The 906,207-nt window shown below is 72.4% G+C and carries 863 protein-coding genes, 1 tRNA gene, 15 pseudogenes and 6 riboswitches (2 of these 885 cut by a window edge); of the genes and pseudogenes, 500 read left to right on the plus strand and 379 right to left on the minus strand.

The window, feature by feature from the left end:
- Positions 1-209 carry the 3' portion of a pyridoxal kinase PdxY gene (gene pdxY / locus ACQP03_RS14060; RefSeq protein ID WP_357121206.1) on the plus strand. 643 nt of this gene lie to the left of the window's left edge, so the window shows 209 of its 852 coding nt (coding positions 644-852); its start codon lies beyond the left edge, outside the window; the stop codon is at positions 207-209.
- Positions 210-232: 23 nt separating this feature from the next.
- On the opposite strand, the gene ACQP03_RS14065 is transcribed toward pdxY, so the two are convergent.
- Together ACQP03_RS14065 and ACQP03_RS14070 are read right to left on the minus strand one after the other, a co-directional pair.
- Positions 233-1,159 (minus strand): acetamidase/formamidase family protein, encoded by a 927-nt coding sequence (locus ACQP03_RS14065; RefSeq protein WP_357121209.1) that lies wholly within the window; start codon positions 1,157-1,159, stop codon positions 233-235.
- Between the two features lie 94 nt (positions 1,160-1,253).
- Positions 1,254-2,321 carry a hypothetical protein gene (locus tag ACQP03_RS14070; protein ID WP_433460961.1) on the minus strand — a complete coding sequence of 356 codons (1,068 nt, stop codon included), beginning with the start codon at positions 2,319-2,321 and terminating at the stop codon, positions 1,254-1,256.
- 355 nt (positions 2,322-2,676) lie between these two features.
- Here ACQP03_RS14070 and ACQP03_RS14075 point away from each other — a divergent pair, with 355 nt between their 5' ends.
- Positions 2,677-3,420: a cellulose binding domain-containing protein gene (locus tag ACQP03_RS14075; RefSeq protein ID WP_357392724.1), complete on the plus strand. Its 744-nt coding sequence runs from the start codon at positions 2,677-2,679 to the stop codon at positions 3,418-3,420.
- A 32-nt stretch (positions 3,421-3,452) separates the two neighbouring features.
- Here ACQP03_RS14075 and ACQP03_RS14080 read toward each other — a convergent pair whose 3' ends face one another.
- The 8 genes from ACQP03_RS14080 to ACQP03_RS14115 all read right to left on the minus strand — a co-directional run bounded on the left by ACQP03_RS14080 (position 3,453) and on the right by ACQP03_RS14115 (position 12,276).
- Positions 3,453-4,250, minus strand: a complete 798-nt coding sequence (locus ACQP03_RS14080; protein WP_357121219.1) for an SAM-dependent methyltransferase — start codon at positions 4,248-4,250, stop codon at positions 3,453-3,455.
- Between the two features lie 108 nt (positions 4,251-4,358).
- Positions 4,359-4,739 carry a YccF domain-containing protein gene (locus tag ACQP03_RS14085; RefSeq protein WP_355050086.1) on the minus strand — a complete coding sequence of 127 codons (381 nt, stop codon included), beginning with the start codon at positions 4,737-4,739 and terminating at the stop codon, positions 4,359-4,361.
- Between the two features lie 68 nt (positions 4,740-4,807).
- Positions 4,808-5,509, minus strand: coding sequence for a cellulose binding domain-containing protein (locus ACQP03_RS14090; RefSeq protein ID WP_433460962.1), 702 nt, complete (start codon positions 5,507-5,509; stop codon positions 4,808-4,810).
- Between the two features lie 104 nt (positions 5,510-5,613).
- The gene (locus tag ACQP03_RS14095; RefSeq protein WP_433461162.1) at positions 5,614-5,997 is read right to left on the minus strand and encodes a DUF742 domain-containing protein; all 384 of its coding nucleotides are present in this window, start codon (positions 5,995-5,997) and stop codon (positions 5,614-5,616) included.
- Complete coding sequence (locus ACQP03_RS14100) at positions 5,972-6,421, minus strand: roadblock/LC7 domain-containing protein (RefSeq protein ID WP_357121231.1); 450 nt, start codon at positions 6,419-6,421, stop codon at positions 5,972-5,974. Before ACQP03_RS14100 ends, ACQP03_RS14095 begins: the two co-directional genes overlap by 26 nt.
- Entirely contained in the window at positions 6,418-8,403 is a 1,986-nt protein-coding gene (locus ACQP03_RS14105) for a nitrate- and nitrite sensing domain-containing protein (RefSeq protein ID WP_433460963.1), read from the minus strand. Before ACQP03_RS14105 ends, ACQP03_RS14100 begins: the two co-directional genes overlap by 4 nt.
- A 25-nt stretch (positions 8,404-8,428) precedes the next feature.
- Positions 8,429-10,999 carry a LuxR C-terminal-related transcriptional regulator gene (locus tag ACQP03_RS14110; protein ID WP_433460964.1) on the minus strand — a complete coding sequence of 857 codons (2,571 nt, stop codon included), beginning with the start codon at positions 10,997-10,999 and terminating at the stop codon, positions 8,429-8,431.
- A gap of 5 nt (positions 11,000-11,004) precedes the next feature.
- Positions 11,005-12,276 carry an Hsp70 family protein gene (locus ACQP03_RS14115; protein WP_357392728.1) on the minus strand — a complete coding sequence of 424 codons (1,272 nt, stop codon included), beginning with the start codon at positions 12,274-12,276 and terminating at the stop codon, positions 11,005-11,007.
- Between the two features lie 296 nt (positions 12,277-12,572).
- Between ACQP03_RS14115 and ACQP03_RS14120 the strand changes: the two genes are divergently transcribed.
- The 4 genes from ACQP03_RS14120 to ACQP03_RS14135 all read left to right on the plus strand — a co-directional run bounded on the left by ACQP03_RS14120 (position 12,573) and on the right by ACQP03_RS14135 (position 22,799).
- Positions 12,573-13,460 carry an IniB N-terminal domain-containing protein gene (locus ACQP03_RS14120; RefSeq protein WP_357121244.1) on the plus strand — a complete coding sequence of 296 codons (888 nt, stop codon included), beginning with the start codon at positions 12,573-12,575 and terminating at the stop codon, positions 13,458-13,460.
- A gap of 115 nt (positions 13,461-13,575) precedes the next feature.
- Positions 13,576-15,423 carry a dynamin family protein gene (locus tag ACQP03_RS14125; protein WP_433461163.1) on the plus strand — a complete coding sequence of 616 codons (1,848 nt, stop codon included), beginning with the start codon at positions 13,576-13,578 and terminating at the stop codon, positions 15,421-15,423.
- A complete protein-coding gene (locus ACQP03_RS14130) occupies positions 15,420-16,880 on the plus strand; it encodes a GTP-binding protein (protein ID WP_357121248.1) in 1,461 nt (486 codons plus the stop codon). Before ACQP03_RS14125 ends, ACQP03_RS14130 begins: the two co-directional genes overlap by 4 nt.
- Before the next feature lie 294 nt (positions 16,881-17,174).
- Complete coding sequence (locus ACQP03_RS14135) at positions 17,175-22,799, plus strand: GH92 family glycosyl hydrolase (RefSeq protein WP_433460965.1); 5,625 nt, start codon at positions 17,175-17,177, stop codon at positions 22,797-22,799.
- 268 nt (positions 22,800-23,067) lie between these two features.
- On the opposite strand, the gene ACQP03_RS14140 is transcribed toward ACQP03_RS14135, so the two are convergent.
- The 3 genes from ACQP03_RS14140 to ACQP03_RS14150 are packed head-to-tail and all read right to left on the minus strand — an operon-like array spanning position 23,068 to position 24,655.
- Positions 23,068-23,664, minus strand: a complete 597-nt coding sequence (locus tag ACQP03_RS14140) for a histidine phosphatase family protein (RefSeq protein WP_357121254.1) — start codon at positions 23,662-23,664, stop codon at positions 23,068-23,070.
- Positions 23,661-24,461 (minus strand): CbtA family protein, encoded by an 801-nt coding sequence (locus ACQP03_RS14145; RefSeq protein ID WP_433460966.1) that lies wholly within the window; start codon positions 24,459-24,461, stop codon positions 23,661-23,663. Before ACQP03_RS14145 ends, ACQP03_RS14140 begins: the two co-directional genes overlap by 4 nt.
- Complete coding sequence (locus tag ACQP03_RS14150; RefSeq protein ID WP_357172121.1) at positions 24,452-24,655, minus strand: CbtB domain-containing protein; 204 nt, start codon at positions 24,653-24,655, stop codon at positions 24,452-24,454. The genes ACQP03_RS14145 and ACQP03_RS14150 overlap by 10 nt, the downstream gene beginning before the upstream one ends.
- A 35-nt stretch (positions 24,656-24,690) precedes the next feature.
- Positions 24,691-24,830: riboswitch (cobalamin riboswitch) on the minus strand.
- A 143-nt stretch (positions 24,831-24,973) separates the two neighbouring features.
- A riboswitch (cobalamin riboswitch) is annotated at positions 24,974-25,187 on the plus strand.
- A gap of 194 nt (positions 25,188-25,381) precedes the next feature.
- Between ACQP03_RS14150 and ACQP03_RS14155 the strand changes: the two genes are divergently transcribed.
- Both ACQP03_RS14155 and ACQP03_RS14160 read left to right on the plus strand, forming a co-directional pair.
- Positions 25,382-27,709, plus strand: coding sequence for a ribonucleoside-diphosphate reductase subunit alpha (locus ACQP03_RS14155; protein WP_433461164.1), 2,328 nt, complete (start codon positions 25,382-25,384; stop codon positions 27,707-27,709).
- Between the two features lie 50 nt (positions 27,710-27,759).
- Positions 27,760-28,755: a ribonucleotide-diphosphate reductase subunit beta gene (locus ACQP03_RS14160; RefSeq protein ID WP_357122163.1), complete on the plus strand. Its 996-nt coding sequence runs from the start codon at positions 27,760-27,762 to the stop codon at positions 28,753-28,755.
- Between the two features lie 152 nt (positions 28,756-28,907).
- Here ACQP03_RS14160 and ACQP03_RS14165 read toward each other — a convergent pair whose 3' ends face one another.
- Both ACQP03_RS14165 and ACQP03_RS14170 read right to left on the minus strand, forming a co-directional pair.
- Positions 28,908-30,716, minus strand: coding sequence for a family 43 glycosylhydrolase (locus ACQP03_RS14165; protein ID WP_357172122.1), 1,809 nt, complete (start codon positions 30,714-30,716; stop codon positions 28,908-28,910).
- A 407-nt stretch (positions 30,717-31,123) separates the two neighbouring features.
- The gene (locus ACQP03_RS14170) at positions 31,124-31,894 is read right to left on the minus strand and encodes a FadR/GntR family transcriptional regulator (RefSeq protein WP_357121266.1); all 771 of its coding nucleotides are present in this window, start codon (positions 31,892-31,894) and stop codon (positions 31,124-31,126) included.
- Positions 31,895-32,045: 151 nt separating this feature from the next.
- Here ACQP03_RS14170 and ACQP03_RS14175 point away from each other — a divergent pair, with 151 nt between their 5' ends.
- The 8 genes from ACQP03_RS14175 (at position 32,046) to ACQP03_RS14210 (ending at position 40,130) form a co-directional block, all read left to right on the plus strand.
- Positions 32,046-33,314, plus strand: a complete 1,269-nt coding sequence (locus ACQP03_RS14175) for an ABC transporter substrate-binding protein (RefSeq protein ID WP_357121269.1) — start codon at positions 32,046-32,048, stop codon at positions 33,312-33,314.
- A gap of 4 nt (positions 33,315-33,318) precedes the next feature.
- The gene (locus ACQP03_RS14180) at positions 33,319-34,299 is read left to right on the plus strand and encodes a carbohydrate ABC transporter permease (protein WP_357121272.1); all 981 of its coding nucleotides are present in this window, start codon (positions 33,319-33,321) and stop codon (positions 34,297-34,299) included.
- Positions 34,299-35,126 (plus strand): carbohydrate ABC transporter permease, encoded by an 828-nt coding sequence (locus ACQP03_RS14185; RefSeq protein ID WP_355050068.1) that lies wholly within the window; start codon positions 34,299-34,301, stop codon positions 35,124-35,126. The genes ACQP03_RS14180 and ACQP03_RS14185 overlap by 1 nt, the downstream gene beginning before the upstream one ends.
- A gap of 1 nt (position 35,127) precedes the next feature.
- Positions 35,128-36,363: a mandelate racemase/muconate lactonizing enzyme family protein gene (locus ACQP03_RS14190; RefSeq protein ID WP_357121278.1), complete on the plus strand. Its 1,236-nt coding sequence runs from the start codon at positions 35,128-35,130 to the stop codon at positions 36,361-36,363.
- 137 nt (positions 36,364-36,500) lie between these two features.
- A complete protein-coding gene (locus tag ACQP03_RS14195) occupies positions 36,501-37,529 on the plus strand; it encodes a zinc-dependent alcohol dehydrogenase (RefSeq protein WP_433460967.1) in 1,029 nt (342 codons plus the stop codon).
- Positions 37,526-38,287 (plus strand): SDR family NAD(P)-dependent oxidoreductase, encoded by a 762-nt coding sequence (locus tag ACQP03_RS14200; RefSeq protein WP_357392732.1) that lies wholly within the window; start codon positions 37,526-37,528, stop codon positions 38,285-38,287. The genes ACQP03_RS14195 and ACQP03_RS14200 overlap by 4 nt, the downstream gene beginning before the upstream one ends.
- Positions 38,284-39,162 carry an amidohydrolase family protein gene (locus ACQP03_RS14205; protein WP_357121287.1) on the plus strand — a complete coding sequence of 293 codons (879 nt, stop codon included), beginning with the start codon at positions 38,284-38,286 and terminating at the stop codon, positions 39,160-39,162. The genes ACQP03_RS14200 and ACQP03_RS14205 overlap by 4 nt, the downstream gene beginning before the upstream one ends.
- The gene (locus ACQP03_RS14210) at positions 39,159-40,130 is read left to right on the plus strand and encodes an aldo/keto reductase (RefSeq protein ID WP_357172124.1); all 972 of its coding nucleotides are present in this window, start codon (positions 39,159-39,161) and stop codon (positions 40,128-40,130) included. Before ACQP03_RS14205 ends, ACQP03_RS14210 begins: the two co-directional genes overlap by 4 nt.
- 84 nt (positions 40,131-40,214) lie before the next feature.
- On the opposite strand, the gene ACQP03_RS14215 is transcribed toward ACQP03_RS14210, so the two are convergent.
- Positions 40,215-43,775 carry a ThuA domain-containing protein gene (locus tag ACQP03_RS14215; protein WP_357121293.1) on the minus strand — a complete coding sequence of 1,187 codons (3,561 nt, stop codon included), beginning with the start codon at positions 43,773-43,775 and terminating at the stop codon, positions 40,215-40,217.
- Between the two features lie 524 nt (positions 43,776-44,299).
- Here ACQP03_RS14215 and ACQP03_RS14220 point away from each other — a divergent pair.
- The 7 genes from ACQP03_RS14220 (at position 44,300) to ACQP03_RS14250 (ending at position 54,243) form a co-directional block, all read left to right on the plus strand.
- Entirely contained in the window at positions 44,300-45,817 is a 1,518-nt protein-coding gene (locus ACQP03_RS14220; protein WP_357172125.1) for a sugar ABC transporter ATP-binding protein, read from the plus strand.
- Positions 45,814-46,788 carry an ABC transporter permease gene (locus ACQP03_RS14225; protein WP_357121299.1) on the plus strand — a complete coding sequence of 325 codons (975 nt, stop codon included), beginning with the start codon at positions 45,814-45,816 and terminating at the stop codon, positions 46,786-46,788. The genes ACQP03_RS14220 and ACQP03_RS14225 overlap by 4 nt, the downstream gene beginning before the upstream one ends.
- Before the next feature lie 2 nt (positions 46,789-46,790).
- Positions 46,791-47,768, plus strand: coding sequence for an ABC transporter permease (locus ACQP03_RS14230; RefSeq protein ID WP_357392734.1), 978 nt, complete (start codon positions 46,791-46,793; stop codon positions 47,766-47,768).
- A 10-nt stretch (positions 47,769-47,778) separates the two neighbouring features.
- Positions 47,779-48,969 (plus strand): substrate-binding domain-containing protein, encoded by a 1,191-nt coding sequence (locus tag ACQP03_RS14235; protein WP_357121305.1) that lies wholly within the window; start codon positions 47,779-47,781, stop codon positions 48,967-48,969.
- A gap of 6 nt (positions 48,970-48,975) precedes the next feature.
- Positions 48,976-49,827: a sugar phosphate isomerase/epimerase family protein gene (locus tag ACQP03_RS14240; RefSeq protein ID WP_357392735.1), complete on the plus strand. Its 852-nt coding sequence runs from the start codon at positions 48,976-48,978 to the stop codon at positions 49,825-49,827.
- 74 nt (positions 49,828-49,901) lie between these two features.
- The gene (locus tag ACQP03_RS14245) at positions 49,902-52,298 is read left to right on the plus strand and encodes an RICIN domain-containing protein (RefSeq protein ID WP_357172128.1); all 2,397 of its coding nucleotides are present in this window, start codon (positions 49,902-49,904) and stop codon (positions 52,296-52,298) included.
- A gap of 268 nt (positions 52,299-52,566) precedes the next feature.
- Entirely contained in the window at positions 52,567-54,243 is a 1,677-nt protein-coding gene (locus ACQP03_RS14250) for a glycoside hydrolase family 27 protein (protein ID WP_357172129.1), read from the plus strand.
- Between the two features lie 135 nt (positions 54,244-54,378).
- Here the strand turns inward: ACQP03_RS14250 and ACQP03_RS14255 are convergent, their stop codons facing one another.
- The gene (locus ACQP03_RS14255; protein ID WP_357121317.1) at positions 54,379-55,404 is read right to left on the minus strand and encodes a LacI family DNA-binding transcriptional regulator; all 1,026 of its coding nucleotides are present in this window, start codon (positions 55,402-55,404) and stop codon (positions 54,379-54,381) included.
- Between the two features lie 361 nt (positions 55,405-55,765).
- Here ACQP03_RS14255 and ACQP03_RS14260 point away from each other — a divergent pair, with 361 nt between their 5' ends.
- The 4 genes from ACQP03_RS14260 to ACQP03_RS14275 are packed head-to-tail and all read left to right on the plus strand — an operon-like array spanning position 55,766 to position 60,068.
- Positions 55,766-57,121, plus strand: a complete 1,356-nt coding sequence (locus ACQP03_RS14260; protein ID WP_433460968.1) for an ABC transporter substrate-binding protein — start codon at positions 55,766-55,768, stop codon at positions 57,119-57,121.
- A complete protein-coding gene (locus tag ACQP03_RS14265; protein ID WP_357121324.1) occupies positions 57,118-58,089 on the plus strand; it encodes a carbohydrate ABC transporter permease in 972 nt (323 codons plus the stop codon). The genes ACQP03_RS14260 and ACQP03_RS14265 overlap by 4 nt, the downstream gene beginning before the upstream one ends.
- Complete coding sequence (locus ACQP03_RS14270; protein WP_355050051.1) at positions 58,086-58,910, plus strand: carbohydrate ABC transporter permease; 825 nt, start codon at positions 58,086-58,088, stop codon at positions 58,908-58,910. Before ACQP03_RS14265 ends, ACQP03_RS14270 begins: the two co-directional genes overlap by 4 nt.
- Before the next feature lie 3 nt (positions 58,911-58,913).
- Positions 58,914-60,068 (plus strand): serine hydrolase domain-containing protein, encoded by a 1,155-nt coding sequence (locus ACQP03_RS14275; RefSeq protein ID WP_363659779.1) that lies wholly within the window; start codon positions 58,914-58,916, stop codon positions 60,066-60,068.
- 100 nt (positions 60,069-60,168) lie between these two features.
- On the opposite strand, the gene ACQP03_RS14280 is transcribed toward ACQP03_RS14275, so the two are convergent.
- Positions 60,169-61,581 (minus strand): endo-1,4-beta-xylanase, encoded by a 1,413-nt coding sequence (locus ACQP03_RS14280; RefSeq protein WP_357392737.1) that lies wholly within the window; start codon positions 61,579-61,581, stop codon positions 60,169-60,171.
- Between the two features lie 668 nt (positions 61,582-62,249).
- Here ACQP03_RS14280 and ACQP03_RS14285 point away from each other — a divergent pair.
- The 3 genes from ACQP03_RS14285 to ACQP03_RS14295 are packed head-to-tail and all read left to right on the plus strand — an operon-like array spanning position 62,250 to position 65,162.
- The gene (locus ACQP03_RS14285) at positions 62,250-63,257 is read left to right on the plus strand and encodes an ABC transporter permease (RefSeq protein ID WP_357121332.1); all 1,008 of its coding nucleotides are present in this window, start codon (positions 62,250-62,252) and stop codon (positions 63,255-63,257) included.
- A 40-nt stretch (positions 63,258-63,297) separates the two neighbouring features.
- A complete protein-coding gene (locus tag ACQP03_RS14290) occupies positions 63,298-64,350 on the plus strand; it encodes an ABC transporter substrate-binding protein (protein WP_357172134.1) in 1,053 nt (350 codons plus the stop codon).
- A complete protein-coding gene (locus ACQP03_RS14295) occupies positions 64,350-65,162 on the plus strand; it encodes an ATP-binding cassette domain-containing protein (protein WP_357172135.1) in 813 nt (270 codons plus the stop codon). Before ACQP03_RS14290 ends, ACQP03_RS14295 begins: the two co-directional genes overlap by 1 nt.
- A gap of 93 nt (positions 65,163-65,255) precedes the next feature.
- On the opposite strand, the gene ACQP03_RS14300 is transcribed toward ACQP03_RS14295, so the two are convergent.
- Both ACQP03_RS14300 and ACQP03_RS14305 read right to left on the minus strand, forming a co-directional pair.
- Complete coding sequence (locus tag ACQP03_RS14300) at positions 65,256-65,951, minus strand: FadR/GntR family transcriptional regulator (RefSeq protein ID WP_357172136.1); 696 nt, start codon at positions 65,949-65,951, stop codon at positions 65,256-65,258.
- A gap of 8 nt (positions 65,952-65,959) precedes the next feature.
- Complete coding sequence (locus ACQP03_RS14305; protein ID WP_357172137.1) at positions 65,960-67,354, minus strand: enolase C-terminal domain-like protein; 1,395 nt, start codon at positions 67,352-67,354, stop codon at positions 65,960-65,962.
- Between the two features lie 408 nt (positions 67,355-67,762).
- On the opposite strand from ACQP03_RS14305, the gene ACQP03_RS14310 reads away from it, so the two are divergent.
- Complete coding sequence (locus ACQP03_RS14310; RefSeq protein WP_357392738.1) at positions 67,763-68,257, plus strand: GNAT family N-acetyltransferase; 495 nt, start codon at positions 67,763-67,765, stop codon at positions 68,255-68,257.
- A gap of 70 nt (positions 68,258-68,327) precedes the next feature.
- On the opposite strand, the gene ACQP03_RS14315 is transcribed toward ACQP03_RS14310, so the two are convergent.
- The 3 genes from ACQP03_RS14315 to ACQP03_RS14325 form a co-directional block, all read right to left on the minus strand.
- A complete protein-coding gene (locus ACQP03_RS14315) occupies positions 68,328-68,681 on the minus strand; it encodes a TraR/DksA family transcriptional regulator (RefSeq protein WP_357121349.1) in 354 nt (117 codons plus the stop codon).
- 37 nt (positions 68,682-68,718) lie between these two features.
- On the minus strand, positions 68,719-69,666 hold the full coding sequence (locus ACQP03_RS14320) for an ion transporter (RefSeq protein WP_357392739.1): 948 nt from the start codon (positions 69,664-69,666) through the stop codon (positions 68,719-68,721).
- A gap of 496 nt (positions 69,667-70,162) precedes the next feature.
- On the minus strand, positions 70,163-71,422 hold the full coding sequence (locus ACQP03_RS14325) for an ice-binding family protein (protein ID WP_433460969.1): 1,260 nt from the start codon (positions 71,420-71,422) through the stop codon (positions 70,163-70,165).
- A gap of 313 nt (positions 71,423-71,735) precedes the next feature.
- On the opposite strand from ACQP03_RS14325, the gene ACQP03_RS14330 reads away from it, so the two are divergent.
- Positions 71,736-72,428: a TetR/AcrR family transcriptional regulator gene (locus ACQP03_RS14330; RefSeq protein ID WP_357392741.1), complete on the plus strand. Its 693-nt coding sequence runs from the start codon at positions 71,736-71,738 to the stop codon at positions 72,426-72,428.
- A gap of 61 nt (positions 72,429-72,489) precedes the next feature.
- Here ACQP03_RS14330 and ACQP03_RS14335 read toward each other — a convergent pair whose 3' ends face one another.
- Positions 72,490-73,347: an SDR family oxidoreductase gene (locus ACQP03_RS14335; RefSeq protein ID WP_357392742.1), complete on the minus strand. Its 858-nt coding sequence runs from the start codon at positions 73,345-73,347 to the stop codon at positions 72,490-72,492.
- A gap of 87 nt (positions 73,348-73,434) precedes the next feature.
- On the opposite strand from ACQP03_RS14335, the gene ACQP03_RS14340 reads away from it, so the two are divergent.
- Positions 73,435-73,830, plus strand: coding sequence for a winged helix-turn-helix transcriptional regulator (locus tag ACQP03_RS14340; protein ID WP_357121365.1), 396 nt, complete (start codon positions 73,435-73,437; stop codon positions 73,828-73,830).
- Positions 73,831-73,860: 30 nt separating this feature from the next.
- Here ACQP03_RS14340 and ACQP03_RS14345 read toward each other — a convergent pair whose 3' ends face one another.
- Both ACQP03_RS14345 and ACQP03_RS14350 read right to left on the minus strand, forming a co-directional pair.
- Entirely contained in the window at positions 73,861-74,514 is a 654-nt protein-coding gene (locus ACQP03_RS14345) for a DUF6624 domain-containing protein (protein WP_357392743.1), read from the minus strand.
- A 56-nt stretch (positions 74,515-74,570) separates the two neighbouring features.
- Positions 74,571-75,533 (minus strand): AraC family transcriptional regulator, encoded by a 963-nt coding sequence (locus ACQP03_RS14350; RefSeq protein WP_357392744.1) that lies wholly within the window; start codon positions 75,531-75,533, stop codon positions 74,571-74,573.
- A 367-nt stretch (positions 75,534-75,900) separates the two neighbouring features.
- Here ACQP03_RS14350 and ACQP03_RS14355 point away from each other — a divergent pair, with 367 nt between their 5' ends.
- From ACQP03_RS14355 to ACQP03_RS14365, 3 genes are all read left to right on the plus strand, one after another.
- On the plus strand, positions 75,901-76,563 hold the full coding sequence (locus ACQP03_RS14355) for a hypothetical protein (protein ID WP_357121374.1): 663 nt from the start codon (positions 75,901-75,903) through the stop codon (positions 76,561-76,563).
- Between the two features lie 84 nt (positions 76,564-76,647).
- On the plus strand, positions 76,648-78,600 hold the full coding sequence (locus ACQP03_RS14360) for a Xaa-Pro dipeptidyl-peptidase (protein ID WP_357392745.1): 1,953 nt from the start codon (positions 76,648-76,650) through the stop codon (positions 78,598-78,600).
- Between the two features lie 171 nt (positions 78,601-78,771).
- Complete coding sequence (locus tag ACQP03_RS14365) at positions 78,772-80,280, plus strand: phosphoesterase (protein ID WP_357392746.1); 1,509 nt, start codon at positions 78,772-78,774, stop codon at positions 80,278-80,280.
- Between the two features lie 73 nt (positions 80,281-80,353).
- Here the strand turns inward: ACQP03_RS14365 and ACQP03_RS14370 are convergent, their stop codons facing one another.
- Positions 80,354-80,878: a MarR family winged helix-turn-helix transcriptional regulator gene (locus ACQP03_RS14370; protein WP_357121382.1), complete on the minus strand. Its 525-nt coding sequence runs from the start codon at positions 80,876-80,878 to the stop codon at positions 80,354-80,356.
- A gap of 113 nt (positions 80,879-80,991) precedes the next feature.
- Here ACQP03_RS14370 and ACQP03_RS14375 point away from each other — a divergent pair, with 113 nt between their 5' ends.
- Genes ACQP03_RS14375 through ACQP03_RS14390 form a run of 4 tightly spaced genes read left to right on the plus strand, consistent with a single transcriptional unit; the run spans position 80,992 to position 84,473 of the window.
- Positions 80,992-81,978 carry an LLM class flavin-dependent oxidoreductase gene (locus ACQP03_RS14375; protein ID WP_433460970.1) on the plus strand — a complete coding sequence of 329 codons (987 nt, stop codon included), beginning with the start codon at positions 80,992-80,994 and terminating at the stop codon, positions 81,976-81,978.
- The gene (locus tag ACQP03_RS14380; RefSeq protein ID WP_433460971.1) at positions 81,975-82,583 is read left to right on the plus strand and encodes a hemerythrin domain-containing protein; all 609 of its coding nucleotides are present in this window, start codon (positions 81,975-81,977) and stop codon (positions 82,581-82,583) included. Before ACQP03_RS14375 ends, ACQP03_RS14380 begins: the two co-directional genes overlap by 4 nt.
- Before the next feature lie 40 nt (positions 82,584-82,623).
- Positions 82,624-83,220 (plus strand): ArsR/SmtB family transcription factor, encoded by a 597-nt coding sequence (locus ACQP03_RS14385; protein WP_433460972.1) that lies wholly within the window; start codon positions 82,624-82,626, stop codon positions 83,218-83,220.
- A complete protein-coding gene (locus ACQP03_RS14390) occupies positions 83,217-84,473 on the plus strand; it encodes an MFS transporter (RefSeq protein ID WP_433460973.1) in 1,257 nt (418 codons plus the stop codon). The genes ACQP03_RS14385 and ACQP03_RS14390 overlap by 4 nt, the downstream gene beginning before the upstream one ends.
- Positions 84,474-84,666: 193 nt before the next feature.
- On the opposite strand, the gene ACQP03_RS14395 is transcribed toward ACQP03_RS14390, so the two are convergent.
- From ACQP03_RS14395 to ACQP03_RS14405, 3 genes are all read right to left on the minus strand, one after another.
- Entirely contained in the window at positions 84,667-85,362 is a 696-nt protein-coding gene (locus ACQP03_RS14395) for an alpha/beta fold hydrolase (RefSeq protein WP_363661229.1), read from the minus strand.
- A gap of 39 nt (positions 85,363-85,401) precedes the next feature.
- Positions 85,402-85,782: a VOC family protein gene (locus tag ACQP03_RS14400; RefSeq protein ID WP_357121397.1), complete on the minus strand. Its 381-nt coding sequence runs from the start codon at positions 85,780-85,782 to the stop codon at positions 85,402-85,404.
- 94 nt (positions 85,783-85,876) lie between these two features.
- A complete protein-coding gene (locus ACQP03_RS14405; protein ID WP_433460974.1) occupies positions 85,877-86,914 on the minus strand; it encodes an SMP-30/gluconolactonase/LRE family protein in 1,038 nt (345 codons plus the stop codon).
- A 237-nt stretch (positions 86,915-87,151) separates the two neighbouring features.
- Between ACQP03_RS14405 and ACQP03_RS14410 the strand changes: the two genes are divergently transcribed.
- On the plus strand, positions 87,152-88,954 hold the full coding sequence (locus ACQP03_RS14410) for an acyl-CoA dehydrogenase (protein WP_433460975.1): 1,803 nt from the start codon (positions 87,152-87,154) through the stop codon (positions 88,952-88,954).
- 3 nt (positions 88,955-88,957) lie between these two features.
- On the opposite strand, the gene ACQP03_RS14415 is transcribed toward ACQP03_RS14410, so the two are convergent.
- Both ACQP03_RS14415 and ACQP03_RS14420 read right to left on the minus strand, forming a co-directional pair.
- On the minus strand, positions 88,958-89,134 hold the full coding sequence (locus tag ACQP03_RS14415; RefSeq protein ID WP_357121405.1) for a hypothetical protein: 177 nt from the start codon (positions 89,132-89,134) through the stop codon (positions 88,958-88,960).
- Positions 89,135-89,368: 234 nt separating this feature from the next.
- Positions 89,369-90,082 (minus strand): spermidine synthase, encoded by a 714-nt coding sequence (locus ACQP03_RS14420; protein WP_357172151.1) that lies wholly within the window; start codon positions 90,080-90,082, stop codon positions 89,369-89,371.
- A 126-nt stretch (positions 90,083-90,208) separates the two neighbouring features.
- Between ACQP03_RS14420 and eccB the strand changes: the two genes are divergently transcribed.
- Complete coding sequence (gene eccB, locus ACQP03_RS14425) at positions 90,209-91,579, plus strand: type VII secretion protein EccB (protein ID WP_357392755.1); 1,371 nt, start codon at positions 90,209-90,211, stop codon at positions 91,577-91,579.
- A 45-nt stretch (positions 91,580-91,624) separates the two neighbouring features.
- On the opposite strand, the gene ACQP03_RS14430 is transcribed toward eccB, so the two are convergent.
- From ACQP03_RS14430 to ACQP03_RS14445, 4 genes are all read right to left on the minus strand, one after another.
- A complete protein-coding gene (locus ACQP03_RS14430) occupies positions 91,625-92,230 on the minus strand; it encodes a class I SAM-dependent methyltransferase (RefSeq protein ID WP_357392756.1) in 606 nt (201 codons plus the stop codon).
- Positions 92,231-92,291: 61 nt separating this feature from the next.
- Positions 92,292-93,158: a carbohydrate ABC transporter permease gene (locus tag ACQP03_RS14435; RefSeq protein ID WP_357121417.1), complete on the minus strand. Its 867-nt coding sequence runs from the start codon at positions 93,156-93,158 to the stop codon at positions 92,292-92,294.
- Positions 93,158-94,108 (minus strand): carbohydrate ABC transporter permease, encoded by a 951-nt coding sequence (locus ACQP03_RS14440; protein ID WP_357172154.1) that lies wholly within the window; start codon positions 94,106-94,108, stop codon positions 93,158-93,160. Before ACQP03_RS14440 ends, ACQP03_RS14435 begins: the two co-directional genes overlap by 1 nt.
- The gene (locus ACQP03_RS14445; protein ID WP_357172155.1) at positions 94,105-95,499 is read right to left on the minus strand and encodes an ABC transporter substrate-binding protein; all 1,395 of its coding nucleotides are present in this window, start codon (positions 95,497-95,499) and stop codon (positions 94,105-94,107) included. The genes ACQP03_RS14440 and ACQP03_RS14445 overlap by 4 nt, the downstream gene beginning before the upstream one ends.
- Positions 95,500-95,615: 116 nt before the next feature.
- Here ACQP03_RS14445 and ACQP03_RS14450 point away from each other — a divergent pair, with 116 nt between their 5' ends.
- From ACQP03_RS14450 to ACQP03_RS14470, 5 genes are read left to right on the plus strand one after another with little or no spacing between them, the layout of a single operon-like run.
- Positions 95,616-96,653 carry a zinc-dependent alcohol dehydrogenase gene (locus ACQP03_RS14450; protein ID WP_433460976.1) on the plus strand — a complete coding sequence of 346 codons (1,038 nt, stop codon included), beginning with the start codon at positions 95,616-95,618 and terminating at the stop codon, positions 96,651-96,653.
- Positions 96,654-97,475 (plus strand): sugar phosphate isomerase/epimerase family protein, encoded by an 822-nt coding sequence (locus tag ACQP03_RS14455; protein WP_357172157.1) that lies wholly within the window; start codon positions 96,654-96,656, stop codon positions 97,473-97,475.
- Positions 97,472-98,812 (plus strand): MGH1-like glycoside hydrolase domain-containing protein, encoded by a 1,341-nt coding sequence (locus ACQP03_RS14460; RefSeq protein ID WP_433460977.1) that lies wholly within the window; start codon positions 97,472-97,474, stop codon positions 98,810-98,812. Before ACQP03_RS14455 ends, ACQP03_RS14460 begins: the two co-directional genes overlap by 4 nt.
- A 57-nt stretch (positions 98,813-98,869) precedes the next feature.
- Positions 98,870-99,268 (plus strand): NUDIX hydrolase, encoded by a 399-nt coding sequence (locus ACQP03_RS14465; protein WP_357172262.1) that lies wholly within the window; start codon positions 98,870-98,872, stop codon positions 99,266-99,268.
- A 60-nt stretch (positions 99,269-99,328) separates the two neighbouring features.
- The gene (locus ACQP03_RS14470) at positions 99,329-99,832 is read left to right on the plus strand and encodes a DUF2267 domain-containing protein (RefSeq protein ID WP_357172159.1); all 504 of its coding nucleotides are present in this window, start codon (positions 99,329-99,331) and stop codon (positions 99,830-99,832) included.
- 22 nt (positions 99,833-99,854) lie between these two features.
- On the opposite strand, the gene ACQP03_RS14475 is transcribed toward ACQP03_RS14470, so the two are convergent.
- Positions 99,855-101,168, minus strand: coding sequence for a hypothetical protein (locus ACQP03_RS14475; RefSeq protein WP_357172160.1), 1,314 nt, complete (start codon positions 101,166-101,168; stop codon positions 99,855-99,857).
- Between the two features lie 49 nt (positions 101,169-101,217).
- Positions 101,218-101,733: an NUDIX hydrolase gene (locus ACQP03_RS14480; protein ID WP_357172161.1), complete on the minus strand. Its 516-nt coding sequence runs from the start codon at positions 101,731-101,733 to the stop codon at positions 101,218-101,220.
- A gap of 64 nt (positions 101,734-101,797) precedes the next feature.
- Here ACQP03_RS14480 and ACQP03_RS14485 point away from each other — a divergent pair, with 64 nt between their 5' ends.
- Complete coding sequence (locus ACQP03_RS14485; protein WP_433460978.1) at positions 101,798-102,289, plus strand: type II toxin-antitoxin system PemK/MazF family toxin; 492 nt, start codon at positions 101,798-101,800, stop codon at positions 102,287-102,289.
- A gap of 27 nt (positions 102,290-102,316) precedes the next feature.
- On the opposite strand, the gene ACQP03_RS14490 is transcribed toward ACQP03_RS14485, so the two are convergent.
- Complete coding sequence (locus tag ACQP03_RS14490) at positions 102,317-102,967, minus strand: flavodoxin family protein (RefSeq protein WP_433460979.1); 651 nt, start codon at positions 102,965-102,967, stop codon at positions 102,317-102,319.
- A gap of 152 nt (positions 102,968-103,119) precedes the next feature.
- On the opposite strand from ACQP03_RS14490, the gene ACQP03_RS14495 reads away from it, so the two are divergent.
- From ACQP03_RS14495 to rox, 4 genes are all read left to right on the plus strand, one after another.
- Complete coding sequence (locus ACQP03_RS14495; RefSeq protein WP_355050007.1) at positions 103,120-103,464, plus strand: ArsR/SmtB family transcription factor; 345 nt, start codon at positions 103,120-103,122, stop codon at positions 103,462-103,464.
- Positions 103,448-103,921 (plus strand): SRPBCC family protein, encoded by a 474-nt coding sequence (locus tag ACQP03_RS14500; protein WP_357121449.1) that lies wholly within the window; start codon positions 103,448-103,450, stop codon positions 103,919-103,921. The genes ACQP03_RS14495 and ACQP03_RS14500 overlap by 17 nt, the downstream gene beginning before the upstream one ends.
- 148 nt (positions 103,922-104,069) lie before the next feature.
- Positions 104,070-105,008, plus strand: coding sequence for a phosphotransferase enzyme family protein (locus ACQP03_RS14505; RefSeq protein ID WP_357121452.1), 939 nt, complete (start codon positions 104,070-104,072; stop codon positions 105,006-105,008).
- A 143-nt stretch (positions 105,009-105,151) separates the two neighbouring features.
- Positions 105,152-106,579 carry a rifampin monooxygenase gene (rox, locus tag ACQP03_RS14510; RefSeq protein ID WP_357121455.1) on the plus strand — a complete coding sequence of 476 codons (1,428 nt, stop codon included), beginning with the start codon at positions 105,152-105,154 and terminating at the stop codon, positions 106,577-106,579.
- Between the two features lie 4 nt (positions 106,580-106,583).
- Here rox and ACQP03_RS14515 read toward each other — a convergent pair whose 3' ends face one another.
- A complete protein-coding gene (locus ACQP03_RS14515; RefSeq protein WP_357122169.1) occupies positions 106,584-107,231 on the minus strand; it encodes a GGDEF domain-containing protein in 648 nt (215 codons plus the stop codon).
- Between the two features lie 269 nt (positions 107,232-107,500).
- Between ACQP03_RS14515 and ACQP03_RS14520 the strand changes: the two genes are divergently transcribed.
- From ACQP03_RS14520 to ACQP03_RS14555, 8 genes are all read left to right on the plus strand, one after another.
- Positions 107,501-107,740, plus strand: coding sequence for a DUF397 domain-containing protein (locus tag ACQP03_RS14520; RefSeq protein ID WP_355050003.1), 240 nt, complete (start codon positions 107,501-107,503; stop codon positions 107,738-107,740).
- Between the two features lie 138 nt (positions 107,741-107,878).
- Positions 107,879-108,766, plus strand: a complete 888-nt coding sequence (locus ACQP03_RS14525) for a helix-turn-helix domain-containing protein (RefSeq protein ID WP_357121459.1) — start codon at positions 107,879-107,881, stop codon at positions 108,764-108,766.
- A gap of 105 nt (positions 108,767-108,871) precedes the next feature.
- The gene (locus ACQP03_RS14530) at positions 108,872-109,936 is read left to right on the plus strand and encodes a LacI family DNA-binding transcriptional regulator (protein ID WP_363661237.1); all 1,065 of its coding nucleotides are present in this window, start codon (positions 108,872-108,874) and stop codon (positions 109,934-109,936) included.
- A gap of 2 nt (positions 109,937-109,938) precedes the next feature.
- On the plus strand, positions 109,939-110,133 hold the full coding sequence (locus ACQP03_RS14535; RefSeq protein ID WP_357121465.1) for a hypothetical protein: 195 nt from the start codon (positions 109,939-109,941) through the stop codon (positions 110,131-110,133).
- A gap of 93 nt (positions 110,134-110,226) precedes the next feature.
- Positions 110,227-111,108, plus strand: coding sequence for a serine/threonine-protein kinase (locus ACQP03_RS14540; RefSeq protein ID WP_433460981.1), 882 nt, complete (start codon positions 110,227-110,229; stop codon positions 111,106-111,108).
- A gap of 68 nt (positions 111,109-111,176) precedes the next feature.
- Positions 111,177-111,680, plus strand: a complete 504-nt coding sequence (locus ACQP03_RS14545; RefSeq protein ID WP_433460982.1) for a hypothetical protein — start codon at positions 111,177-111,179, stop codon at positions 111,678-111,680.
- Positions 111,681-111,694: 14 nt separating this feature from the next.
- A complete protein-coding gene (locus ACQP03_RS14550) occupies positions 111,695-112,570 on the plus strand; it encodes an alpha/beta fold hydrolase (protein WP_357121471.1) in 876 nt (291 codons plus the stop codon).
- A gap of 58 nt (positions 112,571-112,628) precedes the next feature.
- Positions 112,629-113,273, plus strand: coding sequence for a histidine phosphatase family protein (locus tag ACQP03_RS14555; RefSeq protein WP_357121474.1), 645 nt, complete (start codon positions 112,629-112,631; stop codon positions 113,271-113,273).
- A gap of 26 nt (positions 113,274-113,299) precedes the next feature.
- Here ACQP03_RS14555 and ACQP03_RS14560 read toward each other — a convergent pair whose 3' ends face one another.
- The 3 genes from ACQP03_RS14560 to ACQP03_RS14570 are packed head-to-tail and all read right to left on the minus strand — an operon-like array spanning position 113,300 to position 115,014.
- Positions 113,300-113,797: a DinB family protein gene (locus tag ACQP03_RS14560; RefSeq protein ID WP_357121477.1), complete on the minus strand. Its 498-nt coding sequence runs from the start codon at positions 113,795-113,797 to the stop codon at positions 113,300-113,302.
- Positions 113,798-113,845: 48 nt separating this feature from the next.
- Positions 113,846-114,289, minus strand: a complete 444-nt coding sequence (locus ACQP03_RS14565) for a VOC family protein (protein WP_357121480.1) — start codon at positions 114,287-114,289, stop codon at positions 113,846-113,848.
- A gap of 44 nt (positions 114,290-114,333) precedes the next feature.
- Positions 114,334-115,014 (minus strand): carbon-nitrogen hydrolase family protein, encoded by a 681-nt coding sequence (locus ACQP03_RS14570; RefSeq protein ID WP_433461166.1) that lies wholly within the window; start codon positions 115,012-115,014, stop codon positions 114,334-114,336.
- Positions 115,015-115,099: 85 nt separating this feature from the next.
- Between ACQP03_RS14570 and ACQP03_RS14575 the strand changes: the two genes are divergently transcribed.
- The 3 genes from ACQP03_RS14575 to ACQP03_RS14585 all read left to right on the plus strand — a co-directional run bounded on the left by ACQP03_RS14575 (position 115,100) and on the right by ACQP03_RS14585 (position 118,031).
- Positions 115,100-115,891 carry a DedA family protein gene (locus tag ACQP03_RS14575; protein WP_433460983.1) on the plus strand — a complete coding sequence of 264 codons (792 nt, stop codon included), beginning with the start codon at positions 115,100-115,102 and terminating at the stop codon, positions 115,889-115,891.
- 807 nt (positions 115,892-116,698) lie between these two features.
- Positions 116,699-117,283 carry a hypothetical protein gene (locus ACQP03_RS14580; RefSeq protein WP_396832740.1) on the plus strand — a complete coding sequence of 195 codons (585 nt, stop codon included), beginning with the start codon at positions 116,699-116,701 and terminating at the stop codon, positions 117,281-117,283.
- 328 nt (positions 117,284-117,611) lie between these two features.
- The gene (locus ACQP03_RS14585; protein WP_433460984.1) at positions 117,612-118,031 is read left to right on the plus strand and encodes a protein-tyrosine phosphatase family protein; all 420 of its coding nucleotides are present in this window, start codon (positions 117,612-117,614) and stop codon (positions 118,029-118,031) included.
- A 240-nt stretch (positions 118,032-118,271) separates the two neighbouring features.
- Here ACQP03_RS14585 and ACQP03_RS14590 read toward each other — a convergent pair whose 3' ends face one another.
- Positions 118,272-120,557 carry an ATP-binding cassette domain-containing protein gene (locus tag ACQP03_RS14590; protein WP_433460985.1) on the minus strand — a complete coding sequence of 762 codons (2,286 nt, stop codon included), beginning with the start codon at positions 120,555-120,557 and terminating at the stop codon, positions 118,272-118,274.
- A gap of 173 nt (positions 120,558-120,730) precedes the next feature.
- On the opposite strand from ACQP03_RS14590, the gene ACQP03_RS14595 reads away from it, so the two are divergent.
- The 3 genes from ACQP03_RS14595 to ACQP03_RS14605 all read left to right on the plus strand — a co-directional run bounded on the left by ACQP03_RS14595 (position 120,731) and on the right by ACQP03_RS14605 (position 123,675).
- The gene (locus ACQP03_RS14595) at positions 120,731-121,492 is read left to right on the plus strand and encodes a MerR family transcriptional regulator (RefSeq protein ID WP_357122175.1); all 762 of its coding nucleotides are present in this window, start codon (positions 120,731-120,733) and stop codon (positions 121,490-121,492) included.
- Between the two features lie 10 nt (positions 121,493-121,502).
- On the plus strand, positions 121,503-122,735 hold the full coding sequence (locus ACQP03_RS14600; RefSeq protein WP_363661292.1) for a D-alanyl-D-alanine carboxypeptidase family protein: 1,233 nt from the start codon (positions 121,503-121,505) through the stop codon (positions 122,733-122,735).
- A 91-nt stretch (positions 122,736-122,826) separates the two neighbouring features.
- The gene (locus ACQP03_RS14605; RefSeq protein ID WP_363661291.1) at positions 122,827-123,675 is read left to right on the plus strand and encodes a peptidylprolyl isomerase; all 849 of its coding nucleotides are present in this window, start codon (positions 122,827-122,829) and stop codon (positions 123,673-123,675) included.
- 126 nt (positions 123,676-123,801) lie between these two features.
- On the opposite strand, the gene ACQP03_RS14610 is transcribed toward ACQP03_RS14605, so the two are convergent.
- Entirely contained in the window at positions 123,802-124,824 is a 1,023-nt protein-coding gene (locus ACQP03_RS14610) for a LacI family DNA-binding transcriptional regulator (RefSeq protein WP_363661290.1), read from the minus strand.
- A gap of 213 nt (positions 124,825-125,037) precedes the next feature.
- On the opposite strand from ACQP03_RS14610, the gene ACQP03_RS14615 reads away from it, so the two are divergent.
- Together ACQP03_RS14615 and ACQP03_RS14620 are read left to right on the plus strand one after the other, a co-directional pair.
- Positions 125,038-126,057: an acetylxylan esterase gene (locus tag ACQP03_RS14615; protein WP_363661293.1), complete on the plus strand. Its 1,020-nt coding sequence runs from the start codon at positions 125,038-125,040 to the stop codon at positions 126,055-126,057.
- 78 nt (positions 126,058-126,135) lie between these two features.
- Complete coding sequence (locus tag ACQP03_RS14620) at positions 126,136-127,008, plus strand: M15 family metallopeptidase (RefSeq protein ID WP_363661289.1); 873 nt, start codon at positions 126,136-126,138, stop codon at positions 127,006-127,008.
- A gap of 10 nt (positions 127,009-127,018) precedes the next feature.
- Here ACQP03_RS14620 and ACQP03_RS14625 read toward each other — a convergent pair whose 3' ends face one another.
- Positions 127,019-128,206 carry a spore photoproduct lyase family protein gene (locus ACQP03_RS14625; protein WP_433460986.1) on the minus strand — a complete coding sequence of 396 codons (1,188 nt, stop codon included), beginning with the start codon at positions 128,204-128,206 and terminating at the stop codon, positions 127,019-127,021.
- A gap of 201 nt (positions 128,207-128,407) precedes the next feature.
- Between ACQP03_RS14625 and ACQP03_RS14630 the strand changes: the two genes are divergently transcribed.
- From ACQP03_RS14630 to ACQP03_RS14640, 3 genes are all read left to right on the plus strand, one after another.
- On the plus strand, positions 128,408-129,688 hold the full coding sequence (locus ACQP03_RS14630; protein WP_363661288.1) for an RICIN domain-containing protein: 1,281 nt from the start codon (positions 128,408-128,410) through the stop codon (positions 129,686-129,688).
- Between the two features lie 176 nt (positions 129,689-129,864).
- Positions 129,865-130,029, plus strand: coding sequence for a hypothetical protein (locus ACQP03_RS14635; protein ID WP_396832738.1), 165 nt, complete (start codon positions 129,865-129,867; stop codon positions 130,027-130,029).
- A 733-nt stretch (positions 130,030-130,762) separates the two neighbouring features.
- Positions 130,763-131,962, plus strand: coding sequence for an RtcB family protein (locus ACQP03_RS14640; protein ID WP_433460987.1), 1,200 nt, complete (start codon positions 130,763-130,765; stop codon positions 131,960-131,962).
- A 44-nt stretch (positions 131,963-132,006) separates the two neighbouring features.
- On the opposite strand, the gene ACQP03_RS14645 is transcribed toward ACQP03_RS14640, so the two are convergent.
- The 6 genes from ACQP03_RS14645 to ACQP03_RS14670 all read right to left on the minus strand — a co-directional run bounded on the left by ACQP03_RS14645 (position 132,007) and on the right by ACQP03_RS14670 (position 138,197).
- Positions 132,007-132,798 (minus strand): maleylpyruvate isomerase family mycothiol-dependent enzyme, encoded by a 792-nt coding sequence (locus tag ACQP03_RS14645; protein WP_357392778.1) that lies wholly within the window; start codon positions 132,796-132,798, stop codon positions 132,007-132,009.
- 128 nt (positions 132,799-132,926) lie between these two features.
- On the minus strand, positions 132,927-134,420 hold the full coding sequence (locus ACQP03_RS14650) for a DHA2 family efflux MFS transporter permease subunit (RefSeq protein ID WP_357121518.1): 1,494 nt from the start codon (positions 134,418-134,420) through the stop codon (positions 132,927-132,929).
- A 33-nt stretch (positions 134,421-134,453) separates the two neighbouring features.
- Positions 134,454-135,089, minus strand: coding sequence for a TetR/AcrR family transcriptional regulator (locus ACQP03_RS14655; protein ID WP_433460988.1), 636 nt, complete (start codon positions 135,087-135,089; stop codon positions 134,454-134,456).
- 105 nt (positions 135,090-135,194) lie between these two features.
- Complete coding sequence (locus ACQP03_RS14660) at positions 135,195-135,857, minus strand: Gmad2 immunoglobulin-like domain-containing protein (protein WP_433460989.1); 663 nt, start codon at positions 135,855-135,857, stop codon at positions 135,195-135,197.
- Positions 135,854-137,503, minus strand: coding sequence for a sensor histidine kinase (locus ACQP03_RS14665; protein WP_433460990.1), 1,650 nt, complete (start codon positions 137,501-137,503; stop codon positions 135,854-135,856). The genes ACQP03_RS14660 and ACQP03_RS14665 overlap by 4 nt, the downstream gene beginning before the upstream one ends.
- 13 nt (positions 137,504-137,516) lie before the next feature.
- Positions 137,517-138,197, minus strand: coding sequence for a response regulator transcription factor (locus tag ACQP03_RS14670; RefSeq protein WP_357121530.1), 681 nt, complete (start codon positions 138,195-138,197; stop codon positions 137,517-137,519).
- 159 nt (positions 138,198-138,356) lie between these two features.
- Between ACQP03_RS14670 and ACQP03_RS14675 the strand changes: the two genes are divergently transcribed.
- On the plus strand, positions 138,357-138,689 hold the full coding sequence (locus ACQP03_RS14675; RefSeq protein ID WP_357392783.1) for an L-rhamnose mutarotase: 333 nt from the start codon (positions 138,357-138,359) through the stop codon (positions 138,687-138,689).
- 65 nt (positions 138,690-138,754) lie between these two features.
- Here the strand turns inward: ACQP03_RS14675 and ACQP03_RS14680 are convergent, their stop codons facing one another.
- Both ACQP03_RS14680 and ACQP03_RS14685 read right to left on the minus strand, forming a co-directional pair.
- Entirely contained in the window at positions 138,755-139,672 is a 918-nt protein-coding gene (locus tag ACQP03_RS14680; RefSeq protein WP_433460991.1) for an NADP-dependent oxidoreductase, read from the minus strand.
- A 12-nt stretch (positions 139,673-139,684) separates the two neighbouring features.
- On the minus strand, positions 139,685-140,323 hold the full coding sequence (locus tag ACQP03_RS14685) for an HD domain-containing protein (RefSeq protein WP_357121539.1): 639 nt from the start codon (positions 140,321-140,323) through the stop codon (positions 139,685-139,687).
- 256 nt (positions 140,324-140,579) lie between these two features.
- Between ACQP03_RS14685 and ACQP03_RS14690 the strand changes: the two genes are divergently transcribed.
- Positions 140,580-141,575 carry a GlxA family transcriptional regulator gene (locus tag ACQP03_RS14690; RefSeq protein ID WP_433460992.1) on the plus strand — a complete coding sequence of 332 codons (996 nt, stop codon included), beginning with the start codon at positions 140,580-140,582 and terminating at the stop codon, positions 141,573-141,575.
- Positions 141,576-141,623: 48 nt separating this feature from the next.
- On the opposite strand, the gene ACQP03_RS14695 is transcribed toward ACQP03_RS14690, so the two are convergent.
- Positions 141,624-142,217, minus strand: coding sequence for an AMIN-like domain-containing (lipo)protein (locus tag ACQP03_RS14695; RefSeq protein ID WP_363661286.1), 594 nt, complete (start codon positions 142,215-142,217; stop codon positions 141,624-141,626).
- Positions 142,218-142,473: 256 nt separating this feature from the next.
- Between ACQP03_RS14695 and ACQP03_RS14700 the strand changes: the two genes are divergently transcribed.
- On the plus strand, positions 142,474-143,127 hold the full coding sequence (locus ACQP03_RS14700) for a hypothetical protein (protein ID WP_433460993.1): 654 nt from the start codon (positions 142,474-142,476) through the stop codon (positions 143,125-143,127).
- Between the two features lie 9 nt (positions 143,128-143,136).
- Here ACQP03_RS14700 and ACQP03_RS14705 read toward each other — a convergent pair whose 3' ends face one another.
- Positions 143,137-143,964, minus strand: a complete 828-nt coding sequence (locus ACQP03_RS14705) for a DUF3152 domain-containing protein (RefSeq protein ID WP_433460994.1) — start codon at positions 143,962-143,964, stop codon at positions 143,137-143,139.
- Positions 143,965-144,104: 140 nt separating this feature from the next.
- Between ACQP03_RS14705 and ACQP03_RS14710 the strand changes: the two genes are divergently transcribed.
- Both ACQP03_RS14710 and ACQP03_RS14715 read left to right on the plus strand, forming a co-directional pair.
- Positions 144,105-144,605, plus strand: a complete 501-nt coding sequence (locus tag ACQP03_RS14710; RefSeq protein ID WP_357121554.1) for a SigE family RNA polymerase sigma factor — start codon at positions 144,105-144,107, stop codon at positions 144,603-144,605.
- The gene (locus ACQP03_RS14715) at positions 144,602-145,363 is read left to right on the plus strand and encodes a hypothetical protein (RefSeq protein WP_363661283.1); all 762 of its coding nucleotides are present in this window, start codon (positions 144,602-144,604) and stop codon (positions 145,361-145,363) included. Before ACQP03_RS14710 ends, ACQP03_RS14715 begins: the two co-directional genes overlap by 4 nt.
- Before the next feature lie 469 nt (positions 145,364-145,832).
- Here the strand turns inward: ACQP03_RS14715 and ACQP03_RS14720 are convergent, their stop codons facing one another.
- Complete coding sequence (locus ACQP03_RS14720; protein ID WP_433460995.1) at positions 145,833-148,676, minus strand: ATP-binding protein; 2,844 nt, start codon at positions 148,674-148,676, stop codon at positions 145,833-145,835.
- Between the two features lie 1,360 nt (positions 148,677-150,036).
- On the opposite strand from ACQP03_RS14720, the pseudogene ACQP03_RS14725 reads away from it, so the two are divergent.
- Together ACQP03_RS14725 and ACQP03_RS14730 are read left to right on the plus strand one after the other, a co-directional pair.
- A pseudogene (locus ACQP03_RS14725) lies at positions 150,037-150,468 on the plus strand (aminopeptidase); the annotation flags it as partial.
- A gap of 130 nt (positions 150,469-150,598) precedes the next feature.
- Positions 150,599-151,105, plus strand: a complete 507-nt coding sequence (locus ACQP03_RS14730) for a hypothetical protein (protein WP_357121566.1) — start codon at positions 150,599-150,601, stop codon at positions 151,103-151,105.
- Positions 151,106-151,211: 106 nt separating this feature from the next.
- On the opposite strand, the gene ACQP03_RS14735 is transcribed toward ACQP03_RS14730, so the two are convergent.
- A complete protein-coding gene (locus ACQP03_RS14735; RefSeq protein WP_357121569.1) occupies positions 151,212-151,910 on the minus strand; it encodes an SDR family oxidoreductase in 699 nt (232 codons plus the stop codon).
- Between the two features lie 191 nt (positions 151,911-152,101).
- Here ACQP03_RS14735 and htpG point away from each other — a divergent pair, with 191 nt between their 5' ends.
- Positions 152,102-154,018 (plus strand): molecular chaperone HtpG, encoded by a 1,917-nt coding sequence (gene htpG / locus ACQP03_RS14740; RefSeq protein ID WP_433460997.1) that lies wholly within the window; start codon positions 152,102-152,104, stop codon positions 154,016-154,018.
- 130 nt (positions 154,019-154,148) lie between these two features.
- Here htpG and ACQP03_RS14745 read toward each other — a convergent pair whose 3' ends face one another.
- Together ACQP03_RS14745 and ACQP03_RS14750 are read right to left on the minus strand one after the other, a co-directional pair.
- Positions 154,149-154,802 (minus strand): response regulator transcription factor, encoded by a 654-nt coding sequence (locus ACQP03_RS14745; RefSeq protein ID WP_357121575.1) that lies wholly within the window; start codon positions 154,800-154,802, stop codon positions 154,149-154,151.
- On the minus strand, positions 154,802-155,950 hold the full coding sequence (locus ACQP03_RS14750; protein ID WP_357121578.1) for a sensor histidine kinase: 1,149 nt from the start codon (positions 155,948-155,950) through the stop codon (positions 154,802-154,804). The genes ACQP03_RS14745 and ACQP03_RS14750 overlap by 1 nt, the downstream gene beginning before the upstream one ends.
- A gap of 109 nt (positions 155,951-156,059) precedes the next feature.
- Here ACQP03_RS14750 and ACQP03_RS14755 point away from each other — a divergent pair, with 109 nt between their 5' ends.
- A complete protein-coding gene (locus tag ACQP03_RS14755) occupies positions 156,060-157,499 on the plus strand; it encodes a nitrilase-related carbon-nitrogen hydrolase (protein WP_433460999.1) in 1,440 nt (479 codons plus the stop codon).
- Here the strand turns inward: ACQP03_RS14755 and ACQP03_RS14760 are convergent.
- Positions 157,469-160,285: an AfsR/SARP family transcriptional regulator gene (locus ACQP03_RS14760; RefSeq protein WP_433461000.1), complete on the minus strand. Its 2,817-nt coding sequence runs from the start codon at positions 160,283-160,285 to the stop codon at positions 157,469-157,471. The genes ACQP03_RS14755 and ACQP03_RS14760 overlap by 31 nt on opposite strands.
- Positions 160,286-160,470: 185 nt before the next feature.
- Here ACQP03_RS14760 and ACQP03_RS14765 point away from each other — a divergent pair, with 185 nt between their 5' ends.
- Positions 160,471-160,872, plus strand: coding sequence for a peptidase inhibitor family I36 protein (locus ACQP03_RS14765; protein ID WP_357121587.1), 402 nt, complete (start codon positions 160,471-160,473; stop codon positions 160,870-160,872).
- A gap of 108 nt (positions 160,873-160,980) precedes the next feature.
- Here ACQP03_RS14765 and ACQP03_RS14770 read toward each other — a convergent pair whose 3' ends face one another.
- Positions 160,981-161,469, minus strand: coding sequence for a peptidoglycan-binding domain-containing protein (locus ACQP03_RS14770; protein WP_357121590.1), 489 nt, complete (start codon positions 161,467-161,469; stop codon positions 160,981-160,983).
- 270 nt (positions 161,470-161,739) lie between these two features.
- A riboswitch (cyclic di-AMP (ydaO/yuaA leader) is annotated at positions 161,740-161,908 on the plus strand.
- On the opposite strand from ACQP03_RS14770, the gene ACQP03_RS14775 reads away from it, so the two are divergent.
- Positions 161,908-162,600 carry a transglycosylase family protein gene (locus ACQP03_RS14775; protein WP_357121593.1) on the plus strand — a complete coding sequence of 231 codons (693 nt, stop codon included), beginning with the start codon at positions 161,908-161,910 and terminating at the stop codon, positions 162,598-162,600. (Overlaps the previous riboswitch by 1 nt.)
- Before the next feature lie 75 nt (positions 162,601-162,675).
- On the opposite strand, the gene ACQP03_RS14780 is transcribed toward ACQP03_RS14775, so the two are convergent.
- The 6 genes from ACQP03_RS14780 to ACQP03_RS14805 form a co-directional block, all read right to left on the minus strand.
- Positions 162,676-163,032, minus strand: a complete 357-nt coding sequence (locus ACQP03_RS14780) for a hypothetical protein (protein WP_357121596.1) — start codon at positions 163,030-163,032, stop codon at positions 162,676-162,678.
- A gap of 103 nt (positions 163,033-163,135) precedes the next feature.
- Positions 163,136-164,323, minus strand: a complete 1,188-nt coding sequence (dinB, locus tag ACQP03_RS14785; protein ID WP_433461001.1) for a DNA polymerase IV — start codon at positions 164,321-164,323, stop codon at positions 163,136-163,138.
- 57 nt (positions 164,324-164,380) lie between these two features.
- Complete coding sequence (locus ACQP03_RS14790) at positions 164,381-164,818, minus strand: VOC family protein (protein ID WP_357172190.1); 438 nt, start codon at positions 164,816-164,818, stop codon at positions 164,381-164,383.
- Between the two features lie 90 nt (positions 164,819-164,908).
- Entirely contained in the window at positions 164,909-165,658 is a 750-nt protein-coding gene (locus ACQP03_RS14795) for a GNAT family N-acetyltransferase (protein ID WP_433461002.1), read from the minus strand.
- A gap of 567 nt (positions 165,659-166,225) precedes the next feature.
- Positions 166,226-167,800 carry an FMN-binding glutamate synthase family protein gene (locus tag ACQP03_RS14800; RefSeq protein WP_357121606.1) on the minus strand — a complete coding sequence of 525 codons (1,575 nt, stop codon included), beginning with the start codon at positions 167,798-167,800 and terminating at the stop codon, positions 166,226-166,228.
- Positions 167,801-168,032: 232 nt separating this feature from the next.
- On the minus strand, positions 168,033-169,163 hold the full coding sequence (locus ACQP03_RS14805; protein WP_357172193.1) for a peptidoglycan recognition protein family protein: 1,131 nt from the start codon (positions 169,161-169,163) through the stop codon (positions 168,033-168,035).
- Positions 169,164-169,336: 173 nt separating this feature from the next.
- Between ACQP03_RS14805 and ACQP03_RS14810 the strand changes: the two are divergent.
- A pseudogene (locus ACQP03_RS14810) lies at positions 169,337-169,982 on the plus strand (mechanosensitive ion channel family protein); the annotation flags it as partial.
- Between the two features lie 847 nt (positions 169,983-170,829).
- Positions 170,830-172,221: an MFS transporter gene (locus tag ACQP03_RS14815; protein ID WP_433461003.1), complete on the plus strand. Its 1,392-nt coding sequence runs from the start codon at positions 170,830-170,832 to the stop codon at positions 172,219-172,221.
- Between the two features lie 56 nt (positions 172,222-172,277).
- On the opposite strand, the gene ACQP03_RS14820 is transcribed toward ACQP03_RS14815, so the two are convergent.
- Complete coding sequence (locus ACQP03_RS14820; RefSeq protein WP_357121615.1) at positions 172,278-172,697, minus strand: YchJ family protein; 420 nt, start codon at positions 172,695-172,697, stop codon at positions 172,278-172,280.
- Between the two features lie 97 nt (positions 172,698-172,794).
- Between ACQP03_RS14820 and ACQP03_RS14825 the strand changes: the two genes are divergently transcribed.
- Positions 172,795-173,508, plus strand: coding sequence for an MBL fold metallo-hydrolase (locus ACQP03_RS14825; RefSeq protein WP_357121618.1), 714 nt, complete (start codon positions 172,795-172,797; stop codon positions 173,506-173,508).
- Positions 173,509-173,597: 89 nt separating this feature from the next.
- On the opposite strand, the gene ACQP03_RS14830 is transcribed toward ACQP03_RS14825, so the two are convergent.
- From ACQP03_RS14830 to ACQP03_RS14845, 4 genes are all read right to left on the minus strand, one after another.
- Positions 173,598-174,704, minus strand: coding sequence for a magnesium and cobalt transport protein CorA (locus ACQP03_RS14830; RefSeq protein ID WP_363660717.1), 1,107 nt, complete (start codon positions 174,702-174,704; stop codon positions 173,598-173,600).
- Between the two features lie 105 nt (positions 174,705-174,809).
- Entirely contained in the window at positions 174,810-175,421 is a 612-nt protein-coding gene (locus tag ACQP03_RS14835) for a class F sortase (RefSeq protein WP_357392691.1), read from the minus strand.
- Between the two features lie 88 nt (positions 175,422-175,509).
- Positions 175,510-176,004: a hypothetical protein gene (locus tag ACQP03_RS14840; protein WP_357172197.1), complete on the minus strand. Its 495-nt coding sequence runs from the start codon at positions 176,002-176,004 to the stop codon at positions 175,510-175,512.
- A 334-nt stretch (positions 176,005-176,338) separates the two neighbouring features.
- Positions 176,339-177,166, minus strand: a complete 828-nt coding sequence (locus tag ACQP03_RS14845) for an ArsR/SmtB family transcription factor (protein WP_357121630.1) — start codon at positions 177,164-177,166, stop codon at positions 176,339-176,341.
- Positions 177,167-177,283: 117 nt separating this feature from the next.
- Between ACQP03_RS14845 and ACQP03_RS14850 the strand changes: the two genes are divergently transcribed.
- Positions 177,284-178,537, plus strand: a complete 1,254-nt coding sequence (locus tag ACQP03_RS14850; RefSeq protein WP_433461004.1) for a lycopene cyclase family protein — start codon at positions 177,284-177,286, stop codon at positions 178,535-178,537.
- Between the two features lie 10 nt (positions 178,538-178,547).
- Here ACQP03_RS14850 and ACQP03_RS14855 read toward each other — a convergent pair whose 3' ends face one another.
- Positions 178,548-179,657 (minus strand): serine hydrolase domain-containing protein, encoded by a 1,110-nt coding sequence (locus ACQP03_RS14855; protein WP_433461005.1) that lies wholly within the window; start codon positions 179,655-179,657, stop codon positions 178,548-178,550.
- A 56-nt stretch (positions 179,658-179,713) separates the two neighbouring features.
- Entirely contained in the window at positions 179,714-180,442 is a 729-nt protein-coding gene (locus ACQP03_RS14860) for a tyrosine-protein phosphatase (RefSeq protein WP_363660719.1), read from the minus strand.
- A gap of 83 nt (positions 180,443-180,525) precedes the next feature.
- Between ACQP03_RS14860 and rnhA the strand changes: the two genes are divergently transcribed.
- The gene (rnhA, locus tag ACQP03_RS14865) at positions 180,526-180,999 is read left to right on the plus strand and encodes a ribonuclease HI (RefSeq protein WP_357172202.1); all 474 of its coding nucleotides are present in this window, start codon (positions 180,526-180,528) and stop codon (positions 180,997-180,999) included.
- Here the strand turns inward: rnhA and ACQP03_RS14870 are convergent.
- The 3 genes from ACQP03_RS14870 to ACQP03_RS14880 form a co-directional block, all read right to left on the minus strand.
- Positions 180,996-181,238, minus strand: a complete 243-nt coding sequence (locus ACQP03_RS14870; protein ID WP_357121644.1) for a preprotein translocase YidC — start codon at positions 181,236-181,238, stop codon at positions 180,996-180,998. The genes rnhA and ACQP03_RS14870 overlap by 4 nt on opposite strands.
- 164 nt (positions 181,239-181,402) lie before the next feature.
- Complete coding sequence (locus ACQP03_RS14875; RefSeq protein ID WP_357121647.1) at positions 181,403-182,266, minus strand: pentapeptide repeat-containing protein; 864 nt, start codon at positions 182,264-182,266, stop codon at positions 181,403-181,405.
- A gap of 76 nt (positions 182,267-182,342) precedes the next feature.
- Complete coding sequence (locus ACQP03_RS14880; RefSeq protein ID WP_363660720.1) at positions 182,343-183,434, minus strand: hypothetical protein; 1,092 nt, start codon at positions 183,432-183,434, stop codon at positions 182,343-182,345.
- Positions 183,435-183,597: 163 nt separating this feature from the next.
- Here ACQP03_RS14880 and ACQP03_RS14885 point away from each other — a divergent pair, with 163 nt between their 5' ends.
- Entirely contained in the window at positions 183,598-184,206 is a 609-nt protein-coding gene (locus ACQP03_RS14885; protein ID WP_363660721.1) for a hypothetical protein, read from the plus strand.
- A 54-nt stretch (positions 184,207-184,260) separates the two neighbouring features.
- Positions 184,261-184,863 carry an MBL fold metallo-hydrolase gene (locus tag ACQP03_RS14890; protein ID WP_363660722.1) on the plus strand — a complete coding sequence of 201 codons (603 nt, stop codon included), beginning with the start codon at positions 184,261-184,263 and terminating at the stop codon, positions 184,861-184,863.
- Positions 184,864-184,892: 29 nt separating this feature from the next.
- Here ACQP03_RS14890 and ACQP03_RS14895 read toward each other — a convergent pair whose 3' ends face one another.
- Positions 184,893-185,708 (minus strand): helix-turn-helix transcriptional regulator, encoded by an 816-nt coding sequence (locus ACQP03_RS14895; RefSeq protein ID WP_363660723.1) that lies wholly within the window; start codon positions 185,706-185,708, stop codon positions 184,893-184,895.
- 70 nt (positions 185,709-185,778) lie between these two features.
- Here ACQP03_RS14895 and ACQP03_RS14900 point away from each other — a divergent pair, with 70 nt between their 5' ends.
- Together ACQP03_RS14900 and ACQP03_RS14905 are read left to right on the plus strand one after the other, a co-directional pair.
- On the plus strand, positions 185,779-186,495 hold the full coding sequence (locus ACQP03_RS14900) for an SDR family oxidoreductase (RefSeq protein WP_363660724.1): 717 nt from the start codon (positions 185,779-185,781) through the stop codon (positions 186,493-186,495).
- A gap of 245 nt (positions 186,496-186,740) precedes the next feature.
- The gene (locus ACQP03_RS14905) at positions 186,741-187,772 is read left to right on the plus strand and encodes an extracellular catalytic domain type 2 short-chain-length polyhydroxyalkanoate depolymerase (protein WP_363660725.1); all 1,032 of its coding nucleotides are present in this window, start codon (positions 186,741-186,743) and stop codon (positions 187,770-187,772) included.
- An 11-nt stretch (positions 187,773-187,783) separates the two neighbouring features.
- On the opposite strand, the gene ACQP03_RS14910 is transcribed toward ACQP03_RS14905, so the two are convergent.
- From ACQP03_RS14910 to ACQP03_RS14945, 8 genes are all read right to left on the minus strand, one after another.
- Positions 187,784-189,214 carry a DUF6297 family protein gene (locus ACQP03_RS14910; RefSeq protein ID WP_357392700.1) on the minus strand — a complete coding sequence of 477 codons (1,431 nt, stop codon included), beginning with the start codon at positions 189,212-189,214 and terminating at the stop codon, positions 187,784-187,786.
- Positions 189,211-189,834, minus strand: coding sequence for an ABC transporter ATP-binding protein (locus ACQP03_RS14915; RefSeq protein ID WP_355049939.1), 624 nt, complete (start codon positions 189,832-189,834; stop codon positions 189,211-189,213). The genes ACQP03_RS14910 and ACQP03_RS14915 overlap by 4 nt, the downstream gene beginning before the upstream one ends.
- A gap of 72 nt (positions 189,835-189,906) precedes the next feature.
- Positions 189,907-191,253 carry a hypothetical protein gene (locus tag ACQP03_RS14920; protein WP_433461006.1) on the minus strand — a complete coding sequence of 449 codons (1,347 nt, stop codon included), beginning with the start codon at positions 191,251-191,253 and terminating at the stop codon, positions 189,907-189,909.
- Positions 191,250-192,305, minus strand: coding sequence for a hypothetical protein (locus tag ACQP03_RS14925; RefSeq protein WP_433461007.1), 1,056 nt, complete (start codon positions 192,303-192,305; stop codon positions 191,250-191,252). The genes ACQP03_RS14920 and ACQP03_RS14925 overlap by 4 nt, the downstream gene beginning before the upstream one ends.
- Positions 192,302-194,068, minus strand: a complete 1,767-nt coding sequence (locus ACQP03_RS14930) for an ABC transporter permease subunit (RefSeq protein WP_357121674.1) — start codon at positions 194,066-194,068, stop codon at positions 192,302-192,304. The genes ACQP03_RS14925 and ACQP03_RS14930 overlap by 4 nt, the downstream gene beginning before the upstream one ends.
- Positions 194,065-195,339, minus strand: coding sequence for an extracellular solute-binding protein (locus tag ACQP03_RS14935; RefSeq protein WP_357121677.1), 1,275 nt, complete (start codon positions 195,337-195,339; stop codon positions 194,065-194,067). The genes ACQP03_RS14930 and ACQP03_RS14935 overlap by 4 nt, the downstream gene beginning before the upstream one ends.
- A complete protein-coding gene (locus ACQP03_RS14940; protein WP_357172209.1) occupies positions 195,336-195,968 on the minus strand; it encodes an ATP-binding cassette domain-containing protein in 633 nt (210 codons plus the stop codon). Before ACQP03_RS14940 ends, ACQP03_RS14935 begins: the two co-directional genes overlap by 4 nt.
- A 90-nt stretch (positions 195,969-196,058) precedes the next feature.
- The gene (locus tag ACQP03_RS14945) at positions 196,059-197,036 is read right to left on the minus strand and encodes a helix-turn-helix transcriptional regulator (RefSeq protein WP_357121683.1); all 978 of its coding nucleotides are present in this window, start codon (positions 197,034-197,036) and stop codon (positions 196,059-196,061) included.
- Positions 197,037-197,080: 44 nt separating this feature from the next.
- Between ACQP03_RS14945 and ACQP03_RS14950 the strand changes: the two genes are divergently transcribed.
- From ACQP03_RS14950 to ACQP03_RS14970, 5 genes are read left to right on the plus strand one after another with little or no spacing between them, the layout of a single operon-like run.
- Positions 197,081-197,560 (plus strand): hypothetical protein, encoded by a 480-nt coding sequence (locus ACQP03_RS14950; protein WP_433461008.1) that lies wholly within the window; start codon positions 197,081-197,083, stop codon positions 197,558-197,560.
- Entirely contained in the window at positions 197,560-198,021 is a 462-nt protein-coding gene (locus ACQP03_RS14955; protein ID WP_357121689.1) for a hypothetical protein, read from the plus strand. Before ACQP03_RS14950 ends, ACQP03_RS14955 begins: the two co-directional genes overlap by 1 nt.
- A gap of 10 nt (positions 198,022-198,031) precedes the next feature.
- Positions 198,032-198,559, plus strand: coding sequence for a PH domain-containing protein (locus tag ACQP03_RS14960; RefSeq protein WP_357121692.1), 528 nt, complete (start codon positions 198,032-198,034; stop codon positions 198,557-198,559).
- A 58-nt stretch (positions 198,560-198,617) separates the two neighbouring features.
- Entirely contained in the window at positions 198,618-200,108 is a 1,491-nt protein-coding gene (locus tag ACQP03_RS14965) for a flavin-containing monooxygenase (RefSeq protein ID WP_357121695.1), read from the plus strand.
- Positions 200,095-200,967 carry an SDR family NAD(P)-dependent oxidoreductase gene (locus tag ACQP03_RS14970; protein ID WP_396832717.1) on the plus strand — a complete coding sequence of 291 codons (873 nt, stop codon included), beginning with the start codon at positions 200,095-200,097 and terminating at the stop codon, positions 200,965-200,967. The genes ACQP03_RS14965 and ACQP03_RS14970 overlap by 14 nt, the downstream gene beginning before the upstream one ends.
- On the opposite strand, the gene ACQP03_RS14975 is transcribed toward ACQP03_RS14970, so the two are convergent.
- The 3 genes from ACQP03_RS14975 to ACQP03_RS14985 form a co-directional block, all read right to left on the minus strand.
- Entirely contained in the window at positions 200,968-202,437 is a 1,470-nt protein-coding gene (locus tag ACQP03_RS14975; RefSeq protein ID WP_357121701.1) for a cryptochrome/photolyase family protein, read from the minus strand. It abuts the gene before it with no gap.
- Between the two features lie 75 nt (positions 202,438-202,512).
- Positions 202,513-203,688, minus strand: coding sequence for a low temperature requirement protein A (locus ACQP03_RS14980; RefSeq protein ID WP_433461009.1), 1,176 nt, complete (start codon positions 203,686-203,688; stop codon positions 202,513-202,515).
- A gap of 70 nt (positions 203,689-203,758) precedes the next feature.
- Positions 203,759-204,178 (minus strand): hypothetical protein, encoded by a 420-nt coding sequence (locus ACQP03_RS14985; protein WP_357121707.1) that lies wholly within the window; start codon positions 204,176-204,178, stop codon positions 203,759-203,761.
- A gap of 182 nt (positions 204,179-204,360) precedes the next feature.
- On the opposite strand from ACQP03_RS14985, the gene ACQP03_RS14990 reads away from it, so the two are divergent.
- Positions 204,361-205,446, plus strand: a complete 1,086-nt coding sequence (locus tag ACQP03_RS14990; RefSeq protein ID WP_357121710.1) for an S-(hydroxymethyl)mycothiol dehydrogenase — start codon at positions 204,361-204,363, stop codon at positions 205,444-205,446.
- The gene (locus ACQP03_RS14995) at positions 205,446-206,075 is read left to right on the plus strand and encodes an MBL fold metallo-hydrolase (RefSeq protein ID WP_357121713.1); all 630 of its coding nucleotides are present in this window, start codon (positions 205,446-205,448) and stop codon (positions 206,073-206,075) included. Before ACQP03_RS14990 ends, ACQP03_RS14995 begins: the two co-directional genes overlap by 1 nt.
- A 21-nt stretch (positions 206,076-206,096) precedes the next feature.
- On the opposite strand, the gene tsaA is transcribed toward ACQP03_RS14995, so the two are convergent.
- On the minus strand, positions 206,097-206,510 hold the full coding sequence (gene tsaA / locus ACQP03_RS15000; protein ID WP_357121716.1) for a tRNA (N6-threonylcarbamoyladenosine(37)-N6)-methyltransferase TrmO: 414 nt from the start codon (positions 206,508-206,510) through the stop codon (positions 206,097-206,099).
- 54 nt (positions 206,511-206,564) lie between these two features.
- Here tsaA and ACQP03_RS15005 point away from each other — a divergent pair, with 54 nt between their 5' ends.
- The 3 genes from ACQP03_RS15005 to ACQP03_RS15015 all read left to right on the plus strand — a co-directional run bounded on the left by ACQP03_RS15005 (position 206,565) and on the right by ACQP03_RS15015 (position 209,062).
- Positions 206,565-207,008 (plus strand): VOC family protein, encoded by a 444-nt coding sequence (locus tag ACQP03_RS15005; RefSeq protein WP_433461010.1) that lies wholly within the window; start codon positions 206,565-206,567, stop codon positions 207,006-207,008.
- A complete protein-coding gene (locus ACQP03_RS15010) occupies positions 207,005-208,117 on the plus strand; it encodes a DUF3626 domain-containing protein (RefSeq protein ID WP_433461011.1) in 1,113 nt (370 codons plus the stop codon). The genes ACQP03_RS15005 and ACQP03_RS15010 overlap by 4 nt, the downstream gene beginning before the upstream one ends.
- 231 nt (positions 208,118-208,348) lie before the next feature.
- Positions 208,349-209,062, plus strand: a complete 714-nt coding sequence (locus tag ACQP03_RS15015) for a hypothetical protein (protein WP_357121725.1) — start codon at positions 208,349-208,351, stop codon at positions 209,060-209,062.
- Between the two features lie 59 nt (positions 209,063-209,121).
- Here the strand turns inward: ACQP03_RS15015 and ACQP03_RS15020 are convergent, their stop codons facing one another.
- Positions 209,122-210,504 (minus strand): alpha/beta hydrolase family protein, encoded by a 1,383-nt coding sequence (locus tag ACQP03_RS15020; RefSeq protein WP_357121728.1) that lies wholly within the window; start codon positions 210,502-210,504, stop codon positions 209,122-209,124.
- A gap of 105 nt (positions 210,505-210,609) precedes the next feature.
- Between ACQP03_RS15020 and ACQP03_RS15025 the strand changes: the two genes are divergently transcribed.
- The 4 genes from ACQP03_RS15025 to ACQP03_RS15040 all read left to right on the plus strand — a co-directional run bounded on the left by ACQP03_RS15025 (position 210,610) and on the right by ACQP03_RS15040 (position 214,662).
- Positions 210,610-211,032, plus strand: a complete 423-nt coding sequence (locus ACQP03_RS15025) for a MazG-like family protein (RefSeq protein ID WP_433461012.1) — start codon at positions 210,610-210,612, stop codon at positions 211,030-211,032.
- A 529-nt stretch (positions 211,033-211,561) separates the two neighbouring features.
- Positions 211,562-212,128 (plus strand): hypothetical protein, encoded by a 567-nt coding sequence (locus tag ACQP03_RS15030; protein WP_433461013.1) that lies wholly within the window; start codon positions 211,562-211,564, stop codon positions 212,126-212,128.
- A 712-nt stretch (positions 212,129-212,840) separates the two neighbouring features.
- Entirely contained in the window at positions 212,841-213,554 is a 714-nt protein-coding gene (locus ACQP03_RS15035) for a hypothetical protein (RefSeq protein ID WP_396833333.1), read from the plus strand.
- Positions 213,555-213,690: 136 nt separating this feature from the next.
- Complete coding sequence (locus ACQP03_RS15040) at positions 213,691-214,662, plus strand: pirin family protein (RefSeq protein ID WP_433461014.1); 972 nt, start codon at positions 213,691-213,693, stop codon at positions 214,660-214,662.
- A gap of 280 nt (positions 214,663-214,942) precedes the next feature.
- Here ACQP03_RS15040 and ACQP03_RS15045 read toward each other — a convergent pair whose 3' ends face one another.
- Both ACQP03_RS15045 and ACQP03_RS15050 read right to left on the minus strand, forming a co-directional pair.
- Complete coding sequence (locus ACQP03_RS15045) at positions 214,943-215,611, minus strand: DUF1345 domain-containing protein (protein ID WP_357121742.1); 669 nt, start codon at positions 215,609-215,611, stop codon at positions 214,943-214,945.
- Positions 215,612-215,653: 42 nt separating this feature from the next.
- The gene (locus tag ACQP03_RS15050; protein ID WP_357399052.1) at positions 215,654-215,926 is read right to left on the minus strand and encodes a DUF2795 domain-containing protein; all 273 of its coding nucleotides are present in this window, start codon (positions 215,924-215,926) and stop codon (positions 215,654-215,656) included.
- Between the two features lie 159 nt (positions 215,927-216,085).
- Between ACQP03_RS15050 and ACQP03_RS15055 the strand changes: the two genes are divergently transcribed.
- The 7 genes from ACQP03_RS15055 (at position 216,086) to ACQP03_RS15085 (ending at position 221,403) form a co-directional block, all read left to right on the plus strand.
- Positions 216,086-216,496, plus strand: coding sequence for a DUF2267 domain-containing protein (locus tag ACQP03_RS15055; RefSeq protein WP_357121748.1), 411 nt, complete (start codon positions 216,086-216,088; stop codon positions 216,494-216,496).
- Positions 216,497-216,717: 221 nt separating this feature from the next.
- A complete protein-coding gene (locus ACQP03_RS15060) occupies positions 216,718-217,740 on the plus strand; it encodes a TerC/Alx family metal homeostasis membrane protein (protein WP_357121751.1) in 1,023 nt (340 codons plus the stop codon).
- A gap of 76 nt (positions 217,741-217,816) precedes the next feature.
- Positions 217,817-218,416, plus strand: a complete 600-nt coding sequence (locus tag ACQP03_RS15065) for a sulfite oxidase-like oxidoreductase (protein WP_357121754.1) — start codon at positions 217,817-217,819, stop codon at positions 218,414-218,416.
- A 7-nt stretch (positions 218,417-218,423) separates the two neighbouring features.
- Positions 218,424-219,188 (plus strand): ferredoxin reductase, encoded by a 765-nt coding sequence (locus ACQP03_RS15070; RefSeq protein ID WP_357122184.1) that lies wholly within the window; start codon positions 218,424-218,426, stop codon positions 219,186-219,188.
- Between the two features lie 39 nt (positions 219,189-219,227).
- Positions 219,228-219,521: a DUF6510 family protein gene (locus tag ACQP03_RS15075; RefSeq protein WP_355052334.1), complete on the plus strand. Its 294-nt coding sequence runs from the start codon at positions 219,228-219,230 to the stop codon at positions 219,519-219,521.
- 165 nt (positions 219,522-219,686) lie between these two features.
- The gene (locus ACQP03_RS15080) at positions 219,687-220,862 is read left to right on the plus strand and encodes an alginate lyase family protein (RefSeq protein ID WP_433461015.1); all 1,176 of its coding nucleotides are present in this window, start codon (positions 219,687-219,689) and stop codon (positions 220,860-220,862) included.
- 133 nt (positions 220,863-220,995) lie between these two features.
- Entirely contained in the window at positions 220,996-221,403 is a 408-nt protein-coding gene (locus ACQP03_RS15085; protein WP_357121761.1) for a hypothetical protein, read from the plus strand.
- On the opposite strand, the gene ACQP03_RS15090 is transcribed toward ACQP03_RS15085, so the two are convergent.
- On the minus strand, positions 221,387-221,680 hold the full coding sequence (locus ACQP03_RS15090; RefSeq protein WP_357121764.1) for a hypothetical protein: 294 nt from the start codon (positions 221,678-221,680) through the stop codon (positions 221,387-221,389). The genes ACQP03_RS15085 and ACQP03_RS15090 overlap by 17 nt on opposite strands.
- Before the next feature lie 222 nt (positions 221,681-221,902).
- Between ACQP03_RS15090 and ACQP03_RS15095 the strand changes: the two genes are divergently transcribed.
- Together ACQP03_RS15095 and ACQP03_RS15100 are read left to right on the plus strand one after the other, a co-directional pair.
- Positions 221,903-222,688, plus strand: a complete 786-nt coding sequence (locus tag ACQP03_RS15095; RefSeq protein WP_357399061.1) for a helix-turn-helix domain-containing protein — start codon at positions 221,903-221,905, stop codon at positions 222,686-222,688.
- Positions 222,679-222,867 carry a DUF397 domain-containing protein gene (locus tag ACQP03_RS15100; protein ID WP_357399064.1) on the plus strand — a complete coding sequence of 63 codons (189 nt, stop codon included), beginning with the start codon at positions 222,679-222,681 and terminating at the stop codon, positions 222,865-222,867. Before ACQP03_RS15095 ends, ACQP03_RS15100 begins: the two co-directional genes overlap by 10 nt.
- Here ACQP03_RS15100 and ACQP03_RS15105 read toward each other — a convergent pair.
- Positions 222,854-223,144, minus strand: a complete 291-nt coding sequence (locus tag ACQP03_RS15105; protein WP_357121773.1) for a hypothetical protein — start codon at positions 223,142-223,144, stop codon at positions 222,854-222,856. The two genes, ACQP03_RS15100 and ACQP03_RS15105, sit on opposite strands and share 14 nt — an antisense overlap.
- 154 nt (positions 223,145-223,298) lie before the next feature.
- Between ACQP03_RS15105 and ACQP03_RS15110 the strand changes: the two genes are divergently transcribed.
- The 3 genes from ACQP03_RS15110 (at position 223,299) to ACQP03_RS15120 (ending at position 226,069) form a co-directional block, all read left to right on the plus strand.
- Positions 223,299-224,015 carry a VOC family protein gene (locus ACQP03_RS15110; protein ID WP_433461016.1) on the plus strand — a complete coding sequence of 239 codons (717 nt, stop codon included), beginning with the start codon at positions 223,299-223,301 and terminating at the stop codon, positions 224,013-224,015.
- A 43-nt stretch (positions 224,016-224,058) separates the two neighbouring features.
- Positions 224,059-224,583 (plus strand): GNAT family N-acetyltransferase, encoded by a 525-nt coding sequence (locus tag ACQP03_RS15115; RefSeq protein WP_357121779.1) that lies wholly within the window; start codon positions 224,059-224,061, stop codon positions 224,581-224,583.
- A gap of 184 nt (positions 224,584-224,767) precedes the next feature.
- Positions 224,768-226,069: an NAD(P)/FAD-dependent oxidoreductase gene (locus tag ACQP03_RS15120; RefSeq protein WP_357121782.1), complete on the plus strand. Its 1,302-nt coding sequence runs from the start codon at positions 224,768-224,770 to the stop codon at positions 226,067-226,069.
- Here the strand turns inward: ACQP03_RS15120 and ACQP03_RS15125 are convergent.
- From ACQP03_RS15125 to ACQP03_RS15135, 3 genes are all read right to left on the minus strand, one after another.
- Positions 226,040-227,113 (minus strand): AI-2E family transporter, encoded by a 1,074-nt coding sequence (locus ACQP03_RS15125; protein WP_357395638.1) that lies wholly within the window; start codon positions 227,111-227,113, stop codon positions 226,040-226,042. The genes ACQP03_RS15120 and ACQP03_RS15125 overlap by 30 nt on opposite strands.
- A gap of 61 nt (positions 227,114-227,174) precedes the next feature.
- Entirely contained in the window at positions 227,175-227,957 is a 783-nt protein-coding gene (locus ACQP03_RS15130; protein ID WP_357121788.1) for a spermidine synthase, read from the minus strand.
- An 82-nt stretch (positions 227,958-228,039) separates the two neighbouring features.
- Positions 228,040-229,014: a DUF2267 domain-containing protein gene (locus ACQP03_RS15135; protein WP_433461018.1), complete on the minus strand. Its 975-nt coding sequence runs from the start codon at positions 229,012-229,014 to the stop codon at positions 228,040-228,042.
- A gap of 200 nt (positions 229,015-229,214) precedes the next feature.
- On the opposite strand from ACQP03_RS15135, the gene ACQP03_RS15140 reads away from it, so the two are divergent.
- The gene (locus ACQP03_RS15140) at positions 229,215-229,529 is read left to right on the plus strand and encodes a hypothetical protein (RefSeq protein WP_355052350.1); all 315 of its coding nucleotides are present in this window, start codon (positions 229,215-229,217) and stop codon (positions 229,527-229,529) included.
- A 77-nt stretch (positions 229,530-229,606) separates the two neighbouring features.
- Here the strand turns inward: ACQP03_RS15140 and ACQP03_RS15145 are convergent, their stop codons facing one another.
- On the minus strand, positions 229,607-229,936 hold the full coding sequence (locus ACQP03_RS15145) for an STAS domain-containing protein (RefSeq protein WP_357121794.1): 330 nt from the start codon (positions 229,934-229,936) through the stop codon (positions 229,607-229,609).
- 58 nt (positions 229,937-229,994) lie between these two features.
- On the minus strand, positions 229,995-230,393 hold the full coding sequence (locus ACQP03_RS15150) for an STAS domain-containing protein (RefSeq protein WP_357121797.1): 399 nt from the start codon (positions 230,391-230,393) through the stop codon (positions 229,995-229,997).
- A gap of 185 nt (positions 230,394-230,578) precedes the next feature.
- Here ACQP03_RS15150 and ACQP03_RS15155 point away from each other — a divergent pair, with 185 nt between their 5' ends.
- The 5 genes from ACQP03_RS15155 (at position 230,579) to ACQP03_RS15175 (ending at position 234,930) form a co-directional block, all read left to right on the plus strand.
- A complete protein-coding gene (locus ACQP03_RS15155) occupies positions 230,579-232,342 on the plus strand; it encodes a SpoIIE family protein phosphatase (protein ID WP_433461019.1) in 1,764 nt (587 codons plus the stop codon).
- Positions 232,339-233,385 carry a cobalamin B12-binding domain-containing protein gene (locus ACQP03_RS15160; protein WP_433461020.1) on the plus strand — a complete coding sequence of 349 codons (1,047 nt, stop codon included), beginning with the start codon at positions 232,339-232,341 and terminating at the stop codon, positions 233,383-233,385. Before ACQP03_RS15155 ends, ACQP03_RS15160 begins: the two co-directional genes overlap by 4 nt.
- 110 nt (positions 233,386-233,495) lie before the next feature.
- Positions 233,496-233,843: an STAS domain-containing protein gene (locus tag ACQP03_RS15165; RefSeq protein WP_433461021.1), complete on the plus strand. Its 348-nt coding sequence runs from the start codon at positions 233,496-233,498 to the stop codon at positions 233,841-233,843.
- Between the two features lie 72 nt (positions 233,844-233,915).
- Positions 233,916-234,359 (plus strand): response regulator, encoded by a 444-nt coding sequence (locus ACQP03_RS15170; protein ID WP_357121809.1) that lies wholly within the window; start codon positions 233,916-233,918, stop codon positions 234,357-234,359.
- 109 nt (positions 234,360-234,468) lie between these two features.
- Positions 234,469-234,930, plus strand: a complete 462-nt coding sequence (locus tag ACQP03_RS15175) for an ATPase (RefSeq protein ID WP_357121812.1) — start codon at positions 234,469-234,471, stop codon at positions 234,928-234,930.
- A 7-nt stretch (positions 234,931-234,937) separates the two neighbouring features.
- Here ACQP03_RS15175 and ACQP03_RS15180 read toward each other — a convergent pair whose 3' ends face one another.
- The 3 genes from ACQP03_RS15180 to ACQP03_RS15190 all read right to left on the minus strand — a co-directional run bounded on the left by ACQP03_RS15180 (position 234,938) and on the right by ACQP03_RS15190 (position 237,617).
- Positions 234,938-235,789: a hypothetical protein gene (locus ACQP03_RS15180; protein WP_433461023.1), complete on the minus strand. Its 852-nt coding sequence runs from the start codon at positions 235,787-235,789 to the stop codon at positions 234,938-234,940.
- A 408-nt stretch (positions 235,790-236,197) separates the two neighbouring features.
- On the minus strand, positions 236,198-236,623 hold the full coding sequence (locus tag ACQP03_RS15185; RefSeq protein ID WP_357121818.1) for an OsmC family protein: 426 nt from the start codon (positions 236,621-236,623) through the stop codon (positions 236,198-236,200).
- 61 nt (positions 236,624-236,684) lie between these two features.
- Positions 236,685-237,617, minus strand: coding sequence for a serine/threonine-protein kinase (locus ACQP03_RS15190; protein ID WP_433461024.1), 933 nt, complete (start codon positions 237,615-237,617; stop codon positions 236,685-236,687).
- Between the two features lie 193 nt (positions 237,618-237,810).
- Between ACQP03_RS15190 and ACQP03_RS15195 the strand changes: the two genes are divergently transcribed.
- The 5 genes from ACQP03_RS15195 (at position 237,811) to ACQP03_RS15215 (ending at position 243,868) form a co-directional block, all read left to right on the plus strand.
- Positions 237,811-238,041, plus strand: coding sequence for a hypothetical protein (locus ACQP03_RS15195; RefSeq protein WP_357121824.1), 231 nt, complete (start codon positions 237,811-237,813; stop codon positions 238,039-238,041).
- 101 nt (positions 238,042-238,142) lie between these two features.
- Positions 238,143-238,889 carry a response regulator transcription factor gene (locus ACQP03_RS15200; RefSeq protein WP_357172268.1) on the plus strand — a complete coding sequence of 249 codons (747 nt, stop codon included), beginning with the start codon at positions 238,143-238,145 and terminating at the stop codon, positions 238,887-238,889.
- A complete protein-coding gene (locus ACQP03_RS15205; protein WP_357172241.1) occupies positions 238,867-240,378 on the plus strand; it encodes a sensor histidine kinase in 1,512 nt (503 codons plus the stop codon). Before ACQP03_RS15200 ends, ACQP03_RS15205 begins: the two co-directional genes overlap by 23 nt.
- A 44-nt stretch (positions 240,379-240,422) precedes the next feature.
- Positions 240,423-242,642 carry an ArnT family glycosyltransferase gene (locus tag ACQP03_RS15210; RefSeq protein ID WP_433461025.1) on the plus strand — a complete coding sequence of 740 codons (2,220 nt, stop codon included), beginning with the start codon at positions 240,423-240,425 and terminating at the stop codon, positions 242,640-242,642.
- Between the two features lie 5 nt (positions 242,643-242,647).
- Positions 242,648-243,868 carry a glycosyltransferase gene (locus tag ACQP03_RS15215; protein WP_433461167.1) on the plus strand — a complete coding sequence of 407 codons (1,221 nt, stop codon included), beginning with the start codon at positions 242,648-242,650 and terminating at the stop codon, positions 243,866-243,868.
- Between the two features lie 5 nt (positions 243,869-243,873).
- Here the strand turns inward: ACQP03_RS15215 and ACQP03_RS15220 are convergent, their stop codons facing one another.
- Entirely contained in the window at positions 243,874-244,722 is an 849-nt protein-coding gene (locus tag ACQP03_RS15220) for an arginase family protein (protein WP_433461168.1), read from the minus strand.
- A 190-nt stretch (positions 244,723-244,912) separates the two neighbouring features.
- On the opposite strand from ACQP03_RS15220, the gene ACQP03_RS15225 reads away from it, so the two are divergent.
- The 4 genes from ACQP03_RS15225 (at position 244,913) to ACQP03_RS15240 (ending at position 250,021) form a co-directional block, all read left to right on the plus strand.
- Positions 244,913-245,062 (plus strand): hypothetical protein, encoded by a 150-nt coding sequence (locus ACQP03_RS15225; protein ID WP_167517342.1) that lies wholly within the window; start codon positions 244,913-244,915, stop codon positions 245,060-245,062.
- A gap of 14 nt (positions 245,063-245,076) precedes the next feature.
- A complete protein-coding gene (locus tag ACQP03_RS15230; protein WP_433461026.1) occupies positions 245,077-246,501 on the plus strand; it encodes a methyltransferase in 1,425 nt (474 codons plus the stop codon).
- The gene (locus ACQP03_RS15235; protein ID WP_433461027.1) at positions 246,494-248,524 is read left to right on the plus strand and encodes a sulfatase-like hydrolase/transferase; all 2,031 of its coding nucleotides are present in this window, start codon (positions 246,494-246,496) and stop codon (positions 248,522-248,524) included. The genes ACQP03_RS15230 and ACQP03_RS15235 overlap by 8 nt, the downstream gene beginning before the upstream one ends.
- A 213-nt stretch (positions 248,525-248,737) precedes the next feature.
- The gene (locus ACQP03_RS15240) at positions 248,738-250,021 is read left to right on the plus strand and encodes a citrate synthase (RefSeq protein ID WP_357121840.1); all 1,284 of its coding nucleotides are present in this window, start codon (positions 248,738-248,740) and stop codon (positions 250,019-250,021) included.
- A 540-nt stretch (positions 250,022-250,561) separates the two neighbouring features.
- On the opposite strand, the gene ACQP03_RS15245 is transcribed toward ACQP03_RS15240, so the two are convergent.
- Together ACQP03_RS15245 and ACQP03_RS15250 are read right to left on the minus strand one after the other, a co-directional pair.
- A complete protein-coding gene (locus tag ACQP03_RS15245; protein WP_433120837.1) occupies positions 250,562-251,206 on the minus strand; it encodes a maleylpyruvate isomerase N-terminal domain-containing protein in 645 nt (214 codons plus the stop codon).
- 151 nt (positions 251,207-251,357) lie between these two features.
- Entirely contained in the window at positions 251,358-252,803 is a 1,446-nt protein-coding gene (locus tag ACQP03_RS15250; protein WP_433461028.1) for a glycosyltransferase family 4 protein, read from the minus strand.
- A gap of 312 nt (positions 252,804-253,115) precedes the next feature.
- On the opposite strand from ACQP03_RS15250, the gene glgX reads away from it, so the two are divergent.
- Genes glgX through treZ form a run of 3 tightly spaced genes read left to right on the plus strand, consistent with a single transcriptional unit; the run spans position 253,116 to position 259,262 of the window.
- The gene (glgX, locus tag ACQP03_RS15255; RefSeq protein WP_433461029.1) at positions 253,116-255,233 is read left to right on the plus strand and encodes a glycogen debranching protein GlgX; all 2,118 of its coding nucleotides are present in this window, start codon (positions 253,116-253,118) and stop codon (positions 255,231-255,233) included.
- 1 nt (position 255,234) lies between these two features.
- Complete coding sequence (gene treY, locus ACQP03_RS15260; protein WP_433461031.1) at positions 255,235-257,541, plus strand: malto-oligosyltrehalose synthase; 2,307 nt, start codon at positions 255,235-255,237, stop codon at positions 257,539-257,541.
- The gene (gene treZ, locus ACQP03_RS15265; RefSeq protein WP_433461033.1) at positions 257,538-259,262 is read left to right on the plus strand and encodes a malto-oligosyltrehalose trehalohydrolase; all 1,725 of its coding nucleotides are present in this window, start codon (positions 257,538-257,540) and stop codon (positions 259,260-259,262) included. Before treY ends, treZ begins: the two co-directional genes overlap by 4 nt.
- A 53-nt stretch (positions 259,263-259,315) precedes the next feature.
- Here treZ and ACQP03_RS15270 read toward each other — a convergent pair whose 3' ends face one another.
- Both ACQP03_RS15270 and ACQP03_RS15275 read right to left on the minus strand, forming a co-directional pair.
- Positions 259,316-259,846 (minus strand): hypothetical protein, encoded by a 531-nt coding sequence (locus tag ACQP03_RS15270; protein ID WP_357395577.1) that lies wholly within the window; start codon positions 259,844-259,846, stop codon positions 259,316-259,318.
- Positions 259,839-260,492 carry a DUF5343 domain-containing protein gene (locus ACQP03_RS15275; RefSeq protein WP_357395574.1) on the minus strand — a complete coding sequence of 218 codons (654 nt, stop codon included), beginning with the start codon at positions 260,490-260,492 and terminating at the stop codon, positions 259,839-259,841. Before ACQP03_RS15275 ends, ACQP03_RS15270 begins: the two co-directional genes overlap by 8 nt.
- A 332-nt stretch (positions 260,493-260,824) precedes the next feature.
- On the opposite strand from ACQP03_RS15275, the gene ACQP03_RS15280 reads away from it, so the two are divergent.
- Positions 260,825-262,015: a helix-turn-helix domain-containing protein gene (locus tag ACQP03_RS15280; protein ID WP_357395641.1), complete on the plus strand. Its 1,191-nt coding sequence runs from the start codon at positions 260,825-260,827 to the stop codon at positions 262,013-262,015.
- Positions 262,016-262,090: 75 nt separating this feature from the next.
- Here ACQP03_RS15280 and ACQP03_RS15285 read toward each other — a convergent pair whose 3' ends face one another.
- The gene (locus ACQP03_RS15285) at positions 262,091-262,579 is read right to left on the minus strand and encodes an NUDIX hydrolase (RefSeq protein ID WP_357395571.1); all 489 of its coding nucleotides are present in this window, start codon (positions 262,577-262,579) and stop codon (positions 262,091-262,093) included.
- Between the two features lie 165 nt (positions 262,580-262,744).
- Here ACQP03_RS15285 and ACQP03_RS15290 point away from each other — a divergent pair, with 165 nt between their 5' ends.
- Both ACQP03_RS15290 and cutA read left to right on the plus strand, forming a co-directional pair.
- On the plus strand, positions 262,745-263,536 hold the full coding sequence (locus tag ACQP03_RS15290; RefSeq protein WP_357395567.1) for a helix-turn-helix domain-containing protein: 792 nt from the start codon (positions 262,745-262,747) through the stop codon (positions 263,534-263,536).
- Positions 263,533-263,862, plus strand: coding sequence for a divalent-cation tolerance protein CutA (gene cutA / locus ACQP03_RS15295; RefSeq protein WP_357395564.1), 330 nt, complete (start codon positions 263,533-263,535; stop codon positions 263,860-263,862). The genes ACQP03_RS15290 and cutA overlap by 4 nt, the downstream gene beginning before the upstream one ends.
- Here the strand turns inward: cutA and ACQP03_RS15300 are convergent.
- The gene (locus ACQP03_RS15300) at positions 263,783-265,033 is read right to left on the minus strand and encodes a helix-turn-helix domain-containing protein (protein ID WP_357395561.1); all 1,251 of its coding nucleotides are present in this window, start codon (positions 265,031-265,033) and stop codon (positions 263,783-263,785) included. The genes cutA and ACQP03_RS15300 overlap by 80 nt on opposite strands.
- A 154-nt stretch (positions 265,034-265,187) precedes the next feature.
- On the minus strand, positions 265,188-265,622 hold the full coding sequence (locus ACQP03_RS15305) for a hypothetical protein (protein ID WP_357395558.1): 435 nt from the start codon (positions 265,620-265,622) through the stop codon (positions 265,188-265,190).
- On the opposite strand from ACQP03_RS15305, the gene ACQP03_RS15310 reads away from it, so the two are divergent.
- From ACQP03_RS15310 to ACQP03_RS15325, 4 genes are all read left to right on the plus strand, one after another.
- Complete coding sequence (locus tag ACQP03_RS15310; RefSeq protein WP_357395555.1) at positions 265,621-265,782, plus strand: hypothetical protein; 162 nt, start codon at positions 265,621-265,623, stop codon at positions 265,780-265,782. The two genes, ACQP03_RS15305 and ACQP03_RS15310, sit on opposite strands and share 2 nt — an antisense overlap.
- Entirely contained in the window at positions 265,769-266,512 is a 744-nt protein-coding gene (locus ACQP03_RS15315; protein ID WP_433461035.1) for a helix-turn-helix domain-containing protein, read from the plus strand. The genes ACQP03_RS15310 and ACQP03_RS15315 overlap by 14 nt, the downstream gene beginning before the upstream one ends.
- The gene (locus tag ACQP03_RS15320) at positions 266,437-266,916 is read left to right on the plus strand and encodes a hypothetical protein (RefSeq protein WP_433461037.1); all 480 of its coding nucleotides are present in this window, start codon (positions 266,437-266,439) and stop codon (positions 266,914-266,916) included. The genes ACQP03_RS15315 and ACQP03_RS15320 overlap by 76 nt, the downstream gene beginning before the upstream one ends.
- Positions 266,917-267,143: 227 nt before the next feature.
- Positions 267,144-267,611 (plus strand): DUF3592 domain-containing protein, encoded by a 468-nt coding sequence (locus tag ACQP03_RS15325; RefSeq protein ID WP_357395551.1) that lies wholly within the window; start codon positions 267,144-267,146, stop codon positions 267,609-267,611.
- Positions 267,612-267,654: 43 nt separating this feature from the next.
- Here ACQP03_RS15325 and ACQP03_RS15330 read toward each other — a convergent pair whose 3' ends face one another.
- The 4 genes from ACQP03_RS15330 to ACQP03_RS15345 form a co-directional block, all read right to left on the minus strand.
- Positions 267,655-269,733 carry an ATP-binding protein gene (locus tag ACQP03_RS15330; RefSeq protein WP_357395547.1) on the minus strand — a complete coding sequence of 693 codons (2,079 nt, stop codon included), beginning with the start codon at positions 269,731-269,733 and terminating at the stop codon, positions 267,655-267,657.
- The gene (locus ACQP03_RS15335) at positions 269,730-270,287 is read right to left on the minus strand and encodes a DUF6879 family protein (protein WP_357121883.1); all 558 of its coding nucleotides are present in this window, start codon (positions 270,285-270,287) and stop codon (positions 269,730-269,732) included. Before ACQP03_RS15335 ends, ACQP03_RS15330 begins: the two co-directional genes overlap by 4 nt.
- 7 nt (positions 270,288-270,294) lie before the next feature.
- On the minus strand, positions 270,295-270,516 hold the full coding sequence (locus ACQP03_RS15340; protein ID WP_357121886.1) for a hypothetical protein: 222 nt from the start codon (positions 270,514-270,516) through the stop codon (positions 270,295-270,297).
- A 177-nt stretch (positions 270,517-270,693) separates the two neighbouring features.
- On the minus strand, positions 270,694-271,344 hold the full coding sequence (locus tag ACQP03_RS15345; protein WP_357395544.1) for a winged helix-turn-helix transcriptional regulator: 651 nt from the start codon (positions 271,342-271,344) through the stop codon (positions 270,694-270,696).
- Positions 271,345-271,419: 75 nt separating this feature from the next.
- Here ACQP03_RS15345 and ACQP03_RS15350 point away from each other — a divergent pair, with 75 nt between their 5' ends.
- The 3 genes from ACQP03_RS15350 (at position 271,420) to ACQP03_RS15360 (ending at position 273,840) form a co-directional block, all read left to right on the plus strand.
- On the plus strand, positions 271,420-271,938 hold the full coding sequence (locus tag ACQP03_RS15350) for a pyridoxamine 5'-phosphate oxidase family protein (protein ID WP_357395541.1): 519 nt from the start codon (positions 271,420-271,422) through the stop codon (positions 271,936-271,938).
- 27 nt (positions 271,939-271,965) lie between these two features.
- The gene (locus tag ACQP03_RS15355; protein WP_357395538.1) at positions 271,966-272,550 is read left to right on the plus strand and encodes a dihydrofolate reductase family protein; all 585 of its coding nucleotides are present in this window, start codon (positions 271,966-271,968) and stop codon (positions 272,548-272,550) included.
- A 177-nt stretch (positions 272,551-272,727) separates the two neighbouring features.
- Positions 272,728-273,840 carry a tetratricopeptide repeat protein gene (locus tag ACQP03_RS15360; protein WP_357395535.1) on the plus strand — a complete coding sequence of 371 codons (1,113 nt, stop codon included), beginning with the start codon at positions 272,728-272,730 and terminating at the stop codon, positions 273,838-273,840.
- A 13-nt stretch (positions 273,841-273,853) separates the two neighbouring features.
- Here the strand turns inward: ACQP03_RS15360 and ACQP03_RS15365 are convergent, their stop codons facing one another.
- Positions 273,854-276,652, minus strand: coding sequence for a CHAT domain-containing protein (locus ACQP03_RS15365; RefSeq protein WP_357395532.1), 2,799 nt, complete (start codon positions 276,650-276,652; stop codon positions 273,854-273,856).
- 73 nt (positions 276,653-276,725) lie between these two features.
- Here ACQP03_RS15365 and ACQP03_RS15370 point away from each other — a divergent pair, with 73 nt between their 5' ends.
- Both ACQP03_RS15370 and ACQP03_RS15375 read left to right on the plus strand, forming a co-directional pair.
- On the plus strand, positions 276,726-277,127 hold the full coding sequence (locus ACQP03_RS15370; RefSeq protein WP_357121904.1) for a hypothetical protein: 402 nt from the start codon (positions 276,726-276,728) through the stop codon (positions 277,125-277,127).
- Complete coding sequence (locus ACQP03_RS15375; RefSeq protein WP_357175585.1) at positions 277,124-278,026, plus strand: hypothetical protein; 903 nt, start codon at positions 277,124-277,126, stop codon at positions 278,024-278,026. Before ACQP03_RS15370 ends, ACQP03_RS15375 begins: the two co-directional genes overlap by 4 nt.
- Before the next feature lie 41 nt (positions 278,027-278,067).
- Here ACQP03_RS15375 and ACQP03_RS15380 read toward each other — a convergent pair whose 3' ends face one another.
- The gene (locus tag ACQP03_RS15380) at positions 278,068-279,114 is read right to left on the minus strand and encodes an aldo/keto reductase (RefSeq protein WP_357175582.1); all 1,047 of its coding nucleotides are present in this window, start codon (positions 279,112-279,114) and stop codon (positions 278,068-278,070) included.
- A gap of 72 nt (positions 279,115-279,186) precedes the next feature.
- On the opposite strand from ACQP03_RS15380, the gene ACQP03_RS15385 reads away from it, so the two are divergent.
- Together ACQP03_RS15385 and ACQP03_RS15390 are read left to right on the plus strand one after the other, a co-directional pair.
- Positions 279,187-279,723, plus strand: a complete 537-nt coding sequence (locus tag ACQP03_RS15385; RefSeq protein ID WP_357175579.1) for a TetR/AcrR family transcriptional regulator — start codon at positions 279,187-279,189, stop codon at positions 279,721-279,723.
- Between the two features lie 135 nt (positions 279,724-279,858).
- The gene (locus tag ACQP03_RS15390) at positions 279,859-280,224 is read left to right on the plus strand and encodes a VOC family protein (protein ID WP_357121916.1); all 366 of its coding nucleotides are present in this window, start codon (positions 279,859-279,861) and stop codon (positions 280,222-280,224) included.
- A 27-nt stretch (positions 280,225-280,251) separates the two neighbouring features.
- Here the strand turns inward: ACQP03_RS15390 and ACQP03_RS15395 are convergent, their stop codons facing one another.
- Positions 280,252-280,905: a hypothetical protein gene (locus ACQP03_RS15395; protein WP_357121919.1), complete on the minus strand. Its 654-nt coding sequence runs from the start codon at positions 280,903-280,905 to the stop codon at positions 280,252-280,254.
- Positions 280,906-281,016: 111 nt separating this feature from the next.
- Between ACQP03_RS15395 and ACQP03_RS15400 the strand changes: the two genes are divergently transcribed.
- Entirely contained in the window at positions 281,017-281,364 is a 348-nt protein-coding gene (locus ACQP03_RS15400) for a GlsB/YeaQ/YmgE family stress response membrane protein (RefSeq protein WP_357121922.1), read from the plus strand.
- A 374-nt stretch (positions 281,365-281,738) separates the two neighbouring features.
- On the opposite strand, the gene ACQP03_RS15405 is transcribed toward ACQP03_RS15400, so the two are convergent.
- The 4 genes from ACQP03_RS15405 to ACQP03_RS15420 all read right to left on the minus strand — a co-directional run bounded on the left by ACQP03_RS15405 (position 281,739) and on the right by ACQP03_RS15420 (position 283,561).
- Positions 281,739-282,161 (minus strand): SHOCT-like domain-containing protein, encoded by a 423-nt coding sequence (locus ACQP03_RS15405; RefSeq protein ID WP_357121925.1) that lies wholly within the window; start codon positions 282,159-282,161, stop codon positions 281,739-281,741.
- Between the two features lie 11 nt (positions 282,162-282,172).
- Entirely contained in the window at positions 282,173-282,418 is a 246-nt protein-coding gene (locus tag ACQP03_RS15410) for a hypothetical protein (protein WP_357395523.1), read from the minus strand.
- An 11-nt stretch (positions 282,419-282,429) separates the two neighbouring features.
- Positions 282,430-282,807, minus strand: coding sequence for a DUF2089 domain-containing protein (locus tag ACQP03_RS15415; RefSeq protein WP_357175568.1), 378 nt, complete (start codon positions 282,805-282,807; stop codon positions 282,430-282,432).
- A gap of 115 nt (positions 282,808-282,922) precedes the next feature.
- Positions 282,923-283,561 carry a TetR/AcrR family transcriptional regulator gene (locus tag ACQP03_RS15420; protein WP_357175565.1) on the minus strand — a complete coding sequence of 213 codons (639 nt, stop codon included), beginning with the start codon at positions 283,559-283,561 and terminating at the stop codon, positions 282,923-282,925.
- 61 nt (positions 283,562-283,622) lie between these two features.
- Here ACQP03_RS15420 and ACQP03_RS15425 point away from each other — a divergent pair, with 61 nt between their 5' ends.
- Positions 283,623-284,291 (plus strand): class I SAM-dependent methyltransferase, encoded by a 669-nt coding sequence (locus ACQP03_RS15425; RefSeq protein WP_357175562.1) that lies wholly within the window; start codon positions 283,623-283,625, stop codon positions 284,289-284,291.
- Here ACQP03_RS15425 and ACQP03_RS15430 read toward each other — a convergent pair.
- From ACQP03_RS15430 to ACQP03_RS15440, 3 genes are all read right to left on the minus strand, one after another.
- A complete protein-coding gene (locus ACQP03_RS15430) occupies positions 284,269-285,102 on the minus strand; it encodes an alpha/beta hydrolase (protein ID WP_357175559.1) in 834 nt (277 codons plus the stop codon). The two genes, ACQP03_RS15425 and ACQP03_RS15430, sit on opposite strands and share 23 nt — an antisense overlap.
- Positions 285,103-285,129: 27 nt before the next feature.
- Positions 285,130-286,014 (minus strand): S41 family peptidase, encoded by an 885-nt coding sequence (locus tag ACQP03_RS15435; protein ID WP_357395511.1) that lies wholly within the window; start codon positions 286,012-286,014, stop codon positions 285,130-285,132.
- A gap of 84 nt (positions 286,015-286,098) precedes the next feature.
- A complete protein-coding gene (locus tag ACQP03_RS15440) occupies positions 286,099-286,764 on the minus strand; it encodes a TetR/AcrR family transcriptional regulator (RefSeq protein ID WP_357395509.1) in 666 nt (221 codons plus the stop codon).
- Positions 286,765-286,864: 100 nt separating this feature from the next.
- Here ACQP03_RS15440 and ACQP03_RS15445 point away from each other — a divergent pair, with 100 nt between their 5' ends.
- Positions 286,865-287,779, plus strand: a complete 915-nt coding sequence (locus ACQP03_RS15445; RefSeq protein ID WP_357175553.1) for an SDR family NAD(P)-dependent oxidoreductase — start codon at positions 286,865-286,867, stop codon at positions 287,777-287,779.
- Between the two features lie 39 nt (positions 287,780-287,818).
- On the opposite strand, the gene ACQP03_RS15450 is transcribed toward ACQP03_RS15445, so the two are convergent.
- Entirely contained in the window at positions 287,819-288,499 is a 681-nt protein-coding gene (locus tag ACQP03_RS15450; RefSeq protein WP_357395505.1) for a DUF4396 domain-containing protein, read from the minus strand.
- A gap of 310 nt (positions 288,500-288,809) precedes the next feature.
- On the opposite strand from ACQP03_RS15450, the gene ACQP03_RS15455 reads away from it, so the two are divergent.
- Positions 288,810-289,322, plus strand: a complete 513-nt coding sequence (locus tag ACQP03_RS15455) for a hypothetical protein (protein ID WP_357121956.1) — start codon at positions 288,810-288,812, stop codon at positions 289,320-289,322.
- Between the two features lie 32 nt (positions 289,323-289,354).
- Here the strand turns inward: ACQP03_RS15455 and ACQP03_RS15460 are convergent, their stop codons facing one another.
- Both ACQP03_RS15460 and ACQP03_RS15465 read right to left on the minus strand, forming a co-directional pair.
- The gene (locus tag ACQP03_RS15460; RefSeq protein WP_357121960.1) at positions 289,355-290,449 is read right to left on the minus strand and encodes a winged helix DNA-binding domain-containing protein; all 1,095 of its coding nucleotides are present in this window, start codon (positions 290,447-290,449) and stop codon (positions 289,355-289,357) included.
- Between the two features lie 23 nt (positions 290,450-290,472).
- Positions 290,473-291,039, minus strand: a complete 567-nt coding sequence (locus ACQP03_RS15465; RefSeq protein WP_357121963.1) for a hypothetical protein — start codon at positions 291,037-291,039, stop codon at positions 290,473-290,475.
- 161 nt (positions 291,040-291,200) lie between these two features.
- Between ACQP03_RS15465 and ACQP03_RS15470 the strand changes: the two genes are divergently transcribed.
- Entirely contained in the window at positions 291,201-291,644 is a 444-nt protein-coding gene (locus tag ACQP03_RS15470) for a DUF5990 family protein (protein WP_357121966.1), read from the plus strand.
- 43 nt (positions 291,645-291,687) lie between these two features.
- On the opposite strand, the gene ACQP03_RS15475 is transcribed toward ACQP03_RS15470, so the two are convergent.
- The 3 genes from ACQP03_RS15475 to ACQP03_RS15485 form a co-directional block, all read right to left on the minus strand.
- Positions 291,688-292,407, minus strand: coding sequence for a carbonic anhydrase (locus ACQP03_RS15475; RefSeq protein ID WP_357121969.1), 720 nt, complete (start codon positions 292,405-292,407; stop codon positions 291,688-291,690).
- Positions 292,408-292,538: 131 nt separating this feature from the next.
- Entirely contained in the window at positions 292,539-293,357 is an 819-nt protein-coding gene (locus ACQP03_RS15480) for an alpha/beta hydrolase (protein WP_357121972.1), read from the minus strand.
- A gap of 27 nt (positions 293,358-293,384) precedes the next feature.
- On the minus strand, positions 293,385-294,086 hold the full coding sequence (locus ACQP03_RS15485; protein WP_357121975.1) for a DUF4097 family beta strand repeat-containing protein: 702 nt from the start codon (positions 294,084-294,086) through the stop codon (positions 293,385-293,387).
- Between the two features lie 196 nt (positions 294,087-294,282).
- Between ACQP03_RS15485 and ACQP03_RS15490 the strand changes: the two genes are divergently transcribed.
- The gene (locus tag ACQP03_RS15490; protein ID WP_357121978.1) at positions 294,283-294,999 is read left to right on the plus strand and encodes a helix-turn-helix domain-containing protein; all 717 of its coding nucleotides are present in this window, start codon (positions 294,283-294,285) and stop codon (positions 294,997-294,999) included.
- Here the strand turns inward: ACQP03_RS15490 and ACQP03_RS15495 are convergent.
- Together ACQP03_RS15495 and ACQP03_RS15500 are read right to left on the minus strand one after the other, a co-directional pair.
- Positions 294,996-297,038: an amylo-alpha-1,6-glucosidase gene (locus tag ACQP03_RS15495; RefSeq protein ID WP_357397805.1), complete on the minus strand. Its 2,043-nt coding sequence runs from the start codon at positions 297,036-297,038 to the stop codon at positions 294,996-294,998. The genes ACQP03_RS15490 and ACQP03_RS15495 overlap by 4 nt on opposite strands.
- Positions 297,039-297,043: 5 nt before the next feature.
- A complete protein-coding gene (locus ACQP03_RS15500) occupies positions 297,044-297,418 on the minus strand; it encodes an SCP2 sterol-binding domain-containing protein (RefSeq protein ID WP_357121981.1) in 375 nt (124 codons plus the stop codon).
- A gap of 117 nt (positions 297,419-297,535) precedes the next feature.
- Between ACQP03_RS15500 and ACQP03_RS15505 the strand changes: the two genes are divergently transcribed.
- Entirely contained in the window at positions 297,536-298,036 is a 501-nt protein-coding gene (locus ACQP03_RS15505; protein WP_357397799.1) for a DUF6584 family protein, read from the plus strand.
- Here ACQP03_RS15505 and ACQP03_RS15510 read toward each other — a convergent pair.
- Together ACQP03_RS15510 and ACQP03_RS15515 are read right to left on the minus strand one after the other, a co-directional pair.
- On the minus strand, positions 298,033-299,049 hold the full coding sequence (locus tag ACQP03_RS15510; RefSeq protein WP_433461041.1) for a carboxypeptidase regulatory-like domain-containing protein: 1,017 nt from the start codon (positions 299,047-299,049) through the stop codon (positions 298,033-298,035). The genes ACQP03_RS15505 and ACQP03_RS15510 overlap by 4 nt on opposite strands.
- A 112-nt stretch (positions 299,050-299,161) precedes the next feature.
- Entirely contained in the window at positions 299,162-299,674 is a 513-nt protein-coding gene (locus ACQP03_RS15515; RefSeq protein WP_357397794.1) for a hypothetical protein, read from the minus strand.
- A 238-nt stretch (positions 299,675-299,912) separates the two neighbouring features.
- On the opposite strand from ACQP03_RS15515, the gene ACQP03_RS15520 reads away from it, so the two are divergent.
- From ACQP03_RS15520 to ACQP03_RS15530, 3 genes are all read left to right on the plus strand, one after another.
- Positions 299,913-300,863 (plus strand): SRPBCC family protein, encoded by a 951-nt coding sequence (locus tag ACQP03_RS15520; RefSeq protein WP_357175523.1) that lies wholly within the window; start codon positions 299,913-299,915, stop codon positions 300,861-300,863.
- 23 nt (positions 300,864-300,886) lie between these two features.
- On the plus strand, positions 300,887-302,059 hold the full coding sequence (locus tag ACQP03_RS15525; protein WP_357175520.1) for a zinc-dependent alcohol dehydrogenase: 1,173 nt from the start codon (positions 300,887-300,889) through the stop codon (positions 302,057-302,059).
- A gap of 189 nt (positions 302,060-302,248) precedes the next feature.
- Complete coding sequence (locus ACQP03_RS15530) at positions 302,249-302,635, plus strand: DUF2267 domain-containing protein (protein ID WP_357397791.1); 387 nt, start codon at positions 302,249-302,251, stop codon at positions 302,633-302,635.
- A 128-nt stretch (positions 302,636-302,763) separates the two neighbouring features.
- Here the strand turns inward: ACQP03_RS15530 and ACQP03_RS15535 are convergent, their stop codons facing one another.
- Positions 302,764-304,242 (minus strand): glutamate--cysteine ligase, encoded by a 1,479-nt coding sequence (locus ACQP03_RS15535; protein ID WP_357122002.1) that lies wholly within the window; start codon positions 304,240-304,242, stop codon positions 302,764-302,766.
- A 163-nt stretch (positions 304,243-304,405) separates the two neighbouring features.
- On the opposite strand from ACQP03_RS15535, the gene ACQP03_RS15540 reads away from it, so the two are divergent.
- Positions 304,406-304,744: a DUF3817 domain-containing protein gene (locus ACQP03_RS15540; protein WP_357397789.1), complete on the plus strand. Its 339-nt coding sequence runs from the start codon at positions 304,406-304,408 to the stop codon at positions 304,742-304,744.
- Between the two features lie 18 nt (positions 304,745-304,762).
- Here ACQP03_RS15540 and ACQP03_RS15545 read toward each other — a convergent pair whose 3' ends face one another.
- Entirely contained in the window at positions 304,763-305,311 is a 549-nt protein-coding gene (locus ACQP03_RS15545; protein WP_357397802.1) for a hypothetical protein, read from the minus strand.
- A 142-nt stretch (positions 305,312-305,453) separates the two neighbouring features.
- Here ACQP03_RS15545 and ACQP03_RS15550 point away from each other — a divergent pair, with 142 nt between their 5' ends.
- From ACQP03_RS15550 to ACQP03_RS15560, 3 genes are read left to right on the plus strand one after another with little or no spacing between them, the layout of a single operon-like run.
- Entirely contained in the window at positions 305,454-306,578 is a 1,125-nt protein-coding gene (locus tag ACQP03_RS15550; protein ID WP_357175514.1) for a Vms1/Ankzf1 family peptidyl-tRNA hydrolase, read from the plus strand.
- On the plus strand, positions 306,571-308,325 hold the full coding sequence (locus ACQP03_RS15555; RefSeq protein ID WP_357175511.1) for a thiamine pyrophosphate-binding protein: 1,755 nt from the start codon (positions 306,571-306,573) through the stop codon (positions 308,323-308,325). The genes ACQP03_RS15550 and ACQP03_RS15555 overlap by 8 nt, the downstream gene beginning before the upstream one ends.
- 49 nt (positions 308,326-308,374) lie before the next feature.
- Positions 308,375-309,481 (plus strand): iron-containing redox enzyme family protein, encoded by a 1,107-nt coding sequence (locus tag ACQP03_RS15560; protein ID WP_357397785.1) that lies wholly within the window; start codon positions 308,375-308,377, stop codon positions 309,479-309,481.
- Positions 309,482-309,486: 5 nt separating this feature from the next.
- Here the strand turns inward: ACQP03_RS15560 and ACQP03_RS15565 are convergent, their stop codons facing one another.
- The gene (locus ACQP03_RS15565; protein ID WP_357122017.1) at positions 309,487-309,717 is read right to left on the minus strand and encodes a CDGSH iron-sulfur domain-containing protein; all 231 of its coding nucleotides are present in this window, start codon (positions 309,715-309,717) and stop codon (positions 309,487-309,489) included.
- Between the two features lie 176 nt (positions 309,718-309,893).
- On the opposite strand from ACQP03_RS15565, the gene ACQP03_RS15570 reads away from it, so the two are divergent.
- Both ACQP03_RS15570 and ACQP03_RS15575 read left to right on the plus strand, forming a co-directional pair.
- Positions 309,894-311,306: a hypothetical protein gene (locus ACQP03_RS15570; protein ID WP_357397783.1), complete on the plus strand. Its 1,413-nt coding sequence runs from the start codon at positions 309,894-309,896 to the stop codon at positions 311,304-311,306.
- 222 nt (positions 311,307-311,528) lie between these two features.
- Positions 311,529-312,671, plus strand: a complete 1,143-nt coding sequence (locus ACQP03_RS15575; RefSeq protein ID WP_355052419.1) for a SigB/SigF/SigG family RNA polymerase sigma factor — start codon at positions 311,529-311,531, stop codon at positions 312,669-312,671.
- Positions 312,672-312,734: 63 nt separating this feature from the next.
- Here ACQP03_RS15575 and ctaD read toward each other — a convergent pair whose 3' ends face one another.
- From ctaD to ACQP03_RS15600, 5 genes are all read right to left on the minus strand, one after another.
- Positions 312,735-314,729, minus strand: coding sequence for an aa3-type cytochrome oxidase subunit I (gene ctaD, locus ACQP03_RS15580; protein WP_357397780.1), 1,995 nt, complete (start codon positions 314,727-314,729; stop codon positions 312,735-312,737).
- 124 nt (positions 314,730-314,853) lie between these two features.
- The gene (locus ACQP03_RS15585) at positions 314,854-315,582 is read right to left on the minus strand and encodes an STAS domain-containing protein (RefSeq protein WP_357397777.1); all 729 of its coding nucleotides are present in this window, start codon (positions 315,580-315,582) and stop codon (positions 314,854-314,856) included.
- Positions 315,583-315,675: 93 nt separating this feature from the next.
- Positions 315,676-316,137: a DUF4383 domain-containing protein gene (locus ACQP03_RS15590; RefSeq protein ID WP_396833310.1), complete on the minus strand. Its 462-nt coding sequence runs from the start codon at positions 316,135-316,137 to the stop codon at positions 315,676-315,678.
- An 84-nt stretch (positions 316,138-316,221) separates the two neighbouring features.
- Positions 316,222-317,379, minus strand: a complete 1,158-nt coding sequence (locus ACQP03_RS15595; protein ID WP_357397774.1) for a glycosyltransferase — start codon at positions 317,377-317,379, stop codon at positions 316,222-316,224.
- A 49-nt stretch (positions 317,380-317,428) separates the two neighbouring features.
- Positions 317,429-318,412, minus strand: a complete 984-nt coding sequence (locus ACQP03_RS15600; RefSeq protein WP_357122207.1) for a glucosyl-3-phosphoglycerate synthase — start codon at positions 318,410-318,412, stop codon at positions 317,429-317,431.
- Between the two features lie 221 nt (positions 318,413-318,633).
- Here ACQP03_RS15600 and ACQP03_RS15605 point away from each other — a divergent pair, with 221 nt between their 5' ends.
- From ACQP03_RS15605 to ACQP03_RS15635, 7 genes are all read left to right on the plus strand, one after another.
- Entirely contained in the window at positions 318,634-319,644 is a 1,011-nt protein-coding gene (locus ACQP03_RS15605) for a Gfo/Idh/MocA family protein (protein ID WP_357397772.1), read from the plus strand.
- Positions 319,637-320,725 (plus strand): zinc-binding dehydrogenase, encoded by a 1,089-nt coding sequence (locus ACQP03_RS15610; protein WP_357397770.1) that lies wholly within the window; start codon positions 319,637-319,639, stop codon positions 320,723-320,725. Before ACQP03_RS15605 ends, ACQP03_RS15610 begins: the two co-directional genes overlap by 8 nt.
- Positions 320,726-320,766: 41 nt before the next feature.
- Complete coding sequence (locus ACQP03_RS15615; protein WP_357397768.1) at positions 320,767-322,533, plus strand: ABC transporter ATP-binding protein; 1,767 nt, start codon at positions 320,767-320,769, stop codon at positions 322,531-322,533.
- Between the two features lie 77 nt (positions 322,534-322,610).
- Positions 322,611-324,902 carry an accessory Sec system translocase SecA2 gene (gene secA2 / locus ACQP03_RS15620; protein WP_357175493.1) on the plus strand — a complete coding sequence of 764 codons (2,292 nt, stop codon included), beginning with the start codon at positions 322,611-322,613 and terminating at the stop codon, positions 324,900-324,902.
- A gap of 178 nt (positions 324,903-325,080) precedes the next feature.
- Positions 325,081-325,821 (plus strand): GAF and ANTAR domain-containing protein, encoded by a 741-nt coding sequence (locus tag ACQP03_RS15625; RefSeq protein WP_357122043.1) that lies wholly within the window; start codon positions 325,081-325,083, stop codon positions 325,819-325,821.
- 128 nt (positions 325,822-325,949) lie between these two features.
- Positions 325,950-326,441, plus strand: a complete 492-nt coding sequence (locus tag ACQP03_RS15630) for a DUF2231 domain-containing protein (protein ID WP_357122045.1) — start codon at positions 325,950-325,952, stop codon at positions 326,439-326,441.
- A 148-nt stretch (positions 326,442-326,589) separates the two neighbouring features.
- Complete coding sequence (locus ACQP03_RS15635) at positions 326,590-327,348, plus strand: methyltransferase domain-containing protein (protein WP_357397762.1); 759 nt, start codon at positions 326,590-326,592, stop codon at positions 327,346-327,348.
- Between the two features lie 487 nt (positions 327,349-327,835).
- Here ACQP03_RS15635 and ACQP03_RS15640 read toward each other — a convergent pair whose 3' ends face one another.
- Complete coding sequence (locus tag ACQP03_RS15640; RefSeq protein WP_357122051.1) at positions 327,836-328,786, minus strand: DUF3500 domain-containing protein; 951 nt, start codon at positions 328,784-328,786, stop codon at positions 327,836-327,838.
- Between the two features lie 15 nt (positions 328,787-328,801).
- Entirely contained in the window at positions 328,802-329,194 is a 393-nt protein-coding gene (locus ACQP03_RS15645; RefSeq protein ID WP_357122053.1) for an ankyrin repeat domain-containing protein, read from the minus strand.
- A 146-nt stretch (positions 329,195-329,340) separates the two neighbouring features.
- Here ACQP03_RS15645 and ACQP03_RS15650 point away from each other — a divergent pair, with 146 nt between their 5' ends.
- The 10 genes from ACQP03_RS15650 to ACQP03_RS15695 all read left to right on the plus strand — a co-directional run bounded on the left by ACQP03_RS15650 (position 329,341) and on the right by ACQP03_RS15695 (position 335,332).
- Positions 329,341-329,718 carry a signal peptidase I gene (locus tag ACQP03_RS15650; protein WP_357122056.1) on the plus strand — a complete coding sequence of 126 codons (378 nt, stop codon included), beginning with the start codon at positions 329,341-329,343 and terminating at the stop codon, positions 329,716-329,718.
- Between the two features lie 114 nt (positions 329,719-329,832).
- Entirely contained in the window at positions 329,833-330,288 is a 456-nt protein-coding gene (locus tag ACQP03_RS15655; protein WP_357122059.1) for a cysteine dioxygenase, read from the plus strand.
- Between the two features lie 37 nt (positions 330,289-330,325).
- Entirely contained in the window at positions 330,326-330,814 is a 489-nt protein-coding gene (locus ACQP03_RS15660) for a rhodanese-like domain-containing protein (protein WP_357122062.1), read from the plus strand.
- Between the two features lie 46 nt (positions 330,815-330,860).
- Positions 330,861-331,430, plus strand: coding sequence for a winged helix-turn-helix domain-containing protein (locus ACQP03_RS15665; RefSeq protein WP_433461045.1), 570 nt, complete (start codon positions 330,861-330,863; stop codon positions 331,428-331,430).
- Between the two features lie 258 nt (positions 331,431-331,688).
- A complete protein-coding gene (locus ACQP03_RS15670) occupies positions 331,689-332,294 on the plus strand; it encodes a winged helix-turn-helix domain-containing protein (RefSeq protein WP_357122068.1) in 606 nt (201 codons plus the stop codon).
- 44 nt (positions 332,295-332,338) lie between these two features.
- The gene (locus tag ACQP03_RS15675) at positions 332,339-332,986 is read left to right on the plus strand and encodes a uridine kinase (protein WP_357122071.1); all 648 of its coding nucleotides are present in this window, start codon (positions 332,339-332,341) and stop codon (positions 332,984-332,986) included.
- Positions 332,987-333,137: 151 nt separating this feature from the next.
- Entirely contained in the window at positions 333,138-333,536 is a 399-nt protein-coding gene (locus tag ACQP03_RS15680; protein WP_355052436.1) for a TraR/DksA family transcriptional regulator, read from the plus strand.
- A gap of 48 nt (positions 333,537-333,584) precedes the next feature.
- On the plus strand, positions 333,585-334,454 hold the full coding sequence (locus ACQP03_RS15685) for a DUF72 domain-containing protein (protein ID WP_357122074.1): 870 nt from the start codon (positions 333,585-333,587) through the stop codon (positions 334,452-334,454).
- Between the two features lie 271 nt (positions 334,455-334,725).
- A complete protein-coding gene (locus tag ACQP03_RS15690; RefSeq protein WP_357175474.1) occupies positions 334,726-334,911 on the plus strand; it encodes a hypothetical protein in 186 nt (61 codons plus the stop codon).
- Complete coding sequence (locus ACQP03_RS15695; RefSeq protein WP_357122080.1) at positions 334,904-335,332, plus strand: DUF2267 domain-containing protein; 429 nt, start codon at positions 334,904-334,906, stop codon at positions 335,330-335,332. The genes ACQP03_RS15690 and ACQP03_RS15695 overlap by 8 nt, the downstream gene beginning before the upstream one ends.
- A 7-nt stretch (positions 335,333-335,339) precedes the next feature.
- Here ACQP03_RS15695 and ACQP03_RS15700 read toward each other — a convergent pair whose 3' ends face one another.
- Positions 335,340-336,113, minus strand: a complete 774-nt coding sequence (locus ACQP03_RS15700) for a DUF72 domain-containing protein (RefSeq protein WP_357175471.1) — start codon at positions 336,111-336,113, stop codon at positions 335,340-335,342.
- Between the two features lie 157 nt (positions 336,114-336,270).
- On the opposite strand from ACQP03_RS15700, the gene ACQP03_RS15705 reads away from it, so the two are divergent.
- Complete coding sequence (locus tag ACQP03_RS15705; protein WP_334629546.1) at positions 336,271-336,576, plus strand: hypothetical protein; 306 nt, start codon at positions 336,271-336,273, stop codon at positions 336,574-336,576.
- A 9-nt stretch (positions 336,577-336,585) separates the two neighbouring features.
- Positions 336,586-337,887 carry a cupin domain-containing protein gene (locus tag ACQP03_RS15710; RefSeq protein WP_357122087.1) on the plus strand — a complete coding sequence of 434 codons (1,302 nt, stop codon included), beginning with the start codon at positions 336,586-336,588 and terminating at the stop codon, positions 337,885-337,887.
- Positions 337,888-337,982: 95 nt separating this feature from the next.
- Here ACQP03_RS15710 and ACQP03_RS15715 read toward each other — a convergent pair whose 3' ends face one another.
- The 5 genes and pseudogenes from ACQP03_RS15715 to ACQP03_RS15735 form a co-directional block, all read right to left on the minus strand.
- On the minus strand, positions 337,983-338,645 hold the full coding sequence (locus ACQP03_RS15715; RefSeq protein ID WP_357398203.1) for a hypothetical protein: 663 nt from the start codon (positions 338,643-338,645) through the stop codon (positions 337,983-337,985).
- Positions 338,642-341,316, minus strand: a pseudogene (locus tag ACQP03_RS15720) (FtsK/SpoIIIE domain-containing protein). The gene ACQP03_RS15715 and the pseudogene ACQP03_RS15720 overlap by 4 nt, the downstream one beginning before the upstream one ends.
- A complete protein-coding gene (locus tag ACQP03_RS15725; protein WP_357398208.1) occupies positions 341,309-342,385 on the minus strand; it encodes a hypothetical protein in 1,077 nt (358 codons plus the stop codon). Before ACQP03_RS15725 ends, ACQP03_RS15720 begins: the two are co-directional and overlap by 8 nt.
- Before the next feature lie 6 nt (positions 342,386-342,391).
- The gene (locus tag ACQP03_RS15730) at positions 342,392-342,652 is read right to left on the minus strand and encodes a hypothetical protein (protein ID WP_007076395.1); all 261 of its coding nucleotides are present in this window, start codon (positions 342,650-342,652) and stop codon (positions 342,392-342,394) included.
- A gap of 152 nt (positions 342,653-342,804) precedes the next feature.
- Positions 342,805-343,185, minus strand: a complete 381-nt coding sequence (locus ACQP03_RS15735) for a hypothetical protein (RefSeq protein WP_357122099.1) — start codon at positions 343,183-343,185, stop codon at positions 342,805-342,807.
- A gap of 138 nt (positions 343,186-343,323) precedes the next feature.
- On the opposite strand from ACQP03_RS15735, the gene ACQP03_RS15740 reads away from it, so the two are divergent.
- Genes ACQP03_RS15740 through ACQP03_RS15750 form a run of 3 tightly spaced genes read left to right on the plus strand, consistent with a single transcriptional unit; the run spans position 343,324 to position 346,402 of the window.
- Positions 343,324-345,882, plus strand: coding sequence for an ATP-dependent Clp protease ATP-binding subunit (locus tag ACQP03_RS15740; RefSeq protein WP_357398211.1), 2,559 nt, complete (start codon positions 343,324-343,326; stop codon positions 345,880-345,882).
- Positions 345,879-346,052 carry a hypothetical protein gene (locus ACQP03_RS15745; protein ID WP_357122105.1) on the plus strand — a complete coding sequence of 58 codons (174 nt, stop codon included), beginning with the start codon at positions 345,879-345,881 and terminating at the stop codon, positions 346,050-346,052. The genes ACQP03_RS15740 and ACQP03_RS15745 overlap by 4 nt, the downstream gene beginning before the upstream one ends.
- Entirely contained in the window at positions 346,052-346,402 is a 351-nt protein-coding gene (locus ACQP03_RS15750; protein ID WP_234582023.1) for a DUF3140 domain-containing protein, read from the plus strand. The genes ACQP03_RS15745 and ACQP03_RS15750 overlap by 1 nt, the downstream gene beginning before the upstream one ends.
- A 55-nt stretch (positions 346,403-346,457) precedes the next feature.
- Here the strand turns inward: ACQP03_RS15750 and ACQP03_RS15755 are convergent, their stop codons facing one another.
- Positions 346,458-346,703 (minus strand): hypothetical protein, encoded by a 246-nt coding sequence (locus tag ACQP03_RS15755; RefSeq protein WP_266241928.1) that lies wholly within the window; start codon positions 346,701-346,703, stop codon positions 346,458-346,460.
- A 61-nt stretch (positions 346,704-346,764) separates the two neighbouring features.
- Complete coding sequence (locus ACQP03_RS15760) at positions 346,765-347,481, minus strand: TetR/AcrR family transcriptional regulator (RefSeq protein WP_357122109.1); 717 nt, start codon at positions 347,479-347,481, stop codon at positions 346,765-346,767.
- A 24-nt stretch (positions 347,482-347,505) separates the two neighbouring features.
- Here ACQP03_RS15760 and ACQP03_RS15765 point away from each other — a divergent pair, with 24 nt between their 5' ends.
- Entirely contained in the window at positions 347,506-348,633 is a 1,128-nt protein-coding gene (locus ACQP03_RS15765) for an FAD-dependent oxidoreductase (protein WP_357398214.1), read from the plus strand.
- A gap of 4 nt (positions 348,634-348,637) precedes the next feature.
- On the opposite strand, the gene ACQP03_RS15770 is transcribed toward ACQP03_RS15765, so the two are convergent.
- Positions 348,638-349,609, minus strand: coding sequence for a LysR family transcriptional regulator (locus ACQP03_RS15770; RefSeq protein WP_357122115.1), 972 nt, complete (start codon positions 349,607-349,609; stop codon positions 348,638-348,640).
- Positions 349,610-349,698: 89 nt separating this feature from the next.
- The gene (locus ACQP03_RS15775; protein ID WP_357122118.1) at positions 349,699-350,307 is read right to left on the minus strand and encodes a hemerythrin domain-containing protein; all 609 of its coding nucleotides are present in this window, start codon (positions 350,305-350,307) and stop codon (positions 349,699-349,701) included.
- A gap of 173 nt (positions 350,308-350,480) precedes the next feature.
- Here ACQP03_RS15775 and ACQP03_RS15780 point away from each other — a divergent pair, with 173 nt between their 5' ends.
- Together ACQP03_RS15780 and ACQP03_RS15785 are read left to right on the plus strand one after the other, a co-directional pair.
- Positions 350,481-351,809, plus strand: coding sequence for a M20/M25/M40 family metallo-hydrolase (locus ACQP03_RS15780; RefSeq protein ID WP_357175455.1), 1,329 nt, complete (start codon positions 350,481-350,483; stop codon positions 351,807-351,809).
- 42 nt (positions 351,810-351,851) lie between these two features.
- Positions 351,852-352,514: a hypothetical protein gene (locus tag ACQP03_RS15785; protein WP_357122124.1), complete on the plus strand. Its 663-nt coding sequence runs from the start codon at positions 351,852-351,854 to the stop codon at positions 352,512-352,514.
- A gap of 84 nt (positions 352,515-352,598) precedes the next feature.
- Here ACQP03_RS15785 and ACQP03_RS15790 read toward each other — a convergent pair whose 3' ends face one another.
- The gene (locus tag ACQP03_RS15790) at positions 352,599-352,790 is read right to left on the minus strand and encodes a DUF5703 family protein (RefSeq protein ID WP_039906151.1); all 192 of its coding nucleotides are present in this window, start codon (positions 352,788-352,790) and stop codon (positions 352,599-352,601) included.
- A gap of 100 nt (positions 352,791-352,890) precedes the next feature.
- Positions 352,891-353,862: an aldo/keto reductase gene (locus ACQP03_RS15795; RefSeq protein WP_357122127.1), complete on the minus strand. Its 972-nt coding sequence runs from the start codon at positions 353,860-353,862 to the stop codon at positions 352,891-352,893.
- Between the two features lie 187 nt (positions 353,863-354,049).
- Here ACQP03_RS15795 and ACQP03_RS15800 point away from each other — a divergent pair, with 187 nt between their 5' ends.
- Together ACQP03_RS15800 and ACQP03_RS15805 are read left to right on the plus strand one after the other, a co-directional pair.
- Positions 354,050-355,102, plus strand: a complete 1,053-nt coding sequence (locus ACQP03_RS15800) for an LLM class F420-dependent oxidoreductase (protein WP_355052458.1) — start codon at positions 354,050-354,052, stop codon at positions 355,100-355,102.
- Positions 355,099-355,935 carry an undecaprenyl-diphosphate phosphatase gene (locus ACQP03_RS15805; RefSeq protein WP_357122133.1) on the plus strand — a complete coding sequence of 279 codons (837 nt, stop codon included), beginning with the start codon at positions 355,099-355,101 and terminating at the stop codon, positions 355,933-355,935. The genes ACQP03_RS15800 and ACQP03_RS15805 overlap by 4 nt, the downstream gene beginning before the upstream one ends.
- A gap of 64 nt (positions 355,936-355,999) precedes the next feature.
- Here the strand turns inward: ACQP03_RS15805 and ACQP03_RS15810 are convergent, their stop codons facing one another.
- Positions 356,000-356,560: a hypothetical protein gene (locus ACQP03_RS15810; RefSeq protein ID WP_363660356.1), complete on the minus strand. Its 561-nt coding sequence runs from the start codon at positions 356,558-356,560 to the stop codon at positions 356,000-356,002.
- Between the two features lie 635 nt (positions 356,561-357,195).
- Here ACQP03_RS15810 and ACQP03_RS15815 point away from each other — a divergent pair.
- From ACQP03_RS15815 to mshC, 4 genes are all read left to right on the plus strand, one after another.
- Positions 357,196-357,900, plus strand: a complete 705-nt coding sequence (locus ACQP03_RS15815) for an MSMEG_4193 family putative phosphomutase (protein ID WP_357398361.1) — start codon at positions 357,196-357,198, stop codon at positions 357,898-357,900.
- A gap of 112 nt (positions 357,901-358,012) precedes the next feature.
- On the plus strand, positions 358,013-358,591 hold the full coding sequence (locus ACQP03_RS15820) for a DUF3090 domain-containing protein (protein WP_355052975.1): 579 nt from the start codon (positions 358,013-358,015) through the stop codon (positions 358,589-358,591).
- The gene (locus ACQP03_RS15825; RefSeq protein ID WP_357119371.1) at positions 358,588-359,406 is read left to right on the plus strand and encodes an SCO1664 family protein; all 819 of its coding nucleotides are present in this window, start codon (positions 358,588-358,590) and stop codon (positions 359,404-359,406) included. Before ACQP03_RS15820 ends, ACQP03_RS15825 begins: the two co-directional genes overlap by 4 nt.
- A gap of 67 nt (positions 359,407-359,473) precedes the next feature.
- A complete protein-coding gene (gene mshC, locus ACQP03_RS15830) occupies positions 359,474-360,712 on the plus strand; it encodes a cysteine--1-D-myo-inosityl 2-amino-2-deoxy-alpha-D-glucopyranoside ligase (protein ID WP_357119368.1) in 1,239 nt (412 codons plus the stop codon).
- Positions 360,713-360,829: 117 nt separating this feature from the next.
- Here the strand turns inward: mshC and ACQP03_RS15835 are convergent, their stop codons facing one another.
- The 3 genes from ACQP03_RS15835 to ACQP03_RS15845 form a co-directional block, all read right to left on the minus strand.
- Positions 360,830-361,855, minus strand: a complete 1,026-nt coding sequence (locus tag ACQP03_RS15835) for an alpha/beta hydrolase family protein (RefSeq protein WP_433461054.1) — start codon at positions 361,853-361,855, stop codon at positions 360,830-360,832.
- Between the two features lie 473 nt (positions 361,856-362,328).
- Entirely contained in the window at positions 362,329-363,120 is a 792-nt protein-coding gene (locus ACQP03_RS15840; RefSeq protein WP_357119362.1) for a GntR family transcriptional regulator, read from the minus strand.
- Positions 363,121-363,281: 161 nt separating this feature from the next.
- Positions 363,282-364,151: a PAC2 family protein gene (locus ACQP03_RS15845; RefSeq protein WP_269678735.1), complete on the minus strand. Its 870-nt coding sequence runs from the start codon at positions 364,149-364,151 to the stop codon at positions 363,282-363,284.
- Between the two features lie 262 nt (positions 364,152-364,413).
- On the opposite strand from ACQP03_RS15845, the gene metH reads away from it, so the two are divergent.
- The 5 genes from metH to ACQP03_RS15870 all read left to right on the plus strand — a co-directional run bounded on the left by metH (position 364,414) and on the right by ACQP03_RS15870 (position 371,985).
- On the plus strand, positions 364,414-367,929 hold the full coding sequence (gene metH / locus ACQP03_RS15850) for a methionine synthase (RefSeq protein ID WP_433461055.1): 3,516 nt from the start codon (positions 364,414-364,416) through the stop codon (positions 367,927-367,929).
- 63 nt (positions 367,930-367,992) lie between these two features.
- A complete protein-coding gene (locus ACQP03_RS15855) occupies positions 367,993-368,421 on the plus strand; it encodes a hypothetical protein (protein ID WP_357119356.1) in 429 nt (142 codons plus the stop codon).
- A 127-nt stretch (positions 368,422-368,548) separates the two neighbouring features.
- On the plus strand, positions 368,549-368,959 hold the full coding sequence (locus ACQP03_RS15860; RefSeq protein ID WP_357119353.1) for a hypothetical protein: 411 nt from the start codon (positions 368,549-368,551) through the stop codon (positions 368,957-368,959).
- Entirely contained in the window at positions 368,956-371,451 is a 2,496-nt protein-coding gene (gene fxsT, locus ACQP03_RS15865) for an FxSxx-COOH system tetratricopeptide repeat protein (RefSeq protein WP_433461056.1), read from the plus strand. Before ACQP03_RS15860 ends, fxsT (ACQP03_RS15865) begins: the two co-directional genes overlap by 4 nt.
- A 72-nt stretch (positions 371,452-371,523) precedes the next feature.
- The gene (locus tag ACQP03_RS15870; protein ID WP_357398374.1) at positions 371,524-371,985 is read left to right on the plus strand and encodes a hypothetical protein; all 462 of its coding nucleotides are present in this window, start codon (positions 371,524-371,526) and stop codon (positions 371,983-371,985) included.
- A 16-nt stretch (positions 371,986-372,001) separates the two neighbouring features.
- Here the strand turns inward: ACQP03_RS15870 and ACQP03_RS15875 are convergent, their stop codons facing one another.
- From ACQP03_RS15875 to ACQP03_RS15885, 3 genes are all read right to left on the minus strand, one after another.
- The gene (locus ACQP03_RS15875) at positions 372,002-372,538 is read right to left on the minus strand and encodes a GNAT family N-acetyltransferase (protein ID WP_357170235.1); all 537 of its coding nucleotides are present in this window, start codon (positions 372,536-372,538) and stop codon (positions 372,002-372,004) included.
- Between the two features lie 403 nt (positions 372,539-372,941).
- A complete protein-coding gene (locus ACQP03_RS15880) occupies positions 372,942-373,550 on the minus strand; it encodes a peptidoglycan-binding domain-containing protein (protein WP_357119341.1) in 609 nt (202 codons plus the stop codon).
- A 47-nt stretch (positions 373,551-373,597) separates the two neighbouring features.
- Positions 373,598-374,317, minus strand: a complete 720-nt coding sequence (locus ACQP03_RS15885) for an SDR family oxidoreductase (RefSeq protein WP_357170241.1) — start codon at positions 374,315-374,317, stop codon at positions 373,598-373,600.
- Between the two features lie 126 nt (positions 374,318-374,443).
- Here ACQP03_RS15885 and ACQP03_RS15890 point away from each other — a divergent pair, with 126 nt between their 5' ends.
- Positions 374,444-375,331, plus strand: coding sequence for a LysR family transcriptional regulator (locus ACQP03_RS15890; RefSeq protein WP_357119335.1), 888 nt, complete (start codon positions 374,444-374,446; stop codon positions 375,329-375,331).
- A 13-nt stretch (positions 375,332-375,344) separates the two neighbouring features.
- A complete protein-coding gene (locus ACQP03_RS15895) occupies positions 375,345-375,785 on the plus strand; it encodes a VOC family protein (protein WP_357170244.1) in 441 nt (146 codons plus the stop codon).
- Between the two features lie 82 nt (positions 375,786-375,867).
- Here the strand turns inward: ACQP03_RS15895 and ACQP03_RS15900 are convergent, their stop codons facing one another.
- Positions 375,868-379,215: a GH92 family glycosyl hydrolase gene (locus ACQP03_RS15900; RefSeq protein ID WP_357398377.1), complete on the minus strand. Its 3,348-nt coding sequence runs from the start codon at positions 379,213-379,215 to the stop codon at positions 375,868-375,870.
- A 226-nt stretch (positions 379,216-379,441) separates the two neighbouring features.
- Between ACQP03_RS15900 and ACQP03_RS15905 the strand changes: the two genes are divergently transcribed.
- Complete coding sequence (locus ACQP03_RS15905) at positions 379,442-379,882, plus strand: GNAT family N-acetyltransferase (protein WP_357398382.1); 441 nt, start codon at positions 379,442-379,444, stop codon at positions 379,880-379,882.
- Here the strand turns inward: ACQP03_RS15905 and ACQP03_RS15910 are convergent.
- The gene (locus ACQP03_RS15910) at positions 379,879-380,787 is read right to left on the minus strand and encodes an NAD-dependent epimerase/dehydratase family protein (protein ID WP_357398384.1); all 909 of its coding nucleotides are present in this window, start codon (positions 380,785-380,787) and stop codon (positions 379,879-379,881) included. The genes ACQP03_RS15905 and ACQP03_RS15910 overlap by 4 nt on opposite strands.
- A gap of 104 nt (positions 380,788-380,891) precedes the next feature.
- On the opposite strand from ACQP03_RS15910, the gene ACQP03_RS15915 reads away from it, so the two are divergent.
- Complete coding sequence (locus ACQP03_RS15915; protein WP_357398386.1) at positions 380,892-381,320, plus strand: VOC family protein; 429 nt, start codon at positions 380,892-380,894, stop codon at positions 381,318-381,320.
- Positions 381,321-381,389: 69 nt separating this feature from the next.
- On the plus strand, positions 381,390-381,974 hold the full coding sequence (locus ACQP03_RS15920) for a hypothetical protein (protein WP_357398388.1): 585 nt from the start codon (positions 381,390-381,392) through the stop codon (positions 381,972-381,974).
- 255 nt (positions 381,975-382,229) lie between these two features.
- Here ACQP03_RS15920 and ACQP03_RS15925 read toward each other — a convergent pair whose 3' ends face one another.
- The 3 genes from ACQP03_RS15925 to ACQP03_RS15935 all read right to left on the minus strand — a co-directional run bounded on the left by ACQP03_RS15925 (position 382,230) and on the right by ACQP03_RS15935 (position 387,506).
- Positions 382,230-385,061 (minus strand): PQQ-dependent sugar dehydrogenase, encoded by a 2,832-nt coding sequence (locus ACQP03_RS15925; RefSeq protein WP_357398168.1) that lies wholly within the window; start codon positions 385,059-385,061, stop codon positions 382,230-382,232.
- A gap of 87 nt (positions 385,062-385,148) precedes the next feature.
- On the minus strand, positions 385,149-386,417 hold the full coding sequence (locus ACQP03_RS15930) for a ThuA domain-containing protein (protein ID WP_433461058.1): 1,269 nt from the start codon (positions 386,415-386,417) through the stop codon (positions 385,149-385,151).
- Between the two features lie 345 nt (positions 386,418-386,762).
- Positions 386,763-387,506, minus strand: a complete 744-nt coding sequence (locus ACQP03_RS15935; protein ID WP_357119311.1) for an SAM-dependent methyltransferase — start codon at positions 387,504-387,506, stop codon at positions 386,763-386,765.
- 104 nt (positions 387,507-387,610) lie between these two features.
- Here ACQP03_RS15935 and mug point away from each other — a divergent pair, with 104 nt between their 5' ends.
- Positions 387,611-388,204 carry a G/U mismatch-specific DNA glycosylase gene (mug, locus tag ACQP03_RS15940; RefSeq protein ID WP_357119308.1) on the plus strand — a complete coding sequence of 198 codons (594 nt, stop codon included), beginning with the start codon at positions 387,611-387,613 and terminating at the stop codon, positions 388,202-388,204.
- Here the strand turns inward: mug and ACQP03_RS15945 are convergent.
- A complete protein-coding gene (locus tag ACQP03_RS15945; protein WP_357119305.1) occupies positions 388,177-388,677 on the minus strand; it encodes an SRPBCC family protein in 501 nt (166 codons plus the stop codon). The two genes, mug and ACQP03_RS15945, sit on opposite strands and share 28 nt — an antisense overlap.
- Positions 388,674-389,036: an ArsR/SmtB family transcription factor gene (locus ACQP03_RS15950; RefSeq protein ID WP_357119302.1), complete on the minus strand. Its 363-nt coding sequence runs from the start codon at positions 389,034-389,036 to the stop codon at positions 388,674-388,676. The genes ACQP03_RS15945 and ACQP03_RS15950 overlap by 4 nt, the downstream gene beginning before the upstream one ends.
- A gap of 89 nt (positions 389,037-389,125) precedes the next feature.
- Here ACQP03_RS15950 and ACQP03_RS15955 point away from each other — a divergent pair, with 89 nt between their 5' ends.
- A complete protein-coding gene (locus ACQP03_RS15955; RefSeq protein ID WP_355053005.1) occupies positions 389,126-390,226 on the plus strand; it encodes a calcium:proton antiporter in 1,101 nt (366 codons plus the stop codon).
- Between the two features lie 71 nt (positions 390,227-390,297).
- On the opposite strand, the gene ACQP03_RS15960 is transcribed toward ACQP03_RS15955, so the two are convergent.
- The 3 genes from ACQP03_RS15960 to ACQP03_RS15970 form a co-directional block, all read right to left on the minus strand.
- A complete protein-coding gene (locus ACQP03_RS15960; protein ID WP_357398159.1) occupies positions 390,298-391,551 on the minus strand; it encodes an RNA polymerase sigma factor in 1,254 nt (417 codons plus the stop codon).
- A gap of 4 nt (positions 391,552-391,555) precedes the next feature.
- Positions 391,556-391,948, minus strand: a complete 393-nt coding sequence (locus ACQP03_RS15965; protein WP_357119296.1) for a YciI family protein — start codon at positions 391,946-391,948, stop codon at positions 391,556-391,558.
- 201 nt (positions 391,949-392,149) lie between these two features.
- Complete coding sequence (locus tag ACQP03_RS15970; RefSeq protein ID WP_357398156.1) at positions 392,150-392,515, minus strand: hypothetical protein; 366 nt, start codon at positions 392,513-392,515, stop codon at positions 392,150-392,152.
- A 318-nt stretch (positions 392,516-392,833) separates the two neighbouring features.
- Here ACQP03_RS15970 and ACQP03_RS15975 point away from each other — a divergent pair, with 318 nt between their 5' ends.
- Together ACQP03_RS15975 and ACQP03_RS15980 are read left to right on the plus strand one after the other, a co-directional pair.
- On the plus strand, positions 392,834-393,577 hold the full coding sequence (locus ACQP03_RS15975) for a neutral zinc metallopeptidase (RefSeq protein WP_357119291.1): 744 nt from the start codon (positions 392,834-392,836) through the stop codon (positions 393,575-393,577).
- Between the two features lie 122 nt (positions 393,578-393,699).
- Positions 393,700-394,350, plus strand: coding sequence for an HAD family hydrolase (locus tag ACQP03_RS15980; protein ID WP_357398176.1), 651 nt, complete (start codon positions 393,700-393,702; stop codon positions 394,348-394,350).
- A 70-nt stretch (positions 394,351-394,420) separates the two neighbouring features.
- On the opposite strand, the gene ACQP03_RS15985 is transcribed toward ACQP03_RS15980, so the two are convergent.
- From ACQP03_RS15985 to ACQP03_RS16000, 4 genes are all read right to left on the minus strand, one after another.
- Positions 394,421-396,976, minus strand: a complete 2,556-nt coding sequence (locus ACQP03_RS15985) for an ABC transporter permease (RefSeq protein ID WP_357119289.1) — start codon at positions 396,974-396,976, stop codon at positions 394,421-394,423.
- Entirely contained in the window at positions 396,976-397,743 is a 768-nt protein-coding gene (locus ACQP03_RS15990; protein ID WP_357119286.1) for an ABC transporter ATP-binding protein, read from the minus strand. The genes ACQP03_RS15985 and ACQP03_RS15990 overlap by 1 nt, the downstream gene beginning before the upstream one ends.
- A 330-nt stretch (positions 397,744-398,073) precedes the next feature.
- Positions 398,074-398,760 carry a response regulator transcription factor gene (locus ACQP03_RS15995; protein WP_355053013.1) on the minus strand — a complete coding sequence of 229 codons (687 nt, stop codon included), beginning with the start codon at positions 398,758-398,760 and terminating at the stop codon, positions 398,074-398,076.
- Between the two features lie 250 nt (positions 398,761-399,010).
- Positions 399,011-399,925, minus strand: a complete 915-nt coding sequence (locus tag ACQP03_RS16000) for a RecB family exonuclease (protein ID WP_357398150.1) — start codon at positions 399,923-399,925, stop codon at positions 399,011-399,013.
- A gap of 173 nt (positions 399,926-400,098) precedes the next feature.
- Here ACQP03_RS16000 and ACQP03_RS16005 point away from each other — a divergent pair, with 173 nt between their 5' ends.
- Genes ACQP03_RS16005 through ACQP03_RS16015 form a run of 3 tightly spaced genes read left to right on the plus strand, consistent with a single transcriptional unit; the run spans position 400,099 to position 402,756 of the window.
- Entirely contained in the window at positions 400,099-401,157 is a 1,059-nt protein-coding gene (locus ACQP03_RS16005) for a M50 family metallopeptidase (RefSeq protein WP_357398172.1), read from the plus strand.
- On the plus strand, positions 401,154-402,155 hold the full coding sequence (locus ACQP03_RS16010) for a tRNA (adenine-N1)-methyltransferase (protein WP_396805152.1): 1,002 nt from the start codon (positions 401,154-401,156) through the stop codon (positions 402,153-402,155). The genes ACQP03_RS16005 and ACQP03_RS16010 overlap by 4 nt, the downstream gene beginning before the upstream one ends.
- A gap of 28 nt (positions 402,156-402,183) precedes the next feature.
- Positions 402,184-402,756, plus strand: a complete 573-nt coding sequence (locus ACQP03_RS16015; protein WP_007459901.1) for a hypothetical protein — start codon at positions 402,184-402,186, stop codon at positions 402,754-402,756.
- 47 nt (positions 402,757-402,803) lie between these two features.
- Here the strand turns inward: ACQP03_RS16015 and ACQP03_RS16020 are convergent, their stop codons facing one another.
- Complete coding sequence (locus ACQP03_RS16020; RefSeq protein WP_357119276.1) at positions 402,804-403,097, minus strand: ferredoxin; 294 nt, start codon at positions 403,095-403,097, stop codon at positions 402,804-402,806.
- A 179-nt stretch (positions 403,098-403,276) separates the two neighbouring features.
- Between ACQP03_RS16020 and arc the strand changes: the two genes are divergently transcribed.
- From arc to prcA, 7 genes are all read left to right on the plus strand, one after another.
- Positions 403,277-405,061, plus strand: a complete 1,785-nt coding sequence (gene arc, locus ACQP03_RS16025; RefSeq protein WP_357170269.1) for a proteasome ATPase — start codon at positions 403,277-403,279, stop codon at positions 405,059-405,061.
- A gap of 130 nt (positions 405,062-405,191) precedes the next feature.
- Entirely contained in the window at positions 405,192-407,159 is a 1,968-nt protein-coding gene (locus ACQP03_RS16030; protein ID WP_357170272.1) for a hypothetical protein, read from the plus strand.
- A gap of 125 nt (positions 407,160-407,284) precedes the next feature.
- Positions 407,285-408,802: a depupylase/deamidase Dop gene (gene dop / locus ACQP03_RS16035; protein ID WP_357170275.1), complete on the plus strand. Its 1,518-nt coding sequence runs from the start codon at positions 407,285-407,287 to the stop codon at positions 408,800-408,802.
- Between the two features lie 105 nt (positions 408,803-408,907).
- Positions 408,908-409,123: a ubiquitin-like protein Pup gene (locus tag ACQP03_RS16040; RefSeq protein WP_088948111.1), complete on the plus strand. Its 216-nt coding sequence runs from the start codon at positions 408,908-408,910 to the stop codon at positions 409,121-409,123.
- 181 nt (positions 409,124-409,304) lie between these two features.
- Entirely contained in the window at positions 409,305-409,826 is a 522-nt protein-coding gene (locus tag ACQP03_RS16045) for an endonuclease VII domain-containing protein (RefSeq protein ID WP_357119264.1), read from the plus strand.
- The gene (gene prcB, locus ACQP03_RS16050) at positions 409,745-410,584 is read left to right on the plus strand and encodes a proteasome subunit beta (protein WP_357119261.1); all 840 of its coding nucleotides are present in this window, start codon (positions 409,745-409,747) and stop codon (positions 410,582-410,584) included. Before ACQP03_RS16045 ends, prcB begins: the two co-directional genes overlap by 82 nt.
- 60 nt (positions 410,585-410,644) lie before the next feature.
- On the plus strand, positions 410,645-411,475 hold the full coding sequence (gene prcA / locus ACQP03_RS16055; protein WP_355053023.1) for a proteasome subunit alpha: 831 nt from the start codon (positions 410,645-410,647) through the stop codon (positions 411,473-411,475).
- Between the two features lie 185 nt (positions 411,476-411,660).
- Here the strand turns inward: prcA and ACQP03_RS16060 are convergent, their stop codons facing one another.
- From ACQP03_RS16060 to rfbB, 5 genes are read right to left on the minus strand one after another with little or no spacing between them, the layout of a single operon-like run.
- A complete protein-coding gene (locus ACQP03_RS16060; RefSeq protein WP_357170278.1) occupies positions 411,661-412,965 on the minus strand; it encodes a lipopolysaccharide biosynthesis protein in 1,305 nt (434 codons plus the stop codon).
- Complete coding sequence (locus ACQP03_RS16065; protein WP_357119253.1) at positions 412,962-413,663, minus strand: glycosyltransferase family 2 protein; 702 nt, start codon at positions 413,661-413,663, stop codon at positions 412,962-412,964. The genes ACQP03_RS16060 and ACQP03_RS16065 overlap by 4 nt, the downstream gene beginning before the upstream one ends.
- Complete coding sequence (locus tag ACQP03_RS16070) at positions 413,656-414,027, minus strand: DUF2304 domain-containing protein (protein ID WP_007459918.1); 372 nt, start codon at positions 414,025-414,027, stop codon at positions 413,656-413,658. Before ACQP03_RS16070 ends, ACQP03_RS16065 begins: the two co-directional genes overlap by 8 nt.
- Entirely contained in the window at positions 414,024-414,911 is an 888-nt protein-coding gene (rfbD, locus tag ACQP03_RS16075) for a dTDP-4-dehydrorhamnose reductase (RefSeq protein ID WP_357119249.1), read from the minus strand. The genes ACQP03_RS16070 and rfbD overlap by 4 nt, the downstream gene beginning before the upstream one ends.
- Positions 414,908-415,909, minus strand: a complete 1,002-nt coding sequence (gene rfbB / locus ACQP03_RS16080; RefSeq protein WP_357119247.1) for a dTDP-glucose 4,6-dehydratase — start codon at positions 415,907-415,909, stop codon at positions 414,908-414,910. The genes rfbD and rfbB overlap by 4 nt, the downstream gene beginning before the upstream one ends.
- Positions 415,910-415,996: 87 nt before the next feature.
- Between rfbB and rfbA the strand changes: the two genes are divergently transcribed.
- The 5 genes from rfbA to ACQP03_RS16105 all read left to right on the plus strand — a co-directional run bounded on the left by rfbA (position 415,997) and on the right by ACQP03_RS16105 (position 420,554).
- Positions 415,997-416,875, plus strand: a complete 879-nt coding sequence (gene rfbA, locus ACQP03_RS16085) for a glucose-1-phosphate thymidylyltransferase RfbA (protein WP_357119244.1) — start codon at positions 415,997-415,999, stop codon at positions 416,873-416,875.
- Positions 416,872-417,495, plus strand: coding sequence for a dTDP-4-dehydrorhamnose 3,5-epimerase (gene rfbC / locus ACQP03_RS16090; protein WP_357170281.1), 624 nt, complete (start codon positions 416,872-416,874; stop codon positions 417,493-417,495). Before rfbA ends, rfbC begins: the two co-directional genes overlap by 4 nt.
- A gap of 68 nt (positions 417,496-417,563) precedes the next feature.
- Positions 417,564-418,922: a Pup--protein ligase gene (pafA, locus tag ACQP03_RS16095; RefSeq protein WP_234581936.1), complete on the plus strand. Its 1,359-nt coding sequence runs from the start codon at positions 417,564-417,566 to the stop codon at positions 418,920-418,922.
- A gap of 67 nt (positions 418,923-418,989) precedes the next feature.
- On the plus strand, positions 418,990-419,184 hold the full coding sequence (locus tag ACQP03_RS16100) for a hypothetical protein (protein WP_357119237.1): 195 nt from the start codon (positions 418,990-418,992) through the stop codon (positions 419,182-419,184).
- Positions 419,185-419,414: 230 nt separating this feature from the next.
- Positions 419,415-420,554: an oxalate decarboxylase family bicupin gene (locus tag ACQP03_RS16105; RefSeq protein WP_357119234.1), complete on the plus strand. Its 1,140-nt coding sequence runs from the start codon at positions 419,415-419,417 to the stop codon at positions 420,552-420,554.
- 116 nt (positions 420,555-420,670) lie between these two features.
- On the opposite strand, the gene ACQP03_RS16110 is transcribed toward ACQP03_RS16105, so the two are convergent.
- Both ACQP03_RS16110 and ACQP03_RS16115 read right to left on the minus strand, forming a co-directional pair.
- Complete coding sequence (locus ACQP03_RS16110; RefSeq protein ID WP_357170284.1) at positions 420,671-421,756, minus strand: DUF3866 family protein; 1,086 nt, start codon at positions 421,754-421,756, stop codon at positions 420,671-420,673.
- A gap of 60 nt (positions 421,757-421,816) precedes the next feature.
- The gene (locus ACQP03_RS16115) at positions 421,817-422,818 is read right to left on the minus strand and encodes a cation diffusion facilitator family transporter (RefSeq protein WP_357119228.1); all 1,002 of its coding nucleotides are present in this window, start codon (positions 422,816-422,818) and stop codon (positions 421,817-421,819) included.
- Positions 422,819-422,937: 119 nt separating this feature from the next.
- Here ACQP03_RS16115 and ACQP03_RS16120 point away from each other — a divergent pair, with 119 nt between their 5' ends.
- The 6 genes from ACQP03_RS16120 to ACQP03_RS16145 all read left to right on the plus strand — a co-directional run bounded on the left by ACQP03_RS16120 (position 422,938) and on the right by ACQP03_RS16145 (position 427,793).
- Complete coding sequence (locus ACQP03_RS16120) at positions 422,938-423,936, plus strand: helix-turn-helix transcriptional regulator (protein WP_357119225.1); 999 nt, start codon at positions 422,938-422,940, stop codon at positions 423,934-423,936.
- Positions 423,933-424,997, plus strand: a complete 1,065-nt coding sequence (locus tag ACQP03_RS16125; protein ID WP_357119222.1) for a helix-turn-helix transcriptional regulator — start codon at positions 423,933-423,935, stop codon at positions 424,995-424,997. The genes ACQP03_RS16120 and ACQP03_RS16125 overlap by 4 nt, the downstream gene beginning before the upstream one ends.
- Positions 424,998-425,007: 10 nt before the next feature.
- Positions 425,008-425,253, plus strand: a complete 246-nt coding sequence (locus tag ACQP03_RS16130; protein WP_357119219.1) for a hypothetical protein — start codon at positions 425,008-425,010, stop codon at positions 425,251-425,253.
- A 158-nt stretch (positions 425,254-425,411) separates the two neighbouring features.
- A complete protein-coding gene (gene tatA / locus ACQP03_RS16135) occupies positions 425,412-425,726 on the plus strand; it encodes a Sec-independent protein translocase subunit TatA (protein ID WP_355233542.1) in 315 nt (104 codons plus the stop codon).
- An 18-nt stretch (positions 425,727-425,744) separates the two neighbouring features.
- Positions 425,745-426,695 carry a twin-arginine translocase subunit TatC gene (gene tatC, locus ACQP03_RS16140; RefSeq protein WP_357394191.1) on the plus strand — a complete coding sequence of 317 codons (951 nt, stop codon included), beginning with the start codon at positions 425,745-425,747 and terminating at the stop codon, positions 426,693-426,695.
- 144 nt (positions 426,696-426,839) lie between these two features.
- Positions 426,840-427,793 (plus strand): diacylglycerol kinase, encoded by a 954-nt coding sequence (locus ACQP03_RS16145; RefSeq protein ID WP_396833160.1) that lies wholly within the window; start codon positions 426,840-426,842, stop codon positions 427,791-427,793.
- Here the strand turns inward: ACQP03_RS16145 and ACQP03_RS16150 are convergent.
- Positions 427,756-428,667, minus strand: coding sequence for an EamA family transporter (locus tag ACQP03_RS16150; protein WP_433461061.1), 912 nt, complete (start codon positions 428,665-428,667; stop codon positions 427,756-427,758). The genes ACQP03_RS16145 and ACQP03_RS16150 overlap by 38 nt on opposite strands.
- Before the next feature lie 65 nt (positions 428,668-428,732).
- Complete coding sequence (locus ACQP03_RS16155; RefSeq protein ID WP_357119210.1) at positions 428,733-429,494, minus strand: HAD family hydrolase; 762 nt, start codon at positions 429,492-429,494, stop codon at positions 428,733-428,735.
- Positions 429,495-429,580: 86 nt separating this feature from the next.
- On the opposite strand from ACQP03_RS16155, the gene ACQP03_RS16160 reads away from it, so the two are divergent.
- From ACQP03_RS16160 to ACQP03_RS16200, 9 genes are all read left to right on the plus strand, one after another.
- Entirely contained in the window at positions 429,581-432,382 is a 2,802-nt protein-coding gene (locus tag ACQP03_RS16160; RefSeq protein ID WP_357394192.1) for a DEAD/DEAH box helicase, read from the plus strand.
- A 165-nt stretch (positions 432,383-432,547) separates the two neighbouring features.
- On the plus strand, positions 432,548-433,432 hold the full coding sequence (locus ACQP03_RS16165; RefSeq protein WP_357170299.1) for an MHYT domain-containing protein: 885 nt from the start codon (positions 432,548-432,550) through the stop codon (positions 433,430-433,432).
- A gap of 266 nt (positions 433,433-433,698) precedes the next feature.
- Entirely contained in the window at positions 433,699-434,550 is an 852-nt protein-coding gene (locus tag ACQP03_RS16170; RefSeq protein ID WP_357394194.1) for a fumarylacetoacetate hydrolase family protein, read from the plus strand.
- Complete coding sequence (locus ACQP03_RS16175; protein WP_357119198.1) at positions 434,547-435,296, plus strand: SDR family NAD(P)-dependent oxidoreductase; 750 nt, start codon at positions 434,547-434,549, stop codon at positions 435,294-435,296. Before ACQP03_RS16170 ends, ACQP03_RS16175 begins: the two co-directional genes overlap by 4 nt.
- Before the next feature lie 19 nt (positions 435,297-435,315).
- Complete coding sequence (locus ACQP03_RS16180; protein WP_357394196.1) at positions 435,316-436,071, plus strand: (Fe-S)-binding protein; 756 nt, start codon at positions 435,316-435,318, stop codon at positions 436,069-436,071.
- A gap of 20 nt (positions 436,072-436,091) precedes the next feature.
- Positions 436,092-437,513, plus strand: coding sequence for a LutB/LldF family L-lactate oxidation iron-sulfur protein (locus tag ACQP03_RS16185; protein WP_363661248.1), 1,422 nt, complete (start codon positions 436,092-436,094; stop codon positions 437,511-437,513).
- Positions 437,495-438,109 (plus strand): LutC/YkgG family protein, encoded by a 615-nt coding sequence (locus ACQP03_RS16190; RefSeq protein ID WP_357119192.1) that lies wholly within the window; start codon positions 437,495-437,497, stop codon positions 438,107-438,109. The genes ACQP03_RS16185 and ACQP03_RS16190 overlap by 19 nt, the downstream gene beginning before the upstream one ends.
- Positions 438,110-438,192: 83 nt before the next feature.
- Positions 438,193-438,768, plus strand: coding sequence for a TetR/AcrR family transcriptional regulator (locus tag ACQP03_RS16195; RefSeq protein ID WP_357119189.1), 576 nt, complete (start codon positions 438,193-438,195; stop codon positions 438,766-438,768).
- Positions 438,769-438,817: 49 nt separating this feature from the next.
- Positions 438,818-439,801 carry a zinc-dependent alcohol dehydrogenase family protein gene (locus tag ACQP03_RS16200; protein WP_357394198.1) on the plus strand — a complete coding sequence of 328 codons (984 nt, stop codon included), beginning with the start codon at positions 438,818-438,820 and terminating at the stop codon, positions 439,799-439,801.
- Between the two features lie 14 nt (positions 439,802-439,815).
- On the opposite strand, the gene ACQP03_RS16205 is transcribed toward ACQP03_RS16200, so the two are convergent.
- Genes ACQP03_RS16205 through ACQP03_RS16215 form a run of 3 tightly spaced genes read right to left on the minus strand, consistent with a single transcriptional unit; the run spans position 439,816 to position 442,872 of the window.
- Complete coding sequence (locus ACQP03_RS16205) at positions 439,816-440,049, minus strand: winged helix-turn-helix domain-containing protein (RefSeq protein ID WP_357394200.1); 234 nt, start codon at positions 440,047-440,049, stop codon at positions 439,816-439,818.
- Positions 440,049-442,478 carry a DUF4132 domain-containing protein gene (locus tag ACQP03_RS16210; RefSeq protein WP_357394202.1) on the minus strand — a complete coding sequence of 810 codons (2,430 nt, stop codon included), beginning with the start codon at positions 442,476-442,478 and terminating at the stop codon, positions 440,049-440,051. The genes ACQP03_RS16205 and ACQP03_RS16210 overlap by 1 nt, the downstream gene beginning before the upstream one ends.
- A gap of 1 nt (position 442,479) precedes the next feature.
- Positions 442,480-442,872: a hypothetical protein gene (locus tag ACQP03_RS16215; protein ID WP_357119177.1), complete on the minus strand. Its 393-nt coding sequence runs from the start codon at positions 442,870-442,872 to the stop codon at positions 442,480-442,482.
- 123 nt (positions 442,873-442,995) lie between these two features.
- On the opposite strand from ACQP03_RS16215, the gene ACQP03_RS16220 reads away from it, so the two are divergent.
- On the plus strand, positions 442,996-444,786 hold the full coding sequence (locus ACQP03_RS16220) for an HSP90 family protein (protein ID WP_357394204.1): 1,791 nt from the start codon (positions 442,996-442,998) through the stop codon (positions 444,784-444,786).
- A complete protein-coding gene (locus ACQP03_RS16225; protein WP_357394206.1) occupies positions 444,783-446,846 on the plus strand; it encodes a hypothetical protein in 2,064 nt (687 codons plus the stop codon). Before ACQP03_RS16220 ends, ACQP03_RS16225 begins: the two co-directional genes overlap by 4 nt.
- Here ACQP03_RS16225 and ACQP03_RS16230 read toward each other — a convergent pair.
- Positions 446,807-447,736, minus strand: a complete 930-nt coding sequence (locus tag ACQP03_RS16230) for an endonuclease/exonuclease/phosphatase family protein (RefSeq protein ID WP_357394208.1) — start codon at positions 447,734-447,736, stop codon at positions 446,807-446,809. The two genes, ACQP03_RS16225 and ACQP03_RS16230, sit on opposite strands and share 40 nt — an antisense overlap.
- 83 nt (positions 447,737-447,819) lie before the next feature.
- On the opposite strand from ACQP03_RS16230, the gene ACQP03_RS16235 reads away from it, so the two are divergent.
- Complete coding sequence (locus ACQP03_RS16235; RefSeq protein ID WP_357119165.1) at positions 447,820-448,149, plus strand: NIPSNAP family protein; 330 nt, start codon at positions 447,820-447,822, stop codon at positions 448,147-448,149.
- A gap of 45 nt (positions 448,150-448,194) precedes the next feature.
- Here the strand turns inward: ACQP03_RS16235 and ACQP03_RS16240 are convergent, their stop codons facing one another.
- The 3 genes from ACQP03_RS16240 to ACQP03_RS16250 all read right to left on the minus strand — a co-directional run bounded on the left by ACQP03_RS16240 (position 448,195) and on the right by ACQP03_RS16250 (position 455,786).
- The gene (locus tag ACQP03_RS16240) at positions 448,195-449,388 is read right to left on the minus strand and encodes an endo-1,4-beta-xylanase (RefSeq protein WP_357394210.1); all 1,194 of its coding nucleotides are present in this window, start codon (positions 449,386-449,388) and stop codon (positions 448,195-448,197) included.
- Between the two features lie 301 nt (positions 449,389-449,689).
- Positions 449,690-455,152: a carboxyl transferase domain-containing protein gene (locus tag ACQP03_RS16245; protein WP_433461062.1), complete on the minus strand. Its 5,463-nt coding sequence runs from the start codon at positions 455,150-455,152 to the stop codon at positions 449,690-449,692.
- Positions 455,153-455,579: 427 nt separating this feature from the next.
- Positions 455,580-455,786, minus strand: a complete 207-nt coding sequence (locus ACQP03_RS16250) for a hypothetical protein (RefSeq protein ID WP_355052696.1) — start codon at positions 455,784-455,786, stop codon at positions 455,580-455,582.
- Positions 455,787-456,016: 230 nt separating this feature from the next.
- Here ACQP03_RS16250 and ACQP03_RS16255 point away from each other — a divergent pair, with 230 nt between their 5' ends.
- Positions 456,017-456,844: a hypothetical protein gene (locus ACQP03_RS16255; protein ID WP_357170337.1), complete on the plus strand. Its 828-nt coding sequence runs from the start codon at positions 456,017-456,019 to the stop codon at positions 456,842-456,844.
- Positions 456,845-456,867: 23 nt separating this feature from the next.
- Here the strand turns inward: ACQP03_RS16255 and ACQP03_RS16260 are convergent, their stop codons facing one another.
- The 5 genes from ACQP03_RS16260 to ACQP03_RS16280 all read right to left on the minus strand — a co-directional run bounded on the left by ACQP03_RS16260 (position 456,868) and on the right by ACQP03_RS16280 (position 462,202).
- Positions 456,868-458,073: a low temperature requirement protein A gene (locus tag ACQP03_RS16260; protein WP_357119151.1), complete on the minus strand. Its 1,206-nt coding sequence runs from the start codon at positions 458,071-458,073 to the stop codon at positions 456,868-456,870.
- A 210-nt stretch (positions 458,074-458,283) separates the two neighbouring features.
- Positions 458,284-459,351 carry a hypothetical protein gene (locus tag ACQP03_RS16265; protein WP_357394212.1) on the minus strand — a complete coding sequence of 356 codons (1,068 nt, stop codon included), beginning with the start codon at positions 459,349-459,351 and terminating at the stop codon, positions 458,284-458,286.
- 249 nt (positions 459,352-459,600) lie between these two features.
- Positions 459,601-460,950 carry an FAD-dependent oxidoreductase gene (locus ACQP03_RS16270; protein WP_357119145.1) on the minus strand — a complete coding sequence of 450 codons (1,350 nt, stop codon included), beginning with the start codon at positions 460,948-460,950 and terminating at the stop codon, positions 459,601-459,603.
- Position 460,951: 1 nt separating this feature from the next.
- Positions 460,952-461,299: a TcmI family type II polyketide cyclase gene (locus tag ACQP03_RS16275; RefSeq protein ID WP_357119142.1), complete on the minus strand. Its 348-nt coding sequence runs from the start codon at positions 461,297-461,299 to the stop codon at positions 460,952-460,954.
- 93 nt (positions 461,300-461,392) lie between these two features.
- Positions 461,393-462,202 (minus strand): AfsR/SARP family transcriptional regulator, encoded by an 810-nt coding sequence (locus tag ACQP03_RS16280; RefSeq protein ID WP_357394214.1) that lies wholly within the window; start codon positions 462,200-462,202, stop codon positions 461,393-461,395.
- Between the two features lie 436 nt (positions 462,203-462,638).
- Here ACQP03_RS16280 and ACQP03_RS16285 point away from each other — a divergent pair, with 436 nt between their 5' ends.
- The 28 genes and pseudogenes from ACQP03_RS16285 to ACQP03_RS16420 all read left to right on the plus strand — a co-directional run bounded on the left by ACQP03_RS16285 (position 462,639) and on the right by ACQP03_RS16420 (position 487,220).
- On the plus strand, positions 462,639-462,968 hold the full coding sequence (locus ACQP03_RS16285; protein WP_357119136.1) for a TcmI family type II polyketide cyclase: 330 nt from the start codon (positions 462,639-462,641) through the stop codon (positions 462,966-462,968).
- On the plus strand, positions 462,965-464,722 hold the full coding sequence (locus ACQP03_RS16290; protein WP_357394216.1) for an acetyl-CoA carboxylase carboxyltransferase subunit alpha: 1,758 nt from the start codon (positions 462,965-462,967) through the stop codon (positions 464,720-464,722). The genes ACQP03_RS16285 and ACQP03_RS16290 overlap by 4 nt, the downstream gene beginning before the upstream one ends.
- Positions 464,719-465,303: an acetyl-CoA carboxylase biotin carboxyl carrier protein gene (gene accB, locus ACQP03_RS16295; RefSeq protein ID WP_357394218.1), complete on the plus strand. Its 585-nt coding sequence runs from the start codon at positions 464,719-464,721 to the stop codon at positions 465,301-465,303. Before ACQP03_RS16290 ends, accB begins: the two co-directional genes overlap by 4 nt.
- Before the next feature lie 14 nt (positions 465,304-465,317).
- A pseudogene (locus ACQP03_RS16300) lies at positions 465,318-466,747 on the plus strand (acetyl-CoA carboxylase biotin carboxylase subunit).
- Positions 466,744-467,448: pseudogene (locus ACQP03_RS16305) on the plus strand (SRPBCC family protein); the annotation flags it as partial. The pseudogenes ACQP03_RS16300 and ACQP03_RS16305, both read left to right, overlap by 4 nt.
- A 139-nt stretch (positions 467,449-467,587) precedes the next feature.
- The gene (locus ACQP03_RS16310; RefSeq protein WP_357119121.1) at positions 467,588-468,004 is read left to right on the plus strand and encodes a cupin domain-containing protein; all 417 of its coding nucleotides are present in this window, start codon (positions 467,588-467,590) and stop codon (positions 468,002-468,004) included.
- Between the two features lie 42 nt (positions 468,005-468,046).
- Complete coding sequence (locus ACQP03_RS16315; RefSeq protein ID WP_357119118.1) at positions 468,047-469,315, plus strand: beta-ketoacyl-[acyl-carrier-protein] synthase family protein; 1,269 nt, start codon at positions 468,047-468,049, stop codon at positions 469,313-469,315.
- Positions 469,312-470,562 (plus strand): beta-ketoacyl synthase N-terminal-like domain-containing protein, encoded by a 1,251-nt coding sequence (locus tag ACQP03_RS16320; RefSeq protein WP_357119115.1) that lies wholly within the window; start codon positions 469,312-469,314, stop codon positions 470,560-470,562. Before ACQP03_RS16315 ends, ACQP03_RS16320 begins: the two co-directional genes overlap by 4 nt.
- Positions 470,559-470,900, plus strand: a complete 342-nt coding sequence (locus ACQP03_RS16325) for an antibiotic biosynthesis monooxygenase family protein (RefSeq protein ID WP_357119113.1) — start codon at positions 470,559-470,561, stop codon at positions 470,898-470,900. The genes ACQP03_RS16320 and ACQP03_RS16325 overlap by 4 nt, the downstream gene beginning before the upstream one ends.
- Before the next feature lie 121 nt (positions 470,901-471,021).
- Positions 471,022-471,849: a M55 family metallopeptidase gene (locus tag ACQP03_RS16330; protein WP_357170362.1), complete on the plus strand. Its 828-nt coding sequence runs from the start codon at positions 471,022-471,024 to the stop codon at positions 471,847-471,849.
- Between the two features lie 115 nt (positions 471,850-471,964).
- Positions 471,965-472,228, plus strand: coding sequence for a hypothetical protein (locus ACQP03_RS16335; RefSeq protein WP_357119107.1), 264 nt, complete (start codon positions 471,965-471,967; stop codon positions 472,226-472,228).
- A gap of 2 nt (positions 472,229-472,230) precedes the next feature.
- Positions 472,231-472,491: a hypothetical protein gene (locus tag ACQP03_RS16340; RefSeq protein ID WP_357119104.1), complete on the plus strand. Its 261-nt coding sequence runs from the start codon at positions 472,231-472,233 to the stop codon at positions 472,489-472,491.
- Entirely contained in the window at positions 472,488-473,144 is a 657-nt protein-coding gene (locus tag ACQP03_RS16345; protein ID WP_357119101.1) for a hypothetical protein, read from the plus strand. The genes ACQP03_RS16340 and ACQP03_RS16345 overlap by 4 nt, the downstream gene beginning before the upstream one ends.
- Positions 473,117-473,569: a hypothetical protein gene (locus tag ACQP03_RS16350; protein WP_357119098.1), complete on the plus strand. Its 453-nt coding sequence runs from the start codon at positions 473,117-473,119 to the stop codon at positions 473,567-473,569. Before ACQP03_RS16345 ends, ACQP03_RS16350 begins: the two co-directional genes overlap by 28 nt.
- Before the next feature lie 139 nt (positions 473,570-473,708).
- On the plus strand, positions 473,709-474,089 hold the full coding sequence (locus ACQP03_RS16355; RefSeq protein WP_357119095.1) for a hypothetical protein: 381 nt from the start codon (positions 473,709-473,711) through the stop codon (positions 474,087-474,089).
- Between the two features lie 262 nt (positions 474,090-474,351).
- Positions 474,352-475,746: a class I adenylate-forming enzyme family protein gene (locus ACQP03_RS16360; RefSeq protein WP_433461064.1), complete on the plus strand. Its 1,395-nt coding sequence runs from the start codon at positions 474,352-474,354 to the stop codon at positions 475,744-475,746.
- A 182-nt stretch (positions 475,747-475,928) separates the two neighbouring features.
- Entirely contained in the window at positions 475,929-476,195 is a 267-nt protein-coding gene (locus tag ACQP03_RS16365; protein ID WP_357119090.1) for an acyl carrier protein, read from the plus strand.
- Positions 476,195-476,440 (plus strand): acyl carrier protein, encoded by a 246-nt coding sequence (locus ACQP03_RS16370; RefSeq protein ID WP_357119087.1) that lies wholly within the window; start codon positions 476,195-476,197, stop codon positions 476,438-476,440. The genes ACQP03_RS16365 and ACQP03_RS16370 overlap by 1 nt, the downstream gene beginning before the upstream one ends.
- Positions 476,433-477,530 carry a beta-ketoacyl synthase N-terminal-like domain-containing protein gene (locus ACQP03_RS16375; RefSeq protein ID WP_357394224.1) on the plus strand — a complete coding sequence of 366 codons (1,098 nt, stop codon included), beginning with the start codon at positions 476,433-476,435 and terminating at the stop codon, positions 477,528-477,530. The genes ACQP03_RS16370 and ACQP03_RS16375 overlap by 8 nt, the downstream gene beginning before the upstream one ends.
- A gap of 92 nt (positions 477,531-477,622) precedes the next feature.
- Positions 477,623-478,123 (plus strand): beta-ketoacyl synthase chain length factor, encoded by a 501-nt coding sequence (locus ACQP03_RS16380; protein WP_396833133.1) that lies wholly within the window; start codon positions 477,623-477,625, stop codon positions 478,121-478,123.
- Positions 478,120-479,736, plus strand: a complete 1,617-nt coding sequence (locus ACQP03_RS16385) for a class I adenylate-forming enzyme family protein (protein ID WP_357170377.1) — start codon at positions 478,120-478,122, stop codon at positions 479,734-479,736. The genes ACQP03_RS16380 and ACQP03_RS16385 overlap by 4 nt, the downstream gene beginning before the upstream one ends.
- Before the next feature lie 102 nt (positions 479,737-479,838).
- Positions 479,839-481,076 (plus strand): annotated as a pseudogene (locus ACQP03_RS16390) (beta-ketoacyl-[acyl-carrier-protein] synthase family protein).
- Positions 481,077-481,148: 72 nt separating this feature from the next.
- Positions 481,149-482,225, plus strand: coding sequence for a 4-hydroxyphenylpyruvate dioxygenase (gene hppD / locus ACQP03_RS16395; protein WP_357170383.1), 1,077 nt, complete (start codon positions 481,149-481,151; stop codon positions 482,223-482,225).
- Positions 482,222-483,133: a phytanoyl-CoA dioxygenase family protein gene (locus ACQP03_RS16400; RefSeq protein ID WP_357170386.1), complete on the plus strand. Its 912-nt coding sequence runs from the start codon at positions 482,222-482,224 to the stop codon at positions 483,131-483,133. The genes hppD and ACQP03_RS16400 overlap by 4 nt, the downstream gene beginning before the upstream one ends.
- 2 nt (positions 483,134-483,135) lie before the next feature.
- On the plus strand, positions 483,136-483,927 hold the full coding sequence (locus ACQP03_RS16405; RefSeq protein WP_357170389.1) for a DUF3050 domain-containing protein: 792 nt from the start codon (positions 483,136-483,138) through the stop codon (positions 483,925-483,927).
- Complete coding sequence (locus ACQP03_RS16410) at positions 483,924-484,895, plus strand: thiamine pyrophosphate-dependent dehydrogenase E1 component subunit alpha (RefSeq protein ID WP_357170391.1); 972 nt, start codon at positions 483,924-483,926, stop codon at positions 484,893-484,895. Before ACQP03_RS16405 ends, ACQP03_RS16410 begins: the two co-directional genes overlap by 4 nt.
- Before the next feature lies 1 nt (position 484,896).
- Entirely contained in the window at positions 484,897-485,865 is a 969-nt protein-coding gene (locus ACQP03_RS16415; protein WP_357170394.1) for an alpha-ketoacid dehydrogenase subunit beta, read from the plus strand.
- Positions 485,862-487,220, plus strand: a complete 1,359-nt coding sequence (locus tag ACQP03_RS16420) for a hypothetical protein (RefSeq protein WP_433461065.1) — start codon at positions 485,862-485,864, stop codon at positions 487,218-487,220. Before ACQP03_RS16415 ends, ACQP03_RS16420 begins: the two co-directional genes overlap by 4 nt.
- 71 nt (positions 487,221-487,291) lie before the next feature.
- On the opposite strand, the gene ACQP03_RS16425 is transcribed toward ACQP03_RS16420, so the two are convergent.
- Complete coding sequence (locus ACQP03_RS16425) at positions 487,292-487,984, minus strand: SGNH/GDSL hydrolase family protein (RefSeq protein WP_357394236.1); 693 nt, start codon at positions 487,982-487,984, stop codon at positions 487,292-487,294.
- 9 nt (positions 487,985-487,993) lie between these two features.
- Positions 487,994-488,932 (minus strand): exo-alpha-sialidase, encoded by a 939-nt coding sequence (locus ACQP03_RS16430; protein ID WP_433461066.1) that lies wholly within the window; start codon positions 488,930-488,932, stop codon positions 487,994-487,996.
- 219 nt (positions 488,933-489,151) lie between these two features.
- Between ACQP03_RS16430 and ACQP03_RS16435 the strand changes: the two genes are divergently transcribed.
- Positions 489,152-489,718, plus strand: coding sequence for a hypothetical protein (locus ACQP03_RS16435; protein WP_357170403.1), 567 nt, complete (start codon positions 489,152-489,154; stop codon positions 489,716-489,718).
- A 3-nt stretch (positions 489,719-489,721) separates the two neighbouring features.
- On the opposite strand, the gene ACQP03_RS16440 is transcribed toward ACQP03_RS16435, so the two are convergent.
- Genes ACQP03_RS16440 through ACQP03_RS16450 form a run of 3 tightly spaced genes read right to left on the minus strand, consistent with a single transcriptional unit; the run spans position 489,722 to position 493,435 of the window.
- Entirely contained in the window at positions 489,722-490,615 is an 894-nt protein-coding gene (locus ACQP03_RS16440; RefSeq protein WP_433461067.1) for an aminoglycoside phosphotransferase family protein, read from the minus strand.
- 49 nt (positions 490,616-490,664) lie between these two features.
- Positions 490,665-491,879: an MFS transporter gene (locus tag ACQP03_RS16445; protein ID WP_357119042.1), complete on the minus strand. Its 1,215-nt coding sequence runs from the start codon at positions 491,877-491,879 to the stop codon at positions 490,665-490,667.
- Positions 491,876-493,435: an AMP-binding protein gene (locus tag ACQP03_RS16450; protein WP_433461069.1), complete on the minus strand. Its 1,560-nt coding sequence runs from the start codon at positions 493,433-493,435 to the stop codon at positions 491,876-491,878. The genes ACQP03_RS16445 and ACQP03_RS16450 overlap by 4 nt, the downstream gene beginning before the upstream one ends.
- Positions 493,436-493,721: 286 nt before the next feature.
- Between ACQP03_RS16450 and ACQP03_RS16455 the strand changes: the two genes are divergently transcribed.
- The 6 genes and pseudogenes from ACQP03_RS16455 (at position 493,722) to ACQP03_RS16480 (ending at position 499,973) form a co-directional block, all read left to right on the plus strand.
- On the plus strand, positions 493,722-495,026 hold the full coding sequence (locus tag ACQP03_RS16455) for an SGNH/GDSL hydrolase family protein (RefSeq protein WP_433461070.1): 1,305 nt from the start codon (positions 493,722-493,724) through the stop codon (positions 495,024-495,026).
- Between the two features lie 66 nt (positions 495,027-495,092).
- Positions 495,093-496,304, plus strand: a complete 1,212-nt coding sequence (locus ACQP03_RS16460; protein ID WP_357170415.1) for a cytochrome P450 — start codon at positions 495,093-495,095, stop codon at positions 496,302-496,304.
- Between the two features lie 9 nt (positions 496,305-496,313).
- The gene (locus ACQP03_RS16465) at positions 496,314-497,300 is read left to right on the plus strand and encodes an alpha/beta hydrolase (protein ID WP_357394251.1); all 987 of its coding nucleotides are present in this window, start codon (positions 496,314-496,316) and stop codon (positions 497,298-497,300) included.
- Positions 497,293-498,392, plus strand: a pseudogene (locus ACQP03_RS16470) (alpha-hydroxy acid oxidase). Before ACQP03_RS16465 ends, ACQP03_RS16470 begins: the two are co-directional and overlap by 8 nt.
- A 4-nt stretch (positions 498,393-498,396) precedes the next feature.
- Positions 498,397-499,713 (plus strand): PLP-dependent aminotransferase family protein, encoded by a 1,317-nt coding sequence (locus ACQP03_RS16475; RefSeq protein WP_357119024.1) that lies wholly within the window; start codon positions 498,397-498,399, stop codon positions 499,711-499,713.
- The gene (locus ACQP03_RS16480) at positions 499,713-499,973 is read left to right on the plus strand and encodes a hypothetical protein (RefSeq protein ID WP_007460594.1); all 261 of its coding nucleotides are present in this window, start codon (positions 499,713-499,715) and stop codon (positions 499,971-499,973) included. Before ACQP03_RS16475 ends, ACQP03_RS16480 begins: the two co-directional genes overlap by 1 nt.
- Positions 499,974-500,161: 188 nt before the next feature.
- Here the strand turns inward: ACQP03_RS16480 and ACQP03_RS16485 are convergent, their stop codons facing one another.
- Complete coding sequence (locus ACQP03_RS16485; protein WP_357119020.1) at positions 500,162-501,598, minus strand: glycine hydroxymethyltransferase; 1,437 nt, start codon at positions 501,596-501,598, stop codon at positions 500,162-500,164.
- A gap of 18 nt (positions 501,599-501,616) precedes the next feature.
- Positions 501,617-501,706, minus strand: a riboswitch (ZMP/ZTP riboswitch).
- 70 nt (positions 501,707-501,776) lie between these two features.
- Here ACQP03_RS16485 and ACQP03_RS16490 point away from each other — a divergent pair.
- Positions 501,777-501,908 (plus strand): hypothetical protein, encoded by a 132-nt coding sequence (locus tag ACQP03_RS16490; protein WP_357399114.1) that lies wholly within the window; start codon positions 501,777-501,779, stop codon positions 501,906-501,908.
- Positions 501,909-501,968: 60 nt separating this feature from the next.
- Here ACQP03_RS16490 and ACQP03_RS16495 read toward each other — a convergent pair whose 3' ends face one another.
- From ACQP03_RS16495 to ACQP03_RS16510, 4 genes are all read right to left on the minus strand, one after another.
- Positions 501,969-502,469 (minus strand): hemerythrin domain-containing protein, encoded by a 501-nt coding sequence (locus ACQP03_RS16495; RefSeq protein WP_357119014.1) that lies wholly within the window; start codon positions 502,467-502,469, stop codon positions 501,969-501,971.
- A 93-nt stretch (positions 502,470-502,562) separates the two neighbouring features.
- Entirely contained in the window at positions 502,563-503,432 is an 870-nt protein-coding gene (locus ACQP03_RS16500) for an NAD(P)H-hydrate dehydratase (RefSeq protein WP_363661553.1), read from the minus strand.
- Positions 503,416-504,147 carry a histidine phosphatase family protein gene (locus ACQP03_RS16505; protein ID WP_357170431.1) on the minus strand — a complete coding sequence of 244 codons (732 nt, stop codon included), beginning with the start codon at positions 504,145-504,147 and terminating at the stop codon, positions 503,416-503,418. Before ACQP03_RS16505 ends, ACQP03_RS16500 begins: the two co-directional genes overlap by 17 nt.
- A 61-nt stretch (positions 504,148-504,208) precedes the next feature.
- Positions 504,209-505,768, minus strand: a complete 1,560-nt coding sequence (locus ACQP03_RS16510) for a glycosyltransferase family 39 protein (RefSeq protein WP_357170434.1) — start codon at positions 505,766-505,768, stop codon at positions 504,209-504,211.
- Positions 505,769-505,977: 209 nt separating this feature from the next.
- Here ACQP03_RS16510 and ACQP03_RS16515 point away from each other — a divergent pair, with 209 nt between their 5' ends.
- The 3 genes from ACQP03_RS16515 to ACQP03_RS16525 all read left to right on the plus strand — a co-directional run bounded on the left by ACQP03_RS16515 (position 505,978) and on the right by ACQP03_RS16525 (position 508,570).
- Complete coding sequence (locus ACQP03_RS16515; RefSeq protein WP_357119005.1) at positions 505,978-506,868, plus strand: glycosyltransferase family 2 protein; 891 nt, start codon at positions 505,978-505,980, stop codon at positions 506,866-506,868.
- 22 nt (positions 506,869-506,890) lie between these two features.
- Complete coding sequence (locus ACQP03_RS16520) at positions 506,891-507,037, plus strand: NAD-dependent epimerase/dehydratase family protein (protein WP_357119002.1); 147 nt, start codon at positions 506,891-506,893, stop codon at positions 507,035-507,037.
- A gap of 561 nt (positions 507,038-507,598) precedes the next feature.
- Positions 507,599-508,570 carry a DNA polymerase domain-containing protein gene (locus ACQP03_RS16525; RefSeq protein ID WP_357170440.1) on the plus strand — a complete coding sequence of 324 codons (972 nt, stop codon included), beginning with the start codon at positions 507,599-507,601 and terminating at the stop codon, positions 508,568-508,570.
- A gap of 53 nt (positions 508,571-508,623) precedes the next feature.
- On the opposite strand, the gene ACQP03_RS16530 is transcribed toward ACQP03_RS16525, so the two are convergent.
- The gene (locus ACQP03_RS16530; protein ID WP_433461169.1) at positions 508,624-509,106 is read right to left on the minus strand and encodes an Lrp/AsnC family transcriptional regulator; all 483 of its coding nucleotides are present in this window, start codon (positions 509,104-509,106) and stop codon (positions 508,624-508,626) included.
- 130 nt (positions 509,107-509,236) lie between these two features.
- On the opposite strand from ACQP03_RS16530, the gene pdhA reads away from it, so the two are divergent.
- The 4 genes from pdhA to ACQP03_RS16550 all read left to right on the plus strand — a co-directional run bounded on the left by pdhA (position 509,237) and on the right by ACQP03_RS16550 (position 514,758).
- Positions 509,237-510,403, plus strand: a complete 1,167-nt coding sequence (gene pdhA / locus ACQP03_RS16535) for a pyruvate dehydrogenase (acetyl-transferring) E1 component subunit alpha (protein ID WP_433461072.1) — start codon at positions 509,237-509,239, stop codon at positions 510,401-510,403.
- A complete protein-coding gene (locus ACQP03_RS16540) occupies positions 510,400-511,404 on the plus strand; it encodes an alpha-ketoacid dehydrogenase subunit beta (RefSeq protein ID WP_433461170.1) in 1,005 nt (334 codons plus the stop codon). The genes pdhA and ACQP03_RS16540 overlap by 4 nt, the downstream gene beginning before the upstream one ends.
- Positions 511,401-512,942 (plus strand): dihydrolipoamide acetyltransferase family protein, encoded by a 1,542-nt coding sequence (locus ACQP03_RS16545; protein WP_357118997.1) that lies wholly within the window; start codon positions 511,401-511,403, stop codon positions 512,940-512,942. The genes ACQP03_RS16540 and ACQP03_RS16545 overlap by 4 nt, the downstream gene beginning before the upstream one ends.
- A gap of 136 nt (positions 512,943-513,078) precedes the next feature.
- Positions 513,079-514,758: a right-handed parallel beta-helix repeat-containing protein gene (locus ACQP03_RS16550; protein WP_357119465.1), complete on the plus strand. Its 1,680-nt coding sequence runs from the start codon at positions 513,079-513,081 to the stop codon at positions 514,756-514,758.
- A gap of 115 nt (positions 514,759-514,873) precedes the next feature.
- Here ACQP03_RS16550 and ACQP03_RS16555 read toward each other — a convergent pair whose 3' ends face one another.
- Together ACQP03_RS16555 and ACQP03_RS16560 are read right to left on the minus strand one after the other, a co-directional pair.
- Positions 514,874-516,973 carry a PQQ-dependent sugar dehydrogenase gene (locus ACQP03_RS16555; protein ID WP_433461073.1) on the minus strand — a complete coding sequence of 700 codons (2,100 nt, stop codon included), beginning with the start codon at positions 516,971-516,973 and terminating at the stop codon, positions 514,874-514,876.
- Between the two features lie 20 nt (positions 516,974-516,993).
- Complete coding sequence (locus ACQP03_RS16560) at positions 516,994-517,968, minus strand: sugar phosphate isomerase/epimerase family protein (RefSeq protein WP_357170445.1); 975 nt, start codon at positions 517,966-517,968, stop codon at positions 516,994-516,996.
- Between the two features lie 868 nt (positions 517,969-518,836).
- On the opposite strand from ACQP03_RS16560, the gene ACQP03_RS16565 reads away from it, so the two are divergent.
- Entirely contained in the window at positions 518,837-520,105 is a 1,269-nt protein-coding gene (locus ACQP03_RS16565) for a L,D-transpeptidase (RefSeq protein ID WP_357118988.1), read from the plus strand.
- A 121-nt stretch (positions 520,106-520,226) separates the two neighbouring features.
- Here ACQP03_RS16565 and ACQP03_RS16570 read toward each other — a convergent pair whose 3' ends face one another.
- Positions 520,227-521,243, minus strand: a complete 1,017-nt coding sequence (locus ACQP03_RS16570) for an SMP-30/gluconolactonase/LRE family protein (protein ID WP_433461074.1) — start codon at positions 521,241-521,243, stop codon at positions 520,227-520,229.
- A 190-nt stretch (positions 521,244-521,433) separates the two neighbouring features.
- Between ACQP03_RS16570 and ACQP03_RS16575 the strand changes: the two genes are divergently transcribed.
- A complete protein-coding gene (locus ACQP03_RS16575) occupies positions 521,434-521,856 on the plus strand; it encodes an STAS domain-containing protein (protein ID WP_357399162.1) in 423 nt (140 codons plus the stop codon).
- A gap of 228 nt (positions 521,857-522,084) precedes the next feature.
- Here ACQP03_RS16575 and ACQP03_RS16580 read toward each other — a convergent pair whose 3' ends face one another.
- The 4 genes from ACQP03_RS16580 to ACQP03_RS16595 all read right to left on the minus strand — a co-directional run bounded on the left by ACQP03_RS16580 (position 522,085) and on the right by ACQP03_RS16595 (position 525,031).
- Positions 522,085-522,477: an FKBP-type peptidyl-prolyl cis-trans isomerase gene (locus ACQP03_RS16580; RefSeq protein ID WP_357118979.1), complete on the minus strand. Its 393-nt coding sequence runs from the start codon at positions 522,475-522,477 to the stop codon at positions 522,085-522,087.
- Between the two features lie 187 nt (positions 522,478-522,664).
- Positions 522,665-523,213, minus strand: coding sequence for a hypothetical protein (locus ACQP03_RS16585; RefSeq protein WP_357118976.1), 549 nt, complete (start codon positions 523,211-523,213; stop codon positions 522,665-522,667).
- 196 nt (positions 523,214-523,409) lie between these two features.
- Positions 523,410-523,964, minus strand: coding sequence for a hypothetical protein (locus tag ACQP03_RS16590; RefSeq protein ID WP_357170453.1), 555 nt, complete (start codon positions 523,962-523,964; stop codon positions 523,410-523,412).
- Complete coding sequence (locus ACQP03_RS16595) at positions 523,961-525,031, minus strand: Asp23/Gls24 family envelope stress response protein (RefSeq protein ID WP_357399165.1); 1,071 nt, start codon at positions 525,029-525,031, stop codon at positions 523,961-523,963. Before ACQP03_RS16595 ends, ACQP03_RS16590 begins: the two co-directional genes overlap by 4 nt.
- Positions 525,032-525,348: 317 nt before the next feature.
- Between ACQP03_RS16595 and ACQP03_RS16600 the strand changes: the two genes are divergently transcribed.
- From ACQP03_RS16600 to ACQP03_RS16610, 3 genes are all read left to right on the plus strand, one after another.
- On the plus strand, positions 525,349-526,965 hold the full coding sequence (locus ACQP03_RS16600) for an Ig-like domain-containing protein (protein WP_357399168.1): 1,617 nt from the start codon (positions 525,349-525,351) through the stop codon (positions 526,963-526,965).
- 89 nt (positions 526,966-527,054) lie between these two features.
- On the plus strand, positions 527,055-527,921 hold the full coding sequence (locus tag ACQP03_RS16605; protein ID WP_357118964.1) for a hypothetical protein: 867 nt from the start codon (positions 527,055-527,057) through the stop codon (positions 527,919-527,921).
- Between the two features lie 291 nt (positions 527,922-528,212).
- Entirely contained in the window at positions 528,213-529,499 is a 1,287-nt protein-coding gene (locus ACQP03_RS16610) for a hypothetical protein (RefSeq protein ID WP_357399170.1), read from the plus strand.
- Positions 529,500-529,609: 110 nt separating this feature from the next.
- Here the strand turns inward: ACQP03_RS16610 and ACQP03_RS16615 are convergent, their stop codons facing one another.
- Together ACQP03_RS16615 and ACQP03_RS16620 are read right to left on the minus strand one after the other, a co-directional pair.
- The gene (locus ACQP03_RS16615; RefSeq protein ID WP_357118958.1) at positions 529,610-529,957 is read right to left on the minus strand and encodes a histone-like nucleoid-structuring protein Lsr2; all 348 of its coding nucleotides are present in this window, start codon (positions 529,955-529,957) and stop codon (positions 529,610-529,612) included.
- A gap of 155 nt (positions 529,958-530,112) precedes the next feature.
- Positions 530,113-530,721 carry a response regulator transcription factor gene (locus ACQP03_RS16620; protein WP_357118955.1) on the minus strand — a complete coding sequence of 203 codons (609 nt, stop codon included), beginning with the start codon at positions 530,719-530,721 and terminating at the stop codon, positions 530,113-530,115.
- 98 nt (positions 530,722-530,819) lie between these two features.
- On the opposite strand from ACQP03_RS16620, the gene ACQP03_RS16625 reads away from it, so the two are divergent.
- From ACQP03_RS16625 to ACQP03_RS16645, 5 genes are all read left to right on the plus strand, one after another.
- Positions 530,820-531,545: a sensor histidine kinase gene (locus ACQP03_RS16625; protein ID WP_357170466.1), complete on the plus strand. Its 726-nt coding sequence runs from the start codon at positions 530,820-530,822 to the stop codon at positions 531,543-531,545.
- Positions 531,546-531,630: 85 nt separating this feature from the next.
- Positions 531,631-532,500 carry a manganese catalase family protein gene (locus ACQP03_RS16630; RefSeq protein WP_357170470.1) on the plus strand — a complete coding sequence of 290 codons (870 nt, stop codon included), beginning with the start codon at positions 531,631-531,633 and terminating at the stop codon, positions 532,498-532,500.
- 82 nt (positions 532,501-532,582) lie between these two features.
- Positions 532,583-532,864 (plus strand): hypothetical protein, encoded by a 282-nt coding sequence (locus ACQP03_RS16635; protein WP_357397522.1) that lies wholly within the window; start codon positions 532,583-532,585, stop codon positions 532,862-532,864.
- A 37-nt stretch (positions 532,865-532,901) separates the two neighbouring features.
- On the plus strand, positions 532,902-535,232 hold the full coding sequence (lon, locus tag ACQP03_RS16640) for an endopeptidase La (RefSeq protein ID WP_357170476.1): 2,331 nt from the start codon (positions 532,902-532,904) through the stop codon (positions 535,230-535,232).
- Positions 535,233-535,363: 131 nt separating this feature from the next.
- Positions 535,364-535,768 carry a DoxX family protein gene (locus tag ACQP03_RS16645; RefSeq protein WP_357118941.1) on the plus strand — a complete coding sequence of 135 codons (405 nt, stop codon included), beginning with the start codon at positions 535,364-535,366 and terminating at the stop codon, positions 535,766-535,768.
- Positions 535,769-535,815: 47 nt separating this feature from the next.
- On the opposite strand, the gene ACQP03_RS16650 is transcribed toward ACQP03_RS16645, so the two are convergent.
- Together ACQP03_RS16650 and ACQP03_RS16655 are read right to left on the minus strand one after the other, a co-directional pair.
- Positions 535,816-537,534, minus strand: a complete 1,719-nt coding sequence (locus ACQP03_RS16650) for a DEAD/DEAH box helicase (RefSeq protein ID WP_357118938.1) — start codon at positions 537,532-537,534, stop codon at positions 535,816-535,818.
- A gap of 72 nt (positions 537,535-537,606) precedes the next feature.
- Positions 537,607-538,506: a hypothetical protein gene (locus ACQP03_RS16655; protein ID WP_433461075.1), complete on the minus strand. Its 900-nt coding sequence runs from the start codon at positions 538,504-538,506 to the stop codon at positions 537,607-537,609.
- A gap of 131 nt (positions 538,507-538,637) precedes the next feature.
- Between ACQP03_RS16655 and ACQP03_RS16660 the strand changes: the two genes are divergently transcribed.
- The 5 genes and pseudogenes from ACQP03_RS16660 to ACQP03_RS16680 all read left to right on the plus strand — a co-directional run bounded on the left by ACQP03_RS16660 (position 538,638) and on the right by ACQP03_RS16680 (position 541,917).
- Complete coding sequence (locus tag ACQP03_RS16660; RefSeq protein WP_357118932.1) at positions 538,638-539,792, plus strand: sensor histidine kinase; 1,155 nt, start codon at positions 538,638-538,640, stop codon at positions 539,790-539,792.
- Positions 539,789-540,394 carry a response regulator transcription factor gene (locus ACQP03_RS16665; protein ID WP_357118929.1) on the plus strand — a complete coding sequence of 202 codons (606 nt, stop codon included), beginning with the start codon at positions 539,789-539,791 and terminating at the stop codon, positions 540,392-540,394. Before ACQP03_RS16660 ends, ACQP03_RS16665 begins: the two co-directional genes overlap by 4 nt.
- Before the next feature lie 239 nt (positions 540,395-540,633).
- Positions 540,634-540,813, plus strand: a pseudogene (locus tag ACQP03_RS16670) (DUF397 domain-containing protein); the annotation flags it as partial.
- 206 nt (positions 540,814-541,019) lie between these two features.
- Positions 541,020-541,136, plus strand: coding sequence for a twin-arginine translocase TatA/TatE family subunit (locus tag ACQP03_RS16675; RefSeq protein WP_357118926.1), 117 nt, complete (start codon positions 541,020-541,022; stop codon positions 541,134-541,136).
- Positions 541,137-541,392: 256 nt separating this feature from the next.
- Positions 541,393-541,917, plus strand: coding sequence for a 2'-5' RNA ligase family protein (locus ACQP03_RS16680; RefSeq protein WP_433461076.1), 525 nt, complete (start codon positions 541,393-541,395; stop codon positions 541,915-541,917).
- A 27-nt stretch (positions 541,918-541,944) separates the two neighbouring features.
- On the opposite strand, the gene ACQP03_RS16685 is transcribed toward ACQP03_RS16680, so the two are convergent.
- Positions 541,945-542,214, minus strand: coding sequence for a S8 family serine peptidase (locus ACQP03_RS16685; protein ID WP_396833122.1), 270 nt, complete (start codon positions 542,212-542,214; stop codon positions 541,945-541,947).
- A 45-nt stretch (positions 542,215-542,259) separates the two neighbouring features.
- Between ACQP03_RS16685 and ACQP03_RS16690 the strand changes: the two genes are divergently transcribed.
- From ACQP03_RS16690 to ACQP03_RS16710, 5 genes are all read left to right on the plus strand, one after another.
- A complete protein-coding gene (locus tag ACQP03_RS16690; protein WP_433461077.1) occupies positions 542,260-543,303 on the plus strand; it encodes an anti-sigma-D factor RsdA in 1,044 nt (347 codons plus the stop codon).
- Positions 543,304-543,458: 155 nt separating this feature from the next.
- Positions 543,459-544,418 carry a DUF5715 family protein gene (locus ACQP03_RS16695; protein ID WP_357118917.1) on the plus strand — a complete coding sequence of 320 codons (960 nt, stop codon included), beginning with the start codon at positions 543,459-543,461 and terminating at the stop codon, positions 544,416-544,418.
- A 4-nt stretch (positions 544,419-544,422) separates the two neighbouring features.
- Entirely contained in the window at positions 544,423-546,024 is a 1,602-nt protein-coding gene (locus ACQP03_RS16700) for an asparagine synthetase B family protein (RefSeq protein ID WP_433461078.1), read from the plus strand.
- Positions 546,025-546,078: 54 nt separating this feature from the next.
- A complete protein-coding gene (locus tag ACQP03_RS16705) occupies positions 546,079-546,906 on the plus strand; it encodes a MerR family transcriptional regulator (protein ID WP_357118911.1) in 828 nt (275 codons plus the stop codon).
- 89 nt (positions 546,907-546,995) lie between these two features.
- Positions 546,996-547,472, plus strand: coding sequence for a DUF1203 domain-containing protein (locus tag ACQP03_RS16710; RefSeq protein ID WP_357118908.1), 477 nt, complete (start codon positions 546,996-546,998; stop codon positions 547,470-547,472).
- Positions 547,473-547,478: 6 nt separating this feature from the next.
- On the opposite strand, the gene ACQP03_RS16715 is transcribed toward ACQP03_RS16710, so the two are convergent.
- Both ACQP03_RS16715 and ACQP03_RS16720 read right to left on the minus strand, forming a co-directional pair.
- On the minus strand, positions 547,479-548,705 hold the full coding sequence (locus ACQP03_RS16715) for an SLC13 family permease (protein ID WP_357118905.1): 1,227 nt from the start codon (positions 548,703-548,705) through the stop codon (positions 547,479-547,481).
- A gap of 125 nt (positions 548,706-548,830) precedes the next feature.
- Positions 548,831-550,279, minus strand: coding sequence for an LVIVD repeat-containing protein (locus ACQP03_RS16720; RefSeq protein ID WP_357118902.1), 1,449 nt, complete (start codon positions 550,277-550,279; stop codon positions 548,831-548,833).
- Between the two features lie 140 nt (positions 550,280-550,419).
- Between ACQP03_RS16720 and ACQP03_RS16725 the strand changes: the two genes are divergently transcribed.
- The 4 genes from ACQP03_RS16725 (at position 550,420) to ACQP03_RS16740 (ending at position 555,642) form a co-directional block, all read left to right on the plus strand.
- Positions 550,420-551,118 carry a DUF305 domain-containing protein gene (locus ACQP03_RS16725; protein ID WP_357170500.1) on the plus strand — a complete coding sequence of 233 codons (699 nt, stop codon included), beginning with the start codon at positions 550,420-550,422 and terminating at the stop codon, positions 551,116-551,118.
- 22 nt (positions 551,119-551,140) lie between these two features.
- A complete protein-coding gene (locus tag ACQP03_RS16730; protein ID WP_433461079.1) occupies positions 551,141-552,346 on the plus strand; it encodes a sensor histidine kinase in 1,206 nt (401 codons plus the stop codon).
- A complete protein-coding gene (locus ACQP03_RS16735; RefSeq protein WP_357397441.1) occupies positions 552,343-553,008 on the plus strand; it encodes a response regulator transcription factor in 666 nt (221 codons plus the stop codon). Before ACQP03_RS16730 ends, ACQP03_RS16735 begins: the two co-directional genes overlap by 4 nt.
- A gap of 147 nt (positions 553,009-553,155) precedes the next feature.
- Positions 553,156-555,642 (plus strand): ABC transporter permease, encoded by a 2,487-nt coding sequence (locus ACQP03_RS16740; protein WP_433461080.1) that lies wholly within the window; start codon positions 553,156-553,158, stop codon positions 555,640-555,642.
- A 99-nt stretch (positions 555,643-555,741) separates the two neighbouring features.
- On the opposite strand, the gene ACQP03_RS16745 is transcribed toward ACQP03_RS16740, so the two are convergent.
- Both ACQP03_RS16745 and ACQP03_RS16750 read right to left on the minus strand, forming a co-directional pair.
- Positions 555,742-557,004, minus strand: coding sequence for a nucleotide sugar dehydrogenase (locus ACQP03_RS16745; RefSeq protein WP_357118887.1), 1,263 nt, complete (start codon positions 557,002-557,004; stop codon positions 555,742-555,744).
- Between the two features lie 101 nt (positions 557,005-557,105).
- On the minus strand, positions 557,106-558,476 hold the full coding sequence (locus ACQP03_RS16750; protein ID WP_357118884.1) for a serine/threonine-protein kinase: 1,371 nt from the start codon (positions 558,474-558,476) through the stop codon (positions 557,106-557,108).
- A gap of 514 nt (positions 558,477-558,990) precedes the next feature.
- On the opposite strand from ACQP03_RS16750, the gene ACQP03_RS16755 reads away from it, so the two are divergent.
- From ACQP03_RS16755 to ACQP03_RS16800, 10 genes are all read left to right on the plus strand, one after another.
- On the plus strand, positions 558,991-560,145 hold the full coding sequence (locus ACQP03_RS16755) for a sigma-70 family RNA polymerase sigma factor (protein WP_433461081.1): 1,155 nt from the start codon (positions 558,991-558,993) through the stop codon (positions 560,143-560,145).
- Entirely contained in the window at positions 560,142-560,525 is a 384-nt protein-coding gene (locus ACQP03_RS16760) for a hypothetical protein (RefSeq protein ID WP_433461082.1), read from the plus strand. Before ACQP03_RS16755 ends, ACQP03_RS16760 begins: the two co-directional genes overlap by 4 nt.
- A gap of 179 nt (positions 560,526-560,704) precedes the next feature.
- Complete coding sequence (gene egtA, locus ACQP03_RS16765; protein ID WP_357397427.1) at positions 560,705-561,940, plus strand: ergothioneine biosynthesis glutamate--cysteine ligase EgtA; 1,236 nt, start codon at positions 560,705-560,707, stop codon at positions 561,938-561,940.
- 97 nt (positions 561,941-562,037) lie between these two features.
- On the plus strand, positions 562,038-563,375 hold the full coding sequence (gene egtB, locus ACQP03_RS16770; RefSeq protein ID WP_363661345.1) for an ergothioneine biosynthesis protein EgtB: 1,338 nt from the start codon (positions 562,038-562,040) through the stop codon (positions 563,373-563,375).
- A 28-nt stretch (positions 563,376-563,403) separates the two neighbouring features.
- Positions 563,404-564,150 carry an ergothioneine biosynthesis protein EgtC gene (egtC, locus tag ACQP03_RS16775; RefSeq protein WP_357118869.1) on the plus strand — a complete coding sequence of 249 codons (747 nt, stop codon included), beginning with the start codon at positions 563,404-563,406 and terminating at the stop codon, positions 564,148-564,150.
- A 55-nt stretch (positions 564,151-564,205) separates the two neighbouring features.
- The gene (egtD, locus tag ACQP03_RS16780) at positions 564,206-565,171 is read left to right on the plus strand and encodes an L-histidine N(alpha)-methyltransferase (RefSeq protein WP_357118866.1); all 966 of its coding nucleotides are present in this window, start codon (positions 564,206-564,208) and stop codon (positions 565,169-565,171) included.
- A 216-nt stretch (positions 565,172-565,387) separates the two neighbouring features.
- Complete coding sequence (locus ACQP03_RS16785) at positions 565,388-565,975, plus strand: TMEM165/GDT1 family protein (protein ID WP_357118863.1); 588 nt, start codon at positions 565,388-565,390, stop codon at positions 565,973-565,975.
- Between the two features lie 39 nt (positions 565,976-566,014).
- Positions 566,015-566,377, plus strand: coding sequence for a DUF1622 domain-containing protein (locus ACQP03_RS16790; protein ID WP_357118860.1), 363 nt, complete (start codon positions 566,015-566,017; stop codon positions 566,375-566,377).
- The gene (locus tag ACQP03_RS16795) at positions 566,374-566,697 is read left to right on the plus strand and encodes a hypothetical protein (protein ID WP_357118857.1); all 324 of its coding nucleotides are present in this window, start codon (positions 566,374-566,376) and stop codon (positions 566,695-566,697) included. The genes ACQP03_RS16790 and ACQP03_RS16795 overlap by 4 nt, the downstream gene beginning before the upstream one ends.
- Before the next feature lie 4 nt (positions 566,698-566,701).
- Positions 566,702-566,899 carry a hypothetical protein gene (locus ACQP03_RS16800; protein ID WP_357118854.1) on the plus strand — a complete coding sequence of 66 codons (198 nt, stop codon included), beginning with the start codon at positions 566,702-566,704 and terminating at the stop codon, positions 566,897-566,899.
- Positions 566,900-566,925: 26 nt separating this feature from the next.
- Here the strand turns inward: ACQP03_RS16800 and nhaA are convergent, their stop codons facing one another.
- The gene (gene nhaA / locus ACQP03_RS16805; protein ID WP_357118851.1) at positions 566,926-568,275 is read right to left on the minus strand and encodes a Na+/H+ antiporter NhaA; all 1,350 of its coding nucleotides are present in this window, start codon (positions 568,273-568,275) and stop codon (positions 566,926-566,928) included.
- Between the two features lie 349 nt (positions 568,276-568,624).
- On the opposite strand from nhaA, the gene ACQP03_RS16810 reads away from it, so the two are divergent.
- A complete protein-coding gene (locus tag ACQP03_RS16810) occupies positions 568,625-570,085 on the plus strand; it encodes a polysaccharide biosynthesis tyrosine autokinase (protein WP_357118848.1) in 1,461 nt (486 codons plus the stop codon).
- Here the strand turns inward: ACQP03_RS16810 and ACQP03_RS16815 are convergent.
- The gene (locus tag ACQP03_RS16815) at positions 570,066-570,620 is read right to left on the minus strand and encodes a low molecular weight phosphatase family protein (protein ID WP_357118845.1); all 555 of its coding nucleotides are present in this window, start codon (positions 570,618-570,620) and stop codon (positions 570,066-570,068) included. The genes ACQP03_RS16810 and ACQP03_RS16815 overlap by 20 nt on opposite strands.
- 165 nt (positions 570,621-570,785) lie before the next feature.
- Here ACQP03_RS16815 and ACQP03_RS16820 point away from each other — a divergent pair, with 165 nt between their 5' ends.
- The 3 genes from ACQP03_RS16820 to ACQP03_RS16830 all read left to right on the plus strand — a co-directional run bounded on the left by ACQP03_RS16820 (position 570,786) and on the right by ACQP03_RS16830 (position 574,549).
- Complete coding sequence (locus tag ACQP03_RS16820; RefSeq protein ID WP_357118842.1) at positions 570,786-572,033, plus strand: glycosyltransferase family 4 protein; 1,248 nt, start codon at positions 570,786-570,788, stop codon at positions 572,031-572,033.
- 97 nt (positions 572,034-572,130) lie between these two features.
- A complete protein-coding gene (locus ACQP03_RS16825; protein WP_357118839.1) occupies positions 572,131-573,915 on the plus strand; it encodes a DUF4012 domain-containing protein in 1,785 nt (594 codons plus the stop codon).
- 13 nt (positions 573,916-573,928) lie between these two features.
- On the plus strand, positions 573,929-574,549 hold the full coding sequence (locus tag ACQP03_RS16830) for a hypothetical protein (protein WP_357118836.1): 621 nt from the start codon (positions 573,929-573,931) through the stop codon (positions 574,547-574,549).
- 76 nt (positions 574,550-574,625) lie between these two features.
- On the opposite strand, the gene ACQP03_RS16835 is transcribed toward ACQP03_RS16830, so the two are convergent.
- A complete protein-coding gene (locus ACQP03_RS16835) occupies positions 574,626-574,874 on the minus strand; it encodes a hypothetical protein (protein WP_433461084.1) in 249 nt (82 codons plus the stop codon).
- A 400-nt stretch (positions 574,875-575,274) separates the two neighbouring features.
- Between ACQP03_RS16835 and ACQP03_RS16840 the strand changes: the two genes are divergently transcribed.
- On the plus strand, positions 575,275-575,835 hold the full coding sequence (locus ACQP03_RS16840; RefSeq protein WP_433461086.1) for a hypothetical protein: 561 nt from the start codon (positions 575,275-575,277) through the stop codon (positions 575,833-575,835).
- Positions 575,836-575,897: 62 nt separating this feature from the next.
- Here ACQP03_RS16840 and ACQP03_RS16845 read toward each other — a convergent pair whose 3' ends face one another.
- Both ACQP03_RS16845 and ACQP03_RS16850 read right to left on the minus strand, forming a co-directional pair.
- Positions 575,898-577,361, minus strand: a complete 1,464-nt coding sequence (locus ACQP03_RS16845) for an MFS transporter (RefSeq protein WP_357170211.1) — start codon at positions 577,359-577,361, stop codon at positions 575,898-575,900.
- 42 nt (positions 577,362-577,403) lie between these two features.
- Positions 577,404-577,640 (minus strand): hypothetical protein, encoded by a 237-nt coding sequence (locus tag ACQP03_RS16850; RefSeq protein ID WP_355249091.1) that lies wholly within the window; start codon positions 577,638-577,640, stop codon positions 577,404-577,406.
- 118 nt (positions 577,641-577,758) lie between these two features.
- On the opposite strand from ACQP03_RS16850, the gene ACQP03_RS16855 reads away from it, so the two are divergent.
- The gene (locus ACQP03_RS16855) at positions 577,759-578,916 is read left to right on the plus strand and encodes a geranylgeranyl reductase family protein (protein ID WP_433461087.1); all 1,158 of its coding nucleotides are present in this window, start codon (positions 577,759-577,761) and stop codon (positions 578,914-578,916) included.
- Positions 578,917-579,163: 247 nt separating this feature from the next.
- Positions 579,164-579,337, plus strand: coding sequence for a hypothetical protein (locus ACQP03_RS16860; RefSeq protein ID WP_355053659.1), 174 nt, complete (start codon positions 579,164-579,166; stop codon positions 579,335-579,337).
- A 55-nt stretch (positions 579,338-579,392) separates the two neighbouring features.
- Here ACQP03_RS16860 and ACQP03_RS16865 read toward each other — a convergent pair whose 3' ends face one another.
- The 3 genes from ACQP03_RS16865 to ACQP03_RS16875 all read right to left on the minus strand — a co-directional run bounded on the left by ACQP03_RS16865 (position 579,393) and on the right by ACQP03_RS16875 (position 582,303).
- Positions 579,393-581,183 carry a bifunctional metallophosphatase/5'-nucleotidase gene (locus ACQP03_RS16865; protein ID WP_433461088.1) on the minus strand — a complete coding sequence of 597 codons (1,791 nt, stop codon included), beginning with the start codon at positions 581,181-581,183 and terminating at the stop codon, positions 579,393-579,395.
- 122 nt (positions 581,184-581,305) lie between these two features.
- On the minus strand, positions 581,306-581,965 hold the full coding sequence (locus tag ACQP03_RS16870; RefSeq protein ID WP_357118819.1) for a nucleotidyl transferase AbiEii/AbiGii toxin family protein: 660 nt from the start codon (positions 581,963-581,965) through the stop codon (positions 581,306-581,308).
- Positions 581,962-582,303 (minus strand): hypothetical protein, encoded by a 342-nt coding sequence (locus ACQP03_RS16875; RefSeq protein ID WP_357118817.1) that lies wholly within the window; start codon positions 582,301-582,303, stop codon positions 581,962-581,964. The genes ACQP03_RS16870 and ACQP03_RS16875 overlap by 4 nt, the downstream gene beginning before the upstream one ends.
- 134 nt (positions 582,304-582,437) lie before the next feature.
- Here ACQP03_RS16875 and ACQP03_RS16880 point away from each other — a divergent pair, with 134 nt between their 5' ends.
- The 12 genes from ACQP03_RS16880 (at position 582,438) to ACQP03_RS16935 (ending at position 595,323) form a co-directional block, all read left to right on the plus strand.
- Positions 582,438-583,430, plus strand: a complete 993-nt coding sequence (locus ACQP03_RS16880) for an RNA polymerase subunit sigma-70 (protein ID WP_357119463.1) — start codon at positions 582,438-582,440, stop codon at positions 583,428-583,430.
- Positions 583,427-583,873 (plus strand): DUF6069 family protein, encoded by a 447-nt coding sequence (locus ACQP03_RS16885; protein WP_357399200.1) that lies wholly within the window; start codon positions 583,427-583,429, stop codon positions 583,871-583,873. Before ACQP03_RS16880 ends, ACQP03_RS16885 begins: the two co-directional genes overlap by 4 nt.
- A 64-nt stretch (positions 583,874-583,937) precedes the next feature.
- Positions 583,938-587,210, plus strand: coding sequence for a formate dehydrogenase (gene fdh / locus ACQP03_RS16890; protein ID WP_396833398.1), 3,273 nt, complete (start codon positions 583,938-583,940; stop codon positions 587,208-587,210).
- Complete coding sequence (locus tag ACQP03_RS16895) at positions 587,203-588,285, plus strand: 4Fe-4S dicluster domain-containing protein (protein ID WP_433461171.1); 1,083 nt, start codon at positions 587,203-587,205, stop codon at positions 588,283-588,285. The genes fdh and ACQP03_RS16895 overlap by 8 nt, the downstream gene beginning before the upstream one ends.
- A gap of 230 nt (positions 588,286-588,515) precedes the next feature.
- A complete protein-coding gene (gene nrfD, locus ACQP03_RS16900; protein WP_433461172.1) occupies positions 588,516-589,472 on the plus strand; it encodes an NrfD/PsrC family molybdoenzyme membrane anchor subunit in 957 nt (318 codons plus the stop codon).
- Positions 589,473-589,506: 34 nt separating this feature from the next.
- Positions 589,507-589,602 (plus strand) — tRNA-Sec (locus ACQP03_RS16905).
- A gap of 20 nt (positions 589,603-589,622) precedes the next feature.
- A complete protein-coding gene (gene selA, locus ACQP03_RS16910) occupies positions 589,623-590,927 on the plus strand; it encodes an L-seryl-tRNA(Sec) selenium transferase (protein ID WP_433461089.1) in 1,305 nt (434 codons plus the stop codon).
- 2 nt (positions 590,928-590,929) lie between these two features.
- Entirely contained in the window at positions 590,930-592,684 is a 1,755-nt protein-coding gene (gene selB, locus ACQP03_RS16915; RefSeq protein WP_357170190.1) for a selenocysteine-specific translation elongation factor, read from the plus strand.
- Between the two features lie 59 nt (positions 592,685-592,743).
- Positions 592,744-593,487 (plus strand): hypothetical protein, encoded by a 744-nt coding sequence (locus tag ACQP03_RS16920; RefSeq protein ID WP_357170187.1) that lies wholly within the window; start codon positions 592,744-592,746, stop codon positions 593,485-593,487.
- A 39-nt stretch (positions 593,488-593,526) separates the two neighbouring features.
- Positions 593,527-593,724: a hypothetical protein gene (locus tag ACQP03_RS16925; protein ID WP_145781709.1), complete on the plus strand. Its 198-nt coding sequence runs from the start codon at positions 593,527-593,529 to the stop codon at positions 593,722-593,724.
- Positions 593,725-593,787: 63 nt separating this feature from the next.
- Entirely contained in the window at positions 593,788-595,065 is a 1,278-nt protein-coding gene (locus tag ACQP03_RS16930; protein WP_357394931.1) for a hemolysin family protein, read from the plus strand.
- 72 nt (positions 595,066-595,137) lie between these two features.
- A complete protein-coding gene (locus ACQP03_RS16935; RefSeq protein ID WP_355244916.1) occupies positions 595,138-595,323 on the plus strand; it encodes a hypothetical protein in 186 nt (61 codons plus the stop codon).
- A gap of 5 nt (positions 595,324-595,328) precedes the next feature.
- Here ACQP03_RS16935 and ACQP03_RS16940 read toward each other — a convergent pair whose 3' ends face one another.
- Positions 595,329-595,979, minus strand: a complete 651-nt coding sequence (locus ACQP03_RS16940) for a hypothetical protein (RefSeq protein ID WP_357118794.1) — start codon at positions 595,977-595,979, stop codon at positions 595,329-595,331.
- A 133-nt stretch (positions 595,980-596,112) separates the two neighbouring features.
- On the opposite strand from ACQP03_RS16940, the gene ACQP03_RS16945 reads away from it, so the two are divergent.
- Complete coding sequence (locus ACQP03_RS16945; protein WP_363660364.1) at positions 596,113-596,319, plus strand: hypothetical protein; 207 nt, start codon at positions 596,113-596,115, stop codon at positions 596,317-596,319.
- Here the strand turns inward: ACQP03_RS16945 and ACQP03_RS16950 are convergent.
- The 3 genes from ACQP03_RS16950 to ACQP03_RS16960 form a co-directional block, all read right to left on the minus strand.
- Positions 596,316-596,792 carry a hypothetical protein gene (locus ACQP03_RS16950; RefSeq protein ID WP_357118790.1) on the minus strand — a complete coding sequence of 159 codons (477 nt, stop codon included), beginning with the start codon at positions 596,790-596,792 and terminating at the stop codon, positions 596,316-596,318. The two genes, ACQP03_RS16945 and ACQP03_RS16950, sit on opposite strands and share 4 nt — an antisense overlap.
- A complete protein-coding gene (locus ACQP03_RS16955) occupies positions 596,789-597,001 on the minus strand; it encodes a phosphatidylethanolamine-binding protein (RefSeq protein ID WP_088948250.1) in 213 nt (70 codons plus the stop codon). The genes ACQP03_RS16950 and ACQP03_RS16955 overlap by 4 nt, the downstream gene beginning before the upstream one ends.
- Before the next feature lie 72 nt (positions 597,002-597,073).
- Positions 597,074-597,955 carry a universal stress protein gene (locus ACQP03_RS16960; protein ID WP_357118786.1) on the minus strand — a complete coding sequence of 294 codons (882 nt, stop codon included), beginning with the start codon at positions 597,953-597,955 and terminating at the stop codon, positions 597,074-597,076.
- Positions 597,956-598,067: 112 nt separating this feature from the next.
- Here ACQP03_RS16960 and ACQP03_RS16965 point away from each other — a divergent pair, with 112 nt between their 5' ends.
- The 15 genes and pseudogenes from ACQP03_RS16965 to ACQP03_RS17035 all read left to right on the plus strand — a co-directional run bounded on the left by ACQP03_RS16965 (position 598,068) and on the right by ACQP03_RS17035 (position 609,682).
- On the plus strand, positions 598,068-598,814 hold the full coding sequence (locus tag ACQP03_RS16965; RefSeq protein WP_357118783.1) for an SAM-dependent methyltransferase: 747 nt from the start codon (positions 598,068-598,070) through the stop codon (positions 598,812-598,814).
- A 74-nt stretch (positions 598,815-598,888) separates the two neighbouring features.
- A complete protein-coding gene (locus ACQP03_RS16970; protein ID WP_357118780.1) occupies positions 598,889-600,067 on the plus strand; it encodes a PP2C family protein-serine/threonine phosphatase in 1,179 nt (392 codons plus the stop codon).
- 56 nt (positions 600,068-600,123) lie between these two features.
- A complete protein-coding gene (locus ACQP03_RS16975) occupies positions 600,124-600,591 on the plus strand; it encodes a MarR family winged helix-turn-helix transcriptional regulator (protein ID WP_357119458.1) in 468 nt (155 codons plus the stop codon).
- 281 nt (positions 600,592-600,872) lie between these two features.
- The gene (locus ACQP03_RS16980; RefSeq protein ID WP_357118777.1) at positions 600,873-601,505 is read left to right on the plus strand and encodes a CDP-alcohol phosphatidyltransferase family protein; all 633 of its coding nucleotides are present in this window, start codon (positions 600,873-600,875) and stop codon (positions 601,503-601,505) included.
- A complete protein-coding gene (locus ACQP03_RS16985) occupies positions 601,502-602,440 on the plus strand; it encodes a DUF881 domain-containing protein (protein WP_357118774.1) in 939 nt (312 codons plus the stop codon). Before ACQP03_RS16980 ends, ACQP03_RS16985 begins: the two co-directional genes overlap by 4 nt.
- Positions 602,437-602,769, plus strand: a complete 333-nt coding sequence (locus ACQP03_RS16990) for a small basic family protein (RefSeq protein WP_355051040.1) — start codon at positions 602,437-602,439, stop codon at positions 602,767-602,769. The genes ACQP03_RS16985 and ACQP03_RS16990 overlap by 4 nt, the downstream gene beginning before the upstream one ends.
- 11 nt (positions 602,770-602,780) lie before the next feature.
- Positions 602,781-603,777 (plus strand): annotated as a pseudogene (locus ACQP03_RS16995) (DUF881 domain-containing protein).
- 58 nt (positions 603,778-603,835) lie between these two features.
- Positions 603,836-604,216, plus strand: a complete 381-nt coding sequence (gene gcvH / locus ACQP03_RS17000) for a glycine cleavage system protein GcvH (protein ID WP_357119455.1) — start codon at positions 603,836-603,838, stop codon at positions 604,214-604,216.
- 217 nt (positions 604,217-604,433) lie between these two features.
- A complete protein-coding gene (gene odhI / locus ACQP03_RS17005) occupies positions 604,434-604,886 on the plus strand; it encodes an oxoglutarate dehydrogenase inhibitor Odhl (protein ID WP_007071101.1) in 453 nt (150 codons plus the stop codon).
- A gap of 50 nt (positions 604,887-604,936) precedes the next feature.
- Positions 604,937-605,638 (plus strand): transcriptional regulator FtsR, encoded by a 702-nt coding sequence (gene ftsR, locus ACQP03_RS17010; protein WP_357119452.1) that lies wholly within the window; start codon positions 604,937-604,939, stop codon positions 605,636-605,638.
- A gap of 181 nt (positions 605,639-605,819) precedes the next feature.
- Entirely contained in the window at positions 605,820-606,284 is a 465-nt protein-coding gene (locus ACQP03_RS17015) for a bifunctional nuclease family protein (RefSeq protein WP_007460347.1), read from the plus strand.
- Between the two features lie 192 nt (positions 606,285-606,476).
- A complete protein-coding gene (locus ACQP03_RS17020; protein WP_355051042.1) occupies positions 606,477-607,058 on the plus strand; it encodes a MerR family transcriptional regulator in 582 nt (193 codons plus the stop codon).
- 364 nt (positions 607,059-607,422) lie between these two features.
- The gene (locus ACQP03_RS17025; protein WP_357170177.1) at positions 607,423-607,821 is read left to right on the plus strand and encodes a group I truncated hemoglobin; all 399 of its coding nucleotides are present in this window, start codon (positions 607,423-607,425) and stop codon (positions 607,819-607,821) included.
- A gap of 2 nt (positions 607,822-607,823) precedes the next feature.
- On the plus strand, positions 607,824-608,990 hold the full coding sequence (locus ACQP03_RS17030; protein WP_357118762.1) for a globin domain-containing protein: 1,167 nt from the start codon (positions 607,824-607,826) through the stop codon (positions 608,988-608,990).
- Complete coding sequence (locus ACQP03_RS17035; protein ID WP_357118759.1) at positions 608,987-609,682, plus strand: DivIVA domain-containing protein; 696 nt, start codon at positions 608,987-608,989, stop codon at positions 609,680-609,682. Before ACQP03_RS17030 ends, ACQP03_RS17035 begins: the two co-directional genes overlap by 4 nt.
- A gap of 51 nt (positions 609,683-609,733) precedes the next feature.
- On the opposite strand, the gene ACQP03_RS17040 is transcribed toward ACQP03_RS17035, so the two are convergent.
- Positions 609,734-610,390: an NAD(P)-binding oxidoreductase gene (locus ACQP03_RS17040; protein ID WP_433461090.1), complete on the minus strand. Its 657-nt coding sequence runs from the start codon at positions 610,388-610,390 to the stop codon at positions 609,734-609,736.
- Positions 610,391-610,492: 102 nt separating this feature from the next.
- Between ACQP03_RS17040 and ACQP03_RS17045 the strand changes: the two genes are divergently transcribed.
- The 3 genes from ACQP03_RS17045 (at position 610,493) to gcvP (ending at position 615,494) form a co-directional block, all read left to right on the plus strand.
- Positions 610,493-611,548 carry a MerR family transcriptional regulator gene (locus ACQP03_RS17045; protein WP_357170171.1) on the plus strand — a complete coding sequence of 352 codons (1,056 nt, stop codon included), beginning with the start codon at positions 610,493-610,495 and terminating at the stop codon, positions 611,546-611,548.
- A 44-nt stretch (positions 611,549-611,592) separates the two neighbouring features.
- Positions 611,593-612,438: an NAD-dependent protein deacetylase gene (locus tag ACQP03_RS17050; protein WP_433461091.1), complete on the plus strand. Its 846-nt coding sequence runs from the start codon at positions 611,593-611,595 to the stop codon at positions 612,436-612,438.
- Between the two features lie 63 nt (positions 612,439-612,501).
- Positions 612,502-612,598: riboswitch (glycine riboswitch) on the plus strand.
- Positions 612,599-612,671: 73 nt separating this feature from the next.
- A complete protein-coding gene (gcvP, locus tag ACQP03_RS17055; protein ID WP_433461092.1) occupies positions 612,672-615,494 on the plus strand; it encodes an aminomethyl-transferring glycine dehydrogenase in 2,823 nt (940 codons plus the stop codon).
- A 91-nt stretch (positions 615,495-615,585) separates the two neighbouring features.
- Here the strand turns inward: gcvP and ACQP03_RS17060 are convergent, their stop codons facing one another.
- Complete coding sequence (locus tag ACQP03_RS17060) at positions 615,586-615,786, minus strand: DUF5999 family protein (protein ID WP_234586185.1); 201 nt, start codon at positions 615,784-615,786, stop codon at positions 615,586-615,588.
- A gap of 96 nt (positions 615,787-615,882) precedes the next feature.
- Here ACQP03_RS17060 and ACQP03_RS17065 point away from each other — a divergent pair, with 96 nt between their 5' ends.
- Both ACQP03_RS17065 and def read left to right on the plus strand, forming a co-directional pair.
- A complete protein-coding gene (locus ACQP03_RS17065; RefSeq protein WP_357170163.1) occupies positions 615,883-617,097 on the plus strand; it encodes a chorismate-binding protein in 1,215 nt (404 codons plus the stop codon).
- A gap of 31 nt (positions 617,098-617,128) precedes the next feature.
- Positions 617,129-617,638 carry a peptide deformylase gene (gene def, locus ACQP03_RS17070; RefSeq protein ID WP_357118740.1) on the plus strand — a complete coding sequence of 170 codons (510 nt, stop codon included), beginning with the start codon at positions 617,129-617,131 and terminating at the stop codon, positions 617,636-617,638.
- A 10-nt stretch (positions 617,639-617,648) separates the two neighbouring features.
- On the opposite strand, the gene ACQP03_RS17075 is transcribed toward def, so the two are convergent.
- Positions 617,649-618,368: an anion permease gene (locus ACQP03_RS17075; RefSeq protein ID WP_433461174.1), complete on the minus strand. Its 720-nt coding sequence runs from the start codon at positions 618,366-618,368 to the stop codon at positions 617,649-617,651.
- A gap of 237 nt (positions 618,369-618,605) precedes the next feature.
- Here ACQP03_RS17075 and ACQP03_RS17080 point away from each other — a divergent pair, with 237 nt between their 5' ends.
- The gene (locus tag ACQP03_RS17080) at positions 618,606-619,385 is read left to right on the plus strand and encodes an endonuclease/exonuclease/phosphatase family protein (RefSeq protein WP_357118734.1); all 780 of its coding nucleotides are present in this window, start codon (positions 618,606-618,608) and stop codon (positions 619,383-619,385) included.
- A gap of 8 nt (positions 619,386-619,393) precedes the next feature.
- Here ACQP03_RS17080 and ACQP03_RS17085 read toward each other — a convergent pair whose 3' ends face one another.
- On the minus strand, positions 619,394-620,404 hold the full coding sequence (locus ACQP03_RS17085) for a tyrosine-type recombinase/integrase (RefSeq protein ID WP_396833192.1): 1,011 nt from the start codon (positions 620,402-620,404) through the stop codon (positions 619,394-619,396).
- Between the two features lie 540 nt (positions 620,405-620,944).
- Here ACQP03_RS17085 and ACQP03_RS17090 point away from each other — a divergent pair.
- A complete protein-coding gene (locus tag ACQP03_RS17090) occupies positions 620,945-621,784 on the plus strand; it encodes a hypothetical protein (RefSeq protein ID WP_363660368.1) in 840 nt (279 codons plus the stop codon).
- 83 nt (positions 621,785-621,867) lie between these two features.
- Here ACQP03_RS17090 and ACQP03_RS17095 read toward each other — a convergent pair whose 3' ends face one another.
- Positions 621,868-622,458 carry a DinB family protein gene (locus ACQP03_RS17095; RefSeq protein ID WP_357118725.1) on the minus strand — a complete coding sequence of 197 codons (591 nt, stop codon included), beginning with the start codon at positions 622,456-622,458 and terminating at the stop codon, positions 621,868-621,870.
- A 5-nt stretch (positions 622,459-622,463) separates the two neighbouring features.
- On the minus strand, positions 622,464-623,267 hold the full coding sequence (locus ACQP03_RS17100) for an alpha/beta fold hydrolase (RefSeq protein WP_433461094.1): 804 nt from the start codon (positions 623,265-623,267) through the stop codon (positions 622,464-622,466).
- Between the two features lie 156 nt (positions 623,268-623,423).
- On the opposite strand from ACQP03_RS17100, the gene zwf reads away from it, so the two are divergent.
- From zwf to ACQP03_RS17115, 3 genes are all read left to right on the plus strand, one after another.
- Positions 623,424-624,803: a glucose-6-phosphate dehydrogenase gene (gene zwf / locus ACQP03_RS17105; RefSeq protein ID WP_433461095.1), complete on the plus strand. Its 1,380-nt coding sequence runs from the start codon at positions 623,424-623,426 to the stop codon at positions 624,801-624,803.
- A gap of 128 nt (positions 624,804-624,931) precedes the next feature.
- Positions 624,932-626,341 (plus strand): OFA family MFS transporter, encoded by a 1,410-nt coding sequence (locus ACQP03_RS17110; RefSeq protein WP_357118716.1) that lies wholly within the window; start codon positions 624,932-624,934, stop codon positions 626,339-626,341.
- On the plus strand, positions 626,338-626,463 hold the full coding sequence (locus ACQP03_RS17115) for an MFS transporter small subunit (RefSeq protein WP_357118713.1): 126 nt from the start codon (positions 626,338-626,340) through the stop codon (positions 626,461-626,463). Before ACQP03_RS17110 ends, ACQP03_RS17115 begins: the two co-directional genes overlap by 4 nt.
- 36 nt (positions 626,464-626,499) lie before the next feature.
- Here ACQP03_RS17115 and ACQP03_RS17120 read toward each other — a convergent pair whose 3' ends face one another.
- Positions 626,500-627,228, minus strand: a complete 729-nt coding sequence (locus tag ACQP03_RS17120) for an SDR family oxidoreductase (protein WP_357170141.1) — start codon at positions 627,226-627,228, stop codon at positions 626,500-626,502.
- A 171-nt stretch (positions 627,229-627,399) separates the two neighbouring features.
- Here ACQP03_RS17120 and ACQP03_RS17125 point away from each other — a divergent pair, with 171 nt between their 5' ends.
- Both ACQP03_RS17125 and ACQP03_RS17130 read left to right on the plus strand, forming a co-directional pair.
- Complete coding sequence (locus ACQP03_RS17125) at positions 627,400-627,861, plus strand: peroxiredoxin (protein WP_357170138.1); 462 nt, start codon at positions 627,400-627,402, stop codon at positions 627,859-627,861.
- Positions 627,862-628,011: 150 nt separating this feature from the next.
- Positions 628,012-628,695: a hypothetical protein gene (locus ACQP03_RS17130; protein ID WP_357170135.1), complete on the plus strand. Its 684-nt coding sequence runs from the start codon at positions 628,012-628,014 to the stop codon at positions 628,693-628,695.
- A 36-nt stretch (positions 628,696-628,731) separates the two neighbouring features.
- Here ACQP03_RS17130 and ACQP03_RS17135 read toward each other — a convergent pair whose 3' ends face one another.
- Positions 628,732-629,184 (minus strand): MarR family winged helix-turn-helix transcriptional regulator, encoded by a 453-nt coding sequence (locus ACQP03_RS17135; RefSeq protein WP_357118702.1) that lies wholly within the window; start codon positions 629,182-629,184, stop codon positions 628,732-628,734.
- Between the two features lie 96 nt (positions 629,185-629,280).
- Between ACQP03_RS17135 and ACQP03_RS17140 the strand changes: the two genes are divergently transcribed.
- Entirely contained in the window at positions 629,281-629,712 is a 432-nt protein-coding gene (locus tag ACQP03_RS17140; RefSeq protein WP_357118699.1) for a MarR family winged helix-turn-helix transcriptional regulator, read from the plus strand.
- A 49-nt stretch (positions 629,713-629,761) separates the two neighbouring features.
- On the opposite strand, the gene ACQP03_RS17145 is transcribed toward ACQP03_RS17140, so the two are convergent.
- From ACQP03_RS17145 to ACQP03_RS17160, 4 genes are all read right to left on the minus strand, one after another.
- Positions 629,762-630,955 carry a hypothetical protein gene (locus tag ACQP03_RS17145; protein WP_433461096.1) on the minus strand — a complete coding sequence of 398 codons (1,194 nt, stop codon included), beginning with the start codon at positions 630,953-630,955 and terminating at the stop codon, positions 629,762-629,764.
- A gap of 50 nt (positions 630,956-631,005) precedes the next feature.
- A complete protein-coding gene (locus ACQP03_RS17150; RefSeq protein ID WP_433461097.1) occupies positions 631,006-632,184 on the minus strand; it encodes a GNAT family N-acetyltransferase in 1,179 nt (392 codons plus the stop codon).
- A gap of 166 nt (positions 632,185-632,350) precedes the next feature.
- A complete protein-coding gene (cydB, locus tag ACQP03_RS17155) occupies positions 632,351-633,349 on the minus strand; it encodes a cytochrome d ubiquinol oxidase subunit II (protein ID WP_357118690.1) in 999 nt (332 codons plus the stop codon).
- Between the two features lie 14 nt (positions 633,350-633,363).
- Positions 633,364-634,776, minus strand: coding sequence for a cytochrome ubiquinol oxidase subunit I (locus ACQP03_RS17160; RefSeq protein WP_355051069.1), 1,413 nt, complete (start codon positions 634,774-634,776; stop codon positions 633,364-633,366).
- A 164-nt stretch (positions 634,777-634,940) separates the two neighbouring features.
- Here ACQP03_RS17160 and ACQP03_RS17165 point away from each other — a divergent pair, with 164 nt between their 5' ends.
- From ACQP03_RS17165 to ACQP03_RS17185, 5 genes are all read left to right on the plus strand, one after another.
- On the plus strand, positions 634,941-635,705 hold the full coding sequence (locus tag ACQP03_RS17165; protein WP_433461098.1) for a lysophospholipid acyltransferase family protein: 765 nt from the start codon (positions 634,941-634,943) through the stop codon (positions 635,703-635,705).
- 269 nt (positions 635,706-635,974) lie between these two features.
- The gene (locus ACQP03_RS17170; protein WP_357394972.1) at positions 635,975-636,532 is read left to right on the plus strand and encodes a hypothetical protein; all 558 of its coding nucleotides are present in this window, start codon (positions 635,975-635,977) and stop codon (positions 636,530-636,532) included.
- 110 nt (positions 636,533-636,642) lie between these two features.
- On the plus strand, positions 636,643-637,410 hold the full coding sequence (locus ACQP03_RS17175) for a glycerophosphodiester phosphodiesterase (protein ID WP_357118681.1): 768 nt from the start codon (positions 636,643-636,645) through the stop codon (positions 637,408-637,410).
- A 21-nt stretch (positions 637,411-637,431) separates the two neighbouring features.
- A complete protein-coding gene (locus tag ACQP03_RS17180) occupies positions 637,432-638,823 on the plus strand; it encodes an MFS transporter (protein WP_433461099.1) in 1,392 nt (463 codons plus the stop codon).
- A gap of 56 nt (positions 638,824-638,879) precedes the next feature.
- Positions 638,880-639,596, plus strand: coding sequence for a thymidine kinase (locus ACQP03_RS17185; protein ID WP_396833181.1), 717 nt, complete (start codon positions 638,880-638,882; stop codon positions 639,594-639,596).
- 61 nt (positions 639,597-639,657) lie between these two features.
- On the opposite strand, the gene ACQP03_RS17190 is transcribed toward ACQP03_RS17185, so the two are convergent.
- The gene (locus ACQP03_RS17190; RefSeq protein ID WP_357118675.1) at positions 639,658-640,506 is read right to left on the minus strand and encodes a hypothetical protein; all 849 of its coding nucleotides are present in this window, start codon (positions 640,504-640,506) and stop codon (positions 639,658-639,660) included.
- A 198-nt stretch (positions 640,507-640,704) separates the two neighbouring features.
- Here ACQP03_RS17190 and ACQP03_RS17195 point away from each other — a divergent pair, with 198 nt between their 5' ends.
- Positions 640,705-641,241 carry a calcium-binding protein gene (locus ACQP03_RS17195; RefSeq protein ID WP_357170104.1) on the plus strand — a complete coding sequence of 179 codons (537 nt, stop codon included), beginning with the start codon at positions 640,705-640,707 and terminating at the stop codon, positions 641,239-641,241.
- Here the strand turns inward: ACQP03_RS17195 and ACQP03_RS17200 are convergent.
- The 3 genes from ACQP03_RS17200 to ACQP03_RS17210 all read right to left on the minus strand — a co-directional run bounded on the left by ACQP03_RS17200 (position 641,229) and on the right by ACQP03_RS17210 (position 644,747).
- Entirely contained in the window at positions 641,229-643,364 is a 2,136-nt protein-coding gene (locus ACQP03_RS17200) for an AfsR/SARP family transcriptional regulator (protein WP_433461176.1), read from the minus strand. The two genes, ACQP03_RS17195 and ACQP03_RS17200, sit on opposite strands and share 13 nt — an antisense overlap.
- A gap of 20 nt (positions 643,365-643,384) precedes the next feature.
- Positions 643,385-644,332 (minus strand): hypothetical protein, encoded by a 948-nt coding sequence (locus ACQP03_RS17205; RefSeq protein WP_433461100.1) that lies wholly within the window; start codon positions 644,330-644,332, stop codon positions 643,385-643,387.
- Between the two features lie 127 nt (positions 644,333-644,459).
- Positions 644,460-644,747 carry a hypothetical protein gene (locus tag ACQP03_RS17210; RefSeq protein WP_433461248.1) on the minus strand — a complete coding sequence of 96 codons (288 nt, stop codon included), beginning with the start codon at positions 644,745-644,747 and terminating at the stop codon, positions 644,460-644,462.
- Between the two features lie 3 nt (positions 644,748-644,750).
- On the opposite strand from ACQP03_RS17210, the pseudogene ACQP03_RS17215 reads away from it, so the two are divergent.
- Positions 644,751-644,870, plus strand: a pseudogene (locus ACQP03_RS17215) (thymidine kinase); the annotation flags it as partial.
- Here the strand turns inward: ACQP03_RS17215 and ACQP03_RS17220 are convergent.
- The 3 genes from ACQP03_RS17220 to ACQP03_RS17230 are packed head-to-tail and all read right to left on the minus strand — an operon-like array spanning position 644,837 to position 647,668.
- Positions 644,837-646,033 (minus strand): low temperature requirement protein A, encoded by a 1,197-nt coding sequence (locus tag ACQP03_RS17220; RefSeq protein ID WP_433461101.1) that lies wholly within the window; start codon positions 646,031-646,033, stop codon positions 644,837-644,839. The pseudogene ACQP03_RS17215 and the gene ACQP03_RS17220 overlap by 34 nt on opposite strands.
- Positions 646,030-647,223, minus strand: coding sequence for a low temperature requirement protein A (locus tag ACQP03_RS17225; protein ID WP_433461102.1), 1,194 nt, complete (start codon positions 647,221-647,223; stop codon positions 646,030-646,032). The genes ACQP03_RS17220 and ACQP03_RS17225 overlap by 4 nt, the downstream gene beginning before the upstream one ends.
- Positions 647,210-647,668: an Rv0361 family membrane protein gene (locus ACQP03_RS17230; protein ID WP_433461103.1), complete on the minus strand. Its 459-nt coding sequence runs from the start codon at positions 647,666-647,668 to the stop codon at positions 647,210-647,212. The genes ACQP03_RS17225 and ACQP03_RS17230 overlap by 14 nt, the downstream gene beginning before the upstream one ends.
- A 125-nt stretch (positions 647,669-647,793) precedes the next feature.
- Between ACQP03_RS17230 and ACQP03_RS17235 the strand changes: the two are divergent.
- From ACQP03_RS17235 to ACQP03_RS17245, 3 genes and pseudogenes are all read left to right on the plus strand, one after another.
- Positions 647,794-648,588, plus strand: a pseudogene (locus ACQP03_RS17235) (acyl-CoA dehydrogenase family protein); the annotation flags it as partial.
- 242 nt (positions 648,589-648,830) lie between these two features.
- Positions 648,831-649,496 (plus strand): acyl-CoA dehydrogenase family protein, encoded by a 666-nt coding sequence (locus ACQP03_RS17240; protein WP_433461177.1) that lies wholly within the window; start codon positions 648,831-648,833, stop codon positions 649,494-649,496.
- A 94-nt stretch (positions 649,497-649,590) separates the two neighbouring features.
- Positions 649,591-649,959 (plus strand): VOC family protein, encoded by a 369-nt coding sequence (locus ACQP03_RS17245; protein ID WP_357118657.1) that lies wholly within the window; start codon positions 649,591-649,593, stop codon positions 649,957-649,959.
- Between the two features lie 76 nt (positions 649,960-650,035).
- On the opposite strand, the gene ACQP03_RS17250 is transcribed toward ACQP03_RS17245, so the two are convergent.
- Both ACQP03_RS17250 and ACQP03_RS17255 read right to left on the minus strand, forming a co-directional pair.
- On the minus strand, positions 650,036-650,881 hold the full coding sequence (locus ACQP03_RS17250) for an LLM class flavin-dependent oxidoreductase (RefSeq protein WP_357170089.1): 846 nt from the start codon (positions 650,879-650,881) through the stop codon (positions 650,036-650,038).
- Between the two features lie 29 nt (positions 650,882-650,910).
- Complete coding sequence (locus ACQP03_RS17255; RefSeq protein ID WP_357118651.1) at positions 650,911-651,909, minus strand: tyrosine-type recombinase/integrase; 999 nt, start codon at positions 651,907-651,909, stop codon at positions 650,911-650,913.
- Positions 651,910-652,005: 96 nt separating this feature from the next.
- Here ACQP03_RS17255 and ACQP03_RS17260 point away from each other — a divergent pair, with 96 nt between their 5' ends.
- Positions 652,006-653,106 (plus strand): helix-turn-helix transcriptional regulator, encoded by a 1,101-nt coding sequence (locus tag ACQP03_RS17260; protein WP_433461105.1) that lies wholly within the window; start codon positions 652,006-652,008, stop codon positions 653,104-653,106.
- On the opposite strand, the gene ACQP03_RS17265 is transcribed toward ACQP03_RS17260, so the two are convergent.
- The 5 genes from ACQP03_RS17265 to ACQP03_RS17285 form a co-directional block, all read right to left on the minus strand.
- Positions 653,096-653,521 (minus strand): Hsp20/alpha crystallin family protein, encoded by a 426-nt coding sequence (locus tag ACQP03_RS17265; RefSeq protein WP_357118645.1) that lies wholly within the window; start codon positions 653,519-653,521, stop codon positions 653,096-653,098. The two genes, ACQP03_RS17260 and ACQP03_RS17265, sit on opposite strands and share 11 nt — an antisense overlap.
- A gap of 67 nt (positions 653,522-653,588) precedes the next feature.
- Positions 653,589-654,104 carry a GNAT family N-acetyltransferase gene (locus ACQP03_RS17270; RefSeq protein WP_357170086.1) on the minus strand — a complete coding sequence of 172 codons (516 nt, stop codon included), beginning with the start codon at positions 654,102-654,104 and terminating at the stop codon, positions 653,589-653,591.
- A 10-nt stretch (positions 654,105-654,114) separates the two neighbouring features.
- Positions 654,115-654,657 carry a DUF2087 domain-containing protein gene (locus ACQP03_RS17275; protein ID WP_357118639.1) on the minus strand — a complete coding sequence of 181 codons (543 nt, stop codon included), beginning with the start codon at positions 654,655-654,657 and terminating at the stop codon, positions 654,115-654,117.
- Between the two features lie 660 nt (positions 654,658-655,317).
- Positions 655,318-655,953 carry a GNAT family N-acetyltransferase gene (locus tag ACQP03_RS17280; protein WP_433461107.1) on the minus strand — a complete coding sequence of 212 codons (636 nt, stop codon included), beginning with the start codon at positions 655,951-655,953 and terminating at the stop codon, positions 655,318-655,320.
- A 24-nt stretch (positions 655,954-655,977) separates the two neighbouring features.
- The gene (locus tag ACQP03_RS17285) at positions 655,978-656,484 is read right to left on the minus strand and encodes a DinB family protein (RefSeq protein WP_357118633.1); all 507 of its coding nucleotides are present in this window, start codon (positions 656,482-656,484) and stop codon (positions 655,978-655,980) included.
- Positions 656,485-656,656: 172 nt separating this feature from the next.
- Here ACQP03_RS17285 and ACQP03_RS17290 point away from each other — a divergent pair, with 172 nt between their 5' ends.
- Positions 656,657-658,204 (plus strand): ArnT family glycosyltransferase, encoded by a 1,548-nt coding sequence (locus tag ACQP03_RS17290; protein WP_433461108.1) that lies wholly within the window; start codon positions 656,657-656,659, stop codon positions 658,202-658,204.
- 23 nt (positions 658,205-658,227) lie between these two features.
- Here ACQP03_RS17290 and ACQP03_RS17295 read toward each other — a convergent pair whose 3' ends face one another.
- Complete coding sequence (locus ACQP03_RS17295; RefSeq protein WP_357395003.1) at positions 658,228-658,713, minus strand: RrF2 family transcriptional regulator; 486 nt, start codon at positions 658,711-658,713, stop codon at positions 658,228-658,230.
- A gap of 129 nt (positions 658,714-658,842) precedes the next feature.
- On the opposite strand from ACQP03_RS17295, the gene ACQP03_RS17300 reads away from it, so the two are divergent.
- From ACQP03_RS17300 to ACQP03_RS17335, 8 genes are all read left to right on the plus strand, one after another.
- Positions 658,843-659,577 carry an SDR family oxidoreductase gene (locus ACQP03_RS17300; protein ID WP_357118624.1) on the plus strand — a complete coding sequence of 245 codons (735 nt, stop codon included), beginning with the start codon at positions 658,843-658,845 and terminating at the stop codon, positions 659,575-659,577.
- 61 nt (positions 659,578-659,638) lie between these two features.
- Complete coding sequence (locus ACQP03_RS17305) at positions 659,639-660,214, plus strand: nucleotidyltransferase family protein (protein ID WP_357395006.1); 576 nt, start codon at positions 659,639-659,641, stop codon at positions 660,212-660,214.
- Between the two features lie 9 nt (positions 660,215-660,223).
- On the plus strand, positions 660,224-660,685 hold the full coding sequence (locus ACQP03_RS17310; protein ID WP_357395009.1) for an HNH endonuclease: 462 nt from the start codon (positions 660,224-660,226) through the stop codon (positions 660,683-660,685).
- A 318-nt stretch (positions 660,686-661,003) separates the two neighbouring features.
- Positions 661,004-663,772, plus strand: a complete 2,769-nt coding sequence (locus ACQP03_RS17315; protein WP_357394331.1) for an AfsR/SARP family transcriptional regulator — start codon at positions 661,004-661,006, stop codon at positions 663,770-663,772.
- Positions 663,773-663,886: 114 nt separating this feature from the next.
- Positions 663,887-664,567: a CHAP domain-containing protein gene (locus tag ACQP03_RS17320; RefSeq protein ID WP_357118612.1), complete on the plus strand. Its 681-nt coding sequence runs from the start codon at positions 663,887-663,889 to the stop codon at positions 664,565-664,567.
- Positions 664,568-664,707: 140 nt separating this feature from the next.
- The gene (locus ACQP03_RS17325; protein WP_357118609.1) at positions 664,708-665,202 is read left to right on the plus strand and encodes a SigE family RNA polymerase sigma factor; all 495 of its coding nucleotides are present in this window, start codon (positions 664,708-664,710) and stop codon (positions 665,200-665,202) included.
- The gene (locus tag ACQP03_RS17330) at positions 665,199-665,894 is read left to right on the plus strand and encodes a hypothetical protein (RefSeq protein WP_357118606.1); all 696 of its coding nucleotides are present in this window, start codon (positions 665,199-665,201) and stop codon (positions 665,892-665,894) included. The genes ACQP03_RS17325 and ACQP03_RS17330 overlap by 4 nt, the downstream gene beginning before the upstream one ends.
- Before the next feature lie 241 nt (positions 665,895-666,135).
- Positions 666,136-666,657, plus strand: coding sequence for a DUF4396 domain-containing protein (locus ACQP03_RS17335; protein ID WP_357421720.1), 522 nt, complete (start codon positions 666,136-666,138; stop codon positions 666,655-666,657).
- Between the two features lie 392 nt (positions 666,658-667,049).
- Here ACQP03_RS17335 and ACQP03_RS17340 read toward each other — a convergent pair whose 3' ends face one another.
- Complete coding sequence (locus ACQP03_RS17340) at positions 667,050-667,265, minus strand: winged helix-turn-helix transcriptional regulator (protein WP_357118600.1); 216 nt, start codon at positions 667,263-667,265, stop codon at positions 667,050-667,052.
- An 18-nt stretch (positions 667,266-667,283) separates the two neighbouring features.
- On the opposite strand from ACQP03_RS17340, the gene ACQP03_RS17345 reads away from it, so the two are divergent.
- The 3 genes from ACQP03_RS17345 to ACQP03_RS17355 are packed head-to-tail and all read left to right on the plus strand — an operon-like array spanning position 667,284 to position 669,019.
- Positions 667,284-667,682: an NAD(P)H-binding protein gene (locus ACQP03_RS17345; protein ID WP_433461178.1), complete on the plus strand. Its 399-nt coding sequence runs from the start codon at positions 667,284-667,286 to the stop codon at positions 667,680-667,682.
- Complete coding sequence (locus ACQP03_RS17350) at positions 667,589-668,302, plus strand: AraC family transcriptional regulator (protein WP_433461110.1); 714 nt, start codon at positions 667,589-667,591, stop codon at positions 668,300-668,302. The genes ACQP03_RS17345 and ACQP03_RS17350 overlap by 94 nt, the downstream gene beginning before the upstream one ends.
- A 57-nt stretch (positions 668,303-668,359) precedes the next feature.
- The gene (locus tag ACQP03_RS17355) at positions 668,360-669,019 is read left to right on the plus strand and encodes a dihydrofolate reductase family protein (RefSeq protein ID WP_357118596.1); all 660 of its coding nucleotides are present in this window, start codon (positions 668,360-668,362) and stop codon (positions 669,017-669,019) included.
- 47 nt (positions 669,020-669,066) lie between these two features.
- Here the strand turns inward: ACQP03_RS17355 and ACQP03_RS17360 are convergent, their stop codons facing one another.
- The 6 genes from ACQP03_RS17360 to ACQP03_RS17385 form a co-directional block, all read right to left on the minus strand.
- Positions 669,067-672,255: a tetratricopeptide repeat protein gene (locus tag ACQP03_RS17360; RefSeq protein ID WP_433461111.1), complete on the minus strand. Its 3,189-nt coding sequence runs from the start codon at positions 672,253-672,255 to the stop codon at positions 669,067-669,069.
- Between the two features lie 19 nt (positions 672,256-672,274).
- Positions 672,275-672,712, minus strand: a complete 438-nt coding sequence (locus tag ACQP03_RS17365; protein ID WP_357118590.1) for a hypothetical protein — start codon at positions 672,710-672,712, stop codon at positions 672,275-672,277.
- 205 nt (positions 672,713-672,917) lie between these two features.
- Entirely contained in the window at positions 672,918-673,514 is a 597-nt protein-coding gene (locus ACQP03_RS17370; protein WP_357118587.1) for a maleylpyruvate isomerase family mycothiol-dependent enzyme, read from the minus strand.
- Positions 673,511-673,951, minus strand: a complete 441-nt coding sequence (locus tag ACQP03_RS17375; protein WP_357118584.1) for an SRPBCC family protein — start codon at positions 673,949-673,951, stop codon at positions 673,511-673,513. The genes ACQP03_RS17370 and ACQP03_RS17375 overlap by 4 nt, the downstream gene beginning before the upstream one ends.
- Before the next feature lie 5 nt (positions 673,952-673,956).
- Positions 673,957-674,295: an ArsR/SmtB family transcription factor gene (locus tag ACQP03_RS17380; protein WP_357118580.1), complete on the minus strand. Its 339-nt coding sequence runs from the start codon at positions 674,293-674,295 to the stop codon at positions 673,957-673,959.
- A gap of 66 nt (positions 674,296-674,361) precedes the next feature.
- Positions 674,362-675,780 carry an FAD-dependent monooxygenase gene (locus ACQP03_RS17385; RefSeq protein WP_433461179.1) on the minus strand — a complete coding sequence of 473 codons (1,419 nt, stop codon included), beginning with the start codon at positions 675,778-675,780 and terminating at the stop codon, positions 674,362-674,364.
- A gap of 465 nt (positions 675,781-676,245) precedes the next feature.
- Between ACQP03_RS17385 and ACQP03_RS17390 the strand changes: the two genes are divergently transcribed.
- Positions 676,246-676,725 (plus strand): hypothetical protein, encoded by a 480-nt coding sequence (locus tag ACQP03_RS17390; protein ID WP_357118577.1) that lies wholly within the window; start codon positions 676,246-676,248, stop codon positions 676,723-676,725.
- An 11-nt stretch (positions 676,726-676,736) separates the two neighbouring features.
- Here the strand turns inward: ACQP03_RS17390 and ACQP03_RS17395 are convergent, their stop codons facing one another.
- Positions 676,737-677,723, minus strand: a complete 987-nt coding sequence (locus ACQP03_RS17395; protein WP_433461112.1) for a helix-turn-helix domain-containing protein — start codon at positions 677,721-677,723, stop codon at positions 676,737-676,739.
- Positions 677,724-677,787: 64 nt separating this feature from the next.
- Between ACQP03_RS17395 and ACQP03_RS17400 the strand changes: the two genes are divergently transcribed.
- On the plus strand, positions 677,788-678,354 hold the full coding sequence (locus tag ACQP03_RS17400; RefSeq protein ID WP_357170059.1) for a maleylpyruvate isomerase N-terminal domain-containing protein: 567 nt from the start codon (positions 677,788-677,790) through the stop codon (positions 678,352-678,354).
- A 213-nt stretch (positions 678,355-678,567) separates the two neighbouring features.
- Here the strand turns inward: ACQP03_RS17400 and ACQP03_RS17405 are convergent, their stop codons facing one another.
- Positions 678,568-679,851, minus strand: coding sequence for an MFS transporter (locus ACQP03_RS17405; RefSeq protein WP_357170056.1), 1,284 nt, complete (start codon positions 679,849-679,851; stop codon positions 678,568-678,570).
- A 113-nt stretch (positions 679,852-679,964) separates the two neighbouring features.
- A complete protein-coding gene (locus tag ACQP03_RS17410; RefSeq protein WP_433457545.1) occupies positions 679,965-680,450 on the minus strand; it encodes a DUF1992 domain-containing protein in 486 nt (161 codons plus the stop codon).
- A gap of 186 nt (positions 680,451-680,636) precedes the next feature.
- Here ACQP03_RS17410 and ACQP03_RS17415 point away from each other — a divergent pair, with 186 nt between their 5' ends.
- Positions 680,637-681,287: a LysE family translocator gene (locus ACQP03_RS17415; protein ID WP_357119435.1), complete on the plus strand. Its 651-nt coding sequence runs from the start codon at positions 680,637-680,639 to the stop codon at positions 681,285-681,287.
- An 8-nt stretch (positions 681,288-681,295) separates the two neighbouring features.
- On the opposite strand, the gene ACQP03_RS17420 is transcribed toward ACQP03_RS17415, so the two are convergent.
- From ACQP03_RS17420 to ACQP03_RS17430, 3 genes are read right to left on the minus strand one after another with little or no spacing between them, the layout of a single operon-like run.
- Entirely contained in the window at positions 681,296-682,114 is an 819-nt protein-coding gene (locus ACQP03_RS17420; RefSeq protein WP_357118561.1) for an SDR family NAD(P)-dependent oxidoreductase, read from the minus strand.
- Positions 682,111-683,412, minus strand: coding sequence for a flavin-containing monooxygenase (locus tag ACQP03_RS17425; RefSeq protein ID WP_433457548.1), 1,302 nt, complete (start codon positions 683,410-683,412; stop codon positions 682,111-682,113). Before ACQP03_RS17425 ends, ACQP03_RS17420 begins: the two co-directional genes overlap by 4 nt.
- A 58-nt stretch (positions 683,413-683,470) precedes the next feature.
- Positions 683,471-684,115, minus strand: coding sequence for a TetR/AcrR family transcriptional regulator (locus tag ACQP03_RS17430; protein ID WP_357118555.1), 645 nt, complete (start codon positions 684,113-684,115; stop codon positions 683,471-683,473).
- A gap of 57 nt (positions 684,116-684,172) precedes the next feature.
- Between ACQP03_RS17430 and ACQP03_RS17435 the strand changes: the two genes are divergently transcribed.
- The 3 genes from ACQP03_RS17435 to ACQP03_RS17445 all read left to right on the plus strand — a co-directional run bounded on the left by ACQP03_RS17435 (position 684,173) and on the right by ACQP03_RS17445 (position 687,305).
- Entirely contained in the window at positions 684,173-685,525 is a 1,353-nt protein-coding gene (locus ACQP03_RS17435) for an MFS transporter (protein ID WP_357170047.1), read from the plus strand.
- A 32-nt stretch (positions 685,526-685,557) separates the two neighbouring features.
- A complete protein-coding gene (locus ACQP03_RS17440; RefSeq protein WP_357394335.1) occupies positions 685,558-686,745 on the plus strand; it encodes a hypothetical protein in 1,188 nt (395 codons plus the stop codon).
- 218 nt (positions 686,746-686,963) lie between these two features.
- The gene (locus tag ACQP03_RS17445; protein ID WP_046564157.1) at positions 686,964-687,305 is read left to right on the plus strand and encodes an RNA polymerase-binding protein RbpA; all 342 of its coding nucleotides are present in this window, start codon (positions 686,964-686,966) and stop codon (positions 687,303-687,305) included.
- 65 nt (positions 687,306-687,370) lie between these two features.
- On the opposite strand, the gene ACQP03_RS17450 is transcribed toward ACQP03_RS17445, so the two are convergent.
- From ACQP03_RS17450 to ACQP03_RS17490, 9 genes are all read right to left on the minus strand, one after another.
- Positions 687,371-687,895, minus strand: coding sequence for an FxsA family protein (locus tag ACQP03_RS17450; RefSeq protein ID WP_357118548.1), 525 nt, complete (start codon positions 687,893-687,895; stop codon positions 687,371-687,373).
- A 62-nt stretch (positions 687,896-687,957) separates the two neighbouring features.
- Positions 687,958-688,767, minus strand: coding sequence for a polyprenol monophosphomannose synthase (locus ACQP03_RS17455; protein ID WP_357118545.1), 810 nt, complete (start codon positions 688,765-688,767; stop codon positions 687,958-687,960).
- A 34-nt stretch (positions 688,768-688,801) separates the two neighbouring features.
- On the minus strand, positions 688,802-690,421 hold the full coding sequence (gene lnt, locus ACQP03_RS17460) for an apolipoprotein N-acyltransferase (RefSeq protein WP_363660374.1): 1,620 nt from the start codon (positions 690,419-690,421) through the stop codon (positions 688,802-688,804).
- Positions 690,422-690,979: 558 nt separating this feature from the next.
- On the minus strand, positions 690,980-692,311 hold the full coding sequence (locus ACQP03_RS17465) for a glutamate mutase L (protein WP_357394298.1): 1,332 nt from the start codon (positions 692,309-692,311) through the stop codon (positions 690,980-690,982).
- Positions 692,308-692,703: a hotdog domain-containing protein gene (locus ACQP03_RS17470; protein ID WP_357118535.1), complete on the minus strand. Its 396-nt coding sequence runs from the start codon at positions 692,701-692,703 to the stop codon at positions 692,308-692,310. The genes ACQP03_RS17465 and ACQP03_RS17470 overlap by 4 nt, the downstream gene beginning before the upstream one ends.
- Positions 692,700-693,401, minus strand: coding sequence for an OAM dimerization domain-containing protein (locus ACQP03_RS17475; RefSeq protein ID WP_433461180.1), 702 nt, complete (start codon positions 693,399-693,401; stop codon positions 692,700-692,702). Before ACQP03_RS17475 ends, ACQP03_RS17470 begins: the two co-directional genes overlap by 4 nt.
- 40 nt (positions 693,402-693,441) lie before the next feature.
- The gene (locus ACQP03_RS17480) at positions 693,442-695,004 is read right to left on the minus strand and encodes a lysine 5,6-aminomutase subunit alpha (protein ID WP_357118528.1); all 1,563 of its coding nucleotides are present in this window, start codon (positions 695,002-695,004) and stop codon (positions 693,442-693,444) included.
- Between the two features lie 22 nt (positions 695,005-695,026).
- A complete protein-coding gene (locus ACQP03_RS17485) occupies positions 695,027-696,592 on the minus strand; it encodes an amidohydrolase (RefSeq protein WP_357394296.1) in 1,566 nt (521 codons plus the stop codon).
- A 4-nt stretch (positions 696,593-696,596) separates the two neighbouring features.
- Positions 696,597-697,646 (minus strand): zinc-binding alcohol dehydrogenase, encoded by a 1,050-nt coding sequence (locus ACQP03_RS17490; RefSeq protein WP_357119429.1) that lies wholly within the window; start codon positions 697,644-697,646, stop codon positions 696,597-696,599.
- 153 nt (positions 697,647-697,799) lie between these two features.
- On the opposite strand from ACQP03_RS17490, the gene ACQP03_RS17495 reads away from it, so the two are divergent.
- Complete coding sequence (locus ACQP03_RS17495) at positions 697,800-699,191, plus strand: KamA family radical SAM protein (protein WP_357170036.1); 1,392 nt, start codon at positions 697,800-697,802, stop codon at positions 699,189-699,191.
- 25 nt (positions 699,192-699,216) lie between these two features.
- Here the strand turns inward: ACQP03_RS17495 and ACQP03_RS17500 are convergent, their stop codons facing one another.
- From ACQP03_RS17500 to ACQP03_RS17510, 3 genes are all read right to left on the minus strand, one after another.
- A complete protein-coding gene (locus tag ACQP03_RS17500) occupies positions 699,217-699,897 on the minus strand; it encodes a polysaccharide deacetylase family protein (RefSeq protein ID WP_357394294.1) in 681 nt (226 codons plus the stop codon).
- Positions 699,898-700,384: 487 nt separating this feature from the next.
- Positions 700,385-700,726 carry a YnfA family protein gene (locus tag ACQP03_RS17505; protein ID WP_357118516.1) on the minus strand — a complete coding sequence of 114 codons (342 nt, stop codon included), beginning with the start codon at positions 700,724-700,726 and terminating at the stop codon, positions 700,385-700,387.
- A 74-nt stretch (positions 700,727-700,800) separates the two neighbouring features.
- Positions 700,801-700,995, minus strand: a complete 195-nt coding sequence (locus tag ACQP03_RS17510; protein ID WP_357118513.1) for a CsbD family protein — start codon at positions 700,993-700,995, stop codon at positions 700,801-700,803.
- Between the two features lie 156 nt (positions 700,996-701,151).
- Here ACQP03_RS17510 and ACQP03_RS17515 point away from each other — a divergent pair, with 156 nt between their 5' ends.
- The gene (locus tag ACQP03_RS17515; protein WP_357118510.1) at positions 701,152-701,763 is read left to right on the plus strand and encodes a histidine phosphatase family protein; all 612 of its coding nucleotides are present in this window, start codon (positions 701,152-701,154) and stop codon (positions 701,761-701,763) included.
- Here ACQP03_RS17515 and ACQP03_RS17520 read toward each other — a convergent pair.
- The 3 genes from ACQP03_RS17520 to ACQP03_RS17530 form a co-directional block, all read right to left on the minus strand.
- Positions 701,693-702,199, minus strand: a complete 507-nt coding sequence (locus tag ACQP03_RS17520; protein ID WP_355051132.1) for an Lrp/AsnC family transcriptional regulator — start codon at positions 702,197-702,199, stop codon at positions 701,693-701,695. The two genes, ACQP03_RS17515 and ACQP03_RS17520, sit on opposite strands and share 71 nt — an antisense overlap.
- A 68-nt stretch (positions 702,200-702,267) precedes the next feature.
- Positions 702,268-703,410, minus strand: coding sequence for an acyl-CoA dehydrogenase family protein (locus ACQP03_RS17525; protein ID WP_357394291.1), 1,143 nt, complete (start codon positions 703,408-703,410; stop codon positions 702,268-702,270).
- On the minus strand, positions 703,407-704,516 hold the full coding sequence (locus tag ACQP03_RS17530) for a M24 family metallopeptidase (protein WP_357394289.1): 1,110 nt from the start codon (positions 704,514-704,516) through the stop codon (positions 703,407-703,409). Before ACQP03_RS17530 ends, ACQP03_RS17525 begins: the two co-directional genes overlap by 4 nt.
- Before the next feature lie 203 nt (positions 704,517-704,719).
- On the opposite strand from ACQP03_RS17530, the gene ACQP03_RS17535 reads away from it, so the two are divergent.
- Positions 704,720-706,090: a glycosyl hydrolase family 18 protein gene (locus ACQP03_RS17535; protein ID WP_357394287.1), complete on the plus strand. Its 1,371-nt coding sequence runs from the start codon at positions 704,720-704,722 to the stop codon at positions 706,088-706,090.
- Between the two features lie 39 nt (positions 706,091-706,129).
- Here ACQP03_RS17535 and ACQP03_RS17540 read toward each other — a convergent pair whose 3' ends face one another.
- Positions 706,130-707,017, minus strand: a complete 888-nt coding sequence (locus ACQP03_RS17540) for a winged helix-turn-helix transcriptional regulator (protein ID WP_357118497.1) — start codon at positions 707,015-707,017, stop codon at positions 706,130-706,132.
- A 98-nt stretch (positions 707,018-707,115) separates the two neighbouring features.
- On the opposite strand from ACQP03_RS17540, the gene ACQP03_RS17545 reads away from it, so the two are divergent.
- Positions 707,116-708,378, plus strand: a complete 1,263-nt coding sequence (locus tag ACQP03_RS17545) for an MFS transporter (protein ID WP_357394333.1) — start codon at positions 707,116-707,118, stop codon at positions 708,376-708,378.
- Here the strand turns inward: ACQP03_RS17545 and ACQP03_RS17550 are convergent.
- Positions 708,362-709,456 (minus strand): DUF4037 domain-containing protein, encoded by a 1,095-nt coding sequence (locus ACQP03_RS17550; protein ID WP_433457557.1) that lies wholly within the window; start codon positions 709,454-709,456, stop codon positions 708,362-708,364. The genes ACQP03_RS17545 and ACQP03_RS17550 overlap by 17 nt on opposite strands.
- 121 nt (positions 709,457-709,577) lie before the next feature.
- Between ACQP03_RS17550 and ACQP03_RS17555 the strand changes: the two genes are divergently transcribed.
- The 4 genes from ACQP03_RS17555 (at position 709,578) to ACQP03_RS17570 (ending at position 712,581) form a co-directional block, all read left to right on the plus strand.
- Positions 709,578-709,793 carry a hypothetical protein gene (locus ACQP03_RS17555; RefSeq protein WP_357170024.1) on the plus strand — a complete coding sequence of 72 codons (216 nt, stop codon included), beginning with the start codon at positions 709,578-709,580 and terminating at the stop codon, positions 709,791-709,793.
- Between the two features lie 59 nt (positions 709,794-709,852).
- Complete coding sequence (locus ACQP03_RS17560; RefSeq protein WP_357170021.1) at positions 709,853-710,782, plus strand: 5'-3' exonuclease; 930 nt, start codon at positions 709,853-709,855, stop codon at positions 710,780-710,782.
- A gap of 84 nt (positions 710,783-710,866) precedes the next feature.
- Positions 710,867-711,601 carry a DUF1963 domain-containing protein gene (locus ACQP03_RS17565; protein WP_357394285.1) on the plus strand — a complete coding sequence of 245 codons (735 nt, stop codon included), beginning with the start codon at positions 710,867-710,869 and terminating at the stop codon, positions 711,599-711,601.
- A 119-nt stretch (positions 711,602-711,720) separates the two neighbouring features.
- Positions 711,721-712,581, plus strand: coding sequence for a class I SAM-dependent methyltransferase (locus tag ACQP03_RS17570; protein WP_357118481.1), 861 nt, complete (start codon positions 711,721-711,723; stop codon positions 712,579-712,581).
- A gap of 118 nt (positions 712,582-712,699) precedes the next feature.
- On the opposite strand, the gene ACQP03_RS17575 is transcribed toward ACQP03_RS17570, so the two are convergent.
- Entirely contained in the window at positions 712,700-713,416 is a 717-nt protein-coding gene (locus ACQP03_RS17575; RefSeq protein ID WP_357118478.1) for an isocitrate lyase/PEP mutase family protein, read from the minus strand.
- A gap of 191 nt (positions 713,417-713,607) precedes the next feature.
- On the opposite strand from ACQP03_RS17575, the gene ACQP03_RS17580 reads away from it, so the two are divergent.
- Genes ACQP03_RS17580 through ACQP03_RS17590 form a run of 3 tightly spaced genes read left to right on the plus strand, consistent with a single transcriptional unit; the run spans position 713,608 to position 714,858 of the window.
- Positions 713,608-714,066: an SRPBCC domain-containing protein gene (locus tag ACQP03_RS17580; RefSeq protein WP_357394283.1), complete on the plus strand. Its 459-nt coding sequence runs from the start codon at positions 713,608-713,610 to the stop codon at positions 714,064-714,066.
- On the plus strand, positions 714,063-714,413 hold the full coding sequence (locus ACQP03_RS17585) for an ArsR/SmtB family transcription factor (RefSeq protein ID WP_357118472.1): 351 nt from the start codon (positions 714,063-714,065) through the stop codon (positions 714,411-714,413). The genes ACQP03_RS17580 and ACQP03_RS17585 overlap by 4 nt, the downstream gene beginning before the upstream one ends.
- 1 nt (position 714,414) lies before the next feature.
- Entirely contained in the window at positions 714,415-714,858 is a 444-nt protein-coding gene (locus ACQP03_RS17590; protein WP_357118469.1) for an SRPBCC family protein, read from the plus strand.
- Positions 714,859-714,866: 8 nt separating this feature from the next.
- On the opposite strand, the gene ACQP03_RS17595 is transcribed toward ACQP03_RS17590, so the two are convergent.
- The 3 genes from ACQP03_RS17595 to ACQP03_RS17605 all read right to left on the minus strand — a co-directional run bounded on the left by ACQP03_RS17595 (position 714,867) and on the right by ACQP03_RS17605 (position 716,875).
- Entirely contained in the window at positions 714,867-715,157 is a 291-nt protein-coding gene (locus tag ACQP03_RS17595) for a GNAT family N-acetyltransferase (protein ID WP_357118466.1), read from the minus strand.
- A gap of 95 nt (positions 715,158-715,252) precedes the next feature.
- Complete coding sequence (locus ACQP03_RS17600) at positions 715,253-715,522, minus strand: GlsB/YeaQ/YmgE family stress response membrane protein (protein WP_357394280.1); 270 nt, start codon at positions 715,520-715,522, stop codon at positions 715,253-715,255.
- Between the two features lie 180 nt (positions 715,523-715,702).
- The gene (locus ACQP03_RS17605) at positions 715,703-716,875 is read right to left on the minus strand and encodes a lactonase family protein (RefSeq protein ID WP_363660376.1); all 1,173 of its coding nucleotides are present in this window, start codon (positions 716,873-716,875) and stop codon (positions 715,703-715,705) included.
- A 236-nt stretch (positions 716,876-717,111) separates the two neighbouring features.
- Here ACQP03_RS17605 and ACQP03_RS17610 point away from each other — a divergent pair, with 236 nt between their 5' ends.
- From ACQP03_RS17610 to ACQP03_RS17670, 13 genes are all read left to right on the plus strand, one after another.
- A complete protein-coding gene (locus tag ACQP03_RS17610; RefSeq protein ID WP_357118457.1) occupies positions 717,112-717,831 on the plus strand; it encodes a DUF1223 domain-containing protein in 720 nt (239 codons plus the stop codon).
- Between the two features lie 63 nt (positions 717,832-717,894).
- Entirely contained in the window at positions 717,895-718,269 is a 375-nt protein-coding gene (locus tag ACQP03_RS17615; protein ID WP_357170004.1) for an MmcQ/YjbR family DNA-binding protein, read from the plus strand.
- 172 nt (positions 718,270-718,441) lie between these two features.
- A complete protein-coding gene (locus ACQP03_RS17620) occupies positions 718,442-721,354 on the plus strand; it encodes a glycosyl hydrolase (protein WP_357170001.1) in 2,913 nt (970 codons plus the stop codon).
- 338 nt (positions 721,355-721,692) lie between these two features.
- The gene (locus ACQP03_RS17625; RefSeq protein WP_433457564.1) at positions 721,693-722,985 is read left to right on the plus strand and encodes a cytochrome P450; all 1,293 of its coding nucleotides are present in this window, start codon (positions 721,693-721,695) and stop codon (positions 722,983-722,985) included.
- 240 nt (positions 722,986-723,225) lie between these two features.
- Positions 723,226-723,705, plus strand: a complete 480-nt coding sequence (locus ACQP03_RS17630; RefSeq protein WP_357118443.1) for a helix-turn-helix transcriptional regulator — start codon at positions 723,226-723,228, stop codon at positions 723,703-723,705.
- A 179-nt stretch (positions 723,706-723,884) separates the two neighbouring features.
- Positions 723,885-726,341: a sensor histidine kinase gene (locus tag ACQP03_RS17635; RefSeq protein ID WP_357118440.1), complete on the plus strand. Its 2,457-nt coding sequence runs from the start codon at positions 723,885-723,887 to the stop codon at positions 726,339-726,341.
- A 16-nt stretch (positions 726,342-726,357) separates the two neighbouring features.
- Complete coding sequence (locus ACQP03_RS17640) at positions 726,358-726,762, plus strand: roadblock/LC7 domain-containing protein (protein ID WP_355051152.1); 405 nt, start codon at positions 726,358-726,360, stop codon at positions 726,760-726,762.
- A 39-nt stretch (positions 726,763-726,801) separates the two neighbouring features.
- Positions 726,802-727,995: an ABC transporter substrate-binding protein gene (locus ACQP03_RS17645; RefSeq protein WP_357394273.1), complete on the plus strand. Its 1,194-nt coding sequence runs from the start codon at positions 726,802-726,804 to the stop codon at positions 727,993-727,995.
- Positions 727,992-728,888, plus strand: a complete 897-nt coding sequence (locus ACQP03_RS17650) for a branched-chain amino acid ABC transporter permease (protein ID WP_357394271.1) — start codon at positions 727,992-727,994, stop codon at positions 728,886-728,888. The genes ACQP03_RS17645 and ACQP03_RS17650 overlap by 4 nt, the downstream gene beginning before the upstream one ends.
- Positions 728,885-729,895: a branched-chain amino acid ABC transporter permease gene (locus ACQP03_RS17655; protein ID WP_357394268.1), complete on the plus strand. Its 1,011-nt coding sequence runs from the start codon at positions 728,885-728,887 to the stop codon at positions 729,893-729,895. Before ACQP03_RS17650 ends, ACQP03_RS17655 begins: the two co-directional genes overlap by 4 nt.
- Positions 729,892-730,635 carry an ABC transporter ATP-binding protein gene (locus ACQP03_RS17660; RefSeq protein WP_357394266.1) on the plus strand — a complete coding sequence of 248 codons (744 nt, stop codon included), beginning with the start codon at positions 729,892-729,894 and terminating at the stop codon, positions 730,633-730,635. The genes ACQP03_RS17655 and ACQP03_RS17660 overlap by 4 nt, the downstream gene beginning before the upstream one ends.
- Positions 730,635-731,405: an ABC transporter ATP-binding protein gene (locus ACQP03_RS17665; protein WP_357394264.1), complete on the plus strand. Its 771-nt coding sequence runs from the start codon at positions 730,635-730,637 to the stop codon at positions 731,403-731,405. The genes ACQP03_RS17660 and ACQP03_RS17665 overlap by 1 nt, the downstream gene beginning before the upstream one ends.
- A 64-nt stretch (positions 731,406-731,469) precedes the next feature.
- Positions 731,470-732,288: a methyltransferase gene (locus ACQP03_RS17670; protein ID WP_357394262.1), complete on the plus strand. Its 819-nt coding sequence runs from the start codon at positions 731,470-731,472 to the stop codon at positions 732,286-732,288.
- A 128-nt stretch (positions 732,289-732,416) separates the two neighbouring features.
- Here the strand turns inward: ACQP03_RS17670 and ACQP03_RS17675 are convergent, their stop codons facing one another.
- Entirely contained in the window at positions 732,417-732,782 is a 366-nt protein-coding gene (locus ACQP03_RS17675; RefSeq protein ID WP_357118417.1) for a hypothetical protein, read from the minus strand.
- A 542-nt stretch (positions 732,783-733,324) separates the two neighbouring features.
- Between ACQP03_RS17675 and ACQP03_RS17680 the strand changes: the two genes are divergently transcribed.
- Entirely contained in the window at positions 733,325-734,284 is a 960-nt protein-coding gene (locus tag ACQP03_RS17680; protein WP_357118414.1) for a TIGR03557 family F420-dependent LLM class oxidoreductase, read from the plus strand.
- 83 nt (positions 734,285-734,367) lie between these two features.
- Here the strand turns inward: ACQP03_RS17680 and ACQP03_RS17685 are convergent.
- The 5 genes and pseudogenes from ACQP03_RS17685 to ACQP03_RS17705 form a co-directional block, all read right to left on the minus strand.
- Positions 734,368-735,881: pseudogene (locus ACQP03_RS17685) on the minus strand (hypothetical protein).
- A 170-nt stretch (positions 735,882-736,051) separates the two neighbouring features.
- On the minus strand, positions 736,052-738,148 hold the full coding sequence (locus tag ACQP03_RS17690; RefSeq protein ID WP_357118408.1) for an amino acid transporter: 2,097 nt from the start codon (positions 738,146-738,148) through the stop codon (positions 736,052-736,054).
- A gap of 87 nt (positions 738,149-738,235) precedes the next feature.
- Complete coding sequence (locus tag ACQP03_RS17695; protein WP_357118405.1) at positions 738,236-738,637, minus strand: hypothetical protein; 402 nt, start codon at positions 738,635-738,637, stop codon at positions 738,236-738,238.
- A gap of 372 nt (positions 738,638-739,009) precedes the next feature.
- Positions 739,010-739,780, minus strand: coding sequence for a DUF5995 family protein (locus ACQP03_RS17700; RefSeq protein ID WP_355051163.1), 771 nt, complete (start codon positions 739,778-739,780; stop codon positions 739,010-739,012).
- Between the two features lie 136 nt (positions 739,781-739,916).
- Positions 739,917-742,808: a helix-turn-helix transcriptional regulator gene (locus ACQP03_RS17705; RefSeq protein ID WP_357118401.1), complete on the minus strand. Its 2,892-nt coding sequence runs from the start codon at positions 742,806-742,808 to the stop codon at positions 739,917-739,919.
- A 193-nt stretch (positions 742,809-743,001) separates the two neighbouring features.
- On the opposite strand from ACQP03_RS17705, the gene ACQP03_RS17710 reads away from it, so the two are divergent.
- The 3 genes from ACQP03_RS17710 to ACQP03_RS17720 all read left to right on the plus strand — a co-directional run bounded on the left by ACQP03_RS17710 (position 743,002) and on the right by ACQP03_RS17720 (position 749,183).
- The gene (locus tag ACQP03_RS17710; protein ID WP_357118398.1) at positions 743,002-745,059 is read left to right on the plus strand and encodes an AAA family ATPase; all 2,058 of its coding nucleotides are present in this window, start codon (positions 743,002-743,004) and stop codon (positions 745,057-745,059) included.
- 81 nt (positions 745,060-745,140) lie between these two features.
- On the plus strand, positions 745,141-748,410 hold the full coding sequence (locus ACQP03_RS17715) for a BTAD domain-containing putative transcriptional regulator (RefSeq protein WP_363660380.1): 3,270 nt from the start codon (positions 745,141-745,143) through the stop codon (positions 748,408-748,410).
- 80 nt (positions 748,411-748,490) lie between these two features.
- On the plus strand, positions 748,491-749,183 hold the full coding sequence (locus ACQP03_RS17720; RefSeq protein WP_357118392.1) for a hemerythrin domain-containing protein: 693 nt from the start codon (positions 748,491-748,493) through the stop codon (positions 749,181-749,183).
- Between the two features lie 249 nt (positions 749,184-749,432).
- On the opposite strand, the gene ACQP03_RS17725 is transcribed toward ACQP03_RS17720, so the two are convergent.
- From ACQP03_RS17725 to ACQP03_RS17740, 4 genes are all read right to left on the minus strand, one after another.
- Positions 749,433-749,999 (minus strand): dienelactone hydrolase family protein, encoded by a 567-nt coding sequence (locus tag ACQP03_RS17725; protein ID WP_357118389.1) that lies wholly within the window; start codon positions 749,997-749,999, stop codon positions 749,433-749,435.
- 55 nt (positions 750,000-750,054) lie between these two features.
- Positions 750,055-751,164, minus strand: coding sequence for a nucleotide disphospho-sugar-binding domain-containing protein (locus ACQP03_RS17730; RefSeq protein WP_357169966.1), 1,110 nt, complete (start codon positions 751,162-751,164; stop codon positions 750,055-750,057).
- Between the two features lie 55 nt (positions 751,165-751,219).
- Positions 751,220-752,527 carry a phenylacetate--CoA ligase PaaK gene (paaK, locus tag ACQP03_RS17735; protein ID WP_357118383.1) on the minus strand — a complete coding sequence of 436 codons (1,308 nt, stop codon included), beginning with the start codon at positions 752,525-752,527 and terminating at the stop codon, positions 751,220-751,222.
- A 67-nt stretch (positions 752,528-752,594) separates the two neighbouring features.
- Positions 752,595-753,044 carry a MarR family winged helix-turn-helix transcriptional regulator gene (locus ACQP03_RS17740; RefSeq protein ID WP_357118380.1) on the minus strand — a complete coding sequence of 150 codons (450 nt, stop codon included), beginning with the start codon at positions 753,042-753,044 and terminating at the stop codon, positions 752,595-752,597.
- Between the two features lie 137 nt (positions 753,045-753,181).
- Between ACQP03_RS17740 and ACQP03_RS17745 the strand changes: the two genes are divergently transcribed.
- The 7 genes from ACQP03_RS17745 to ACQP03_RS17775 all read left to right on the plus strand — a co-directional run bounded on the left by ACQP03_RS17745 (position 753,182) and on the right by ACQP03_RS17775 (position 759,714).
- A complete protein-coding gene (locus ACQP03_RS17745) occupies positions 753,182-754,405 on the plus strand; it encodes an MFS transporter (RefSeq protein ID WP_357169963.1) in 1,224 nt (407 codons plus the stop codon).
- A gap of 140 nt (positions 754,406-754,545) precedes the next feature.
- Positions 754,546-755,304, plus strand: coding sequence for a class I SAM-dependent methyltransferase (locus ACQP03_RS17750; protein WP_357118373.1), 759 nt, complete (start codon positions 754,546-754,548; stop codon positions 755,302-755,304).
- A gap of 75 nt (positions 755,305-755,379) precedes the next feature.
- Complete coding sequence (locus tag ACQP03_RS17755) at positions 755,380-755,856, plus strand: fluoride efflux transporter FluC (protein ID WP_357169959.1); 477 nt, start codon at positions 755,380-755,382, stop codon at positions 755,854-755,856.
- Positions 755,853-756,215, plus strand: coding sequence for a fluoride efflux transporter CrcB (crcB, locus tag ACQP03_RS17760; RefSeq protein ID WP_357169956.1), 363 nt, complete (start codon positions 755,853-755,855; stop codon positions 756,213-756,215). The genes ACQP03_RS17755 and crcB overlap by 4 nt, the downstream gene beginning before the upstream one ends.
- 147 nt (positions 756,216-756,362) lie before the next feature.
- Positions 756,363-756,887 carry a PadR family transcriptional regulator gene (locus tag ACQP03_RS17765; RefSeq protein WP_357118364.1) on the plus strand — a complete coding sequence of 175 codons (525 nt, stop codon included), beginning with the start codon at positions 756,363-756,365 and terminating at the stop codon, positions 756,885-756,887.
- The gene (locus ACQP03_RS17770) at positions 756,884-757,564 is read left to right on the plus strand and encodes an ABC transporter ATP-binding protein (RefSeq protein ID WP_357169953.1); all 681 of its coding nucleotides are present in this window, start codon (positions 756,884-756,886) and stop codon (positions 757,562-757,564) included. Before ACQP03_RS17765 ends, ACQP03_RS17770 begins: the two co-directional genes overlap by 4 nt.
- A complete protein-coding gene (locus ACQP03_RS17775) occupies positions 757,561-759,714 on the plus strand; it encodes an FtsX-like permease family protein (RefSeq protein ID WP_357169950.1) in 2,154 nt (717 codons plus the stop codon). The genes ACQP03_RS17770 and ACQP03_RS17775 overlap by 4 nt, the downstream gene beginning before the upstream one ends.
- Positions 759,715-759,723: 9 nt before the next feature.
- Here the strand turns inward: ACQP03_RS17775 and ACQP03_RS17780 are convergent.
- From ACQP03_RS17780 to ACQP03_RS17845, 14 genes and pseudogenes are all read right to left on the minus strand, one after another.
- Positions 759,724-760,641 (minus strand): annotated as a pseudogene (locus ACQP03_RS17780) (sirohydrochlorin chelatase); the annotation flags it as partial.
- Positions 760,638-761,234, minus strand: a complete 597-nt coding sequence (locus ACQP03_RS17785; RefSeq protein ID WP_357118355.1) for a precorrin-8X methylmutase — start codon at positions 761,232-761,234, stop codon at positions 760,638-760,640. The gene ACQP03_RS17785 and the pseudogene ACQP03_RS17780, both read right to left, overlap by 4 nt.
- Complete coding sequence (locus ACQP03_RS17790; protein WP_433457577.1) at positions 761,231-761,422, minus strand: DUF362 domain-containing protein; 192 nt, start codon at positions 761,420-761,422, stop codon at positions 761,231-761,233. Before ACQP03_RS17790 ends, ACQP03_RS17785 begins: the two co-directional genes overlap by 4 nt.
- Positions 761,410-762,603: pseudogene (cobJ, locus tag ACQP03_RS17795) on the minus strand (precorrin-3B C(17)-methyltransferase); the annotation flags it as partial. The gene ACQP03_RS17790 and the pseudogene cobJ, both read right to left, overlap by 13 nt.
- A 123-nt stretch (positions 762,604-762,726) precedes the next feature.
- Positions 762,727-763,269 (minus strand): annotated as a pseudogene (locus tag ACQP03_RS17800) (precorrin-3B C(17)-methyltransferase); the annotation flags it as partial.
- Entirely contained in the window at positions 763,266-764,708 is a 1,443-nt protein-coding gene (gene cbiE, locus ACQP03_RS17805; RefSeq protein WP_433457579.1) for a precorrin-6y C5,15-methyltransferase (decarboxylating) subunit CbiE, read from the minus strand. The gene cbiE and the pseudogene ACQP03_RS17800, both read right to left, overlap by 4 nt.
- On the minus strand, positions 764,705-765,856 hold the full coding sequence (locus ACQP03_RS17810) for a cobalt-precorrin-5B (C(1))-methyltransferase (RefSeq protein WP_433457581.1): 1,152 nt from the start codon (positions 765,854-765,856) through the stop codon (positions 764,705-764,707). Before ACQP03_RS17810 ends, cbiE begins: the two co-directional genes overlap by 4 nt.
- Entirely contained in the window at positions 765,853-766,677 is an 825-nt protein-coding gene (cobM, locus tag ACQP03_RS17815) for a precorrin-4 C(11)-methyltransferase (protein ID WP_433457583.1), read from the minus strand. Before cobM ends, ACQP03_RS17810 begins: the two co-directional genes overlap by 4 nt.
- Positions 766,674-767,447: a precorrin-2 C(20)-methyltransferase gene (gene cobI / locus ACQP03_RS17820; protein ID WP_433457585.1), complete on the minus strand. Its 774-nt coding sequence runs from the start codon at positions 767,445-767,447 to the stop codon at positions 766,674-766,676. Before cobI ends, cobM begins: the two co-directional genes overlap by 4 nt.
- Positions 767,444-768,802 (minus strand): cobyrinate a,c-diamide synthase, encoded by a 1,359-nt coding sequence (locus ACQP03_RS17825; protein WP_433461181.1) that lies wholly within the window; start codon positions 768,800-768,802, stop codon positions 767,444-767,446. The genes cobI and ACQP03_RS17825 overlap by 4 nt, the downstream gene beginning before the upstream one ends.
- Positions 768,802-769,413, minus strand: coding sequence for a cob(I)yrinic acid a,c-diamide adenosyltransferase (gene cobO / locus ACQP03_RS17830; RefSeq protein WP_357118340.1), 612 nt, complete (start codon positions 769,411-769,413; stop codon positions 768,802-768,804). The genes ACQP03_RS17825 and cobO overlap by 1 nt, the downstream gene beginning before the upstream one ends.
- 172 nt (positions 769,414-769,585) lie before the next feature.
- The gene (locus ACQP03_RS17835; protein ID WP_433457587.1) at positions 769,586-771,838 is read right to left on the minus strand and encodes a VWA domain-containing protein; all 2,253 of its coding nucleotides are present in this window, start codon (positions 771,836-771,838) and stop codon (positions 769,586-769,588) included.
- Positions 771,835-775,503, minus strand: coding sequence for a cobaltochelatase subunit CobN (gene cobN, locus ACQP03_RS17840; RefSeq protein ID WP_433457589.1), 3,669 nt, complete (start codon positions 775,501-775,503; stop codon positions 771,835-771,837). The genes ACQP03_RS17835 and cobN overlap by 4 nt, the downstream gene beginning before the upstream one ends.
- Before the next feature lie 294 nt (positions 775,504-775,797).
- Positions 775,798-775,974: riboswitch (cobalamin riboswitch) on the minus strand.
- Positions 775,975-776,250: 276 nt separating this feature from the next.
- Positions 776,251-776,586: a hypothetical protein gene (locus tag ACQP03_RS17845; RefSeq protein ID WP_357118321.1), complete on the minus strand. Its 336-nt coding sequence runs from the start codon at positions 776,584-776,586 to the stop codon at positions 776,251-776,253.
- Positions 776,587-776,711: 125 nt separating this feature from the next.
- Between ACQP03_RS17845 and ACQP03_RS17850 the strand changes: the two genes are divergently transcribed.
- The 5 genes from ACQP03_RS17850 (at position 776,712) to ACQP03_RS17870 (ending at position 781,543) form a co-directional block, all read left to right on the plus strand.
- Entirely contained in the window at positions 776,712-777,287 is a 576-nt protein-coding gene (locus tag ACQP03_RS17850; protein WP_357169911.1) for an RNA polymerase sigma factor, read from the plus strand.
- Positions 777,280-778,014, plus strand: a complete 735-nt coding sequence (locus tag ACQP03_RS17855; protein ID WP_433457591.1) for a hypothetical protein — start codon at positions 777,280-777,282, stop codon at positions 778,012-778,014. Before ACQP03_RS17850 ends, ACQP03_RS17855 begins: the two co-directional genes overlap by 8 nt.
- Positions 778,015-778,077: 63 nt before the next feature.
- On the plus strand, positions 778,078-778,584 hold the full coding sequence (locus tag ACQP03_RS17860; protein ID WP_357118311.1) for a hypothetical protein: 507 nt from the start codon (positions 778,078-778,080) through the stop codon (positions 778,582-778,584).
- A 126-nt stretch (positions 778,585-778,710) separates the two neighbouring features.
- Entirely contained in the window at positions 778,711-780,870 is a 2,160-nt protein-coding gene (helR, locus tag ACQP03_RS17865) for an RNA polymerase recycling motor ATPase HelR (protein WP_433461182.1), read from the plus strand.
- A gap of 10 nt (positions 780,871-780,880) precedes the next feature.
- Positions 780,881-781,543, plus strand: a complete 663-nt coding sequence (locus ACQP03_RS17870) for a hypothetical protein (protein WP_357118308.1) — start codon at positions 780,881-780,883, stop codon at positions 781,541-781,543.
- A gap of 84 nt (positions 781,544-781,627) precedes the next feature.
- Here ACQP03_RS17870 and ACQP03_RS17875 read toward each other — a convergent pair whose 3' ends face one another.
- Positions 781,628-782,524 carry an aldo/keto reductase gene (locus ACQP03_RS17875; protein ID WP_433457594.1) on the minus strand — a complete coding sequence of 299 codons (897 nt, stop codon included), beginning with the start codon at positions 782,522-782,524 and terminating at the stop codon, positions 781,628-781,630.
- A gap of 73 nt (positions 782,525-782,597) precedes the next feature.
- On the minus strand, positions 782,598-783,866 hold the full coding sequence (locus tag ACQP03_RS17880) for an MFS transporter (RefSeq protein ID WP_357118302.1): 1,269 nt from the start codon (positions 783,864-783,866) through the stop codon (positions 782,598-782,600).
- Positions 783,867-784,029: 163 nt separating this feature from the next.
- Between ACQP03_RS17880 and ACQP03_RS17885 the strand changes: the two genes are divergently transcribed.
- Entirely contained in the window at positions 784,030-785,019 is a 990-nt protein-coding gene (locus ACQP03_RS17885) for a LacI family DNA-binding transcriptional regulator (protein ID WP_357169892.1), read from the plus strand.
- Between the two features lie 76 nt (positions 785,020-785,095).
- Complete coding sequence (locus ACQP03_RS17890; RefSeq protein WP_433457597.1) at positions 785,096-785,797, plus strand: alpha/beta hydrolase; 702 nt, start codon at positions 785,096-785,098, stop codon at positions 785,795-785,797.
- Positions 785,798-785,810: 13 nt separating this feature from the next.
- Here ACQP03_RS17890 and ACQP03_RS17895 read toward each other — a convergent pair whose 3' ends face one another.
- Both ACQP03_RS17895 and ACQP03_RS17900 read right to left on the minus strand, forming a co-directional pair.
- A complete protein-coding gene (locus ACQP03_RS17895; RefSeq protein ID WP_433457599.1) occupies positions 785,811-786,920 on the minus strand; it encodes an FUSC family protein in 1,110 nt (369 codons plus the stop codon).
- Between the two features lie 159 nt (positions 786,921-787,079).
- Positions 787,080-787,709: a TetR/AcrR family transcriptional regulator gene (locus ACQP03_RS17900; RefSeq protein ID WP_357118290.1), complete on the minus strand. Its 630-nt coding sequence runs from the start codon at positions 787,707-787,709 to the stop codon at positions 787,080-787,082.
- A 67-nt stretch (positions 787,710-787,776) separates the two neighbouring features.
- On the opposite strand from ACQP03_RS17900, the gene ACQP03_RS17905 reads away from it, so the two are divergent.
- The 17 genes from ACQP03_RS17905 (at position 787,777) to ACQP03_RS17985 (ending at position 803,394) form a co-directional block, all read left to right on the plus strand.
- Entirely contained in the window at positions 787,777-788,940 is a 1,164-nt protein-coding gene (locus ACQP03_RS17905) for an FAD-dependent oxidoreductase (protein WP_433457602.1), read from the plus strand.
- Positions 788,941-789,098: 158 nt separating this feature from the next.
- Positions 789,099-789,905, plus strand: a complete 807-nt coding sequence (locus ACQP03_RS17910) for an LppM family (lipo)protein (protein ID WP_357169881.1) — start codon at positions 789,099-789,101, stop codon at positions 789,903-789,905.
- A gap of 148 nt (positions 789,906-790,053) precedes the next feature.
- Positions 790,054-790,389, plus strand: coding sequence for a hypothetical protein (locus tag ACQP03_RS17915; protein WP_357118280.1), 336 nt, complete (start codon positions 790,054-790,056; stop codon positions 790,387-790,389).
- Positions 790,390-790,402: 13 nt separating this feature from the next.
- Positions 790,403-791,011 (plus strand): glycine zipper family protein, encoded by a 609-nt coding sequence (locus ACQP03_RS17920; protein WP_357118277.1) that lies wholly within the window; start codon positions 790,403-790,405, stop codon positions 791,009-791,011.
- On the plus strand, positions 791,008-791,568 hold the full coding sequence (locus ACQP03_RS17925; RefSeq protein WP_433457605.1) for a hypothetical protein: 561 nt from the start codon (positions 791,008-791,010) through the stop codon (positions 791,566-791,568). The genes ACQP03_RS17920 and ACQP03_RS17925 overlap by 4 nt, the downstream gene beginning before the upstream one ends.
- A complete protein-coding gene (locus ACQP03_RS17930; RefSeq protein ID WP_433457607.1) occupies positions 791,505-791,705 on the plus strand; it encodes a hypothetical protein in 201 nt (66 codons plus the stop codon). The genes ACQP03_RS17925 and ACQP03_RS17930 overlap by 64 nt, the downstream gene beginning before the upstream one ends.
- A 24-nt stretch (positions 791,706-791,729) precedes the next feature.
- A complete protein-coding gene (locus ACQP03_RS17935) occupies positions 791,730-792,959 on the plus strand; it encodes a phage tail sheath family protein (RefSeq protein WP_357118271.1) in 1,230 nt (409 codons plus the stop codon).
- A gap of 1 nt (position 792,960) precedes the next feature.
- Positions 792,961-793,443 carry a phage tail protein gene (locus tag ACQP03_RS17940; protein WP_355051208.1) on the plus strand — a complete coding sequence of 161 codons (483 nt, stop codon included), beginning with the start codon at positions 792,961-792,963 and terminating at the stop codon, positions 793,441-793,443.
- Positions 793,418-794,737, plus strand: coding sequence for a hypothetical protein (locus ACQP03_RS17945; protein ID WP_433457610.1), 1,320 nt, complete (start codon positions 793,418-793,420; stop codon positions 794,735-794,737). Before ACQP03_RS17940 ends, ACQP03_RS17945 begins: the two co-directional genes overlap by 26 nt.
- Positions 794,737-797,232, plus strand: coding sequence for a contractile injection system protein, VgrG/Pvc8 family (locus tag ACQP03_RS17950; protein ID WP_433457612.1), 2,496 nt, complete (start codon positions 794,737-794,739; stop codon positions 797,230-797,232). The genes ACQP03_RS17945 and ACQP03_RS17950 overlap by 1 nt, the downstream gene beginning before the upstream one ends.
- Positions 797,232-797,570 (plus strand): hypothetical protein, encoded by a 339-nt coding sequence (locus tag ACQP03_RS17955; protein ID WP_357118257.1) that lies wholly within the window; start codon positions 797,232-797,234, stop codon positions 797,568-797,570. Before ACQP03_RS17950 ends, ACQP03_RS17955 begins: the two co-directional genes overlap by 1 nt.
- Positions 797,567-797,998, plus strand: a complete 432-nt coding sequence (locus ACQP03_RS17960) for a GPW/gp25 family protein (protein ID WP_355051213.1) — start codon at positions 797,567-797,569, stop codon at positions 797,996-797,998. Before ACQP03_RS17955 ends, ACQP03_RS17960 begins: the two co-directional genes overlap by 4 nt.
- Positions 797,995-800,646 (plus strand): putative baseplate assembly protein, encoded by a 2,652-nt coding sequence (locus tag ACQP03_RS17965; protein WP_433457615.1) that lies wholly within the window; start codon positions 797,995-797,997, stop codon positions 800,644-800,646. The genes ACQP03_RS17960 and ACQP03_RS17965 overlap by 4 nt, the downstream gene beginning before the upstream one ends.
- Positions 800,627-801,172: a phage tail protein gene (locus ACQP03_RS17970; protein WP_357118251.1), complete on the plus strand. Its 546-nt coding sequence runs from the start codon at positions 800,627-800,629 to the stop codon at positions 801,170-801,172. The genes ACQP03_RS17965 and ACQP03_RS17970 overlap by 20 nt, the downstream gene beginning before the upstream one ends.
- Before the next feature lie 9 nt (positions 801,173-801,181).
- A complete protein-coding gene (locus ACQP03_RS17975) occupies positions 801,182-802,114 on the plus strand; it encodes a hypothetical protein (protein WP_357118248.1) in 933 nt (310 codons plus the stop codon).
- Positions 802,111-802,569, plus strand: coding sequence for a hypothetical protein (locus ACQP03_RS17980; protein ID WP_357118244.1), 459 nt, complete (start codon positions 802,111-802,113; stop codon positions 802,567-802,569). Before ACQP03_RS17975 ends, ACQP03_RS17980 begins: the two co-directional genes overlap by 4 nt.
- Positions 802,570-802,623: 54 nt before the next feature.
- Positions 802,624-803,394, plus strand: coding sequence for a hypothetical protein (locus ACQP03_RS17985; RefSeq protein WP_363660292.1), 771 nt, complete (start codon positions 802,624-802,626; stop codon positions 803,392-803,394).
- 42 nt (positions 803,395-803,436) lie between these two features.
- Here ACQP03_RS17985 and ACQP03_RS17990 read toward each other — a convergent pair whose 3' ends face one another.
- The 6 genes from ACQP03_RS17990 to ACQP03_RS18015 form a co-directional block, all read right to left on the minus strand.
- Positions 803,437-804,318 (minus strand): PmoA family protein, encoded by an 882-nt coding sequence (locus ACQP03_RS17990; protein ID WP_363660293.1) that lies wholly within the window; start codon positions 804,316-804,318, stop codon positions 803,437-803,439.
- Positions 804,315-804,998, minus strand: a complete 684-nt coding sequence (locus ACQP03_RS17995) for a hypothetical protein (RefSeq protein WP_363660294.1) — start codon at positions 804,996-804,998, stop codon at positions 804,315-804,317. The genes ACQP03_RS17990 and ACQP03_RS17995 overlap by 4 nt, the downstream gene beginning before the upstream one ends.
- Entirely contained in the window at positions 804,982-805,863 is an 882-nt protein-coding gene (locus tag ACQP03_RS18000) for a carbohydrate ABC transporter permease (protein WP_357118232.1), read from the minus strand. The genes ACQP03_RS17995 and ACQP03_RS18000 overlap by 17 nt, the downstream gene beginning before the upstream one ends.
- A complete protein-coding gene (locus ACQP03_RS18005) occupies positions 805,863-806,846 on the minus strand; it encodes a carbohydrate ABC transporter permease (RefSeq protein ID WP_357118229.1) in 984 nt (327 codons plus the stop codon). The genes ACQP03_RS18000 and ACQP03_RS18005 overlap by 1 nt, the downstream gene beginning before the upstream one ends.
- Positions 806,847-806,878: 32 nt before the next feature.
- The gene (locus ACQP03_RS18010) at positions 806,879-808,222 is read right to left on the minus strand and encodes an ABC transporter substrate-binding protein (protein WP_357169852.1); all 1,344 of its coding nucleotides are present in this window, start codon (positions 808,220-808,222) and stop codon (positions 806,879-806,881) included.
- A 91-nt stretch (positions 808,223-808,313) separates the two neighbouring features.
- The gene (locus ACQP03_RS18015; protein ID WP_357118223.1) at positions 808,314-809,372 is read right to left on the minus strand and encodes a LacI family DNA-binding transcriptional regulator; all 1,059 of its coding nucleotides are present in this window, start codon (positions 809,370-809,372) and stop codon (positions 808,314-808,316) included.
- Positions 809,373-809,612: 240 nt separating this feature from the next.
- Here ACQP03_RS18015 and ACQP03_RS18020 point away from each other — a divergent pair, with 240 nt between their 5' ends.
- The 8 genes from ACQP03_RS18020 (at position 809,613) to ACQP03_RS18055 (ending at position 820,272) form a co-directional block, all read left to right on the plus strand.
- A complete protein-coding gene (locus ACQP03_RS18020; protein WP_357169849.1) occupies positions 809,613-810,941 on the plus strand; it encodes a Gfo/Idh/MocA family protein in 1,329 nt (442 codons plus the stop codon).
- 20 nt (positions 810,942-810,961) lie between these two features.
- Positions 810,962-812,395 carry a glucuronate isomerase gene (gene uxaC, locus ACQP03_RS18025; protein ID WP_357169846.1) on the plus strand — a complete coding sequence of 478 codons (1,434 nt, stop codon included), beginning with the start codon at positions 810,962-810,964 and terminating at the stop codon, positions 812,393-812,395.
- Positions 812,392-813,696, plus strand: a complete 1,305-nt coding sequence (locus ACQP03_RS18030; RefSeq protein WP_363660295.1) for an enolase C-terminal domain-like protein — start codon at positions 812,392-812,394, stop codon at positions 813,694-813,696. Before uxaC ends, ACQP03_RS18030 begins: the two co-directional genes overlap by 4 nt.
- Positions 813,687-815,180 carry a mannitol dehydrogenase family protein gene (locus ACQP03_RS18035; RefSeq protein WP_357169840.1) on the plus strand — a complete coding sequence of 498 codons (1,494 nt, stop codon included), beginning with the start codon at positions 813,687-813,689 and terminating at the stop codon, positions 815,178-815,180. Before ACQP03_RS18030 ends, ACQP03_RS18035 begins: the two co-directional genes overlap by 10 nt.
- Positions 815,181-815,241: 61 nt before the next feature.
- Entirely contained in the window at positions 815,242-816,420 is a 1,179-nt protein-coding gene (locus tag ACQP03_RS18040; protein WP_363660296.1) for a Gfo/Idh/MocA family protein, read from the plus strand.
- 55 nt (positions 816,421-816,475) lie between these two features.
- Positions 816,476-817,825, plus strand: coding sequence for a pectate lyase family protein (locus tag ACQP03_RS18045; protein ID WP_363660297.1), 1,350 nt, complete (start codon positions 816,476-816,478; stop codon positions 817,823-817,825).
- 81 nt (positions 817,826-817,906) lie between these two features.
- Entirely contained in the window at positions 817,907-818,635 is a 729-nt protein-coding gene (locus ACQP03_RS18050; protein WP_357169831.1) for an HD domain-containing protein, read from the plus strand.
- A 149-nt stretch (positions 818,636-818,784) separates the two neighbouring features.
- The gene (locus ACQP03_RS18055) at positions 818,785-820,272 is read left to right on the plus strand and encodes an FAD-binding protein (RefSeq protein ID WP_357169828.1); all 1,488 of its coding nucleotides are present in this window, start codon (positions 818,785-818,787) and stop codon (positions 820,270-820,272) included.
- Positions 820,273-820,578: 306 nt separating this feature from the next.
- Here ACQP03_RS18055 and ACQP03_RS18060 read toward each other — a convergent pair whose 3' ends face one another.
- The 17 genes from ACQP03_RS18060 to ACQP03_RS18140 form a co-directional block, all read right to left on the minus strand.
- Complete coding sequence (locus ACQP03_RS18060; RefSeq protein WP_357169825.1) at positions 820,579-821,349, minus strand: AfsR/SARP family transcriptional regulator; 771 nt, start codon at positions 821,347-821,349, stop codon at positions 820,579-820,581.
- A 137-nt stretch (positions 821,350-821,486) separates the two neighbouring features.
- The gene (locus tag ACQP03_RS18065; RefSeq protein WP_363660298.1) at positions 821,487-822,614 is read right to left on the minus strand and encodes a hypothetical protein; all 1,128 of its coding nucleotides are present in this window, start codon (positions 822,612-822,614) and stop codon (positions 821,487-821,489) included.
- Positions 822,615-822,627: 13 nt separating this feature from the next.
- Entirely contained in the window at positions 822,628-824,973 is a 2,346-nt protein-coding gene (locus tag ACQP03_RS18070; RefSeq protein WP_363660299.1) for a hypothetical protein, read from the minus strand.
- An 11-nt stretch (positions 824,974-824,984) separates the two neighbouring features.
- Positions 824,985-826,421, minus strand: a complete 1,437-nt coding sequence (locus ACQP03_RS18075; protein WP_357118189.1) for a baseplate J/gp47 family protein — start codon at positions 826,419-826,421, stop codon at positions 824,985-824,987.
- A complete protein-coding gene (locus ACQP03_RS18080) occupies positions 826,414-826,917 on the minus strand; it encodes a hypothetical protein (RefSeq protein WP_355051237.1) in 504 nt (167 codons plus the stop codon). Before ACQP03_RS18080 ends, ACQP03_RS18075 begins: the two co-directional genes overlap by 8 nt.
- Position 826,918: 1 nt before the next feature.
- Positions 826,919-827,242: a hypothetical protein gene (locus tag ACQP03_RS18085; RefSeq protein WP_357118185.1), complete on the minus strand. Its 324-nt coding sequence runs from the start codon at positions 827,240-827,242 to the stop codon at positions 826,919-826,921.
- Between the two features lie 10 nt (positions 827,243-827,252).
- Positions 827,253-829,280, minus strand: coding sequence for a hypothetical protein (locus tag ACQP03_RS18090; RefSeq protein WP_357118182.1), 2,028 nt, complete (start codon positions 829,278-829,280; stop codon positions 827,253-827,255).
- Positions 829,277-829,924, minus strand: coding sequence for a hypothetical protein (locus ACQP03_RS18095; protein ID WP_357118179.1), 648 nt, complete (start codon positions 829,922-829,924; stop codon positions 829,277-829,279). Before ACQP03_RS18095 ends, ACQP03_RS18090 begins: the two co-directional genes overlap by 4 nt.
- Entirely contained in the window at positions 829,924-830,424 is a 501-nt protein-coding gene (locus tag ACQP03_RS18100) for a hypothetical protein (protein WP_053659787.1), read from the minus strand. Before ACQP03_RS18100 ends, ACQP03_RS18095 begins: the two co-directional genes overlap by 1 nt.
- Positions 830,425-830,426: 2 nt before the next feature.
- Complete coding sequence (locus ACQP03_RS18105) at positions 830,427-831,902, minus strand: hypothetical protein (protein ID WP_357118176.1); 1,476 nt, start codon at positions 831,900-831,902, stop codon at positions 830,427-830,429.
- Entirely contained in the window at positions 831,899-835,120 is a 3,222-nt protein-coding gene (locus ACQP03_RS18110) for a hypothetical protein (RefSeq protein WP_433457626.1), read from the minus strand. The genes ACQP03_RS18105 and ACQP03_RS18110 overlap by 4 nt, the downstream gene beginning before the upstream one ends.
- Positions 835,121-835,122: 2 nt before the next feature.
- The gene (locus ACQP03_RS18115; RefSeq protein ID WP_355051243.1) at positions 835,123-835,377 is read right to left on the minus strand and encodes a hypothetical protein; all 255 of its coding nucleotides are present in this window, start codon (positions 835,375-835,377) and stop codon (positions 835,123-835,125) included.
- A gap of 28 nt (positions 835,378-835,405) precedes the next feature.
- A complete protein-coding gene (locus tag ACQP03_RS18120) occupies positions 835,406-835,834 on the minus strand; it encodes a hypothetical protein (protein WP_355051244.1) in 429 nt (142 codons plus the stop codon).
- Positions 835,835-835,850: 16 nt separating this feature from the next.
- Positions 835,851-837,020 carry a hypothetical protein gene (locus tag ACQP03_RS18125; RefSeq protein ID WP_357118171.1) on the minus strand — a complete coding sequence of 390 codons (1,170 nt, stop codon included), beginning with the start codon at positions 837,018-837,020 and terminating at the stop codon, positions 835,851-835,853.
- A gap of 35 nt (positions 837,021-837,055) precedes the next feature.
- The gene (locus tag ACQP03_RS18130; RefSeq protein WP_357118168.1) at positions 837,056-838,021 is read right to left on the minus strand and encodes a hypothetical protein; all 966 of its coding nucleotides are present in this window, start codon (positions 838,019-838,021) and stop codon (positions 837,056-837,058) included.
- Positions 838,022-838,148: 127 nt separating this feature from the next.
- Complete coding sequence (locus ACQP03_RS18135; protein ID WP_357118165.1) at positions 838,149-838,451, minus strand: barstar family protein; 303 nt, start codon at positions 838,449-838,451, stop codon at positions 838,149-838,151.
- Between the two features lie 36 nt (positions 838,452-838,487).
- A complete protein-coding gene (locus ACQP03_RS18140; protein ID WP_357397406.1) occupies positions 838,488-838,925 on the minus strand; it encodes a ribonuclease domain-containing protein in 438 nt (145 codons plus the stop codon).
- A 242-nt stretch (positions 838,926-839,167) separates the two neighbouring features.
- Here ACQP03_RS18140 and ACQP03_RS18145 point away from each other — a divergent pair, with 242 nt between their 5' ends.
- From ACQP03_RS18145 to ACQP03_RS18155, 3 genes are all read left to right on the plus strand, one after another.
- Positions 839,168-839,935 carry a hypothetical protein gene (locus ACQP03_RS18145; protein WP_357118159.1) on the plus strand — a complete coding sequence of 256 codons (768 nt, stop codon included), beginning with the start codon at positions 839,168-839,170 and terminating at the stop codon, positions 839,933-839,935.
- Positions 839,936-839,996: 61 nt separating this feature from the next.
- On the plus strand, positions 839,997-840,500 hold the full coding sequence (locus ACQP03_RS18150) for a hypothetical protein (protein ID WP_357118156.1): 504 nt from the start codon (positions 839,997-839,999) through the stop codon (positions 840,498-840,500).
- A gap of 15 nt (positions 840,501-840,515) precedes the next feature.
- Positions 840,516-840,983, plus strand: a complete 468-nt coding sequence (locus tag ACQP03_RS18155) for a hypothetical protein (protein WP_357118153.1) — start codon at positions 840,516-840,518, stop codon at positions 840,981-840,983.
- 75 nt (positions 840,984-841,058) lie between these two features.
- On the opposite strand, the gene ACQP03_RS18160 is transcribed toward ACQP03_RS18155, so the two are convergent.
- The 3 genes from ACQP03_RS18160 to ACQP03_RS18170 all read right to left on the minus strand — a co-directional run bounded on the left by ACQP03_RS18160 (position 841,059) and on the right by ACQP03_RS18170 (position 842,912).
- Positions 841,059-842,006 carry a DUF559 domain-containing protein gene (locus tag ACQP03_RS18160; protein ID WP_357118150.1) on the minus strand — a complete coding sequence of 316 codons (948 nt, stop codon included), beginning with the start codon at positions 842,004-842,006 and terminating at the stop codon, positions 841,059-841,061.
- A gap of 117 nt (positions 842,007-842,123) precedes the next feature.
- Positions 842,124-842,672, minus strand: a complete 549-nt coding sequence (locus ACQP03_RS18165) for a hypothetical protein (RefSeq protein ID WP_433457630.1) — start codon at positions 842,670-842,672, stop codon at positions 842,124-842,126.
- Positions 842,673-842,912: a winged helix-turn-helix domain-containing protein gene (locus ACQP03_RS18170; protein WP_433457632.1), complete on the minus strand. Its 240-nt coding sequence runs from the start codon at positions 842,910-842,912 to the stop codon at positions 842,673-842,675.
- A 191-nt stretch (positions 842,913-843,103) separates the two neighbouring features.
- Here ACQP03_RS18170 and ACQP03_RS18175 point away from each other — a divergent pair, with 191 nt between their 5' ends.
- Together ACQP03_RS18175 and ACQP03_RS18180 are read left to right on the plus strand one after the other, a co-directional pair.
- Positions 843,104-843,397: a DivIVA domain-containing protein gene (locus tag ACQP03_RS18175; protein ID WP_433457634.1), complete on the plus strand. Its 294-nt coding sequence runs from the start codon at positions 843,104-843,106 to the stop codon at positions 843,395-843,397.
- On the plus strand, positions 843,394-843,675 hold the full coding sequence (locus tag ACQP03_RS18180) for a hypothetical protein (RefSeq protein WP_396833017.1): 282 nt from the start codon (positions 843,394-843,396) through the stop codon (positions 843,673-843,675). The genes ACQP03_RS18175 and ACQP03_RS18180 overlap by 4 nt, the downstream gene beginning before the upstream one ends.
- Here the strand turns inward: ACQP03_RS18180 and ACQP03_RS18185 are convergent.
- Both ACQP03_RS18185 and ACQP03_RS18190 read right to left on the minus strand, forming a co-directional pair.
- Entirely contained in the window at positions 843,660-844,592 is a 933-nt protein-coding gene (locus ACQP03_RS18185; protein WP_396833016.1) for an HNH endonuclease, read from the minus strand. The two genes, ACQP03_RS18180 and ACQP03_RS18185, sit on opposite strands and share 16 nt — an antisense overlap.
- Before the next feature lie 261 nt (positions 844,593-844,853).
- A complete protein-coding gene (locus ACQP03_RS18190) occupies positions 844,854-845,249 on the minus strand; it encodes a hypothetical protein (protein ID WP_433457637.1) in 396 nt (131 codons plus the stop codon).
- Positions 845,250-845,424: 175 nt separating this feature from the next.
- Here ACQP03_RS18190 and ACQP03_RS18195 point away from each other — a divergent pair, with 175 nt between their 5' ends.
- Positions 845,425-845,835: a hypothetical protein gene (locus ACQP03_RS18195; protein WP_396833014.1), complete on the plus strand. Its 411-nt coding sequence runs from the start codon at positions 845,425-845,427 to the stop codon at positions 845,833-845,835.
- A gap of 128 nt (positions 845,836-845,963) precedes the next feature.
- Here ACQP03_RS18195 and ACQP03_RS18200 read toward each other — a convergent pair whose 3' ends face one another.
- Positions 845,964-847,742: an ABC transporter ATP-binding protein gene (locus tag ACQP03_RS18200; RefSeq protein ID WP_357119411.1), complete on the minus strand. Its 1,779-nt coding sequence runs from the start codon at positions 847,740-847,742 to the stop codon at positions 845,964-845,966.
- Positions 847,743-847,835: 93 nt separating this feature from the next.
- On the opposite strand from ACQP03_RS18200, the gene ACQP03_RS18205 reads away from it, so the two are divergent.
- Positions 847,836-848,264, plus strand: a complete 429-nt coding sequence (locus ACQP03_RS18205; RefSeq protein WP_396833013.1) for a MarR family winged helix-turn-helix transcriptional regulator — start codon at positions 847,836-847,838, stop codon at positions 848,262-848,264.
- A gap of 163 nt (positions 848,265-848,427) precedes the next feature.
- Positions 848,428-850,212: an N-acetylglutaminylglutamine amidotransferase gene (locus tag ACQP03_RS18210; RefSeq protein WP_357398436.1), complete on the plus strand. Its 1,785-nt coding sequence runs from the start codon at positions 848,428-848,430 to the stop codon at positions 850,210-850,212.
- A gap of 46 nt (positions 850,213-850,258) precedes the next feature.
- On the opposite strand, the gene ACQP03_RS18215 is transcribed toward ACQP03_RS18210, so the two are convergent.
- The 3 genes from ACQP03_RS18215 to ACQP03_RS18225 all read right to left on the minus strand — a co-directional run bounded on the left by ACQP03_RS18215 (position 850,259) and on the right by ACQP03_RS18225 (position 853,048).
- Entirely contained in the window at positions 850,259-851,392 is a 1,134-nt protein-coding gene (locus tag ACQP03_RS18215; RefSeq protein WP_357169786.1) for a carboxylate-amine ligase, read from the minus strand.
- A gap of 91 nt (positions 851,393-851,483) precedes the next feature.
- Entirely contained in the window at positions 851,484-852,692 is a 1,209-nt protein-coding gene (locus ACQP03_RS18220; protein WP_357398438.1) for an RNA polymerase sigma factor, read from the minus strand.
- 2 nt (positions 852,693-852,694) lie between these two features.
- Positions 852,695-853,048 carry a YciI family protein gene (locus ACQP03_RS18225; protein WP_357118117.1) on the minus strand — a complete coding sequence of 118 codons (354 nt, stop codon included), beginning with the start codon at positions 853,046-853,048 and terminating at the stop codon, positions 852,695-852,697.
- Positions 853,049-853,314: 266 nt separating this feature from the next.
- Here ACQP03_RS18225 and fxsA point away from each other — a divergent pair, with 266 nt between their 5' ends.
- The 3 genes from fxsA to ACQP03_RS18240 are packed head-to-tail and all read left to right on the plus strand — an operon-like array spanning position 853,315 to position 856,414.
- Positions 853,315-853,506, plus strand: a complete 192-nt coding sequence (fxsA, locus tag ACQP03_RS18230) for an FxSxx-COOH cyclophane-containing RiPP peptide (RefSeq protein WP_357118114.1) — start codon at positions 853,315-853,317, stop codon at positions 853,504-853,506.
- Positions 853,507-853,508: 2 nt separating this feature from the next.
- Complete coding sequence (locus ACQP03_RS18235) at positions 853,509-854,720, plus strand: FxsB family cyclophane-forming radical SAM/SPASM peptide maturase (RefSeq protein WP_357118111.1); 1,212 nt, start codon at positions 853,509-853,511, stop codon at positions 854,718-854,720.
- Positions 854,717-856,414: an aKG-HExxH-type peptide beta-hydroxylase gene (locus ACQP03_RS18240; RefSeq protein ID WP_357398443.1), complete on the plus strand. Its 1,698-nt coding sequence runs from the start codon at positions 854,717-854,719 to the stop codon at positions 856,412-856,414. The genes ACQP03_RS18235 and ACQP03_RS18240 overlap by 4 nt, the downstream gene beginning before the upstream one ends.
- Positions 856,415-856,437: 23 nt before the next feature.
- Here the strand turns inward: ACQP03_RS18240 and fxsT (ACQP03_RS18245) are convergent, their stop codons facing one another.
- The 4 genes from fxsT (ACQP03_RS18245) to ACQP03_RS18260 all read right to left on the minus strand — a co-directional run bounded on the left by fxsT (ACQP03_RS18245) (position 856,438) and on the right by ACQP03_RS18260 (position 866,028).
- Positions 856,438-860,349 (minus strand): FxSxx-COOH system tetratricopeptide repeat protein, encoded by a 3,912-nt coding sequence (fxsT, locus tag ACQP03_RS18245; protein WP_357169777.1) that lies wholly within the window; start codon positions 860,347-860,349, stop codon positions 856,438-856,440.
- Between the two features lie 12 nt (positions 860,350-860,361).
- Positions 860,362-861,603 (minus strand): TIR-like protein FxsC, encoded by a 1,242-nt coding sequence (locus tag ACQP03_RS18250; protein ID WP_357169774.1) that lies wholly within the window; start codon positions 861,601-861,603, stop codon positions 860,362-860,364.
- A gap of 257 nt (positions 861,604-861,860) precedes the next feature.
- Positions 861,861-864,500, minus strand: a complete 2,640-nt coding sequence (locus ACQP03_RS18255) for a discoidin domain-containing protein (RefSeq protein ID WP_357398447.1) — start codon at positions 864,498-864,500, stop codon at positions 861,861-861,863.
- 325 nt (positions 864,501-864,825) lie between these two features.
- Positions 864,826-866,028, minus strand: coding sequence for an ROK family transcriptional regulator (locus tag ACQP03_RS18260; protein WP_357118096.1), 1,203 nt, complete (start codon positions 866,026-866,028; stop codon positions 864,826-864,828).
- A gap of 237 nt (positions 866,029-866,265) precedes the next feature.
- On the opposite strand from ACQP03_RS18260, the gene ACQP03_RS18265 reads away from it, so the two are divergent.
- The 10 genes from ACQP03_RS18265 (at position 866,266) to ACQP03_RS18310 (ending at position 876,186) form a co-directional block, all read left to right on the plus strand.
- Entirely contained in the window at positions 866,266-867,564 is a 1,299-nt protein-coding gene (locus ACQP03_RS18265) for an ABC transporter substrate-binding protein (protein WP_357118093.1), read from the plus strand.
- A gap of 70 nt (positions 867,565-867,634) precedes the next feature.
- Positions 867,635-868,627, plus strand: a complete 993-nt coding sequence (locus ACQP03_RS18270) for a carbohydrate ABC transporter permease (RefSeq protein ID WP_363660311.1) — start codon at positions 867,635-867,637, stop codon at positions 868,625-868,627.
- A complete protein-coding gene (locus tag ACQP03_RS18275; protein ID WP_357118087.1) occupies positions 868,620-869,459 on the plus strand; it encodes a carbohydrate ABC transporter permease in 840 nt (279 codons plus the stop codon). Before ACQP03_RS18270 ends, ACQP03_RS18275 begins: the two co-directional genes overlap by 8 nt.
- 29 nt (positions 869,460-869,488) lie before the next feature.
- Positions 869,489-870,853 carry a GH1 family beta-glucosidase gene (locus ACQP03_RS18280; RefSeq protein WP_357118084.1) on the plus strand — a complete coding sequence of 455 codons (1,365 nt, stop codon included), beginning with the start codon at positions 869,489-869,491 and terminating at the stop codon, positions 870,851-870,853.
- Positions 870,854-871,051: 198 nt separating this feature from the next.
- The gene (locus tag ACQP03_RS18285; protein ID WP_357119408.1) at positions 871,052-871,549 is read left to right on the plus strand and encodes a 2Fe-2S iron-sulfur cluster-binding protein; all 498 of its coding nucleotides are present in this window, start codon (positions 871,052-871,054) and stop codon (positions 871,547-871,549) included.
- Positions 871,546-872,529, plus strand: coding sequence for an FAD binding domain-containing protein (locus ACQP03_RS18290; RefSeq protein ID WP_357118080.1), 984 nt, complete (start codon positions 871,546-871,548; stop codon positions 872,527-872,529). The genes ACQP03_RS18285 and ACQP03_RS18290 overlap by 4 nt, the downstream gene beginning before the upstream one ends.
- The gene (locus tag ACQP03_RS18295; RefSeq protein ID WP_363660312.1) at positions 872,526-874,616 is read left to right on the plus strand and encodes a xanthine dehydrogenase family protein molybdopterin-binding subunit; all 2,091 of its coding nucleotides are present in this window, start codon (positions 872,526-872,528) and stop codon (positions 874,614-874,616) included. The genes ACQP03_RS18290 and ACQP03_RS18295 overlap by 4 nt, the downstream gene beginning before the upstream one ends.
- 28 nt (positions 874,617-874,644) lie before the next feature.
- Positions 874,645-875,010 carry an ArsR/SmtB family transcription factor gene (locus ACQP03_RS18300; protein ID WP_357118074.1) on the plus strand — a complete coding sequence of 122 codons (366 nt, stop codon included), beginning with the start codon at positions 874,645-874,647 and terminating at the stop codon, positions 875,008-875,010.
- A complete protein-coding gene (locus ACQP03_RS18305; protein WP_357118071.1) occupies positions 875,010-875,648 on the plus strand; it encodes an SRPBCC family protein in 639 nt (212 codons plus the stop codon). The genes ACQP03_RS18300 and ACQP03_RS18305 overlap by 1 nt, the downstream gene beginning before the upstream one ends.
- 28 nt (positions 875,649-875,676) lie before the next feature.
- Entirely contained in the window at positions 875,677-876,186 is a 510-nt protein-coding gene (locus ACQP03_RS18310; protein ID WP_357118068.1) for an NUDIX domain-containing protein, read from the plus strand.
- Between the two features lie 339 nt (positions 876,187-876,525).
- Here ACQP03_RS18310 and ACQP03_RS18315 read toward each other — a convergent pair whose 3' ends face one another.
- From ACQP03_RS18315 to ACQP03_RS18325, 3 genes are all read right to left on the minus strand, one after another.
- Positions 876,526-878,469, minus strand: coding sequence for an ABC transporter ATP-binding protein (locus ACQP03_RS18315; RefSeq protein WP_363660345.1), 1,944 nt, complete (start codon positions 878,467-878,469; stop codon positions 876,526-876,528).
- Between the two features lie 93 nt (positions 878,470-878,562).
- Complete coding sequence (locus ACQP03_RS18320) at positions 878,563-880,002, minus strand: ATP-binding protein (RefSeq protein ID WP_357118065.1); 1,440 nt, start codon at positions 880,000-880,002, stop codon at positions 878,563-878,565.
- A complete protein-coding gene (locus ACQP03_RS18325) occupies positions 879,999-881,657 on the minus strand; it encodes an FAD-dependent oxidoreductase (RefSeq protein WP_357169760.1) in 1,659 nt (552 codons plus the stop codon). The genes ACQP03_RS18320 and ACQP03_RS18325 overlap by 4 nt, the downstream gene beginning before the upstream one ends.
- 146 nt (positions 881,658-881,803) lie before the next feature.
- Here ACQP03_RS18325 and ACQP03_RS18330 point away from each other — a divergent pair, with 146 nt between their 5' ends.
- Together ACQP03_RS18330 and smpB are read left to right on the plus strand one after the other, a co-directional pair.
- The gene (locus ACQP03_RS18330) at positions 881,804-884,056 is read left to right on the plus strand and encodes a hypothetical protein (protein ID WP_357169757.1); all 2,253 of its coding nucleotides are present in this window, start codon (positions 881,804-881,806) and stop codon (positions 884,054-884,056) included.
- Between the two features lie 25 nt (positions 884,057-884,081).
- On the plus strand, positions 884,082-884,576 hold the full coding sequence (smpB, locus tag ACQP03_RS18335) for an SsrA-binding protein SmpB (protein WP_357118056.1): 495 nt from the start codon (positions 884,082-884,084) through the stop codon (positions 884,574-884,576).
- Position 884,577: 1 nt separating this feature from the next.
- Here smpB and ACQP03_RS18340 read toward each other — a convergent pair whose 3' ends face one another.
- The gene (locus ACQP03_RS18340; RefSeq protein ID WP_357118053.1) at positions 884,578-885,444 is read right to left on the minus strand and encodes an aldo/keto reductase family oxidoreductase; all 867 of its coding nucleotides are present in this window, start codon (positions 885,442-885,444) and stop codon (positions 884,578-884,580) included.
- Between the two features lie 142 nt (positions 885,445-885,586).
- Between ACQP03_RS18340 and ACQP03_RS18345 the strand changes: the two genes are divergently transcribed.
- The 5 genes from ACQP03_RS18345 (at position 885,587) to ACQP03_RS18365 (ending at position 889,310) form a co-directional block, all read left to right on the plus strand.
- Entirely contained in the window at positions 885,587-886,030 is a 444-nt protein-coding gene (locus tag ACQP03_RS18345; protein WP_357118050.1) for a winged helix-turn-helix transcriptional regulator, read from the plus strand.
- Between the two features lie 97 nt (positions 886,031-886,127).
- Complete coding sequence (locus ACQP03_RS18350) at positions 886,128-886,553, plus strand: TOBE domain-containing protein (RefSeq protein ID WP_433457649.1); 426 nt, start codon at positions 886,128-886,130, stop codon at positions 886,551-886,553.
- Positions 886,550-887,344, plus strand: coding sequence for a molybdate ABC transporter substrate-binding protein (gene modA / locus ACQP03_RS18355; protein ID WP_433457651.1), 795 nt, complete (start codon positions 886,550-886,552; stop codon positions 887,342-887,344). Before ACQP03_RS18350 ends, modA begins: the two co-directional genes overlap by 4 nt.
- Complete coding sequence (gene modB, locus ACQP03_RS18360; RefSeq protein WP_433457653.1) at positions 887,341-888,156, plus strand: molybdate ABC transporter permease subunit; 816 nt, start codon at positions 887,341-887,343, stop codon at positions 888,154-888,156. Before modA ends, modB begins: the two co-directional genes overlap by 4 nt.
- 86 nt (positions 888,157-888,242) lie before the next feature.
- Entirely contained in the window at positions 888,243-889,310 is a 1,068-nt protein-coding gene (locus tag ACQP03_RS18365) for an ABC transporter ATP-binding protein (protein ID WP_433461183.1), read from the plus strand.
- Between the two features lie 212 nt (positions 889,311-889,522).
- Here the strand turns inward: ACQP03_RS18365 and ACQP03_RS18370 are convergent, their stop codons facing one another.
- Genes ACQP03_RS18370 through ACQP03_RS18385 form a run of 4 tightly spaced genes read right to left on the minus strand, consistent with a single transcriptional unit; the run spans position 889,523 to position 892,456 of the window.
- Positions 889,523-889,936: a type II toxin-antitoxin system prevent-host-death family antitoxin gene (locus ACQP03_RS18370; RefSeq protein ID WP_357169751.1), complete on the minus strand. Its 414-nt coding sequence runs from the start codon at positions 889,934-889,936 to the stop codon at positions 889,523-889,525.
- 42 nt (positions 889,937-889,978) lie between these two features.
- Positions 889,979-890,548, minus strand: a complete 570-nt coding sequence (locus tag ACQP03_RS18375) for a GNAT family N-acetyltransferase (protein WP_433457655.1) — start codon at positions 890,546-890,548, stop codon at positions 889,979-889,981.
- A gap of 57 nt (positions 890,549-890,605) precedes the next feature.
- Entirely contained in the window at positions 890,606-891,046 is a 441-nt protein-coding gene (locus ACQP03_RS18380; protein WP_357169745.1) for a hypothetical protein, read from the minus strand.
- Between the two features lie 33 nt (positions 891,047-891,079).
- Positions 891,080-892,456, minus strand: a complete 1,377-nt coding sequence (locus ACQP03_RS18385; protein WP_433457657.1) for a hypothetical protein — start codon at positions 892,454-892,456, stop codon at positions 891,080-891,082.
- Between ACQP03_RS18385 and ACQP03_RS18390 the strand changes: the two genes are divergently transcribed.
- Complete coding sequence (locus ACQP03_RS18390; protein WP_433457659.1) at positions 892,455-894,014, plus strand: NAD(P)/FAD-dependent oxidoreductase; 1,560 nt, start codon at positions 892,455-892,457, stop codon at positions 894,012-894,014. The two genes, ACQP03_RS18385 and ACQP03_RS18390, sit on opposite strands and share 2 nt — an antisense overlap.
- 31 nt (positions 894,015-894,045) lie before the next feature.
- Here the strand turns inward: ACQP03_RS18390 and ACQP03_RS18395 are convergent, their stop codons facing one another.
- On the minus strand, positions 894,046-894,471 hold the full coding sequence (locus ACQP03_RS18395; RefSeq protein ID WP_357169736.1) for a hypothetical protein: 426 nt from the start codon (positions 894,469-894,471) through the stop codon (positions 894,046-894,048).
- Between the two features lie 147 nt (positions 894,472-894,618).
- Positions 894,619-895,539 carry an RNA polymerase subunit sigma-70 gene (locus tag ACQP03_RS18400; protein WP_357118019.1) on the minus strand — a complete coding sequence of 307 codons (921 nt, stop codon included), beginning with the start codon at positions 895,537-895,539 and terminating at the stop codon, positions 894,619-894,621.
- A 136-nt stretch (positions 895,540-895,675) separates the two neighbouring features.
- Here ACQP03_RS18400 and ACQP03_RS18405 point away from each other — a divergent pair, with 136 nt between their 5' ends.
- A complete protein-coding gene (locus ACQP03_RS18405) occupies positions 895,676-896,392 on the plus strand; it encodes a DUF899 family protein (protein WP_357118016.1) in 717 nt (238 codons plus the stop codon).
- A 188-nt stretch (positions 896,393-896,580) separates the two neighbouring features.
- Here ACQP03_RS18405 and ACQP03_RS18410 read toward each other — a convergent pair whose 3' ends face one another.
- The 4 genes from ACQP03_RS18410 to ACQP03_RS18425 all read right to left on the minus strand — a co-directional run bounded on the left by ACQP03_RS18410 (position 896,581) and on the right by ACQP03_RS18425 (position 901,753).
- Positions 896,581-897,837: a cellulose binding domain-containing protein gene (locus tag ACQP03_RS18410; RefSeq protein ID WP_363660320.1), complete on the minus strand. Its 1,257-nt coding sequence runs from the start codon at positions 897,835-897,837 to the stop codon at positions 896,581-896,583.
- 35 nt (positions 897,838-897,872) lie between these two features.
- The gene (locus tag ACQP03_RS18415) at positions 897,873-899,339 is read right to left on the minus strand and encodes a cellulose binding domain-containing protein (RefSeq protein WP_363660321.1); all 1,467 of its coding nucleotides are present in this window, start codon (positions 899,337-899,339) and stop codon (positions 897,873-897,875) included.
- Entirely contained in the window at positions 899,336-900,391 is a 1,056-nt protein-coding gene (locus ACQP03_RS18420) for a pectinesterase family protein (RefSeq protein ID WP_363660322.1), read from the minus strand. The genes ACQP03_RS18415 and ACQP03_RS18420 overlap by 4 nt, the downstream gene beginning before the upstream one ends.
- 114 nt (positions 900,392-900,505) lie before the next feature.
- Positions 900,506-901,753 carry an MFS transporter gene (locus tag ACQP03_RS18425; RefSeq protein ID WP_357394621.1) on the minus strand — a complete coding sequence of 416 codons (1,248 nt, stop codon included), beginning with the start codon at positions 901,751-901,753 and terminating at the stop codon, positions 900,506-900,508.
- A 118-nt stretch (positions 901,754-901,871) separates the two neighbouring features.
- On the opposite strand from ACQP03_RS18425, the gene ACQP03_RS18430 reads away from it, so the two are divergent.
- From ACQP03_RS18430 to ACQP03_RS18450, 5 genes are all read left to right on the plus strand, one after another.
- A complete protein-coding gene (locus ACQP03_RS18430) occupies positions 901,872-902,810 on the plus strand; it encodes a LysR family transcriptional regulator (protein ID WP_357394618.1) in 939 nt (312 codons plus the stop codon).
- A 250-nt stretch (positions 902,811-903,060) separates the two neighbouring features.
- Positions 903,061-903,447 (plus strand): YciI family protein, encoded by a 387-nt coding sequence (locus ACQP03_RS18435; RefSeq protein ID WP_357394615.1) that lies wholly within the window; start codon positions 903,061-903,063, stop codon positions 903,445-903,447.
- Complete coding sequence (locus ACQP03_RS18440; RefSeq protein WP_433457664.1) at positions 903,447-904,673, plus strand: RNA polymerase sigma factor; 1,227 nt, start codon at positions 903,447-903,449, stop codon at positions 904,671-904,673. The genes ACQP03_RS18435 and ACQP03_RS18440 overlap by 1 nt, the downstream gene beginning before the upstream one ends.
- Positions 904,674-904,724: 51 nt before the next feature.
- Positions 904,725-905,666, plus strand: coding sequence for a PaaX family transcriptional regulator (locus ACQP03_RS18445; protein ID WP_357394612.1), 942 nt, complete (start codon positions 904,725-904,727; stop codon positions 905,664-905,666).
- 199 nt (positions 905,667-905,865) lie between these two features.
- Positions 905,866-906,207, plus strand: the 5' end (the start) of a protein-coding gene (locus tag ACQP03_RS18450) for a cellulose binding domain-containing protein (protein WP_357117986.1). It continues 921 nt past the right edge of the window; the window shows 342 of its 1,263 coding nt (coding positions 1-342); it begins with the start codon at positions 905,866-905,868; the stop codon falls past the right edge of the window.

Consider the following 906,207-nt stretch of genomic DNA (forward strand, 5'->3'; position numbering starts at 1 on the left):
ACGGCGGCGGCGACGTCACGGCGGCGCTGTACCTGGCGCACCTGTCGACCACCGGCTCACCGGCCACCGCGCTGGAGCGGACCGTCTCCTCGGTCTTCGCCGTCCTCGAAGCGACCCTCGCGGCGGGCACCCGGGAGATCCAACTGATCGCCGCGCAGGACGCGATCGCCGAGCCGCCGGCCCGGTTCACGGCCCGCCGGTTGCGCTGACCACGACCCGGACCGGCGTCAGCTCAGCGCAGCGCGTCGTCGCGCAGCACGGCGTGCGCGCCGACGGTCTGGTTGACGATCTGGGTCACCCGTACGTCGACGAGGACGCTGGCCAGCGCCACCGCGTCCGGCCGGCTGAGACCGTGCAGCCGTTGCAGCAGGGTCATCATCGCCTCCAGGGCACGGAGCGTCGCCTCGTCGAGGGTCGCTCCCACGCCCAGCGTCAGCCAGGCGTCGGCGGTACGGGCCACCGGGCCGGTGACCGGGAAGTCGTCGCGGACGTCGAAGGTCAGCGTCACCTCGTCCATCGGGCACTCGATCGCCGTGCCGCCCACCTCGCCGTCGCCCTGGGCGGCGTGCCCGTCCCCGACCGAGAACAACGCTCCGTCGACCGTGATCGGCAGCAACAGCGTGGTCCCGGCGGTCAGGTCCTTGCAGTCCAGGTTGCCGCCGCACTCGCGAGGTGGGGTGGTGGAGTGCCGTCCCGGCTCCGCCGGCGGCATGCCGAGCACCCCCATGAAGGGACGCAACGCCACCGTGTGGCCGTGCTGGTTGCGGCCGGTCATCGTCGCCGGGTCCAGCTCCCAGGCGTGTACCACCTGTGTCGACTCGACGTCGTAGCGCTCGTTGAAGGCGCTCGGCCACCCGCCCGCCACCGTCGTACCCCAGGTGCCCGGGACGATCGCGTCGATGCGTACCGCGAGGGTCTGGCCGGCGCGAGCGCCGCGGACCGCGACCGGTCCGACGAGCGCGTGCCCGTCCTCGGGCCGGCGTTGCGGGACCCGGGGGCGGTCCCGGTTCGCGCCGCCGGGGTACGGGCCGGCCGACCACCAGCAGTCCAGGGTGCGGTAGGTGACGGTGTCGCCGGAGTCGATGGTGAGCACCGGCGCGAGGTCGGGGGAGAAGTGGCCGTGCAGGGTCTTGTCGTCCGGTGCGAGGGTGTGTCGCATCTGCGCAGGCTACGTGTCGATCCGGCGTGGCGCGACCGCCGGTGGGCGTGGGTGCGCGGCCGAACGGGTCGGCCGCGCACCTGCGCGGATCGGGTCAGTCGACGGTCGGCGGTGCCGTGCGGGCCGCCTCAGCCAGTGCCTTGGCGGCAGTGGCGTACGGGTTGTAGCTGTAGCTGCGCGCCAACCCGGCCGGGACGGTGAAGTAATCGGCGGACAGCTTCGCCGGGTCACTCGCCAACTCGCCACGGGCGGGTACGTCGTTGCCGTCGTCCCAGCCCCAGGGGGCGTTCGCGGAGTTCGACGAGCAGCTCCAGGTGCCGACGCCGCAGTCGCCGGAGGTGTCGCCGGCGAAGGTGCCCAGGCTGGCGAAGAGATTCGCGTTCGTCCGCTGCGCCCACAGGCCGCCGGCGGCGAAGATGTCGATGAGCTGGTAACGGACGTCCCGGTCGTCGCCGTTCTCCGGCGTCTCGGCCACCGTGGACGGGTAGTAGACCAGGCCGTCGCCGTTGATGGCGTACTGCGGGTACGCCTTCAGTCCGTGGCCCTGCGCCTCCTGGGCGGTGACCGGGTGGGTGAAGGAGTCGTGCGGCGAGGACTGGAACTGCAGGGTGCCGTCGACGCTCTCCCGGCCGCTGGTCCAGCTGCTGCCGGCCGGGGTGTACGAGTAGAAGTCGCTGTGCGCGACGGTGACCGCCCCGCGCAGGACGCCGTACGTGGAGCCGTCCCGCTCGATCGCGAAGAGGACGCCCTCGCCGTCGTTCTCGTGCTCGGTCTCGAAGAACGGGTGGTCGGTCCAGTCCCGGGGGTGGAAGAACAGGTACGTGATGTACCAGTGCGTGCTCGTCTCCACGACGGAGTAGTACACGTGCGCGGCGAGCGACGTGCCGGACGCCCCGGTGCGGTCCCAGTTGTTGCGCCCGTTCAGGTCGCCGTCGAAGTCCACGGCGGTGACGTAGTCACTCCGGCCGCCCAGGGCGTGGGTGCCGGTGGCGTCGACGTCCTGGTAGTGGATGGGCGCCCAGCGCAGGGCCAGGTCGGCCCGGCTGGGAGCGGCGGCTGCGGGTGACGGCGTCGTGAGGGGGGCCAGCGTCAGCGCCGCCACGGTGGCCGCCGCCGTCAGTGCCCTCGTCACCCGCCGGTTCGTGTTGTTCCTGTCGCGCATGGTGTGTGCTCCCGCGTCGAAGTGACATACCGCTATGGATGATCGTCGATCCGGGGGCCCGGCGCGTGTCCTCGCGGCGACGGGCAGGCGGCGGGCGTCCGACGGGCTCGCGACACCCCGCTTGTATCGACAACCGTCGAATGCGATGCTGTGGTTCGGCCGCGCTCGGGAGCCGGCGTGGTCGATCTCTGCTCCGGAGTCGGGGACGCGCGAGGTGGCCCCACCACCCGCGCGCGGGCAGTCCCCGTCAGCGGCCGCATGCCGATCGCCGTCGGGCGGCCGCCGCGCAGGTCCGGACCCGTACGGTCGGCTGCCCATCCGTGGCCGCGACGGCGACGGCTTCTCGGAGGTACGGATGCGTCGCATCTTCCTGGCTCTCACGACCATCGCCCTGACCACCGCCACGACCGGCTGGGCCGCGACCACCGGCGTCGCCCAGGCGGCGCCGACACCCACGGCGTCGGTCACGGCGGCGCCGACGCCCACCCCGGTCTGCCCACCGGCACTGCCCATCGGTGGTCGGGTGTCCGCGGCCACCACCACCAGCCTGACCGTCGTCTACTTCATCGCGCTCAGCCCGCCGTGCGGCTACCGGCCGCCGATCACCGTCGGACTCTTCGCCAGCCGCGACGACGCCTACGCGTGGCGGAACCCGGTGGCCGAGTTGGTCTCCGCCGAGCGCGACGGCACCGTCACCTTCGACCGGCTGACCCCCGACACCGAGTACTGGTTCGGGTTCCGCGACTCCGAGGGCCGGTGGGAGCCCTACTACGGGGGGAGCGGCCGGACCGCCGCGCTGACGTCCTGCCGGGCGACCGCCACCATCGACTCGCGCTGGGGCACCGGATTCGTCGCCACCGTGACGGTCCGCAACGTCGGCACGCAGCCGTTGGACCAGTGGCGCGTCTCCTGGCGCTGGGCCGGCGACGAGCGGATCCAGGCGGTGTGGGGCGGTGTCGTCGACCCGGCCGGCGCTGATGTGGTGGTGCGCAACGCACCGTACAACGGAACGCTGGCGCCGGACGGGTCGACGACGTTCGGTCTGCTCGCGACCGCCAGCGCGCCGCCGGCCGGGCTGACGCTGACCTGCGCGCGCTGATCCGGGCGACGTACCGGGGGGTCGGCGTCGCGTCAGGGCTTGCGGGCCACCGCGCCGTAGGCGTCGATCCCCCGGGCGTCGGCCTCGTCCGGACGCCACAGCGGGATCGGCACGAGACCGGGCTCCACCAGCGTCAACCCGGCGAAGCAGCCGGCGAGATCCGCCGGGCTGCGCAGGATGTACGGGACACCGCCGTTCTCGGCCAGCCGCTGCGCCCCGGAGACCACCTGCGGGCTGGTGTTGGTGCCGTCCCAGAGCACCAGGTGGCTGCCGGACGCCGTCGCGTCCATCGTCCGCCCGACGATCGAGCGCACCACCTCCAGGTCCGGCTCGTACCCCAGCACGCCCATGAACATGACGGCGATCGGCTGGTCGAAGTCGAGCGTCCGCGCCGCCTCGGCGAGGATGGCCTCCGGGTCGTGGTAGTCGGCCGGCACGTACGTCGTGACACCCTGGACGGTCGTGCTGGCCAGCAGCGCGCGGGCGTGCACGAGGACCATCGGGTCGTTGTCGACGTAGACGACCCGCGCGTCCGGCGTGATGCCCTGGGCGACCGCGTGGGTGTTCTGCATGGTCGGCAGGCCGGTGCCGATGTCCAGGAACTGCCGGATGCCGGCCTCGGCGGCCAGGTACCGGACCGCCCGGACCAGGAAGCGGCGGGACTGCTGCGCCATCAGGACGATCTCCGGGTAGACCTCGGCGACCGCGTCACCGGCCGCCCGGTCGGACTGGAAGTTGTCCTTGCCGCCCATCCAGTAGTTCCAGATCCGTGCCGCGTGCGGCACGTCGGGCTGAAGCGTCGCGGTGAGTTCGGCGTCCGGGCCGGCCATGCCAGGCTCCTATCGAGGGGTCCGTCGGGGTGAACCGGATTGTCCACTATCGACGGCGTCGGCCCCGACCGGGTCGCCCGCCTCGGAAACGGGCGACCCGTCGACGTGTCACGGCGCTTCGACAACCTCCCGGCCCAGCGGCCAGAAGGCGGCCGGGACGAGCTTGAAGTTGGCGATGCCGAAGGGGATCCCGATGATCGTCACGCAGAGCGCGATGCCGGCGAGGATGTGGGACAGGGCCAGCCACCAACCGGCCAGCACCACCCAGAGCACGTTCGCCAGCCCGGAGCCGACGCCCGCGCCCGGTTTGGGCACCAGCGTGCGGCCGAAGGGCCACAGCGAGTAGACGGCGAGGCGCAGCGCGGCGACGCCGAACGGAATGGTGACGACCAGCAGGAAGCAGATCAGCGCGGCGAAGCCGTAGCCGATCGCCAGCACGAGGCCACCGCCGAAGATGAGCCACAGGACGTTCAGGACGAAGCGAATCACCCCTTCAGCATGAGCGATGCTCGCCACCGCGTCCGGGCCGCCGTCGGGACCGACTCGGCGGCCGGGGCTCAGCTCGACAGGCCGCCGCAGGCGACCCCGTCGATCGTGCACGCCGTCGGCGTCGCGCCGACCACCGCGCCGTTGACCCGGAAGGTCACCCGCGTCGAGGCGCCGCCCGGCACCTGCCCCACGCTGCCGTCCGGCACGAACGTCCACACCGCGCCGTCCTGGGTGGCCCGCGCGCCCTCGACCGCGCTGACCCGCAGCGACTCCCGGGGCAGCGTGATGGTCAGCGTCCACCGCGTCGCCGGCACCGGCCCCGGATTGCTGATCGTCACGGTCGCGCCGTAGCTGAGCAGCGCGTTGTCCTCGACGACGAAGTCGGCGGCGAGGGCGGCCGGGGTCGGGGAGGCCGACGAGGGGGTCACGGCCGGCGCGCTGGACGGCGGCTCGACGGGTGGCGGCGCGGCGCTGGCCGAGGGCGACCCCACGGTGGTCGGGCTGGTGGCGGCCGGCTGTGCCTGCCCCCGGGGCGTACCGGGGGCAGGCGTGCCCAACTGGTCCACCGACGGGGGCGCGTCCAGGGTCACCGGCGCGAGCCGCTCCGGGGTACGCACCACACTGACGATCGAGACCACCGTCGCCACCACCACCCCGAGCGCCGCGAATACGGCGACCCAGGTGGCCCGCGACACGTCGGCCCGGCCGGTGACCACCCGCCGTACGGCTGCGGCAGCGGCCACGATCCGGTCCAGCAGAATGATCGCCACAGTACGCCGTGGCTGCGGCGGTGTTGCCGGCACTGCCTGTCTCCCCTTCACTTCGTCGCCGGACGCCCGCCCGCGACCGCTCGGTCGCGGTGGCACCCGAGCGGTCACAGGGCGCGCAGCCCGACGAGTATCGACTCGAGCAGCTCCTGCGACGGCAGCTCCGACAGCGACGGCGGTTCGTGCGTCTCAACCAACCCCGCCCCCAGCAGGTCACCGAGGAGGACCCGAACGGTGCCGAGGGGCAGATCCAGCTCGGCGCTGACCTCAGCCACCGACACTGGATGGTGACACAGCTCGACGATCCGCGCCTGTTCGGGGAAGAGCGACGTGGGCGACGTCGCCGACCGCCGCGCGACGACCAGCGAGATCAGGTCGAACCGGCCGCGCTCGGACGTCGTACGCCCACCGGTCATCGTGTACGGACGGGCGACCGGGCCGGCGTCGTCGTCGTACCACGCCTCGTCAGCTGAGCCGGCGCTGGGCACCAGAATCTCCGCTCCTCGCCGCGGCGGCGGTCTCCAGGCGGATCGGCAGGTGCCGTTCGGCCTGCCCGACGAAGAGCGCGACCTCGTACGCCATGTCGCCCACCTCGACCTCGTCGCCGGAGATCCGCACGGTCAGGATGGTCCCGTTCGAGATGGTGGCGACGAAGAGGAACGCCCGCGACATCTGCACCACGATCTGGCGCAGCCCGCCCGCGTCACACGTCCGGGTGGCGGCCAGTCCCAGCGCCAACAGGCCGGCAACGATCCCGGAGATCTCTTCGGCCAGCTTCGCCTGCACCTGCCGGGAACCGCCGAGCGGGAGCCCGTCCGGGGAGAGCACCACGGCGAACTCCGCACCGCGTACCCGGTCCACCAGGCGGTCCAGCGCGCCGGTCAGGCTGTCCTCGGTGACCACTGCGTGCGTCATCGATGTCTCCTCGTTGTTCTCGTGATCGGCAGCTCGACGGTCTCGGGGCCGGCGTTGCCGGGGCCGGGCACGGGCGCCCCGGATTGGCGGATCCGCATCGGCAGCCCGTCGGCGCTGCCCGTCGGCCTCGCGTCCGGCACCTCGACCGCTCCGGGCAGCGGCCGGTACGCGGGCCCCGGCGACGTCGCGTCCGGGCCGCCGGTCACGGTGACCAGCTCGGCCGGCAGGTGCACGATGGCAGCCGTCCCGCCGCGTCGGCTGGGCCGCAGGACGACCCGGGCACCGCACCGGGCGGCCAGCAGGGCGACCGCGTACAACCCTCCGGCGTCGCTCGGCGGGTCGTTCGGCGGGCTGGCGAGCAGACGGTTCGCCTCGTCGAGCGCGGCGGCGTCGAGGCCGGGACCGTCGTCGACCACCACGATCGCGCAGCCGTGTGGCCGGTGCTCGCCGGTGACCCGGACCGTGGTGTCGGTCGTCGAGAAGGTCAGAGCGTTCTCGATCAGCTCGGCCAGCAGGTGCACGACGTCCGTGACGGCGGGCCCGGCGAGCGACCACGGCCAGTGCGGCGCCACCAGGACCCGGTGGTACTCCGGCACCTCGGCGACCGCGCCGCGCGTCACGTCGAGCAGGGGGACCGGGCGTCGCCAGCGGCGCGCGGGCCGCGCCCCGGCGAGGGTGATCACCTTTTCCACGTTGCGGCGGATACGGGTGGTGAGATGGTCGAGCTGGAACAGCTCGTCGGCCTCCGCGGCGTCCTGCTCCCGCCGCTGCATCGCGTCGAGCAGGTCGAGCTGGTCGCGCAGCAGAACCTGGTTGCGCCGGGTGATCCCCAGCAACAGGTCGGCCGCGTGACGTTCCCGCGCCGGCCCGCCACCCTGCTGATCGCCGCCGTTCTCGGCAACGGGCGGCACGGGAGGCAGCCGGTCGACGGGTGCGGTCGGCGGTTCCGACCGAGGCTCGTCGGCGCCCGGCGGCGTCTCGTGCTCGGGCCCGCGGCGTACGGCCCTGGCCCAGCCCAACAGCACCGCGATTACGGCGATCAGCCCGAGACCCACCACCACGCCGGTCCGCCCCACGATCACCGCGGCGCCGGGTGTGGCCCGTTCGACGCTCGCGCGGGCGGTCGTCGTCACCAGCTCGTGCAGCGCGCCGAGGGCGGCGTCCGCCGCCGCGCGCCACTTCTGCGCGCTGACCCCACGCAGCGCGTCGACCCGGTCCGTGCGCAGCAGCGTGTCCTCCACGGCGAGCAGGCCCGCGAACTCGGGTCCCGCCACGAGTCGCTGGTACGCGCCCTGGCCGTCGCCCGGCAGGCCGGCCGTCGCCTCGGCCCGGGCGTACCGCTGGACGGCCACCAGCTCGACCAGCCGGCGGCGCTCCTCGACGCCCAGTCGACCGCTCAGGACGGCCGCCGTGACCAGGGTGTCCTCCCGGGCCAGCAGCTCACGGGCACGGGCCAGCGCGATCACCGCGCGGGTGTCGACCGCCAGCCTGCTCTCGTGCGCGCCCCACTCCGGTCCGTACACGTCGAAGGCGGCATCGACGAGCTGGTCGTACCCGTCGACCGCGCCCGCCTGGTCGAGCTGCCCGTCGTCCACCCGGGACCGGATCGCCCCCAGCCCGTTCAGCCTCCGGACCAGGGTCTCGGCCCGGTCGCGGACCGCCCCCGCGCTGAGCAGGCGCAGGTCGTGTCCGTCTCCGAACGCCCGGACCTGCGCCGCTGCCACGTCGGTCGCCGCCCGCGCCCCGGCCAGCGTGGCCCCTGCGGGCGCGGCGTCGGCCAGCGTCTCGGCGGTCGCCCGGCGCTCGGTCTGCAGGCTCAGGACCAGCCGGTCGATGGGCTGGCCCAGGGTGTCGGCCAGGGCCCGCACCCGCAGCAGGTCGAGGGCGTCCTGGCCGGTCAGACAGGCTGCGTACGACCACAACGCGAGCAGCACCGCCGCCGTCGCGACGAGCCGGACCCCAGGTCGTCGTGCGCGCGTCACGTGGCGCTCCGCCGGGTGCGCCGGCTCATCGGGCCGACCGCTGCGGCCACGGCTGCCCGGCGGCGTCGCTGGCCCGGTCGGCGACCATGGTCCGCAGCAACGCCAGCAGCTCCGCCCGATTGGCGCAGTGCAGCCGGTTGCGCATGCGCGCCACGTGGTGCTCCACGGTCTTGGCCGAGATGAAGAGCCGGTCACCGATCTCCCGGTAGGTCAGCCCGGCGAGCACCAGCTCGGCCACCTCGTACTCGCGGTCGCTCAGCCCCTGCTGGGTGGGGCCGGCCGCGGTGGCGGCCGGCGTGGCGGTCGCGCCGTCGCTCGGGCGCTGCCCACCGGTCGCGCCGGCCGGCCGACCCTGGAGCACCCGGGCGCACTCGAGCAGGGTGGTCATCGCCCGTCGGTCCGCGGTGCGGATCGCGGCCTGACCGGCGAGGCGGGCGCCGTCCCAACACAGTCCGGTGTCGTGCAGGCCCCGGGCGGCGGCCTCGACCCGTACCGGGTCGACCACACCCCGTAGCACCTCGACCCAGCTCTCGGCGGCCGCGGCGACCACACCGGCGTAGCGGCTGTGCTCGGCGGCGGCGAGCAGGGCGGCGACGTGGTCGTCGGCGGCCGTCGGCTCGCCGGTCAGGATGGCGGCGTGCAGGCCGCTCCAGTGCAGCGGGACGCTCCACAGCGTCGGTGTGTCGAGTCGGTCGAGCAGGGTGGCGCCCTCCCGCAGGTAGGGCGCCAACCGGGCCACGTCACCGAGCCGCGCGCCCGCGATGGCCAGTTCGCCCAGCGGCAGCAGCGTGAACAGGTCGACCCCGTGGCGGACCACCGCCTCCAGCGCCTGGCCCCACCCCCGCTTGAGCGCGCCGAGGTCGCTGGTGCGCCGGGCGATGCCCATCCGCAGCGCGGCGGCGAAGAGCAGGTCGCGGGATTCCAACGGGCGTTCGTCGGCGGTGACCGTGGCGAGGCGCTCGGCGGCCGCGAGCGTCTGACCTCGAACCATCAGGATCCAGGCCTGCAACAGCCGATGCCGGCGGGCCATCAGCGGGCCGCCGACACCGCCGGCCTCCGCGCGGTGCAGGACCCGCTCGGCGATGTCCAGCTCGCCACAGTGCACGGCGGTCAGCGCGGCCAGCGCCGCCGGACTGTCCGGCAGGAGGGCCGCCCGACCGTCCGGTTCCAGCAGGGCGGCGGACTGCACGAGCGCGGAGAGCGCCGCGCTCGGCGTGCCGGTGACGCCCTCGCGTACTCCGTCGGCCATCAGCCGGGCGGCGCTGGCGTGCAGGGTGGGCGGTGCGCCGGCGGGCTCGTCCACGCGCGGCCCGTCGGCGGTCAGGTCGCCGATGGCGAACCCGCCCACGGCGGCGAACGCCACCGACGAGGCGGTGCCCGACCACCGGTACAGCTCGACGCTGCGGCCGGCGTGGCCCCGGTGCGCCAGCGCGGTCGCCGCCACCGCGGCCGCCTCGGCGCGGACCGCCGGGTCGGCGGTGGTCAGCAACCGGTCCGCCAGGCGCAGCGCGTCGTCGAGGTCACCGGCGAGCGCGGCCGCGAGAGCCTGGCGGGCGCCGGTCGGGTGCCCGGCCGCGGTGGCGGCGGCGAACAGCTCGGCGGCGAAGGCCGGCTGGTCGGCAAGCGCCTCCTGGGCCGCCGCGGCGAGCGTCGGGGCCGGACAGTCGCCGAGGACGCCCACCGCGAGCAGCGAGCGGACCAGCGGTAGCACCGGACCACCCCGGGCGAGCTGCAACTCGGTGAGGCGACGCCAGACGGCGCTGCGCTCGGTGGCCGGGCTGAGCGTGGTGACGGCCCGGCGGACCAGCGGGGTGAGCCGGCCGTCCGCGCCGATCAGCCCGGCCGCCCGGGTCGTGGCGATCAGCTCGTCCACCGCCTCCGGCTCCTGATCCAGGAGCGGGCCGAGCATGGCCACCGGCAGCGGTACGCCGGCCGCGACCGCGAGCAACAGTCGTCGTACGGGGGCGGGCTGGATCTCCAGCTCCGGCGCGAACTCGAGGACGACGGGTCGGGGTGGCTCGGTCGGGACGGTGGTCAGGCTCGGTGCCGCGCGCAGGCCGCGGGTGAGCCGCTCGACGTCGCGGGGGACGCCACCGGTCTGCGCGTGTACGAAGTCGACAAGCTCGGCGCGCTGGGTCAACTCGGGGACGGCGGCGACGCAGGCCCCGGTCTGCTCCCGGGTGAACGGCCCGAGCAGCACGGCCTGCCCGTCGCGGCGCAGCGTGTCGACCAGCTCGGTGAGGGCTGCCGACCGGGGCCAGGGGCGGTGGGCGACGACCAGCCGGTGCCGGCGGGTGGCGACCAGGCGCAGCAGCACGCCGATCCGTTCGTCGTCGAGCAGGTGCGCGTCGTCGACCAGGATCAGGTCGTCCGGGTCGACGGGCTCGCCGGGCCCGGGAACACCCGTGCGCACGGTGACGCCGGCCCGTTGCTGGATGTTCGTCAGCTCGGCGAGCAGGGCGGTCTTGCCGTGCCCGGCGGGGCCGGCCAGGCCGACGGTGAGCGGCGCGACCGGATCGTCGGCGACCCGGTCCAACAGGGCCCTGGACGCCCGGCCCAGCACCAGTCGGGAGTCGACGAGGTTATTCATGATCATTGTGGTCATCCTTCGCGTCCCCGGCTGAGCGTCAGTGCCAGGCGGGACGCCTTCGGCAGGTCGAGGGGCAGGATCCGGACCGGCGGTCGGGGTGGCGGTTCGCCCGGATCGGTGGCGTGGTCCCGGGGTCGCCGCAGGGCCGGGAGGCTCGCCCGGCCCTCACCCGGGACCGGCGCCGGATCGCGGACCGGGGCCGGGGGTCGAGGGCGCGGCCGGGGTGACACCACCTGGCAGGCGGCGCTCGCCGCTCCGGTGGCGGCGGTGAGCTGCGCGTCCGGCTCGACCTCGACCGGCACACCGAGCGCCGTGCTGATCAGCTCGGTGACCAGCGGGATGCGGGTCGAGCCGCCGGCCAACAGGACGCCGTCGAGCTGTGTCGGCGTCAGGCCGGCGCCCTGCACGGTGCGCAGCAGGAGGTCCACGGTGGCCTGCACGGTGGGGCGGATCATCGCCTCGAACTGCGCGCGGGTCACCGGTATGCGTGCCGGACCGGTCGGCAGGCTCAACACCACGTCGGCGGCCGGCTCGACGGTCAGCGCCCGCTTGACCCGGTCGCACTCGGCCGGCAGGCCGCGCAGGGCGGCGTGGTGGTCCCGCCGCCCGATGGCGGCCAGCTCCCGGGACAGCACGGTACGGACGTGGCTGGCCAGCAGCTCGTCGAAGTCGGCCCCGCCGATCGGGTCGAGACCCTGGGGCGTGCCGAAGCTCTCGTAGGTGCCGCGCGGGGTGCGCCGGACCAGGGCCGCCTCGAAGCTGGCGCCGCCCAACGCGTAAACGGCCGCCGTGGTGCCCGCGAAGCCACGCGCCGCGTGACTCTCCGCGACCGTGACCGTACGGGGGAGCAGCGTCACCGTGCGCAGCCCGAGGTCGACGAGCGCGCGGCGCAGCAGCTCCCGGCGGTACGGCCGCCAGCCGGCCGGGTGACTGAGCACCACCGCCTCGGCCGGGCCGCCTTCCGCGGCGTGCGCCTGCTCCACCACCCAGGCCGCCAACTCCGCCGTGAGGGTCTGCGGCGCGCACGCCTCGCCACCGAGCAGCAGGGGCACGTCGTCACCGATCCGGCGGACGAAATCCCTGCTGGTGCGACTGCCGTCGTCGGTCGCGGGCCCGCCGATGTGCAGCGCGCCGTCCTCGGCCAGGTGCAGCACCGACGGTACGAGCGGCGAGCCGGCGTTCAGCGGGACAGCCTCCGGACGCGTCCAGGTCCGGCCGTCGCGCCGAGCGACGGCGGCGGCGGTGTTGGTGCTTCCGATGTCTATCCCCAGGACGTACGGCATCCGTCTCTTCTCTTTCCGCGAGTGGCCGGCTGATGGCGATGGCGTCGGCGCTGTCCGGCGACCCACCCCCGGCGAAACCCGCGGGCCCCTACGTTCGTACCAGAGATCACTGCGTGGTCGGCACCCTAATCTGACCGGGACGGTTTCCCCCAGTCCCCCTAACGGGGGAGCCGGCGAACGCCCTAACGCGGCTTGATCGATTGCGGGCGCAGCCCCGATGTCCGGGGCCGCCCCCCGCCATAGCGTTCCTCTCGACGAACGACGGTCGCCGATGCCAATCCGAGGAGAACCGGCACATGGACTCGCAACAGACCCTCCACGACTTCGTGCTCGACCTGCTGACCAACCCCGACGCGCGGTCGGCGTTCGACCTCGACCCGGAGGGCGCGCTGCACGCCGCGGGGCTCAGCGACATCACCGCCGCCGACGTGCAGGACGTGGTGCCGCTGGTGGTCGACTACGCGCCGGGGCAGGGCCTCGCGCCGCTGGCCCCGGTGGTCGGGCAGCTCGGCTTCGACCCGCTGGTGACCGACGCCACCGACGTGGTCGGTCAGTTGCAGAGCGTGGCGCAGCAGATCAGCGTCACCAGCTCGCCGTCTGGTGTGGACGTCAAGGCCGGTGTGCTCGGCGCCATCGCGGTCGACCCGTCGACCGTCGCCGCCGGGGTGAGCGTGCTGCCGGGTGTCGGCCTGGGTGTCGGGCCGAGCGGCCTCGACACCGACCTGACCGGGGTGTCCGACGTGGCGCACACGCTCGACGCGGACGTGGTGCAGCCCGTCGACGGGATCGTCGACCCGGTGCTCGGCGGCGCGACCGGCACGGTCGGCGACCCGACCGGCGTGCTCGGCGTCACCGACCCGGTGCTCGGCGGCGACGTGACCGGTGGCGTCCTCTCCGGCGTGCACGGTCAGGTCGACGGCATCGTCGGCTCCCTCGGTGTCCACGACACCCTGGGTGGCCTGGGCCTCGGCGAGGGCGCCGTCGGCGGCGTGGTGCCGCCGGTGGACGTTCCGTCCGTGGTGGGCGGTGTCACGCACCACGTGGACAGTCTCCTTCCCGGGGTCACCGGCACGGTCGGCGACGTGACGGGTGGGCTCACCGACGGTGTGACCGGCGACTCGCACGACGGGGGGCCCGCCTCGTCGGACCACGGGTTGCTGGGCATCACCGGCGGTCTGCTCTGACGGGATTTTCCGTCGGAAGCGGGGGGTCGGGTCGCGTCGAGCGGCCCGGCCCTTCCCGGTTTCCTCTCCGACACCTCTTGCTAATTGAGCCGAAATCCGCACACTTGGTGCGGTGATGGCGGGGATCTGGCTGGATGTACTGGACGAGATCGCCCGGACGTGTACGACACACGGTCGCGGCGATCTGCTGCAGACGGTCCGGCAGAAGCGTGCCCAACTGCTCGATCCGACGTTGCGGGTCCTGGTCGTCGGCGAGCCGAACCAGGGCAAGAGTCAGCTCATCAACGCGATCATCAACGCGCCGGCCTGCCCGGTCGGGGACGGTCGCACCACGGTCCTGCCGACCGTGGTGCAGCACGCCGAATCCGCCTGCGCCACGATGGTCCAGGCGTCGGCCGGACGACCCGCGGGAGGGCCGGCGGCGACGCTCGCCGAGCGGACCTCCCTGGCGCTCGACCAGGTCGCGGCCGGCGTGTCCGGCGCGGTCGGGCGTCGGCCGGGGGGCGGTCCGGCGTACGTCGAGGTCGGCCTGCCCCGGGCGCTGCTCGCCGCCGGACTCGTGCTGGTGGACACTCCGGGTACCGACGAGGTCACCGCGCTCGGCGCGGCCGTGGAGGTGGCCGCCTCGACCCGCGCGGACGCCGTGCTGCTGGTCTCCGACTCCACGAGGGAGCTCTCGGTGGCCGAGCTGAACATGCTGCTGCACGTCATGCGCTCGCAACCGAACGTGGTCGTGGTTCAGAGCAAGACCGACCTGGTGGCGGACTGGCGGACGGTCGCCGAGCGCAACCGGCAACACCTCGCCGATGCCGGCGTCGCGGCGCCGCTGATCCCGGTGTCGGCGACGCTGCGGCTGCGCGCGGCGGCGGCCGACGACCGTGGTCTCAACGCCGAGTCCGGCTTTCCGGCGCTGATCGCCCGCCTGCAACGGGACCTGGCCGGCAAGGCCGACCACCTGGCGCGGGCGTCGGTGCAGGCGGTGGCCCGTACGGTGGTGGAGCAACTGGCCGCGCCGCTGCGCGCCGAGTTGGCGACGCAGGAGGCGGCGGAGCAGTCCGGGCCGATCTCGCGGCTGCACGCGGCCCAGCGGGAGGTCGACGAGCTGCGGCGCTGCTCGACCCGCTGGCAGAACACCCTCAACGACGAGATGGCCGACCTGCTCTCCGACATCGAGTACGACCTGCGGGACCGGACGCGCCAGATCCTGCGGGCGGTCGACGAGGCGTTCGATGAGGCCGACCCGCTCGTCGCCTGGGACACCTTCGACGAGTGGCTGTCACGCAGCCTGGTCGAGGCCGCGGAGGCCAACCACGAGTGGCTGGTCCAGCGCTGCGACTGGATCGCCCGCCGGGTGGCCGCCCACTTCAACCGGTACGGCTACGACGTGCTGCCGCCCTGGTCGATGACGATGCCGGAGGATCTCGGCGACCGGCTGCCGGACCTGGAACGGCCGCGGATCGACCGGTTCACGACGGGTCAGAAGCTGTTCACCGGCATGAAGGGCTCGTACGGCGGCATGCTGATGTTCGGCCTCGCGACCACCCTGGCCGGGATGCCGATGATCAACCCGGTCTCGGTCGGCATCGGCGCCCTCTTCGGCGGCAAGAGCATCCGCGACGAGAGCAAGCAGATGTTGCGCCGCCGGCAGGCGACCGTGAAGACGGCCATCCAGCGGCATGTCGACGAGTTCTTCGTCCGGATGGTCCGGGACTGCCGGGACGCCGCCCGGCAGGTGCAACGGATGCTGCGCGACCACTTCACGGGTCTGACCGAGGAGTTGCAGGAGGCCATCGTGCAGTCGTTCCGCAGCGCGAAGCAGGAGGCCGACACCGACGTCGCCCTGCGCGAGCAGCGGCAGCGGGAGATCCGGTCGAAGATGACCCGCCTCGCCGCGCTCTACGAGCAGTCCCAGCACCTGACCGCCGCCCGGTCGACCCCGGTGCTGTTGGAGCCCGGGGCATGACTGTCGGGGTGCGGTTGGACGAGGCGGCCTGGGGGCTGCTGCACCAGGCGCTGGAGGTCTACCAGCACGACGCGCGGGCGGTCGGGCGGTTGCGGCACCAGATCGCGCGGTTGGAGCAGCCGCTGCGGATCGCGGTCGCCGGGCCGTGGCGTGCGGGCAAGTCGACGGTGCTCAACGCGCTGATGGGGGAGGAGGTCGCGCCGGTCGAGGGCGCCGACGGCGCGTTCACCTGGTACGAGGACGGCGCGTCGCCGGGCGCCACCGCCTACCCGGTGGGGCAGCCTCCGCAGGAGCTGACGGTGGTCAAGTCGGCGACCGGCATGCGGGTGGATCTCGGCTGGCGTGCCGGGGAGGTACGCGACATCGTGGTGCGGTGGCCGACGCGGGCGCTGCGGCAGGTGACGCTCGTCGACACCCCGGCGCTCAGCACGGTCGACGAGCAGGGGCACGCGCCGGTGCTGGACCGGGTGCTGGCCGACGCGGACGCGGTGTTGTTCCTGACCCGGGACGGCCGCGACAGCGATCTGCGGGTGTTGGAGTCCGGTCGGGACAGTGCCGTCGGGCAGGCCGCCCCGGTCAACGTGATCATGGTGTTGTCCCGGGCGGACGAGGTCGGCGGTGGCCGGATCGACGGGCTGCTCACCGCCCGACAGTTGGCCCGTCGGCACCACCGCGATCCCCGGGTGGGCGCGTTGGCCGTCAACGTGGTGGCGTGCAGTGGAGCTGTCGGCCTCGCGGGTCGGCTGCTCAGCGAGTCCGAATTCGCCGCGCTGGCGACGCTGGCCGGGGTGCCCCGCGCCGGGTTGGAGCCCCACCTGCTCTCCGCCGATCGCTTCGTCCGTGGCGACCTTCCGGTGCGCCTCGATCCCGAGGTGCGCGCGGGCCTGCTGGACCGGTTCGGCCTCTTCGGTATCCGGCTGGCCACGACGTTGGTCCGCGGTGGGTTCGACACCCGGGTGGCGATGTCGGCCGAGCTGATCCGGCGCAGCGGCCTCACCGAGCTGCGCGAGTCGATGACCCGTTGTTTCGTCGATCGGCGCGACGCGCTCAAGGCGCGCTCGGCGCTGGCCGCGGTGGAGTCCCTGGTGCGGGCCGAGCCGGTCCGGGGCAGCGACGAGTTGGTCGGCGCGATCGAGCAGATCCTGGCGGGCGCGCACGAGTTCCGTGAGTTGCGCCTGCTGGTGGCGTTGCGCAACGCCCGTCTCGGTTTCGACGCCGAGTTGGCCGCCGAGGCGCGGCGGCTGGTCGGCGGCGAGGGCGTCTCCCTGGCCGCCCGGCTCGGTGTCGAGCACGAGGCGACCACCCAACGGCTCTGGGAGACCGCCGCCGACGCCCAGTGGCGGTGGCGGGACCGGGCGGAGGATCCGCTGCTCCCACTGACCCAGCGGCGCGGTGCCGAGGTGGTCGTGCGTAGCTGCGAGGGAATGCTGGCCGAGCTGGCGGCGGGCGGTCGCTGAGCGGCCGCGAGTCCACCTGCGCCTCGCCAAGGCCGAGTAAGGAAGGGCACCTTCCTAACGCCTCGTGTATAGGAAGGTGCCCTTCCTTACGAACTGGAAGCGCTGGGCGCGTTTCGCGGCGATCAACCCATTGACAGGCCGTTGGTTGCCCGGAAACATCTGGCCAACATCCACCGGATCTGCCCTCGCTTGTCAGGCACGCCCGATGACAACGATGTCAGAGCCGGTCCACCCTCCACTGCCACCCAGACGCTCGACGTACTCGACCGGATCGAGTCGAAAGGTCCCGCCCCCATGCCGTATCTCCCCCGTACGCGCGCCGTCTCCCTGCGGATAGCCGTGGCGACAACCGCCGTCCTGCTGCCCCTGGGGATGGTCGTCGCCGCGCCGCTGGCCAGCGCCGCGCCGAGCGCCCCGCCACCGGGCGCCTTCCGTTCCTCGTTCGAATCGGCCGACCCGCAGCCCGCCCCGAGCACCGTCGAGGTCGACCGCTCCGGTCGGCCCGTGCAGGGCAACCTCAGCGGGTCGAGCGACGCGAACCTGCCCGGCAGCCTGCTCGGCCAGGTCGAGGCCGTCACCGCGAGCGCCCAGAACCCGCCGAACGAGATCGCGGCGAACCTCGCCGACGGGAAGCCGTCGACCAAGTGGCTGGCGTTCGAATCGACCGCGTGGGTGACGTACCAGCTGGCCAAGCCGGCGGTCGTCAAGCGGTACGCGCTGACCTCGGCGGACGACGAGCCGGGCCGCGACCCCCGCGACTTCACCCTCCAGGGGTCCACCGACGGCAGCGCCTGGGTCGACCTGGACCGCCAGACGAAGCAGGGTTTCGCCAAGCGGTTCGCCACCAACAGGTACGGCGTCACCAACACGACGGCCTACGGCTGGTACCGGCTGGTGGTCTCCGCGAACTCCGGCGGAACTCTCACCCAGCTCGCCAGCTGGGACATCAGCGACGGCTCGGACGTCCGACCGCCGGCCACGCCCATGGTCACCGAGATCGGCCCCGGCCCGGCCGGCGGTTACACGACGAAGCCGGGCGTCGGCTTCACCGGGCTGGCCGCGCTGCGCTACTACGGTGGCGCCCAGACCGGTGGCCGCTCGTACGCGACGAACAAGCTGTTCGACGTCGACATCCCGGTCGGGCCGAACACCCGCCTGTCGTACCGGATCTTCCCCGAGTTCACCGGCCAGGACGCCCGCTACCCGTCCACCTACGCCTCGGTCGACCTGCACTTCACCGACGGCAGCTACCTCAGTGGACGCTCCGCCGTCGACCAGCACGGCAACCCGCTGACCCCGGCCGGGCAGGGCGCCTCGAAGGTGCTCTTCGCCGACCAGTGGAACGCTGTCAGCGCCGACGTCGGCGCCGTCGCGCGCGGCAAGACGATCGACCGCGTCCTGCTGGCGTACGACGACCCGCAGGCCACCGAGGAGACCCTCTTCCAGGGGTGGCTCGACGACGTCGAACTGACTCCGAACCCGGCGACGATCGACGGCTCCCGGCTGACGAACTACGTCGACACCCGCCGCGGCACCAACTCCACGGGCGGGTTCTCGCGCGGCAACAACCTGCCGATCACCGCCGTACCCAACGGGTTCAACTTCTTCACCCCGGTGACCGACGCGACCTCGGACTCCTGGGAGTACGACTACCACCGCGCCAACAACGCCGCCAACCTGCCCACCTTGCAGGGCCTCGCGATCTCCCACGAGCCCAGCCCCTGGTTGGGCGACCGCAACCAGATGTCGGTGATGCCGGTGGCCGGCGACGGCCCCCTCACCGGAGCACCCGCCAGCCGGGCGCTGGCCTTCCGGCACGAGGACGAGACGGCACGGCCGGACCTCTACCGGGTCGCGCTACAGAACGGCCTGGTCGCCGAGATGACGCCGACCGACCACGCCGGCATCATGCGGTTCACCTTCGGGCCGGGACCGTCGACCGGAAGTCTCGTCTTCGCCAAGGGCACCTTCACCCTCGGTACCGACAGCACGTTCACCGGCTGGGTCGACAACGGAAGCGGCCTCTCGGCCGGACGTAGCCGGATGTTCGTGTCCGGTGAGTTCGACCGCGCGCCGGCAGCCGTCACGGCGACGTCCGCGACCTTCGACGTCTCGGCGAACCGTCAGGTGACGATGCGGATCGCGACCTCGTTCCTCTCCGTCGAGCAGGCCCGTCGCAACCTCGACCTGGAGGTGACCGGCCGGACCTTCGACGCGATCCGCGACGCCGCCACCGCCGCCTGGAAGGACCGCCTCGGCCGGGTCGAGCTGCGGGGCGCGACCGAGACGCAGCTCGTCACCATGTACTCGAACCTGTACCGGCTGAACCTCTACCCGAACTCGCAGTCGGAGAACACCGGCACCGCCGCCGCCCCCCACTGGCAGTACGCCAGCCCGGTGTCCGCGCCGACCGGCACGTCGACCGCCACCCGGACCGGCGCGAAGATCGTCGACGGGCAGATCTACGTCAACAACGGGTTCTGGGACACCTACCGCACGGTGTGGCCCGCGTACTCGCTGCTCTACCCGGACGTCGCCGCGAAGATCTCGGACGGGTTCGTCCAGCACTACCGCGACGGCGGCTGGATCGCCCGCTGGTCGTCGCCCGGCTACGCCGACCTGATGACCGGCACCAGCGCGAACGTGGCCTTGGCGCAGGCGTACCTCACCGGGGTCAAGCTGCCCGACCCGCTCGCGGCGTACGACGCGGCCGTGAAGGACGCGACCGTCGCGTCCGGACGCGGCGCGGTCGGCCGCAAGGGCATCGAGACGTCGCTGTTCCTCGGCTACACGCCGACCAGCACCGGCGAGTCGGTGTCGTGGGCGTTGGAGGGGTACATCAACGACTACGGCATCGGCAACATGGCCGCCGCGCTCGCCAAGGACCCGGCCACGCCGAAGTCGCGGCGCGACCAACTCAAGGAGGAGTCCCGGTACTTCCTGGAGCGGGCCCGCAACTACGTCCACCTCTTCGACGCCAAGACGAAGCTCTTCCAGGGCCGCGACGCGGCCGGCACGTTCCTCGCCGGTGACCCGCTGGACTGGGGTGGCGTCTACACCGAGACCAACGGCTGGAACTTCGCGTTCACCGCACAGCAGGACCCCCAGGGCCTGATCAACCTGTACGGCGGGCAGAAGGCGCTGCGGGACAAGCTCGACACCTTCTTCGCGACGCCCGAGAACGCCGACCACCCCGGCGGCTACGGCGGCGTCATCCACGAGATGATCGAGGCCCGCGCGGTGCGGATGGGACAGCTCGGCATGAGCAACCAGCCGTCGCACCACATCCCGTACCTGTACGACGTCGCCGGCGCTCCGGCGAAGACCCAGGCGGCCGTGCGCGAGATCCTGCGGCGTCTCTACGTGGGCAGCGAGATCGGTCAGGGCTACCTGGGCGACGAGGACAACGGCGAGATGTCGGCCTGGTACGTCCTCAGCTCGCTGGGCATCTACCCGTTGCAGGCCGGGTCGACCCACTGGGCGATCGGCTCGCCGCAGTTCACCCGGATGACCGTCCACCGCCCGACCGGCGACATCGTGGTCAACGCCGCGAACAACAACAACCGCAACGTGTACGTGCAGAGCGTGAAGGTCAACGGCAAGAAGCAGCGCGACGTCTCCGTCGAGGTGTCCGCGCTCGCCAGGGGCGGAACCATCGACTTCCAGATGGGACCGAACCCGTCGTCGTGGGGCACCGGTCGCGACGCCACACCCCCGTCGCTGACCAGGGGCGACGCCGTACCGCAGCCGTTGCAGGACGTCACCGGGCCGGGCCTCGGCACCGCCACCGTCAGCGGCGGTCCGGACGCGTCGACGCTGTTCGACGACTCGTCCACCACCCAGCTGACGACGTCGTCGGGCACGCCGCAGATCGGCTGGACGAGCCGTGGCGGACGGCAGAAGCCGACCTACTACACCATCACCTCCGGCGCGACCGTGGGCGACCCGGCGGACTGGCGGTTGCAGGGCTCCACCGACGGCCTGACCTGGAGCACGCTGGACGCGCGGGCGGGCGAGGTGTTCCGCTGGCGCAACCAGACCCGGCCGTTCCGGATCGACAAGCCCGGACGGTACTCCCAGTTCCGCCTCGTCGTGACGAAGACGGTCGGCGTGGCCCAGCCGACCCTCGCCGAGATCGAGCTGCTCGCCGGGGGTGACCTCGACCTGGGCGGCGGTGACATCACGGTGACCGCCACCGATGGCGTGCACGCCCGCTCCGGCGCGCCCGCCACGGTGGCCCTGGCCACGGTCACCGGTGGCGTCGCCGACGACTACCGGGCCACGATCGACTGGGGTGACGGGTCACCGGCCACCGAGGGCACCCTGACGCTGAGTTCCCGGGAGGTCTACCGCGTCAGCGGCGAGCACACCTACGCCACGCCGGGCTACCACCAGGCGAGCGTCACGGTGACCGACGGCGTCGGTCAGGGCTCGGTGACGGTCGGCGTCGACGTCGCGTACGCGGCGAACTCCGGCCTCACCGCGGCGTTCGACAGCGTGTGTGTCGGCGACGAGGGCACCCTCGCGGCGGACTGCGACGCGAAGTCGTGGGCGTACTCGCGGGCGGCCCTCGCGGCGGCCGGCGTGACCCAGGGGCAGCGGCACCAGGTGCCGGGCACCGCGCTGGGCTTCACCCTGCCGCAGGTCCCGGCCGGGCAGCCGGACAACGCCACCGGCAACGGCGCGACGATCGCGCTGCGCCTGCCGGCCGACGCCAAGAGCATCTCGTTCATCGGTGCCGGTACGCAGGGCAACCAGGCAACGACCGGCACGGCGACGTTCAGCGACGGCAGCACCGCGAGCATTCCGATCCAGTTCAGTGACTGGACGCTGGGCGGCAACGCCAACGGGACGCCGTCCTACGGCAACATCGTCGTCGCGAAGTCCGCGTACCGGCTCAGTGGCACGAGCCGCGACGGCGCCCAGCCGTTCCTGTTCGCCACCACGCCGTACCAGATCCCGGCGGGTAGGACGCTGGTCTCGGTGACCCTGCCGACGCAGACCGGCGACCCGCGCTCGGCGGGCCGGATCCACGTGTTCGCCGTCGCCGACGACGGCACGCCGGCCGCCGCGCTGGTGACCGCCGCCCCGGGCGACCAGAGCGTCGACGCCGGGCAGGTCCTCACGGCGAACCTCGGATCGGTGACCGGCGGTCTTCCCGACCCGACCGGCTACCACGCCCGCGTCCAGTGGGGTGACGGCACGGTTCCGGACGACGCCACGATCGGTGCGGACGGCGCGCTGAGCGGCCGGCACACCTACGCCCGTGCGGGCGCCTACACGGTGCGCGTCACCGCGTGGGACACGGTGTCCAGCAGCACCGCGAGCTTCACCGTGACCGTCCGGCGGGCCGGGGCGGCCACCACCCTCGCGGTGTCCGGCACGCAGTCGGTCGCCGCTGGGGACGCGGTCACGGTCGTCGGCAGCGGGTTCGCCGCCGGCGAGCGGGTGACGGTGGGCCTCGCGGCCGGCACGACCCGCGAGGTGACGGTCTCGGCGTCCGCGACGGGCACGGTCCGCGCGACCGTCGCGACCTCCGGGGACACGCCACCGGGGCGGTACGCCGTCCGCGCCACCGGCGCGTCCTCCGGTACGCCGGCGACGGCAACCGTGCAGTTGACCGTGGGCTCGACGGACCCGGCCTACCAGCCGCGCCTGTCGTTGCCCACGCCGTCCGCGCCGCGCGGCACGTCGATCACGGTCGACGGCTCCGGCTTCGCGCCGAACGAGGAGATCACGGTCAGCCTCGGCGACGGCCGTCGGGTCGGCACGGTACGCGCGAACGGTGACGGCATCGTCGCCGGCGGGACCGTCGGCGTCCCGGACGCGACGGAGCCCGGGGTCACCAGCGTGACGCTGTCCGGGTCCCGCTCGAAGGCGACGGTGTCCCGACCGTTCACGGTCACCGTCACGAAGTAAGCCGGAAGCACATCAGTCGGGCGGGCCGTTCCTCACGGCCCGCCCGACCTGCGTTCCAGGCCCGCCGGGCGTGTATTCCAGGCCCGCCGGGCCCTGTGTTCCAGGCCCGCCGGGCGTGCGTTCCAGGCCTGCCCGACACCCGTCCGGGCCGCCCGATCTCAGCTCTGAGCCGCCCGATCTCGGCTCCGAGGCGCGGGTCGCGCGACTGCCCGCCGACCTCGCTGCCCCGGATCTGGGGCAGCTCGACAGGAGCCGTGGTAGACCCTCGTCACCCGTTCGCCGGTGCCGGTGCCGCGTCCAGGCGGAACTGCCAGCTCGGGCCGTGGCCGGTGAGTCGGACGATCGCCAGCGGCGCGACGTCGAACTGCCGGTACGTGGCCAGCGGCAGATCCAGGGCGTGCACGAGCGCGACCCGGATCACCAGCGGGTGCGTGACGGCGGTGACCCGTCGGCCGACGTCGCGCTGCGCGTCCAGCCACCGACCGACGCGCTGGCGTACCGCGAGGATCGACTCACCGCCGTGCGGCGCGGCGTCCGGCGTGGACAGCCATTCGCGCAGCGCGTCCGGCCGCGTCGCGGCGATCTCCGCGAGGGACCGGCCCGACCAGTCGCCGTAGTCACAGTCGGCCAGGGCCGCCTCGACGGTGGGCGCGAGCCCGAGAACCTCGGCGGTCTCGACGGCCGCCGCCGCGGGGCTGGACAGGCATGCCACCGCGTCGCCTGCGCGACGGCCCGCAGCGGCGGGGGACAGGGCGAGGGCGGCACGCCGGCCGCCCTCGTCCAGGCTGTCGTTCCCGCCGAACCGGGCCTGCCGCAGGGCGGCGGTGTGACCGTGGGCGACCAGCCGCAGGCTGGTGGCGCTCACCCGGCCAGTCGTGCGTCGGCGACCGCGCGCTGGCGGTGCATCAGGGCGGCGAAGAGCAGGCCTATCCCGGTCCACAGCACCATCTGGGTGCCGAGCGAGGCGAGGCGGAAGCTCCACAGCAGCGTCGCGGGGAAGTCGCCGGGGACCTCCTGGAACGACGGCAGCGCCACATAGGACACGACGGTGACCAGCAGGAAACCGCCGACCGCCGCGCTGGCCCGCAGCCACACGGGCGCGCGCTCACCCACCGACCGGTAGCCGAGCGAACCGGACCAGACCGCGACCAGGCCGAGTACCACCATCAGCAGGTAGGTGACCGTGCGCTGGTTGATGGTGGACGGGTCGCCGACGGCCGGCGGATTCGGCGGGTACTTGAGGAACGGCACGATCACCGTGCCGAGCAGCGCACCGCCGGCCAGCAACAGCCCGGACCGCCCGTCGTCGGCGGTCCGCCGACGACGGGCCAGCAGGACGTACGCGCTGGCCAACAGGCCGCCCATGGCGGCGCCGAACAGGCCGGTGGCCAGGAACAGGCCGCCGCGTTGGCCGTTGCGGCCGATCAGGGCCTCCTCGCCGTGCTGGTGCCCTTCGGCGGCCTCCTCGGCGTGCTGGTGCCCGTCGGCGGCGGCCTCCGCGTGCGTGGCCGCCTCCTCGATGGCGATGGCCGCCTCGACGTGTGGTTCGCCGACGACGTAGGCGAACGTCCCGGCGATCAGGCCGGCCACCAGGCCGGCGAGCAGCCCGCGCAGCAGGACCGTGACGAACGTGGGTGCGGTGCCGGTGTCGCTCAGTGGCACGGGACACCGAGCAGGTGCCGGCCGTCGTGCATCAGCTCGTGCAGGTACATCCCGCTGCGCGAGACCGCCCCCTGATCGAAGGCGACGAGGTAGGCCAGCAGGGCGAGCACGGCGACGGTGGCCAGGACCGTCCACAGGAGACGGGTCGGGACAGCGGGGTGCGACAGCGGCTGGCTGGACGTGGAGCTGGACATGCGTGAACGAACCTCCTCGGGGATGACGCGTCCCCATCGCAAGGCTGCGGACGACCGAGCGTCCTGGCTCGCGCCCCCCGGGCTGGGGGCCGCTCACAGTGGCGCGACCGCGCCGGATTCTCACCGGCTTCCCTCGCGTCGCCGCAGATAGTGGGTCGACCGTATCGGTGCCGGTTCGCCTCGGTCAAGCCGATGGCGACGGTCGGGGCGGCACCGCCTCGTCGGCCGGCTCCGAGCCGATCGACGAGGGTCGTCATCGGCGACCGCGACACGCCGAACCCGACATGTGGGGTGTGACAAACGTGCTCGCCCCTATATATGGTGTCGACCGCAGCTGGTTCGTCCACTCCTGGTGAGTGGTCGAGGCAAGAGGGAACCCGGTGCAAGTCCGGGACTGTCCCGCAGCGGTGAGTGGGAACGACCGCCGTCATCAGCACTGGGCCAACGGCCTGGGAAGCGACGGCCAGTAGGTGACCGGGCAGGCCCGGTCGCGCCCGCGAGTCCGAAGACCTGCCAGCGCGCCGCGTACCCGACCCTCGGGTGCGCGGCGGTCCGAGGCCGCGCGGAACGGCTGACGCCACCTCGCCCACGCCCGCGCTGGCCTGGCGTCGACGGCGTCCGTCTCCCCGCGTCCGAGGGCCCTTGAGGTCTCGAACTCCCGAGGAGTGAGTGGTGACAGTCACCCAGGTGGTCCCGGTCAGCGGCGAGGCCGCGCGGCGGACCCCGATGCAGGTGCGCAAGCGCGACGGCGGCACCGAGGCCGTGGACGTGAACAAGATCGTCCGGGCGGTCGAGCGGTGGGCCGACGACCTGACCGAGGTCGACCCGATGCGGGTGGCCACCCGCACGATCAGCGGCCTCTACGACGGCGCGACCACCGCCGAGCTGGACCGGCTGTCCATCCAGACGGCGGCCGAGATGATCGGTACGGAGCCGCAGTACTCGCGCCTGGCCGCGCGGCTGTTGGCCGGCTACGTCGACAAGGAGGTGCGGCGCCAGGGCATCACCTCGTTCAGCGCGGCGATCCGGGCCGGCCACGCCGAGGGTCTGATCGGTGACGAGACCGCCGCGTTCGTCGCCGCGCACGCGGAGACGTTCGACGACGCTGTCGACCCCGACGGCGACCGCCGCTTCGAGTACTTCGGCCTGCGCACCGTCTACGACCGGTACCTGCTGCGTCACCCCACCACCCGGCTGGTGCTGGAGACGCCGCAGTACTGGCTGCTGCGGGTGGCCTGCGGCCTGTCCCGTACGCCGGACGAGGCGGTCGACTTCTACCGGCTGATGTCCAGCCTCGCCTATCTGCCCAGCTCGCCGACTCTGTTCAACTCCGGCACCCGACACACCCAGATGTCCTCGTGCTATCTCGTGGACTCGCCGCGCGACGAGTTGGACTCGATCTACGCGCGCTACGCCCAGGTCGCGAACCTGTCCAAGTTCGCCGGTGGCATCGGCATCGCGTTCTCCCGGGTCCGGTCCCGTGGCGCGCTGATCCGGGGCACGAACGGGCAGTCCAACGGCATCGTGCCGTGGCTGCGCACACTGGACGCGAGCGTCGCGGCGGTCAACCAGGGCGGGCGGCGCAAGGGCGCGGCCTGCGTCTACCTGGAGCCGTGGCACCCGGACATCGAGGAGTTCCTCCAGCTCCGGGACAACACGGGCGAGGACGCCCGGCGTACGCACAACCTCAACCTGGCCAACTGGGTCCCGGACGAGTTCATGCGCCGGGTCGAGGCCGACGAGATGTGGTCGCTGTTCGACCCCGACGAGGTGCCCGAACTGCCCGATCTGTGGGGCGAGCGGTTCGACGCCGCGTACCGGGCCGCCGAGGCGGAGGGCCGCTACGTGCGGCAGCTGCCGGCCCGCGAACTGTACGGGAAGATGATGCGGACCCTGGCCCAGACCGGCAACGGCTGGATGACCTTCAAGGACGCGGCCAACCGGCTGTGCAACCAGACGGCCGAGCCGGGCAACGTGGTGCACCTCTCCAACCTCTGCACCGAGATCATCGAGGTGTCCAGCGACGACGAGACCGCAGTCTGCAACCTCGGCTCGGTGAACGTCGCCGCCCACCTGACCGATGAGGGCATCGACTGGGAACGGCTGCGCGCCACGGTGCGTACGGCGGTGACGTTCCTCGACCGGGTCATCGACATCAACTACTACCCGACCCCGCAGGCGGCGGCGAGCAACCCCCGTTGGCGGCCGGTCGGGCTCGGGCTGATGGGGCTGCAGGACGTGTTCTTCGCGCTGCGGCTGCCGTTTGACGCACCGGCCGCGCGGGAGCTGTCCACCCGGATCAGCGAGGAGCTGTACCTGACCGCGCTGGAGACCTCCGCCGACCTGGCCCGCGACTTCGGCGCCCACCCGGCGTTCGCGCAGACCCGGGCCGCGCGGGGGCGCCTGCAACCGGACCTGTGGGGTGTCGAGGGTACGCAGGCCGCACGCTGGACCGCGCTGCGTCAGCGGGTGCGGGAGTACGGGCTGCGCAACTCGCTGCTGGTGGCGGTCGCGCCCACCGCGACGATCGCCTCGATCGCCGGCTGCTACGAGTGCGTCGAGCCGCAGGTGTCCAACCTGTTCAAGCGCGAGACGCTGTCGGGGGAGTTCCTCCAGGTCAACACGGCTCTCGTACGCGAGTTGAAGGCCCGCGGTCTGTGGACCGAGCAGATCCGGTCGGCGATCAAGCGGGCCGAGGGCTCGGTGCAGTCCGTCATGGAGCTGCCGGCCGACGTGCGGGAGCTGTTCCGTACCGCGTGGGAGCTGCCGCAGCGGGCGCTGATCGACCTGGCCGCCGCCCGCGCGCCCTTCATCGACCAGTCCCAGTCGCTGAACCTGTTCCTGGCCTCGCCCACCATCGGCAAGCTCTCCTCGATGTACCTGTACGCCTGGAAGACCGGTCTGAAGACCACCTACTACCTGCGGTCCCGGCCGGCCACCCGGATCCAGCAGGCCACCGTCAGCGCGGTGCCGCCCGTCCTCCCCGTCGCGGTCGACGCCGAGGCGCTGGCCTGCTCGCTGGAGAACCCCGAGTCGTGCGAGGCGTGCCAGTGACCGTCGCCGACACCACCACGGACAGCACCACCGACGCGAGGACCACGCACATGCTGCTCGACCCCGGGATGGACCTGACTCTCCGTCCGATGCGCTACCCGCACTTCTTTGACCGGTTCCGGGACGCCATCCGCAACACGTGGACGGTCGAGGAGGTCGACCTGCACGCCGACCTCGCCGACCTGGACCGTCTGTCGCCGGCCGAGCGGCACCTGGTCAGCCGCCTCGTCGCGTTCTTCGCCACCGGCGACACGATCGTCGCCAACAACCTCGTGCTCAACCTGTACCAGCACGTCAACAGCCCCGAAGGTCGGCTCTACCTGTCGCGGCAGCTGTTCGAGGAGGCCGTGCACGTCCAGTTCTACCTGAACCTGCTCGACACGTACGTGCCCGACGAGACCGAGCGGTTCGCAGCCTTCGCCGCCATCGAGAACATCCCGTCGATCCGTCGCAAGGCCGAGTTCTGCTTCCGCTGGATCGACTCCCTGCACGACCTGCGGGAGCTGCGTACCCGCGAGGACCGGCGGACCTTCCTGCTCAACCTGATCTGTTTCGCCGCGTGCATCGAGGGGTTGTTCTTCTACGGCGCGTTCGCGTACGTCTACTTCCTGCGCTCCCGTGGCCTGCTGCACGGGCTGGCGTCGGGGACCAACTGGGTGTTCCGCGACGAGTCCATGCACATGGCGTTCGCGTTCGACGTCGTCGACACCGTACGCGCCGAGGAGCCCGATCTGTTCGACGACGACCTGGCCGACCAGGTCCGCCGGATGCTCACCGAGGCGGTCGAGTGCGAGGTCCAGTTCGCCGAGGACCTGGTGGGCCAGGGGGTGCCCGGCCTCACCCTGGCGGACATGCGCCAGTACCTGCAGCACGTCGCCGACCGCCGGCTCGCCCAGCTCGGGATCGCGCCGCACTACGGGTCGGCCAACCCGTTCGCCTTCATGGAGTTGCAGGACGTGCAGGAGCTGTCCAACTTCTTCGAGCGGCGGGTGTCGGCGTACCAGGTCGGGGTGACCGGCACGGTCGCCTTCGACGACGACTTCTAGAACCCCCACCCCACCCCCGGCCCCGCCCCGTCGATCATGAAGTTGTTGCTCCCTATCGGCGTGTCGGGGGCATTGACTTCATGATCAACGTCGGCGGCGGACGGGTGTGGGGATGGGGTGGGGGTGTTTTTGGGGGTGGGAACCCGGGGGAGTTAGGCGGGGGTGCAGGTGGGGGTGGTGGTCGGAGGGCTGGTTGAGGTGGTGGAGCTGAGGTAGCCGGCGGTGGTCGAGGTTCCGGGCGCGAGCTGGCCGTTGTAGGCGGCGTTCGCGACGGTCACCTGGCTACCCGACTGGGTGAGGGTGCCGTTCCAGACCTGGGAGACCGTCTGCCCGCTGGCGAGCGTCCAGGTGACCCGCCAGCCGTTGAGCGCCGACGATCCGGAGTTGGTGACTGTCAGCCGTCCCTCGAACCCGCCCTGCCAGGTGTTCACCACGGCGTTGGTGACCGCGCAGGACGTCCCGGCCGGGCTCGTCGGCGTGGGAGTGGTCGTGGGCGTCGGGATGGGCGTGGGCGTCGGGTCCGCGGTCGGACTCGGCGTCGGGGTGGGCGTCGGAGTGGGCGTGGTGCCGTTGGCCTGGAACTGCCACCAGTTGAGGTTGAACAGGGTGCCGCTGCCGCCCGTGAACCGCAGGTACAGGTCCTGGGTGCCGGTGGCGCCGGAGACCGGGCAGGAGACGGTCTGCCACGTCTGCCACGCACCGGTGCCGGGTACCGCGCAGCTGCCCACCCGGGTGCCGGTGGGGCTACCGAGGCGCAGTTCGATGGTGCCGCCGGACGTCGCCGAGGCGACCCGCGCGGAGAAGGACGTCGCGCCCGTACCGAAGCCGACGCCCTTGACCTTGATGTAGTCCCCGTTCTCGATCCACCCGACGTTCATCCCGCCCTCGCTGGCCGGCTCGGTCTCGATGCCGGAACCCCAGGCGATGGTCTCGGCCTCCTGCCGCACGTACGGGTTCAGCGTGCCGATCTGCGGCGCGCCCGTCGTGGTCATGTTGATCGTCGGGATGGTGCCGTTGGTGTTGTACGTGAACTTCTCCACGGCCACCGAACGGGTGTAACCGCCACCGCCCGGCAGCGCCCCGTTGTGGTAGAAGAAGTACGAGCCGCCGTTGAAGTCGATGACTCCCGGGTGGTTGGTGAAGCTCGCGCCCTGGCGGGGCATGACCGTGCCGCGATAGGTCCACGGGCCGGTCGGGCCGGTGGCGGTCGAATATCCGATGAACTCGGAGCAGCACTCCGCCGCGAACACGTTGTAGTAGGTGCCGTTGCGCTTGTAGACCCAGGGGCCCTCCTCGTAGAGGGTGGGCCGGCTCGCGTTGCCGCTGCGGGCGCCGAACCCGGCGGTGGTGAGCGGGATCTTGGTGGCGCTGCCGCTGTAGGAGATCATGTCGGCGTTCAGCCGGACGTACCACAGGTTCGGGTTGCCCCAGTACAGGTACGCCTGACCGTCGTCGTCGATGAAGACCGTGGGGTCGATCTCACCGTTGCCCACCAGGGGGCGGCCGATGGCGTCCCGGAACGGCCCGGTGGGGCTGTCGGCGACCGCGACGCCGATGGCCATCGAGTTGGTCGCTCGGGCGGTGACCGGCACGTACCAGTAGAACTTGCCGTTGCGGGCGACGACCTGGCCGGCCCACGCGTTGGCGCTCGCCCAGCTGAAGGTGGCGAGGCTCAGTGGCGAGCCGTGGTCGGTCCAGTTGACCATGTCGGCGGACGACCACACCCGCCAGTCCTTCATGGTGAAGTACGAGGAGCCGTCCTCGTCGTGGCCGGTGTAGAGGTAGACGCGTCCGTTGTGGACCAGGGGCGCCGGGTCGGCGGTGTAGATGTGCTGGACGATGGGGTTGTCCGCGCGGGCGGCCGTGGCCGGCATCAGCGTCGAGACGAGTAGCAGGCTCGTGAGCCAGGCGAGACCGCGCCGGAGCCGGGTCGTGGTCCGTGGTGGCGGTGTGGGGTGCATCGGTACCTCCAGGGTGGGTCACGACGGGCGGGCGGCCCGCCGCGTGCGCTGGCGGCGTGTCGCGGGTGTCGTCGCGGGTCGCTCGGGTGGGGCGGCGGCGGTGCCGCGAGCACGGCAGGAGGGGATCGGGTGTCCACCCTGGCTCCCGCGTGCGGCGGCCCGCCGTACGTCGACGGCGGTGGTCAACGCCCCTGAGGGGAGGCCCGGTCACCCACCAGCGGGCGTTGGTCATGCACTACTCCATCGACCTCGGTGGATCGAGTGGAGCGGTGAAGCGTGCCCTTCGCCTCTGCGGCCCGAGGGTAGTCTGTTATCGCTAACATTCTCAAGCGATGGATGGACCTGGATTTCGCTCCGGCCTCACGGACGGGGCGGCGTGGGGCTCGCACCAGGGGTCGGTGGAGCGGTCAGCGCTGCAACCGGGTGGGGCTCCCCGGTCCGCTGCGGCGCACCAGCCACGCCTCCGTGATGTGCGTGAACATCGCCTGCGCGGCGCCGTCCGGGTCGTGGGCGGCGATGCGCTCGTAGATGCGCCGGTGCCCCTGGTTCGACGCCACGCACATGGCCCGCTCGGGCTGACCCATGTACCGGGCGGTGTTGACGACCTGACTCTCCAGGGACCGGACGACACCCCGGGCGATGCGGTTTCCGGACGCCTGCATGACCGTGTCGTGGAAGGCGCGGTCGTGCTCCTGGTAGGTGACGTGGTCGTCGACCAGCTCGTCCATGCGGTCCACCAGGGCGCGTAGCCGGTCGATCGCCGCCTCGTCGGCGAGGCGGGCCGCCACGTTGGCCATGTCGGACTCCAGCACCCGGCGGGTGACCACCAGGTCGTCCAGGATCGCCAGGGTGTCGTCCTCGGCGATGGTCGCCGCGAGGACGAGTTCGTCGAGCATGTCCCACGACGAGGGTGGGGTGACGAGCGTTCCGCTGCCCTGGCGGACCTGCACGAGCCCCTTCTCCTGCAGGATCTTCACCGCTTCCCGGATGACGGTGCGGCTCACCGAGAAGGTCTCGCAGAGCACCGGCTCGGGGGGCAGTGGCGTGCCCGAGGGGTGTGCTCCCTGGACGATGCGGGTCACCAACTCGGCCGTGATCGCCTGGGCCAGATTCGTCGGGCGACGCGTCCAGTTCGGTGTCGCCGTGCCGTTGACGGCCGACTGGTTCGATGTCGTCACGTTCACCTCCGCGTGGCCGCGGGAGCGGGCCCACAAGTCCGCCCCAGTGTACGGGCAACCGTTGACGTCAGACGTCATACGAGTTACGTTCTCGTCAATCTTGCATCGACGGCCGGCGTCTCGGCCACTCCCCATATGAAGGTGAGCAACGATGAAGCAACGAGCAGTGTGGTCCGCGGTCCTCGTTGCAGGGCTGGCCCTGACAGGCTGTGGAAGCGCGACAGGTTCGGGTTCATCGTCCGAAGGCTCGGACAAGAAGCTGGTCGTCTGGGACTGGAAGTCCGGCGAGGCCAGCTCCGCCCAGTACGTGGAGAAGGCCAAGGCCGACTTCGCCAAGAAGCACAAGGACGTCAAGGTCGAGTTCGTCGCCCAGCCGTTCGAGGAGTACTACACGCTGTTGGGCGCGGCCCTCCAGTCGGGCAAGGGGCCGGACGTCATCCTGTTCAACGGTGGCGGCCAGATCCGCGACCGGGTGGCCTCGCTCCAGCCGCTCGACGAGTACGTCGGCGAGGACCGGCAGCGGCTGGCCGGCTGGGAGGCGTTCGCGAAGGACGGCAAGACGTACGCCTCTCCGGTGACGCTGCAGGGCCACCCGATCTACTACAACAAGACGCTCTACGAGAAGGCCGGTCTCGACCCGGCGAAGCCCGCCACGACCTGGCAGGAGTTCGTCGCCAACTGCGGTGTCATCACCAAGCAGACCGGCGCCAAGTGCTTCTCCGTCGGCAACAAGGAGGGCTACGGCATCCAGTTCTTCCTGTCGGCCATGGCATCGGGCGTGCTGACCCCGCAGGAATACGACAACTGGATCGCCGGCAAGCGCGACTGGAAGTCGCCGAACGTCAAGCGGCTCTTCGAGCTGTGGAAGGAGACCGGCACCGCCAAGCTGAACAACGACGGCGCGAACTCCACCGCCCTGTTCAACGACGCGTTCGCCGTGTTCCAGTCCGGCAAGGCCGCCCACATGATCGGCCTCATGTCCGACATCGGGCACTGGAAGGACTTCAACGAGTTCATCACGCCGGAGAAGCTGGGCGTGATGATGGCCCCGACGGTGACCAGCGGCGTGACCCCCAGCCTGCCGTACGACGGCGGCATCGGGTACGCGGTCGCCAAGTGGACCAAGGACCCGAAGGTGGCCGCCGACCTGGTGCGCTCGCTGAGCTCCACCGAGGCGCTGAAGGCGTTCTACGCCAACGCCGGCGCGATCACCGCGGACACGACGATCGACGTGTCGGCGAGTGGGCCGGCCGTCACCACGATCGTCTCCGCGCTCAAGACCGGCAAGCCGGCGGTGCACGTGGCGCTCTCCTCGAAGTCGCTCGACCTGATGGGCCGCCTCTCGCAGCAGTTGCTCAGCGGCTCGATCAGCGTGGACGAGGTCGTGAAGCAGATGGCCGCCTCGGACACGGCGGGCTGATCTCGTGACGATCGGCAAGTCGCTCCCGTCGGTCCGCTCGGCTTCGGCCGGGCGGGCCGGCGGGGTCCCGCCCTCCGCACCGCCGCCTCGCGACCGCGCCGTCTCGCGGCGCGCCGCCGGCGGCCGACGCGCCGAGCAACTGGCGCCCTTCGTGCTGGTCGCCCCGGCCGTCCTGATCCTCGTGCTGCTGCGGCTGTACCCGCTCGCGCTCGGTGTCAACTTCTCCTTCACCGGCGACGGCGACCGCGACGGGGCGATGGTCGGCTTCGACAACTACGTCCACCTGCTCCAGGATCCGCTGTTCCAGCAGGCGCTGCGCAACGTGGGACTGCTGGTCCTGCTCCTGCCGGTGGCGGTGGCCATTCCGGGTCTACTCGCCACGTTCATCTACCTGCGCGTGCCGGGGCACCGGTTCTACCGCAGCGTCTACTTCTTCCCGGCCGTGCTGTCCCCGGTCATCGTCGGCGCGATCTTCAATCTGCTGCTCTCGTTTGACGGTCCTGTCAACGTTGTCCTGTCCACGGTGGGCATCGGGCCGGTGGACTGGCTCGGTGATCCGGACGTCGCCATGTTCGCGGTCGTCGGTGTGCACGTGTGGGCGACCTTCGGAATGGCCCTGGTCGTCTTCCTCGCGGGCTTCGCGACCCTGGACGCGGCCCTGCTGGACGCCGCCCGGGTGGACGGCGCGTCCCTGGCCCAGGTGATCTGGCACGTGATCATTCCCAGCCTGACCCGCACCATCCAGTTCGTCTTCGTGACCACGATGATCGGGATGCTGACGTCCATGTTCGGCCTGCTCTACGTCATGACCAGTGGCGGTCCGGAGGGCTCGACCTACCTGCCGGAGTACTACATCTGGATCCAGCAGGGTCGGATGAACCGACCGGCCCTCGCGTCGGCCGCGTCCACCGTTCTGTTCGTCATCATGCTCGTCGTCGGGCTGCTCCAGCTCAAGCTGCTCCGACGCGCGGGGAGGGAGGACTGATGTCCCGCGTCCGACTGGGCAGATGGTTGCTCGTGATCCCGATGGGGCTCCTCGCGGTCGCGACGATCTACCCCCTCCTGTTCACGGCGAACGTCGCCATGAAGACCCGCCGGGAGTACATCCTCGACCGCTTCGGTCTGGCGGACTCCCTGCACTTCGAGAACATCACCAAGGCGTGGACCAGCGTCGGCATGGGCCGGTACACCGCCAACTCGATCCTCGTGGTGGGTTGCGCGGTGTTCCTGCTGCTGCTGTTCGGGTCGATGGCCGGCTTCGCGCTGAGCCAACTGCGCTTCCGGGGCTCGACGGCGCTGTTCATCGGCTGCCTCGCGGCGCTCTTCATCCCCTTCCAGGTGATCATGGTGCCGCTGGCCCGGGTGATGGCCGACAGCGGCCTGGTCGACACGTACCCGGGACTGATCCTGGCGTACGTCGCGCAGTTCCTGCCCTTCACGGTCTTCCTGATGACCAGCTACTACCGCACCATCCCGGCGGAGATCGTCGACGCGGCCCGGATCGACGGCAACACCGTGTACGGCGTCTACCGGCGGATCATGCTGCCGCTGGGCGCTCCGGCGCTGCTGTCCGTGGGCATCCTCAACACGCTGTTCTGCTGGAACGACGTGCTCATCTCGCTGCTGCTGATGCCGTCGGCCGACCACCGGACCCTCATGGTCGGGGTGACCTCGCTGCGGGGGCAGTACTCCGAGGACATTCCCACCTTCGCCTCCGGGGTGCTCATCGCCGCGATCCCGGTCCTGGCGGTCTACCTGTTCCTTCAGCGCCAGATCGCCGACGGCGTCGCCGCTGGTTCCACGAAAGGCTGACATGCGCATCACCGGGTATCGAACCCTGACGACGGTCCAGGAGTGGGGCCGACCCGTCGGCGACGCCAACGGCGTGTTCCCCGACGGCGTGACGACACTGCCGATCACCATCGTCGAGACCGACGAGGGGATCGACGGCATCGGCCTCGGGCCGCACGTGGAGATCGACAAGATCTTCCCGGCCATCGAAGGGGAAGATCCCCGCGCGGTGTCCACCCTGTACGACCGGATGCTGCGGCAGACGTTCAAGGCCGGGCACGCCGGCCTGGTGTTCGGGACGATCGGCGCGCTGGACACCGCCCTGTGGGATATCAAGGCGAAGATCGCCGGTGAGCCGCTCTGGCGCCTGCTCGGCGGGCGGGACCGGCGGGTTCCCGCGTACGCCTCCGGTCTCGACATCGGGCTGACCGACGACGAACTGGTCGCGGAGTACGAGGTCTATGCCGGGTACGGCCTGCGGGCCGCCAAGCTCAAGGGCGGTCTCGACATCGAGCGGGACCGGCACCGGCTCGGCCTGGTCCGGGAGGTGCTGACCGAGGCCGGTCACGGCCGACGGCCGGGCCTGATGCTCGACGTCAACGAGGCGTGGTCGCGCAAGCAGGCCGTGCGCCACGTGGCCGAGTTGGAACGTACCCTCGATCTGATCTGGATCGAGGAGCCGGTCCGCCGCTGGGACGCCGAGGGCCTGGCCGCCGTGGGGCGGGGCGTACGGGCCTCGATCGCCACCGGTGAGAACCTCACCGGGCTGGAGCAGTACCGGCCGCTGATCGCGGCGGGCGCGGTCGACATCGTGCAGACGGCCGCGGTCTGGGGGGTCACCCACTTCCTGCGGGTGGCGGCGCTGGCGCACGCCAACGACCTACCGGTCAGCCCCATCGGCAACATCCCCGTCGGTCTCCTGCACGCCGCGACCTCGGTGCCCAACCACCTGGTCAGCGAGTTGCAGGATCTCCGACCACCGACGGGTATCGGCCTCGACCTGCACGTCGAGGACGGCGCGTTCGTCCTGGGTGAGACACCCGGCCTCGGGGTACGGGTGGACGAGGCGGCGATCGCGGCCGCCGGACACCGTCCGGGGACTCCGACCGCCGACAGCCCGAACGTCCGTCCGGAGCGAGCCGGCAAGCGGCTGCTCGCCGTGGCCGAGCACCCGGTCGCCGCCGTGCCGGCCGGGGTCGAGGCCCTGCTCGTCGACGCGGTCACGTCCCCGAACGACGTGGCGCCGCTGCGGCACTGAGCCGGCACGGACCGTATCCGCACTGGACCGCAATTGGTCGGATGATTACCGTGTCCGTGGCGCCGACACCGCGGACGCGGCTCCGGCCGCCCTGTCACCCGCACCGTACGTACCAACCACGTCGAGACGGAGCAGCAGTGAAGGCAGTTGTCTACAAGGGAGCACGGGACCTCGGGATCGAGGACCGCGCACCGGAACCGCCGGGCCCCGGCCAGGTACGGATCGCGGTGGCGTACACCGGGATCTGCGGTACGGACCTGCACATCTTCCACGGCGACATGGACGCCCGGGTCGGCGCGTCGGCGGTCCTGGGACACGAGATGTCGGGGCGCGTCGCCGCGGTCGGCGACGGCGTGGCCGATCTGCGGGTCGGGCAGCCCGTCACCGTGATGCCCACGCGCGCCTGCGGGCAGTGCCCGGCGTGCCGTCGTGGCCACTCGCACATCTGTCACGCGATGGACTTCCTCGGCATCGACTCGCCCGGCGCGATGCAGTCGTCCTGGACGGTGCCGGCCGACCTGGTGCTGCCGCTCCCCGACGACCTGCCGTTGGACCGCGCGGCGCTCGTCGAGCCCGTCGCCGTGGCGGTGCACGACGTCGGCCGGGCACAGGTGGCGTCCGGCGAGCACGTGGTCGTCGTCGGCGGGGGCCCGGTGGGCGTCCTCATCGCCGCCGTCGCCCGTGAGCGGGGGGCCCAGGTCCTGCTCGTCGAACCGGACGGTTTCCGGCGCGGAGTCGCGTCGGGCATCGGCATCGAGGCCGTCGACCCGGGGCCGACCGACGTGGTGGCGCTGGTCAACGAACGGACCGGCGGCGCGGGCGCGGACGTCGCGTTCGAGGTGTCCGGTTCGGCCGCCGGCGTCGGCACGGCGGTGGACGTGCTGACCACCCGGGGCCGGCTGGTGATGGTGGCGATCCACCCGCAGCCACGTCCGGTGAACCTGCACCGCTTCTTCTGGCGGGAACTGGAGTTGCTGGGCGCGCGGCTGTACCGGCGCGAGGATGTCGTCGAGGCGATCCGGCTGGTGGCGGCGGGCGTCATCCCGGCCCAGGAGCTGATCTCCCGGGTGCTCCCGGTGGCCGGCGTCACGGACGCGTTCACGGCCCTGGAGTCCGGCGGAGGTGTCATGAAGGTGCTGCTCGACTGGCGGGAGGAGGAGCGATGAGCGTCCTGTTCGACCTGACCGGACGGACCGCCCTGGTAACCGGGGCCCGGCGGGGGATCGGCCTGGCGATGGCCGAGGCCCTGGCGTTGGCCGGCGCGGACATCATCGGGGTGTCGGCGCAGTTGGAGCCGGAGGGCAGTGAGGTCCAACGGCGCGTCGAGGCCGCCGGTCGCCGGTTCACCGCCATCCGGACCGACCTGGGCGACCGGGCCGCGGTGTACCGGCTGGCCGAGGAGGCCGAGGCGGTCGCGCCGGTGGACATCCTGGTGAACAACGGCGGCACGATCGCCCGGGCGCCGGCCGTGGAGCACCCCGACGAGATGTGGGACCGGGTAATGCAGGTCAACCTGTCCAGCCAGTTCGTGCTGACCCGGGAGATCGGCCGGCGGATGGTCGACCGGGGCCACGGCAAGGTCATCTTCACCGCCTCGCTGCTGAGCTTCCAGGGCGGCATCAACGTCGCGAGCTACACGGCGGCCAAGTCCGGCCTCGCCGGGCTGACCAAGGCGCTGTCCAACGAGTGGGCCGGACACGGCGTCAACGTCAACGCGATAGCGCCCGGGTACATCGCCACCGACAACACCCAGGCGCTGCGCGACGACCCGGTACGCAACGACGCCATCCTGGGTCGGATCCCGGCCGGCCGGTGGGGACGCGCCGACGACCTGGCCGGCGCCACCGTGTTCCTGGCCGCCAGCGCGTCGGACTACGTGCACGGCACCGTCCTGCCCGTCGACGGCGGATGGTTGGGCCGATGACCGGGCCCACGCCGACCGGGCGTCCCGGCATCATCGACGCGCACCACCACCTCTGGGTCCGCGCCCGGCACCCGCAACCGTGGATCGACCCGGACACGATGGCGGCCATCGACAACGACTTCACCCCGGCGGATCTCGCTCCGGCGGCGCGGGCCGCCGGGGTCACCGAGACCGTCGTCGTGCAGTCCATCGCCTCCGTGGCGGAGACGGAACACCTGTTGGGCATCGCGGCCGACGATCCCCTCATCGGCGGCGTCGTCGGCTGGGTCAACCTCGCCGCCGACGACATCGACGAGCGCCTCGACCGCCTGCGCGCCGCCCGCGGCGGGGAGCGGCTGGTCGCCATCCGCCACCTGGTCCAGTCCGAGCCCGACCCGGCGTACCTCGACCGGCGCGACGTTCGGCGGGGCATCGCGGCCGTCGGGGCCGCCGGTCTCGCCTACGACCTGCTGGTCCGCGACCATCAACTGCCGGCGGCCACGCGGCTCGTCCGGGACCTGCCCGAGGTGTCGTTCGTCCTGGACCACCTCGCCAAGCCGTCGCTCGGCAGGGGAGACCTGGGCGACTGGCCCGCCAACCTGCGGGCGCTCGCCGCCGAGCCGAATGTCACCGCGAAGCTCTCCGGCCTGGTGACCGAGGTGGACGGCTCGTCCTGGTCCGCTGCCGACCTGCGCCCCGCCATCGACCACGCGCTCGACGCGTTCGGACCGCACCGGCTCATGTTCGGCTCCGACTGGCCGGTGTGCCTGCTCGCCAGCTCCTACACCCGGTGGGTCGGCGTCCTCGCCGATCTGCTGGAACCGCTCGCCGACGCGGAGCAGGCGTCGATCTGGCGGGAGACCGCCGCCCGCGCGTACGGGCTGGGGGAGCCGTGACGGGCCGGGAGCTGCCCCGGCGACCGGGGGTACGCCTCACCACGCTGGGCTTCGGCGCGGCGCAGGGCGGCAACCTGTACCGGGGGACGTCGGACGAGGAGTTCGCGGCGGCCGTCGACACCGCCTGGGACGCCGGCATCCGGTACTTCGACACCGCGCCGCACTACGGTCTCGGCCTGTCCGAGCGGCGGTTGGGGGCGGCGCTGCGGTCTCGGCCCCGCGACGAGTACGTGGTGTCGACGAAGGTCGGGCGGCTGCTCGTACCCTCGCCCGAGGGCGCGCGGGACCGCGACCCCGAGGGGTTCGACGTGCCGGCCGACCACCGGCGGGTCTGGGACTTCAGCCGCGACGGCGTCCTGCGGTCGTTGGAGGCCAGCCTGGACCGCACCGGCCTGGACCGCGTGGACGTCGTCTACCTGCACGACCCGGACGAGCACTGGGAGCAGGCGGCGACCGAGGCGGTACCGGCCCTGGTCGAGCTGCGTGACCAGGGGGTCGTCGGCGCGATCGGCGCCGGCATGAACCAGTCGGCGATGCTGGCCCGCTTCGTCCAGGAGACCGACATCGACGTGGTGATGTGCGCCGGCCGCTACACCCTGCTCGAACAGGGCGCGGCCGACGACCTGCTGCCGGCCGCGCAGGCCGCGGGGGTGGGCGTGGTGATCGCCGGGGTCTACAACTCCGGGCTGCTGGCCCGTGACCAGCCGCCGGCCGACGCGACCTACAACTACCAGCAGGCGCCGCCCGAGGTGATCGAACGGGCCCGCCGGATCGCGGCGGTCTGCCAGGAGCACGGCGTCACGCTGCCCCAGGCGGCGCTGGCGTTCGTCCGCCGGCACCCGGTGGTGGTCTCGACGGTGGTCGGCCTGCGGGACGAGGCCCAGGTGACCGAGACCCTGCGCCGCTTCGACGCGGACGTCCCGGAGCGGCTGTGGGTGGCGCTGCGCGACGCCGGACTGCTCCGCTGACGGCGCGGCGCTGAAAAGCCGGAGCGCCGGCCACCCGTCGTCAGGAGCGGGTGGCCGGCGCTTCGTTCGCGCCAGGTCCGGTGATCAGACCTGGGTGAACCGCCACTGCTGGTTGGCGGCGCTGTGACAGCCCCACTGCAGCAGGCGGGCCCCGTCAGCGGTCGAGGCGCCGTTGACGTCCAGGCAGAGCCCGCTCAGCGCGCTCTTGACCGTGTAGACCCCGGTGGTGCCGGTCGCCGTCACGGTGAACTTCTGTTGGTTGGAGTTGTTGCAGGTGGTGTGTTGCAGGAAGGCGCCCTGTGCGGTCGAGCCGCCGACGACGTCGAGGCACTTACCGCTGTGCACCGCCTTGAGGTAGACGGCGCCGCCGCCGGCGTCCACCGCCTGCCACTTCTGGTTGTTGCCCCCGGTGGCCGCCCACTGCACGACCTGGGCGCCGTCGGCGGTGGAGACCCCGCTGACGTCCATCAGCTTGCCGCTGTGCTGGGCCGTGAGGGTCCAGGTCTTCCCGGCCACGCCACCGGTACCCGGGTCGCTGCCGCCGGGCACCCCCACGCCGTTGCCGCCGAAGGTGAAGGCGTCGAGGTCGAACCAGTTGGACGAGCTGCCCTTGAACACCATGTAGAGGGTGTGCGTCCCGGACAGGGCCGCGACGCTCGTCGCCGCCGTGGACTGGTAGTTGTCCCAGCCGCCGGTGCTGGGCACCGACGTGGTGGCCAGCAGGGTGCCGGTCGGCGAGTCGGCCCGCAGCTCGATGCTTCCGCCGCCGCTGGGCGAGGAGAGCCGGTAGCTGACGGTGCTGATGTTCGACAGGCTCATCGGGTTGAACGCTACCCAGTCGTTGTTGGAGATGTCACCGACGCGCTTACCGCTCTCCGCGGCGCTCTGGTCGACGACCCGGATGCCCGACTGGCTGCTGAAGTACTCGGCCTGCTTGTGCTTCGGCTGCAGGATCGCCTGCGCGTAGCCGGTCAGCGGCGAGCCGCCACCCGAGCCGCCGTTGTCGGTGTAGCGGGCGTTGAGCACGTAGTACAGGTTCGCGCCCTCGGGGTGCCCACCGAGCAGGTCGGTGGAGATGGTCCCCGAACACCCCGGGTACTCGGTGGTCTCGTGGGCGTGGTCGTCGTGGCCGAGGGCCGGGTTGACGAACACCTTGGTGCAGTCGATGGCCGCGCCGCCGGGGTCGGAGACACTGACCGTGTACGAGACCTTGTCGCCGAAGTTCAGCATGCCGCCGTTGGGCGGCACGTTGATGGTGACCACCGGGGCGGTGTTGCCGACGGTGATCTGCACGTTGGCGAAGCCGGTCTTGCCGGTGTTGTCGGTGACCTTCAGCTGTGCGGTGTAGTCGCCGTTGGTCGTGTAGGTGTGTGTCGGGTTGGCTGCCGTGGACGTACCACCGTCACCGAAGGTCCACTGGTAGCTGAGGGTGTTGCCAGGGTCCGGGTCGTTTGTGCCGGCGCTGCTGAACTGGACGGTCAGCGGGGCGCTGCCGCTGGTCGGCGTGCCGACGGCCTTCGCGATCGGTGACCGGCCGCCCTGGATGTAGTCGATCCGGTAGAGCCCGGAGTCGTTGTTGCCGCCGCCGAAGTTCGAGCCCCACTCCAGCAGGTACAGCGAACCGTCGGGGCCGAACTCCATGTCCATGGGCTTGTTGAAGTTGCCGCCGGGCAGGAACGGGTTGGTCCGGGTGACCGCCGTCGAGGAGTCGAAGTGGACCTCCTTGACGTAGTTGCGGGCCCACTCGTAGAAGAAGTGCACGCCGTCGTAGTACGGCGGGAACTTCGTCGCCGACGGGTTGTTCGCGTTGTACCGGTACACCGGGCCGCCCATCGGGGCCGACCCGCCGGAGCCCAGCTCGGGGAAGGTCGTCGAGGCCGGGTAGCCGTACCAGATGTTCGGCGAGACGACCGGCTTGAGGTTGACCAGGCCGGTGTTGTTGGGCGAGTTGTTGACCGGCGCGCTGCAGTTGAACTTCGCCCCGACCACACCGGTGTCCGGGTTGAACGGCGCGTACGGCTGGTTGTTGCCGTGGCAGAACGGCCAGCCGTAGTTGCCGGCCGTCTTGATCACGTTCAGCTCGACGAGACCCTCCGGGCCGCGGTTGGTCGTCGGCGGGTTGCGGTCCGGCCCGTAGTCGGCCAGGTAGACCCAGCCGGTGACCGGGTCGATCGAGAAGCGGAACGGGTTGCGGAAGCCCATGGCGTACACCTCGGGCTTGGTCTGCGCCGTGCCCTGGGGGTAGAGGTTGCCCGTCGGGATGGTGTACCCGCCGCTGGCCGACGGCTTGATGCGCAGCAGCTTGCCCCGCAGGTCGTTGGTGTTACCGGCGGACCGGGCGGCGTCCAGGTTGGACTTGCCCGAGCGCCAGTCCAGCGGGGCGTACCCCTGCCAGTTGGGGTCGAGGTTGGGCGGCGTGTCGTCGCCGGTGCCGATGTAGAGGTTGCCGTCCGGGCCGAAGTCGATGTAGCCGCCGGTGTGTCCGGGCTCCGCGAAGGTCCGGTCCCGGTACGCGGGGATGTCGATGATCCGGGCCTCGGTGGACAGGTTGAGCGTGTCACCGGAGAGCGTGTAGCGGGACACCCGGTTGACGTCGGTCGAGCTGCTCGCGGGTGAGTGGTACAGGTAGACGTATCCGTTGCTGGCGAACGCGGGGTCTATCGCGACGCCGGTGAGGCCGTCCTCACCGCCGGTGTAGACGCTCAGTGTGGCGGCGGTGACGGTGCTGTTCGTGCTCGGCTTGAAGATCTTGACCTGGCCACCCCGCTGGACGTACAGGACGCGACCGTCCGGCAGCACGGACAGCGCCATCGGGTCCGCGGTGTTGTCGTCGAGCGTGCGCTTCTCGAAGTTGCCCCAGACGGTGCCGCCGCAGTCGCCGGGCAGGTTGCCGGCGGCCCACTTGATGCCGCCCAGGACGTGGTTGCGGAAGTAGGTCTCGCTGTAGGAGTCGATGGCGTGGCCCATCGCGGTGGCCCACACCCGTCCGCCACCGGTGTTGCGGCACCACGAGATCGGGTGGTCCGGGCCCATCGCCCGCGAGCCCGGGTTGTACGTGCGCTCGTCGGCGGTCACCAGGACGTGCACGTTGCCGCGCGGGTTGGAGTCGAAGTTGTACCACTCCTCGCTGCGGCTCCAGCGGTCCGGCAGGCCGACCGTCGAGGGGTGCTGCTTGTCGGCGACGATGGCGGTGCCGGCGAGGACTCCGGGGGAGTGCTCGGGCATGTGGGCGCCGCCGTTCATCATCTGGTCCCACCACGGGTACTCAGACTCGATGCCCATGTCGGTGGCGTTGTGCACGCCCACGATGCCCTTGCCACTGGCGAGGTAGCCCTCGATGGCTTGGCGCTGGGAGGCCGAGGTCCAGACCATGCCGGAGGTCTGGAGCATGATGACGACGTCGAAGGTGGCGAGGTTGGCGGCCGTGAAGACGCTCGCGTCCTCGGTCGCCACCACCTCGAAGTTGTTCGCGGCGGCCTGCTGCTGGATCATCGAGATCCCGGCCGGGATCGAGTCGTGCCGGTAGCCGGCGGTCTTGGTGAACAACAGGGCGCGGAACGCCGGGGCGGCCGACGCTGGCGGGGCCAGGCCGAGGGCCACCAACAGGCCGACGATCAATCCAATGATCATTGTGGGGCGACGCATGCCGTCTCCTAGGTTTGGGCGGGCAACTGGCGATTGCGAGCACGGGCCGACAGCGCGTCAGGTCGTGCCTGGGCGCGCGAGAGCCACGGGTGTGCTGGTCGCGGTCGTCGTGCCGTACGCCGAGACGGCAGTCAGCCCCGCTGGATGTCACACAGCGTGATGTGGGCTGTGATCTCGTCCATGGTCTGCGAGGTCAGGATGAATCATCCATTGAGGACTGTCAATATAACGTCGAGCGTCTGATGTTACCCCCGGGTAGGGGTGGTCGGGCCTGACCGGTCCATGCCCGCACTCGTGCCGATCGAGTGCTGGGCCTGGCTGTCGCCGCAGATCGAGGATTGCGGACCCGCATCCAAACATCTATCTTCATACGTGTGATGTTTCCTCGATGTCAAGGAAATGTTTGCACCATAAAAACGCAAGTTCTTCAGCAAGCTGCGAAAGTGCGTCACTCAGCGCGTCGAACGGCCTACCGGCGGCTGTGCTGACCTCGTCGATGACTACTATCTGTAAGGGCTATCGGGATGTCAGATCCACCACCGGCACCGCTGCTGGCCCTGCGGGGCATCGGCAAGTCGTTCCTCGGTGTACGCGTCCTCGAGGGCGTCGACCTCGACGTCGCGCCGGGCGAGGTGCACGCCGTCGTCGGTGAGAACGGCGCCGGCAAGTCGACGCTCATGAAGATCGTCTCGGGCGGGTACGCCCCGGACGAGGGCACCGTCGAGTTCGCCGGCCAACCGCGCGCGTTCCACGGCCCCCGTGATGCCCAGCGCGCCGGCGTCGGCATCATCCACCAGGAATTCAACCTGCTGCCCGAGCGCACCGTCGCGGAGAACGTCTACCTGGGCCACGAACCGGTCCGGCGTGGATTGGTCGACCGCCGCGCGATGCTCGACCGCACCCGCGACCTGCTCACCTCGATCGGCGAGACCGCCCTGCCGGCCGACGCCCGGGTCGGGCGGCTCGGCGTCGCCCAGCAGCAGGTCGTCGAGATCGCCAAGGCGCTCGCCCTGGACGCGCGACTGCTCATCATGGACGAGCCGACCGCGGCCCTCGCGGACCAGGAGGTCGAACTGCTCTACGGGCTGGTACGCCGCCTCCAGGAGCGCGGGATCGGTCTGCTGTACGTGTCGCACCGGCTCACCGAGGTCTTCGACCTGTCCAGCCGGATCACCGTGCTCAAGGACGGTCGCCGGGTGACCACGGTGGACACCGCGAGCACGACCGCCGACGAGCTGGTCCGGCACATGGTCGGCCGCGAGCTGTCCAGCTACTACCCCGAGCGGGCCGGTCCCGACGACCGTGGGCCGGTCCGGCTCACCGTCCGCGACGGGGGTAACCGCAAGCTGCGGGGAGTGGACCTCGAGCTGCGCGCCGGCGAGGTGCTCGGCGTCGGCGGCCTACAGGGCTCCGGACGATCCGCGCTCGCTCGGGCGCTCTTCGGCGTGGCGCCGTTCACGACCGGCGCCGTCGAATTGGACGGCGAACCGGTGCGGCTGCGCTCGCCGCGCGCCGCCATGCGGGCCGGCATCGCGTACGTCACCGAGGACCGCAAGGGCGAGGGCATCGTGGCACGGCAATCGGTGCTCGACAACGCGCTGCTGGCCAGCCGGGCCGCCTTCGCGACACGGTCCGGTCGCGCCGCCCGCACGGCACGGGTACGCGAGCTGCTCGCCGCCGTGGAGGTCCGCTCGGCCGGCGACGACCAGGAGATCCGCTTCCTCTCCGGCGGCAACCAGCAGAAGGTGGTGCTGGCCCGCTGGCTGGCGCTGAGCCCGCGCATCCTGATCTTCGACGAGCCGACCCGGGGCATCGACGTGGGGGCGAAGTCCGCCATCCACGACCTCGTCCGCCGCCTCGCCAGCGACGGCGCGGCGGTGCTGATGATCTCGTCGGAGCTGCCGGAGCTGCTCGGTATGAGCGACCGGATCGTCGTCCTGCGCGACGGTCGGATCGCGGGCGAGCTGCCCGCCGGCGCGACCGAGGAGGACGTCGTCGCCCTGGCCGTCGGCACCACCACCGTCCGGGAGGCTGTCTCATGACCGCCCTGTCGCTGCGTCCCGCCCGCCGTGCCGTGCCGGGCGTGTACGTGGCCCTTGCCCTCACCCTCGTGGTCGGCTGGCTGATCGTCATGCTCGACGGTGGTCAGCTCTTCAACCAGTCGACGACGGTGAGCCTGCTGCACGTCGCCGCCGGCCTCGGGCTCGTCGCCGTCGGGCAGACCCTGGTCATCCTCGGTGGGTCGCTCGACCTCTCCGTGGCGTTCGTGATCAGCCTCAGCACCCTGGTGGCGGCCGAGGCGATGAACGGCAGCGACGGCGCCCTGCTGCCGGCGATCGGGCTGGCGCTCGCGGTCAGCGCCGGCGTCGGACTGCTCAACGGGCTGCTCGTCACCAAGCTGCGGATCAACGCGTTCATCGCGACCCTCGGCGTCGGACTGCTGCTCAAGGGCTACCTCGACAACGGCTACGACGGCCCGGCCGGCGAGAGCGCGCCCGCTCTCGTCCGGACGCTCGGCTACCAGCGGGTCGGCCCGGTGCCGGTGTCCTTCCTGCTGCTGCTCGCGGTGACCGCGGCGGCCTGGTTCGTCCTCTCGCGTACCCGGTTCGGCCACCACCTGGTGGCCGTCGGGGGTGATCCGGAGGTCGCCCGGCTCTCCGGCGTCCGCAACGACCGGGTCCTCGTCACGGCCCACGTGCTGTGTTCCCTCTGTGCCGGGCTGGCCGGCGTCTACCTGGCCAGCCGGCTCGGCTCCGGCGCCCCGCGGGTGGGCACCGAGGGGCTCTACGACCTGGAGTCCATCGCCGCGGTGGTCCTCGGTGGCACCGCCCTCGCGGGCGGGCGCGGGGGCGTCCTCGGCACGATCGGCGGCGTGCTGCTGCTCGCCAGCATCGACGCGGTCTTCAACCAGCTCGAGGTCGACGCGTTCTTCAAGCAGGTGATCCGTGGCGTGATCATCATCGCCGCGGTCGCCGTCTACGCCCGACGGGCCATGCGAAAGGCGGGGTCCTGACCATGCGGGTCGCCGAGCGCCGTCCGCTCACCCTCCGGATCCGCCCCGACGGGATCGCGCCGATCGCCGCGCTCCTGGCGGTGCTGCTGATCATCATCGCGTTCGTGCAACCCGACTTCCTCGCCCCCGGGTCGCTGATGTCGTTCCTGGGTCGCTCCGCGCCGATCATCCTGCTCGCCGCCGGTCAGTACTTCGTGATCGTCAGCGGGGAGTTCGACCTCTCGGTGGGCTCCCTGGTCACGGCGCAGGTCGTCGTGGCTGCCCGCCTCATCGACAGCGACCCGTCGCGCACCTGGCCGGTGGTCGCGTTGCTGCTCGTCGGTGGCGCGTTCGTCGGGCTGGTCAACGGTCTGGTCACCACGGTGCTGCGGGTGCCCTCCTTCATCACCACCCTGGGCATGTTCCTGATCCTCGTCGGCGCCGTCTACCTGTGGTCCGACGGCGCACCGAAGGGCGGCCTCTCCGAGGAGTTCCGTCGGTTCGGTCGACGGGCCATCGAGGACGTGCCGCTGCTCGGCCGGATCCCGTACGCGCTGCTCGTGCTGGTGGTCGTCGCCGCGATCGCCGTGGTGCTGACCCGCTCGGACTTCGGCCGCACGCTCGTCGCCGTCGGGGACAATCCGCGCACCGCCGAGTTGAGCGGCGTACGCGTCGGTCTCACCAAGACGATCGCGTTCGTGCTGAGCGGTGTCGCGGCGGCGGTCGCGGCGATCCTGCTCGGCGGGTACAGCGGTGTGTCGTTCCAGGCCGGAGTCGGCCTGGAGTTCGCCGCGATCACCGCCGTCGTGCTCGGCGGGGTCGCCCTCGGCGGCGGTCGCGGCTCGGTCGTCGGGGCGATGCTCGGCGCACTGACCCTCGAGACGCTCTTCGCGCTGATGAACTTCACCGGCGTCTCCGGTGCCCTCAGATCGACCGTCCAAGGCTTGATCATCCTGCTCGCCGTGGCGGTCTCGGCTTCGCGTTCCTCCTCCTCAAGATAAAGGTGATTCGATGAGACGATCCATGACCGCCCTGGCTGCGGCCGGTGTGCTGACGCTGGCCGCCGCCGGATGCGCCACCGACGAGCCGACCGCGTCCCCGTCCGGCAGCGCGTCCGCCGCCGCGGGGTCCGGCACCGGGGAGCAGTCCAAGTTCTTCGTGCAGGCCGACTACGACAACGAGCTGGCCCTGCTCGACGCCGCCCCGACGGGCCCGGCGGACAAGCCGTGGGAGCAGGTGCTCAACCCGAAGATGGTGGACACCGCCAAGTTCAAGAAGGCCGGTCCGCACAAGATCTGCTTCTCGAACGCGGCGCTGAACAACCCGTGGCGGCAGGTCGGCTTCAAGACCATGCAGGCCGAGGTCGAGGCGCAGAAGTCCCGCATCAGCGAGTTCGTGCACGTCGACGCCGAGGGCAAGGACCAGAAGCAGATCGCCGACATCAACGATCTGCTCGGCAAGAGCTGCGACGCGCTCATCGTGTCGCCGAACACCACCGCCACACTCACCCCGGCCGTCGAGGCCGCCTGCAAGGCCGGCCTGCCGGTGGTCGTCTTCGACCGGGGCGTCAACACGACCTGCCCGGTGACGTTCATCAACCCGGTGGGTGGCTACGGCTTCGGCCACGTCGGCGCGGAGTTCGTCAGCCAGAAGATGAAGCCCGGCGGCAAGCTGCTGGCGCTGCGCATCCTGCCCGGGGTCGACGTGTTGGAGACCCGCTGGTCGGCCGCGAAGATCGCGCTGGACAAGGCGAAGGTCGACGTCGTGGGCGTGGAGTTCACCGACGGCGACCCCGCCAAGACCAAGAAGATCGTGAACGACTACATCCAGCGGTACGGCACGATCGACGGGGTCTGGATGGACGCCGGAGCGGTCGCCGTGGCGGCGGTCGAGGCGTTCCAGGACGCCGGCAAGCCCGTACCGCCGATTAACGGCGAGGACCAGCTCGACTTCCTGAAGCTCTGGAAGGACAAGCAGCTCACCGCCATCGCGCCGACCTACCCGACGTACCAGTGGCGGACGCCGATCGTCGCCGCGCTGGACATCCTCGACGGCAAGCAGGTGTCCAGCCCGTGGAAGCTGCCGCAGCCCACGATCACCCAGGACAACCTGGACCAGTACCTCGACGCGAGCATGCCGCCGCTGCACTACGCGATGTGCGGCTGCCGTGACCTGCCCGGCTACCCCCAGCGCTGGAAGTAGGTTGCGGTGTACGCCATTGGCGTCAACCCCTGGGTGTGGGCCTCGCCGGTCGACGACGAGGCCCTCGCCCGGTTGATCCCGCGGATCGCCTCGTTCGGGTTCGACGCGGTCGAACTGCCGATCGAGCAGCCCGGCGACTGGGATCCCGTCCGCACGCGGGACCTGCTGGCCGAGCACGGCCTCGCCGCGGCCGGGGTCTGCGCGGTCACCCCGCCCGGGCGGGACCTGGTGGACGCCCCGCCGGCCGTCGTCGAGTCGACCGTCGCGTACCTCATGGGGTGTGTGGCGAGCGCGGCGGCGGTCGGCGCGCCCTGCGTCGGCGGTCCGGTGTACGCGGCCGTCGGGCGTACCTGGCGGATGTCGGCGGCGGCCCGCGCGGCCTGCTACGCCGACTTCCGGCGGGCGCTCGCGCCGGTCGCCGACCGGGCCGGCGAGTGTGGCGTGAGCATCGGTGTCGAGGCGCTGAACCGCTACGAGACGAGCGTGCTCAACACCGTTGAGCAGACGATCGAGGCGATCGACGGCCTGCCGTCGAGCGTCGGCATCATGATCGATACGTACCACATGAACATCGAGGAGGCAGACCCCTACGCGGCCCTCGCGCTGGCCGGTCCGCACATCAAGCACGTCCAGGTCAGCGGCACCGATCGGGGCGCTCCCGGCGCGGACCACTTCGACTGGCCGCGCTTCTTCTCCGTCCTGCGGGGCACCGGCTACCGGGGCGCGGTCTGCATCGAGTCGTTCACGTCCGACAACGCCACCATCGCCACCGCGGCGTCGATCTGGCGGCCCCTGGCCCCCACCCAGGACCGCCTCGCGGTCGACGGCCTGCACCACCTCCGCAAGGTCGTCGCCTGACCGGGCGTCGGCACGCCCATGTTGTTAGCGCTAACCCCACCACCCCACCTCTACCCCCCCCAGGAGACCGTCCAGTGTCCGTCTCATCCATCGCCGTGGCGCGCCGGCTCCTCGCCGGCGCCGCCACGGCGGCACTGACCGCAATGGTCGCCGTCACCGCCGCGGCCACACCGGCCGCCGCGGCGACCACCACCCTCTACGCGTCCCCGTCGGGCGGCGGGAGCACCTGCTCCGCCAGCCAGCCGTGCTCGCTGGCCGGCGCGCAGGCCGCCGTCCGGACGCTCAACAGCTCCATGTCCGGCGACATCGTCGTGGAACTGGCCGACGGCGTGTACCGGCTCACCTCGCCGCTGCGGCTGACCGCCGCCGACTCCGGCACCAACGGCTACCAGGTGATCTGGCGGGCGGCCGCCTCGGCCCACCCGACGATCAGCGGCGCGCGGGCGGTCACCGGCTGGTCGCTTGTCGACTCCGCGAAGAACATCTGGCGAGCCAGCGTCCCCACCGGGCTGGACAGCCGCCAGCTCTACGTCAACGGCGCCATCGCCACCCGGGCGCGTACCGCCGTCAACCGCGCCGACTTCACCTTCACCACGACCGGCATGCGGTTCAGCAACAGCGCGTTGAGCTACCTGAACAACGTCGGTAACCAGAGCCGGGTCGAGGTGGAGAGCGTCGGCTCGTTCACCGACCGGTACTCGCCCGTGCAGAGCATCAGCGGGAACTTCCTGACGATGCAGCAGCCGGCCTGGAACAACAACACGTTCGGCTTCGACACCCTGTCCCGTCCGCACCGGGCCGGCCCGTTCTACCTGGCCAACGCGTACGAGTTCCTCGACTCGGCGGGGGAGTGGTATCTCAACCCGGGCAGCGGGCAGCTCAACTACATCCCGCTCGCCGGGCAGAACATGAACAGCGTCAGCGTGGAGCTGCCGCAGCTCCAGTCGCTGGTCAACGTGGGCGGCACGTACGACGCGCCCGCGCACCACATCTCGTTCAGCGGCGTCACCTTCACCGGTACGAGCTGGCTCGGCCCGAGCAGCAGCAACGGCTTCGCCGACCAGCAGACCGGCGCGCACATCGTCGGCACCTGGGCCCGCCCGTCCGACGCGTTGACCTCCTGCCAGGAGGGCTGCCCGCTGTTCGAGGCCACCCGGCCGAGCTGGGCCCAGATGCCCGCCGCCGTGCAGGTGTCGGCCGCCAACACCATCTCCTTCAGCGACTCCCAGTTCGTCAACCTGGGTCAGACGGCCATCGGCATCGGCAACGACGCCAACGCCCACGCGAGCGGTGTCGGCCTGGGTACCAGCAACATCACGGTCACCCGTTCCGAGATCGCCCGCAACTCGGCCGGCGGCATCGTGGTCGGCGGCGTGCGCGCCGACGCCCACCACCCCGGCGACCAGCGGATGGTCAACCGGAACGTCACCATCAGCAACAACCGGGTGCACGACCTGGGCGTGGAGTACCGGGGCGTGGTGTCGATCCTGACCACCTACGTCAGCACCTCGTTGGTCTCGCAGAACGAGGTCTACAACATGCCGTACACCGGGCTGTCCGTCGGCTACGGCTGGGGCGCCAACGACGCCGGTGGCAGCCAGCACTACGCCAACCGGGGCCTCTACAACTACCAGCCGCGCTACTCCACGGCCACGACCGCGTCGAACAACCAGGTCATCGGCAACTACGTGCACGACGTGATGCAGCAGATGACCGACGGCGGGTGCATCTACACGCTCTCGGCGAACCCGGGCGGGACCATCAACCAGAACTACTGCCTGCGAACCAACGGCTGGTTCGGGCTCTACTTCGACGAGGGCTCGCGCTACTACACCGCCCGCAACAACGTGTTCTCCTCCACCGGCACCTGGGCCACCGCGAACTACTACTACGCGGAGAACATGGGCAACTTCACCGTCACCAACAACTGGTCGACCAACGGCAGCACCAACGTGACGAACGGCGACCGGGGCAACGTGGTCAACAGCAACGTCACGGTCTCCAACGGAAACTGGCCGTCGGGCGCGCAGTCCGTGATCGCGGCGGCCGGCGTCCAGGGCGGCGGCAGCACCAACCCGCAGAGTGGGCAGATCGTGGGCGTCCAGTCGGGTCGCTGCGCCGAGATCGGCGGATCCGTCACCACCAACGGCACGCAGGCCCAGCTCTGGGACTGCATTAGCGGAGCCACCAACCAGCGGTGGACGGTGACCGCAAGCCGGCAGCTCATGGTGTACGGCAACAAGTGCCTGGACGCCTCCGGTGCCGGCACCGCCAACGGCACCAAGGTGGTGATCTGGGACTGCAACGGCCAGGCCAACCAGCAGTGGAACGTCAACGCCAACGGCACGATCACCGGCGTGCAGTCGGGCCTCTGCCTGGACGCGAACGGCGCCGCAACGGCGAACGGCACGAAGCTCATCCTCTGGTCGTGCAACGGCGGCACCAACCAGCAGTGGCAGTTGCGTAGCTGAGGCGGGCTCGCCCCGACCGGCCGTACCCCCGGCCGTCTGCGGCGGGAATGGGCCCCGTCGGTCATCCGTGACCGACGGGGCCTGCGCCTGCCCTGGTGGGTCCGCTCGCCGATACGTCGAGACATGGAAGTAGTTGAATTCGACGAAACGGCTCCGTAATATGACCGGCGTCTGCTGTTAACGCTAACAGTGGTCGCGCACACGACGGTGCCCGCCTCATCCGGGTTGCCGTCCCCCGTGGATGGCACTACCGAAAGGACGCTCCCGAATGAAGCGAATCCGAGCCCGTCACTGGGGGCGGGCAGCGGCGGCCGGGCTCCTCGTGGCCGCCGCCCTCGTGGGCCTGCGGGCACCCGGGGCCCAGGCGCTGGAGAACGGCGTCGCCCGGACACCCCCGATGGGGTGGAACAGCTGGAACTCCTTCGGTTGCAACATCAACGAAGGGTTGATCCGGCAGACCGCCGACGCGATGGTCAGCAACGGAATGCGCGATCTGGGCTACCAGTACGTCGTGGTCGACGACTGCTGGTTCAACCCGAACCGCGACAGCTCCGGCAACCTCCAGGGCGACCCGACCCGCTTCCCGAGCGGGATGAAGGCGCTCGGCGACTACCTGCACGCCCGGGGGCTGAAGTTCGGCCTCTACCAGGTGCCCGTCGACAAGACCTGCGCGCAGTACTTCAACAGCTACCCCGGCGCGACCGGCAGCCAGGGCCACGAGGCGCAGGACGCCCGGCAGTTCGCCGCCTGGGGCGTCGACTTCCTCAAGTACGACTGGTGCTCCCCGAACGGCAGCATCAACGACCAGGTCACCACGTTCGCCAAGATGCGCGACGCGCTGGCCGCGACCGGCCGGCCGATCGTCTACAGCATCAACTCCAACAGCATCCACGCCAAGACCGGCCCGCAGCGCAACTGGGGCGACGTGGCGAACATGTGGCGCACCACCGAGGACATCACCAACGCGTGGGACACCGGGCAGACCAACGGCTACCCGATGGGCATCCAGAACATCATCAACGTGACCGTCCCGCTGGCCTCGTACGCGCGCCCGGGTGGATTCAACGACCCGGACATGATGGAGGTCGGCCGGGGCGGCATGAACGACACCGAGATGCGCAGCCACTTCGCGATGTGGGCGATGATGGCGTCGCCGCTGATCGCCGGCAACGACGTCCGCAACATGAACGCCGCGACGCAGACGATCCTCAAGAACGCGAACCTGATCGGCATCAACCAGGACGCCCTGGGCTTGCAGGCCGGCCAGGTGTCGTTCGACGGCACCCGTCGCGTGCTGGCCAAGCGGCTGGCCAACGGTGACGTCGCGGTCGCGCTGTTCAACCAGAGCGGTTCGACGACGACGATCTCCACGACGGCCGCCGCCGTCGGCAAGTCCGGCAGCTCCTTCACCCTGGTGGACGCCTGGAGCAACACCACCAGCACGAGCACCGGCTCCATCTCCGCCAGCGTTCCGGCGCACGGCACGGTGGTGTACCGGGTCAGTGGCGGCGACACCAGCACCCCGCCGCCGACCACCCCGCCGCCGACCACCACGCCGCCGCCGACCACCTCCTTCGCGCTGTCGAGCGTTGCCTCCGGCCGCTGCCTGGACGTCCCGCAGAGCAACACCACGAACGGCACCCAGCCGGTGATCTGGGACTGCAACGGGGCCGCCAACCAGCGGTGGACGGCCAACGGGCAGACCCTCCAGGCGCTCGGCAAGTGTCTGGACGCGCCCACCAACGCCAGCGCCGGCAGCAAGGTCCAGATCTGGGACTGCAACGGCGGCGCCAACCAGCGGTGGACGTTCAACTCGAACGGCACGATCAGCGGAGCGTCGTCGGGCCTCTGTCTCGACGTCAACAACAACGCGACGGCCAACGGCACCACGGTGCTCCTGTGGACCTGCACCGGGGCCTCCAACCAACGCTGGACCCGGCGCTAGCCACACCGCGCTGACAGCTCGACAGGTCCGGACCGGGGCGGCACGGCCCCGGCCCGGACCTGTCGTCGTCCGGCCCCGTCGCGCCGGGCGCGGGCGTGTGCCGGTACGGGCCCGCCCGCGGCGGGGGTGCCCGGATCAGGAGGCGGGAGGCGCGAGGGACCGGCGTCGGCGCAGCGGCATCGCGACGAGCGACCGCTCGGCGGCCCCGCCGTCCAGGAGCAGTTCGACCGCGCGCCTCCCCATCTGCTCGTGCGGTAGCGCGGTGGTCGCGAGGCTGGGACGTAGCCAGGCGGCGATCGGATCGTCGTCGAACGAGATCACCGAGATGTCGTCCGGGACGGTCAGGCCCGCCTCGCCGAGTGCCTGGTAGGCGCCGAACGCCAGCCGGTCGTTCATGCAGATGATGGCGCTTGGTCGTTGGGTTCGGTTCAGCAGGGCGCGCGTGGCGGCGTAACCGTGCTCGGGCAGCCACTCGGTGCAGAAGGACTCCGCCAGGAGGGTGACGCCCGCGTCGCTCAGCGCCTGCTGGATGCCGTGCAGGCGGGCCCGAGCGGCGAGGGAGATCTCCTGGTCGCCCTCCTTGATCCGGTTGCGGCCGATGAGCGCGATGGCGTCGCGGTGACCGTACTCCAGCAGGGCGGTGGCGACCGCGCGACCGGCCCGGTCGTCGTCGGGAAGCACGCAGGGCAGATTGTCCGAGCTGGTGGCGTTGAGCAGCACCACCGGGCCGCCGAGGATGGCGGGGGGCACCGTGAGTCGCCGGGTGGCCATCGCCGCGTAGATCACCCCGTCGACCTGCCGGTCGAGCATGGCCTCGATGGCGTACTGCTCGAAGGTGGCATCGCCCTGCGTCTCGGTGATGAGCAGCACGTGGTCGCGTTCCCGGGCCGCGTCGAGCGCGCCGCGGATGAGGCCGCCGGCGAAGCGGGTGGTGGCGACGATGTCGGAGACGAACGCGATGGTCGCCGTCTTGCGGGTACGCAGGCTGCGTGCCGCCAGGTTGGGCCGGTAGCCCAGCTCCTCGGCGGCGGCGAACACGCGCTGGTGTGCCTCGGCCGAGAGCCGGGTGCCCTCCCTGCCGTTCAGCACCATCGACGCGGCGGTCTTGGACAGCCCGGCCCGCCGTGCGACGTCGGCCAGGGTTGCTCTGTTGCGGCCCATCTGTCCTCCGAATCAGGCGCGGCGCCACGGGCTCCCGCTCCCGCCCATCATGATGCGTCGGCGCACGGAGCCCGGCCCCGGTCGGGTCGGGCGTGGTGTGAACCCGATGTTTCCGGACCGTTGCCAGGTTGTCCTTGACAGCCTCCGGTGTCACGCGCATGCTCTGCTAAATCAGTTTAGCGGCCACTTTTGGCGCGTCGGTAGACGCCGTCGGTCGCTTGCTGAGTCGGTACGCGAGCGCGGCGGCGCGAGATGGTCACGGCGTACGTGTCGTGGCCGCTCGCCCGTCGCGAAGGTCCCGGTGGAGCCGTCGCGCGGCCGTGGGTCGTGGGACGCGCGGAGGAAACATAGGAGTCATGACATGGCACAAACGCTGACGACATTCCCGCGACGCGGCGCGCTGGTCCTCGGACCGCTGCTGGTGCTGGGGCTCGCCGCCACGGCGTGCAGCGCGCCCGGAGCCGACCGGTCGTCGACCGCCGGGCCCGACGCCGCCGTCAAGACGGACCTGGGCACCGGGCCGGTCACCCTCCAGATGTACGCGGAGACCGGCTTCCCGCTGGCCAAGGCGCTGGCCGACGAGTTCTCCAAGCAGCACCCGAACGTCACTTTCAATATCCGCGAGGACCAGTTCACGGTCATCGTGGAGAACGCCCCCCGCGTGATGGCCTCGGACAACGCGCCCGACATCATCCGGCTTCCCACGATGGTCGACCTCGTGAAGGACGACCTGCTCAAGAACCTCGACCCGTACGTCACCGCGTACGGCTGGGACAAGTTCCCCGCCTCGCAGCTCGTGCAGTTGCGCGTCGGCGACGAGACGCGGGGCGTGGGATCGCTCTACGGCATGGGGCTCGGCTACAGCGTCACCGGAGTCTTCTACAACAAGAAGCTGGCCGCCCAGGTCGGCATGACCCAGCCGCCGGCCACGGTCGCGGAGTTCGAGCAGGTGCTGGCGAAGGCGAAGATCAGCGGGGTCCAGCCGATCATGCAGTTCAACAAGAACACCGCGGGCATCAACTTCCCGCACCAAGCGCTGCAGAACCAGTTCGGCGACCCGGCGCAGGTCGCCGACTGGATCTTCCAGAAGCCGGGAGCCACCTTCGACACGCCGGCCGCGCTGAAGGCCACCCAGACCATCCAGAAGTGGGCGCAGGCCGGCTACTTCACCAAGGACGCCAACGCCCTGGACTACGCGGGCATGGTCGGGCAGTTCCAGAAGGGGAACGGTCTGTTCATGTTCAACGGCGACTGGGAGTCGGCGAACCTCGACAAGACGATGGCCGGCAACGTGGGCTTCTTCCTGTTCCCCGGCGAGGCGGCCGGCGCCAAGCACGTGGCGATGTCCGCCCCCAACACCTTCGGGGTCTCCGCCAAGGCCAAGAACCCGGACGCCGCCGCGTTCTTCCTCAACTGGGTCCACACCGACGCCAAGGCGCGGGAGATCGCCGTGACGGTCGGCGGGTCCAGCCCGGGTGGCCCGAGCGACCTTCCGGTGCCGGCCGCCGCCCCGAACACCGTGCTGGCCGAGACCCTCAAGGCGGCGCAGCAGCTCGGGGCCGAGAACGGCGCGGTCGACTTCACCGCGAACGCGACCGGCGGCATCTTCGCCGCCGCGATCACGCCCGAGATGCAGAAGCTGGTCGCCGGCCAGCAGACGCCCGAGGGGTACGTCAAGGCGGTCCAGGCCGAGTACGAGAAGGAACTGTCCCGATGACGTCTGCCCTCGGCAGCGCACCACCAGGGCGGGACGGCCGGGCGTCGTCCGTGGGTCGTCCCGCCCGTCCCGCGTCCGCGCGGGCCCACCGACGCCGGTGGGCACGCGCGGCCGGGACCGGCTGGTTGTTCGTCCTGCCCGCCTTCGTGATGTACGCGGTCTTCGTCCTGCGGCCCCTCGCCCTGACCGTCCAGTACTCGCTCTACGACTGGAACGGGATCGGGGTCGCCCGCTGGGCGGGCCTGGACAACTACGTCACGGTCTTCACCGACAGCGACCTACTGAAGATCATCTCCAACGCGATCATCCTGATCGTCTTCTTCAGCCTCATCCCGGTCGCGCTCGGGTTGCTGGTGGCGAGCGTGGTCCGCCGGATCACCACCGGCGCGTTCGGCACCGTGGTCCGGACGATCCTGTTCCTGCCCCAGGTCATTCCCCTGGTGGCGGCCGGCATCGCGTGGAGTTGGCTGCTCTCGACCAACGGTCTGGTCAACCAGGTGCTGCGCGCCGTCGGGCTCGGTGGCGTGGCCCGCGCCTGGCTGGGCGACTTCGACACGGCGCTGCCCGCCGTCGGGGTGATCGGGGCGTGGGTCCTGCTCGGCCTCTGCACGATCCTGCTGGTGACCGGCATGAGCAAGATCGATCCGGCGCTCTACGAGGCCGCCCGGCTGGACGGCGCGGGGCCGGTCCGCGAGTTCCTCGCGGTCACCCTGCCCAGCCTGCGTCAGGAGATCGGGGTCTGCCTCACCGTCACGATCATCGCCGCGTTGGCCAGCTTCGACATCGTCTACATCTCCACCAGCGGCGGACCGGGACTGCAGACCACCGTCCCCGGTCTGGAGATCTACCGGCTGGCCTTCTCGCAGCGTCAGGTGGGGTTGGCCTCGGCGCTCGCGGTCGTACTGATGCTTCTGGTGCTGGCCTTCGTGCTGCCGATCCAGCGACTGACCCGGGGGGAGAAGCCGTGAACCTGAGCCGACGTGAGCAGCTGACCGGTCGGGTCTTCCTGATCGCCCTGATCCTGGTGACCCTGCTGCCGTTCGTCAGCATGCTCTCGGCCGCCCTGCAACCGCGCGGCACCGTGCCCGACGGTCTGGCCTGGCCGTCCGACCCGCAGTGGGGCAACTTCGCCGACGCGTTCACCGCCGCCAACATGGGCGCACTGCTGCGCTCCAGCCTGCTCATCGTGGCGGGCGTCGTACCGGTGTCCGTGCTCATCGCCACCATGGCCGGTTTCGGGCTGGGTCAGTTGCGGGTGCCCGGCGGCCGGCTCGTCTTCGGTCTGCTGCTGCTCGGCCTCACGCTGCCCTTCGAGGCCGTCGTCACCCCGCTCTACTACCAGATGCAGGACCTCGGTCTGCTCAACACCCGGTGGGCCATCATCCTGCCGCTGATCGGCCTCTACATGCCGTTCGCGGTGTTCTGGATGCGCGCCCACTTCACCAACGTGCCGGTCGAGCTGTCCGAGGCCGCCCGGGTGGACGGCAGCAGCACCTGGCAGCTGTTCTGGCGGGTCCAGGTGCCGCTGGCCCGCCCCGCCATCGCGTCGCTGACGATCCTGATGTTCCTCTGGACGTGGAACCAGTTCCTGCTCGCGATCGTGCTGGTCGACGACGCCACCAAACGCACGATGGCCGGAGCGCTCGGCGCGTTCCAGGGCCAGTGGGGCACCGACCTGGTGCTGCTGTGCGCTGGCTCGCTGCTGATCCTCACACCTACCCTCATCGTGTTCCTGATCTTCCAGCGACAGTTCATCAAGGCCCTGATCCAGGGCTCACTGAAGGGATAGGCAGTGGCCACGCAGCCGCAGATCCACGGCGACGTCGACGAGCGCTACGGGCGCGTCGCCGACGCGTTCCGCGACAACTTCACCCTCCGCGGTGAGGTCGGCGCCGCGGTCACCCTCTACGTGCGGGGTCGCAAGGTCGTCGACCTGTACGGCGGTCTGGCCGACACCCGCACCGGACGCCCCTGGACGGCGCACACGCCGGTCGTCGTCTTCTCCTGCACCAAGGGGGTCCTGGCGATCTGCGCGTACCTGCTCGCCCAGCAGGGGCGCCTCGACCTCGACGCGCCCGTGACGCGCTACTGGCCGGAGTTCGGCCAGCACGGCAAGGCCGACATCCCCGTACGGTGGCTGCTCACCCACCAGTCCGGCCTGCCGGCGCTGGACCGGCCGCTGACCCTCGACGAGGTGCTCGCGTGGGATCCGGTCATCACGGCGATCGAGGCGCAGACCCCGCTGTGGGAGCCGGGTACGGCGCACAGCTACCACTCGATGACCTACGGGTGGCTCGTCGGCGAGGTCATCCACCGCGTCAGCGGTCAGCTCCCCGGCGCGTACTTCCGCGACACCGTCGCCGGCCCGCTGGGACTGCGTACCTGGCTCGGGCTGCCCGCTGCCGAGCGCGACGGCGTCGCCTGGAATCTGGCCCCACCACCGGACGCCGATCCCTTCGTCGACCCGGTCGCCGAACGGGGGATCACCATGGGCGGCGCGTTCGCCTTCCCCGCCGACGCCGACGGTCTGGTCAGCTTCAACGACCCGGACATCCAGGCGGCCGGCATTCCGGGCGCGGGAGCGGTGAGCACCGCGGGCGGCCTCGCGCGCCTCTACGCGGCCTGCGTGTCCGACGTGGGCGATGGACCCCTGCTCACCCGGGCCTCGGTCGACGACGCGGTCGTCGTCCGCTCACGGGGCCAGCAACGGCACGGCCCGCCCGACACCGGCCAGCGCTGGGGCACCGGTTTCCTGCTGCACTCCGAGCCGGCCCGGCCGCTGCTGGGGGAGCACAGCTTCGGCCACGACGGGGCCGGCGGCAACCTCGCCTTCGCCGACGCGTACCACGAGGTGGGGTTCGGCTACGTGGTCAACCAGATGTACGGCGCGGGCGACGAGCGCGCCAACCGGCTCACCGCCGCGGTCCGCTCCTGCCTCGACGCCTGACGCGGGGTAGGCGCACCCCCATGACGGCGAGCACCCCCGGGGCGCGCGGTGGTCCGCGCGGCCCCGGGGGCGCTCAGGGGGTGAGCTGAGAGGGGACGGGTCAGCTCGCGGTGCAGGTAGGAGTCGCGGACGGACCGGCGCCGGTGCCCTGGAAACCGAACTCCGTGCTGCCGCCCGCACCGATCTGGCCGTTGTAGTCGACGTTGCGGAAGTCCACCGCACCCGAGGAGCCGCTGGCCTGCGCGCTCCACGTGTTGGTGATGGCGGCGCCCGAGGGCAGCGTGATCCGGACCGACCAACCCCGTACGGCCGTCGAGCCGGCGTTGACCTTGACCGTGGCGACGAAGCCACCGTTCCAGGAGTTCAGCGACACCGAGGCGGTGCAGCCGCTACCGGTGGGCGGAGGAGTGGTCGGCGGCGGCGTCGTGGGCGGGGGAGTGGTCGGCGGAGGGGTGGTGGGCGGCGGCGTGGTCGGGGTGCCGGTGCCCGCGTTGAGGGCGTTGAGGACGGAGGTGTACGCCGCCTTCTTGTTGCCCGACCGGTCGAACAGCAGCGGGTTGTCGTTACTGCGCCACGAGTCGCTGTCCCGTACGCCCCACACCGTGATGCCGGTGCAGCGGGCGATGGCCATGCAGGCCCGGGTCACCTGGGCGTAGGCGTTGGCCTGGTTGGAGCCCTGGGCGATGTCCAGCTCGGTGATCTGGACGTCGACGCCGAGGTCGGCGAAGCGCTGCAGGTTGGCCTGGTAGTCACCCGGCACCGAGGTGCCCAGGTGGGACTGGAAGCCGACGCAGTCGATCGGCACGCCGCGGGACTTGAAGTCGCGGACCATGTTGTAGATGCCGGTGGACTTCGCGTTGATGCCGTCGGTGTTGTAGTCGTTGTAGCAGAGCTTGGCGCCCGGGTCGGCGGCGCGGGCGGCCCGGAACGCCACCTCGATCCAGTCGTTGCCGGTGCGCTGCAGGTTCGAGTCGCGTCGACCGCCGCTGCCGCCGTCGGCGAACGCCTCGTTCACCACGTCCCACGCGTAGATCTTGCCCCGGTAGTGGGTGGCGACCTGGGTGACGTGGTTGATGGCGGCGTTGCGCAGCGCGGTGCCGGACATGCCCTGCGCCCAACCCGGCTGCTGCTGGTACCACAGCAGCGTGTGGCCGCGGACGATCATGCCGTGCGACTGGGCGTGGGCGACGATCTGGTCCCCGCCGCTGTAGTTGAACCGGCCCTGCTGCGGCTCGGTGGCGTCCCACTTCATCTCGTTCTCGGGAGTGAGCTGGTTGAACTCCCGGTTCACGATGCCAGCGAACTGGCTGTCGGACAGCTTGAAGGCCGGTACCGCGGCGCCGTAGTAGCGGCCCTTCTCGGCCGCCGAGGCGCCCAGCGTGGTGCCGGCGTTGGCGGCCGAGGTCACCGCCACCGTCGCGGCGACCGCCGCGAGGGTGGCCGCGAGCGGCACCAGCACCCGACGGCCCCGGAGGAGGGGTCGCGGTGTGCGTTCGTCGGGGATCTTGTCCATGGTCCTGCCTTTCGACAAATGATGGCGGCGGAGTCGAGGTCGGGCGGCCCGATCGGCGAAGGGCTGCCGGGGGTCGTGCGGGGCGAGATTCGGCGGTGCCCGGGATGGTCCGACGGGTCGACAACGGTGCTGCCTGCGGGGTAAACGTCACAATGGACTGCCGCGTGCGCGGACGCGGGAATGACGTACGCCGGACAGGTGTGGCTCGGACAGCTCACCGGCCGTCGACCGGGTCGTGGGACCCGATGCCCTTCGAGGTGCCGGTGGTTCCGAACGGGAGGGACGTGCCCTCGACTCCTTGGCGGAACATAGCATGTTATCGATAACATGCTCAAGGCGACCGGTGGCCGTGCGGCAGACCCCTCCGTTGACGACGTCGGTCGCCGTCCCGGACCGGACACGGTTAGCGGGTCTTTTGGTCGGACGTATCGTGCCCGAGGTGCGAATAACGATGCCACAACATGCCGGTAAGACCTTGGCAACACGAGTGTGACCATGGCAAGGTAACGCCTGATCATTGCAAACATCTGATCTATCGTGCGGGCGCTACGGGGCGTGGCCCGTGCGTGACTTCCTGGGGAGGTCCGGTTGCGAGCGAGAGCGTCAATCACCGGCGGCGGCGCGTGCCGAGCCGGGCGAGACACAGTGGACGACGGCCGGGCCCGGCGATGAGCGCCGTCGAGGCGACCGACCAGGCCCACGGCGGCGCGCTCAACGACTGGTTGCGCGAGCGGATCTCCCACGCGCTGTCCGAGTTCACCGCCGCGACCGCGCTCGTCGTCCTGTTCGTCGCGCTGAGCTTCGCCAGTCCCTACTTCCTGACGGCCGACAACCTGTTCAACATCGGCGCGCAGACCGCGGTGATCGCCATCATCGCCGCCGCGCAGACGATGGTCATCATCACCAAGGGAATCGACCTGTCGGTCGGTTCGGTCGCCGCGCTCGCCGGCGTGGCCGGCGCGATGGTCGTACGGGACCTGGGCTTTCCGCTCCTCGCGGCCACGGCGGTCGCGATCGGTGTCGGCGCTCTGGCGGGACTGCTGAACGGGTTGCTGGTCACCGTCGCCCGGATACCCCCGTTCATCGCGACGCTGGGAACGATGTCGGTCGGCCGAGGACTGGTCTTCATCATCACCGGCGCGGTCGGCGTCTACGGGCTGCCCAAGTCGTTCCAGCTGCTCGGCAACGGCGAGATCATCGGCATTCCGTTCGCGGTCGTGATCACCGCCCTGGTCGCCGTCGGGGTCGCCTTCCTGCTCTCGCAGACCCGCTTCGGGCAGTACACCTACGCGATGGGCTCCAACCTGGAGGCCGCCCGCCGCTCGGGCATCGCGGTGGGGCGCTACCTGACCTACGTGTACGTCCTGGCGGGTGTCCTGGTCGGCCTCGGCGGCATGATCGCCGCCTCCCGGGTCAACTCCGGGCAGCCGAACTACGGCATCTCGCTGGAACTCGACGTCATCGCCGCGGCGGTCATCGGCGGCGCCAGCCTATTCGGCGGGCAGGGCCGGATCGTCGGGACCATCATCGGCGCCTTCCTCATCGCCCTGGTCCGCAACGGCGCCGTCCTGCTCGACATCAGCATCCACTACCAGCAGGTGATCGTCGGCCTGATCATCTGGGCTGCCGTCTACTTCGACCAGTACCGCCGTCGGCGGCTGGAGTCACGGGGCTGATCTGCCGTTCCCGCAGCTCACCAGAGGAAGGACGCACACCATGGCACACACCACCATCCGCCGACGTCCCCGGGGTCACCTCCTGCGCGCGCAGGCCGTCCTCGCCGCCGCCGTGGCGGCGGCGCTGCTCAGCGCCTGCGGCGGAGTCGAGGTCCGCGACGGAGGCGACGGCGCGACCAAGGACGCCTCCGGGCCGCTGAAGCTCGCCGTCGTGCCCAAGGCCGTCGGGGCCGACTACTGGAACACGGTGAAGGCGGGCGCCGAGTGCGCCGCGCAGCGCGCCGGCAACGTCACCGTCCAGTGGGACGGGGTGACCACCGAGACCGACGTCGAGGGTCAGGTCAACCTGATCCAGAACTTCGTCACCAAGAAGGTCGACGGGATCGTCTACGCGGCCACCGACTCCCGCGCGCTGGCACCCGCCACCGACCAGGCGATCGGCGCGAACATCCCGGTCGCGATGATCGACTCGGGCACCAGCCCGCAGCCGTCGAGCGTGCCGCTCTTCGCCACCGACAACAAGGCCTCGGCCGTCGAGGCGGCCAAGCTGCTCGCCACCGAGCTGGGCTCCGGCAACCACGACGTGGCGCTGGTGGAGTTCCAGCCCGGCTCGCAGACCAACACCGAGCGGGTCGACGGCTTCAAGGAGGGCCTCAAGCAGTTCCCCAACCTCAAGCTGGTCGGCCAGCAGCCCAGCCGCAGCGACGTCAACGAGGCGCGGCGGGTCACCGAGAACATCCTCACCGCGAACCCCAACCTCGCCGGCATCTTCGCCGCCAACGAGCCGAGCGTGCTCGGCGCGGCGCAGGCCATCCAGGCGGCGGGCAAGTCCGGCAAGGTGGTCATCATCGGTTGGGACGCTGCCCCGGACGAGATCGCCGGACTGCGCAACGGCCAGATCTCGGCGCTGGTCGTGCAGAATCCCTTCAAGATGGGCTACTTCGGCGTCGACAAGATGGTCAAGCACCTCCGGGACAAGGCGCCGCTGGCGTCGGCGGACACCGGCGTCACCTTCGTCACCAAGAAGAACATCGACTCGCCGGAGATCAAGGCGGTGCTCGAGCCCAGCTGCGCCAACCCCCCGGTGCAGTGATGGCGACGACCTCCGCGCCGACGACCGACAACGACCAGCGGCGGTCTCCCGAGGAGCCGCCGGTGCTCGAAGCCCGGGGGATCGTCAAGCGGTTCGGCCACGTCGAGGCGCTGCGCGGCGCCGACTTCACGGTCCACCGGGGCGAGGTCGTCGCCCTCATCGGTGACAACGGCGCCGGCAAGAGCACGCTGGTCAAGACGCTCTCCGGCGTGCACGCGCCGGACGAGGGCGAGATCCGGGTCGGTGGCCGCCCGGTCCACTTCTCGACTCCGGTGGACGCCCGGCGCGCGGGGGTGGAGACCGTCTACCAGGATCTCGCGGTCGCCGACGACCTCAGCGTCGCCGCCAACCTCTACCTCGGGCGGGAGATCCTGCGGTCCGGGCCGCTCGGTCGGCTGGGGCTGCTCGACAAGCGCGCCATGCGCCACGGCGCAGCCGTGGCGCTCGACGAGTTGGGCGTACGGATCCCACGGGTCACCACGCCGATCGCGATGCTGTCCGGCGGGCAGCGGCAGTGCGTCGCGGTGGCACGGGCGATCATCTGGGCGACGAACGTGGTCATCCTCGACGAGCCCACCGCGGCGCTGGGCGTCGTGCAGACCGAGCGGGTGCTCGACGTGGTGCGGCGGGCTCGTGCGGCGGGCATGTCGGTGGTGCTGGTGAGCCACAACATGCCGCAGGTTCTGGAGATCGCCGACCGGGTGGAGGTGCTGCGTCTCGGCCGGCGGGCGGCTCGGCTGCGTGCCGACGAGGTCAGCACCGACGATCTGGTCGCGGCGATGACCGGAAGCAAGGGCTCGGAGCGGGACTAGGGCGGGGGGTCGCCCGCCCGTGAGCGCGCGCGGTGCACCGGGAACGGTGCCACCGACGAGCGGCACGGGCGGGCGATCAATCGACGGCGGCGGTCAGCCCTCGTCGGGCAACCCCTGGAGCGACTCCTCCACACCGATCAGGTGGTTGGCCATCCGGGTGCGGGCCCGCTCCGGGTCGCGCGCCCGGAGGGCCTTCAGGATCGCCACGTGCTCGTCGTGGGTACGCCGGTCCGCGCCCTCCTCGTGCAGGCTCCGCCAGAGCCGCCCGCGCAGGGTGCGCCCGGCGAACGCCTCGATCAGGCCGATGAGCACCGGGTTGTCGGCCTGTGCGGCGATGATCCGGTGGAACGCGATGTCGATTTCCATGATGCGCTCGTGGTCCTGCGGTGACCGGCCGGCGATCCGGGCCGCCTCGTCGAGCAGTTCGGCGGCCTGCGCCAGGGCCTCGTCGGTGATCCTGGTCGCGGCCAACCGGGCGGCCTCGCATTCGAGCAGGCGGCGGACGGTGTGGATGTGCCGTCCGTCGCCCTGCCCCTGGAAGTCGACCACGAAGCCCATCGGGGCCAGCAGTTGCGGCGCGTCGAGGTTCGTGACGTACGTGCCGTCACCCTGGCGGATGTTGACGATGCCGAGGATCGACAGCGCGGACATCCCCTCGCGCAGGGAGCCCCGCGAGACGCCGAGGGATTCGGCGAGGTCCTTCTCGATGGGCAGCCGGTCCCCGGGCTTGAACGTCCCTTCCAGGATCATCCGCTTGATGCCGTTCACGACCTCGTCGGTGCGGGACATGACACCTCCTAGCGGCCGGCGGGGGTGGCGGCTCCACCCGCGATGACGTACGGCTCCGGAGATGACACGGTAGCCGCCTCGGTCGAGGCCCAGTAGCGGCCGTCCGGGAACCGGTACCGTTCGATCGACTCGGGGTGCATACGGGTGGAGTAGCCGGGCGCGTGGGGCAGGACGTATCCGCTGCCCCAACCGGTGTCCCGGATGACGCACGGATCGGTGAAGTGCTCGTGCAGGTGGTCGACGAACTCGGTGACGCGGCCGGTGAGATCCCCCGACACCGCGACGTAGTCGAGCACCGACACGTGTTGGACCATCTCGCAGAGCCCGACGCCGCCCGCGTGCGGGCACACCGGGACGCCGAACTTCGCGGCGAGCAGCAGCACCGCGACAATCTCGTTGACGCTGGCCAGCCGGCCGGTGTCCAACTGGCAGAAGTCGATGGCCTCGGCCTGGAAGAGCTGCTTGAACATCACCCGGTTGTGGCAGTGCTCGCCGGTGGCGACGCCGACGGGAGCGACGGCGCGGCGCACGGCCGCGTGGCCCAGGATGTCGTCCGGGCTGGTCGGCTCCTCAATCCACAGTGGGGTGAAACGGGCCAGCGCCCTGACCCACTCGATGGCCTGGTCGACGTCCCACACCTGGTTGGCGTCGAGCATCAGGTTGCGGTCCGGGCCGAGGATCTCCCGGGCGATGGTGCACCGGCGGATGTCGTCGTCGAGGTCGGCGCCCACCTTGAGCTTGACGTAACCGTAGCCGGAGTCGACGGCCTCCTGGCATAGCCGGCGCAGCTTGTCGTCGCCGTACCCGAGCCAGCCCGCCGAGGTGGTGTAGGCCGGGTAGCCGGTGCGGGCCAGCTCGGCGAGGCGGTCGGCCTTCGTGCTCTGCTGTGCCCGCAGGATGGCCAGCGCCTCGTCCCGGGTCAGCGCGTCGGACAGGTAACGCAGGTCCGCGATGTCGACGAGTTGTTCGGGGGACATGTCGGTGAGCAGCCGCCACAGCGGCTTGTCGGCCAGTCGCGCGACCAGATCCCAGGCCGCGTTCAGCACGGCCGCCAGGGACAGGTGGACGACGCCCTTCTCCGGGCCGAGCCAGCGCAGCTGGGTATCGGAGGTGAGCAGGCGGTAGACCGCGCCCATGTCGGCGGCCATCGTGGCGACGTCCAGGCCGACCAGGCGGTGGGCCTGGTGGGCCGCCGCCGCCACGACGATGTCGTTGCCCCGACCGATGGTGAAGGTGAGGCCGTGACCCGCCAGCGGTACGCCGGCGCTGTCGACGCCGTCGGTGTGCAGGATGACGTAGGCCGCCGAGTAGTCGCCGTCCTTGTTCATGGCGTCGGACCCGTCAGCGGTCAGCGAGGTGGGAAAGCGGACGTCCTCGACGGTGACGCCAGTGATCTGCGGCATGCGCTCCTCGCCCGGCTCGGCTAAAGATCAGATGATCATTCGGAGTATACGGAGGGCGGTTTGGATGCGTCAACGACGCCGTGGGGCCTATACGCATAGACATCCAACGTTTCCTCGCGCTCTCCGCGACGGACCGCGCCGGTTGCTCGCGGCGGCTCACGCCGTTGCGGTCCGGTTGCGGTAAGGGAACCTGCGAGTTGCGGGGAAGGTTCGACGTTCACAATCGCGGCCGGTTGAACCGACGCGGCGAGCTGCCACCATCGAATCGATACATCACATCTTTCGACGAGCGGACGCCGGGACGTGCGGGACGCCGGTGAGCGCGGCGGAAGGCCGGTGTCCCCGCACGGTACAACTGTCTGACACACCAGACCCGCGACATCATGGAGAGAAGATCGGAGCCCACCCGTGGCCGAGACGACCCTGCGACCGATGAGCCCCGGCGACGCGGACCGCGTCCTGGCGATCTACCAACTCGGCCTCGACGGCGGCGACGCCAGCTTCGAGGTCACCGCACCGACCTGGGCGGCGTTCGACGCCAGCCGGATCGCCGCGCACCGGTTCGTGGCGGTCGCCGACGGCCTCGTCCTCGGCTGGGTCGCCGTCACGCGGACGTCGAGCCGTCCGGTCTACGCCGGCGTCGTCGAGCACTCCGTCTACGTCGACCCGGCGGCTCAGGGGCGCGGGGTCGGCCGGCTGTTGCTCGACGCGCTGATCACCTCGACCGAGGGCGCCGGCATCTGGACGATCCAGTCCGGCATCTTCCCCGAGAACACCGCCAGCCTGGCCCTGCACCGCCGGGCCGGCTTCCGGGTCATCGGCGTACGCGAACGGATCGGCCGCCACCGCGACCGCTGGCGTGACGTCGTGCTGCTGGAACGCCGCAGTCCCACCGTCGTCTGACCGGAACCCGTCCGTGCGCGGACACCCCCGCGGCGTCCGCCGGGCACCGGGTCCGCGGGCGTCGCCACCGTCACCGTCGGCTGGCGCAGGCGACGCAGGTACGCGCCGACGGGCGAGCCGCGAGCCGTTCGGCGGGGATCGGGCGGGAGCACCGTTCGCAGACGCCGTAGGTGCCCGCCGCGACGCGGCTCAGCGCCTCGTCCAGTTCGGCGACGCGTCGACGGGCCGCGGCCAGCACGGCGCTCAGTTGTGCCCGCTCGAACGCGATCGTGCTGCCCTCGGGGTCGTGTTCGTCGTCGGCGTTCGAGGACCGGGACGCCTCGAACAGGCTCCGCAGGTCGCCCTCGAGCGCGGCGATCTCGGCGGTGGTCTCGTCGCGTCGACGGTGCAGATCCGCACGAATCGCGCTGGGGTCGGTGTCCATGACGGTTCCACGCTACGCGCGGGGAACGATCGCGGGGTCAGCGTTCGGAGCGCACCTGGACGCGATGCGGCCGGCCGTGCCCGTCCTCCCGGTCGATCCGCAACTCCCGCTCCAACTCGCCGATGACCGCGCGCAGGTCGTCCAGCCGCTGGGTGAGCGCGATGCGGTCCACCTCGTCGGGGATGCCGTCACCGTCCTCGTCGTAGCCGGGGGCCAACCGCTCGGTCATCTCCAGACGACGGGCCTCCTCCATGGAGTTCACGATGACCGCGATGAGGATGTTGAGCAGCAGGTTGACGGTGATCACCACGTAGCTGACGTAGTAGAGCAGCGTCCACGGCGAGATGGCCAGCCCCTGCTCGATGAGGTCCGGCAGCGTCTCCAGCGACAGCAGCACGAACAGCGTCAGCAACGACCTGCCGATGTCCCCGTACTCGTCGGGATACCGGTCGCCGAAGATCAGCCAGCCGGCCATCCCGTACACGTAGAGCGTCACCACGGCCAGCGCGAGGAATCCGGTGACGCCGGGCAGACTGCGCCACAGCGCGGAGACGATGGTCCGCAGGCCCGGCGAGAACCGCACCAGCCGGACCATCCGGGCGACCCGCACCACGCGCAACAGCGCCGCGTCGCCGTGCAGGCCCGGAACGAAGATGGCGGCGATCACGAGGAAGTCGAAGACGTTCCAACCGTGCCGGAAGAAGTCCTGTGGACGCCGGCCGTACGCGGCCAACCGGACGCCGATCTCGATGGTGAAGACGGCGCGGAAGAACAGCTCCAGCCCGTGCAGCGCGCCGCTCGCGGGGAACAGCCCCTCGTACGTCTCCACACCGAGGACGATCCCGTTGGCGAGGATGACGACGACGATGCCGATCTCAAAGGGACGCGACCGGGCGAGCCGCGCGCAGGCGTCGGCGACCGTGGGCCGGCGACGGTCGGGGCGTGACCGATCACCTCGCTGCGCGGGAGCGGGCGCACCGCTCACCAGGCGGCCGATCTGTCGGAGCGTGCCAGGGTCACCGCCAGGACCCACCCTTGGTCGTGGTGGCGGCGCGGAAGCATGGCGACCACCCTAGGCCGCGTTTTCAAAGGTCCACAACCATTGGCGTAGCGCGGTGATAGTGACGGTGGCCTGGAACGACTGACAGCTGGGCTTACCGGAGCCCAGGTGACGGTCCTGGACGTTCTCGATCTCGCACCGAAGGTACGTTCTCGTACCGACCGAGTGGACGTTGGACTTCGCGACGCCGCAGGGCAGGGCCGGCAGCCCGCAGTTCGCCCAGACCGACCTGGCGCGCTGCGACGGCGACCGCCACAGGTTCTGCGCTACCTCCCGCACGAGCGCGAGGACGCCCTCATGCGCGAGCTGGGGCTCACCGGCTGACGGTCCATGGCGAACACGTCGTCGGCCCGCCCCTGGTGGGGAGCGGGCCGACAACGGGAGGTGGCCCGGCCGGGATCACACCGGCCGGGCCCACCGATCAGGACTCCAGGCGGCGACGCCGGGCGAGGAAGAACGCGACCGCGCCCAGGACGACCATCACACCTCCGACGCCGGTCATGGCCGGGACTGCACCGCCGCCGGTGACCGGCAGGATGGGTTGCTCGCCGCCCCCACCAGGTCTGCCGGGGCTGCCGGGTGCGCCAGGACTGCCGGGTGCGCCAGGACTGCCGGGTGCGCCGGGGCTACCCGGTGCGCCGGGGCTCCCCGGTGCTCCAGGGCTGCCGGGTGCTCCAGGGCTGCCGGGTGCGCCAGGGCTGCCCGGTGCTCCAGGGCTGCCGGGTGCTCCGGGGCTGCCCGGTGCTCCGGGGCTGCCGGGGGCGCCGGACGGGCCGGGGGCGCCGGACGGGCCGGGTGCGCCGGACGGGCCGGGTGCGCCGGGGCTGCCGGGTGCGCCAGGACTGCCGGGTGCACCAGGGCTACCCGGTGCTCCGGGGCTGCCGGGCGGGCCGGACGGGCCGGTGGGCCCGGGTGGGCCGGTCGGTCCAGGCGGGCCCGTCGGCCCGGCGCAGATCGGTGCGCTGATGACGTTGGTGTCGAGGGTGACGGCGGCGGTGCGCGCCAGCGCGCGGCCCTGGAGGGTCGCGCCGGTGGCCATCGTGATCGCGGCCTGAGCCATGATGGTGCCCACGAAGGTGGTGCCGGTGCCGATCGTCGCCGAGCTGCCGATCTTCCAGAACACGTTGCAGGCCGACGCCCCGTTGGTCAGGACGACGCTGCTGTTCGACGCCGTCGTCAGCGAGGAGTCGACCTGGAAGATGAACACGGCCGACGGGTCGCTCTGGCCGTTGAGCGTCAACGTTCCGGTCAGTTGGGCGGCCCCGATCCGGTAGACCCCTTCGTTGAGTGTGTTGCCACCCAGCTCCGCCGGGAGGTTGGTGAACGGGGTCCGGCCGGCGGCGTCGTTGAAGGCGGTGGTCAGGTCGCTCTGAGCCTGGAGCGCGACCGCGTCGCCGAGGTGCACCTCCCCGCCGATGGTGGCCGTTCCGAAGCCGGACGCGGTGTTTCCGGGGAACCGCCCGAGGCTCTGGGCCAGGAAGCTGGGGCCGGTGTTGGTGGGCTCCGCCCCGGCGAGGACGGAGAAGTCGGCCGCCGTCCCCAGGTTGACCGGTGCTTCCTGCGCGTTTGCTGCGGTCGAGCTGAAGAGCAGCAGGCTGGCTGCCACCGTGGCGGCTGCGCCAGTCGCGAGCGACGGCAGGACCACCCGCCGCCGTAGCCAATTCTTGGGTTTAGCTGTCACAGAACACCCTCCGTGGGTACTACTCGCAGGAGACGTCCAACGAGTGGCGTCCTGCGTGATACGGCCTGAATGACGCCGATGAAGCGCGCTGACCACCACATCACGACAAATGGTCCAATGAGGGATAATTGGGACAATAACCCAAGCCGATCTGTCCGATCGGACTGACATTCGCATTCGTATTCCTCGGTTCTGGGAGTAGCGGTAGCGGTCGGGTCCCGGCCCGAGAAACCCCCGCGTAAGGAGTGGCCCGCCGCGCGACCCCGCGCGGTGCCTGCCGGGCGGACCCCGTCAGCGGCTCTAGAGTGGGTCGGTGACCGACGCAGCCAGGAGGTCCGGAGACCGCGAGGCCGGTCGGCAGCCGATCTGGGCCAGACCCGAACGGGGAACCCGTGGCCCCGCGCCGACGCACAGCCGGGAGGCGATCGTCGCGGCGGCGATCACCCTGGCCGACACCGAAGGGCTCGCCGCGGTGTCGATGCGGGCCGTCGCCGCGGCGCTGGGCACCGGCGCCGGATCGCTCTACCGCTACCTGTCGTCCCGTGACGACCTGCTCGACCTGATGACCGACCGTGTCGTGGGGGAGCTGCGGCCGTACCCGCCGGAGCAGGCCGACTGGCGGGACGAGATGCTGCTGGTTGCCCGCCGGCAGTTGGGCTTGTTCCGCGCCCACCCGTGGCTGGTGGACGTGATCCAACGGCCGTCGGGCGTCGGTCCCGAGAGTCTGGCCTGGTTCGACAACTGCATCCGGATCCTGGAACCCGTGCGCTGCGCCGTCAGCGCCAAGTTCGAGGCGATCGCCGTGCTGACCGGCGTGGTGAGCTTGTTCGCCCGCAGCGAGGCCGCCGCCGGGTCACCCGGCTTCGCGGGCATCGACCTCGGGGCGTACCCACATCTCGTCGCGGCCCTCGGCCGGGTCGGGCCGCCGACGCCCCCGACGGACCTCTTCGAGCGGACGCTGCGCAGCCTGCTGACCGGCCTGCTGACGCCGGCGTCCGCCGATTGAACGGGCGGGCGACGGAGGGCGTGCCCTCGTCGCCCGCCAGCACAACGAACCCGGGCCCGAGTCAGGCGCGCGCGGCGCGGATGGCGTTGCGGAGCCCGGTCGTGGGTCGACCGATCAACCGGCTGAGGTCGTCGCTGTCGGTGGCCAGCTCGCCGATGGCGATCGAGTGGTCGAGGGCGGCCACGAACCCGGCGGTGCCGGCGTCGAGCCCGACGTTCCGCAGCGCGGAGGCCAGCTCGGCGGTCGACATGTCCCGGTGCACGACAGTCGTGCCGGTGAGCTCGGTGACGGCGTCGGCCAGCTCGTCGAAGGTGAACGCGGTGCCGCCCAACTCGTAGACCGTGTTGCCGCCCTCGTTCCGGGTCAGCGCCGCCGCGGCGGCGGCCGCGTAGTCGGTCCGGGGAGCGGCCGAGACCTTGCTGCCGCCGGTGGCGCCGAGGATGGTGCCACTCGCCAGGTACTGCGGGAGCTGATCGGTGTAGTTCTCGGTGTACCAGCCGTTGCGCAGCACCGTGTACGACAGGCCCGACGCGGCCAGCACCTCCTCGGTGGCCTTGTGCTCGGGAGCGAGCGGGTTCGTGGTCGTGTCGGCCTTCAGGATGCTGGTGTAGACCAGGCGCTGGACCCCGGCGAGCCGGGCGGCGTCGATGACCGCGGTGTGCTGGGGCACCCGCTGCCCCGGGGTGTCCCCGGAGATGAGCAGCAGGCGGCGTACGCCGGCCACGGCGCCGGGCAGCGTCGAGGGGTCGTCGTAGTCGGCCTGCCGGATCTCGACGCCGCGGGCGGCCAGGTCGGCGGCCTTCTGCGGGCTGCGGACGACGGCGGCGATCTCGGCGGCGGGCACACCGGCGTCGAGCAGGTGCTCGATCACCAGCCGGCCGAGGCGGCCGGTGGCGCCGGTGACGGCATAGGTGGGCATGGGGACCTCCGATAAGCGGTTACTTCTAGTAAGCACTTACGAATCTACAGCACAAGTCGTTGAGTAAGCCTCGGGTAGGCTGGTGACGTGACCGACGTGCCGGCCCACGACCCGGCGGGGCCTACCCAGGAATTCGTCAGCGATGTTTTCGCGCGGAGCTGCACCTCCCGTGCCGCCTTCGAGGACGTCACGTCGAAGTGGGCCTCGCTCGCCCTGCTCGCGCTCGGCGAGGGCAGCTACCGGTTCAACGCCCTGCGGCGGCGCATCGAAGGGGTCAGCGAGCGGATGCTCTCCCAGACCCTGCAGACGCTGGAGCGCGACGGAATGCTCACCCGCGAGGTGCTCACCGCGATCCCGCCGCGCGTCGAGTACACGCTCACCCCGCTCGGTGTCCGGGTCGCCGAGCAGCTCCGTGGCCTCGCCGACCTGCTGGAAGCCTCGGTGCCCGAGGTGCGGGCCGCCCGTGAGCGGGAGCGGCCCTGAGGGGCCGTCACGCGCTGGACGGGCACCCGCCTAGTTGGTGTCCTGGGCGCAGATCGTGGTCATCTCGGCGAGGTAGCTCGCGAGGGTGGGCAGGCCAGCCTCGGCGCGGCGGCGTTCGACGCCCGGCTCGTCCCTGATCGGGGTCGCCGGGACGGGACCGTCCGGCCCGCAGCGGATCTGTGTCCCGTACACCTGGGGCTCGCCCTTGGCCACGGCGACGCGGTCCTCGAGGTAGGCGAGGTTGCCCGGCGACGCCTGGCGGGCGGCGACGGCCGCGCGCAGCAGGTCCAGCGCCTCCTGTTGGAAGGCGGGGTCCAGGTCGGAGTGCTGGACGATGGCCCAGGCGGCGTTGCCCCCGTCCTCGCCCACGAGAGCGAAGGTCGGCCAGCCGTGGGTACGGATGATCTCTTTCAGCCGGAGGGTGCGCGCCTGGTCGGACTCGGTCTGCGGGGTGCCCGCACGGTCGGCCTGGTCGCGCTCCAGCATCGCGATCAACTCGTCGTGCAGCGCCTTGTCGAAGGCGGCGGGGGAGACGGAGGTTGCCGGGGACGGGGACGGGGACGGGGACGGGGACGGGGGCGGGGGGTCGCCCGTAGGGCCGTCGGTGGTCCCGGGCGAGGTGCCGCAGCCGGTGAGGAGCAGCAGGCACACAAGCGGCCGGGCGAACCTCGACGGAAGCCTCACAGCATCGATTTTCGTCGCCACCAGGACGTGTTCACAAGGTCCGCGCCGGGGCGACCTCAGGCGTGCAGCGTCTCGCGGGGCGGCACCCCGTAGCTGGCGTGGTACCAGGCGGTGAACCTGCTGTGGCTGGCGAACCCCCAACGGCTGGCGATGGCCGACACGGTCTCCCGTCGAGGGTCGGCCCGGACCAGGTCGTGGTGCGCCCGGTCGAGCCGGACCCGGCGCAGGTACGCCATCGGTGTGGTGCCGAGGTGGCGACGGAAGGCGAGCTGCACCGCGCGCAGGGAGACCGCGGCGGCGTTGGCGATGTCGGCGGCGCCGATGTCCCGGTCGGCGTTCTCCTCCATGAAGGCGATGGCGCGACGCAGGGTCGCGGTACTGGCGTCGTGGCGGTCCCGGGCGGTCTCGTCGGTGAACGCCGTGTTGGGAAAGATCGCGAGCGCCGCCGCGGCGAGCATGCGGGCGGCGCTGCCGATCACCAGCGGCTGGGCGCTGGCGGTCGGGCTGTTCAGGACGACGTCGTTCACGTACCTGGTGGTCCGTCGCCACTGCCGGGTGAGGGTCGCGTCGACGGGGCCGAGGTCGGTGAAACGGATCGGGCCGGGCCGCCGAGCCGGCGTGGCGGTCGCCACCTGTCTCAGTACCCCGAGGTCCAGTACGCAGAGTTCCACCTCGCCGGGTTCCCACCGCAGGCTGAACGGCTCGCCCGGCCGGTTGGTCAGGAACACGTCGCCGGGGCCGAAGCGGTGGGTCTCTCCCTGAGAGGTACGGCTGATCAGGGCGCTGCGGGTACGGCAGACGATCAGCCCGTCGATGTCGCCCACCTCGATGTCGAGATGGGCGCTCTGGCCGGTCGTGGCAAGGGCGAACGGCCCGGCGTCGACGCGCTGGTGGACGAGGTGGTAGCCGGTCTCGCCCGCGTGGATACGCAGGTCCGCGGTGTACGTGCTGGCCAGGAAGCGGTGGATGGCCGCCGGGTCGTGACTCTCGAATGCTCGGGCCTGCACTGGTGACGTCATCCGCTGTCTCCGTCCGAGAGGAGACCGCCGGTCGGATCGGGGCCGGCGGTGGGGTCGGGACGTGGCTGGGCGCACGTGCCGGTGATCGCGGCGCGTAGCCGACCGGGTTCGGCGGTGGTGGTGGCGTCATTCCCAGCAAATCACATATCCATTGATGGGAATTCCACCATACGGCAACCGGCCGTGCACGTCCGTCGATCCGCCGTTTTGCCGAGCCGACTTCGCTTTCCGGCTATCGCACGCGGCGATCCTGCGCCCGCTGTCCTAGTCGCCTCCGGTGCGGCAGCGAAATCTTGTTCATGATCCCCCGGGCGTCCCGACGTCCGGGCCACAGCCGGAGATCCGGCCGACAGGCGGGGGTGAGTCGTTGGACGGTACCGATCCGGACCGCGTCGTACGGTTGGCGGTGGCCGAGGCGCTGGCGCGGGTGGCGGACGAGGACAGCCTGGGACTGGGCGAGGGCGACGCGCTGATGAGCCTCGGCGTCGCGCTGCGGGAGGTGCTGCGCCGCGCGCTCGACGACCGCGTCCCGCTGACCACGCCCGAGTTCGTCGACCTGTGCCGTGACCTACGGCTCAACCGCGACTCGTTCGACCTGCTCGGGCACTACCTGCTCACGGCGTTGCTGGCCCACCACGTCGGGCCGGACGCCCTGGTACGCGTCGGGGCGCTCCTCGGCACCGTCCGGCGCTACCTGCCCGCCGCCCGGCCACCCGGGCGACGCAACGAAGGGCCCGAGCGCCGGCGACGCGACGTCCGCGCGGACAACAGCGTCGTGGGCCGCTATCGCCGTGCCAAGCTCCCTGAGCACCTGCCCAACCCGCCGAGCTGGACGTGTACCGGCTGCGGCCGCGAGTGGCCCTGCGCGACCAAGCAGAGCCAACTGCTCGCCGAGTTCGGCGGGGCGCGCGCCTCCCTCGCCGTCTACCTCGGCTCGTGCCTCGTCGCCGCCGCCCAGGACCTGCCGACGCTGCCCCTGCCCAACGCGCGACACCGTTTCCTGGGCTGGCTGCCCCGCGCCCGGATCTGAGGACGGCGCGGCGCCGTGGCCACTGGGCAAAGAGGCATCGATACGATGGAATGTCCTGGACGCGCCGCACCCGGGAGGACACCGATGCCGACCGCCCGAACCCGCGCACGAAGCGCCGCCGCCCTGGCCGGCCTACTGGTCGCGGCGCTCGCCGCCGCGCCCGCCACCGCCGACCCGACCGACCGGCACCGTCCGGCCCCACCCCACGTCGTCGGCACCGGTACGGTCCCGGCCTACTCCTATGCCAGGGCGATCCGGGAGAGCGTCTGGGTCGAGACCCGCGCCGACAGCGACGGCGACGGCGTCCGCGACCGGGTCGCGGTGGACATCGTCCGGCCCCGGGAGGCCGCCGCCGCAGGCATCCGGGTACCGGTCATCATGGAGGCGTCGCCCTACTACCTCTGCTGCGGCCGGGGCAACGAGGGCGAGTTCAAGGCGTACGACGCGTCCGGCGTCATCGCCTCGGTGCCCCTGTTCTACGACAACTACTTCGTCCCGCGCGGCTACGCCTTCCTCGCCGTGGACCTCGCCGGCACCGCCCGCTCGACCGGGTGCGAGGACGTCGGAGGCCCGGTCGAGGTGGGCAGCGCCAGGGCGGTGGTGGACTGGCTCAACGGCCGGGCCCGCGCGTACACCGCCGACGGACGACCGGTCGACGCCGGCTGGAGCACCGGCCGGGTCGGCATGATCGGCAAGTCGTGGGACGGCTCCGTCGCCAACGGGGTCGCCGCCACGGGCGTGCCGGGCCTGGCCACCATCGTGCCGGTCTCGGCCATCTCAAGCTGGTACGACTACATGCGATACCAGGGGACGCTGGTGTCGACCGACTATCCCGGCTGGCTGCACTCGGACGTCAGCAGCCGCCCCGAGTCCGCCTGCGCGACAGTGCTCGCCCGGCTGCGGGCGGACAGCGCTGAGCAGACCGGCGACTACAACGGGTTCTGGGCGCAGCGCGACTACCGGCCGTCGGCCGACCGGGTGCGGGCCAGTGTCTTCGTGGCACACGGTCTCAACGACCTGAACGTCACCACGAACCAGTTCGCCCGCTGGTGGCAGGAGTTGGCCGAGCGGGGCGTACCCCGCAAGCTGTGGCTCTCCCAGGCCGGCCACCAGGATCCGTTCGACGTGCGACGCGCCGAGTGGGTGGCGACCCTGCACCGCTGGTTCGACTACTGGTTGCAGGGGTTGCCGAACGGGGTGATGGACGAACCGCGGGTCGACCTGGAGACCGCCCCCGGCAGGTGGACGACGCAGCGCGACTGGCCCGCGCCCGGCACCCGGGAGATGCGGGTTCACCTCGGCGTCGGGGACGGCGTCACCGGTACCCTCGGCGGCCGCGCCGCGCGGCCGGGCCAGGAGCGGGAGTACGTCGACGAGGCGCTGACCGAGGACGCGGTGGTCGCCGAGCCGAACAGCGCGACCGCCGGCCGGCTGGTGTTCCTCTCCGCTCCGCTGGACACTGCGCTGCGGATCTCCGGCAGCGCGTCGGTGCGACTGCGCGTCCGGGTGGATCGGCCGACCACGCAGCTGGGCGCCCGCCTGGTCGACTACGGCACCGCCGAGCGGAGCTGGTTCGGGGCGGTGCGGACGTTGGACACCGAGTCCTGCTGGGGTGCGTCCACCCAGGCCGACGACGCCTGCTACCACGACACCGAGGAGATCACCGAGGTCTCCGACCACGCGGTGCTGGCCCGGGGCTGGCTCGACGCCGCGCACCATCGTTCGCTGCGGTTCACCACGCCGCTGCGGGCGGACCGGTGGTACACGGTCACCGTGCCGCTGAACGCGTACGACGCGGTGGTGCCGGCCGGGCACGTCCTCGGCCTGGTGCTCGGTCAGAGCGACCCGGAGTTCACGATGGCCGAGGACCGGGACGCGACCGTCCGGGTCGACCTCGGGCGCAGCGAACTGGTCCTGCCGGTCGCCGGTCGGACCGGGTTGCCGGCCGTCGACGTCGCGCCGACGGTGGTCACCGCGCCCGCCGCGCCGTCGACGGCCGAATCGGCACGCGTGGAGCGGGGGCGCCAACGCCCCTGATCCTGTCGCCCCGCTGTCGTTTCGTCACCCAGCGCCCGCGCCGCCGTGCCCTTCAACGGGCTCGGCCAGGGAGTTCACCGGGTAACCGTCCGGCGTACGGCGGGCGTTCACCGACCTCTTCGAGGCTCCTTGATCGAAAGAGCATTCGCTTGATCGAGGAGAGGCTCTCACGTGAGAGACAAGCAAGCCGAAGAGGTCGAGCGCGCGCAGTTGTCGCGGCGCAAGCTGGTCAAGTACGCCGGTGTCGGCGCGACGCTGGCCGCCGCGAGTCCCCTGGTGGGCGGCGGCGCGGCGTGGGCCGACGAGGAGCGCCGGCCCGGCGATGACGAGGGCGACCGGGGCGGCGTCAAGAACCGGTCGTGGCGCGCGGGTGACCACCACGTCCACTCCGAGTACAGCGGCGAGTTCGACACCACCCGGAGCCCGATCGTCTTCCACAAGGGCGCGGACGCGGTCTACCCGATCGTCACCAACGCCATCATGGCCAAGAACTTCGGCCTGACCTGGGCGATGTGCACCGACCACGGTGGACCGACGCACTCGAAGGTCAACATCGAGCAGGCGTACCCCGACCTGCTGCGCTCGCGCAAGCTCGTCCCCGAGGTGCTCCAGTTCTGGGGCATGGAGTTCGACGCGCCCTCGCTGGACCACCACACGCTGATGATCCCGCGCCACGACGACGAGGCGAAGCAGCTCTTCGAGCTGGAGAGCCGCTTCGCCAAGTACGACGCGTTCCCCACCGACCCGGCCCGCGACACCGAGGCCAAGATGGTGGAGTTCCTCAAGGTCGCCCGGGGCATGCCGCACAAGCCGCTGGTGATCGCCCACCACGCCTCCCGTTCGGCGACCGGCCTCGGCGTCTACGGCCAGGACACCCCGCGCGAGTTCCGTAACGGCAACAACGCCGCGCCCGACGTGTACATCGGCTTCGAGGGCGCGCCCGGTCACCAGGCCGCTCCGCTCAACGGCGGCAAGCGCGGCGGGTACGGCAACCACCCCACCTACGGCGGCTTCGACCAGATGACCGCACGGGTCGGTGGCCTCTGGGACTCGCTCCTCGGCGAGGGTCGGCGCTGGTGGATCACCGCGACGTCCGACTCGCACGTGCACTGGACGCGCGGCGGCTCGGACTTCTGGCCGGGGGAGTACAGCAAGACCTACGTGTACGCGCGCCAGGACTACGGCGACATCATGGACGGCCTGCGCAACGGCCGGATCTGGGTGACCACCGGCGACCTGATCCGCAGCCTCGACGTGACCGCCACGTCGCAGGGCAAGACGGCTGAGGTCGGCGAGACCATCACGGTCAACCGTCGCAGCCGCACCGACGTCGAGATCGAGATCCGGTTCCGCCCGCAGGACGGGGTGAACGGCAACGGCGACCGGCCGGAGGTCCGCCGCGTCGACCTGATCGTCGGGCAGATCACCGGACCGAGCGCCAACCTGGACGCCGACACCAACCCCACCACCAAGGTGGTGGCCCGGTTCGGCCCGCGCGACTGGCGTCGGCAGGGTCACGACTACGTCATCCGGCACACCCTGCGCAACGTCGAGGCCGACACGTACGCCCGGGTGCGCGGCACCAGCACCGACGAGGCCGAGCCCCTCGCGGACGGTCTCGAGAGCCCATGGGACGACCTGTGGTTCTACTCCAACCCGGTGTTCGTGCACGTCCGCTGATCCCGCCCCACCCTCCCTGTTGATCAAGAGGTTCGCGTCACCGCAGGCCGGAATCCTGACGCGAACCTCTTGATCAACGCCGTTCTGCGGGTGGGGCGGGGTGGATTTCGGTTACCGCTTCGCAGAGGTTGCGCAGGGGGTCGGTGGCCTGGGTGGAGCAGGCCACTCTTTGCAGCAGGGTGCGCAGGGTCGTCGACTCGGTCGGCGTGAGCGACCCCAACAGGTGCGCCTCCACCCGTCGTAGCGCCTCGCGCCGCTGCTCCCAGGCCGCCCGCCCGGCGTCGGTGACGTCCACCAGTCGGCTGCGCCGGTCGGACGGGTCGGCCCGCCGGGCCACGAAGCCGGGGCGTTCGAGGTCGTCGATCAGGTACGTCAGCACCGTGCGGTCGATCCCCAACTCCTCGGCGATCGCGCCCTGATTGCGACCCGGGCCGGTGACCGAGGCGGTGAGCACCTGATAGCCGCGCGGGCCGCCGGGAAAATCGGTCAGCGCGTGCTCGGCCGCCCGAACGTAGCCACGGAAGACGATCCCCAGCATCCAGCCCAGATCGTCGTCGAGCGGATCGGGCCGGTCCGGCCGGTCGGTGGCACCCGTCATACCCCGACGATAGCCGAAGTCACAGACCATGTTGGCAACAGATGTTCTGTCTGACATAAGGTTGGCGTCGCGACGCATCGCGCGACGCGGCGCGTACGACAGGAGGCTCGCACATGAGCGACTACGGCCACGACCTGGTCTTCGGCTCGTTCACCACGCCCGGCAACGACGACCCGGACCGCACCGTCGGGCTCGCCGTCCTGGCCGAGCAGGTCGGGCTGGATCTGGTCACCTTCCAGGACCACCCGTACCAGCCACGGTTCCTGGACACCTGGACGCTGCTGAGCTTCATCGCCGCCCGGACCGACCGGGTGCACCTGTCCGCGAACGTCACCAACCTGCCGCTGCGCCCACCCGCCGTGCTCGCCCGCAGCGTCGCCAGCCTCGACCTGCTCACCGGAGGTCGGGTCGCGTTGGGCCTCGGCGCGGGCGCCTTCTGGGATGCCATCGAGGCCATGGGCGGGCGGCGGCTGACCCCCGGGCAGGGCGTCCGGGCGTTGGAGGAGGGCATCGACGTCCTCCGGCAGACGTGGGACGCGCAGGCACGCGGCGGTGTGCGGGTCGACGGCGAGTTCCACCGGGTCATCGGCGCGAAGCGCGGTCCGGCCCCCGCCCACGCGGTGCCGATCTGGCTCGGGGCGTACAAGCCACGCATGCTCGCGCTCACCGGTCGTCGGGCCGACGGCTGGCTGCCCTCGCTCGGCTACCTCGAACCCGGTGACCTGGCCCGGGGCAACGCCGTCATCGACGACGCGGCGCACGAGGCCGGCCGTTCACCTGCCGACGTCCGCCGGCTGCTCAACATCTCCGGCACCTTCTCCACGGTGGGCCGTGGCCCGTTGCACGGACCCGTCGAGCAGTGGGTGCGGGAGCTGACCGAGTTGGCGCTGGGGGACGGGATCGGCACGTTCATCCTGGCCAGCGACGACCCCGACGACCTGCGCCGGTTCGCCGGTGAGGTGGCGCCCGCCGTGCGTGAACTGGTGGCGACCGAGCGCGACCGGGACGCCGCGTCGGTGCGTACCCCCGCCGAGGTCCTTGCGGACACGCAGCCGGCGGCGGTCGTCGCGCCCCCGCGCCGCGGGCCCGGGCGCGGGTGAGCGCCGGCGCCTTCGCGGTGGTGCCGACACCCGATGACGGCCGCCGGCTCAGCGACCGGCAGGTCTGGGACGAGGCGGCCCGCCCCACCGGGCCGACGCCCGATCCCACCCGCACCTACACCGCGCACGAGCAGGCCACCGGCCAGCACCTGGTGCAGGTGCACGACGGACTGCGCGCCGAGTTGGCGCAGATCCACGACCTGATCGAGCAGGTGGCGGCCGGCGAGATCGACGCCGGCGCGGCGCGGTCGCAGATCAACACGATGACCATGCGGCAGAACCGGTGGACGTTGGGGGCGTACTGCGAGTCCTACTGCCGCATCGTCACCACCCACCACACCATCGAGGACCAGGCGCTCTTTCCGCGCCTGCGGCAGGCCGACCCACGGCTGCGCCCGGTCGTCGACCGGCTGGAGCAGGAGCACCACGTCATCCACGAGGTGTTGGAGGGCGTCGACAAGGCGCTGGTGGCGTACGTCGGCGCGCCGGACGGGCTGGCCGAGCTGCGCGCCGCGGTGAACCTGCTGACCGACGCCCTGCTGTCGCACCTGAGCTACGAGGAGCGGGAACTGGTCGAGCCGCTCGCTCGCCTGGGGGTGAGCTGACCGGGTTGCCCGGAGGGACTTGAGAGACTACTTTCGAAACATGTCTCTCAAGAATCCGTACGGGGATTTCGAGATCACCGAGCCGCAGGCCCTGCGGGCGTTGGCACACCCCGTCCGCCTGGCCATCCTCGACCGGCTCCAGCGACACGGCCCGTCCACCGCCACCGGGCTGTCGCCGCACGTCGGGGCCACGCCGTCGGTGGTGAGCTGGCACCTGCGTCACCTCGCGACGTTCGGCCTGGTCGCCGACGCCGACGGAAGCACCAGCAAGCGGGAGCGCTGGTGGCAGGCGACCGCGCGAGGGTTCCGCTTCAGCCTGCCGGACGACGCCGAGGGGCAGGCCGCGGCGCGGCAGCTCCGCGGCGAGATGTTCGCGCGGATCGCGGAGACGCCGCAGCAGTGGCTGCTGCACGACGAGCCCCGCCTGGAGGCCGAGTGGCGCGGGCTCGCCGGGGTGTCCGACACCCGCTTCGTCGCCACGGCGGACGAACTGCGGCACCTCGAAGAGGCGATCGAGGAGCTGATCGCCCCGTACGTGCGGCGCAAGGACGACGACACGAAGCCGGCCGACGCGCAGGTCGTCCGGATGCTGCGCTACCTGCTGCCCGAGGCCGCCGACGACGAGTCCGCGTCATGACCGTCGTCGACGCCCCGGCCGCGCCGGTTCGGCACCGCGACCGGCGCTTCCGTACCTTCTGGATCGGTCAGACGATCACGGCGTTCGGCGACCGGATCAGCGAGCTGGCCCTGCCCCTGATCGCCGTTGCCCTGCTCGCCGCGACGCCCGTGCAGGTCAGTGTCCTCACCGCGCTGATCTGGCTACCCAACCTGCTGGGCCTGTTCCTCGGCGCGTGGGTCGACCAGCGCACCCACAAACGCCGCCTCCTGATCATCGCGGACCTGGTCCGCGCCGTCGTGCTGCTCAGCCTCCCGGTGGCGTACCTGTTCGGCGCGGTCACCCTGACCCAGCTCTACCTGGTGGCGCTGCTCACCGGCGCCGCAGCGGTGCTGTTCGCCCTGGGGCAGCAGGCGTTCTTCGTCGCCCTGGTGCCACGCTCGGCGTACGTGGAGGCCAACAGCAAACTCAGCGTGAGCCGGTCCCTGTCGTTCATCGTCGGCCCGGCCGTCGGCGGAGGACTCGTCCAGGCGCTCAGCGCGCCGGTGGCGATCCTCGTCGACGCGGTGTCCTTCCTCGCGTCCGCGCTGCTGCTGCGTCGTATCCCGGTCACCGAACCCCCGCCACCGCCACGGCAGACGTCCACCCTCGGCATGGTCCGCGAGGGGATGGCGCTGGTACTGCGCCACCCGGTGCTGCGCGCCGCGCTCGGCTGCACCAGCACCGTCAACTTCTTCACCTTCATCGCGTCGGCGCTGCTGGTGCTCTACGCCAACCGGGAACTCGGCCTGTCGGCCGGCGCGATCGGCGTCGCGTTCGGCGTCGGAGCGCTCGGTGGCCTGGCCGGCGCGGCCCTGGCACCCCGCATCTCGCGCGCCATCGGGCTCGGTCGTACGGCGATGATCGGCGCGGTGGTGTTCCCCGCCCCGCTGGCGCTGACGGCGCTGATCAACGGCCCGACCTGGGCGAAGGTGGCCATGCTGGCGGCCATCGAGTTGGTGTCCAGCGTCGGTGTGATGCTGATGGACGTCAACCTCAATGCCCTGCTCGCCGCCGTCACCCCGGACGACGCGCGGGGTCGTCGAGCGGGCGCGTACAGCGCCGTCAACTACGGCATCCGGCCGCTCGGCGCGCTGGTCGGCGGCGCGCTCGGCACCACCCTCGGACTGCGGCCGACCCTGGTCGTCGCCGGAGTGGGCGGTGTGCTCGCCGTGCTGTGGCTGCTCGCGTCCCCGGTACGCCACATCAGGACCCTCGACACCGTCACGCCGTGACCGTCCCGACTGGCCGTCGCCCGGCTTGTGCCGCTCCCGACTGGCCGTCGCCCGGCTTGTGCCGCTCCTGACTGGAGGCAACTGCCTCCCGAGGCGTGATGCCTGTGAGTCATCTTGATGACTCACAGGCATCACGCTCATGGCACCGATGCCCCCGAGCCGACCTTGACGGCGTGCCGGCACCGGCCGCCGGTCAGCTCGCCTCCGCCGCGAGCAGCGCGGCCAACTCGGCGGGCTGGGAGAACATCGGCCAGTGGCCGGTGGCCATCGTGAGGAGCCGCCAGCGCTCGCTGGCGAGCAGCGCCGCCACCGTGTCGTTGGGCTCGGGCCCGTCGAGCAGGCACTTGACGTACGTCGCCGGCAGGTCGCCCAGGGAACCGCTCAGCACGGCCGGCTCGGTCAGCGTGCGCCCCGGATGCGGGGTGGCGCCCTTGACCAGCCGCGCGATCTGCTCTTCGGTGAGACCCTGACCGTCGAACTCGGCTGGGGCGAGCGGCGGCCAGTCGCCGCCGTTGGCGGCGAGCACCGACTCGAACGCCGCCTGCCCCTGCCACCAGCCGGATGCGAACGACCCGCCGTCGACCGGCACCTCCGAGTCGAGGAAGACCACCCGGGTCAACCGGTCACCGATCCGCTCGGCGGCCTGCCCCACCGGGATGCCCGAGTAGCTGTGCCCGACGAGCACCACGTCGCGCAGGTCGCGGCGTTCGATCTCGTCGACAATGTCCCGCACGTGGGTCTGCTGGCCGGCCGGCACTCCCTGCCTCTCGGCGAGACCGGAGAGGGTCAGGGCAAAGGTCTGGTGGCCGGCGGCCCGCAGGGGCGGCGTCACCTCGTCCCACGCCCAGGACCCCAGCCACGCTCCTGCCACCAACACCAGATCAGCCATGGCCGGAACCCTACTGCGGCCCTGCGACAGGTGCGCGCGTCACGACCAGGTCCGGGCCTGGGCGTCGAACACCTCGGGTGGACTCTCGACCGGCAGGACGCAGAGCAGGTGCCCTCCGGGCGCCCGCAGGATGCGGCACTCCATCCACCGCGTCACCTCAGTGGCGCCCAGGCCGACCAGCCGGGCGGTCTCGGCCGCCACGTCGTCGGTCTCGATGTCGAGGTGGTAGCGCGGCGCGTCGTCGACGGCCTGGACGGCGGTGACCAGGCCCGGCACCGCCTCGTGCAGCCCCACGAACTGCGGCTCCTCCGGGTGGGACCGGGTGCCGACGCCCAGGGCCGCCGACCAGAACTCCGCCGCCCGCGCGGCCTCCGCCTCGGGCGCGTCGATGAGCAACGCGTACACACGGCTTCGATGCATGCGAGGCAGGATATCGACGATTCCTACCCTGTGCTGGTCGCGCCGAGGTGAGCGGCGATCTGGGCCGGCAGCGGGTAGGGAGGGAATACCGCCGTCAGGCGTGGTCCGTCGGTGGCGGGCCGGCGTCGACCGGCATCCGGTAGATCCGGATGGGGTAGGCGACGGCCGGATGCCCGCCGTTGAACCCGGCCGTCAGGTGCAGTTGGGCCGCCGGCAGCCAGAGCTGCCCGTCGGTGTCGAGCCACATCGCGTCCACCCAGTTCAGGCGTGGGTCCGCGACGAGCGTACGCACGCTGCGGTCCGGCCCCACCGCGAGGATGCGGCGGCTCTCGACATCGCTGACGTAGATGGTGCCGCGCGCGTCGATGGCCGTGCCGCCGGTGCTCGGGGTGTCCGACCAGGGCTCGACCCGCCGGGCCAACTCCTCATCCGACAGCGTCGGGTCGTCCAGCCACCGGGTGCCGATCCGGGACATCCCACCCGAGGCCGGCTGGTAGTACAGCCACCGACCGTCCGGCGACACCTCCAGTTGGTCGGCGTGCAGGCACACCTCGGCCCCGCTGGGATCCCGCAGCGCCCGGCCGTCGGCGACCACCGGCCTGCCCACCGTGCTCGGGTGCCTGTCCAACACCCGTCGGCACGCGCCCGAGTCGAGATCCACGACGACGAGGCCGGGCGCGCCGGCATCGGTGACGTACGCGGTGCCGTCGTGGAACCGGACGTCGTCGACGTAGCTGTGCGGACGCACCGCGCCGTCGAGGTGGTAGACCCGGTCCACCCGGTCGCCGTCCACGTCGACCACGATCAACCGCGCCCCGCCGGGCACCTGGTCGCCGCCGAGCTGGGGCGACCCGGAGTCGACGATCCACAGTCGACCGTCCGGGCCGGCGCGCAATCCATTGACGTGCACGAACGTCCCGTCCGGCGGTTGGTCCCGCGCATTCCAGGCGGCGTCCGGGTACGGGTTGCGACGGCCGTCCGGCAGCGCCTCGACCACCTGCACACCCGGCCCGTCCGCCGACGGGTAGCTCAGGAAGACGCGCCCCCGCAGCGTGGTCACGCCCGTGCAGACCCGGTCCTCGACGAGTACCGGTGTCAACCGAGGATCCTCCTCGGTGGGAAGCATGGACATCGGCCCGCTCCTCACCCGACGGGCGACACCGCCGTACCCGTCGATGGTCCGCCACCGTTGGCGCGGTATCCCCGTGCCGGCCCCGGCGAAACACCGACCCCGCCACCGGGTCGGGTACGCCAGCCACACCGCCCCGGGCCGCCGGTGGTGCGCTCCCGACTGATCGGTCAGGATGGGACCGGGCGACGCCGGGCCGCCGCCCCGAGCCGACACACCCCAGCCCCGCCGAGGAGTTCCGTGCCGTCCACCCTGCTCTCCCGCCGTGACCTGGACTTCCTGCTGCACGACTGGTTGCGGGTGGCGCACCTCGTCGAGCGTCCCCGCTACGCCGAGCACTCCCGGGAGACCTTCGACGACGCCCTCGACCTCGCCGAGCGGGTGGCAACCGACCAGTTCGCCCCGCACAACCGGGCCGCCGACCTCGCCGAGCCCACGATCGACGGGAACCGCGTGCGGACGATCCCGCAGATCGAGGCGGCACTGCGCAGCTTTGCCGAGACGGGCCTGCTCACCGCCGCGATGGACGACTCCGTCGGTGGTCTGCAACTGCCGCACGCCGTCGCCGCGGCCTGCTTCGCCTGGTTCCAGGCGGCCAACGTGGCCACCTCCGCGTATCCGCTGCTGACCCTGGGCAACGCCAACCTGCTGCTGGCTCACGGCAGCGCCGAGCAGGTCGACACCTACGTCCGGCCGATGCTCGAGGGCCGGTTCTTCGGCACCATGTGCCTGTCCGAGCCGCACGCCGGCAGCTCACTGGCCGACATCGTCACCCGGGCCGAGCCACAGCCCGACGGGACGTACCGCCTGTTCGGCACCAAGATGTGGATCTCCGGCGGTGACCACGAGCTGGCCGAGAACATCGTCCACCTGGTGCTGGCGCGGATACCCGGCGGCCCGCCCGGGGTGAAGGGCATCTCGCTGTTCGTCGTACCCAAGGTGCTGGTCGGCCCGAACGGCTCGCTGGGGGAGCGCAACGACGTGGCGCTGGTCGGGCTCAACCACAAGATGGGGTTTCGGGGCACCACCAACGCGCTGCTCAGCTTCGGCGACGGCGGGCACACCCCGGGCGGCCAGCCCGGCGCGGTGGGCCACCTGGTCGGCGCGCCCCACCAGGGACTGGCCCAGATGTTCCACATGATGAACGAGGCCCGGATCGGCGTCGGGGCCGGCGCCACCGCGCTGGGCTACACCGGCTACCTCAAGAGCCTGGCGTACGCCCGGGAACGGCCGCAGGGCCGACCGGTCGGCGCGAAGGACCCGGCCACGCCGCAGGTGCCGATCATCGACCACCCCGACGTACGCCGGATGCTGCTGGCCCAGAAGAGCTACGTGGAGGGGGCGCTGGCCCTGGTGCTCTACTGCGCCCGGCTGCTCGACGAGGAGAAGACCGCGCCGACCGACGCGGACCGCGAGCGGGCGCACCTGCTGTTGGACGTGCTCACCCCGATCGCCAAGAGCTGGCCGTCGCAGTGGTGCCTGGCGGCGAACGACCTGGCCATCCAGGTCCTCGGCGGCGCCGGCTACACGCGCGACCATGACGTGGAGCAGCACTACCGCGACAACCGGCTCAACCCGATCCACGAGGGCACCCACGGAATCCAGGCGCTGGACCTGCTGGGGCGCAAGATGACCATGCACGGCGGCGCGGGCCTGGTCCTGCTGACCGAGACGATGGGGGACACCGTCGCGCGGGCGCGGGTGGCCGGCGGCGAGGCCGCCGAACTGGCCGAGCGGCTGGACACGGCGGTGCGACGGATCACCACCGTCACCCGGCGGCTCTGGGCCGGCGGCGACCCGGTGCTTGCCCTGGCCAACGCCAGCGCGTACCTCGAGGCGGTCGGGCACGTGGTGATCGCCTGGATCTGGCTCGAACAGGTGCTGGCGCTGCCGCCCACCGGAAGCGCCGATTCCTTCCACGCCGGGAAGCGGCAGGCCGCCCGCTACTTCTTCAGTGTCGAACTGCCCCGCACGGGACCCCAGTTCGACCTGCTGGACAGCCTCGACCGCACCGCGCTCGACATGCGCGCGGACTGGTTCTGACCGTCAGCGTCGACGGCCCTGGTGGTGCATGGCCTGCCGACCCTTGACCACACCCAGGACGATCACGATCACCAGCGCGATCAGACCGATGATGATCAGCCAGCGGACGGCCTCGAGAATCAGCCCGAGCAGAATCAGCACGCCAGCCACCACGCCGACGACCCAGAGCAGGGCACGCATCGCGACCTCCCGTAACTCGGTCGCGGCGCGAGATGCGGCGACCCCGGGCCCCACATTCCCGCCCCCGCGAAACCCAAACACCCCCCGGACGCCCACCCCTGCGCGATCTTGCACTTTCTGTCCCGGCAAAAAGGACTTCGGCCCGCATATCACCAACAGAATCTGCAAGATCGGCGAGGGGTTGAGGGCGAGGGCGAGGGCGGGGGCGGGGGCGAGGGCGAGGGCGAGGGCGCGTCAGCGCCGGGCGACGTAGACGGTGTTGGCGGACTGGCCACCGGTCAGCGGGTTGGCGAACGGCACGACGTGCGCCCGTACGGTCGTGAACACCTTCCCGAGCGCCGCGGTGAACGCGTCGTCCGGTGGGTCGTCCGACCAGAGCGCGAAGACACCCTCCGGACGGAGCAGCGCGGCGAGCCGACGGAGGCCGTCCGGGGTGTAGAACGGCGCGTGGCTCGGGTGCAGGACGTTGCGCGGCGAGTGGTCGACGTCGAGGAGGACCGCGTCGAAGCGCCGCCCGGGGGCCTCGGCGTCGAACCCCTCGTCGCCGGCCACGGCGGCGAAGAAGTCGGCCCGGACGAAGCGGGTCCGAGGGTCCTCGGCCAGCCCGGCCGCGAAGGGCAGCAGCCCTCGTCGGTGCCAGTCGATGACGTCCTCGATGGCCTCCACCACCAGCAGCGCCCGTACCCGTGGGTCGGCCAGCGCGGTGCACGCCGTATAGCCCAGTCCGAGGCCGCCGACCACCACGTCGAGCGTGTCGCCGGCCAGTTCGGCGAGGCCGAGGCGGGCCAGCTCGATCTCGGCGACGGGGAAGAGGCTGGACATCAGGTACTCGTCGTCGAGCTTGACCTCGTACACCTCGACCTGGAGCGCCGGGTCGCGACGCCGCCGCAGGCTGATCGCGCCGATCGGTGTCTCCCGCCAGGCCAGTTCCTCGAAACGCGCGCCCACGGTGCCCTCTCGCCGCCGGATTCGTCCCCGAATGGTACCGACCGGGTTCCGCCCCGCCACGCAGGGTCCACGGGACATCGACGCAGCGCATATCCTGTGCCCGGTCGAACCAGCGGAAGGGACCCGATGCCGTCGCGGCAGGATCAGCTGCACTCCTACCAGTTCAGCGTCCAGCGGGCGGTCGCCGCGCTGGTGATGCGGGAGACCGACCCGGCCCAGTCGCCGTTCCGACGGCTGGCGGGCGCGGGCCTGGCCAGCGTCCTCGTCGCGGTGATCGGGCTCGGGGGCGCGGCGCTGTACGGCCTGTTCGCCGGTGGTGGCAAGGGCTGGCGGGACCCGGGCGCGGTGATCGTGGAGAAGGAGTCCGGCGCCCGGTTCGTGTACCGCGAGCAGAAGCTGCACCCGGTGCTCAACTACGCCTCGGCGTTGCTGATCGTCGGCGCGGACCGGTCGAAGACGGTACTGGTCTCCCGGCGGTCGATCGACGGCGTGCCGCGCGGCCTGCCACTGGGCATCGCCGACGCGCCGGACTCGTTGCCCGCGCCCGGTCGCCTCGCGAAGTCGCCCTGGACGGTCTGCTCGACGACGGCCGGCGCGGACTCCCGTTCGGCCCTGCTCATCGGCGTCGACCCCGACGGCGGCCGGCCCCTCGGCGACGAGGCGCTGCTGCTCCGCCATCCGGATGGCGACCTGCACCTCGTGTGGCACCAGCGTCGCTACCTGATCCGCGATCCCAACCGGGTGCTGGCCGCGCTGGCGACCACCCGGACACGGGCGGTGCCCGTCGCGCCAGCACTGCTCAACGCCCTCCCCGCCGGGGTCGACCTGGCCCCGCCGCCGCTGCCCGGCGAGGGCCAACCCTCCGCCCGGGTGCCGGGCGCCACCATCGGGCAGGTCTACCTGGTCCGCAACTCCGGCGGCGGCCGGCAGTACGCGGTGGCGCTCGACGACGGGCTGGCCGGGATCACCGAGTTGCAGGCCGGGCTGCTGTTGGCCCGTACCGGGCAGGGGGAGTCGGAGCCGATGACGTTGGGTCGGTTCGCGGCGCTGCCCACGATGCCCGACCTCGCCCCGAGCGGCCCGACCGCTCCGCCGCCCGCCCCGCCCCGGCTCGCCGCCACCGACGAGGCGGCGATCTGCACCCGCGTCGGCGACGACGACGCGGGCGAGGTGCGCTGGGGCGTACACCTGCCGGACCTGGCGGCCGTTCCGCGGACCGCGCCGTCCGGCGGCGCGGCGCTGGCCGACCACGTGGTGGTGCAGCCCGGCGGCGGCGCGGTGGTCGAGGCCGCCGCGGCGCCCGGCGCGTCCGGTGGGGCGGTGTCGGTGGTCACCGATCTGGGCCGGCGGTACGTGCTGGCCGACCGGGAGGTGCTGCCGATGCTCGGGTACCGCGACGTGCGACCGGTGCGGCTGCCCGCCGGCCTGGTCAGTCTCGTGCCGGCGGGCGCGACCCTCGATCCGGCCGCGGCGCGGGCCGTCGCCGCCCCGTCCTGACGCCGCTCGGGCCGTTCGCCGCCCCGTCCCGACGTCGCCCCGGCGTCAGGTTGCCGGCCGGCGCAGCACGCTGACCGCGAAGGGCGCGTCGTCCCGCCACGGGCGCAGGTCCCAGGTGGCGAAGCGGTGTTCGAGGCGCAGCCCGGCGGCGACCGCGTCGGCGTCGAACGCGGTCAGCGGGTAACCGCGTTCGGTGCCGAAGCCCACCGCCAGGACGCCGTCCGGGCGCAGGTGCCCGGCGAGGCGGCGCAGCACCTCCGGCTCGGTGCCGACGGCGACGAACGCGAGCACGTTGCCGGCGAGCACGGCGGCGTCGAACGGCTCGCCCTCTCCCATCGCCGGCAGGTCCAGGTCGGCCAGGTCGGCGACGAGCCAGCGCGGACCGGGATGATCGGCGCGGGCGGCCTCCACCAGGACGGGGTCGGCGTCCACCCCGACGACGGTGTGCCCGCGCTCGGCCAGGGCCGCGCCGACCCGACCGGTGCCACTGCCGGCGTCGAGGATCCGTGACCCGGGCTCGACCAGGGTGTCCACCAGTCGGGCCTCGCCGGCCAGGTCGGCGCCCTCGGCGGCGAGTTTGCGGAACCGGTCGACGTACCACTGCGAGTGCTCCGGACCGGTGTCGGTCGCCCAGCGGGTCGGGTTGGCCATACGGCCCACGGTAACCGGGTCGGCCGGGGCCGGGCTGGCGGGTGCGCCGATCGGTGGCGGCTCAGCCCTTCTCCGCGCCGCTGGTCAGGCCCTCGGTCAGCAGCCGTTCACTGGCGAAGAAGAGGATCACGATGGGCAGGGTGAGGACTACCGACCCGGCCATCAGCACCGTCTTGGGCACCTCCACGCCGTCGGAGAGCAGCGACAGGCCGAGCGACACCGTCCAGCGGTCGGGTTTGTCGACCAGGAACAGCAGGGCGAACAGGAACTCGTTCCAGGCGATCATGAAGTCGTAGAGCGCGACCGCCATGATCGACGGCATCGCGAGGGGCAGGCTGACCCGGCGGATGATGCCGAGCCGGCCGGCGCCGTCGATGGCCGCGGACTCCTCCAGGCTGACCGGGATGGTCTCGAAGTAGTTCTTCAGCATGTAGACCGATACCGGCAGGGTCTGCGAGACGTAGACCAGCACCAGCCCGAACAGCGAACCGCGCAGCCCGGCGAGGCTGAACACCACGAACAGCGGGATCGCGATGACGATCGAGGGGAACAGGTAGACCGCCAGGAACAGGAAGTCGACCTGCCGCCGACCGAAGAACCGCAGCCGGGCCACCGCGTACGCGCCGGGGATCGCGACGAGCAGCGTGAGGACGGTCGCCGCGACCGCCACCAGGGCGCTGTTGCGGATGAAGGTGAGGAATCCCTGGCCGCCGTCGTCGGTGGCCTTGAGGACCTCGGCGTACGTGGCCACGGTCAGCTCGCCGAAGCCGACGACCAGCGCGCCCGGGTCGAGCAGCAGCCGCTCGATGGGGCGTACCGAGAGCACCAGCATGTAGTAGAAGGGGAAGACGGTGACCACCAGGAACGCGGCGATCACCAGGCGGCGCAGCCAGCGCAGGCTCACCGTCTCGACCATGTCCCGGTCCATCAGCCGACCCTCCGTCCGAAGAAGCGCAGATAGATCAGCACGAACACGATGAGCACCACGGCCAGCACGACCGCCTGCGCGGCGGCGGCCCCGACGTCGGTACGGGCGGTGAGGAACTCGTAGACCCGGACGCTGACCACCTCCGTGCCGGCAGCCCCGCCGGTGAGCAGGTAGACGTCGTCGAACTTGTTGAACGTCATGATGAAGCGCAGCACGCCGAGCAGGGCGATCACCGGCAGGAGCTGCGGCAGCAGGATGTGCCGGAACCGCTGGGTGGGGGTGGCCCCGTCGACGCGGGCGGCCTCCTCCAGTTCGCCGGGCACCGCCTGGAGTCGGGCCAGCAGGAACAGGAACGCGAACGGGAAGTACCGCCATGCCTCGAACGTGATGACCGTGGCCAGCGCGGTCGACTCCTGGGTGAGGAACGGCACCGGCGCGTCCCAGCCCAACAGGCGCTGCCCCCAGTGGTTCACGATGCCGAGCTGCGGGTCGAGCATCACCTGCCAGACGAAGGTCACCGCGACCACGGGCGCCACGTACGGCAGCAGCATGGAGGCCCGTACCAGGGTGCGACCGCGGAACGGCCGGCGGACGACGAGCGCGGCGATCAGGCCGAGCACGATCGACCCGACGGTGCCGCCGACGCTGTAGAGCAGCGTGACCCACAGCGTGTCGGCGAAGCCGGGGGTGTGTAGCACCCGGTCGATGTTGTCCAGGGTCAGCTCGCCGAACAGGCCGGTCTTGCGCAGGGTGGCGAGCCGTACCCGTTGGAAGGCGAGCACCACGGTCCAGACGATCGGGATGCCGATCACGACGATGGTGACGAGCAGGGTCGGCGCGACCAACGCCAGCCCGGCGCGGGACTCTCGGCGGCGCAGCGTCAGCGGTCGACGACGCGCCCGCTCCGGCCGCTCTTCGGTGGGGGAGCGGCCGGGCGCGGTGGTGGTCAATTGACGCCCGCCTTGATCGCCTCGACGTCCTTCTTGGCCCGACCGGCGGCGGCCGCCGCGTCGGACTTGCCGGCGGTGAGGTCAGCCAGCACCTTGGGCACCGGAAGTTCACCGAGCATCGCGCCGACCAGCTTTCCCTGGCCCTGGCTGAGCCCCCAGCGCCCGAACGTGTCCGGGCTGCGGCGAAGGGTGGCGAGCACGTCGTCGCCGTACACGTCGGTGAGGGGCTTCTTGGTGTCCACGCCGGCCGGGCTGGTGGTCCAGGCGGTCAGGAACGCCTCCGGATCGGCCGGGGTTCCCTTGCGCACCGGGAAGCGGCCCTCGGGGGACATGCCGAACCAGCGCGGGTAACCGTCGCCGAGCATGAACTCCACGAAGGACTTGGCCGGGTCGGTCACCGCGCCGTCCAGCACCGCCCACGAGCTGATCTCGCCGTACTGGGCGGGTTCGGTGCCGTTCGGACCCTTGATCGCGGTGACGAACCCGCTGTTCTTGGCGAGGAACGCCGGGTCGCCCTGGCACTGGGGGCAGGTCGGCTTGGCGTCGTTCCGTAGCCCGGCCAGCTCGTCGAGGATGAACGGCGACCAGATCACCATGGCCGCCTTGCCGGCGAAGTAGGTGGCCCGGGTGGTGTCCACGTCCTGCGCGCCCTTGACGGAGCTGGTGCGGATGAGGTCGCCGTAGAAGCGGAACGCCTCGACGCACTGCGGGGAGTCGAGGGTGACGGCGCCGGAGTCGTCGGTGAGCTGGCAACCGTTGGCCAGGGCCAGGTGCTCGAAGGTCTGTTGGGTGAACACGTCGCTCGCCGAGGTGGCGGCGGTGATGCCGGCGACCCCGCCGGTGTTCAGCTTCGTCGCGGCGGCGGCGATCCGTTCGTACGTGTCGGGGGCGGGCAGGCCGGCGGCGTCGAACAGGTCCTTGCGGTAGACGAGCAGTTGCCCCCACCCGTCGCTGGGCACGGAGAGCTGCTTGCCGTCGTCCGAGGTCAGCTCCAACGCCCGGGGGGAGAACGTCTGCCGGCCCAGCGCGTCGACGACCTCCGCGTTCGCCGAGGCGTGCAGCAGCTCGTTGCCCGCGAGCGTACGGATGCCGGCCAGCGAGACCGAGCCGACCACGTCGGGCAGCTCGCCGGCGGCGGCGTTTGCGGCGATCAGCGAGGGGAACTGGTCCTCGTTGACGGTGACGAGGTCGACCTGGATTCCGGTCTTGGCGGTGAAGTCGGCGATTATCGCCTTGGTGGCGGTGACGCGGTCGGCGACGTCCTCCAGGCTCCACACGGTGATCTTCTTGCTGTTGCTGTCGGATCCGTCGTCTCCGCAGGCCAGCAGGGTGGACGTGGCCAGTGCCAGGATCAGGGTGGTGGCGAGTATCCGCCTCGGAGGTGCTGACATCGGTGGCACTCCTCTCGAAGGGTACAAGAGGGATCCAACACCTTCGATTGATCAATAGCAAGACATATGGCTATTTTTTGGCTATCCTGGAGCCCAGTGCTACCGGGATGTGACACATGGGCAACTGGGTGGTCTCCCTCGCCGGGCCTCGACAGATCAGTCTCGAGCCCTGCCCGCCAGATTCGCTCGGTCCCGGCCAGGTCCGGGTCCGCACCTGCTACTCGGGCATCTCCGCCGGCACCGAGCTGACCCTCTACCGGGGCAGCAATCCCCGGCTCCGCAAGGACTGGGACGACACCGCCCGCATGTTCGTCCCCCGTCAGGCCCCCGTGCCGTACCCGTTGGTCGGCTTCGGTTACGAGGAGGTCGGCGAGGTCGTCGAGGTGGCCGCAGAGGTCGCCGACCGGCATCCGGGCCAGCTCGTGTGGGGCATCTGGGGGCACCGCGCCGAGGCCGTGCTCCCCGCCGACGCGGTCCGACCCCTGCCCGTCGGGCTGGACCCGCTCGCCGCGGTCTTCGCCCGGCCCGGCGCCATCGCGCTGACCGCCGTGCTCGCCGGCGACCTGCACCTGGGCGACTGGGTCGGCGTCTTCGGGCAGGGCGTCTTCGGGCTGCTCGCCACCCGCCTCGCGGCGCTGTCCGGCGCCCGGGTGGTGGCTGTCGACCAGGTGCCCGTCCGGCTGGCCCACGCCACCCACTACGGCGCACGGACCACCGTGGACGCCGAGGTCCGGTCCGCCGCCACCGTGCTGCGCGAGGCCACCGGCGGCCGGGGCGCGGACGTCTGCCTGGAGCTGTCCGGGGCGTACCCGGCGCTGCACGAGGCGATCCGCTCCACCGCGCACGCCGGCCGGGTCGTGGCCGCCGGCTTCTACCAGGGCCAGGCCGACGGGCTCGGCCTCGGCGAGGAGTTCCACCACAACCGCATCCAGCTGGTGGCCGCTCAGGTCTCCGGGCCCACCCCCGCGCCGGGCATGGCCGGCCGGTGGACCGGTGACCGGGTGGCACAGACCTTCATGGAGCTGGTGGCCGACCGCAGCGTCGACCCGCTGCCGCTGGTCAGCCACATCGTCGACGCCAGCGCGGTCGCCGACGCCCTCGCGCTGCTCGACCGCGGCGCCGGTGACGTCCTCCAAGTGGTGTTGAGGTTCTAGATGACCACCATCGCGCTCGCCTGCCAGGAACAACTCCTGCCGGGCACCAACCTGATCCAGAAGTACGCCCTCGCCACCGCGCTCGGCTACCAGGGCATCGAGCTGCGCGGTCGCGGTGACCTCGCGTTCGCCCGCCGCCTGCCCGAACTGCGCCGGGCCCGCGCCGCCGGCGTGGTGATGCCCACCGTCTGCGTCGAGATGACCCACTTCATCGGCGACTTCGACCCCGACCGGTCCGCCGACGCGGTCCGCAACCTGCGCTCCCAGCTCTCGGTCATCGCCGAGCTGGGCGGCATCGGGGTGATGACCCCCGCCGCCTGGGGGATGTTCTCCCGGCGGCTGCCGCCCTTCGAACCGCCACGCCCGCCGGCCGGCGACCGGCAGGTGCTCCTGGACGCCCTCGGCGAGCTGGGCGAACACGCTCGGGCCGAGGGGGTCACCCTGTTCCTCGAACCCCTCAACCGGTACGAGGACCACATGGTCAACCGGCTCGACGAGGCGGTCGCCCTGTGCGCCGCCCTCGGGCTGCCCTCGGTCCGGGTGGTCGCCGACACCTTCCACATGAACATTGAGGAGGACGACGTGCACCGGGCGCTGCGGGCCGCCGCCCCGTACCTCGGGCACGTGCAGGTCAGCGACTCCAACCGGTACCAGCCGGGCGCCGGGCACCTCGACTGGACCGGGCTCGTACGGACCCTGCTGGAGCTGGACTACCGGGGCTGGCTGTCCCTCGAGTGCCGGCTCCGCGGCGACCCCGTCCGCGCCCTCGGCGAGGCCGTCACGGTGCTGCGGCACGCGCTGCCCCGCCGGGCCGCCGCATGACCGCCGACGCCGTACCGGCCCGCATCGGTGGTACGGCCGAGCCGGCCGGGCTGAGCCGGCTGGCCGTCGCCACCCTCGACGCGAACTGGGAGCACGACCACACGGTGCCGTCGCGCACGCTCTACCCGCACCAGTGGAGCTGGGACTCGGCGTTCATCGCGATCGGGCTGGCCCACGTCCGGCTCGGGCGGGCCTGGCGGGAGCTGGCGAGTCTGTTCCGGGCGCAGTGGGCCGACGGACGGGTACCGCACATCGTGTTCAATCCGGCGCTGCGGGTCGGCGCGTACTTCCCCGGCCCGGACCTGTGGCGCTCGGCCGACGTGCCGGGCGCACCGGGGGTCGACACCTCCGGCCTGGTCCAGCCGCCGGTGCACGCGCTCGCCGCGCTGCTGGCCTATCGGCGGGTGCCCGACCAGAGTGGACTGGCCGCGCTGCGCCGGCTCTACCCGGCGCTGGTCGCCCAGCAGCGCTATCTGGCCGAGCGGCGGGATGTGGCCGGCGACGGGCTGGTGTGCGTCGTACACCCGTGGGAGTCCGGTCTGGACAACAGCCCCGCCTGGGACGAGCCGATGGCCGCGGTCCACGCCGAGGCGGCCGTGATGCGCGCGTACCGTCGCCACGACACCGCGCACGCCGACGCCGCGCACCGCCCCACGGACCTGGACTACGCGCGCTACCTGGCGATCGTCGCGGCCTACCGCGGCCACGGCTACGCCGACCGTCACCTGGCCGACGACCATCCGTTCCTGGTGGAGTGCCCGCTGTTCAACGCCGCGTTCGGCTCCGCCGAGCACGCGCTGGCCGACATCGCCAGGCTGACCGGCTTCGACCCGGGCCCGCACCGGCTCCGCGCGGACCGCGTCACCGAGGCGTTGGTACGACGGCTGTACGACCCGGTCACCGGCACGTTCCAGCCCCGCGACCTGCGCGCCGGACGGCTCATCGGCGCGCGTACCGTGCTCGGGCTCGCGCCGTTGCTGCTGCCCAACCTGCCTGCCCGGCAGGTCGACGCGCTCGTCGTCGAGGCGACGTCGGCGCGCTTCGGGGTGGCCGAACGAATGGATCGGCCGCTGCCCAGCTACGACCGCACCGCGCCCGACTTCGAGCCGCTGCGCTACTGGCGGGGGCCGAGCTGGCTGAACATCGGCTGGCTGGTGCGGCGCGGGCTGACCGTCCACGGTCACCCGGAGCTGGCCGCCGGCCTTCGCCGTTCGATGATCGATCTGGTGGCCGGCGCGGGCTGCCACGAGTACTTCCATCCCGACACGGGGGCCGGGCTGGGCTCACCGGCGTTCGGTTGGACCGCCGCGCTCCTGCTCGACCTGCTCGCCGCGTGAATGTTCCCGCCGGCGTCAGGTGGTAGCGTGCGCGCTCCCAGCGAGGCGGGAGGCGGCGTGCGCGAGATCGACAAGGTGGCGTGGATCCTGATCGAGGACGGGCGGGTGCTGAGCACCCGGTCGCAGGGCAAGGACGTGTGGTACCTGCCCGGCGGCAAGCGCGAGCCCGGGGAGAGCGATCTGGAGACCCTGCGCCGGGAGATCGGTGAGGAGTTGAGCGTCGAGGTGGACGTGCGCGGGGCGACGCACCTGGGCACGTTCACCGCGCAGGCGCACGGGCACGCGGCCGGCGTCGCGGTGCGGATGACCTGCTACCAGGCCGGATACCGGGGACGGTTGCGGCCGGCCAGCGAAATCGCCGAGATGGCCTGGCTCGGGTACGCCGACCGGCACCGCACCTCCCCGGTCGACCAGCTCATCTTCGACCACCTGGTGGCGGCCGACCTGCTGCGATGAGGGTCGCCGGCCCGCATCCGGCGCTGTTTGCCCCCGTCGGGCGCGGGTAACCGCCCCGGCGTGACCGACAGCGCGGGCGGCGACGGGTTTGGGCACTTCATCGACGCGGTGTCCCGGCGTTCCGGCCTACCGACCGGGCAGGCTGCCGCTCTCGCCCGCGCGGTGCTCACCACGATGGCGGAACGCGTCACCGGTGCCTCGCCCGACCCCGCCGGGCACCTCCCCGACCAGGTCGACGGCTACCTGTACGACTTCGCCCCGGACGCCCACCCGACCGACCCGGTCCCGGCCGTGACGACCGACGGTGACGGGCTCGACGCCGGGGTGGGTCTCGTCGTCGGCGGACCGGCCACGCCGCCGCCCATGGACGCCGGTCCGGTGGACTTCCTACGCCGGGTGAGCCAGCGTGCCGGAGTGGACGCGGCCACGGCACGGCTGGGCACGGGCGCCGTCTTCGCGACCCTGCGCGAGGCGGTGACCGTACGGGAGTTCCACGAGATGGTGGCCCGACTGCCCCGCGACGGGAGCGAGCCCGATCCCGCCTGGCCGACGAGCGATTGGTGATATCCGGTGCGGATCGACGGCGTCAGCTCTCGGCGTCGGGCAGCTCCTCGGGCTCGGTGACCCAGGCGGAGAAGACCGGCACCCCGTGCCACGGGCCGGTGGTCCCGTCGGCCCTGCTGTCGGTGGCGACGGCCACCACGGCGTACGGGTGGCCGAAGCGCAGCTCGGCAGTACGGGCGACTCCCTCCGGGGGCAGGCTGACCGTGCCGAACATCCCGGTCACCGCCGCCGCCTCGAACCCGTACCGGCCGTACCGGGCCATCGCCACCTGACCCGCCTCGAAGCCCTGGACCGGTTGGCCGAGTGCCCGAGCCAGTGTGCCGGCCGCGGCCTCGAAGCCCAGCGTCGCGGCCATGAGATCGTGCTCGCTCCGCGCCGACCAGCAGGGGAGTACCGCCTGATGCCGCTCCTCGCGGCCGTCGCGCGCGCGGGTCCGGACCCGCTCCTCGCGCAGCGTCCACAGCGGGGTCTCGCCGAGCGGCAGGTCGAACAGTGACCGCCGACCCGTCGGTTGCGCGCCGTCGGCCGCGCCAACGCTGAGTCGGTACGCGGCGGCGAGCACATCGCCCGCCGGCACGTGCGGCGCGGCGGCCACCGAGAGGACCACCAGCCCCGCGCCGTCGGTTGCCTGGGCGCGGGCGGCGTGCACGATCACGTCGCCGGCCCGCTCGGTCGTGACGATGGCCCCCTGGTGCCCGTGGCTCGGGCTGCGCAACGCCTGACGGAGGTCGCCCGCCCAGGCGCTACCGGGACCCAGCGCGCGGGCGTCGGTGACGTCGAACGGCTCGGCCCACGAGATCCGGGTGGCGAGCGCGCTGGCCAGGGCGAACACCACGTCCGGGCGGACCTTCAGGGGGAACGTCTCGATCAGGCCGTCGGTGTGCTCGCGCGCCCAGGCGTCCAGGCCGGCCTGGTCGGGGAGCGGGCCGACCTCGGTCGTCGCGGGGAGCGTGGCCCGCCATCCGGCCGGCTCGTCGACTCCTCGAACCGCTCGCAGCCACAACGCCGTGGCGGACGCGACCAGCGGGTGCGGCGCGTCCAGCAGCGTGCGGGCCACGTCGGCCGCGCTGGCCAGATCGGTGCCCAGAGCCGCCGCCAGCCGCTCGCCCGTCGCGTACCGGGCCGCCGCGTCTGACCCGGCTACCGCTTCTGGCCCGCTCGCCGCGTCCGCGTCGGCCGTGTGCAGGCCGGTCGCCTGGGCGGCTTCGGTCGTCGCGGCGCTGACGGCGAGCAGCAGCCAGGCGCCGAGCGGGGAGGCGACGTGGTGCCGATCGCCGATGGCGGCGTGCAGCCGTTCGGCGTACGCGGACAGCGGGCCGTGCAGGTCGGTCGTCATGCCTCCACTCTGCCCGGCGCGACCCGGTCCGGCATCCGCACCGGCCCGGTCACGACCACAGCTCGAACGGCTCGTCGATCCGCTCACCGGCAAGGAGGGGCGTGATCAGCCGAGGGAGCTGACCGGGATAGAAGCGTTCGGCGCTGGTCACCACGTCGGCAAGTGGCCACCAGCGGAAGCCGAAGTAGTCCTCCCGCTCGTAGTCGAGTCGGTCCGTCTCGTCCACGTCCGGGCCGGGACCGGTCAGTCGTACGGCGACGATCACCTCGTCCTGGACGTGGCGCAACTGGCGGTGCAGGAAGCTGGCCCGCCGTCGCCAGGTCGGCGCGCCCACCTGGTCGGCGGTGACGACGATGCCAGTCTCCTCGCGCAGTTCCCGCACCGCGGTCTCGCGGTACGTCTCGCCCGGGTCCATGCCGCCGCCGGGCAGCTCCCACCAGGTGCCGAGCCGAGGGTGGTCCGGGTCGCGGGTGTGGAACAGCAACACCCGGTCGGAGTCGTCGATGACGACCACGCGCACCGCGCGCCGTTCGAGGATCGGCAGGTCGTCGGGTAGGTGGTCCATCGGCTCAGTCTGCCGCAGCGCTCCGGCTCCGGGGGACCGCGCGGGGGCCGGTAGGCTGCCCGCCGTGGCTGGTCTGTTGAGGAACGTGGCGCAACGCATCTCCCGGGTGGGCGCGGCAATTCCGTCGCCCCGGCGTACCGGGCCGTCACCGGCGCGGGTGGCCCGCCCCGGGCAGGTGAACGCGTTGCAGCGGCGTGAGCTGAGCTACGCGCCGGAGGTCGACGGCCAGGCCGACCCGGGTGAGATCGTCTGGACGTGGGTGCCGTACGAGGACGACCCCCGCCAGGGCAAGGACCGCCCGGTGCTGGTGGTGGGGCGGCACAGCCGGACGCTGTTCGGGCTGATGCTGTCCAGTCAGAGCGAGCGGGACGGGCAGCGGCACTGGTTCGCGCTCGGCCCCGGCGAGTGGGACCGGGACAAGCGGCCGAGCTGGGTCCGGCTGGACCGGGTGCTCACCATGCGCGAGGACAGCATCCGCCGCGAGGGCGCCGTGCTGGATCGGCCCCGGTTCGACCGGGTCGGGCAGGCGCTGCGCGCCGGCTACGGCTGGCGCTGACCGTACCCTCGGCGGCCGGACGGACCGTCAGGCCGGCTCGCGGCTCGGACCGACCGCGGCGCCCTGCGCGTCCGGCGGCGGGTACGGCTGTTCGGCGAGCAACCGGGCCAGGTGGGCGCTGTTGAGCGCCAGGGCCCTGGTGGTGCGGCCGGTGGTGTCGGTCTTGGGGCCGGCGTCGCGGTAGTCCACCTTGTGCAGGGCCTCACCGACCCAGTAGGTCGCTCCGGCGGCGGCGACGGTGAAGCCCACCTCGTTGAGCGCTCCCTGGACCTCGGCGATGGTGTGGTGCGCGCCGTCCTCGTTGCCCACGACCGCGACGCCGGCCACCTTGCCGTAGGTGAGCAGTCGTCCCTCGTGGTCGGTCTCGGACAGCTCGGCGTCGAGGCGTTCGAGGACCATCTTGGTGACGCTCGCGGGTTGGCCGAGCCAGATGGGCGTGGCGATGATGAGGATCTGGGCGTCGAGCAGCTTGGCGCGGATGGCGGGCCAACCGTCGCCGTTGCCCTCGTCGGTCGACACCCCGAAGCGCACGTCGTGGTCGACCACCCGGACGATCTCGCCGTCCACGCCCTGCCGGGCCAGTTCGGCCAGCACCTCCCGGCCCAGTTGCTCTGAGCTGGAGGGGGCCGGCGACGGCTTGAGGGTGCAGTTGAGTACCAGGGCGCGGACGCTCACCACGAGGGGTTCCTCTCGTCGGTCGTATCGGGCTGTTCTCCCCGTACCCGTGTGTCGGGTCGAATCACGGTCCTGGTCCGGTGAAACCGTTGACAGTCGGCGGTCGAGCTGTAGATTCAACCTGTCGGTTAATTAGCTAGGTGGTTGAAAGCGACATGACAGCGGACCCGGTCAGCGCCGTGTTCGGCGCGCTCGCCGACCCGACCCGCCGCGCCATCCTGGCCCGGCTCGCCACCGGTGAGGCGACGGTCAACGAACTGGCCGCGCCGTTCCCGATCAGCGTCCAGGCCATCTCCAAGCACCTGGGGGTGCTGGAGCGCGCCGGGCTGATCGTGCGGACCCGCGACGCCCAGTGGCGGCGGTGCCGCCTCGATCCGACGCCGCTGCGCACCGTCGCCGAGTGGGTGGACCAGTACCGCCGGCTCTGGGCCGAACGCTACGACGCCCTCGACGACTATCTACACGACCTGAAGGAGACCAGCCATGACCGAGACCCGTGACCTGACGGTCGACGTGTCCTCCGAGCGGGACATCACGATGGTCCGTTCGTTCGACGCCCCGCGAGACCTCGTCTTCGCCGCGCACACCCAGGCCGAGCACCTCAAGCGATGGTGGTGCCGGGGCAATCCGGCGGACGTCGAGATCGACTTCCGCGAGGGTGGCCGCTATCGCATCGTCGAGCACGCTCCGGACGGCAACGACTACGCCTTCCGGGGTGAGTTCCGGCAGATCACCGCGCCGGAGCGGATCGTGCAGACCTTCGAGTTCGAGGGCATGCCCGGCCAGGTGGCGGTGGAGACGCTTGTCTTCACCGAGCTGAACGGCGGCACGCTGCTGACCAGCACCACTCGCTTCGACACCGCCGCCCAGCGAGACGGCATGGTCGAGGCCGGCATGGCGCAGGGCACCGCCGAGTCGTACGCGGCCCTAGACCGGCACCTGTCCACCCTGCGTTGACGGACCGGACCACGTTGATCAAGAGGTTCGCGTCAGAATACGAGCCGATCGTGACGCGAACCTCTTGATCAACAAGGGTGGGGTGTGGGGTGTGGGTGTGGGGGTTGTGGAGTGGGTTGAGGAGGCGTTTGGGCTTCGGTTGTCCGTTGTGGACGAAATCCCGCACGGGGCTGATGTGCGGGCTCGGCTGTGGCGGGGTGGGACGGGCGACGGTGGGCGGTATGCCGTCAAGGTCAGCGGTGGCGGTACGCCGGCCGGCCTGATCGTGGCCGCGCACCTGGCCGAGCGGGGCGTGCCCGGGGTCGCGGCGCCGGTCCGCACCCGTGCCGGGCGGCTGTACGCCGAGCGTGACGGGGTACGCCTCTCCGTGGTCCCGTGGGTGTCCGACCTGCGGGCGCTGGACGGCCCGATGAGCGAGGCGCACTGGCGTGCGTACGGGGAACTGCTGGCCGCCGTGCACGCGGTCCCGGTGACCGGCGAACTGGAACGGCTGCTACCGGGCGGCGGTGACGCGTACCCCTCGATTGTGGCCGCGACCAGGGACGTGGCCGGACGGCTCCGTGACCAGGTCGACTCGGGCGATCCGCTGGTCGCCGACCTGGCGGCACGCTGGGCGGCGAACGCCGACCGGGTGTCCACCCTGCTCGCCGGGGTCGAGCGACTCGCCGCCCACCGGTCGGGGTCGGCGGTGGTCTGCCACGGCGATCCCCATCTGGGCAACCTGCTGCTCGGCCCGGACGGCCAGGTCTGGTTGATCGACTGGGACGACGCCGTGCTCGCCCCGCGCGAGTGTGACCTGATGTTCGTCGTGGGCGGGGTGCTCGCCTTCGCGCCGATCACCCCCGGGCAGGAGAGGGCCGTGCTCGCCGGGTACGGCGCGGTCGACATCGACGCGGCGCGGCTGGCCTGGTTCCTCGCGGTACGCGCGCTCGACGACCTCAGCGACTGGACCCGCCAGGCGTTGGACCCCACCGGCGGCCCCGACGATCGCGCGACGGCCGCCCGGATCGTCCGTGGGCTCGTGTCGCCGGTCGGCCTGGTCACCCTCGCCGACACCGCGCTGCGTGACCTCGACGAACGGCGCTGAGCGGCCCGGAAACGCGAAACGGCAGGGGGATCCGGCTCCCTGCCACCTCTAACGTATATCGCACCCGGGGTCTTGCGGCAAGACCCCCGTCGTGCCGCAGAATCGTCACCCGAAGCCCAAACCTGGGAAAATCGGGGGGAATCGTGATCGATGTCATCATTGCCGGCGGCGGACCGACCGGTCTGATGCTCGCCGGTGAGTTGCGACTGCACGACGTACGCGTTGTCGTGCTGGAAAGGGATGCCGAGCCGACCCGCTTCGTCCGTTCCCTCGGCCTGCACGCGCGCAGCATCGAGATCATGGACCAGCGCGGACTGCTGGAGCGCTTCCTCGCCCTGGGTACGCGGCATCCGCTCGGGGGCTACTTCGCGGCGATCCCCAAGCCGCCGCCGGGCGGCCTCGACAGTGCCCACGCGTACGTCCTCGGCATCCCGCAGACCACCACGGACCGCCTGCTGGCGGAGCACGCCGTGGAGGTCGGCGTCGAGGTCCGGCGCGGCAGCGAGGTGGTCGGGTTGCGCCAGGACGACGACGGGGTGACGGTGGAGCTGGCCGACGGGACGCGGTTGCGGTCGCGCTTCGTGGTCGGCTGCGACGGCGGCCGGAGCACGGTCCGTCGGCTGCTCGGCGTCGACTTCCCCGGTGAACCCAGCCGGGTCGACTCGCTGCTGGGCGAGATGGAGGTGGGGGTATCCCCGCAGACGGTGGCGGACGTGGTCGCCGAGGTGCGCAGGACCCACCTCCGCTTCGGTCTCGGGCCACTCGGAGACGGCGTGTACCGGGTCCTCGTGCCCGCCGAGGGGGTGGCCGAGGACCGCGATGTCCCGCCGACCATCGAGGAGTTCCAACAGCAACTGCGGGCGTACGCGGGCACCGACTTCGGCGTGCACTCGCCGCGCTGGCTGTCCCGCTTCGGTGACGCGACCCGGTTGGCCGAGCGTTACCGGGTCGGCCGGGTGCTGCTGGCCGGCGACGCCGCGCACATCCACCCACCGACCGGCGGGCAGGGCCTCAACCTCGGCATCCAGGACGCGGTCAACCTCGGTTGGAAACTGGCCGCCGAGGTCGCCGGCTGGGCGCCCGACGGGCTGCTGGACAGCTACCACGCCGAGCGGCACCCGGTGGCCGCCGACGTCCTCGTCAACACCCGTGCGCAGATGTTCCTGCTGTCACCGGATCCGGGGCCGCAGGCGGTACGCCACCTGTTGGCGGAGCTGATGGACTTCGAGGACGTGAACCGGTACCTGATCGAGAAGGTCACCGCGATCGGGGTCCGCTACGACTTCGGCGCGGGTCACGAGCTGCTGGGGCGGCACCTGCGGGACGTCCGGCTGACCCGTGGACGTCTCTACGAACTGATGCGCGCCGGCCGCGGGCTGCTGCTCGACGCGACCGGTCGCCTCTCGGCCGCCGGTTGGGCGGACCGGGTCGACCACGTCGTCGACGTCGGTGACGGGTTCGACGTACCCGGTGTGCTGCTGCGTCCGGACGGCCACGTGGCGTGGGTCGGTGACGATCAGACCGACCTGGTGGGTCAGCTGCGCCGGTGGTTCGGCGCGAGCGCCACCTGAGCCGCTACTCCACGAAGCGGGCGCTGTCGACGAGCTGTCGCGGCGCCCGCGGGCCGGAGAGGCTCTTCGCCTGGTACATGGCCGCGTCGGCGCGGCTGAGCGCGTCGGTGAGCTGGGCCGGACAGGTCACCGGGGCGAGCCCCACCGACGCGGTGACCCGGACACTGCACCCGGTCAGCCGGATCGGCGCGGCGACGGTCTCGCTGAGGCGTCGGGTGGCGTGCTCGATCCAGCGTCGGTCGACGGTCGGGCTGGCGAGCAGCCCCGCGAACTCGTCGCCGCCGAGGCGGGCGACGAGGTTGTCGCCCGCGAACCCGGCCAGTCGTTCCGCGACGCTGATCAGCACCTGGTCGCCGGCGGCGTGCCCGTACCGGTCGTTGATCTGCTTGAAGTCGTCGAGGTCGAGCACGATGGCGATCAGCGGCTCACCGTCGGCGTTGGTGAGCAGGGCGGCCGCGAGACGGTAGAAGGCGCGGCGGTTGGGCAGCCCGGTGAGCGGGTCGTGGCTGGCGGCGTGGCGTTCGGCGGCCAGCTCGGCCTGGAGGTGTTCGATCTCGGCCTCGGCGCGTACGGCGCGGCGACGCAGTTGCCAGGAGGAGAGCAGGGCACCCGCCGCACAGACGCCGGAGGCAACGCTCATCGGATCCGGCAGGAGACCTCCCATCGCCGCGACCGCCTCCCGCCTCCGGTCTGCGCGGCGCGCCTGCCGCGTCGGTGTCAGTTTTCCCTGGTCATCACCCCGCTCGGGGTAACGCAAAGTGAACGGATAAGCACCGATCACGTGCGTTATCATGCTCGCCATCCGGTGCAGATGCAATAGCAGATGCACGTGCATACGGTCCGACCCCGATACCGCACCCTCGCCGCGTCACCGCTCCTCCCACGGGCACCGGCGGGCTCGTGAGCAGAAAGACGCCTCTCATGCAGCAGCCACCCAATGGCGTTCCGATCCCTCAGTTGCCCCATCTGACCTGGCAGAAGAGTCGCCGTAGCAACCCGAGCGGCAACTGCGTCGAACTCGCCGAACTGCCGGGAGGGGCCGGCATCGCCGTCCGCAACTCGCGTCATCCGGAAGGTCCGGCGCTGATCTACACAGTGGACGAGATCGCCGCCTTCGTGCTCGGCGCCCGCGACGGGGACTTCGACCATCTGATCAACTGAAGGGCCGCGCCGGGCGGTCCCAGCGATGGGACTGAATCGCCGGTCCGGAGGAGTTCACCTCACTGTCGGTCCATGGCATGCTTACACGTCGGTCGGGCTCGGTGCCCGGCCACGTGGTCGGTATCCGGAGGTCCGCACGTGACGATGGTTCCCGCCGAGGGCGGCCCGACAACCGGGCCAACCGTGCTGCGCATGCTGCTCGGCGCCCAGCTTCGTCGGCTGCGGGAGTCCAGCGGGGTGACCCGGGAGGGCGCCGGGTGGGAGATCCGCTCCTCTGAGTCGAAGATCAGCCGGATGGAGCTGGGCCGGGTCGGCTTCAAGGAACGGGACGTCTCCGACCTGCTCACCCTCTACGGCGTCAGCGACGAGGGGGAGCGCGACGCGCTGCTCAAGCTCGCGCGGGACGCCAACAGTCCCGGTTGGTGGCACCGTTACGGCGACGTGCTGCCCAGTTGGTTCCAGTCCTACCTGGGCCTGGAGGCGGCGGCGGCGCTGATCCGCAGCTACGAGGTGCAGTTCGTCCCCGGCCTGTTGCAGACCCGGGAGTACGCCCGGGCGGTCGTGCTGCTCGGGCACGGCGGCGCCGGCGTCGCCGAGATCGACCGCCGGGTGGATCTGCGGATGCAGCGTCAGCAACTGCTGCTCCGGGACAAGCCGCCGCTGCTCTGGGCCGTGGTGGACGAGGCGGCGCTGCGCCGGCCGATCGGCGGTCCAGAGGTGATGCGGGGCCAGCTCACCGCGCTCATCGAGGCGACCAAGTCGCCCACCGTCCGACTTCAGGTCATCCCCTTCGCCGCAGGTGGTCACGCGGCGGCCGGTGGCGCCTTCACCATCCTGCGCTTCGGTGACCAGGAGCTGCCCGACATCGTCTACATCGAACAGTTGACCAGCGCCCTCTACCTGGACAAGCGCGACGACCTCGACTACTACGCCGTGGCCATGGAGCGGCTCTGCGTCGAGGCGGAGCCGCCGGAGCGTACGCCGGAGATCCTGGGCCGGCTGCTGGAGGAGACCTACCCGCGGTGACGGTGCCCTGAGGGGCGCGCGCGGGTTCATTCGCATTGACCGTTGCCGACGTGGCGGGCTAGTCTCTGTATCGATCCAGTCTGAATCGATACAGAGGGGCGTCGAGTGAAGCCGACACTGCAAGCCGTGGCGGACGCCGTCGGTGTCTCCCGCAGCACCGTGTCCAATGCCTACAGTCGCCCCGACCAGCTCTCGTCGGCCCTGCGCGAGCGCATCCTCGCCGCCGCGCGCCAGCTCGGCTACCCGGGACCCAACCCGACCGCCCGCTCCCTGCGCCGTGGCTTCGTCGGCTCGATCGGGGTGCTGTTCACGTCGCAGCTGTCGTACGCCTTCACCGACCCCTTCGCCGTCCGCTTCCTCGCCGGCGTGGGCGTCGCGGCCGAGCGACACGGCACCAGCATGCTGCTCGTGCCCCTGCCGCAGGCGCAGGCCGACGCCCGGCGGGCCGTGGAGAATGCCGCCGTCGACGGCTTCTGCGTGTACTGCGTGGCCGACGAGGAGTGGGCGCTGGACGTCATCCGGGCGCGCGGCCTGCCGTACGTCAGCACGGCCGTACGCGACGACGCCGCCGCCGACGAGCGGTTCGTCGGCATCGACGAGCGGGCCGCCGCGCGCGGCGTCGCCGCGCACGTGGCCGGTCTCGGCCACCGGCGGGTCGCCCTGCTCGTGGACTCCGTCCTGCCCGACGCGCCCGCCGGTCCGGTGACCCTGGCCGGGTTCGAGCACGCCCGGCACCCGACGACCCGTGGCCGGCTCGCCGGCTTCGCCGACGCGTTCGCCGAGGTCGGCGTCGCCTGGTCGGAGCTGATACTGCTCAACGCCCCCGGCAACAGCGGCCACGCCGCGTCGGCCGCCGTCGCCGGGCTGTTCGACCGGCCCGAGCCGCCCACCGCCGTGCTGGCCGGCGCCGACGTGCTCGCCCTCGGCGTGCTCGACGCGCTGGCCCGGCGACCGGGCGGCACCCACCCGCCGGTCTCGGTGACCGGGTTCGACGACGTCCCCGAGGCGGCGGCGGCCGGCCTCACCACCGTCCGGCAGCCGGCGCAGGAGAAGGGCCGGATCGCCGCCGAACTGCTGCTCGACCCACCCACAGACGCTGCCGCGGGTCACGTGCTGCTACCCACCGAACTCGTCGTCCGGGCCTCCACCGGACCTCACGTCAGGAGTTGACCATGGAATTCCCGACCGGATACGTCACCGCCCTGGACGCGATGAACCGCCACGTCACCTCGGCCCGACCGGACGCCCCGGTCGTCGTCGAGCGCGTCCGTCGGCCGCTGCTCGCCCCGACCCGGCAGTTGACCGCCGTCGCCCTGCGCCGGCTCGCCGACCGGATCCAGCCCCGGCCGGTGCCCCGCTGCTCCTGATCACCGCCCATTCCGGCACTCCGGGGACGAACGGTGCCGGTCCGGACACGTAGGGTGGTCGATCGCGCACTCGCCGGGCAGACTGGTCTGGCCATGTCACCCTTCACCCCCACCCTCCGCCTCCACGACCGCTACGTGCTGCACGAGCGGATCGGTCTCGGCGGCATGTCCGAGGTGTGGCGGGCCGACGACGACGTGCTCGGCCGGCCGGTGGCGATCAAGGTACTCGCCGGCCAGCTCGCCGCCGACCCGCACCTGCGGGCCACCATCCGGCGCGAGGCCCGCGCGGCCGCCCGGCTGACCCACCCGCACGTCACCCAGGTGTACGACTACGCCGAGGCGACCCTGGCCAGCGGCGTCGTCGTCCCGTACCTGGTGATGGAGTTGGTCGAGGGCCACAACCTCGCCGACCGGCTGCGCTCCGGCCCGCTGCCCTGGCCGGAGGCGGTCCGGGTGGCCGGGCACATCGCCGCCGCGCTGGCCGCCGCGCACCGCATCGGGGTGGTACACCGCGACGTGAAGCCGGCCAACGTCATGCTCACCGACACCGGGGCCAAGGTGCTCGACTTTGGCATCGCCGCGCTCGGTGGGCTCGACAGCCAGTCCGGCGAGCCGGTGATGGGCACACCCGCGTACTTCGCCCCGGAGCGCCTCGCCGCCGGTCCGCCCGACCCGGCCAGCGACGTGTACGCCCTCGGCGCGGTGCTCTACCGCATGCTCACCGGCGCGGCGCCGCTGCCCGTACAGAGCTGGGAGGACGCCATCGAGGTGCACCAGCGGGGCACACCGGTGCCTCCGCTGCGAGTGCCCGGCCTACCCGCCGACATCGCCGAGCTGACCCTCGCCTGCCTCGCCGCCGACCCGGCCCGGCGGCCCAGCGCCGCACAGCTCGCCCGACGGTTCGGCGCCGGCCAGCCGGTCGAGCCCCCACCGAGCTGCTCCGGATCGTCCCGGCCGCCCACCCGCCGACCCTGATCGACCGCTCGGCCGCCCGGCCAGCGCCGGTCGTGTCCGCGCCGGTCCGACGCCGTCCGCGCCGGCCCGTGGCGCTCGCCGTCGCGGCCGGCCTCGCCGTGCTGGTCGGCCTCGGCGCGCTGCTCACCCAGGGCATCGGCGCACCCGACACGTCCGGCCCCGGGCCGGTGGCCGGCCCGTCGTCGCCCTCCACCACGGCGCCCCCGCCCCGGACGCAGTCGCCGAAGCCGGCGACGTCGGCCTCCCCGTCGCCCCGCCCCAGCAGCGCCGTGCCGTCGTCCGTCGGGCAGGGGTTGCCGGTCAGCTTCCGGCAGGTCAGCGACGAGTTCGACCAGGTGCTCGCCGCGGCGGTGGCCCGTGGCGACGTCGACCGCAGAACCGCCGAGGACCTGCGCGACGACCTCGCCGACGTGAACCGACGGACCCGGGACCGCGAGCGGCGCATCGCCGACCTGCGGGACACCATCGCCGAACTGGTGGACCGTGACCGGTTGCCCCGGCAGACCGCCGTCCAGCTCGACGCGCTGCTGGCCCAGACCCGTGAGCTACCCGCCGATCGCGCCAACGACTAAGTAGTCTCACCGGCATGACGACGACGCAGACGCACCGCCTCGCCGTACCCGGCGCTGACCTGGTCTACGACGTCCGAGGTCCACTGCCTCCGACCGGCGGGCGTCGCGCGTTGCTTCTCATCGGCCAGCCGATGACGGCGGAGGGCTTCGGCGCGCTCGCCCCGCACCTGACGGACCGGACCGTCATCACGTACGACCCGCGCGGTCTCGGTCGCAGCACCCGTAGCGACGGCCGGTCCGACCAGACGCCACAGCAGCAGTCGGCCGATCTGCACCTGCTCATCGAGACCCTCGCCGCCGGTCCGGTGGACGTGTTCGCCAGTAGCGGTGGCGCGGTGACCGCGCTCGAACTCGTCGCGACCCACCCCGACGACGTCGTCACGCTGGTGGCGCACGAGCCGCCGATCAACGCGGTGCTCCCGGACGCCGCCGCAGCCGAGCGCGCTCGGAACGCCTTCTACGAGGCGTACCAGGCCAACGGATTCGGCGCCGGCATGGCCGCCTTCATCGCGATGACGTCGTGGCAGGGCGAGTTCACCGACGCCTACTTCGCCCAGCCCGCCCCCGACCCCGCGATGGTCGGCCTGCCGACCGAGGACGACGGCAGCCGCGACGATCCGCTGCTGTCCAACAGCTCATGGGCGATCACCGACTACCGCCCCGACGCGGCCGTCCTCACCGCCGCGTCGAGCCGCATCGTGATCGCGGTCGGCGCGGAGTCGTCGGGCACCTACACCGCGCGTACGGCCCTCGGCACGGCGGCGCTCCTCGGCCAGGAGGCCGTGGTGTTCCCGAGTCACCACGGCGGCTTCCTCGGCGACGAGCACGGATACGCGGGCAAGCCGGCGGAGTTCGCCGCGCGGCTGCGCGAGGTCCTGGACGCCGACTGACGCCATCGTCCGTCCGGACGGCTGATCTATCCGCGGACGTCGCTGGCATGATGGGCCGATGCGAACACGGCTGATCTTCGTGCGTCACGGTGAGTCGGTCCATCAGGTCGACGGGATCGTGGGCGGCCCGCACGGGTGCCGGGGGCTGACGTCGCTCGGCTACGACCAGGCCGACCGGCTGGCCAAGCGACTCGTGGACGACTACGCCGTCGAGGGGCCGGTGGCGGTGTACTCGTCGGTGCTGCGCCGCGCCGTCGAGACCGCGCAGCCCATCGCCGCGGCGTTCGGCGTCCGGCCGTTGGCCGACTGCGGCCTCTGCACCTGGCACACCCCGCCGTACGCCGACGGGCTGCCGGTCGCCCGCTTCCGGACCGAGCACGCGGTGCCCGGTGGGGGAGTTTTCCGCCCGTTCGAGGACGGCAACGAGAGCTGGGCGGAGTTGGTCGTCCGCGTCAGCCGCGCCGTCATGGAGATCGCGCACCGGCACCGGGGCGGCACCGTGGTCCTGGTCGGCCACAGCGAGACCGTGGAGGGCGCCTTCCACGCGCTCGCCGCGCAGCCGATCTTCCGGGCGTTCGACCTGGAGGTGCCCCCGGCGTCGATCAGCGAGTGGGTCACCGACCACGACACCGGCGGCTGGCCGCCCGCCCGCTGGACCCTGCGGCGCTTCGGGGACACCGTCCCGGGTCGGCTGGCGCTCTGACGCGTCCACATCGGACGGTCGGCGCGTCAGTCGCGCAGGATCTGCTCGCGCAGGATCTCCGCGTGCCCGCAGTGCTGCGCCAACTCGCGCAGGACGTGCAGGTACATCCAGCGCAGTGGCAGCGGGCCGCGCCGGTTGCCGTGCAGCACGTCGTCCAGACCCAGCGAGGCCGTCGCGCGGCGCGACGCCTCGCACGCTTCGCGGTGGGCCTGCTGGATGCTGGCGATGGTGTCGCCGTCGTCGAGGATGAACGACTCGTCCGGCGTCGCCGGGATGCCGATCTCGGCACGCGACCGGCATGTGATCGCCTCGTCGAACCAGACCTTCTCCACGAAGGCCGCGTGCTTCACCAGACCCAGCAGTGTCGTCCGCGACGGCACCAGCGAGCGTCGTGCCTGCTCCTCGGTCAGCCCGTCCAGGGCCTCGTTGAGCGCGCGGCGATGCTCGTCGATGAACGCCTCGATCTGCGTCTGGGCTGGCTGGTCGACGACGTCGTCGGCGAAGGTGGGCGGGAAAACGGTCATGGACCGAAGCATGTCAAGGGCGTCGCCCGGGATCAACCACGGCACGGCTCACCCGCCGAACGAGACGAGCGCGCCGCGTTCGTCGAAGACCGCCGTACCCGCCCAGGCGATCTCCCACCGGTTGCCCTCCGGGTCGGCGATGTAGGCCGAGCGGCCACCCCACGAACGGTCGGTCGGCGCTGCCACGACCGACGCCCCCACCGCGACAGCCGCCTCGAAGGCCGCGTCGACCCCCGCGCGGTCGTCGACGTTGCAGGCCAGCGTCACGCCGGACCAGCCACCGGCCGGATCGGCGACACCCGGTGCCGCCTCGGCCGCCAGCTCGGGCAGCGGGTAGAGGGCGAGCAGAACGCCTCCGAGCAGGAACGCCGACCAGCCGTCGTCGCTGGCGGGCAGCTCCGGCCAGCCCAGGGACCGGTAGAAGGATCGCAGCCGGCCCAGGTCGCAGGCGCCCAGGGTGATCACGGACAGTCGAGGGGGAATCGCGCTCATCGCCCGATCCTGCCGCACCGGTACGACAGGAAACGCCGGTGTGCTCAGTGGATTGAGGTCGCGGCCCACTCGCCCGGTGTCGTGCCCACCCGCGCGGCCTCGTCACCGTGCGGTGTCCAGATGGCCGAGCGGCCGGCCGCCTCGCGGTAACCGCCGCCGGTCGACCCGGCGAAGCTCGCCATCGCCACCCAGACCCGGTGCGTCGTGACGATCCGCTGCGCCCGCACGTCCGGCACGGCGGCGTCCCGGGCCGACTCCAGCACGCCCGCCGCGTACACGTCGATCCCCAGGGCCGCCGTCGCCTGCGCGTGCCCGGCGACACCGGTGTCCTTGCAGACCGCCAGCCCGATCCGCCATCCGTCCACGTCGAGCACGCCCGGTGCGTCGCCCGGCCGGAACCGCCGCGCCTCCACGCCGCCCAGCCACATCTTCCGGTACGCCACCGTCACCCCGTCACCGGTCACCGCCAGCACTCCGATGTGGTCTCCGGGCACCGGCGCGCCGGCCAACGCCACCGTGCCAACCTCGGCGCACGCGTCGACAAGTGGCGTCAACCGCCGGTCGTCCATCGGCACGACCGGCCCCTGCAACTCGTACTCCGTCAGGGACAGCTCCGGGAAGATCACCACCCGGGCGCGCGCCGCGCGGACCGCGTCGGCGTGCGCCCGCGCGTTCTCCGCGACGTCCAGGGGTACGCACGGCGGCTGCGCCACCGCGAGCCGCAACGGAGCGCGAGCCGGCCCGTCCGTGGCTGCCCGCGAGGTCTCCGCCTCACGGTTGGCTCTCAGGATCGCTTCGTAACGTGTGGGCATGCTTCGAACGTCGCACGCCGTCCTCGCCACCGGAACCCCCGCCGCCGCGGCCGAACCGCCGCAGGGCGGAATCGTCGGGTACGTCAGCGATCTGGTGGAACGGCTCGGCGGGCCGGGGGCCGGTCTGGCGGTGGCGCTGGAGAACCTGTTTCCGCCGATCCCCAGCGAGGTCATCCTGCCGCTGGCCGGCTTCGTGGCCGCACAGGGTCGGATCAGCCTGGTCGGCGCGATCTTCTGGACCACGCTGGGTTCGGTGCTGGGCGCGCTGGCGCTCTATCTGATCGGCGCGTCCCTGGGCCGCGACCGGATGCGTGCCATCGTGGCCCGACTGCCCCTGGTGAAGCTCAGCGACGTCGACCGGACCGAGGCGTGGTTCCTGCGGCACGGCGTGAAGGCGGTGTTCTTCGGCCGGATGATCCCGATCTTCCGGAGCCTGATCTCCATTCCGGCCGGGGTGGAGCGGATGCCGGTGCGGACCTTCCTGCTCTACACGACGCTGGGCAGCCTGATCTGGAACACCACCTTCGTGCTCGCCGGCTATCTGCTCGGTGACAACTGGCACCTCGTCGAGGGCTACGTCGGCACCCTCCAGAACGTCGTGATCGTCGTCTGCGTCGCGGCCGTCGCCTGGTTCGTCGGCTCGCGGGTGCTCAAGGCCCGCCGCGCCGCCCGAAACCCCGAATCGGACGCGGCTCTGTCTCGCCGTGGTGCGCCCCCGGCGGGAACGCCGGATCCCGACGGTCGGGGCACCCTCTACCGGGGCGCCTCCTGGGCCTCGGACGAGCGCTAGCCCATCGCCGCCCGCACGATGTGTGCGGTGCGGTGCGGTGCGGTGCGGTGCGGTCCGGTGCGGTCCGGTCCGGTGCGGTCCGGTCCGGTGCGGTCCGGTCCGGTGCGGTCCGGTGCGGTGCGGTGCGGACCCGGCAGCTTTCCGATTCCAGGGGGCGGCGACCACTCCTGCGGCGTTGATGCCGGTGAGTCATCTTGATGACTCACCGGCATCACAGCCCACAACCGCCATGCCCCGCCGCAGCCGCCCCGACGGACAGCGGAACAGCGGAAGGGGACGCCAGGTGGACAGGGTGGCGGCGGACCGGCCCATGGCCACGCTCACCTGCGGCTGCCGGTGGGCGTCGCCGTGGGCGGCCCGACGGCGAGCGCCGGGTGGTGCGCCTTGGGCGTGATGTCCGATTCCGGGTGGCGATGGGGTGTGACCGGGTGCATCCCGGGGCCGGAATCGTGGCCGACCCGGGGTCGTTACACACCCTGACGATCGCAGGACCACGGCCACCCCGCCCGGGGAATGGTCGGCCGGACCGGGTCGTTGCAGACCCCCGAACGACCGCAGGACGGCCCCGGGTCCGCTTCCGGATCCACGGCTGAGGGCCCGGGAATGACCCCGGACCGGCGGTCGTTACACACGGTCCCGGCGCCCACGAGCGACTTCCCTCGCCCGTCGGACGCCGCCCCGGCACCGCTCCGCTTGGTGCCGCACCCGAGACCCCCCGTTTGTGCAGCGCCGGACGAGGTGCGCACATCCGCGTCGCCGTTCCCTGTGGTGAGGCGGGTGTTTCCTACCCCCGAAGGAGCTACCCCCATGAACACGATCTTCCGTAAGAGCATGCTGTCCGTTGCCGGTCTCGCGTTCGCCGGTGGTGTCTTCGCCGGCCCGATCGCCCATGTCGCCGCCCCGAGCACCGACCCCCGGCCGGTCGCCGTGGTGCAGGCCGACAAGCCCGACGCGAGCAAGCTGATCCCGCACGGCACCCAGGGCGCGCAGTCGCACATCGACCTGAACGACGAGCAGACCGGCAACGCCAAGGCCATCATCGCGGCCACCAAGAAGGCGGGTCTGCCCGAGCGGGCTGCGGTCATCTCGATCGCGACGAGCCTGCAGGAGTCGAAGCTGGAGAACCTGGGTCACCTCGGCGACATGAACGACCATGACTCGCTGGGTCTGTTCCAGCAGCGCCCGTCGAGCGGTTGGGGCACGCCGGAGCAGATCACCGACCCGGAGTACTCGACGACGGCGTTCCTCAAGGGCCTGCGTCAGGTTGACGGCTGGCAGGACATGCCGCTGACCGAGGCCGCGCAGACCGTGCAGGTGTCGGCGTTCCCGGACGCGTACGCGCAGTGGGAGCAGCAGGCCGCCGACCTGGTCGGCCAGTACTGGAACAGCTGACGCACGACCGCATCGATGGCCGGCGCCCCCGGGGTGCCGGCCATCGGCATCCCCACCGCCGGCCCGACTAGTCGCCCGAACGACCTCGCTGGAGGGGGAACATCGGGCGGCGTCGGCTGGTTGTAGACCAGTGTCGGTGTGACTCAGTGTCCCCGGGCCTCACCTACATAGCCTTCGCGGAATACCGTTCGGCTGGAGCCGCGTCGCGCCACTCGCCGAGAGGCGACCTGCACACCGACACCGGCGCCGCCCCCGACCACGGTCGGGGGCGGCGCTTTCGTGTCCACCGGGCACGATGACCGGCCCGCGCTCGCGGCACAATGTGCCGATGGATGCCGCGCAGACCTGGTCCGAGCAGCCCGGGTTGCTCGTATTGCCCAGCGGGGCGGTGGTGCGGGGACGCCGCATCGCCGCGACCGCCCCGCCGGCCGACTTCGCGCTGCTGCTGGCGCCTGGACCGGAACCGGTCTGGCCATCCCGGCGGATCAGGTGGCCCGACTTCTGGGTGCCGCTCGATCGGGAGGACGCACTCGACGCGTTGCGCGAGGCGCTGCGGAGGGCCCGCGACGGCGAGCGCGTCGAGGTGGCCTGCCGGGGCGGGATCGGCCGCACCGGCACGGCGCTGGCCGCGCTGGCGATCCTCGACGACCTGCCGGCCGAGCGGGCGGTGTCCTGGGTCCGGGCGGGCTACCACCCGAAGGCGGTCGAGACACCCCGGCAGCGGCGGTGGCTGCGCCGAGTCGCCTGACCACCGACAGCGCCGGCCACCCGACAGTGCCGGCCACCCGACAGCGCCGGCCACCCGACAGCGCCGGCCACCCGACAGCGCCGGCCACCCGACAGCGCCGGCCACCCGACAGCACCGGCCACCGACAGCGCCGGCCGCGCACCGGCCGCCGCTGGCCCGCTCACATCGCCGCCTGGTGCGCCCGGACCGCCCTCCGTGCGGCGTCAGGTCAGGTCGCCCGGCCCGGGTACCGCCGACCCGTCACCGCATCGTGGGCTTGTGGACGTACTCGCGCAGGTGGGTGGCGGTGAGAGTGTCGCCGTGGGCGACCAGGTCGGCCGGCGTGCCGGTGAAGACGATGCGACCGCCGTCGTGCCCGGCGCCCGGCCCGAGGTCGATGAGCCAGTCCGCGTGGGCCATCACGGCTTGGTGGTGCTCGATGACGATGACCGTGTTGCCCGCGTCGACCATGCGGTCCAACAGGGCCAACAGTTGGTCCACGTCGGCCAGGTGCAGGCCGGTGGTGGGCTCGTCGAGGACGTACGTGCTGGTCTTCTCCGCCAGGTGGATGGCGAGCTTGAGTCGTTGCCGCTCCCCGCCGGACAGGGTGGTCAGCGGCTGACCGAGGCTGAGGTAGCCCAACCCGACGTCGACCAGCCGGTCGAGGATCAGGTGGGCCGGCCCGCTGGGGAAGAACCCGTGTGCCTCGGTGACCGACATGGCCAGCACCTCGCTGATGTTCTTGCCGCGCAGTGTGTACGTGAGCACCTCGTCGGTGAACCGCCGCCCCGCGCAGCGCTCGCAGACGCTTGCCACGCCGGCCATCATCGCCAGGTCGGTGTAGATCAGCCCGATGCCCTTGCAGGCCGGGCAGGCGCCCTCGGAGTTCGCGCTGAACAACGCGGCCTTGACGCCGTTGGCCTTGGCGAAGGCGGTACGGATCGGGTCGAGCAGCCCGCTGTAGGTGGCCGGGTTGCTGCGTCGTGACCCGCGAATCGGGGACTGGTCGACGATCACCACACCGGACCGGCCGCGCAGCGAGCCGTGGATCAGCGAACTCTTGCCCGAGCCAGCCACGCCAGTGACCACGGTGAGGACGCCGAGCGGGATGTCCACATCCACGTCGCGCAGGTTGTGCAGGTCGGCGCGGCGGATCCCGAGCTGGCCGGTCGGTCGGCGTACCTCGTCGCGCAGGGTCACGCGGTGGTCCAGGTGCCGGCCGGTGAGCGTGTCTGCGCGGCGCAGGCCGGGGACGTCGCCGGTGAAGCAGATCTGCCCGCCGGCCGTGCCCGCGCCGGGTCCCAGGTCGACGACGTGGTCGGCGATGGCGATGGTCTCCGGCTTGTGCTCCACCACCAGCACGGTGTTGCCCTTGTCGCGCAGCCGCAGCAGCAGGTCGTTCATCCGGGCGATGTCGTGCGGGTGCAGGCCGACGGTGGGTTCGTCGAAGACGTACGTGACGTCGGAGAGGCTGGAGCCGAGGTGTCGGACCATCTTCACCCGCTGCGCCTCGCCGCCGGAGAGGGTCGCGGACTCCCGGTCCAGGCTGAGGTAGCCCAACCCGATCTCGGCCAGTGAGTCGAGCAGGTCACGCAGGTTGCCGATCAGCGGGGCGACCCCCGGGTCGTTGATGGTCCGGACGAACGCGGCCAGGTCGCTGATCTGCATGGCGGAGCACTCGGCGATGGTGCGGCCGGCGATCCGTGACGACAGGGCTGCGGCGTTGAGCCGGGTGCCGGCGCAGGACGGGCAGGTGGTGAAGGTGACCGCACGGTCGACGAAGGCGCGGATGTGCGGCTGCATCGACTCGCGGTCCTTGGCCAGGAGGAGCCGCTTGACCTTGACCGCGAGCCCTTCGTACGTCCAGTTGTTGCTGCCTACCTTGATCTTCGTGGCTGGCTTGTGCAGGAAGTCCTCCCACTGCTGCGGGGTGAAGTCCTGGAGTTTGGCGTCGGGGTCGAACAGGCCGGAGCCGACGATGGTCTGCCAGTACCAGGAGCCGACGGCGAAGTTGGGCGCGGTGATCGCGCCGTCGTTGAGCGAGCGTTCGACGTCGACCAGCTCGTTGACGTCGAGGTCGGAGACCCGGCCGAGTCCTTCACAGGTGAGGCACATGCCCTCGGGCAGGTTGAAGCTGAACGCGCCCGCGCCACCGACTGACGGCTCGCCGAGCCGGCTGAAGAGGATCCGCAGCATGGCGTACGCGTCGGTGGCGGTGCCGACGGTGGAGCGGGAGTTGACGCCCATCCGTTCCTGGTCGACGACGATGGCGGCGCTGAGGTTGCGCAGCGAGTCGACGTCCGGCCGGTTGAGGTTCGGCATGAACGACTGGAGGAACGCGCTGTAGGTCTCGTTGATCATGCGCTGGGACTCGGCGGCAATGGTGCCGAAGACCAGCGACGACTTACCTGACCCGGAGACACCGGTGAAGACGGTCAACCGGCGCTTGGGGATGTCGACCGAGACGCTCGCGAGATTGTTCTCCCGCGCTCCGCGTACCTCGATCATGTCGTGGCTGTCGGCGGCGGACCTTGCTGGCTGCGACATGCGAACCCTTCACGAAGTGATGGCAGAACGACCCCGCCCTGCACGGGACGCATTAAATTGTCTCATTAATCCTCACATAGAGGGTTTGACGAACAATCGAGCGTGCGGCTGTTACTTAAGGACGGGAAAGTCTCAAATCACATGACAAGCGGTACGGTTGCCCGGTGGAGGCCATGCCGAAGGATCGCCTGCGAGCCGTGGACCTCGCCGCCACCGTCGGGATCTCGGTGCAGCAGGTGCGCAATTACGTCGAGGAGGGCGTCCTGCCGCCGGTGCGGCGAACCGCGAGCGGCTACCGGATCTTCACGACCGCGCACGCCCGCGCGCTGACCGTGGCCCGCCGGCTGGCCGAGGGGCACGGCTGGGGCCGTACCCGGGAGATCATGGCGGCGGTACACCGGGGCGACGTGCCGGCGGCCCTGGCGGCGCTCGACGGCGGCCATGCCGAACTGGACCGCGAACGCGCCGACATCCGCCGCGTGCTCGGTGCCTTCGAAACCGTGCTGGCCAACCCGCCGGCGACCCGGCCGGCCCAGCGCCGTGGTGTCCGCATCGGCGAGGTGGCGGCGCTGGTCGGCGTGCGGACCTCGCAACTGCGCCTGTGGGAGGCGCGCGACCTGGTGCGGCCGGGCCGCGCGCCCGGCACCAACTACCGGGTGTACGACGAGACCGAGCTGCGCGCCGCGCAGGTCGTCGCGCTCCTGCGTCGGGGCGCGTACCCGTTCGAGATCATCGAGGCGGTGCTGGGCGAGCTGCGCACCACCGGCAGCGCGCAGCGGGTACGCGCCGAGCTGGCCCGTCGTGAGCAGGACCTGCACGCCCGCAGCCTGCGGCGGTTGCGGGGCAGTGCCGCGTTGCACGACTACCTGGTGGAGCGGTCCGCCGCCGGATGGTCGAGCGGCCAACCGCTCCCGCCGAGCGATCTTGTTGGCTAGGGTCGGGCACATGAGAGCTGCTGCGCTGCTGGCGGTCACGGCGGCTGCCGTCCTGCCCGCTTCCGCGCCGGCTGTCGGCACGGCGGCGGCGGCCACGCGTACCGCTGCCGCCCCGCCGGCCGTGCGGTGTCCGCGGGCGTCGGCCCCGACGGTGTCCCGGCCGCCGCGCCCGTCGCCCCCGCCCACCGTGCCCGAGGCTCGGGTGGTCGGCGGCGTCGGACTGGCGACCAGCGGCCTGGTCGTGCCGGCCGGCGTGGACGCGCCACCGGCGATCACTGCCACGTCGTGGCTGGTCGCGGACCTCGACTCCGGCCAGGTGCTCGGCGGCTGCGGCCCGCACGAGTACGGCACCCCGGCCAGCGTCCAGAAGCTGTTGCTGACGGCCACGATGATGCCCCGACTCGACCCCGCCCAGACGGTGACCGTCACCGCGGCGGACATGAACATCGAGCCCGGCTCGTCCGCCGTCGGCCTGGTCGAGGGTGGCCGCTACACGATCGAGACGATCTGGCTGGGACTGCTGCTGAACTCCGGCAACGAGGCGGCGAACGCGCTGGCACGTCTCGGCGGTGGCCCGGACGGCGCGGCCGGGGGAGTGCGCGCCATGAACGAGCAGGCGCACCACCTCGGCGCGCTCCAGACACATGCCGTCACCCCGTCCGGGCTGGACGGCAAGGGCCAGTTCACCAGCGCGTACGACCTGGCGCTGATCGCCCGGTCCTGCTTCGCGCAGCCGACGTTCCGCCGGTACGCGCTCACCGACCTGGCGACGATCCCCGCGCAGCCGGCACAGCGGACGAAGGGGTTCCAGATCCAGAACGAGAACCAGCTCATCTACCGGTACCCGGGCGCGTTGGGCGGCAAGACGGGCTTCACCGACCTGGCGCGGCACACGTACGTCGGAGCGGCGCAACGCAACGGTCGCCGGCTGGTGGTGACGTTGCTGGGTGCCGAGCCGACGCCGAAGCGGGGCTGGGAGCAGGGCGCGGCCCTGTTGGACTGGGGTTTCTCGCTGCCCCGCGACGTCGGCGTCGGTCGCCTGGTCGAGCCGGGAGAGCTGACCGCCACGCCGTCGGCGACCCCGTCCGTGCTGGCCGCGCCCGGTCCGCCCCGCCCGGCGGCGGCCAGCGGTCCGGCGCACACCGGTTCCGGCTGGCTCTGGTCGGTTTCCGCGATCAGTGGCGCGGGAGTGCTGGTGCTGCTGGGCGGGCTGCTGTGGCACCGCCGCCGCCGGCTGCCCTGAGGGGTCGGCAACCGGCCGCAGCGATCGACAACCGGCTCCGGCATCCATAGACTCCGGTCTTTCTGGCAGCGCGAGTCCCAGGAGGATCCCTGTGTCGAGTGAACGCGAAACGCCCTCCGGCGCGGCGGCACCCCGCCCGTCGGTGCGTGCGCTGACCCGCCTCGCGGGCGTGACGGCGATCGCCGCGGCGCTGGTCGTCGGCGCTTCGGCCAGCGCGGTGGCCGCGCCGGGGGCGACCGTCGACGCGTCCGGCGTCGCCACCGTGGCACACGCCCCGGCGCCGCCCGCCGATGACCGCCCGCCGCGCACCACGCACGGCCCGTGCGCGTACACCGAGACGCCCGACGAGCCGGCCGCCCGACCCGTGCCGCTGCCACCCGACCCGCGCCGCACCCCGGACCGGGGCACCGTCCGCGTGACGCTCTCCACCAACCAGGGGCCGATCGGGTTGACCCTGGACCGGGCTGCCGCGCCGTGCACGGTGCAGAGCTTCCTGCACCTGGTCGGCAAGCGGTTCTACGACCGCACCCCGTGTCACCGGCTCACCGCGTACCCCACGCTCAGCGTGTTGCAGTGCGGCGACCCGTCCGGCACCGGCGAGGGCGGACCGGGCTACCGGTACCGCGACGAGCTGCCCACCGACCTGCCGCCCGCGCCCACCGACCCGACCGGCGTACGGCGGCTCTACGCGCGGGGCGTGCTCGCGATGGCCAACGCCGGTCCGGACACCAACGGCAGCCAGTTCTTCCTGGTGTACGCCGACTCGGCGCTGCGGCCCAACTACACGATCTTCGGGACGGTCGACGCGGCCGGGCTGGACACGCTGGACCGGGTCGCCGCCGGCGGCGTCGCGCCGACGGCCGAGGATCCCGCGCCGGTCGACGGCGCGCCCGCCCTGCCGGTGACCATCTGTCGGGCCGTACGCGCACACCACCACTGATCCGCTGGGCGCGGTGGGCGGCGAGGGCCGCTCACCGCGCCACCGGTTGCCGGAACTTCCGGGAGCCCGACCGGTAGCGGTGGAACCAGGTATCCGACCCGGTTCAGGCCGTTGGAACGACGTGGGTCACCCGGTCGACGGCGCGGTGGCGCTGTCCCGGACGACCAGTTCGGTGGCGAGCTCCACCCGGGGGGAGTCGATGCCCTCACCCTGGGCCAGCCGCAGCACCGTCCGCGCCGCGAGGCGGCCCATCTCCACCAGGGGCTGCCGGACGGTGGTCAGCGGCGGGGACGCCCAGCGGGCCTCCGGCAGGTCGTCGAATCCCACCACGCTGACGTCGTCGGGGACCCGCAGCCCTCGGCGGCGGATGGCCTCGTAGACGCCGAACGCCATCTGGTCGCTGGCCGCGAAGATGCCGGTCGGCGGATCGGCCAGGTCGAGCAGCGCCGTGCCGCCCGCGAAGCCGGAGGCGTGGTAGAAGTCGCCCGGGTAGATCAGCGCGTCGTCCACCGGCACTCCGGCGGCCTCCAGCCCGGCCCGGTAGCCGTCGAGGCGGGCCCGGCTGCACAGCAGATGTGTCGGTCCGGCCACGAATCCGATCCGGCGGTGGCCGACCGCCAGCAGGTGCTCGGTCGCGGCGAGCCCGCCCGCCCAGTTGGTCGCGCCGATGGTCGGCACGTCCATGGCCGGCACGCCGGCCGGGTCGACGACCACCACCGGCACGTTGAGGCGGCGCAGCTGTGCGTGCAGCGGCGGGCTCAGGTGCGACGTCACGAAGATGACCCCGTCGGTGGCCCGGGTGCGCAGGTTCTGCAACCACTGCCGGGCCGCGGTGGGCTGCCGGTGGATCGCGGAGACGACGGTGCCGACACCCGCGCCGTGCCCGACGTCCTCGACGCCCCGGATGATCTCCACGGCCCAGGGGCTGTCCAGGTCGTTGAAGACCAGGTCGACGAGGCCGGCGCGGCGGACGCTGCGGCTGCTGCGGCGCCGGTAGCCGTGGTGGCGCAACAGCTCCTCGACGCGTTCCCGGGTGTCGGGGGCCACATCGGACCGGCCGTTGAGCACCCGTGACACGGTCGGCACCGAGACGCCGGCCTCCCGTGCGATCGCGGTGATGGTCACCCTGCGTCCGTCGTCCGCGTCCACCCGTGTCTCCTTCACCGCTCCGGGAGGGGCCACCGCCCGCGTCGCCCGTCCCGTGTCCCGGAACGGCACGCCCGCTCCTCGGGTCATCTTGCCTCACCGAGGGGGTTGACGACACGCCAGGTCGGTCATAGCGTTCGGCAGAGTTGCGGAAATGTTCCGGTAATTTGTCGGATGCGTCTCGGCGTACCGTCCCACGTGACAGACAAGGACGCCATGTACACGGACCTGCCCGAGGAGCAGCTACGCGAGTACCGCGGCGTGGTGCGCGAGCCCGCCGACTTCGACGACTTCTGGGCGCGCACGCTCGCCCAGGCGCGCGACGCGGCGTGGCCGGTCCGGCTCGAACCCGTGGTGACCGGTCTGACCGCCATCGACGTGTACGACGTGACGTTCCCCGGCTTCGCCGGACAGCCCGTACGGGCCTGGCTCCGGGTTCCCCACGGCACCGGCACCGCCCTGCCGACCGTCGTGCAGTACGTGGGCTACGGCGGCGGGCGCGGGCACCCGCTGGAGAACCTGCTCTGGGCGACCGCCGGGTTCACCCATCTACAGATGGACACCCGGGGGCAGGGCTCCGGCTGGAGCCGGGGCGACACGACGGACCTGGGCGCGACCGGCGCGCAGGCGCCCGGCGTGGCGACGCGGGGCATCGCCGACCCACGCACGTACTACTACCGACGGTTGATCACCGACGCGGTACGGGCCGTGGACGCCGCCCGTACCCTGCCCATGGTCGACCCGACCCGACTGGCGGTGCTCGGGCACAGCCAGGGCGGGGCCATGGCGCTCGCGGCCGGCGCGTTGGCCCCCGGTGTGCGGGCGGTGGTGGCCCTCGTGCCGTTCCTGTGCGACATTCCCCGCGCCGTGGTGGTCACCGACGCCCACCCGTACCGGGAGATCCGTGACTACCTGGCGATCCACCGCGACGCCGAGGAGCGGACGCTGACGACCCTGTCGTACGTCGACGGCGTCAACTTCGCGCGGCGCTGCCGCCGGCCCACCCGCTACTCGGTGGCGTTGATGGACGACATCGTGCCGCCCTCGGGTGTCTACGCCGCCCACAACTCCCACGCGGGACCGACAGAGCTGTCGGTGTGGCGCTACAACGGCCACGAGGCCGGGGGTATCGACGACGACGAGGCGGCCCTGCGCTTCCTCGCCGCGCAGTTGGCCGAGACGCCCGAGGCGACGAGGGTCGGCGTCCACCCGGTTCCGCTGACGTCCGGCGACTGAGCGGGCCCGCTGGACCGGGCGCGGGACGCCCCGACCGATCCGCCGCGCGCCACCGACCGCCTTTGGTAAACAGGACCTGTGCGCAGGTCAGGACGGTTGGGTGGCGTCGCCGTACTCGCGCTCGCCGCGGCGCTCGGCGGCTGCTCCTCGCCGCCGCGCCCCACGCCGACGGTCGCCACCCCGGTCTCGGCGAGCCCTCGACCGACGCCTGACGGCCCTACCGCCCGCCCGAGCGCGACCCCGCCGGGCGCGGGCGAGTTGCCGAATTTTGTGGTGCTGACCGACGTCGACCCGCGCATCCACGCCGACATCCGGTACGCCACGGCGCACAACTTCGTGGGCCGGCCGATCACCGGCTACCGCGAACCGCTGTGCCTGCTCACCCGGCCGGCGGCCGAGGCGCTGCGTCGGGTCCAGGACGCCGCGCTCGCCGGGGGCCACAGCCTCAAGGTGTACGACTGCTACCGCCCGCAGCCGGCGGTGGACGACTTCGTCGCCTGGTCGAAGCGTCCCGGCGAGCAGCAGACCAAGGCCGAGTTCTACCCGGACCTGGCGAAGGACAGGCTCTTCGCCGACGGCTACATCGGTGCGCCGACCGCGCACAGCCGGGGCAGCACGATGGACCTCACCCTCGTCGACGAGCCCGCCGCCAGCCAACCTCCGTACCGGCCCGGCCAGTCGCTGGTGGCCTGCACCGCGCCCCGGGCGCAGCGCTTCGCGGACAACACCATCGACATGGGTACGGGCTTCGACTGCTTCGACGCCCGAGCGCACACCGACGACCCCCGGATCACCGGGACCGCCCGGGACAACCGGCGGTTGCTGCGACGGCTGATGACCGACGCCGGTTTCGTGAACTACGACCGGGAGTGGTGGCACTACCGCCTGCGCGACGAGCCGTACCCGGACACGTTCTTCGCCGCGCCGGTCGCCCGTTCGTCGGTCGGCTGAGACCCGGCGCTCAGGTCCAGTAGAGGACGCGGCAGGCGGGTATCCGCGCGGTCAGCTCGTCGGTGAACCACCGTCGCAGCTCGGCCATCGTGTCCCGGGGGTAGACGTACTTCACCGCGCCGAACCTGCCGTGTTTGCGGCTGCGCGCCGCTACGTCCATCTCCAGCCGGGTACGCGGGTACCAGCCGAGCAGCACCTCCCGGCTGCCGGGCGTGAACCGGTGGGTGATCAGCTCGGCGGTCAGGTCCAGCTCCGGTACCCCGTCGACCGCCGCGCGGACCTGGTCCAGCAGGTCGCCGTACGCCTCGCGCCAGTCGGGCAGCGCGATGATGGGCGCGATGGTCAGCCCGACGGGATAACCGTCGAGCGCGAGCCGGCGCAGGGCGGCGAGCCGGTCCGGCACCCGGGCGGTGCCGCCCTCGAACCGCTGGCTGACCGGGGCGCAGTTGACGCTGAACCGGACCCGGGTGCGGCCGTGGTGGGGCAGGCCGACGAAGCTGTCCACGTCGGCGTACTTGGTGGTCCAGCGCAACTGCACGGGGGCGTCCCAGTCGGCGAAGTGCCGCACCGCCCGTTGCCAACTGCCGGTCAGGTGCTCCAGCGCCAGGGGGTCGGTGTAGCAGGACGCCTCGAACGTGGTGCCCTCGTCGGCGCGACGCGCGTCGCGGCTGGTCACCGTGCCACGCCCGGCGTACGGAGTCAGTCCGGCGAGGATGTCGTCGAGGTCCGCGTACACCCGGGTCACCGGCGGGCCGGAGAGCGAGCCGGCCAGGTAGCAGTACTGGCAGTGCGCGGGGCAGCCCTCGGCGAGGTCGACGCGCCAGTCGGCGCTGGGCGCGATGGGTTGCAGGTCGCGCCGGGACGGCGGGCTCACCACGATCGCCATGGTCGCCTTGGCCCGCGCGTAGGTCTCGCGGTCGGTCTGCCCGCGTACTCCGCTGAGTCGGTTGGATCGGAGCCGTTCCACCTCGATGCCGAGCGCCTGCACCCGGTCGACGATCCGCTGTCCGTGCGGGTGGTCCAGGGCGGCGGGGGTGGCCACCACCCGGCCCGGCGTCCACCGGCGCGCGGGTCGCGCCTCCGGGGCGAGGGCGGCCAGGTCGCGGATCGGCACCCGCTCGCCGCTGGCGTCGTGCGTCGCGGCGGGCACGTCCACAGCCAGCGGCCTGTCGACGTCGACGGCATCCGAGCTGGTCATCGGGCCGGAGTACCCGCTACCGCAGGAATCCCACCCGATCGACGCGGCTGGCGATTGACGCCGCACGTCGGAAAAGCATAACCTTTCGTCTATCTGTAAACCTTGTGAACAGATTTACGACGACGCGGCGGCGCGCGTCCCCACCGAAGGGACGATCAGGTGATCGCAGAACTTTCCTCCCGTACCAGAAGGATCCTGTCGGTGTTCGTCGCGCTCGTCGTCGCCGTGACCGCCAGCGTCGGTCTCGGCGTCGCGCGCAGCGCGCAGGCCGCGCCGACGTTCAAGGTCCTGGCCTTCTACAACGGCACCTGGGACGACGCGCACATCGACTTCATCAAGGACGCGCGCGCCTGGTTCCCGCAGGCCGCCGCGCAGTACGGCTTCTCCTGGGAGGCCACCAACAACTGGAGCCTGCTGAACACGTCCAACCTGGCCCAGTACAAGGTCGTCATGTTCCTGGACGACGCGCCGCCCGCCGCCCAGCGCCCCGCCTTCCAGCAGTACATGCAGAACGGCGGGGCGTGGATGGGCTTCCACGTCAGCGCGTGGACCGACAACCCGTCGAGCTGGAGCTGGTACTACAACACGTTCCTCGGCTCCGGCTCGTTCCGGACCAACACCTGGCTGCCCACCCGGGTCACCATGCGCGTCGACAACCGCACCCACGCGGCCACCCGGAACCTGCCGGCGACGTTCTCGTCGTCGTTCAGCGAGTGGTACTCGTGGAGCAACGACCTGCGGCAGAACTCGAACATCGACATCCTGGCCTCGGTCGACCCGTCGAGCTTCCCGGTCGGGACCGACCCCAACCAGTCCTGGTACAGCGGCTACTACCCGCTGGTCTGGAGCAACCGGCAGTACAAGATGATCTACGCCAACTTCGGGCACAACAGGATGGACTACGGCACCAAGACCGGCCTGTCGTCCACCTTCGACAGCGCCCAGCAGAACAAGCTGCTGATCGACGGGCTGCACTGGCTCGCCGGCGTCGGCACGTCGCCGACCCCGACCCCGACGCCCACCCCGACCGGCAGCGCCGGCCCGATCTCCCCGACCGCCTGGCACACCGTCGTCAACCGGGGCAGCGGCAAGTGCGTGGACGCGCGGGCCGCCGGCACCGCGAACGGCACCGCGATCCAGCAGTACGCCTGCAACAACAGCACCGCCCAGCAGTACCAGTTCGTCCCGACCAGCGACGGCTACCTGCGGGTCAACAACCGCAACAACAGCGCGCAGGTGCTCGACGTGACCGACCGGTCGACCGCCGACTCGGCCCCCATCCAGCTCTGGTCCTACAGCGGCGGCGTCAACCAGCAGTGGCGCGCGGAGTCCGAGGGTGGCGGCTACTACCGCCTGGTCAACCGCAGCAGCGGCAAGTGCCTGGACGTGCCGGGCGCATCCACGGCGGACAGCGTCCAGCTCATCCAGTACACGTGCAACGGCACCGCGGCGCAGTCGTTCCGGCTGGTGTCCGCGTCGTAGGTCGGCCATAGCCTCGCGGCCATGGCGATTCCCGACAGTTCTTCGGCTCCGTCACCGCCACCCTCACCGGCGGTGCCGGAGCCGAAGACGACTGGTACCGCCGCAGGGGCGCGAGCGAGCACGAGGACGCCTCCATCGACCGGGCGGAGGCCCGCCTCACCGGGTGCCTGGACGCGTTGCCCGGTCGGGTCTTCGCCATCCGCCTGTTCCGGGTCGAGGTCGACGGGCACGCGTTCGGGCTGGTCGACTGGTCCGAGGAGTACGACGGCGACGACCACGCCGAGTTCCTCCCCGACGAGCTGGGGTTCGACCCGCCGTGGGACGGCTGCTACGACACCTGAACGGGCCTAGCGACGAGGGCCGGCCCGGTGGGCCGCTCGCTGTGTCGTGCCCCTGTCGAGCTGCCCCATAAATGGGGCGCGCTCCGCGCAGCCGGGCGCGCTCCGCGCAGCCGGGCGCGCTCCGCGCAGCCGGGCGCGGCGTCGCCGTGGCGGGCGCCCATCTGCTCGCCGGCCGCCGGCCGCCGGCCGCCGGCCGCCGGTCGCCGGTCCGGGTGGCGGGCACCGGTCCGCTTGGCAGACGGTGGTCCGCTTGGCAGACGGTGGTTTGGGTGGCGGGGCCGGTCGCTCGGTGCCGCCCCACATCTGGGGCAGCTCGACAGGACCTGCGGGTGACAGGCCCGCCAGGCCCGCCAGGCCCGCCGGTGCCGCGCCGACGGAGATATCCATTGCGGACGTGCCGCCATCCTCCTACTGTCACCGGTGCAAGGTCGAGAGCAACCACGAGAGCAACCACGAGGGGGGTACGCCGTGTCGCGACGCGTCCGCACCGACGCCGCTCGGCGTCTGCTTCCTGCCGGCGGTTATCTCCTCACCACAGCCACGACCACTGCCTGCAACCCCTTGCGGGGCACCGGGCCGGGGTGGCGCGACTGACGCCGACGCGTAGCGCGTCCGCCGGCCGCCCATCCCCACCGGGATCGGGCGGCCTTCTCGTATCCCCGTACCGCCGCCGGACCACAGCCGCCCGGCGCATGATCGATATCGGTCACCCGCACGACAGAAGGAGACCATCATGGGATTCACCCCGCTCGCCGGGACCCGGGCGCCGGTCCGGGTCTGGACCGACCCGTACGCCATCGAGCCGCAGGCCGCGAAGCAGCTGCGCAACATCGGCGCGCTGCCCTGGGTGCAGGGTGTCGCCGTGATGCCGGACGTGCACTTCGGCAAGGGCGCGACGGTCGGTTCGGTGATCGCCATGCGACAGGCCGTCTCGCCGGCTGCGGTCGGCGTCGACATCGGCTGCGGCATGTCGGCGGTGCGCACCTCGCTGACCGCCGCCGACCTGCCGGACGACCTGGGCGGCCTGCGGTCCGCGATCGAGGCCACCATCCCGGTCGGCTTCGCGCAGCGGCCCGAGGCGGTCAACCCGCGTCGGGTCCGCGGGCTGGAGCAGGCCGGCTGGGACGACTTCTGGGGTCGCTTCGCCGGTCTGGACCCTCGGGTGGCGCAGCTCGAGACGCGGGCGCAGCGGCAGATCGGGACGCTCGGCGGCGGTAACCACTTCATCGAGGTCTGCCTGGAGCAGGGCGGCGACGACGAGGGCCGGGTCTGGCTGATGCTGCACTCCGGGTCGCGCAACATCGGCAAGGAGCTGGCCGAGCGGCACATCGGGGTGGCCCGGAAGCTGCCGCACAACGCCGACCTGCCCGACCGGGACCTCGCCGTGTTCCTTGCCGGCACGCCGGAGATGGAGGCGTACCGGCGGGACCTGTGGTGGGCGCAGGAGTACGCCCGGCGCAACCGGGCCGTCATGCTGGCGCTGCTCTGCAATGTGGTGCGCGAGCAGTTCCCGCAGGTCGGCTACGACGAGCCCATCTCGTGCCACCACAACTACGTCTCCGAGGAGAGCTACGACGGCGTCGACGTGCTGGTCACCCGCAAGGGCGCGATCCGGGCCGGCCGGGGTGACCTGGGCATCATTCCCGGGTCGATGGGGACCGGGTCGTACATCGTGCGGGGCCGGGGTAACCCGGACGCGTACTGCTCCGCGTCGCACGGTGCCGGGCGGCGGATGTCGCGGGCGCAGGCGAAGCGGACGTTCAGCACCGCCGACCTGGCCGCGCAGACCGCGGGCGTGGAGTGCCGCAAGGACGCCGGGGTGGTCGACGAGATCCCCGGCGCGTACAAGGACATCACCGAGGTGATGGCCCAGCAGCACGACCTGGTGGAGGTGGTCGCGCACCTCAAGCAGGTCGTCTGCGTGAAGGGCTGACGAGGGTACGCGCGGGCCGGGAGCACCGGCCCGCGCGGACCTTTTCAGAAGCCGACGAAGACCCGGCGCAGGTCGTCCAGGGTCACCGGCCCGCTCACCCGCACGCCATCCGGGGTGTAACGCTGCCCGAGCCGGCCGACCACCAGCCGCAGCCACGCCTCGGCCGGCAGGGACAGCTCACCGTCGGGCTGCTCCGGCGCGTCGGTGAGCGTGATCTGCTCGCCCAGCCGCAGCCCGAACGTCCGTTCCGGGTCCCGCAGCCGTACCAGCAGGGTCGCCTCCCGGCCGGCCAGCTCCTTGGGCCGGCTGGTCCAGCTCAGCATGCCGCCGATCTGATCGAGGAGCAGCGGCACCGCCTCCGGCGTCACCGCCGCGAACGAATTGAACGCCACCTCGGCGTCCCACTGGTGCAGGGCGAACTCGCTGAGCCGGAACCGGGCGGCGGTGGCGACGTCGACCGGGTCGGGCAGGAAGCCGAGGTTGATCCGCAGCGTCTCGCGGGTCTCGGCGTCCAGCGCCTCGTACGCCTCGACCAGACGCTCGTTGGACGCCAGGAAACCGGCGGCGTGCTCCTCGGGGGACATGGCGTCCCAGCGCTGCCACACGCCGCGGTTGAAGTCGCCGTCCGGGGCGGGCGTGCCCTCGATGGAGGCGTTCAGCCCCGCGAGGCCGATCTCGGCGCCGCTGCCCAGGTGGCTGAGCACCTGGGAGACCTGCCATTCGCTGGCCCCGGAGGGCTGGCGCAGGTCGTCGTCCTTGAGGTCGCGCACGAGCGCGGCAAGCTCCTCGTGGCCCGCCCGTAGTGCGTGGATGATCTGGTCGGCAGCCGTGGACATGTGTCTCCTCAACGGATCTTCGACGATGGTCGGGACGCTACCGGACGATTCGCCCCGGTCGGACGCACCCGGTGTGCGCCGCCCGGCCCGTACCCCATCGGGCGCGGGCCGGGCGGCGTCGTTCGGGCTCAGCCCATGTGCACGGCGTTGCCGGCCGGGATGTCCTCCTTGCGCACCTTCACCAGCACCAGCGTGACCAGCCCGGCGAGCACGATCAGGACCGCGCCCCAGGCGAACGCGACGCGGTACCCGTGCACCAGCGCCTCCACCTGCGTCGCCGGGTTCGGCGCCCGGCCGACCAGGTACGCGGTGACCGCGCTGGTGTAGAAGGTGTTCAGCAGCGCGGTGCCGAGTGAGCCACCGACCTGCTGGGTGGCGTTGAGCGTCGCGCTGGCCGCGCCGGCGTCGTGCTCCGGCACCCCGACCAGCGCGAGGCTGGACAGCGGGACGAAGGTGAAGCCGAGCCCCAGACCCAGGACGACCTGGGCGGGCAGCAGGTGGGTGAGGAACGACGTGTCGACGTCGATCTGGGTCAGCACCAGCATGCCCGCGGCGGCGAGCACCGCACCGGCGACCATCAGCGGCTTGGCGCCCAGTCGCGGCATGAGCTGGCTGGCGCCGCCCGCGGCGATCAGCACACCGGCGGTGACCGGCAGCGACGCGAGGCCGGCCTCCAGGGGCTTGTACTGCAGGACCACCTGGAAGTAGAAGGTCAGGAAGAGGAACGCCCCGAACAGGCCCGCGCCGATCAGCGTCGAGGTGAGGTACGCCCCGCCCCGATTGCGGTCCAGGATGATCCGCAGCGGCAGCAGCGGGTGGTTGGTGCGCAGCTCGATCACCACGAAGGCGGCCAGCAGCACCACACCGGCGGCGATGAAGCCGAGCGTGGCGGTCGCGTCCCAACCGTCCTCGGCCGCCTTGGTGAAGCCGTAGACGAGGGAGACCAGACCGGCGGTGACGACGACCGCGCCGGGCACGTCGTAGCGGGTGTTGCCGTGCGCCCGGCTCTCCGGCACGAGCGGGAGGGCGAAGGCGATCGCGATGGCGGCGACCGGGATGTTGACCAGCAGGCACCAGCGCCAGTCGGCGTACTCGGTCAGCACCCCGCCGAGCAGCAGCCCGACCGCGGAGCCGCCACCGGCGATCGCGCCGTACACGGCGAACGCCTTGGCGCGCTCGGTGGCCTCGGTGAACAGCACTGTGAGCAGCGCCAGGGCGGCCGGCGCGAGCAGCGCGCCGAACGCGCCCTGCAACGCGCGGGCGGCGAAGAGCATCCCACCGGTGGTGGCGAGGCCGCCCAGCGCGGAGGCCAGCGCGAAGCCGGTCATGCCGACCAGGAAGGTGCGCTTACGCCCCCAGTAGTCGGCGATCCGGCCACCGAGCAGGAGCAGACCGCCGAAGGCCAGCGTGTAGGCGGTGATCACCCACTGCCGGTTCGCGTCGGTGATACCCAGGTCGGCCTGGGCCTGGGGGAGCGCGATGTTCACGATGGTGGCGTCGAGGACGACCATCAGCTGCGAGACCGCGATGACCCCCAGGGCGATCCAGCGCCGCGGGTGCGGGGCGCCTGTCGACGTCCCGGCGCCGGGGGCGCCGGGGGCGGTCGAGGTGGTTCCGGGCATGGTGAAGCCTTCCGTGGTGCGGATGTTGATGGATCAGGCCTGGGACGGGCGGTCGTGCCGGTAGGTCAGGACCGGGATCAGCACCTGGTCGACGACCTGGGTGAGGAACGCGTCGTCGGCGGGCAGACCGTGCGCGACCAGTCGGGACATGAGGAGCGCGGGCGCAAGATCGTGGAACAGGTCCCGTTCGCCGGCCTCCGGGGGGATCTCCCCACGGGCGGCGGCGCGGACGAGGACGGCGGTGCTGGCCACCCGACCGGCGGGCAGCACCTGGTGGCGTACCAGACGCTCCAGCTCCGGACTCGTCCGCATGGCGAAGGTCAGCGCCTGCATCAGGTCGCAGTCGGCGACACAGATGGCGGCGGTGGCGCGGAGCAGCTCGAGCAGGTCACCCCGCAGCGAGCCGGTGTCGGGTGGGTTGAGCACGCCGACCTGGCGGTCGCTCAGGGCGGCGACGACCAGCTCGGCCTTGCCGTCCCACCGTCGGTAGATGGTGGCCTTGCTCACGTGGGCGCGGGCGGCCACGGCGTCGATGGTCATCCGGTCGAAGCCGACCTCGCGCAGCAGGTCGATCACCACGCTGAACAGGTCGGTGCTCGTGCACCGGGCCGACCGGGCGGCCGGCACGCCGACGCCCGCGCTCACCTGCTGACCCTCCAGCACTGGCACCCCCCGTGAAACGATGTCGTACTGACCCTAGTTCGCTCGGAGCCCTTCCTGCAGGCTTTTATGAGGTGCGTCGCATCGGGCGAGCGAAACGGTCACGTTTCGCGCTCAGCTGTCGGGCGGCGCGAGGAGCACCGGCACGGCCACGGCGTTGATCCGGGTGCCGTCCCGGGCCGACACCTCGTACACCTCGATCGTGCCGTGCTGCTCCCTGTTCGTACGCCAGTTCACCACCACCCGGTAGTCGCCCCGGCAGCCACTGCCGCAGCTCGCCGTGCCGAAGGCGGCGGCCACCTGGCGGCCGGCGTCGTCCAGCACCCGGACGCTCACCGTGGCCTCGAACACGTCCGCCGTGCCGCTGACGGTGAGCGGGGCGGTGACCCGCTCGCCGACGCTCGGCCCGGTGACCACGATCGGCGCGAGCAGGCCCGGATAGTCGGCCCGACCGACCGGTGCGCCCCCGGGAAAGCGGACCCGCCGGACGGTGGGGAACTGGGTGAGCGTCCACACCACCTGCGCCTCGCGCAGCCGCCGACGGTCCGCCGGGTCGTCGGCGGACGGGACGGGGCCGAGTGTCGCCACCCCGTCGACGATCCGGGTGACCTCGACGCCGGCCGGCAGCAGGGTCACCATCCCCGTGGCGGCCTCGGCCGGAGTCGGCCCGGCGGACAGCTCACTCAGGGCGAGCCGGGACGTCGCGACGGTGGCCGGTCGGGTGCGCCGGGTGGGCACGAGCCGCCCGGAGCGGACGTACCACAGCTCGATCGTCACCGGGTCCGGCCGGCGGGTCCCGGTGACCGCCGGCGTCGACGGACGCGGCGGGGTGCCGGTGGTCGGCGGCGCCGAAGCGGCCGGCGCGGTCGTGGCGGGCGCGACGGTCGGTGGGAAGGTGGTGGGCGGCGGCCCCGGCGGCGCCGTGCCCAGGACGCCGGAGCGGGGGTGCCGCACCCGCTCAGGACGAGCGCGGCGACCAGCGCCAATCCTGCCGCGCGGGACCCGTCACGGCCGCTCATCCCGCACCCCTCCCGCGCGGCACCGTCGGGATCCCGCGCGGGCAGTTCCAGGCGGAACCGCGTGCCGACGCCCGGCGCGCTGCGCACACTCAGCACCCCGCCCAGCACCGCCGCGTGTTCCCGGGCGATCGCCAGACCGAGGCCGCTGCCCGGGGCCGAGCGCGCGGCGTCGACCTTGTGGAACCGGTCGAACACCAACGGCAGGTGCGCGACCGGGATGCCGGGCCCCTGGTCGGCCACCTCGAACACGACGCCTCGGCCCGCCGCGCGCACGCTCGCGGAGATCTCACCGCCGCCATGCTCGACCGCGTTGGCGACCAGGTTGGCCAGGACCCGCTCCAGGTGGCGAGGGTCGGTGCGCAGCGCCACGGGATCGCCGGTGACCAGCACCCGGTCCGACCAGCCGCGCGCCGCGACGATCGCGCGAAACAGCGCCAGCGCGTCCACCGGCTCGACGCTCGGGCGGTCCCGCCCGGCGTCCAGCCGCGAGATCTCCATCAGGTCCTCGATCAGGCGGCGCAGCCGGACCACGTCCCCGACCAGCAGCCGCGCGGCCGGCCGGGCGTCGTCCGGCAGCCGGTCCAGCTGCTCGCGCAGCAGCGAGGCCGCCGCCACCAGGGCGGTCACCGGGGTACGCAGCTCGTGCGCGACGTCGGCGGTGAACCGCCGCTCCCGGGCCTGCGCGGCGGACAGGGCGGCGATCTTCGCCTCCAGCGCCTCGGCCATCTCGTTGAACGACGCCGCCCACGCGCTGAACTCGTCCCGACCGCGTACCGGCAGACGGGTGGCGAGCAGCCCCTCGGTGAGCGCCCGGGCGGCGCGGCTGGCCCGGCCCACCGGCTCCAGGGTGCGGCGGGCCAGGAGGTTGCCCACCGCGGCGGCGACCAGGACGACGACCATCCAGCCGGCCAGCAGCGCGGCGTACACCTGGTTCAGGTCGGCCGCGACGTCGTCCTCCACCGTGATCACGTACAGCTCAGCGGTCGAACCGGGGACACGCCCACCCACCACCAGCAGACGGGGGCGCTGCGCCGACGTCGACCGCTGGTACGCGAGCTGCCCGTCCGCGACCGACGCCCGCAGGCGCGTGCCCAGGGCAGGGGCGTACCCGGGATGGGAGGGACGAATGACGCCGTCGACGAGGACCACATGCCGACCGCTGCCCTCGAAGCTGGTGAGCAGCTCGGCGTCGCGCTGTTCGGTCAACGGCGGGAACTGTCCGGCGAGCACGAGCTGGTAACGGGCGTCGGCGGCGGCCTGACGCAGCGACGCGTCCCACCAGGACTGCCGCAGCAGCAGCCCGGTCCCGCCGGCGAGCAGTCCGGCGGACACTCCGGCGACCAGCACGAACGCGATCGTCAGTCGGCGCCGCAGCCGGCCGGGCGGCACCGGGCGTACGGCCATCGCCGACCTCCCGTCAACCGGCGGACAGTTTGTAGCCCGCGCCGCGTACCGTGCGGATGCGCCGCGGGTGCGCCGGATCGTCCTCGACCTTCGCGCGCAGCCTCTGCACCGCCACGTCGACGAGCCGTGAGTCGCCCAGGAAGCGGTGGTTCCAGACCAGGTCCAGCAACAGTTCCCGGGTGAAGACCTGGCCGGGACGTCGGGCCAGCTCCAGCAGGAGCCGGAACTCGGTCGCGGTCAGCTCCACCTCCCGGCCGTCGCGGCGTACCACGAATGCGCCCGGGTCGATCTCCAGGTCGCCCACGGCGATGGTGCGCGACGGCGTCGGCGCGCTCACCCGCCGCAGCACCGAGCGGACCCGGGCCACCAGCTCCGGCAGGTCGAAGGGCTTGCGCAGGTAGTCGTCCGCGCCGCACTCCAGACCGACCACCACGTCGAGCGTGTCGGTGCGCGCGGTCAGCATGAGGATCGGCACCTGGCTCGTCCGCCGGATCTCCCGGCACACCTCCAGACCGTCCAGTTCGGGCAGCATGACGTCGAGCACGATCAGGTCGACCGGGTGCGCTCGCCAGGTCACGAGCGCCTGTCGTCCGTCGGTGGCGGTGTCGACCCGGAAGCCGGCGCGGCGCAGACCGAGGGCGGTGACCTCCCGAATGGAGACGTCGTCCTCGACCACCAGTACGCGGCCCTCCATCAGTCGAGGGTAGACCCGTGACCACTGTGCGTAACCCTGGCGGAACGGTCGTCATCGGCGGCCGGTCGGGTCCTCATCCCGGCGTCGTCACCGCTACGGTCAGGTGCCTCCGGGCATCCCCCTCACACGAAAGGGCACGACGTGCAACGTCATGGCTGCGTGATCCGACTCCGCCCCGAGCAGCGGGAGACCTACCTGCGGTTACACGCCGCCGTCTGGCCGAGCGTCGAGCAGACGCTGCGCGAGGCGAACTTCCGCAACTACACGATCTTCCTCCACGACGACCTGCTCTTCGGTTACTACGAGTACGTCGGCGACGACTACGAGGCCGACCTGCGGCTGATCGCCGCGGACCCGCAGACGCAGGAGTGGTGGAAGCTGACCGACCCGTGCCAGGAGTCGCTGGCCGAGCCCGGCTCGGGGGACTGGTGGGCCCCGATGCGCGAGGTCTGGCACCTGGCCGACGAGGCCCCGCAGGGCTCCGCAGGCTAGCCGTCTCACGGTCGGCGCCGGCCGGCTCCCGCCTCGACCTCGGCGGGCGCCGGCCCGGATCCCGGTCAGTCCGCGATCTTGATGATTGTCTTCCCCGCTGTGCGCTGGCGTCGGGCGAACGCCGAGGCCGTCTCGTCGAGCGGCCGTACCGCGCCCACGATGGGCCTGAGCCGTCCGGTGCGGACGCGTTCGGCGAGGTCGACCAGCCGGGCACGGTCCGGTTCGACGACGAAGAAGACGGCTCGCCCGTCCCTGGGCTGGACCTCGGGCGGCGCGGCGATGGTCACGACGGTGCCGCCGGGGCGGACCAGCTCGGTCGACCGTCGCAGGATGTCGCCACCGATGACGTCGAGCACCACGTCCACCTCGCCGACCTGTCGCAGGTCGTCGGCGTCCAGGTCGACGAACGCCTGCGCGCCGAGAGAGAGCACGACGGTCCGGTCGGCGGCGCGACCGGTGCCGATCACGCGGGCGCCCACCTCCCGCCCGAGTTGGACGGCGATCGAGCCGACACCTCCGGCGGCGCCGTGCACGAGGACGGTCTGGCCGGCCGTGAGGTGGGCGTGGTCGAACAGCCCCTGCCAGGCGGTCAGTCCGGAGATCGGTAGCGCCGCAGCCACCGGGTGGTCGACGTCGGCCGCCAGCGGGGCGAGGTTCCGCGCCTCCACCGCCGTGTACTCGGCGAGGGATCCGTCGCGGGCCCAGTCGGTCAGGCCGAACACCCGCTGACCCACGGTGAGGCCGGTGGTGCCGTAGCCGAGGTCGGCCACGACACCCGAGAGCTCGTGCCCGGGGATGGTGGGCGTCCGGTCACGCCCCGCGCGGTCGGTCCACGTCGTCGGCCAGTCGAGCTCGCCGGGTGTGAAGCCGGCGGCGTGGACGCGCACGATGACGTCGTTCTCCGCGGCGTGGGGGTACGGCATGTCGGTCAGGGTGAGTCCCTGCACCCCGGCGTCACGGTCGCGTACGGTGATGGCTTTCATGCTCGTTGCCTTTCAGCTCGGCCAGGGTGCGCCGACGATGCGCTCGACCGTCGTCACACGCCGGAAGCCGGGAACGAAGTGTTCGAGATAATCGGAGTTGACGGTGCCGATCGTGGTTTCGGGTCGATTCTTCAGCCCGTCGACCGTGGTGCGCAGGAATTCGTTCTTGAAATCCCCGCGCGGATGGACGGCGAGGATTTCCGCCAACTGGTCGGTGTCCAGCCCGTCCAGGCCCAGGCCGAGAACGTCGGTCAGCACACCGAGGTAGGTGGTCGCGATCTCGGGACCCAACCGGTCGGGAATACCCGGCGTGGTGTGCAGGGCGATCGCCGTCCAGACGGTCTCGGCGGCGGTCGTGGGGAACCCCCGGTCCAACAGGAACCGGCGCGCATGGTCGGCGCCGTCGACCTCGAAGCGCTGCTGGAGGTCCGAGAACGGCGTCCCGAGCCCGGCGTCGTGGAACATGGCCGCCAGGTAGAGCAGCTCCGGGTCCGGTTCGACACCCAGCCGTCGGGCGTGGATCAGGCCGAAGAGGAAAACCCGACGTGAGTGGTGGTAGATGAGCGGCCCGGTCGTCTCCTGAATGTGCCGGGTCGCCTCGGCGACCGCCGTTGACCGCGGAATCTCGAATCCCGCGATGACCTCTGCCATTTACCTTTCACCTTCCCGACGAGGTGAGCCGAGTGCTGATGACCCCATGGTGCCCACCGGTCGTCGTGGCCCGCCGCCCTCGTCGAGCCAGGAACCCCTCATATCTGGACAGCGGCTGGTCGCCGAGACCTCGTTCGTTTCCGCTGGCGGCGTGCTACCAATGCATCGTGTCCACGCCGCCCGTCCGCCACCCCGGTAACCGTCGACACCCACCGCGCCGGGTGCGGCAAGGCGCGACGGCGCAGGGCCGGAGACCGTGAACGGCCGCCCGCATCGCGTCGCGATCTTCGTGTACGACGGGGTGACGCTGCTGGACGTCGCGGGTCCGGCCGAGGTGTTCAAGGAGGCGAACCGGTTCGGCGCCGCCTACCGGATCGTTCTGCTCTCGCCGACCGGTGCGGACGTCACGTCGAGCCTCGGCGTTCGGATGGCGGTCGACGGCGCGGTCTCCGCCGCGACGCCGGGCATCGACACGCTGCTGGTGGCCGGCTCCGACCGGTATCCCCGCGCCCGCGTCCCCGTCGACCTGGCGGACGCGGCCCGCCTGCCGGCCGCCGCGGCCGGACGGGTCGCGTCGATCTGCACCGGAGCGTTCGTCCTCGCCGCCGCCGGCCTCCTCGACGGTAAGCGCGCCACCACGCACTGGCAGGTCGCGCACGAGCTGGCCGCCTGGTGTCCCACCTGCCGCGTCGAACCCGACGCGATCTACGTGCGCGACGGCGCGACCTACACCTCGGCGGGCGTGACCGCCGGCATCGACCTGGCGCTCGCTCTCGTCGAGGAGGACCACGGGCCCGACCTGGCGCGCGACGTGGCCCGCGCTCTGGTGGTGTACATGCAGCGTGCCGGCGGTCAGTCCCAGTTCTCCGCGCCGTTGCAGGGGCCCGCGCCCCGGTCGCCGGCCCTGCGCAGGATCGCCGACGTGGTGACGGCGAACCCCCGCGCCGACCATTCGCTCACCGAACTCGCGAAACACCTCAACGTGAGCACTCGGCAGCTCACCCGGCTGTTCCATGACGAGTTGTCCACGACACCGGCCCGCTACGTCGAGAACATTCGATTCGACCTGGCGCGGGCGCTGCTGGACCAGAACCACACCGCGACGCAGGCCGCGACGCTCGCCGGGTTCCCCAGCTACGAGAGCATGCGGCGGGTCTTCGCCCGGAAGCTGTCGATCAGCCCCGCCGCGTACCAACGGCGGTTCCGTACGACCCGCCGCGTCGAGCCGGACGAAGGTCCGTCACCGCCCTGAGGCACGGCCGCCCGGGTCCGACCGTGCCGGGCCGGTGTACGGCGGCGGTCACCACTGGTGGGCGACGTCGAGCACGATCCGGCTGTGGGCGCCCGGACCGGCCAGCACGACGGCGCGGAACGGCAGCCGGGCCCGTACGCCGACGGCGAAGGTGGTGTAGCCCTCGAAGCTGCCGCCGAACACCACGTCGCGCAGCGTCGGGTAGCGCAGCAGGTTCGTGACGTGCGTGCCGACCGGGTACGGCACCGTGCCTAGGTGGTCGGCGTCGTACGCCGGGGCCCGCAGCGAAACCCGCAGCAGCGCGCCTCCGGCGGTGTACGGCGACAGCGCGAGCCCCTCGCCCTCGGTCCAGGTCTCGCCGTAGCCGATCGTGTACCCGTCGACCGGGCCGGCGAACTCGAACACCACCCGGTCGTAGCAGTCGTGCCGGCCCGTCCGGACGTCGACCAGGGGAGCGTCGCTCAGCGCGCCGGCCGACTTCTCCCCGCTGCCCCAGGTGATCCCGCAGTACGCCGCCTCGGTGGCGGCGCGTGCCGAGCCGGTGCCCGTCGCGCTGCTGGTGCCGGCCGCGCTGCTGCCCGCCGTGGCGAGCACTCCGGCGAGGACGACCGCCGTCGCGGTCAACGCGCTCCTGATCCTCATCGTGGTTCTCCGTTCGGTGTCCCGGGGTCACGTCGCGGCGGCTCTGCCGGTGGCCCTCAGTCGTCACCGTCGTCCCGCCCCGACACGGGCACCTCGCCGTCGGGTAACCGCCGCGTAACAGCCGACGCCCCGACCGCAATCGACGTCAGCCGCGTCGCGTTGCGTCCTGACGTGGCTCGGCGTGGCGTGGCGTGGCACCCCACGGCATCCCACCTTGCGATACGGTGCCTCGCATCGGCACATCGGAGGTGGATGGATGCCTGCCGTCGTCGTCCTCGCGTTGACCCTCGCCCTCGCGCCCGCGCCCACGCCGTCGGTCTCCGCCACACCCGGTCCGCTCGGCGAACTGGTCGGCGGTGTCGGCCGGATCGTCGGCGACCTGCTGGGCCGCGGCGGTACGCCCACACCGATCCCGACGCCGAGCGCCACCCGCGGCCCGACCTCCGGGCCGAGCCGACCACCGGCGACCGCGCCGTCCGGCCCGTCGACGCCCGGCGCGACCCCCGGGCCCGTCGAGTCGTCGGCCGGTGCGCGGGCGACGGTTCCGCCCGATCGCCCCGACAAGCGGGCGGGCGCCGCCGGACGCGACCCGGTCGTGCCCGTGCGGGGCGGTGACACCCCGGCGCCGATCGTCGCGCCGGCCATCGCCGACCCCGTCCGCGATGGCTGGCCGCCCGTGTCCTATCTGCTGGTGGCGGCGGTCCTGGTCGGGCTGGCGCTGCTGCTGCTGCGCCGCCGTGGCAGTGCCGGTCCCTCGGCCGTTCCGGCACCGACTCCCGACCCGACGCCACCTCCCGATCCCGACCCCGGGCCGGACAACGTCCGCCGCCTGCCGACCAGCCTCAACGCCATCTATGAGCTGGGTCGGCTGGACGAGCGACTTGAGCAGGAGCGCCGCCGCCGACCCTGAGCGGCGGTTTCAGTGCTTCGGGTACGCGCCCTCGCGCCGGGGGATCGCGTCGTCGTACGCCCCGGACGGGCCGTGGTAGCGGGTCGTGCCGTTCGGGTACGGCCACGCGTTGGCACGGCAACCGTGCAGGCCCAACGTCTGCTGCTGCATCACCGGCGCCGGCCGGCCCGATCCCGGGCAGCGTTCGTGGCCGAACCCGAGCCGGTGCCCCACCTCGTGGTTGACCATGTACTGCCGGTAGGTGGTCAGGCTCGCGCCGTAGTCCGGCACGCTCGACACCCAGCGCGCCACGTTCAGCACCACCTTGTCGCCGCTGCGGCAGGACGTGTAGCCGTCCGGCACGTCCTGGCAGAGAGTGTCGCGGGTGCCGGGGGTCGCCAGGTAGATGGTGAAGTCCGCCGGATCGCCGGCACCCACCCGCCGCAGCCGCCAGTCCCCGCCCGCCGTCCATCCGCGCGGGTCGTTCAACGTCGCGGTGATCGCGGTGGCGATGTCACCCGCCGCGAGACCATGGATGTCGCGTTCCACGGCGACCCGGTAGCGCAGCAGAGTGCCGCTCTCCGCGCCGCCACGCGTCGTCTCGGCGGCGGCCATCGTCCAGCGGTTCCCGCCGGTGGCGGGATAGCTGACCGGGTGGTTGGGCGTGCTACGGGTGCCGAGGACGCCGACGCCGGTTGGCCGGTGCGACGCCGCCGCGTGGTCATCGGGTCGCGGTCCGGTACCGGGGTCTCCGGCGGGCTGCCCGGCCGCTGGCCCTGTGCATCCGGTGAGCAGCGCCACCGCCAGCAGTGACGCCGCCGAGGCCAGATGCCACCGGCGGGTACCCTTCGTCGACATGTCTCTCCCCTCGCGCGTCGCCTGAAGGCGCGCACACAGGAGAAGACGGGTCATGGCGACAAAAAGTTGAAGTGATCCGGATCTCAACCTTCCGGCGGCCGCACCCGTCTGAGGTGATGTGGCACGGGGGAGGGTTCGCGGTGGCGCGGGGTGACGCGGAGTTCGTCGAGTTCGCGCGGGCGGCGTCCGCGCGGCTGGTGCACGCCGCGTTCCTGATGACCGGCGATCACCACCAGGCCGAGGACGCCGCACAGACCGCGCTGGTCCGCACGTACGCGTCGTGGTCGCGGATCCACGACGACGACGCCTACGGGTACGCGCGTCGCACGTTGGTCAATCACCTGGTGGACCGGTGGCGACGGCCGATGCGGGAGTACCCGACCGACGAGGTGCCGGAGCAGCGACGCGGTGACGTGGCCGACGACGTGGCGACCCGGCGCTGGTTGGTCGCCATCCTCGGCGTGCTGAGCCCTCGGGAACGGGCCATCGTCGTGCTGCGGTACTACTTCGACCTGCCGGAGGCGCAGGTGGCCCGAGAACTCGCCGTGTCCGTGGGCACCGTCAAGAGCACCAGCTCACGGGCCCTGGAGAAGTTGCGCACCGCCGCACCGCGCACCACCGACGAGGGGGCGCGCCGATGAGCGAGCTGGATCGGCTCCGGGACGCCATGCGGGCGACCGAACGCCCCGACGCCGTGATCGACCTGGCCCGGGTGATGCGTGACGGGCGACGGTTGCGGACCCGTCGGCGGGTCACCGGGGCGGCTGCGGCGACGCTCGCGGCCGGGCTGGTCGCCGTGACCGCGGTGACGGTCGACCCGAGCGGTTCGCGCGATCCCGCGCCGGCCGGGCCCGCGTCTCCGGTCGCCGTGGCCTCGCCCCCGGCCGGTGTCACGCCGACGGCGGCGGCGATGTCAGACGAGTCGACGCCACCGCCCACGCAGGCTCGTGGCGTGCCGCATCCGAAGCCCCTGGGCCAGGTGATCGACACCGGAATAGGGCACGGCACCGACCGGCGGGTCTACTTCTTCGTGGCGGTGACGGTCCCGGGGGCGCCCAGGGTGACCATCGGTTTGGCCGCCGGTCGTCGTGCCGTGGACGGCACGGTGAGCACGGACATCCTGGTCAACGACGTCGAGGGCGCCGACCGCAGCCTGGGGTTCCACCAGATCGGGTACGACGAGAGCGCGTCGACCCCGGCGGTGCCCACCTTCGGCTACTTCGTCGGTCCGGCGGCGCGGATCATCGGCACGGTCGACGGTCGGCAGGTCGACGCCACGCTGGCGCGATGGAGTCTCGACAAGCAGGTCGTGATCTTCTGGTTCGATCCGGCCACCCTCGCGCCGGGGGAGCGGTTGGACGGCATCGTCGCCCGCGACGGCGCGGGCCACCGACTCTGATCCCTGGGACAGCGCTGGCCCGTGGTGGGTAGCTCCTGCTCGATCACGGTCTTCGGGCGGCAGCTGTGCGGTGCGCCTTGACGACGGCGATGGCCCAACTCAGCCATGTCGCAACCAGCGTCCCAGCACTGGGCGCATCCGCTTCTGACGCGGTGCGGGCTGGACCCAGGGCTCAGCTGCTCAAACACGCTCTGAATGTGGCTCGGGTCGGTGTCCCTAAACCCGGCAAGTCCCGGACCCCAGTCCGAACGCCACCACAACTCCCGCCCCCACCCCGTCGATCATGGAGTCGTGGTGGGGACGAAGGGTGTGAGCGAATGCATAACGCCCACCATAAGTCCATGATCGACGCGGGCGTGGGGGTGGCGTAGGGGCGGGCGCGGGCGCGGGGGCGGGGTGGGAATCGGTACCTTGTTTTGGCCTAGTTCAGGGCCTTTGGCTAGTCCTCAGCCGAGCTGGTCGCCGTGGCTCAGGTCAGCCGGCGTTCGATGGTCACGGTTGTTCCCTCGCCGGTGGAGACCAGCCGTACGTCGCCGTAGGCGTTCATCAGTAGCGCGCCACGCCCCCGGTCCATGGCCGGTCGACGGTCCCGCCAGGTGCCGAAGTCGCGTACCGAGATCCGGACCAGCGCGTCACCCACCTGGAGCCGGACCCGCACCTCGGGGCGGCTGGGTCGTTGCGCGTGTTCGACGGCGTTGTTCATCGCCTCGGAGGCGGCGAGCAGCAGATCCTCCGCCACCTCCCCGTCGACGTCGAGGTCGTCCAACGCCAGCCGGACGTCCCGTCGCATGGCCGCCGCGGAGGTGGGCACCGACGGGTACGTCCACTGCTCGTCCAGCCGGTCGCCGAGCCCGTCCTCGTCGGGCCTGGCGATCGCCGACGCGCGGGTCGGGTCGCCGACGCGGTCCACGGGTGACGCGCCCCCTGCCGGTGCGGCCTCGACCGGTGCGGGCTGGTCACCGGGGGGTCCGGTCCGGGCCCTGGTCTCCGTGGCCGTGCCGACGGGTTGCGTCGATGTCGGGGTGCTGACGGCTGTCGGTGCGGGGCTGTCGTGGTCGGACGCGCCGCTGCGCGCGCGGCGGATGGCGGTCCGGATCCGGGCGATCAGCTCGGCGGCGGCGAACGGCTTCACCAGGTAGTCGTCGGCGCCCAGGCTCAGACCTGCCACGCTGGCCTCCTCGCCCGCTCGCGCGGAGAGCACGAGCACCGGCAGCGACCGGGTCGCGGGGTCCGCGCGCAACCGGCGGACCAGGTCGAAGCCGTCCAGCACGGGCATCATCACGTCGGTGAGCACCAGGTCCGGTGGGTCCCGGTGGATCGCGTCGAGGGCCTGCCGGCCGTCGGTGACCGACCGCACCCGCCAGCCTTGCGCGGCGAGCAGCCGACTCAGGTACGCGCGCATGTCGCTGTTGTCGTCGGCGAGCAGGATCCGTGCGCCGGCCAGCTCGTCGGCGGCCGGACCGGGCGCCGTGGCGGGCTCGGCGACGTCTCCGGCCGGGTCGGTCAGCCAGCCCGTCGCCTCCTGGACGGCGGCGCGTGCCGCGTCGCCCCGCCCTTCGGGGGACGGACCGGTCGCCGCCGCGCGCCGTGCCGCCGACCAGGGCAGGGCCACGGTGAAGGTGGTGCCGACGCCCACCTGACTGGTCACCCGCACCTCGCCGCCCTCCAGCCGGGCCAGCTCGTTGACCAGGGCCAGGCCGATTCCGGTGCCCTCGTGGCTGCGCGACCGCGCGCCCTGCACCCGGTGGAAGCGTTCGAAGAGCTTCGGCAGCTCCGCCTCGGCGATCCCGATGCCGGTGTCGGCGACGGTCAGGCGTACCTCGTCGTGGTCGGCGTCCACGGCGACGCGGATGCCACCGATGAACGTGTACTTCAGGGCGTTGGACAGCAGGTTGGTGACGACGCGTTCCCAGTTGACCGGGTCGACGGTGACCGGGTGGGGCAGCGGCGGGCAGTCGACGTCCAGGGTCAGCCCGGCCCGCTCGACGGCGGCGCGGAAGACGCTGGCCAGTTCGGCGGTGAGCGCCGGCAGGTCTACCTCGTGGGCGTCGCTGCAAGCCCGGCCGGCCTCCAGGCTGGAGAAGGTGAGCAGGCTGTTGACCAGTGTCAACAGGCGGGTCGCGCTGCGCCAGGCGGTCTCGACCCGCTCCCGCTGCGGTGGCGTCAGGGGCGCGGCGGTGTCGGCGAGGGCGTCGGCCAACGGCCCGAGCATGAGGGTCAACGGGGTACGGAACTCGTGGCTGACGTTGGTGAAGAAGGTGGTCTTCACCCGGTCCAGCTCGGCCAGCGTCTCGGCCCGACGTCGCTCCCGCTCGTACTCCTGGGCGTTGCGCACCGCCGTCGAGACCTGCTGCGTCAACAGTTGGTAGAACGAGCGGTACGCCTCGTCCAGCGAGCGGTTGGGGCTGACGCCGACCAGCAGGACGCCGAGCGGCTGGTCGTCGGCACCCGCCGGCAGCGGCAGCGCGAGCGCGGCGCGGGCCGGATCGCCCCACGGACCGGCGGGCAGCGACAGCCGCTCGTCGAGGCCGGTCACGTCGGTGGGCCGCCCCGCCGCCGCGTCCGGTAGCCCCCAGGCGCGGGCCGTCGGGCCCGGGTCGGCCAGGTCGACGACGGTCGGCAGCGATCCGGTGGTGGTCGCGTCGCGCGGGCCGCCGCCCGCGTGGGCGATCCGCCGCAGGGTTCCACCGTCGCGCAGGTAGATCGCGGCGAACGGTACGTCCAGTGGGTGGCCGCCGATCGCGTCGATCAGCCGCGCGCAGGTCGCGTCCACGTCGACGGTGCGCCCGTCGCCGCGCAGGGACAGGTCGCGCAGCAGCCGCAGTCGCCGTTCGCCGACGACCTGTTCGGTGACCTCGCTGCACACCGTCAGCACACCCACGGTGCGGCCGTCGTCGTCGCGGGCCGGGGCGTGCGAGACGCTGAAGTAGGCCTCCTCGCGGTAGCCGGCGCGCTCCAGCAGAAGCTGGAGGGCGGGTACCCAACTGGCCACCCCGGTCGCCATGGCCTGCTCGATCAGGGGGGCGAGGACGTCCCAGCCCTCGGCCAGGGTCACCCGCACGTCGTCGCCCAGCGCGCCGGGGTGCTTGTCGCCGATCAACGCCGAGTACGCGTCGTTGTAGAGCTGCGAGAGGCGGTCGCCCCAGAGCAGCAGCATCGGGTAGCGGGAGGAGAGCACCATCCGTACGGCGGAGCGCAGGCTCTGCGGCCAGTCGGAAACCGCGCCGAGCGGTGTGTCGGCCCAGTCCAGCTCCGCCATCAGCTGTCCGGTGGCCCCGCCGTCGTCGAACAGGTCGCTGCGGGGTCGTGTCACGCTCGACCCGGCCTCATCGCTAGCCCCCCGTTCCGGGCCCGACGACCCCTGCTGGCGTTACCTACCCATCCTGGCACCTCTACTCACCTGTGCCGACGCCGGTACCCACCGTCTAACGGGCGGGGGTTCGGGACGAACGTCCGATGTCACAGACATAGATATCTGTAAGTGTCTCGGTTATCTCTCCGACCCCGAGGAGCCCCCATGAGAGGTAGAACGCTGAGCGCGGGAATCGCGCGTTGGAAACAAGGATTGATGATTGGGAGATATGAGCACAAACACATCAAACGTCTTTCATGATGAGTCATGGTTGAAGATGTTTGCAGTTGAAACATGTTTGATATTTGGAGAATTTACAAACTGCTTTCTGAGAAAGTAATTAACTAACTAATTCATCACAGAGACTCAGGGTAACTGAGAAGGTTTGTTAGCAATGAGTTCCTGGGAATGAATGCTGGATATGGGAAATGAAGATATGAGGACGTTATGATAGTAAACGTCCGAAATACAAATCAAATGAAGAATTCCACGTTGATAATGAAAGGCTTCAACACTGAGAGGACACACAAACATCAGATACAGGTTCTGAGACGAGAATGACACACTACTTTTATACGAAGAAATTCCCATGAGAATGAAGGATTCAGTAGAACTCCATCTGTGAGTGAGAGGTCTGTTCAACACTGAGTTGAGAATGAATGAAACACATTGCCATTGCTTCAGACTCTGTCTAGATGTGAAGATATGAAGACAGGCCTGAGAAGGGGTTTCCAAATTATATGAACATCAGATACTACTACTACAGAATGCTAGGAAAGGATTGATCATATACAAACTGGAGAGAATTGAGGGCATTGATATTCGTACACGGGAGAAGGATTGAATTCGAAGTAGACAGAAACAAGCGATTTGTGTTGTGTTGTGTTTATGTATTCAACTAACAGTGTTGAACCCGTTTTGGTTTGGTTTGAGACACAGTTTGAAAGATTGTGAAAAGGGAATTGGAAGTGGACTTGTTGTGTTGACAGAAAGCGCAGAAAAGGCATTATAAAAGGGTAACTAATTAGACGGATTTTTGTCATAATAGCTTTGACGCTGTAGAAAAGGAAATATAACTAGAAAACAAGTAGCCAGTATCGTGATTCGCCCTGGCTCTGAAAGGGATATTTGCCTTCATGTTCAAAGTCACAGTGGTGAGGGGCACACATTGAATGTTTGAAACTTTGTGGTTCTGCCATATGAGTGATGCAGCACTGAGAATGTGGTTTGTATGTCACATTTATTGTCACGGAACAGCCATCACTGGACACTCATAGCTGATGACACACTGGCACTGAAGTCAGCAGTGGGGCAGGAATGGAACGGTGGCTTCGAGAGCGGCAGTACGCCGTGGACCGCCTCCTCCGGCGTGATCACCAGTTCCAGCGGCCAGGCGGCCCGGACCGGGTCGTACAAGGCGTGGCTCGACGGGTACGGCAGCACCCACACCGACACCCTGTCCCAGTCGGTGACCGTGCCGGCCGGTTGCGCCAGCTACACGCTGTCGTTCTGGCTGCACATCGACACCGCCGAGACGACCGGTTCCACGGCGTACGACAAGCTCACCGTGCAGGTGGGCTCGACCACCCTGGCGACGTACTCGAACCTGAACGCCGCCTCGGGCTACACCCAGCGCACGTTCAACGTGGCCGGGTTCGCCGGGCAGACGGTGACCCTGAAGTTCACCGGCACCGAGGACTCGTCGCTGCAGACCAGCTTCGTGATCGACGACGTGACGCTGCAGGCCAGCTAGGGCGCGTCGGGTGGGGGCGTGTGTCGCGCTCCCACCCGACATCTGGTCACGTCCGTCTATCTCTGGTAGAAATCCTCCAAGGCCGGCCCCTGATTCGCAGAATTCCGCCCCTCACGCGAACGGGAGTGCCATGTCACCCACTCGATCCACCCTGCGCCGCCGCGTGCTCACGCTGTTCGTGGCCACCCTGGCGGCGGTCTGCGCCACGTTCGGCCTGGCCGCTCCGGCCTTCGCCATCAGCCATTCCAGCGCCACCTCGCAGCTACGCGCCGCCGGCATCTCCTGGACCTCCAGCGGCAACTGCAGCGACCGCAACGTGTCCACCTGCACCTCGTTCGACGGGGTCCGGCAGGCCACCATCGACGGCATCATCACCTTCAAGCGGGCCAGCGGCTGCGCGGTCACCATCACCGCGGGAACCGAGGTCGGGCACGCCGGGGGCACGTACAGCCACTGGAACGGCTACAAGCTCGACATCGCGCTGAGCACGTGCATCCAGAACTACATCTCCGCGAACTACGCCTATGTCGGCTACATCTCCGGCTTCGGGTACCAGTACCGGGCGCCGTCGGGCAACCTCTACACCAAGGAGGGGAGCCACTGGGACATCCTCTTCTACACCTGCGGTGGCTGCTGACCGCGAGTGTGACGGCGTACGCGGCGGGAGCTGACCGCGTACCCGATCAAGGGCCGCCGCCGGTGCATGCCGGCGGCGGCCCGTCGCGTTCCCGGTGGGGGGGCGGTCAGGGGAGCTGCGGGTAGAGTGCGGCGACGCCGCCCGCGAGCCCGGCCTGCACCTGCCGGCTGACGTCGTCGGTGACGATCTCGTACGCGTCGGCCTCGATGCCGTCGACGCCGATCCGGGCGATCTCCGCCGGGTCGGACTTGGGGCCGTCGATCGTCGCGGCCATGTCGGTGTCCATGTAGCCGACGTGCAGGCCGGCGACCCGCACGCCCCGCTCGGCGAGCTGGAGGCGTAGCGCGTTGGTCATCGCCCACTCGGCCGACTTCGCCGCGCCGTACGCCGCGTGCAGGGGGAAATTCACCCAGGACAGCACGGACAGGACGTTGAGGATGGTTCCGCCACCGTTGCCGGCGATGACCGGCGCGAAGGACCGGATCATCGACAGGTTGCCGAGGTAGTGCGTCTCCAGCTCCAGGCGGATCAGGTCGAGGTCACCCTCAAGCAGGTCCGCCCGGCTGTCGATGCCGGCGTTGTTGACCAGCAGGTTCACGTCGCCGGCCAGCTTCGCCGCGGCGGCCACCGAGGCGGGGTCGGTGATGTCCAGCCGGACCGGCGTCACGCCGGGCAGGTCGACGCTGTCCGGGTTGCGCGCGCCGGCGTAGACCGTTGCTCCGCGGGCGACGAGCTCGGCGGCCAGGTGCCGGCCGAAGCCCCGGTTGGCGCCGGTGACGAGGGCGGTGCTTCCAGCGATCTTCATGGAGTGCTCCAGGGTTCGTGGCGGCTTGTCGACAGGAACGCTATCGGGCTGACTTCTGTCAGGCAAAGTCAGGTAGGTCGCGCGACGGGCGGACGAGAATCGGGAATACGACCCGGAGGCGCACACACCCGCGCCGGTGACGGCTCGTATCCTTTGCGCGAACCTCCGTACGAGCCGAGAAGGGAGACGGTGTGAGCAACCAGGCCGAGACGTTGGAGTTCCAGGCCGAGGCGCGTCAGCTCCTGCAGCTGGTCGTCCACTCGATCTACTCGAACAAGGACGTCTTCCTGCGGGAACTCATCTCGAACGCGTCCGACGCACTGGACAAGCTGCGGCTGGCGACGCTCGTCGACAAGGACCTCGTCGCCGACACCGACGACCTGCACGTCGCCATCGAGGTCGACCGGGACGCGCGCACGCTGACCGTGCGGGACAACGGCATCGGGATGACCCGTGACGAGGTGGTCCGGCTGATCGGCACGATCGCCAAGTCCGGCACCGCCGAGCTGCTGCGCCAGCTCCGCGAATCCGCCGACGCCCGCGCCTCGCAGGAACTGATCGGGCAGTTCGGCGTCGGCTTCTACGCCGCGTTCATGGTCGCCGACCGGGTCACCCTGCTGACCCGCAAGGCCGGCGAGACCGGCGGCACCCGCTGGGAGTCCACCGGCGAGGGCACCTACTCGATCGAGTCCGTCGACGAGGCGCCGGCGGGCACCGCGGTGACCCTGCACCTCAAGCCCGCCGACACCGAGGACAACCTGCACGACTACACCGCCGAGTGGACGATCCGCGAGATCGTCAAGCGCTACTCCGACTTCATCGCGTGGCCGATCCGCATGAGCGTCGAGCGCTCGGGCGCCGAGGGCGAGCCGCCCACCAGCGAGGTGCAGACCCTCAACTCGATGAAGGCGCTGTGGGCGCGTCCCCGCGACGAGGTCGACGCCGCCGAGTACAACGAGTTCTACAAGCACGTCAGCCACGACTGGGCCGACCCGCTCGAGGTCGTGCACATGAAGGGCGAGGGCACCTTCGAGTACGAGGCGCTGCTGTTCCTGCCCAGCCACGCCCCGCTGGACATGTTCTCCCCGCAGGGCCGCCGCGGCGTGCAGCTCTACGTCAAGCGCGTGTTCATCATGGACGACTGCGAGGCGCTGGTCCCCACCTACCTGCGCTTCGTCAAGGGTGTCGTCGACGCCCACGACCTGTCGCTGAACATCTCCCGCGAGATCCTCCAACAGGACCGGCAGATCCAGATCGTCCGCCGCCGCCTGGTCAAGAAGGTCCTCGCCACCGTCAAGGACCTCAAGGCCAACCACGCCGAGCGCTACCGCACCTTCTGGACCGAGTTCGGCGCGGTGGTCAAGGAAGGGCTGATCGACGACGCCGACAACCGCGACACCCTGCTGGAGATCCTGTCGGTCGCGTCCACCCACGACGCGGCGGAGCCCACCGACCTGGCCGGCTACGTGTCGCGGATGAAGGACGGCCAGACCGACATCTGGTACGCCACCGGCGACTCCCGGACCACCATCGAGAACTCCCCGCACCTGGAGGCGTTCCGCGCCAAGGGCCACGAGGTGCTGCTGCTCACCGACCCGGTCGACGAGGTGTGGGTCGAGCGCGTCGGCGAGTACGACGGCCGGCCGTTGCGCTCGATCGCCAAGGGCCAGGTCGACCTGGACACCGACGAGGAGAAGCAGCAGGCCGAGGCCGAGCGTGAGCAGCAGCGGCAGGAGTTCGCCGCGCTGGTCGACTGGCTGGGCACGACCCTGGCCGACAGCGTCCGGGAGGTCCGCCTGTCCTCGCGGCTGACCACCTCACCGGCCTGTGTGGTCGGTGACGCGCACGACCTCACGCCGACGCTGGAGAAGATGTACCGGGCGATGGGGCACGAGGTCCCCTCGACCAAGCGGATCCTGGAGATCAATCCGGGTCACCCGCTGGTCGCCGGGCTGCGCAAGGCCCACGAGCAGGGCGATTCCGGCCCGGCCCTGACCGAGACCGCCGAGCTGCTGTACGGCCTGGCGGTCCTCGCCGAGGGCGGCGAGCTGGCCGACCCGGCCCGGTTCACCCGTACCCTCGCCGACCGGCTGGCGCGCACCCTGTAAGCCTCCTCGCGAACTGTCTCGCCTCGTCGATCATGGAGTTGTGGTGGGTGACAAAGCGCTCATCACGGTGCCTGACAGGCACCATGACTCCATGATCGACGAGGTCGGCAGACCGTGACGTCGCCACCGGTCAGCGACCGGGGATCACCAGGCCGGATTCGTAGGCGATCATGACTGCCTGGGCGCGGTCGCGCAGACTCAGTTTGGCGAGCAGGTTGCCGACGTGAGTTTTCACCGTGTGCTCGCTCAGGTGGTGGTGGGCGGCGATCTCGGCGTTCGACAGACCGGCCGCGATCAGGCGCAGGACGTCCGTCTCGCGGGCGGTCAGGGCGGTCACCGCGGCGGCGAGCGCCGGGTCCGGGTGGCCGCGTCGGTGTAGTTCGCCGATCACCCGGGCGGTGACGCCGGGAGCGAGCAGCGCATCGCCGGCGGCGACCACCCGCACCGCGTTGACCAGGTCGGCTCGTGGGGCGTCCTTGAGCAGGAAGCCGCTGGCACCGGCACGCAGGGCCGCGTACAGGTAGTCGTCGGTGTCGAACATGGTCAGGGCGAGGACCCGGCTCGGGGTGAGTGAGCAGACGTGCCGGGTCGCGGCGACACCGTCGAGAACGGGCATCCGCATGTCCATCAGGACGACGTCGGGACGGTGGTCGAGGGTGGCCCGCACGGCGGCGGCGCCGTCGGGGGCCTCGGCGACCACCTCGATGTCCGGCTCCGCGCAGAGGATCGTGGCGAATCCGGCCCGGAACAGGTCCTGATCGTCGGCGAGCACCACACGCAGCATCAGACGGCCACGGGTGCGCAGAGCGGCAAGGTGGCGGTGACGGTGAAGCCGTGGCTTTCGGAGGCCGGGCCGGTGCGCAGGGTCCCGCCGCAGGTCCGGGCGCGCTCGCGCATGCCGACGATTCCGTATCCGGGCACCCCGACGCCGACAGCCCGGTTGCCGCGACCGTCATCGGTGATCGACACGGTCAGGGCGTCCGCGCTGTAGCTCAGCAGGATGCGGACCGATCGGGCCTCGGCGTGCCGGACCACATTGGTCAGGGACTCCTGCACGATCCGGTAGGCGGCGACCCCGACGTGCGCGGGCGGTTCGACCGGTGGACCGAGGGTGACCTCGGACTGAGATCCGGCGACGGATCCGCACGGCGGGGGTGAGATGGTGAGGACGGCGTCGAGTCCGGTGGCGCGGACGCGTTCGACGAGGACGGGCAGGTGGGCCAGGCCCGGCTGGTCGAGGGACTCATCGGCGGGTTCGTGCAGGCTGCCGACCGCGCGGCGGAGCTGGACGACCGCGTCCCTGCCGGTGGCCGCGATCGTGGCGAACGCCGCGTCGGCGCGGTCCGGGTGGGGGCGCACCAGAAGAGGTCCCGCCTCCGCTTGCACGATCATGACGCCGACCGCGTGGGTGAGGATGTCGTGCAGGTCCCGGGCGATGCGCGCGCGTTCGCGCAGCACGGCCGCCGCACGTTCACCGGCGACGCGACGATCGCGTTCGGCGTGGGCCATGGCCTGGGTACGGCGGGCGCGGGCGCTCGTGCCCAGGGCGTACGCGAAGCTGTAGGCGACCACCAGGTACCGCAGCACCTCCACGTCCGGGTGTGGATAGAGCAGCGAGACCAGCAGGCCGCCGGCGGTGACCAGGATGCCGAGCAGGCGGATCGGCAGGGCGGCCCGCGCCGCGAACGTGTAGAGGCAGACGAGCGGACCGACCGGCAGCAGCGGGGGTGCGCCGAGCGAGGCGGAGACGGTCGTGGCGAGGCCCACGACGACGGCGACCTGGACCAGCGCGCGGTCACGCCACAGCACCGGGACCGAGGACGCGACCGCGAGCGGCAGCACCCACCAGGCACGGGGACCGCCGGCCAGGGCGGGTAGCACGGTCGCGGCCACGGCGGCCACGGTGACGGCGAGATTGACGTACCGCTTCACGCCGGCAGTATGGTCTCGCCGGGCGCTGCCGCGCCTCCCTCCACAGGACCAGATCACCTCCAGTTCGTACGGCGATCCGCCCCGGCCGCTCCCGCCGCACGATCGACGCATGACGACGATCATCGCCGCGCTCCTCAGTGGACTGCTCTGGCTCGGTGGTTCCGGGCTGCACCCGGTTGCCGCGCTGACCTGGCTCGCCCCGATCCCGCTGATCCTCGCCTCGGTGCGGGTACGCCCGAGGACCGCGCTCGGTGCGACGGTTCTCGCCTGGTCGATCGGCCAACTCGGCATTGTCGGGTACTACCTCGGCACGCTGCGACTACCGGTCCCCGTGGTCGGCGGCGTGTTCGTGCTCGGTCTCGGCCTGGCGGCCGGCACGGTCCTGCTCGCCCGGACGCTCCTGCGGCACGGGCGAACCGGGACCGCCGTTCTCACCGTGCCGTCACTGTGGGTGCTGGGCGAGTACGCCGCGTCCCGCCTGTTGCCGCACGGCGCGTGGTGGAGCCTCGCCTACACGCAGGCGGACGTCCGCCCGGTCATCCAGCTGACCGCGCTCACCGGCGTGTGGGGCGTCACCTACCTGTTGCTCGCCGTCCCGATCGCCCTCGCCGCCCTGCTCGCGGGCCTGCGACCCACCCGCACCGCCCGGCTCGACGGCCCACGCCCGGCCCTCACCTGCCTGCTCGCCCTCCTGCTCGGCGTCGGCGGATGGTCGGCCTGGTCACTGAGCCGCTCCCCGGAGCCGGCCGAGCCGCTGACCGTGGGCCTCGTCGCGCTGCGACAGTCCGAGGACGGGCTCCCGATCGACGAACCGTCCGGGCGGGACCTGCTCACCCGGTACGTTCCGCGGGTCTCGGACCTGGCCGCGCGCGGGGCGCGGATCGTCGTGCTGCCGGAGAAGGTGTTCGCCGTGACAGACGCCACCCTGCCCCTGCTCGTCGAGGCGCTCCAGCAGACCGCGGCCCGGGTCGTCGTCGGCGTGGTGCTGCGGCGGGCCGGGACCGCGAGCAACGTGGCGCTGGTGCTGGACCCGAGCGGAACGATCAGGACGTACGAGAAGCGACATCTGATCCCGGGCCTGGAGGACTGGCTGACGCCGGGCGACGACGAGGTGATCGTGGACGGGCGGTTCGGCGTGGCGATCTGCAAGGACCTTGACTATCCCGGTCTGGTCCGGCGGTATCGGGCGCAGGGCGTCTCGGTGCTGCTCGTCCCCGGCCTGGATTTCACCTCCGACGGCTGGCTGCACAGCCGGATGGCCCTCGTCCGTGGGGTGGAGAACGGGATCACCGTGGTCCGCGCCGCCGCGTTCGGCCGGCTGACCGTCACTGACCCGGGCGGCAGGGTCGTGGGCGAGGCGACCGCCGGTGACGCGGAGCTGCTGGTCACGGCCGCTCCGACGCGAGGGTCAGGCACTGTCTATTCGCGTACGGGAGACTGGTTTCCGATCGTGTCCCTGGTCTTGTTCGTGATCTCCGTGGGAGCGGCGGTGGGCCGGCCCAACAGCGGGCCCCGCCGTCACGACCCGTCGGCCGCCGTGAGCCGTTGACGGATCCGCTGCGCGTCCGGGTGGCCCAGCTCGTCGAGGATGCCCAGCGCCGCCCGCCAGCTCCGCGCCGCTTCCGCCGGGTCGCCGGCGTCGACCAACGCCTCCGCCAGGTGCGTCAGCGTGTCCGCCTCGTAGTACCGGTCCCGGAACTCCCGGTACAGCGCCAGCGCGTGCCGGTAGGCGACCACCGCCTCCGCTGGTCGTCCGGCGCGGTGCTGCGCGTAGCCGAGGGTGTCCCACGTGGGCGCCTGGCCCTGCCGGTCGTCGAACTCGCGCAGCAGCTCCAGCGCCTGCTGGCACGCCTCAACGGCGGCGTCGTGCTCGCCGAGCTGGGCCCGGTACCAGCCGACCGCGTTGAGGGCCATCGCCTGCCCGTAGCGATGGCCCGCCTCGCGGTACAGCGCCAACGCCGCCTCGGCATGCCGGACCACCTCGGCTCGCCGGCCCTCCCGGTCGGCCACCTCGGCGAGATCGAGGTAGGTGTGCGCCTGGTTGGCGGGGTCGCCCAGCTCGCGGAACAGCTCCAGCGCCCGCCGGAGCTGACCGGGCGCCTCGTCGAGCCGGCCCAGCCGGGCCTGCGCCCGCGCCAGGCTGCGGTGCGCGTACGCCTGCCCGACCGCCGCGCCGCCGCGCCGCGCCGCCGCCAGCGCCGTCCGCTGCACCGCCAACTGGTCGTGCCAGCCGCCCTGGCGGTCCAGGAAACTGGTCAGGCTCCACGCCAGCTGCCAGGCGTGCCGGTCGGCGCCGCTGGCGGCGCACCGTTCCACGAGCGCGATCAGCACGTCGCGCTCGCGCGTGAACCACGCCACCGCCTCGTCGTGGTCGCCGAACTTCTCCGGCCGCACGCCGGCGACGGCCGGGGCGAGGGTGATCGGATCCCAGTGCGGATGCAGCAGCACGGCCGCGGCGTGCGCGCTGTGCAGGTAGTGGTCGAAGAGTCGGCCGCGCGCCTCGGCCCGGTCGCCGGCCGGGTCGTGCTCGGCGGACAGTTCGGCCGCGAACGCCCGCAGCAGGTCGTGCATGGCGTACCGGTCCGGGGCACGTTCCAGCATCAGGTGCGCATCCGCCAGCTCGGCGAACGCCGCCTGGACGGCCCGCCGGCCGGCACCGACGAGACTGACCCCGGCCGCCGTACTCACCGTCACGTCCGTGCTGCCGCCGACCAGCCGGAACAGCCGCGCGGTCGGCACCGACAGCAGCCGGTACGACCAGGACAGCGCCGCCCGCACGCTGCTGTCGTGGTCGCCCGTGTCGAGCCCGTCCAGCCGGCCGCCGGCCCGGAGCTGCGCGCCCAACTCGGCCAGCGGCAGGTGGGGCCGGACCACCGCCCGCGCCGCCACCACGACCAGGGCCAGCGGTAGCCGGTCACAGAGTCGGACCAGATCGTCGACCGCGGCCCGCTCCGCCTCCGCCCGCGCCCCGATCCGCGCGTACAGCAGGGCCTGCGCGTCGTCGGCGCTGAGCAGATCCAGCACGACCGCCTCGGCGCCCTCGGTGGCCACCAGACCGGTGAGCCGATCCCGGCTGGTCACCAGCACCAGGCAGCCGGCCGCGCCCGGCAGCAGCGGCCGTACCTGCGCGGCGTCCCGGGCGTTGTCGAGCAGCACCAGCACCCGCCGACCGGCGAGCAGGCTGCGGTACAACGCGGTCTGCGCCTGCTCGTCCGCCGGCACCTCGCGCGGCGGCACCCCGAGCGCGGCCAGGAAGCCCCGGACCACCTGCTCCGCGCTTCGGACGACGCCGCTGTGGCTGTAGCCCTCCAGATTGGCGTAGAGCTGCCCGTCCGGGAACTGCCCGGCGACCCGGTGCGCCCAGTGCACGGCGAGGGCCGTCTTGCCGACCCCGCCCGCTCCGGAGAGCACGGCCAGCGGGACGGCCCCGGGTCGCTCCTCGGCGGACGCCCGCAGCGCGTCCAGACGGTCCAGCTCCGAACGCCGCCCGGCGAAGCCCCGGACATCCGACGGCAACTGCGCGGGGACCGGGCGGTCCGGCCGCGACGGGGCGACGATGACCGCGGCGGCCGGCACGGGGGACACCTCCGGGGTCGGCGAGGTGACCTCGCCGCGCAGGATGGCCTGGTGTAGCTGGCGAAGCTCGATGCCCGGGTCCACACCGAGCGCGTCGGCGAGCCGGTCCCGCAGTCGGGCGTAGTACGTCAGTGCCTGCGCCCCGCGACCAGCCGCGGCCAACGCGTGCAGCAGCACGGCGGCGACCGGTTCGTCGAGCGGGTGCTCGTCGGCGAGCCGGGTCAGCGGATCGATCACCGCATCCGGCTCGCCCCGTCGCAACACTCCACGGGCCCACTGCACGACGGTGTCGGTGTGCCGGCGGTGCCAGTCCTGCCGGACCCGGGCCGCCCACTCGCCCGGCAGCCCCGCCAGCGGCTCGCCACGCCACAGCTCAAGCGCCCTGCGCAGCAGTTCCACCCGTTCGGGGTCCCCGTCGGGCAGCCCGTCGGCACGCTGCCGCAGCGCGTCGAAGTGCGGGCCGTCCACTGTCTCCGGTGGCAGGTCCAGCAGGTAACCACCCGACCGTCGCGCCAACACGTCCGGCGCGCCCGCGTCGGCCAGCACCCGGCGGAGCCGGGCGAGGTAGACGTGCAGGTTGTGGCGAACCCGGGGCGGCGACGCGTCACCCCAGACCCGGTCCACCAGAGCGTCCAGGTTCACCGGTCGGCCCACGTCGACCGCCAGTGCGGCCAGGACGGCGCGCTGGCGGGCCGCTCCGGCATCGACCGGACGGCCGTCCGCCCAGACCTCGACCGGCCCGAGGACCCGAATCTCCATGAACCGCCGCTCGCTGCACCGCCGGTCGCCCCACCGGCACCCCCGGGACAGCCGGATTGAGGTTCCGGCAGGAATTCGTCGACCTTCCGCGCAGATCATCGTTGCTACAAGGACATCGATCAACGTGATGTCAGCAACTCGACTCGCGGCCGGTTCCGGTCGTGACGACACCGGAGGTCACCATCGTGCGAAGTGCTCTGCGAAGGCTCACGTCCGCGCTGCTCGGTACGATCGCCGTGGGCGCCACGCTCGGCGTCGCCCCGAGCCCGGCCCAGGCCAACTACGCCTGCCCGTCGGGTCTGCTCTGCCTGTACGCCGGGGCCAACTTCAGCGGCGACATCTTCCTGCTCGACGGTCCGTACAACGGATGCAACGACGTCCCGCTGCCCTCGTACTTCCGCAACCGGGCCCAATCGATCATCAACAACCGGCCGTCCGGCACCGTCTCCACCTTCTGGGACAACGCCAACGCCACCGGCCTGCTCGGCTACCAGCACGCCTATGGCTACCGGGCGAACCTGGCGTACGACTCGGCCGCGATCGGGGGGAACTGGAATCAGCGGATCGAGGCGGTCCGGGTCTGCTGATCCATGAGCGTCGCCGCGCAGGGGGGAGCCGGCGACGCCGCACCGGGGGAGGGGCCGCCACGGCGCCGGCCGGAGTCCGCGAGGGCTCCGGCCGGCGCTGTACGGCGGTCAGCCCGGGTAGTAGCAGACGTTGGGAATGACCGGGCCGCCGTTGACCCCGAAGATCGCGAAGCCCATGTAGGCACGTGTCTGCGGGCCGTACTCGCCGTCCTCGGCGATGTTCGCGTACACGATGTCCTCATTGATCTTGTGCTGGGCGTACCGGACGGCGTCCCGGGTCTTCGGACCGTAGTTCCCGTCCAGGCTGAGCGACCGCGCGTAGCAGTTGTTCAGCGCCTCCTGGAGCACCAGCACCGCGGAGCCCGAGTGGCCGTAGGTGAGGTAGCAGCTTTTGTTTCCGGTCTGCCAGCCGACGGTGGGCACGTGCATGTCCGCGCCGCCCGGGTAGCCGCCGACCCGGTAGAAGGTCAGGCTGGTGCACGGGCTGGACGCCTGTGCGGCGGTCGGCGCGGACAGCGTCAGGCCAGCGCCGGCCAGTAGGGCTACGAGGACGGCTGCGGCGCGGCGACGGCCGTTGCGACTCTGCTGGAGCGGCATGATCTCCTCCTGGGGTGTCGTTTCCGGGACGGACCCGGTGTGCTCCAGAGCATCGCTACCGCCCGTCTACGGTTTCCTGTCCGAACGTCAATTCACCGGGACGGCAGGCCCTGATCGGAAACGGTCCATGATGGCCGCTGCACAGGTGGACGTCCTCCGCAACCGCTGGCCGCAGCGCCCCGCGTGAGCCGGTGAACAACTTCACAAGCGGTGGGCGACCGTCACCCACCGTGCCTACCGTCGGTCGGGTCCACCACCGTGGACGCCGCGACCGGCAACGCCAAATCCTGCCCCCGGTCGTCGGAAACAGAACCCGGGCAGGAGCGGGGGACCCAACGTTCCTCGGTGCATGTCACCTCGGGGTGAAGCCGCCAGCGCGCGGCCGGGCTCCTCGGCCCGAACCCGACAGCTCACCTCGCCGGCGTGGAGGAATGATCCATGACGTCTGCGTACACCCCCCGTCATCGACGGGTCACCACCCGCCGCGTCGCCGTCGGTACCCTGGCGGTCGGCGCGGTCACCGGCGCCGTCGCCCTCTTCGGCCCGGCGGCCCCGGCCCAGGCCGGTGTCAACTGGGACGCGATCGCCCAGTGCGAGTCCGGCGGCAACTGGAAGATCAATACCGGGAACGGCTACTACGGCGGGCTGCAGTTCTCCCAGGGCACCTGGGCCGGCTACGGCGGCACGAAGTACGCCGCCCGCGCCGATCTGGCCAGCCGTGGCGAGCAGATCGCGATCGCCGAGAAGGTGCTCGACGGGCAGGGCATCGGCGCGTGGCCGACCTGCGGCCGCAAGGGCGGCTCGTCGGGCGGTACCTCGACGAAGTCCACCGCGAAGTCCCCGACGAAGTCCACCGCGAAGTCCCCGACGAAGTCGACCTCCAAGTCGTCGACGTCCACCTCCGGCAAGGAGCGGCCGGCACGCGGCGACCAGCCGGCTACCCGTGGTCACGAGCGGACCGCCCCGGCGGCCGGCGGCGACACGTACGTGGTCGCGCCGGGGGACACCCTGTCGGAGATCGCCGAGCGGCACCCCCGCAGCGGCGGCTGGCAGGCCCTGTACGAGCGCAACCGTCAGCTGATCGGCGCGGACCCGGGCCTGATCTTCCCGGGGCAGCGGCTCGCTCTCTGACGTACGTACCGACGAACGCTCGGCCGGGTCACCGGCCGAGCGTTCGTTCGTCTGGCGCTGTCCTCGCGGGACGGGTCACGCCGCCGAGGCGGCCGACCTCGCCTCGCGGCGGGCCATCACGTCGCCGTTCCAGCCCCAGCGCTGCGCCGGCGCGGCGGCCTCGGCCGTCCAGCCGGTGCCGCCCCCGCCACCGTCGATGGCCGTCTCGACCGAGTCGGGGGTGCTGCGGGCCAGTCGCAACGACTGCTCGGCGGTCGTACGCGCCGCACACGGCCAGGACTGGCCGGCGCACTGGAGGTTGCGGCAGCGACCCTCGTCGTCGGCCTCGTGGGCCTCGAGCACGTCGACCGCGAGCTGCCAGAGCAGCGGGTCGGTCACGTCGCCCGGGCGTTCGGCACGACGGCTCGGTCGGTTGCTGGTCTCGTCGGACATGGGCCCCCCTCGTCAGGCTTTCCCCTCAAGACTTCACCTGTGTGCGGCCGGCTAAACCGCCGACCTGCTGTGATGTGTCTCCGGTCGCAGCAACCGGGGCGCTCTAGTCCGGCAATAGCGGCATCTCGACACCGGGAGCGCGGCCGAGCAGCGCCGCCCGGGTGAGCGCCGTCGAGCCGAAGCGGTCGCGGACCGCGTCCACGGCGGCGTCCAGGTCGGCCCCGGTGTTGGCTTGGAACGGCAGCTCCGGCTGCACCGGGTTGTCGTCCAGGTTGCCGACCGAGACGCCGAGCAGGGTGACCCCGCGCCGGTCGATCTCCGGTAGGGCGGCCCGCAGCAGTGTCCGGGCGGCGGCGAGCAGTGGGGTGGTGTCGGCGGTCGCCTTGGGCACGGTGTGCGAGCGGGTGGCGCGGGTGTAGTCGCCGAAGCGGAGTCGCAACACCATGGTGCGTCCGGACCGTCCGGCCGCCCGCATCCGTCGGGTGACCCGGTCGACCAGACCGGCGAGGATGGCGTCCAGTTCCTCCGGCGCAGGTGGGGTACGCCCCAACGCGTGCTGCGCGCCCATCGAGCCCCGCCGCCGGCCCATCTGCACCGCCCGGGGGTCGCGGTTGTGGGCGAGAGCGTGCAGGTGCCGGCCGGCGCCGGCCCCGAGCAGGGACACCAGCGCGGCCTCGCCGAGCCGGGCCACGTCCGCGACGGTACGGATCCGGCGTTCCCGCAGCTTCGCGGCGGTGACCGGACCGACGCCCCAGAGCCGTTCCACCGGCAGTGGATGCAGGAACGCAGTCTCGGCGTCGGGGGCGACAACCAGCAGCCCGTCCGGCTTCGCCACTGCGCTGGCCACCTTCGCCAGGAACTTCGTCCGGGCCACACCCACCGTGATCGGCAGGCCGACCCGGTCGCGGACCTCCCGGCGCAGCCGCTGGGCGATGTCGGCCGGTGTGCCGACCAGCCGGCGCAGCCCGCCCACGTCGAGGAACGCCTCGTCGATGGAGAGCCCTTCGACCAGCGGCGTGGTCTGTCGGAAAATCTCGAACACCGTCCGGCTGGCCTGCGTGTACGCCGACATCCGGGGCGGCACCACGATCGCGTCCGGGCAGAGCCGTCGTGCCTGCTGACCCCCCATCGCGCTGCGCACACCCCGCGCCTTCGCCTCGTAGCTGGCGGCCAGCACCACGCCGCCGCCGACGATCACCGGCCGTCCGCGCAGGCGCGGGTCGTCACGCTGCTCGACCGACGCGTAGAAGGCGTCCAGGTCGGCGTGCAGGATGTGGGCGTCGTGCGACACGTACACATGTTCGCATGACGGCCGGTCGTCGCGGCAATGAGCTGGGAGAACGCCCGCTCAGTCGAGGCAGAACTCGTTGCCCTCCGGGTCTGCCATGACGATGTGACCGGCGCCGAGCGGGGGAGCGGGCTCGTGTCGGGCGAGCCGTGTGGCACCCCGAGCGGTGAGCCGGTCGGCCTCCGCCTCCAGGGCCGCCATCCGGTCGTCACCCGTCAGCCCCGGCGCGGCCCGCACATCGAGGTGGACGCGATTCTTGGCCTGCTTGCCCTCCGGCACCCGCTGGAAGAACAGCCGTGGCCCCGCCCCCGTGGGGTCGACCACCGCCGACGCGTCGTTGCGTCGCTCCGGCGGCACGCCCATCGCGTCCAACGCGGCCTCCCACGAGTCGAAGCCCCCGGGCGGGCCCTGCAACTCGTAGCCGAGGGTGTCGGCCCAGAACGCCGACAGGGCGGCAGGATCGGCAGCGTCGAACGTTATCTGCACTTCACGGGCCATAGCAGCATCCTCGTTCCCGGTCTGGTCGGTCATGTCGCCATCCTCTCGCGACGGACCGACAGGATCGTTGCGACAGCGGGTGCGGTCCGGTCACAGGTCGTCGAAGGGGCGGGCGTAGCGGAATTCGCCCCGGATCGATCCGTGCCAGGCGGTCAGCGGTCGGGCCATGAAGTACTGCGGGCCCCACGGCTGCGGCGGGGTGACGCCCAGCTCGACGGCCGGCCGGAACCCGAAACGCGGGTAATACTCGGGGTGCCCGAGGAGCACCACGAGCGCCTCGTCTCGGGCGTCGGCGGCGCCCAGGACCGCGTGCATCAGGGCGCTGCCGACCCCGCGTCGCTGCCAGCCGGGCAGCACGCCGAGCGGCCCGAGACCCAACGCCACCGGCGCACCGGCCACGCGGGCCCGCGTGGCCACCACGTGACCCACCACCAGGCCGTCCCCATCGACCGCCACCAGGGAGTACGCGGGCAGCCACCCGTCGTCGACGCGCAACGCGTCCACGAGCGTCGCCTCGACCGGCAGGCGACCGTCGCCACCGCCGTCGGTGCTCCTGGTGGCGGTGTCCGTGCTCGGCCCGTGGCCCGGATCGTGGCCCGGATCGTGGTCCGGCCCGTGGCCCGGATCGTGGTCCGGCCCGTGGCCCGGCCCGTGGTCCGGCCCGTGGCCCGGCCCGTGGTCCGGCCCGTGGCCCGGATCGTGGTCCGGCCGGTGGCCCGGATCGTGCTGCGGCCCGTGCTCCGGATTGTCGGCAGGGCCGTGGTCGGCGGCGGCGAAGGCCGCGGCGTGCACGGCCCGGATGGCGTCGATATCGGCGGGGGTCTCACGTCGGATCAGCACCGCGCCACCATAGGTCGGCCGGGAACACGACTCCACGAGTTATTCGCGCGGCGCCGGATGACGCCGAAGGAGACTCTGGCGGACCCGCTTCTTGGGTGGTGTCGGATGGCACCGCAGCGGCCTCGGGGCGGAAGCACCACAAGAAGCGTGATGCCTGTGAGTCATCAAGATGACTCACAGGCATCACGCTCTTCGGGCGGCGGGCCGGTGGGGCGCGGGCCGGTGGGGCGGTAGGCCCGGCGGCGGTTGGCGGCGGGCGGCGGCCCGGTGGCCCGGCGGGCCGGTTGGGGCGGTAGGCAGGTTGGCGGCGGGCCGGCGGGCCGGTATGCGGCGGGCCGGTGGGGCGGTAGGCCCGTTGGTGGTTGGTGGTTGGTGGTTGGCGGCGGGCGGCGGCGCGGTGGCGCGGTGGGCGGCGGGCCGGCGGCGCGGTAAGCGGCGGGCCGGTGGGCCGTAGGCAGATTGGCGGTGGGCCCCGTGGGCGGCGGGCGGCGGGCGGTGGGCCCCGTGGGCGGCGGGCGGCGGGCGGTGGGCCCCGTGGGCGGCGGGTCGGTGGGTCGGTGGGCGGGATCAGCCGACGGCGGTGGGTGACGGCGGGGCGCTGCCGCCCTGGGGCGCCTCCGGGATCATCAGCCGGATGATCTCTTTCTGGTCGGCAGCGGAGGGCAGGCCCCAGTGCGGGCGGTACCCGTACACCTCGTGCAGTGGGGTGGAGCCGGTGCGGCCGTCCAGGATCTCCACGGCGTCCGTGCCGATCAGGCCGGGGTGTTCCACGCCGCAGGCCTCGGCGACCTTGGTCAGGTCCCGGCGCAACGTCGCCAGGTAGTTGGCCGCCCGGACGGATTTGAGCGTCGGGTCGAGGCCCCGGGCCAGCCACGCGTTCTGTGTCGCCACCCCGGTGGGGCAGGTGTCGGTGTGGCACTTCTGCGCCTGGATGCAGCCGATCGACAGCATCGCCTCGCGGCCCACGTTGACCATGTCGCAGCCGAGTGCGAACGCCACCACGGCGTTGTCCGGCAGGCCGAGCTTGCCGCTGCCGATGAACACCACCCGCTCGTGTAGGTCGTGTTCCGCGAAGACCTTGTAGACCCGGGAGAAGCCCTGTTGGAACGGGAGCGACACCGAATCGGTGAAGATCAGCGGCGCGGCGCCGGTGCCGCCCTCGCCGCCGTCGACCGTCACGAAGTCGACGCCCCGGCCCGTGTCGCGCATCAGGCCGGCCAGCTCCTGCCAGAAGCTCAGGTCGCCGACCGCCGACTTGATGCCCACCGGCAGGCCCGTCTCGGCGGCCAGCAGCTCCACCCAGTCCAGCAGGCTGTCGCAGTCGGAGAACTCGGCGTGCCGCGACGGGCTCACGCAGTCCCGCCCGGCCGGGATGCCCCGGGTCGCGGCGATCTCGGCGGACACCTTCGCTCCGGGGAGCAGGCCGCCGAGGCTCGGCTTCGCCCCCTGGCTCAGCTTGATCTCCAAGGCGCGCACGGGAGCACCGGCGACGAGGTCCTTGAGCCGGTCCAGACTGAACCGGCCGTGTTCATCGCGGCAGCCGAAGTACGCCGTACCGAGCTGGAAGACCAGCTCACCGCCGTTGCGGTGGTACGGCGACAGGCCACCCTCGCCGGTGTTCTGCAGACATCCGGCGAGGGCGGCGCCCTTGTTCAACGCGGTGATGGCGTTGCCGGAGAGCGAGCCGAAGCTCATTCCGGAGATGTTGACCACCGACCCCGGCCGGAAGGCGCGCGCTCGACCCCGGGCCGCGCCGAGCACCTTCGCGCACGGCAGTCGGACGTCGTGCCCGGCCGTCGGCGACGACGGTGGCACGGCCCGGCCGAACGTGCGGTGCTTGATGATCGGGTACCCGGGCGTGAACTCGATGTTGTTGTCCGTACCGAAGCCGAAGTAGTTGTTCTCCTGCTTGGCGGACGCGTACACCCACCTGCGCTGGTCCCGGGTGAACGGCCGTTCCTCGTCGTTGCCCGCCACGATGTACTGCCGAAGCTCCGGCCCGATCGCCTCCAGCAGGTACCGGGCGCGGCCCAGCACCGGGAAGTTGCGCAGCAGCGCGTGGTCGCGCTGGATCAGATCCCTCGCGGCGAGCGCCGCGACGGCGGCGGCGACCGCGGGTACGGCTCGACGGGCCCAAGTCATGCCCAGCACTCTTTCCGCCCGCACCGTCGGCCAAACCGACCGGTTGCGCCGACGCGCTGGTCAGGACCCGGGCTGGGAGATGTTGACCAGCCAGCCAGCCAGCCAGCCAGCCAGCCAGCCAGCCGATGCGGCATCGTCGCAGGCCGACGGAGGGCCGACAACGAGGCGCGCGGCTTCGCGCTGGTGACGGGCCCGGTGCGGTGCGGGTTCGACCCGCACCGCACCCGGTGGCTCAGCGGTGCCGGAACGACTCGCGGACGGACCCGCCGACGATGGTGCACCACGTGCTGGTGCTGAGCTTGCCGTTGCGGGGCAGGCCGTGCAGCGCCTGAAGGTCCTGCACCGCCTTGCGGGTGGCATGGTCGTAGGCCCCGGTGACGGTGACCGCGTACCCCTTCTTGGCCAGGATCTCCTGCACCGCGGTGACCGGCGCTCCGCTCGCGTGCTGGTCCAACTCGGGCGCCAGCGTCTCCCAGGTCGCCGTGGTCAGCGTGGCGTCCACGTCCACCGGGATGCCGTTGCGGGCCTGCCAGTCCTGCACGGCGGCCACGGTCGCGGCGTCGAACGTGCCGCTGACCGTCACGGCATAGCCCCGGAAGGCCAGCAGGTGCTGCACCACCCGGACCGACGGCGAGTTGACGAACCGCCACAGGTCGGGCCAGCGACGGGCCGGCACGTCACCGAGCGAGGTGCCGAGGGCGGCGTGCACGCGCCGCCGCAGCTCCGGGAACTGACGGTAGAAGGCCGCGCCCGGGCAATCGGTCGTGCGGAAGTCCCAGTGGCCGAAGATGTCGTACGCGTGCAGCCCGTACTGCCGGCTGATCGCGACGCAGAGCTTGACCAGCGAGTCGGTGAGCGCCTCCGGTGGCGTCTCGGTGACGTAGGTGCCCTCGTTCTCGATGCCGATGGCCCGGCCGTTCTCACCCGGGCAGTGCGCCGCGATCATCTGGCGGTCGCCGGCTTCGAGGCGTTCCAGGCTGCCCCGGCGGCCCTCCAGTACGTAGCCGCCCCGGCTCACCGTGAAGTGCTGACCGGAGTCCGACCAGCCGTTGCCGTCCATGTGCAGGTCCTGGCAGTCGTGGGCCAGCTTGACCGCCTGCTCGCGGGAGTAGTCGGTGACGTTCGGGAACGCCATGTGATGCACGATGATCTTGTTGGTGGCGATGGCGCTGACCGACAGCGGGTCCGCCGGTGGGCGGGCGCCCCACTCGTCGCAGCCGATGATCCAGTCCAGGTCCGTGCCGGGGGCGGCCTGCGCCGCGCCCGAGAAGGCGAGTTCACTTCCGACGACGGCGACCGCGGCCGCGCCGAGACCGGCGCGCAGCAGTGTCCGGCGGTCCACTTCGGAATGCTCGACGTGCATGACAGCTCCTCCTGCGGCCGACGGCGGGGGGATGAAAAGTAGCTCCAGTGGCCGCACGCAACACGGAGAATATTGCCAGACCCGCCGGCGCGCCAGGGGTCGGCGGCGTTTCCCTGCGCGCTGGTGGGGGTAGGTGGGGCGGACTATCCCCGCTGCCCCTAAGGAATGACCAGATGAGTGACAACGTCAGCGACGCGGTGGGCGACGCCCTCCGCTCGGTGATGCTCTTCCTGCCCAAGGCCGTCGCCTTCGTGGCGATCCTGGTGGCCGGATGGCTGATCGCCAAGGCCGTGTTGAAGATCGTGGAGAAGATCCTCGAGCGGGTCGGCTTCGACCGCGCCGTCGAGCGCGGCGGGATCCGTCGGGCGCTCAACCGATCCCGGTACGACGCCAGCGACATCGTCGCGAAGCTCGTGTACTACGCGGTGCTGCTGCTCACCCTCCAGCTGGCCTTCGGCATCTGGGGCCCCAACCCGATCTCCGACCTCATCACCGCCGTGGTCGCGTGGTTGCCCCGCGCCTTCGTCGCGATCGTCATCGTCGTGGTCGCCGCCGCCATCGCCAACGCCGTCAAGGACATCATCGGCGGCGCGCTCGGCGGGCTGTCGTACGGCCGGGCTCTGGCGGGCATCGCCTCGGTGTTCATCCTCGGCCTGGGCGTCATCGCCGCGTTGAACCAGATCGGCGTGGCCACCGCGGTCACCACCCCGGTGCTGATCGCCGTGCTGGCCACCGTCGGCGGCATCCTCGTGGTCGGAGTCGGTGGTGGCCTCATCCGTCCGATGCAGAGCCGCTGGGAGTCGTGGCTGACCCGCGCCGAGCAGGAGTCGCAGCTGATCGCCACGCACACCCGCGCCTACCGTGCCTCCCGCGCCGAGGCCGAAGCCGAAGCCGCCCGCGCCGAGGCTGCTCGTGTCGAGGAGGCTCGCGCGGCAGAGGCTCGCGCGGCAGAGGCCCGTGCCGAAGCCGCTCGTGCCGAGGCCGAAGCGGACCGCTCGACCGCCGCCCGCGCCGACGCGGACCGCACGTCGGCCGTCGGCCGCCCCTTCGAGGCGGACCGCACGTCGGGGACCACCCGCCCGTCGGATGCCGACGTCACGCAGGTGACGACCCGACCCGCCGACCCCGACACCACGCAGATCGTGACCCGCCCGTCGGACGCGGACGCCACGCAGATCGTGACCCGGCCGTCCGACGCGGACGCCACGCAGGTGACCCCTCGTCAGTCCGATCCCGAGGTCACGCAGGTGGTCACCCGGCCGTCGGACGCGGACGCCACGCAGGTGCGGCCGTCGACCGACGACACGACGCAGGTGGTGGGCCCCGGCCGGGACGCCGACACGACCCAGGTGATCAGCGGCGGTGCGGTCCCCGGGCAGCGCACCGGCGACGACAGCGAGACCACGACGGTCATCCCGCCCGTGGATCCCGACCGGCGCTGAGCCGGGTCGGGCCGAGCGGCGGGCCAGCGGGGCGGAATCCACCGGGATTCCGCCCCGCTCCCGTCTCGCCCGGCCCGTCGGAAAGCCTGGCCGGCGTCGGCGCGGCCGGTCTACCATCGCCGACATGACCTGGCGACATTGATCCCGCCCCGTAGGCCACACCCGTGGGCCACCGCGGACACCGCACGTCCGGTGTCCGCGTCCACTCCCACGGGAAGGCCCCCATGAACCATCTCGCCGCGCGCGTGCCCGACCCGGCGGTGCGCCGCCTCTCGGCGACCCTCTACGGGTACGCGTTCCTCAGCGACCTCGTCCTGCTCTACCCGCTGTACGTGGTGCTCTTCGCCGACACCGGCCTGTCGGTGGGGCAGATCTCGTCGCTGTTCGTCATCTGGTCGGGCGCCGGAATCCTCTTCGAGGTGCCGTCCGGCGCGTGGGCCGACGTGGTCTCCCGCCGGCTGCTGCTGTGCCTCGCCCCGCTGGTGACCACCGCCGGCTACGCGCTTTGGGTGCTGCTCCCGTCGTACCCGGCCTTCGCGGTCGGTTTCCTGCTCTGGGGCGCCGGCGGCGCGTTGGTCTCCGGCGCGCTGGAGGCACTGGTCTGGACCGAGTTGGCCCGCCTCGACGCGAGCGACCGGTACGCCCGCGTGCTCGGCCGCGCGCGCACCGCGGGCGTCCTGGGCGTGGTGGTCACGGGGGTGCTCGCCGGCCCGGTGTTCGCCGCCGGTGGGTACCCGGCGGTCGGCGCGGGCAGCGTGCTCGCCTGCCTGCTCGCCGCGACCGTCGCCACCCGGTTCCCCGAGCACCGCCCGCCGCCGGACGCGCCACCGCCGCCGGACGCGCCACCGCCGCCTGTCGCGCCACCCTCCGTCGCCCTGCCACCGCCCATCGCCCCGCCACCGCCCGTCGCCCCGCCACCGCTCGTCACCCCGGACGACGACGCGCCGCCGGTCGTGGCGTCCGGTCCGGACGACCACGACGACGAGCTGACCTGGACCGAGACGCTGCGGGCCGGTGTGCGGCAGGTCCGTACGCGGCCACCCGTGCGGGCCGCCGTGCTGCTGGTCGCCGTGGTGGCCGCCGACTGGGGAGCGCTGGACGAGTACACGCCGCTGCTGGCCCTGGACACCGGCGCTGACGCGCGGGCGGTGCCGCTGCTGCTCCTGTTGCTGTGGGCCGGCGTGACCGTGGGCGGGCTGCTCGCCCCGGTGGGCGAACGGCTCGGCCGTCGGGGCTACGCCGCGCTGCTGGGGCTCGTCGCGCTGGCACTGGCCGGGGGCGCACTCGTCCGGCATCCGGCCGGTTTCGTGCTGCTCGCGGTGGCGTTCGCGGCCGCGCAACTGGCGACTGTCCTGGCCGACGCGCGACTACAGGCCCGGATCACCGGTGGCAGCCGCGCCACCGTCACCTCACTGGCCGGGATGCTCACCGACGTGCTGATCATCGGGACGTACGCCGGGTACGGGCTGGTCGCCACGGCGGCCGGCAACGCGGTCGCGTTCGCGGTGGCCGCCGGGGCGTACCTCGTGGTGGCGCTGGTGGTGCGGGGTCGCCGACGCCGCCCCGCGGCCGTGCGTGACGACGTCGCCGCGGCCGGTGCGCGCGGCCCGGGGTGAGGTCGTGGCCCGGCGGCGGTCCCGCCGTCCGACGTCGTCGTAGGTCGGCGGGGCCGTCAGGACAGTTCGCCGTCGAGGTAGACCCAGCGACCGTCCGCGCGGACGAAGCGGCTGCGTTCGGTCAGCGTGCCCGGCCGACCGGCCTCGCGGTAGTGGGCGTGGAACGTGACCGTGCCGGTGGCGTCGAGCAGACCACCGCGCTCGGTCTCGACGATCTCCAGCCGGGTCCACCGCTGTGCCGGGTCCAGTTCCAGCCGTTCCGGCCGGGTGTCGGAGTGCCAACTGCGCAGCAGGTAGCCGGTGTCGTTCCGCGCGAACGCGCTGAACCGGGAGCGCATCAGCGCCTCGGCGGTCGACGCCTCGGCGGTGCCGCCGTGCACGGGGGCGCAGCAGTCGGCGTACGCCCCGCCGGACCCGCACGGGCAGCGCCCGCCGGTCGTCGCGTCCGCCCGCCGGCCTCGTCCCGCTCTGCCCACCGGCCCATCCTGCCGTACCCGCCGGCCGGCCGTGAGAACCGGTCGCCCACGCGTCGACGGACAGTGATGGTCGACGATCGCCCCTAGAATCCCCAACATGACGCGTTCCCCGGCGGTGTCGCTCGCTCCGAACGTCTGGCGCATCCCCACCGTGGGGCGCTCGGCCGTCAACTCGTACGCCTTCGTCGACGACGACGGCAGCGTGACGCTCGTCGACTGCGGGCTGGCCAAGGCCCCGGCCCGGATCGTGCGCGGGCTGGCCGCGATGGGCAAGACGCCGGCGGACGTCACCCGCATCGTGCTCACCCACGCGCACCCCGACCACGCGGGCGGGGCGGCCGAGATGTCCCGCCGTACCGGCGCGCCGATCGCCGCGCACGCCGCCGACGTCCCGTACGCCGAGGGCGGCCACAACCCACCGGTGGACCCGGCGGTGACCGGCGGCCGGTTCTTCACCCGGATGGCCGGCGGCCGGTTTCCGGCTGTCCAGGTGGCGCAGCCGCTCGCCGACGGCGACGTGCTCGACGTCGGCGGTGGCCTGCGGGTGGTGCACACCCCCGGGCACTCGCCCGGTCACGTGTCACTGCTGCACGAGCCGACCCGACTGCTGATCACCGGGGACGCGCTGTTCAACGTGCTCGGCGTCCGCTGGGCCCCGAAGCTGTTGTGCAGCGACTACCGGATGACGCGGCAGACCGCCCACGTCTTCGGGGAGTTGGAGTACGACATCGCGGCGTTCACCCACGGCCCGGAGCTGACCGACCGGCCCCGGGAACGGATCCGCGCCTTCCTCGCCCGCCGCCGATCCTGACCCCTCGCCGATCTTGCACTTGCTGTCCCCGCATTGCCGGCAAAGGGTGTATGTCGGCGACCGGAAGTGCAAGATCGCGGGGGAGGGGGTCAGAGCCAGCCCGAGCGGCGGAACAGGCGGTACAGGGCGAGCGCGGCCACCGCCATCAGGGCCAGCGCGCCCGCGTAACCGTAGCGCCAGGCCAGCTCGGGCATGTGATCGAAGTTCATGCCGTAGACGCCGGCGATGCCGGTCTGCGTGGCGGCGATCGCGGCCCACGCGGCGATCTTTCGCATGTCGTTGTTCTGCTCGACGGCGAGCTGCGCCAGGCGGGACTGCACGATCGAGGTGAGCAGATCGTCGTACGCGGCCACCCGGTCCACGGCCCGAGCCAGCCGGCCGTCGACGTCCACGAACCAGCGGTGCAGGGCGCGCGGCGGTCCGTCGCCGGTCGGGTCGAGCAGTGTCCGCAGGGGCGTCTGGAGCGGAAGCACCGCCCGCTTGAACTCCACGACCTCCCGCTTGAGCTGGTAGATGTGCTGAATGTCGGCCGACCGTTCGCGGGCGAAGACCGCCTCCTCGACGCGTTCCAGATCGCGCTCCACGTGCCCGGCCACCTCCAGGTACGTGTCGACCATGCGGGCGCAGACCGCGTACGCCACCGCCCAGGGACCGGCGGCCAGCAGCGCCGGCCGGCGTTCGATGTCGGCGCGGACGTCGCGCAGCGCCCCGGCCGCGCCGTGCCGCACGGTCACGGCGAAGCGGTCACCGAGCAGCACCATCACGTCACCGGTGTCGATCACCTCGGACGTGTCGGTCAGCTCGGCGTGCTCCACGTACCCGGCGGTCCGCAGCACCAGCAGGGTGACCGGCCCGTGCCGCTGCACCGTGGGCCGGTGCCCGTCGGCGAGCGCCTGCTCGACGGTCAGCTCGTCCAACCCGAAGGTGCGCCCCACCGCGGCGAGCACCGCCGGCCCCGGCTCGTGCAGTCCGAGCCACACGAACGCGTCGCGGGTGCGCCGGGCGCTCGCGTACGCGTCGTCGTAGTGCGGTCGGCCCGGCTCGCGGCGACCCTTGACGTACACGGCGCAGTCGACCACGGCGTCCGGATTGGACCGCCGGGGGGCGGGAGTCTCGCCTCCGGGACGGCCGAGCAGTCGACGGGCCAGGGCGCGTACGCCCCGACCGGCCCGGTCCCGTACCGCTCGCTGATCCACGACGCGCCCCCTCCCCGCGCACCGTCGCGGCCACGGCGCTCGCAGGGCATGGTGCCACCGGACTCTGCCCAGCGGCGTCCGGCCCCCGACAGTGGGGCGCTTACCTCAGGCGGTACGGGTGGCGAAGACGACGATGTTGTCCACGTAGTTGCCGGTCGCGTCGTCGAACCGGCCGCCGCAGGTGATCAGGCGCAGTCCGGCGACGTCCGCCGGGCCGTAGACCAGGCCGCTGGGGAAGCGGTCCTTCGGGTACGCGTGGACGCCGTCCACGGTGAACGTGGCGACCCGCGCGTCGGCCCGGGTGACCTGGATCTCCTGGCCGGCGCGCAGGCGTCCGAGGTCGAAGAAGACCGCCGGGCCGGCGGGGGAGTCGACGTGTCCCACCAGGACGGCGTTGCCGGTCTCGCCGGGGCTCACTCCGTACCGGTACCAGCCGGCGAGGGTCGGCCGGTCCAGGGGCGGTACCTCCAGCACCCCGGCGGAGTCAGCACCGACGGCGACGATCTCGGCGCGTACGTCGATGGCGGGGATCCGCACCCGGACGGGCGCTGCGTGGGGGAGGGGGGCCAGGTCCGGCGCGGGACGGGTGCGGGTCGGCGCGTCAGCCGACGGCCCGGGTGGCCGCTCCGGGTCAGCGGTGAGGCCAACCGTGATCAGCCCCAGCCCGCTGACGCCGAGGAGGGCGACCACGGCCGGCAGGCTTCGCCGCCACCACACGTGCGCACCTCCGTAAGGGCTCGTCGGGGTGCCCGCGCCGGTCGTACCGGCACGGGCACCCGACCTCTTGGGATGGAGCGGTCGCCGGTCAGGCGACGGTCGACACCGGGCGGCGTCGGCGTACCAGCAGCACCGCGCCCGCGGCGGCCGTGCCGAGCAGGGTGCCTCCGGCGGCGAGCGCGCCCGCGTCGCGTCCGTCCCGGTTGTCGCCGCCCGAGCCGGCCGGGGCGCCGCCGATCGGGGTGACGGCGAAGGTGGCGCTGCCCGCCGAGCTGCCGTCGCCGCAGGTCGCGGCCACCGTGTACGTGCCGAGGGTGAACCCGGCGGTGAACAGTTCGGCGCTGAGCCCGCCGCCCGCGGCGGCCGTGGTGGATCGGACGTTCTCGTCGCGGTTGGGTCCGGTGACCCGGAAGATGACGTCACCCGACTTCGGGTTGCAGGTCGTCGCGGTGAGCACGACGGTTCCTCCGACCGGGGTGGTGGCCGGTGACACGACGGTGTCGGCCAGTGCGGCGCCCGGCAGCAGGAGCGTGCCGAGACCCACGCCGAGCGCCGCCGAGCAGAGTGCTGTTGAGACCTTCATACGCGTCTTCCCTCACTTTTCGTCCGCTGACTGCGTGGGACGTCGTTCGGGTGGCCAACTCCGTGACTAGCACCGGTGTGCCCAACACTAGGTGGGTTGGGACCCCGATCAGGTGAAAATGAGAAACCTTCGTTGCCGTCACGTGTCCACCCGAAGGCGGGGGAGAGCAGCCCTTGGGCCTGCACGGACCGACCGGCGTCGGTGCTCCGGTCGATGTCCGCTGCGGTCGGGCTGTCACCCCTGGGCCGATGGCGAGGTATCGGCTCCGGCGGCGCCAATGCTCCTCATCGCGCGCGCGTGGATCGGCGAGGGCGGGGCCTGGATCAGCGAGGCGTCAGCCGGCCTGGGTCGGCGCGGCGATCGGCTCGCCGGTCTCAACGAGGGTCTTCAGGCTGGCCAGCAACTCCGGCCAGCCGCCGCTGCCGTCAAGTTGGCCGCTGATGGCCCGGTGCATCTCGCTGTCCGGGGAGAAGCCGTCGTGGCGGACGATCAACCGGACGGCCGACTCCCCGTGCGGCTCGATCTCGAAGGTGACCGTCGATCGGCGCTCGCCCAGTCGGACGGCCAACTCCTCGGGGGACCAGCCGAAGTGCTCGGCGTGTTCCGGCTGGAAGCCGTGCCAACTGTAGGAGAGGCGTCGGTAGGGCTCGGCGACCAACACGCGCTGGCCGAGATCCCGGGGTTCGACGTCGGGCGCGTCCTGCCAGAGCACGGGCGCGCCGACCGTCCAGTCGGACACCAGCGCGACTCCGCCCCAGTAACGGCGGGTGAACGCCGGTTCGGTGAGCGCGGCCCAGAGACGTTGCGGCGTGGTGGCGACATACGTGGTGTAGACGAACGTAGGGCTCTCCATGGGCTGTTGCTCCAATGCTGTGGTCAGGTCGGCGAGCGCGGCGGCACGCTCCCGGTCGTAGCGGCTGAGCCAGCGGTCCGCGATCGCGTTTATCGGAGCGGCGTTGAGGTAATGGACCTTCTCGCGGCCGCGTCGTTCGGTCGCTACGAGGTCGGCCGCCTCCAGCACCGACAGGTGTTTGCTGACGGCCTGACGGGTCATGGACAGCCCTTCGCAGAGCTCCCGCAGGGTCTGGCCGTTGCGGTCGTTGAGCCGGTCCAGCAGTCGACGCCGGCTGGGGTCGGCCAAGGCCCGGAACGCGTCGTCCACGACTCTCCCTCGACAGGGAACCGAACAGTTACCTGTGCACCATAGGTAACCAAATGGTTGCGTGTCAACGCGATGGCGGCGCGTGGTCGAATCGCACCGTGTGGCAGCGTGGGGCGGGTGACCGATTTCGCACGGCTCGACGTCGACCTCGCGCTGCTCGGCGGCGGGGGCGCCGCCTCGCTGCTGCTCGCCGCGCTGGACCGGCACGGCGTCCGGGGCCCGCGGATCGCCGTCGTCGACCCGGTCCGTCGGCGCGGTCAGGACCGCACCTGGGCGTTCTGGGGCCACCCCGACATCGACCTCGACCCGCTGCTCAGCGCGAGCTGGCACCAGGTCGAGGTGGTCACGCCCGCGCGGCGTCGCGTCCTGGACCTGACCCCCCTGCGGTACGCCATGCTGCGCTCCGGCCCGGTCTACGACCGGGCTGCCGAGGCCGAGCGCCGGCTGGACGTGACGCGGATCGCGGCACCCGCCGACGTGGTCCGCGACGACGGGACCGGGGTGGTCGTGCGCACCGGCGACGGGCGGGAGATCCGGGCCGGCTGGGCACTCGACTCCCGCCCCCGGCCACCGGCCCGCGCCGGGCGGACGACCTGGTTGCAGCACTTCCGTGGCTGGTGGCTGGAGGCCGACCGGCCGGTGTTCGACCCGCGGCGGGCGGTGCTCATGGACTTCCGCACCCCGCAGCCCGCCCGGGGTGTCTCCTTCGGCTACGTGCTCCCGGTGAGCGACCGGTACGCCCTCGTCGAGTACACCGAGTTCTCGTCCGACCTGCTCACCGACGCCGGCTATGACACGGCGCTGGCCGGCTACCGCGACCTGCTCGGGCTCGACCCGGACGGGCTGCGGGTCCGCGAGGTCGAGAACGGGGTGATCCCGATGACCGACGCGCCGTTCCCGGCCCGGCCCTCCCCGCGCGTCGTACGTCTCGGCACGGCCGGTGGCGCGACCCGGCCCTCCACCGGCTTCACCTTCTCCGCCATGTACCGCCAGGCCGACCAGGTGGCCCGCGCGCTCGCCGCCGGCCGGCCGCCGGTGCCGGCCCCCGCCTATCCGGCCCGGCACCGCTGGATGGACGCGGTGGCGCTGCGCGCGCTGGATTCCGGTGGCGTGGGCGGGCCCGACTTCTTCGACCGGCTCTTCGACCGCAATCCGGCCGAGCGGGTCCTGCGCTTCCTGGACGGCGTCACCACCCCGGCCGAGGAGATCGCGATCATGAACTCGACCCGGCTCCTGCCGATGATCGCCGCCACGGCCGGCGACGCCGCGCAACGCCTCCGCGACCGCCTGCGGCCCGCCCGTCCGGCTCCGGCCATCCCGGCGGCCGTGGTGGGCGGTCCGCAGCGACCCGTCCCCGACGCGGAGAACTGACCCGACCCGGTCAGCGTCGGGCCGACACCGCGTCGCGGATCAGCACCCGCAGGTCCTCCATCGGGTCACCGTCGCCGGCCGCCAGCAAGGTCTTCGTCGCCGCGACCGTCAACCCCAGCTCCGGGTAGGCGTACGCGAGGCTGCCGCCGCTGCCGGCCGCGCCGAACGAGCCGTCGTCGTCCACCGCGTACCCGAGGCCCCAGGTCGTCTCCTGCCCGAACACCCACTCCGGGCCGGGCGGCCCGTCTGGCGTCGTCACGGCCCGGAGCCGGGTCGGCGAGATCAGCCGGACGCCGTCCACCTCACCGATCAGGGCGGCGAGCATCCGCGCTGCGGCGCGGGCGGTCATGGTGCCGGTCGCCGGCACCTCGGCGGTGAGGACGTCGGCCCGGCCGCCGACCTGCGCGCCTGGGCGGACGCCGGGCGGGGCGACCCGGTCGAAGTTCGGCAGGTTGGCGCTCGCGAAGTCGAACAGCGCCGACAGGTTGCGGTCCTCGACCCGGGCCAGCCGGTCCAGGTCGGCGGCCGGTACCGCGAGGTACAGCTCGTCCGCGACGCCGAGCGGCCCGGCCACGTCCTCGGCGAGCACCGCCGAGACGCGCCGGCCCGTCACCCGGCGCACCACCTCACCGACCAGCCAGCCGAACGTCCACGCGTGGTACGCCTTCACCGCGCCCGGCGCGGCGATCGGTTCGGCGTCGGCCACGATCGCGCACATCCGGTCCCAGTCGGTGAAGTCCTCCGGCGTCACGTCCACCGGCAGGGCGGGCACACCCGCGGTGTGGGTGAGCGCGTGCCGCAGGGTGACCCCGTCCTTGCCGTGCCGGCCGAACTCCGGCCACACGTCGACGATCCGCAGGTCGTAGTCCAGCTCGCCACGCTCGACCAGCACGTGCACCACGGTGGCGGTGAGGGCCTTGCCGGTCGACACGCTCCAGATCGGGGTGTCGGCGGCGAGTGCCCGGCCGGTGGCCCGGTCGGCGGGCCCGGCGTGCACCTCGAGGATCGGCTCGCCGTCGAGGTAAGCGGCGACCTGCACCCCGGACTCCCGCCCGGCGGCAATCAGCTCGTCGATCGTGCTTAATACGTCGGCTCGCAGGCCGTCCCAGTTTCCGTCCACGACGGTCGACTCTGACAGACCGGGCCACGGTCGGCGCGCGATTTTCGGCGACCGTCCTACCCGGTGAGGAGGCGGTCACGCAGCCGGGCGGTCAACGCCTCGTCCACGCCGAGCCGGTCGGTGGCGTAACCGACAACCGATCCGTACGCGTCGGTCAGATCGGCCAGGAAGTGCCGGATGATGGCCTCGGGCGCGCGACCGTACCCGGGCCAGAGCAGCTCACGGTCGGGGTTCAGCGCCTTCCAGTCGGCGATGAGGCGCGCGGTGGCCAGCTCGGTGAGCGCGAAGTCGGCGGCGGTCTGCTCCTCGTCGACGCCGAGCAGGGCGAGCAGCAGCGCGGCCAGCAGGCCGGTGCGGTCCTTGCCGGACGCGCAGTGGAAGACCAGCGGTGCCTCGGCGGCGGCGATCACCTCCAACGCCTGGCGCAGCTCGGCGGCCCCGTCCTCGGCGACCTCGGCGTACCGGTCGGCGAGGTGGCGCCACGGATCCACCGTCGGGTCGATCGTGGCCTGGTTGTAGGGGCGGTGCTCCACGCTGAGGTTGTGCCAGGCCAACCCGTCAACCTGCGGCGCGCGACCCCGTGCGGCGATTTCCGACGGATATCGCAGGTCGATCACCGTGCCGACGCCGAGGGCGTGGAAACGGTCCAGGTCGGCGCCCGCCAGCTTGCCCAGCGAGTCCGAGCGGTAGAGCAGCCGCCAGCGGACCGTACGCCCGTCGTCGGTGCGGTAACCGCCGAGATCGCGGAAGTTGTGCAGACGGTCGAACGCCACGTGCCGCTCCATCCGGCCGACCCTAGTGCCTTCGATGTCGCCGCGCCGGCCCCCGAACGGCCGGCGCACGGTCGCCGCCCGGTAGGTTGCCTGCCATGGTGGACGTGGCGGCCGGCAGGGGCGTGCAGATCTGGACCGACGGGGCGTGCAGTGGCAACCCCGGGCCGGGCGGCTGGGGGGCGCTGCTGCGCTACGGCGACCACGAGCGCGAGCTGTGCGGCGGCGAGGCCACGCCGACGACCAACAACCGGATGGAGCTGATGGCGGCCATCCAGGCGTTGGAGAGCCTGAACCGGCCGGTCACCGTCGAGTTGCACACCGACAGCACGTACGTGCGCAACGGCATCACGAGCTGGCTGGCGTCGTGGAAGCGCAACGGCTGGCGGACCGCCGCGAAGCAGCCGGTGAAGAACGCCGACCTGTGGCAGCGGTTGGAGGCGGCCTGCGAGCGCCACGAGGTCACCTGGCTGTGGGTCAAGGGGCACAACGGCCACCCGGAGAACGAGCGCGCGGACGGTCTGGCCAACAAGGGCATGACCGAGGCGCGCGCCGCGCTGGCGAGCCGCTAGCCCCGGCGGGTCGCGTCGGGGTGTCCCGGCATGCTCGACCCGCCGCCGCTGCTGCCGGACGAGCCCCCGGCAACACCCGAATTGTCGCCCTCGGTCACGATGTCCGGCCGCTCGTCGGTGTCGGCCGGCGCGGGGACCTCGGTGTCCGTCTCGACCTGCACCAACGGCACCTGGCCGGCCTCGTCCTCGCTGTGCTGCGGGTCGCCCGGCAGCTCACCGTCGCGTTTTCGGTAGCCCACGCCGTGCCTCCCGTCGGTGCCGGTCCGCGTCGGCGGTGGCTACCCGGCGGGTCACCCACGAAACCTCGTCCGCCGGCCGCTGCCGGCTCGGCGGCCGGGGTTGTCGGCGACGGGGTGTCCGGCCGGCGCGGGATCAGCCGGCGGACGCGGACCTCGTACCGTCGTCAGCGTCGCCGCCCACGGCGGCTCGCAGCCGGGGCGCGCACCGGTGTGAGCGCGAGCGCCGTCCAGTGCGGCGGCCGGGTCAGCGTCGCCGGCAGGGCCGTGCGCGCGTCACCACGCGCGGCGTCGAGCTGCGCCTGGTGCAGGAACAGCGTCGTCCGCAGGTCCGCGCCGCGCAGGTCGGCCCCGCGCAGGTCCGCACCCGTGACATCGGCCAGCGTGAGGTCCACGCCGCGCAGGTCGGCGCCGATCAGCAGCGCGCCGCGCAGATTGGCCCGGCGCAGGTCCGTCCGACGCAGGTCCACGCCGAAGAGGTGGGCGCCCCGACGGTCGATGCCCCCGGGAGCGCGCGCCGCGTCGCTGGCCCGCGACAGCAGCGGGTTGACCCGGGCCCGGTGCGCGTCGACGTCCACCGCGCGCAGGCGAGTCGGATCGCCCTCGGTGAGCCCGGTGATCTCGACGCGGGCGCGGTCCAGCTCGGCGCGCAACCCGGCCGAGGGGCCCAGCGACAGCGCCTCGGTGAGATACCAGAGCAGTTCGTGCAGCGGACGCAGCACCCGGAACGCCTCGGCCATCGCCGGCAGGGTCTCCGGAGCGTCCCGCCAGTCCCGCCCACCGAAGGTGACCTGCGCGACCTGCTGCCCCGCGCCGAAGCAGTCGAAGACGGTGCAGCCCGCGAATCCGCGCTCCCGCAGCTCCGGGTGGATGCCGCAGCGGTGGTCCGGGCGCAGGTTCGGGCAGGCCCGCCCGGCCGGCTTGTCGATGGCGAAGTCGGCCGACGCGGCGAAGGCCGGCACCACGCAGCACAACCCGAAGCAGCGCGCGCAGTCGGCCCGCAGCGGCGTCGGCCCGGGGCTGGGCGGCACGGGCACACTCCTCCTGGTCGGTGGCACGCGGGCGGTCACCAGTGTCCCGCCCGGCACCCGACGAGTCGAAGCCGGGTCACCCTCCGTGCGTGTCGCCGGCCGCCGCGGCACGAGGAACGGGGGTACGCGGACCCTGCGGCGGCGGCACCAGTCGGCGAACTGCCCGCTGCCCGTCGCCGTGCCCGTACTTCTGGTCGAAGTGCCGGGCCACGACGGCGGCCGGCGTCCGGTCGCCGTCGGCCGGCTCAGCCAGCGCGAACACCGCTGGCATCGCTCCCGGGCGGGGCGGCAGGACGGCGCGCACGGTCAGCGGGCCGGTCACCCGGAACGCCCGGCAGTCGACGTAGTGCTGCCCCTCCACCGTCACGTAGGGCACGCGCACTTCGACGACGTCGGAGTCCTCGTGGCGCAGAGTCACGGTCACCGACCAGTACTGGTCCAGGTTCGAGGTCTCCCGCTGGTGCTCCCACAGCTCCTCGAAGCGGGAGTGCACGAATCCGCCCCACGGGCTGTCCATGTCGACCTCGAGCTGGGGCACGTTGAACGACAGCTTCCCGATCGGGAAGAACGAGATCAGCGCCCGACTGTCCCACTGGTAGAGCTGGATCGACGGGGACGCGTCGTAGAGCCGTACCTGTAACCGGTGTCGCACCGCCGGATCGAGGCCGTCGGAGAACGCGGCGAGGTGCCGCAGGTTGGTACGGATCTGGCGCGGCACGTCCACCCGTTGCCGCTCCAACTCCTCGGAGCGTTGCTGCGCGGCCGTGCAGTCGGGATCGAGCAGGAGCAGTTGGACGTGGGCGCCGTTGCTGAGCGCCGCGCGTACGGCGTCGAAGGTCTCCTCGCGGTGCCGCTGCTCCAGCAGGATCGTCCAGGTGTCGAGGATGCGGACCCGGCGCGCCGAGCGGCGCAGGCGCGTCACGAACGCCGCCTGGTCGAAGCTCAGGTGCTCCTGCACCCGGGCTTTGCGGGCCTCTTCGAACAGCGGATCGAAGATGACGTACGAGATGGCCGCGAGCACGACGCTGGACCCGAGGTTGAGCAGCAGGTCGCTGAGGAAGCCGGCACTGCGCCAGGCGGCCACCAGCATCACCAGCGCGACACCGAGCAACGGCCCACCGACCACGAAGGCGCGTCGCTGGCGGCCCCGCCCCGCCCACTTGGGCATCCGGTCCCCTTCCGTCGTGGCCCATGCCCGCCGAGATGCGGAGGATACGTGCCGGCTTTGCCGCTCGCTGTCCCGTTCGCGACCGGCGGTTTCGTCGGTCGGGCCCGCTGTGCCACTCGTAGGGTGACGGTATCGGAGTCGGGCGAGCGCGGAAGGTGACGGTGTGGACGACGCGGAACGCGAGAAGGCGCTGTTGAGCGTCCTCAACACCGAGCACTACGCCCTGCAGACGTCCCGCGCCGGCACGATCGACGAGGCCACCGGGCGTGCCACCATCTTCCTGTCCGTGCTGTCGGCGGCCCTGATCGGCCTCGGTTTCGCCGCCGGCAACGACCAGGTGGTGCGGCCCTATCTGGGCGCGGTGCTGCCGACCCTGGTGATCATCGGCGGGCTGACGTTCCTGCGGTTGGTGGAGACCACCGTGGAGAACTCGCTGGACATGAAGCGCATCCAGCGCATCCGCGCCTACTACCACCACCGTCTCGCCAGTGAGCACGACTTCTTCGCCGACGCCGTGGCGTCCGACGACAGCGCGGATACGGCGCGGATGCTGGTGGGCACCCGGCCCGGACGCTGGGAGTTCCTGCTCACCACGGCCGCGCTCGTGGGCGCGGTCAACGCGGCACTGGTCGGGTCGGGCGTGGCCCTGGCGCTCGGCATGGTCGGGGGCTGGCACTGGCTGATGGTCGTCGCCGGGGTGGCGGTCGCGCTCGCGGCGTTCGGAGCGCAGTTCCTCTACATCGTCCGCATGTCACCGGGGCGACGGCGGTGACGGTGCTGCCGTCGACGGTCAACTCCGGGGCGAGGGCGCGGGTACCGTCGTCGGATGCGGATCACCCGATTCACGCACTCCTGCGTCCGCGTCGAGCAGGACGGCGCGGTGCTGGTGATCGACCCGGGCACCTGGAGCGAGCCGCGCGCGCTGGTCGGCGCGGACGCCGTCCTGGTCACTCACGAGCACACCGACCACGTGGACGTGCTGCGGCTGGCCGGGCTCGGCGTGCCGGTGTACGCCCCCGAGGGGGCCCGGCTGCCCGACCTCGCCCCGCTGCCGGTCACCCGGGTACGTCCGGGGCAACGCTTCACCGCCGCCGGCATCCCGGTGAGCGCCCACGGCGGCCGGCACACCGTGATCCACGAGGGTCAGCCCGACTGTCCCAACCTCGGCTATCTGGTCGGTGACGGGCTCTACCACCCGGGCGACTCGGTGCACGTGCCGGACGAGCCGGTGCACACCCTGCTCGTGCCCGCCCAGGGGTCGTGGCTCCGCCTCGACGAGGCGATCCGCTTCGCCCGCGCGGTGGGCGCCGAGGCCGCGTACCCCATCCACGACGCGCAGCTCAACGATCGTGGCCTGGCAAGTGTGGCCGGCTGGTTCGCCGAGACCATCCCCGGCTACCGCCACCTCGCCCCGGGCGACACCGCCTGAGCGACGCGGCCGTCCGCGCGTCCGTCGTTTCAGATCGCCTGTGTGGCCAGCCCGCGCAGGGCCCGCGCAGCAGGTGATCCGGGGTCGGCCGTCATCAGGACGACTTCCTGGTCATCCTCGGGCACGAGCAGGACGTCGCAGTTCAACCGCAGCGCACCGGCCGCTGGATGGTCCAGGGTCTTGGTGCGATGCCCGGGAGCGTGGACCGGACGCGCCGCCCAGATCTGCCGGAACTCCGCACTGCCGGCGTGCAGTTCGGCCAGCAGCGCGGCCAGCTGCGCGTCACGCGGGTAGCGGTCCGCGGCGCGGCGCAGCCGTGCCACCACGATGTGCCCGAACTCCTCGGCGCTGGAGCTCTCGTACATCCGCCCCTGGCCCAGGAAACGGCGTCGGGCCAGGTTCGTCGTCCCGCCTCCAGGGTCGGCGCCGAGCAGTGCTCGGGCCAGCGGATTCCAGGTGACAATGTCGTACGCCGCGTCCGTGACGATGGCAGCGGTCTCCGGCAGCCGCTCCAGCATCCGGGCCACGTGCGGGCGCACCCGCCGCACGGCGCTGACGCCAGGTGGCGCGCTCGAACCGGCCAGGCGGAACAGGTGGCTGCGCTCGGCCGGCGTGAGCCGCAGCGCGCGGGCCAGCGCGTCCAGGATCCGGGCCGACGGCCGCGGCCCCCGCGCCTGCTCCAGCCGCGTGTAGTAGTCGACCGACATGTGGGCGAGCTCCGCCACCTCTTCGCGGCGCAGACCCGGTGTGCGGCGGTCGGTGCCCGTCACCGCCAGGCCGATATCGCCCGGACGCAGGGCCGCCCGGCGGTCCCGCAGGTAGTGCGCCAGCTCCTGCCTCGCCATGTCGCCTCCTGAACTGCCTGGTACCGGCTGTCCCTGACAGAGCACCCCCCGACCAGGGAAGACTCGCGTCATGGATGAACGCACAGCTCTGGTCACCGGTGCCAACAAGGGCATCGGCAAGGATATCGCCCGACTGCTCGCGGCCGAGGGTCTCACCGTGTACGTGGGCTCCCGTGACCCCGGGCGCGGGCAGCGGGCCGTCGAGGAGATCGGAGCCGGAGCCCGTCTGCTGATCCTGGACGTGACGGATCCCGACGCCGTCGCCGAGGCCGCGGCTCAGATCGACAGCTTGGACGTGCTGGTCAACAACGCCGGCATCTCGCCGTCCCTCGATCCGCCGACCGGCGCCGGCATCGAGGAGTACCGGCACACCTACGAGACCAACGTGTTCGGGGTGGTGACAGTGACCAATGCCTTCCTGCCCGCCCTGCGCCGGTCCCCGAGTCCGCGCATCGTCAACATCTCCAGCGGCACCGCGTCGCTGACCTGGAGCACCACCCCCAACCCCCAGTTCACCCCGGGAAGCGGGGCCGCCGCCGCCTACCGGTCGTCCAAGGCCGCTCTCAATGCCCTCACCGTCCTGTACGCCCAGACGCTGGCGGAGGACGGCTTCAAGGTCAACGCGCTCGCCCCCGGCCTGCGGGCCACCGATCTCAACCCCCGGGCCGCCGCTGCCGGCGGTGACCCGGCCGAGGCCGCGCAGGGTGCCCTCCGCCTGGCCCTGCTGCCGGACGACGGCCCCACCGGTGGCTTCTTCTCCTGGGACGGAACGCCCGTGCCCTGGTGAGTCATTGGCGCCGCCGCCCGCTCGCCGACGCCGTCCGCGCGGGGGTCCTGATGCCCCATTTCCGGGGCAGCTCGACAGGGCCCGGATGGAACCTCGGCAGGCGCGTCGCCACGACCCTCGTGGGTGGGCCGCGCACACACCGGCATCGACAAGCGTGTCGGTCGGGCTCATGTCGGGTGTGGTCCACGTCACGGTAGCTTCGGCGCGCGTCGACGCCCCCGCCGGCGCTGCCGAGGAGAGCGTCCATGACCACACCGCGCAGAGCCGCCACCGCCCTGACCGCCGTCCTGCTGCTGATCCTGACCGTCGCGGCCCCCGCCCAGGCCGCCACCCCCGCCACCACGCCACCGGTGTCCGGGGCGCTGGGCAGCTACAACATCTCCGGGGTGTACGTGGCCGGGGTGTCCTCCGGTGGCTACCTGGCCACCCAGCTGCACGTCGCCTACTCGTCCCGGATCCGGGGCGCGGCCGTCTTCGCCGCCGGGCCCTACTACTGCTCCCAGAACACCGTCGCCCAGGCGCTCTACGGCTGCGGTGACAACATCTACCCGACGAACGTGTCGGCGCTGGAGACGTACACCCGCACCTGGGCGTCGTACGGCTGGGTCGACCCGGTCGGCAACCTCTCCGGTGACCCGGTGTACGTGTTCCACGGCAACAACGACACCGCCGTCAAGAAGTCCGTCACCGACGACCTGGTCCGCTACTACCAGCGCTTCGGCGCCAGCGTGCAGTACGACAGCGGCTCGGCCGCCGGTCACGCGTGGGTAACCCCGTACGGCACGCTGGGATGTACGGCGACCGCGTCGCCCTACCTGAACGACTGCGGCACCGACCCGCAGAACGCCCTGCTGCGCAAACTGCTCGGCGGAGTCAACGCGCGCAACACGGGAGCGCTGGGCGGCACGCTCGTGCGCTTCGACCAGAACACGTTCGCCGTCAACGGCTGGGCCAACGGGTTGAGCATGGACGCCAACGGCTACGCGTACGTCCCGTCGGCGTGCGCGGTCGGCCAGTCGTGCCGGCTGCTGGTCGCGCTGCACGGCTGTGTGCAGGGGGCCGGGTCGGTGGGTACGGCGTTCGTCGACCGGGCCAACCTCAACCAGTACGCGGACACCAACAACCTGGTCGTGCTCTATCCGCAGGCCGGCACGGCGCTGAGCAACCCCAACGGCTGCTGGGACTGGTGGGGCTACCTGGGCGCGACCAACTTCCCGATCAAGGGCGGCGCCCAGCTCGAAACGATCATGAACATGGTCCGCCGTCTGGACGGCTGACGGCGACGGCCTCAGCCCAGGAACAGCTGGAGCAGGACGACCACGGCGAGCAGCGCCGGCCCCCGGGAACCCTGCCGCAGCAGGTCGACCGGGACCATTCCGAACGGCGTGTTGACCGTCGCGCCGCCGTAGTCGATCGGCGGGCGGGTGCCGGCCCGGAAGGCGGCGGCCACCACCCCGAGCACCAGCGTCGGCGCGAGCCAGGTCGGGCCGGCGTCGACGCTGGGCAGGCTCGGCAGGGTCAGCAGCCACCACAGGCCCGCGCCGATCGCCGGCACCACCACGTGGACGCCGCGCAGGAGAGCGTCGCTGCCGCCGAGCGCCCGGCGCAGCCCGGCCGACCGGCTGACCGCGCGCAGCCCGCCGGTGAGCCGGTTGACGGCGAGATAGGCGAACACCACCTGCGCGGCCCCGGCCAGGCCGGGCAGGGCGAGCGCGGCGGCGTACTGGACACCGACGAGACCCGCCCAGATCAGCAGCGCGCTGGGGTGCCGGCGCAGTCGTCGGACGTCCGCCTGGAGCAACGCCCACCAGCCCGGACCGGGCAGGAACCGGCTGCTGCGGACCCGGCCGACCCGCCGCCAACGACGGCTCTCCACCAGGCCGGTCAGCAGGCTCGGGTCGAGCAGGATCGTGGCCGTGGCGGCGGCGTTGGCGAACTGCGCGCCGGTGGTCAGGGTGGCCCGGTCGACGACGGGCAGCGCGCGTACCGCCAACACCGTGGCGACGACCGCGAGCGGCACGGCGACGGCGACCAGCGCGATGGTCGGCGTCGACGACGGCCGGGGCAGTCCCTCGCCGAGGCGGCCGGTGAGCACCACGACGGCGGTGATGACCGCCGCGGCCACCATCGGGACCGCGCCGGCCAGGGCCGGCCACCGCCGTCCCGTCCGGCTGCTCTGGGCGACGACGCTGAACGCCAGCGTGGCGGCGCCCCATCCCGCGCCGGCGGCGGCCGCCCAGCCCAGGGTCGCCGGGTCGCTGACACCGCCGAGCGCCGCTACGGCCACCCCGAGCGCGGCCGTGCCCACCGCCGCGCCCGCCACCAGGACCGCGAGGCGCGGCGCCAGCCAGGCCCGCCGATCGATCGGCGCGCTGGTCACCCAGCTCTGGGTGGCCGGGGTGACCAGCAGCGGGCCGAACGCGCGCAGGCCGCGCCAGACGAGCCCGGCGCCGGCGAGCAGCGCGGCGAGGGCCAGCCACCACCGCACCCCCGGCTCGGCCTGGCCCACCGTGGGGGAGTCCAGCATGTTGCGACTGGCGCTGATCGCGAACCAGCCGTACATGCCCACGAACAGCACCATGACGTAGGCGTCGCCCAGCACATCGCCGAGCGAGTGCTCGTGGTGGCGGCGGCGGGCGCGGCGCAGGTGCGTACGGACCTGTCGGGCCGTGGGCAGCCCGGCGGGCGCTTCGGCGATCGTGGTCGGCGCGGCCGTCACCGGCCGATCTCGATCCGCTCGTCCACGACCGCGTCGATCAACTCCGGGTCGTGCGAGGCCATCAGCACGGTGGTGCCGGCGTCGCGTTCGCGCCGCAGCCGGTCGGCGAGCCACTGCCGTCCGGCGACGTCGAGGCGCTGTTCCGGCTCGTCGAGGATGAGCACCCGACGCGGCCGGACGAAGCAGGACGCCAGCGCGAGCCGGCGGCGCTGCCCGCTGGACAGGGTGACCGGGAGTTGATCACGGGCCGGTTCCAGGCCCAGCTCGGTGAGCACCTCCTCGACCGGCTCGGCGTTGCCCCCGTGGGCGTACGCGACCAGCTCCAAGTGCTCGACCACGGACAGGTCGGGGAAGAAGTCGATGTCGTCCAGGGCGGCGGCCACCAGCGAGCGCACCTGCGGGTCGGTCTCGTCGGCCCGGTACCCGTGCACCCGCACCTCGCCCGCGTCCGGCCGGTCGGCGCCCACCACGCAGCGCAGCAGAGTGGTCTTGCCGCTGCCGTTGGGGCCCAGCACCACCGCGATCCGGCCCGGCGGCAGCGTGAAGGTCACATCGTCGAGCACGACCAGGTTGCCGAAGTTGCGGCTGAGTCCCCGCACCGAGAGAGCGTCCACGGTCACACACTCTCCCAGACCGACGCCACCGACCACGACGAGCGATCGACATCACGCCGACCCGGGGGGACACACCGCTCAGGGGGTGGCCGGTGGCGCTTCGACGTCGGGTACCAGGCGTTCGTCGGCGGCGGCCAGCGCCCGGTCGTCGCCGACCTCCTCGGCCACCGTCGCCGCGTCCGCCCACCGCCGCCGCGCGTCGGCCCGGTCGCCCAGCGCCGCGGCGGCGTCGCCCAGGTAGAGCAGGGTACGCGCCAGCCCCGCCGTGGGCCGGACGTCCTCGCGCAGCCGTCGGCTCTCGGCCAGCAGCTCGTACGCCGCCCGCGCCTGCCCCGGCGCGCTGGTCAGCAGCGTCGCGCCCGCGTTGAGCAGCGCCGCGGCGCGGCTGGTCGGGTCGTTGACCGACTCGTACTCGCGCAGCGCGGCCCGCCAGGCCTGCGCCGCGTCCAGGTGCTCGCCGAGGCTGGCGTGCACCAGCACCAGGTTGGTCAGCGCGGCGGCGTAACCGCGCGCGTCACCCACCGACCGGAACGTGTTCGCCGCCCGCACCAGATGGTGGTGTGCGGCGTCCAGCTCACCCCGGGCCAGCTGCGCCGCGCCGAGGCCCAGCTGGGTGAGGGCGTGCCCGGCCCGGTCCGCGGACGAGCGGTGCCGGCGGGACAGCTCCAGGTGCTCCACCGCGTCGTCGAGTTGCCCCAGGTCGAGCAGGGCCAGGCCGAGGTTCATCCGCGCCTGGGCGGTGCCCCGCCGGCCGCGTTCGGCCACCGCGAGCGTGAGCGCCGCCGCCGCCCCCTGCGGGTCGTGCCGACGTCGGCGCAGCACGCCCAGCTCGTTGTGCGCCCAGCCGGCGATCTCCGGTCGGTCGTCGGCCGTCGGGGTGGCCAGGACCGTGCGGCACACCTGCTCCCACTCGTCGAGCCGTTCGACGTGGGCGAGCCACCCGCACAGCGCCACGGCCAACCGGAACCACCACCGGCGTACCCGTCGGGGCAGCGTCTCGGCCGCCCCGGCGGGCACCCGGACGACCGCGAGCAGCAACTCCTGGTGCAGGTCGAACCAGCCGTACGGGTCGTCGTCCAGCGGCAGCGACCACTCCCGGTCCGGCGGGGAGCCCAGCACGGTCAGGTTGGCGGCGTGCCGCTCCGCCCGCCGGGCCAGATGCCGGGTGAGCCGGGCCTGCGCGGCGACCCGGGAACGGGCCGGGTCGGCGTCGCGCAGGTGCAGGCGGGCGTTCGCGGCGAGCAGCGGACGGACCTCGTACCGGTCGCCGGGGGCGCCGACCACGAACGCGGCGGCGGCCAACTGGTCCAGCAGCCCGGTGATCCGCTCGGGGTGCCGGCGGGCCAGCGCGGCGATGGTCGGCCGGTCCACCGGGGCCGGCGCCAGCGACATCAGGCGGTAGAGCCGGCGGGCCTCGCGGGTCAATGCCCGGTAGGCGGTGTCCTGTTCGGTGACGAGCTGGGCCGCCGGCGAGACGGCGACCCGCTGGTGCGGCGGGTGCGCACCGCCCGGCGCAGCGCGTCCAGGACGTCGACGTGCCGCCAGCCGTGCTGGGCCGTGCGGTAGCCGAGCGCGCGGACGGTGCGCGGCTGCCGGCCGCACAGGTCGACGATCTCGCGCACGGCCGGATCGGTACGCGGGTCGGCGCGGCGGACCCGGGCGGCCGGGGCGGCGCCGCCAGCGGCGGCGAACAGTTCGACCGCCTCGTCCGGGCCGGGCTCGGCGATCCAGTGCTCCACCACCCCGTTCAACCCGCTGAGCGCGGGACCGCCGGCCAGCAGCAGCCGGCAGGTGCGCGCGGTCGGCGGTAGCAGCGCGCGGACCTGCTCGGGCCGGTCGACGTTGTCCAGGACCAGCAGGATTTTGCGACCGTCGATCTTGCGGCGGATCGCGGCGGCCGCGGCCGCGAGGGCGTCCGGCCGACCGGACACCGGCGGCGCGCTGCCCAGGACCCCCGCCAACGCGGTGAGCACCTGCCGGGGAGACCGGCGTCGACCGCCCCGGCGCAGGTCGAAGTGGTACTGCCCGTCCGGGAAGTCCGCCCGGCACAGGTTCGCCGCCTCGATGGCGCAGGCCGACGTGCCCACCGCCCGCCGGCCCAGCACCGCCACGGCGTGCTCGCGCGCGAGCAGGTCCAGCACCGCCCGCACGTGCTCGTCGCGGCCGGTGAACCCCGCCGTGTACGGCAGGGTCGGCACATCCTCGACCGGCGTGCTGACCACATCGGTGGGCTCCGGACCGGTCTCCCGCCCGGCCCGGCGCTGATGCGCGTACACCGCGAAGCCGATCGCGCCGACGAGGCCGATCACGATGCTCGCCGGGCCGAGCAGCTCGGCGGCCGGGCCGAGCGCGCTGCTCACCAGCTCGGAGAGCAGGTTGATGCCCACGTTGCCGAGCACGCCGCCGAGCAGCGAGACGACGGCGGCGAGCAGCGGCCACCTCGGCCCTCGACCGGGCGCGCCGGTGGGGCGGGTCACCGTACGCCCCCGGAGACCAGGCCGGCGACGAGTTGCCGCCGGGCGAGCACCATGAGCGCCACCGGCAGCACCGAGGCGAGCACCGAACCGGCTGCCAGGACCCCGCTGTTGGACACGAAGCCGCGGCTCTGCCCGGCCAGGAACAACCCGAGCGGAGTGGCCTCCGGGCTGCTGAACAGCAGGCCCACCGCCAGGTCGTTCCAGACCTGGACGAACTCCAGCACGGACACGGCGACCACGGCGGGCAGGTTGTGCCGGGCCAGTCGACGAAGCGTGCCCCACCACCGCCGGCCGCCGAGGCGAGCGCCGCGCACCTGGTCGGCCGGTAGGTCAGCGAACGCGTTGCGCAGCACCAGCACCGCGAACGGCACCCCCAGCGCCACGTGCACCAGCGCCAACCCGCGTGCGGTGCCGGAGGAGAGCACCAGGCCGAGCACCTCGTTGACCGGCCCGGCGATCACCTGCACCGGGACGACGGTGGCGGCCATCAGCAGCAGGCCGGTCGCCTGCGCGGCCGGCCCGGTCAGCCACGCCAGCGGGTACGCGGCCAGCAGCCCGACGACGAGAACCGTCGCGGTGACGACGGTGGCCAGCAGCAGGGTGAAGCCGAGCGCCCGCCACAGCTCGTCGCCGCCGAGCAGGGCCTCGTAGGAGCCCGCGCCGGGCGGGGCCGACCACCAGCCCTGCGCGGCGGCGTCGACCTGCCCGTGCGCGGAGGTCGCCAGCAGCACCACCAGTGGAAAGAGCCAGGCCACCGCGGCGGCGGCGGCGAGCACCCGGAACAGCCGGCGCGGCGGCCGCGTCGGCGCCGCGTCGGGCGTCGCCTCGACCCGCGGCGGCGGCCACGCCTGGCGGACGAAGAACGCCGCCACCAGCATTCCGGCGGCCACCGCCGCCAGCCAGACGACGCCGAGCGCGGCGCCCTGCCCGGTGGTGGTGCCGCCCGAGGTCTGCCAGACCCGCAGGGCGAGCACCGCCGCGTCGTCGCGGACGGACCCGGGCGTCATCACCAGGATCAGGTCGAAGGTGCGGCTCGTGCCGAGCGCCACCAGGGCGAAAACCACCGCGACGGTACGCAACAACAGCGGCCGCCACTGCGCGTCCCACAGGACGTGTCGCCGGCCGCCACCGTAGGCGCGTACCGCGTCGGCCAGGCTCGGCGGTACGCGGTCCAGCGCGGCCCGGAAGACCAGCACGGCCAGCCCCACCCACGCCCAGACGAACGCCGACATCAACGCCACCGTCACCAGGCCCGGCCCGAGCAGTTGCGGGGCGTCCTCGGTGGAGCGGCCGGTCACCCGCGCGGCGAGCAGGGTCACCAGGCCACGGGTCGGGTCGGGGTCGTACATGAGCCGGAAGGTCACGCCGGTGACGACCAGCGGCAACGCCACCGGCACCAGCAGGATCAGCCGGACCAGGCCACCCTCCTGGGAGCGGCGCGACACGACGGCGAACAGGTAGCCCAACGCCGTCACCACGGCCGGCACCAGCACCGCCCACAGCACCGTACGGCCGACCACCGCGCCGGTGTGCGGCGCGGCGAGGGCGGCCCGGAAGTGCTCCGCGCCGACCCAGCGACCGTCGGTGGTAACGCTGGCGTGCAGCGTGCGCAGCACCGGCCACAGCACCAGCGCCCCGAGCAGCAGCGCGGCCGGCAGCAGCAGCGCGGAGGTCGCACCGGCCGCCGGGTAGGCCCGGCCCCGGCGCGGCGGGCCGACGTCGTCGAGCACCGCCAGCTCGCCGAGCACCCGGGTCTCGCTCACCGGTCACCGCCCGCCTCGCGGGCCGCCGCGGCGAGCTGCCCGGTGGCGTCGTCGATCGCGCGGCGGGCCGGCACGCCGCCGGTGACGTCGGCGAAGAAGTCCTGCATGATGCGCCAGATGCCGACGCCGTCGGAGCCGGTGAACGCCCCCGGCAACTGGTCGGAGAGGTCGAAGTGCAGGGTGTCCGGACCGCGCATCTCGCGGGCCAGTTGCCGGCGGACCGGGTCGGCGTACTCGGTCAGCGCGATGGTGGTGTTCGGCGACAGGTAGCCGCCGGCCCGCAGCCAGGGACCGAACGAGTCGGCCCGGGTCAACCACTCGACCAGCTCCAGTCCGCCCCGGTCGTGGTCGAAGGCCACCGCGACGTCGCCGCCGACGATCAGCGCGCCGCTGCCCGCCCCGGCGCTGGGGAAGCGGAAGGTGACCGGCTCCTCGGCGCCGCTGCGGAACCGGCCCACCACCTCGGCGGTGAAGTCGGCCTCGAAGACCATCACCGCCCGCCGTGAGCGCACCACCTGGATCACCGACTCCTCGTACTGGGTGAGCAGGGCACGTTTGCCGCCGCCGGGGAACGCGCCGTCGATGCTCCACAGCTCGGCGAGCCGGTCCAGGGTGTCGCGCACCGCCCGGCCCTGCCAGTCACCCTCGGACGCGGCGAGGGCGTCGTAGGCGGTGGGCGCGAGGTCGGCCAGCACGTTCTCGAACCAGTCGGTGAGGACCCAGCCGTCCGCCGCGCCGATGGCCAGGGGCGCCGGACCGCCGTCGCGGGCGAGCGCGCCGAGGCGGCGGGTCAGCGAGACCAGTGCGTCCCAGCTCGTCGGCGGCTCGGGCAGCATCGAGGGCAGATGCCACACCAGGGACTTGTGCGCGGCCTTGACCCACAGGCCGTAGCGCTGCCCCTTGGCTATCAGCAGGTCGCCGAGGCCGATCGGCACCGCGTACTCGGTCGACGGTCGCACCGGGCGCAGCCAGCCCCGCGCGGCGTACTCGGTGACCAGGCCGGGACGCGACAGGATCGCCACGTCCGGCGAGGTGCCCGCGAGGTGCCGGGCGCGCAGGAACGCGTCGATGTCGTTGCCGGCGCTGACCACCCGCACCGGAGCGGGGTACGCGGCCACGACCTCGCGGAAGCGGTCCAGCTCGCCGCCGCTCCAGACCACCGCCACCTGTATCGAGCGGGTGCCGCCGCCGCACCCGGCCGCCGTGGCCGCCGCGCCGACGGCGGCGGCGCGCAGCAGGGTACGGCGGCTGAGGCCACCGGCCGACGTCACCGGGGGACCTCGTCGGGCTCGGTGACCAGGTGGTGCCGCGTCGGGATGTCGGCCAGGGTGGACGGATCGGCGGTGCAGACGAGCGTGGCGACCCCCGGCGTCTCCGACGGGGCGAGGCGGGGCAGCAGGTCGCCGAGGCGGCTGCCGCCGGCGGGGTCGACGGGCAGGTCGACGACGAGCACCTCGGGTAGGCAGACGGCGGCGCGGGCCAGCGCGACCCGGAACCGCTGCGCGTCGGAGAGCACGTGCGGGAGCAGGTCGAGCGTCGGCGCCAATTCCAGCCGCTCCACCACCGTCGCCGTCCAGTCGTCCGCCATCTCGTGCACCCGTTCGCGTTTGCGTTGGCCGTACTCGATGTTGCGCCGCACGGTGAGCTGCGGCAGCAGCGCGCCGCCCGCCGGCACGTAGCCGATCTGCCGGCGTGGTGGCGGCAGGGACGTGACGTCCCGCGCGCCCACCATGATCCGACCGGTGACCGGGGCGGCCAGGCCGGCCAGCACCCGGGCCACGGCCGTGCCGACCCGGGGCGGCGCGACCAGCGCGGCCGTCTCGCCGGCCGCGACGTCGAGGGTGACCGGCCCGGTGCCGGGGACGGCGACCAGCGCGCGTAGTCGTAGCGTTGCCCTCACCTCCGGTGACCGCTGGCGACCGTCCCAGGGTGGCACACGTGGCCGACAGTCGATGTCCCGCCGATCTTCCATTGTGGAAGGCGACGGCACCTACCGGGGGCCGTAGAGGGCTGCCAGGCCGGCGGCCGTGGCGGCCAGGAGCTCGCGCAGCGCGACCGGGGTCAGCACCTCCACGTCGGCGCCGAGGCGCAGCAGATCGCCGTGGGCGTGGGTCAACGACTCGATCGGCAGCACGGCGGTCACCCAGCCCTGGGCGTCGGCGGGACCGGCACTGGCGTCCACGGCGGCCACCACCGGATCACTGCCGATCTCCCGCAGCCGCTGCCGGCCGGCGGGGGACAGGCGTACGGTGGCCTCGTCCTGGTGCAGTCGGGCGCGGAACCGCACCACGTGCTCGCGCCACCAGGCCGGCAGGTCGAAGTCGGCCGGCCGGTCGAACTCCTCGTCGAGCGAGGTCAGCGCGAGGATCTGGTTGACCCGGTAGGTCGCCGGCTCGGACCGGCCCGGTTGCGTGGCCACCACGTACCATCGGCCGCCCTTGAGCACCAGGCCGTACGGCTCCAGCACCCGGGTCACCTCCCCCCGCCAACTGCGGTACCGCACCCGCACGCGCTGCTGCCGCCAGACGGCCTCGGCGGTGCGGGCCAGCTCGGGGGAGGCGTCGCCGTCCGCGTACCAACCGGGTGTATCCAGGTGGAAGCGTTGCTGGAGCTGGGTGGCCCGGTCGCGCAACGGCGTGGGCAGCGCCTCGTTCAGCTTGAGTCGCAGCGCCGCCACCACGTCGCCGTAGCCCAACTCGTCGGCGGGGCCGGGCAGCCCGGCGAGGAAGAGCCGCTCGGCCTCCTCGGCGGTCAGGCCGGTCAGCCGGGTCCGCCAGCCGTCGACGAGCTGGTAACCGCCGGCGTGCCCGGCCTCGGCGTAGAGCGGGATGCCGGCGGCGTGCAGCGACTCCACGTCGCGGTAGATGGTGCGTGGGGAGACGGACAGCCGCTCGGCGAGTTGCGCGGCGGTCAGCCGGCCGTGCGACTGGAGCAGCAGCAGGACGGAAATGAGTCGACTGGCCCGCACTTCACTGACACTAGCTGTCAGCGAAGTGGTCCTACCGTCCCGGCATGGCATTCGACGACAAGGATCTACGAACGCTGGAGCCGATCGTGGTGGGCGGTTGGCAGCTCAAGCGTTACCACATCGACCAGCCGGGGCAGCCGATCGAACCGGCGGTGGAGAAGGCCGCCTACGACGTCCTGCCAGCGCTGCTGGCCCGCGCGGTGCGCGACGGCACGCCGGCCGCCGGGTGGGTGGTGCTGCACCGGGGCGCGGACACCGGCGCCTACCTGTTGGCGTACACCTGGGTGTGGGACAACGCGTTGCAGGCGCACATCGCGGTGGCCGGTCAGCCGGTGCTGGACTGCCCGGACGACGACCCGACCCACTTCGTCGAGCTGGGTCGGCGCGAGGTCGGCTGCGTCTGGGAGTTGGCGGTGCTGGAGCACGAGCGGGCCGCCTGGGTCCGGCACCTGCTGGCCCCGGAGAGCCCCGACCTGGCCGGTTATCTGGGCGACTCGCGGGCGGAAGGGCCGGTGGGCCACTGATGGGCGACTTCGACTTCTACGTGGGCACCTGGAACGTGGTCAACCGGCGGCTCCGCGAACGGCTCACCGGCTGCGACGAGTGGGACGAGTTCCCCGGCGTGTCGGTGGCGCGCAGCTTCTTCGGCGGGGGCGGCAACTTCGACGAGATAACCTTCCCGACCAGGGGTTTCTCCGGTGCCACGATCAGGATCTTCGACCCGGCGAGCGAGCAGTGGTCGATCTACTGGATGAACAGCGGTCGCGGCGAGTTGGAGCAGCCGCCGATGGTCGGTCGTTTCGTCGACGGGGTGGGCCGCTTCTACGCCGACGACCAGCACGAGGGGCGTCCGGTCCGGTGCCGGTTCATCTGGTCCGGGATCACCGCGACGAGGGCCCGCTGGGAGCAGGCGTTCTCGGTCGACGGCGAACGAACCTGGGAGACGAACTGGATCATGGAATCGACGCGAGCGTCCATGGACTAGCCTGCGGGCCGTGCGCAGATGGCGGCGGATGGATCCGTGGGGCCTCACCCAGGCGGTCACCGGGCTCATGGTGGTGGTCGGATCGGTGGTGGGCCTGGCGATGCTGGCGGGCGTCGGGTCGGCGCTGCTGCGCGGAGACCTCGACCCGCGCGACGATGTCGGCGTGTTCACCGTGTTCCCCTTCCTCGGGTTGTGGTTGACGGGCGTCACCCGCATGTACCTGACCGGGATCTACGTCAACGACGAGGGCGTACGGCTGCGGCACATCTCGCGCACCCGGACGTTCCCATGGTCGGAGGTGACCGGGTTCGAGGCGCGTCCCGCGCTGTTCCTCGGCGGGCCCACCGTGCGCCTCGCGTGCTGGGTGCGGACGACCGGCGGCGCGTTCGAGTCGTCGGTGCAGCGGCGGTCCCGCAAGGGCGGGTGGCGCAAGAACAGCGGACCGGTCCTCGCTCCGGACGACTTCGAGGGGATGCTCGCTCGGCTCGACGCCGAGCGGGCGTCCCGCCGCTCCGGCCCGCAGGCGGTCCGACGCTAGTTAACGGTCGTTCGGTCGCGGTGTTAGGGTCCGACCACCGCCCCGGATGGAGGAAACGATGCCCTCCGACCACGTTGACGTGCTCATCGTCGGCGCCGGCCTGTCCGGCGTCGGCGCGGCCTGCCACCTGCGCCGCGACTGCCCCGACAAGACGTACGCGGTGCTGGAGGCGCGCGACGCGGTCGGCGGCACCTGGGACCTGTTCCGCTACCCGGGCGTCCGGTCCGACTCGGACATGTTCACCCTCGGCTACGCGTTCCGGCCATGGACCGACGCGCGGTCGATCGCCGACGGCGCGAGCATCCTCGAGTACGTGCGCGAAACGGCCCGGGAGTACGACGTGCAGCGGCACATCCGCTTCTCCCACCGGGTGACGCGCGCCGAGTGGGACAGCGACGCCGCCCGCTGGACGGTGTACGCCGAGCGCACCGACACCACCGAGACCGTGGTGCTGACCTGCTCGTTCCTGTTCGCCTGCACCGGCTACTACCGGTACGACGAGGGCTACACGCCCGCCCTGCCGGGCGTCGACGCGTACGCCGGGCGGTTGGTGCACCCGCAGCACTGGCCGGACGACCTCGACCACGCCGGCAAGCGGGTGGTGGTGATCGGCAGCGGCGCGACCGCCGTGACGTTGGTGCCGGCCCTGGCGCGGCGGGCCGCCCACGTGACGATGCTGCAACGCTCACCGTCGTACCTCATCGCCCTGGCCGCACGCGACCGGCTGGCCGACGCCCTGCGGCGTCGGCTGCCGGCGGGCGTCGCGTATCCGGTGGTGCGGTGGAAGAACGTGCTGCTGTCCACGGCCACGTTCCAGCTCAGCCGGCGCGCGCCGGGGCTGGTGAGACGGCTGCTGCGGCGGGCCGCGACGCGCCTGCTGCCGGTCGGGTACGACGTCGACCGGCACTTCTCGCCCCGGTACGACCCGTGGGACCAGCGCCTCTGCGTGGTGCCCGACGGCGACCTCTTCACCGCCGTGGCGGAGGGTCGGGCGTCGGTGGTGACCGACACCATCGACACGTTCACCGCCGACGGCCTCCGATTGGCCTCGGGCGACGAGGTGAGCGCCGACATCGTGGTCACCGCGACCGGGCTCAACCTGCTCGCCCTCGGTGGCCTGACGCTGCGCGTCGACGGTGTCGACGTCGACCTGGCCGACACCGTCGCCTACAAGGGCATGATGCTCTCCGGGGTGCCGAACTTCGCGCTGACCATCGGTTACACCAACGCGTCGTGGACCCTCAAGGCCGACCTGGTCGCCGGCTACGTCTGCCGGCTGCTGCGCCACCTGGACCGGACCGGCCAACACGTCGTGACCCCGCTGCCGCCGCCCGGCGATGAGCGGGCGCCGCTGATCGACCTGCGCTCCTCGTACGTGCTGCGCGGTGTCGCGGCCCTGCCCCGGCAGGGCGCGCGGACGCCGTGGCGGCTGCACCAGAACTACGTCCGCGACGTGCTGCTGATGCGGCACGGCCGGCTCGCCGACGAGGGTGTGCGGTTCTCCCGCCGCGCCCGCCAGGGAAGGAGCACCGATCGTGCGGAGGTTTGAGTTCGCCGGCGCGACGGCAGTGGTGACCGGCGCGGCCAGCGGCATCGGCGCGGCGCTGGCGCACGGCCTGGCCCGTCGCGGCTGTGACCTGGTGCTCCTGGACCGGGACGCCGAGCGGCTGGACGGCGTCGTCGCCGCCATCGGCGTCGCGCACCCGGACCGGCGGGTGCACACCTACCGGGTGGACCTCGCCGACCCGGCGGCCACCGCGCGGGTGGCGGCCGAGATCGGCCAGCGTCATCCGCGGATCCGGCTGCTGGTCAACAACGCCGGCGTCGGCCTCGGCGGTCGGTTCGACCAGGTCACGTTCGACGAGTTCAGCTGGGTCATCGAGATCAACTTCCGGGCGGTGGCGCAGGTGACGCACGCGCTGCTGCCCGCGCTCAAGGCCGAACCGGGGGCGCACCTGGTCAACATCTCCAGCCTGTTCGGGCTGATCGCGCCGGCCGGGCAGGTCGCGTACGCGGCGAGCAAGTTCGCCGTCCGGGGCCTGACCGAGGCGCTGCGGCACGAGCTGGTCGACGACGGCATCGGCGTGACGTCGGTGCACCCGGGCGGGATCCGGACCCGGATCACCGAGAACGCCCGCGTCGGCAGCGGCGTGCCGGCCCAGGAGTACGCCGCCGGTCGGGCGCAGTTCGAGAAGCTGCTCACCATCGCCCCTGAGCGGGCCGCCGAGGTGATCCTGCGGGGCGTCGAGCGACGGCGGGGCCGGGTGCTCATCGGCTGGTCGGCGAAGGTGCCCGACCTGTTGGCCCGGATCATGCCGGCGTCGTACCACCGGGTGCTGATGGTCGGCCTGAACCGGGGCGTGGCGCGGCCCGCGCCGGTCCCGCCGCCGGTCGCCGACCCCACCTGATCAGGGCGGGCTGCCGCCGCGCTTCTCCTCCTGGGCCAGCACCGCCTCCCGGTGCTCGGGCTCGTCGCGGCGGGCCAGCTCGGCGGCGAGTCGCGGGTCGGCCACCAACCGCTCCCGGTTGCGGTGCAGGAAGCTCTCGAAACCCCCGGTGTACGGGCAGGCCAACTCGCCGAGCGCCCGCTCCGGCGCGTACCGGCAGCCGGCGCAGTAGTCGCTGATCTCGTCGATGTCGGTGCCGTCCACCGCGTACGGGCGGGTGTCCACCCTGGCCAGGTCGGCGTACTGGCTCATGCCGATCACGGTCGCGTTCATCACCCAGTCGGTGCCGTCGACGAAGCAGCGCTGGAACCAGTCCGCCACCTCGGCGGGACGCCAGCCGCGCTGCAACGCGTAGTTGCCCAGCACCAGCAGCCGGGGGCTCTGGTGCGTCCAGGCCCGGTCCCGGACGGCGGCGAGCACGTCGGCCAGACAGCGCGCCTCCACCGCGTCGGCGTCCAGGTCGGCGAACCACTGCGGCATCGGCTCGGTCGCGGCCAGCCAGTTCGCGCCCCGGAACCGCGGCTCGTGGTACCAGTACAACTGCCAGAGGAACTCCCGCCAACCGAGCAGCCCGCGGATGAACGGCTCCACCGCCGTACGGGGGGCGGCGCCGGACCGCCACGCCTGCTCGGCGGCGCGCACGGCCGGCTCGGGGTGCAGCAGCCCCAGGTTGAACGACGAGGAGAGCGTCGAGTGCGCGAACAGCGGGTCGTCGGCGCTCATCACGTCGGCGTAGCGGCCGAACCCGGGCAGCCGGTACGCGAGGAAGTGCGCCAACCGGGCCTGCGCCTCGTCGTGCGTGGCCGGGTACCGCCGGGGGCCGTCCCGACCGACGAACCGGACCCCGTCGGCCGCCCACCCGTCGAGGTCGCGGCGGACCTGCGCGTCGATGTCGTCCTCGACGATGGGCGGTGGTGGCGGCGGGGTGGCGGGCACGGCGGCGGCCTCACCGCGCGGGCGGCGCGGCGTCGGGGCCGAGGCGGCGATCCGGGACGGCCCGCTGAGCACCTCGTGCCGGCGACGGGCCTGCCGGTAGTAGTCGGCCATCCGCAGCGGGCCGCGCCGGGTGCGGTCCGCCCAGGCCGCGAAGTCGGACTGGCTGGTGATGAAACCGCGCGGCGGCAGCACGGTCAGGCCGGGCACCGAACGGGCGAACGCCAGCGCGGCCCGGGAGTGCGGGTGGCACACCTCCACCGGCTCGGTGACCTGCGTCAGTGCCTCGCGGAACGTGTCGGTGCGCAGCAGCAGCGCCCGGTCGCCCAGCTCGGCGGCGCGGTGGCGCAGGGCGGAGAGGATCAGGTGCGCCTTCTGCCGGTGCATCGGGCGGCGGCGGAACAGCTCCCGGATCTCCACCAGGAGGACCGGTTGATCGGGGTCGTCGAGGAAATGTGGCCCGAGTTGGTCGGCCAGCAACCATCGGCGGCGTAACATCCCGCAATTCTGCCCATTTTCGGGCCGTCCCGCGCGCCGGCAGGCCGGATGATCGATGTCTGATCCAGATCGATGTCAGGCCGTACGGCTCGTGACGGCCCCGGCATCACGTTCGCGCAGCACCACCGTCAGGGCCACGAGGGCGACCAGCAGCAGCGCGAGCCCCGGCACCGGGGCCGGTCCGAGCGGCACGAGCAGCGCCACCGCGGCGACGACCGGATAGGCGACCACCACCGCGCCGTGCTGTTGGCGGCGGACGTGCAGCACCCAGACGGTGAGCAGGAAGACGGCCAACGGTACGGCCACCGCGTACGCGGCGGTCGTTCCGGACACGTGCGCGAGGTGCCGCTCGTGGTCCACCACCACGGGCAGGCCGGCGCCGACGGCGGCGATCGCGGCGAAGACGAGGTAGTGGCCGTAGCCCCAGACCAGGGAGTACGGCAGCCGGTCCGGCGTCTCGACCGGGCGGTCGAAGTAGAGCCACCAGAGCGCGTACACGATGACCGCGCCGGCCGCCGCGAGCGCCCAGAGACCGTGGTCGCCCGCGTCCAGCCCGGTCTGGATCGCCAGGGAGATCGCCAGCACCGCCTCGCCGAGCACGATCAGCGTGAACAGTCCATACCGCTCGCCGATGTGCCCGGGGTGCCACGGGGTCATGCCCGGCCGCTCGGCCACCGCCGGAACGAGCAGGTCGGCGAGCGCCAGCAGCAGGAACGTGACGATGCCCCAGTCGTCCGGCAGCGCCAGCCGCAGCAGCCAGCCGAGCTGCACGATGGTCACGCCGATCGCGTACCTGCGCGCCGCGGCCCGGTGCGTCGGATCTCCGGCGGCGGCCCGGCTCCACTGCACGACGGCGGCCAGCCGCATGACCACGTACCCGTAGGTGATGACGGTGAAGTCGCCCTCGGCGAACGCGCGCGGCACCCCGGCCGCCAGGATCAACGCCCCGGTGATCTGCACCAGCGTGGTGATCCGGTAGACGTCGTCGTCGGTGTCGTACGCCGAGGCGAACCAGGTGAAGTTCATCCACGACCACCAGATCGCGAAGAACACCATCAGGTAGCTGCGCAGCGCGTGGTCGAGGTGCCCTTCGGCGACGTCGTGGTGCAGGGCGGACGCCGCCTGCGCCACGGCCACCACGAAACACAGGTCGAAGAAGAGTTCCAGTGGAGTGGCCGCGCGGTGCGGCTCGTCCCGGCGGCGGGGCCGCATGGGCCGGTAGAACGGCCGCACCGAACGACTGTGGGTCACCGCAGCTCCTCAGGCCGACCGTCGGGGTCGGGCACACGATAACGGGTGCCGGCGGCGCGGTTACGCCTGATCAGCCGCGCCGACGGCGGTGGGTCAGCCCCTCCAGCACGAGCGTCAGGCCGGCGCCGACCAGCCACACGTCCTTGGCCAGCCCGGCACCCTGCTGCGTCGGTCGGATGCTGCCCTGCCGGCGCATCCCCGGCGTCTTCAGGTAGAGCTGCACGAGACCCGCGCCGAACGCGGTCAGGCCGAGCCCCACCAGGGGCGTCGGCACGAACGGCGCGAGCAGCGCCGCCCCGAGAGCGATCTCCGAGTACGACAGCAGCTTGGCGAACCGGGGTGGGTCCAGTTGGCCGAGCTGCGGCATTGCCGCCACCGCCATCCCGTGCATGGCCTGCGCGGCCTCGCCCTCCAGATTGCGCTTGCCGAGACCCGAGTCGAGGAAGTACGCGCCGATGCTGGCCCGCAGCGGCAGGTGCGCGATTTTCATGATCACTCCCGGTGGCCGTGGTCCGAATCGTGGCCCGCGTACCCCGCGTGACCCGCGATAACCCGCCCCCTGGCCGACTGGGCCGGCCGTGGTGATCGCGGTAGGTTCGCCCGGGGCCCACCGCCGAGCCCGCTTCACCGCCCGGCCCCGGGTCCCGCCACCGACCACCACCAGGAGGCGCAGTGAGCCAGGAAGTCCGGGGAGTCATCTCCCGCAGCAAGGGCGCACCGGTCGAGGTCACCACCATCGTGGTGCCCGACCCCGGCCCCGGTGAGGCGATCGTCCGGGTCCAGTCCTGCGGCGTCTGCCACACCGACCTGCACTACCGCGAGGGCGGCATCAACGACGACTACCCGTTCCTGCTCGGCCACGAGGCGGCCGGCATCGTCGAACAGGTGGGGGAGGGCGTCACCGACGTGGCCCCGGGCGACTTCGTGGTGCTCAACTGGCGGGCGGTCTGCGGCGACTGCCGGGCCTGCCGTCGCGGCCGACCCTGGTACTGCTTCAACACGCACAACGCGAAGCAGCGGATGACCCTCACCGACGGCACGGAACTCACCCCGGCGCTGGGCATCGGCGCGTTCGCCGAGAAGACGCTGGTGCACGCCGGGCAGTGCACGAAGGTGGACCCGGCGGCGCGGCCGGCCGCGGTGGGCCTGCTCGGCTGCGGTGTGATGGCCGGCCTCGGCGCGGCCCTGAACACCGGCAACGTGACCCGCGGCGACTCGGTCGCGGTGATCGGCTGCGGTGGCGTCGGGGACGCGGCGGTGGCCGGCGCGGCCCTCGCCGGCGCCACGACGATCGTGGCCGTGGACACCGACAGTCGCAAGCTGGACTGGGCGAGGAAGTTCGGCGCCACGCACACCGTGAACGCCTCCGACACCGATCCGGTCGAGGCGATCCGCGCCGCCACCGGCGGTTTCGGCGCGGACGTGGTCATCGACGCGGTGGGCCGACCGGAGACCTGGAAGCAGGCGTTCTACGCCCGGGACCTCGCCGGCACCGTCGTGCTGGTCGGCGTACCGACCCCGCAGATGCGGATCGAGCTGCCACTGCTGGACGTCTTCGGGCGCGGCGGCGCGCTCAAGTCCAGCTGGTACGGCGACTGCCTGCCCAGCCGGGACTTCCCGATGCTCACCGAGCTGTACCGGCAGGGCCGCCTCGACCTGGACGCCTTCGTCACCGAGGAGATCGCCCTCGACCAGGTCGAGAACGCGTTCGAGCGGATGCACCACGGCGACGTGCTGCGTTCGGTGGTGGTGTTCTGATGACCGTCCGGGTCGACCACGCGGTCACCGCCGGCACGTTCTCGCTCGACGGGCAGACCTTCGAGGTGGATAACAACGTGTGGGTGATCGGCGACGACGACGAGTGCGTCGTCCTCGACGCGCCGCACGACGTGGCCGCGATCCTCGCGCTGGTGGGCGAGCGCCGGGTGCGGGCCATCCTCGCCACCCACGCGCACGACGACCACGTACGGGTCGCCCCCGAACTGGCCGAGGCCACCGGCGCGCCGATCCTGCTGCACGCCGACGACCGGGTGCTCTGGGACCTGGTCCACCCCCACCTGCCGCCGCACGGCGAACTGCACGACGGGCAGATCGTCAAGGTGGCCGGCACCGCCCTGGAGGTGCTGCACACCCCGGGGCACAGTCCCGGCGCGTGCAGCTTCCACGCCCCGGGCCTGAGCGCGGTGTTCACCGGCGACACCCTGTTCCAGGGCGGACCGGGCGCGACGGGGCGGTCGTACAGCGACTTCGACACCATCGTCGAGTCGATCCGTACCCGGCTGTTGACCCTGCCACCGGACACGGTCGTGCACACCGGCCACGGCGACGACACCACCATCGGCGCCGAGGCCCCGCACCTGCCGGAGTGGCTGGCCCGGGGGCACTGACCCGAGCGGCCGGCGGACGCCTCAGCGTTCGTCGGCCGCGCCCAGCACCGGTTTCACGTCCAGCACCGGGGTGCCGTCGAGGGCTTCCAGGTCGGCGACCTCGACGCGCAGCCCGTCCACCGCCAGCACCCGGACCCGGTGCAGCCCGATCGGGTTGGGCCGGTGCGGTGAGCGGGTGCTGAACACGCCGGTCACCGGGCGGGTCTCGTCACCACGCGGACGCACCGCCAGGACGTCGCGCCGGGCCCGGTCCAACCAGGTCAGCACCAGCAGCTCCGCGCCGACGTCCAGGTCGCGCAGGGCGGGCTCGACCTGCGGCTCGAACACCAGCCAGGCCGGTGGCGAGCCCTCGTCGCCCTGCCGCGGCGCGGTCGCCGCGTCGGTCAGCGGCGAGGCGACCCGGCCGACCGGACGCAGCAGGTACGCGTCGACCATCCTCGCTCCCTTCGGGACAGTGTCAGCGTCAGCGTAGGCGTTACGATCCGCCGCATGGCCGCCGAGCACCCCGTACCCGTCGTCCGTCAGCTGCGCCTCGTCGTGGAGGCGGCCGACCACGAGGCCGCCGTGGCGTTCTTCCGGGACGCGCTCGGCCTGCCCGTGGAGGCCGAGTTCACCAGCGACGGGGACGCGCGGGTGGTGATCCTGGACGCCGGCCGGGCCACGTTGGAGATCGCCAACCCGGCGCAGAAGCGCCTGATCGACGAGGTCGAGGTGGGCCGTCAGGTCGCCCCGCGCCTCCGGGTGGCCTTCGAGGTGGACGACGCCGCCGCGACCACGGCCCGGCTGGTCGCCGCCGGTGCGAGCGAGGTCGCGCCGCCGACGCTGACGCCGTGGCGCTCGCTCAACGCGCGCCTCGACGCCCCCGCCGACCTGCACATCACCGTCTTCCAGGAGCTGGACACGCAGCCGGACACGGAGCCGGACACGCCGTGACGGCGACGTCCGAGCGGGACGTGCCGCACGCCGGGGCCCTGACGCCGGCGCAGGCGTCCGCCCTCGCGTACGTGCGGTCGTCGGCGGTGACCGAGCGTCCTGCGGCGCTCGCCACGATCGCCCGCCACCTCGCCGCCGCCGCTGTCGACGAGCCGGCTCAGCGGTTGCTCGCCGCCGTCGAGCGCGGCCGGATCACCGTCAACTTCCACCCGGATCGGTTGTGCGCCGACGGGCGTGCCGTCGCGACCGCGCTGGCAGACGACGGGGTGTACCGCAGTCAGTTCGTCACGGGGATCTCCGCCGGTGGCCTCACCGCGTACCCCGGTGGCGACCGGGACCGTTGGGAGCGGCGGATGTTCGGCGGCGCGTACCAACAGACCGGGGTGACCCCGGCGGACCGCCCGATCTACGGTGGGTTGAACCTGCTCGACCACGCCGACGGCGCCTGCCCCCGCTTCGGCTCCTGCCATCTGCGGCTGCGTCCGGCGGTGCTGGCGCGGGCGACCTTCTGCCTCGGCGACAGCTACCTCGGCCCCGGTGTGGTGGGGACGGCGGACGCCTTCGAGGCGGTCCTCGCCGGGCTCCTGGCCGAGGTGGCCCGTACCGGCGTGTGCCTCGGCCGCGCCGAGACGGACGTCGCCGCCCTGGCGCGGACGCTGCTCGACGGCCCGCGCACGCCGGGAACCGTCGGTCGGGCGCTCGACGACTACGTGGAGGCCCAGGTCCACGGCGCTCTCGACCTCGCGTCCGACGTCGAGGAGCTGGTTGCGGACCCGTCCTTCGTCGGCACCGCCACCGGCGAGCAGTTGGAATCTCTCGCGCGTCGGTACGGTTTCCCGCTGCGCTGGCACCCCGGCTTCGTGCTGCCCGTCGGCGAGGTCGACGCCGAGTTCCGGGGTCCCGCCATCCCGGTGCTCGCGGCCCGCCTGCACCGGGAGTTCGGCCAACCGGACGCGCCGGTGGACGCGGCGCTGATCGGCCGGGGCGCCGTGTCGCTGGTGACCGAGCCCCAGCGGTGGGCCGACCGGGGTCCGTTCGCGGACAACCTTCAGCACCTCAAACAGCTCTGGCACGTGCTCGTCCGGTTCGGCGTGGCCCATCCGGGCTGACCCGTCTGCGTCGATAGTCCGGATCCGCCCACCCGTCACCCGGGTCCGGCCGGCCATCCGAATTCCCGGGAGTGACTGGGTCCCCAGCTCGGGGTGACTCCGGCATTTCCGGAATGACCGACTCGTCAACCCGGTTGTGTCCCCCGTACCGCCGGAGCCCAAACCCCTTTCCGCGGTCAATCCCGAGGGGCGTTCACCCCGGAGCGCTCCGCACGATCGAAAGGAACCATCGTGAAGCCCGACTTCACTCGATGGCTCCCCGCCATCGCCAAGGACTCGTACCGCAAGACCGCGCTCGGCGTGGTGGGTGTGGCCGCCCTCGGTGGTCTGGCGCTCGCGCCGACCGCGACCGCCGCCCCGGTCACCTCCGGGCCGCACCAGGGCGCCGTCGCCGCCATCGACCTCGCCACCGGCAAGGCCGCCACCGGCGCTGCGCACCAGGAGCAGCCCGTCGAATCCGGCCTGACCACCGGCTCCGCCACCGGCAAGCCGCCGACCGGCAAGCCGAGCCGCGACGAGCTGATCCCGCACGGCATCGAAGGCGCGCAGTCGCGCATCCCGCTCGACAAGGCGCAGCTCGACAACGCCCGGTCGATCGTCGACGCGGCCAAGAAGACCGGCGTCGGCGACCGTGGCGCGGTGATCGGCGTCGCCACCTCGTTGCAGGAGTCGAAGCTCTACAACCTCGGCCACCTCGGCGCGTCCAACGACCACGACTCGCAGGGCCTGTTCCAGCAGCGTCCGTCGTCCGGTTGGGGTTCGCCCGAGCAGATCACCGACCCGGAGTACGCCGCCACGGCGTTCTTCGACGCGCTCAAGAACGTGGGCGGTTGGCAGGACCTGCCGCTAACCACCGCCGCGCAGACCGTGCAGGTCTCCGCGTTCCCGTACGCGTACGCGCAGTGGGAGGAGCAGGCGGCGGACCTCGTCCAGCAGCTCTGGTGACAGCATCCTGAACACACCGGCCGGCTCCCGTCACGGGGGCCGGCCGGTCTCGTCTTTCGTCAGCAGGGGGCGTAGAGGCGGCGGGTGCCATCCCCGGCGGCGTACACCGCCCGGTCGCTGAACCGGCAGCCGTAGTCGGGTCGGGCCACCACCGCCGGATCGGTCACGGTGTCGCCGGCCGGGCGCTTGCCGGTGCGTACCCAGGACACCAGGTCGTCCCAGGCGGCCCCGGCCTCGGCCGGGCTGAACTCGCAGTGCTGCGCGGCCCGGATGGCCCGCTGCACCACCAGCCGGCTACGACCGTGCCGTGCCACGTCGGTGGCGTACGCCTGCTCCATGCTGAACGGTACGAACAGGTCACCGAGGTCGTGCAGGCTGACCACCGGCGCGCTGGGACGGCCGGCGATGCGCGGCACCTCCGTCAGCGTCGGCAGCAGCCGCTGCCGGACGTTCTCCGGCGCGACCCGCCGCACGGTCGAGTTCAGGTCGACCGGACTGTTCGGGCGGTAGCGGGTGAGCAGGTTCGTGGCGAGTTGTCCGGGCCGCTGGGCGGGGGAGTCGCCGCCCTCGGTCACCATGATCGAGAAGAGGAAGTCCTTCCACACCGCGAACGCGGCGTCAGCGCCGGGACGCGGCCCGCCCGAACGGTCCACCGTCACGGCCCGCAACTGCTTGCCCCGCTCGGTGGTCGTGTCCGGGCCGGTCGGCGTGAGCCCCGCGAGGCCCAGCGTCGCCTGGATGCGCGGCACCGCGTTGTTCAGGTAGTCGGTCGGCGTGGGGTAGGCCGGCACTCCGGCGAGCGCCTGCGCGACCAGGTTGTAGTCCAGGTAGAAGTCGAGCAGCCTCTGGTCGCCGAGCACCCCGCACATGGGCAGGGCGCCGTCGTAGTAGCCGGGATACTGCTCCAGCGAGCGACCGATGACGTACCCGCCCATGGACACCCCGGCGAGATACGTGCGGTGCGGCCGACGCACCGTCCGGGCGAAGTGGTCCGCGATATCCTTCGTGCCCAGCACCCCGGAGCGGATGTCGAAGCCGTTGCGGTCGTACGACGACGACGCCCACGCGTACCCCTGGGACAGCAACCGTTGGCGCAGCTCGAAGCCCGGCGGCTCCGGCGAGAGAACCGTGCCCTGACCCCGGTAGCCGTGCGCCCACAGCACCAGGTCGCCGTTCCACCGGGCGGGAACCTCGATGATGTACGCGGCGTGCCGGTGCACGCCCTGACGTACCGTCGTCGGTTTACCCGCCACCGTCAGCGGCGTCAGCGGCGGGTTCTGGAAGGTGTAGCCGGGCAGCGGCTGGTCGCCGTCGGAGCCGCGGTCCGCTGCGACGCCTGCTGCGGCGGCGGTGGGTGCGGGGCCGATCAGCCCGACGGCCAGGGTCAGTGTCGCGGTGGCGGCGACCAGGCGGCGCAGGGTGCGAACGGGTACGGACAGCATCGATGCTCCCCATCGGACGGATGTCGCCTGCGGGGGCGACCAGGCGGGACGGTTGCCTACCGGCCGGTAGCGTCCTGAACCTAGGACCGCCTTCGACCGGAGTCAATGGCTACGCTGACCGACCGGTCAGGCCCCGAGGGAGCCCGGTGGCGCTGGGCCTCGACGGCGTGGGTGCCGATCGTCGGCCGGTCCGGTCCGATGCGGTTGACTGTCGTCGTGGACGACTCGATCTGGGCGGCGGCCCGGGCTGCGCGGGGCTGGCTGGACACCGCGAACGGCACCGGGGAGACGGAACTGACCTGCCGAATCCTCAAGCTGACCGAGGAGGCGGGCGAGGCGTCCGCCGCCTGGATCGGCCTGCTCGGGCAGAATCCGCGCAAGGGTGTCACCCACACGCGCGAGGACGTGGCAGCCGAACTGGCCGACGTGGTGTTCACCGCGTTGGTGGCGATCGAGAGCCTGGGACTCGACGCGCGAACCGTTCTGGACTCGTGTGCGAACAAGGTCCGATCTCGCCTGGGCGAGTGAGGCAGCCCGCCGCCGGCCCCCCGGCGGTCGTGCGGTGTCGTGATCGACACGAGTTCGCCGATATCGGGGCATCGACCGGTCCGGGATGCCCCGAGTTCGCCGATCCGGAGTCGATCACCCAGGCCGACCGCCGTGCGTGGGTGGTGTGTCCGGTTGTGGGGCCGCTGTGGTGACCGGCTGCACCCGTGGGCCGGAATCCTGGCGGGCTGGGGGTCGTTACACCCTCCGACGATCGCAGGACCACGGCCGAGCCCCCCGCCCCCGGGGGAGCCAAGCCCCCGGGAATGACCCCGGACCGCAGGTCGTTACACCCGGTCCCGGCACGACGAGCCCCGCTCACGCGGATCGTCAGCCCTCCGGGAATGGCCCCGCCCCCCGGGTCGTTACACCCGGACCGGCCGCCACGAGCCCCCGCTCGCAGGCCGCCCCCCAGTCTTTGAGCGCCCGGACGAGGTGCTGACACCCCCGTCACCGATCCCCCGCAGTGGTGACGGGTGGGTGTTTCCTACCCCCGAAGGAGCAACCCCTGATGAACACGATCTTCCGCAAGAGCATGCTGTCCATCGCTGGTCTCGCGTTCGCCGGTGGCGTCTTCGCCGGCCCCATCGCCGCCCACGCCGCCACCCCGGCCGTGGACGCCAAGCCCGCCGCCGCAGCGGTGCAGACCACCGCACCCAAGCCGCAGGGCGACCAGTCCCACATCGACCTGAACGGCGAGCAGACCGGCAACGCCAAGGCCATCATCGCGGCCACCAAGAAGGCGGGTCTGCCCGAGCGGGCTGCGGTCATCTCGATCGCGACGAGCCTGCAGGAGTCGAAGCTGGAGAACCTGGGTCACCTCGGCGACGCCAACGACCACGACTCGCTGGGTCTGTTCCAGCAGCGCCCGTCGAGCGGTTGGGGCACCCCGGAGCAGATCACCGACCCGGAGTACTCGACGACGGCGTTCCTCAAGGGCCTGCGTCAGGTTGACGGCTGGCAGGACATGCCGCTGACCGACGCCGCGCAGACCGTGCAGGTGTCGGCGTACCCGGACGCGTACGCGCAGTGGGAGCAGCAGGCCACCGACCTGGTCGCCCACAACTGGAACAGCTAAGACACACAGATGGCCGGCACCCGACAACGGGTGCCGGCCATCACCGCATTTCCAGACCTCGGCGGCGTCGGGGTGGGCCTACCGTCGGTGGCGTGATGCCTGTGGGTCATCAAGATGACGCACAGGCATCACGCTTGTTGGGGCGGCGTGGGGTGGGGCCGGGGTGGGCCGACTGCCGGTGGCGTGATGCCCGCGGGTCATCACGATGGCGGACGCAGTCGACGCCGTCGGTGGCCAGCGGGCTGCGGATCCCGCGTGGCGACGTAGCGCAGTGGCGTTGTCAGCGCGCGGTGATCCGATCGACGATCGCGTCCGTACCCTCCGGCGGGGACCGGCGGAGGGACAGGGCATGGCCGTGGTGGGTGACGGCAGCGAGCATCAGGCGGCACGCCGAACAGGTCGGCAATGCGCGCAGACGATGGCGGCGGCTCGGACGGCTGCGGCGCACCTGCCGGCCGACGACCCGGCGACGAGCCAACCGGGGTCCGAGCCGGCCAGCCGGGACCGGGAGACCAGCACAGCGGGACCGCCGCCCGAGACAGAGCCTCGCCCGGCGTCCGATGCAGGCTCACCTGCGGGCCGGGACGTTGCGCCGCGTTCGAGGCAGGACACGGAGGTAGGGCCACCGGAGGCGGAGGTCGCGTCGGGACGCTGGTCCGTCGGTGCCCGCCTGCTGCTGACCGCCGCTGCCGTCGTGCTTGTGCTCGGCGTCATGGCCGTCGCGGTGATCGTGAGTGACCCCTACCGCCTCGGTCAGACCTACAGTGACACGGGTCCGCAGGACACGAGGCAGGACGCCGCGGCGGCATCCGACCAGACGATGACCGCGTCGTTGGCGGGCCGGCAGAAGGCCACCTTCGTGCTCGTCGACGGGTTGACGTCGTTCGACCTGCGGGTGACGGACCTGGGTGACGACCTCTACCGGATCAGCAGCCCGTCCGGCACGGGTGTGGCTGCCCGGCCGGTGCTCGATGGGGAGACGGTCCGGCTCGGCGTGGTGGCCGCCGGCGCGTCCGATGGACGGGCCGTACGGGTGTTGCTCAGCGAGCGGGTCGCCTGGCGTCTGCGCCTGGAGGGTGGGGTCAGTGAGCAGGTGCTGGATCTGACGCGGGCGCGTCTGCGGGGAGTGGACCTTGTCGGCGGCTCCGCTCGTACCGATCTCATCCTGCCGCCCGTGGATCGCGGCGTCATGACGGTGCGGTTGACCGGCGGGACCAGCCGGCTCTCCGTCCGGGTGCCGGGCACGCCGCCGGTGCGGGTGCGCGCGGGCTCGGGCGCCGGCTCGGTGGTGGTCCGCGACCAGCGGTGGAACGGGGTCGCCGCCGGGGATCTGGTGAGCACGCCGGGATGGGACCGCTCGTCCAACCGGATCTTTCTGGACCTGGTCGCGGGCGTCAACGCGGTGACGGTGGCCGAGGCCCGGTGACGGCGGGCCGGCTTCAGCGGCCGGGGTGACGCCGGGTGGATCGAGCGCGGGTCCGAGCGCCCGCGCGGTTGAGTTGGGGGTCACCCCGAACCGGAAGCGCCGCTGTCGGTGGAGCGCGCGAGCGTACAGTCGGGCGGTGGAGCGTACCGAATCGATGCTGGCGCAGACCCGACCGCCCGGCGTGGCCGACGTCGATCCCGGCAGCGTGCTGCTGCCCGGCCACGACGTGCCGCTCGGTCGGTACACGACGGTGCGGCGTCTGCTGCCGCAGCGGCCCCGACGGATGGTCGGCGCGTGGTGCTTCGTGGACCATTTCGGCCCGGATGATGTGGCGCAGCGACCGGGCATGGAGGTTCCGCCGCACCCGCACACTGGGCTGCAGACGGTGACGTGGCTGCTCGACGGCGAGATCATCCACCGGGACAGCCTGGGCAACGTCCAGGCGATCCGACCCGGCCAGTTGAACGTGATGACCTCCGGGCACGGCATCGCCCACTCGGAGCGGTCGCCGGCCACGCACCCGCCGGTGATGCACGGTGTGCAGCTCTGGGTGGCGCTGCCGGACCCGACGCGGGCCGGCGCGGCCGACTTCGCCCACCACGCCGACCTGCCGCGCTGGCGCGACGGTGAGGTCGACGCGACGCTGCTGGTGGGCGAGTTCGCCGGGCAGCGGTCGCCGGCGGTGGTGCACACCCCGCTGGTGGGCGTGCAGCTCGAGCTGGGCGGGTCCGCGCCGACGACGCTCCCGTTGCGACCCGACTTCGAGTACGCCGTGTTGGCGATGTCCGGCGCGGCCGAGGCCGCCGGGGTGGGCTTCGAGCCGGGGGCGCTGCTCTATCTGGGTACGGGTCGGCGTGAGCTGACCGTGCGCGGCGGGGCGGGGGCGCGGCTGTTGCTGCTGGGCGGTACGCCGTTCGAGGAGCCGCTGGTCATGTGGTGGAACTTCGTGGGCCGTTCGCACGAGGAGATCGCCGAGGCTCGGGACGACTGGATGGCGGGGCGGCGTTTCGGGGTGGTGGCCGACGACGCGGCGTCGCCGCTGCCCGCGCCCGCGCTGCCCACCACCCGGCTCAAGGCCCGCGACCGTACCGGCGGCCTGCACGGCTGACCCGACCCGCTCTGCGGAACGGCCGACCGAGGGCTGACGTGCGTTGGCCCACAGTTCGGCAAAAACTGACCGTACGGAGGATGTTCTGTCGTATGGTTGTACCCGGCAGTGCTGACCGCTCGGTTCGGGCGGGCATCCACCGCCTGGTGGCCGCGACCGGTTCGGACGTGGTCCACCGCCTGGGCAGGTTTGCGTGGCGCCCCCGGTCGCGGTTCGTGGCCAAGGGGCGCCCGCCTGTCCCGGCGAGGCTCCCGCCCGTGACGCAGCCGGGCCTCAGCTCTCAATGCGCCAGCCCCGCCAGCAGGTTCACCGTGACGGCGATGACGAACGCGCCGAACAGGTACGACACCATCGAGTGCCGCAGCACCGTCCGGCGCATCTCGTTGCTGGTCAGGTTGGTGTCGGAGACCTGGAACGTCGCCCCGACGGTGAACGCCACGTAGGCGAAGTCCGAGTACCGGGGCGGTTCACTCTGGTTGAAGTTCACCCCGCCGTCCGGGCCCGTGTAGTAGATCCGCGCGTAGCGGGCGGCGAAGACGGTGTGCACGACCAGCCAGGACAGCACCACGCTGAGGACCCCGAGCGCGCCGTACAGGTCGCGGCGTACTCCGGGTGGCGCGGCGTGCGCGCTGGCCAGGACCAGCCCGACGGCCAGCAGGCTGGCGAGGCAGGCGATCAGCAGGACCACGTCCCGGGTGGCCCGGTTGGGGTCCTCGTGCACGGCGAGTTGCGCGGTGCGCGGCGCGTCCATCGGCCAGAGCTTGCGCCAGACCAGCGTCAGCCAGCTCAGCGCGGCGGCGTCCCAGCCGGCCAGCGGGGACAGCGCGGGCGACAGCGCCAGGGCGAAGACGCCGCCCACGAGGACGCCGACGGCCGCCACGATGGCGAGCTGCGTCGCCGCGGGGGTGTGCCCGTCCGGCGGGCGCGACAGCGGACCGGTGCCGGTCATCGGCGACGCCGGCTCGCCACGACGGACGACCCCACCGCGTGGTCAGATGCCGCGCAGGTGCTGCGACACCCGGTTGTGCTTCTTGTCCCGGGCCTGCGTGGCGCGTTGCGCCGGGCCGACCTCGGGGGCCGCCTCGATGCCGGCCGAGCGGGCCACCTCGGTGCCGTTGGCGTAGTCGACCGGCGGCAGGGCGCGCAGCGCCTTGAGCACGTCCGGCGGGGCGCCTTCACGTTCGGCCTCGCGGACCACGTCGTCCTTCTCGGCCGGGTAGTCCAGGCTCGACAGGTACTGCAGGACGTCCGCGTAGCTCGCCATGTCTGGGGCTCCCTCGGGGCATGGATTGGTCGCGTCCGGCGGCGGTTACCCGTCCGCCGTCGGGTCACGCCCGGCTCGGTCCGGGAAATCCGGCGTCGTTTCCACCGGGGCGCGGCGGGTACCCGCAGGCGCCGCAGACACAGTTCGAGGGAGTACGCGATGAACTACGACACCTTCGTCGACCAGGTTTCCCAACGCACCCGTACGTCGTCGGAGCAGGCCGTCGAGCTGACCCGGGCGGTGCTGGAGACGTTCGCCGAGCGGCTGACCGGTGGCGAGGTGCTGGACCTGGCTGCCCAGTTGCCGCAGCCGCTGCAACTGGTGCTCAAGCCGAGCCCGAGCACCGAGCAGGCGGACCGCTTCGGGGCGGCCGAGTTCGTGGCGCGCGTGGCGTTGCGGGCGCGGGTCGAGGAGCCGGCGGCGCGGGACGCCGTCCGGGCGGTGTTCACCACGCTGCGCGAGGCGATCACGGGCGGCGAGTTCGACGACGTGGCGACGCAGTTGCCGCGCGACTACCGGGACCTCGTCGAGCAGGCGATGGCCCCCGGCGCGACGCTGCGCCGCGCCTGACGGCGGGCGGAGAAGCGGGCGCACACAGCGGTTGGCCAGGGCAACCATCGACGTCCGGCTTGGCGTGTCGATCCGGCCTGGCCTAACCTGGTCGTGGCGAGGGGAGTACTTCCCACGAACCATTCCGGTCAGTACGGCACGCCCGGCGTGCCTCGGGTGGTTGCCCATCAGGTGATGGGTGAAGGAGACCTCGAACATGACACGGTGTTCGAGGAGACCCCATGACCGAATTGTCCCCCTTGGCGGCGGCGAGTGACCTGACGTCGATCGGTACGCCCACCCTCTGGGCGGTGACGATCGCCGGCGTACTGCTCCTGCTGGTGCTGGACTTCCTGGTGACGCGCAAGCCGCACGAGGTGTCCATGCGCGAGGCGATCGGCTGGTCGGCCTTCTACATCGCCCTGCCGCTGGCCTTCGGCGGCTGGCTCTGGGCCCGCTACGGCTCCCAGCAGGGCGTCGAATACCTGACCGGTTACCTCGTCGAGAAGTCGCTCTCGGTCGACAACCTCTTCGTCTTCATGCTGCTGCTGGCCGCGTTCGCGGTGCCGGCCGTGCTGGCCCAGCGGGTGCTGCTCTACGGCATCGCGGGCGCCCTGGTGCTGCGGGCGGTCTTCATCGCCCTCGGCGCGGCGGCGCTGCAGACCCTCGACTTCGCGTTCCTGCTCTTCGCGATCATCCTCATCGCCACCGCGGTGAAGCTCCTGCGCGACGCCCTCTCCGGGCACGAGCAGGAGGTCGACATCAACACGATGCGTTCGGTCAAGCTGCTGCGCAAGGTCATGCCGGTGGTCGACGACTACCACGGCACCCGGATGACCGTCCGGGAGGGCGCCCGGCGGGCGCTCACCCCGTTCGCCCTGGTGGTGGTCGCGGTGCTGGCCACCGACATCGTCTTCGCCGTCGACTCGGTGCCGGCGGTCTACGGGATCACCGAGGACCCGTACCTGGTCTTCGCCACCAACGCCTTCGCCCTGCTCGGCCTGCGGGCGCTCTACTTCGTCCTGCACGCGGCGCTGAGCCGGCTGGTGCACCTCAGCTACGGTCTGGCGATCATCCTGGCGTTCATCGGGCTCAAGCTGGGTCTGCACTGGGCGCACGGCATCTGGGAAAGCGTGCCGCAGATCCCCACCCTGGCCTCGCTCGGCGTGATCATCGGCGTGCTCGTGGTGGTCACCCTGACCAGCCTGCGCGCCACCCGGGGCGGCACGCCCGCCGAGCGCGAGGTCGTGACCGAACGGCACTGACCGCGCCGCGCCGGGCCCACGAGGGGGTACGCGGGAAAGCTCCCGCCCCGGCCGGCCCGGGTGGTACGACTGTGCAATGGGAATCGTGTCACCGGGCTTCCAGGGTCGGCCCCGATCACAGGAGCCGGCCCTGCCGCCCGGTCAGTACCTGACCGAGGATTTCCCGGTGCTCTCGGCCGGCCCGACACCCCGGGTCTCCCTGGACACCTGGGAGTTCGTCATCGCCGCCGAGAACGGCACCGAGTACCGGTGGTCGTGGCAGGAGTTGATGGCGCTTCCGCAGGAGACGCCGACCGTCGACATCCACTGCGTCACCCACTGGTCGAAGCTCGGCACCTCCTGGACGGGCGTCTCCCTGGACACCCTGCTCGACGGTGTGGACACTGGCGCGCACTTCGCGCTCGCGCACTCCTACGGCGGCTACACCACCAACCTGCCCCTGGACGACCTGCGCGGCGGCCGGGCGTGGGTGGCGCACACCTTCGACGGCGCGCCGCTGCCGGCCGAGCACGGCGGGCCGGCCCGGCTGCTCGTGCCGCACCTGTACTTCTGGAAGTCCGCCAAGTGGGTGCGCGGCATCCGGCTCAAGACGATGGACGAGCCGGGTTTCTGGGAGACCGCCGGGTACCACGACTACGGCGACCCGTGGCGCGAGCAGCGGTACCAGGGTGACTGAGCGGGCCGTGGCGACGGGCACCCCGGCCCGCGCGCCGATCAAGTGGCAGGTGGCCCGGCTGGTGGAGCGCCGGGTGGAGACGGCGTCCGCGCAGACGCTGGTCCTGGAGGTGCCCGACTGGCCGGGGCACCTGCCCGGCCAGCACGTCGACGTGCGCCTGACCGCCCCGGACGGCTACCAGGCCGCCCGGTCGTACTCGATCGCCGGGCCGGTCGTGGACGGGCCCGGCGGCCCGCGCATCGAGGTGACCGTCCAGCGGGTCCACGACGGCGAGGTGTCTCCGTACCTCATCGATGTCTTCGCCGCCGGCGACCCGGTGGAGATCCGCGGACCGCTCGGTGGCTGGTTCATCTGGCGTCCGGAGCAGACCGATCCGGTGCAGCTCGTGGCCGGCGGCTCCGGGGTCGTCCCGCTGATGGCGATGATCCGGGCCCGGCGGGAGGTCGGCAGCAAGGTGCCGTTCCGGCTGATCTACTCGGTCCGCACGCCGCAGGACGTGATCTACGCGGACGAGCTGCGCCGTCGGGGCCGCGACGACTTCGGCCTGGACGTGGCGTACGTCTACACGCGCGAGGCCCCCGACGGGTGGCGCGGCGAGCCGCACCGGGTCGGCCTGGCCGACGTCAACACCCACGGTTGGCCGCCGGATCTGCAACCGCTCACCTACGTCTGCGGTCCGACCGGGTTCGTGGAGGCCGTGGCCGACCTGCTGGTGGGGCTGGGCCATCAGTCGCGGCGGATCAGGACCGAACGCTTCGGCCCCACCGGCTGAGAGCGCGCCCGCCGCTCACCGTCTTGTCGAGGAGATCCGATGACCAACATGTCCTACCTGGACGGCAACATGCTCGACGGTCCGCTGCGCGAGCTGTTCGCCGTCGACCTGAGCACCGCGATGGGCCGCTGCGAGAACTGCGGGATGACCGGCTCGATGGCCAGCCTGCACGTCTACTCGCACGCCCCGGGTCTGGTCGGCCGCTGCCCGTCCTGCGAGTCGGTGATGGTGCGGCTGGTGCGCGGGCCGGACCGGGCCTGGCTGGACATGCGCGGCGTCACCTACCTCCAGGTGCCGATGCCGATGGAGCAGACGCTGCCCGAGCCGCTCTGACGGGGCGGCTCAGCGGGGGTGAGCGCGGGAAAGTGGATAAATACTTGATTTTTCATAGTCTTGAATTTATCGATGCCTTCTTGCCCGGTTTCCCGGTATGCGGTCGGATGTCCGGCAACTGTTAAGACAGTTGTCTATTCATCCACCCGTACTGAGGAGAGCCCCATGCGCTGTCGACGCGTACTCCTGGCGGTGGTCATCGCGCTCGCCGCCGGCGCGGTGACCACCACCGCACCCCCGAGCGCCCAGGCTGCCCCGGCCACCTTCACCCATCCCGGTGTGCTGGTCAGCCGGCCGCAGCTCGACTTCGTCAAGGCGAAGGTGCAGGCCGGCGAGCAGCCGTGGCGCAACGCCTACAACCAGATGATGGGCAGCCGGTACGCCTCGCTGTCCCGGGTCCCCGCACCGCGCGCGACCGTCGAGTGCGGTCAGACCTCCAACCCGAACTACGGCTGCACCGACGAGCGTGAGGACGCCATCGCCGCGTACACCGACGCGCTGGCCTGGTACATCACCGGCAACTCGGCGTACGCGCAGAAGTCGATCGCCCTGATGGACGCCTGGTCGGCAACCATCCAGCGGCACACCAACGCCAACGCCCCGTTGCAGACCGGCTGGGCCGGCTCGGTCTGGCCGCGCGCCGCCGAGATCATCCGATACACCTACGGCAACTGGCCCAACCAGGCGCGGTTCGCGATCATGCTGCGCACCGTCTACCTGCCCGTGGTCATCGCCGGTGACTCCCGCACCAGCAACTGGGACCTGACCCTCGCCGAGGCGGCGATCGGCATCTCGATCTTCCTGGAGGACCGCACGTCGTACGACCGCGCGCTCACCCGGTTCCGGGCCGCCGCCGCCGCGTCCATCTACATCGCCGCGGACGGGGTCCGACCCCTGTACCCGCCGGCCACCAGCGTCGACACCCCCGCCGAACTCGTGTCCCGCTGGCACGGCCAGGCCACCTACACCGACGGTCACGCGCAGGAGACCTGCCGCGACTGGGTCCACACCGGTTACAGCATCTCCGCCATCTCGCACGTCGCCGAGACCACCCGCATCCAGGGCGGCGACCTCTACCCGGAGCTCCAGGACCGGCTGCGCCACGCGCTCGGCTTCCACACCAAGTTCGAGAACGGCACCGCCGTGCCGTCGAGCGTGTGCGGCGGCTCGGTCGTCCTCGGCCTCGGCCCGATCACCGAGGTCGGCTTCAACGCGCTGCACAACCGGATGGGTATCGGCATGGCCAACACCCAGAGTTACACCGAGCGTAAGCGTCCCCAGGGCACGAACAACCTCTTCGTGGCCTGGGAGACCCTGACCCACGCCAACAACCCGGCGTAGCCGGCGGTTCAGCCCTTGATCGACTCCGTTTCGCTGAACTGGGGGTGTCGAAGTGCCCCGGACACCCCTATATCAGCGAAACGGAGTCGATCAGGGTGCCTCTCGTGTCGGGGCCACGCGGCAGACTGGCCGGGTGGGCACCGATCGTTGGCGCGGCGTTCCGGCGCGGGTCCGGCTGGTCGTGGCGGGGGCTGTGCTGGTCTTCGCGTACGGTGGCGTCGTGCACGTACTCCAGCTGCTCGTCCCCGGTCTCCGGCCGCAACTCGCGCTGCCCGGCTGGCTCGCGGTCTACTTCGCGTCCCTGACCCTGTGGGATCCGTTGGCGGCGCTGCTGCTGGCGGCCCGCCGTCCGGCGGGGCTCGCGCTGGGCTGCGCCGTGCTGGCGACGGACGCCGCCGCCAACGGGTACGCCAACTACGTGCTCGACCCGGCCGGTGGCGTCACCCCGGGCCGGATCGGGCAGGCCGTCATCACCGTTCTCGCCCTCGCGCTCGTCGCGCTCACCCCGTGGCTGGCCCGCTGGTTCAGTCCGGCGCGATGAGCGGACGGCGGTACGGGGTCCAGCCGACGAACCGCGCGAACAGGGCCTGCGGCGCGGGCGCGTCGTCGGGATTGAGCCGGTAGAGGTCCCGGATCGCGTCGTGCAATTGCCCGCACAGGTAGATCGACAGGCCGATCAGGTCGTGTTCGTGTTCGGCCTTGAGCACCAGCCGGGCGGTCGGACAGGGCCACGGGCCACCGCATGCGCGGCAGCACCACATCGGACGCAGCGGCGTGTGCGGCGGTGTGCCGGTCGGCACGGGCGGTGAGGTCACCATGGAACACGCTCCTTCACAGGTGGGGGAGGGGCCGCCGCGGTACGGGGGTTCGCGGCGGCCCCTCGTTCGGTTCCGCCCGTCAGTGGGCCGGGCCGGGCGGTTCCGCTACGTGACAGTCTGCTGACCGGGCCGCTACTGTCGGAAGGCGCGCGAGCCCCACCAGCGCCGATGTACGTGTCAGACGCCCCCGGTGTGCAGAGGTGTGCAGTGGATCGTTTGCCCATGCTGGAGCTGTTCGCCGGCGAGCTGCGCCGGCTGCGGACGGTCGCCGGTCTGTCCCAGGAAGCGCTGAGCGAACGGATCAACTACTCGGCGTCGCTCGTCGCGGCCGTCGAGCAGTGTCGGCGTCCGCCCCGGCTGGAGTTCACCGAGCGCAGCGACCGCGTGCTGGACGCCGACGGCCTGCTGCTGCGCATCCGCGAGACGATGATCCGCGAGTCGGTGATGCCGTGGTTCCGCGAGTGGGTGACGATCGAGCAGGAGGCGACCGCGCTGCGCTCGTTCCAGCCGTTGGTGCTGCCGGGGCTGCTGCAAACCGAGGGCTATGCGCGGGCGCTTTATGCCGGCGCGAGTCAGCTGGCCGATCATCAGCTGGACCAGCCTGTCGCTGCCCGGCTCCAGCGGCAGGAGATCCTGACCCGTGAGCAGCCACCACTCTTCGTCGCGGTGCTCGACTACACGGTGCTGGAACGGCCCGTGGGCGGACCGGCCGTGATGCGCGAGCAGCTACAGCACCTTCTTGACATTGGTCGGCGGCCACGGGTGCACCTGCACCTAGTGCCGCGCGAGGTGGGCGCGTATCCCGGGCTGAACGGCGCCTTCGTGATCGCCACCCCGGCTGACGGGGACGACGTGGCCTACCTGGACAATCCTCTACAGGGGACGGTGATCGAGCGCCCCGCCGACGTACTATCGCTGCGACAGTCGTGGGAATCGGTACGGGCCGAGGCGTTGTCGCACCGGCAGACCCTCGACGTGATCACGGAGGCGGCAGCGGCATGGACCTGACCGGCGCGATCTGGCACAAGAGCACCCGCAGCAGCGGCAATCAGGGCGACTGTGTCGAGGTCGCGGCCAACCTGCCGGGCGTGGTGGGTATCCGCGACAGCAAGGACCCGAGCGGCCCGGCGCTGGTCGTCACCCCGGCGGCCTGGCGGGCCTTCGTCACGTTCGTCACGCGCCACTGAGCGGATCGGCGAGCGCCGACCGGATCAGCCTCTCGACCAGCCGTGGCGTGACCGGCTCCAGGGCAAACACCTCGGCCACCCGCTCGGGATCCGTGGTGATGATCGGTCCATAGTTGAGCCACGGGTCGTCGAAGGCAACCCGCTCCTCCAGCCGGACGTCCTGGCCGCCGTCGACGTTCCACACCCGGACCACGACGTGGCGCGGATCGGCCTGGCTGACCGTCCATTGATAGTCGACGTCGTCGACGCGGATTGTCCGCTTCCGGGTCCTGGCCACGGTGCGAGGTTAGGCGGCGGGCGGGCGCGGCGGTAGCGGGATTCGCGCCGGACGAGGGGCTTGGTCGAATACTCGGATGCGGACCGGCGTGCCCATCCGTACGCTTCCGCTCCACGGCGGGCCGCGCCCATTCGGATCGGAGATGAGCAGACCGATGACCTCTCACCTGTTCGCGATCAGCTTCGACGCGCTCGAACCTCTGCCGCTGGCGCGGTTCTGGTCCGGCATCCTCGGCTGGGAGATCGTCGACGATCCGCGCGAGGGTGTGGGGCTCGTGCCCACCGACGACACCGGGTTCCGACTCCGCTTCGCACCGACCGAGCAGCCGAAGGTCGTCCAGAACCTCATGCACTTCGACCTGACGAGCACCTCGCAGCACGATCAGGCTCTGACGGTCTCCAGGGCGATCGAGCTGGGTGGACGGCACCTCGACATCGGCCAGGGCCCGGACGCCGACCACGTGGTGCTGGCCGACCCGGAGGGCAACGAGTTCGACGTCATCCCGCCGGGCAACAACTTCCTCGCCGGCTGCGGGTTCGTCGGCGCGCTGGCCTGCGACGGCACGCCGGAGGTCGGGTATTTCTGGGCCGAGGCGCTCGGTTGGCCGCTGGTCTGGGACCAGGACCAGGAGACCGCCATCCAGTCCCCGCGCGGCGGCACGAAGATCACCTGGGGTGGGCCGCCCTACATGTCGCGTGCGGGCGAGGGTCGGGTGCGCCTCGACCTCGCGCCAGCCGCCGACGGTGACCAGCAGGCGGAGGTGGACCGTCTGCTCGCCCTCGGCGCGAGCCGGATCGGCACCGATCAGGCCGGTCGGGTCGTGTTGGCTGATCCCGACGGCAACGAGTTCTCCGTGCTGACCCCCCGCTAGCCGGTTGGACAACTGTCCCGCCGGTGGGTCAGAGTGGTCCGTCGTGAGATACCTGCGCAGCGGTGGTCCCGCCGCGATCCGGCGACCCCGGCCGACCGACGTCGACGAGTTCGTGGCGGCCGTGCGGCGGAGTCGGGACCTGCACCACCCGTGGCTGGCCGCGCCGGAAACGCCCGAGGAGTACGACCGTTACCTCGCCCGGATCCGCCGCCGGGACAGCGCCGGCTACCTGATCTGCGACCGGGCCAGCGGAGCGATCGCCGGCTACGTGAACATCAGCGGCATCGTGCTCGGCGCGCTGCGCGGCGGGTACCTGGGCTACGCGGCGTTCGAGCCGTACAGCGGCACCGGGCACGCCTCGGCGGGCATCGCCCTGGTCATCGACCACGCGTTCACCAGCGTCGGGCTGCACCGCCTGGAGGCGAACATCCAGCCCGGCAACGAGCCGTCCCGGCGGGTCGCCCGCAAGCTCGGCTTCCGCCTGGAGGGCTTCTCCCCCGACTACCTCTTCATCGACGGCGCCTGGCGCGACCACGAACGCTGGGCCATAACCGCCCCACCCCCCTAACCCCCACCCCCCACCCCCACCCCACCCGCGTGATCAAGAGGTTTGCGTCACGACACGCCGAGGCGCATGACGCAAACCTCTTGATCGACAAGGCCGGTCGGCGGGGACCGGGCGAACTCCGGTGGAGGTGGACCTGCCGCCGGGACTGACGTTTGTCCTGGGCTGCGACGGGAAACGGCCGGCAATGACGAAACCTCGTGTGGTGATCGTGGGGGCCGGGTTCGCCGGTTACCACGCGGCGAAGACGTTGAGCCGGATCGCCCGGGACCGGGCCGAGATCGTGGTGCTGAACTCCACCGACTACTTCCTGTACCTGCCGCTGCTGCCCGAGGTGGCCGCCGGGGTGGTCGAGCCGTCGCGCATCGCCGTGCCGCTGACCGGAACCCTCAAGGGTGTACGGGTGGTGATCGGCGAGGCGGACCACGTCGACCTGCAGAACCGCTGGGTCGGCTTCACCCAGCCCGAGGGGGAGAAGAACCGCCTGGCGTACGACCGGCTGGTCCTGGCCGTGGGCAGCGTCAACAAGCTGCTGCCGATCCCGGGCGTCACCGAGTACGCGCACGGCTTCCGCGGCCTGCCCGAGGCCGTCTACCTGCACGACCACATCGTCCGCCAGGTGGAGTTGGCCGAGCAGGCCGAGGACCCGGCCGAGCAGCGGGCCCGCTCCACCTTCGTGGTGGTCGGCGCGGGGTACACCGGCACCGAGGTCGCCGCGCACGGCCAACTGTTCACCGACGCCCTGCACGCGCAGCGACCCCGGCTCACCGTCCGGCCCCGCTGGATGCTGCTCGACGTCGCCCCCCGCGTGCTGCCGGAGCTGGACAAGAGAATGTCCGACACGTCGCACAAGGTGCTGAACAAGCGCGGCGTGGACGTGCGGATGGGCACCTCGGTGGCCGAGGCGACCTGCGACGGGGTCAAGCTCACCGACGGCGAGTACGTCCCCACCTGCACGCTGGTGTGGTGCGTGGGCGTACGCCCCGACCCGTTCGTCAACGAGTTGGGCCTGCGCACCGAGCGGGGCCGACTGGTCACCGACGAGTACCTCAACGTCCCCGGCTATCCGGAGGTCTTCGCCTGCGGTGACGCGGCCGCCGTGCCCGACCTGGTCAACCCGGGGCAGATCTGCGGCATGACGGCGCAGCACGCGGAGCGGCAGGGCAAGCGGGTGGCGCACAACATCGCCGCGTCGTACGGGTTCGGCACGCGCCGGCCGTACAAGCACCACGACCTGGGCTGGGTGGTCGACCTGGGTGGCAAGGACGCCGCCGCGAACCCGCTGCACGTCAACCTGGCCGGGCTGCCCGCCAAGGCGGTCACCCGGGCGTACCACCTGATGGCGATGCCGGGTAACCGCACCCGCGTGGGTGCCGACTGGGTGCTCGACGCCGCGCTCACCCGCTCGGCGGTGCAGTTGGGGCTGGTCCCGGCGAACGCGGTGCCGCTGGAGAGCACCTCACCCGAGGTCGCGACGCGGGGTCGGTGAGCGGGGCGGGTTTGCCCGTCGCGGGCCGTACTCGCGCAGCAGGATCTGGACGATGCCGGCGGCGGGGATGGCCAGCAGCGCGCCGAGCAACCCGGCCAACTCCGCCGCGAGCAGCAGGCTCAGCAGCACGGTCAGCGGGTTGAGCCGGACCGCGCGGGCGAGGATGAGGGGCTGCAGCAGGTGGTTCTCCACCTGCTGGTAGACGACGAAGAAGACGAGCACGACGACGCCGGCGGTGGGGGAGTGCAGGAACCCCGCCCCGGCGGCGAGCACCGCGCCGATCGTCGCGCCCACCAGCGGTATCAGGTCGGCCACCGCGACGAGCAGCGCGATCACCCCGGCGAACGGCACCCCCGTGAGGCTCAACACCAGGAACGTCAGCCCGCCACAGATCACGCTGATCAGCAGGTTGCCGGTGAGGTAGCCGGTGACCGTCCGGGACACCTCCCGGCCGACGCGGCGCAACCGCTCGCCCTGGCCGTCCCCGGCCACCGCGAGCACGCCGCGGGTGATCCGCGGCGATTCCAACACCATGAGGTACGCCAGCACGACGACCGTGACCAGCCCCGCGACCCCCTCCGCCACGCCACGCAGCACCCCGACGGCGGGTTGCCGCAGCCGGGCCCCGGCATTCCGCAGCTCGTCCGCGTGCGCGCTGGCGTAGCGCCGTACCCCGGTGCGTTCCAGGAACTCGCCCAGCGGACCGCGCCCGGCGCGCGCGTCGCGCAGCAGCTCGGGCCCCCGCTCGGCGAACCGGCCCACCTCGTCCAGCAGCGGCACCAGGATCACCGTGGCCAGGACCGCCAGCACGACGAACGCGGCGAGGAAGACGAGCAGCGTGGCCAGCGCCCGGCGGCGGACGAACCGGCGTTGCAGCCGGTCCACGGCCGGTTTGAGCGCGACCGCGAAGAAGGCGGCCACCACCGCCCAGACGAGCACCCGACGGGTCGCGTACACGAAGGCGAGCGCGAGCGCGGTGGCCAGCACCAGCCCGATCACGACCAGGGTCCGGCGGGCGGTGGCCCGATCTTCGGCGTTGCTCACCCGCCGGGCCTTCCCCGCGCAGACCGTGGAAAACCCGGCATCCCGGCCGGTTCGCCCTACCTCAGACGTCGGTGTCGAGAAGCGGGTGCGCGCCGGCCACGAAGGTGTCGAGGGCGGCGGCGTGCAGCAGCCCACCCACGATCGGGTCGCGCAGCGCGGCCACGGCGAGCCGACCGACCGGCAGCCCGCCGGGGCGGTGCGTCGCGGCGAGCACCAGGTTGCCGTAGCGCCGACCCCGCAGCATCCGGCGGTCGCCGAAGACGCAGACGTCCCCGAAGACCGCCCGCAGCGTCGCCACCTGCACCCGGGTGCCGACCAGCGGTGGCAGGTCCGTCACGTTGACCAGGTAGAGCCCGCCGGGCCGCAGGACACGGGCCACCTCGGCGGCGAACTCCACGGTGCGGACGTGTCCGGGCATCCGGGCAGCCTGGTAGATGTCGGCGATCACCAGGTCGTACCCGTCCGCCCCGGCTGCGGTGACCGCCTCCCGCGCGTCGCCGACCGCCACCCGCACCTCGGGTGGCAGCGGCGGCAACTCCCGCGCCACCAGGTCGACCACCGCCCGGTCCCGTTCCACGACCCGCTGCGCCGAGCCCGGCCGGGTGGCGGCCAGCCAGCGGGGCAGCGTCAACGCGCCGCCGCCGAGGTGCAACACGTCCAGGGGTACGCCCGCGGGGGCCGCCAGCTCCACGGCCGACGCGATCCGGCGGACGTACTCGAAGTGCAGGTGCCGGGGATCCTCGACATCCACGTACGACTGCTCGACGCCGGCGGAGAGCAGCGTCCGTCCGGTCCTGCGGACCGGATCGGCGACCAACTCCAGACGGTCGGCGGCGCGGTTCATGACGGCACGCTAACCGAGCGGCCGACGGGCCGGCGGCGCGGGAGCACCCGCGTCCGCCGGCCCGCGTACGCCGTGGCGGTGGTCAGCCGCCGGCCATCCCGGCGCCGACCTCGTCGATCGCGTCGTCGATCGCGTGGGCCAGGTCCACGTCCAGCGCGCTCACCCCGTCCGCCTGGTTGGTGCGGACGGTCAGCACGGCGGCTGTGTCGCCGGGCCGCCCGATGCTCGGGCCGCGGCCGGTCTCCTGGCGTAGCCGGTCGAGTCGGGCGAGCACCCGGTCGAGGTTGTCCGGTGGCAGCGCGACCACCCGGTACAGGGCGGTGGTGTCGCCGGCCCAGTACGGCAGGTCGTCCAGCGCCGCCTGGACCTGCTCCTCGTCCAGGGTGGGCGTGGTGGTGGAGGCCCCCACGATGCCGCCGCCGGCCGCTGGCGGGTTCAGCAGCTCCCGCAGGCCGTCGGGGACGTGCAGGGACTCGATCAGGTCGCCGTCCTGCTCGGCGAGCGCGGCGATCGTCGCCTCCGCCTGGTAGCGGGCCTGCTCCGGCGTACGCCCGCTGATCCGGCCCACCTCGGCCAGGAAGCCGGGCAGATCGCGGTGCCGCTCGATGCCGTCCACGGGCACCACGTCGTGCAGCGAGTTCGGCACGGCGGCGAGCAGTCGTTGCCGCTCGGCCGTGTCGAGCGCGAAGGCCAGCACCAGCACGGTCGCCTCGGCGCCCACCTTCGCCGTCGGGAAGTCGACCCCGGACCGGCGTCGGACATCCTCGACCAGATCCCGGTATCCCAAACTTGTCACACCGGCCGCGCCACCGGGCGGCGGCTGCGGTCGCGGATTGTCCGGGGTACCCCTCGACGGCGGGGCCGGTCCACCACGCGTGGTGTCCGTCTTGTGCCGTCCGGCCGGCGGCGGGCCGGCCCGTCTGCTCTGGTCCAGGCTGGTGAGCTGTTTGGAGGCGCTCAGGCTCGCGCCGTACTCGCTGGGCTGGCCGCCCTGTTCGCGGGCCTGCCGGGCCAGCGCCCGGCGGCGCTGGTTGTCGCCCTCCATCTGCTTGCGCATCGTGACGCCCCTTCCGCTGGGGATCGATCCTGCGACGGTCGCGTTCCCGTCGTCCCGGGAGCCGAAACGGACGCTGCCGGCCGAGTACGGCTGAGCGTCGGCCGGGCTTCATCCGCCCGGGGTGAGGGGCGCTCACCCGTGCGGCCCGCAGGATCGGGGCAGGAGGCAGTTCTTCCGAGGTACGCGGAAGGAAGGTCGTCATGAAACGGATCGTCGAGATCGTTCCCGCTCGACCCGGCTGGTACGCCCGCTGGCAGCTCACGCCCGACGCCACCCGGTGCTACCCGGTGAGCCTGTGGGCGCTGCTGGAGGAGGCCGACGGAACCGGCCGGGAAGTGGTCGGAATGGACTGCATCGGCCAGTGGCCGGGTGCGGACGACAACGAGGCGGGTGGGGAGTTTGTCCGCTACCTGTACCAGACGCCCGACTCGGGGGAACCCGACGACATCGAACCTCCGTCGACCGTCGAACTGCGCGACGGCGGGCCCCGACTCCAGCCGATGACCGCGCCCTAGGCATTTCTCCGGCCCCCGGCCCCAGGTCCCAGGGTCGGGGGCCCCCTCGCGCGTGGGGTGGTCGTTCGGTGCGGCCGTCAGCCGGTGGCGCGCAGCTCGTCGTCGCCCTGCACGGCCAGCAGCTCGGTGAGGCCGGTGCGATCCAGCAACTGCTGGATCTGCGGGCTGACCCCGGTGAGCCGGATCGCGCCGACGCTCCGACGCGCGATCAGCAGGGCGCTGAGCCCGGACGAGTCGCAGAGGCCGACGCCGCTCAGGTCGATCGTCACCTGCGGCTCGCCGTGCAGGCCGGCCGCGGCGGCCACCAGCTCCGGCGCGGTGTCGTAGTCGAGCTCGCCGGTCAGCCGTAGCCGGACGTGACCGGCGTCGGGCCGGCTCACCTCGATGGTCAACAGCTGGTGGGGCATTGCACCATGTTCCCAGTCCGCACGCGGAACGCAAACCCGGGGGCTGCGCGTCGCCGGATCACGCCGTGGCGGCGGACGCCTCGGCGTCGGGCCCGCCCTCCGGACGAGCGGTGGGCACCGGCCGACCGAGGAGCGTCGCCACCCCGGTGATGTCCAGGATCGTCGCCAGGAAGCGCGGGACCGAGCGCAGCCGCAGCCCGGCGCCGACCGCCTGGCCCTCCCGCCAGGCGTGCACGATCACGGCGAGACCGGTGCTGTCGATGAAGGTCAGATCGGCGAAGTCCAACACGATCGCGCGTGGCGCGTCGGCGAGGATCCGGTCGATCTCGGCGTGCAGAGGGGCCGAGGTCGCGTACGCCAGCTCGCCGCCGACGCGGATCAGGGGCACGTCGGGGTCGGACCGGTCGACGGCGACGCTCAGTGGCTTCGCGTCGGCCCTACGCCCTTCCGACAGCACGATCAGGCCCCTTCCCCCGGGCCGGCACTCCGACCGGCGCGAGGGGATCGTAACAACCGTCGAGCGGGGCCGCTCGCTACCGGAACCGGGGCCCGACCTGCTGTCGGATGCCGGTCACGGCGCACCGGCGTAGGGTGGGTGGACAGTGCACGTTCGGGTGGACGACAAGGAGTGAGGCTCAGCTGGTGACTGCTTCCGACGTCAGGGACTGGGACCCGGGCGACGGACGGATCTCCACGCCGAGTACCACACGGGCCCCGGCGTGGTCCGCCGACGCACCGTCCTGGCCCGCGCCCGCGCTGCCGCCGTCGGCCCCCGACCGTGACCAGGCCACTCCGGACTGGTCCGAGGTCGTCGAACACTTCCGCGAGGGCCTGGTGGTCTGCGACGCCGACGGTGTCGTCCGGCACGTGAGCCCGGTGGCCGAGCGGCTGTTGCCCGAGGTGGTACCCGGTGAACCGCTGGCCGCGTCCGGCGTGCCGGGGTTGGGCGAGGGCGTGCCCGGGAACTTCACCCACCACGACCGTCGGCTCACCGCCCGCCGGATGCCGCTGTCCGCCGGCCGCTGCTGCTGGTACGTCGAGGACGTCACCGAGAGCGTCAGCCGCGCCGACGCGTTGCTCGCCGAGCGGGCCCGGTCGGCCTTCCTGGCCGTGGTGGGCGACAAGCTGGGCAACCCGCTGCACCCCGACCGGGCCGCCGCCGCGGTCGTCCGACTCGCCGTGCCGACCCTGGCCGAGGTGGCGGTGCTGGTGCTCGCGCCCCGCGCGGGGCGGGTCCGCTGGTGGCGGGCCACCCGGGTCGACGACGAGGCCCCGATGGTCGACGGCGGCGTCCTGACCGGCGTCACCCTCCCCGCGGCCATCGCCGACGGGCTGACCGGTGTCGAGCCGCACACGGTCGACTGGCTGGTGGAGCAGGCGGTCGACGCCGGCTGGCTGCCCGGCCTCACAGGCGTCGACAGCACCGCCCGGGTCGTCCCGCTGCCCGGCCGCGACACCCCCGTCGGGGTGCTGTTGGTCGCCCGGCGCTCCAGCCGCTGGTACGACGAGGACGACGTCGAGTTGATCCGGGCGTTCGCGGCCCGGGCCGGCGCGGCGTTGACCACTGCCCAGCTCTACCGCGACCAGGCGGAGGTCGCCGACACCCTGCAGGCCAGCCTGCTGCCGGTCGAGCCGACCGAGACCGCCGGCGTGCAGTGGGGCACCGCGTACCGTCCGGCGCAGGCGGGACTGCGCATCGGCGGCGACTTCTACGGCTCGCACCGGCTCGCCGACGGCGGTTCCGTCTTCTTCCTCGGCGACGTCTCCGGCAAGGGCGTCGAGGCGGCCGTGTTCACCGGTCAGCTCCGCCAGTGCCTGCAGGCGCTGCACCGGGTGGAGTCCCACCCGGGCCGGCTGCTGCGGCTGCTCAACGACGCCCTGTTCGAGACGACCCAGGCCAACGGCCAGGGCCGCTTCGCCACCATCGTGCTGGGCGTGGCCCGTCCGCAGCGCGACGGAGGCGTCACCCTCACGATGGCCGGGGGCGGGCACCTGCCGCCGCTGGTGCTGCGCGGCTCGGGCGAGGTTGAGGTGGTGCCGCTGCGCGGCATGCTGATCGGGGTGGTGCCCGACCCGCGCGTCGGCGAGGTGACCGTACGCCTGGCGCCGGGCGAGACCTGCCTGCTCTACAGCGACGGTGTCACCGAGGCCCGTGGGGGTCGTCGCGGCGACGAGCAGTTCGGCGCGGAGCGGCTGGTGACGGCCGTGACGGATTGCCAGCGCATGCCGGCGCCGGCCCTGGCCGAGCGCGTCGAGCAGGTCACCTGTGACTGGCTGGGGCACGGCGACCACGACGACATCGCCGTCCTGGCGCTGCGCGCGGTCAGCCCCGGTCGTGGCGCGCGGCACCTGCACGCCGTTCCCCCGCCGACGACCGCCGACGAGCAGAGGATGAGCCCCGCGTGACCGCCCCCGCCGCGACAACGGAACCGACCGACGCCTACCCCGGCTATCTGGCCTGCCTCGCCGACGCCGACGAGTACGCCGCGATCGACGTGGCGATCGGCCTGCTGGAGGCGGGCGTGCCGCCGGAGCGGGTGCTGCTCGACCTGGTCGCGCCGGCACAGGCCGAGGTGGGTGAGCGGTGGGCCCGCAACGAGTGGAGCGTGGCGCAGGAGCACGCGGCCACCCACATCAGCGAGCGGGTGGTGGCCGCCGTGGCGGCGCACGCCAAACCGCGTGCGACCGGCGGTCATGTCGTGGTGGCCTGCATGGACGGCGAGTGGCACGCCCTGCCGCCCCGGCTGGTGGCCGAGGTGCTGCGGCTCCGCGGTTGGCAGGTGACCTTCCTGGGCGCCAGCGTGCCGGCGGCGCACCTCGTGTCGTACCTGCACCGGCACGACGCGCAGGCGGTCGCGCTGGCCTGCGCGCTGCCGATGCGGCTGCCGCACGCCCATCGGATGATCGAGGCGTGCCGGCGTTCGGACGTGCCGGTCGTGGTCGGCGGGCGGGGCTTCGGCGCGGACGGCCGGTGGGCGGCCCGGCTCGGCGCGGCCTGGGCGCCGAACGCGCCGGCGGCGGCCGGGTTGATCGCTGACGAGCGGGCGCTACGGCGGGTGCCGGCGGCGCGACTCGCGCACCTGGCCGACGACGAGTACGCGAGTCTGGTCCGCCGCCGTGGCGATCTGATCGACAGCGCGCTGACCGATCTGCGGGCGAAGGCGCCGGCGACGCGCGAGTACACGGCCACCCAGCTCGACTCGACGGTGAGCGACCTGGGTCACATCCTGGACTCGCTGGCCGCCGCGTTGTACGTCGACGACGCCTCGCTGTTCACCGAATTCGTCGACTGGCTCGCGGAGATCCTGACGAGCCGGCGGGTGCCGGCCAGCGCCGTCGAACTCACCCTGGAGCACTTCGCCGCCGAGCTGCGGGACTACCCCCGGGCAGCGCACGCGCTGGCCCTGGGGCGTGCCGGGCTGGCCGCCGCGTCCCGTTCCGCCGGCTGACCCGGGTCGGCCAGACGATCACCACGCGCTGCGGAGCGTCGTACCCCCCTGCGTATACTTGCCGCACTGCAAACGTCCCACCCGCCGGTGGAGCGAGCGAGGGGGAGACGGTGACGTTCAGTGTCAGCGACGCCGAGCGCGAGGGCGGTGTCGCCTGCCTGCGGCTCGCCGGTGAGCTGGACCTGAGCACCGCCGAAGAGCTGGCCGCCGCCATCGACCGGCTCACCGCCGCCGGTGAGCGCCGGGTGCTGCTCGACCTCACCGACCTGACCTTCTGCGACTCCACCGGGATGGCGGTGTTCGTCCGGGGCGACAACCAGGCCGCGGCCGACGGGGGCTGGCTGAGGATCACCGGCGCCGCCGGTCGGGTCGAGCGCGTGTTGCGGATCACCGGTCTGGCCGACGTGCTCCGCTACGTTCCCGACACGGCTGACCCGGCGTCCCACAGCGCCCTCTGATGGGCTAGATTTCCCCGCCAGCATGGTGACCGTCCGGTTTCCATTCTCCGCCGACACCCGAGGCAGGTAGTGATGGGCGACAGCCCGCAGCCGGTACGCATCCTGGTGGTCGACGACGATCCCGGCGACGTGCTGATGATCGAGGAGGCGTTGGCCGACTCCGACGTCGAGAAGATCATCGACGTGGTGAGCGACGGCGAGGAGGCGATGGAGTTCCTCCGGGCCGAGGGTCGCCACTCCGGGGCCCGCCGGCCGGACGTGATCCTGCTCGACCTCAACATGCCGCGGATGGACGGGCGTCAGGTGCTCGGGGCGGTCAAGCAGGACGAGGATCTGCGGACCATTCCGATCGTGGTGCTGACCACCTCGAACGCGGACACCGACATCGTCGGCAGCTACACGTTGCAGGCCAACGCGTACGTCACCAAGCCGATCGACCTGGACGACTTCAACGACGTGGTGCGCCGCATCGACGAGTTCTTCGGCCGCGTGGTCGTGCTGCCCAAGCGCCCCTGATCCGCCCGTCCCGCGCATGCTGAACAATTTTCCCGAACCGCCTCGGTGGATGTCGTCGCGCCCGAGGATCCAGGTGGGGAAGTAACAGCGGCTGCCTGGGGGCGACAGTATGAGGTTCTCCGTCGTGAAGACCGGCTACGACCAGCGACAGGTGGATTCCTGCCTGGATGAGCTGGGGATCAGGTTGTCCCGGCTCGCGGCGCGGGCGGAGGGCGCGGCCGGGGCGACCCGGGAGTGGGACGAGATCCGCCAGGAGGCGACCTGGCTCAGCGGGCTGCTCCAGCGACTGGACCTGGGCGACGCCGCCGCCACCCGCCGGGCCGGCGACGCGGTGCGTCAGGAGGCGGACGAGATCCTGGCGCAGGCCCGCCGCGCGCTGGACGAGGCCCGCGAGGAGGCCCGTCGGGTCCGGGAGCAGGCGTACGCGGATGCCGTGCAGGCCCGGCGTGACTTCGAAGAGGCGCTGCACGCGCGCCGCCGTCGCGAGGCCCTGGCGGACGAGATCCTCGTCGGCGTGACGGTCGAGCCGGTGCCGGCCGACACGCCCACGGCGGCGGCCGGCACCCGCTGAGACGGCCTCAGGCGAGCAGCGCGGCCGCCACGGTGGTGGCCCGGTCCTCGTGCGGGGCGTACGCGTCGGGGTACGCCGAGACCTGCACCGCCTGGGCGGCGGCGGTGAGGCTCATGTCCTGCCAGCCGGGGATCTCGGCGAGGGCGGTGTAGAAGGCCCGGGCGGCGTACGACGGGCGCATCAGCTCGGCGACCGTGCCCCACCCGCTGCTGGGCCGCTGCTGGAACAGCCCGACCGAGTCGTGGTCGGAGCCGCTGCCCTGGTGCGGGTACTCGCTCGACTCCGGTAGCACGTCGCTGGCCAGGTTGTAGAGGTTGCTCTCCTGCATCGCGGTGGCGAGCGCCACGACCAGGGCGCGACGCGGCATCTTCAGCCCCACGCCGACGTCCACGATGATCTTCGCGTTGTCCATCTGCTGCTGGTCGAGCCCGGCGACCGGGCGCGGCCGGCGGGGCTTGACCGGCTTCTTCGGCGCCTTGCGGGTGACGGTGGGCGTCGGGGTCGGCGCGGCCGTCGGGGTGGGCAGGACCCGGGCCGGGGCGAGGTCGCGGTCCAGCGACCGGGAGGCGCGCTCGTCGGCGATGGCGGCACGGTCGGCCAGCGCGTCGGCGATCGGCCGGACGGGCTGCGGGGCTTCCTGCCCGTCGCGGGCGGCGGCGAACGCGCCCAGGCCGAGACAGCAGGTGACGCCGGTGGCCAGGGCGACCCGGACCGGGGTGGAGCCGAGCAGGGCGCGGCGCGGCGGCGGTTCGGGGGCCCGGTGACGGCCGATCGTCCGTTCGGTTGATGCGGCGTCCCTCGTGCGGGTGGTCGAGGGCGCGTCGGTCAGCTTCTGGGCGGTGGGGTCGTCGGGATGCACCCGCCGAGGCTAGATAGTCGGTCGCCCGCTGCCATCGGCCCCAAGAGTGGCATGCGCCACAATTTGCCCGAATCGTGGGCGTGGCAACGGGCGAAAGCCGGTTATGTCGGCACAACCTCGCCGATCAGACGAGACGGGTATTTCCGATTCGCCAGGTGAAGGTGGTCATCGCGTCCCACCGAGAGGTGATGTTCTGCGGGGCTCCGGTCATCCCCCTGTCGGGTGATGCGGGGGTCCACCGAACGCCTGACCACGATGCGTGTCGGTGGCGGATGGGTCATCGCGGTCCGGCGGTAGCACTCCGATGAGCGTGATGACTCTCAGGCATCAAGATGCCCCAGAGTCATCAGGCTCATCAGGGAGAGTGCCACCCGCCGCTGATGCCGTCCGGCCGACAAGAGCCCGCTCTCAGTGCCGACCGTTCTCGGCCGGGGTGACGGTCAACCGGTGCCGCGTGTTGTCGCTGCTGGAGAAGGGCCAGAGCCGATCGGCGTACTCGACCAGGTCGGCCAACTGCGCCCGGCTCAGACCGGCCGACGAGATCGAGGCGTGCACGTCGGCCCGGTACCGGCCGTCGTCGTCGCGCCCCAGCTTCGCCTCGGCGCGCACCTGGACCGTGTGCGCCTCGTCGGTGATCTCCCCGGCCGCCTCCACGGCGGCGTGGTGCAGGCAGGAGGCGAAGGCCGCCGCCAACAACTGCTCCGGTCTCAGGCCGGTGCAGTGCGCCGCCAGCGGCGACGCGAGCGGCGTGGAGAGCCCGCCGTCATCGGTTCGGACGTGGCCACCCTCGGCGGTGGCGGTGGCCTCATGCAGCCAGGAACTCGGACTCGGCATCGCGTTCCTCCCGTCGCTCACCCGCCCGGCTACCCGGCCGAGGGCGGGCGAAACGCTCAGCTCAGCTCCCGTCGACGACCGACAGCGCCTCGGTGGGCTGCGCCGCCGCCCGCTCGGTCCACGGCGACGGCGACGGCGACAGCGACCGCTGCGTGGGGATCGCCATCGGCACGTACACCCGGGCGTCCACGACCTCGGCCAGCAGCAGCGCCGCGACCAGGCTGGTCGGACGCCCGGCGGGATCGTCGTCCAGGCAGCAGCGGCACAACTCGGACACCTCGGGCGGGAGCCCGTCCACCTCCGGCAGCGGCTCGGGCGGCCGGGACCGGCGCGCGGCCAGCAGCTCGGCCGGGGTCTGGGCCCGGTACGGGAGACGACCGCTGAGGCAGTAGTAGAGCAGCACGCCGAGGGCGTACATGTCGGCGGCCGGCGTCGCGGGGGCGCCGTCGAGCTGTTCCGGCGCCAGGTACGCCGGGGTGCCGAGCAGTATGCCGTCGGGCATCGGGTCGGCCGTGCCGGTCGGGGTGGCGATGCCGAAGTCGAGGACCTTCACCCCCGCCGGGGTGAGCATGACGTTGGCCGGCTTGACGTCGCGGTGCACGATGCCGCTCGCGTGCGCGGCGGACAGCGCGGCGGCGACCTCCGCGCAGACCCGCACGGAGATGCGCCAGTCCAGCGGGCCCGCCCGCAGGTGCGCCGCGAGGGTCTCGCCCTCGGCCAGCTCCATGACGATGTAGGGGACCCGGCGGCCGGGAAGCGTCGAGGAGGTGCCGAAGTCGTGCACGCTCGCGACGTTCGGGTGCACCAACCGGGCCGCCGAGCGGGCCTCCGTGCGGATCCGGTCCACCGTGTCGTGGTGGCCGTCCGGGCCGGGCGCGATCAGCTTCACGGCGACCGGTCGGTCCAGCACCCGATCGTGGGCCCGCCACACCTCGGACATCCCGCCGACGCCGATGCGCTGTTCGAGCTGGTACCGCCCGTCCAGCGTCCGCATCGACAACTCCTCATCCTCGTCCCGCCCGGCGGCGGGGCCTGGGAATCGCGGTACCCGGGGGCCGAGCTGGGCAAACCGCGTCGGCCGCCGATCACGCCGTACCTCGGCCGGGGTCACCGCCGGGTGCGGTAGCTTGCGACCCAGGGCCGTACGCACCGAGCGTGCCGGCATCGTCACGCAAGGGAGCGCCGCGATGGGCGAGGTCACCGTACGCTTCGTCGGCGGTCCCGCGGACGGGCTGGTCCGCGCGGTACCGGCCGAGCCGGACGGCGCCCCTCCGCAGCGGTGGATCATGCGGCATCCGGGCGGCACCGGCCCGACACAGCCCGGCCCCGACCACCTCTACGAGCGCGACCAGCCCGACGGCCACGGCGGGTGGAGCATGCGCTTCGTCCGGACCGACGCGTACGGGGTGTCCGAGTGACCACGGTCGGAGGCTGAGCGGTGGCTCGGCGGCCCGGCCGCACAGCTGGCACACAGGCGGCGCAGAGGCGCGACACAGCGGAGGTGTCCACGATGGGGGGCATGGTCATCCAGGGGCAGACCGTGCCGGGCCGGATCGAGTTGCGCCGCCCGGACGGTGAACCGGTCCGCGTGCTGGTGGTGGACGACGAGGCGACGCTGACCGATCTGCTCTCGATGGCGCTGCGCTACGAGGGTTGGCAGGTGCGCAGCGCCGGCAACGGCATGGCGGCGTTGAGCGCCGCCCGGCAGTTCCAGCCGGACGCCGTCGTCCTCGACGTCATGCTGCCCGACCTCGACGGCTTCCAGGTGCTGCGTCGGCTGCGCGAGCACGCCCCGACCGTGCCGGTGCTCTTTCTGACCGCCCGGGACGCCGTCGAGGAGCGCATCGCCGGGCTGACCGTGGGCGGCGACGACTACGTGACCAAGCCGTTCAGCCTGGAGGAGGTGATCGCCCGGCTCCGCGCGCTGCTGCGCCGCTCGGGCTTCGCGGTCGCCGCCCACGAGGAGGCGCTGCTGACCGTCGGCGACCTCAGCCTCGACGAGGACAGTCACGAGGTCCGCCGCGCCGGCCAGCTCGTCACGCTGACCGCGACCGAGTTCGAGCTGCTGCGCTACCTGATGCGCAACCCGCGCCGGGTGCTCAGCAAGGCGCAGATCCTCGACCGGGTGTGGAACTACGACTTCGGCGGCCAGGCCAACGTGGTGGAGCTGTACATCTCGTACCTGCGCAAGAAGATCGACGCGGGGCGACCGCCGATGATCCACACGCTGCGCGGCGCGGGCTATGTCCTCAAACCCGCTGACTAGGGCACTCGTCCGGCTGCGGCGCTGGTGGGCTGGCCGGTCGCTGCGGACCCGGCTGGTGCTCGCCCTGGTCGCGCTGCTCGCCCTGGTCAGCGTCGCCATCGGCGGGCTCACCACGCTGGCCCTGCGGCACGTGCTGGTCGCCCAGGTCGACACCCAGTTGACGATGGGGGACCGGCCGCGCGACCTGCCGCCGTGGTTCCGCCCCGGTGGCGACCCCGGGCGGCCCGCTGTGCGGCCGGGCGTTGCCGCACCGTCCCCGCCGGAGCCTCCGCGCGGCTTCCCGCCGGGCTCGCTCGCCGTACGCCGGGCCGACGGCGTCACCACGGCGACGCGGAGCACCGCGAGCGGCAGCCTCGCCGACGTTCCCGCCGCCGACGCCGCACGGCTGGTCGCGCTGCCCACCGACGGCCGGCCCCGCACCATCACCCTCGACGAGGGGGACGTCCGGGCGGTGGCCCGGCAACTGCCCAACGGGGTCGTGGTCGCCGTGGGCATTCCGCTCAGCGGTGTGCGGGACACCGTCTGGGCGCTGGTCGCCGCGCAGGCCGGGGTCGTCGGCCTCGGACTGCTCCTGGCCGGTGGCGCGGGCGCGCTGATCGTGCGGGCCACGCTGCGACCGCTGAACCGGGTGGCCGCGACCGCCGCCCGGGTCACCGAGCTGCCGCTGGACCGGGGCGAGGTGGCGCTCGCCGTCCGGGTGCCGGCCGCCGACACCGATCCGCGTACCGAGGTCGGCCAGGTCGGCGCGGCGTTGAACCGGATGCTGGGCCACGTCGCCGACGCGTTGGCCGCGCGGCAGGCCAGCGAGACCCGGGTACGCCAGTTCGTCGCCGACGCCAGCCACGAGCTGCGCACCCCGCTCGCGGCGATCCGTGGGTACGCCGAGGTGGCCCGGCGGGGCCGCGACGAGGTCCCCGCCGACGTGGCGCACGCCCTGCGCCGCGTCGAGTCCGAGAGCGCCCGGATGACCAGCCTCGTCGACGACCTGCTGCTGCTGGCCCGGCTCGACGCCGGCCGGCCGCTCGCGGCGGACCCGGTCGACCTGTCCGCCCTCGTGGTCGACGCGGTCAGCGACGCGCACGTCGCCGGCCCCGAGCACCACTGGCGGCTCGACCTGCCCGAGGTCGTCATCCGCGTGCCCGGCGACGCCGCCCGCCTGCACCAGGTGGTGGCGAACCTGCTGGCCAACGCCCGCGTGCACACCCCGCCCGGCACGACGGTCACCACCACCCTCGCCGTCGAGGCGGACGCCGCCGTCCTCACCGTCGCCGACGACGGGCCGGGGGTACCGGCCCAGCTGCGACCGGAGATGTTCGAGCGGTTCGCCCGGGGTGACAGTTCCCGGTCCCGGGCGCACGGCAGCACCGGGCTCGGCCTGGCGATCGTGGCGGCCGTCGTCGACGCGCACCACGGCACGGTCGGCGTCGACAGCCGTCCGGGCCGGACGGTGTTCGCCGTCCGCCTGCCGGATCCCACAGCTGACGCATAGGCGGCGCACGGGGTCCCGCCAGTTCGGCCGCCAAGGCTGGCGGCATGGACCGAACAGACACCCTGTCGACGACGCCCGGCGACCCGGTCGGGCCGCCCCACCCGAGCACGCGCCCCGAGGAACACCCGCCTCCGGCGGGCCGTGCGGCGACCTGGACCCGGCCCGCTCTGCTGGCCCTGCTCCTGGGCACCGGCCTGCTCTACCTCTGGGGCCTGGGTGCCTCCGGCTGGGCCAACTCGTTCTACGCGGCCGCCGCGCAGGCCGGCTCGGTGAGCGGCAAGGCGTTCTTCTACGGCTCGTCCGACGCGGCCAACTCGATCACGGTGGACAAGACGCCCGCCTCGCTCTGGCTGATGGCCCTGTCGGTGCGGATCTTCGGGTTGAACAGCTGGGCGATGCTCGTCCCGCAGGCGCTGTGCGGGGTCGCCTCCGTCGGCGTGCTCTACGCGAGCGTGAAGCGCTGGTACGGGCCGGTTGCCGGCCTGATCGCCGGAGCGGTCCTCGCCGTCACCCCGGTGGCGACGCTCATGTTCCGTTTCAACAACCCCGACGCCCTGCTCGTGCTCCTGCTGCTCGGCGGCGCGTACGCCACCGTGCGCGCGTTGGAGACGGCCAGTACCCGGTGGATCGTGCTGGCCGGCGCGCTGGTCGGGTTCGGCTTCCTGACCAAGATGCTCCAGGCTTTCCTGCTGGTGCCGGTCTTCGCCGGCGTCTACCTGCTGGCCGCCCCGACCGGGCTGTGGCGGCGGGTGCGGCAACTCCTGCTCGCCGGCCTCGCGGTGGTGGTGTCCGCCGGCTGGTGGGTGGCCGTCGTCGAACTCGTCCCGGCCAGCGCGCGTCCGTACGTCGGCGGGTCGCAGGGCAACAGCATCCTGGAGCTGACCCTCGGCTACAACGGTCTCGGCCGGATCACCGGCGACGAGGTGGGCAGCGTCGGCGGCGGCGCCGGACGGATGGGCGGTGGGGGTGGACCGTTCTCGGGGCGGACGGGCCTGCTGCGGATGTTCGACGGCGAGGTCGGCGGTCAGATCTCCTGGCTGCTGCCGGCCGCGTTGATCCTGCTGGTCGCGGGCCTGCTGGTGGCCGGTCGGGCCGCGCGTACCGACCGCACCCGGGCCGGTCTGCTGCTGTGGGGTGGCTGGCTGCTGGTTACCGGACTGATCTTCAGCTTCATGTCCGGGATCTTCCACGCCTACTACACCGTGGCGCTCGCGCCGGCCGTCGGCGCGCTGGTCGGCATCGGCGTCACCCTGCTCTGGCGGCAGCGCCGACCGCGGCCCACCCCGGCCGCCGACGCGGACGAGGAACCGGTGCTGGTGTCCCGGTGGCAGCGGTGGCGTCCGCTGGCCGCCACGGCGACCCTCGCCGCCACCCTCGCGGTCACCGTCTGGTGGGCGTGGGTGCTGCTCGGGCGCAGCCCCGACTGGTACCCGTGGCTGCGTGCCGTCGTGCTGGTCGCCGGCCTGCTCGGCGCGGCCCTTCTCCTGTTGACCGTTCGACTGCCCCGGTGGCTGGGGGCCGTGGCGCTGGGCGTCGGCGCGGCGGCGGCCCTCGCGGGACCGGCGGCGTACGCGGCACAGACCGCCGCGACCCCGCACACCGGCTCGATCCCGAGCGCCGGCCCCGCGGTGGCGGGCGGATTCGGCCGCGGTGGCTTCCCCGGCGGACGACCGCCGGGCGGCATGGCGTTCCCCGGCCGCGGGCAGTTCCCCGGCGACGGCCGCAACGGCGCTCAGCCGCCCGGCGGAGACGGCCGCAACGGCAACCAGAACGGCGGACGGTCCCCGGGCTTCCCGGGTGGCGGGCAGGCGCCGGGCTTCCCCGGCAGCTTCCGCGGCGGCGGTCAACTTCCCGGCTTCCCCGGTGGTGGCCGGGAGGCCGGCGGCGGCATGGGAGGTCTCCTCGACGCCCGCGAGCCCAGCGCCGCGATGCGCGAGTTGCTCGAGCGGGACAGCGACGACTACACCTGGGTGGCGGCCACCATCGGTTCCAACAACGCCTCCGGTTATCAGTTGGCCACCGGCGACCCGGTGATGCCGATCGGCGGGTTCAACGGCAGCGACCCGTCACCGACCCTCGCCCAGTTCCAGCGCTACGTCGCCGACCACAAGATCCACTACTTCATGGGCGGTGGTGGCTTCCGTGCCAACGGAGGCAGCTCGGCCTCGCAGGAGATCTCCACCTGGGTCGAGGAGACCTTTACGGCGCAGACCGTGGACGGGGTCACCGTCTACGACCTGAGCACCGGCGCGGACGCGTCGTGACCGCGATCAGCGGCCCGCGTCCCGCCGTCCGGACCCGGTCCACCACCACCGGGGCGGTGCTGGACGTGGTGATCCCCGTCTACAACGAGGAGACCGACCTCGGGCCGTGCGTACGCCGGCTGCACGCCCACCTCACCGAGCACTTCCCGTACCCGTTCCAGATCACCGTGGCCGACAACGCCAGCGTGGACGGCACCCTGACGGTCGCCGAGGGCCTCCGCGCCGAGCTGCCGGGCGTCGAGGTCCTGCACCTGGACGCCAAGGGCCGGGGGCGCGCGCTGTCCGTCGCGTGGTCGGCCTCGTCCGCGCCGGTGCTGGCGTACATGGACGTGGACCTGTCCACCGATCTGGCGGCGCTGCTGCCGCTGGTCGCGCCGCTCATCTCCGGCCACTCCGACCTGGCGATCGGCACCCGGCTGGCGCGTACGTCCCGGGTGGTGCGCGGCGCCAAACGGGAGGTCATCTCCCGGGCCTACAACCTGCTGCTGCGCGGCGCGCTGTTCGCGCGGTTCTCCGACGCGCAATGCGGGTTCAAGGCGATCCGCGCGGACGTGGCCGAAGAGCTGCTGCCGCTCGTGCGGGACACCGGGTGGTTCTTCGACACCGAGCTGCTGGTGCTGGCGCAACGGGCCGGGCTGCGCATCCACGAGGTGCCGGTGGACTGGGTCGACGACCCGGACAGTCGGGTCGACATCGTCGCCACCGCCCTGGCCGACCTGCGGGGGATGGGTCGACTCGGGCGGTCCCTGGTGACCGGCGCGCTGCCCGTGGCCGAGCTACGTGCCCAGCTCGGTCGGGCACCGCTGGCCGCGCCACCGGCGCAGGTGCCGGTCGGGCTGCCCAGGCAGCTGGTCCGGTTCGCCGCCGTCGGGGTGGCCAGCACGCTGGCGTACCTGCTGCTGTTCGTGGCCACCCGGGGCGCGCTCGGCGCGCAGCCGGCGAACCTGCTGGCGCTGTTTCTGACGGCGGTGGCGAACACGGCCGCGAACCGACGGCTGACGTTCGGGATCACCGGTAGCCGCAATGCCGGTCGGCACCACGCGCAGGGGCTGCTGGCGTTCGGCCTCGGCCTGGCGTTGACCAGTGGCGCGCTGGCGGCGCTGCACGCGGTTGTCGCCGTACCCGCCCGGTCGGTGGAACTGGCCGTGCTGGTGGTCGCGAACCTGGTCGCCACCGTGCTGCGCTTCGTGCTGCTGCGCCTGGGCATGCACCACCGCCGCAGCTAGGCCGGTCAGCCGGTCAGCATCTGTGCGAGGACCTCGACCACGCGCCGGGTGTGCCGCCCGTCGGGGTCCTCGTCGGGGTTCAGGTCGGTCACGCTCATCCCGAGCAGCCGGTCGGCGCGGGCCAGCGGCGTGACCAGTGCGACGAGGTCCGCCCACCGTGGCCCGTCCGGCTCCGGGTAAGTCACCGCCGGCAGGTCGCGCGGGTCCACCACGTCCAGGTCGAGGTGCAGCCAGGCCGGCCCGTCGCCGTCGGCGGCCAGGCCCGCGCCGACCGCACCGGCGCCGAGGCGCAGCAGGTCGACGGCGGGCACCTGGTGGATCGCCGGGTCGATCCGGGCCGCCTCGAGGCGACTGTCCTCGTCGGTGGGCGGTCGGTGGCCGAGCAGGTGCACCCGGGCGGGGTCGAGCAGCGCGTCGTCGACGCCGATCGCGGCGGCCGGGCCGTGCCCGGTGACCACCGACAGGTCCATGTCGGCGGCCTCGCCGGTCGGCGACGTCGCGCCGTCGAGGAAGTCGGGATGCGCGTCGACGAACCACAGCTCGGTCGTGCGGGGCAGCGCGCGGCAGATGCCGGGCAGGATCGCGCAGTCGCCGCCGAGCACCAGCGGTCGGTGACCGTCCGCGATCAGCCCGCCGATCCGTGCGCTGATCGCGGCGCCGGCCCGGACCAGGCCGGCGGCGTCGATCACCCCGCTCGTCGGCTCCCGGTTCGGGTCCCGTAACCGGGCCTCGTCGATCTGCCCGTCGTCGTCGGCGGCCAGGGCGTCCAGCAGGCCGGCCCGACGCAGGGCGGCCGGTGCCCGTTCCTCGCCGCGCCGTGCGCCGGAGGAGTCCAGTGGCGCGTCCACGACCATCCAGCGCACGCTTCGCAGCCTACCGACGCAAGCCGCTTCCTGTGGCCGGGCTGGGAGTCCTCGGATGTGGGCGCGGTGGCGCGGACGAGCAGCGTACGGTGATGGACAAGTCCGGCTTACTGGGTCAAAAGCCTCATTGCTGTCGCCCCGGGACGCCGGTGTCGAGACGGGCGAGGGGAAGGAGCGGTCGGTGATCCATCTGGCCTACCTGGACGCGGGATCGGGCAGCCTGATCGTGCAGGCCGTCGTCGGCGGGGTGGCCGGCGTCGCGGTCGCCGCCAAGCTCTACTGGCGGCGGCTGGTCGACCGGTTCCGCCGGCAGCCCACCGACCAGCGGTAACGGTCGCGGCGACCATGACGAGCACACCCACCGGGGTACGCCCCGAGCCCGCCTCCTTCCGCGACCCCGCCAACCGGGTCTTCCACGTCGGCGACGAGGTGCTGCGCGGGCTCGACGCCCAGGCCGCCGCGCACTGGCGCACCCTCGCGGCCAGCCCGTTCTTTCCCACGCTCGTCTCGGCGGGCAAGGTCTGCGCCACCGAGGACGCCCCGGCCACGCTGGCGCCCGCGGGCACCGAATGGGCGGCGGTGCTGCGCCACGAACGCATCCCGTTCGTCTCGCACCCGTACGAGTGGTCCTTCGCCATGCTGCGCGACGCCGCGCTGCTGCACCTGGAGATCCTGCGTACCGCCCTCGCCGAGGGGTTCACCACCAAGGACGGCTCCGCCTACAACCTCCAGTGGCGCGGCGCGAAACCCGTCTTCATCGACATCGGCTCCTTCACGCCGGTCCGCGACGGCGAACCGTGGGCCGGCTACCGCCAGTTCTGCCAGACCCTGCTCTACCCGCTGCTGCTCACCGCGCACCTGGGCGTGGACTTCCAACCCTGGCTACGCGCCCAGGTCGACGGCATCGAGGCCGAGCAGTTGCGTCCCCTCTTCGGCGGAACCCGTCGGCTGCGCCCCGGCGTCCTGACCCACCTGCACCTGCACGGCGCGATGCAGCAACGCAACGCCGCCGCCAGCACCACCGACGTCAAGGCCCAGCTCCGGGCCGCCGGCTATACGCGCCAGTTGCAGGCGGCCACCGTACGCGGCATCGAGAAGCTGGTCCGCCGCCTGGAACACCGCCCCTCCGGCAGCCACTGGTCGGACTACCAGCGCACCTGCGGCTACTCGGCCCGCGACCGGGTCGCCAAGGAGCAGTTCGTGGTCGCCGCCGTGGCCGCCGCCGGCCGTCCCCGCCTGGTCCTCGACCTCGGTGCCAACGACGGCCGGTACTCCCGACTGGCCGCCGGGCACGCCGACTACGTGGTCGCCGTCGAGCAGGACCCGGCGGTGGTCGACGAGCTGTACCGGGCGCTGCGCTCCGAGGGGCAGCAACGGATCCTGCCGCTGGTGGTCGACCTGGCCGACCCGTCCCCGGGCGGCGGCTGGCGCGGCGTCGAGCGCGCCGGCTTCGCCCAGCGGGCGTCGGCGGACGTGGTGCTCGCCCTGGCCCTCGCGCACCACCTGGCGATCGGCCGCAACGTGCCGCTGCCGGAGGTCGTCGACTGGCTGGCCGGGCTGACCGCGCCCGGCGGGGCCGTGGTGGTGGAGTTCGTCCACCCGGACGACCCGATGGCCGCCCGGCTGCTGGCCAACAAACCCGACGGCCTCTTCCCCGACTACCGGCGGGACACCTTCGAACGGCTCCTCGCCGCCCGGGGCCGGATCACCGACCGGCTGGAACTGCCCTCGGGCACCCGCACGCTCTACCGGACGGTGATGGGTGGCTGACCCGCCCGTCGAGACCCCACCCGAACGCGGGCGGTGGGAGCGGGGGTGGCGCGGGGAGCTGGGCCGGGTGCTGGAGATCGTCGCGCTGGTCGGGCTGGTCGTCACCCAGCCGCTGCTGGACGTGCTCGGCCGCAGTCCCGACTTCTTCCTGTTCCACCGCGCCGACACCGGCCAGATCCTGCTGCTGGTCGCGCTGGTGGCGCTCGTACCCACCCTGCCCGTGGCGGCGCTGGGCGCGCTCAGTCGACTGGCCGGCCGGACCGCCCGCGCGCTCACCCATACGCTGCTCGTCGGCCTGCTGGTCGCCGCCCTCGCCGTGCAGGTGGGCCGGCACGTGACGACGCTTCGGGGCGTACCCCTGCTGGCTCTTGCCGGTCTGGCCGGTGTGGCCGGCGCGGCGGCGCACCGGCGGTGGCGGGCCCCGGGCCGTGCGCTGCGACTGGCCGCCGCCGGGCCGCTGGCGTTCGTGGCGCTGTTCCTGTTCGTGTCGCCCACCTCGGCGGTCGTGCTGCCGCGGGGCGACGGCGGCGCGGTCGGCACCGCGCAGGGCGGGGCCGTGCACCCGCCGGTGGTCATGCTGATCCTCGACGAGCTGCCGCTGGTCAGCCTGCTCGGCGGCGACGGCCGGATCGACGCGGCCCGGTTCCCGCACTTCGCCGAACTGGCCGGGGCGTCGACCTGGTACCGCAACGCCACCGGGGTCAGCGGCTGGACGCCCAACGCGCTGCCGGCGATGCTCACCGGTCGCTACCCGGCGCGGTCGGTCGCGCCGCACTACTCGCAGTACCCGGACAACCTCTTCACCGCCTTCGGCGGCCTGTACGACATCCAGGCCGAGGAGAGCATCACCCGGCTCTGCCCGCCCAGCCGCTGCGAACAGCCGGTCGCCCCCGAACAGGGCCTCGGCGTGCTGGTGAAGGAGACCGGCAAGCTGCTCGGCCGGATCGCCGGGCCGACGGAGAGCGCGGTCGACCCGGAGGACTCGTACCGGGAGCGGACGCGGGCCGAGGCCGGCCTGGACGCCGCCGAGCCGGTACCGGCCGACCCCAAGTTCCGCTGGGACAGCCTCGACGACAATCAGCCCGCCCGGTTCACCAGCTTCCTCGCCGGCCTGAAGCCGCGGCCCCGGCCCACCCTGCACTTCCTGCACCTGCTGATGCCGCACTCCCCGTGGGCGTACCTGCCGTCCGGCGCGCGCTACGACGCACCCGAGGATCTGCCCAACGACGGCGCCGGCTGGATCGACCTGGCCCGTCAGCGCCACCTCGCCCAACTCGGCTACACCGACCGGCTGATCGGCGAGACGCTGCGCACGCTGCGTGCCAGCGGCCTCTACGACCAGGCCCTCGTCGTCGTCACCGCCGACCACGGGGTGAGCTTCCGGCCGGGCGCGCAGGGCCGGGGGATGGACGCCATCAGGGCCGCCGCCGGCGAGGTCGCCTGGGTGCCGATGTTCGTCAAGGAACCACGGCAGCAGACCGGCCGGGTGGACGATCGCAACTGGGAACACGTCGACCTGCTGCCCACCGTCGCCGACGAGGCCGGCATCCGCCTGCCCTGGCGGGTCGACGGCCGCTCCGCCCGCCAGAGCCCGCGCGCCGACGCCACGAAACACTTCTACGACACCCCCGGGGAGGCGGTCACCTTCCCCGGCGGGGTGCCCACCCCACCGCCGCTGCCGACACCGCACCGGCTGGTCGGCACCGAGGTACGCGCCGGCCCCAGCGGCGGCAGCGCCCGCGTCGCCGACCTGGCCGCGTTCCGGGCCACCGATCCGGACACCGGCACCCTCCCGGCGCTCGTCTGGGGTGACGTGCCGGACGCCATCCCGGACGGCACGCTGCTGGCCGTCGCCGTCAACGGCAGGATCGGCGCGGTCGTCCCGGTGGTGCCGACCGACCCGGGCGGGCGTCGGTTCGCCGCGCTGCTCACCGACGACCGGCTGTTCCACGCCGGCACCAACCAGCTCGACGTCTACCAGGTCACGGCCACGGGTACGCTGCGCCGCCTGGCGCTGTCCTGAAAACCGGCTGTCCGGCGGACTGCCGCGGACAGGTCGTTTGCGGCTTTCGTGGGCTTCCCGCCTGCCGGGATTGCGGGTTTCCCGGCCTGCTGGTCGGGAATCGGGTGACGCATACCTCACCGCCGAACCACGGCGGGCAGTGTCCCCCGAGCCGCAATTACGGTAGAAGCGAAGGCAATTCAACGTAGATCTGCCGGCGAAGCGAGGAACCACATGACGGAAGTCAAGCTCGACCACCCCGGCGGGCAGCTGTCGATGCCGGTGCATTCCGCGGTCGAGGGCCCCGCTGGCATCGGGGTGAGCAAGCTGTTGAAGGAAACCGGGATGACGACGTACGACCCCGGTTTCGTCAACACCGCGGCTGCCTCATCCGCGATCACCTACATCGACGGCGACGCGGGGATCCTGCGTTACCGGGGGTACCCGATCGAGCAGCTGGCCGAGAAGTCCTCCTTCCTGGAGGTCTCGTACCTGCTCATCTACGGTGAGCTGCCCACCGAGCAGCAGCTGACCGAGTTCACCGAGTGGATCCGGCGGCACTCGCTGCTGCACGAGGAGATGCGTCGGTTCTTCGACGGCTTCCCCCGGGACGCCCACCCGATGGCGGTGCTGTCGTCCGCCGTGAGCGCGCTGTCGACCTTCTACCAGGACAGCCTGGATCCGTTCGACTCCGAGCACGTGGAGATCTCCACGGTCCGGCTCATGGCGAAGGTCCCCACCATCGCCTCGTACGCGTACAAGAAGTCCATCGGGCAGCCGCTGCTGTACCCGGACAACTCCCTCGGGTACGTGGACAACCTGCTGCGCATGACGTTCGGCGTGCCGGCGGAGCCGTACGAGGTCGACCCGGTGATGTCGAAGGTGCTGGACATGCTCTTCGTCCTGCACGCCGACCACGAGCAGAACTGCTCCACGTCGACCGTCCGGCTGGTCGGCTCCAGCAACGCCAACCTGTTCGCCTCGGTGTCGGCGGGCGTGAACGCGCTGTTCGGCCCGCTGCACGGCGGCGCGAACCAGGCGGTGCTGGAGATGCTCCAGCAGATCCACGCCGGTGACGGCGACGTCCGGTCCTTCGTCCGCAAGGTCAAGGACAAGCAGGACGGCGTCAAGCTGATGGGCTTCGGCCACCGGGTCTACAAGAACTACGACCCGCGGGCGGCGATCGTCAAGAAGGCCGCGCAGGACGTGCTGGGCCGGATGGCCAAGCCGGACCCGCTGCTGGACATCGCCATGGAGCTGGAGGAGATCGCCCTCGCCGACGACTTCTTCGTCTCCCGGCGGCTCTACCCGAACGTGGACTTCTACACCGGCCTGATCTACAAGGCCATGGGCTTCCCCACCAAGATGTTCACGGTGCTCTTCGCGCTCGGCCGGCTTCCCGGCTGGATCGCCCAGTGGCGCGAGATGATCAGCGACCCGGAGACCAAGATCGGCCGTCCGCGGCAGGTCTACGTCGGCGCCGCCGAGCGGGACTACGTCCCGTTCAACGAGCGCTGACCTCCGCTCCTGGCACGACCGCAGGCCGTCGACCCGATTAGGGGTCGGCGGCCTGCGTCGTTCCCAGGGTCCTGCCATGCGGTGGTCCGTGACGCTTCTGCGCGGTTGCCCGCGGTCGTCCCGGCGGTACCCCGGGTCTGTTGTTCGCCTCCTGTCGAGCTGCCCCGGATATGGGGCGCGGAGTGGTGGGTTCACCCCCCCCGATCCCGGTCGTGCCGGCGGGCCGGTTCGCGGGCGTCGGCCCGGCGGACGGCGCACCGCTGCCCGGACCCGGCCGCACCGCCCCTTGTTGAGCGACCTCGACGGTCGGTCGCGCCACGTGTCGATCAAGGCGGCGTCCAGGTCCGTGGACCTGCCGGTCACAGTCACCCGGGGCTTCGGGCTCGCGGCAGGCAGCCGCCCGCAGCGGGGCAGGCAGCCGCCCGCAGCGGGGCAGGGCAGCCGCCCGCAGCGGGGCAGGGCAGCCGCCCCATTTCTGGGGCAGCTCGACAGGGGACGCACCAGAGACCTGGGGGCGAGACCGGAGGTGTGCGGCCGGGCTCAGAAGGCGGCGATGTCGCGGGCTCGTTCGCTGCGGCTGAGCGCGCCGATCAGCGCGGACTGACCGTGCCGGCGGACGGCCAGCCGGACCAGCAGGTCGCGTACGGGGTCGAAGACCTCCGGCGGGAAGACCGGCGTGGGCACGCCGACGCTGACCGCCAGGTCGTCCGAGTGCACGACGATCTCCAACTGGCGGGTGAGCAGGAAGTCGGCGCGGCGCAGGGACCAGCCCTGCCACGGGATCGGCACCACGTCGACGGCGGCGCCCCGGGTCAGCAGGTCACCGACCTGCGCGAGGGCCTCGGTGGAGCGGGCGTGCAGGTCGTCCGGTCCACGGACCGCGTCAGCCTCGTCCGGGCCCTCGGCGACCGCGTCCTGGTCCGGCGTGCCCTCAGTGACCCAGGAGGCCCGTTCGTAGTGGTCGTCGGCCGAGTCGAGCGTGGGCAGCTCGGCGGGGGTCGGCAGCAATTCCGCCGCACGGATCGCCTGCCGTCCGAGGTGGCACGCCAGACCACCCACGGACAGGTGCGGCAGGGCGCTCGGGCGCGACCACCGCGCGGCGACCTCGGGGTGCCGGATCAGGTCCAGCGCGATCGAAGCGGCGACCGGGAAGGCCGAATCCAGGGAGTCGACAGGATGAGACATCCGCACAGTCTGGCAGCCCCGGCTGCCCGCCGCCGAGCGGCGACGCCCGACCGCCGCCCGGCGATCGACTCGCCTTGCCGGAAGTCGGGGTGTCCCAGGACGTCGGACACCCCGACTTCATGAAACCCGGGTCGATCACCCGATCGGGGTCTCAGCGGAGGCCGGCGGCGGCCAGCAGGTTGCCGTCGGGCAGCGCCGGAAGCGCCCGGCCCTGCGACATGCGCTGTTCGGCGCGCTCGGTCGTGAACGCGGCGTCGTTGGCGATGGCGGCGCCGTAGCTGGCGGCGGTGCGCTGGGCGATGGCCGTCCAGCCATACTGCTCGGTGACCATCCGACGGGCTCGGCGGGCCATGGCGCGCGCCCGTTCGCGGTCGGACAGCAGCGCGTCGACGGCATCGGCGAGGCTGTCCGGGTCGTGCGGGCGGAACGTCATGCCGGTCGCTCCCGACTCGACGATCTCGGCGAGACCACCGGTGGCGGCGACGGCCAGGGGCGCACCGGCGGCGGCCCCTTCGAGGGCGACCATGCCGAACGGCTCGTAGATGCTCGGCACGGCGAAGCAGTCGGACGCGGCCATCAGCGCCGGCAGGTCGGTGCCGCCGAGGAAGCCGGGCATGCTGACCATGCCGCCGAGGCCACGGCGGTGCACCTCGGCCTCCAGCTCGGCGCGGTACGGGCCGTCGCCGGCGATCACGGCGCGCAGCCCGGGGTGCCGCTCGCGCAGCCGGGGGAGGGCGGCGACCAGGTGCTGGACGCCCTTCTCGTACACGAGGCGGCCGGCGAAGGTGACCAGCGGGCCGTCGCCGGCAAACCGGGCGCGGGCCGCCGCCACGTCGCGTGCCGGCACCTTCCAGCGGTACGACTCGACGCCGTTGGCGACCACGTCGACCCGGCTGGCCGGTACGCCGAACAGGGCGTTGACCTCGTCGCGCATGTAGCCGGAGCAGACGATCACCCGGTTGGACTCGCTGCTGAGCCACTGCTCGACGCCGTGGATGGTGCGGTTCATCTCCTCCGGCAGCCAGCCCTGGTGCCGCCCGGCCTCGGTGGCGTGGATCGTGCTGACCAGCGGGATGTCCAGGTGGTCGCGCAACGTCATCGCGGTGTGCGCGACGAGCCAGTCGTGGGCGTGGATGACGTCGTAGGCGCCGGCCTGGGTGGCGCGCAGCGCCGTGCGGGTGAGGGTGTGGTTGAACGCCATGGTCCACGCCAGCAGCGAGCCGGTGGCCAGGGGGAACGTCACCGGGTCTTCGGGGGCGCGCAAGATGCGCACGCCGTCGGCGTACTCCTCCAGGGGCGCGCCCTCGGTGTGGCGGGTGACGACGGTGACCTCGTGCCCGGCGGCGGCCAGGGCCACGGACAGGGCGTGGACGTGGCGGCCGAGGCCGCCGACGAGCACCGGCGGGTACTCCCACGACAGCATGAGGATGCGACGGGTCTGCGGCGGTACACCGGGCCCGCGCTGCGCCGGCACGGCGGAGCCGGGCTGCGCGGACGGACCGGGCGAGGTCGAAGGCTGGGGCCGGGAGGTCACGGTGGGTCGGTGGGTCCGGTCCTTGGTGGCAGCGAGCTGCTCATCGACCCGCAGGGTCGTCACATCTGTCTCCGTCCAGGCATGGAGGGGCGCGCCGGCGTCAGTGGCGGCGGAGAGGGTGGAAAAAGGGTGGCCGAGGGCCGACGGGCGCACGCGGGTGCGTGTCCCCCGACAAGCAAAGGCCATCGGACGCCGGTTCGCATCTCGAAATCGGCCATGGTGACGGAAGACACCTGAGGGTGTAGCGCGCATCAGACAGGTGGATTCCGGTCACCGCCTGAAAGGATGGATTGGCGCGCCCGGGGCGGGGGCACTACCCGCTTGCGCGCGGGCCGCTGAGCCGGCGCGCACATCACCATGGCTTGAGGGAGCGACATGCAGGTCTGGCCGGGCGAGCGGTATCCCCTGGGCGCCACCTACGACGGGATGGGCACCAACTTCGCCATCTTCTCCGAGGTGGCCGAGCGGATCGAGCTGTGCCTGTTCGACGAGTGGGACACCGGCGCGGAGCGTCGCGTGGAGTTGCGGGAGGTCGACGCGTACGTCTGGCACGCGTACCTGCCGGGCATCGAGCCGGGGCAGCGCTACGGCTACCGGGTGTACGGGCCGTACGACCCGGCGAACGGGCTGCGCTGCAACCCGCACAAGCTGCTGCTCGACCCGTACGCCAAGGCCATCGACGGTGACGTCACGTGGGACCCGGCGGTGTACGACTACGAGCTGGGCGACCCGGAGACGATGAACGAGACCGACTCGGCGCCGTTCATGCCCAAGTCGGTGGTGGTGAACCCGTACTTCGACTGGGGCAACGACAAGCCGCCGCGCACCCCGTACCACCACTCGGTGATCTACGAGGCGCACGTGCGCGGGCTGACGATGCGGCACCCGGACATCCCGGAGGAGCTGCGCGGCACGTACGCGGGGATCGCCTCCCCGCCGATGATCGAGTATCTGACCCGGCTCGGGGTGACGGCGATCGAGCTGATGCCGGTGCACCAGTTCGTGCACGACCACCGGCTGCACGACCTGGGTCTGCGCAACTACTGGGGTTACAACACGATCGGCTTCTTCGCCCCGCACCACGGCTACTCGGCGCTCGGCCGTCTGGGACAGCAGGTGCAGGAGTTCCGGGGCATGGTCAAGGCGCTGCACGCGGCGGGCATCGAGGTCATCCTCGACGTGGTCTACAACCACACCGCCGAGGGCAACCACCTCGGGCCGACGTTGAGCTTCAAGGGCGTGGACGCGCCGAGCTACTACCGGCTCAGCGAGGAGGACCGCCGCTACTTCGTCGACTACACGGGCACCGGCAACAGCCTGAACGTGCGCAGCCCGCACTCCCTGCAACTGATCATGGATTCGTTGCGGTACTGGGTGACCGAGATGCACGTCGACGGGTTCCGCTTCGACCTGGCGGCCACCCTGGCCCGCGAGTTCTACGAGGTGGACCGGTTGTCCACGTTCTTCGAGGTGGTGCAGCAGGACCCGGTGGTCAGCCAGGTGAAGTTGATCGCCGAGCCGTGGGACGTCGGCCCGGGCGGCTACCAGGTGGGCAACTTCCCGCCGCTGTGGACGGAGTGGAACGGCAAGTACCGGGACACCGTGCGGGACTTCTGGCGCGGTGAGCCGGCGACCCTGGCCGAGTTCGCGTCGCGGATCTCCGGCTCGGCCGACCTCTACCAGGACGACGGCCGCCGCCCGTTCCACAGCATCAACTTCGTGACCGTGCACGACGGGTTCACCCTCACCGACCTGGTGTCGTACAACGACAAGCACAACGAGGCCAACGGCGAGGAGAACCGGGACGGCGAGAGCCACAACCGGTCGTGGAACTGCGGCGTGGAGGGCGACACCGACGACGAGGCGGTGCTCGCGCTGCGGGCCAAGCAGCGACGCAACTTCCTGGCCACGATCCTGCTGTCGCAGGGTGTGCCGATGATCGGGCACGGCGACGAGTTGGGCCGCACCCAGCACGGCAACAACAACGTGTACTGCCAGGACAGCGAGCTGGCCTGGGTCGACTGGGACAACGCCGACGAGCAGTTGCTGGACTTCGTCCGGACGCTCACCGACTTCCGCAAACGCCACCAGGTGTTCCGCCGCCGCCGGTTCTTCACCGGCCTGCCGGTGGGCGGGCGTGGCACCGACGAGCCGCTGCCGGACCTGGCCTGGCACACCCCGGACGGGCGGGAGATGACCGGCGACGACTGGGGCAACGACTTCGGCCGCTCGGTGGCGCTGTTCGTCAACGGCGAGGGCATCCGCGAGCGCGGCCAGTACGGCCAGCGGCACCACGACGCCTCGTTCCTGTTGTGCTTCAACGCCCACGACGCGCCGCTGGACTTCACGATGCCCGGCAGCGAGTACGGGCAGAAGTGGGAACGGGTCATCAGCACCGCCGAACCGGAGCCGGGCGACGCCACGGTGATCAGCGCGGGCGGCACCATCCGGGTGCCGGACCGGTCCCTCGTCGTGTTGGAGAGGATGATCTGACATGCCGGCCACCCCTCCCAAGGCCACCTACCGCGTCCAGGTCCGCCCCGGTTTCGACCTGGACGCCACCGCCGCGATCGTCGACTACCTGGACGACCTCGGCGTCAGTCACCTCTACACCGCCCCGCTGCTGGCCGCCACGCCCGGCTCGCAGCACGGCTACGACGTCGTCGACCACCGGAGCGTCAACCCGGAGTTGGGCGGGGAGGCCGCCCGGCAGCGGCTGGTGCGCGCCCTGCGCGAGCGGCAGCTCGGCCTGGTCGTCGACATCGTGCCGAACCACGCCGGGGTCGCCGTGCTGCCGGCCAACCCGGCCTGGTGGGACGTGCTGCGTCGGGGGCGCGACTCGTCGTACGCCGACTGGTTCGACATCGACTGGGACCGGGGCCGGCTGCTGCTGCCGGTCCTGGCCGACGACGCGGCCGCCCTGGACGACCTCAAGGTCGTCGACGGCGAGCTGCGCTATCACGAGCACCGCTTCCCGATCGCCGACGGCACCGGCGACGGCAGCGCCCGCGAGGTGCACGACCGGCAGCGCTACGAGCTGGTCTCCTGGCGACGCGGGGACGCCGAGCTGACGTACCGCCGGTTCTTCGCCATCGCGGGCCTCGCGGGCCTGCGGGTGGAGGACCCGGCGGTGTTCGCGGCCGTGCACGAGCTGATCCTGCGCTGGGTCGCCGACGGCGAGGTCGACGGCATCCGCGTCGACCACCCGGACGGCCTGCGCGACCCGGCCGGCTACCTCGCGCGGCTGCGCGGGGCCGCGCCGGACGCCTGGCTCGTGGTGGAGAAGATCCTGGAGTACGGCGAGGAGCTGCCGGACTGGCCGGTGGACGGCACCACCGGGTACGACGCTCTCGCCGCCGTGAACGGGCTCTTCGTCGACACCGACGCCGAGGGCGATTTCACCGTGCTGGACACCCGGCTGACCGGGCAGCGCACCTCGTGGGAGGACCTGACCCACTCGACCAAGCTGGCCGCCGCCACGACGCTGCTGGGTGCCGAGCTGACCCGGCTGGCCGCGCTCGCGCCCGAGGTGCCGACCGAGCAGGCCCGCGCGGCGCTCGCCGAGCTGGCCGCGGTGTTCCCGGTCTACCGGGGCTACCCGCCGCAGGGCGCCCGGCACCTCGCCGCCGCCCGCTCCGAGGCGGGCCGTCGCCGCCCCGACCTGACCGGCGCGCTGGACGGGATCACCCGCCGGCTGCGCGACCCCGACGACGAGCTGGGCATGCGCTTCCCACAGCTCACCGGCGCGGTGATGGCCAAGGGCGTCGAGGACACCGCCTTCTACCGGTGGACCCGCTTCGTGGCGCTTAACGAGGTCGGCGGCAGCCCCGCCCACTTCGGGGTGCCGCCGGCGGAGTTCCACCGCTACGCCGCCGCGCAGCAGGTCCGCTGGCCCGCCAGCATGACCACCCTCTCCACCCACGACACCAAGCGCGGCGAGGACGTGCGCGCCCGCCTCGCCGTACTCAGCGAGCTGCCGGGCCGCTGGGCGGAGCAGGTCAAGACCTGGATGGAGTACGCGCCGCTGCCCGACCCGGCGTTCGCCCACCTGCTCTGGCAGACGGCTGTCGGCGCGTGGCCGATCGAGCGGGAGCGGCTGCACGCGTACGCCGAGAAGGCCGCCCGGGAGGCCGCGGCCTCGACCAGTTGGGCGGACCCCGACGCGGGCTTCGAGCAGGCCATGCACGCGGTCATCGACCGCATGTACGACGACCCGGCGCTGCACGACGAGCTGACCGAACTCGCCGCCGCGATCGCCCCGGCCGGCTGGTGCAACTCCCTCGGGCAGAAGCTGATCCAACTCACCATGCCCGGCGTCCCGGACACCTACCAGGGCACCGAGCTGTGGGACAACTCCCTGGTCGACCCGGACAATCGGCGGCCGGTCGACTTCGACGTACGCCGGGAGATGCTGGCACGGCTCGACGGTGGCTGGCGTCCCCCGGTCGACACCGACGGAGCGGCGAAGCTGCTCGTCGTGTCGCGGACGCTGCGCCTGCGGCGGGCGCACCCGGAGCTGTTCACCACCTACCGGCCGGTGCCGGCGCACGGCCCGGTCGGCCGGCACGTGGTGGCGTTCGACCGGGGTGGCGTGATCGCCGTGGCGACCCGCCTGCCGCTCGGCCTGGCACGGGCCGGTGGCTGGTGTGACACAGCCCTGTCGCTTCCTGTTCACGAGGTGAAGGACCTGTTCACCGGCCGGGTCTACAGTGGCGGGGAGGTCCCGTTGGACAATCTCCTCGCGGACTACCCCGTTGCTCTGCTGGCTCCTCCCACCGCTGCCGAGGAGGCCTCGTCATGACCACATTCTCCGTCTGGGCGCCGGACGCCAGCCGGGTGCGCCTACGCCTGGCCGGCGACACCGACCACGACATGCGCGCCGCCGCCGACGGCTGGTGGACCGTCGAGGTGCCGGACGCCGGCCTCGACTACTCCTTTCTGCTGAACGACGACGAGACCGCGCTGCCCGACCCCCGCTCGCCGTGGCAGCCTGCGGGTGTGCACGGGCCGAGCCGCCGCTACGACCATCTTGCGTTCCAGTGGAGTGATTCCTCCTGGACAGGTCGCCAGCTGCCCGGCAGCGTCCTCTACGAGCTGCACATCGGCACCTTCACCCCCGAGGGCACCTTCGACGCGGCCATCGACCGCCTCGACCACCTGGTCGACCTCGGCGTCGACATGGTCGAACTGCTCCCGGTGAACGCCTTCAACGGCGAACACAACTGGGGGTACGACGGTGTCTGCTGGTACGCCCCGCACGAGCCCTACGGCGGCCCGGACGGCCTGAAACGGTTCGTCGACGCCGCCCACTCTCGCGGTTTGGGGGTGATCCTCGACGTCGTCTACAACCATTTCGGGCCCTCCGGGGCCTACGCGCCGAGGTTCGGCCCCTACCTGGCCGAGCAGAGCAACAGTTGGGGCCGCTCGATCAACCTGGACGGCCCACACTCGGACGAGGTACGCCGCTACATCATCGACAGCGTGCTCATGTGGCTGCGCGACTACCACGTCGACGGCCTGCGCCTCGACGCCGTGCACGCGCTCCCGGACACCCGGGCGATCCCGTTGCTCGAAGAGCTGGCCGTCGAGGTCGAGTCGTTGTCGACGCACCTGGGCCGACCCCTGTCGCTGATCGCGGAGTCCGACCTGAACGACCCCCGGCTCATTACGCCCCGCGAGGCGGGCGGGTTCGGGCTGCACGCCCAGTGGAACGACGACGCCCACCACGCGCTGCACACCCTGCTGACGGGGGAGCGGCAGGGCTACTACGGCGACTTCGGTTCCCTGGAGACCCTGTCGGATGTGCTGACCGGCGGGTTCTTCCACGCGGGCACCTGGTCCAGCTTCCGCAACCGGCACCACGGGCGGCCTCTCGACTCCCGCGTCCCTGGCCATCGGCTGGTGGCCTACTTGCAGAACCACGACCAGATCGGCAACCGGGCCACCGGGGATCGGATCTCGGCTTCGCTGTCGTCCGCGCTCGTGCGGGTCGGGGCGATGCTGCTGCTGACGGCGCCGTTCACGCCCATGCTGTTCATGGGGGAGGAGTGGGCGGCTTCCACGCCGTGGCAGTTCTTCACGTCGCATCCTGAGCCGGAGTTGGCTTCTGCGGTGCGGACCGGGCGGCGGCGGGAGTTCGCGTCACACGGGTGGCCGGAGGGGGACGTGCCCGATCCGCAGGACCCGGAGACGTTCGTCCGGTCCCGGTTGGACTGGGCCGAGCTGGACAAGCCCGAGCATGCTTCGATGTTGGCGTTCTACCAGCGGTTGATCGCGTTGCGGCGGTCGGTGGCTGACCTGTCTGATCCTCGGATGCACGCGGTGTCGGTGCAGCATGGCGACCAGTTTTTGCTGATGCGGCGGGGGGACACGTTGGTCGTGGCGAACTTTGCTGGGCGGGGGCAGGGAGTGTCGCTGCCTGGTGTGGCTCGGCGGGTGCTGCTGGCTACGGGCGAGGGTGTCACGGTGATGCGGGACCGGATCGAGCTACCTGCGGAGACAGCGGCGATCGTGGCGTTGTGACGTTGATGGCAAGTCGCAGATTGCGTCATTTATGAGGCTGAAGCGCCAGTTATCTAATGTGGCCCGAGGGCGGCGATCCGTTTCATGATCTCGTCGAGATACCCGAGGGTGTCATTTATGCCCGGCTCGTAGTCTTCGGGGTGTGCACACTCGTTGCGCTTGGCTAGTAGCCCTTGCAGGGCTTTCATCATTGCATTTGTAATCAACCCCTGCTTTTTCAGTACCTCGAACAGGGTATGGTCTTTTTGCCCACGCAAATCGGCGGCCTGTTGGATATTCCAGCTTTGATAGTTGGTCTGAATGGAGGTAAGCCGCGTCACGTCTGTCGCTATCCATTCATGAACGAAGTCCATCAACGCAGCGAACGACGTAACGTGTGCAGAGCGGTAAAGCCCGTGTTCGGCACACTGAAGTGCCTCCCGAAGCAGCTTGTCTTGCTTAATATTGAGTTCGGTCAACTTCTCGTAAGATTCGGTCAGAGTCATCACACGATGCGTCGACGATTCGTGCTTTGCCAGAAGCTTGCTCAACTCGGCCTGCGCGTCGGCCGCCCAGTCTGCGACCTCGCGCGGCGTTCTAGGCACCGCCGTCCATTAGGCCCTTGAGGTGCTTCGCCATTGCCGCGAAGAAGGCGTCGTAGACCGCGCTGTCGCTTGTGGCGTCAACCGATAGCGCAATGTTTACGTTTATGACAACAGCGCCTGCTGAGTTGCCGCCGTTCCGCCGACGACGCTGGACGTTCGTGTTGCCCGATTCTTGCCCCGGCTCTCCGATGGCGTCGCTGTCTTCTTCGGTCTCGCGGGCAGGATCAAAATCCGCAAACCTGCAAAGCACCTTGAATGTCCGGACGACTAGCGCCGCCTTCTCGTCATCCAAGTTTGAGTTGCTTTTGACGAACGTCACTAGATCTGCGTCCGCGTGAGTGCCGGCGTCTGAGTAGATGTCGAATAAAGGTCTATACGCTTGCGAAATTGCATTGCCGACCAATGTCCGCCCGGCAGGCCCACCACGGAGGCCCTTCTTGTAGACCTCGGTTGGTTGGCCTGAAGAGTCAAGCAAGCCGGCATACTTGAGGATGCTGGGAAAGCTGCGCGCATGCGATGAGCCGAAACCAATTGATTTGGGGTAGTCCGTCGTGATCTTGCTCGGCGAGCCGACCGATTGAAGCTTCTTTATAAACTCTTCGAGCTTGCCTGGGCTATGACTGAATACAAATTGGATCGAAGTCATGTGCGCACGATACGCGCTACGGTCTCGGACCTTAATAAGACAGTCGCCTGGGCGACACAAGTACTTTCATGTGCTCGAGTTGGCCGAGGTCGACTATCCACTCATCAGCAGCTTCGGAAGCTGTTCAGGTACCCCAACTCAGCCTTCCGTCCGGTCATCTATCTCTTCAGGTGATCGACACGGCACCGCAAGGTTAGGTGTGACTGCGCGGGGCGGCGGATCTCGAAAACTCGACGTCATCTTCTGGCCGCTCTGGAGGTGTACCTTCCAACTTGCGGGGATAGCAAGCATGGCGTCTGTCCCGGCTTCTCGACCTGAGAGTGGGCGACGGCATGGTGAATAGGGCGGAAAGCATCGGCGCTAGGATTCGGTACTGGCGGATGCGCCGTGGCGGGATGGCCCAAGCCGTCCTTGCCGGGCTGGCTGGCGTCACCCAGTCGTACGTGTCGCAGGTCGAGTCGGGTCGCAAGACCATTGACCGTCGCTCCACTCTGGTTGCTCTTGCCGCCGCGCTCCAGGTCACGGTGGCTGACCTGCTCGGTCAGGGCACCGAGTCCGGCGACCCCGCCCGCGAGAGTGCCGCCGAGTGTGTGCCTGCGATCTGGTCGGCCCTGATAGAGATCGAGGACGGCGAGCGCCGCCCGTCGTCCTACACCGCAGAACGTCTGACCGCCGAGATCGCCCGAGCCGAACAGCTCCGCAACTCGTGCAACTACCCGGCCATGGCCCGCCTGCTTCCCAAGCTTCTGCTCGAAGCCGCCGCAGTAGGCGGCACCGTGCTCGTCCAGGTCGCCTACCAGGCCGCCACCTGCCTGCGGAACCTCGGCTACCGGCACCTGGCCCTCGACGCCGCCCGCCTCGCCGGAACAGTCGCGGAGGAAACCGAAGATCCGGCATGGATCGCGGCCTCCCGCTTCGCCTACGCCCAGAGCCTGCCGATCGAATCCGCATCGGTTGCAGCACGCGCGGCCGACCGTTCGTTGACCGAGCTACAAGCCGACGCCGCCGACGAGCGGGTGCGTCAGATGCTCGGACAGCTCCACCTCTCGGCCGCGTTGACGTCGACGGTAAGCGGCCGTCTGGACGCGGCTCGCGATCATCTTGTCGAGGCGGCCCGTGAGGCGGCAACGCTCGGCGACCCGGCCGACGGAGCTGGCTTCAACGGCTGCGGGTTCGGTCCAACCAACGTCGGGCTCTGGGAGATGTCCATCGCCGCCGAGCAGGGCGAGTCCGGCCGGGTCATCGAGTTGTCCCGGACGGTCCGACCGCAGGTGCTCGCGGCATCCATCCGCCAGCAGTCGTACTGGCTCGACCTGGGACGCGCGCTCGCGGACGGGGGTCGGCGGGACGCCGAAGCGCTCGCGGCGTTCGTGCAGGCCGAGCGGGCAGCGCCCATCCCATTTGCGATCAACCCGCTCGCCCGCGACGCCGTGGTGACTCTGGCCCAGCGCGCCCGGCGCCGCGCTGTCCCCGACGACCTGCGCCTGCTCGCCGGCCGTATCGGCGTCAAGCTGGCCGCATGAGTGCAGGTATTTGCGCCCGAGGGCGGGCATCTCAGGCCACGGGCTGACGTATTGCACCCGCGTCAAGGCACGCCTTCACCCGAGGTCAACCGCTGATCCGCCAGCGAGATAGACCGGAGCGTGCTGGTCACGGGCACGGATCGCGATAGGAATCCGCGAGGCGACGTTGCCGGGAAGTCGCTGCACGGCCTCCTCGGCGAAAAAGAACGCGGCATCTTCCAGCTCCTGCCCGTGCAGGTTGCAGCCGTCGAGAGTGGCCATGGTCCCGCAGTCGAAGGTGAAGCTGACGAGTGCGCGCGGTCGTGGCGCTGCCGACGGTGCCCAGTCGACAACGAGCAGGTCACCCACTGCCATCGTCACCCCCAGCTCTTCCCGGATCTCGCGGGCGCAGGCTTCATGTGGGTACTCACCGTCGTCCACGTACCCGCCCGGGAAGGCCCAGTGGTCGCGGTAGGTGGGCTTGACGAGTAGCACTCTGCCAACGGGGTCGGTGATGAAGGCGGCTGCGGCGGCGTGGAAGGCGGCGAGGTTGGCATACCAGGTGGCAGGGTCCGTCCAGGTCACGTCAGTGACGCTAGTCGGAGTTCGCGGAGCGCCGGGCGACCCGAGCGAACCGAAGCGATGGCACTCAGCGTCACCGATGCAGCGCTCTCCGGGTGTACCGTCCAACTTTGCAGGGCCAGCGGTTCCGCACCGCAATCCAGTCCTCTGTCCGGAGGTGCCGCAGACATGGCGAAGAAGCCGGACACCATCGGCGCCAGGATTCGGTACTGGCGGCTGCGTCGAGGTGGCATGACCCAGGCCGTCCTTGCCGGGCTTGCTGGCGTCACCCAGTCGTACGTATCGCAGGTCGAGTCGGGTCGGAAGACCGTCGACCGCCGCTCCACTCTGGTTGCTCTCGCCGCCGCACTCCAGGTCACGGTGGCCGACCTGCTCGGCCAGGGCACCGAGCCCGGATACCCCGCCCGCGAGGCCGCCGCCGAGTGCGTGCCGGCGATCTGCTCGGCCCTGATCGAGATCGAGGACGGCGAGCGCCGCCAGCCGACCTACACAACGGAACGCCTGGCAGCCGAGATCGCCCGAGCCGATCAGCTCCGCAACTCGTGCAACTACCCGGCCATGGCCCGCATGCTCCCGGGCCTGCTGGCCCCAGGTACCCAAGATGGCATCGATCCAGGCCTCGTGAACCCCGTTGTGGTGATAGCAGCTCGCGAAGTAGACAGCGAATGCGATGTCGCCCTCGTAGATGTTGGCCCAGGTCCGGTCCGCCGCGTGTCGCAGCAGTGGCACACGAACTCGCGTATCTGGCGACTGCTCTCATCGATCACGAGATTCACGGCGCGAACAGTAATGGCGACGAGCGTCCCAGACGATCCCTCGGGCGGTGGCTCTCAGCGTATCGGCCGGCAGGGCTTGTCCGCAGCCGGGCTGTCTCCGAACAGCCCACACAGACAATGCTTCTGTTTGTCATTACTGGATGGTCTGAGTCGTGTCGCGATGCCGCTAAGGTTTAACGGATGAGCGACTACCTCCAAGTGTCAACGGCCACCGAGACACGCGAGGTCGGCGTCCGGCTCGCGACGGGGGCAGTCGCCGCCCGGCTCGCCGCGAGCGGACAGGTGATCGGTCCCGTCACCAGCGTGTTCTGGCACCACGGCGCACAGGGCTCGGGCGAGGAGTGGCAGGTGCTGCTCTACACCACAGCAGAGCGATATCCGCAGTTGGAGCGATTCGTCCTGGACGAGCATCCGTGGACCAACCCGCAGGTCAGTGCGGTTCCGATCGTGCAGGGTTCGACGGAGTACCTGGCGTGGTTGAGTCGTTCCGTCGAGGGCGCGGAGGCATAGCCGCAACGAGGGCCCGAAGATCGGCGACGCACGGCAGCCCTGCGTGCGGCTCCACGCGACGTAGGAATGCGTCAATTCGCTGCTGTGGCCGGACGGAACCGACGCCGGAGGCAAGGCGGACGGCGCTTGCCGCAGCCTGGCACGCCTGCTCGACCTCGTTCGCGTCCAGGTAGGCGTCAGCAAGCCAGGACAGGTAGAGCGCCTTGTCGCGGGCCTGCGTGTCACAGAAGGTCGCCAAGGCGCGCTCCAACACCGGAATTGCGCGAAGCGGCCGGTGGAGCACGGTCTGGCAGCGGCCGGTCATGATCGCGCCTTCTGTGTCGTCCACCCAGTACACCCAGTCCGGCTCGGGCCGGTCGTCGCGCTCGGCAAGAAGGGTCGTACCGGTTCCGAGATGCCGGTCGGCGGCCGGCGCATCGCCAGCGACAGCGGATGCCCAGGCAGCCCGCAGGTGCAGCAACGTCCGCACCCGTGGTGTCGCCGTGGTGCCGGCGGTCTCGCAGGCCGCGCTGGCCACGTCCGCACCCCGACGCCCGGTGGCGAGTTGCTGGTACGCAAGGAATGCCATCGCGTTTGCCATCAGCGCGTTGTCGTCGGCCTCCCGTGCGGCGGCAAGGCTGATCCGGAAATTGCCATCCGCGTCGGGATGGTCACCCGCGTCGAACGCCGCCCAACCGGCCAACTGCGCTTGCTCGGCGAGGACCGCCAGCAGTCGCCGACCCGTGCGCTCTGCGTACACGCCGTTTTGGATCAGTCGCGTTGTCGTCTCCACCTCGGCCGCGTACATCTGACGGGTGTCAGCGCCACCGAGATAGTTGTCGAGCCGGCGTAATCTCGCCGTTCGCTCGGCCAACTGCCCAGGCGTGCCACTCCCGACATGTCGACCGTGGGCGAGCAGGGTTTGTGGGAGTGCGGCAGTAACGCCGGCGGCGGCGACGAAAACACGACGGCGGATGCCCTGACGCGTTGCGGCCAGTGCGGACAGCTCACCACCGGCGTGAAGAGCGTCGTCGACGTGTCGGGCGACATGAGCGGTGGGTGGCTTCGCGCCGGTCTCCAGCTCGTGCAGGTAGGACTTGCCGTAGTAGGTCTGCTTCGCAAGCTCACGCAGTGACAGACCACGCTGGCCGCGAAGCTGGCGCATGCGCTCCGAGAACGACACTTCAGTCATCGCGATCACCCCAGGTCGGCTGGTGGCAGCTCTCCAACCCCTGCGGGTCAAGGATTGCCATCCGTCACGCTAACGCTGCCGACTGTCGCCGTCACGTCTGAACTATCGGCATTGTCGTCCGCGGACGGGCGGAAGCACCCGTATACCTGAGTCGTTACTTGGCGTCGTATTGATCGGACGTGAGCGCGTAGTCGACCGAAGCGGGCGGCTTGGCTTCTGAGCTGCCGACAGTCGCGCGAACGATCGCGCGCTGGAACTGCTGACGGCTGGCGTCGCGGGCGTCAGTGAGGAAGCCAGCGGCGCGGAGTGGCACGGCCGCAACCTGATGCACCTCGCCGTCGCGCAGGCGCAGGCCGGGGACGTGGCGGCGGCGCGCGAAACCCTCGCGGCAGCAGACGCCATCGCCCTTGCCGCAGCCTACCGAGAACTCGCCCGTGAAGTGGCCGAGACGGGTCACCACCTTCGCCTGTCCGCTACGCCGTAACGGACGCGTTTCGCCTGGTACGGCACTGAATGCCGCATCGACGATGACGGTGGGTGACGGCGTTGGATAGCTGATGCCGTACCCACTGGTCAGGGAGGTGGGCATGCCAGGCGACGAACCGACGAGCAAGGGTGAACAGGCTGAAGCTGCCGAGCGGGAGGCGGCCAAGCAGCGCATTCTCGCGCAGGCCGAGGCGGAGCGCGTACCCGTGGAGGACACGACCCGCGCGGTCCCGGACCGGCGGTGGCGGCGTGACAGGGGATGACGTCCCGATCGGGCGACGGGTGGCGAGCTGGCGGGTACGGCGGCAGATGACCCAGCAGGTGTTGGCCGACCGGCTGCGCAGGTCGAAGAGCTGGGTCGACAAGATCGAGCGGGGTGTCCGCCCCCTGGACCGGTACTCGGTCATTCAGGAGGTGGCCCACGTCCTGCGCGTCGAACCGGAGGCGCTGCTCGGCCAGCCGCCCAGCACTCCGGCGGGCACGCCGGACGGGGTGGACGACATCCGGGCCGCGCTCGCCCGCTACGACACCCCGGAAGCCACCCAGCAGACGCCGGAAGAGGCAAGAGGGCAGGTCGGGCACGCCTGGTTGACCTATCAGCATGCGCACTACGGGGAGTTGCTGCGGGTGCTGCCGGGTCTGCTCGACGCCGCCCAGGGCGCGCGGTCGGCGGAGCTGCTGGTGTCGGCGTACCGGATCACCTCGTCGCTGCTGGTCAAACTCGGCGAGGCCGATCTTGCCTGGTTGGCCGCCGACCGGGCGATGGGCGTCGCCGGTGACGACCCGGTCCTCGCGGCGACGGCGGCCGTGTCGGTCGGGCAGGCGCTGCGCGCGTCGCGCCGTGACCGCCTGGCCCTGGCCGCGACGCTCGCCGCCGCGAACCACGTCCGGCCGCGGCGGTCGGCGGGGAGTGGGCCGTGGGCGGGACGCTGCTGCTCCAGGCCGCCCTCGCCGCCGCCGGCTGCGGCGAGCACCGGCACGCCGCCGCGCTGACCGACCGGGCCGCGGGCGTCGCCGCAAACCTTCGGGGGTACGACGATCAGCATCGCACCAGCTTCGGCCCGGTCGCCGTCGAGCTGGTACGGGTGCTGCTGGCGAACGCGCGGGACAACTCGGTGGAGGCGCTACGACGGCACTCGATCGTGGTGCGGCGGGAGGGCTGGCGGTGGTTGCCGGCCGAGTATCGGGGCGCTTACCTGCTCGACGCGGCGCGGGTGTACGTGCACGCCGGGGACCTGCGCGGGGCGGCGCGCGCTCTGGTCGACGCGGACAGTGTCGCGCCGGCCGAGGTTCGGGGGCGGCCTCTGGCGCGTACCCTCATCGCCGATTGTGCGCGGGCGCGGCCGGCGCCGGCCGGCGTGGCGCGACTGGCGACGCTGGTCGGCCTCACCCGCTGAACGCCCCACCGAGCTGTTCGGACTGGTCGGCGGGTTTGTCGCACCAGGGCGGGCCTCTATGTACTCCGATGAGGTTGATGACTCAGCGGTATTTTGATGCCTCAGAGTCATCAGCCTCAATCGGGAGTTGCCTCGGGCGCTGCGCCACGCCGGCGATCAGCCAGCCGGTGGACTGGGGATCGTGCCCACCCCGCAACCCCTTGCGTGGCGCGGATAGCCTCTCGGCCATGGCTGAGTACCGCAATCCCACTGGTGTCTCGGCGCTGCGGGCCGCACTGACGGCAATCATGTGCGGAATCCTGGTGACCGGTCTCGGCGTCACCATCGTTTGGGATCATCGAGGGTGGCCGGGGGAGGTCTACACCAGCGCCACGGTGATCAGCTCATCTGAGACGCCACCACGCGCGAGTCGCCATGGGACGTACTACGAATTTCAGTACGCCGTCCCCGATGGACGGCAGGTGCTCCGCTGGGAGTTGGTCACCCGCAGCGGTTCCCCCAACCGCGACGGTGACTCCGTCACGGTCCTCTACTCGCCGGATGCCCCGGAGCGGGGCCGGCTGTGGGTGTCCCGAGACGGGGCGGAGTATCTGGTCGCGCTCGGCGGGATAGCGCTCGTGTTCGTCGGGCTCTGGGGCGTCACCCATGAGCTTCGCAACCGGCGTCGGCGACGGCATGCGGCAGCCCCCGCGTAGTTGACGCGACGCCTGCCGGCGCTACGACGGCACTCGAGCGTGGTTAGGTGCTCTGGTCGCTGCCGATCTGCGCGAGAGAGCTGCGAACGACACCAGCATGGGGATCTGCCAGGGGATCGAGGATCTGTAGTGCCTGCTGCCAACAGCGTTGCGCGTCTTCGTGCTGGCCTGCGGCGTGATGGGTGTCGCCAAGCGCTGCCAGCGTGAGTCCTTCGCAGCGTCGGTCGTCGAACCTGCGGAACAGATCCAGGGCGTGCGTGTGCCGTTCCAGGGCCTCGTCGAGTCGGCCGAGCTGCTGATACGCCAGGCCGAGGGGGTAGGAGGCCCATGCGACGCTCCAGTCATCGTTGATGCTGCCGAGGATGGCGACTGCTTCCTGGTAATGGGCGATGGCCGTGTCGAAGTGTCCTCGTGCGCGGTGCCCGTTGCCGAGGCTGAGCAACGACATGCCCTCACCTCGGGTGACGTCGTGGCGGCGGAAGACCTCTCGCGCTTGCCGGTAGAGTTCCATGGCTTCGTCGGTCTGCCCAAGCTCCTCGTGGATAAGGCCCAGGCCGCGAAGGCAAAATCCTTCCACCCAGTGGTCGCCGACCTCACGGCTCGCGGCGACGCCTTGGTGATAGCAGTCGAGCGCGGTGGCGCGCTCCCCTGTGCGCCAGTAGGCGTCGCCGAGGCAGCGGAGGTTGGCGGCTTCGCCGAGACGCGATCCGGCCGAGCGTGCCGCACGCAGGCCGATGAGGTGGATATCGCGCCAGTCGGCCCAGTACGACCTCAGTTCGAAGAAACCGTCGCTGACCACCGGCAGTTGCCAGGCGATGTCGAGTTCTCCCAGATCGTCGGCCTGCCGGACGGTGTCCAGAAGGTTCAGCCGCTCACGTTCGAACCATGCCATCGCCTCGGCCACCGTGCGTGGAGCGGCGAGGGCGACGCCTGGTTCGGCTGGGGCCAAGTCCACGGCATGCGAGTACGGCAGAATGACCTTGCGGCCCTCTTCGGCCATCAAGAGATACCAGGAGTAGACACGGCGGCGTGATTGGCGCTGCTGCTCGGGCGTCTCCTCGGCCTGTGCTCGTTCGAGCGCGTAGGCGCGGAGAAGATCGTGGAACAGGTATCGGTCGCGGGCGGGGTTCTGCACCAGGTGCGCTGCCGTGAGCTGGTCGAGCAGACTGCGGGCTCGGGGCAGACTCACGCCAGCGAGGGCCGCCGCTGCCGCCGCCGAGATGTCGGAGCCGGCGTGAAGGCCGAGTAGTCGAAAGAACCGTGCCGTGTCGGTGGGCAGCGTCTGGTAGGACCACGAGAACACCGCCCGTACGTCGGAAAGCTCGTCATCGTCGACCGCGAGGGCGTCAAGTTGATGCTCGGCCAGGGCGAGATTTGCCACGAACTCCGCGAGGGTGACATGGGGAGAGTTGGCGATGCGCTCCCCGATGATCCGCAGAGCGAGGGGGAGGTAGGCGCAGCGGCGAGCAAGTTCAGCGGCGGCCTGCGGCTCCGCGCCGACGCGGTCCCCGCCGATGCTGTCGCTGAGCAGCGCGATTGCCTCGTCAGAAGACAGAACGTCCAAAGTCATCCGTGACGCTCCTTCCCGTGCCACGAGGCCGGAAAGTCGGCTGCGGCTGGTGACGATCGCCATGCAGGTCGGTGTGGCCGGGAGTAGCGGCCGGACTTGACCGACGGTGGACACATTGTCCACCACGATCAGGACGCGCTTGCCGCTCAGGACGGACCTGAACAGGGCAGCACGTCCGTCAGTGTCCGTGGGGATTTGCTCCGCCGGTACGTGCAGAGCGCGGAGCAACGTGTCCAATGCCTGGCCGACATCGAGGGCTGGACCAGGGCCGTAGCCGCGCATGTCGACGTAGAGATCGCCGTCGGTGAACCAGCTGCGTGCTCGGTGAGCCCAATGGACGGCCAGCGCTGTCTTGCCAACGCCGGGGGCGCCCGCGATGGCAGCCACGATCATCGGGAGGCCCGCAACCGAGTGGTTTTCATCGCTCGGCAATGCCGCGTCCAGGCGGGTGAGGGTCTGCTCGCGGTTGACGAAGCCGGTCGCGTTGCGGGGAAGTTGACGCGGCGGCTGGAGGCCCGCACGCTGCCACCCCGTCGGCGAGCGATCAGTCATGGGACCTTGATCTGTCGCTGGTCTGTGACCTTCCTATAGGGGACCGATGCCGCGACGGCCGCATCACGCCACAGATTGGCCTGCACGATCTGATCTGCCTCGCTGACCAACTCGCCGGAGACGAAGCGCCCCTCCTCGTCGTAGTACATGGCCACCAGCCGCGTTGAGTCGAACAACCAGTAGTCGTAGTGCGGTAACGCGGCCGGCCAGTCGTCGTCGGAGACCACGATGAGGCGGACGTCCTCGCCTGCCTCGACGGTGTGCTCGTAGGCCCAGCCGCACTCGAACCGCACGTAATCCGACAGCGGCTCGGTGATGACATGGACCCGGTGCATGCGCTTGCCCGCCGACACCGCCGCCCGCACGGTGTCGCACCAAGCCGCGATCCCCGGAAACTCGCCGCGGGTCTCACCCGCCAGGAACCGCGCGAACTCGTCCTGCTCGTACGACACGTCGTATTGCTGAAGCGTCTCCAGCCGGTAGGCCGTGTATCGGAAGTCGCGGAACAGCTGGTTGAACTCGTCGTCATCGAGGGACGTGAACGACCGGGTCAACGCTCGATCACCGCTGCTCGGACTGGCGGTAGCGCTCAATGGCACCGAGCAGAACCTGGGCGGGAATCCGCACCGCGCCTTCACCAGGAAGAACGTTCTCCAGCTGGCCGACGGTGTCCTCGTCGATGAGGTTCCCCTGAACGACAAGCTCCCCGCTCTCTCCGAGGTAGACGGTAGGGCACCCGTTCCCACCCGAGCCGGGATCCTTGTAGAGCTTGGTCAGCTTCATGGTGACCTCCATCAGAGAAGCGGACGGCTGACAAGTGCTGTCGGTCAGGAGAGTAGTGCGCAGCGTAGTTGCCCAACAAGCCGATACCGTGCGTCTGGCCCGTTGATGCGTACTCTCATCGCCGATGTCGCCCGGCGCCGGCCGGCGTGGCGCGACTGGCGATGCTTGTCGGCCTCATCACGTGAACGGGGTCAGCAGAAGGTCGGTGAGGCGCCGCTGGGCGTCCTCGTCGCCGGTGAGGCGCAACGCGCCCGACTCCACTGCCGCCGAGAGGGTGATCTCAAAGCCGCAGACGGCCCGGAGGGTGTCGATGTCGGTGGTGAGCGTCGCGTCGGGGTCGGGCGCCGTGCCGCGACGGATCTGCACCGCGTCCTCGGCGACCTCGGCGAGGATCGTGTCGGCGTCGATGTGGAACGCGTAGGTGCCGGCGAGTTCCGGGGCTCGCGCCGGATCGAAGGACGCCTTGACGCTGAGTAGCAGGGAGTCGACGCCCAGAGCGCCCTCGGGCATCTGCGGTGACTGGCTTCCCCAGCGCCCGAACTGCAGGAGGATGGGCTCCAGGGCGCGGCCCCACTCGGTGAGTTCGTAGAGGTGGACCCGCGTCGGCGGCCCGAGGTCCCGCCGTTGCACGACGCCCTGCTCGGTCAGTTGGCGCAGCCGCTGGCTCAGCACGTTGGGGCTCACGCCGGGCAGGCCGCCGAGCAGGTCGTTGAAACGCCGGGGGCCGAGCAGGAGGTCGCGGACCACCAGCAGCGCCCACCGCTCCCCGATGACGTCCAGTCCACGCGCGACACCGCACGGATCCCCATAGCTACGCACGCCGCTCATGACCGTCAGCCTACCTCGATCCTAATTTAGGAGTTGCACTTGTTCTGTAGGAGTTGACCCTCTACGTTGACTCTCATGAGCCTGCCCAACGCCGAGGCGGCAAACCTGCCGCAAGGTGATCTGAAGCTGCTGGACACCGCCCTGGCGCAACGCCTGCTCGGCGCGCCCGTGGCACGCCTCGCCTACACCAGCCGGGACCTGACGCCCCGGCTGATCCCGGTGAACTTTCTCTGGACCGGTGACGAGCTGGTCGTCGGCGCGTTCGCCGGCACCTACAAGATCCGTGACCTGCGCGCCAGGCCGGACGTGGCCGTCTGTATCGACACGGCGGACGGGCTTCCGGAGGTGCTCATGCTGCGCGGGCAGGTCACCCTGACGGAGGTCGACGGCGTCCTACCCGAGTACGCCACCATCCAGCGCGCCGGGATGGGCGACGAGGCGGGTGCCGCCTACCTGGAGGCGATCGACAAGCCGGGCCTGCGGATGGTCCGGATCGGCCTGCGCCCCACCTGGGTCGGACTCGTCGATTTCCAGCAGCGGTTCCCGAGCCGGACACCCGAACCCGTCCGAGCCGCGCTCAGCGGCGGTCACTGAGCCCGAACCAGCACAGAGGACGAGGGTATGCGCAAGATAGTCGTGTCGATGTGGACCACGCTGGACGGGTTCGTCGCCGGTCCGGACGACGAGATGGACTGGCTGCTGTTCGGCGAGCAACTTCAGCGGTACGAGCGGAGCCTGGTGGACAACGCCGGCAGCCTGCTGCTGGGCCGGGTCACCCACGCCGACTTCGCCAGCTACTGGCCGCTGGCCGCCCAGAACCCCGACGAACCGGACGAGGTCCGAGGATATGCCCAGCGCGTCGACGCGCTGGAGAAGATCGTCGTCTCCGCCTCCGGCAACACCGCGACCTGGCACAACACCCGGAGACTGGCCCGTATCGACCCCGACGAGATCGCCGAGCTCAAGCGCGGGTCCGGCGGGGACATCGTGGTCTACGGCAGCCTCAGCGTGATCCGGTCCCTTGCCGATCTCCGGCTGATCGACGAGATCCATCTCCTCGTGCACCCCGTCTTCCTCCGCCAGGGCAAGGCGCTGTTCGACAGCGGTCAGCCGCCCGTACGACTGGAGCTGGTGTCCGCCGAACCCTTCGCCTCCGGGGTCGTCCTGATGACGTACCGACCGGCGGGTGCCGTCGCCACTTCTTGATCGCCCCGGTTGCGACGGGCGGCAGGTCGCGGGATCACCGATGTTGCGGTATCCCCGACCGTGCATGCCGCAACATCGGGGAAGTCGCGCGAATCTTGGGGTCGGCGAGGTGCCCGCGCACGTGGTCTCCTGTATGGACGGGCCGTGAGGCTGTCGACACCGCCGGAGGTGCGCGCAGTGGGCAGATGGTTCAACCGCAGCCGTAAGCGTGACGACGAGCCACCGCGTGGACCGGAGCCGACCGGCCCGGTCATCGAGATCACCGTCAGCGGCGGCGGTCGTCCACCGGCGACGCAGACCATCGGTGGTCCGACGGCCTTCGGGTTGCAGTACCACGCCTTCCACGAGCAGTACGGCGGGGCCGACCCGCGGACGTTGGACGCGGGACACCGCTACGCGCAGGAGTTGATGCGTACCAGGGACGTCGACAACGCCGTGACCGTGTACCAGGAGGTCGTCGGGTTGCGCAGCTCGGCGCAGGGGGCGGAGCATCCCGACACCCTGCGCACCAAGCACAGCCTGGCCTTCGCGTTGTGGCAGCGCGGTTCGCACGCCGAGGCGGAACTGGTGCAACGGGACGTCTACGAGGCACGCCGCCGGGTGCTGGGCGACGACGACGCCGAGACGTTGCGCAGCGGCAACAACCTCGGCTGGTTGCTGATCGAGTTGCGTCGGATGGACGAGGCCGAGCCGCTGCTGCGGCGGGTCGCCGACGGTATGGCGCGGACGCTGGGCCGGGACGACGCGGACACCCTGGCCTGCCAGATGAAACTGGCCGGCCTTCAACACCTGCGGGGCGACAGCCAGCCCGCCGAGCGGGCCCTGCGGGACGTGGTCCGACGGATGACCAGGACGTTGGGGCCCACCAGCCCGGTGACGCTGCAGGCGCGCAGCAACCTGCTTGTCGTCCTGCTCGACTCCGGCCGGGCGGCCGAGGCGGTCGACCCGGCCCAGGCGCTCGCCGACGACGCGGGGCGCGCGCTCAACAACACCGACGGTGTCTCGCTGCACGCCCGGCACTCCCTCGCCAGGGCGCTCGCCGGGGCGGGGCGGCCGGCTGAGGCGATCCGGTTGCTGGCCGACACGCTGCCGGACAGTGAGCGGGGCCGGGGCGTCGATCATCCCGGAACCCTGGAGATGCGGATGCTCTTCGCCCAACTGCTCATCGAGGCGGGTGACCGGCGGGCCGGCAGCGCGGCGCGGGCCGCGCTGGCCGGGTGCGAACGCGTACACGGCCCGACCCATCCCGACACGGAAAGGGCCCGCGCGCTGGTCCGGCGTACCCGCTGATCCCGCCGGAGGGTCAGCCGCCGGTGTGGATGTGCGCCGCCCACAGCGTCGGCGCGAGCGGATAGCGGTCCCGCAGCCCGCGTACGGCCGAGTGCAGCGCGTATGCGGCCGATGAGGTCGCGTCGCCGTGCGCGTAGAAGGCGGTGGTCAGGGCGAGGGAGATCGCGTCGTCGACCTCCCACAGGGTGCCGATGACGTGCCGGAACCCGGCGAGTTGGAAGGCGCCGGTGATGTGCAGCGCCTCGTCGACAAGGGTCGGCGGGGCCTGGGCGGTCGCGCAGGCCGACAGGAAGGCGAACTCCGCCTCCAGGTCGAGCCGGGACACGTCGGCCACGGTGAGCGGGCTGTCCTGGTGGTCGTGCACGAGCAGCCGGCCCTGCGCCGGGTCGTGCGGATCGGCCACGGCGTGGCACGCGAAGTGCGCGTACGCGGAGTCGGCCAGCCGGTCCAGGATCTCCTCCCGGGTGGCCCGCGCGTCCATCCCGAGCCACGCCCCGGGTAGCGCCCGCGCCGCCGACGCGGCCTCGCGTTCGGCGCTGGGCAGCGCGCCCAGACCGCCGGGGGTGGCGCGCATCGCCACGACGCAGGACCGGGCGTCGCGGCGGGACTGCCGCTGCGCGGTGCGTCGCCGGGCGAGCGCGGTCACCGTCGGGGTGTAGGAAGAGACCACCCGGTCGAGGGCGGACCGGCCGGCTTCGGCCTGCGCGGCGTGCAGGGGAAAGAACGCCAGCGGGCCGACCGGGCACCACCAGACGCGCGGCAGCTCGCCGACCGCCCCGGGCGCGCCGATCGCGTCCAGCACCGGCTCGACCAGGGCAGACCACAACCAATTGAGTACGCCGCCGAGCACCGACTGGGCGCGCAGACGGCTCCGCGCGTCCACCGACGGATCGGACGCCGTGGTGGTGGCCTGCTGGAGCAGCCGCAACTGCGTCACCGCGTCGCTCAGCGACAGATCCGGCAGCGGCAGCACCGTTACGCGGTGCTCCCGCAGGATGAGCGCGTCGCACCGCAACTCGCTCGCGATCGGCACGATCACGGTCCCGTCGACCTGGTCGAGCAGTTGCCGTGCGGTGGGCGGGCGCAGGAAGTCACCCAGGCCGGGCAGCTCCCGGATCGTCGTCAGCAGCACGTTCCACTCGGTCTCCCGGTCCCGACCGAAGGTGGTGGGCCGGGACGATTCGGGAGCCGGCGCTTCGAAGTCGCGGCGCATCCGCTGGAAGTCGGCCGCCAGACGCCCGTCGGCGCGTTGGAGCGCCGCCCACTCGCCGTCCGCGGTCAACCGTTGGTGCAGCAGCAGACCCCGCCCACGCTCCAACAGCTCCAAGGCCCGCTCCGGCTGCCCCGCGCCGATCGCGCAGGAGGCGGCGGTCGCCGCCAGCCCGGCCGTCGAACCGAGGTCGGCGTACTGGTCGTGCCGGGTACGCCCGCGCGACGCCAGCCGGGGCAGCAACGTGATGGCCTCGTCGAAGGCGTCCGCCGCCTCCCGCCACCGATCCAGCGCGGTCAGCGTGTAGGCCGCCTTGTCGAAGGCCTGAATCCGGACCGGCACGGCGCCGGACTCGATGCGGCCGGCGGCGAGCGCCCGCTCCGCGGCCTCGGTCAGCAGGGCGGGTTCGCCGGTACGCAGGTACGTCGCCCGCAACGCCTGGGCGATGGACAAGCCGGTCTCGACCCGCTGCGGATCGCGCGCGGGCAGGGCGTCCAGCGCCTCGCGCAGCAGGGCGAGCGACTCCTCCAGGTAGGCGGGCTCCCCGGTGGCGTCGTAGAGCAACCGCAGGCTGTAGCCCAACTGGTCCAGGTACGACGCGTGGTTGGCCTCGCCGCGTACGGACAGCGCGAGCGCTCGGCGCAGCAGGCCGATCGCCACTTCCAGGGCGGAGACGTCGCCCGTCAACTGGTGCGTCTTCATGCCGACGGTGGAGAGGCTGGCGAGCGCCGTCCGATGGTGCGGATGCCGCTCTCCGACGGTGTTCACCACGGCGGCGAACTCCTCCCAGGCCTGGCCCAGCAACTCGGCGCGGCCGGTGCGGTCGACCAGGGTGAGCAATGTCTGCCCCAGCAGGAAACGCGGATCGTTGCCCTGCGGGGTGTGCTCCCGCAGCACCGCGACGGCCCGTTCGACGTCGGCGGTGTGGGTGGTCCCGGACGCCCGGGCCAGCAGGCACCGGGCGCGCAGCACGACGATCTGGTCCTGGTGGGGCCCGACGGCGTCCACCGAGGACAGCAGCTCCAACGCCTCGTCGACGTAGTCCTCCACCCCGGTGAGCTGGTAGGCGCGCACCAGCGCCTCCGCGTGGATGCCCCGCAACGCGGGCAGGTGCTCCGCGCTGATCCAGTTCTCGGCCATGTTGGCGATGGAAGTGAGCCGGTAGAGCGTGTCGACCGAGCCGTCGAAGTCGTGCCGGACCCGATAGACCTGGCACTTCTTGAGCATCAGCACCGCGCTGTTGCCGAGGTCGGCCGAGGCGTCCTCGGCGAACTGCAGATACTGCTCGGCGATGTCCAGGAGTTGCGGCGCACTCTCGATCCGGGCCCTGGCCAGCAGCACATCGGTGTACGTGGTCAGCGCGCGGACACCGTGCGTCGTACCCAACTCCTCGGCCAGGAAGGAGTCGGCCATCGTGCGGATCGCGGCCTCCAGCACGACGGTGGCCTCGATCAGGCCCTCCCGTGCGCGGTCCGCCTCGTACCGGTCGAGCAGCGCGGCCCCCAGCTCCACCTGGGCCTCGGTCCAACGCCGTTCGCCGCGCCGCTGCCCGGCCGCCACCCGACGCCAGTGGTCGACGGTGTCCCTCGCGTAGCGACTCACCGGCACACCTTCCCCTCGCGGTCGCTCCCCAGCCTGCCAGCCGGACGCCACATCGACAGGGGATAATCAGCCGATGAGTCAATCGGTTCCGGACAGGCGACTCGACGACGACCGGGCGACCCGGCTGGCCCGGATCTGCGCGGACATCGCGCAGGTGGGCGACCTGCTCGGCCCGGAGCCGACCCGCGCGCTGACGCGGCTGCGTGACCGCTCGCTGTCCGACCAGGGCGTGGACGCGGTGCTGGCCGAGGTGACCGAGTTGATGCGCCTCGCCGGGCTGGTCGGTGGCGACACGACCGTCCGGGGAGACCGCTACCTGCCGCTGGCCGGCATCCGCGGCCGCCGCCCGGAGGTGGTCCAGGTGTGCCCCGCCGACCTGTGCGACCGGGTCGAGATACCTCGGCCGGACGGCGGCCCGCCACCGCGCTGCGCCGTGTGGGACTGCCCGCTGCCGGCGTTCCGGATGGACCGGTGAACGCGCTCATCGCCTCGCTCGGCGGCAAGCTGGCGGAGCGGTGGCTCGCCGCACTGGCGCTGCCCGGTGTGGTGTTCGTGGCGATGGCCGCCGTGGCGCTGCGGCTCGGCCACGCCCACTGGTGGGACCTGGCGCTGCTGCGGCGGGAGGTGGACCGGCTCGCCCTCGGGTCACCCACGCGCAGCACCGGATCCGCGCTGCTGATCGTGCTCGGTGTCGTGCTGGGCGGTGTCGTCGCCGCGATGGCCGCCCAGAGTCTGGAACGCCTGGTCGTGGCCCTGTGGACGCAGGACTGGGGTCGGGTCGGCGATGCCGTGACCCGCCGGCGGCGACGCCGGTGGAACGCCGCCATGGACCGGTACGAGAACGCCCTGCGGGACAAGGCACGCCGGTTGCGGTCGCCCGCCGACGCCGCCGGACCGCTGCCGGACACCCAGGCGCTCGCCCGCGCCTGCGACCGGATCGCGTTGACCGAGCCGGACCGGCCGACCTGGATCGGTGACCGGATGCAGGCCACGGCGGTACGGGTGCGGGCCGGCTACGGCCTGGACCTGGCCGCCGCGTGGCCCCGGCTGTGGTTGCTGCTGCCCGAGGAGACCCGGGGGCCGCTCGCCCTCGCGCAGGCCGACTTCGCCGCCGCCGCCCGACGGGTGGGCTGGGGGCTGCTGTACCTGGCGCTCGGCCTGCTGTGGTGGCCCGCGGCGGTCGTCGGCCTCGGTCTGTGCGTGGTGGGCTGGCGACGGGGCCGGGGTGCGGTGTCCGTGCTGGCCGACCTGGTGGAGGCGGTGGTCGACCTGCACGTACGCACCCTCGGCGCCGCGCTGGGCCACCCCACCGACGGCGCCTTCGGCACGGCCGACGGCGAGGCGGTGACCCTCCTGCTGCGCAAGGACCGGTGAATTCCGGGTCACGTGCAGTTCGCCGCGACGAACTTCCGGCATCAGATGGCGGGAACGACAGGACGGTCGAGCAGGGTGCGGTCGCCGTCGACGCCCTGATCCAGCGCGGCCGCGACATCCTCGTGCGGGGCGCCGGGCCGGATGGCGCTGACGTCGTCCAGACGCCGGTAGTGCTGGTCGCTGAGGTCGAGGTCGAGAGACTTCAGGTATTCCTCCAACTGGGTCGGGGTGCGCGGGCCGACGATCGGGATCATGGCCGTGGAGGCCAGTGCCGCCCGGCGACGCAGCCAGGCCAGGGAGACCTGGGCCGCGCTCACACCGAGTTCCTCGGCGATCGCGAGTACGGCGTCGACGACAGCGGTGCGCTGCGCCGTGCCCTCGACCGCGTCGCCCCGGGCGGTCAGCCGGCCCGGTGCGCCCTGCCGGTACTTGCCGGTCAGCAGGCCGCCGGCCAGCGGGGAGTAGAGGATCGCGCCCAGGCCGTGGGCCTGCGCCATCGGCAGCAGCTCCCGGTCGGCGGATCGCTCGGCCAGGCTGTATTCGGTCTGTATGCCGACCAGGGGTGCCAGGCCGCGCAGGTCGGTGTGGACCGCGGCACCGGCGACCCGCCAGGCGGGGAAGTTGGACAGCGCGCCGTGCAGGATCTTGCCGGAGCGGATCAGGTCGTCGAACCCGGCCAGGATCTCCTCGATCGGCGTGACACCGTCGGGGAAGTGCGGCATGAAGATGTCGACGTAGTCGGTGTTCAGACGGCGCAGACTCGCGTCGAGAGACCGAACCATGATCTTGCGACTGTTGCCGGTCGTGCCGGGGCGCGGCGGGGCCTGCCTGCTCCCGCTGTACTTGGTGATGATCACGAAGTCGTCCCGTTGACGCCCGAGCAGCCCGCCCAGCACGGTCTCGGCCTCCCCGTCCCGGTAGAGGTTGGAGGTGTCGAACGTGGTGCCGCCGGCCTCGACGAAGGCCCCGAAGATCTGTCGCGAGGCCTCCGGGCCGGCGCCGGCGTCCGAGGTGCTGAAGTTCGCCGTCCCGAGCGCGTACTGCGACACGCGCAGTCCGGTAAGACGGCCGAAGGTCTGGTAGCGCATGGCGGGCTCCTGAGTTGCGGTGCGAGGAGGTACGCTCTCGACAGTAGCAAGAAAAACGAGGGGTCACTCTTTATGCCCAGGGTCAGTCAAGCCCATCTCGACTCTCGCCGCCAGCAGATCGTGGACGCCGCCCGCGCCCGGTTCGCCAGCCACGGCTTCGCCCACACGTCGATGGCCGACATTGTCGCCGAGTCCGGGCTCTCGAACGGAGCCATCTACCGGTACTTCACGAGCAAGGACGAGATCGTCGTCGCGGTCTGCGAACAGGGGACCGACGCGCTGCCGAGGGCGCTCACCGCCGAGGCGGTGGGGGGTTTCCTCGAGTACGTGCGTACCCAGGCCCGGGACACCCACCACGCCCGGCTGGTTGCCCAGATCTACGCCGAGGCGGCGGTGTCGCCGCTGCTGGCGGCCGTTGTGCAACGACAGCTCTCGGCCATGCGGGCCGCGATCGCCGAGCTGGTGCCGGACCGCCAGCGCCCACGGGCGGGACAAATCGCCGAAGCCTTCGTGGCCCTCTGCGTCAGCTATAGCCTGCAACTGGCGGTCCGCGGCGACGTGGACCCCGCGCCCTATGCCGCGGCGTTGATGGCGATCATCAACGACTAGGCGGGCCCGATCGCTGCCGGCCCGCGAGCGTTCGTCCCGGCGTCGGGCGGCGGCCCGATGAGATGGCCGAGTAAAAAGAGTGAACCGTCATTTTGGGTGCTAGAGTCGATCAGCGTCCCGCCCTCTGGAGGAGCCATGCCGGTAGCTCACATCGCCGCGATCAACCTGGACTGCCCCGACCCGGCCGACCTGGCCCGCTTCTGGGCCGCCATGCTCGACGGTGAGGTCGCGGTCCAGACACCGGACTTCTGTGCGGTCAAGGCGGGGCCGCTGCTGCTCGGCGCCGTTCGCGTCGACGGCTACCAGCCACCGACCTGGCCCTCGGGTGAGCGGTCGCAGCAGATCCACTTCGACCTGGCCGCCGATGACCCCGACAGCCTCGACGACGCTGAGGCGCGCGCGATCGAACTCGGCGCGGTCAAGGAAGAGCAGCAGTTCGCGCCGGACCGTTATCGCGTCCTGCGTGACCCGGCCGGCCATCCCTTCTGCCTACGCCGCTGACCTGCCGATGCTGGTCGGGCTGACTGTTCACGACCAGCGGGCACACTCGGCGACCAGGCGTGGGTCGGTGCGTACCCAGACCTCGCCCCCGGCGGCCTCGGCCGGGGTATCGACCCGTTCGAGGCCGAGGAATTCGATCAGCGGCAGCAGAGCAGCCCGCTCGGCGCGGTCGTCGTCGATGTCGTGCCCGTCGAAGAAGACGTAGTACCTGTCGCTGGGGTCGACGTAGCCCGAGTCCGCCCAGATCCGGGCGACCTCTGCGAGCGCCGCCGCCTCCGTCGTGATCGTGGCGGCGCGCGCGGCCCCGCGGTCCTCCGGTGCCGCGTCGAGGTCGGCGAGGTCGGCGAACCACTGGCCGAAGTGGTCGAGGCCGCGATAGCCGTTCTCGAAGAACAGCATCGCGCTCGGGAGGTAACGGTTGGCCCGATCGATCCGCAGGTGTGCCGACCGGGGCGGGTCCGCCTCCTCGATCCGGGAGATCACTCCCAGGTGGGGCATGAGCACCAAAGTCTGCCGCGCTGGCTCGTCCCTGATCGTGTACGTGGCGGACTCGCGGCCCCGGAAGAACGCGGAGAACGCCACGTAGGCCTCCTGCGGGTCGCTCACCGAGACCTGGTGCGTGGTGCCGTCACCGGCGGTGAAGACGAACTGCTTCGGTCCGGGGCGGTAGGGGCGGGCCATGTACGTCCTTCGCAAAGGGGTGAAAGGCCCGTCAGCGTATCGGGGGTCGGGTTTCCGCGAACGTGAGATCCGGGCATGTATTCCGACACTGCTGGAAGGGGAGAGACAGCAATGTTGGTAACCGGTTATCTCGGCGCGGTGCTCATCGGCGCACTCGTCGGCCTGCTCGGCCGGCTCATCCTGCCGGGGCGGCAGCGGATCGGCATCTTCGCCACGTTCGTTCTCGGCGTCGGCTCGGCGGTGCTGGGCACCGTGGTCGCCCGGGCCCTGCACGTCGACGACGACGCCGGCGTGAAGGTGTGGGTGCTGCGCTGGGACTGGATCGTGCTCGCGATCCAGGTCGGCCTCGCGATCGTCGCCGTGGCGCTGGCGAACATGCTGACCTTCACCCGGCTTGCCGGCGGCGGCGAAACCCCTCGTCGGCGGCCCCGGCGCAGCAAGGCCAAGCGCGAGTCGTGATCGCGATCCTTCCGCCGGGCGGGCTGACCAGGTCGGCGAGTCCCCGCTCGCGGATCAGCGTGCCTCCGCCACGCTGATCCGCTCCCAAGATCCGCACAACATCAGGGATGTTGCTGTCTCCCGGGTGGCGGAGGCAGCAGTAACAGGGAAGTTGCGCGGATCTTGGCGTGCGAGTGGGCGGATCGGCAAGCGGACGGGCGGGCGCGCAGCGGCGGGATGCGGCGAAGGGACCACTCGCCCGAGTGGTCCCTTCGCTGGTCGTGGAGGAGTGGCTAGACTTCAGGTTGGCACTTCACCTGCGCTCCGCTGCGGCGGGCGCAGCCTCGGGAGGGTGTTGCAGCACCCTCTCGAGGGGCCGTCCCGTCGGACGGCGGCTATTCGCAGAAGACCCGCACGGTGGCATCGGGGGAGTCCACCTCCACGGTCACGTCGTCGAGGTGTTCGACGAGCGCCTCCAACTGCTCGGGCTTGAGCTGCGTCAGGTCGATCGGCACACCCGAGTCGCTGAGCGAGGCGTTGGCCTTGACCAGGGCCTGCGGCGGCACCAGCGCCGCCAGCCGCACGCCGGCCCGCAGCAGTTGCAGCGGCACCCGCACGTTGACCCGCGACGGCTCGCCGTTGTCGGTGGCATCCACCACCACCCGCAGGTACTTCACCTTCCCCTTGGGCCGGGCGTCGGCACCCGCCACCGCCGGTGCCTGGTCCCGTTCGAGGGCGGCGATGAGCTGCTCCGCCTCCTCGGCAGTGATCTTGCCGGCGGCAAGCATGTCGAGGATGTCCTTGCGTTGTTCGGTCATCGGAACCTCTCCTATCGAATGGCCACGAGCACGGCCGAGTGGCCCTGCTCGATGTCGAAGCGGGCGCCGGGCAGCGCGGAGACCACGCGCCATCCGGCGCCGAGCGCCCGCACCACGCGGATGCGGAACACGAGGCAGGCCACGATCGCCGCGAGGACGACCAGGACCAGAACCGGCAGGAGTACGAGCACCACGGGGAGCACCGGAACCCAGAAACGGACGGGTCGGCGGGCGGGGCGATTGACCCTGACGGTCACCAGTTGGGGCATCATGAGCGGCCGTCCAGCTCGGCCAACGCCTGCTGCGCCGTGATCTCACCGCGGCGCAACCGGTCGATGATGTCGGCCCGGGACGGCGCGGGATCGGTCTCGACGAAGTCGAGCATCTGCGTGATCCGGTTGAGCCGTGACTTGATCGTCGGATAGCTCACCCCGAAGATGCGTTCCATCTCCTTGATCGACCCGTGGCAGCGCACGAACGCCGTGACGAAGACCTGATCCTCGACGTTGAGCTGGGCCAGTTGCGGTAGCTCGAACGCGCCCTCGATCGCGACGCCGTTGCTCGCCAGGCGCACGCGCTCGACGACGAACGGCTGGCCTCGCGTCAGGCTGGTCAGTTCCTGCCAGTCCATCGCCTGCTCTGTCATACTTAAAGTTGTAGCTTAAGAATCCTGAACTTCCAAGAGCCAAACCTTAATTTTCTTGAGTACGAGTGAACACCGGCCGGTCTGGCTACGACCACCGCGCGCGCTCGGCGGCGGATCAGTCGGGGTCGGCGCAGAGTTGGGTGGTCAGGGCGGTGCGGGCCCACTCTTCCCACGCCTCCGGTGACCACTCGCGGTCGCGGACGAAGATCAGGTAGAGCTGCGGGCTGAGCAGGCCGAACAGCAGGTCAGCCGCCATGTCGACGGAGAGGCCGGGGCGGGCGTCGGGCTTGCCCATGAGGGCTTCGGCCGCTGCGTACTGCACCGTGTAACGCGGGTCGGGGTCATCCGTCCACTGTGCGGCGATCTCCGGGTCGGTGGCTGCGGCAGCCGCGATGAGCGGCATGATCGGGGCGACCCGGCCCAGGATCTCGCCGGTGCCGTGCACGTGTGCGCGTAACTGCCCGGCTGCGGTGGGCTCGGCGCACGCGGCGCGAAACCACTCCCGGTCCATGGTGGCGACCGGCTCGGTGTCCCCGGCGATGGACGTGTCGACGACGTCCTTGAACAGGGTGCGCTTGTTACGGAAGACGAAGTAGACCGTCTGGACGGCCACCCCCGCACGATCCGCCACCTCCTGCAGGCTCGTCGCCCCGTACCCCTGCGCGACGAACAGCTCGCGAGCCGCGTCGATGACCTTCTGGCGGGTGCGGTGCGAGCGCTCGGCTCGCTTGTCCGGCCTCTTGACCGTGTTCATGATGCGAGCCTATCTTCAGAGTATGTCACTAGAGTCTAACTCTAAATTCTTGGAGGAGACGATGACGCAGCCCAACGCCGCCCAGGGGTCGGCCCCCGCCCCGGCCTCCCCGCAGCGGGACCAGGAGGAGGAAGCGGTTCGCCGCGCACTGGAGAGCTACTACCGCGCCGGCACGCCGCCATGGGACACCGGCGTGACACCGCCCGAGTTGGTCGACCTGGTGGAGGGGCGCAACGCGCTGCCGCCCGGTAGGGCCCTCGAACTCGGCTGCGGCACGGGGACCAACGCCGTCTACCTCGCGCGGCACGACTGGGAGGTGGCCGCCGTGGATCTGATCGACAGCGCCGTCGACCTGGCCAGGGAGAAGGTCGCGGCGGCGGGAGTGGCGGTACGGGTGCGGCACGGAGACGCCACCCGCCTCGACGAGCTGGACGTGCCGGGCCCCTTCGACCTGTTCTTCGACCTGAGCTGCTACTGCGGAATTCCACTGCATCGCCGCGACGCCTACGCTGCCGGGCTCACCCACCGCGCCGCTCCCGGGGCACTGTTGCTGATGTTCGGGTACGGCCCCGAGCCACTCGACAATCCGACCACCGAGATCGCGTCGTGGGCGGCCGGCGTCACCGCGGACGAAGTCCGCGCCAGGTTCCCCGGCTGGGCACTTGTCGACGTCACGCCGGGCACCAACGCGGTGCCGACCTTCTGGTTCACACTGCGCCGCGACGCCTAGCGACCTCCGATCCCGCGGAGCCGCCGTGCGCGGTGTTCCTCCTTCCCGGGCGGCCGAGGAGGAACAGCGCCGTGGCGTCGATGACGTCGTCGAAGTGCCCGCCGTCGCCGGGGTAGTGGAATCCGTGCTCGGCGTCCTCGTACTCGAGGAGGGCGCACTCGTTGCCGGCGCGCGCCATCGCGTCGCGGAAGCGCCGCGCGCAGTCGATCGGTTCGACCTCGTCGCGGGTGCCGTGGTGGATCTGCGTCGGCGGATTGCCCGGCCGGACCCGCTCGATCAGCGAATACTCAATCAACCTGCCCGCGTCGAGGCCAACCTGCCGTTCCAGGCGGCGCTGCGCGTCGGGCGTGCGGACGCCCAGGTTGAGTCCTGCCGGGTTGAGGGCCACCACGGCCGCGACGCCGGGCTCCGGTGCCGCGCGGGACGGCGTCAGGGCCGCCAGCATCGCCAGGTGCGCGCCGGCCGAGCTGCCACCCGAGGCCAGCTGCGACGCAGCGAGCCCGCGCGACGCCGCCAGTCGGCCGAACTGCGCGACCGCGCGCCGCACGTCGGCGAGGCAGTCGTCGATGCTGGTCGCGCCGAGACCGAGCAGCCGGTACCCGGCCGACACCGCGAGGATTCCCCGCGACGCCAGCGCCCGGCAGTGCGGCGCGAGCCCGTGGGGTGATCCGCCGCGCAGGGCGCCGCCGTGGAACAGGACGACGCCAGCGCGCGGCGGTGTGCCGTCACCCGGCTCGAAGACCAACAGGGGCAGCTCACTGCCGTCGGTGGCCCGGTACGAGGTCGAGGACGTCAGACAGGTCCCCGGCATGACGGCATCCGGTCTCGGCCGCATGCCCTAGGCGTCCGCGATGGCCTTGAGCGCCGTGTCGAGCGCCTGGTCGGCCGGCACGGGTACGTCGGGGACCACTCCGACGCCCTCCCAGTTGGTCCCGGTGACGCTGTTGATGGTCCGGGCGGTCGGAACGGTCACCAGGATATGTTCGGTGACCGCGTGGCGGGCCGTCGGATGGGCGCCGCCCCGTGTCGTCTCACCGACGACGACGGCTCGACCGTGCGCCTGGAGGGTGTACGCGACGTCCTCGCCCCCGGAGAACGTCGTCGCGCTGGTGAGCACGAAGACCGGGCGGTCCAGGTAGCGCGGCGCGGGAAGGTGCGCGGCGGTCCAGAACTGGCGGGTGGCGCCGGTGGAACGCTCGTAGAAGTCGTTGAGGTGCATCTGGTCGTCGCGGAAGAAGTAGCTGCACCACATCGCGGCTCCCTCCGGCGCTCCGCCGGAGCACGCGCGCAGGTCCAGGATGAGCGCCGAGCTGAGGGCGACCAGTTGCATGGCCGCGCCGATCACGCTGGCCCCCTCGTCGGCGTACGCGATGCGCCGCACGTCGATGAGCCCGACCTTGCCGTCCACCTGCTCGACCCGGCGGACGCCCTGGTTCTCCGTCCGGAGCAGCGCGAGGAACGCCGCCTTGCCCCCGTCCTCGTCCGCTGGATCCAGCGACTGTGGCTGGTCCGACCACAGCAGCCGCAGATGCCTGTCCGGGCACGCCTGCTGAAGGTGGGCGGTCACCGTCTCGCAGAGCGCTGGCCCGTCCAGGTCGTCGTACTCGCCCGCCGCGAGACGACGCCGGATCGTGGCGTCGATGTCCGCGACCTTCGCCGGAAAGACGTACCCGGCCTCGATCCGATCCAGGGCCCGTCCGATGATCTCTTCGTTTGACAGCACGGCGGGCCACGATAGACCGGACGAAGCCCCAGGGCCACCGAATATCGCGAGGCTCAGCCCCGGAACGGCCCGGGTGGGTCGGAGTCAGGCGCGCGGCAGGACGCCCATGAGCTGCGTGATGATCGCGATGCGCAGGGCTGTCTGCGGGTCGATGTGGTAGACCGCGAGCGTCGGCTCGGACTCGTAGACGGCGAGCAGGCTCGGCGGTGGCGTGCTGTAGGCGGAGAACGCGCCGGCCACGATGAGGACCTGAAGGCAGAACAGGTCGGCGCGGTCGCCGACTTCGGGCAGGTGCCGGCGGATGAGGCCGGCCATCGCCGCGAGGTTGACCAGCGAGGCCCGCTTGTGCCGGCGGGCCGCCTCGACCGAGACGTTGTGTTCGAGCACTCCGCCCTGCGCGCCGAAGAGATCACAGAGCACCGTCTCGGCGGCCAGCGACCGGCTGAGCACGTCGGCCACCTGCTCGGCCCGCTCCGACGCGGATCGGTCCGGCTCGACGCCCCGGGTCAACTCCTGCTCCAGCTCGGCCAGCCAGGTCGTCGTCCGGTCGTCGAGGAGGTCGAGCAGCACCGCCTCGCGGGACTCGAAATAGCGCAGCACCGCCGTCTTGGCCAGGCCGACCCGCCGGCTCAGCTCGTTGAGGGTCACGTCGGCCACCGGCATCTCGTCGAGCATCGCCGAGGTCGTCTCCAGGATTGCCTGGCGACGGGCCGCGCGCTGCTCCTCGCTGCGCGCCCGCTGGAACGTCATGCGTCAACCCTAACTTAGGTACCGCCGGTATCTTGACAGCGTACCGGCGGTACATTAGCGTTTCGAGCATAACTTACCGGCGGTACCTTAGGAGCCTGAGATGAAGTGGACCGAGCAGCAGATTCCGCGCCAGGACGGCCGGGTGGCCGTGGTCACCGGCGCCAACACCGGCCTGGGCTTCGAGACCGCCCGGCTCCTCGCCGAACGCGGGGCTTCGGTCGTGCTGGCCGTACGCGACACCGAGAAGGGCAAGCGCGCCGCCGCCCGGATGAGTGGCGACGTCTCCGTACAGGAACTGGATCTGACCTCGCTGGAGTCGGTGCGCGCCGCCGCGGCCGGACTGCACGCCACCCACCCGCGGATCGACCTGCTGATCAACAACGCCGGCGTCATGTACACGCCGAAGCAGACCACGCGCGACGGCTTCGAGATGCAGTTCGGCACCAACCACCTGGGTCACTTCGCGTTCACCGGCCTGCTGCTCGACCTGCTGCTGCCGGTGCCCGGCTCCCGGGTGGTCACGGTCAGCAGCGTCGGCCACCGGATCCGCGCCGCGATCCACTTCGACGACCTGCAGTGGGAGCGGTCGTACGGCCGCGTCGCCGCCTACGGCCAGTCGAAGCTCGCCAACCTGATGTTCACCTACGAGTTGCAGCGCCGGCTCGCCCCGCACGGCACCACCGTCGCGGTGGCCGCGCACCCCGGCGTCTCCGACACCGAACTGGTCCGCAACTCCCCGGCGCTCGTCCGCGCGCCGATCACCCTGCTCGCCCCGGTGGTCACCCAGCCCGCTGCGGCAGGCGCGCTGCCCACCCTGCGTGCCGCCACCGACCCGTCCGTCCTCGGCGGGCAGTACTACGGCCCCGACGGCCTGGGCGAGACGCGCGGGCACCCGAAGCTGGTCACGTCCAGCCCCGAGTCCTACGACCTGACCGTGCAGCAGCGCCTCTGGGCCGTCTCGGAGGACCTCACCGGCGTGCGGTTCCCGGTCGGCCAGACGGCCGCCGAGGTGTGACCGTGCCGCACCAGCCCCGCTACCCGTGCTCCGACGACGTCAGCGTGCCGCGACGCTCAATCGTCGGCCGATCTGCCAGGAGGCGGCAGGCCAGGCCGTGACGAAGCCGGCGATCATCCCGATCTGGCCGGCGAACCAGAACGTGGGGCTGTCGAGCCGCAGGGGTGGCTCCGGAAAGACCATGTGGTGCGCCAGCGTCAGCCACACGAACAACGCCACCTCGAACGCGGTGATGGTCACCAGTTCCACCTTCACGACGGTCGCCAGCGCGCGCCAGACCTCCGCGAGGCTGCAACGGGGGCTCTCGAAGAGCCGGAAGAGGACGGCGATCGTCACCGCCATCAGATAGTCGCCCGCGTAGCCGATCCACAGCGGGCTCCGGGGGAGATCGAATCCGTACAGGGCGACCTCGGCGACGACGAAGCCGAGGGCGCAGTGCGCGCCACAACGGGACACCTGGGTCACGATGGTGCCCCGGTGGGGCCGTCGAGACCGATCCTTGCGCGGCGACGGCGCGAGCGCCTCGGGTCTACCCCAGGTCCAGTAGAGGCGGACGGCCACCGGGCCGATGTACAGGACGGTGACCAGCCAGACGATCTCCATGACCCTGACCGGCTGACGGTGCCCGTAGAGGTACGTGTCGACGAGGACGATCACGAAGCTGACGACACCGACCGCGAGTGAGATCCAGGAGAGCGTCGAGAGCCAGGTCGGCTGCATCCTCGCCCCCTTTTCCATCCGGCGCCTCGGCGCTCGGCGCGGCCGAACGTGCAGGGGGGTCAACTGATGCCGACGGCAGCTCACAGTCTCCCAGCTCGCACCCGTCCGCATCAGTGGATCGGGGCGTTCGTCGTGCGGGCCGCGCCCCCCGGGCACGGGGGACCCCGCTCCCTCTGCGCGGGGATCCGCCGGGCACGCCGACAGCGCAGCGTGGGACCGGAGGAAACCACCGCATCGATACGGAGTGACGACCGTGAACCAGAGCGCTGAAGCATCGAAGCCGCCGCCGTGGGCACGCCGAGCAGGTCACGTGGCGTGGATCGCGCCCGTTCTGGGCTTCATCCCACTGCACGTTCCCTGGATCCTCGGCATCCCGCTGTTCGCATACGCCGAACCGTTCGAGGAGTGGTACCACGGTCGCGGGCCCGGCGTCGGGGACCACCCGGTCGACGGGTTCCTGGGCCTGCCGGCCGGCGCGTTCTACCTGGGCCTGCTGTGCGTCCTCGCCGGGCTCGGGGGAGTGCTGGCGCTCGGCCTGATCAGCGACTGGGGGCGTACGTTTCCCCGGTGGGTGCCGTGGCTTCGCGGCCACCGCGTGCCGCCGTGGGTGCCGCTCACGCCGACGGTGCTGGGATCCGCCCTGATGATCGGCTATGCGGCGACCCTGCCCTGGCAGTTCGCCGCCGACCTCTCCGAATCCAGCGCGCAGGACATCTTCACCCCGACGGGTGTCCTCATCGGCCTTCCGCTGCTCCTGGCCTGGGCGATCGCGTTGCCGTTGGCCGGGTGGTCCTACTACCGGCGTACCCGGGCGCCGCGCTGACGGTGCCGCCGAGTGCCGTCCGGCTCGGGTTGTCAGTCGGCGAAGTCGACGTCGGTGAGCGTGGCGCAGCGGTGCGTGGCGAGGCGTTCGGCCTGCGCGGTGATGGCGTCGCGCGTGCCGGCGGACAGTCTGCGCCAGGGTTGGACCGCGACCGTGAACGTCTTGCCGGACTTGCGGGGACGCCAGGTGCCGACGATCTCGCCGTCGACCAGCACCGCGCCGGGGCGACCCAGCACCGGCCACAACTCCTTCGCGTGGGCGGCGTCGGGCGCGAGTGTCGCCCGGTCCTTGGCCTGCAGGAACAGGTCGAACGGGCCGAGTAGGCGGGTCGCGCTCACCTCGGCCGACGTCAGCGCCTCCTCGTCGGCGGCCAGCAGCGAGCGCGTCTCGCCGTCGACCGTCACGTCGACCACGTCGTCGGGCCAGCGTGCCTTCACGTCCTTGACCGGCGCGTCGAGATAGTCGGCGACCTGCTTCGGAGTGGCGGGGCCGAGCAGCCGGAGGTACGCGCGGACGAGGTCGAACCGGTCGCCCGGGGCGGACACCCGGCGGAAGCCGGTGATGCGCCGCAGGACCGGAGGTGAGGTGTCGAGCTGCAACTCGAGACCGGCCCGCGCGGCGGCGAGCCGGAACGGCATCTCGTACAGGTGGGTGGCGTCGCACGGCCGGCAGAACCGCAGGTACGGCTCGGGCAGCATGGTGGCCAGGCGGCCGGAGACGTCGCCCTTGACCGTTGGCGCGGTGACGATCGTCCGCATGCCGGCGGCCACCTCGTCGAGGGCGGCGAGGTTGCCGATGCCGGCGGCCTTCAACGGCTTCGAGGCGTCGTAGATGCGCTTGCCCGCGTCAGCGTCGGAGAACGGCTCGACCGCGGCCACCACCTGCCCGACGTCGGCCCGGCGGTAGAGGTGCGGAGCGCCCCGTACGGTCCACAGCAGGACCACGTCGGCGTCGGACAGCGCGGTCACGTCGACGCCACGGACGGCGAGAGCCCAGCGGGCGCCGTCCGGTCCGGTGTTCTGCACGCCGATGTCCAGGACGGCGGTGTCGGCCAGCGAGCCGCCCTCATCCCGGTCCAGCTGCTGCGCGCGGACGCGGAACGTCATCACCTGCCGCCGATCGACCATGAACGCACCCTAGCCGCGAGCGGTCAGTCAGCGGTGAGCGGCACAGCCGGCCCGCCTTGGCGCACGCAGATGGACATGTCCGCGTAGTGCGTGGTGAGGAGGGTTGCGTCGTGCCGTGGGTTCCCCACCTCCACGGTCAGGCACCGGTCGATCGAGCCCTCACCATTCCAGAACAGGGAATGGATCGTGACGCCACGGCGCCGCCAGTCGTCGATGTCCGCCTGGACTCGTTCGAACCAACCGTCCAGCGTCCGCCCGGAGTATGCGGAGTCGACGAAGCGCACGCTCACCCCGCGCACCAGCGGGCGTATCTTGGCGTCGAAGTCGGCGGTGGGAACGCGGTGGACCAGTAGCACCCGTCCGGGTAGGTCGAGGCTGACCGAGGTGTAGGCGTGTGGCCAGTTCCGGGCGGCGTAGTCCTCCACGGTGTCGGCGGCGGCCATCAACTCGTCCTGGCCCGCCCAGTAGGACTGCGCCGGTGCGGGCGTACCGGTGGCCGGCGGCGACTCTGGCGTCGTCGATGCGGCGGCGCAGGCAGCGGGAAGGGCGAGCAATGGTACGGACAGCAGCGCGGCCAGGCGTCGACGCATGATCAGAACTCCTCACCGACGGCAGATCACTATTACGGACACTACGGACTTACCGAGCGATCGTCGGTGATTCGCACGCCCACACGGGGTCGGCTGGTGATGAGGGCCTCGCCGAGCGTCGACCATCGGGCGGTCGACGCCGAGAAACTAGAGTTGGTGGGGTGCGGATCCGGATCGAGGGCAGTGACCTGCCGGGCCGGCGCGCGGGCGCGGAGGCCGACGCGCTGCGGCTCGGCAACGTGCACGTCGGCATCCAGCGCAAGAGCGAGGTGGTCGATCGCGTACGGGTCGACGCGGCACGGGCGGTCTGGAACGTAGCGGTGTCCAGCCGGGAGATCGACGGGGTGCTGGACGTCGGCGGGCCGTTCGTGCATGGACGACCCGGAGGGCGTTTTCTCTACCTGAGCTGGGGCACGGTGATCGATGACGGGTTCGCGATGTTCCGGCGGGCGAAGCTGATGTTCACCGACATCCCGACCGACCTGCTGCGCGCCGCGCACGAGAGCGGGGGGTTGCTGGTGAGCAGACTGGGGCTGACGGACGCGGCCGGCGGGCCGGTATGCGCCCGGGTCCACCCGCCCGCCATCGGCTGGACGCTGGAATAGCCCCGGCCGCCCGTACCGGACGGACGACCGGGAAGACAAGCCGTCAGGCGACCAGGGAGACCCGTCCGTTGTCCAGGTCGTAGCGGGCGCCCACGACCCGCAGCGCGCCCTGACGCACCTTCTCGGCGATGATCGGGCTGCGCGCCGACAGTGCCCGAACCTGGGCGGCGATGTTGGCGCGGACGGCGTTCTCCACCGGGTCGCCGGGCTGGTCCAGCACCGGCTCGACCACCGGGCGGAGGCTGTCGACGATGGCGCCGATGTGTCCGGGAGCGGTGCCGCCGGTGTGGATGGCGTCGATGGTGGCCGTGATCGCGCCGCAGCGTTCGTGCCCGAGGACGACGATCAGCAGGCTGCCGAACTCCTCCACGGCGAACTCGACGCTGCCCAGCAGCAGGTCGTCGACGATGTTGCCGGCCACCCGGTTGTCGAACAGGTCACCGAGCCCCTGGTCGAACAGCACCTCGGGCGCGACCCGGGAGTCGGCGCAGCCGACCGTGACAGCGAACGGGTGCTGGCCGGCGGCGAGGCGGTGCAGGTCGTCGAGGCCCTGGTGCGGGTGCCGACCGTGACCGCTGGTGAAGCGGTGGTTGCCGGCGAGCAGCCGACGCAGCGCCTCGGCCGGCGTGGCAACGGTGTCGTCGGCCGGCGGCGCGGCGGCGGCGCTCGCCGCGGACGGACCGGCGACGGCCGCGCCGAGCGCGACGGCCGTCGCGCCGCCGGCGGCCAGCAGGGAACGGCGAGACAGCGGGGTACGAGGCACAGTGATCTCCCGAGGGTGAGGCGGTTGCCTTCTTCCTACCAGGCGATCATCCACAGTGGTGCGCCGGTTCCCCGCCGCCGCCCCGGCCACCCGGTCGCGCGCGGCGGCCGGGGGGACCGGGGTTCGGTGTATCAGCGGTGCTCGCTGTCGAGGGCGGCGACCTCGCGTACGGCCTGGGCGACGGCCGCGAAGTCCTTCTTGAGGATCGCGCCGTGGTTGCTGGCGACCTTCGCGTGGACTCGGATGTTCGGGTTGCGCGTGGTCACCGCGTCGAGGCTGGCGCGGATGCGTTCCTGCTCGTCACCCTTGCTGCCGAGGGACGTTCCCGAGGCGACCACGTACCGCACCGGGACGGTGATGCCGTCCAGCACCGGACCCAGTTCGCGTTCCCGGGAGAGCCGGCCCAGCTCGATGTTGCTCTCCGCCTGCTGGGCGGCGCTCATGCGCGGGGTCAGGCCGGTCGGCCGCAGCAGCGGCGTGAACCAGCCCAGGCGCCGGAACAGCTTGCGGATCCGCAGCTCCATGGCGTCGTCGAGCCAGTCGTGCGGGAACGCGCCGTCGACCAGTACCGCGCCGATCGTGCGGTCCGGGTTGCGGTGGGCCCAGTGGGCGCCGACGACGGCCCCGTACGACCAGCCGACGAGCACCGCCCGCTGGACGCCTCGGGCGGCGAGAACGGCGTCGACGTCCCGGACGGCCGCCTCGAAGGAGTAGTCCGCCGAGCGTCCCGACTTTCTGCCGCGGGCCCGCTCGTCGTAGGTGATGTGCCGCCATCGGGTACCCAGGTCGGTGATGACGTTGCGCCAGTACCCCTGGGTGGCGAACTGGCCGTTGAGGAAGACCACGGGGACGCCCGCGCCGCCGGTGTCGGTGACGGCCAGGGCGGTGTCGTCGACCGGCACCATGCCGGTCCACGGCGAACTGGTCGAGGAGGGGGTGTTCGTCGTCATTGTCGTACTCCTTGAGGGGGTTGGGGTTCAGAGGCTGCGGGCGGTGATGTCGCCGTGCGAGGTGGTGGCGTGGATGTCGAGGTCGGCGCTGCCGTGGTTGACCAGGTCGTTGCTGATGCGCCCGTGGCCGGTGCCGGCGTCCAGGGCGGCCGAGACGCCGCTGGCGGCGGCGACCGAGATGTCGCCGGACTGGGTACGCAGCACGAGCCGACCTCGCGTTGCCTGCGCGACCCGGATGTCGCCCCGCGTGGTGCTGATCTCGGCGGGGCCGTTGAGCTGACCGACCTCGACGGTGCCGTCGACGGCGGTGAGGCGCATGCTCGCCGCCTCGTCGACCTTGATGTGGCGGTACGCGCCGTCCACGGTGACGTCACCGAGGCGTCCGACGCCGCGCAGCTCGGCGCTGGCGGCCCTGATCTCGACGCGGGAGTCGGCGGGCAGTTGGACGGTGACCTCCACCGAGCCGGCGGGGCCCAGGAGCTGGTTGTCGGGGGACGCGGTCGTGACCCGCAGGACGCCGTCGGCGTACGCGATGGTGGTCTGCTCGGCGGCCCGGGTGTCGCGGCTGCGGCCGGCGTCGGCGGGCCGGACCTCGACGGTGGTGTCGGTGCGGTCGGCGGCGATGAGTTGGACGCGCCCGGCCGGGATGTCCAGGACGGCGGCGATGGGGGCGGGGGTGGCGAAGCTCTGCACGGCGTTCTCCGATGCTCTCTCCGGTGTTTCTGACATTGGAAACGCTACGTTGCTTTCTAGTTAGTGGCAACAGCCTTGTTGCGTAGATGAGCAGTAAAAGCAGCTCAGAGCGTTATAAACGTTGCAACCGATCTGCCGCTAAAGCAACGGCCGGCGTTACCGCCATTGCAATCGACTGGCGGTGAACGCTATGGTGGCAATGCCGTTGAGGACGACCACCGAGGAGATCACCGTGCCGGGAGGCAGACTCACCCAGCAGGACCGTCAGCAGATCGCGTCCGGGCTGGCCGACAGCCTCCCGTACGCCGAGATCGCCCGACGCCTCGACCGTCCGACCTCGACGATCACCCGCGAGGTGCTGCGCAACGGCGGCCCGAACGCCTACCGGGCCGAGCTGGCCCACCGCGCCACCGAACGCCGCGCCCGCCGCCGCGTGCCGTCCGCCACCCGGACCGCCGAGGCGATCCCGCAGCCGCACGGCCGCGACGCCGAGGCCGTCGCCGAGTACGAGGAGGTGTTCACCACCGTCCTCATGGCCACGGGCCTGAACAAGATGGGGGCCCGGGTACTGACCTGCCTGTTCACCACCGACACGGGCAGCCTCACCGCGGCGGAGCTGGCCCAGCGTCTGCACGTCAGCCCGGCGTCCATCTCCAAGGCCATCAGCTTCCTGGAGAGTCAGAGTCTCGTACGCCGCGAGCGCGACGAGCGCCGCCGCGACCGCTACGTCATCGACACCGAACTCTTCTACCAGGCGACGATGGCCAGCGCCCGCGCCAACGACCAACTCATCGCGACAGCACGTGAGGGCGTCGCCGTCCTCGGCCCCGGCACCCCGGCCGCCGCCCGCCTGGAGAACATCGCCCGCTTCCTCGACTTCATCAGCGAGAGCATCACCCGCGCCGCCGAACAGGCCCGTGCCGTCCTGCACACGCGGGCGGTGAACTAGTTCCGGTCGGGGCGGTGCCGGGCGTACGCGTCGACGAGCCCCCAGCGTCCGGGAATGTCCAGCAGCGCGATCCGGTCGAAGGCGGACGGCAGCGCGGGATTGACGGCCAGGTGTTCCTCGTGCGGGTCGAGGCCGAGCAGGGTGCGCAGCAGCAGCATCGGCGCTCCGCTGGACCACGCCTGCGGGCTGCCGGCGGTGGGATACCGGACCGGGTACCGGGTGGTGCTGCGGTCGAAGCCTCCGAACGCCTCGGGCAGCCGCCCCTGGAAGTAGGTCGCGGCCGACAGGATGCCCTCGGCGATGCGGCCCGCCTCGCTGAGGAAGCCGTAACGGCGCAGGCCCCACGCGATGAACGAGTTGTCGAACGGCCAGACGGTGCCGTTGTGGTAGCCGAGCGGGTTGTAACGGCTCTGCCCGGAGGCGAAGGTCCGCACGCCCCAGCCGGAGAAGAGCGCCGGACCCATCAGGTGCTCGACGACCCGCACGGCCCGGTCGGGCGCCACGATGCCGCTCCACAGCAGGTGGCCGATGTTCGAGGAGAGGCTGTCCACGGGAGTGCCGTCGCGGTCGAGCGCGAGGGCGTAATAGCCACGGTCCTCGAGCCAGAAGTCCCGGTTGAAGCGCTCGTACAACGCCGCCGCCTCGCGTTCCAGCCGCTCGGCGTAGTCGTGGTCGCCCCAGAACGTACGCGCGAGCCGCGCGCCACGGAGCTTGGCGTCGTAGGCGTACCCCTGGACCTCACACGTCGCCCTCGGGAACCCCGGCAGCCGGCCGTCGGCGTAGGAGATGCTGTCCCAGGAGTCCTTCCAACACTGGTTGTCCAGGCCGGTGGCCCGGTTGCGCCGCTGGTACCAGACGTAGCCGGTCGACGTCAGGTCCGCGTACGCGTCGATCCAGTCCAGGGCCGCGCGAGCCTCCTGCTCCAACTCCATCACCAAGCCGGTGTCGCCGCTCCACCGCTCGTACTCGTCGAGCAGCACCACGAACAGGGGCGACGCGTCGACGGTGCCGTAGTAGGGGGAGTGCGGCTGCTCCTCGAACGCGGCCGACTCCCCGTAGCGCAGCTCGTGCAGGATCCGGCCGGGATCCTCCTCCAGCACGTCGTCGGTCCGGGCGCCCTGGAGCGAGGCGAGGATCCGCAGTGTCGGCGGGGTCAGCGACGGCGTGACGGGCAGCGTTTGTAGGCAGGTCAGCAGGCTGTCGCGGCCGAACAGGGTCATGAACCAGGGGAGCCCGGCCGCGGGTACGGCAGCTCCACTGAGTGACAGCGGCGCGAACCGCAGCGCCGCGAGGTCCACCAGACTGCGGTGGTAGACCTGTTGGAGGGTGGCGCTCTCGGTGTCCAGCGTCGGCGCCTGCGCCACCCACTCGCGCACGCTGTCCGGCAGTGTCGACTCGTCCGGGCGTAGCGCGCGCAGGGCGGCGCGCAGGTCGACGCCGTCCGGTCGCAGCGCCCGCATGACCACCCGCAACCGGGTGTCCCACTGCTCCCCGGGCCGCAGCCGTACCGCGTACCGCAGGCCGCGCGCGTCGATGGTGGCCGACTCGCTCGTCGACACGACGACCTCACGCCGGTACGTCCCGCGTCGATAACCGACCCGCAACTCGTTCGGCTCGACGTCGGTGTAGTAGCTGCCCGCCTTGTCCTGGATATCGAACTTGATCTCGAAGATGTCGGCGAAGTCGGCCTCGACCTCCAGTCGCACGTCGAGGTCCACCACTCCCTGGCCGTAGTTGAAGATCGTCAGCGTCTCGGTGAGGTCCGGGCCGATGCGTCGCCGCCGGATCGCGGACACGTCCGCCTCCACGTAGTCGACGGCCCCGCCCGGCACCACGAAGAACGTGACCTCGTAGTACTGGCTGTCGTCCACCGACAGGGCGGCCAACCGCTCGCCGTTCACAGTGAGCACCCAGCGGGACAGATAGCGCGTGTCGTTGGCGAACAGCCCCACCGGCGTTGCGGGCGACGACTCCACGTCTCCGCTGGCGTCCGACACGATGAAGGTGTTGCCGTCGATGCACGACACCGTGCCCGGGATGTCCCTCACGGCGCGCTGGTCGCCGTCGGCTGGTCGGCTCCCGCGCCACCCTCGGCCGCGCGGGGAAACAGTCGCCCGATGCGCAACGCCAGGGCGAGGTCGCCGTCGACCAGGATCTCGCCGCGCTCGATCGCCGCCAGCCCGTTCACCTCGCCGCGCGCCATCGACTCCGCCACCTGTGCCGGCACCCTGATGACGGTGTCGGCCGGGTCCCCGCTCTGCGACACCTCTAGCTTGCCGTGGTCGATGACCAGGAGCCACTGCTCCAGGTCGTCCCCGTCGGCGATGTCGAAGCGCACACTTCCGCACACCTTGCTGAACCGCGGATCCCGGCACGCGGCGGCCAGCCGCTCGAAGAAGTCGCTGGTCGCCGTCGTCATCCCACCTCCCGGCCCGACAAAGAGCGGACGACGGCTACCCGCTGCGGCCCGTTGCTAACGCCCGACCGACGGAAATGAGCTGTCGGCGTGGCAGGCGCACCGCTCAGAATGTCCGCCGTGGCGAAGGAACAGGTGCTGGCGAGGGTGACGGCGGATCTGGAGCGCGGGCACGTGCACCCCGCGATGCAACGCCTGGCGAGCCTGACCGCCGCGTACCCCGACGACCTGGAGGTGCGGGCGCGGCGTGCCGCGCTCTACCGGCAGGTGGGCAACGTGGCCGAGGCGGGGCGATGGGGCTTCCTCGGCGAGGACGCCGACGCGCGGGAGGTCGCCGCGTTCGAGCAGGCCTACGGGAACGCCTGGCGGCGTCTGCGGGCGTTGCGGGTGACCGCCGACCCCAGCGCCAGACTCGGGCCGGTGGCGGGCCCGCGCTTCGCGCGACTGCTGGAGCAGGCCGGCCGGTACGGGCCCGTCACCTGGACCGATGAGGGGCCACGTCCCGAGGAGCCCAGTTCGTGGCGGGACGGACTGGGCTGCCTCGGGGCGGTCGCGATCGGCGTGCTCCTGGTGGCGCTGTGCGTCGTCGGCCTGGTCACCGTGCTCCGGTGGGTTTTCTAGTCGAGGTCGAAGTCGACCACGACCGGCGCGTGCCGGACCCGCAGCGGGGTCGCGGCGTCGAAGCCGGCCGCGTCGCGGTGCCACACCGGCGGGGCGTACGCGCAGTCGCAGCGCAGCTTCACCCGCTGCCCGGGGAGCAGGCGCAGGGCGTACCCGCTCCCCACGTCCGCCACGCCGGCAAGGTCTCCGGTGCTGGCGTCGAAGGCAAGCACCTGGGCGTAGGTGAGCAACTCGTCGACGCGTACCGCCCCGCTGACCGGGGTGCCGGCGGGCAGCGCCTGGTCCAGGGTCGTCGTCCGCGCGGCGCGGACCCGGACCTTTCGCGCCTGCGCCCGGCTGCCCACCCCGCCGGACCAGACGGTGGCGTACCCACCCGCGGCGAACTGCACCGGCCACTCGTACGGCCCGAGGCCCGTGATCGTGTAGCGGCCGTTCTCATCGGTTGTGGGCCCGTGGTCGTCGTACTTGGGGTCCGGCACGTACGGCACCACCATCACCAGCGCTCGCGGGACCGGGGCGTCGGTCGCCGCGTCGGTCACCACCCCGACGACCGTGCCGGGCGGATCGAGCCGGATGTCGGGCGCGTTGGTCACCGTGCCGGCCCGGACCCGGATGACGGACGCGCGCTCGCGCTCACCGGTGCCGCCGTGCCGGCCGACCCACTGCCAGCCGTGCCGGGTCGTGTCGTAGGGCCGCACGAGCAACCGGTAGTCCCCGGGTGCGACGTCACCGGTCACCAGGCTGCCCTGCTCGTCGGCGCAGCCGCCGTACCGGCCGAGCTGGTCCTCCCCGAGGGTGACCGCCGTCAGCGCCGCGGCGTCGATGGGCACGAGCGCGGCGCAGGCGCAGGGCACCGGCGCGCCGGTGGCCGCGTCCCGCACGACGGCGCGAACGCCGCCGGGCGCGGGCGACACCTGCCGGGGGGTACGCGCGCCAGCGGGCGCGGCGGCCTCCACGACGAGCAGCGCGATGGCGATGGTGGTGGTCAGCTTGCGCAGGAGGGTGGGGCTCACGGGCGTGCTCCTCGCGGCGACGGAACGGGGGTGCGCCGACGGTAACGGAGCGTTGCTGATCCAAATCGGTCAATGTCGTGATGCTGACTGAAGGTGACGTGCTGCCGGTTGATCAGCGTTGTGTTCCGGACACACCGCCAGGTCTGGCGTGGGCGGCGAGCCATGTGGGCGGCAGGGTGAGGGTGTGGAACCACTCGCGCGGCACCTGATCGAAGTACGGTCCCTTGAGGACCGGCTTTCCCCCGCCGAACCGGTCGGCCGCCGCGGCGGCCCGCCGGGCGCTGAAGCGCCAACCGCCCGTTGCCCGGGAAGTGATGATCCTGCCGCCACGGGCGATACCGACGTTACGGTTCGGATTTGGCCGGGTGCTGGTCTTCCAGATGCGGCCCGTGAAGTGGACGATGAAGTCGATTTGGGACCACGGTTCGCGCGTCGCGGGCCGGCCGTACTCGTCCGGGCCCAGGTAGACGCCCTGTTCGTCAACGGCGAAGAGCAACTCCTGCCGGACCGCGCGGCCGACGCGGCCCCGCATCAGGGCGAGCATGGTCGCCTCGAACCCCAGCCCAATGATGACGAACATGTAGCGCTCGGACAGGTCCTGTAGGCCGATCACCACGGCGGTCATCGGCAGAGCGCTGTACAGCGCCAGCGTGAGCCCGGTCAGGATGCGGCTCTGCCGAACCTCGTATGCCCCATCCATTTTCATGACTACAAGATAGCGGTGATCATCAACAAGGTCTGATCGGCGTTCTCCCTCAATTCGGGCGCGTAGGGAGGATCCAGCGCATAGCGTCACGGTGGCGGCTCACGGCCGCCCGCGTCGGTGGCCGCCGGCGCTCGCGCCGACCGAAGGGGACCGGCTCATGGACCGGGTCGACAACATGCTCCTGCCGGAGCTGGACGGCCCGGTGCCGACCGCGGCGACGCGGGCGCTGGGTCTGCTGAGCCTGGCCCTGGGCGTGGGCGCGCTGGCCGCGCCCCGGACCCTGGCCCGCCTGACCGGCGTCGACGACTCACCCGCCGCGCGGGCCGTGATCCCCGCCGTCGGAACGCGGGAGGTGATCCACGCGGTCGGTCTGCTCACCGGCCGCCGCCCGGCCGGTTGGGCGTGGACCCGGGTCGTTGGTGACGCCCTGGACCTGACGCTGCTGGGCCGGGCCATGGTCGACCGGCGGGGGGAGCGTCGCCGCCGCCTGGCCCTGACCACGGCCGCGATCGCCGGCATCACCGCCCTGGACGTCGCCACCGCGATCGCCGCCGGTCGTGCCCGCCGGGCCCGGGAGCGGATGATCCGGATGGAGATCGCGGTGACGGTCAACCGGTCACCCGCCGAGGCGTACCGGTTCTGGCGTGACGTGGAGAACCTGCCCCGGTTCATGGCGCACCTGGAGTCGGTACGCGCCGACGACCTGCGCCTCTCGCACTGGGTCGCCCGTGGACCGGCCGGTCGCCGCGTCGAATGGGACGCCGAGATCATCGACGATCAGCCGAACAGGTCGATCACCTGGCGGTCGCTGCCCGGCAGTCGGGTGGCGAACGCCGGTCGGGTCGCGTTCGTACCCGCCCCGGGCGACCGCGGCACCGAGGTCCGGGTGCAACTGCGCTACGCGCCACCGGCGGGCGCGCTCGGCCGGGCCGTGGCGAAGCTCTTCGGCGAGGAGCCCGAGCAGCAGGTCCGTGACGACCTGCGCCGATTCAAGCAGGTACTGGAGGCCGGCGAGGTGGTCCGCTCCGAGGGCAGCCCGAACGGCATCTCCGTACGCCAGCAGGCGATGCAGCGACCCGCGCAGCCGCTGCCGCCGACCCGGCGCTGACCGTTTCTCGAAGGGGCGAAGCAATGAAGGCCACCGCCTGGATGGGCGCCGACACCGTCAGGGTGATCGACGTACCCGAGCCGACGATCATGAACGCCCGGGACGCCATCGTGCGGGTCAGCACCACCGCGATCTGCGGCTCCGACCTGCACCTCTACCACGGCTACATCCCCGCGATGCGCAAGGGCGACATCCTCGGCCACGAGTTCATGGGGGAGGTGGTGGAGGTCGGGCCGCAGGTCCGCAATCTCAAGCCCGGCGACCGGGTGGTGGTGCCGTTCCCGATCGCCTGCGGGCACTGCTCCTCCTGCCAGCGTGGCCTCTACTCGGTGTGCGAGAACTCCAACCCCAACGCCGGCATCGCCGAGAAGGTCATGGGCCACTCACCGGCCGGCATCTTTGGCTACTCCCACCTGCTGGGCGGGTACGCGGGCGGCCAGGCCGAGTACGCGCGGGTGCCGTTCGCCGACGTCGGCCCGCTCAAGGTGCCCGACGAGATCCCGGACGACCAGGCCGTCCTGCTCGCCGACGTCTTTCCGACCGGCTACCTGGGCGCCGAGATGTGCGACATCAAACCCGGGCAGGTCATCGCGATCTGGGGCGCGGGGCCGGTGGGGCTACTCGCCGCGGCCAGCGCCCGGCTGCTCGGCGCGGAGCGGGTGATCGTCATCGACCGGTTCCCCTACCGGCTGCGTCTCGCCGCCGAGCACGCCGACGCCGAGACGATCAACTACGAGGACGTCGACGTGCTGGACACCCTCAACGAGATGACCGCCGGTCGGGGCCCCGACGCGTGCATCGACGCGGTCGGTCTGGAGGGCCACCACGCCAACTCCGCGATGTACGCGTACGACCGGGCCAAGCAGGCCACCCGGACCGAGACGGAACGGCCGTTCGCCCTGCGGGAGGCGATCCTGGCCTGCCGATCCGGGGGAGTGGTGTCGGTCATCGGCGCGTACGGCGGCTTCGTCGACAAGTTCCCGATGGGCGCGTTCATGAACCGGTCACTCATCATGCGGACCGGTCAGTGTCATGTGCAGCGCTACACCCGCCCCCTGCTGGAGCGCATCCAACGCGGCGAGATCGACCCGAGCTTCATCGTCAGCCACCGCATGCCGCTGCGCGACGCCCCCAAGGGCTACAAGATCTTCCAGAAGAAGCAGGACGACTGCACCAAGGTGCTCCTCAAGGTCTGACCGCCCCAGCTCCCGCGATCTTGCACTTTCTGCGGCGACACAAGGGGCATACCACCCCATGTTGACGACCGAAACCGCAAGATCGGCGCGAGGGGGGTGGCGCGTTTGTGGTCCGTGGGCTCGGGAACGCCGTCCGTTCGTCCGTTAGCCGGCCTGCGCGCCGGTCCAGGAGGCGAAAGGGAGCGGGTCATGGAGTACGAGCAGATGATCGCGACCGTACGACAGCGCGGAGGGCTCGGGGAGAACGAGGCCGTGCGCTCGGTGCAGGCCGTCCTGTCGGTGCTCGGCGAACGGCTCGCCGGACAGGAGGCCGACAACCTGGCGGCACAGTTGCCCGATCGGCTGAACGATTCTGTCACCCGAAACCCCCAGGGACGCCGGTGGGACGTCGACGAGTTCCTGAAGAAGGTCGGCGACCGTGAGCAGGTGTCGAACGGGGACCAGGTGCGTCAACACGCCCAGGTGGTGCTGAACACCGTCGCCGAGGCGCTCGACGACGACGACCGGCACGACCTGCTGGCGCAGTTGCCCGGCGGCATCACCGACCTCTTCGGTGTCCCCACCCCACGTGGCTGAGCGCGGTCACGCTCTCAGCGGGCGCGGACCCCGGCCGCCACGGTCAGGGTCCCCGCCGCCGTGGTCATCGACGTGCGACGTCCGAGCCGATGGGCCGACGGTCGACGGCCGGCGAGAACGGGCGATCGTCAGGGAATCGGCCACTCGTGCACCGGCCGGTTGCTGTGCATCAGCTCCACGTAGTGCCGCACCACCTCGCGCAGCGCCTCCGGCCGGTCCAGGTGATCGGTGGACTCCAACCGGTGCAGCGTCGCCACCTGCCAGGTCGCGCCGTTGCGGTTGGTCAGGCAGCGTTGCTCGATGACGCCCAGCAGACGGTCCCGCTCGGTCGGGTCGAGGCCCCACCGGTCCAGCCCGTGGTGCGCCATCGGTAGCAGCCGGCGCAGCACCAGCTCGGTGACCGGCAGGTAGCCGAGGCCGGGCCAGAAGACCTGCGCGTCGATGCCGTGCCGGGCGCAACTGGTGAAGTTCTCCTCGGCGGCGCTGAACGACATCTGTGACCACAGTGGCCGGTCCGACTCGGCGAGGGCGCGGACCAGTCCGAAGTAGAAGGCCCCGTTGGCGATGGTGTCCAGCACGGTCGGCCCGGCCGGCAGCACCCGGTTCTCCACGCGCAGGTGCGGCCGGCCGCGCGACACGTCGTACACCGGACGGTTCCAGCGGTAGATCGTGCCGTTGTGCAGCCGCAGCTCGGCGAGGTTCGGCACCTCGCCGGCCGCCAGGGTCTGCGCCGGGTCCTGCGGGTCGCACACCGGCAGCAGCGCCGGGAAGTAGCGGACGTTCTCCTCGAACAGGTCGAAGACGCTGGTGATCCAGCGTTCGCCGAACCAGACTCTGGGGCGTACCCCCTGGGCTTTGATCTCTTCCGGCCGGGTGTCGGTGGCCTGCTGAAACAGCGGGATGCGGGTCTCGCGCCACAGCTCCCGACCGAACAGCAGCGGCGCGTTCGCCCCGAGCGCCACCTGGATGCCGGCGACCACCTGGGCGGCGTTCCAGTAGTCGGCGAACTGCGCCGGGCTGACCTGGAGGTGGAACTGGGTGCTGGTGCAGGCCGCCTCCGGGGTGATCGTGTCGGCGGTGACCGCCAGGCGCTCCACCCCGGAGATGGCGATCGGCAGGTCCTCGCCGCGCGCCGCGAAGATCTGCTCGTTGAGCAGCTTGTAGCGCGGGTTGGCCGACAGCGTCTCGGCGGTGAGGTGCTCGGGACGCAACGTCGGCAGGATGCCGATCATGACCATGTGCGCGCCGATCGTGCGGGCCTTCTCCTCGGCGGCGTTGAGGCTGGCGCGCACGTGCTCCTCGAAGTCGAGGGTGCCGGTGCCGGTCAAGCGGCGCGGTGGCACATTGATCTCGATGTTGAACTGGCCCAGCTCCGTCTGGAAGCTCGGATCCTCGATGGCCGCCAACACGTCGGCGTTGCGCATGGCCGGATTCGACGCCTCGTCCACGAGGTTCAGCTCGATCTCCAACCCCGTCATCGGCCGGTCGATGTCGAACCGCGACTCCCGCAGCATCTCGGCGAAGACATCCAGACAGTTCCGCACCTTTTCGCGGTAGCGGGCCCGATCCTCCCGACTGAAGGTCCGTACGCCGACATCCTCGCCCATGGTCACCGCCCTGTCACCGCTGGTTCCCCCTAACCTCGCACGTGGCCGTACGAGCGGGGAAGACCCGAGGGTTCTTTCCTACCCAGTGGCGGGCCCCGTGACCCCTGTCGCACGCTCTGTGGTCGGCGAGAGCGCGAACGGCCGGCACCGCTAGCATTGCCGGATGCGCGAGAAGGTGACCCGGCTGTTCGTCGCGGCGGCGATCGCCGAGGCCTGCTCCTGGCTGGCCCTGCTGGTGGGGATGGCCGTCAAGTACGGTCCGCCGGACAATGAGCTGGGCGTCAAGATCTTCGGGCCGATCCACGGCGGCCTGTTCATCGCGTACGGGTTGCTGGTGCTCGCGGTGGCGCGGCTGCGCCGCTGGAGCCTGCCGGTGACCGTCGTGGCGCTGGCGTGCGCCGTGCCGCCGTTCGCCACGCTGATCTTCGAACGCTGGGCACATCGCCGGGGCATGCTCGGCGGCGACCGGCAGCCGGTCCGCGAGCCCGCCCCGGTCGGCTGACCGGCCCCGGCCGAGCGCTCAGGTCAGCGCGGAACAGGCCGCGACGCCGGCCAACAGCAGAGCGCCGATCGTCGCCTGCAACAGCAGCGGTGGTCCCAGGTGTGACCAGAGGGTCGCGGTACGCGGGGTGAGCAACTGCCCGGTGGTCAGGTTGACGATCCGCTCGATCCGCGGCGGCAGCTCCGGATCGCGCTGCGGGCGCAGGGTGAGCTGCACCTGATCGGCCGGGTGCAGGGCGCTCTGCGGCAGGTGTCCGTGCAGCTCGACCTCGCAGAGCTGACCGGCGGTGTTCCGCAGGCGGACCGGGGTGACCAGGTACTCCGGGCCCTGCTTCAGCTCCTTCCAGCGTCGGCGGGCGCCACCGCCGCCGAACGAGAACAGCGCGCGCAGCAGCAGGGCCGGCAGCCGGGCGAACGCGGCCGCGGCGAGCACCGCGACCAGCACCGGTTGGCCGACGCGTATTTCGCGGGTGTAGCCGTCCAACAGGCGGACCAGCCGTCCCGTGACGATCCGCTCCGTCGGGTGCACGATCCGCCGGGTATCGAGTCCGCTGTCCATGTCCACCACCGAGAGTCCGCTTGTGTTCACTGATCGTATCGATGTCCCCGGTTGAACGACGTGAATGAAACCTGGTCACGGGCTCACGCCCGCGAGGTGACATCCCGGGCGACGGGGGTAAGCGGGCGGTCGAGCTGGAAAGGGGTCGAGCATGCAGCTGTCCTTCCTGCGCCCGCTCTACGACCGACCCGGGCCGTGGTGCTCGGTGTACCTGGACGCCTCCGCCGACACCGAGGACGCCCACCCGGCGCTGGACCTACGCTGGCGCGCCCTGGAACGCCGCCTGGCCGAACAGGGGGCGGACGAGGCGAGCGTCGCCGCGCTGGACCGGGTGATCCGGGGTCACGACCCGATGGTCGGGGACTACGGCCTGGCGGTCTTCGCCAGCCACGGTCAGGTGGTGCTCTCCGAGTACCTGTCCGCGCCGCCGCTGCGCGACCTGGCGAGTTACGGGCCGTTGCCGCACGTCATGCCGCTGCTCGCCCAGCGCGGCGAACAGGTGGCGTGGGTCCGGGTGGTGGCCGACCGTACCGGGGGCGACGCCGTCGCGGTCAGCGCGGGCGGCGTACCCCGACGGGCGCACGTCGCCGGCCGGGAGAGCTTCCCGCTGCGTCGGGTCCAGCCCGGCGGCTGGTCGCAGTCGCGCTACCAGCGGGCCGCCATGGAGGCGTGGCACCAGAACGCCGGCGACGTCACCGCCGCGACCGTGGAGCTGGCCGACCGCGTCGGCGCGGACGTCGTGGTGGTGGCCGGTGACGTCCGGGCCACCGGGATGATCGCCGCGCAGATGCCGCCGCGCTGGCAGGACCTGGTCGTCCGCACCGACGCGGGCTCCCGGGCCGGCGGCGCCGACCAGAGCATGCTGGACGACCTCACGGTGCAGACCATCGCCGAGGTCGCCGACCAGCGGATCACCGCCGCGCTGGACAAGTTCGGCGTGCAGGAGGACGTCGGCGCGGGACTCGACGCGGTCGTGTCGGCCCTGCAACGCAACCAGGTCGACACGATGCTCATCGTCGACGACCCGTCGGCCAACGGCGAGCTGTGGATCGGCCCCGAGCCGACCGAGATCGCCGTCGACCCGGCCCAGTTGAGCGCGATGTCGGTCGGCGACCCGCAGCGGGTCCGCGCCGACGCGGCGCTGGTCCGGGCGCTGGTGGGCACCGACGCGGCGTTGACGGTGCTCGGCGCGGACGAGGCGCCGCAGCTCACCGACGGCGTCGGCGCGGTCCTGCGGTACGTCGACGAAGGCACCCCGGGACGCGGCAATGGCTGAGCGCCGGGTCGCGGACCTGGTGGTCGAGCGGATGCGGGCCTGGCGGGTGCCGCGCGCCTTCGGCTACCCCGGAGCGGCGATCGCCCCGCTGGTCGAGGCGCTGGAGGACGCCGGGGGCGACCCGGCGTTCGTTCCGGCCCGGCACGAGGAGACCGCCTCGTTCATGGCCACCGGGCACGCCAAGTTCACCGGTGGCATCGGGGTCTGCCTGGCCACCCAGGGACCGAGCGCGGTGCAACTGCTCAACGGCCTGTACGACGCCAAGCTCGACAGCAAGCCGGTCGTGGCGATCGTCGGTGAGGACGTCACCGGGCCGCTGGGCGGCGCGCACCAGCAGATCGGGTTGAGCCGGCTCTTCGGCGACGTGTGCAACCAGTTCGTCCGGTACGGCCGCAGCCCGGCGTCCGTACCCGCGCTGCTGGACCAGGCGTTCCGCACCGCGGCGGCGACGCGGAGCCCGACGTGCGTGGTGCTGCCCCGGTACCTGCAGGAGGCCCTGGTGCCGGACCTGGGGACGCACGCGGCGGGCGTGATCACGGCGACCCCCGGTGAGCCGCTGGCCCGGGTGCTGCCGCACGAGGTGGACCTCGACGCCGCCGCGCAGGTGCTCGGCAACGGCCAGCGCACCGCGATCCTGGTGGGCCAGGGTGCCCGGGGCGCCGCCGCCGAGATCGTCGAGCTGGCCGACCGCCTCGGCGCCGGGGTGGCGACGTCCCTGCTGGGCAAGCCGATCCTGGACGAGCGCCTGCCCTTTCACGCCGGGGTGCTCGGGGAGGTCGGCACGCCGGCTGCGGCCGAGCTGATGGGTGGCTGTGACACGCTGCTGCTGGTCGGTACGAACGACCCGTGGACCGACTACTTCCCGATGCCCGACCAGGCCCGCACGGTGCAGATCGACATCGACGGCACCCGCATCGGCAGCCGCTACCCGGCCGACGTCCCGCTGGTCGGTGACGCCACCGAGACGCTGCGGGCACTGCTGGAGCGGGTGCCCGCCCGGCCGCACCAACAGTGGCGCGCGACGGTGGAGAGCACCGTCGACCGCTGGCGCGCGACCGCCGCCGACCGGGCCGCCGCGCCGGCCGAACCGATCAACCCGCAGCTCGTCCTGCAGGAGCTGTCCACCCGGGTGCCGCACGCCGGGTCGGTGGCGGTCGATGTCGGCTCGGTCCTCTACTGGTACGCCCGGCACCTCGTCCTGCCGCCCGGGGTGAACGCGCAACTCTGCGGCACCCTCGGTTCGATGGGCTGCGCCCTGCCGTACGCGGTGGCCGCCAAGCTCGCGGCCCCGGATGCGCCGGTGGTCGCGCTGCTCGGCGACGGGGCCATGCAACTCAACGGCCTCGCCGAGCTGATCACGGTGTCGCATCACTGGCAGGACTGGGCCGACCCACGGTTGGTGGTGCTCGTGCTCAACAACCGCGACCACAACGGCATGGGCGGTGGACGGGAATCGTCCGGGGACCCGATGGGCCGCCGTCCCGACGTGCCGTACGCGGGCTGGGCCCGGCTGCTCGGGCTGCACGGCGTCCGGGTGGACCGTCCGGAGCTGGTCGGCGCGGCCTGGGACGAGGCGCTCGCCGCGGACCGGCCCTGCGTCCTGGAGGCCGTGGTCGACGCGACGGTCTCGTTGGCGCCCCCGGAACCGGCCTTCGCCGACCTGCGTGGGCTGTACGCCGAGGGCGAACCGGCCCGGCGCGTCCGCGAGCAGGTGGAGCAGGCCGTGGCCGTCGAGGATCTCGTTTAGGCGCACGCCACCAGGGCATCAGTAGCGGCCCGACGACCCTGGAGGTCCCATGCCGGAGCCCGCCGACCGCCGCTACGGTCCCGCGCCCCTGCCGCAGCCGCGCGGCCCGCTGTCGGCGGCGGTGACCGACGCGCTGCGACGCGCGCCGTACGACCTGCCGGCGGACCTCGGCGTCGACCTCGACCCGGCGGACCCGCTGACCGACGAGGATCTGCAGCTGACCCTGTTCCTCTGCTACGAGCTGCACTACCGGGGCTGGCAGGGCGTCGACGAGGGTTGGGAGTGGCAGCCCACCCTGCTGGCGCTGCGGGCCCGCGCCGAGCGCCCCTTCGAGGCGGCGCTGCGCCGGCTGGCCGACGTGCCGGCGGTGCCGGCGGACGGCGTCGCGGCCGGGCTGGCCGAGCTGGTCGCGGCCGACGACGGGCCGTCGCTGGCCGCCGCGCTCCAACGGCGTGCCGACCTCACCCAGTTCCGCGAGTTCGTCGCCCACCGCTCGGTCTACCACCTGCGCGAGGCGGACCCGCACAGCTGGGCGCTGCCGCGCCTCGGCGGCCCCGCCAAGGCCGCCCTCGTGGAGATCCAGACCGACGAGTACGGCAACGGGCGGTTGGACCGGATGCACGCCGAGCTGTTCCGGCGCACCCTGGAACGGCTGGGCCTGGACACCGGCTACGGGACCCACCTGGACGTGGTGCCCGCCGTGACCCTGGCGACCAACAACCTGATGTCCCTGTTCGGGCTGCACCGACGGCTGCGCGGGGCGCTGCTCGGGCACCTGGCGGCCTTCGAGATGACCTCGTCCCTGCCGAACCGCCGCTACGGCAACGGACTGCGCCGCCTCGGCCTGGACGAGGTGGCGACCCGCTTCTACGACGAGCACGTGGAGGCGGACGCGGTGCACGAGCAGATCGCCGCGCACGACCTGTGCGGCGGCCTGGTCCGGACCGAGCCGGCGCTCGCTCCGGACGTGCTCTTCGGCGCGGCGGCGGCGCTCGCGGTGGACCGGCTCTTCGCGGCGCACCTGCTGGACAGTTGGGCGGCCGGCCGCAGCTCGCTGCGGTCACCCGCCCCGCCGACCCCGCCGCCGACCGTCCCGCTCGTCGGCGTGGGTCCGGTGTCCGTGACGACCCCGCCGACGCCGATCGCGCTGGTCTGATCCGCTCAGCCCTCGCGGGTGGTGCCCGCCCGGAAGCTGATCGCCTTGTGGGTGCCGTCGCAGAACGGCTTGAGCGCCGACCTGCCGCAGCGGCACAGCGCCACCGTGCCCCGCCGGGCGTCGATCCGTTCGCCGTCCGGGGTCACCAGCGCGAAGTCGCCGCGGACGAGCAGTGGACCGTCCTCGTACGGGGTGATCGTGGCGGCGGCGGGCTCGCTGGTGTCGTCGGTGCGCATGGGCCCCGATGTGCCCGCCCCAGCCCCGGTGAAACCTGCGCGGCCGATCGTCGGTGATGACCGGCGCAACCCGCTGACCAGCGGATTGTGACCGCCGGGTGGGTGATGCCCCGTTTGAACCCCATCGGGACGGGAAGCCGGGCCGCGTGGTGAGCGAACGAGGCAAGGTGGGGCCGGTGCACAAGGTGCACAAGGGGCTCACGGCCGATGGCGCCGGCCTGGCCGGCGACCGGGTCGTGGCCCAGGGCAGCGCTGCCCGGGTGCTGGTCGCCGCCACCGCCCGGGCGCTGCGGGGCGCGGACTGCGCCGACCTCGGGCACACCGGGCCGATCTCGCGGTTTCCGACGGCGCCCGAGCCGGTTCGCCGGGCCGCGGCGACCCGAGCCGCCGGGCGGGTCGCCCTCACCGTCGACCAGATCGGTGAGGTGGACGCGGCCCGGGTGGCCCGCTGGTTCGTCGACCAGTACCCGCGCCGCAGCTATCCGGGGGTGCTCATCGGGTCGCCGCACGGCGCGGCCGCCCACCTGGCGGTCGCTCTCGGCGTGCCGTGGCTGCCCGCCGGCTTCGAGATGACCGTGCACTGGAGCGACGGGGCCGTGGACCGTCCCCGGGAGGCGCTGGCGCACGGGGGCGCGCTCGCCGAGCGGCTGGTCGGCGGCAACCCCGACGTGCACCTGCGCCAGGTGCACTGCCCGGCCAGCCGGGGAACCCTCACCGGCGTCACCGTGTCGCTGGCCGCCCGCTGGCGGTCGCTGCCGGCCGCGTACGCGCAGTTCCTGACCGACCGGCTCAGCGCCGACGCCCCGGTGCTGCTGGTGCGGGACGCGCGCACGTGGCCGGTGCTGGAACGTGGGCCCGGGCACAGCTTCCAGGTCGGCTGCCCGGCGAGCGGACTGGACCCGGTGGACTTCCACCCCGACAGCCACGCCCTGCGGCAGGTCCTGCGGGCGGTGGGCGGCGACGCCGCCCGGTGGGCGCCGCCGGAGGTGTCGGTGCCGTCAGGCGACGCCGAGTACGGCATGGACCCCGGATTCGAGCTCTCCGCGCGGGACTTCGCGGACCGTCACGGTCGCCCGCTGCATCGGGTGCTGGTGCCCCGGCCGGGAGCGTTGAGCGCGGCTGTGGCCGACCTCTACCGGCGCTGGTTGCGGGCCGCCGGGAAGACCGGTGACCGGTTGGTGGTGGAATGCGGTCGGCTGCTCGATCCGTGGCAGGTGGTGCGGGCGGGGCTGGTGCCGTACTGGTGCGAGAACGCCACCCGCCGCAGCGTGGACGAGGCCGAGTGGTGGCTGGCCGGCAGCGAGGAGTTCAGCTCGGTGGACGTCCTGCCCGAGCCGCCCGGTATGCGCTCGCCCGCCCTGGCCGGGCTCCCGCAGTGGTTGGCGGTGGCGGGCTTCGGCCGACGACGCCGGGCGCTGGACCGGACCTCCGCGCGGGGCTATCCGGTGACGTCCGTGCCGACGCGCCGGGCCACCGAGGTCATGCGCGCCCAGCCGTACGACCTGCCCGTCCCGCCCCCGCTGGGGGTCGCAGAGGCCCTGTCGGTGCTTCGTGACACCGGCGGCCACCAGGGGCTGCTCGTCTCCTGAAGGGGAGGACGCCGAAACTTCCTCGCGAACCCGGGGTCCCGTGATTGAGTACCTACGGAGCGGGAACATCGCTGGCTGCGACGACCTGATCGCGCTGCGTAGAGATGTTGTCGCCCGCTGGCATCCCAGTCACTGACCCACTTTCCGGCCCGGTGCGTGGCTCGACCACGCGCACGACCGGTTTCCCGATCCGGGCGGGGGACCTTCCTGAGGGAGGCGCGGATGTTCGGACAGACGAGCACGACCACGACCACACCACCACCCACCGAGCGTGGTCTGGAGGACCTCGACGCGGCGGCGCTGGCGTACGCGGCCCGGATCGAAGGGCTGCCGCCGGAGCGGCGACAGGAGGCGCGCGACGACCTGGTCCGCTTCGCGCTGCCGTTCGCCGGCCGGCTGGCCCGCCGTTACCGGGGGCGGGGCGAACCGCTTGAGGACCTGGAGCAGGTGGCCCGCCTGGGGCTGGTCAACGCCGTCGACAGGTACGACCCGGAGCGGGGTTCGTTCACGGCGTACGCGGCGATCACCATCGTGGGCGAGATCAAGCGCCACTTCCGGGACCGCACCTGGGGCGTGCACGTGCCCCGGCGGCTGCGTGATCTGATCCTCGAGGTGGGGCAGGCCACCGCCGCGCTGACCAGCGAGTTGTCCCGCGCGCCGTCGGTGGCCGAACTGTCGGCCCGACTGGAGACGCCGGAGGAGGAGATTCTCGCGGCGTTGGAGTCGGCGGCCGGCTACAGCCCGGCGTCGCTGAACGCGCCGGTCGGCGGGGAGAGCTCCGCGGAGTTCGGCGACCTGGTCGGCGAGTCGGACAACGCCCTCGAATCGGTCGACGACCGGGTGACGGTGAGCGGCCTGCTGCACCGGCTGCCCTGGCGTGAGCGCCGCATCCTCGCCATGCGCTTTTACGGCAACCAGACCCAGGCGGAGATCGCCGCCCGGTTCGGCATCTCGCAGATGCACGTGTCCCGCCTGCTGTCGCGGGCGCTGACCTGGCTGCGGCAGGCCATGCTCGCCGACGCCCCACCGCCCTGGCAGAACGGCGCCGCCGAACCGGATCCGGGCAAGACCCGCATCTCGGTACGGCAGAACGGTGACCGGGTGGTCGTCGAGGTCGGCGGCGAGGTCGACCGCGACGGCGCGGACCAGCTACGCCGCGCGATGTTGGAGGCCGTCACCGGCCAGCCGAGTGAGGTCGTCGTCGACCTGGTCGGGGCGGGCGGGTTCGACGCCGGCGGGATCGCCGCGCTGGTGGCCGGTCGGGAGGCAGCCGAGCGTACCGGCGTGCCGTTGCGGCTGACCCGGGTACAGCCGGCGGTGCGCCGCTCGCTCACCGCCGCCGGGCTCCCGCCCGCTCGGGACTGATCCGCCGAGACAGCAGGGGCCCGACACCGAAGGAGGTGTCGGGCCCCTTGGCGCGTACGACTCTCAGCGGTCCTCGGTCTCACCGCCGTCGCTGTGCGGGTGCCGCCAGCGTTCGTGCGGCTTCGGCGCGTCCTGCGCGTCCTTCGGCGCGTCGCTCTGCTCGAAGCTGGGCCGGCGTACGCCCTCGGGCTCGGGTACGTCCACCGGGCGGGCGCCGGACTCGGGCGCCGGGTGGTAGCGGGCCGCCTCCATGGCGCCGTGCGCGCCCTCGGGCGCGGGTGACTCCGGCGCGTGGTGCTCGAGGTGTATCTCGTCGCCGAACTGCTGGGGTGGCTTCGTGGTGCGCTGCGGCAGGTCCCGGCCCAGGTCGGCGACGAGTGGGCCGTACTTCAGGTCGAACGCCGGCCGCTCGGAGCGGATGCGGGGCATCTTGTCGAAGTTGCGCAGCGGCGGCGGGCAGGTGGTCGCCCACTCCAGCGAGTTGCCGAAGCCCCACGGGTCGTCCACTGTGACCATCGCGCCGTACCGCCAGGACTTCCAGGCGTTGTAGATGAAGAAGAGCGTGGACAGGCCGAGGATGAACGCGAAGATGCTGGAGATGGTGTTCAGCGTGGTGAAGCCGTCGCTGGGCAGGTAGTCGGCGTACCGGCGGGGCATGCCCTCGGCGCCCAGCCAGTGGTGCACCAGGAAGGTGCCGTGGAACCCGATGAACATCGTCCAGAAGTGCGCCTTGCCGAGCCGCTCGTCGAGCAGCCGTCCGGTCATCTTCGGCCACCAGAAGTAGTAGCCGCCGAAGAGCGCGAAGACCACCGTGCCGAACACGACGTAGTGGAAGTGCGCCACCACGAAGTAGCTGTCGTGGGTGTGCCAGTCGACCGGCGGGCTGGCCAGCAGCACCCCGGTGAGGCCGCCGAGAAGGAAGGTCACCAGGAAGCCGATGGCGAACAGCATCGGCGTCTCGAAGGTGAGCTGCCCCTTCCACATGGTGCCGATCCAGTTGAAGAACTTCACTCCGGTGGGCACCGCGATCAGGTAGCTCAGGATGCTGAAGAACGGCAGCAGCACCTGCCCGGTGGCGAACATGTGGTGCGCCCACACGGTCATCGAGAGCACGGTGATGGCGATGGTGGCCAGCACGATCCCGGTGTAGCCGAACAGCGGTTTGCGGGAGAACACCGGGATGATCTCGGTGATGATGCCGAAGAACGGCAGGGCGATGATGTACACCTCGGGATGGCCGAAGAACCAGAACAGGTGCTGCCAGAGCATCGGGCCGCCGGTGGCCGCGTCGTACACGTGGGCGTTGAGCAACCGGTCGGCCGAGAGCGCCAGCAGCGCGGCGGCCAGCAGCGGGAAGACGAGGATCACCAGCACGCTGGTGAACAGCATGTTCCAGGTGAAGATCGGCATCCGGAACATGGTCATCCCGGGCGCGCGCAACGTGAGGATGGTGGTGATCAGGTTGACCGCGCCGAGAATGGTGCCCAGGCCGGAGACCACCAGGCCGAGCACCCACATGTTCGCGCCCACGCCGGGACTGTTCTCGACGCTGCTCAGCGGGCTGTAGGCGGTCCAGCCGAAGTCCGCCGAGCCGCCCGGCGTGACGAACCCGGCGACCACCATGAGACCGCCGAACAGGTACAGCCAGTACGCCAGGGCGTTGAGCCGGGGGAATGACACGTCCGGCGCGCCGATCTGGATCGGCACGATGAAGTTGGCGAATCCGAAGGCGGCGGGCGTGGCGAACAGCAGCAGCATCACCGCGCCGTGCGAGGTGAAGAGCTGGTTGTACTGCTCGGAGGAGAGGAACTGCAGGCCCGGCCGGGCCAGCTCGCCGCGCATCACCATCGCCTGCAGGCCCGCCACCAGGAAGAACCCGAAGGAGGTCAGCAGGTACAGCACGCCGATCTGCTTGTGGTCGGTGGTGGCGAGGAACTTGATCAGGGAGTTGCCGGGGACCGGCGTCCGCAGCGCCCCGGGAAAACCCCCGAAGCGGGCCGGTGCCAGGATCGCCGGTCCCCGATCGCGAACGGGTTCCGTGGTTACCCGCTTGGGCATGGCTGCTCACCCCGTCGTGACGGCAGAAAGGACGGGCGTGCCTACCCGACCCTTGCACCATGTAACCAGGCTTAAGCGGTGAATTCGGTCAGATCGCTGGTACCGGTCGAAGTGCCCCGCGGCCTCACGCCGCCGGCAGCATCGCCCAGACGGCCTTGCCCTGACCCGCCGGCACGCTGCCCCACCGCTGCGCCAGCTCGCGGACCAGCAGCAGCCCGCGGCCACCCTCGGCCCGCAGGTCCAGGCCGGCGGGTTGGGCCGCCGTCGGGCTGCCGTCCACCACGGCCAGGTGCAGGTACGGCCGCCGCAGCGTCACGGTCACCTGCATGGGGGTGCCCACGTGCCGGACGACGTTGCCGACCAGCTCGGTGAGCACCAGAGCCGCCGGACCCGCCGCGTCGGGCAGGTTCCACCGGGCGCACGCGTCGCCGACCAGCTCCCGGGCCCGCCGGCACGCCTCCGCCACCGGCTCCAACCGGGCGCGGATCCGCAGCGCTCCCTGCTCGCCGGCCACCCTCGTCGCCTCCGCGCAGTTCAGCGAGACCGGAACCACCCGGCACGTCGTCGACTCGGCCAGCCAACGGGCGGCGGCTGGCGGCGGGGCGCAGAGCACCACCGGCACTGCCGGCCACTCCTCGGCACGCCGGGCCGTCGCCGCGAAGACCGACAGCGCCAGCCGGTCCCGCACGTTCACTCGGGCGAGGTCGACCACCAGCGCCTCCGGCTGGGCCGCCAACGCGCCGTCCAGCGCCTGGTGCACCGACCGCATCGTGCCCAGGTCCAGGGCGCCGGTGAGCCGGACGACCGCCACCGGTGCCGTGTCGCGCACCTCGCAGGTTATCCGGCTGGCCATCGGGGCGTCCTCGATTCGCTGGTGGGTCGGGATCTGCCCACTACCCGAGGTTCCGCGCCAGCAAACCGGACCGACCGGCCAGGGCGACGCGGCTCACGGTCGCCGGGGCCGCGCGGTCAGCAGACCCAGCGCGATCAGACCGAGGCCCAGGCCGAGGTGCAGCCAACCGTCGGCGGCGTTGACCGGCAGGACGTTCGCGCCGGTGTCGTGGTCCACCGCCAGTCCGTAGAGCCAGAGCACCAGGTAGACCGCGCCGCCGCCGACCAGGAAGGTCCGCGCGCCGCCGACCGTCCGCGCCAGCGCCAGGCCGACGACCCCGAACAGCAGGTGTACGAGGTTGTGCAGCACCGACACCTGGAAGGCGCCGAACAGGAACGCGCCCGAGGTGTGCCCCGCGAAGCGCAGGTTCTGCGTACCGCTGGTGATCCCCGGGACGAAGCCGAGCACACCGACCAGCAGGAACACGACGGACGCGGTGCTGGCCGCGCGGCGGACCGGCGGCTTGCCGTCCGCCGGGTTGGCCCGCGCCCGGGAGTGCGCCATCGGTCCGACCATCACCGGCTCCCTCGCTGCGCGGCAGGCGTACGGGTGCGCCTACCCGTCGCCGCCGGGGGCAAACGCGCCGGCGGCGACGGCGGCTCAGACCGGTTGCAGGCGGGACGCGGTCGCCAGCTCGCGGACCCGCTGGTACAGCTCGACGTAGCGCTGGGCCATTACCGCGGGCGTGAAACGCTCTGCCGCGACCCGGCGGCACTCGTACGGGTCGAGCAGGTCCGCGGCCAGCACCAGATCGGCCAGCTCGTCCTCCTCGCCGGTGAGCAGGCCGGTGCGTCCGTGCTCGATCAACTCGGGCAGGCAGCCCCGGGCGGTGGCCACCACCGGCGTACCCAGGGCCAGCGACTCGACCACGGCCGTGCCTCCCGGCTCCTCCCAGCGCAGCGGGAACAGCGAGGCGCGGGCGCTGGCCAGCAGGTCGTCGCGCTCCTGCCCGGCCACGGTGCCGACCCAGCGGACCAGGTCGCCGTCGACGTGCGGCGCCACCTCGTCGAGGAAGAACCGTACGTCCGGGTTCTGCCGGGCCTCGTCGCCCGCCGCTGCCAGGTCGGCCGGGCGGTGGTACGGCCCCACGGGACCGGCCAGCACCAGCGGTACGCCGATCCGCCGCGCGAGCCGCGCGCCCACGTCCTGCCCCTTGCCCGGGTTGATCCGACCGAGGATGAGCAGGTGGTCGCCCTTGGGCGGACCGGGCCGACGGTCGGCGTCCACGGCCAGCGGGGTGGACAGGTGCACGTGACCCACCGAGTGCTCCCGCAGCGCCAGTGGCGCCCGCGCCAACTGCGACGCCGAGACGCCGTTGACCCGGACCCGGTCGCCGCCGTCGAGAGCGCCGTAGAGCGCGGGGTGCTTGGCCAGGTCCCAGTGCAGGGTGTGCAGCACCGGCGGCCCGGACGGTCCCATCGCGGTGAGCGTGGCCAGCCCGACCGCCTCCACGTGGTCGTGCACCAGGTCGATGTCGTCACGGGAGTGCAGCTCGCGGACCACCCCGGCCAGGTGCGCCTGCGCGATGCCACAGACCTGGTTGTAGGGCCGTTGCAGCGCGCCGAACTGCCCGTCGGAAAAGACCGACACCTTCTCGTCCACCGGCAGAGCGCTGGACTCCACCGAGGCGAGCACCACGCGCACGCCGAGCCGCCGCAGCTCGGGCACCAGGGTCGCGATCACGTTCTCGATGCCCCCGTACCCGGGTGGGGGCACCGACAGCCACGGGCCGGCGTTCATCAGCACGGTGAGGCTCATCGACGGTCCTTTCGTACCCGGGCGGTGGCCGGCCGACGAACCGGGGCGCTCACGCGGCCGCCACCCGTCGGCGGGGGAGCCGGTGGCGCAGCTCGGCCAGCGGCGGACGCTCCTCGATGGACACGTCGCTGACCACGACCTCCCGGTCCAGGTTGGGCAGGGTGTCGGAGCCGCCCCGGCGGAACTGGGTCAGCAGCGCCTCCGGCATCAGGCCGGGGGTCGCCCAACCGCGTCGTTGCAGCCGGGACCACGCGGTCAGCATGATCTGCGCGGACATCCGGCCCAGCGCCGCCGTGTCCTGGTGACGGTGCTTGCGTTCGCCCAGGTCGACCTGCGCCAGCGCGTCCAGACCGACCAGGTCCAGCAGGTCGATCATCATGGCGGTCTCCACGCCGTACCCGGAGACGAACGGCACCCGGGCCAGCACGTCGCGGCGTCCGGCGTACTCACCGGCGAGCGGCTGCACGAAGCCGGCCAGTTCGGGCCAGAAGAGGTTGAGCAGCGGTCGGGCCATCAGTTCGGTCACCCGCCCGCCGCCGTCCTGTTCCACCGTGGCGGATCCGACGAGCGGGCGGTGGTAGAAGCCCTTCACGAAGTCCACCGACGGGTCGGTGAGCAGCGGCCCGAGCAGGCCGGTGACGAAGTGCGGGCGAAACTCCCGCAGGTCGGCGTCGATGAACGCCACCACGTCGCCCCCGGCGGCGGCCAGCCCCGCCCAGAGCGCGTCGCCCTTGCCGGTGAGCCGGGGCAGGCCGCGGGTCATCGCGTCCTGGCTGACCACCTCCGCGCCGGCGGCCCGGGCCACCTGGGCGGTGCGGTCGGTCGACCGTGAATCCACCACGATCAGCTCGTCGACGAGCGCGACCCGGTCCATCAGATGCTCCCGGATGGTCGACACGATCGCGCCGACGGTCGCCTCCTCGTTGCGTGCCGGCAGCACCACGCTGACCCGGCTCTCGCCCTTGGCCCGAAGCAACCGGCGTGCCGGCCAGTCCGCCGCCGACGTGGTCCGGTACGTGGCCCACGCCTCCACCACCGGTGACACGGTCGTATCCCGCACGGGCACCCCCTCTTTTCGTGCGTGGAACAAGCAGGGCTCTAGTTCCCACTTGCCGCCTCGCGCTAACCGTTCCCAGGGCAACAGCTTGATCACGACGTGGCATCGGCGCGTTCCCGGGGGATGAACGTTTGATTGCGCGCATGCCAGGGGACTGCTCCCGACGGAGCCGAAACGTTCTCGGAAGAGGTTGTCGAATGGTCAGCTGTCGGGTGGGCCTGGTCGGTGCCGGGGGAGTGGCGCAGCGTCATGCGCGGGTGCTGTCCGGATTCGACGACGTCGAGATCGTCGGGGTCACCGACGTGGTTCCGGAGGCGGCGGCCGCGCTGGCCGCGCGGCACGATTCGCGGACCTTCACCGACGTGGCCGAGTTGCTGGCCGCCGGCCCCGACGCGGTGTACGTCTGCGTGCCGCCCTTCGCGCACGGCCCGGCCGAGGAGGCGGTGATCGACGCCGGGGTGCCGATGTTCGTGGAGAAGCCCGTCGCCGTCGACCTGGGCACCGCCGAACGCATCGCCGACCTCGTCGCCCGGCGTGGACTGCGCACCGCCGTCGGGCACCACTGGCGTTACCTGAGCGTGCTCGACACGGCCCGTGAGCTGCTCGCCGACCGTCCGGTTCGGATGGTCAGCGGCGCCTGGCTGGACAAGGTGCCGCCGGTCGCCTGGTGGTCGCGGCGCGACCGGTCCGGCGGCCCGGTCGTCGAGCAGGCCGCCCACGTGCTGGACCTGATCCGGGTGTTGGCCGGCGAGGTGACCGAGGTCACCGCGTACGGCGACGGCACGCCACCGCCCGTCGACGGCGCCGACATCGACTCGGTGACCACCGCCACGCTGCGCTTCGCCAGCGGCGCGGTCGGCACGCTCAGCGCCGCCTGCGTGCTCGGCTGGAAGCACCGCGCCGGCCTGGAGATCCTCGCCGACGGGTTGGCCCTGTCGCTGGGCGAGGACGGCCTGCTGATCCGTGACGCCGACGGCGAACGGCACGTCCCGGCCGATCCGGAGGCCGCCCGGGTGGCGGTGGACCGCGCGTTCGTCGACGCCGTCCGCGGTGTCGGCGACGACGTGCGGGTCCCGTACGCCGAGGCGTTGAAGACCCAGCGGCTGGCCCTCGCGGTGGCCGACTCGGCCCGCGGTGGCCGGACGATCCGACTCACCACGCCCGCCGATTCGGGCGCCCTGAGCACCGGGGTGACCGTCGATGCGTGATCGGGTCGTCGCCGTCACCGCCCCCGGTCGGGTGGAGATCGTCGAGCAGGAGGCCGCGCCGCTGCGGCCCGGCACGTTCCGCGTCGAGACGCTGTTCAGCGGCGTCTCCGCCGGCACCGAGCTGAGCTACGTCAAGGGCACGAACCCCTACCTGAACGTCACCTGGAACGCCGACCTCGGGCTCTTCCAACCCGGCGCGGCCAGCACCCCGTACCCGGTGACCCGGCTGGGTTACATGCAGGTGGGCCGGGTGGTGGAGAGCGCGACCCCGGCGGTGGCGATGGGCGCGGTCGGCGCGATGACCTACGGGCACCGCACGGGCTGGCTGGCCGACCCGGTCACCGAACGGTTCGTGCCGCTGCCCGACGACCTGGACCCGCTGCTCGGCGTCTACGTCGCGCACATGGGCCCGATCTGCGCGAACGGTCTGCTGCACGCCGCCGCCGACCTGCACGGCGCGGACGTCCGCTCGCTCGGCGACGGGGTACGCGGCCGGCGGGTCGCGGTGGTCGGCGCCGGAGTGGTGGGCCTGCTGACCGCCCTGCTGGCCCGCCGGCACGGCGCCGCGTCGGTGGTGGTGCTCGACCCGACCCCGCGGCGTCGTCGGGTCGCCGACGCGCTCGGCCTGGAATCGCTCGACCCGGAGGCGGACGACCCCGCCGTGGCGCTGAAGACCCGGTGGGCCCACGTCGCCGGCGACCGGGGCGCCGACGTGGTGTTCCAGTGCCGGGGACAGGCGTGGGCGTTGCACCTCGCGCTGCGGCTCCTGCGCCCGCAGGGCACCGTGATCGACCTGGCCTTCTACCAGGGCGGCGCGGACGCGGTCCGGCTCGGCGAGGAGTTCCACCACAACGGCCTGGCCCTGCGCTGCGCGCAGATCGGACGGGTACCGCGCGGGCTCGCGCCGACCTGGGACCGGGAACGGCTCTCCGCCGAGACCGTCGACCTGCTGCGGACGTACGGCGATGTCATCCGCAAGCACCTGGTCTCGGCGGTGGTCCCGTTCGACGAGGCGCCCACCCTGCTCACCGACCTGGCCGAGCGCCGCCGCCAGGAGCTACAGGTGGTCCTGGCCGGCTGAGGAGCCGTCGCGGGGTGAGCGGGCCGGCTACCGTTCGCCCCATGAGCACCTCGACGGACACGCCGGTCGACAGCCGTCCGGTCGGTCTACGCGCCCTGCTGCCGTACCTGCGCGAGCATCGGGGCACCCTCGTCGTGGTGGGCGTGCTGTCGCTGGCCGGTTCGGCGGCGGCACTGGCCCAACCGCTGCTCACCCGGTCGGTTCTGGACCGGATCGGCCGCGAGCACCCGGTCTGGTGGCTGGTGGCGGTGCTGGTGGGGCTCGTGGTGCTCGGCGCGGCGATCGGCGGCCTGCGCGACTACCTGCTGCAACGTACCGCCGAAGGGCTGGTGCTGGGCACCCGGCGACGGCTGGCGGCCCACCTGCTGCGGCTGCCCATCGCCGAGTACGACCAGCGGCGCACCGGCGACCTGCTCTCCCGGGTGGGCTCGGACACCACCCTGCTGCGGGCGGTGGTCACCTCCGGGCTGTTCGAGACCGTCACCGGGGCGGTGATGGTGGTCGGGGCGGGCACCGCGATGGTGCTGCTCGACCCGCTGCTGTTCGGCGTCACCCTGCTCGGGGTGGGCCTCGGGCTGGGCTTCGCGGCGACCTTCGCCCGGCGGGTCCGGGCGTTGGCCCGCGCAGCCCAGGAGCGGGTCGGCGAGATGACCTCGGCGGTGGAGCGGGCGATCTCGGCGGCCCGGACCATCCGGGCCAGCCGGGCCGAGGCGCGGGAGGCGGACACCGTCGCGGTCAGCGCCCGTGAGGCGTACGGGGCGGGGTTGCGGGTGGCCCGGGTGCAGGCGCTGATCGGCCCGATCGGCTCGGTCACCGTGCAGGGGGCGTTCCTGCTCGTGCTCGGCATCGGCGGGGCGCGGGTCGCCGCCGGGGCGATCTCCGTCGGCGATCTGGTCGCCTTCGTCATGTACCTGTTCCTCCTGGCGCTGCCGCTGGGTCAGGTGCTGCGCGCGTACACCCAGTTGCAGTCCGGTCTGGGCGCGTTGCAGCGGATCGAGGAGATCCTGGACGTGCCGGCGGAGGGTGCGGCGGACCGACCGACGGCCGGGCCCGCGACGACGACCCCGCGCCGGGCCGCACCCATGATCGAGTTCGACCGGGTCGGGTTCGGCTACCCGGGCGGCGCGTCGGTGCTGCACGGCGTCAGCTTCGCGGTGCCGACCGGCACCCGTACCGCCCTGGTCGGCCCGTCGGGGGCCGGCAAGTCGACGCTGCTGGCCCTGGTCGAGCGCTTCTACGAGGTGAGCGCCGGCGCGGTCCGGGTCGACGGCGTGGACGTGCGGGATCTGCCCCGCGACGCGCTGCGGGCCCGGCTCGGCTACGTGGAGCAGGAGGCGCCGGTGCTCGCCGGCACGCTGCGCGAGAACCTGCTGATCACCGCCCCTGACGCGACGGACGACCGGTTGCGCGAGGTCCTGGACGAGGTCAACCTCACCCACCTGGCCCAGCGCACCCCGCAGGGCCTCGACGTGCAGGTGGGGGAGGGCGGGGTGCTGCTCTCCGGGGGTGAGCGGCAGCGGCTGGCCATCGGTAGGGCCCTGCTGGCCGCCCCGCCCGTGCTGCTGCTCGACGAGCCGACCAGCAACCTCGACGCGCGCAACGAGGCCGCGCTACGCCGCGCCATCGACGCGGTGGCCGTGCGCCGTACGCTGCTGATCGTGGCGCACCGGCTCGCCACCGTGGTGGACGCCGACCAGATCGTCGTCCTCGACGGCGGCCGGGTGGTGGCCGTGGGCACCCATGCCGAACTGACCGCCACCGACCCGCTCTACCGGGAGTTGGCCACCCACCAACTGCTGGTCGCCTGACCGCGCCCCGGCGGGACCAAACTTGCCGGGCGGCCGGGCCGCCCGTGTCGGGCCAGAATCGCGTACCGTTGCCGCTCATGGGTGTGTCGCAACGGTTCAAGAGCAAGTTCCGGCGTTTCCTCCAGCGCCCGGGATCAACCGTGGATCTTGCTCCGCTGGAAAAGCTGCTGCCGGCGATCGAGGCGCGCGAGGACGACCTCGCGGCGCTTGACGACGCCGAGCTGACCGAGGCCGCCGGTGCCGCCACCGGCTACGAGGAGATCTGCGCCGTCGGCCGCGAGGCCGCCCGCCGGGGCCTCGACCAGCGGCCGTACGACGTGCAGCTGCTCGGCGCGATGGCGCTGCTCTCCGGCAAGGTCGCCGAGATGGCCACCGGTGAGGGCAAGACGCTGACCGCCACCATCGCCGCGTACGGGCACGTCCGGCTCGGCAACGGTCCGGTGCACGTGCTCACCGTCAACGACTACCTGGCCCGCCGGGACGCCCAGTGGATGGAGCCCGTCTACACGCTGCTCGGCCTGACCGTCGGCTGGGTCAACGAGGCGTCCACGCCCCAGGAGCGGCGCGACGCGTACTCCTGCGACGTCACCTACATCTCGGTCAGCGAGGCGGGCTTCGACTACCTGCGCGACCAGCTCGTCACCGACGTGGAAGACCGCGTGCAGCCGGTACTGACCACGGCGATCATCGACGAGGCCGACTCGATCATGATCGACGAGGCCCGGGTGCCGATGGTGCTCGCCGGCGCGGTGCCGGGCGAGCAGGACCCGGTACACGCCGCCGCCGCGCTGGTGCGCGGCCTGCGCAAGGGTCGGCACTACACGATCGCCGAGGACGGGCGCAGCGTGGCGTTCACCTCTGCCGGCCTGGCCGCCGTCGAGGCCAAGCTCGGCATCGACCTGTACGACGAGGAGCACGTCGAGCAGCTCTCCGCGGTCCACGTGGCGCTGCACGCCCAGACCCTGCTGCACCGTGACGTGGACTACATCGTCCGGGACGGCTCGGTCGAGCTGATCGACGAGATGCGCGGCCGGGTGGCCCAGCGCCGCCGCTGGCCCGACGGGCTCCAGGCGGCGGTCGAGGCCAAGGAAGGGCTGGACGCCACCGCCGAGGGCGAGGTGCTCGGCACCATCGCGGTGCAGGCGTTCATCGCGCTCTACCCGAAGGTGTGCGGCATGACCGCCACCGCGGTGCTGGTCGGCGACCAGTTGCGGGAGTTCTTCAACCTCGAGGTCGCGGTGATCCCGCCGAACACGCCGTGCGTCCGCGAGGACGAGCAGGACCGGATCTACGCCACCCGCGCCGAGAAGGACGAGGCGCTGATCGACGAGATCCGCCGCTGCCACGACGCCGGGCGGCCGGTGCTCGTCGGCACCCTGGACGTCAAGGAGTCCGAGGCGCTGGCCGCCGGGCTCAACGCGGCCGGGGTGTCCTGCGTGGTGCTGAACGCCAAGAACGACGACGAGGAAGCGGCGATCATCGCCGAGGCCGGCGCGTACGGCGCGGTGACGGTCTCCACCCAGATGGCCGGCCGGGGCGTCGACATCCGCCTCGGCGGCAGCGACCAGGCCGACCGGGACCGGGTGGCCGAGCTGGGTGGCCTCTACGTGATCGGCAGCGGTCGGCACGACAGCCGCCGCGTCGACGACCAGCTGCGGGGCCGCGCCGGCCGGCAGGGCGACCCGGGCGGCTCGGTCTTCTTCGTCAGCCTGGAGGACGACCTGGTCGTCCGGCACGCCGCCGACGCGGTGCCCCCGTCGCCGCGGATGAACGCGGACGGCCTGGTCACCGACGAGCAGGTCGACTACGCGGTCGAGCACGCCCAGCGGGTCGCCGAGGGCGTCAACCACGAGATCCACCGCAACACCTGGCGCTACAGCGTGGTGATCGAGCAGCAGCGCATCGCCCTGGCCGCCCGCCGCGAGCGCCTGCTGACCAGCGACGTGGCCGCCCTGATGCTGCTGGACAAGGAGCCCGAGAAGGCCGGCGAGATGGACGAGGACCTGCTCGCCCGGGCGGGCCGCTCGATCGCGCTCTTCCACCTGGACCGGCTCTGGGCCGAGCACCTCGCCGAGCTGTCCGAGGTCCGCGAGGGCGTACACCTGCGGGCGCTGGGGCGGCTCGACCCGCTGGACGAGTTCCACCGGGCCGCGGTGCCGGCGTTCAACAACCTCGTCCCGGAGATCGAGGCGCGCACCATCGCCACGTTCAACGAGACCGAATTCGATGAGGATTGGGAGCCCGAGGACGGCACCCTGGTCCGGCCGACCGCCACCTGGACGTACCTGGTGCACGACAACCCGTTCGGCTCCGAGCTCGACCGGCTGATCGCCTCGATCGGGCGCCGGCTCAGCAGCGCGTCGCGCTGACCTGGCTCGCGGGGTCTCTGCCGTACCTCCGGGTAGGGCAGAGACCCCTGCGTGCGCCGTTTCGATCCCGGTTTGCGAGGGTAGTAGGGCGGGTCGGTCAAGGCGGAAGAGAGCAGACGATGGCACACGTGACGACGTCAGCGGGATGGGCGCGGGGGCGTACGAGGGCAGTGCGACGGTGAACCTGGACACGCGGGAACCGGTGGTCGAACGACTCGGTGTGCTGGAGACAGCCGCGCTGTTGCGGGAGCTGACCGCCGGCCTGATCGGCCTGACCGATTTCGATGAGGCGCTGCTGGCGCTGGTCCGGGTCACCCGGGACGCGGTGGCCGGGGTGCGCTGGTGTGGGTTCACCGCGCTGCGCGCCGGCGAGCCGGCCAGCCTCGCCGCCTCCGACGATCGGATGGCCGGCCTCGACGATCTGCGCCACGGGCCCGACACGCCGGCCATGACCGCGATCCGACGCCGCGAGATGATCCTCGCGGTCGACCTGGCCGGTGAGCCACGGTGGCCGGCCTGGACGCCGCGCGCCCGTGACCTCGGCGTCCGGGGGGTGATCTCCGCGCCGGTGGACATCGACGACCAGGTGATCGGGGCGATCAACCTGTACGCCGCCGCGCCTGACGTGCTCACCCCACAGCACCAACTCACCGCGATGCTGCTCGCCGAACACGCCGGCCTGCTGCTGGCCGCCGTCCGGGACCGGGGCCGCCAGCAGGCGCTCGCGGGTGAGCGGGACGCCTCGCTCCTGCACGAGGGTGTCGTCGGCCAGGCGATCGGGGTGATCATGACGCAGCGGGGGTGCCCGGCTGCCGAGGCCCTGGACGTGCTGCGTACCGCCGCCTCGTCGCTGAACATACCGCTGCGCGAGGTCGCCGAACGACTCGTGCGGACGGTCTCCCGCCCCCGCGAGAGCTGACCGTCGACCGGCACGGGTGGATGCCCGTTCTCCCGGTCGGCGGCGAGTCGGGCGGCGTCGTTTCACCTCTCGGGCGCTCGGGTAGCACCCTGGTACTGGTGGACTGCGCCTGACCCTGGGGAGGACCGATGCAGAGCCGGCTGCGGGTGCAGGGGCACCCCATCCAACCGATGTTGGTGACGTTCCCGCTCGGGCTCTTCGTCAGCGCCACGGTCTTCGACCTTACCGACGTCGCCGGCGGGCCGGTCTTCCTCGGCGAGGTCGGCTACTGGACCGGCGTCGCCGCCCTCTTCGCCGCCGCCATGACGGCCATCGCGGGCATGGTCGACCTGTGGGACGTGCCGGTCGACGGCACCCGCCGTACCGCCATCGCCTTCAACCTGGTGAACGCCGCCATGGCGGGGCTGTTCCTGATCACCAGCCTGGTCCGCGCCCACTCGCCGGATCGTGGTGCGACGGCCGCGATCCTGTTCACCGAGCTGGTGGCGCTGGCGGCCGGCGGGGTCGGCGTGTACCTGGGCGCGCGGCTGATGCGCCAGTTCGACGGGGGCCGCGTCGAGACCGGCAGCCTGGACACCCTCGCCGGTGGCACGGTCGAGGTCGTCCGCCCCCGCCCCTGACCGACTCGGTCTTTGCGTGATCGACTCGGTTTCCGGAAAGACGGGGCGTCGGCGGCTCGGTGACAGGACGGCTTCCAGGAACGCGAGTCGATCAAGCGCCGGGTATATGGATTGCCGCTCGGGTGGCGTGCCGGCGAGGCTGATCGCCGTGACTGACGCGCATACCGCCGAGGACCTGATCGCGGAGGCCGCCGCCGCGCCCGTCGACGGGTGGGGTTTCGACTGGCTGGCCGGCCGAGCCACCGAAGAGCGTCCACCGTGGGGATACGCCCGGCTGGTCGGCCACCGGATGGCTCGTGCCCACGCGGCGCTGGACGTGGACACCGGCGGGGGCGAGGTGCTTGCCGAGATCCCGTACCCGCCCACGGTGCTGGTAGCCACCGAGGCGTGGCCACCGAACGTCCTGGTGGCACGACGGAACCTGCGCCCGCTCGGCGCGACGGTGGTGGCGGTCGCGCCGGACTCGGCGCTGCCCTTTGGCGACGACTCGTTCGACCTGGTGGTGAGCCGGCACCCGGTACGCACCGACTGGGCGGACACGGCCCGGGTGCTGCGCCCCGGCGGGACGTACCTGTCGCAGCAGATCGGGCCGGGCACGATGCGGGAGCTGAGCGAGGCGATCCTCGGCCCGCTGCCACCACCGGACGGCCGGCACCCCGAGGAGGCGGTCGCTTCCGCTGAGGCGGCGGGACTGCGCGTGGTCGACCTGCGCCGGGCCACACTGCGCGCGGCGTTCCACGACATCGGCGCGGTGGTCTGGTTCCTGCGCAAGGTGGTCTGGACCGTGCCGGGCTTCAATGTGGACCGCCACCGCGCGCCCCTGCTAGCCCTGCACCGCCGCATCGCCGAGCAGGGCCCCTTCGTAGCCCACGCCCAACGCTTCCTCATCGAAGCAACCCACCCCTAACCCCACCCCCCACCCCCCCCCGCGCCCCCCGGCTGCCCCCGCGCCCCGACCCCCGAGCCCTGCCCGACTCCGCGCGCCCCGGCCGCCCCCGCGCGCCCCGGCACCGCCCCCGCGCCCCCGACCTCCGCGCCTCGCCCGCCCCCGCGTGCCCCCGCCCGACCCCGCGCCCGACCCCGCGCCGATCTTGCACTTGCTGTGGACGTTTTGCCCCATTGACGCCTTTAGTCGCCACAGAAATCGCAAGATCGACGAGAAAGGGGGCGGGGGCGGGGATAGGCGCGGGTGCGAGTGCGGGCTGCGGCATCGCCTGGGACGGCGCCTCTCCGCGGCCTGCCGATCATGGAGTTGTGGTGGGCGTTATGCACCCGCTCGCACCCTTCGTTCCCACCACAACTCCATGATCGCCGGGGGCGGGGCGGGGCGGGGCGGGGCGGGGCGGGGCGGGGCGGGGCGGACGGGGCGGGGCGGACGGGGCGGGGCGGGCGGGTTAGTGGGGGTGGGAGGTGTGGTGGGCGGCCAGGATGTCGGCGCCGAAGTCGCTGGCGGGGCGGCGGAGCACGGTGTGCGCGTGGTTGCCGTCGTCGCTGGTGTTGTCGTACTCGATCAGCAGGTCGTCGCCCTGCACCCGGTAGTAGTGCCGCTGATCCGGCCGGGTCGGCCCGGCCCAGGCGAAGTGCAGCGGGCCGCCGGCGAGGCGGGTCGCCTCGCGTACGGCCAGTTCGGTCGGTAGCCGGTCCAGGTAGAGCGCGACGATCTGGTCGAGCAGCGCCCGGCCGGTGGGGCCGAGTCGGTCGGCCGGTACGCCGAGGGGTTCGAGCGGGCCGTCGACCCGGGCGCGGGTGGCGCTGATGATGTCCGTCGGGGCCTCGTCGGCGATGATCGCGGCAGCCCGTCCGGCGGGGCCCAGCGCGTCCAGCAGGGCGCGGCCCAGATCCTCCTCCACGCCGAGCGGTCGGGAGACGGGGCGCCCGGCGTACCGCACCGCGGCCGGGTTGGCGCCGAAGAAGACCGGCGCGGGGGAGACCTGGTCGTCCACGACGGTCATGGTCACCGACAGGTGGTGCCCTTCGAGCCGCCACGCCCAGCGGTCGTCGCGCGCCGGGTCGCCGAAGACGGCGATCCAGTAGTCGCCGCTGTGCCGCCCGCGACGCCACCCCTCGGCCCGGTCCAGGACCTCCTCCAGCGCGATGATCGCCATGGCCTGGGCGTACGCCGATGGGCTGAGCGCGGTGGCCAGCAGTCGGTGCGCGGCCTTGCGCCCGGCGATGTCCAGCGCGGCGAGGCAGACGCCGGGGCGCGGGCGCGGGCGGTACTCCAGCCACCGCCGGGCCGGCTCGTCGTCGAAGGGGTACACGGCGTCGGCGCGGGTCGCGGGGTCGAGCGCGGTCAGCAGGGCGCTGCCGGCGGCACGCATCTGTTCGGGCAGGGGATCTTCCACCGCCCCTGTATACCGTCAGTCGGCCCGCAGCAGCCGCACCATCTCCGGCAGGTCGAAGAACTGCGCGGTCTCGAGCGCCGAGGGATTGCCGTACGCCGGGTCGGCTCCGGCGGCGAGGAGCGCGCGGACCGCGTCGGCGGCGCTGCGAAAGACCGCGGCGGCGAGGGCGCTCTGACCCCGGTCGTTGGTGCGGGTGTGGTCCGCGCCGCGAGCCAGCAGCGCGGCCACCGTGTCGGGGTGGGAGTGGTAGGCGGCCAGGATCAGCAGGGTGTCGCCCTTGTCGTTGGTCAGGTTGACCGGCAGCCCGGCGTCGACCTGGGCGGCCAGTTCCTCGGTGGCACCCGCGCGGGCCAGGTCGAACATCCGGTGCGCGAACGCCAGGGTCGCGGCGTCGAGGTCGTCGGTCACCGGTCCAGGTTAGGGCCGTTTCAGCAGAACCGCCCGGCCTGCGGCGGGTCCGGGCGGCGATCCGGCAAGGCGCGGCCGCCCTGGTGAAACGGCCCTGGCCGCCGGAGCCCTGATAGGTTGCTCGGCCGGCACGTGGGGGAGGTCCGATGGGTGAGACGGTCTACGTGGGTAACGCGGGCGTCGACGGGGTCGGCGACGGCGGCTGGCTGCTCGGGCACTTCGCGCCGCCGGGCGAGATCCGGCACAGCACCGACGTCGAGGTGAAGTGGGGTGTGCACCCGCCTGGGGAGACCCGCTCGCGGTGGGCGACCAATGAGCGCCGCACGACCCTGCTGGTGCTCGTCAACGGGTGCTTCCGGGTGGAGTTGCCGGACCGGACGGTCCGGTTGGCCGCCCCCGGCGACTACGTGGTGTGGGGGCGGGGAGTGGACCACTCCTGGTACGCGGAGCGGGCTTCGGTGGTGCTGACCGTCCGGTGGCCGTCGCTGCCCGGCTACCGGGTGGAGCCGCCGGTCCTGCGCTGATCAGGCCGGCCACCGCACGGGTCATCTCGACATGTGGAATTACCTACTAAACCTATAGGCTTTGCCGTCTAGAGTACGGGGGCACCCCACGCACCGACCCGCGAGGAACCACCGATGACCCACGATCGTCCGGCCGCCGACCTGCTCGCCGTCGCCGCCCGCTGGGCCGACCCGGCCGGCTGGCCGGTGACGCTGCGCTTCGACCCCGGCGAACGCTGGTACGCCCGACTCGCCACCGCCGACGACCACGAGGTGTGGGCGCTGAGCTGGCTGCCCGGCCAGGGCACCGACCTGCACGACCACGGCGGCTCCGCCGGCGCGTTCCGGGTGGTGGCCGGCGCCCTCACCGAGGAGGCGGTGAGCCGGGGACGGCTGCTGCCCCGCGTGCTGCCCGCCGGCGCCGGCCGTCGTTTCGGCGCCCACCACGTCCACCGGGTCACCAACCGCGGCGCGGACCCGGCGGTCAGCGTGCACGTCTACCGGCCGGCGTTGCGCCGGATGACCCGCTACGACCTCCTGGACGGTCGGCTGCGCGCCGCCGAGGTCGCCGAGGCCGGCCGGTCGTGGTGAATCGACCCGACCCTCTCGTTCCCGGAAGGATTCGATAATGCAGCTCACCGCCGAGCAGTGTCCGGCGCCCGTGCCCCCGCCGGGCTCCCGTGGCATCGACGAGATCCTGGCGGCCGCGCGTGCCCGGCTCGACCGGCTGGACCCGGAGCGGGCGCACCTGGCGTACCGGGCCGGGGCCCTGCTGGTCGACATCCGGCCGGCGGCCCAACGCGCCGCGCACGGCGTCGTGCCCGGCGCGCTCGCCATCGAGCGCAACGTGCTGGAGTGGCGCTTCGACCCGCGCTGCCCGGCCCGGCTGCCCGAAGCCGTCGACTACGACGTGCCGGTGGTGATCCTCTGCCAGGAGGGCTACACCTCGTCACTGGCCGCCGCCGCGTTGCAGGACATCGGCCTGCGCCGGGCCACCGACGTCGACGGCGGGTTCGCCGCCTGGCGCATCGCCGGCCTACCGGCGCTCGGCCCGACCCCCCTGCACCGCGCAACCCCCCTCGCGTCCCCGGTCACCGCCGGCTGGGCGCGCCGCTGACCCCCACGCCGCACCGGGCGTGGCGGGCGTACCGCCATCAGGAGGCATGATGTCCGTCGTCGCGATCCCCACCCGTCCCTACTCGCCGGGTCACCCGGGACGGGCCGTCGGCCGCCCGCGCACCGGACCCACCCTCACCATCACCCTCGACCTGGCCCCCGGGCCGATGAGCCCCCGGCTGGCCCGGCTGGTGCAGTTGCTCGGCGAGCTGGCCGAGGCCGGCGAGGGTCGGCTGGGCCCCGCCGACGACGTACCGCAGACGCCGCGACCGCTCGCGCGCCCCACCGTCGTCGAGGCGTCCGCGGTGGCCGACACCGCCGACGTCCGCATCCTGGCCGGCTCGCGGACCGTCCGGCACGGCGACCGGGTGGTCGCCCTCACCCGCATCGAGTACGACCTGCTGCTCTTTCTCGCCGAGCGCCCGCACCGGGTCTTCACCCGCCTGCAGTTGCTCTCGAACGTCTGGGGATACGAGCACGCGGTGGCCCGGACCGTGGACGTGCACGTCCGGCGGCTGCGCGCCAAGCTCGACGGCGCGGAGGTGGTCACCACCGTCTACGGGGTGGGTTACCGCCTCGGCGACGAGGCGCGGATCAGCGTGGACCACACCCGCTGAGCGGGCCGGCTGGCCGGCCGGGGCGCGGCGGTATCCGCATGGTGAACAGGACGGGGACCCCCGTAACGGGGTATCCGGGTGGCTCTGCTGTAATCATCTGGCTTCGTACGCAGAGCGAGCGTCTGGCTCCGATGCGTTCGTCAATTGTCACATTCATGCAACGCAGCCGCCTCTTGACCCTCGCCCGGACGCCGGGAAGCATCGATGAAGCGGCGTCCCGGGCCGTGGGGAGATACCCGGACCAGCCCAAGGAGGACCATGTCGGTCAGCCCCGCCTCGTCGCGCGCCGGATGGCATACGTCCCAACCCGCGGTGCCCGGTCGACCTCCCGGCGGTCAACGCCGCCCGGCGAACACCGCCGCGCCCGTGCTCACCGTGACGCTGTCCATCCCGCTGACCTGCGAGGAGTCGCTGACGCCGCCGGCCCTGCGGTTGCTCGAAGCCGCGCGTGAGCTGCTCGAACGTGGCGAGGGCGTGGTCACCAGCTCCGCTCCGGCCGAGCGCCGCGCCGACGGTGTGCCGGCCAACCGGTCACCCGTGCGGGCCCTCACCCCGACGATTCCCGCCCTGCACATCCTCGCGTCGTCCCGGTCGGTGCTGCGCGACGACGAGCCGCTGCCCCTGACCCGGTTGGAGTTCGACCTGCTGCTGCACCTCGTCGCACACCCCCGCCGCGTCTTCACCCGGCTGCAACTGCTCAACGCCGTGTGGGGCTACGAGCACGCCGGGGTTCGCACCGTCGACGTGCACGTGCGCCGGCTGCGCGGCAAGGTCGGCGTCGACGTGCCCCTGGTCACCACGGTCTACGGCGTGGGTTACCGGTTGGCCGACGACGCGCGGGTCACCGTCGACCGCACCGGCTGACCGCCACCACCGCTCGCCGCTCCCGGGCGGGGCAGGATGGACCGGTGCGCATCCGTCCCATCTCGCCCGACCTGCTCGTCGCCGAACTGACCGGCCGCCTCGCCGACGCCTCGGCCACCGTCGAGCCCGCCCGGCTGCGCGTCGCCGTCGACGGCGCTCCCGCCGCCGGCCCGGACGAGCTGGCCGCCGCGCTGGTCGACCCGCTGCGAGCCCGGGGTCGTCCGGTCCTGCACGTACGCGCCGACGACTTCCTCCGCCCCGCGTCGCTGCGCTTCGAACTCGGCCGCACCAACCCGGACGCCTACTACGAGGGCTGGCTCGACGAGGCCGGCCTGCGCCGTGAGGTGCTCGACCCGGCCGGCCCCGGCGGCGACGGGCGGGTGCTGCCGTCGCTGTGGGACCCGGTCGCCGACCGGGCCAGCCGCGCCGCGTACGTCGACCTGCCGCCGGGCGGCGTGGTCCTGGTCAGCGGCGCGCTCCTGCTCGGCGGAGCGCTGCCGTTCGACGTGACCGTCCACCTTCAGGTGTCCACGGCGGCCCTGCGCCGCCGCACCGATCCGGCCCGGGGGTGGACCCTGCCGGCCTTCGACCGTTACGCCGACGAGGTGGTTCCCGCCAGCTTCGCCGACGTGGTCGTACGCGCCGACGACCCCCGCCATCCCGCGCTCGTCGAGGCGCCCGGCGAGGGCTGAAATTGGCTCGTTTGCGGGCCGTGTCCGGCGGGTACTCGCCCGGCTCACAGAGCGTGGGTGATCGCCCGCGTACCGCATGCGACCGCTACCCGGGGCGCCACGCCGCCGGACCCGGTTCACCGGAACCACAGGCCAGGAAAGGCAGGCAGCGATGCTCGTCCACGACACGGTCGACACCGGCCGCTCCCAGACGGAGATCGACCAGATCAGGCAGTCCCTGCAGGCGCGCTACGACGACCTGACGGCGGAGTACGACCAGGCCGTCCTGCAGAGTCAGGTGCTGCGTCTGGTGGAGGTCGGCGACACCGCCGGCGACGACCAGGCCGACAGCGGCACCAAGACGGCCGAGCGGGACACCGCCCAGTCCCTCCTGCGGACGATCCTCGACCGGCGCGCCCAGTACGAGCACGCGCTGGGCCGCCTCGCCGAGGGCACGTACGGCTGGTGCGAGGGCTGCAAGGCGGCGATCCCGGTCGAGCGGCTGGAGATCTTCCCGGCCGCCACCACCTGTGTCACCTGCAAGCAGACCCGCGAACGGCGGGCGGCCTGAGCGACGGCAGCGGTTGCCGGTCGGTCCGCGACGCGATGGACTCCATCCATGGGTGACATTCTGGTGGGCACCGCGTCCTGGACCGACCGCACGCTGCTCGACTCGGGCTGGTATCCCCAGACGGCGGACAACCCCGAGAAACGCCTCGCGTACTACGCCCGGCAGTTCCCGCTGGTCGAAGTGGACGCGACCTACTACTCGCCGCCGGCCGAGTCGACCGCGCGGCTCTGGGTCGACCGCACGCCGGCCGGGTTCACGTTCAACATCAAGGCGTTCAGCCTGCTCACCGGCCATCCCACAAAGGTCAGCGCGCTCTACAAGGACCTGCGGCCGGAGACCGAGAAGAAGAACGTCTACCCCGACGACCTGCCCGCGCAGGCGTACGAGGAGGTGTGGACACGCTTTTTGTCGGCGCTGGACCCCCTCGTCGAGGCGGGCAAGCTGGGCGCGTTGCTGTTCCAGTTCCCGCCCTGGTTCACGATCAAGCGGGCCAACAAGCAGTACCTGCTGGAGGTGGCGAAGCGCTGCGCCCCGCTGCTACCGGTCTACGAGTTTCGGCACGCCTCCTGGTTCGACGGCGACAACGCCGACGAGACGTTGTCGTTCCTGCGCGAGCACGACCTGTCGTACGTCTGCGTGGACATGCCGCAGGGTCACCGCTCGTCGGTGCCCCCGGTGCTGGCCGCCACCGGTGACCTGGCCGTGATGCGCTTTCACGGCCACAGCGACAAGTGGACCAGCAAGGACATCCACGAGAAGTTCGGCTACCACTACTCCAAGCGGGAGCTCAAGGACTGGGCGCCGAAGCTGCGCGAGCTGGCCGACTCCGCCGGCCAGACGCACGTCCTCATGAACAACTGCTACCGCGACTACGCGCAGACCAACGCGACGACACTCATTGGCTTACTGAACAGGTAAAACCTTCGCGCTGGCCCAATGCGCCGCCTGGGGAGTCGGCGAGGCGGACGCCCCGATCGGTGGGCAGCACTTTCGGGGATGTTGCTGCCTCACGACGGCCTGAAGCAGCAACATCCCCGAAGTTGTGCTGATCATGGACGAGCGCGGTGCAGGGCTTGAACCCCCGCGTCTCACCCGATCCGGGTGGGGTGGGCTCACCCGCTCGCCGGGCAGGGTGGGCACGGTGGTGACGGCCGCCCGACGGCCGGAGACGACACGGAGGTGACGGGGGATGACGGTTCGACTGGTGACGGATCGACGGCGTGGTGCCGTCCTGCACGTGGTCGGCACGGCGGACAACGCCCGACGTGCCACCCAGGGCAGCCCGGTACGCGCCCGGCGCGGTCCCGTGGGGCCGCCGCGACGTACCGACGAGCGACGCTGGGAGGCCACGGAACGGGGGTCGACCGATGCCTGACGCGATGATCTCCGCGTTCGAGAGTTCGCTGGACAAGACCAACCTGATCCTCAAGGACATCGAGGACGCCTACGGGTGGCCGAAGGAGCGGCGCAACCAGTCGTACGCGGCGCTGCGCACGGTGCTGCACCTGCTGCGGGACCGGTTGGCGGTCGGCGAGAGCGTCGAGTTCGCCCAGCAGTTGCCCGTGCTGGTCCGGGGGATCTACTTCGACGGTTGGAACCCGTCCGACGTGCCGATCAAGCTCAACCGCGACGACTTCCTCTACGAGGTCCGCCAGGGCTTCCCGTACGACGCCGAGGGCGGCGCGGAGCGGGTGACGCAGGTGGTGCTCGACACCCTGCGTCGGCACGTCACCCAGGGCGAGTGGCAGGACGTGAAGGACACCATGCCCAAGGACCTCGCCATGATGCTGCCCTGAGACCGGCCTATCGAGCGGCGCTGTCCGGCGGGGACGGCACCCGGGACACCGGGTGGCCGGCCCCGCGGGCCAGCGCCGCGAACGCGACGGCGTCGGTGACCGCCGCGCCGCCGGGGTCGTTGTTGAAATAGACGTACGCCGGCTCGTCCGCGTCGAACTCGTCGGTGAGCCGGCGGACCCACGAGCCGAGCGCCGTCCGCCCGTAGTGCGGCCACGGTCGGGCCCGCCCCTCGTGCAGCCGCAGGTACCCGAAGTCGGTGGTCCGCCAGCGCGGGGCCACCGGTCGACCGAGACGATCCGCCCAGACCAGCGCCGCCTGCCGCCGTTCCAGGACCGCCCGGGTGGCGTCGGTCCACCACGACGGGTGCCGGGGCTCCACCGCCACCCGCACGTCCCGCGGGAACAGCCGCAGCGTCGCGTCGAGCGCGTCGACGTCCGCCCGCAGGTTCGGTGGCAGTTGCAGCAGCACCGGGCCGAGTCGGTCGCCGAGGGCGGTGGCCCGGCCGAGGAACCGCGCCACCGGCTCGGCCGGCTCCCGCAGACGTTTGATGTGGGTGAGGTAGCGGCTCATCTTCACCGCCACGCAGAAGTCCGCCGGGGTCCGTTCCCGCCACGCCGCGAACGTCTCGCGTTCGGGCAGCCGGTAGAACGCGTTGTTGACCTCGACGGTGGCGAAGCCCGACGCGAAGTGCTCCAACCAGAGGCGCTGCGGCATCCCCTGCGGGTAGTAGCGGCCCCGCCAGTCCCGGTACTGCCAGCCCGACGTGCCCACCAGGATCACCGCCTCATCCTGGCACTCTCCGCCGCCGCCCGCGAACCGACCGTGTCGTCCCGGTTCGGCGTCTACGGTGTGGGTTAGAGAAGATCGCGCGTGGGGTACCACCCGCAGCACGACGGACCCCGGCGTACGGCGGGGCGGCACACCCGAGGGAGTACCGATGGCACTCAACGACGATGACATGCAGACCACGGGCGGCGGCGGCCTGGAGGGTCCGGCCGATGGCGGTGCGACCCCGGGTCACCAGGACGGTGGCGCGGACGGTGGCGCGGAGGGTCCGGCCGACGGTGGCGCGACTCCGGGTCACCAGGACGGTGGCGCCGATGGTGGCGCGGAGGGTCCGGCCGACGGTGGCGCGACTCCGGGTCACCAGGACGGTGGCGCCGACGGTGGCGCGGAGGGTCCGGCCGACGGTGGCGCGACTCCGGGTCACCAGGACGGTGGCGCCGACGGCAGCGCCCGGTAGCGGCACGCCATGACGTACCTCGACCCGCCGGGCGGCCACGGCCGCCCGGCGGTTCCGTCCGTGGCCCCCGACGGCGTACCCGCCGCGGCGAGCGCCGTCGCCGCGCTGGCGCGTTGCGTCTCGGTCGAGCCCGCCAAGTTCGCCGCCGCGCACTGGGGCCACACCCCGCTGCTGTCCCGCGCCGCCGAGCTGCCCGACCCGTCCGGGTTCACCGACCTGTTCAGCCCGGACGACGCCGACGAGCTGCTCAGCCGGCGCGGTCTGCGTACCCCTTTCCTGCGCGTCGCCAAGGACGGACAGCTCGTGCCGGCGGCCCGCTGGACCGGCGGCGGCGGGGCCGGCGCCGAGATCGGCGACCAGGTGCTCGACGAGCGGATCCTCGAGCAGTACGCCGGGGGTGCCACCCTGGTGTTGCAGGGCCTGCACCGGATCTGGCCGCCACTGGTGGACTTCGCCCGCGACCTGGGCCTCGCGCTGCGTCAGCCGTTGCAGGTCAACGCCTACCTCACCCCGGCGGGTAGCCAGGGCTTCGCCACCCACTACGACACCCACGACGTGTTCGTACTGCAGGTGGACGGCCGCAAGCACTGGCGGATCCACCCGCCGGTGCTGCCCGACCCGCTGGAGAAGCAGCCGTGGGGCGGCCGCGCCGACGAGGTCGGCGCCACCGCTCAGGGTCCCGCCGCGCTGGATGTGGTGCTCGCGCCCGGCGACGCCCTCTACCTGCCGCGCGGGTGGCTGCACAGCGCCCAGGCGCAGGAGGCCAGCTCGCTGCACCTGACCGTGGGCATCCGCGCGTTGACCCGCTACGCGCTCGTCGAGGAACTGCTCGCGCTGGCCGCCGAGGACCAGCGGCTACGGGCCAGCCTGCCGTTCGGCACCGACGTCGCCGACCCGGACGCCATCGAGCCGGAGCTGACCGAAACGGTGGAGGCGCTGCGCGACTGGCTGCTGCGGGCCGACCCGGGCGCGGTCGCCGCGCGGCTGCGCCAGCGCGCCTGGCCGGCGGCCCGCCCAGCGCCGATCCGTCCACTCGCCCAGGCCGGCGCGCTGGCCGCGCTGGACGCCGACTCCCGGCTCACCCTGCGACCCGGCCTGCGCTGGCAGCTCCTGCCGCACGGGGACGGCCAGGTGGCGCTACGGCTGTTCGACCGCACGATCACGCTGCCCGCCGACTGCGAGCCAGCCACCCGCGCCCTGCTGAGCGGGGCCGCGACCCGGGTCGGTGACCTACCCGGCCTCCCGGACGACGCCGACCGGGTCACCCTGGCCCGCCGCCTCCTGCGCGAGGCCGTCCTGGTGCCGGCCTGACCCTCTCCCCGCGGTTGATCAAGAGGTTCGCGTCACGACACGCCGGATTGATGACGCGAACCTCTTGATCAACCGGAGAAGAAGGGGGCGGGCGGTCAGCGGCCTAGGGTCAGGAGCAGCACCGTTGTTACCAGGCCGGCGCCGAGTACCACCATGATTGGTTGGGGGCCGAGCATCGCGTGCCGGCGATCGGCCAGCGCCCGCGCCGGCACGAGCCCCATCAGTGGCCCGAACAGCGTCACCACCAGCGCCAGCACCGGCATGCCGACCGCCAGGTCGCCGCCGTACCCGACGCCGAGCGCCCGCGCGGCGACGCCCAGCGCGTACCCGAGCACCGCGCCGCCCACCCCGCACAGCGCCAGCAACGGGTTGACCGAACCCGGCAGCTCGCCCGGCTGCCCGGCCCGGTTCAGCAGGTCACGAACCCGGCCGAGGAGCAACGCCGGGTCGGCCGGGGCGCCGCCGTTGGCCGGCACGGGCGGTCCGCCGATGCGACGGGCGCCCAGCCGGGCACGGGCCTGCTGCCACAGGTGCGCCACCTCGGCGTCCACCCGTTCCTGCTCCTCCCGGGCGTCGACCAGCTCCTGCTCGGCACGCCGCACCTCGGCGACGGCCTCGTCGACCGCGCGTTCGGCCGCCGCGCACTGCCGCTCGTACCAGGTGTGCGCCTCGGCGCGCTGCTCGCGCACGCGAGCGGTCAGCTCGGCGAGCCGTCGTAGCTGCGCCGTGTACGTCTCACTCGCCACCGGCTCGTTCATCGCGACGGTCCATAGGGGATGATCACGTGGCCGGTGCGGTGCACGGCCCGGTCGAAGAAGAGCCCACGCCACGGGCGGGGATACCAGTCCGGGCCGCCGGTGCCCGGATAGAGCGACGCGCCCAGCTCACCGCCGTGCGCGTCCAACGCCACCCAGGCCCCGATCTGGTCGGTGCGGGCGGCGGGACCACCCAGGTCGGCGCGCATCCGCGCCACGCCCCGCCACCAGGCCAGCACGTGGGTACGCCGCTCCGGCCCGTCGTGCAGGATCCGGCGCAACTGCTCCAGGCCCGTGCGCCGGCCCGTCCGCGCCGCGAGGGCGCCGGCCGCCGCGTCGACCGCGAACAGCAGCAGGTAGTGCGGGCTGCCCGCGCCGGACAACCCGTCGGCCGTCTCGGTCATCAACTCGCCGACGGTCTCCTCGTCGTACCAGGCGGCGTCGTCGGCCAGGTCGTCGTAGAGCGTGCGGGCGATGCCGTCGGCGTCCGGGTCGAGGCAGGCGATGGAGAAGCGGGCGGTGCCCGGCGGGTGCTGGCGGGCCAGTGACCGGGCCGCCGCGTCCAGCACCGCGCACGCCTCGTCCACCCGCGTGCCGAGCACCGCCAGGTTGCGTCCGGGCGCGCGGGGCAGCCGCAGCGCCGCCGAACGCGCCTGCACGTCGATGATCTCGCCGAGCAGGGCCACCGGGTTGCGCGGGGAGCGGCCGTCCGCCGGGGCTTCGAGGGCCCGGAAGTCGGGGGCCTCGGTGAGCCGGGGGATCGCGTCACCGTCGAAGAGCCGGGCCGGGGCCGCGTCCGGCGTGCGCATCCGCCACAGGCGGTGCTGCAGGCCGCTCCACGTCTCCCAGTCGCTGGCAGCCGGGATCCGGGCGACCTCGTTGCCCTCGACCATGCCCGACTCGGCGTTGACCACCGCGTGCCAGCGTGGCAGCGACTGCGCCGCGTCGTTTCGTTCGGCGAGGATCCGCAACGCCTTGGGCAGCGCGATCCGCAGGGCGAACTGCGCCACCAGCGCGGGACGCCCCCACAGCGCCTCGATGCCCCGGACGTCCTGGGAGGCGAGCACCAGGTGGATGCCCTGCGACCGGCCGCGGCGGGCCAGGTCCTCCAGCAGGTCGGCCGCCTCCCGGGCCACCACGTCACGGCCGGCCAGCAGCATCTGGAACTCGTCGACCACCGCGACGATCCGCGGCCAGTGCCCGGTCGGGTCCACCGCGCGCAACTCGGCGAGCTTGGTGACCTCGTGTTTCTTGGCCGCGTCGGCCCGCCGCCGCAGCTCCTCGGCGAGGAAACGCAGCAGCGCCAGCCCGAACTCCCGGTCGGTGTTGACGTTGATCCCGACCAGGCGCATGTGCGGCAGCCAGCTCGGGTCACGCCGGCCCTGCGCGAACCGGGCGAAGGACACGCCCTCCTTGAAGTCCAGCAGATAGAACTCCAGCTCGGCGGGGGAGTAGCGGGCCGCCAGCGCGCCGATCCACGCGAAGATCAGGTTCGTCTTGCCGGTGCCGGACGGCCCTCCGATGAGGGCGTGCGGCGGATAGTCGGCGAGCGTCAGGCGGACCGGTCGACCCTGCGGTCCCTCGCCGATCGGCACGGTCAGGCCGTCCGCCGAGTTCTCCCGCCACATCAGCTCCGGCGGCGGCAACAGGTCGCCGAACGGCGTCGGCGGTGGGCCGGCGTTGACTTGGGCGGCGACCTCGCGGCAGGTCTCGGTGACCAGCGTCGCCGGCGGCGGCGGGTCCAGCCGGACCGACAGGCCCGACGGGCCGCCGATCCGGGCGCCCGACGCGTCCGCCACCACCCGGGTCACCGTCGGGTCGTCGGGCAGTGACCCGCCACGGACCACCAGGTGCACCCCGCAGGCCGCGCCGGCACGGACCACCCGGTCGAGCTGCCCGCGCTCGTGCCGGTTCAACTCGTCGCCGCCGAGCAGCACCGCGACCCGCCACGGCTCGGGGCGGCGGCCGGTCGCCGAGGCCAGTTCCCGCAGGGACCCGTACTCGCCGGCCAGCACCGTCTCGTTGATCCGCCGGATCTGCTCGACCAGGTCGTCCAGGAGCGGGCCCAGTCCGCCGGGGCCGACGAAGGTGAGCAGCCCCGCCGTGCCCAGCGGCGCGAACCCGGCCAGGCCCCCGCCGAGGTGCTCCGGGTCGTACCCGATCAGTCGTACCCCACCGGGGTCGGCGCGACCGACGGCCCGCAGCAGCAGCGCGGACACCACGGCGTCGCAGCCGGCGCGGTCGTCGCCCGACAGGTGGACGTGCCCGGCGTCGAGCAGCGGCACCAGCGCGGGTACCGGCTCGACGTCGTCGAGCCGGACCGTACCGACCCGCAGCGCGCCGGGTGGCTCGGCCCGGCGCAGGGGCGTGGGGGTCCAGCCCGGCCAGTCCGCGCCGGCGCAGCCGGGCGCCTCCTGGCGGGCGGCGTCGGCGGCGTGGCGGGCCAGCTCCGCGATGCGGGTGGCGTGCCGGGCGTCGATCTCGGCGAGGCGGCGGTCGCGTTGACCGCCCACCCGCTCGGGTACGGCGGCGGCGGCCCGGCGGACCCGGGCGAGCCGCTCGCGCCCGGCGCTCAGGTCGGCCTGCGCGGCCGACAGCCGGGTACGGGTGGCGCCCAGCGCCTCGGCGAGGAGTCCCGGACCCGGGTGGCGAGCTGCCCGCGCCGGTCAGCCATCGGAGCCCCGGCGAGCCGGCGCGTCCCGCCACGGGCTGCCCGTGCGCGGCGGTACGACCCCACCCGACGCCTGCCCACCCGCCGCGCCGGAAGGCCGACCGCCGGCGCGCGGGACGTTCGGGCGTGGGCTCGCGCCGCTGTCGGGTCGACCGCCGGAGCGTGGGGTGCCGGCGCGCTTGTCGTCGCGGCGTGGAGTCGGGCCCGCGTCCGGCTCGGCGGCGGCCTGCGGCGCTCCCGTGGGCAGGTCCCGGCCCAGCCGGGCGAGCAGCAGCCCGGCCGTCACCCCGGCGGCCACGGCCGAGTCGGCGGCGTGCGGCGGCTCCCCGGACGAGCGGGGCGGCGGCATCCGGCAGACCCGGGTCAGCAGCGTCTCCAGCACCGGCGGTGGCAGCCCGGGCAGCAGGTCCCGTACCCGGCCGTCCAGCTCCCCGCGCAGCCGGCCGAGGTCGCTGGCGCGGGGCGGATGCCCCAGCAGCTCACCGGCCAGCTCGCGCAGCAACGGAGGCGCGAGCGCCGCCATGCCGAGGCCCACGTCGGCCGACGCGCGGCGCAGCTCTGTCCGCAGTCGGTCACGGTCACCGGCGCGTACGCCGCCCACGACCCGGCGCAGCAGCTCCTGTGAGTCGCGTAGTCGCTCGTCGGGCTCGTCCGCGTCGGTCTCGTGCCCGCCGGTCAGCTCCGCCACCCGGACGGACCACCAGCGACGCATCCGTACCTGCTCGGGCCGCTCCGGCGCCACGGTGGTGGGCCCGTCCGACGGCGCCTCGTCGTGGCGCTGGTCGCGCTGCTGCGGCCGGGGCGGCGGGGCGCCGTCGGCGGCCAGCCCGATCGCGACCAGGTACGCCGAAAGCTGCTCCTGCGCCACCCGAAGCGCGTAGTTCGCGCTCTCGGCGTGCTCGGTGGCGGCGGACAGCTCGGGCACGCCCATGGGGTTGGCCGACTCCTGGCGGACCCAGCGCAGCCGCTCGGCGGCCAGGCCGAACTTCTCCAGGGCCTGACCGAGCAGACCCACCGGGAACTCCTCGCTGGCCGCGCGGACCTGGCCGCCGATGTCCTCGATGATGGACACGCCGGCCTACAGGGTGGAGACGTAGAGCTGGGCCTGCTCCACCGCGACCAGTGTCGCGGCGAGACACTCCTCCAGCTCCTGGCTGGCCTGTGTCAGCGAGGCCTGGGCCGCCTCCACCGTCTCGTGCCCGCTGCCCTCCAGCGCGCCGGCCAGGGTTTGTTGCGCCTCGGCCAGCTTCTCACCCGCCGCCTGGACGGCTGTCTGCCCGTCACCGATCTGTTGGAGGGCGACATCGATGGCAGCCTTCAGCTCGGCGACGCTCGCCACGGCGGAACCTCCTGGGGGCGGGGAGATCTCCATTAGAGCCTATCGCCGTCCCCGGGAGAACATCCGCCCTGGCGGTGTTGATGCCCGCCTGACCGTTAACCCCCGTGAAGTGCCGGGAGTCCGTTCTGTGGGAGTCCCAGTGCGAGAACCTTTCAGTTTTCGCGGAGCCAGCGGGGGCCGTACACCTCCGCGCCCAGGGCGGTGACCCGCTCGCGTAGCTCCCGGTCGGCGGTGACCACCAGCCGGCGGCGCTGCGGGGCCGCCCGCACCAGCTCGACCACCGTGTCGTCACCCGAGCCGGGGGCGGAGACCACGCGCACCTCGTCGATGCCGGGCACGTCCCGCGCCGCGCCCTCGACCACGAGCACCACGTCGACCGGTGCCGTCAACCGGGCGGGCAGCCCCTCGGCGGCCACCGGCGCGAGGGCGTCCCGCAGCCGGGCGGCAGCCCCGGCCCGGTCCCGCCACCACCCGTTGGGGCGGGAGCCCACCACGTTGGCACCGTCCACGATCAGCAGCGGGTTCTCCGTCATGCCGCCAGCCTGCCACCACCCGACCGAACCGGCCGGACGCCACTCCACGGCGAGGTGCGCCACCGCCTGCGGCGTTTGTCGCGCCGGGTGCCGGGTAGCCCCTGCCGACCGTGCCGCGCCCGACTGCGGAGGAGAGACATGATGGGACCCGGTGATCTCGGCTCCGACCCGTGGGACGAATTCCTGGCCCGGTACTTCGGCCGGGGTGAGGGAGGACGCCGACCGCCGCACCGGGTCGACATCACCCGACTGATGACCGCCGACGCGCGGGAGATGCTGGCCGACGCGGCCCGTCGCGCCGCCCAGCGGCAGAGCAGCGACCTGGACACCGACCACCTGCTCTGGGCGGCGCTGCAACGCGAACCGCTGCGCGACCTGGTCCGCCGGGCCGGCGCCGACCCGGACACCCTGCTCAACGCGCTCGGCGGCAAGGGCGACGGCGCGCCGCGCGGCGAGGTGCCACCGAACCTGTCGCTGACCCCGGCGGCCAAGCGGGCGCTGCTCGACGCCCACCAGCTGTCCCGGGCGATGGGCGCGAACTACATCGGCCCCGAGCACATCCTGATGGCCCTGCCGCTCAACCCCGAGTCGCCCGCCGGCCGGATGCTGGCCGCCGGACGGATCCAACCCGAGTCGTTGCAGGCCGCCAACGCCGAACGCGGCCCGATGAACGGCCCGAAGCCGGACCGGGGTACGCCCACCCTCGACCAGTACGGCCAGGACCTCACCGACCTGGCCCGCAACGACCAGATCGACCCGGTGATCGGCCGGGCCGACGAGATCGAGCAGGCCGTGGAGATCCTGTCCCGGCGGACCAAGAACAACCCGGTGCTGATCGGCGAGGCAGGTGTCGGCAAGACCGCCATCGTCGAGGGGTTGGCGGAGCGGATCTGCGACGGGGACGTCCCGCAGACCCTGCTCGGCAAGCGGGTCGTGCAACTCGACCTCGCCGGCCTGGTCGCCGGCACCCGCTACCGGGGTGACTTCGAGGAACGCCTCAAGAAGGTCATCGACGAGATCCGGGCGCACCGGGACGAGCTGATCATCTTCCTGGACGAGATCCACACCCTGGTCGGCGCGGGTGGCGCCGGCAGTGAGGGCGGGATGGACGCGTCCAACATGCTCAAGCCCGCCCTGGCGCGGGGTGAGCTGCGGGTGATCGGCGCGACCACGCTGGACGAGTACCGCAAGAGCATCGAGAAGGACGCCGCGCTGGCCCGGCGTTTCCAGCCCGTGTTGGTGCCCGAGCCGAGCATCGACGACACCATCGCGATCCTGCGCGGGCTGCGGGACCGGTACGAGGCGCACCACCAGGTGCGCTTCACCGACGAGGCGCTGGTCACCGCCGCCGAGTTGTCCGACCGGTACGTCACCGACCGGTTCCTGCCGGACAAGGCCATCGACCTCATCGACCAGGCCGGCGCGCGCGTGCGGCTGCGCACCCGTACCCCGGCGTCCGACGTACGGGAGCTGGAGCAGGAGCTCGACGACGTACGCCGCGACAAGGAGCAGGCCGTCACCGACGAGCAGTACGAGCGCGCCTCGGCGCTGCGCGACCGGATCGCCGAGCTGGAGGCGGAGATCCGGCGCGCCAACGGCGAGGACGGCCCGTCGTCCTCGCAGGTGCCCGAGGTGGGTCCACAGGAGATCGCCGAGGTCGTCTCCCGGGCCACCGGCATCCCGGTCAGCCAGCTCACCGAGGAGGAACGGGACCGGCTGCTGCGCCTGGAGGGTCACCTGCACGAGAAGGTGGTCGGCCAGGACGACGCGGTCACCGCGGTGGCCGAGGCGGTCCGCCGCTCCCGGGCCGGGCTGGCCGACCCGGAGCGTCCGATGGGCAGTTTCCTGTTCCTCGGCCCCACCGGCGTCGGCAAGACCGAGCTGGCCCGAGCCCTGGCCGAGGCGCTGTTCGGCGAGGCGGACCGCATGGTCCGGGTGGACATGAGCGAGTTCCAGGAGCGGCACACGGTGAGCCGGCTGGTCGGCGCCCCACCCGGGTACGTCGGCTACGAGGAGGCCGGCCAGCTCACCGAGGCGGTACGGCGCCGCCCGTACGCGGTGGTGCTGCTCGACGAGATCGAGAAGGCGCACCCGGACGTGTTCAACATCCTGCTCCAGGTGCTCGACGACGGGCGGCTCACCGACAGCCAGGGCCGTACGGTGAACTTCAAGAACACCGTCCTGATCATGACGAGCAACCTCGGCTCCGAGCTGATCACCGGCACCCAGCGTGCCGTCGGCTTCGGCACCGGCGCGCCCGGCAGCGATCAGGAGAACGACGAGCTGCGCGAGCGGCTGATGCGCCGCCTGCAGGAGAACTTCCGCCCGGAGTTCCTCAACCGCATCGACGAGATCATCATCTTCCGCCGGCTCGAGGCCGAGCAGTTGCGCGACATCACCGCGCTGCTACTGGAGGACACCCGCCGCCGGATGCACGCCCAGGACATCCAGGTGGAGGTCACCACCGCCGGGGTGGACTGGCTCGCCGAGCACGGCTACCAGCCGGAGTTCGGCGCCCGTCCGCTGCGCCGGGTGATCCAGCGCGAGGTGGACAACCACCTGTCCCGGATGCTGCTGGAATCGGCGATCTCACCCGGCCAGAAGGTCGTCGTGGACGCCCGCGACGGGCAACTCACCTTCGACGTGACCGCGGGCGAGCGGGGCTACACCGCCGCCACGACAACACACCCACGATGAGCGGGCCGGCGGGACGCGAGGACCACGACGAGCCGCACGAGGACGCGGACGAGCACCCCGACCCGATCCTGGCGCCCCCGACCGCCAATCCACGCCGAACGCGGGTACCAGCCGAGGGCCTGCACCCCAAGACCGACCAGGACGACCCGGAGACGCGAGAGGAGACGTGATGGTACGCGACACGCGGCTCGACCCCGAGGTGGAAGTGCTCTGGGAGGACTTCCACGCCGAGGTCAACGTCCCGTCGGAGCAGCTGCGCACCTGGCTGTTGACCAGGGGATCGGGCGAGGAGTCGTTCAGCCCGAACCCGGACCTGGATCTGCCCCAGCCGGGGCGGGAGATCCTCAAGGTGCTCAACAAGCGCAAGGTCGACCTCACGCCGGAGGACATCGAGGTGATGCGCGAGGCGGTGGAGCGGATCCGCGAGCTGATGGACGCCAAGCCCCGGCGCGGCAACGCCGACGACGAGTGGCGGCACTCGCTGCTCGACCTCGGGCACGATCCGCTCGTGGAACGCTGAGCGCGGCCGTACGTGACGGCGCCGACCCGGTTCGGGTCGGCGCCGTCGTCGTGCCCTACTGGCCCTGGTCGGGCTCCAGGCTGCCGATGGTCAGCCCCGCCGCGTCGGCGGCGGCGTCGCGCTCGCCCCGGGTCTGGTCCTCGCGGGTGAGCAGGTTGGCGTACTCGGTGACGTCGGCCGGGTCGGGCACCTCCGGGAGCCGGCGCAGGAACGCCTCCACCTGACGGGTGGCGGCGGTGTGCGCGGCGGCGGCCTGGCGGAGCAGTTCGCGGTCGTCGGCGGGCGGGTAGAGATCGGTCATGTCCGCCAGATACCCGGACAGCGGCGGTTCGCACCGGCGGTGGCCCTCGTCTCGCCTCGCCTCACCGGCCGGCGATGCCGTCCAGGAGGGTGGTCAGGTTGTGGTCGAAGGTCTCCTCGGCGTCGAGGTGCGCGCCGTCGACGACGAGCCGGGCGATCGTGGGATAGCGGCCCGTGTCGAGCATGCGCGTCAGGTAGGGGCCGAGGCTGGCCTGCCAGGCGCTCAACTCGGTGCCGGTGGACCGGGCGGTACGTCGCTCGGTGACCTCCCGCCGCAGCGCTCCGATGATGAAGGCGTTGAGGGCGCCCAGGGCGCGCTGGAGGTCGTCGACGTCGCGTACGGCGGGGGCCTGGCTGAGCGCCGCGGCGGTCGACTCGCCCACGGTGAGCGCGTGCGGCCCGAGCTGCGGTCGTCCGCCGAGCAGGTCGGAGAACCACTCGTGGTCGAGGGCGGCGGCGCGGGTCCGTCGCACGATGGCCAGCACCGTGGCACGCCACCCGGGGTGCGGGCCACCCTCGGCGATCTCGGCGTAGACGGCGTCGACCATCAGGTCGAGCAGCTCTGACCGGTTGGTCACGTAGTCGTAGAGGCGCATCGGACCGACGCCGAGTTCCTTGGCGATCCGGCGGACCGACAGGCCGTCGAGGCCGTGCGCGTCGGCGAGCCGGATCGCCGTCTCGGCGATCTTCGCGCGGCTCAGCGGCACCGGCGTCGCCCGCGGGCGGGGCTCGGGCCGTTCCCACACCGGCACCACTTCGCTACCGTACGGTGTATCCACGCAATACAGTGTACGGTAAGGAGCATGGCGATGCGACTGGCGATCGTGGGCGGCGGCCTGGGCGGGCTGACGTTGGCACGGATCCTGCACCTGCACGGCATTGAGGCGGTGGTCCACGAACGCGAGGCGGACCGGGCCGCGCGCTCGCAGGGCGGGATGCTCGACCTGCACCCGGAGTCCGGGCAGCGCGCCCTCGCCGAGGCGGGCCTCGGCGAGGTGTTCCGGTCGTCGGCGCGGCCCGAGGGCGAGGAGCACCGCATCCTCGACCCCGCCGGGCGTACGCTCGTGCACCACACACCGCGCCCCGGCTCATTCGACGGACGCCCGGAGATCGACCGCACCGTCCTGCGTCAGCTTCTGCTGGACGCGCTCCCGTCCGACGCGGTCACCTGGGGTCATCGCCTCGTCGGGGCGACGCCGCGACCCGCCGGCGGTTTCCTGCTGACCTTCGACAGCGGTCGTCGCGTCGAGTGCGACATTCTCGTCGGCGCGGACGGCGCGCGCTCGGTCGTCCGACCGCTGCTGATCGACGCGCCACTGACGTACGTCTCCACCCACGTGGATCTCACCATCGGCGACGCCGACCGTCGCCACCCGGAGCTCGCCGAGATGGTCGGCCCCGGCAACCTGTGGTGCGTCGGCGTCAACCAGATCCTCGCCGCCCAGCGCCTCGGCGACGGCAGCATCCGGGTCGGGATCTCGCTCCGTGCCGAGGGCCGTGACCTGGACGCCTACCGCAGCAAGGATGCGCTACGGGCCCTCTTCGACGGCTGGGACGCGCGCCTGGTCGCCCTCATCGACGCCGGCGACGACGCGCCGACGCCGCGCCGGGTCGAGGCGATGCCGGTCGGCGCGCGCTGGGCCCACCAGCCGGGAGTCACCCTGCTCGGTGACGCCGCGCACCTCATGCCCCCGGTCGGCGAGGGCGCCAACCAGGCCATGCTGGACGCGGCCGAACTCGCCCACGAACTCGTCGCCCACCCCGGCGACCCGGACGCGGCGATCCGGGCGTACGAGGAGGCGATGTTCGCCAGGGTCCAGCCGATCGCCGAGATGTGCGCACGGGTCCAGGCCATGATGCTGTCCCCGACGGCGGCCGACGACCTCGTCCGCTTCTTCACGCGGCGTCCCGCCGAGCCCGTCGGGCAGTAGGCCCTCACGCCGCGCTGGGCTGTCGGACGCCGAAGGCCGGGTTGCGTACCAGCCAGTCCAGGTAGGTGGGGTGCGACGCCAGCGAGTCGGTGTACGCCGCCTTCGCCGTGGCCAGCAGCAGCTCCGCGTCGCGGGCGGCGGGCGACTCCGGATGCCACCCCAGCAGCAGTCGCCAGCGCAGCGGGACACCGGCCAACCGCCGGGTGACCAGACCGGCCACCGGCCGGAACGTCGCCTGGCACAGGGCCACCGCGACGCCCGCGTCCACCAGGTCGACGCAGCCGCGGATGTCGGTCTCGTACACCTTGCGCGGGGTGAAGCCGGCGCGCGCGCAGGCGGCGGCGAAACAGTCGCCGAAGCAGCCGTCGCCGGGCGCGGCCACCCACTGCTCGTGGCGCAGGTCGGCCAGGCGCACCTCGTCCCGGTCGGCGAGCGGGTGGCTCGCCGGCAGCAGGACCAGCACCGGGTCGACGGCCACCTCCCGCCATCGCAACCCGAACTCGGCCGACGGGGTGGCGTCGCCGCAGACGCCGGTGAGGGCGAAGTCCAACCGTCCGCCGGCCACCAACTGCGCCAGCTCGTCCACCGACCACGAGGCGTACGTGGTGATCTGGGCCGGCGGCTCCTCGGCGGCGAGGCGGTGCACCAGCCGGCCCAGGATCGGGCTGTTCACGCCGCCGAGCCGGTAGCAGCGTGACACCTCGGCGGCACCGGCCAGCCGCGCCGCCTCGTCCTGTAGGCCCTTCATGGCCGGCAGCAGCACCCGGGCCCGGGCGAGCACCAGCTCACCGAGCGCGGTGGGGCGGGCGCCGCGCCGGTCCCGGTCGAACAGCGGCCCGCCCAGCGTCCGTTCGATCCGCTGGAGCTGGGCGGTCAGCGCCGGCTGGGCGAGCCCGAGGGTCGACGCCGCCTTGGTCACACTCCCTGTCTCCGCGATCGCGCAGACCACCCGCAGGTGTCGCAGCTCCAGGTTCATACGGTGACGGTAGGACCACGTCGCAGCCGGCGGAAGGGGCCAAGTGGATCGGTGACATTGAATGCATTCTTTGGTGCGGCCCGCGCGTTTCAGTCGCGCGGCGGCTCCGGCAGGTCCTTCAGGTACGTCGGCCGCCGAGTCACCGCGTCGCGGAGCTTGTCCACCACGCCCACCGCCGGCTCGACGATGCGGTTCCACGGCGGCGTGGCCGGAGTGCCCGGGTGCGGCCGGGTCGGAGCGGCCTCCTCGGCGATCTCCAACCGGTTGCCCAGCCGGATCAGCTCCTCCGACGTCGCCACCGCGCGCAGCTCGGTGACGAGCGTGCCCACCCCGTCGACGTGGCGGCGGACCCGCTCGGCGACCTCGGTCACGGTCTCGTCGTTCAGCCCCTTGAGGGCGGCCAGCAACGCCGCGTCACCGTCGATCTCCGCGTCCACCCGGGCGGCCTCGGCCGGCAGCGCCGCCCGCACCGCTGGCAGCAGGTACTGCTCCTCGGCGGAGATGTGCCGCGACAGCGCGGCGGTGAGCACCGCGAGGGCCTCGTTCGGCGTGGCGTCCGGGCCGCTGAGCTGGTCCACCAGGGTCAGCAACTGCCGGTGCTCGCGGTCCACGATGTCGGCGACGCTACGGCCGCCGGGCCGGTAACCCTCGTCGGGGGCGGGCGTGGGCGGCAACGGGGGCAGGGGAACGGCGGACATGATGCCCTCCTCGACTGGCGGGCGGAAGCTCCGGCAGGGGTTGTGCGGTCGTGGGCGGCGGTACCCGAACGCGGCCGCCGCGAAACCGCCGCCCGATTCGTCGACCTGGATGCCCGGCCGCCTCCCCTCGGTGCGCCGGCCCGCCGGTAACTCGGGGCTGGTATGAAGGGGCGATGACGAGCGACGCCGCCTCCGCCCGACCGGACCCCACCGCGGAGGTCGTGGACCTCTGCCGCGACCTGCTGCGCATCGACACCACGAACACCGGTGACAACGACACCAGCGTCGGCGAACGCCGCGCGGCCGAGTACGTGGCGGAGAAGCTCGCCGAGGTGGGCATCGAATCGGTCCTGCACGAGTCCGCGCCAGGCCGGGCGAACGTGGTGGCCCGCATCCCCGGCGCCGACCCGAGCCGGGAGGCCCTGCTGGTGCACGGCCACCTGGACGTGGTGCCCGCCGACGCCGACGAGTGGTCGGTGCACCCGTTCTCCGGCGAGCAGCGCGACGGCTACCTGTGGGGTCGCGGCGCCATCGACATGAAGGACTTCGACGCGATGGTGCTCGCCGTGGTGCGGCACTGGCAGCGCACCGGCGTCCGGCCCCCGCGCGACATCGTCCTCGCGTACACCGCCGACGAGGAGGCGGGCAGCGACTACGGCGCGCGCTTCCTGGTCGAGAACCACCGCGACCTCTTCGACGGCTGCACCGAGGCGATCGGCGAGGTCGGCGGGTTCTCCTACTCGGTCAACGACAGCCAGCGCCTCTACCTCATCGAGACCGCCGAGAAGGGCATCGACTGGCTGCGGCTGCACGCCAAGGGTCGACCCGGGCACGGGTCGATGGTGCACGACGACAACGCGGTCACCGCCCTCGCCGAGGCGGTGGCCCGCATCGGCGGGCACCGCTTCCCGGTGGTGGTGACCGACACCGTACGGGCGTTCCTGACCGAGGTCTCCGACCTGCTCGGCATCGAGCTGGACCCGGAGGACCCGGAGGTCGCCATCGCCAAGCTCGGCCCGATCGCCAACATCATCGGCGCGACGATCCGCAACACCGCCAACCCGACCCGGTTGAGCGCCGGCTACAAGGACAACGTCATCCCGGGCCGCGCCACCGCCACCATCGACTGCCGCAGCCTCCCCGGCCAGTCCGAGCTGCTCGAGCGGCAGTTGCGCGAGCTGGTCGGCCCGGACATCGACATCGAGTACATCCAGCGGCAGCCCGCGTTGGAGACCACCTTCGACGGCGACCTCGTCGAGGCGATGTCGGCGGCGCTGCGCGCCGAGGACCCGGGGGCGCGGCCGGTGCCGTACATGCTCTCCGGCGGCACCGACGCGAAGGCGTTCTCGACGCTCGGCATCCGCTGCTTCGGGTTCGCGCCGCTGCGGCTGCCCGCCGACCTGAACTTCTCCGCGTTGTTCCACGGCATCGACGAGCGCGTTCCGGTCGACGGACTACAGTTCGGCGTGCGGGTTCTCGACCGGTTCCTCCGCACCTGCTAGCAGTGTCCGCGTTACCTCCCCATCGTGAAGGGACTGCCCCACATGACCGACCAGCACGGTGAGCTGGACGCCGCACTCGAGCGGGTGATCGAAGCGGCCCGCCACCACCTGGCCGCCGTACGCGCCGCGCAGGGCCGCGTCGACGACGACGACGTCTGGCAGGCGTACGTGGCGTTGAACAACGCCTCCTTCGCCTACGACGAGCAGCTCCTCGACGCCTTCGGTGAGGTCACGCCGTGGGACGTTGACTCGATCGACCCGGACGAGGCCGACGAGCGCTTCGGCGGCGACGGTGTCGAGGCCAGCGACCCGCACCCCCGCGTGATCTCGGTGCGCCAACGCCGCGACTACCGGGTGCCGAGCATCTCCGCGCTGCTGCGGGCGGCCGAGGCGGCCCGCCGCGAGGGCACCCCCGAGGACGACGAGCCGGCGCCGGTGGAGGGCGTCGGTGAGGCGGTGCTGGAGCTGCTGCAGAGCGGCGACGGCTCGCTCGGCGCACTCGACGTCCCGGAGCTGGAACCGCTCGACGGGGTGGTGATGGTCAGCGAGGTGGGCACCCCGGTCGACCTGGAGTCGTTCGACGACGACGACGCGGTCGGCCCGTTCCAGCCGGCCGCCGACGACCGGCTCGTCGGTCGTCTCGACGAGCACCCGTTCCTGGAACTCGACGACGACGACCACGACCACGCCGGGCACCAGCACTAGTTTGTGGCGGGCCGTACGACGCCCGGGGCCCGACCGTACGCGGTTCGGGTCCCGGGCGTTTCGTCGCGGTGCCCCGGCCCGGTGTCAGTACGACAGGCCCGGCTGCGGCTGGTTGACCCGCCGACGGCGCAACATGACCTGCCGCGTGCCGTCCCGGAACAGCCGTACCCGGGCCAGCTCCCATCCGGAGAACTCCGCCTGGATCGCCAACTGCGCCGCTGCGGTCAACCGGTCGACGTTCGGCGGCAGCCGCAGCGGCGCGTACTCGTAGTCCATGCCACCCATGCTGCCCAGCCCGGCGGCAGTCCGCCACCCCCTGGAGGGTGACCGACGCCGCTGCGGTGCCTGGTTCGTGCCGTCCTCGGGCCGTCTCGGGTCACCCGTCGCGTTCGGGGTAGCCGACCGGCACCCCGGAGACGTCCTCCAACGCGGTGGTGATCTCCTCGGGCAGCGTGATGCGCTCGACCTGCAACGCGCCGAGCAGTTGCCCGACCGTCCGGGCGCCCAGGATCGGCGCGGTCACCCCGGGCCGGTCCCGGATCCAGGCCAGCGCCACCTCCAGCGGCGAGACCCCCAGCCCGCCGGCCGCGGTCGCCACCGCCTCCACGATGCTGGAGCAGCGCGGCTCCAGGTAGGTGGAGACGAACCGCTCGAAGTGCGGGGAGGCGGCCCGGGAGTCCGCCGGACGCCCATGCCGGTACTTGCCGGTGAGTACCCCCCGACCCAGCGGCGACCAGGGCAGCACGCCGAGGCCCAGCGCGTCAGCGGCCGGCAGGACCTCCCGTTCCACCCCCCGCTCCAGCAGCGAGTACTCCACCTGGGTGGCGACCACCGGCGCCCGGCCCGGCCAGGCCGTCTGCCAGGCGGCGGCCCGCGCGGTCTGCCAGCCGGAGAAGTTCGACACCCCCACGTAACGGACCTTTCCGCTGGCCACCGCGTGGTCCAGCGCCGCGAGCGTCTCCTCCAGGGGGGTGTCCGGGTCGTATCCGTGCACCTGGAACAGGTCGACGTGGTCGGTGCCGAGCCGACGCAGCGACGCCTCCAGGGTGCGCAGCAGGTGACCCCGGGAGCCGTCGCGCCGCCGGGCGCTGCCCGGACGCAACCCCGCCTTCGTGGCGATCAGCAGCTCTTCGCGCGGGACGAGGGTGCCCAGCAGCGACCCGATCACCGACTCGGCGTCGCCGTCGCCGTACACGTCGGCGGTGTCGATCAGGTTGCCGCCCGCGTCCAGGAAACTCTTGAGCTGGGCGGCCGCATCGTCGGCGTCGGTGTCCCGGCCCCAGGTCATGGTGCCGAGCGCGAGCCGCGAAACCGCCAGCCCGCTTCGGCCGAGCGGTCGCTGTTGCATGGGTGAACCTTATTTCGAACCCGCCGCCACGGATATCCTCGCTCCCGTCATCTCTGCCGGTTCTGCCGGTTCCGCCTCCGGAAGGCACCGCGACGGACGGGGGATCATTGGCGGTGAGCCGGTGATCGGGTCCGTTTTCGGCATTGCGTAACCTGATGCGACCTGTGCCACGGATGGGGGAGGACCAGTGCGACTCGGGCTCAGCCTCGGATACCAGACAGCGTGGAGTACGCCGGCCGACCACCTGGCGCTGGCCCAGGAGGCGGACCGCCTCGGCTACTCGGTGGTGTGGGCGGCGGAGGCGTACGGCTCCGACTCGCCCAGCATGCTCGCCTGGATGGCCGGCCAGACGCAACGGATCGACGTGGGCTCGGCGGTGATGCAGATCCCCGCCCGTACACCGGCCGCCACCGCGATGACGGCCGCCACCATCGACGCCCTGTCCGGCGGCCGGTTCCGGCTCGGCCTCGGCGTCTCCGGCCCGCAGGTCTCCGAGGGCTGGCACGGGGTGCGGTTCGCCAAGCCCCTGGGCCGTACCCGCGAGTTCGTCGACATCGTCAAGCTGGCCATCGCCCGCAAGGAGGTGGCGTACGACGGTGAGCACTACACGCTGCCGCTGCCCGACGGCCCCGGCAAGGCGCTGCGGCTGAGCTTCCACCCGCCCCGCGAGCACATCCCGATCTACCTGGCCGCGGTCGGTCCGAAGAACCTGGAGCTGGCCGGCGAGATCGCCGACGGCTGGCTCGCCGTGTTCTACGCCCCGGAGTTCGCCGACGAGCACCTCGCCGCCGTCTCCGCCGGCCGGGCCAAGGCCGGCAAGGAACTGGCCGGTTTCGACGTGGTGCCGTCCGTGCCGGTCGTCGTCGGCGACGACGTCGCCTCCTGCGCCGAGCTGGTCCGCTGGTACGCCGCGCTCTACGTCGGCGGGATGGGCAGCCGGCAGCAGAACTTCTACAACCAGCTCGCCACCCGGATGGGTTACGGCGACGCCGCCCGCGAGGTCCAGGACCTCTACCTGGCCAAGCGCCAGCGCGACGCCGCCGCCGCCGTACCCATGGAGTTCATCGACCGTACGTCGCTGCTCGGCCCGAAGGAGCGCATCGCCGAGAGGATGCGCGAGTACGCCGCCTCCGGTGTCACCACGCTGTCGGTGACCCTGTTCGTGGCCGACCGGGACAGCGGTGTGCAGACCCTGCGGACCGTCGCCGAGGCTCTCGAGCTCTCGGGAGTCGGCGAGTGACCTGGGTTGAGGCCATCGTCCTGGGCATCGTCCAGGGGCTGACCGAGTTCCTGCCGGTCAGCTCGTCGGGGCATCTGCGGATCACCTCGGCGATCTTCTTCGACCGCGACGCGGGCGCGTCGTTCACCGCGGTCACCCAGCTCGGCACCGAGGCTGCCGTGCTGATCTACTTCGCGAAGGACATCTGGCGGATCACCCGTACCTGGCTGGTCGGGCTCAGGGACAAATCCGTGCGTTCGAGCCTCGACTACCGGATGGGCTGGTACGTGATCGTCGGCTCGATCCCCATCGGGCTGTTCGGGTTCCTCTTCAAGGACCAGATCAAGACGGCCGGGCGCAACCTCTGGGTGGTGTCGACCACGCTGATCGTGTTCGCGTTCGTGCTGGCCTTCGCCGAGTACTGGGGTCGGCAGACGCGCACGCTGGAGAACTTCCGGATGAAGGACGGCGTCGTGATGGGCTTCGCCCAGGCGATGGCGCTGGTCCCCGGCGTGTCCCGCTCCGGGGGGACGCTCACCGCCGGCCTGCTGCTCAACCTGACCCGGGAGGCGGCGGCGCGCTACTCGTTCCTGCTGGCCATCCCGGCGGTGGTGATGTCCGGGGTGTTCAGCCTTGGGGACGTTTTCGAACCGTCCGCCCCGGGAACGTCCGTGCCCACGGTGGCCCAGACGATCGTGGCCACCCTCATCGCCTTCGGCATCGGGTACGCGGCGATCGCCTGGCTGCTGCGCTACGTCGCCCACCACACCCTGTACGTCTTCGTCCTGTACCGGGTCGCGCTGGGCACCCTGGTCCTCGCTCTCCTGCTCACCGGCACGATCAGCGCCACCTGACCGCACGCACCGAAGAACCGGCGATGGCCGGCACCCGTTGTCGGGTGCCGGCCATCTGTGTGTGTTAGCTGTTCCAGTTGTGGGCGACCAGGTCGGTGGCCTGCTGCTCCCACTGCGCGTAGGCGTCGGGGTAGGCGGAGACCTGTACGGTCTGCGCGGCGTCGGTCAGCGGCATGTCCTGCCAGCCGTCAACCTGACGCAGGCCCTTGAGGAACGCCGTCGTCGAGTACTCCGGGTCGGTGATCTGCTCCGGCGTGCCCCAACCGCTCGACGGGCGCTGCTGGAACAGGCCGAGGGAGTCGTGGTCGTTCATGTCGCCGAGGTGACCCAGGTTCTCCAGCTTGGACTCCTGCAGGCTGGTGGCGATGGAGATGACCGCGGCCCGTTCGGGCAGGCCGGCCTTCTTGGTGGCGGCGATGATGGCCTTGGCGTTGGCGGTCTGCTCGCCGTTGAGGTCGATGTGGGACTGGTCGCCCTGCGGCTTGGGTGCGGTGGTCTGCACCGCGGCGGCGGCGGGCTTGGCGTCGACCGGGTTGGCGTGGGCGGCGATGGGGCCGGCGAAGACGCCACCGGCGAACGCGAGACCAGCGATGGACAGCATGCTCTTGCGGAAGATCGTGTTCATGGGGGTTGCTCCTTCGGGGGTAGGAAACACCCACCTGTCACCGTTCGGGGGATCGGTGACGGGGGTGTCAGCACCTCGTCCGGGCGCTCAAAGTCTGGGGGGCGGCCTGCGAGCGGGGGGCTCGTGGCGGCCGGTCCGGGTGTAACGACCCGGGGGCGGGGTCATTCCCGGAGGGCTGACGATCCGCGGTGAGCGGGGCTCGTCGTGCCGGGACCGGGTGTGACGACCTGCGGTCCGGGGTCATTCCCGGGGGCTGACGATCCGAGGGGATCGGGGCTCGCTCGTGCCGGGACCGGGTGTAACGACCCGCGGTCCGGGGCCATTCCCGGGGGCTTGGCTCCCCCGGGGCGGGGGGCTCGGCCGTGGTCCTGCGATCGTCGGAGGGTGTAACGACCCCCGGCCCGCCACGATTCCGGCCCACGGGTGCAGCGGGTCACCACAGTGGCCCCACAACCGGACACACCGCCCGCGTGCGGCGATACGACCGGGTGATCGACTCCGGATCGGCGAACTCGGGGCATCCCGGACCGGTCGATGCCCCCATATCGGCGAACTCGTGTCGATCACGGCGATCGGGGCGGCGTGGCCGGAGCCCGTGGCACTCGGGAGGTACCGGGGAGGCCTAGGGTGATCGTGTGGCGACCCTTCTGCTTCTGCGACACGGCCGTACCACCGCGAACGCCGACGGCGGCCTGGCCGGCCGACAGCCGGTCGAGCTGGACGACACCGGGCGCGCCCAGGCCACCGCGGTCGGCGAACGGTTGCGGGCAGTGCCGTTGGCGGCGGTCGTCACCAGTCCGCTGATTCGCTGCCGGCAGACCCTGGAACTGGCGTTGCCCCAGGCCACTCCGGTTGTCGAGGAGGGCCTGATCGAGTGCGACTACGGCAGCTGGGAGGGGCAGCCGCTGAAGAAGCTCGCCAAGGAGCCGCTCTGGCCGGTGGTTCAGCAGCACCCCAGCGCGGCGGTCTTCCCGCAGGGCGAGGCGATGGCGGCGATGGCGGCCCGCGCGGTGGCCGCCGTCCGCGACTGGGACGCCCGGGTGAACGCCGAGCACGGGCCCGAGGCAATCTGGCTGGCGTGCAGCCACGGCGATGTGATCAAGGCCATCGTGGCGGATGCTCTCGGCGTACACCTGGATGCCTTTCAGCGGATCGTGGCCGACCCGGCGTCGGTGACCGCGATCCGCTTCACGCCGCTGCGGCCCTTCCTGGTTCGGCTCAACGACGCCGGCGGTGACCTCGCCGCGCTGGTCCCGCCGCCGCGCAAGCGGCGTCGGCGGACCACGCGGGCGGCCGACTCGGACGCCGCCGTCGGCGGCGGAGCGGGCGCGGCCAGGTGAGAAACACCGCCACGCCCGGGTGTAGCACCCGATACACCGGGCGCGTTGCCCCTGCGGCGATTCGGGTCGGTGGGGTGCGCGATGCCATGGTGGGCCGGATAGGGTCGTGGGTATGACCCACCAGGTGCACGCCTTCGAACCGCCGGAGCGGTTCGTCGCCGGGACCGTCGGGCCGCCGGGGGAGCGCACGTTCTTCCTGCAGGCCCGCGGCGGCGGCAGGCTGGTCAGCGTCGCGCTGGAAAAGGTCCAGGTGTCCCTGCTGGCCGAGAAGCTGGAGGAGCTGCTGACCGAGGCGCAGCGCCGCTTCGGGGTGGAGTTGCCCGAGCTGGCGCCGGTGACCGGCGACAACGAGCCGTTGGACACCCCGGTCGACGAGGAGTTCCGGGTCGGGACGCTCGGGCTGGCCTTCGACGTCGACACCGCGACCGTGGTGATCGAGGCGATCGCCGCCGGCGAGGTCGAGCCCGAGGTCGAGCTGGGCGACGAGGACGACGAAGAGGACGACGAGGACGAGGAGCCGGACGAGGACCTGGACCGGCTGCGCGTGCGGCTCACACCGCAGGCCACCCGCCAGTTCATCGAGCGGGCCCGGCGTGTGGTCAACGCGGGCCGGCCGCCGTGCCCGCTGTGCGGCCAGCCGTTGGACCCCGCCGGGCACCTGTGCCCGCGGCACAACGGTTACCACCGGTGACCTTGTCCGGCCTCCAACCTCTGCGCGACGGTGACGCCGCGCTGCGGCTGCTCCGCGACGGCACCCTCGACCTGGAGGGTCGGCTGGTCGACGCGTCGAACACCACCCTGCGGGGCATCCTGACCCTCGACGGCGTCACGGCCCGCTGCGTCTACAAGCCGGTACGCGGCGAGCGCCCGCTGTGGGACTTCCCGGACGGCACCCTCGCCGGCCGGGAGGTGTCGGCGTACCTGGTGTCCCACGCCACCGGCTGGGCCCTGGTGCCGCCGACCGTGCTGCGGGACGGTCCGTTCGGCCCCGGTTCCTGCCAACTCTGGATCGACGAGCCGGAGGACGCGGAGCCGTTGGTCGGGTTCGTGCCGGCCGAGGAGGTGCCGCCGCGCTGGTTTCCGATCGCGGCGGCCCGGGACGACGACGGTGCCGCGTACGCCCTCGCGCACGCCGACGATCCACGCCTGGCCCGCCTCGCCGTACTCGACGCGGTCATCAACAACGCGGACCGCAAGGGCGGGCACGTGCTCGTCGGCGCCGACGACCGCATCTACGGCGTGGATCACGGGGTGAGTTTCCACGTCGAGGACAAGCTCCGTACGGTGCTCTGGGGTTGGGCCGGCAAGCAGGTTCCGCCGGACGCCATGGAGATGCTCGACGGGCTCGCCGCGCAGGTCGCCGGGCCGCTCGGCGAGGAGCTGGCCGACCACCTGACGATCAGCGAGATCGCCGAGTTGGCCGCCCGCGTCGAGAAGTTGCGCGAGACCGGCCGCTTCCCGCAGCCGCCGGAGGACTGGCCGGCGATACCCTGGCCACCCATGTGACCCCGCTGTCATCTTGATCACCCGCTGGGCGTCCCGGTGTCGCCTGAGGGCTGGTTAGGCTGAGGCCATGGAGTCTTGGGCGGGACACGAGGTGCCACGGCTGCCGGGTCGGGGCGAGCCGTTGGCGTTGTACGACTCGGCGCGGCAGGGTGTCCACCCGAGCGACCCGGCCGACGCGGCGAGCATGTACGTCTGCGGCATCACCCCGTACGACGCCACCCACCTCGGTCACGCCGCCACCATGATCACGTTCGATCTGGTGCAGCGGATGTGGCGCGACGCCGGCCGTCCCGTGCGGTACGTGCAGAACGTCACCGACATCGACGACCCCCTGCTGGAGCGGGCCGCCCGCGACGGCGAGGACTGGGTGGTCCTGGCGATGCGGGAGACGGCCCTGTTCCGCGAGGACATGGAGGCGCTGCGGATCATCCCGCCGGAGCGTTACGTGGGCGCGGTCGAGTCGATCCCGGACATCGCCGACAAGGTCGAGGTGCTGGTCAAGGACGGTGCCGCGTACCGGCTCGACGACGGCACCGGCGACGTCTACTTCGACATCTCCGCCACCGGCCGGTTCGGCTACGAGTCGAACCTGACCCGTGAACAGATGCTGGAGATCTTCCCCGAACGCGGCGGCGACCCCGACCGGGCCGGCAAGCGCGATCCCCTCGACCCGCTGCTGTGGCGGGGGGCGCGCGAGGGTGAGCCGTCCTGGCCGGGCGGGGAGCTGGGCCCGGGCCGGCCCGGCTGGCACATCGAGTGCGCGGTCATCGCGCTGAACCTGCTCGGCGACCGCATCGACGTGCAGGGCGGCGGCAACGACCTGCTCTTCCCGCATCACGAGGCGTCCGCCGCGCACGCCGAACGGCTCACCGGCCAGGCCCCGTTCGCCGAGCACTACGTGCACGCCGGCATGATCGGCCTGGACGGCGAGAAGATGTCCAAGTCCCGCGGCAACCTGGTCTTCGTGTCCCGGCTGCGCGCCGACAAGGTCGACCCGATGGCGATCCGGCTTGCGTTGATCTCCGGCCACTACCGCAGCGACCGCACCTGGACCGACGACCTGCTCACGGCCGCGCAGGAGCGGCTGGACCGCTGGCGGCGGGCCGCCGCCGCGCCCGCCGGGCCGTCCGGGGCCGAGCTGCTGTCCGGGGTACGCGCCAGACTGGCCGACGACCTCGACACCCCCGGCGCTCTGGCCGTCGCCGACCGCTGGGCCGACGCGACCCTGGCGGGCGCCACGGATGACCCGGAAGCCCCGGCCCTCTTCGCGAAAACCGTAGACGCCCTCCTCGGCATCCGCCTCTAACAGTTCGGCCGTTCCCCATCGGGGCTGCCCGTCCTTGATCGACTCGGGTTCCTTGAAACCGCGCTGTCCGGATGCCTGGGATGCCCCGACTTCCAGGAAGCCGAGTCGATCAGACGGTCACGGAAGGTACGCCACCTCGGGGAACGACCGGCTCGGCCCGTTCAGTAGGTGGCCGCTCCGGTGCCGCAGGTGCCTGTCGAAGAACGCCAGCGGGTACGCCTGCCCGATGCGGACCGCGCGGGCAGGGTCGAGCGTGCCGACCCAGGTGGCGAGTTCCTCGTCGCTCATGCCGATGAGCTTTGCCAGTTGCGGCACGAGCCACTGGTTGTCGCCGTAGGACGAGTGGATGGCGCCGGCGGCCTGGACGTCGAGTCGCCATCCGCGTAGGTGCGTGAAGAACTCGGCGACGGCGGGCATCGCGGCCCGGGTGTTCTCCGCGGTCATGAGCATGAACGGCCGGTACAGGTCGGTGGTGGGCAGCGGCTGGGACAGCATCGGGGCGTCCAGGCTCAGCCCCGCCCGGACCCGTCGGTCGGTGCCCAGGGTCAGGGCTGTCGCGGTGCCGCCCTTCGACCAGCCGAACATGCCGATCCGACTCAGGTCGAGGGTGGCGCCCAGCCCGCTCGGTAGTGGCGCGTGGTCGACGTCGGGGTTCCCCCCGGCAGCGAGGTCGGCGATCTGGTCGAGGACGAACCGGACGTCCCGCGTGTAGGTCCACGGAGTGGAATCGAAGTCGTCCTCCGGGATGGTGACTCGGCCGTCGGGGAATTCGCTGAACCCGTCGTACGTGTGGTCCACGGTGACCACCACGTACCCGTGGCTGGCGAGCTCCTGCACCACGATCGTGGTGTCCGAACGGTGGCTGCCGGCGCCATGCGAATACAGCACAACCGGCAACCGCCGGCCCGGGTGCCGCACCGGGGCACCCTCGTGCCCGGCCGTCAACGGTGCCAGCGCGGCGTCGGAGTCGAACCCGGCGGAGGCCAGCAGCACGCGCATCGAGGTGGGGGTCATCCACGGGTAGCGCGGGTAGCGCCTCTCGTCTCGGGCGGGATACCAGACGCTGACCATCAGTTCCCGGTACCGCCCCGGCCCGGCCAGTGGTTCCGGCTGCGACCGGTCGACCAGGTGCAGCGGTACCACCCCCACGCGGTACGGCCCGGTCGGCCTGGGGAGGCGGAGTCGGACCGGGCCTGAACCGGCGGTTGCCGCCGAGGCGCGGCCGGCAATGCCCATCGATGCGCCGGCCCCGACCGCCAGTGCGGCTCCGACAAGGCCACGGCGTGTGATCCCCCGTGCAACAACAGATTTGACGGTTGGCATTGACCCTCCCCTGGGTTGTGAGCCGCCGGAACCAATCCCCGGCCAGCTATATACTCGCAGTATAGATACCGAGTGTATAGATGTATAGGGCGGTGCGTTCGACAGGAAACTCACCGGGAGCGCTCCGGCACCCCGCGATTTCGCAGCTCCCGTCCCGGTGGTGGGTGTCCCGAGCGGGGCAGGGCAGGATCGGGCCGGTCGAGGTGGTCAGGGCCGGACGGAGGCGAGGGAGGCGGTCGGGCCGGGGCGCGGAACGAACGGGCTAAGGCGGGCAGGCCAGGCCGGAGTGCCGGCTAGCCCAGGACCAGGCCGGGGTCCGGGTCGGGCGCTGCGCTGGGGCCGGGGATCTGGTACTCCTCGGTGAGGGTGGTCATCGGGCCGGGCCAGGTGGCCTGGGCGACCTCGATGGGCTTGCGGTGACTGTCGTACGCGATGTGCAGCAGGTGCAGCACCGGTGTGTCGGGCCGGATCTGGAGGGTCTCGGCCTCCTCGCGGCTGGGCTGGCGGGCGCTGATCGTGTCGGTGGCCGACACGTACCGGCGGCCGGTGGCCTCCTCGGCCTCCTGGTAGAGCGGCCGGCCGAACGCCTCGGCCCGCTCCAGCGACGTGCCGTCGGTGTCGCGGGGGAGGAACCAGGAGGCGCCGACCTCGACGGGGGAGTCGTCGGTGCGTACGAGGTGGCGACGGCAGAGCAGGTTGGTGCCGTCGGAGACGCCGAACGCGTCGGCGACCTCGGCGGGCGCGGGAGAGAGGCCGACGGAGACGAGCTGTTGGCGGTATCGGGCGGCCAGGTCGGTGTGGTAGCCGCGGAACCCGCCGTACCGGCCCCGGGAGAGGCGGTTCAGTCGACGCCGGGTGCCCCGGACGTACGTGCCCGAGCCGGGTTTGGTGATCAGGATGCCCTCGACCCGTAGCTGGTCGACGGCGCGTTGCACGGTCTGCTTGGCGACGCCGAACATCTCGGCGATGGCCGGGATGGACGGCAGCCGCTCGCCGGGGCCCCAGTCGCCGCGGCGGACCTGGGCCTTGAGCTGTGCGGCGATCTGCCGGTGGGGGAACTCGGCGGCGCCGGGATTGATCTGCACATCCGCCTCCTTGATCACATCTAGGTTCCTAGGATGCCTTAGAGGGTGTGACGGCGCTACCCCGGACACGCGGAAACGGGCCCTGAAAACGGAAACGGACCCCCGAGCGCGGAGACGGGCCCCCGGACCAGAGGAGGTCCGAGGGCCCGCGACGGACAGTGCTACCAGGAGCCGGCGGTGGGGCCGGCCGAACCGCCTCGACGCCGCAGGTACTTCTCGAACTCCTGGGCGATCTCGTCACCGGTCAACGGGGTGATGCCCTCGTCGCCGACGCGTTCCTCCAGCTCGCGGACGTACTCGCCCAGCTCGGCGTCCTGCTCGGCGGCGCTGCGTACCCGCTGCTCCCACTCGGCGGACTCCTCGGCCAGGTCGGCCATCGGCACCGGCAGGTCGACGACCTCCTCGACCCGGTGCAGCAGGGCGAGGGTGGCCTTGGGGCAGGGCGGGTTGTTGGCGTAGTGCGGCACGTGCACCCAGAACGACACGGCGTCGACCTCGGCGCGGGCGCACGCGTCGTGCAGTACGCCGACGATGCCGGTCGGCCCGTCGTACCGGGTGGGGGTGAGCTGGTAGCGCTCCGCGGCCTGGGCGTCGGAGGCGCTGCCGCTGATCGGCAACGGCCGGGTGTACGGCACGTCGGCCAGCAACGCGCCGAGCAGCACCACCCGCTCCACCTCCAGGCTGTGGCAGATCTCCAGCACCTGCTCGCAGAACGTCCGCCAGCGCATGCTCGGCTCGATGCCCCGGATCAGCACCACGTCGCGGTCGGTGCCTTCGGGGCTGGCCACCATGAACCGGGTTGTCGGCCACTCCACCCGGCGGGTCTCCCCGTCGGCCATGGTGATGGTGGGCCGGCTGACCTGGAAGTCGTAGAAGTCCTCCGGGTCCAGCTCGGTGATCTGCCGGGCGTTCCAGACCTGTTCCAGGTGCTCGACGGCCGCGGTGGAGGCGTCGGCGGCGTCGTTCCAGCCCTCGAACGCGGCGATGGCCACGGGGGACCGCAGGACCGGCAGTCCGTCGAACTCGGTCACGCCGTCACCTCACCCTGCTCGTGGCGGCCGGCACCGGGACCGCGCCCGGTTGTCGGACCGTGGTGCACGATGGCGTCCCTGTTCTCCTTCACGTCCGTCAGCCTACGTGCCGGGCAGGGATGCGGCCCGTCGGCCGCGCCGGTCCACCCACTGCGCCACCGGGCATACGGCGGCGAACCGGACAGGGTGATCCGCCCGACACAATATGGGATCGGGCGTGGACGGGGCTCGGGTTCGCGTGGGGCCGCACTAACCTGAACGGGTGCGGACTTCGTTGCTGGATGTGCTGGCCGATCGGATCCTCATCGCCGACGGGGCGATGGGCACGATGCTGCAGGCCGCCGACCTCACTCTCGACGACTTCGACGGCCTCGAGGGATGCAACGAGATCCTCAACGTCACCCGCCCCGACGTGGTGCGGGGGGTGCACGACGCGTACCTGGCCGCCGGCGCGGACTGCGTGGAGACCAACACGTTCGGCGCCAACCTGGCAAACCTCGGCGAGTACGACATCCCGCAGCGCATCCGCGAGCTGTCCGAGGCGGGCGCGCGGATCGCCCGGGAGGCCGCCGACGCGGCCAGCACGCCGGAGCGGCCCCGCTTCGTGCTCGGCTCGATCGGCCCAGGCACCAAGCTGCCCACCCTCGGTCACGCCGGCTACGCGACCCTGCGCGACGCGTACCAGGAGAACGCTGCCGGCCTGATCGCCGGCGGCGCGGACGCGCTGATCATCGAGACCTGCCAGGACCTGTTGCAGGTCAAGGCGGCGATCGTCGGGTCGAAGCGGGCGATGGCCGAGCTGGGCCAGCGGGTACCGATCATCTGCCACGTGGCGGTGGAGACCACCGGCACGATGCTGGTGGGCAGCGAGATCGGCGCGGCCCTGGCGGCGATCGAGCCGCTCGGGGTGGACCTGATCGGGTTGAACTGCTCGACCGGCCCGGCCGAGATGAGCGAGCACCTGCGCTACCTGTCGCAGCACTCCCGGATCCCGCTGTCGGTGATGCCGAACGCCGGCCTGCCGGTGTTGACGGCCGACGGCGCGTACTTCCCGCTGACTCCCGTGGAGCTGGCCGAGGCCCTGGAACGGTTCATCTCCGAGTACGGCGTGGGGCTCGTCGGCGGCTGCTGCGGCACCACCCCGGAGCACATCCGGGTGCTGGCCGAGCGGCTGCACGGCGTCACCGCGTCGCCGCGCGAGCCGCGACACGAGCCGGGTGTGTCGTCGATCTACCACCCGGTGCCGTTCGCCCAGGACGCCTCGGTGCTGATGGTCGGAGAGCGGACCAACGCCAACGGCTCCAAGGCGTTCCGGGAGGCCATGCTCGCCGCCGACTGGCGGGCCTGCGTCGAGATCGCCCGTAGCCAGGCCCGCGACGGCTCGCACCTGCTCGACCTGTGCGTCGACTACGTCGGCCGCGACGGCACGCGGGACATGCGCGAGCTGGCCGGCCGGTTCGCCACCGCGTCGACGCTGCCGATCATGCTGGACTCCACCGAGCCGGCCGTCGTCGAGGCCGGGCTGGAGATGCTCGGTGGCCGCTGCGTGGTCAACTCGGTGAACTTCGAGGACGGCGACGGCCCCGACTCCCGGTACGCGCGGGTCATGCCCATCGTGCGCGAGCACGGCGCGTCGGTGGTGGCGCTGCTCATCGACGAGGAGGGGCAGGCGCGCACGAAGGAGTGGAAGGTCCGGGTCGCCGCGCGGCTGATCGACGACCTGACCGGCCGGTGGGGGATGGACCGCTCCGACATCCTGATCGACGCGCTGACGTTCCCGATCGCCACCGGGCAGGAGGAGACCCGCCGCGACGGCCTTGAGACGATCGAGGCGATCCGGGAGATCGCCCAGCGGTACCCGGGGGTCAACTTCACCCTGGGCATCTCGAACATCTCCTTCGGCCTCAACCCGGCCGCCCGGCAGGTGCTCAACTCGGTGTTCCTGCACGAGTGCGTGCAGGCCGGTCTGAGCTCGGCGATCGTGCACGCCAGCAAGATCCTGCCGATGACGAAGATCCCCGACGAGCAGCGCGAGGTCGCGCTCGACCTGGTCTACGACCGGCGGCGCGACGGGTACGACCCGGTGCAGCGTTTCCTGGAGCTGTTCGAGGGCGTCGACGTGACCAGCGCGCGGGCCACCCGCGCGCAGGAGTTGGCGGCGCTGCCGCTGGACGAGCGGCTCAAGCGGCGCATCATCGACGGCGAGCGCAACGGCCTGGAGGCCGACCTGGACGAGGCGATGGCCGGCGGCCGGTCCCCGTTGTCGATCATCAACGACATCCTGCTGGACGGCATGAAGGTCGTCGGCGAGCTGTTCGGCTCCGGGCAGATGCAGCTGCCGTTCGTGCTCCAGTCCGCCGAGGTGATGAAGACCGCCGTGGCGTACCTGGAACCGCACATGGAGGCCACCGAGGACGGCGGCAAGGGCCGCATCGTGCTGGCCACCGTGCGCGGCGACGTGCACGACATCGGCAAGAACCTGGTCGACATCATCCTGTCCAACAACGGCTACGAGGTCGTCAACATCGGCATCAAGCAGCCGATCAGCGCGATCCTCGACGCCGCCGAGCAGCACCGCGCCGACGCGATCGGCATGTCCGGGCTGCTGGTCAAGAGCACGGTCATCATGAAGGAGAACCTGGCCGAGATGGCCACCCGCGGTGTTGCCGAGCGCTGGCCTGTCCTGCTGGGTGGGGCGGCGCTGACCCGGTCGTACGTCGAGGACGACCTGCGCTCGACGTACCCCGGGCAGGTGCACTACGCGCGCGACGCGTTCGAGGGTCTGTCCCTGATGGACCGGGTGATGACCGCCAAGCGCGGCGGCGCCCCGGTCGTCGACCCGGAGCGCGAGGCGGCGCTGGCCGCCCGCCGGGCCCGCCGCGAGCGGCAGCGCACGCTGGTCACCGACTCGCTGCCGGAGCTGCACGACTCCTCGGTCCGCTCCGACGTGGCCGTCGACGTGGAGGTACCCACCCCGCCGTTCTTCGGCACGCGCGTCGTCAAGGGCGTTCCGATGGCCGACTACGCGGCGTTGCTCGACGAGCGGGCCACGTTCCGTGGGCAGTGGGGGCTCAACGGCGCCCGCGGCGGCAACGGGCCTTCCTACGACGAACTGGTCGAGACCGAGGGTCGGCCGCGTCTGCGGTACTGGCTGGACCGGCTGATCGCCGACCAGGTCCTGGAGGCAGCCGTGGTGTACGGCTACTTCCCGGCGTACTCCGAAGGAAATGACCTGGTGGTGCTCGACGAGAACGGGCACGCGGAGCGCGCCCGGTTCTCGTTCCCCCGCCAGCGGCAGGAGCGACGGCTCTGCCTCGCGGACTTCTTCCGGCCCAAGGGCGACCAGCTCGATGTGGTCGCGCTGCAACTGGTCACGGTCGGGCAACCCGTCAGCGAGTACGCGGCGAAGCTGTTCGCCCGCAACGAGTACCGCGACTACCTGGAGGTGCACGGGCTGTCCGTGCAGCTCACCGAGGCGCTCGCCGAGTACTGGCACCGGCGCGTGCGCGCCGAGCTGACCCTGCCCGACGGGCGTCCGCTGGGCCACGACGACCCGCAGGACCTGGCCGGCATTCTGCGCAACGACTATCGGGGCTGCCGGTACGCGTTCGGCTACCCGGCCTGCCCCGATCTGGAGGACCGGGCGAAGATCGTGGACCTGTTGGGCGCGGAGCGGATCGGCGTCGAGTTGTCGGAGGAGTTCCAGCTCATGCCGGAGCAGGCCACCGACGCCATCGTGGTCCACCACCCGGAGGCGAGCTACTTCAACGCCAAGTAGCGCCCCCGGCCTTGGCGGCATCGACGGTCCAGTCCGCCCGGCGGTCGTAGGAGGATGGGGGCCATGTCTGAAGCCTTCGTCGCCGAGCCGCCGTGCGCGGTGTGTGAGCGTCCGGCGACCCGCGTGGAACTTGTCGCACCGGATGGACAGCCGGTTGAATGGCAGCGCTGGTCATCGGCGCAGCGCGACGCCTACGCCGCCGCGCGGGAGCGCCACACCGGCCAGCGGTGGTGGCTGCTGTATTCCGGGGTTGCGGCGGGTAACGGGCTTGGACGACCGGCGGACCCGGCAGAGGCGCAGCGCATCGTCGACGCCTTCACCCCGCCGTACCGGTACGCCGCCGTCACGACGGCCGGCTTCTACGACGACGCCGGATTGTGCGCGCGGTGCGACGTCCCGTACTGCTCCCACCACTGGAACGTGTCCAGCACCGGCTACGGACGATGCCCCCAGGGGCACGGCAAGAGCCTCGACCCGCACTGGTCACCCTAGTGAGCCCTGATGCGCCGGAGGTAGCTCCTGCGGTGACTCGCGGTGGTTGAGGCCGCGCCCTTACGGTGCGTGCATCGGTGTGGTACTGATCGAGGTCGCTGGTTGCTGGCTCGGAGGGCGAGGGCTGATGGATCCGGATGTGATTTCGCTGGCTGGTGCGGTGGTGCCGTACGTGGCGGCGGCGGCCGGAGCGTACGGAGCGGGTGTGGTGGCGCGGGTGCAGGAGGTGGCAGCGGACGCGACGGTCGGTCTGGGTGGACGGCTGCTGCGCCGGTTGCTGGGACGGGAGGAGTCAGCCCCGTTGGTGGAGGCAGCGGTACTCGATGTGGCCGAAGATCCGGATGACGAGGATCGATTGGCGGCGTTGCGGTGGCAGATCCGCAAGGCGGTTGCTGCCGATGCGCGGTTGGCCGCCGAGTTGTCGCAGCTGCTGGCGTCGGCGGGGGTGACGATCACGGCGTCGGGTGAGCGGTCTGTCGCCGGCCAGACGATCAGCGGGGTGGTGATCACCGGGGACGGTGGCCAGGTGACTCGATGAGCGACCGGGATGCCCCCGGCCCGGGGGAGCCTGGTGAGGTGAGCGCCGAGGGCCGTCGGTCGATCGCGGCGGGGGAGATCAGCGGGCTCGCCATCACGGGGGACGACGCGAAGGTCGACGCGCGGCGCATCGAGCTGCACCGGGCGTCGACGGCGCCCGACACTGGGAAGCGGTTGCACAACCTGCCCAAGCCGTCGACGCGGCTGTTCGTGGGCCGGCAGGACGAGTTGACCGCATTGGAGGCGGTGATGTCCGCCGGTAGCGGGGTGATCTGCCAGGCGGTGCATGGCCTGGGTGGGGTGGGCAAGACCGAGTTGGCGTTGCAGTACGCCCACCAGCGGCGTGATCGGTACCCGGTGCGGTGGTGGGTGACCGCTGACAGCCCGGCGGCGATCGAGAATGGCTTGGCGGCGTTGACGGCCCGGATGAACCCGGAACTGATGCTGACGGCGACCGTCGCGGAGGCCGCGAGATGGGCCGTCGGTTGGTTGCAGAACCAGTCGGGCTGGTTGCTCGTGCTGGACAACGTGGAGCAGCGCTCACATGTCGAGCCGTTGTTGGCGCAGCTCGACACCGGGCACCTGTTGATCACCACGCGGCGCAACGTGAACTGGGAGGCGCTTGTCGACGGGTGTCTACGCCTGGACATGCTGGATCGCGAGTCCGCGGTGCGGCTGTTGCTGGAGCCGGGGGAGCAGCGGGATGTGTTGGCGGCGGCGGTGTTGGCCGACGAGTTGGGGTACCTGCCATTGGCGTTGCAGCAGGCGGCGGGCTACCTGAGGCAGACGCGCCTGCCGGTGTCGGTATACCTGGATCGGCTACGGGCGCAGCCGTCCGAGGTGTTGAACACCATCGCCGAGGGGGACCAGGCGGAGCGCGCGGTGGCCCAGGTGTGGCTCCTCACCCTCGACCAGCTACGCGAAGTCCGGCCGGCAGCGATCGACCTGCTGCGGATACTGTCGTGCTACGCGCCCGACGACGTCCCACGATCGATCTTGGCTGGTTATGCCGAGCAGGCCGGTGCTGTCGACCAGGCGTTGGCGGCGTTGGCGTCGTACAACCTGGTCACACTCACGCAGACGACCGTCAGCATGCACCGACTCGTGCAGACGGTGGTCCGCAGCCAGGCGCAGACGCAGGTTGACCACCACGACGAGCCCACCAATCCTGACGAGTCGTTGTGGCAGCAAGTCCTCGACCGCGCATTGGCTCTGCTCGACCGAGCCCGCCCACCAGGCAACCCCGCACAAGACGTCGACATCTGGCCGCAGTGGAGGGCATTTGTTCCACACGTCGACGCGCTCGATCACCACATGCCCGAGGACAGCGTCAATTTGACCCTCGCGTACCTGCTGGGCCAGGTCGCGTTCTATCACTACACGCAGGCGAGGTACGGCCAGGCTCTACAGGCTGAGGAGCGGGTGCTGAGGATCAGTGAGGCGGCGTTGCCGGCGGGGCATCCGGACATCGCGCTGAGGCTGGACAATCTCGCGTCCACGTTGGTGGCTCTGGGACGGGCGGGCGAGTCGCTGCCGTTGCGACTGCGCGCGTTGGAGATCAGTGAGGCGGCGTTGCGGGCGGGCCACCCCACAGTCGCGCTCCGACTCGACAACCTGGCGTACACGTTGGGGGCTCTGGGGCGGGCGGGGGAGGCGTTGCCGTTGCAGCGGCGGGCGTTGGAGATCAGTGAGGCGGCGTTGCCGGCGGGGCATCCGGACATCGCGCTCAGGTTGGACAACTTGGCGGGCACCTTGCGGGCGCTGGGGCAGGTGGAGGAGGCGCTGTCGCTGCGGCGGCGGGCGTTGGAGATCAGTGAGGCGGCGTTGCCGGCGGGGCACCCCATCATTGCCACCAGATTGGACAACCTGGCGTACACGTTGGGGGCTCTGGGGCGGGCCGGGGAGGCGTTGCCGTTGCAGCGGCGGGCGTTGGAGATCAGTGAGGCGGCGTTGCCGGCAGGGCACCCGGACATCGCCCTCCGACTGAACAACCTGGCGGGAACCTTGGGGGATCTGGGCCAAGCGGAGGAGGCGTTGCCGTTGCAGCAGCGGGCGTTGGAGATCAGTGAGGCGGCCTTGCCGGCCGAACACCCCGACATAGCGACCCGGTTGAACAACCTGGCGGGCACGTTGGTGGATCTGGGGCAGGCGGAGGAGGCGCTGCCGCTGCGGTGCCGGGCGTTGGAAATTAGTGAGGCGGCGTTGCCGGCGGGGCATCCCACGATCGCGGTCCGATTGGACACCTTGGCGTACACGTTGGGGACTCTGGGGCGGGCGGGGGAGGCGTTGCCGTTGCAGCGGCGGGCGTTGGAGATCAGTGAGGCGGCGTTGCCGGCGGGGCATCCCACGATCGCGCTCCGGTTGCACAACCTGGCGTACACGTTGAGTGCTCTGGGGCTGGTGGAGGAGGCGCTGCCGTTGCAGCGGCGAGCGGCCGAGATCAACGTGGAGATTCAGCGTAGGAGATCCAGTGCGGACGACGTCGCTGGATGACGGTCACGTCGCACTCTGATCGAGTATTGCCGCCGTCGAGGGACTGCGCTCGGTGCCGCTAGAGTTCGCGCCGTGAATCTCGTGATCGATGAGAGCAGCCGCCAGGTACGCGAGTTCGTGTGCCAGTGCTGCGACACGCAGGCGGACCGGACCTGGGCCAACATCTACGAGGGCGACACTGCCTTCGCTGTCTACTTCGCGAGCTGCTATCACCACAACGGGGTTCACGAGGCCTGGATCGATGCCATCTTAGGGACGTGGGGCCAGGATCGCGTCGACGACCACATCACGTTCGGCTGCCGGGTCGGTCCCGTGGTCGGTTCCCCGGCCCCTGCCGCGACGCTCGTGAACGGTGGCGAGGTGGGCGGTGACAGTCCGGTCTTCGGACGCAAGCTCAGCCGGGAAGAGGGGCTGAGTCATCCGAGGATCGCTGAGTTCTGGCAGGTCGTTGACGTGATCCTGGAACGGGACGACCTCGTGCGTCGCCACGTGTACGGGCCGGTCGCGCCGGACGGTGCGCGGCCCGGGCAGTAGCCCGCGACGTCGACGGTCAGGGGTTCTCGTTGACCGACGGGTCGGCGTCAGCCGAGGCGCCGTCGGCGAGCTGGGCGACCATGGTGTCGGCGTCGTCGAGCGACTCGACCGTGTGGAAGCCTTCGCTCGCGTAGAGCTTCGCGGCGAAGTTGGCCCGCTCCACGCTCAACGACACCGCCCGTAGGCCGCGCTCGGCTCCGACGGACAGCACCGCGCGTACGAGCGCCCGGCCCACGCCGCGATTGCGCCAGGAGTCCACCACCCCGAGGGTCAGCTCGGGCACGTCGTCACTGACGTACCCGTAGCCCGGGTCGCCGGCGGTCAGGTGTCGGCACCAGGCCGCGCCGATCGGCCGATCAGCCGGATCCACGGCGACGACCCCGAAGTCTCCCGGGCGCATCCAGCCGGCGACGTAGTGGGCCAGCTCGGGCTTCGTCAGGATCTCCTCGCGTGACCAGTTGCGCTCGGGCAGCCAGTTGACGGCCTGCACGAGCATGTCGACCAGGAAACCGTCGTCTGCCGGCGTGGCGGTACGGATGTTGAACGTCGTCACCGCCGCAGCTTCCCATACGGGATCGAGGCGAGAGGCCGGGGCAGCGCCCGGTGGGCGCAGCGTCCACTGTCACGGGCGTGATCGTGCGTACGCGTTGGATAGGGTCACGCCCCGGCCGGCGACCTGCCGTCTGCCCGAGGGGCGCAACCCCGTTGACGGGTTGCGGTCCGTGGGTGGTTGCGCGGGCCATCCCGCCTGCCATCGACCCGGGCAAGCCGAGCAGACCACCGCCCGACCCGCCAGCGTCCGAACGTGCGTCAAAGCCATCCTGACGTGGCGGACCGGGCGGAGGCCTGCTCCCCGGAAAGGCGGGTCGACGGCATACGGGATGACGACAGCTACCGTAGCGCGCTGCTCTCAACCAACGGATTGTCCAGGAAAGAGAACCTGGAACAAGTGCCGGTTAACAGCCAGCCGTTGACGAATAGGAGGCTGGCCGCCAAGCTCCGTTGAGATATAGGTGATAGGTGCTGTCGATGCGACGGAACCACGCCCCACCGTTAATGCCGCGATCATAGTCGATATACGTGTCGGTTGTGCCCAACTTGAGAAAGTCGTCAGCTCGCCCCATGGTTTGAGGGCCGGCGGCGCCATCTATCGGTAGATGATAACGCGACTGGAAGGCTTCGGTTGCCGACTTTGTCATAGGTCCGAAGGCGCAGTCGACAGAGCCCGAATAGAGCCCCTCTCCCTTGAGGACCTGCTGCCAGAGGCCCGTGGCCAGACTGTATGAGTGAGAGGTGGTGCTGAGTATTCCCTCGTCCCCCCAGTCGTCATTGATCGAGTCAATCCCCTTGATGTAACCTTGTGAAACAGATGCGTTGGCGGGCGATACGAAGGCAGTCATGCCGCCAGTCAGAGCAACAATCGTGGCCGCAGCGCTTGCGAACGATCTCAACTTCATGCGAGTTGCCTCCGTTGGTGTTGGGCATTCCCGGTGAATGCTGGATTGGGGTAAATGCTTTCCTGCTCCGACATGCGCGGAATAATCAAGCACGTCAGTGGGGGTCATCGGGTGCCTGTCCTGGCATGGCGAGAGGGAGGCGAAGCGCGCCGTTCTCAGGCGAGCAGGGTGCCGCCGTCCACGGTGACCAGCGTGCCGGTGGCGTACGTCGACCGCAGGAGGTAGACGAACGCTTCGGCGACCTCCTCGGGCTCGCCCACGCGGCCGAGCGGCAGTGACGCGCTGAGGTGGGCGTACATCTGCTCTCGGGTGTCGTCGGGCAGTGTGTCCCACAGCGGTGAGCGGATGACGCCGGCCGAGACGGCGTTGACCCGGATCGGCGCCAGTTCGACGGCGAGCGAGCGGACCAGCGCGTCGATCGCTCCGGTGATGCCGGCGACCACCGACCAGCCCGCCTTCGGCCGGTGATTGGCGGTGCCGGTGGTGAGGGTGACCGACCCGCCGGGCCGCAGGTGCGGGAGCGCCGCGTGGACCGCCGTCAGCGAACCGAAGTAGCGCAGGTTGAAGGCGGTACGGGCGGCGGCGAGGTCGAGGGCGTCGACGGACATCAGCGCGAGCGGTTCGCCGGCGGTGTAAACGAGGTGGTCGAACGGGCCGAGCCCCTGGAACAGGCGCGTCACGTCGGCCGGGTCGGCGAGGTCGGCGACGTACCCCTGGGTGCCGGCCGGCAGGGCGGCGAGGGCGCGGTCCACGCTGTGCCGGTTGCGCGAGGCGACCACGACCTGGGCGCCCTCCTGGGCGGCCCGGGCGGCGGTCGCGAGCCCGATTCCCGAGGTGCCGCCCAGGACGACGACGCGCTGGTCGGTGAGGGTCATGATGGTCCTTCCGGATCGTTCGGCTGACGCTCACTACGGTGCGTCGGCACTGATGCTCACGTCCAAGACCTCTTTGAGCTGCTGTGATGCCCGACGGGTATCGTGAGTGCTGGACGGGAGGGTCGGATGGACGTCGATCTGCGTAAGCTCCGCTACTTTGTGGCCGTCGCCGAGGAGCTGCACTTCGGCCGGGCGGCCGCGCGGCTGCACATCGCCCAGCCGGTCCTGTCGCGGCAGATCCGGGCGTTCGAGCGCGAACTCCGCGCCGAGCTTTTCGTTCGGGATCGCCGCTCCACCGTGCTGACCGAGGCCGGTCGTCAACTGTTGGCCGACGCCGGTCCGCTTCTGGCCTCGGCCGAGGCCCTGGGTCGGCGGGTGCAGCGGGCGGCGCACGGCCGGCCGACGTTCACCATCGCGTTCATGCCGGGCATCATCGTCACGGCCGAGGCCCGTGCCATCGCTCAGCTGCACCCCGAACTGGCTGTCGGTGTCGTCCGCACCTCCCGGGACGACCAGGCCGAGGTGCTCCGCGAGGGGCGCGCCGACGTCGGCTACGTGCGGCTTCCGGTCGACCAGCGGGGCCTGCGCCTCCGCCCGCTGTTCACCGAACCCCGCGTCGTGGTCCTGCCCGGCGAACATCATCTGGCCGGCAAGGAGTCGGTCGACCTCGCCGAGTTGGCCCAGGAGCGCCTGCTTCAGGACCCGGACGCGGTGCCGGAGTGGCGGGACCTGCCGAATCGTCCGACGGACCCGGAGCCCCGCCCCCGGCCGGTGCTGACCTCCGTCGAGGAAAAGCTGGAGCACGTCGCCGCAGGGGCCGGGGTGGTGATCCTGCCGCTGTCGATCGCGAGGTTCTATACCAGGCCGGACGTCGTCCACGTGCCCGTCGGCGACCTCGCTGACAACCAGGTGTGCCTGGCCTGGGCCGAGAACAACCGGTCACCGCTGGTGCGGGAGTTCGTCGACATCGCCGCGCGGCAGGCCGGCGACGTCGGTCCCGGCGACCACACGTAGAGGAGGAACCAGCATGGCGATCCGGCGGATGGACAACGTCCTCATCGTGGTCGAGGACCTCGACGCGGTCATCGCGTTCTTCGTCGAACTCGGCTTGGAGGTGGAGGGCCGGGGACCGGTCGAGGGGCGCTGGGTGGAGCGTGTCATCGGCATCGACGACGTGCGGCAGGAGGTCGCGATGCTGCGTACCCCGGACGGTCACGGCAAGGTCGAGCTGGCGATGTTCCACGCGCCGAAGGCCGTTCGGCACGAGCCGGAGGACGCGCCGACGAACACCCTCGGCATTCGCCGGATCATGTTCGCCGTGGACGACGTCGAGGACACGATCGCCCGGCTGCGCCGCCACGGGGCGGAACTGGTCGGGGAGGTGCAGCGGTACGAGGACATCTTCCTGCTCTGCTACGTCCGCGGCCCCGAGGGCATCGTCGTCGGGTTGGCCGAGGAGCTGCGCTGAGCGCCACCGCCCGGCGTGCAGCCGGCGCGTACCAATGAGGGCCTGCTCCGCCGAGTGGCGGAGCAGGCCCTCGTGTCTCGCGTCAGTCCGTCGCCACCCCGAAGAGGTGGATGACGCCGCCCTCGGCGGTGGTGGGCAGCGTCAGGCTCGCGAGCCGCTTGCCCGGCTGCAGGTCGATCGGGGTCGTCGCGAAGACGTACGTCGCCACCGGCTCGACCCCCGAGCCCATCTTGTCGCGGTACGTGGTGTGCACCGCCGTCACGTTGCCGAACGACGGCTGGTCGGACCCGCCGCCCAGCGTCCAGTCGCTGAAGCCGACCGTCGCCTGCTGCGTCGTGCCGTCGGTGTACGTCAGCGTCAGCGTGCCGCTGGTGGCACCGAACGCGGCGCTGCCCAGCAGGCTCAGCTTCGTGTCACCCTCCGCCGCCTGCACGCTGAGCACCTGACCGCCGCCGCCGACCAGGATGTTGTCCGGGTCGCCTGGGGCCACGTTCGGCCAGGTGAAGTCGAACCCGTTGGCCGACACGGTGGATCCCGGCTTCACCCCGGCGGCTTCGAGCGCCGTGGCGGAGTAGCTCCAGCCGCCGGTGTCGAAGTTGGCCTGCGGATTGGTGTCGTCGGCCGAGATGCCGTTGTTGTTGAGGTTCCACAGCACGCTGTCCCGCACGGCGACCGTCACGGGGATGGTGACGGTGGGCAGTGCCGTACCGGAGGTGGTGGTGGCGGTCACCGTCACGGCGTAGGCGCCGGGCTTGAGGTCGGCCGGCGCGGAGACGGTGAGCTCCCTGCTGCCCAACCCGTCGCCGGCCAGTCTGAACTCGCCCTGCCTGGGCGTGACGGTCAGGCCGGCGGGCGCGCTGACCTTCCAGCGCGCGGTGGTGGCAGCCTCGGTCAATGCCTGGATCTTGTACGTCGTCGCCGAGGTGCTGCCCGGCTCCACCTTCAGCGTCTGCGGGCTCGCGCCCGTCAGGTACGGCCGCCGGCCGTCGCCGTACGAGGGCGGGGCGTCGGCGGGGGAGCTGCCCCACTTGGTGTTCGGCTTGTCGCCGAGTACGAAGGAGACGGTGCCGCCCTTGTTGACGAGGGTGTCGGGGACCCAGCTCCGGGTCGACGTCCTACCGTTGACCTTGACCGACTGGATGTACGTGTTCTGGGCCGACGCGGCCGGGGCGTCGACGGTGATCCGGCGGCCGGGTCCGGCGTCGATCACCGCGCGCCGAAAGAGCGGCGCGGTGAGCACCAGGTCGGCCCGGCTCGGGTTCTGCGGGTACATGCCCAGCGCGGAGAAGACGTACCACGACGACATGGTGCCGGCGTCGTCGTTGCCCGGGATGCCGCCGGGGGTGTTGCCCCACAGCTGGTCCATCACCGCGCGGACCGTCTGCTGGGTCTTGTCGGCGGCGCCGAAGTAGTTGTAGAGGTAGGGCGCGTTCATGTCCGGTTCGTTCGTGGGGTCGTACCGGGTGAGGTCGCGGGCCGAGAAGTCGAAGGCGCCGTCCGGCGTACGGAAGAAGGCGTCGAGGCGCTGCTCGGCCACCTTGTTGCCGCCCATGGCGCGGGCCAGGCCGGCGACGTCGGAGTAGACCATCCAGGTGTAGCGGGCACTGCTGCCCTCGACGAACCCGCTCTCGGTCGCGGGCTGGAAGTCGCGCTCCGCCCAGGTGCCGTCGGCCTTGCGGGAGCGCGGGTAGCCGCCCTGCGCGGTGGCGGTCAGGTCGAAGACGTTGCTCCAGGTGCCCGACCGCTTACGGAAAATCCGCTCGTTCGCCTGGTCGCCGACCTGCCCGGCGAGCTCGGCGAGCGCGGAGTCGGCGACCGCGTCCTCCATCGTCTCGGCCGCGCCGCCCCAGCAGGAGCAGCCGTCAGCGGGGACGTAGCCCAACTCCAGGTACTTGTCGAGGGCGGGACGCTGACCGACGCACGCCACGTTGCAACCGGCGCTGTCGGAGTCGTTGGCGTTCGGCACCGTCGCCGCGGTGATCAGCGACCGGAGAGCGCCCTTGACGTCGAAGTCCCGGCCGCCGAAGGCGTGGATGCCGGCGATCGCCGGGGCCGACGGGTCGCCGGACATGACGCTCGTCTTGCCGTGCTGGAGCAGCCAGCGGTCCCACTCGCCGCCCCGCTGGGTGGCGTAGTTGAACAACGACTGCGCATAGTCGCTGCCCGCCTTCGGGTTGACCAGCGTCATCAGCTGCACCTGGGCGCGGTACTGGTCCCAGCCGGAGAAGGTGCCGTACTGCGCGTCCTGGCCCTTGGTGAGCCGGTGCGGCGTGCCGTCGGCGCCGAGGTAGCGGCCGTCGACGTCACTGGTCAGGGTGGGTTCGAGCATGGAGTGGTACAGCGCCGTGTAGAAGGTGCTGAGCTGGTCGTTGGTGCCGCCGCCGACCTTGATCTTGCTCAGCTCGCGCTGCCAGGCCGCCGTGGCCTCCGACCGGACCGCGTCGAAGCTCTTCTGCCGTGGGTTCTCCGCCCGCAGGTTGGCCTCGGCGTTGTCCAGGCTGACGTACGAGATGGCGACCTTCACGCCGACGGTCGTGGTGCCCTGGGCGAAGGTGACGTACGCGCCGGACCCCTTGCCCGGCACGGGGTTGCCCGCGTCGAGGCCGGTGCCGCCGGTCGCCGTCGTGGCGTCCGGCGTCCGGGTGCCGTCCTGCCACGTGCCGACCTTGGCGAAGGGCTGGTCGAAGTGGGCGGTGAAGTTCAGCGTGTACAGGGACTTGCGGTTGTTCTCGCTGTGCGGGCCGCAGAAGTTGCCGGCGGTGACCGAGCCGGTGACGGTCCGGGCCGCGGCGTCCACCCGTACGGTGGCGTCGGTGCTGCCGGTCTCCGAGTTGGAGGTGCGGAACAGCATGCTGGCGGGCTGGTCGGCCGGGAAGCCGAACCGGCCCGAGCCGGTGCGCGGGGTGGTGGTCAGCTCCGCCGACGCGCCACTGTCGAGGCCCACCCGGTAGTAGCCGGCCCGCGCGGTCTCGTTCTGGTGGGAGAAGCTGCTCGCGTACGTCGCGTCGGAGGTGTCGACGGACGGCGAGGAGTTGACGTCGCCCACGACCGGCATGATCGGGATGTCGCCCGCGCCGCCGTTGCAGCCGACCCCGTTGAGGTGGGTGAGGCTGAAGCCGCGGATCCGGGTCGCGCCGTACTCGTAGCCACCGGGCGCGGGGGTCGAGGTCTGCTTGCCGGCGCTGGTCTGCGGGCTCCAGGCCAGCATCCCGAAGGGGCGGACCGCTCCGGGGTAGGTGTTGCCGAGGTTCGTGGAACCGATCAGCGGGTTGACGTACCCGGCGGGGTCGGTGACCAGGCGGACAGGCGCGGCGGCCGCGGCGGGTGTGCCCGCGGAGACCGCCGCCAGCGCCGCCACGGCCACGGCGGTGGCGGCGGCGAGGGTTCGGCGTTTGGCGGTGTACGCCAGGCGCGCCGATGTGTCTGACACAGTGTTGGCCCTTCGGTTGGCACCGTCTGCACGAAGCTCGGCGGCGGCGACCCGTCACGCGTTCGCACTCCACATCGGAGCCACGCACGGGTTTGACAACGTTGTCTAATCGGCGATGATGCTTCCCCTCCCACCCAGGGCTGTCAAGATCCTGATCGCGATCGGTCACGCGGGGGACGTGCCCGCGCGGACAGCGCTCGCCCATCGTCGCCGCTACGCTGCCGGCATGTTCCGTGCGGCCCGGCCCGACGACTTCGCGCAGATCATCCGCCTCTACCGACAGCTGAACCCGGACGATCCGGTGTTGGACGACGGCACCGACCTGGCGGCCTTCGCGCAGATCCTCCGCTCACCAGGCCTGCGGCTGTTCGTCCTGGAACTGGACGGGATCGTCGTCGCCACCACGTACCTCAACGTGATCCCCAACCTCAGCCGGTCGGCGTCGCCGTACGCGGTGATCGAGAACGTCGTCGTCGAGGAATCGCGGCGAGGTACCGGTCTGGGTCGGCAGATCATGGCCGGCACGCTCCAGGCCGCCTGGGACGCGGGCTGCTACAAGGCGATGCTGATGACCGGCTCGCGGAACCCGGCCACCCACGCCTTCTACCGTGCCTGCGGGTTCTCGGCCGACGTCAAGACGGCGTACCTCGCGCGTCCACCCGGCTAACCGGGGAAGGTCTCGCGCAGCGCGGCGTCCAGCGAACGGCCGGTCGTCGGCTCGATGAACAGCTCGGCGAGCAGAAGGTCGGCGAGGAAGGTCGGGTTGATCCCGGACTCCTTGCGACCGAGCGCCTGCGCCGCGCCGCCCAGCCGCAGCGCCGTCCGCGCCGCGCCGGCCGGCAGCCGGCCGACCCGGCGGCGTCGGCCGACCGCCTCGGCGATGCGCCCGAGCATGTCGTGCCAGGTGAGGTTCTCGTCGGCGACCGGGATGTCCGCGCCGCTGGCGCTCTCGAGGGCGTCGGCCGCGACCTCGGCCACGCTGCGCGCCGAGGCCGCGGCGCTTCCGCCGGTCGGCGCCAGCAAAGGGGTACGAGAGCGCGCCCACCGGTCCAGCGGCCCGGCCCAGTTCGGCAGCCGGTCACCAGCCCGACCGAAGACGAAGGGCAGCTCGAGTACGGCGACCGGCAGGCCCACGCCGGCGGCGGCACGCCCCTCGCGGGCCTGCTCCAGCCGGCAGCGGATGTACGTGTGCCGCTCACCGAGCCGCCACTGCGGATGGAGCCGGTCGAAGTACGTGTAGTACGAGCCCATCACCACCCCACGGGTGAGGCCCTCGTCGCGGGCGGCGGTGAACAGGCGTACCACCGGATCGACGTTCTCCCGCCGGAACTGCGGGTAGATCGGCTTCGGCAACGGCCGCTGCTCGTCGGTCCGGGTGGCGTACACGACGCCGTCGTGACCGGCGAGCAACGACCGCAGCTCGTCGATCGAGGCGGACCCCACATCGAGCAGGTGGTCGACCCCCGGCTGGGCGGAACGCGCCACCGAGGTCGTGTCGTGACCGCGCTCGCGCAGCACCTCCACGACGTGCGCGCCGATCAAGCCACTGCCACCCACCACGAGAATTCGCACGCTGAATCGTCCACTGTCCAGCGGGGTGTGTGTCAAGTACGGTGCCGCCTGCGGATGCGACGGCAGCGTGGCCCGGCCAGAATGGCGTCCGGAGGTGATCGAGGATGGTCGACCAGGAGGGCGTTCCCCGGCTGACGTCGGTGGTGCTCGACGGCACCGACGCGCGGGAGTTGGCGGAGTTCTACCGGCAGCTCATGGGCTTCGTCTACCGGCCCGGCGACGAGCCACCGGCGGACGGCCGACCCGACGAGCGCGGGCGTGACTGGTTGGTGTTGCGGTCCCCGGATGGTGGCCCGCAGATCGCGGTCCAGCAGGTCGACAGCCTGCCCGAGACGACGTGGCCGAAGAACGATGTGCCACAACAGCTACACCTGGACCTGACCGTGGATTCCGTCGACGAACTGCTGGTCCAACACGAGCGCGTGCTGCGCCTCGGCGGCCGGCTGCGCTACGACCGGATCGAGGACCCCGAAGAGCCGTTGCGCGTGTACGCCGACCCGGCCGGCCACCCGTTCTGCATCATGGTGGGATAGAGGCGTCCGTATCCGTGCGTGACCGACGCGTGACCGTGGCGGGCGCGATCGTTAAGAACGGGGTCGAGGATGCCGGAACCGCGCGCCTTCTGGCTGGACGAGCAGTTCGACCGCGAGCACGGCGTCGACGGCCACGGCCGGTACGAGGCCGAGGTGCTCCGCCGGATCGGTGACTTCGCCGAGACCTGGGGGGACTTCGCGCCGGTCGCGTTCGCCGCGACGGCCTGGCGGGTGGCCAGCGAGCTGTCGCCCGGCTTCGTCCGGTGGCACCGGCGGATCATCTCGGCGACCTGCCAACGCAGCCCGTGGGACGGCAGCATGGTCTGCGCGGTCACCGTGGCCTCCCGCTGGCCCGCGGAGCTGACCTGGAGCAAGCAGTGGCAACGCGACCGTGGGTGGGAGAACTGGCCGCAGTTGTTCGGCCAGTTCACCACGCCCACCGAGCAGGACCGGACGCGCCGCCCGTACCTGCGGGCGCTGCTCCAGGTGGAGGCCCCGCTGCCGCTCGACGGCCTGCCGCCGACACCCGACGGTCCCCACGACAATGTGCCCGCCGCGGCGCGGCGGGCGGTCGTGGTGCTGGCCAGGGAACTCAACGATCTGCTGGCGCCGGTGATCGGGCAACTCGACAGCGGAGTCCCCGCCGACTCGTGACGGCGGGGACCCCTAGGGCCTGCTTCATGAGAACTGGTCGGCCTGCGGCGGGCCCGGACGACGACCGGCAGCGTTGCGGTTTCGTCCGGATACCGGTGTTGTATCCGGACGAAACCGCGCCTTGCCGGATCGCCGCCCGGACTCCGCCTCGGCTCGACCGCCCTTATGAAACAGGCCCTAGTCGACGCGGCGCGTCGGCAGTCGATGGTGCGGTGGGCCCGGCCCGGTCACCGAACGGGCCGGGCCCACCACGTGTCAGCCGGTGGTCAGGTAGAACTTCTCCCAGGCCCCGGCGGTCGTGCGGTTGGCGATCAGAGACCCGGCCCCGGAGTTCTCCGCGCACACGAACTGGTTGTTGATCGTGGCACGCAGACTGACCGTCCCGTCCGAGTTGTTGACGATCTGGAAGGTCTGCGCCGCCCCGATCGACGTGCCGGTGGCGACCAACGGTGCGGTAGTGCTCGTGGCCGAGACGTAGAGCCCGTTGGAGCGCGACTTCAGGGCGATGTTGCCGTTGCCGGCGTCCACCCGGTCGAACTGCTCGGTGCTGCCGACGCTGGCCTTGTTGGCGATCAACGCGGTGGTGCCGACCGCCGACACGTACTGGTTGTTGATCTGCGCCCGTAGCGTGGTCACCGGCGTGCTGCCACCGGTGCCGGTGGTGAAGGTGAACGCGTCCACGTCGAACAGGTAGCCCGACCCGCCCTTGAACACCAGGTACAGGGTGGTCGACGCGCTGGGCGGGTTGCTGATCGTGCCGGACACCTCGGTGAAGGTCTCCCAGTTGCCGGTCACCGGCACCGTGACGGTGCCCAGCAGGGTGCCGGTTGCCGACCCGGTCCGCACCTCGATCGTGCCGCCGGCCCCGGCCGACGACGCCCGCACGGTGATGCGGTTCGCGCCGGTCAGGTTGTACGGCGTGTACGAGATCCAGTCGTTGTTCTCGATGAACCCGGCCGTGCGGCCACCCTCGGCGCTGGTGTGGTCGGTGGCCTGGACGCCCGACTGGCCGCCGAAGTGCTCACCCTGGCGGTGCTTCGGTTGCAGCGTCCGGATGCTGTGCGTGGTCAGCCCGCCGTTGTCGGTGTAGGCGGCGTCGAAGACCCCGTAGATGTTCGCCGCGGAGTCGTGCTCGCCGTCGGTCGGGACGGTGATCGAGCCGCTGCACCCGTTCTTCGAGGTGATCTGGTGGGCGTGACTGTCGTGGCCCAGCGCGTACGTCAGGCTCACCTTGGAACAGTCGATGGTGCCGTCCTGCGGGTCGCTCACGCTGATCTGGTACGAGATGGTGTCACCGAAGTTGAACAGCTGCCCGTCGGCGGGCGAGGTGAGCGTCACCGTCGGCGCGGTGTTGCCCACGGTGACGACCAGGCTCGCCGTACCGGTCAGCCCGGTCGGGTCGGTGACCTTCAACGTGGGGGAGTACGTGCCGTTGGTGGTGTACGTCTTGGTGGGGTTCGCCGCCGTCGACGTGGTGCCGTCCCCGAACGTCCACAGGTAGCTCAGCGCCCCACCCTCGGGGTCGGAGCTGCCCGCCGAGGAGAAGTTCACCGTCAACGGGTTGGCCCCGGAGGTCGGGTTCGCCGAGGCGACCGCGATGGGGTTGCGGTTGCCGCCGCCGATGTACTCGATCCGGAACAGCGCCTGGTTGTTCGAGCCGGTGCCGTAGTCCAGCACGTACAGCGCGCCGTCCGGGCCGAAGGCCATGTCCATGACCTGCGTGCCGGACCACGGGAAGCTGGAGATCTCTCCCCGCGAGCCGTCGGCGTTGATGGCGATGGGCTTGATCCAGCGGCGACCGTACTCACCGGCGAAGAACAGGCCGTTCAGCGACTGCGGGAACTTGACGCTGGAGTTGAGCGAGGCGTCGTACCGGTACACCGGTCCGGCCATCGGCGACTCGGAGCCACTGCCGAACTCCGACGGTGAGCCGGAGTCGCCGGCGTACTTGATCCAGGCCGGCTTCGCCGCGGGCAGGGTCTGCAGGCCGGTGTTGCGGAACGAGTTGTTGGTCGGCCCACCCGTGCAGTTGTACTTCGACTGCGACGGCCCGGACGGGAAGGTGTATTCGTTGTATGTTTCGTTGCTGGTGTTGCTGCCGGTGCAGTACGGCCAGCCGTAGTTGCCCGGCGCCGTGATCCGGTTGAACTCGACCTGACCCTGCGGGCCCCGGCTGGAGTTGGTGCTTCCCGCGTCCGGGCCGTAGTCGCCGACGTAGACGACGCCGGTCGCCTTGTCCACGCTCATCCGGAACGGGTTGCGCATACCCATCGCGTAGATCTCGGGACGGGTGTTGGCCGTGCCGGGCGCGAACAGGTTGCCCGACGGGATGGTGTACGTCCCGTCCGCCTGCGGCGTGATCCGCAGCACCTTGCCCCGCAGGTCGTTCGTGTTGCCGGCGGAGCGCTGGGCGTCGAACTGCGGGTTGCGGTTGGTCCGCTCGTCCAGCGGCGCGTAGCCCGACGACTCGAACGGGTTGGTGTCGTCACCGGTGGTCAGGTACAGGTTGCCGGCGGCGTCGAAGTCCAGGTCACCGCCGACGTGGCAGCACTGCCCACGGTCGTTGGCGACCTGGAGCACGATCTTCTCGCTGCTCAGGTTGAGCGTGTCGTCGCTGTTGAGGGTGAACCGGGACAGCCGCAGGTGCCCCTTCCACCGGTCCCAGTCGGACTGCGAGCCGGTGGTGGGCGCGTCCCCGGACGGGGTGCTCAGCGTGGGCGAGTAGTACAGGTAGATCCACCGGTTGGTGGCGAAGCCGGGGTCGACGGCGACGCCCTGCAACCCCTCCTCGTCGTGGGTGTAGACCGACAGGGTGCCGGAGGTCTTGGTGTTGCCGGCCACGTCGGTCACCCGCAGGACGCCGTTGCGGGCGGTGTGCAGCACCGAGCGGTTGGGCAGGACGGCCAGCGACATGGCCTCGCCCAGCTCGGCGGAGCCGGTGGCGAGTTTGATCTGTTGGTAGTCACTGGCGGGAATCACCACCGCCTGCGCGGCGGGGGAGTTGGCGGCCACGGCCAGGGTCACACTCGCGACGGTGGTGACCGCCGCGACGAGTGCCCGGGACCAGCGCCGGGATTTCGAAAGCATGATCGTCCTTCCTCGACGACCAGGGCCGGGGCGTGCTGGGGCGCACCACGACCAGGTGTGGGTGGCGGGGTGTGGGTCGTGGTGCGGTCAGTTGGTGGTGACGAGGTCGAACTTCTCCCACTGACCGATGGAGGTCCGGTTGGCGATCAGCGGGGAGGAGCCTCCGTTGTCGGCGGCCACGTACCGGCTGTTCACCGTGGCCCGCAGGCTCACCGTGCCGTCGGAGTTGCGGATCAGCTGGAACGTCTCCCACGCGCCGGCGGTGGCCCGGTTGGCGATCAGCGCGGAGGCCCCGGCGTTCTCCGCCGCGACGAACTGCCCGTTGCTCTTGGCCTTCAGCGCGACGTTGCCGTTGGCGAGGTTGACCAGTTCGAACCGCTCACTGGTGCCGACGGACGTCTTGTTGGCGATCAGCGGGGTGCTGGCGTTGGCCGCGCTGACGTACTGGTTGTTGGCGCGGGCCCGCAGGGTCGAACCGGCGACGGCGGGCGGCGGGGTGGTCGGCGGAGCCGTCGTGGGCGGCGCGGTGGTCGGCGGCGGGGTGGTCGGCGGGGCCGTGGTCGGCGGCGGGGTGGTCGGGTTCGTCCCCGGCGAGCAGTTGGCGCTCACCGAACCAGCGGCGACCTGCAGGCCACCGAGCAGCATCCGGGTGAAGTTCGGGTCGGTGTACGACGCCTCGGTGTGCCCGAGACCCGTGTACCAGGCCCGTCCGCCGCCGTACGCCTTGCACCAGGTGATCGGGTGGTCGCCGTTCATGTTGCCGCCGCTGTAGGACGACTCGTCGAGGCTGGCGAGGATCCGTGCGGTGGACCGGGGGTTGGTGCGGTAGTTGTACCACTCGTCGGAGCGGACCCAGGTGGCGCCGAGGTGCGCGGTCGAGGGGTTGCTCCGGTCCTCGATCTTCACGGTCGCGGTCTGGATCGCCGGGTGCGAGTCGAACCACGCCCCGACCAACTGCCCGTACCACGGCCAGCTGTACTCGGTGTCCGCGGCCGCGTGCACGCCGACGTATCCGCCGCCAGCGGCGATGTACTGCTCGAAGGCGGTCTGCTGGCTGGAGTTGAGCACATCGCCGGTCGTCGACATGAAGACCACCGCCTGGTACTGGGCCAGGTTGGAGGTGGTGAACTGGTTGGCGTCCTCGGTGGCGGTCACGCTGAAGCCGTTGGCAGCGCCGAGCTGCTGGATGGCCGCGATGCCGTTGGGGATGGCCGAGTGCCGGAAGCCGGCGGTCTTGCTGAACACCAGGACCTTGGTCAGTGGTGCCGCCGAGGCGGTGGTCGGCAGCGCGACCAGACCGGCCATCATCACGGCCAGGCCGGTGACGAGGGCCAACAGGCGGGGACGGGAACGCATGGTGATGCTCCTTAGCTGAGCGTCGACCCCGCACGGCGCGCGTGGGCGCGTCAGGGGCCATGGTGGCGGTGATGCGGAAGCCGGGCCGCCGATGCTCGGCTGAGGTGATGTGGAGCGGTGGTGATGTGGAGCGGTGGTGATGGTGCCGTGTTGCGGTACACGAGCCAGCCGACGACTCCAACCGGCCAGTGTGGACGGACGGATAGTATCGACTGGTGTCGTTGAGGCAGTAAACCTCCGATGTCTGCGCCCGTCAACCCCACGTGCTGCGGCCTGGGACGCGCGCACGAGCCCGGCATTCGCCGGAGGCGACGTACGCCAGGGCGGTGACCTTGGGCAGAGGTGTCAGCGACCGAGGACCAGGTACGCGAGGCCGAGTACGCCGCGGTAGCCGCCCACGTACTCGCGCAGCCGGTCGTCGAGCTCGGTGCGGACCTGGGCCGCGCGGGGGTCCTCGGGATAGGTCAACAGCCACTCCTGTCGGCCCGCGAGCCAGCTGGACTCGAAGTCGTCCCACTCCCGCTGGTCGGCGGTACTCAGATGCAGCAGCCGCCAGCCTCGCTCACGGGCGGCCTCGACGAGGCCCGCGAGGTCGGTGACGTCCGCACCGAAGATCTCCGCGACCTCCGCGCTGGGATCACGCTGCCAGTACCCCTCGCCGAGCAGCAGCCGCCCACCGGGGCGGACCACGGTGGCGAGGGCGTCGAGGGCCGCTCCGGTGCCCCCGAAGGCGTGCGCCGAGCCGACGCACAGAACCCGGTCGGCCGGCTCCTGCCAGGCGGCGGCCTCGCCCTCCACGAAGGCGACGTGCCGGTTCAGCGATCTCTCGGTGGCGAGCCTGCGGCCCCGGGCGAGGACCGCCTCGTCGGTGTCGACGCCCACGCCCCTCGTCGCGACCGGAGCGGCCACACCGCCGGCGGCGACAGCGCGCAGCAGCAGTTCGCCCCACCCACAGCCCAGGTCCAGCACACGCGCGCCGGGGCGGACGTCGAGGCGGCGCAGCAGCAGGGCCGCGTGCTCCTCCGACAGGGGCGTGTTCCAGCGCATCCGCGCGTAACGGCTGGCGGTCAGGTGGTCGGTGGATTGCATCGGCTCAGGGTGTCAAAGCATGACCATCGGCGCGCACCGGGTCCGTGCGTCGCCGTCGTCGGCAAGCGGGGACGGGCGTCGGCGCGTACGGCAGGATCGGTGTCATGGACGCGGACGTGTCACCGCCGTGGCGGCCGCCGACCCGCCACGAGGTCGCGGCGGCGGCCGGTCGCGGCCTGGTGGATGTCATCGGCCCTGGCCTGCGGGTGCTGTTCTGTGGGTTCAACCCGGGGCTCTACTCGGCGGCGGTGGGGGAGCACTTCGCCCGGCGGGGCAGCCGCTTCTGGCCGGCCCTGCACGGCGCGGGCTTCACCGACCGGGAACTGCGCCCGTGGGAGCGCGCCGAACTGCTCCGGCAGGGGCTGGGCCTCACCAGCCTCAGCAACCGGGCCACGGCCCGGGCCGACGAGCTGACCGCCGCCGAGCTGGTCGCCGGGGTGACCGGGCTGGCGGTCAAGGTCGAGCGGCACCGGCCGCGGTGGGTGGCGGTGCTCGGCGTGACCGCGTACCGGATCGCGTTCGTCCGGCCGAAGGCCGCGCTGGGCCCGCAGCCGGATCGGATGGGCCCGGCCCGGGTCTGGGTGCTGCCCAACCCCAGCGGCCTGAACGCCCACTTCCCGCTGCCGGCGCTGACGGCCGAGTTCGCCCGACTGCGGCGGGAGGTCGACCCTCAGACCCCGTCGGCCAGCGCCTCGTAGTAGGACCGCATCGCCGGGTGGTACTCGTCGAACTCCGGTCGGGGCGTGCCGTCCCGCGAGGCGACCAGCATGTCGAGGTAGTACTCCCAGCCGGCGCCCACCTCGGCGACGCCGTCGAGGCTGCGCAGGTGCTGGGTGAAGCGCAGCTCGGTCGTGCCGTCGGTCTCGGTCAGCGCGAATCCCAGCAGCCAGTCGCCGTGATCGTCGACCATCGACACGGCCAGGCGACGAGGCGGTTCGCACTCCTCGACGCGTACGTCGCACCAGGGCTGCTGCTCCTCGTACGCCATCTGGACGCGGATGGTGTTGCCGGGCCGGGCGTCGCCCTCCCACGGGCCGAACCAGCGGGCGGTGCGCTCCGGGTCCGTCAGGCTCGCCCACACGTCCGCCGCCGGGGCGCGGAAGGTGCGGGTGAGGACGAGGTCGTGGCCGGTGGCGGTGCGGAACAGGCGGCCAGCGGGGGTCCGGGTCATGCGGTGTGCTCCGTTCGATGGGCGGCCGGGCCGCGGGTGCGGCGTTCCCGGCGGGTCCGATAGACCTCGGTCTCGAGGGCGTCGAGGCGCTGCTCCCACTCCTCCGGCGCGGCGAGCCCGCCGAGCCAGTCGACGAGCGGGGCAAGCGGGGCGGGATCGAGGCGGTAGATCCTGGTGCGGCCGACCAGCTCGTCGCGGACCAGCCCGCTCTCGCGGAGCACCCGCAGATGGCGGCTGACCGCCGGGCGGCTGATGGCGAACCGTTGGGCGATCTCGCCAGCGGTCAGCGGCGCGTCACGCAGCATGCTCAGGATGCGCCGCCGTACCGGGTCCGCGATCGCCGCGGCCACCTCGTCCACGCCGAGAAGCGTAACCTATGGGTTACGGATCACGCGACGAGGCGCATCGATGGTGGGCACATGATCACGTGACCTGGCACTCTTGACGCATGCCAGCCCAGCTTCGATCCCGCCTGCTTGATTGGACCGTCGCCGTACCCGTGCTCGCGGTGCTGGTGTTGCTCGTGACGTGGGGGCGAGATCTCCCCGGCCCGGTCGTCGTGGTGGTCGCCGCGCTACTGGGCGGCGCGGTGCTCGCGGCCGTGCACCACGCCGAGGTGGTGGCACACCGGGTGGGGGAGCCGTACGGCTCGCTGGTGCTCGCCGTCGCGGTCACCGTCATCGAGGTGGCCCTCATCGTCACCCTGATGATCAGCGGCCCGGAGAAGACCCAGTCGCTCGCCCGCGACACCGTCTTCGCCGCCGTCATGATCACGTGTAACGGCATCCTGGGCCTGTCCCTGCTGCTCGGGGCGCTGCGCCGGCGGGTGGCCGTGTTCAACCCCGAGGGCACCGGCGGCGCCCTGGCGACGGTGATCACCCTGGCCACGCTGAGCCTGGTCATCCCGACCTTCACCACCGCCCGGCCCGGCCCGGAGTTCAGCCCGGCCCAGCTCACCTTCGCCGCCGTCGCCTCGCTCGCGCTGTACGGGCTGTTCGTGCTGGTGCAGACCGGCCGGCACCGCGACTACTTCCTGCCGGTCGACACCGAGGGTCGGGTCATCGACGCGGAGGAGCACGCCAAGCCGCCCACCACCCGCGCGGCGCTGGTCAGCCTCGCCCTGCTGCTGGTCGCGCTGGTCGCGGTGGTCGGCGACGCCAAGACCGTCTCACCGACCATCGAGGCCGGCGTGGCGGCCGCCAACCTGCCGCACGCGTTCGTCGGTGTGATCATCGCCCTGCTGGTGCTGCTGCCGGAGACCCTCGCCGCCGCCCGCGCCGCCCGCCGCGACCGCGTACAGATCAGTCTCAACCTCGCCCTCGGCTCCGCGATGGCCAGCATCGGTCTGACCATTCCGGTCATCGCCATCGCCTCGATCTGGCTGGACGGCCCGCTGCTGCTCGGCCTCGGCGGCACCCAGCTCGCGCTGCTGGCCCTCACCGCGGTGACGGCGGTGCTGACCGTCGTACCGGGGCGGGCCAACGTGTTGCAGGGCGGCGTCCACCTCGTGTTGCTGGCCGCGTTCGTCTTCCTCGCCGCCAGCCCCTGACGCCACCGTCCGCCCGGCCCGCCTCGGCTGTGGGCGTTCGGCTGGGGTCGACGCCCGGCCGGGTCGCTACCTCAGCCGGCGGGCGGCGGGTCGTCGCCCAGCCGGTCCGCGCGGGCGTTGAGGTAGCGCTGCTGCGCCAGGTTCGTCGAGCGTGCGGCCGCCTTCCGGTACGCCTCGCGCGCCGCGGCCCGCTCACCGGTCAGTTCCCACAGGTGGGCGCGGGCGGCCGGCAGCCGCGGATCGTCGGCCAACCGGGCGTCGCCGTCCAGGTGGGCGAGCAGCGCCAGGCCGGCCCGAGCCCCCCGGCTCATCGCCATCGCGACGGCGTGGTTGAGCGACACCACCGGGTTGTCGGACAGGCCCAGCAGCACCTCGTAGAGGGCGGTGATCTGTGCCCAGTCGGTGGCCGCCGCGCTCGGCGCCTCGTCGTGCACGGCCGCGATGGCCGCCTGGAGCTGGTACGGCCCGACGGGCCCGCGCGGCAGCGCCTCGGCGACCAACGCGACGCCCTCGGCGATCTGGTCGGCCCGCCACCGGGCGCGGTCCTGTTCGGCCATCGGCACCAACTCGCCGTGTGGACCGATCCGCGCCGGCGCGCGGGCGTCGGTGAGCAGCATCAACGCGAGTAGTCCCGTGACCTCGGGGTCGTCGGGCAGCAGCCTTCGCACCAACCGCGTCAGTCGGATCGCCTCGGCGGTCAGGTCGGCGCGCAGCAGCCCCGGCCCGGCGGTACGCGCGTACCCCTCGGTGAACACCAGGTAGAGCACGTGCAGTACCGCGGCGACCCGATCGGCGCGCTCCGTTGCCGTCGGTGGGGCGAACCGGAGGCCGCTGTCGCGGATCCGCTGCTTTCCCCGGCTGATCCGCCGGGTCATGGTCGCCTCCGGCACCAGGAACGCGCGGGCCACCTCCGCGGTGCTCAACCCGCCGACCGCGCGCAGCGTCAGCGCGATCTGCGACGCCGGGGTGAGCGCCGGATGGCAGCACAGGAACACCAGGATGAGCGTGTCGTCGGCGTCCTGGAGCCGGTCGGCGGCCGGCGCGAGCCACTGCTCCGGCAGCATCCACCGGGCCGCCCTCTCCTCCCGCCGCGCCCGCGCCTGGTCGCGCCGGAGCAGGTCGGTGAGCCGCCGGGACGCGACGGTGATCAACCACGCCCGGGGACTGTCCGGTACGCCGTCGCGCGGCCAGGTGTCCGCCGCCGCGATCAACGACTCCTGCACCGCGTCCTCGGCCGTGTCGAAGTGCCCGAAGCGCCGGACGAGCGCGCCGAGGACCTGCGGCGCCAACTCGCGCAGCAGGTCCTCGGCGAGTGTCTCGGGCACGTGCTCAGCCGGCCAGGTCCTCGACGCCCTCGAGCACCGGCCGCACGTCCACGTACGCCCCCGGGGTGTCCGGGTCGACCAGGCCGGCGGCGATCTCGGTGGCCCGGTCGAAGCTGACGCACTCCACGACCGTGTAACCCGCCAGGACCTCCTGCGTCTCTGCGTACGGGCCGTCGGTGACCACGGGCGTCCCGCCCTGCGCCCGTACGCGACGGGCGTGCACGGGCTCGCTCAGGCCCCGCGCGTCGACGAGTTCCCCGGATTCGGCGAGCGCCTGGTGGAACGTCTCCATGTGCTGGTGCATGGCCGCCACCTGCTCAGCCGACATGGCCGGCCGGTCGGAGGGCCGGCCCGACAACGCGTCGTAGTCCCGCTGCGACCCGTAAAGCATGATCATGTATTTCATGGTGGCCTTCCTGTTCCCGGTGCCGCCCCGGCACCGCTCACCAGAAACGTCGAACCCAACCCCACCCCCCCGGACATCCCCGCCCCTCCCGCCCGCCCCCGCTTTCGCCCCGTTGATCATGAAGTTATTGCCATCGATGTCGGCGTGTCGGCGCGATAACTTCATGATCAACGGCAGTAGGCGGGTGGGGGGTTATTGGCCGTAGGAGAGGCGGAGGTGGTTGTTGATCAGGTAGTTGAGGCGGTGGCGGAGGTAGCCGAGGGTGCTCTCGCTGGGCAGGTCCGGGTCGGGGGTGGTCAGGGTCCAGCGCACCGCGCAGTCACCGCCGGGACGCCCGGGTGAGATGTCGAAACGGATCTCGTCCAGTGGCCGGTGCGGCCACAGCGACGACCACACCAGCAGCACCGGCGCGTACCCCGCCACCACCCGTGGCGGCACCTCGTCGTCGCGCAACTCCAGCCAGGGCCGACTGCCGGCCTCGTACGGGTCCCGCAGCGACCGCCACACGACATGCGCCGGGGCCGGTTGGCTTCGTCGACGGCTGCCGAGCACGTGCACGTCGCCCTCCCGACCGGACGGCCACCTCCGCCCCGGCCCATTCTGGCCCCCCGACCCCGACCCCCACCAGGTGAACCGTCCCCACCCACCCCCACCCGATGGGCCCGGTGATCAAGAGGTTCGCGTCACGACACGCCGCACGGGCTGACGCAAACTTCTTGATCACCGGGGGGAGGGGCGGGGGTCCGGGGGAGGGGGAAGGGGTTCTGTGCGGGGCGTGAACCGTCCGGGGTGGTTGTGCGTGAATCCGGTGACGGGCGTGGTGGTCGTACCGTCGGGGTATGGCGTGGTGCGGGCGCCGAGGTCTGGGGAGGCACAGTGGGGGCATGGTCGGGACGCGTCGCGCGGGGACCTCTCGTGGGCCTGGTGGTCGTCGCGCTGGTGTCGCTCGCCTGCGCGGGAGGTGGCCTGGCCGAGCCGGAGGGTGAACGTCCAGGGGCGAACCCGCCGGCCGCCTCGCCGGAGCCGAACACCACCCGCGCCGACAGCACCACCACCGTGGCCGAGTTCAAACAGGACGTCGCCGACGCGCAGGCGATCGCGGAGCGCTACTGGGCGGCCCAGTTCAAGGCGTCCGGGCAGCGCTTCACGCCGATCCGGCGGGTCACCCCGTACCAGCGGGCCGGTGAGGTCTCCTGCGGCGGTCAGCCACTGCCGCGCAACAACGCGGTCTACTGCTCGCAGGGCGACTTCATCGCGTACGACGTGGCCTGGTCGGTGGCGGCGTTCCGCGAGGTCGGTGACGCGTTCGTGTTCTACCTGCTCGGTCACGAGTACGCCCACGGCATCCAGGTGCGCCTGGGCATCAACTACAGCTTCACCATCCAGCAGGAGTTGCAGGCCGACTGCATGGCCGGGGCGTACCTCGGCGACTCGGTGCGCGCCGGCGACCTGAAACTCGCCAAGGGCGACCTGGACGAGTTTCGCGAGGGCGTGGCGGCGGTCGGCGACGACCCGGACCAGCCGTGGTTCGCCGAGGGCGCGCACGGCACCGCCGAACAGCGTACCGACAGGTTCTTCCGTGGCTACGAACGCTCGCTGAAGGAGTGCGACCTGAGCTGAGCGGGGTTGCCCCGGTCACCCTCGGAGCCGTGGCCGCCACCGGCGGCGGACCCGGCTGGCAGGATCGCCGGTGTCGGTCACGACCCCTGGAGGATCCGCTGAGCAGCCAACACCCCGCCGCCGTGCTCTTCGACATGGACGGCACGCTGGTCGACAGCGAGAAGCTGTGGGACGTCGCGTTGCAGGAGCTGGCCCGCGAGTACGGCGGGGAGCTGTCCGCCGATGCCCGCCGGTCGATCATCGGCACGGCCATGGCCGAGTCGATGCGCATCCTGCACGACGACCTGGGCCAACCCGAGCGCGATCCGGAGATCAGCGCGGCGTGGATCAACGCCCGGATCCTGGAGCTGTTCCGTACCGGTCTGCCCTGGCGGCCGGGCGCGTTCGAGCTGCTGCACGCGGTCCGCGCGGCGGGAGTCCCCACCGCCCTGGTCACCTCCAGCCCCCGGGCGCTGGTCGAGGTCGCCCTGGACACCCTCGGGCGGGACACCTTCGACGTGGTGGTCGCGGGTGACGAGGTGGTCGCGGCCAAGCCGCACCCCGAGCCGTACCTGACCGCCGCCCGGCTGTTGGGCGCGCCGATCGAGCGGTGCGTGGCGATCGAGGACTCACCGACCGGGGTGGCCAGCGCGCTCGCCTCCGGGGCGGCCGTGCTGGCCGTACCCGCCGAGGTGGCGTTGCCCCCCATCCCCGCCGTACACCAGGTGCGAAGCCTGGTCGGCGTGGACCTGGCGGCGCTGGCGGCGCTGCTGAACGACCGCGCCGCGGCCTGAAGGAAAGCCGCGGCCGGAAAGAACGAGGGGGCCCCGCGGTGCGGGACCCCCCTCGTTGTCGTACCTGGCGTCAGTCGTGGGCGATCGCGCCCAGGACGTTGATCCGGGCCGCCCGCACGGCGGGGAGCACCGCGGCCACCACCCCGATGATCGCGGCGAGACCGAGGAAGACGACCATCTGCCCCCAGGGGAGGTTCAGGTCGGTGATGCCCTCGTCCTTGAGCGCCTCGACCACCGCGGCGCCGAGGCCGGTGCCGACCGCCACGCCCAGCAGCGCACCGAACACGGAGATCACCACCGCCTCCACGGTGATCATGCCCATCGTCTGGCCGCGCCGCAGGCCGATCGCCCGCAGCAGACCCAGCTCCCGGGTCCGTTCCAGCACCGACAGCGCCAGGGTGTTGATGATGCCGAGCCCGGCGATGATGATGGCCAGCGCCAACAGGATCTTGATCATCGTGAGCAGCCCGTCGAGCGAACTCGTCTGCTGCTTGATGAACGCGTCCCGGTCGGCCACCGACACCTCGGGGCTATCCGCGAGCAGCGTCTCCACCCGCGGTTGCACGTCAGCCACCCGGGCCCCCGGCGCGAGCTGGATGAAGCCCTGGATGGGCTGCGGGATCGCGAAGTCCTTCGCCGCCGTCGCCGGCAACGTCACCGGGTTGGTCAGCTGCGACGACTCGTAGATGCCGCTGATCGTGTACGTGCGGGCCTCGCCCCGGGTCAGCTGCACGCTGACGGTCGAGCCGACCGACCATCCCCGGGACTTGGCGGTGTCGGAGCTGGCGAGCATCTGCGTCGGCGAGAGCCGGTCGATGTCACCCGCGGCGGCCTTCGCGCCGAAGATCTGCCGCAGTGACGCGATGTCGCTGCTCGCCGCCACCCACGTGCTCTCGCCGTCGATGCGCCCCATGTCGCCGTACTCGCCGTCGACCATCCGCACGCCGGGCAGCGCCTTCGCCTGGTCCAGCACGCTCGGGTCGAAGCTCGGCGGACGCGGGCCGCCCTGCTGACCGGCGATCACCAGCTCGGCCTTGATGGTGTCCTGGGCGAGCGCGCTGATGCTGCTCTTGGCCGAGTCCAGGATCACCGTGATGCCGGTGACCAGCGCGATGCCGACCATCAGCGCGGCGGCCGTGATGGCCGTGCGGCGCGGGTTGCGCCCGGAGTTGAGCCGGCCCAGCTTGCCCGGCACCGACCAGGAGAAGATCGCGCCGAGCAGGTTCACCACCGGCCGGCTGATCAGTGGAGTCAGCAGCGCCACACCGATGAAGGCGAACAGCACGCCGCCGAGGATGGTGGCGAGCGTCTGGCCGCCCGCGTTGCCGCTGAGCCCCAGGAACAGCAGCACCGCGCCGATGCCGGTGACCACCGACCCGGCCACGGTGATCTTGGTCAACGACCGGTCCGGCGTGGCCACGTCCTGCATGGCGGCGATCGGCGGGATCCGGGAGGCCCGCAGCGCCGGCAGCAGCGCCGCCACCACGGTGATCACCAGGCCGACGCCGAACGACCCGATCACGGCCGCCGCCGGCACGCCGATCCCGGCCAGGGTCAGCCCACCGGCCAGCTTGCCGAACAGGAACGCCAGCAGCGCGCCCACCCCGATGCCGGCGGCGAGACCGAGCACCGACGCGAGCAGACCGACCGCGATGGCCTCCAGCACCACCGAGCCGATGATCTGGCGGCTGCTCGCCCCGATGGCGCGCATCAGCGCCAACTCCCGGGTGCGCTGCGCCACGATGATCGAGAAGGTGTTGAGGATCAGGAACGTGGCGACCAGCAGCGCCACCGCGGCGAAGCCCAGCAGGATCTTGTTGAAGAACGACAGGCCCTCCTTCAGGCTCGCCGCGGCGTCCTCGGCCAGTTGCTCGCCGGTCTTCACGTCGAAGTCCGCACCAAGGGTGCGGGCCATGTCGTCGCGCAGCGCCTCGTCGGAGACCCCGCCGGCGGTGCGGACGGTGACGCTGCTGAAGGTGTCCGGCTCGCCCAGCATCAGCCGCTGCGCCACCGGGGTGGTGAAGAAGACTTCGTTGACGCCGCCGATCGAGTCCCGGTCACCGCTGTAACCGGCGATGCCGACGAGGGTGAAGTCCCGCTTCTTCGACTCGAACGCGGTCAGCACGCCGACCTTCTCGCCGACGCGCACCTTCGCGGTCGTGGCCAGCGACTTGTTGATCACGATCTCGTCGTCGGCCTGCGGAGCGCGGCCCTCGCGCAGTTGCAGCAGGTCGCTCTCGCCGACCCAGTTCTCACCGAGCTGCGGCGGACCGAACGACGTGACGACCTTGCCGTTGCTGCCGATCACCCGTGCGCCGTCGGCGTTGACGACACCGGTCGCGGAGGCCACCCCCGGCACCTGCTTGACCCGGTCGACCACGGCGGCCGGCAGCGGAGCGGAGGTCTGCTCGCCCTCCAACTCGCTGACCTCGATCTTCGGCTTCGCCGCGACGTTCACGTCGATCTCGGAGAAGCCGTCGGCGAACACCGAGTCGAAGGAGCGACCCAGCGTGTCGGTCAGCACGAACGCGCCCGAGACGAACATGACCCCGAGCACCACCGCCAGCGCGGACAGGATCAGCCGGACCTTGCGGGCCAGCAGACTCTTGAGTGTCGCCCGGAACATCAGTTGCCCACCTCGGCCGGCGTGTCCAGCTTCTTCATGGTGTCCAGCACGGTGTCGGCGGTCGGCTCGATCAGTTCCGACACGATCTGACCGTCGGCCAGGAAGACCACCCGGTCGGCGTACGCGGCGGCGGTCGGGTCGTGGGTGACCATCACGATGGTCTGACCGTGCTCGCGCACCGAGTCGCGCAGGAAGCCGAGCACCTCCGCGCCGGAGCGCGAGTCCAGGTTGCCGGTCGGCTCGTCCGCGAAGATCACCTCGGGGCGGGCGACCAGCGCCCGCGCGCACGCCACCCGCTGCTGCTGACCGCCGGAGAGCTGCGCCGGCCGGTGGTCCAGCCGGTCCTGCAGGCCCACCGTCTTGATCACCGTGTCGTACCAGGCCTGGTCGGGCTTGCGCCCGGCGATCGACATCGGCAGCAGGATGTTCTCCTTGGCGGTGAGCGTCGGCAGCAGGTTGAACTGCTGGAAGATGAAGCCCACCTTCTCCCGGCGCAGCTTCGTCAGCCCCGAGTCGCCCAGCCCGGTGACCGTCGTCTCACCGATCGACACCGTCCCCCGGGTGACCGAGTCCAGACCGGCGAGGCAGTGCATCAGCGTGGACTTGCCGGAACCCGACGGCCCCATGATCGCGGTAAAGCGGCCACGTTCGAACTCCGCGCTTACCCCCCGCAGCGCGATGACCTGGGCCTCGCCGCTGCCGTACACCTTCCACACGTCGTTCGCCCGGGCCGCGGCCTGCGCCTGCCGGCCTACCGTCGCGGTCACGTCATCTACCTCTTCCGTCTGTCCGAATCCCACGCCGCCCCCCGATGGTCCGGCGCGACCGTTCAATCATCGGCGCTGCGAGCGCCCGTCCCGTCCGCCCCTGGGGGGACGCGCAGCGGATTTCCCGCTGCGGGTGCACCCCCATGCCGCATCAGGGTTGCCCCTGACCCGACGGCCGATCGACCGGTTTTGCACACTTCCCCCGCACGTCACAGGAGGGTCAACCGCGCGACGCCGCCTCCGGTCACGGTAGGTGACGACGGCAAGCCGGGCCGTCCCTCCCCGGGGGGATCTTCGGGTACGCCGGGTGAGGTAGTCGCCGCGTGGCGACTACGCCCGTGGGCGGACCAGACCCGACTCGTACGCCAGCACGACGGCCTGCACGCGGTCGCGCAGCCGCAGCTTGGTCAGCAGGTGCCCGACGTGGGTCTTGACGGTGGTCTCGCTGACCGACAACACCGCCGCGATCTCGGCGTTGGACAGCCCTCGGGCCACCTGCACCAGTACCTCACGTTCCCGGTCGGTGAGCGCGTTGAGGGCCGCCGACGGCGTCGCCGCCGGGTCGGGCAACAGGTCGGCGAAGCGGTCGAGCAGTCGCCGCAGGATCCGCGGCGCGACCACCGCGTCCCCGCCGGCCACCGTGCGGATCGCCGCGATCAGCTCCTCGGCGGGTACGTCCTTGGCCAGGAATCCGCTCGCGCCCGCGCGCAGCGCCCCCACCACGTACTCGTCGAGGTCGAACGTCGTCAGCACCAGCACCCGCACCGGCAGGCGGGAGTCGACGATGGCCCGGGTCGCCGCCACCCCGTCCATCCGGGGCATCCGGATGTCCATCAGCACGACGTCGGGCAGGAGCCGTCGGGACAGCTCCACGGCCTCCACGCCGTCACCGGCCTCCGCCACGACGTCCAGGTCGCCCTCGGCGCCCAGCACCATCCGGAAGCCCGTGCGCAGCAGCGGCTGGTCGTCGGCGAGCAGGATCCGTACCGGCCGCGCCGGGGCCACCCGATCGCTCATCTCGTCTCCCGTCCCCGCTCCACCGGCCTGTGCGTCGCGGACCACGGTAGAGGTCGGCCGGGCGCCCTGTCCCGACCCGGACCGCACCGCTCCGGTCGGGCGGTGCCGGGGCTGGGCCCTCCTGACGCCGTCGATCTTGCACTTTCTGTGGGGATAAACGGTGCGAATCCGATGAAGTCGCCATCCGAAAGTGCAAGATCGGCGGGGCGGGGCGGGGCGGGGCGGGGCGGGGTGCGGGTGGGCGGTGGGGTTACTCGTCGGCGCCGGGGGGTGTGGGGGTGGTGCGGGCGTCGCGGAGGGGGTCGGCGGTTGTCGCCGTTACGGGGAACGGGGGTGGGGTGCCGCCGAACGTGGGGCACAGCGCCTGGTGACTGCACCAGTCGCACAGCTTGCTCGGCCGGGGTCGGAAGTCCTGCCGGGCGGTGGCCTGCTCGATCGCCCGCCATAGCGCCACCACGGTGCGCTCGAAGCGGAGCAGCTCGTCGGCGTCGGGCGTGTAGTCCAACACCTCGGCGTCGCGCAGGTAGAGCAGGCGCAGCACCCGGGGCACCACCCCACGGGTGCGCCACAGCACCAGCGCGTAGAACTTCAGTTGGAACAGCGCCCGCGCCTCGAACGCCTCCCGGGGCGCGCCGCCGGTCTTGTAGTCGACCACCCGCAGCGCGCCGTCCGGGGCCACGTCGAGCCGGTCGAGGTAGCCCCGGATCAGCAGCTCCTCGTCGACGACCGCCGAGATCAGGCTCTCGCGCTCGGCCGGTTCCAGGCGGGTCGGATCCTCCACCGCGAAGTAGCCCTCGAGCAGCCCCGCCGCGGAGCGCAGGAACTGCACCGGACCGGCCGGCTCGGCATCGTCGAAGATCGCGGCCAGCTCCGGCTGCTCGGTGACCAGTCGGTCCCACTGGGGGGCCACCAGGTCACCGGCCGCGGCCGGTGTGCGGCTCGACGCGGGCAGGTCGAACAGCCGCTCCAGCACCGCGTGCACCAGCGTGCCCCGGGCCTGCTCAAGGGTCGTCCGCTCGGGCAACCGGTCGATGCTGCGGAACCGGTAGAGCAGCGGACAGGTCTTGAAATCCGCCGCCCGCGACGGCGACAGCGAGGCCCGCACCGTCGGCGGCGTCTGCGCCGGGGGAGAGGACTGGGGGGTGGTGACCGGTTCCGCCGTCATGTGCGCAAAGGTTAGGGCACCGGTGTGACACCGCCCGCCGCCCGCCCCGCAGGTGACCGGTCCGTAGCATCGGTGCGATGGAGCAGACCTCCCGGCCGCCGCGCCGGTCCGACCGGCGACCCGGTCTGAGCGTGGGCCGGGTGTTCGGGGTGCCCCTGCACCTCAACGCGTCGATGCTCCTGCTCGCCGTGCTGGTCGCCGTGCTCTACGCCGAGTTCGCCCGCCGACAACTGGACCTGTCGCAGATCAGCGGCTACCTCATCGGCTTCGGATTCGTGGTCTCCCTGCTCGGCTCGGTGCTGCTGCACGAGCTGGGCCACGCGCTCACCGCCCGCCGCTACGGCATCGGTGTGCGGGGAATCACCCTCGAACTGCTCGGCGGGTACACCGAGATGGAGCGGGACGCCCCGACGCCCCGGATCGACCTGTTGGTCTCGCTGGCCGGCCCGGCGGTCTCCGCGGTGCTCGGCGCCCTCGCGGTCGCCGCCACCCTCGCCCTGCCGGCGGGCACCGTCGGCCACCAGCTCGCCTTCCAGCTCGCGCTGAGCAACGTCATCGTCGCGGTGTTCAACATCCTGCCCGGGCTGCCGCTGGACGGCGGCCGGGCGCTACGCGCCGCCGTGTGGGGTCTCACCCGCGACCGGCACCGTGGCACCGAGGTCGCCGGCTGGGCCGGCCGGGTCGTCGCCGTCGGCACCGCCGCGCTGGTCGGGTTACTGACCGCCACCGACCACCTGGCCCCGGTGGCGCTGCCGCTGATGCTGCTGGTCGCCGTCACCCTCTGGCGCGGCGCCGGGCAGTCGATCCGCGCCGCGCGGGTCAGTCGTCGGTTCCCGCTGATCGACCTGGCCCAACTGGCGCGGCCGATCTGGCCGGTGACCACCGGCACGCCGCTGGCCGAGGCCCAGCGCCGCCGCGCCGAGGGCGGGCAGCCCGCCGCCGCGCTGCTGGTCACCGACTCCACCGGCCGCCCGGTGGCGTTGGTCGACCCGGCCGCCGCCGCGGCCGTACCCGTCGAGCGCCGCGCCTGGCTGGCGGTGGACTCCGTCGCCCGGCCGCTCACCGCGCTCCCCACCCTGACGCTGGGACTCGACGGCGAACGGGTGATGGAGGCCGTGCAGACCCACCCGGGCGCGCAGTACGTGGTGACGTCAGGCGAAGATGTCGTCGGCATTCTGCACATCGGGGACCTGGCACAGCTCCTCGAACCCAACCGGAAGATGACACCGTGACCGCAACTCCCTCCACCGTCGCAGCCGACGACGCCCCCCGGACGCTGACACCCGTGCACCGAGGCCCGTTCCGGCCCGGCGACCGGGTGCAGCTGACCGACCCCAAGGGGCGGATGCACACCGTCACGCTGGAGCACGGCAAGGAGTTCCACACCCACCGCGGCATCCTGGCGCACGACGCGCTGATCGGGCTGCCCGACGGCAGTGTGGTGACCACCTCCGGCGGCGGCACCGCGTTCCTGGCGCTGCGTCCGCTGCTGTCTGACTACGTGCTCTCGATGCCGCGCGGCGCCCAGGTGATCTACCCGAAGGACTCGGCGCAGATCGTCGCGATGGGCGACATCTTCCCCGGCGCCAAGGTCCTCGAGGCCGGCGCCGGCTCCGGCGCGCTGAGTTGCTCCCTGCTGCGCGCCGTCGGCACCGAGGGCGAGCTGCACTCGTTCGAGGTACGCGACGACTTCGCCCAGATCGCCAAGCGCAACGTCGAGGCGTTCTTCAACGGGCCGCACCCGTCGTGGCACCTGCACGTCGGCGACGTCGCGCAGTGCCAGGAGACCGGCTTCGACCGGATCATCCTGGACATGCTCACCCCCTGGGAGACCCTCGACATGGTCGAGCGGGCGTTGGTGCCCGGCGGCGTGTTCATCGGTTACGTGGCCACCACCCCGCAGCTCTCCGAGCTGGTCGAGGCGCTGCGTGAGCGCGGCGGCTGGACCGAGCCGCGCGCCTGGGAGTCGCTGGTGCGCGACTGGCACGCCGAGGGCCTCGCCGTCCGCCCCGACCACCGGATGATCGCGCACACGGCGTTCCTGGTCTCGGCGCGCAAGCTCGCCCCGGGCGTCACCGCGCCGCCGCGTCGCCGCAAACCCAGCAAGGGCACCGAGGCGTACGTGCAGCGCCGCGAGGACCTGCGCGCGGCCGAGGCGGCCCGTCAGGCCGCCGCCGCCCAGGCCGCCGACGCGCAGCCCGACGCGACGGGGGAGATGGACAGGCCGTGACCATCGGTGAGCGGGGGGAGGCGGCCCGATGAGCCGACCGGGTTACGGCGGCGGCGACCTGCCCGCCGTGTTTCCGGACTGGTCGCCCTACCAGGACCTGGAGTCGGCGGCGCGCGCCTATCTGCGGGACCCGGACGTCGCGCTGGAAGCGCTCGGCGGGGTGCTGCGCGGCGCCTCGGTGCTCGGCTTCACCCTGGAACGCTTCGTCAACGAGGTCAACGGGGTGTGGCAGGAGGTCGTCGTCTGCGACGGCAGCCGGCTGATCCTCTGGCACGGCGAGGACGTGCCGCCGGGGGAGGGGCCGCCCGGTTCGATGACGTCGTCGCTGCGGGTGGTGCCCGTCTCCACGGTCACCGAGGTGGGCTGCCGGCGGCGACTGAACCGCTCCGACAGCGGCGAGATCCGGGTCGACAGCATCGACGTCTACCTGCTGCTCACCTCGCTGGACGAGGCGCCGCCGAGCGAGGAGATGGCCGGTACGCCCCGGCACGACGCGCTGCGGTTCGGCAAGACCCTCGACGACGGTGGGGCCGGGCAGATCGCCCGGCTGGAGGAGTTCGCACGGCTGGTCGCCTCGGTGGTCGGCCGCCCGATGCTCTGAGGCGTACCCCGTTGGGGCCGGCGTCGCGCGGACCGCGCGGCGTCGGTTCAGTCGTCCTCGGCGTCCGGGCCGGCGACCTCGACGCCGTCGCCGCGCACCACGTGGATGCAGTCGCCCGGGCACTCCTTCGCGGAGTCGATCACTTCGAGTCGCAGGTGCTCGGGCACGTCGACCCGGCTGCCCGGGGCCAACCTCAGCTCACCGTCGGCGCCCTTGACGTACGCCAGGCCGTCGATGTCGAACTCGAACACCTCTGGCGCGTACTGCACGCAGAGCCCATCGCCCGTGCAGAGATCCTGGTCCACCCAGACCTGCAACTGGTCGGTCGCGACCTCGGCCACCGGTGCACCCCCCATGTTCTCCCGTACCAGCCTCCGACGGTACCCGAACGCCGTTAACGACCCCGCAGACCACCCCTTGGCGATCAAGGTTCAGTGACGAGGGTGTTGCGTGGGACCGAATCGGGCTCATAGCGGCTAGTGTTAGCTCAGAACGTTCAAGCCCCCCGGGGAGGTGGGACGTGGCAGCACGCAGCGACGACGCGGACTCGCGCGCCGCACGGTGGGAGAAGGAAGCCCACGATCTCTCCACGCAGGTCGCGTTCCTTCAGGAGGAACTCGCCCTGGTGCGGCGCAAGTTGACCGAAAGCCCCCGACACGTCCGGCAGCTCGAAGAGCGGCTGGCGGCCACCCAGGCACAGTTGGCGCGGCTGACCGAGAACAACGACCGGCTGGTGAGCACCCTCAAGGAAGCTCGCACGCAGATCGTCACGCTCAAGGAGGAGATCGACCGGCTCGCACAGCCGCCAAGTGGCTACGGAGTCTTCCTGGCCAAGCACGACGACGGCACCGTGGACGTGTTCACCGGCGGCCGCAAACTGCGGGTCGCCGTCTCGCCCTCGCTGGACGTGGCCGAGCTGCGGCGCGGCCAGGAGGTCCTGCTCAACGACGCGCTCAACATCGTCGACGCGTTCGGGTACGAGCGGGTCGGCGAGGTGGTGATGCTCAAGGAGATCCTGGAGGGGCCGAACGGCGGTCCGGGCGACCGGGCGCTGGTGGTCTCCCACTCCGACGAGGAGCGCATCGTGCACCTCGCCGAGACGCTCATCGGCTCGGCGATCCGGGCCGGCGACTCGCTCATGATCGAGCCCCGCTCGGCGTACGCGTACGAGCGGATTCCGAAGAGCGAGGTCGAGGAGCTGGTCCTGGAGGAGGTGCCGGACGTCGACTACTCCGACATCGGTGGCCTCCAGTCCCAGATCGAGCAGATCCGCGACGCGGTGGAGCTGCCGTTCCTGCACGCGGACCTGTTCCGTGAGCACCAGCTCCGCCCGCCCAAGGGCATCCTGCTCTATGGACCGCCCGGCTGCGGCAAGACGCTGATCGCCAAGGCGGTGGCCAACTCCCTGGCCAAGAAGATCGCCGAGCGGCAGGGCAAGGAGAAGCACACCAGCTTCTTCCTGAACATCAAGGGCCCGGAGCTGCTCAACAAGTACGTCGGCGAGACCGAGCGGCACATCCGGCTGATCTTCCAGCGGGCTCGGGAGAAGGCCGGTGAGGGCACGCCGGTGATCGTGTTCTTCGACGAGATGGACTCGATCTTCCGGACCCGTGGCTCCGGCGTCTCGTCCGACGTGGAGAACACCATCGTCCCGCAGCTGCTCAGCGAGATCGACGGCGTGGAGGGGCTGGAGAACGTCATCGTCATCGGCGCCTCCAACCGGGAAGACATGATCGACCCGGCGATCCTGCGCCCGGGCCGGCTCGACGTGAAGATCAAGATCGAGCGGCCGGACGCCGAGGCGGCCAAGGACATCTTCTCCAAGTACATCCTCTCCGGGCTGCCACTGCACCCGGACGACCTCGCCGAACACGGCACCGACGCGCAGGCCACGGTGGCCGCGATGATCGACGCCGTCGTTCTGCGGATGTACTCGGAGACCGAGGAGAACCGCTTCCTCGAGGTCACCTACGCCAACGGTGACAAGGAAGTCCTCTACTTCAAGGACTTCAACTCCGGCGCGATGATCCAGAACATCGTCGACCGGAGCAAGAAGATGGCCATCAAGGAATTCCTCACCTCCGGTCGCAAGGGCCTACGCCTGCAGCACCTCCTCGACGCCTGCGTCGACGAGTTCCGCGAGAACGAGGACCTGCCCAACACCACCAACCCCGACGACTGGGCCCGCATCTCCGGCAAGAAGGGCGAACGGATCGTCTACATCCGTACGCTCGTCTCCGGCGGCAAGGGCACCGAGGCCGGCCGGTCCATCGAGACCGCCAGCAACACCGGCCAGTACCTGTAGGCAGGCGCTGACACCAGCGGGGCCCGGGACGCGACGCGCCCCGGGCCCCGCTCGTCACACCGGCCCACGCCCGCCCACCCGAACCGGTACGCTGTGGCGCTTCCAACCCTGCGAAACGTCGAGGATCCGCGTGCCGTCCGAACTCACCGTCACCGACCCGCCGGCACGCCCTGCGGTCGACCAGCGGACCCCGCCCCCCGCCCGCCCGTACCGCGCGCTGCTCGTCGCGCTGGCGGTCGCCTGGCTGGTACCCGCGGTGGCGTACCCCCTGCACCTGGCCTGGCTGCTGCCCCCGCTGGTGCTGCTGGCCACGGCCAGCCTGCTCCGCGGCGGCCGCACCCTGCTCGACCGGCTCGTGCTCGCCATGCTGCTGCTCGTCGGCGTCACCACCGCCGCCGGGCTGCTCTTCACCCTCTGGCCCTGGGGGCTGCACCCCGTCGCGGTCAGCGGTACCGCGCTCACCGTCCTCGCCCTCATCGCCGCGGCGACCGGCCGACGCCCCACCCTGCCCCGGCCCGGCTGGACCGACCTGCTGCCCGTCGTCGCCACCGTCGCCATCGTCGGCTATTTCGCGTCGCCCTGGCTGCGGGCCGGCCGCCTCGCCGGCCGTCTCAGCCTGCTCGCCCTCGGCGAGGACAACTTCCGCCACGTCGCCCTCGTCGACGCCATCGGACGGCTCGGCGGGTACGTCTTCCTCGACCCCGCCGCCGCCCGCGAGGACATCGTCTCCCTGCTCGTCCGCTACCCGCAGGGCTGGCACCTCAACGCCGCCGTGCTCGACGCGCACCTGCGCTCCGCCACCGGCACCCCGAGCGGCGCGAGCAGCCTCAGCCACTACGGGTGGTGGTGTCTCGCCACCTTCGGCCTGCTCGCGCTCACCCTCTTCTGGGCCGCCCAACGGCTTCCCGGCCCCCTGCACCCGCTGCACCGGGTCGTCCTGACCGTCGTCGTGGGCGCCCTCGTCCTCGGCAGCCAGCTGCCCCGGCTGCTGATCGCCGGCTACCCCAGCGAGGCGCTGGGGCTCGCGCTCGCCGTCGCGGTGACCGCACTCGTCGTACGCCCGCTCGCCGGCAACCGGGAACAACTCGTTCTGCTCGGCGCCCTGCTCATCGGTATCGGCTTCACCTACTACCTGTTCCTCCCCCCGGCCGGGCTGCTGGTGCTCGGTTGGCTGATCGCGCACCGCCGGGAGTTGCTCCGCATCCGCCGGACCGTGCTCGCCGTCGGCCTGGTCACCGCCCTGCTCGCGCCGCTGCCCATGCTGCTGGGGATCTTCGCCGCAGGCCAGACCGAGGCCCTCGACGCCAAGGCCGGCCCGGAGATCGCCGAGGCGTGGCGGGCGCTGCTCGGCCTCACCCCGATCGTCCTGATCGGCCTCGTGATCCAGGCCCGCCGCGCCGACCGGGCCTGGCGCCGACACCTCGCCGCCATCGCGGTAGCCGTCGCCTTCGCCCTCGCCATCGCCCTGGCCAACGTCCTCACCGGCATCCAGCCCGCCTACTACTTCATGAAGGGCGTGCACCTCGCCACCGTCGGCCTGTTCGTCGGCGTCGCCGCCCTCGTCGTGCTGCTGCCCGTCCCGTCCGGCGGCGCGGTCCGCCGCCGTGCCCGCGGCGCCGCCGTCTCCGCCCTTGCCGCCGCCCTGGCCGTGCTCACCGTGGTGGTCCTCTGCGGGCTCACCGGCTGGCGGCACAGCCTGCTCGTGGTCGACAAGCAGAACTGGGCGCAGAGCTGGATCGACCACGACGTCGACAACCCGGTGCGGTTCGCCCAGGTGTGCGCCGCGGCCTACCGCCGCTACCCCGAGCAGCCGGGCACCGTCACCGTGGTGCTCGACCGGACCGGCTACCGCGGTTACGTCGAGTCGATCTGTCTCTCCGCCCTGCAGGGCACCAGCGGGCGGACCGAAAAGGCGATCTATGTGCCGACGTTGTTCGAGGAGCCCGAGCGCACCCGGATGATGCTGCGTACGACCCGAGGCCCACTCCGTCTGCTGATCAGCGACCCGGTCGCGCAACGACGCGTCGACAAGCTGCTGACCAAGTACCCGGATCTACGCGGCCGGGTCACCACCGTTCCAATGACCATCAAGTACTGAACGCGGCGGGCGGGACGCGGGGCGACACCCGTGACCCGCCCGCACCGGCGCGCCCCCGACCCCGAACAGTCGGACTACGCTCGACATGACGGGGACCGGGTCGGGCGAGCGAAGCGGGTAGGTCGATGAGCGTAAGACGGATCATGGGCACCGAGGTCGAGTACGGCATCTCCGTGCCCGGCCAGGCCGGAGCCAACCCGATGGTCACCTCGTCCCAGGTGGTCAACGCCTACGGGGCCCGGCCCGAACTCAACCGGGGCGGTCGCGCCCGCTGGGACTACGAAGAGGAGTCGCCGCTGCGCGACGCCCGCGGCTTCACCTACTCCGGTGCCGCCTACGACCCCGCCGAGGCCCTCGCCGACGAGGACCTGGGCCTGGCCAACGTGATACTCACCAATGGCGCACGCCTCTACGTGGACCACGCGCACCCCGAATACTCCACCCCCGAGGTCACCACCCCCCGCGACATCGTGCGCTGGGACAAGGCCGGCGAGCGGGTGATGGCCGAGGCGTCCCGCCGCGCCGCCACCATCCCCGGCAGCCAGCCCATCCACCTCTACAAGAACAACACCGACAACAAGGGCGCGAGCTACGGCGCCCACGAGAACTACCTGATGCGCCGGCAGACCCCGTTCGCCGACATCGTGGCGTACCTGACGCCCTTCTTCGTGACCCGCCAGATCGTCTGCGGCGCCGGCCGCGTCGGCATCGGACAGGACGGCGGGCAGAGCGGCTTCCAGATCTCCCAGCGCGCCGACTTCTTCGAGGTCGAGGTCGGCCTCGAGACCACCCTCAAACGCCCGATCATCAACACCCGCGACGAGCCGCACGCCGACGCCGACAAGTACCGCCGGCTGCACGTCATCATCGGCGACGCCAACCTCTCCGAGATCTCCACCTACCTCAAGGTGGGCACCACCGCGCTGATCCTCACCATGATCGAGGAGAAGGCGCTCGGCGCCGACCTCGGCATCGCCGACCCGGTCAGCGAACTGCGCGCGGTCAGCCACGACCCGTCCCTCACGCACCTCATGCGGTTGCGCGACGGCCGCCGGCTGACCGCCCTGGACGTGCAGTGGGCGTACCTCGAACGGGTCCGGTCCTTTGTCGACGACCGCTACGGCGCCGACGTCGACGAGCAGACCGCCGACGTGCTGGACCGGTGGGAGGGCGTCCTGGACCGGCTCGGTCGCGACCCGATGCTCTGCGTGGACGAGTTGGACTGGGTGGCCAAGCTGCGGCTGCTGGAGGGCTACCGGGAGCGGGAGAAGCTCGGCTGGGGCTCCCACAAGCTCCAGCTCGTCGACCTGCAGTACTCCGACGTACGCCCGGAGAAGGGCCTCTACAACCGGCTCGTCTCCCGTGGGGCGATGAAGACGCTGCTCACCGACGAGGAGGTCCGCAGCGCGATGACCGAGCCACCGGAGGACACCCGGGCCTACTTCCGGGGCCGCTGCCTCGCGCAGTACGCCTCCGAGGTGGTCGCCGCGAGCTGGGACTCGGTGATCTTCGACGTGGGCCGGGAGTCGCTGGTCCGGGTACCGATGATGGAGCCGGAGCGGGGCACCCGCGCCCACGTCGGAGCCCTGTTCGACCGCTGCGCCAGCGCCAAGGACCTGCTGGAGACGCTGACCGGCGGCTGAACGCGCCAACCGAATGCCCGCCGTGTGCCGCAAGCCGGCGCGCGGCGGGCTTTTCGTCGTCCTGGCGAGGTAAGTTCATCGCAGACGATCGTGGAGGAGGCAGCAATGGCCACTCATGACAGCGGCGGCCAGTCGCAGTCCGGCAAGTCCCGCCAGGGCGAGGAAATCGAGGACGTCACCACCGAGGCCAACCCCGAGGTGGCCGAGCGGCACGCCGAGATCACCGAGGACGTCGACGACCTGCTCGACGAGATCGACTCCGTCCTGGAGGAAAACGCAGAAGAATTTGTGAGGGGCTATGTACAGAAAGGGGGCGAATAGGGCATAGCCGGGCAAAACGGATATGCCTCTGAATGACCAAGATGGCCACCGCCGCTGCCGCGACTGCGGTGAGTGGCTCCCCCTTGATCAATTCTGCGCGAACAGCAAGCGGCCGGAGGGTCGGGGTAGCTACTGCAAGCCCTGCTTCAACGCTCGATCCAAGGCGAGCTATGCCAAGCGCGTGAAGGAGCAGCAGGGCAGGGATGTGCGGCAGTTGCCCGCGGTGCCGGAAGGGCATCGAAGGTGCCCTGACTGCGATGTCACAAAGCCCCTGGATGACTTTCCGCGTAACCGCTCCGCCCGCAGCGGCTACGGCCGATACTGCAAGCCCTGCCACAACGAGAAGGGCAAGGAGAGCAGGCTCCGACTGCATGGCGGCAGTCGCGAGTACCACCTCCAGCGGCGCTACGGCATCGGGGAGAAGGAGTTTCAGGAGCTCCTGGCCGAGCAGGACGGGGTCTGCGCGATCTGTGGCGGCGCGGACCCGCAACATCTGGACCACGATCATCGCACCGGATGGGTGCGCGGGATACTCTGCTTCAACTGCAACGGTGGTCTTGGCCAGTTCCGTGACAGTCCTACGAGGCTGGCCAGGGCGATCACGTACCTGAGAGGAACCACGTGGCAGCGGGCTTTGATCCATCCGGGCGTCTACCAGATGTGTTCACCAACGCGGGGACGTCCTCCTTCACCACGTTTCTGAGCCGGGTGGCCCCCGAGATGCTGCCCGGTCGTCGGCCGCTCCCACCGGGCATGGCCGCCGACCTGGCGCCGCACGCGACCACCATCGTGGCCATCTCGGCCGCCGGTGGCGTGGTGATGGCCGGCGACCGACGGGCCACCATGGGCAACCTGATCGCCCAGCGCGACATCGAGAAGGTGCACCCCGCCGACGCGTACTCGCTGGTCGGGATCGCGGGCACGGCGGGCATCGGCATCGAGCTGATGCGACTGTTCCAGGTGGAACTGGAGCACTACGAGAAGATCGAGGGCGCGATGCTCTCGCTCGACGGCAAGGCCAACCGGTTGGCGTCGATGATCCGGGGCAACCTGGGCGCGGCCATGCAGGGCCTCGCCGTGGTCCCGCTGTTCGCGGGCTTCGACCTGGCCGCCAGCGACCCGGCGCGCGCCGGGCGGATCTTCAGCTTCGACGTGACCGGTGGCCCGTACGAGGAGACCGGGTACGACGCCATCGGCTCCGGCTCGCTCTTCGCCAAGTCGGCGCTCAAGAAGCGTTTCCGGACCGGCGTGTCTCTCGAGGACGCGACCCGGCTCGCGGTCGAGGCGCTCTACGACGCGGCCGACGACGACACCGCGACCGGCGGACCGGACCTGACCCGCCGGATCTATCCGGTGGTGATGACCGCTACCGCCGAGGGCACCCGCCGGTTGACCGACACCGAGACGGCGGCGATCGCCGAGGGTGTGGTCGCCGGTCGGATGGAGAATCCGGGCGGCTGAGCGCCGTCCACCCCCACCAGTCAGCAGTCGTCAGCAAGCGCCGTAAGGAGAACCGCCGCCGTGGCCATGCAGTTCTACGCCTCGCCCGAACAGATCATGCGCGACCGCTCCGAGCTGGCCCGCAAGGGCATCGCCCGGGGTCGCAGCGCGGTGGTCCTGAGCTACTCCGGCGGGGTGCTCTTCGTCGCGGAGAACCTCTCCAGCGCCCTGCACAAGGTCAGTGAGATCTATGACCGGATCGGCTTCGCCGCGGTCGGCCGGTACAACGAGTTCGAGAACCTGCGCCGCGCGGGTGTGCGGATGGCCGACCTGAACGGCCTCAGCTACGACCGGCGTGACGTGACCGGACGCGCCCTCGCCAACGCGTTCGCGCAGACGCTCGGCGCGATCTTCACCGAGCAGTCGAAGCCCTTCGAGGTGGAGATCTGTGTGGCGGAGGTCGGGGCGACCCCGGACGACGACGAGCTGTACCGGCTCACGTACGACGGGTCGGTCAACGACGAGCCGGGCCGGATGGCGATGGGCGGCCAGGCCGAGGCGATCACCGGTGTGTTGAAGTCGCAGCACCGGGCGGACATGTCCCTCGGTGAGGCCGTCCGGGTGGCGGTGCAGGCGTTGAGCACCGTCGGCGGTGAGGGTGGCGCGGCCCGTACGATCGCCGCGAACCAGCTCGAGGTGGCGGTGCTGGACCGTCAGCGGGTGGGGCGTACGTTCCGGCGGATCACGGGGGCGGCGCTGACGGCGCTGCTCGACGGTGATGTCGCGGCGGCGGAGGAGCCGGCCGAGGCGGGTGGGCCGGACACGCCGGCGCAGCCGACCACGGAGGCGCACAAGCCGACGACGTCGGCGGGCTCGGCCGACCTGGAGGACAAGCCGGCGGACGGCAAGTAGTTCCGTACGCGCACACGGCGGGCGGCCCGGTTTCCGGGCCGCCCGCCGTACGCGTTCCCCGCCCCGCTCCAGCCCGCCGATCTTGCACTTTCGGTTGACGAAAAGTCAGTTTGATGACGATTGGTCGCGACAGAAACTGCAAGATCGCCGGGCCGGAGTGGGCCGGGCTGGGCTGGGGTGGTGGGTCAGGGGGCGGTGGTTACTTCGGGTGCGGCGGCTTCGTGGGTGGGGGTGGGGGCCGGCGCGGGGGATCGGGTGCCGCGCAGCAGGGCGGCCATGGTGGCGGCGACCACGACGGAGCCGATGGCGTAGCCGAGTTCGACCCGCAGCGCGGTGGCCACCGGCGCGAGGGTGGCGGCGACCAGCGCGGCCACGCCCACGGCCCAGGCGACGGCCTGGGCCCGGTGCCGGTCGAGGGCGAGCAGCGCCTGACCGAGGACCATCGCCCAGAGGTAGGCGAGGGTGGCCACGGCGAGCCAGGCGAAGTCACCGTGGCCGAGCACGTCGGGCGCGTCGAAGAGGGTCCGCACCAGCCACGGGCCGAGCAGGACGGCGAGCACAGCCCCGGTGAGGCCGAGCGCGGTGACGATGCCCAGGGCCCGCCGCAGGAGGCTGTTGAAGGCCGTACGGTCGCCGGTCGCGGCGGAGGTGGCGAGGCCGGGTAGCAGGGACGCCTGGAGCGAGGCGAAGACGAACAGTGGGATCCGGACGAGCACCAGCGCGGAGAGCAGCGCGCCGGCGGTGGCCACGTCGGAGGGGTCCAGCACCTTCACGTTGATCACGCCGATGTTGACGACGACCTGGGAGAGCAGGCTGGACGTGATGAGCAGGCCGAGGCCGCGCAGGAACGCGGCCCAGGCGACGGGGACGCCGCCGCCGACGGCCCGGAGCACGGGTGGGGCGGTGATCGCCACGCCGATCAGCGGGGCGGCGATCAGCACCGCGCCGAACCAGACGGGGGAGGTGACGCCGGTCAGGCCGAGCAGGGCGACGAGGGCGATGCGCAGGCCGCCGTCAACGCCGAGTTGGGTGCCGTACCAGGGGAACAGTTGCAGGCCGGAGAGCACGCCGCGAGTGGTGTGCGCGACGGCGAGCGCGGCGAGGGACCCGATCAGGACGGCGACCATGGTGCCGTCGCCAGCGAAGAACCGGTCGGTGAGCGGCCCGCGGGCGGCGATGATCAGCGCGACCACGGCGGCGAGCAGACCGGCGGCCAGGGCCGCCCCTCGGGCCAGTACCGGTCCTGGGGGTAGGCCCTGGCTGCGCCGGCCGGCGACGAGCCGGGCGACCTCCTGTTCGACGGGCATGAACAGGCCGATGCCGAAGGTGAAGACGATCGTCCAGAGCGCCGCGAGCGACGAGTAGTCGGCCGCGGTGAGGCTGTGCCCGGCGACGGCCAGGTGGACGTAGGAGGCGAGCCCCAGCAGGGCCAGGCCGGCGCCGACGGCGACGGTGCCCGGTGGGACCAGACTCAGCAGTCGCCGGATCACCGGCGAATGAGCGCCAACGTGAGGACGGCGAAGGCCCGACCGAGGTAGATCATGGCCTTGGCCGGGGAGTGGCTGGGGGTGCCGGCCATCCGCTTGCGCATCGCCACCGGCACCTGGCGGATGGTGTAGCCCCGCCGGGCGGTGTGCACGAGCGTCTCGACCGTGTCACCCAGGTATTCCACGGGGTACCAGGTGGCGAACATGTCGATCACCCGGCGGTTGGCGGCCCGGAACCCGGAGGTGGTGTCGGTGAGCTTGGTGCGGGCGACGCGGGACAGCACGCCGGAGAGCATGACCATGGCCCAGCGGCGGGGGCCGCGGACGTTGTAGTCGCCCTCGCCGGCGAACCGGGCGCCGATCACCAGGTCGGTCTCGTCGAGCAGGTCGACGAGCTTGGGCACGTACCGCGGGTCGTGCTGGCCGTCCGCGTCGATCTGGATGGCCACGTCGTAGTCGTGATCGCGGGCGTACCGGTACCCCACCCGCATGGCGCCGCCGACACCGAGGTTGTACGGGAGTTTCGCGACCCGGGCGCCGGCGGCGGAGGCGACGGCGGCGGTGCGGTCGGTGGAGCCGTCGTCGACCACGAGCACGTCGACGCCGGGCAGTTCGCCGCGGACCTCGCCGACGACGTCGGCGATGGAGCCGGACTCGTTGAGCGCGGGGATGATGATCAGGACCCGCTTGCCGTTAACCATCGTGCGACACCAGTTCGTCTCGGGCCGCCCGGTCCGCGTCGATCTCGGCGCGGAGCAGGGCGAAGTCTTCTGCCAGGGTCCGGGTCTCTTCCTCCAGGGCGCTGACCTCCCAGCTGAGGTGCACGCAGACCAGCAGCAGGAAGACGATGCCGAGGAAGAGCACGAGGCTCACGCCGGACTGGACGCCGAGCAGCTCGGCGACGTTGTCCAGCAGGCGGGGGAAGAGCGACAGGGGAATGACGATCACCAGGACGCAGAGCCAGAGCATGCCGTACTTCTCGCGGAGCTGCCGGCGACGCAGCAGCTCGACGATCGTGGCCAGCAGTATCAGGCCGGTCAGGCCGGTGACGAGGGTGAGCTTCATGCGACCTTCCACGGGGCGGGTGGAGCGGGGGAGTGGAACGCGTCAACCAGGGTGGAATGCCAATCCGGAAGCGGCGGCAGACCCGCGGCCGCCCAGCGGCTGTGCCCTAGCACACTGTACGCCGGACGGGGGGCGGGACGAGGATACCTGTCGCTCGTGGTGGGTCGGATCCGGTCCGGGTCCAGACCGGCCAGGGTGAACGCGGCACGGGCCAGCCCGTACCAGGTGGTCTGGCCGGCGCAGGTGCCGTGGTAGACGCCGGGAGCGGCGCGACCGTCCAGGGCGGCGTCGGCGAGCGCGACCAGTCGCTCGGCGAGACGGTACGACCAGGTGGGCTGCCCGTGCTGGTCGTCGACCACGTCGAGGTGCTCGCGTTGGCCGGCCAGCCGCAGCATGGTCGCCACGAAGTTCGGCCCGTGCGCGCCGTACAGCCACGCGGTGCGGACGACGTACCCGGTGTCCGGCAGCAGGCGGGCGACGGCCTGCTCGCCGACCAGCTTGCCGCGCCCGTACGCGTTGACGGGCGCGGTCGGCGCGTCCTCCGGGTAGGGGGAGTCGGCGTCGCCGGCGAGGACGTAGTCGGTGGAGACCTGAACTAACCGGGTGCCGCTGGTGGCGCACGCCGCCGCGAGGTTCGCCACGCCGTGGCCGTTGACGGCGGTGGCCGCCGTCTCGTCGGCTTCCGCGCCGTCGACGTTGGTCCACGCGGCGGCGTTGATCACGACGTCGTGTCCGGCGACGGCGGTGCGGACCGCAGCGGGGTCGGTGATGTCCAGGTCGGTACGGGCGGCGGCGGTGACCTTCAGGTCGGGCCGGGTCTCCAGGACGGTGACCAGGTCCCGGCCGAGCATCCCTCCGGCGCCGGTGACGAGTAGTCGGGTCATGCGGTGGGGGCCGACTTCAGCGGCTCCCACCAGGCCCGGTTCTCCTGGTACCAGCGCACGGTTTCGGCGAGGCCGTCGTCGAGGGTGACGCTGGGCTGGTAGCCCAGCTCTTCGCTGATCTTGCTGATGTCGAGGGAGTACCGGCGGTCGTGGCCCTTGCGGTCGGCGACGGGCACGACGCGGTCCCAGTCAGCGCCGCAGGCGTCCAGCAGCCGGCCGGTCAGCTCCTTGTTGGTCAGCTCGGTGCCGCCGCCGATGTTGTAGACCTCGCCGGCGCGACCCTTCTGCTGGACCAGCGCGATGCCCCGGCAGTGGTCGTGCACGTGCAGCCAGTCGCGGATGTTGCCGCCGTCGCCGTACAGCGGAACCGTCCCGCCGTCGAGCAGGTTGGTCACGAACAGCGGGATGACCTTCTCCGGGAACTGGTACGGACCGTAGTTGTTGGAGCAGCGGGTGACGACCACGTCCATGCCGTGGGTGCGGTGGTAGGCCAGGGCGAGCAGGTCGGAGCCGGCCTTGGACGCCGAGTACGGGGAGTTCGGGGCGAGGGGCCAGGTCTCGGTCCAGGAACCCTCGTCGATGGAGCCGTACACCTCGTCGGTGGAGACGTGCACGAACCGGCCGGTGCCGTGGCGTAGCGCCGCGTCGAGCAGCGTCTGGGTGCCCAGCACGTTGGTGGTGACGAACGGCGCGGCGCCGGCGATCGAGCGGTCGACGTGCGACTCGGCGGCGAAGTGCACGATCACGTCGTGGTCGGCGACGACCTCGTCGACCACGACCGGGTCGCAGATGTCACCCTGCACGAACCGCAGGCGAGGGTCGTCGCGGACCGGGTCGAGGTTGGCCCGGTTGCCCGAGTAGGTCAACTTGTCGAGCACGGTCACGACCGCCGGTTCGAGCGGGGGTACGCCCTCAGCGTTGCCCAGGGGCTTGCCCAGCAACAGTCGAACGTACTCCGACCCGATGAATCCGGCTCCGCCGGTGACGAGGATCCTCACGGGTTCGGAAGTGTACGCGACGTTCGTCGGCGGACGTGGGACGCGACCCCCACGCACGTTCCGTAGCCGTGCCGGTAGGCTTCGCCGGTGCGTGGAATCCTCCTTGCCGGCGGTACCGGATCCCGACTGTGGCCGATCACCCGCGCGGTGTCCAAGCAACTGATGCCGGTCTTCGACAAACCGATGATCTACTATCCGCTCTCTACTCTGGTGATGTCCGGGGTCCGGGAGATCCTGGTGATCACGACACCGGAGGACCAGGACCAGTTCCGCCGGCTGCTCGGCGACGGCAGCCAGTTCGGGCTGCGGCTGGAGTACGCCGCCCAGGCGCGCCCGGAGGGCATCGCGCAGGCGTTCATCCTCGGCGCGGACTTCATCGGCGACGAGTCGGTGGCGCTGATCCTCGGCGACAACATCTTCCACGGCGTGGGGCTGGGACGGCAGCTCGCCGACCACGGTGACCCTGTCGGCGGCCGGGTCTTCGCCTACCAGGTCGCCAACCCCCAGGAGTACGGCGTGGTCGACTTCGACGCCGACGGCCGGGTGCTCTCGATCGAGGAGAAGCCGGCGCGGCCGAAGTCCCGCTACGCGGTACCCGGCCTGTACTTCTACGACAATCGGGTGGTCGACATCGCCCGCAAGCTCACCCCGAGCGCTCGCGGCGAGCTGGAGATCACCGCCGTCAACGAGGTGTACCGGGAGACCGGCGAGCTGTCGGTGACGGTGCTCGATCGCGGCACCGCGTGGCTGGACACCGGCACGTTCACCTCAATGATGCAGGCCGCCGAGTTCGTCCGGGTGGTCGAGGAGCGGCAGGGCCTCAAGATCGGTTGTGTCGAGGAGGTGGCCTGGCGGGCCGGCCTGATCGACGACGACCAGCTGCGTGCGCTGGCCGCGCCGCTGACCAAGAGCGGGTACGGCGACTACCTGCTCGGCCTGCTGGACGGCAACGGGGTGTCCTGGTGAAGATCCGCGAGCTGAGCATCGAGGGCGCCTGGGAGATCAGCCCCCAGCAGCACGGCGACCCGCGCGGCATGTTCATGGAGTGGTACCGCTTCGACAAGCTCGCCGAGGCGGTGGGGCACCCGCTGCGCCTCGCCCAGGCCAACCTGTCGGTCTCCGCGCGCGGCGTGGTGCGCGGCATCCACTTCGCCGACGTACCTCCTGGGCAGGCGAAGTACGTGACCTGCGTGCGCGGAGCGGTCCTCGACGTGATCGTCGACCTGCGGGTCGGCTCACCGACCTTCGGCCGTTGGGAGGGCGTCCGGTTGGACGACACCGACCGGCGGGCCGTCTACCTCAGCGAGGGCCTGGGGCACGGGTTCTGCGCGCTGACCGACGACGCGACACTGAGCTACCTCTGCTCGGCCACGTACAACCCGACCGGCGAGCACGCGGTGCACCCGCTCGACGAGGAACTGGGCATCGAGTGGCCCGCCGACACGGCGCTGCTGTCCGCGCGCGACGACGCCGCGCCGACCCTCGCGCAGGCCCGCGAGAGCGGCCTGCTTCCGGAGTACGACGCCTGCCGGCGGTTCGTGGCCAGCCTCGGACCGGACGGAATGTCGCACTCAGCCGCTATGTGACCATCCCTCGGGCACGACCTGTGGTGTGACAGTGACGAACCGGGCCTCCGGGCGGCTAATGTCTCATCATGGAGCGGCGAATCTTCGGCCTCGAGACCGAGTACGGCGTCACCTGCACCTATCGCGGGCAGCGGAGGCTGTCCCCGGACGAGGTCGCGCGGTATCTGTTCCGGCGCGTCGTGTCCTGGGGTCGGTCGAGCAACGTGTTCCTGCGCAATGGGGCCCGTCTCTACCTGGACGTCGGGTCGCACCCGGAGTACGCGACACCGGAGTGCGACTCGGTGACCGACCTGGTGGCCCACGACCGGGCCGGCGAGCGGATCCTGGAAGGGCTGCTCGTCGACGCGGAGAAGCGGCTGCACGACGAGGGCATCGCAGGTGAGATCTACCTGTTCAAGAACAACACCGACTCGGCCGGCAACTCGTACGGCTGCCACGAGAACTACCTGGTCTCCCGGCACGGGGAGTTCGGCCGGCTCGCCGACGTGCTCATCCCGTTCCTGGTGACCCGGCAGTTGATCTGTGGGGCCGGCAAGGTGCTGCAGACCCCGCGCGGCGCGGTCTACTGCCTCTCGCAGCGGGCCGAGCACATCTGGGAGGGCGTCTCGTCGGCGACCACCCGCAGTCGCCCGATCATCAACACGCGCGACGAGCCGCACGCCGACGCCGAGCGCTACCGGCGCCTGCACGTCATCGTCGGTGACTCGAACATGAACGAGGTCACCACGCTGCTCAAGGTCGGCACGGCCGACATCGTGCTGCGGATGATCGAGGCCGGCGTGGTCATGCGGGACCTGTCGCTGGAGAACCCGATCCGGGCGATCCGCGAGGTGTCGCACGACATCACCGGCCGCCGCAAGGTGCGCCTGGCCTCCGGCAAGGAGGTGAGCGCGCTGGACATCCAGCAGGAGTACCTGGCCAAGGCCACCGAGTTCGTCGAGCGGCGCGGCGGCGACCAGGCCGCCAAGCGGGTGGTCGAGTTGTGGGGCCGGGTGCTCAACGCGGTGGAGAGCGGTGACCTGGAGCCGGTCTCGCGGGAGATCGACTGGGTCAGCAAGCTGCGGCTGATCGAGCGGTACCAGCGCAAGCACGACCTGCCGTTGTCGCACCCCCGGGTGGCGCAGATGGACCTGGCGTACCACGACGTGCGCCGTGGCCGGGGCCTCTACGGGCTGTTGGAGCGCCGCGGCGAGGTGGACCGGGTGGCCACCGACCCGGAGATCTTCGAGGCGAAGGAGACTCCGCCGCAGACCACCCGGGCGCGGCTGCGCGGCGAGTTCATCCGGCACGCCCAGGAGAAGCGGCGCGACTTCACCGTCGACTGGGTGCACCTGAAGCTCAACGACCAGGCGCAACGCACCGTGCTCTGCAAGGACCCGTTCCGGGCGTACGACGAGCGGGTGGAGCGGCTGATCGCCAGCATGTGACGGGTCCGCCGGCCCCGACGGTGGTGTACGCCGACGGGGCCGGCACGACCGGTAGGCTGGGCGCGCCATGACGACTTCTGGACCATCCGACCCCTCCGAGCGCGGCGACGCGCGGCAGAACTGGGTCGAGCGCCGGCGGGAGAAGATCCGCGCCGAGATCGACCGCAACCGGCGCGGCGAGTACACCGTGCCGACCTGGGTGCTGGCCGTGGCGCTGGCGCTCATCGTGGGCGGCTGGCTCGCCCTGATCTTCCTCTCCTGATCCCGCCCCGCGCGGTCGCGCGTGGTGTGCCGGTGATCCCCGCCCCGCGCGGTCGCGCACGGTGTCCGGTGATCGCTGCCCCGCGCGGTGTCGGACGTGCTGACCCGTCGGGGCCAGGGGTTGGCCCGGCCGGGTCGCCCCACCGGGTATCCGCTGGCCGTCGCCGTCGCGGGCCGTCCTGCCGCCCAGTGGGCCGGCGGCGCGAGGACGCGACGACGCGGGAGGCGATCATGAACGACCCGACGGTGCCCCAGCCCGAACGCGACGGTGGGGGCTGGGTGGACCCCGGGCCACGCGACGTGGTCCGCGACCGGCAGAACCCCGATCTGTTGACTCCACCGAGCACGGACGCGGGCACGCTGCCGAACCTGCGGTTCTCCTTCTCGGACGCGCACACCCGGGTGCAGCGCGGCGGATGGACCCGGGAGGTGACCGTACGGGAGTTGCCCATCGCCACCGAGCTCAGTGGCGTGGACATGGCGCTGGAACCGGGCGGGTACCGGGAGCTGCACTGGCACAAGCAGTCCGAGTGGGCGTACGTGTCGCGTGGCAGCGCCCGGATCAGCGCCGTCGACCAGGAGGGCCGCAACTTCCTCGACGACGTACGCGCCGGCGACCTGTGGTTCTTCCCGCAGGGGGTGCCGCACCACATCCAGGCGCTCGACGAGGGTGTGGAGTTCCTGCTGGTCTTCGACGACGGCGCGTTCACCGAGAACGGCACGTTCCTGATCAGCGACTTCTTCGCGCACACCCCGAAGGAGGTGCTGGCCAAGAACTTCGGGTGGCGGCTCGATCAGCTCGACTCGATCCCCGAGCGGGAAAAGTACATCTTCGCCGGGCAGGTGCCGCCGCCGCTGGACCAGGACCGGGTCGTCAGCCCGACCGGGGACGTGCCCCGCAGCCTCAGTCACCGGCTGCTCGCCCAGCAGCCGCAGCGGTTCCCGGGCGGGCAGGTCCGCATCGCCGACGTCACCCAGTTCGCCGCGGCCACCACGATCTGCGCCGCGCTGGTCGAGGTGGATCCGGGCGGGATGCGGGAACTGCACTGGCACCCCACCGACGACGAGTGGCAGTACTACCTGTCTGGCCACGGTCGGATGGGCGTGTTCGCCAGTCAGGGCGTGGCCGGCACCTTCGACATGCGCGCCGGTGACGTCGGGTACGTGCCGTTCGCCTACGGCCACTACATCGAGAACCTCGGCACCGAGCCGCTGGTGTTCCTGGAGATGTTCCGCAAGCCCCGGTTCGAGTCCGTCTCGCTGACCCAGTGGATGGCGAACACCCCGCCCGAGGTCAGCGCCGACACCCTCAATCTGCCCCGAGAACTCATCGAGGCCCTACCCCGAGACCAACGCCCCGTGATCCGCTAACCCCACCGATTGCCCCCGGTGATCAAGAGGTTCGCGTCAATATCGCGCCGGATTCTGACGCAAACCTCTTGATCACCGGGGCTGGGGGGTGGGGGTGGGGTGGGGTGGGGTTGGGGTTAGGGGAGGTGGGTGGTGGCTTGGCGGCCGGCGGCTGCTGCTGCCAGGAAGTAGGCGTGGTCGGCGTCCAGGGGGCGGCCCATGGTGGACAGGGGGACGGGGCTGGCGCGCAGCGCGGCGTCGAGGCCGGCGGTGGGCACCTGCACGATCCGGTGCCGGGCCGCCAGCGGCGCCAGGGCGGCGTCGACCTCGGCGGCCAGGGCCGGGTCCAGGCCGTCGGGCACCACCAACTCCGCCGGGGCGAGCGCCACCCGGCCGTACGCGGTGAGGCTGTGGTGCGACACCCCGTTGTGCCGGGGGCGGGGGTCGGCGTCGGAGATGCGCAGCGAGCCGACCGGCCGCCCGCCGAGCGTGGCGATCGCGTTGACCGCCTCACCGACGGCGACACCGGAGAAGCCCCACCGGGTGCCGGTGCCCAGGTTGCCGGGGCCCTGCGCCACGATCGCCACGTCGGCGCGCAGCACGTGGTGGGCGGCGAGCAGACCGCCGTGCAGGGTGGTGGCCTCGAGGTCACCGCCGAACGCCTGCCCGACGGTGATCGTCCCGACCAGCTCGTCGCGCAGCCCGGCCAGGGTGCGGGAGAACCAGGCCGGCAGCGCGCCACCGTCGGTGAGCAGGTACGCGACCCGCGCCCGAGGGGCGTCGGCCCGGATGCCGGCCAGGATCGCCGGCAACGCCGAGTGCAGGTCGGCGGTGACCACGGGCAGGCCGCCCAGGTCGTCGGCGTCGGCCAGCACGGCCCGGTGCGGGGACGCCTCCTCGTCGACACCGAGCAGGATCGGCTGCAACGGCGTGTAGCGGGCCTTGACCAGGTGCCCGGCGTCGCGGGTGTCGCCGGCGTCCGGCGGGTCCGGGGGCAGCCGGTCCGGCACCGCCACCACGAGGGCGTACCCGCCGGTGCCCAGCCCCATCAGCAGCGCGCCGGCGTTGAGCAGCACCCGGTCGCCGGGCTCGGGCGTGCCGACCAGCTCGGGATAGGCCAGCGCCCGCATGCGCGTGCCGTCGGGCAGGTCGACGTCGAGTTCCACCGCCCCGGTCCACTGCCGTCGCAGCGCCGCCACCGTCCCCGTACGCCATCGCACCATGACGGGCACGCTAGCCGCGCGGGCGCGGCGGACCGCGACCGGGTGCGACGCCGCTCGGGTTCAGGTCCGCTCGTCGCCGGGGGAGGCGGGCGGCGCGGCCTGGGTGTGGCGGGCGGTGCCGGTGGCGCCCGGCAGTGAGCGGGTCGGGTCGAGGAAGACGAACCGGATCTCCGGGTAGCGCTCGGTGAGCCGCCGCTCGGCCTCGTCGGCCGTGGTCTCGATCTGCGCGCCGGTGGCCTCGTCGCGGAAGTCGACCTTCGCGGCGACGAGGATGTCGTCCGGGCCGAGCTGCATGGTCAGCAGGGTGTCGATGCGTTCCACCTCGGGCAGGCCGGCCAGTTCCTGCTCGATCTCGCGACGCAGCCGCTCCGGGACGGCCCGGCCGACCAGCAGCGACAGGTTGTTGCTGGCGAGGATCCCGGCGACGGTCAGCAGCAGCAGGCCGATGAGGATCGACGCGACGCCGTCCCACACCTCGTCGCCGGTGGCGTGCGACAGGCCGACGCCGAGCCCCGCGAGCACCAGGCCGATCAGGGCCGCGCTGTCCTCCAGGAAGACGGCCTTGACGGTGGTGTCGGCGGTGAGCCGCAGGAACCGTCGCGGGGTGGTCTGCCAGCGCTCGGACTCGCGCCGGACCTGCCGCACGGCCCGGGCCAGCGAGATCGACTCGATGACGAACGAGACCGCCAGCACGATGTACGACACGAGGTAGTCGCCGCTGTGCTCGTGCACGAGGATCGTGGTGACGCCGTGGGTGACGGCGAAACCGGCGCCGGCCACGAAGGTGAACATCGCGGCGAAGAACGCCCAGACGTAGCTCTCCTTGCCGTACCCGAAGGGGTGCCGTTTGTCGGCCGGCCGGGCGCCCCGGCGCAGCGCCTGGAACAGCAGCACCTCGGTGGTGGTGTCGGCGACCGAGTGCGCCGCCTCGGACAGCATCGCGGCCGACCCCGAGATCAGCCCGGCGACCAGCTTGGCGACCGCGATGGCGAGGTTGGCGACGCCCGCGACGACCACGGTGCCGACGCTCTCGCTCTCGGTCTTCATCCCGGCTTGCGACATGAGGGAAACCCTATGGCGGTGAGCGGCGGCGCGCCGGGGGAGGACCCGATCCGAACAAGTGTGCGGCACGCCCCGCGTGGGTGCACGATGTGGGCGCGTCGGCTGCTAGCGTCTACCGCGTGTCGCGGACCCGCACCGAACGCCTGGTCAACCTGGTGATCTGCCTGCTGTCCACGCGACGGTTCCTGACCGCCGCGCAGATCGCCGCGACCGTGCCCGGCTACGAGCACGATCCCGACGACGCGCGCGACCACGAGGCGTTCCAGCGCAAGTTCGAGCGGGACAAGGCCGAGCTGCGCGAGTTGGGCGTCCCCCTGGAGACCGGCACGGCCAGCGTCTTCGACGCCGAGCCCGGCTACCGCATCGCCCACCGCGAGTACGCGCTGCCCGACATCCCCCTCGAACCGGACGAGGCCGCCGCCGTCGGCATCGCCGCCCGGCTGTGGCAGCACGCCGGGCTGGCCGCCGCCGCGTCCTCCGGGCTGGCCAAGCTGCGCGCCGCCGGGGTGGACGTCGACCCGCAGGCCACCCTCGGCCTGGAGCCGATGGTCACCGTCGACCCGGCGTTCGCGCCGCTGACCGCCGCCGCCCGGGACCGCCGGGAGGTGGGCTTCGACTACCGGGTACCCGACCGGGACGCCCCCAGCCGCCGCCGGCTCCAACCGTGGGGCGTGGTCTGCTGGCGGGGCCGGTGGTACGTGGTCGGCCACGACCTGGACCGGGACGCCACCCGCTGCTTCCGCCTCTCCCGGGTGGTCGGCGCCGTCCGGGTGACCGGCGCGTCCGGCGCCTACGAGCCGCCGCTGGGAGAAGACCTGATCAGTCACGTGGCCCGCTGGTCCGGGCCGGTGGAGCGCACCGGCCGGGCGACCGTGCTGGCCGCGCCCGGCCGGGCCGCCGGGCTGCGTCGGTGGGCGGTCGAGGTGACCGCCGGGCCGGACGGCGACCGCCTGGTCCTGCCGTACGCCGACCCGGACGGTCTGGCCGGCCACCTTGTCGGGTACGGGCCGGACGTCCGCGTGCTCGACCCGCCGGAGGTCCGCGAGGCGGTCATCCAGCGGCTCAAGGAGATCGCGGTCCGCCACGACGAGCTGGCGGTTTCCGGGGGTGCCCGGTGACCCGCCCGGCCGCCCGCGGCGGTTCCAAGACCTCCGCCGACCGGTTGGCGCGCCTGCTCAACCTGGTGCCCTACCTGCTGGCCCGACCGGGCATCGAGGTCGCCGAGGCGGCCGGTGACCTGGGTGTCACCGAACGACAGCTCCGGGAGGACCTGGAGCTGCTGTGGGTGTGCGGGCTGCCCGGTTACGGCCCCGGTGATCTGATCGACATGGCGTTCGACGGCGACCGGGTGACCATCACCTACGACGCCGGCATCGACCGGCCGCTGCGGCTCACCCCCGACGAGGCCCTCGCGCTCGTGGTGGCGCTGCGGATGCTCGCCGAGACCCCCGGCGTCGCCAACCGGGACGCCATCGAACGGGCCCTCGCCAAGATCGAGGACGCCGCCGGTGACCTGGTGGGCGCGCCGGTCGCGGTCCGGCTCCCCGGGGACACCCGGCGGGTCGAGGCGCTGCGCGCCGCCGTGGAGGGCGGCCGAGCGCTGCGGATCACCTACTACACGGCGGCCCGGGACGAGACCACCGAGCGGGTGATCGACCCGCTGCGGATGCTGATGGTCGGCGGTCGGGCGTACGTGGAGGCGTGGTGCCGGCGCGCGGAGGCGGTGCGGCTGTTCCGCGCCGACCGGATCGACGCGATAACCGAGCTGGACGAGCCGGCCGCCGTTCCGCCGCAGGCCGTCCCGCACGATCGCACCGAGGGGGTCTTCCGGCCGTCGCCCGACCTGCCGCTGATCACCCTGCGGATCGGGCGCGGCGAACGGTGGATCACCGAGTACTACCCGTGCGAGCGGGTCGAGGCCGGCGACGGTGACCAGTGGCTCGTCTCGCTGCGCGTGACCGACCTGGGGTGGGCGCGACGGTTCGTGCTCGGCCTCGGCCCGGACGTCACCGTGGTCGCCCCCGTCGAGCTGGCCGAGCAGGTCCGAGCGACCGCGTCCGCCGCGCTCGACGCGTACGCGGTGCCCGCGCCGGTGACGCGGCTGCCCGACGACGACCGCACGGCCGCGGCCCCCGGAGCGCCGTCGGGCGATCCGGCGGTGGCCGGCCGCACCCAGTAGGCTGGCCGGCGTGCTGATCTGGATCGTGCTCGCGCTGGTGCTGCTCCCGCTCGTGGCGCTCGCGCTGGCCGTACGCCCGGTGCTGGCCCGGCTGCCCAAGCTGCGCCGCGCCGCCGAGGCGTTGCAGCGCCGGGCCGGTGAGGCGGAGGCGCTGCGGGAGACCGCCGAGGCGTTGCAGCAGCGCGCCGAGGGCGTCCAACGTCAGCTCGACACCGCCCAGCAGCGCCTTGAGCTGATCAAGGCCAAGCGCGGCTGACCGCGCCGTCGGCCCAGGTGGTTGACGGATCATCGCGCGTTGGTCAAGACTTCACCGGCCGGGCCGATCCATCACCACCCGGCGGGTGGCATCGCACCGATCCGCACGTACGATGGGCTGCGTACCACCCCCCGGACACAGAGCGACTGGAGCTTCTCATGGGTGCCCTCAAGCCGTGGCACATCGCCGTTCTCGTGGTTGTGCTGATCCTGCTCTTCGGTGCGAAGCGGCTTCCCGACGCGGCCCGTTCGCTGGGTCGCTCGCTGCGGATCATCAAGGCCGAGACCAAGAGCCTGCAGGACGACGACCGCGACCTGGCCGAGAAGGCCGACGCGCAGGCCGGCTACCAGCCGTTGCCGCCGCACGCCGGGCAGCAGGCGCCGTACGCCGGGCAGCCGCAGCAGCCGCCGTACCAGCAGGCGCCGGCGCAGCAGCCGGTCGTCGACCCGGTGCACCGCGTCCGCGACAACTGACCGAAGGGCCTTCGCACCGTGGCCTTCGCCCTGCGTAAGCGCGGCCCGAGCACGTTCGAGCGGGCCGCCGACGGCTCGATGACGCTCATCGAGCACGTCCGTGAGCTGCGCAACCGTCTGTTCCGCGCCTCGCTGGCGATCCTGGTCGGTTTCGGCTTCGGCATCTGGCTGGCCGAGCCGGTGCGGCATTTGCTGTCGCAGCCGTACTGCGACCTGCCGGGGTCGAAGGACGCGTCCGGCAAGTGCCTGTTCGTCCAGCTCGGCCCGGCGGACCTCTTCCTGCTGAACCTGAAGATCGGCCTCTGGGTGGGCCTGATCATCGCGGCGCCGATCTGGCTCTACCAGCTTTGGGCGTTCATCGCGCCCGGGTTGCACCGGCACGAGCGGCGCTACGCGTACGCGTTCACGGCCCTGGCGGCGCCGCTGTTCGCCGCCGGCGCGGTGTTGGCCTTCTTCGTCACCGCCAAGGGCCTCGAGTTCCTGATGAACGTGTCCGGCGATGACATCTCGACCACGCTGGAAGTCACCCGGTACATCTCCTTCGTCACCAACCTGATCCTGCTGTTCGGGGTGGCGTTCGAGTTCCCGCTGATCGTGCTGATGCTCAACTTCGTCGGCCTGGCCAGCGCGAAGCGGCTGCTGAGCTGGTGGCGGGTGGCGATCTTCGTGTTCTTCGCGTTCTCCGCCGTGGTCACCCCCACCCCCGACCCGTTCGGGATGACCGCCCTGGCGGTCTGCCTCTCCGCGCTCTACTTCGGCGCGGTGGGCATCGCGTTCATCAACGACCGGCGGCGGGGTCGCGGCAAGGAGGTCTTCGCCGGTCTCGACGACGACGAGGTCTCGCCGCTGGAGTTCGACCCGGACCCGGTCGTGGCCGGGCAGCGGGTCGACGCGACCGCGCCGATCGGCGCTCCGGAGCCGATCGCGAAGCCGGCGCCGATCGAACGCCGTTACGACGACATGACCTGACGGCCCCGCGCCGCCAGAGCCAGCCGACGCCGTCCCCGCCAGGTGGGGGCGGCGTCGCTGTGTCCGCCGTCGACCGATTCCAGCCGCCCGGTGGGTTGGGAGCGCTACCTCCGCACGATGAACATCAGATGTACGACGAGTACGGTGCTGGCCGTGACCGTGAAAGAGTTTCGGCCTGGACCGGCGGAGGACGCCGCGTCGGCCGCCGGCCCGGTGGCCGTGCTCGCCAACCCGACCGCCGGCCGGGGACGACGCCGGGCCCTGCTGCCCCGGCTGCTGGACGGGCTGTCCGCCGCCGGCCGGCCGGTGACGGTGCTGTCGGCGTCCACCCCCGATGAGGCGGAGGTGGCCTGTCGGACGGCGGTCGCCGAGGGCGCGGGCGCGCTGGTCGCGATCGGCGGAGACGGCACCGTGCACCGGGCGCTGCAGGCCGTGGCCGGCACCGACATCCCGTTCGGACCGGTGCCCGCCGGCACCGGCAACGACTTCGCGATCGACACCGGCTTTCCCGCCGATCCGGTCGCCGCCGTGGAGGTGATCGCCGAGGCGCTGCGTACCGGCCGGAGCCGCGAGGTCGACCTGGCCCGGATGACGGGCGTCGACGGCGCGCAACGCTGGTACGGGGCCGTCCTCGCGGCGGGCTTCGACGCGATCGTCAACGAGCGGGCCAACCGGATGCGGTGGCCGCGCGGCCCCCGCCGGTACGACCTGGCGATCCTGATCGAGATGGCCCGCCTGAAGCCGCGGCGCTACACGATGCGCCTCGACGGGGTGGTGCACGACATGGACGCGGTGCTGGTGGCGGTGGGCAACTGCCCGTCGTACGGCGGTGGGATGCGGATCTGCCCCGACGCCGACCCGACCGACGGGCTGCTGGACGTGGTGGTGGCCGGTCGAGCGGACCGGCGCACGATGATCCGGGTGAAGCCGCACATCTACCAGGGCACCCACGTCGAGCACCCGGTGGTGAGCAGCTACCGGGCCCGTACGGTGGAGTTGGCCGCCGACGGGATCGTCACGTACGCCGACGGGGAACGCTCGCTCGGCCTCCCGGTGACCATCACCGCGGTGCCCGGGGCCCTGCGACTGCTGCGCTGACCCGTACCGCGCCGATGCTGGCGGCGATGACCAACACGATGGCGACGCACTCCGACACGGTCAGCGCCTGGCGCAGCACCAGCCAGCCGGCGAGGGTGGCGACGGCTGGGCCGAGACTCATCAGCACCGCGAAGGTGGCGGTGGGCATCCGGCGCAGCGCCAGCAGTTCCAGGGTGTACGGCAGGCCGGAGGCGAGCACCGCGAGGGCCGCGCCGAACGCGAGCACCTGCGGGTCGAGCAGGACCGCGCCGCCGTCGACGATGCCCAGCGGCAGGGTGACCAGCGCGGCCAGGGTGAGCGCGAGGGCGAGCCCGTCCGCGCCGGGGAACCGGCCGCCGACGCGGGCGCTGAGCACGATGTACGCGGCCCACATCGTGCCCGCGCCGAACGCGAACGCCACGCCGGCCGGATTGAGCCGGTCGAAGCCGCCCTGCCCGAGCAGCGCCACCCCGGCCAGCGCGAGTCCCGCCCAGCACCAGCTCGCCAGCCGGCGGGCGGTGAACACCGACAGGGCGAGGGGACCGAGCACCTCAAGCGTCACCGTCGGTCCGAGCGGGATGCGTTCGATGGCCTGGTAGAACAGCGAGTTCATGCCGGCCAGGGCCAGCCCGAACGCGCCGACGGCGAGCCAGGCCGAGCGGTCGTGTCCGCGCAGTCGCGGCCGGCACACGACGAGCAGCAACACCGCCGAGATCGTCAGCCGCAGGGTGACCGCCCCGGCCACGCCGGTACGCGGAAAGAGCAGCGCGGCGACGGCGGAGCCGAACTGGACCGACAGCGCCCCGCCGAGCACCAGCCCCACGGCGAGGACACCACCGTGCCGCTGTGGGGGCGCGTCGGTCGGTGTCGACGCAGGCAGGAGGGTGTCCGTCACGGCCCTGACGCTAGGCGGTGGGCTCCGGGGACGCGCGGGCGGCCTCGACGCGGATCAGCCCGGGGTCAGGCGGGCAGGGCCAGGTCCAGGACTGCGCCCAGCCCGTTCTCCCGGCCCGGCTCGGCGGCCGGCAGCACCAGCACCGCGCAGCCGGCGGCCACCGCGCCCGCGTCGGCCGGGCTGTCGCCGACCATCAGCGTCTGCTCCGGGTCGACGCCCAGCATCCCGCAGGCGCGCCAGAAGATCGCCGGGTCGGGCTTGCAGCGCCCCACCTCGTACGACAGCACGAACGCGTCGACGAGGTCGGTCAACCCCCAGGCGTCGAAGTGCGGGCGCAGGTCGAAACCGATGTTGCTGACCACCGCGACGCGTACGCCGGCGTCGCGCAGCGCGGCCAGCGTGGGGGCCGTGTCCGGGTAGGGCACCCAGCCCTCGGCGATCAGCAGCCGCTCGTAGAGCGCGTCGGGCAAGCCCTCGATGCCGGCGTCCACGGTCTCGGCCAGCCCGGTGTACGCCCCCCGGTGGGCGTGCGGGTAGAGGTCCCGGTCGGCCCACAGCTCGGCCAGCCGGGGCGGCACCCGGGCCGGTAGCGGGCCGCCCGCGCGGCCGGCGGTCAGCAGGCGGTCGGCCAGCGAGGTGGCGCGGACCCGGTCCAGGGTGACCCCGCACGCCGCCGCGGCCTCCAGCACCCACTGCCGAGGCTCCTCCACCTGGGCCAGGGTGCCGTGGAAGTCGAAGAGCACCGCCTTCACGGGCCGTCGGGACGTCCGGCGGGCGGTGGCGCTGCCCGGCGCAGTGGTCTGGGGCGGTTCGGCATGGTCCGGCACGCCGTGCACCCTACCGACCCTCGCCGACAGCCCTGCCGGACGGCCTTGTGGGGTGCACTGTGCCGGCACGCACTAATCTTGGTGCCATGTCGAGCCCCGCCGAGCGGTACGCCGCGGCGCGCCGCCGGACCGCGCAGGCCTCCGAGTTTCCGGCGCTGGACGAGTTCGCCCTGGACCTGGGGTTCGACCTCGACGACTTCCAGCGCGAGGCGTGTCAGTCGTTGGAGCGGGGCAGCGGTGTGCTGGTGTGCGCCCCGACCGGCGCCGGCAAGACCGTGGTCGGCGAGTTCGCCGTACACCTGGCTCTGCGGGGGTGGCCCGACGACCCGGCGGCGGCCGGCGGCGCGACGCCGCCGACGACCCGGCGCAAGTGCTTCTACACGACGCCGATCAAGGCGCTGTCCAACCAGAAGTACCACGACCTCGTCGACCGGTACGGCGCCGAGCAGGTTGGCCTGTTGACCGGCGACAACGCGATCAACGGCGACGCGCCCGTGGTGGTGATGACCACCGAGGTGCTGCGCAACATGCTCTACGCGGGCTCCAGCACGTTGCAGGGGCTCGCCTACGTGGTGATGGACGAGGTGCACTACCTCGCCGACCGGTTCCGCGGCGGCGTGTGGGAAGAGGTGATCATCCACCTGCCGGAGTCGGTCACCCTGGTCTCGTTGTCGGCGACCGTGTCGAACGCCGAGGAGTTCGCCGACTGGCTGGTCACCGTGCGCGGCGAGACCGCCGTGGTGGTCAGCGAGCACCGGCCGGTGCCGCTGTGGCAGCACATGCTGGTCGGCAAGCGGATGTTCGACCTGTTCCACGACGCCGACGCCGCCCGCAAGCACGACGTGCACCCGGAGCTGCTGCGCTACACCCGCGACACGATGCGCCGGCTGGAGCTGGGCGAGGGGCGCAGCGCCGGGCCGGGCTCCGGACGCCGAGGTCCGCGCTGGCGCGGCCCGATCCGCCCGGACATCGTGGACCGGCTGGACCGGGAGGGTCTGCTGCCGGCCATCCTGTTCATCTTCAGCCGCGCGGGCTGCGCCGCCGCCGTGCAGCAGTGCCTGGCCGCCGGGCTGCGGCTCACCTCGCCCGAGGAGCGCGCCGAGATCCGCCGGGTGGTCGAGTCCCGGGTCACCGCCATCCCCGGCGAGGACCTGACGGTGCTGGGCTACTGGGAGTGGCTGGACGGCCTGGAGCGCGGCCTCGCCGCCCACCACGCCGGCATGCTGCCGGTGTTCAAGGAGGTCGTCGAGGAGCTGTTCGTCCGGGGCCTGGTCAAGGCGGTCTTCGCCACCGAGACCCTTGCGCTGGGCATCAACATGCCGGCGCGCTGTGTGGTGCTGGAACGCCTCGTCAAGTACAACGGCGAGGCGCACGTCGACCTGACCCCGGGGGAGTACACGCAGCTCACCGGCCGCGCCGGCCGGCGGGGCATCGACGTCGAGGGGCACGCCGTGGTGGTGTGGTCCCCGGAGACCGACCCGCGGCACGTGGCCGGGCTCGCCTCCACCCGCACCTATCCGCTGCGGTCCAGCTTCCGCCCGTCGTACAACATGGCGGTGAACCTGGTCGGCTCGGTCGGCGCGGAGCCCGCCCGGGCGCTGCTGGAGTCGTCGTTCGCCCAGTTCCAGGCCGACCGGTCGGTGGTCGGTCTGGCGCGGCAGGTGCAGCGCAACACCGAGACCATCGAGGCGTACGGCGCGGAGGCCGCCTGCCACCACGGCGACTTCGACGAGTACTTCGCGCTGCGGGTGGCGATCGCCGACCGGGAGAAGGCCATCGCCCGGCAGGGGCAGACCCAGCGCAAGGCCGCGGCCGTGGCGTCGCTGGAGCGGCTGCGTATCGGCGACGTGATCCGTGTTCCGTCGGGCCGGCGGGCCGGTCTGGCCGTCGTGCTGGACCCGGCGACCGGCGGGTTCGGCGAACCTCGTCCGCTGGTGCTCACCCAGGACCGCTGGGCGGGGCGGGTCAGCCCGGGGGACTTCACCACGCCCGCCGAGGTGTTGGCCCGGATCCGGGTGCCCAAGCACTTCAACCACCGCTCGCCGGGGGCCCGGCGGGACCTCGCCGCCGAGGTCAGCGGCACCGGCCTGGACCGGCACGGTGGCCGCCGAGGTGGCCGCTCCCGGCAGGCGCCCGGCGAGGACCACCGGCTCAGCCAGCTCCGCACCGAGCTGCGTAACCACCCCTGTCACGCCTGCCCGGAGCGGGAGGAGCACGCCCGCTGGGCGGAGCGTCGCCGTCGTCTCGAACGGGACACCGACGAGCTGCGTGAGCGGGTGTCCGGGCGTACCGGGTCCCTCGCCCGGACGTTCGACCGGATCGTCGCGCTGCTGACCGAGCGTGGATACCTCGGCCGCGACGGCGCGGTCACCGACGCCGGTCGGATGCTTGGCCGGATCTGGACCGAGGCGGATCTGCTGGTCGCCGAGTGTCTGCGTCGACGCGTGTGGGACGGGCTCTCCCCGGCCGAGCTGGCCGCCGCGGTGTCCGTGGTGGTCTTCGAGGCGCGCCGCGACGTCGACGAGCGGGCCTCCCTGCCGCGCGGCCCGGTCTCCGACGCCGTGGACGAGACGCTGAAGCTGTGGGGCGAGATCGAGGCCGACGAGGCCGCCCGTGGGCTGGCCGCTACCCGCGAGCCGGATCTGGGCTTCGCCTGGCCGGTCTACCGGTGGGCCCGGGGCGAGGCCCTGGCGAAGGTGCTCGGCAGCGGGCACGAGATTGACGGCGAGATGCCGGCCGGCGACTTCGTCCGGTGGGCGCGGCAGGTGGTCGACCTTCTTGGTCAACTTTCCGACTCGGGCGGCGCGTCGCCGGAGCTGCGTGCCACGGCCCGGCAGGCCATAGCGGCCATCAACCGGGGAGTGCTCGCGTACCACACCTCCGCCTGATGATCACTTTCGGTCAACCGGGTCGGTGAATCGACGCATCGGACGGTCACCGTGACGGCACCCCACGAATAGCCCGGGGGTGCTATTGCGCCTGCTCGGAGCACCCCTGATCATTGCCCGGGCGCTGTGCATACGCGCCGGTAACGAGTGGGGAGAAACATCGCCGTGGCGGACATCAATCACTTTGAGTACGGGTGGATCACGCCCGCGCTGAGCTACGCGCTGTCGGTGCTCGGGTCGGTCCTGGGGCTCGTCTGCGCCGGCCGCATCCGCACGGCCCGTACCGCCCGCCAGCGCGCCTGGTGGGGCCTGCTGGCCGCCTGGGCGCTCGGCGGCACCGCCATCTGGGCCATGCACTTCATGGCCATGCTCGGCTTCGCCGTCGACGGCACCCGCATCCGGTATGACGTGCCACTGACCGCCGCCAGCACCGCCATCGCGGTGGTCGCCGTCGGCATCGGCCTGGCGATCGTCGGCACCGGCCGGCTGAACCCGGTACGCCTCATCGCCGGCGGCGTGTTCACCGGCGCCGGGGTCGCCGCCATGCACTACACCGGCATGGCGGCGATGCGCCTCAATGGCAGCCTCGGCTACGACACCATCCGGGTCGTCCTCTCCGTGGTCATCGCGGTCGTCGCCGCGACCGTGGCCCTGTGGCTCGCGATGACCGTCCGGCGCGGCCTGGCGATCTTCGCCTCCGCTCTGGTCATGGGCGTCGCGGTGAACGGCATGCACTTCACCGGCATGAGCGCCCTCTCGGTGCACCTGCACGAGCGCTCGGGCGGAGTGACCGGTGCCGGGGTGAGCGCCCTGCTGGTGCCGATCGTCGTGGCGGTGATCTTCGGCGTGGTCGGGCTGCTCTACGCCCTGCTCGCCGCCCCCACCGACGACGACCTGGCCGCCGCCGCGTACCTGGACGCGCGCCGGACCCCGGAGCCCACCCCGGCCGCGCCGGCAGCCGCCCCGGACCCGGTCGGGCTGCGCGCCCGCTCCACCCTCGGGCAGCCCGGCACCCCGTTCCCCTCCCGCCGGGACACCCCGCCGCGCTGACGCCGGCCGGTGCCGTCCGGCGCTGAGGCGACCCGGACCACATGATCCACACGACATCAGCGATGTGGGGGTGACCTGTTCTTGGGTCACCCCCACATCGGCGATCCGATGTCGATCGTCGCGCCACCCGGCCGACGCGGCGCGGTGGCCGCGTCCCAGTCCGCCGACCGAGGTGATCCCGCTGTGCGGGCGGCGAGGCGTGTCGGTGTTGAATGCGGTGGTGTCCGCCACCCCCCGCGATTCAGCCGGACACAGAGGAGGGTGAGATGAACTTCCAGCGCCTCGGCCCGAGCGGCCAGGAGATCCCGGTCGTCCAGCACGACGGTACGGCCTTCGACCTGCGGCCACTCACCGCCGACCTGGACGGGGCGTTCTGGGCGTCAGACGGGATCGCCCGGACGCGCGGCGCGCTCGACCGGGGCGAGCTGACCGAGCTGCCCGGGGCCGCGTCGCTGCGGGTGGGCGCTCCGGTGGCGCGTCCAGCGAAGATCGTCTGCATCGGACTCAACTACCGCGACCACGCCGCGGAGACCGGCGCGGCGCTGCCCGCCGAGCCGGTGGTCTTCATGAAGGACCCGATGACCATCGTCGGGCCGTACGACGACGTGCTCGTTCCCCGTGGCTCGACCAAGACCGACTGGGAGGTCGAACTCGCGGTCGTCGTCGGGACGACCATCCGCTACGCCGACACTCCGGAGCAGGCGTTGCGGCACGTCGCCGGGTACGCGGTGTCGCACGACGTCTCCGAGCGCGCCTTCCAGTTGGAGCGCGGCGGCCAGTGGGACAAGGGCAAGAGCTGCGAGACCTTCAACCCGCTGGGGCCGGGTCTCGTGCCGGCCGACGAGGTCAAGGACCCGCAGTCGCTCGCGCTGCGTCTGTGGGTCAACGGCGTGCTCCGCCAGGACGGGTCCACCGCCAACATGATCTTCCCGGTGGCGCACGTGCTCTGGTACCTGAGCCAGTTCATGGTCCTGTACCCGGGCGACGTCATCAACACGGGAACGCCGGCCGGGGTGGCGCTGGGTCTTCCGGATCACCCGTACCTGCGCGCCGGTGACGTCGTGGAGCTGGAGGTCGCCGGCCTGGGCCGGGCACGCCAGACGCTGGTGGCGGCATGACCGCGGAGTTCGCCGGGCTGGCCGCGATCGTCACGGGCGGCTCGTCCGGCATCGGACGCGCCACCGCCGTGGAGTTGCGCGCTCGGGGCGCCCGGGTGGCGGTTCTCGACCTCGACCCGAGCGGGCTTGACGACGGCATCGCGGGCATCACCGCCGACGTGTCGAGCCGGCCATCGGTGGACGCGGCGGTCGCCGAGGCGGCCACCGTGCTCGGCGGCCTCGACGTGGTGGTCAACAACGCCGGCATCGGCGCGACCGGCACCGTCGCCGACCAGGGCGACGACGAGTGGCACCGGGTGCTCGACGTCAACGTGGTCGGCATGGCCCGGGTGGTCAGCGCCGCGCTGCCCTGGCTGCGCCGCTCGGAGCACGCGTCGGTCGTCAACATCTCGTCCATCGCGGCGCTCAACGGGCTGCCGGGCCGCGCGCTCTACTCGGCCAGCAAGGGCGCCGTGCTGTCGCTGACCCTCGCCATGGCCACCGACCATGTCCGCGAGGGCATCCGGTTCAACTGCGTCTGCCCCGGCACGGCCGACACGCCGTGGGTGGGACGACTGCTCGCGCAGGCGGGCGACCCGGCGGCCGAGCGCGCGGCGCTGCGGGCCCGCCAACCCATCGGACGGCTGGTCACCCCGGAGGAGGTCGCCAACGCGATCCTCTACCTCGCGTCACCCCGATCGGCGTCGACCACGGGTACGGTGTTGGACGTCGACGGTGGGGTCACCCACCTGCGGGTCCGACCGTGACGACGGGCGGGGGTGTGCCGTGCGGATCGCGCTCTTCGTGACCTGCCTGGCCGACACCATGTTCCCGCAGGCGGCCACGGCGACCGTACGGCTGCTGGAACGGCTCGGCCACGAGGTCGTCTTCCCGACCGAGCAGACCTGCTGCGGGCAGATGCACGTCAACACCGGCTACCGGCGCGAGGCCGTGCCGCTGGTCCGCCGCCACGTGCGTACCTTCGATCCGTACGACGTGATCGTCGCGCCGTCGGGCTCCTGCGTCGGGTCGGTCCGGCACCAGCACGCGATGGTGGCCCGGCAGGCGGGCGACGAGGGCCTGGCCGACCGGGCCGAGTCGGTGGCCGCGCGGACGTACGAGTTGTCGGAGCTGCTCGTGGACGTGCTCGGCGTGACCGACGTCGGCGCGTACTACCCGCGCCGGGTCACCTACCACCCGACCTGCCACTCGCTGCGGATGCTGCGGGTGGGCGACCGGCCGCGACAGCTGCTGCGCGAGGTGCGCGGCCTCGACCTGGTCGAGTTGCCGGCGGCGGAGCAGTGCTGCGGCTTCGGTGGCACGTTCGCCGTGAAGAACCCGGAGACGTCCACGGCCATGCTGGCGGACAAGATGCGCCACGTGCTGGACACTGGCGCCGACGTGTGCGCCGCCGGTGACGTGTCCTGCCTCATGCACATCGGCGGTGGACTGTCCCGGCTGCGCACCGGGGTGCGTACCGTGCACCTCGCCGAGATCCTGGCGTCGACGGAGACCAGCGGCGCAGCGGCGGCCCGGTCGTGACCCGCCGCACGTTCCTCGGCATGCCGGCGACCGCGCCGCCCGGCGTGGGGCACCTGCGCGGCGACGAGTCGTTCCCGACCGCAGCGCGGCGCAGCCTGGCCGACCCGCAACTGCGGCGGAACCTGCGGCACGCGACGACGACGATCCGGACCAAGTCCGGGTCAGTGATCGCCGAGCAGGCCGACTGGGAGCAGTTGCGCGCGGCCGGCGCGGCCATCAAGACCGACACCCTGCACCGCCTTCCCGAGCTGCTGGAACAGCTCGAGACGAAGGTCGCGGCGGCCGGCGGTGTGGTGCACTGGGCGACGGACGCGATCGAGGCCAACCGCATCGTCACCGACCTCGTCCAGGCGGCCGGCGCGGACCGCGTCATCAAGGTCAAGTCGATGGCGACCCAGGAGATCGGCCTCAACGAGGCCCTGGAGGCGGCCGGGATCACCGCCGTCGAGACCGACCTCGCGGAGCTGATCGTGCAGCTCGGCGATGACCGGCCGAGCCACATCCTGGTACCCGCGATCCACCGCAACCGCGCCGAGATCCGTGAGATCTTCCTGCGCGAGATGCCCGGCGTCGACCCCGCGCTCACCGACGACCCGACCGCCCTGGCAGCCGCCGCGCGCCGGTTCCTGCGCCAGACCTTCCTGAGTACGCCGGTGGCGGTGTCCGGCGCGAACTTCGCCGTCGCCGAGACCGGCACCCTCGCCGTGGTGGAGTCCGAGGGCAACGGCCGGATGTGCCTCACCCTGCCGGAAACCCTCATCACCGTCATGGGCGTGGAGAAGGTGGTGCCCACCTGGCGCGATCTGGAGGTTTTCCTCCAACTCCTGCCGCGCGCGTCGACGGGGGAGCGGATGAACCCGTACACCTCGATGTGGACGGGCGTCACCCCCGGCGACGGGCCGCAGGCGTTTCACCTGGTCCTGCTGGACAACGGGCGCAGCGCGGTGCTCGCCGACGAGCTGGGTCGGCAGGCGCTGCGGTGCATCCGCTGCTCGGCGTGCCTCAACGTGTGCCCGGTGTACGAGCGCGCGGGCGGGCACGCGTACGGATCGGTGTATCCCGGGCCCATCGGGGCGGTGCTGTCTCCCCAGCTCACCGGCATCGAGGACAATGCTTCCCTGCCGTACGCGTCGACGCTCTGCGGCGCCTGCTACGACGCCTGCCCGGTGAAGATCAACATCCCGGAGTTGCTGGTGCACCTGCGCGCCGAGGCCGTCGAGGCGCGGCAGCGACCCACGGCCGAGTCGATCGCGATGGCCGCCGCCGCGTACACGATGGACCGACCCCGGTTGTACGCGGCCGGGCAGCGCGCGGCCCGGCTGAGCCGGCTCGCCGGTCGGCGGGGTCGGGGCCTGCCCCCGCCGCTGAACGGCTGGACCGCCAGCCGCGACCTGCCCGACCCGCCGGAGCAGACGTTCCGCGAATGGTGGGCCGATCGGTGACGTCCCGCGACCTCGTCCTCGGCCGGCTGCGTGCCGCGCTCGCCGGCAGTCCCGCCGATCCGGTGCCGGTGCCGCGCGACTACCGGCGGGCCGCCGACGCGGACCTCGACCAGTTGGCGCAGCGGCTGACCGACTACCGGGCCCACGTACACCGGATTCCCGAGGCCGCCGTCGCCGACACGATCGCCGACATTCTGCCGGCGGGCGGCACGGTCGTCGTACCCCCGGGTCTGGCCCCCGCCTGGCTGCCGGCGACGGTGACCGCGCTGCCCGACGACGGCCTCGACCACGCGCGGATCGGCGCGGCGGACGGGGTCGTCACCGCCGCTGCGGTCGCGATCGCCGAGACCGGGACGGTGGTCCTCGACGGCTCGCCCGACCAGGGACGCCGCGTGCTCAGCCTCCTGCCGGACCTGCACATCTGCGTGGTCCGCGCCGACCAGGTGGTGGCCACCGTTCCCGAGGCCCTGGCCCGGCTGACGCCGCAGCGCCCGCTGACCTGGATCAGCGGGCCGTCGGCGACCAGCGACATCGAGCTGATCCGCGTCGAGGGCGTGCACGGCCCGCGTCGCCTGCACGTCCTCCTGTTGCCCTGACCCACGACTGTCACGGTGTGTGACGGCACTCATGTGGGCTCCCTTAATCGAACGGACTAGTCTGTTCGATTAAGGGAGGGGTCATGGCTACGAAGATCAGGAAGACCACCACCGAGGAGCGGATCCTCAACACCGCCGCCGAGCTGTTCTACGCCCACGGACTGCGGGGTGTCGGCATCGAGCAGGTCATCGCCGAGAGCGGGGTGGCCAAGTCGACCCTGTACGTCCACTTCCGTACCAAGAACGACCTTGTGGCCGCCTACCTGCGCCGCACCGACGACTCGTGGATGGCGCAGTTGCAGCGGGCCGCCGAGCGCGCCGGCGCTCGGCCGGCGGACCAGCTCGTCGGTCTCTTCGACGCCCTCCTGGACGCGTTCGACCGACACGGCTTTTTCGGATGCCCCTTCGTCAGCGCTGCCGTGGAGGCATCGTTGGACTCGGAAGCCCGCGCCATCACCATCCGGCACACCGAGCGGCGCCAGACGTGGCTCACCGAGTTGACCAGGCAGGCCGGTGCGAGCGATCCGGCCGGCCTCGCCCGCCAGATCGGGCTCCTGATCGACGGCGCGTTGGCCTCGGGTCGCCTCCTGCAGGACCGGGTGGTCGTGCACGAGGCGAAGAACGCCGCCCGGTCGCTGGTCGCTCACCAGACGACATGACAAAGACCAACAATGTGCTCATCAGCAGTGGAAAGGGTGAGGTAGCGCCATGCGCGCGGTAGTGCTCAACGAGTTCGGCGGCCCGCTCGTCGTCGAGGAGGTCGACACGCCGGTCCCCGGCGCGGGGCAGGTGCTCGTCCGAATCGCGGCCAGTGGCGTCAACCCCCTGGACGCCAAGATCCGGGAGGGGAAGGCGCCGCACGCCCGGAACCATCCGCCCGTCGTCCTCGGCCTGGACCTGGCCGGAGTCGTGGCGGAGGTCGGGCCGGGTGTCGTCGGCTTCGCCGAGGGTGACGAGGTGTACGGCCTCACCGGCGGAGTCGGTGATGTTCAGGGGTCGCTCGCCGAGTACGCGGCCGTCGACGCCCGGCTGCTGGCCCGCACCGCGAAGGCATGGAGCCTGCGCGAGGCGGCGGCGCTGCCGCTGGCCGTCATCACCAGTTGGGAGGCGCTGGTGCACCGAGCGCAGGTGCGCGCCGGCCAGCGGGTCCTGGTGCACGGCGGCGCGGGTGGCGTCGGACAGGCCGCCATCCAGATCGCCCGCGCCCGGGGCGCGGAGGTCTTCGCCACCGGTTCACCCCGGAACCTGGAGACCATCGCACGGCTCGGCGCGACGCCGATCGACTACAACGCCACCGAGGTCGCGGACTACGTGGCCGCGCACACCGGCGGCGAGGGCTTCGACGTCGTCTTCGACACCGTCGGCGGCGCCACCCTGGACAAGTCCTTCACCGCCGTGCGCACCTACACCGGCCGCGTGGTGAGCGCGCTCGGTTGGGGTACGCACAGCCTGGCACCGTTGTCGTTCCGGGGTGCCACCTACTCCGGCGTCTTCACCCTGCTGCCACTGCTGACCGGTCAGGGGCGCGACGCGCACGGCGAGATCCTGCGCGAGGCCAGCGCCCTCGGCGACGCGGGCGCGCTGCGGCCGATCGTCGACCCCCGACGGTTCACGCTGGACACCGTCGCGGACGCCCACGCTCTCGTGGAAGCCGGCGCCAGCACCGGCAAGATCGTCATCGACGTGCCCTGAGCAGGCGGGGCCTGTTAATCGGATTGCTCCGCTTCAGCCACGTAGAGACCCTTACCGGGATGTCCCTCGACCAACCCGCGATCCTTCAGGATCGTCGTGACCCGGTTGATCGGGGAGATGTGCACGCCGTGCTGTCCGGCCAGTTCCCGCGTGGACGGTAGCTTCTCGCCCGGCGCAAGCTCGCCGGACTTGATCCTTCCTGCTATCTCGTTCGCTATGCGCCGGTAGTCCACTCGCTCGGTCGGCATCAACCGCTCACCGTGGGTCGGAGTTGGCTCAGGACGGTGGGGTCGGTGATGCGGTCGTCGGCGGCCAGCATGATCGCCTTGGACAGGATCGTGGCGAGCATGGGGTCGTCGTCGAACGGCAGGTGCAGGCGACCGGTCTGGGTGCGCGCGGCGACGATGCAGAGGTACCTGTCATCGGGCTCCATCATGATGTTGCCCGACCCGAGGTGGATGCGGTACGCGCGCAGGTTGCCCCGCACCCGCAGGTACCGCTCCGTGAGGTCCACCCGGTCCGCGATGGCCATCCGGGGCAGCAGCCGGGCGAGCGCGTCCCGACGTACCTGCGCGGACGGAGTCAGCTCGGCCACCGCTGTCCGGTGCCAGTAGACGGAGAAGCGGTCCTCACCACGGTCGGCCCACTGCGGGTCGGTGGCGATCGAGGTGACGCCGACGAACAGGTCCACGTCGCGCATGGCCTCGGTGAACACCAGCGGTGGCACGTCGATGATCCGCGCGGGTTGCCACGTCTTGCCGTCGTGCCGGGCGAAGCGCACCTGGTCGGTCGAGCAGTACTCGACGTCGTGGCGGCGCTCGTGCGGGTCGTCGACGAGCGCGTGGTGGAAGGACGCTTGCCACGCGCCGCCGCCGAAGACCTTGGTGGCCTCGCTGTCGTACCCGCCGTCCCACGTGCCCAGGTAGCCCGCCTGCCAGCCGCGGGCGCGCAGCAGGGCGTTGGCCTGCCGGTAGCGCAGGATGTGCGCGGCGAAGCGGTTCGAGTAGGTCTCCGTCTTCTCCTCCGCCGGCGTGCGCAGGTAGACCTCGCGGAACGCCTGTTTGAACGGCTGCGTCAGGCCGGCGGCGACCAGGTGCGCGCGCCAGGCCAGCACCTCGGCCGTGTCCGCGCGGGCCGGATGCCACAACCGGACCGATCCCTGGGCGAGGGCGTGGCCGTCCCGATCGACGATCGCCCACCCGTCGCCGTTGCGCCGGGGCAGACCGGCCGTCCAGCGCCGGCCGTCGGCGCTGGTCTCCCACAGCAGACGCCGCCCGTAGGTCGCGGTCACCGGGTGGTCGAGCAAGCGCGACGACCAGTCGGGGTACGACCAGACGCGCTCCTCGGACAGCAGCCCCTCGACCCGCTGACGTTCGCTGACCAGCGTCGCGCCGATCCGCTTGACCAGGCCCCGCAGCTCGGCGAGGTCGTCCTCGTGGGACTGCTTCACCTGGGCCGGAACGCCCTTCAGGTCGACCCCGTCGCGGGCGAAGACCAGGCGCGCCCGTTCGCCCACGATCTCGACCGTCGCCTCGTACGGGCCGACCGTCCTGCGCAGCCGCCCGTCCGGTCCGAGCCCGTGGTCGTCGACGGCCAGTTCCATGACCTCGCTGAGCGACCAGCCACGCCGGGCCCCGAGCTGGGTCAGCGCGCTCTGGACCCGGCTCCGTACGGCCTTGTTGCGGACCGTCACCGCGAGGCGGGCCAGCGTGCGCAGCGGCACGTCACCGTCCCGGTCGGCCAGCAGCCGTACCGCCGCGATGGCGGTCCGCGAGGCGTACGGGAATCCGGCGGCCTGGCGTGGCGCGGACGCCGCGCTCGTGGTGGCCCGGGCCAGCAGCTCCGTCGCCCGCTCGTCGCGCTCGCGGGACAGCGCCCAGACCAGCCCGCGCAGGAGGCGGTCCGTGTCGTCGTGCACGCTCCGCCCGTGGGCGGCGAACGCCTCGAGGAGCCGGCGGACGACCTGCCGGCCGCCGTGCGCGGCCACGAGCAGTTCGTCGAGGCGACGCAGCCACTTCGCGGTCGCCGCCGGTTTCTCCAACGCGGCGCAGTGCTCCAGCAGCTCCGGCACGCCGGGTGCGGCGAGGTCGGCGTCCAGGTCGGCGCGGACGGCGGGCCCGAAGCTGTCCCCGTGGTGCAGCAACCACGCCGGCAGGCGGCTGCCGGTGGCGCGGTCGATGGCCTGGCCGAGCAGCGTGACGGTACGCCGTCGGGTCGCCGCCGTGACGAAGTAGTCGTCGAGCAGCTCGCTGTTCAGGGCGGACAGCGCCGGCACCAGGTCGGCCAGCTCGGCGGCCGTCAGGCGCGGCGCGATCAGGGCGGGTAGTTCCAGGTCGGTGCCGTCGTCGACGCCGCCTCGGCGAGCGACCACGTCCAGGCACCACAGCAGGTCCGCCCGCGTGAAGGGGACATCCTCGGTGGCGAGATCGGGCATCACCCCGCTCATCCCGGACGCCGACTCCCGGTGCAGGGCCAGGGCAGCGCGGCGGCGCTCCCCGGCCGACCACGACTCCACCGTGGACCACTCGGGCACGTTCGTCACCGAGGATCCCCAGTAGTAGGTGCTGGCGATGCGCAGCACCGCGCGGATCCGTTCGTCGGCCTCGGCGAGACCGGTCTCCACCTGCCGCCGGTCCGCGTCGCTCAGGTGGGGGAGCAGTGCCGTCCAGTCACCCATGTCAGCCGCCCACCAGCGCGACGAGCCGGACGAACGCCACGTCGAGGTCGGATCGCAGGTCGATCTCCTCGTCGAGGTCGTCGACCTGGTGGTCGCCGACCAGCAGCAGGAAACCGTTGTGGGAGAACGCGGCACAGGCCCGGTCCGCCTGCGCCTCCCAGTCGAGTCGCCGGCCCGGGGCGACCCGGTAGCCGTTCAGGGTGGCCTCCGTGTCGGTCGGCTGCACCAGGCCCCGGAAGTGCCGCGGCCGCGCGGCGTTGAACCGCGCCACCTCCTCGCGGACCCGCAGCCGGACCAACTCCCGCGCGGAGATGCGCTCCGGCAGGCCCGTCAACGGCCAACTGTCGACGGCTCTGCCGGTCGCCGTCTCGTCCCGAACCATCACCGTGACCATGCGTTGCGCTCCTCGCCCTGAAGGTGAGCGGCAGCATGGCACGACCGTCCGACGAAAACGCGCCCCCAGCGCGTCGGGCCAGCCGCTAGGGTGCAGCCGATCGGATCACGGGAGAGGGCGGTTGTGAGCTACACCTTCCACGTCGACCTGCGCGGCATCGTCGACCTGCTCAGTCACCACCTGTACGCCAGCCCACGCGTCTACGTCCGCGAGCTGATGCAGAACGCCGTCGACGCGATCACCGCCCGTCGGGCGGGCGAGCCCGGCGCGCCGGGCTCGATCCGGATCTACCCACCGGAGTCCACCGGGGACGGCACGCTGCGCGTCGAGGACACCGGCGTCGGTCTGACCGAGGCGCAGGTGCACGAACTGCTCGCCACGATCGGCCGCAGCTCCAAGCGGGACGAGCTGGGATTCGCCCGACACGAGTTCCTCGGCCAGTTCGGCATCGGGCTGCTCTCCTGCTTCCTGGTCGCCGACGAGATCCGGGTGTCCACCCGTGCGGCCGACTCGCCGACCGTCGAGTGGATCGGCTACGGCGACGGGCGCTACGAGCTGCACATCGCCCCGGCCGAGCGGGAACGCCCCGCGCAGGGCACCACGGTGACCCTGGTGCCCCGGCGCGGCGCCGAGCACTGGCTGCGCAGGGACACCGTCGTCGAGATCGCCGCGCTGTACGGGTCGCTGCTGCCGATCGACGTCCACGTCGAGCACGAGGCCATCACCACCGGCCTCGCCCCCTGGGAGAACGACCCGGCCGAGCCGGCGGCGGCACGGCGGGAGCGTCTCGACGCGTACGCCCAGGAGGTCTTCGGTTTTCCGCCCTTCGACGTGATCGACCTGGCGGTTCCCGCGGCGGGCCTGCGCGGGGTGGCGTTCGTGCTGCCCATGCCGGCCAACCCGACGTCGCGGGTGGCCCACCGGGTCTACCTCAAACAGATGCTCCTCTCCGAGGACATCGAACGGCTGCTGCCGGAGTGGGCCTTCTTCGTCCGGTGCGTGGTCGACACCACCGAGTTGCGCCCGACCGCGAGTCGGGAGGCGCTCTACGAGGACGCGCTGCTCGACGAGGTCCGCGACGCGCTGGGCGACACCCTGCGCGGCTGGATGACCCGGCTCGGACGCACCGACCCGCGTCGCCTCCAGGCCTTCCTGCGGGTGCACCACCTGGGCGTCAAGGCCCTGGCGGTGCACGACGACGAGATGCTGCGCCTGGTCGAGCAGTGGTGGCCGTTCGAGACGAACATGGGCCCACTGACGCTCGCCGAGTTCCGGGATCGGCACGGCGTGGTGCGGTACACGCCGTCGGTGGACGAGTTCCGGCAGCTCGCCGCGGTCGCCGCCGCCCAGGGGATCGCCGTGGTCAACGCGGGCTACGTGTACGACGCCGAGTTGCTGCGTCGGCTGCCCGACGTGGACAGCGGCGTCGTCACCGAGATCCTCACGGCGAGTGACCTGGCGACCCGGCTGGAACCGCTCGACCCGGACGTCGAGCTGGCCGTGCGGCCCTTCCTCGTCCTGGCGCAGCGGACCCTCGACCGGCTCGGCGTGCAGGTGCTGGTGCGTGCCTTCGAACCGGCCAGCATGCCGGCGCTGCACCTGCTCGACGGCGACACCGCCCTGGCGGTGGACCTGCGTCAGGGGCAGGAGCAGGCCGACGAACTGTGGTCGTCGATCCTCGGCACCTTCACGCAGGGCCGCGACGAGCGACCGCAGCTCGTGTTCAACCACCGCAACCCCCTCGTCCGGCAGGCCATCGCCGCCGGCGACGACGAGCTGACGACGCTGGCGATCGAGGGCCTGTACGTGCAGGCGCTGCTGCTGGGCCACCAGCCGCTGCGGCCCGCCGACACGGCCGCGTTGAACCAGTCGTTCCTCGGTCTGCTCGCCCGCGCCATGGAGGGAACCCGATGACCACCTCCGAGCAGGAGCTGCGGGACCGCCTGGCGCAGGCGTACGCGCTGCCACGTGGTCCGGCCCGCTTCGCCGCGCTGGACGCGGTCTTCCGGCACGCGGACGCGGCCGGCGACGTGCCGTTCGCCTTCTCGGCCCGGATGAACGCCATCAGCGACTTCCACCACGGCGGCGACCCGACCCGGGCGTTCCTCGCCTTCTCCTGGTGCCTGGCGACGGCCGACCGGCAGCCCGAGGTGGTCGAGGCCTACCACACCCGCACGTTGCTGTGGGACTTCAAGTGGATCGTCTGGGCGCTGCCCCAGTTCCCGGACATCCCGCTGGAGCGCACCAGGGCGGTGCTTGACGACATGCAGCGCCGCTACCGGCTCGCCGGGCACAGCCTGCACGCGGTCCACCAGCACCGCTGGCTCGTGGCGCACCACGTGGGGGACATGGATGCCGCCCAGGAGGCGTACGACCGGATGGCCACCGCCAAGCGCGACTCGATGTCGGACTGCCAGGCGTGTGTTCCGTCGGGGCAGGTCCGGCACCTCACGTCGCTCGGCAGGTTCGACGAGGCCATCACCATCGGGGAGCCGTACAAGCGCGGCGGCTGCACCGAACAGCCACAGTGGATGCTCAGCGAGCTGCTCACGCCGTACCTGCGGACGGGCCGTTACGACGAGGCCGTCGAGGCCCACCGGGACGGCTACCGCCGCATCCGCGACGACCGTCACCACCTCGACAACCTCGCCCAGCACGTGCTGTTCTGCGGGCTGACCGGCAACGAGGCGCGGGGCCTGGAGCTGGTGGAGCGGCACCTGAGCTGGCTGGAGCGCCCCTCGTCGCCGTACGCGGCGATGGAGTTCGCCGCGTCCGCCGCGCTGGTGCTCGGCCGGCTGCGCGCGGCGGGCCACGCCGACCTGGTGGTGTCCCGCCGCTCGGACGACGGCACCCGCCGCTGGGAGGCGACGGTCGCCGAGGTCCACGACGAGGTGGCCGCGCAGGCCCGCGCGATCGCCGCCCGGTTCGACGTCCGCAACGGCAACCGGCACCAGAGCGAGCGGGTCGAGGCGCGGATGGCGGCGACGCCGGTGGCGCGGCACGTGCCGCTCACCGTCCTCGCCGGGCGGGTCACCACGTCCGAGCGGGCAGCCGACCCGGCGCTGGCCGCGCTCGTCGAACGGGTCGCCGCGCTCACCGCGGCCGGCGACCAGGCCGGCGCCGCGCGGACCCGGCTCGACGTGGCGCACACCCTGCGCAACGCGGGCCGGCAGGAGGACGCGATCGAGGCCGCCGAGGAGGCGGTCCGCAGCCTCGACCGGGTCGGTCTGCGCGACGACGCGCTGCGCTGCCGCCACCTGCTGTGGGAGCTGTACCGCCGGGGCTACCACCACCGCGATGCCGCGCGGGTGGTGCTGGCCGAGCTGATCCGGGCCGGGGAGCTGCCCGACGGGCTGCCGCCGCTGGCGGCTGTCCTGGAGGACGCCGCCGACCTGCTCCACGGTACGGAGGGGTTCACGCACCTGGTCACGGCCGCCGACCGGCACCGGGCCAACGGTGACGCCGACGCCGAGCTGCGGGTGCTGCGCAAGGCGCTGGGCCGGCTCGCCAACCGGCCGCCGGACGACGTCGCCTGGGCGGTGCTGGCGCGCGTCGACGCCCTCGGCGCGGCAGCGCGGCCCACCTCCGCCGAGCTGTCGGGCCGGGACCAGGTGGCCGCCGCGCAGTTGCTGGACCGCGCCGGCCGTACCGGCGAGGCGCTCGACCGGCTCGACAGGGCCGTCACCCTGTTCGACGGCGACGAGCTGGCGGACGGTCGTCGCTCGGCCCGGCTGCACCGGGCACGGTTGCGGTTGCGCCTCGGCGAGCCGGCCCGCGCCGAGGCGGAGGCCCGGGAGGTGCTGGCCGAGGACCCCGACGAGTACGGCTACGAGGCCACCGCGGTGCTGACCCTCGCGCTGCGGGCGCAGGGTCGCGCCGACGAGGCCGAGAAGACGCTGGCCGCGCAGGACATGGACGAGGAGGACCTCGACTACTACGAGCAGGACCTCGAACCGGACGACGACGAGGACTGACGGGCCGGGCGGGCGCAGCCGACGACGAGGGTGGCCAACAGGGCGGGGTGATCGGTCGCCCCGTCCAGGTCCACCGACCGGGCGCAGCACATGCTGATGTCGTCGCTGGCCACGATGTGCTGCACCGCCCCGTCACCGACGCGGGGATGACCGGGCGGCACGCAGGACCCGACGTCGCCGGGGCGCAGGTTGAAATCGCCGCTCAGCACCGTTGGGGCGTACCCGGCGCTGCGGGCGATGGCGGGCAGGATCCCGTCGATCAGGTGGCCGCACTGGGTGAGCGCGACGCTGCGGCTGGTGGCCGCCAGGTGGGTGGTGCAGGCGTTGAACCCGCCCTCGACGTGCACGCACAGCCAGGGTCGTTCCTCGGGGTCGGCGAGGTCCTGCGCCGGGTGGATCCCACCGTGCACCGTGTACCGGCTGACCGTCGTCGGCAGTCGGGCCAGCAGACCGATGCCGTACGCCCGGCCGTTGCGGCACCGGGTGTCGGCGCCGCTGGGCCGGTCGCCGGCAGCCTGGAAGGCGGACGTGACTCTCGCGCGGCCGTGGACCGTCGCGAACACCGCCTCCAGCGTGGGCACGTCGTCCTGGCAGATCTCGTTGAGGGTGACCAGATCGGGCCGCTCGGTCCTGATCAGTTCGGCGGCCCTGGGCACCGCCCGGCCGGCGTAGCAGGCGGCGCGACCGCTGTCGCACAGGTTCATCTGCGCCACCCACAGGGTCGTGGGCCCGGGGGAGGCGGGGACGGGCCGGGCCGGCACAGCGGCGACGACGACGAGACAGCCGACGGCGAGGGCCCGGCGAATCGCGCGGAACGGGCCGTTCGCGCGCCGACCAGGGACGGTCGTGCCCCGGCGGCGGTCGGTGTCGCCGGGCGGATCGTCGGACATGCGGACTCCGGCAGCAGGGCGGCACTCTTCGCCGAGGTGTCCGCGATCCTACTGCCGGCCGCCCGGAGCTCTATGGTGGACCGATGATCACCTGCGTCGTGCACTACACCATCGACCCCGCGCAGATCGAGGCGTTCGAACGGTTCGCCCGCGCGTGGATGCGGCTCGTGGCCCGGCACGGCGGCGTGCACCACGGCTACTTTCTGCCCGCCGAGGGCGCCAGCGACCGGGCCGAGGCGTTGTTCAGCTTCGACAGCCTCGCGGCGTACGAGCGGTACCGCGCACGGTTCGGCCAGGACCCGGAGTTCGTCGCGGCCGAGGCGATCCGTGACGAGTCGGGTTGCGTGGTGCGCTACGAGCGGACGTTCATGCGTCCGCTCCTGCCCGATGACGACATGACGGTGGCCCGCTGACACGGGCCGTGCGGGGAGGGTGGACCCCGCACGACCCGTGCCGGTTCAGCGGTGCGGCCGGGGCGCGACGCGCGGCAGGACGTACGGCGGGCCGGCGAAGATCAGATCCGACTTCAGCTCCTGGTACGCCCGTTTGGGCTGGTAGTTCTCGTCGTAGATGGTGGCCAGGCCCTCGGGCGGGTCGTTGAACCAGTCCGGCACCCACGAGTACTTGTCGCTGAAACCCCAGACGGTGTACGACAGGCAGTCGCGTACGGCGAGGCACGCCTTCATCAGCACGCTGAAGTTGGCGGCCGACGCCTGCAACCGGGGATTGATCTCCTCGGAGTTGCCGGCCCGGACGCCCTCGGTCAGCTGGCTCCGGACGTCGACTTCGGTGAACGCGGTGGCCAGGCCGAGCGCGGAGAAGCGCTTCAGGGCGGCGGTCACCTGCAGGGTGTCGAAGTTGCCGTACTGGGTGCCCAGGTGGCCCTGCGAGCCGACGCCGTCGATCGGGACGCCCTTGGCGCGCAGGCCCTTGGCCATGTCGTAGACGAACTGCGTCTTGTCGTCGGCCGGGTTGCCCGAGCCGAACGCCTCGATGTTGTAGTCGTTGTAGAACAGCAGCGCCTTCGGGTCGGCGGCGCGGGCCCAGCGGAACGCGTCGGCGATGTAGTCCGGGCCCAGGTTCTGCGCCCAGAAACCCTTGTAGTGCAGCGTCGACGGGGTGTCCCAGGGGTCGCTGACCGCCTCGTTGACGACGTCCCACTGCCAGATCTTGCCCTTGAAGTGGTCGACGACGGTGGTGATGTGCTTGCGCAGCAGCTCGCGCAGCTCCTGCTTGCTGATGGTGCCGTCGGCGACGCCGCTGGTGAGCCAGGCGGGCAGTTGGTTGTGCCAGACCAGCACGTGGCCCCGGACGCTCTGGTGGTTGCGCTGGGCGAACTGGATGAGCTGGTCGGCGGCCGTCCAGTCGTAGGTGCCCCGGGTGGGCTCCAGGCTCTCCCACTTCATCGCGTTCTCGGCGGTGACCGAGGAGAACTCCGAGGCGGCGAGCTGGCGGTAGCGCGGGTCGTTGGCGTCGTTGAGCGCCTCTGCGTTGACCGCGGTGCCGATTTTCAGGCCGTGGCGCTGGCCGAGGGCCGCGAGCGTCTGGCTGGTCGGGTCGTACGGCCGGCTCGCGGTGGCCGGAACCGCGTTCAACGCCGCAGCGGTCGCGACGGCGACGACGCCGGCGCTGATCCACCGTCTTGGCTTCATCTGCCTACCTCTCGATAATGATCGACAAGTGTCGATCTTTGAAGGAAGGGTGCGGCCCGGGATGAAAGGGCGCGGGGAGTGGCTTCGAAGGACCGGAAACTCGTTCGAAACATTATGGCCGTCGATGGGCCCCGTCAACTCTGAAAACTTCCGGAAAACAGTCGGGTGAGCTGCGCGACTGTGGATAGTCATCGGATGAAAGTTTCGCCGCTGCGCCGAGCGGCAGGGCGTCAACGACAGCGGGGACGGCACCGACCCGGATGGGTCGGCGCCGTCCCCACTCAGCGGGACCGGCGGCGGATCAAGCGTTCAGCCGCGCCTCGATCGCCTCGATGACGCGCGGACGCAGCTCCGCGGCGCGGATGACGGCGTCCACCGAGCCGACCTCGACGGCCCGTTGGATGTTGTGCACCCGGTCGAACTCGGTAGCCACCTCGCCGAGCTTCTCCGCCCGCACCGAGGACCGCAGCTCGTCGAGCTCGGCCGTCAACGCGGCGCGCTCGGTGCCGGACGCGGCGGCGACACGGGCCTCCAGGGCGCGTACCCGCTCGTCGGCGGCCGTCCGGGCGTTGACGTCGGCGGAGAACACCACCGCGGCGGCGGGAGCGCCACCGAGCACCGAGGCGAACGACCCTTCCAACGCGAGCACCGTCATGCTCGGGTTCAGCGCCTTCGAGAACACCACGAACGCGCCGCCGTGGTACCGCGAGATCACGCAGAACACGATCGGGCCCTGGAAGTTGACGATCGCCCGGCCGATCTCCGCGCCGTACTCCAGTTGCAGCTTGCGCATCGACTCGGGCGAGCCGTCGAAGCCCGACAGGTTGGCCAGCACGACCAGCGGCCGGTTGCCGCTGGCCGCGTTGATGGCCCGCGCGGCCTTCTTCGACGAGCGGGGGAAGAGCGTGCCCGCCGTGTAGGTGTCCGGGCCGTCGGTGGGCGGGAACCCCCGACGCGGCACCGACCGGGACTCGATACCGAGCAGGCACACCGGGATGCCGCCCAGGTGGGCGTCCTGCACGACCGCCGTGTCGGCGTCGGCCATGCCCGCCCACCGCTCCAGCACCGGGCGGTCCTGGTCGGCGATGGCCCGCAGCACCGTCCGGATGTCGAACGGCTTCTTGCGGTCCGGGTTGGCCTCGGCGGAGAAGATCTCGCCGACGGTACGGAACGGGCTGCCCGCCACGTCGTGCGGGAACTCCGAGATGTCCCGGTCCACCGGGTCGGTGGTGGTCGCGCGACGCGGCGCGTCCTCGCCGGGCGCGACGTACGTGTGGTCGTAGTGGGCCATCAGCACGTCCCGCGCGGCGGTCAGGTTCGGCGCCCAGTACTGCGCCTGCCCGTTCGGACCCATCACCCGGTCGTACCCGCCGATGCCGAAGTTGTCCTCGGCGGAGACGCCGCCGGAGAAGTCCAACGACTGCTTGCCGGTGAGCACCATCGCCGAGTCCGGGGTCATCACCAGGACACCCTTGGTGTGCATGAGCATCGTGGCCTCGGCGTTCCAGTACGGCTGCGCGCCCACGTTGATGCCCGCGACCACGATGTTGATCTCACCGCCGGCCTGGGTGAACTCGACAATGCGCTTGAGCGCCGCCGCCACCCAGTCCATGTTCTCGGTACCCGAGGTCATCGAGATCCTGGCCCCGGCCGACAGCGCCCACCACTCCAGCGGCACCCGCATCCGCTCCGCCAGGTCCAGGGCGGCGATCACCCGCCGGCACTCCGGCTCGGACAGCGCGCCCAACGACTTCGTCGGGTCGCCGAGCAGCACGACCCGGGTCACGCCCTGCGGGTGTCGCTCGGTGGGCGCGGTGACGACACCGGCGACGATCGCGGCGCGGTTGCGCCCCTTGGGCCGGTCCACCGGGACCAGCGCGTACGCGTCGTCGAGGTCGTGCTCGACGAACTCACCGAGCCGACCGGTCAGCTCGTACGGGTACACCGTGTTGCGGCTGCTGGCCCGCAGCACCTTCAGTCGGTACTCGTCGAGCGGCTCGACGGGCTCGGCCGGCGGCTCGCCGACGGTCAGCTCCGCGCCGCCCTGGGCGTCGAACGAGATCCGTACGGCGATCTTGGTCAGCTCGCCGGTGCGGCGGTCGCGCTGACGCGCGATGAACAGGATCTCCTCCAGGCCGGCGCCCACCGTCGTCGGGCGCACCCGCCCGGCGATCATCTCCATCTCCTCGCGGGTCAGCTCGCTCGGCGGCCACACGTAGACGACGATCCGGTTGGTGGTGAAGCGCGTCTTCGACGGCCGGCGCGACTGGGCCCGGCGGATCGAGTCGAGGCAGGCCGCCACCGCGTCCTCGGCGGTGGGCAGCGCCACCAGCCGGCCGTCCTGCTCGCGCAGCTCGGTCAGGTCACGTACCTGGGCGAACGCCACCAGGCGCTCGTCGGCCGGGTTCTCCCGCGCCACGCACTGGAAGAGGTAAACCTCCTCGTCCGACGACGGCAGCCGGGTCAGGTCGAACTTGTGCAGCCGCTCCAACTGCATCCGCTGCGCGATGTACGGGTGCAGACCGCGGATCAGCCGGTCCTCGACCATCCCGGCGTCGGACGGGCGGAAGGTGAAGTGGTGGTGCATGACCGCCCCGCCGCGACCCGCGACGGTGGCGGTGAGCCGACGGACCCGCGCCGGCAACGGATGGGCGGCGAGCACGTCGCGCAGCGCGGCTGCCATCGCGTCGAAGTCCTCCGGCTGGTTCTCCCAGCCGAGGTAGATGTCGGCGTCGACGGAATCCTCGGCGCCGGCCAGCTCGGCGAGCCCGCGCAGCGCGTCGCCCAGCCCGTCGAAGCGGACGGCCGCGGAGACCACGGTGGAGTCCGCGCGCTCGGCGACCACGAAGGAGCAGTCGGCGACCTCGCGGGTCCGCACCCGGTTGAGCGCCTTGTTGCCGTAGTAGCGGCGGGTGAGCACCTCCAGCATGACCGTGTTGTCCAGGTGGTGCCGCACGAGGCGCTGGCCCAGCAGTCGGACCAGTGGCTCGGTGCTGCGGACCATCTCGGCGACGCGCTCGGCGCGGTCGGGCGAATCCGGGTGGGCGTCCAGGTGTCGCAGGTGGGCCCGCACCTGCGCGTAGACGCGGGCGCGGTTGCGGCGCAGCAGCGGCTGCGCGAACCAGGCGAACACCACGCCCCGGGCCAGGTCGGCGATCACGGGGAAGCGGACCTGCGTCGCGGCCACCAGCCGCTCCAACGCCAGACCGGCGGGCTCGCGCAGCGACTCGTCCGGCGGCGTCTCGCGCAGCCACTCCCGCAGCAGCGACGCCACGACGGTGGCGTCGACGGACGCGCGCTGCTGGGCCAGGAAGATCCGGAACACCGCGGCTTCCAGGCCGGGGGAGCGCTCCAGGTCGGTCACGCCGTAGTGGCTGAGCGCCTTGGCGAGCTTGGCCTGGAAGGCGTCCGGCAGACCGGCCCGCTCCACGTCGAGGCTCTGCAGGTAGGTGTGCAGGTACTCCCGGTCGCTGCGCGCGTGCGCGCCGCCGTCCTCGCCGGTCGGCCGGTTGCGGCTCAGCTCGGCCAGGTCGGCGAACGCGTCGACGAGGTCCAGCTCGGCGGCCAGCGGCCGGTGCCCGTCCTCGGCCGCCAACCGGCGTACGACGAGATAGTCGTCGAGCACCCGCCGGTCGTCGTGCGGGTCGACGTCGAAGCCGAGCAGCAGGCCGCGCAGGTCCTCCTGACCGCGCCGGCTGCGCTCGTACGCCGACAGGCCGGCGTCGGCGGCGGGCAGGTCCAGCTCGACGGTGGGGCCGCTCGGGGCGGCCACGGTGTCGGCGGCCTCGTCGGCGACCGGCTCCAGCCGCAGCAGCGGCGCACCGGCCTCCACCTGGCTGCCCACCGAGACGGCGCACTCCTTGAGTCGGGCCCGGAACGGCGCGCGCAGCACCGTCTCCATCTTCATGGCCTCCAGCACCAGCACCGGCGCGCCCGCCTCGACCTCGGCGCCCACCTCCAGCGGGGTGGCGACGACGAGCGCGGGCATGGGGGAGCGCAGGACGCCGCCCTCGTCCCGGCTGACCCGGTGCGTCACGCCGTCCACCTCGACGAGGTGGGTCGGGCCGTGCGTGCCGGTGAGCAGCCGGTACCGGATGCCGTTGACGGCGATCTGGCCGGTGTGCCGGTCGAAGCGGTCCAGCTCGACGTCGGCCGTGCGGACGTCGCCGCCCGCCTCGATGCCGACACGGAACCGGTGCGCGCCGATCCGGGCCACCCGCAGCCGGTAGGTGACGCCGCGCAGCTTGAGGTCCAGCGGTCGGCCGCTGGCGTGCTGCACCTGCGGACGCCCACCGGCGGCGGTCGACAGGAGCCGCTGCCGCTCGGCGTGCTCCTCCTCCTCGTACGACTCGATCGCGGCGGCGGCCAGGGCGACCGCGGAGTGCCGGTGCGTGACGAGCCGGCCCTCGCCCCGGACCCGGTCGATCCAGCCGGTGTCGGCGCTGGCGTCGATGACCTCCGGCTGGTCGAGCAGGTCGAGCACGAAGCTCTTGTTCGTCGCGCCACCGTCGATGATGACGGTGGTGTCGGCCATCGCCCGCCGTAGCTTGCCCAGCGCCTCGTCCCGGTTCCGCCCGTACGCGATGATCTTCGCGATCATCGAGTCGAAGTCGGCCGGGATGGTGTCGCCCTCGCTGACGCCGGTGTCCACCCGGATGCCCGGCCCGGCGGGTAGGTCGAGCCGCGCGATCCGCCCCGGCGACGGCGCGAAGTCACGGTCGGGGTCCTCGGCGTTGAGTCGGGCCTCGATGGCGTGCCCGCGCTCCACCGGCGGGTCACCCACGAGCCGGCCGCCCGACGCGACGTGCAGCTGCGCCTTGACCAGGTCGAATCCGGTGGTCAGCTCGGTGATCGGGTGCTCGACCTGCAGGCGGGTGTTGACCTCCAGGAACGCGAACAGCCGGTCGCCGGGGTGGTAGAGGAACTCGACGGTCGCCGCGCCCCGGTAGCCGACCGCCACGGCGAGCCGCTCCGCCGACGTCTTCAGCTCGGCGGCCTGCGCCTTGTCGAGCACCGGCGAGGCCGACTCCTCGATGACCTTCTGGTTGCGCCGCTGCACCGAGCAGTCCCGCACGCCCAGCGCCCACGCGGTGCCCTGACCGTCGGCGATCACCTGGACCTCGACGTGCCGGGCACCGGTGACCAGGCGCTCCAGGAACACGATGCCGCTGCCGAACGCCCGCGCCGCCTCCTGGCTGGTGCGCTCGTACGCGTCGGCGAGTTGGGCGTCGCTGGTGACCACGCGGATGCCGCGCCCGCCGCCGCCGGCCGTCGCCTTGAGCATCAGCGGGTAGCCGATCTCGGCCGCTGCCGCCGTCGCGGCCTCCAGGCTCTCGACGGCGCCGCGGCTCCACGGCGCGACCGGCACGCCGACCTGCTCGGCGATCAGCTTTGCGCCGATCTTGTCGCCGAGCTGGCGCATGGCCTCCGGGCTCGGTCCGACGAAGGTGATCCCGATCTTCTCGCACAGCTCGGCGAAGGCGGGATCCTCGGCGACGAAGCCCCAGCCGACCCACGCGGCGTCGGCGCCGGTCTCGGTCAGGGCGCGCTCGAGCGTCGCGAGATTCAGGTACGGGCGCGCCGACGCGGGCCCGAGGTCGTAGGCGATGTCGGCCTCGCGCACGAAGGTGGCCGTGCGGTCGACGTCGGTGTGGAGGGCGACCGTCTCGATCCGGCTGCCCGTCTCCGCGGCCAGCTCCCGGACCGCGTGGATGAGCCGCATGGCGGCCTCACCACGGTTGACGATGGCGACGCGGTTGAACACCCGACTGACCCCTTTGGTAGACCATCTGTACGTGCCGAGACACGACGGCTCCCGGCAGTGATCACTTTTCCGGCTCGGAGCGGACGGCGCCATGGTGCAACGGCCGAACCAACCGCCGCTGAGTTGTAGAGACCCCACAAAACTTTTTGGCTGTCAGCGGCCAGGTGCCGGATAGATGTCCCCTCTTCGCGATGAACGCCCCGACATCACCTTTCGGCTTCTTCGCCCCATTGCGCCCGCCCTGGGCACCGCCCTCACCATCACCCGACCGACCGCCGACCGCCGACCGCCGACCGCCGACCGCCGACCGCCGACCGCCGACCGCCGACCGCCCGACCGCCGACCGCCGCCCGACCGCCCGCCCGACCCTGGGACGGAAAACGGCCCGCGCCCTACGCGGGCGCGGGCCGGGCGAACCGCCTTCGTCCTACTTGGACGGCTCGGGCAGCTTGCAGTCGATCTTGGGATTGGCCCCGATGTAGTTCAACGGTCCGGCCACGATCGTGACCAGGATCGTGCCCGCCTCGGCGCAGTTGGTGTCGTCGCCGCTGTAGTAGCCCCGCTGGCCGGCGGCGACCGCGCCGATCACCAGCCAGATAACGACGATGACTCCGAGTATCGAGGTGCCGCGCATCGCTGCCTCCTGAAGGAATGTGGTGGAGCTGAGGTGCACGCGTTGTACCCAATCGGGTCGCGCCGCTAACGGTGGACGCGTCGTACCCCCGCCGCATCGTCCGTCCGGACGATGCCGGCATCGGCCGCCCGCACGAGGTCTCCGCGCGCGGCTATCGGATCGCCGACCGACCCGGCCGCCGCGCGGGGCATCGGACGTAGAACTGCCTCACGGCCCGCCGAGGAGGACCCATGGACGTCCCGACACCATCGCTCTACGTCGACCGCCCCCACGACGTCGCGGTCGCTGCCCGCGCGCTCGCCGGAGGCGCGGTCGTCGCGGTGGCGTTCGCCAACGTCTACGCCCTCGTCGCCCGCCCGGACCCGGCCACCGTCCGTCGGGTGAACCTGGCCAAGGGCCGGGCCGTCGACCAGGTCGGCAGCATCACCACCGCGATCGGACGTATCCCGGGGATGTTCGACTGGTCCCGTATCTCACCCCGGTTGCCGGTCGGCCGGGTGCGGGCCCTGATGGACGCCCTCTACGGTGCCGGGCCGTTCGGCTTCCGGGGTCCGGCCGCCGACCGGTTGCCCGACCACCTCACCCAGGTCGACTGCGGACTGCGGACCGCCCAGGTCATCGCTCCCGGCCTCACCTGTCCGTCCAACACGTTCTTCGAGCGGGCGCTCGCCGAGACCGGCACCGACCACCTCTACATCACGTCGGCGAACCGGTCCCGGCACCACACCGGCGCCGCCGACGAGCCGGCCCACTGGAAGGCCGGCGCGCTCGCGGCCGACTTCGCTCACCTGCGCGACCTGGTGGTGCTCGCCCACCCGGACGAGGCGGTGGCCCGCGCCGCCTACCCGGGCTACCTCACCACCTCGGTGACCCTGCTCTCCTTCCACGCGCCGGTTGGCGAGCTGGAGGAGCCGCCGGTGCTGACCGTTGACCGGCACGGCTCGCTGCACGTGGACGACGTCCGCCGTGCCGCCGTGCCGCTGGGCCTCCAGGTGCGCCTCGGCAACACCGCCGGGCAGCGGCTACAGGCCCGGGGGTACGCGGGCGCGCTGGTGTGACCGCCCGCCGGCCGGCGGCTGGTTCAGTGCGGCGGTGCGGGGGGCTCCGGCGGTTTGCCGTGGCTGCGGAGGTGGTCCGCGTAGGCGACCCCGGCCAGCACCAGCAGCGCGCCGAACGAGGCGGCCAGCGGTGGCAGGTACATCACCACGGGCGCGATCGTGAGCAACGCGAGGAGCCCACCGGGGCGGGACGGCGACACCCGACTGAACACCTCGTACTCGAACGAGGACCGGCCGACCAGGAACAGCGCCGGGCCGCCGAGGATCACCGCCACCCAGGCCGGCGGCGTACGTCCCGGGTGGTCGTGCAGCACCAGGTCGAACCCGGCGGCCGTGGTCACCACTCCGGCGATCATCAGCAGGTGGGTGTACGGGGCGGTGAACAGAAACTTGGCCGGCGCGCCGGACATCTTGATGGCCGTCGGCAGCAGCTGGCCGGACTTGTGGACGTAGATCCGCCAGAGCAGCAGGGTGGTCCCGAACGCCACCGCGAACGAGGCGATGTTCTGGGCCTCGGTGTGCGCCAGGTTGAACATGGTGCCGATGGTCAGGATGGCGTCGCCGAGCGCGATGATGAAGAACTGCTGGTACCGCTCGGACAGGTGCTCGGCCGTGACGTTGCGCTGCGGCTCCGGCACCACCCCCAGCCCCGGCACCGGGTACGCGAGCCGGAAGCCGGTGTAGTCGATGGCCAGCGCGATGGCCCAGCACGCCAGCCGGGCGTCACCGGCGACGAACGCGCCGATGATCCAGGGGATCGCCGACACGACGAACCAGGTGAAGATGCGCAACGCCCGGCGCTGGGTCTGTGGTTGGCGACGCACGGCCGGCATCAGGAACAGCCCGCGCCCCAGGTGGATGGCCACGTACGTGCCGGCGAAGACGATGCCGCGCGCGTTGAACGCCTCGGGGATCGCGGTGGTCATCAGCAGCGCGCCGAACATGACCGAGGCGATCAGCAGCTTGATCTCGGTCCGTTCCGGGTCGTACAGGTCGGTGACGAGGGTGGTGATCGCCCACGTCCACCAGACGGCGGCCAGCAGGATCAACGCCTGTCCGGCGCGGTGCCAGTCGAGCTGGTCGACCATGCCGCGTGAGATGAGCGCGAGCGCGACCACGAACACCAGGTCGAAGAAGAGTTCGAGCAGAGTCACCCGGCGGGGGGAATCCGGGTCGCGTACCGGTGGTCGCGTCCTGCCAGGCCCGGGCTCCGGCGCGGAGAACTGCACGCTCGCTCCTGCGGTGCCGGTCGACGTGGCGGACCGTCCGGCCCACCCCGACCGACGCTAGCCAGCGGCCCACCCCGCCACCTCGGGATTCGTCCCACCGTCCCCCGACCGGGCGGTTGGTCGACCCGCGTCCCGGCCTCCGTCGGGCGCGCTCGGAACGAGCGAACCCCCGGACGTCCGCGCGGACGTCCGGGGGTTCACGGTGGTGCGTCAGCCCTGGTCGCCGCCGGGCAGGACGGCGCTCGCCGCGTCGCCGGCGCCGGCCAGCACCCGAGCCTGCTGGGGCCAGGTGGCCAGCGCGGGCGCGGCGCGCAGGCCGGCGGTCCGGATCAGGTCGCGCAGCGCCGGCTCGTCCAGCTCGCCGAGCTGGCGGTAGGTGCGCACGCCGGCCGCCTGCAACGCGGCCGCCATCTTCGGCCCCACACCCTGGATCCGACGGAAGTCGTCCGCCGGGCCCGTCGGGTCGGTGTCCGCCGTGGTCGCCGGGATCGGCGGGGCGTCGGCCGCGCGGACCGGCGGCGTGGCCCGCGCCGGCTCGGCCTCGTCGACGTCCACCGCCGGCAGACCGGCCGCGACCGCCGGGGTCGTGTCGGCCGGCGTCGTCCCGGTGTACGCGCTCTCGGCGGGAGCGGCCTCGGCCTGCTCGTCCGGCGCGGCCGGGACGGTCTCGGCCGGGGTGGCGTCGACCGGCTCGGCCGGGGTGGCATCGGCCGGCGTCGTGTCGGCCGGGGTGGCGTCGATCGGCTCGGCCGGGGTGGCATCGACCGGCTCGGCCGGCGTGGTGTCGACCGGCGTGGCGTCGATCGGCTCGTCCGACGGAGTGTCGGTGCGGTCGTCCAGCGGCTGGCGCGGGGCGACCACCGTCGCCGGGGCGGGCTGCTCGTCGACCGTGCCCGGCTCGTCGACCGCGTCGGTCCGGTCATCGGCCGGAACGGTCGGCGGGGCTTCGGTGAGGGCCATGTCGCCGGGGTCGACGGCGTCCGGCGCGGAATCGTCCGACGTGGTCACGGTGGCCGGCGCGCTGACCGTGTCGACCGGGGCCGGCTCGTCGGCGACCGCCGCGGGCGGGGAGTCGATGCTCGCCGCCAGCCGGGCCTCGTCGGTCATGGCCGGTGGCTCCGGGCTGGTGACCACGGCCAGACCGGCGACGGGATCGCCGTCCACGATGGGCCGTGCGGCGGCCCCCGCGCCCTGCCGGCCGCGCAGCAACCATCCGGCGGCCAGGCCCAGCAACACCGCCACGACCACTATCAGCGAGTGTCCGATAGACCACTCCACGGCGAACCTCCCTCTCACCTCGTCGAGAAAGTCACGAGAAAAACTCGCCGCAGCTTCGCACACGCGATCGGACGACGACAGACAGGACCGGTCGTACGGCGCGCGCCGACGCCCACCACCTCGCGGGGTGCCCGACGGGTGACGCAGCGTCGCGCCCACCAGCGCCGACGTCGCGACCGGCGCCCGCCGGGCACGAGGCGACCCGGGTACGACGCTCGCACGTCGTACCCGGGTCGGTGGGTGCCGCGGTCAGTCCTCGTCGCCCTCGTAGGTGTGGAAGTCGTCGACGAAACGGCGTCGCAGTGGGGGCACCCGACTGGTCACTCCGAAGTAGCCGCGCGCGCCGAGCAGGGCGAGACGGCCCACCACCGGGCGGTACATCCGGTCCTCGCCGTTGGTGCCGCTGCGGTTCAGTGATTCGGCGACCCGTGCGAAGCCGTACGGCACCATGGCGGCTTCGTAGTCCGCCACGGCCTGCACGAGCGTCTTGTCCCCGGCGACGGCGCTGGTGAGGTGCTGGCAGAGCAGGCGGGCGTCGCGCAGCGCGGTGTTCGCCCCCACCCCGCGCCCGGGGGTCATCGTGTGGATGGCGTCCCCGAGCAGGGTGACGGTGCTGCTCTTCCAGGGTGGCGTCGGCTCGGACGTGCTCACCCTGATCGGCAGGACACTGCCCGGATCGCTGGTCCGCAACAGTTCCCGCAGGTCCGGGTGCCAGTTCGGGGTCAGGTCCAGCGCGACCCGCTTCAGGTCCTCGCCCCGGCGCTCCAGGACGTCGGACGGGAACCGACGGGCGGTGCTCCAGATGATGAGGTTGATGTAGTCGGCGCTGGTCTGCTCGGACAGGCCGGACCAGGCCCGCAGCAGGGCGGCGTCGTCGTCGCCGACGCCGGGCTTGATCGTCCGGTTCGCGTCCCACTTGAACTCCATCACGTGCAGCACGCCCATCGTGCCGCCGACGCCGAAGATCAGCGAGATGCCCTTGGCGACGCGCTCGGGCACGAGACCGCGGGTCTGCGCGGTCAGCGGGATGCGCGTGGCGATGTTGATCGTCCCGGCGTCCCGGATGACCGCGTGCGGCAGGTACTGGTGGCGGACCGCCGAGTGCGTGCCGTCCGCCGCCACCAGCAGGTCGCCGGTGGCGGTGGTCCCGTCGGCGAAGTGGGCGGTGACCGTGCCGTCGTCGTGCTGCTCGTACCGGACGAAGGTCTTGTCGAAGTGCACCACGTCGGCCAGGCCGGTCAACAGCACCTGGCGCAGCACCATCCGGGCCACCGAGTGTTCCGTCCGCACGGGATCGACGGCCGGCCGCAGCTCGAACGACGCGGTCTCGCGCAGCCGCTGGGTGACGACGTTGAAGTAGCTCGGCGGCCGGGCGCAGGTTGCCAGGAACGTGGCGAACAGTTGAGGTGGCAGGCAGTCGCGCAGTGCCCGGCTGCCGGTCGGACCGATGCCCACGCGGTATCCGAGCAGCCCTTCTCCGCTGTGCCGATGCCGCTCGTAGACGGCGACGCTGATGCCGGCGCGGCGCAGCCCGTGCGCCAGGCACAGGCCGCCGGTGCCGGCGCCGATGACCAGGACGTGCGGTCCCGTGGTGGACATGTCAGCCGGCCGGGTGAGGCGCCGCCGCGTCGGCCGCGTCCCAGCGGTAGAAGCACTCGGCGATGGCGTCCTTCGGGGAGCGCCAGGTCGACAGGTACGGCGAGGTGTGCGCCGCGAGCCTTTCGTTGACCTGCTGGAACAGCGGATGGTTACGGGCGGCGGCGAGGGCGCCCGGATTGACGTCCGAGGTCTCGATGACGTGCACGAACACGTCGTGCAGGCCGTACAGGGACCGGTGCGTGACGCCGGTGAGGCCGGGCAGTTCGGTGGCGTCGGACTCGGCGAAGATCTGGGCGACCCGCCCCTCCGCGCCTGGGATGATCCGGCTGACGATCAGTAGACGACTCATGGGACCCCTTCCGCCGGTGGCCGATCCCGACCCGCAGGCCGGTGGTCACGTGCTTGATGCGGTCACCGTGCCGCAGGCCGTGTCACGTCACCGTCACGTGTGCCGACCGGCCGGTGACGGCCGTACGGCGGTGTCCCGGCCGGCGGCGGGGCGGGTGGCCGCCCGGATCGGGGCGAGCGTGTCGTCGAGCAGGGCGCTCATCGCCGGGCTGGGTTCGAGGCGCAGCTCGCGGCGCAGCAGGTCCCGGTAGACGTAGAAGGCGTGCACGGCCTCGAACGCGTTGCCCTCCGCGAGGTGGATGCGGACCACCAGCCGGTGCGGTGTCTCGCGCAGCGGTTCGGCGGCCATCGCTTCCAACGCTGCCTCCAACGCCTCGCCGTGCCGCCCCGCGGCGAGGTGCTGGGCGGACACCTGCTCCAGCATGTGCAGACGCAGTTGCCGCAGCCGTTCCCGGTCCAGCAACACCCAGTCGTCGTACCAGCCGGGCAGCAGGTCGTGCCGGCCGGCGGCGAGCGCCCCGGCGGTGGTCCGCGGGTCGTCGCCGTTGCGGACGCGCTCGGCCGTCCCGACGAGGTCGTCGACGTCGAGGCGGACGGCCGGGGCCAGCCGGACGGTGTCGCCGGCCACGACCATCGGGCAGCACGGGTCCTGCCGCAGCCGCCACAGCGCGGTCCGTAGCGACGACAGCGCCCGCTCCTCGGACACGTCGGGCCAGAGCAGCCCGGCGAGTTGGCTGCGGGTGGCGCCGGGGCGCAGCCCGATCAGGGCGATCACCCGTTGCAGTCCGCGCGGCACCACGATGTGCGCGGTGGCGTGCAGGAGGCGGAAGCCGCCGAGCAGGTGCAGCGCGAGGTCACCCTCGCCGGGGCCTTCGGCGGTCGGCACGGACGGATCAGCGGCCACGGCGGCACCCCTCTGTGGAACGCTCGTCCCGACTGTCTGCTGTGTCCCGGATCGGCTGCCCGCGTCGCCACCGTCGGCTCCGTCGATGGAATCCGACCACGGCTGTCCACGCGCGGCGTCACCCGCCGGAGCCGCCGGGCTGACCACCGTGAAGATTATCAATTACGGTCACGGTGAGTCAACGCCCATGTTGGCCCAATCTCGCCCATGAAATCGGTTCTGAACTGCAAAAACATCGATCATTCGAGGCGGGCTGCACATGGGACGCATAGCTCATACACAGGTTGCGTCAACGCAGCGTCACCGTTTGGCGTCGCCGGTCGATCCGTCGCGGTGACGCCGCCGTGACGACGACTGCCGCATCGTGGCGGCAGTCGTCCAGCGCGTCCCCGGGGCTCATCCGGCCGACCCGGACGCCGTGGGGGGAGGCCCAGCCATGGACCGATCGCTGATCATCGCGAAGGTCGTACCGACCGCGCAGGAGCAGGTCGCCGAAATCTTCGCCGAGTCGGACGCGACCGAGCTACCGCGCCTGGTCGGCGTCCGGCACCGCGCGCTGTACCGGCTGCACGACCTCTACGTGCACCTGCTCGAGACCGAGCAGCCGGCGCAGCCGGCGGTCGAGGCCGCCCGGGGCCACCCCGAGTTCATCCGGGTCAGCGACCGGCTCCGGCCGTACGTCTCGCCGTACCTGCCGACCTGGCGCTCCCCGCGCGACGCGATGGCGCGCTGCTTCTACCGGTTCGACGCCGGAGGGCGCTCGTGACCGCCGCCGCGGGGCAGGAGGAGCAGCTCTGGTCCCGCTGCGCCGGCTGCGCGAGCCTGCTCTACCGCAAGCGGCTACGCCGCAACCTGGACGTGTGCCCGGAGTGCGGGGAGCACTCCCGCCTCGGCGCGCCGGAGCGGCTGCGGCAGCTCGTCGACCCGGGCTCGCTGCGCCTGCTGCCCGACCGGATACCCGAGGCGGACCCGCTGAACTTCGTCGACGTGCTCCCGTACCCGCACCGGCTCACCGCCGCGCGGGCCGCCACCGGCCTGCCCGAGGCTGTTCTCTGTGGCACCGCCACCATCGGCGGGCACTCGGCCGCCCTGGCGGTGATGGACTTCCGCTTCCTCGGCGGCAGCCTCGGCGCCGCGGTGGGCGAGCTGATCACCCGCACCGCCGAGCGGGCGCTCGACGACCGGGTGCCGCTCATCCTGGTCACCGCGTCCGGCGGCGCCCGGATGCAGGAGGGCGCCCTGTCGCTGATGCAGATGGCCACGGTCAGCCAGGCGATCGCCGCCCTGCGCGAGGCGGGCCTGCTCACCGTCAGCGTGCTCACCGACCCGACCTACGGCGGCGTGGCGGCATCCTTCGCCACCAACACCGACCTGGTGCTCGCCGAGAGCGGCGCCCGGATGGGCTTCGCCGGTCCACGGGTGATCCGTCAGATCACCGGTCGCGCCCTGCCGGAGGGGTTCCAGACCGCCGACTTCCTGCTGCGTCACGGGCAGGTCGACATGGTGGTGCAGCGCCGGTCGTTGCGCGGTCGGCTGGCGGCGCTGCTGGCCGCGGCCCGCACCGGCCGTCCGGCGCGGGCGTCCGTACCCCGTCAGGAGCCGGCGCGACACCACGAGCGTCTGGTGGACGCGGTCCCGCCGGCGGTGGCCGACGGGCAGCGACCGCCCACGGCGGCGGCCGACGACGGCACGCAGCCGGCGGTACGCGACGCGTGGGACACCGTGCGCACGGCCCGCCACCCCGGCCGACCCACCACCCTGGACTACCTGGACTCGGTCTTCGACGGGTTCGTCGAGTTGCACGGCGACCGGCTCGGCGGGGACTGCCCGGCCATCGTGGGCGGGATCGCCCGCCTGGCCGGGCGGCACGTGATGGTGATCGGCCACCAGAAGGGGCACACCACCGCCGACCTGGTCGCCCGCAACTTCGGCATGGCCAGCCCGGCCGGGCATCGCAAGGCGTTGCGGCTGATGCGTCTCGCCGCGCGACTCGGCCTGCCGGTGGTCACCCTCATCGACACGCCCGGCGCGGACCCGGGGATCAGCGCCGAGGAGCAGGGGCAGGCGGCGGCGATCGCGGAGAACATCCTCACCCTCACCGTGCTGCCGACCCCCGTCGTCACGGTGATCACCGGCGAGGGCGGCAGCGGCGGCGCGCTGGCCCTCGGCGTCGCCGACCGGGTGCTGATGCTCCAACACGCCGTCTACTCGGTGATCAGCCCGGAGGGCTGCGCCGCCATCCTCTGGCCGGACCGCTCCGCCGCCCCACAGGCGGCCCGCGCGCTGCGGCTGACCGCGCCCGACCTGTGTCGCCTCGGCGTCGTCGACGAGATCGTCTCCGAGCCCGCGACGGCCGCCCACGACGACCCGGCGGAGACCGCCCGGCGGCTGCGCGCCGCCCTGCTGGCCAATCTGTTGCCGCTGCTGGACGTTCCGCCCGCGATGCTGGTCCGCCTGCGACGGCAGCGCTTCCGTCGGTTCGGCGCCACCCGCGCCGGCAACCAGGCGGGTGCCCGATGACGGCCGGCGCGACGGTGTCCACCGCCGACGGCCCGAACGGCCGGGCGGACGTCGACGGGCGCGTCCGGGCGGACGGATCCCAGGGATCCGACACGGACGGCGAGGAGGTGCTGGCCGGGCTACGCCGACAGGCCCGGCACCTGCTCGCCGAGCTGGCCGGGCCGGTACGCCGGATCCGGCTGCGCAGCGGGGCGACCGTGCTCGAGATCGAGTGGCATCCGGACGAGCCGGTCGGCGGCTCGGGCGTACCTGCGGCCCTGCCGGTGGCCGCCGCCACGCCGCCGCCGACCGCGGCCGCGCCCGGTCCGCCGGCCGCGCTGATCCGCCCCCCGGTTCCGGGCCGCGCCGCGATCCGGGCGCCGATCGTCGGCACGTTCTATCGCGCGCCGGAGCCGGGCGCTGGGCCGTTCGTCGCGGTCGGCGACCTGGTCCGTCCCGGTCAGCCGGTGGCGATCGTCGAGGCCATGAAGTTGATGAACGAGGTGAGCGCCGACCGGGCCGGCCGGGTGGTCGCGATCCTCGTCGAGGACGGTCAGCCGGTGGAGTACGACCAGCCACTGGTCGAGCTGGATCCGGCCTGACGGCGGGGGTGGCGATGTTCGAGACCGTTCTGATCGCCAACCGGGGCGAGATCGCCCTGCGGGTGCTGCGGGCCTGCCGGGAACTCGGCGTCCGCACGGCGGTGGTCTACTCCGCCGCCGACGCGGACTCCGCAGCCGTCCGCCTCGCCGACCAGGCCGTCCGGATCGGACCGGCGTCCAGCCGGCGCAGCTACCTCAACGCCGCCGCGATCGTGGAGGCCGCCCGCCAGGTGGGCGCGCAGGCCGTCCACCCCGGATACGGGTTCCTCTCCGAGGACGCCGACTTCGCCGAGATCTGCGCGGACAACGGGCTGACGTTCATCGGGCCGCCGCCGGCGGTGATGGCGGCGCTGGCCGACAAGTCCTCGGCCCGGGCCCTGATGAGCCGGGCCGGACTGCCGCTGCCGGCGGGCAGCGTCGCGCCGGTGGCCACCGCCGCGGCGGCGGCCGAGGTCGCCGACGCCGTCGGCTACCCGGTGATCGTCAAGGCCGCCGCCGGGGGCGGCGGCCGGGGATGACCGTGGTGCGCCGTCCGGCCGAGCTGGCCCGGGCGTACGCGCGGACGCGGGCCGCCGCCCAGGCCGCCTTCGGCGACGACCGGGTGTACGTCGAGCGCTACCTCACCGAGGCCCGGCACGTCGAGGTGCAGGTGCTCTGCGACGCCCACGGCAACGGCGTGCACCTGGGCACCCGGGACTGCTCGGTGCAGCGCCGACACCAGAAACTCGTCGAGGAGGCCCCCGCCCCCGCGCTGTCCGCCGCGACGCTCGACTCCATCGCCGAGACCGCGCTGCGGGGCGCGCTGGAGGTGGGCTTCGTCGGCGCCGGCACGCTGGAGTTCCTGGTCGACGCCGAGGAACGCTTCCACTTCCTGGAGATCAACTGTCGGATCCAGGTGGAGCACCCCGTCACCGAAATGGTCACCGGGATCGACCTGGTGCACGAGCAACTGCACATCGCGGCCGGCGTGCCGCTGCGGTGGCGGCAGGAGGAGATACACCTGCGCGGCGTCTCCGTGGAGTGCCGCGTGAACACCGAGGACCCGTCACGCGGCTTCGCCCCCACCCCCGGACGGCTCGAGCGGTTCACCCCGCCGGGCGGCCCGTTCACCCGGGTGGACACCCACGCCCGCGCCGGTTACCTGGTCGGCCCCTGGTACGACTCCCTGCTGGCCAAGGTCGTGGTCTGGGCGCCCGACCGGGAGTCGGCGCTCAACCGGCTGGAACGCGCGCTGTACGAGTTCGACATCGCCGGTCCGGGGGTGCACACCACCATCCCGTTCGTCCGGCGGGTGCTCGACGACGCCGGGTTCCGCAAGGGCCGCTACACCACCGGCCTCGTCGACCGCCTGCTCGCCGCGCCCGCGTCGCGGCCGGCGGCCACCCCAACACCCCGCGCCGCGCCCGCCGCGGAGCCCGACGTAACCCACAGGAGGACCCGATGACCGTCACCCATGGTCGCCCGATGACCGCCGAGATCACCGACATCCTGGTGGCACACTGCGGCCTGGACGCCGAGGCCGCGGCCCGCACGCCCGCCGCGTCGCTGGAGGAACTCGGCATGGACTCGCTCGCCCTGCTGGAACTCTCGGCGGTCGTCGCCGACCGGTGGCAGGTGAGCATCCCCGAGCAGGCCGGGCAACTGAGCATCGCGGCGGTGGCCGACCTGGTCGCCCGCCGTACCGACCCACCCGGGCACACCGAGAACACCGTGCTCATCGACGCGCCGCTCGCGCTGGTCTGGGACGTCACCAACGACGTGGCGAACTGGACCGAGCTGTTCACCGAGTACGCCGTGGTGGAGATTCTGCACCGCGACGGGCACACCGTACGGTTCCGGCTCACCATGTACCCCGACGAGAACGGGGTGGCGTGGAGCTGGGTCAGCGAACGCACCGCCGACCCGGTGAGCCGTCAGGTGCGGGCGCACCGGGTGGAGACCGGGCCGTTCGAGTACATGAGGATCCACTGGCGCTACACCGAGGAGGCCGGCGGCACCCGGATGACCTGGACGCAGGACTTCGCCATGAAGCCGACCGCGCCCGTCGACAACGCCGCCATGACCGAGCGGATCAACACCAACAGCGTCATCCAACTCGCCGTGATCAAGGACCGGGTGGAGCGGATCGCCCGGGAACGCGCCGGCCGGAGCGGCCCGGCCGGCGGCTCGGTTCCGGCGCAGGCCGGCTCCGTCGACGGCGACGCCTCGGCGCAGGCCGGCTCCGCCTCGGCGCAGGCCGGCTCCGCCGCGGCGCAGGCCGGCTCTGCCGCGGGGGAGGCCGGCGATGAGTGACCTGGGCACCCGGCTGATAGCGGCCTCGGACGTACCGGCGGACCGGCGACGCGGCGGTGAGTTGCGGGTGCTGTTGGGCCCCCGCACCGTCGGCAGCACCTCCGGCTTCCTCGGGGTGGCGACCCTCGCGTCGGGGGAGCGGATCGCCGAGCACTACCACCCCTACAGCGAGGAGTTCCTGTACGTGGCTCGCGGCGCGATCACCGTGGACCTCGACGACCAGCCCACGCAGGTGGCCACCGGCGAGGCGCTGTTCGTACCGGTCAACGTGCGGCACCGGCTGCGCAACACCGGCACGGAGCCGGCCGAGGTGGTCTTCCACCTGGGCCCCCTGGCCCCGCGCCCCGAGCTGGGGCACGTCGACACCGAACTCGTCGAACAGGGGGTGGGTCGTGAGCGCGAGGAGTGAGCCGGGTTTGCGAGCCCCGCAGTCGCGAACAGAGGTGGCGCGGTGACCGGCCGTCGCACCGTGGTGACCGGCGTGGGCGTCGTGGCCCCCGGCGGCGCCAGCCGGGACCGGTTCTGGAAGACCATCACCGAGGGGCGTACGGCCACCCGGCGGATCAGCTTCTTCGACCCGTCGCCGTTCCGCTCGCAGATCGCCGCCGAGTGTGACTTCAACCCGGTCGCCGCCGGGCTCACCGACGCCGAGCGGCGTCGCGCCGACCGCTACGTTCAGTTCGCGCTGGCCTGCTCCACCGAGGCCATCGCCGACGCCGGCCTGGTGCTTACCGACGCCGAGCGGGACCGCGCCGGGGTGGTGCTCGGCACCGCCGTGGGCGGCACGATGGCCCTGGAAGAGGAGTACGTGCGGGTCAGCGAGCACGGCCGGCGGTGGCTGGTCGACGCGGCACTCGGCGGCCCATACCTGTACCAGGCGCTGGTGCCCAGCAGCCTGGCCGCCGACGTGGCCTGCCGGCACGGCCTGCACGGCCCGGCGCAGGTCGTCTCCACCGGCTGCACGTCCGGCATCGACGCCATCGGCTACGCCCACCAGATGATCGTGGACGGCGAGGCGGACATCGTGCTGGCCGGCGCGGCCGACTCGCCGATCTCACCGGTCACCGTCGCCTCGTTCGACGCGATCAAGGCGACCAGTCCCGACAACGACGACCCAGCGCACGCCTCCCGCCCGTTCGACGCCGACCGGCACGGATTCGTGCTGGCCGAGGGCGCGGCCGTGCTGGTGCTCGAGGAGGCCGAGCACGCCCGACGGCGGGGCGCCCACGTCTACTGCGAGGTCGCCGGCTACGCCAGCCGCAGCAACGGCTTCCACATGACCGGGCTGCGCCCCGACGGGCTGGAGATGGGCCTCGCCGTCAGCGACGCGCTGCGGCAGGGCCGGATCATCCCGGAGCAGGTCTCCTACATCAGCGCGCACGGTTCGGGCACCCGGCAGAACGACCGGCACGAGACGGCCGCGTTCAAGCGGGCGCTGGGCCAGGCCGCGTACCGGGTGCCGATCAGCTCCATCAAGTCGATGGTCGGGCACTCGCTCGGCGCGATCGGGTCGATCGAGATGGCCGCCTGCGCCCTCGCGATCGAGTTCGGGGTGGTGCCGCCGACGGCCAACTGGAGCACCCGTGACCCCGAGTGCGACCTGGACTACGTACCCAACGAGGCACGGGAGGTGCCGGTGAACGTGGCCCTGTCGGTGGGCAGCGGGTTCGGTGGCTTCCAGTCGGCGATGGTGTTCCGCCGACTTCCGGCGGCGGCGTGAGCACCGCCCGGGCGGTCGTTACCGGAATCGGTGTGGTCGCGCCCAGCGGCGTCGGCGCGGACGCGCACTGGCGTACCGTCCTGGCCGGCACCCGGCGCACCGGGCCGATCACGCTCTTCGACCCGGCCGGCTACCCCACCCGCCTCGGCGGCGAGGTGCCCGACTTCGCGGCCGAGTCCTACGCCGAGAGCCGGCAACTCGTGCAGACCGACCGATGGACACACCTCGGCTTCGCCGCCACCCGCCTCGCGCTGGCCGACGCCGGGCTGCCCGAGCGGGCACCCGACCCGTACGGCTACGCGGTCGCCTTGGCCAGCTCGTCCGGGGGCAACCTGTTCGGGCAGCGGGAACTGCAACGGCTCTGGGGTGGGCCGTCGCGCACCGTCGGCGCGTACCAGTCGATCGCCTGGTTCTACGCGGCGAGCGTCGGACAGCTCTCCATCCACCACCAGTTCAAGGGTCCGAGCGGCGTGCTGGTCGCGGAGGCGGCCGGCGGGCTGGACAGCCTCGCGCACGCCGCCCGCGCGGTGCGCCGGGGGACTCCGGTGGTCATCGCCGGGGCGACCGAGTGTCCACTGAGCCCGTACGCCCTGGCCTGCCAGTTGCGCTCCGGGCTGCTCAGCGACGTCGCCGACCCGGAGCGGGCGTACCGGCCGTTCGACGCGACGGCCAGCGGCTACCTGCCGGCCGAGGGCGGCGCGGTCTTCGTGGTGGAGGAGTTGGGCCACGCGTTGGCCCGGGGCGCCCGGATCTACGGCGAGGTCAGCGGCTGGGGGGCCACCCACGACGCCGCGCACACCACCGCCGACAGCGCCGGCGACCCGATCCAGTACGCGCGGGCGATGCGGCTGGCCCTGGACCGGGCCGGCGTCGCGGCGACCGCGATCGACGTGGTGCTGCCCGACGCGCTCGGCGTACTCCGCTACGACCGCAGCGAGGCGGCGGCGCTGCGCGCCGTCTTCGCCGACCGGCCGCCCCCGGTCACCACCCAGAAACCGCTGACCGGCCGGGCCCACCAGGGCGGCTCGGCACTGGACGTGGCCACCGCCCTGCTCGCGTTCGCGCACGACACGCTGCCCGCCTCGGCCGGCCCCGACGAGGTCGCCGACGGGTGCGAGCTGGACTTCCTGCGTGAGCACCGCCGGCCGCGCAGCCGGCTGGCGCTGGTCTGCGCGCGGGGCTTCGACGGATTCAACAGCGCGCTGGTCCTGCGGGGCGCCGCGCCGACGGAAGGAGAGACGCCGTGAGCGGACAGCGGGCCCGAGTGGTCTTCCTGGTCCGGGTGCCGGCGCCGCGTACGGAGGCGTTTCTGGCCGCGTACGAGCAGATCCGGCACCTGGTCGCCGACGGTGTGCCGGGGCACCTGGTGGACCAGGTGTGCCGCTCGTCGACCGACCCGGAGCAGTGGCTGATCACCAGCGAGTGGGCGAGCCTGGCCGACTTCGAGGCGTGGGAGCGCACCGAGGAGCACCGCGACCTGGTGCGACCGATGCGGGAGTGCTTCACCGACGCCCGGTCGCTGCGCTTCCACATCCACGCCCAGACCCCGGACGAGGCCCGTCTCGCCGCCGCCGCAGGGCTCTGATCCACTCCAGATCGCCGAGGTGGGGGTATCCGGAGCGGGTGGATGCCCCCACCTCGGCGACCTGCTGTCGATCAACTCGACCACCTTCGTGACCATCGGGAGCGCGTAGGATCCCAAGGTCATGAAGGTGCTGATCTCCGTCGACCTGGAAGGCGTCTCGGGGATCGTGCATCCCACCGAGACGAATCCCGATCGGTACGACTACGAGCGCGGCCGGGCCCTCATGACGGCCGAGGCGAACGCGGTGATCGCCGGCGTTCTCGATGCCGCACCCGACGCCGTCGTGTGGGTTGCCGACGCGCACGGCACGTTCCGCAACATCCTGCCGGAGGACCTCGACCGACGGGCGCACCTCGTGCGCGGCAAACCGCGCCCGCTGGGCATGCTCGCGGGTCTGGACGAGCACACGGGCGCCGTCATGTTCATCGGTTATCACGCTCGGGCCGGTGCCGGCCCGGCCGTGCTGGCCCACACGATGAGTGACGCGATCCTCGACGTACGCGTGGCGGGTCGGTCACTAGGCGAGATCGGCCTCAACACCGCCATGGCAGGGCACCTGGACGTGCCGGTCGTCCTGCTCAGCGGAGACGACGCCGCCTGCGCCGAGTTCGGTGAGCTGGTGCCCTCGGCGGTCACCGTCGCCGTCAAACAGACCCTGGGCCAAGCCGCCGCGGTGGCTCTGCATCCGCAGGAGGCGCGCGAGCGGCTGCGTCACGCTGCCGCCGATGCCATCACCCGCCGCGCCTCGATTCCTCCGTGGACGATGTCCGGGCCGTTGGACGTGGAGGTCGATCTGTACGGCCCGTACATGGTCGACCTCGCCGTTCTGGTGCCGGGTGTGACCCGGGTCGGCGGCGGCCGGACGGTCGCCTTCCGCGCCGTCGACGCCGCCGAGGCATATCGGCTGATTCAACTTCTCGTCCAGCTCGCCAGCATCAAACCGGGCTAGCGCGACGCCCCGAGACGGGGCTACGGAGAGGGATTCATGTTGGGTAGTGTCTGCGTCGCTACTGCCCGTGCAGAACGCCGGTGCCCCTCGCCGTGCGATCGACCGGAAGGACGGCATGGCCAGCATCGAGCAAGTCAAAGCCGCGCTCGCCCAGGCAGCCGAGCAGAGCGTCACGACGACGAGCCAGATCCGCGCCGCCATCGACGGCACCGACCAGGTGCTCGCTCGGCTGCGCGCGGTATCCGCAGGCACTGGCCATCCGGCCATCGCTGAGGCGATCGCCCGAGCCGAGCAGAGCAAGCAACGTCTGACCGAGGCAGCCACGACCCTCCAGGGCAGCACCGCGGCGGCCCGGCAGTACATCAACATCCTTGGCTGACTATGAGCATCGGCGAGGTCAAGGCAGCCCTCGACGAAGCGCGTCACCTTCTCGACCAGAGCCGGACGACGATCGAGGGCATCGGCGCATCCCTGGACGAAGCCGCTGGGGTCATGCTCCCCACCATGCACGACAGCCGGCGCGAGGAGGCCGAGAAGGCCCGCCGGGCTCTCGCTGAGGCGATACGCGAGGTGACGCTGACCCTGCGGGTCATCACCTCCGCACAGGAAAGTGCTGACGAATTCCGCAGGGCGCTGGGGTGAGCGACCTGCTCGCTCAGGTCGTGGCCCAACTCCGGTCCACGATCGACCGCCTGGACGCGATCGCGGTCCAGGCGACACGTGCCGCATCGGACGTCACTCAGGGGCATGCCCGGTACTCCACGGTCGGGAGAGGTACCGACCATCCCAGGCTGCGCGCGGCGGTAGGTCAGAGCCGCACCGGTGCCGACAAGGCTCGCCGGATCGCCCGGTTGAGCAGCGATGCGGCGCGGAACGTCGCGGACTTCCTGAATGCCGTGGCACCTGGCTCGGCGCCACGATCGGCGGCAGCCACCTCCGGGTCACCGCCGGGGGAGGAACTCTTGGCTGACAGCGATCGACGGGACCTGGGCCGGAGAAGAGGCGCCTTCCTCATTCGTGCGGCGCGAAGGGCCGACGACGTGCAGGACCAGGTCTCGGCAGGTGTCGACGCCGTGGAGAAGGGATCTACGGCCCTGCGTGACTTTGACCGTCCCTCCGGTGCACACTCGTCCGGAACGAGCACCCCCACCGGTCCTGGCCCGTCACCACGCGCGAAGATCGATGGGTCGGAGGCTGCGGGGCATCTCGTGGTGGCTGGGCTGCTGGCGGGCGTGGCAGCGCAGCGAGTTTCCGGAGTGATCCGACAGTGGAAGGCCAGGTTGAACCAGAAGTGATTGATCAGCCGCTCAGCGAACTCATCCGGGCATTGCACAGGGCGGACTGGGACGCGGTCGATGCCTTGTCAGTCGAGATTGGCCGGCACGGGTTGGGTAACGGTCTCAAGGTCATTGGGGCTGCCTTTGCCGTCGCTGTCGAACGGCGATTCGGTGCGGACGCCACTCCGAGTGACGTGGCTGCTTGGGTCTCGGGAATCCGATCCCGGCAGCAGGGCGGAGATCCACTGCCGGTACTCGAGATGGAAGGGCTTATCCGGGCAGTCCTCGGGGAGCCGGAACTGGTCGACTCAATCTCCCCCGAGACCGCCCTCGGAGCCGAGCTATTCATGCTCGGCCAGCTTCTTCGTGAAGCCGACCTCAGTCCGGCCGAACTGGACGAGTTCACCCTGGAAGCCGAGCAGCTTGCGGCCGAGCACCTGTAGCGGTCTGCCCGGGACTGACCGAGGCTCAGGATGCGCGCATCTGCTGGCTCCGCACGTTAGCGAGACCAGCGCGAGGCTGCCTCCTCGCTCAATACCGTTATGAACTTGGCGCGCGCCCACCAGGTTGCCGACGTGCTTGATGTACCTGGCGGAAGTGACCTGCCCCGTCAACGTCTGCACAGCCTGGCTCCCGAGGCTCGCCCGCTTCCTGACCGCACTGCGCGTCGGCGACACCGACGAGGCCCTGCGCCACCATCGGATGGCCGTTCGCCGCGACGACTGGCCCCTGCTGCCCGCCGACCTTCGCGCGGCCCACCTCGTCGACGCCGCCCGCGCCCACCTCGACGGCGGCGACGTCACCGGAGCCGGGCGCGCGCTGGCCGACGCACACACCGTCGCGCCCGGCGAGATCCACCGTCGCCCTGCTGTCCGTACCCTGGTCGCCGAGATCGCCCAGTGCGGACCGGCGGCCGCCGGCGTGGCCCGGCTGGCCGACCTCATTGGCCTCACCCATCCCTGATCGACTCGGGATCCCGGAAACGGCGGTGTCCGATCGGCTGGGACGGCCCGACTTCCAGGAAGTCGAGTCGATCATGGCCGGCAGGTGGGAACGAGTGGTGGGCGGCGGTATGCGGCAATCGGTCCGGGCGCTCAAATTGATCTAGCCATTTGCATCTAGCGATGCTCAACGTGGCTGTCGTAGGGTTCCGGCAGCACCTCGAAAGATGCCAGAAATTGGCTCCTATGCCCTACTTTGCGCTGCGGGTCGAATGGTGGGGGCAATGAATCATGTCGCCGAAAACCTTACGGTAGATGACCCCGGCTGGGTGGATGAAGTCCTGTTCGCCGGCCGTCCAACCGATGTTTGTCTCCGCCTGCCGGAACCGATCGACCGGGCCACCCTGCACCGGTTGGTGACCGCCGCGCAGGACCGGCTGACCGCTGCCGGACTGCGTCCCGGTGGCGCCGCCGCGCTGCGGTTGCCGCCGTCGCTGGCGTACGTCGTCAACCTGCTCGCCGCCTGGCGGGCGGGAGCGCAGGCCATCCTGCTCGACCACCGGCTCACCGACCACGAGGTGGACCGGGCGCTTGCCCGGCTCACCCCGCAGGTGGTCGTCGCCCCGCTGCGGACCGGCGGGGGCGCGTTGAAGGTGTTCGTCGACGTCACCGAGAGCGTCACCCGGTACGCGGACGGCCCAGCGGTCAGCGGCCACGCCGTGATCCAGCTCAGCTCCGGCTCGACCGGCCCGTCCAAGGTGATCGGCCGTACGGCCGCCGACCTGGTCGCCGAGGTGCGCCGCTACACCCGTATCGACGGGGTGGCGCTGCCCGGCGAGCGGATCATCCTGCTGCCCTCCATGGTGCACGTGCTCGGCCTGGTCGGCGGCCTGCTCTACGGTCTGCACGCCGATGTGGAGCTGGTGCCGCCGCAGCGGCTCAGCGGCGACGCGGTGCTGGCCGCCATCGCCGCCCAGGCCACGCCGGCCACGGTGCTGGGCGTGCCGTTCCACATCGGACTGCTCGCCTCCAGCCGGCCGACCGGTCCGCTGCCGCAGTTCCGGCGGATGACCACCGGCGGCGAACTGGTCCCGGCCGCGGTGGCGCGGGCGTTCACCGACCGGTACGGGGTGCCGCTGGGCAACATGTACGGGATGACCGAGGTCGGGGTCATCGGCACCGACCTGCACGGCGCGCACCGCCCGTCGATCGCCCCCGCGCCCGGCATCGAGGTCCGCGAGTCCGGCGGTGAGCTGTGGGTGTCCTGCCCGGCATCGCCGTACGTCGGGCTGAGCGACCCCACCCGCTGGGCCGACGGCTGGCTGCACACCCGCGACGCCGGCACCGTCGACGCCGACACCGGCCTGGTCACCGTGCGCGGCCGCCTCGACTCGCAGGTCTCGGTGGGCGGGATGAAGGTCGACCTCACCGAGGTGGAGGCGACCGTCGCCCAGCTGCCCGGCGTGGCCGCCGCCGTGGTGGTGTGGGACGACGGCATCACCGCCTACGTCCAGCCCGACGGCCCGCTGTCCGAGGAGGTCCTGGACAAGCTCCTCGCCGAACGGCTGGCCGGCTACAAGCGACCCCGGGTGTTGCGCCTGCTCGACGCGTTGCCCCGTACCACCACCGGCAAGCTGGTCCGCTCGACGGACGCGCTGCGCTCGGCGGTGACGTCGTGACCGGCCCGCTGCGCCACCTCGACGCCGACACCCGCGCCGTCAAGCGCGCCGACTACCGCGCCGACACCCGCGCGCGGCGACCGTACGGCGGGATCCGGCCGACCGCCGGTGTCCCCACCGACCCAGACCAACGCGGTGTCCCGATCGGACACCGTCACCTGGCTTACGCAGAGAGGGTATCCATGAGAGCCGAGGTCCGCGCCTTCGTCGTCGAGCAGCTCGTCGACATGAACTACGACGTCGAGGGGCTCGACGACGACACCACGCTCGGCCCGTCCGGCGTCGACCTGGAATCGCTGGCCCTGTCCGATCTGGCCGTCCGCGTCGAGGACCAGTTCGGCCTGACGTTCGCCGACGACGAGTCGGAGAAGCTCGCGCTGATGACGGTAGGCGAGTTCACCACGATGGTCGCCGACCGCGTCGCCGAGGCGAAGCGCGACGCCGCCTGATGACCGGTCAGCCCGACCTGGGGCGAGCTGACCTGCTGACCATGCTCGCCGAACTCACCGCGAAACCGGCCGACGAGGTCCCGGACCGGGTCGGCTCGATGGAGCTGGCCTGGCTCGTGCACCTCGTCGAGCAGCGCTACCAGCGTCAGCTCGACCTCACCGACGACGACCTGGCCGGCATCCGTACCGTCGACGACGCCCTGGCGGTCCTGCGGGCGTCGTTGGCCGCTCCCGCAGATGGCTGAGCCGCCCGTCGTCCAGCTCACCGGTGTGCACGCGGTCAGCGCCCTCGGGCGGGGCGCCGAGGCGCAGCTCGCCGCCACGCCGGCCTTCGGACCGATCCGTCGCTTCGACACGAGCGCACGCCGGGTCACCGTGGCGGCCACCCTGCCCGAGGTCGGAACCCTCGCCGACGAGCTGGCCGACGCGATCGACGCGGCCTGCCGGACGGCCGGCCTGGACCGCGCCCGGCGTGCCGGGTGTGCGCTGCTGCTCGCCGTGCACGGCGGCCCGGCCCCCGGCGTGGAGCCGGTCCCGTCCGCGCTCGCCGGCCAGCTCGCCGCCCGGTGTGGGCTGTCCGCTCACACCCGGGTCTACACCAGCGCGTGCGTGTCGGCGAGTACGGCGGTCGCCGACGCCGCCACCCTGATCAGCCGGGGTGATCTGGACCGGGTGGTGGTGGCCGCCGGTTATCTCGTCGAGCCGGACCAGTTCGCGCTCTTCGACGCCGGCCGCGCCCTCGCCGACGACGGCGCGGTCCGCCCATTCAGCGCTGGCCGCCGTGGGCTGCTGCTCGGTGACGGCGTGGCCGCCGTGGTGGTCGAGTCCCGCGCCGAGGCGCGGCGGGGCGCGGAGCCGGTGGCGACCGTCGCGGGCTGGGGACGCGCCGGGGACGCGTACCACCCGTGCCAGCCGGACCCGACCGGCGCCGGGCTGGCCCGCGCGGCCAGCGCCGCGCTGCGCCGGGCCGGGCTGCCGCCGCGGGCGATCGGGTACGTCAACGCCAACGCCACCGGCACCGCCCAGAGCGACGCCGCCGAGGCCGCGGCGCTGCGGCGGGCCCTCGACGGGTACGCCAACGAGGTGCCGGTCAGCTCCACGAAGGGGTTGCACGGGCACGCGTTGGAGGCGTCCGGGCTGCTCGAACTGGTGGTCACGGCGATGGCGCTGCGGGCCGGCGAGTTGCCGGTCAACGCCGGCTGGCGGGGCCCCGACGAGGCGTGTCCGGTCAACGTCATCACGGCGGCGTCGCGCCGTGCGCCGGTGACCCACGCCCTGACCCTCAACTCCGCGTTCGGCGGCGCCAACACCGCGCTCCTGGTCGGCGCGCCATGACCACCCCCACCTCCCCGCGATCGTGCACTTTCTGCGCCGACGAATCCGGCGAAGAACGCGAATCCACAACAGAAACCGCAAGATCGCGGGAGGTGGGAGTGCGGGAGCTCGCGCGGGCGCGCTGGCCCGAGCCGGGGGACGGGGTCGTGCCGGGGGTGCCGGGGTTCGTGCACTCGGCGTTCGCGCCCACGGTCGTGGCGGTCGGCGAGCGGTGCCTGCGGCGGCGGTACGGGGACCAGCCGGTGCCGGAGGGGGTACGCACCGCGATCGTGCTGGTCAGCGCCAGCGGTGACCGGGCCAGCGCCGATCACGTCCGCGTGACGGTCGAGGCCGGCGGACGGATCGGGCCGCTGTTCTTCTACCAGTCCGTGCCCAACAGCGTCGCCGGGCACCTCGCGGCCCGTTGGGGACTGCGCGGTCCGGTGGTCTGCCTCAGCCCCACCGGCGACCCGTACGCCGAGGGCACCGCGCAGGCGGCACTACTGCACGACGACGGCGACGCCGACGAGGTGTTGCTGATCCTGATCGAACAGACGCCCGACCTGTCCACCGAGGCGGTCGCGGTGCTGCTGGGGGGAGGAGCACGACCATGAGGACACCGGGACTGCGCGGCCGGTTGGCCGCCGACACCGAGCTGGGCGCGGGCAACATGCTGGCCCGCGTGCTGGCGCACGGCGCCGACCCGGACGGGCCGGCGCTGACCTTCGACACCGCCGTCGACGGGCATCCAGCCGAGACGCCGCTCACGTTGGGTCAGCTCGACGAGCGGGTCGCCGCCCGCGCCGCGTGGCTGCACGAGCAGGGGGTACGCCCCCGCGACCCGGTTGCCGTCTGGGCCACCGCCGCCGCCGATATGGTGCTCAGCTTCCTGGCGCTGGCCCGGCTCGGCGCGATCCCGGCGCTGATGAACGGCAAGCTCCGCCCGGAGATCGCCGCCGAGTACATCCGTCGGCTGCGTGGTGTCGGGGTGCTCGCCGACGACGCGCACACCGCGCTGCTGGCCGGGCACGAGCTGGGCGTACCGGTGCTCGGCACGCCCGCGCGGGCCGGCACCGGCGACCCGGCGAAGGCCCCGCCGCACTACCGGCACCACCCGGACGACCCGATCGTGATCACCCACACCTCCGGGACGACCGGGGTGCCCAAGGCGGTGCTGCACTCCCACGCCAGCCTCTTCGCGGCCACCCGGCACCTGCTGAGCATGCCGCAGGCGCAGGGCACCAGCCGGATCCTCAACGCCCTTCCCGCACCGCACACCGCGACTGTGCTGATGGTCAACCAGGCGTTGGGTAACCGCGCCCAGATGTTCCTGCTCTCCGAGCAGGGCGGCGAGCGGGTCCTCGACGCGATCCAACGCTGGCGTCCCGACGGGGTGTTCGGTTTCTCGGTCACCTGGGCCGAGCTGGCCCGGTTCGACCTGTCCGGGTACGACCTGGACTCGGTGCGGCTGTGGTTCAACACCGGCGACTGCTCGCACGAGCCGCACATCCGCCGCCTCGTCGCAGTCGGTTGGCACGACACCGTGACCCGCGACGGGGTGGCGCGGGTGCCCGGCTCGCTGTTCATCGACGGGCTGGGCTCCAGCGAGATGGGGCACTCGATGTTCCACATCACCCACCGCGCCGACACCGACCGGTACGGCCGCTGCATCGGCCGGCCGTACCAGTTCACCAGGGTCGCGGTGCTGGATACCGACGGCGAGCCGGTGCCGGTCGGCGAGGTGGGTTTCCTGGGTGTCGACTCGCCGTCGCTGTTCCGGGGCTACTGGAACGACTCGGCCACCACCTACCGGTTCCGCCAGCGTGGCTGGTACCTCACGGGCGACCTGGTCCGCGCCGACGCCGAGGGCCGGTACTACCACCTGGACCGCGCGGTCGACTCGGTCGACGCCGGGGACGGGCGGCGGTTCTTCACCGCGCTGTCGGAGGAGCGGATCCTCGCCACCTGCCCGGACGTCACCGACTGCACGGTGGTGATCGTCGCCGAGGGCGGGCGGGTGGTGACCGACGTGCTGCTGGAGTTGGCCGCCGGCGCCGACGAGGCCGAGGACCGCACCGAACGGGTGCGCGCCGCCCTCGGCGCGGACGTCGGCGCCACGCTGCGCCGGGTCGTGCCGGTACGCTCCGACGACATTCCGGTGACCGTGACCGGCAAGGTCCGCAAGGTGGCCCTGCGGGAGCGTTACCTCACCGAGGCCGCGTCGTGAGCGGGCGGGTCGGAGCACCGGCGTGAGCGAGCGGAGCGAGCGAACCAAGCAGCTCAGCCGCTCGGAGTCTCAAGCCGGCGCGGAGCGAAGCGGAGCGCCGGCGTGAGCGCGCTGATCACCGGGATGGGCCTGTTCTCTCCGGTCGGGCGGGGCGTCGAGGAGACCTTCGAGGCGTTGACGACCGGGCGGTCCGGGCTGACACGCCCACCCGAGGGCCATCCGGCGTCGGGCTCGCTGGACGTCGCCGGTCTGCTGCCCGACATCGACCCGCGTAGCGTCCTGCCCGGCCCGGAGAGCCGGGTGTTGGACCGGACCGTGGTCCTGGCGCTGCTCACCGCCGCCGACGCGCTCGCGGACGCCGGCATCGAGGTGGGCCGCGACGTCGACCCCTCCCGGATCGGCGTGATCGTCGGCGGTGTCGGCGGGCTGGCCACCCTGGAGTCGCAGGTGCTGGCCCGCGCGGCGCGGGGACGGTCGGCGGTCAGCCCGTACCTGCTCACCGGCATCCTGCCGAACATGCCGGCGGCGCGGATCGCCATCGCGTACGGCATCCGGGGTTACAGCTCGTCGGTCGGCACGGCCTGCGCCTCGGGGGCCCAGGCGGTCGCCGACGCGGTCCGGCTGATCCGGTGCGGGGAGGCCGACGTGGTGGTCTGCGGGGCCAGTGAGGCGCCGCTCTTCCCGACCTTCACCGACACGTTCGGCAACGCGCGGGCACTGGCCCGCGCCGGCGGCGACCCGACCCGGGCGAGCCGGCCGTTCGACACCTCCCGCAGCGGGTTCGTGCTGGCCGAGGGGCGGCGCTGCTGGTCCTCGAACGTGCCGAGCACGCCGCCGCGCGCGGCGCCCGGGGGTACGCCGAGGTGGCCGGTTACGGCGCGACCACCGACGCGTACCACCCGACCGCCCCGCGTCCGGACGGCGCGGGCGCGGCGGCGTGCATCCGGGGCGCGCTGCGCAGCTCGGGAGTGCCGGCGGCGGCGGTCGGCTACGTCAACGCGCACGGCACCGGCACGAAGCTCGGCGACATCGCGGAGACCACGGCCCTCGCGGACGTGTTCGGCGACGGTGGCGTGCCGGTCAGCTCCACCAAGGCGCTCACCGGTCACCTGCTCGGCGCGTCCGGGGTGTTGGAGACGGCGGCGACCGCGCTGGCGCTCGGTCGGGGGTTGCTGCCGCCGACGTACCACCTCGACGACCTGGACCCGGCCTGCCCGGGTGACCACATCCGGGGGGCGCCCCGCCGGTCCGACGCGGAGTACGCGCTGACCAACTCGTTCGGGTTCGGCGGCCAGAACGTGAGCCTGGTGCTCGCGCGGGTCGCCGAGCCGAGGAGGTGAGCGACGCGCATCCCGGGCTGGGGGCGTCCGGACGGCAACACGGGCGAAGCATGGGGAAGGGCACGTGACGACATGGACATCCGTGGTATCGACCACATCGAACTCTACGTAGGCGACGCCCGACAGGCGGCGTTCTGGTTCAGCACCGCCGTCGGTTTCCAGCTCTGCGGGCAGGGCGGCCCGGAGACCGGGCTGACCGGGCAGCGCTCGCTGCTGCTCTGCCACGGCGACATCCGACTGCTGCTCACCTCGGGGCTGAGCGTCGACCATCCGGCGGCCCGGTACGTGCACCGGCACGGTGACGGCATCGCGGTCGTCGCCGTCGAGGTCGACGACGTCGTGGGCGCGTACGCCGAGCTGCTGGCCCGGGGTGCGACGGGCGTGACGCCACCGACCACCCGCACCGGCGCGGACGCCGAGGTGGTGACCGCCGAGGTGCAGGGCTTCGCCGACGTGCGGCACCGCCTGGTGCAGCGTCGGGGGAGTCGAAGCGAGTTCCTGCCCGGGGTGATCACGCCGACGCCGCCGGGGCCGGACGACGCCGAGGCGGTCCTCGCCGAGGTCGACCACCTGGCGGTGTGCGTGCCGCCCGGGGAACTCGACGGGACGGTCCGGCACTTCGAGGAGCTGTTCGGCTTCGCGCAGATCTTCGAGGAGCACGTCGAGGTCGCCGGCCAGGGGATGAACTCGAAGGTGGTGCAGAGCCCGTCGGGCCGCGTCACCGTGGTCCTGCTGGAGCCGGACCGTACCCGCCGGCCTGGGCAGATCGACGCCTTCCTCGACCAGCATGCCGGTGGGGGCGTGCAGCACCTGGGGCTGCGCACCGACGACATCGTGGCGGCCGTGGAGTCCCTCGGACGGCGGGGGGTTCGCTTCGCCGGCACCCCCGGCGCCTACTACGACACCCTCCAGGCACGAGTGGGTCGGGTGGACGCTCCGCTGGACCGTCTGCGTGAGCTGGGGGTCCTGGTCGACTCCGACCACGATGGACAGTTGTTGCAGATCTTCGCCGAGTCGATGCACGTGCGCCGCACGCTGTTCCTGGAGCTGATCGAGCGGCGGGGCGCGAGCGGCTTCGGCAGCGGCAACATCAAGGCGCTCTACGAGGCCAAGGAGCGGGAACTGGCCGCGCAGGGGGTGGGGGCGTGAGCGCGCTGACCGCCGCGGAGCAGGCGCTGCTGCCCTCCGACGAGGACGTGCGGCACTACGCCGAGCACGGCTGGTACCTGTCCAAGAAGATCTTCACCGATGACGAGGTGGAGGCGCTCGCCGCCGCCGCGCGGCGCTACTACGACGGCGAGCGGGATCGCCGGCTGCCGGTACGCCCACCGAAGCTCGCCTACTGGGAGCCGTCGAACGGGCCGGTACAGCGGCACAACGACTACGTCCACCACGAACACGACGGGCTCGGCGCGATCCTGCGCAAGCCGCTGCTCGGCGCGGTGGCCGCCCGCCTGGCCCAGGCCGACGAGATCCGTGTCTTCCAGTCCACCCTGATCCTCAAACCACCGATCGAGGGCGAGCCCAGCAACATCGTGCCCTGGCACTTCGACAAGCACTACTGGGCGTCCTCGTTGTCGGAGAAGATGCTCACCGCGTTCATCCCCCTGCACGACTGCGGGGAGGAGATGGGCACCATCACGATGGTCGACGGCTCGCACCTGTGGAAGGAGATCGGCGTCGACGACACCGTGGTGCGGCACTTCGCCGACCGGGACCGGAGCCAGCTCGAGGAGATGCTGGCCGAGAACGCCGCGCACAACGGCGCGGAGATCCGCAAGATCCCCATGGTGATCCCGAGGGGACACGTGAGCTTCCACCACTGCCGCACCTACCACGGCAGCGGCCCCAACGTCAGCGGTCGTCCCCGACAGGCGATCTCGCTGCACCTGCAGGACGGCGACAACGCCTGGCGGGAGTATCCCCTCTCGGACGGCACGCTCGCCGCGTACAACCACGACGTGCTGGTCCGCCGCACCCACGAGGGGCGGCCGGACTACGCGGACCCCGACTACTGCCCGGTCATCTGGCGCGACCGCGCCCAGCAGGGAGGTTGACAATGTCACGGTACGACTGGGGTAGGACGCACCCGGGCATCGAGCGGCTGGAGGCGGCGGTGACCGAGCGCCGCGACGCCGTGGTCAAGCACCCGCTCTACGCCAACCTGGACACCCACCAGGCGCTGGTCACCTTCATGGAGCACCACGTCTTCGCGGTCTGGGACTTCATGTCCCTGTTGAAGTCGTTGCAGCGGCAGTTGACCTGTGTGAGCGTGCCGTGGATCCCCACCGGCCCGACCGGCAGTCGCCGGCTCATCAACGACATCGTCATGGTCGAGGAGAGCGACGAACTGGGCGAGGGCTACCTCAGCCACTTCGAGCTGTACGTGCGGGGCATGGCCGAGGCCGGCGCGGACACCACCGCCGTGAACGCCCTCGTCGACCTGCTGCGCGCGGGCCGGCCGGTGACCGACGCGCTCGCCGAGGCGGGGGCGCCGGCGGCGTCCGCCCGGTTCGCCGCGACCACCTGGCAGATCATCGAGTCGACCCCGGTGCACTGCCAGGCGGCGGCGTTCGCGTTCGGCCGCGAGGACCTGATCCCCGACATGTTCACCCAGGTCGTCACCGTCAACGAACGCAGCAACCGGCTGCACACGTTCGTCGACTACCTGGAACGGCACATCGAGGTCGACGGCGAGCAGCACACGCCGATGGCCATGCAGATGCTCGCCGACCTGTGCGGCGACGACGACGCCAGGTGGCAGGAGTGCGCCGACACGGTCAACACCGCCCTCGCCGCCCGCGCCCGGCTCTGGGACGACATCCTCGCCGCCATCAAGGGCCCGGCGTGAGCGACGCCGATCCGGTCCGGCTCTACCGCACGGTCCGGCTGATCCGCCGGTTCGAGGAGCGGGCGGTGGAGCTGGTCCACGGCGGGCAGATCGCTGGCGGCATCCACCCGTACCTCGGTCAGGAGGGGATCGCCGCCGGCGTCTGCGCCGCGCTGGGCGTCGACGACGTGCTCGCCGGCACCCACCGCGGGCACGGGCACGTGCTGGCCCGGGGCGCGGACCCGGCGCGGATGCTCGCCGAGCTGTGCGGCCGGGTCACCGGCCTCAACGCCGGCCGGGGCGGCTCGATGCACGCCGCCGACCTGCGCATCGGCGTGCTCGGCGCGAACGCGATCGTCGGCGCGTCCGGGGCGATCATCACCGGCGCGGTCTGGGCCTGCCGACGGCAGGGCCGGGACACCGTCGGCGTGAGCTTCTTCGGCGACGGCGCGGTCAACGAGGGGATGCTGCTGGAGGCGTTCAACCTGGCCGCGCTCTGGCGGGTGCCCGTGCTGTTCGTCTGCGAGAACAACGGCTACGCCACCACCATGCCGGTCGGCGGCGCGGTCGCCGGCAGCATCGCCGGCCGCGCCGCCGCCTTCGGCATCCCGGCCGTCCAGGTCGACGGCCAGGACCCCGAGACGGTACGCGCCGCCGCGTCCGCCGCCGTCGCGCGGATGCGCGCCGGCGGCGGCCCGGAGCTGATCGAGGCCCGTACCTACCGCTTCGACGTCCACCACACCTTCGAACACGCGGTACGCCTCGACTACCGGCCGCCCGACGAGGTGACCCGGGGTCGGTCCCGGGACCCGGTGGACATCCAGGGCGCCCGGCTCACCGACGGCGACCGGGCAGCCGTGGACGCCGAGGTCGAGGCGACCCTCGACGAGGCGGTGCGGTTCGCCCTGGCCAGCGCGCACCCCGAGCCGGCCGACGCGCTCGCGTACCTGTACGCCAGCGGCCTGACCGTCCGCACCGGAGGTGGTTGAGGTGCCCCGACTGTCGTACCGGCGGGCGTTGACCCGGGCCCTCGCCGACGAGCTGGCCCGCGACGAGACGGTGTTCCTGCTCGGCGAGGACGTCCAGGTCGGCGCGTCGCTGGTGACGACCGGGCTCGCCAAGCGGTTCGGGACCGACCGGGTCCGCGACACACCGCTGTCCGAGCAGGCGTTCACCAGCTTCGCCACCGGGGCGGCGCTGGCCGGGCTCCGGCCGGTGATCGAGTTCCAGATCCCGTCGCTGCTGTTCCTCGTCTTCGAGCAGATCGTCAACCACGCGCACAAGTTCCCGCTGATGACCGGCGGGCAGTGCGCGGTGCCGGTCACCTACCTGGTGCCCGGTTCCGGGTCGCGCACCGGCTGGGCCGGGCAGCACTCCGACCACCCGTACAGCCTCTTCGCCCACGTCGGCGTGGTCACCGTCGTACCGTCCACCCCGGCCGACGCGTACGGCCTGTTGGTCACCGCGATCCGGCACGACGACCCGGTGGTCGTGTTCGCGCCGGCCGGCGCGATGGACGTCCGGGACGATGTCGCCGAGCTGGAACCGGTGCCGCTGGGGCGGGGCCGGGTGCACCGACCCGGCGACGACGTCACCGTGGTCGCGGTCGGGCACCTCGTGCACGACGCGCTCGCCGTCGCCGACGAGCTGGCCGACGAGGTGTCGGTGGAGGTCTTCGACCCGCGCACCCTCTATCCGTTCGACATCGACGGCGTCTGTGAGTCGGTGACGCGTACCGGCCGCCTCGTCGTCATCGACGACGCCAACCGCTCCTGCGGCTTCGCCGCCGAGGTCATCGCCTCGGTCGTCGAGCGGGTACGGCTGCTCGCCCCACCGCGCCGGGTGACCCGACCCGACGGCGCGGTGCTGCCGTTCGCCCCCGCCCTGGACCGGGCCGTGCAGCCCGGTCGGGAGCAGCTCGCCACCGCCATCCACCTGACCATGAAGGACGGCTCATGATCGACCCGAACTATCCCTGGCCGTCGGCTGACGGAGCGTGGACGGACCTGCCCGAGCCGGCCCGCCGGGCCATGGTGGCCACCGGCGCAGCCGCCTGGGAGCGCGTCTTTCACGGCCGGGCCACCTACAACAAGCAGTGGCGGCTGGCCCGCCCCCCGGTGCTGGCCGCCGACACCTGGCGGGAGCTGAACGACGTCTGCGACCGGCTGGCCCAACTCGTCCTGGACGCCTGCCGCCGCCGGGTGGACACCGCCGGCGAGCTGCGCCGGCTGCTCGGCGTTCCGGCGGGGGAGACCCGCCTGCTGGACGAGTCGGAGCCGCTGACCGAGGCGCTGCTGGCCGCGTACCGGCCGGATGTGATCTTCACGCACGGCGTGCCGAAGTTCGTGGAGTACAACATCGACAGCAGCCTCGGGGGAGGGTTCGACGCCGACACCGTCATCCAGCGGTTCGCGCAGCTCTACACCGAGCACGGGCTCCTCGACGGCCTGCCGCTCCGGGCCGCGCCGTCCCTGCTGGACCAGCGGTTCGTGGCGATCCGCGACGAACTCGACCTGCCCGAGGGCGCCCGGCTGGCCCTGTTGATGGACTTCGACGCCGACTACCCGGGCCTGGACGATCCGGAGACGTTCATCCGGATCCTCAGCCCGCTCGCCGTCCGGGCCCGGGACTTCGGCCTCGACCTGGTCATCGCGCCCCTGTCCAGCGCCACCCTGGACGCCGACGACCGCCTGGTCGTGGACGGCGCGCCGGTCGACGCGCTGTTCCGGCTGTTCGTGCCCAACCGGGTCACCCCGACCGCCGGTCTGGACGCGGTGGCCGGCGCGCTGGCCGCCGGCACCCTGCCGATGTACGTGTCGTCGGCGGCCTGGCTGCTCGGCAACAAGACCACCTTCGCCTGGCTGTGGGAGGACGTCGACACCCTGCCCGCCGACGACCGGACGCTGATCCGCCGGCACGTGCCGTACACGGTGCCGTTGACCGTCGCGGTGCTCGACCGGGCGATCGCCGAGCAGGCCTCGCTGGTGGCGAAGCCGGCGGACGGCTCGGCTGGGCACGGCGTGCTGATCGGCCCCGAGCTGAGCCCGTCGGACTGGGTCGAGGGTCTGCGGGCGGCCGTCGACCGGGGCGGGGCGATCCTGCAGCAGTACCTGCCGGCCGACCGGGTGCCGATGGACTTCGTGCAGATCGAGACCGGCGAGACGGTCACGGCCGACGTCCCGTACAGCCTGGCCCCGTACCTGTTCGGCCGAACGGCCTCCGGCGGCCTGGCGCGGGTCGGCTACCCCGGTGGCGACGGCATCCTCAACCTGGCCCACGGAGTCCTCCTAACCGGGATCCTCCTGTACAACTAACCCGGTCCTTTCTGCGTCGATCATGAAGTTGTTGCCTCGACACGCCGATGACGGCGGCAATAACTTCATGATCAACGAGGTCGGGGTGAGCCTCGGAGGTGGCGGGACAGGGCACGGAGGGTTTCGGCCGTCGCTATCGCGTCGCTGCGGCCGCTGCCGTGGCGGCCATCGGTGCTGTAGAGGGTCGCGTCGGCCGTGAGCGGATGGTCGGTGAGGTGTACGTGGATTGTTCCGAGGTGTTCGGCCAACCGTCCCGTGTGGGCGGAGAGGCGGCGCATCCGCTCGCCTAGGCCGGCCCACATGTGCTCGGGGACGGCCGGGCTGTGCGACACGTCGAACATGCCAATCGTGATCACGTCCGCGCCCACGTCCCGCAACGCCTCGATCATCGCGGTCAGCTCGACGTCGACCGCGTCCGCGTCGTACGCCGGATGGAAGGCGTCGTTGCCGCCGCAGACCACCAGCGCCAGGTCCGGTTCGGCGACGAGCGCGGGAGCGAGCTGGGTGGCCCGTACCTGGTGTGCGCGCAGACCGCGCCGGCCCAGATTCACGTACGCCAGCTCGGGGCGTACGGCCCTCAGCTCGGCGGCGAGGCGGTCGACCCACTGCACGTCCGGGTAGCCCGGTGTCGGCTCGCACATGCCCTCCACGACGCTGTCGCCGAGTGCCACGAACCGTCGCCACGGGTGGTCGTGCAGCAGTTCGGCGGCCTCGCCGGGACGCAGGCAGTACGGGTCCGTCGATTCGCTCGGCGTCGATGGCATGCCGGCACGCTAGCCGACCACCGCCTCCTCGGCCAGGCTCACCTCGGCCAGGTACACGCAGGTTCGCTCCTCGTGCGAGGAGTAGTAGCTGACCCACAGCCGGTCGTCGTGCCACACCAGACCGGGGTAGCTGGTGTCGCCGCCGGAGGGCAACGCGACCAGCTCGGTCAGCTCACCGCGCTCCTCGTCGACGGCGCAGATCGCGGTGCGGACGTCGCCGTCGAGCAGGCGTACGCCGGCGATCAGCCGCCCGTCGGGCAGCCGCCGCAACGAAGGGCCGCCGACCCGGACGCCAAGGTCGGTCCAGGTCCACTCGCGGTACGGCGGGTGCGCCCGACCGAGCCGCGCGGTGGCGTCGTCGCCGTCGCGGCGTAGCAGACAGTGCGCGGTGCCGTCCGGGGCGAAGGCCAACCCGGCCTCGTTGGGGTAGCCACCCTCGAACAGCGTCGGCACCCACGGCCGCAGGTCGAGCCCGTCGACGCTGCGGTAGAGCCGGGCGAACCTCGGCCCCCGGGTGGCGTAACCCACGCCGTACATGGCGTCGTCGTGCCAGGCGGCCTGCCACACCCACACGTCCGGCTCACCGACCGGCGTGGCCTCACCCCAGGCGTGGCCGTCGTCGGACATCCAGGACAGTGTGGTGAACGTCCCGGTCCGGGCCGCGGCCAGCAGTTGCAGCCGCCCGTCGGGGCGTGCCACGAACCGTGGGTCGCGCAGGTCGCCGGCCGCCCGGATGACGGAAGCGGACCTCCACGCCCGCGCGTCCGTAGAGGTCAACACCCGGATCACGCCGTCGTCGGAGAGGTGGCCGTCGGCCTCGCGGAACGCGCAGAACCACGTACCGGCATGCCGGACGAGGTCGGTGAACGCGCTGTGCGGCGCGCTGTCGCCGATCCGGTGTACGGCGACGACCTCGGCGCTGGTGCGACGGGTGGATGACGACGTCATGCGCGACGGGCCTCCTGGCGCTGGTGGGCGGAACGTCCCGGTGACGACGGACGACGCTAGCCGCCGCCGTCGACGCCCGGACGGCCGTGCGGCGAACGCAGGACGAACGATGGCGTGTCGGAAAGGCGTCGTTGGCGGCGGCGTCGGCGCGCTGGGCCGGGGCCGGTGGCGGCGGCCGGTCACGATGACGGTGGGACGCGGCGGTCGGGAGGTGGCAGCGTGCTCACATCGTTCCTGCAGCAACTGGCCAGCAAAATCGTCGAGGAGATCCTCAAGAGGGTCGTCGAGTGGCTCGCGCCGAAGGCGCTGGGGTCGGTGCCGCACGCCGCCTCGCCGAACTGCCCGCGCTGCGGCGGGTACGGGGTGGCCCGCTGGACGCCCGGCGGGGTGTGGCCGCTCTTCGTGCCGTCCCTGCTCACCTTCACCTGGGGCTTCGCCGGTCTGCTGCTCGGCGTGCCGGTGCTGCTGTTGACGGTGGTCGGCGCGGTGGTGTCCGGCGCGGTGATGCCGGCCCTGGTGGTCCTGCTGGGACTGCCGGTCGTCGCCACCGTCATGCTCCTGGGCGCGTTCGGGCTGGCCCACTACCACAGCTACCCGCCGAAGCGTTGCCACCGCTGCCACGGGAGCTGGCCCCGGCGGACGCGCGAGGAGTACCTGCGGTCGGCCCAGCCGGTGTTCGCCTGCGCCTGCGGTCAACGGCTGCGGGTGCCCCGGACCGTCGCGTCGCGGCTGCGCTGCCCGCGCTGCCACGCCGAACACGCCACCCCGGCGGCGGCCGGCCGCTGACGCTCAGGGGCGCTCGGCGAGCAGTTCGTCGATCACGCGGCGGGAAGCGGCGGGGTCGGGACCGTCCAGGGTGATCAACGCCTTCCACAGGGCCCAGCCGCGCCCGCGCGCCCAGGTGCCCGCGTCGACGTCGAGCGCGTCGCGGAAGGCGGCCCGGCTGTCGCCGTGCAGCAGGGTCCAGGCGATCACCGTGTCGCAGGCGGGATCGCCGACGCCGCAGCAGCCGAAGTCGATGACGGCGGCGAGCCGGCCGTCGCGGACCAGCAGATTGGCGTACGCGACGTCGCCGTGGAACCACACCGGCGGGCCCGACCGGGTGGCATCGAGCGCGTCCTGCCAGATGGCGGTGACCGGGTCGACGTCGAGCCGGTCGCGGTGTGTCTCGATCGCCGCCCGGGTCTCGGCGTCGTAGGTGGACAGCGGTCCTCCCCGCCAGAAGCTGTGCGGGCCGGCCGCGGGGCCGTCGGCGGCGTCGACGGCGCGCAGGGCCCGCAGGAAGGCGGCGAGGTCCGTCGCGAACCGGGTCAGGTCGTCGATCCGCTCGGGGCGCGCGGTGTGCCCGTCGATCCAGCGGTACACCGACCAGGGGTACGGGTAGCCCGCTCCCGGCCGGCCCTGGGCCAGCGGCACGGGGATCTCCAACGGGAGGGCTGCGCCGAGCATCGGCAGCCATCGCTGTTCCTTGGCGACCTGAGCTACATACCCCTCGTCGCTGGGCAGCCGCACGGTCATCTCGTCGCCCAGGCGGAAGGTGCGGTTGTCCCAGCCGCCGACCTCGACGGGGCGTACGGGCAGGTCGGCCCAGCACGGGAACTGCTCGGCGACCAGGTGCCGTGCCAACGCGACGTCGATCAGTGGGGCGGCCGGCTCGTCGGTGTGCGGTGCGGGTGCGCTCATCCGCCCGAGCCTGCGGGCGCCGTTCCCCGTGCGCAACCCAGTTTCGCGGTCAGGACGTGGTGACCGGGGTGGGCCGCGACGGTGTGGTCGTCCGGGCCAGTAGGGGCAGCGCGGTGACCGACAGGCAGGCCGCCGCCATCAGCAGCAGCGCCGGGGTGAGGCCGAACGCGTCCACCGACCAGCCACCGAGGAGCGCGCCGACCGGCAGGCCGACGAAGGCCAGCGAACCGGCGATGCCGAGCACCCGGGTCTGCAGGTCCGGTGGCACCCGCTCGTACAGCGCCACCCCGAGCAGCGGGTTGACCGCCGCGATGCCGATCCCGGACAGGAAGGTCACCACGAGGACGACCGGCAGTTCGTCGCTGATCGCCAGGGCGACCAGTCGGGGTGTGCCGGCGACCGTCGCCCCGATCAGGAACGTCAGCCGGCCGGGCAGCCGGGGCCCGAGCGCGGTGAACGCCACGTTGCCCAGCAGCGCGCCCGCCGAGAAGGCCGCGAGCACGAGCCCGAGCCCGCTCGGACCGTGTAGTTCGCGGGCGACCCAGAACGGGATGTAGACGGCCACGCTCGCGTTGGCCACCATGTTCAGCGCCGAGACGACCACCAGCATGCCCAGCAGCGGCCGGTCCCGACCGAGGTAGCCGAAGCCGTCCCGCAGCGCGCGGAGGTAGCCCACCGGCGCGGCGGGCGTCGCCGGGGCGGCCGGCGGGCGAACCAGGAGGCCGATGAGCAGCGCGCAGATCGCGAAGCTGGCCGCGTCGATGAGGATCGCCTGGGTCACCCCGAACGCGGCGATCAGCACACCGCCCACGGCCGCGCCGAACAGCGTCACCACCCGGCTCAACCCGTCGTACGCCGAGGTGAGGCGGATCAGGGGCACCCCGGCGGCCTCGGCGACCGGCCGGAACATGACGTGCTTGACCCGGTCGCCGATGCCGCGCAGCGCCCCGGCAACCGCGACCAGCGCCACCAGGGGAGCGAAGCCCAGCCACGGGGTGAGCGCGACGACGACCATCGCCAGGGCGCTGCCGGCGTCGCAGAGGATCGACGTCCGGCGCAGGCCGATCCGGTCCGCCCAGGGCGTGCCGAGGGCACTGGACAACAGGTACGGAAGTGTCTCGGCGAACGCGACCAGACCCATCTTCGTCGGGCTGCCGGTGGTGACCAGCACCAGCCAGGGGATGGTCACCACCGAGATGCGGGTGCCCAGGTTGGAGATCAGGTCCGCGCCGACCAGGACGACCAACTGCCGGCGGGGGGTCACGCCCCGACCGCCGCCGCCCGCCGCGCGGCGTACTCGGCGCGCAACGCCCGCTTGTCCACCTTGACCGACCGGTTCACCGGTAACCGGTCGACGAACTGCACCCCGACCGGCGCCCACATCTCGTTCAGGTCGGCGGCCACCAGGTCGATCAACTCCGTCGCCGTGACCGTCGCGCCCGGCGCGGGCACCACGTACGCGTACGGCGCCTCGCCGACCTCGTCGTCCGGCACGCCGATCACGGCGGCCGCCCGCACCTGCGGGTGCCCCGCCAGCACGTCCTCGATGGGGCGGCAGAAGATGGCCCAGTTCCGCCGGTGCGTCACGATCATGTCGTGCGCCCGGTCGACCAGGTAGAGGTAGCCGTCCTCGTCGAGGTGGCCGATGTCGCGGGTGCGCACCCAGCCGTCGACGAGCGTCTGCGCGGTCAGCTCGGGCTGCCCGTGGTACCCGGCGAAGCTCAGCCGGCTCCGCACCCACACCTCGCCGTCCTGGCCCGGCGGCAACACCACGCCGTCGTCGTCGCGGATCTCGATCCGCACGTCGCCGTAGGGACGCCCGCAGGAGCGCAGCCGCTCCGGGTGCTCCGGGTCGTCGGTCAGGCCGGGCAGCGCGGTGATCACGACGGCCTCGCTGAGGCCGTACACGATGCGCAGCACCGGGCCGAACCGCGCGATGGCCTGGCGCAGCCGGGCGGGCGCGGCGGGCCCGGCGCCCACGTTGAACATGAACATGGCCGAGAAGTCGGCGTCCACCAGCGTCGGATGGTCCAGCAGCTCGTAGAGCATCGGCGGGGTCACGAAGGTGGAGTTGATCCGCTCCCGTTGCACGGTCGCCACGAACGCCGTCGGGTCCCAGTCGTCGCGCAGGAACAGCACGCCGCCGGTGAACAGGTTGAACAGGGTGGTGATCTGGCCGCTGGCCAACCACATGGGCGAGTGCGACAGGTGCCGCAGCAGCGGGAAGCCGGCGGCGCGGAAGTCTGCCGCGAGGGTGAGGATCTGGGCGTAGAAGCTCTCGGTGTGGTGCACCAGCTTCGGCGCGCCGGTGGTGCCGCTGGTCTGGAGGAACGACTCCGGCGCGGGGACCTCCGTCGTCGGCGGCACGGAACCGCCCGGGTCGGCGGTGAGGTCCGGGCCCGCACCGCCGGGGCCCAGGCAGCACACCGGTACGCCGGGCAGCGCGGCGGCCAGCTCCGGCCCCAGGCTGGCCGGGTCGCGGGCGTCGTAGACCAGGGCGTCGGGGCGGGCCAGCCGGACGAACTCGTCGACCTCCCGGCGGGCGGTGACCGGGGCGACCCACATCGTCCGGCACCCGAGCAGGTGCAGCGCGAGCTGGAGCAGCGGCCCCTCCACGGCGTTGCCCATGGTCACCAGCACCGCCGCGCCCGGCCGTACGCCGTGCCCGGTCAGCGTCGCGGCCATCGCGCGTACCCGCGCGGCGGCCTCGGTGTAGGTCAGGCGGCGGCCACCGCCGACCAGCGCCTCCCGATCGCCGAAGTCGGCGAACAGGTCCAGCGCCCGGTCCACATAGGTCGCGTGCCCGGGTCCGTCAGTCATCCGGCAAACCCCCATCGCAGGAGAGCGGCGGTCTCCGGGTCGGTTTCCCGGTGACGTCGCGGGCGGTGGGCGCGCGTTCGGCGACCGCACCGCCGCCGCCTGCGAGCCTAGGCCGACGGAGACGTGCCGGGACCGGGCCGACGGGCGAAACCGCAGGCCCGGCGGACATTTGATCGCGTCGATCAGTTGATTGACGCCCGTCATCGGCGGCGGCTAGGTTTCTGGACCATCGTCCAGGCGGGAGCCGTCAGCGGACGGCCCTGGGCTGCCACACGATGGAGGTTCCATGTCGACCCCGAAGAGATGGCATGTCGTCACCGCCCTCGCGGCGCTACTGGTCACCGGAACACCCGCCGTCGTCGCCATCGCCGGCGGATCCTCCACCGTCGCCGATCGTCCGGACCGGGGCGAGTGGGCGGGCAGTTGGGCCGCGGCGGTCACCCGGGGCAACTCGGTCGGCCTGACCAACACCGGTCTGAACGACCAGAGCGTCCGGATGGTCGTGCACGTCTCGGTGGGCGGCCCGGCGCTGCGCGTACGACTGAGCAACCTCTACGGCGAACAGTCCGTTCGGGTGGGTCGCGCCACCGTCGCCCGACCGAACACCGCCACCGTCGACGACGTCTCCGACATCGACCCGGCCTCGCTGCGCCCGCTGACCTTCACCGGCGCCGCCTCGGCGACCATGAACCGGGGCGCCGAGCTGCTCAGCGACCCGCTGACCTTCGCCGTCGCCGACGACAGCGACCTGGTGATCACCCTGCACTTCCCGACGCCGACCGGGCCGACCACCTTCCACGGGCAGTCCCAGCAGACGAACTTCATCGGCGCCGGTGACCTGACCGGGGCGGCTGACGGAGCCGGTTTCACCATCCGGCCCAACTGCTGCTGGTTCTTCCTGTCCGGCGTCGACGTGCAGCGCAAGGGCACCCCCGGGGCGCTGGTCGTGCTCGGCGACTCCATCGGGGACAGCAACGGCAGCACCGTCAACGCCAACCGCCGCTGGCCCGACCTGCTCGCCGACCGGCTGCTCGCCGACCGGCCCGACAAGCGCACCCCGGGCGTGCTCAACCTGAGCCTGGCCGGCAACCGCCTCAACCACGAGGGCACCGAGCCGGGCGCGGGCGACTACCCCGGCTACTTCCAGCTCGGCCCGAACGCGGCGGCCCGCCTCAACGAGGACGTCTTCGCCCAGACCGGGGCGCGGACCGTCGTCACCCACCTCGGCATCAACGACATCTGGATGTCCAACGACTCGTCCGAGGCGATCATCGCCACCCTGCGGCAGATCAACCAGCAGCTCCAGCAGCGCGGCCTGACCAGCCTGGTGGCGACGCTGACGCCGTACGAGGGGCACGGCGCGCCAGGTGTGTGGACGCCGGAGAAGGAGGCCACCCGGCAGGCCGTGAACGCGTACCTGCGCGGCAGCCGGGAGTTCGACGGACTGCTCGACTTCGACCGGGTGCTGCGTGACCCGGCCAAGCCCAGCCAACTGCTGCCCGCGTACGACTCGGGTGACCACATCCACCCGAACGACGCCGGCAACAAGGCGATGGCCGACGCCGTGCCGATACGGCTGCTCGGTCTGTGACACCGCCGGGGGCGGCGGGCCACCCCGCCGCCCCCGGAGCACCGACATCCTGGGGAGGAGTACGTCGTGACGGTGCAGGACCTGCTCACCGGCCTCTACAGCGAAGAGGGCCGCCAAAATCCGTACCCGTGGTACGCCCGCCTGCACCGGCTCGGGCCGGTCAGCGCGGTGCCGCCGCGCGCCGAGCACCGCACCGTGGCGGCGGTGGCGGTCGGCTACGACCTGATCGACGCGATGCTGCGCGATCCACGGTGGACCAAACAGCCACCGCCGGGCTGGGAGGAGCACGAGATCCTGCGCACCTTCCAGACGTCGATGATGTTCATCAATCCGCCCGACCACACCCGGATGCGGCACGTCTTCTCGCGTACGTTCACGCCCCGTCGTCTCGGCGCGTTGGAGCCGGTGATCCTGCGCGTCGTCGACGAGCTGCTGGACCGGATGGCCGACGCCGGCGACAGTGTCGTCGACTTCGTGGCCGACTTCGCGTACCCCATTCCGGCGCTGGTCATGGCCGAGTTCATCGGCATCCCGGCGGGGGAGTTGACCTGGTACCGGGATCGGGTGGAGCGTATCGACGAGTTCCTGGACGTGGCCGGCAAGACCCCGCAGCGGCTGGCCGCCGCGAACACCGCAGCGCAGGAGCTGCGGGCGTTCTACCGGGAGCTGCTGGCGCACCGCCGCCGTACGCCCGGCGAGGACCTGATCAGCGCCCTGGTCGAGGCGGTCGGTTCGGGCGAGGTGGAGCTGACCGAGGAGGAGCTGATCAGCAACCTGATCGTGCTGTTCAACGCCAGCTTCGTCACCACCGTCTACATGTTCAGCAACGGCCTGCCGCTGCTGCTGGCCCACCCGGGGGCGGTCACCGCGCTGCCCACCGACGAGGCCCTCGCCGCCGGGTGCGTCGACGAGGTGCTGCGCCTGCAGAGCCCGGTGCACTTCCTCGCCCGGGCCGCGCCCGAGGACACCGTGCTGGCCGGCGTGCCGGTCGCCGAGGGGGACAACGTGCTCATCATCATCGGCGCGGCCAACCGGGACCCGGCGCGGTTCCCCGACCCGGACGTCTTCGACCCGACCCGCGCCGGACCGCCGTCACTGGCCTTCGGGGTGGGCCTGCACTTCTGCCTCGGCGCGGCGGTGTCCCGGCTGGAGGGACGCCTCGCGCTGCCCCGCCTGTTCGCCCGGTTCCCCCGGCTCGCGGTCACCGAGACCCCGACGTACAGCGGCAGCCTCTTCCTGCGCGGCATCGACAAGCTGCTGGTCAGCACCGGCGGATAGGAGATCAGCATGGCCCTGCACCCGGAGGTGGCGGCCTACCGCGCCGCCCGCGCCGCGGCGGGCACACCGCCGTTGTACACGCAGACCCTCGCCGAGGCGCGCGCCGCGGACCTGGCCGCGATCCGCGCCGGCGGCGGCGCGGTCGAGCAGGTCGCCGAGGTACGCGACGAGCACATTCCCGGTCCGGGTGGTGACCTGCCCATCCGGGTGTACCGGCCGGCCGGGTCGGGTCCGCTGCCCACCCTGCTGTACTTCTTCGGCGGCGGCTGGACCCTCGGCAGCATTGACACCGCCGACGGGATCTGCCGTCGGCTGGCCAACGCGGTGCCCTGTCAGGTGGTGACCGTCGGCTACCGGCTCGCCCCGGAGCACCCCTTCCCGGCCGCCGTGCACGACTGCCACGCCGCGACCGTCTGGATCGCCGAGAACGCCGACCGGTTCGGTGTGGACCCGACGCGGCTGGCGGTGGGCGGGGACAGCGCCGGCGGGAACCTCGCCGCCGCCGTGACCCTGCTCTGCCGCACGGACGGGCCCGCGCTGGCCGCGCAACTGCTCGTCTACCCGAACACCGACATCGGCGGCGAGGCGTCCGGCCCGGTCGGCGACGACCCGACCCTGTTCAACCGTCACTCGGTGGCCTGGTACCGCACGCACTACCTCACCGACGCCGAGCAGTCGCGGGACCCGCTGGCGTCGCCGCTGCGCGCCGACGACCTGTCCGGCCTGCCGGCGGCCCTGGTGATCACCGCCGAGCTGGACCCGCTGTGCGCCGAGGGGCAGCGCTACGCCGAGCGGTTGGACGCCGCCGGCGTGCCCGTCCGCGTCGACCACTACCCGGGCATGATCCACGGGTTCTTCGCCATGCCCGGCGTGTTCACCGACGGCCGGCACGCGCAGGACAGCGCCGCGGCGTTCCTGCGGGACCGGTTCGGTGTGTCGCCGAATCGGGAGGCGGCGCCGGCCCAGCCGGAGGGCACGGGGGTACGCGGTGGTTGAGCGGGTGCTGGCCGACCGGCCGGTGACGTTCGCCGACTACCAGGAACAGGCTCGGGCGGTGCTGGCCCCGGACGTGTGGGACTACGTCGCCGGCGGCGGCGCGGCCGAGGTGACCCTGGCCGCCAACCGCACCGCGCTGGACCGGGTCGCCGTGCTGCCCCGGGTGCTGCGCGGCAGGGATGCGGTGGACACCGGCGTACGGCTGCTCGGTGAGCCGTACGCGCTGCCGGTCGGGGTGGCGCCGATGGCCTACCAGCGGCTCGTACACCCGGACGGCGAGGCAGGCCTCGCGACGGCGGCCGGCGCGGCCGGCGTGCCGTTCGTGGCGAGCACGCTGAGCAGCACGCCGATCGAACAGATCACCGCGACCGGCGCCCACGTCTGGTTCCAGCTCTACTGGCTGCGGGACCGGGCCCTGGTCCGCGACCTGCTGGACCGGATCGTGGCAGCGGGCTGCCGTGCCCTGGTCGTCACCGTGGACGTCCCGGTGCTCGGCCGACGCCCCCGCGACCTGCGCAACGCGTTCCGGCTGCCGCCGGACGTGGTCGCCGCGAACCTGCCGTACGGCAGGGACACGCTCGCCCACGCGGGCGTCCCCGGCGTCTCGGCGATCGCCGCGCACACCGACGCGTCGTTCGAGGCGGCCCTGCGCTGGGCGGATCTGGCCTGGCTGCGCGAGCACGTCGACCTGCCGCTGGTCGTCAAGGGGGTGCTGGACCCCCGTGACGCGGTCGAGGCGGTACGGATCGGGGCGGACGCGGTGGTGGTGTCGAACCATGGAGGCCGGCAGTTGGACGGCGCCCCGGCCAGCGTCACCATGCTGCCGGAGGTCGTCGACGCGGTCGGCGACGGTGCTCAGGTGCTGCTGGACAGCGGGATCCGGGGCGGCACCGACGTGCTGCGGGCGCTGGCGCTGGGCGCGGCGGGCGTCCTGGTCGGCCGGCCGCTGCTCTGGGCGCTGGCCGTCGGGGGCGGCGCGGCGCGCAGGACGCGTTGGCGCTGCTCGCCGCCGAGGTGCGGGACGCGCTCAACCTCGCCGGCTGCGCCGACCCGGCGGCGGCGGCCGGGCTACGGACCCTCCGGACGGGCTGAGCCGGTGGACGCCACCGAACCGGCCGACCTCACCGTCGCCGATCTGCACCCCGCGCTCGGCGACCCGGCGCTGACCTCGATGAACTTCCTCAACGAGGTGTCCGAACGGTATCCGGCGGCGGTGTCGCTCGCGGCCGGCCGCCCGTACGAGGAGTTCCTCGACGTCGCCGCGGTGCACCGGCACCTGGACACGTTCCACCGGCACCTCGTCGACGAGCGGGGGCACTCGCCCGAGCAGGCACGCCGGTTGCTGATGCAGTACGGCCGGACCAAGGGCATCGTGCACCACCTGGTCGCCCGGAACCTCGCCCTCGACGAGGGGATCACGGTCGACCCGGAGACCGTCGTGGTGACCGTCGGGTGTCAGGAGGCCATGTTCCTGGTGCTGCGGGCGTTGCGGACCGGCCCGACGGACGTGCTGCTGGCGGTCGCGCCGACCTATGTCGGGCTGACCGGGGCGGCCCGGCTGGTGGACCTGCCGGTGTGGCCGGTCGCCGGTGGACCGTCCGGGGTGGACCTGGGCGACCTGCGGGCCCAGGCCCGCCGCGCCCGCCAGGCGGGCCTACGGCCCCGCGCCTGCTACGTGATGCCGGACTTCGCCAACCCGTCCGGGACCAGCATCGACGTCGCCGACCGGCAGCGGCTGCTGGCGCTGGCCGCCGAGGAGGACCTACTGCTGCTGGAGGACAACCCGTACGGGCTGTTCGCCGTCGCCGACGGGCCGCGTCCGCCCACGCTGAAGGCGCTGGACACCGACCGGCGGGTGGTCTACCTCGGCTCCTTCGCCAAGACGGTGCTGCCCGGGGCCCGGGTCGGTTACGTGGTCGCCGACCAGCGGGTGGCCGGACCGGACGGCCGCGTCGGGCCGCTCGCCGACCAACTCGCCATGATCAAGAGCATGGTCACCGTGAACACCTCACCGCTCGCGCAGGCGGTGATCGGTGGGCGGCTGTTGGAGCACGGGTGCAGCCTGGTGCCCGCGAACACCCGGGAGCGGGCCGCGTACGCCCGCAACCTGCGCCACCTGGTGGCCGGCCTGGCCCGGCGTTTCGCGGACCGGCCGGAGGTGCGCTGGACGGTGCCGGCCGGCGGGTTCTTCGTGGTGGTGACCGTGCCGTTCGTCGTCGACGACGCGTTGCTGGACATCTCGGGGCGGGACTACGGCGTGCTGTGGACGCCGATGGCGCACTTCTACGACGACACCGCGCCGGTGCGCGCGCTGCGGCTGTCGGTCAGCGCGGTGACGCCGGAGCAGATCGACGTCGGGTTGGACCGACTCGCCGCCCTCGTCACCGACGAGCTCCTGCGTGGACGGTCATAATGGGCCGCATGGTTGCCTGGGAGTACGCCCTGCTCGTTCGTCGCTATCAGGGACAGGGTCGCAATTTCACCGTCTCGTTCGTCTGGTACGGCCCGGACGGGTCCCGTAAGGACATCACCGCCTACGGCGACACGGCCATCGCGCACCTCAACCGCGCCGGCCGCGAGGGCTGGGAGCTGGTCTCAGCGGCCGAGGACGTCAACAACGTCCAGGGCAGCACCGAAGTCCACCGCTACCACCTAAAACGCCCCCTGAACTAACCCCCACCCTCGCCCCGCGCCCCCCCCCGCCCCGCCCCGCCCCGCGCCCCCGCCCCACCCCCGTCCGCGTCGATCATGAAGTTGTGGTGGTGGACGAAGGTCGCCACTCGCCCTGATTCGGGCACCACGACTCCATGATCGACGCGGTCGTCCGCGGCGGGGGTGGGGGGTGGGGGGTGGGGAGGCCGTCAGGTTAGGTCTACGGCGGGGTAGAGGGGGTGGGGGGCCAGCAGGTCGGCGGCCTGGCGGGAGATCTTGTCGGCCAGGTCGGCGTCGAGCGTGTACTTCGCCTTGGACGGGGTGCCGTCGGCGTTCGCGCCGGCCGTGGTCTGGGTCAGCACGGTGTGGATCAGCTCCGCCGTCTGGTCCATCTCGGCGGTGCCCAGCCCGCGCGTGGTCAGCGCCGGGGTGCCGATCCGGATGCCGGACGTGTACCAGGCGCCGTTCGGGTCCTGCGGGACCGAGTTGCGGTTGGTGACGATGCCCGAGTCGAGCAGGGCCTGCTCGGCCTGCCGGCCGGTGAGCCCGTAGCCGGACACGTCGATCAGCACCAGGTGGTTGTCGGTGCCACCGGTGACGAGCTTCGCGCCCCGACGCAGCAGCCCGTCGGCGAGGGCCTGCGAGTTGTCCACGATCCGCTGGGCGTAGTCGGCGAAGTCGGGGCGGCGGGCCTCGGCCAGGGCGACGGCCTTGGCGGCCATCACGTGCGGCAGCGGGCCGCCGAGCACCATCGGGCAGCCCCGGTCCACCTGGTCGGCCAGCTCCGGCTGGCAGAGCACCATGCCGCCGCGCGGGCCGCGCAGCGACTTGTGGGTGGTGGTGGTGACGATGTGCGCGTGCGGCACCGGGTCGAAGTCGCCGGTGAACACCTTGCCGGCCACCAGGCCCGCGAAGTGCGCCATGTCGACCATGAAGGTCGCGCCGACCGAGTCGGCGATCTCCCGCAGGATCCGGAAGTTCACCTTCCGGGGGTACGCCGAGTAGCCGCCGACCAGGATCAGCGGCTTGAACTCGCGGGCGGCCTCGGCCACCCGGTCGTAGTCGATCAGCCCGGTGGCCGGGTCGGTGCCGTAGCTGCGCTGGTCGAACATCTTGCCGGAGATGTTCGGCCGGAAACCGTGGGTGAGGTGGCCGCCGGCGTCCAGGGACATGCCGAGCATCCGCTGGTTGCCCAGCTCGCGGCGCAGCTCGAACCAGTCCGCCTCGGTGAGGTCGTTGACCTGGCGTACCTGGGCCTTCTTCAGGGCGGGGGACTCCACCCGGTCGGCGAGCACCGCCCAGAAGGCGACCAGGTTGGCATCGATGCCCGAGTGCGGCTGCACGTACGCGTGCGCGGCCCCGAACAGCTCCCGGGCGTGCTCGGCGGCGAGCGCCTCGACGGTGTCGACGTTCTGGCAGCCGGCGTAGAAGCGGCGGCCGACGGTGCCCTCGGCGTACTTGTCGCTGAACCAGTTGCCCATCGCCAGCAGCGTCGCCGGGGAGGCGTAGTTCTCGCTGGCGATGAGCTTGAGCGACTCCCGCTGGTCGGTCAGCTCGGCGCCGATGGCGTCGGCCACCCGCGGCTCGACAGCCCGGATCACCTCGAGGGCGCTCCGGAATGCGGTGGACTCGGCGTTGCGCGACATGCGACCTCCTACGAATGTGCGGAAGGCCCAGGCGCACGGCAAACGTCCTCGTGACGGGGCCGCTCCCCGATGGTTCTCCATCCCAACGCGCCAGTAACGGCCCGCGCCGATCCTACCGGGCCGGCGCCGGCCGACCCGGCCGACCCGGCCGACCTCCCGACGCGAGTACGCCGAGGTGATGAGGGGTGACCAGGCCGTCACGGCGGGTTCACTGATCAGCAAGGTGCAGCCGGCCGCCGGGAAGATCATCCCGGACCAGCGCAGGTCCGAGCGGCACCGCCGGATGGCCGAGCCGGGCTCGGGCGACTGAGCAAACGAACCGACGAGGGGCCCGGCGATGTGCCGGGCCCCTCGGTGCGAACGCCTCGCCTCAGGCGGTCACCGCGTCGCGCGCCTTCTTGATCGCCTTCGGCTGGGTGGGGGTACGCGGCGCGTCCGCGCGCAGCGCGATCATCTTCTCGCCGATCTCCTGGAGCTGCTTACGGCCCAACGCCTCGCGGACCTTGGGGAACCACTCCTCCTCTTCCTCCTCGACGTGGTGCGTGACGTTCTCGATCAGCACCGTCGTCTTGGCGGTGAAGCGCTCGTCCTTGGCGTCCATGCTGGCCAGTTCCAGGCAGAGCAGGTCGGCCACGTGGTGCTCCTCGTACGACTCGAGGATGTCGTCCTCCAGGTCGGGCAGGAGCCGGCGGACCTCCGGGTACATCACCTCGTTCTCCAGGTAGGTGTGCACCGTCAGGGCCTCCAGGATCTGGTCCACCAGCTTCTGCCGCTGGCTCGCCGGTCCCTCCTCGGCGTCCTGGAAGGCCTTGAACAGACGGCGCATCTCCTTGTGGTCCTCTTTGAGCAGGACGATGGCATCGGTCGACACCGGTGTGCCCCCTTGTTCGGTAGCTCGGCTGGTGTCGATCCGGTACCCCGAGCCGGAGTGACGAAACAGGCGAACCCGGCTCACCTCGCCTGGTCAGACGGTGGCCAGGGTGCGCGGGATCTCGTCGAGCAGTTCCCGGGCCAGAAAACCGATCCGGCCGTACCGGGGAATCAGCCGCTGGCCGCTCACGGCGTGCGCGAACGCACCCCAGCAGGCGGCCTGCGCCGGGTCGGCGCCCCGGGACAGGAGCCCGGCGAGCAGGCCGGCGAGCACGTCCCCGCTGCCGGACGTGCCGAGGCCGGCGTCGCCGCTCTCCTCCCGCCATCCGCGGCCGTCCGGGGCGGCCACGTGACCGTAGAGCGAGACCACCGCGTCGTACCGTTGCGCCAACTCGGCGGCCTCGGCGCTCAGGTCGTCACCCGGGTCCCGGCCCAGCAGGTGGCCGGCCTCGGTGACGTTGGGGGTGAGCACCACCGGGCGGCCGGAGCCGACCAGCAGCTTCGGCTCGTGGCTGAGCGCGCCCAGCGCGTACGCGTCCAGGACCAGCGGGGTGTCCGGACCGGCCGCCTCCAGGACGAGGTCCAGCAGTCGGTAGGTCTCGTCGATGCCGGTCAACCCCGGACCCAGGGCCACCACGTCGGCCGCGCCGGCCAACTCACCGAGCTGGCCGGCCCGGTCGGCGGCCACCGTGCCGTCGGGCGTCTCCGGCAGCCCCACCACCAGCGCCTCGGGCACCTGGATGCTCAGCGTGGCGGCGGTCGACTCGGCGAGGGCGAGCTGGAGCACCCCGGCGCCGGCGCGCAGCGCGGCCACTCCGGCGAGCAGGACCGCCCCGGGGGTGAAGCGGGAGCCGCCGATCACCAGCACGGTGCCCCGACTCTCCTTGCCCCCGGCCGGCACCGGCAGCGCCCAGTCCCGCAGCAGCGCCGGCGTGATCACCTTTACCTCAGACCGGTTCGGCATGGATCTCGTCCTCCCTGGTCGCCTCGGCGCCCTGCCGGTGCAGGTGGCCGACCTCGTTGAAACCGCCCAGCCGCAGGCGGCCCTGCTCGTCGGCCGACCAGTCGGTGACCGAGCAGTTCGCGATCACGTGTTCGCGGGTCAACGCCATCAGCTCCGGCTCGGTCAATCCCTCGATGAGGTAGCGCAGCAGGAAGACCAGCGCGTCGTGGCCGAACAGCAGCACCCGCTGGCCCTCGTGGTCGCGGCGCAGGTCACCGAGGAGCGTCCGCAGACGCAGCGCCACATCGGTCCAGGCCTCACCGCCGGGCGGTCGGTAGTAGAACTTGCCCAGCCGTTCACGGCGCTTCGCCTCGTCGGGAAACCGCCGGCGCACCCCGTGCCCGGTCAGGCCGTCCAGGATGCCCAGCTCCCGGTCGCGCAGCCGCTCGTCACGGCTCACCGGAATCCCGGTGCCGTGCAGCGCCAGCTTGGCCGTGGAGACCGCCCGCAGGTACGGCGACACCACCGCGACCTCGGGTCGCCGGTCCTCGGGCAGCCCCGCGAGCCAGCGGCCGGTCGCCCGCGCCTGCTCCTCGCCGGTGTCCGAGAGCGGTACGTCGGCGTCGCGGTGGCTCAGGGCGATCACGTCCGCGCCGGCCTCCTCGGCCCGGGTGGCCGCCACGTTCGCGGTGCTCTCCCCGTGCCGGATGATCCAGAGCGTCGACAGTTCCGCCATGCCGACCCCGGTACCCGGGCGCGGCACGGGGTAACCGTGCCGCGCCGGGCCGGGCGTCGACTCAGCCGCGCCGTTGCAGCAGGGCCACGGTCATCCCGGTCACGTGGTCGACCCGGACCACCTCGTAGCGCTCGGTGAGCACGGCGGACTGCTTCTTTGGCAGGCTGGCCAGCGGCGTGTCGGTGACCGCCGGCAGCAGCACCCACAGTCGCGGCTCGTCGTGCAGACAACGGGCGGGGTTGGTGCAGGCCGCGTTGAAGAGTTCATTGCGTTGGGCTGCGGAACGCTGCTCGAAGACGTTGCGCAGCTTCACGTCCTTGGGAAGGTAGTACCGAACCCCGTCCTCGGCCGCCCACCACCAGGCGCCACCGGCCACCAGCCCGTCGCCGGGTTGGTAACCGGACTCGACCACCCGCGCCGCCTCGGAGTACCCGAACGGCGCGAACGCCCGCTTCTGCGGATAGGTGTACCAGCTGTGCGAGTACTCGGCGCGCAGTGCGAGCTGGCCGGGCACGCTCAGGCCGGCGAGCACCACCAGACCCACCACGACCAGCGGGACGCGGCGCAACGCGGCGACGCCCGCGCCGGCGAGCACCGCCCAGGCCGGCAGGACGAAGAGCAGGTACTTGGAGAAGAAGTAGTTGATGTCGCCGGTGGAGGCCAGCAGGACAACCGGCAGCGGCACGGCGGCGATGAGCGCGAACATGACGGTCCGAGCGGCGGTGCCGCGGCGCAGGTGGGTCAGCACACCGACCACGGCCAGCGCGGTGACGGCGAAGGCCAGCAACACCGAGCCGAGGACCTGTTCCCAGACCGTCCAGGGCGCGCTGTCCGGGATCCAGCTGATCTGCCGGCCCGCCTGCTTCATGCCGCGCAGGATCACCGGGGCGGCGATGCCCACGCCGGCCAACGCGGCGAGCCCGAACCAGACCACCGACCACCAACGACGCTCCCGCCAGCAGTGGATCAGCACGGCCAGGCCGTGCCCGATCAGCAGGGTGAGCCCCACCACATTCACCAGGCCGATACCGGCCACGGCGAGCGTGTAGGGCGCCCACCGCAGCCACCCCGGCCGCTCCAAGGCCCGGAGCAGGAACAGCGTGGCCGCGGCGGCGGCGAGGACGACGAAGGCGTACGACCGGGTCTCCTGCCCGAAACGGGTGACCGTGGGCACGAGGGCGAAGGTGAACCCGCCGGCGATCCCGGCTGTCTGGCCGAAGATCCGTCGCCCGGCCAGCGCCACGCACGCGGTGGCCAGGATCATGGCCAGCGCCGACGGCACCCGCACGCTGGTCGGCCCGCTGCCGAAGACGGTTGCCCAGCCGTGCATGAACAGGTAGTACGCGCCGTGCACGGCGTCGACGTTCTTCAGCATGCTCAGGATCTGGCTGGTGGAGCGGTTCGCCAGGTCGATGCTGACCAGCTCGTCCTGCCACATCTCCGGGCTGCCGAGTCGCCAGCCGACCGCGAGGGCCGCGAATGCCGTCGGCCAGAACCAGACACTGAGCGCCAGCCGGCGGGCGAACGGAAGTCGCCGGCGGGCCGGCTCGGCGGCCGGCGGGGGCGAGCCCACGTCGTTCTGCGCCTGAGGCGCATCCGTGATGACGGCACGGTCTGGCATCTGCGTCCAATCCGGGGGCGTGCGGTTCGGGCGCGACGATGATAGCCCTCGGCGTAGACGTCGTCGGACCCGTCGGCCCGGCGTCCCGGGGCAATGTCGCGACGGCCCGGCAGGCCGGCTCGCCGGTACGGGATTCGCGTGGGATGACTGATAATGTGGCCCGCGCTCGTCGCGCACGTCCACCACGCACAGTAAGGTCCGGGGAGCAGATGATTGTCGACATCATGTTGCCGTACTACGGGAGCGTGCCCCTCATGCAGGCGGCGGTGCGCAGCGTGCTGGCACAGACCGACCCGGGCTGGCGGCTGACCGTGGTCGACGACGGCACCGAGCCGGGCGTGCCGGAGTGGTTCGCGCAGATCACCGACGAGCGGGTGCGCTACCAGCGCAACGAGCGCAACCTCGGCATCACCGGCAACTTCCGCAAGTGCGTCGGCCTCGCCGAACACGAGTACCTGGTGATGATGGGCACGGACGACATCATGCACCCCAACTACGTGGCGACCGTGCGGTCGGTGATCGAGCAGTACCCGGGCGTCGGCATGGTGCAGCCGGGAGTCGAGATCATCGACGCCGACGGCACGGTGGTCAACACCATCGTCGACGAGGCCAAGCGGCGGCTCTACGCACCGCGCGTCGAGTCCCGGACGCTGATGGGTGGCGAGGATCTGGCGGCCAGCCTGCTGCGCGGCTGCTGGTTATACTTCCCGTCGATCTGCTGGCGGACGGACGCGCTCAAGGCCGTCAACTTCCGCGAGGAGCTCCAGGTCATCCAGGACCTCGCGCTGGTGATCGATCTCATCCAGCGGGGCGAGCAGATGGCGATCGACACCACCCTGTGCTTCCAGTACCGGCGGCACGCGGTGAGCAAGTCTGCCGCCGACGCGATCGCCGGCACCCGGTTCACCGAGGCACGGGCGTTCTTCGTCGACGTCGCCCGGCGGATGGACGAGCAGGGCTGGCCGCGGGCGGCCCGGGCGGCCCGCCGCTACATGTCGTCCCGGCTGCACGCCATCACGCTGCTGCCGACGGCGATCCTCGCCGGCCGAATGACCGGTGTGAAGAGCCTGTCGCGGCACGCGTTCGGGCCAGGCCGATGAGCGACCACGACCGGGGGCGGTCATGATCGTCGCGCAGCGGCAGCCGGCGGCCGGCGGGTCGCGGCGGGTGGTGGTGCTGGGCGGCACCGGTTTCCTCGGCCGCCCCATCTGCCGGGCGCTGGCCAATGCCGGGCACACCGTCATCGCGGGGCGCCCGTACCCCGCGTGACATCGGGGCGGGCGTCACGGTCCGCGCCCTGGATCTGGCCGCCGCCGCCGAGATCACCGCGTTGCTGCGTGACCTCGAACCGGACGTGGTGATCAACTCCGCCGGGCGGCAGGTGAAGGCTCAACGACGCGCAGTTGCTCGCCGGGCCCGCGGCGGGACTTCGTGGGCCTGAGCGACGTGGCCGCCGCCATTCTGCTGGCCACGACCCGGCCCGCGGCGGCCGGCTACGTGATCAACATCGGTCGCGGGGTCGCCGCCAGCGTCCGTGACATGGCCCAGCTCCTCATCGACGTCAGTGGGGTGCCGACCGACCTGGTCGAGGCCGAGCAGACCGGTCCGGTCGAGTCGACCTGGCAGCGGCTGGACGTCGGGCTCGCCGCCGAGGTGCTCGGCTGGTCGCCGAGCGACGATCTGCACACCGAGACGAGCAGTTGTGGGAACACTCCGGCGCCGAGCTGTCCGCGACGCAGTCGGTCGGCGGCCCGTCGCCGCAGCAGCACGCCACGCTGGTCACCGGCCGGTAGCCCACCGGGTCCGCCCCCACGTCGTACCCTCGGGGGCGTGGCCACGGCGGCGGAGGAGATCCGGGTGGGGGAGCGGCTGGTCCGCGTCTCCAGCCCCGACAAGCCGTACTTTCCGGAACGTGGGCTGACCAAGCTGGACGTGGTCCGCTATTTCCTGGCGGTCGGCGACGGGATCCTACGGGCGCTGCGCGACCGGCCGACCATGCTGGAACGCTGGCCGCGCGGCGTCTTCGAGGGCGCGACGATCGCCACCCGGCAGACCAACCGCGGCGACGCGTTCTACCAGAAGCGGCTGCCGGCGGGCGCGCCCGAGTGGGTGCGCACCGCGCACATCACGTTCCCCAGCGGCCGGACTGCCGACGAGGTCGCGCCGAGCGAACTGGCCGTGGTGATCTGGGCGGCCAACCTGGGCACCCTGCGGTTTCATCCGTGGCCGGTGTCCGCCCGCGACGTGGAGCGCCCCGACCAGTTGCGCATCGACCTCGACCCGCTGCCGGGCGTCGGCTTCGAGCAGGTGGTGCCGGTGGCCCGGGAGGTGCGCGCGTTCCTCGCCGAGCTGGGCATGACCGGCTACCCGAAGACGACCGGCGGCCGGGGCCTGCACGTGTACCTGTCAATCGAGCCGCGGTGGAGTTTCGGCGAGTGCCGCCGGGCGGTGCTCGCGCTGGGGCGGGAGATGCAGCGTCGGCTGCCGGACCTGGTCACCACCACCTGGTGGCGGGACCAGCGGGACCGGCCGGTCTTCGTCGACTACAACCAGATGTCCCGCGACCACACCATGGCGTCGGCGTACTCGATCCGGCCGACGCCGCAAGCGTTGGTGTCGGCGCCGTTGGACTGGGCGGAGCTGGACGACGCCCGTCCGGAGGACTTCGACGTGCTCACCGTGCCGGCCCGGTTCGCCGAGCGCGGCGACCCGCACGCCGGCCTGGACGGCGACCGGCACTCGCTGGAGCCGCTGCTGGCCCTGGCCGACCGCGAGCGCCTCGAGGCTCCGCCCGAGGTGTAAGGAAGGGCCCCTTATTAGACACCAGGCGGTAATAGGGGGCCCTTCCTTACACCTCAGGTCCAGGGGCTCTGTGTGCCCTCGAACTCTTCGAAGACCAGCCACGACCTTGTCGACAGCACCCCGGAGATGCGCTGCACCCGGTCGAGTACGACGTCCCGCAGGGCGGCGTTGTCCGGCGCCCGGACCAGGGCCAGCACGTCGTGCTCGCCGCTGAGCAGCGCGACGTGCTCGACGTAGCGCACCTGGGCCAGCTCGGCCGACACCTCCCGCCAGGTGTTCTGCTCGATCGTCAACGCCATGTACGCCGAGGTGCCCAGCCCGGCCGCCTCGGGCGCGACCTGTGCCCGGAACCCCGTGATCACGCCGTCGCGCATCAGGCGCTCGACCCGCGCGTACGCGTTGGTGCGCGAGATGTGGATCCGTTCGGCCAACGTGCGCACCGACGTACGCCCGTCGCGGACCAGCTCGTCCACGATCCGCCGGTCGACCTCGTCCAAGGCTCGGACCGATCGTCCCGCTCCGGTCGCCTGGCCCACCCCGTCTCCGGTCTCCTGGCTCACCGATCTGCCTTCCGCATGCCAGACGTCCCGCCTTCTTCGTGGATCTTGAGTCAATCATCCGTCAGGCGGAAGCATAGGCTCACCACACGTCCCAGGAGGTCCCGCCGTGACGACCACACCCCAGGCGGTCCGCAGGGCATCCCCGCGCGCCCGTCGGACGGTCACCCCGCCCGACCCGGCGCGTCCGCTGCTGCCGGACGCCGAACCGGTCCGCCTGCTCGATGAGACCGGCACGCCGCTGCCGGCCCGCACCGACTACCCGGAACCGCCCGTCGAGGCGCTGCGGGAGCTGTACCGCCGGATGGTGCTCGGCCGCCGGTTCGACACCCAGGCGACCGCGCTGACCAAGCAGGGTCGCCTCGCCGTCTACCCGTCGTCCCGGGGCCAGGAGGCGTGCCAGGTGGCCGCCACGCTCGCCGTCCGCGACACCGACTGGGTGTTCCCCACCTACCGCGAATCGATGGCGCTGGTTGCCCGAGGCATCGATCCGGTCGAGGTTCTCACCCTGCTGCGCGGCGACTGGCACTGCGGCTACGACCCGACCCGGGTGCACACCGCGCCGCAGTGCACCCCGCTCGCCACCCAGTGCGTGCACGCGGCCGGCCTCGCCCACGGTGAGGCGTACCAGGGGCGCGACACCGTGGCGCTGGCCTTCATCGGTGACGGGGCGACCAGCGAGGGCGACTTCCACGAGGGCATCAACTTCGCCGCCGTGTTCAAAGCCCCGGTCGTCTACTTCGTGCAGAACAACAGGTACGCCATCAGCGTGCCGCTGTCCCGGCAGACCGCCGCGCCGTCGCTGGCGTACAAGGGCATCGGCTACGGGGTGCCCAGTGAGCAGGTCGACGGCAACGACCCGGTCGCCGTGCTCGCCGTGCTCACCCGCGCGGTCGCGCACGCCCGCGCCGGCAAGGGGCCGTTCCTGGTGGAGGCGCACACCTACCGGATGGAGCCGCACACCAACGCCGACGACGCCAGCCGCTACCGCGACGGCGCCGAGGTCGACGCCTGGCGGGACCGGGACCCCATCGCCCGCCTCCAGGCCTACCTGCGCGCCCGTGGTGTGCTCGACGACGCGGCGGTCGCCGAGGTCGCCGAGCAGGCCGAGGCGTACGCCGCGGACCTGCGCGCCCGGATGAACAGCCAGCCCACGGTCGACCCGCTGAGCCTGTTCGACCACGTCTACGCCGAGCCCACCCCGCAGCTCGTCGAGCAGCGCGAACTCGTCCGCGCCGAGCTGGCCGCCGCACGCGACGAGGAGGGTGACGCCTGATGGCCACCACCATGGCGAAGGCGCTCAACACCGCGCTCGCCGACGCCCTCGCCGCCGACGAGAAGGTCGTCGTCTTCGGCGAGGACGTCGGGCAGCTCGGCGGCGTCTTCCGGATCACCGACGGCCTGCAGGCCCGCTTCGGCGAGAACCGCTGCTTCGACACGCCCCTGGCCGAGGCCGGCATCGTCGGCTTCGCCGTCGGCCTCGCCATGTCCGGGCTGCGGCCGGTGGTCGAGATGCAGTTCGACGCGTTTGCGTACCCGGCGTTCGAGCAGATCGCCTCGCACGTGGCGAAGCTGCGCAACCGCACCCGGGGCGCGCTCAGCGTGCCCATCGTCATCCGGGTGCCGTACGCGGGTGGGATCGGCGGGGTGGAGCACCACTGCGACTCGTCCGAGGCGTACTACGCGCACACCCCCGGCCTGAAGGTCGTCACCCCGGCGACCGTCGACGACGCGTACTCCCTGCTGCGGGAGGCGATCGACGACCCCGACCCGGTGGTCTTCATGGAGCCCAAGAAGCTCTACTTCGCCAGCGCCGAGGCGGCCCTGCCGACGCGGACCGAGCCGTTCGGCCGGGCCGTGGTGCGCCGGCCCGGCCGCGACGCCACCCTGGTGGCGTACGGACCGGCGGTGCCGGTCGCCCTGGAGGCCGCCGAGGCCGCCCGCGAGGACGGCTGGGACCTGGAGGTCGTCGACGTGCGCACCATCGTGCCGTTCGACGACGCCACCATCACCGCCTCGGTCCGGCGTACCGGCCGGTGCGTGGTCATCCAGGAGGCGCCCGGCTTCGCGGGCGTCGGCGCGGAGATCGCCGCCCGGGTGCAGGAGCGCTGCTTCCACGCGCTGCACGCCCCGGTGCTGCGGGTGGCCGGGCTGGACATCCCGTACCCGGCGCCGATGCTGGAGCACACCCACCTGCCCGGCGTGGACCGCGTCCTCGACGCGGTCGCCCGCCTGCAGTGGGACGACCAGCCCGACGCGCGTTGGGCGGCGGCATGACCACCGTCGAGCGGACCCAGGTCTTCCTCCTGCCCGACCTGGGCGAGGGGCTGAGCGAGGCCGAGATCGTCGAGTGGCGGGTCGCCGTCGGTGACGTCGTCGAGGTGGACCAGAGCGTGGTCGAGGTGGAGACCGCCAAGGCGGTCGTCGACGTGCCCTGCCCGTACGCCGGACGGGTCGTGACCCTGCACGGCGCGGCCGGCGAGGTACGCCCGGTCGGCCAGCCGTTGATCACCATCGCGCCGCTGGACGGCGGCGGCGACGAGCCCGCCGGGCACGCCACCTACCGTGAGGAGGAGCGGGCCGGCTCCGGCAACGTTCTGATCGGGTACGGCACCGGGCACGGCGGCGCGACGCGCCGTCGCCGCCGGCCGCGCCTGACCCTCGCCCCCGACCCGACCGACGCCGCGCCGACCGCCACCGGCCCGACCGGCGTTGGCGCGAGCGAGGTTGGCGCGATCGGCGCTGGCTCGGCCGCCGCCGGTCCGGTCGGTGTCGGTCCGGCCGTCACTGGCTCGGCCGTCACTGGCTCGGCCGTCACTGGCTCGGCCGTCACTGGCCCGGCCGGTACCGGCACGGTCGGGGTTGACCGGCCCGGCGCGAGTCCGGCCTCCCACTCCGCTGCCGCCGACGGTGGCGCGACGGTTGGTGCCCAGTCGTCGAGTGCCCTGGTCATCTCGCCGATCGTGCGCCGGCTGGCCCGCGAGCGCGGCGTCGACCTCGCCACCGTGCGGGGCACCGGACCCGGCGGCGTGATCCGCCGCGCCGACGTGGAGGCGGCCTCGACCGCGCCCCGGCTCGCCGCCGTGCCGGAGCCCCACGTCGCCCTGGCCCCGACCGGGGACGGCGACGTGGTCATCCCGCTCACCGGCATCCGCAAGGTCATCGCCGACAAGCTCTCCCGCAGCCGGCGGGAGATCCCCGAGGTGACCATCTGGGTCGACGTGGACGCCACCGGGCTGCTGGAGACCCGTGCGGCGATCAACGCGGCGACGCCCGACGCCCCGGTGAGCATCCTGGCCCTGCTGGCCCGGATCTGCCTCAGCGGCCTGCGCCGGTACCCGCAGCTCAACGCCCGCGTCGACACCGAGGGCCAGCGGATCGTCCAGTCCGCCGGCGTGCACCTGGGTATCGCCGCGCAGACGGACCGGGGCCTGCTGGTGCCGGTGCTGCGGGACGCCCAGCGGCTCACCACCGCCGAACTGGCCGCCGCGCTGGCGGAGACCACCGCCGCGGCGCGGGCCGGGACGCTCGCGCCGGCCCGGCTCACCGGCGGCACCTTCACCCTCAACAACTACGGGGTGTTCGGCGTGGACGGCTCCACGCCGATCATCAACCACCCCGAAGCGGCGCTGCTCGGAGTGGGGCGGATCGTGGACAAGCCGTGGGTGGTCGACGGGCAGTTGGCCGTCCGCAAGGTCACCCAGTTGAGCCTCACGTTCGACCACCGGGTGTGCGACGGCGGGGTGGCCGGTGGCTTCCTGCGGCACGTCGCAGACTGCGTGGAGCGCCCGGCGCTGCTGATCGCCGCCGTCTGACGCGTACCCCCTGGGCCCCGACGTCGCCCGCGCGGCGTCGGGGCCGGCGCGTGCCCCGGGGTTTCCCGGCCGTGTCACCGGGAAGTCGGCCCCGCCGGTACGCGCCGGACGCGTCGAAGGGAGCCGACCCGTGGCCGTGGCGAACGAGCTGCTACTCAACTCGATCCGCGTCCGCCGGCCCGCCGCGGCCGGCGCGCCGCTCTACTGCGACGCCCGGGAGTACGGCCTGACCGGTGACGGCGCGACCAACGACCAGCCGGCGTTGGCCGCCCTCGTGGACCGCCTCGGTGCGGGGTACGCCTCGGACGGTCGGGCCCGCGTCATCTACTGCCCGCCCGGCATCTACTCGATCCGCGACGCCGGCACGGTGTGGCGCAGCGGCGTCTCGCTGGTCGGGGCCGGCCCGGCGGCGACCCGGTTCATGCTCAGCAACGAGGGCAACCGCGCCGACCCGACCCCACTGGCGTTCTGGACCACCGTGCAGCACGGCGCCGACCGGGACCGCCACATCGCCGACTGCACCTTCGCCGACTTCCAGATCGACGGCTCGGGCGTGGCGATGGCCGAGTACAACTACCTCGCCAAGGGGTTGGGCCTGCAGTACGTGGTGCGCGGCGTGTTCCGCAACCTTTACATCCACCACACCGCCGCCACCGGGCTGGGCTGCGACTTCCTGCAGGACTCGCTGATCGACGGCGTGGTCGTGGTCGGCTGCGGCCGACTGGACAACGGCGAGCAGATCGGCGGCGCCGGGATCGGCGTGGGCATCGGCGGGTGGGGCTCGGTGGAGCGCCTCACCATCGCGAACTGCACCACCCTCGCCAACGGCACCAACGGCATCTTCCTCGAACTGCAGAAGGACTACTGGACGCCGCCGCGTGGCTACCGCATCATCGGCTGCCACAGCCAGGGCAACCGGTTCGGCATCTCCGACTGGGGCGCCGACGGTCTCATCGTCTCCGCCTGCACCATGGCCGGCAACCTGGAGGCCGGCTTCGACATCTCCGCCCAGGGCACCGCCGGGGTGGCCGGGCGGGGTGGGTTGGTCGCCGACTGCGTCATCGACGGCAACATCCGCGACGGGGTCAGCGTCGGCAACACCCCGGGCCCGTACACCATCCGGGGCAACCGGATCAGCGGCAACGGCCAGCACGGCTACCACGCGTACGACCTCGGGCGGGGCTACCAGGGCCCGGTGCGGGACGTGGTGATCGAGAGCAACGACTTCTGGGGCAACGGGCTGGACGCCATCCGGATCGGCCACCAGATGACCGACGCGGTGCTGCTCAACAACCGGATCCGCAACAACGGCCGACAGTACGCGCAGGCCGCCAGCGGTAGCGGCGAGACCGTCCGCTACGCCGAACGGTCCGTGGTGGACCGGTCCGCGAACTGGCCGCACGACGGTCACCGCGGCAAGGTCCTGCGGGTGGGGCGGGCCGTGGCGATGGTCGCCGCGAACACCGGCGACGAACTCACCCTCGCCCCGGTGCGTCCCGACGGCATCAGCGCGTGGAGCGGGGACATCCCCCCTCCCGGGTGCGGGTACGAGCTGTCCGCCGCACCCGAGCGACGGGCCGGCATCACCATCGACGCGGCGTTCGACTCGGCCACCATCCGCGGTAACCGGATCTGGGACAACCACGAGGACCGGACCCAGACCCACGGCCTGTGGATCACCGGTCGGGGGAGCTGCGTGGACTGCCGGGTCGAGGACAACGACCTGGCCGGCAACGCCGACGACGGGATGTGCCTGGACACCCCGCCGGTGGGCGGACGCTGGCGCGACAACCACGTCGACAACGACTGGAGCTGACCGGCGCTCGCGCCGACCGGAGCGAGGTGCCCCCCGGCCGGCAGGCCCGGGCCGCGACGCGAGGCGGCGGCGACCGGAAATATCTCCGGTCGCCGCCGCCGTCACTGTCGACAGGTCAGCCGGCCAGGCCGGCCACCGGCGTGGGATCGAGCACCACGGTCGCCGTGGCGCTCTGCGGCGGCACGCCCGGCTCCGTCGGCGCGTCGGTGTACTCCGCGACGAACACCGCGGTCAGGTTGTCCGCGCCGCTGTGCCCACCGTCGAGGAAGGTGGGGATGGTGCCCGAGCAGCCGGTCGCCGTGGAGAGCGGATGCCCGTGCTCATCGTGGCCGAGCACGTAGGTGACCTTCACCCGCGAGCAGTCCACCGGAAGGTCGTCGGTGACCTTGATTTCGTACGCGACCGTCTGCCCGAACTGGAAGGGCTGCCCGGCCACCGGGGCGACGAACTCGATGACCGGCGCGGTCGGCCCGACCACCAGCGGCAGGGTCGCCGAGGCCGAGCGTCCGGTGCGGTCGGTCACCTTCAGCGTCGGCGTGTACGAGCCGTTCTCCTGGAACGTCCACGACGGATTGGGGTCGGTGCTGTCCACCGAACCGTCCGCGTCGAAGTCCCACGCGTAGCTCAGCTTGTCGCCGTCCGGGTCGGTGGTGCCGGCGCTGGAGAACGCGACGGTCAGCGGGGCCTGCCCGACGGTCGGGGTGCCGCTGATCTTCGGGATCGGCGTCCGGTTGCCCCGGACGAAGTCGATCCGCGACAACTGCGCGTCCGGGTTCTCGGCGAAGTAGCCGTCGCCGTACTCCAGGACGTAGAGCGCGCCGTCCGGACCGAACTCCATGTCCATCGGGTTGTCCACCACGATCGACGGCGCCACCGGCCGGATGTCCGTGACGTCGCCGTCGGCGTCGAGGCGGAACTCCTTGATGTAGTCCCGGGTCCACTCGTAGAACAGCGGCACCCCGTCGTAGTAGGCCGGCCACCGGGTACGCGACGTGCTGGTCCCGTCGTAGTCGTACGCCGGGCCACCCATCGGGGCGATGCCGCCGGTGCCCAGCTGCGGGAACTCGGCCGAGGCGGCCGCCGAGTACCAGACCTGCGGGGCCTCGACCGGCGGCAGCACGCGCTTGCCCGTGTTGTGCGGTGAGTCGTTCACCGGGCGCGTGCAGTTGAACTTCGGACCGGACTCGCCGGTGGCGAAGTCGTAGTCGCGGTAGGCGATGGTCGGCGTCACGCAGTACGGCCAGCCGTAGTTCGCCGGCTTGTCGACCACCATCCACCGGCCGTGCCCGGCCGGCCCGCGCTGCGGGTTCGCCGTGGAGGCGTCGGGGGAGTAGTCGCCCACGTACACGTCGTCGGTGCGCCGGTCGACCGCGAAGCGAAACGCGTTGCGCAGCCCCATCGCGTAGATCTCCGGTCGGGTCTGCGCGGTGCCCGGCTTGAACAGGTTGCCCGCCGGCACCGTGTACCCGCCACCGGACTTCACCTTGATGCGCAGCAGCTTGCCGCGCAGGTCGTTGGTGTTGGCCGCGGTGCGCTGGGCGTCGTACGCCGGGTTCCGGTCGGCCCGCTCGTCGATCGGGACGTAGCCGTCGGAGGCGAACGGGTTGGTGTCGTCACCCGTCGACAGGTACAGGTTGCCCTTGCTGTCGAAGTCGATCTGGCCGCCGACGTGGCAGCAGATCCCCCGGTCGGTCGGCACGTCGATGATCTGCTGCTCGCTGGCGAGGTTGAGCTTCATCCCCTCCAGCTTGAACCGGGACAGCCGCAGCGCGCCCTTGAACCGCTGCCAGTCCGCCGCGGTGCCGACCTCCGGCGCGTCCCCCTCGTTGACGTCCGGCGTGGCCGGGTCGTCCACCGGGGTGTCCATGGGTGGTGAGTAGTACAGGTACACCCACTTGTTCTGGGCGAAGTTCGGGTCGATCGCGATGCCCTGCAACCCCTCCTCGTCGTGCTGGTACACGTCGATGTCGGCGGCGAGGGTGTTGAGCCCGGTGCGCGGGTCGTGGATGCGTACCTCGCCGGTCCGGGAGGTGTGCAGCACCCGCAGGTCGGGCAGGACGGCGAGGCTCATCGGCTCGCCCGGGAAGTCGTTGAGCGTCACCTTCTGGAAGCTGCTGTCCGGTGGCGGAGCCGGCGCGGCGGTCGCCGCCGTCGTCGGCGCGACCAGGCCGGCGGTCACCAGGAGCAGGGCGGACGCGAATGCGGTTCTGTTCATCAAATAGCCCTTCACGGTGCTCAGTACCGGAGCGAGGCGAGATAGTCGAAGCCGACCCGGGCGGTCTCGAGGGCGTCGGCCGGCACCCGCGGCGAGGTGCCCGCGTCGTCGCGCTCCACGATGTACTCCTCGATGCCCGCCTCGCGCTCGTGGGCGAAGATGCGACCGAAGTCGATGACGCCGTTGCCGAGATCGGCGAAGCCACCCTCGACGTCCAGGTCCTTGACGTGCACCTGACGGATTCGCCCGCGGTTCTCCCGGATGACGTCGACCGGGTCGTGCGCTCCCCGCCAGGTCCAGTAGAGGTCCAGCTCGAAGTGGACCAGCCGGGGATCGGTCTGCCCGGTGAGGATCTCGAAGCCGGTCGAGCCGTCGGTCAGCGGCACGAACTCCAGCTGGTGGTTGTGGTAGCCGAAGTCGAGGCCCGCACGCTCGGCGAGCCGGCCGGCCTGGTTGAGGTCCCGGGCCAGGGCCCGGTAGATGGCCGGGTCCCGGTACGGGCGGCCCTCGGCGTCCCGACCGAAGTACGGGTGCACGATCTTCTTGGAGCCCAGCGTGTTGGCGTCGGCCAGGGCGCGTTCCCAGGTGGCGGCGTCGAACGGCTGCGGGATACCGGTGTGCCCGGAGGTGGCCCGCAACCCGGCGGCGTCGAGCGCGGCGCGGAACTCCGCGGCCGTACGCCCGACGAAGCCGGCGTGCTCCACCCGTCGGTAGCCGATGCGACGCAGGGCGGCGAGGGTGCCCGGCAGGTCGGCGGCGAGCTGGTCGCGCAGGGTGTAGAGCTGGATGCTGATGCGGTCCACCGGCACCCGACGCCGGCCGTGGGACTGACCTGCGGCGGCGGTGTCACCGGCGGGCGCCGCGTTGGCCGGGCCGGCGAAAAGCCCGGCAGCGCCGACAGCGGCGGCGGAGACGGTCGCGGCGCGGAGCAACCCTCGCCGACTGACCGACTCGGACGCCCCGGTCGACTCCGAGCGGTTGGCCTGGTGATCCATGGTGGTGGTTCCTTCCTGACGGATGGCGTGCCGTCGGCAGCGGTCAACCGGCTGCCCGTACCGGGACGCGCCGAACCGGCCGGAGATGTGCTCCGGCGTGGACGGTGTGGACGACGCGTTATTCCGCGGTCGGCGACCCTCTGGGCGGACCGCGGCCGACCCCGGCAGGGGCGGCAGGCAGGCTGATCGACGAATGGGCAACCCTCTATCTGGAAAGCGACCCTACCCTTGACCATGGACAAAGGCAAAGCTCCCTCACGATCAGCAGAAGTTTCGCTCCACCTGACAAAAGTCCGCCCACCAGGTGCGCGACCCCAGACTCCACGCCCCGCACCCGCCGCGCCGATCTTGCACTTTCTGCGCCGACATACCGGACTTGCCTGCCGATAACGGCAACCGAAAGTGCAAGATCGGCGCGACGGGTGGGGTGGGACCCGGGACTTGCTCCCTCGGGCGGGCTCAGCTGCTGCTCGTGGGTTGTGGGGCTGCCAAGATCCGCGCAACATCGGGGATCTTGCTGCCTCCCGCCGGCCGGAGGCAGCAACATCGGGGAAGTTGTGCGGATCTTGACCAGCCCAGCCCAGACCGGCCCGCTCCGGCCGGTCGTGTGCCTGCTGCGTCAGTCGTGCACCTAGGGCGATAGGGGCGGGAGTGGCGGCGGCGTGGTCGGACCGGACGTTGCGGGTCGGCGGGCATGCGGGCGGCCGGAGAGCACCCACAACCGGCAGTGGTGCGCTTTCTCGGCAAGCGGCTCAGTGGCGGAAAATGCGTCGATAAATGCGCTCGCGATTATCTCCGAATGCCCTGAATGCTCCCGTCGAGGCGGCCAGAATATGAGTGAGGGAAGCCGAAAACGGGGGGACTGAACATGACGTCTAGGCGGCGATTGACGCTGTTGGCGGTAACTGTCGCGGCCGCACCGCTCGTGTTGGGCGGGTGCACCATCGGTCGGGACCCGGTGGCCGGGCCGGCCAAGCGGCACGCCGCGCCGCCGGAACTCACCGTCACGCCGGGCGACAAGACCCGCGAGATCCCGGTCAGCGCCGAGGTCGGCACGGTGGTCAAGGGCGGACGGGTCACGGCTGTCCGACTCACCGACGACAAGGGCGCGCAGGTCAAGGCGGAGCCGCGTGAGGATGGCTCGGGTTGGGTGCCGAGCGCGCCGCTGCAGCCCCGGCGCACGTACACCGCGGAGGTGACGGCGACCGGCGACTCGGGTGCGACGACGACGCGGACCACCACGTTCACCACGATGGCCACGTCGACGAAGCCGCAGGTGACCAGCACGCTCTATTTCGTCGGCAACCGGACGTACGGTACTGCCATGCCGGTAACGGTGGCGTTCGACCCGGCAATTCCGAAAGAGGCCAGGGCGGATGTGCAGCGCCGGTTGTTCGTGAAGACGAATCCGCCGCAGCCGGGCACCTGGTCGTGGCTGGACGACGGGAGTCAGGTCTATTACCGGGCACCCGATTTCTGGCGACCCGGGACGACGATCAGCGTCCGGGCCGGTCTGCAGGGGCTGCCGATCGGTAAGAAACTGATGGGGGACGCCGAGCGGACCGCCACCTCGAAGATCGGCAAGCAGGTCTCCTTGGAGATCGACAACGCCACGAAGCAGATGTCGGTGCTGCGCGACGGCAAGCTGGTCCGCCGGATCCCGGTCAGCCTGGGCAAGCCGAGTACGCCGAGTTCCAGCGGCAAGATGGTGATCATGGAGAAGCACGAGCGGACCACCTTCGACACCCGGGGTGAGCCGAACGGCGGCTACGTGGTCGACGTCGACGACGCCCAGCGGCTCACCTGGGGCGGCGAGTTCATCCACTCGGCGCCCTGGTCGGAGGGCGAGCAGGGCTACACCAACACCTCGCACGGCTGCGCGAACGTCTCCGCCACCGCCGCCGACTGGCTGATGGGCGTGACCCAGGTCGGCGACCTGGTCACCGTCAAGGGCACCGAGGTCGAGTTGCAGCCCGGCAACGGCTGGACGGCGTGGAACGTGAGCTGGGACGAGTTCGTCAGGGGCAGCGCGTTGCCGGTGCCTCCGGGGCTCAAGCCCGCGCCGGCCGCCCCGGCGCATCCGGGGGCGGTCGCCGGTGGGTCGCCGGCCCCGGCGCCCTCGGTGAGCGGCCGCTGACAGACACCCTTCGGGCCGGTCCACCCACGCGGTGGGCCGGCCCGCTCGCCTTCGCGGGGGCGGGGACCGCCGCCGTCGGGGCCGGCCGCCGCCCGGGGGCGTCGGGCGCGGGCCAGGCTCGTCACCCCAGGGGTACGCGGGCCACGCCGGACCCGGTGAGGCTGCCCAACCAGAGGTGGTCGCCGTGCTGTCGTACCCCGGTGATCATCGAGTAGTGCCCGGCCGGGCCGTGCAGCGTACGACGGACCGTGCCCTCGCCGTCGACGAGCGCGACCAGCCCGTAGCGGCGTGGCTGCGGCTGCATGGCGTCGGGCAGCAGCGCGGCGAGCTGGCGCAGCCGTGGGTGCGGCAGCAGCCGTTCGGCGAGGGGCACGCGGGGGCTGGGCAGGGCGATCCAGTACGTGCCGTCGCCCACGGCGCAGAGATTGTCCGGGTACGCGGGCAGGTCGGCGAGCACCCGCACCCCGCCGCTCAGCTCGACGCGCAGCAGCCGGTGGGTGGTGGTCTCCACCAGCATCAGCGCCGACTCGTCGGGCGTCAGGGCGATGCCGTTGGGAAAGTACAGCCCCTCGGCCACGACCTCGATGCGCCCACTGCCCGGGTGGTGGGCCAGCACCCGGCCGTTGGGGCGGTGCTCCAGCAGGTCCCGTTTCCAGTGCGAGACCGGAAACCGGTCCGACGAGTCGGTGAAGTAGACGGTGCCGTCGCGGGCCACCGTCGCGTTGTTGGCCAGGTGCACGGGCGGCGCCGTCCCGGTCAGCTCGCGGACCGTTCCGTCCGGCGTGACCCGTAGCAACCCGCGGTACGCGTCGCAGACGACCAGGGCCTCCCCGGACGGGTCCAGCTCGATGCCGAGCGGCCGGCCGCCGGTCTCGGCCAGCAGCCGTCCCCGGGTGCCGGCCGGCGCGTCGACCGGCCACCACCAGAGGTTGCCGTCCTCGTCGCCGCTGACGACCCGACCGGACGGGTCCACGAGCACGTCCTCGGGCCCGACGGCGCCTTCGGGAAGGGGCAGGAGGTCGACCTGGTCGAGGCGGCGATCGGTGGCCGCCCACACGCCGCGAAGCGGAGGCGGGACGGTGGCCGGTTCGCGGACGGGCCGGATCAACCGTGGCGGCCGGGGGCGGGGGATCACCATCGCCCCATTCTCCGACGCTGATGCGGGGCGTGCCCGGTACGGCGCGCCACCTGGTCGTTCGGCCGACCCCGACGCCCCTGGCCTCCACCCTCGGGCGGATGAGGGGAAGCCTGGGGGATGACCCTGGACGTACCCGGAATCACTCCCCGGACGGGCGAAACTGTCGGTGGTGGGGGCTAGATTTCAGGGCATGGAAGAGCGCAGCGACCGGATCGACGTGCAGGTCAGCGTGGGTGACCAGGCGGTCCAGGTGCGGGTGGCCGGTGAGGTCGACATCGCCACCGTGGCCGTGTTCCGGTCCGCGCTGTGGTCCGCGCCGGCGCGTCCGGTCGTCCAGCTCGAGCTGTCCGGGCTCCGGTTGCTCTCCGCCGCCGGGGTGCGGGCCCTGCTGGCCGCGCATCTGCGCGTCCGGGGCCGGGGCGGCGAGCTGGTCGTGGTCGATCCGACGCCGGTGGTGGCCCGCGTGTTGCGCGCCACCGGCCTGCACCGGGTGATGCCGATCCTCGAGCCCGCCCGGGTGGTCGAGGCCGCCCGTCGTGCGGCGCCGGCCGATCTGGCCGTGCCCGTCCGCCGTCCGCCGGCCGCGCCCGGTGACCTGGTGCTGGCGGCCTGACCCTGACCTGGCCGAGCGCCGAGCGGCCGAGCGGCCGAGCGCCGAGCGGCCGAGCGCCGTTGAGGTGCCGAGGCGCGGGGCCGTCTGACTGGACACGCCGTGACCGAAGGCCGGGGGGCGCTGACGTGCTAGGCAGCGGGGCCGTCTGACGCCGACCTGCTGTCGCCCGGGTCTGACGTGCGAAGGGGCCGCCCGGCGTCGAGCCGGACGACCCCCGCGAGGTGTCGGTCAGCGCACGCCGAGCAGGTCGACGATGAAGATCAGCGTCTCGCCCGGCTTGATGACGCCGGCGGCGCCACGGTCGCCGTACCCCAGGTGCGGCGGGATGGTGAGACGCCGCCGGCCGCCGACGCGCATGCCGGCCACGCCCTGGTCCCAGCCGGCGATGACCTGACCGCCGCCGAGCGGGAACTCGAACGCCTCGCCCCGGTTCCACGACGAGTCGAACTCGCCGCCCGTGGAGTGCGACACGCCGACGTAGTGGACGCTCACCAACTGGCCGGGCTCGGCCTGCGGGCCGTCGCCGACGGTGATGTCCTCGATCACGAGGTCGGCCGGCGGCGCACCCTCGATCGGACCCACCTCGGGCTTGCCCGATCGGGCGCCTGCTGCCTGGTTCATGCGGGATCTCCTGCCGTGTTGCGGTGATGTGTCCGGTCACCGTCGATCCTGCCGGATCGCCGACGGCCGATGTACGCCACACCCGTGAACCGACCGCGGATGATCGACACGGTTCCCCACGGGCCCACGGGCGCACGCGCACGTTCGCGGGCGTCACCCCGGAGGGTGACGCCCGCGTCGGAGGGGCTCACCGGAGCCAGGGCGCCTGCCGGACGATCGGCAGCTTCGCCCACACCTTCCCGAGGCCCCAGGTGTCGCCGGCGTTGACCAGCGCCAGGGCGGCCAGCACCGCGGCGTAGATCAGGTGGTCGTCCATGAAGAGGTTGTTCTCCGGGGGCAGGACGGCGGTCCACATGAGGACCAGCAGCAGTCCGCCGGCTACGGCCGCGACCCGCATGCCGACACCGAGCAGGAGCGCGACGCCGATCCCGGCGAGGCCGACCATGAACAGCCAGTCCGCCCAGGCGGCGCCGGCGATGTTCGTGTACATGTCCTTGAACGGACCGGCGACCCCGAAGGTGAGGAAGCCCTTGGTGGGGCTGCCCCCGTTGATCCAGGCGTTCTTCGACTCGGTCTCGTGGCCGAGGCCGAACAGCTTGTCGAGGAATGCCCAGAGGAAGATCCAGCCGAGCGCCATCCGGGTGCCCGCCAGGACGTACCGGGCGGCCTTTGCTCGGGTGGTGTCGGTCGCCGCAGCGGGGGTCCCGGCGGTGGTCCGGTCGATCGTCGTGGTCATGGTGTCCACGTCCCTTCTCAGCCTCGCACCGCGCTTCCCGGTGGCACCTCCAGTGGACGCCCTCGGCCCCTCGGGGCGGCAGGGCCGACCGGACCGCACCGGCCCGGGACCTTGGACCCCTGACGGCTGGGCCGGGTGGCACCGCGGCGGGGTGGTCGGCCGTCGGGCCGCGCGCTGACCCGTACGGACGCTCGGCTCACGGCCGGTCCGGCTCGATCCGGGCCGTCACGTCGAGGTGCGCGGGTGCGCAGCCGGCCGTCGTGGCGAACCGGCGGACGGCGGCGTGGACGTGCTCGCGGACCCGCGCGGCGGGGGCGTCGCTGCTCAGGTCCACCTGGACCCACACGTCGGGTCGCGGTGGCGGGCCGGTGAGCACGACCCGGGCGCGGCGTACCCCGGCCGCCCGGACCAGGTCCCGTTCCAGGGCGCGTACGAGCACCTCGGTGGCGAGCCGGGTGCGACCGGGACGGTTCCCGGCGTGGCTCAGCATGCCCCGCAGGGGCCGGTCGGGTCGGCGTACCGTCCGGTGCAGCAGGCGCTGGCCGGCGACGGCGGTCAGCAGCCCGGCCACCGCGGCGGCCAGGGTGCTCCAGGGCGTCGCCAGCCGCCACGCGTCGACCAGGCCGCCGCCGAGCAGGACCGGGTCGCCGCCCGACAGCGCGCCGGCGCCGATCGTCAGCGCGGTCGCCCCACCGGCCACCAGCAGCAGCGCGACGATCGTCCACAGCAGGCGATGTGCGGCGTCGGTCATGCCGGTCCCCGGGAGGGCAGCAGTCGGATCTCGACACGGTCGACGCGCGGCCGGGCGAGCCGGCGCAGCTCCTGGCGCACGGCGAACTCGACCTCGGCGCGGGCCGCGGGGTCGCCGGTGGCGTGCAGCCGGGGCCACCACCGGTCGCCGTGCCGTCGGACGCGCACTCTCGTCCGGCGTACGCCCGGCACGGTGTCCACCGCCTCGGTCAGTCGACGTTCCACACACCGTCGGCGCAGGTGCCAGCCGTCGCGTTCGTCGACCCGCAGCCGGACCGGCGTCCACCGACGCAGTTGAGCGGCCAGGACGACGAGGCCCAGCAGGACGGCCGCGCCGGCCGCCACCCGCACGCCCGGATCGGCCCAGCGGGTGCTGGTCAGCGCCTCGTACCAGCCGGGGCGGACGAGCAGCGGCGTCGGTACACCGAGCGTCACCAGCAGCGCCTGCGCGGCCAGCAGGGCGCCGCCGGCGAGCAGGACCACACCGAGCAGGAATGAGGCAGCCCGGTTGACGGTCGCCATGGTCAGCTCTCCCCGCGTGGTCGAGGGGCGGAGAGTGGCCTCGTCCGAGCCGGGCACCACGAGATCCCGCACCGTGATCGTCACCGCGACGACGGTGTGGCCGGTGTCGGCGTACACCCGGTCGGCGACCGCGCGCCGGACCGCGTCGGCGACGGCGGGCAGGTGGTGTCCGTACTCGGTGATGAGGTCGAGGTCGAGGCCCACGGTCCGGTCGTCCACGCGGACGGTGACCGGTCGGACGTCGCGGATGCCCGGCACCCGGCCGGCGGCGGCGACGGCGCTCCGACCGACCTGCGCTGCCGCGTCCGTGTCGCGGCGCGGTGGTTCGGCGCCAGGCAGCGCGTCGCCGGCCGGCGTGGCCCGGGTGGAGGTGGGCCGCCCGGGAAGCCGGTGGTGTCGTTCCGCCCGATCCGTGGTCGGTCGACGGCGGATGGTCGGCTCGCCGGCCGGTCGCGGGTGCCGGGGCCGGCGCGGATGCTCCCCCTCGCGTCGGCGGGGACGCGGCCCGCTCGCGGCGAGGGCGCCGAACCGCAGCTGTCGCGACATGCTCCGACCTCCCAGCCGATCCGCTTCGGGCGACCTCGCTGGATACACCCCGGCAGGTCGACTGGAACGCGACAGCAGTGTGATACAGGTCACAGTCGGCTGCCGACGTGGCGTGGTCCGTGTCCCCTTCACGCGCTTCTACCCGGTTGTAATACGCGTCTGAGGAGGCCGCCATGCGTGTACCCGGGCGCGGCCAGCGGCGTGGAATTGGCGTCGACGCCCTTCCCCGGGGTGGCGACGCAGCCCTGCGCGCCTTGACGTCCGACACCGGCCGGGGCGACGATTCCAGTGACGAATATCGATGACGGGGGTCGTTGATGAGAAATCGGGTTGTCTCGCTGGCCGTCGTGGCGCTCGTCGCCGTCACGGGTGCTCTCGCCGTGGTTCTCCCGGCCTCCGCCGCCAGCGGGTGCGCGGCGGAGCTCCTGGTCTACGCCCGGTACTCGTCGATGCTGCGTGGCGAACTCAGGGTGCACAGTTTCGGTCGGCCGCTCGCGGAGTGGACGCTGCGGTTCCCGCTGCGCTACCCGACCGAGCAGATCAAGAACGTCGAGGGCGTGCGCTGGGAACAGCACGGCGCGCAGGTCACGATCCGTAACCTGCCCGGTGTCACGCTGCCGGCCGACAAGACGGTGTCCTTTCCGTATGCCATGACGCACGGGGTGGTCTGGACCAGCCAGCCGCAGGAATTCACGCTCAACGGCGTCACCTGCACGACCTCCGTGCCCGCGCCTCCGCCCCCGTCGAGCCCACCGCCGACTTCGCCGAGTCCGCGGCCGAGCGGGTCGCCCAGCCCCACCCCCGACCCGAACCGTCCGTCCGTGCGGATCATCAAGCCCGAGGAGGGCGACCACTTCTTCGCCCCGGCCACCATCACCGTGGAAGCCGCCGCCACGGCCGCGCCCGGCCGACGGATCACCCGCGTCGAGTTCTTCGGCTGGGGCAGCTGGTCGGACAGGATCTCGCTCGGCACCGACACCACCGCGCCGTACACCGCACGGTGGCGTGATCTGCCGGCCGGCCTCTACAGCGTGAATGCCCAGGTGTACGACGACCAGGGCGCGACGCTGAGCAGCGAGAAGAGTATTTCCGTGCGGGTGTTGACACCCGGCGAGGAGCGGCAGGCGCCGTACGTCAGCGTGGTCCGCGACCAGCTCTGGGGCATCTCCCCGGTCATCGACACGGCGGCGCCCCGACGCCTGACGCCGCTCGTGCGCACCGGAGCGGAGGCCCGTTGCGTGCAGGGGCGCGGCATCTGGGACGGCCCGGTCGACGCCACCGCCGTGGCCGGGCTCGCCGCACGCGGCGTGCAGGCGGTGTACATCCCCCTCAACGAGGCCTGTTGGCTGGGCCTGTCGTACGTCGACCCCCGCTACGGCGGGGAGCCGTACCGGCAGGAGATCGTGGCGTACACGCAACGGTTGACGACCGCCGGCATCACGCCCATCGTCGCGCTCGCCTGGAGCCACGGCCGCTACACCGGGCCGGGGGCGACCTGCCGGGACGAACGCGCCGTCTGCGCCAAGCCGATGCCGGACGCCGCGTACGCGATTGACTTCTGGCAGAGCGTCGGTCAGGCCATCTTCGATGAGACGGTGGTGTTCGACCTGTTCACGGCCCCGTACCCGGATCGGGCCATCGCCGACCCGGCACTGGCCTGGACGTGCTGGCGCTCGGGCGACCAGGCGTGCGCCGCGCTCGGCTATCCGACGGTCGGCATGCAGCAGTTGCTGGCCGCGCTCCGAAGCGGTTCCCGGAGCGTGGCGCTGGCCAGTGGCCTGAACGGCGGCAACGACCTGTCCCAATGGGCCGCGTACGTGCCGGACGACTGGTTCTACAACGTCGCGGCGGCGTGGCGGCCGACAACGCCCGGGGGCTGCCACCCGCCGACCCTGCCGCAGGCGCCCGTCGTCGTCACGGCCGTCTGCCGCTAGCGCGGCGGCCGGCGGGCCGCGCCACCGGAACGGGTGATCGACCGCCTAGACTCGGCGCGGTTCGACCGACCGGCGGATGGATCAGGCAGATGACGAGCACCGACGAGCGCGGCTGGCTGCGGGCGTTGCCCGCCGATGGTGGACGCGACGCGCTGTTCAGCCGCGCCGGCCACCGGGTGTACGGGACGCGTCGGCTCAGCGAACTGGTGCAGGGGCGTCCGCCGGGTGTGACCGGCAGCCAGTGGGGCTCGGCCAGCCGAACGGCGTTCGACCTCGTGGTCTGCGCGCCCGACACCCAGCGGCCGGTCGTCGCCGTGACGATCGGACCGGTCCCGCTGCCCGGGTCGGCCGAGCAGCGCGCCGAGCGGCTCGCCGACGCCGTGGGCGCGGCCGTCGGCCTGCCCGTGCTGCGCATCGGGTCGCCGACGCTGCGGGCCGCCGAGCACGGCCGGCGTCTGATCGAGTACGTGCTCGACGCGCGCGCCTACGCGGCGGGCGGCACCGGGGACGAGCCCGCCCCGGTGGGTTTCCGCGACATCCTCGGTCGGCTGCCCGACGGGCGGACCGGCCCGGTGAACGACCTCGGCGCGTTGACCCGGGCGGCGGCCGTCGAGGCGTACGTGGCCGGGCAGCTCGCCGACCCGATCGTGCGCGGGCTGCACGTGCGCTGGATCGAGGGTCCGGCGCAGGGATGGAGCTGGGTCCAGCCGCGCCTGGACGGCTGCCTCGTCGAGCGAGTGTCGATCACCGCGCAGCGATTCTCGTGCGGTGTCGACGAGGCCCGCCTGGCCGAGGACCTGGCGGCCGTCGCGATCGGTGAGCGGCTGCGCGTCGCCCGGTCGGCGGACCCGGGCCTGCTCGCGCGTGCGGACCTCACCGCCGAGATCGCCGCGCTGAGCCGCCGCCGCGACGAGCTGGTGGGCGGTTTCGCCTTCGATCACCTCTGCGTGGACTGACCGCGACTCTCCGCTGCCCAAGACCGCTCGGCTCCCGATCCGTTCGGGTGCCGAGCATTTTTCTGTGGGGTGGTTGAACCTTCCCCGTCGCCGTCCCGTACTCCTGCGCGAATGAAGAGGATCTCCCCAACCGCGTCGATCGGGCGCGGGCGACGGTGCGGAAAGGGCATCGTCGGCCGTCGACACGTTACCGGGTAGGTCGCGGTGGCCGCCACCGTGGCGTGCCATCTCACATCCGTCGGTCCGCCGAGGGCAGGAATCCACTACCGGATCGAGAAGGAGAGCAATTCGATGCGCAGGTCCACTCGGGCGCGCCGGTCACCCGGCATCGCGCGGAGCAAGCGTCTGCTGGCCGTTGTCGGCACGCTGGTGGTCTTCGGTGGAGTAGTCGCCGTCACCCAGATTTCGTCGGCCCAGGACCGGCGGACGAACAAGCCCCGGCCCGTCGCCGGGCAATGCGTGGAACCGAGCCCCGGCTCGACCGCGCCGAGCGGCACCTCGACCAGCCGTACGTGGCAGAACGGTCGGTGGGTGCGCAACCACTGGGGTGACGGTCAGGAGTCGGTCGCGGAGTGCGAGGACGGTAAGGACGGCACGGTCGGCACCGGCTCGGCCATCGCCTGTCCGGATGTTCTGTCCAAGCTGCCGCAGGTGCCGGAGCGGGCGCGTGCCGAGGTCGACCGTAACCTCGCGCAGTTGCAGACCCAGATCGCCGAGGCCGACCGCCGGCTCGCCGCCGAGGGCAACAAGGGTAAGGCGTTCATCGACAACGCGATTCTGCGGCCGTTGGCCGACAAGCGTAAGGCGGTGCTGGACCGCATCACGACCGCCATCGACCGGGTCGGGCCCCGCCCGCAGGGCCTGGCGCAACTCGCCCAGTGTCAGGTGCAGCCGACCGGTAACAACAACGGTGGCGGCAACAATGGTGGGAACACCGGCGGCGGTACCAACAACGGTGGGAACACCGGCGGTGGCAACAACGGCGGTGGGAACACCGGCGGTGGCAACAACGGCGGCAACGCTCCCGGCGCTGGCCTCGGTGTGCTGGCCAACAACTGCGACGAGAGCAAGTTGGAGCCGCACAACGGTTTCCAGCTCGGCAACCGTTGCGTGAGCACCGAGTTCGGTGAGGTCGGCGCCGCCGCCAACAACCCGTCGCTGCTGATCACCCAGTTCCCGCAGCAGGTCGGCCGCAACCAGCCCTTCACCCTGCGGGTCAGCACCAAGAACCTGGTCCGGGACCGGTTCCTGGCGGCCGGCCAGGGTGGCTACTACGTGGAGAGCTCGCTGCTCAACGCCCAGGGCCTGGTCCGGGGTCACTTCCACACCGCCTGCCGGATGCTGGACAGCCTGACCGCGCCGCCCGAGCCGCAGGAGGTGCCGGCGTTCTTCGTCGCCACCGAGGACGGCCGCGGTGGCGCCCAGCCGGACGAGGTGACCATCCAGATCCCGGGTCTGCCGGAGTCGGGCACCGCGCAGTGCTCGGTCTGGGCCGGTGACGGCTCGCACCGTCTGCCCATGATGGAGCGGGCCAACCAGACCCCGGCGTTCGACTCGATCCGCGTCACCGTCAACTGACCGGTCGATGAGCGGCCGGCCACCCGGGTGGACAGCACCCCGGGTGGCCGGCCGCGCACACAGCGACGGGGTCCCGCCGTTTTGGCGGGACCCCGTCGCTGTGCCGTGCGTCAGCGGTTCTTGTACGCCTCGACGACCTCGACCGGGATCCGGCCCCGCTCGGAAATCTTGTAGCCGTTCTTGACGGCCCATTCCCGGATCGCCCGGTTTTGTTCGCGGTCCATTCCCGCGCCGGTGGGTCGCCCCGGCCGCCGAACTGCCCGCGCGTTCTCCGCCGGGCCTCGGCCGATCCGCCGGCCCGCATTGATGTATGGGTCCAGCGCCTTACGCAGGACACCCGCATTCTCGTCCGAGACGTCGATGGTGTACGCGACGCCGTCGAGACTGAACTCGACCGTCCGATCGGCCTTCCCGCCGTCGAGGTCGTCGGTCAGCACCGTGATTACTTTTCTCGCCATTGCCGATTACTCCCTGTGTGTGGCGGGATGTTTCCAAAGTCTGACCTATCACCCGGGGAATCCGCAACAATGTGCGTGCCATTCATTTCGGCGCGTCGCGATTGAGTGGGCCACAAAACAGCGAACTGGCCGTAATCGCAGGTCCCGGTGCGGTGTCAATCGGTGAGCAGACCGGCGTGGCCGGCGACCGCCGCCGCCTCCGCCCGGTTGGCGACCCGCAGCTTGCGCAGCAGAGCGGCGGTCATTCGTTTCACCGTCCGTTCCGACACGTGCAGTTCCTCGGCGATGTCGACGGTGCTGCGCCCGATCGCGATCGCCCGCAGCAGACGGCGCTCCTCGGCGTCGAGGTCGACGGACGCCGTCCGGGCGGGTCCGAGGAGGGCGCGCAGCAGTTCCGCCGGCAGGACTGCCCAGCCGTCGAGGATGGCCAGCAGCGGGGGTAGCAGCTCCTCCGGTTCGCTGGTCTTCGGCAGAAATCCCTCCGCGCCGGCCCGCAGCGCCTCCAGTGCGGGCGCTGGGTCGGTCGAGCCGGACATGGCGACCACCCGTACGCGGGGGGTGGTCCGCCGGATGGCGGCCACCGCCCGGACGCCGCCGGGTGGTGGCATGTGCAGGTCGACCAGCGCGAGGTCGGGATGGCAACGACTGATCATGCCCGCCGCCGCGGCGGCGTCGCCGGTCGAGCCGACCACCTCGGCGCGTCCGTCGGTGGTCACCGGAAGCAGCAGCTCCAAGCCACGGACGAACAGGGGGTGATCGTCCACGACAGCGAGTCTGAGGTTGGGGGCGTCCGGCATGTCTGGGCCGTTCCCCAGCGGGTACCGATCATGCGGGTATGCACCGATCGGGGGGAGTCGGATGGATGCGCGCACGCCAGGTGTGGCAGGGCCGGTTGCGAGGATTGCGACGCGCCGGGTCCGGACCGGGCATCCCACCGGAGGTCGACGCGGACCTGCTGCTGCGGGTGTTGTGTCACGAGTTCCGTACCCCGGTCAGCGCGCTGACGTCGTTGACCCGGGCGCTGGCCGATGACCACCGGCCGCTGACCGGCGCGGACCGGCGGGCGGTCATCGCGCTGGCCCGCGACCAGGCCGTCCATCTGCAGGGCCTGCTCCGCGACGCGACGGCCGGCGCCGGCGCGCTGACGCCGGTGGCCCAACCGGAAGCGACCGTGCCCCTGGCCGGCCTCCTGCGTGAGGCGGCCGCGTTCGTGCCGGCGGGCCGGCGTCGGGTCCGCGCCACCCGACGGGCGGCCTGCTGGCCGGTACCGGCCGGCCGCACCCGGCAGGTGCTGGGAAACCTGGTGGAGAACGCGCTGCGGCACGGGCCGGCGAACGGGCGGGTCGGGCTCTACGCCGCGCTGCGCGGCCCCGGCCTGAGCATCGTGGTCACCAATGAGGGGCGGGTGGACGACGGGCTGCTGGTGGCGCTGCGCCGTCCGGCCCCCGTGGTCGGCATGTCCGGGCTGGGGTTGTGGATCGTGCGGCACCTGGTGGCCGCCGACGGGGGAGCGCTGCGGGCGCACCGGTTGCGCCCGCGGGGCGTGGCGCTGGAGGTGCTGCTGCCGGCGGTCGGACCGCTGCGCTGACCCGTGCGGGACACGCATTGGCCCGGCCGGGTCAGCGGGATGGGAATCGTCCTTGGCGCCAGCAACCCGGTGCCGAGGAGGTCGGATGTTCAGCCACGTCAAGGACCTGCAGTTCGAGGCCAAGCCGGACGCTCCGGACGCCGCGTTCGCCCGCCGTCTGCAGGAGGTGCTGGGTGGCAAGTGGGGCGAGATGACCGTCGCCAACCAGTACCTCTTCCAGGGCTGGAACTGCCGACTCCCCGGTAAGTACAAGGACCTGCTGCTCGACGTCGGCACCGAGGAGGTCGGCCACGTCGAGATGATCGTGACAATGATCAGCCGGTTGCTGGACAGCGCCCCGCTGGCGCTGTCGGAGGCCGTCGCGGACAACCCCGGGGGCGGGGCGGTCTACGCCGGGTCAAACCCGGCGCACTTCATCCACGGCGGGGGCGGGGCGCTGCCCGTCGACGCCAGCGGGGTGCCCTGGAACGGCTCGTACGTCACCGCGAGCGGCAACCTCCTGGCCGACTTCCAGCTCAACGTCACCGCCGAGGCGCAGGGCCGGTTGCAGGTCGCCCGGCTGTTCAACATGACCGACGATCCCGGGGTCAAGCAGATGCTGCGCTTCCTGCTGGCCCGCGACACCATGCACCAGAACATCTGGCTGGCGGCCATCGAGCAGCTCAAGGAGGACGGCCTGGAGGAGATGCCGGTGCCGGAGGCCTTTCCGGACTCGGCGGAGTTCACCGACGAGTTCGGCTACACCTACCTGGGCTTCTCCTCGGGCGTCGACGCCGCCCAGCGGCGGTGGGCGTCCGGGCCCGCGCCGGACGGCAGGGGCGAGTTCCGGTACGACGACAACCCGCGCGCGAACGCCCCCGAGCCGGTGCTGCCGCCCGGTGACCCGCGGCTCTACGGCACCAACCCGGACCCGGCCGGCGGCGTCGTGAACACCGTCAAGAGCAGGCTCACCTGAGCTTGTCCCGTCGGGTCGTCCGGGTCCCGCACGGGCGGCCCGACGAGACCGCCCGCTCACCGGAGAAGACGAGGAGAAGCGCATGTCTGTCGTCGCGCCCGCCCGCGAGTCCGCAGCGGTCCCGCTGTCGCGTACCCGGGTGAAGTTGGCCGTCTGCACAGTGCTGACCGCGCTCGCCGTCGGAGTCGGACTGCCTGCCCGGGTGGTCCTCGCGCTGGCGCTGACCAGCCTGGCCATCCCCGTGGCCGTAGCGCTGGCCGGGGGCGGCCGGGCGGTTCGCGAGCTGCTGCTGCCGGCTCGCCGCCGGGCTCCGGACAGTGGCCTGGGTCACACGCCGGAACAAGGGGAACGCTTTGTTACTTGAGTGAGACACGCTCAACTCAATGGATAGCAGGTGTTCGATGGCAACTCTTCCGGTACTGCCCCTGACCGACGCCGTGCTGCTGCCCGGCATGGTCATCCCGGTGACCCTCGACCCGACCACCCAGGCCGCCATCGACGCGGCGCGGACAACCGGCGACCGCAAGCTGCTGGCCGTCCCGCGGATCGACGGCGAGTACGGCCCGATCGGCGTGGTCGCCACCATCGAGAAGGTCGGCCGGCTCCCCGACGGTGAGCCCGCCGCCGTCGTCCGTGGCCTGTCCCGCGCGCGCATCGGCTCCGGCGTGCCCGGTCCCGGCGCGGCGCTCTGGGTCGAGGCGACCGAACTCGACGAACCCGCTCCCGCCGGCCGCGCACGTGAGCTCGCCCGCGAGTACCGCGCCCTGGTCACCTCCGTGCTCCAGCAGCGGGGCGCCTGGCAGGTCATCGACGCCGTGGAGCGGATGACCGACCTCTCCGAGCTGGCCGACTCGGCGGGCTACGCGCCGTGGTTGACCCTGGAGCAGAAGACCGAACTGCTCGCCGCGCCGGACGTCACCGCCCGGCTGGAGCTGCTGGTCGGCTGGGTGAAGGACTACCTGGCCGAGCAGGAGGTCACCGAGCAGATCAACAGCGACGTCCGCGAGGGCCTGGAGAAGTCGCAGCGGGAGTTCCTGCTGCGCCAGCAGCTCGCCGCGATCCGCAAGGAACTGGGCGAGGACGAGCCGGACGGCTCCGCCGACTACCGCTCCCGGGTGGAGAGCGCCGAGCTGCCCGACAAGGTCCGCGAGGCGGCCCTGCGCGAGGTCGGCAAGCTCGAGCGGGCCAGTGACGCCTCCCCGGAGGCGGGCTGGATCCGTACCTGGCTGGACACCGTGCTCGAGATGCCGTGGAGCACGCGTACCCAGGACAACACCGACCTGGCCGCGGCCCGGGAGGTGCTCGACGCCGACCACGCCGGTCTGTCCGACGTGAAGGACCGCATCCTGGAGTACCTGGCCGTGCGGAACCGGCGTGCCGAGCGCAACCTCGGCGTGGTCGGCGGTCGCGGCTCCGGCGCGGTGCTCGCCCTCGCCGGCCCTCCCGGGGTCGGCAAGACCAGCCTCGGCGAGTCCGTGGCGCGGGCCCTCGGGCGTAACTTCGTCCGGGTGTCGCTCGGCGGCGTCCGCGACGAGGCGGAGATCCGCGGTCACCGGCGCACCTACGTGGGCGCGCTGCCCGGTCGGATCGTCCGGGCCCTGCGCGAAGCCGGCTCGATGAACCCGGTCGTGCTCCTCGACGAGGTGGACAAGCTGGCCGCCGGCTACGCCGGTGATCCGGCCGCCGCCCTGCTGGAGGTGCTCGACCCGGCCCAGAACCACACCTTCCGGGACCACTACCTGGAAGTCGACCTGGACCTGTCCGACGTGCTCTTCCTCGCCACCGCCAACGTGGTGGAGTCCATCCCCGGCCCGCTGCTGGACCGGATGGAGTTGGTCATGCTGGACGGGTACACCGAGGACGAGAAGGTCTCCATCGCCCGCGACCACCTGCTGCCCCGGCAGCGGGAGCGGGCCGGGCTGACCGACGACGAGGTGACCGTCGCCGACGCGGCGCTCGCGCTGATCGCGGGGGAGTACACCCGCGAGGCCGGTGTCCGGCAGCTCGAACGGGCCCTGGCCAAGATCCTGCGCAAGGTGACGGTGACGCTGGCGACCGACCCGTCGCCGGTACGCGTCGACACCGACAACCTCAGCGGCTATCTGGGGCGGCCGAAGTTCACCCCGGAGTCGGCCGAGCGTACGGCGGTTCCCGGTGTCGCCACCGGGCTCGCGGTGACCGGCGCCGGCGGCGACGTCCTCTTCATCGAGGCGACGAGCATGGAGGGCGAGCCGGGACTGACCCTGACCGGTCAACTCGGTGACGTGATGAAGGAGTCGGCGCAGATCGCGCTGTCGTACCTGCGCTCCAACGGGCGACGGCTCGGCATCGACCCGAACGCCCTGGCCGGGCGGCGGATCCACGTCCACTTCCCGGCGGGCGCGGTGCCCAAGGACGGCCCGAGCGCCGGCATCACCATGGTGACGGCCCTGGCGTCGCTGGTCACCGGCCGCCCGGTCCGTCCCGAGTTCGGGATGACCGGTGAGGTGACCCTCTCCGGTCGGGTGCTGCCGATCGGCGGGGTGAAGCAGAAGCTGCTCGCCGCGCACCGGGCCGGCCTCACCGAGGTGATCATCCCGGCGCGCAACGAGCCGGACCTGGACGACCTGCCGGCCGAGGTGCGCGAGGCGCTGACCGTGCACACCCTGGCCGACGTGGCCGACGTGCTCGCGCTGGCGCTGCGCCCGGCCGACGTCCAGGCGCTGGACGGACCGGCGCTCTTCACGGTCTGACAGTCCACCACGGTGACCCCCGCCGTCCGTCGACGGCGGGGGTCATCGGCGTCCACGCATCGAAGGCTAGTGTTCCGCTCGAAGCGTCGACCACCTCTCCGCCGCGAGGCGGTGCCCCCGGAGGTAACCCCGTGAATCTCGTGCTCGGGATCATCCAGATCCTGCTCGCTGTCGTCTTCGCCGGCGCCGGCCTGGCCAAGCTGACCCAACCGAAGGACAAGCTGCGCGAGATGATGCGGTGGGTGGACCCGGTCCCGCCGTCGCAGGTCAAGGCCCTCGGCGCGGTCGAGGTGGCCGCCGCCCTCGGGCTCGTGCTGCCCGCGTTCACCGGCATCGCCACCGTCCTCACGCCGCTGGCCGCCGTCGGGCTGGTCATCGTCATGATCGGCGGCATCCTCGTGCACCTGCGCGACCGGAAGAAGCGCGACACGGCGGCCGAGCGTCGGCTGGAGATCCAGGGCGCGATCACCTGCGCGGTGCTGCTCGTCCTCGCCGCCGTGGTGGCGTGGGGACGCTTCGGCCCGTACTCCTTGTGAGGGCCCGTCGGCGACCGCCGTACCCAGGCGGTCGCCGACGGCTCAGCTCAGCGCTCGTCGCGTCCGCGGTCGCGGCGCACGGTCGCCTTGCGGCCCTTGATCGTGCTCTGGCGCAACCCGGAGATCACCTCATCGGCGACGCCCTGCGGCACCTCGACCAGGGAGAACCGGTCCGCGATCTCGATCGAGCCGATGTCCCGGCCCCGGATGCCGGTCTCGCCGGTGATGGCGCCGACCAGGTCCTGGGGGCGTACGCCGGCCCGCCGGCCCAGGCCGACGAAGACCTGGACGGTGTTGCCGCCGACGCGCGGCCGGCCGCCACCGCGCCGATCGCCGCCCCGCCCACCGAACTCCGGGCGACCCTCGCGCGGGGCGCGGACCGGAACCTGCGGAATCTCCTCCTCGTCGTCGGAGCCCGGCGACGTCACCTCGTGGGCCAGCTTCACGGCGGCGAGGGCGACCTCCATCAGGTCGAACTCGTCGGTCAGCGTCTCCACGATCACCCGGTACGGGTCGAGGTCGTCCTCCAGCAGGCTCTCGCGCAGCGCCGCCTGCGTCAGCTCCAGCCGGCGGGTCCGCATGTCCGCCACGGTCGGGATCTTGTCGATGGTGATCCGCTGGCCGGTCACCCGCTCGATGGTCTTGAGCATCCGGTGCTCGCGCGGCTCGGCGAGGGTGATCGCCACGCCCTCGCGTCCGGCCCGACCCACCCGACCGATGCGGTGCACGTACGACTCGGGCGCCGACGGCACGTCGTAGTTGACCACGTGGGTGAGCTGTTCGACGTCCAGCCCACGGGCCGCCACGTCGGTCGCCACCAGCAGATCCGCCGTGCCGGCCCGCAGCCGGCCCATCACCCGGTCCCGCTGTTCCTGGCTCATCCCACCGTGCAGCGCCTCGGAGCGGTAACCCCGGCCGTTCATCGTCTCGGTGAGCCGGTCCACCTCCTCGCGGCTGCGGCAGAACACGATCGCCGCCGTGGGCGACTCCACGTCGAGGACCCGGCCCAGCGCGGCCGGCTTGTGCGCGCGGGTCACGATGTACGCGCTCTGCCGGACCCGGGGCGCCTCGCCCGCCACCGGCTGCTCCCGGCCGATCTCGATGCGTACCGGCTCGGTCAGGTGCTGGCGCGCCATCCCGTCGATCCGCGACGGCATGGTGGCCGAGAAGAGCACCGTCTGCCGCTCGGCGGGTGCGTGCTCCAGGATCGCCTCGATGTCCTCGGCGAAGCCCATGTCGAGCATCTCGTCGGCTTCGTCCAGCACGACGGTGGCCAGGCCGCTCAGGCGCAGGGTGCCCCGGGCGATGTGGTCCAGCGCGCGCCCGGGGGTGGCCACGACCACGTCGACGCCGCTGTCGAGCGCCCGCAACTGCCGGCCGATCGGCTGCCCGCCGTAGATCGGCAGCACCCGTGCGCCCAGGTCCTTGCCGTACCGGTGGAACGCCTCGGACACCTGCACCGCCAGTTCCCGGGTCGGCACCAGCACCAGCGCCACCGGGTCCCCGCCGTCGCGGTGGGCCGGCATCCGGTGCAGCAGCGGCAGCGCGAACGCCGCCGTCTTGCCGGTGCCGGTGGCGGCCTGACCCAGCAGGTCCCGACCCTCGATCAGCGGTGGGATGGCCTCCCGCTGGATGGGCGTCGGCTCCTCGTAGCCGAGGGCGGACAACGCGCCCAGCAGTTCGTCGCGTAGCCCCAGGTCCGTGAACGCGGTCACGTCGGGCTCGCTGGCGGTCGGTGCGTCGTGCTGTGCAGGTGCGGAACTCATGTGCCAAGCCTTTCATCACCCCGTCGGTGCCGCTGCGCCGACCGGCACAACACGCCCGGCGCCCCGTGCGCGTCAGGCACCCGTGGTGAGGATGGCCAGGATCATGACGCCGGCCAGCACCACGTCGAGCACCCCGCAGAACTCGGCGTACCCCCGTGGCACCACCCGCCCGGTGCGGTGGTGGATGACGTCCCAGCCGGCGTGTGCCAGCCACCCCAGCGCCACGAGCCACGCCGCGGTCCGCCCCCCGACGGCGACCGCCGCCAGCGTCAGCGCGACCCAGACGGCCAGGCCGGCCAGTTGGGTGGCGAGCACACCCGGCCCGCGCAGCGTCCGCCGGGCCAGGCCGATCAGCAGGTACCCGCCGGGCAGCACCAGCATCGTCCACGGGTTGAGCACGCCCGGGTCGACCCACATGTCGACGGTCACCAGCAGCGCGAGGCCGGCCGGCCAGCGTCGGGCGAGCGCCACCACGGCCGGGTGGTGGCGTACCGCCGTCGGTGTGTGGTGCTGGTGGCGCAGCGCCACCAGCACCATGGCCGGCACCATCAGCAGGTGTCCGCCGCGCATCAGTGCGTCACCGTCCAGCAGACCGGTCCAGAAGGGGACGAACAGCAGCAGGAACGGGACGTACATCGCGGCGGCCATCTCGACGCATGCGGGCCAGTGGTGTCCTCGGTAGCGCATCCACACGGTCATGCCGATGGTCATGTTGGTGGCCATCACCAGCGCGGCGACCTCCGGGCGGCCCAGCGTCGCGCCGATCCCGAGCACGGTGCCGGCCGCGTCCCAGAGCGGGCCGAGCAGCAGCATCCCGACGAACATGGCGACCGCCATCTCGCCGAGGTGCCACAGCCATCCCCGGCCGCCCCCGGTCGCCGTCGGGACCGGGGGCGCCGGCGGGGTGGCCGGCAGCGGCTCGGGCAGCGGTACGACGGGTGCGGTGTTCGCGTACATCTGTGTCTCTTCCATGCCTCGACCCTGCCGTCGGCGCGGCGCAGGGGGCAGGTGTGTCCGTCACCGGAAGTTCGTGCGGGCCGCACGGTCCGACCGTGACATCTCGCAGGGGTGGAGCGTGCGCGGGGCGGTCCTAGGATCGACGCGTGGTGAGCGAGGCAGGCACAGTCCGGGCGGACCGCCGGCTGCGCCGTGCCCGCCGGGCGACGCTGCTGTCGCTCGTCACCGGCGTCTGGGCGAGTGTCCTGCTGCCCGCGGTCGGCCTCGCCCGTGAGCCCGATCCGGGTCGGGCGGCGCTCGGCGCGGCCGGCGTCCTCGCCTTCGTGTTCGCCCAGACCGCGGTGCTGTACGCGGCCGTGACACCGTGGCTCGACCCGCGCCGGCGTCGCCGCTTCCACCTGGCTCTGGCCGGGGCGGCCGTGCTGACCGTTCCGCTGGTGGGGCCGGTGGCGGCCGGCGCCTGGCCGACGTGGGCCTGGCTCGGGGCGGCGCTGATCGGTATGGCGCCGCTGCTCGTCCGGCCGCGGGCCGCGTTCGCGGTGGCCGCCGCCGTCCTGCTGGTGTCGGTGGCCGTCGCCGAATGGACCGGCGGTTCAGTCGCGCGCCACCTGGCGGTGACCGGTGGGGTCGGGGTGGGCATCGCCGCTCTCAACGGCTTCCAGGTCTGGTTCTGGGACCTCCTGGTGGACGCGCGGCAGGGCCAGGCCGCCCAGGCCCGGCTGGCCGCCGCCGAGGAACGGCTGCGCTTCGCCCGCGACGTGCACGACGTCCTGGGACACCGCCTCACGGTGATCGCCCTGAAGGCCGAACTCGCCGCCCGCCTCGCCCCGATCGACCCGGAGCGGGCCGGTCGGGAGGCCGCCGAGGCCCAGCGACTCGCCGCGTCCGCGCTGACCGAGGTACGCGAGACCGTGCACGGCTACCGCGTCGTCGACCTCGACGAACAGCTCACCGCGATCGTGGGGGTGCTGCGGTCCTGCGGCGTACGGTGCACCGTCCTGCCGCCGCCGGCGGACCTGCCGCAGTCCGTCGCCACCGAACTGGCGGCGGTGCTGCGCGAGGCCGGCACGAACGTGCTGCGGCACAGCCGGGCCGACTGGTGCCGGATCCGTATCGGCCGGGAGGGCGACGTGGCCAGGATGACGGTGGTCAACGACGGTGCCGACGACCGGGGCCCGGACGCGCACAGCCATGGCCTGCGCGGCCTGGCCGACCGGCTCGCCGCTGCTGGAGGCGAACTGCGGGTACGCCGCGAGGACACCGTTTTCACCCTCGAGGCCACCGTGCCGGTGGCGACGTGATCCGCGTCCTGCTCGCCGACGACGAGGATCTCATCCGCGTCGCGGTCGGCGCGCTGCTCGACCTGGAGCCGGACATCGAGGTGGTGGCACACGCCCCCGACGGGCCGACAGCGGTCACCGCGACGCTCGCCCACCGCCCGGACGTGGCCGTGGTCGACCTGGAGATGCCCGGCCTGGACGGCATCGCGGTGGCCGCCGAGCTGTCCCGCGTCCGACCCGAGTGCGCCGTGGTGCTTCTCACCGGACACGGCCGGCCCGGTCACCTGCGGCAGGCGCTGACCGCCGGTGCCCGGGGCTTCCTGCCCAAGGGCTCGCCCGGTGGCGCGCTCGCCGACGTGATCCGCCGGGTACATGCCGGCGGCCGGTACGTCGACCCGTCCCTGGCCGCCGACGCGTTGACGCTGCCGGCGTGCCCGCTGACGCCCCGCGAACTGGAGACACTGCGGCTGGCCGAGTTCGGCGCGCCGGTCGCCGTGATCGCCCGCCGGGTGCACCTGTCCACCGGCACCGTGCGCAACCACCTCTCCGCCGCCGTGCAGAAGCTCGGCGCGACCGACCGCGCGGAGGCGGTACGGACCGCCCGGGACAACGGCTGGCTCTGACCTGTCGTCAGCCCTTGCTCTGCTTCACCCCACGCAACACTGGGCCGTCACCGTGCCGTCGAAGGGCTCGGCTGCCGGCAACGCGCCCCGGCGACGAACCACATCGACGGGCAGGCCCAGGCGCAAATAACCGAACAGCAGTCAGAAATTGTTTCTCCTGACCGGCGATGGGAGCGCATCCGCGGGGAAGCTCTCTCCCGTGGACAGTCCTTAGACCTGCTCAGGGAAGCGGGATCCTCATGGACCTAACCGACGCGCTGTGGCGCAAGAGCACCAAGGGTGGCAACAACGGAGGGGCGTGTGTGGAGGTCGCTGACAACCTTCGGGGCGTCGTCCTCGTTTGGGACACGAAGGACCGTGACGGTGGGACGCTGACGTTCGCGCCGGAGGCGTGGCGAGACTTCGTCGGCTTCGCGCGGGGCCAGCGCAGAGTCTCGTCTCGCGACTCGGCTTGGCCATGCCGTCTTCGCGAAATCGTCGATCATGGAGCATGAGCCTGCCACGTGCCCACGACAGCCTCAAGACGCTGTGCACCGGGCAGCCATCGGCGATCTGCTCTCGAAGTGTTTGAAGGGGATCGGCGGCGGGGCACAACGGTCTGCACCCCCCGGACATGGAGGTTCTGATGCGCTGGCTGCTCATCCTTGTGATCGTCCTGCTGGTGATCGGCGGGATCTGGCTGCCCCGCCGAGCGCGGGGAGCGGGCAGGTCTTTGCGAAACCGGTTCGACGAGCGACGCTGATCCGCGCGTCCTGCCTACTCCCCGGCCGATGAGGCCAGTCGCGCCCTCATGTCCGGAATGGCTTCAATGATGGCGTGGTGCCCAGGAAGACGATGGCGGGTCCGGTAAACCGGTACGCTCCAGCGCCGTCGGACTGTTCTTCGACCTGGCCGTCCGGCCCGGCTCGGAGGCGGAATCAGCCCCGCTGTCCGTGGCGGGGCCGGCCATCCGCACCGCTCGGTCATTGACGGGCGTGGCGCCCGCTAGCGTGGGCCTCGTGCGTACCGTGGAACTGGTCTGCTCGGCCGGGTTGGACGCCGAGGTCCGGGCCGCCTGGGATCGCCTGGCGGCGGCCGGGTTGCCGAGCCTGGCCCGCAACACCCACCAGACCAACCGGCCGCACCTGACCCTCGCCGCCGTGGACGAGTTCGGGCCGGGTGTCGAGCACCGGCTGGCCGACCTGTTCGACGCCGCGCTGCCGGTGCCGGTCACGCTCGACCGCGTGGTGGTGCTCGATGGCAGCGCCCCGCTGGTCTGGCTCGCGCGGCCCACCCCGGCGTTGACCGCGCTGCACGCCGCCGTCTGGGACGTCCTCGAGAAGGCCGACGGACACCGCCCCTGGCACGCGCCGGGAGCGTGGGTGCCGCACCTCAGCCTGGCGTTGCGGTTCCGCGACGCGGACCTGCGGATGGCCCGCGCGTTGACCGGCGGACAGCGCCCGACGGGCGCGTTCGACGCGGCCCGCAGCTACGACGGTACGGACCGGACGGTGACCCCGCTGACGGAACCGTCCCGGCCCTGACTCGGGCCGGGACGGATCAGCGGGGGGTCAGAAGGTGGCGACGTTGAGCAGCTTCTCCTGGATGCCGTCCGGGTCGCCGGCCGGCCAGCTGTAATTCGTGGTGCCGGCCGCCTGGAGGGCCGACTTGACCGCGCTCGGGGTGGCGGTGGGGTGGGTGGCCTTGTAGAGCGCGGCCCCGCCCGCGACGTGCGGGCTGGCCATCGAGGTGCCGGAGATGGTGTTGTAGGCGGCGCCCTTCCAGGTCGAGTAGATGCAGACGCCCGGCGCCGTCCGACTCGCGCAGTACCGCGCTCTCACCCGGCTCCGCGCCCTCGTGGGCGACACCCTCGCCGGGGTGATCCTGTGACCGCGTCCGAGCCGGTGCCGACGCCGCCGGACCCCATCGTGCAGGCTGACCAACTGCTCGACGCGATCAGCCGTGGCGAGCGTCCGCCGCCGGGTCATCCGGACGACGACGCCGTCATCGCCCTCCTGGCCGACTGGCACGCGGACGTGGTGCGGCGGTCGGAGGAGTTCGAGGCGACCGCGGAACCGGCAGCGCCGGCAGCAGCCCCACGCGCGGCTCAGCCGGACGTGGTGACGGTGGCGCACCGGCCCGCTCCGAGCCGACCACCGTGGACGGGCCGCCGCCGGCGTTCCCGCACCGGTGCCCCGACCGGCGTCGCGCGCCGCCGTGGCAGGCGACCCACGTACGTTGCCGCCGCGCTGGCCCTGGTCACCGTCGTCGGCGGTCTCTGGTTCGGCGCCGGCCGCGCGGAGCCGGGCGGCCTGTTGTGGCCGGTCACCGAGTTGGTCTACGCCGAGCGGGCGCAGTCCATGGTCGCCGAACGTGAGGTCGGAGGGATGCTGGAGCAGGCCCGGCAGGATCTTGCCGACGGGCGCCACGACGACGCGCGCCGACAGTTGGAGCGCGCCGAGGGCCTGTTGAGCGCCATGGGCGCGGACACGACCGCGGTTCGCCTGCGCAGGGAGGTCGAGGAGTTGCGGCTGCTGCTCCCGCCCGCCCCTGCGGCCGAACCGTCGTCCCCCGCCGGGGACATCGCCACCAGCGCCACGCCGGTGCCCTCCAGGACCGGGCCGGCCACCTCCACGAGCCAGGGATCCCCGGCGGCTGTCGCCAAGCCGAGCCGTAACCCGGCCGGGTCGAGATCGACCACGCCGGCCACGACGAGGCATCCGACCGGGCCGCCCGCTGGCGTGCCGGTCGCCCGGCCGAGCGCACCGACCGCGCGTGCGAAGCAGCGTCCGCCGACCCCCGGTGGCCGTCCGGGCGGCGTACCCGCCGATCAGGGCGGCGCACCGTCCCGCCAGGATGGCGCGCAGTCGCACCGGGACAGGTCGGTGACGACGCCCGGACACCCCGCAAGCCTGCGGCCGAGCCGGTAACACCAGTCGTCGTGGCGCGGCCCGCGGGCGCCTCACCTGCGCCCGCGGCTTCTTTGGGTGAGATCGGAGGATTGTTCGGTCTACGTCGGTCTCGATGATTACGGTGTTTTTCAGGGTGATTGACCCAGCGACGTGGCCGGAGAAGGGAACCCGTCATGCGAGTGCCCAGCCGTAGTCCGGGACAGCAACCCGCGTCGCCCACCGCTCCACCTCGCCGCCGACCCCCCGGCGCCGCCACCCGACGCCCGACCAGCGCCGCCCCCGACCTCGCCGCCTACCGGGCGGCCGTGGCCGACCTGCTCGTCGAGGTGGGGGCCCTGGCCGACGCCACCAGCACCCGGGCACGTCAGGTGCTCATCGACGAGCGGCTGCGCGAACCGGCCCTGGCGGCCGTGCTCGACGCCACCCCGCAGGGCCTGCTCGGGGCGCGCGAGACGCTGCTGCTGGAGATGGCCCGCTACCAGCCGAACGAGCGCACCTCGGCACGCGACCTCACCGCGCTGGTCCGGATCTACCTGCTCTCCCGCATCGACGTGCTGTGGTGGCAGGACGCCCCCGTGTTCCACACCGACGACCAGGTCAACGGCAGCGCGGAACTGGTCGACCTGGAGTGGCTGCGCCGCCGGGACCTGCTGCGCTTTCGCTACCAGGAGCAACCCGCGACCGTGCTGGGCCGGGCCGCGCGCGGACTACGCCGGCGGCTGCGCCCCGACGTGACCCCGCGCACCGCCGGTCTGCTGTTCCGTCGCGCCCGCCGGGAGGTGGTGGCGCTACTCAACGAACTGGGCCGGGAGTTCGCCGCCGCCGCGCCCGCGGGCACCCCGCCGCTGTGGGTGACGAGCCTGGTCCGGAGCACCGAGCACCAGTACCGGCTACGCCGCCTGGGTTACGCGGCGATGCTGCCCAGCGGCCACTGCCTCGGCTACTCGGCCGACGTCGAGCTGGCCTGGTTCACCCGGTTCGGCGCGCGCGACGCCCTCGCGGAGCTGCTGCTGGCCCGCCAGGAGGCCGGCGACCTGAACGTGATCGACGAGGGGCAGGCCTGGCACCTGTGCCTCGCGCCCACCGCCCGGCATCGCCTGCGCCGGGCGTACGAGGCCGAGATGGGGGTCTGAGCCCGTGTGCGGCATAGCGCTCAGCCTCGGCCCCGAGGCCGACCCGGCGACATTCCGACGGATGCTCGCCGTCCTCGCCCCGCGCGGCGAGGTCACCGAGACCCGCTGTGAGACCGGACTACTCGCCGGCACCCGCCGGCTTCGGGTCGTCGACCGCGACCGGGCCGTGCAGCCCTGGACCTCGACCGACGAGCGGTGGCTGCTCTGTTTCAACGGCGAGATCTTCAACCACCGGGAGCTGCGCGCGCAGCTCACCCGCCTCGGGCAGGTGTTCCGCACCGAGAGCGACACCGAGGTGCTGTTGGCGGCCTTCCAACAGTGGGGCGAGTCGGCGGTGACCCGGCTGCGCGGCGAGTACGCCTTCGCGGTCGTCGAACGCGCCACCGGCCGGGCGTACCTGGCCCGCGACCCGCTCGGGGTGAAACCGCTGTACTGGTCCCGGCGGCCCGGCTGCCTGTACCTCGCCTCCGAGGTCAAGGCGCTCGTCGGGCATCATGCCCCGGTCACCGAGGTGCCTCCCGGTCACCACGGCTGGGCCGAGCCGGACGGACCGGTGCGGCTGCGCCCGTACGTCGACCTGCTCACCATCGGCGAGGGCCTGCCGGTCATCGACGACCCGGACGAGGCCACCCTGCTCGTCCGGGCCGCCCTGACCGACGCCATCCGGATGCGGGTGGAGACCGACCTGACCGTCGGCGTCGTCCTCTCCGGCGGGCTGGACAGCTCGTTGACGCTGCGGCAGGTACGCGACCTCCACCCGGACTGCGTGGCGGTGACGGTCGGCGTGCCGGACAGTCCCGATGTCGCGTACGCCCGTCGGCTCGCCGCCGACCTCGACGTGCCGCACGTCGTGGTCGAGCTGCGCCCGCGCGACATCCGGCTGGCCGACGTCCGGGAGGCCATCCGGATCTCCGAGCTGACCGAGTACGGCGACATCATCAACGCCGTCGTGTCGGTGCCGATCTTCCGTCGGCTGCGCGACCTGGGCGTCAAGGTGGTGCTCACCGGCGACGGCTCCGACGAGCTGTTCGGCGGGTACCCGATGTACCGCCAGGTCGACCCGATCGCGTCCCGCCGGCTGTTTCTGCACCGGATCCGCAACCTCTGCCGTACCGAGTTGCAGCGCGTCGACCGGGCCGCCATGGCTCACGGGGTGGAGGCGCGGGTGCCATTCCTCGACCTCAGCGTGGTGGAGCTGGCGATGCGTCTGCCCCTGGACCTCAAGGTGCGCGACGGCCAGGAGAAGTGGATCGTGCGGCGGGCGTTCGCCGACGTGCTGCCCGACTACGTCGTGCGGCGGCCGAAGCACCCCATGTCGTACTCCTCCGGTCTGCACGAGCGGGTGCGGCTCTACAAGCCGCTGTTCGCCCGGATGCACCGGTCGTTCGGCTACGACCTGCTGGAGCCGGTCCGCCGCGACTTCGACACCGTGCTCAGCGGGTGCGGCAACGACCTGGACCGGGCCATCGCCGACGGGATGAACCGACCCGACTACACCGTCCTGGAGCACGCTCGTGACCTGGTCGGGGCGGCGAAGTGGAACGCCGCGCCGATGGTCCGCCGGCTGGTCGGCCCGCGCCCGCCCCGGCGCTCACCGGTGGGCTGACCCCGGCCCGACGCTTGACTCTGACACCGTGTCAGGGACCAGCGTGAGGGGATCATGTTCACCATCGGAGACTTCGCCCGACTGGGCCGCGTGTCGGTGCGGATGCTGCGCCACTACGACAGCATCGGTCTGCTGCGGCCGGCCAGCGTCGATCCGCACACCGGCTACCGCTTCTACCGGGCCGAGCAGTTGCGTCGGCTCAACCGGGTGATCGCCCTCAAGGACCTGGGGCTCACCCTGGAGCAGGTGCGCGCGATCCTGGACGAGACCGTCGACACCGCCGAGCTGCGCGGCATGTTGCGGCTGCGTCGCAGCGAGCTGGCCACCCGGCTGGCCGCCGACACGGCCCGGCTCGCGGCGGTCGAGGCGAGGCTCCGGATGATCGAATCGGAGGGTCGGATGACCAACCAGGACGTCGTACTCAAGCAGATCGCGCCGGTGCGCGTGGCGGAGCTGACCGCCGTCGCGCCCAGCTACGAGAGTCAGGACATCGGTCCGGTGATCCAGCCGCTCTACCCGGAGCTGTTCCGCCGGCTCGACGCCGCCGGGATCACCCCGTCCGGGCCGGCCATCGCCTGGTACGAACCGGCCGAGGACGAGGGCGAGGCGGTGGTGGTGCACGCCGGGGTGAGCGTCGGCGGTGGGGTCACGGCGATTCCCGACGTGACGGTGCGGGACCTGCCGGCGGTCGGGACGGCCGCGACGATCGTGCACCACGGCTCGATGGACGACGCCGACCGCAGCGTCCAGGCGCTCGCCCGGTGGATCGAGGAGAACGGGTACCGCCCGGACGGGTTCGCCCGCGAGGTGTACCTGGACTATCGCCAGGACTCCCCGGAAGCCGGCGTGACCGAGCTTCAGCTCGCCGTCGACCGCGACTGACAGCGCTCGCCCTCGCGCCGGCGGCTGGTCCCGAGCGCCAGGTCCGATCACCGCCAGCACCCGCACCGGCACCGGGGCAGGCTGGACGCATGACGACCACCGCCACCTTCCTCATCCACGCCGTGCCGGCCGCGGTGCTGGAGCTCGTCCGTCGGACCGGCCGAGACGCCGCCGGCCATCGCGTCGAAGGGCGCCTGGCCGGCGGCGGGGAGCCGCTACGGTGCTGCCTACGCGACGCGGAGGTGGGGGAGGCGGTGCTGCTCTTCGGGTACGCCCCGCCGATCGCCGCCGCCGCGTACCGGGAGATCGGGCCGGTCTTCGCGCACGCCGCCGCCTGCCCCGGCCCGGACCACGGCGGCGGCCACCCGCCGGGCTGGCGGGGACGGGCCCAGGTCCTGCGGGCGTACGACCGGCAGGGACGGATCTGCGGCGGCCGGCTGCACGACGGCACGGACCCGGAGGCGGTGATCGCGGAGCTGTTCGCCGATCCGCAGGTACACCGACTGCACAGTCGCAACGTGATCTACGGCTGCTTCATGTTCGTGGTGGAGCGGGCCGCCGGGTGACGGCCCTCAGCCGACCAGGAGCAGCGCGCCGACCGCCGCCAGCGTGCCCACGACGGCGAGCAGGGCGCTGGTCAGCACGAACCGTCGCACCGGCACCGCCACCCCGGCCGCCCGGCACCGCTCGAACCACAGCAGGGTGGCCAGCGACGCCCAGGGCGCGGCCAGCGGGCCGACGTTCGTGCCGATCAGCAGGGCCAGCAGGCGGGTGTGGTCGACGGTCGGCAGCACCGACTCGCCGGCCAGGTACGCCGGTAGGTTGTTGACCGCGTTCGCCAGCAGCGCACCCGTGCCGCCGGCACGCAACGCGCCGACCGCTCCGCCGTCGGCGCCGACCAGACCGGCGACCAGGTCGTCGAGCCCGTGCCGGCCGAGGGTCTGCACCACCAGGAACAGGCCGACGACGAAGAGCAGCAGTCGTACCGGCACCAGTTGGGCGCGCAGCGTCGCGGGGGAGCGGATCACGAAGCCGACCAGCACCAGCGCGAGGGCGACGGTGGAGGCGAGCCCGATCTCCACCCCGGCGAGGATGCCGGCGACGAAGAGCAGGCAGCCGGCGAGGGCGGTGCGGTGCAGCACCGGGTCGGCCGGCACGTGCGGGGCCGGCGGGATGAAGCGTCCGCCGTCCGGTCGTTCCCGCCGCCACCAGGCGTACCAGAGCAGCGCCATGGTGGCCGTCACGGCGGCGAGCTGCGGCAGCGCCATGCGCTCGGCGTACGCCAGTGGGGTGAGGCCGACCCGGTCGGCGGCCAGCAGATTCGTCAGGTTCGACACCGGCAGCAGCAGGCTGGCGGTGTTCGCCAGCCAGACCGTGGTGACCGCGAGCGGCCCGGCGGGGACGCGCAGGGTGCGGGCCAGGGCGAGCAGCACCGGGGTGAGCAGCACGGCGGTGGTGTCGAGGTTGAGCACGAGGGTGGTCACCGTGGCCAGGCCGCCGCAGAGCAGGAACAGCGCCGCCCAGCGGCCCCGGGAGGCGATGGCCAGTCGACTGGCGAGCACGTCGAAGACGCCCGCGACGGCGGTCAGCTCGGCCAGCACGATCACGGTGCCGAGGAAGAGCAGCAGCGGCAGGATGCGGTGCAGGGTGCCCGTGGTCTCGGCGCGGGGCAGCAGCCCGGTCAGCGCGCAGACCGCGCCGGCCACCGCGAGCACGACGGCCACCAGGTCGAGCGGGTGGGGACGCCAGCGCGCGGTCGGCTCGGGCGGGGCCGGCGGCGCGCCGGCGGCAGACTTCACAGGTGACCACGTTGACACAGCGCCCGGTCAGGCGCTCGTCAACCCGGGCCCGGGTGACCAGGCCCACCTGACGTGGCCGGGCCCGGCCTCTCGAGGAGCGGCCGGGCCCGGGTCGGACGTCGGTTCTACCAGCTCAGGTAACCGGGCTGGGTCTGCACGTTCAACTCCTTGAACCGGGTCAGGTTCGCCGACCAGGTCCGCCAGTCGTTCAGCTCCAGGACGTCCAGACCCTTCTGGATGTCGTTGGAGTAGATGTTGCCGTTGTAGTAGTACGTCGACCAGGCGCCGCCGGTGACGGCCTGGGTGGCGGACAGCGGGCCCCGCTCCCAGTAGGCGATCTCCTTGGGGTGGCGCGAGTCGGTGAAGTCCCAGACCGAGATGCCGCCCTGGTACCACGCCTGCACCATGATGTCCCGCCCGAGCACCGGGACCAGCGAGCCGTTGTGCGCCACGCAGTTCTCGGTGTCGCCGTTGGTCCGGGGGATCTTGTAGTAGCTGCGGAACTCCAGCTTCCGCGCGTTGCCGCGGCCGGTGATGTCGTAGACGGCGTCCGCGCCCCGGTCGGGGCCGACCGTCTCGTTGCAGGTGGCCGCGCCGCCGCCGCCCAGTTCGTCGGTGAAGACGACCTTGGTGCCGGCGTTGTTGAAGGTGGCCGAGTGCCAGAACGCGAAGTTGACGGTGTCCCGGACCTGGGTGATCAGCCGGGGCGCTTCGCGGTTCTTGATGTCGAGCAGGATGCCGTCACCCATGCAGGCGCCGGCGGCGATGTCCTTCGCCGGGTACGCGGTGATGTCGTGGCAGCCGGTGGTCGCCGAGCCGGTCTCGCTGCCCGGGAAACCGCCGTCCGGGAAGAGGTTCGGCGTCGAGATGACGGCCGCCTCGGTGGGCTTCTTCACCGGCACCTTGACGATGGAGATGGAGTCGTGCGGCGGCTGGCAGTCGGGGAACTCGGCCCGCGGGCTGTACGACGAGACGTACAGGTAGACGTTCTTGCGGTCCTTGCCCGGCACCAGCGTGTGGGTGTGCGACCCGCAGGCGGTCTCGACGGACTTGATGTAGCGCGGGTTGGCCTTGTCGCTGATGTCGAAGACCTTGATGCCCTCCCACGACTCCTTGACCGACGCCGGCTGCGCGACGCTCGCACACGAGTCGTCGCTGCGCGACGAGTCGGTGGAGACGAACAGCAGGTTGCCGTAGACGGAGATGTCGTTCTGCGAGCCCGGGCAGTTGACCTGCGCGGTGATCGTGGGCGCGCTGGGCCGGGAGATGTCGTAGATGACGAACCCGTTGTAGTTGCCGGCGAAGGCGTACTTGCCCTGGAACGCCATGTCGCTGTTGAGCGCGGCCGTCGTGTCGAACGGCGCCTGCTTGGGGAGGTTGGCGATCTGCCGCAGGTTGGGGCTGCTGCGGATCTCGTCGACGCCCGGGATGTCGCTGGCGGCCGCCGGTGCGGCCGGTGCGGCCTCCTGTGCGCTGCTCGGTGTCGCCAGGGCGACGCTGGTCAGCAGCAGGCCGGTCGCGGCCAGGCTGACGATGCGGAGTTGTCGGAGCCGTGCGGTGGCCAACTTGATCATTGGCGGCGCCCTTCGAAAGGGGGGATGACGTTGTCGGTACCTTACCGAGCCTCGGAGATCATCGATGTGATCCGGGTCACATCTACGTCGACTCGTCAATGGATAGGATCGCTGCGACCTCGACCTGAGGGGAGTGCGGCATGACTGTCCGACGTGGTCGGTTACTCGCCGTCGTCATAGCGGCGACCATCGTCGCGGCGCTGGTGGCGCTGGCCATCCGCGCCGCCGGTGAACCCGGCCCGCCGGCCGCCGCGCCCGCCTCGGCGACGCCCACGCCGACGACCGGCCCGACCGGTCCACCGCCGCCGCCGGTCCTCGTGCCCGGCCGCCCCGGCGAGCCCGCCGTCGCCCGGTCCGCGCACGAGCTGCGCGACGACAGCCCACCCCGCTACAACGGCCTGGACACCGTCTACGTCCAGATGATGATCCCGCACCACGAGCAGGCGCTGGAGATGAGCACACTGGCGACGGACCACGCTGCGGATCCGCGGATCCGCGCGTACGCCGACCGGATCCGCGCCGGCCAGGGCCCCGAGATCAAGGTCCTGCGCGGCTGGCTCTCCACCCGCGGGCTGCCCGAGACGGCGCCCGGCCACGACCACGCCGGCATGCGCGGCATGCAGTCCCCCGAGGCGATGCGGCGACTGGCCGCCGCCCGGGGCGTCGAGTTCGACAGGCTCTTCATCACGATGATGACCGATCACCATCAGGGCGCCGTGACCATGGCGACCGACCTGCTGTCGGTCGGGGTCGACGCGACCCTCAACGAGCTGGCCACCTCACTCGCCACCGAGCAGGCCATCGAGATCAACCGCCTGCGCGAGCTGACGCCGCCCTGACCGTCGACGACCCGTACGCTGGGTGACCGTGAGACGCACGCTGTTCGGCCGCCCCCTGCGCGGCGTCGCCTTCGACGTGGCCGTCTCCGTCGTGGTCGCGTTCGTCGGTCTCACCTCGGCGGTGTCGCAACCCGGCGGTTGGGCCGCCGTCGGCGTCGGCGTGGGCATGGCGGTGGCGCTGCTGTTCCGCCGCACCCACCCGAGCGCGGTGACCGTCGTCGTGGCGGCGCTCGCCCTGGTCCAGGTGATCACCCGGTGGGGTCCGCAGGCGTTCGACGTCGCCGTCCTGATCGCGCTCTACAGCGTCGTGAAATACGGCCGGCGGCTGCGCGACGGTGTGCTGGCCGGCGCGGTCGCCGCCGTGGGCGTGCTGCTCGCCGCCGCGCAGACCCCCGGCGTCATCATGTGGTGGGTGACCGCGCTGTGGTACGCGCTGGTCACCGGCGCGGTCTGGCTCGTCGCGCTGAACGTGCGGACCCGCCGCCTCTACGTGCTGAGCCTCGAAGAGCGCGCCGCCACCCTCGAACGTGAGCGGGAGGCCGAGTCGCGGGCGGCGGTCGCCGAGGAGCGCACCCGCATCGCCCGCGAACTGCACGACGTGGTGGCGCACAGCATGGCGGTGATGATCGTCCAGGCGGACGGTGCCCGCTTCATGCTCGACCGCGACCCCGAGCAGGCGCGCGCCGCCGTGAAGGTGGTCGCCGACACCGGCCGCTCCGCGCTGGAGGAGATGCGGCGGCTCGTCGGGGTCCTGCGCGACTCGGGCCCCGCCGGGGCGGACGTCGTGGCCGCCGACCCGGAGCACCGCCGGTTGGCCCTGGCCGAGCTGCCCGACCTGCTGGCCCGCTTCCGCGACGCCGGGCTGTTTGTCCGGGACGCCGTCAGCGGCGAGCCCCCGGCCCTGCCGCCGGGCCTGGAGCTGACGGTCTACCGCGTGGTGCAGGAGGCGCTGACCAACGCGCTCAAGCACGCCGGCGTCGGCGCCACTGTCGACCTGCGGATGACGTACTCCGCCGACGCCGTCGAGGTCCGGGTCGTCGACGACGGTCGGGGCCGCCCGGTCGTCAGTCCAGCGCCGCCCGGCGGTCACGGTCTGCTCGGCATGCGCGAGCGCGTGGCGGTGTACGACGGCAGCCTCACCGCCGGCCCCCGGCCGACCGGGGGCTGGCAGGTGCGGGTACGGCTCCCGCTACCGTCGGAGCCCTCAGCGGAGGTGATCGCGGCATGACGGTCCGGGTGGTGATCGTGGACGACCAGGCGCTGGTGCGCGCCGGATTCAGGATGGTGCTGGACTCGCAGCCCGACCTGACGGTGGTCGGGGAGGCCATCGACGGCGCCGACGCCCTGCGCGTGCTGGCCCGCACCGAGGCGGACGTCGTGGTGATGGACATCCGGATGCCGACCATGGACGGGGTGGAGGCCACCCGCCGGATCTGCGCCGACCGGCCGTCGGGTCCGCCTCGGGTGCTGGTGTTGACCACCTTCGACACCGAGGCCGACGCGTTCGCCGCGCTGCGGGCCGGCGCGAGCGGTTTTCTGCTCAAGAACGTTCCGCCGGAGGAGCTGCTGGACGCCATCCGCGTGGTCGCGCGGGGCGACTCGGTGGTCGCCCCGTCGATCACGCGGCGGCTGCTGGACCGCTTCGCCGGCCAACTTGGCGTCACCCCGACCGCCGACCCCCGGCTGGCCCAGCTCACCGAGCGGGAGCGGGAGGTGCTGTTGCTGGTCGCGCAGGGGCTGTCCAACGCCGAGATCGCCGCCAAGGCGCACGTGGCCGAGGCGACGGTGAAGACCCACGTCGGGCGGATCCTGGCGAAGCTGCACCTGCGCGACCGGGTGCAGGCGGTCGTGCTGGCGTACGAGAGCGGCCTGGTCACACCCGGGCGCTGACCCGCCGTACGACCGCGGTCGTACGGCCGGCGCGTCCGTGCGCCACCTGCGGCGTACGCGGGTCGAGAGCGCAGGTGGAGATCGATCCGACCGGACCGGCCATAGCGTCGGAGGGGTCCGATCCGCGCCGGCACCGGGAGCCCGCACATGATCCGCCTGACCCTGCGTACGCTGCGCGCCGAGGCGCTGCGCATGCTGCTGTCCGCGCTCGCCGTCGTACTCGGTGTCGCCTTCGTCGCCGGCACGCTGATCGTCGTGGACGGGATGCGCGCGGGCGCGTACCAGCGGGCCGGCGCCTTCGACCGGCACACCGACCTCGGCGTCTACCCCGACGGCCCCCGGCCGCTGCCGGCGAGGCTGGTCGACGACGTCCGTACGGTCGACGGGGTGGCCGCCGCGGCCGGTGAGCTGCTCGGCGCCGGTGGACTCCTCGGCGCTGACGGGCGACCGGTGCTCGGCTACGCAGTGCTCGCCGCCATCCCCACCGAGACGGCCCTGCGCTCGTACGACGTGGTCGCCGGTCGCCTCCCCGACCGCGCGGGCGAGGTGGTGCTCGACGCGCCGACGGTGGCGAAGGAGGGCTTCACCCTCGGCGCTCCGGTTCTCGTCGGCGGTACCGGCGGGGCGGCCCGTCCGTACACCCTGGTCGGCACGGTCGACGTGGCGGGCAGCGTCCGCGACGTCGGCGGCCCGTTCATCGGTCTGGTCGGCGCGGACGCGCTCGCGGTCAGCGGCGGGCGTGGCTACGACCGGATCATGGTGGCGGCCCGGCCGGGAACAGCCCAGGCGGCGTTGGCCGACCGGCTACGCGCCGCCGTCGGGAGCGCCGACGTCGACGTGAAGGGCCGCCAGCAGATCCTCGATGAGGCCGTCGAGGACGCCGTCCGCAATCTGAACCAGTTCCTGCTGCTGCTGCTCATCTTCGTCGGGGTCGCGGTGGTGGTGGCCGGCTTCGTGATCGCCAACACCTTCGCGATCGTGCTGGCGCAGCGCACCCGCCGGACCGCGCTGCTGCGCCTGGTGGGTGCGACCCGGGGGCAGGTGTTCCGGGCGGCGCTGCTGGAGTCGGCGCTGCTCGGCCTCGTCGCCTCCGCCCTCGGCGTCGTGCTCGGGGTGGCTCTCGCCGGCGGACTCCGGCTGCTGATGTCTCGACTGGACGTGCCGCTCTCCGGCGGGTTGACCGTCGCCGGCTCGACCGTGCTGACCAGCCTGCTGCTCGGTACCGGGCTCACCGTCGCCGTGGCCCTGCTGCCGGCCTGGCGGGGCACCCGGGTCGCCCCGGTGGCCGCGCTGACCGACGCCGCCGTGCAGCCCGCTCGGGGAGCGGGCCGGGTGCGGCTGGCCCTCGGCGCGGTGGTGCTGGGCGCGGGAGTCGCGGCGCTGGCCGGCGCGGCCGACGCCGGTCAGGTGCTCCTCGTGGCCGTGGGCGGTGTGCTGGCCTTCTTCGGCATCGTGCTGTTTGGCCCGGTGCTCGTCCCGGCGCTGGTCCGGCTGATCGGCTGGCCGGCCCGCCGGGTGTTCGGGATGACCGTCGGTCTGGCGGTGGCGAACGCGGTTCGCAACCCGCGTCGGATCGCCGCGACGGCGACCGCCCTGGTCATCGGGATCGGGTTGGTGTCGGCGTTCGTGGTGGGCGCGCGCAGCACCAAGGACGGCATCGAACGCAGCGTCGACGCCGAGATCGGGACGGACTTCGTGGTCAGCGGCATCGGCCAGAATCTGCCCGCCGCGCTCGCCGGTGAGCTGGCCGCGCGCCCCGAACTGGGCGTGGTGCACGAGCAGCGCAGCGTCGTGACCGGCGACATCGAGGTCCGGGCCGCCCACCCGGCGCTGGTCGGCCGGACGTTGTCCGGCGTGGTGGCCGGCGACGTCGACCGACTCGGGCCGGGGCAGGTGCTGGTGCACCAGGAGCTGGCGCGGGCGCACGGCTGGCAGGTCGGTTCCGCCGTCACCATCGAGGGGCGGGCGTTCCGGGTGGCCGCGGTGGTGGCCGACGACGCGCCGGCCATGGTCTCCAGCGCCGCGCCCGAGGGACACGTCATCGAGCTGGACGACCGGGACTTCGCGGTGCTCTTTCCCCGCGAACGCGGTTTCCTCGCCGAGATCGACCCGGCTGACGGCGTGAGCGCCGAACGGGCCCGCGCTGCGATCGAGGCCGTGCTCGCCCGCTACCCGACGGCGAACCTGATGGACCAGGGGGCGTACAAGAAGATGCTCACCGGCACGGTGGACATGCTGCTGGCCTCCGTCACCGCGCTGCTCGGCCTGGCCGTCGTGATCGCCCTCGTCGGCGTGGCCAACACGCTGAGCCTGTCGGTGGTCGAGCGCACCCGGGAGAACGGCGTCCTGCGGGCGGTCGGGCTGTCCCGCGGCCGGATGCGGGCCATGCTCGCGGTCGAGGCGATCCTCATGACGCTGGTCGGCGCGATCCTCGGTATCGGGCTGGGCACCGGCGTCAGCGCCGCCGGGATGGCGCTGCTGGCCCGCCTCGGCGGGGACTTCCACGTGGTGCTGCCACTCGGCCAGCTCTCCTCGATCCTCGGCGTGGCGGTGCTGGCCGCTCTGCTCGCCTCGGTGCTTCCGGCCCGCCGGGCACTGTCGCGGCCCGTCGTCGAGGCGCTCGCCGACCAGTGAGCGTGTCGTCCACGGGTGCCCGAAGCGACATCCGCCGGCCGGCCCCGCCGCCTTCCCCGGCGGCGGGACCGGCCAGCGGTGCCGGGTCCGGGGCACGCCCTACAGGCGCTCGACCACCTCGCCGGAGCACCGGTTGCGGGTGTCGAAGACGTAGCGGGCGTGCCGGACCACCAGGTCGTAGTCGAAGCAGTCGTGGTCGGTGACCACCACGACCGCGTCCGCGGCCCGCACCTCCCGCTCGGTGAGCCCGACGACCGCGACCCCGGCGGGGATCTGGTGGGCCTCCGCGTACGGCTCGACCGCGTGCACCTCGGCGCCGAGTGCCTGCAGACGGCGGGCCACGTCGACGGCGGGGGAGTCCCGCATGTCACCGGTGTTCCGCTTGTACGCGAGCCCGAGCAGCAGCAGTCGCGCGCCGCTGACCGCCCGGCCGGTGCGGTTGAGCCCTGCCATGATCCGCTGGGTGACGTGCTCGGGCATCTCGTGGTTGATGTCGTTGGCCAGCTCGATGAACCGGAACTGCCGGCCGAGGCGTCGCTTGACCTGCCAGGACAGGTAGCACGGATCGATCGGCAGGCAGTGCCCGCCGACACCCGGGCCGGGCCGGAACGGCAGGAACCCGAAAGGCTTGGTCGCGGCGGCGTCGATCGCCTGCCAGACGTCGATGTCGAGGTGGTGTGAGAGCATCGTGAGCTCGTTGATCAGCGCGATGTTGACCTGGCGGAACGTGTTCTCGATCAGCTTGGTCAACTCGGCCACCCGGGTGGAGTCGACGGCGACGGTGCGCTCCACGAGCCGCTGGTAGAAGCCCTGCACCCGGTCCAGCGACGCCGCGTCGATCCCGGAGACCACCTTCGGGGTGTTCTCCAGTCGCCACGTCGGGTTGCCCGGGTCGATCCGCTCCGGGCTGTAGCCGAGGTGGAAGTCGCCGGGGCTGGTCAGCCCGCTGGCCGACTCCAACAGCGGCCGAAGCAGCTCCTCGGTGGTGCCGGGGTAGGTGGTCGATTCCAGGATGACCGTGCAGCCCGGCCGCACGTACGGGCCGACGCGGATACCGGCCTGCTCGACGAAGCTCAGGTCCGGGGTGCCGTCGCGCAGCGGGGTGGGCACGGTGATGACGCAGACGTCGAAACCCTCGGCGTCGGTGTAGTCGGTGCTGGGGCGGTACCGGCCGCTGCCCAGCGCCCGGCCCAGCCGGTCGGTGGGGATGTCCTCGACGAACGACTCACCCGACGCGAGCCGCTTCACCCGGTCGGCGTCGACGTCCAGGCCGACGACGTCCAGGCCCGCCTCGACGGCACGCATGGCCAGCGGCAGTCCGACGTACCCCTGGCCGATCACGACCAGCTTCTCAGCGCTCACCCGGGCTCCCGCAGACGGTGGAAATGACCTGCGGAGAGCCTAGAGCGGTTTTCGGCGACGTAAGTCCGTTTTGGGGATATCGGTGCTGGTGGGGCGGCTGGTCAGCCGCCTACGTCACCGGAGCCGGTCGACGGTTCGGTGGAGGGGCTCGGGTCGGTCGCCGGCGAGTTGCTCGGCGACGACGGGGTCTTCGGCGGGTCGCTCGGCGGCGGCGCGGTGGTCGCGCTCGGCGTCGGCGATGGAGAGTTGGCCGACTGGCTGGGCTGGACGCTCGGCGTGGCGCTGACCGACGCGGACGTCGTGGTGTCCGGGACGGTCGGCCGGTTCGGCCGGCCCGGGTCGTTGGTCATCTGCTCGTTCGCCGCCGGCAACTCCACCTGCTCGGTCGGCCCCGGCGTCGGCGCGACCGTCGGCAGCTTGACGGCCGGATCGTTGCCGGTGTTGCGCGCCGCGCCCAGGGCCGCGCCGAGGCCGACCAGGGCGACCAGCATGGCCACCGCGGCACCGACCAGCGGCCCGCGGCGTCGCGGGCGTGCCGGGTCGGTCGTGCCCGCCACCGCCGCGCCGACCGGCACGTCGGTGCGGGTGCCCGGACCCGCCTCGCGCAGCGGCACCGATGACGCCAGCGCCGTCGGTGGTTCGCCGCCGGTCACCGCGGTACGGGCCGCCTCCGCCATCGCCGAGCCGCTCGTGAAGCGGTCCAGCGGGTCCTTCGCGAGGGCCCGCGATACCAGGGCGCGGACCGCCTCCGGGATGTCGTGCGGCAGCTCCGGGGGCTCGTCGTCGAGGTGCCGGACGGCGACCTGGAGGGGGTTGTCACCGGTGAACGGCGGGCCGCCGGTGAGGCAGCAGTAGGCGACCGCGCCGAGGGCGTAGATGTCGGTGGCGCCGCTGACCGGCCGGCCGGCGGCCTGCTCGGGCGCCATGTAGAGGGCGGTGCCGGGCACCGCGTTGGTGCTGGTGATGCTGGTCACGTTGGTGGAGCGGGCGACGCCGAAGTCGACCAGGACGACCGTGCCGTCCTCCTGCACCAGAAGGTTGCTGGGCTTGACGTCGCGGTGCACGATGCCGCCGCGGTGCGCCGCGCCCAGCGCGTGCCCCGCCTGGGCGACGATCGACATCGTCTCGGCCACGTCGAGGCGACCGGCGGCCTCGATCCGCTTGGACAGCGGTTCGCCCTCGACGAACTCCATGACCAGATAGTCGGCTCGACCGCCGTCGGGCAGGTCGTCCTCCCCGCAGTCGTACACCTGCACGATGCCGGGGTGCCGCAAGGCCGCCATGATCCGCGCCTCGGCACGGAAGCGGGCGATGAAGTCCGGGTCGGAGACCAGCGCCGGCAGCAGGACCTTGACCGCGACCTGCCGGCCGAGGACGAGGTCGGAGGCACGCCAGACGTCGCCCATGCCGCCCGTGGCGACACGTTCGTCCAGGCGGTACCGACCGCTGAGCACGACCTCCGATGACAACACGGCATTACCGTACCCAGAGTGGCGGCCAACGGCTCGCTGCGGTGGACCCGGTGCGGGGTCGCCCCCGTCGGTCCGCCCGGGGCGACCTCCGGCGGCCGGGCCGGTGTGTGACGCTTCGATGACGCCAGGTCACAAAAGCCGACACATGTCGGCGTACGCCAGCCCGGTCGCCGCCGCAGACGCTCACCTGAGCCGGGGAGCGCCCGAGGGGCGTCGTCCGTTACGCCGGCACGCCGGTCGGATGGTTTGATAATTGTCACTCTTCTGTAATGCGATCCCAACTTGTCGCAGGAAACGTCCCCTCCTACCGTTAGCCCGGCTCGGGGCGCAGACGGGCAGCCCGTTCCGGGCCATCACCGGGTGTGGACACCCCGGCCGGTGCCCGGACGGGGCCCGAATCGAAATCGGCGGGGGCGGTGCGGGTGCGGGAGCGGGTGAGGGCGGCGGTTCGCCGTGCGCGCACGACGCCGACGCGTGTCGCGCCGATCCGCTCCGGGCGGCCCGTGGGCCGCCGATGACGGGCGAACTGTCCGAGGCGGTCACCGCCGCGCAGTCCGGGGACGAGGACGCCTTCCGCTTCCTGTACCGCAGCCTCCAGCCGGGACTGCTGCGGTACCTGACCGCCCTGGTCGGCGCGGACGCCGAGGACGTCGCGTCGGAGACCTGGTTACAGATCTCCCGCGACCTGCCCACCTTCACCGGCGGCGAGTTCCGCGCCTGGACCGTCACCATCGCCCGCAACCGCGCGATGGACCACCTGCGGCGGCTGCGGCGACGACCGTCGCTGCCGGTACCGGTGCAGGCGCTCACCGAGATGGCCGGCGACGGCGACACCGCCGAGCGGGCCGACGAGACGATCAGCACCGAGGCTGCGCTGGCGTTGATCGCCACGCTGCCACCCCGCGAGGCCGAGGCGGTGCTGCTGCGGGCCGTGATCGGGCTCGACGCGGAGTCCGCCGGCCGGGTGCTCGGTCGCCGGGCCGGCGCCGTCCGGACCGCCGCGCACCGCGGTCTGCGGCGACTCGCCACCCTGCTGGACCGGCAGGCCGTACCGACGCCGTCGGTCGACGGCGACGCCACCGCCCCGCTGCGCGCGCCCGACACGTCGAGCGCGCCGGCCGACGGCGGCCCACCGGCGGTCGGCGCCGAGGTGGTTCCGCCCCTCGTCGCCGGATCGGGCGTTCCCGGCAGACCTCACACGCCGAGCAGGCGGAGGGCTGACGTGAAGGGATTCCGGATGAACCCGCACCGGCGTGCCGGCCGCGCCGAGACCGAACGGCTGCTCGACGCCGCCCGCATCGACACCGCCCCCCGCCTGACATCGCCGACCCGGGCGCGGCGGGCGTCCGGCAGTCCGGGGCTTCGCCGGACTCCGGGGCCGAGCCGCTGGCCCGGCTGCTCGCCGCCGCCGCTGGCCCGGCCCGACCTGCGGAGCTGGCGGGCGAGGAGGCCGCGTTGGCCGCGTTCCGAGCCGCCCGCGCCGTCCCGGCGCCCGCCGTGGCCCGACGGCCACGCCGTCTGCGGCTCAGGACCGGCGCGGTGGCCTGGATCGGGGCGTTGGCGGCCACCGCCACCGCTGGCGTCGCGTTCGCCGCGGCCGGGTTGGAGAAGGCACCCGAACCGCCGCCGGCACCGAGTAGCGCGCCACCCACTGCCAGCGCGCAGGTGAGCACCGGGCCCGTCGCGCCGAGCGGATCGACGCCGCCCGGCCGTCCCTCCCTGTCCGTCTCGCCGTCGGTCGGCACGACCCCCGGCGGTCAGCTGCACGGGCTGTGCCAGGCCTGGCGGTCCAAGAAGCCCGAGCAGCGGGAGAAGGCGCTGCGAACGCCGGCCTTCGAGCGGTTGGTGACGGCCGCCGGTGGGGTCGGCGCGGTCGAGGAGTACTGCCAGCGGCTGGTGCCCGAGGCGAAGCCCAGCCCGTCGCCGCTGTCCCCGTCTCCGTCCGCTCCGCCGCCGCCGTCGCCGCCTGCGGAGCAGTCCGCGCGGGCGACGCCACCCGGTCAGGCGAAGGTCAAGCCCTCGCACCCGGCCGGCCCGGCCGGCGACTGAGCGTACGGGCGCGCGGTTCGTTCTGCCCTGCACCGGGAAACGCGTCTGTTAGACAGGGATTGGTGGTCCCGTCGACGCTCGGAAAGGGGAGTGTCGGTGGCCGGGTCTACGGTGGCACCCGTGCTCCGGAGCTGACGCACGGCGCACGCGGTCGTCGCACGACGAGGGAGGCTGCACCGATGGTGACGTCGCCGGAGCTGGACCAGAGCGAGATCCTGCGCGAGTCCGCCGCCGCGGGCCGACACCTCGCGCGCATCTGCTTCAAGACCGGCCCTCCCACGTACACCGGCGTCGAACTGGAATGGACCGTGCACGACGCCGCCGACCCCACCCGAGGAGTCGACCCGGCGCGGCTGCGGACGGCGCTGGGGCGGCACAGCCCCGTCACGCTGGATCCGGCGAGCCCCGCCGAGCCGCTGCGACACGGCGGCACGGTGACCCTCGAACCGGGCGGCCAGCTGGAGATCTCCACCCCGCCGCGTACCTCGGCCGGCGCGTTGATCCAGGCCACCGAGGCCGACATCGCCCAGGTCGCCGGTCTGCTGGCCGCCGCCGGGCTGACCCTGGGGCGCAGCGGCATCGACCCGCACCGTCGGCCCCGCCCGGTGTTGGACACTCCCCGCTACCGCGCCATGCGCCGCGTGTTCGACCGGCGCGGCCCGGCCGGCCGGACGATGATGTACAGCACCGCCGGCCTGCAGGTGTGCCTCGACATCGGCGAACCGGACCAGGTCGCCCCGCGCTGGGCGGCGGCCCACGCCGTCGGCCCACCGTTGCTCGCGGCGTTCGCCTCGTCGAGTCGGCACGCCGGCCGGCGTACCGGTTGGGCATCCGCGCGGATGGCCGCCTGGCTGGCGATCGATCCGGCGCGTACCCGCCCGGTGTGGGCGCCCGAGCGCGCGGACGACGACCCGCCGGCCGCCTGGGCACGCTACGTGCTCGCCGCCCCGCTGCTGTGTCTGCGCCGGCCCGGCCCGGACTGGGCCCCGCCGCCGGGTGTCACCTTCGCCGACTGGCTGGACGGCGCGCTGCCCCGCCCGCCCACCACCGACGACCTCGACTACCACGTCAGCACCCTCTTCCCGCCGGTGCGCCCGCGCGGTTACCTGGAGCTGCGGTATCTGGACGCCCAGCCCGACCGGGACTGGCGGCTACCGCTGGCGGTGCTGAGCGCGCTGTTCACCGACGCGGGCACCGTCCGCGCGGCGTACACGATCGGCGCGCCGGTGGCGCACCGCTGGTCGGCCGCCGCCCGGCGCGGCCTCGCCGACCCGGCGCTGGCCGTCGCGGCGGCCGCGCTGCTCGACCTGGCCCTGGCCGCCCTACCGCGGCTGGGCCTGCCGGCCGGCACCGAGGACGACATCCACGACGGTGTACGGCGGCGGCTCGCCGCCATCGCAAGGGTCGACCGGTGAGCGCGCGAGAGCGAGCCTCGAACGAAAGGTGCGACGGGTGAGCGCGAGGAGTGAGCCGGGTCTGCGAGCCCCGCAGTCGCGAACGAAAGGTGCGACGGTGAGCGCGAGTACGACGGAGCATGCCGACGGTGAGCTGTTGCGGGGGCGGATCGCACAGGAGTTGGCGCGCGCCCGCTCCCGCACGGCCCTGCTGACCGAGGCGGTCGACGACGGCGACCTGATGCGCCAGCACTCTCCGCTGATGTCGCCGTTGGTCTGGGATCTGGCGCACGTCGGCAACCAGGAGGAGTTGTGGCTGGTGCGCGACGTGGGCGGCCGTGAGCCGGTCCGCCGCGACATCGACGACCTGTACGACGCGTTCAAGCAGCCCCGCCGGGACCGACCGCGGCTGCCCCTGTTGCCACCGGCGGAGGCGCGCGCCTACGTGGGCGCGGTCCGCGACAAGGTGTACGACCTGCTCGACGCGGTGCGCTTCACCGACCGGCCGTTGGTCGCCGACGGGTTCGCCTTCGGCATGATCGTGCAGCACGAGCAGCAGCACGACGAGACGATGCTCGCGACCCACCAGCTGCGCGCGGGCGCGGCGGTCCTGCACGCCCCGCCGCCGCCCGAGCCGGCCGTCCGGGCCGGCGGGGAGGTGCTGGTGCCGGCCGGAGAGTTCACGATGGGCACCGACACCGATCCCTGGGCCCTGGACAACGAACGGCCCGCGCACCAGGTCCACCTGCCCGCGTACGTCATCGACGCCGCACCGGTGACCAACGGCGCGTACGAGGCGTTCATCGCCGACGGCGGCTACTCCGACCGGCGGTGGTGGAGCGCGGCCGGCTGGGAACACCGGGTGCGCGAGCGACTGGTCGCGCCGCTGCACTGGCGTCGCGACGGTGACGGTTGGGCGTACCGGCGGTTCGGCCGCTGGGACCCGGTACGCCCCGACGAGCCGGTGGTGCACGTGTGTTTCCACGAGGCGCAGGCGTACGCGACGTGGGCCGGTAAGCGTCTGCCGACCGAGGCGGAGTGGGAGAAGGCGGCGCGGTGGGACCCGGCGACCGGGCGGTCCCGCCGCTACCCGTGGGGCGACGACGACCCGACCGAGGCGCACGCCAACCTCGACCAACGTCACCTACGGCCGGCGCCGGTGGGCGCGTACCCGGCCGGCGTCTCGCCGCTCGGTGTGCACCAGCTCATCGGGGACGTCTGGGAGTGGACGTCGACCACGTTCACCGGTCATCCCGGCTTCGTCGCGTTCCCGTACCGCGAATACTCCGAGGTGTTCTTCGGCGACGACCACCGGGTGCTGCGCGGTGGCTCGTTCGGCACGGACCGGTCGGCGTGCCGGGGGACGTTCCGCAACTGGGACTATCCGATCCGCCGGCAGATCTTCAGTGGCTTCCGGTGCGCCCGCGACGCCGGTCCGGACGAGTCGCCGCGGTGAGGCGCCCGACGCCACGCGGGGTGCGCTGATGTGCCGTCATCTGGTCTACCTCGGCCCGCCGGTCACGTTGGCCGCGTTGCTGTTCGAGCCGGCGTACGCGCTGGTCCGTCAGTCCTGGGCGCCGCGTGACATGCGCGGCGGCGGCACGATCAACGCCGACGGGTTCGGTGTCGGCTGGTATCCGGACGACGGTCCTCCGGTGCGGTACCGGCGTGCCCAGCCGATCTGGAGCGACCCGACGATCGCCGAGCTGGCGGCGGTGACACGTGCCGGCGCGGTGCTCGCCGCGGTCCGGTCGGCCACCGTGGGGATGGCGGTGGTCGACGGCGCGGCGGCGCCGTTCGCGGAGGGCCGGTGGCTGTTCAGCCACAACGGTGTGATCCGGGGCTGGCCCGATTCGATGGTGCCGCTCGCCGCCGGCCTGCCGGTGCGGGACCTGCTGACCCTGGACGCGGCCACCGACTCGGCGTTGCTGTGGGCGCTGGTGCGGCATCGGCTGCGCGCGGGCGACGACCCGGCGGAGGCGGTCGGCCGGACGGTGGTCGAGGTCGCCGCCGCCGCTCCGGGGTCGCGGCTGAATCTGCTGCTCACCGACGGACGGCGGGCGGTGGCTACGGCGGTCGGTCACGCGCTGTCGGTGCGCGCGGGCGCGGGCTCGGTGGTGGTGGCGTCCGAGCCGCACGACGACGACGCCGGGTGGCGGCCGGTGCCGCAGCAGCGCCTGGTCACCGCCACGACGGACGAGGTGCGGGTGTGCGGGCTGCCGGCCGGATGAGCGTTGCCGGCCGGGCTACGCGAGGTGTCTGACGACCACGATAGGGGCGGGGGCCATGAGCGCGGAACCGTTGGAGATCTACCTTGAGCCGCAGGACCTGGAGCGTGGCCTGCGGGCGGACGTCCGGGCGGGGCTGACGGCCGAGGCGAAGTGGCTGCCGCCGAAGTGGTTCTACGACTCGCGGGGCAGCGAGCTGTTCGAGGAGATCACCCGGCTGCCCGAGTACTACCCGACCCGGGCCGAGCGCGCGGTGCTCGCCGCGCACGCCGCCGACGTGGCGGCGCTGACCGGCGCGAAGACCCTGATCGAGCTGGGCTCCGGTTCGTCGGAGAAGACCCGGCTGCTGCTGGACGCGTTCACCCGCCGGGGAGGGCTGGGCACGTTCGTCCCGCTCGACGTCTCGGTCAGCGCCCTGCTCGGGTCGACGGCGCAGATCGCCGCCGACTATCCGGGGCTGCGGGTGCGGGGGATCGTGGGCGACTTCACCCGCCAGCTCGACCGGCTGCCGACCGGCGGGCGGCGGCTGGTGGTGTTCCTGGGCGGCACGATCGGCAATCTGTTGCCGGCCGAGCGGGCCGGGTTCCTGACCGCGATGCGCGCCGCGCTGGAGGTCGGCGACTGGTTGCTGCTCGGCACCGACCTGGTGAAGGACCCGTCGGTGATCGTGCCCGCCTACGACGACGCGGCCGGGGTCACGGCCGAGTTCAACCGCAACGTGCTGTATGTGATCAACCGGGAGTTGGGGGCCGATTTCGACCCGGAGGCGTTCGCGCATGTCGCCCGGTGGGACCCGGAGCGGGAGTGGATCGAGATGCGTCTGCGGGCGACGCGATCGATGCGGGTCCGGGTGCTGGACCTCTCGGTGGCGTTCGACGAGGGGGAGGAGCTGCGGACGGAGGTGTCGGCGAAGTTCCGCCCGGAGGGGGTGGCCGCCGAACTGGGCGCGGCGGGCTTCGCGGCGTCGCACTTCTGGACGGACCCGCGCGGGCTGTTCGGGGTGACGTTGGCGCGGGCGTGGTGAGCCTGTTCACCCGCGCCGTCCGGCCCGCTCGCTGATCGGTTAGGCTGGTCGCGCGAAGGGGAGTAGCCCCCAATGTCGTGGTCGACATACTGGTGCGTTCCGCATCCGGCCACGCGGCCCCGGTTCTCCGGGGCGGGCGAGACCTTCGACTCAGGCTGTCGCAGCCGGGTCGAGGGCGCCCCCGCACCTCCTCCCGGTCTGAACGGGAAGGATGTCATGGAGGGATTCCTCGCCGCGCTGGTCGTCAGCTTCGGCGTCATCTTCGTCGCCGAGCTGGGAGACAAGTCCCAGTTGATGGCGCTGACGTTCGCCACGCGGTTCAAGCCGCTTCCGGTGCTGATCGGCATCACCGTCGCCACGGCGGTGGTGCACCTGGCGTCGGTCGCCATCGGTTCGGGTCTCGGCGCCGTGCTGCCCACCGAATGGATCTCGCTGGTGGCCGGCGTGGCCTTCCTCGGCTTCGGCGCGTGGACACTGCGCGGTGACAAGCTCACCGAGGAGGAGAAGCGTAAGGCCGAGAAGACCAGCAAGACCGCGATCGTGGCGGTGTCGGTGGCGTTCTTCCTGGCCGAGCTGGGCGACAAGACGATGCTCGCGACGATCACCCTGGCCACCAAGTACGGCTGGTTCGGCACCTGGCTCGGCTCCACGGTGGGCATGGTGGCCGCGGACGCGCTGGCCATCCTGGTCGGCCGGATGCTCGGCCGCCGGCTGCCGGAGAGGACCATCAGGTACGGCGCCGCGGTGCTGTTCGCCATCAGTGGCCTCTGGCTGATCCTGGAGGCCGTGAACGAGCTGACCTGAGCGCCGACTAGCCGCCCCGGTGGCGGGTAACGCCTCCGGGTGGAGCCGGCGGAGCTGCTGCGCCACGGCGACCAGGTGCTGGTCGCCGTGGTGGAGGTGGCCGGCGCCCTGGTGATCGTCGTGGGCGCGCTCTGGGCGGCGGTGCGGTTCGTGGCCGAGGGGCTACGGCACCGCACCGCCGCCGTCTTCACCCCGATCCGCCTGTCGCTGGGCCGGTTCCTGACGCTCGGTCTGGAGTTCCAACTCGCGGCCGACGTGTTGCGGACCGCGGTGTCGCCGTCGTTCACGCAGATCGGCCAGTTGGCGGCGATCGCCACGATCCGGACGGCGCTGAACTACTTCCTGGGCCGGGAGATCCGGCAGGAGCAACGGCAGGTCACCGACGGGCGGCAGGGGACGTGATCGGCGGGCTGGTCGAGGCGGTGACCGCGCTGGCCCTGGTCACCGGGGTCGTCGCGGCGGTGTGCACCGGCGACGTGCGGGTCGCCGTACGCGTGCTGTTGGACCTTTTGACGGCGGCCGGCCTGCTGCGGCTCGCCGGGGATCCGGCGTGGGGTGGCCTGGCCTCCACCGCCGCGATCGTCGCGCTGCGGCAACTGCTCGCGGCGGCGTTGAGTCTCCCGCCGCCGTGGTCGCGGCGACAATCCCCGCCGCGCTGCGGGGGCGACGATCACCGCCTACCGTGGGCGGTACCAGAGAAACCGGGAAAAGCGGGAGGATAACCACATGAACCGGCACGACGAACCGAACGAGTACGGATACGCCGGCGGCGCCACCGCTCCCGAGCCGCAGCCCGGCGGCAAGCCCGACGAGCAGGACCTCGCGGAGGAGGTGGCGGTGCCCGCCGACGACCTCACCGCCCCCACGACCGACGCCCTCGCGGACGAGACCGAGGAGCGGGCGCCGCGCGACCGCCAGCGCTGAGCATGGCGGGTCGCGGGCCGGGCCGGTCACTCCCGTCCGGGCCGCTGGTAGACGTCGGGCACCCCGTCGCCGTCGGCGTCGAGGCGTTCCTTCTCGGCCACCCGCCGGTACGCGGCGTTGCGGCGGGCGAGCACGGCGGCGGCGAGCGCCGCGGAGATCACCGACCCGACGAGGACCGCCGCCTTGACCCGCTCGTCGGCCGTACTGCCCGCGCCGAACGCCAGGTCGCCGATGAGCAGCGAGACGGTGAACCCGACCCCGGCCAACAGGGCGATGCCGAACAGGTCGGACCAGGTGATGTCCTCGTCCAACTCGGCGCGCGTGAACCGGGCCAGCAGGTAGGTCGAGCCGAAGATCCCGATGCTCTTGCCGAACACCAGGCCGGCCACCACGGCGATCACCAGCGGGTCGGTCAGCAGGGTCCCGAGATCGGTGCCACGGAGTGTCACGCCGGCCGCGAAGAGGGCGAAGACCGGCACGGCGAAGCCGGCGGACACGGGTCGCCACCGGTGTTCCAGGTGCGCGGCGAGACCGCCCGCGTCCGCGCCACCCGACTCCGCCCGGTCGGCCGTCGCGGCGGTGCCGCCCGGGGCGCGGCTCAGCACCGGCACGGTGAAGCCGAGCAGTACGCCGGCGACCGTGGCGTGCACGCCCGAGGCGTGCACCAGCGCCCAGGTGGCGGCCGCGAGCGGGACGAGGGCCCACCACCACGTCCGGCCCCGCCGTACCAGCCACGCGAAGAGCCCGATCGGGGCGAGCGCGGCGAACAGCGGCAGCGGGTGGAAGTCGGCGGTGTAGAAGACCGCGATGATGGTGATCGCGAACAGGTCGTCGACCACGGCCAGGGTGAGCAGGAAGGCGCGCAGACCCTGGGGCAGGTGTGAGCTGACCACCGCGAGGACGGCCAGCGCGAAGGCGATGTCGGTGGCGGTCGGGATGGCCCAGCCCCGCAGTCCCTCGCCGCCCGTGCCGAGGAGCACGGCCACGTAGACCAATGCGGGCAGCGCCATTCCACCCAGGGCGGCCACCACCGGCAGTGCCGCGCGGCGTGGGTCGCGCAGGTCGCCGGCGACGAACTCACGCTTGAGTTCCAGGCCCACCACGAAGAAGAAGATGGCGAGCAGGCCGTCGGCGGCCCAGGTGGCGAGGCTCAGGTCGAGGTGCCAGCGCGCGCCGCCCGGCCAGGGCACCCAGGCCCCGAGCCGGACGTACGCCTCGCTCCATGGCGAGTTCGCCCAGACCAGCGCGAGGACGGCGCCGAGCAGCAGCAGGGCGCCACCGACCGTCTCGGTGCGCAGCACGTCGGCCAGGTGCCGGGCCTCCGGCCAGGACGACCGCGCGAAGAGTCGGTCGCGGTGGGGGGTGCGGTCGGTCAAAGGGCTCACCTCTGGTGTCGGGACGGCAAAGATCCAATCGCCGACCAGACTTCCCGGCACACCGTTGTCGAGCCTATCCGCTCGGCGGTACGTCGTGATCGTGCGCGGCGCGGCGCGGCGATCGAGATCGGCCCGTGGAATCGGTCGCCGACTTTTCCGGACGTCGCCGCTGCCGAATGGCCCTTTGTCGGGTTGGTCATGCGGGACGGCGCGGTTACCGACGCCGAAAATGCATAACTCCGGACATAAGTCCTATGAGGGGCTTTAATGGTTTCACGAGTTGACAGACGACCTTGGGGGTTTTCGTGAAGTTCTTTGGCGTAACCGGACCGGTCCGGAGGCAAGCCTGATGGACCTGCTTCGCCAATTGCGCCACGTGCGTCGGCACTGGTGGGTCGTGCTGCTCACGATCATGGTGTCCCTGGGCGTCTCGGCGTTTCTGACCGTACGGGCCCAGCCCCGGTACGTCGCCTCGGTGACCTTCTTCGTCACCACCCCCAACCAGGGCGTCTCCGATGCCTACCAGGGCGGGCTGTTCCTCCAGCAGCGCGTCAAGTCGTACGCCGACCTGCTCAGCAGCGACCGCCTGGCACAGAGTGTCGCGGCCGAGACGCCGGTCGGGCTCACCGCGGACGAGGTGCAGCGCCGGGTGACCACCTCCACCGAGACGGGCACCGTCCTGCTGCGCGCCTCGATCACCGACACCGACCAGGCCCGCGCCCTGCGGGTGAGCGAGACCCTCGCCGCGAAGTTCGTCGAACTCGTCCAGAAGGTCGAGACGCCACCCGAGGGCAAGTCACCCATCAAGATCGAGGTGGTCAGCGGCCCACGGGTCAGCGCGAGCCCCGTCTCGCCGAAGCCGCTGCGTAACCTCGTACTCGGCGGTCTGCTCGGCCTCGTCCTCGGCGTCGGCCTGGCGATCCTGCGCGGCGTCGCCGACGTCCGCCTGCGCGACGCCGCCGGCCTGCAACGCGCCACCGGAAGCCCGCTGCTCGGTGAGATCCCGTTCGAGAGCGCCGCCCGCACGTCCCCGCTGATCGTCGGCGACGCCGCGACGTCGGCCCGTGCCGAGGCGGTCCGCAAGCTGCGGACCAACCTGCGCTTCGTGGACGTGCACGAGCCGGCCCGGGTCATCGCCGTGACCAGCGCGTTGCAGGGCGAGGGCAAGACGACGATGTCGTGCAACCTGGCCATCGCGTTGGCCGAGGCGGGCTGGCGGGTGCTGCTGGTCGACGCCGACCTGCGACGCCCGAAGGTCGACGACTACCTGGGCCTGGACGCCGGTGTCGGCCTCACCGACGTGTTGGTCGGCGACGTCCAGGTCGGTGACGTGGTGCAGCGGTGGGGCGACAAGTCCCTGCTGGTGCTGCCCAGTGGCTCCGCGCCGCCCAACCCGAGCGAGTTGCTCGGCTCCAAGGCGATGGCGGACCTGCTGCTCGCGTTGCGCGAGTCCGCGGACATCGTGATCATCGATACCGCGCCGCTGCTCGCGGTGACCGACGGCGTCGTGGTGGCTGTCCAGGCCGACGGCGCGCTGCTGGTGAGCCAGCAGGGTCGGACGTCGCGTACCCAGGTGGCCGCGGCGGCCCGCGCGCTGCACTCGGTCTCGGTGCGGCTGCTCGGCTGCGTGCTCAACATGGCGAAGGTGGCCAAGGCCGAGGCGTACCAGTACGAGGCCTACCGGGTGGTCGCCTCGACGGCCACGCCGTCGGTCCCGACCGACCGGGCCCCCGCCGCCCGGCACAGTGAGGACGCCGGGGTCAACGGTGTCAGCGACCGTACCCAGGAACTCACCCGGCTGCCCCGATGAGCGCGGCGAGGGGTCGTAGCGAGCGTTCGATCTCCTCGGCGCATCGACGGAAGTCGGCGACGGTACCGCCGATCGGGTCCCGAAGGTCGTCCGCGTCCGCAGCGGCGGGTTGCAGCCGCCCGCGGGCGCTGGCGGCGGCGGCGATGGCGGCCCCCAGCGGATCGTCGGTCGATCCGACGGGCGGTTCGGCCGCCGCCGCCAGCCGGCCGAACTGGCGCAGGGTGAACGTCCGGTGCAGCGCGCCGGGCGCGAGCGAGGTGCACACCGACCGCTGCCGCCGCGTCGCGGTCAGCACCAGCGTCGCCTCGGTCAGCTGTTCGGCACGCAGCGTACGGCTGCTGAACGCCGTCGGGTCGCCGCCCTCCTCGGCCACGACCTCCGCCGCGTACGGGTGCATGGCCATCCCGTCCATCGCGTCGGTGCCGGCGCTGGACACCAGCACGGGACGGTCGGCCAACAGCCGTCGGGCCAGGTGCTCGGCCATCGGCGAGCGACACAGGTTGGCGTGGCAGACGAACAGCACGCGGTCGGCCATCGGGAGCCCTCTCGTGGATGCGGACACGGGTCGCCGCACCGCGAGGGTGATGCGTCGACGCCGCTGGGCGCGCGGGGAGGGGTTGCCAGCATCCTACGCGGGCCGCCCCGTCGGACGCGGTGCCGCGCCGGCCGAGCCCGGTCCGCGCCCACCGGCGGTGCCGCGGTGAAGATCGGCATCCTGTCGTACCACTTCCCGCCCGAGCCGGCGTTCATCCCCGGCAGCCTCGCCGAGGAGTTGGCCGCGCGCGGGCACGAGGTCCGCGTCCTCACCGGATTCCCCGACTACCCGGGCGGCCACGTCTATCCAGGGTGGCGGCAGCGGTGGCACCACGAGACGCACAGCGACCGGCTGTCGGTCCGCCGGGTGCCGCGGGTCTCCGGCGGGGCCACCACCACCCGGGCGCGGATGGCCAGCTACCTGTCGTTCGCCGGGAGCGCGTCGCTGGCGGCCCGCCGGTTCCTGGGTGACGTGGACGCGCTCTACGTCTTTCAACTGCCGGCCACCACGTTCGCCACCGCCGCCGTCCTGCGGCTCCTCGCGAGGGTGCCGACGGTGCTGCACGTACAGGATGTCTGGGCTCGCGACGGCGTCGACGCGTCCGGCGGCGGCCGCTGGTTGGCGCGGATGGACGCCGCGATGACCCGCGTCTACCGGTCGGCCGCGCGGGTCGCCGTGGCCGCGCCGTCGATGCGCGACCTGGTGGTCGCGGCCGGCGCCGACCCCGGCCGGGTTCGTCTGGTCCTCAACTGGACGGACGAGCGCATCTTCTACCCGGCGACACCCGGCGCGGCGGCCCGGCAGATGGTCCGCCGGGATCGCCGGTGTGTGGTCATGCACGCCGGGACCATCGGACCCCGCCAGGGGCTGGAGACGGCGGTACGGGCCGCGGCCGCGCTGGACCGGACGATGGACCTGGTCCTGGTCGGCTCGGGCGCGGACGAGCGGCGGGTGCGGGGGCTCGCCGCCGACCTCAAGGCGGAGAATGTCCGCTTCCTCGAACGGCGCTCACCTGTCGACATGCCCGAGCTGTACGCCGCCGCCGACTACCAGTTGATCATGCTGCGCGACCTGCCCGAGCTTCGCGGCATGGTGCCGGGCAAGCTGCAGGCCGCGCTCTCGTGCGCCGCGCCGGTCGTCGCGTCGGCCGGCGGGGACACCGTCGAGCTGGTCGAACGCGCCCGAGCCGGGCTGTCCTGCCCACCCGAGGACTGGGCCGCGTTGGCCGACCGGTTCTGGCTGGCCGCCACCATCCCGCCGCCCGCGCGCACCGAGATGGGCCGGCGGGGGCGGCAGACGTACCTGCGGGAGATGTCGCTGCCGGCCGGTGTCGACCGGATCGAACGGCTGCTGCACGAGGCCGCCGGCCGCGTCCCGCAGGGAGCCACGGCGTCGCGAGGAAACCTCGCGTAAAGGACCAGAAATGCCATAACGGTACGAGAGTCCTCGTAACGTGCTAAGAACGTCAGGGAATTCGACAGACTGTCCGATTCCTGGATCGGAGTGTGGTGTGACGGAGAGCGAACGACCGGGTCGACGACGAAGCCGGTCCCGGCGTCGCCGGCGCGCGCGACTGCGCCGGGCCCTGCTCGGCGCGCTCGTGGTCGGATCGCTGGTGCTGGCCGCGGGTGGGTGGATCGGTTTTCGCGGTTGGCAGGCGCGCGCGCACCTGCTCAATGCCGCCGGCCTGGCCCGGGAGTTGAGCGCTCAGGTCGTCGGCGGGGACACCGACCGGGCCCTGCGCACCCTCTCCGCCCTGCAGGAGCAGTCCGGCGCGGCCCGGACCGCCACGTCCGACCCGAGCTGGAGGCTCGGTCGGCACACCCCGGCGGCCGGTGACGATCTCGACGCGGTCCGGCTGATCGCCATCGCCATCGACGACCTGGCCCGGCAGGCGTTCCCCAGCCTGCTGCGCACGGACCTGACCAGCCTCGTGCCGGCCGGCGGCCGGTTGGACCTGGCCCGGCTCACGTCGGTCTCCGGCGAGCTGACCCGGGTCAACGACTCGGTGCAGGGCACCCGTCGGGACCTGGCCGCCGTGCCGGCCGACAAGCTGGTCAGCCAGGTCCGCCAGGCGCTGACCGATCTCCGCGGCGAGATCGACCGGTTGGCCAGCCTCACCGCCGCGGCCGACCAGGGCGCTCGGCTGCTGCCGCCGCTGCTCGGCGCCAGCGGCTCTCGGCGCTACCTGCTCGTCTCGCAGAACCTGGCCGAGCTGCGCGCGACCGGCGGCATGTTCGGCGCGTACGCGATGATCGAGGCCGAGGGCGGGCGGGTCCAGATGGGCCGGCAGGGCAGCAGCGCGTCCCTGGGTCGGTTCACCCCGGCGTTGAAGCTGCCCGCCGAGACCCGGGCGATCTGGACCGACCTGCCCGGCATCTACCCCGCCGACGTGAACCTGACCCCGCACTTCCCGACCGCCGCCGCCCTGTATCGGGAGATGTACCGGCGCAAGACCGGTACCACTGTCGACGGTGTGCTCGCCGTGGATCCGGTGGTGCTGTCCTACCTGCTCAAGGCGACCGGCCCGGTGCTGGTGCCCGGCGGGGCGCCGCTGGCCAGCGAGAAGGCCGTGCAGACCCTGCTCAACGAGACCTACCAGCGACTGGACACCACGCAGCAGGACGCCTACTTCGCATCCTCGGCGGCTGCGGTGTTTGACGCCTTCTTCACGAAGAATGTCAACCCCAGGGTGTTGTTGTCCGCATTTGACCGTGCTATCACGGAACGCCGGATATTGTTCTGGAGTGCTCACCCGGAAGAACAACGGACGTTCGGCAACAGCCGGATGGCCGGGACGCTCCCGGAACAGGACACCGTGCCGACGGTCGGCGTGTTTCTCAACGACGGCAGCGGCGCGAAGCTCGGCTACTACCTGCGGCCGACGGCGAGCCTCACGGTCGGCGAATGCCGGCCCGACGGCCGCCGCGAGCTCCGACTGCGGGTGACTCTGCGCTCGACGGCGCCGAAGTCAGGGCTCAGCAAGTCGATCCTTGGCCTCGGTCTGGCTGGCGACCCGTACACCGTGCGCACGCTGGTGTCGATCTTCAGCCCGGCGGGCGGCTCCGTGCTCGACGCCCGGCTCGACGGGGCCGAGACGGCACTGGGCAGCGGCACCGAACGCCGCCGCCAGGTGGCGACGGCCAACGTCGACATCGGCCCCGGCGTCGAGAGGGCGCTGGAGGTCACCGTCCTGACGGCCAAGACCGGCGTCGGGCAGGCCGAGCTGTGGCTGACCCCCACCGCCAGCCCTTGGACCACCCAAGTTCATTCCGCACGAAGCTGTGACCAGTAGGAGGGAACCAATCATGCGGCTATCCCGCATCATCATGGCGCTCACGGTCGGCCTGGCCGTGGTGGCCGTGCCGACGGCAGCGGGGGCGGCACAGCCGCAGCCGACGCCCAGCGGCACGCCTCAACCGCCGCCGTACCCGCCGGCCGCCGCGTCCCTGACCGTCAACCGGCCGACGATCTTCCTGGGCGAGACGGTCATCCTGACCGGCACCAATTTCGGCCCCAACGAGACCGTCGACATCTCGGTGACGGTAACCCCCCTCGCTGCCCCGGCCGCCGGCAACGCGCCGGCCCGCCGCAGCGACGGCACCACCGTGGCCATGGCGCCGGTGGCGTACCAGGCGAGCGCGCCGCTCAACTTCACGGCGTACACCGACGCCCAGGGGCACTTCACCAAGAGCTACAAGCCGTCGGTGACCGGTCTGCTGACCTTCACCGCCACGGGCCGCGAGTCCGGCCGGACCGCGAGCACCGAGCTGCGGGTGCTGCACCGCAAGCAGCCGCTGCCCGTCACCGGTGACAGCATCGGTACGCCCATGAAGCTCGGTGGCGGTCTCGTCGGCGCCGGCGCGATCATGCTGCTGCTGACCCTGGCCTGGCGTCGCCGCCAGCGCTTCGGCGGAGCCGCGCACTAACCGGCACCACAGCCGGGGCAGTGCCCCGGACGTACCTCGAACTGGCGCCCGTCGGATTGTCCCGGCGGGCGCCAGGTCACGTCGTGGGGCGGTGTGGCGTTCGCCCGGTCCACACCGCCTCGGCGTGATCGACTCCCGACCGCCAGTCGCGGGGGTGTCGACGACCCGGGACGCCCGCTTGGCGTCCGTCGGCGGCGGGCTCCTGCCACGCCGCCCCGATCGCCCCGATCGCCCCGATCGCCCCGATCGCCGTGATCGCCGTGATCGCCGTGATCGCCGTGATCGCCGTGATCGCCGTGATCGCCGTGATCGCCGTGATCGACACGAGGTCGCCGATATGGGGGCATCGACCGGTCCGGGATGCCCCGAGTTCGGCGATCCGGAGTCGATCACCCAGGCCGACCACCGTGCGTGGGTGGTGTGTCCGGTTGTGGGGCCGGTGTGGTGACCGGTTGCACCCGTGGGCCGGAATCGTGGCGGGCCGGGGGTCGTTACACCTCCGGACGATCGCAGGACCACGGCCGAGCCCCCCGCCCCGGGGGAGCCAAGCCCCCGGGAATGGCCCCGCCCCCCGGGTCGTTACACCCGGACCGGCCGCCACGAGCCCCCGCTCGCAGGCCGCCCCCCAGACTTTGAGCGCCCGGACGAGGTGCTGACACCCCCGTCACCTGATCCCCCGAACGGTGACAGGTGGGTGTTTCCTACCCCCGAAGGAGCAACCCCTGATGAACACGATCTTCCGCAAGAGCATGCTGTCCATCGCTGGTCTCGCGTTCGCCGGTGGCGTCTTCGCCGGCCCCATCGCCGCCCACGCCAACCCGGTCGACGCCAAGCCCGCCGCCGCCGCGGTGCAGACCGCCGCACCCAAGCCGCAGGGCGACCAGTCGCACATCGACCTCAACGGCGAGCAGACCGCCAACGCCAAGGCCATCATCGCGGCCACCAAGAAGGCCGGCCTGCCCGAACGGGCCGCGGTCATCTCGATCGCGACGAGCCTGCAGGAGTCGAAGCTGGAGAACCTGGGTCACCTCGGCGACATGAACGACCATGACTCGCTGGGTCTGTTCCAGCAGCGCCCGTCGAGCGGTTGGGGCACGCCGGAGCAGATCACCGACCCGGAGTACTCGACGACGGCGTTCCTCAAGGGCCTGCGTCAGGTTGACGGCTGGCAGGACATGCCCCTGACCGACGCCGCCCAGACCGTACAGGTCTCCGCCTACCCCGACGCCTACGCCCAGTGGGAGCAGCAGGCCACCGACCTGGTCGCCCACAACTGGAACAGCTAAGACACACAGATGGCCGGCACCCCGACAACGGGTGCCGGCCATCGCCGTACCCGCGGATCGCGTCAGTGGTGGTGATTGCGGAAGATGTCGATCAACGCCGCCACCAGCGCGAGCGCGATGATGCCCGTGGCGAGCAGCAGCGACTTCTCGAAAGCTCCCGTCCAGTCGCCGTGACTGTCGGCCAGCGAGGAGAAGAACATCGAGCCGACCGCGGCGATGCCGGCGGCGGCGCCGATCCGCTGACCGGTCTGGAGCATGCCCGCTCCGCTGCCCGCCTGCGGGACGGGCACCTGGGCAAGGGTGAGCGTCTGGTTGGGGGCGATGACGAGGCCGCTGCCGATGCCGGCGACGAGCAGCGGACCGGCGGTGACCCAGGGCGCCGGGGAGTGCGGCGCGACGTGCAGGGCGAGCACGGTGGCGGCCAGCCCGATCACCACGGCGAGCAGGCCGATGGCGACCAGGGGTCGGCCGAACCGGTTGACGATGCGTCCTCCGAGAGCGGACGCGGCGGCGGACCCGAGCGCGAAGGGCGTGATGGCGAGACCGGCGACGAGCGCGCTGTAGCCGAGCCCGTTCTGCAGGAACAGCGTGAAGATGAAGAAGATCGCAGTGAACCCGCCGAAGTAGATGAGCGCGATGAGCGACCCGAGCGTGTACGACTGGAAGGTGAACAGGCGCAGGTCGAACAGCGGTTCGCGGTGTCGCGCGTACCACCGCTCCCACAGGCCGAAGGCGACCAGCACCGCGAGGCCGGCCGGGATGAGCGCCCACTTCCACGGCGTACGCCACTGCTGCTCCTGCACGAGGGGCAGCAGGATCAGCACCACGCCGACGCCGAGCAGCAGCACACCGACCGGGTCGAGTCGACGGCGGCCGGGTTGCCCGTCGGGCCGACCGGGTAGCAGCCGCCAACCCAGGATCACCGCGACGATGCCGACCGGCACGTTGACGAAGAAGACCCACCGCCATCCGTGCTCCTCACCGCCGAGGGCGATGAGCAGGCCGCCGAGCAGTGGTCCGACGGCGGTGGAGATGCCGATGGTCGCGCCGAGCAACCCGAACGGGCGGGCCCGCTCCGGCCCCCGGAACAACTGCTGGATCAGCCCGATCACCTGTGGGTTGATGATGCCGGCGGCGGCGCCCTGGAGCAGCCGGGCGGCGACCAGCCAGGTGGGTGAGGTCGCCAGGCCGGCGAGCGCGCTGGTCAGGGTGAACAACGCGATCCCGAAGACGAACGCGTTACGCCGACCTCGGAAGTCTCCGAAGCGGCCGGCCGGTACGAGCACCAGACCGAAGGTGAGCGCGTACCCCGAGAGGACCCACTGCAGGTCGCTCGGGGAGGCGTTCAGCGCGCGGTCGATGGACGGCACCGCGACGTTGACGATGCTCACGTCGAGCAGCGTCATGAACGCGGCGACCAGCCCGACGCCGACGGCCTGCCAGCGTCGGCGGTTCTCGGCCGCATCGACCGGCTGCGGCTCGCGCGCCGCGTTCATCGTGCCCCCCGTTGACGGTCGATCATGCATTCCTGACCGCTACCCCGACCAGCGGGGGCGAACCGTCCAGGGTCACGCCATTTGACGGGCGCAGAACCGGGGGCCGAAGTCGAGGCCGGCCATCGGCGAGTCCTCGCGGTGCAGCAGGCCCTTCTCGGTGAGCTGGTGCAGCGGGGCGTGCACCTGCTCCTCGGTCAGCCCGGATCCTTCGGCGATCAGGTCCGGATAGGGCACCTGGCCGCGTGCTTCGAGTGCGGTGACCGCCTCGTACACCCGCTGCTCGACCTCCGACAGCTCCATCCGCTGCATGATCTCCTCCTTCGCCCACCCGCCGGACGCGGACGGTTGCGCCGCATCGGTTACCCCCTGCCCGACCGAAGATGCCCACCCGTTCGGGCGGTGGAGGGCGAGCACGCCCTACGCTGCGATGGTGATCGTCTGGGATCTGGTCGTCGTCGGCGCGGGCCCCGCCGGGCTCTCCGCGGCACACGCCGCGGCCCGCGCGGGTGTTCGCACCCTGGTTGTCGAGCGGGCCACGCACCCGCGTTACAAGACCTGCGGTGGCGGCCTCATCGGCACCTCGCTGGCCGCCGTGCGGGAACGGATCGAGGTGCCGGCGCACGACCGGGTCGACCGGGTGACGTTCACCCGCGACGGCCGGCGGGAGTTCACCCGCCGCAACGGCAGCCCGGTGGTGACGATGGTGCGCCGGGAGGAGTTCGACGACCGCCTGCGCGCCGCGGCGGTCGCCGCCGGCGCGCAGCTGCGTGAGCAGGTCGCGGTCCGTGCCATCGAGCAGGATCCCGAGGGGGTACGCCTGCGACTGGCCGACGGCACGACCCTGGCGGCCCGCACGGTGATCGGCGCGGACGGCTCGTCGGGGGTGACCGCCCGGCACGTGGGGGTGCGCTACCGCCAGGTGGACCTGGGGCTGGAGCTGGAGATCCCGGTGCCGCCCGCCGAGCAGGAGCGTTGGCGTGGGCGACTGTTGCTGGACTGGGGGGCGATGCCGGGCTCGTACGCCTGGGTGTTCCCGAAGGGCGACCGGTTGACGGTCGGTGTGATCGCGGGCCGGGGCGCGGGGGAGGGGACACGTGCCTACCTGCGGCAGTTCGTCGACCGGTTGGGTCTGACCGGGCTGCCGGCGGCGCACGATTCGGGTCACCTGACGCGGTGTCGCGAGGAGGACTCGCCGTTGCGCAACGGCCGGGTGCTGGTGGTGGGGGACGCGGCCGGGCTGTTGGAGCCGTGGAGCCGCGAGGGGATCAGCTTCGCCCTGCGCTCCGGCGAGCTGGCCGGGGCGGCGGTGGCCGCCGGGGATCTGGCCGGGTACGAGCGGGCGGTCGCCGAGCGCCTGACGCCGGAGATGCGGGCAGGGTTCCGGTTGCTCGACCTGTTCACCCGGCGCCCGGAGGTGTTCCACGGGCTGTTGGCGACCCCGCCGGGCTGGCGGATGTTCGTGCGCTTCTGTCAGGGGCAGGCGAGCTTCGACGACATGCTGCGCCGCCGACCGATCCGGGCGGCCCTCGCCGTGCTGGACCGGCTGCCAACCCCGCGCCGCCCGCCCGCCGACACCCCTTCCTGAGCCCCGCCCCGCCCCAGCCCGCCGATCTTGCGTTTTCTGTGGCGACATTCCACGCGAACCCGCACACTTCGGCAACCGTTAATGCAAGATCGACGCGAATTGCCGGGTTCCGTGGCCATGAGACCAGGATCCTAGGATGCTTTACGGGGTGTGTCGGGGTCCACCCAACGTCGACGGGCTGTCAGCCAACGGACCGATGTGCCGAAGGCCCGCCGTTGGACAATGACGGGGGAGTAGGGGGGTGCCGATGGCCGAGCAACCGTTCACCGACGACGAGTACGCGTTCCTGCGCCACATCCGGTTCGGGGAGTTGCCACCCGCGGTCCGTCCGGAGGACCAGGTCGCGCTGACCGAGACCGATCCCGGGCGGGACCGGCCGGAGAAGGCCGAGGACCCGGTCCGCTGGAACGTGCAGGGCTGAACATACGCGGACGGGCCGCGGGTGTCGTCACCCACGGCCCGCCGTCACGTCACGGTCAGAAGACCGGCACACCCTCGCGCACGAGACGCCAGTTGGGCTGGAAGAAGTCGTCCGGGTTGATGGTCCCCTTGGCCTGGGCCCAGTCGATGAGCAGCTGGCGGATCTCCTGCTGCGCGTTGTAGACCTGGGTCTTCACGATGCCGGGGAAATTGCCGCCGCCGCTGCGCCGGTAGTTGTTCACCGCCACCACGAACTGCGCGTCGTCCGCGACCGGGGTGTCGGTGCCGGGCAGCATCAGTCGGGTGATGCGCTGGCCGACCGGCTTGGAGATGTCGATGTCGTAGTCCAGGCCGGAGATCACGTCGTAGTTGTAGTCCGGCACGGCCGGGTCGCTGATCTGCTCCGGGTCGACCGGAGCGCCCGGCGCGAGAGTGCGGAAGAACTTCGCCGAGTACTCCAGGTACGCGCGTACCTCGGCGCCGCTGAGCACGACGGCTTCGAGGGTGTTGTCGTACACGTACAGGCCGGCCACGTCGCGGATCTTGACGTCGCCGGCGGGGAAGACGGCGGTACGGCTGAACGGCGCCGCGATCGACAGCACCGGCAGGTCCGCGTACGCGGTGCCGGTCAGGGCCGCGCCGACCACCTCGGTCTGCACGTGGTTGATGAAGTCGAGGATCGGCGTGTCCTGGTAGCGGGACTCCGCCGCCGACAGCTCCACTGTGGACGTGGCGACCACCTGGTTGACGTACGCCACAGTCTTGGCGTGCTGGGCCCGCACGGCCGCGACCACCTTCGGGTCCTCGACGACCGTGTTGGTGTTCAGCATGGTGGCGGCCTTATTGGTGATCGTCCAACGGCCGCGCTCACGGGTGAGGGTGAAGTCCATCCGGGTGAGCCGCTGGCCCCACTTCGAGGGCTCGGAGAGCAACACCTGCGTGCCGGTCCGCTCGTTGGTGACGAACCGCTCGACGACCTCGTTGTGGGCGTGCCCGAAGAGGATCGCGTCGATCCCGGGCACCTGCTGGGCGATCAGCGCCACCGGGTTCTCGTTGGGCAGCTCGGGGCCGTAGCTGGAGGTGCCGCTGTCGCCGCCGTGGGCGGAGATCAGCACGATGTCCGCGCCGCGGGCCCGCATGACCGGCACCCACTTCGCGGCGGTCGCGATCATGTCGTCGAAGCGCAGTTTGCCCTCGACGTTGCCCCGGTCCCAGATGGCGACGCCCGGGTTGGTCAGGCCGAGGATGCCGACCCGCAGGGTCGGCGCGGCGAAGCCCAGGGAGACCTTCTTGATGATGTACGGCAGGAAGGCCGGCTTGCCGGTCTTGGCGTTGACCGCGTTGGCGGCGAGGGCGGGGAAGCCGAGCTGTCGGATCCACAGGTCCAGCAGCGGCAGGCCGTAGTTGAACTCGTGGTTGCCCAGGGTCACGGCGTCGTAGTCGATGACGTTCATCGCCCGGGCCATCGGGTGCTTCTCGCCGGTGGCGGTGATGGGCTCCTGCTTGGCGTAGTACGTCGCCAGGGGAGTGCCCTGGATGGTGTCGCCGGCGTCGAGCACGAGCGTGGCCTTGCCGCGCCGCTCGCGGCGGATCTGGTTGATCAGGGTGGCCAGCTTCGCGACGCCGACGTCGTTGTGCTTGCTGTCGTCGTACTCGGCGTCCCGGTAGTAGTCCCAGTTGTAGACGTTGCCGTGCGTGTCCGATGTGCCCAGCAGCGTGAGGTCCCAGGTGCGCGACCGGGCGGGGCCCGCCGCCTGGGCGGGGGCGGCGGCGATCAGCGGGGCGGTCGCCGCGGCGGCGGCGACCGCGAGCACCTGGCGACGCGATGGACCGGATCCAGAGGTCATGACGTGCCCTTCGATGGGGGTTGACGCGCCTCGTGAGCGCCTCGCGCACCATAACGAGCCCCTGTCACTCCCGCCACGTCAGCCCCGGTTTCCGCAGCACGGCACGGGGTGGCCAGCCGGCGTCAGCGGGGCCAGGCGGTGAAGCGTCGGCGTACCCGCGCGACGTCGTCCGGGTTCAGGCCGTAGCGGCCGAAACGGGTGTCGGACAGCCGGTCGAGGTAGCGCCCGGCGGCGCGGACGTCGTCCGGGTCGAGCGCGGGGTCGACCTGCCGGGCCAGCACCAGCAGTTGCGTCACGTCGTAGTGCTCGAGCGCCGCCGCGACGTCGATGAAGTCGCGGACCTCCCGCCGGTTGACCAGTGCCGCGATCTTGTTGGCGACCAGGTCGCGGACGTCCATGACCGGGCCGAGGTCCATCACCACCGGGCTCTGCTGTCGATCGAGTCGGGCCAGGCTGAGCCGGATCTGCCGTGCGTCGCGGCTCACCACGAAGTCCTTCATGTCGCGGCCGTACCCGTCGAACAGGTCGGCGAGTTCGCTGTCCGGGTCGGCGTCGGTCACGGTGAACCCGGCGCGTTCCAGCGCGGCGCGTACCCCGGCGGAGGCCGCGGCGGCGGCGCCCTCCACGTCGGCGAAGAGGTCCACGTCCTCGGTGGGCCGGGCCACCAGGCCGTGCGCGGCCCACGCCACCCCGCCGCCGAGCACGAATCGGTACGGCCGGGCGGCGGTCAGCGCCACCCGGGCCACTTCCCGGTAGAAGTCGTGCAGGTGCGGTGCGATCACGCCGCGCGCAGGCCGCGGTGCCGGCTCTCCCAGGCCTGGCGGACGCCCCGGGGGAGGTTGAGCAGCCGCCACACCCGCCGCAGCGTGCGCCCGTTGATGAGGGTGCGCAGGTCGTCGGTGCTGGCGGTCTCGCGCAGTACGTTCTCGTACATCCAGAGGAGCTGGTCGGGGTCGCCGAGGTCGAAGGTGCGCTCGGCGTTCCACATCAACCGCACCGGCAGTTCGACGACGCCCCGGGTGGGGCCGGCCAGCTCGGTGAGCGTGCGCGCCACGACGGCCGGACGACCCGGGCGGGCCAGGAAGGCCACGCCGGTCGCGGGGGGCGAGACGGCCTGCATGGTGTCAGGGTAACGCCCGTCGGTGCGGGTGTCGCCACGGTACGTCGGGACGCGCGGTCGGCGCGGGTGATGAGTTCTCGTGCCCGCACCCGTCATAGGTGTGACGGCACACGACGAGACGGGAGCAAGACGTGATGGGTACGGACGCGCGGAGCGAGGGCGCGGGCGCTCTGGCCGAGGCCGACGAGACCACCTTCGCGGGGCTGGCGCAGCGGCACCGGCGGGAGTTGCACGTGCACTGTTACCGGATGCTCGGGTCGTTCGAGGACGCCGAGGACACCGTGCAGGAGACGTTCCTGCGGGCCTGGCGGCGGCGGGAGACGTTCGAGGGGCGGTCGACGGTGCGGGCCTGGCTGTACCGGATCGCCACGAACGCCTGCCTGGACCTGTTGGCCAGGTGCCGTCCGGAGCCGGCCCGGGGCGGTGAGGTGCGGTGGTTGCAGCCGTACCCGGATCGGCTGCTCGACGAGTTGCCGGCGGGCGACGCGGATGAGCCGGAGGCGGTCGCGGTCGCGCGGGAGACGATCGAGTTGGCGTACGTGGTGGCGGTCCAGCACCTCGCGCCGCGTCCCCGGGCCGTGCTGATCCTGCGGGACGTGCTGGGCTGGCCCGCGAAGGACGTCGCCGAGCTGCTCGGGGATTCGGTCAACTCGGTGAACAGCGCCCTGCAGCGGGCGCGGGCGGGCTTGCGCGAGCACCTGCCCGCCGAGCGGCAGGACTGGACCGGTGGCGACCAGGACGCCGGGACGCGCGAGCTGGTGCGGCGCTTCACCGAGGCGAGCGTGGCCACGGACATCGGCCGGCTCACCACGATGTTGCGCGAGGACGTGCGCTGTTCGATGCCGCCCACGCCGGGCCTGCACGTGGGTCGGGACGCGGTGCTCAGCGACTGGATCGGGGACGGTTTCGACGGGATGACGGGTCTGCGTGGCGTCGCCACCTCGGTGAACCGGCAGCCCGCGGTCGCGTTTTACCACTGGCGGGAGGCGGAGGGCGCGTACCTGCCGTTGACCATCGACGTCCTGCGCGTCACCGGCGGGGCGATCACCGAGATCGTCATCTTTCACGCCGACCAGTTCCCGCGACTGGGGCTGCCGGAGCGTCTGTCGGCAGGTGGTGCGCGGTGAGTGTCTCGGCTACGCCCTACCGCACCCACCGGCTCCTCGGGCTCGTCGGTGTCGGCCTGGTCGCCACCGTGGCGGCGATGGCCACGACGACTCTCGCCGCCGCGCTCGCCGGGGCCGCCGGGGTCGACTTCGAGATTCCCGAGGGTGGCGAGGTGATCCCGGTGGCCGGGTTCGCCGTGGTGACGGGTGTCTTCTCGGCGGTGGGCGTCGTTCTCGCCGTCGTACTCGGTCGGTTCAGCGCGCGTCCCGCCGACCGGTTCCTGTGGACGGCGGTGGTGCTGACCGCGATCTCGCTGGTCCCGCCGTTTCTCTGCGGGGCAGCGCCGGTGACCGTCGTGGCGCTGGTCGTGCTGCACCTCGTCGCCGCGGCGGTGATGGTCCCGGCGCTGACGTGGCGCCTGGGCCGACTGGACCGTCGCCGCGACGGACGGACGCTCGATTAGCGAAGACTCCTCATCTGACCTATGTTCGGGAGGTCGCGCGCTCACGGGCAAGGAGGTGTCGGGGATGGGTCTACGGACGTTCATCGAGGGTTGGCCGGTGTATCGCCAGCTCACCGGCACGGACCCGTTGGGCCGGGGCGCCGCGGCGAAGTCGGCGCGGTCGGCCGCTCTGACGGCGCGTACCGAGACCGCCGATTCGGTGGCGCGGTCGGTGTGTCCGTACTGCGCGGTGGGGTGCGGTCAGCGGGTCTTCGTCGCCGACGGGCAGGTCACGCAGATCGAGGGTGACCCGGACAGTCCGATCTCGCGGGGCCGCCTGTGTCCCAAGGGCGCGGCCAGCAAGAGCCTCGTGACGAGTCCGCTGCGCCAGACCACGGTCCGCTACCGCCGTCCGTACTCCACCCAGTGGGAAGACCTCGACCTCGAGACGGCCGTCGACATGATCGCCGATCGGATCCTCGCGGCCCGTGCCCAGACCTGGGAGGACCGCGACGCCGAGGGCCGGCCGCTCAACCGGACGCTGGGGATCTCCAGCCTGGGTGGGGCGACGCTGGACAACGAGGAGAACTACCTCATCAAGAAGTTGTTCACCGCGATGGGGGCGTTGCAGATCGAGAACCAGGCGCGTATTTGACACTCCGCCACCGTCCCCGGTCTGGGGGCCAGCTTCGGTCGCGGCGGTGCGACGGACTTCCAGCAGGACATCGCCAACGCTGACGTCATCGTCATCCAGGGCTCCAACATGGCCGAGGCGCATCCGGTCGGGTTCCAGTGGGTGATGGAGGCCAAGCGTCGGGGCGCGAAGGTGTTCCACGTCGACCCGCGGTTCACCCGCACGAGCGCGGTCGCGGACGCGTACCTGCCGATCCGGGCGGGCACCGACATCGCGTTGTTGGGTGGGGTGATCCGGTACATCCTCGACAACGAGCTGGACTTCCGCGAGTACGTCCTCGCCTACACCAACGCGGCGACGATCGTCAGCGACCGGTTCAGCGACACCGAGGACGGCGACGGGTTCTTCTCCGGCTTCGATCCCGAGACCGGCAGTTACGTGCAGGACAGCTGGCAGTACGAGGGGCACGAGGACTCCTCGGGCAGCGGACACACCGCGAAGGAGCGGGACACCGCCGCCGGGTTGGAGCACGAGTCGCACGGTGCGCCGGTGGGCGGCCAGACCCAGCGGGACGAGACGTTGCAGCACCCGCGCTGCGTCTATCAGATCCTCAAGCGGCACTACGCCCGCTACACGCCGGAGATGGTGGAGCGGGTCTGCGGCATCCCGCAGGACAAGTTCCTGGAACTGGCGCGGGCGTGGACGGAGAACTCGGGCCGGGAACGCACCGGCATGCTCATCTACTCGGTGGGCTGGACGCAGCACAGCGTCGGAGTGCAGTACATCCGCGCCGGGGCGATCATCCAGCTCCTGCTGGGCAACGTGGGCCGTCCGGGTGGCGGGGTCATGGCGTTGCGCGGGCACGCGAGCATCCAGGGCTCGACCGACATCCCGACCCTGTTCAACCTGCTGCCCGGCTACCTGCCCATGCCTCACCACGCCGATCACCCCACCTTTGACGAGTGGGTGGACAGCATCCGGCACCCCGGGCAGAAGGGCTTCTGGGGCAACGCGCGGTCGTACGCGGCCAGCCTGCTCAAGGCGTACTGGGGGGACGCCGCGACGCCGGAGAACGACTTCGGCTACGGCTTCCTGCCCCGGCTGACCGGGGACCACGGCACCTACCAGCAGGTCCTCAACATGATCGATGGAAAGATCAAGGGGTACTTCCTGCTCGGCCAGAACCCGGCCGTCGGATCCGCGCACGGCCGGGCGCAACGCCTGGGCATGGCGAACCTCGACTGGCTGGTCGTGCGGGACCTGTTCATGATCGAGAGCGCGACGTTCTGGAAGAACGGCCCCGAGGTGGCCACCGGCGAGATCGTGCCCGAGGAGTGCCGCACCGAGGTGTTCTTCCTGCCCGCCGCGTCGCACGTGGAGAAGGAGGGCACGTTCACGCAGACCCAGCGGCTGTTGCAGTGGCGGGAGAAGGCCGTCGAGCCGCCGGGCGACGCCCGCTCCGAGCTGTGGTTCTTCTACCACCTGGGCCGCCGACTGCGGGAGAAGCTGGCCGGCTCGTCGCTGCCGCGCGACCGGGCGCTGCTCGACCTCACCTGGGACTACCCCACCCACGGTCCGCACGCGGAGCCCAGCGCCGAGTCGGTGCTGCGCGAGATCAACGGGTACGACGTGACGACCGGCCAGCCGCTGTCCAGTTTCGCCGAGGCCCGCGACGACGGCTCCACGGCCGTCGGCTGCTGGATCTACACCGGCGTGTACGCCGACGGCGTCAACCAGGCCGCCCGCCGCAAGTCCCGGCACGAGCAGGACTGGGTGGCCGCCGAGTGGGGTTGGGCGTGGCCGGCGAACCGGCGCATCCTCTACAACCGCGCCTCCGCCGACCCGGACGGCCGTCCGTGGAGCGAGCGCAAGCGTTACATCTGGTGGGACCCGGACAAGGCCGAGTGGACCGGCCACGACGTGCCGGACTTCGAGAAGACCAAACCGCCGTCGTACCGGCCGCCGGCCGGCGCGTCCGGTCCGGAGGGGATCGCCGGTGACGACCCGTTCGTGATGCAGGGCGACGGCAAGGGTTGGCTGTACGCGCCCAGCGGCGTCCTGGACGGGCCGCTGCCCACCCACTACGAGCCGGTCGAGTCGCCGGTGCGCAACCCGCTCTACCGCCAGCAGGCCAACCCGACCCGCAAGTCGTACGCGCACCCGGTGAACTCGGTGAACCCGAGCCCGCCGCAGGAGCACAGTCAGGTTTTCCCGTACATCTTCACGGTCAGCCGGCTCACCGAGCACCACACCGCAGGTGGGATGAGCCGGACGGTACGACCCCTCGCCGAGTTGCAGCCGGAGATGTTCGTCGAGGTGTCGCCGGAGCTGGCCGCCGAGACCGGGTTGGCCCACCTCGGGTGGGCGCACCTGGTCAGCGGTCGGGCGGTGATCGAGGCGAAGGTGCTGGTCACCGACCGGCTCACTCCGTTGCGGGTGGACGGTCGGGTCATCCATCAGGTGTGGCTGCCGTACCACTTCGGGTTCGAGGGTCTGGTGACCGGCGACTCGGCCAACGACCTGTTCGGCATCACCCTCGACCCCAACGTCCTCATCCAGGAGAGCAAGATCGGTACCTGCGACGTACGGCCCGGCCGGCGGCCCACCGGGGCTGCCCTGCTCGACCTGGTCGCCGACTACCAGCGGCGGGCCGGGATCACCCCGGGTGGGCACGCGCCGGCCGTCACCATCGACCAGGACGGGAAGGGCAGCGGTGATTCCTGACCCGAACAGCCTCTACGGGCCGCTCGATCCGGCGCCGGACGCGGGTTATGTGGACGCGCCGCAGCGGATGGGGTTCTTCACCGATACGAGTGTGTGTATCGGGTGTAAGGCGTGTGAGGTGGCGTGCAAGGAGTGGAACGACGTCCCGGGAAGTGGTCTGGATCTGTTGGGGATGTCGTACGACAACACGGGTGCGTTGACGGCGAACTCGTGGCGGCACGTGGCGTTCGTGGAGCAGCCGCGCCCGGCGGGACATGGCAGCGCGGCGTTCGCCGGTACGCCCACCGGTACGACGGTCAGCGCGGCTTCGGCGGCGGTCGCCGCCGGCACGGCGGGGCCGACCGGCACCGAACCGGGTCTGCCGCCCGGGTCGCCGTCGGCCGCCGCGCGCATGGCCGACGGCGGCGCGACCGGCACCGGCCCGGCCGACGGCGGCGCGCAGCCACAGTTCCTGGGTATGCCGGGGGCGCAGCCGCCGGGGCGTGGTTCTGGCGCGGAGGGTCGGAGTGATTTTCGGTGGTTGATGATGTCGGATGTGTGTAAGCACTGCACGCATGCGGCTTGTTTGGATGTGTGTCCGACGGGGTCGTTGTTCCGGACGGAGTTCGGGACGGTGGTGGTGCAGGAGGACATCTGTAATGGGTGTGGGTACTGCATTTCGGCGTGTCCGTACGGGGTGATTGATCAGCGTAAGGGTGATGGTCGGGCGTGGAAGTGCACGTTGTGTTACGACCGTCTGGGTGTGGGGATGACGCCGGCGTGTGCGCAGGCGTGTCCGACGGAGTCGATCCAGTACGGGCCACTGGAGGAGTTGCGGGAGCGGGCGGCGGTGCGGGTGGCGACGTTGCACGGCCGGGGTGTTCCCGAGGCCCGCTTGTACGGGCACGACCCGGACGATGGTGTGGGTGGTGACGGGGCGTTCTTCCTGTTGTTGGACGAGCCGGAGGTGTACGGGCTGCCGCCGGACCCGGTGGTGACGACCCGGGACCTACCGGCCATGTGGAAACGCGCCGGCATCGCCGCGCTCGCCATGGCGGCGGCCACCGTAGCCGCCTTCGTGGGGAGATCCTCGTGAGCCCGGAGCGCCAGCCGGTGGGCGACCGGTTCCGCCGGTTCCGCGACCGACTGGCCGCCGCGAGCCTCGACCTACCGGGCCAGAGGCAGGCGGACGACGGCGCCGATGTGGCCGTGCCGGCCCGCGCCCACGAGGATCGGACGCCGCAACCCCACGACGATCGGCCGGCGCAGCCCCGGGAGAACGCCGCGCGGCGCTCCCGGCGCGGTCGTCGCGGTGGCGGGGAGGAGCTGCGGGTCCCCGAGGCCGAGTTCACCTCCTACTACGGCCGGCCCATCCTCAAGGCCCCGGTGTGGAAGTGGGACATCGCCGCGTACCTGTTCACCGGCGGTCTGGCCGCCGGCTCGTCGCTGCTGGCCGCCGGAGGTCAACTCACCCGCCGCCCGGCGCTGCGCCGCGCCGGCCGGGTCACCGCGCTGGGCGCCGTCAGCGCCAGCGCGGTCTTCCTCATCCGGGACCTGGGCCGGCCGGAGCGGTTCCATCACATGCTGCGGGTGGCGAAGCTGACCTCGCCCATGTCGGTAGGCACCTGGATCCTCAGCGCGTTCGGGCCGGCCGCCGGGTTGGCGGCGATCGCCGAGACCGCCGACTGGCTGCCCCGGCACGGTCCGCTCGGGTTGGTCGGTCGGGCTCTGCCGCCGGCCGGGCACGCCGCCGGGCTGGTCGCCGCCGTCACCGCGCCCGCCCTGGCGACGTACACCGGGGTCCTGCTCGCCGACACGGCGGTGCCGTCGTGGCATGAGGCGTACCCCGAGTTGCCGGTCATCTTCGCGGGCAGCGCGCTGGCCAGCGGCGCGGGCGTCGGTCTGCTCGCCGCGCCGCCGTCGCAGGCCGGGCCGGCCCGCCGGATGGCGGTGGCCGGGGCGGCCCTGGAGCTGTACGGCGCGCACCGCGTGGAGACCCGTCTCGGGCTGCTCAGCGAGCCCTACCGGTCGGGTCGGCCGGGCCGGCTGTTGCGCGCCGGTCGGCTGCTGACCACCGCCGGGGTGGCCGGGGCGCTGCTGGGTCGGCGTAGTCGCGCCGTCGGGGCGTTGTCCGGGGCCGCGCTGCTGGGCGCGTCGGTCGCCACGCGGTTCGGCATCTTCTACGGCGGCGTCGCGTCCGCCCGCGACCCCCGCTACACCGTCGTGCCGCAACGCGAGCGGGTGAACGCCCGGCGGACCGAGGTGGATCCGACGACTGACTGAGCGGTCGCACCGGCGTTGTGATCGAATGTGCGACGGAGGCGTTCAGGCGGCTGGTGCCCCTCCCGGTCTTCAAAACCGGTGTGGTCCGGGACCCGGGCCAGGCGGGTTCGATTCCCGTCCGTCTCCGCCAACGGCGGCAGGAGTGACGTGATGCGTGACGGCAGCGAGGACCCGCGACGTCGGGTGCCCCGCACCGACACCCTCCTCGCCGATCCGCAGCTGGCGGCGGCCATCGCGACCCTCGGCCGCGAGCGGGTCAAGGCCGCCGTCGTGCGGGCGCAGACGCGGGCTCGCCGTGGTGAGATCGCCCCCGAGGAGGTGCGGGACGCCTCCGTCGCCGGACTGCCCGCGCCGGGTCCCCGCGCGGTGCTCAACGCCACCGGTGTCGTGCTGCACACCAACCTGGGCCGGGCGGCGCTGTCGCCGGCCGCCGTCGCGGCGGTCGTCGCGGCCGCCGGGCACACCGACGTCGAACTGGACCTGAACACCGGGCGCAGAGCCCGTCGGGGCCGCGACGCCCTCGACGCGCTCGCCGCCGCCGTGCCCGACGCCGCCGCCGTGCACGTGGTCAACAACGGCGCTGCCGCGCTGGTGCTGGCGGCCACGGTGTTGGCCGCCGGCCGGGAGATTGTGGTCAGCCGCGGCGAACTCGTCGAGATCGGCGACGGCTTCCGCCTACCGGACCTGCTGGTAAGCACCGGCGCGCGACTGCGCGAGGTGGGCACCACCAACCGCACGACGCTCGACGACTACGCCGCCGCCGTCGGCCCGCAGACCGGGTTCGTGCTGAAGGTGCACCCGTCGAACTTCCAGGTCACGGGCTTCACCTCGGCCGTGCCGGTGCGCCAACTGGCCACCCTCGACGTGCCGGTGGTCGCCGACATCGGCTCCGGGCTGCTCGCACCGGATCCGTTGCTGCCCGACGAGCCGGACGCGGCCAGCACCCTGCGCGCCGGCGCGGCCCTGGTCACGGCGAGCGGCGACAAACTGCTCGGCGGCTCGCAGGCCGGCCTGCTGCTCGGCGACGCCGCGCTCGTCGAACGCCTACGCCGCCACCCGCTGGCCCGCGCGCTGCGCGTCGACAAGCTCACCCTGGCGGCGTTGGCCGCCACGCTGCACCGGCCGGACACCCCGACGCGGACCGCGCTGCACGCCGATCCGGCCGTCCTACGTCGCCGGGTGGAGCTGCTACGCGACCGGCTCGGCGCGGACGGACGCAAGGCGGAGGTCGTGGAGGCGGTCGCCGTCGTCGGCGGTGGCGGCGCTCCCGGCGTCGAGCTGGAATCGTGGGCGCTGAGCCTGCCCGAACGGTACGCCGTCCCGCTGCGCACCGGAGACCAGCCGGTGCTGGGTCGGGTGGTGCGGGGCCGACTCCTGCTCGACCTGCGGTGCGTGCCCGTCGACGCCGACGACACGGTCCTGGCCGCCGTGCTGCGCGTACCCGGGGACGACTGAGCATGTTCGTCGTCGCCACCGCCGGGCACGTCGACCACGGCAAGTCGACCCTGGTCCGGGCGTTGACGGGGATGGAACCGGACCGGTGGGCCGAGGAACGCCGCCGGGGCATGACCATCGACCTGGGGTTCGCCTGGACGACGTTGCCGTCCGGCGGCACGATCGCCTTCGTCGACGTACCCGGGCACGAGCGGTTCGTGCCGAACATGCTCGCGGGGGTCGGTCCGGTGCCGGCCGCGCTGATCGTGGTCGCCGCCGACGAGGGGTGGATGCCGCAGTCCGCCGAGCACCTGGCCGCGCTCGACGCGCTCGGCGTCGGGTGCGGCCTGCTGGTGGTGACCCGCGCGGATCTCGCCGACCCGGGGCCGGCGACGGAGCGCGCCCGGGACGAGATCGCGGCGAGCAGCCTCGGCGCGGTGGAGACGGTGGCGGTCAGCGGGTTGACCGGCGCCGGGCTGCCCCAGTTGCGGGCCGCGCTGGACCGGCTCGTCGCGCGGCTGCCCGACCCCGTCGCGGACGCGCCCGTGCGTCTCTGGGTGGACCGCAGCTTCACCGTGCGGGGCAGCGGCACCGTCGTCACCGGAACGCTGGGCGCCGGTCGGCTGCGGGTCGGCGACACCCTGGAACTGGCCGGCGTCGACGAGCCGGTCCGGGTCCGCGGCCTGCACTGCCTGGGCGAGGCCCGAGCGGAGGCGTCGGCCGTGTCCCGGGTGGCGGTCAACCTGCGGGGTACGCCCCGCGACCGGCTCGGCCGCGGCGACGCGCTGCTCACCCCGGGGCGGTTCCACCGCACCGACCTTCTCGACGTGCGGCTCACCGGTGACCCCGCCGCCGACCTGCCGTCCACCCTCACCCTGCACGTGGGGTCGGCGGCCGTGCCGGCGCGGGTGCGGCCGCTCGGCGTGGACACCGTCCGGCTGCGGTTGGCCCGCCCGCTGCCGTTGCTGGTCGGCGACCGGGCGCTGCTGCGTGATCCCGGCCGTCATCGGGTTGCCGGTGGGGTACGGGTCCTCGACGTCGCGCCGCCGCCACTGTCCCGCCGGGGCGCGGCGGTCGCCCGCGCGGCGGTCCTCGCCGAGCTGGACGGTCGCCCCGACCTGGCCGGCGAGCTGCGCCGCCGTCGCCTGGTCCGGGTCGGCGCGCTGCGGCGCATGGGTGTGCCGGTGGAGGCCACGCCGGTGGCCGCTGACTGGCTGGCCGATCCGGGGCACTGGCGGCAGCTCGGCGACCAGGTGACCGAGGAGGTCACCCGCTACGCCCGGGAGCACCCGTTGGAGGCGGGCATGCCGGTGGACGCGCTGCGGCAACGTCTCGCCCTGCCCGACCGGGCGCTGGTCGAGGCGCTGGTGCGTCCGCCGCTGCGGGTGCACGGTGGCCGGATCGGCACGGCCGCCGTCGACACCCTGCCCGAGCCGGTGGCGCGGGCCGTGCGGCGGGTGCGCGCCGAGTACGCCGACCGGCCGTTCCGCGCCCCGGAGGCGGACCGTCTCGTCGAACTGGGCCTGGGACCTCGGGAGATCGGCGCGGCGGTACGCGCCGGCGCGCTGCTGAGGCTGGCCGACACCGTGGTGCTGCTGCCCGACGCGCTCGACGCGGCGGTCACCGTCCTCGCCGGCCTGCCCCAGCCGTTCACCCTGTCGGCGGCCCGGCAGGCGCTGGACACCACCCGACGGGTGGCGGTGCCGCTGCTGGAACTGCTGGACCGCCGTGGCGCGACCCGTCGGCTGCCCGACGACGCGCGGGTCGTCGTCACCTGAGCGCGTCTCCGCGATGACCAGGGGTGGCCGGGGTTGCGGTGGGCTGTCAGGGTGGAGAGGTGGCCGAGCCGCTGCTGTCCCCGTCGCGGTCGTCACGTGACCGGTGGCGTGGTGTCGTCGCGGGCGCGATGCGCTGGGGATTGCCGCTGCTGTGGGTGCTGTGGGCTGCGCTGGCGTGGTGGGTGACCCCGCGCGAGGCGACGGCGGGCCAGCTCGACCGGGATCTGGCGGCGGGCCGTGTGGTGACCTTCCAGCGGGCGTCCGGCTGGGCCGACGACGACCTGTACTGGGGCAGCCGGCCGCACCTGCGGTACGACATGCGGGGCGCGATGATCGCGTGGAGCGTGCCGAGCGGTCGGGTGCGGTACGCCTTTGTCGACCCGCCCAACGCGCAGGCGCAGTCCCTCGTACCGGAGGCGACCGAGCGGCCCGACGGGTTGGACGCGCGGCTGGCCGCGTCGGCGCGCCCGTGGCAGGCCTCCGGCGTCGCCGCGCACCGGCTCGCTGACACCGCCGGGCTGCTCGCTGGCGCGGTGACCCTGATGTGGCTGGTCCGGCTGGTCGGTGGGGCCCCACCGGCGGTCGGCACCCGGTGGTTCTGGTGGTGGATCGGGCTCCTCCCGTTCGGCGTGGGCGTGCTGGCCTGGTCGTACCGGGAGATCTGGCGACCGCCGCCGGTGCCGCCGCCCGCTCGCGGCTCGGGGTGGCGCGGCGTCGGTTGGCTGCTGCTCGCCGGGATCGGCATCGCCATGCTGGTGTCCGCCGCGCGGGCTCTGCTCGGTGCCGCCGTGGTGCCGGGCTAACCGGCCCCCAAACCGTCGGCGGTCACCTACGGTGACGCCATGGACCCTTCGGCGGTCTGGCGGGACCGGCAGCACCAGTGGCGGATCGAGGCGTACCGCGCCCCGGACCTGCGGTTCGCCATCTACGCGACGAACGGGCCCACCGAGTCGGTGCCGCTGTGGCTGTTCGGCATGACGGCGCTGGCCCGGTGGTTGATGACGCACTCCATCTCGCTGGACGACCTGGAGGTCGACTAAACGCACGCGGGAGCCGGCCGCGCTGCGGTTGAGTGACGGAAGGGCGGTCGACGGGGGTGCGTGGTGGGCGGTCAGCTCGGGCAGTTGGCGCTGGTCGCCGTCCTGGTGCTGGTCAACGCCGCGCTGTCCGGCAGCGAGATGGCGCTGGTGACGCTGCGCGAGGGGCAGTTGCGACGGTTGGGTCGGCGCAGCCGGGCCGGCGAGCGGCTGGTCCGGCTGTCCCGGGACCCGAACCGCTATCTGGCCACCATCCAGCTCGGCATCACCCTGGCCGGGTTCCTCGCCTCGGCGGCGGCCGCCGTGTCCCTCGCCCAGCCACTGGTCGGCCCGTTGGGTTTCCTCGGCGCGGTGGCTCGTCCGGCCGCGGTGCTGCTGGTGACGGTGGCCCTGACCTTCGTGACGCTGGTGATCGGCGAGTTGGCGCCGAAGCGGCTGGCGATGCAGCGCGCCGAGCGGTGGGCGCTGCTCAGCGCCGGCCCCCTGGACCTGCTCGCCCGGGTGTCCCGCCCGGCGGTGTGGCTGCTCAGCTCGACGACCGACGTGGTGGTCCGCCTCGCCGGCGGGAACCCACGGGCCAGCCGTGAGGAGATGACCGAGGAGGAGCTGCGGGAGATGCTGGCCACCCAGCGGGGACTGTCGGCGCAGCAGCGGGAGATCCTGACCGGCGCGTTCGACATCGCCGGTCGGACGCTGCGGGAGATCCTGGTGGCCCGCCGGGAGGTGACCACGTTGCCGGCCGACCTGCCCGCCGCCGAGGGGGTTCGTCTGCTCGGCGTCGCCGGCCGGTCCCGTGCGCCGGTCACCGGCCCGGGCGGCCTCGACGAGGTGGTCGGCGTGGTGCACATCCGCGACCTGGTCCGGGCCGAGGCCGGCACGGTGGGGGAGCGGGCCCGGCCGCCGCTACTGCTGCCGGTCACCGTGGCGGTCGCCGACGCGCTGCGCTGCCTGCGCCAGGAACACCAGCAGATGGCCCTCGTGGTGGACGAGCACGGTGGCATCGACGGCATCGTCACGCTGGAGGATCTGCTGGCCGAGGTCGTCGGCGAGCTGTACGACGAGACCGACCGCGACGTGCGCGGTGTGGTCCGGGAGTCGGACGGGTCGCTGCTGGTGCCCGGTGACTTTCCCCTGCACGATCTGCCCGACGTGGGGGTGCGGCTGAGCTTCCCGCTGTCCCGGGAGTACACGACGGTGGCGGGGCTGGTGCTGTCCCGGTTGCGGCACCTGCCGGGGACTCCCGGTGAGACGGTGCGGTTGCCCGGGTTGACCATCGAGGTGGTGGAGGTCGCCGACCGGGCGGTGCGCCGGGTACGGCTGCGAGGCTTCGTCGCCGAACAGTGACCGCACCCCCGAAAGAGGGACAAAACGCGTGAATCGTCACGGTGCGAAGGTGGCCCGCCTACGGTGCGGTACGTGAAGGACCGAGGGTTACGTACGTTCGTCACCGTCCTCGCCGGCCTCGCGGTGATCTATTTCGGCAGCACCGGCCGCAGCCCCGAGGAGGGCCGGGGCATCTCCGGCGGCGTCATCGTCCTGGCGCTGCTCGCCGCGCTGCTGGTGTGGCACCTGACCCGACCGGGGGACAAGACCGTCAAGTGAGCGGCTCAGCCGGCGGCGACGCGGGCGACCTCACCGGCGGACTCCTCGCCGAGCGCCACCCGTACCAGCGCCGAGGCGAGCCGACCGAACTCCGGTTCGTCGACCAGGGAGGCCAGCCGGTCCGGTGAGCCCGGCAGGCCCAACCGCTTCGCGCCGGCGAGGGCCCGCCGGTCGGCGTACGGGCGCACGTCGGACCAGACCGTCTGCGCCTCGCGCAGGTAGATGTCCGCGCCGGTGGGTCCGATGCCGGGGAACTCGGTGAGCCGTCGACGCAGCCCCGCCGGGTCACCCTGGGCATCGCGGTGCAGCCGACGCAGGTCGCCGTGCCACCGGTCCAGACACAGCCGGGCCCCGGTGCCCAGCATGGTGGCGGTGCGTTCGTCGTAGCGGCGGTAGTGACCACGCCCCAACGCGTCGACCCGCTGCTGCCAGCTCGCCGCCTCCATCGCCTGCGGTGTGCGGTAGCCGGCCGCGAACAGCTCCCGCGCCGCGTCCACCGCGACGCAGGCCCGGATCCGGGTGCTCAACAGGGTGGCCAGCACCAGCAGCTGGTACAGCGGGCCGGGACGGTCGGCCAGCCGGATGCCGGCCTCCTCGGCGTACGTGTCGCCACGCCGGTCCAGCAGGACCCGCACCACCGCTCGATCGTCACCCACCCCACGGGGGTACCCGCCGCACGCCCGGCTAGCCCTCCCGACGCCAGCCAGGACCGGAATGTGGCCGGATCCCACGGGTATGCGGCCGGTGGAGGCGGTCGATGCCGCCTGCCGTACCGGGAGGGAGACGCTCGTGGTGAACCCGCAGCAGGAGGAGTTCCGGCGTAACGCCAAGGGAGCGACCAGCCAGGACAGCAAGGGGCCCGGACCGTCGGGTCATCCGCTCAACCGTGGCTCGTCGCGGGGGGACGCCGGCCGGCCGGTGCCCAAGGGGCAGGTGTCGCCGTACGGCCCGGCGGGTGAGCCGGTCGCCGAGGACGACAGCGACACCCGCGCCTAACGACCGTGACCTGACGGCCGTCGCAGCCTGTTCCAGGTGGCGGCGGCCGTCAGCCCGTACGCCAGGTGCGGGATGATGTCGGAGATCCAGTCCGAGCGCCGCCAGGTACGGGGATCGCTGATGCCCAGCGCCGTGATGGACCCGTCGGTCATCGCCATGACGCCGGCGCCGAGCACGCCGGTGGCCATCGGCAACGGCTGCCGTCGGCCCCCGGCGTAGAGCGCGAAGGCCATGCCGGCGGCGATGCCCAGCCCGTAACCGATCAGAGGGCCGAGCCCCGAGCGGCGGGTGGCCGCCCGGGGCTCCGGTCCCAGGTCCACGTGCGCGAGGTGGGCCAGCTTGTCGACGGTCTGCTCCGGCGTGCTGCTCGCCGGCCGCGCCCGCAGCGCGATGTCGAGGTAGCCGACCACGTTCAGCGCGGTGCTGCCGACCGCGCCGGCGATCGCGCCGTCGGCCAGGTCGACGCCCCTCACTTCGGGTCGCCCGGTTCGCGTTCGCTCTTGGGACCGTACGTGCGCTCACCGCGCACGACGCCCCGTTGGCCGCGATCCTCCTGCAGGATCCGGTTGGCGACCTGGTTGGCCTTGCCGTCGGGTACCCGACGTCCGGAGTCGTCGATCGCGTTGCGCAGGCGCGCCCGCTGCTTGTCGTACGCGTTGCTGCCCGGCCGTGGTCCTGGCATCTGCTGCCTCCTTCGTCGCCGTTGGCGTACCGCGGCCGTCTACCCGTTGGGCGGCGGACCAACCCCGGGGCGTCAGCGGGGACCGCGCACCACCTCGACCGGGCAACGCGCGTGGTGCAGCGCCGACTGGCTCACCGACCCCAGCAGCAACCCGGTCACCTCGCCGCGCCCCTGCCCCCCGACGACCAGCAGTTGCGCGTCAGCGGACGCCTCGGCGAGCACGGCGCTGGCGCGTTCCCGGGTCGCCCGGCACGTCAGGCGCAACCCCGGATGGCGGTCGGTCAGCCCGTGCAGCCAGCCGCCGAGCAGCCGCTCCTGTTCGTCGTGCAACCGCGCCTCGTCGTACACCAGGGGTTGCAGGTCGCCGGGACCGCTGCTGCCGGGGTGCCGGTAGGCGTGCACCGCGCGCAGCGGCACGCCGCGCGCCACCGCGGCCTCGGCGGCGACGTCGGCGGCGAGCAGCGACGCCGGTGAGCCGTCCAGCCCCACCACCACCGGGCCGTCGGGGCGTTGCTCGCCGCGGGCGACCAGCACCGGGCAGTCGGCGTACGCGCTGACCTGCACCGCTACCGAGCCGACGACGAGCCCGGAGAAGCCGCCCAGTCCCCGGTCGCCGAGCACGATGAGCGCGGCGGTCGGGGACTCGCCCACCAGCACCGCGGCGGCCTCGCCGTCGATGATCTCCCCGGAGACCGTCAGCCCGGGTGTGGTCGCCTCGGCCTCGGCCACGGCGGCGGCGACCAGCTCCTGTGCCCGCTCGCGCAGTCCGACGCCCGGCGGCGCGCCGGACGGAGGTGCCACGGGTACTCGTAGCAGCGGCCAGATGAAACCGTGCACCACCCGCAGCGGCCGGTGCCGGCGGACCGCCTCGGCGGCGGCCAGGCGCACGGCGCGCAGGGACGGCTGCGAGCCGTCCACGCCGACCACCACCGCCGCGCTGTTCGCCGCGTTCACCGCCCACCCCCCGCCGGGCCAGTATCGCGGGCGTGGCGGCGCGGCGGAGCGATACCGCCGCTCGGGCACCGGTCGGTACGCTGGCGACGACCCGAGGGGAGGAGCGCCGTCGATGGGTGAACCGGACGAGCCGAGCACCGCTCGCATGATCGACTACTGGCTCGGTGGGGAGCACCACTTCGGCGTCGACGTGGCCGCCGCGACCGCTTTCGAGCAGGCGTACGGGCCGTGCGCGCCGGTCTTCGCGGAGCTGCGGGCGTTTCTCGGCCGGGCGGTCCGGGCGATCGTCGAGCAGGGCGTGGACGGGTTCCTGGTCTTCGGGGCGGGGGTGCCCACGATGGGCAACGTGCACGAGGTCGCTCCCGAGGCCAGCGTGCTCTACACCGACGTCGATCCGGTGACCATCCGGCTGGGTCAGCGGATCCTCGCCGGCAGCGACCGGGCGGGCTACGGCTACGGCGACGCCACCGACATCGGTACCATCGACCCGGCCCAACTGCACCGCTTCGTACCCGGGTGGGGGCGACGGCCGGTGGGGCTGGTCTTCCTCGGGCTCGCCGCGTTCCTCGACGACGACACGCTGAGGCGCACCCTCGACGAGTTGTACGCGGCGGCGGCGCCGGGCAGCCTGCTGGCCGTGGACTTCGACACCGAGGAGCTGGCCGCCCACCCGCAGGCGTTGGCGATGATGGGGCCGGCGTTCCGGATGCGACCCGCGGCGGCGTTCGCGCCGCTGCTGGGCCGGTGGACGCCGACGTCGGACGGAATCGTCCCGGTCAACCGCTGGCGGCCCGCCGGCGTGCCGGTCGACGTGCCGGACGCCTTCCACGGTGTCCTGGCGACGCGCGGCGCCGACTGACCCGCGACGACGGGTTGTCCGGGGTCTCCGTATGATGCTTGCCCTGTAGCAAGTTTTTGGAGGGACGACCAAGCATGGTGGACGCGCCGGACGGGGTGTCGCGCGCGCTACGCGAAGCCGCGCCCGACCAGTTGGCGGAGGCGGCGGACCGGGCGATCCGGGCGGCGTTGGGCGCGGTGCGCACCGACGTGTTCGTCGCCGACTACCGGATCAGCGGGCTCTGGCCCGTGCTGGACCCGGACCTGCCGGCGGCCGGAGCCCTGGCCCGGCACACCGTGGCGCAGCGCTGCTTCTCCAGCCAGCAGCCGGTGCGCGACGGTCTCGAGGACGGGGCCTGCCGGCTCTACCTGCCCCTGACGGTGTGGGGGGAGCGCCTCGGCGTGCTGCTCATCGAGCTGCCGACCGTGCCCGGCCCGGCGGTCACCGGCCGTGCCACCGACATCGCCGGTGACCTGGCGGTGGCGATGCGGGCCGCGGACCGGGAGACCGACCGGTACCGCCGGGCCCGTCGTCGGGAGCGGCTCAGCATGGCCGCCGAGATGCAGTGGGACCTGCTACCCGGGCGCAGCGTGGCACACCGCTGCTTCCACCTGGCCGGGCAGTTGGAACCGGCGTACACAGTCGGTGGAGACCACTTTGACTGGTCGTTGGACGGGGAACGGCTGACGTTGACGGTGCTCAACGGCGAGGGCAACGGCCTGGCCGCGTCGCTGCTGACGGCGGTGACCGTCAACGCCATGCGCAACGCCCGCCGCTCCGACGGCGGCCTCGTGGAGCAGGCGGAGTTGGCCTCGGACACGGTCTACTACCAGCACCGGGGCCGTCGACACGTGGCCACGTTGCTGCTGGAGCTGGACATCGCCACCGGGCGGGTACGGGCGGTCGACGCCGGTTCGCCGCACCTGCTGCGGATGCGCGGCGCGACCGTCGAGCCGATGACGCTGGATCAGCAGTTGCCGCTGGGCATGTTCGCCGAGACCCGCTACGAGGTGCAGGAGTTCCAGCTCGCGCCGGGTGACCGGGTCTTCGTGGTCAGCGACGGGGTGTGGGCGGCCGAGCCGGCGGGGCGGGAGCCGTACGGGCAGCGGATGTTGGCTCGTTCGCTGCGCGCCACTCGGTTGCAGCCGGCGACCGAGGCGGTTGGTACGGTGATGCGCGAACTACACGCCTACCACGCGGATTCCGATTTGCGCGACGACGCCGTCGTCGTCTGCCTCGACTGGCATGGTCCGCGTGGGCGGGATGGCGGATGAGAGTCGCCGCCACCGTCCCGGGCGGGCACCAGCGCGACGACGGCAGGGGACATCGGGTGGAGCGACCGGCGGATCTCGCCGCGGCGATCAACGCGGCCGCAGAGACGCTGATCGCCGTGCTCGACTCGGCGGCGTCACGGCATCAGGTGCCCCCCACGCAGTTGCGGGTGCTGATGCTGATCAGTGGCCGTCCGGAGACCAATGTCAACGGGCTGGCGGAGCTGCTGGACGTGGTGCCCTCCTCGGCCAGCCGACTGTGCGACCGGTTGGAGGCGACCGGCCTGCTGCGTCGCGTGGCGGATCCGCGGGACCGGCGGGAGGTGCGGTTGGTGCCCACCGCCGCCGCGTTGACGCTGTTGCGGGAGTTGGCGGAGCGGCGCCAGCGCGCGGTGCAGGCCGTGCTGGACAGGATGCCGCCCCGGACGCAGCACGACCTGTTGGCGTCCCTGTTGGCGTTCGGCCGCGCGGCGACGCAGACGGTGCCGGAGCAGCAGGCCGACCAGGCAGCGGTCCAGACGGCCTGACACGTTCCACTAGTATCCTAGGACGCTCTGGCGGTGGTGATCCACACCACACCGCCACACCACCGCGCCGACAGCGCACGGCGGCCGGGCCGTCGACGAGAGCCCGATATAGTGGCAGCGCACTTAACCGGCCCGCGATCTCGGTGATCGCGGGCCGTATCAGGGCAGAGGTCCCGTCCCGGGGCCGCAGGGGAGCCGGTGGTTGCCGGCCCGACAGCGCGTACGACCTCCGCCGCGCCCGATCTCGGCCCGGCGTCGGGGCGTGCCGTGAAGGAGGTTCGGTGTCGCGTCGGCCGGCTCAGGCAGAGCACCCGCGGGACACCGGCGAGCAGACGCCCGGCGACCAGGTGCTCACCCTGCCCAACCTGATCAGCTTCGGGCGGCTGCTGGGCGTACCCCTGTTCCTCTATCTCTTCCTGGTCTCCCGGGCGGACGTCGCGGCGGTGGTGGTGCTGGCCATCGGCGGCACCACCGACTGGGTCGACGGTTGGATCGCCCGCCGACTGCGGCAGGTGAGCCGGCTCGGTGAGCTGCTCGACCCGCTCGCCGACCGGCTCTACATCCTCGCCACGTTGCTGGCCTTCACCGCCCGGGGGGTGGTGCCGTGGCAGTTCACGGCGGCGCTGCTGGCCCGGGAGCTGCTGCTGCTCGGTTCGCTGGCGGTGCTGCGCCGCTTCGGGTACGGGCCGCCGCCGGTGCACTACGTGGGCAAGACCGCCACGTTCCTGCTGCTCGCGGCGTTCCCGGTGCTGCTGCTGGCCACCGAGTGGAGCGCGGCGGCGACGGCCACGGCCGCGATCGGCTGGGGATTGGCCTGGTGGGGGCTGGTGCTCTACTGGGTGGCCGGCGCGATGTACGTGGTGCAGGCGTCGCGGTTGGTGCGCGGGGCGCGTGGCCGGGACGCGGCCGCGTGAGCGCGACGCCGCCGACGCCGCGGCCCCGCCCGGATCGGGTGTACGCGCCGGACTTCCTCACCGAGTTGTTCCGTAACCCGCTGGACCCGGGGTACGCGGACGCGGCCGCCGCGCGCCGGCGGGGGTCGTCTCCGGACGCGCCCCGGGGCTGGGCGGCGCGGTCGGTCGGCCTGGTCGTGGTGGTGGTGCTGGGTTTCCTGTTCGCGGTGGCGTACCGCCAGACGATGGCGGACGAGCCGGGGCGCGCCCAGGCGCGCTCGGGGCTGGTGGCGCAGATCAAGGAGCGGGAGAGTCAGACCGACCGGTTGTCGGCGCGGGCGGACCAGCTGCGTGAGGAGGTCAGCCGGCAGCGGGACGCGGCGTTGAGCGGTTCGGCCGCGGCGCGTCTGCGGGACCTGGAGGCGAGCACCGGGCTGGGTCGGGTGCGGGGTGACGGTGTGGTGGTGCGCCTGGCGGACGCTCCGGGGAACGCGGATGCGGTGACCGGTGCGGGCGCGGGGCCGCCGCGGGTGCTGTACAGCGACCTGCAGGGTGTGGCGAACGCGTTGTGGAGTGCCGGCGCGGAGGCGATCGCGATCAACGGCCAGCGGTTGACGTCGACGTCGACGATCCGTTCGGCGGGTGAGGCGATCCTGGTGGATTTCCGGCCGGTGACGGGGCCGTACGAGGTGTCGGCGACGGGTCCGGGGTCGATGCGGCGCAAGTTCGAGGACAGTCGGAACGCGGCGCTGATGCGGGAGGTCGCGCAGAAGACCGGGTTGTCGTTCGGTGTGCGGGAGGCGGAGGACCTCACCCTGCCGGCGGCGCCGGAGCCGCAGCTACGCTACGCCAAGCCGTCGGTCAGTCCGAGCCCTTCGGGGTCGGGTGGCCGGTCTGGCAGTCCTGGGTCGTCGGGTTCGCCGGGGACCGCTAGTCCTTCCGGAGGTGGCGGATGATCGCGGTGCTGGCGTTGCTCGCCGGTGTGGTGCTCGGGGTGTGGCTTGATCCCACGGTGCCGTCGGCGTTGCAGCCGTACCTGCCGATCGCGGTGGTGGCCGCGTTGGACGCGGTGTTCGGTGGGGTGCGGGCGAAGTTGGACCGCATCTTCGACGACAAGCAGTTCGTGGTGTCGTTCATCTCGAACGTGCTGGTGGCGGGCCTGATCGTGTATCTGGGTGACCAGTTGGGCGTGGGTGGGCAGTTGTCCACCGGTGTGGTGGTCGTGCTGGGTGTGCGGATCTTCGGAAATGTGGCGGCGATCCGTCGGCACCTGTTCCGGGCGTAGGTTTGACAGCGATGAGCGACGAGCAGGATGAGACGGGGACGGGCTGGCCGCAGCCGGTGGTGCCGGGGCGGCCCGGTGGGCCGGCGGGTGAGCCGGATCCGCGGCCGGATGCGCCGGATCCGGACGAGTTGAGTCCGTTGGCGCCGCGCGGGCCGGTGTCGGAGCCGCAGCCGGACGACGCGGAGCCGGAGGTGGTGCCGGCCGATGACGGGGCGACGGTGGACCTGCGCGCGGTGTCGCGGGCGGGGGAGCCGGCGGTGTCGTCGGACGAGCCGGACGTGCCGCCGGCCACGCCCGCGGTGACCGGTCGGTCGCGGTGGAGCGCGGCCGGGGTGATGATCGCGGTGTTGTTGGCGTTGCTGGGGTTCACGCTGGTCGTGCAGTTGAAGACGACGTCGACGGATCCGACGTTGGGGGCGACGCGTCAGGAGGACCTGGTGCGGATCCTGTCGGATCTGGACGCGCGGGAGAGTCGCCTGCAGCAGGACATCCGGGCGTTGGAGGACAGTCAGCGGCAGTTGGCCTCGGGTGAGCAGGGTCGGCAGGCGGCGTTGGACGAGGCGACGCGTCGGGCGGACGAGCTGGGGATTCTGGCGGGTACGTTGCCGGCGGTGGGCCCGGGGCTGACGGTGCAGTTCTCCAGTGGGGTGAAGCCGATCACGGCGAACCGGGTGTTGGACGCGGTGCAGGAGTTGCGGGGCGCGGGCGCGGAGGCGATGCAGATCTCCGGTGGTGACCGGGCGACGGTGCGGGTGATCGCGTCGACGTACTTCCTGGATGGGGAGAACGGGTCGCTGATGGTGGAGGGGCGTCGGTTGACGGGTCCGTACACGATCACGGTGATCGGTGATCCGGCGACGATGCGTACGGCGTTGAACATTCCTGGTGGGGTGGTGGCGTCGGTCCGGGGTGACGGCGGTAACGTGACGTTTGGGGAGCGTGAGGTTGCCGAGGTTTCGGCGCTGCACGTGCCGACCAAGTAGGAAACACGCCCGTCCGGTCTCCTGACCGGCGCGGCCGCGCCGGGCCCGGGTGGTCCGGGGCACGATGGATGAGGACGCGTCTGGTGATTCCCGAGGATCTGCGATACACCGCCGAGCATGAGTGGGTGGCGGGTGACGGTACCGGTTCGATCCGGGTCGGCATCACGCACTTCGCGCAGGACGCGTTGGGTGACATCGTGTACGTGCAGTTGCCGGAGGCGGGTGCGGTCGTGGCGGCCGGTGACTCGTTGGGTGAGATCGAGTCGACCAAGAGCGTGTCGGAGATCTACGCGCCGGTCGCGGGTACGGTGGCCGCGCGGAACGAGGCGCTGGGCGACACTCCTGAGCTGATCAACACGGATCCGTACGGTGCGGGTTGGTTGGTGGAGATCACGCCGGCTGATCCGACGGCGACCGACGGGTTGCTCACGGCGGGCGCGTATCAGAAGATCACCGAAGGCTGAGTGTGCTTGATCCGGCGTGCGGGATGTCTGCGCGCGTCCGGTTGCCCTGCATTTCGGCGCTGGCTAGGCTCGCCCAGTCGACCGAGAAGAACCCATTAGTTGTGCGTTGTGGAATTGCCTTCCCGGGCACGGGGAGCCAGCCGCCGGGTGTTGGAGTGCCCGGCGGCCAGACCCGCCATTACCCGACGCCGACCGAACAGATCCGTGAGGTGGTCCCATGACGCGCCCAGACGACGAGTTCCCCCCGCTCGACGTCACCTCGACGCTCAATCTCGGCTCGCTCGACGAAGTGCTGGAGGGGCCGGACACCGATGTGGTGCCGAGCCGGATGTCCGGTTCGTTGCCGCCGGGTATGGCGCTGCTGGTGGTTCGTCGCGGTCCGAATGCGGGTGCCCGGTTCCTGTTGGACCACGACGTGACGACCAGTGGCCGGCATCCGGACAGTGACATCTTCCTCGATGACGTGACGGTGTCGCGTCGGCACGCGGAGTTCCACCGTGATGGTGGGACGTTCACGGTGCGGGACGTGGGTAGCCTCAATGGCACGTACGTGAATCGTGAGCGGGTCGAGGCGGCCACGTTGAGCAATGGTGACGAGGTTCAGATCGGTAAGTTCCGGGTGGTGTTCATCGCCGGTCCGCGCCCGGAGGAGGAGGCCGGCCGGGGGTGAACGAGCCTGCGGCCTCCACGCCACCCGGGGCGGCCCGGTCCCAGCCGCTGATGAGCATCGGTGAGGTGCTGGGTCAGTTGCGGGTGGATTTCCCGGACACCACGATTTCGAAGTTGCGGTTCCTCGAGGCCGAAGGGCTGGTTGAGCCGCAGCGGACGGCGTCGGGTTACCGGAAGTACAGCTGGGACGATGTGGCGCGGTTGCGGTTCGTGTTGACCGCGCAGCGGGACAGGTACCTGCCGTTGCGGGTGATCCGTGAGCAGTTGGCCGAGTGGGATTCGTCCGGTGAGCAGCCGGAGCGGTCGCGGCCGGCGTTGGTGGCGGTGGGGCCTGATGGTGCGGTTCCGGGTCGGGAGTCGGCGGAGCCGGCCGAGTCGTCGCAGGTGCGGCTCGGCCGGGCTGAGTTGGTGGCCCGCAGTGGGGTCGACGAGTCGACGCTTGTGGAGTTGGAGCGGCTCGGTGTGCTGGTGTCGGATCCGCCGGGGTGGTATGACGCGGATGCGTTGATCATCGCGTCGGCGGTGGCGGGTCTGGCGGCGTACGGGTTGGAGCCGCGGCATCTGCGGGGTTATCGGACTGCGGCCGATCGTGAGGTCGGGTTGTTCGCGCAGTTGGTGGCGCCGTTGGCGCGGCAGAGTGACCCGGCGGCGCGGGCGCGGGCGGCGGAGACGGCGCGGGAGTTGGTGGCGTTGTCGGAGCAGTTGCACGCGGCGTTGGTGCGGGTGGGGTTGCGGTCGACGTTGGGTCGGTGAGGTGCCCGGCAGGTGCGGCGGAGCGGAAAGATCTCTTCTCTGAAGCGTGCCGTAGGCTTGCCGGGGTAACCCCTTTCTGGCGCGGACGTGGTGCTGTAGCGCATGGGACGGCCGTGTTGCGGTCCGTGTACCGTGCAGGGAAGGGCGCGGTGCGTAGGTTGACGACGACACGGAGGCGGCGGTGCGCGAGCTGAGCGTGGTCGGAGTTCGGGTGGAGCTGCCCAGCAACCAGCCGATCGTCCTGCTCAGGGAGGTCGAGGGCGACCGCTATCTGCCGATCTGGATCGGTGCGGTCGAGGCCACGGCTATCGCTTATGAGCAGCAGGGGGTCAAGCCGGCCCGCCCGTTGACGCATGATCTTTTGCGGGATGTGTTGGCGGCGTTGCAGGCGCCGTTGCAGGCGGTGGAGATCACCGAGCTCAAGGAGAACGTGTTCTACGCCGACTTGTTGATCGGTGACGGGGTGCGGGTTTCGGCGCGTCCGAGCGATTCGATCGCGTTGGCGTTGCGGGTTGGTGCGCCGATTCGTTGTGCCGAGCAGGTCCTCAGCGAGGCGGGGATCGTTATCCCTGATGAGCAGGAGGATGAGGTGGAGAAGTTCCGCGAGTTCCTGGAGCAGGTGCGTCCGGAGGACTTCGCGGGCTGAGCGGTTCGGGTGCCCGGCTGGTGTCACGGTGGGTGACGCTGGCGCGCGGTTGGTGATCTTTCTCGGTGGCTGCGCGGCGTGTCGCGCCGGTTCCTCCGCGGTAACCCCTGAAGGTGGCGTTAGGGTTGCCGTGTCGAGGGGTGCGCGTCGCAGGAAACGATGCGTCGCCGCACTGACGGGGAGGTTGTCCGCATGCACGAGCCGCAGGATCCCGATCCGGGTACACAGGTGAACGAGCCGGGTGTGACGCCTGAGGGTGACGGCTCGGTGGGCTACCGAGGTGTGACGGCGTGCCACGCGGTGGGCATCAGTTATCGGCAGTTGGATTACTGGGCTCGGACGACGTTGGTGGTGCCGAGCGTCCGGGACGCGTCGGGTTCGGGGACCCAGCGGTTGTACTCGTTCCGCGATCTGGTGGTGTTGAAGGTCGTGAAGCGGTTGTTGGATGCGGGGGTGTCCCTGCAGAACATCCGTAAGGCGATCGAGGCGCTGCGGTCGCGTGGTGTGGAGGATCTCGCGGGTATCACGCTGATCTCTGACGGGACGACGGTGTACGAGTGCCGGTCCCCGGAGGAGGTGGTCGACCTGTTGCAGGGTGGGCAGGGCGTGTTCGGGATCGCGATCGGTGGGGCCTTCAAGGAGATCCAGGGGTCGTTGTCGCATCTGCCGGCGGAGCCGGCGGCGAGCGGCCCGGCGGAGCCGGTGGTGGGGTCCTCGTCTGATCCGGTGGGGGATGAGTTGGCGGCGCGGCGGGCGCGGCGGCGCGCGGGTTGAGTAGCGCTGCGCGTCTGTCGGTGCGCGGTCCGTTGGTGTGGGTGACTTTTTTGGGCACGCCCGGCTGGTGACTGTGGGTCAGGGCGGTCGACGTTGGGTGGCTGTTCCCCGGTCGATGAATCCATGGTGGACACTGTCTGTGGTGCTCCGGTTGCGGTGGGTGGAATCTCGGGTGGACCGTGGTGACGGTGCGTGTCCACCAGTTGTCGGGAATCGGATAGGGGGGCCCTGACCGGAGGTTGCGGGCACGCTATGGTCCGTCACGGTCCCCGCCGTGGTGCCCCGTGGCACGCGGGTGTCGCGTCGGTGGCCGTAGCCCCTGCGCGTCACCGCGCGCGACCTTTCACCCCCGGAAGGAACGACCGTGACGGTTACGGAAGAGACCGCTGCCGCCTCGCACTATGACCGCATCGGCGGCGCGAGTTCGGTGAAGGCGGCCGTCGAACTGTTCTACGACAAGGTCCTCGCCGATCCCGAGCTGGCGGGCTATTTCGCCACTGTGGACATGCCGACGCAGCGTCGACACCTGGCGTTGATGTTGGCGGTGGTGTTGGGCGGCCCGAACGAGTACGCGGGTCGCGGTTTGGCCGAGACGCACCAGCCGCTGGGCATCCCGGCGGAGCACTACGCGAAGGTGGGCGTGCACCTGATCACGACGCTGACGGAGTTGGGTGTGCCGGCCGACGTCCTGGACCACGTGCGCGTGGTGCTGGGGCAGGTGCAGGACCAGGTGGTGTCCACCGGAGAGCGTCCGGGCGTCTGAGCGTGGACGCGGCCCGACTCAAGCAGAGTTGGTCCCTCGTCGCCGCGCACGGCGACGAGGTGCCGCTCTACTTCTATTCGACGTTGTTCCTGGCCCATCCCGAGACGCGGCAGATGTTCCCGACGAACATGGCGGGGCAGCGGGATCGCCTCGTCACCGCGTTGGGGCACATCGTGTCGCATGTGGACCAGGTCGATCGGCTGGTGGGTTTCCTGCAGGACCTCGGCGCGGACCACCGGAAGTTCGCGGTGCGCGCGGAGCACTACCCGGCGGTCGGTGAGGCGTTGCTGGCGACGTTGCAGCATTTCCTGGCCGAGCAGTGGACCGACGAGCTGGCTCAGGACTGGGCGGGCGCGTACGGGTTGGTCGCGCAGGTGATGACGGAGGCGGCGCAGGCGGCCGAGGCGGTGAACCCGCCGTGGTGGGTGGCGGAGATCGTGGCCCACGAGCGGCGGGCGTTCGACGTCGCGGTGTTGACGGTGCGTCCGCAGTACCTGTTGCCGTTCACTCCGGGTCAGTCGATCGGGGTGTCGCATCCGTCGGTGCGGTCGTGGCGGTACTACTCGCCGGCGAACGCGCCGCGCGCGGACGGCACGTTGGAGTTGCATGTGCGGGCCGCTCCGGGTGGCGCGGTGTCGTCGCGGCTGGTGTACGGCTCGGCGGTGGGTGACCGTGTCAATCTGGCCGCGCCGGTGGGGGAGCGGTTGGCGTTGTGGTCGGCGGGTTCCAGTGACCTGTTGTTGTTGACCTCGGGCACGGGTTGGGCGCCGATGAAGGCGTTGGTGGAGCAGATCGCCGCGGAGGGCTCCCGTCGGCGGGTGGACCTGTATGTGGGTGCGCGGTCGCGCAGCGAGTTCTACGACAGCGACGCGATCGACAAGATGGCGTCGTCGTTCCCGTGGTTGACGGTGACGTACGTGGTGGGCGCGGACGTGAACCGGCCGGGTGAGTTCGTGCAGGCGGTGGACCGGGCGTTGGCCGATGGTGACTGGCGTTCGCGGCACGTGTACGTGTGCGGGTCCGACGAGATGGTGTCGCATGCGGCGCAGACGTTGGCGCGGGCGGGTTACCACGAGGGTCAGGTGCATCACGAGGGTCTGGGCAAGCAGTGGTACGGCCCGGCGTGGCGTACGGCGGTCCAGCAGTCGAGTTCAGGGGGTGACCAATGAGCGCGAGCCCGATCAGCCGGTACGACGGGATTCAGGTGTCCGGCGGTGTGCAGGTGCGGATGACCTCCGACCGGGTTCGGCGGTGGGAGTTCGGTACGGCGCCGTTCGCGCGCCGGGGCTATGACCACGCGGACGTGGACCGGTTCCGGGTGCAGGTCGCCGACGAGTTGGATCTGTTGGCGACGCAGATCGCGCATCTGCGGGCGGAGAACGAGCGGCTGACCGATCGGGTGGAGTTGCACCGCCACGGGGTGATCCCGAGCGCGGGGGCGGCGGCGAAGGTGCCGGCGGCCAAGGAGGTGAACCTGCTGTCGGCGGCGCAGCGGGAGGCGGAGCAGATCATCGCGCAGGCGCACGACTACGCGCGGCGGGTCGCGGAGTACGCCCGGGTGCAGTACGAGAGTTACATGCGGGCGGCGGCGGAGGAGGCGAAGCAGGAGGCCGAGCGTGCGGTGGCGGAGTACCGCAGTTCGGCCGGGTCGAGCTTCGACGACTCGGTGGCGACCCGGGAGGCGTTGCGGATCTTCGGCGAGATGATGGTGTCGCACATGCAGGCGGCGGCGCGGCACCTGGACGACGGCAGTGAGCAGTTGGTGCGCACGATGGACCGGATCGCGAAGGAGACGCCGGGGGCGCCTTTCGTGGGTGGCGCGGCCGGGCAGACGGCGTTGCCGCGTCACCACCAGCGCTGAACACCTGGCGGGTGGGGCCTTACGTGTGAGGCCCCACCCCCGGGTTGAGGTTCAGGTGGTGGCGGCGTGGATCGCGTCGGCGATCGGGGTGGGTCCGTCGACGAGTTCCAGGGTCGCCCCGGCGGTGCGGGGTTCGTCCAGGAGCGCGGCGAGGACGAGGGCGACGTCGGCGCGGCTGATGGCGCCCCGGCCGGCGTGTGGGGTGAGGGTGACGTGCCCGGTGGGTTCGTCGTCGGTGAGCCGGCCGGGGCGCAGGATCGTCCAGGCCAGGTCGCGGGCGCGCAGGTCGTCCTCGGCGGCGCGTTTGGCGCGCAGGTAGGCGGCCCACACGTCGTCGGTGCCGGCGGCGGGCGGCCGGTCCACGCCCATCGAGGAGACCAGCAGGTAGCGGTGGACTCCGGCGCGGGTGGCGGCGTCGGCGAGCAGCGCGGCGGCGGCCCGGTCGACGGTGTCCTTGCGGGCGGCGCCGCTGCCGGGGCCGGCGCCGGCGGCGAAGATGACCGCGTCGGCGTCGTGCAGGTGCGCGGCGACCTCGTCGACGTCGGCGTGTTCCAGGTCGCAGAGGACCGGGGTGGCGCCTACGGCGCGCAGGTCGTCGACGTGGTCGGGGTTGCGGATCAGGCCGACGGCGGCGTCACCGCGCCCGGTGAGGTGCTGCTGCACGAGCAGGGCGATCTTGCCGTGGCCTCCGGCGATGACGACACGCATGGGCCCAACCTACCGGCACCCGCCGGGCTTGACCTTGACCTGTGGGCAACCCCCAGTGTGGGGTGCGCCGGTCACGGTGACCGGTGCGAGGAGGAACCCGACGTGGGGTTGCTGACGATCGGGGCGTTCGCCCGGGCGGCGGGTCTGACGCCGAAGGCGTTGCGCCTGTACGGCCGGGTGGGGGTGCTGGTGCCCGCGGCGGTGGACGCGGAGTCCGGGTACCGGCTCTACGACCCGCGGCAGGTGCCGCTGGCCCGGCTGGTGGCTCAGCTGCGTCGTATCGGCATGCCGCTGGCGCAGATCCGCACCGTGTGTGCTCTGGAGCCGGCGGCGGCGGCCGAGATGGTCACCGCGTACTGGCGGCGGGTGTCGGTCGACACCGCTGCCCGCGCGCGGCTCGCCGCCCTCCTCGTGCGGGACCTGTCCGAGGGGAGCACCACCATGTCGTCGATGAGTGTCCGTTACGCCACCGGCTGTGAGACCGGGATCGCCCGTGACAGCAACGAGGACGCCGCGTACGCCAACGAGCGGTTGCTCGCCGTCGCCGACGGTGTGCGGGGGCCCGGCGGCGCTGCCGCCAGCGCCGCCGCCATCGACGCGCTCGCGTCGCTGGACCTCACCAACGTGTCGGCGGTGGAGGTGGTGACGGCGCTGGCCGGCGCGGTCACCGACGCCGACCGGGCCGTGCGGGGGCTGGCGACCGACGAGCACCAGCCGGCGACGACGCTGACCGCGCTGCTGCACAGCGGCACCCACCTGGCGTTGGCGCACGTCGGGGACACCCGGGCGTACCTGCTGCGCGACGGCGAGCTGTCGGTGTTGACCCGGGACCACACGTGGGTGCAGGCGCAGGTGGATCAGGGCAGGCTCGACCCTGCCGAGGCGGGCGCGCACCCCCAGCGGGCGTTGCTGGTGCGCGCGCTCGGCGGCGGTCGGCAGGTGGAGGCCGATCTGGCGTTGCGGGTGGCGGTGCCCGGTGACCGGTACCTGCTGTGCTCCGACGGGCTGTGGGCGGTCGTCGACCGGGCCGCCCTGGCCTCGACGGTGGGCGCGGGAGCCGACCCGGAGCGCACGGTGCGGGAGCTGATGGCCGCCGCGCGGGCCGCGGGCGCGCCCGACAACATCGCCTGTGTCGTCGCCGACGTCGTCGCGGCGTAGGCGGGTGCTCGGCATCGGGGGGTGCGCTGAGGCAGCATGAAGGGGTGACGACGAGTGTGCAGGAACTGGCCGCGCTGGTGGCCGGCGGTCAGGTGGTCGTGCTCAGCGGGGCGGGCCTGTCCACCGAGTCGGGTATCCCGGACTATCGGGGGCCCAGCGGGGTGGCCCGCCGGCACACCCCGATGACGTTCCAGGCGTTCACCCGGGACACGGTGGCGCGGCGGCGGTACTGGGCGCGCAGCCACCTGGGGTGGCGGTTGATCGCGCGGGCGACGCCGAACGCGGGGCATCGGGCGGTGGCGCGGTTGCAGGACGCCGGCCTGGTCGACGCGGTGATCACGCAGAACGTGGACGGGTTGCACGGCGCGGCGGGCAGCGGGCGGGTGGTGGAGCTGCACGGGCGCCTGGACGAGGTGACGTGCCTGGACTGCGGCAACCTGACCTCGCGCGAGGAGGTGGACCGGCGGCTGCGCGAGGCGAACCCGGACTTCGTGGCCCGGGTCGCCGCAGTCAACCCGGACGGTGATGTTGATCTCCCGGACGAGCAGGTGGCGGGGTTCCGGCCGGTGGACTGCGGGATCTGCGGGACGGGGATGCTGAAACCGGACGTGGTGTTCTTCGGCGAGACGGTGCCGCCGCAGCGGGTGGCGCGGTGTTTCGCGCTGGTGGAGCAGGCCCGGGCGGTGGTGGTGCTGGGGTCGTCGTTGACGGTCATGTCGGGCCGGCGGTTCGTGATCCGGGCCGCGAAGCAGGGCATTCCGGTAGCGATCGTCAACCAGGGTCCGACCCGGGGTGACGGGTACGCCACGGTGCGCGTCGACGCGCCGCTGGGGGAGGTGCTGCCGGTGCTCGCCGAGCGGGTCACCGGCGCGTCGGCGGTGCCGGTGTGACAGCCGCCGCGGGGTAGGACATCTGCTGGAAACACCGGCGCTGGTAGCGTTGACCATGCCGGTACCACCCACGTGGGAGAGACCGCCTCGACAGCAGGGGCGGCGCCGAAGGGGCAAATCCTCCCCGGAACCTCTCAGGCAAAAGGACCTCGTGGGCAGGCACTGTGGAGCGCTCCGGTGGGGTGTGACAGAGGGGGAGGCCGACCCGTCGACCTCGCCCGGGAGCGCCCCTGATGTCCGTAGAGCAGTTCGCCACCCGTCACATCGGCCCCGGCCCCGACGACGAGCGCCGCATGTTGGAGGTCGTCGGGCACGACTCCATCGACGAGCTGATGGACGCCGCGATCCCCGAGGTGATCCGCTGGCACGGCACCCTCGACCTGCCGGACGCCGCCACCGAGGCCGAGGCCATCGCCGAGCTGCGGGCCCTGGCGGCCCGCAACACCGTCGCCGTGTCCATGATCGGCCTGGGCTACCACGGCACGCACACCCCGGCGGTGATCCGCCGCAACGTGCTCGAAGACCCGGCCTGGTACACGGCGTACACGCCGTACCAGCCGGAGATCAGCCAGGGCCGGCTCGAGGCGCTGCTGAACTTTCAGACGATGGTCACCGACCTGACCGGCCTGGCCACCGCGAACGCCTCCATGCTCGACGAGGGCACCGCCGCGGCCGAGGCCATGACCCTCGCCCGCCGCGCCTCCAAGAGCAAGAGCGGGGTGTACGTCGTCGACGCCGACGCCCTGCCGCAGACCATCGCGGTGATCACCAGCCGGGCGGTGCCGCTCGGCATCGACGTGCGGGTCGTCGACGTCGCGCGTGACGAGCTGCCGGCCGAGTTCTTCGGCCTGCACCTGCAGTACCCGGGGGCGTCCGGCGCGGTCCGTGACCACGCCGCCCTGGTGCGGGCGGCGCACGCCGCCGGCGCCCTCGTGACGGTCGCGGCGGACCTGTTGGCGTTGACGCTGCTGCGGGCACCGGGGGAGATCGGCGCGGACATCGCCGCCGGCACCACCCAGCGCTTCGGCGTACCCATGGGCTTCGGTGGGCCGCACGCCGGCTACCTGGCGGTGCGCGCGGGCCTGGAGCGGATGCTGCCCGGACGCCTGGTCGGGGTGTCCCGCGACGCGGCCGGCAACCCGGCGTACCGGCTGGCGTTGCAGACCCGCGAGCAGCACATCCGGCGGGAGAAGGCCACCAGCAACATCTGCACCGCGCAGGTGCTCCTCGCGGTGATGGCCGGCATGTACGCCGTCTACCACGGCCCGCACGGGCTGCGGGACATCGCGGCGCGTACCCACGCCATGGCGGCGCGGCTCGCGGCCGGGCTGCGCGCCGGCGGCGTGGACGTCGCGGACGTCGCGTTCTTCGACACCGTCACCGCGACGGTGCCCGGCGGCGCGGCGCGGGTCGTCGCGGCCGCCGCCGAGCGGGGCGTGAACCTGCGCCTGGTCGACGCCGACCGGGTCGGGATGTCCTGCGACGAGACGACCACCGACGCGCACCTGCGGCAGGTGTGGGCGGCGTTCGGCGTGCCCGCGTTCGACGGTGACGTCGACGCGGCCCTGCCGGGCGACCTGGCCCGCACGACCGACTTCCTGACCCACCCGGTGTTCCGCAGCCACCACTCGGAGACGGCGATGCTGCGCTACCTGCGGCGGCTGTCGGACTTCGACTACGCCCTGGACCGGGGCATGATCCCGCTGGGCTCGTGCACGATGAAGCTGAACGCGACCACCGAGATGGAGCCGGTGAGCTGGGCGGAGTTCGCCAACATCCACCCGTTCGCGCCGGACGACCAGACCGTCGGCTACCGGGAGATGATCGGCCAGTTGGAGTCGTGGCTGGCCGAGGTGACCGGCTACGACGCGGTGAGCGTGCAGCCCAACGCCGGGTCGCAGGGTGAGCTGGCCGGTCTGCTGGCCATCCGCTCGTACCACGCGTCACGCGGCGAGTCGCACCGCGACGTGTGCCTCATCCCGTCGTCGGCGCACGGCACGAACGCCGCCAGCGCCGTGATGGCCGGCATGCGGGTCGTCGTGGTGGCCTGCGACGACGACGGCAACGTCGACCTCGTCGACCTCGACGCGAAGATCGACAAGCACCGGGACGCGCTCGCCGCGATCATGGTGACGTACCCGTCGACGCACGGCGTGTACGAGACGGGCATCGCGTCGCTGTGCGCGAAGGTCCACGACGCCGGCGGCCAGGTGTACGTCGACGGGGCGAACCTCAACGCCCTCGTCGGGTACGCCAAGCCCGGCCGGTTCGGCGCGGACGTGTCGCACCTCAACCTGCACAAGACGTTCTGCATCCCGCACGGCGGCGGCGGCCCCGGCGTCGGCCCGGTGGCGGTCCGCGCGCACCTCGCGCCGTTCCTGCCCGGCGACCCCCTGGGCGCCCACGTCGACGCCACCCCGGCGATCTCGGCGGCCAAGTACGGGTCCGCGGGCATCCTGCCGATCCCGTGGGCGTACCTGCGGATGATGGGCGCCGAGGGGCTGACCCGGGCCACCGGCGTGGCGGTCCTCGCCGCGAACTACGTGGCCGCGCGGCTGCGCGAGCACTACCCGGTGCTGTACGCCGGCAACAAGGGCCTGGTCGCCCACGAGTGCATCCTCGACCTGCGGCCGCTGACGAAGGCGACCGGCGTGAGCGTCGACGACGTGGCGAAGCGCCTCATCGACTACGGCTTCCACGCGCCGACGATGTCGTTCCCGGTGGCCGGGACGCTGATGGTGGAGCCGACCGAGAGTGAGGACCTCACCGAGCTGGACCGGTTCTGCGACGCGATGATCGCGATCCGCGCCGAGATCGAGCAGGTCGGCTCGGGGCAGTGGCCGGCGGGGGACAACCCCCTGGCGAACGCCCCGCACACCGCGCCGATGGTCAGCGGCGACGAGTGGCCGCACCCGTACCCGCGGTCGGTGGGCGCGTACCCGGCCGGGGTGGACCGGGCCGGGAAGTACTGGCCGCCGGTACGGCGCATCGACGGCGCGTACGGCGACCGGAACCTGGTCTGCTCGTGCCCGTCGCCGGAGGCGTTCGAGGACTGACGACGGGCGTGCCGGGGCGGGCGGTATCGGGCCGCCCCGGCAGCCGCTGTGCGATGGACAGCGACTCGGCGTGGTGACGCTGGGTGGTCGTTCAGGCCACGAGGGCGTGGCGGGCGGGGCCGCGGTGGGGTGCGATGCTGCTGCCGTCGGGAAGCAGCTCACCGGTGTCCTCGAAGACGATCACGCCGTTGCAGAGCAGGCTCCAGCCCTGCTCAGGGAAGCAGGCGAGGACGCGGGCGGCTTCCCGATCGGTGGCTTCAGCTAAGGGGCAGGTCGGTTGGTGCTGGCACATCGGGTTCTCCGGACTGTGGGGGCACTGTGTCATGGTTCACATGACCAGTGACGCACAGTACCAAGCGAAGGTGTCCAGCATCGAGCAGGTGTCGCCTTGCCGTACCGGAAATCCACTGAACGGATGAGGAAGATCGGACCATACGGCGTGGAAACGCTCCCACAGGTGCTGGTCGATGCGCCCGCGGCACCACCCGGATGCCGCGACAGCCTCGTCGAACGCGCCCGACTCCACTGGCATCGCGCCGACGGCGGCGACCCCGCCGCACTCGCCGAGGAGTTCCTGGCCGCACACGGCCTGGACCTGCGCGACCTGAACCGACCCGCCGCACACGGCCCGGTCGTCTGCGGCGCCGCGCTCTACCTGTCCGCCGCCGCCGGAACGCACCTGGCCGGCGTACCCGCCACCGCGCCCGAACCCGCGCCCACCCTGCCCGACCTCGCCGTCGTCATCTACCACCACGGACCCACCCGAGCACCCGCCGCCCCCGACGACACGCCCTGGTGGCTCGGCCCATGGACCGAGAGCTGGACACCCGCGCAACACGCCGCCGCCGTCGACGCCGTCCGCGCCGCCATCGGCCGCGGCGACATCTACCAGACCAACCTCGTCGGACACGCCGCCGCCCCCTACAGCGGCGACCCGCTACCCGCCCTGCGCCGCCTTGGCGCGCTCCCCGGCGCCCGCTACGGCGGCGTCCTCACCGGCGACGGCTGGGCCATCGGCTGCGCCTCCCCGGAAACCCTCGTCGAGGTCCACCACGGCCAGATCATCACCCGACCCATCAAGGGCACCCGCCCCGCCACCGCCACCGGCCACGCCGAACTGCTCACCAGCGCCAAAGAACGCGCCGAACACATCATGATCGTCGACCTCGAACGCAACGACCTCGCCCGCATCGCCCGCACCGGCACCGTCACCGTCGACGAACTGTTCACCGTGCGCCGCTGGTGCGACCTGTGGCAGGCCGAATCCACCGTCCGCGCCCAGGCCGCCGACGGCCTCGGCCTCGCCGACCTGCTCCGCGCCACCTGCCCCGGCGGCTCCGTCACCGGCGCGCCGAAACTCGCCGCCCTCACCCACATCGCCGCCGCCGAACCCGTCGGCCGGGGCGCCAGCATGGGCGCCCTCGGCTGGATCGCCCCCGGCCGCATCGACCTCGGCCTGACCATCCGCACCGCCGCCGCCACCGGCCACACCCTGCACACCTGGGCCGGCGGCGGCATCACCTGGGACAGCGACCCCACCGCCGAGGTCGCCGAAGCCGCCGCCAAGACCGCACCCGTACGCGCCACCCTGGCCGGACGCTGACACCACCACCACCGGCGATACGCTGACCCCCATGACCATGCGGCCCATCCGGATCATCGGCGACCCCGTCCTGCGCACCGAAGCCGAGCCGGTCACCACCTTCGACGCCGAACTGCGCGCCCTGGTCACCGACCTGATGGACACCCTGCTCGGCGCACCCGGCCGCGCCGGCGTCGCCGCACCCCAGATCGGCGTCAGCGCCCAGGTCTTCGTCTACGACGCCGACGGCCACCGAGGCCACCTCATCAACCCCACCCTCGAACTGTCCGACGAACTCCAGGACGACGAGGAAGGCTGCCTGTCCATCCCCGGGCTGTACTTCCCGACCGCGCGCGCCCTGCACGCCACCGCCCACGGCGTCGACCAGCACGGCGAACCGTTGACCATCACCGGCAGCGGATTCCTCGCCCGCGCCCTGCAACACGAGGCCGACCACCTGCGCGGCACCCTCTACGTCGACACCCTGCGCGGCGACATCCGCCGCCGGGCCCTGCGCGAGATCCGCGCCGGCCGCTTCGACTCACCCAGCCGCCGCGCCTGAACCCGCGCCCCTACCGGGCCGCCCACTGGTCGTAACCCAGCTTCGCCACCAACGCCAGCACCACCACCAGCAACACCACCCGCACGAACCCCGACCCGCGACGCAACGCCATCCGCGCACCCACCACCGCGCCCGCGATGTTGCACACCGCCATCGCCGCGCCCAACCACCACCACACATGCCCGGTCACCGCGAACACCACCAACGCGCCCAGATTCGTACCCGCGTTGACGACCTTCGCCATCGCCGACCCGTGCACGAAATCCGCACCCACCAACGTCGTGAACGCCAGCACCAGAAACGTGCCCGTCCCCGGCCCGATCAACCCGTCGTACAGGGCGATCCCCACCCCGGCCACACCGATCGCCACCGCCACCCGTGCCCGCGTCCGCCGCGCCGGCACAGCCACCACCCCCAACCGGGGACGCAACAACACGAACACGGCCACCGCCACCAGAACCACCAACACCACCGGCCGGTACGCCGCCGCCGGCACCGCCCCGGCCAACGCCGCGCCCACCCCCGCGCTGAGCACCGCCACACCCGCCGCCGGCCCCGCCACCCGCCAGTCCACCTTCGTACGCCGCGCGTACGTCGCCGCCGCCGTCGCCGTACCGAAGATCGCCGCCAACTTGTTCGTGCCCAACGCGGTCGCCACCGGCACCCCCGGAGCCGCCACCAACAACGCCGGCAGCAGCAACAACCCGCCACCACCGACCACGGCATCCACCCACCCGGCCATCGCCGCGGCGGCCAGCAGGGTGCTCAGCGATACGGCGTCCACGGTCGGCAATTCTCCCCACCCGACCCACCCCACCAGCCCCGCAAGTGGCGCGACTCACCGCTCACCGGCCCCGCCTACGCCGCAACCACACCCCCCACGCCCCGACCGCCACGAACACCAGCATCGAACACAGCAACAGCTTCACCACGCGGCAACCCTGCCACGGACACGTAAGGTGCAGGAGTGCGCCTGGCCACCTTCAACCTGCTGCACGGACGATCCCTCACCGACGGCCTCGTCGACCCCGACCGACTCGCCGCCGCCGTACACGCCCTCGACGCTGACGTCCTCGCCCTGCAGGAAGTCGACCGCGACCAACACCGCAGCGGCAACCTCGACCTCACCGCCATCGCCGCCCAGGCCCTCGACGCGCCACACCACCGCTTCGCGGCCGCCGTCGTCGGCACCCCCGGCGAACGGTTCCGACCCCTGCGCCACGACGACGACGGCCACGGCGAACCCTGCTACGGCATCGGCCTCATCAGCCGCCACCCCGTGCGCAGCTGGCACATCACCCGACTCAAACCCGCGCCCATACGCTCACCCATCTACGCCCCCGGACCCGGCGGCGGCCTCATCCTCCTCGACGACGAGCCCCGCGTCGTCCTCGCCGCCATCCTGGACACCCCCCACGGCCCCCTCACCGTCGCCGCGACCCACCTGTCCTTCGTACCCGGCTGGAACGCCCGCCAACTCCGCCAGACCGTGCGCGCCCTGCGCGCCCTACCCGGCCCCCGCGTCCTGCTCGGCGACCTCAACCTCCCCGCCGGCCCGGCCCGCCTCGTATCCCGCTGGCAGCCACTCGGCCGACGCCCCACCTACCCCTCCGGACAACCCCGCGTCCAACTCGACCACATCCTCGCCGACCGACACGCCCTCGACGCGCTCCCGCCCGTACGGGCCGTCACCACGCCGACGTCCACCATCTCCGACCACCGACCCCTGCTCGTCGACCTCGGCTGAGGCCAGCATCAGCGCGCCGCGTCACCCTCCGCCGACACCAGAGCAGCCAACACCCGGTGGGTACGACTAGCCCGGATCGCCTCCCGCTGCTGACCCGCCGTCACCTCGATGTACGTCTGCGACGATGCCAGCGAGGCGTGCCCCAACAACCGCATGATCTCCGCCGCGCCCGCGCCGTCCTCCGCCAACCGGGTCGCGAACGTGTGCCGCAGCGCGTGCAACCGCGCCCCCTTGGGTACCCGGTCACCGATACCCGCCCGCCGGTAACACGACTCGACCAGATACTGCAGGCCACCGCGGCGCAGCGGCTCACCCCGCCGGTCCACCAGCAACGCCGAGTCGGGGCGAACCGACCGCGACCCGAACCGCCGCGCCCGACTGGCCAGATAGTCCGCCAGCACCCGGTCCAGGTCCGTCTCGATCGGCACCACCCGGGGACGCCCACCCTTGCCGGCCACCTCGATCCGCCGCTCACCCGGCCGACCCGCCAACGAACCGACCCGCAACGCCAGCAGCTCGGACAGACGCAACCCGGCGCACAGCGCCACCGCCAACACCGCCACGTCCCGCTCCGGCCACGGGTCCCGTTGCCGGCCGTCGTCACGCGCCACCGACGCCAGCAGCACCTCGGGCGTGTCCGCGCCCCGCAGCGGCTTCGGCTCGGGCAGGACGGCCCGGGGCCGATCGACCGCCGGCATCGGGTTGCCCGCCACCACACCGTCGGTCACCAGGAAGGTGAAGAAGCTGTTCCAGGTGGACCAGGCGCGGTGCACCGAGGCGGGGGCGCGGGGAGCGGCGAACCGGGCGAACGCCGCCCGTAACACCCGGGGGGAGAGGTCGGTGATCGATACTTCGTCGAGGGGGAGGGGAGTGGCATTACCGGCGGAGACCAGGTTGGCCACCGCGAACAGGTCGCGTCGGTAGGCCGCCAGGGTGTGGGGGGAGGGCTTACGGGTGGCCCGGGCGGTCAGGAACTCCTCGATCAAGGCTCCGAGCGATTCGTCCTTTTTGTCATGCATAAGGGATATTATGCAGCATTTTCGTGTTCCCGGGAAGCGGGGGGAGTAGGGGATGGAGGCCATCCGGGCGACCGCACCGACCTCGGCGAAGGACTGTCGAGCTGCCCCGTAGGTGGGGCAGGCGTAGCGCAGCCTGGACAGCCCACCACGGCGGCCGGCAGCCCGGTCGGGGCCGGCCCGAACGGCCATAGGCTGATCGAGGAGCCACGGATCGTGCGCGGCATGACGTCGCCCGCAAGCTGTCCCACCTGTGGTCGGGCGGGCACGCCCACCGTGTACCGGGACCTCGGCGGTCCGACGGAGCTGGCCTGCTCCCGCCGGTCAACGCACGCCTCGTCAGGTCGAACGAGGACGCGCGTCCACTCGGCCTGACGCGCGACTGGCTCGCCCTCGGTGTGGCGGGGGGCCACCAGATCGGCCAACTTTACATAATGTGCATTATCGAATGTGGCACGGCACCCGCAGATCGACGCGGTGGGCTAGCGTGTCGTCGATCTACTGGGGAGATTCCCCGCAGCCTTGTCGGAAAGAAGCAATCACGTGTCACTGTGGAAGAAGACCGCCGTCGTCGCGGTCTCGGCGCTTACGGCGCTCACCGCCTCCGCCTGCGGCGTGGCGACCGGTTCGTCGGGCTCGTCCGACGCGCCGAAGCAGACCAGCGTCCTTGAGCTGCTGGCCAGCGACCTCAAGGGCTCGTTGCAGAAGACGATCGACGTCACCGACAAGAGCGACTCGGTGACGCTGACGATGACGGGAACGACCGGCGGCCAGAAGATCTCCATGCAGGGTGTCCTGGACCTGGGTGACCCGGTCAAGGCCGAGATGACGATGGCGGACCCGAGCGACGGTCCGACCACCGTCCGGCTGATCGGGACCGCGTTCTACGTCGAGGTGCCGGCGAAGGACCGTTCGAGCATGGGCGGTAAGCGGTGGCTGAAGATGGACATGGGCAGCATCGGCCAGCAGGCCGGGATGGACTTCAGCAAGCAGTTCGAGGACATCGACCCGACCAAGCAGGTCAAGACCCTGCTCGCGTCCGAGGGCGTGACGGTCGTCGGTGAGGAGACGGTGAACGGGGCGCGCACGGTCCACTACACCGTCACCACCCCGGTGGCGACGCAGCTGGCTCAGGTCGACGCCAAGCTGCGGGCCGCTGTGGAGAAGCAGTTCACCGCTGCGGGCGTTAAGGAGGTCAAGGTCGACCTCTGGGTCGACGAGCAGTACCGGCCGCGTCGTGCGGCCACGGTCATGGGCGCGATGGGCGACATCGTGGTCGACTACACCGACTACGGCAAGGCGGTCACCATCGAGACGCCTCCGCCGGCGGAGACCACTGACTTCGCCGAGATGTTGCAGGGGCTGAAGGGCACCGACAACTGATTTCAGGCGGTGTGACTGCCCTGCCGGTGCCCGGTAGCACCGGCAGGGCAGTGTCGTTTCCGCGGCCTTCTCCCCCAGCTCGGTCAGTCGAACTGGTCGGCCAGCTTGCGAAGCTTGTCGACGTACGCCGGCCAGTCGTATCCGTCGGCAATGCCGGTGCTGTCGCGCTGCCAGCCGATCGCCCCGTCGTGCTGCTCGCGGATGATGTCCAGGTGACCGGCGTGCCGGGCGATGTCGCTGGTGACGTGCATGATGGTCCGGGCCAGTGTCACGTCCTGGCGGCCGGGTTGCCACCAGGGCACCTGCCCCGGCGCGTCGAGCGGTAGTTGGTCGATCGTCTCGTCCGCGAAGGCGCCGACGCGGCGGTACAGGTCGATGAGGCCGTCCTTGGTCTCGTTCTCGTCCGCGTACCAGTCTGCCTGCGGGTCGTCGTCGAACGCGGTGAGCGGGACCAGCTCCTGCGGGGTGGGGAACTCGCGGCCGAAGGTGGGTCCGAAGTAGGCGGCCTCGACGTTGAGGCAGTGTTTGACGACGCCGAGCATGTTGTTGCCGGTGGTGGTGCGGGGCGTTCTGGCCTGGCGTTCGCTGATGCCGTCGAGTTTCCAGATGAGGTCGTCGCGGTTCCTGCGAAGGTAGTAGTGCATCGCGGCCTTGGTGTCGTCCAGGTCAGCCATGGCGGTCATTGTCGCGTACCGGCCTCAGGTTGTGGGGTTCGGCGGAGCCAGGCCCGGGTGTGGGCGCGGAGCAGGGCTGGTTGTTCGAAGGGCAGGTAGTGCCCGGCCTGGTCGACGGTGCTGTAGGTGCCTCGGGGGTAGCGGCGCATGGCGTGGAACTGGTCGGCGAAGCCGACGATGCCGTCCTGGCGGCCGGTGAGCACGCTGACGGGCCCGTCGAAGGGGGTGTCGGCGGTCTCGTCGGGGAGCGCGTACCCGGGGCCTGTGCGCAGTTCCTGTTGGAAGGTGTGGTCGCCGGGGCCGCCCGTGTCCAGGGCGCGCAGGACGGTGGCGACGACGGTCGGGGTGCGGTGGCCGAGCGCGGTGTCGAGGTGTGGGCGCAGGTCGGTGGGCGCGTCGTCGAGCCAGCCGGTGGGTCCTGGCGGCGGGCGGTGCTCGGGCAGGGTGCGGCTGGCCGGTGCGATGGTGATGCCGGGGCAGATCAGGAGTAGGCCGCGGACGAGGTCGGGGCGTTGGCGGGCGATGCCGGCGGCGAGGTAGGCGCCGTAGGAGGCGCCGGCCAGCAGGGCCGGTCCGTCGATGTGGTGGTCGAGCCAGGCGCAGATGGTGGTGAGCAGGGCCTGGGAGGTGGGCGGGCAGGTGGGTGGGGTGTCGCCGTGGCCGGGCAGGTCCAGGTATGTCTCCCGGAGGCCGGCGCCGGCGAGGGCGGGGTGCAAGGCGGCGGCGGTGGCGGCGCGGGTCGTGCCGAACATTGGCAGGCACACCACGTCGGGGCCGGTTTCCGGTGAGCGGTCGGCGGCCAGGGTCATTCTGGTCCTTCCTGGGGGTGTGCGGAGCGCTGTGGGGTCATCTTCCGTTGTGGCGTTGTCGCCGACCTCACGTGGGCCGTTCGCTGGGAATTCCTCCGGTGGGGCGCGCCGTTGTCCGTTCGGAAGATCAGGTCCACATGATCGGATGGAAGTGTCATGCGCGTGCGTTCAGACGCGGTTGTGCTGTTCGGTGTGACAGGTGATCTTGTCTCGAAGAAGCTGTTTCCGGCGTTGTACGAGTTGACGCGGCGGGGGCGTCTCGACGTTCCGGTGATCGGGGTGGCCCGCTCCCCCTGGGATGATCAGCAGTTGGTGGCGACCGCTCGTAAGTCGGTGGCGGAGGCTTCTGACGAGGTGGATGACGAGACGTTCGACGCGTTGGCGGCCAACCTGTCGATGATCTCCGGGGACTATGCGGATCCGGCGACGTACGAGCGGCTGGCGGAGCGTCTGGGTGAGGCGCGGCGGCCGATCTTCTATCTGGCGATTCCGCCCATGGTGTTCGGTTCGGTGGTGCGGGGCTTGGCGGCGGTCGGGTTGGCCGACCGTGGTCGGGTGATCGTGGAGAAGCCGTTCGGGCGTGACCTGGCGTCGTCCGAGGAGTTGGATCGGACGTTGGGTGCGGCTTTCGACGCGAGTCGGGTGTTCCGGATCGACCACTACCTCGGCAAGGAGGCGGTGGAGGGGTTGTACGCGTTCCGGTTCGCCAACCGGCTGTTTGAGCCGTTGTGGAACCGTGAGCACGTCGACAACGTGCAGGTGACCCTCGCTGAGGGTTTCGGTACGCAGGGTCGGGCCGGTTTCTATGACACGGTGGGTGCGACGCGGGACGTGTTGCAGAACCACATTTTGCAGGTCGTGGCGTTGATCGCGATGGACGCGCCGGCTGGTGACGACGTGGATTCGTTCCGGGAGGCGGAGGCGGCGGTGTTGCGGCAGGTCGTGCCGTTGTCGCCGGAGTCGACGGTGCGGGGGCAGTACGCGGGTTACCGGGATGAGCCGGGTGTCGCGCCGGATTCGAACACGGAGACGTTCGTGGCGACGCGGTTGACGGTGGATTCGCCCCGGTGGGCGGGTGTGCCGTTCTATCTGCGGACGGGCAAGTCGTTGCCGGGGACGGCGACGGAGGTGGTGGTCGAGTTCAAGCGGCCGCAGCGGTCGTTGATCCCCGCCGAGGGTGGGGCGGAGGCGCCGGCGAACCTGTTGCGGTTCCGGTTGGGTCGTGGGGATGGCATCACGATGTCGATCCAGGCGAAGAGTCCGGGCGCGGCGGTGGCGAGTCGGCCGGTGGATCTGTCGGTGGACTTCGGTGCGGCGTTGGGTCGGCGTCAGGAGGCGTACGAGCGGTTGCTCGACGACGCGATGGACGGGCAGCATCTGCGGTTCGCGCGGGCGGAGACGATTCGGCAGGAGTGGCGGATCGTGGCGCCGATCCTGGATCTGGCGGCGCCGGTGCGCTCGTACGACAGGGGTAGTTGGGGTCCGGCGGACGCAGATGCGTTGGCGGGTGGCTGGCATGCGCCGGAGCTGGGGTAGGTGCGGCGTGGGCTGAGTGACCGCTCAGCTCACGGGAGGGACCGTCCGGCGATGGTGAGGTTTGCTCCTTGGGTGCGGGGTGGGCACGTTGTGACCACGTTTCGTCCGCCTCGGAGAGGAAGCAGCGCATGCTGTCCGCACTCGATCGTCGGCATACCGTCGCGCCGCCCGGCTACAGCCGGTGGCTCATTCCCCCGGCGGCGTTGGCCATCCACCTCTGTATCGGCCAGGTCTACGCCACGAGCGTCTACAAGAATTCGTTGATCGCCCATTTCGACACGGGTCAGACCGCGATCGGGGTGATCTTCAGTATCGCGATTGTGATGCTGGGGTTGTCCGCGGCGGTGGCCGGGACGTGGGTGGAGGCGAACGGGCCGCGTAAGGCGATGTTCGTGTCGGCCTGCTTCTGGGCGGCGGGTTTCCTGGTGGGGTCGCTGGGCATCGCCACGAAGCAGTTGTGGCTGCTGTACCTGGGGTACGGCCTGCTCGGCGGCATCGGTCTGGGTATCGGGTACATCTCCCCCGTGTCCACGCTGATCAAGTGGTTCCCGGATCGGCCGGGTCTGGCGACCGGTTTGGCGATCATGGGGTTCGGTGGTGGGGCGATGGTGGCCTCTCCCCTGTCGCGGCAGTTGCTGTCGTTCTACGACCCGGGCTACGACCCGTCGAACGCGGGTTCGACGGCGTCGGGCAGCGCGCTGGTGTGGTTGTTCGTGACGTTGGGCCTGGGCTACTTCGTGATCATGATGTTCGGGGTGGCGAACGTGCGGGTGCCGGCCGAGGACTGGCGTCCGGCGGGCTTCGATCCCGCGTCGGTGGCGGCGAAGCCGCTGGTCACCACGGCGAACGTGTCGGCGGCGAACGCGGTGAAGACGCGGTCGTTCTGGTTGTTGTGGGTGGTGTTGTTCTGCAACGTGACGGCCGGTATCGGCATCCTGGAGCAGGCCAGCCCGATGATCCAGGACTTCTTCCGGGAGAACGGGACGTCGGCGGTGTCGGTGGCGGCGGCCGGTGGGTTCGTGGGTCTGCTGTCGTTGTTCAACATGGCGGGCCGGTTCGTGTGGTCGTCGACGTCGGATGTCATCGGCCGTAAGCCGATCTACCTGGTGTATCTCGGCGTGGGCATGGCGATGTACGCGTTGCTGGCGCTGTTCGGGCACACGGCGACGGCGTTGTTCGTGCTGTTCGCGTGCGTGATCCTGTCGTTCTACGGTGGCGGCTTCGCGACCGTGCCGGCGTACCTGCGGGACCTGTTCGGCACGTACCAGGTGGGGGCGATCCACGGCCGGTTGTTGACGGCCTGGTCGGCGGCGGGTGTCGCGGGGCCGTTGATCGTTAACGGGTTCCTCGACGCGCAGGGCAAGCCGGGGACGTTGACGGCGGCGGCGTACCGGCCGGCGCTGCTCACGATGGTGGGTGTGCTCGCGGTGGGCTTCGTGGCGAACCTGCTGGTGCGACCGGTGCCGCAGCGCTATCACGAGCCGGTGGAGCAGGACGTGGACGAGGTCACGGCGGCGGGAAGGAGTGGTACGCGATGAGCGACGACGGTCGGAGCGGGCAGCAGGCCCGGTTGTGGATCTCCTGGCTGGTGGTGGCGGTGCTGCTCGGCTACGGGGTCGTGCAGACGGTGATCACGGCGGCGAAGCTGTTCACCCACTGAGGGCGGTGGGCCGGGGCGCGTGTCGCGCGCCCCGGCTCACAGGGCGCCGGAGACCCGTAGCACGGCGCCGGCGGTGTAGGAGGCGTCCGGGCTGAGGAGCCAGGCGATGGCGGCGGCGATCTCGTCGGGTTCGCCGGCGCGGCCCATCGGGATGCGGCCGGCGGCGGTGTCGGCGCGGTCGGGTACGCCGGAGTCGGTGTGGATGTCGGTGCGCACGAGGCCGGGGGCGACGCCGTTGACGCGGATGCCGCGTGGGGCGAGTTCCTTGGCCAGGCCGACGGTGAGGGTGTCGGTGGCGGCCTTGACGGCGGCGTAGTGCACGTACTCCCCCGGGCTGCCGAGGGTCGCGGCGGCGGAGGAGACGTTGACGATGGCGCCGCCGTCGGTGAGGCGGCGGGCTGCCTGCTGGGCGCAGAGGACGTACCCGATGAGGTTGACGTCGACGACGCGGCGCAGGTCGTCCACGCGCAGGTCGGTGAACGGGCCGATGAGGCTGGTGACGCCGGCGTTGTTGACCAGGCCGGTGAGGGGGCCGAGCTGCGCGGCGGCGTCGAACAGGGCGGTGACCTGGTCGGGGTCGGTGGTGTCGGCGCGTACGGCGATGGCCTGGACGCCGGTGGCGTGCAGGTCGGCCAGGACGGTCGCGGCGGCGGCGTCGTCGCGGCGGTAGCACAGGGCGATGTGGTGGCCGGCCGTGGCGAGGCGGCGGGCGGTGGCCGCGCCGATGCCGCGGCCGCCGCCGGTGATGACGGTGACGGGTGCCATGGCGCCTCCGGGTCTGTCGGGCGGGTTGGGCCGACGCTACCGTGACCGGCGCGGACGAGTCGTCGTAAGGAGGGTCACATGCTGCGGGCCGTGGTGCTGGTGGCGCACGAGGCGCTGCGGGTGTGATCGCTTACGCTTCCCGCGCGGTCGTTCGGACTACGGAGGTGCGCGGTGGCGGGTGTGGGTGTCGGCGATGTCGTGGACGACTTCGAGTTGCCGGATGAGACGGGCACGCCGCGGCGGCTGTCGGAGTTCCTGGCGTCGGGGCCGGTGGTGCTGTTCTTCTATCCCGGTGCGATGACGCGGGGGTGCACGGCGGAGAGTTGCCACTTCCGGGACCTGGCGGCGGAGTTCACGGCGCTGGGCGCGTCGCGGGTGGGTATCAGCCGCGACGAGGTGGCGAAGCAGGCGGAGTTCTCGACGATGCACGGCTTCGACTATCCGCTGCTGTCGGATGTGGACGGGACGGTCGCGCGGGCGTTCGGGGTCCGGCGGCGGGTGCCGCTGGGGGCGTTGAGCACGAAGCGGATGACGTTCGTGATCGGAACGGACCGGCGGGTCATCGAGGTGATCCACAGCGAGGTCAGCATGAACGACCACGCCGATCGGGCGTTGCGGGCCCTCGGCGGCTAGGGCGTGTCTGAAAGTCCTCGGTCGAGCCGAGGCGGAGTCCAGCCAACGGCCGGCCAGGGGCTTCACACACGCCCTAAGCCCCGTGCGGCGGGTGTCGCAGTCGACTGGTATCAAGACAGCAATCAAACAGGTGTACGGAAGAGGGTTGTGATGGATGCCGGCCAGGGTTTGTCCACTGACGAGGTGCAAAGCATCCGGGAGGCGTTGGCGGCCGGCCGTAAGCCGAGGGTGGTGTTCACCGCGTCGGCGGGGCAGATCGCCGGTCAGGTCGGCCAGGTGGTCGAGTTGACCGATCCGGACGTGTCCGACGAGTTCGTCGTGGTGCGGTTCGGTCGTGACGAGTTGCCGTTCTCCCCCGCCGATCTGGCGGTCGCGCCCAAGGGCGCGGGCCGGCGGGTGGCGGAGCCGAAACCGGAGCCGGAACCGGAGGCGCCCGCGGTGGCGGCGCCGGAGTTCGTGTTGGACACGCCGCGGGTGCCCGCGCAGCGACAGGAGGAGCCGAAGGTGGAGCAGGTCGAGAAGCCGCCGGCGCGGCGGGCGGTCAAGGCCGCGAAGCCCAAGGGGCCCGCGGGCCTCACGGTGACCCTGGCGTACGCGGACGGCGAGTGGACGGTCGCCGCGCAGCAGGGCAGCAAGGCCCTGGCGAAGCCGTACGTGGTGAAGCCGGCCGAGGCGTTGAAGATGGTGGCGCTGGTGGACGTGCCGGGTGTGCAGGAGGCGGTGGAGCAGATCCTGGGCGCCGAGCGGGCCGAGGCGGAGCAGCAGGCGGAGAAGCTGCGCGCGGAGTTGGCCGAGATCGAGGCCCGGTTGGCGGAGTTGCGCGAGGCGAGCTGAGCGCTGCCTTTGCGGTGGGGCGGGCCCGAGCGGCGGTCAGTGGCCGTTGTGGTGCTGGAGCAGTCGGGTGAGCAGGCGGGTCAGCTGCGCGCGTTCGGCGCTCGACAGGGGCGCGAGCAGGTCGTCCTGGACGCGGGCGACGGTGTCGGCCATCCGGTGGGCTTCGTCGGCGCCGGCGTCGGTGAGGCTGATGACGTTGCGGCGGCGGTCGGCCGGGTCGGGGGCGCGTACGACGAGTTCCCGGCCGGCCAGGTCGTTGATGGCGGCCACGACGTCGCTGCGGTCGATGCCGCAGCGGCGGCCCAGGTCGGCCTGGCTCGCGGGGCCGTCCTCGGCCAGCGAGGCGAGGAGCCGGAAGTGGTAGCCGCGGAGGTCGTGTGCGGCGAAGCCCGCGCTGGCGAGTCGGCCGGCGTGGGCGGCGGCCTGGTTGAGCAGCCAGCTCGCGGTGGTACGCAGCCCGGCGGGTGACTGCGGGGCGGTGGCGTCCATGGCGGGAGCCTAACAGTAATCGTTGGCGTGACCCACAAACCATGTTACGTTGGTTCTATCAACGTTGGTTCAGCCAACGTTTTCGAAGGAGGCAACGTGTCCACTCTCAACGGTCAGGTCATCGGTCAGGCCCACTTCGCCACCCGGGCCCTGCTCGACCGCGCCGTCGCGCCCCTGGGCATCGACTTCGCCCAGGTCCTCGCCCTCAACGCCCTCACCGCCGGCCCCGCCGACCGGACCTCGCTCGTGCGGCGCCTCGCGAGCGCCCGAAGGGTCGACGAGTCGGCCGTGCACGAGGTGATCGCCGGCCTCGTCGACGCCGGCCTGGCGCGGCTCGACGACACCACCGAGCCGCGGGTGTCGCTCACCGATGCCGGCCAGAGCACGCAGGCCCGTGTCGCCGAGGCCGTCGGGGGTATCACCGCCCGGCTGTACGGGGACATCCCGCCCGCCGAGGCCGACGTCGCCGCCCGCGTCCTCACGCTCGTCACCGAGCGGGCCAACGACGAGCTGGCGGGCGTCGCCTGACGCCGGAACGCCGTTCAACCGGCGGACGTGGCCTGACGCCGGAAGCGACTCAGGTGCGTCGGGTCACGGCCGCCCGGATCCGCAGCCAGGACGGGTCGGTCGCGGAGGTCTCGCTGACCGTCGCCCGGTCGCCGGACTGCCAGACCCGCGTGCCGTCGGTGAGGTCGAGCTGGTCCATGTCGACGACCGACGCCTCGCGGGTGCTGGCGAGGAACGCGGTCGCTGAGGCCCCGGCTGCCTCGCCCGGGTCGGCCGTGCCCACCGACAGGACAAGAAGCTCGTCGTTGCCGGCGACGACGAGCTCACCGGTGGCGGTGGCCGCCAGCGCGGTCACCGCTGCCCTGGGCAGCACCTCGTGCTCGACCACCCGACTGCCGTCGACGTCCAGCTCGACGACCACGCCTTCGGGTGTTCCGATCCAGAGGACCCGCGGCGACGGACCGAACGCGACGTTGTGGCGGGACCAGGCCCGCATCTCGTCCAGCCACTCCTGCGGGTACGGGTACCCCGGGCTCGGCTCCCCCAGTGTCATGCCCAGGACGCGCCGCAGCGAGGGAAACGCGAACACCTCAAGCGAGTTGTTGTACGCGTTGCCCCGTACCGCGAGGTGCCGGCCGTCCGAGCTGAAGATCGGCGCTTGGTAGCCGTCGCAGTCCAGGACCAGCGCACGGCGCACCGGCCGCAGCACCGGCCCGGTGTCCGCGGAGAAGAGCACCAGCGTGGCACCCTGGTCGCTCACGAGGGTGCAGACCAGGCCACCCGCCGGATGCGCCACCACCCCGGTGTCCCACCGAGGGCCGGTGAGGGTCGTTCCCGAGGCGAGGTCGAGCGCGACGGAGTGCTCCCAGCCGTCCGTTCCGGCGGCGGGCGACAACCAGAGCGTGCGACCGTCGGGGCTGAATGCCACCTTCCGCCGGTACTCGGTCGACGGGACGCCGTCGACCGGCGACGTGCCCGAGGGGGTCCAGAGAACAACGCTCTCGGCGTCCGCCACCGCCAACAACGGGTCGCGGGGGTGCCAGGCGGCGGAGGGTGTGCGCTTCAACCGTTCGTAGCCGACGTCCTCGACGTAGCCGGCCGAGTCCACGCCGAGGGCTGCCCGCTGCCGCAGTTGTCCGTCCCGGTACTCCCAGATCCGGATCGCCGGACGGTCGGCGTCCCAGGCCGCTACCAGTGCAAGGCGCGGGTGGGGCAGCAGCCGCTGCGCCGTCGCTCCGGAGTGGACGCGGGTCAGGATCTGCACCGGCACACCCTACCGGCGCGCCGGACTGCCACCCGTCCCCGAAGGGGCGGTCAGAAGTAGTCGAGCAGGTGTGCCGGACCGCCGGCGCCCAGCAGGTCCAGGGCGTCCGGCTCGACGCCGACTGTGTGCAGCAGGCCGGCCTGGGCCACCGAGCGGGCACCCGCCGCGCCCGCGTACAGCAGCGCGAAGCCGCGCACGTCGAGCCGCAGGTCCGCCTCGCCGTCGAGTCTGGTCAGCTCGGCTTCGCCGTCGGCGACGGCCAACCGCCAGGTGCCGGTGTTCCAGTCGGCGAGCGGGTCGGTGAGGTGGAAGTCGACGACGCCCCGGGCGTGGGTGGGCCAGCCGCGCTCACCCACCGCCCGTACGACGTCGACCGGGCGGTGCATCCACAGGTCCCGCTCGTGGTCCCGGGCCGCCTCCAACGGCAGGTGGACGCTGACGGCGTCACCGTCGAGCGGGCACAGCCGCAGGGTCGGCGCGACGCTGGCCCAGCTCCCGAGCACCCCGACGAGTTCCCGGGCCGCGTCGGCGGTGGTGGCCAGAGCCTCGTCGACGGTGAGGACCGAGTCGGCGCCGTAGCCCTGGCCGCGCTGCCAGGTGGCGTAGCCGACGAGGTCGCCGTCGTCCTCGACGAGGGTGATCCCGTCACCGGGCAGTTTCGCGTCGGCGGCGAAGAAGTCGAACAGCTTGCCCCGGCGGGTCAACATGCCGTTGCGGTGGCGGCTGACCCGCTCGTAGAGGGCGGCGACGGCGTCCAGGTCGGCGGGCGTGCCGGCGCGGACGGTCAGGTGCGACGCGGGCCGGTGCCGGGGTAGCGCGGCGGTGACGACGTTGACGGTGCGCAGCACACCGGCGGCCTCCCAGCCGCAGGCCCGGTAGGGGGCGGCGACGGTCGGGTACAGGGCGCTGATCGCCGCGCCACGCTCGTGGGCCCCGGCCAGCAGGGCGGTGAGCAGGGCTCGGGCCACACCCCGGCCCCGCGCCTCGGGGGCGACCGCCACCCCGGCGACGTCGGCCGCCGCGACGGCCCGACCGGACCACCACTGGTCGTGGTGCAGGTCGACGGCCTTGCCGACGAGCCGGCCGGTGTCGTCGAACGCGCCGTAGCGGGTCATGCCGGGCACCTCGACGGTGGTGTGCGGGGACCGCTGAGCATCAGAGCCGAACGCGAACCGGCCCAGTTCCCAGGCGTCGTCCAGGTCGTCGATGGTGAGTTCACGAACGCGCATCGGCACACCGTAGCGGCCCGCCCCGACACCGACCAGCCGATAACCTCCCCGGCCGGACGCCCGTCGATCATGGAGTCGTGGTGGGTGACGAAGCGCCCTTGACGCCCCAGGTCGGGCACCACAAGTCCATGATCGGCGGGGGTGGGGGTGGGGGTGGGGGTGGGGGTCAGTGTTGGGGGATGTTGGCTATGCCGATGCGCTTGCGGAACACCCAGTACGTCCAGGCCTGGTAGGCCAGCACCACCGGAGTGAAGATCACCGCCACCCAGGTCATGATCTTCAGGGTGTACGGGGTGGAGGCCGCGTTGGTGGCCGTGAGCGTGCCCGCCGCGTCGAGGGTGGACGGCAGCACGTTCGGGAACAGCGCCGCGAACAGGGTCGCCACGGCCAGGCCGATCGCCACGGCCGTACCCGTGAACGCCCAGCCCTCCCGGCGTACCCGGGCGGCGGCGAGGCCACCGAGCAGGGCGAGGGCCGCGCCGACGGCGAGCACGACGGCGGCCGCGCTGGAGCGGATGCTCAACGTCCAGGCCAGGAAGCCGACCGCGAGCACGGCGGCGCCGACACCGAGGCGCACCGCCAGGGCGCCCGCGCGGTCGCGGATGTCGCCGGTGGTCTTCAGGGCCAGGAACACCGCGCCGTGAGTCAGGAACAGCGCGAGGGTGGTCGCGCCACCGAGCAGGGCGTACGGGTTGAGCAGGTCGACGAGGCCACCGACGTACTCGTGGTCGGCGTCCAGGGGCACACCGCGCAGGATGTTGGCGAAGGCGACGCCCCACAGGATCGCCGGCAACAGCGAGCCGACCACGATCGCGGCGTCCCAGCGGCGCTTCCAGGACGCCTCGGGGCGCTTGTGCCGGTACTCGAAGGCCACCCCGCGGGCGATCAGGGCCAGCAGGATCAGCAGCAGCGGCAGGTAGAAGCCGGAGAAGAGGGTGGCGTACCACTCGGGGAACGCGGCGAACATCGCCCCGCCGGCGGTGATCAGCCACACCTCGTTGCCGTCCCAGACCGGGCCGATGGTGTTGATCAGGACCCGGCGTTCCCGGTCGTCGCGGCCGAGCACGGGCAGCAGCATGCCGACGCCGAAGTCGAAGCCCTCCAGGATGAAGTAGCCGGTGAACAGCACGGCGACGAGGAGAAACCAGATGGTGGTCAGGTCCACGATGGGCTCCGGGATCAGTAGGCGAAGGCGAGCGGACGCTCGGCGTCGTCGGTGTCGTCGGTGGGGGGCTGTTCGCTGACGTCCGGCACGCCGGCTCTGGCGTAGCGCAGCAGCAACTTGACCTCGATCACGGCGAGGGTGGCGTAGATCAGCGTGAAGGCGGTGAAGGAGGTCAGCACCTCGGTGAGCGAGACGCTGCGGGACACGCCGTTGCGGGTGAGCATCTCGCCGAAGACGATCCACGGCTGGCGGCCCATCTCGGTGAAGATCCAGCCGAAGGAGTTGGCCAGCAGCGGCAGCACCGGCATGGCCAGGCCGGCGCGCAGCAGCCACCTGCTGCGCGGGGTACGGCCCCTGCGCTGGCTCCAGAGCACCAGCAGGGCGATCGCGCCCGCCGCCAACCCGAAGCCGACCATGAAGCGGAAACTCCAGTAGGTGACCGGGATGATCGGGGTGTAGCTGCCCGCGCCGTACTGGGTGGCGTACTGGGCCTGCAGGTCGTTGATGCCGTGCACGGTGCCGTTCGGGTCGCCGGTGCCCAGGTACGACAGCAGGTACGGGATCTTGAGGGCGAACACCTCGCGGCTGCCGTCGAGGCTGCCGATGGTGAGCACGGAGAACGAGGCGGGGCTCTCGGTGGTGTAGAGACCCTCGGCGGCGGCCATCTTCATGGGCTGCACATCCGTCATGATCTTGCCCTGGATGTCGCCGGTGAACAGCACGGCCGCCGAGGCGACCAGGACCACCCACGAGCCGAACTTCGTGGCGAAGCGGTACGCGCCGGTGTCGGCGGAGTCCCGGTTGCGGATCACGTGCCACAGGCCGACCGCCACGATCAGCGACCCGGCGACCAGGAACGAGCCGGCCAGGGTGTGCGGGAAGGTGATCAGGGCGACCTTGTTGGTGAGCACGGCCGGGAAGTCGGTCAGCTCGGCGCGTCCGCTGTCGGGGTTGATGCGGTAGCCGACGGGGTTCTGCATGAACGAGTTCGCGGCGAGGATGAAGTACGCGGACAGGTTCGTGCCGATGGCGGCGGCCCAGATGCTGGCCAGGTGCGCGCGCTTGGGCAGCCGGTCCCAGCCGAAGATCCACAGGCCGATGAACGTGGACTCGAGGAAGAACGCCACGAGCGCCTCGATGGCCAGGGGCGCGCCGAAGATGTCGCCGACGAAGCGGGAGTAGTCGCTCCAGTTCATGCCGAACTGGAACTCCTGCACGATGCCGGTGACCACGCCCATGGCGAAGTTGATCAGGAACAGCTTGCCGTAGAACTTGGTCAGCTTGAGGTAGCGCTCGTTGCCGGTGCGGTGCCACATCGTCTGCAGGATCGCCACCAGCACGGACAGGCCGATGGTCAGTGGCACGAACAGGAAGTGGTAGACGGTCGTGACACCGAACTGCCACCGGGCGACGTCCAACGCGTCCACCTGAACCCCCAACTATGCGTACTACGAGACGTAGTAAATACTACTGCTCGTCGTAGAGAAAGGGGCAGGGCCGGGCGGCCCAAAGCGGCCCGGGACCAATGACCCTGATCACTCCGGCCACTCGCCCTCGCGGCCCCACCGCCTCGTGCGAGGATGGCGCGCTGATGGACACGACGACCTGGCAGCCACCACTGCTCTGGCGGGCCGCCCTCATGCTGGCCCGCGCCCTGGTGGCCCTGCTCGCCCGCCTGGAGGTCACCGGCGACGTCCCCGCGCACCTGCGCCGGGGACCGCTCGTGCTGGCCGCCAACCACATCAGCCCGTTCGACCCCCTGGTCATGATCGCCGCTTGCCGGGAACGGGGCATCGCCCCACGGATCATGGCGACCGCCGGCCTGTTCCGCGCCCCCGTGCTCGGCGCCGCGATGCGCCACGTCGGGCACATCCGGGTCGACCGGGGCACCAGCGCCGTCCACCAGGCCCTCGACGACGCGGCCCAGGCCGTCGCGGCCGGCTCGGTGATCCTCATCTACCCCGAGGGACGCATCGGCCTGGACCCCGGCATGTGGCCCGAACGCGGCAAGACCGGCGTCGCCCGGCTCGCGTTGGCCTGCGGCGCACCCGTCATCCCGGTCGCCCAGTGGGGCGCGCACGAGGTGCTGCCCTACGCGACGCCGAACGGAATGCTGCCCGGCATCGCCCGCTCCCTGTGGCGTCGCCCGGTGATCCGGGTGCACTTCGGCGAACCCGTCGACCTGGGCGAGTCAAACGCCACCACCCCCGGGGCGGCCCGTCGAGCCACCGACCGCATCATCGACGCCCTGACCGACACCCTCGCTCCCCTGCGCCCCGACGAACCCGACCTCCCCCACCACGTCGACCCCGGCCGCCCCACCGACACGAGCCGCACCCACCGCCCCACCCCCTGAAGCCCCGCGCCCGAGGCCCACCCCCACCCCGCCCCGCCCCGCCCACCCCCGCGATCTTGCACTTTCTGTGGCGACATACCGGGCCGAGCCGGCCATAACGGCGACACATACCGCAAGATCGGCGCGGGCTGCGGGGGTCGCGCGCCGCCTCGGCGCGGGCCCACGGCTCCCCCGGGCAGGGGAGGCGGTTGGCTCGGCGTGGGGATCAGCGCGATCAGGGCTGCGACGAGGCTGGAGAGCGTCAAGCCATCGACGCGAGGGAGTTTTCCATGCTCTGGTACGCACGGGTCGGGACGGCATCGGCGGCGACAGTCGCGCTGGTCGCCGCCGGGTCGACGACGGTGTGGGCGCAGCCCACCGCGCCGAACGGGACGTCGCCTCCGAGGCCCGTGGCGCTGGTCGCCGGCTCGGGGCATTTCGTGTACGACGAGCCCAACATGGTGGGGCACCGGATCTGGTTCGGCGTCGCGGCGGTCACGACCGTCGACGGGTCGACGCGTGGCGAGTTCCGTTACCGGCATGCGCTGCCGGACGGCACCGAGGTTGCCCGGGGACGGGCCGACGTGACCTGCCTGCGGGTGGTCGGGAACGTCGCGGTGTTCACGGCGATCGTGCCCGACGGCGTCGACCCGGTCCGCAACCACGGCTACTACGTCAAGATCATCGACGGTGGTCGGCAGCCCGACGTGATCGTCGACGCCCAGACGCAGAACGGGACCCAGCCGCCACCCACCGGCTGCCTCGACCCCGAGACGGAACTGCCACCGGAAGCGCCCCCACGCCCCCGGTACCCGATCCTCACCGGCGGGTACGTGGTGCGCCCGTGAGCCCCCTGGCGCTCCCGCCCCACGGGGGTGACGGGGGCGCCAGGGCCCGCGCGGACGAATGTCGCCGACAGGCCACCTGCGCTCCACCGGCCGCGTGCATACTGCGTCGCGTGCTCAACCGATCCGCCTACCTCGACGCGCCCGCGCCGCTGGCGTTCGCCCACCGCGGCGGGGCCGCCGAGGGCGACGAGAACACCACCGTGGCGTTCGCCCGTGCCGTCGGGCTCGGTTACCGGTACGTGGAGACCGACGTGCACGCCACCGCCGACGGCGTCCCGGTGATCTTCCACGACCCGACGCTCGCGCGGGTCACCGGTGAGGCGGGGCGCATCGCCGACCTGAGCTGGGCCGACCTCGCCTCGGTGCGCGTCGGCGGCGCCGCCGTCGTACCCCGGCTCGACGAGGTGCTGGACGCCTGGCCGCAGGTCCGCTTCAACATCGACGTGAAGGCCGACGGCGGCGTCGCGCCGACGGTCGCCACCCTGACCCGGGTCGGCGCGGCCGACCGGGTGCTGCTCGCCTCGTTCAGCGACGCCCGACTGACCCGGCTGCGGGCGCTCACCCAGGGGCGCGTCGCCACCAGCCTCGGCATGCGGGGAGTCGCCCGGCTGCGGCTGGCCTCGCTGCACGGCCGGCCGCTGCGGCTGCCCCCGTCGGTGGTGGCCGCGCAGGTGCCGCCCCGCTACGGGCGGGTGCCGGTGGTGGACCGCCGATTCGTCGACTACTGCCACCGGCTCGGCCTTCAGGTGCACGTCTGGACGATCGACGATGCGGACCAGATGCACGACTTACTGGATCGTGGCGTGGATGGCATCATGACCGATCACGTCGGCGTGCTGCGCGACGTCTACCGCAGCCGCGGCCACTGGACCGCCTGACCAGCACCGAAGGAACCTCCGATGGCCGAGACCGTGACCCCCACGGTGACCGACACCCCGCCTCCGGCGAGCAGCCCCCGCGAGCGCCGAGGCTGGTACATCTACGACTGGGCGAACTCCGCGTTCCAGTCCACGGTGATCACCGTGTTCCTCGGCCCGTTCCTGACCACCGTCGCCGAGACGGCCGCCGGCTGCGAGCTGGGCGCGGACACCTGCGACGGGTACGTGCACCCGCTGGGCATCCGGGTCGCGGCCGGGTCGTACTACCCGTACCTGATCTCCCTGTCGGTGTTCCTGACCGTGTTCGCGCTGCCGGTCATCGGGGCGATCGCCGACCGGTCGGCGCACAAGAAACGCCTACTCGGCGGGGCCGCGTTCACCGGCGCCGGGGCGACCATCGCGATGGCCTTCGTCACCGGCGACCGGTACCTGCTCGGCGGCGCGTTGTTCCTGGTCGCCAACATCTCCTTCGGCGCCGCGATCGTGGTCTACAACTCGTTCCTGCCGCAGCTCGGCGGCCCGGACGAACGGGACGGCATCTCCAGTCGTGGCTGGGCGCTGGGCTACCTCGGCGGTGGCCTGCTGCTGGCGGTGAACCTGGCCACCGTCTCCCTGCTCAGCGAGGACGACAACCCGCAGCGCACCCTGGACCTGGCCCGCTGGTCGATCGTGTCCGCCGGCGTGTGGTGGGCGGCGTTCACCCTGGTGCCGCTGCGCTGGCTGCGCGACCGTCCCGTGACAGCGGCCGTGGCCGCGCGGGGCAACGTGCTCACCGACGGGTTCCGGCAGCTCGGGCACACCCTGCGCGAGATCCGGGCGTACCCGCTGACGTTGTTCTTCCTGCTCGCGTTCCTCGTCTTCAACGACGGCATCCAGACCGTCATCACGATGGCCAGCCAGTACGGCACCGAGGAGCTGCGGCTGGAGCAGAGCACCCTGATCGTCACGATCCTGCTGGTGCAGTTCCTCGCCTTCGGCGGCGCCTTGCTCCTCGGCGCGCTGGCCCGGCGCATCGGCGCGCGCAAGACGGTGCTGATCAGCCTGGTGCTCTGGACCGGTGTGATCCTCGGCGTGTTCTGGCTGCCCGCCGAGGCGCCGCTGCCGTTCATGGCGCTCGGCGCCTGCATCGGTCTGGTCCTGGGGGGCAGTCAGGCGCTGAGCCGGTCCCTGTTCAGCCAGCTCATCCCCGCCGGCAAGGAGGGCGAATACTACGGCTTCTACGAGATCAGCGACAGGGGTACGAGCTGGCTGGGCCCGCTCGCGTTCGGCATCGTGTTCCAACTCACCGCCTCCTACCGCGTGGGCCTGGTCTCACTGGTGGGCTTCTTCGTGGTCGGGTTCCTGCTGCTGTTGGCGGTGCCGATGCGCCGGGCCATCATCGCGGCCGGCAACACCCCACCACGGGTGCTCTGAGCACGTGCGACGCACCTGACAGATCCGGGCCGGTCGATCGGCTAGGCTGCCCGACCGTGACCGACGACGCCGCTGCCACCCCGACCTGCCTGGCCCACCCGTTCCCCGGCCAGCCGCACGCTCCCGCCGCCTGCGCGGCCGCGCGCGGGCTCGACGGGCGGCCGGTGCACGCCGCGGCGTTGAAGTTCTTCTGGGGGCCGATGGACTGCGGTAAGTCCACGATGGCGTTGCAGATGAACTACAACCACGCCCGGCAGGGCCGCCGAGGCCTGGTCACCACCCGCATCGACCGGTCGCTGGGTCCACAGGTCACCACCCGCATCGGCCTGGCCCACGAGGCCATCGAGGTCACCGACGACCTGGACCTGCGGGCGCTGGTGCGCGGGCGCTGGGCCGACGGGGTACGCGTCGACTACCTGATCTGCGACGAGGCCTGCTTCTACACCGTCGAGCACGTCGAGCAGATGGCCGAGTTGGTGGACAGCTACGACGTGGACGTGTTCGCGTTCGGCCTCGCCACCGACTTCCGGTCCTGCCTGTTCCCCGCCGCGCAGCGCCTGTTCGAGTTGGCCGACGAGGTGGCCCGCATCCAGGTCGAGGTGCTGTGCTGGTGTGGCCGGGAGGGGTTGCTCAACGCGCGGGTCGTCGACGATCGGGTGGTCCGCGAGGGCGAACAGGTCGTCATCGGCGACACCGTGGAGACCGCCGACGTGCGCTACCAGGTGCTCTGCCGGCGGCACTACCGCAGCGGCGACCTCGGCCCCCGCGACTGACGCGTCGACGCGGTGGCCGGCCGCCCCCGTGCTGGGGACGGCCGGCCGTGGTACGGGTGGGTCAGCCCACGCAGACCTGCTGCGCCCTGATGTTCCACGGCGTGGCGAACGCGACGATCTCCCGTCCGGTCGCCTCGGCGGTGTCCAGTGCCGGCCGGGGCACCAACGTCGCCACCGAGCCGGCCCCGGAGAGCCCGGTCAACACCGCCCCGACCCCGGCGGTCTGCGATCCCGCCGGGCAGGCCGGCGTCGTCACGGACTTCGGCGAGTTCGCGTTGAACGCGCTCGTCGCCTCCGTCAACGCCATCGCCGGCAGCGCGGTGGCGCAGAACGCCTGGGTCTGCAACGTGAAGTTGCCCGGAGCGCCGAACACGTACGCGGTGCTCGACACCGAACCGAGCGCCGCGGTGAACGCCAGCTCGTCGATCGCCACCGCGGCGTTGGCGTTGTCGATCCGGTACCCACCGCCGAAGGTCTTCTTGCCCGGCGGGCACACGGCGGTGATCCCCACCTTGTCCAGCGCGTTGCTCGCCGACGTGGTGGTGACCAGTTGCAGGCCGGACACCGCCCCGGCCGGGGCGCAGACCGCGAACGCGTCCACCGACCAGGGCACGTTCGTGGCGTTGGCCTCCACCCCGAACACCGTCACCGTACGCAGGGTCGCGTCGGCGTAGACCCGGGTCATCAGGACGTCACCCTGACCGTCGTTGATCCGTCCACCCGCGCCGACCACCTGGTCGACGCCGTTGCACGAGATGGTCATCGTCTTGGCGTTCGTCGCGTCCAGGACGCTCGTCGCGGCGACCCGGTACAGGCCGACCGACGCCTGCGCCGCTGTGCTCGGCGCGAGCAGCGTCGTGGCCGCCGCCACGCTGGTCAGCACTGCCAGACCAGCCAGTTTCCGGTTCATTGGATTCCCTCCACACTGCCTCGTCGACGGTCGACGACGGCGTTGCGACCAGACTCCGCACCCTGGTCAGGGCCCGGTCATCGGCGCGGACGCGGACGGCGTACTGACGCCACGATGACGGGCGGCTGCGACCCTGCCGGCGACGTCACCGTGGCGTCACCGGACTCCGGACGGGGTCCACGAACGGGAGGTCCCATCATGCGTATCCGAGCGGCGGCGCTGGCCGCCCTCCTGGTCAGCGGCGCTCTGATCGGCGTCGGCGGTGGCACGGCGTACGCCGACCCGGACGCGAACCCGTGCGCCTCCACCGCCGGCGACCCGATCATGGGCACCGAGGGCGACGACGTCATCTACGGCGGCGCCGGTCCCGACGAGATCCACGGGCTCGGCGGCAACGACACCATCTACGGCGGCGGTGGCGTCGACACGATCTACGGCGGCGCCGGCAACGACATCCTGTTCGGTGAGGGCTGCGGTGACACCCTCGTCGGCGGTCCGAACGACGACGTGCTGGCCGGTCTCGACGGCAACGACCATCTCAACGGGTCGCACGGCGCGGACCTGCTGATCGGCAAGGCCGGCGTCATCGTCTGGGGCGTTGCCACCAACGGCGACATCTTCGACGGCGGGGGCGGGGCGGACACCTGCGCCCAGGACGACAACCCCGACGCCAGCGTGATCTTCTACGCGTACGTGGACACCAACGCGGGCAACGAGAACCTCTACCCCTGTTGACCGGCCCTGGCGCGCAGCACATCCGGGTGCGGGGGCGGTGCGTCGATCGCGCGCATCGCCCCGCCCCACCTGTCGAACGCCCGCCGGGCCTCCCCGTGCCGGCCGGCCCCGACGAGCGTCGCGACCAGCGCCCGGTGCGCCCACTCGTCGTAGCAGTCGGCGTCGAGCAGCCGGACCAGGGTGGTCGCGGCCCGGTCGGAGTCGCCGTCGCGCCGGTACTGCCGGGCCAGTTCCCGCAGCGCCCGCAACCACATCGAGCGGGCCTGTTCGCGCAGCCCGTCGGCCCAGTCCTCGTAGGGCTCGTCGGTGAAGGCGTCCCCCCGGTAGGCGGCGTCCACGTCGGCGAGCACCGCGCGGGCCCGCGCCGGGTCACCCGCGCGGGCGAGCCGCTCCGCCCGGGGCACGTCGGCCAGGAGGGTCTCCGCGTCGACGACCACCCGGGTCAGGTCGACGCGTACGCCGGTCAGGTCGGCGCGCACGTACCGGTCGACGGGCCACCGCCGGGGCGGGTCGAGCACGGCACGCACGGCGGACAGCAACACCGACAGGCGGTGCGCGGTGCGCCGCGGCTCGTCGTCGGGCCACAGCAGTTCGCACAGCTCGGCCCGTCCCACGGCGCGGCCACGCCGGGCGACGAGGATCTTCAGCAGCGTGCGGGCCTGCCGCGACCGCCACGCCGGCAGCGGGACCTCCCGCCCACCGACGATGACTTCGAACCGGCCGAGCACCCGCACCTCGACGGTTCCACCGTCGACGGACAGCTCGGACAACTGCCGGCCGTCGACCGTCTCGATTCCGAGCGCCAGCAACCGGTTGGCCGCGGCCCGCGCCGCCGAGCGCTGCGCGGCGTCCGCGCCCGGCACCCGGCCCAGCAGGACGACTGTCCGTTCGGCGGCCGGACCCGCGCCCGCCGCCTGCCAGATCGCGCCGGCCTCCACCAGGGCGTCGCGACTCGCGGCCGGGTCGGCGGCGACCGCGGCGGTGAGTTCCAACGCCTCGGCCAACGCGTCGGCCTGCCGTCCGGTCCGGGCCGCCCGTACCGCTTCGGCCGCCCGCCGCCGGGCCACCTCCAGGTCACCTTCGGCGTACGCCACCCAGCCCGTCGCGGCCAGCGCGCAGGAGAGCAGGAACGCCGGCGCCAGCCGGTGTGCCTCGTCGGCGGCGGCACGGGCGGCGTCGAGGTCGGCGGCGTTGCTCTCGCAGCGCAGCCGGGCCAGGCCGGCCAGCGCCGGGATGCGTACCTGCAGGTCCCCCACGTCACGGGCCAGTTCGGCGGCCTCGGCGAAGGCGGCCAGCGCCTCCTCGCGCCGGCCGAGACGGCGACTGACCTCGGCCAACCCGTAGACCCCGGCGGCCGCCCGGTTGAGCCCCAACCGTTGCGAGACCAGTTTGGACCGGGTGAAGTGCAGGGTCGCCTCGTCGTAGCGGCCCAGCCGGACCAGCGCCTCACCCGCGTTGTGCAGGGCGGTCACCAGCACTCCGGGCGGGCCGGCGAGCTCCGCCGCGCGGACCGCCCGTACCGCGGTGGCCAGCGCCGACGGGTACCGGGCCTCCCGCAGCAGGCAGTGCGCCTGGTTGACCAGGACCCGCGCCTGCTGAACCAGGTCACCCGCGCGTTCGGCCGCGGCGAGGGCGTCGGCGAGGTGCCCGTCGCGGCGGGTGCCGGACGAGGTGAGCGCGGCCGCGATGTGCGCCGCCGCCAACGGGGCGTCCTCGTTCACCCGCTGGGCGGCGACGAGCGCGCGGGCCCCGGTGGTGACCGCGTCGTCGACCCGGCCGAGTTGGGCGAGGGTGCTGGCGCGGCAGGCCAGCAGCAGGACGTCGTCGGGGCCCGGTGGGGCGGGCGTCGGCGCGGCGTCCGCCCGGTCGAGCACCGCGAGCGCGCCGGCGTAGTCGGTCCGCAGGTACGGCACCATCGCGGCCCGCCAGAGCAGCCGCGCCGGCCACCGGCGGTCGTGGTCCGCCTGGGCCAGCAGCGGGGCGAAGACGCGCGACGCCCAGGTCACCGAGCCGGACATCCGCAGCGCGTCGCCGAGGATCAGTTGCAGGTCGGGGTGCTGCTCGGGCGGCGGCAGCGCGCTGATCAGGTCGGTGACGTCGGACGCCCCACCGCCGGCGAGCATCTCCACGCCGTGGCTGACGATCAGCGCCGCGCACCGGGCGGTGTCGTTCGCGTCGCGCAGGGCTCGGGCGGCGGCGAGGGGGTACGCGTGGGCGAGGTACCAGTCGGCGGCGGCGGACAACCGGCGGCGACCCGAGGCGTCCGGGCGGCCTTCCTGTTGGGCCAGCACCGCCGCGAGCACCGGTACCAGCCGCACCGTCGCGGCGGTGAGGTCGGACCGCCGGCGGGGTGAGCCACCAGCAACCCGGTGCGGGTCGCCCACCGCAGCGCCTGCGCGGTGGCGTCGGCTGGCGCGTCGGCGTCGATGGCCACGCACAGCGGCGCGGTGATCGGGTCGAGGTGGTGGATGTCGCCGAGCAGACGCGCCACCTGCGCGGGCAGGTCGGTGAGGATCTCGTCGCGGGCGAACTGCCCGCCGGCGGTGCCGGGTTCGGTCAGGGCCGCGAGCAGCTCCCGCCGGCCGACCCCTTGGCGGCCGAGCGCGTCACCGGCGAGGTGTACCCACGCCGGCCAGCCGGCGGTCAGCTCGTAGACCAGGTAGGCCAGGTCACTGTCGGGGACCGCGTGTTCGTCGCGCAGGATCCGGGCGACCTGGTCCCGACCGAGGGCGAGGGTTTCCGGTCCCCGGTGCACCACGGGTCCGGCACAGGCGCTGCGGGCCGCGTCGGCGAGGGGGTGTCGAGCGGCCAGCGTCACCGCGGGCTGACCCGGCAGCGCGCCCAACAGCCGCACCAGGGCCAGTTGCTCGTCCCCGGTGAGCGCGGACACCTCGTCCACGGCGACCCGGGCGGGCGGGTGCGCGTCCGACGGGCCGCTCGGGTGCGACAGCGCGTCGAGCAGATCCGCCGCCCGGTGACAGGCCGTCGGACCGTCCCCGCCGATGACCTCCAGGGCGGTGCTCTTGCCGTAACCGGGGGCGGCCACCAGCAGCAGCCAGCGCTGTGGTCGGGTCCGCCGGTCGGTTGCCATCACGTCGCCTCCACTCGGCCGAGCACCGAGGAAGGCCACCCGGAGGGCCGGTGACCCCACGCTAACCATCGTGCGGCCCGCCCACGGTGGCGTTGTCCGAGAACCGACGCAGTGCCGCCGGCCGGGGTCAGGACGGCTCTCGGGCGGCGGACCGGGCCCGCGACCGGTCGGCCACGATGACGGCGACGGTCACCGCCAACGCCAGCGCGGCGCACACCGCGACGGGCACTTCCAGCCCCACGCAGACCGGCACCAACGCCAGCAGCACCAGCACGGCGGTGATCCGGCTGGTCGGCAGGCGGCGCCACAGCAGCGCCTTGTAGGCGGCGTGCCCGGCGAGGAACAACGCCGGACCACCCAGGGTGAACAGCGCGGCGAACGGGGTGGTGGGCTCGCCGGGCTGCCGCAGCAACACCTCCGGGTGGTCCGCGAGGGTGAACAGGTCGTCATCGGCGACACCGTGGAGACCGCCGACGTGCGCTACCAGGTGCTCTGGCGGCGGAACTACCGCAGCGGCGACCTGGGCCCCCGCGACTGAGACGCCCGTCGTTCCGACATCCGGTCGGCGACAATCACCGCGGCCGTCACCAGCAGCGCCGCCCCGGCGGTGACCGCTGTCGGCGTGGCCAGCGCGACCGTCCCGGGGATCAGCGCGAGCAGCAGCAGCGTCGCCGTGACGCGGCCCGCCACCCCGACGAAGCCCAGAACCAGCTGGTAGGCGGCGTGCCCGGCCAGGAACAGTGCCGGGCCGCCGAGTACGACAAGCGCGTCCGCCCAGCCGACCGCGTGGCCGGGAGCGTGCAGCAACTGCTCGTCGCCGACCGCGGTGATCACGATGCCGCCCACCATCACCGGGTGCAGGTAGTTGAACACCAGCCGCGACAGCCGTCCGGCCCGTTCACCGGCCTGGGCCAGGGCTCGCATGACGGTGTCCGCCCGGTCGAAGTACACCCACCACAGGGCCACCGATCCCGCGAAGGCGAGCAGGAATGCGAAGATGCCCACCCGGTCCAGGCGCTGCGTCAACGTGCCGCCGGTGATGAGGATCGACTCCCCCAGCGCGATGAGGACGAACGCCTGGCAGCGTTCGGCCAGGTGCCCACCCTCGACCTCCCAACGTTCCGGGGTGCTGCGGCCCAAGCCGGGCACCGGGAATCCGGTGGCCAACCCGAGCGCGTCGACGGCGATCACACCGATCCAGATCACCTCGCGGGCTGGGGGGTCCACCAGGCCGCCGACGAGAGCCAACAACCCGGTGGCGGTGATCCAGACGACGCACTGGCGGAAACTGTCACTGACGTACGGCTGGCCGCGGATCGCCCACATGGCGAAGACCGTCCGACCGATCTGCACCACCGCGTGCGCTCCGGCGAAGAGCAGACCGTCGCCGCCGAACGCGGTGGGCAACGCCGCCGCGAGCAGCAGACTGCCCAGCGTCACCACCAGCAGCGTGGCGCGCACCGGCGCGCGGTCCGGGCGTAGCCAGTTGCCCATCCACACGGTGTAGATCCAGACCAGCCAGACCATGCCCAGCAGCACCGCGGTACGCCCCACACCCGGCCAGTCGAGGTGCGCGCTGAGGTACTGGGACAACTGGGTGATCGTGAAGACGTAGACCAGGTCGAAGAACAATTCGGTGGACGTGGTCCGCTCCACCCCGCGGCGGGGACGCAGCAACTGCGGGTGCGCCGGCCGGCTCACGACGTGCCCCGCCGGGCCCGCAGGCGATCCGCCATGATCACCGCGACGGTCACCGCCGTTGCCAGCGCCGCGCAGGTCACCACCGTGGCGCCCAGACCCACGCAGGCCGGTATCAGGGCCAGCAGCACCACCACAGGGGCGATCCGGCTGGTGGGCAGCGCCCGCCACAGCACCGCCTGGTAGGCGGCGTGCCCGGCGAGGAACAGCGCCGGGCCGGCCAGGGTGAACAGGGCGGTGACCGTGGTGGCCGTCGCGCCCGGAGCGTGCAGCAGCCGTTCGTCGCCGGCCGAGGTGACGACGATGCCGGCGACCATCACCGGGTGCAGGTAGTTGAACGCGAGCCGGCCCAGCGCCCCGGTACGCGTGCCCGCGCGGGCGACGACCTCCGCGGCGGCCGGGGCGGACCGCGCGAAGTACACCCACCACAGCGCCACCGAGCCGGCGAACGCCACACCGAACGCGCCGAGGCGCACCACGTCCACGTGTGACGTCAGGGTGTTGCCGGTGACCAGGATCGACTCGCCGAGCGCGATGAGCACGAACGCCGCGCAGCGCTCCGCCAGGTGCCCACCCTCCACCATCCACCGCTCCGGGCGGCTGCGTGCACGCCCCGGCAGGGGGTAGCCGGTCGACAGGCCCACCACCTCGAGCACGATCACGGCCGTCCACACCACCTCCCGGGCCGGGGTGTCGAGCAGGCCGCCGACCACCACGAGCACCGACGTGGCGGCGATCCAGGGCAACGACTTCTGGAACCCGTCGACCAGCCACGGATTGCCCTGCGCCGCCCACAACGCGAACACGGTCCGGCCCACCTGCACGCTGACGTAGACCACCGCGAAGAGCAGACCCATCCCGGCGAACGCCTGTGGGATCGTCGCCGACAACAGCAGGCTGCCCAGCGTCACCCCGATCAGCATCGCCCGTACCGGGCCCTGGTCCGGTTGCAGCCAGTTGGTCACCCAGGTGGTGTAGACCCAGACGAACCAGACCAGCGCCAACAGCAGCGCGGTGCGGGCTGCGCCACGCCAGTCCGGGTGCGCGATCAGGTAGTGCGACACCTGGGTGATCGTGAAGATGAAGACCAGGTCGAAGAACAACTCGGTCGAGGTGGTCGGCTCGACGCCCTGCCGCCGGCGCAAGAGCCGGGGGTGCGCCAGCTCCGGGGCCGGCGGCTCAGAAGGGGTCACCGCACACCCGCCAGTCGCCGCCCTCGCGGACCACCGGCAGGCGGCGTTCCTCGCTGATGCCGCCGGCGCGGGTCACCTTCACGGTCACCGTGCCGCGCGGACGCCCACCCTTGGTGGACACCGACACGTCGGTGATCTCGTAGTCGGTCACCATGGGCGGGGTCCGCACCCAACTGGTGAACCCGATCGCGCTCCACCGGGTCCGGGCGTCGGCGCACAGCCGCTCGTACGCACGATCGCTGTCACCCAGGGACACCTCGCTGAGGAACCCGTCGGCGGTCTCCCGGATCGGGCCGGCGGCCTGCCGCACGGTCTGCAGGTTCCACGCTCCCAGTCCGGCGACTCCGACGCAGCACAGCGCCATGCCGAACCCGGCGAAGACCAGCCCGGCACGCATCGGGCGGCGCCGCCGGGCCGGTCGGCTCCACGACTGGCCGGCACCCACGACTACCGACCGTAGAGAAAGCCGTCGCGGTGAGGCATGGCAAGCCGGAAACTGGGCCTTCTTTCGGTGCGGCGACGCATCGTCTACCGTCGGCGCACACCCCCGTAGCGTCAGGGAGCCGATCGATGAGCCGCTTCGTGCAGCCGGTACCACCCCCTGCCGACCCGTACGCCGGTGATGCCCTGCTGCGGTCCTGGCTGGAGCGTCACCTCGGGGCGGCCGGTCACGCCGCCGCGAAGGGCCGCCTGGCCGACCTGGCCGCCGATGTGAGCGGGCCGCTGCGCGCGGCGCACGCCGATGCCGAGGCGCACCCGCCGACGCTGGTCCGGTACGACCCGTGGGGCGCCCGCGTCGACCGCATCGAGGTGTCCGCCGGTTGGCAGGCGCAGCGGGCCGCCGCCGCCCGGCACGCGGTGGTGGCGCTGCCCTACCTGCCCGACGCCCGGGGCACCTGGGGCGCTGCCGCGCGGGTCGTGCAGCATGCGCTGCTGCACCTGTACGGGCCGGAGTCGGCGACGTTCTCCTGCCCGGTGGCGATGGCCGACGGCGCGGCGGCGCTGCTCAGCCTGCCCGACGTCGACGCGGGTGTCCGCGACGCGTGGCTGCCCCGGTTGACCTCCACCGATCCGGACACCGCGATCACCAGCGGGCAGTGGATGACCGAGTCGCAGGGCGGCTCGGACCTGGGCCGCTCCAGCACGATCGGCCGGCCGGCGGCGGACGGTTCGTGGCGGCTGACCGGGGAGAAGTGGTTCTGCTCCGCGGCCGACGCGGCGATGGCGGTGGCGCTGGCCCGTCCCGAGGGCGCCGGGCGGGGCAGCCGGGTGCTCGCTCCGTTCCTTGTACCCCGCTACGCGGTCGACTCGCCGCTGGCCACCGGCGCGGCACCGGACGCGCCCGCTCCCGGTGTCGTCGTGCACCGGCTCAAGGACAAGCTCGGCACCCGGGCGCTGCCGACCGCCGAGATCGGCCTGCGCGACGCGTACGCGGTGCCGTTGGGCGACCCGGCGGTGCCCGGCCTGGTCCGGGCCATGACGCTGGTCGTGGTGACCCGGGTGCACAACGCCGCCGCCGCTGCCGGCGGGATGCGACGGGGCTCGCCTACGCCCGCGCGTTCGCCGACGCGCGGCACGTCGCGGGCGGCCCGCTGTCGTCCTCGCCCCTGCACCGCGCCACGCTCGGCACCCTCGCGGTCGACGCGGCGGGCGCGTTCGCCCTGGCCGGGCACGCGTTCGCGCTGCTCGGGCGGGTGGAGGTCGGCGCCGACCCGGAGGCGGTCGCGGAGCTGCGCATCGTCGCGCCGCTGGCCAAGCTCGCCACCGGCCGGCTCGCCGTCAGCTCCGCCAGCGAGTACGTGGAGAGCTTCGGCGGCGCCGGGTATGTGGAGGACACCGGGGTGCCCCGGCTGCTGCGCGACGCGCAGGTGCTGCCGATCTGGGAGGGCACCACAAACGTCCTGTCCCTGGACGTGCTGCGCGCGTTGACCCGGGAGGACGCCGGGTCGCCGCTGCTGCGACGGCTGTCGGCCGCCGTCGACCTGGCCCGGCCGCTGTCGCCCGCGCTGGCCGACACCCTGGCCACGGTCGCCGGGCAGCTCCGCGACACCATCGTCGCGGTGACGGCCGACCCGGGCGCGGCGACGGTCATCGCCGGTGCCCGTGCGCTGGCGCTGCGTCTGGCGTACGCGCTGACCGCCGCGCTGCTCGTGGAGCACGCCGCCTGGGGTGACGAGCAGGCGGAGCTGGCGGCCCGGCTGTGGGCGCGGCGGTGGCTGCGGCACGAGGACATCGCCGAGGACGCCCACCACCACCTGGACCTGCTCTGCTGACCGGTCGACGGGAGCGGGGGTGACGGTCGCCGGCGTCGAGAAAAGTCGACGTACCTGACAGGAGTTGGCAGGTACGTCGGCGCAGACTGCACGCATGACGACAACCGCCGACCTCGCGATGGTCAACCTGGACAGCTCCGACCCTGCCGCGCACGCCGCCTTCTACCACCGGGCGTTGGGCTGGGAGATCACCCACAGCCAAGCCGAGTACGCCATGATCCGCAACGGCGGCGTGTCCATCGGGTTCGGCCTCGTCGAGGGCTACCAACCGCCGGCCTGGCCGGATTCGGCCGGGCAGAAGCGGTACCACCTCGACCTCTACGTCGACGATCTGGCCGTGGCCGAGAAGGAGTTCGTGGCCGCGGGCGCGTCGAAGCCGGAGTTCCAGCCCGGCGAGACGTGGGTGGTGCTGCTCGACCCGATCGGGCAGCCGTTCTGCCTCTGCCGCCGACCGCAGGGCTGACGCCCGGCCCTCGGCGCGTCACCCGTGGCCTGCCGTCCGGCGCGCCACGGGTGATGCCGCAGGGCTGACGCGGCGTTCAGCGCAACGGGCCGCGGGCCACCGCGTCGCGCATCGCCGCCGGGTCGCCGACCGGCACGTACTCCAGCCACCAGGTCGCCCCGGCGGCGGCCAACTCCCCGAGGTAGGCCCGTTCGGCGCGCTCGTCCGGGCGGCGGCGTCGCCCGCCGATCGCCACGTCGAACGGCTGGCCGTCGGCCCGGGTCGGCGGCATGGCCGCTGCCAGCTCGTGAACCTCGTCGGGGGTGAAGTCGGCCCAGCCGTCGGTGTCGGTCAGCTTGTAGGGCACGATGCCGTCGGCGCGTGCCGCGCGACGCCGCACCGCCCCGGCCTGGGTGCTGCCGCCGACCCAGACCGGCACCCGGGGCGACTGCACGGGCGGTGGCCGCAGCGCCACCTGCTCGGCGCGGTAGTGGGTGCCGTGGTGCTCGATCCGCTCACCGCTGAGCAGGCCGGTCAGCAGGTCCAGACCCTCGTCGAGCATCGCGGCGCGCACGGCTACCTCCGTCGGCTCACCGAACGCGGCCAGGCCCCGGTCAGCGGGGTCACCGACACCGACGGCAACCGTGGCCCGGCCGGCGCTCAGGTGGTCGAGGGTCAACACCTCGCGGGCCAGCTTCGCCGGACGCCGACGGGGCAGCGCCGTGACCGCGGTGCCGAGGCGCACCCGCTCGGTACGCCCGGCGATCGCCGTGAGCATCAGCCACGGGTCGTACGTGGACGGGTCGTCGCCGCAGTGGTGGATGACGTAGTCCTCCAGGAACACCCCGTCCCAGCCGGCGCGCTCGGCCAGCTCACCCAGCTCGACGAGGGTGGCGACGTCGAGGTCGTCGCCGCCGCAGGGGATCTCCAGGCCGTGTCTCATCCCCCGACCGTAGGGCGGGGGTACGACGGTCAGCCGCGCCGACGCGACCGGGCGGCCCACACCGCGTACGCCGGGTCGCGGTCGAGGTTGTGCCGGTCCCGGTCGTAGCGGCGGGTGGTGCGCGGGTCGGCGTGCCCCATGGCGTCCTGCACGTCTTCCAGGGGGACGCCCTCGGAGCGGGCGGTGGTGGCGAACGCGTGTCGCAGCGAGTGCGGGGACAGTCGCGCCCACGCCGGGATGCCGGCGGCCCGGGCGAGGCGGCGGACCATCCGGAACACGGAGTGCCGGTCGAGTCGTGCGCCGCTGGCGGTGACCAGCAGCGGCCCGGTCAGGTGGGTCACCGGCACGCCGGCGGCGGCGGCCCGCTGGGCCAGGTACGCGTCGAGGGCGTACGCGGTGCCCGGCGTGAGGGCGCGGCGGCGCTGCTTGCCGCCCTTGCCGACGAACCGCACGCTGCGGTGCCCGCGTTCGGTACCGAGGTCGGTCAGGTCCAGCGAGACCAGTTCCCCGACCCGCAGGCCCAGGTCGGCCAGGAGCGCGATGGCCGCCCGGCTGCGGGCCGCCGTCGGGCCGGTCTCGGCGTCGGCGGCGGTGAGCAGGGCGTCCACCTCCTCGGGGGTGAGTCCGATGGTGGCGGAGTGGTCCCGGTCGACGCGGGGGCGGTCCGCGCCGGAGACCGGGTTGGCGGGTACGCCACCGAGCTTGACGAGGAAGTCGTACCAGCTCGACAGGGCGGAGAGTCGGCGTGCCACGGTCGCCGGGGTCAACGGTCGGCCGCTGCGGGCCACGAGGGTGGACTCCAGCGTGCGGGCGTACTCGTTGACGTGCAGGAACGTGGCCCGCAGCGGGTCCAGGTCGTGTCCCGCGCACCAGCCGAGGAAGGCGGCGACGTCGCGCCGGTACGCGTCGCGGGTGTGCTCGGAGAGGCGACGGTTGCGCAGCCAGGCCTCGGTGACGTCCAGCGGCGCGCTCGGCAGGGCCGGTCGGGCGGTGGGGCGGGCGAGCATGGGCGCGTCGGTGGACACCATGTGAAAAAGGTTCTCAGCAGCGGATGGGATTGCCACGCAGGCGCGCCGACGGCCGGCCCTCGCAGCGGCGACATCGGGGTCGGCTACGGTCGCATCGTGCGTGCCAGCCGGCTGGTCTCCCTGCTACTGCTCCTGCAGGCCCGGGGGCGGATGACCGCTGGCGAGCTGGCCGATGCCCTGGAGGTGTCGGTTCGTACGGTGTACCGCGACGTGGAGTCGCTGGGGGCCGCCGGCGTGCCGGTGTACGCCGAGCGGGGCCCGGCCGGTGGTTACCGCCTGCTCGACGGCTACCGCACCCGCCTCACCGGCCTGACCGCCGGTGAGGCCGAGGCGCTGTTCCTGGCGGGGATGCCCGGCCCGGCGGCTGAGCTGGGCCTGGGTTCGGTGCTGGCCACGGCGGAGCTGAAGTTGCGCGCCGCGCTGCCGGCGGACCTCGCCGACCGGGGCGCCCGGCTCCGGCAGCGGTTCCACCTCGACGCGCCGAGCTGGTTCCGCGAACCCGAGCCCACACCACACCTGGCCGCACTTGCCGCAGCCGTCTGGGAGGACCGCCGGGTGCAGGTGCGCTACCGGCGGTGGAAGGCGCCTCGGGAGGTGACGCGCACCCTCGATCCGTTCGGCGTGGTGCTCAAGGCCGGCCGCTGGTACCTGGTCGCCGCGGCGTCGGGGCAGGTGCGGACCTATCGGGTGGCGGCGATCCTCGACCTGGCCGTGCTGGACGAGCCCGCCGAACGGCCGACCGGGTTCGACCTCGCCGAGAGCTGGCAGGAGCTGGCCGCACGCTACGAGCGGAGCGTCTACCGCGCCGAGGCGCGGGTACGGATGACGGTGGCGGCGCTGGCGCAGACGACGTACCTGTTTCCGCCGGCGATGAGCCGCGCGGCGCAGGAGAACGCCGGTGCGCCGGACGCGGCCGGCTGGGTCACGACGACAGTGCCGATCGAGTCGGTCCGCCACGGCTGTGTAGAGATGCTCAAGCTCGGCGCGCAGGTGGAGGTGCTGACCCCGACCGAGTTACGCGAGCTGGTCGCCAGCACCGCCCACGCCCTCGCCGCCCTCTACCCACCGTCCGGCGACGCGCTCCCCCGAGGACCGAGGGCCGGCGACGCGCCGGCCCGGGAGTCGAAGGCCGGCGACGCGCCGATGGCCGGCACCCCGGGGCGGGCGCCGGCCATCGAGGCGGTGTTCAGGCGTTGATCTGCCGTCGGCCGTTGCCGTTGGCGGTGATGGTGACCCGGCGGGGCTTGGCCCGCTCGGCGACGGGAATGCGCAGCGTCAGCACCCCGTGCTCGTAGCCCGCCTCCAGCTTGTCGGTGTCGAGGGTGTCACCGAGGAACAGTCGCCGGGTGAAGGTGCCCATCGGACGTTCGGCGGCGACCAGCTCGATACCGTCGCCGGCGGGTCGGCGGCGCTCGGCACGGACGGTCAGGACGTTGCGCTCGACGGTGCAGTCGATGGTGTCGGGGTCGACGCCGGGCAGGTCGAACGCGGCGTAGAAGAAGTCTCCGTCGCGGTAGGCGTCGAGTTGCATGGTCGCCGGCCGGGCTGCCGTACCGAAGAACTGCTCGGCGAGCCGGTCCACCTCGCGGAACGGGTCGGTACGCATCAACATGGTCATGCCTCCTCGGTTCTCCTGGCCGAAGGTGATGGTTGAGTCGAGGTGACTCAAGTTCCTCTTCTTATTTAGCGCCTTCCGAGCCGGCCGTCAACTCCTTCTCGAACCAGTGGTCGGCGTACGGGCCCCGCGAGTAGGCGGGGATCTCGACATAGCCGTGCCGGGCGTACAGGGCGCGGGCCTCGACCAGGTCGGCGCGAGTGTCCAGGCGGATGCGGTCCACTCCGGCCGCCCGCGCCCGACGCTCGACGGCGGCCAGCAGCGCCGCGCCCCCACCGGCCCCCCGGTGCGCGGGGCGGACGAAGACGCGGGTCAGCTCGGCCCAGTCCCGGTGCCAGCGCAACCCGGCGCAGCCGGCCAGATCCGCGCCGCGGTGGGCGAGCAGGAGCACACCAGTGGGGTACGCCAGGTCGTCGCTGGGCATCTCGGCCAGCGCGGCGTCGACCTCGCCGGGTCGGTCGGGGCGGCGGTGGTAGCGCACCACCATCTCCGTCATGTACTCGCGCAACAGGAGTGTCGCGTCCGGATGGTCGGGACGGACAGCGGCGGTCACCCAGTCGGGTCGAACGGTCGTGGTCACCCGTCGATCATCAGTGGCCGGTCAACGGGTTTTCGGTGTCGGTCCGCTGGTAGATGCCCTGCTCACGGGTGAGCAACCGCTCGTCCACGAGGTAGCGGCGCAGGGTGGCGTGGTCCGACGCGCCGCCGGCGCACCACGGCTTGAGCGCGTCGTCGACGGCACGCTCCGGATAGCGCGTACCCGGCTCGAACGAGCGTTGCGCGATGTGTGCCAGCAGCGTTCGCCGCCGTCCGCGCTGCGCCGGCATGCCGACCAGGACGTCCCCGCGCAGGAACGTACGCAGCACGGGGTCGTCGGCCGGCGCGGCGTCGTCGGCCGGGCGGCGCTCGCGCGCCGCGGCCCGCAGCGACGCCTCGTCGACCGCGAGCGCGCCGTCACCGCCGGTGATGAGGCCCGCGGCGGCGAGCCGACCGAGCCCGGTGCGCACGGCCCGCGTGGCCAAGCCGGAGCGCTGCACGACCTCGGGCACGCTTGTCGATCCCAACGCGACCGCCGCGAAGATCCGTCGCCGTCCGTCGTCGGCCAGGGCCCCGGCCAGAGCGTGCGCAGTCATGCCGGTCACCCTCCCATCGCGGTATGCGCGCCGCCAGGCAATTTCCGGGGTACGCGCCCGGGTCCACCATCTCTGGCCTGCCGGTCCTCATCTCGAGGTTGAAAAGGATCGGGTCAGCGGTCAGCGGTGGGCGTGATCGTGGTGAGAAGGCTGCCGCGGCGAGGTCACACCGAGAGACGCCGCGCTGGGGGCGCGGCTGCGGTGGGGTCGCGAAGACGCCTGACGCGTCGAAGGCAGGCGTGTCCGCGCGGACGAAGGCGGGCATCCGGACCTGGCGGGAACTACTCATGGTTTCGGCGATTCCAGGGTTTCGGCAGGAGGCGCCGAGGGGCCTCCTGGATCCAGTGGCGGGTAGCCGGTGTCTCCGGCTGGCGCGACGTCGCAGATCACGTCGCTGAAGGAGCCCGTACCGGTCCTGCGGTGTGGGCTTCGAGTGGCACGGCGGACGGAGGCGGGGAGGTCACTCGAACCCGTCCTCATCGCGCACGTGCGCCACTGGTCACTGATCCATGCGCGTCAGCATGGTCAACCCGTGCCTGGTGGGCAACGGATTTACCGCAGGGCTGCGCCCGCCCCGACCGTCCGGGTCTGTTGACCCACCTGGCGGCGGTCCAGAAGGAGGCCGAAGTCGACCTCGCCACGCTCAACCCCGACGTGGTGCTACCCGATCTGACTCCGCGTTTCGTCGGCTGGGCGCAGCCCCGCTGAGTCGATCGGCCCCTCGGTGCGCAGTCGCGCGTGCTGGTGCATGTCGTGCCAGCCGTCGGCGTGCCGCATCGACTGACGCGCCACCCCCTCCACGGCGAAGCCGCCCCGCGTGGCGACCCGGCACGACGCCGCGTTGGCCGTCGAGTGGTTCAGCTCCAACCGGTGCAACCCGGCCTGGGTGAAACTCCACCGGGTCAGCGCCTCCAGCGCCGCGGTGGCGATCCCCCGACCGCGCGCGTCGGGCAGCAGCCAGTACGAAATCTGCGCCGACCCTTCGGTCAGCAGCACTTCCCGCAGTCCCGTCTGGCCGACCGGCCGGTCGTCGCCGTCGACGATCGCGAAGCTCACGGCCGTCTCGGCACGCCACCGACCGGTCCACTGTGCCGTCCACGCCCTGGCCTCGGCGTCGTCGTCGAGTCGGAGCACGTGCCACCGCTGGATCGCCGGGCAGCCGAACGCCGCGCGTACGGCGGGGGCGTCGTGGTCGCGCCACGGCCGCAGCGCCAGCCCGGGGCGTACCGCAAGGTGGGGTTGTTCCTGGGCGGCGAGGCTCCCGGCGGGCAGGGCGGGCGTGACGAGCAGCGGCATCGGCCCATTATCGGCTGGGCGGCCTCACTCCCCGGTCGGGCCTCCCGCCAGCTCGGCGACCACGTCGAGGTGGCCCAGGTGACGGGCGTACTCCTGCACCAGGTGGAACAGCACCCGTTCCAACGACGCCGGGTCCGCGCCGTCCCAGCGTGGGCCCGGCGCCCCGATCTCGGCCAGGTCGTGCGCCGACACCACGGCGGTCGTGTGCGCGCCCTGCGCCCGCAGCGCCGCCACCAGGTCGTCACGGGTCTCGTCGGGAGCGACGTACCAGCGGTCGTTCCGACGGTCTCCCCACGGCTCGGCGACGTCCCGACCCTGAAAACCCCACTCGATCCAGCGTCGCTCGACGTGGCGCAGGTGCGTGAGCAGCTCCAGCGGCGTCCACCCGGACGGCAGCCGGCTGCTGCGCAGCTCCGCCTCGTCCAACGCCGACACCTTGGCCACCACCGACTCGCGGAAGTAGTCCAGGTAGCGCAGGAAGACCTCGGTGCGGCTGCCGGCCGGTGCGGTCGGCTCGGGGAAGGCAATCATGACCCGCTCGACAGGTCGCGTCCGCGCACCGTGCCGGTGGCGTCCAGAGTGCGGTATCGCATGTCGTCCTCTCGGTCGGGTTGCGAAACTGATCTTCGCACCTGCTCAGGGCACGTGCACCCGGAGGCTTTACGGGCACCCACCCGGCGTCGTCACGGGCGATGATGGATCGGTGAGCGAGCCCGTCATCGACACCGAGCGCCCGCCGGCCCGGTCGTCCACACCGACCGAGCTGCCGCAGCCCGGTCCGCGTACGCGGGGGCCGTGGCTGGTGGCCGCCGCGACCAGCGTGACGCTGCTGCTCCTCGCGGGTCGCTACGGCTATCACCGCGACGAGCTGTACTTCCTGCTCTGCGGTCGGCACCTCGACTGGGGTTACGTCGACCAGGGCCCACTGGTCCCCGCGCTGGCCCGCCTGCTCGACGAGATCGCGCCGGGCAACCTGGTGGTCCTACGGACGCCGTCGGCGCTGCTGGCCGGGGGCGCGGTCCTGCTGGTCGCCGCCATCGCCCGGGAGCTGGGTGGCGGCCGGGGCGGGCAGAGCTTCGCGGCGGTGCTCGCCGCGATCTCCGGCATCGTGCTCGCCAGCGGGCACCTGCTCAGCACCACGACCGTCGACCTGCTGGTCTGGCTCGGCGTGGCGTGGTGCGCGGTGCGACTGCTGCGCACCGGCGACACCCGGTGGGCGCTCCCGCTCGGGCTGGTGCTCGGCGTGGGCATGCTCAACAAGCTGTTGCCGGCGCTGCTGGCCGTGGGCCTGCTCGCCGGGGTGCTGATCGCGGGGCCGCGTCGGCTGCTGCGCGACCGGCGGGTGCTCGCCGCCGCCGCGACCGCCCTGGTGCTGGCCGCGCCGAACCTGATCTGGCAGGCGGCGCACGGATTCCCGCAGCTCGGCGTGGCCGCGTCCATCTCCGACGGGGGCAGCTCCTACAGCGGCCGCCTCGACGCGTTCACCCTCCAGTTCCTCATCATCAGCCCGTACGCCGTACCGATCTGGATCGCGGGTCTCGTCGCGTTGCTGCGCCGGCCGGCGTGGCGGTCGTACCGGGCGGTGGGTTGGGCCTGGATTGTCGTGTTCGGTGTGGTCCTGGTGGCCGGCGGCAAGGGCTACTACGACGCTCCCCTGCTGTTGGCGCTCGTCGCGGCGGGCGCGGTGGTCACCGCCGCCTGGGCGTCGCGCGGCCGGTCGTGGCTGCGGCGGGGGGTGCTCGCGGCCGGCGCGGTGCCGTTCCTGCTGCCCAGCATCGTGCTGCTGTTGCCCGTGCTGCCGGCCGACCGGCTGCCCGCCTTCGTGGTCGACGTGAACTACGACGCCGGTGAGACCATCGGCTGGCCGGCGTTCGCCGACTCACTCGCCACCGTCCACCGTGGCCTGCCGGAGTCCGATCGCGCGCGGGCGGTCGTGCTCACCGCCAACTACGGCGAGGCCGGGGCGGTCGCGCGCTACGGACCGGCACGGGGGCTGCCCCGGGCGTACTCCGGCCACAACAGCATGCTGGACTTCGGACGCCCGCCCGCCGACGCGGACGTGGTCATCGCGGTCGGCTGGGAGCGCCCCGACGCGCTGAACGGCTGGTTCGAGCAGTGTGTGCTGGCCGGGCGGGTGGACCAGCGGGTCGAGGTGGCCAACGACGAGAACGGCGGCCCGATCCACGTGTGCCGGGGGCTGCGACGTCCGTGGGCCGAGATCTGGGACACCGAGGTACGCCGCGCCGGCTGAGCCACGTCACGCCCGCCGAGCGCTCAGCCGGCGGGGTCGCCGGTGAGCCAGGCGCGGACGGTGGCCAGGGCCTCGGGGCCGGAGTCGACGTCCACGTCGCGGGCGAGGTCGGCGATCGTGATGCCGGCCAGGGCGTCACGCCACGCCGCCTCGGCGGTCCACATGGCGCGGGCGATCGGGCACGCGCCGGTGCAGTCGCCGGGTGGGGTGGCCAGCGGCCCGCGCTGGCGGATCTCGGTGCACACGAAGGCCGGGCCGGGCCCGTCGACGGCGTGGACCACGTCCAGCACGCTGATCGACTCCGGCGCGCGGGTCAGCGCGTAGCCACCGGACTTGCCCTGCACGGAGTGGATGAGCCCCGCGCGGGCCAGCGACTGGAGCTGTTTGGCGAGGTAGCTGCCGGAGACGTCGTGCAGCTCCGCGAGCCGGGCGGCCGGGACCGGCCGGCTGCTGGTGGTGAGCACGACACAGCAGTGCAGCGCCCACTCGACACCGCCGGACATCTTCATCGCCTCACCCTAACCACCCCTGATACTCGGATCCTTCTTATCCGAGTATAGTTCTCGGACATAAGAGGTCCGAGTTTGCCGGCGCCGCTGGGGTGCCGGGACGAACGGGACACGGAAGGTGGAACGGACATGAAGATCGCTGTGATGGGCGGAACGGGCCTGATCGGCTCCCAGGTCGTCCAGATCCTGCGCACGGCCGGGCACGACGCGTTCGGGCACTCGCAGTCGACCGGAGTCGACCTCCTCACCGGGCAGGGCCTCCCCGAGGCGCTCAAGGACGTTGACGTCGTCGTCAACCTCACCAACTCGCCGACCTTCGACGAGGCCTCCCCCGCGTTCTTCCAGACCACCATGGACAACCTCCTGACCGCCGCTGAGAAGGCCGGCGTCGGACACGCCGTGGTCCTGTCGATCGTCGGCGTCGACCAGGTGCCCGACCTGGCCTACTACCGCGCGAAGGTGCTCCAGGAGGACATCCTCAAGGCCAGCGGAGTGCCGTACTCGATCGTCCGCGCCACCCAGTTCTTCGAGTTCATCGACGCGGTCATCTCCTGGACCGCCGACGAGACCGGCGTACGCCTGCCCAGCACCCCCGTCCAGCCGATGGCCGCGGCCGACGTGGCCCAGGCCGTCGCCGACGTGAGCGTGGGCGCGCCCCTTCAGGGCATCCGCAACGTCGCCGGCCCCGACGTGTTCGGGCTCGACGAGCTGGGCCGGATCACCCTCGCCGCGCGCGGCGACCAGCGGACCGTCACCACCGACGACACCGCCGGCATGTTCGCGGCGGCCCCCGGCGACGTGCTCACCGGCAAGCAGGACGCCGTTCTCGCGCCCACCTCGTACCGGGAGTGGCTGGCGCGCTGACCTGCGCCTGGGCGTCCCGGGACGCGGGGCGTCCGCCGCTCGTGCGGACTAGGCTCTGGCCATGGTCACGGCGGGTCTCCTCCTGGCGGCCGGCGCCGGCCGACGGCTCGGCCAACCCAAGGCCCTCCTGCCCTACCGTGGCCGCCTGCTCGTGGAGCACGCCGCCGACCTCCTCACCGCCGCCGGCTGCCGACCGGTGCTGGTGGTGCTCGGCGCGCAGGCCGACCAGATCCGCGCCCGCACCCGGCTGCCCGAGGTGGTGGTGAACGACGACTGGGCCTCGGGCATGGGCTCGTCGCTTCGGGCCGGGCTGGACTCCCTGGCGTCCAGCCCGGCCGCCGCCGTCGTGGTCACCCTGGTCGACCAGCCCGACCTGACCCCCGAGGCGGTACGCCGCGTCGCCCGCGACGCCACCGCCGAATCCCTCGCCATGGCCACCTACCGCGACGGGCGACGCGGACATCCGGTGCTGCTCGGGCGCGACCACTGGCCCGGAGTCGCCGAGGCGGCGACCGGCGACCGGGGCGCCCGCGACTACCTCCGAGCCCACGCGACAGCCGTACAACTGGTGGACTGCGCCGACGTCGCCGACGACACCGACGTCGACCTGCCCGAGCACGCCGCCCGCCTCCGATAGGCTGACGCCGTGCTCAGCGAGGTCAAGGGGTTGTCCCGACACTTCACCGAGGCCAGTCTGCGCGACCATCTCCTGCGGCGTTCGGTACGGCAGGACGACGGCTGCCTCATCATCAGCGGGTACGGCACGCGGCGCGGCGTTCACCAGAAGGTCGCCGGCCGCGCCTGGGCGCACATCGCCGCGTACGTCGTCCTCGTCGGCGGGTACCGCCCCGATCTGGAGGTCGACCACCTCTGCCCGGCGAAGGACTGCATCGAGCCCACCCACCTGCGGCAGGTCAGCCGCGCCGAGAACTGCCGCACCCGGGTGCAGGGCCCGACCTGCCGCAACGGGCACGACCGTGAGATCGACGAGTCGACGGGTCGATACCGCCGGACGTGCCGCGCCTGCAACCGGGACAGCCAACGCCGGTGGCGCGAGCGCCAGGCCGCCGAGGTGAGCCAGGCCCGCTCGGCGTACCTGCCGAACTGACGCCGCGACCCCTCGGCGCGGTGCTGATTCGCGCCCTACGGCGAGCACCTCTGGGTCTGTGACACGGGCCTCGGTCAGCGGCAGCCGGCTCTACGAGGTTCCCGCCGGCGACTGACGCCCTCCGCGCACCACCGCCGCAGCGGGCCCCGGGACTCCGTCAAGGAGTCCCGGGGCCCGCTGCCGTGCCGTCCCAGCCCGTAGACGGCGGTCCTCGCGATCCGGATCCGAGAATGTCTCCGAATACAATGGAGAGACTTCTTGAGCGAATCTTGAATCGCCTGGTCAAGCCGGGAACGGCGACAGCGGGGGACGGTGTCGGTGAAGTTCAGGCTGCTCGGCGAGGTCGAGGCGGAGATCGACGGCGCATGGGTCGACCTGGGCCACGCTCGGCAACGCAGCGTCCTGGCGATCCTGCTCATCGAGGCGAATCGCGTCGTGCACGTCGACCAGTTCCTCGAACGCGTCTGGGCCGATAATCGTCCGCAGCGCGCCGTGAATTCGCTGTACAGCTACCTGTCCCGCCTGCGGTCCTGCCTGGCCGACGGTGCCGAGATCTCCCGCCGCTCGGGCGGCTACCTGCTCAGCGTGGACCCGGCCGCGGTGGATCTGCACCGGTTCCGCGACCTGGTCGCCGGGGCGCGCGCCGTGCCCGACGACGAGGCGGCGCTGGGGCGGTTCGACGAAGCCCTCGGCCTGTGGCGTGGCGAGCCCTTTCCCCGGCTGGACACCCCGTGGCTCAACGAGACGCGCGAGGCGCTCACCCAGGAGAGGCTGGCCGCCGAACGGGACCGCACGGACACCGCGCTCCGCCTGGGCCTGCACGCGTCCCTGCTACCGGACCTCCTGCGGGACGCGCCGGCCCATCCGCTGGACGAGCGCCTCGCCGGGCAACTCATGCGCGCCCTCTACCGCTGCGGTCGGCAGGCCGAGGCGCTGGAGCATTACGACCGGCTGCGCCGTGTCCTGGCCGACGAGACCGGCGTCGACCCCGGCCCCGATCTGCAAGCGCTGCACCTGGGCATCCTCAACGGCGACCCGACACTCGCCGCGCCGACGACCGGGACCGCCGCGACCCACCCGACGCCCCGGCAACTGCCGGCCCCACCGCCGTTGTTCACCGGCCGGGTCCGCGAACTGGCCACACTGTCCCGCCTCGTCGAGGATCAGACCAACGACGCGGACGCCGTCGCCGTCGCGGTCATCGGTGGCACCGGCGGCGTCGGCAAGACCTGGTTGGCCCTGCGCTGGGCGTACGACCACCTGGACCGCTTCCCCGACGGCCAGTTGTACGTCAACCTGCGCGGCTTCGACCCCGCCGCCGAGCCGGTGCCGCCACCGGTGGCCCTGCGCGGCCTCCTCGACGCCCTGGCCGTACCGCCCAAGGCGATCCCGACCGGCGTGGACGCGCAGGCGGCCCTCTACCGCACCCTGCTCGCGGGCCGGCGGATGCTGATCGTGCTGGACAACGCCCACGACACCGGGCAGGTCGCCAGCCTGCTACCCGGCAGTCCCACCTGCACCGTCCTGGTGACCAGCCGTCGCCGCCTGGGCGGCCTCGTGGCGCAGGGCGCGCAGGGCTTCACCCTGAACGTGCTCACCGACGACGAGGCCCACGACCTGCTGTCCCGCCGGTTCGGGCCGCGACTGCTCGCGGAGGAACCCGACAGCGTCGCCGCGCTGCTGGCCCGGTGCCACGGCCTGCCACTGGCCCTCAGCATCGTCGCGGCACGCGCGGCGATGCACCCCGGTCTCCCGCTGCGGGCGCTGGTCGAGGAGCTGTCCGAGGAGGCGACGCGGCTGGACGCCCTGACTACCGGCGACCTGAGCGCCGACCTGCGCGCGGTCTTCGCCTCCTCCACGCGCGCCCTGCAGCCGGAGGCGGCCCGGATGTTCCGGCTGCTCGGTCTGACTCCCGGCCCCCAGGTCGGCCTGGGGGCCGCGGCGAGCCTCAGCGGGCTCTCCCCGCGGCAGACCCGGCCGCTGCTGCACGACCTGCACGAGGCGCACCTGGTCCACCAACAGACGTCGACGCGGTACCGCCTGCACGATCTGGTCCGCCTGTACGCGGCCGAGCAGGTCGAGCGCGACGCCCCGGACCACCGGCAGGCCGCCCTCGTCCGCATGCTCGACCACTACCTGCACACCGCCCACGCGGCGGCCTGCCTGCTCGACCCGGCCCGCGAGCCGATCACGCTGCCGCCCGCCCAGCCCCAACTCACCCTCGATCCGGTGGCCGACCAGGCGCAGGCGCTGGCCTGGTTCCACACCGAACACGCCGTGCTGCTCGGCATCCTGCGGCAGTCCGCGCGCGACGGGCTCGACGCGTACACCTGGCAGTTGGCCTGGACGATGGAGAGTTACCTCGACGAGCAGGGGCACTGGCGTGACTGGACCGCGACGCAGCTCGCGGCGCTGCGGGCCGCGAGCCGGCTCGGTGAGCGGCACTGGCAGGCGTGCTCGCACCGCAGTCTGGGAGTGGCCCACACCCAGCTCGGAGAACTCGACGAGGCCCACCGGTACTACCAGGGGGCACTCGCGCTGTTCGAGGAGCTGGGCGACCCGGTCAGCCAGGCGCACACCCACCGTGGGCTCGGCTGGGCCTTCAACCAGCAGGACCGCTGGTCCGACGCGCTGCGCCACAACGAGCTGGCCCTTGGGCTCTACCGGCAGGCCGGGCACCGGGCCGGGGAGGCGATGGCCGTCAACAATGTCGGCTGGCTGCACACCCAGCTCAGCGACCACGGCGCGGCCGTGGCGTACTGCGAGCGGGCGGTCGAGCTCAACCAGGAGATCGGCGACCAGCACGCCGAGGCGGGCGCCTGGGACAGCCTCGGCTACGCGTACCACCACCTGGGCCGGCACGCCGAGGCCAACACCTGCTACCAGCGGGCCCTCAAGCTGGTCCGCAACTTCCGGGACCGGTACAACGAGGCGGAGATCCTGACGCATCTGGGGCAGAGCCACTCCGCCGCCGGCGAGGCGGAGCAGGCGCGCGATTTCCTGCGGCAGGCGGCCACGATCCTTCGCGAACTCGACCATCCGAATGCCGAGACGGTGGCCCAGGCGTTACGCGACCTCGACGGCTGACCGCCTCCACCACCTCGTCGAAGAGGAGAGTCAAGACTCCCTCAAGGGCCGCCCAAGCCGGCACGCCGACGCTTTCTGACGTCCACCTTCGTCAGTCAGAAAGCAGGAGAACCGATGAGACGGATCCGTATGGCGCTGGTCACGGCGGTCGCCCTCGCGGCGTCGACCCTCAGCGTGGCCAGCCCCGCGTACGCCGCGGGCGACACCCAGCTCGGCATCGACGTCGGCAACATCGCGTGGGAGCAGTACACGTCCACCAACGCCGACGTCCAGGCACGGCTGTCCGAGACCTCGACCGAAGACTGCAACTTCTACACCGGCTTCTGGGCCGACCCGGCCAACGACCGCAATGACGGCACCGCCTCCACCTACGGCAAGTGCGGCAAGACCACCAACGGCTACATGTACCGCGACGGCACCAAGGCCTGGGGGCCGGTGGCGTGGCGCAAGCGGCAATGGTGCGCGGACTTCGCGAAGTTCGCCTTCTACTGGGGCGGCGCGAAGTACACCGGGCTCACCGCGGCGGCGGGCAGCTTCCGGACGTACGGCATCAACAACGGCACCTGGCACGGGCGCGGCAGCGGCTACGTCCCGCGCAAGGGTGACGCGGCGGTCTACGACTGGGACGGCAACGGCAGCTACGACCACGTCGCCATCGTCACGTCGTACTACGACACCAGCACGGACGGCAACCACTACGTGGTCGGCGGCAACCAGTCCGACGGCGTGACCCACCCGCAGTACAGCAACTGGGCCTCGTCCATCGTCGGGTACGCCTCACCGGCCGCGAGGTAGACCGGGCAACGACATCGGCTCCGGGCCCTGCGGGTCCGGGGCCGGTGTCGAACGCCGACCAGCGCTCGGAGAGGGTAGCCGTGCAGCGCCGGGCGGCGGCCGGTGCGTCTTCCTAGTGGAGAGCACTGACGGGAGCGGGCGTGTCGTTCGAGGAATTCGTGGCGGGGTATGGCCGGTCGCTGGTGCGCCTGGCGTTCGTCCTGAGCGGCGATCGGCAGGTGGCTGAGGATCTGGCGCAGACCGTGCTGGCCGACGTGTACCGGCACTGGAAGCGGGTGCGCGCGGCGACAGACCCCGAGGCCTACGTACGCCGCATGCTGGTGAACGCGCATCTGAGTTGGCGTCGCCGGCGCTGGACGACGGAGCGGCCCACCGACCTGCGCCAGGAGACCGGCGCCACGGTGGCCGACCCGGCCGACGCGGTCGCCGCCCGGGACCAGATGCGGGTGCTGTTGAGCAGGCTCGCCCCGCGCGCCCGCACAGTGCTCGTCCTGCGCTACTACGCCGACCTGGACGACGCGGCGGTCGCCGCGGCCATGGGGGTCAGCGAGAGCTCCGTGCGGGCCACCGCCTCACGTGCCCTGGCGAGCCTGCGCGGACCCGCGGCCATCGACGCACAGAGGGAGACCCGATGAGCCAGTCGACCGAGCGCGAGTTGCGCGAGCTGTTCGCCGCCGACGCCCCCGACGCCCCCGACGAACTGGCCGTGGTCGCCGGGGCGGTGCGCAGGGTCCACCGCCGACGCCGGACCCTGATGCTGGCGGCGGCCACGACCACGGTGATCATCGCGGCGGCTGCGTACGGCGTCCACCGGCCGACCGCGACGCCGCAGGCACAGCCGCCGGTCACGTCATCGTCCGCACCGGTCACTCCGACGCCCGCGGCCGACCTGCCGGCCGGGGTCAAGCCCGGCGACCCGCTCGCCTTCGGCGCGGCGCAGTGCGTCAAGGCGTACGCACCAAAGACCCTCGCCGAGCAGGCCTTCGCCTTCGACGGCACCGTGACCGGCATCGGACCGGCCCGAACCGAACGCGGCGCGCATCCTCCGCTGGACCTGCGATCGGTGACGTTCCAGGTGCACACCTGGTTCCGGGGCGGATCCGGGGGCACCGCCGTGGTGGACATGTCGCCGCCCGCCGCCTCGGGCGGGACGGGCGATGCCACGTCCGAGGCTGGCCCGGCCTATCAGGTCGGCACCCGGTTGCTCGTGTCCGGCATGCCCCGCTGGGGCGGCGCGCCGCTCGCCGACCCGATCGCGTGGGGCTGTGGCTTCACCCGGTACTACAGCCCTTCGCTGGCGGCCGAGTGGGCCACCGCGACGAGATGAACGGCCGCCTATCAGGACGGTCCGTCCGTATGAGGTGGCATTGCGGCCGGGGCTGCCTACGCCGGCGAGGGGGCGCTGCGCCCCGGCACCACGAGAACGTGCACTTCTACGCACCTACTCGGTCGGCATCGACGGCGAACTCGCCCAGCTGGGCGATGACGGCTACCGCCCGCTGCGCCTGGACACCCCTGGCCACATATACCCCCTAGGGGTATATTCAGCGGGGTTGAAGGAGGCGAACATGACACACGAACATCACCACCACGAGGGCACGCCAACGCTGGTTGCGGCACACGAGAACGACGGGCGCCCCGCAGCGGCGGCGGGTTGGGCGGTCGCCGCGCAGGCGACACTGCACTGCTTGACAGGCTGCGCGATTGGCGAGGTGCTGGGCATGGTGATCGGTACCGCGTTCGGGTTGCACAATGCCGCCACGGTCGTGCTGTCGATCGTCCTGGCGTTCGTGTTCGGGTACGGGCTCACGATGCGCGGTGTGCTGCGCGCCGGCGTCGGGTTCCGCGCGGCGCTGACGGTCGCCCTGGCCGCCGACACCGTGTCGATCGCCATCATGGAACTGCTGGACAACGCGTTCATCGTCGCGGTGCCCGCGGCGATGGACGCCGGGCTGACCAGCGTGTTGTTCTGGGCGTCCCTCGTGGGTTCGCTGGTCGTGGCGTTTGTGCTGACCATCCCGGTGAACCGGTGGATGATCTCGCGGGGCAAGGGCCACGCCGTAGTGCACCAGTACCATCACGCGCACTGACACGACCGACCCGCGCGGCCGCACCCCAGCTCGGGTGCGGCCGCGGTTGCTGTCTACACCTGCCCGGTCTACGACCACCTCGACAAGCCCGGCTCGGGATCGGCCCATCACACCCGTCACCGGCCGTGCCGCGCGCGCCTGTGGCCTGGAAGCTGCGGGCGGCCCGGGGCGGCGACGGACCGCCGAAACAACAGCGTAAGTGCTTACGCATCTTAACTGTCATTATGGTGCGCGCGCGTTATGTCCCGTTTGTAGGCATGGATTAAAGGATTGTTGTTACCGGTAATTCGTTAATTGGTGCGACCCGGTCCCCCGGAGGGTTGCGAACGGTTTGCGGGCGTGTCGGCGCGGTCAGATGCTGCCACTGTGGCGCACGACTGCTTGTGGAGCGGTCAGGATCCGGTCGTTGCGGCGCGCTCGCGATTCGCACGGATCTCGTCGTGGTGGTCGGCGGCCCAGCCGATCAGCGAGGTGACGATCTCGTGTAGGCCGCGACCCAGCGGGGCGAGGGTGTACTCGACGCGCGGAGGGACCTCGGCGTAGGCGGTGCGGATGATCAGGCCGTCCTGCCCGAGCTGTCGAACATCAAGGCAGGCTTCGAGGACCACACCGGCGTCGACCAGGTCATCCGTGCCTCGTCCGGCATCGAATGGACCCTGGTCCGCGCCGTGACCCTGACCGACAAGCCCACCGGTGGCACCGTGCGGGCGGCCGAGGCCGGCACCGAAAAGCCCGGCGCACGGATCAACCGCGCCGACCTCGCCCGGTTCCTCGTCCAGACGATCGAGGACGACGCGTGGACCCGCAAAGCGCCCCTGGTCTGGAGCACCCCCGGCTGCCCCCTCCCGACCAACCTCTCGATCCCTGATCGCACATCCGCCAGCACACGCCCTAGGCTCAGGAGCCGGTATTGGGACAGCTCGGAGGCGTCATGGCGTTGCGGTTCGAGCATCGTCCGACCGACGCGGAGGCGGACATCGTCGACCGTGTCTGGCGCACCACCAGCGACGCCGAGGAGACGATGACGTCCGTGGCGCGTACGTGCTGCCACCTGATCGTCACGCGTTCGGCCGGGCGGCTCCTGGTCTCGCTACGCGGGCCCGAGACCAAGGCGACCACGGCACCGGTCCCGCCGGACGCCGAGTTCCTCGGGATCCGGTTGACGCTCGGCGCTGTCTTCCGGCCGCACCCCGCGACGTCGATCGTCGACAGCCACGTGTCCTTCCCGGTGACACGCTCGGGCCGGGTGGTCATCGGCGGCGAGGACTGGGAGACGCCGACGTACGAGAACGTCGAGCAGTTCGTCCGACGGCTGCGCGACTCGGGGCTGCTGGTTCCCTCACGCCTGACGGGAACCGAGGCCGACCGTCACGGGTCCACGCGCACCCACCAGCGGCAACACCGTGCCGTCACCGGACTGTCGCCGACCGCCGTGACGCAGATCGACCGCGCGAACGCCGCGGCCACCATGCTGCGCGACGGCCTCGACTGGCGCGCGGTCGTCTCGGTGCTGGGCTACTTCGACCAGGCTCACCTGGCACACGCGCTGCGGCGCTACGTCGGACACACCGCGCGAGGGCTGGGCGCCGGTGACGACCCGACGATGTCGTTCCTGTACAAGACCGATCCGCGACCCGGCAGCTAACCTCCGTCGGCCGGCCGCCGGAGGGCGGCGGCCCGACCCACCCGACGGAGGATAACCGTGCTGCTCAGCGTCAACGTCTTCGTGAGCCTCGACGGCGTCATGCAGGGACCGGGCGCCCCGGACGAGGACCGCTCGGACAGCTTCGACCGGGGCGGCTGGCTCGTCCCGCACATGTCCGCGCACACCAACGAGGTCGTCGAGGGCTGGTTCCGTACGGCCGACGCCTTCCTCTTCGGCCGCACGAGCTACGGCCTGCTCGGCGGCTACTGGCCGAAGGTCACCGCACCCGACGACCTGATCGCCGCCAAGCTCAACACCCTGCCCAAGTACGTCGTCAGCGAGACCCTGACCGACGAGGAGGCCGACTGGAGCCCGACGACGGTGTTGCGCACCGACATCCTCGACGAGGTCCGCCGGCTCAAGGACCGGCCGGGCGGGGAACTCCAGGTGCACGGCAGTTGGCGGCTCGTGCAGACGCTGCACGAGGCCGGACTCGTCGACCTCTACCGACTGCTGCAGTACCCGGTCGTCGTCGGCAGCGGCAAGCGCCTCTTTCCGGACGGGTCGACGCCCGCGACGTTCGCGGCCCCGCAGGACAGCGTCCGCGTGTTGCCCGGCGGCGTCGTCTCGTTGACCCTGACGCCGGCGACCCTCGGCGTCCTCTCGACGGGCGCCTACACGGTGGACGAGGGGCGCTCGGTGCCGGTGCTCGGCTGACACCGACGAGTGGCGCAGGTGGTGGGACCGTGGCCATCCCTGAAGGCTCAATCCGTGGTTCTGATCGAAACCCTGTCGAGCTGCTGCCGAAGACCGTCCGCTTCGCCCCTGCGGCCGACTCCTTCCAGCACATCGGCCAGAGTCCGGTACGCGGAGAGTGCTTGGCCTGCGAACTTCTGCGGCATACGTTTGGCCAACGATCCGTAGAGCTGAGTCGCCTCGGTGATCGCCTTCAAGGCTTCGGGCAGGTTCTGCTTCGCGTCTGCGCACACCGTGGCGTATGTCCACAACGACATGGCGAGGTCGGGTAGGTGGGTGTCCCGGTTCGTCTCGGCCAGTTGCCGCCGGACGGCCACGATTTCCTCGGCCGGGGCGATGGCCCGTTCGCGGCGGCCCAGCGCGAACAGGATGCTGCCGACGCTGGTCAACGAGGTGGCGAGGTCGGCTAGGTAGACGTCCGGATTTACCTCGGCCAGCCGCCGGTGAATGACGGCGGCGGCCTCAGCAGCAGCCAACGCCTGCTCAGGGCGGCCCAGCGCGGACAGACAGGTGCCGAGGTTGGTCAACGACGCCGCGAGGTGGGGTCGGTAGGCGTCCGGATTCGTCTCGGCCAGCCGCCGTCCGATGGCCACGGCTTCCTCGGTCGGGGCCAGGGCCTGCTCAGGGCGGCCCAGCGCGGACAGGTGGGCCCCGAGGTTGGTCAACGAGTCGGCGAGGTCGGGAAGGTGGACGTCCGGGTTCGTCTCAGCCAACCGCCGTCCGATGGCCACGGCTTCCTCGGTCGGGGCCAGGGCCTGCTCAGGGCGGCCCAGCTCGAACAGGTAGGCGCCGAGGTTGTTCAACGAGTCGGCGAGGTGGGGAAGGTGGACGTTCGGGTTCGTCTCGGCCAGCCGCCGCCGGATGGCCACGGCTTCCTCGGCCGGGGCCAGGGCCTGCTCAGGGCGACCCAGCGCGGACAGGCGGAGGCCGAGGTTGTTCAGCGACAGGGCGAGGTCGGGTAGGTAGGAGTCCGGATTCGCCTCGGCCAGTACCCGGTAGGTGCCGGCGGCCGACTGAGTCGCGGCCAGCGCCTGCTCACGGCGGCCCAGCGCGGACAGGCAGTTGCCGAGGTTGTTCAACGACAGGGCGAAGTCGGACACGTAGAAGCCGCGTTTCTTCTCGGCCAGCCGCCCCAGGATGGCCACGGCTTCCTTGGCTGGGGCCAGGGCCTGCCCGGAGCGACCCAGCTCGGACAGGCAGGCGCCGAGGTTGTTCAACGAGTTGGCGAGGTCGGATAGGTAGGCGTCCGGGTTCGCCTCGGCCAGCCGCCGCCAGGTGGCCACGGCCTCCTCGGCCACGGCCAGAGCCTCCGCCAGGCGGCCCAGCCGGGCTAGAACCGCAGCGACAGTGTTCAGCGACGTGGCAAGAAAGGGTAGGTAGTCGCCCGGGTCTGCCGCGGCCAGCCGACGGAAGACGGCGACAGCCTCCTGGACCGGAGCCACGGCCTGCTCGCCGCGACCCAGCTCGGACAGACGAAGGCCGAGGTCGCTCAACGAGGTGGCGAGGTTTTCTTGGTGGGCGTCCGGGTCTGCCGCGGCCAACCGCCGCCAGGTGGCCACGGCCTCCTCGGCCACGGCCAGAGCCTCCTCCTGGCGGCCGACACGGGCAAGGCGGAAGACCTGTTTGGACTGCAGAACAGCTTGTTCGGCGGGATCAGTGGTGTGGGCGAGGCGGTGTGCGGTCAGCACGCTCGTCACGGCGGCCGCGGCGATGTCATAGTTTATGTGCCTCTCGATCGGTAGCAGAGGTTCGATGCTCTCCAGCACCTCGATGCTCACGGATCGGCTGGTGGCGAGAGCGGTCAACGCGGTGCCGCCCGCTCTGATCGCGAGATCGGGATGTGTGCGCAATAGCGGGTAGAGGAGAGTGCTGCCCACGTGGGGCCAGCGGTCAGCGGCCGCGGCGAGGAACATGATCGATCGGGAGAGCACCGAGCTTGTCGAGTCGTCCTGGGAGCGGGCGGTCAGGAGAGCGGTTGCGGTGCGGGGTGCCCAGTCCTGCGCGGGGTAGTCGGTGTGGTGTCCCGGCAGGGTGAGTGCGAGGAAGTCCTCGGTGAGCCGGTCCGGATAGAGGGGTTCCAGGACGGTTGGCTGGTTGGGTTCGGCAGGTGGATAGCAGACCGTGTGGTCGCGGAGGATCTGTTCGACATCTGGCCCGACACCGAGCTGTTCGAGAAGCTCGGCGCCGGCGGTGCGGTCGAGCGCGCCGGTGAGGGCAGCGGTGAAAACGGCGTGGTTCATCACGTCGCCGGGGGTCCGATAGCCGCTCCCGGTTCCCGTGAGGCCGTCGTGGTAGAGCCGTCGCCAGTGCAGTTGTTCCCGATTGAGCAGGTACCGGGTCAGGGCGTCCATGCCTTCGGGAGGCCGCTCGCCGCTGACAGCGGCGTCGACGGCGACCAGGGCGGCCATGTGTACGGCGAGGGTGAGCCCGAACTCGGGACTGTCGAGCGGGACCGAGGGCAGGATCGTGGAAGGGCGGGGATGCCGGTAAATGGCGGCGAACCGGTCGCGGGCCGCGGTGAACATGGTGGGCCGGGCGTGATCGGTGGGCAGGTCGGGGAGCCGCTGGGCGCTCGTGTGGCCCCGATAGTTGTCGAGGATGGCGCTGATCGCCGGCCACGTGTCCAGGCTGCGGCCGATCATGAGAATTCGGGTGGGGACGCCGACCTGGTGAAGCAGGGTGTTCTTGAGTAGCCAGGTGAGGTTGCTCAACAGCCACCGGTCGGCGTAGTCAACCACGAGAAGAAGCCCGGCGGTCCCGGTCAGGGCGAGGTCGTGGCTGCCGGGCTCGGGCCGGTCGGCGTCGGGACCGTGGAACGCGGCAACCACTTTCCAGCCGGCGCTGAGCGACTCGGCCGCGAGTTGGGCGGCGAGACGGGTCTTGCCCTGCCCGCCGGGCCCGTGCAGCCAGCGCACGCTCAGCCGCGGCGGTCCGCTGTCGCGCCACTGCCGCAGGTCGGCGAGTTCCTGATCGCGGCCGGTGAACGGCACCACGGCGCGTCGGGCGTTGAGCATGCGGCTGGGCATCTGCCGCAGCCAGTCCACGTCGGCGTCCGGTTCGGGTTGCCAGTTGGCCAGCAGGTAGAGCGGTTCGCCGTTGGCGAAGACGTGGATGTCGGCGTTGATCACGCCGTAGGCGAACCCAGCGACCGACGTGACCTGCTGGAAGGAGGGGTGTGGTTCCTCTGCCGTGGCCATGCGATCCATCGACTCCCGCTCACGCTTCCGTCGACGGTGACGCCTCGTGGTAGATGATGTTGCCGTTCTGGACGCCGAACGCGACGCCGTGGTCCCGGGCCACGATGTTCTGGATCTGCACCTTCTGCTCGGCGGGTAGCCGGGCGGTGACCTCGGTGACAAGGGCCCGCAGGTCATCGATGACGGCCGGGTCGTCTTCGGCGAGATCCTGCAACCGGGTCAGCCATTGCGGCTGCTGCTGGGCCCGGACCTCGACCTGCTTGTCCGCCGGTGCCTGCTCCACGGTGGCCGCCAGCGCATCGAGCCGACGCGCGGCCTTCGCCTCCTGGTCGGCGCGACCGCGTCCGAACAGCCGGATGAACCCCGGGCGAGCCAACCCGTTCCACACGTCCGTAGCGGCGGCGGTCACCAGTGTCGTGGCGCCGATGGCCAGCACCGCCTGAATGTCCGGGGTCACGTCTCTCCTCGCCGGTGGTAGGCGCACTCGCGTTCGGTGGCGACCGAGTTGGCGTCACCGTCTCGAACCCGAGAACCGAAGCCGATCGACGCACCGAACGTCCAGATCGACATCCTGGCACCATCATGGAGCGCCGTCGCCACCTGCGTAATTACCCGGACACGACACACAACTTCGCGGTCGGTCATGGTTCGATATCGCGGCGTCAGCCGCGGGGCAGGCTCCGGCCGTCGGGCAGCGTTCGACCGCTCAGCAGCGCCACCAGAGAACCGCTGTCACCACGGACGACCTCACCGCTCCCCCAGCGCCGGTCCGTGTCGGTCGCCTCGAGTCGGACACCGGCCAGGTCGATTCCGAAGATGGCGCCGTTGGCGTCACCTAGATTGCCCAGGACGGTGCCGACCGCGTCCGCCGGTGCGACATCGGGCCGGCCGAGGGCGAGCGTCACGTCCAGGGAGTGGATGACGGCGTGACTCAGCGCGCCGGCGGCGCCACCGCCCGGCGGCTGCCAGGCGTGCAGGCTCGGCGATCGGAGCTGATCGAGAAGGTCGGTGCGGGGCAGCTCGGCGTCGCGCGTGGCCACGGTGTCGGAGAGCACCGTGAAGTCACCGCGGGCTGCGGCCATTTCGGCCGCGAACTGTGCGGGGGTCAGCCGCACCGGCATCGTGACGTGCGCGACGACGTGCCGCACCAGCCACTTCTCGCACAACGAGGGCGCATCCCAGATGTCGATGGCCGAGGTGGCGAGAAGGTCGGCGAGCCCTCGGTAGGTCGATGCGACCCACGGCTGCGGGTCAGTCATGGTTGATCCTTCCGGGTGAGGTGGGCGAGGCGCTCCGCGAGCTTGTCGAGCGAGGTGGCGAAACCAGCGCGAGCATCGGGCGTACGCATCGCCTCGGGCACGTGCCGCTGGTGGATGACGACCGCGGTTCCGCCGTCGCCGAGATCGTGAAACGTGCTGGTCGTGTGCATCCGGGTCGCCGGCTCGACCCAGGCGAGCAGCTCAGGCACAACGATCTCGGTGAACGTGGCGACCATCCGGTAGCTGCCCTGGTCTCCGATCATCAGGGTCTCGAACCGACCCCCGGGCCGGAGGTCGACGACGATGCCCTCGACCGGTGTCACCATGCCGCGCGGTCCCCAGAACTGCGCGAGTTCGTCGGGCTCGGTGAGGCACCGCCACACAAGTTCGCGCGGCGCGCGGAAGACCCGCCGGTAGACGAGTTCGTCGTCACCCACGGATTTCAGCCTTCCTGCAGGTGGGCGAGGTGTGTCTCCAGGCGGTCCAGGCGATCCGCCCAGGCCTGGCGGCTCTGCTCGATCCAGGACAGCGCGGCGTCCAGCGCCGCGGGTTCGAGGCGACACGGCCGGCTCTGCCGGTGCCGCCCCTGACTGATCAGGCCGGCCCGCTCGAGCACCCGGATGTGCTGCGACACGGCCTGCATGCTCATGGCGTACGGCTCGGCCAGCTCCTTGACCGTCGCCTGGCCCGTGGTCAGCCGAGCCACGATGTCGCGCCTGGTCCGATCGCTCAGTGCGGTGAACAGCGCATCAAGCTGCTGGTCGTCGAGGGTCACGCTCATGGCCCTTATTTAAGCAGAAGATTTATAAAGCGTCAACTTGAGTAAGGGCCTGAGCGTCGCTCGTACTCACGGCATGCCGAACCACCGGGCGAGATGGTCGTCGAGGTTCCGCTGCTCGTCGCCGATCCAGGCGACATAGCCGTCGGGACGCAGCAGGAGGAACGGGACGTCCACCGCCGCCCCGGCGTCCGCGAGATGATCGACCCGGTCCTTCCAGCCACCGACGGTCAGTCGCTCGGTGCGGTCCACCAGCAGGCCACGGCCGCGATGCAGCAGCCCGTAGAGGTTGCCCTGTCGCACGTCGACGTCGGGCAGCCGGCGACCGAGCAGGTCCGGGCCCTCGCCCAGGTCGTAGCGGAGGCCGGTTCCGGTGATCTTCTCCAGCAGATGGCGGTTGACCTCGTCGAAGTCCATCAGCTCACTGAGCAGACGGCGTACGGCCCGCGCGCCCGGTTCGTCGGACAGCAGTTGCGTCTGGGCGCGGGTGTTGTCCAGCACGTCGGCGGCGACCGGACGACGTTCGGCCTGGTAGGTGTCCAACAGGGTGTCCGGGGCCCAGCCCTGAACCTGCGCGGCCAGTTTCCAGCCGAGGTTGACCGCGTCCTGCACGCCCAGGTTGAGGCCCTGACCGCCGATGGGCGGATGAATGTGGGCGGCGTCGCCGGCCAGCAGGACCCGACCGACCCGGTACCGCTCGGCAAGCCGGGTGGCGTCGCCGAAGCGGGACATCCAGCGCGGCGAGTGCACGCCGAAGTCGGTTCCGGCGACGGCCCGCAGTTGTTGAGCGAAATCCTCGATGGTGGGCGGCTGAGCGCGATCGCTGACTCCGGCCGCCGGGACGACCACGCTGTAGGCCCCGACACCCGCGGGTCGGACCCAGAATCGGTGCCGGGCTCCGCCGATCGCGGCGACGGTGGCGGCGATCTCCTCCGGCGGGACACCCGCTTCCATCTCGCCCATCAGCGTCTCGGTCCGCGTGGGCTCGCCGGGGAAGCCGACGCCGAGGAGCTTGCGCACCGTGCTGCGCCCGCCGTCACAGCCGACGACGTAGCGGCTGCGCAACCGCTCCCCGTCGGACAGCTCGACGGTCACCCCCTCGTCGTCCTGCGCGAGACCGGTGACCGCCCGCCCGCGCCGGACCTGCGCGCCCAGTCCGGTCGCGTGTTCCGCGAGCAGACGTTCGATGACCGGCTGTGGGATGCCCAGCAGGTAGGCGTACGGGGAGTCCAGCCCGGTGGGCGCGGGTTTGTCGATGGCGGCGAAGTAGGCACCGGCCGGACGTCGCCGTCCGTGCGCGAGCATGCGGTCCAGGAGTCCGCGCATCGCCAGCACCTCGAGGCTGCGGATGTGCAGACCGACGATGCGAACGGCCGACGGAGGTTGGATCTCCTTCTCCAGCACGAGGACCCGCACGTCGTGCAGGCGTAGTTCGGCGGCAAGCATGGCGCCGGTCGGCCCGCAGCCGACGATGATCACGTCGAACAGGTGCGGCGGACGATCCGCGTCGGGGCTCGGCGAGGAAGCAGGATCACGGTGAACGGAGGACACAGGAGCGGCCTTTCGAGAGTGCCTTGGTGAAAGGCGCTCCCGGCGACAGCTACGTCAGTCGCCCAACCGTGACGGCGAGGGGAGCACCCACATCGAACCAGCGGTCATGGGTCTCACCTCCTCGGACGGTGTCGCGGTCGACTGCAAGCTACCGGCCGCGCGGTATCGCGTCCAGCTCTTTTGTGTCGCTCACCGCAGCATCGCCCGGGTCATCCGGCGCGTCGCCACGTACATCGCGATCGAGCCGAACGTCGCCTCGACGAGGGGTTGCTCGATCACCCGGGCAGCCTACGAAATTCGACTTACAGGTGCAAGATTAATACCGATCATTGAAATTTCGGACGATAGCCAGCGCGCTCGCCGTTTGACCCTCGACCTCCTTGAGGCCTGACCATCGGCCACATGAACGACCAGATGACCCTCGACCCGACCATGACCCGCGTCATCGAGGCGGTGCGGCTCGGCCAGACCGGCGACACCGCCGAGGCCCGCGAACTGCTCACCGCGCTGTGGGACGAACTCGGCCCGACCGCCGACGCGCTGCACCGCTGCACCGTGGCCCACCATCTCGCCGACCTTCAGGACACCCTCGACGCGGAGCTGAGCTGGGACGAACGCGCCCTGACGGCGGTGTCCGAGCTGACCGACGAACGCGTCCGGCGGCACCTGCCCTCGCTCGAGGTCCGGGCGTTCCTGCCGTCGCTGTACCTCAACCTCGCCGACTGCCACCGGCGACTGGGCAACGCCGGCCAGGCCCGGGAACACCTCGCCCGGGCCCGGGAACACCTGGACCAGCTACCGGACGACCCGTACGGCGAGATGATCCGCACCGCCGTACGCGACTTCGACGCGGACGACCCGACCGACCACCGACGGCCCTAACGGCTGCCGGCTCAGCGGTCCGCTGCCGTGTGGGCCGCCCGGTACGCCTGCGGTGAACGTCCGTAGCGGGCGCGAAAGAGGCGGCTGAAGTGGGCCTTGTCCGGGAAACCCCAACGGGCGGCGATGAGGTGCACCGGCTGCCGCGCGTGCAGGGGGTTACCCAGGTCCCGCCGGCACCGCTCCAGACGCTTGGCCCGGATCAGCTCGGCAGGTGTCGTCGCCTCACCGTCGAACAGGCGGTGCAGGGAGCGCAGGGAGATGTGGTGGGCGGCGGCGACGCTACGAGGGTTGAGTTCGGCGCTGTCGAGGTGGCGGTCGATGAAGGCGACGACGCGGGCGCGTAACGCGGCGTGCCGTGTCTCCGGCGACAGAACACCCTCGATGTCGAGGCGCTGGGCGAGCGTGGCGGCGAGCAGGTCCAACGCCATGCCGCCCAGCACCTCGGCCTGGTTCGGCTCGTACTGCTCCGGGTGCGCCGCGATGCTGCGCAGGTGGTGGGCCAGGAGCCCGGCGACGCCGGAACCCGACGACATCGGCGTGGCCAGGAGGCGACGCACGCGATCCGGCGGCAACGGCAGCGCCGCGTAGGGGATCTGCACGGTGATCGTCGTGGCGAGACCGGGCTTGTCCGCCCGGTGCCGGGCGATGTGCGGACGGGCCGTGTCCAGCAGGGTGAAGTGGCTGGCGGCGACGAGCGCGGTCTCGGTGCGATCCTGGACCAGCGTGCTACGACCCGTCAGTGGCAGCGTGAGCTGGTAGATGTCCGCCTGGGCTCGACGGACCAGCCCGCCGGGCCGGGTGGCGAGCAGCGACGGGTACCGCAGCGAGGCCAACCGGATCCGGCCGAGGTCGATGGCCTGGGCGTACGCGACGAAATCGTCCAGCCGCGCGCTGGTGATGTGCACGGGCCCCGTCTCCTGGGCGATCAGGGCGTACCAGAACTCGAACCGGTCCGCCGACGGCAGTACCGTCGTGTCCACCACCAGGTTGGGCAACATGGTGTCCGCCTCCCCCCGAGCACGAGGATGGATTCTTGCACGCATCGACCTACGGACGTCCGTGATGACCGGCGCCGACGTACGGGCGGCGGCCGACGAGATGACCCGGGTGCTGCGCCCGCACCTCGACCGCGACTGGTCGGTGCCGGCCGGCACGTTGACCTGGAGCTGCTGGACGACCGCCGCGCACGTCGCGCACGACCTGCTCGCGTACGCCGGCCAGGTCACCGGCCTGGCGCAGGACAGCTACCTGCCGTACGACCTGCGGGTCTCCCCCACGGCGAGCCCGGCCCGGGTGCTCGACGTGGTACGGGCCTGTGCCCGGCTGCTCGCGGTCGCCGTCGAGGCCGCCGAACCGACCGAGCGGGCCTGGCACTGGGGGCCCTGCGACCCGGCCGGGTTCGCCGCGATGGGGGTGGCCGAGACGGTGCTGCACACCCACGACATCGCCCTCGGCCTCGGCGTGCCGTGGCAGCCGCCGCACGGCCTGAGCGCGCTGGTGCTGCGGCGGCTCTTCCCGGACGCCCCGCCCGGCGACGCGCCCGACGTGCTGCTGTGGATGACCGGCCGTGGTGAATTGCCGGGTCGGGCACGGCGTACCTCCTGGGTGTGGCGGGCCGCGGTGGAGTGACCCCGTCAGCCGGTCGGGCGGGTGCCGCGCAGGTCGAGGGACCAACGACCCGCGCGGCACCCGCGCCTGCTCTGCTGAACGCCGTCGGCACCCGCGGGGATGCCGAGGCCGTTCCAGGTAGTTCCTCAGGTCCAGCTGATGCCACGCTCGCGAACGCCACGCATGCGCTTCTCCTTCCCCCCTTCGGGGCGGCCCCGTGCCCACCCGACGACCTCAGCGTCGACCGCCGCCCACCTCGGCGGTAGGGCTTTCGGCGTTCGGGACCGTTCGGGTTTGTACGACCCGCCCCTCAAACGGCGCGAAACGGGCGGCACGTCTCCACAGCGGACCGAGGGCGAGGACCGCCAGCACGCCCGACAGTCCGCTGAACCCGACGACCGTGGTGGCCGGCCACCGGTCGGCGGCCAGACCCGCGAGCACCATCGCCGTCCCCTGCAGGCCACTGAGGCCGGTGACGGCGACCCCGAACGCGCGTCCCCGGTACTCCGCCGGCACCGCCCGGCCGAACAGCGCGTTCAGCGGGACGGCGAAGGCGCTCGCGGCCCCGGCCAGCGCCAGCAGCAGGAGCAGCACCCACAGCGGCGGAACGAGCCACGCCGCCGTCAGCACGCCGGTGGACAGCGCGGCCAGGGGCAGGATGAGCCGGGGTCGGGTCGCCGGTGGGCAGAACCGGGTGAGCGCGACCCCGCCGAACGCCATGCCCGTCGGCGCGGCGGCCAGCAACACACCCACCGTGGCGGCGTCGCCGTCGTACTGCCGCGCCAGTGGCGCCATCAGCCCTTCGGCGGCGTAGGTGCAGGCGCTGGCCGTCCAGAGGACGAGCAGGTAGGCGCGCAGCCGGGGGTCGGCGGCGAGCACCCGCAGGCCGTCCGCGCGGCCGGCGCGGACCCGACCCGACGGCGCCGGGGGCGCCGGACGTGCCCGGACGCCGCGCGCGATCAGCAGGGCCGAGACGAGGAACGTGCCGGCGTCGACCAGCAGCGCGCCGCGCAACGACAGCAGCGCCACCAGGCTCCCGCCGACGGCGAATCCGAGCACCTGCACGACCTGGGCGCAGATGTTGTCCACGCCGTTGGCCACCGCGTACCGGTCGCCGTCGAGCACGTCGGGCAGCAACGCCGCGCGCGCGGCCACGAACGGCGGCCGCATCAGGTTGACCGCGAAGAGCATCGCCACCAGGGCCGGCGCGGGGACGGCCGGCAGCGCCGCCACCGGCACGAGGGCCGCGCGGGCAAGGTCGCACACGATCAGGACACGGCGGCGGGGATACCGGTCGGCCAGGCCGGACAGCAGCGGTCCGCCGACGAGCCAGGCCAGATAGGAGCTGGCGTACGCGGCGGCGGCAAGCGCCGCCGATCCGGTCCCGTGGTAGACGAGGTACGCCACGGTGACGGCCGTGAGCTGGTCGCCCGCCAGGGACAGCAGGTACGCGCCGAAGAGGTGGCGGTACTCGCGTACCGCGAACACCTCGGCGTACGTCGCGGCGCGCTCACCCACGTCGCCCCCGTTCCCCGTGCCTGCCGTCAGGTCGCCCGGTGCCGACCGTAGCGGCGGCACGGGGATCGAGGGCGAAAGCGGGTGTTCGGGACTGTTCGGGACTGTTCGGGGCGTCAGGCCCGGCGACGCCAGGGCAGCCACCAAGCCCGGCGGGATCGGCGGGCCGGGGCGGCGACGGGGGCCGGCTCGGTGGCGGCGGCGGTCACGTGCCGAGGGGCGCGTTCGGCACGCCAGCGGGCGACCACCTCGTCGGCGTCCACCGGCCGGACCGCGACCCGGGGCCCGTCGGGGTTGCGCAACCAGGCCACGATCTGCGCGTTGAGCTGCCCCACGAAGGCCCGCACGGCCTGTTCGGTGGGCAGGTCGCGGACCTCGTCGGGGACCTGCTCGACACGTCGACGCAGTTGCAGCGGGGTGGGCAGCAACAGGTCGCTGGGCAGCTTCTCGCGCTCCAGGAAACTCTTGATCCACCACGACTCGTCGTACGGCATCCCGCGCCCGGGGATCGGCTTGCCCATCCCGGGCAGGTTGTCGAACTCGCCGCGTTGCGCGGCGCCCCGGATCTGCGCCTCCACGGCCGCGTCCCACGCTTCGGTCACCCTGCGGCACCTCCTTCGGCCACCGTAACGCGCCGCCTCCGACCGGCGACACACGCCGCAACAGGTCAGCGCCGTCGGGCCGGTGACCATTCCCGTGCGGCAGGCCACCGCCTCGCAGGTGGCTCTGGGTCACCGGTCGCCGTCCGGCCTACCGTCGGTCGGGGGCCGGTGAACGGGGGCGACGTCATGGTCGATGCGGGTGCGCTGCTGGGTATCGCGCTGGTGGCGTTGGGTCTGGTGCTCACGCCCGGCCCGAACATGGTCTACCTGGTCTCCCGGTCGGTGGCGCAGGGCCGCCGGGCCGGCCTGATCTCGCTGCTCGGGGTGGCCGCCGGTTTCGGCGTCTACCTGGCCACGGCGGTCGCCGGCCTGGCCGCCGTGTTCGTCCTGGTCCCGGCGCTGTACACGGTGGTGAAACTGGCCGGCGCCGGCTACCTGCTGTGGCTGGCGTGGCGCACGGTGCGCCCGGGTGGTGGGTCACCGTTCACGCCCGCGCCGCTGCCACCGGACCGGCCCCGGCGGCTGTTCACCATGGGCCTGGTCACCAACCTGCTCAACCCGAAGATCGCCATCCTGTACGTGTCGCTGCTACCGCAGTTCGTCGAGCCGGCGCGGGGACAGGTGGCGGCGCAGAGCCTGCTGCTCGGCCTGACCCAGATCGCCGTCGCGCTGAGCGTCAACGCGATGATCGTGCTCAGCGCCGGGACGCTGGCCGGGTTCTTCGCCCGCCGGTCGATATGGTTGCGCGTCCAGCGGTGGGTGACCGGTACGGCCCTTGCCGCGTTGGCCGTCCGTATCGCCGCCGACCGTTCCCGGGCGGCTGTCGCCGTACCCTGATCCGGTCCTCACCGCCCACGGTGGCGGCGGACCATCCCGGCGGCCAGCGGCGCGGCGTCCAGGTCACCGGCGGCGAGCCGGGCCACGAGGGTACGGCGGACCAGCCGGTCGGCCAGCGCGGGCGCGTGCCGGCCGACGGCCATCTCCAGCCGGCCGCGTCGGGTGGTCGCCACGTCCCGGGGCGCCCGCCGGGCGGTGGCGGCGCGCAGGATCGCCGCGACGACACCCTCGACGGGCTCGGGGCGGGACACTCCGCGCAGCGACAGCCCGGCCTCGGCGGTGCTGTCGTGGATCGGTGAGGCGACCATGCTGGGGTAGACGACGCTCACCCCGACGTGGGTGCCCACCTCGTGGCGCAGCGCGTCGGCGTACGCGACGAGGGCGCGTTTGCTGACCCCGTAGGCGGCGGCGAGGGGCAGCGGCAGCACCGCCATCCGGCTGGCCACGAAGATCACCCGCCCGCGGGTGTCGAGCAGGGCCGGCAGCGCGGCGGCGGTGGTGCGCCAGGCGGCCAGCAGGTTGACCTCCAACTGCTGGCGGACCACCTCGTCCGGTGCCAGCTCCGCCGGGGCGGGACCGCCCACCCCGGCGTTGTTGATCAGCAGGTCGAGCCCTCCGAGCCGGGTGACGGCCTCCCGCACGGCGGCGGGGACGGCCACCGGGTCGGTCAGGTCGCAGCCGAGCACCGGCAGGTCGTCGTCGTCGCGGGCGTGCAGGTCGAGCCCCACCACCCGGGCGCCGCCGGCGCGCAGCGCGACGCCGAGGTGCCGGCCGAAGGTGCCGCTCGCGCCGGTGACGAGGACCCGCCGGCCGGTCAGCGCCGTCACCGGCGTGCTCCGGTCTTCAACTCCCGGGTCAACTCGGCCAGGTACACGTCGAAGTCCACCCGCATCGCCGGGCGGCGCTGGCCCCAGCGGGCCGTCGCCGCTCGCAGCTCGGCCCGGCAGGCGGCCCGCTGCCGCGCGGGGTCGGGCAGGGCGTACCGGCCGGCGAGCTGCGCGGCGACCAGCTTGGCCTGCGCCTCGACCAGCGGGAACGCGGATCCGGTGGACTGCATCAGCCCGACGAACATCAGGCCGGGGGCCGCAGGGTGGAACACGTGCCGGTACAACGCCAGGGTGTCGGCCCCGCCGCCCAGCAGCTCGGCCGGCAGGAACCCGATCTCCACCCGGTAGCCGGTGCACCACACGATCAGGTCGACCTGGTCGGCGCGGCCGTCGGTGAACTCGACCCGGTCGCCGTCGAGGGCGGCCACACCGGGGCGGGCCTCGACATCGCCGTGGGCGAGCCGGGACAGCAGGCCGTCCGAGAGCGTCGGATGGTCCTGCAGGAAGCCGTGCGTCGGCGCGGGTAGCCCGTAGCGGGCGGGGTTGCCGACGGCGGCGGCGAGCATGGTCTGGCTGATGCGCTGGCGCAGCCGCCACGGGAGCCGGCGGGCCAGCGCGCCGTTGAGGGTGTCCGAGGGGCGACCCAGCAGGTGCTTGGGCACCACCCAGACGCCCCGGCGCAGCGACAACAGCGTCCGCTCGGCGGCGTACGAGGCGTCCACCGCGATGTCCATCGCCGAGTTGCCGCCGCCGACGACCAGGACGCGCCGGCCGGCCAACTGCTCGGGGCCGCGGTAGTCGTGGCTGTGGATCTGCTCGGCGGTGCTGGTGCCGGGGTACGGCGGCTCGGGCAGCCGGGGCACCCGGTTGTGACCGTTGGCGACGACCACGGCCTCGACGGTGACCTCGACCGGCCCGTCCGGCCCGCTGGCCGTGACCGTCCACCTGCCGTCCGGTCGGCGGATGACCCGCTCGACGGTGTGCCACAGGCGGATGGCGTCGCGCAGCCCGAACCGGTCGGCGTAGTCGGCCAGGTAGCCGGCGACCCGCGTGTGGTCCGGGTAGTCGGGCCAGTCGGCGGGCATCGGGTGGTCGGCGAACTCGGTACGGCCACGGCTGGTGTTCAGGTGCAGCGTGCGGTACGCGGGTGAGTCGGGCGCCCCGTACACCCAGAGGCCGCCGACCTGGTCGGTGGCCTCGAAGCAGACCACGGTGACGGCGGCGTCGCGCAGCGCCTTGACGGTGGCGAGTCCGGCCGCGCCGGCGCCGATCACCGCAACCCTGGGTTCTGCCCGCATCGCCGCTCCCCCGCATTATCCAACGTCCGATGGATAATCGTCGGGCGGCGGCGGCCCGTCAACCCGTCGGTCCGTACAACGCCGTGAGGAAGCGGTGCACGAACGCCCGGAACTCGCGGCGTTCCCGGGCCGCCGGCACGCCCGAGGCCAACGCCACGACGTGTCCGTGCGTGGCCCAGACCAGGCTGCGTACGGTGATGTGCGGGGTCGGCTCGGCCAGCGCGCCGGCCGCCGCGGCGGCGGTCAGCAGCTCCGCCACCAGCCGGTAGAGCGGTTCGGCGTAGCGCTGGTCCAGCTCGGCGTGCCGCTGCGGCTCCAACCAGCGTCGCAGCCACAGAGCGGTGGTCTCCGGGTGGTCCTGCAGGAAGTCCACGAACACGTCGACCAGGTCGTGCAACGCCCGCCGCGCCGCGTCCGGGCCCGCGTCGAGGGCCGTGCGGGCCCGCTCGGCGGCGGCGGTGAGGACCTGCCGCTCCACGTCGAACACCCGCGCGAAACACGCCTCGTAGAGCGCTGCCTTCGTACCCGTGTGGTGGGCGACCGTGGCGACGTCGACCCCGGCGGCGGCCGCGACCTCCCGCAGCCCGACGGCGTCGAAGCCACGCTCGGCGAACAGCGCGGTCGCGGCGGTGAGCACCACCTCGCGGGTGGGTCGGGTCTGGTCGCGCCGAGGTCGACCCGGACGGCGTCGGGGCGTGGTCATGGCCGCCATTGTGCCCCTAGAATCCAGCAACTGTTGGATTGCGGAGAGGATGCGGCGATGACCGGGCTCGACCGGCGGCCCGCGGCCGCCACCGACGCGACGCTGCCCCGCGGCCCCCTCGCCGGGTTCGCCGCCGGCTCCCTCGGCATGGGTGTCTGGGTGACCGTTCCCGGCCTGCTGCTGCTCTACTTCCTCACCGACGTGCTGGCCGTCGGGCCGTGGCTGGCCGGTCTGGCGCTGCTGCTGCCGAAGATCGCCGACGTGCTGCTGCACCCGTGGGTCGGGCACCGCGCCGACGTCGAACAGGCCCGCCGGGGTGACCGGCGACGGCTGCTGCTGCTCGGCTGCGCCCTGCCGGTCGCGTTCGCCGCGCTGTTCGCGGTGCCCGGCGGCCTGACCGGCGCGCCGGCCGCCGGCTGGGTGGCGGTGGCCTTCGTCGCCGGCAACCTGCTCTTCGCCGCCTACCAGGTCCCCTACCTGGCCACCCCCGCCGACCTGCGCATCGGCTACGACGAACGCACCCGGCTGATGGCGTTCCGGATGGTCGTGCTGACCCTCGGCATCCTCGCCTCCGGCCTGCTGGCCCCGCTGCTGACCGGCGGCGACGCCGCTACCCGGGGCGGTTACCAGCGGATGGGCGTGGTCCTCGCCGTCGGGATGCTGGTGGCCATGCTGGTGGGCGTGGCCGGCATCGCCCGGCTGCGCGGCGTCGCGTCGGGCGGCACGGCACCGAGGCACGGCGGGTGGCGGGCGCTGCGCACCGCCCTGCGCGATGAGCAGTTCCGTCCGCTGGTCGCCGCCTACCTGGCCATGTCCACCAGCACCCACCTGGTCCTGGCCGGGGTGCCCTACTACGCGGAGTACGAGCTGCGTGCCCCCGCGCTGACCACGGTGCTGGTGGCCGCGTTCGTCGCTCCGGCGCTGCTGGTCACCCCCGCCTGGCTGGTGCTGGCCCGCCGGATCGGCAAGCAGCGGGCGCTGCTCGGCGCGCAGGGCGCGTTCGCGGCCGGGTCGCTGGTGCTGGCGGTAGGCAGACCGGCCGGCCTACCGGTGCTCGTCGGCGCGGTGGCGGTGCTCGGGGTGGCGTTCGCCGGCATGCAACTGCTGCCCTTCTCGATGCTGCCCGACGTGATCCACGCCGCCGGCGCCACCACCGGAGCGGGCACCTACACCGGGGTGTGGACGGCCACCGAGGCCACCGGCGCGGCCCTGGGCCCCTACGCGTACGCCCTCTGCCTGGCGGCGGGCGGCTTCGTGGCGTCGACCGCCGGTGAGTCACCGGCGCAGCCGGACGCGGCGCTCGCGGCGGTCCGCTACGGCTTCGGGCTGCTGCCGGCGGCGGCGATGCTCGCCGCGCTGCTGCTGCAGCGCCGCTACACCCTGGACGCGACGGCCCGGGCGGCGACCTGAGCAGCCGACACGCGGCCTAGACTTCGCCCTTGATGGACGCCCCGCTCACCCCCACCGAAACCCGCCCGTGCGCCCACTGTGGAGCGCCGGTGGCGCAGCGTGTCGGCGCTGGCCGGCCGTTCCGCTACTGCCGTGACAACGACGGCGCCTGCCAACGCGCCTCGCGCAACAGTCGGATGCGCCACCGCAACGCCCCCGGCCTGCCCGGGCAGGTGGCCCGCACCTGGGAGGCGGTGGACCGCCTCGACCAGATCGTCGAGACGTTGACCGAGGCGCTGCACGCCGAGCTGTCCCCGGTGGGTGTGCAGCGGCAGCTCGCGCAGGCCCGCGCGGAGGCAGCCACCGAGGTCGTGGCCGCGCAGACCGAACGCGACGAGGCCCGCGACGACGCCGAGACCGCGTCGGCCGACGCGGCGCGCGCCCGCGAGCAGGCCCGCACGGCCCGCGCCGAGGCCGACGACGCCACCCGACGTGCCGAGGTCGCCGCGCACCGCGCCGCCGCGGCCGACGAGCGCGCCCAACAGGCCGAGGCCGCCCGGGACCAGGCCCGCCACGACGTCAGCGCCGCCGAGGCGCTGCGCGCGCAGGCCGAACGCGACCGCGACCAGGCCCGCGCCGAGGTCCGTGACCTACGGGGCGAGCGCGACACCGAGCGGCAGCGCGCGGCCGACCTGACCGTCGAGCGGGACGCGGCGCGCGCCGACGCCGAACGGGCCACCCGGGACGCCGCCGACGCGGGCGAGCGGGCCGCGCGGTGGCAGGCCGAGGCGCAGGACGTACGCCGTCAGATCGACCAGGCCCGCGCCGACGCCGCACGGACCCGCGCCGCGGCCGCGGACGCCGCCCGGGCCCGCGAACAGGCCGAACGGGCCCGGGACCGCGCCCAGGCCGTCGCCGCCGAGGCCGACGGCGCCCGGCAGGACGCCGCCGAGCTGGCCGCCCGGCTCCGCGCGGAGCTGACCGCCGCGACCGAGCAGCGCGACACGCTCAGCGCCGAGCTGACCGCCGCCCGGCAGGCCGCGGCCACCGCCGAGGGTCGGCTCACGGCCCTGACGGTACGGCTCGAGGCCGCCGAGGCCGACCGGGACGTGGCCCAGCGGCGGGTGGCGCAGCTCGGTGACCAGGTCAGCGACCTGGCGCTGGCGCTGGCCCGCCTCGGCGCGGCCGCACCCGGCGGGGCGGGTGCTTCCGACCCGGGTGCGACGTCGCCGCAACCTTGACCGCGTTCGGGCGGTTAGGGCGTGTGGCAGAGTCCTCGCACGCCTTAACATCCCCGGTGGCAGTCACGACACGCCACCGCCGTGGCGTCCCGGTCGTGGCCGGCTACCCTTGGTTCCGGCCCGCCCGTGGACGCCTCACGCCCTCGGGCGGGAATGGTGCGACGGGAACGCGCCGTTACACCCAGAAGACCAGCACCACGAACGAGGGGAAGTCGATCATGGGCGAGCGTATGCTGCGCGGAAGCCGGCTGGGCGCGGTCAGCTACGAATCCGACCGCAACACGGAGCTCGCGCCGCGTCAGACCCGCGAGTACCTCTGCGCCAAGGGCCACCAGTTCGAGGTGCCGTTCGCCGTCGACGCCGAGGTCCCGACGACCTGGGAGTGCAAGTTCGACGGCAGCGTCGCCCGACTCGTCGACGGCAGCGAGCCGGAGCAGAAGAAGGCCAAGCCGCCGCGTACCCACTGGGACATGCTGCTGGAGCGGCGTTCGATCGCCGAGCTTGAGGACATCCTCGCCGAGCGGCTCCAGGAGGTTCGTACCCGCCGCGGCCGCGCCTGAGCCGCACCCGCACGACACGGCGCCCCCGGGAAACCCCGGGGGCGCCGTCGTGTGAGTGGGTGGATTCAGTTGCGGCCCGGCTCGACGATCTCGCCCTCGATGGCGCGGCCACCGTCGACGACCACCGGCTGCTCCGGCTGCGGACGTGGCGGCGGCTGTGGCGCGCCCTGACGCACCCGGACCGTACGCGGCCCGAACAGGTCACCGGCGACCATCGACGACACCCGCCGTTCGGCGGCGCGTTGCACCCCGACGCGGGCCAACCGGCGCACCGGCGGCACCATCAGCGACAACCCGACCAGGCCGCTGACCAGCCCGGGTATCGCCAGCAGCAGCGCACCGGCCAACCCGACGAGCCCGTCGGTCACCTGCCGTCCCGGCGGCTGCCCGGCCTGCGCGGCGGTGCGGAACCCCCGCCAGGCGCGCATTCCCTCGCGGCGCAGCAGCACCAGCCCCAGCAGGGACGCGGCGAACACCAGCAGCACCGCCGCGCCGAACCCCACCGCCCTGCCCACGACGACGAACACCGCCAGCTCCAGCACCACCGTCAGCAGCAGGGCCAGCGGCACGAACCTCAGTCCTCGGCGCATCTCACCTCATCGCCATCCCGCGGCACGACACGAACCGCGCATCCAGCATGACACGGCCGCGCTCACGGCCACCGCACCTGACCGGTGGGGGTGCCGTTCAGGCTGCGGCGTACGGCCTGCCGCCGGTCCTGCACACCCCACGCGGTGATCCGCCACAACGCCTCGGCGACGATGCGCGGACTCATCTTGCTGTCCCCGCGTTCCCGCTCGGCGAACGTGATCGGCACCTCCACGATCCGCACCCCCGCCCGGTGCGCCAGCCGCGACAGCTCCACCTGGAACGAGTACCCCTGCGAGGTCACCGACGCCAGGTCGATGGCGTCCAGGGCGCTGGTCCGGTACACCCGGTAGCCGCCGGTGGCGTCCGAGACGGGCATGCCCAGCGCGAGACGCGCGTACAGGTTGCCGCCGCGCGACAGCAGCAGCCGCCGCAGCGGCCAGTTCACCACCCGCGCCCCGCTGGTCCACCGCGACCCGATCACCACATCGGCGTCGCGGGCGGCCTCCAGCAGCGCCGGCAGGTCCTCCGGGGCGTGGGAGCCGTCGGCGTCCATCTCCACCACCGCGTGGTAGCCGCGCTCGCGCGCCCACCCGAACCCGGCCAGGTACGCGGCGCCGAGCCCCTCCTTGCCCCTGCGGTGCAACACCTGCACGTGCGGGTCGCCGTCGGCGAGGGCGTCGGCGATCGCGCCGGTGCCGTCGGGGCTGTTGTCGTCGGCGATGAGGATGCTCACCGTGGGGGCGGCCCGGCGGACCCGCCCCACGATCGCCGCCACGTTGTCGGCCTCGTTGTAGGTGGGGATCACCACCAGGACCCGACCCACGCCGGGCACCTCGTCGGGACGCCGGATCGTATCGGTCGCCTGGACCACGGTTCCTCCGCTCCCGCCGGCGTACCGGCTGCTGCTATCCGGGCACGACCCGCTGGCGGCGCCGCAGCACACCCGCGCCGACCAGGGCGGCCACCGCCAGAGCGGCCAGGGCCAGCTCCGGCCACCAGCCGAGGCGGGTGGCGAGGGTGAGCCCGCTGTCGAGCCGTAGCTGCCGCACCACGACCTCCCGGGTGTTGAACCCGGTGGCATCGCTTACCCGCCCGTCGGGGGCGACGAACCCGGACACGCCGACCGTGGAGGCCATCAGCGCCGGGCGGCCGTGCTCGACGGCCCGCAGCCGCACCATGGCCAGCTGTTGGCGGGCCTCCGCCTCGTTGAAGGTGGCGTTGTTGGTCTGCACCACCAGCAGTTGCGCACCGCCGGTGACCGTGTCGCGGACCACCTCGTCGTAGGCGACCTCGAAGCAGATCACGTCGCCGAGCGTCGCCGGGCCGGCGCGTACCACCCCCGGGGTGCTGCCGGGCACGAAGTCGGTGCGGATCAGGTCGACCTTGTCGCTGACCATGCGCGCGATGTTCCGCAACGGCACGTACTCGGCGAACGGCACCGGATGCCGTTTGGTGTAGAGCTGCGCCATGTCGGCCCCGGTGCCGGGCCGCCACAGGATGCCCGCGTTGCGGACCTGCCCGGCGCCGGGCCCGAGCAGCACCGCGCCGACCAGGATGGGCGCGCGGATCGCGTCGGCGGCCTGGGCGATGCGGGCCCCCGCGGTGGGGTTGCGCAGCGGGTCGATGTCGCTGGAGTTCTCCGGCCACACCACCAGGTCGGGCCGTTGCGCGGTGCCGGCGACGACCCGGGCGGCCAGCTCGATGGTGGCGTCGACGTGGTTGTTGAGCACGGCCTGCCGCTGGGCGTTGAAGTCCAGCCCGAGGCGCGGCACGTTGCCCTGCACGATGGCGACGGTCACGGCCTTGCCGCCGCCCGCGGCGGCGACGGGCACCAGCAGGCTCACCGCGCCCACCGCCACGGCGACGGCGGCGGGTACGACCGCCGCCAGCCACCACTCGGCCCGCGCGTCGCGGCGGGCCGCCCAGCCCCGCCAGACGGCGGCGGCGAGCAGGCCACCGGCGAGGGCCACGGCGAAGGTGACCAGTGGCGCGCCGCCGAGGGCGGCCAGGCGCAGCAGCGGAGAGTCGTCCTGGCTGAACGCGAGGCGACCCCACGGGAAACCGCCGAACGGGGTACGGTCGCGCACCGCCTCCTGCCCCACCCACAGCAGCCCGGTCAGCGCCGGCCACTGCCAGGGGCCCCGGTCGGCCAGGGGGGACACCCAGGCGGTGGCGGCGCCGAGCAGCGCCAGGTAGCCGGCCTGCAGCAGGGACAGCAGCACCCACGGCAGGTAGCCGGTGTGCAGGTTCGTCCAGGCCAGCATCGGCGCGAACAGCGCCACCCCGGTGAGGAAACCCAGGCCGGCGCCGGCGCGCAACCGCCGCCGGTGGGCGGCGGCGGCCAGCAGGGCCACCCCGACGGGCGCGAGCGGCCACACCCCGTACGGCGGGAACGCCAGCAGCAGGGCCAATCCGGCGACCACGGCCATCGGCGCGGCCACGCGCAGCGGCAGCGGCCGACCCGCGGCGACCGGCGCCCTGGTCGCCGTGGGGACGTGACTCTCGTCCCGGTCCAGCGTCGTCACCGCAGCTTCACCTCGATCACCCGCCGAAGGCTACCCGGCCGCCATCCGCGCCTGACCCCTGCTCCGCGATCTTGCACTTTCTGTCCCGACGAACGGGGCATTCCTGCCCGTTTCAACAACAGAAACCGCAAGATCGGCGCGGAGGTTGGGGGCGACGTCGCGCGCACATGAAATCGGGGCGCGGCTTGCGCCGCGCCCCGATGCTCCCAGGCCCTTCCCGGCCGGTGGGGCGAGAATGGGGCACGCCGACCTTCGGACCGACCAGGCGGTTGACTGGCTGCCCCCGCCGGGCCGTTGTCTACTGGCCGTGCACCTCACCCTGCCCGTACACCGGTAACCGCGGCCGGTTCGCGCCGCCCCGCCGACCCCCGCCCGCTGGACCTGGCCGCCGCGACGAGAACACTGAAACATGTCGCTCGGCCAGCGGACGAAGGGACGAAGCGAACAACAGCCGCTTCCCGTGGTAGGACTCAAAGACGGTACGTGCTACACCCCGCCTCCTGTCAACCCACCCCGGCCTGTCGTGTGTTGCGCCACGGCGTGTCGGATCGGTGTGTCTCACTGCGGGCACAGATGGTGGCGCAACAGCGCCTGCGCCGCCGTCCGGTGCTCCTCGGCGAGCAGCCCACCGGCGGCCAGCACGTAGTCCACGTCCACCACGGCGCGGGCGGCGCGCGGCACCGCCCACCCACCCGCGTGGTCGGCCAGGACCGCCGCCAGCACCCGCCCCGACGCGTCGGCCGGCGCGTGCCGCAGCACCCCACCGGAGCCCACCAGCAGCCGCACGTCCCGCAGATCCCGCCCGGCCCGCTCGCCGGTGGCGACACCACGGGCGTGCCGGCGCAGCGCCACCGTCGCCGCCAGGGTGGCGATCCGCGCGTCCACGGCCCGCTCGGCATCATCGGCGGCCAGGAACGCCGGGTCGGCCGCCCGCCGCTCGGCGGCGGCAGTGAGGTCGCCGGCGTCGGTGAGCAGCCGCTCCTCGACGGCGGCGCGCACCACGCCCGGCGCGCTCCACCGCATGCCGAGATCGCCCTCGACGGTGCGGGCACGCCACAGGCTGCCGGCGACCTCCCGGCCCGGCCCGCTGGCCCGCTCGTCGGGGGTGAGCACCGAGTACACGTCGGTGGTGGCCCCACCCACGTCGACGACGGCCAGGTCGCCGCCGATGGTGTCGGCCAGCACCTCCACCCCGGTCAGAACCGCGTCCGGCGTGGCCGCCCGCACCAGCCGCGCGAAACGGGTACCCCGGGACAGTCGTTTACCACCGATGACGTGCCGCAGGAACACCGCCCGGATCGCGGCCCGCGCCGAGGCCGGCGTGAGGACCCCGATGCGCGGCAGCACGTTGTCCGCGCTGCTCACCGGCACCCCGGCGTCCCGCAGCAGCGCGGTCAGCTCGGCGCGGACATCAGCGTTGCCGGCCAGGACGACGGGCGTGCGCCAGCGGGCGCGGCCCAGCCGGGTCGCGTTGTGGCGGATCGTGTCGGCGTCGCCGCCGTCGGTGCCACCCACCAGCAGCACCACGTCCGGCCGGGCCGCCCGCAACGCGGCCAGGGCCGCCGCGTCGAGCCGCCCGGCGCCGGTGTGCACCACGTGCGCGCCCGCGGACAACCCGACCCGCCGGCCCGCCTGCGCGGTGACGAGGGCCTCGTAGCCGATAACGGCCAGCCGCAGCCCACCGCCGGCCGACGAGCAGACGTACCACGGCACGTCGCGCAGCCCGAGCCCGGCGGTGGCCGCCGTGACCGCGGCGTCCAGGCCGCGCAGCACGTCACTGCCCACCGTCGTCGGCGCGGCCGCCGCGCCGACCAGGACACCGGCCGCCAGGTCCACCACGGCCGCCTTGGTGTACGTGGAGCCGACGTCCGCGCAGACCGCGAGGGTCATGAGGAAGCGGGTACGACCACGGTGCCGGTCGCGGTCACCGCCACGATCGGCGGGTCGAGGACCTCGGCGGCGGACTCGGAGCGGTCCGGGCGGCCCCGGCACACCACCACGCAGCTCAACTCCAGGGTGCGGCTGCGGGAGCCCACCCGCGATACCTGCGCCGTCACCTCGACCACGTCACCGGCCCGGATCGGCGCGGTGAACCGCACGTCGGAGTACCCGGCGAACAGGCCCTCGTCGCCGTCCGTGCGGATGCACACCTCGGTGGCGACGTCACCGAACAGCCCCAGGGCGTACGCCCCGTCGACGAGGTTGCCGGCGTAGTGGGCGTGCGCGTACGGCACATACCGCCGGTGCGTCACCGTCAACCCGAGCCGCGCGTCGTCGGTCATGCGTTCGCCTTCCGTTGCGTGATCAGGGCGTGCACCAAATAGCTGGCCACCTCGCCCGGCGTGGTGCCCCGACCGAAGATCCGGTCGACGCCCAACTCGTCGGTCATCGTCTCGTCGAAGCGGGGACCGCCGACGATCAGCAGCGGCCGCTTGCCCGCCGGCATGGCCTCCCGGAACGCCGCCGACATCTCCCGCGTGTTGTGCAGGTGCGCGTCGCGTTGCGTGACGACCTGCGACACGAGCACCGCGTCGGCCTTCTCCGCCCGCGCGGCCTCCACCAGCTCCGGGACACTGACCTGCGCGCCCAGGTTGGTGACCTTCAACTCCCGGTAGTACTCCAGGCCCTTCTCCCCCGCGATGCCCTTGACGTTGAGGATCGCGTCGATGCCCACCGTGTGGGCGTCGGTGCCGATGCACGCGCCGACCACGGACAGCTTGCGCCGCAGCCGCTGCTTGACCACCGTGTTGACGTCCTTGGCCGACAGCAGCGCGAAGTCCCGCTCCACCACCTGCACCGCGTTCAGGTCGACGAGGTGGTTCACCCGCCCGTACACGACGAAGAACGTGAACCCGTCCCCCATCGGTTTGGCGTGCACCACCATCGCCGGATCGATGCCCATCTTGTTGGCCAACTGCACCGCCGCGCCCTCGGCCCGCTTGTCGTGCGGCACGGGCAGGGTGAACGACACCTGCACCATCCCGTCGCCGGTGGTGTCCCCGTAGGGCCGAACGATCCCCTTACTCACGACCCGCCTCCAGGATCTCCGTGGCCGGGTTGTAGTAGTCGCCCTCGTGCGCGGCGACCCCGTCGAGGCCCTTGCCCCGGTCCGCGGGCCGCTTCATGATCCCGAAGGTGCCCTCGGCGATCGCGGTGAGCAGCGTCTGCTCCCCGATGCGCTCCAGCAGGTCCAGAGCCTCACCGAGCACCTGGTTGGCGCGGCGACGGATGAACCCGCCCGCCGCCGGCACGAAGTCCTCGTGCAGCCCGCCGGCCGCGCCGAGGACGTACCGCACGTTCTGCAGGGCGATGTCCCGGTCCGACAACCACGGCGTCACCACCGCCTCGGTCATCATCCCCACCAACAGGATGCCCTGACCGGTCAGCGTCCCCGCCAGGTTGAAGAACCCGTCGAGCAGGTTGCCCCGGAACACATCACCGGTCATGTGCTTCGTCGGCGGCATCCACTTCAGCGGCGCGTCCGGGAACAACTCCCGCGCCAGCAGGGCGTGCGCCAACTCCAGGCGGAACGACTCCGGCACCTCCGGGTTGATCTCGAAGGCGTGCCCCAGGCCCAACTGCCAGTCCGCCAGGCCCGCCTCGTGCGCGAAGAACTCGTTGAGCAACTGCGACACCGTCACCGTGTGCGCCTCGTCGACCGCATCGGCGGTGGTCAGGTAGTTGTCCTCACCGGTGTTGATGATGATCCCCGCGCGGGCGTGGACCTGCCGGGAGAACCGCTGGTCGACGAACGTGCGCACCGGGTTGATGTCGCGGAACAGGATCCCGTACATCGAGTCGTTGAGCATCATGTCCAGGCGTTCCAGGCCGGCCAGGGTCGCCATCTCCGGCATGCACAACCCCGACGCGTAGTTCGTCAGCCGCACGTAGCGGCCCAACTCCTTCGACGACTCGTCCAGGGCCGCCCGCATCAGCCGGAAGTTCTCCTGCGTGGCGTACGTGCCGGCGAACCCCTCCCGGGTGGCGCCCTCGGGCACATAGTCCAGCAACGACTGCCCCGTCGAGCGGATCACCGCGATCACGTCCGCGCCCGCCCGCGCCGCCGCCTGCGCCTGCGGGATGTCCTCGTAGATGTCCCCGGTCGCCACGATCAGGTAGATCCACGGCCGCTGCTTCGGGTCACCGTGCCGCTTGACGAGCCGGTCCCGCTCGACCCGCCGCCGGTCGATACGCCGAATCCCCGCGCCCACGGCCCTGCGGGCCGCCGACCGGGCCGCCGTGGCCGCCCGACCCGACGGCACGCCGAACCGCACCGACCCGGCGGCGGCCTTCTGCGCCAGCAACGTCACGTCGGTGCTGCCCTCGCGCACCAGCGCGTCGAACACCGGCGCCGCCACCCCGTGCCCCAGGCCGACGTCCGCGACGACCGCGTCGACCAGCCGGTTCACCCACGGAATGCCGTCCGGGTCGGCGCCCGTCACCCCGGCCAGGCGCAACACCGCCCGCTCCACCGACACCGTCGTGTGGCTGCGCGCCAGGTCGACCACCGGCTGACCGGCCCGCCGCGCCAACTCCCGCGCCCGCGCCACCAACACCGGATCAAGATCAAGCTTCCCGGTCACGCCACACCGCTCATCTGCTCGCTCACGACGACCCTTCCTCATAGATGACCTCGCCGCGCAGCACCAGCCGCCGGCACACCGGCAGCGGCGTCGGATCGTCCGGGCCGCGCAGGTCCGGATCCTCGGCCAGCAGCACCGGCAGGCCCCGCTCGACGCCGGCCGGCGTCGACCACACCGCGAACGTCGCCGGGGCGCCCAGCGCCAGCACCCCCTCGGCGTCCAGGTGCACCGCCCGCCACCCGCCGCGCGTGTGCGCCGCGAACGCCGCCCGCACACTCATCCGCTGCGCCGGGTTGTGATGCGCCGCCGCCGCCCGCACCGACCCCCACGGGTCCAACGGCGTCACCGGCGAATCCGACCCGAACGCCAACGCCACACCCACCGAGTGCATGGCACCCATCGGGTTCGACTCCAACGACCGCGCAAGGCCCAGGCGCGCCTCGTACATCCGGCCCGCACCACCCCACAGCCGGTCGAACGCCGGCTGCACGCTCGCCACGATCCCGTACTCCACGAACCGCGCGATCATCCGCCGGCTCATGATCTCGGCGTGCTCCACGCGGTGCCGGGCCGCCCGCAGCCGCTCCACACCCAGCGTCGCCGCCGCCGCCGCGAACCCGTCCAGCACCGTGCCGATCGCCGCGTCACCAATCGCGTGGAACCCGCCCTGCAGACCGTGCGCCGCGCAGTCCACCAGGTGATCACGCACCTGCTCGACCGTCAGGTAGCCGTGCCCGCAGCCGTCACCGTCGCCGTACGGCTGCGACACGTGCGCCGTACGCGACCCCAACGCCCCGTCGGCGAACAGGTCCCCGCCAGCGCCCACCGCGCCCAACTCCCGGGCCCGCGCCGCGCCACCCAACTCACCCCAGTACCCGTACACCTCCGGCACCCCCGCGCCGGAGATGCCCAGCAGGCCCGTGAAGTCCTCCTCGTCGGAGATCTCCGGACCGCCACACTCGTGCACCGCGGCGATCCCCAGCGACGCCGCGTGCGCGAGCGCCACCCGCTGCGCCGCCACCCGCTGCGCCCGCGTCACCGCACCCTGCGCCGCCGCCCGCACCACGTGGTGCGCGTCGCGACGCAGCCAACCCGACGGGTCGTAGCCGGCCGCGTCCACCACCTGCGGGCACGCCGCCAGCAACGCCGACGACACCAACGCCGAATGGATCGACGCCTGCGACAGGTACACCCGCCGGCCGCCGGCGGCCCGGTCCAACGCCGCCGCGTCCGGCAGCGTCGCGTCCGACCAACCCGACTCGTCCCAACCGTGCCCCAGCACCACCGCGTCCGCCGGCAGACCCGCCGCGAAACCCGCCACCGCGTCCAGCAACTGCCCCGCCGAGCGCACGCCAGACAACTCCAGCCCGGACAACGCCAACCCGGTGTCCGTGGCGTGCACGTGCGCGTCCACGAACGCCGGCGTCACCAGCGCCCCACCCAGGTCCACCACCTTCTCGGCCGGCGGCGCGTCACCGTCCGTGCCCAACCAGGTGATCCGCCCACCGGACACCAGCAGCGCGGTCGCGCTCGGATCCGCCGGACAGTGCAACACGCCGCCGCGGTACAACGTCGAGGGGTTCGTCATGACCTCAGTCTGCCGCGATCCGCGCCGCGAAAAGCTGGCGCACCCCCGGCTCGGCACGCAGCAACCCCAGCGCCAACTCCGCGTGCCCCGGCACGTACCCGTTGCCCACCAGCATCGTCACGTCCGCCGCCAGCCCCTCCGCGCCCAACGCCGCCGCCGAGAAGCTCGTCGCCATCGAGAAGAAGATCACCGTGCCGCCGTCCGCGGTCGCCAGGACCGCCCCGTGCTCACAACCCGGCACGTCCACGCAGACCACCGTCACGTCAGCCGGCGTACCCAACGCCGTGGTCACCGCCGTGGACAGGCCCACCGGATCCCGCGCGTCGGCCACCGCCACCACCGACGCCAGACCCGCCGCCGTCAGCGCGTCGCGCTCCGCCGCCACCGGAACCACCCCGACGGTACGGGCGGCGCCCGCGCGCCGCGCTGCGGCCAGGGACAGCGACCCGCTCTTGCCCGCCCCACCGATCACGGCCACGCTCACCGGCGTCGGATCACCCGCACGCCGCCGGTCCTCGACCTGACGCGACACCACCCGCGCCGTCAGCGCCGGCGCCCCGCACACGTCCAGCACGGCGAGGGACAGCTGCGGATCCTCGTCCTCGGGCAGCACCGCCGCGATCGACCGGGCGAAAAGGATCGCCCACCCGTCACACGGCACCTGCTCGCTGCGACCGTCCCAGCGGGCCAACCCGTCGGTGATCACCAGCGGCGTCAGCGTCAACGACACCAGCGAGGCGACCCGCTCGCCGGCCTTGAGTCCCAGCGGGGAACGCCGACCGGCCTCCTCGACGACGCCGATCAACATCCCACCCGAGCCGGTCACCGGGTTCTGCATCTTGCCCCGCGTGGAGATGATCTCCAGGACCTCGGCGCGTACCGCGTCACCGTTCCCGCCGTGCTTCTCCGACAACTGGCGGAAGCTCGCCGCGTCCAGGTTCAGACGCTGCACCCGGATCCGCACCTCGTTCGGCGCGATCTCCCTCGACGCGTCCAGGCGCCACGCCGCCTGCGGCAGCACCCCCGCCGGTTGCACGACGCGGTGCAGTCCCACCGGTGACGTCACGCCAACCTCCCCTGCGCAGCCGCTCGAAGCCCCGGCCAGGGCTCGCGTAACGGGAAAACTTACGGCAGACTAATTTCTTTGCCGAATATTTTCCAGTAGCCTTCGAGCTTCAATGATCCACCGCACCACCGAGGAGGGGCCGTGACCCAGACCATCCCCCAACCCCGTCACGCCCCGGTCGCCACACCGACCGCCGGGCAGCCGTACGAATACCACCGCCGCCCCCTGGTCGAACCCGACTGGACCCGCTTCCCCGGCTGGCGACACGTCACCCGCGACCAGTGGGAAAGCGCCCAGTGGCAGCGGGTCAACTGCGTCAAGAACATCAAGCAGCTGCGCGCCGTCCTCGGCGACACCATCGACGAGACCTTCTACGCCGACCTCGAGGCAGACCAGAAGGCACTGGCCACCATGTCCATGCTGGTGCCCCCGCAGATGATCAACACGATGGTGCCGTTCGAGACGATGAGCACCGAAGCGCTGCTCGCCGACCCGATCCGCCGCTACATGATCCCGGTCGCCTCCGACCGACGCACCGACTGGCCCTCACACCCCTACGCCAGCCGTGACAGCCTCCACGAGCACGACATGTGGGTCGCCGAAGGCCTCACCCACCGCTACCCCACCAAGGTCCTCGCCGAACTGCTCTCCACCTGCCCGCAGTACTGCGGGCACTGCACCCGCATGGACCTCGTCGGCAACTCCACCCCCACCGTCGACAAACTCAAACTCACCCTCAAGCCCGTCGACCGCTACGACGCCCACATCGCCTACCTCAAGAACCACCCCGGCGTACGCGACGTCGTCGTCTCCGGCGGCGACGTCGCCAACGTCCCCTGGCGCAACCTCGAGTCGTACCTCATGCGGCTGCTCGACATCGAAACCGTCCGCGACATCCGGCTCGCCACCAAGGCCCTCATGGGCCTCCCCCAACACTGGCTCCAGCCCGACGTCGTCGAAGGCCTCGAACGCGTCGCCCGCACCGCCGCCCGACGCGGCGTCAACCTCGCCATCCACACCCACGTCAACCACGCCCAGTCGCTGACCCCACTGGTCGCCAAGGCCGCCCAGACCGCGCTCGACGTCGGCGTACGCGACGTCCGCAACCAGGGCGTCCTCATGCGCGGCGTCAACGCCACGAACGCCGACCTGCTCGACCTCTGCTTCGCCCTGCAGGGCGAAGCGGGCATCCTGCCGTACTACTTCTACATGTGCGACATGATCCCCAACGCCGAGCACTGGCGGGTCCCGGTCTGGCACGCCCAGCAGCTCCAGCACGACATCATGGGCTACCTGCCCGGCTACGCCACCCCGCGGATCGTCTGCGACGTCCCCTTCGTCGGCAAGCGCTGGGTCCACATGCTCACCGACTACGACCGTGAGCGCGGCATCTCCTACTGGACCAAGAACTACCGCACCTCCATCGAGTCCGCCGACCTGGAGGCGCTCAACAAGCGCTACGCTTACTACGACCCGATCGACACCCTGCCCGCCGACGGCCAGCAGTGGTGGAGCGACCACCGCGACGACTGACGTACCCGAGGTGCTGGCCGCCCACTCAACCGGTGGCCAGCACCTCGGACAACGGCGCCGGCGTCAACCCACGCTCGCGTAACCCGGCCAGGATGTGCGGCAATGCCTCATCGGTCATCGTCGCGTTCGCCTCGGTCACATGCATGATCACCACCGAGCCGGGACGGACGTGGTCCAGCACGGCCCGCACCAGCGGCTTCCACGCCTTCGCGAACGGATCACCGCTGATCACGTCCCCGTCCACCACCGTCACACCCAACGGCGCGAGGGCGTCCAACGCCGCCGCGTCGTGGCACAACCCCGGAAAGCGGAAGTATCGGGTCTGCCGCCCCCCGTACGGCGCGAGCACCTCGAACGTCTTCGCCACGTCGGCGGCCAACTCGTCGACCGGCAGCCGGGGCAGGTCGTAACAGTCCGCCGTGAACGCCGCGTGCCCGTAGGTGTGGTTCGCCAACTCGAAGCGCGGATTGCCGGCGATCCGCCGGGTCACCTCCGGGTACCGCCGCACCCACTTGCCGGTCAGGAAGAACGTCGCCGGCACCTGCTCGCGCTCCAGCAGGTCGAGGATCCGCAGGTTCGCGTACGACCGCACCTTGCCGCTGCGCAGATTGGCCAGCATCCCGTCGGTCATGTCCGCGTCGAACGTCAGCGCGACCCGGGTGCCGGCCCGTGGCCCGTGGTCGACCACCGGCGCCCTGGTCCCCACCCTCGACGCCCCGGGGACGCTCGCAACCCCCGGCGTCGGAGTAGCTGTCGATGCGGCGCTGCTGGCCGAGGGCGCGGCGGAGGATCCGACGAACGTCGGCCGCTCCGGCGGCGGCACCCGAGAAGCCGCGCACCCGCCCACGCCAAGCGAACCCACCACAACCAGCACCCCACACCAGAACGAGCGGAGCCGTGGTCCCATCACGCGCCGCATCATCGCAGAATCGGGTACGTCTCACCGCCCCGCCCACCTCACGCCGATCTTGCGCTTTCGGTCGCCGGAATAAGCGATATGACCCCTTACGACACCACAGAAAGTGCAAGATCGCCGCACGCGGGAGCCCCGGGCCTCCTAGCGGGCCGTCGATCATGGACTTGTGGTGGGGACGAAACACTCGCGAGACCATGAATCAGGCACCACAAGTCCATGATCGACGGCGTGGAGGGGGTGGCGGGGTGGCGGCGTGGAGGGGGTGGGTGGCGAGGGGTTATGGGGTTGTGGTGCGGGGGGTGTACATGATGATGGCTACGCCTAGCAGGCAGAGCGCTGCGCCCAGCAGGTCCCAGCGGTCTGGGCGGAATCCGTCGACCACCATCGCCCAGCCCAGCGAGCCGGCCACGAACACGCCGCCGTACGCGGCCAGGATGCGGCCGAAGTTCGGATCCGGCTGGAACGTGGCCACGAAGCCGTAGCAGCCGAGGGCGACCACACCGGCGGCGATCCACCACAGACCGCGCTGCTCACGCCAACCCTGCCAGACCAGCCAGGCGCCGCCGATCTCAGCCAGGGCGGCCAACGCGAACAACACCAGCGAACGAAGCACGGTCACGCCGCCGACCCTAACGGCTCGCACGCGTGGGGTCCCGGAGCGGCATCTGCTCGGGGACCCCACGACCGCTCAGGTCACTTGTTGAAGGCGTCCTTCACGTTGCGACCCGCGTCCTTCACGTTCTGACCGGCCTGCTTGGCGCGCGCGTCACTCTGCTCACTGGCGCCCTCGCCACGCATCCGCTCGTTGTTGGTCATGTCGCCGACCCGCTCCTTCGCGGCCCCGGCCATCTGCTCGACCTTGTTCTTTGCCTTCTCGGTGAAGCTCATCGCGCCTCCTCGGTCTGGCGGTTGTCGCCGCTCGCTTGCCCGGTCTTCCGGTGCTGAAACCGGTGGTGCCGGTCGGCACACCCGCTAGGGCGTCCTAGGAAGATAGGTTGAGGGAGGGCGGCCCGGACCACGCCGCCACGGTGGTTAACTGGCCGCATGGGAGAGCTCCTGCTGATCCGGCACGGCGAGACCACCTGGAGCGCCAGCCTCCGGCACACCTCGTACACCGACCTGGAGCTGACCCCCGACGGCGAGCGACAGGCCCGGACCCTCGCGGCGTTCCTCGCCGGCCGGCGCTTCGCCACCGTCCTGTCCAGTCCCCGCTCCCGGGCGCTGCGCACCGCGCAGCTCGCCGGGCTCACCGTCGACGCCGTCGACGAGGACCTCAGCGAGTGGAACTACGGCGAGTACGAGGGCCGCACCACCGTCGACATCCACGACGACGACCCGCACTGGAACATCTGGACCGACGGCTGCCCCGGCGGCGAGTCACCCGCCCAGGTGGGCGAGCGTCTCGACCGCGTGCTGACCCGCGTCACCCCGTTGCTCGACCGCGGCACCGTGGCCCTGGTCGGCCACGCGCACAGCCTGCGGGTGCTCGGCGCCCGCTGGATCGGGCTACCGCCGTCCGCCGGCGGACGACTGCGGCTGGACACCGCGACGGTGAGCGCGCTCGGTCACGAGCACGGCCGGCAGGTCATCCTGCGGTGGAACCAGCCGGCTCCTCCGGCGCCCGGGACCGCGACCGACCAGGCGCCCCGGCACTGATCTTCGGCGGACGATTCTCGTACGGCGTGGACAGCACCACCGTCGTCCGGGTCGTCACGTTCGCCGAGGTGCGGATCTCCTGCAACACCCGCTCCAGGTCCGTCGGGCTGGCCACCCGCACCAACAGCAGGTAGAAGTCCTCCCCCGCCACCGAGTAGCACGAGTCGATCTCGGGTAGGTGGGCGAGCCGCTCCGGCGCGTCGTCCGGCTGCGACGGATCGAACGGCCGGATCGCCACGAACGCGGTCAACGGCAGGTCCAGCGCCTCGAAGGAGACCCGGGCCGCGTACCCCTTGACGACGCCGCGTTGCTCCAGCCGCCGTACCCGCTGGTGCACGGCGGACACCGACAGTCCCACCCGCTCGGCCAGGTCGGTGTACGACAGGCGGCCGTCAGCGGTCAGGGCGGCGACGATGGCGCGGTCGATCTCCTCCACGGCGAGCAACCTACCGGGAAATCGGCGCGACGGCGACGAGGAACCCCGCCGCGCCGCCCCGCGCCTGGTCAGCTCTTCGCGAGCGCCCGCGAGATCACCAACCGCTGGATCTGGTTGGTGCCCTCCACGATCTGCAACACCTTCGCCTCGCGCAGGTACCGCTCCACCGGGTGATCGGCCACGTAGCCGGCCCCGCCGAGCACCTGCACGGCGTCGGTGGTCACCCGCATGGCCATGTCGGTGGCGAACAGCTTCGCCTTCGCCGCCTCGATCGAGTACGGCCGCCCGGCGTCGCGCAGCCGGGCCGCCGCCAGGGTCAACGCGCGGGCGGCGGAGATCTGGGTGGCCGCGTCGGCGAGCAGGAAACCCAGACCCTGGAAGTCGATGATGGACCGGCCGAACTGCTGCCGCTCCCGGGCGTAGCCGACGGCGTAGTCCAGCGCCCCCTGAGCGAGCCCCACCGCGCAGGCCGCGATGCCGAGCCGGCCGGAGTCCAGCGCGGACATCGCGATGGTGAACCCGGCCCCCTCACCACCGACCAGCCGGTCGGCCGGCACCCGTGCCCCGTCGAAGACGATCTGCGCCACCGGCGAGGAGCGCAGCCCCATGGTCCGCTCCGCGGTCTGCGGCGCGATGCCGGCGGTGCCCGCGTCGGCCACCAGGCAGGAGATGCCCTTCGGGCCGGGACCGCCGGTGCGGCAGAACACGTTGTAGAAGTCGGCGCTGTGGGCGTGCGTGATCCACGCCTTGGTGCCGGAGACGACGTACGCGTCGCCGTCGCGGACCGCCCGGGTGCTCAGTGCCGCCGCGTCCGAGCCACCCTGCGGCTCGGAGAGGCAGTACGCGCCGAGCAGCTCGCCGCCGAGCATGTCCGGCAGCAGCTTGCGCTGCTCGTCGGTGCCGAACGCGGCCACCGGGTAGCAGCTCAGGGTGTGCACGCTGACCGCCTCGGCGACCGCGAGCCAGCGGCTGGCCAGGATCTCCAGCACCTGCAGGTACACCTCGTACGGCTGCGCCGCGCCGCCGTGCTCCTCGGCGTACGGCAGACCGAGCAGGCCGGCGCGGCCGATCGTGCGCAGCACGTCGCGGGGAAACTCGGCGCGTTCCTCGAAGCCGGCGGCCTTGGGCGCCAGCTCACGGTCGGCCAGCTCGGTAGCGAGGTCCAGCAGGTCGTGGGCCTCGTCGGTGGGGAGGATCCGGTCGACAGTCATAGCGCGATGAGCTCCGTGGGGGTGGTGTTGAGCCGTTGCACGCCGTCCGTCGTGCAGACGACGATGTCCTCGATGCGGGCGCCGTGCCGGCCCGCCAGGTAGATGCCGGGTTCGATGGAGAACGCCATACCGGCCTCCAGGGGCCGGTCGTTCCCGGCCACCAGGTAGGGATCCTCGTGACCGTCCAGGCCGATGCCGTGCCCGGTGCGGTGCAGGAACGCGTCGCCGTATCCGGCGGCCGTGATGGGCGTCCGGGCCGCCGCGTCGGCCGCCGCCGCGGTGCGGCCGGGCCGGACCGCCGCCACCGCCGCGCGCTGGGCCGCGTGCAGCACCGCGTAATACGCCTCGAACTCGGCCGGCGCGGTCCCGCCCGCCAGGTAGGTGCGGGTGCAGTCCGAGCGGTAGCCCGACGGCATGGTGCCGCCGATGTCGACCACCACCGGGTCGCCGACGCCGATCGGCCGGTCCGAGGTGCCGTGGTGCGGGCTCGCGGAGTTGGGGCCGGCGGCCACGATGACGAAGTCGACGCTGACGTGCCCGGCGGCGCGGATCGCGGCGGCGATGTCGGCGGCCACCTCGACCTCGGTGCGCCCGGGTCGCAGCCACTCGCCCATGCGCAGGTGCACCTCGTCGATCGCCGCGCCGGCCTCGGCGAGGGCCGCGATCTCCGCCGGGGACTTGCGGATCCGCAGCTCGCGCAGCACGTCGCCGGCGAGCCGCTGCGCGGCGCCGGGCAGCGCCGCGCGCAGGGCGAGGACCTGCTCGGCCCACATCCGGTCGGCGAGCCCGACCGCCGCCGCCGGGCCGTCGAGGGCGGCCACGACCAGGGGGTACGGATCCGCGCCGTCGGCGTGGTCGACGATGCGCAGACCGGTGGTGGTCGAAGCCTCGGCGGCGGGACGTTCCAGCCGGGGCACCACGAGCGTGGGCTCACCCTCGGCGGGCAGCACCAGGCAGGTCAGCCGCTCCCCCGCGTGGGCGTCGTAGCCGGTCAGGTAGCGCAGGTCGGAGCCGGGCGTGAGCAGCAGCGCGTCCAGGCCGGCAGCGGCGGTGGCGCGCTGCGCGGCGACCAGCCGGTCCGGCGGGTACAGCTCGTCGGTTCCCACCCGGTCAGCTTAACGGTCGTTTGGGCATCGTCAGAAGCCGCGTGGGCTCCGCGACGGAAATTCATCGGTGTTGATTGACTCGGACAGTTAACACTCTTTAAGATTTGGCCACCTCGAGGCCCACCCGTTCCTGCATCCCCCACGTCCCGCCCGCGACAACCCTGCGCGGGCGGGTGTCGTCCCCCGCCCACGGGAAGGCCCCCATGTCCTCACCACTGCGCCGCGTCCTCAGCGCCGGCCTGCTCGCCCTGGCCACCGCCGTCACCACCGTCGCCCTCGTCCCCACCGCCGCGCAGGCCGTGGTGCTGCCGAACGGTTTCAAGAGCGTCGGCTACATGCCCTCGTGGGCCGGCAACGTCAACACGATCCAGTACAACAAGCTCACCCACATCAACTACGCCTTCGTGCTGCCCAACAACGACGGCAGCCTGCGCGCCGTGGAGAACCCGAGCAAACTCTCCTCGCTCGTCTCCCAGGCGCACGCCAACAACGTCAAGGTCTCCATCGCCGTCGGCGGCTGGAACGACGGCAACGACTCGGCCTTCGAAGCCCTCGCGGCCAACTCCGGCAGCCGGTCGGCGTTCGTCAACAACCTGGTCAACTTCGTCAACCAGTACAACCTCGACGGCGTCGACATGGACTGGGAGTACCCCGACCCGGGCGCCTCGGCCAACAACTACACCCAGCTCATGACCCAGCTCGGCAGCGCCCTGCACAGCCGCGGCAAGCTGCTCACCGCGGCCGTCGTCTCCGAGGGCTACTACCTCGACGGCGTGCCGACCGCCGTGTTCAGCCAGGTCGACTGGCTCAACATCATGGCGTACGACGGCGGCAGCCCGCACTCCAACTACGACTGGTCGATCAACAGCATCAACCTGTGGAAGTCCCGTGGCCTGCCGGCCAGTAAGGCCGTCCTCGGCATCCCCTTCTACAGCCGCCCCGGCTACTACACGTACTCGGCGCTCGTCGCCCTGGACCCGGCCAACGCCAACCGGGACTGCACCACGGCCGGCGGCGCGCAGCAGTGCTACAACGGCATCCCGACCGTCAAGCGCAAGACGCAGTGGGCCCTCGCCAACGCCGGCGGCGTGATGAACTGGGAGCTGTCGCAGGACACCACCGGCTCCACCTCGCTGGTGAGCGCCATGTACGACACCATCATGGGCGGCACCACCCCGCCGCCGTCGGGTCGTACCGGCCGGATCACCGGGATCGGCGGCAAGTGCGTCGACGTGGCGGCCGCGAGCACCGCCAACGGCGCCGCCGTCCAGATCTACACCTGCAACGGCACCGCCGCGCAGACCTGGACCGTCGCCACCGACGGCACGCTGCGCGCCCTCGGCAAGTGCGCCGACATCACCAGCGGCTCCACCGCCAACGGCGCGAAGGTGCAGCTGTACGACTGCAACGGCAGCGGCGCGCAGGTGTGGCAGGCGCAGTCCAACGGCACGCTGCGCAACCCGCAGTCCAACAAGTGCCTGGACGTCACCGACAACACCTCGGCCGACGGCGCCCGCCTGCAGATCTGGGAGTGCTTCGCCGGCGCCAACCAGCGCTGGACGCTCCCGGCCTGACCCGACCCGTACGCCTCGATCCCCGGTCGACGCCTCGCGTCAGCCGGGGATCGTCGCGTGGTCGCGGGCCAGCGCCAGCATCTCGTCGACCGACCCGGCCGGATCGGTGACCGGGAACTGCACCGCCCGCACCACCGACGCCGGGTCGACCAGCATGGTCAGTCGCTTGAACCGGGTCACCCCGCCGGCCCGGAAGGTGGGCAGCAGCAGGCCCGCGGCGAGTCGGCCGTCCTCGTCGGACAGCAGCGGAAAGGGCAACCCGGCGTGGGCGGTGAAGTCGGCGAGCTGGTCCGGTCGTTGGGTGCTGATGCCGTACACCCGCACCCCCAGGTCCCGGAACCGCGGATACCGGTCGGCGTAGGTGGTCGATTCCAGGGTGCAGCCCCGCGCGCCCGGGATGTCGGCCCACCCGGGCGGATAGGCGTTCACGCCCGGCGCGTACGCGCCCGGGAAGAGGTAGAGGACGCTCCAGGCGTCCGGCGTCGCGACCGGGACCGGCCGTCCGTCCGGCCCAGGCAGGACGACCTCGGGCAGTCGCCGCCCGACGAGATGGTGCACCCGTCGGGCCTCGGCGGAGGCGTCGTCGGCGGTCGCGGTCAGTTCCCCGTCACCCATCAGGTGCCTCGTTCCCCAGTCCTGTAGGGCGATCAGCACCGGTAGCAGGCCCTCGCCCCGCGCGGTGAGCAGGTAGTCGTGCCGGGGCGGGTGCGCGGAGTACGGGCGACGTTCCAGCACGCCGTGCTCCACCAGCGCGGCCAGGCGTTCGGTCAACGCCCGCCGGCTGACGCCCAGCTCGCGCTGGAGCGCGTCGAAGCGGGTCGTGCCGCCGGCGACGTCGCGCACGATAAGGAACGTCCACCAGTCCCCCAGCACACCGAGCGCCTGCGCGATGCCGCAGTCCGCGTCGGCGAGATCCTCCCGTCGCACCCGCTTCCTCCCTCTGTCCCGACCCGACTATAGTCCGTTCCAGAATGGAACGCACTGACACCAGGAATGCCGCGGCGCGACGAACGGGGGCCGACGACATGCACGTCGACGCACGGGCCGGGGTGTTCTGGCGCTGGTGGACCGCCGGCACGACCAGCATGGTCGGGTCGGCGGTCGGCGCGGTGGCCCTGCCGCTGACCGCGCTGGTCGTCCTGAACGCCTCCGCCTGGCAGATGGGTCTGATCGCTGCGGCCAGCTACGTCGCCTGGATCGTGATCGGCCTGCCGGCCGGTGTCATCGTGCAACGCCTGCCGCTGCGCGGCGCCCAGGTCGGTGCGGACGTGGCCCGAGCGCTCGCCGTCGCGTCGATCCCACTGGCCTGGTGGTGGGGGCAGCTCACGGTGACCCACCTGGTGATCACCGCGCTGGTCGTCAGCTTCGCCAACGTGCTGTTCGACGTGGCCAACTCGACCTTCCTGCCCAGCATCGTCGAGCGCGAGCAGTTGCAGTCGCGCAACAGCCTCACCTCGGCCACCCACGCCGCGACCCTGCTCAGCGGCCCCTCGCTCGGCGGATTCGCCGTGCAGGCGCTCGGCGCGGTGCCCACCCTGCTCGTCGACTCGGCCAGCTACCTCGTCTCCGCGGCTCTCCTGCGTACGCTGCCCGCGCGCCGGGTCGACGCGCCCGAGCACTGGCCGCCGGTCGGCGCGCTGATCCGCGAGGGCTGGCGCTACGCCGCGTACCACCCCGTCATCGGTCCGTGCATGTGGGCCGCGACGGCCATGAACTTCGTCTGCGGCGCGCAGTTCGCGCTGCACCCGCTCTACCTGGTCCGCGACCTGCACGCGCCACCCGGCCTGGTCGGCGTCCTGCTCGCCGTCGAGGGTGTCGGCGCGCTGGTCGGCGCCGCCCTCACCACCCGGATCACCAGGTGGCTCGGCAGCGCCCGCGCGCTGGTCGCCGCCGGACTCACGACGGTCGTCGGCGCGGTCCTGATTCCCGGAGGCACCGGTTGGCCCGCGTACGTGGCCTTCGCCGCCGGCAGCATCGTCTTCTCCCTCGGCACGGTCGTGCTCAGCGTGACCACCCGCACGTACCGGCAGATCGCCAGCCCGCCCGAGCTGCTCTCGCGGGTGATGGCGACCGTACGGTTCGTCTCCTGGGGCGCGATCCCGGTCGGTGGGCTCGTCGCCGGCGCGCTGGCCGGCCCGCTCGGCACGCGCGCCACCCTGCTCGTCGTCGCGGCTACCCTCATCGGTGCGCCCCTGGTGCTGCTGCTCTCACCGGTCCGGCACCTGCACGACCTCACCGACCATGACCGCGACGAGAGCCGGCGTCCGGCCGTCACCGCTGGTCGGTGAGCGCATCCGACCACAGACCGCCGGCCACCCGGCGAGCCCTGGCCGCGTCGCCGAGCACGTCGACGCTGTGCACGTACTGGTCGACCGCACCCCACAGCGGTCGGTCGCGCATGGTCGGATCGGTCATTGCGGCGCGTAGCGCGACGGCGACACGCTCGGCACGCAGCACCAGGAACGGCCGGCGGTGGAACGGGACGGCCCGGGCGCGTACCGGCGCTGCCAGAGACGTTTCGTCGGTCCACCGGGCCATGGTCTCCAGCGCCTCGACCAGACCAGCCTGGCGTCGGGTCCAGTCGCCCGGGCCCACCGCCTCGGCCAGCGCCGCGACCACCGGGGCCGCGCCGGGCAGTCCGGCGAAGACCGTGCCGAGCCACTTGTCGTACGGCGGCCAGCGCCGACGCAGCAGCAGACCGAGCCGGAGCAGGTCTCTGGCGAGGCCCCCGGTGACGATCCGGCTGCCCAACTCGTCGCCGACCTCGGCGCACCGGCCGGGCAGGTGCTCAGCCTGCGCGACCCGGGTCCACACCGCGGCCAGGACGTACCGCCACACGTCCGGCGGATACCACCGCACCGCGTCCCGCCGGGCCGTCAGCGCCCCGTCGAGCCCGTCGTGGAAGACCGCGCCGCCGGTCACCTCGGCGAGCCGCTGGGTCGGGCACGCCAGCCAGTCCGCCGTGCCGACCCCGGCCATCGGGTCGAACCCGAGCCGCTGGCGCCACCACACTGCCACGTCGTCGATCGTGACCCCGTGCCGCGTCCCGGCCGCGTCGGCGACGCCCAGTCGACCGTCGTCACCGGCGAAACGAGTGGGCCAGCCCAGGAAGGGAGCGGGCAGCTCAGCGTCCAGCACGGCGCGCAGTCGCGGGATCGCGGCGACGTCCGCCGGCCCGACGAACACCTGCACCCGAGGACCCCAGTCGTGGTCGGTGGACCGGGCCGTGTCCAGGCCGAGCACCTCCGAGCCACCGTCGAGCAATCCCGCCGCGTACCGCAGGCCAGGGAGGCGACCGCGCAGGATCGGCGCGACCACCTCGTCGTGGTACCGCCGGGCCAGCACCAGGCCGGGAAGGAACGCCACACCGGCAGTCTGCGCCGTCGGCGGCCCGGCCCGCACGCTGGTTTCCCGGGTGGGACCGGGGCGGGGGCCATAGCCTGGGATCGGGAGGCCGACATGGGTGGCCCCGACCGGGAGGGCCGACGTGACATCGAACGACGCGAACCGGGCGGCGACCCGCCGTCGTCGGCAACTGTGGGCCGGAGTCCTCGCGCTCGTCGGCCTGGTCCTGCTCGTGATCGGCCTGACGGTGGCCGACGGCGTCGCCGCCTGGGTCGAGGTGGTGGTCGCGATCCTGTTGCTGGTGACCAGCTACGTGGTGCAGCACCTCGCCCGCCGCGACACCGTCTATCGGCGCTGACGCCGCTGGGCGGCCGGGCGTACCGCTGATCGTCGGAGGGCTGTGCCAGGCTGTCGGGCGTGGCACACCGACCCCCGATCCTGCTGATCGACGCAGCCAGCCTCTACTTCCGGGCGTACTTCGGCATTCCGGAGTCCGCCGCGCGCACCGAGGACGGCCAGCCCGTCAACGCGGTGCGTGGCTTCCTCGACATGCTTGCCACGCTCATCCGTGGTCGCGGCGCGGACCGGATGGTGTGCGCCCTCGACTACGACTGGCGACCGGCGTGGCGGGTCGAGCTGCTGCCGTCGTACAAGGCGCACCGGGTGGCCCCGCAGGGCGGCGAGGTCGTCCCCGACACGCTCTCCCCCCAGGTGCCGATGATCCTCGAGGTCCTCGACGCGGTCGGCATCACCGCCGTCGGCGCGAAGGGCTACGAGGCCGACGACGTGCTCGGCACGCTGTCGGTGACCCAGCCGGGCCCGGTCGAGGTGGTCTCCGGCGACCGGGACCTGTTCCAGCTCGTCGACGACTCCCGGGACGTGCGCCTGCTCTACGTCGGGCGCGGCGTGGCCAAGCTCGACGACTGCGACGACGCGGCGGTACGCGCCCGCTACGGCGTGCCGGCCGATCGGTACGCCGACTTCGCCGCCCTGCGCGGCGACCCCAGCGACGGGCTGCCCGGGGTGCCGGGCGTCGGCGAGAAGACCGCCGCACGGCTGATCGAGCGGTACGGCAGCATCGACGGCGTCCTGGCCGCGCTGGACGACTCCGACTCGTCGTTCGCGCCGGGTCTGCGTACCAAGCTGGCGGGCGCCCGCGACTACCTGGCCGTCGCGCCGACGGTGGTCCGGGTGGCCCTGGACGTGGCCCTGCCGGAGCTGCCCACCGCGCTGCCGACGGCCCCCGCCGACCCGGAGCGGCTGCTCGACCTGGCCGGCCGGTGGAACCTGGCCGGCTCCGCCCGCCGACTCGTGGACGCCCTGGCCGCCCGCGTCGACGCCGGCTGAGGAGACCCGGCCCGGCGCGGCGTCGAACCCGCGTGGCGGTCGCGCCCCGATGTCTGTCGGACCTTTCCGGCACAATGCCCGGCCATGGACGTACGACAGGAGTTCCGGGGCGCGGCCCGGGAAAAGGGCGTGCCGCTGGCCGAGATCGAGCGCTGGGTGCGGCTGGCCCGACCACAGACGGAGCTGGTTCCCAAGGGCGACGGCCTGCCGGTGGTCGGCCGGTTCGGCGGTCTCGCGGCGTTGCCGCCGGATGCGGAGTGGCCGCCCGGGCAGTGTCTCGCTTTGACGCTCGACCTCGCCGCGATTCCCTCGCACGGGCACGACCTCGACCTGCCGGCCGACGGGTCGCTGCTGTTCTTCGTCGAGCCGCGCTTCACGCCCACCCGGTGTCGGGTCGTCCATGTGCCGGCGGGCGCCGCGGTGACGGAGCGCCCCGACCCCGGAGTGCCGGTCTTCGATCCGGTTCCGCTGCACGCTCGTGCCGGCTGGAGCCTTCCGGAGAACGAGCGCGAAGCGCCGTTCGACCTTCGCCTGGACGACGAGGTCGAGGAGGCGATCGGCGAGGTGATGTGGTACCTCGACGGCAACGACCACGACTTCTCCCTCGGCGGCTACGGCGCCGCCAGCACCGGCGGAGCGGACAATCCCATCCTCGACGGCACCGAGCACACCGTGCTGGCCACCGTCTGGCTGGACGAGGGGCAGGTGGGTGACGCGTTCGGCGAGACGTTGATCGTCGTCAACTTCATGATCAGGCATACGGACCTGGCCGAGCGCGCCTTCGACCGGATCTGGCTGATGACGGACTTCAACGGCTGACCCGGTCAGGGGCGCCGACGGCGTGTGTGGCGGCGCGACGGTGTCGGGGCACCGCCCTAGTGCTGTGACCACGAACGTTCACGGTGTTGGGTGACGCGCCGCCTAGCTAGGCTGAACGCATGACTCATGCGGCGGAACCGATCGAACCGTCCGGGGTGTGGGCCACAGCCGTGGGCGTGGCCCGGGTGCGGGCAATGGAGACGGCACGCGAGCAGCCGCTGTTCCGCGACCCGCTGGCGCTGGCATTCGCCACGGCCGGCGGGAGAGGCCCCGGGACGCCGCCGCCCCCGCGCACGGACGAGGCGGCGCGGCGCCGCTGGCTCGGTGTGGCCTTCTCGATCGTCATCCGGACGAAGTTTCTGGACGACCTGCTGGATCGGGCGGTCGCGTCCGGCGTCCGGCAGGTCGTGCTGCTCGGGGCCGGGATGGACAGCAGGGCCTTCCGGATGGACTGGCCCGCGGGTACGCGGTTGTTCGAGGTCGACACGGCCGAACCGCTGGGCTTCAAGGCCGCGGTGCTGCGTCAGGAGCGTGCCGTTCCGCGCTGCGAGCGGATCACCGTCCCGGTCGACCTCCGCGAGGATTGGTCCGCCGCCCTGGCCGCGGCCGGGCATGATCCGGCGCAGCCGACGGTGTGGATCGCCGAGGGGCTGCTGATCTATCTACCCGGGGACGCAGTGGAGTCGCTGCTCGAACGGGTCGGCGCGCTGTCCGCCGCAGGCAGCAGGATGGGCCTCACACTGGGCTCGCGCGGTGTGGTCGAACGCTTCCGGGGGGATGCCGTTTCGGGATCGGCAGCGTCGATGTGGGTCTGGGAGATGCCGGAGGACCCGGTCGGCTGGCTGGACGGCCTCGGCTGGGAGGCGGAGGCCTTCACCCTGCGTGAGCGCGCCGAGGCCTACGGACGTCCTGCGCTCACCCCGCCTCAGCAGGACGAGGGCGCGGGCGGGCTCGTCTCGGCGGTTCGCGCCGCGCCCTGATCACTGCGCCGCCGCATCCGTACGAGATCTGTCACCGACACAGCCTGACCGCCACGACGCCATCCGACCAACAGGCCCGACGGCCTGTCGGCCAACGTGAACGTTCGTGGTCACGGCACTAGACGCGCAGGTTCGCCGCCAGGTCGCCGATCGCGCCCATCGCGTACCGCTGCAGGCCTGGGCCGAAGGTGATGCGGGTGGCGCCGTTGCGGGCCAGCGCGGCCACCGACTCCCGGCTCGGGGCGGCGGCCATGTTGATCGGGCCGGCGATGCCCTTGCGCAGCGCCGGAAGGACGTCGATGGGCGCGCGCAGCGGGTAGACGCAGTCGACCCCCGCCGCCACGTAGAGCTTCGCGCGGGCGATCGCGTCGGCCGGATCGCCGGTGCCGAACAGGAAGGTGTCGACGCGCGCGTTGATGACGAGCGCGTCGCCGGCCACCGCCCGCACCTCGGCCAGCCAGTCCGCGTGCCGCTGCGGTTCCTTGAGCGTGGCGTGCCCCTCGGAGTCCTCCAGGTTGCAGCCGACGGCACCGGCCTCCAGCAGCCGCTCGACCAGTTCGGCGGGCGTCAGCCCATACCCGTCCTCGACGTCGGCGGAGACCGGTACGGACACGGCCCGGACGATCCGCGCCACCGCGGCGAACATCTCGGCGGCCGGGGTCGCGCCGTCCTCGTAGCCGAGGGAGGCCGCGACTCCGGCGCTGGGCGTGGCGAGCGCGTCGAATCCGGCGTCGGCGAAGACCCGGGCGCTGCCCGCGTCCCAGGCGTTCGGCAGGACGAGCGGGTCGCCGGCCGGGCGGTCGTGGTGCAGGGCACGGAGCACGGAGGCAGTCATCGTTCAGGTCTCCCGGGGGTCGTGAAGGGACGACGGTGCGGGCCGGACAGGCCACCCGACCTGCACCGTACCGCCGTCGCACGCGCCATGCCGCCGGGAGACCCGCCGCGCCGACGCGCAACGAAAGGTTGCACGTCGCCGCCGGGCCGTTGTACCGTGACGCAACCAAAGGTTGCGAGAGGGTGGTACGCATGGAGTACGGAGTGATCGAACGCGACATCGACGTCGACGCCTCACTCGAGGTGGTCTTCGAGGTGATCAGCCAGCCCGAGCACGTGCGGGAGTGGTGGCCGGACGACGCCCGGTTCGAACCGGTCGCGGGCGCGCCCGGCGAGCTGGTGTGGCGCGACGCGCAGACCGGCGCGACGACGACCGTCGACCTGGCCGTCGTCGACGTGGACCCGCCGAAGCGGTTCTCCTTCCGGTGGTGCTTCACCGAGCCGGACCGCGGCGGCCAGTCGTTGCTGGTCACCTTCGACCTCGTTCCGACCGCCACGGGGACCCGCGTCCGGATGACGGAGACCGGGTTCCGCGAGATGGGCTGGGAGGTCGCCCTGCTGGAGAAGCAGTACCAGGACCACGTCAGCGGGTGGAACCACTACGTCCCGAACCTCGGCGCGTACGTCACCCGGCTGGTCGCCACGTCATGACCACGGCAGTCGACGATGCCCTGTGGTCGGCGATCGGCGATCCCATCCGGCGCAGCATGATCGACCTGCTGCTCACCGGCGGGCCCGGCACGGCCACGTCACTGAGCGAGCGACTCCCCGTCACCCGCCAGGCCGTCTCGAAGCACCTGACCGTCCTGGACCGGGTGGGCCTGATCCACTCGACTCCCGCCGGTCGGGAGCGTCACTACCAGGTCGACGAGGCGCAACTGGCCCGCGCGGTCGCCCAACTGACCGCCGTCGGGGCGACCTGGGACGCCCGCCTGCGCCGGATCAAGCGGATCGCCGAGACGATCGAACGTCACCGCACCGACAACCACGGAGAATGAGATGGTCGACATTTTGCACCGGGTCGGCGTGGTCGCCCCGCTCGACGACGTCTACCGCGCGGTGGCCACCCCGGAGGGACTCGCCGGTTGGTGGACGACCGACACGGTCGGCACGAGCGAGGTCGGCGGGCAGCTGGCCTTCCGGTTCGGCGACGTCGGTGGCTTCGACATGCAGGTCCTCGACCTGGACCCCGGCGGCCACGTCCGCTGGCGGGTCACCGGGGGTCCTGAGGAATGGGTCGGCACCGAGATCGACTGGCACCTTGACCAGCGGGGCGACCACACGATCGTCCTGTTCGCCCACGAGGGCTGGCGTGCGCCGGGCGAGTTCATGCACCACTGCAGCACCAAGTGGGCGACGTTCCTGATGAGCCTGAAGGAGCTGGTGGAGACCGGGCGGGGCAGGCCCGCCCCGGACGACGTCGCGATCAGCGACTGGCACTGAGCGCGGGGCTACTTCACCTTGCGGGTGGACCGTACGACGATGTCCTCGTACTCGGGGTGCTTCACCAGCCACTCGGCGAGGAACGGACAGATCGGCACCACGCTGCGGCCCTTGGCGCGCGCGTCGTCCATGACGGCGCGCGCCAGGGTCGAGCCGACGCCCCGACCCTCGTACGCCGGATCGACCTCGGTGTGGGTGTAGGCGATGATGGCGCCGGTCAGCTGGTAGGTGACGATGCCGGCGACCGCGTCCGTCTCGTCGCGCGCCTCGAACCGCTCCCGCGCGGGCACGTCTGTCACGGTGAACTGCACCGGATCATCCAAGCACAGCGCCCGTGGCGACCAGTCGTCGCCACGGGCGCGTGGGGGCCGGCAGCCCCCGAGGGAGCGGGGCGTCAGGGGCGCCGACGGCCCAGGACGGCGGCGGTGCCGGCCACACCGATCGCGGCGAACACGACCTGCAGGAGCAGCTCGATCCAGTCGATGCCGGCGGTGTCGTCGACACCGAGGGCCCCGGCGACGAGCGTGCCGAGGATCGCGGCGAGCACGCCGATCGCGAGGGTGAGCACGATCGAGATGTTCTGCTTGCCGGGAACCACGAGGCGACCGAGGGCGCCGATGACCAGGCCGATGATGATCGCGGTGAAGAAGCCCTGGATTTCCACGGGGGCCGTCCCTTCCGAAGGTGTTGTCGTCAGCGACGTCTGGTTGCCCCATGCCCGGCCCCGCCGAAACCGGCGATCGACCCACGGGCTGATTTGTCACACAGTTGTCATGTCCGGGCCGGGACGGGGACGCGCGCTGGTCCCGGCCGCAAGCGACCGGGACCAGCGGCGGGTCGATCGTCAGGAGGCGGCGATGCCCTCCATGCCGATGCCGTCGGTGAACTTCGGCAGGCCCTCGACGGTGGTGACGAGGCGCAGGGAGCCGTTGTCGTTCACCTCGTAGCCCTGAACGTTGCCGGCGGCGGCGTTCTGGACGTACAGGAAGCCGTCGCTGGTGGTCATGTCGATCGACCCGCCGCCGGTGTCGGCGGCGACGGCGTGCACGAGCTGGAGCTTGCCGTCGTCGTCGACCTTGTAGGCGCTGATCGTGGAGCTGCCGGCGTTCGCGACGTAGAAGTAGTCGCCGACCCGCTGGATCCAGCAGGGCGCCTGCTGGCCGTTCGGCACCGACGGCCCGAACTGGTCGAGGGCGCCGTCGTCGTCGATCTCGAAGCGGCTGACCTCGTTGCTGCCGGACTCGGTGACCAGCACCGAGTCCTCGCTGTCGAAGGTGAAGCCGAACGGCGTGGACCCGGCGTCACTGATGACCGGCTGGCGGGACAGTTCGCCGTGGCGACCGATCTCGTAGCTGAACATGACGTTGGCCGCCTTCGTCGACACCAGGACGAACTCGCCTTCCGGGTCGATCTTGACCTGGGCGGGAGCGGTCATGAACGCCGGCGGGTTGCCGTTGTGCAGGCCGAGCGAGCGGTTGGCGCCGTGGATCGGCGACAGGCGTCCCTTGTCCAGCTCGAAGCCCTGCACCGACCCTTCGCCACCGGCGTTGAGCACGTAGACGAGGTGGTCGCGGACCGTGACGCTGACCGGGAGCAGACCCCCGGACCAGATCACCTGCCGCTTGTGCAGCCGGGTGCCGTCGACGTCGAAGACGGTCACGGTGTTGCTGCCGGCGTTAACGGCGAACAGCAGCCCGCGGTGGTAGATCAACGACCCCTGCGACGCCAGCGCGTCGACCGGCGCGCCGATGGTGAAGCCGCCGAGGCCGCCGGTCTCGTACTCCCCCGCCTTGCTGAGCTGGCCGTCGTCGTCGCGCTCGTACACCTTGATGGTGTTGCCCTCGGCCTTGTTGGTCTGGACGAAGACCGCGCCCTCGCTGCCCCGGTGGTGTCCGCGTCCCCCGCCGTCATCGTGGCCACCTGCGGGACCGCCGTCCGCGAAGGCGGCCCCGGGAAGGCTTCCGGCGCTGGTCAGACCCACCAGGAGGGCCGCCGCTAGCGCTACGCTGCGCTTCATCACTGATCTCCTTAGCCGCAACTCACGAGGAATGAGAGTTTTTCTCTCCTTCGCAAGCTATCGGAGGAAGATCCCCCTTCGCGGTTGGTTACCCGTAAGTGGCATCGCCGCGCGTAACGGCGGATTTGTGCTACAAGAGGCGTTCCAGGAGCCGGAACCACCTCGCTGCCCAGGCGTCGTCGGCGCGGTAAGGGGAATCGCAGAGCGGTCAGCGGTCGCACCGGAGGAGACACACCATGACGAACCCCGCACCGGGTCCACGCTCGTCGATGAACGGTGGTGGTGTCGCCGTCGTGGAGTTGTTCACCTCCCAGGGCTGCAACAGCTGCCCGCCCGCCGAGGAGCTGCTCACCGAGATCGAGCGCGACGCCCGCACGCGTGGGGAGCCGGTGTTCGCCCTCGGCTTCCACGTGGACTACTGGGACGATCTGGGCTGGCCCGACCAGTTCGCGGACGCGGCACACACCGCACGGCAGGAGGCGTACGCCCGCGCCTTCGGCTCCGGACGTCTCTACACCCCGCAGATGATCGTCAACGGCAGCGTGGAGTTCGTCGGCTCCGACCGGGGCCGGGCCGCGAGCGCCATCGCGTCCGCCCTGACGTCGGCCGCCGCCGCGCCCCTGACGGTGTCGGTGCCGCAGGTCGGCGGAGGCGGCACGCCGTTGGTCCTGGACTACCGGGTCGAGCGGCCGCCGCAGCGCGCGGTGGTGAACGTGGCGATCGTGCAGCGCGGCCTGGACAGCGCGATCGCCCGGGGCGAGAACGCCGGCCGGACGCTGCGGCAGGACAACGTCGTACGCGCCTTCGCGTCGACACCCCTGCACGGCGAGCGGGGGCAGGTGGAGCTGGCCGTGCCGCCGGACCTCGACCCGGGCCAGGCCACGGTGATCGGTTACGTCCAGCGCGAGGCCGACCGGGTGGTCGTGGGCGCCGCGGCGGTCGACCTGTCCGGCTGAGTCCTGTCGGTCCCGGTGCGTACTCTCGGCTCATGCGAATGGCGCGTGACGTGCGGGGTCCCGGTGGCTGACGCCGACGACGTCCGCCGCCTGGCCCTGGCCCTGCCCCAGACCGTCGAGATCGACAGCGAGGGCTTCGACTTCCGGGTGGCCGACAAGGGTTTCGTCTGGTCCTATCCGGAGCGCACGCCCGGCCGGCCACGGGTGATCCGCCTCGACATCGCGGTGCTGTTCGTCGGGGACGAGGCCGAGAAGCAGGCGCTGCTGCTCGGTGAGCCCGACGTCTTCTTCACCACGCCCGGGTACGACGGCCTGCCGCTGGTGCTGCTGCGCCTGGCGGCCGTCGACGTCGACCGGCTCCGCGAGCTGGTGACCGACGCCTGGCGGATGCGCGCGCCGGAGGCGCTGCACGCCGAGCTGGACGGGGTCGGCCGGTAACCCCGGTCAGTTCGCGACATCCGCACGCAACCGAACGGACACATTGACGGGGATCTCGACGGTCGATTACCGTGCCGTCTGAGAGAGCGCTCTCTCGATCGACGTTTTCCACAATTCAGACGCAAGGCGCCGGGGCGGCACGATCCGCGCCCGGACGCGCGATGGAGGCACCATGAAACCTCCCGTCCCCCACCGCCGATGGGCGCTGGCAGCCGCCACCGCCCTGGCCCTGGTCGTCGGTGGCCTCACGATCCCCGTCACCCGTGCCGCCGAGGCCGCGCCCGTCGGCGCCGGCAGCTACACCACCACCCCGGTCGGCGCTCTCCCCACCGGCTGCGGGCAGATGTCCAGCAACCCCCGGCAGTTCGCCACCGCCAACGCCCCCGCCGGAGCGGTGCCCACCAACGACTGGTGGTCCTCGCTGCTGTGGAAGCGCACCGACTGCGCCTTCAGCGAGCCCCTGCACGCCCACCCCACCTCGTACGACACGTTCACCGACGGGCTCGGCTTCTCGGCCAACTCCACCCCCGCCATCAGCGGCACCGCCACCGGCGTCGGCGAGTACCACTACCCGTACGTGCAGGACATCCGCGTCGGCGTGGCCGGGCTCGCCGCGCCCCAGGTCAAGGTGGACGGCTGGACCGACTGGACGGTCAGCCCGTACTGGAGCGACGGGGCCCGCACCCTGCGCGCCACCATCGGCCACGGCCTGCCGTTCGCCTACTTCCAGGCCACCGGCGGGGACGCGGTGATCGGCACGTCCGGCACCCCCGACGTGTGGTCCAACAGCGGGACCACCATCGGCTTCCGGGTCAACGGCCACGACTACGTGGCGTACGCCCCGAGCGGCGCGAGCTGGGCCGTCAGCGGTAGCCGCATCTCCTCCACCCTGGCCGGTCGCGGCTACTTCTCGGTGGCCCTGCTGCCCCCGACGGGCAGCGCCAGCGAGCGGGCCGACCTGGCCACCAGCTACGGCCGGTACGCGCACGCCCACGTCACCGGCACCCGGGTCTCCTACTCCTACGACCCGTCGACCAACGGCCTGAGCACGACGTACGCCTTCACCACCACCGCCCGCGAGGGCAGCGCCACGCAGACCGTGGTGAGCCTCTACCCGCACCAGTGGAAGTCCCTGTCGGGCTCGACCCCGATCACGCCGACCTACCCGTCGGCGCGGGGCCGGATGAAGGTCCTCACCGGGATCAGCCAGTTCCGTACCGCCATGACGTTCCAGGGCGTGCTGCCGGAGCTGCCGGCCGTCGGCGACGGGAGTGGATCGGATCTGTCCACGTTGACCGGTCACCTGGCCGCGGCCCGGAGCAACCCGATGGACCAGCGCGGCAACGACACGTACTGGACCGGCAAGGGGCTCGGCCGGGCCGCCCGGATCGCCGAGATCGCCGACCTGGTCAACGACACCACCACCCGCGACAGCGCGCTGAACGCGATCCGCTCCACGCTCACCGACTGGTTCACCGCCTCCACGGGCAAGACCAGCAAGCTCTTCTACTACGACGCGAACTGGGGCACCCTGATCGGCTACCCGGCGTCGTACGGCTCCGACCAGGAGCTCAACGACCACCACTTCCACTACGGCTACTTCGTCGCCGCCGCCGCGACGCTGGCCAAGTTCGACCCGTCGTGGGCCGCGAGCAGCCGCTACGGCGGCATGGTGGACCTGCTGATCCGCGACGCCAACAACTACCGTCGCGACGACACCCGCTTCCCGTACCTGCGGGACTTCGACATCTACGCCGGGCACGACTGGGCGTCCGGGCACGGCTCGTTCGGCTCCGGCAACAACCAGGAGTCGTCCTCCGAGGGGATGAACTTCGCCAACGCCCTCATCCAGTGGGGGCAGGTCACCGGCGACACCGCCGTCCGGGACGCCGGAATCTTCCTCTACACGACACAGGCCGCCGCGATCCAGGAGTACTGGTTCGACGTCAGCGACCAGAACTTCCCGGCCGCCTTCGGGCACTCCACCGTCGGCATGGTCTGGGGCGACGGCGGGGCGTACGCCACCTGGTTCAGCGGCGAGCCGGAGATGATCCAGGGCATCAACCTGCTGCCGGTCACCGGTGGGCACCTCTACCTGGGCGCCAACCCGGCGTACGTGCGCACCAACTACGCCGAACTGGTCCGCAACAACGGCGGGCCGCCGACGGTGTGGCAGGACATCCTGTGGCAGTTCCAGGCCCTCGGCGACCCCGACGCGGCCCTGGCCAACCTGCGCGCCAACCCGGGCTACACCCCGGAGGAAGGCGAGAGTCGGGCGCACACCTTCCACTGGATCCGCAACCTCGCCGCGCTGGGCACCGTCGACACGACGGTCAGCGCCAACCACCCGCTCAGCGCGGTCTTCTCCCGTAACGGCGCGCGCACCTACGTGGCGTCGAACCCGACCGCGAACCCGATCACCGTCACGTTCTCCAACGGCACGCGGCTCACGGTAGGGGCCGGACGGACGGCCACCACCGGGGCGTACACCTGGAGCGGCGGCAACGCCTCCGGCGGCGTACCGCCGACGAGCACGCCGACCACCGCACCGCCCACGACGGCACCGCCCACGACGGCGCCACCGACCACCGCCCCGCCGACCACGCCGCCGCCCAGCTCGGGCTCGCCGACGCGGTACCTGCTCGCCGGTGGCGGGTTGGGCAACGCGGGCAGCACGGCCACGACCACGGTCGCGGCCGCCAACGGAAACCACGACGGTACGCCGACGAACGCCCAGGTCTTCACCGCGACCGGCCTGAACCTCACCTACTCCGGTGCGCAGACCGCGTTCGACCTGTTCGTGGACGCGGGAACCGCCGTCGGCAACGGCACGCAGGTACGGGTCTCCTACGACCTGACCGGCAACGGCAGTTGGGACCGGACGGAGACGTGGCGCTACTTCGCCACCGACCCGGTCACCGGCTACGAGCACTACACCCAGAGCGCCGGCCTGGCCTCGGCGACCGGGACGTTGGGCACGTTGAGCAACGGCACGGTCCGGGTGGAGGTCTGGTCGGCCATCGGCAACAACCCCACCACCCTGGGCATCGGCAACCAGTCGGTGCTGCGCCTTCCGTACTCCTGACCGGTCCCTCCGCGCCCGCCGTCGGCCGTGCCCCGGCCGACGGTGGGCGCGGTGCCGTCACCCGGGGCCCGGGCGATCGTTGCCCGGAAATGGGGAAGCGCGGGTACGACGGATCGGGGCAAGCACCGGCCTGCAACGTGCAGCGGGCGAGGGCCGAGATGGTCCTGCATTTCACAAATCACGGCACCGCTAAATAGATAGACACCAATCTTGACGTACGCATCGGGGCAGCGCACCGTGAGGAGCAGGCGGCGGATGCCCACCATTGTCGGCCCGCCTCGCGCGACGGACGGAATGCGAGCGCCGCTGAATTCGCGCGGCGTGTCAGGAGGCATTCGATGCAGTTGAATCCGTACTCAGGAGCCTATCTCAGCGATCCCGCCGCCACCTGGCGACGCATTCTCGACGATCCCGCTCGGGCGTTGTACGCCGAGGATCTGGGCCTGTGGTTGATCAGTCGGCACGCGGACGTCCGGCGGGCCCTCGCCGACGCCACGACGTTCGGCAACGCCCTCACCCTGGCCCCGGTGTACGAGGTCTGCCCGGCGGCGATGAGCCTCGTCACGCAGCTCGACGCGCCGCCGACCACGGTCGCCGCCGACCCACCGGTGCATCCCCGCACCCGCCGCGCCCTACGGGCGACCTTCGCCAACACCGCCGAGCGGGCCGAGGCGGAGTACGGCCGGATCGTCCGCCGCCGCGTCGAGGACCTGGTGTCCCGGCTCGTCGCTCAGCAGGGCCGGCGGGTGGACCTCGTCCGGGAGTTCACCACCGAGCTTCCGCTGCTGGTCATCCTGGACATCCTCGGGGTTCCCGACGCCGACGTCGACCGGATCCGGCGGTGGGCGGACGGCCAGGTGGCCCTCATCTGGGGGCAACCGGACGAGGACGAGCAGGTACACCTGGCCCGGGGCCTGCTGGACTTCTGGCGCTACTGCCAGGACCTGGTGCGGCAGCGACTCGACAGCGGCGCCGAGGGCGGCGATTTCATCAGCCGCGCCCTGGCCTACCGCGACGATGACGACGACGTGCTGACCGTGCCGGAGGTGGCGAGCCTCGCCTTCAACCTCCTGGTGGCCGGACACGAGACGACCGCCGGGCTGCTCGCCCACGCGCTCGACGCGACCCTGTCCAGCCCGCACCGGTGGCGCGCACTCGTCGGCGACCCGCGTTCCGTGCCCGCCTTCGTGGCCGAGACCCTCCGGTTCGCGCCCGCCATCGACGGCTGGCTGCGGGTGACCCGTCGGGACGTCACCCTGGGCGAGGTCACCATTCCGGCGGGCGCACGCTGCCTGCTGATAATCGGGGCGGCCAACCGGGACCCGTTGGTGTTCGCCCGACCGGACCGGTTCGATCCATACCGTACGGACGCCGCCGATCACCTGTCATTCGGCCACGGACCACATTTCTGCATCGGCGCGGCATTGGCGCGATTGGAGGCCGACGTCGCGCTGACCCACCTCGCCGCGACCATTCCCGGCCTGCGCCTCTCCCCCGACCATCGCCGTTCGTTCACCCCCAATGTGTCGTTCCGGGCGCACGACGCCCTGCTCGCGACAATCGACATCCACGCGCCCGCCGACGTCCCGGAGGCAACCCCGACCGCTCCGGCCACGGCACAGGCCGCCTGACGGGCAGGCCACGGCGGTGTCGACCGGTGCGGCGGCCCGGGTCCTATCGGCAGGACGCTGCCGACACCTGCGGACGAGTCGGGCGCGTGGATCTCTCGCGCATTGCGCGACAATTCATCGCGCACGTCTTCACACCCATCGTGTCATGGGTTAAGAATTGCCCCCTATGAATGTCCGGCCCGTCGGTCAATCTCGATCTGACGCCCGTCGCTGATTCGCGGACGCCACGAAGGTGAGCGCATGGAGCACACGCCCCCGCCGAGCGCCGCGTACTCCGCGGCCAGCCAACAGTTCCGGTGGGAGCTGCGCGCCTGCCGGGTACGGCGGGGCCTGACCCAGCGGGCCCTGGCGGACCTGGTGCGGTTCAGCCGGGAGACGGTCGCGGCGGTGGAGTCGGGCCGCCGCTTCGGCAGCCAGGAGTTCGCGGTCCGCTGCGACGACGTGCTCGACACCGGCGGTCGGCTGGCCACACTGTGGCCGCAGGTCGCGGCCGAACAGTTGGCGGCGGACGGTCGACGGGGTCCGCGATCCTCGGACCGCGCTCGCCTCGACCCACCCGTGCCGCGCCAGCGCGGTCGTCGCGACGCGCGCGACCCGGGCGCCGTGGTGGACGCCATCGACGAGCTGCGCGAGTTGATCGGTCAGGTGCTCAGCAGCCAACCCGAGGCGGACGACGCCGCACCACGGCGCGGGCCGGAGCGCTTCGACGATCAGCCCTGAGCGCGTCCCACACCGGCCGGAGGCGGCACGCCACCGGCCGCTGACTCTGGGTACAGATGCTGGTACGGCCAGTTTGTACCACCGCGAGGTCTGGCCTCCGAACGCGGGTTCCGGCGGAATGGGACTTGCATTCGGCAAGGTGCGTATAGACCGTCATCGACGAGTCGCGGGAGTCAATCTTGGCGTCGAGCACGAGGTCCCACGCGGCCCGACCCTACCCGACCCGCCAGCGCGGCTGGAAGATCGCCGGCCGGATGCGCCTCATCGTGGCGGCGCCACTGGTCGCCGTCATCGGGTTCGCCGGCCTCGCGCTGACCGAGAGCGCCCGCCAGACGAGCCGGGCCAGCGACCTGGAGGTGCTGGCCCGCCTCGGCGCGGAGGCCGGTGACCTGGCGTACCGGCTGCAACGCGAACGGGTCGCGGCCGCCGACCTGCTCACCAACGCCGCCGCCGAACAGCAGGACGCGTTCGGCACGGAGATGGCCGCCACCGACGCCTCCGTCGCGCGCTACCGCCGCCAGCGCGACCGGGTGCCCACCGACGCCAACGCCCCGCTCCTGCGCCGCGTCGACGCCGCGCTCGACGGCCTGGCACCGCTGCGCACCCAGGTCCGCACGGCCGAACACGCCTCGGTGTCCGCGATGACGTTCAGCTACCGCATCGCGATCGCCGACCTCATCACCTTCCGGGACAACGTCTCGCACGGCGTCGTCAACGCGCGGCTCGCCGACGGCATCCGCGCCTCGGCCGCGCTGTCGAAGACCGCCGAGGCGATCGGCCAGCAGCAGGTCGCCGTCCTGCGGGCCGTGGCGGCCGGCGAGCTGACCCCCGCCACCCAGCAGGACATCACCGCCGCCCGCACCAGCTACACCGAGTCCAGCCTGTCGTTCCTGGCCCTCGCCCCGGCCGAGTGGGGCCTCTGGTGGGAGCAGGCCGGCACCGGCACGGAGGCGCTCGCCCTGCAACGGATGCAGGACGAGGTGAACCGCGCCCAACCGGGATCGTCGCTGCGCCTGGCGACCGCCGACTGGGTCACCACGACGCAACAGCGCGCCGCCCGCCTGGCCGACCTGCGGGGCCGCGTCGACGTGGCGGTGCTCGACGACGTGCGCGCCGCGTACGCCGACCAGCGCCGCCGGGCCGTGGCCGAGGCCGTCGGCGTACTCCTGGCGCTGGTGCTGACCGCCCTGGTGACCTGGGCCGTCGCCCGGCAGATCACCCGCCGGCTGCGACGACTGCGCGACGCGGCCAACGCCGTCGCGTTCGAACAGCTCCCCGCCGTGGTGGCCCGGCTGCAACGCCCCGACAGCTCCAGCGTCGACCCCGACGAGCTGGCCCGCCAACAGTCCACGGCGGCCCTGGAGGCATCCAGCGACGACGAGATCGGCGAACTCGGTCAGGCGTTCAGCGCCGTGCACCAGGCCGCCGTGCGGACCGCCGCCGAGCAGGCCGTGATGCGCGCCAACACCGCCGACATCTTCATCCACCTCAGTCGACGCGAACAGCGGCTCGTCGACGCCGTGCTCGCGCAGGTCGACCGGGTCGAACGGGACGAGACCGACCCCGACCGCCTGCACCAGCTCTACGCCCTGGACAACCTGGCCACCCGGATGGGCCGGATCAACGCCAGCCTCCTCGTGCTGGGCGGCGTCGGCGTCGGCCGGGTACGCCAACACGACGTCCCCCTGCAACAGGTGCTCCAGGCCGCCCAGTCCCAGATCGAGCACTACCCGCGGATCCGGCTCGGCATGGTCGACGGCGACGTCGCGGTGGCCGCCAAGTCCGTCGACGAGGTCGTGCACCTGCTCGCCGAACTCATGGACAACGCGACGGCCTACTCACCGCCGGGCAGCGAGACCTGGGTGAGCGGCCGCAGCCTCGGCGACCGGGTCATCGTCCAGATCAGCGACGAGGGCGTGGGCCTGCCCCCGCAACGATTGCAGCAACTCAACGAGCTGCTGGCCCGGCCACCCGCCATCGACGTCGCCGCCGTCCGGGCCATGGGCCTGGTCGTCGTGGGTCAGCTCGCCGCCCGCCTCGGCGCGAGCGTCCAACTACGCCGTGGCCCCCGACGCGGCACCCTCGCCGAGGCGACGCTACCCGCTGCCATGATCCGGTCACTGCCGCCGGAGGAGTACCTGCTCGCGCCCGGCCGACTGTCCCGGCGGGCCGCCCGCACGTCCGCCGCCCCGCCCCCGTACCGGCCCGGCCCGGAACCCACCGCCGGGCGCGCCCCCGCCACGCGGACGCTGCCGGCGGCGCCCGTGTTCCGCCCGACGCCCCGCCTGGACCCCGCCGACGCGCCGACCGAGGAGCTGCTCATCTTCGAACAGGTCAACCACTGGTTCCACGCCGACGTCGTGGACGCCCCGAACGGCCGCCAGTGGTCCAGCCCCGCCGACGACGCGTGGCAGACCGCCGCCCAGGCCCAGACGCCCGAGGTGGCCACCACCACCACGGCCGGGCTGCCCAAACGACAACCGCAGCGGCATCTGGTGCCGGGCGGCGTCACCCCGCCCGCCCCGCAGCAACGCTCCGAGTACCGCGACCCGGCCCAGGTCGCCACCGCGATGGCCGCGTACGCGCGCGGAGTGGCGGCCCGCCGGCGTACCCCGATCAACCTGAGCAACAAGTGACGGGACAGGAGAGCACGTGACCGACCACCAGGACCTCGGCTGGCTGCTGGACAGCTTCGCCGAGCGCGCGACCGAGGTCAGCCATGCGATCGCCATCTCCAGTGACGGCCTGATGGTGGCCGCCACCCGCGACCTGCCGCCGGACCGGGCGGACCAGCTCGCCGCGACCGGCAGTGGCCTGGTCAGCCTCCTACGGGGCGCGGCGGCCTTCTTCGACGCCGGGGCGGTGATCTCCAACGTCACGCAGCTCGAGGGCGGCTTCATGTTCTCGATGGCCTTCAACGACGGCGCGTCGCTGCTCGTGCTCGCCGCGCCCGACTGCGACGTGGGCAAGGTGTCCTACGAGATGACGGAGCTGGCGAACCGGATCGGCGACGCGCTGACCCCCGCGGCCCGAGCGGCGCTCGCCCGCAGCCGCTGACCCACCGACCGACCCCCTCCCTCTTCCCCTGGAGACGACATGTCCCTCACCACCCCTGCGCGCAGCCGTGCCGTCGGCGCCACGCTGCTCACGCTCGTGCTCGCCGTGAGCACGGCCTGCGCAGACAACGAACCGGCCACGAGCGGCGGCGGGTCCATCAAGATCGGACTCCTCGCGTCGCTGTCCGGGACGTACCAGTCCGTCGGCAAGGAGATCCGCGACGGCTTCGAGCTGTACCTGGACACCCACGACGGCAAGCTCGGCGGCCGGCAGGTCGACCTCGTCGTCGCCGACGAGGGCAACGGCGCCGCGACCGCCGTGCCGGCGGCGACCAAGCTCCTCAAGCAGGACCGCGTCGCCGCGCTCACCGGCATCGTCGGCGGCGGCTCGGTCGCCGGCGTCTACCCGCTGCTACAGGAGACCAAGGTCCCGCTCGTCGGCTCCAACGGCCGACCGGAGATCAAGGACGTCTCCCGGGTGTGGCACACCTCGTACCTCTCCGACGAGCCGGGCGCCGCGATCGCCCAGCACGTCAAGGACAACGTCAAGGGCTCGGTGTACGCCATCGGCCCCGACTACCAGGGCGGCTGGGACGAGCTGCGGGGCTTCACCGAGGCGTTCGCCAAGGCCGGCGGGACGCTCGCCAACCCCGACGGCAAGACCACCTTCACACCGTTCCCGGCCACCACCAACTTCACGCCGTACCTCGCCCGGATCAAGGCCTCCGGCGCGCAGGCCGTCTACACCTTCTACGCCGGCAGCGCCGCCGTCGACTTCGTCAAGCAGTACGCCCAGTCCGAGATCAAGGACATCCCGCTGTACGCGGCCGGATTCCTCACCGAGGGCGGCGTGCTCAACGCCCAGGGCGAGGCGGCCCGGGACATCTACTCCGTGCTCAACTACTCCCCCGACCTCGACAACGCCGAGAACCGCAACTTCGTCGCGGCCTGGAAGGCCAAGCACGACGGGTCGCCGACGACGTACGCCCTGGCGTCGTACGACGCGGCGGCGGTGCTCGACCGCGCCATCGGCGCCGCCGGCAGCGACCCGACACCGGAGGCCATCAACGCGGAGATCGGCAAGCTCGGGCAGATCGCCAGCCCACGCGGCGCGTGGCAGTTCTCCTCGGTCACCCACTCGCCCGTGCAGAAGTGGTACCTGCGTCAGGTCCGCCAGGACGGTCGGGCACTGTCCAACACCGTGGTGGGCGACCTCGCGACCGTCGGCCGGTGAGCACCGTCGCGGCGGGCACGAACCGGATCGACCCGTACCTCATCCCGGCGCTGGACGGTGTCGCCTACGGGCTGCTCGTGTTCGTCGCCGCGGCGGGCCTGGTCTTCTGCTTCGGCGTCGCCAACATCCTCAACCTGGCACACGGCATGCTCTACGCGATCGGCGGCTACACCGCCGCGGCGGTGCTCGACGGCGGCTGGGCGAGCCTCGCGCTGGCTCTCGGGGTCGGAGTGCTGGCCGCCGCCGCGGCCGGTGTGGTGCTCGCCGGGCTGCTCACGCCGGTCGCCACCGGCAACCACCTCACCCAGGCGCTGCTGACCTTCGGGGTGGCACTGGCCGGCGGCAGCCTCCTCGTCGCCGGTTTCGGCCCCGACGACCCGCAGGTACGGGTCCCGGCCGCCCTCGACGGGTCGGTGGCGGTCGCCGGGCACCGCTACGCCGCGTACCGGCTGGTCTTCATCGTCGTGGCGGCGGCGCTGGCCGCCGGTCTCTACCTGATCGTGCGGCGGACCCGGGCCGGGATGCTGGTCCGCGCGGCCGTGGACGACCCGGAGATGGTCGCCTGCCTGGGCGTGAGCCCGACACGGATCCGCGTCGGCGTGCTCGCCGCCGGTGGCGCGCTGGCCGGCGCGGCCGGGGTCCTCGGCGCGCCCATCATCGGCCCCGGCGCGGACACCGCCGACACGGTACTGCTGCTGTCGCTGGTCGTCGTCGTCCTCGGTGGGCTCGGCTCCATGGCGGGCACCCTGCTCGCGGCGCTCGCGGTCGGCGAGATCCAGACGCTGGGGGTGGCGCTGCTGCCGTCCGCCGCCCCGTTCCTGCTGTTCGCCGCCATGGCCGCCGTGCTCGCCGTTCGGGCGCGCGGTCTGGCCCTGCGGTGGGCGGCGACGTGAGGGACGGAGTGCTCCGCCGGGTACGCGCCACCATCGCGGTGCTCGTCGTCGCCGGCCTGGTCGTGGCCCCGTGGGTGGTCGACGACTACACCGCGGCGATCCTCGCCCGGACCCTCGCGCTGGGCCTGGTCGGGGTGAGCGTCGCGCTGCTCACCGGGGTCGCCGGCCTGCCCACCCTGGGTCAGACCGCGCCCTACGCCGCCGGCGCGTACGCCAGCGCGGTGCTCGGCAGCCAGGTCTCGGACGTCGGCGTGGTGCAGGTCGCCGTGGCGGCGCTGGCCGGGGCGACGCTCGCCGCCGTGACGCTGCCGCTGGTCGTGCCGGCCCGGGGCGTCATCGTCCTGATGATCACCCTGGCGATCGGCGAGCTCGTCGTGACCGTCCTCGGACGCTGGCGGTCGGTGACCGGCGGCACGGACGGCCTGGCCGGGATCACCCCGGTCCGTCCGCTGTGGGGACTGCCGGTGCTGGCCTCCGACCGGGCCCGGTACGTCTACACCCTCATCGTCGTGGCGACGCTTGTCGGCGCGGTCCTGCTGCTGGTGCGCACCCGCGGCGGACTGCTGCTGCGGGCCGCCCGCGACGACGAGGCGCGGCTACGGGCCAGCGGGCACCGGGTGCCGCTGTACCTGTCCGGCGCGCACGTCGCCGCCGGGGCGATCGCCGGCGCGGCCGGCTCCCTGCTCGTCGTCGCCCAGCAGTACATCTCCCCCGCCGACTTCGGCTTCGACACCTCGGCGCTGCTGCTGCTCGGCGTCGTCATCGGGGGCACCGCGTCGGTCGGCGGCGCGCTGGTGGGCGCGGTTCTCGTCATCGCCGTACGCGACTGGTTGTTCGGGGTCCTGCCCGGACACGCGCCGCTGGTGCTGGGCGCGCTGTTCGTGGCGACGGTCTACCTGCTGCCCACCGGCGTCACCCGGGTCCGCCGCCCTCGGTCGCGGCAACCCGTCCCCACGCTGGACCGCCCGGCCGCGGCAGCCGCCCGCACACCGGAGCTACGGGTATGACCTGCCTGCTCAGCGCCGAGAAGGTCACCGTGCGGTACGGCTCGCTCGCCGCGCTCACCGACGTCGACCTGTGCGTGCACGACGGCCAGCGCCACGCCCTGATCGGGCCCAACGGGGCCGGCAAGACAACCCTGCTCAACGTGCTCGGCGCGACGACCCGCCCGCAGCGCGGCACGGTGCGTTTCGCCGGGAGCGACGTCAGCCGGCTCGGACCGGCGGCCCGGGCCCGCCGCGGCATGGACCGGACGCACCAGCGGCCCGCCGTCTTCGCGACCCTCACCGTCAGCGAGAACATCGAGGTCGCCGCGCTGCCCCGGACGGTCCGACCACACCGCTGGTGGCCCGGTGGAACCCGGGACGCCGCCCGACGGCGCGCCACCGCGCTGCTCGATCAGCTCGACCTGTCCGACCTCGCGTCGGTACCCGCCGGCCAGCTCGCACACGGGCAACGCCGACAGGTGGAGATCGCGATGGCCCTCGCCGGCCGTCCCCGCCTGCTGCTGCTCGACGAACCGGCGGCCGGACTGTCCGCCAGCGAGGTCGGCCGGCTCGCCGAACTGCTGGCGGCGCTGCCCCGGCAGGTCGCCGTGCTGCTGGTCGAACACCACCTGGACCTGGTGTACGCCCTCTGCGACACCGTCACCGTGCTGCGCGACGGCCGGACGGTGGCCACCGGCACACCGGACGAGATCCGTACCTCGCCGCTGGTGCGGCGGGCCTACGCCGACGGGGTGTCCTGATGCTGTACGTGGAGCGGCTCTGCGCCGGCTACTCCGGGGGGACCGTGCTGCACGACGTCGACCTGCGGGTGCCGGCGGGCAGCATCCAGGCCGTGGTGGGTCGCAACGGCGCCGGCAAGAGCACTCTCGTGCACACCATCGCCGGGCTGGTGCGCGCCTCCAGCGGGCGCGTCGAGATCGGCGGCGTCCACGTGGCCGGACGGCAACCCCACCGGGTCGCCCAGTCCGGCGTCGGCCTCGTACCGCAGGGCCGGCGGGTCTTCTCCCGGTTGACGGTCGCCGAGCACCTCGTCCTGGCGGCCGCGCCGTGGCGGGCCGCGACACCCGGCGGCGAGGGCTGGACGGTGGCCCGGATCCTCGAGCTGCTGCCGCGCCTGGCGGTACGGCTGCGACACCGTGGCTGCGAACTCTCCGGCGGCGAGCAGCAGATGCTGGCCATCGCCCGCGCACTGCTCGGCCAGCCGCGGGTGCTGCTGCTCGACGAACCCTGTGAGGGGCTCGCGCCCGACCTGGCCGCGCGGGTCCGCGACCTCGTCGGTCACCTCGCCGCGAACGGGTTGACGGTGCTGCTCGTCGAGCAGCAGCTCCGCCACGCGATCGAGGTCGCCGACCGGGTGGCGGTGCTGGAGTACGGCCGGGTGGTCTATGACCGGCCGACCACCGAGGCGCGCAGCGACCCGGGCCGCCTGGAGGCGATGGTCGGCATCACCGCCACCCGCACACCGCCGGGCACCGGAGCGAGCCCACGGCTCTGGGCCGACACCCCGTAGTCAGCCGGCCCCCGCGTGCGGGGCCGACACCCCGCAGTCACCCACTCGGAGAGGCGGACGACGTATGGCGACCCCGACCAGCGACAGGACGTACACCTTCGACAACGGCGCACCGGACGCGGTACCGCAGATGCGGGCGCTGGAGTCCTTCCTGGACCCGATCACGATGCGCCGCCTGGCCCGTCCGGTCCTGCGCCTCGGATCGACCTGCTGGGAGGTCGGGGCCGGTGGCGGCTCGATGGCCCGGCGGATCGCCCGCGCGGTCGGCGGGGACGGCAGCGTGCTCGCCACCGACATCGACCCCACGCACCTCGTGGCCGACGGCAACCTGCGCGTACGCCGGCACGACGTCCGCGCCGATCCCCCGCCCGGGGACGCGTTCGACCTGGTCCACGCCCGGCTGGTGCTGCTGCACCTACCCGAGCGCCGGCGGGTCCTGCGTACCCTCGCCGGAGCGCTGGCCCCCGGCGGCTGGCTGGTCGTGGAGGAGTTCGACTGCACCACGCCGGTACGGGTGCTGACCGCGCCGAGCGACGACGCGGCGAAGCTGTTCGCGCAGGTGATGGACACCATGATGGGGGTGCTCCAGGACCACGGCGCCGACCTGGGGTGGGCGCAGGACGTGCACACCGAGATGACCCTCGCCGGCCTGGCCGACGTCGACACCGTCACCCATTCGCAGAGCTGGGCCGGCGGGTCGACCGGCACGTCGCTCTACGAGACGAACTCCCGCCAGTTGGAGCCGGACCTGCTGGCGGCCGGCCTGTCACCGCAGCAGCTCACCGCCTTCCGTCGACTGGTCCGCGACCCGGCGTTCGCCGTCATGAGTTACCACTTCGTCTCCACCAGAGGCCGCCTCGGTGCCACCCCCCACACCCCCTAAACCGTCCTAGGACACCACCCCTCCCTGCTCGGCCGTCGACGTCCCATGGAGGGCTTTGTCAACGCCCGGGACGACCGCGGGCCCGTTACCCCCGACACCGGGGGTAACGGGCCCATCTGCGAACTGGTCTACCCGAGACAGGTGACGACGGCCGTAAGGGTTTGAGCCGTGGTTCCCCGGTTGGAGCCTCGTACCGCCCAGCCGTTGCCCGACGCGAACGAGTCAGTGAGGAAGATGTCGAACGCGGATGTCTGTCCGCCTCCTCCGGTGACGATCGTGCCAGCGGGGCAGGTGGCGAAGGAGATATTGTTCGCGCCCGCCACCACTGTTACGGGAGTCCCTGTCGTTTGCGACAGTGCGGTCATCCCGGACGGCTTCTTGCTCGCGGCGGGACTGGTGTCAGCCGCGTTCGCCCCGCTCAGAGGAACGATCAGCAGAAGACCGCTGACCGATAGTGCCGCTGCGCTGCTGATGAACAACTTCTTCTTCTGCACGCCTGGTTCTCCCCTCGAGACATTCGACCGGACGGTCCGCAGCAGGCTACTAACAGTCAGCGATCGGGTTACATCGATGTATGCAGATCTACAGATGGGCAAAAATTCATCATATGACCCCGGCCGGCAACAAAGACGTGACCGATCTTGACCTTCCACCCACTCACCGACGTGGGCACCGGGCCGGATCCGGCACCGGCAAAAGATCCACCCCGCCGCAGCGGGAAGCCCGAGAGTCGATGTACGACCCCGGCGTCCAGGTAGGGCCCCCCAACCCCACGACGCCCGCTTCACCGCCGAGAACGACGAGCACCCACCGTCGGCACCGACCGCCTCCCACGAGCCGGGAGCCCGGAAGACAGCTGAAGTGGCTGCCCGGAAAACCCTCAGCCTGGGGACCCGACCCAGGTGACGGGCCTAGATCAACTGCCTGGAATGTTTCCGGTGTGTGAAAACGACGGGCGGGCCCATGGCGCTGGTTTGTCGGTCTTGCGGTCGGGAACCGACTGCCGTCAGGGCCGGGACGGAGCGGGGGCGCGCCAATGCAGATCGGCTACAAGCTGGCCTCGGAGGGTTTCGGGCCGCAGGAGATCATCCGGCAGGCCGTCCGGGCCGAGCAGGCCGGTTTCGACTTCGTCGAGATGAGCGACCACTACCACCCCTGGCTGGAGGCGCAGGGCCACTCGTCCTTCACGTGGAGCGTGCTGGGCGCGATCGCGGCGCGAACCACCACGCTGCGCCTCGCCACCGGCGTGACCTGCCCGACGGTGCGCTACCACCCGGCGATCATCGCGCAGGCGGCAGCCACCATGGGGCTGATCTCCGACGGACGGTTCACCCTCGGCGTCGGGGCCGGTGAGCGGCTCAACGAGCACGTGGTGGGGCAGGGCTTCCCCAGCGTACGGGGACGGCACGAACGGCTGCGCGAGGCGCTGGAGATCATCCGACTGCTCTGGCAGGGCGGCTACCGGTCGTACGAGGGGCGGCACCTGCGCCTGGAGGACGCCCGGGTCTTCGACCTGCCGGACACCCCGCCCGTGATCGCCGTCGCGGCCAGCGGGGAGGCGTCGGCCCGGCTCGCCGCCGAACTGGGCGACGGACTGTTCGCCACCGATCCGGACGCCTCGGTCGTCGAGCACTACCGGCGCGCCGGCGGATCGGGCCCCCGCTACGCCGAGGCGCCGCTGGCCTGGGCCACCGACGAGCAGCAGGCAGTGCGGGCGGTGTTGCAGACCAGCCGGTGGATGGTCACCGGCTGGAAGGTGATGAGCGAGCTGCCGAACCCGGTGAACTTCGACGCGGCGAGCGCGCACGTCGAGGAGAAGCACGTCCGGGCGCTGTTCGCCGTCGGCCCCGACCCCGAGGCGCACGTGGCGAAGGTCCGGTCGTACGTCGACGCCGGATTCGACCACATCGTGCTGCAGAACGCCGGTCCGGACCCCGACGGCTTCCTCGACTTCTTCGCCACCGACCTGTCCGGGCGGCTGCGCGCGCCGAGCTGACCGGCCGTGCACGAGCACGAGCACGCCCGCCCGGACGGCTGTCCGGGCGGGCGTCTGCGCTCAGGATCAAGGACGGGTCGAAGTCAGCGGAAGCAGTGCGCGATCGGTACGGCGCTGCCCTCGCAGTTGGTCGGCTCGTTCTCGACGACCACGCTCTCGTCGTCGATCTTGACCTGGGCGTGCTCGGCGAAGATGCCGCCCGGCTTCACCGTGGCCGCGTTGTGGGTGACCTTGCTCGTGTAGAGCGCCACCGCGCCCGCGGTGGCGTAGATGCCGCCACCCCTGGACGTCGCGCCGACCGCCTCGTTGCCGGTCACGTCGCTGCCGCGCACGAGCAGGTTGGACTTCTCGGTGTAGATGCCGGCCCCGATGCCGTGCGTGGTGTTGCCGGCCACCACGCTGTCGTCGAGGGGCAGCAGCCCCTTGACGGTCGAGATGCCGCCGCCGTTGACGGTGGAGGTGTTGCCGCGGATGGTCATCTTGCGCATCACCAGCACCGCGTCGGAGTTGGCGGCGCCGCCGCCGACCTGTGCGGTGTTGTTCAGCAACTCGGTGTCGTACACCTTCGTCCGGGCCGAGAAGCTGGCCAGGCCGCCGCCCTGCCCGGCGCTGTTCTGCGCGAAGCTGGTGCTCTCCACGTCGGCCGCGCCCCGGTAGTTGCCGAGCCCGCCGCCGTAGCCGTTGGCGCTGTTGTGGTGGAACTCCGAGCGCTTGAGCGTCAACACGCCGCCGTTGAGCAGGCCCCCGCCCTTGCCCGCGGCGCCGGAGGCGCTGTTGCCGATGAAGGTGGAGTCGGTGACCACCATGTTGCCGTCGTTGAAGATCCCACCGCCGCCGCCCTCGGGCGAGAGCGACGTGCTCTGGGTGACGGTGACCCGTTCCACCACGGCCGTCGCGCCGTGCACGACGTGCACGCTTCCGCCCTCGATGGCCGAGCGGCCGTTGTGCAGCTCGACGTCGCGCAGGGTCAGCTCGCCGCCGTCGCGGACGGTGAAGAACCGGAACGCCTCGGCCTGGGCGTCGCGCGCGATCGTCGCGCCGGCGCCGTCGATGGTGATGGGCTGGTAGATCACCGGCAGGCCGGCCGTGTCGTCGGCCGGGTTGTGCGGCGGGGCGTCGGCGTCCCCGGGGGTCTCCGCCGCGTCGGCCTGCTCCCGGGCGTCGCGGATGCCGCCGTCGTACTGGTCGGTCTCGTGGAACGCCTCGGTCAGCGTGTACCGGCACCGGGGCGCGAGCCGCAGCTCGGCGCCGCCCTCCGCGTTGGCCGCCACCAACGCGGCCACCAGCTTCGCCGCGTCGCAGGGCACCTCGACCACGCCATGCTTGCCGGTACCCGGCGTCTGCGGCCGGGCCCGCTCGGCGTCGTCCCCGCCGCGCTCGGGGTGGACCCGTCGCCGGAGCGTCGGTCGTCGTCGCGGTCGGCGGCGGTCAACCGGCCCAGGACGCCGAGGGAGAGGTCACGGTCGGCGGCGGCGGCGACGCCGGCCACCCCGGCCGCGCCCACCACCAGGCTCCCCGCCAGGAGCCCGCCGGCTAAGAACCATCGGGACCGCCGTCGAGGTCGAGCTGGGCGATCTCCTGGTCGGTACGTGGACATCCGGTTCCTGCCTTCCTGCGTACGTGCCGTGACCGCGTCCCATTCGGGCGCGGGGGGCCGGACGTGCCGCCGACCACCAGAGGTCACGATATGACCGCAATCCGGACAGTGAGGTGTGAACGTGAATAGTGCTGCCATTCATCTTTTTCGGTACCAGACGGCGCGTGTCCTCAGCCGCCGACGTGGATGCCGGGGCGGCGCAGCGGGTCCGGCTCGGTACGGCGGATGATCTCCCGCACCACCGGCGGGGTGTCCCCTCGGCCGAGGATCAGGTACCGCAGCAGGTGCGCGATCGGGCTGCCCTCGGACCACTCGAAGTGCGCGTGGGGGCGTACCCCGGTCGCGTCGCGCAGCGCCAGCAGGATCGCGGCGATCGCGTTCGGCGCGGCCGCGCTGCTGGCCCGCAGCACCCGGAAGCCGCCCACCTCCACCCCGTGCACCCGCAGCACCTGGCTGAATCCCGACGGGTCCACCACGTCGATCTCCAGGAACAGCACGTCGGACGCGCCGGGCACCGGGTTCATGCCGCGCTGCGCCCGCTCCTTGAGGGTGTACTCCTTCAGGGACCCGCCCTGGCGCTTGTTCGCGATCAGGTGCAACTGACCGTCGTGGGCGAGCGACTCGGTGACGAACCGTCGGGCCGCCTCGTCGAACTCGATCCGTTCGGCGCGCAGCTCGGTGGTCCGGGTGACCCGGGAGACCAGGGACACCGCGATGATGCCGAGGATGAACAGCGCCGAGATGGTGATCCCGTCCGGCTTCTCGATGACGTTCTCCACCAACGCGTACAGCAGCACCAGCGTCAGCACGGTGAAGCCGATGGCGCCGCCGCGCTGACGGCTCCGGACCGCGGAGATGGCCACCGCCACCGCGCCGGACACCATCATCGCCAGGATGCCGGTGGCGTACGCGCCGGCCTGGGCGTTGACGTCGGCGCGGAAGGCGACCGTGATGGCGACGCTGACGACGGTGTAGACGATCACCACCGGACGTACGGCACGAGCCCACTCCGGGGCCATGCCGTACGAGGGCAGGTAGCGGGGCACGATGTTGATCAGCCCGGCCATCGCCGACGCGCCCGCGAACCAGAGGATGAGCACGCTGCTCAGGTCGTAGACGGTGCCGAACCCCTCACCGAGGTACGTGTGCGCCAGATACGCCAGCGCCCGTCCGTTCGCCGCCCCACCCGGCCGGAACTCGGCGGCCGGGACGAGCGCGGTGGTCACGAACGTCGTCGAGATGAGGTACACCGACATGATCAGCGCGGCGGTGGTGAGCAACCGCCGGGTGTTCCGGATCCGGGCGGCGAGCCGGGCCTGCCGGTCCGGTCCGTCGGCCGCCACCAGGGGCATCATGCTGACTCCGGTCTCGAAGCCGGACAGGCCCAGCACCAGCAGCGGAAAGGCCAACACGGCGGTGAGCAGCACGTCGCCGGGTCCGCCGCCGCTCGCCGTCAGCGCCGCCGTCCAGTTCGACACGATGGTGGGATCGCCGGCGATCCGGGCCACCGCGACCACCACGATCACCGCGTTGAGCACGAGGAACACGGCCACCAACGGGATGGCGACCACCACCGCCTCACGGAAGCCGAGCAGGAACACCCCGCCGAGGACGAGCAGCAGCGCCACGGTGAGCAGCACCGGCACCGCCGGGCCGTGCAGGGCGTCCGGCAGGAACGGGTTCTCCAGCAGGTGCACGGTGGCGTCGGCCGAGGACAGGGTGATCGTGATGATCCACGAGGTGGCCACGAACCCGAGCAACACGAGCACGAAGATCTTGCCCCGCCAGAACGGCAGCAGCCGCTCCAGCATCGCCACCGAACCCTGCCCGTGCGGACTCTCCTGGGCGACCCGCCGGTACATGGGCAACATGCCGAACAGGGTCAGCGCGACGATCAGCAGGGTCGCCAGCGGAGACAGCGCGCCAGCGGCCACCGCCGCGATGCCCGGCAGGTACGACAGGGTGGAGAAGTAGTCCACGCCGGTCAGGCACATCACCTGCCACCAGGCGTGCCGGCGGTTCTGCCCCTCGCTCGTCTCCGGGCCCGGCGGCTGCACCTGGTGCTCGAAGAGCCACCGCCGCAGCGGGCTGGCCGGCGTCGTCGAGCGGGCCGGGCTGTCCACCCGCTCCGGCACCACGACACCCGGCCGACCGCCCGGGTGCGGCCGGGCCGGGTCGCGGGCCGCGCGCAGGGCCGGGTCCGGCCCGGTCGGCGTGTGGCGTCGTCCGCCCCAGCGTCGCGGTCTCGCCCGGTGCTCGTCAGCCATCGCCCGTCCCACCCTCGCAGGTCCTGATCCGACCGTAGGTGCCAGCCCACGGCCCGAGCGGCCGAACGGGACAGGTAGGTGGGCTGCTCAGGGCAGGTCCGGTCCGCCGAGCAGCCGAGCCAGGGCAGCCGGGTCGGCGACGGTGACCGTGGCCGCCGGGTGCCGGGGCCAGCCCGCGGGCGACAGGGCCGGCACCGGTACGCCGAAGCGCACGCAGACCCCTGCCCGCGCGCTGCTGCCGAAACTCACGCCGCCGTCGGCCAGCGACAGGCGCGGGCCGATCACCCGCCACCACCGGTACGGCCCGCCGACCTCGGCGCCGAGCACGTTGTCCCGGCCGGTCCGCAGCCGCCACGGCCCGTACCGGATCTCCAGGTCCCGGTCGTCGACGGCGACCCAGGCCGTCGCCGGGCGGACCCCCACCAGCGCCAGTGCCGGACGGAACGCCGCGTCGAAGCGGAACGGAAGCCGGGTCGGCACGTCGGTCATCGGGCACCCGGCCGGGCAGCCGGCCGCGAGACCGGGCCGCCCGGACGCAGCGGACCGGGCCGCGCGGGACGAGGTCGGGCAGCGGGACGACGCCGGTCCAGGACGGTCATGGCGCGGGCGTACCCGGAACTCATCGGTCGACACCCCCGGATTCGCCGCACCCGCCCCGCACCCGCCGCTCCCCCGTCGCCGGCCGGCACCCCCGGGCCGGCCGACGACGGCAGACGGTCGACACCCCCGGGCCGACCGGCCGACTACCCGGTCGCCGCCGACGGGTGCCGGCGGACCGCGCGGGTAGGTGGAGCGGGCGGGTGGTTGCGCCCCCGCGCTCCGCCGCCCCCACGGGCGGAGCGCGGGGACCCCCCGTCCCGGCTACTGCAGGAACGCCCCGAGGGGCGAGAGCAGCAACCGTCCAAGCGCAGCGGCGTTGTCGTCCAGCCGCAGACGCTCGCACTCTCGGGCGTCCGGATCGTGCCGGCACCGCCAGATCTTCTGCGCGTTGCGCCACGCGACATCGCGGGTGTACTCGACCAGTTCCCCCTGGTACCAGTCGTCGATGTCGCCGTTGAGCATGTCAATGAGCAGCTGCCACCGCTCCAGGTAGCCCCGGCGCAGACCGGGGATCTTGTCGGCGAAGATGTTGTTGATCTCGAGGTAGTCGTGGTGCTGGTCGGTGCCGTCGACCGGCTCCGACTCGAGGTGGTCGAACGTCGTCACCAACGCGAACGGCAGGTCGAAGTTGATGTGCGCGTTCACACCGGCCGCCGCCGACGGCAACGGGCGGGCGTCAGGCCCCCGCATCCGCGAGAACAGACACGACCACGCCTTCGGCGTGCCCGGGCTGGAGTCGGTCCAGAGCCGCAGAGCGTCGAAGTAGCGGGCCGCGAACTCGACGTCCAGGCGGGAGAGGAAGACCGGGTCGACGAAACGGTCGTCGTACAGGCCGTCCAGCACACTGCTGGTGATCGTCAGGTACAACCTGTTGAAGTCGGCGAGCGGGCAGCTCGCCTCCAACGGAGGCAACCGCACCAGCAGGTCCTGGAGCTTCGTGAGATGGTCGACCACCGCCGGCACGTCCGCCGGGTGATCGGCGAGCAGGTCGACGATGTCCCGGTGCACGGGCCCCCAGACCGGTTCGGTCATCTCTCCTCCATGATGGTCGTTGCGCCTACGCGACGCCGTCGACGGGGCACAGCCTCTCAGCCGGCAACCGCCGCCGGGATCAGTAGAACGACGTATCCCCGGCGCACACGCGCGCCGGGGATACGTAGTGGGTTGGTCAACCGCGCGCGCTACGCAGGTGGATCGCGCTGGCCTGCACGCGGGTGCGGACCTGCAGTTTGTCGAAGATATGCGACACGTGCACGCCGATGGTCCGCTCGCTGATGAACAGCCGCTGCCCGATCTCCCGGTTGGTCAACCCCTCGGCGACGAGCGCGAGAACCTCCCGCTCCCGCGCGGTGAGAGTCGCCAACTCGTCGTCGGCCGGCTCGACCGAGCCGGCGCCGTCGGCGCTGTCCCGCTCCTGAAGGGACACCCGGGCCCGCCCGGCCAGCTCCCGGATCTCCGAGGTCAGTGGCACGGCGCCCAACGCCTGGGCCACCCCGTACGCCTCCCGGAGCAACTTGCCCGCGGTGGCCACCCGGCTCCGTCGGGCCAACAGGGCCTCAGCCTGGCGCAGCCGCGAGTACGCCGCCGGGTAGGGGTGGTTACGCCGGTCCCACTCGGCGACCGAGGTGGCCCACAGCTCCGGGTCGCTGCCGTCGAGGCGGCTCACCTCGGCGGCGCACAGCGCCAGGAAGCCGTCCACCACCGACCGCACCGGTCGGGCCGCGGCGGCGCTCTTGCGCGCCACCCGCTCGGCCACGTCCCGCAGCCGGCGTACCGCCGTCGGGTCCACGTCGACGGTACGGCTGGCGTGCGCCTCCGCCTCGGCGCGCAACCCGTGCCAGACCAGCGCGGACAGGATCGTCACGTCGTCCGAGCGACTCTCGGTGAGGCCGCGCTGCACCGCCTGGCGAGCCACATCGTGCCGGCCCTCCCACATCGACAGCCCGGCGCGCAGCGTGAGCAGCGGGATGACGTGTCGGGCGCCGCCCCCGGCCAGCACCGTCGCCACCGCGTCGAGGTCCCGGTCGGCGGCCGCGATGTCGCCGTAGCCCACCGACAGCCGGCACCGGGCCAGCAGCAGCTCGACGGCGTCCGCCCCGGACGGTCGGTGCCGCAGCGCGGCGGCCACCACCTTCTCCGCCTCGGCCCACTGCCCCACCCGGAACAGCCCGTTGGTGGCGATGGCCAACAGACGGGTCTCATAGGTACGCCCGAGGCCCAGCTCGGCCACCCGCTCGGCGCCCCGGCGGGCCACCACGACACCCTCTTCGAGGATGTTCAGCGGCCCGGTCAACAGCTCCGCCAGGTGCAGGTACGCGCAGGCCACGTCCTCCGGCTGGCCGGAGCGCTCGGCGGTCTCCAGGGCCTGACGCACGACGGCCAGCCCGGCCTCCGGGTCCTCCAGGTACGCGTCGCTGAAGCCGAGCGCCGAGCTGGCGAGCACCACCTCGGTGGTGGACCCCTCCACCTCGGCGGCCAACGCCAGCGCCTCCCGCGCGCGCCGGCCCGCGTCGGCGTACCGGCCCAGGTGCAGCAGCAGTTCGGCGAGCCGCGCGGCGGCGGTCGCCCGTTCCCGTGGCGAGCAGTCCGACGCGTCGAGGGCCCGCTCGTACTCCTTCTCGGCGAGGGCGGAGCGGCCCGCGGCGGCGAGGTATCGCGCCCGGCGGATGTGCAGCGCGCAGCTCGGCGCGCCACCCCGCACCGCGACCAACTCCTCCAGCAACGCCAAGGCGCGGGCGTGCTCACCGCAGTGGTGGGCCGCCTCGGCCGCGTTACCGAGCAGCTCGACCCGGTCCACCTCTGGCGAGCCGGAGTCGCCGGCCAACTGCAACGCGACCGTCCAGTGGCGGTGCGCCTCGGCGTAACCGTGCAGCCGCTCGGCCTCCTGCGCGGCGCCCACCGCGGCCGGCAACGCCCGGGCCGGCTCGCCGGCCAGCCGCCAGTGATGCGCCAACCGGGCCTGCCGCAGCTCGCCCGGCGCCGCGGTGAGCGCCTCGGCGTAGCGGCGGTGCAGCCCGGAGCGTTCGGCGGGCAGCAGCTCGTGCGCCAGCACCTCGGCGACGAGTCGGTGCCGCAGCCGGTAGCCGTCGTCGGCGCTGACCAGCAACCGGTGCGCGACCGCGGCCCGCGCGGCCTCGATCAACTCGCCGTCGGGCAGGTGCAGCACCTCGGCCAACAACCAGTGCTGCACGGGCTCGACGCCGGCCGCCACGGCATGCACCACGGCGTGCGCGTGCTGCGGCAACGCGTCGACCCGGTCGAGGAAGATCTCGCGCAGCGTCTCGGACAGCCCGTCCCGCCCGTCCCGCAGGTCGCGGGCCAGCTCCTCGATGACGAACGGGTTGCCGCCGCTGCGCTGCCAGACCTGCTCGGCCGCCTCGACGGCAAGCGGCCGGCCCACCACCGCGGCGGCGAGCTGTTCGGTGTCGGCGCGGTCCAGCGGAGACAGGTCGAGCACCCGTACCGTCCGTAGCCGGCGCAGCTCGGTCAGCACGCGGCGCAGCGGATGCGCGCCCTGCAACGATTCGGCGCGTACCGCCGCCAGCACCGAGAGTTGCAGGTCGCCCAGACCCGCCAACAGGTACAGCAGGAGCTGCCGGGTGCTGCGGTCGACCCACTGCAGGTCGTCGAGGATCAGCACCAGCGGTCGTCCCTCGGCGATCAGGTGCAGACCCCGGGAGACGCGTTCCAACAGGGTGCCCGCGCCGTCCGGGCCGCCGGTCTCGTCGGCGAACACCTGCAACAGCCCACGTACGGCCGAGGAGGTGCGCGCCTGCGCGGCGGTCAGGTCGGCGTCGAAACGCCGCAGCGCCTGGAGCAACGGGTGCAGTGGGGAGGCGTCGCCGATGTCCAGGCAACTGCCGGTCAACACCAACGCGCCCGCCGCACGCAGTCGGACGCCGACCTCGCCGAGGATCCGGGTCTTGCCCACACCGCTCTCGCCGGTAAGGAAGACGGCGGCCGTCTGTCCCTGTGCCACGTCACCGAGAAGCGCCGACCGAACCGTCTGTACCAGCTCGGCCCGGCCCACGAGCGGTGCGGTGTCCACATCGCTGGCCATGGCACGCAGCCTAATCACAGGCCCCCCGACCGTTCTACGGCCATCTGCCGCTTGTGGTACTCCTCGCGTCGACATTGCGACTAAAGGTTGCGGGCGGCCGACATACGTCGTTCTGCCGATCCCCTGTCGGCCCAGGGATGCCAATCTCCGAGGGTCGTCAGCCCATCACCCGGGAAGGTCGGGTGCGCCACCCATGATCACCATCGTCGCCGACACACAGCGGACCGACCGCCCACACTGGCCGGTGCCCGAGGAACGCCGGACGGTCAGCGTCCTCTTCGTCGACATCGTCGGCTCCACCGCGCTCGTCGACCAGCTCGACCCCGAGGACGTCCGCGCCCTGCAACGGGCCTACTTCGAACGGGTCGCCGGGGTGCTGCGCCGCTGGCAGGGCGTGGTGGAGAAGTACGTCGGCGACGCGGTGATGGCGCTGTTCGGGGCGCGGCACTCCGACGGCTTCGACGCGTACCGGGCGGTGCGGGCCGGGCTGGAGATCCAGGCCGCGCTGGACCGCCGTCCCATCCTCGGCGAGATCACCCTGCGGGTGCGCGTCGGGATCGCCACCGGCGAGGTGGTGGTCGACCTGGGCGACGCGGTCAGCGGTGGTCACGGCGTGGCCAGCGGCGCGGTGATCACCACCGCGGCCCGCCTACAGGGGTACGCGGCACCCGGCGGTGTCGCGTTGTGCGCGGTCACCGCGCGGGCCACCGCCGGCCTCATCGCCCAGCGTCAACTCGCGCCGATGCCGGTGGCCGGCCGGTTGGCGCCGATGCCCGTGTGGCACGCCAGCGGTCCCGCCCGTCCCGGCGCCGACCGGCACGACGGCCCGCTCATCGGGCGTCGCCGCGAACTGGCCGGCATCGGCGAGCAGGTGAGCGAGGCCCTGCGGACACGCGAACCGCGCTGGATCTCCCTCGTCGGCCCGAGCGGCAGCGGCCGTAGCCGGTTGCTGCACGAGCTGAGCCGGACGCTGCACACGGTGGACGGGCTGCCGGTGCGCTGGTGCGTGGTGGGCTGCCCGCCGTACCCCGATCAGGTGCTCGCGCCGGTCGCCGAGCTGGTCCGCGTCCTGGCCGGCACCCGCCCCGGCGACGGCCCGGCGGCGGTCCGCGAACGCCTGACCGACGCCCTGACGCCGCTGTACCCGCCCGACCGCGTCGCGGCGGCGGTGCCGGCGCTGCACCGGCTGCTGACCACCCCGGACGCCTCGGTCGAGGCGCTCGCCGCCGCGGCGATCTGCCGCGACGCCCTCCTGCGGCTGGCCGCCCATCGGCCGCTGGTCGTGGCCGTGGACGATGTGGACCGCGCCGCGCCGGCCGTGAGTCGCTTCCTGCACGACCTGTTCACCGCGGCCACGGTGCGGGGCGTTCCGCTGGCCGTGCTCACCGTGCACCAGCCGCAGTGGGCCGACACCCGGCCGGGTCCCGCCCGGCGGGTGCCGATCCGACCGTTGGCCGCCGTCCAGTCCGGCCGCCTCCTGCGGCACCTGCTGACCCGCGCCGGGCAGCCGGTGGCCCTGGCCGACCGGCTGCTGCCGCTGGTCGGCGGCCGGCCCGGGCACGCCGTCGCATACGTCACCTCGATCGCGGCGGGAGCGGACCCGACGACGCTGCCCGAACCGGTACGTCGCAGCACCGGCGCCGAGCTGGACCGGCTCGGCGGTGAGGGCCGGGCGGTGCTGATGGCCGCCGGCACCCTCACGGGCCTGCTCTCCGGCCCGGCCGTCGACCAGGCGCTGGGGTGGCGGCCGGGGAGGTCCGCTCCCCTGCTGCGCGCCCTCGTCTCCGCCGGACTGCTGCGCGACGACCGCGTCCGCGGGTACGCGTTCGTCGCGCCGGCGTTGCGTCAGGTCGCCGCCGAGCGTCTTCCCCACGCCCTGCGCGCCGTGCTCACCCGGCGGGCCGCCGAGAATCCGGCATCCGACACCGTCGGCGGCCTCGCGGCGCTGCCGCCCACCGGTCAGCAGCGGCGCGCAGCCAACGCGGCGGGACCGACGCCCGACCGCGCGCCGATTCTCCGACCGCTTCCCACCGCCCCGGAGGCCCCCACGCCCGCCGCGCCGACGCGGCCGGACGACCGTGCGCCGGTCCGCCGCCGACTACGCGCGGTCACCGGGGACGACGTTGCGCCGGTGGGAACGAGCGCCCCGACGCTCGGCCGCGCCCGGACGGCGCTTCGCCCCGGCCGCGCCCGGACCGGATTCCGATTACCGGTGACGCCTGCGCCGGGCGACCTGGCCGCCGCGGCCTGACCGCGGCGACCCGGGCGTGACCGTGCACGGGCGGATCGCCCGACGCCGTTGACTAGGATTGGCCCAGTCATGCTGCTACGGGTGCTCGGACCGCTCGAGGTCGAGGTCGACACCGGCGGACCGACCGACCTCGGCGGCCCCCGTCAACGCGCCGTGCTCGCGCTGCTGCTGGCGGCCCGCGGCGAGGTCGTCTCCGTCGGCCGGATGATCGAGTTGCTGTGGCGGGGGGACGCCCCACCACGGGCGATCGTCTCGCTGCAGGCGTACGTCTCGCACCTGCGCCGCGTGGTCGAGCCGACCCGCGAGCGCCGGGCGCCGGCGCGGGTCCTGGTCACCGTGCCACCCGGGTACGCCCTGCGGGTGCCGGCCGACGCCGTCGACGCCAGCCGATTCGAGTCGCTGCTGGCCGAGGCTCGCGCGGTCAGCTCGACCGACCCGGAGCGGGCCCGTCAGCTGCTCCGCGCCGGACTCGACCTGTGGCGCGGCCCGGCGTACGCCGAATTCGTCGGTGAGCCGTGGGCGCAGCCGGAGGTGCTGCGCCTGGAGGAGCTGCGACTGGTCGCCCGGGAGCTGCTGGTCGACGTGACCATGCGCGGCGGCGACCCCGCCGAGGCGGTGCCGGAGGCGGAGCTGCTGACCCGCCAGGCGCCACTGCGGGAGGAGGCGTGGCGGCTGCTGGCCCTGGCGTTGTGGCGTACCGGCCGGCAGGGCGACGCGCTCGCCGCGCTGCGGCGGGCCAGGGCGACCCTGGTGGACCAGCTCGGCCTGGACCCCGGCCCGGCGCTGGTCGAGGTCGAGGCCGCGATCCTGGGCCAACGTCTGGACCTGCTCCCGCCGGCCGCCGCGACGACGGCCGCCGGGGCCGAGCGGCCGGAGGAGACGTTCGTCGGCCGGGAGGCCGAGTTGGCGGCCCTCGGACAGGCAGCCGCCGAGGCGCGGGTAGGTGGCCCGCGTGTCGCGCTGGTCAGCGGGGAGGCGGGCGCCGGCAAGACGCGTCTGCTCAGCCGGTTCGTCGAGGACCTGAACGCCACCGGCTGGCTGGTCGCCCTCGGTCGCTGCCCCGAGGCCGAGGGCGCCCCGCCGGCCTGGGCGTGGGTCGAGGCGCTACGGCGCCTCGCGCTCCAGGCGCCGCCCGGTGCTCTCGCCCCGGCGCTCGCACCGCTGCTCGACGAGGGCGACGGGGAGGTCGGTGGGGACGTCACCGCCGGCCGGTTCCGGCTGCATCGCGCCGTGGCCGCCTGGTTGGACGCCGCGGCCGCCGGCCGACCGGTCGCCGTCGTACTCGACGACCTGCACGCCGCGGACGCCGAGACGCTGCTGTTGTTGACCAGCGTGGCCGAGACGACGGCGGGCGCGGTGCTGTTCGTCGCGGCGTTACGGCCCGCCGACAACGCCGAACGGCTCGCCGACACCATGGCCGTCCTGGCCCGCCGGTCGCCGCAGCGGATCGCGTTGGGCGGTCTGACGACGCCCGAGGTCGAACGGCTGCTCGGCGCGCTGGCCCGGACCAGCGTCGATCCGGACACCGTCGCCGCGCTGGCCGAACGCACCGGCGGCAACCCCTTCTACGTCCGCGAGTCGGCCCGGTTGCTCGCCGCCGAGGGCACCCTCGTCGCCACCTCCGACGTGCCCGAGGGCGTCCGCGACGTGCTGCGTCGACGACTCGCCCACCTGCCGTCGGCGGCGGTGTCGGTGCTGCGCCTCACCGCGACCGTGGGCCGGGAGGCGGACGTGCGGACCCTCGTCGACGCCTCCGGCGCCGACGAGGGCACCGTCCTGGGCGGGCTGGAAGCCGGACTGAGCGCCGGTCTGCTCACCGAGCCGGCGCCGGGACGGGTCCGCTTCGTCCACGGTCTGGTCTGCGACACCATCTACCGCGACCTGCCGCAGCTACGCCGTACCCGCCTGCACGCCCGGATCGCCGCCGTCACCCGCCGACTCGACCCGGACGACTATCCGGCCCTGGCGTACCACTACTCGCGCGCCGCGTCGACCGACACCGCGCCCCTCGCCGTCGAGTACGCCGTCCGCGCCGCCGAGCTGGCCGAGCGTCGGTACGCGTACGACGCCGCCATCGAACTGCTCGCAAACGCCGTCGACGCGGCCGCGTCGGTGCCCGGGGACCGGGACGCGCTCCGGGTCGACCTGCTGGGCCGGCTGCTGCGCGCCCAGGCCCGGGCCGGCGCGGTGGCCGCCGCCCAGCGGACGCGGACGCGGGCCGTCGACATCGCCATCGCGGCCGGCCGCGACGAGCTGCTCATCGCGGCCTTCACCGCGTGGACCGTGCCGAGCCCCTGGCTGCGCCACGAGTACGGCGCCGTGGACCACACCGCCGTCGAGCTGCTCACGCGGCTGTTGCGCGCCGACCACCTGGACCCGGTCACCCGGTGCCGGCTGCTCGACGCGCTCGCCACCGAGCTGGACGGGGAAGCGGACCCACGCGGCGTGGCGGCCGGGAGGGAGGCCGTGGCGGTCTCCCGGCGGCTGGATGACCCCGAGCTGCGCGCCCTCGCGCTGGCCGCCCGCGCCCGCACCCTGAACTACGAGTTGGAGGCCCCGCAGCGCCTGGAGCTGGCCCGGGAGCTGCGGGACCTCGCCGACGAGCACGGCCTGGTGACCTGGCGCTGGGTCGCCGAGCAGGTGGTCGGTCACTGCGCCGCCGCGCTCAACGACCCGGAGCAGCTCCGGGCCAGCGTCACGCGGCAGGGGCAGCTGGCCGAGACGTACCAGCTCAAGGAGGCGCAGGTTCTCCACCTGTGTTCCCTGGCCGTGCTCGCACACGTCGCCGGTGACTTCGTGACCGCGCGGAGGCACTACGACGAGGTCGCCGAGCAGATGCGGCGGCAGGGATCGCTGCACGCGGAGGCCTTCCACTACCTTGCCGTGGCGACCCTGCTGATGAGCCAGGGCCGTTTCGGCGAGCACGTGGAGGCGACCCGCAGGATGCGGCCGTCGTTGGGGCCGATCGTGGACGACCTGCTGGCGTTGGCGCTGATCGAGAGCGGCCGGGTGGACGAGGCACGGGCCATGCCGATCGGCCGGCACACCTACCGCCCCGACTACTTCCAGTCGTCCCTGCTGAGCGTACGGGCGATGGTCATCGTGGCCCTGGGTCGGCGGGACCTGGCGCAGCCGGTGATCGACGCGCTGCTCCCGTTCCGTGATCAACTGGCCGGGCTCTCCACCACGGCGGCCGTGGTACGACCGGTCGCGCTGACGCTCGGGGAGCTGTTCCGCCTGACAGGTCGTACCGAGGAGGCCGCGGAACACTTCCGGCTGGCGGCGGCGCTGGCGCGCCGGTGGGAGGCGCCGCACTGGCTGGCCCAGGCGACGGCGGCGCTGGCCGACTGACTCCCTCCTTCCAAGTGGGTTCCAAGTGGCGGCGCGAATGATCGTCGTGTTCGACCCACCGAGTCCGTGGAAAGGGAACCGTGAACCAGACCCACCAGGAAGCGATGGCCGACGTCCGCGACATGTACATGGTGCACATCATGTTCCGTCGCGAGCTCGGCCTGCTCCCACAACTCGTCCGCGGCGTACGGCCCGGCGACGCGAAGCGCGCGGACGTCGTCGGCGCCCACGCCGCGCTCCTGTGCCAGCAGTTGCACCTGCACCACGAGGGTGAGGACCTCTTCCTGTGGCCGCTGCTCGCCGAGCGCGGTGGCGCGGAGGCGGCCGCCGTCGTCCCCGCGATGCAGGCCCAGCACCACGGCATCGAGCAGGCCTACGAGGCGGTCGTCGCGCTGCTCCCCGCATGGCGTCGGACCGGACACGACGGCGCGGCCGTGGCCGACGCCCTGGAGCAGCTCCGGACCGTCGCCGCCGAGCACATGGCCCTCGAGGAGGCCGAGATCCTGCCGCTGGCGCAGCGGTACGTCACCGCGGCCGAATGGGCGAAGCTCGGTGAGCACGGGCTCAACGACACCCCGAAGAAGGACCTGCCGCTGATCTTCGGGATGGCGATGTACGAGGGCGACGCCGCGGTGATCAAGGCGGTGCTCGCGCACGCCCCGCTGCCGGCGCGGCTGCTCATGCCGATCGTCGGACCCCGGCTCTACCGCACGTACGCCAAGCGCGTCCACGGCACGGCCACGCCCCCGCGCATCGGCGCGACCGCAAGCTGAACACTTCGCTCGCGGCGGATCGACCGCGCCGACGAGGGGGCGGCGGGGTCGACGCACGCCAATCGGGGTCGGCGATCGGGGGCGCCGGCGACGGACGGGCGCCGGCGACGGACGGGCGCCGGCGACGGACGTCGCCGGGCCGGGGTGGCACCGCGGCGAAGACGCCGCTCCGGGAGGGGCGGCAGGCGAAGACGCCGCCGAGCTGGGGTGGCGAGGCGCAGGGCGACACCTGACCGCGCGGACGCGCGGTCAGGTGTCGGCGAGGAAGGCCAGCGCGCGGGGCCAGAGCGCCGTGGCGGCGTCCGGGGCGTACTCGGTCAGGGCCGGGTCGGTGAACAGGTGACCCACGCCGGGGTAGCGGAACACCGTCAGGTCGGCGCCGGCGGCGGTCATCGCCCGTTGCCACTCGTCGATTTCGTCCGGCGCGTCGTACGGGTCCGGGTCGGCGACGTGCAACTGCACCGGCAACCCGGGCCGCACGACGTCCGGCGCACCGCCGGTGCCGTGCAGCAGGAGGAGGGCGGCGGCGTCGGGGCGTTCGGCGAGCAGCGCCCCGGCCACCCCCGCGCCCATCGAGAAGCCGGCGAGGACCGTCTGCGGCGGCAGGTCGCGCAGCGCGGCGCGGGCCCGGTCGAGCACCAGCTCGTGGCCGATCTTGTCGAGCAGCGCGAAGCCGTCCTCGACGGTGTCGGCGGCGGGCACGCCGTACAGGTCGGGGGTCGTGACCTGGTGCCCGGCGGCGCGCAACCGGTCGGCGGCGGCGCGGACGGCGGGCCGCAGCCCGTACACGGAGTGGAACAGCACGACGTGGCGCATCCGGTCATCCTGCCGCCGCCGGGCCGCCGACCGGCGGGGACACGCGGGGGTGGGCTCAGACCAGCGCCGCCAGCCGGGCGATCAGGGCCGACGGCGGTGGCATCGCGGCGATCTCCTGGCTGACCTGCACGGCGACGGTCCGCAGGGTCTCGTCGGTGAGGAGCCGGGTCAGCGTGCGCGCGGTGATGTCGGCCGGGCGGGACGCGAGACCCGCGCCCCGGCGAGCCACCAGCTCCGCGTTGTGCCGCCGGTCCCCCGGACCGACGGTCGCCAGTTGCGGCAGGCCGGCGGCGAGGGCGCCGAGCGCGCTGCCCGCGCCCCCGTGATGAACCAGCGCCGCGCTCGCCGGCAACGCCTCGTCGAGCGGGATCCAGTCGACGACCCGGACGTTGGCCGGCAACGGACCGGCCGCCGTACGCCGGTCGGGGCGGACCAGCACGATCTCGGCGTCCACGTCGGGCGCGGCCGCGACCACGGCGGGCATCGGGCCCCGGTCGCCGGGGCCGGTCAGCGTGCTGCGGGTGACCAGGATCCGGGGCCGTTCGGCGGGCTCCCGCAGCCAGTCCGGCAGCTCACCGCCGCCCACGTAGGAGGTGTGGCGCAGCGGCCAGCCGTCCTGGGTCGCGACGCTGGGTGGCGCCACGGCGAGGGCGGCGGCCGGGGCGGGCAGCTCGGACAGGCCGTGCCGGCGCAGCGCGGCGCCGAGCCGGACGACGGTGGCGGCGACCAGCTCCCGGCCGTCGAAGAGGCTGTTCTCCTGGCGTACGGCGGGCACGCCCAGCCGTGCGGCGGCGACCGCCCCAGCGACCGCGAACGGCTCGTGCAGCACCAGGTCCGGTCGCCACTGCGTAGCCAGCGTGACGACCGGGTCGGTGAGCTGGTCGTTGAGCGCGCCGAAGAGCAGCCCCGCGCCCCGGGTGTCGGCGGTGCCGGCCATCTCGGCACGGGCGATCAGCGGATGGCGGAGGAAGACCCGCCGGGCGATCCGGCCGAAGTCGAAGCCCGGCGCGATGTCGTGCACGGCCAGTCCGGCGTCGGCGGCGGCCAGGGCGCCGCCGCCGGTGGCCAGCAGCACGTCGTGGCCGGCGTCGCGCAGCGCGACCGCCAGCGGCACCAGGGGGAAGGCGTGCCCGACCAGCGGAGCGGAGACCACCAGCACACGCATGGCGTCGATCCTAGGTCGACACCGGCCGACCCGTTGTCCCGCTGACCGGACGGGGTCAGCTGGCCCGTCGCTGGTCGACGATACGGCGCATCTTGCCCATCGACCGCTCCACCGCGTCCGGGGCGAGCACGTCCACAGTGACGCTCACCCCGATCGTGTTCTTCACCAGCTCCACCAGGGCGGCACCTGCCCGCTCGGCGGCGTCCACGGCCACGTCGGCGCGTCGCTCAACCCGTACGGTGAGGGTGTCCAGCCGGCCCTGCCGGTCCAGGACGCACTGAAAGTGCGGCGAGAGCTGGGGCGTCCGCAGGATCAGCTCCTCGATCTGGGTGGGGAAGACGTTCACCCCCCGCACGATCATCATGTCGTCCGTCCGGCCGGTGATCTTCTCGATCCGGCGCATGGGGCGCGCGGTGCCGGGCAACAGCCGGGTGAGGTCGCGGGTGCGGTAGCGCACGACCGGCATCGCCTGTTTGGTCAGCGAGGTGAGCACCAGTTCGCCCTGCTCGCCGTCGGGCAGCACCGCGCCGGTGACCGGGTCGATGATCTCCGGGTAGAAGTGGTCCTCCCAGAGGTGCAACCCGTCCTTGGTCTCGACGCACTCGGTGGCCACGCCGGGGCCCATCACCTCGGAGAGCCCGTAGATGTCCAGCGCGTGGATGTCCAGGCGCTGCTCCATCTCACGGCGCATGTCCTCGGTCCACGGCTCCGCGCCGAAGATGCCGACCCGCAGCGAGGTGCTGCGCGGGTCGACGCCCTGACGCCGCATCTCGTCGACGATGGCGAGCATGTAACTGGGCGTCACCATGATGATCTCGGGCTCGAAGTCGCGGATCAGCATGACCTGCCGTTCGGTCATGCCACCGGAGACCGGGATGACCGTGCACCCCAACTCCTCGGCGCCGTAGTGGGCGCCGAGGCCGCCGGTGAAGAGCCCGTAGCCGTACGCGACGTGCACCCGGTCGCCGGGTCGTCCGCCGGAGGCGCGGATGGACCGGGCCATCAGCCGGGCCCAGGTGCGCAGGTCGTCGCGGGTGTAGCCGACCACGGTGGGTCGGCCGGTGGTGCCGGAGGACGCGTGCAGTCGGGCCACCTGCTCCCGGGGTACGGCGAACATGCCGAACGGGTAGTTGTCGCGCAGCTCCGCCTTGCCGGTGAACGGGAAACGGGCCAGGTCGGCGAGGTCCCGGCAGTCGTCGGGGTGCGCTCCGACGGCGTCGAAGGCCCGGCGGTAGTGCGGCACGTTGTCGTACGCGTGCCGCAGCGACCAGCGCAGTCGCTCGCGTTGCAGGGCGCGCAGCTCGTCGACGTCGGCGCGCTCGATCGGCTCCAACTCCTGGAGCGCCGGGGTGCGGTCCTGCATCGCGTGCCTCCCTTGGTGCGGCGATCCCGGGTACCGTACGCCCGCCGTCGTCAGCCTGACCGGGCGGTCAGCGGACGGCCGGCAGCCGGTGCAGGGCGTCGACCAGTGGGGCCAGCTCGGGGGTGGCGTGCGCCTCGGCGAGCGCGTCGGTGAGTACCCGGTCGTGGGTGGGTCGGGCGCGGGCGAGCAGCTCGGACCCGGCCGGGGTCAGCTCGGTGTAGATGCCGCGCCGGTCGTCGGCGCAGAGGATGCGGGTCAACAGTCCGCGCTGCTCCAGCCGGGTGACGAGGCGGGTGGTGGCGCTTCCGGAGAGCGCGGCGGCGCGGGCGAGTTGGCTCATCCGCATGTGCCAGCCGTCCTGCCGCGAGAGCGCGTCGAGCACCGTGTACTCGACGACGGACAGCTCGTGGCCGGCCTGCAGCGCCCGTTCCAGGGACGCCTCGATGAGCCCGTGCAGGGCGGCGAGGGTGCGCCAGCCCTGGGCGCGGATCTCGACCGCGTCGTCGGCGATGCCCATCTCGGCCTCCTCGATGTGATCTGACCTGGAGCCCAGGCTACCACGCTTGCGCTTATATAGAGCGTGTGCAAGCATCTCGTTGTCAACGCGTGTAGTTGCACACGCTGCACATCCGACCCCTCCCCGATGGGATGACCATGTCCGCACGCCAACAGTCCCTGCCGCCCGGCCTGATCGCGCTGGCCATCGGCGCCTTCGGTATCGGCCTCACCGAATTCGTCATCATGGGATTGCTGCCCGAGGTGGCCGCCGACTTCGCGGTCACCGAGCCGGTCGCCGGCTGGCTGATCTCCGGCTACGCGCTCAGCGTGGCCGTCGGCGGAGTCGCCCTCACCGCGGCGGTCACCCGACTGCCCCGTAAGCCCGTACTGCTCGGCCTGATGGTGCTCTTCATCGTCGGCAATCTCCTCTCCGCCGTCGCGGGGAACTATCCGGTGATGATGGCCGGTCGCGTCGTCGCCGCGCTCTGCCACGGCGCGTTCTTCGGCATCGGCGCCGTGGTGGCCGCCGGCCTGGTCGCGCCGGCCCGTCGCGCCGGCGCCATCGCCATGATGTTCGCCGGACTGACCATCGCGAACGTGCTCGGCGTACCCTTCGGCACCTTCCTCGGGCAGCACTTCGGCTGGCGCTCCACGTTCTGGGCGATCACCGCCATCGGCGTGGTCGCCCTGATCGGGTTGGCCGTGCTCATCCCGGCCCGCGACACCGCCGACACCGACCGCCCCGCCGGCGGCCTGCGCGGCGAGCTGGGAGCCTTCACCCACACCCAGGTCTGGCTGTCGCTGGTGATCACCGTCCTCGGCTTCGGCGGGATGTTCGGCGCGTTCACCTACATCGCCTACACCCTCACCGAGGTCAGCGGCTTCGCCAGCGGCACGGTGCCGTGGCTGCTCGTCCTCTTCGGGGTGGGCCTCTTCGCCGGCAACCTGCTCGGTGGCCGGGCGGCCGACCGGTCGCTGTCACGCACGCTGGTCACCGTCCTGGCGGCGCTCACCGTGGTCCTCGTCGGCTTCGCGCTGACCGCGACGAGCCCGACCCTGACCATCGTCGCGCTGGTGCTGATGGGTGGGTTCGGCTTCGCCACCGTCCCGCCGCTGCAGATGCGGATCATGCACTACGCCCGCCAGGCACCGACCCTGGCGTCCGGCGCGAACATCGCCGCGTTCAACCTCGGCAACGCGCTGGGCGCCTGGATCGGCGGGGTGACCATCGCCGCCGGGTTCGGCTACACCTCGCCGATCTGGGCCGGCGCCGCGCTCACCCTGGCCGGGCTGCTGGTCCTCGTCGGGGCGCTGCGGCTGGCTCGGCGGAGCGAGCCGGCACCGACGGCCGACACGGAGGTGGCGGAGACGGCGGCCTGACCGCCGGGACGACGACGCCGGGTCGGGCGGTTGCCTGACCCGGCGTCACCTCGATCATCGCCCTGCCATCTTCTCGCAGTTGCAAAAGATGTGCAACAAGGTCTGGACAACACTCCGGTGCTGTAACTAGCCTTTTTCTTATGAGTCCTTACATCACCGATCCCTGGGCATGGCAGGAGAGCTGGGACCGCCAGCAGGAGGCGTACCTGCCGGACCGGGAACACCGCTTCACCGCCATGCTCGACACCGTCGACGCGGTCGTCGACGGTCGACCGCCGCGCGTGCTCGACCTGGCGGGTGGCACCGGGACCATCTCGCTGCGCACGCTGGCCCGCTTCCCCGACGCCGAGGTGACCCTGGTCGACCTCGATCCGGCGCTGCTCGCCATCGCCCGCGCCTCGCTCGGCGGACGCGCCACGATCGTCACCGCCGACCTCGGCGCCCCCGACTGGCACGCCGCGCTCCCCCATCGCGACTACGACGCCGTCCTCACCGCCACCGCCCTGCACTGGCTGCCGGCCGACCGGCTCGGGCAGCTCTACGCCGAACTGCGCGACGTGCTGCGCCCGGGCGGCGTCCTCGTCAACGCCGACCACATGCCCGACGACGCGCTGCCGGCGCTGACCAAGCGGCTCCTGGATCGGGCACGTGACCGGCGCGAAGCCCGCTACGCCGCCGGCTCGACGCTGTCCTGGTCGGACTGGTGGGCCCGCGCCGGCGCCGACCCGGCGCTCGCCCCGCTGGTCGCCCAGCGGCAGACGATCTATCCGAGTGGGCACAGCCCCGAGTGGACCCCGCCGGTCTCCTGGCACCTGACCGCCCTCACGGCGGCCGGCTTCGACCAGGTCGGCACCCTCTGGCGAGGCGGCGCGGACGCCGCCGTCGCGGCCGTACGCTGAGGCTGACACGCGCGGCCGCCGGCGTCCGTGAGCCGTACGCGGACACCGCCGGCGGCGGCAGTACGCTGAGAACCCGTGGCAGAGCCGCTGGACCCGCGCACCGACCCAGACGTCGACCTCCGGGTGCCCGCCGACCGGGGTGAGCTGACCGCGCACCCCGCGGCGATCGTCGCCGCCATCGCGGCGGGCGGCGTGCTCGGCGCGCTGGGCCGGGCCGGGCTGCAACACCTCGCTCCGCACGCGTCGACCGGCTTCCCGTGGGCGACGTTCGCCGTCAACACGTCCGGCTGTCTGCTGATCGGCGTGCTGATGGCGGTGCTCGGGCACCTCGGCGGCGGGCACCCCCTCGCGCGCCCGTTCCTCGGGGTCGGGATTCTCGGCGGCTTCACCACGTTCTCCACCTACGCGGTCGACATCCAGCAGGCGCTGGTCGCGGGCGCCGCGGGCACCGCGCTGACCAACCTGGCCGCGACGCTGCTCGGGGCGCTCGTCGCGGTCGCGCTGGGTGACGCCGTCACCGCCCGACTGCTGAGCGGCGCGGCGGCCCGATGACCGTCCTGCTGATCGCCCTGGGCGCGGCCGTCGGCGCTCCCCTGCGCTACCTCGCCGACCGGGCCGTGCAGTCCCGGCACACCTCGGCGTTCCCCTGGGGCACGTTGACCGTCAACGTGGTGGGCTCGCTGCTGCTCGGCGCTCTCGTCGGCGTACCGGCGGGTCCGGCGGTCAGCGCTCTCGTCGGCACCGGATTCTGTGGGGCGCTGACCACCTACTCGACGTTCAGCTACGAGACGCTGCGGCTGGCCAGGGGCGGTCGCCGGCTGTTCGCGCTGGCCAACGTGGCGGGCAGCGTCGCCGCCGGGCTCACCGCGGCCAGCGCCGGCTACGCCCTGACCCACGCCCTGACGGCCTGACCCGCAAGGAAGGGCCCGTTACTAACGCTATGCGTTAGTAACGGGCCCTTCCTTGCAAACACCCAGCACACCCCCGGACCAGGAGCGCGACGGCGAGCACCCCGAGGGTATATACGCGAGGTATACCCTCGGTGTAGTCTCCTGGGCATGAGCGTGCCACTGACCCTGCTCGGTCTCCTCGAACGAGAACCCAGCCACGGCTACGACCTGAAGCGCGACTACGACGCCTTCTTCGGCCGGGGCAAGCCACTGCCGTTCGGCCAGGTCTACTCGACCCTCAGCCGGCTCGCCCGGGACGGAAAGGTGGTGATCAGCGACGTCGCACCCGGCGCGGGGCCCGACCGCAAGCGCTACATCATCACCGACGTCGGTGCGACCGAGGTCGAGCAGTGGTTGACCCAGCCCGTCGACCCGGAGCCGCACCTACAGACGGTGCTCTTCGCCAAGGTCGTCCTCGCGCTGATGCTGGACCGGCCGGCCGCCGACTACCTCGACACCCAGCGCAGGGCGCACCTGCACCGGATGCGCGAGCTGACCGAGATCAAGCGCGCCGGCAACCTGGTCGACGCGCTCCTGGCCGACCACGGCCTCTACCACCTGGAGGCCGACCTCCGGTGGATCGAGATGACCGGCGCCCGACTGGACGCCCTGCGCAAGGAGGTGCGGCCATGAGCGTCGTCATCGAAGCCCGTAACGTGACGTTCGCCTTCGGACAGACGCCCGCCCTGCGGGGTGCAACCATCAGCGTCGACACCGGCGAGATCGTCGCGATCATGGGGCCCAGCGGCTCGGGCAAGTCCACCCTGCTGCACTGCCTGGCCGGCATCCTGGTGCCCGACTCCGGCGCGATCCTCTTCGACGGGGCACGCGTCGACGCCATGGACGAAAGCCGGCGCAGCGGTCTGCGCCGGGACCGGTTCGGCTTCGTGTTCCAGTTCGGCCAACTCGTCCCCGAGCTGACCGCCGTGGAGAACGTCGCGCTGCCGTTGCTGCTCGACGGCGTACACCGCAAGCAGGCGCTGCCGAAGGCGAGCGCCTGGTTCACGCGCCTCGGCCTGGACGGCCTGGAGCAGCGCCGCTCCGGCGAGCTCTCCGGCGGGCAAGCGCAACGCGTCGCCCTGGCCCGCGGCCTGGTCGCCGAGCCGCAGGTGCTCTTCGCCGACGAGCCGACCGGCGCGCTCGACTCGCTCACCGGCGAACAGGTGATGGACCTGCTGGTCAGCTCCGCCCGCGAGCAGGGCACCACAGTCATCCTGGTGACCCACGAGGCGCGGATCGCCGCGTACGCCGATCGCGAGGTCATGGTCCGCGACGGGCGCGTGAACGCGCCGGAACGGATCGCCTCATGATCCGCTTCGGCCTCCGCCTCGCCGTGGCCGGTGGCCGGGAGGCACTCACCCGCCTGCTCGTCATCGCCGCCGCCGTCGCGATCGGCAGCGGGCTGCTGCTCACCACCCTGGCCGGGGTCAACGCCGTCAACGCCCAGCTCACCCGGTACGCCTCGATGTATCCCAACGCCTCGGCCGGCGACGTCGACCCGCTGTGGTGGTCGACCCGTCAGGACTACTTCCGTGGCAAGCAGATCATCCGCATCGACGTCGCCGCGACCGGCTCGACGTCGCCCACCCCGGTCGGCGTCCCGACCGTCCCCGGCTCCGGGGAGTTCTACGCCTCGCCCGCGTTCCGCGATCTGCTGGCCGCCCACCCGGCCGCCGAACTGGGCGACCGCTACCCGGGGCGTAACCTCGGCACGGTGGGTCCGGCCGCGCTGACCTCGCCGGACACCCTGCTCATCATCGTGGGCGGCACCCCCGACCAGGTCGCCGCTCTGCCCGCCGCCAAGCAGGTCACCAGCGTCGGCGACACCCCCGCCCTCCCCGAGACCACGGTGGACCTCATCCTGGGCGTGATCGCCGGCGGGTTGCTGTTCCCGGTGCTGATCTTCATCGGCACCGCCACCCGGCTCAGCGCCGCCCGCCGGGAGCAGCGCTTCGCCGCGATGCGCCTGGTCGGCGCGACGCCCCGGCAGATCTCGACGGTCGCCGCCGTGGAGGCGACCGCCGCCGCCCTCGCCGGCACCGCCGTCGGCTTCGGTCTGTTCTACGCCTTCCGCGACCCGCTCGCGGGCATCCCGTTCACCGGCATGCCGTTCTTCCCCAGCGACATGTCCCTGGGCGTGCTGAACATCCTGCTGGTGGCGCTCGGCGTCCCGGCCGGCGCGGCGCTGGCGGCCCAGATCTCGCTGCGCCGGGTCCGGATCTCGCCGCTGGGCGTCACCCGACGGGTCACTCCCCGCGCCCCACGCGCGTACCGGCTGATCCCGATGGTGCTCGGCGTCGCCGTGCTGCTCTTCGCCCTCGGCTTCAAGCCCGCGACGTCCGACGGCCAGACCGCGGTGTTCCTGCCCGGCCTGCTGCTCATCATGGCCGGCCTGGTCCTCGCCGGTCCCTGGCTGACGATGGTCGGCGCGCGGGTGATGGCCCGGTACGCCAACCGTCCCGCCACGCTCATCGCCGCGCGACGTCTCGCCGACAACCCGAAGGCCGGGTTCCGGGCGATCAGCGGCATCATGCTCGCGCTGTTCGTGACGAGCGTGGCCGTCGGCGTGATCACCACGATCGTCGCCAACCGTGGTCCGGCGCCGGTGGGCTCGACCGACGCGGGCACGGTGAACACCGTCTTCGACGAGAAGGCGCAGTCGGTGCCCGACACGCTCTTCGCCGACCTGCACGCGATCAGCGGTGTGCGGTCGGCGACCGCCATCCGGGAGAACCCGGCGCCCACCGGCTCCGGCGAGGTCGGGGTGATCGCGTGCGCCGACCTCCCGAGCGCGTACGGCCGGTGCGCCGAAGGCGCGAGCGTCATCGAGGTGCCGATGGGCCTCAGCCGCTGGCGGGAGTCGGCATCGCCCGCGACGGTCTGGCCCGCCGCCTCGCTCACCCTCGACGACCTCCAACGGCTACCGGTGTTGTCGGTGGTCGTCGGCACGGACGGGTCCGCCACCGCCATCGAGGGCGTCCGCACCGTGCTGGAGGTCGCCTTCCCGACCTTCTGGGTGGGGCCGAACGTGCCCGGCGACTTCGAGTCGGACTTCGCCGACACGCTGCGCGGCTGGGAACAACTGGCCAACGTGATCATCGTGGCCAGCCTCGCGCTCGGCGGGTGCAGCCTCGCGGTCAGTGTGATCGGCGGTCTCACCGAACGCCGTCGACCGTTCAGCCTGCTACGCCTCAGCGGCGCCCCGGTACGGGTCCTGCGCCGGGTGGTGGCGCTGGAGAGCGCCGTACCGATGCTCGCCGTCGCCGCCGTCGCCATCGGGATGGGACTGCTCGCCGGGCACCTGTTCCTGCGGGCGCAGATGCACTACACGCTCGTCGCGCCGCCGCCGCGCTTCGCTCTGATCGTCGTCGTCGGCCTGGCTGCCTGCCTGGGCGTCATCGCCTCGACCATGCCGCTGTTGGAACGCGTCACCGGCCCGGAGACGGCCCGCAGCGAGTGAGCGTCAGGACCCGGTGGCCACCGCGATCGCCCCGTGCCCGTGGTGGTGGTGATGGTGGTGGCCAACCGGGTCGTCGGGGTGGTCGTGCGGTTGCTGCGGGCGGCCCACCTTGTCGGCGAAGCCGGGCATCAGGACCCGGTAGGCGCAGGTGTCGCAGTTCATCCGGATGTCCCCGCCCAGCGCCTCGTCGTAACGTTCGCGCACCAGGTCGGCGAGGGCGTCGCAGTCGCCGATCACGTCGGCGACGCGGACGTCCAGGTTGGGGTGGGCGGCGGCGAACTCGGCCGACTGGGCGACGATCCGGTCGGGCAGCACCCCGGCGAACAGGAAGTACGGCGCGACGACGATCCGCCGCGCGCCGAGCCGGCGCAGCCGTTCCAGCACCGCCGGCACGGACGGTTCGGCGAGGGAGATGAACCCGGGCTCGACGCCCGCGTACCCGCGCCCCTCCCAGAGCAGCCGGGCGACCTTGGCGACCTCGGCGTTGGCGTCCGGGTCGGTGGAGCCGCGCCCGATGAGCGCCACCCAGGTACCGGCCCGGTCGGCGTCCGCCGACGTGGTGCCCGCCAAGGCGGCGTCGATGCGCTCCTCGAGGGCCGTGTGCAGCAACGGGTGAGGGCCGAGCGGACGCCCGTAGCGGTACGTCAACCCGGGGTGCCGCTGCTGTTCACGGGCCATCGCGGCCGGGATGTCGCCCTTGCCGTGCCCGGCGCCGGTGAGCACCAGCGGCAGCGCGACCAGGTTCCGGTGACCGCGCCCGACGAGCGTGCCGACCGCGTCGGTGAGCGGCGGACGGGACAGCTCGATGAAACCGCCCTCCACGTCGCCGATCTCACCCCGACGGCGGACCCGCTCGACGAGCGCGGCGAACTGGTCGACCCCGGCCGCGCTGCGCGTGCCGTGCCCGACGATGACCAACCCGGTCATGACCTCTCCTCGCTGTAGAGCAGGGCGTTGAGGGCGGCGGCGGCGACCGCCGAGCCGCCCTTCTCGCCCACGTTGGACACCCCGGGCAGGCCGCTGGCCCGCAGCGCCGCCTTCGATTCGGCCGCGCCCACGAAGCCGACCGGCAGGCCGACGACCAGCGCCGGGGCGGCGTCCAGGGTGAGTAGTTCGACGAGCGCGGTCGGCGCGCAGCCGACCACCCAGACCGCGCCGGGGCCGACCCGGTCCAAGGCGATCCGCACGGCCGCCGCCGAGCGGGTGATGCCGGCCGCGCGGCCCAGCTCGGCGGCGGCCGGCTCGGCGACCGGGCAGACCAGTTCCAGTCCGGCCCGGGTGATGCCGGCGGCGACCATCGCCACGTCCGTCACCACGGGTACGCCCGCGCGCAGCGCGGCCAGCCCCGCCGCCAGGGCCGCCTCGTCGCAGACCAGCTCGTCGACGTACGCGAGGTCGGCGCTGGCGTGCACCACCCGCTCGATGACCGCCCGGGTCAACGGTGGCAGGTGCGACAGGTCGACGCGCTCGCGCAGGATGCGGTACGACTCGACCTCGATGGGATGCACCATCCGGCTCATCGGACTCCTTCCCAGGGCTCGGTCACGCGGATCGCGTCGACCGGGCAGATCTCCAGGCACTCCAGGCAGCCGGTGCACCGGTCGGCGCGTACCGTGAGGCCGCCGGCGACCGGCCTGATCGCGTGCGTGGGGCAGGTCAGCAGGCACGCGCCGCAGCCCTGGCAGGCGTCGATGGTCACGAGCGCCACCGGTACCCCCGGGGTGTGACCATCCGCCCGGCGACCAGCCGGGTGTCGCTGTTGCCCACCACCACCACGCTGTACATGTCGACGACGGCCGGATCGAGCGTGGCCACCGTCGCGAGGTGCACCCGCTCGCCGGGGCGGCTGGCGTTGCGCACCACCCCGACCGGGGTGTCCGGCGGCCGGTGCGCGGCGAGGATGCCGAGCGCCTTGCCGAGCTGCCAGTCGCGGGCGCGGCTGCGCGGGTTGTAGAACACCGTCACGAAGTCACCCTCGGCGGCGGCGCTCACCCGCCGCTCGATGACCTCCCACGGAGTGTGCAGATCGGACAGACTGACGTAGGCGTGGTCGTGCCCGAGTGGCGCGCCGAGCAGCGCCCCGGCGGCGAGGGCGGCGGTCACCCCGGGCACGCCCACCACGTCGATCCGCTCGTCGGCGTACTCCAGGGCGGGGCTCGCCATCGCATACACCCCGGCGTCGCCGGACCCGATCAGCGCGACCGCGCGGCCGGCGGCGGCCTCGGCCACGGCGGCCCTGGCCCGCGCCTCCTCCGCGCCGAGCGAGCTGGCGAGCACCCGGGTGCCCGGCCGCAGCACGTCGCGGACCTGGTCGACGTACTGGTCCAGGCCCACCACCACGGCCGCGCGGCGCAGCTCCGCCACCGCCCGCGGAGCGCGGAGGTCGGCCGCGCCCGGCCCGAGACCGACGACGGCGAGCCGGCCGCGCGGCGCGTGCCGCGCCACCGCCACGGTCGCCATCGCCGACGCGGTCTTGCCCACCAGCAGCGTCGCGTCGCCGGCCCGGCCGTCCGCGCCGAGCAGGGCCGCGGCCTCCGCGACGCTCGGCGTGCCGACCGCCGCCCGGACCACCTCGCTGGGGTGCGGCACGTCGACCGCGGCGAGGCGCGTCGCGGGCCAGGTCACCAGGGGTACGCCGAGCGCGTCGGCGGTGCTGCGGATGCCCGCCTCGTCGGCCTTGATGTCGGCGCTGGCCAGGCAGCTCAGGCTCGCCGGGTCGACGCCGGCCTCGGCCAGCACCCGGTGCAGCAGCTCGGCCACCTCGGCGGCCGGTACGCCCCGACTCGCCCCGACACCGGCGACCAGCGACGGCGGTCGCAGCACGGCGGTCCGCGCGTCGATCGGCATCACCCGATCGGTGACCAGCAGCCGGTAGTGACCGCCGGTCGCCTTCTCGGCGGCCGCGCTGCCGGTGACGCCCTCGTCGAACGCGCCTTCGACGAACGCGCCTTCGACGGACGCGCCTTCAACGGCCACGCCTTCGACGGCCGTGGCCCCGGGGTGGCCGGCATGGCCGGCGCCGGCCTCGGGCTGGACGACGCGCACGTTCGGTGGCAGGGCGGGTAGCGGCCAGGCGGCGTCGGCGACCAGCTCGACCGGCTCACCGTCCAGGATGGCCCGGGACACCGCGGCGACCGCGCCCCGCACGGGCCAGCCGAGGGTGTCCAGCCCGGGCAGCCCGACCGCGTCGGTGGCGGTGGTGACCACCGGTCGGGCGTCCAGTAGCGCGCCGACCCGCTCGGCGAGGTCGTTGCCGCCGCCGGCGTGACCGCCCAGCAGCGCCACCGAGTGCCGGGCCGCCTCGTCGACGACCACCACGGCCGGGTCGGTGCGCTTGTCGCCGAGCAGCGGCGCGAGGACGCGTACCACCGCGCCGGTGGCCAGGAACGCGACCACCGCGTCACATTCCGCCCAGGCGGCGCGTAGCGCGTCGGCGACGCCGTCGCCCTGGACCAGCCGGGCGTGCGGCCAGGCGGCGGCCAGGATGTCGGCGTGCCGCCGACCGGCGGCGGTGGCCGCCACCAGGCCGATCCGCGCCGGAGTGTTGTCGTTCACGGGCGCTCCCCGGTGAGGACGACCACCGGGTTGGTGGCCGCGAGACGGATCGACCCGCCGGGCAGGTCGGCGAGGCGGGCGGCGGCGAGCTGGCTGCCCTCGACCCGGTAGCCGGCGGCGCGCAGCAGCGCCACCGCCGGCGCGACGCGGTCCAGTGCGGCCAGGGTGAGCACGATCCGCTCGGGGCGGCGGGCCACCACGGCGGCGAGGACGTCGACGCCGCCGCCACCCACGAAGACCGCGTCCGGTTCGGGCAGACCATCAAGCGCCGTCGGGGCACGCCCGACGACGATCCGGACGTCGACGGCGTGCGTGGCGGCGTTCTCCCGGATCGTCGCGGCGGACGCCGGGTCCTGCTCGACGGCGAGCACGGCCGCGCCGAGCAGGGCGCACTCGATGCCGACCGAGCCGCTGCCCGCGCCGACGTCCCAGACGAGGCGACCCAGCCGGGGGCGCAGCCGCGCGACGACCAGGGCACGCACCTCCGACTTGGTGATCATCGAGTCGCGGTGGGCGTACCGGCTCTCCGGCAGCGCCCAGCCGCCGATCGGCGCGGCGGCCGGCTGGTTGTCGACGCGCATCCCACCGACCGCGGCGGGTTCGGGAGCTGGCGCGGGCACGGCCCGCGCGGGCGCAGACACGGGCACGGCGGGCTCGGACACGGCGGGCACGGGCACGGCGGGCACGGGCACGGCGGGCACGGGCACGGCGGGCACGGGCACGGCGGGCACGGGCACGGCGGGCACGGGCACGGCGGGCTCGGACACGGCGACGCTGAGCAGGACGTGTGGGTCGGGCCAGGTGCCGGCGGCGGCCTGCGCGGGGCTCATCTCCCGCACCCGTTCGGCGTCGGTGCCGAGGTTCTCGGCGACCAGCAGGCGTCGGGACCAGCCGACGAGGCCGGCGCCCAGTTCGGCGGCCCCGGCCCCCGGCGCGGTGAGGACCGCGACCAGCGGCAGCGCCCGGCAGGCGTTCAGCGCCGGTCGGAGGTCGCGGCCGTGCGCGGTGACCACGGCCGCGCCGTCCCAGGACAGTCCGGCGCGGCCGAACGCGGCGGCCACACTGGACACCGCCGGCACCACCCGCAGCGGCAGCCCGGCCGCGCGCAGCCGCCGGACGATCCCGAACAGGCCGGGATCGCCGCTGGCCAGCACGACGGCCGGCACCCGGGCGTCGACGGCGTCGGCCAGCCGGCGCAGGGCCGGGGCGAGCGGTCCGAGGACGACGGTCTGCGCGCTCCCCGGTACGGGCACCGCGGCCAGGTGCCGGGCCGCCCCGACCACCAGTCCCGCGCCGGCCAGCGCGGAGGCGAGGGCGGGATGCGGCGGCGCCCCGGCGGCGTCGAGCCCGACCACGGTCACCAGCGCGTCCGGGGATGCCACCGTCGCCGTCGCTTCGCTCGAGGTCACTCCGCCCACCAACGCGTCCGGGGCGCTCATCGCGGCCACCGGCCGGACGAGGCGACGACCCGCGCTCCGGCGAAGTCGACCATCGCCACGTCCACGGTGACCGTCGGCCCGGCGAAGCGTCGCAGCACCGCCTGGACCCGTTGGCAGAGCAGGTCCCCGGCCGCGCCGAGCAGGCCGGCGGCCTCCCACAACTCGTACGCGTGCCGCCCGGTGTTGGCCTCGGTCACGGCGGCGACGAGCGCCGGATCGCCACCGGCGTCGGCGGTCACCGCGCCGAGCAGGGACAGGTCCACCGTGGAGCGGGTGTAGTGGGTCATCAGGATGCCGGCGGCGAGCTTGGCGAGCTTGCCCGCCATGCCGACGAAGACCACGCCGGTCATCGCGTCCTCGACGCCGGCGGTGACCGCCGCGCCGGTGAAGTCGCCCACCTCGACGAAGCACACCTCGGGCAGGTCGGGCAGCAGCGCGCGGGCGGCCCGCTCGGTACGCCCACCGGTGCACAGCACCACGGTCCGCTCGCCCTGGGCGGCCATGACGTGCACGGCCTGCACCACGCTGGCCCGCCAGGAGGCGGTGGAGAAGGGCCGGACGATTCCCGTGGTGCCCAGGATCGAGATGCCGCCGAGGATGCCGAGCCGCCGGTTGGTGGTCTTGCGGGCCATGATCTCGCCCCGGGGCACGCTGATCACCACGCGCACGCCGACCTCGGTGAGGTCGACGACCTCGGCGACCGCCTCGCCGATCATCCGGCGGGGCGTGTCGTTGATGGCCGGGCCGCCGACGGCGAGCCCGAGGCCGGGTTTGGTGACGGTGCCGACGCCGGAGCCGCCGGCCAGGCGTAGCCCGGGAGTGTCGGTGAAGTCCACGGTGGCGGTCAGCTCGGCGCCGTGGGTGACGTCCGGGTCGTCGCCGGCGTCCTTCACGACCACCGCCTCGGCGCGTACCGGTGGGGCGCCGGTGACCTCGCAGCGTTCGACCGGGAAGCGCACCCGTCGCCCGGCGGGCAGGCCGATCTCCACCTCCGGTTGGATCTCGCCGGTGACCAGGGCGGTGACCGCCGCCTTGGCCGCCGCGGTCGCGCACGCGCCAGTGGTCCAGCCGGTCCGTAGCGCGGTGGGCCGGACCTTCGCCGTACGCGGCAGGTCCGGCTCGCGCAGCGGCGGTTCGGCGTACGTCATGGGGTTTCTGTCTCTCCGGCGCGGGCGCGGCGCAGCTCGGCGCGGGCGGCCGGTTCGGCGCGACGGAAGGTGTGGAAGTGCCCCGGGTGGTAGAGGTGCGAGCGGGTGCCCGTCGCGGCGAGGGCCGGGCCGACCAGGAACAAGGTGTGTTTCCACAGCTTGTGCCGCTTGACCGTGGCCTCCAGGGCGCCGACCGTGCAGCGCACGACCAGCTCGTCGGGCCAGGTGGCCTGGTACGCCACGACGGCCGGAGTGTCCGCCGGGTAGCCGCCGGCCAGCAGTTCGGCCTGCACCTGCCCGGAGCGGGCGGCGGAGAGGAACAGCGCCATGGTGGTGCCGTGTCGGGCGAAGTCGCGGACCCGCTCGCCGGGCGGCATGGGGGTCTTGCCGCCTTCGAGGCGGGTGAGGATCACCGACTGGGCGACCTCGGGCACGGTCAGCTCCCGCCCGACGATCGCGGCCACGGCGGTGAACGACGACACCCCGGGGATGATCTCGACGGCCAGGTCGAGCGCCCGGCACAGGTCCAGTTGCTCCTGCACCGCGCCCCAGAGGGCCGGGTCGCCGGAGTGGATGCGCGCCACGGTCAGCCCCTGCGCGGCGGCCCGCTCGTAGAGCGGCAACACCCCCTCGATGGGCAGTTGCGACGAGTCGACGACCTCCGCGTCGGGGCGGGCGTGGTCGAGCACGTCGGCGTGCACCAGGCTGGCCGCCCAGATCACGACGTCCGCCGTGGCGATCACGCGGGCGGCCCGCAGGGTCAGCAGGTCCGCCGCGCCCGGGCCGGCGCCGACGAACCACACCTTGCCGTCGCTGGTCACAGTTTTCCTCCTCGGTACGCGCGCCGGGCGGGGACCAGCAGCGTGGACAGGTACGGCAAATCGGGCACGGCGTCGTCGACCGGGCCGATCCGTTCGCCGGGCAGGCCCAGTGCGCGCCCGAGCACGGCGTCGGAAAGGCGGCCCTGCCGGCGTAACTCGGCCAACAGCTCGGGGTGCCGTCGCCAGCCCTTGTAGACGACCACGGTGCCCGGCCCGGCGAGGGCGTCGGCGAACGGCGCGAGGCCGGCGGTGGCCGGCAGCAGCGTGAGCGGTTCGCGTCCCTCCACGAGCGGGGTGCCGCTGCGCGCGGCCAGCTCCTGCATGGCGGTGACGCCGGGCACCGTCGCCACCCGCACGGCGGGGCGCAGGGCCCGCACGCTCTGCGCCAGGTAGCCGAAGGTGGAGTAGACGTTGGGGTCGCCGATGGTGGCGAAGGCCAGCGATCGCGCGCCCGCGTCGATCGCCTCGACGACCGTCCCGGCGGCCTCGTCCCAGGCCGCCGTGCGGCGGGCGGTCACCCCACCTCGATCGTCGAAGGCGAACGGCAGCCGGCGCAGCCGGTCCGCCGCGACGTAGGCCCGGACGGTCGCCTCGGCCCGTCCGGCGTCCGCGCCCGGCGGCGTCGGACCGGTCGTCGCGCTGGTCTCGGCCCGGTCCGCCATCACGGGTACGAAGACCACGTCGGCATCGCGCAGGACCCGCACCGCCTTGACGGTGAGCAGTTCCGGGTCGCCCGGTCCGACGCCGACGCCGGTCAGCGTGGCGGTCATCGGGCCGCCTCGACCAGCCGGCGGGCCGCGGCGGGGTGCCCGGCCCAGTGGGTGTGCAGGTAGGAGGCGTGCACTCGGCCGTCGACGAAGCCGTGCTCGGCGTCGTTCCAGCGCCACGCCGGCGCCTTGCCGTGTCCGGGGTCGGTGGTGGTGCGGTGGAACTCGTGGCCGCGTACCGGCTCGCCCGTCCGGGCCACCGGTGAGTCGGTGACGGCGACGGCCTCGCGGTAGCCGAGGGTGAGCCGGCCGGTCATCCGGGCGGTCAGGTCCAGCCGCCCGCACATGGGTACGCCGTCCAGGGACCGCCCGAGGTAGAGCAGCCCGGCGCACTCGGCCACGATCGGCCCGTCGAAGTCGGCCAGCTCGGCGCGGAGCGTGCCGTTGCCCGCGAGGGCCTCGGCGTACGCCTCGGGGAAGCCGCCGCCGATGACCACCGCCCGGGTGCCGCTGGGCAGCGCCGGGTCGCGCAGCGGGTCGACGGTGACGATGTCCGCGCCGGCAGCCGTGAGGAGTTCGGCGGTCTCGGCGTACGAGAAGGTGAAGGCCGGACCACCGGCGAGCGCGACCCGTGGCCGCCCGACGCCGGCCGGCCCGCCGACGGCCTGGACCGGGTCCCAGGCCGGGGCGGTCAGCGGCCCGGCGCTGCGGGCCAGGTCGAGGACGGCGTCGAGGTCGACGGTGGCCTCGACCAGTTCGGCGAGCGCGGTGACGATGGCGAGCGATTCGGGGGCCCGTTCGGCGACCGGTACCAGCCCGAGGTGCCGGGCCGGCGCGGCGACCTCGGCGGCGCGGGTGACGGCCCCGAGCACCGGTACGCCCACCTCGGCGAGGGCGTCGCGCAGCAGCGTCTCGTGCCGGGGCGAGCCGACCCGGTTGAGGATCACGCCGCCGATCCGCACGGCGGGGTCGAACGCGGCCATGCCGAGGGTCAGCGCCGCGGCGGAGCGGCCCTGCGCGGTGGTGTCCAGCACCAGCAGCACGGGCGCGTCGACGAGCCGGGCGACGTGTGCCGTGGAGGCGAAGTCGCGCCGGCCCACCGCGCCGTCGTGCAGGCCCATGACGCCCTCCACCACGGCGATGTCGGCGGGCGTGGGGACGCTCGCGCCGTGCCGCAGCAGGCCGGCGATCCGCTCGGCCCCGACCAGGAACGGGTCGAGGTTGCGACCGGGCCGGCCGGCGGCGAGGGCGTGGTAGCCGGGGTCGATGTAGTCCGGGCCGACCTTGTGCGGGCTGACCGTGAGGCCGCGTCGACGCAGCGCGGCGAGCAGCCCGGTGGCGACCGTCGTCTTGCCGTGGCCGCTGGCCGGCGCGGCGACCACCACCCGGGGCAGCGACAACGGTTCGGCGGGGGCGATCACCACTCGATGCCCTTCTGACCCTTCTGACCGGCGTCCATCGGGTGCTTGACCTTGGTCAGCTCGGCGACCAGGTCGGCGGCGGCGACCAGGCGCGGGTCGGCGTCGCGACCGGTGATGACGACGTGCTGGAAGCCGGGCCGGTCGGCGAGGGTGGCGACCACCTCGTCGACGTCCACCCAGCCCCACTTCATCGGGTAGGTGAACTCGTCCAGCACGTACAGCCCGTAACGCTCGGCGGCCAGGTCCCGCTGGATCTGCCGCCACCCCTCCAGGGCGTCGGCGGCGTGGTCGGCCTCGCCGCCGCGCTGGATCCAGGACCAGCCCTCACCCATCTTGTGCCAGGCGACCGGCGCGCCCTGGCCGGTACGCTCGTGCACCTCGCCGAGCGCCCGGAAGGCGTTCTCCTCCCCGACCCGCCACTTGGCGCTCTTGACGAACTGGAAGACTCCGATCGGCAGGCCGGCCGTCCAGGCCCGCAGCGCCAGCCCGAAGGCGGCCGTCGACTTCCCCTTCATCTGTCCGGTGTGGACAACGAGCAGCGGCCGATTCCGCCGCTGCCGCGTCGTCAACCCGTCCGCGGGCACGTGACTCGGCTGTCCCTGCGGCATCAGAGTTCCCCCCTCATCGTCAAGCCCCGCGCGCCCTCCGCGCCCCGCGCGCCTTCCGCACCCCGCGCGCCTTCCGCACCCCGCGCGCCTTCCGCACCCCGCGCGCCTTCCGCACCCCGCGCGCCTTCCGCGATCTTGCAGTTTCTGTTGCTCATATGCGTATCTCGTCCTCTTATGTGGCGACAGAAACTGCAAGATCGCGGGGGGCGGGGTGGGTCAGGGCGTGCAGGGGGTGCAGGGGGGCGTTGAGTTGGGTGGCCAGGCGGCGGGCCAGGTGCAGGCGGATCGGGCCGGATTCGCAGTCGACGACCACGCAGGGGGCACCCGTCGCCGCGAGGATTGCCGCCGCTCCTGCCGCCCGGTCGAGCGGGCGGGTTCCGGCGGTGGCGCGGCCGTCGGTGACCACCAGGACCAGGGGGCGGCGCTTCGGGTCGCGCAGGCGCTCCACCCGCAGCAGTTCCGCGGCGGCCAGCAGACCCTCGGCCAGTGGTGTCCGCCCGCCGGTGGGCAACTCGGCCAGACGGGTCGAGGCGGCCAGCACCGACGAGGTCGCCGGCAGCACGGTGCGCGCGCCGGCTCCCCGGAAGGCGATCACCGCGACCTTGTCCCGCCGCTGGTACGCGTCGGTGAGCAGGGCGAGCACCGCGTCCTTCACGGTGACCATCCGCTGCCGGGCGCCCATCGAACCGCTGGCGTCCACCACGAACAGCACCAGGTTGCCCTCGCGCCCCTCCCGGACCGCCTCGCGGACGTCGTCCGGACGCAGGCGCAGCGGGCCCGCCAGTCGCCCCCGAGTCGCCTGGTGGGGTGCGGCGGCGCGGATGGTGGCCGGCAGGTGCAGCGCGCCGACCCCACCGTTCGGCACCCGGGCCCCGGTGGTGCGGCCCCTCCCGGTCCGGGCCCGCGACCGCCGGCCCGGCACCCCGTCACCGACGCCGGGCGCGGTCAGCAGCCGGGCTCGCAGACCACCCCGGGGTACGGCCACCCGTCCGCCCTCGCGCTCCCGGTCGTTCCCGGTGGCGCTGGGCTCACCCTCCTCGGCCCGCCGACGGCGACCGCCCCGACCGTTCACCCCCGAGAAGTCCCCGTCCGCGCCGACGTCGGCGGCGTGCGGCTCCGGGCCGTCGGCCCTCCCGGAGTCGCCGTCGCCGGAATCGTGCCCGCCGCTGCCCGACTCCCCACCGTCCACGTCGGTGGGACCGCGGGCGTTGTCGTCGGAGCCACGACCGTCGGGGCCGTTCCCATCGTGACGATGTTCCCCGGTGTCGCCGTCCACGCCGGAGGAGCCGCCCAGGTCGCCGGCACTGCCGCCGGGGCCGCCCCCACCGCCACCATCGGGACCGTCGGGGCGCGGGCCGGCGGAGCCGCCGTCGTCCGGGCGGCCGTCGTCGTCCGGGTCGTCGGGGTGGTTGTCCTGGGCCCGTTGCAGCGCCTCGTCGAGGCGCTTCTCGTCCAGCCCCGGCGTGTCGAACGGGTCGCGGCGACGGCGGTGCGGCAGGGCGAGTCGGGCCGCCACCCGCACGTCGTCGCTGGTGACCCGGTCCCGGTCGTGCCAGGCGGCGTGGGCGAGGGCGGTACGCGCGGTGACGATGTCGGCGCGCATCCCGTCCACGTCGAACGCCGCGCACACCTCGGCGATCTGCCGCAGCGCGGCGTCCGGCAGGCGTACCCCGGGAAGCCGGCGGCGGGCGGCGGCCACCTGGGCGGCGATCTCGGCGTCGGCGTCGGCCCAGCGGGCGGCGAACCCGGCCGGGTCGGCGTCGGCGGCGAGCCGCCGGCGGACGACCTCCACCCGGATCTCCGGGTCCCGGCTGGCGTTCACCTCCACGGTCAGCCCGAACCGGTCGAGCAGCTGCGGGCGCAGCTCCCCCTCCTCCGGGTTCATGGTGCCGACCAGCAGGAACCGGGCCGCGTGGCTGACCGAGACGCCCTCGCGCTCGACGTGGCTGCGGCCCATCGCCGCCGCGTCCAGCAGCAGGTCGACGAGGTGGTCGTGCAGCAGGTTGACCTCGTCCACGTAGAGCACGCCCCGGTGGGCGGCGGCGAGCAGGCCCGGTTCGAAGGCGCGTACGCCCTCGCCGAGGGCCTTCTCCAGGTCCAGCGACCCGACCACCCGGTCCTCGGCCGCTCCGACGGGCAGTTCGACGAGGCGCGCCGGCCCGGTCTCGACGGCCGCCCCGACCGGGTGCGGCCCGTCCGGGCAGCCCGGGTCGGGTTCGGCCGGATCACACCCGAAGCGGCAGCCGGCGACCCGGCGCACCGGGGGCAGCAGCGCGGCGAGGGCGCGTACGGCGGTGGACTTGGCGGTGCCCTTCTCGCCCCGCACGAGGACCCCACCGATCGCCGGGGACACGGCGTTGAGCAGCAACGCCAGCCGCATGTCGGCCATGCCGAGCACGGCGCTGAACGGGTAGGTCGTGGTCATGCCCGGTCCTCCAGGTCGCCCTCGCTGGCCAGGTAGGTGTCGCGCAGGCGGTCCAGGGTGGCCGGCTCGGGCTTGGCCCACAGCCCCCGGTCGGCGGCCTCCAATAGCCGCTCGGTGATGCCGCGTAGCGCCCACGGGTTGGACTTCTCCAGGAACTCGCGGGTGGTGTCGTCGAACAGGTACGCGGCGGCCAGGTGCTCGTACATCCAGTCGTCCACCACACCGGCGGTGGCGTCGTAGCCGAACAGGTAGTCCACGGTGGCGGCCAGCTCGAACGCGCCCTTGTAGCCGTGCCGGCGCATCGCGGCGATCCACTTCGGGTTGACCACCCGGGCCCGGAACACCCGCCGGGTCTCCTCGCCCAGCGTGCGGGTCCGCACGTCGTGCGGCATCGCCGAGTCGCCCACGTACGCGGCCGGGGACGTGCCGGTGAGGTGGCGGACCATCGCCACCATCCCGCCGTGATACTGGAAGTAGTCGTCGGAGTCGACGATGTCGTGCTCGCGGGTGTCCTGGTTCTTCACCGCGACCGCGATCCGCGCGAAGGAGCGTTCCATGTCGGCGCGCGCCTCCCGCCCGTCCAGGCCCCGGCCGTACGCGTAGCCACCCCACACCGCGTACACCTCGGCCAGGTCGGCGTCGCTGCGCCAGGTCCGGGCGTCGATCAGCGGCAACAGGCCCGCGCCGTACGCCCCGGGTTTGGAGCCGAAGATCCGGGCGGTGGCCCGCCGCTCGTCACCGTGCTCGGCGAGGTCGGCGGCCACGTGGGCGCGCAGGTAGTTCTCCTCGGCCGGCTCGTTCAGGGCGGCGACCTGCCGGACGGCGTCGTCGAGCAGCGCCACCACGTGCGGGAACGCGTCGCGGAAGAACCCGGAGATCCGTACGGTGACGTCGACGCGGGGCCGACCCAGCTCGGCGGTCGGCACCACCTCGACGCCGGTGACCCGCCGGGACCGCTCGTCCCACACCGGCCGGCAGCCGATAAGCGCGAGCACCTCGGCGATGTCGTCGCCCTGCGTCCGCATGGCGCTGGTGCCCCACACGGTCAACCCCACCGAGCGGGGGTACGCGCCGGTGTCGGCGAGGTGCCGGGCCAGCAGCGAGTCGGCCAGGGCCACGCCGACGTCCCAGGCGTTGCGGCTGGGGATGGCCTTCGGGTCGACGGAGTAGAAGTTCCGGCCGGTGGGCAACACGTTGACCAGGCCCCGGGTGGGTGAGCCGGACGGGCCGGGCGGCACGAACCGGCCGTCGAGCGCACCGAGGGTGTTGGTCAGCTCGTCGGTGGTGCGAACCAGCCGGGGCACCAACTCGGTGGCGGCGAAGCGCAGCACCTCGGCGGCGTCCGGGATCGGCTGGCCGGTCACCTCGGCGACGACCGCCTCGGCCGTGTCGGCGGTCCAGCCCAGGGTCTCCATGCCGACGACCAGCCGCCGGGCGAGGGTTTCGATCAGGTCGATGGCATCGGCGGCGGTGCCGGCCGGCCCGTCCACCGCGTCGGTCAACGCGGCCGGCAGGGCGATCCGCTGGCCCGGCGTGGCAAGCAGTTCCTGTTCGTCGAGGCCGTACGCGGTGGCGAGGGCCTGCCGCAGGCCGGGCAGGGCCTGGACGCCACCCCAGATCTGCGGGGCGCGCAGCACCGCGAGGACCAGGTTGACCCGCGGCTCGCCGGTGGGCGCGTCGGCGAGGATGTGCAGGCCGTCGCGGATCTGCACGTCCTTGACCTCGCACAGGTAGCCGTCGAGGTGCAGCACGAAGTCGTCGAAGTCGTCCGCGTCGGGCATCGCCTCGGTGTGCAGGTCGTGGTGCAGCTCGGAGGCGCGGACCAGGTCCCAGATCTGCGCCCGCACGGTCGGCACCTTCGCCGGGTCGAGCGCCTGCACGGTGGCGTACTCGTCCAGCAGTTGCTCCAGTTTGGCCAGGTCGCCGTAGGTCTCGGCGCGGGCCATCGGCGGCACCAGGTGGTCGATGACCACGGCGTGCGCCCGCCGCTTGGCCTGGGTGCCCTCGCCTGGGTCGTTGACGATGAACGGGTACACCAGCGGCAGGTCCGCGAGGACCGCGTCGGGCGCGCAGCCGGCGGCCAGGCCGAGGCCCTTGCCGGGCAGCCACTCCAGGGTGCCGTGCTTGCCCAGGTGCACCACGGCGTCCGCGCCGAAGCCGCCGTCGGAGACCGGCGCGGCGAGCCAGCGGTACGCGGCCAGGTAGTGGTGGCTCGGCGGCAGGTCCGGGTCGTGGTAGATGGCGATCGGGTTCTCCCCGAAACCACGCGGCGGCTGGATCAGCAGCGCCACGTTGCCGAAGCGCAGCCCGGCCAGCACGACGTCCCCGCCGTCGGTGTACAGCTCGCCGGGCGGCTCGCCCCAGTGTTGCCGCATCCGCTCGCGCAGCTCGACCGGGACCGCCTCGAACCAGCGCCGGTACGTCTGCCCCGGTATCCGCGCCTCGGCGGCGGCCAACTGCTCCGGGGTGAGCCACTCCACGTCGTGCCCGCCGGCGGCGATCAGCGCGTGGATCAGCGCGTCACCGTCCGTGGGCGGCGGCGTGCCGCCGAGGTCGTAGCCCGCCTCGGCGAGCGCGGCGAACAGCCGGACCGCCGAGGCCGGGGTGTCCAGCCCGACGGCGTTGCCGACCCGCGAGTGCTTGGTGGGGTACGAGCTGAGCACCACGGCGATCCGCTTGTCGGCGTTCGGCACGTACCGCAGCCGGGCGTGCCGCACCGCGATCCCGGCGACGCGGGCGGCCCGCTCGGGGTCGGCGGCGTACACCGAGAGACCGTCGGCGTCGACCTGCTTGAACGAGAACGGCACCGTGACGATCCGGCCGTCGAACTCGGGGATGGCCACCTGCATCGCCGCGTCCAACGGGGACAGTCCGGCGTCGCTGGCGGCCCACTGCTCGCGCGTGCTGGTGAGGCAGAGCGCCTGGATGACCGGCACGTCCAGGGCGGCGAGCGCGCCGACGTCCCAGGCGTCCTCGTCGCCGCCGGAGGAGGCGTCGGCGGCGACCGCGCCGCCGGCCGCGAGGACGGTGACCAGCAGCGCGTCGCAGCGGGCGAAGAGCCCGAGGGGGCCGGCGCCGGCCGTCAGCCCGCGCAGCGAGCCGCAGAAGATCGGCAGGGGGTTGCCGCCGGCCGCGCGGACCGCCTCGGCCAGCACGTCGACGAACACGGTGTTGCCGGCCAGGGCGTGCGCCCGGTAGAAGACGATTCCGATGGTGGGCCGACCCGGTTCGGTGGGGTGCTCGCCGTGCACGCCGTACGCCGGGGTCGGCGCGGGCGGTGCGAACCCCTCCCCGGTGAGCAGGACCGTGTCGGAGAGGAACCGGGCCAACTCCCCCAGGTTGTCCGGGCCACCCTCGACCAGGTACGCGAGGGCCTGGGCGACCACCCCGGACGGCACCGTGGAGACCGCCATCAGCTCCGCGTCGGGCAGCGCCTCGCCGCCAAGGACGACCGTCGGCACGCCGCTGGCGAGCACGGCGGCGAGGCCGTCCGGCCACGCCTGCCGACCGCCGAGTAGGCGTACGACGGCGAGGTCGACCCCGTCGAGCAGGGCGGGCACCTCGTCGGCCGCCACCCGGGCAGGGTTGGCGAGCCGGTAGTCGGCGTCGCTGGCGCGGGCGGCCAGCAGGTCGGTGTCGGCGGTGGAGAGCAGCAGAATGCGCACGGCAGGCTCCGGACGGTAACGTCGGCGCGCTCGCGGAAGCGGTTCGGCGACGACGTGCGGGTGGGCGCGGGGTTCAGCGGGCACCGCGACCCGGACCGCTCACCGGCACGGGGCCGGCGGCGACGGGTGGCGTGGCGCGGAACTCAGCGGGAAACGACGCCCAAGCGAGCGGATGCCGGCGCGGTTGTGCGGCCGGGTCGGGGCGCGGCGGTGCGACCGCCGCTCGGGGTACGACGGTGCTCGTGGGTGCGCAAGACGCCATGCGTCATCGGGTCCTCCTCGGGTGTCCACGCCCTGGGGTACGTCCCGACGGCCGAAGTATCCTGGCTTCCGGATCGACGCTCTCCCCCGGCCTTCCAACCGCAGACACACGGCCGTGACTCGCGAGGGGGGATCACTCCCCGGTGACAGTGGCGGGACCGCGTCGGATTCGCACCGACTTCCTTCACTGCCGTCAGGCCGCGAATGCTGCCACACCCTCGCGCCGCCGGTCAACGCGGACCCCGGTGCCGCCCGGTCACGAGCACCACATTGACCTGCGAAGATATCGGGGCGAGTCACTCACCCGACGATGCTCATCGAGCGCAGCGCCAGCCCTTTCGGTCGACATTGACGGCACGCCCCACCACGTGAACGCTGGCGCCACGATCGGCGGCGGTGAGCTGATCCTTCCACCCGTCCTCACGCTCATCCAGCGATCACTCGCGCAGGCGAAACCCGCTTGAGCCCGGTTACGGCCTGACCGGCTCAGCGGGCGTGGCGTTCCGGGTGGGCCCGATTCCACACCCGCATCCGCTCCGGGTAGCCGGTGCGGGCCGCCTCGTACAGCGGCACCGCGTGTTTGCGGGCGATGTCGCCCGCTGCCCGGGGTGTGCCGGTGCGGCGACGGATCCACTCACCGTCGTAGGCGATCGCGACCACGGTGGTGTCGGTGGCGGTCGTCTCCGGTTCCAGGTAGAACTCCACCCCTCGCCGGCTGGCGACGAACGCCTCCAGCGCGGCGAGGTCGTCCCGGGTGGCCTCACGGTCCAGCTTCGTCGGGGTCGCCTCGCCGCCGCGAGACCGCCGGTTGAACCAGCCCATGCCCAGCCCCTCTCCTTCGACGCCACTCCCAGTTCAGCACCGATTCCTGGCAATAGGCTGCACGGCGGGTGGGAGGAATCTGACTCCGCTGGGGCGGAACCCGACGGGCGCGGGCGGTGTCATCAGTGCGAGTCCGACCGGAGGTTCCCCTGGACGACGACGTGCTCGTCACCCGCGCCCGAGCCGGTGACCTGGAGGCGTACGACCTCCTGGTCGCCCGGCACACCGCGTCCGCGTACCGGACGGCGGTGCTGCTCGGCGCGGGTTCGGACTCCGAGGACGTCGTCCAGGAGGCGTTCGTGAAGGGCTACCGCAAGCTGTCCCGCTACCGGGGAGAGTCGTCCTTCCGCTCCTGGTTGCTCGCGATCGTCGCCAACGAGACCCGCAACCTGCACCGGTCCCGCACGCGCCGGGAGGGCCTGGTCCTGCGGGCGGCGGCGAACCCCCCGCCCGAGGTCGCCGAGGATGACGCCGTTGACGCCGTCCTGGCCGGCGAGCGGCGGGCCGCGCTGGTGGCGGCCCTGCGGCAACTGCCGGTACGCGACCGCGAGGTGATCGTCTGCCGGTTCTTCCTCGATCTCGGCGAGCAGGAGACGGGCGTCATGCTGGGCTGGCCCCGGGGAACGGTGAAGTCGCGTACCTCACGGGCACTGGCGAAGCTGCGCGCCCTGCTCGCCGACGAGGAGGTGCGTCATGGATGACCTCACCCGGGACGGCCTGGAAGCGGAGCTGCGTGACCTGGGCGTCTGGTTGGACACGCCCGTCACGCCGGACGTGACCGCACGGGTGCGCGACCGGCTCGTCGGGGACGTACGCGGGCGACGTCGGTGGCGCTCCCTGGCCGCGGCGGCGCTCGTTGCCCTGCTGGTCGCGGCGCTGCCGCCGACGCGTGCGGCCGTCGCCGACGCGGTCGGCGAGGTGCTGCGCTTCGCCGGCGTCGGCATCGTCACGTCGTCCACGCCGTCGCCGCCCGAGGACGAGCCGTCGCCCCTGCCGTCGCTGCGGATGGTGGGGCTCGACGAGGCGCGGCGGGCGGTGCGCTTCCCGATCCGGGTGCCGGCCGCGCTCGGGCCGCCGGAGCGGGTGTCGGTCGCCGACCCCGACGGCACCGGCGCGTACCGGGTCGCGACGCTGCTGTACGAGGGCGGCGGGGTGCGTCTCGACGCGTTCGACGGTCGTCTCGACCTGACCTTCCACAAGCGGACCAGCCGGCCGGGTGCGGAGTGGACGCAGGTCGACGGTGACTTCGCCGTCTGGGTCGACGGTCCGCACGTGCTGTCCTACGTCGACCGGTCGGGGCAGATCCGCCGGGAGACCGCACGACTCGCCGCGTCGACCCTGATCTGGGAGCAGGCCGGCGTGACCTACCGGCTGGAGGGCGCGCGCAGCATGGCCGAGGCGCTCGAGATCGCCGGCTCGCTCCCCTAGGAACCCGCCCGGCCCGACCGGTGTCTCTCTGGTACGGGACACGTCCTTGTGGGAGGGAGCAAGATGATCACTTGGGGCAGGTTTCTGCTGGGGTCGGTTCTGGTGCTGGCGGGCTGCGGCACGGCCGGTGACGGGCCGGCGACGACTGCCGGCGGTCCAACCACTGCGGCGGTCGGCTGCGCGTCGCGGGTCGAGACGGGGTCGCTGCCCGACTGGGCGGACGAGGGGTTCCACGGGGACACCCGCATGCCGCACGTCTTCGGCGCACGGGGTGAGATCGTGGCGGTGCTGTTCGGCCACCCGCTGGCGCAGGTCCGACCGGACGCGTCGAGCAACAAGATCCTCTGGGTGGCCCGGCCCGCCACGGCCTCGCCGCCCCCGGGCGCCTCGACCAGCCTGAAGATCATCGCCACGTTGGACGGCACCGACACGCGAGTGACCCACGAGGTCGCCGGCGGGCCGGCGCCGTCGATCATCGACATGCCGCGAGCGGGGTGCTGGCATCTCGACCTGAGCTGGGGCGGGCGCGCCGACACGATGGATCTCGTCTACGCCGAGCGGAAGCCGTGACGACGGGGAAGAACCCCTCCCGCCATATCCAACATATACCGCATGGGGGGACTTGCGACAAGGCCCCCGCTGTGCCGCAGAATGGCCCGTCCAAGGCCATGACCTGCGCAAACGGGAGCCATGAAGATGAACGTGTCGTCGGCGGCGGCCAGTGTGTTCGACCTCCCCGAGAACCTCGCCGCCAAGGCCGACCCGGCGCTCGTCGCCCGGGACGAGCAGCACTTCGCCGTGATCGCGGCGAGCCTTCAGCGGTCGATCGCCGACCTGTCCGACCGCCTGGACGCCGAGCGCCGGGCACCGGCGGGCAAGGGTCGGCAGGCGGTCGTCCGGGACGAGGAGGTCCGGCGGCTGACCGCCCGCCTGCGCGCGCTGCGCCGTTTCGGTCTGGATCTGTGTCTCGGTCGCATGGTCCACGCGGACGACCCCGAGCCCGTCTATATCGGACGGTTCGGCCTCAGCGACGGCGATGGCCGCCGGCTGCTGCTCGACTGGCGTTCACCGGCCGCCGCGCCGTTCTTCGGAGCGACCCACGCCAACCCGATGGGCCTCGCGAGCCGACGCCGGTATCGCTGGACCCTCGGCCGGATCAGCGACTACTGGGACGAGGTGTTCACCCCGGACGGGTTCGAGGGGCACGCCGCGCTGGACGACCAGTCGGCGTTCATCGCCAGCCTCGGCGGCAACCGCTCGGCCCGGATGCGCGACGTGCTCGGCACCATCCAGGCCGACCAGGACGCCATCATCCGGGCCGGATCACGCGGCGCGCTCGTCGTCGACGGCGGTCCGGGCACGGGCAAGACCGTCGTCGCCCTGCACCGCACCGCGTACCTGCTCTACTCCGACCCGCGCCTGCGGCAGGGGCGCGGCGGGGTGCTGTTCGTCGGGCCGCACCAGCCCTACCTGGCGTACGTCGCCGACGTCCTGCCCAGCCTCGGCGAGGAGGACGTGCAGACCTGCACCCTGCGGGACCTCGTACCGCAGGGCGCCTCGGCCGCCGCCGAGAGCGACCCGGAGGTGGACCGCCTCAAGTCCTCGCTCGACCTGGTACGGGCGATCGACGCGGCCGTCCGCTTCTACGAGGAGCCGCCGACGACGGCGCTGACCGTCGCGGCCGGCGACACCGACATCCGGCTGAGCGCCGACGACTGGGCCCAGGCGTTCGAGGCGCCCGGACCGGGCACCCCGCACAACGAGGCCCGCGACGAGATCTGGGACGAACTGCTGAGCATCCTGCTCGGCAGGTACGACGGCGACGAACCCGAGGACCTCGTCCGCGCGTCGCTGCGGCGCGACGCGGAACTCCGTACCACGGTCAACCGCGCCTGGCCGCTGCTCGACGCGGCCGACATCGTCGCGGACCTGTGGTCGGTACCCGCCTATCTGCGCAGGTGCGCCCCCTGGCTCGGTCCCGACGACGTCCGCCGGCTCCAGCGCGCCGACGCCCGCACGTGGACGGTGTCCGACCTGCCGCTGCTGGACGCGGCACGACAGCGGCTCGGCGATGCGGAGGCGTCAGGGCGTACCCGCCGCCGCGACGCCACGATCGCCGCCGAACGGGAACGCATGGCGACGGTGGTCGACGAGCTGATCGAGGCGCACGCCTACGACGACGGCGAGGGCGTGCTGTCGAGCCTGCGCCAACTGGACCTGCAGGACGCGCTTGTCGACGAGGCCGTGCTGCCGGGCGTCGCCGCGGATCTGCTGGCCGGCCCGTTCGCGCACATCGTGGTGGACGAGGCGCAGGAGCTGACCGACGCGCAGTGGCAGATGCTGCTGTCGCGGTGCCCGTCGCGCAGCTTCACGATCGTCGGGGACCGGGCCCAGGCCCGGCACGGATTCACCGGGTCGTGGCGGGAACGGCTCGCCCGCGTCGGGCTCAACGAGGTGACCCTGACCTCGTTGACCGTCAACTACCGGACGCCCCGGGAGGTCATGGCGCAGGCCGAACCGGTCATCCGGGCCGTACTCCCGGACGCGAACGTGCCGACCTCGATCCGCGGCAACGGGATCCCCGTCACCCACGGATCGGTGCGCGACCGGGACGCGATCGTCGACGGCTGGCTCGCCGAGCACGCCGAGGGAATCGCCTGCGTCATCGGCGACCCCACGTTCCGGCCGGCGACGAGTCGCGTCCGGTCGCTGAGTCCGGAACTGTCCAAGGGGCTGGAGTTCGACCTGGTCGTCCTCGTCGATCCGGAGGCGTTCGGTGAGGGCGTCCAGGGGGCGGTCGACAGGTACGTCGCGATGACGCGCGCGACCCAGCGGCTCGTCGTGCTCACCGATTAGGCTGCCGGACGTGCCAAACGACGTGCGGGAGGCGGCGGCGCACAACAACGCGCAATGGTGCGACGTGGTGTGCGCCAGCCACGGCCTGGTCGGCCGGATCGACGCCGACGCGTGGTCGGTGCCCCGCCGCTCCCCGCCCTGGTATCCGGACGCGGTCACCCTGCGCCCCGGCGTCGACCCCGAGGCGCTGCTCGCGCGGATCGACGCCGGGGCCGGCGCGTCGGTGAAGGACAGCTTCGCCGACCTCGACCTCGCGGCGTACGGGTTCCGGGTCCTCTTCGACGCGCAGTGGATCCACCGCCCGCCCACCGAGCCGCCGACCGGCGTGCCGCTCGACCGGGTCACCACGGCGCGAGGGCTCGCGGAGTGGGCGAGCGCGCACGGCGGCGGGGAGCTGTTCCGCCCGGCGCTGCTGGCCGACCCGGGCATCCGGGTGCTGGCCCGGCACGACGGGCGGGGCGCTGTCGTGGGCGGGGCGGTGGTCAGCGGCGACGATCCGTCGGGCGTCTCCAACCTGTTCAGCACCAGCGACGATCCGGACGAGATCTGGCTGGCGATCTCCGCCACCCTGCCCGACGTACCCCTGGTCGGCTACGAGTCCGCGCCCGACCTGCCCCCGGCCCGCCGAGCCGGCTTCCACCCCGCGGGCCTCCTGCGCATCTGGCTCCGTTGATCATGAAGTTATTGCCACGACACGCCGACATCGATGGCAACAACTTCATGATCAACGCCGGCGGGACGGGGGTGGGGGACGGCGTCAGCCCAGGCGGGTCAGGTCCTCCGGGGTCAGGTGGAGGGCGGCGGCGGCGATGTTCTCCTCGAGGTGCAGCGGGTCGCTGGTGCCGGGGATGGCGAGGACGTGCGGGCCCTGGTGCAGGGTCCAGGCCAGGCGTACCTGCGAAGGGGTGACGCCGTGGTCGCGGGCGACCGCCTCGACGGCCGCGCCCGGCGCGGCGGTCGCTCCCGCCTCCCGGGACGTTCCGGCCAGCGCGAAGAACGGCACGTAGGCGACTCCCCGCTCGCCGCAGGTCCGGACGAAGGCGTCCTGTTCACGGTAGGCGTCCACGCCGTAGTTGTTCTGCACGCAGACCACCGGCGCGATGCCGGCCACCTCATCCAGCTGCTCGGGCCGGACGTTGGACAGCCCGAGGTGCCGGATCAGCCCGGCGTCGCGCAGCTCGGCCAGGGCGCCGAACCGCTCGGCCAGCGGCACCGCCCCCGGCCCCCGGCCGAGCCGTAGGTTCACCACGTCGAGCTGGTCGCGGCCGAGACGACGCAGGTTCTCCTCGACCTGCGCGCGCAACTGCGCGGGGGTGAACGCCTCGGTGAACCCGTCCACCGGGTCGTAGCCGAAGCCGACCTTGGTGGCGATCACCAGATCCTCGGGGTACGGGGCGAGGGCCGCCCGGATCAGCTCGGTGGCGTACCGGGCGGGACCGGTGCCCACCCGCAGGGTTCCGCCGGGCGAGACGTAGAACGCGGCCGTGTCGAGGTGGTTGACGCCCAGCTCGACAGCGCGGCGCAGCAGCGCGATCGCGCGATCGAGGTCGGGGTTCGCGGTGATCCGCATCGAGCCGAAGCCCATCCGGCGCACCGTGCGGTCGCCCAGGGTCCAGGTGCCCGCCGCGGCGGCGGTGATCTCGTCGATTGGCATCGGGCGACCGTAGCCAGCACGGGCGCGCGGCGCACTCGGCCACGCGCCCGATACCGGCACGCCCTGATCCGGGCTAGTTTTGTTGTGCTGCCGACGACTGCTCCCGGTCGGCGGCGCGCGGCGGACGCAGCGCCGGCACCAGCGCCAACGTCGGCAGGAGCAGCAACGGCACCACCAGCAGCGCCCGCAGGACGCCGACGTGGTCGCCGAGCAGCCCCAGCAGCGGCGGGCCACCCAGGAAGGCCGTGTAGCCGATCACGGCGACGACGCTGACCCGTACCGCCGCGTGCGCCTCCTCGTCGGCCGCCGCGCTCATGCCGACGGGGAAGCCGAGTGACGCGCCGATCCCCCACAGCGCGACACCGACGATGGCCACCGGTCCCGAGCCGGCCAACACGGCCAACGTCGCGCCGGCGGCGGCGAGCAGGACGGTGCCGGTGAGGACCGGCACCCGCCCCCAACGGTCCAGCGCGACCGTGCCGGCGGTGCGACCGAGGGTCATGCCGACGACGAACACGCCGAAGACCGCCGCGCCGGCCGCCTCGCTCAGGTCCCGGCCGTCCACGAACGCGACCGCCAGCCAGTCGTTGGCGCTGCCCTCGGTGAAGGCCGCCACCAGCACGAACAGCCCGATCAGCAGGGTGCGCGGCTCGCGCCAGGCGGCGAGCTGGGCCCGCCGACGACCGGCCGGGGTGGTGTCCGTCGGCCCGTTGGCCGCGTCCACGGCGGGCTGGGGCAGGTACGCCCGGGACGCGAAGACGGTGCCGACCAGGACCACCACGGCCACCACGGCGAGGTGCGCGCCCACCGGCACGTCCAGGCGGGCCGCGCCGGCGCCGACGCCCGCGCCGGCCACCGACCCGAGGCTCCAGGCCGCGTGGAAACGGGGCATGACGGTACGCCCCAACCGACGCTCCACCGCCGCGCCCTCGACGTTCATCGCCACGTCACACGCGCCGGAGCCGTAGCCGAAGGCGACCATCCCCAGCGCGACGACGGCGGCCGACCCGGCGACCGTCGCGCCCAACCCGGCCACGATCAGGCCCACCGCGACCAGCACGGTGGCGAGGGTCACCGTGCGGGCGGAGCCGAGGCGCTGGGCGAGCAGCCCGGACGTCGGCATGGCGAGCAGCGCGCCGACGCTCAACGCGAGCAACAGCAGCCCGAGGCGGCCGGCGGACAGATCCAGCGCCTCCCGGACGGCCGGCACCCGGGAGAACCAGCTACCGACGGCCAGGCCGTTCAGGGTGAAGGTCAGGGCGACACCGTTGCGGGCGAGCACGATGGCCCGCGTCGGCGCGGCGGCGTCCGGGGCGACGGCGGGACTGGTGGGGGCACTCAAGGGGGTGGTCCTCTTCCTGGGGGGTGATCTCCTGGCACGATCGCACACCTGAGAGCGCTACCACCACAAGCGGGCCCCGCCCCTTACCGCAGGCCCGCAGCTCGGGGGATGATGGCTGGCAGGCGCACGCCCGCCGGGGGCGGGCGTCGTCGGGGAGGACACGATGACGGCAGCGGCACCGCGCCCAGCCACCCTGGAGGACGTCGCCCGGGCCGCCGGAGTGTCCCGGTCCACCGCCTCGCGGGTGATCGCCGGCACCGGGTTCGCCTCGCCGGCCGCCCGGGCACGGGTGGTGACGGCCGCCGACCAGCTCGGCTACGTGCCCAACCCGGCCGCGCGCGCACTGGTCCGCGGCGGCGGCGTACGGCTGGTGGTGGCCGCCCTGGGCACCAGCGCGGCCGTGCTGGACGACCCGTACGTGGACCGCGTGGTCGGCTCGGCCGCCCGGGTGTGCGCGCCGGCCGGCGTCGGGGTGGCCCTGCACTGGCTGCCGCTGGGTGACCCGCGCGGCCTCGACCAGCTCGCCGCCGACCGCAGCGTGTGCGGGGTCGTGCTGGTCAACACCACCGAGGACCTGCTGGCGGCCGTACCCCGGGCGCTGCACGGCCGGATCGCCTCGATCGGCATCGGCTCGGCCACAGTGCCGTCGTTCGACGTCGACAACACCACCGGCGCGGGCGCGGTGTTACGCCACCTGTACGGCACGGGCCGCCGCCGGATCGCCATGGTGACCGGTCCACGGTGGCTGCCGTGCGCGCAGCGGCCGGTGCGGGCGTACCGGCACCTGATGCGCGAGGCCGGCCTGCCGGAGCGGGTCGTGCGGGGGGACTTCACGGCGGCGCGGGGCCGGGAGGCGGCCGGCGAGGCGCTGCGGCGCTGGCCGGACGTCGACGCGATCTACGCGATCAGCGACGAGACGGCCCTGGGCGTGATCGCGGAGCTGCGCGAGGACGGCGTCCGGGTGCCCGGTGACGTCGCGGTGGCCGGCTTCGACGACATCCCGCTGGCCGGCATGACCGCGCCGGCGCTGACCACCGCGAGCCACCCCGTGGGCCGGATCGCCGCCGCGGCGGCCGCCGCCGTGCTGGCCGGTCGCCCGGGAGCGCCGGTGACGCTCTTCCCGTCCGACCTGGTGGCCCGGGACAGCGCCTGAGCGGCCGCCCGGTTAACCGGCGGCCGGCCGGGTAACCGCCTCGCACCTCTCGTCGACCGCGAGGAGTTGGTGGCCCGTGTCCGACCCCGTGCCGCCGAGCCGGGCGCCCGCGCAGGGTCACCGGCACGGCCGGTTGACCACCCGCCCACACCCGCCGGTGGTGACCGGGCCGAGCGGCATCGTGCCGCTGCCCGGCGGTGACGGTGGTCGGCCCGCGATGGCGTACGTGCCGGAGCCGGCCGCCGACGGGGCCGCGTACCGGCTGGTGGTGCTCCTGCACGGGGCGGGTGGTTCCGCGCGGCACGGACTGGACCTGCTGCTCGCGGAGGCGGACGCGCAGCACCTGCTGCTGATCGCCCCGCAGTCGTCGGCGACCAGTTGGGACCTGATCGCCGGTGGCCTCGGGGTGGACGTCGGGCACATCGACGCGTTGCTGGCCAGCGCGTTCGACGGCTACCCCGTACAGGGTGTGACGCTCGGCGATTTCTCCGACGGAGCCTCGTACGCGCTCTCGCTGGGCCTGGCCAACGGCGACCTGGTCGACGCGGTGCTGGCCTTCTCCCCCGGCTTCGCCGCGCCGCCGGTCGTCCGTGGGCGACCACGGATCTTCGTCTCGCACGGGGTGGACGACCCGGTGCTGCCCGTCGACGTGTGCAGCCGCCGCTTCGTGCCGCACCTGCGCGGAATCGGCTACGACGTCACCTACGAGGAGTTCACCGGCGGCCATGAGCTGCCCGCGGAGATCCGGGCGAGGGCCACCGGGTGGCTCACCGGGTGACCCCCGGTGTCGGTCAGACGGCGGGTAGGCCGAGGGCCGCGTCCACGCGGGCCAGGACGGCGACGTCGTCGTCGGGATGCACGCCCCGCAGCAGGTCGATCGCCGTCGCCCGGACCTGGCCGATGATCATGGCGAGGGGGAGGGTCTGGGTCGACCCGAAGAGCTGCCCCGCGGTACGGACGGCCGCCAGCGCCGCCTCGTCCGCCCGCAGGGCGTGCCGGTCGGCGACCTCCTCCTGCCCGTCCAGGTCGGCGGCGAGCGCCGCGCCGGCCTCCCGGACCGCCTCCACCAGGCAGCGCAGCGCGTCGCCCAGCTCGGGCGGGGTGGAGGTCCCGAGTCGACTGAGCGTCACGCCCGCGCGGGCCAGCACCCGGACGTTGCGGACCACGTAGTCGATCTGCCGGACCGACTCGTCCACCGACCGCAACCGGCCGATGTGTCGGCGTCGGCGCACGTTGAGCCGCAGCGCCTCGCCGGCGGCCAGCACGCCGTCCCGCAGCCCGTCGACCCGGGCGTCCATGCCCCGGGCGCGCGCCAGGGCGGCCACCGCCGCCGGCTCGTCGCGCCCGTCCAGCGCGTCGGCGATCCCGCCCAGCAGGCCGGCCAGCTCGTCGAACGTGCGCCGCACCTCGACGACGAGCGGCGCGAGCGGGTGCCGGGCGTCGACGAGCAGGCTGACGGCGAGCGCCACCGCGCCGCCGATCAGCGCGTCGACGAAGCGGAACGGCACCAGCGACCCGTCCGGCGGCGCGACCACCACCAGGTAGAGCGCGGAGACGGCGGCCTGTACGAGGGTGACGCCGGTGGCCCCGAAGGCGACCGCGAGCAGGACGGTGAGCAGGATGACCGTGCAGACCGTCCAGGTGCTGCCGGGGCCCAGCGCCTGCACGACCAGGTCCGCGACGAGCACCCCGGCGGCCACCCCGAGCACGACCTCGACGGCCCGCCGGATGCGCTGCCCACGGGCCTGACCGAGGACGATCAGCGCGGCGGCCGGCGCGAAGAACGGCTGCGGATGCCCGAGCAGGCGGGTGGCGAGCAGCCAGGCCACGGTCGCCGCGACGGTCGCCTCCAGCACCGGCCGCCACCCCTGCCGCAACCGGTGGCCTGCGAACCACGCCATCGGCACCTCCCACCGGTCGACCGACGCGTTGTGCGGCCGTCAGCGATCACCGGCGTCCGCCGGCTCGCCCTCCGCGATCGTCCACCATCGGCCGGCGGAGCCGCCGACCGGGCCGCCCGTCGGCCGCCGTCGCGTCCGGCGCGCGATCACCGGCTCCGGTCACCTCCCGGTCAGGGCGCGCAGCAGCGTACGGACGGCGTCCGCGAGATCGGCGCGGCTGTCCGGGGTGCCGGGGGTCGGGGCGGTGAGCGCTCCCGCGCCGACCAGCCGGTCGAAGAGGAGCCCGTCGACGTACGCGACGAACTGGTCGCCCTGCCGGTCCGGGTCGGTGGCGCCGGCGCGGGTCAGCAGATCGCGGGACTGGGCCCGGATGCCGATGCCGTGTCGCAGGATGCCGCGTAGTTCGGGGCGGTGCACCGCCTCCAGCAGGCAGGCGTAGCGGGTCAGGGTACGGCTGCGTCCGACGCCCAGCCAGCGGTCGAGCACCTCGGCCACCCCGGCGGCGAGCTGGTCGAGGTCGTCGCCGTCCAGGCGGGGGCCCGCCTGCGGGGCGGGCGGCTCGGTCGGCAGGTCGTACGCGGCCAGGTCGGCCCGGTCACGCTCGACGAGGCGCCGCACCACCGCCTCGATCAGCGCCTGGCGGGTGCGCAGGTACGCCGAGGTGGTGCCGGGCGGCAGCTCGGCGCGGGCGTCGACGGCCCGGTGGGTGAGCGCCCGCATGCCGCCGTCGGCGATCAGCTCGATGGCCGCGTCGGTCAACAGCGCGATCCGGTGGGCGCGGGCGTTCAACGGGGTTCCTCCTCTGCGCGGTGCGCAGGTAGTATCCCCCTTCTACAGGTGTAGAAGGGTGGACGACATGGACGAGCCACACGCGGTGGTGGTCGGCGGGGGCATCGGAGGGCTGAGCGCGGCGCTCGCCCTGCACCGGCGTGACTGGCGGGTCACCGTCCTGGAACGCGCCCCCGAACTGCGCGAGGTGGGCGCCGGGTTGAGCCTGATGGCCAACGCGCTACGCGCCCTGGACGCCCTCGGCCTCAGCTCTGCCCTGCGGTCCAACGCACACGCCGAGGCCCCCGGCGGGGTCCGCGACCGGCGGGGCCGGTGGCTGTCCCGCATGGACGCGGCAGAGATGGTCCGACAGCTTGGCACCAGCGCGCTCGGCGTCCACCGGGCCACCCTGCACCGCATCCTGCGCGAGGCGCTGCCCGCGTCGTCGCTGCACACCGGGACCGAGGTCGAGCACATCGACTCCGACTCCGACCACGCGACGGTGCGCTACCGCGGGCCCGACGGCCCGCGAACCCTCCACGCCGACCTGGTGGTCGGTGCCGACGGCCTGCGCAGCCGGCTGCGCGCCCAGCTCTGGCCGGAGATTCCCGCCCCGGTGTACGCGGGCTCGACGGCCTGGCGGGCCGCCATCGCGTTCCCGGAGCCGATCCCGACGGCGATCACCTGGGGCCCGGCCGCCGAGTTCGGCATGGTGCCGATCGGCGACGGCTGGCTCTACTGGTACGCGGCCCGCAACGCCCCGCCCGGCGGCCACGCCCCGGACGAGCTGGCGGCGGTTCGGGAGCACTTCGGCACGTGGCACGACCCCATCCCCGCGCTGCTGGCGGCCACCCCACCCAAAGTGGTTCTCCGCAACGACATCCACCACCTGGCCACGGCGCTGCCGTCCTACGTGCGGGGACGGGTGGCGCTGCTCGGCGACGCGGCCCACGCGATGACGCCGAACCTCGGGCAGGGCGCCGGCCAGGCCATCGAGGACGCGGTGGTGCTCGGCGCGGCCTGCGCCGGGGGCGCGCAGGGGTTGCCGGCCGCCCTGGCGGCGTACGACGAGCAGCGTCGCCCCCGCACCCAGGCCATCGCCCGCGCGTCCCTGCGCGCCGGGCGGTACGGCCAGCAACTGCGGAACCCTCTCGCCCTCGCGGCCCGTACCGCCGCGCTGCGCCTCGTCCCGGCCAGCGTCACGCTGCGGAGCATGACCTGGTGCGTCGACTGGCGGCCACCGCAGGGCTGAGTCGCCCGCCATTCCGGCCGGCGGCGCAAAGCTTCAGTCTATTCTTCGGGGCCGCTCTCCGCCTCGGCCAAATACGACAGTGCGCCGGTACAATCGGCGACTACCTTGTGACCAATCGCTGACTGCTCGTGGTGAATTGGATCACACACACTGAGCGCATGAACAGGAGCGTCAACCGCGGTAGGGCACTCCGCGTCGCGGTGTGCCTCCTTCTTCTCGTCGCGTTGAGCGGCTGCATGCAACTCAACATGGGGCTCACCGTGAACGCCGACGACACGGTCGACGGGCAGTTGCTGCTGACCGCCCAGAAGTCGGTGCTGAGCTCCCAGAACAAGAACATCCCGGCCGCGTTCGCCGAGCTGCGGAAGAACATTCCGGCGCTGCCTCCCGGCGAGGAGACCGGCTACGAGGACAGCAAGCTCTTCGGCGCACAGATCAATTATCGCAAGGCGCCGCTGGCCGGCTTCGACAGCGAGAGCGTCAAACTGGTCCGGGACGGCGACTTCTACCGTTTCACGTTACCGCTGGATCCGAAGAAATACGGCGGGAAAGCCGCCCAGCAGAATCCGCAACAGCAGCAGGCCTTCCTCAAGCTGATGTCGTTCGAGATCTCGGTGACCTTTCCCGGACGGGTGATCGACACCAATGGCACCGTCAACGGTCGATCGGTCACCTGGAAGGTCGACGCCAACCAGGACAAGCCGATGGAACTGCGCGCCGTCGCCGAGGCGCCGCCGCGCCCCTCGGCCTCGCCGGCAGCCGCCGACACCGACTCGGGTGGTTTCCCGTGGCTGCTGGTCGTCGGCGGCGTGCTCCTGCTGCTCGTCCTCACCGCTGTGGCCGTACTCCTGTTGCGTCGCCGTCGCTCGACGGCGCCGGCGGCAGCCGGTCCGACCGCGACCGACCCGACCGCGCCCGGCCCGACCCCGCCGGGGCCGCCCGCCGGCGCGCCCGGGCCCGGCTGACGCATCCGGTGGCCGGCCTCCGCCGGCCGCGTCCCCGCTCCGGCCGCCCCGCGACGGCGGCGACCGGCGTCGGTGCTCCCCGCGCGGGAGCGCCGGCCTCACCACCACCACATCCCGGTCGCACCACTGCAGAAAAGGGGGGATCGCCGTGAACGATCTCTTCACCTGGGCAGCCCTGGGCAGTCTCGCCGGAGCGAGCGCCGCCACCCTGCTGGCCACCAACGTCATCGGCGGGTTGATCGGTCCGAGCGGCGACAAGCTGCGCAAGTGGATCGCCATCGCCATCGCCCTGCTGCTGTCCTACCTCTCGGCGGTGTTCGCCGACGAGGTCGGCGGCGAGAAGTGGGTCATCGCGTTCTTCAACGCGCTGGTCATCTTCTCCGCCGCGCTCGGCGTCAACCAGTTCCCGCCCGGCAACCGCCAGGCGACACCCACCCAACTCGCGAGCGGTCGCGAGCCCCGCGTCTTCCGCTCCTGGGTCTGAGGGGGGTGACGACATGATCTTCGGAATCCTCAGCGCGGTGATCCAGATGGCTGCCGGCGCGGTCCTCGGCCTCCTGGCCGGCGGGCCGATCGGCCTGCTCGTCGGGGCCGTCGTGGGCCTGCTGGTCGGGGCCGTGTTCGGCTGGGCGGTCACCTCCGCCGGGGTGTACGCCCCGGACGCCCGCGGCATCGTCCTCTTCGTCGTCGACCACACGTGGAGCCTGCTCAACACGGTGGTCGGGGCCGTCTACCTGGTCGTGCACCTCGTCTTCGGGCACTCGTTGGACCGGCCCACGTCGGCCGCCAGCGGCCGGGTCTGCGTGGTGCAGGGGGTCTCCCCGCGCTACGCCACCACCATCGGCACCGTCTGCGCGGGCTCCAACTCCGGCATCCAACGCCACGAGGACGTGCACATCTTCCAGGCGCGACTGCTCGGACCGCTGTACATCCCGCTGGTGCTGGCGAACTACGCGCTCTTCACCATCGCGCCGATCTGGCTGATCTACCACGACCACACCAACGCGCCGATCAACCGGTTCACCCGCTACTTCGAGATCGGCGTCTACCCGCACGTGTGGAACGAGGCCATCGCGTACCGCATCCAGGGGACGCCGCCGCGATGACCGTTGACGGGCGCGGACCGATCGAGACGGCCACCGCCGAGCTGGTCGAATGGCTGACCGGCGCGGCGGGGGAACCCGTCCCGATCGGTCCACCCCGCGCGGGTGGCGACGCCGACGGGCTGACCCTGTGGCCCCTCGAACTGCGCCCGGCCCAGCAGACCCGCTCCAGCGGCGCGGTCCGCGAGCCGTACCGGTTCACGGTCCGCTACCTGCTCAGCGTGGCCGGTCCGGCCGGGCTCGCCGTGCTGGACCGGGTGCTCGCCGCCACGACCCGGGACGGCCGCTACCCGGTGGTGCTGGAGGCCGGAGCGGCGGCGCTGTGGCACGCGCTGGACGCCGCGCCCCGCCCGGCGCTGCTGATCGACGTACCGGCTCAGGTGGACCACCCGACACCGGCCGCGCCCCGGTCCTGCAGCCGCTGCGGCTGCGTCAGGTCGCGGTGCGCGCGCTCGCCGGCCGGGTCGTCGGCCCGCAGGACCAGCCCCTCGCCGCCATGCGCGTCGAGGTGCCCGGCACGGCGTCCGCGACCCGCACCGGGCCCGACGGCCGGTTCCTGATCGCCGGGGTCCCGCACGACCCCGAACACCCTCATCCGGTACGACTGCGACTGAGCGGTCGCGGGCTCGTGCTCACCGCCGACGTGGACGCGGACGACGACGACATCGTCATCGTCTGCGCGCCACCGACCCACTGACGCCCGCCCCACACAGGAGGACCGATGCCCAGCTACTTCTCCCCCGGCATCTACGTCGAGGAGGTCCCCAGCGGCGCCCGACCGATCGGACCGGTGAGCACCAGCATCGCCGCGTTCGTCGGCGTCGCCCCGAACCGCGACGCCCACCTGGGCAAGGCCGTACCGGTCAACAACTGGACCGAGTTCCTACGGCTCTTCGCCGACGGCGACCAGGTCGAGAGCACCCCCCTCGCGCGGGCCGTCTTCGGTTTCCTGGACAACGGGGGCGCGCGCTGCTGGGTGGTCAACGTCGGCGACGGCGGCGCGATCACCGGCGCCGGCAAGCAACGCGGCGGCCTGCAACTGCTGGAGGCCGTCGACGAGATCTCCATCATCGCCGCTCCGGGCTTCTCCGACCCGGTGTCCCACGACGCGCTGATCAGCATGGCCGAGCGGACCCGCACCATGGTGGCGATCTGCGACCCGGCCCCGGACATCGACGACATCTCCGCGCTGACCCGGGTCGCCACCCCGTCCTCCGGCAAGCCGCCGAAACCCGCCGAGGGTGCGGGCCCTGCCGCTGGTCCGGGCGGCGGGGAGGGACCGCCGGCGTACCGGCCCCGGCAGTCCGAGTTCGCCGCGTTCTACTACCCGTACCTGCAGGTCCGTGACCCGATCACCGGCGAGCTGGAACTGACCCCGCCGAGCGGGCACCTGGCCGGCATCTGGGCCCGCACCGACGCCCTGCGCGGCGTGCACAAGGCGCCGGCCAACGAACCGGTCCGGGGCGCAGTCGACCTCGGCTACCGGGTCACCCGCCCCGAGCACGACGTGCTCAACCCCAAGGGCGTCAACGTGATCCGCTACTTCGCCGGCGAGGGCATCCGCGTCTGGGGCGCCCGTACGCTCGCCGCCGAGGCCAGCGAGTGGCGCTACCTCAACGTCCGGCGGCTCAGCATCGCCATCGAACAGGCCATCGCCAACGGCACCCGGTGGATGGTCTTCGAACCGAACGACTTCACCCTCTGGCGCTCGATCCGGCGCGACATCGGGGCGTTCCTCACCCGGGTGTGGCGCGACGGCGCGCTGCTGGGGCGCAGCCCCGAGGAGGCGTTCTTCGTCAAGTGCGACGAGGAGACCAACCCGCCGGACGTCCGCGACGCCGGCATGGTGATCGCCCACATCGGCATCGCCGTCGTCAAGCCCGCCGAATTCGTGGTGTTCAAGCTCAGCCAGTGGGCCGGCGGCACCGAGACCGAGACGATCGGAGGCTGACATGGCCACCCCCGCCACCCCACAGCCCGGCGCGCCCGTCGACCCGTACCGGGCCTACAACTTCCGGCTGCTCATCAACGGCGTCACCAACGGCCACTTCACCGAGATGAGCGGACTGGAGGTGAACATCCCCGGGCAGCCGTACCGGGAGCACGGCCCCGGACCGACGCGGATGGTCCCCGGCCAGGCCGAGTACGAGCCGGTGACACTGCACTTCGGCCTCACCGCGTCCCGTGAGCTGTGGGACTGGGTGAACGCCACCGCCAAGGGCACCCTCAACCGCCGCAACGTGTCGGTGGTGCTGCTCGACGCGGCGGGCACCGCCGAGGTGCTGCGCTGGAACCTGATCGACGCGTGGCCCACCCGGTGGCGCGGAGCGCACCTCAACACGGTGAGCCACGAGATCGCCATCGCGTCGCTGACGCTGCGCTACGAGGGCCTCGAACTGGAGGCCGGCGGTGCCGCCGCGCCGACGCCCGCGTAGCTGGCTGGCCGGTCGCCTCCGCTCGGTGGCCGGCGCGGTGCAGCGCCTCGCCGGACGCGTCGACACCCCGACCGCCGAGCCGGAACGTCCGGCGGACCCGCCGCGTCGTCTCGGCGAGCCGCCGCAGCACTGGGTGGACCTGGTCGCCGCGCACGCCCCCGGCCTGCTCCGTGAGCTGGACCTCGACGTCGACCAGGCCGCGCCGACGCGGGACGAGACCCCGCCATCGCGGCGGCAGGACCGCTCGGGCGACCCGGTCGACTCGGCGTCCCCTCGGGTCGCCGGTCGGACCGGCCGGCCGGTCGCCGCCGCCCACGGCCGACCCGGCGACCCGCACCCGCGCGCCCGACCGGTTGGCGCTGGTGATCACGCCCACCCTGGCCCCGGGCCGGACGGTCCCGGACACCCGGACGGCGAATCCGAACGACGGCTCCCGAAGATTCGACCAGCGATCCCGGACGGCGCGGCATCGTCGAGCGGGACGGCCCGGTCCGACGGCGCAGCGTCGGCGAACGGACGGGACGGCGCGGCGAGCGTCGGCAGGCCGTTCCGAGCGCCCGGTGTCGCCCACCCCGGGCAGACGGTCGCCACCCCCGGCACCGCGACACAGCTACCCCCCACACCTGTGCCACCCGGCGAAGGTTTCGACACCTCCGCAAGGGCTTCCTCTCGACGACCCACTCTGGACGCCACGACGGCGCGGCACGGACGCGGCGGCGGGAGGGTGGACGGACCATCCTGGCCCGCTCTGCCGGACGAGCCGGTCAGGCCGGCCCGGCTCGGAGAGCACCCCACCGAGGGGCGGCCCCACGCCGGCCACCATCTCGAACAGCACCGCGACCGGCTCCCCGACCAACGGGCCGGGCGACTCGGAGAGCACCACCGCCGGGGACGCTCCAAGCCGTCGCCCGAGCAGCACGCGAACCGGCTTCCTGACCAGCAACCAACGGGTCGGCGCGGCGGGCCGGAGGGGCCCGACCAGCACGACACACCGCACCACGGCCAGCACACCCGGCCGGACCGCGACCAACGCGCCGACAACCCGTACGCCGATGGGCGGCGCGGCGGCGAGGTCGGGCGGTGGGACGCTCAACCGGGGTACCGGACGGGCACCGCCGAGGTCGACAGCGCCGGGCACTGGCCGGTCAGCGCGCCGTTCCCGTCGGCGGCCGTCGCGCCCGACGTGGACCCGTGGCCGGCGCTACCGGATGACGGACCGCTGTGGACGGTGCCCGGCGCGGCGCTCGACGCCGGCCACGAGCGCCGGCTCGACCGGGAGCAGGCGGGCGGCTGATGGAACGTGTGGCCTTCCTCATCGACTCCACCGGGGAGCGGGTGGACTGCCTGCTCAACCCGGAGACCGTGCAGGTGACCCGGCTCGCCGGCGTACGCCATCGCGGTGCGGGCGGCGCGCAGCTCACCGGTTCCGGTCTGGCCGACGACCCGCTGGTCTTCACCGGCGGTGGCCGTACGGAGTTGGTGCTGGATCTGCTCTTCGACGTCGACTTCGTCCAGGCGCAGGTGCGCCCCACCGACGTACGGATGCTGACCCGACCGTTGTGGATGCTGGCGGAGAACTCGGACGTCGAGCACGGCTGGCTGCGTCCGCCGCTGGTCCGGCTGGTCTGGGGCAAGACGTGGAACGTGCCGGGCGTGATCGTGGCGGTGGCCGAGCGGTTCGACGCGTTCACCGGTACCGGCTCGCCCCGGCGCTCCTGGCTGCGACTGAAGTTGGTCCGGACCGCCGAGAGCGCGGACCAGGCGCAGGCCGGCTTCGCCGAGGAGCTTGCCGTGGCGAGTACGCCGGTGGCCGCGCCGGGCAGCGCCGTGGTCGCGGCCGGCGACGGGGCCACCGAGCCGGGCCACGCCGGGGTCCGTTTCGACCTGCTGGCCAACGACGCGCTCGGCTCGCCGCTGCGGTGGCGGCTGCTGGCCGAACACAACCGGATCACCGACCCGCTCGCGGTGCCGGCCGGTACGACCCTGGCGGTGCCCCCGTCGGCTCGGGCGGCTCCGCGCCGGAGTCGACGCTCGGCGCGATGGCGCGGGCCGGCGGGTCGTTCGTGGACGCCTCGATCGCCGCCGCCGCGAGTTGGGCCGCCTCGATCGCCGCCGCGAGCGGGACCGGCCCGACCGGAACGGCCGCCGCGAGCGGGACCGCGTCGACCGGCGGCGCACCAGTCGCGGGGGTACGCCGTGACCAGCGTCGCGCCCCGGGCGCTGACCGTTCTGCTCGACGGCGTCGAGCTGAACGCCGTGGCCCGCCAGCGGATCCGCTCGCTGCGGGTGGCCGCCCGGCTCGACCAGCCGACCCAGGCCGAGCTGGTGCTCGCGACCGCGGCCGGCACCGCGGCGCTCGACCCGGCCGTGCGCACCGGCTCGACCCTCGTCGTACGGCTCGCCGACCACACCGACGCGCTGTTCGTCGGGGAGGTGACCTGCGTGGAGGTCGAGTACGCCGCTGATGGCGCGGTCGTGCTGCGGCTGCGGGCGTACGACGCGCTGCACCGGCTGCGCAAGCGGCAGGACCTGCGGGTCTTCACCTCGGTGACGGCGGCGGAGCTGGCCCGGGACCTGTGCGGCGGGGTGGGGCTGACCGTGGCGGCCGAGGACGACGGCCCGCGGCTGGAACGGTTGGTCCAGCACCGGCACAGTGACCTGGAGCTGCTCTGCGAGGTCGCCGGGCGGGCCGGGCTGCACCTGGCCGCCGACGGCGACGGCGTACGACTGGTGACCCTCGCCGGCTACGGTGAGCCGGTCCCGCTGACCCTCGGCGCGGGTGTGCACGCCCTGCGGTTGTCCACGAACGCCGACCAGGCCAGCGGCGCGAGCGTCGCGTTGGGGTGGCACCCGCAGCGGGCGGAGCCGATCAGCCAGCGGGCCGACGAGGCGCGCTGCGGTCGGCCGTCCGGTGACCGTCCGGACCCGGCCGACGTGGGGGCCGACGGGGTCCGCACCGCCGTCGACCAGCCGGGACGCAGCGACGACGAGGTGGCCGCGCTGGCTCAGGCGCGGCTGGACCTGCGCGCTGCCGCCCTGTCCACCGCCGAGGGGGTGGCCGAGGGTGATCCGGCGCTGCGGCCGGGCCGGCGGATCGACCTGGCCGGGGTGCCCGACCCTCTCGCGGGGGCGTACATGCTGACCGAGGTGGTGCACACCGTGGACGGCGAGGGGTACCTCACCCGGTTCTCGACCGTGCCGCCGGTCGTGGCGCCGACGGCGGTCGCCGGCGCGGTCGTCACCCTCGGCACCGTGACCGACGTGGCCGACCCGGACGGGTTGGGCCGGGTACGGCTGACCCTGCCCGCGTACGGGGATCTGGACGCCGGTTGGCTCGGCGTGCTCTGCCCGGGTGCGGGACGTGGCAAGGGTCTGGTGGCGCTCCCCGATCCGGACGACACCGTGCTGGTGGTGCTGCCCGGCGGCGAGCCGGCCTCGGGCATCGTGCTGGGTTCGCTGTTCGGGGCCGTCGAGCCGTACGACGCGGGCATCGACGACGGTCGGGCCCGGCGCTGGACGCTGCGCACAGCCGGCGGACAGTCGATCGTCGTGGACGACGTCCAGCGCAGCCTGCGGCTCGGCACCGAGGGCGGCAGTTGGCTGGAGCTCACCCCCGACCTGGCCACCCTGCACGCGGCGACCGACCTGGTGATCTCCGCACCGGGCCGGGCCATGGTGGTCCGCGCCCGCAGCGTGGACTTCCTGCATGCCGAGGCGACCGAGGACCCGACCACCGCGGCGCGGCAGGCCCGTTCGCTCGCCCGCGCCCACCACGAAGGAGGCGGCTGATGCGTTGGATCCACCGCGACTCGGTGATCGCCTGTGACCACGACGGCCGGGTCGAGAACCAACCGTCGCAGCGGTGGGTGACCGTCACCGCCGTGCCGGTGCTGGTGGACGACGACCCGGAGGGACGGAAGATCGTCGCCTGCCCGAACTACGGACCGACCATCAAACCGTGCGCGAAGACGCTGACCGTCCGCGTCGGCTACAGCGACTGGCTCCGCGTCGACGGACGCCGGGTGGTGCTCTCGCACCTGGAGGGGTTCACCGACGGCACACCGCCGGACGCGATCCACCACACCGTCCGCGACCCCCGACAGCGCTTCCTGGGGGCGGACCGGTGAGGGCGTTCCGCTTCGTCGGGGCCGGCTTCGACGCCGGCCGGGGCGGCGGGTTGGCGCTCACCGCGGCCGGCGGGCTGGCCATGACCGAGGGCGACGAGAGCGTACGCCAGGCGCTGTTCCTGCTCTTGTCGACGACGCCCGGCGAGCGGCTGATGCGGCCCGGGTACGGCTCCCGGCTGCACCGGCTGATCTTCGCGCCCAACGACGACACCACGGCCGGGCTGGCGATCCACTACGTGCGGCAGGCCATCGCCCGCTGGGAGCCCCGGGTCGAGGTCATCGACGTCGACGCCGGGCCCGACGTGGACGACGCGTGGCGGCTGGTGATCCGGCTGGACTACCGGGTGCGGGCCAGCCTGACGCCCGGTCAGTTGGTGTTCTCCGTGGATCTGCTCCCCGCCGACGACGAACCGGGAGAATCGTCATGACGCTGCCCGTGCCGCACCTGGACGACCGAGGTTTCCTCGACCTCGTCACCGAGGCCCGCGAGCGGATCCGCCAGTCCTGCCCCGGCTGGACCGACCTGTCGGCGCACGACCCCGGCATGGCGCTGGTGGAGGCGTTCGCGCACCTGACCGAGGTGATGATCTATCGGCTGAACCAGTTGCCGGAGAAGGCGTACGTGCAGTTCCTGAACCTGCTCGGGGTGGCGCGGCACGCGCCCACCGCGGCCTGGGCGGACGTGGTGTTCAGCCGGGCCGGCGTCGACACCTCGGCGGTGCGGATCCCGGCCGGGCTGCGGGTCGCGGCGGCGCGTGGCGCCGACCCCCGGCCCGTCGTGTTCGTCACGACCGAGCCGGCGACGCTGCCGGCCGGCGAGTCCTCGGTGACCGTCCGGATGCACCACTGCGAGCCGGTGGACGCGGAGCTGCTGGGTCTCGGCACCGGCCAGCCGGGGCAGGTGCTGCGCGCGGCCCGCGCTCCCCTGGCCCACACCGCCGAGCCGCTGGACCTGCTGCTCGGCGTGGAGGTGCCGACCGGCTCGGTGGAGCTGGGGGCGGCGGCCCGCGAGCACGAGGGCCACACGTTCGAGATCTGGCAACCGGTGGACAGCTTCGCCGGGCTCGGCCCGCAGGCCAAGGCGTACCTGGTGGACCGCTGCTCGGGCACCGTCACCTTCGCCCCGGCCCTGGACCTGCGGCCGTCCGCCGACGGCACCGCCGGGCCGACGCCGGTGGCCGCCGTGCCCCCGGCCGGGCGGCAGGTCCGCCTCTGGTACCGGGCCGGCGGCGGTCCGGCCGGCAATGTCGCCGCCGGCACGCTGACCACCCTGCGCGATCCACTGCCCGGGGTACGCGTCGACAACCCCACCCGGGCGGCCGGCGGCCGGGAGATGGAGGCGTTGGAGTCGGTGCTGCTGCGCGGCCCGTACGAGTTCTTCGCCCAGCAGCGCGCGGTCACCGCCCGCGACTTCGAGGTCCTGGCCACCGGCTCGGGCGCGGTAGCGCGGGCCCGCGCGTTCACCCGCTCGGCCGTCTACAGCTTCGCCCGCCCGGGTGAGGTCGAGGTGGTGTTGGTGCCGTACGTGCCACCGGCGGCCCGACCGGGCGGCCGGCTGCCGGTGGCGGTGCTGCGCGAGTACGAGGTGCCCGAGGCCCGCCGCCGCGTCGAGGCGGACCTGGAACAGCGCCGGATGGTCGGTATCCGCTCGCGGGCGAGCTGGGCCCGGTTCAAGGCGGTGTCGGTGCGGGCCCGCGTGGTGGTGCGGCGGGAGGAGGACGTGGACGCGGTCCGGCGGCGCATCCACGACCGGCTGCACCAGACGCTCAGCCCGCTGCCCACCGCGCTCAACCCGAGCGGGTGGCCGTTCGGTGAGCCGCTGCGGGCGTCCAACGTGTACCGGCTGTTGGAGCAGGCCGAGCCGGGCGTGCGGTACGTCGAGTCGGTGCGGTTCGTGGTCGACGAGGCGCCCGACGCCAACGTCCGCGCCCTCGCCGTCGACGCGTACCAGCCGCGCACCTGGTACGCCGGGCGTGGCCCGGTGCTGTTCCGCTCCAGCAACGCGGGCTCGGGCTGGGAGCCGGCCGGCCGGTTCGACGACGACGAGACGGTGCTGCGGGTCGCGCCCGCCCCCGCCCCGGTGCGGCCCGGCATCGTGGCGCGTCCCGGCTCGGTGGCCGTGGTGACAGTGCGCGAGTCGGGCGGCTCCCGGGTACGACTGAGCACCGACCTGGGTGAGACGTGGTCGCTGCTGACCGACCTGGACTCGCGGATCTCCGACGTGGCGTGGCTGGACCGCGACGGCGCGGGAGCGCTGCTGGTCGCGACCGACACCGGGCTGTACGAGGTGTCGCTGCTGCCCGGCGCGGTGCCGTTGCAGATCCTCGTCGACCCTTCCGACGCCGACCGGGGCTTCTACGCGGTCCGCGCCTTCGTCTCCGAGCGCGGCGCGCCGGGCGTGGCGGTCGCGGCGCAGGCCAGCTTCGGGGTGTACCTGTCGACGGCCGGCGGCCGGCCGGGCAGCTTCACGCACGTCGGGCTCTCCAACGTGGACAACCGGGTCCTCGCGGTGCAGTACGACGGCCCGGCCACCCTGCTGTGGAGCGGCGCGGGCGAGCCGGACCCGAAGAAGCCCGGTCAGGGCTGTCACCGCACCCGGCTGTTCGAGTCCGACGTCAAATGGCAGTCGGTGCAGGCCGGCTGGATCGGCGGCACCTGCCGGGATCTGGCGTTCGCCGGCCAGCAGGCGGTGGCCGCCACGCAGAGCGGCGGGGTGCTGCGGCTGGACACCCTGGCCGCCCAGCCGCAGTGGCAACCGGTCTCGGTCAACTGCGGGCTGCCGTTGCGCGACCGGACCCGGTTCGTGCCGGTCGACGCCGTCGCCGTGAGCGGCCCTGCCGCGGCGGCCGTCGGCACGGGCGGTCCGGCGGCCTCCGGCGCGGGCGGTCCGGCGGCGGACCGGCTGGTGCTGGCCTGCGGCGAGCGCGGCGTCTACCGCAGCGCCGACACGGTCACCTGGACCGCCAGCGCCAACCAGGCCACCGCCGACGTGGTGACCGTCCCGGACACGTGGCTGCTCTGCTCCGGCGAGCACGACATCGAGGTGGTGCGCCAGGATGCGACGCTCGGCGATTGAGCGGCTGCTGCCCGCCGCGTACCAGCGGGCATGCGTGCCGGGCAGCGTGCTCTGGGCGCTGCTGGACGTGATGGAGGGACTGCACGCCCCGGACGAGGCGATCCTCGCCGAGGTGGACGCCCTGTTCGACCCGTACCGGGCCCCCGAGGACATGGTCGTACGCCTGACCCGCTGGGTGGCGATGGACCACGTGGTGGCGTCGCACCGACCGGACGCGCCGCTGCCCCTGCCGGTCGGGCGGCTACGGGACCTGGTGGCCCACGGCGCGCTGCTGGCGCGGTGGCGCGGCACCCCGTACGGGATGCGACGGGCCCTGGAGGTGGCGACCGGGGTGAGCGGCTTCGCCATCGACGAACCCGACGAGAGGCCCTTTCACATCGTGGTGCGGGTGCCGGCGGACGCCGCCGACCACCTCGCCGTGATCACCCGCATCGTCGAGGCGGAGAAGCCGGCGGCGACCACCGCCGAGGTCGTCCTCGCCGCCTCGCCACCATCGGATCAGCCGACCGCGGCACCGTCCGCTTAAGGAGCCTTCATGACCACCGAATGGGCCGTCGTCGGCGCCGCGTCGCAGTTCACCCTGGACGCCGCCAACCACGGCGAGCTGACGTTCACCGTCTCCAACCCGGGCCTCGCGCCGGACACCGTCGTCTTCGACGTGGCGCCCGGCGAGGGCAGCCAGCGGGCCTGGTTCACCGTCACCGAGCCGCAGCGGGTGGTGCCCGGTCAGGGTTCGGTCTCGTTCCTGGTCCGCCTCGCGGTGCCGGCCGGCACCGCGCCCCGCCGCTACGACATGACCGGGTTCGCGTACTCGGCGAACACCGCGCCGGAGGAGAGTTCGCGCTCCAGCGGCCGGGTGACGTACGAGGTCCGGGCGGTCGCCGCGCCGAAGCGGACGCCGTGGCCGTGGATCGCCGCCGCCGCGGCGCTGGTGCTCGTGGTCGCCGGGGTGGTCGGCTACCTGCTGACCCGCTCCGACGGCCCACCGACGCCGGGCACGCCACGGGTCGTGACGCTGGAGGCGGAGAGCCTGGTCGACGGGGCAAAGGTGGAGTCCCCGGCGAAGACCGCGGCGGGCATCGACGCGCAGCCGAACTGCTGCGACATCACCTGGTCGGACGACGCGCAACTGTTCTTCACGGGCCTGGCGCCCGGTGACCGGGTGAACGTCACCGTCGAACTGCCGGCCGACGCCCTCTGGCGTTTCTCCACCACGCGCACCACGAGCTTCGACTACGCCAACACCATCTGGCAGATCGACGGCGTGCAGCTCGGCAGCACCTTCTTCGGCTTCAGCCCGACGGTGATCCGGCAGGACTTCACCGACGTGGGCACCGTCCGGTTGGCGGCGGGCCGGCACACGCTCACCCTGGTCGCCGTCGGCAAGACGCAGGGCTTCGACAGGTACTTCGCGGGCGTGGACCAGATCCGCTTCACCGAGGTGCCCGGGGCGGTCGCGCGGCGATGAGCGGTCGGCAGAAGGTCGTCCTGGTGACGCTGGCGGTGCTGCTGGTGGCGTTCTTCGCGCTCGCCGTCGGCGTCGGCGGCGGCGAGCAGGGCCGCGCGAGCGATCGGCCGGGAATCGTGCAGCGGCTGGGCCGGCTGGCCGGGGCGAGCAGCACGATCGACCCGACGACCGTGCAGGCCGACTGCGACCGTACCGGCGACGTGCTCACCTTCGTCGGCGGCTGCGCGGTGCGGGTCGCCGACCCGGGCGAGCTGCGGACGTTGGTGCTGCGCAGTGGCCGCACGTTCGTGGTGAACGCCCCGGCGCCCGGGGACGCCGACCTCACCGTGCGGTCGGAGGTCGAACCGGACGACGGTGGCGAGGCGGTCGCCCGGATCGCCGTCGACAGCGCGACCACGGTGCTGCTGGGCTGCCCGGGAGGTGTGGGATGCACGGTCACCGTCGCCGCCGGGTGACAGGTCCACCCACCGGCCCGAGCCGGGCGCTCCCCGACCGTACGGAGGCCCGCCATGGGTGACCTGCGTAAGCCGTTCCTGCTGCTCGCGCTGGTCGCGATCACGCTGGTGGTCCTCGTCGAGGTGGGATCGTCGCTGCTCACCGGTGGCGGCGACGCCACCGGCGCGCTGCTGGTCGGCGCGGCGGACCTCGGCGTGGAGGTGGACGCGGCCGGAGTCAGCGAACCGTCCGGACGGGGCACCAGCTACCTGGCGCTGATCGACGCGGTGGCGCTCTGGACCACTGGCCTGTTCTGCCTGAGCCTGGTGGTGCCGGAGCGGGTGCAGGGCCGGATCCAGGGCGTCGCGACGCTGATCTTCTCGATCCTGCTCATCCTGGGCTCGCTGATCCTGCTGATCATCGCGTTCGTGGAGCTGATAATCATGGTGTCGCTGTTCCTGGCCGTGCCGTTCGGCACCCTGGCGTACCTGGCGCTGTGGGGCTTCTTCCCGGTCGGCGACGCGGCGGTGCTGCTCGGCCTGGCGCTGCTGCTCAAGCTGGTCTGGGCGGGGCTGTTGGTGCTGGCCCAGCCCCGGTTTCTGCAGAACAAGGGCCTCGTCCTGATAATCATCACCACCCTGCTGTGCACCGTCGTGCTGGAATTCCTGCACAATCTGGTGCCGGTGATCCTGGTGAGCATCCTCGACGACATCGGCGCGATCGTCTTCGCCATCATCGCCATCATCTGGGGGCTGGTGCTGCTGATCGGCTCGATCCCGGCGATAGTCAAGGCCATCCGCGTCACCGCCGCCGCCGTCCCCGCCGCCCTACCCGGTCGATCATGAAGTTGTTGTCACCACGCCCGGCGTGTCGGGACAACAACTTCATCATCGACGCGCGCTGGCGAGGGTGGCGCATTGGGCTGGGGACAGGGTGCCGTCGGCGATCCACACCTGGTAGCTGCCGTGGCGGGTGGTGGCGGCGGGGACCTCCGCCGGTTGGTCGAAGGCGAAGGCCACGCAGACGCCGGGATACATCGCGGTCCGCGCGAACCACCGGTCACCGGGGCCGAGGCCCGCGAAGACCAGGGTGTACGCGCCACCGCCCGGCCCGGTGCCGGCCAGCGCCAGCCACGGGGTGGCGCTGCCGTTGATCGCCTCCTCCCCCGTCGCCTCGGCGGTGAACACCGTCGCCTCGCCCCCGGCGGCGACCGCCCGCCAGAAGAAGCCGCCGTAGCCGGCCCCGCCGGGACGACCGTTGGTGGCCGGACTGCCCAGGCGCACGGACCTGTCGGGCGGCGCGGTGAGCGCGGAGTCCAGGTCGAGCCGCCAGACGTCCGGCGTCACCGCCGACGCGGCCAGCTGACGCCGCTCGGCGAGCAGCACCCGTCCGCGCGGGTCGCGCCACTGGAGCTGATGGGCCAGCCGGTCCGCCGAGCGCCGCGTCCAGCCGGTGTGGACAATCCGCCCGTGGTCCTCGCGCCACGTGTAGCCGACGTCGCGCACGTAGGTACGCCCGCCCCACAGGTTGACGCCGTCGACGTCCTGCACCGCGAGGGAGGCTCCCAGGTGCCACACATGGTCGGCGGGGAGCGCGTCGGTGACCACCGTGCCGCCGAGGGTGCGCACGGGGTGCAGGTACGGCCGGGGGCCGTGCCGCGCGTCCAACGCGGGGTCGACGACGTACCGGGCCACCTCGGTCACGCCGACCAACAGCCGAGCCGGTTCCTCGGCGACCGGAGCGGCGTCGGTGGCGGGATCGGTGGTCACGGCAGCTCCGGCCGGACGGCGGCCGGCTCGCGGCTGCCGACCTCGGCGGCGAAGGCGCGGCCGACGTCCGTGGGGACCGGCATCCGGCTGGCGACGGCGTGCAGGGCCGCCAGGGTGTAGCCGGCGAGGATGGGCACGGCCACCGGTGTGACCAGGACGGCGAGCAGCCCCGCCAACGCCGTCACGCCCGTGAGGGCGGCCCACCGGGTGGGCGCGTCGAGGCAGGCGCGGGCGCTGGACCGGGCCGCGACCCGCCACCGCCCGCCCCCGTTCCGGCCCGCCTCGACGACGACCAGCCCGGCGTACCCGGCCAGAGCGGCCGCGACCAGAGCGGTCACCGCCAGCGCCGGTGGGCCACCGGGCACCCGCCCGGCGGTCAGCGCCGCCAGGTCGGCGGCGAGCAGCCCGAGCACGCAGAGCGCGAGCAGGCTGACCGGCACGCCGGGCAGCACCGAGCGGCCGAACCGGCGCAGGCTCGTCCGCGCCGACGGCCAACCGCCGGTACGCGTCCAGTCGCGCACCGCCGCGCTGGCCGTACCGGCCGCCCCGGCGGCGGTGAGCAGCGGCGCCGCCGCGAGGGTCAACAGGATGCCGAGCAGCGCCAGGTCCGCGGCGTCGCGGGCGACGTCCCGCCAGTCCCGCCGCTCGGCGTCGTCGACGGGTTCAGCCCTTGATGCCACTGGTGTTGATCCCCTCGACGAGCATCCGTTGGAACGCGACGAAGAACAGGAAGACCGGCAGCAGCGACAGCACCGACATGGCGAACATCGGCCCGACCGCGCTCTGACTCGTCGAGTCGATGAAGAGGGTCAGCGCCACCGGCACGGTGTAGTCCTTCAGTTGGGACAGGAAGACCAGTTGGCGGAAGAAGTCGTTCCAGGTCCAGATGAACGAGAAGATCGCGGTGGTGACCAGCGCGGGTCGGCTCAGCGGCAGGATGATGTGCCGGAAGATCCCGTACGGGCCGGCGCCGTCGATCCGCGCCGCCTCGTCCAGCTCCCGTGGGACGCCGCGCATGAACTGCACCATGAGGAACACGAAGAACGCCTCGGTGGCCAGGAACTGCGGGATGAGCAGCGGCAGGTAGGGCCACTCGCCACCCACCAGACCGAGGGTGCGGAACAGGATGTACTGCGGCACGATCAGCACGTGCTGGGGCAGCAGCAGCGTACCGATCATGACGGCGAACCAGAGGCCACGCAGCCGGAACCTCAGGCGGGCGAAGGCGTACGCGGCCAGCAGGCAGGAGAGCCCGTTGCCGATGACGGTGAGCAGGCTGACCAGCGCGCTGTTGAGGAAGAACCGGCCGAATCCGACGTCGAAGTTGGACCAGCCGGCGGTGTAGTTGCCCGGGGTGAACCGCTCCGGCAGCAGCCCGACGTTGTTGACGATCTCCTCCTGGGACTTCACGGAGGTGCCGACCATCCAGATCAGCGGGTAGAGCACCACGGCCACGATCACCACCAGGATCAGCAGCCGCAGCACGGGCCGGCCGCCGGGGCGTCGTCCCGCTCCGGGCAGCGCCGCCGCCGTCGGAGTCGCCATCACCGGTCCTCCCCGTCGGAGTAGTGCACCCAGAACCGCCCGGTGCTGAAGAAGATCGCGGTGAGCACCGCGATGGCGAGCAGGAACACCCAGGCCATCGCCGAGGCGTAGCCCATCTCCAGGTCGGTGAAGCCGGTGATGTAGAGGTTCAGCGTGTACATGAGGGTCGAGTCGACCGGGCCGCCGGTGCCGTTGCTGAGCACGAACGCGGCGGTGAAGCCCTGGAAGCCGTTGATCGTCTCCAGCACCAGGTTGAAGAAGATGACCGGGGAGAGCATCGGCAGGGTGACGGCGCGGAACTGCCGGAACCGACCGGCGCCGTCGACGGACGCGGCCTCGTACAGCTCGGTGGGCACCTGTTTCAGCCCGGCCAGGAAGATCACCATCGGGGCGCCGAACTGCCAGATGGCCAGCACCATGAGCGTCTGCAGGGCCCAGTCCGGGTCGTTGACCCAGGGCCTGCCCTCGATGCCGAAGAGGCTCAGCAGCGAGTTGAACGCACCATCGCGGTTGAACATGTTGACCCAGACGATGGCCAGCGCCACGCTGCCGCCGAGCAGCGACGGCAGGTAGAACAGGCCGCGGAACAGGCCGACGCCGCGCCACGCGCGGTTGAGCAGCAGCGCCACGCCGAGGGCCGCGGCCAGTTTCAGGGGTACGGCGACCAGCGCGAAGGTCAGGGTGACCCGCACGGCGTGCCAGTACGACGGGTCGGCCGTGAACATCCGCTCGTAGTTGGCCAGCCCCACCCACCGGGCCTCGGAGAACGGGGTGAGGATGTCGTAGTTGGTGAAGCTCAGGTAGAGCGACAGCAGCATGGGGACCGCCGTGACACCCATCAGGCCGATGAGCCACGGCGACAGGAAGACGTACCCCGCCAGACCCTCGCGGTGCCGGATGCCGCCGGACCCACGCCGGGTGGGGTGGGTCCGGACGGATCCGGGGCCGGGTCGGGTCGGGTCGGGCGCCGTGGTCAACGCCACGATCGGCTCCTCTCCTCGCCTCGTGGGGCGGGTCAGGCGATGGCGCCCTTGCACGCCTCGATGAACTGGGCGGCGGCCTGCGCGGGGGTGGCCCGGCCGTACTGGGCGCTCTCGGCGGCCTTGACCAGCTCGGACTTGACCGTGCTGTGTCCCTTGATCGGCACCTGTGGCGACTCGCCGAACTTCTGGGTCAGCTCCGCCTCGACGGCGATCGACTGCTTCATCGCGGGGTCGGTGGTGCCGTCGCTGACGACCTGACGCAGGTCCAGGTTGGACGGCAGGCCCCGGTCGGTGCCGAGCAGGGTGACGGCCTCCCGGTCGTTGACCAGGAAGTTGATCACATCGACCGCGACGTCCCTGTTCTTGCTGCCCTTGAACACCGACCAGTACATCGAGGCCCGGGCCCACTGCGCGCTCGGATCGCCGGGGTAGGCGATCACTCCCAGCTCGTCCTTGGTGTTCTTCTTCAGGTCCGGCATCTGGTTGGCCCAGACCCAGGACGTCGCGGACTTGCCGGTGACCACCAACTGCTTGGTGACGTCGCTGGAGTTGCCCTCGTGGATGACGTCGGCGGTCGGGGTGGCCTTACGGTCCCGCGCGCCCTTCCAGAGGTCGAACCAGGCGGTCACGTCCTCGGCGGTGAAGCCCAGATCCTTGCCCTGGTAGAGGTCCTTGCCCTGCTGGCGCAGCCAGACCCAGAACGCCTTGTAGTCGGCGCTCGGATCCTGGGTGCCGGGAACCCCCGTCCTGGCGGACACTCCCTCGGCCCAGGCGATGTGCTGCTCCCAGCTCATCCCGGTGGTCGGTTCGGGCAGGTTGTGCTTCGCCAGCAGCGTCTTGTTGTAGACCAGACCCTGCGTGTTCTCCCCGGCGGCCAGGCCGGCGAGCTTGCCGTCGACGACGCCGTACTGCCACAGGCTCTTGGGGAACGTGGCGGTGTCCAGCTTGCCGGACTTCTGGTACGAGGTGAGGTCGAGCGTGGTGTTGCGAGCCGCGTACTCGGCGAGGTAGTTGTCGTCGATCTGGAACAGGTCGGGCGGGTTGCCACCGGCGGTGAGCGTGGCGAGCTTGTCGAAGTAGCCCTGGTTGGCCTGCCAGGTCTTCTCGAAGGTCACGTTGGGATGCTTCTTTGTGTAGAGGGCGAGGGCGTCCTCGGTCAGCTTGGCCCGGGCGTCACCGCCCCACCAGAAGATCGAGAGCTTGACGGGGGCGTTGGGGTCGGCGGCGTCGTCGTCGCCGCACGCGGCGGCGCCGAACAGCAGCGGCGCGGCGACCGTCGCGGCGAGCAGGCCGCGCAGCAGCCGCCGCCGGGGCAGCGGGGTGGCGGGCGGACGCCCGACGGGCGTGCCGGTGGTGGGGGACGTTGCGGGGTGCATGTGCGCTCACTCCTCGGCTTTAGGAGGCGACGGCATCACCCGAGGCCGCGGTCGGGATGCCCGGACCTGCAGGGCAGTGCGGGTCCGGGCCTTAGGGCGCGGCCAGGGGACGTGCCGGCCGGGCATGCGGACCCGGCCCGGTCGAGTCGCGGATGACCAGGTCGGTCTGGAGCATTACCTGTGCGGTGGTACGCCGGACGCCGACCGCCGTGCCGGTACCGGGCCCCCGCGCGCCGCGCGGTGACTCGATGTCCTGTTGCAGCAGCATGTCGACGGCCGTCCGGCCGGCGGCCCCGGTGGGTGTGGCCACCGTCGTCAGTTTGGGTCGGGTGAGCCGGCTCAGGGCGATGTCGTCGACCCCGACGACGCTCACCTGCTGCGGCACCCGGACCCCGAGCGCGTCCAGCCCTTCGATGAGGCCGATCGCCATCAGGTCGTTGTAGGCGAGCACGGCGGTGACGCCGCTGTGCCGCACCTGCTCGGCCACGGCGGAGCCGCCGGTCTCGGTGGGAGCGTTGGGGCCGAGCACGGTCAGTTCCCCGCCACCGGCCCGGACGGCCGTGGTGGCGGCACGCCGCATCTCCCGGTTGGTCCACGAGCTGCGCGGCCCGCCGAGCAGGGCGATGTCGCGGTGACCGAGACCGATCAGGTGCTCGACGGCTGCCCGGGCGCCCTGCCCGACGTCCATCAGCACGCAGGCCAGGCCGGTCACCTGACGGTTCACCACGACCAGCGGCACCTCGCGGCTGAGCTGTTCGATCAGGCTGTTGCTCATCCGGGGGCTGCACAGCAGCACCCCGTCGACCTGCTTGGCGAGGGCGTGGACCAACTCCTCCTCGGCGGTCGGGTCCTCGTTGGTGTCGGCCACGAAGACGTGGTAGTCGCGGTGGCGTGCCTGGCTCTCCGCCGCCTTGATCAGCGGTGGGAAGAACGGGTTCGCGATGTCGGCGATGATCAGCCCGATGTTGTGCGTACGCCCGGTGATGAGGGCGCGGGCGGCCCGGTTCGGCCGGTAGCCCAGGTCCTCCGCGCAGGCCAGCACCCGGACCCGGGTCTCGGGGTTGACGAGGTGCGGGGCGGAGAAGGTGCGGGACACGGTGGAGATGTGCACCCCGGAGGCGCGGGCGACGTCCCGGATGGTGACTGGCACGGCGGCCCCTTCGTCCGAGTGCGGCGGTGGTCACGCGGGTGCCGCCAATTAATGCAAACGGTTGCTCCACTGTCAACGGTCAATGTTTGCAGCTTTGTTGCATCGAGACGCCCAGTGGTGGCCTTCAACCCCGCAAAAACCCACAATTGCCGCCGGTTGTGCCGCTGTCGTTGACGCCATCACATTGATCGTGGTTACTTCACTGCAAACCTTTGCAGGGGTCATCCGGAGGGCGATCGCATGTCACCGAGATCCGGCGGGCGGGTCCGCTACGCCATCGTGGGCACCGGCGCGCGAGCGGAGATGTTCGTCCGGGCCCTGGTGCTCGACCACCCGGACTCCGCCGAGCTGGTCGCCTTCGCCGACGTCAACCAGACCCGGATGGACGCGCACAACCGCTGGCTGGGCGAGCTGGGACACCGGCCGGTGCCCACGTACCCCGCCGGCGGATTCGCCTCCATGCTGGACGCCGAACGCGTCGACGTCGTCCTGGTGACCAGCGTGGACGTCACCCACGACGAGTACGTGGTGGCCGCGCTGCGCGCCGGCCGGGACGTCGTCACCGAGAAGCCGATGACCGTGGACGCCGCCCGCTGCCGGCGCATCCTGGAGGCCGTGGCCGAGACCGGCGGCAGCGTTGCGGTCGCCTTCAACTACCGCTACAACCCGCTGCACGAGCAGGTCCGCCGGCTGCTCGCCGAGGGCGCGGTCGGCGAGATCGGCTCGGTGCACTTCGAGTGGCTGCTCGACGTGCGCCACGGGGCCGACTACTTCCGCCGCTGGCACCGCGACAAGGCCACCTCCGGCGGCCTGCTGGTGCACAAGGCCAGCCACCACTTCGACCTGGTCAACTGGTGGCTGGCCGCCACCCCGGTCGAGGTGTACGCGGCCGGTCGACTCTTCTTCTACGGCGAGAGCGGCCGCCGGCACGGCTACGCCCGCGACTACGACCGGGCGTACCGCTCCCCCGCCGCGGTTGACGACCCGTTCGCGCTGCGGCTCGACGCGCACCCCCGACTGCGCGAGCTGTACCTCGACGCCGAGGCCGAGGACGGCTACCAGCGCGACCGCAACGTCTTCGCCCCCGGGGTGAGCATCGAGGACGACATGGCGGTGCTGGCCCGCTACTCCACCGGCGCGACAATGACCTACCACCTCACCGCGTACGCCCCCTGGGAGGGCTACCGGGTGATGGTGAACGGCAGCCGGGGACGCCTCGAACTGGAGGTGACCGAGAACGACTACGTCGACCGGGGCACCGCCGGCGCCGTCAAGGGCGCGGCCCTGCACGGCGTCGAGGCGCCGACCGAGGGGGGCGACGCGACGCTCACGGTGCGCCCGTTCTGGGAACCGCCCCGACGGATCCTCATCGAGGGTCGTACCCGCCAGGGGCACGGCGGCGCGGACGCCCGGATGACGGCGGTGCTCCTGGGCGGTCAGCCTGATCCGTTGGGCCGCGCCGCGACGGCCGAGGACGGCGCGCTGGCCCTGCTCACCGGCCTGGCCGCCAACCGGTCCCTGGAGACCGGGCGAGCCGTGCGCGTCGCTGACCTGCTCACCACCCGCTGAGAAGCAGAACGAGGAGCCCCGTGCCGACGTCCGACCACACCGACCTGCTCCTGCCGGCCGAGCCGGGCCAGCGCGCGCTGGCCCGGGAGCTGTACGCCCTCGCGGCGCGGCAACCGATCATCTCGCCGCACGGGCACGTCGACCCGGCCCTGCTCGCCGAGGACCAGCCCTTCCCCGACCCGGCGCGGCTGCTCATCGTGCCCGACCACTACCTGACGAGGATGCTGCTCAGTCAGGGCGTACCCCCGGGCGACCTGGGGGTCCCCACCCGCGACGGCAGCCCGGTCGAGGCCGACGGGCGGGTGATCTGGCGGCGCTTCGCCGCGCACTGGCACCTGTTCCGGGGCACCCCGTCGCGGCTCTGGCTGGAACAGACCCTCCGTACCGTCTTCGGGGCGCACACCCCGCTGCGTCCCGACACCGCCGACGCCCTCTACGACGAGATCGCCGCGCGGCTCGCCGAGCCGGAGTTCCGGCCCCGGGCGCTGTTCGAGCGCTTCGGGATCGAGGTCCTCGCCACCACCGAGTCACCGCTGGACGACCTCGCGGCGCACGCCAAGCTCGCCGCCGACGGCTGGGGTGGGCCGGGCGGTCGGGTGGTCACCACCTTCCGCCCGGACGACGTGGTGGACATGGAGTTCGACGGCTGGTCGGCCAACGTGGCGCGGCTCGGCGCGCTGGCCGGCGAGGACACCGGCACGTACCCCGGCTATCTGGCCGCGCTGCGGGCCCGCCGGGCCGCGTTCGTCGCGGCCGGGGCGACCTCGTCGGACCACGGGCACCCCACCGCGCGCACCCTGGACCTGAGCCCGGCGCAGGCCGCCCGCCTCTACGACCGTGGGCTGCGCGGCGCGGCGGACGCCGCCGACGCGGAGGCGTTCCGGGCGCACATGCTGATGGAGTTCGCCCGGATGTCCCTCGACGACGGACTGGTGATGCAGCTGCACCCCGGCGCGGTGCGCAACCACAACCGCTGGCTGTACGAGCGGCACGGCCGGGACGTCGGCGGCGACGTGCCGCAGGCCACCGAGTACGTGCACGCGCTCGCCCCGCTGCTGTCCCGCTACGGCAACGACCCCCGGCTGACGGTGGTGCTCTACACCCTCGACGAGGACACCTTCACCCGCGAGCTGGCGCCCCTGGCCGGCGGATACGCCGCGCTGCTGCTCGGAGCGCCCTGGTGGTTCCTGGACTCCCCCGAGGCGCTGCGGCGGTTCCGGGAGACGGTCACCGAGAGCGCCGGCTTCTACAACACGACCGGGTTCGTCGACGACACCCGGGCGTTCTGCTCCATTCCGGTACGCCACGACGTGGCCCGCCGGGTCGACGCCGGCTTCCTGGCCCGGCTGGTCGCCGAGCACCGGCTCGCGATGGACGAGGCCGCCGAGACGATCGTCGACCTGGCGTACCGGCTACCCAAACGGGTCTTCCACTTCGAAGGGTCGAGCCAGTGACCACCACCATCACCTCCGTCGAGGTGCACGACGTACGCTTCCCCACCGCCGCCCGGGGCGACGGGTCCGACGCCATCAACCGGGGCGACTACTCGGCGACGTACGTCGAGCTGGGCACCGACTCCGGGCCGGTGGGCGCGGGGTTCACCTTCACCAACGGCCGGGGCAACGAGATCACCTGCGCGGCGGTGCGGGCGCTGGCCCACCACGTCGAGGGTCGTACGGTCGAGGAGATCGCCGCCGAGCCGGTGGCGTTCTGGCGCTCGCTCAGCGCGGACGTGCAGTTGCGCTGGCTGGGCCCCGAGAAGGGCGTCATCCACATGGCGACCGGGGCGCTCGTCAACGCCGTGTGGGACCTGCGGGCCAGGATCGCCGGCAAGCCGATGTGGCGGTTCCTGGCCGAGCTGCCCACCGACGACCTCGTCGCCAGCGTCGACTTCCACCACATCAGCGACGCGCTGACGCCCGACGAGGCGGCGGCCATCCTCGACAAGGGACGCGACGGCCTGGCCGACCGGTTGGCGACGCTGGAACGGGACGGTTTTCCTTCGTACACCACCTCGGTCGGCTGGCTCGGCTACCCCGACGACAAGGTGCGGGCGCTGACCCGGCAGGCGTACGACGACGGCTGGCGGGCCATGAAGATGAAGGTTGGCGGCCCGCTCGCCGACGACCTGCGCCGGGCCCGGATCATCCGCGCCGAGATCGGCCCGGACGCGCTGTTGATGATGGACGCCAACCAGGTCTGGGACGTCGACGAGGCGATCACCGCGATGACCGCCCTCGCGGAGGTGGACCCGTACTGGATCGAGGAGCCGACGCACGCCGACGACATCCTCGGGCACGCCCGGATCAACCGCGCCGTCGCCGAGCTGACCGACGGCCGGTGCCGGGTGGCCACGGGTGAGGTCGCCGCCAACCGCGTCATCTTCAAGCAGTTGCTCCAGGCCGACGCGATCGGCGTGATGCAGGTCGACGCGTGCCGGGTCGGCGGCGTCGACGAGGTGCTGGCCGAGCTGCTGTTGGCGGCCAAGTTCGGGGTGCCGGTCTGCCCGCACGCTGGCGGCGTCGGCCTCTGCGAGTACGTCCAGCACCTGGCGATCTTCGACTACCTGCGGGTGGGCACGAGCCTCGACGGTCGGATGATCGAGTACGTCGACCACCTGCACGAACACTTCGTCGACCCGGTACGCACCCGCGGCGGCCGGTACCTGCTCCCGGAGCGCCCCGGTTACAGCGCCACCATGAGACAGTCGTCGATCGCGGAGTACCGGTTCCCGGACGGTCCGGCATGGCGGTGACCGTCGGCGCGTCCCGCCTCGGCCTGGGGGTGCTGCGCCACCTGCCCGTCGACTCCCGCCCCCTCGTGCGGCCGGGCACCGTGCCGACGGGCGTCGTACACCTGGGGTTGGGGGCCTTTCACCGCGCGCACCAGGCGGTCTACACCGAGGCGGCGGTCGGCGCGGCCGGCGGCGACTGGGGCATCGTGGCCGTCGCCCCGCGCAGCGCCGCCGTGGTCGACGCGCTCGCCGCCCAGGACAACCTGTTCAGCGTGAGCGCCCTGTCCGCCGCCGACGCCACCACCCGGGTGGTGGGCGCGCTGAGCGGCGTACGGCACGCGCCGAGCGATCCGGACGCCGTGGTGGCGTTGCTCGCCGACCCGGCGGTCCGCGTCGTGACGCTCACCGTCACCGAGAAGGCGTACCAGCTCGACCCGGTGACCGGCCGGTTGTCGCCGGACTCCGCGCTCGCCGCGGACCTCGCCGGTCATCGGCCCCCGGCCACCGTGCCGGGTCTGCTGCTGCGCGGGCTGGCGGCCCGCGCCGCCGCGGACGCCGGACCGGTCGCCCTGGTGAGCTGCGACAACCTGCCGGCCAACGGCCGACGGCTGCGCGGCCTGGTCGACCAGGCGATCGCGCGGGCCGCCGGGACGCCGGCCGGGTTCGTCGACTGGGTGGCCGCCAACGTGACGTGCCCGGGGACCATGGTGGACCGCATCGTGCCGGCCAGCACCCCGGAGACCATCGACACGGCCCGTCGGGCGCTCGGCGTCACCGACCTGGCCGCGGTGGCCGCCGAGCCGTACGCGCAGTGGGTCATCGAGGACGACTTCCCCGGCGGACGGCCGGGCTGGGAACACGCCGGGGCGGTGCTGACCGACGACGCCGGGCCGTGGGAGCGGTTGAAGCTGCGCGCCCTCAACGGTGTGCACTCGGCCGTGGCGTACCTCGGCGCGCTGGCCGGGCGGGAGACCATCGCGGACGCCCTGGAGATCCCGCACCTGGCCGACGTGCTGCGCCGGCTGATCGCCGAGGACGTCGCGGCCAGCTTCACACCGCCGGACGGGGTGCGGGTCGTCGACTACGGCGAACAGGTCCTGGCCCGGTTCGGCAACCCGGCGATCCGGCACCGCACCCTCCAGGTCGCCACCGACGGGTCGCAGAAGCTGCCGCAACGCATCCTGCAGACCATCGCCGACCTGCGCGCGTCCGGACGGTCCGCGCGCTGGGGCGCGCTGGTCGTGGCGTCCTGGTTGCGCTTCGCGCTGGGGTACGCCGACGACGGCCGCCCGCTGCCGTTGCAGGACCCGCTCGCGGGGCCGATCCGGGCCGCCCTGGACGCCGGCGCGCAGAGCCCGGCCGGCGCGGTCGACGCCGTCTTCGCGCTGCGCGAGGTGATCCCGGCCGAGGTCGCCGAGGACGACGAGGTACGCGCCCAGGTGACCGCCTGGCTCACCGCGCTCGGACGACACGGCGTCGAGGCGACCCTGGCCGGCGTCCGGTGAGCCGGGCGGCCCCGGCCGGGAGGGCGGCGCTACCGGCGGTGGCGCTATCGGTCGGTGTCGCGTGAACGGGTCGGTGCCGCCGACGACGGTGGCGGTGATCGGGGCGAACGGGCACGGTCACTGGCACCGGCGGGTGATCGCCCCGCTGCACGCCGACGGCCGCCTGCGACTCGTCGCCCTGGTCGACGTCGCACCGGTGCGCGACGAGCGGGAGGCGCCCGTGCCGCCCGGCGTCGGCGTGTTCACCGACCACCCGACGATGCTCGCCGCCACCCGCCCGGAGGTGGTGGTGATCTGCACTCCGCCGCACACCCACCTGCCGATCGCCCGCGACGCCGTCGCGGCCGGCGCGGACCTGCTGCTGGAGAAGCCGCCGGTGCTGTCGCTGGCCGAGCATCACGAGCTGACCGACGCGCTCGCGGCGGCCGGCCGGGTGGCGCAGGTCGGCTTTCAGGCGCTCGGTTCGGCGGCGCTGACCGCGCTGACCGACGCGGTGGCCGCAGGCCGGTTGGGCACGGTCACCGGCATCTCCGCCGTCGCCGCCTGGCAACGGCCGGACGCCTACTACGCCCGCTCCCCGTGGGCCGGTCGACGAAGCGTGGACGGCCGGCCGGTGCTGGACGGCGCGCTCGTCAACCCACTCGCGCACGCGGTAATGCAGTGCCTCGCGGTCGCCGAGGCGCTGGGAGGGGCGCCACCGTGGCCGGCGGCGATCGAGGTGGAGCGCTACCGGGTCCGGCCGATCGAGGTGGAGGACACGGCGGTGCTGCGCGTCCGTCTCCGCGCCGGCCCACCCGTGCTGGCGGCGGTCACGCTGGCCTCCGCCGAGTTCGTGGCCGGCGAGCTGGTGGTGACCGGCAAGAGCGGCCCGGCGTCGCTGGAGTACCCGACCGACCGGCTGCGCCTGCCCGGCGACGCGGTGACCCGCCGCGTCCCCGGTCGACGGGGCCTGCTGGAGAACCTGCTCGCCCACCGGATCGACCCGGTCGGGGTGCCGCTGATCGCGCCGCTGGCCCGTACCGCGCCGTTCACCGCCCTGCTGGACGCGCTGCGGGCCGCCCCCGAGCCCCGACTGCTCGACGGGGAGCTGGTCGACGGGGTGGGCGACGGAGACCAGCGCGTCCGTCACCTGCGCGGCGTGGCCGACGTGCTGCGCGCCTCGGCCGAACGCGGGGCGCTGCCGAGCGAGTGGGGCGTGCCCTGGGCGACTGCCCCGTATCGCACCGAACTCGCGGAATAGCACCTCCGGACCCGACACGACGCCATCGGACACCTCAGCAGAACGGAGCGAAGCGATGCGCAAACCCCTCATCGGCGTACTGGTGGTCGCCCTGCTGCTCGTCGCCGCACCGGCCGCCGCCCACCCCGACGTTCCGCCCACCGACCGGCTGTCCTGGTCGGCCCGCCACCTCGGTCGGCAGGCCTTGCCCGAGCGCGACGGCTGGGCGGCCGAGGGCGACGGCACCACCGGCGGCTCGGCGGCCACCGCCGAACGGACCCGGGTGGTGCACAGCCGGGCCGAGCTGGTCGACGCGCTCGGCGGTGACAACGCCACCAACGCCACCGATGCCACGCCGAAGCTCATCTACGTGGACGGTGCCGTCGACGGCTTCGAAGCACCCGACGGTACGGCGCTGAGCTGCGCCGACCTGGCCGACCCGACGTACCGGCTGGACGCCTACCTGGCCGCGTACGACCCGGCGGTGTGGGGTCGGGTGGCCCCCGCCGGGCCGCTGGAGGAGGCCCGGGTGCGGTCGGTGGCGAACCAGACCCGCCAGACCCAGATCAACGTGGGCCCCAACACGACGATCGTCGGGCTGCGCGGGGCCCGGCTGACCGGCCTCACCCTCATGATCGACCGGGCGTCGAACGTCATCGTGCGAAACCTGACCTTCGTGGACGCCCGGGACTGCTTCCCCGCCTGGTCGCCGACCGACGGCGAGACCGGCAACTGGAACAGCCAGTACGACCAGATCTCGGTACGTCGCAGCGAGCACGTCTGGGTCGACCACGACACGTTCACCGACGGCGACAACCCGGACAGCGCCCAGCCCAGCTACTTCGGGCGGCCCTACCAGGTGCACGACGGGTCGTTGGACGTCACCCACACCGCCAGCGGAGTCACCGCCACCTGGAACCGGTTCATCGGGCGGGACAAGCTGATGCTGATCGGCTCGTCCAACACTGTCGGGCCGGACGTGGGCCGGCTCAAGGTCACCCTGCACCACAACCTCTTCGACGGCGTCCTGCAACGACTGCCCCGGGTGCGCTTCGGTCAGGTCGACGTCTACAACAACCACTACCGGCTCGGCGGGGACGGCTTCCAGTACGCCCTCGGCGTCGGGGTCCAGTCGGCGATGTACGCGGAGAACAACTTCTTCACCCTGGATCCGGCGGTCGACCCGGCCGACCTGCTCTACGACTGGGGTGGCACCGGGCTGACCGAGCGGGGCTCCTGGGTGCGCCAGGGCACCGGCCGGGCCCGGCCGGTCGACCTGCTGGCCGCGTACAACGCGGTCCACGATCCCGACCTGGCCGCCGACGCGGGCTGGACGCCCACCCTGCGTCGTGATCCCGTGCTACCGACGCCGCTGGTCCCTCTCGTGGTGAATCCCCTGGCCGGGGCCGACCGGTTGCCGATCTGACGGCTCGACCCGCCGGAGTTCGTGGTCGGGTCGACGACGTAAGGGCTCATCGATGTGGTGAAGATCGGCTATAAGTGACGCATGGACTTCCCGCCGCACCTGGGCAGCATGCCGATGCACGCGATCACCGAGATCCACGGCGAACCGGGCCTGCTGGAGCGCTTCCGGCTGGAGATCCAACAGTTCGACGACGCCGCCCGCGAGCGGTTGACCGCCGCGCTCGACCTGGCCGCCGAGTTGCACCGTGACGACCGGCGCGTCCGCGAGCCGTACCTGAACCACCTGCTGCGGGTGGCGATCCGACTGATGCACCACTACCAGGTGCGCGACGTGGACGTGATCGTCGCCGGCCTGCTGCACGACGCGGTCGAGGACCACCCGGTCGAGCTGGCCGGCGACGGCGCCGGCACCGACCCGACCGGGGCCGCGCTGGCCGCGCTCGCCGTGCGGTTCGGGACGCGTGTCGCGACGCTCGTCGCCGCCGTCACCAACCCGGTGTACGACCCCGAGCGGGACCGCAACACGCAGTACCGGGAGCACCTGGCGGTCAGCCTGGACCGCGAGCCCTGGGCCCGGGTGATCAAGGTGTCGGACTTCACCGACAACGGCGTCGGCGTGATCCACACGGTCGGGCCGAAGGTCGTCTCGTCGGCCCGTAAGTACCGGCCGCTGGTGCCGCTCTTCCGGGATCTGATCGGCCGGCCGGACACGCCGTTGTCGGCGGGGGTCAAGCGGCACATCTTCGGTCAGCTCGATCTTGCCGAGGAGCGGTTCAGCGCCATCCTGGACCAGCCCGCGCACGCCAACTGACCTGCCGTCGCGTCACCCGACCGGGTTCTGTGACAAGTTCTCGGATCTGCGCCGCAGCCTGCGGAATTACGGTGGTTTTGCGTCAGTTGGGAGGCAAAGGTCCTCTCGGTCGAATCTCTGACGCGACCCCCGTCGAGAGGATTCGGACCATGCGCGACCTTTCTCGTCGCGATCTGCTCAGGGCGACGGCCGTCGGCGCCGGAGCGATCGCCCTGCCCGGCGTGATGGCTGGCAGTTCGGCGGTGGCGGCGGACGGCCCACCCGTCGGCGACACCTACCCGCCCGCGACGTTGACCGGCCGGATCGTCCGCCCCCAGAGCCCCGACTACGCGGAGGCGAGCATCGGCTGGGACGAGCTGTTCGTGCGCTACCCGCTGGTCATCGTCTTCGCTCAGGAGACCCAGGACGTCGTCAACGCCCTCACCTGGGCTCGGCAGCACGACGTGGCGCTGCGGGTACGCAGCGGCCGGCACAGCCTGGAAGGTTGGTCGAACGTCGACAACGGCCTCGTCATCGACGTCAGCGAGCTGAAGGACGTCCACATCGACACCGCCACGCGCACGGCGAAGCTCGGCGCGGGGCTCAACCAGTCGGAAGCGATCACCGCGCTCGGGGAGTACGACCTCGCGGCGACGACCGGAACGGAGGGGACCGTCGGCCTGTCCGGCGCGACCCTCGGTGGCGGCTTCGGGTTCCTCACCCGCTACCTCGGCATGGCCTGCGACAACCTGATCGGGGCGGAGATCGTCGTCGCGGCGGGCGCCAACGGCGCCAGGGTGCTCGAGGTGGACCCGTGGAACCACGCGGACCTGCTCTGGGCGCTGCGCGGCGCCGGAAACGGCAACTTCGGGATCGTCACCTCCCTGACCTACCAGGTAGCCCCGCTGGAGAGCGTGGCGTACCTGCAGGCGACCTGGTCGGGCCTCGACGACCTGCACGACGTCTTCGACACCTGGCAGCGCGTCGCGCCGTTCGCCGACCCCCGCCTCGGCAGCCAGGTCGAGATCCACCCGACCGAGATCCTGGTGTTCGGGGTGCTCGCCGAGGGATCGGAGGCGGAGGTGAGAAGGCTGCTGGAACCGCTGCTCTCCATCGGCAACCCCGAGGTCAGCGTGCAGATCGGCGGTTGGAGCGAGACGTACGCCGGATTCCAGGTCCCGAACGACGAAGAGCCGGCGAAGTGGAAGTTCTTCTCCCAGTTCACCAGGGAACCCTTCCCGACAAGGGCGATCAGCATCGTCCGCGAGTTCATGGAGAAGGCGCCGTCGCCGGACAGCAACTTCTTCACCCAGGCGTTCGGCCGGGGCGCCCAACGGCAGGAGCCCTTCGGCGGCTCGGCGTTCCCGCACCGTGACGCGCTCTTCTACTCCGAGCCCGGCGCTGGTTGGGGCACCCGCGGCGAGCCGGACAGCGGCGACGCCATCACCCCGATCGCGCAGACCTGGATCGCCGAGTTCAGCCAGGCGCTGCGACCCTACGTGGACGGCGCGTACGTCAATGTGCCGAACATCGGCATGGCGGAGTGGGAGGAGGCCTACTGGGGGCGCAACTTCCCGCGACTGCGCAAAGTCAAGGCGAAGTACGACCCGCACAACGTCTTCCAGTACGAGCAGAGCATCCCGCCCGCGACCCACTGACCCGGCTGACCAGCGGCCCGCCCGCCCGCCAACCGACGCCCCTACCCCACCCCCTCGCGCGTCCCTTGCTCTGCTTCAACGGAGGCAACACTGACGGCGTCTCAGTGTTGCGCGGGTTGAAGCAGAGCAGAGGGCGCGCAGGAGACCCGTGGCCGCCGCCCACGGGCGGCCGGGCTGACTGAGCGGACTGTTGGCGGGGGCAGACCGACGGCCGGGCAGGAGCCAGACAGGTAGCGGCCAGGCCAGACAGGTAGCGGCCAGGCGGGACACGCGCGGGCGCGTTGTCGGTATGGGTGGTGCGGTTGCTCAGGGATACGGGACCGCGGCGCCGGAGCGGCCAGCCTGCACCAGACGCTCCAGCCAGGGTGTCGGAGCGACGCCCAACTCCCGGCCCAGGTCGGCGCGGAACAGCTCGAACCGTCGCACCGCCTCGTTGATGTTGCTTTCGGCCAGGTGCACCGCGATCAGCGCGCGGGTGGCGCTCTCCCGCAGCGGCTCCAGGTGCACGGCGGTCAACGCCACCTGCACCGCCTCACTGAAGCGTCCCTGGGCGGTGAGGCGTTCGGCGAGAGCTTCCAGCGCGTACAGCCGGGTCTGGCGCAGCCGTTCCCGCTCCGTCAGAACCCAGTCGTCGTACCAGCCAGGCAACAGCTCGCCGGTCGCCAACGCCGGCACGGTGCCCACGGGTGAGCCGCCGGCCAGCAGGACGGCCGCCGCCGTACTCAGGGCGGCCACGTCACTCGTGACGTCGGCGGCCAGGGCCAGCCCGTCGTCCTCCTCGACCAAGGGCTCGGGCGTCACCCGGTGCAGCCGCCACAGCATCGTGCGCAGGTTGGCCCGCGCCCGATCCTCGTGGGAGGCGGGCCAGAGCGTCCCAGCAGCCTCCGAGCGGGCACACCGCTGGCGTACGCCGAGGTAGGCGAGCAGCCGCCGGGCCCCCTGCGGCACCACCACGGACCGGCCGTCGCGTTCCAGCGCGAAGCCGCCGAGCAGCCGCAACGCGTACCGACTCGGTCGCACCGCCCCGGTCTCCGGCGCCCCGGAGCGCAGGTCGTACCTCGCCTCGTGAACTGCCATCCGCGCGCCCTTCGTGCCCGATCGCCCCGTGGGATTCTCACGGTCGGGTGTGGAGGGTCGGTACGCCAGCGCAGTGTCGTCACACCGACCCGGCGAACGGCGCGGATCAACCGTTCGCCGGAGTCGTCGCCGGCCGTTCAGCGCAGCTTGCTCAGCGTCTGGGCGTACCCGGTCCACTCGGCGGCGTCGCCGGCCTCGGCGCGTACCCCGGCCTCCTTCATGATGCCGAGCACCCGCTCGGCCGGCGCCTCGGCGAGCTTGCCCAGCGTGCTGATCCCGGCGCGGGCCAGCGCGGCGCGGGCCTTGGTCGGCACCCCGGCGAGCATCGCGATGTCGGCGTCCGCGACGTTCTCCAGCCCCGCGTCGACGCCGAGGGCCGCGGAGACCGCCGACTGGGCCCCGACGGTGGTCCGGACCATGACGGCCTCGCGCTCGCTGACCTCGGCGATCATCGCGTCCAGGCTCGGGTAGCTGCTGTCGGCCGGCAGCACCTTGAGCACGTCGCGGATGCTCCGGCCATCGGCCACCTCGTCCTCGCCGAAGAAGCGGATGAACTCGACCACCTTCACCTCGCGCGGGAAGCGCTGCCGCACGTCACCGTGCTCGACGGCGTAGCGGGCGACCTGGGCGGCGCCGCGCACCTTCGGACCGACCACCACGTCCACGCCGAGGGTCTCCACGGCGGGCAGCACGATCGTGCCGGCCTTGGTCTGCCAGATGCTGACCTTCTTGTCCATGAACATCGTGGTGCCCATGTACTTGCCGAAGTCCAACGCGCCGATGTAGTTGGGGATCTGCTCGAAGGTGTACGGGCCGGGCACGATCTTGTTCTCGTGCACCGTCGAGTGCAGCCGGTTGATCTCGGCGCGGATCTCGTCGAGCAGCCGGCGCAGGCTCACCCGCATCGCCGCCATGCAGGTGAACGCCTTGGCCAGGTCGGTGCCGAGGTGGTCCAGGTCGTGCTCGATGCGGTGGAAGCGCTCGTTGAAGCCCTGCTCCCCCGGTGTCTGGCCGGCCTGCACGACGTCCTCGCCGTCCACCCAGTCGGTGTGCGCGAACGTGCGGGCGAACGGTGGTGGGGCGCAGCCCGGCTCCACCGCCGGGAACGACTCGGCGTAGCTGAACACCCGCTTCGCGGTGCCGACGTTCTCGTAGATCCAGGAGGAGACCAGCACGCTGGCGTCCGAGGCCGGGATGCCGTTCCTGGTGAACGCCTCGTACAGCTCGGTGACGGTCACCCCGTCGTAGTTGATCTCGTTCGCCATCGTGGTGTCCCTCTCAGAGCTGGTCGTACACGCCGCGGTGCCGGCGCTGCTGGAAGGTGCGGAAGGTCCGGGCGACGGCCGGGCGCAGCGGCTCGGCCGTCCCGTCGTCGTCGAGGTCGACGTGGTCACGGCGAATGCCGAAGGTGTTGATCTCCACCCCGAGCGGGCAGATCCTCGTCAGGGTGTTCATCAGCCGCTCGTACTGCTCCAGGGTCAACGTCACCCCGTCGGGCAGCTCGACCCGGAACTCGTACGGATCGGTCCGGCCGGTCCGCACGTAGGAGAGCGCCACCACGGCGACCAGGCCGGCGTGGGTGGGGCGCAGCGCGGTCCGCGCGCCGACCGCCTTGATCTCCGCCGTGCCGCCGCCGAGTCCCACCGTGTACCAGCGGAACCCGGTGGCCCGGCGCTCGCTCAGGTTCACCCCGGCCTGCGGCAGGCCGATGACGCCGCACACCAGCAGCACCCGGTTGCCCGTCTCGACGAGCGGAAGCACGGCGGCGAGGTGCTGGTCGCGCAGCAGCCCCACCAGCCGGGCCAGCCGGTCGGCGGCGGCCGGTTGGCCGGCGATCAGCGCGGACGCCAGCGCGGCCGGCAGTTCGATGGTCTCCACCAGCTCGTCGGGGAGGCGGTTCAGCGCGGCCACCACGGGCACCGGGTCGCGTACCGCGGGTAGGCCGGCGGCGGCGAGGACCGCGTCGACCGGCTGCCCGGCGGGTCGGGTCGGCACGGCCGCCCACCGGGTGCGGGCCGCGGCGTCGGTCAACGGCGACCACGCCGTCTCCCCGGCAGCCACCCAGGCCGTGCGTGCCGCGGCCAGACCGGCCAGCAGCAGGGCGTTGCCACCCGGGTCGCCCGGCGCGTGGAACTGCGCCTCGACCGGCGCGTCGACGCCCACCGGGGCGGTCAGCGGCGCGGTCACCGCGAGCCCCCGGGTGGGCAGGTGCGACAGGTACATCACGGTGGTGCTGACCCGGTGCGTCGTCGGCAACCCGCAGACCCGCCACAGCCAGGCCAGCTCGCCGTCGGCCGAGACGGTCGGCACGCCGGCGGCGCGGGCGGCGACGATGAGCGCCTCGGCGGTCCGGTCGGCGGTCACCGTCCGGCCGGTGTCCAGCACCCGGTTACGCAGGTCGGTGGCCTGCGCCGGGGTCGGCCAACTCACGTCGACGCCGAGACCCAACTCGTAGCGGCTCCCACCGGCGTCGTCCTGGGCGCGGCTGACCTGCCACACGATCGTCGAGCCGAGCGCCCGGCACACCCGCCCCGCACGGTCCAGGGCGGTCGCCAGCGGCGGCGCGATGCCGTGCGAGCTGTCGAAGGTGTACGACTGACGCAGGCTCGCCCGCAGCGCCGTGACCTCGGCGAGGCGGCTGGCCGGCAACGCCCGACCGGCGTGGACGGTGTTGTTCGGCGGGGTGTTGGCGGGCAACACCAGGCGGTCGCGGCGCAGTTGGGCGAGGAAGTTGGTGCGGTGCTGCGGGTCGCCGACGGCGACCAGCCGGACCGCCACCGCGAACTGGTCGTCGTCCTCGCGCAGCGTGAAGCGCGCCCCGCCGGGCAGGTCGGCGAAGAGGCCCGTGTTCGGGTCGGTGTCCGCGCCGGGGCCGTTGAGCAGCCGGCGTACCGCGCCCGGGGTGGGCAGCAGGAACCGCCGGTACAGCCCGAGCCGGTGGGCGTACGCGTCGTCCGGCTCGCGGGCCGGTGGGGGCAGGCGTCGGGCGTACACCTCGCCGTTTGTCGGCTCGTGCACCAGCTCGTCGACGAAGCGGGCCACCCCGACGTCCGCGCCGATCCGGTCCAGCGCGTCGCGCCGGGCGTGCGCCAGGGTCCGGTACGCGTGCACCTCCCGGGCCGCCCGACGCAGCCGGTGCTTCTCGTACGACACCAGGTAGAGCAGGCGACCCAGGTTGCCCTCGACCACGGCCAGCTCGACGAGGGCGGGGAGCGCGGTGCCGGTAAGCGCCAAGGCGGCCGTGCCCTCGACGGCCCGCTCGGCCGACACGGCGACCGCGAACGGCGCGACCAGCGGCTCGTCGGCGGTGTCCGGCACGTACGCCGGCACCGACGCGCCCTCCGCGGACCAGGGCGCGAACACCACCGGCGGCAGTACCCGCTGCCCCGCGCCGCCCGGGTCGACGGTGACCGTCACCCGGACGGTCTCCTCGGCCAGGTCGCGGCGCAGCACGACGGTGAGCAGCGGATGCCGACTGGTCCAGTCCACGGCGGCGGCACCGGTGGTGGCGAGCGGCACCACGACCCGCCGGACGGTTCCCGGGTAGGGGCCTTCCAACTGGTCGATCAGGTTGCGTTCGACGGACGGGTCGACGCCGTCCACGGGTACCCGGATGTCGGTCATCGCGCCCCCGCTCAGACGATCCGGAACGGCCGGGGGTCGTCCCGGTCGACGTAGACGGGCACCTGGTTGGCGGCGAGCACCGCGTTGTCGCCGACCGGCAGCCGCTGCACCCCGTCGCCGGTGGGCGCGCTGCCGGTCACCACCACCGCCGAGTCGGCCGGGAAGCGGACCAGCCGCAGGTTGCGCACGTCGGCGACGCCCGGCTCGTTCATCAGCGTCCAGATCACCTCGGCGGCCCGGACCGGCTCGCCGAAGGGCAGTTCGTCGACGTACCGGCGCAGCCGGGCGTGCAGCCGGGCGCGCAGCTCGGTGGCGGCCGTGGAGGCGTTGATCGTCTCCTTCGAGCCGGTGGGCAGCGGCAGGCCCCGGATCACCAGGTCCGCCTCGACGCCGATGCCGACCTCGTCGGCCCGGTCCACCGAGGCGAAGATGCCCACCGGGCGCAGGTCCTCGATGACCGACTCGACGGCGGCGTGCAGGCCGTCCGGCCCGTCCCAGATGGCGGCGGCGGTCGGCGCGACGAGCACCGTGACGTAGTACGGGTTGCCCAGGTCGCGTTCGGTGCTGAAGACCCGCTCGATGAAGTTGAAGTTGCCGAAGATGGACTGGTTGAGGTCCAGTCCGCCCCGGCCGTCGAAGACCTGCACCTGGCGTACGCCGGGCACGGTGGCCACCGCGAGGCCGATCGCCTCGGCCGTCCAGATGGAGCGGGGCGCGGCCAGCAGCAGTTGCCGGTAGCGGGCGTCGGAGACCTGCTGTTCGCCGCCGGTGAGCGCGACGGTGTGGGTGATCTCGACCAGCTCCTTGCCGGCGGCCTGCTCGGCGTCGTCCAGGTCGGCCAGCAGGGTGTCGGCGCGGTTCCAGCGGTCGATCTTCTGCTGCGGCTGGGTGGGGTCGAGGTTGTGCGCGGGGCCGGGATAGAAGGCGGCGACGGCCGGTTCGCGCTCACCGACGGCGGCGGAGAGCACCACTGTCTCGTCCAGGGCCACGTGGTGCCCGCCGGCTGTGGACAGTCGGGCGCCCCGGGGCAGCGTGAGCTGTGGGTGGCCGGTCGGCAGCGCGGCCTTGAGCTTGAGCTTCACCGTCCCCCGGGCCGGCAGGTACGGCCGGGGTATGCCGAGTTCCTCGCCGAGGCGGGTCAGCGCGTCGGCGGTCGCGGACACCACGAAGGAGTTGTCGTAGACCGCGCCGAGCGCGGCCCACATCCGGGCGTCCTCCAGGGCGGCGAGTTCGAGGACCTTGCGCAGCACCGCGCCGCTGGTCAGGTCGACGTCCTCGCCGAAGAGCAGCCGGGCGGTGGCCAGCTTCTCGGCGAGCAGCCGGGCGAAGGACTTGGGCACGAAGCCGGTCTCGACGATGCCGAAGCCCGTCGAGCCGGTGGCCCGCAGCGCGGCGGCGTCGACGGCGAGGACGTCGGCCAGCTCGGCCGGGAGGGTCGGGTCAGACACTTGGCAGCTCCCCGAGGCGCACCGAGAGCCGGTCGTCGGTGATGGTTTCGAACTGGACCTGGACCTGGAGGGTGCGCGAGGCGCGCAGCGCGGCGGCCGACGCGTCGTCGGCACGGCCCGCGCCGAGCCGGCCGTCGTCGAGGTTCACGTCGACGATCTTGCGGACCCGCGGATCGCGGTCGAGCAGGGTGATGATGCCGATGCGGACCTGCTCGCGGATGAGGTTCGGCTCGATCTGCTCGGCGAGGGCGTTGAGCCCGTCGAAGCCGAACGTCGCGTCGAAGACGTTCGAGCCGCGCAGCGTGGTCAGCGCCACCGCGAGGCTCTGCGCCACGTTGCCGGTGCCCTCGACCAGCGCCAACGTCCGGCCGTTCGGTCCGTCGTCGAAGACGATGTCCCGGGCCAGGTCGACGCCGGGCATGGTGGGTTCGAAGGCGAGGCCCCAGCCGAGGTAGCGGCGCTGGGCGGCCTGCCGTTCGCGCTCGGTGCGGTCCACCTCAGGCCGCCTTCAGCTTGCTCTGCCCGGCGCTGGCGGACAGTCCGGGGCTGGAGCCGTCGGTGGCGCCGCTGAGCGAGTCCAGCGCCACCCCGGCCCCGCCGACCGTGAGCTTGCCGGCCGCCCCGGTCGCGGACGTCACCGTGCTGCACTGCTTGGTGGAGTTGCTGGTGGTGATGGTGCAGCCGGCCACCGACTTGCCGTTGACGCCGTCGAGGCGGACCACCGGCTTGTGGTCGACGGTCAGCTTGCCCTGCCCGGTCGGAGAGACCTTCCCCTGGTTGGGGCAGTGCACGTCGCTCGACGTGGTGAGCACGAATACCATGTCGCTCTCCTCAGTGGACGTTCATCGCGTTGCTGACCTGGACGTCGACGTCGTCGGCGGCGATGCTGACCGTGCCGCCGCTGATGTTCACCGCGCCGTTGCCGGCGTCCAGGTCGATCTGGGTGGCGGTGATGGTGATCGAGCCGTCCTGCTTCATCACGATCGAGGACCCGCCGGCGGCGTGCTCGATGGTGATGCTGTCGGCCTCGTCGGCGCGCGCCGGGCGCTGGCCGCGACCCTTGAGCTGGGCCCGACCCACCCGCACGGTCAGCTCGCCCAGCTCGATGACCCGGTTGCCGTCGCCGTCGGTGAGGTCGTGCGCCACCTTGCCGTCGTGGTCGGCGGGGGTTGCCGTGTCGGCGATGGATGAGCGGCTGCTGTCGGCCACCCCGACCGGCAGGGACAGCCACCAGTCCCCCGGCTCGGAGACCGGGGCGTGCCCGGTGGGCCAGAGCGCGCCCACCTCGACCGGGTCGTCCGGTGCGCCGTTGCGGTAGGCCAGCGCCACCCGGGTGCCCGGGTAGCGGGGCAGGATCAGCCCGCACCCGCCCCAGGCGAATGGGGTCAGGTAGGTCACCCCGGGCAGCGGAGCGGGTTGCTGCCGGCGTACCGGCAGGCGGCGGGAGCCGTTGGGGCGGCCGTCCGGGCGAACGAGGCCCTCCCACACCGTCTCGGTCTGGGCGGGCGGCTCGACCGCGCCGCTGGCGTTGGTGGCGACCGCGCGTACCTCGCCGATCTCCAGGCCGCGCGTCTCACCCCGGGCCGCGCGGGCGGCCCGGCGCACCGCCTCGGCGGCGGCCACCCCGGGCGACGACGCCGGGCCGGCCGGCTCGGCGGTCCCCACACCGGACGCGTCGCTCCAGGTGTCCCACGCCTGGGCGCTCGACGCGACCTCCACGCCCTGCACCACCGTGACGAAACCGGCGGTACGCGACAGCGTGTGCCGGGCGGCGCTGAGGTAGAGCAGCTTCGACCCCGCGCCCAGTTCCCCGGTCGACGGGGCGAACGGCGCGGCGAACGAGCCGAGCAGCGCCGCGCCGACGCTGCCCAGCGTGGTGGCCTCGTCGGTGGGGGGCGGATCGAAGCGCACCAGGTCGCCGGGCTTCAGGTCGGGGCGGCCCTTGAGGGTCAGCGTCCACGCCCGGCGGCGCGGCGCGGCGGTGCCGCCGGTCTCGGTGGCCGCGTACGGGTCGGTGTCCTGGGTGCCGTTCTCGGTGCAGGCCAGCAGACCGGTGGCGAGGGTCAGCGGCTTCGGCTCGCCCTCCGGGTACGGGATGGGACGCTTGCCGACGTGCACGGTGCCGTCGCGGATCAGCAGCATCCCCCGCCCGTACGCGTTGAGGGACTGCTGCAAGGCGCCGCCGAGACGTTCCAGGGCGGCGCGGTAGAGCAGCCCCGCCCCGAAGGCGACCCGCTCGTCGCCGGCCGCCTCGGTCGCGCCGCGGGTCATCGTGCCGTCCGGGTTGGCGCCCCATCCGGTCACGTCCACCCGGGTCCGCTCGCCGATGGCGCGGATCGCGGCGGTGAACGTGGCCGCCTCGAACCGTTCGGCGACCCGCTGCCCGAGCCGGGCGTACGCCTGCTCGACGAGGGTCAGCTCGGTGTCGTACGTCCGCTCGCCGGTGAGCCGGCGCACCTTCGTGACCCGCAGGACGGCGACCAGCGCCTGGGTCAACTCGGCCGGGGTCGGGCCGGCGTTGACGCCGACCAGGTTGGTGAAGAACGCGCCGACGGAGGTGTTGGCGTCGCGCCAGTACAGGTGCAGCTTCGCCACCAGCGGCGGTTGCCCCTCGGCGGTGCGCAGCGCGGCGAAGTGTTCGTCGACGAGCCCCTGCACGGTGACCGTGTACGCGCCGGGGCCCAGCCCGTCGGGCAGCGCGGCGTCGATGGCCGCGTAGTAGTCGGCGCTGGACAGGGTGAGCGCGGCGTCCGGGCTGATGCCGGTCGGGGTCTCCCGGTGGAAGGTGATGGTCCAGCCGGCGTCGTTGCCGACGGCGCCCTGGCGTACCTGGCCGGTCTGGAACGGCGTGAGCGTCACCGCAGCACCCTCCGCATCTTCTTGTCGAGCAGGTAGCGGTAGCGCAGCCGGGCGGGACCGAGGTCGGACTCGACGCGCTGCGCGGGCGGCCGGCGACGCCAGACGAACTCGTTGATCGGTGGTGGCCCGAACTGGTCCACCGCCCGGTCGGCGGGCCGCCAGGCCATGGTCAGGTAGGAGCCGTAGTCGCCGGAGCCGCGGACCGTCCCGGCGTGCAGCAGCCAGGCCAGCACCAGCACCTCGACGACGACCGGGGTGACGCCGGGGGCGGTCGGTGTGCCCGCGTCCGGGCAGACCCGGCGCAGGCCGGTGGCGAGCGGCACGGAGCCGAGGATGCGGGTGCCCTGGCGGACGACGAGACGCAGCGGCACCCGACCGACCAGCGCCGGTGGCCGGGACGTGGCCGTCGGCGTGGGTCGGGGCGCGAGGTCGTCGGCGGAGCTGCTGACCACGGCGAGTGGGTCGGTGGACAGCCACTGTCGGGCCAGGCCGGTGGGCAGGATCAGCACCGCGTGCACGCCCGCGCCCAGCTCGACGCGGTGCGGGAGGCCGGCGGTCAGGCCCTGGCGCACCTCGGTGAACCCGTCGGGCACCTCGATCGGTGTCTCCGGCAGCAGGTAGCGGTCGATCGGGAATGGTGGCATCAGTTGCCCAACCCGTCGGCGAGCGCGCCGACTCCGATGCTGGCCACGTCGAGCAGCTTGCCGAGCAGGCTGGGACGGGGCACGTGGACGAGGGTGATGGTGGTGTCCAGGACGTCGCGACGGGCGGCCGAGGCGTTGAAGGTCAGCGACTGCACCTGCATGTCGGTGCGGATGGTCATGGAGGTGACCAGGATCAGCCCGCCGAACTTCCCACCGGAGTACGCGGCGAGGGCGGTGCCGCGTTTGCTCGCCTCGGCCATCGTCTCCAGGGCGAACTTCCAGGCGTAGCGTTCCGCGCCGACGAGCACCCCGGTGAGCGTGATGGTGTCGTCGTGGGTGGCCACGATGGCCTTGTGGGCGGTGGAGCCGATCGGCGGCAGGTGGTACGTCTGGGCCAGGGAGATGGCGGTGACCGCCCACAGTGGGATGGGCAGCACCCCGTCGCTGATGATCGCCGACGGCACCGTGCCGTACCGCATGAAGCTGCTGGTGATCGCCATGCTCAGCGTCCTCCGGTGGGTGGCAGCGGCACCGGCGTACCGGTGGGTTCGACGGCCAGGCCGAGGTCGCGCAGGGCCTGGGTGATCTCGCGGACCTCGCCCGCGGCGCTGGTGACGCGCAGCCGCAGCCGGCGCTCGGCCAGGGCCGCGCTGATCCGGGCGGGCCGGGTGGACGCGGACCCGCGCCGGTTGATCCGGTCGATCTCGGCGGCGGCGTCCTCCATCCGGGAGATCGCGTCGAGGATGCGCGGGTCGGGGGTGAACCCGGGGTCGTCGCGCTGGAGGCGGGCGATGGCGTCGCGGAAGTCGGCGGCGTCGCGGCGCAGGTTGGCCACGAGGTTGTCGGTGAGCGCGCTGACGCCGCTGACGCTGGCGGCCCGGTGCGACTTGTCGTCGAGGAGCCACACCCAGCCGTCGTGCCCGATGCCGACGAGGTCGGTGCCGGCGACCTTGACGTTGGCGTCCGGTCCCTTGAGGAACAGCTCGATGCTGCTCAGCGAGAACGCCGCGCTGTACTCGCCGAGGACGCCCCGGCCGTAGGTGACCATGTCGTGGCGCAGGTAGGCGCGGAAGCCGGGACCGTCGTCGGCGCGTCCGCCCCCGTCGCGGAAGCGCCGCCAGAGGGTGGCCAGCGCTTCCGGGTTGTGCACGGCGAGCTGCTGGGTGAGCCAGACGTCACCGCCGGCCACCACGGCCCGCAGGTCCGGATCGCCGATGCGGGCGAGGGCGTCGGCGAGCCGGGCGTCGCTCATCTGCAGGCCACGCGAGCGGGCCCGGCCGAGGTCGTCGACGGCGGTGCGCAGCCGGGCCAGCTCGTCGGGGGTGAGCCGGCCGCCGAGGCGGGTCTGCAGGTCGGCGACGGCGGACCGTTTGCCGGCCTCGCTCTCGGCGGCGACCGCGCGCCACAGCGCGGCCGGTTCCAGCTCGGCGGCCCGGCGCAGCGCCGCCTGCCGGTCCGCCGGCATGGCCCGGAACGCGTCACCGACGATCGCGGCCGGCTCGACGTGCCGGCCGGCCGCGCCGCCGCCGTCGAACTCCCGCAGCAGCGAGTCGGCGTACGCGCCCGCGTCGTCGGCAAGCCGCAGCGGCGCGTCACCGACGATGCCCTCGCGGGGTCGGCTCAGCTCGCGCATCTCGGTGCTGAGCTGGTCGAAGTACTCACCGAGGGTCGCCACCCGCACCCCCTCGGGCAGGGTGCCTCCCTCCAGCACGTGGTCGAGGATCGCGGCGATGTTGTCCCGCAGCACGGCGATGCGTTCCAGCCGGTTGAGCGCGTTGCCCAGGTGCAGGTCGCCGACGTCGTCGACGATGCGGCGGATGAGGTGTTCCAGTAGCCGCCGGGAGCGCACCTCACCGGCCTCGCTGTGCTCGGCGATGGTCCGCATGAAGCGCCGCAGCCGGGGGTTCGCGTCGGCGGCGGCGTGCACGGCGGCGGCGTCGAGGAACCGGCCGGCGCGGAACCGGCGGGGCCCGGTCACGGCCGCACCACCGGCACGCGCGGGCCGGCGGCGGCACCGCCGGGCTGCGAGTCGAGCACCATGAGGATGAACCGGGCGCCCTCCGGGCCGCCGACGGCGCCGCTGAGCATCGCCTCGCGCTCCACGTACGCGAGGATCGGCTCCATCAGCTTCTGCACGACGCGTTCCAGCACCTCGTTGAGCAGGATCTCGGTGAGGAACCCCTGGAGCAGGTCGCGGGACGCGGCCTCGACGATCTGTCGGGTGACCCGGCGTACCACGTACCCCCGGGCGGCACGCAGCCCCGCGCGGACGCCGAAGCGCAGCGCGACCCGGCCGCCGCGCACGGCCGCGCCACCGATGGTGCCGGCCTCCGGGATCAGCGACATCGCCAACCCGAGGTACGCGGCGAACAGCTCGACCTCGATCTCGGTGCGGGTGAGCACCAGCTCCGGGTCCAGCATCGAGGAGTAGAGGCGCTCGCGTTGGTGGGCGTGCGCCACGTCGACGGCGGCGACGGCGACCCCGACCACGAAGCCCAGCGGCGGGCAGAGCAGCGACAGCGCGATGATCCCCACCATGACGGCGAAGGCGCTCAGCGCCTCCCGGCCCAGCTCGGTGCTGAACAGGCTGTCGACGCCGCTGGCGTAGTAGGGGTTGCCGCCGAAGAACTCGCCGAGCTGCTGGTGGGTGACGAGGTGGATGCCCTGCAACGCGTAGCGTCCGCCGGCGATGGTGGCCGACGGGATGTGTTCGCTGATCCGGCTGGACCGGAAGGCGAAGTGCGCGTCGGTGCGGGCGCGGCCGAGCATCTCGGTGTTGTGGCGTCGCATGTCCTGCAACACCCGCCACAGCTCGTCGCGGATCGCCGACCGGTTACCGGCGAAGCGGGCCAGCACGTCGGGCAGGTCGCTGATCTGCTTGACCAGCGGGTCGACGCCCTCGGCCTCGCCGCGCTGGATAACCAGCGCCTGTTCGATCTCGGCCAGGGTCCAGAGCACCGCGTGCGAGTCGCGGATGCGGGTGACGCCGTCGCGTTCGACGATCTCGCCGGCCGCGCCGGGGCTGGTCAGGGCCGCCTCGGCGGCGAGGAACCCGCTGGAGATGGCGCGGGCGGCCCCGTACCAGGCGGTGGACGGGTTCAGCACGCTCAGCGTGGCGACGGCGCCGCCGCCGGCGTCGGTGTGCTCCTGCGTCCACCGGGCGGCCTCGTGGCGGCGCAGCCGCTCGCGCAGCCCCTGCAACTCGGCGTAGTCGGTGAGCTGGGAGACGATCAACCGCTCGAAGATCGGCGCGTACGCCTCGAAGCGGGCGATCCGCGCCTCGATACCGTTGCGCGAGCTGAGCAGGAGTTGCACCAGCATGGCCTGGCTGCCGACGACGAACAGCTCACCCACCGCGGCGTTCACGGCCGGGCTGAGCGCCTGCGCGAAGTGCAGGTTCCAGGACGCGGACGTGTCGATCCAGCCGCCCTGGATCCGCGCGAAGTGCTCGGGCTGGCGGTAGCGGCGCATGACGAGTTGGGCGAGATGGTCGAGGCGGGGCACGACGCCGGCCAGGTGACGCAGGAACTGCACGGCCGGCGAGGCGACCGGTCGGAAGTCCAGCGGGCCGAGTCGCCCGCTGCCCTCGGGCACCGGCCGGGTGAACGCCTCCCGCTCGGCCGAGCCGACGAGCAGGCTGATCGCGGCGGCCCGGCCGCGCAGCACGGCGGCGGCCTGGAGGCAGAAGTTCGCCGGGTAACGGCACGGCTCGCCCATCTGCAACCGGAACGCGATGTCGTCCATCAGTCGGCGCAGCTCGTCGCCGTCCGGGCCGAGCGCGGCCAGCTCCGGCTCCCCGTTGAACGACGCGCAGGCGGGCATCGTGGAGTGCCCCGCCCCGACGGCGGGGAACCGCCGCCCCTCTACGCCCGGCGGTGCGCTGGGGCTGCTCGGGTCGAAGACGAAACCGCCCCGCCGGGCGGCGGTGCCACCGTCGCCGGTGCCACCGGCCCCGCCACCGGGACCGCTACCCGTGCCGAGGCCGCCCGAACCGGTTCCGCCCGGTCCACCGCCACCCGGGCCGCTGCCCGCTCCGCCGCCGGCTCCGTTCCCCGTGCCGACTCCGGTGCCCGTGCCGGCCCCGCCGCCGGACGGCGCGTTCGGATCGGGCGGGGCGGCCGGGCGCTGCTCGACGCTGATCGGCAACAGGTTGGCCGTGCCGGTGAAGTGCAGCGTGGCGTCGGTCTCCTCGGTGCTGACCAGCAACAGGGAGACGCCGCCGATGTCGACCACCACCAGGCTGGTCGGCGTGGCCCCGCCCACCGACGCGAGGATCGCGTCGACCCGCCGCGTCACCTCGGCGTCGACGGCCCGCTCGATCTGCGCCTGGTACTCCTCGACGCTGGTGGTCTCGCCGCGCGGCGAGGCGATCCGCAGCCGCCGCCGGATGTCGCCGCTCAACTCCTCGTCCACCATGGCGACCAGGGCGCTGCGGTCGGCGACCGGCCGCCGCTGCACCGTCCCGGGTTGCGGGCTGGGCACCCGCGCCTCGACCTCGAAGTGGGGTTGCGGGGTGGCCCGGAACACCGTCTCGCCGAACTGCTCGAAGGTCAGGACCGACAGTGGAGTGGTGGTCACCATGATCGCCCAGACCGGGCGGCCGTCCACGTCGATGACCCGGGCGATGATCCCCTGCGGGGCGCCCGACGGGAGGCCGCCGTGCTGGCGTACCGCCTCGCGGGCCAGCTCGGCGAAGTGACCGGCCAGGTAGGCGGCCGGGCGCAGCAGCCACTGGTAGGTCACCCGCGGCGGCTCGGGGCCGTCCACCGGCACCTCGGCGGCGTCCCCACCGGCGTCGTAGGACGGCACCCGGTACACGGCGAGCAGGTGGCGCATCCGCTGCGGGTCGAACAGCTCGGTGGCCGGTTCGCTCAGCGGCAGGGGCACCCCGGGCGGCAGGCCCGGGTCGAGCCGCGCGGCGGCGACGACCTCGTCGACGCGCCGGCGCAGCCGGGCCTCGAAGGCACGCCGCTCGTCCGGCGTCACGTGCTCCCGGGCCGCGCCGGTCCAGCGGAACTCCGGCGCGTCGGTGCGTACCTCCAGGTAGCCGCCGTGTGGCGCGACCGCCTCCTGGCGGGAGCGTTCCAGGGCGCGGGCCAGGGCGGCGGCGAGCGCGTCGGTGACGGCCTCCGGCCGCTCGGTCACCGACCGCGCGTCCAGCCGGATCCGCACCGGCACGTGCACCGAGATGGCCACCGTCAGAACCGCCCGTCCAGGTGCTCGGCGAGGCGGGCCAGCGCGAGGTCCGCGAGCGCGTCGGCGTCGAACGCGCCGCCGGCCGCGACCACCTCGATCTCCACCGGGAAGTGGTACGCGATGACGGCGCGATCGTCCTCGGCCACCTGCTCGGCCTCGGCCTCGCTGCCGGCCGCCGGCAACACCAGCTCACCCGCGTGCACCAGGGCCAGCCCGGTACGGGTGACCCGGGCGGCGCGGCCAGCTCCGGTCGCCATCTGTTACCTCCGGTTGATCCTGGTGGAATTACGGCAGGACGGACGGGTCGCCGGTCTTCGGGTCGACCGAGGCCGCCAGGCTGAAGCCGCTGAACGTCGCGGCCGGTGCGCCGGAGATGGTGGCGGTGGTCGGGGTGGCGCTGGTGATCAGGCAGTCCTGCAACACGAAGGACGAGAACGCCCAGTCGTCGCCGGTGTGCTCCAGCAGCGCGATGTCGAACAGCTCGCCGTCGAGGGCCAGTTTGGTGAGCCGGCCGGCGACGTCCCCGATCGCCTTGACGGTCATCGTGAAGTTCATCGACACGGGCGCGTGGATGGCGCCCATGTGGGTCACCTCGCACGAGTGCAGCGCCTCGACGTTGAGCGAGAAGGACGGGCTGAACGAGTCGATCGGGCTGATCAACACCGTCTCGGTGCCCTTGGTGTACTGCACCGCGAGGCGGGTCTTCCACTCCATGGTCTGGTTCCTCCGGTCAGAACTTGGCCACGAGCGTGACCAGCAGGCGGCTCACGGCCGGGCCGTAGGTGACGGTGACGACGAGGTCGACGGTGCGGTCGGCCCGGGCGGTGGTGACGATCGACGTGTCGGTGGCGGTACGGGCGACCTCGGGGATGGTGAGGATGTCCAGCACGGGGATCTCGATGCGGTAGTCGTCGATCACGGCCTGCCGCTTGAGCGGGCCGAGGATGCCGTCCACCTGGGTCTTGAGCAGGGTCATGCCCGGCTTGGTGATGCGGGCGTCGCCGACCAGGCCGATGAGTCCGGCGCGGAGCATGAACTCGATCTGATCGAGGGTGCGTACCAGGTCGACGTGCAGCAGGCTCGCGTCGGTGGTGAAGAGCCGCCCGTCGGCGAAGTGCAGGCTCTCGCCGGTGATCAACGTGGGGTCGATGATCGGGGTGAGGTTGGCCTCGGAGAGACCCTTGATCTCGGCCGGGCTGTACTGCTTGGCCACCGGGATGGCCACCCCGCGGATCTTCTTCAGCACGATGCTGTGGTGCACCGGCAGCCCGGCCACGGCGGCCATGGCGGCGGTGGCCGCGTCGCCGTCCGCGCCCCGGGCGGCGATCATCAGCATCCGGCTGGTGCTGCTCTTGAGCGGGTTCGCGGCGGTGGTGATGTCGGTGACGTAGGTGGGGCTCTTCTCCGTCGCCGGGTTGACCATGGCGAAGCCGATGCGGCGTTGGCCGGCAGCGGACATCGTCTCCACGTGCGCCTTGAGCGCGTGCAGCCCGGTGGGCGCGCCCGCGCCGGCAGGGTTGCCGACGGTCGACTCGTTGGCCAGCGACACCATGGTCACGTCGTCGGCGGCCTCCAGACCGCTGAGCGCGGCGGCGTAGTCGTCGCCGGCGACCTTGACGCCGTACACCTTGGCCGGGCGCGGGTCCTGCAGGAACGCCAGTTCGAGCGAGTTGTAGAGGGCGTTGCGGACCACGTTGCCGGCCTGTCGGCGGGCGAAGTTGGTCACCGCGTCGTCGAGGGTCTCGATCCGGACCGGTGTGTTGGCCGGGGCGGACCCACCGTCGGCCGTGGACGGCGTCTTGCCCACCACGGCGATGACGCCCGGCGAACGCTGGGCCAGCGGCGCCGGGGGCGGCACGATCCGGACCTCGATGAACGGGAATGCTGCTGTCGGTGCCACGGGTCCTCCCGGACGAAGTTGCTGCTGGTCTGATCTCAGGTCGGGACGGCGGCGAGCCCGATGCCGCTGCGGGCGAGCCACTGGCCGGCACGGGCGAACCGGTCGGCCCGCTTCTGCGCGGCGGTGCCGGTGTCACCGCCGGGCCAGCCGTCGTCGTCGAACGTCTCGACGGGCACCACCCACACGGCGACCACCCGGTGTCGCCGCCGGACGTCCTCCGGCGCGGGCACGTCCAGCCCCAGCTCCTCGGCGCGGGCACGGACCAGCCGCGTCTCGACGAGCAGGTCGGCCAGGGAGAAACCCTGGTCGCGGACCAGCACGGCGGCGGCGAACGGCAGCGGGCGGGGTGTGGGTGGGGTGGCCGGCGGCGCGGCGTAGCGCAGCCGCACGGTCGCGCCGGCGGCCTGCCCGCGCATCCGGTCCACCAGGTCACCGGCGTTCGCCGCGCCGACACCGGCGAGCAGCCGGTCCAGGTGCGCGTCGGTGAAGGCGGCGGGCTGGTGCAGGCCCGCCCGCAGCCGGGCCACCAGTCGGGTACGGCGCTCGGTCTCCAGCAGCGTCGGATCGGCCGGCAACGCGCCCAGGTCGGCGATGATCTGCGGGTCGACGTCGAAGGCCGGCGTCGCCACGTCGAGGTCCTCGACCCGGTCCCGGGCGGCGCTCGTGCGCACCACGAGGCTCCCCCGCCAGAGCGCGTCGATGCGCAGCGCCGACCCGCCGAGTCCGTGCAGACGCACGCGCAGCTCGGTACGGGCCGTGCCACCCTCGCCCAGCCACTCCCCCTCGGCGAGGGTCACCGGCGCGGCGGCGAAGCCGAGGGTCAGCTCGTCGAAGACGGCCGCGTACGGGGGCGCGACGGGCATCGCCTCGGTGTCGTACGCGGCCTCGACCAGGTGGGCCAGCGAGGCGTCGTCGAAGAGCGCGGCGCGGGTGCCCGGGTCGGCCAACCGCACCAGCACACCGTCGACGAAGTCCACCGCTGCGGCCTCCCCGCTGCCCACGCCGGCGCACACCGCCCGGTCCGGCACGAGGATCGCGAAAGGGCCGTCACCCGAGCGTCACCGCCACCGTCACCGCACCGGTCACCGGCCGAACTGTCGGCAGCCCGACCGGTGACCGATCGCGACCTCAGGGGCGCAGGACCACGCGCAGCGGGTGCGGGGCGGTGCTGGCGAGGTCGTCGAGCACGGCCCTCAGCAGCGCGTGCTGGCCGGGCGGCTCGTCGGCGAGGAGCTGACCGGCGTCGGTGACCAGCAGGGCCAGCGGGCCGGCGTCCAGCCGGTCCCGGAGCACGTCGGCGAGGGCGTCCCAGGTGTCGCCCAGGTACGCCGGCAGGGCCAGCGCCTCGGCCAGCGCGGCGAAGAGCGCGGGTCGGGTGCGGGCCGCCGCCCCGGCCAGTACCACCGCGCCAACCTGCTCAGCGTCGTCCATGCGGGTGCCTCCTGGACCGGCTGGCCACCGGGTCGGTCAGAGCCGGTAGAAGTCGGTGTAGTGGTTGGGCGAGAACCAGGTGACGCCCGTGCTGCGGTTCACCACGATCCGGTACGCGTCGCGGGCCGCGCCCTGGGTGCGGGGGTACACGTCGTACTCGTAGTAGGTGGCGTTCGTGGGCAGTTGACCCTCGTAGTTGTAGAACCGGCCACCGGCGAAGTTGGACAGCCCGCCACTCCAGGAGTACCAGCCGCGGCTGGTCGGGAAGCCCTTGGCGGACCAGCCGGAACGTGCGGTGCGCGCGTCCGCGCAGCGGCTGATGGTGCAGGAGCTGTAGACCGCCGCCGACGCGGAGTCCGTCAGCCGTGGGGTGAGCACGGACGGGCCGACCAGCGCGGCGGCGACCAGGGCGAGGAGCAGGGCGAGGGTGGTGGTACGCCGGCGGATCGCGCCGAGCGTGGCAAGCGGGGACACGAGGGTGGACACAGGCTGCCTCCAGACCATCCGATCCATCGATCAACGTGAGTGGCAGGTCGCGCTCAGTCTGGCCGTTGCCCGCGGTCGGCGACAGTCCCGCCGGCCCAACTGCTCCACAATGCCCGGTGAACCGCGGGCAACCGGCATTGTGTCGCACATCGGCGCGGCGGCGGGCATTTCGGTCATCCGTTGTTAACGTGAGCTGCGGGCGCGCGGACCCGTGACCGTGAAGGGGTGCCATGACGGACGCTCCCGAGCAGGAACCGAGGCCCGCGGATCTGTGGCGGCAGCGGGTCGTCCGCGCGCTGAGGATCACCCGGAACGGCAGCGTGCGCGGCTGGCGGTGGTGGGCGCGCACGTGGGACCGGCTGGTGGCCGCGCTCCAGGACGAGGCCCCCGTCGGCGCCGGCCCGTCTCCGCCCGGCCCGCTGGTCGAGCAGCGCGACGCGCCCCGGCTGATCGCGGTGCCCGCGCAGGGGTACGTCTACTCGTTCTACGTCCGCGCCACCTTCGCCTGGTCGTCACCGGCGAGCCTGCGGGCCGAGGTGCTGAACTGGTACGTGGGGTACTTCCAGCCGAACGCCGTCCAGCGACTGACCCGGCTCGCCGCCGATGCCGCCCGGGACCTGCCCCCGCACCGGGCCGCCGACCTGGAGGTGGCGTTGCAGCGGGCGCTCGCCGAGGACCCGGAGTGGTCCTACCGGCGCGGGGACGTCCTCGTGACCTGCCGACCCGACGCCGCCGTACGCCTCGACGAGCGGATGATGCCGGCGCTACGACCCCACGTCGACGCGATGGTGCGGATGGAGTACCAGTTCGACGAGCAGATGCGCCGGGCGACGTACGCCGAGGAGTTGAGCCGGCGGTGGGCGACGATCCTCGGCGACCGCCTTGACGAGGACGCGGACCAGGAGATGGCGGACGCCCGCGAGCACCTGCTCGCCGCCCAGCGGGAGGCCGCGCGCTGGATCGGCGACCTTCTTCACCACCGGGTCACCAAAACTTGATCGCGACTGGTTAGCATCCTCCCGTCCTTCCACCAGGGAAGGCACGGGGGAGGAACGCACGATGCAACTTGAACGCAACTGGAAGCCGTACGCGAAGGGCCCGGCGCTGCTGGTCCTCGCCGTCGTCCTGCTGTTCTCGCCGGAACTGCTGGCGATGATGAACCAGGAGTTCACCTTCGGCAACTGGGTCGGGTACGCGATGGCGGCGCTGGCCCTGATCGGCGGCCTCGGCGCGGTGCGGGAGAGCCGCGAGGCGTTCGCCGTCCGCATCGGTGAGCAGGGCATCACCTGGACCAAGGGACCGAACACCACCGAGTTCGGGTGGTCGGAGGTGACCCGGGTGGCGATCGAGAAGAAGCCGAACGCCGGCAAGCTGGAGAAGCCGAGCATGCTCACCGTCTGGGTGGCCGACCAGACGCAGCGCGCGGTGCCGCCCGACGTCGAGCTGACCGGCCTGCGCGGCTACCGCGTCGCCGACCTGCGGAACACCCGGCAGTCGCGCGACGAGGTCGCGGCCGCGCTGCGCCAGTACGGCGGGGACCGCTACCCCACGCCGGCCGCCTGAGTCTCGGAGCCATCAATGTCGACAATGCCCACTCCCGCGCCCGTGCCACCCCCTGCCCTGCGGCCACCCGCCGACGGGGAGTGCCAGTTCTGCGGCAGTCACCCCGCCGCGCGGGTCTCGTTCCAGTCGATGACGAGCATCGTGATCCTGTACGTCGTCTCCTCCCAACGCGGCTGGATGTGCCGCGCCTGCGGCCTCTCGCTGTACCGCCACCACACCAACAAGACCCTGCTGGCCGGCTGGTGGGGAATCGGCATCATCGGCATTCCGATCTTCCTCGGCTTCGACCGCTTCCGGTTGCGGCGCATCCTGCGGCTCGCCCCGCCCCAGCCGACGCCGGGCGTCGCGGCGCACCTGCCCGCGCCCCTCGACCCCGGCAAGCCGGTCATCCAACGCCCCGGCGCGATCGTGAGCCTCATCCTGCTGACCCTGTTCCTCCTGATCGCCGCCTGCGGCGCCCTAGCCTTCGCCACAACCCCCTGACGCGGCTTTTTCATGATCACTTGATGGTGACCAGTTGTCAGAGGTGCCGGAGAACTGGTCACCATCAAGTGATCGTCAGGATGGGCGGCGGCTGGCCAGGATCGCCAGGGTCTGCTGACGGACCTCGGCGGGGTTCGCCAGCAGGCGACGGTGGGTGAAGCGGACGACGAGGATTCCCGTGGTTGCCAGCAGGGCGTCGCGGCGGAGGTCGATCTCGCGTTCGGCCGGGTCACCGTGGCTGGTGGCACCGTCCAGCTCGACGTTGACCCGCTCGGCCTCGGCGAGCATGTCAAGGTAGATGGTCCGACCGCCGACTCGCACCGGTGCCTGGCGGACGAACGCCGGCATGCCCGCCCCCGTGAACACGTGATCGTGGCCCCAGATCTCCAGCGGGCTACGGCAGCCGGCGGCGAGCCGGTCCACCAGGCCACGCAGCGCCGCGCGGTCGGTCAACCGGGGCTCCTCGGCCAGGGCGGCGACGAGTCGCTGTGACGTGGTGATCCGGTCATTGACGGCGCGGATGACCGGCCCGGGGCGGTCGCCCGGTGGCAGCAGCGGCCAACAGTCCACCAGGGTCCGGTCGAGTCGCGTCACGGGGAACCCACCTCGTACCACCGCCTGCGGCGGTTCGGCCGCGAATCCCGTGCGGTGTCGGAGAATCAACCCGGGCCGGCCACGCAGACCCGAGCCGATCGGTACGTCGACGTACACCGGCTCGCCGGATGGCTGGCGGCGCAGGCCCCACACGTCGAGCGCGGTCAGCCGGCAGAGCGCACCCCGACCGTCGGCGTACGCGAGAGCCGCCCGCCGCGCCACTTCGGGTTCGACGCGGGCCAGGAGCGGTTCCGCGGTGCTCGTCCCGGAGAGCAGGGTGGCGTCCAAATAGACCCCGGGCAGCGCCCGGACCAGCCGACCAGCCCGGCACGCGGCCTGAACCGTCCACTCGGGTGCCGCCCGCACCATCTCCCGCCAGGTGCACACCCCACCCCCGGAAGCCACGAGCGCGCACAGCCGCGAGTCCATGGGACGAACCTGCCGTACCGCGCCCCGGCACACCGGCCACGCACGCGACCCTGTGGACAGCGCGCACTCCTGTGGACGACGTCCCAGACCGCGCCTCGATGTGGTAGGCGGGACCTGTCAAACGCGCTCGTCACCTGGCGAGTGCACGGGGAGACCGGCACGCCGGAAACCCAGCGCCCCTCGGGAGTCACGGTCCGCCTTGTACGCGGCGCCGAGCACGAGGTTGATCGCGACCCGGTTGGCAATGTCGTCAAAGTCATCGATACCGAAGGCCCGGAACAGCTGAATGCCGTCGGTGGGCCCGTTCCGGACCTCGATCCGCCCATCCACGTCGAAGTAACTGGACGCGGTGACGGACTCCTTGTCGAAGACGCCGTTCGGGCCGGCCACCACCGGCTTGTCCACGACATCGGTCAGCTCGTGCGGGGCCGCGATGAACTGCTCCAGCCGGGCCGAAGCTCGCCGCGCCCCCGCAGCATCATCCGACTCGAACACCCACACCCAGATCTTGCGAGGGTGTGCGTTCCAGCAGATGAGTTCGGGCCCGGAGAAGTTTCCGTCAACGTCGCACGTCACGAGTGCGTCCGGAAAACGCTGCCGCAGGTCTGCCACACGGGTGGCGAGACCGCCCGCGTAGGCGGCGTGTTCCGAGATGTCCCACGCCACCTACGGCTCCCGCATCCAGGTCTTCGGGTCGGTCACGAAGACGCCCTTGCCCTGCTGCCGTCGGATCGCGCGCAGCGCCTCCAACCGGGCGTAGGCCATCTGCACGGTCCCATGACTGACGTCGTAGCGGGAACGCAGTTCGGCGATCGAGGGCAACTTGTCCCCCGGCTTGAGCTTCTTCGACCTGACGTCGGCGATCACATCGTCGGCGATGCGCCAGTAATCCGGCACTTCTCGCATGGCACTCCTCGCGTGGCAATCCGATTTGATCACACCGCGACGCGCCTAACAAGCAGCGTTGACTCATCTAGCATGTCTAGATATGTTGATCCCGAGCCGGTCCTCGCGTGGCAACGAGTGCGGCTCATCCCCTCGGTCGGGGCGGGTGCGTGCACCCGCCCCGACCCCGCCTGCCCGCAGAGAGGATCGTCGTGGCTCAGGTGTATCGAGGAAGCCAACCCCTGCCGGCCGGCTACCCCGCCCGGCTGACGCCGTACGAGGTGCGGACCCGCGAGTTCGCCGCCCGTCGGCGCGGCGTCGACCCCGATGAGGTACGCGAGTTCCAGGCCCGCGTGGCCGACGAGCTGAGCACGCTGAACGAGACGGTACGGCTGCTCAGTCAGGAGAACACCCGGCTCGGGCGCGCGCTGCGGGACTGGCAGAGCATGCACGCGCGGGAGTGCCGGCCGCCGCACGAGCAGCACCCCGACGTCCGCGACTGGTGACCACGCGCCCCTCCCCCGGAGACCTGATCGTCATCGACGGGCGAGCCTCGGTGCAGTTCGCCGGGGATCGCGCCCTGACCTTCCGCGTCGTCTCAGTCTGCACCCTGCCGGCCTACCAGGGCTGGGCCTGGTTGATCGGCTACCTCATCGACCGCCGAGGCGTCGCGACCGCCAAACGGGAGATCTTCGTTCAACTCATCGGCCTGACAGCGGCCGAGTCATCGCATGAGACCGGAGCGCGCTCAGCGCAGGCAAGACCGGATCAAGCCGCCTTGTAGACGGTGTCGAGATGCCATTCGAGGAAGTCAGCGCGTGGCCGATCGCTGCGTCGTTCCGGCAACGCGATCTGTTCACCAGCCTTCGCATAGAACTGGTCGCCGTTGCCGAACTCGCTGCGAAGCCGGGGACTGACCAGTAGGCGATGCTTTGGATCGACACCGAGGTAGCCACGGTCGAAGAGGATGTGCACGTCGGACTTGAGCAATAGGCCATTGTCCAGCCGATGCTCGCCGCCGAGCGGGAGCGGACGGATGTGCGCAGCCTGCAACACGGGCTGGACTCTGTTGCCGGTGATCGCACAACGCCGGCCGTAGGCCCCCAGGACCACCGCCTTGAACGACTGTTGCCCGAGCCGTTGGGGCACCAGCCGCGGATCGCCGTAGACGGGACCGGGGCGGTGCCACGGACCACTCAGGTCGACCGCCGCCGTCGTCCCGATCAGACGATGGATCAGCAGATCGAAGTACGCCGCAGCATCAGCGTCGGCCAGGTTGTAGGTCTTGCCCTGCACGACGTTCGGCGCGAATCGTGGCGGTGGATCAACGGTCGACTCGTCGGGGAAGAAGGTCACGTCGCGGACAAAGATACAGCCGATGATCGGGTCCTCCCCGGCACCGATCGCCTGCTTGCGGTAACGCCCGACACTGCGGCGCATCTCGTCGATACTCGAGGCGCCGTTGGCTTCGCCGAAAAGGTCCCAGGCCTCGGAGATCCGCAGCTGGGTGAAGCCGCTGAAGAAGCCGCCGCCCACCACCCGGTTCAGCGGAGAGTGCGCCTTGAACAAGAAGGGCTCACCGGGCGTGAGAGCGCGGAAGGTGCCACCGGAGGGCCGCCAGAAGTTGACCTCGTTCAGCGCGGGCCGCTCGGCCAGATAGCGGTACCACCTCTCGTCGGTCACACCCACGAACGCCTTCACATCGAACAGCGTGCGTCAAAGTGGATCTAAAGACCACCATCTGAACGGTCACCAGCGGGCGCGTCGCGACGGCCACTGTCCTCAGGAACATCGTGCACGGGCACTGAGAGCGCGGCAGCCGTACCCGCTGGCCGGCCGAGCAGCGCCTGCCGCAGCGCCGCCGACTGCTCTACCGACCCACCGCGGACACCGAGGCTCCGTCGAGCCGCCCGGTAGTAGGCATCGCGGGCCTCGTTGACCCGGGCCAGCATCTCGGAGATGTCAGACGATGGATCGACGATGGATCGGGCGAGCCGTTCCACCTGCCAGACCGCATCGCGCCAGTTGGCGGCGGCGGCGACCGTCGGCTCGTCGCCGAGCAGCAACAGGTTCTCCCAGACGATGGTCCTTCGCGTCGGACTCGGCCAGCCGGGCCAGACCGCCCTCCCGGTCGATCGGGTGGCTATGCGACTCCGGCCGCAGGTCAGCCGTCATCCGCAGCGCCACCGCGTAACTCTCCTTGAGGGCGTGCGCGTAGTCGACGTACGCATCGAGCCGCCGCTCGTCCCAGCGGGTGCTTTGGCTGCGCCGCCACCGTGCGCGATCGGTCAGGGTAGTGGCGAGGATCGTGCCCAGGGTGCCGACCAGCACACCGAGAAGTGCCGGAAGCTGCGTCACGAATGTACCCACGACGCCGAGGTTGTCAGCACCGGGCAACCCGCGCCAGCCCCGACCCGATGGTCCAGATCAGGCACGGTCCGACTCCGAGCGCCGCCGACGCGTCCGGGACTGATGATCTAGGCTGACGCCCGTCGAGATGCGGGGCAGGAACTGAGTGGCAGGGTGTGGAGCAGTGGGCGTCTCAGTAGCTCGCTTTCACGTGGATTCCGGCCCGAGTCCCCTGTTCGCCCGTGTCCGTCAGGTGCTCACCGGAGTTCGACCGCTTCGGCTGCACGGGGCGCATCTGCGTGAGCGGGTCGATGGGCACGACGCTCCCCTAGCTGATCTGGAGAAGTTCGATCCGGAGGCATGGGAGCTCATTCTCGTGGAAGCACGGACAGACACCGGGAAGTTCGTGTCGACAACCTGGCGACGCCGCTATCCCGACGGGACCTGGTGGGTCGTGGTCGGATTTGGCGACACGGTCCGAACGCTCTACCGCGCCTCACCCACGAAGCAAGGACGAGGCGAGGGCATCGTGACGCATGGCCCTCTCTGGGAACTCGCCGATCGCGTGAACGCGCAGCTGATCCTCGACAGTTGATATTGGCCAGTCCTGCACCCCCGCGTCAGCTCCGGCGAGTCGCCAGGATGGTGACGGTTTCCCGGCGTACGGCGACGGCCTCGCCCTCCCGGCGACGGTGGGCGAAGGACGGGCCGAGCGCGCGACGTTCAGGCCGCCAGCGCGGCGTAGCGGCCGTTGCGGTCCAACAGGCTGCCGTGGGTGCCGGCCTCGACGATGCGGCCGTGGTCGAGGACGGCGATCTGGTCGGCGTCGCGGACCGTGGAGAGGCGGTGGGCGATGGTGATGGTGGTACGACCCTGGGCGAGCACGTCGAACGCCCTCTGCACGGCGCGTTCGGTCTCGGTGTCCAGGGCGCTGGTGGCCTCGTCGAGGACCAGGATGCGCGGGTCGCGCAGCAGCGTACGGGCGATGGCGAGCCGTTGCTTCTCACCGCCGGAGAACCGGTGCCCACGGGAGCCGACCTCGGTGTCGTACCCGTCGGGGAGCGCGACGATGAGGTCGTGGATCTGGGCGGCGCGGGCGGCGGCCTCGATCTCGGCGTCGGTGGCGTCCGGCCGGGCGTAGCGCAGGTTCTCCCGGACGGTGGTGTGCAGCAGGTACGTCTCCTGGCTGACCACGCCGACGATCGCGGCCAGGTCGGCCAGGCGCAGGTCGCGCAGGTCGACGCCGTCGATGGTGACGCGGCCGGCGGTCGGGTCGTGCAGGCGGCTGACCAGGCCCGCGAGGGTGCTCTTGCCGGATCCGGTCTCGCCGACGAGGGCGAGGCTGGTGCCGGCGGGCACGTCGAGGGTGATGCCGGCGAGGGCGGCGGTGTCGCTGCCCGGGTAGCCGAAGGTGACGTCTTCCAGGCGCAGGTGTCCCTGGACCCGGGCCGGGTCGAGGCGGACCGGTTCGGCGGGGTCGTCCACGTCGACCGGCAGGTCGAGGTATTCGAAGATGCGGGCGAACAGGGCCAGCGACGCGGTCAGCGACACGCCCACGTTGAGCAGGCCCATCAGCGGCCGGAACAGGCCGCCCTGCAGGGCGGTGAAGGCGACCAGGGTGCCGATGCTCAGTGTCCCGGCGGCGCCGGGCAGGCCAGCGGCGAGGTAGATGACGGCCGGTACGGCGGCGAAGATGATGCTCATCGAGGCCATCCGCCAGCGTCCGGCCAGCTCGCTGCGCAGTTCCAGGTCGACGAGCCGCTCCGAGGAGGCGGTGAACCGGTCGACCAGCGCGGGGCCGGTGCCGAGGGTCTTGGCGAGCTGCACCCCGCTGATGGACAGCCCCTCCTCCACCGTGACGTTGAGGTCGGCGAGTTCGCGTTGGCGCTGGGCGGTGATCTCGCGGCGCATCCGGGCGACCCGACGGGTCAGCCAGATGGCCGGTGGCAGCACCACGAGCGAGACCAGGGAGAGCTGCCAGGAGAGCGCGACCATCGCGACGGCGGTGGCGACCACGGTGGTGAGGTTGGCCGCGACGGCGGTGGCGGTGGACGTGACCACCGACTGCATGCCGCCGATGTCGTTGGTGATGCGCGACTGCACCTCGCCGGTGCGGGTGCGGGTGAAGAAGCCCAGCGACTGCCGCTGGAGGTGACGGAACACGTCGGTGCGCAGCCGGTGCATGACCCGCTGCCCGACCTGGGTGGAGATCCAGGTCTGGACGACGCCGAGCGCGGCGGTCACGGCGGCGACGGCGACCATGCCGAGGACCAGCCAGACCAGCAGGGTCACGTCACCCTGCGGGAGGGCCTGGTCGATCACGGTACGGAGCAGGAACGGGCTCGCCATCGCGACGATCGAGGAGAGCACGATGATCGCGGTGACGACGGCCAGCGCGGGTCGGTGGGGGGTGAAGAGGCGGCCGATGCGGCGCAGGGACACCTGGCGGGCCTGCTCCTTCTCCTCGGCGCTGACGGTGCGGTGGCCGCGGTCGCGGCCCATCGGGGTGGGTTCCAAGGGGAACTCCTTCCGGAAGGATATGCTGAGGTTACCTCAACATGAGGGAACAACAGCATCGGCTGCTACCGTATTCCGGTGACCGAGGACACCGCCGACAGCGGCGACGAGAGCCTGGCCGAGACGTTCTGGGCGGTCGCGTCCCGCCTGCGTCGGCAGACCCGCGAGTCACTGGCCCCGTGGGACGTCACCCCCAGCCAGGCCCGGGCGCTGGGCGTGCTCGGCCGGCACGGCGAGGTACGCCCCGGCACCCTCGCCGAGCACCTGCGCATCGCGCCCCGCTCGGCCACCGAGGTCGTCGACGACCTCCAGGCCCGGGGGCTCGTCGAGCGGCGACCCGACCCGGCCGACCGGCGGGCCACCCTGGTCGCGCCGACCGCCGAGGGCACCCGGGTCAGCGCCGCCATCCGGGCCGCCCGCCGCGCCGAGGCGGACCGCTTCTTCGGCCACCTCCCCGACACCGACCGGGCCGAGCTGGCCCGCATCCTGCGCACCCTGCGCACCTGATGTAAGGAAGGGCACCTTATTAACGCCTGGTGTATAAGAAGGGGCCCTTCCTTACATCAGGGCTCTGGTTTACCTGGCTTGTGTGCGGGTAGCCAGCCGCCCCGTTCGTCGCTGCGGCGGGACCGGCCGCCACCGCGCCGGGAAGCGCGACAGGAGACGCCCGATGTGCGGGATCAGCGGAGAGGCACGCTTCGACGGCCGACCGCCCGACGCGGCGGCGGTCACCCGGATGACCGAGGCGATGCGCTCCCGCGGACCGGACGCCGAGGGCCTGCTGACCGACGACTGGGTGACCCTCGGGCACCGCCGGTTGACCATCATCGACCTGTCCGACGCCGGCGCCCAGCCGATGGCGCGCGACGATCTGGGCCTGGCGCTGGTCTTCAACGGCTGCGTCTACAACTACCCGGAGCTGCGCGAGGAGCTACAGAACGCCGGGTACGCCTTCAGATCCACCAGCGACACCGAGGTGATCCTGGTGGCGTACGCGCACTGGGGCGAACGTTTCGTCGACCACCTGGTCGGCATGTTCGCGATCGGCCTGGTCGACCGGGTCCGGCGACGCCTCGTGCTGGCCCGCGACCGGCTCGGCATCAAACCGCTCTACCTCGCCGAGAGTCCCGGACGGCTCCGGTTCGCCTCCACCCTGCCCGCGCTACTGCGCGCCGGGGACGTCGACACCGGCATCGATCCGGTGGCGCTGCACCACTACCTGTCCTGGCACTCCATCGTGCCCGCGCCGCGGACCGTGCTGCGCGGCGTCCGCAAGCTGCCACCGGCCACCCTGCGGATCGTCGAGGCCGACGGGCGCAGCCGGGAGCAGGTGTACTGGCAACCCGACTACGTGCGGGAACCCGCCGACGCGCGGATGGACGCCGCCGACTGGCGGGCCGCCGTCGGGGACGCGCTGCGCACGGCGGTACGCCGCCGGCTCGTGGCCGACGTCCCGGTCGGTGTGCTGCTCTCCGGCGGTCTGGACTCCAGCCTCATCGTGGCGCTGCTCGCCGAGGCCGGTCAGGCGCACCTGCGCACGTTCAGCATCGGCTTCGACAGTCGGGGCGACGAGTCCGGCGACGAGTTCCACTACTCCGACCTGGTGGCCCGCGCGTACGACACCGACCACCAGCGGATCCGGCTCGCCGACGACGACCTGGCGCCCGCCGTCCGCAACGCCGTGCGGGCCATGACCGAGCCGATGGGCAGCCACGACGTGGTCGCCTTCCACCTGCTGTCGGAACAGGTGGCGAAGCACGTGAAGGTGGCCCAGTCCGGGCAGGGCGCGGACGAGGTGTTCGCCGGCTACGGCTACCACCAGCCGCTGGTCGACGCACCTCGGCACGGTGCCGCCGAGACGTTCGCGGCGGCGTTCTTCGACCGGGACCACGATGGGCTGCGTGCCGTCGTCGGCCCGGCGTACGCGCTGGACCACGACGCCAGCCGGGACCTGCTCGCCGGGCATCTCGACGCGCCCGGGGCGCAGACCGCGCTGGACGCGGTGCTGCGCCTGGACACCCACCTGATGCTGCCCGACGACCCGGTCAAGCGGGTGGACAGCATGAGCATGGCGTGGGGGTTGGAGGTGCGCACGCCGTTCCTCGACCAGGACCTGGTGGCCCTCGCCGCGCACTGCCCGCCGGAGCACAAGGTGGCGCAGGGCGGCAAGGGTGTGCTCAAGGAGGTGGCCCGGGAGGTGCTGCCGGCCGAGGTGATCGACCGGCCGAAGGGTTACTTTCCGGTGCCGGCGCTGCGCAACGTGGACGGACCGGTGCGCGAACTGGTCGCGGAGGCGTTGCAGGCCCCGGCGGCGCGCGAGCGAGGCCTCTTCCGCCCCGAGTACGTCTCGCGTCTGCTCGCCGAGCCGGACCGGGCCGAGGCGGCCGCCGGCAGCAACAAGCTGTGGCAGCTCGGCCTGCTGGAGCTGTGGCTGCAGACCCACGGCATCACCTGAGCCACCGCCGACTCCTGCAGCGCGGAAACGGGAGCGGCCCGGTCCGTCAGGCGGCGGCGGTCTGGGCGGCGAGGTCGTCGATGACGGCACGCAGGTCGCCGGTGTCGTCGAGCACCCGGCGCTGTCGGGTCGCGCCGGTGCCGTCGCGGCGCAGCCGGGCCAGTTGGGCCAGGACGTAGCCGAGGTCGCCGTGCCGCAGCAGCGCCGGGGCGATCGTCGCCATCAGGTCGTCGACCAGGTCCCAGGCCGGGCGGGCGCCGCCGGCCCGCAGGTCGATCAGCTCGCCGTCGAGGCCGTCGTGGGCGGCCCGCCAGTGCGCCGCGGCGACGAGGCAGTCGCGCACTCCCGGGGCGGGCACACCGGCGCGTACGTCGTCGGCGAGCGTCGCGACCAGGCTGCGGACCAGGGCGGCGACCAGCACCGCGTCGTCCACCGTCGGGCAGACGTCGCCGACGCGCACCTCGACGGTCGGGTACGCCGACGACGGCCGGGCGTACCAGTACACCATCGCGGCGTCCAGCATGACGCCGGCGGCGATCAGCTCGTCGACCGTGCGGTCGTAGTCGGTGACCGACTCGAAGTACGGGGTGGGGCCGATGCTGGGCCAGCGTTCCAACTGCATCGACCGCCAACTGGCGTGGCCGGTGTCGTACCCGTCGTGCAGCGGCGAGTTGGTGGTGAGGGCCTGCACCACCGGCAGCCACACCCGCAGGTGGTTGCAGACCTGCACGGCCAGTTCCCGGTCCGGCAGCCCGACGTGCACGTGACACCCGCAGACGGCCGGATCGTGTGCCACCGGCCCGTACCGGCGCGACATGGCGTGGTAGCGCGGCTCGTCGGGCACCGTCCGGTGCGGCTCGGCCACCGGCGTCGCTCCGACGGCGACGAGCCGGGCCCCGGCCCGGGCGGCGGCCTCGACGGCCGATCGCCGCAGCGCCACCAGGTGGGTACGGAGTTCGTCGAGGTCGGCGCAGACCGGGGTGACCATCTCGACCATGCTGTGCCGGAACTCCTGGCGGCTCTGGTCGCGGGCCGGGCCGCGCAGGGCGGCCCGCACCTCGTCGGCGACCGCCAGGTTGCCGCCGCTGGCCGGGTCGAGCAGCAGGAACTCCTCCTCGACGCCGAGGGTGAGGGTGCCGAGGTCGGCAACGGCGTCGACGGTCGCCGGTCGGTACGCCATCTCCGCCTCCATCCACTGCTGCGGCCACGGGCGGGCAGCCGGGCCGACGGGCGGCTCGGTTTCCCGGCGCGGGCGGTCGGCAAACGCGCGGTCAGCCCGCGGCCAGCGCCGCCGCCCGCGCGGTGAGGAAGGCCCGTTCGGCCGCGTTGTCCGTCAACGCCACGGCCGTCCGGTACGCCTCGACAGCCTCGGCGTCGCGGCCGAGCCGGGCCAGCAGGTCGGCGCGGACCACGTGCCGCACGTGGTATCCGGGCAGGTCGAGCCGGTCCACCTCGTTCAGCGCCACGGCCGCGCCGGCAACCTCGGCGAGCGCGACGGCCCGGTTCAGCGCCACCACCGGGCCCGGGGCGACGACCGTGAGCTGGTCGTACAGCGTGAGGATCTGTCCCCAGTCGGTGTCGGCGGCGCGGGGCGCGACGCTGTGCACGGCGGCGATCGCGGCCTGGATCTGGTACGGCCCCGGCCGGCCGCGGCGCAGGCAGCGGCGCACCAGCGCCTGCCCCTCGGCGACGAACGCGGCGTCCCACCGGCTCCGGTCCTGCTCGGGCAGCGGCACGAGGTCACCGCCGACGGTGGTGCGGGCGACTCGGCGGGATTCGGTGAGCAGCATCAGCGCGAGCAATCCCAGCGCCTCCGGCTCGTCCGGCATCAGCTCGACGAGCAGCCGGGCCAGCCGGATCGCCTCGGCGCACAGGTCGGCGCGGACCAGGTGCGGGCCGGCGCTGGCCGTGTAACCCTCGTTGAAGATCAGGTACAGCACCGCGAGGACGCCGTGCAGCCGGTCGGGCAGGTCGGCGTCGCTCGGCACCCGGTACGGGATGCGCGCGTGGCGGATCTTCGACTTGGCGCGGACCAACCGCTGCGCCATGGTCGCCTCCGGCACCAGGAACGCGCGGGCGATCTCGGCGGTCCGCAGGCCACCGAGCAGACGCAGGGTGAGCGCGACCCGGGTGGCCGGCGCGAGCGCCGGATGACAGCAGGTGAAGATCAGACGGAGCTGGTCGTCGCGCACGGGCCCCTCCTCGGCGGGTGGGTCGGGGGCGTACAGCAGGGCCGCCTGGGCGTGCCGGTCGGCGCGGGTCGCCTCCCGACGCAACCGGTCGATGGCCTGGTTACGGGCGGTGGTGATGACCCAACCGGCCGGGCTGGCTGGTGGGCCGCTGGTCGGCCACCGCCGCAGCGCGATCGTGAAGGCGTCCTGCACGGCCTCCTCGGCGAGGTCGATGTCGCCGAGGAGGCGCACCAGGACGGCGACCGCGCGGCCGTACTCGGCGCGGAACACCGCCTCCACGTCGGGCACGGTCACCCTCCGGCGGCGGACCGGAAGGGGCGGACCTCGATCGGCAGGGTGGTGGCCAGCGCGTAACGGCGGCCCCAGCGCAGGGCCGCGTCCAGGTCCGGAACGTCGATGATGGTGACCCCGCCGAGGTGCTCCTTGCCCTCCACGAACGGCCCGTCGGTGACCAGAACGTCGCCGTCGCGGGGACGCAGCACGGTGGCGGTCTCCGGCCCGTGCAGGCCCTGACCGAACACCCACGACCCGTCCGCGACGAGCTCGTCCCGCAGTTCACCGACCTCGCGCATGACCTGGGCCAGGAACTCCGGCTCCGGTGTCCCGCCGTTGGGCTGGTGCATGCTGAGCAGATAGAGCGCCATCGTTCCTCCTCGCGAGCGGTGGGTCGACGTGACGTCGACCCCTCATCTTCCACACGAACGGCGACCGCCCACATCGACAGGCCGATCGGCCCGGTATCGGCCCGCCGACGCCGACGGGCCGTGGCGGTACGCCAGGTAACGGCACGGTGGCCAGCGCGTACGGGGTACGGTGTCGCGCCCTCGCGGGTCGGCTGCGATGGTGTAGAAAGGCGGAGTGAGCGCAGCGGTGACTCAGGTGCCGGTCTTCGAGCGAAGGACGGTCCACCGTGGCTGACCACGACCAGCCGCCCATCCCGCACGCTGTCGGCACCGCGCTGGTGCAGCTCGGCGACGTACCCCTGGCGGACCTGTTGGCCGGTGCCGGTGACGGCGTCCTGGCGCACGTGCTGGGCGCGCTGGCCGCCGAGGGCGAGCCGGGTCGGCCCGGCGACGTGTCGGCCTTCGAGTCGAGCTTCTGACCGTGCCGGCCGACGCCCCGCCGTCGGCCACCCGAGACCGCCCTGCCGTGGCCACGCCGCACATCCGGCAGGTGGTGCTGAAGGTCCACTCGCGGTGCAACCTGGCCTGCGACTACTGCTACGTCTACCGCCACGCCGACCAGGACTGGCGGTCCCGGCCCCGGATCATGGCCCCCGGGACCGTGAGCCGGGTCGCCGACCGGCTCGCCGCCCATCTGGCCCGGCACGGCGCCGACCGCGTCCGGGTGGTGCTGCACGGCGGTGAGCCGCTGCTCGCCGGTCTCGCCGTGCTCGACCGGACGGTCCGCACGCTGCGGGCCGCGCTGCCCACCGGGGTCACGCTCGATGTCGCGATGCAGACCAACGGGCTGCTGCTCGACGAGGCGGCGCTCGACCTGTGCCACACGCACGGCATCGACGTCGGCGTGAGCGTGGACGGTGACCGTACGGCCAACGACCGTCACCGCCGTCACGCCGATGGGCGCGGCAGCTACGCCGAGGTGGCCAGGGCGCTGCGCCTGCTGGCCCGACCCGAACACCGCGCCCGCTACGCCGGTCTGCTGTGCACCGTGGACCTGGCCAACGATCCGGTCACCGTCTACGAGGGCCTGCGGGAGTTCGACCCGCCCCGGCTGGACCTGCTGCTCCCGCACGGCAACTGGAGCGCTCCCCCACCCGGGCGTCACCCCGACGACCCCGCCACCCCGTACGCGGACTGGCTGATCGCCGTCTTTGACCGCTGGTACGCCGAGCGGCCCCGGCGGACCGGCATCCGACTCTTCGAGTCGCTGATCGCGCTGCTGCTGGGCGGTCGCAGCGGCACGCAGGCGCTGGGCGTCACCGATCCGGATGTCATGACGATCGAGACCGACGGCACCATCGAGGGCACCGACACGCTCAAGACCACCAGCGCCGCGGCGATGCGGACCGGCTTCGACGTCTTCCGGCACAGCTTCGACGACGCGCTGCGGCACCCGTCGCTGGCGGGGCGTCCCACCGGGATCGCGGCGCTCGCCCCGGCCTGCCGGGCCTGCCCGGTCGTCGGCGTCTGCGGCGGCGGCCTGTACGCGCACCGGTTCCGCGACGGCGACGGCTTCACCCACCCCTCGGTCTACTGTGCCGACCTGTTCCGGCTGATCCGGCACGTGCAGGAGAGGGTGACCGCCGACCTGGCGGCGCTGCGCGATCGGAGCGTGCCGGCGGTACGCCCGTGACGGGCCCGTTGACGGCGAGACAACTCGCCGGGCTGGCCGCCGGCCACGGTGACGCCGACACCATCGCCGTGTTGCGCGGCGGGCAGCTCGGTCGCCGCCGGCTGCTGACCGTGGCCGCGGCCCGCGCCTGCCGCGACCAGCCGCTGGTGCGGCAGAGTCTGGAGCTGCTCACCCGGGCCGAGCACGCCGAACCGGCGACGGTCGCCGCGGTGCTGGCCCATCCACCGGTGACCGGCTGGGCCCGCGCCGCGCTCGACGGCGCGGCCGGCCCCACCTATCTGGCGACGCTCGCCACGGCGGCGGCGGTCCGCGCCGGCCTGACGTTCACGCTGACGCTGCCCCGCCCGGCCGACGGTGTGCTGCCGCTGCCGACCGTCGGGGCGGCGACGGGCCTGCACGCCGATGGCGCGATCCGACTGCGCGGCGCGACCGGCACGCTGCGGATCGACGGCGGCGCGGACGACGGCGGAGTGTGCGTCGACGCCCGCGCCGGTCGGCTGCTGGACGCGGGCGACGGCGGGATCGAGTGGCAGCCGGCACGCCGGACCGTGCCGTTCGACGCGGCCGGGGTGCTCGTCGACGACCAGGACCCGTGGCGCGACTGCTACCACCGGCCGTCCGCGCCACGGCTGGACGACGCGGGGGCGGCCCGGCTGGACCGTCTCGCCGCCGGGGCCGGGCAGTGGCTGCGCGAGCACCTTCCGGCGCACGTCGACGCGCTGGCCGGGCTGCTGCGCTCGCTCGTGCCGCTGCGTCCGCCGCCCTCGGGCAACCCGGTGAGCGCCACCAGCAGGGACGCGCTGGGGGCCATCGCGCTCTCCGTGCCGGCCGACGCGCAGACCCTCGCGTTGCTGCTCGTGCACGAGGCGCAGCACACGAAACTCGGCGCGCTCCTCGACCTCGTCCCGCTGCACAGCGAGGGTGGGCCGGCGCGCTACCGGGCGCCGTGGCGGCTGGACCCGCGCCCGGTCGGCGCGCTGCTCCAGGGCGCGTACGCCCACCTCGGGGTGGCCGAGGTGTGGCGGCAGCGCCGGCACGAGGGCAGCGCCGCCGCGTTCGAGTACGCGTACTGGCGGGAGCAGACCGTCCGCGCGGTCCGGCAGCTCGCCGGGGCGACCGAGCTGACCGCGGTCGGCCGGTCGTTCGTGACCGACATGGCCCGCACGTTGCACGGCTGGCGTGACCCGCTCGACGGCCCGGTCGAGGCCGCCGCGCGGGACGTCGCGGACGCCGGCGCGGTGCGCTGGGGCCTGGCCAACCTGCGGCCCGACCCGGACGGGGTGGCCCGCCTGGCGCGCGCGTGGCGACACGGCGTGCCACCGGCTCTCGACGGCTCACCGTCGACGGTCGTCCCGGCCCCGGCCCGGCCCGCTCTCACCGTGGCCAGTGGCCCCGAGGCCGCCGTCCGCCACCGGCTCCTGGGCGGCGGCGGGCCGCACCGGTCGAGCCCGAGCGACCAGGCGTACGCGGCGGGCAACTGCGAGGACGCGTTGGCCGGGTACCGGCGACGGCTCGCGGCCGACTCCGGCGATGTCGACGCCTGGGTGGGACTCGCCCTGGCCGCCCACCGCACCGGGCAACCGGCGGCGGCACGGATGCTGACCCGCCGGCCCGAGGTGGTGCGGGCGCTCAGCCAGAGCCTCGTGGACGCCGACCCGCTCGCCCTCGCCGCGTGGCTGGCGGCGGCCACCTGACCGACCGCGCCTTGAAACAGGACCTAGAGCAGCGCCGGTTCGATGTAGGCGTTGGAGCGTTCCCGCTGGCGGGCCTGCACCACCCGGGGATTGTCGCCGCCGAAGAGCTGCACGAGTTGCCCGAACGCCTCGTCGTAGAGCGCCCGGCCGGCGTCCGCCTCGCTCTCGGTGCCCTGGCGGCTCAACGCGAGGTTGACCGACGCCGAGAGGGTGTCCGGGTGCTCGGCGCCGAACGCCCGGGTCAGCTCCACGTACGCGGTGGTGTCCAGCAGCAACGCGCTCTCCCGGTCACCGAGGGCGAACAGGTCGTTGGCCAGGTTGAGGGTGGCCAGCAGGGTGTGCGGGTGCCGCTCGCCGAGGTTGGCCAGCAACTGGTCGCGGACCCGCTGGGACAGCTCCCGGGCCTGGGCGTGGTCGCCCTGCTTGCGCAGCAGCACGCCGAGGTTGTTGAGGCAGGCCAGGCTGATGGCGTGCGAGTCGCCGAGCACAGCGTTGTAGCTGATGCTCAGGCGGCGTGCCAACCGTAGGGCGGTCTGGTTGTCACCCACCGCCGACCAGGTCGTGGCGAGGGCCATCTCGGCCGAGAGGGTGTCGGCGTGCTCGGCGCCGAGGGTGCGCTGGTAGCGGACCACCGTCCGCTCGATCAGCCGGTGCGCGTCGGTGAAGCGGCCGAGCTGACGCAGCGTGAGCGCCAACTCCTTGGCAGTCCGCAGGGTCTCCGGATGGTCCGGTCCGTTCACCTTCTGCTGGCTGGTGTACGCGCGTTGCAGGACGCTGTGCGACCGCCACAGCTCGCCGGTGTCGCGCAGGCCGCGCCCGTAGTTGCTGGCCGAGGCCAGGGTGGACGGGTCCTCCTCGCCGAAACGGTCCCGCCGTCGCTCGTGGATGTGCTGGTCGAGCGCGGCCGCGTTACGGAAGTCACCGACCAGCCGCAGCGACACGGCGAGGTTGTTCTCGGCGATCAGCGTACGGCCGCTGTCGTCGCCGAAGCTGCGCACGCTCAACTCCAGCGTGCGCCGGTCCTGCGCCTCGGCCTCGTGGTAGAGCCCCTGGGCGCGCAGGTCCGCGCCGACGCTGCGGGCCGTCATCAGGGTGTAGAGGTGATCCTCGCCGAAGATCCGCCGCTGCCGCTCGTAGACGTCCCGGTCGATCTCGTACGCCCCGTCGAAGTTGCTCTGCGCGCGCAGCACGTTCGCCAGGTGAAAGCGCATGCGCAGCCGGGTGGGGTCGTCCTCGTCGGTGTCGCGCCACCCGGTCAGCGCATCCTCGGCGAGGGTGCGGCTGCTGTCGTAGTCGCCCCGCCGGTAGAGGTAGCGCACGATGTCCACGACGAGCTGACGCGCCTCGTCCAGGGTGGACAGGTGCAGGCCGCTGGGGCGTACGTGCGGCCACAGCTCGGCGTACTCGGGCCAGTTGACCGGCTTGTCGGGGTCGCGGGGGTTGGCGGCGGCGAGCAGCAGTTGGGCCTGCCGGCGGGCCTCGTCGGGATCGCTGAGCTGGTCCTGGATGACCAACTGGACCAGCCGGTGGATCCGTACCGTGTTGTTCTCGGCGTCGACCTGGGCCAGGCCGTAGCGACCCAGCTCGGCGGTGACCAGGCCCTGCAGGATCGGGTCGGTGAGCGTCGGATCGATCGGCGCCATGAAGCTGGCGAAGCGGTCACCGGTGAGCATGGCGACCGGGATCGGCTCCGGCGCGTAGAACGAGCACAGCTCCAGCAGCCGGGCGGCGGCCGGCTTCTCCTCGCGCAACTGACCGAGGGTGAACAGCCAGGTGGCGGCGAGCGCCTTGGAGTAGCCGGCGGACTGCCGGCCGTCGAGGATGCGCAGCAGGCCGGGCGTGTCCAGCGAGTTCAGGTACTTCTCGACCTGCATGGCGCTGGCCCGCAGGTACGCGGCGCCCTGCTCGACCGCGAGCGGCAGGTCGCCGAGCTTCTCGGCCACCTGGGTGGCCTCGGCCTCACTGAGTCCGCGAACCCGGTCCCGCAGCAGTTGGACGCTCTCGGCGCGGTCGAAGACGGTCAGCTCGGTCGCGGTGGCGTACTCGCTCCAGCTCTGGTCGCGGGTCGTGAGCAGGACGTGGCCGGGGCCCTGCGGCAGTAGCGCGCGGGTGGCGTGGGTGGGCTTGTCGACGTTGTCCAGGATGATCAGCCAGCGCTGGTCGGGCCCGGCGCGGCGCAGCGCGTCGAGCACCCGTCGGGCCGCCTCGGCGCCACCGCCGGTGCCCAGCCCCATCGCCTGCCCGAGGTCGCCGAGGCCGCCGCGGATGCGGTCCTCGCTGTCCGCCGGGATCCACCAGACCAGGTCGTACCCGCGGCCGAAGCGCAGCGCGTACTCGGCGGCGAGCTGGGTCTTGCCCACACCGCCGAGGCCGTGCACGACCTGGATGGCCGAGTCCGGCGAGGTGGTGAGCCGGTCGCGTAGCGCTTCGAGTTGGGCGGCGCGACCGACGAACGGGGTGCCGTGCTGGCGGACGTTGGAGATCGCCGGGAACGGGCCGGGGAAACGGCCGACCGCGCGACCGCCGGCCATGGCGGTCGTCCCGCCGGCGGCATCCAGTAGGCGGGTTCGCGCGGTGGACGGGTCGACGTCGGTGAGGTCCACCGGGCTGTGGTCGCTGTACGGCATCGTCAGCCGCGACTCGTCGACGCGCAGCGGCACCAGCACGCCCGCGCCGCCGAGCTGGTCCCGGCCGGTGGCGTTCTTCCACACCTCGCCGGCGAGGGGCGTGCTGGCGTAGTGCCGGGTGAGGACGGCCAGCACCCGGCTCGCGCCGCTGACGGCCCGGTCGAACTCGGCCCGCCCGCCGGAGAGCACCGGCACGTCCAGCGCGCGACGATCCACCCGCAGCCCGGCGTCCTCCAACTGGTCGGTGATCCACTCGGCCCAGAGCCGGTCTGCCGAGGCGTAGCTGAGCAGCACGGCCTGCTCGGCGGTGAGCCGGCTGCGCTCGAATTCGGTCAGCGAACGGCGTCGGTCCGCCTCGCCGATCGGGTGCAACTGGGTGACGCGCCCGTCGGTGATCACCGAGGCGAGTTGCTCGTACGCGGCCAGCAGGGTGCCGACCTGCTCGGGCCGGTCACCGAACGCGGCGAGGATCTCCTCGTAGGCGTAGAAGGTGCGGTAGGGCACCTCGATGGTGTTCCAGTAGCGGGCGGCCGCCGCCTCCGAGAGGTGGTCGAGGAACGGGGCGAACTCGGTCCGTACCAGGTCGCGCCCGGTCTCCAGCTTGCGCAGCTCGGCGTCCTCGACGCGCATCGGCACCGGCAGCAGCAGCGGCGGGTCGTCCGGGCGCTGGCTGCGGATCGAGCGGGCCACCGCCGCCGCTCCCCGGATGCTCTGGGTGGACATGGTGAAGCAGTTGACCACCAGGTCGGGCAGTTGCACGGTGCAGATGCCGGCCACGTCACTGAGGCCGGTGCGGCTGTCGATCAGCACCACGTCGTACTCGGCGCGCATCTGCGCCCGGACCGCGTCGATGAACGACGCGCCGCCCTGGCGCTCGTAGAAGTTGGCCCAGTCGAAGGTGCTCACCAACCGGGAGTACGCCGAGTCCTGCTGGCCGGCGGCCACGAAGTCGATCACGCCGCCGTGGCTGAAGTCCCAGTTCAGCGAGACCGCACGACGTTGGATCTTGGCGTGGCCGGTGAGGAGTTCCTGGGAGTCCTCGTCCCGGTTGCGCTGCATCGTGGCGATCGAGTAATCCCAGATCATCTCGATGACGCCCGGGGTGGCCCGCAGCTCCTTGTCCCGCAGGAACGGGTGGAAGTAGCGGTGCAGACCCGGAGACTCCAGGTCCCAGTCGACGACCAGCACCTGCAGGCCCTGACTCGCGAGGATCCAGGCCACGTTGGCCAGCGCCATCGTGCGGCCGGTGCCACCCTTGTACGAGTAGAAGGTCACGATCTGGCCGCGTGCCGTCTCGTTCAGCGCCATGACGTGTCTCCCCTAGGGACCTTCGAGGATCGGGCGGGTACCGGGGCCGTCGGTGGGCGGCTCCTGGTAGACGGTGCCCGTACGGTAGATCCGGCCCTGTTCGACGACCAGCACGTCCTCCAACTCCTCCTGGAAGCGCGCGCAGGTCGCGATCTCGGTGCGCCACACGTCGCGGGTGCTGTGCAGCACGTGGTACGGGAGCACCCGGGCCAGGGTGTCCCACATCTTGCGGTTGCCACCGGCGGCGGCGTCGTCGGCCGCCGTCCACGGCACCAGCACCGGCGCACGCGGCCCGGTCACCTCGCGGTCGTGACGCATCAGGCTCTGCCGGTAGCGCGGCAGGTCGGCGGACCAGACGTCGACCACCAGCACGACGATCTGGTTGTGCGCCAGCGCCCACTCCCGCACCGCCGCCAACTCCTCGGCGTCCTCCACCGTCCAGCCGTAACTCTTGGTGGTGGCGATGGCCCCGGCCCAGCTGCCGATGGGCACCTCCAACTCGGGCTGGTACGGACGCCAGTCCCGGGAGATCGCGCCGTACCGGTCCTCGGCTCCGGGGCGACTGCCGGCGACCTCGGCGGAGCTGCCGGCGACCAGGACGATGTGCACGTGCCGTGCGCTGGTGGCCCGCTGCACCGCCGTCGTCACGGCGGCGCCGTGGTGCGCCTGCGGCCGTGGCGGCAGGTCGAAGGCGCTCGTCACCTTGGACAGCACCGGGCGCTGCGCGGGCCGCTGGAGCTGGTGGTCCCGGGCGGTCTGCACGATGTGCTTGGCGAGCGCGTCGACGAAGTCCTCGTAGTCGTCCTCGTGCCGTTTGCGCTGCTTGAGGGTGAGCAGGCCGTCCTGCGCGTACGCGGTGCCGGTCGGGAAGTTGCGGTACTGGTAGCCGGCGACCGCCGCGGGCAGCTTGTCGCACGGGATCCACTGGACCGGCACGATCGCGGGTGGACGGACCTTGAACAGCCGCTCGTGCTCGTCGATCCGGTCGGCGAAGACCCGGAACTCCCGACCGCAGTAGTCGCTGACGACGTACCGGGGCGAGGTGAGCGCGATCAGACAGGCGCTGGTGGACAACGCATCGGACAGCGTGTCCGTCCACGTGCTGCCGAGCAGGATCTGCCCGTCGATGAAGCCCGCCTCGTCCCAGCGGACGGCGGCCAGCCCGGCCACCGCGTCACTGAGATCGCCGAAGAACTTCTGGATCTGACCGTTGCGGTTGTCCTCTTGGGCGTAGCTCAGGAAGAAAAGTGGCACGCCCGCCTCCGCTTACGGGTTCCACGACCGGTAGGCACAGTATAAGACCGTCGATGCCAGCCCACCCGAGCCGCGATCATCAGCGCGGGCGCGCGGAGAGTCGTATGCCCGACGCTTTCGGGTGGCCGACGAAGTGGCGTACGCGGAGACGACCGTGGCCGGCCCGGTCTTCGGCGGGACCGGGCCGGCCTCGGCCCTGGGTACGACCCGCGCCGGCCCGGTCAGATGAGTCGACCGGGCCGGCGCGGGCGTCCCGGTCAGGGGTAGTTCGTCAGGTACACCGTCTGGTTGGCGGCGTTCGCGGTGCCACCGGCGTTGTTGATCACCCGGTTGATGGTGCCGACGCCACCGAGCGAGACGGTGACCATGTTGGTGAAGCGCACGTTCGAGTTGACCGGCACCTCGAAGGAGTGCTCCTCGACCACGGCGGGGTTGACGTTGAAGTAGCTGTAGCTGCCCAGCCCGAACGCCTGGTGGCTGGTCACCGAGTCGGCCACCTTGTACGCGGCGTAGCCCCGGGTGGACCCGTTCATCCAGGCCGCCTGGTTCGGCACGTCGTACGGCAGTTCGTTCTGGTAGAAGTACGTCCGCCCACCGTTGCCGTTCCAGATGGTCTGGTACTTCTGGTAGTGCTCGACGAAGAGGCCGTACATGGTGACGTCGTCGCCGTTGACGGTGAGCCCGGTGTCGGCGGTGTTCAGCGTCCACCCGGTGGGCACGCCCTGGGCGGCGTGGTCGGCCCGCCACAGCCACATGTGGTCACCGATCACATTGTCGCTGTTGACGGTCAGCGTGTTGGTGGCCTTGCCGACGAGCGGACCGCCGATGCGGAAGAACACGTCGTGCAGCGAGGTCGGGTTGCCGGCGTGGCTCGCCGACGAGCCCGACGGGCCGACCTCCATCAGCACCGGCGAGTTGGTGGTGCCGGCCTCGAACATGATGCCGGCGACCTTGACGCCGTCCACGTCGGCGACGCGCATTCCGACGCTGCCGTTGTCGGCCTGGATGGTGGCCAGGCCGAGGCCGAGGATGACCGTGTCGGCCCGGTTGACCTGGATCGGCTCGGTGACGTGGTGCACGCCCGGGGTGAAGAGCAGGTGCTTGCCCTGGGCGAGGGCGGCGTTGATGGTGGCCGCGCTGGTGCCGGGCTGGACGACGAAGAACTGCGACAGCGAGATCGACGAGCCGGCCGGGGTCTTGTTGTACCAGCTCGTGCCGGTGGAGTTGGTGCGCACCGCGGGCACGAAGACCCGGTACTCGCCGCTGCCCGTCACGTAGAGGAACGGCTTCTCGCGGACCTGCGGGGTCTGCGCGATGACGGTGTGCGACGGGTTGGGGAAGCTCGGCGGCGGAGCGCCGTTGACGCCCTGGAAGACCATGTTCCACACCGAGCCGGTCCAGCCGTTGCCGAACTCGCTGTTACGCGAGTACCACTGCTGCTGCGATCCGGAGACGACCAGGCCGTCGATGCGGGTGTCGGCCAGCAGGCCGCCGCTGGACCAGCCGTCGCCGCCGTTCCAGAGCTGGATCTGGTTCTGCGCGCCGCGCAGGTGCATCCGCCGGTACGGCGCGGCCTGCGACACCGCCCACCGCTCCACGCTGACTCCGGACGGCAGGGTCACCGAGAGGTTCTCCGCGGACCGCCAGAAGTTCTGGGTGGCGTTGCCGCCGAACCAGGTCGCCTCGGCCCGGACGTGACCGTTGAGGTTGACGTCGTCGGGGCTCATGCCGAGGCCGGCGACCTGGGTGAAGAAGCCGAGGTTGACGTCGGCGGTGTAGGTGCCCGGCTTGAACAGCACGGCGTAGCGCTGCGCGCCGAACTGGTTGGTCTCCTGCTGGGTGAAGATGGTGTTCAGTCGACTCTGGATCGTCGACGTCGGGGTGCTCGGGTCGAAGACGTACGTGTTCGCGCCGAGGTTGGGGTTGTACGGGTCGGTCGTGCCGACCGGGGGTTCGGTGGTGCCGCCGCCGGTCGTGTTGACCGCCACCTCCCACAGCGAGTAGCCGTAGGCGGTGCCCCGGGCGGTGCCGTACACGCGCAGGTAGCGTCCGGTGCCGGTGACGGTGAGGCTCTGCGTGCCACCGGTTGCCGTGGTGGTGGAGTAGATCGTGGTCCAGGTGGACCCGTCCGCGGAGGTCTGGAGCTGGAAGGCCCGGGCGTACGCGGCCTCCCAGGTCAACGTGACCCGGCAGATGGTGCGGGTGCTGCCCAGGTCGACGCGCAGCCACTGCGGGTCGCTGGCGGCGCTGGCCCAGCGGGTGCCGGTGTTGCCGTCGACGGCGGCCGAGGCGGGGGTGCCGGCGTTCTCGGTGGACGGGGCGGTCACCGGGCTGCCCTGCGCCACGTTGGCGCTGCCGCAGGTGGACGTGTCGCCGCCGGTCTCGCCGTAGACCTGGAACTCCCACAGCGAGTAGCCGTAGGCGGTGCCCCGGGCGGTGCCGTACATCCGCACGTACCGGCCGGCGCCGGTCACGGTGAGGTTCTGCGTGCCGCCCGCGCCGGTGGTGGTCGAGTAGATCGTCGTCCAGGTGGCGGCGTCGTCGGAGGTCTGGATCTGGAAGGCGCGGCCGTAGGCGCCCTCCCAGAGCAGGTTGACCTGGCTGATGGTGGCCCGCGCGCCGAGGTCGACCTGGAGCCACTGCGGGTCGCTGAAGGCGCTGGCCCAGCGGGTGCCGGTGTTGCCGTCGACCGCGGCCGAGGCGGGGGTGCCGGCGTTCTCGGTGGACGAGGCGGTCACCGGGCGGCCCTGCGAGAGCAGGGTGGGGGCGGCCTGCGCGGGCGCCGTGGCCACCGCCGGGGTCAGGGCTGCCACCAGGGCCACCGCGACTCCGGTGAGGAGGTGCCGAACGGTCCGCCGCCGGGGACGCGGGCGTACGGATGTAGCACGAGATGTCATGACATCGCCTGTCGATAGGGCGTTACGGACGCCGTGCGGGTGGGGTCGGTCTTCGCCCGTGGTGCCGTGGGTGGTGCCGCCGATGCGACGCCGCGGGGAGAGGAGAGCGCTCTCGTAGGAGTGTTGCGGCGAGATTGCGGCGGCGTCAAGACATCGATCTATAACTTCGTTATTTATCCCGAGAATCAGATTTTGTGTAATTCCACCCCGCCCCACCCGTCCACCCCCGTCCCGCCGGCCCGAGCTGACTCCCGTTGATCAAGAGGTTGGCGTCAGAAACCGCGCCCGGGATGACGCGAACCTCTTGATCAACGGGCGAAGGGGGTCAGGTGGGAGGGACGCCGCCGGCGGTGAGGAAGCGGGCTATCGGGAGGGTGGCCGCGCCGAGGGCCACCGCGTCGACGCCGAGGCGGCACAGTTCGATGGACGCCTGCTCGTACGGCTGGCGCAGCGCCTGCCGGCCGGCGGCCTCGCGCACGGCCGGCAGCAGGTCGCCCAGCGCCATCGCCGCCCACCCGCCGAGGACCACCCGCTCCGGGTTGAACAGGTTGATCAGGTTGGCCACCCCCGCGCCCAGGTAGCCGGCGGTGTCGTCCAGCACCCGGCGGGCGGTGGCCGAGCTGTCGGCGGCGGCGACCAGCGCGGCGAGCTGGGACTCCTCGTCCTCGCCGGGAACGGCGCGTCCCCGACGGGCCTCCCGGTAACGGTCGATGATCGCCTCCGCGCCCACGTACGCCTCGAGGCAGCCGCGTGCGCCGCACCGGCAGGTCCGGCCGCCGTACACCAGGGTGGTGTGCCCCCACTCCCCCGCGCTGCTGGACGCGCCCCGATAGGTGGCGCCGTTGGTCACCACGGCGGCGCCCACGCCCGACCCGACCAGCGCGAAGACGGCGTGCCGGGCCCCACGCCCGGCGCCGAACCACATTTCGGCCTGCCCGAGGGTCTTCGCGCCGTTGTCGATGTGCAGCGGCAGGTCGGTGCCGGCGCCGATGAGGCGTTCCAGCGGCACCCGGTCCCAGCCGAGGGCCTGGGCGTGCACGACGGCCTCGTCGCCCTGCTCGACCACGCCGGAGACGCCGATGCCGACGCCGAGCACGTCGGCGGTGGCCACGCCGGCCCGGCCGGTCACCACCTCGATGCCGGCCAGCACGTGCCCGGCCACCAGGTCCGGCTCGGTACGCGCCGGGTCGAGCGGATACTCGACGCTGGCGAGCAGCGTCATCGCGAAGTCGAACAGCTCGACCCGGACCCGGGTCTCGCCGACGTCCACGCCGATCACGAAGGCGTACCGGGCGGCGACCCGCAGCAGCATGCTGGGTCGGCCGCCGTCGGACTCGGCGGCCCCGGCCTCGACGACGATGCCCTCGTCGATCAGGTCGGCCACCACGTTGCTCACCGCCGGCTGGCTCAGCCCGGTGCTGCGCACCAGGTCCTGCCGGGTGAGCGGGGCATCGAGGAAGAGCTTCGTCAGCAGAGCGGACCGGTTGCGCAGCCGGACGCTCCGGTTGGTGGCACGCGCCAGCTCCACTCGTCACCTCGTTCCCGTCGGCCGTAGGTGGCGACTGTAACCGCACCGTGCTTGACGACCCACCGGCCAACCACTTTAATGACGACATTCATTAAGCCGTGATGTAACTCCCGGGAAACGCCGAAGGACCTCCGACGGCGCGTCCGGAGAAACCCCGTCCGCAGCCGACCGCCGTCGCCTCACCCCTATCGACGACGACGGTCGGCGGACCCCCACCACGCACCGGAAGGGCTGACCGTGTCGAGACGACACCTCGGGATATTCGCTGCCGCCGTACTGGCCGCCGCATCGCTGACCGCCTGCGGCGGCTCCGGCGACGACTCCGCCTCCTCGCCCAAGACCCTCACCTATTGGGCCAGCAACCAGGGCGCCAGCCTGGAGGCCGACAAGACCACCCTCCAGCCCGAGCTGGACAAGTTCGAGAAGCAGACCGGCATCAAGGTCAACGTCGAGGTGGTCCCCTGGTCGGACCTGCTCAACCGGCTGCTCGCCGCCGCCACCTCGGGCAAGGGCCCGGACGTGGTGAACATCGGCAACACCTGGTCGGCGTCGCTGCAGGCCACCGGCGCGCTCGTCGAGTTCGACGACGCCGCGCTGCAGGCCGTCGGCGGCAAGGACCGGATCGTGCCCGCCGCGCTCGCCGCCGCCGGCGCGCCCGGCAAGCCGCCGGCCGCCGTCCCGCTCTACTCCATGGCGTACAGCCTGTACTACAACAAGAAGATGTTCGCCGACGCGGGCATCACCGCCCCGCCGACTACCTGGGAGCAGGTCGTCGAGTACGGCAAGAAGCTCAGCACCGGTGGCAAGTGGGGCCTCGCGATCGAGGGCGCCAACCCGTCGGAGAACGCCCACCACGCGTTCACCTTCAGCCAGCAGTACGGCGGCGAGTGGTTCGACTCGGCCGGCAAGCCGACCTTCGACACCCCGCAGAACGTCTCGGCCATCAAGCGCTACATCGACTTCATGGCCGCTGACAAGATCACCAACCCGAGCAACGCCGAGTACGCGCAGAACCAGTCGGTCTCGGACTTCGCCAACGGCAAGGCCGCCATGCTGCTGTGGCAGTCCGCCGGTTCGAACCTCAAGACGCAGAACATGGCCGCCGACGCGTACGGCGTGGCCCCGGTGCCGTTCCTGGCCAACCCGCCGGCCGGCGGCAAGAAGGTCAACAGCATGGTGGCCGGCATCAACATGGCCGTCTTCAAGCACACCAAGAACAAGGACGGCGCGCTGAGCTTCGTCAAGTTCATGACCAGCGACGAGGAGCAGACGATCCTCAACAAGACGTACGGCTCGCTGCCGGCCGTGAAGACCGCCGGCGCCGACCCGGCGTTCAGCGCTCCGGAGCAGAAGAGCATCCAGGAGACCCTGGTCACCACCGCGGCCCCGCTGCCGCAGGTGCCGGAGGAGAGCACCTTCGAGACCCTGGTCGGCACCGCGATGAAGGAGTTGTTCGCCGACGCGGCGAGCGGCAAGCCGGTCACCGAGGCATCGGTGAAGGCGAAGCTGACCGACGCGCAGCAGAAGATGCGCTGACCCACGCAGCGCCGGTGGCCGTGGTCGGGCTCGTCGCCTGACCACGGCCACCGCCTCCGAGAGGACCCCGATGGCAACCAGCACCACCGCGCCGGACGCCGACCGGTGCGCACCCCGGGCCGGGTCACCCGCCCGGGGGGCCGCCCGCCGGCCGCGCGGCCCCCGCCGTTCCCCCCTGCCGTACCTGCTGCTCGCGCCGGCCATCGTGCTGGAACTCGCCATCCACGTGATCCCCATGGTGGTCGGGGTCTGGATGAGCATGCTGGAGCTGACCCAGTTCCACATCCGCGACTGGTCCACCGCACCCTTCGTCGGCCTGGAGAACTACCGGGCCACCCTCGATTTCAACAGCGCCGCCGGCAAGGAACTGCTGCACTCGTTCTGGGTGACGCTGGCCTACAGCGTGCTCTCGGTCGGCTTCGCCTGGCTGCTCGGCATCGCGGCGGCCGTCGTGCTGCAGAAGCCGTTCCGTGGGCGGGCCATCCTGCGGGCGCTGTTCCTCACCCCGTACGCGCTGCCGGTCTACGCCGCCGTGATCACCTGGAGCTTCCTGCTGCAGCGCGACACCGGCCTGGTCAACCACGTGCTCGTCGACCAACTCGGGCTGCTGAACGAACGGCCGTTCTGGCTGATCGGCGACAACAGCTTCTGGTCGCTGCTGGTGGTGTCGGTCTGGCGCAACTGGCCGTTCGCCTTCCTCTGCCTGATGGCCGGTCTGCAGAACGTGCCCGGCGAGCTGTACGAGGCCGCCGCGATCGACGGCGCGGGGTTCTGGCGTCGGCTGCGCTCGGTCACCCTGCCCATGCTGCGGCCGGTGAACCTGGTGCTGCTGCTGGTGCTGTTCCTGTGGACGTTCAACGACTTCAACACGCCGTTCGTGCTCTTCGGCGGCTCCGCGCCCGCGCAGGCCGACCTGATCTCCATCCACATCTACCGCAGCTCCTTCAAGACCTGGGACTTCGGGTCGGGCTCGGCGATGTCGGTCGCGCTGCTGCTGTTCCTGCTGGTCGTCTCGGCCGCGTACCTGCTGATCACCAACCGCCGGAGGGACGATCATGCGTGAGACCGCCGGTGAGCGCTGGGGCCGGCGCATCGTGCTGACCCTGCTCACCCTCTTCGTCGTCATCCCGCTCTACGTGATGGTGACCTCCGCGGCGAAGCCGCTGCGGGACGTGCAGAACGGGTTCACCTGGTGGCCCAGCCGGCCCACCCTGCAACCGTTCGTCGACATGTGGAGCACCGTGCCGCTGGCGCGCTACCTGGTGAACAGCCTCGTGGTGTCGAGTCTCGCGGCGGTCTGCTCGGTCGCGATCGCCATCTTCGCCGCGTTCGCGGTCAGCCGGTACCGGTTCCGGGGCCGGGGCGTCTTCACCGTGACGGTGCTGTCCACGCAGATGTTCCCCGGCATCCTGTTCCTGCTGCCGCTGTTCCTCATCTACGTCAACCTGGGCAACGCCACCGGTATCGAGCTGTACGCCAGCCGGACCGGCCTGGTCATCACGTACCTGACCTTCTCGCTGCCGTTCTCGATCTGGATGCTGGTCGGCTACTTCGACTCGATCCCGCGCGGGCTGGACGAGGCGGCGCAGGTCGACGGGGCCGGGCCGTTGCGCACGCTGTTCCAGGTCATCCTGCCGGCCGCCGTGCCCGGCGTGGTCGCGGTGACCGTGTACGCGTTCATGACCGCCTGGGGTGAGGTGCTGTTCGCCTCGGTGATGACCGACGAGGGCAGCCGCACCCTGGCCGTCGGCCTGCAGGGCTACTCGACCCAGTTCAACGTCTACTGGAACCAGATCATGGCCGCGTCGCTGGTGGTCAGCATTCCGGTCGTCGCCGGGTTCCTGGCCCTGCAGCGGTACTTCGTCGCCGGCCTCACCGCCGGCGCCGTCAAGTGATCCACCCGAACCCAGAGGAGAGCCTTCCCGTGCCGGACCTGTCCAAGCTGCCACCCGACTTTCTCTGGGGCGTCGCCACGGCGGCGTACCAGATCGAGGGGGCCGTCGATGTCGACGGCCGGGAGCCGTCCATCTGGGACACCTTCTCGGCGACCCCGGGCAACGTCGACAACGGCGACACCGGGGCGGTGGCCTGCGACCACTACCACCGGTGGCCGGAGGACGTCGGGCTGCTGCGGCAGCTCGGCGTGGACGCGTACCGGTTCTCGGTGGCCTGGCCCCGGGTGATGCCCGCGGGTGTGGGCCGGGTCAACCCCGCCGGGCTGGACTTCTACGACCGGCTCGTCGACACGCTGCTCGCCGACGGGATCCGGCCGTTCGTCACGCTCTACCACTGGGATCTGCCGCAGGCCCTGCAGGACGCCGGCGGTTGGCCGGAGCGCGCCACGGCCGAGGCGTTCGCCGACTACGCGGCGGTTGTGGCCTCTCGCCTGGGCGACCGGGTGGCCGACTGGTGCACGGTCAACGAGCCGCTCTGCGTGTGCTGGATCGGGCATCTGGACGGGAACATGGCCCCCGGCGAGCGGGACCTGACCCGCGCGGTGCGCGCCTCGCACCACGTGCTGCTCGGGCACGGCCTCGCCACCCAGGCGATCCGGGCGAACGCCGCCCGGCCCGCCTCGGTGGGCCTGGTCGTCAACCTCAGCCCGATCGAGCCGGCGACCGACCGGCCCGAGGACGTCGCGGCGGCGCGGCGGGCGGACGGGCACGTCAACCGCTGGTGGCTGGACCCGATCCACGGGCGGGGCTACCCCGCCGACATGGTCGAGACGTACGGGGTCGAGCCGCCGGTACGCGGTGACGACCTCGCGGTGATCGCGACGCCCACCGACTTCCTCGGGGTGAACTACTACTTCCGGCAGTTGGTGGTCGACGACCCGACCGGCCCGGCGCCGTACGCGAAGCAGGTGCCCGTCCCCGGCTCGGTGGAGACCGCGATGGGCTGGGAGATGTACCCGGCAGGGCTGGAGCGGCTGCTCGTCGACGTGCACGAGCAGTACGGACCGGCCCGGATCATCGTCACCGAGAGCGGCTCGGCGTGGCACGACGAGATCACCCCCGACGGCACGGTCGAGGACAAGGAGCGCACCGACCACCTGGAGCAGCACCTGGCGGCGTGCGCGTCGGCGGTGGCCCGGGGCGTGCCGCTGGACGGCTACTTCGTGTGGTCGCTGCTGGACAACTTCGAGTGGGCGTACGGCTACGACAAGCGCTTCGGGCTGGTGCACGTCGACTACGCCACCCAGCGGCGGACGGTGAAGGCGAGCGGTCTGCGCTACGCGGAGTTGATCCGCGCGCATCGGAATCTTGCCCGGGCCACTCCGGTGGCCTGAGACGGGGGCGGGCGGACGGCCGCCCGGGTGGCGCTGCGGCGCGTACCCGGGCGGCCGTCGCCGTTCGCGGGGCGGACGCCCCACGGCGAAGCGCTCTTCGCGTTATTCGCCCGCATTTGTACCCGGGATGGCTAATCTGGGGCGGTGTCCGCAGCAGCAGAGAGACAGACGGTCGTCGACGCGCAGCACGCGTCCCGGGTGGGGTTCGACGTCAACGGCGCCCCACGCGAGGTGACGCTGGACAATCGCACCACCCTGCTCGACACGCTGCGCGAGCATCTCGGCCTCACCGGGGCCAAGAAGGGCTGCGACCACGGCCAGTGCGGCTCCTGCACGGTGCTGCTCGACGGTCGCCGGGTGAAGAGTTGCCTGCTGCTCGCGGTCACCCTGGACGGCCGCTCGGTGGTCACCGTGGAGGGGTTGGCCGACGGGGAGGAACTGTCGCCGTTGCAGGCGGCCTTCATCGCGCACGACGCCTTCCAGTGCGGCTACTGCACCCCCGGGCAGCTCTGCTCGGCGCGCGGGATGCTCGACGAGGTCGAACGGGGCTGGCCCAGCGCGGTCACCGAGGACCTCGCCGCCGCGCCCGACCTCACCGACGCCGAGATCCGCGAGCGGATGGCCGGCAACCTGTGCCGCTGCGCCGCGTACCCGCACATCGTGACGGCCGTCCGCGAGACGGCGGCGGCGCGATGAGGCCGTTCCGCTACCACCGGCCCACCGACGTGGCCGACGCCGTCGCCGTGCTGGCCGCCGAGCCGCAGGCGGCGTACCTCGCCGGCGGCACCAACCTGGTGGACCTCATGAAACTCGGGGTACAGCGCCCCGACGTGCTGGTGGACGTGAACCGGCTGCCCCTGGACACCGTCGAGGAACTGCCCGACGGCGGACTGCGGATCGGCGCGACGGTGCGCAACAGCGACCTGGCCGCGCACCCGGCGGTCCGCCGCGACTACCCGGTGCTGACCCGCGCCCTGCTCGCCGCCGCCTCCGGGCAACTGCGCAACATGGCCACCACGGGCGGCAACCTGTTGCAGCGCACCCGTTGCCCGTACTTCCAGGACACCGGCAAGGCGTGCAACAAGCGCGAGCCGGGCAGCGGATGCGCCGCCCTGCACGGCGAGAACCGCGACCTCGCGGTGCTGGACTGGTCCGAGCAGTGCGTGGCCACCCACCCGTCGGACCTGGCCGTCGCCCTCGCCGCGCTGGACGCCGTGGTGGAGGTGCACGACACCGACGGTGTCCGGGACGTCCCCATGGTCGACCTGCACCGCTCGCCCGGCGCCCATCCGGAACGGGAGACCACCCTGGCCCGGGGCGCGCTGATCACGGCCGTACGGCTGCCGGCGCTGCCGGCCGCGCGCCACTCGACGTACCTCAAGGCACGAGACCGGGCGTCGTTCGCCTTCGCGGCCGGCTCGGTGGCCGCGGTGCTGGACCTCGACGGCGGCGTCGTCCGCGACGTGCGGCTGGCCTACGGGGCGTTGGCCCACCGGCCGTGGCGCGCGTACCGGGCCGAGCAGGAGCTGCGCGGCCAGCCGTTCAGCCCGGAACTGGCGGCGCGGGCCGCCGACGCGGAGCTGGCCGAGGCCCGCCCGCTGAGCGACAACGGCTTCAAGCTGCCGCTGACCCGGTCCATCACCGTACGGGTGCTCAGCGAACTGGCGGCGTCGTGAGCACCGGGGCGATCGGTCAGGCGCACCCCCGGCTGGAGGGCCGGGAGAAGGTCACCGGCGCGGCGCGGTACGCGGTGGAGTACCCGGTCGACGGCGTAGCCTACGGCTGGGTGGTGCCCGCGACGGTGGTGCGCGGTCGGATCACCCGGATCGACACCACCGAGGCGCTGGCCTCGCCCGGCGTGCTGGCCGTCGTGCATCACGGCAACGCGCCGCGGCTGGCGACCATGGTGGAGCCGGACCTGTGGCTGCTTCAGGACCCGGCCGTGCACTACCGGGGGCAGTACGTCGCGGTGGTGGTGGCCTTGAGCCTGGAGGCGGCCCGCGAGGGCGCCCGGCTGGTGCGCGTCGAGTACGACACGGGCCCGCACAGCACGGTGCTCACCGACGACCACCCCGGTCTGTACAAGCCGGACGAGGTCAATCCCCACTACCCGACCGACACGGCCGAGGGGGACTTCGACGCGGGGTACGCGGCCGCGCCGGTCCGGGTGGACGCTACCTACCGGACCCCGGCCTACCACAACAACCCGATGGAGCCGCACGCCACCACGGCGCAGTGGACCGGCGGGCGGCTGCTCGTGCACGACTCCAACCAGGGCGCGTCATCGGTGCGGGCCACCCTCAGCGAGCTGTTCGACCTGCCCCGCGAGTCGGTCCGGGTGATCGCCGAGCACGTCGGCGGAGGCTTCGGCAGCAAGGGGTACGCCAAGGCCGCCGTGGTGTTGACCGCCCTGGCCGCCCGCCACGTGGACCGGCCGGTGAAACTGGCGCTGACCCGCCAGCAGATCTTCGGGCCGATCGGCTACCGCACGCCCACCATCCAGCGGGTCCGCCTCGCCGCCGACACGGATGGGCGACTGACCGCGATCAGCCACGACGCGATCAGCCAGACCTCGATGATCCGCGAGTTCGCCGAGCAGACCGCCGTCTACACGCGCAGCATGTACGCCGCGCCGCACCGCCGTACGACACATCGACTGACCCGCCTCGACGTGCCCACCCCGTTCTGGATGCGGGCGCCGGGCGAGTGCCCCGGCGCGTACGCCCTGGAGTCGGCGATGGACGAGCTGGCCGTGGCCGTCGGCATCGACCCGGTGGAGCTGCGCGTCCGCAACGACCCCGAGGTCGACCCCGACCAGGGGAAACCGTTCACCAGTCGGAATCTGGTGGCCTGCCTGCGCGAGGGCGCGCGGCGGTTCGGCTGGGCCGACCGGAATCCGACGCCCCGGTCCCGGCGCGAGGGACGCTTCCTGGTCGGCTCCGGCATGGCCGGCTCGGCCTACCCGACCCGGTCCCGCCCGTCCTCGGCGCGGGTCACCGCCCGTCCGGACGGCGGCTTCCTGGTCCAGATCAACGCCACCGACATCGGCACCGGGGCGCGTACGGCGCTCTGGCTGGTCGCCGCCGACGCCCTGGGGGTGCCGCCCGAACGGATCGAGATCAGGATCGGTGACAGCGACCTGCCCACGGCCCCGTTGGCCGGTGGCTCGATGGGCACCTCCAGTTGGAGCTGGGCGGTGATCCGGGCGTGTGCGGCGCTGCGCGCCAAGGTGCCCGACGGCAGACCGCCGGACGCCGAGGTGACCGCCGAGGCGGACACCACCGACGAGATCGGCGAGCAGGCCGCACTCCCCCGGTACGCGTACGGGGCGCAGTTCGTCGAGGTCCGGGTGGACACCACCACCGGCGAGATCCGGCTCAACCGGATGCTCGGCGTGTTCGCGGCCGGCCGGATCGTCAACCCGACGACGGCGCGCAGCCAACTCATCGGGGGCATGACGATGGGCCTGTCGATGGCGCTGCACGAGGGGGGCCTGCTCGACGAGCGGTACGGCGACTGGGTCAACCACGACCTGGCCACCTACCACATCACGGCCTGCCCGGACGTGGAGTCCATCGAGGCGTACTGGGTGGACGAGCACGACGACGAGCTGAACCTCGCCGGGGTGAAGGGCATCGGGGAGATCGGCATCGTGGGCGCGGCGGCGGCGGTCGCCAACGCGGTGTACCACGCCACCGGGGTGCGCATTCGTGACCTGCCGATCCAACTCGACAAGCTCGTCGGAGTATCAGAGCTGGCTTAAATAAGTCAGGAGTGATACAACTGTCGCCGTGCACGCCTTCGACGTGCTGGGCGATCCGGTCCGGCGCCGCATCCTGGAACTGCTCGCCGACGGCGAGCAGAGCGCCGGCGCGGTGAACGCGGTCATCCGCGACGAGTTCGGCATCTCCCAGCCCGCCGTGTCCCAGCACCTCAAGGTGTTGCGGGACAACGGCTTCGCCACCGTGCGTCCGGACGGCGCCCGGCGGCTCTACGCGGTCGACCCGCGCCCGTTGCGCGAGGTGGACGGCTGGCTGGAGCACTTCCGCCGCTTCTGGGCGCCACCCCTGGCGGCGCTCGCCACCGAGCTGGCCCGGGGCCGACGCGAGCGGCGCCTACGCGGGCCCGCCGACCCACCCGACGAGAGGAACACCTGATGTTCGACGCCACCGAGCAGATCAACGCCGTCCAGCGACAGGTCGGCAGCCGCACGCTGGCCGCCGGCGAGGCCCGGGTGACCACGATCAGCCAGACCTACCAGGCGACGGCCGAGGACCTGTGGGACGCCTGCACCAACGCCGAGCGCATCCCCCGCTGGTTCCTGCCGATCAGCGGCGACCTGCGGCTGCACGGCACGTACCAGCTCGAGGGCAACGCGCACGGCACCGTCGAGACCTGCGAGCCCCCGCACCGCTTCACCGCTACCTGGGAGATGGGCGGCGAGGTGAGCTGGATCGAGGTGCGGGTCACGCCGGTGGGCGACGATCAGGCCCGCCTGGACCTGGACCACATCGCGCACGTCGACCAGGACCGGTGGGCCCAGTTCGGACCGGGCGCCGTCGGCGTCGGCTGGGACCTGGGCCTGCTCGGCCTCGCCACGTACCTCTCCGGCGGCGTCGGCGTGCGACCGGAGGACAGCGCCGAGTGGGTCGCCTCCGCCCAGGGTCGACGGGCCATGGAGCTGAGCAGCCACCTGTGGGGCGAGGCAAGCATCGCCGCCGGCACCGACCCCGACGAGGCCAAGGCCGCCGCCGAACGCACCACCGCCTTCTACACCGGCACGCCAATCGAATGAGCGCGGCCGGCGGGTAACGTGCTGCGGCATGACCGGTACGCCGTACTCGCACTGCTCCTACTGCGGCGCCGCCTACCCCGCGGCGGCCGGCTGGCCGCGGGTCTGCGCGGCCTGCGGCGAGACCGTCTGGCGCAACCCTTTGCCCGTCGCGGTGGCGGTGCTCCCGGTCCGCACGGCCGAGGGCCTCGGCGTGGTGGTCGTCCGCCGGGCCATCGAGCCGGCCCGCGGGCTGCTCGCGCTGCCCGGCGGTTTCATCGAGTACGGCGAGGAGTGGTCCGACGCGCTGGTGCGTGAACTGTGGGAGGAGACCGGGCTGGTCGCGGACGCCGCCGACGCCCGGCTCCTCGCCGTACGGGGCGCACCACAGGGCGGCACCATGATGATCTTCGGGATGCTGCCGGAGCGGGACGCCGAGGATCTGCCGCCGTCGCGGCCCACCGAGGAGGCGACCGAGTGGTTGGTCCTCACCGACCCGGTCCAGTTGGCGTTCTCCACCCACACCCGCGTCCTGGCCGACGTCCTCACCAACCAGGCCTGACCACGACCCCCGGGCCCGGCCCCCGCCGCGATGATCCACTCGGGTTCGGTGATGTCGGGCCGTACTCAGCGGCGAGACGCCCCGGGTTCCTTGAACCCGAGTGGATCAAGCCCGAGCCGAGGCTCACCCCGACCCCCGCCGCGCCGCGGCTCCCACAGAACCGCCAGCCCAGCCCACCCACCCCGCCGGCCGGCCGGCCGGCGATCTTGCACTTTATGCGGCGACATAGGGCGCATCCCCACCGAATTCAACAACCGAAAGTGCAAGATCGCGGGGGCGACGGGCGGGGCGGGGGCGACGGGCGGGGCGGGGGCGGCGGGCGGGGGTGGCGGGCGGGGATCAGGGGCGGTGGGCTTCGCTGGTGTGGGCGCGGTAGCCGCTGGCCTGTAGCTCGAACAGCTCGCGGTAGAGGCCCCCGGCCGCCATCAGCTCGTCGTGGTTGCCCTGCTGTACGAGACGGCCCTGATCCATGACGAAGATCCGGTCGGCGTGCCGGACGTTGGCCAGCCGGTGGGTGATCAGGACGACCGCCCGGTCGGGCCGGCGACGCAGGTGCTGGAACAGGGCGTGTTCGGCGCGGGCGTCCAGAGCCGCCGACGGCTCGTCGCAGATCAGCAGGGCGGCGTCCCGGTAGAGGCCACGCGCGGCGACCAGCCGCTGCCACTGTCCGCCGGACAGCTCGTGGCCGTTCTTGAACTCCCGGTCGAGCAGGGTGTCGTAGCCGTGCGGCAGGCCCTCGATCATGTCGTGGGCGGCGGCCGCGTCGGCCGCCTCCCGCACGGTGGGGCCGGGCCGCTCGGGCGTACGGTCGTGCCGGCCCACCCTGATGTTCTGACCGGCCGTGAACGGGAACTTCCAGTACTCCTGCGTCATCACCGCGACCTGTGCGCCGAGCGCGCGCGGATCCAGCTCGGCGGCGTCGACGCCGTCCCAGCGGATCGTCCCGCCGGTCGGCTGGTAGAGACCGGCGATCAGCTTGGCGAGGGTGGTCTTGCCGGAGCCGTTCTCACCGACCAGCGCGATCACCTCGCCGCGCCGGATCGTCAGACTGACCCGGTCGACCGCAGGGGCGTCGGTGTCGGGGTAACGCAGGCTCACCTCGTGCAGGTCGATCGCCTCGACGCCGTCGGCCGTCCGGCTGCCGCCGACGGGCACCCGGCCCTGCGCCCGGGTGAGGAAGTCCCGGTAGTCCTGGTAGTAGAGGGCGTCCTCGTACAGCGAGTTGGTGGCGACGACCGCGACGCCCAGGCTGGTCCGGGCGGACTGGAGGGCGAGCAGGGCGGTGGCCGCGGCGGCGAGGGCGACCATGCCGGCGAGCAGCAGGCCACCGAGCACCGCGTACACGCCGAAGGTGGCCAGGCCCGCCACGGTGGCGCCGGCGACCCGGGTGCCGGTCTGCGAGCGGACCAGCCGCAGTTGGGCGCGGGTCTCGACGGCCATCACACCCCGGTACTCGGCGAGCAGGAACTCGCGCATCTGATAGGCGCGCACCTCGGCGGCGGTGTGCCGGTTGGCCATCAGGTGGGCGAGCATCCACATCCGCCGCCGTCGGGTGATCCGGGCGAGCATCGCCAGGTACTCCCGGCGGGCCATCCGCACGGCCGTGATCGCCTGGGGCACCGCCGCGAGCAGCAGGCACGGCAGCAGCAGCGGCTGGATGACGGTCACCGCGACGGCGGTGGCGAGCATCCCGACGACGCCGGTGACCAGGTTGACGGTGTGGTCGACGATCCACGCCGCCTCGCCCATCCCCCGGTCGCGGACGCGGTCCATCTCCTCGGCGAACCCGGCGTCGTCGAACGCGGCCAGGTCCACCGCCGTGGTGGCCTCGAACAGCCGCAGCTCCACCTGGTAGTTGATCTGAGGGGTGAGCCGGGCCTGGGCCCAACCGGCGGCGATCGTCAGGCCGCCGCGCGCCGAGATCGCCGTCGCGGCCACGATCAGCGCCGGCAGGGCGGCGCGCACCCGGTCCGGGGTGGGACCGGCGGCGAAGAGTTCCCGCAGTACGCCGGTCGTGGCGAGCAGGCCGAAGGTGGTCATCACCCCGGCGGCGACGTTCAGGCCGATGGAGGCGACCGTGTCCGTGCGGTTGGTGGCCCAGGCCAGGGCCACCGCCTCACGGACCAGCCTCGGCAGCCGGCGGGCCACCGCCCAGAAGCTGGTGTGCGCGAAGGTGTGCGCGTGGTGCATCCAGACGGCGTCCTCCAGCTCCGGCAGCACGGAGCTGTCGTCGGGGGGATCGATCGGCTGGTCATCGTGGGTCGCGGTACGCGGGCGGGCCATCGAGTCCACGGAAGCTCCTCGGGGGGCGGGAAGCACGGACGCCGCCCGAGACTACTGCCCGCAACCGCTCGATGTCTCTAGGTAGTCGGCGTGTCAGGGCAACGCGGCCACGTCCTCGGTGATCGGCAGCAGGACCCGGAAGGTGGTGTGCCCCGGCTCTGTCTCCACCCGGATGTCGCCGTGGTGCTTGTTGACCACGATCCGGTACGAGATGTCCAGTCCCAGTCCGGTGCCCGCCCCGACCGGCTTCGTGGTGAAGAACGGCTCGAAGATGCGCGGGCGCACCTCCGGCGGGATACCGGGACCGGTGTCGGTGATCTCCACCGCCAACAGGTCGCCGACCCGTCCGGTGCGGACGGTCAGCACGCCCTTCTCCCCCATCGCGCCCAGCGCGTTGTCGACGAGGTTGGTCCACACCTGGTTCAGCTCCGCCGCGTACGCCGGGATCGGCGGCAGGCTCCGGTCGTACTCGCGGACGAGTTTGACCTCCGCCGGGATCTTGCCCTTGAACATGACGAGCGTCGCGTCCAGCAGATCGTGCACGTCCACGACCCGGTGCGGCGCGCGATCGAGCTGGGAGTACTGCTTGGCCGCGCCCACCAGACCCGAGATCCGGGTCACCGCGTCGCCGATCTCGCGCATCAACAGTTCGGTGTCGACCGTGTACGACAGCCACCGCACCGCGGCCTCCAGGTCCGCCGGCCCGACGGCCGCCTTCACCTGGGCGAGCCACGCCGCGTCCAGGCCCCCGGCGACCAGGATCGGCGCCAGGTCCCACGCGCCACCCACACCGTGGTCCTCCAGCCAGTCGGTGAGGATGTCCTCGGCGTCGGCGGTGGCGACCGGGGTCAGCTTCGGCGCGGTCGCCACCCGGGCCACCGCCTCCTCCTGCAACGCGACCAGCCCGTGCAGCGCCCGCCCGTCGAGCCGCCCGTCGGCGATCATCGCGAGCTTGTGCCGCATCCCCGCGACCCGGTCCCGCAACACCGACGTGGCCCGCACCGCCGCGGCGGCCGGATTGTTCAGCTCGTGGGTCAGCCCCGCCGAGAGCGAGCCGAGCGCCAGCAGCCGCTCCCGCTCGCCCACGATGGTCTGGCTGTCCCTCATGCCGAAGAACAGCCCCTCCAACAGGTGCATCGGCATCGGGAACCAGGACCGCAGGGCGTGCGCGAAGTCCTCCGCCGGCAGCACGAAGAAGTCGGCGTCGACGAGCGCGCGCAGGCTGTTGCGGTACGTCTGCTCGACCTGGTCGCCCAGGTACGCCTGGGTGGCCCCGCCGTACACGCCGCGCTGGTCGGTGCGGCTGACCTCGACGTCGTCGCCACGGACCTGCCGGCTCAGCGCCACCGCACCGCGCAGCAGCACGAAGAAGCAGGTGGCGGCCTCGCCCTCGCCGTACACGAGGGTGCCGCCGGCGCGCTGCTCCACGCGGCCGTGCTCGCTCAGCCAGTCGAGCTGCGCGTCGTCGAGGGCCTCGAACAGGAACAGCTCACGTAGCTGTGCCGGGGTCAGCCGATCGGACTGGCTGGTCATTGGGCCTCCAGGTAGCGGTGCACGAGCGACACGGCCATCGCGCCCTCGCCGACTGCCGAGGCGACCCGCTTGACCGACTCGGCGCGGACGTCACCGGCGGCGAAGACCCCCGGCAGGCTGGTCTCCAGGTGGTACGGGTCGCGGGACAACGACCAGCCGGCCGGGCGTCGCCCACCGGCCAGCAGATCCGGGCCGGTGACGATGAAGCCCCGACCGTCCCGCACGAGCACGCCGTCCAGCCAGTCGGTGCGGGGTTCGGCGCCGATGAAGATGAACAACCAGGAGGTGTCGACCGTGCGACTCTCCCCGGTGCGGGTGTCGCAGAGGGTGAGCCCTTCCAGGTGGTCGTCGCCGGTCGCGCCGACCACGGCGGTGTGCGGGTGCACGGTGATCCGGTCGATGCGCGCCAACTGGTCGATGAGGTAGCTCGACATCGACGCCGTCAGGTCCGCGCCGCGGATCAGCAGGTGGACGCGCGCGGCGTACCGGGAGAAGTGCACCGCCGCCTGGCCGGCCGAGTTGGCCCCGCCCACGATGTAGACGTCCTGGTCGACGCAGCTCGGCGCCTCGGTGGCGGCCGCGCCGTAGAACACCCCCCGACCGGTGAAGTCGGCCAGCCCGGGAGCGTCGAGCACCCGGTACGACACGCCGGTCGCCAACACCACCGTGTGCGCGGCGATCTCGCTGCCGTCGCCGAAGCGCAGCAGCCGCGCGCCGCCGGCCTCGCTCAGGCCGACCACCTCGCGGGCGCTGAGCAGCTCCGCGCCGAACTTCACCGCCTGCCGGCGGGCCCGGTCGGTCAACTGCGCGCCGGAGACGCCGTCCGGGAAGCCCAGGTAGTTCTCGATCCGGCTGCTCTGCCCGGCCTGCCCGCCGGTCGCCCGCCGCTCGACGAGCACGGTCCGCAGCCCCTCGGACGCGCCGTACACGGCCGAGCCCAGGCCCGCCGGGCCGCCGCCGATCACCACGAGGTCGTAGAAGTCGGACGCGGGCACCACGGTCAGCCCGGCCAACGCGGCCAGCTCGGCCTCGCTGGGGGCCACCAGCGCCTTGCCCTCGGCGGTCACCACCAGGGGTACGTCCGCCTCGGTGGCCCCGGCCGCGTCGAGCAGTCGGGCGCCCTCCGGGTCGTCCGAGAGCAACCAGCGGTACGGCACGAGGTTGCGGGCCAGGAAGTCACGGATCTTGAACGACGGCGCCGACCAGCGGTGCCCGACCACGCGGATCTCGGCGCTCGTGGCGTCCGGGGTCACCGACCAGGCCTCCAGGAGCCCGTCGACGACCGGGTACAGCTTCTCCTCCGGCGGGTGCCACGGCTTGAGCAGGTAGTGGTCCAGGTCCACCACGTTGATCGCCTCGATCGCGGCGTCGGTGTCCGCGTACGCGGTGAGCAGCACCCGGCGGGCCGCCGGGAAGATGTCCATGGCGGCCTCGAGGAACTCGACGCCGGTCATCTCCGGCATCCGGTGGTCGGCCAGCAGCAGCGCCACCTGCTCGCCGCGTAACTTGACCTCCCGCAGCGCGTCCAACGCCTCCGGTCCGGAGGCGGCGCGCAGCACCCGGTAGCGGTCGCCGTAGCGGCGCCGGATGTCCCGGGCCACCGCCCGGGACACCGCGGGATCGTCGTCGACGGTCAGGATCACCGGGTTTGCCATGGCGCCAATAGAACCACCTCGCCGGGCCGCTCCGCACCACCGGTGGGCAGCGCCGCGAGGCGTGATCCGGCGCGGGGCGGGTAAGCGGCACCGCCGCGGGCGGCCGGCGCCGCGTCCCGCCGGCTGTCACACACCTCGGGGGGCCCATGGCGGACGCGTCGCCGACCGGACCGGAGACGGGTCGGATCGTGGAGCTGCGGGTGCACGGCGTCTCGGGGGCGGGCGCTGACCGGGTGCTCAACCGGCCGTTCGTGCACCAGGTGGCCGGCGACCGCAGCGGCGGGTTCTACCGCCCCCGTCCGGGCTACCCGGACTCGACCGGCACGGACGGGGTGACGCTGGAGGCGTACCGCTGGAACGACCTGCCCTCCGGCACGGCCGTACGGACGCTGTCGCTGGTGTTCCTGTTGCCGTTCATGCTCTGCAACGTGGCGCTCTGGATGCGCCCCGCCAACGATTCGGCGAAGCACGCCCTCGTCGCGTTGGGTCGGGTGCTCGCACTCACCCTCACGATGCTCTACGTGCTCACCATCGTCGGGGTGGCGGTGGACCTCGTCGCCTGGCGGTGCATGGGCACGCCGAGCTGCCTGGACGGACGCAACTGGCTGTCCTGGCTCGGCGGGCGTTCGCCCGGCGTACGCCTGGGCGTGCTGGCCCTGGTGCCGGTCGCCGCCATCGGGATCGTGTGGCGGCTGTCCGCTCGGCCGAGCCACTCGTTCGACGCCTTCCGCACCGGGGCGGTCCAGGAGACGTCCGTGTCGCAGTTGAGCGCGGTCGGCCAGTGGGACGGCACGCCGGTGGTGGGACGGCTGCGCTCCGTGCACGTCGCGGCCGCGTTCGCCACGCTGGACGGCAGCCTGCTGGCCGCCTGGGACAGCGAGAACTCCTCGTGGGTGCGGGTGGCGCTGGCGGTGGCTACGGGCGTCGTGCTGCTCGCCTGCCTGGTCCTGCTGACCCAGGTGAGCGGCATGGACCGAACCAGCTTCGTGCCCGGGCTGGAGAGCGTCACGCGCGGGCTCCGTACGATCGCCTGTGGCCTGACGATCCTGGTGATCGCGTACACCCTGGCCAGTGGCGAGCCCTGGCCGCACAGCGAGATGCTGCCCGGGTACAGCGCCACCGTGGCCTGGTTGTTCGTCAGCCAGACCTTCCTGCTGGTCATCCTCGCGGCGACGGCGCTCTGGGCGCGCGGCGGCGGACGGCGTGCCGACGGACAACGGCTCCCGCGGCTGCGCGCGCTGGGCGCGCCGGTCTTCGTCACGGTCGCCGCCGGACTCGCGGTCGCGTTCTCCGCCGAGTTGGTCTACCGCGTGGCGGACGTGTTGGACCGCGACGGGCGGCACGTCAGCCGGTTCGCGTTCGGCCCGCCGCTGGCGTACAAATGGGCGATCTTCGGGTTTTTCCTGGCGGTGGCCGCGGCGGTGCTGGTGGGCGTGCTGGTCACCGTCGCGACCCGTGCCAGCCGGTGGCGGGCCGCGCGGGCGATCGTGGCCGCCGACTACCCGGACGCGCCGCCGGAGGCGGCGACGCGGCTGCGACGGGTCGAGCAGGCGGTCGCCCGGGCCCGGTTCACCGAACGCGTGGAACCCCTCGCCGTGGTCTACGCCGCATTCGCCGCGATTGGGCTGGCCACCAGCCTGCTCGGCCTGTTGCAGCTCTATCCCGGCGACCTGTTCCAGGCGTACCTCGGTGTGCCCGACAGCTTCGTCAACTTTTTCATCGGGGCGGGCAACTACGCGATCGCCGCGATCCTGATCGGGCTCGTGATCGGTGGGTTCTTCGCCTACCGGACGGCCGGGTTCCGCCGGTACGTGGGCGTCCTGTGGGACCTGGGCACCTTCTGGCCCCGGGGAGCGCATCCCTTCGCGCCACCCTGTTACGCGGAGCGGGCGGTGCCCGAGTTGGCCAAGCGGATCACCTACCTCGTGGACCAGGGCGAGGGCGTCCTGCTGGCGGGGCACAGTCACGGATCGGTGCTGCTCACGGCCACGCTGCTGCAACTGCCACGGCGGGTCACCGACCGGGTCGCCCTGCTGACCTACGGGTCACCGCTGAGTCGGCTGTACTCGCGGCTGTTCCCCGCCTACGTCAACCCGGGGTCGCTCCGGGACATCGGCGAGCGCATCGGCTGGCGCTGGGTCAACCTGTGGCGCGACACCGACCCGATCGGTGGGTGGATCTTCGCCCCGCACCGGTGCGGGGACACCGGGCCGTCGACCGGGCCGGAGGCGACGGTGGACCGCCGGTTGACCGACCCGCAGGGGCTCGTGCCCCCGCCCAGCGACAGCGTGCCGCCACCCATCCTCGCTCACCTGCCGTGCGAGTCGCAGGAGGAGTTCGGGCAGGCGGTACGGGACCTGACCGCGCGGCTGCGTGCCGAGCGCCGGACGGGAGACTGAGGCGGCGGCCGGATATCGTCGCCGGGTGAGCCCGTCCCGCAAGCCCGAACGCCGACTCATCGCCTCGAACAAGAAGGCGCGACACGAGTACACCGTGCTGCGCACGTACGAGGCGGGCATCGTGCTGGTCGGCACCGAGGTGAAGTCGCTGCGCGAGGGGCGGGCATCGCTCGTGGACGCGTTCGCGCACGAGCGCGACGGCGAGATCATGCTGTACGGGCTGCACATCGCCGAGTACCGCTACGGCACCTGGACCAACCACGCGCCCCGCCGTAACCGCAAGCTGCTGCTGCACCGCTCCGAGATCGGCAAGATCCTGGAAAAGGTCCGCGAGGGCGGGGTGACGCTGGTGCCGCTGTCGATGTACTTCGACAACGGGTGGGCCAAGGTCGAACTGGCCCTGGCCAAGGGCAAGCGCACGTACGACAAGCGGCAGTCCCTCGCCGAGCGCGACGCCAACCGCGAGATCGCCCGGGAGCTGGGCAGACACCTCAAGGGCCATCCCCGCCCCAACTCCTGAGTCAGCGTCCGATCGTGTCCAGCTCGACGAGGTCGTCGTCGGACAGGACGAGGGCCGCGCCCGTGATGTTCTCGCGCAGGTGTGCCACGGACGACGTGCCGGGGATCAGCAGGATGTTCGGCGACCGCCGCAGCAGCCAGGCGAGGGCGACGGACATCGGTGTCGCCTTCAGCCGCGTGGCGACGGCCGAGAGGACGGCGGACTGCAACGGGCTGAAGCCGCCCAACGGAAAGAACGGCACGTAGGCGACGCCCTGGTCGGCGAGCGCGTCGATCATCTTGTCGTCCTGGCGGTGCGCGAGGTTGTACATGTTCTGCACGCACACGATCGGCGCGATCGACTGCGCCTCGGCGACCTGCTCCGGCGTCGCGTTGCTCACCCCGAGGTGCCGGATCAGGCCCTGCCGCTGAAGGTCCACGAGCGCGTCGAGCGCCTCCGCCACCGGCCCGGGTTCGGGGCCCTCGGCGTTGCCGAGCCGCAGGTTCACCAGGTCGAGCAGTTCGAGGCCGAGCGTCTGGAGGTTCTCGTGGACAGCCCGGCGCAGGCTCTGCGGGTCGCGGGCAGTGGGCCATCCGCCCTGTTCGTCGCGGATCGCGCCGACCTTGGTCACGATGTGCAGCGACTCGGGGTACGGGTGCAGCGCCTCCCGGATCAGCTCGTTGGTGACGTGCGGCCCGTACGCCTCGGCGGTGTCGATGTGGGTGACGCCCAGTTCGACGGCCTCGCGAAGCACGGCGAGCGCGCCGTCCCGGTCGGCCGGCGGTCCCATGACCCAGGGGCCGGCGAGCTGCATCGCGCCGTAGCCGAACCGGGTGACGTCCAGGTCGCCCAGCCGGAAGGTGCCGCCGGGGAGAGAGTGGGAAGCCATCTTCGCTACCTCTGACTTTCGCATCGCACCGCGCGGGGCGCCGGTGCCGCACTGTTACCGGAACCAACTATCAGGGGGTAACTTCCTGATGGAAAGTAGGCACCTCGAAGTGCGTAACTCACCCTCAGGAAGGAGCAGGGCGATGGCGACGGCGACGGCGGCCCAGAAGAGGGCGCAGGCCAAGTCGGAGTACGACGCGTTCCTGGCGCAGTGCCCGAGCCGCAAGCTGCTCGACCGGATCGCGGACAAGTGGGTCACGTTGGTGCTGGCCGCGCTCCGCGGCGCAGGCTCGCCGCAGTCCGGTGCCGACTGTGCCGGCGAACCCCGGCCGATGCGCTACTCGGAACTGTCGCGCCAGCTCGCCGGTGTCAGCCAGAAGATGCTCACGCAGACACTGCGCTCGCTGGAGCGGGACGGTCTGATCACGCGCACCGTGGAGCCGACCGTGCCCGTCACGGTCACCTACGAGCTCACCGACCTGGGCCTCTCCCTGCACGAGGTGGTGCGGGGCCTGAAGGCCTGGGCCGAGACCCACATGGACGACGTGTTCGCCAACCGCGCGACGTACGACACCCGGGCCAGCTGAGCCCTATCGCAACTGCGATCGAAAACCGCGCACGCGTACGCAGAATCGGCCCTGTTTGGCTCTTCTTCCTCGCAGATGCGGCGGCTATGGTTTTCCGGTGACGACCTTCCGGATCGGCGCGGCGGCCGACCTGCTCGGCGTCAGCGCCGACACGATCCGCCGATGGGTGGACGCCGGGCGGCTGCCCGCCGGGCGTGACGAGCACGGCCACCGGATCATCTACGGCGTCGACCTCGCGGCGTTCGCCCGGGCGCAGGCCGCCGACCCGGACGCGGGCGCCGAGCTCTCCTCGGCGCGCAACCGGCTGCGCGGCATCGTCGTCGACGTCCGCAAGGACACGGTGATGGCCCAGGTCGACATCCAGGCTGGCCCGTTCCGGGTGGTGTCGCTGATGAGCCGGGAGGCGGTCGACGAGCTCGACCTGCGGGTCGGCTCGGTCGCCGTGGCCGTCATCAAGTCGACCACCGTGGTGGTGGAGCGGGCCGCGCCCACCGCCCCGGCCGGAGCGAGGGGGAACGGATGAGGCCTCGGGCCAGATTCGTGGCGCTGGCGCTGGCGGTGGCCGTGCTGGCGACGGCCGGCTGCGACCGCGCCGGCGACCCGGCGACCGGGGGTGACACCCGGGACGGTCGGGTCAGCGGCACGGTGACCGTGTTCGCCGCCGCCTCGCTGACCGAGTCGTTCACCCGCATCGCGAAGGACTTCGAGGCCGCCAACCCGGGCGTCACCGTCACCCTCAACCTCGCCGGCAGCTCGGCCCTGGCCAACCAGATCACCCAGGGCGCTCCGGCGGACGTCTTCGCCTCGGCCGCGCCGAAGAACATGGCGACCGTGACGCAGGCCGGTGACGCCGACGGCGCGCCGTTCGTCTTCGCCCGCAACCAACTGGTGGTCGCGGTGCCCAGCGGCAACCCGAAGGGCGTGACCGGTCTCGCCGACCTGGCCCGTCCGGGCGTGAAGGTCGCGCTCTGCGCCGAGCAGGTGCCCTGCGGCGCGGCGGCGCGTACCGCCCTGACCGCGGCCGGCGTCGCGCTGACGCCGGTCACCCTCGAACAGGACGTCAAGGGTGCGCTGGCCAAGGTCAAGCTCGGCGAGGTCGACGCGGCCCTCGTCTACCGCACGGACGCCCGTGCCGCGAGCGCCGACGTGACGGGTGTCGAGTTCCCCGAGTCCGCTCGGGCGATCAACGACTATCCGATCGTCGCGCTGAAGAACGCGCCCAATCGGGCGGGCGCGCGCGCCTTCGTCGCGTACGTCCGCTCGACGCCGGCACAGGCGGTCCTCGCCGAGGCGGGGTTCCAGGCGGCGTCGTGAGCCTGGTCCACGAGCCCACCACCTCGCGACGTCGTTCGAGGGTGCCGGCGGCGTTGCTGATCCCGGCCGGGCTGGGCCTGCTCTTCCTGGTCCTGCCGCTGGCCGGGCTGGTGGTCCGGGCGCCGTGGGCGACGCTGCCGCAGCGGCTCACCGCGCCGGGGGCGCTGACGGCGCTGCGCCTGTCGGTGCAGACCGCGACCCTGGCCACGTTGCTCTGCCTGCTGCTCGGGGTGCCCCTGGCGTGGTTGCTGGCCCGGGTCGACTTCCCCGGCCGCCGGCTGGCCCGCGCCCTGGTCACCGTGCCGCTGGTGCTGCCGCCGGTGGTCGGCGGCGTGGCGCTGCTGCTGGTCTTCGGCCGACGCGGGCTGCTCGGCGGCTGGCTCGACGCCACGTTCGGCGTCACCCTGCCGTTCACGACCGCCGGCGTGGTGCTGGCCGAGGCGTTCGTCGCCATGCCGTTCCTCGTCATCGCCGTCGAGGGCGCGCTCCGCGCGGCCGACCACCGCTACGAGGAGGCCGCCGCGACGCTGGGGGCCAGCCGGTGGACGACCTTCACGCACGTCACGTTGCCGCTGGTAGCACCCGGGATCGCCGCCGGCGCGGTGCTGTGCTGGGCGCGGGCACTCGGCGAGTTCGGCGCCACCATCACCTTCGCCGGCAACTATCCCGGGCGTACGCAGACCATGCCGTTGGCCGTCTACCTGGCGCTGGAGACCGACCTGGAGTCGGCCATCGTGCTCAGCCTGGTGCTGCTGATCGTCTCGGTGGGCATCCTGGCCGCGCTGCGCGACCGCTGGATGGCGGCCCCGTGACCACGCCACCGCCCAACCAGAAGCCCGTGACCGCGCCGCCACCCAACGAAAGGCCCGTGACCCCGCCACCGCCCAACGACCAGCCCGTGACCACGCCGCTGTTGGATGCCCGGCTGGTCGTCGACCGGGGCGCCTTCCGGTTGGACGTACCGCTGCGGGTCGCACCGGGTGAGGTCGTCGCGCTGCTCGGGCCCAACGGGGCCGGCAAGACCACCGCGCTGCGCGCCCTGGCCGGGCTGCACCCGCTCACCGCCGGGCACGTCACCCTCGACGGTGTCGACCTGGACCGGCCGGCGAGCCGGGGCTGGGTGCCCACCGAGCGCCGGCCGATCGGCGTGGTCTTCCAGGACTACCTGCTGTTTCCGCACCTTGACGCGTTGGACAACGTGGCGTTCGGGCCGCGCCGGCACGGCGTCGACCGGCGGGCGGCACGGGCCACCGCGCGGAGCTGGCTCGACCGGGTGGGCCTCGCCGACCAGGCGCACCGCAAGCCCCGCCAGCTCTCCGGCGGGCAGGCGCAGCGGGTGGCGCTGGCCCGCGCGCTGGCCGTCGGACCGTCGCTGCTGCTGCTCGACGAGCCGCTGGCCGCCCTGGATGCCCGTACGCGCCTGGAGACCCGCGCGCAACTGCACCGCCACCTGGCCGCGCACCCGGGTGCGACGGTGCTGGTCACCCACGATCCGCTGGACGCGTTGGCGCTGGCCGACCGCCTGGTCATCGTCGAGGGCGGGCGCGTCGTCCAGGAGGGCGACGGCCCGAGCGTCACGGCCCGCCCGCGCACCGACTACGTGGCACGGCTGGTCGGGCTGAATCTCTACCGGGGTCGGGCCGAGGGCCACGGCGTACGTGTCGCGCCGGAGTTGACCCTGAGCGTGGCCGACCGGCTCGACGGCGACGCGTTCGTGGCGTTCCGCCCGGCGGCGGTGGCCCTGCACCCGTCGCGACCTGACGGCAGCCCCCGCAACACGTGGGCGGGCACGGTGAGCGGCGTCCAGCGCCACGGCGACAACGTGCGGGTGCAGGTGGACGGACCGGTCGGCGTGGCCGCCGACGTCACGCCGGCCGCGGCGGCCCAGCTCCGGCTGATCCCGGGCCAACGGATCTGGGTGGCGGTCAAGGCGACCGAGACCCACGCCTACCCGGCGACGAGCTGACCCCGCCGCACGACGAACGGACCGTGCCCGCTCTGCCGGCCTCGGGGTGTACAGGGCGAGGCCGGACCGTGTGCGGCCACCGCCGCACGGCGCCCAGGCCGACGCCGGACCGGGCGTGAGCCGCCGCCGGACCGGGCGCGAGCCGCCGCCGCACGGTGCGCAGGGCCAGGCCGGACCGGGCGCGAGTCGCCACCGGCCCCGGTAAGCGGAGGTCAGTCGGCCAGCAGGTCGGCGTGCGCGGCGCGCAGCCGGGCCAGCGTCGGGTCGCTGCCCGGGACGACCCGGCGGTCCAGCTCGGCCCACACCTCCGCCAGCGCCGCGCGGACCGCGCCCAGCTCGGCGGCGTGCCGTTGGCTGCTGCGACGGTGCTGCTCGTCGAGGCGGCGGGCCCACCCGGCGGTGACCGCGGCGAGCCGGTCGGCGTCGGCGCGGGCCTGGGCGGCGCTGCGGGCCGCGGCGGCGGGAACGATCGCGGCGACCGGGCGGGGATCGCCGTCGCGGGTGACGACGGTGACCGCGTCGGTCAGCTCGGCCAACGCGACGAGCTGGCTGAACCGGGTGCGCGCCTCGCGCAGCGGCACGGAGCGCGGCGGGTCGGGATGCGGGGTGAGCGCGGGGATGGCCATGAATGCATGCTGCCGCCCGGGTACGACAGAAATCCGTCGTCGTCAGTGGACGGTGGGTGGTGGCACGGACGCGGCCCGCCACTCGTCGGCCAGCACCGACCAGATCTCCAGGTCGACGCGACCGTCCATGCCCGGGTAGACCTGACGCAGGGTGCCGTCGTGGCGCAGGCCCAGCCGGCGGGCCAGGGCGATGCTGCGGACGTTTGCGGCGTTCGTCCGCCACTCGACGCGGTGGATGCCGCGCTCCCGCACCGCCCAGTCGACGATCCGCCGAATCGCGGGGGCGACGAAGCCCTGGCCCTGCGCCGCCGGCTCCACCCAGCAGCCGACCTCGCACAGGCCCACCGTGACGTCGAACGACACGAACATCACCCCGCCGACCAGCGTGCCGCGCCACCACAGGCCCCAGATGCCGCCAGCGTCGGCCGCCCAGCGGTCGGCGTAGCGCTGCAACACGGCCCGGGCCGACGGCAGGTCGGTGGCGACGAAGGACGGCGCCACCCAGGGACTTATGTGATCCCGCGCCCGGTCGAGATGGGCGAGGAACTCCTCGGCCCGCCAGGGGTCCAACGCGCGCAGCTCGACATCCTCGTTCAGCGCCAGGGCGAACACCGGGCCTCCCCCGAAGTTGGCGACGACGGGTACCAGGCTCGCACAGGGTCGCCGGTGCTAGACCGGCAGGTGCGTCCGCAGGGCGGCGAACTGGGCCACCGTCAGGTACGAGGGGTTGGCCGCCTGCGGCTGTCGGAGCACCTCCAGAGCGGCGAGCCGGTCGTCGGCGCGCAACACGCCTCGGGGCACCCGGTCCGGCTCGGCGAGGATGGGTAGCTCCACGGGCACCGACCAGGGTCGCCCCGGTGGCCCCGGCTCGGCCGGCCCGGTGACCCGGCCGACGCCCCACACCCCGTACGGCAGGCGGGCGCGGCTGCCACTGGCCCAGAACACCACGGGCTGCCCGGTCCGCATCAGCCGGGCGCGGTAGCCGGGGCGTACGCACCAGCTCGTCACCAGGGGTTCGCGGGCGAAGCGGGTGGCGAGGTCGACGGTGTCCGCGTTGCCCTTGATCAGCCAGGCGCCCAGGTCGTCGAGGCGTACCCGTGGCTCGGTCATCGCCTCATCCTGCCCCGACCGACGTCCGTCCAATCAGATGATCATGTGGGTCCAGTAGGTGAGCCAGAGCACGAACAGCGCGCCCTGCACGAGGGCGAGCGCCGCCGTCAGCCACCCGTCGACGCTCGCCCGGCGGGCCCAGCGGGCCAGCACGAGGGCCACCGGGAACGCGGCGAGCAGGTAGCGCAGCAGGCTCTTGTAGACGGCGGGGCCCAGCGACAGCGGCACCACCACCATCAGCACGCCGTAGACCAGGTAGGGCAGCTCCCGACGGCGGAACCCGGCGGCCAGGACGGCCAACACGACCAGGGCGAACAGGACCCGGGCGGCGTCGCGCGGCTCGCCGGTGAGCCCGCCCAGGACCACCGGAAGCGGGTTCTGCGTCTCGATCCCCCAGCCGGCCTTCTGGGCGTGCTGGTAGGCGAACCAGTCCCCGCCCCGCCATTTGCAGAACGCCATGAAGGTGAACCATCCGGCGGGCAGCAGCAGTAACGGCCAGCCGGTCCGCAGGTATCCGAGCAGGGCACGCGGACCGAGCCGCCAGTCGTGCTGGCGCAGCAGCACGAGCGCCAACGGCAGGACGACGAGCAGTCCGAGAGACCGGCTCATCGCCAGGAAGTAGCCGACCACGCCGACCACCAGCCACCGGCGACGCTCGGCGTAGTAGAAGGCGGCCAGCGCGAGGCAGACGAACAGCGACTCGGTCAGCGCGGCCTGGAACAGGAACGCCGTCGGCAGGAGCACCAGGTAGCGGGTGAATCGACGAGCCGCGTCGGCGTCGGCGAACAGCAGCTCGGCCAGCCGGTAGCCGTACCCGAGGACGCCCAGGAACGCGACATTGCTGATCAACAGCAGGGCCAGCGCGTTGTCGCCGCCCAGCAGCGCGCCGACCGGCCGGGCGAGGAAGGGGTAGAGCAGTGGAAAGCCGAAGTCCCCCCACGGTCGCCCGGTCAGCGGCAGCTCGCTCAGCCGCAGGTAGAGCAGCGCGTCCCAGGCGAACCAGAAGGAGATCCACCGGTGCCCGGAGATCTCCCGCTGCTGCGCCCACATCAGCGCCTCGTCCGGCGGTGGCGCCCCGGGGATGCCGTCCCAGGCGTGCAGGACCAGGAGGCCGAGCAGGGTCAGCAGCAGCTTCGCGCCGAGAAAGAGCCCGATCAGGTACGGCCAGGGAGGCGGCACCCGGCGGACCAGTCGCGCGCCCGCCCGGACCAGCGCCGTCGCGCGCCGCCGGCCGCCCCGCCACCGGTGCATCCGCCCCGCTCCCCCGGTCCGCCGAACCGCCTGCCGCCCTCCCCGTTGTACGCCCCGGCGGACCTCGCCGGAGGAGAAACCCACCAGGACCAGAGGTGACATCCCGGTCATAACGGGTACGCGGGCCGCCTCGACCAGCAACAGGGAGTTCGGCGGCATGAGCGAGCAACACGGCACGGTGGTCATCGGCGCGGGGCCGGCGGGGCTCACGGCGGCGTACGAGTTGCTCCGGCACGGGCGGCCGGTCCAGGTCTTCGAGGCCGATGAGGTGGTCGGCGGGATCAGCCGGACCGTGGAACGCGACGGGTGGCGCTTCGACATCGGCGGACACCGGTTCTTCACCAAGGTCCCCCGGGTGGAGGCGTTCTGGCACGAGATCCTGCCCGACGAGGACTTCCTGACCCGGCCCCGGATGAGTCGGATCTTCTACCGGGGCGCCCTGTTCAACTACCCGCTGAGCCCGTCGAACGCGCTGCGCAACCTGGGTCTGCCGGAGGCGGTGCGGTGCCTCGCCTCGTACGCCCGGGCGCGGGTTCGCCCACCTCGCGACCAGTCGCACTTCGAGGGCTGGGTGTCGGCCCGGTTCGGCTGGCGGCTGTACTCGATCTTCTTCAAGACGTACACCGAGAAGGTCTGGGGGATGCCCGCGGACCGGCTGCGGGCCGACTGGGCCGCGCAGCGGATCAAGAACCTGTCGCTGGCCACGGCGATCCGCAACGCGGTGCTGCCCGGACGCCGCCGCACCGACGTGACCAGCCTGATCGAGGAGTTCCAGTACCCGAAGTACGGGCCGGGGATGATGTGGGAACGCTGCGCCGACCAGGTACGCCAGCGCGGCGGGGAGGTGTCGACCGGTACCTGGGTGACCGCCGTGCACCGCGACCCGAAGCGACGCCGGGCGATCAGCGTGACGGTCAACGGCGCGGGCGGGCAGCGTACCGAGCCGGCCGACGACGTGATCTCGTCGATGCCGATCTCGGAGCTGGTCGCGGCGTTGCGCCCGCCGGCGCCCCCGCACGTGCTGGCCTGCGCCGCCGACCTGCGCTACCGCGACTTCCTGACCGTCGCCCTGGTGGTGCCGGCCGAGTTCTCGTTCCCCGACAACTGGATCTACGTGCACGATCCCGCGGTGCGGGTGGGCCGGATCCAGAACTTCGGCTCCTGGTCGCCGTACCTCGTCAAGGACGGGCGCACCTGCCTGGGCCTGGAGTACTTCGTCTTCGAGGACGACGAGATGTGGCGTACCGCCGATGCCGACCTGGTGGCCCTCGCGACCGCGGAGCTGCAGCGGTTGGGCCTGGTTCGCCCGGGGGTGGTCGAGGCCGGCTACGTCGTGCGCATGCCGAAGGCCTATCCGGTGTACGACGAGCGCTACCAGCACAACGTGGACGTGATCCGGGCGTGGCTGGCCGAGGCCGTGCCGAACGTGCACCCGGTGGGACGCAACGGCATGCACCGCTACAACAACCAGGACCACTCGATGCTCACCGCGATGTTGACCGTGGAGAACATCGTCACCGGCAGCGCCCACGACATCTGGTCGGTCAACGTGGAGCAGGACTACCACGAACAGTCGACCACCGGCGGCGCGCTCCGGGGCACGGGTCGGGACGCGCCGGTGCTGCCGAGCCGGATCATCACCGCCCCGATCACCGCTCCCGAGGGCGTCCGCGCGGCCGGCGACGGCGGCCGATCCGCGCAGGCGCCGCTGGTCTGACGGACCGGGGCTCGTTACGCGAACGCCGGCGTCAGATCGGGCCGCTGGTGTAGATCTCCGTGCTGCTCTCGTTGCCGATGAACGGGTTGTTGACCGCCCACAGCAGGCCCTCGTCGTACTCCGGCACGTCGAAGTTGCACATGACCCAGCCGGCGTCCGCGCCGCTGCTGTTGATGCACTGCCGGCTCCAGTCCGGTCCCTGGATCGTGCCGGCGGCGGGTGCGCCATTCGCCTTGGTGTCCTTCACCCAGACCCGGTCCCCGTACGCGGCGAAGCACGCCTTGGCGCCGGTCGTCGACACGCACCACACGTCGACACCGTTGGCCGCCGGCGGCGCACCGCTCGGCGTGCCCGTGGCCGCCGACGCCGCCGAGGCGGTGCCGACCAGAACGAGGGCCACTGTCGTCGGCACCATGACCAGGGCACCCGCCAACCGCGTGCTCGGCTTCCCACGCATCCCCGTCAACTCCCCACATCCACCATGATCGTCATTCCGGTGCTGGACGATAGCAGTCGGGCCCTCGTTGAAGCCGATGTGGACGGTGGCACATCATGAGGGCGGCCCACCCGCCAGCCGCCTCCCCAACCTCTCTGGACAGAACACCTAGGGCTCGAGTGTGGCGGGCATGCTGAAGGCGGCGACGTGACGGGCACCGATGAAGGCGTTGCTCTCTACGATCTTCCCGTTCTCGATCCGGAGTACGTCGACGACCAACGCCTCGTAGTGCGGGCTGCCGGGCCGGCGGAGATAGTTGATCAGCGCCGGGCGCCCGTTGGCCGAGGTGGGGAACGTACGCCAGTCGAGCGGTCGGCCGAGGAACTCGGCGGCCGCGTCGATCCCGACGACCGGCGGCTCGGGCGGCATCGTGATCCGTACGTCCTCGGCGAGCAGTGACCGGATCGTCTCCGGGTCCTTCGCGTTGGCGTAGCGGCGCAGGATCTCTTCGTCCTCGCTGGTGAGCTGCGGGCGGCGCCAGTCCTGTGGGTCCGACGGAGCGCGCCCGCGGAGGGTGTGGCGGGCCCGCTGGAGGAGGCTGTTGACGGCCGCCACGGCGGTGTCGAGCGCGGCGGCGATCTCCGGCGGCGTCCAGCCGTGGACGTCGCGCAGTACGAAGGCCGCCCGCTGCCGTGGCGGCAGGTACATGAGCGCGGCTATCAGGGCCAGCTCGACGGTCTCCCGGGCGGCGAGACCGGTCTGCGGATCGTCGGCCAGCAGGGCGTCCGGATAGGGACCGAGCTCGGTGGACCACTCCAGCGGATCCCCGGACGGTACCGTCCGGTGACCGGCCGCCTTGCGGCTGTCGAGGAAGACGTTCGTGGCGATCCGGTAGAACCAGGTGCGCGCCGACGCCCGACCCTCGAAGCGGTCGCGAGCCCGCCAGGCACGCAGGAATGTCTCCTGCACCAGGTCGTCCGCGTCGGTGACGTTCCCGGCGAGGCGGTAGCAGTGCACGTGTAGCTCGCGCCGGTGCTCGTCGAAGGCGCGCTGCAGCCAGACCGCCTGCTCGTCGGTCGAGTCGGACATCTGATTTCCCCGGGGCTGAATGATCCTCACCACTGTACTGACGACCGCAGACCCCATCCGTCATCGGTCGCCGATGACGATCGCCGACTCGGTCGTCTGTACCTGTAACCGATCCTCACCTACTAAGGAGAACGCCATGACGGCAACCCCCGCCTTCAGCGCCGCCGCGCCCCCGGTCGTCGACCGGGAGACCTGGCTGCGCGAGCGCGACGAACTGCTGGTCCGGGAGAAGGCCCATACCCGCGAAGGGGACGCGATCGCAGCCGCTCGCCGTCAGCTGCCGATGACCTTGATGCCGACGGTGACGGTCCAGGGCCCCGGCGGGGACACCCCGCTGGTGGAGGTCTTCGAGGGCCGCCGGATGCTCATCGCCTACTTCCACATGTGGCACGACGACAAGCCGTACGAGCACCAGTGTGAGGGGTGCACCTTCTCGACCTGTCACATGCAGACGCTGGACTACCTGCACGCTCGGGACGTCACCTACGCCGTGTTCTGCCAGGGCCCCTACGACGAAAGTGCCCCGTTCGCGGAGTTCATGGGCTACCCGTTTCCCTGGTATTCGGCGAGAGACTCCGACCCGGCTCTGGCCGACGGTCGTGACTTCGGGTTCATCGCCTGCTACCTGCGCGACGGCGACAACGTCTACGAGACCTACTGGACCACCGGGCGGGGCGTGGAGGCGTTGATGACCACCTACCACGCGCTGGACCTCACCGTGTACGGCCGGCAGGAGAACTGGGAGAACTCGCCGGAAGGCTGGCCGCGGGTCACCGGGCACCCGTGGCGTCTCAACGGCCGCCCCACCGCGCAATGGTCACGCCCCGGCGTTACGCCAGCGGTGACGACCTGATGATCGAGGTGATCATGCTCGGGTCGACCGCGGTGTCGACCTGCTGCTCGGGCATCCTGCCCATCGTGAGGAACACCTCGACGCCGCCGGGCGTCGTCCGGGCCCGCCGCAGGCCGACCAGTTCTTATGAAACAGGCCCTAGGCGTGATCCGGCCACCGCGCCGGCCCGATCAGCAAAGCGGTGGCTGTCATCTCAGGTAGGCAGCGAGTGGGATGTTCTGCGCCCGCAGGGCGGTGGCGACCAGGCCGGCGATCTGTCTGGCCCCGGCGGTCTCGAAGTGGGTGTGGTCGTTGCAGAAGAACGCGCCCACCGCGCCCGTCGAGTAGTCACCGTTGTTCGGGCACAACCGGAGCGAGTTGTAGAGCGCCACGCTGCTGGCGTGCAGGTCGATGACCGGTACACCGTTGGCGGCGGCCGCGGCCGTCGTCTCGGTGACGAAACCGCGATTGCCGACGGCGGTGTTGCCGCTGCAGGTGATCGCCGCGACCGGGGTGACGAAGATCGGCTTCACCCCTCTGGCCTTGGCGGCCGTCGCCATCACGCCGAGCAGTTCCTTGAAGCGGTTGGCGCCGACGTGTCGCGGGCAGGCCGAGTCACCGTCGTTGATGCCGAACTGGATGATCAGGTAGTCCCCGGCCTTGAAGCCACTGCCGCTGTCCAGCATCGCCGACCATCGCGCGCTGTAGGCGGTCGAGCTGAGCGCGCACTCGCCGGCCGAGTTCTTGGTGGAGGTCACATTGCCCTCGTACAGCCAGGTCTGGATGCTGCGACCGCCGACGGCGCTGTTCTGCACGGTGACGTTGGACGTGAGGTAGGACGCGAACTGGCTGCCCCAGCCGATCGGACAGGAACTGGCGTTCATCATCGTGGAGTCGCCCGCCATCCACACCTTGGTCGGCACGGGCGTCGGTGACGTGGAGGGGCTGGCCGGCGGCGTGCTCGGGCCGGTGCAGGGTGTCGGCGCCGGGGATGGCGTCGATGTCGGCGACGGCGCGGTGGGCGACGGCGTCGGCGCGGTGGGTGTTGGTGCCGGTGGACCGGCACAGGTGGTGCCGTTGAACGAGAACGACGACGGCACCGGGTTGCTGCCGCTCCACGAGCCGGTGAAGCCGAAGTTGACCGACGCGCCGGTGCCGACGGCACCGTTGTAGCTCACGTTGGTGGCGGTGGCCGCCGAGCCGGTGACCGTGAGGGTGGCGTTCCACGCCTGCGTCACGCCCTGCCCGGGAGCGAAGCTCCACGCCAGGCTCCAACTGGTCACCGCGTCACCGAGGTTGGTGACGACGACATCCGCGCCGAACCCGCCGGTCCACTGGCTGGTGACCCGGTAGTCGACAGCGCACGCCGGGGTGGCGGCCTGGGCGGTGGCGATGCCGAGCCCACCGGCCACGACGGTCAGGACCGTTGCCGCCAGAACCACGAGACGCGATCGGCGAACCGTCATCGGGTTACTCCTGCCTCGATCGGAGGCGCTCGCCATCACGTGACGGCGGCGCACGGGGAGCCGTTGAGGGCGAAGCCGGTCGCTCCGCCGAGCGGGCTGTCGGTGATGAATCCGAAGCTGGTCGAACCGGCGGCCGGGATCACCGTGTTCCAGGCGACGTTCACCGCCGTGGCCGCGGCGCCGGACTGGGTGACCGTGGCATTCCAGGACTGCGTGATCCGCTGACTGCCCGGCAGCGACCAGGTCAGTGTCCACCCGTTGATTCCGACGGTGGAGGTGTTGTTGAGCGTCACGTCGAACTGGGCGCCCGTACCCCAGTCACCGGTCTTGCGGTAGGTGACCGCGCAGGCCGCGCCCGCGGAAGGCGTCGGCGCGGGCGTCGTCGGCGGCGGCGTGGTCGGCGCGGGCGTCGTGGGGGGCGGCGTGGTCGGCGCGGGCGTCGTCGGCGGCGGCGTCGTCGGGGCCGGGGTCGTGTTCAGTCGTGCGCTGAGGATCGGGGCCAGCCGGTCGGTGATGGCCTGGTGGCCGGCGTCGTTCGGGTGCACCGAGTCGCTCAGGCCCCCCGACGGCAGCCAGCCGGTGGTGTCCAGGTAGAACACGTTGGCGTCGCCCGCGGCGTTGCGCGCCCGCACCGCCGCCTCCGTCTCCGTCGCGTACCGACCGATGAACGTCCGCATGGCGAAGAGCTTGGCGTTCGGGAACCTGGCCCGGATCCTTGTCAGGAAGGTGGTGTACGCCGTCTGGAAGGCGGCCGCGCTCACGCCGTGGCTCTTGTCGTTGGTCCCCAGGTTGATCACCACGCCGTCGGCGGTGTAGCGGGAGAAGTCCCACGGGTCGGTGCCGACCTGGCCACCGGAGGACATCCAGTAGCGCGTCTCCTGCGCCCAGCACCCATCGGTCGTCTCGGCCAGACACATGCCACCGATCGCGATCTGCGTGTGGTCGTAGCCGAGCCGCTCACCGACCTTGAAGCCGTAGTCCGTCACGGCGAGTTGACTGCTCGTGGCCCCGGCGGTGATCGAGTCGCCGACGAACTCGACCAGCTTGGGGCGGGTCGGTGGCGCGAAGGTGCGCGCGCCGGAGTCGAGGATCAACCCCTGGAAGACCGCGTCACCGGTGTAGGAGCCGGCCACCTGCCGGTAGCTGACGATCAGCGTGTGACTGCCGGCCGCCAGCGCGGTCGGCGTCAGGTTGATCGTGCCGGAGCCGGTGAAGGAGGTGAACGCCCCACCGTCGATGCTCGCCCAGAGTTGGATGGTGTTGCGCTGCCGGAGCTTCACCGTTCGGCCGGTGAACCCGACGCGCAGGTACGCGCCGGCCCAGTAGGGCACGTAGGCCGAGGCGTTCGTCCTGTTCCACCGGCCGACGAAGCTGATGTTCGAGTCGGCCGGCGTGCCGTCGCCGGCCGCGGCCTGGGCGCTGAGCACCGGCAGGCCGGCGGCGAGCACCCCGGCGGCGACCGCGATGAGGGCCGCGGTACGCAGGGAACGGATCGTCGTCATCGGATCGGGTTCCAGCCGTCGGTACCCGCCAGGTAGGCGGTGGGTGTGTACTGGGTGGCGGTGGAGGCGCTCATCTGCGGCCGGTTGGCGTTGATGACGGCCCCGGGCCCGGTGCTGCCGTACTCGGCGAACCGGGCGTTCCGCCACGAGAAGCCGGACATGTCGGTCCACGGGTCGGTGCGGATGTGCGCGCCCATCGTGACGCCCCGGTAGAGGACCTGACCGCGGGCGTTCACGTCGCCGCTGGGGTGCCAGGGCCGGCCCAGGTAGACGGTCCTGGCGGGAGCGTTGCTGGTCAGGGTGGTTCCCCAGAACAGGAAGCCGAACTTGTTGTTGATGTCGGTGGCCGCGGCGGTGAGGTAGCCGTTGTTCGACGACGAGCCCCGCGTCAGCGAGTGCACGGTGCCGTTCTGGAAGACCATGGTGCCCCGCCCGAAGATGAAGTCGACGTCACCCTCCACGTAGGAGTTTCGGACGTAGAGACGCCGGACCGAGCTGACACTGGGCGCGTTGACCAGCAGGGTGTCCTGGTTGCCGAGAACGCGGACGTTGTCGAACTGCACCCGGTCGCCCGAGGTGTTGACAGCGACGGCCTGCTCGGCGTCGAGAGTGTTGGCGGCCTCGTCGAAGTCGTTCGACATGGTCAGGTTCCTGATCGTAGTGTCGTTGGCGTTGACGAAGACCGAGGCGCTGCCGGACGTGCCGTACGTACCGCCACCGGGCTTGGTCTGGCCGGAGGCATGCCCTTCGACGATCACCACCTGGGCGGCGGAACTGCCGGCGCCGACCAGGGTGAGGTAGGGCTTGTTGGCGGGAATGGTGACCACGCCCCGGTAGGTGCCGGGTTTGATGGTGATGGTGACCGGCACGCCGTTGTTCGCCGCGACACTGTCGATCGCCGCCTGCACGGTCGTGTAGGTGCCGCTGCCGTCGGCGGCCACGGTGATGGTCGTCGCGGACGCGGACGCGGCCACCGGGACCGCGGTGGCGAGGGCGCACCCCGTCAGCACCGCCACCGTGCGCAGCCCAAGCACCCTGCCGGACGTGGTCATAAGCGTTCTCCGATCCCCGGGTCACTGCCGACGACCATGTCGACTGGCAGACGACGACGTTAAGTGAACGTTAACATCGACGTTCGGGAATATAAAGCGGATGTCCGCGGAAGGTCACCCGACCCGGACGTCGCGCCCGGACGTACTGGCCTCGGGGGCCACCGACGGTGTCCGGCTGGGCAGCAACAGCGGGGTGGCAAGCAGCAGGACTCCGGAGAGCGTGATCGCGGCGAGCGGGCTGGTGAGCGTGGCGAGAAGACCCCAGCCCACCATCAGGGCAGCCTGCAGGAGCTTGCCGACGGCACTCCACGTGCTGAGCACCCGCGCGGCGTGACCCGCGGGGACCCGGCGCAGGCGTTCGGTCGCGTAGATCGGATTGAAGACTCCCATGCACGTGATCAGCAGTCCCTCGACGACGATCACGGTGACGAGTCCGGGCACACCCGGCTGGACGAGGGCGAGACCGAGTGGGAAGACCGAACGCAGCCAGCCGAAGAGGATCATGACCCGGTGTCGGCCGTGGCGGCTCACGAGGCGCGCGGAGAGGCGGGCGCCCAGCAGCCCACCGAGCGCCGGGATGCCGAAGGCGAGGCCGTACTGCCACGCCGGCAGGTGGTACTGGCCCAGCAGGAGCACGGCCAGCAGCGGCGCGGTGGCCATGATGAGGCCACCGACCAGAATCGAGTTGAGGAACAGCCCGCGCAGGACGCCGTCGCCGAGGATGAGCCTGCCCCCGTGCAGCAGGTCGGCGGGCCGCAGCCCCGCAGCGCGGCCACGAGGTGTGGCGACGTCGCCGCCCCGCACACGCAGGATCGCGAACGCGGACAGCAGGTAGCTGACGGCGTCGGCCAGGACGGTCACGACTGGACCGAGCAGCCCGGCGAGCGCGCCACCCAGGGGCGGCCCGGCCGCGGTCGCCACCCAGGCCGTGCCCTCGAACCGCCCGTTGGCCGCCAGCAGGTCCGCGCCACGCACCAGATGTTTCAGGTACGCCCCGGACGCGGCGGAGAAGGCGATGCCCGCAGTCCCCGAGATGATCGACACAACCAGCAGTTGACCGTACGACAGCAGCCCGAGGCCGTACGCGGCCGGGACGCTGACCATCGCGACGAAGCGGACGAGGTCCATCGTGATCATCACCGGTCGCTTCGCGCGGTGCTCGACCCATGGCCCGAGGGCAAAGGCCACCACCGCCGCGACCGCGAGACCGGCCGCATCCAGCACCGCCACGGCGACCGCCGAAGAGTCCAGAACACGGACCGCTATCAGCGGAAACGCACCGAAGGCGAGCCAGGTGCCATACGTGCTGGCGGCGTACGCCGACCACAGCCAACCGAAATCGCGCCCCAACCGCCCCCGCATGCGACCCTCCCGAATCCACCGACATCCGGGGGCAGCACAACTCTCGCGCCCGCGCGGAAGCAAACAACTGGGATCCCGCGAGCCACAACCAGCAGTTGTGGATGGGCATAATGAGCCGGTGGATACCGAGGCGGTGCGGTCGTTCGTGCGGGCGGCCGAGTTCGGGCAGTTGCAGCACGCGGCCGACGAGCTGGGGGTGACGCAGCAGGCGATCTCCAAGCGGATCGCGGCGCTCGAACGCGCCCTGGCGGTCCGGTTGTTCACGCGTACCCCCCGAGGGGTCGAGCTGACACTCGACGGCCAGGCGTTCCTCCCGCACGCCCGGGGCATCGTCGCCGGGGTGGACCGCGCGGTCGCCGCGATCAGGCCCGGCTCGCGGGCCCTGCGGATCGACGTTCTCGGCCTGCGCTCCGCGCAGGCCGTGGTCCTGCACGACTACTGGCGCTCCCATCCGCAGACCGACCTCGACGTCGTGACACTGCGGGTCAACGACCCGCGCGAGGCGGTCGCCGCCATCCAGGCGGGCGACGTCGACGCCTCGTTCCGGTCCGTCACCGATCCGACGACGCTGCCGCGCGACGTGCGGATGGTCCACGCCTTCGACTCGGCGCTGGAACTGCTCGTCGGCCCACGGCACCCGCTCGCCGCCGCGCGCACGCTGACGCCGGCCCAGCTTCGGGGGCACCGGATCTGGGTGCCGGGCATCGCGCCGCACAGCGAGTGGGCGGACTTCTACGACCAGCTCACCGAGGCCTTCGACCTACGGATCGACGCCGCCGGGCCGAACTTCGGCAACGAGGTGCTCCTCGACGTCCTCGCCGAATCCCCCGACGTGGCGACCCTGGTCGGCGCGCGCGACAGGTACCTCTGGCCGGCGACGCACGACCTGCGCCGCATCCCGATCGCGCGCCCGACGCTCGCGTACCCGCTCTCGCTCCTCCTGCGCCGCGCGAACCCGCACCCGGGGCTACGCGCGGTGCTCGACCACTGCGCGGGGCTGACGCCGCTGCCCGCGCCGACCTGGCGTCCCTCCTGGGCGTTGGGTCCTGTTTCATAAGGGCGGTCGAGCCGAGCGGAGTCCGGGCGTCCATCCGGCGGCATTGCGGTGGCGTCCGGGGACGCCGCCGACGAGGTCGAGCAGGGTCGCCGTCCGCGTCGACCACCTGTGACGGCCCGCTTCGCGGCATCGGCGCGAGTCCGCGCCGCACCGTCGGAGAATTCTCTGCGACGGTGTCGATGCGCGGTCAGCTCGTTCGACGAAGAGGCGCGAGGGGCGAGCGGCGACCCCGCCGAAGGAGGAGAGGGCAATGGCGAAGTACATGCTGATCATGCGGGGCACCGACGAGTCGAACGCGGCCATGATGGCGTCGATCGACGAGGCGATGGCCGCGACCGGCCAGTTCATCGAGGAGATGCTGAAGGCCGGCGTCCTCCTCGCGGCCGAAGGACTGGACGATCCGGGCCAGGGCGTCGTGGTGGACTTCGGCGGCGACGCCCCGATGGTCACGGACGGCCCGTACGGCGAGACCAGGGAACTGTTCGGGGGCTACTTCCTGCTCGACGTCGACTCGAAGCGGGAGGCCGTCGAGTGGGCCACACGCGTCCCGGCGGTCCGCGGGTCCAAGATCGAGGTCCGGCGGGTGGCGGAGGCCGACGAGGTCCCGGCGGGCAGCGGGAACGACGGCGAGATTTGATGGGTACGGCCGACGTCGAGGCCGTCTGGCGGGTCGAGTCGGCGCGGATCGTCGCCGCGCTGACCCGGTTCACCGGCGATCTCGGGCTGGCCGAGGACGCCGCCCAGGAGGCGGTGGCCGAGGCGCTGGTGTCGTGGCCGCGCGCGTCCCCGGCCAATCCGGCCGGCTGGCTGATGGCCACGGCCCGTCGACGGGCCATCGACACGATCCGCCGCCGGAGCGCGCTGCGCGAGCGGTACGCCCTCCTGGCGACCGACACGGCGGTCGGCTCGGCGCTGGACGAGGAGGTGGACCCCGACCGGATCGACGACGACATCCTCGCCCTGATGTTCGTCAGCTGCCACCCGGTGCTCTCCCCCGAGGCCCGGGTGGCGCTGACCCTGCGCGTGGTCGGTGGGCTGTCCAGCGAGGAGATCGCCCGCGCGTTCCTCGTGCCCGTGCCGACCGTGCAGGCCCGCATCACCCGCGCCAAGAAGACCATCGCGGCGGCCGGGGTGCCCTTCGAGCTGCCGCCGTCCGGCGAGCGCCGGGCACGCCTGGGCGGCGTGCTGCACGTCCTGTACGCGATCTTCACCGAGGGGTCGACGGCCACGTCGGGCGACCACCTGCTGCGCCCGGACGTCGCGTACGAGGCGATCCGACTGGCCCGTGCGCTGGCGGCGCTCCAGCCCGACGAGGCGGAGGTGCACGGCCTGCTCGCGCTGTGCGAGCTGACGGCCGCGCGTTTCCCGGCCCGGGTCGGCCCGGACGGCACGCCGGTCCTGCTCGAGGATCAGGACCGACGGCGGTGGGACGCCGCCGCGATCGGCCGGGGGCTGGCCGCGCTGGCCAGGGCATCGACCGGTCGCCTCGGCCCCTACGGTCTACAGGCCGCTATCGCCGCCACCCACGCGTCGGCGCCGTCGGTGGAGGCGACCGACTGGACCCGGATCGTGCGGCTCTACGACGCGCTCAGCCGGGTCGCGCCGTCACCGGTCGTCGAGCTCAACCGGGCCGTCGCCGTGGCCATGGCCTCCGGTCCGGCGCGGGCGCTGGCCATCGTGGACGAGCTGGTCACCGCCGGCCGACTCCCCGGATCACATCTGGTCCCGACCGTACGCGGCGAGTTGCTGGCCCGGCTCGGTCGGCGGGCGGAGGCCCGCGCCGAGCTGGAGGCGGCGACCGGGCTCTGCGCCAACCAGCGCGAACGATCGGTGCTGCTGCGCAGGGCGGCCGCGCTGACCTGACGGGCTGCACACCGCCCGGTGCGGCAATCTGGTGAGGTGAACGGTGATGACGTGCGAGCTCCCCGAGCGCAGACCGGGTCCAGCCCGCAGCACCTGCTGGCGACGGTACTCGGCGAGTATCTCGACTCGGCGGACGCCGACCTGCCGTCGGCGGCGGTCATCGCGATCCTCGCGGAGTTCGGGGTCAGCCAGTCCAGTGCCCGTGCCGCCCTGTCCCGACTGGTCAAGCGGGGCCTGATCGCGATGAGGGCGAGCCGACGGCCCCCGGTCTACCACCTGACGCCCGAGGCGATCGCCCGGCATCGCGTGCGGATGCGGCACTTCCTGACGTTCGGCGCTCGGCCACCACACTGGACGGGCGACTGGGTGCTGGCCTCCTTCTCGATCCCGACTTCCGGGCAGGCGTCGCGGCACGCCGTACGCAGAACACTGGGCGCGCTACGTTTCGCGGGCCTGTACGACAGCGTGTGGATCCGGCCGGGATCGGACGCCGCGCCGGCGCAGGGGGCGCTGAGCGAGCTGCTGGACCAGGTCGAGGGCGCCCGGTGGTCGGTGATGCACGTCCGGTTCGACGAGGAGTCCGGACCACACGGTCCGGCCGGCGCGTACGACCTGGCCGCTCTCGCGTCGGAGTACTCGCGCTTCATCCGGCGGTACGCGCCGCTGCGGGCGGCCGTACGTGACAACGAGGTGGACGCGGCGCGGGCGCTGGTGGCCCGGACCTCGGCCATGGACTCCTGGCGGCGGTTCGCCGACATCGACCCGGACCTGCCCGACCACCTGCTGCCGAAGCCGTGGCCCCGCCAGGAGGCCAGGGACACCTTCCTGGAGATCCACTCCGCGCTCGGCGCGCTCGCGCAGGCGCGGCTGGTCGAGGTGGCGACACCGCACTGGCCGGACGCCGCCGCGTGGATCACCCACTTCGAGGCCTCGGAGGACCTCCCGACGGCCGGGTCGGGTGGCATCGGGCCGGCACGCCGAAGCCGGCGTTGAGACCTCTCCAGACATTGACACTTTTCGTTGCGGCAGTGATAGTAACTGCACACCGCTCCCATCGGATCGCCTGTGGGGACCCCGCCGGGTGGTCGACACGTACCTATCGACCTGGCCCGTGGCCTGCGCTCGCCGCGCGAACGTACCGCCGCCACCGCCGCCGCGGGGAGCCCCACCGTGACATCCGTTGGAGGCGCGCATGAGAAGAAGATCGAAGATCTACGCGGGGTTGGCGGCCGCCGTGGTGCCGATCGCCTCGATGATCATTACGCTCGGCGCGACGCCGGCCGATGCCGCCGTGGGCGGTTCCGGCCCCTACCCCGCCGACTACGAGACCTCGGCCAGCCTGACCAACCACACCATCTTCCGGCCGCAGACGCTTCCGTCCGAGCGCCTGCCCATCTTCGTCTGGGGCAACGGCGGCTGCTCGGCCAACGGCCTCTCGCAGGGTAACTTCCTGCGCGAGATCGCCTCGCACGGCTTCCTCGCCATCGCCAACGGGGCCCCGAACGGCTCCGGCTCCACCAACTCCCAGATGCTC

It is taken from the genome of Micromonospora sp. CA-248212 (assembly GCF_050948405.1).
GTDB lineage: Bacteria > Actinomycetota > Actinomycetes > Mycobacteriales > Micromonosporaceae > Micromonospora.

What these genes read in the sequence shown, in the direction of transcription:
- ACQP03_RS14065 (WP_357121209.1), bottom strand. Translation starts at nt 1,159, where the DNA reads ATGCGACACACCCTCGCACCGGACGACAAGACCCTGCACGGCCACTTC.
- ACQP03_RS14070 (WP_433460961.1), bottom strand. Translation starts at nt 2,321, where the DNA reads ATGCGCGACAGGAACAACACGAACCGGCGGGTGACGAGGGCACTGACG.
- ACQP03_RS14075 (WP_357392724.1), top strand. Translation starts at nt 2,677, where the DNA reads ATGCGTCGCATCTTCCTGGCTCTCACGACCATCGCCCTGACCACCGCC.
- ACQP03_RS14080 (WP_357121219.1), bottom strand. Translation starts at nt 4,250, where the DNA reads ATGGCCGGCCCGGACGCCGAACTCACCGCGACGCTTCAGCCCGACGTG.
- ACQP03_RS14100 (WP_357121231.1), bottom strand. Translation starts at nt 6,421, where the DNA reads ATGACGCACGCAGTGGTCACCGAGGACAGCCTGACCGGCGCGCTGGAC.
- ACQP03_RS14110 (WP_433460964.1), bottom strand. Translation starts at nt 10,999, where the DNA reads ATGATCATGAATAACCTCGTCGACTCCCGACTGGTGCTGGGCCGGGCG.
- ACQP03_RS14115 (WP_357392728.1), bottom strand. Translation starts at nt 12,276, where the DNA reads ATGCCGTACGTCCTGGGGATAGACATCGGAAGCACCAACACCGCCGCC.
- ACQP03_RS14120 (WP_357121244.1), top strand. Translation starts at nt 12,573, where the DNA reads ATGGACTCGCAACAGACCCTCCACGACTTCGTGCTCGACCTGCTGACC.
- ACQP03_RS14125 (WP_433461163.1), top strand. Translation starts at nt 13,576, where the DNA reads ATGGCGGGGATCTGGCTGGATGTACTGGACGAGATCGCCCGGACGTGT.
- ACQP03_RS14130 (WP_357121248.1), top strand. Translation starts at nt 15,420, where the DNA reads ATGACTGTCGGGGTGCGGTTGGACGAGGCGGCCTGGGGGCTGCTGCAC.
- ACQP03_RS14135 (WP_433460965.1), top strand. Translation starts at nt 17,175, where the DNA reads ATGCCGTATCTCCCCCGTACGCGCGCCGTCTCCCTGCGGATAGCCGTG.
- ACQP03_RS14150 (WP_357172121.1), bottom strand. Translation starts at nt 24,655, where the DNA reads ATGTCCAGCTCCACGTCCAGCCAGCCGCTGTCGCACCCCGCTGTCCCG.
- ACQP03_RS14155 (WP_433461164.1), top strand. Translation starts at nt 25,382, where the DNA reads ATGCAGGTGCGCAAGCGCGACGGCGGCACCGAGGCCGTGGACGTGAAC.
- ACQP03_RS14160 (WP_357122163.1), top strand. Translation starts at nt 27,760, where the DNA reads ATGCTGCTCGACCCCGGGATGGACCTGACTCTCCGTCCGATGCGCTAC.
- ACQP03_RS14165 (WP_357172122.1), bottom strand. Translation starts at nt 30,716, where the DNA reads ATGCACCCCACACCGCCACCACGGACCACGACCCGGCTCCGGCGCGGT.
- ACQP03_RS14175 (WP_357121269.1), top strand. Translation starts at nt 32,046, where the DNA reads ATGAAGCAACGAGCAGTGTGGTCCGCGGTCCTCGTTGCAGGGCTGGCC.
- ACQP03_RS14185 (WP_355050068.1), top strand. Translation starts at nt 34,299, where the DNA reads ATGTCCCGCGTCCGACTGGGCAGATGGTTGCTCGTGATCCCGATGGGG.
- ACQP03_RS14190 (WP_357121278.1), top strand. Translation starts at nt 35,128, where the DNA reads ATGCGCATCACCGGGTATCGAACCCTGACGACGGTCCAGGAGTGGGGC.
- ACQP03_RS14200 (WP_357392732.1), top strand. Translation starts at nt 37,526, where the DNA reads ATGAGCGTCCTGTTCGACCTGACCGGACGGACCGCCCTGGTAACCGGG.
- ACQP03_RS14205 (WP_357121287.1), top strand. Translation starts at nt 38,284, where the DNA reads ATGACCGGGCCCACGCCGACCGGGCGTCCCGGCATCATCGACGCGCAC.
- ACQP03_RS14215 (WP_357121293.1), bottom strand. Translation starts at nt 43,775, where the DNA reads ATGCGTCGCCCCACAATGATCATTGGATTGATCGTCGGCCTGTTGGTG.
- ACQP03_RS14220 (WP_357172125.1), top strand. Translation starts at nt 44,300, where the DNA reads ATGTCAGATCCACCACCGGCACCGCTGCTGGCCCTGCGGGGCATCGGC.
- ACQP03_RS14225 (WP_357121299.1), top strand. Translation starts at nt 45,814, where the DNA reads ATGACCGCCCTGTCGCTGCGTCCCGCCCGCCGTGCCGTGCCGGGCGTG.
- ACQP03_RS14230 (WP_357392734.1), top strand. Translation starts at nt 46,791, where the DNA reads ATGCGGGTCGCCGAGCGCCGTCCGCTCACCCTCCGGATCCGCCCCGAC.
- ACQP03_RS14235 (WP_357121305.1), top strand. Translation starts at nt 47,779, where the DNA reads ATGAGACGATCCATGACCGCCCTGGCTGCGGCCGGTGTGCTGACGCTG.
- ACQP03_RS14250 (WP_357172129.1), top strand. Translation starts at nt 52,567, where the DNA reads ATGAAGCGAATCCGAGCCCGTCACTGGGGGCGGGCAGCGGCGGCCGGG.
- ACQP03_RS14255 (WP_357121317.1), bottom strand. Translation starts at nt 55,404, where the DNA reads ATGGGCCGCAACAGAGCAACCCTGGCCGACGTCGCACGGCGGGCCGGG.
- ACQP03_RS14260 (WP_433460968.1), top strand. Translation starts at nt 55,766, where the DNA reads ATGGCACAAACGCTGACGACATTCCCGCGACGCGGCGCGCTGGTCCTC.
- ACQP03_RS14265 (WP_357121324.1), top strand. Translation starts at nt 57,118, where the DNA reads ATGACGTCTGCCCTCGGCAGCGCACCACCAGGGCGGGACGGCCGGGCG.
- ACQP03_RS14280 (WP_357392737.1), bottom strand. Translation starts at nt 61,581, where the DNA reads ATGGACAAGATCCCCGACGAACGCACACCGCGACCCCTCCTCCGGGGC.
- ACQP03_RS14285 (WP_357121332.1), top strand. Translation starts at nt 62,250, where the DNA reads ATGAGCGCCGTCGAGGCGACCGACCAGGCCCACGGCGGCGCGCTCAAC.
- ACQP03_RS14290 (WP_357172134.1), top strand. Translation starts at nt 63,298, where the DNA reads ATGGCACACACCACCATCCGCCGACGTCCCCGGGGTCACCTCCTGCGC.
- ACQP03_RS14295 (WP_357172135.1), top strand. Translation starts at nt 64,350, where the DNA reads ATGGCGACGACCTCCGCGCCGACGACCGACAACGACCAGCGGCGGTCT.
- ACQP03_RS14300 (WP_357172136.1), bottom strand. Translation starts at nt 65,951, where the DNA reads ATGTCCCGCACCGACGAGGTCGTGAACGGCATCAAGCGGATGATCCTG.
- ACQP03_RS14305 (WP_357172137.1), bottom strand. Translation starts at nt 67,354, where the DNA reads ATGCCGCAGATCACTGGCGTCACCGTCGAGGACGTCCGCTTTCCCACC.
- ACQP03_RS14315 (WP_357121349.1), bottom strand. Translation starts at nt 68,681, where the DNA reads ATGGACACCGACCCCAGCGCGATTCGTGCGGATCTGCACCGTCGACGC.
- ACQP03_RS14335 (WP_357392742.1), bottom strand. Translation starts at nt 73,347, where the DNA reads ATGCCCACCTATGCCGTCACCGGCGCCACCGGCCGCCTCGGCCGGCTG.
- ACQP03_RS14350 (WP_357392744.1), bottom strand. Translation starts at nt 75,533, where the DNA reads ATGACGTCACCAGTGCAGGCCCGAGCATTCGAGAGTCACGACCCGGCG.
- ACQP03_RS14360 (WP_357392745.1), top strand. Translation starts at nt 76,648, where the DNA reads ATGCCGACCGCCCGAACCCGCGCACGAAGCGCCGCCGCCCTGGCCGGC.
- ACQP03_RS14370 (WP_357121382.1), bottom strand. Translation starts at nt 80,878, where the DNA reads ATGACGGGTGCCACCGACCGGCCGGACCGGCCCGATCCGCTCGACGAC.
- ACQP03_RS14375 (WP_433460970.1), top strand. Translation starts at nt 80,992, where the DNA reads ATGAGCGACTACGGCCACGACCTGGTCTTCGGCTCGTTCACCACGCCC.
- ACQP03_RS14385 (WP_433460972.1), top strand. Translation starts at nt 82,624, where the DNA reads ATGTCTCTCAAGAATCCGTACGGGGATTTCGAGATCACCGAGCCGCAG.
- ACQP03_RS14390 (WP_433460973.1), top strand. Translation starts at nt 83,217, where the DNA reads ATGACCGTCGTCGACGCCCCGGCCGCGCCGGTTCGGCACCGCGACCGG.
- ACQP03_RS14395 (WP_363661229.1), bottom strand. Translation starts at nt 85,362, where the DNA reads ATGGCTGATCTGGTGTTGGTGGCAGGAGCGTGGCTGGGGTCCTGGGCG.
- ACQP03_RS14400 (WP_357121397.1), bottom strand. Translation starts at nt 85,782, where the DNA reads ATGCATCGAAGCCGTGTGTACGCGTTGCTCATCGACGCGCCCGAGGCG.
- ACQP03_RS14405 (WP_433460974.1), bottom strand. Translation starts at nt 86,914, where the DNA reads ATGTCCATGCTTCCCACCGAGGAGGATCCTCGGTTGACACCGGTACTC.
- ACQP03_RS14415 (WP_357121405.1), bottom strand. Translation starts at nt 89,134, where the DNA reads ATGCGTGCCCTGCTCTGGGTCGTCGGCGTGGTGGCTGGCGTGCTGATT.
- eccB (WP_357392755.1), top strand. Translation starts at nt 90,209, where the DNA reads ATGCCGTCGCGGCAGGATCAGCTGCACTCCTACCAGTTCAGCGTCCAG.
- ACQP03_RS14430 (WP_357392756.1), bottom strand. Translation starts at nt 92,230, where the DNA reads ATGGCCAACCCGACCCGCTGGGCGACCGACACCGGTCCGGAGCACTCG.
- ACQP03_RS14435 (WP_357121417.1), bottom strand. Translation starts at nt 93,158, where the DNA reads ATGGACCGGGACATGGTCGAGACGGTGAGCCTGCGCTGGCTGCGCCGC.
- ACQP03_RS14445 (WP_357172155.1), bottom strand. Translation starts at nt 95,499, where the DNA reads ATGTCAGCACCTCCGAGGCGGATACTCGCCACCACCCTGATCCTGGCA.
- ACQP03_RS14450 (WP_433460976.1), top strand. Translation starts at nt 95,616, where the DNA reads ATGGGCAACTGGGTGGTCTCCCTCGCCGGGCCTCGACAGATCAGTCTC.
- ACQP03_RS14455 (WP_357172157.1), top strand. Translation starts at nt 96,654, where the DNA reads ATGACCACCATCGCGCTCGCCTGCCAGGAACAACTCCTGCCGGGCACC.
- ACQP03_RS14460 (WP_433460977.1), top strand. Translation starts at nt 97,472, where the DNA reads ATGACCGCCGACGCCGTACCGGCCCGCATCGGTGGTACGGCCGAGCCG.
- ACQP03_RS14475 (WP_357172160.1), bottom strand. Translation starts at nt 101,168, where the DNA reads ATGACGACCGACCTGCACGGCCCGCTGTCCGCGTACGCCGAACGGCTG.
- ACQP03_RS14480 (WP_357172161.1), bottom strand. Translation starts at nt 101,733, where the DNA reads ATGGACCACCTACCCGACGACCTGCCGATCCTCGAACGGCGCGCGGTG.
- ACQP03_RS14495 (WP_355050007.1), top strand. Translation starts at nt 103,120, where the DNA reads ATGACAGCGGACCCGGTCAGCGCCGTGTTCGGCGCGCTCGCCGACCCG.
- ACQP03_RS14500 (WP_357121449.1), top strand. Translation starts at nt 103,448, where the DNA reads ATGACCGAGACCCGTGACCTGACGGTCGACGTGTCCTCCGAGCGGGAC.
- ACQP03_RS14520 (WP_355050003.1), top strand. Translation starts at nt 107,501, where the DNA reads ATGCAGCAGCCACCCAATGGCGTTCCGATCCCTCAGTTGCCCCATCTG.
- ACQP03_RS14535 (WP_357121465.1), top strand. Translation starts at nt 109,939, where the DNA reads ATGGAATTCCCGACCGGATACGTCACCGCCCTGGACGCGATGAACCGC.
- ACQP03_RS14540 (WP_433460981.1), top strand. Translation starts at nt 110,227, where the DNA reads ATGTCACCCTTCACCCCCACCCTCCGCCTCCACGACCGCTACGTGCTG.
- ACQP03_RS14550 (WP_357121471.1), top strand. Translation starts at nt 111,695, where the DNA reads ATGACGACGACGCAGACGCACCGCCTCGCCGTACCCGGCGCTGACCTG.
- ACQP03_RS14555 (WP_357121474.1), top strand. Translation starts at nt 112,629, where the DNA reads ATGCGAACACGGCTGATCTTCGTGCGTCACGGTGAGTCGGTCCATCAG.
- ACQP03_RS14560 (WP_357121477.1), bottom strand. Translation starts at nt 113,797, where the DNA reads ATGACCGTTTTCCCGCCCACCTTCGCCGACGACGTCGTCGACCAGCCA.
- ACQP03_RS14565 (WP_357121480.1), bottom strand. Translation starts at nt 114,289, where the DNA reads ATGAGCGCGATTCCCCCTCGACTGTCCGTGATCACCCTGGGCGCCTGC.
- ACQP03_RS14575 (WP_433460983.1), top strand. Translation starts at nt 115,100, where the DNA reads ATGCTTCGAACGTCGCACGCCGTCCTCGCCACCGGAACCCCCGCCGCC.
- ACQP03_RS14580 (WP_396832740.1), top strand. Translation starts at nt 116,699, where the DNA reads ATGAACACGATCTTCCGTAAGAGCATGCTGTCCGTTGCCGGTCTCGCG.
- ACQP03_RS14585 (WP_433460984.1), top strand. Translation starts at nt 117,612, where the DNA reads ATGGATGCCGCGCAGACCTGGTCCGAGCAGCCCGGGTTGCTCGTATTG.
- ACQP03_RS14590 (WP_433460985.1), bottom strand. Translation starts at nt 120,557, where the DNA reads ATGTCGCAGCCAGCAAGGTCCGCCGCCGACAGCCACGACATGATCGAG.
- ACQP03_RS14595 (WP_357122175.1), top strand. Translation starts at nt 120,731, where the DNA reads ATGCCGAAGGATCGCCTGCGAGCCGTGGACCTCGCCGCCACCGTCGGG.
- ACQP03_RS14600 (WP_363661292.1), top strand. Translation starts at nt 121,503, where the DNA reads ATGAGAGCTGCTGCGCTGCTGGCGGTCACGGCGGCTGCCGTCCTGCCC.
- ACQP03_RS14615 (WP_363661293.1), top strand. Translation starts at nt 125,038, where the DNA reads ATGTACACGGACCTGCCCGAGGAGCAGCTACGCGAGTACCGCGGCGTG.
- ACQP03_RS14625 (WP_433460986.1), bottom strand. Translation starts at nt 128,206, where the DNA reads ATGACCAGCTCGGATGCCGTCGACGTCGACAGGCCGCTGGCTGTGGAC.
- ACQP03_RS14640 (WP_433460987.1), top strand. Translation starts at nt 130,763, where the DNA reads ATGGGATTCACCCCGCTCGCCGGGACCCGGGCGCCGGTCCGGGTCTGG.
- ACQP03_RS14645 (WP_357392778.1), bottom strand. Translation starts at nt 132,798, where the DNA reads ATGTCCACGGCTGCCGACCAGATCATCCACGCACTACGGGCGGGCCAC.
- ACQP03_RS14650 (WP_357121518.1), bottom strand. Translation starts at nt 134,420, where the DNA reads ATGCCCGGAACCACCTCGACCGCCCCCGGCGCCCCCGGCGCCGGGACG.
- ACQP03_RS14665 (WP_433460990.1), bottom strand. Translation starts at nt 137,503, where the DNA reads ATGGCCGTACGCCCGGTGCCGCCCGGCCGGCTGCGGCGCCGACTGACG.
- ACQP03_RS14670 (WP_357121530.1), bottom strand. Translation starts at nt 138,197, where the DNA reads ATGGAGGGCCGCGTACTGGTGGTCGAGGACGACGTCTCCATTCGGGAG.
- ACQP03_RS14680 (WP_433460991.1), bottom strand. Translation starts at nt 139,672, where the DNA reads ATGAAAGCCATCACCGTACGCGACCGTGACGCCGGGGTGCAGGGACTC.
- ACQP03_RS14685 (WP_357121539.1), bottom strand. Translation starts at nt 140,323, where the DNA reads ATGGCAGAGGTCATCGCGGGATTCGAGATTCCGCGGTCAACGGCGGTC.
- ACQP03_RS14695 (WP_363661286.1), bottom strand. Translation starts at nt 142,217, where the DNA reads ATGAGGATCAGGAGCGCGTTGACCGCGACGGCGGTCGTCCTCGCCGGA.
- ACQP03_RS14700 (WP_433460993.1), top strand. Translation starts at nt 142,474, where the DNA reads ATGCCTGCCGTCGTCGTCCTCGCGTTGACCCTCGCCCTCGCGCCCGCG.
- ACQP03_RS14705 (WP_433460994.1), bottom strand. Translation starts at nt 143,964, where the DNA reads ATGTCGACGAAGGGTACCCGCCGGTGGCATCTGGCCTCGGCGGCGTCA.
- ACQP03_RS14715 (WP_363661283.1), top strand. Translation starts at nt 144,602, where the DNA reads ATGAGCGAGCTGGATCGGCTCCGGGACGCCATGCGGGCGACCGAACGC.
- ACQP03_RS14730 (WP_357121566.1), top strand. Translation starts at nt 150,599, where the DNA reads ATGTCACCCACTCGATCCACCCTGCGCCGCCGCGTGCTCACGCTGTTC.
- ACQP03_RS14735 (WP_357121569.1), bottom strand. Translation starts at nt 151,910, where the DNA reads ATGAAGATCGCTGGAAGCACCGCCCTCGTCACCGGCGCCAACCGGGGC.
- ACQP03_RS14745 (WP_357121575.1), bottom strand. Translation starts at nt 154,802, where the DNA reads ATGCTGCGTGTGGTGCTCGCCGACGATCAGGACCTGTTCCGGGCCGGA.
- ACQP03_RS14755 (WP_433460999.1), top strand. Translation starts at nt 156,060, where the DNA reads ATGACGACGATCATCGCCGCGCTCCTCAGTGGACTGCTCTGGCTCGGT.
- ACQP03_RS14760 (WP_433461000.1), bottom strand. Translation starts at nt 160,285, where the DNA reads ATGGAGATTCGGGTCCTCGGGCCGGTCGAGGTCTGGGCGGACGGCCGT.
- ACQP03_RS14770 (WP_357121590.1), bottom strand. Translation starts at nt 161,469, where the DNA reads ATGCCGCTCCAGCAGAGTCGCAACGGCCGTCGCCGCGCCGCAGCCGTC.
- ACQP03_RS14775 (WP_357121593.1), top strand. Translation starts at nt 161,908, where the DNA reads ATGACGTCTGCGTACACCCCCCGTCATCGACGGGTCACCACCCGCCGC.
- ACQP03_RS14780 (WP_357121596.1), bottom strand. Translation starts at nt 163,032, where the DNA reads ATGTCCGACGAGACCAGCAACCGACCGAGCCGTCGTGCCGAACGCCCG.
- ACQP03_RS14790 (WP_357172190.1), bottom strand. Translation starts at nt 164,818, where the DNA reads ATGGCCCGTGAAGTGCAGATAACGTTCGACGCTGCCGATCCTGCCGCC.
- ACQP03_RS14800 (WP_357121606.1), bottom strand. Translation starts at nt 167,800, where the DNA reads ATGACTTGGGCCCGTCGAGCCGTACCCGCGGTCGCCGCCGCCGTCGCG.
- ACQP03_RS14805 (WP_357172193.1), bottom strand. Translation starts at nt 169,163, where the DNA reads ATGCACGTCGAGCATTCCGAAGTGGACCGCCGGACACTGCTGCGCGCC.
- ACQP03_RS14815 (WP_433461003.1), top strand. Translation starts at nt 170,830, where the DNA reads ATGAACCATCTCGCCGCGCGCGTGCCCGACCCGGCGGTGCGCCGCCTC.
- ACQP03_RS14825 (WP_357121618.1), top strand. Translation starts at nt 172,795, where the DNA reads ATGACGCGTTCCCCGGCGGTGTCGCTCGCTCCGAACGTCTGGCGCATC.
- ACQP03_RS14840 (WP_357172197.1), bottom strand. Translation starts at nt 176,004, where the DNA reads ATGAAGGTCTCAACAGCACTCTGCTCGGCGGCGCTCGGCGTGGGTCTC.
- ACQP03_RS14860 (WP_363660719.1), bottom strand. Translation starts at nt 180,442, where the DNA reads ATGGAGCGGCACGTGGCGTTCGACCGTCTGCACAACTTCCGCGATCTC.
- rnhA (WP_357172202.1), top strand. Translation starts at nt 180,526, where the DNA reads ATGGTGGACGTGGCGGCCGGCAGGGGCGTGCAGATCTGGACCGACGGG.
- ACQP03_RS14880 (WP_363660720.1), bottom strand. Translation starts at nt 183,434, where the DNA reads ATGCCCAAGTGGGCGGGGCGGGGCCGCCAGCGACGCGCCTTCGTGGTC.
- ACQP03_RS14890 (WP_363660722.1), top strand. Translation starts at nt 184,261, where the DNA reads ATGCGGATCACCCGATTCACGCACTCCTGCGTCCGCGTCGAGCAGGAC.
- ACQP03_RS14895 (WP_363660723.1), bottom strand. Translation starts at nt 185,708, where the DNA reads ATGGCGAGGCAGGAGCTGGCGCACTACCTGCGGGACCGCCGGGCGGCC.
- ACQP03_RS14900 (WP_363660724.1), top strand. Translation starts at nt 185,779, where the DNA reads ATGGATGAACGCACAGCTCTGGTCACCGGTGCCAACAAGGGCATCGGC.
- ACQP03_RS14905 (WP_363660725.1), top strand. Translation starts at nt 186,741, where the DNA reads ATGACCACACCGCGCAGAGCCGCCACCGCCCTGACCGCCGTCCTGCTG.
- ACQP03_RS14950 (WP_433461008.1), top strand. Translation starts at nt 197,081, where the DNA reads ATGGCATTCGACGACAAGGATCTACGAACGCTGGAGCCGATCGTGGTG.
- ACQP03_RS14955 (WP_357121689.1), top strand. Translation starts at nt 197,560, where the DNA reads ATGGGCGACTTCGACTTCTACGTGGGCACCTGGAACGTGGTCAACCGG.
- ACQP03_RS14965 (WP_357121695.1), top strand. Translation starts at nt 198,618, where the DNA reads ATGCCCTCCGACCACGTTGACGTGCTCATCGTCGGCGCCGGCCTGTCC.
- ACQP03_RS14975 (WP_357121701.1), bottom strand. Translation starts at nt 202,437, where the DNA reads ATGTTACGCCGCCGATGGTTGCTGGCCGACCAACTCGGGCCACATTTC.
- ACQP03_RS14985 (WP_357121707.1), bottom strand. Translation starts at nt 204,178, where the DNA reads ATGAAAATCGCGCACCTGCCGCTGCGGGCCAGCATCGGCGCGTACTTC.
- ACQP03_RS14995 (WP_357121713.1), top strand. Translation starts at nt 205,446, where the DNA reads ATGACCGTCCGGGTCGACCACGCGGTCACCGCCGGCACGTTCTCGCTC.
- tsaA (WP_357121716.1), bottom strand. Translation starts at nt 206,510, where the DNA reads ATGGTCGACGCGTACCTGCTGCGTCCGGTCGGCCGGGTCGCCTCGCCG.
- ACQP03_RS15005 (WP_433461010.1), top strand. Translation starts at nt 206,565, where the DNA reads ATGGCCGCCGAGCACCCCGTACCCGTCGTCCGTCAGCTGCGCCTCGTC.
- ACQP03_RS15020 (WP_357121728.1), bottom strand. Translation starts at nt 210,504, where the DNA reads ATGCTGTCCGTACCCGTTCGCACCCTGCGCCGCCTGGTCGCCGCCACC.
- ACQP03_RS15025 (WP_433461012.1), top strand. Translation starts at nt 210,610, where the DNA reads ATGGCTACGCTGACCGACCGGTCAGGCCCCGAGGGAGCCCGGTGGCGC.
- ACQP03_RS15030 (WP_433461013.1), top strand. Translation starts at nt 211,562, where the DNA reads ATGAACACGATCTTCCGCAAGAGCATGCTGTCCATCGCTGGTCTCGCG.
- ACQP03_RS15035 (WP_396833333.1), top strand. Translation starts at nt 212,841, where the DNA reads ATGGCCGTCGCGGTGATCGTGAGTGACCCCTACCGCCTCGGTCAGACC.
- ACQP03_RS15045 (WP_357121742.1), bottom strand. Translation starts at nt 215,611, where the DNA reads ATGACCGGCACCGGTCCGCTGTCGCGCCCGCCGGACGGGCACACCCCC.
- ACQP03_RS15050 (WP_357399052.1), bottom strand. Translation starts at nt 215,926, where the DNA reads ATGGCGAGCTACGCGGACGTCCTGCAGTACCTGTCGAGCCTGGACTAC.
- ACQP03_RS15055 (WP_357121748.1), top strand. Translation starts at nt 216,086, where the DNA reads ATGAACTACGACACCTTCGTCGACCAGGTTTCCCAACGCACCCGTACG.
- ACQP03_RS15060 (WP_357121751.1), top strand. Translation starts at nt 216,718, where the DNA reads ATGACCGAATTGTCCCCCTTGGCGGCGGCGAGTGACCTGACGTCGATC.
- ACQP03_RS15065 (WP_357121754.1), top strand. Translation starts at nt 217,817, where the DNA reads ATGGGAATCGTGTCACCGGGCTTCCAGGGTCGGCCCCGATCACAGGAG.
- ACQP03_RS15075 (WP_355052334.1), top strand. Translation starts at nt 219,228, where the DNA reads ATGACCAACATGTCCTACCTGGACGGCAACATGCTCGACGGTCCGCTG.
- ACQP03_RS15080 (WP_433461015.1), top strand. Translation starts at nt 219,687, where the DNA reads ATGCGCTGTCGACGCGTACTCCTGGCGGTGGTCATCGCGCTCGCCGCC.
- ACQP03_RS15090 (WP_357121764.1), bottom strand. Translation starts at nt 221,680, where the DNA reads ATGGTGACCTCACCGCCCGTGCCGACCGGCACACCGCCGCACACGCCG.
- ACQP03_RS15095 (WP_357399061.1), top strand. Translation starts at nt 221,903, where the DNA reads ATGCTGGAGCTGTTCGCCGGCGAGCTGCGCCGGCTGCGGACGGTCGCC.
- ACQP03_RS15100 (WP_357399064.1), top strand. Translation starts at nt 222,679, where the DNA reads ATGGACCTGACCGGCGCGATCTGGCACAAGAGCACCCGCAGCAGCGGC.
- ACQP03_RS15110 (WP_433461016.1), top strand. Translation starts at nt 223,299, where the DNA reads ATGACCTCTCACCTGTTCGCGATCAGCTTCGACGCGCTCGAACCTCTG.
- ACQP03_RS15120 (WP_357121782.1), top strand. Translation starts at nt 224,768, where the DNA reads ATGACGAAACCTCGTGTGGTGATCGTGGGGGCCGGGTTCGCCGGTTAC.
- ACQP03_RS15130 (WP_357121788.1), bottom strand. Translation starts at nt 227,957, where the DNA reads ATGAACCGCGCCGCCGACCGTCTGGAGTTGGTCGCCGATCCGGTCCGC.
- ACQP03_RS15135 (WP_433461018.1), bottom strand. Translation starts at nt 229,014, where the DNA reads ATGCGCAAGCAGATGGAGGGCGACAACCAGCGCCGCCGGGCGCTGGCC.
- ACQP03_RS15140 (WP_355052350.1), top strand. Translation starts at nt 229,215, where the DNA reads ATGAAACGGATCGTCGAGATCGTTCCCGCTCGACCCGGCTGGTACGCC.
- ACQP03_RS15145 (WP_357121794.1), bottom strand. Translation starts at nt 229,936, where the DNA reads ATGCCCCACCAGCTGTTGACCATCGAGGTGAGCCGGCCCGACGCCGGT.
- ACQP03_RS15170 (WP_357121809.1), top strand. Translation starts at nt 233,916, where the DNA reads ATGGGCGACAGCCCGCAGCCGGTACGCATCCTGGTGGTCGACGACGAT.
- ACQP03_RS15175 (WP_357121812.1), top strand. Translation starts at nt 234,469, where the DNA reads ATGAGGTTCTCCGTCGTGAAGACCGGCTACGACCAGCGACAGGTGGAT.
- ACQP03_RS15185 (WP_357121818.1), bottom strand. Translation starts at nt 236,623, where the DNA reads ATGCCGAGTCCGAGTTCCTGGCTGCATGAGGCCACCGCCACCGCCGAG.
- ACQP03_RS15190 (WP_433461024.1), bottom strand. Translation starts at nt 237,617, where the DNA reads ATGCGGACGCTGGACGGGCGGTACCAGCTCGAACAGCGCATCGGCGTC.
- ACQP03_RS15195 (WP_357121824.1), top strand. Translation starts at nt 237,811, where the DNA reads ATGGGCGAGGTCACCGTACGCTTCGTCGGCGGTCCCGCGGACGGGCTG.
- ACQP03_RS15200 (WP_357172268.1), top strand. Translation starts at nt 238,143, where the DNA reads ATGGTCATCCAGGGGCAGACCGTGCCGGGCCGGATCGAGTTGCGCCGC.
- ACQP03_RS15205 (WP_357172241.1), top strand. Translation starts at nt 238,867, where the DNA reads ATGTCCTCAAACCCGCTGACTAGGGCACTCGTCCGGCTGCGGCGCTGG.
- ACQP03_RS15210 (WP_433461025.1), top strand. Translation starts at nt 240,423, where the DNA reads ATGGACCGAACAGACACCCTGTCGACGACGCCCGGCGACCCGGTCGGG.
- ACQP03_RS15220 (WP_433461168.1), bottom strand. Translation starts at nt 244,722, where the DNA reads ATGGTCGTGGACGCGCCACTGGACTCCTCCGGCGCACGGCGCGGCGAG.
- ACQP03_RS15230 (WP_433461026.1), top strand. Translation starts at nt 245,077, where the DNA reads ATGACGAGCACACCCACCGGGGTACGCCCCGAGCCCGCCTCCTTCCGC.
- ACQP03_RS15240 (WP_357121840.1), top strand. Translation starts at nt 248,738, where the DNA reads ATGACGGAAGTCAAGCTCGACCACCCCGGCGGGCAGCTGTCGATGCCG.
- ACQP03_RS15245 (WP_433120837.1), bottom strand. Translation starts at nt 251,206, where the DNA reads ATGTCTCATCCTGTCGACTCCCTGGATTCGGCCTTCCCGGTCGCCGCT.
- glgX (WP_433461029.1), top strand. Translation starts at nt 253,116, where the DNA reads ATGCAGGTCTGGCCGGGCGAGCGGTATCCCCTGGGCGCCACCTACGAC.
- treY (WP_433461031.1), top strand. Translation starts at nt 255,235, where the DNA reads ATGCCGGCCACCCCTCCCAAGGCCACCTACCGCGTCCAGGTCCGCCCC.
- treZ (WP_433461033.1), top strand. Translation starts at nt 257,538, where the DNA reads ATGACCACATTCTCCGTCTGGGCGCCGGACGCCAGCCGGGTGCGCCTA.
- ACQP03_RS15275 (WP_357395574.1), bottom strand. Translation starts at nt 260,492, where the DNA reads ATGACTTCGATCCAATTTGTATTCAGTCATAGCCCAGGCAAGCTCGAA.
- ACQP03_RS15280 (WP_357395641.1), top strand. Translation starts at nt 260,825, where the DNA reads ATGGTGAATAGGGCGGAAAGCATCGGCGCTAGGATTCGGTACTGGCGG.
- ACQP03_RS15290 (WP_357395567.1), top strand. Translation starts at nt 262,745, where the DNA reads ATGGCGAAGAAGCCGGACACCATCGGCGCCAGGATTCGGTACTGGCGG.
- cutA (WP_357395564.1), top strand. Translation starts at nt 263,533, where the DNA reads ATGAGCGACTACCTCCAAGTGTCAACGGCCACCGAGACACGCGAGGTC.
- ACQP03_RS15300 (WP_357395561.1), bottom strand. Translation starts at nt 265,033, where the DNA reads ATGACTGAAGTGTCGTTCTCGGAGCGCATGCGCCAGCTTCGCGGCCAG.
- ACQP03_RS15310 (WP_357395555.1), top strand. Translation starts at nt 265,621, where the DNA reads ATGCCAGGCGACGAACCGACGAGCAAGGGTGAACAGGCTGAAGCTGCC.
- ACQP03_RS15305 (WP_357395558.1), bottom strand. Translation starts at nt 265,622, where the DNA reads ATGCCCACCTCCCTGACCAGTGGGTACGGCATCAGCTATCCAACGCCG.
- ACQP03_RS15325 (WP_357395551.1), top strand. Translation starts at nt 267,144, where the DNA reads ATGGCTGAGTACCGCAATCCCACTGGTGTCTCGGCGCTGCGGGCCGCA.
- ACQP03_RS15330 (WP_357395547.1), bottom strand. Translation starts at nt 269,733, where the DNA reads ATGACTGATCGCTCGCCGACGGGGTGGCAGCGTGCGGGCCTCCAGCCG.
- ACQP03_RS15340 (WP_357121886.1), bottom strand. Translation starts at nt 270,516, where the DNA reads ATGAAGCTGACCAAGCTCTACAAGGATCCCGGCTCGGGTGGGAACGGG.
- ACQP03_RS15345 (WP_357395544.1), bottom strand. Translation starts at nt 271,344, where the DNA reads ATGAGCGGCGTGCGTAGCTATGGGGATCCGTGCGGTGTCGCGCGTGGA.
- ACQP03_RS15350 (WP_357395541.1), top strand. Translation starts at nt 271,420, where the DNA reads ATGAGCCTGCCCAACGCCGAGGCGGCAAACCTGCCGCAAGGTGATCTG.
- ACQP03_RS15355 (WP_357395538.1), top strand. Translation starts at nt 271,966, where the DNA reads ATGCGCAAGATAGTCGTGTCGATGTGGACCACGCTGGACGGGTTCGTC.
- ACQP03_RS15370 (WP_357121904.1), top strand. Translation starts at nt 276,726, where the DNA reads ATGAGTCAATCGGTTCCGGACAGGCGACTCGACGACGACCGGGCGACC.
- ACQP03_RS15380 (WP_357175582.1), bottom strand. Translation starts at nt 279,114, where the DNA reads ATGCGCTACCAGACCTTCGGCCGTCTTACCGGACTGCGCGTGTCGCAG.
- ACQP03_RS15385 (WP_357175579.1), top strand. Translation starts at nt 279,187, where the DNA reads ATGCCCAGGGTCAGTCAAGCCCATCTCGACTCTCGCCGCCAGCAGATC.
- ACQP03_RS15390 (WP_357121916.1), top strand. Translation starts at nt 279,859, where the DNA reads ATGCCGGTAGCTCACATCGCCGCGATCAACCTGGACTGCCCCGACCCG.
- ACQP03_RS15395 (WP_357121919.1), bottom strand. Translation starts at nt 280,905, where the DNA reads ATGGCCCGCCCCTACCGCCCCGGACCGAAGCAGTTCGTCTTCACCGCC.
- ACQP03_RS15400 (WP_357121922.1), top strand. Translation starts at nt 281,017, where the DNA reads ATGTTGGTAACCGGTTATCTCGGCGCGGTGCTCATCGGCGCACTCGTC.
- ACQP03_RS15405 (WP_357121925.1), bottom strand. Translation starts at nt 282,161, where the DNA reads ATGACCGAACAACGCAAGGACATCCTCGACATGCTTGCCGCCGGCAAG.
- ACQP03_RS15415 (WP_357175568.1), bottom strand. Translation starts at nt 282,807, where the DNA reads ATGACAGAGCAGGCGATGGACTGGCAGGAACTGACCAGCCTGACGCGA.
- ACQP03_RS15420 (WP_357175565.1), bottom strand. Translation starts at nt 283,561, where the DNA reads ATGAACACGGTCAAGAGGCCGGACAAGCGAGCCGAGCGCTCGCACCGC.
- ACQP03_RS15425 (WP_357175562.1), top strand. Translation starts at nt 283,623, where the DNA reads ATGACGCAGCCCAACGCCGCCCAGGGGTCGGCCCCCGCCCCGGCCTCC.
- ACQP03_RS15430 (WP_357175559.1), bottom strand. Translation starts at nt 285,102, where the DNA reads ATGCCGGGGACCTGTCTGACGTCCTCGACCTCGTACCGGGCCACCGAC.
- ACQP03_RS15440 (WP_357395509.1), bottom strand. Translation starts at nt 286,764, where the DNA reads ATGACGTTCCAGCGGGCGCGCAGCGAGGAGCAGCGCGCGGCCCGTCGC.
- ACQP03_RS15445 (WP_357175553.1), top strand. Translation starts at nt 286,865, where the DNA reads ATGAAGTGGACCGAGCAGCAGATTCCGCGCCAGGACGGCCGGGTGGCC.
- ACQP03_RS15450 (WP_357395505.1), bottom strand. Translation starts at nt 288,499, where the DNA reads ATGCAGCCGACCTGGCTCTCGACGCTCTCCTGGATCTCACTCGCGGTC.
- ACQP03_RS15460 (WP_357121960.1), bottom strand. Translation starts at nt 290,449, where the DNA reads ATGGTCGATCGGCGGCAGGTGATGACGTTCCGCGTCCGCGCGCAGCAG.
- ACQP03_RS15465 (WP_357121963.1), bottom strand. Translation starts at nt 291,039, where the DNA reads ATGCGTCGACGCCTGGCCGCGCTGCTGTCCGTACCATTGCTCGCCCTT.
- ACQP03_RS15480 (WP_357121972.1), bottom strand. Translation starts at nt 293,357, where the DNA reads ATGACGACGAACACCCCCTCCTCGACCAGTTCGCCGTGGACCGGCATG.
- ACQP03_RS15485 (WP_357121975.1), bottom strand. Translation starts at nt 294,086, where the DNA reads ATGTCAGAAACACCGGAGAGAGCATCGGAGAACGCCGTGCAGAGCTTC.
- ACQP03_RS15500 (WP_357121981.1), bottom strand. Translation starts at nt 297,418, where the DNA reads ATGACGACGGCGACCAGCGACTTCTTCGAGCGGCTGGCCGCCGCGTGC.
- ACQP03_RS15515 (WP_357397794.1), bottom strand. Translation starts at nt 299,674, where the DNA reads ATGACCGCCGTGGTGATCGGCCTACAGGACCTGTCCGAGCGCTACATG.
- ACQP03_RS15520 (WP_357175523.1), top strand. Translation starts at nt 299,913, where the DNA reads ATGGACCGGGTCGACAACATGCTCCTGCCGGAGCTGGACGGCCCGGTG.
- ACQP03_RS15525 (WP_357175520.1), top strand. Translation starts at nt 300,887, where the DNA reads ATGAAGGCCACCGCCTGGATGGGCGCCGACACCGTCAGGGTGATCGAC.
- ACQP03_RS15530 (WP_357397791.1), top strand. Translation starts at nt 302,249, where the DNA reads ATGGAGTACGAGCAGATGATCGCGACCGTACGACAGCGCGGAGGGCTC.
- ACQP03_RS15535 (WP_357122002.1), bottom strand. Translation starts at nt 304,242, where the DNA reads ATGGGCGAGGATGTCGGCGTACGGACCTTCAGTCGGGAGGATCGGGCC.
- ACQP03_RS15540 (WP_357397789.1), top strand. Translation starts at nt 304,406, where the DNA reads ATGCGCGAGAAGGTGACCCGGCTGTTCGTCGCGGCGGCGATCGCCGAG.
- ACQP03_RS15550 (WP_357175514.1), top strand. Translation starts at nt 305,454, where the DNA reads ATGCAGCTGTCCTTCCTGCGCCCGCTCTACGACCGACCCGGGCCGTGG.
- ACQP03_RS15555 (WP_357175511.1), top strand. Translation starts at nt 306,571, where the DNA reads ATGGCTGAGCGCCGGGTCGCGGACCTGGTGGTCGAGCGGATGCGGGCC.
- ACQP03_RS15560 (WP_357397785.1), top strand. Translation starts at nt 308,375, where the DNA reads ATGCCGGAGCCCGCCGACCGCCGCTACGGTCCCGCGCCCCTGCCGCAG.
- ACQP03_RS15565 (WP_357122017.1), bottom strand. Translation starts at nt 309,717, where the DNA reads ATGCGCACCGACGACACCAGCGAGCCCGCCGCCGCCACGATCACCCCG.
- ACQP03_RS15575 (WP_355052419.1), top strand. Translation starts at nt 311,529, where the DNA reads ATGTTCGGACAGACGAGCACGACCACGACCACACCACCACCCACCGAG.
- ctaD (WP_357397780.1), bottom strand. Translation starts at nt 314,729, where the DNA reads ATGCCCAAGCGGGTAACCACGGAACCCGTTCGCGATCGGGGACCGGCG.
- ACQP03_RS15585 (WP_357397777.1), bottom strand. Translation starts at nt 315,582, where the DNA reads ATGGCCAGCCGGATAACCTGCGAGGTGCGCGACACGGCACCGGTGGCG.
- ACQP03_RS15590 (WP_396833310.1), bottom strand. Translation starts at nt 316,137, where the DNA reads ATGGTCGGACCGATGGCGCACTCCCGGGCGCGGGCCAACCCGGCGGAC.
- ACQP03_RS15595 (WP_357397774.1), bottom strand. Translation starts at nt 317,379, where the DNA reads ATGAGCCTCACCGTGCTGATGAACGCCGGCCCGTGGCTGTCGGTGCCC.
- ACQP03_RS15605 (WP_357397772.1), top strand. Translation starts at nt 318,634, where the DNA reads ATGGTCAGCTGTCGGGTGGGCCTGGTCGGTGCCGGGGGAGTGGCGCAG.
- ACQP03_RS15610 (WP_357397770.1), top strand. Translation starts at nt 319,637, where the DNA reads ATGCGTGATCGGGTCGTCGCCGTCACCGCCCCCGGTCGGGTGGAGATC.
- ACQP03_RS15615 (WP_357397768.1), top strand. Translation starts at nt 320,767, where the DNA reads ATGAGCACCTCGACGGACACGCCGGTCGACAGCCGTCCGGTCGGTCTA.
- secA2 (WP_357175493.1), top strand. Translation starts at nt 322,611, where the DNA reads ATGGGTGTGTCGCAACGGTTCAAGAGCAAGTTCCGGCGTTTCCTCCAG.
- ACQP03_RS15630 (WP_357122045.1), top strand. Translation starts at nt 325,950, where the DNA reads ATGCAGAGCCGGCTGCGGGTGCAGGGGCACCCCATCCAACCGATGTTG.
- ACQP03_RS15650 (WP_357122056.1), top strand. Translation starts at nt 329,341, where the DNA reads ATGGGTGAGACGGTCTACGTGGGTAACGCGGGCGTCGACGGGGTCGGC.
- ACQP03_RS15655 (WP_357122059.1), top strand. Translation starts at nt 329,833, where the DNA reads ATGACCCACGATCGTCCGGCCGCCGACCTGCTCGCCGTCGCCGCCCGC.
- ACQP03_RS15660 (WP_357122062.1), top strand. Translation starts at nt 330,326, where the DNA reads ATGCAGCTCACCGCCGAGCAGTGTCCGGCGCCCGTGCCCCCGCCGGGC.
- ACQP03_RS15665 (WP_433461045.1), top strand. Translation starts at nt 330,861, where the DNA reads ATGATGTCCGTCGTCGCGATCCCCACCCGTCCCTACTCGCCGGGTCAC.
- ACQP03_RS15670 (WP_357122068.1), top strand. Translation starts at nt 331,689, where the DNA reads ATGTCGGTCAGCCCCGCCTCGTCGCGCGCCGGATGGCATACGTCCCAA.
- ACQP03_RS15680 (WP_355052436.1), top strand. Translation starts at nt 333,138, where the DNA reads ATGCTCGTCCACGACACGGTCGACACCGGCCGCTCCCAGACGGAGATC.
- ACQP03_RS15685 (WP_357122074.1), top strand. Translation starts at nt 333,585, where the DNA reads ATGGGTGACATTCTGGTGGGCACCGCGTCCTGGACCGACCGCACGCTG.
- ACQP03_RS15690 (WP_357175474.1), top strand. Translation starts at nt 334,726, where the DNA reads ATGACGGTTCGACTGGTGACGGATCGACGGCGTGGTGCCGTCCTGCAC.
- ACQP03_RS15695 (WP_357122080.1), top strand. Translation starts at nt 334,904, where the DNA reads ATGCCTGACGCGATGATCTCCGCGTTCGAGAGTTCGCTGGACAAGACC.
- ACQP03_RS15705 (WP_334629546.1), top strand. Translation starts at nt 336,271, where the DNA reads ATGGCACTCAACGACGATGACATGCAGACCACGGGCGGCGGCGGCCTG.
- ACQP03_RS15710 (WP_357122087.1), top strand. Translation starts at nt 336,586, where the DNA reads ATGACGTACCTCGACCCGCCGGGCGGCCACGGCCGCCCGGCGGTTCCG.
- ACQP03_RS15715 (WP_357398203.1), bottom strand. Translation starts at nt 338,645, where the DNA reads ATGAACGAGCCGGTGGCGAGTGAGACGTACACGGCGCAGCTACGACGG.
- ACQP03_RS15735 (WP_357122099.1), bottom strand. Translation starts at nt 343,185, where the DNA reads ATGACGGAGAACCCGCTGCTGATCGTGGACGGTGCCAACGTGGTGGGC.
- ACQP03_RS15740 (WP_357398211.1), top strand. Translation starts at nt 343,324, where the DNA reads ATGATGGGACCCGGTGATCTCGGCTCCGACCCGTGGGACGAATTCCTG.
- ACQP03_RS15745 (WP_357122105.1), top strand. Translation starts at nt 345,879, where the DNA reads ATGAGCGGGCCGGCGGGACGCGAGGACCACGACGAGCCGCACGAGGAC.
- ACQP03_RS15750 (WP_234582023.1), top strand. Translation starts at nt 346,052, where the DNA reads ATGGTACGCGACACGCGGCTCGACCCCGAGGTGGAAGTGCTCTGGGAG.
- ACQP03_RS15755 (WP_266241928.1), bottom strand. Translation starts at nt 346,703, where the DNA reads ATGACCGATCTCTACCCGCCCGCCGACGACCGCGAACTGCTCCGCCAG.
- ACQP03_RS15765 (WP_357398214.1), top strand. Translation starts at nt 347,506, where the DNA reads ATGGCGATGCGACTGGCGATCGTGGGCGGCGGCCTGGGCGGGCTGACG.
- ACQP03_RS15770 (WP_357122115.1), bottom strand. Translation starts at nt 349,609, where the DNA reads ATGAACCTGGAGCTGCGACACCTGCGGGTGGTCTGCGCGATCGCGGAG.
- ACQP03_RS15775 (WP_357122118.1), bottom strand. Translation starts at nt 350,307, where the DNA reads ATGTCCGCCGTTCCCCTGCCCCCGTTGCCGCCCACGCCCGCCCCCGAC.
- ACQP03_RS15780 (WP_357175455.1), top strand. Translation starts at nt 350,481, where the DNA reads ATGACGAGCGACGCCGCCTCCGCCCGACCGGACCCCACCGCGGAGGTC.
- ACQP03_RS15785 (WP_357122124.1), top strand. Translation starts at nt 351,852, where the DNA reads ATGACCGACCAGCACGGTGAGCTGGACGCCGCACTCGAGCGGGTGATC.
- ACQP03_RS15790 (WP_039906151.1), bottom strand. Translation starts at nt 352,790, where the DNA reads ATGGACTACGAGTACGCGCCGCTGCGGCTGCCGCCGAACGTCGACCGG.
- ACQP03_RS15795 (WP_357122127.1), bottom strand. Translation starts at nt 353,862, where the DNA reads ATGCAACAGCGACCGCTCGGCCGAAGCGGGCTGGCGGTTTCGCGGCTC.
- ACQP03_RS15810 (WP_363660356.1), bottom strand. Translation starts at nt 356,560, where the DNA reads ATGAACACGATCTTCCGCAAGAGCATGCTGTCCATCGCTGGTCTCGCG.
- ACQP03_RS15820 (WP_355052975.1), top strand. Translation starts at nt 358,013, where the DNA reads ATGACCCACCAGGTGCACGCCTTCGAACCGCCGGAGCGGTTCGTCGCC.
- mshC (WP_357119368.1), top strand. Translation starts at nt 359,474, where the DNA reads ATGGAGTCTTGGGCGGGACACGAGGTGCCACGGCTGCCGGGTCGGGGC.
- ACQP03_RS15855 (WP_357119356.1), top strand. Translation starts at nt 367,993, where the DNA reads ATGTCTGAAGCCTTCGTCGCCGAGCCGCCGTGCGCGGTGTGTGAGCGT.
- ACQP03_RS15860 (WP_357119353.1), top strand. Translation starts at nt 368,549, where the DNA reads ATGGATCCGGATGTGATTTCGCTGGCTGGTGCGGTGGTGCCGTACGTG.
- fxsT (WP_433461056.1), top strand. Translation starts at nt 368,956, where the DNA reads ATGAGCGACCGGGATGCCCCCGGCCCGGGGGAGCCTGGTGAGGTGAGC.
- ACQP03_RS15880 (WP_357119341.1), bottom strand. Translation starts at nt 373,550, where the DNA reads ATGACCCCCACTGACGTGCTTGATTATTCCGCGCATGTCGGAGCAGGA.
- ACQP03_RS15885 (WP_357170241.1), bottom strand. Translation starts at nt 374,317, where the DNA reads ATGACCCTCACCGACCAGCGCGTCGTCGTCCTGGGCGGCACCTCGGGA.
- ACQP03_RS15890 (WP_357119335.1), top strand. Translation starts at nt 374,444, where the DNA reads ATGGACGTCGATCTGCGTAAGCTCCGCTACTTTGTGGCCGTCGCCGAG.
- ACQP03_RS15895 (WP_357170244.1), top strand. Translation starts at nt 375,345, where the DNA reads ATGGCGATCCGGCGGATGGACAACGTCCTCATCGTGGTCGAGGACCTC.
- ACQP03_RS15905 (WP_357398382.1), top strand. Translation starts at nt 379,442, where the DNA reads ATGTTCCGTGCGGCCCGGCCCGACGACTTCGCGCAGATCATCCGCCTC.
- ACQP03_RS15915 (WP_357398386.1), top strand. Translation starts at nt 380,892, where the DNA reads ATGGTCGACCAGGAGGGCGTTCCCCGGCTGACGTCGGTGGTGCTCGAC.
- ACQP03_RS15920 (WP_357398388.1), top strand. Translation starts at nt 381,390, where the DNA reads ATGCCGGAACCGCGCGCCTTCTGGCTGGACGAGCAGTTCGACCGCGAG.
- ACQP03_RS15925 (WP_357398168.1), bottom strand. Translation starts at nt 385,061, where the DNA reads ATGCTTTCGAAATCCCGGCGCTGGTCCCGGGCACTCGTCGCGGCGGTC.
- ACQP03_RS15930 (WP_433461058.1), bottom strand. Translation starts at nt 386,417, where the DNA reads ATGCGTTCCCGTCCCCGCCTGTTGGCCCTCGTCACCGGCCTGGCCGTG.
- ACQP03_RS15935 (WP_357119311.1), bottom strand. Translation starts at nt 387,506, where the DNA reads ATGCAATCCACCGACCACCTGACCGCCAGCCGTTACGCGCGGATGCGC.
- mug (WP_357119308.1), top strand. Translation starts at nt 387,611, where the DNA reads ATGGACGCGGACGTGTCACCGCCGTGGCGGCCGCCGACCCGCCACGAG.
- ACQP03_RS15945 (WP_357119305.1), bottom strand. Translation starts at nt 388,677, where the DNA reads ATGACCCGGACCCCCGCTGGCCGCCTGTTCCGCACCGCCACCGGCCAC.
- ACQP03_RS15955 (WP_355053005.1), top strand. Translation starts at nt 389,126, where the DNA reads ATGCCAGCCCAGCTTCGATCCCGCCTGCTTGATTGGACCGTCGCCGTA.
- ACQP03_RS15965 (WP_357119296.1), bottom strand. Translation starts at nt 391,948, where the DNA reads ATGATCATGCTTTACGGGTCGCAGCGGGACTACGACGCGTTGTCGGGC.
- ACQP03_RS15985 (WP_357119289.1), bottom strand. Translation starts at nt 396,976, where the DNA reads ATGTTCCGGGCGACACTCAAGAGTCTGCTGGCCCGCAAGGTCCGGCTG.
- ACQP03_RS15995 (WP_355053013.1), bottom strand. Translation starts at nt 398,760, where the DNA reads ATGAGCGATCGGGTGGCCCCGGCGCGGCCGGTACGGATCCTGCTCGCC.
- ACQP03_RS16000 (WP_357398150.1), bottom strand. Translation starts at nt 399,925, where the DNA reads ATGACGGCGGAACCGGTCACCACCCCCCAGTCCTCTCCCCCGGCGCAG.
- ACQP03_RS16005 (WP_357398172.1), top strand. Translation starts at nt 400,099, where the DNA reads ATGCTCCTGCTCGCCGTGCTGGTCGCCGTGCTCTACGCCGAGTTCGCC.
- ACQP03_RS16015 (WP_007459901.1), top strand. Translation starts at nt 402,184, where the DNA reads ATGAGCCGACCGGGTTACGGCGGCGGCGACCTGCCCGCCGTGTTTCCG.
- dop (WP_357170275.1), top strand. Translation starts at nt 407,285, where the DNA reads ATGAGCGTAAGACGGATCATGGGCACCGAGGTCGAGTACGGCATCTCC.
- ACQP03_RS16040 (WP_088948111.1), top strand. Translation starts at nt 408,908, where the DNA reads ATGGCCACTCATGACAGCGGCGGCCAGTCGCAGTCCGGCAAGTCCCGC.
- ACQP03_RS16065 (WP_357119253.1), bottom strand. Translation starts at nt 413,663, where the DNA reads ATGGTTAACGGCAAGCGGGTCCTGATCATCATCCCCGCGCTCAACGAG.
- ACQP03_RS16070 (WP_007459918.1), bottom strand. Translation starts at nt 414,027, where the DNA reads ATGAAGCTCACCCTCGTCACCGGCCTGACCGGCCTGATACTGCTGGCC.
- rfbD (WP_357119249.1), bottom strand. Translation starts at nt 414,911, where the DNA reads ATGACCCGACTACTCGTCACCGGCGCCGGAGGGATGCTCGGCCGGGAC.
- pafA (WP_234581936.1), top strand. Translation starts at nt 417,564, where the DNA reads ATGGAGCGGCGAATCTTCGGCCTCGAGACCGAGTACGGCGTCACCTGC.
- ACQP03_RS16100 (WP_357119237.1), top strand. Translation starts at nt 418,990, where the DNA reads ATGACGACTTCTGGACCATCCGACCCCTCCGAGCGCGGCGACGCGCGG.
- ACQP03_RS16105 (WP_357119234.1), top strand. Translation starts at nt 419,415, where the DNA reads ATGAACGACCCGACGGTGCCCCAGCCCGAACGCGACGGTGGGGGCTGG.
- ACQP03_RS16110 (WP_357170284.1), bottom strand. Translation starts at nt 421,756, where the DNA reads ATGGTGCGATGGCGTACGGGGACGGTGGCGGCGCTGCGACGGCAGTGG.
- ACQP03_RS16115 (WP_357119228.1), bottom strand. Translation starts at nt 422,818, where the DNA reads ATGTCGCAAGCCGGGATGAAGACCGAGAGCGAGAGCGTCGGCACCGTG.
- tatA (WP_355233542.1), top strand. Translation starts at nt 425,412, where the DNA reads ATGGGTGCCCTCAAGCCGTGGCACATCGCCGTTCTCGTGGTTGTGCTG.
- ACQP03_RS16160 (WP_357394192.1), top strand. Translation starts at nt 429,581, where the DNA reads ATGTCGAGCCCCGCCGAGCGGTACGCCGCGGCGCGCCGCCGGACCGCG.
- ACQP03_RS16170 (WP_357394194.1), top strand. Translation starts at nt 433,699, where the DNA reads ATGAACTTCCAGCGCCTCGGCCCGAGCGGCCAGGAGATCCCGGTCGTC.
- ACQP03_RS16175 (WP_357119198.1), top strand. Translation starts at nt 434,547, where the DNA reads ATGACCGCGGAGTTCGCCGGGCTGGCCGCGATCGTCACGGGCGGCTCG.
- ACQP03_RS16185 (WP_363661248.1), top strand. Translation starts at nt 436,092, where the DNA reads ATGCCGGCGACCGCGCCGCCCGGCGTGGGGCACCTGCGCGGCGACGAG.
- ACQP03_RS16190 (WP_357119192.1), top strand. Translation starts at nt 437,495, where the DNA reads ATGGTGGGCCGATCGGTGACGTCCCGCGACCTCGTCCTCGGCCGGCTG.
- ACQP03_RS16195 (WP_357119189.1), top strand. Translation starts at nt 438,193, where the DNA reads ATGGCTACGAAGATCAGGAAGACCACCACCGAGGAGCGGATCCTCAAC.
- ACQP03_RS16200 (WP_357394198.1), top strand. Translation starts at nt 438,818, where the DNA reads ATGCGCGCGGTAGTGCTCAACGAGTTCGGCGGCCCGCTCGTCGTCGAG.
- ACQP03_RS16205 (WP_357394200.1), bottom strand. Translation starts at nt 440,049, where the DNA reads ATGCCGACCGAGCGAGTGGACTACCGGCGCATAGCGAACGAGATAGCA.
- ACQP03_RS16210 (WP_357394202.1), bottom strand. Translation starts at nt 442,478, where the DNA reads ATGGGTGACTGGACGGCACTGCTCCCCCACCTGAGCGACGCGGACCGG.
- ACQP03_RS16215 (WP_357119177.1), bottom strand. Translation starts at nt 442,872, where the DNA reads ATGGTCACGGTGATGGTTCGGGACGAGACGGCGACCGGCAGAGCCGTC.
- ACQP03_RS16225 (WP_357394206.1), top strand. Translation starts at nt 444,783, where the DNA reads ATGACCACCTCCGAGCAGGAGCTGCGGGACCGCCTGGCGCAGGCGTAC.
- ACQP03_RS16230 (WP_357394208.1), bottom strand. Translation starts at nt 447,736, where the DNA reads ATGTCCGACGATCCGCCCGGCGACACCGACCGCCGCCGGGGCACGACC.
- ACQP03_RS16235 (WP_357119165.1), top strand. Translation starts at nt 447,820, where the DNA reads ATGATCACCTGCGTCGTGCACTACACCATCGACCCCGCGCAGATCGAG.
- ACQP03_RS16240 (WP_357394210.1), bottom strand. Translation starts at nt 449,388, where the DNA reads ATGAAGCCAAGACGGTGGATCAGCGCCGGCGTCGTCGCCGTCGCGACC.
- ACQP03_RS16250 (WP_355052696.1), bottom strand. Translation starts at nt 455,786, where the DNA reads ATGCGCGGCACCTCGATACTCGGAGTCATCGTCGTTATCTGGCTGGTG.
- ACQP03_RS16255 (WP_357170337.1), top strand. Translation starts at nt 456,017, where the DNA reads ATGGACGTCCCGACACCATCGCTCTACGTCGACCGCCCCCACGACGTC.
- ACQP03_RS16270 (WP_357119145.1), bottom strand. Translation starts at nt 460,950, where the DNA reads ATGTCCACCACGGGACCGCACGTCCTGGTCATCGGCGCCGGCACCGGC.
- ACQP03_RS16275 (WP_357119142.1), bottom strand. Translation starts at nt 461,299, where the DNA reads ATGAGTCGTCTACTGATCGTCAGCCGGATCATCCCAGGCGCGGAGGGG.
- ACQP03_RS16285 (WP_357119136.1), top strand. Translation starts at nt 462,639, where the DNA reads ATGGACCGATCGCTGATCATCGCGAAGGTCGTACCGACCGCGCAGGAG.
- accB (WP_357394218.1), top strand. Translation starts at nt 464,719, where the DNA reads ATGACGGCCGGCGCGACGGTGTCCACCGCCGACGGCCCGAACGGCCGG.
- ACQP03_RS16310 (WP_357119121.1), top strand. Translation starts at nt 467,588, where the DNA reads ATGAGTGACCTGGGCACCCGGCTGATAGCGGCCTCGGACGTACCGGCG.
- ACQP03_RS16330 (WP_357170362.1), top strand. Translation starts at nt 471,022, where the DNA reads ATGAAGGTGCTGATCTCCGTCGACCTGGAAGGCGTCTCGGGGATCGTG.
- ACQP03_RS16335 (WP_357119107.1), top strand. Translation starts at nt 471,965, where the DNA reads ATGGCCAGCATCGAGCAAGTCAAAGCCGCGCTCGCCCAGGCAGCCGAG.
- ACQP03_RS16340 (WP_357119104.1), top strand. Translation starts at nt 472,231, where the DNA reads ATGAGCATCGGCGAGGTCAAGGCAGCCCTCGACGAAGCGCGTCACCTT.
- ACQP03_RS16355 (WP_357119095.1), top strand. Translation starts at nt 473,709, where the DNA reads ATGTACCTGGCGGAAGTGACCTGCCCCGTCAACGTCTGCACAGCCTGG.
- ACQP03_RS16360 (WP_433461064.1), top strand. Translation starts at nt 474,352, where the DNA reads ATGAATCATGTCGCCGAAAACCTTACGGTAGATGACCCCGGCTGGGTG.
- ACQP03_RS16365 (WP_357119090.1), top strand. Translation starts at nt 475,929, where the DNA reads ATGAGAGCCGAGGTCCGCGCCTTCGTCGTCGAGCAGCTCGTCGACATG.
- ACQP03_RS16370 (WP_357119087.1), top strand. Translation starts at nt 476,195, where the DNA reads ATGACCGGTCAGCCCGACCTGGGGCGAGCTGACCTGCTGACCATGCTC.
- ACQP03_RS16375 (WP_357394224.1), top strand. Translation starts at nt 476,433, where the DNA reads ATGGCTGAGCCGCCCGTCGTCCAGCTCACCGGTGTGCACGCGGTCAGC.
- ACQP03_RS16385 (WP_357170377.1), top strand. Translation starts at nt 478,120, where the DNA reads ATGAGGACACCGGGACTGCGCGGCCGGTTGGCCGCCGACACCGAGCTG.
- hppD (WP_357170383.1), top strand. Translation starts at nt 481,149, where the DNA reads ATGGACATCCGTGGTATCGACCACATCGAACTCTACGTAGGCGACGCC.
- ACQP03_RS16405 (WP_357170389.1), top strand. Translation starts at nt 483,136, where the DNA reads ATGTCACGGTACGACTGGGGTAGGACGCACCCGGGCATCGAGCGGCTG.
- ACQP03_RS16420 (WP_433461065.1), top strand. Translation starts at nt 485,862, where the DNA reads ATGATCGACCCGAACTATCCCTGGCCGTCGGCTGACGGAGCGTGGACG.
- ACQP03_RS16425 (WP_357394236.1), bottom strand. Translation starts at nt 487,984, where the DNA reads ATGCCATCGACGCCGAGCGAATCGACGGACCCGTACTGCCTGCGTCCC.
- ACQP03_RS16430 (WP_433461066.1), bottom strand. Translation starts at nt 488,932, where the DNA reads ATGACGTCGTCATCCACCCGTCGCACCAGCGCCGAGGTCGTCGCCGTA.
- ACQP03_RS16440 (WP_433461067.1), bottom strand. Translation starts at nt 490,615, where the DNA reads ATGAGCGCACCCGCACCGCACACCGACGAGCCGGCCGCCCCACTGATC.
- ACQP03_RS16450 (WP_433461069.1), bottom strand. Translation starts at nt 493,435, where the DNA reads ATGACTGACGGACCCGGGCACGCGACCTATGTGGACCGGGCGCTGGAC.
- ACQP03_RS16455 (WP_433461070.1), top strand. Translation starts at nt 493,722, where the DNA reads ATGTCGACCCCGAAGAGATGGCATGTCGTCACCGCCCTCGCGGCGCTA.
- ACQP03_RS16465 (WP_357394251.1), top strand. Translation starts at nt 496,314, where the DNA reads ATGGCCCTGCACCCGGAGGTGGCGGCCTACCGCGCCGCCCGCGCCGCG.
- ACQP03_RS16480 (WP_007460594.1), top strand. Translation starts at nt 499,713, where the DNA reads ATGGGCCGCATGGTTGCCTGGGAGTACGCCCTGCTCGTTCGTCGCTAT.
- ACQP03_RS16485 (WP_357119020.1), bottom strand. Translation starts at nt 501,598, where the DNA reads ATGTCGCGCAACGCCGAGTCCACCGCATTCCGGAGCGCCCTCGAGGTG.
- ACQP03_RS16490 (WP_357399114.1), top strand. Translation starts at nt 501,777, where the DNA reads ATGAGGGGTGACCAGGCCGTCACGGCGGGTTCACTGATCAGCAAGGTG.
- ACQP03_RS16500 (WP_363661553.1), bottom strand. Translation starts at nt 503,432, where the DNA reads ATGCCGAACCGGTCTGAGGTAAAGGTGATCACGCCGGCGCTGCTGCGG.
- ACQP03_RS16505 (WP_357170431.1), bottom strand. Translation starts at nt 504,147, where the DNA reads ATGGCGGAACTGTCGACGCTCTGGATCATCCGGCACGGGGAGAGCACC.
- ACQP03_RS16510 (WP_357170434.1), bottom strand. Translation starts at nt 505,768, where the DNA reads ATGCCAGACCGTGCCGTCATCACGGATGCGCCTCAGGCGCAGAACGAC.
- ACQP03_RS16515 (WP_357119005.1), top strand. Translation starts at nt 505,978, where the DNA reads ATGATTGTCGACATCATGTTGCCGTACTACGGGAGCGTGCCCCTCATG.
- ACQP03_RS16520 (WP_357119002.1), top strand. Translation starts at nt 506,891, where the DNA reads ATGATCGTCGCGCAGCGGCAGCCGGCGGCCGGCGGGTCGCGGCGGGTG.
- ACQP03_RS16545 (WP_357118997.1), top strand. Translation starts at nt 511,401, where the DNA reads ATGACCACCGTCGAGCGGACCCAGGTCTTCCTCCTGCCCGACCTGGGC.
- ACQP03_RS16555 (WP_433461073.1), bottom strand. Translation starts at nt 516,973, where the DNA reads ATGAACAGAACCGCATTCGCGTCCGCCCTGCTCCTGGTGACCGCCGGC.
- ACQP03_RS16560 (WP_357170445.1), bottom strand. Translation starts at nt 517,968, where the DNA reads ATGGATCACCAGGCCAACCGCTCGGAGTCGACCGGGGCGTCCGAGTCG.
- ACQP03_RS16565 (WP_357118988.1), top strand. Translation starts at nt 518,837, where the DNA reads ATGACGTCTAGGCGGCGATTGACGCTGTTGGCGGTAACTGTCGCGGCC.
- ACQP03_RS16570 (WP_433461074.1), bottom strand. Translation starts at nt 521,243, where the DNA reads ATGGTGATCCCCCGCCCCCGGCCGCCACGGTTGATCCGGCCCGTCCGC.
- ACQP03_RS16575 (WP_357399162.1), top strand. Translation starts at nt 521,434, where the DNA reads ATGGAAGAGCGCAGCGACCGGATCGACGTGCAGGTCAGCGTGGGTGAC.
- ACQP03_RS16580 (WP_357118979.1), bottom strand. Translation starts at nt 522,477, where the DNA reads ATGAACCAGGCAGCAGGCGCCCGATCGGGCAAGCCCGAGGTGGGTCCG.
- ACQP03_RS16585 (WP_357118976.1), bottom strand. Translation starts at nt 523,213, where the DNA reads ATGACCACGACGATCGACCGGACCACCGCCGGGACCCCCGCTGCGGCG.
- ACQP03_RS16590 (WP_357170453.1), bottom strand. Translation starts at nt 523,964, where the DNA reads ATGACCGACGCCGCACATCGCCTGCTGTGGACGATCGTCGCGCTGCTG.
- ACQP03_RS16595 (WP_357399165.1), bottom strand. Translation starts at nt 525,031, where the DNA reads ATGTCGCGACAGCTGCGGTTCGGCGCCCTCGCCGCGAGCGGGCCGCGT.
- ACQP03_RS16600 (WP_357399168.1), top strand. Translation starts at nt 525,349, where the DNA reads ATGAGAAATCGGGTTGTCTCGCTGGCCGTCGTGGCGCTCGTCGCCGTC.
- ACQP03_RS16605 (WP_357118964.1), top strand. Translation starts at nt 527,055, where the DNA reads ATGACGAGCACCGACGAGCGCGGCTGGCTGCGGGCGTTGCCCGCCGAT.
- ACQP03_RS16610 (WP_357399170.1), top strand. Translation starts at nt 528,213, where the DNA reads ATGCGCAGGTCCACTCGGGCGCGCCGGTCACCCGGCATCGCGCGGAGC.
- ACQP03_RS16615 (WP_357118958.1), bottom strand. Translation starts at nt 529,957, where the DNA reads ATGGCGAGAAAAGTAATCACGGTGCTGACCGACGACCTCGACGGCGGG.
- ACQP03_RS16625 (WP_357170466.1), top strand. Translation starts at nt 530,820, where the DNA reads ATGCGCGCACGCCAGGTGTGGCAGGGCCGGTTGCGAGGATTGCGACGC.
- ACQP03_RS16630 (WP_357170470.1), top strand. Translation starts at nt 531,631, where the DNA reads ATGTTCAGCCACGTCAAGGACCTGCAGTTCGAGGCCAAGCCGGACGCT.
- ACQP03_RS16635 (WP_357397522.1), top strand. Translation starts at nt 532,583, where the DNA reads ATGTCTGTCGTCGCGCCCGCCCGCGAGTCCGCAGCGGTCCCGCTGTCG.
- lon (WP_357170476.1), top strand. Translation starts at nt 532,902, where the DNA reads ATGGCAACTCTTCCGGTACTGCCCCTGACCGACGCCGTGCTGCTGCCC.
- ACQP03_RS16650 (WP_357118938.1), bottom strand. Translation starts at nt 537,534, where the DNA reads ATGAGTTCCGCACCTGCACAGCACGACGCACCGACCGCCAGCGAGCCC.
- ACQP03_RS16655 (WP_433461075.1), bottom strand. Translation starts at nt 538,506, where the DNA reads ATGGAAGAGACACAGATGTACGCGAACACCGCACCCGTCGTACCGCTG.
- ACQP03_RS16675 (WP_357118926.1), top strand. Translation starts at nt 541,020, where the DNA reads ATGCGCTGGCTGCTCATCCTTGTGATCGTCCTGCTGGTGATCGGCGGG.
- ACQP03_RS16695 (WP_357118917.1), top strand. Translation starts at nt 543,459, where the DNA reads ATGCGAGTGCCCAGCCGTAGTCCGGGACAGCAACCCGCGTCGCCCACC.
- ACQP03_RS16705 (WP_357118911.1), top strand. Translation starts at nt 546,079, where the DNA reads ATGTTCACCATCGGAGACTTCGCCCGACTGGGCCGCGTGTCGGTGCGG.
- ACQP03_RS16710 (WP_357118908.1), top strand. Translation starts at nt 546,996, where the DNA reads ATGACGACCACCGCCACCTTCCTCATCCACGCCGTGCCGGCCGCGGTG.
- ACQP03_RS16720 (WP_357118902.1), bottom strand. Translation starts at nt 550,279, where the DNA reads ATGATCAAGTTGGCCACCGCACGGCTCCGACAACTCCGCATCGTCAGC.
- ACQP03_RS16725 (WP_357170500.1), top strand. Translation starts at nt 550,420, where the DNA reads ATGACTGTCCGACGTGGTCGGTTACTCGCCGTCGTCATAGCGGCGACC.
- ACQP03_RS16735 (WP_357397441.1), top strand. Translation starts at nt 552,343, where the DNA reads ATGACGGTCCGGGTGGTGATCGTGGACGACCAGGCGCTGGTGCGCGCC.
- ACQP03_RS16740 (WP_433461080.1), top strand. Translation starts at nt 553,156, where the DNA reads ATGATCCGCCTGACCCTGCGTACGCTGCGCGCCGAGGCGCTGCGCATG.
- ACQP03_RS16755 (WP_433461081.1), top strand. Translation starts at nt 558,991, where the DNA reads ATGACGGGCGAACTGTCCGAGGCGGTCACCGCCGCGCAGTCCGGGGAC.
- egtA (WP_357397427.1), top strand. Translation starts at nt 560,705, where the DNA reads ATGGTGACGTCGCCGGAGCTGGACCAGAGCGAGATCCTGCGCGAGTCC.
- egtC (WP_357118869.1), top strand. Translation starts at nt 563,404, where the DNA reads ATGTGCCGTCATCTGGTCTACCTCGGCCCGCCGGTCACGTTGGCCGCG.
- egtD (WP_357118866.1), top strand. Translation starts at nt 564,206, where the DNA reads ATGAGCGCGGAACCGTTGGAGATCTACCTTGAGCCGCAGGACCTGGAG.
- ACQP03_RS16785 (WP_357118863.1), top strand. Translation starts at nt 565,388, where the DNA reads ATGGAGGGATTCCTCGCCGCGCTGGTCGTCAGCTTCGGCGTCATCTTC.
- ACQP03_RS16800 (WP_357118854.1), top strand. Translation starts at nt 566,702, where the DNA reads ATGAACCGGCACGACGAACCGAACGAGTACGGATACGCCGGCGGCGCC.
- ACQP03_RS16810 (WP_357118848.1), top strand. Translation starts at nt 568,625, where the DNA reads ATGGACCTGCTTCGCCAATTGCGCCACGTGCGTCGGCACTGGTGGGTC.
- ACQP03_RS16815 (WP_357118845.1), bottom strand. Translation starts at nt 570,620, where the DNA reads ATGGCCGACCGCGTGCTGTTCGTCTGCCACGCCAACCTGTGTCGCTCG.
- ACQP03_RS16830 (WP_357118836.1), top strand. Translation starts at nt 573,929, where the DNA reads ATGCGGCTATCCCGCATCATCATGGCGCTCACGGTCGGCCTGGCCGTG.
- ACQP03_RS16840 (WP_433461086.1), top strand. Translation starts at nt 575,275, where the DNA reads ATGAACACGATCTTCCGCAAGAGCATGCTGTCCATCGCTGGTCTCGCG.
- ACQP03_RS16845 (WP_357170211.1), bottom strand. Translation starts at nt 577,361, where the DNA reads ATGCATGATCGACCGTCAACGGGGGGCACGATGAACGCGGCGCGCGAG.
- ACQP03_RS16850 (WP_355249091.1), bottom strand. Translation starts at nt 577,640, where the DNA reads ATGCAGCGGATGGAGCTGTCGGAGGTCGAGCAGCGGGTGTACGAGGCG.
- ACQP03_RS16855 (WP_433461087.1), top strand. Translation starts at nt 577,759, where the DNA reads ATGGTGATCGTCTGGGATCTGGTCGTCGTCGGCGCGGGCCCCGCCGGG.
- ACQP03_RS16860 (WP_355053659.1), top strand. Translation starts at nt 579,164, where the DNA reads ATGGCCGAGCAACCGTTCACCGACGACGAGTACGCGTTCCTGCGCCAC.
- ACQP03_RS16865 (WP_433461088.1), bottom strand. Translation starts at nt 581,183, where the DNA reads ATGACCTCTGGATCCGGTCCATCGCGTCGCCAGGTGCTCGCGGTCGCC.
- ACQP03_RS16875 (WP_357118817.1), bottom strand. Translation starts at nt 582,303, where the DNA reads ATGCAGGCCGTCTCGCCCCCCGCGACCGGCGTGGCCTTCCTGGCCCGC.
- ACQP03_RS16880 (WP_357119463.1), top strand. Translation starts at nt 582,438, where the DNA reads ATGGGTACGGACGCGCGGAGCGAGGGCGCGGGCGCTCTGGCCGAGGCC.
- selA (WP_433461089.1), top strand. Translation starts at nt 589,623, where the DNA reads ATGCGTGACGGCAGCGAGGACCCGCGACGTCGGGTGCCCCGCACCGAC.
- selB (WP_357170190.1), top strand. Translation starts at nt 590,930, where the DNA reads ATGTTCGTCGTCGCCACCGCCGGGCACGTCGACCACGGCAAGTCGACC.
- ACQP03_RS16925 (WP_145781709.1), top strand. Translation starts at nt 593,527, where the DNA reads ATGGACCCTTCGGCGGTCTGGCGGGACCGGCAGCACCAGTGGCGGATC.
- ACQP03_RS16955 (WP_088948250.1), bottom strand. Translation starts at nt 597,001, where the DNA reads ATGCCAGGACCACGGCCGGGCAGCAACGCGTACGACAAGCAGCGGGCG.
- ACQP03_RS16965 (WP_357118783.1), top strand. Translation starts at nt 598,068, where the DNA reads ATGGGTGAACCGGACGAGCCGAGCACCGCTCGCATGATCGACTACTGG.
- ACQP03_RS16970 (WP_357118780.1), top strand. Translation starts at nt 598,889, where the DNA reads ATGGTGGACGCGCCGGACGGGGTGTCGCGCGCGCTACGCGAAGCCGCG.
- ACQP03_RS16990 (WP_355051040.1), top strand. Translation starts at nt 602,437, where the DNA reads ATGATCGCGGTGCTGGCGTTGCTCGCCGGTGTGGTGCTCGGGGTGTGG.
- odhI (WP_007071101.1), top strand. Translation starts at nt 604,434, where the DNA reads ATGACGCGCCCAGACGACGAGTTCCCCCCGCTCGACGTCACCTCGACG.
- ftsR (WP_357119452.1), top strand. Translation starts at nt 604,937, where the DNA reads ATGAGCATCGGTGAGGTGCTGGGTCAGTTGCGGGTGGATTTCCCGGAC.
- ACQP03_RS17020 (WP_355051042.1), top strand. Translation starts at nt 606,477, where the DNA reads ATGCACGAGCCGCAGGATCCCGATCCGGGTACACAGGTGAACGAGCCG.
- ACQP03_RS17035 (WP_357118759.1), top strand. Translation starts at nt 608,987, where the DNA reads ATGAGCGCGAGCCCGATCAGCCGGTACGACGGGATTCAGGTGTCCGGC.
- ACQP03_RS17040 (WP_433461090.1), bottom strand. Translation starts at nt 610,390, where the DNA reads ATGCGTGTCGTCATCGCCGGAGGCCACGGCAAGATCGCCCTGCTCGTG.
- gcvP (WP_433461092.1), top strand. Translation starts at nt 612,672, where the DNA reads ATGTCCGTAGAGCAGTTCGCCACCCGTCACATCGGCCCCGGCCCCGAC.
- ACQP03_RS17060 (WP_234586185.1), bottom strand. Translation starts at nt 615,786, where the DNA reads ATGTGCCAGCACCAACCGACCTGCCCCTTAGCTGAAGCCACCGATCGG.
- def (WP_357118740.1), top strand. Translation starts at nt 617,129, where the DNA reads ATGACCATGCGGCCCATCCGGATCATCGGCGACCCCGTCCTGCGCACC.
- ACQP03_RS17085 (WP_396833192.1), bottom strand. Translation starts at nt 620,404, where the DNA reads ATGCATGACAAAAAGGACGAATCGCTCGGAGCCTTGATCGAGGAGTTC.
- ACQP03_RS17095 (WP_357118725.1), bottom strand. Translation starts at nt 622,458, where the DNA reads ATGGCTGACCTGGACGACACCAAGGCCGCGATGCACTACTACCTTCGC.
- ACQP03_RS17100 (WP_433461094.1), bottom strand. Translation starts at nt 623,267, where the DNA reads ATGACCCTGGCCGCCGACCGCTCACCGGAAACCGGCCCCGACGTGGTG.
- zwf (WP_433461095.1), top strand. Translation starts at nt 623,424, where the DNA reads ATGCGCGTGCGTTCAGACGCGGTTGTGCTGTTCGGTGTGACAGGTGAT.
- ACQP03_RS17110 (WP_357118716.1), top strand. Translation starts at nt 624,932, where the DNA reads ATGCTGTCCGCACTCGATCGTCGGCATACCGTCGCGCCGCCCGGCTAC.
- ACQP03_RS17115 (WP_357118713.1), top strand. Translation starts at nt 626,338, where the DNA reads ATGAGCGACGACGGTCGGAGCGGGCAGCAGGCCCGGTTGTGGATCTCC.
- ACQP03_RS17120 (WP_357170141.1), bottom strand. Translation starts at nt 627,228, where the DNA reads ATGGCACCCGTCACCGTCATCACCGGCGGCGGCCGCGGCATCGGCGCG.
- ACQP03_RS17130 (WP_357170135.1), top strand. Translation starts at nt 628,012, where the DNA reads ATGGATGCCGGCCAGGGTTTGTCCACTGACGAGGTGCAAAGCATCCGG.
- ACQP03_RS17135 (WP_357118702.1), bottom strand. Translation starts at nt 629,184, where the DNA reads ATGGACGCCACCGCCCCGCAGTCACCCGCCGGGCTGCGTACCACCGCG.
- ACQP03_RS17150 (WP_433461097.1), bottom strand. Translation starts at nt 632,184, where the DNA reads ATGCGCGTTCGTGAACTCACCATCGACGACCTGGACGACGCCTGGGAA.
- ACQP03_RS17165 (WP_433461098.1), top strand. Translation starts at nt 634,941, where the DNA reads ATGGACACGACGACCTGGCAGCCACCACTGCTCTGGCGGGCCGCCCTC.
- ACQP03_RS17170 (WP_357394972.1), top strand. Translation starts at nt 635,975, where the DNA reads ATGCTCTGGTACGCACGGGTCGGGACGGCATCGGCGGCGACAGTCGCG.
- ACQP03_RS17180 (WP_433461099.1), top strand. Translation starts at nt 637,432, where the DNA reads ATGGCCGAGACCGTGACCCCCACGGTGACCGACACCCCGCCTCCGGCG.
- ACQP03_RS17190 (WP_357118675.1), bottom strand. Translation starts at nt 640,506, where the DNA reads ATGAACCGGAAACTGGCTGGTCTGGCAGTGCTGACCAGCGTGGCGGCG.
- ACQP03_RS17195 (WP_357170104.1), top strand. Translation starts at nt 640,705, where the DNA reads ATGCGTATCCGAGCGGCGGCGCTGGCCGCCCTCCTGGTCAGCGGCGCT.
- ACQP03_RS17200 (WP_433461176.1), bottom strand. Translation starts at nt 643,364, where the DNA reads ATGCTCGCCGGCGGTGGGGCGTCCGACGTCACCGACCTGATCAGCGCG.
- ACQP03_RS17205 (WP_433461100.1), bottom strand. Translation starts at nt 644,332, where the DNA reads ATGGCAACCGACCGGCGGACCCGACCACAGCGCTGGCTGCTGCTGGTG.
- ACQP03_RS17245 (WP_357118657.1), top strand. Translation starts at nt 649,591, where the DNA reads ATGACGACAACCGCCGACCTCGCGATGGTCAACCTGGACAGCTCCGAC.
- ACQP03_RS17250 (WP_357170089.1), bottom strand. Translation starts at nt 650,881, where the DNA reads ATGAGACACGGCCTGGAGATCCCCTGCGGCGGCGACGACCTCGACGTC.
- ACQP03_RS17255 (WP_357118651.1), bottom strand. Translation starts at nt 651,909, where the DNA reads ATGGTGTCCACCGACGCGCCCATGCTCGCCCGCCCCACCGCCCGACCG.
- ACQP03_RS17265 (WP_357118645.1), bottom strand. Translation starts at nt 653,521, where the DNA reads ATGTTGATGCGTACCGACCCGTTCCGCGAGGTGGACCGGCTCGCCGAG.
- ACQP03_RS17275 (WP_357118639.1), bottom strand. Translation starts at nt 654,657, where the DNA reads ATGACTGCGCACGCTCTGGCCGGGGCCCTGGCCGACGACGGACGGCGA.
- ACQP03_RS17280 (WP_433461107.1), bottom strand. Translation starts at nt 655,953, where the DNA reads ATGCCGCTGCTCGTCACGCCCGCCCTGCCCGCCGGGAGCCTCGCCGCC.
- ACQP03_RS17285 (WP_357118633.1), bottom strand. Translation starts at nt 656,484, where the DNA reads ATGATTGCCTTCCCCGAGCCGACCGCACCGGCCGGCAGCCGCACCGAG.
- ACQP03_RS17295 (WP_357395003.1), bottom strand. Translation starts at nt 658,713, where the DNA reads ATGAAGATGTCCGGCGGTGTCGAGTGGGCGCTGCACTGCTGTGTCGTG.
- ACQP03_RS17300 (WP_357118624.1), top strand. Translation starts at nt 658,843, where the DNA reads ATGAAGATCGCTGTGATGGGCGGAACGGGCCTGATCGGCTCCCAGGTC.
- ACQP03_RS17305 (WP_357395006.1), top strand. Translation starts at nt 659,639, where the DNA reads ATGGTCACGGCGGGTCTCCTCCTGGCGGCCGGCGCCGGCCGACGGCTC.
- ACQP03_RS17320 (WP_357118612.1), top strand. Translation starts at nt 663,887, where the DNA reads ATGAGACGGATCCGTATGGCGCTGGTCACGGCGGTCGCCCTCGCGGCG.
- ACQP03_RS17330 (WP_357118606.1), top strand. Translation starts at nt 665,199, where the DNA reads ATGAGCCAGTCGACCGAGCGCGAGTTGCGCGAGCTGTTCGCCGCCGAC.
- ACQP03_RS17335 (WP_357421720.1), top strand. Translation starts at nt 666,136, where the DNA reads ATGACACACGAACATCACCACCACGAGGGCACGCCAACGCTGGTTGCG.
- ACQP03_RS17350 (WP_433461110.1), top strand. Translation starts at nt 667,589, where the DNA reads ATGGCGTTGCGGTTCGAGCATCGTCCGACCGACGCGGAGGCGGACATC.
- ACQP03_RS17360 (WP_433461111.1), bottom strand. Translation starts at nt 672,255, where the DNA reads ATGGCCACGGCAGAGGAACCACACCCCTCCTTCCAGCAGGTCACGTCG.
- ACQP03_RS17370 (WP_357118587.1), bottom strand. Translation starts at nt 673,514, where the DNA reads ATGACTGACCCGCAGCCGTGGGTCGCATCGACCTACCGAGGGCTCGCC.
- ACQP03_RS17380 (WP_357118580.1), bottom strand. Translation starts at nt 674,295, where the DNA reads ATGAGCGTGACCCTCGACGACCAGCAGCTTGATGCGCTGTTCACCGCA.
- ACQP03_RS17390 (WP_357118577.1), top strand. Translation starts at nt 676,246, where the DNA reads ATGAACGACCAGATGACCCTCGACCCGACCATGACCCGCGTCATCGAG.
- ACQP03_RS17395 (WP_433461112.1), bottom strand. Translation starts at nt 677,723, where the DNA reads ATGTTGCCCAACCTGGTGGTGGACACGACGGTACTGCCGTCGGCGGAC.
- ACQP03_RS17400 (WP_357170059.1), top strand. Translation starts at nt 677,788, where the DNA reads ATGACCGGCGCCGACGTACGGGCGGCGGCCGACGAGATGACCCGGGTG.
- ACQP03_RS17415 (WP_357119435.1), top strand. Translation starts at nt 680,637, where the DNA reads ATGGTCGATGCGGGTGCGCTGCTGGGTATCGCGCTGGTGGCGTTGGGT.
- ACQP03_RS17425 (WP_433457548.1), bottom strand. Translation starts at nt 683,412, where the DNA reads ATGCGGGCAGAACCCAGGGTTGCGGTGATCGGCGCCGGCGCGGCCGGA.
- ACQP03_RS17430 (WP_357118555.1), bottom strand. Translation starts at nt 684,115, where the DNA reads ATGACCACGCCCCGACGCCGTCCGGGTCGACCTCGGCGCGACCAGACC.
- ACQP03_RS17435 (WP_357170047.1), top strand. Translation starts at nt 684,173, where the DNA reads ATGACCGGGCTCGACCGGCGGCCCGCGGCCGCCACCGACGCGACGCTG.
- ACQP03_RS17440 (WP_357394335.1), top strand. Translation starts at nt 685,558, where the DNA reads ATGGACGCCCCGCTCACCCCCACCGAAACCCGCCCGTGCGCCCACTGT.
- ACQP03_RS17445 (WP_046564157.1), top strand. Translation starts at nt 686,964, where the DNA reads ATGGGCGAGCGTATGCTGCGCGGAAGCCGGCTGGGCGCGGTCAGCTAC.
- ACQP03_RS17450 (WP_357118548.1), bottom strand. Translation starts at nt 687,895, where the DNA reads ATGCGCCGAGGACTGAGGTTCGTGCCGCTGGCCCTGCTGCTGACGGTG.
- ACQP03_RS17465 (WP_357394298.1), bottom strand. Translation starts at nt 692,311, where the DNA reads ATGACCCTCGCGGTCTGCGCGGACGTCGGCTCCACGTACACCAAGGCG.
- ACQP03_RS17470 (WP_357118535.1), bottom strand. Translation starts at nt 692,703, where the DNA reads ATGACCGACGACGCGCGGCTCGGGTTGACGGTGACGCACCGGCGGTAT.
- ACQP03_RS17475 (WP_433461180.1), bottom strand. Translation starts at nt 693,401, where the DNA reads ATGGTGCAGGTGTCGTTCACCCTGCCCGTGCCGCACGACAAGCGGGCC.
- ACQP03_RS17485 (WP_357394296.1), bottom strand. Translation starts at nt 696,592, where the DNA reads ATGACGAACCCCTCGACGTTGTACCGCGGCGGCGTGTTGCACTGTCCG.
- ACQP03_RS17510 (WP_357118513.1), bottom strand. Translation starts at nt 700,995, where the DNA reads ATGAGCTTCACCGAGAAGGCAAAGAACAAGGTCGAGCAGATGGCCGGG.
- ACQP03_RS17515 (WP_357118510.1), top strand. Translation starts at nt 701,152, where the DNA reads ATGGGAGAGCTCCTGCTGATCCGGCACGGCGAGACCACCTGGAGCGCC.
- ACQP03_RS17525 (WP_357394291.1), bottom strand. Translation starts at nt 703,410, where the DNA reads ATGACTGTCGACCGGATCCTCCCCACCGACGAGGCCCACGACCTGCTG.
- ACQP03_RS17535 (WP_357394287.1), top strand. Translation starts at nt 704,720, where the DNA reads ATGTCCTCACCACTGCGCCGCGTCCTCAGCGCCGGCCTGCTCGCCCTG.
- ACQP03_RS17545 (WP_357394333.1), top strand. Translation starts at nt 707,116, where the DNA reads ATGCACGTCGACGCACGGGCCGGGGTGTTCTGGCGCTGGTGGACCGCC.
- ACQP03_RS17565 (WP_357394285.1), top strand. Translation starts at nt 710,867, where the DNA reads ATGGACGTACGACAGGAGTTCCGGGGCGCGGCCCGGGAAAAGGGCGTG.
- ACQP03_RS17570 (WP_357118481.1), top strand. Translation starts at nt 711,721, where the DNA reads ATGACTCATGCGGCGGAACCGATCGAACCGTCCGGGGTGTGGGCCACA.
- ACQP03_RS17575 (WP_357118478.1), bottom strand. Translation starts at nt 713,416, where the DNA reads ATGACTGCCTCCGTGCTCCGTGCCCTGCACCACGACCGCCCGGCCGGC.
- ACQP03_RS17580 (WP_357394283.1), top strand. Translation starts at nt 713,608, where the DNA reads ATGGAGTACGGAGTGATCGAACGCGACATCGACGTCGACGCCTCACTC.
- ACQP03_RS17585 (WP_357118472.1), top strand. Translation starts at nt 714,063, where the DNA reads ATGACCACGGCAGTCGACGATGCCCTGTGGTCGGCGATCGGCGATCCC.
- ACQP03_RS17590 (WP_357118469.1), top strand. Translation starts at nt 714,415, where the DNA reads ATGGTCGACATTTTGCACCGGGTCGGCGTGGTCGCCCCGCTCGACGAC.
- ACQP03_RS17605 (WP_363660376.1), bottom strand. Translation starts at nt 716,875, where the DNA reads ATGAAGCGCAGCGTAGCGCTAGCGGCGGCCCTCCTGGTGGGTCTGACC.
- ACQP03_RS17610 (WP_357118457.1), top strand. Translation starts at nt 717,112, where the DNA reads ATGACGAACCCCGCACCGGGTCCACGCTCGTCGATGAACGGTGGTGGT.
- ACQP03_RS17620 (WP_357170001.1), top strand. Translation starts at nt 718,442, where the DNA reads ATGAAACCTCCCGTCCCCCACCGCCGATGGGCGCTGGCAGCCGCCACC.
- ACQP03_RS17625 (WP_433457564.1), top strand. Translation starts at nt 721,693, where the DNA reads ATGCAGTTGAATCCGTACTCAGGAGCCTATCTCAGCGATCCCGCCGCC.
- ACQP03_RS17630 (WP_357118443.1), top strand. Translation starts at nt 723,226, where the DNA reads ATGGAGCACACGCCCCCGCCGAGCGCCGCGTACTCCGCGGCCAGCCAA.
- ACQP03_RS17645 (WP_357394273.1), top strand. Translation starts at nt 726,802, where the DNA reads ATGTCCCTCACCACCCCTGCGCGCAGCCGTGCCGTCGGCGCCACGCTG.
- ACQP03_RS17660 (WP_357394266.1), top strand. Translation starts at nt 729,892, where the DNA reads ATGACCTGCCTGCTCAGCGCCGAGAAGGTCACCGTGCGGTACGGCTCG.
- ACQP03_RS17665 (WP_357394264.1), top strand. Translation starts at nt 730,635, where the DNA reads ATGCTGTACGTGGAGCGGCTCTGCGCCGGCTACTCCGGGGGGACCGTG.
- ACQP03_RS17670 (WP_357394262.1), top strand. Translation starts at nt 731,470, where the DNA reads ATGGCGACCCCGACCAGCGACAGGACGTACACCTTCGACAACGGCGCA.
- ACQP03_RS17680 (WP_357118414.1), top strand. Translation starts at nt 733,325, where the DNA reads ATGCAGATCGGCTACAAGCTGGCCTCGGAGGGTTTCGGGCCGCAGGAG.
- ACQP03_RS17690 (WP_357118408.1), bottom strand. Translation starts at nt 738,148, where the DNA reads ATGGCTGACGAGCACCGGGCGAGACCGCGACGCTGGGGCGGACGACGC.
- ACQP03_RS17695 (WP_357118405.1), bottom strand. Translation starts at nt 738,637, where the DNA reads ATGACCGACGTGCCGACCCGGCTTCCGTTCCGCTTCGACGCGGCGTTC.
- ACQP03_RS17700 (WP_355051163.1), bottom strand. Translation starts at nt 739,780, where the DNA reads ATGACCGAACCGGTCTGGGGGCCCGTGCACCGGGACATCGTCGACCTG.
- ACQP03_RS17705 (WP_357118401.1), bottom strand. Translation starts at nt 742,808, where the DNA reads ATGGCCAGCGATGTGGACACCGCACCGCTCGTGGGCCGGGCCGAGCTG.
- ACQP03_RS17710 (WP_357118398.1), top strand. Translation starts at nt 743,002, where the DNA reads ATGATCACCATCGTCGCCGACACACAGCGGACCGACCGCCCACACTGG.
- ACQP03_RS17725 (WP_357118389.1), bottom strand. Translation starts at nt 749,999, where the DNA reads ATGCGCCACGTCGTGCTGTTCCACTCCGTGTACGGGCTGCGGCCCGCC.
- ACQP03_RS17730 (WP_357169966.1), bottom strand. Translation starts at nt 751,164, where the DNA reads ATGCGTGTGCTGGTGGTCTCCGCTCCGCTGGTCGGGCACGCCTTCCCC.
- paaK (WP_357118383.1), bottom strand. Translation starts at nt 752,527, where the DNA reads ATGCAGGACCGCACCCCGGCGCTCCAGGAGTTGGAGCCGATCGAGCGC.
- ACQP03_RS17740 (WP_357118380.1), bottom strand. Translation starts at nt 753,044, where the DNA reads ATGGGCATCGCCGACGACGCGGTCGAGATCCGCGCCCAGGGCTGGCGC.
- ACQP03_RS17745 (WP_357169963.1), top strand. Translation starts at nt 753,182, where the DNA reads ATGTCCGCACGCCAACAGTCCCTGCCGCCCGGCCTGATCGCGCTGGCC.
- ACQP03_RS17750 (WP_357118373.1), top strand. Translation starts at nt 754,546, where the DNA reads ATGAGTCCTTACATCACCGATCCCTGGGCATGGCAGGAGAGCTGGGAC.
- crcB (WP_357169956.1), top strand. Translation starts at nt 755,853, where the DNA reads ATGACCGTCCTGCTGATCGCCCTGGGCGCGGCCGTCGGCGCTCCCCTG.
- ACQP03_RS17765 (WP_357118364.1), top strand. Translation starts at nt 756,363, where the DNA reads ATGAGCGTGCCACTGACCCTGCTCGGTCTCCTCGAACGAGAACCCAGC.
- ACQP03_RS17770 (WP_357169953.1), top strand. Translation starts at nt 756,884, where the DNA reads ATGAGCGTCGTCATCGAAGCCCGTAACGTGACGTTCGCCTTCGGACAG.
- ACQP03_RS17775 (WP_357169950.1), top strand. Translation starts at nt 757,561, where the DNA reads ATGATCCGCTTCGGCCTCCGCCTCGCCGTGGCCGGTGGCCGGGAGGCA.
- ACQP03_RS17785 (WP_357118355.1), bottom strand. Translation starts at nt 761,234, where the DNA reads ATGAGCCGGATGGTGCATCCCATCGAGGTCGAGTCGTACCGCATCCTG.
- cbiE (WP_433457579.1), bottom strand. Translation starts at nt 764,708, where the DNA reads ATGAGCGCCCCGGACGCGTTGGTGGGCGGAGTGACCTCGAGCGAAGCG.
- ACQP03_RS17810 (WP_433457581.1), bottom strand. Translation starts at nt 765,856, where the DNA reads ATGACGTACGCCGAACCGCCGCTGCGCGAGCCGGACCTGCCGCGTACG.
- cobI (WP_433457585.1), bottom strand. Translation starts at nt 767,447, where the DNA reads ATGACCGCCACGCTGACCGGCGTCGGCGTCGGACCGGGCGACCCGGAA.
- cobO (WP_357118340.1), bottom strand. Translation starts at nt 769,413, where the DNA reads ATGCCGCAGGGACAGCCGAGTCACGTGCCCGCGGACGGGTTGACGACG.
- ACQP03_RS17835 (WP_433457587.1), bottom strand. Translation starts at nt 771,838, where the DNA reads ATGACCACGACCTACCCGTTCAGCGCCGTGCTCGGCATGGCCGACATG.
- ACQP03_RS17845 (WP_357118321.1), bottom strand. Translation starts at nt 776,586, where the DNA reads ATGGGCTGGTTCAACCGGCGGTCTCGCGGCGGCGAGGCGACCCCGACG.
- ACQP03_RS17855 (WP_433457591.1), top strand. Translation starts at nt 777,280, where the DNA reads ATGGATGACCTCACCCGGGACGGCCTGGAAGCGGAGCTGCGTGACCTG.
- ACQP03_RS17860 (WP_357118311.1), top strand. Translation starts at nt 778,078, where the DNA reads ATGATCACTTGGGGCAGGTTTCTGCTGGGGTCGGTTCTGGTGCTGGCG.
- helR (WP_433461182.1), top strand. Translation starts at nt 778,711, where the DNA reads ATGAACGTGTCGTCGGCGGCGGCCAGTGTGTTCGACCTCCCCGAGAAC.
- ACQP03_RS17875 (WP_433457594.1), bottom strand. Translation starts at nt 782,524, where the DNA reads ATGCCAATCGACGAGATCACCGCCGCCGCGGCGGGCACCTGGACCCTG.
- ACQP03_RS17885 (WP_357169892.1), top strand. Translation starts at nt 784,030, where the DNA reads ATGACGGCAGCGGCACCGCGCCCAGCCACCCTGGAGGACGTCGCCCGG.
- ACQP03_RS17895 (WP_433457599.1), bottom strand. Translation starts at nt 786,920, where the DNA reads ATGGCGTGGTTCGCAGGCCACCGGTTGCGGCAGGGGTGGCGGCCGGTG.
- ACQP03_RS17905 (WP_433457602.1), top strand. Translation starts at nt 787,777, where the DNA reads ATGGACGAGCCACACGCGGTGGTGGTCGGCGGGGGCATCGGAGGGCTG.
- ACQP03_RS17910 (WP_357169881.1), top strand. Translation starts at nt 789,099, where the DNA reads ATGAACAGGAGCGTCAACCGCGGTAGGGCACTCCGCGTCGCGGTGTGC.
- ACQP03_RS17920 (WP_357118277.1), top strand. Translation starts at nt 790,403, where the DNA reads ATGATCTTCGGAATCCTCAGCGCGGTGATCCAGATGGCTGCCGGCGCG.
- ACQP03_RS17925 (WP_433457605.1), top strand. Translation starts at nt 791,008, where the DNA reads ATGACCGTTGACGGGCGCGGACCGATCGAGACGGCCACCGCCGAGCTG.
- ACQP03_RS17930 (WP_433457607.1), top strand. Translation starts at nt 791,505, where the DNA reads ATGCGCGTCGAGGTGCCCGGCACGGCGTCCGCGACCCGCACCGGGCCC.
- ACQP03_RS17935 (WP_357118271.1), top strand. Translation starts at nt 791,730, where the DNA reads ATGCCCAGCTACTTCTCCCCCGGCATCTACGTCGAGGAGGTCCCCAGC.
- ACQP03_RS17940 (WP_355051208.1), top strand. Translation starts at nt 792,961, where the DNA reads ATGGCCACCCCCGCCACCCCACAGCCCGGCGCGCCCGTCGACCCGTAC.
- ACQP03_RS17950 (WP_433457612.1), top strand. Translation starts at nt 794,737, where the DNA reads ATGGAACGTGTGGCCTTCCTCATCGACTCCACCGGGGAGCGGGTGGAC.
- ACQP03_RS17955 (WP_357118257.1), top strand. Translation starts at nt 797,232, where the DNA reads ATGCGTTGGATCCACCGCGACTCGGTGATCGCCTGTGACCACGACGGC.
- ACQP03_RS17965 (WP_433457615.1), top strand. Translation starts at nt 797,995, where the DNA reads ATGACGCTGCCCGTGCCGCACCTGGACGACCGAGGTTTCCTCGACCTC.
- ACQP03_RS17970 (WP_357118251.1), top strand. Translation starts at nt 800,627, where the DNA reads ATGCGACGCTCGGCGATTGAGCGGCTGCTGCCCGCCGCGTACCAGCGG.
- ACQP03_RS17975 (WP_357118248.1), top strand. Translation starts at nt 801,182, where the DNA reads ATGACCACCGAATGGGCCGTCGTCGGCGCCGCGTCGCAGTTCACCCTG.
- ACQP03_RS17980 (WP_357118244.1), top strand. Translation starts at nt 802,111, where the DNA reads ATGAGCGGTCGGCAGAAGGTCGTCCTGGTGACGCTGGCGGTGCTGCTG.
- ACQP03_RS17985 (WP_363660292.1), top strand. Translation starts at nt 802,624, where the DNA reads ATGGGTGACCTGCGTAAGCCGTTCCTGCTGCTCGCGCTGGTCGCGATC.
- ACQP03_RS18000 (WP_357118232.1), bottom strand. Translation starts at nt 805,863, where the DNA reads ATGGCGACTCCGACGGCGGCGGCGCTGCCCGGAGCGGGACGACGCCCC.
- ACQP03_RS18010 (WP_357169852.1), bottom strand. Translation starts at nt 808,222, where the DNA reads ATGCACCCCGCAACGTCCCCCACCACCGGCACGCCCGTCGGGCGTCCG.
- ACQP03_RS18020 (WP_357169849.1), top strand. Translation starts at nt 809,613, where the DNA reads ATGTCACCGAGATCCGGCGGGCGGGTCCGCTACGCCATCGTGGGCACC.
- ACQP03_RS18035 (WP_357169840.1), top strand. Translation starts at nt 813,687, where the DNA reads ATGGCGGTGACCGTCGGCGCGTCCCGCCTCGGCCTGGGGGTGCTGCGC.
- ACQP03_RS18045 (WP_363660297.1), top strand. Translation starts at nt 816,476, where the DNA reads ATGCGCAAACCCCTCATCGGCGTACTGGTGGTCGCCCTGCTGCTCGTC.
- ACQP03_RS18050 (WP_357169831.1), top strand. Translation starts at nt 817,907, where the DNA reads ATGGACTTCCCGCCGCACCTGGGCAGCATGCCGATGCACGCGATCACC.
- ACQP03_RS18055 (WP_357169828.1), top strand. Translation starts at nt 818,785, where the DNA reads ATGCGCGACCTTTCTCGTCGCGATCTGCTCAGGGCGACGGCCGTCGGC.
- ACQP03_RS18060 (WP_357169825.1), bottom strand. Translation starts at nt 821,349, where the DNA reads ATGGCAGTTCACGAGGCGAGGTACGACCTGCGCTCCGGGGCGCCGGAG.
- ACQP03_RS18065 (WP_363660298.1), bottom strand. Translation starts at nt 822,614, where the DNA reads ATGGCGAACGAGATCAACTACGACGGGGTGACCGTCACCGAGCTGTAC.
- ACQP03_RS18070 (WP_363660299.1), bottom strand. Translation starts at nt 824,973, where the DNA reads ATGACCGACATCCGGGTACCCGTGGACGGCGTCGACCCGTCCGTCGAA.
- ACQP03_RS18085 (WP_357118185.1), bottom strand. Translation starts at nt 827,242, where the DNA reads ATGGTATTCGTGCTCACCACGTCGAGCGACGTGCACTGCCCCAACCAG.
- ACQP03_RS18095 (WP_357118179.1), bottom strand. Translation starts at nt 829,924, where the DNA reads ATGCCACCATTCCCGATCGACCGCTACCTGCTGCCGGAGACACCGATC.
- ACQP03_RS18100 (WP_053659787.1), bottom strand. Translation starts at nt 830,424, where the DNA reads ATGGCGATCACCAGCAGCTTCATGCGGTACGGCACGGTGCCGTCGGCG.
- ACQP03_RS18115 (WP_355051243.1), bottom strand. Translation starts at nt 835,377, where the DNA reads ATGGCGACCGGAGCTGGCCGCGCCGCCCGGGTCACCCGTACCGGGCTG.
- ACQP03_RS18120 (WP_355051244.1), bottom strand. Translation starts at nt 835,834, where the DNA reads ATGGAGTGGAAGACCCGCCTCGCGGTGCAGTACACCAAGGGCACCGAG.
- ACQP03_RS18135 (WP_357118165.1), bottom strand. Translation starts at nt 838,451, where the DNA reads ATGGACGACGCTGAGCAGGTTGGCGCGGTGGTACTGGCCGGGGCGGCG.
- ACQP03_RS18145 (WP_357118159.1), top strand. Translation starts at nt 839,168, where the DNA reads ATGACGGACGCTCCCGAGCAGGAACCGAGGCCCGCGGATCTGTGGCGG.
- ACQP03_RS18150 (WP_357118156.1), top strand. Translation starts at nt 839,997, where the DNA reads ATGCAACTTGAACGCAACTGGAAGCCGTACGCGAAGGGCCCGGCGCTG.
- ACQP03_RS18155 (WP_357118153.1), top strand. Translation starts at nt 840,516, where the DNA reads ATGTCGACAATGCCCACTCCCGCGCCCGTGCCACCCCCTGCCCTGCGG.
- ACQP03_RS18160 (WP_357118150.1), bottom strand. Translation starts at nt 842,006, where the DNA reads ATGGACTCGCGGCTGTGCGCGCTCGTGGCTTCCGGGGGTGGGGTGTGC.
- ACQP03_RS18170 (WP_433457632.1), bottom strand. Translation starts at nt 842,912, where the DNA reads ATGCGAGAAGTGCCGGATTACTGGCGCATCGCCGACGATGTGATCGCC.
- ACQP03_RS18200 (WP_357119411.1), bottom strand. Translation starts at nt 847,742, where the DNA reads ATGGGCCGCGACCGCGGCCACCGCACCGTCAGCGCCGAGGAGAAGGAG.
- ACQP03_RS18210 (WP_357398436.1), top strand. Translation starts at nt 848,428, where the DNA reads ATGTGCGGGATCAGCGGAGAGGCACGCTTCGACGGCCGACCGCCCGAC.
- ACQP03_RS18215 (WP_357169786.1), bottom strand. Translation starts at nt 851,392, where the DNA reads ATGGCGTACCGACCGGCGACCGTCGACGCCGTTGCCGACCTCGGCACC.
- ACQP03_RS18225 (WP_357118117.1), bottom strand. Translation starts at nt 853,048, where the DNA reads ATGGCGCTCTATCTGCTCAGCATGCACCAGCCCAACGGCGGGACACCG.
- fxsT (WP_357169777.1), bottom strand. Translation starts at nt 860,349, where the DNA reads ATGGCGCTGAACGAGACGGCACGCGGCCAGATCGTGACCTTCTACTCG.
- ACQP03_RS18255 (WP_357398447.1), bottom strand. Translation starts at nt 864,500, where the DNA reads ATGACATCTCGTGCTACATCCGTACGCCCGCGTCCCCGGCGGCGGACC.
- ACQP03_RS18270 (WP_363660311.1), top strand. Translation starts at nt 867,635, where the DNA reads ATGGCAACCAGCACCACCGCGCCGGACGCCGACCGGTGCGCACCCCGG.
- ACQP03_RS18275 (WP_357118087.1), top strand. Translation starts at nt 868,620, where the DNA reads ATGCGTGAGACCGCCGGTGAGCGCTGGGGCCGGCGCATCGTGCTGACC.
- ACQP03_RS18290 (WP_357118080.1), top strand. Translation starts at nt 871,546, where the DNA reads ATGAGGCCGTTCCGCTACCACCGGCCCACCGACGTGGCCGACGCCGTC.
- ACQP03_RS18305 (WP_357118071.1), top strand. Translation starts at nt 875,010, where the DNA reads ATGTTCGACGCCACCGAGCAGATCAACGCCGTCCAGCGACAGGTCGGC.
- ACQP03_RS18310 (WP_357118068.1), top strand. Translation starts at nt 875,677, where the DNA reads ATGACCGGTACGCCGTACTCGCACTGCTCCTACTGCGGCGCCGCCTAC.
- ACQP03_RS18315 (WP_363660345.1), bottom strand. Translation starts at nt 878,469, where the DNA reads ATGGCCCGCCCGCGTACCGCGACCCACGATGACCAGCCGATCGATCCC.
- ACQP03_RS18320 (WP_357118065.1), bottom strand. Translation starts at nt 880,002, where the DNA reads ATGACCAGCCAGTCCGATCGGCTGACCCCGGCACAGCTACGTGAGCTG.
- ACQP03_RS18325 (WP_357169760.1), bottom strand. Translation starts at nt 881,657, where the DNA reads ATGGCAAACCCGGTGATCCTGACCGTCGACGACGATCCCGCGGTGTCC.
- ACQP03_RS18330 (WP_357169757.1), top strand. Translation starts at nt 881,804, where the DNA reads ATGGCGGACGCGTCGCCGACCGGACCGGAGACGGGTCGGATCGTGGAG.
- ACQP03_RS18340 (WP_357118053.1), bottom strand. Translation starts at nt 885,444, where the DNA reads ATGGCTTCCCACTCTCTCCCCGGCGGCACCTTCCGGCTGGGCGACCTG.
- ACQP03_RS18345 (WP_357118050.1), top strand. Translation starts at nt 885,587, where the DNA reads ATGGCGACGGCGACGGCGGCCCAGAAGAGGGCGCAGGCCAAGTCGGAG.
- modA (WP_433457651.1), top strand. Translation starts at nt 886,550, where the DNA reads ATGAGGCCTCGGGCCAGATTCGTGGCGCTGGCGCTGGCGGTGGCCGTG.
- ACQP03_RS18370 (WP_357169751.1), bottom strand. Translation starts at nt 889,936, where the DNA reads ATGGCCATCCCCGCGCTCACCCCGCATCCCGACCCGCCGCGCTCCGTG.
- ACQP03_RS18380 (WP_357169745.1), bottom strand. Translation starts at nt 891,046, where the DNA reads ATGACCGAGCCACGGGTACGCCTCGACGACCTGGGCGCCTGGCTGATC.
- ACQP03_RS18390 (WP_433457659.1), top strand. Translation starts at nt 892,455, where the DNA reads ATGAGCGAGCAACACGGCACGGTGGTCATCGGCGCGGGGCCGGCGGGG.
- ACQP03_RS18385 (WP_433457657.1), bottom strand. Translation starts at nt 892,456, where the DNA reads ATGCCGCCGAACTCCCTGTTGCTGGTCGAGGCGGCCCGCGTACCCGTT.
- ACQP03_RS18395 (WP_357169736.1), bottom strand. Translation starts at nt 894,471, where the DNA reads ATGCGTGGGAAGCCGAGCACGCGGTTGGCGGGTGCCCTGGTCATGGTG.
- ACQP03_RS18400 (WP_357118019.1), bottom strand. Translation starts at nt 895,539, where the DNA reads ATGTCCGACTCGACCGACGAGCAGGCGGTCTGGCTGCAGCGCGCCTTC.
- ACQP03_RS18405 (WP_357118016.1), top strand. Translation starts at nt 895,676, where the DNA reads ATGACGGCAACCCCCGCCTTCAGCGCCGCCGCGCCCCCGGTCGTCGAC.
- ACQP03_RS18410 (WP_363660320.1), bottom strand. Translation starts at nt 897,837, where the DNA reads ATGACGGTTCGCCGATCGCGTCTCGTGGTTCTGGCGGCAACGGTCCTG.
- ACQP03_RS18415 (WP_363660321.1), bottom strand. Translation starts at nt 899,339, where the DNA reads ATGACGACGATCCGTTCCCTGCGTACCGCGGCCCTCATCGCGGTCGCC.
- ACQP03_RS18420 (WP_363660322.1), bottom strand. Translation starts at nt 900,391, where the DNA reads ATGACCACGTCCGGCAGGGTGCTTGGGCTGCGCACGGTGGCGGTGCTG.
- ACQP03_RS18425 (WP_357394621.1), bottom strand. Translation starts at nt 901,753, where the DNA reads ATGCGGGGGCGGTTGGGGCGCGATTTCGGTTGGCTGTGGTCGGCGTAC.
- ACQP03_RS18435 (WP_357394615.1), top strand. Translation starts at nt 903,061, where the DNA reads ATGGCGAAGTACATGCTGATCATGCGGGGCACCGACGAGTCGAACGCG.
- ACQP03_RS18440 (WP_433457664.1), top strand. Translation starts at nt 903,447, where the DNA reads ATGGGTACGGCCGACGTCGAGGCCGTCTGGCGGGTCGAGTCGGCGCGG.